806 protein-coding genes, 9 tRNA genes, 3 rRNA genes, 12 pseudogenes and 2 riboswitches (2 of these 832 cut by a window edge) are annotated in these 915,704 nt (G+C 63.8%); of the genes and pseudogenes, 446 read left to right on the top strand and 384 right to left on the bottom strand.

The window, feature by feature from the left end; genetic code table 11:
• The 5 genes from POS17_RS20965 to POS17_RS20945 form a co-directional block, all read right to left on the bottom strand.
• Positions 1-450: the 5' portion of a DUF6162 family protein gene (locus POS17_RS20965; RefSeq protein WP_060840348.1), read on the bottom strand. It extends 123 nt beyond the left edge of the window; only the first 450 of its 573 coding nucleotides appear in the window; it begins with the start codon at positions 448-450; its stop codon lies beyond the left edge, outside the window.
• Entirely contained in the window at positions 447-785 is a 339-nt protein-coding gene (locus POS17_RS20960) for a hypothetical protein (protein ID WP_060840347.1), read from the bottom strand. The genes POS17_RS20965 and POS17_RS20960 overlap by 4 nt, the downstream gene beginning before the upstream one ends.
• Entirely contained in the window at positions 785-1,324 is a 540-nt protein-coding gene (locus POS17_RS20955; protein WP_060840346.1) for a hypothetical protein, read from the bottom strand. Before POS17_RS20955 ends, POS17_RS20960 begins: the two co-directional genes overlap by 1 nt.
• On the bottom strand, positions 1,321-2,544 hold the full coding sequence (locus tag POS17_RS20950) for a PepSY-associated TM helix domain-containing protein (RefSeq protein ID WP_060840345.1): 1,224 nt from the start codon (positions 2,542-2,544) through the stop codon (positions 1,321-1,323). The genes POS17_RS20955 and POS17_RS20950 overlap by 4 nt, the downstream gene beginning before the upstream one ends.
• A gap of 309 nt (positions 2,545-2,853) precedes the next feature.
• On the bottom strand, positions 2,854-3,321 hold the full coding sequence (locus POS17_RS20945; RefSeq protein WP_060840344.1) for a VOC family protein: 468 nt from the start codon (positions 3,319-3,321) through the stop codon (positions 2,854-2,856).
• 283 nt (positions 3,322-3,604) lie between these two features.
• On the opposite strand from POS17_RS20945, the gene POS17_RS20940 reads away from it, so the two are divergent.
• The 3 genes from POS17_RS20940 to POS17_RS20930 all read left to right on the top strand — a co-directional run bounded on the left by POS17_RS20940 (position 3,605) and on the right by POS17_RS20930 (position 6,349).
• Positions 3,605-4,828, top strand: a complete 1,224-nt coding sequence (locus POS17_RS20940) for an SfnB family sulfur acquisition oxidoreductase (protein ID WP_060840343.1) — start codon at positions 3,605-3,607, stop codon at positions 4,826-4,828.
• Positions 4,829-4,832: 4 nt separating this feature from the next.
• The gene (locus POS17_RS20935; RefSeq protein ID WP_060840342.1) at positions 4,833-5,498 is read left to right on the top strand and encodes a methionine ABC transporter permease; all 666 of its coding nucleotides are present in this window, start codon (positions 4,833-4,835) and stop codon (positions 5,496-5,498) included.
• Positions 5,499-5,578: 80 nt separating this feature from the next.
• Complete coding sequence (locus tag POS17_RS20930) at positions 5,579-6,349, top strand: MetQ/NlpA family ABC transporter substrate-binding protein (RefSeq protein ID WP_060840341.1); 771 nt, start codon at positions 5,579-5,581, stop codon at positions 6,347-6,349.
• 114 nt (positions 6,350-6,463) lie between these two features.
• Here the strand turns inward: POS17_RS20930 and POS17_RS20925 are convergent, their stop codons facing one another.
• From POS17_RS20925 to soxR, 5 genes are all read right to left on the bottom strand, one after another.
• Positions 6,464-7,798 (bottom strand): hypothetical protein, encoded by a 1,335-nt coding sequence (locus tag POS17_RS20925; RefSeq protein WP_060840340.1) that lies wholly within the window; start codon positions 7,796-7,798, stop codon positions 6,464-6,466.
• Entirely contained in the window at positions 7,795-14,115 is a 6,321-nt protein-coding gene (locus POS17_RS20920; RefSeq protein ID WP_060840339.1) for an AAA domain-containing protein, read from the bottom strand. The genes POS17_RS20925 and POS17_RS20920 overlap by 4 nt, the downstream gene beginning before the upstream one ends.
• Before the next feature lie 15 nt (positions 14,116-14,130).
• Positions 14,131-14,775 (bottom strand): 4Fe-4S cluster-binding domain-containing protein, encoded by a 645-nt coding sequence (locus tag POS17_RS20915; protein WP_060840338.1) that lies wholly within the window; start codon positions 14,773-14,775, stop codon positions 14,131-14,133.
• Entirely contained in the window at positions 14,772-16,610 is a 1,839-nt protein-coding gene (locus tag POS17_RS20910) for an AAA family ATPase (protein ID WP_060840337.1), read from the bottom strand. Before POS17_RS20910 ends, POS17_RS20915 begins: the two co-directional genes overlap by 4 nt.
• Before the next feature lie 428 nt (positions 16,611-17,038).
• Positions 17,039-17,512, bottom strand: a complete 474-nt coding sequence (soxR, locus tag POS17_RS20905; RefSeq protein ID WP_060840336.1) for a redox-sensitive transcriptional activator SoxR — start codon at positions 17,510-17,512, stop codon at positions 17,039-17,041.
• Positions 17,513-17,620: 108 nt separating this feature from the next.
• Between soxR and POS17_RS20900 the strand changes: the two genes are divergently transcribed.
• Positions 17,621-17,986, top strand: a complete 366-nt coding sequence (locus POS17_RS20900) for an antibiotic biosynthesis monooxygenase (protein ID WP_060840335.1) — start codon at positions 17,621-17,623, stop codon at positions 17,984-17,986.
• Here POS17_RS20900 and POS17_RS20895 read toward each other — a convergent pair.
• The 4 genes from POS17_RS20895 to msuE form a co-directional block, all read right to left on the bottom strand.
• Positions 17,983-19,083 carry a sigma-54 interaction domain-containing protein gene (locus POS17_RS20895; protein WP_060840334.1) on the bottom strand — a complete coding sequence of 367 codons (1,101 nt, stop codon included), beginning with the start codon at positions 19,081-19,083 and terminating at the stop codon, positions 17,983-17,985. The two genes, POS17_RS20900 and POS17_RS20895, sit on opposite strands and share 4 nt — an antisense overlap.
• 23 nt (positions 19,084-19,106) lie before the next feature.
• The gene (locus POS17_RS20890) at positions 19,107-20,294 is read right to left on the bottom strand and encodes an acyl-CoA dehydrogenase family protein (protein WP_060840333.1); all 1,188 of its coding nucleotides are present in this window, start codon (positions 20,292-20,294) and stop codon (positions 19,107-19,109) included.
• A 133-nt stretch (positions 20,295-20,427) separates the two neighbouring features.
• Positions 20,428-21,567 carry an FMNH2-dependent alkanesulfonate monooxygenase gene (gene ssuD / locus POS17_RS20885; RefSeq protein ID WP_060840332.1) on the bottom strand — a complete coding sequence of 380 codons (1,140 nt, stop codon included), beginning with the start codon at positions 21,565-21,567 and terminating at the stop codon, positions 20,428-20,430.
• Positions 21,568-21,576: 9 nt separating this feature from the next.
• A complete protein-coding gene (gene msuE, locus POS17_RS20880; RefSeq protein WP_060840331.1) occupies positions 21,577-22,140 on the bottom strand; it encodes an FMN reductase in 564 nt (187 codons plus the stop codon).
• 397 nt (positions 22,141-22,537) lie between these two features.
• Between msuE and POS17_RS20875 the strand changes: the two genes are divergently transcribed.
• From POS17_RS20875 to POS17_RS20860, 4 genes are all read left to right on the top strand, one after another.
• On the top strand, positions 22,538-22,798 hold the full coding sequence (locus tag POS17_RS20875) for a hypothetical protein (RefSeq protein WP_060840330.1): 261 nt from the start codon (positions 22,538-22,540) through the stop codon (positions 22,796-22,798).
• Between the two features lie 103 nt (positions 22,799-22,901).
• Complete coding sequence (locus POS17_RS20870) at positions 22,902-23,516, top strand: LysE family translocator (RefSeq protein ID WP_060840329.1); 615 nt, start codon at positions 22,902-22,904, stop codon at positions 23,514-23,516.
• Between the two features lie 211 nt (positions 23,517-23,727).
• Positions 23,728-24,897: a cysteine desulfurase family protein gene (locus POS17_RS20865; protein ID WP_060840328.1), complete on the top strand. Its 1,170-nt coding sequence runs from the start codon at positions 23,728-23,730 to the stop codon at positions 24,895-24,897.
• Between the two features lie 55 nt (positions 24,898-24,952).
• Positions 24,953-26,761 carry an aminopeptidase P family protein gene (locus tag POS17_RS20860; RefSeq protein ID WP_060840327.1) on the top strand — a complete coding sequence of 603 codons (1,809 nt, stop codon included), beginning with the start codon at positions 24,953-24,955 and terminating at the stop codon, positions 26,759-26,761.
• Between the two features lie 88 nt (positions 26,762-26,849).
• Here the strand turns inward: POS17_RS20860 and POS17_RS20855 are convergent, their stop codons facing one another.
• Positions 26,850-27,446 (bottom strand): 2-hydroxychromene-2-carboxylate isomerase, encoded by a 597-nt coding sequence (locus POS17_RS20855; protein WP_060840326.1) that lies wholly within the window; start codon positions 27,444-27,446, stop codon positions 26,850-26,852.
• 36 nt (positions 27,447-27,482) lie between these two features.
• The gene (locus POS17_RS20850) at positions 27,483-28,223 is read right to left on the bottom strand and encodes an SDR family oxidoreductase (protein ID WP_060840325.1); all 741 of its coding nucleotides are present in this window, start codon (positions 28,221-28,223) and stop codon (positions 27,483-27,485) included.
• A gap of 92 nt (positions 28,224-28,315) precedes the next feature.
• On the opposite strand from POS17_RS20850, the gene POS17_RS20845 reads away from it, so the two are divergent.
• Positions 28,316-28,885 carry a TetR/AcrR family transcriptional regulator gene (locus tag POS17_RS20845; protein WP_060840324.1) on the top strand — a complete coding sequence of 190 codons (570 nt, stop codon included), beginning with the start codon at positions 28,316-28,318 and terminating at the stop codon, positions 28,883-28,885.
• A 9-nt stretch (positions 28,886-28,894) separates the two neighbouring features.
• Here the strand turns inward: POS17_RS20845 and POS17_RS20840 are convergent, their stop codons facing one another.
• Together POS17_RS20840 and rhtA are read right to left on the bottom strand one after the other, a co-directional pair.
• Positions 28,895-29,176, bottom strand: a complete 282-nt coding sequence (locus POS17_RS20840) for a hypothetical protein (protein WP_060840323.1) — start codon at positions 29,174-29,176, stop codon at positions 28,895-28,897.
• A gap of 157 nt (positions 29,177-29,333) precedes the next feature.
• Positions 29,334-30,221 carry a threonine/homoserine exporter RhtA gene (gene rhtA, locus POS17_RS20835; RefSeq protein ID WP_060840322.1) on the bottom strand — a complete coding sequence of 296 codons (888 nt, stop codon included), beginning with the start codon at positions 30,219-30,221 and terminating at the stop codon, positions 29,334-29,336.
• Between the two features lie 698 nt (positions 30,222-30,919).
• On the opposite strand from rhtA, the gene POS17_RS20830 reads away from it, so the two are divergent.
• The 10 genes from POS17_RS20830 to qhpG all read left to right on the top strand — a co-directional run bounded on the left by POS17_RS20830 (position 30,920) and on the right by qhpG (position 44,264).
• A 16S ribosomal RNA gene (locus POS17_RS20830) occupies positions 30,920-32,458 on the top strand.
• A 123-nt stretch (positions 32,459-32,581) separates the two neighbouring features.
• A tRNA-Ile gene (locus POS17_RS20825) sits at positions 32,582-32,658 on the top strand.
• A 10-nt stretch (positions 32,659-32,668) separates the two neighbouring features.
• Positions 32,669-32,744: transfer RNA gene (locus POS17_RS20820), tRNA-Ala, on the top strand.
• A 221-nt stretch (positions 32,745-32,965) separates the two neighbouring features.
• Positions 32,966-35,857, top strand: a 23S ribosomal RNA gene (locus tag POS17_RS20815).
• A gap of 138 nt (positions 35,858-35,995) precedes the next feature.
• Positions 35,996-36,111, top strand: a 5S ribosomal RNA gene (gene rrf, locus POS17_RS20810).
• The 16S, 23S and 5S rRNA genes sit together here with 2 tRNA genes alongside, the layout of an rRNA operon.
• 328 nt (positions 36,112-36,439) lie before the next feature.
• The gene (mrdA, locus tag POS17_RS20805) at positions 36,440-38,332 is read left to right on the top strand and encodes a penicillin-binding protein 2 (RefSeq protein WP_060840321.1); all 1,893 of its coding nucleotides are present in this window, start codon (positions 36,440-36,442) and stop codon (positions 38,330-38,332) included.
• 332 nt (positions 38,333-38,664) lie between these two features.
• On the top strand, positions 38,665-40,569 hold the full coding sequence (locus POS17_RS20800; RefSeq protein WP_060840320.1) for a sigma-54-dependent Fis family transcriptional regulator: 1,905 nt from the start codon (positions 38,665-38,667) through the stop codon (positions 40,567-40,569).
• Entirely contained in the window at positions 40,569-42,287 is a 1,719-nt protein-coding gene (locus POS17_RS20795; protein WP_060840319.1) for an ABC transporter ATP-binding protein, read from the top strand. The genes POS17_RS20800 and POS17_RS20795 overlap by 1 nt, the downstream gene beginning before the upstream one ends.
• Positions 42,277-42,960, top strand: a complete 684-nt coding sequence (gene qhpE, locus POS17_RS20790; RefSeq protein WP_060840318.1) for a subtilisin-like serine protease QhpE — start codon at positions 42,277-42,279, stop codon at positions 42,958-42,960. Before POS17_RS20795 ends, qhpE begins: the two co-directional genes overlap by 11 nt.
• A complete protein-coding gene (qhpG, locus tag POS17_RS20785) occupies positions 42,945-44,264 on the top strand; it encodes a flavin-dependent monooxygenase QhpG (protein ID WP_060841988.1) in 1,320 nt (439 codons plus the stop codon). The genes qhpE and qhpG overlap by 16 nt, the downstream gene beginning before the upstream one ends.
• A 144-nt stretch (positions 44,265-44,408) precedes the next feature.
• Here the strand turns inward: qhpG and POS17_RS20780 are convergent, their stop codons facing one another.
• The 5 genes from POS17_RS20780 to POS17_RS20760 all read right to left on the bottom strand — a co-directional run bounded on the left by POS17_RS20780 (position 44,409) and on the right by POS17_RS20760 (position 51,732).
• Complete coding sequence (locus tag POS17_RS20780; RefSeq protein ID WP_060840317.1) at positions 44,409-46,328, bottom strand: amidohydrolase; 1,920 nt, start codon at positions 46,326-46,328, stop codon at positions 44,409-44,411.
• A 186-nt stretch (positions 46,329-46,514) separates the two neighbouring features.
• On the bottom strand, positions 46,515-48,005 hold the full coding sequence (locus tag POS17_RS20775; protein ID WP_060840316.1) for an aldehyde dehydrogenase family protein: 1,491 nt from the start codon (positions 48,003-48,005) through the stop codon (positions 46,515-46,517).
• Positions 48,006-48,207: 202 nt separating this feature from the next.
• The gene (locus POS17_RS20770) at positions 48,208-48,786 is read right to left on the bottom strand and encodes a DUF4337 domain-containing protein (protein ID WP_060840315.1); all 579 of its coding nucleotides are present in this window, start codon (positions 48,784-48,786) and stop codon (positions 48,208-48,210) included.
• Between the two features lie 523 nt (positions 48,787-49,309).
• Complete coding sequence (locus POS17_RS20765) at positions 49,310-49,975, bottom strand: HAD family hydrolase (RefSeq protein WP_060840314.1); 666 nt, start codon at positions 49,973-49,975, stop codon at positions 49,310-49,312.
• 101 nt (positions 49,976-50,076) lie between these two features.
• The gene (locus POS17_RS20760) at positions 50,077-51,732 is read right to left on the bottom strand and encodes a WG repeat-containing protein (RefSeq protein WP_060840313.1); all 1,656 of its coding nucleotides are present in this window, start codon (positions 51,730-51,732) and stop codon (positions 50,077-50,079) included.
• Positions 51,733-52,145: 413 nt separating this feature from the next.
• Between POS17_RS20760 and peaA the strand changes: the two genes are divergently transcribed.
• The 4 genes from peaA (at position 52,146) to peaD (ending at position 56,706) form a co-directional block, all read left to right on the top strand.
• A complete protein-coding gene (peaA, locus tag POS17_RS20755; RefSeq protein ID WP_060840312.1) occupies positions 52,146-53,726 on the top strand; it encodes a quinohemoprotein amine dehydrogenase subunit alpha in 1,581 nt (526 codons plus the stop codon).
• Between the two features lie 79 nt (positions 53,727-53,805).
• Positions 53,806-55,239, top strand: coding sequence for a quinohemoprotein amine dehydrogenase maturation protein (gene peaB / locus POS17_RS20750; protein ID WP_060840311.1), 1,434 nt, complete (start codon positions 53,806-53,808; stop codon positions 55,237-55,239).
• 1 nt (position 55,240) lies between these two features.
• Positions 55,241-55,564: a quinohemoprotein amine dehydrogenase subunit gamma gene (gene qhpC / locus POS17_RS20745; protein WP_060840310.1), complete on the top strand. Its 324-nt coding sequence runs from the start codon at positions 55,241-55,243 to the stop codon at positions 55,562-55,564.
• Positions 55,565-55,587: 23 nt separating this feature from the next.
• On the top strand, positions 55,588-56,706 hold the full coding sequence (gene peaD, locus POS17_RS20740) for a quinohemoprotein amine dehydrogenase subunit beta (protein WP_060841987.1): 1,119 nt from the start codon (positions 55,588-55,590) through the stop codon (positions 56,704-56,706).
• Positions 56,707-57,239: 533 nt separating this feature from the next.
• Here peaD and POS17_RS20735 read toward each other — a convergent pair.
• From POS17_RS20735 to POS17_RS20730, 3 genes and pseudogenes are all read right to left on the bottom strand, one after another.
• Positions 57,240-57,641, bottom strand: a complete 402-nt coding sequence (locus POS17_RS20735; protein WP_060840309.1) for a lysozyme inhibitor LprI family protein — start codon at positions 57,639-57,641, stop codon at positions 57,240-57,242.
• Positions 57,642-57,680: 39 nt separating this feature from the next.
• Positions 57,681-58,115, bottom strand: a complete 435-nt coding sequence (locus POS17_RS32395; RefSeq protein WP_442963172.1) for a GFA family protein — start codon at positions 58,113-58,115, stop codon at positions 57,681-57,683.
• A pseudogene (locus POS17_RS20730) lies at positions 58,089-59,003 on the bottom strand (ADP-ribosylglycohydrolase family protein); the annotation flags it as partial. The gene POS17_RS32395 and the pseudogene POS17_RS20730, both read right to left, overlap by 27 nt.
• Before the next feature lie 133 nt (positions 59,004-59,136).
• Here POS17_RS20730 and POS17_RS20725 point away from each other — a divergent pair.
• A complete protein-coding gene (locus POS17_RS20725; RefSeq protein WP_060840307.1) occupies positions 59,137-59,595 on the top strand; it encodes an SRPBCC family protein in 459 nt (152 codons plus the stop codon).
• A 129-nt stretch (positions 59,596-59,724) separates the two neighbouring features.
• Complete coding sequence (locus POS17_RS20720; RefSeq protein ID WP_060840306.1) at positions 59,725-60,528, top strand: aminoglycoside phosphotransferase family protein; 804 nt, start codon at positions 59,725-59,727, stop codon at positions 60,526-60,528.
• Positions 60,529-60,761: 233 nt separating this feature from the next.
• On the opposite strand, the gene POS17_RS20715 is transcribed toward POS17_RS20720, so the two are convergent.
• Positions 60,762-62,087: an aminotransferase-like domain-containing protein gene (locus POS17_RS20715; protein ID WP_060840305.1), complete on the bottom strand. Its 1,326-nt coding sequence runs from the start codon at positions 62,085-62,087 to the stop codon at positions 60,762-60,764.
• A gap of 89 nt (positions 62,088-62,176) precedes the next feature.
• Here POS17_RS20715 and POS17_RS20710 point away from each other — a divergent pair, with 89 nt between their 5' ends.
• The gene (locus tag POS17_RS20710) at positions 62,177-62,809 is read left to right on the top strand and encodes a LysE family translocator (protein WP_060840304.1); all 633 of its coding nucleotides are present in this window, start codon (positions 62,177-62,179) and stop codon (positions 62,807-62,809) included.
• 26 nt (positions 62,810-62,835) lie between these two features.
• On the top strand, positions 62,836-63,180 hold the full coding sequence (locus POS17_RS20705; protein WP_060840303.1) for an antibiotic biosynthesis monooxygenase family protein: 345 nt from the start codon (positions 62,836-62,838) through the stop codon (positions 63,178-63,180).
• Between the two features lie 28 nt (positions 63,181-63,208).
• On the opposite strand, the gene inhA is transcribed toward POS17_RS20705, so the two are convergent.
• Positions 63,209-63,895 carry an isonitrile hydratase gene (inhA, locus tag POS17_RS20700; protein WP_060840302.1) on the bottom strand — a complete coding sequence of 229 codons (687 nt, stop codon included), beginning with the start codon at positions 63,893-63,895 and terminating at the stop codon, positions 63,209-63,211.
• 92 nt (positions 63,896-63,987) lie between these two features.
• On the opposite strand from inhA, the gene POS17_RS20695 reads away from it, so the two are divergent.
• A complete protein-coding gene (locus tag POS17_RS20695) occupies positions 63,988-64,971 on the top strand; it encodes a GlxA family transcriptional regulator (protein ID WP_060840301.1) in 984 nt (327 codons plus the stop codon).
• 16 nt (positions 64,972-64,987) lie between these two features.
• On the opposite strand, the gene POS17_RS20690 is transcribed toward POS17_RS20695, so the two are convergent.
• The 9 genes from POS17_RS20690 to POS17_RS20650 form a co-directional block, all read right to left on the bottom strand.
• The gene (locus POS17_RS20690) at positions 64,988-67,426 is read right to left on the bottom strand and encodes an alpha/beta hydrolase (RefSeq protein ID WP_060840300.1); all 2,439 of its coding nucleotides are present in this window, start codon (positions 67,424-67,426) and stop codon (positions 64,988-64,990) included.
• Positions 67,427-67,440: 14 nt separating this feature from the next.
• The gene (locus tag POS17_RS20685) at positions 67,441-68,883 is read right to left on the bottom strand and encodes a TIGR01777 family oxidoreductase (protein ID WP_060840299.1); all 1,443 of its coding nucleotides are present in this window, start codon (positions 68,881-68,883) and stop codon (positions 67,441-67,443) included.
• A gap of 15 nt (positions 68,884-68,898) precedes the next feature.
• The gene (locus tag POS17_RS20680) at positions 68,899-69,372 is read right to left on the bottom strand and encodes a hypothetical protein (protein ID WP_060840298.1); all 474 of its coding nucleotides are present in this window, start codon (positions 69,370-69,372) and stop codon (positions 68,899-68,901) included.
• A gap of 77 nt (positions 69,373-69,449) precedes the next feature.
• Positions 69,450-70,355 (bottom strand): alpha/beta fold hydrolase, encoded by a 906-nt coding sequence (locus POS17_RS20675; RefSeq protein ID WP_060840297.1) that lies wholly within the window; start codon positions 70,353-70,355, stop codon positions 69,450-69,452.
• 57 nt (positions 70,356-70,412) lie between these two features.
• The gene (locus POS17_RS20670; protein WP_060840296.1) at positions 70,413-70,865 is read right to left on the bottom strand and encodes a hypothetical protein; all 453 of its coding nucleotides are present in this window, start codon (positions 70,863-70,865) and stop codon (positions 70,413-70,415) included.
• 33 nt (positions 70,866-70,898) lie between these two features.
• A complete protein-coding gene (locus POS17_RS20665; RefSeq protein ID WP_060840295.1) occupies positions 70,899-71,285 on the bottom strand; it encodes a hypothetical protein in 387 nt (128 codons plus the stop codon).
• Between the two features lie 83 nt (positions 71,286-71,368).
• The gene (locus POS17_RS20660; RefSeq protein ID WP_060840294.1) at positions 71,369-71,830 is read right to left on the bottom strand and encodes a cysteine hydrolase family protein; all 462 of its coding nucleotides are present in this window, start codon (positions 71,828-71,830) and stop codon (positions 71,369-71,371) included.
• Between the two features lie 57 nt (positions 71,831-71,887).
• On the bottom strand, positions 71,888-72,256 hold the full coding sequence (locus POS17_RS20655; RefSeq protein ID WP_060840293.1) for a VOC family protein: 369 nt from the start codon (positions 72,254-72,256) through the stop codon (positions 71,888-71,890).
• A gap of 142 nt (positions 72,257-72,398) precedes the next feature.
• Complete coding sequence (locus POS17_RS20650; protein WP_060840292.1) at positions 72,399-72,986, bottom strand: TetR/AcrR family transcriptional regulator; 588 nt, start codon at positions 72,984-72,986, stop codon at positions 72,399-72,401.
• Positions 72,987-73,120: 134 nt separating this feature from the next.
• Between POS17_RS20650 and POS17_RS20645 the strand changes: the two genes are divergently transcribed.
• On the top strand, positions 73,121-74,293 hold the full coding sequence (locus POS17_RS20645) for an MFS transporter (protein WP_060840291.1): 1,173 nt from the start codon (positions 73,121-73,123) through the stop codon (positions 74,291-74,293).
• Between the two features lie 72 nt (positions 74,294-74,365).
• A complete protein-coding gene (locus tag POS17_RS20640) occupies positions 74,366-75,106 on the top strand; it encodes a thioesterase II family protein (RefSeq protein WP_060840290.1) in 741 nt (246 codons plus the stop codon).
• A 176-nt stretch (positions 75,107-75,282) separates the two neighbouring features.
• Here POS17_RS20640 and POS17_RS20635 read toward each other — a convergent pair whose 3' ends face one another.
• Positions 75,283-76,251 carry a siderophore-interacting protein gene (locus tag POS17_RS20635; protein WP_060840289.1) on the bottom strand — a complete coding sequence of 323 codons (969 nt, stop codon included), beginning with the start codon at positions 76,249-76,251 and terminating at the stop codon, positions 75,283-75,285.
• A gap of 175 nt (positions 76,252-76,426) precedes the next feature.
• Here POS17_RS20635 and POS17_RS20630 point away from each other — a divergent pair, with 175 nt between their 5' ends.
• From POS17_RS20630 to POS17_RS20615, 4 genes are all read left to right on the top strand, one after another.
• Entirely contained in the window at positions 76,427-85,723 is a 9,297-nt protein-coding gene (locus POS17_RS20630; RefSeq protein ID WP_060840288.1) for a non-ribosomal peptide synthetase, read from the top strand.
• Positions 85,724-85,791: 68 nt separating this feature from the next.
• Positions 85,792-86,850: a TauD/TfdA family dioxygenase gene (locus POS17_RS20625; RefSeq protein WP_060840287.1), complete on the top strand. Its 1,059-nt coding sequence runs from the start codon at positions 85,792-85,794 to the stop codon at positions 86,848-86,850.
• Between the two features lie 10 nt (positions 86,851-86,860).
• Positions 86,861-89,932, top strand: coding sequence for a non-ribosomal peptide synthetase (locus POS17_RS20620; protein WP_060840286.1), 3,072 nt, complete (start codon positions 86,861-86,863; stop codon positions 89,930-89,932).
• The gene (locus tag POS17_RS20615) at positions 89,932-100,500 is read left to right on the top strand and encodes a non-ribosomal peptide synthetase (RefSeq protein WP_082729919.1); all 10,569 of its coding nucleotides are present in this window, start codon (positions 89,932-89,934) and stop codon (positions 100,498-100,500) included. Before POS17_RS20620 ends, POS17_RS20615 begins: the two co-directional genes overlap by 1 nt.
• A gap of 664 nt (positions 100,501-101,164) precedes the next feature.
• On the opposite strand, the gene POS17_RS20610 is transcribed toward POS17_RS20615, so the two are convergent.
• The 6 genes from POS17_RS20610 to pvdM form a co-directional block, all read right to left on the bottom strand.
• Positions 101,165-103,642, bottom strand: coding sequence for a TonB-dependent siderophore receptor (locus POS17_RS20610; protein ID WP_159426431.1), 2,478 nt, complete (start codon positions 103,640-103,642; stop codon positions 101,165-101,167).
• Between the two features lie 112 nt (positions 103,643-103,754).
• Complete coding sequence (locus POS17_RS20605; protein ID WP_060840283.1) at positions 103,755-105,410, bottom strand: cyclic peptide export ABC transporter; 1,656 nt, start codon at positions 105,408-105,410, stop codon at positions 103,755-103,757.
• A gap of 324 nt (positions 105,411-105,734) precedes the next feature.
• Positions 105,735-106,754: a GNAT family N-acetyltransferase gene (locus POS17_RS20600; protein WP_060840282.1), complete on the bottom strand. Its 1,020-nt coding sequence runs from the start codon at positions 106,752-106,754 to the stop codon at positions 105,735-105,737.
• 32 nt (positions 106,755-106,786) lie between these two features.
• Positions 106,787-107,677, bottom strand: a complete 891-nt coding sequence (gene pvdO / locus POS17_RS20595; RefSeq protein ID WP_060840281.1) for a dihydropyoverdine dehydrogenase — start codon at positions 107,675-107,677, stop codon at positions 106,787-106,789.
• A 47-nt stretch (positions 107,678-107,724) separates the two neighbouring features.
• Positions 107,725-109,011: a pyoverdine-tailoring periplasmic protein PvdN gene (pvdN, locus tag POS17_RS20590; protein WP_060840280.1), complete on the bottom strand. Its 1,287-nt coding sequence runs from the start codon at positions 109,009-109,011 to the stop codon at positions 107,725-107,727.
• 32 nt (positions 109,012-109,043) lie between these two features.
• Complete coding sequence (gene pvdM / locus POS17_RS20585) at positions 109,044-110,393, bottom strand: pyoverdine-tailoring dipeptidase-like protein PvdM (protein WP_060840279.1); 1,350 nt, start codon at positions 110,391-110,393, stop codon at positions 109,044-109,046.
• Between the two features lie 173 nt (positions 110,394-110,566).
• Between pvdM and pvdP the strand changes: the two genes are divergently transcribed.
• Positions 110,567-112,195 (top strand): pyoverdine maturation tyrosinase PvdP, encoded by a 1,629-nt coding sequence (gene pvdP / locus POS17_RS20580; RefSeq protein ID WP_060840278.1) that lies wholly within the window; start codon positions 110,567-110,569, stop codon positions 112,193-112,195.
• A gap of 50 nt (positions 112,196-112,245) precedes the next feature.
• Here the strand turns inward: pvdP and POS17_RS32390 are convergent, their stop codons facing one another.
• From POS17_RS32390 to POS17_RS20555, 6 genes are all read right to left on the bottom strand, one after another.
• The gene (locus POS17_RS32390; RefSeq protein WP_231978977.1) at positions 112,246-112,407 is read right to left on the bottom strand and encodes a hypothetical protein; all 162 of its coding nucleotides are present in this window, start codon (positions 112,405-112,407) and stop codon (positions 112,246-112,248) included.
• A 17-nt stretch (positions 112,408-112,424) separates the two neighbouring features.
• A complete protein-coding gene (locus tag POS17_RS32385) occupies positions 112,425-112,682 on the bottom strand; it encodes an SMI1/KNR4 family protein (protein WP_231978976.1) in 258 nt (85 codons plus the stop codon).
• Positions 112,683-112,710: 28 nt separating this feature from the next.
• Complete coding sequence (locus POS17_RS20570) at positions 112,711-113,010, bottom strand: DUF3349 domain-containing protein (protein ID WP_060840277.1); 300 nt, start codon at positions 113,008-113,010, stop codon at positions 112,711-112,713.
• 116 nt (positions 113,011-113,126) lie between these two features.
• Positions 113,127-114,518, bottom strand: a complete 1,392-nt coding sequence (locus POS17_RS20565) for an efflux transporter outer membrane subunit (protein WP_060840276.1) — start codon at positions 114,516-114,518, stop codon at positions 113,127-113,129.
• A gap of 7 nt (positions 114,519-114,525) precedes the next feature.
• Complete coding sequence (locus POS17_RS20560; RefSeq protein ID WP_060840275.1) at positions 114,526-116,499, bottom strand: MacB family efflux pump subunit; 1,974 nt, start codon at positions 116,497-116,499, stop codon at positions 114,526-114,528.
• Positions 116,500-117,672: an efflux RND transporter periplasmic adaptor subunit gene (locus POS17_RS20555; RefSeq protein ID WP_060840274.1), complete on the bottom strand. Its 1,173-nt coding sequence runs from the start codon at positions 117,670-117,672 to the stop codon at positions 116,500-116,502.
• A 330-nt stretch (positions 117,673-118,002) separates the two neighbouring features.
• Between POS17_RS20555 and POS17_RS20550 the strand changes: the two genes are divergently transcribed.
• The 5 genes from POS17_RS20550 to POS17_RS20525 all read left to right on the top strand — a co-directional run bounded on the left by POS17_RS20550 (position 118,003) and on the right by POS17_RS20525 (position 125,152).
• Positions 118,003-118,482: a sigma-70 family RNA polymerase sigma factor gene (locus POS17_RS20550; protein WP_060840273.1), complete on the top strand. Its 480-nt coding sequence runs from the start codon at positions 118,003-118,005 to the stop codon at positions 118,480-118,482.
• Between the two features lie 149 nt (positions 118,483-118,631).
• A complete protein-coding gene (locus POS17_RS20545) occupies positions 118,632-119,969 on the top strand; it encodes a lysine N(6)-hydroxylase/L-ornithine N(5)-oxygenase family protein (protein WP_060840272.1) in 1,338 nt (445 codons plus the stop codon).
• Between the two features lie 679 nt (positions 119,970-120,648).
• Complete coding sequence (gene mgtA / locus POS17_RS20540; protein WP_060840271.1) at positions 120,649-123,414, top strand: magnesium-translocating P-type ATPase; 2,766 nt, start codon at positions 120,649-120,651, stop codon at positions 123,412-123,414.
• A 241-nt stretch (positions 123,415-123,655) separates the two neighbouring features.
• A complete protein-coding gene (locus POS17_RS20530) occupies positions 123,656-124,372 on the top strand; it encodes an MgtC/SapB family protein (protein ID WP_060840269.1) in 717 nt (238 codons plus the stop codon).
• A gap of 324 nt (positions 124,373-124,696) precedes the next feature.
• Positions 124,697-125,152: a response regulator gene (locus tag POS17_RS20525; RefSeq protein ID WP_060840268.1), complete on the top strand. Its 456-nt coding sequence runs from the start codon at positions 124,697-124,699 to the stop codon at positions 125,150-125,152.
• A gap of 92 nt (positions 125,153-125,244) precedes the next feature.
• On the opposite strand, the gene POS17_RS20520 is transcribed toward POS17_RS20525, so the two are convergent.
• Positions 125,245-126,153: a LysR family transcriptional regulator gene (locus POS17_RS20520; protein ID WP_060840267.1), complete on the bottom strand. Its 909-nt coding sequence runs from the start codon at positions 126,151-126,153 to the stop codon at positions 125,245-125,247.
• A 97-nt stretch (positions 126,154-126,250) separates the two neighbouring features.
• Here POS17_RS20520 and POS17_RS20515 point away from each other — a divergent pair, with 97 nt between their 5' ends.
• From POS17_RS20515 to POS17_RS20505, 3 genes are all read left to right on the top strand, one after another.
• Positions 126,251-127,126 carry a pirin family protein gene (locus tag POS17_RS20515; protein WP_060840266.1) on the top strand — a complete coding sequence of 292 codons (876 nt, stop codon included), beginning with the start codon at positions 126,251-126,253 and terminating at the stop codon, positions 127,124-127,126.
• 146 nt (positions 127,127-127,272) lie between these two features.
• A complete protein-coding gene (gene ycaC / locus POS17_RS20510) occupies positions 127,273-127,899 on the top strand; it encodes an isochorismate family cysteine hydrolase YcaC (RefSeq protein WP_060840265.1) in 627 nt (208 codons plus the stop codon).
• Between the two features lie 248 nt (positions 127,900-128,147).
• The gene (locus tag POS17_RS20505; RefSeq protein WP_060840264.1) at positions 128,148-129,590 is read left to right on the top strand and encodes a mechanosensitive ion channel family protein; all 1,443 of its coding nucleotides are present in this window, start codon (positions 128,148-128,150) and stop codon (positions 129,588-129,590) included.
• A gap of 150 nt (positions 129,591-129,740) precedes the next feature.
• On the opposite strand, the gene POS17_RS20500 is transcribed toward POS17_RS20505, so the two are convergent.
• A complete protein-coding gene (locus POS17_RS20500; RefSeq protein WP_060840263.1) occupies positions 129,741-130,505 on the bottom strand; it encodes an AraC family transcriptional regulator in 765 nt (254 codons plus the stop codon).
• A gap of 97 nt (positions 130,506-130,602) precedes the next feature.
• On the opposite strand from POS17_RS20500, the gene POS17_RS20495 reads away from it, so the two are divergent.
• From POS17_RS20495 to POS17_RS20485, 3 genes are all read left to right on the top strand, one after another.
• Positions 130,603-131,736: an MFS transporter gene (locus tag POS17_RS20495; RefSeq protein ID WP_060840262.1), complete on the top strand. Its 1,134-nt coding sequence runs from the start codon at positions 130,603-130,605 to the stop codon at positions 131,734-131,736.
• A 132-nt stretch (positions 131,737-131,868) separates the two neighbouring features.
• Positions 131,869-132,942, top strand: coding sequence for an NAD(P)-dependent alcohol dehydrogenase (locus tag POS17_RS20490; RefSeq protein WP_060840261.1), 1,074 nt, complete (start codon positions 131,869-131,871; stop codon positions 132,940-132,942).
• An 89-nt stretch (positions 132,943-133,031) separates the two neighbouring features.
• Complete coding sequence (locus POS17_RS20485) at positions 133,032-133,943, top strand: universal stress protein (RefSeq protein ID WP_060840260.1); 912 nt, start codon at positions 133,032-133,034, stop codon at positions 133,941-133,943.
• Positions 133,944-133,975: 32 nt separating this feature from the next.
• Here POS17_RS20485 and POS17_RS20480 read toward each other — a convergent pair whose 3' ends face one another.
• Positions 133,976-134,713, bottom strand: a complete 738-nt coding sequence (locus tag POS17_RS20480; protein ID WP_060840259.1) for a Crp/Fnr family transcriptional regulator — start codon at positions 134,711-134,713, stop codon at positions 133,976-133,978.
• A gap of 68 nt (positions 134,714-134,781) precedes the next feature.
• On the bottom strand, positions 134,782-143,472 hold the full coding sequence (locus tag POS17_RS20475) for a glycoside hydrolase family 94 protein (RefSeq protein WP_060840258.1): 8,691 nt from the start codon (positions 143,470-143,472) through the stop codon (positions 134,782-134,784).
• A 727-nt stretch (positions 143,473-144,199) separates the two neighbouring features.
• On the opposite strand from POS17_RS20475, the pseudogene POS17_RS20470 reads away from it, so the two are divergent.
• The 9 genes and pseudogenes from POS17_RS20470 (at position 144,200) to POS17_RS20435 (ending at position 156,889) form a co-directional block, all read left to right on the top strand.
• Positions 144,200-144,595, top strand: a pseudogene (locus POS17_RS20470) (hypothetical protein).
• 532 nt (positions 144,596-145,127) lie between these two features.
• Positions 145,128-145,514: a DUF2946 domain-containing protein gene (locus tag POS17_RS20465; protein ID WP_060840257.1), complete on the top strand. Its 387-nt coding sequence runs from the start codon at positions 145,128-145,130 to the stop codon at positions 145,512-145,514.
• A 115-nt stretch (positions 145,515-145,629) separates the two neighbouring features.
• Positions 145,630-147,798 carry a TonB-dependent receptor gene (locus POS17_RS20460; RefSeq protein WP_060840256.1) on the top strand — a complete coding sequence of 723 codons (2,169 nt, stop codon included), beginning with the start codon at positions 145,630-145,632 and terminating at the stop codon, positions 147,796-147,798.
• Between the two features lie 69 nt (positions 147,799-147,867).
• Positions 147,868-149,352, top strand: a complete 1,485-nt coding sequence (locus POS17_RS20455; protein ID WP_060840255.1) for a PepSY-associated TM helix domain-containing protein — start codon at positions 147,868-147,870, stop codon at positions 149,350-149,352.
• A 225-nt stretch (positions 149,353-149,577) separates the two neighbouring features.
• Positions 149,578-151,617, top strand: coding sequence for a type VI secretion system Vgr family protein (gene tssI, locus POS17_RS20450; protein WP_060840254.1), 2,040 nt, complete (start codon positions 149,578-149,580; stop codon positions 151,615-151,617).
• Between the two features lie 36 nt (positions 151,618-151,653).
• Positions 151,654-154,290, top strand: a complete 2,637-nt coding sequence (locus POS17_RS32255; RefSeq protein WP_060840253.1) for an N-acetylmuramidase family protein — start codon at positions 151,654-151,656, stop codon at positions 154,288-154,290.
• 1 nt (position 154,291) lies between these two features.
• Positions 154,292-154,795, top strand: a complete 504-nt coding sequence (locus POS17_RS31900; protein ID WP_148654988.1) for a hypothetical protein — start codon at positions 154,292-154,294, stop codon at positions 154,793-154,795.
• A gap of 448 nt (positions 154,796-155,243) precedes the next feature.
• The gene (locus POS17_RS31895; RefSeq protein WP_148654987.1) at positions 155,244-155,804 is read left to right on the top strand and encodes a hypothetical protein; all 561 of its coding nucleotides are present in this window, start codon (positions 155,244-155,246) and stop codon (positions 155,802-155,804) included.
• Positions 155,805-156,358: 554 nt separating this feature from the next.
• Entirely contained in the window at positions 156,359-156,889 is a 531-nt protein-coding gene (locus tag POS17_RS20435) for a DUF3087 domain-containing protein (protein ID WP_060840251.1), read from the top strand.
• Positions 156,890-156,976: 87 nt separating this feature from the next.
• Here the strand turns inward: POS17_RS20435 and POS17_RS20430 are convergent, their stop codons facing one another.
• A complete protein-coding gene (locus tag POS17_RS20430; RefSeq protein ID WP_060840250.1) occupies positions 156,977-159,619 on the bottom strand; it encodes a hypothetical protein in 2,643 nt (880 codons plus the stop codon).
• Between the two features lie 323 nt (positions 159,620-159,942).
• On the opposite strand from POS17_RS20430, the gene POS17_RS20425 reads away from it, so the two are divergent.
• Positions 159,943-160,725, top strand: a complete 783-nt coding sequence (locus POS17_RS20425; protein WP_060840249.1) for a sulfite exporter TauE/SafE family protein — start codon at positions 159,943-159,945, stop codon at positions 160,723-160,725.
• A gap of 47 nt (positions 160,726-160,772) precedes the next feature.
• Here POS17_RS20425 and POS17_RS20420 read toward each other — a convergent pair whose 3' ends face one another.
• Positions 160,773-161,435: a LysE family translocator gene (locus POS17_RS20420; RefSeq protein WP_231978975.1), complete on the bottom strand. Its 663-nt coding sequence runs from the start codon at positions 161,433-161,435 to the stop codon at positions 160,773-160,775.
• Positions 161,436-161,596: 161 nt separating this feature from the next.
• On the opposite strand from POS17_RS20420, the gene POS17_RS20415 reads away from it, so the two are divergent.
• Complete coding sequence (locus POS17_RS20415; RefSeq protein ID WP_060840248.1) at positions 161,597-164,029, top strand: PAS domain-containing protein; 2,433 nt, start codon at positions 161,597-161,599, stop codon at positions 164,027-164,029.
• A gap of 40 nt (positions 164,030-164,069) precedes the next feature.
• Here the strand turns inward: POS17_RS20415 and pcsA are convergent, their stop codons facing one another.
• A complete protein-coding gene (gene pcsA, locus POS17_RS20410) occupies positions 164,070-164,792 on the bottom strand; it encodes a phosphatidylcholine synthase (RefSeq protein WP_060840247.1) in 723 nt (240 codons plus the stop codon).
• Between the two features lie 295 nt (positions 164,793-165,087).
• On the bottom strand, positions 165,088-166,260 hold the full coding sequence (ampC, locus tag POS17_RS20405) for a class C beta-lactamase (protein ID WP_060840246.1): 1,173 nt from the start codon (positions 166,258-166,260) through the stop codon (positions 165,088-165,090).
• Positions 166,261-166,486: 226 nt separating this feature from the next.
• On the opposite strand from ampC, the gene POS17_RS20400 reads away from it, so the two are divergent.
• Complete coding sequence (locus POS17_RS20400; RefSeq protein ID WP_060840245.1) at positions 166,487-167,362, top strand: LysR substrate-binding domain-containing protein; 876 nt, start codon at positions 166,487-166,489, stop codon at positions 167,360-167,362.
• Between the two features lie 7 nt (positions 167,363-167,369).
• Here the strand turns inward: POS17_RS20400 and POS17_RS31180 are convergent, their stop codons facing one another.
• The 5 genes and pseudogenes from POS17_RS31180 to POS17_RS20380 form a co-directional block, all read right to left on the bottom strand.
• Complete coding sequence (locus POS17_RS31180; RefSeq protein WP_082729279.1) at positions 167,370-167,585, bottom strand: YXWGXW repeat-containing protein; 216 nt, start codon at positions 167,583-167,585, stop codon at positions 167,370-167,372.
• Positions 167,586-167,678: 93 nt separating this feature from the next.
• Entirely contained in the window at positions 167,679-168,158 is a 480-nt protein-coding gene (locus POS17_RS20395; protein WP_060840244.1) for a periplasmic heavy metal sensor, read from the bottom strand.
• Positions 168,155-168,592 (bottom strand): hypothetical protein, encoded by a 438-nt coding sequence (locus tag POS17_RS20390; protein WP_060840243.1) that lies wholly within the window; start codon positions 168,590-168,592, stop codon positions 168,155-168,157. The genes POS17_RS20395 and POS17_RS20390 overlap by 4 nt, the downstream gene beginning before the upstream one ends.
• Positions 168,589-169,179: pseudogene (locus tag POS17_RS20385) on the bottom strand (RNA polymerase sigma factor); the annotation flags it as partial. The gene POS17_RS20390 and the pseudogene POS17_RS20385, both read right to left, overlap by 4 nt.
• A gap of 39 nt (positions 169,180-169,218) precedes the next feature.
• Positions 169,219-169,536, bottom strand: coding sequence for a YXWGXW repeat-containing protein (locus POS17_RS20380; protein WP_060840241.1), 318 nt, complete (start codon positions 169,534-169,536; stop codon positions 169,219-169,221).
• Positions 169,537-170,083: 547 nt separating this feature from the next.
• Between POS17_RS20380 and POS17_RS20375 the strand changes: the two genes are divergently transcribed.
• Positions 170,084-170,890: an AraC family transcriptional regulator gene (locus tag POS17_RS20375; protein WP_060840240.1), complete on the top strand. Its 807-nt coding sequence runs from the start codon at positions 170,084-170,086 to the stop codon at positions 170,888-170,890.
• A gap of 233 nt (positions 170,891-171,123) precedes the next feature.
• Positions 171,124-171,540 carry a hypothetical protein gene (locus POS17_RS20370; protein WP_060840239.1) on the top strand — a complete coding sequence of 139 codons (417 nt, stop codon included), beginning with the start codon at positions 171,124-171,126 and terminating at the stop codon, positions 171,538-171,540.
• A 17-nt stretch (positions 171,541-171,557) separates the two neighbouring features.
• Here the strand turns inward: POS17_RS20370 and POS17_RS20365 are convergent, their stop codons facing one another.
• Both POS17_RS20365 and POS17_RS20360 read right to left on the bottom strand, forming a co-directional pair.
• On the bottom strand, positions 171,558-172,004 hold the full coding sequence (locus POS17_RS20365) for a GNAT family acetyltransferase (protein WP_060840238.1): 447 nt from the start codon (positions 172,002-172,004) through the stop codon (positions 171,558-171,560).
• Between the two features lie 57 nt (positions 172,005-172,061).
• On the bottom strand, positions 172,062-172,505 hold the full coding sequence (locus POS17_RS20360; protein ID WP_060840237.1) for a hypothetical protein: 444 nt from the start codon (positions 172,503-172,505) through the stop codon (positions 172,062-172,064).
• Positions 172,506-173,023: 518 nt separating this feature from the next.
• Here POS17_RS20360 and POS17_RS20355 point away from each other — a divergent pair.
• Positions 173,024-173,413 carry a hypothetical protein gene (locus POS17_RS20355; RefSeq protein WP_060840236.1) on the top strand — a complete coding sequence of 130 codons (390 nt, stop codon included), beginning with the start codon at positions 173,024-173,026 and terminating at the stop codon, positions 173,411-173,413.
• 346 nt (positions 173,414-173,759) lie between these two features.
• Here POS17_RS20355 and POS17_RS20350 read toward each other — a convergent pair whose 3' ends face one another.
• Positions 173,760-174,911, bottom strand: coding sequence for an MFS transporter (locus POS17_RS20350; protein WP_060840235.1), 1,152 nt, complete (start codon positions 174,909-174,911; stop codon positions 173,760-173,762).
• Between the two features lie 232 nt (positions 174,912-175,143).
• Here POS17_RS20350 and POS17_RS20345 point away from each other — a divergent pair, with 232 nt between their 5' ends.
• Positions 175,144-175,614 carry an Lrp/AsnC family transcriptional regulator gene (locus POS17_RS20345; protein ID WP_060840234.1) on the top strand — a complete coding sequence of 157 codons (471 nt, stop codon included), beginning with the start codon at positions 175,144-175,146 and terminating at the stop codon, positions 175,612-175,614.
• A 3-nt stretch (positions 175,615-175,617) separates the two neighbouring features.
• Here POS17_RS20345 and POS17_RS20340 read toward each other — a convergent pair whose 3' ends face one another.
• On the bottom strand, positions 175,618-176,508 hold the full coding sequence (locus POS17_RS20340; RefSeq protein ID WP_060840233.1) for a LysR family transcriptional regulator: 891 nt from the start codon (positions 176,506-176,508) through the stop codon (positions 175,618-175,620).
• A gap of 98 nt (positions 176,509-176,606) precedes the next feature.
• Here POS17_RS20340 and POS17_RS20335 point away from each other — a divergent pair, with 98 nt between their 5' ends.
• The 4 genes from POS17_RS20335 to POS17_RS20320 all read left to right on the top strand — a co-directional run bounded on the left by POS17_RS20335 (position 176,607) and on the right by POS17_RS20320 (position 179,906).
• Positions 176,607-177,605 carry a cyclase family protein gene (locus POS17_RS20335; protein WP_060840232.1) on the top strand — a complete coding sequence of 333 codons (999 nt, stop codon included), beginning with the start codon at positions 176,607-176,609 and terminating at the stop codon, positions 177,603-177,605.
• Positions 177,606-177,637: 32 nt separating this feature from the next.
• Positions 177,638-178,066, top strand: a complete 429-nt coding sequence (locus tag POS17_RS20330) for a RidA family protein (RefSeq protein WP_060840231.1) — start codon at positions 177,638-177,640, stop codon at positions 178,064-178,066.
• A 75-nt stretch (positions 178,067-178,141) separates the two neighbouring features.
• Positions 178,142-179,137 (top strand): diaminopimelate epimerase, encoded by a 996-nt coding sequence (locus POS17_RS20325; protein WP_060840230.1) that lies wholly within the window; start codon positions 178,142-178,144, stop codon positions 179,135-179,137.
• Between the two features lie 109 nt (positions 179,138-179,246).
• Positions 179,247-179,906: a hypothetical protein gene (locus POS17_RS20320; RefSeq protein WP_060840229.1), complete on the top strand. Its 660-nt coding sequence runs from the start codon at positions 179,247-179,249 to the stop codon at positions 179,904-179,906.
• A 12-nt stretch (positions 179,907-179,918) separates the two neighbouring features.
• Here POS17_RS20320 and codA read toward each other — a convergent pair whose 3' ends face one another.
• From codA to POS17_RS20245, 15 genes are all read right to left on the bottom strand, one after another.
• Positions 179,919-181,175: a cytosine deaminase gene (codA, locus tag POS17_RS20315; protein ID WP_060840228.1), complete on the bottom strand. Its 1,257-nt coding sequence runs from the start codon at positions 181,173-181,175 to the stop codon at positions 179,919-179,921.
• 181 nt (positions 181,176-181,356) lie between these two features.
• Positions 181,357-182,628: a cytosine permease gene (codB, locus tag POS17_RS20310; RefSeq protein WP_060840227.1), complete on the bottom strand. Its 1,272-nt coding sequence runs from the start codon at positions 182,626-182,628 to the stop codon at positions 181,357-181,359.
• Between the two features lie 166 nt (positions 182,629-182,794).
• Positions 182,795-182,992 (bottom strand): helix-turn-helix transcriptional regulator, encoded by a 198-nt coding sequence (locus POS17_RS20305; RefSeq protein ID WP_060840226.1) that lies wholly within the window; start codon positions 182,990-182,992, stop codon positions 182,795-182,797.
• A complete protein-coding gene (locus POS17_RS20300) occupies positions 182,989-183,363 on the bottom strand; it encodes a hypothetical protein (protein ID WP_060840225.1) in 375 nt (124 codons plus the stop codon). Before POS17_RS20300 ends, POS17_RS20305 begins: the two co-directional genes overlap by 4 nt.
• Before the next feature lie 85 nt (positions 183,364-183,448).
• Positions 183,449-184,072: an NUDIX hydrolase gene (locus POS17_RS20295; protein WP_060840224.1), complete on the bottom strand. Its 624-nt coding sequence runs from the start codon at positions 184,070-184,072 to the stop codon at positions 183,449-183,451.
• Positions 184,073-184,173: 101 nt separating this feature from the next.
• Positions 184,174-185,145, bottom strand: a complete 972-nt coding sequence (locus POS17_RS20290; protein ID WP_060840223.1) for an oligopeptide/dipeptide ABC transporter ATP-binding protein — start codon at positions 185,143-185,145, stop codon at positions 184,174-184,176.
• On the bottom strand, positions 185,142-186,137 hold the full coding sequence (locus POS17_RS20285) for an ABC transporter ATP-binding protein (RefSeq protein ID WP_060840222.1): 996 nt from the start codon (positions 186,135-186,137) through the stop codon (positions 185,142-185,144). The genes POS17_RS20290 and POS17_RS20285 overlap by 4 nt, the downstream gene beginning before the upstream one ends.
• Complete coding sequence (ddpC, locus tag POS17_RS20280; protein ID WP_060840221.1) at positions 186,134-187,033, bottom strand: D,D-dipeptide ABC transporter permease; 900 nt, start codon at positions 187,031-187,033, stop codon at positions 186,134-186,136. The genes POS17_RS20285 and ddpC overlap by 4 nt, the downstream gene beginning before the upstream one ends.
• A 1-nt stretch (position 187,034) precedes the next feature.
• The gene (locus POS17_RS20275) at positions 187,035-188,051 is read right to left on the bottom strand and encodes an ABC transporter permease (RefSeq protein ID WP_060840220.1); all 1,017 of its coding nucleotides are present in this window, start codon (positions 188,049-188,051) and stop codon (positions 187,035-187,037) included.
• Positions 188,052-188,169: 118 nt separating this feature from the next.
• Positions 188,170-189,747: an ABC transporter substrate-binding protein gene (locus POS17_RS20270; protein ID WP_060840219.1), complete on the bottom strand. Its 1,578-nt coding sequence runs from the start codon at positions 189,745-189,747 to the stop codon at positions 188,170-188,172.
• A 149-nt stretch (positions 189,748-189,896) separates the two neighbouring features.
• Entirely contained in the window at positions 189,897-190,454 is a 558-nt protein-coding gene (gene ddpX / locus POS17_RS20265; RefSeq protein WP_060840218.1) for a D-alanyl-D-alanine dipeptidase, read from the bottom strand.
• Between the two features lie 32 nt (positions 190,455-190,486).
• Positions 190,487-191,347, bottom strand: a complete 861-nt coding sequence (locus POS17_RS20260) for a MurR/RpiR family transcriptional regulator (RefSeq protein ID WP_060840217.1) — start codon at positions 191,345-191,347, stop codon at positions 190,487-190,489.
• Between the two features lie 141 nt (positions 191,348-191,488).
• Complete coding sequence (locus tag POS17_RS20255) at positions 191,489-191,995, bottom strand: nucleoside 2-deoxyribosyltransferase (RefSeq protein WP_060840216.1); 507 nt, start codon at positions 191,993-191,995, stop codon at positions 191,489-191,491.
• Between the two features lie 138 nt (positions 191,996-192,133).
• On the bottom strand, positions 192,134-192,490 hold the full coding sequence (gene queD, locus POS17_RS20250) for a 6-carboxytetrahydropterin synthase QueD (RefSeq protein WP_011062303.1): 357 nt from the start codon (positions 192,488-192,490) through the stop codon (positions 192,134-192,136).
• 129 nt (positions 192,491-192,619) lie between these two features.
• Entirely contained in the window at positions 192,620-193,699 is a 1,080-nt protein-coding gene (locus tag POS17_RS20245; protein WP_060840215.1) for a patatin-like phospholipase family protein, read from the bottom strand.
• A gap of 162 nt (positions 193,700-193,861) precedes the next feature.
• Between POS17_RS20245 and POS17_RS20240 the strand changes: the two genes are divergently transcribed.
• The 4 genes from POS17_RS20240 to POS17_RS20225 are packed head-to-tail and all read left to right on the top strand — an operon-like array spanning position 193,862 to position 196,462.
• Positions 193,862-194,170 (top strand): PepSY domain-containing protein, encoded by a 309-nt coding sequence (locus POS17_RS20240; protein ID WP_060840214.1) that lies wholly within the window; start codon positions 193,862-193,864, stop codon positions 194,168-194,170.
• The gene (locus POS17_RS20235; RefSeq protein ID WP_060840213.1) at positions 194,170-194,484 is read left to right on the top strand and encodes a PepSY domain-containing protein; all 315 of its coding nucleotides are present in this window, start codon (positions 194,170-194,172) and stop codon (positions 194,482-194,484) included. Before POS17_RS20240 ends, POS17_RS20235 begins: the two co-directional genes overlap by 1 nt.
• The gene (locus POS17_RS20230) at positions 194,484-195,152 is read left to right on the top strand and encodes a response regulator transcription factor (protein ID WP_060840212.1); all 669 of its coding nucleotides are present in this window, start codon (positions 194,484-194,486) and stop codon (positions 195,150-195,152) included. The genes POS17_RS20235 and POS17_RS20230 overlap by 1 nt, the downstream gene beginning before the upstream one ends.
• A complete protein-coding gene (locus tag POS17_RS20225; protein WP_060840211.1) occupies positions 195,149-196,462 on the top strand; it encodes a sensor histidine kinase in 1,314 nt (437 codons plus the stop codon). Before POS17_RS20230 ends, POS17_RS20225 begins: the two co-directional genes overlap by 4 nt.
• A 150-nt stretch (positions 196,463-196,612) precedes the next feature.
• Here POS17_RS20225 and POS17_RS32780 read toward each other — a convergent pair whose 3' ends face one another.
• Both POS17_RS32780 and POS17_RS32775 read right to left on the bottom strand, forming a co-directional pair.
• Positions 196,613-197,368, bottom strand: a complete 756-nt coding sequence (locus POS17_RS32780) for a methyl-accepting chemotaxis protein (RefSeq protein ID WP_371826206.1) — start codon at positions 197,366-197,368, stop codon at positions 196,613-196,615.
• 102 nt (positions 197,369-197,470) lie between these two features.
• Positions 197,471-197,617 (bottom strand): annotated as a pseudogene (locus POS17_RS32775) (HAMP domain-containing protein); the annotation flags it as partial.
• A gap of 1,743 nt (positions 197,618-199,360) precedes the next feature.
• Between POS17_RS32775 and POS17_RS20215 the strand changes: the two are divergent.
• From POS17_RS20215 to POS17_RS32765, 3 genes and pseudogenes are all read left to right on the top strand, one after another.
• A complete protein-coding gene (locus POS17_RS20215) occupies positions 199,361-200,677 on the top strand; it encodes a Na+/H+ antiporter family protein (protein ID WP_162492857.1) in 1,317 nt (438 codons plus the stop codon).
• Positions 200,678-200,846: 169 nt separating this feature from the next.
• Positions 200,847-201,668 (top strand): annotated as a pseudogene (locus POS17_RS32770) (cache domain-containing protein); the annotation flags it as partial.
• A gap of 36 nt (positions 201,669-201,704) precedes the next feature.
• Positions 201,705-202,526 (top strand): methyl-accepting chemotaxis protein, encoded by an 822-nt coding sequence (locus POS17_RS32765; protein ID WP_371920316.1) that lies wholly within the window; start codon positions 201,705-201,707, stop codon positions 202,524-202,526.
• A gap of 135 nt (positions 202,527-202,661) precedes the next feature.
• Here the strand turns inward: POS17_RS32765 and trhP are convergent, their stop codons facing one another.
• A complete protein-coding gene (trhP, locus tag POS17_RS20205; RefSeq protein WP_060840207.1) occupies positions 202,662-203,987 on the bottom strand; it encodes a prephenate-dependent tRNA uridine(34) hydroxylase TrhP in 1,326 nt (441 codons plus the stop codon).
• A gap of 160 nt (positions 203,988-204,147) precedes the next feature.
• On the opposite strand from trhP, the gene POS17_RS20200 reads away from it, so the two are divergent.
• Positions 204,148-205,209, top strand: a complete 1,062-nt coding sequence (locus tag POS17_RS20200; RefSeq protein WP_060840206.1) for an AI-2E family transporter — start codon at positions 204,148-204,150, stop codon at positions 205,207-205,209.
• A 78-nt stretch (positions 205,210-205,287) separates the two neighbouring features.
• Here POS17_RS20200 and POS17_RS20195 read toward each other — a convergent pair whose 3' ends face one another.
• Positions 205,288-205,482, bottom strand: a complete 195-nt coding sequence (locus POS17_RS20195; protein WP_016965586.1) for a hypothetical protein — start codon at positions 205,480-205,482, stop codon at positions 205,288-205,290.
• A 276-nt stretch (positions 205,483-205,758) separates the two neighbouring features.
• Positions 205,759-206,118: a hypothetical protein gene (locus POS17_RS20190; RefSeq protein ID WP_060840205.1), complete on the bottom strand. Its 360-nt coding sequence runs from the start codon at positions 206,116-206,118 to the stop codon at positions 205,759-205,761.
• Between the two features lie 254 nt (positions 206,119-206,372).
• On the opposite strand from POS17_RS20190, the gene POS17_RS20185 reads away from it, so the two are divergent.
• On the top strand, positions 206,373-207,191 hold the full coding sequence (locus POS17_RS20185) for a shikimate 5-dehydrogenase (RefSeq protein WP_060840204.1): 819 nt from the start codon (positions 206,373-206,375) through the stop codon (positions 207,189-207,191).
• A gap of 118 nt (positions 207,192-207,309) precedes the next feature.
• Here POS17_RS20185 and POS17_RS20180 read toward each other — a convergent pair whose 3' ends face one another.
• Together POS17_RS20180 and POS17_RS20175 are read right to left on the bottom strand one after the other, a co-directional pair.
• The gene (locus tag POS17_RS20180; RefSeq protein ID WP_060840203.1) at positions 207,310-207,960 is read right to left on the bottom strand and encodes a YceH family protein; all 651 of its coding nucleotides are present in this window, start codon (positions 207,958-207,960) and stop codon (positions 207,310-207,312) included.
• 219 nt (positions 207,961-208,179) lie between these two features.
• On the bottom strand, positions 208,180-210,693 hold the full coding sequence (locus tag POS17_RS20175; protein WP_060840202.1) for a flavin-containing monooxygenase: 2,514 nt from the start codon (positions 210,691-210,693) through the stop codon (positions 208,180-208,182).
• 175 nt (positions 210,694-210,868) lie between these two features.
• On the opposite strand from POS17_RS20175, the gene POS17_RS20170 reads away from it, so the two are divergent.
• Together POS17_RS20170 and POS17_RS20165 are read left to right on the top strand one after the other, a co-directional pair.
• Positions 210,869-211,897: an AraC family transcriptional regulator gene (locus tag POS17_RS20170; RefSeq protein ID WP_060840201.1), complete on the top strand. Its 1,029-nt coding sequence runs from the start codon at positions 210,869-210,871 to the stop codon at positions 211,895-211,897.
• Between the two features lie 71 nt (positions 211,898-211,968).
• Entirely contained in the window at positions 211,969-212,478 is a 510-nt protein-coding gene (locus tag POS17_RS20165) for a DUF1993 domain-containing protein (protein ID WP_060840200.1), read from the top strand.
• 64 nt (positions 212,479-212,542) lie between these two features.
• Here the strand turns inward: POS17_RS20165 and sstT are convergent, their stop codons facing one another.
• On the bottom strand, positions 212,543-213,775 hold the full coding sequence (sstT, locus tag POS17_RS20160; RefSeq protein ID WP_060840199.1) for a serine/threonine transporter SstT: 1,233 nt from the start codon (positions 213,773-213,775) through the stop codon (positions 212,543-212,545).
• A 326-nt stretch (positions 213,776-214,101) separates the two neighbouring features.
• Here sstT and POS17_RS20155 point away from each other — a divergent pair, with 326 nt between their 5' ends.
• Positions 214,102-215,277 (top strand): MFS transporter, encoded by a 1,176-nt coding sequence (locus POS17_RS20155; protein ID WP_060840198.1) that lies wholly within the window; start codon positions 214,102-214,104, stop codon positions 215,275-215,277.
• Here POS17_RS20155 and nhaR read toward each other — a convergent pair.
• Positions 215,258-216,163, bottom strand: a complete 906-nt coding sequence (nhaR, locus tag POS17_RS20150; RefSeq protein ID WP_060840197.1) for a transcriptional activator NhaR — start codon at positions 216,161-216,163, stop codon at positions 215,258-215,260. The two genes, POS17_RS20155 and nhaR, sit on opposite strands and share 20 nt — an antisense overlap.
• Positions 216,164-216,297: 134 nt before the next feature.
• Between nhaR and POS17_RS20145 the strand changes: the two genes are divergently transcribed.
• The gene (locus POS17_RS20145) at positions 216,298-216,546 is read left to right on the top strand and encodes a hypothetical protein (RefSeq protein ID WP_060840196.1); all 249 of its coding nucleotides are present in this window, start codon (positions 216,298-216,300) and stop codon (positions 216,544-216,546) included.
• Between the two features lie 30 nt (positions 216,547-216,576).
• Positions 216,577-217,332: a TerC family protein gene (locus POS17_RS20140; RefSeq protein ID WP_060840195.1), complete on the top strand. Its 756-nt coding sequence runs from the start codon at positions 216,577-216,579 to the stop codon at positions 217,330-217,332.
• Positions 217,333-217,411: 79 nt separating this feature from the next.
• On the opposite strand, the gene POS17_RS32200 is transcribed toward POS17_RS20140, so the two are convergent.
• Positions 217,412-217,576 carry a hypothetical protein gene (locus POS17_RS32200; RefSeq protein WP_164990722.1) on the bottom strand — a complete coding sequence of 55 codons (165 nt, stop codon included), beginning with the start codon at positions 217,574-217,576 and terminating at the stop codon, positions 217,412-217,414.
• A gap of 226 nt (positions 217,577-217,802) precedes the next feature.
• On the opposite strand from POS17_RS32200, the gene POS17_RS20135 reads away from it, so the two are divergent.
• Positions 217,803-218,477, top strand: a complete 675-nt coding sequence (locus tag POS17_RS20135; protein WP_060841985.1) for a peptidase C39 family protein — start codon at positions 217,803-217,805, stop codon at positions 218,475-218,477.
• 52 nt (positions 218,478-218,529) lie between these two features.
• On the opposite strand, the gene pbpG is transcribed toward POS17_RS20135, so the two are convergent.
• Both pbpG and folD read right to left on the bottom strand, forming a co-directional pair.
• Complete coding sequence (gene pbpG, locus POS17_RS20130; RefSeq protein ID WP_016965269.1) at positions 218,530-219,468, bottom strand: D-alanyl-D-alanine endopeptidase; 939 nt, start codon at positions 219,466-219,468, stop codon at positions 218,530-218,532.
• Between the two features lie 294 nt (positions 219,469-219,762).
• Complete coding sequence (gene folD / locus POS17_RS20125; protein WP_016965270.1) at positions 219,763-220,617, bottom strand: bifunctional methylenetetrahydrofolate dehydrogenase/methenyltetrahydrofolate cyclohydrolase FolD; 855 nt, start codon at positions 220,615-220,617, stop codon at positions 219,763-219,765.
• Positions 220,618-220,897: 280 nt separating this feature from the next.
• On the opposite strand from folD, the gene POS17_RS20120 reads away from it, so the two are divergent.
• The 9 genes from POS17_RS20120 (at position 220,898) to POS17_RS20085 (ending at position 230,144) form a co-directional block, all read left to right on the top strand.
• A tRNA-Arg gene (locus POS17_RS20120) sits at positions 220,898-220,974 on the top strand.
• Between the two features lie 32 nt (positions 220,975-221,006).
• A tRNA-His gene (locus tag POS17_RS20115) sits at positions 221,007-221,082 on the top strand.
• A gap of 57 nt (positions 221,083-221,139) precedes the next feature.
• Positions 221,140-221,224: transfer RNA gene (locus POS17_RS20110), tRNA-Leu, on the top strand.
• A 409-nt stretch (positions 221,225-221,633) separates the two neighbouring features.
• On the top strand, positions 221,634-222,944 hold the full coding sequence (gene tig, locus POS17_RS20105) for a trigger factor (RefSeq protein WP_060840194.1): 1,311 nt from the start codon (positions 221,634-221,636) through the stop codon (positions 222,942-222,944).
• A gap of 92 nt (positions 222,945-223,036) precedes the next feature.
• Positions 223,037-223,678 (top strand): ATP-dependent Clp endopeptidase proteolytic subunit ClpP, encoded by a 642-nt coding sequence (gene clpP, locus POS17_RS20100; RefSeq protein WP_016965272.1) that lies wholly within the window; start codon positions 223,037-223,039, stop codon positions 223,676-223,678.
• Positions 223,679-223,784: 106 nt separating this feature from the next.
• Positions 223,785-225,068, top strand: coding sequence for an ATP-dependent Clp protease ATP-binding subunit ClpX (gene clpX, locus POS17_RS20095; protein WP_060840193.1), 1,284 nt, complete (start codon positions 223,785-223,787; stop codon positions 225,066-225,068).
• A gap of 161 nt (positions 225,069-225,229) precedes the next feature.
• Positions 225,230-227,626, top strand: a complete 2,397-nt coding sequence (lon, locus tag POS17_RS20090) for an endopeptidase La (protein WP_060840192.1) — start codon at positions 225,230-225,232, stop codon at positions 227,624-227,626.
• Positions 227,627-227,773: 147 nt separating this feature from the next.
• Positions 227,774-228,046 carry an HU family DNA-binding protein gene (locus POS17_RS31170; protein WP_011062271.1) on the top strand — a complete coding sequence of 91 codons (273 nt, stop codon included), beginning with the start codon at positions 227,774-227,776 and terminating at the stop codon, positions 228,044-228,046.
• Between the two features lie 226 nt (positions 228,047-228,272).
• Positions 228,273-230,144 (top strand): SurA N-terminal domain-containing protein, encoded by a 1,872-nt coding sequence (locus POS17_RS20085; protein ID WP_060840191.1) that lies wholly within the window; start codon positions 228,273-228,275, stop codon positions 230,142-230,144.
• Between the two features lie 164 nt (positions 230,145-230,308).
• On the opposite strand, the gene POS17_RS20080 is transcribed toward POS17_RS20085, so the two are convergent.
• Positions 230,309-231,514, bottom strand: a complete 1,206-nt coding sequence (locus POS17_RS20080) for an MFS transporter (protein WP_060840190.1) — start codon at positions 231,512-231,514, stop codon at positions 230,309-230,311.
• 123 nt (positions 231,515-231,637) lie between these two features.
• On the opposite strand from POS17_RS20080, the gene POS17_RS20075 reads away from it, so the two are divergent.
• Both POS17_RS20075 and POS17_RS20070 read left to right on the top strand, forming a co-directional pair.
• Positions 231,638-232,537: a LysR family transcriptional regulator gene (locus POS17_RS20075; protein ID WP_060840189.1), complete on the top strand. Its 900-nt coding sequence runs from the start codon at positions 231,638-231,640 to the stop codon at positions 232,535-232,537.
• A 92-nt stretch (positions 232,538-232,629) separates the two neighbouring features.
• The gene (locus tag POS17_RS20070) at positions 232,630-233,502 is read left to right on the top strand and encodes a DUF2242 domain-containing protein (RefSeq protein ID WP_060840188.1); all 873 of its coding nucleotides are present in this window, start codon (positions 232,630-232,632) and stop codon (positions 233,500-233,502) included.
• A 458-nt stretch (positions 233,503-233,960) separates the two neighbouring features.
• Here POS17_RS20070 and POS17_RS20065 read toward each other — a convergent pair whose 3' ends face one another.
• Together POS17_RS20065 and POS17_RS20060 are read right to left on the bottom strand one after the other, a co-directional pair.
• A complete protein-coding gene (locus POS17_RS20065) occupies positions 233,961-235,001 on the bottom strand; it encodes an AraC family transcriptional regulator (RefSeq protein WP_060840187.1) in 1,041 nt (346 codons plus the stop codon).
• A 3-nt stretch (positions 235,002-235,004) separates the two neighbouring features.
• On the bottom strand, positions 235,005-236,135 hold the full coding sequence (locus POS17_RS20060; protein ID WP_060840186.1) for a carbon-nitrogen hydrolase family protein: 1,131 nt from the start codon (positions 236,133-236,135) through the stop codon (positions 235,005-235,007).
• A 210-nt stretch (positions 236,136-236,345) separates the two neighbouring features.
• Here POS17_RS20060 and POS17_RS20055 point away from each other — a divergent pair, with 210 nt between their 5' ends.
• Entirely contained in the window at positions 236,346-238,385 is a 2,040-nt protein-coding gene (locus POS17_RS20055) for an NADPH-dependent 2,4-dienoyl-CoA reductase (RefSeq protein ID WP_060840185.1), read from the top strand.
• Between the two features lie 72 nt (positions 238,386-238,457).
• Positions 238,458-239,387 (top strand): 1-aminocyclopropane-1-carboxylate deaminase/D-cysteine desulfhydrase, encoded by a 930-nt coding sequence (locus tag POS17_RS20050; RefSeq protein ID WP_060840184.1) that lies wholly within the window; start codon positions 238,458-238,460, stop codon positions 239,385-239,387.
• Here the strand turns inward: POS17_RS20050 and POS17_RS20045 are convergent.
• From POS17_RS20045 to POS17_RS20035, 3 genes are all read right to left on the bottom strand, one after another.
• Positions 239,378-239,932, bottom strand: coding sequence for a cytochrome b (locus POS17_RS20045; protein WP_060840183.1), 555 nt, complete (start codon positions 239,930-239,932; stop codon positions 239,378-239,380). The two genes, POS17_RS20050 and POS17_RS20045, sit on opposite strands and share 10 nt — an antisense overlap.
• Before the next feature lie 195 nt (positions 239,933-240,127).
• On the bottom strand, positions 240,128-240,955 hold the full coding sequence (gene phnX, locus POS17_RS20040; protein ID WP_060840182.1) for a phosphonoacetaldehyde hydrolase: 828 nt from the start codon (positions 240,953-240,955) through the stop codon (positions 240,128-240,130).
• A gap of 104 nt (positions 240,956-241,059) precedes the next feature.
• Complete coding sequence (locus tag POS17_RS20035) at positions 241,060-242,169, bottom strand: 2-aminoethylphosphonate--pyruvate transaminase (RefSeq protein ID WP_060840181.1); 1,110 nt, start codon at positions 242,167-242,169, stop codon at positions 241,060-241,062.
• 110 nt (positions 242,170-242,279) lie between these two features.
• On the opposite strand from POS17_RS20035, the gene POS17_RS20030 reads away from it, so the two are divergent.
• Positions 242,280-243,140, top strand: coding sequence for a LysR substrate-binding domain-containing protein (locus tag POS17_RS20030; protein ID WP_060840180.1), 861 nt, complete (start codon positions 242,280-242,282; stop codon positions 243,138-243,140).
• Between the two features lie 201 nt (positions 243,141-243,341).
• Positions 243,342-244,046 (top strand): YebC/PmpR family DNA-binding transcriptional regulator, encoded by a 705-nt coding sequence (locus tag POS17_RS20025; RefSeq protein ID WP_060840179.1) that lies wholly within the window; start codon positions 243,342-243,344, stop codon positions 244,044-244,046.
• A 68-nt stretch (positions 244,047-244,114) separates the two neighbouring features.
• On the opposite strand, the gene POS17_RS20020 is transcribed toward POS17_RS20025, so the two are convergent.
• The 4 genes from POS17_RS20020 to zapE form a co-directional block, all read right to left on the bottom strand.
• The gene (locus tag POS17_RS20020; RefSeq protein ID WP_060840178.1) at positions 244,115-245,428 is read right to left on the bottom strand and encodes a leucine-rich repeat-containing protein kinase family protein; all 1,314 of its coding nucleotides are present in this window, start codon (positions 245,426-245,428) and stop codon (positions 244,115-244,117) included.
• Positions 245,429-245,525: 97 nt separating this feature from the next.
• Positions 245,526-245,897, bottom strand: coding sequence for a hypothetical protein (locus tag POS17_RS20015; protein WP_060840177.1), 372 nt, complete (start codon positions 245,895-245,897; stop codon positions 245,526-245,528).
• A complete protein-coding gene (locus POS17_RS20010) occupies positions 245,887-246,534 on the bottom strand; it encodes a hypothetical protein (RefSeq protein ID WP_173655912.1) in 648 nt (215 codons plus the stop codon). Before POS17_RS20010 ends, POS17_RS20015 begins: the two co-directional genes overlap by 11 nt.
• Positions 246,521-247,639, bottom strand: a complete 1,119-nt coding sequence (gene zapE / locus POS17_RS20005) for a cell division protein ZapE (RefSeq protein WP_060840175.1) — start codon at positions 247,637-247,639, stop codon at positions 246,521-246,523. The genes POS17_RS20010 and zapE overlap by 14 nt, the downstream gene beginning before the upstream one ends.
• Positions 247,640-247,870: 231 nt before the next feature.
• Between zapE and POS17_RS20000 the strand changes: the two genes are divergently transcribed.
• The 7 genes from POS17_RS20000 (at position 247,871) to POS17_RS19970 (ending at position 254,423) form a co-directional block, all read left to right on the top strand.
• A complete protein-coding gene (locus POS17_RS20000; protein ID WP_430523213.1) occupies positions 247,871-248,380 on the top strand; it encodes a Csu type fimbrial protein in 510 nt (169 codons plus the stop codon).
• Positions 248,381-248,485: 105 nt separating this feature from the next.
• Positions 248,486-249,025 carry a Csu type fimbrial protein gene (locus POS17_RS19995; RefSeq protein WP_060840173.1) on the top strand — a complete coding sequence of 180 codons (540 nt, stop codon included), beginning with the start codon at positions 248,486-248,488 and terminating at the stop codon, positions 249,023-249,025.
• 19 nt (positions 249,026-249,044) lie between these two features.
• A complete protein-coding gene (locus POS17_RS19990) occupies positions 249,045-249,581 on the top strand; it encodes a Csu type fimbrial protein (RefSeq protein WP_060840172.1) in 537 nt (178 codons plus the stop codon).
• A gap of 4 nt (positions 249,582-249,585) precedes the next feature.
• Complete coding sequence (locus tag POS17_RS19985; protein ID WP_060840171.1) at positions 249,586-250,086, top strand: Csu type fimbrial protein; 501 nt, start codon at positions 249,586-249,588, stop codon at positions 250,084-250,086.
• Between the two features lie 46 nt (positions 250,087-250,132).
• Entirely contained in the window at positions 250,133-250,924 is a 792-nt protein-coding gene (locus POS17_RS19980) for a fimbrial biogenesis chaperone (RefSeq protein ID WP_060840170.1), read from the top strand.
• Between the two features lie 119 nt (positions 250,925-251,043).
• Complete coding sequence (locus tag POS17_RS19975) at positions 251,044-253,401, top strand: fimbria/pilus outer membrane usher protein (protein WP_060840169.1); 2,358 nt, start codon at positions 251,044-251,046, stop codon at positions 253,399-253,401.
• Positions 253,402-253,463: 62 nt separating this feature from the next.
• Entirely contained in the window at positions 253,464-254,423 is a 960-nt protein-coding gene (locus POS17_RS19970; RefSeq protein WP_060840168.1) for a Csu type fimbrial protein, read from the top strand.
• A gap of 136 nt (positions 254,424-254,559) precedes the next feature.
• Here POS17_RS19970 and POS17_RS19965 read toward each other — a convergent pair whose 3' ends face one another.
• Positions 254,560-255,786: an MFS transporter gene (locus tag POS17_RS19965; protein WP_060840167.1), complete on the bottom strand. Its 1,227-nt coding sequence runs from the start codon at positions 255,784-255,786 to the stop codon at positions 254,560-254,562.
• 103 nt (positions 255,787-255,889) lie between these two features.
• Here POS17_RS19965 and POS17_RS19960 point away from each other — a divergent pair, with 103 nt between their 5' ends.
• Positions 255,890-256,336, top strand: coding sequence for a winged helix-turn-helix transcriptional regulator (locus tag POS17_RS19960; RefSeq protein WP_060840166.1), 447 nt, complete (start codon positions 255,890-255,892; stop codon positions 256,334-256,336).
• A gap of 45 nt (positions 256,337-256,381) precedes the next feature.
• Here POS17_RS19960 and POS17_RS19955 read toward each other — a convergent pair whose 3' ends face one another.
• The 3 genes from POS17_RS19955 to POS17_RS19950 form a co-directional block, all read right to left on the bottom strand.
• Positions 256,382-257,536 (bottom strand): M14 family metallopeptidase, encoded by a 1,155-nt coding sequence (locus tag POS17_RS19955; protein WP_060840165.1) that lies wholly within the window; start codon positions 257,534-257,536, stop codon positions 256,382-256,384.
• A gap of 94 nt (positions 257,537-257,630) precedes the next feature.
• Positions 257,631-257,858 carry a hypothetical protein gene (locus tag POS17_RS32080; protein ID WP_158552878.1) on the bottom strand — a complete coding sequence of 76 codons (228 nt, stop codon included), beginning with the start codon at positions 257,856-257,858 and terminating at the stop codon, positions 257,631-257,633.
• 170 nt (positions 257,859-258,028) lie between these two features.
• Positions 258,029-258,376, bottom strand: a complete 348-nt coding sequence (locus tag POS17_RS19950) for a DUF6124 family protein (protein ID WP_060840164.1) — start codon at positions 258,374-258,376, stop codon at positions 258,029-258,031.
• Between the two features lie 133 nt (positions 258,377-258,509).
• Here POS17_RS19950 and POS17_RS19945 point away from each other — a divergent pair, with 133 nt between their 5' ends.
• Positions 258,510-259,175: a LexA family protein gene (locus POS17_RS19945; RefSeq protein ID WP_060840163.1), complete on the top strand. Its 666-nt coding sequence runs from the start codon at positions 258,510-258,512 to the stop codon at positions 259,173-259,175.
• A 55-nt stretch (positions 259,176-259,230) separates the two neighbouring features.
• Here the strand turns inward: POS17_RS19945 and POS17_RS19940 are convergent, their stop codons facing one another.
• The 4 genes from POS17_RS19940 to POS17_RS19925 all read right to left on the bottom strand — a co-directional run bounded on the left by POS17_RS19940 (position 259,231) and on the right by POS17_RS19925 (position 264,884).
• On the bottom strand, positions 259,231-261,177 hold the full coding sequence (locus POS17_RS19940) for an acetyl/propionyl/methylcrotonyl-CoA carboxylase subunit alpha (RefSeq protein ID WP_060840162.1): 1,947 nt from the start codon (positions 261,175-261,177) through the stop codon (positions 259,231-259,233).
• Positions 261,174-261,992: a gamma-carboxygeranoyl-CoA hydratase gene (locus tag POS17_RS19935; RefSeq protein ID WP_060840161.1), complete on the bottom strand. Its 819-nt coding sequence runs from the start codon at positions 261,990-261,992 to the stop codon at positions 261,174-261,176. The genes POS17_RS19940 and POS17_RS19935 overlap by 4 nt, the downstream gene beginning before the upstream one ends.
• A 17-nt stretch (positions 261,993-262,009) precedes the next feature.
• Positions 262,010-263,614 (bottom strand): carboxyl transferase domain-containing protein, encoded by a 1,605-nt coding sequence (locus POS17_RS19930; protein ID WP_060840160.1) that lies wholly within the window; start codon positions 263,612-263,614, stop codon positions 262,010-262,012.
• A gap of 106 nt (positions 263,615-263,720) precedes the next feature.
• The gene (locus POS17_RS19925; protein WP_060840159.1) at positions 263,721-264,884 is read right to left on the bottom strand and encodes an isovaleryl-CoA dehydrogenase; all 1,164 of its coding nucleotides are present in this window, start codon (positions 264,882-264,884) and stop codon (positions 263,721-263,723) included.
• Between the two features lie 227 nt (positions 264,885-265,111).
• Between POS17_RS19925 and POS17_RS19920 the strand changes: the two genes are divergently transcribed.
• Positions 265,112-266,815: an AMP-binding protein gene (locus tag POS17_RS19920; RefSeq protein ID WP_060840158.1), complete on the top strand. Its 1,704-nt coding sequence runs from the start codon at positions 265,112-265,114 to the stop codon at positions 266,813-266,815.
• A 621-nt stretch (positions 266,816-267,436) separates the two neighbouring features.
• Here POS17_RS19920 and POS17_RS19915 read toward each other — a convergent pair.
• The 3 genes from POS17_RS19915 to POS17_RS19905 all read right to left on the bottom strand — a co-directional run bounded on the left by POS17_RS19915 (position 267,437) and on the right by POS17_RS19905 (position 269,863).
• Positions 267,437-268,336, bottom strand: a complete 900-nt coding sequence (locus POS17_RS19915; RefSeq protein ID WP_060840157.1) for a hydroxymethylglutaryl-CoA lyase — start codon at positions 268,334-268,336, stop codon at positions 267,437-267,439.
• Between the two features lie 62 nt (positions 268,337-268,398).
• Positions 268,399-268,803, bottom strand: coding sequence for a MerR family transcriptional regulator (locus POS17_RS19910; protein ID WP_060840156.1), 405 nt, complete (start codon positions 268,801-268,803; stop codon positions 268,399-268,401).
• Positions 268,804-268,927: 124 nt separating this feature from the next.
• Positions 268,928-269,863 (bottom strand): LysR family transcriptional regulator, encoded by a 936-nt coding sequence (locus POS17_RS19905; protein WP_060840155.1) that lies wholly within the window; start codon positions 269,861-269,863, stop codon positions 268,928-268,930.
• Between the two features lie 180 nt (positions 269,864-270,043).
• On the opposite strand from POS17_RS19905, the gene POS17_RS19900 reads away from it, so the two are divergent.
• Positions 270,044-271,273, top strand: coding sequence for an acyl-CoA dehydrogenase (locus POS17_RS19900; protein ID WP_060840154.1), 1,230 nt, complete (start codon positions 270,044-270,046; stop codon positions 271,271-271,273).
• Between the two features lie 54 nt (positions 271,274-271,327).
• Here POS17_RS19900 and POS17_RS19895 read toward each other — a convergent pair whose 3' ends face one another.
• Entirely contained in the window at positions 271,328-272,710 is a 1,383-nt protein-coding gene (locus tag POS17_RS19895) for a substrate-binding domain-containing protein (RefSeq protein WP_060840153.1), read from the bottom strand.
• A gap of 291 nt (positions 272,711-273,001) precedes the next feature.
• Between POS17_RS19895 and POS17_RS19890 the strand changes: the two genes are divergently transcribed.
• Entirely contained in the window at positions 273,002-273,334 is a 333-nt protein-coding gene (locus POS17_RS19890) for a DUF1508 domain-containing protein (protein WP_016965736.1), read from the top strand.
• A gap of 50 nt (positions 273,335-273,384) precedes the next feature.
• Here the strand turns inward: POS17_RS19890 and xthA are convergent, their stop codons facing one another.
• Positions 273,385-274,197 carry an exodeoxyribonuclease III gene (gene xthA / locus POS17_RS19885; protein WP_060840152.1) on the bottom strand — a complete coding sequence of 271 codons (813 nt, stop codon included), beginning with the start codon at positions 274,195-274,197 and terminating at the stop codon, positions 273,385-273,387.
• A gap of 176 nt (positions 274,198-274,373) precedes the next feature.
• Here xthA and POS17_RS19880 point away from each other — a divergent pair, with 176 nt between their 5' ends.
• The 7 genes from POS17_RS19880 to POS17_RS19850 all read left to right on the top strand — a co-directional run bounded on the left by POS17_RS19880 (position 274,374) and on the right by POS17_RS19850 (position 285,441).
• Entirely contained in the window at positions 274,374-275,024 is a 651-nt protein-coding gene (locus POS17_RS19880; protein ID WP_060840151.1) for a GNAT family N-acetyltransferase, read from the top strand.
• A gap of 65 nt (positions 275,025-275,089) precedes the next feature.
• Entirely contained in the window at positions 275,090-276,817 is a 1,728-nt protein-coding gene (locus POS17_RS19875; protein ID WP_060840150.1) for an autotransporter assembly complex protein TamA, read from the top strand.
• The gene (locus tag POS17_RS19870; RefSeq protein ID WP_060840149.1) at positions 276,814-280,491 is read left to right on the top strand and encodes a translocation/assembly module TamB domain-containing protein; all 3,678 of its coding nucleotides are present in this window, start codon (positions 276,814-276,816) and stop codon (positions 280,489-280,491) included. The genes POS17_RS19875 and POS17_RS19870 overlap by 4 nt, the downstream gene beginning before the upstream one ends.
• Positions 280,492-280,689: 198 nt before the next feature.
• Positions 280,690-281,163 carry a MarR family winged helix-turn-helix transcriptional regulator gene (locus tag POS17_RS19865; RefSeq protein ID WP_016965731.1) on the top strand — a complete coding sequence of 158 codons (474 nt, stop codon included), beginning with the start codon at positions 280,690-280,692 and terminating at the stop codon, positions 281,161-281,163.
• Positions 281,160-282,629 (top strand): efflux transporter outer membrane subunit, encoded by a 1,470-nt coding sequence (locus POS17_RS19860; RefSeq protein ID WP_060840148.1) that lies wholly within the window; start codon positions 281,160-281,162, stop codon positions 282,627-282,629. The genes POS17_RS19865 and POS17_RS19860 overlap by 4 nt, the downstream gene beginning before the upstream one ends.
• Before the next feature lie 15 nt (positions 282,630-282,644).
• Positions 282,645-283,844: an HlyD family efflux transporter periplasmic adaptor subunit gene (locus POS17_RS19855; RefSeq protein WP_060840147.1), complete on the top strand. Its 1,200-nt coding sequence runs from the start codon at positions 282,645-282,647 to the stop codon at positions 283,842-283,844.
• A gap of 67 nt (positions 283,845-283,911) precedes the next feature.
• Positions 283,912-285,441 carry a DHA2 family efflux MFS transporter permease subunit gene (locus POS17_RS19850; protein ID WP_060840146.1) on the top strand — a complete coding sequence of 510 codons (1,530 nt, stop codon included), beginning with the start codon at positions 283,912-283,914 and terminating at the stop codon, positions 285,439-285,441.
• A gap of 142 nt (positions 285,442-285,583) precedes the next feature.
• Here the strand turns inward: POS17_RS19850 and POS17_RS19845 are convergent, their stop codons facing one another.
• Together POS17_RS19845 and POS17_RS19840 are read right to left on the bottom strand one after the other, a co-directional pair.
• Positions 285,584-286,336 carry a UDP-2,3-diacylglucosamine diphosphatase gene (locus POS17_RS19845; RefSeq protein ID WP_060840145.1) on the bottom strand — a complete coding sequence of 251 codons (753 nt, stop codon included), beginning with the start codon at positions 286,334-286,336 and terminating at the stop codon, positions 285,584-285,586.
• On the bottom strand, positions 286,333-286,836 hold the full coding sequence (locus POS17_RS19840; protein WP_060840144.1) for a peptidylprolyl isomerase: 504 nt from the start codon (positions 286,834-286,836) through the stop codon (positions 286,333-286,335). Before POS17_RS19840 ends, POS17_RS19845 begins: the two co-directional genes overlap by 4 nt.
• Positions 286,837-287,106: 270 nt before the next feature.
• On the opposite strand from POS17_RS19840, the gene POS17_RS19835 reads away from it, so the two are divergent.
• Both POS17_RS19835 and cysS read left to right on the top strand, forming a co-directional pair.
• Positions 287,107-288,807 carry a glutamine--tRNA ligase/YqeY domain fusion protein gene (locus tag POS17_RS19835; protein ID WP_060840143.1) on the top strand — a complete coding sequence of 567 codons (1,701 nt, stop codon included), beginning with the start codon at positions 287,107-287,109 and terminating at the stop codon, positions 288,805-288,807.
• 18 nt (positions 288,808-288,825) lie between these two features.
• Positions 288,826-290,208 (top strand): cysteine--tRNA ligase, encoded by a 1,383-nt coding sequence (gene cysS / locus POS17_RS19830; RefSeq protein ID WP_060840142.1) that lies wholly within the window; start codon positions 288,826-288,828, stop codon positions 290,206-290,208.
• Positions 290,209-290,280: 72 nt separating this feature from the next.
• Here cysS and POS17_RS19825 read toward each other — a convergent pair whose 3' ends face one another.
• The 24 genes from POS17_RS19825 to POS17_RS19710 all read right to left on the bottom strand — a co-directional run bounded on the left by POS17_RS19825 (position 290,281) and on the right by POS17_RS19710 (position 317,324).
• Positions 290,281-290,598, bottom strand: coding sequence for a helix-turn-helix domain-containing protein (locus tag POS17_RS19825; RefSeq protein ID WP_060840141.1), 318 nt, complete (start codon positions 290,596-290,598; stop codon positions 290,281-290,283).
• Positions 290,585-290,935 carry a hypothetical protein gene (locus POS17_RS19820; protein ID WP_060840140.1) on the bottom strand — a complete coding sequence of 117 codons (351 nt, stop codon included), beginning with the start codon at positions 290,933-290,935 and terminating at the stop codon, positions 290,585-290,587. The genes POS17_RS19825 and POS17_RS19820 overlap by 14 nt, the downstream gene beginning before the upstream one ends.
• 237 nt (positions 290,936-291,172) lie before the next feature.
• The gene (gene nuoN, locus POS17_RS19815) at positions 291,173-292,636 is read right to left on the bottom strand and encodes an NADH-quinone oxidoreductase subunit NuoN (RefSeq protein ID WP_015636299.1); all 1,464 of its coding nucleotides are present in this window, start codon (positions 292,634-292,636) and stop codon (positions 291,173-291,175) included.
• 7 nt (positions 292,637-292,643) lie between these two features.
• Positions 292,644-294,176 carry an NADH-quinone oxidoreductase subunit M gene (gene nuoM, locus POS17_RS19810; RefSeq protein WP_016965722.1) on the bottom strand — a complete coding sequence of 511 codons (1,533 nt, stop codon included), beginning with the start codon at positions 294,174-294,176 and terminating at the stop codon, positions 292,644-292,646.
• A 39-nt stretch (positions 294,177-294,215) separates the two neighbouring features.
• The gene (gene nuoL / locus POS17_RS19805) at positions 294,216-296,069 is read right to left on the bottom strand and encodes an NADH-quinone oxidoreductase subunit L (protein WP_060840139.1); all 1,854 of its coding nucleotides are present in this window, start codon (positions 296,067-296,069) and stop codon (positions 294,216-294,218) included.
• Positions 296,066-296,389 carry an NADH-quinone oxidoreductase subunit NuoK gene (gene nuoK, locus POS17_RS19800; protein WP_016964784.1) on the bottom strand — a complete coding sequence of 108 codons (324 nt, stop codon included), beginning with the start codon at positions 296,387-296,389 and terminating at the stop codon, positions 296,066-296,068. The genes nuoL and nuoK overlap by 4 nt, the downstream gene beginning before the upstream one ends.
• 4 nt (positions 296,390-296,393) lie before the next feature.
• Positions 296,394-296,894, bottom strand: a complete 501-nt coding sequence (gene nuoJ / locus POS17_RS19795; protein WP_011062192.1) for an NADH-quinone oxidoreductase subunit J — start codon at positions 296,892-296,894, stop codon at positions 296,394-296,396.
• Positions 296,895-296,903: 9 nt separating this feature from the next.
• The gene (gene nuoI / locus POS17_RS19790; protein WP_060840138.1) at positions 296,904-297,452 is read right to left on the bottom strand and encodes an NADH-quinone oxidoreductase subunit NuoI; all 549 of its coding nucleotides are present in this window, start codon (positions 297,450-297,452) and stop codon (positions 296,904-296,906) included.
• 11 nt (positions 297,453-297,463) lie between these two features.
• On the bottom strand, positions 297,464-298,471 hold the full coding sequence (gene nuoH / locus POS17_RS19785; RefSeq protein WP_060840137.1) for an NADH-quinone oxidoreductase subunit NuoH: 1,008 nt from the start codon (positions 298,469-298,471) through the stop codon (positions 297,464-297,466).
• Positions 298,468-301,182: an NADH-quinone oxidoreductase subunit NuoG gene (gene nuoG, locus POS17_RS19780; protein ID WP_060840136.1), complete on the bottom strand. Its 2,715-nt coding sequence runs from the start codon at positions 301,180-301,182 to the stop codon at positions 298,468-298,470. The genes nuoH and nuoG overlap by 4 nt, the downstream gene beginning before the upstream one ends.
• A 137-nt stretch (positions 301,183-301,319) precedes the next feature.
• Entirely contained in the window at positions 301,320-302,675 is a 1,356-nt protein-coding gene (gene nuoF / locus POS17_RS19775; protein ID WP_016964779.1) for an NADH-quinone oxidoreductase subunit NuoF, read from the bottom strand.
• Positions 302,672-303,169, bottom strand: coding sequence for an NADH-quinone oxidoreductase subunit NuoE (gene nuoE / locus POS17_RS19770; protein ID WP_060840135.1), 498 nt, complete (start codon positions 303,167-303,169; stop codon positions 302,672-302,674). Before nuoE ends, nuoF begins: the two co-directional genes overlap by 4 nt.
• A 2-nt stretch (positions 303,170-303,171) precedes the next feature.
• Positions 303,172-304,953 (bottom strand): NADH-quinone oxidoreductase subunit C/D, encoded by a 1,782-nt coding sequence (gene nuoC / locus POS17_RS19765; RefSeq protein ID WP_060840134.1) that lies wholly within the window; start codon positions 304,951-304,953, stop codon positions 303,172-303,174.
• Between the two features lie 70 nt (positions 304,954-305,023).
• On the bottom strand, positions 305,024-305,698 hold the full coding sequence (locus POS17_RS19760; protein ID WP_011062186.1) for a NuoB/complex I 20 kDa subunit family protein: 675 nt from the start codon (positions 305,696-305,698) through the stop codon (positions 305,024-305,026).
• Between the two features lie 10 nt (positions 305,699-305,708).
• Positions 305,709-306,122 carry an NADH-quinone oxidoreductase subunit A gene (locus POS17_RS19755; protein WP_011062185.1) on the bottom strand — a complete coding sequence of 138 codons (414 nt, stop codon included), beginning with the start codon at positions 306,120-306,122 and terminating at the stop codon, positions 305,709-305,711.
• A gap of 618 nt (positions 306,123-306,740) precedes the next feature.
• Complete coding sequence (aceA, locus tag POS17_RS19750; protein WP_016964777.1) at positions 306,741-308,066, bottom strand: isocitrate lyase; 1,326 nt, start codon at positions 308,064-308,066, stop codon at positions 306,741-306,743.
• Between the two features lie 514 nt (positions 308,067-308,580).
• Positions 308,581-309,336, bottom strand: a complete 756-nt coding sequence (locus POS17_RS19745; protein ID WP_060840133.1) for a secretin N-terminal domain-containing protein — start codon at positions 309,334-309,336, stop codon at positions 308,581-308,583.
• A gap of 175 nt (positions 309,337-309,511) precedes the next feature.
• Positions 309,512-309,934, bottom strand: a complete 423-nt coding sequence (locus POS17_RS19740) for a GNAT family N-acetyltransferase (RefSeq protein ID WP_060840132.1) — start codon at positions 309,932-309,934, stop codon at positions 309,512-309,514.
• On the bottom strand, positions 309,927-311,093 hold the full coding sequence (locus POS17_RS19735) for a ribosomal protein uL16 3-hydroxylase (protein WP_060840131.1): 1,167 nt from the start codon (positions 311,091-311,093) through the stop codon (positions 309,927-309,929). The genes POS17_RS19740 and POS17_RS19735 overlap by 8 nt, the downstream gene beginning before the upstream one ends.
• 83 nt (positions 311,094-311,176) lie before the next feature.
• Positions 311,177-312,547, bottom strand: coding sequence for an adenylosuccinate lyase (gene purB / locus POS17_RS19730; RefSeq protein WP_060840130.1), 1,371 nt, complete (start codon positions 312,545-312,547; stop codon positions 311,177-311,179).
• A 119-nt stretch (positions 312,548-312,666) separates the two neighbouring features.
• The gene (gene hflD, locus POS17_RS19725) at positions 312,667-313,290 is read right to left on the bottom strand and encodes a high frequency lysogenization protein HflD (RefSeq protein ID WP_060840129.1); all 624 of its coding nucleotides are present in this window, start codon (positions 313,288-313,290) and stop codon (positions 312,667-312,669) included.
• Positions 313,287-314,420 carry a tRNA 2-thiouridine(34) synthase MnmA gene (mnmA, locus tag POS17_RS19720; protein ID WP_060840128.1) on the bottom strand — a complete coding sequence of 378 codons (1,134 nt, stop codon included), beginning with the start codon at positions 314,418-314,420 and terminating at the stop codon, positions 313,287-313,289. The genes hflD and mnmA overlap by 4 nt, the downstream gene beginning before the upstream one ends.
• Positions 314,421-314,491: 71 nt before the next feature.
• The gene (locus POS17_RS19715; RefSeq protein ID WP_060840127.1) at positions 314,492-314,938 is read right to left on the bottom strand and encodes an NUDIX hydrolase; all 447 of its coding nucleotides are present in this window, start codon (positions 314,936-314,938) and stop codon (positions 314,492-314,494) included.
• A 160-nt stretch (positions 314,939-315,098) separates the two neighbouring features.
• On the bottom strand, positions 315,099-317,324 hold the full coding sequence (locus tag POS17_RS19710; protein WP_060840126.1) for an NADP-dependent isocitrate dehydrogenase: 2,226 nt from the start codon (positions 317,322-317,324) through the stop codon (positions 315,099-315,101).
• 505 nt (positions 317,325-317,829) lie between these two features.
• On the opposite strand from POS17_RS19710, the gene icd reads away from it, so the two are divergent.
• Complete coding sequence (gene icd, locus POS17_RS19705; RefSeq protein ID WP_016964815.1) at positions 317,830-319,086, top strand: NADP-dependent isocitrate dehydrogenase; 1,257 nt, start codon at positions 317,830-317,832, stop codon at positions 319,084-319,086.
• Positions 319,087-319,165: 79 nt separating this feature from the next.
• On the opposite strand, the gene cspD is transcribed toward icd, so the two are convergent.
• A complete protein-coding gene (gene cspD, locus POS17_RS19700) occupies positions 319,166-319,423 on the bottom strand; it encodes a cold shock domain-containing protein CspD (RefSeq protein WP_016964814.1) in 258 nt (85 codons plus the stop codon).
• A 224-nt stretch (positions 319,424-319,647) separates the two neighbouring features.
• Between cspD and clpS the strand changes: the two genes are divergently transcribed.
• Both clpS and clpA read left to right on the top strand, forming a co-directional pair.
• Positions 319,648-320,010, top strand: coding sequence for an ATP-dependent Clp protease adapter ClpS (clpS, locus tag POS17_RS19695; protein WP_011062173.1), 363 nt, complete (start codon positions 319,648-319,650; stop codon positions 320,008-320,010).
• A 29-nt stretch (positions 320,011-320,039) separates the two neighbouring features.
• The gene (gene clpA, locus POS17_RS19690) at positions 320,040-322,310 is read left to right on the top strand and encodes an ATP-dependent Clp protease ATP-binding subunit ClpA (protein WP_060840125.1); all 2,271 of its coding nucleotides are present in this window, start codon (positions 320,040-320,042) and stop codon (positions 322,308-322,310) included.
• A 125-nt stretch (positions 322,311-322,435) separates the two neighbouring features.
• On the opposite strand, the gene infA is transcribed toward clpA, so the two are convergent.
• The 4 genes from infA to trxB all read right to left on the bottom strand — a co-directional run bounded on the left by infA (position 322,436) and on the right by trxB (position 325,224).
• Positions 322,436-322,654 (bottom strand): translation initiation factor IF-1, encoded by a 219-nt coding sequence (infA, locus tag POS17_RS19685; RefSeq protein ID WP_002553999.1) that lies wholly within the window; start codon positions 322,652-322,654, stop codon positions 322,436-322,438.
• A 100-nt stretch (positions 322,655-322,754) separates the two neighbouring features.
• A complete protein-coding gene (locus tag POS17_RS19680; protein ID WP_060840124.1) occupies positions 322,755-323,462 on the bottom strand; it encodes an arginyltransferase in 708 nt (235 codons plus the stop codon).
• Positions 323,463-323,520: 58 nt separating this feature from the next.
• Positions 323,521-324,201 (bottom strand): leucyl/phenylalanyl-tRNA--protein transferase, encoded by a 681-nt coding sequence (gene aat / locus POS17_RS19675; RefSeq protein ID WP_060840123.1) that lies wholly within the window; start codon positions 324,199-324,201, stop codon positions 323,521-323,523.
• 72 nt (positions 324,202-324,273) lie between these two features.
• Complete coding sequence (trxB, locus tag POS17_RS19670; protein WP_060840122.1) at positions 324,274-325,224, bottom strand: thioredoxin-disulfide reductase; 951 nt, start codon at positions 325,222-325,224, stop codon at positions 324,274-324,276.
• Positions 325,225-325,520: 296 nt separating this feature from the next.
• Here trxB and POS17_RS19665 point away from each other — a divergent pair, with 296 nt between their 5' ends.
• The 6 genes from POS17_RS19665 to cysG all read left to right on the top strand — a co-directional run bounded on the left by POS17_RS19665 (position 325,521) and on the right by cysG (position 333,042).
• Positions 325,521-327,929 carry a DNA translocase FtsK gene (locus POS17_RS19665; RefSeq protein WP_060840121.1) on the top strand — a complete coding sequence of 803 codons (2,409 nt, stop codon included), beginning with the start codon at positions 325,521-325,523 and terminating at the stop codon, positions 327,927-327,929.
• A gap of 67 nt (positions 327,930-327,996) precedes the next feature.
• Positions 327,997-328,620 carry an outer membrane lipoprotein chaperone LolA gene (lolA, locus tag POS17_RS19660; protein ID WP_011062167.1) on the top strand — a complete coding sequence of 208 codons (624 nt, stop codon included), beginning with the start codon at positions 327,997-327,999 and terminating at the stop codon, positions 328,618-328,620.
• A gap of 33 nt (positions 328,621-328,653) precedes the next feature.
• Positions 328,654-329,979 carry a replication-associated recombination protein A gene (locus POS17_RS19655; RefSeq protein WP_060840120.1) on the top strand — a complete coding sequence of 442 codons (1,326 nt, stop codon included), beginning with the start codon at positions 328,654-328,656 and terminating at the stop codon, positions 329,977-329,979.
• Complete coding sequence (gene crcB / locus POS17_RS19650) at positions 329,976-330,350, top strand: fluoride efflux transporter CrcB (RefSeq protein ID WP_041119048.1); 375 nt, start codon at positions 329,976-329,978, stop codon at positions 330,348-330,350. Before POS17_RS19655 ends, crcB begins: the two co-directional genes overlap by 4 nt.
• A 16-nt stretch (positions 330,351-330,366) precedes the next feature.
• Entirely contained in the window at positions 330,367-331,647 is a 1,281-nt protein-coding gene (serS, locus tag POS17_RS19645; protein WP_060840119.1) for a serine--tRNA ligase, read from the top strand.
• Positions 331,648-333,042, top strand: a complete 1,395-nt coding sequence (cysG, locus tag POS17_RS19640; RefSeq protein WP_060840118.1) for a siroheme synthase CysG — start codon at positions 331,648-331,650, stop codon at positions 333,040-333,042.
• A gap of 71 nt (positions 333,043-333,113) precedes the next feature.
• Here cysG and POS17_RS19635 read toward each other — a convergent pair whose 3' ends face one another.
• From POS17_RS19635 to tusD, 6 genes are all read right to left on the bottom strand, one after another.
• Positions 333,114-334,115: a glutathione S-transferase family protein gene (locus POS17_RS19635; RefSeq protein WP_060840117.1), complete on the bottom strand. Its 1,002-nt coding sequence runs from the start codon at positions 334,113-334,115 to the stop codon at positions 333,114-333,116.
• Between the two features lie 88 nt (positions 334,116-334,203).
• Positions 334,204-335,205 (bottom strand): glycosyl transferase family protein, encoded by a 1,002-nt coding sequence (locus POS17_RS19630; protein WP_060840116.1) that lies wholly within the window; start codon positions 335,203-335,205, stop codon positions 334,204-334,206.
• Positions 335,202-335,537, bottom strand: coding sequence for a TusE/DsrC/DsvC family sulfur relay protein (locus POS17_RS19625; RefSeq protein WP_016966956.1), 336 nt, complete (start codon positions 335,535-335,537; stop codon positions 335,202-335,204). Before POS17_RS19625 ends, POS17_RS19630 begins: the two co-directional genes overlap by 4 nt.
• Positions 335,534-335,830, bottom strand: a complete 297-nt coding sequence (gene tusB / locus POS17_RS19620; protein ID WP_060840115.1) for a sulfurtransferase complex subunit TusB — start codon at positions 335,828-335,830, stop codon at positions 335,534-335,536. The genes POS17_RS19625 and tusB overlap by 4 nt, the downstream gene beginning before the upstream one ends.
• On the bottom strand, positions 335,830-336,192 hold the full coding sequence (gene tusC, locus POS17_RS19615) for a sulfurtransferase complex subunit TusC (RefSeq protein ID WP_060840114.1): 363 nt from the start codon (positions 336,190-336,192) through the stop codon (positions 335,830-335,832). Before tusC ends, tusB begins: the two co-directional genes overlap by 1 nt.
• Before the next feature lies 1 nt (position 336,193).
• Positions 336,194-336,586, bottom strand: coding sequence for a sulfurtransferase complex subunit TusD (gene tusD / locus POS17_RS19610; protein WP_060840113.1), 393 nt, complete (start codon positions 336,584-336,586; stop codon positions 336,194-336,196).
• A gap of 186 nt (positions 336,587-336,772) precedes the next feature.
• Here tusD and POS17_RS19605 point away from each other — a divergent pair, with 186 nt between their 5' ends.
• On the top strand, positions 336,773-337,522 hold the full coding sequence (locus POS17_RS19605; protein WP_060840112.1) for an SDR family oxidoreductase: 750 nt from the start codon (positions 336,773-336,775) through the stop codon (positions 337,520-337,522).
• A gap of 12 nt (positions 337,523-337,534) precedes the next feature.
• Here POS17_RS19605 and POS17_RS19600 read toward each other — a convergent pair whose 3' ends face one another.
• The 4 genes from POS17_RS19600 to POS17_RS19585 all read right to left on the bottom strand — a co-directional run bounded on the left by POS17_RS19600 (position 337,535) and on the right by POS17_RS19585 (position 340,165).
• A complete protein-coding gene (locus POS17_RS19600; protein ID WP_060840111.1) occupies positions 337,535-338,239 on the bottom strand; it encodes a YoaK family protein in 705 nt (234 codons plus the stop codon).
• Positions 338,240-338,287: 48 nt separating this feature from the next.
• Positions 338,288-338,617: a DUF6388 family protein gene (locus POS17_RS19595; protein WP_060840110.1), complete on the bottom strand. Its 330-nt coding sequence runs from the start codon at positions 338,615-338,617 to the stop codon at positions 338,288-338,290.
• A gap of 36 nt (positions 338,618-338,653) precedes the next feature.
• Positions 338,654-339,154, bottom strand: a complete 501-nt coding sequence (locus POS17_RS19590; protein WP_060840109.1) for an RDD family protein — start codon at positions 339,152-339,154, stop codon at positions 338,654-338,656.
• 102 nt (positions 339,155-339,256) lie between these two features.
• Positions 339,257-340,165 (bottom strand): LysR family transcriptional regulator, encoded by a 909-nt coding sequence (locus POS17_RS19585; protein ID WP_060840108.1) that lies wholly within the window; start codon positions 340,163-340,165, stop codon positions 339,257-339,259.
• Between the two features lie 125 nt (positions 340,166-340,290).
• On the opposite strand from POS17_RS19585, the gene POS17_RS19580 reads away from it, so the two are divergent.
• From POS17_RS19580 to POS17_RS19545, 8 genes are all read left to right on the top strand, one after another.
• Positions 340,291-341,439, top strand: coding sequence for a muconate cycloisomerase family protein (locus POS17_RS19580; RefSeq protein WP_162492851.1), 1,149 nt, complete (start codon positions 340,291-340,293; stop codon positions 341,437-341,439).
• A gap of 10 nt (positions 341,440-341,449) precedes the next feature.
• A complete protein-coding gene (gene catC / locus POS17_RS19575; RefSeq protein WP_016966965.1) occupies positions 341,450-341,740 on the top strand; it encodes a muconolactone Delta-isomerase in 291 nt (96 codons plus the stop codon).
• A gap of 51 nt (positions 341,741-341,791) precedes the next feature.
• Entirely contained in the window at positions 341,792-342,721 is a 930-nt protein-coding gene (gene catA, locus POS17_RS19570; protein ID WP_060840106.1) for a catechol 1,2-dioxygenase, read from the top strand.
• A 136-nt stretch (positions 342,722-342,857) separates the two neighbouring features.
• Complete coding sequence (locus POS17_RS19565; protein ID WP_060840105.1) at positions 342,858-343,814, top strand: AraC family transcriptional regulator; 957 nt, start codon at positions 342,858-342,860, stop codon at positions 343,812-343,814.
• A gap of 486 nt (positions 343,815-344,300) precedes the next feature.
• The gene (benA, locus tag POS17_RS19560) at positions 344,301-345,665 is read left to right on the top strand and encodes a benzoate 1,2-dioxygenase large subunit (RefSeq protein ID WP_060840104.1); all 1,365 of its coding nucleotides are present in this window, start codon (positions 344,301-344,303) and stop codon (positions 345,663-345,665) included.
• On the top strand, positions 345,662-346,150 hold the full coding sequence (benB, locus tag POS17_RS19555; RefSeq protein WP_060840103.1) for a benzoate 1,2-dioxygenase small subunit: 489 nt from the start codon (positions 345,662-345,664) through the stop codon (positions 346,148-346,150). Before benA ends, benB begins: the two co-directional genes overlap by 4 nt.
• A 10-nt stretch (positions 346,151-346,160) precedes the next feature.
• The gene (gene benC, locus POS17_RS19550) at positions 346,161-347,174 is read left to right on the top strand and encodes a benzoate 1,2-dioxygenase electron transfer component BenC (protein WP_060840102.1); all 1,014 of its coding nucleotides are present in this window, start codon (positions 346,161-346,163) and stop codon (positions 347,172-347,174) included.
• 580 nt (positions 347,175-347,754) lie between these two features.
• Positions 347,755-348,528: a 1,6-dihydroxycyclohexa-2,4-diene-1-carboxylate dehydrogenase gene (locus POS17_RS19545; RefSeq protein ID WP_060840101.1), complete on the top strand. Its 774-nt coding sequence runs from the start codon at positions 347,755-347,757 to the stop codon at positions 348,526-348,528.
• A gap of 34 nt (positions 348,529-348,562) precedes the next feature.
• On the opposite strand, the gene POS17_RS19540 is transcribed toward POS17_RS19545, so the two are convergent.
• Complete coding sequence (locus POS17_RS19540) at positions 348,563-349,945, bottom strand: aminotransferase-like domain-containing protein (protein WP_060840100.1); 1,383 nt, start codon at positions 349,943-349,945, stop codon at positions 348,563-348,565.
• A gap of 513 nt (positions 349,946-350,458) precedes the next feature.
• On the opposite strand from POS17_RS19540, the gene POS17_RS19535 reads away from it, so the two are divergent.
• From POS17_RS19535 to POS17_RS19525, 3 genes are read left to right on the top strand one after another with little or no spacing between them, the layout of a single operon-like run.
• Complete coding sequence (locus POS17_RS19535) at positions 350,459-351,391, top strand: TauD/TfdA family dioxygenase (protein ID WP_231978974.1); 933 nt, start codon at positions 350,459-350,461, stop codon at positions 351,389-351,391.
• A 27-nt stretch (positions 351,392-351,418) separates the two neighbouring features.
• A complete protein-coding gene (locus POS17_RS19530) occupies positions 351,419-352,204 on the top strand; it encodes a sulfite exporter TauE/SafE family protein (RefSeq protein ID WP_047305291.1) in 786 nt (261 codons plus the stop codon).
• A 22-nt stretch (positions 352,205-352,226) separates the two neighbouring features.
• The gene (locus POS17_RS19525) at positions 352,227-352,979 is read left to right on the top strand and encodes an SDR family NAD(P)-dependent oxidoreductase (protein WP_060840098.1); all 753 of its coding nucleotides are present in this window, start codon (positions 352,227-352,229) and stop codon (positions 352,977-352,979) included.
• Positions 352,980-353,159: 180 nt separating this feature from the next.
• Here POS17_RS19525 and POS17_RS19520 read toward each other — a convergent pair whose 3' ends face one another.
• From POS17_RS19520 to POS17_RS19510, 3 genes are all read right to left on the bottom strand, one after another.
• The gene (locus POS17_RS19520) at positions 353,160-353,702 is read right to left on the bottom strand and encodes a hypothetical protein (protein WP_060840097.1); all 543 of its coding nucleotides are present in this window, start codon (positions 353,700-353,702) and stop codon (positions 353,160-353,162) included.
• Positions 353,703-353,885: 183 nt separating this feature from the next.
• A complete protein-coding gene (locus tag POS17_RS19515; RefSeq protein ID WP_060840096.1) occupies positions 353,886-355,268 on the bottom strand; it encodes an ATP-binding protein in 1,383 nt (460 codons plus the stop codon).
• Entirely contained in the window at positions 355,265-355,927 is a 663-nt protein-coding gene (locus tag POS17_RS19510; protein WP_060840095.1) for a response regulator, read from the bottom strand. Before POS17_RS19510 ends, POS17_RS19515 begins: the two co-directional genes overlap by 4 nt.
• A 170-nt stretch (positions 355,928-356,097) precedes the next feature.
• On the opposite strand from POS17_RS19510, the gene POS17_RS19505 reads away from it, so the two are divergent.
• The 9 genes from POS17_RS19505 to POS17_RS31155 all read left to right on the top strand — a co-directional run bounded on the left by POS17_RS19505 (position 356,098) and on the right by POS17_RS31155 (position 366,318).
• The gene (locus POS17_RS19505) at positions 356,098-356,364 is read left to right on the top strand and encodes a PepSY domain-containing protein (protein ID WP_060840094.1); all 267 of its coding nucleotides are present in this window, start codon (positions 356,098-356,100) and stop codon (positions 356,362-356,364) included.
• Complete coding sequence (locus POS17_RS19500; protein WP_060840093.1) at positions 356,364-356,909, top strand: cytochrome b/b6 domain-containing protein; 546 nt, start codon at positions 356,364-356,366, stop codon at positions 356,907-356,909. Before POS17_RS19505 ends, POS17_RS19500 begins: the two co-directional genes overlap by 1 nt.
• Before the next feature lie 43 nt (positions 356,910-356,952).
• Positions 356,953-358,248 carry a sialidase family protein gene (locus POS17_RS19495; RefSeq protein ID WP_060840092.1) on the top strand — a complete coding sequence of 432 codons (1,296 nt, stop codon included), beginning with the start codon at positions 356,953-356,955 and terminating at the stop codon, positions 358,246-358,248.
• Positions 358,248-358,859: a hypothetical protein gene (locus POS17_RS19490; RefSeq protein WP_060840091.1), complete on the top strand. Its 612-nt coding sequence runs from the start codon at positions 358,248-358,250 to the stop codon at positions 358,857-358,859. The genes POS17_RS19495 and POS17_RS19490 overlap by 1 nt, the downstream gene beginning before the upstream one ends.
• A gap of 49 nt (positions 358,860-358,908) precedes the next feature.
• On the top strand, positions 358,909-360,942 hold the full coding sequence (locus tag POS17_RS19485) for an LTA synthase family protein (protein WP_060840090.1): 2,034 nt from the start codon (positions 358,909-358,911) through the stop codon (positions 360,940-360,942).
• A gap of 218 nt (positions 360,943-361,160) precedes the next feature.
• Positions 361,161-361,520, top strand: a complete 360-nt coding sequence (locus POS17_RS19480) for a nucleotide pyrophosphohydrolase (RefSeq protein WP_060841984.1) — start codon at positions 361,161-361,163, stop codon at positions 361,518-361,520.
• On the top strand, positions 361,517-362,500 hold the full coding sequence (locus POS17_RS19475) for a hypothetical protein (RefSeq protein ID WP_060840089.1): 984 nt from the start codon (positions 361,517-361,519) through the stop codon (positions 362,498-362,500). The genes POS17_RS19480 and POS17_RS19475 overlap by 4 nt, the downstream gene beginning before the upstream one ends.
• 811 nt (positions 362,501-363,311) lie before the next feature.
• Positions 363,312-364,046, top strand: coding sequence for a hypothetical protein (locus POS17_RS31160; RefSeq protein WP_082729917.1), 735 nt, complete (start codon positions 363,312-363,314; stop codon positions 364,044-364,046).
• Complete coding sequence (locus POS17_RS31155; RefSeq protein ID WP_082729916.1) at positions 364,036-366,318, top strand: DEAD/DEAH box helicase; 2,283 nt, start codon at positions 364,036-364,038, stop codon at positions 366,316-366,318. The genes POS17_RS31160 and POS17_RS31155 overlap by 11 nt, the downstream gene beginning before the upstream one ends.
• Before the next feature lie 57 nt (positions 366,319-366,375).
• Here the strand turns inward: POS17_RS31155 and POS17_RS19465 are convergent, their stop codons facing one another.
• A complete protein-coding gene (locus POS17_RS19465; RefSeq protein ID WP_060840087.1) occupies positions 366,376-366,657 on the bottom strand; it encodes a hypothetical protein in 282 nt (93 codons plus the stop codon).
• 528 nt (positions 366,658-367,185) lie between these two features.
• On the opposite strand from POS17_RS19465, the gene POS17_RS19460 reads away from it, so the two are divergent.
• The 3 genes from POS17_RS19460 to POS17_RS19450 all read left to right on the top strand — a co-directional run bounded on the left by POS17_RS19460 (position 367,186) and on the right by POS17_RS19450 (position 369,409).
• Positions 367,186-368,154 (top strand): hypothetical protein, encoded by a 969-nt coding sequence (locus tag POS17_RS19460; protein ID WP_060840086.1) that lies wholly within the window; start codon positions 367,186-367,188, stop codon positions 368,152-368,154.
• Positions 368,154-368,840, top strand: coding sequence for a hypothetical protein (locus tag POS17_RS19455; protein WP_060840085.1), 687 nt, complete (start codon positions 368,154-368,156; stop codon positions 368,838-368,840). Before POS17_RS19460 ends, POS17_RS19455 begins: the two co-directional genes overlap by 1 nt.
• Before the next feature lie 86 nt (positions 368,841-368,926).
• Positions 368,927-369,409 carry a DUF4265 domain-containing protein gene (locus POS17_RS19450; protein ID WP_060841983.1) on the top strand — a complete coding sequence of 161 codons (483 nt, stop codon included), beginning with the start codon at positions 368,927-368,929 and terminating at the stop codon, positions 369,407-369,409.
• 690 nt (positions 369,410-370,099) lie between these two features.
• Here POS17_RS19450 and POS17_RS19445 read toward each other — a convergent pair.
• From POS17_RS19445 to POS17_RS19435, 3 genes are all read right to left on the bottom strand, one after another.
• Positions 370,100-372,262: a TonB-dependent siderophore receptor gene (locus POS17_RS19445; RefSeq protein ID WP_231979059.1), complete on the bottom strand. Its 2,163-nt coding sequence runs from the start codon at positions 372,260-372,262 to the stop codon at positions 370,100-370,102.
• Between the two features lie 262 nt (positions 372,263-372,524).
• Complete coding sequence (locus POS17_RS32465) at positions 372,525-372,773, bottom strand: Arc family DNA-binding protein (protein ID WP_060840083.1); 249 nt, start codon at positions 372,771-372,773, stop codon at positions 372,525-372,527.
• A gap of 265 nt (positions 372,774-373,038) precedes the next feature.
• Positions 373,039-374,430, bottom strand: a complete 1,392-nt coding sequence (locus tag POS17_RS19435; RefSeq protein WP_060840082.1) for an aldehyde dehydrogenase family protein — start codon at positions 374,428-374,430, stop codon at positions 373,039-373,041.
• Between the two features lie 100 nt (positions 374,431-374,530).
• Here POS17_RS19435 and ptrR point away from each other — a divergent pair, with 100 nt between their 5' ends.
• Positions 374,531-375,409, top strand: a complete 879-nt coding sequence (ptrR, locus tag POS17_RS19430) for a putrescine utilization regulator PtrR (RefSeq protein ID WP_060841982.1) — start codon at positions 374,531-374,533, stop codon at positions 375,407-375,409.
• Between the two features lie 12 nt (positions 375,410-375,421).
• On the opposite strand, the gene POS17_RS19425 is transcribed toward ptrR, so the two are convergent.
• The 5 genes from POS17_RS19425 to POS17_RS19405 all read right to left on the bottom strand — a co-directional run bounded on the left by POS17_RS19425 (position 375,422) and on the right by POS17_RS19405 (position 380,368).
• The gene (locus tag POS17_RS19425; RefSeq protein WP_060840081.1) at positions 375,422-376,042 is read right to left on the bottom strand and encodes a LysE family translocator; all 621 of its coding nucleotides are present in this window, start codon (positions 376,040-376,042) and stop codon (positions 375,422-375,424) included.
• A 189-nt stretch (positions 376,043-376,231) separates the two neighbouring features.
• Complete coding sequence (locus tag POS17_RS19420; RefSeq protein WP_060841981.1) at positions 376,232-377,260, bottom strand: hypothetical protein; 1,029 nt, start codon at positions 377,258-377,260, stop codon at positions 376,232-376,234.
• Between the two features lie 132 nt (positions 377,261-377,392).
• Positions 377,393-378,076, bottom strand: coding sequence for a hypothetical protein (locus POS17_RS19415; protein WP_060840080.1), 684 nt, complete (start codon positions 378,074-378,076; stop codon positions 377,393-377,395).
• A 160-nt stretch (positions 378,077-378,236) separates the two neighbouring features.
• A complete protein-coding gene (locus POS17_RS19410; protein WP_060840079.1) occupies positions 378,237-379,265 on the bottom strand; it encodes a hypothetical protein in 1,029 nt (342 codons plus the stop codon).
• A gap of 104 nt (positions 379,266-379,369) precedes the next feature.
• Positions 379,370-380,368 (bottom strand): bile acid:sodium symporter family protein, encoded by a 999-nt coding sequence (locus tag POS17_RS19405; RefSeq protein ID WP_060840078.1) that lies wholly within the window; start codon positions 380,366-380,368, stop codon positions 379,370-379,372.
• Between the two features lie 85 nt (positions 380,369-380,453).
• On the opposite strand from POS17_RS19405, the gene POS17_RS19400 reads away from it, so the two are divergent.
• Positions 380,454-381,251, top strand: coding sequence for an AraC family transcriptional regulator (locus POS17_RS19400; RefSeq protein WP_060840077.1), 798 nt, complete (start codon positions 380,454-380,456; stop codon positions 381,249-381,251).
• A gap of 279 nt (positions 381,252-381,530) precedes the next feature.
• Here POS17_RS19400 and POS17_RS19395 read toward each other — a convergent pair whose 3' ends face one another.
• The 4 genes from POS17_RS19395 to POS17_RS19380 are packed head-to-tail and all read right to left on the bottom strand — an operon-like array spanning position 381,531 to position 386,132.
• Positions 381,531-381,983 (bottom strand): response regulator, encoded by a 453-nt coding sequence (locus POS17_RS19395; RefSeq protein WP_060840076.1) that lies wholly within the window; start codon positions 381,981-381,983, stop codon positions 381,531-381,533.
• Positions 381,980-384,307 (bottom strand): ATP-binding protein, encoded by a 2,328-nt coding sequence (locus tag POS17_RS19390; protein WP_060840075.1) that lies wholly within the window; start codon positions 384,305-384,307, stop codon positions 381,980-381,982. Before POS17_RS19390 ends, POS17_RS19395 begins: the two co-directional genes overlap by 4 nt.
• Positions 384,304-384,972, bottom strand: a complete 669-nt coding sequence (locus tag POS17_RS19385) for a response regulator (protein WP_060840074.1) — start codon at positions 384,970-384,972, stop codon at positions 384,304-384,306. Before POS17_RS19385 ends, POS17_RS19390 begins: the two co-directional genes overlap by 4 nt.
• Positions 384,969-386,132 (bottom strand): sensor histidine kinase, encoded by a 1,164-nt coding sequence (locus POS17_RS19380; RefSeq protein WP_060840073.1) that lies wholly within the window; start codon positions 386,130-386,132, stop codon positions 384,969-384,971. The genes POS17_RS19385 and POS17_RS19380 overlap by 4 nt, the downstream gene beginning before the upstream one ends.
• A 172-nt stretch (positions 386,133-386,304) precedes the next feature.
• On the opposite strand from POS17_RS19380, the gene POS17_RS19375 reads away from it, so the two are divergent.
• Positions 386,305-386,823 carry an SgcJ/EcaC family oxidoreductase gene (locus tag POS17_RS19375; RefSeq protein WP_060840072.1) on the top strand — a complete coding sequence of 173 codons (519 nt, stop codon included), beginning with the start codon at positions 386,305-386,307 and terminating at the stop codon, positions 386,821-386,823.
• A 56-nt stretch (positions 386,824-386,879) separates the two neighbouring features.
• Here POS17_RS19375 and POS17_RS19370 read toward each other — a convergent pair whose 3' ends face one another.
• Positions 386,880-387,881, bottom strand: a complete 1,002-nt coding sequence (locus tag POS17_RS19370; RefSeq protein WP_060840071.1) for an AraC family transcriptional regulator — start codon at positions 387,879-387,881, stop codon at positions 386,880-386,882.
• Between the two features lie 248 nt (positions 387,882-388,129).
• Here POS17_RS19370 and POS17_RS19365 point away from each other — a divergent pair, with 248 nt between their 5' ends.
• Positions 388,130-388,903 carry an EAL domain-containing protein gene (locus tag POS17_RS19365; RefSeq protein ID WP_060840070.1) on the top strand — a complete coding sequence of 258 codons (774 nt, stop codon included), beginning with the start codon at positions 388,130-388,132 and terminating at the stop codon, positions 388,901-388,903.
• A gap of 42 nt (positions 388,904-388,945) precedes the next feature.
• Here the strand turns inward: POS17_RS19365 and POS17_RS19360 are convergent, their stop codons facing one another.
• Together POS17_RS19360 and POS17_RS19355 are read right to left on the bottom strand one after the other, a co-directional pair.
• Positions 388,946-389,335 carry a YceK/YidQ family lipoprotein gene (locus POS17_RS19360; RefSeq protein ID WP_060840069.1) on the bottom strand — a complete coding sequence of 130 codons (390 nt, stop codon included), beginning with the start codon at positions 389,333-389,335 and terminating at the stop codon, positions 388,946-388,948.
• Between the two features lie 63 nt (positions 389,336-389,398).
• Positions 389,399-389,698 (bottom strand): YceK/YidQ family lipoprotein, encoded by a 300-nt coding sequence (locus POS17_RS19355; protein WP_060840068.1) that lies wholly within the window; start codon positions 389,696-389,698, stop codon positions 389,399-389,401.
• A gap of 92 nt (positions 389,699-389,790) precedes the next feature.
• Here POS17_RS19355 and POS17_RS19350 point away from each other — a divergent pair, with 92 nt between their 5' ends.
• Entirely contained in the window at positions 389,791-390,102 is a 312-nt protein-coding gene (locus tag POS17_RS19350) for a hypothetical protein (protein WP_047305198.1), read from the top strand.
• On the opposite strand, the gene POS17_RS19345 is transcribed toward POS17_RS19350, so the two are convergent.
• Positions 390,103-390,639, bottom strand: coding sequence for a DinB family protein (locus POS17_RS19345; protein WP_060840067.1), 537 nt, complete (start codon positions 390,637-390,639; stop codon positions 390,103-390,105).
• Between the two features lie 239 nt (positions 390,640-390,878).
• Here POS17_RS19345 and POS17_RS19340 point away from each other — a divergent pair, with 239 nt between their 5' ends.
• From POS17_RS19340 to POS17_RS31870, 8 genes are all read left to right on the top strand, one after another.
• Positions 390,879-392,153 carry a cystathionine gamma-synthase family protein gene (locus tag POS17_RS19340; RefSeq protein WP_060840066.1) on the top strand — a complete coding sequence of 425 codons (1,275 nt, stop codon included), beginning with the start codon at positions 390,879-390,881 and terminating at the stop codon, positions 392,151-392,153.
• Positions 392,154-392,305: 152 nt separating this feature from the next.
• Entirely contained in the window at positions 392,306-393,742 is a 1,437-nt protein-coding gene (locus POS17_RS19335; RefSeq protein ID WP_060840065.1) for an amino acid permease, read from the top strand.
• Positions 393,743-393,783: 41 nt separating this feature from the next.
• Entirely contained in the window at positions 393,784-394,674 is an 891-nt protein-coding gene (locus tag POS17_RS19330; protein WP_060840064.1) for a LysR substrate-binding domain-containing protein, read from the top strand.
• A 16-nt stretch (positions 394,675-394,690) separates the two neighbouring features.
• Positions 394,691-396,067 (top strand): threonine synthase, encoded by a 1,377-nt coding sequence (thrC, locus tag POS17_RS19325; RefSeq protein WP_060840063.1) that lies wholly within the window; start codon positions 394,691-394,693, stop codon positions 396,065-396,067.
• 22 nt (positions 396,068-396,089) lie between these two features.
• A complete protein-coding gene (locus POS17_RS19320) occupies positions 396,090-396,527 on the top strand; it encodes an Lrp/AsnC family transcriptional regulator (protein ID WP_060840062.1) in 438 nt (145 codons plus the stop codon).
• A gap of 385 nt (positions 396,528-396,912) precedes the next feature.
• Positions 396,913-397,128, top strand: coding sequence for a hypothetical protein (locus POS17_RS19315; RefSeq protein ID WP_060840061.1), 216 nt, complete (start codon positions 396,913-396,915; stop codon positions 397,126-397,128).
• A gap of 110 nt (positions 397,129-397,238) precedes the next feature.
• Positions 397,239-405,311: a two-partner secretion domain-containing protein gene (locus POS17_RS19310; RefSeq protein ID WP_231978972.1), complete on the top strand. Its 8,073-nt coding sequence runs from the start codon at positions 397,239-397,241 to the stop codon at positions 405,309-405,311.
• Positions 405,312-405,314: 3 nt separating this feature from the next.
• Positions 405,315-405,767 (top strand): DUF7919 family protein, encoded by a 453-nt coding sequence (locus tag POS17_RS31870; RefSeq protein WP_129405751.1) that lies wholly within the window; start codon positions 405,315-405,317, stop codon positions 405,765-405,767.
• Positions 405,768-406,257: 490 nt separating this feature from the next.
• Here the strand turns inward: POS17_RS31870 and POS17_RS19305 are convergent, their stop codons facing one another.
• Positions 406,258-406,539 carry a hypothetical protein gene (locus POS17_RS19305; RefSeq protein ID WP_060840060.1) on the bottom strand — a complete coding sequence of 94 codons (282 nt, stop codon included), beginning with the start codon at positions 406,537-406,539 and terminating at the stop codon, positions 406,258-406,260.
• A 273-nt stretch (positions 406,540-406,812) separates the two neighbouring features.
• Here POS17_RS19305 and POS17_RS19300 point away from each other — a divergent pair, with 273 nt between their 5' ends.
• The 3 genes from POS17_RS19300 to POS17_RS19290 all read left to right on the top strand — a co-directional run bounded on the left by POS17_RS19300 (position 406,813) and on the right by POS17_RS19290 (position 410,675).
• A complete protein-coding gene (locus tag POS17_RS19300; protein WP_060840059.1) occupies positions 406,813-407,856 on the top strand; it encodes a homoserine dehydrogenase in 1,044 nt (347 codons plus the stop codon).
• Between the two features lie 10 nt (positions 407,857-407,866).
• A complete protein-coding gene (locus POS17_RS19295) occupies positions 407,867-409,273 on the top strand; it encodes an aldehyde dehydrogenase family protein (protein WP_060840058.1) in 1,407 nt (468 codons plus the stop codon).
• 154 nt (positions 409,274-409,427) lie between these two features.
• A complete protein-coding gene (locus POS17_RS19290) occupies positions 409,428-410,675 on the top strand; it encodes a TPM domain-containing protein (protein ID WP_060840057.1) in 1,248 nt (415 codons plus the stop codon).
• Positions 410,676-410,745: 70 nt separating this feature from the next.
• Here the strand turns inward: POS17_RS19290 and POS17_RS19285 are convergent, their stop codons facing one another.
• The gene (locus POS17_RS19285; RefSeq protein WP_060840056.1) at positions 410,746-410,961 is read right to left on the bottom strand and encodes a hypothetical protein; all 216 of its coding nucleotides are present in this window, start codon (positions 410,959-410,961) and stop codon (positions 410,746-410,748) included.
• Between the two features lie 76 nt (positions 410,962-411,037).
• Here POS17_RS19285 and POS17_RS32375 point away from each other — a divergent pair.
• Positions 411,038-411,130: pseudogene (locus tag POS17_RS32375) on the top strand (type B 50S ribosomal protein L36); the annotation flags it as partial.
• A gap of 69 nt (positions 411,131-411,199) precedes the next feature.
• Here POS17_RS32375 and pseH read toward each other — a convergent pair.
• On the bottom strand, positions 411,200-411,748 hold the full coding sequence (gene pseH / locus POS17_RS19280; protein WP_060840055.1) for a UDP-4-amino-4,6-dideoxy-N-acetyl-beta-L-altrosamine N-acetyltransferase: 549 nt from the start codon (positions 411,746-411,748) through the stop codon (positions 411,200-411,202).
• A 129-nt stretch (positions 411,749-411,877) separates the two neighbouring features.
• Here pseH and POS17_RS19275 point away from each other — a divergent pair, with 129 nt between their 5' ends.
• The 4 genes from POS17_RS19275 to POS17_RS19260 all read left to right on the top strand — a co-directional run bounded on the left by POS17_RS19275 (position 411,878) and on the right by POS17_RS19260 (position 415,475).
• Positions 411,878-412,762: a LysR family transcriptional regulator gene (locus POS17_RS19275; RefSeq protein ID WP_060840054.1), complete on the top strand. Its 885-nt coding sequence runs from the start codon at positions 411,878-411,880 to the stop codon at positions 412,760-412,762.
• A gap of 187 nt (positions 412,763-412,949) precedes the next feature.
• Positions 412,950-413,786, top strand: coding sequence for a bifunctional allantoicase/(S)-ureidoglycine aminohydrolase (locus tag POS17_RS19270; protein ID WP_047305085.1), 837 nt, complete (start codon positions 412,950-412,952; stop codon positions 413,784-413,786).
• A 295-nt stretch (positions 413,787-414,081) separates the two neighbouring features.
• Positions 414,082-414,546: a GNAT family N-acetyltransferase gene (locus POS17_RS19265; protein ID WP_060840053.1), complete on the top strand. Its 465-nt coding sequence runs from the start codon at positions 414,082-414,084 to the stop codon at positions 414,544-414,546.
• A 296-nt stretch (positions 414,547-414,842) separates the two neighbouring features.
• The gene (locus POS17_RS19260) at positions 414,843-415,475 is read left to right on the top strand and encodes a hypothetical protein (protein ID WP_060840052.1); all 633 of its coding nucleotides are present in this window, start codon (positions 414,843-414,845) and stop codon (positions 415,473-415,475) included.
• Positions 415,476-415,986: 511 nt separating this feature from the next.
• On the opposite strand, the pseudogene POS17_RS31145 reads toward POS17_RS19260, so the two are convergent.
• Positions 415,987-416,343 (bottom strand): annotated as a pseudogene (locus POS17_RS31145) (SDR family NAD(P)-dependent oxidoreductase); the annotation flags it as partial.
• Positions 416,344-416,626: 283 nt separating this feature from the next.
• On the opposite strand from POS17_RS31145, the gene POS17_RS19250 reads away from it, so the two are divergent.
• Positions 416,627-416,866 (top strand): hypothetical protein, encoded by a 240-nt coding sequence (locus POS17_RS19250; RefSeq protein ID WP_060840050.1) that lies wholly within the window; start codon positions 416,627-416,629, stop codon positions 416,864-416,866.
• A gap of 120 nt (positions 416,867-416,986) precedes the next feature.
• Here POS17_RS19250 and POS17_RS19245 read toward each other — a convergent pair whose 3' ends face one another.
• The 3 genes from POS17_RS19245 to POS17_RS19235 form a co-directional block, all read right to left on the bottom strand.
• Positions 416,987-417,310, bottom strand: a complete 324-nt coding sequence (locus tag POS17_RS19245; RefSeq protein ID WP_047305084.1) for a DUF2388 domain-containing protein — start codon at positions 417,308-417,310, stop codon at positions 416,987-416,989.
• A 117-nt stretch (positions 417,311-417,427) separates the two neighbouring features.
• Positions 417,428-418,141 carry an SOS response-associated peptidase family protein gene (locus POS17_RS19240; protein ID WP_060840049.1) on the bottom strand — a complete coding sequence of 238 codons (714 nt, stop codon included), beginning with the start codon at positions 418,139-418,141 and terminating at the stop codon, positions 417,428-417,430.
• 328 nt (positions 418,142-418,469) lie between these two features.
• Positions 418,470-418,557: transfer RNA gene (locus POS17_RS19235), tRNA-Ser, on the bottom strand.
• Between the two features lie 123 nt (positions 418,558-418,680).
• On the opposite strand from POS17_RS19235, the gene POS17_RS19230 reads away from it, so the two are divergent.
• On the top strand, positions 418,681-419,352 hold the full coding sequence (locus POS17_RS19230; RefSeq protein ID WP_011062013.1) for a Bax inhibitor-1/YccA family protein: 672 nt from the start codon (positions 418,681-418,683) through the stop codon (positions 419,350-419,352).
• Between the two features lie 75 nt (positions 419,353-419,427).
• On the opposite strand, the gene gspM is transcribed toward POS17_RS19230, so the two are convergent.
• From gspM to POS17_RS19150, 16 genes are all read right to left on the bottom strand, one after another.
• A complete protein-coding gene (gene gspM, locus POS17_RS19225) occupies positions 419,428-419,928 on the bottom strand; it encodes a type II secretion system protein GspM (RefSeq protein WP_060840048.1) in 501 nt (166 codons plus the stop codon).
• 3 nt (positions 419,929-419,931) lie between these two features.
• Positions 419,932-421,071 carry a type II secretion system protein GspL gene (gspL, locus tag POS17_RS19220; protein ID WP_060840047.1) on the bottom strand — a complete coding sequence of 380 codons (1,140 nt, stop codon included), beginning with the start codon at positions 421,069-421,071 and terminating at the stop codon, positions 419,932-419,934.
• Between the two features lie 6 nt (positions 421,072-421,077).
• Positions 421,078-421,965: a type II secretion system minor pseudopilin GspK gene (gene gspK / locus POS17_RS19215; RefSeq protein WP_060840046.1), complete on the bottom strand. Its 888-nt coding sequence runs from the start codon at positions 421,963-421,965 to the stop codon at positions 421,078-421,080.
• On the bottom strand, positions 421,958-422,557 hold the full coding sequence (gspJ, locus tag POS17_RS19210) for a type II secretion system minor pseudopilin GspJ (RefSeq protein ID WP_060840045.1): 600 nt from the start codon (positions 422,555-422,557) through the stop codon (positions 421,958-421,960). The genes gspK and gspJ overlap by 8 nt, the downstream gene beginning before the upstream one ends.
• The gene (gspI, locus tag POS17_RS19205) at positions 422,554-422,940 is read right to left on the bottom strand and encodes a type II secretion system minor pseudopilin GspI (protein WP_231978971.1); all 387 of its coding nucleotides are present in this window, start codon (positions 422,938-422,940) and stop codon (positions 422,554-422,556) included. The genes gspJ and gspI overlap by 4 nt, the downstream gene beginning before the upstream one ends.
• Positions 422,924-423,418 (bottom strand): type II secretion system minor pseudopilin GspH, encoded by a 495-nt coding sequence (gspH, locus tag POS17_RS19200; protein ID WP_060840044.1) that lies wholly within the window; start codon positions 423,416-423,418, stop codon positions 422,924-422,926. The genes gspI and gspH overlap by 17 nt, the downstream gene beginning before the upstream one ends.
• A 3-nt stretch (positions 423,419-423,421) precedes the next feature.
• A complete protein-coding gene (gspG, locus tag POS17_RS19195) occupies positions 423,422-423,856 on the bottom strand; it encodes a type II secretion system major pseudopilin GspG (protein ID WP_060840043.1) in 435 nt (144 codons plus the stop codon).
• Positions 423,857-423,872: 16 nt separating this feature from the next.
• Positions 423,873-425,087 carry a type II secretion system inner membrane protein GspF gene (gene gspF, locus POS17_RS19190; RefSeq protein WP_060840042.1) on the bottom strand — a complete coding sequence of 405 codons (1,215 nt, stop codon included), beginning with the start codon at positions 425,085-425,087 and terminating at the stop codon, positions 423,873-423,875.
• A 2-nt stretch (positions 425,088-425,089) separates the two neighbouring features.
• A complete protein-coding gene (gspE, locus tag POS17_RS19185) occupies positions 425,090-426,583 on the bottom strand; it encodes a type II secretion system ATPase GspE (RefSeq protein WP_060840041.1) in 1,494 nt (497 codons plus the stop codon).
• Positions 426,580-428,499, bottom strand: coding sequence for a type II secretion system secretin GspD (gspD, locus tag POS17_RS19180; protein ID WP_060840040.1), 1,920 nt, complete (start codon positions 428,497-428,499; stop codon positions 426,580-426,582). Before gspD ends, gspE begins: the two co-directional genes overlap by 4 nt.
• The gene (locus POS17_RS19175; protein ID WP_060840039.1) at positions 428,496-429,044 is read right to left on the bottom strand and encodes a type II secretion system protein N; all 549 of its coding nucleotides are present in this window, start codon (positions 429,042-429,044) and stop codon (positions 428,496-428,498) included. The genes gspD and POS17_RS19175 overlap by 4 nt, the downstream gene beginning before the upstream one ends.
• A 135-nt stretch (positions 429,045-429,179) precedes the next feature.
• Positions 429,180-430,733 (bottom strand): N-acetylglucosamine-binding protein GbpA, encoded by a 1,554-nt coding sequence (gbpA, locus tag POS17_RS19170; protein WP_060840038.1) that lies wholly within the window; start codon positions 430,731-430,733, stop codon positions 429,180-429,182.
• 318 nt (positions 430,734-431,051) lie between these two features.
• Positions 431,052-432,608: an N-acetylglucosamine-binding protein GbpA gene (gene gbpA, locus POS17_RS19165; RefSeq protein ID WP_060840037.1), complete on the bottom strand. Its 1,557-nt coding sequence runs from the start codon at positions 432,606-432,608 to the stop codon at positions 431,052-431,054.
• 208 nt (positions 432,609-432,816) lie between these two features.
• The gene (locus tag POS17_RS19160; protein WP_060840036.1) at positions 432,817-436,461 is read right to left on the bottom strand and encodes an ATP-binding protein; all 3,645 of its coding nucleotides are present in this window, start codon (positions 436,459-436,461) and stop codon (positions 432,817-432,819) included.
• Positions 436,462-436,492: 31 nt separating this feature from the next.
• Positions 436,493-437,134, bottom strand: coding sequence for a response regulator transcription factor (locus POS17_RS19155; RefSeq protein ID WP_060840035.1), 642 nt, complete (start codon positions 437,132-437,134; stop codon positions 436,493-436,495).
• A 302-nt stretch (positions 437,135-437,436) separates the two neighbouring features.
• Complete coding sequence (locus POS17_RS19150; RefSeq protein ID WP_060840034.1) at positions 437,437-437,874, bottom strand: Lrp/AsnC family transcriptional regulator; 438 nt, start codon at positions 437,872-437,874, stop codon at positions 437,437-437,439.
• Between the two features lie 132 nt (positions 437,875-438,006).
• Here POS17_RS19150 and POS17_RS19145 point away from each other — a divergent pair, with 132 nt between their 5' ends.
• From POS17_RS19145 to POS17_RS19135, 3 genes are all read left to right on the top strand, one after another.
• Positions 438,007-438,900, top strand: coding sequence for a DMT family transporter (locus POS17_RS19145; protein WP_060840033.1), 894 nt, complete (start codon positions 438,007-438,009; stop codon positions 438,898-438,900).
• Positions 438,901-439,148: 248 nt separating this feature from the next.
• Positions 439,149-441,434, top strand: coding sequence for an FdhF/YdeP family oxidoreductase (locus POS17_RS19140; RefSeq protein WP_060840032.1), 2,286 nt, complete (start codon positions 439,149-439,151; stop codon positions 441,432-441,434).
• A gap of 466 nt (positions 441,435-441,900) precedes the next feature.
• Positions 441,901-442,875, top strand: coding sequence for a Dyp-type peroxidase (locus tag POS17_RS19135; RefSeq protein WP_060840031.1), 975 nt, complete (start codon positions 441,901-441,903; stop codon positions 442,873-442,875).
• Between the two features lie 56 nt (positions 442,876-442,931).
• Here POS17_RS19135 and POS17_RS31140 read toward each other — a convergent pair whose 3' ends face one another.
• The 5 genes from POS17_RS31140 to POS17_RS19120 form a co-directional block, all read right to left on the bottom strand.
• Positions 442,932-443,087, bottom strand: coding sequence for a DUF2474 domain-containing protein (locus tag POS17_RS31140; protein ID WP_082729275.1), 156 nt, complete (start codon positions 443,085-443,087; stop codon positions 442,932-442,934).
• Complete coding sequence (locus tag POS17_RS32460; RefSeq protein WP_258230369.1) at positions 443,080-443,211, bottom strand: hypothetical protein; 132 nt, start codon at positions 443,209-443,211, stop codon at positions 443,080-443,082. Before POS17_RS32460 ends, POS17_RS31140 begins: the two co-directional genes overlap by 8 nt.
• The gene (gene cydB / locus POS17_RS19130; RefSeq protein ID WP_060840030.1) at positions 443,198-444,214 is read right to left on the bottom strand and encodes a cytochrome d ubiquinol oxidase subunit II; all 1,017 of its coding nucleotides are present in this window, start codon (positions 444,212-444,214) and stop codon (positions 443,198-443,200) included. The genes POS17_RS32460 and cydB overlap by 14 nt, the downstream gene beginning before the upstream one ends.
• Positions 444,215-444,230: 16 nt before the next feature.
• The gene (locus tag POS17_RS19125) at positions 444,231-445,652 is read right to left on the bottom strand and encodes a cytochrome ubiquinol oxidase subunit I (protein WP_060840029.1); all 1,422 of its coding nucleotides are present in this window, start codon (positions 445,650-445,652) and stop codon (positions 444,231-444,233) included.
• Between the two features lie 127 nt (positions 445,653-445,779).
• Positions 445,780-448,104 carry an FdhF/YdeP family oxidoreductase gene (locus tag POS17_RS19120; RefSeq protein ID WP_060840028.1) on the bottom strand — a complete coding sequence of 775 codons (2,325 nt, stop codon included), beginning with the start codon at positions 448,102-448,104 and terminating at the stop codon, positions 445,780-445,782.
• 457 nt (positions 448,105-448,561) lie between these two features.
• Here POS17_RS19120 and moaA point away from each other — a divergent pair, with 457 nt between their 5' ends.
• The 5 genes from moaA to moaE are packed head-to-tail and all read left to right on the top strand — an operon-like array spanning position 448,562 to position 451,712.
• Complete coding sequence (moaA, locus tag POS17_RS19115; protein WP_060840027.1) at positions 448,562-449,560, top strand: GTP 3',8-cyclase MoaA; 999 nt, start codon at positions 448,562-448,564, stop codon at positions 449,558-449,560.
• 45 nt (positions 449,561-449,605) lie between these two features.
• On the top strand, positions 449,606-450,505 hold the full coding sequence (locus tag POS17_RS19110) for a bestrophin family protein (RefSeq protein ID WP_060840026.1): 900 nt from the start codon (positions 449,606-449,608) through the stop codon (positions 450,503-450,505).
• 26 nt (positions 450,506-450,531) lie between these two features.
• The gene (moaC, locus tag POS17_RS19105; protein WP_060840025.1) at positions 450,532-451,014 is read left to right on the top strand and encodes a cyclic pyranopterin monophosphate synthase MoaC; all 483 of its coding nucleotides are present in this window, start codon (positions 450,532-450,534) and stop codon (positions 451,012-451,014) included.
• Entirely contained in the window at positions 451,011-451,262 is a 252-nt protein-coding gene (locus POS17_RS19100; RefSeq protein ID WP_060840024.1) for a MoaD/ThiS family protein, read from the top strand. Before moaC ends, POS17_RS19100 begins: the two co-directional genes overlap by 4 nt.
• 3 nt (positions 451,263-451,265) lie before the next feature.
• Positions 451,266-451,712 (top strand): molybdopterin synthase catalytic subunit MoaE, encoded by a 447-nt coding sequence (gene moaE, locus POS17_RS19095; protein WP_060840023.1) that lies wholly within the window; start codon positions 451,266-451,268, stop codon positions 451,710-451,712.
• A 341-nt stretch (positions 451,713-452,053) separates the two neighbouring features.
• Here moaE and fdhD read toward each other — a convergent pair whose 3' ends face one another.
• From fdhD to mobA, 3 genes are all read right to left on the bottom strand, one after another.
• A complete protein-coding gene (fdhD, locus tag POS17_RS19090) occupies positions 452,054-452,881 on the bottom strand; it encodes a formate dehydrogenase accessory sulfurtransferase FdhD (protein ID WP_060840022.1) in 828 nt (275 codons plus the stop codon).
• A gap of 57 nt (positions 452,882-452,938) precedes the next feature.
• Entirely contained in the window at positions 452,939-453,829 is an 891-nt protein-coding gene (locus POS17_RS19085) for a LysR family transcriptional regulator (RefSeq protein ID WP_060840021.1), read from the bottom strand.
• A gap of 109 nt (positions 453,830-453,938) precedes the next feature.
• Positions 453,939-454,556, bottom strand: a complete 618-nt coding sequence (gene mobA / locus POS17_RS19080) for a molybdenum cofactor guanylyltransferase MobA (RefSeq protein WP_060841979.1) — start codon at positions 454,554-454,556, stop codon at positions 453,939-453,941.
• A gap of 224 nt (positions 454,557-454,780) precedes the next feature.
• On the opposite strand from mobA, the gene moaB reads away from it, so the two are divergent.
• Together moaB and POS17_RS19070 are read left to right on the top strand one after the other, a co-directional pair.
• Positions 454,781-455,320 (top strand): molybdenum cofactor biosynthesis protein B, encoded by a 540-nt coding sequence (moaB, locus tag POS17_RS19075; protein WP_060840020.1) that lies wholly within the window; start codon positions 454,781-454,783, stop codon positions 455,318-455,320.
• Complete coding sequence (locus tag POS17_RS19070; RefSeq protein WP_060840019.1) at positions 455,317-456,522, top strand: molybdopterin molybdotransferase MoeA; 1,206 nt, start codon at positions 455,317-455,319, stop codon at positions 456,520-456,522. Before moaB ends, POS17_RS19070 begins: the two co-directional genes overlap by 4 nt.
• A 176-nt stretch (positions 456,523-456,698) precedes the next feature.
• Here the strand turns inward: POS17_RS19070 and POS17_RS19065 are convergent, their stop codons facing one another.
• The 4 genes from POS17_RS19065 to POS17_RS19050 all read right to left on the bottom strand — a co-directional run bounded on the left by POS17_RS19065 (position 456,699) and on the right by POS17_RS19050 (position 461,589).
• On the bottom strand, positions 456,699-457,739 hold the full coding sequence (locus POS17_RS19065) for an FUSC family protein (RefSeq protein WP_060841978.1): 1,041 nt from the start codon (positions 457,737-457,739) through the stop codon (positions 456,699-456,701).
• A gap of 122 nt (positions 457,740-457,861) precedes the next feature.
• Positions 457,862-459,487, bottom strand: coding sequence for an NADP-dependent glyceraldehyde-3-phosphate dehydrogenase (locus POS17_RS19060; RefSeq protein ID WP_060840018.1), 1,626 nt, complete (start codon positions 459,485-459,487; stop codon positions 457,862-457,864).
• Between the two features lie 140 nt (positions 459,488-459,627).
• Positions 459,628-460,665: an AraC family transcriptional regulator gene (locus POS17_RS19055; protein WP_060840017.1), complete on the bottom strand. Its 1,038-nt coding sequence runs from the start codon at positions 460,663-460,665 to the stop codon at positions 459,628-459,630.
• 9 nt (positions 460,666-460,674) lie between these two features.
• Positions 460,675-461,589: a GGDEF domain-containing protein gene (locus POS17_RS19050; protein ID WP_060840016.1), complete on the bottom strand. Its 915-nt coding sequence runs from the start codon at positions 461,587-461,589 to the stop codon at positions 460,675-460,677.
• 444 nt (positions 461,590-462,033) lie between these two features.
• Between POS17_RS19050 and POS17_RS19045 the strand changes: the two genes are divergently transcribed.
• The 7 genes from POS17_RS19045 to POS17_RS19015 all read left to right on the top strand — a co-directional run bounded on the left by POS17_RS19045 (position 462,034) and on the right by POS17_RS19015 (position 470,631).
• Positions 462,034-464,556: a TonB-dependent receptor gene (locus POS17_RS19045; protein WP_060840015.1), complete on the top strand. Its 2,523-nt coding sequence runs from the start codon at positions 462,034-462,036 to the stop codon at positions 464,554-464,556.
• Positions 464,557-464,595: 39 nt separating this feature from the next.
• The gene (locus POS17_RS19040; protein WP_060840014.1) at positions 464,596-466,518 is read left to right on the top strand and encodes a phytase; all 1,923 of its coding nucleotides are present in this window, start codon (positions 464,596-464,598) and stop codon (positions 466,516-466,518) included.
• A 91-nt stretch (positions 466,519-466,609) separates the two neighbouring features.
• Positions 466,610-467,320 (top strand): protein TolQ, encoded by a 711-nt coding sequence (gene tolQ, locus POS17_RS19035; RefSeq protein ID WP_060840013.1) that lies wholly within the window; start codon positions 466,610-466,612, stop codon positions 467,318-467,320.
• A gap of 16 nt (positions 467,321-467,336) precedes the next feature.
• Entirely contained in the window at positions 467,337-467,783 is a 447-nt protein-coding gene (gene tolR, locus POS17_RS19030; protein WP_060840012.1) for a protein TolR, read from the top strand.
• A complete protein-coding gene (locus POS17_RS19025; protein ID WP_060840011.1) occupies positions 467,780-468,595 on the top strand; it encodes an energy transducer TonB in 816 nt (271 codons plus the stop codon). Before tolR ends, POS17_RS19025 begins: the two co-directional genes overlap by 4 nt.
• A 162-nt stretch (positions 468,596-468,757) precedes the next feature.
• Positions 468,758-469,645, top strand: coding sequence for a Dyp-type peroxidase (locus POS17_RS19020; RefSeq protein ID WP_060840010.1), 888 nt, complete (start codon positions 468,758-468,760; stop codon positions 469,643-469,645).
• Positions 469,646-469,662: 17 nt separating this feature from the next.
• Positions 469,663-470,631 carry a Gfo/Idh/MocA family protein gene (locus POS17_RS19015; protein WP_173655950.1) on the top strand — a complete coding sequence of 323 codons (969 nt, stop codon included), beginning with the start codon at positions 469,663-469,665 and terminating at the stop codon, positions 470,629-470,631.
• 330 nt (positions 470,632-470,961) lie between these two features.
• On the opposite strand, the gene POS17_RS19010 is transcribed toward POS17_RS19015, so the two are convergent.
• Entirely contained in the window at positions 470,962-471,699 is a 738-nt protein-coding gene (locus POS17_RS19010; protein ID WP_060840008.1) for a TorF family putative porin, read from the bottom strand.
• A gap of 102 nt (positions 471,700-471,801) precedes the next feature.
• The gene (locus POS17_RS19005; protein WP_060840007.1) at positions 471,802-473,544 is read right to left on the bottom strand and encodes an amidohydrolase; all 1,743 of its coding nucleotides are present in this window, start codon (positions 473,542-473,544) and stop codon (positions 471,802-471,804) included.
• 103 nt (positions 473,545-473,647) lie between these two features.
• Here POS17_RS19005 and POS17_RS19000 point away from each other — a divergent pair, with 103 nt between their 5' ends.
• The 11 genes and pseudogenes from POS17_RS19000 (at position 473,648) to POS17_RS18950 (ending at position 487,481) form a co-directional block, all read left to right on the top strand.
• Positions 473,648-474,565 carry a LysR family transcriptional regulator gene (locus tag POS17_RS19000; RefSeq protein WP_060840006.1) on the top strand — a complete coding sequence of 306 codons (918 nt, stop codon included), beginning with the start codon at positions 473,648-473,650 and terminating at the stop codon, positions 474,563-474,565.
• Positions 474,566-474,603: 38 nt separating this feature from the next.
• Positions 474,604-475,221: a transcriptional repressor LexA gene (gene lexA, locus POS17_RS18995; RefSeq protein WP_060840005.1), complete on the top strand. Its 618-nt coding sequence runs from the start codon at positions 474,604-474,606 to the stop codon at positions 475,219-475,221.
• Positions 475,221-475,838, top strand: coding sequence for a translesion DNA synthesis-associated protein ImuA (gene imuA / locus POS17_RS18990; protein ID WP_060840004.1), 618 nt, complete (start codon positions 475,221-475,223; stop codon positions 475,836-475,838). Before lexA ends, imuA begins: the two co-directional genes overlap by 1 nt.
• Positions 475,839-475,845: 7 nt before the next feature.
• A complete protein-coding gene (locus tag POS17_RS18985; RefSeq protein ID WP_060840003.1) occupies positions 475,846-477,261 on the top strand; it encodes a Y-family DNA polymerase in 1,416 nt (471 codons plus the stop codon).
• Positions 477,258-480,338 carry an error-prone DNA polymerase gene (locus POS17_RS18980; RefSeq protein ID WP_060840002.1) on the top strand — a complete coding sequence of 1,027 codons (3,081 nt, stop codon included), beginning with the start codon at positions 477,258-477,260 and terminating at the stop codon, positions 480,336-480,338. Before POS17_RS18985 ends, POS17_RS18980 begins: the two co-directional genes overlap by 4 nt.
• A 347-nt stretch (positions 480,339-480,685) precedes the next feature.
• The gene (locus tag POS17_RS18975; RefSeq protein ID WP_162492856.1) at positions 480,686-481,345 is read left to right on the top strand and encodes a CsgG/HfaB family protein; all 660 of its coding nucleotides are present in this window, start codon (positions 480,686-480,688) and stop codon (positions 481,343-481,345) included.
• 28 nt (positions 481,346-481,373) lie between these two features.
• Positions 481,374-481,745, top strand: a complete 372-nt coding sequence (locus POS17_RS18970) for a DUF4810 domain-containing protein (protein ID WP_060840000.1) — start codon at positions 481,374-481,376, stop codon at positions 481,743-481,745.
• Positions 481,742-482,401, top strand: a complete 660-nt coding sequence (locus POS17_RS18965) for a DUF799 domain-containing protein (RefSeq protein WP_060839999.1) — start codon at positions 481,742-481,744, stop codon at positions 482,399-482,401. Before POS17_RS18970 ends, POS17_RS18965 begins: the two co-directional genes overlap by 4 nt.
• Before the next feature lie 230 nt (positions 482,402-482,631).
• A complete protein-coding gene (locus tag POS17_RS18960; RefSeq protein WP_060839998.1) occupies positions 482,632-484,350 on the top strand; it encodes an ATP-binding protein in 1,719 nt (572 codons plus the stop codon).
• Positions 484,351-484,446: 96 nt separating this feature from the next.
• A pseudogene (locus POS17_RS18955) lies at positions 484,447-487,113 on the top strand (excinuclease ABC subunit A).
• A 134-nt stretch (positions 487,114-487,247) separates the two neighbouring features.
• Entirely contained in the window at positions 487,248-487,481 is a 234-nt protein-coding gene (locus POS17_RS18950) for a DUF465 domain-containing protein (protein ID WP_060839997.1), read from the top strand.
• Positions 487,482-487,582: 101 nt separating this feature from the next.
• On the opposite strand, the gene POS17_RS18945 is transcribed toward POS17_RS18950, so the two are convergent.
• Together POS17_RS18945 and POS17_RS18940 are read right to left on the bottom strand one after the other, a co-directional pair.
• Entirely contained in the window at positions 487,583-488,686 is a 1,104-nt protein-coding gene (locus POS17_RS18945) for an SMP-30/gluconolactonase/LRE family protein (protein WP_060839996.1), read from the bottom strand.
• 25 nt (positions 488,687-488,711) lie between these two features.
• A complete protein-coding gene (locus POS17_RS18940) occupies positions 488,712-489,887 on the bottom strand; it encodes a sterol desaturase family protein (protein ID WP_060839995.1) in 1,176 nt (391 codons plus the stop codon).
• 154 nt (positions 489,888-490,041) lie between these two features.
• On the opposite strand from POS17_RS18940, the gene POS17_RS18935 reads away from it, so the two are divergent.
• The 5 genes from POS17_RS18935 (at position 490,042) to POS17_RS18915 (ending at position 494,734) form a co-directional block, all read left to right on the top strand.
• Positions 490,042-490,515 carry a hypothetical protein gene (locus tag POS17_RS18935; protein ID WP_082729912.1) on the top strand — a complete coding sequence of 158 codons (474 nt, stop codon included), beginning with the start codon at positions 490,042-490,044 and terminating at the stop codon, positions 490,513-490,515.
• A 332-nt stretch (positions 490,516-490,847) separates the two neighbouring features.
• The gene (locus tag POS17_RS18930) at positions 490,848-491,396 is read left to right on the top strand and encodes a fimbrial protein (RefSeq protein ID WP_060839994.1); all 549 of its coding nucleotides are present in this window, start codon (positions 490,848-490,850) and stop codon (positions 491,394-491,396) included.
• A 78-nt stretch (positions 491,397-491,474) separates the two neighbouring features.
• Positions 491,475-492,206: a fimbrial biogenesis chaperone gene (locus POS17_RS18925; RefSeq protein ID WP_060841976.1), complete on the top strand. Its 732-nt coding sequence runs from the start codon at positions 491,475-491,477 to the stop codon at positions 492,204-492,206.
• Between the two features lie 109 nt (positions 492,207-492,315).
• The gene (locus tag POS17_RS18920) at positions 492,316-494,553 is read left to right on the top strand and encodes a fimbria/pilus outer membrane usher protein (RefSeq protein WP_159426430.1); all 2,238 of its coding nucleotides are present in this window, start codon (positions 492,316-492,318) and stop codon (positions 494,551-494,553) included.
• Positions 494,513-494,734 carry a FimD/PapC C-terminal domain-containing protein gene (locus POS17_RS18915; protein ID WP_159426429.1) on the top strand — a complete coding sequence of 74 codons (222 nt, stop codon included), beginning with the start codon at positions 494,513-494,515 and terminating at the stop codon, positions 494,732-494,734. Before POS17_RS18920 ends, POS17_RS18915 begins: the two co-directional genes overlap by 41 nt.
• Before the next feature lie 86 nt (positions 494,735-494,820).
• On the opposite strand, the gene POS17_RS18910 is transcribed toward POS17_RS18915, so the two are convergent.
• On the bottom strand, positions 494,821-498,411 hold the full coding sequence (locus POS17_RS18910; protein WP_060839991.1) for an ATP-binding protein: 3,591 nt from the start codon (positions 498,409-498,411) through the stop codon (positions 494,821-494,823).
• Positions 498,412-498,421: 10 nt separating this feature from the next.
• Positions 498,422-499,045 (bottom strand): response regulator transcription factor, encoded by a 624-nt coding sequence (locus POS17_RS18905; RefSeq protein ID WP_060839990.1) that lies wholly within the window; start codon positions 499,043-499,045, stop codon positions 498,422-498,424.
• 335 nt (positions 499,046-499,380) lie between these two features.
• Here POS17_RS18905 and POS17_RS18900 point away from each other — a divergent pair, with 335 nt between their 5' ends.
• Together POS17_RS18900 and POS17_RS18895 are read left to right on the top strand one after the other, a co-directional pair.
• On the top strand, positions 499,381-500,337 hold the full coding sequence (locus POS17_RS18900) for a fimbrial protein (protein WP_060839989.1): 957 nt from the start codon (positions 499,381-499,383) through the stop codon (positions 500,335-500,337).
• Positions 500,338-500,482: 145 nt separating this feature from the next.
• The gene (locus POS17_RS18895) at positions 500,483-501,724 is read left to right on the top strand and encodes an EAL domain-containing protein (protein ID WP_082729909.1); all 1,242 of its coding nucleotides are present in this window, start codon (positions 500,483-500,485) and stop codon (positions 501,722-501,724) included.
• Between the two features lie 22 nt (positions 501,725-501,746).
• Here the strand turns inward: POS17_RS18895 and POS17_RS18890 are convergent, their stop codons facing one another.
• Both POS17_RS18890 and POS17_RS18885 read right to left on the bottom strand, forming a co-directional pair.
• Positions 501,747-502,373 (bottom strand): response regulator transcription factor, encoded by a 627-nt coding sequence (locus POS17_RS18890; RefSeq protein WP_060839987.1) that lies wholly within the window; start codon positions 502,371-502,373, stop codon positions 501,747-501,749.
• Positions 502,374-502,765: 392 nt separating this feature from the next.
• Positions 502,766-503,239, bottom strand: a complete 474-nt coding sequence (locus tag POS17_RS18885) for a hypothetical protein (protein WP_060839986.1) — start codon at positions 503,237-503,239, stop codon at positions 502,766-502,768.
• A 200-nt stretch (positions 503,240-503,439) separates the two neighbouring features.
• Between POS17_RS18885 and POS17_RS18880 the strand changes: the two genes are divergently transcribed.
• A complete protein-coding gene (locus POS17_RS18880) occupies positions 503,440-504,345 on the top strand; it encodes a LysR family transcriptional regulator (protein WP_060839985.1) in 906 nt (301 codons plus the stop codon).
• A gap of 267 nt (positions 504,346-504,612) precedes the next feature.
• On the opposite strand, the gene POS17_RS18875 is transcribed toward POS17_RS18880, so the two are convergent.
• The 5 genes from POS17_RS18875 to POS17_RS18855 form a co-directional block, all read right to left on the bottom strand.
• Positions 504,613-505,971, bottom strand: a complete 1,359-nt coding sequence (locus POS17_RS18875) for an OprD family outer membrane porin (RefSeq protein WP_060839984.1) — start codon at positions 505,969-505,971, stop codon at positions 504,613-504,615.
• A gap of 116 nt (positions 505,972-506,087) precedes the next feature.
• Positions 506,088-507,437 carry a citrate-proton symporter gene (locus POS17_RS18870; protein WP_060839983.1) on the bottom strand — a complete coding sequence of 450 codons (1,350 nt, stop codon included), beginning with the start codon at positions 507,435-507,437 and terminating at the stop codon, positions 506,088-506,090.
• 87 nt (positions 507,438-507,524) lie between these two features.
• Positions 507,525-508,919 carry an amidase gene (locus POS17_RS18865; protein ID WP_060839982.1) on the bottom strand — a complete coding sequence of 465 codons (1,395 nt, stop codon included), beginning with the start codon at positions 508,917-508,919 and terminating at the stop codon, positions 507,525-507,527.
• A 221-nt stretch (positions 508,920-509,140) separates the two neighbouring features.
• Positions 509,141-509,689: a hypothetical protein gene (locus POS17_RS18860; protein ID WP_148654984.1), complete on the bottom strand. Its 549-nt coding sequence runs from the start codon at positions 509,687-509,689 to the stop codon at positions 509,141-509,143.
• Between the two features lie 77 nt (positions 509,690-509,766).
• A complete protein-coding gene (locus tag POS17_RS18855; RefSeq protein WP_129405727.1) occupies positions 509,767-510,720 on the bottom strand; it encodes a hypothetical protein in 954 nt (317 codons plus the stop codon).
• 346 nt (positions 510,721-511,066) lie between these two features.
• Here POS17_RS18855 and POS17_RS18850 point away from each other — a divergent pair, with 346 nt between their 5' ends.
• A complete protein-coding gene (locus tag POS17_RS18850) occupies positions 511,067-511,435 on the top strand; it encodes a hypothetical protein (protein ID WP_060839979.1) in 369 nt (122 codons plus the stop codon).
• 674 nt (positions 511,436-512,109) lie between these two features.
• Here the strand turns inward: POS17_RS18850 and POS17_RS31850 are convergent.
• The 4 genes from POS17_RS31850 to POS17_RS18835 form a co-directional block, all read right to left on the bottom strand.
• The gene (locus tag POS17_RS31850; RefSeq protein ID WP_129405726.1) at positions 512,110-512,736 is read right to left on the bottom strand and encodes a hypothetical protein; all 627 of its coding nucleotides are present in this window, start codon (positions 512,734-512,736) and stop codon (positions 512,110-512,112) included.
• Complete coding sequence (locus POS17_RS31845; protein WP_129405725.1) at positions 512,736-513,497, bottom strand: hypothetical protein; 762 nt, start codon at positions 513,495-513,497, stop codon at positions 512,736-512,738. The genes POS17_RS31850 and POS17_RS31845 overlap by 1 nt, the downstream gene beginning before the upstream one ends.
• Positions 513,498-513,879: 382 nt before the next feature.
• The gene (locus tag POS17_RS18840) at positions 513,880-514,152 is read right to left on the bottom strand and encodes a hypothetical protein (RefSeq protein ID WP_060839977.1); all 273 of its coding nucleotides are present in this window, start codon (positions 514,150-514,152) and stop codon (positions 513,880-513,882) included.
• A gap of 355 nt (positions 514,153-514,507) precedes the next feature.
• Positions 514,508-514,780 (bottom strand): hypothetical protein, encoded by a 273-nt coding sequence (locus tag POS17_RS18835; protein WP_231978970.1) that lies wholly within the window; start codon positions 514,778-514,780, stop codon positions 514,508-514,510.
• A gap of 199 nt (positions 514,781-514,979) precedes the next feature.
• On the opposite strand from POS17_RS18835, the gene POS17_RS18830 reads away from it, so the two are divergent.
• Complete coding sequence (locus POS17_RS18830; protein ID WP_060839975.1) at positions 514,980-517,613, top strand: MGH1-like glycoside hydrolase domain-containing protein; 2,634 nt, start codon at positions 514,980-514,982, stop codon at positions 517,611-517,613.
• 50 nt (positions 517,614-517,663) lie between these two features.
• On the opposite strand, the gene POS17_RS18825 is transcribed toward POS17_RS18830, so the two are convergent.
• The 3 genes from POS17_RS18825 to POS17_RS18815 form a co-directional block, all read right to left on the bottom strand.
• Positions 517,664-519,382: a hydrogenase maturation protein gene (locus POS17_RS18825; RefSeq protein ID WP_060839974.1), complete on the bottom strand. Its 1,719-nt coding sequence runs from the start codon at positions 519,380-519,382 to the stop codon at positions 517,664-517,666.
• 260 nt (positions 519,383-519,642) lie between these two features.
• Positions 519,643-519,957 (bottom strand): SCP2 sterol-binding domain-containing protein, encoded by a 315-nt coding sequence (locus POS17_RS18820; RefSeq protein WP_011061945.1) that lies wholly within the window; start codon positions 519,955-519,957, stop codon positions 519,643-519,645.
• A 50-nt stretch (positions 519,958-520,007) separates the two neighbouring features.
• Positions 520,008-520,718, bottom strand: coding sequence for a histidine phosphatase family protein (locus POS17_RS18815; protein ID WP_060839973.1), 711 nt, complete (start codon positions 520,716-520,718; stop codon positions 520,008-520,010).
• 203 nt (positions 520,719-520,921) lie between these two features.
• On the opposite strand from POS17_RS18815, the gene sohB reads away from it, so the two are divergent.
• A complete protein-coding gene (gene sohB / locus POS17_RS18810; RefSeq protein ID WP_060839972.1) occupies positions 520,922-521,956 on the top strand; it encodes a protease SohB in 1,035 nt (344 codons plus the stop codon).
• 117 nt (positions 521,957-522,073) lie between these two features.
• On the opposite strand, the gene POS17_RS18805 is transcribed toward sohB, so the two are convergent.
• Both POS17_RS18805 and POS17_RS18800 read right to left on the bottom strand, forming a co-directional pair.
• On the bottom strand, positions 522,074-522,568 hold the full coding sequence (locus tag POS17_RS18805) for a DUF934 domain-containing protein (RefSeq protein WP_016966421.1): 495 nt from the start codon (positions 522,566-522,568) through the stop codon (positions 522,074-522,076).
• Positions 522,552-524,210, bottom strand: a complete 1,659-nt coding sequence (locus POS17_RS18800; protein ID WP_047305033.1) for a nitrite/sulfite reductase — start codon at positions 524,208-524,210, stop codon at positions 522,552-522,554. Before POS17_RS18800 ends, POS17_RS18805 begins: the two co-directional genes overlap by 17 nt.
• 503 nt (positions 524,211-524,713) lie before the next feature.
• Here POS17_RS18800 and POS17_RS18795 point away from each other — a divergent pair.
• Positions 524,714-525,799: an ABC transporter substrate-binding protein gene (locus POS17_RS18795; RefSeq protein ID WP_060839971.1), complete on the top strand. Its 1,086-nt coding sequence runs from the start codon at positions 524,714-524,716 to the stop codon at positions 525,797-525,799.
• A 7-nt stretch (positions 525,800-525,806) separates the two neighbouring features.
• On the opposite strand, the gene POS17_RS18790 is transcribed toward POS17_RS18795, so the two are convergent.
• Together POS17_RS18790 and metH are read right to left on the bottom strand one after the other, a co-directional pair.
• Entirely contained in the window at positions 525,807-526,028 is a 222-nt protein-coding gene (locus POS17_RS18790) for a DUF2970 domain-containing protein (protein ID WP_060839970.1), read from the bottom strand.
• Positions 526,029-526,128: 100 nt separating this feature from the next.
• Positions 526,129-529,839, bottom strand: coding sequence for a methionine synthase (metH, locus tag POS17_RS18785; RefSeq protein WP_060839969.1), 3,711 nt, complete (start codon positions 529,837-529,839; stop codon positions 526,129-526,131).
• A gap of 156 nt (positions 529,840-529,995) precedes the next feature.
• Between metH and POS17_RS18780 the strand changes: the two genes are divergently transcribed.
• Positions 529,996-532,287, top strand: coding sequence for a fatty acid cis/trans isomerase (locus POS17_RS18780; protein WP_060839968.1), 2,292 nt, complete (start codon positions 529,996-529,998; stop codon positions 532,285-532,287).
• Positions 532,288-532,430: 143 nt separating this feature from the next.
• Positions 532,431-533,015, top strand: coding sequence for a Fe-S biogenesis protein NfuA (nfuA, locus tag POS17_RS18775; RefSeq protein ID WP_047305029.1), 585 nt, complete (start codon positions 532,431-532,433; stop codon positions 533,013-533,015).
• Between the two features lie 174 nt (positions 533,016-533,189).
• On the opposite strand, the gene cobM is transcribed toward nfuA, so the two are convergent.
• The 4 genes from cobM to POS17_RS18755 form a co-directional block, all read right to left on the bottom strand.
• The gene (gene cobM / locus POS17_RS18770) at positions 533,190-533,936 is read right to left on the bottom strand and encodes a precorrin-4 C(11)-methyltransferase (protein ID WP_060839967.1); all 747 of its coding nucleotides are present in this window, start codon (positions 533,934-533,936) and stop codon (positions 533,190-533,192) included.
• Between the two features lie 82 nt (positions 533,937-534,018).
• Positions 534,019-534,432: a cobalamin biosynthesis protein gene (locus POS17_RS18765; protein ID WP_060839966.1), complete on the bottom strand. Its 414-nt coding sequence runs from the start codon at positions 534,430-534,432 to the stop codon at positions 534,019-534,021.
• Positions 534,429-535,130, bottom strand: coding sequence for a CbtA family protein (locus POS17_RS18760; protein WP_060839965.1), 702 nt, complete (start codon positions 535,128-535,130; stop codon positions 534,429-534,431). Before POS17_RS18760 ends, POS17_RS18765 begins: the two co-directional genes overlap by 4 nt.
• 11 nt (positions 535,131-535,141) lie before the next feature.
• Positions 535,142-535,330, bottom strand: a complete 189-nt coding sequence (locus POS17_RS18755; RefSeq protein WP_060839964.1) for a CbtB domain-containing protein — start codon at positions 535,328-535,330, stop codon at positions 535,142-535,144.
• 97 nt (positions 535,331-535,427) lie between these two features.
• Positions 535,428-535,659, bottom strand: a riboswitch (cobalamin riboswitch).
• 73 nt (positions 535,660-535,732) lie between these two features.
• Positions 535,733-535,944, top strand: a riboswitch (cobalamin riboswitch).
• Positions 535,945-536,042: 98 nt separating this feature from the next.
• Here POS17_RS18755 and cobW point away from each other — a divergent pair.
• From cobW to POS17_RS18695, 12 genes are all read left to right on the top strand, one after another.
• Positions 536,043-537,113 carry a cobalamin biosynthesis protein CobW gene (gene cobW, locus POS17_RS18750; protein ID WP_060839963.1) on the top strand — a complete coding sequence of 357 codons (1,071 nt, stop codon included), beginning with the start codon at positions 536,043-536,045 and terminating at the stop codon, positions 537,111-537,113.
• A gap of 3 nt (positions 537,114-537,116) precedes the next feature.
• The gene (gene cobN / locus POS17_RS18745) at positions 537,117-540,890 is read left to right on the top strand and encodes a cobaltochelatase subunit CobN (RefSeq protein WP_060839962.1); all 3,774 of its coding nucleotides are present in this window, start codon (positions 537,117-537,119) and stop codon (positions 540,888-540,890) included.
• Positions 540,891-541,022: 132 nt separating this feature from the next.
• A complete protein-coding gene (locus tag POS17_RS18740; protein ID WP_060839961.1) occupies positions 541,023-542,030 on the top strand; it encodes an ATP-binding protein in 1,008 nt (335 codons plus the stop codon).
• Entirely contained in the window at positions 541,955-542,683 is a 729-nt protein-coding gene (locus POS17_RS18735) for a vWA domain-containing protein (protein ID WP_173655910.1), read from the top strand. The genes POS17_RS18740 and POS17_RS18735 overlap by 76 nt, the downstream gene beginning before the upstream one ends.
• 455 nt (positions 542,684-543,138) lie before the next feature.
• Complete coding sequence (locus POS17_RS18730) at positions 543,139-544,785, top strand: phospholipase D-like domain-containing protein (protein ID WP_060839959.1); 1,647 nt, start codon at positions 543,139-543,141, stop codon at positions 544,783-544,785.
• A gap of 69 nt (positions 544,786-544,854) precedes the next feature.
• Positions 544,855-545,757: a LysR family transcriptional regulator gene (locus POS17_RS18725; protein WP_060839958.1), complete on the top strand. Its 903-nt coding sequence runs from the start codon at positions 544,855-544,857 to the stop codon at positions 545,755-545,757.
• Between the two features lie 161 nt (positions 545,758-545,918).
• The gene (locus POS17_RS18720; protein WP_060839957.1) at positions 545,919-547,031 is read left to right on the top strand and encodes a tartrate dehydrogenase; all 1,113 of its coding nucleotides are present in this window, start codon (positions 545,919-545,921) and stop codon (positions 547,029-547,031) included.
• Between the two features lie 5 nt (positions 547,032-547,036).
• Positions 547,037-548,485, top strand: a complete 1,449-nt coding sequence (locus POS17_RS18715) for an aldehyde dehydrogenase family protein (RefSeq protein WP_060839956.1) — start codon at positions 547,037-547,039, stop codon at positions 548,483-548,485.
• A gap of 45 nt (positions 548,486-548,530) precedes the next feature.
• Positions 548,531-549,289 carry an SDR family oxidoreductase gene (locus POS17_RS18710; RefSeq protein WP_060839955.1) on the top strand — a complete coding sequence of 253 codons (759 nt, stop codon included), beginning with the start codon at positions 548,531-548,533 and terminating at the stop codon, positions 549,287-549,289.
• Between the two features lie 483 nt (positions 549,290-549,772).
• Entirely contained in the window at positions 549,773-550,747 is a 975-nt protein-coding gene (locus POS17_RS18705; protein WP_060839954.1) for a cyclase family protein, read from the top strand.
• A gap of 81 nt (positions 550,748-550,828) precedes the next feature.
• Positions 550,829-551,341 carry a hypothetical protein gene (locus tag POS17_RS18700; protein ID WP_060839953.1) on the top strand — a complete coding sequence of 171 codons (513 nt, stop codon included), beginning with the start codon at positions 550,829-550,831 and terminating at the stop codon, positions 551,339-551,341.
• Between the two features lie 82 nt (positions 551,342-551,423).
• A complete protein-coding gene (locus tag POS17_RS18695; protein WP_060839952.1) occupies positions 551,424-551,954 on the top strand; it encodes a hypothetical protein in 531 nt (176 codons plus the stop codon).
• Here the strand turns inward: POS17_RS18695 and POS17_RS18690 are convergent.
• Positions 551,947-552,519, bottom strand: coding sequence for a LuxR C-terminal-related transcriptional regulator (locus POS17_RS18690; protein ID WP_016967597.1), 573 nt, complete (start codon positions 552,517-552,519; stop codon positions 551,947-551,949). The two genes, POS17_RS18695 and POS17_RS18690, sit on opposite strands and share 8 nt — an antisense overlap.
• Positions 552,520-552,664: 145 nt before the next feature.
• On the opposite strand from POS17_RS18690, the gene POS17_RS18685 reads away from it, so the two are divergent.
• From POS17_RS18685 to POS17_RS18675, 3 genes are read left to right on the top strand one after another with little or no spacing between them, the layout of a single operon-like run.
• Positions 552,665-553,843, top strand: a complete 1,179-nt coding sequence (locus POS17_RS18685; protein WP_060839951.1) for an acetyl-CoA acetyltransferase — start codon at positions 552,665-552,667, stop codon at positions 553,841-553,843.
• A 2-nt stretch (positions 553,844-553,845) separates the two neighbouring features.
• Positions 553,846-555,387 carry a class I adenylate-forming enzyme family protein gene (locus tag POS17_RS18680; RefSeq protein ID WP_060839950.1) on the top strand — a complete coding sequence of 514 codons (1,542 nt, stop codon included), beginning with the start codon at positions 553,846-553,848 and terminating at the stop codon, positions 555,385-555,387.
• Positions 555,388-555,430: 43 nt separating this feature from the next.
• Complete coding sequence (locus tag POS17_RS18675; RefSeq protein ID WP_060839949.1) at positions 555,431-556,771, top strand: MFS transporter; 1,341 nt, start codon at positions 555,431-555,433, stop codon at positions 556,769-556,771.
• Positions 556,772-556,818: 47 nt separating this feature from the next.
• Here POS17_RS18675 and POS17_RS18670 read toward each other — a convergent pair whose 3' ends face one another.
• The 12 genes from POS17_RS18670 to POS17_RS18615 all read right to left on the bottom strand — a co-directional run bounded on the left by POS17_RS18670 (position 556,819) and on the right by POS17_RS18615 (position 570,837).
• Positions 556,819-558,168 (bottom strand): cation:proton antiporter, encoded by a 1,350-nt coding sequence (locus tag POS17_RS18670; protein ID WP_060839948.1) that lies wholly within the window; start codon positions 558,166-558,168, stop codon positions 556,819-556,821.
• 9 nt (positions 558,169-558,177) lie between these two features.
• Complete coding sequence (locus POS17_RS18665) at positions 558,178-559,689, bottom strand: amidase (RefSeq protein WP_060839947.1); 1,512 nt, start codon at positions 559,687-559,689, stop codon at positions 558,178-558,180.
• Positions 559,689-561,356 carry an NAD(P)/FAD-dependent oxidoreductase gene (locus tag POS17_RS18660; protein WP_060839946.1) on the bottom strand — a complete coding sequence of 556 codons (1,668 nt, stop codon included), beginning with the start codon at positions 561,354-561,356 and terminating at the stop codon, positions 559,689-559,691. Before POS17_RS18660 ends, POS17_RS18665 begins: the two co-directional genes overlap by 1 nt.
• 66 nt (positions 561,357-561,422) lie before the next feature.
• Positions 561,423-562,064, bottom strand: coding sequence for a peroxiredoxin-like family protein (locus POS17_RS18655; RefSeq protein WP_060839945.1), 642 nt, complete (start codon positions 562,062-562,064; stop codon positions 561,423-561,425).
• Positions 562,065-562,080: 16 nt separating this feature from the next.
• Positions 562,081-562,845 carry a DNA alkylation repair protein gene (locus POS17_RS18650; protein ID WP_060839944.1) on the bottom strand — a complete coding sequence of 255 codons (765 nt, stop codon included), beginning with the start codon at positions 562,843-562,845 and terminating at the stop codon, positions 562,081-562,083.
• Positions 562,838-564,481 carry an FAD-binding oxidoreductase gene (locus POS17_RS18645; RefSeq protein WP_060839943.1) on the bottom strand — a complete coding sequence of 548 codons (1,644 nt, stop codon included), beginning with the start codon at positions 564,479-564,481 and terminating at the stop codon, positions 562,838-562,840. The genes POS17_RS18650 and POS17_RS18645 overlap by 8 nt, the downstream gene beginning before the upstream one ends.
• Complete coding sequence (locus POS17_RS18640) at positions 564,471-565,337, bottom strand: class I SAM-dependent methyltransferase (protein ID WP_060839942.1); 867 nt, start codon at positions 565,335-565,337, stop codon at positions 564,471-564,473. The genes POS17_RS18645 and POS17_RS18640 overlap by 11 nt, the downstream gene beginning before the upstream one ends.
• Before the next feature lie 51 nt (positions 565,338-565,388).
• Entirely contained in the window at positions 565,389-566,318 is a 930-nt protein-coding gene (locus POS17_RS18635; protein WP_060839941.1) for a GNAT family N-acetyltransferase, read from the bottom strand.
• A gap of 41 nt (positions 566,319-566,359) precedes the next feature.
• On the bottom strand, positions 566,360-566,872 hold the full coding sequence (locus POS17_RS18630; protein ID WP_060839940.1) for a MarR family winged helix-turn-helix transcriptional regulator: 513 nt from the start codon (positions 566,870-566,872) through the stop codon (positions 566,360-566,362).
• 258 nt (positions 566,873-567,130) lie between these two features.
• Complete coding sequence (locus tag POS17_RS18625) at positions 567,131-568,534, bottom strand: amino acid permease (protein ID WP_060839939.1); 1,404 nt, start codon at positions 568,532-568,534, stop codon at positions 567,131-567,133.
• Between the two features lie 157 nt (positions 568,535-568,691).
• Positions 568,692-569,753, bottom strand: a complete 1,062-nt coding sequence (locus POS17_RS18620) for an ornithine cyclodeaminase (RefSeq protein WP_060839938.1) — start codon at positions 569,751-569,753, stop codon at positions 568,692-568,694.
• Positions 569,754-569,808: 55 nt separating this feature from the next.
• Positions 569,809-570,837 (bottom strand): histone deacetylase family protein, encoded by a 1,029-nt coding sequence (locus POS17_RS18615; RefSeq protein WP_173655909.1) that lies wholly within the window; start codon positions 570,835-570,837, stop codon positions 569,809-569,811.
• A 124-nt stretch (positions 570,838-570,961) separates the two neighbouring features.
• Here POS17_RS18615 and POS17_RS18610 point away from each other — a divergent pair, with 124 nt between their 5' ends.
• On the top strand, positions 570,962-571,459 hold the full coding sequence (locus tag POS17_RS18610; RefSeq protein WP_060839936.1) for an Lrp/AsnC family transcriptional regulator: 498 nt from the start codon (positions 570,962-570,964) through the stop codon (positions 571,457-571,459).
• 129 nt (positions 571,460-571,588) lie between these two features.
• Here the strand turns inward: POS17_RS18610 and POS17_RS18605 are convergent, their stop codons facing one another.
• The 4 genes from POS17_RS18605 to POS17_RS18590 are packed head-to-tail and all read right to left on the bottom strand — an operon-like array spanning position 571,589 to position 579,556.
• On the bottom strand, positions 571,589-572,242 hold the full coding sequence (locus POS17_RS18605; protein WP_060839935.1) for a response regulator: 654 nt from the start codon (positions 572,240-572,242) through the stop codon (positions 571,589-571,591).
• Positions 572,243-572,301: 59 nt separating this feature from the next.
• Complete coding sequence (locus POS17_RS18600; RefSeq protein ID WP_231978968.1) at positions 572,302-575,490, bottom strand: hybrid sensor histidine kinase/response regulator; 3,189 nt, start codon at positions 575,488-575,490, stop codon at positions 572,302-572,304.
• A complete protein-coding gene (locus POS17_RS18595; protein WP_082729908.1) occupies positions 575,442-576,722 on the bottom strand; it encodes an EAL domain-containing response regulator in 1,281 nt (426 codons plus the stop codon). Before POS17_RS18595 ends, POS17_RS18600 begins: the two co-directional genes overlap by 49 nt.
• Positions 576,719-579,556 (bottom strand): ATP-binding protein, encoded by a 2,838-nt coding sequence (locus POS17_RS18590; RefSeq protein ID WP_060839934.1) that lies wholly within the window; start codon positions 579,554-579,556, stop codon positions 576,719-576,721. The genes POS17_RS18595 and POS17_RS18590 overlap by 4 nt, the downstream gene beginning before the upstream one ends.
• Before the next feature lie 197 nt (positions 579,557-579,753).
• Between POS17_RS18590 and POS17_RS18585 the strand changes: the two genes are divergently transcribed.
• Complete coding sequence (locus tag POS17_RS18585) at positions 579,754-582,822, top strand: autotransporter outer membrane beta-barrel domain-containing protein (protein WP_060841973.1); 3,069 nt, start codon at positions 579,754-579,756, stop codon at positions 582,820-582,822.
• Here the strand turns inward: POS17_RS18585 and POS17_RS18580 are convergent.
• Positions 582,804-583,766, bottom strand: a complete 963-nt coding sequence (locus tag POS17_RS18580; protein ID WP_060839933.1) for an SDR family oxidoreductase — start codon at positions 583,764-583,766, stop codon at positions 582,804-582,806. The two genes, POS17_RS18585 and POS17_RS18580, sit on opposite strands and share 19 nt — an antisense overlap.
• A 92-nt stretch (positions 583,767-583,858) precedes the next feature.
• Here POS17_RS18580 and POS17_RS18575 point away from each other — a divergent pair, with 92 nt between their 5' ends.
• The 4 genes from POS17_RS18575 (at position 583,859) to POS17_RS18560 (ending at position 587,734) form a co-directional block, all read left to right on the top strand.
• Positions 583,859-584,764, top strand: coding sequence for a LysR family transcriptional regulator (locus POS17_RS18575; protein WP_060839932.1), 906 nt, complete (start codon positions 583,859-583,861; stop codon positions 584,762-584,764).
• A gap of 87 nt (positions 584,765-584,851) precedes the next feature.
• Positions 584,852-585,400, top strand: coding sequence for a dihydrofolate reductase family protein (locus tag POS17_RS18570; RefSeq protein ID WP_060839931.1), 549 nt, complete (start codon positions 584,852-584,854; stop codon positions 585,398-585,400).
• On the top strand, positions 585,393-585,935 hold the full coding sequence (locus POS17_RS18565; RefSeq protein WP_060839930.1) for a TetR/AcrR family transcriptional regulator: 543 nt from the start codon (positions 585,393-585,395) through the stop codon (positions 585,933-585,935). The genes POS17_RS18570 and POS17_RS18565 overlap by 8 nt, the downstream gene beginning before the upstream one ends.
• Before the next feature lie 179 nt (positions 585,936-586,114).
• A complete protein-coding gene (locus POS17_RS18560) occupies positions 586,115-587,734 on the top strand; it encodes a serine hydrolase domain-containing protein (protein ID WP_060839929.1) in 1,620 nt (539 codons plus the stop codon).
• Between the two features lie 169 nt (positions 587,735-587,903).
• On the opposite strand, the gene POS17_RS18555 is transcribed toward POS17_RS18560, so the two are convergent.
• The 6 genes from POS17_RS18555 to POS17_RS18530 form a co-directional block, all read right to left on the bottom strand.
• Positions 587,904-590,981: an efflux RND transporter permease subunit gene (locus tag POS17_RS18555; RefSeq protein ID WP_060839928.1), complete on the bottom strand. Its 3,078-nt coding sequence runs from the start codon at positions 590,979-590,981 to the stop codon at positions 587,904-587,906.
• A gap of 9 nt (positions 590,982-590,990) precedes the next feature.
• Positions 590,991-592,187 (bottom strand): efflux RND transporter periplasmic adaptor subunit, encoded by a 1,197-nt coding sequence (locus tag POS17_RS18550; RefSeq protein WP_060839927.1) that lies wholly within the window; start codon positions 592,185-592,187, stop codon positions 590,991-590,993.
• A gap of 12 nt (positions 592,188-592,199) precedes the next feature.
• On the bottom strand, positions 592,200-593,927 hold the full coding sequence (locus tag POS17_RS18545) for an efflux transporter outer membrane subunit (protein ID WP_060839926.1): 1,728 nt from the start codon (positions 593,925-593,927) through the stop codon (positions 592,200-592,202).
• A 230-nt stretch (positions 593,928-594,157) separates the two neighbouring features.
• Complete coding sequence (locus tag POS17_RS18540) at positions 594,158-594,607, bottom strand: PTS sugar transporter subunit IIA (protein ID WP_060839925.1); 450 nt, start codon at positions 594,605-594,607, stop codon at positions 594,158-594,160.
• 181 nt (positions 594,608-594,788) lie between these two features.
• The gene (locus POS17_RS18535; RefSeq protein WP_060839924.1) at positions 594,789-595,850 is read right to left on the bottom strand and encodes an NAD(P)/FAD-dependent oxidoreductase; all 1,062 of its coding nucleotides are present in this window, start codon (positions 595,848-595,850) and stop codon (positions 594,789-594,791) included.
• 146 nt (positions 595,851-595,996) lie between these two features.
• The gene (locus POS17_RS18530; protein WP_060839923.1) at positions 595,997-597,538 is read right to left on the bottom strand and encodes an MFS transporter; all 1,542 of its coding nucleotides are present in this window, start codon (positions 597,536-597,538) and stop codon (positions 595,997-595,999) included.
• 262 nt (positions 597,539-597,800) lie between these two features.
• Here POS17_RS18530 and POS17_RS18525 point away from each other — a divergent pair, with 262 nt between their 5' ends.
• The 3 genes from POS17_RS18525 to POS17_RS18515 all read left to right on the top strand — a co-directional run bounded on the left by POS17_RS18525 (position 597,801) and on the right by POS17_RS18515 (position 601,040).
• On the top strand, positions 597,801-598,682 hold the full coding sequence (locus POS17_RS18525) for a LysR family transcriptional regulator (RefSeq protein ID WP_129405704.1): 882 nt from the start codon (positions 597,801-597,803) through the stop codon (positions 598,680-598,682).
• Between the two features lie 75 nt (positions 598,683-598,757).
• Entirely contained in the window at positions 598,758-599,135 is a 378-nt protein-coding gene (locus tag POS17_RS18520) for a VOC family protein (RefSeq protein WP_060839921.1), read from the top strand.
• A gap of 342 nt (positions 599,136-599,477) precedes the next feature.
• On the top strand, positions 599,478-601,040 hold the full coding sequence (locus POS17_RS18515) for a TerC family protein (protein ID WP_060839920.1): 1,563 nt from the start codon (positions 599,478-599,480) through the stop codon (positions 601,038-601,040).
• An 89-nt stretch (positions 601,041-601,129) separates the two neighbouring features.
• Here POS17_RS18515 and wecB read toward each other — a convergent pair whose 3' ends face one another.
• On the bottom strand, positions 601,130-602,335 hold the full coding sequence (gene wecB / locus POS17_RS18510) for a non-hydrolyzing UDP-N-acetylglucosamine 2-epimerase (RefSeq protein WP_060839919.1): 1,206 nt from the start codon (positions 602,333-602,335) through the stop codon (positions 601,130-601,132).
• 406 nt (positions 602,336-602,741) lie between these two features.
• Between wecB and POS17_RS18505 the strand changes: the two genes are divergently transcribed.
• The 3 genes from POS17_RS18505 to POS17_RS18495 all read left to right on the top strand — a co-directional run bounded on the left by POS17_RS18505 (position 602,742) and on the right by POS17_RS18495 (position 604,519).
• On the top strand, positions 602,742-603,539 hold the full coding sequence (locus tag POS17_RS18505) for a hypothetical protein (RefSeq protein ID WP_060839918.1): 798 nt from the start codon (positions 602,742-602,744) through the stop codon (positions 603,537-603,539).
• Positions 603,540-603,590: 51 nt separating this feature from the next.
• A complete protein-coding gene (locus tag POS17_RS18500; protein ID WP_060839917.1) occupies positions 603,591-604,058 on the top strand; it encodes a DUF6368 family protein in 468 nt (155 codons plus the stop codon).
• 71 nt (positions 604,059-604,129) lie between these two features.
• The gene (locus tag POS17_RS18495) at positions 604,130-604,519 is read left to right on the top strand and encodes a hypothetical protein (RefSeq protein WP_060839916.1); all 390 of its coding nucleotides are present in this window, start codon (positions 604,130-604,132) and stop codon (positions 604,517-604,519) included.
• A gap of 18 nt (positions 604,520-604,537) precedes the next feature.
• Here the strand turns inward: POS17_RS18495 and POS17_RS18490 are convergent, their stop codons facing one another.
• The gene (locus tag POS17_RS18490; protein ID WP_060839915.1) at positions 604,538-605,110 is read right to left on the bottom strand and encodes a type 1 glutamine amidotransferase family protein; all 573 of its coding nucleotides are present in this window, start codon (positions 605,108-605,110) and stop codon (positions 604,538-604,540) included.
• A gap of 227 nt (positions 605,111-605,337) precedes the next feature.
• On the opposite strand from POS17_RS18490, the gene POS17_RS18485 reads away from it, so the two are divergent.
• The 4 genes from POS17_RS18485 to POS17_RS18470 all read left to right on the top strand — a co-directional run bounded on the left by POS17_RS18485 (position 605,338) and on the right by POS17_RS18470 (position 609,428).
• Positions 605,338-606,162: a hypothetical protein gene (locus tag POS17_RS18485; protein WP_060839914.1), complete on the top strand. Its 825-nt coding sequence runs from the start codon at positions 605,338-605,340 to the stop codon at positions 606,160-606,162.
• A 136-nt stretch (positions 606,163-606,298) separates the two neighbouring features.
• A complete protein-coding gene (locus tag POS17_RS18480; protein ID WP_148654982.1) occupies positions 606,299-607,081 on the top strand; it encodes a hypothetical protein in 783 nt (260 codons plus the stop codon).
• 177 nt (positions 607,082-607,258) lie between these two features.
• On the top strand, positions 607,259-608,692 hold the full coding sequence (locus POS17_RS18475; RefSeq protein ID WP_060839912.1) for an RtcB family protein: 1,434 nt from the start codon (positions 607,259-607,261) through the stop codon (positions 608,690-608,692).
• 190 nt (positions 608,693-608,882) lie between these two features.
• A complete protein-coding gene (locus POS17_RS18470; RefSeq protein ID WP_060839911.1) occupies positions 608,883-609,428 on the top strand; it encodes a hypothetical protein in 546 nt (181 codons plus the stop codon).
• Between the two features lie 71 nt (positions 609,429-609,499).
• On the opposite strand, the gene POS17_RS18465 is transcribed toward POS17_RS18470, so the two are convergent.
• The 3 genes from POS17_RS18465 to POS17_RS18455 form a co-directional block, all read right to left on the bottom strand.
• On the bottom strand, positions 609,500-609,925 hold the full coding sequence (locus tag POS17_RS18465; RefSeq protein WP_060839910.1) for a type II toxin-antitoxin system HicB family antitoxin: 426 nt from the start codon (positions 609,923-609,925) through the stop codon (positions 609,500-609,502).
• Between the two features lie 50 nt (positions 609,926-609,975).
• Positions 609,976-610,155, bottom strand: a complete 180-nt coding sequence (locus POS17_RS18460; RefSeq protein ID WP_060839909.1) for a type II toxin-antitoxin system HicA family toxin — start codon at positions 610,153-610,155, stop codon at positions 609,976-609,978.
• Between the two features lie 89 nt (positions 610,156-610,244).
• A complete protein-coding gene (locus tag POS17_RS18455; protein WP_060839908.1) occupies positions 610,245-610,511 on the bottom strand; it encodes a hypothetical protein in 267 nt (88 codons plus the stop codon).
• 432 nt (positions 610,512-610,943) lie between these two features.
• Between POS17_RS18455 and POS17_RS18450 the strand changes: the two genes are divergently transcribed.
• The 4 genes from POS17_RS18450 to POS17_RS18435 all read left to right on the top strand — a co-directional run bounded on the left by POS17_RS18450 (position 610,944) and on the right by POS17_RS18435 (position 614,546).
• Positions 610,944-611,333: a RidA family protein gene (locus POS17_RS18450; protein WP_060839907.1), complete on the top strand. Its 390-nt coding sequence runs from the start codon at positions 610,944-610,946 to the stop codon at positions 611,331-611,333.
• A 119-nt stretch (positions 611,334-611,452) separates the two neighbouring features.
• Positions 611,453-612,217, top strand: coding sequence for an IclR family transcriptional regulator (locus POS17_RS18445; protein WP_060839906.1), 765 nt, complete (start codon positions 611,453-611,455; stop codon positions 612,215-612,217).
• Between the two features lie 47 nt (positions 612,218-612,264).
• The gene (locus POS17_RS18440; protein WP_060839905.1) at positions 612,265-613,482 is read left to right on the top strand and encodes an amino acid deaminase; all 1,218 of its coding nucleotides are present in this window, start codon (positions 612,265-612,267) and stop codon (positions 613,480-613,482) included.
• Positions 613,483-613,628: 146 nt separating this feature from the next.
• On the top strand, positions 613,629-614,546 hold the full coding sequence (locus POS17_RS18435; RefSeq protein WP_060839904.1) for a sugar kinase: 918 nt from the start codon (positions 613,629-613,631) through the stop codon (positions 614,544-614,546).
• A 108-nt stretch (positions 614,547-614,654) separates the two neighbouring features.
• Here POS17_RS18435 and POS17_RS18430 read toward each other — a convergent pair whose 3' ends face one another.
• From POS17_RS18430 to POS17_RS18375, 12 genes are all read right to left on the bottom strand, one after another.
• Complete coding sequence (locus tag POS17_RS18430) at positions 614,655-614,930, bottom strand: peptidylprolyl isomerase (protein WP_011061856.1); 276 nt, start codon at positions 614,928-614,930, stop codon at positions 614,655-614,657.
• 51 nt (positions 614,931-614,981) lie between these two features.
• The gene (locus POS17_RS18425) at positions 614,982-617,522 is read right to left on the bottom strand and encodes a PAS domain-containing hybrid sensor histidine kinase/response regulator (protein ID WP_060839903.1); all 2,541 of its coding nucleotides are present in this window, start codon (positions 617,520-617,522) and stop codon (positions 614,982-614,984) included.
• A gap of 326 nt (positions 617,523-617,848) precedes the next feature.
• Positions 617,849-619,804, bottom strand: a complete 1,956-nt coding sequence (locus POS17_RS18420; protein WP_060839902.1) for an acetoacetate--CoA ligase — start codon at positions 619,802-619,804, stop codon at positions 617,849-617,851.
• Between the two features lie 204 nt (positions 619,805-620,008).
• A complete protein-coding gene (gene hbdH, locus POS17_RS18415; protein ID WP_060839901.1) occupies positions 620,009-620,782 on the bottom strand; it encodes a 3-hydroxybutyrate dehydrogenase in 774 nt (257 codons plus the stop codon).
• A 7-nt stretch (positions 620,783-620,789) separates the two neighbouring features.
• The gene (locus tag POS17_RS18410; protein ID WP_016967002.1) at positions 620,790-622,181 is read right to left on the bottom strand and encodes a GntP family permease; all 1,392 of its coding nucleotides are present in this window, start codon (positions 622,179-622,181) and stop codon (positions 620,790-620,792) included.
• 285 nt (positions 622,182-622,466) lie between these two features.
• Positions 622,467-623,885, bottom strand: coding sequence for a sigma-54 interaction domain-containing protein (locus tag POS17_RS18405; protein ID WP_060839900.1), 1,419 nt, complete (start codon positions 623,883-623,885; stop codon positions 622,467-622,469).
• A 614-nt stretch (positions 623,886-624,499) separates the two neighbouring features.
• Complete coding sequence (locus POS17_RS18400; RefSeq protein ID WP_060839899.1) at positions 624,500-626,074, bottom strand: ABC transporter ATP-binding protein; 1,575 nt, start codon at positions 626,072-626,074, stop codon at positions 624,500-624,502.
• A 14-nt stretch (positions 626,075-626,088) separates the two neighbouring features.
• Positions 626,089-627,111 carry an ABC transporter permease gene (locus POS17_RS18395; RefSeq protein ID WP_060839898.1) on the bottom strand — a complete coding sequence of 341 codons (1,023 nt, stop codon included), beginning with the start codon at positions 627,109-627,111 and terminating at the stop codon, positions 626,089-626,091.
• Positions 627,111-628,172 carry a microcin C ABC transporter permease YejB gene (locus POS17_RS18390; RefSeq protein WP_060839897.1) on the bottom strand — a complete coding sequence of 354 codons (1,062 nt, stop codon included), beginning with the start codon at positions 628,170-628,172 and terminating at the stop codon, positions 627,111-627,113. The genes POS17_RS18395 and POS17_RS18390 overlap by 1 nt, the downstream gene beginning before the upstream one ends.
• Positions 628,172-630,034, bottom strand: coding sequence for an extracellular solute-binding protein (locus tag POS17_RS18385; RefSeq protein WP_060839896.1), 1,863 nt, complete (start codon positions 630,032-630,034; stop codon positions 628,172-628,174). The genes POS17_RS18390 and POS17_RS18385 overlap by 1 nt, the downstream gene beginning before the upstream one ends.
• A 131-nt stretch (positions 630,035-630,165) precedes the next feature.
• A complete protein-coding gene (locus tag POS17_RS18380; RefSeq protein ID WP_007924449.1) occupies positions 630,166-630,447 on the bottom strand; it encodes a peptidylprolyl isomerase in 282 nt (93 codons plus the stop codon).
• A 127-nt stretch (positions 630,448-630,574) separates the two neighbouring features.
• Positions 630,575-631,666 (bottom strand): 3-deoxy-7-phosphoheptulonate synthase, encoded by a 1,092-nt coding sequence (locus POS17_RS18375; RefSeq protein ID WP_060839895.1) that lies wholly within the window; start codon positions 631,664-631,666, stop codon positions 630,575-630,577.
• Positions 631,667-632,306: 640 nt separating this feature from the next.
• Between POS17_RS18375 and POS17_RS18370 the strand changes: the two genes are divergently transcribed.
• The 12 genes from POS17_RS18370 to POS17_RS18315 all read left to right on the top strand — a co-directional run bounded on the left by POS17_RS18370 (position 632,307) and on the right by POS17_RS18315 (position 645,171).
• Positions 632,307-633,062: a carbon-nitrogen hydrolase family protein gene (locus POS17_RS18370; RefSeq protein WP_060839894.1), complete on the top strand. Its 756-nt coding sequence runs from the start codon at positions 632,307-632,309 to the stop codon at positions 633,060-633,062.
• Positions 633,062-633,514 (top strand): GNAT family N-acetyltransferase, encoded by a 453-nt coding sequence (locus POS17_RS18365; RefSeq protein ID WP_060839893.1) that lies wholly within the window; start codon positions 633,062-633,064, stop codon positions 633,512-633,514. Before POS17_RS18370 ends, POS17_RS18365 begins: the two co-directional genes overlap by 1 nt.
• Positions 633,515-633,685: 171 nt before the next feature.
• On the top strand, positions 633,686-634,327 hold the full coding sequence (gacA, locus tag POS17_RS18360; RefSeq protein WP_011061841.1) for a response regulator transcription factor GacA: 642 nt from the start codon (positions 633,686-633,688) through the stop codon (positions 634,325-634,327).
• A gap of 1 nt (position 634,328) precedes the next feature.
• Complete coding sequence (uvrC, locus tag POS17_RS18355; RefSeq protein WP_060839892.1) at positions 634,329-636,152, top strand: excinuclease ABC subunit UvrC; 1,824 nt, start codon at positions 634,329-634,331, stop codon at positions 636,150-636,152.
• A 32-nt stretch (positions 636,153-636,184) separates the two neighbouring features.
• Entirely contained in the window at positions 636,185-636,745 is a 561-nt protein-coding gene (pgsA, locus tag POS17_RS18350) for a CDP-diacylglycerol--glycerol-3-phosphate 3-phosphatidyltransferase (RefSeq protein WP_060839891.1), read from the top strand.
• A 65-nt stretch (positions 636,746-636,810) separates the two neighbouring features.
• A tRNA-Gly gene (locus POS17_RS18345) sits at positions 636,811-636,886 on the top strand.
• Between the two features lie 779 nt (positions 636,887-637,665).
• A complete protein-coding gene (locus tag POS17_RS18340) occupies positions 637,666-639,312 on the top strand; it encodes a hypothetical protein (RefSeq protein ID WP_060839890.1) in 1,647 nt (548 codons plus the stop codon).
• A 12-nt stretch (positions 639,313-639,324) separates the two neighbouring features.
• Positions 639,325-640,086: a S1C family serine protease gene (locus tag POS17_RS18335; protein ID WP_060839889.1), complete on the top strand. Its 762-nt coding sequence runs from the start codon at positions 639,325-639,327 to the stop codon at positions 640,084-640,086.
• Positions 640,087-640,691: 605 nt separating this feature from the next.
• Positions 640,692-641,204 (top strand): formaldehyde-activating enzyme, encoded by a 513-nt coding sequence (gene fae / locus POS17_RS18330; protein ID WP_060839888.1) that lies wholly within the window; start codon positions 640,692-640,694, stop codon positions 641,202-641,204.
• 10 nt (positions 641,205-641,214) lie between these two features.
• Positions 641,215-642,249, top strand: a complete 1,035-nt coding sequence (locus tag POS17_RS18325) for an aldo/keto reductase (RefSeq protein ID WP_060839887.1) — start codon at positions 641,215-641,217, stop codon at positions 642,247-642,249.
• Complete coding sequence (locus tag POS17_RS18320; RefSeq protein ID WP_060839886.1) at positions 642,246-643,679, top strand: NAD-dependent succinate-semialdehyde dehydrogenase; 1,434 nt, start codon at positions 642,246-642,248, stop codon at positions 643,677-643,679. Before POS17_RS18325 ends, POS17_RS18320 begins: the two co-directional genes overlap by 4 nt.
• A 130-nt stretch (positions 643,680-643,809) precedes the next feature.
• Positions 643,810-645,171 (top strand): MFS transporter, encoded by a 1,362-nt coding sequence (locus POS17_RS18315; RefSeq protein ID WP_060839885.1) that lies wholly within the window; start codon positions 643,810-643,812, stop codon positions 645,169-645,171.
• Between the two features lie 111 nt (positions 645,172-645,282).
• Here the strand turns inward: POS17_RS18315 and POS17_RS18310 are convergent, their stop codons facing one another.
• Together POS17_RS18310 and POS17_RS18305 are read right to left on the bottom strand one after the other, a co-directional pair.
• The gene (locus tag POS17_RS18310) at positions 645,283-646,158 is read right to left on the bottom strand and encodes a LysR substrate-binding domain-containing protein (RefSeq protein WP_060839884.1); all 876 of its coding nucleotides are present in this window, start codon (positions 646,156-646,158) and stop codon (positions 645,283-645,285) included.
• 268 nt (positions 646,159-646,426) lie between these two features.
• Positions 646,427-647,599 carry a hypothetical protein gene (locus tag POS17_RS18305; protein WP_060839883.1) on the bottom strand — a complete coding sequence of 391 codons (1,173 nt, stop codon included), beginning with the start codon at positions 647,597-647,599 and terminating at the stop codon, positions 646,427-646,429.
• A 321-nt stretch (positions 647,600-647,920) separates the two neighbouring features.
• Here POS17_RS18305 and POS17_RS18300 point away from each other — a divergent pair, with 321 nt between their 5' ends.
• The 5 genes from POS17_RS18300 (at position 647,921) to POS17_RS18280 (ending at position 655,157) form a co-directional block, all read left to right on the top strand.
• A complete protein-coding gene (locus POS17_RS18300) occupies positions 647,921-648,862 on the top strand; it encodes a LysR substrate-binding domain-containing protein (RefSeq protein ID WP_060839882.1) in 942 nt (313 codons plus the stop codon).
• 419 nt (positions 648,863-649,281) lie between these two features.
• Complete coding sequence (gene aldA, locus POS17_RS18295) at positions 649,282-650,706, top strand: aldehyde dehydrogenase (protein ID WP_060839881.1); 1,425 nt, start codon at positions 649,282-649,284, stop codon at positions 650,704-650,706.
• A 199-nt stretch (positions 650,707-650,905) separates the two neighbouring features.
• Complete coding sequence (locus tag POS17_RS18290; protein WP_060839880.1) at positions 650,906-652,228, top strand: MFS transporter; 1,323 nt, start codon at positions 650,906-650,908, stop codon at positions 652,226-652,228.
• A gap of 1 nt (position 652,229) precedes the next feature.
• A complete protein-coding gene (locus POS17_RS18285) occupies positions 652,230-653,447 on the top strand; it encodes a mandelate racemase/muconate lactonizing enzyme family protein (RefSeq protein ID WP_060839879.1) in 1,218 nt (405 codons plus the stop codon).
• A 78-nt stretch (positions 653,448-653,525) separates the two neighbouring features.
• Entirely contained in the window at positions 653,526-655,157 is a 1,632-nt protein-coding gene (locus tag POS17_RS18280) for a GMC family oxidoreductase (RefSeq protein WP_060839878.1), read from the top strand.
• 34 nt (positions 655,158-655,191) lie between these two features.
• Here the strand turns inward: POS17_RS18280 and POS17_RS18275 are convergent, their stop codons facing one another.
• The 3 genes from POS17_RS18275 to ftsH all read right to left on the bottom strand — a co-directional run bounded on the left by POS17_RS18275 (position 655,192) and on the right by ftsH (position 659,321).
• Entirely contained in the window at positions 655,192-656,118 is a 927-nt protein-coding gene (locus POS17_RS18275; RefSeq protein WP_060839877.1) for a universal stress protein, read from the bottom strand.
• A 277-nt stretch (positions 656,119-656,395) separates the two neighbouring features.
• Positions 656,396-657,379: a zinc-dependent alcohol dehydrogenase family protein gene (locus POS17_RS18270; protein ID WP_060839876.1), complete on the bottom strand. Its 984-nt coding sequence runs from the start codon at positions 657,377-657,379 to the stop codon at positions 656,396-656,398.
• A gap of 76 nt (positions 657,380-657,455) precedes the next feature.
• Positions 657,456-659,321 carry an ATP-dependent zinc metalloprotease FtsH gene (gene ftsH, locus POS17_RS18265; protein ID WP_060839875.1) on the bottom strand — a complete coding sequence of 622 codons (1,866 nt, stop codon included), beginning with the start codon at positions 659,319-659,321 and terminating at the stop codon, positions 657,456-657,458.
• On the opposite strand from ftsH, the gene POS17_RS18260 reads away from it, so the two are divergent.
• Positions 659,320-659,502, top strand: a complete 183-nt coding sequence (locus POS17_RS18260) for a hypothetical protein (RefSeq protein ID WP_060839874.1) — start codon at positions 659,320-659,322, stop codon at positions 659,500-659,502. The genes ftsH and POS17_RS18260 overlap by 2 nt on opposite strands.
• A gap of 95 nt (positions 659,503-659,597) precedes the next feature.
• Here the strand turns inward: POS17_RS18260 and POS17_RS18255 are convergent, their stop codons facing one another.
• On the bottom strand, positions 659,598-660,140 hold the full coding sequence (locus POS17_RS18255) for an Hsp20/alpha crystallin family protein (protein WP_060839873.1): 543 nt from the start codon (positions 660,138-660,140) through the stop codon (positions 659,598-659,600).
• 426 nt (positions 660,141-660,566) lie between these two features.
• Here POS17_RS18255 and speD point away from each other — a divergent pair, with 426 nt between their 5' ends.
• From speD to POS17_RS18130, 25 genes are all read left to right on the top strand, one after another.
• Complete coding sequence (gene speD, locus POS17_RS18250) at positions 660,567-660,986, top strand: adenosylmethionine decarboxylase (protein ID WP_082729906.1); 420 nt, start codon at positions 660,567-660,569, stop codon at positions 660,984-660,986.
• Positions 660,987-661,293: 307 nt separating this feature from the next.
• Complete coding sequence (locus POS17_RS18245; protein ID WP_060839872.1) at positions 661,294-662,793, top strand: alkaline phosphatase family protein; 1,500 nt, start codon at positions 661,294-661,296, stop codon at positions 662,791-662,793.
• Positions 662,793-664,607 (top strand): B12-binding domain-containing radical SAM protein, encoded by a 1,815-nt coding sequence (locus POS17_RS18240; RefSeq protein WP_060839871.1) that lies wholly within the window; start codon positions 662,793-662,795, stop codon positions 664,605-664,607. Before POS17_RS18245 ends, POS17_RS18240 begins: the two co-directional genes overlap by 1 nt.
• A gap of 3 nt (positions 664,608-664,610) precedes the next feature.
• Positions 664,611-665,738, top strand: coding sequence for a radical SAM protein (locus tag POS17_RS18235; RefSeq protein ID WP_060839870.1), 1,128 nt, complete (start codon positions 664,611-664,613; stop codon positions 665,736-665,738).
• Complete coding sequence (locus POS17_RS18230) at positions 665,728-667,959, top strand: ANL family adenylate-forming protein (RefSeq protein ID WP_060839869.1); 2,232 nt, start codon at positions 665,728-665,730, stop codon at positions 667,957-667,959. Before POS17_RS18235 ends, POS17_RS18230 begins: the two co-directional genes overlap by 11 nt.
• Entirely contained in the window at positions 667,956-668,210 is a 255-nt protein-coding gene (locus tag POS17_RS18225; protein WP_060839868.1) for an acyl carrier protein, read from the top strand. Before POS17_RS18230 ends, POS17_RS18225 begins: the two co-directional genes overlap by 4 nt.
• A 119-nt stretch (positions 668,211-668,329) precedes the next feature.
• Positions 668,330-669,655 carry a trans-sulfuration enzyme family protein gene (locus POS17_RS18220; RefSeq protein ID WP_197662853.1) on the top strand — a complete coding sequence of 442 codons (1,326 nt, stop codon included), beginning with the start codon at positions 668,330-668,332 and terminating at the stop codon, positions 669,653-669,655.
• Complete coding sequence (locus tag POS17_RS18215; protein ID WP_082729902.1) at positions 669,652-670,716, top strand: OsmC family protein; 1,065 nt, start codon at positions 669,652-669,654, stop codon at positions 670,714-670,716. The genes POS17_RS18220 and POS17_RS18215 overlap by 4 nt, the downstream gene beginning before the upstream one ends.
• Positions 670,701-671,105 (top strand): VOC family protein, encoded by a 405-nt coding sequence (locus tag POS17_RS18210; RefSeq protein ID WP_060839866.1) that lies wholly within the window; start codon positions 670,701-670,703, stop codon positions 671,103-671,105. Before POS17_RS18215 ends, POS17_RS18210 begins: the two co-directional genes overlap by 16 nt.
• 9 nt (positions 671,106-671,114) lie before the next feature.
• Entirely contained in the window at positions 671,115-671,759 is a 645-nt protein-coding gene (locus POS17_RS18205; protein ID WP_148654981.1) for a sulfotransferase, read from the top strand.
• A complete protein-coding gene (locus tag POS17_RS18200; protein WP_060839864.1) occupies positions 671,752-672,423 on the top strand; it encodes an HAD-IA family hydrolase in 672 nt (223 codons plus the stop codon). Before POS17_RS18205 ends, POS17_RS18200 begins: the two co-directional genes overlap by 8 nt.
• A complete protein-coding gene (locus POS17_RS18195) occupies positions 672,401-672,835 on the top strand; it encodes a type II 3-dehydroquinate dehydratase (protein WP_060839863.1) in 435 nt (144 codons plus the stop codon). The genes POS17_RS18200 and POS17_RS18195 overlap by 23 nt, the downstream gene beginning before the upstream one ends.
• A complete protein-coding gene (locus POS17_RS18190; protein WP_159426428.1) occupies positions 672,828-673,142 on the top strand; it encodes a phosphopantetheine-binding protein in 315 nt (104 codons plus the stop codon). Before POS17_RS18195 ends, POS17_RS18190 begins: the two co-directional genes overlap by 8 nt.
• Positions 673,139-677,140, top strand: a complete 4,002-nt coding sequence (locus POS17_RS18185) for a non-ribosomal peptide synthetase (RefSeq protein ID WP_060839861.1) — start codon at positions 673,139-673,141, stop codon at positions 677,138-677,140. The genes POS17_RS18190 and POS17_RS18185 overlap by 4 nt, the downstream gene beginning before the upstream one ends.
• Positions 677,141-677,264: 124 nt before the next feature.
• Positions 677,265-677,657, top strand: a complete 393-nt coding sequence (locus POS17_RS18180) for a VOC family protein (protein ID WP_060839860.1) — start codon at positions 677,265-677,267, stop codon at positions 677,655-677,657.
• Positions 677,658-677,699: 42 nt separating this feature from the next.
• The gene (locus tag POS17_RS18175; RefSeq protein WP_060839859.1) at positions 677,700-678,053 is read left to right on the top strand and encodes a DUF1801 domain-containing protein; all 354 of its coding nucleotides are present in this window, start codon (positions 677,700-677,702) and stop codon (positions 678,051-678,053) included.
• A gap of 101 nt (positions 678,054-678,154) precedes the next feature.
• The gene (locus POS17_RS18170; RefSeq protein ID WP_060839858.1) at positions 678,155-678,895 is read left to right on the top strand and encodes a class I SAM-dependent DNA methyltransferase; all 741 of its coding nucleotides are present in this window, start codon (positions 678,155-678,157) and stop codon (positions 678,893-678,895) included.
• 24 nt (positions 678,896-678,919) lie between these two features.
• Positions 678,920-679,540 carry a sugar O-acetyltransferase gene (locus POS17_RS18165; protein WP_082729900.1) on the top strand — a complete coding sequence of 207 codons (621 nt, stop codon included), beginning with the start codon at positions 678,920-678,922 and terminating at the stop codon, positions 679,538-679,540.
• 17 nt (positions 679,541-679,557) lie between these two features.
• Positions 679,558-680,175, top strand: a complete 618-nt coding sequence (cysC, locus tag POS17_RS18160) for an adenylyl-sulfate kinase (RefSeq protein WP_060839857.1) — start codon at positions 679,558-679,560, stop codon at positions 680,173-680,175.
• Entirely contained in the window at positions 680,175-682,499 is a 2,325-nt protein-coding gene (locus POS17_RS18155) for an efflux RND transporter permease subunit (protein ID WP_060839856.1), read from the top strand. The genes cysC and POS17_RS18155 overlap by 1 nt, the downstream gene beginning before the upstream one ends.
• Before the next feature lie 30 nt (positions 682,500-682,529).
• The gene (locus POS17_RS18150) at positions 682,530-683,333 is read left to right on the top strand and encodes an outer membrane lipoprotein-sorting protein (RefSeq protein WP_060839855.1); all 804 of its coding nucleotides are present in this window, start codon (positions 682,530-682,532) and stop codon (positions 683,331-683,333) included.
• Complete coding sequence (locus tag POS17_RS18145) at positions 683,330-684,562, top strand: hypothetical protein (RefSeq protein ID WP_060839854.1); 1,233 nt, start codon at positions 683,330-683,332, stop codon at positions 684,560-684,562. The genes POS17_RS18150 and POS17_RS18145 overlap by 4 nt, the downstream gene beginning before the upstream one ends.
• 54 nt (positions 684,563-684,616) lie before the next feature.
• A complete protein-coding gene (locus POS17_RS18140) occupies positions 684,617-685,786 on the top strand; it encodes a hypothetical protein (protein ID WP_060839853.1) in 1,170 nt (389 codons plus the stop codon).
• Between the two features lie 36 nt (positions 685,787-685,822).
• Positions 685,823-686,977: a bis-aminopropyl spermidine synthase family protein gene (locus tag POS17_RS18135; RefSeq protein WP_060839852.1), complete on the top strand. Its 1,155-nt coding sequence runs from the start codon at positions 685,823-685,825 to the stop codon at positions 686,975-686,977.
• On the top strand, positions 686,967-687,728 hold the full coding sequence (locus POS17_RS18130; RefSeq protein WP_060839851.1) for a PIG-L deacetylase family protein: 762 nt from the start codon (positions 686,967-686,969) through the stop codon (positions 687,726-687,728). The genes POS17_RS18135 and POS17_RS18130 overlap by 11 nt, the downstream gene beginning before the upstream one ends.
• Here POS17_RS18130 and POS17_RS18125 read toward each other — a convergent pair.
• Genes POS17_RS18125 through POS17_RS18110 form a run of 4 tightly spaced genes read right to left on the bottom strand, consistent with a single transcriptional unit; the run spans position 687,668 to position 692,241 of the window.
• Positions 687,668-688,540, bottom strand: a complete 873-nt coding sequence (locus tag POS17_RS18125) for a glycosyltransferase family 2 protein (protein ID WP_060839850.1) — start codon at positions 688,538-688,540, stop codon at positions 687,668-687,670. The genes POS17_RS18130 and POS17_RS18125 overlap by 61 nt on opposite strands.
• A complete protein-coding gene (locus POS17_RS18120; RefSeq protein WP_060839849.1) occupies positions 688,540-689,919 on the bottom strand; it encodes an MATE family efflux transporter in 1,380 nt (459 codons plus the stop codon). The genes POS17_RS18125 and POS17_RS18120 overlap by 1 nt, the downstream gene beginning before the upstream one ends.
• A 28-nt stretch (positions 689,920-689,947) precedes the next feature.
• Positions 689,948-691,036 (bottom strand): Gfo/Idh/MocA family protein, encoded by a 1,089-nt coding sequence (locus POS17_RS31835; RefSeq protein WP_060839848.1) that lies wholly within the window; start codon positions 691,034-691,036, stop codon positions 689,948-689,950.
• Complete coding sequence (locus POS17_RS18110; protein ID WP_060839847.1) at positions 691,033-692,241, bottom strand: DegT/DnrJ/EryC1/StrS family aminotransferase; 1,209 nt, start codon at positions 692,239-692,241, stop codon at positions 691,033-691,035. The genes POS17_RS31835 and POS17_RS18110 overlap by 4 nt, the downstream gene beginning before the upstream one ends.
• 615 nt (positions 692,242-692,856) lie before the next feature.
• Between POS17_RS18110 and POS17_RS18105 the strand changes: the two genes are divergently transcribed.
• From POS17_RS18105 to POS17_RS18055, 11 genes are all read left to right on the top strand, one after another.
• Positions 692,857-694,143, top strand: coding sequence for an alkaline phosphatase family protein (locus POS17_RS18105; RefSeq protein WP_060839846.1), 1,287 nt, complete (start codon positions 692,857-692,859; stop codon positions 694,141-694,143).
• Positions 694,137-695,096 carry a transglutaminase domain-containing protein gene (locus POS17_RS18100; RefSeq protein WP_060839845.1) on the top strand — a complete coding sequence of 320 codons (960 nt, stop codon included), beginning with the start codon at positions 694,137-694,139 and terminating at the stop codon, positions 695,094-695,096. Before POS17_RS18105 ends, POS17_RS18100 begins: the two co-directional genes overlap by 7 nt.
• Positions 695,097-695,119: 23 nt before the next feature.
• Positions 695,120-695,863: an SDR family NAD(P)-dependent oxidoreductase gene (locus POS17_RS18095; RefSeq protein ID WP_060839844.1), complete on the top strand. Its 744-nt coding sequence runs from the start codon at positions 695,120-695,122 to the stop codon at positions 695,861-695,863.
• Complete coding sequence (locus tag POS17_RS18090; RefSeq protein WP_060839843.1) at positions 695,863-696,795, top strand: ROK family protein; 933 nt, start codon at positions 695,863-695,865, stop codon at positions 696,793-696,795. Before POS17_RS18095 ends, POS17_RS18090 begins: the two co-directional genes overlap by 1 nt.
• 54 nt (positions 696,796-696,849) lie before the next feature.
• Positions 696,850-697,575, top strand: coding sequence for a YczE/YyaS/YitT family protein (locus tag POS17_RS18085; protein WP_060839842.1), 726 nt, complete (start codon positions 696,850-696,852; stop codon positions 697,573-697,575).
• Between the two features lie 233 nt (positions 697,576-697,808).
• Complete coding sequence (locus POS17_RS18080) at positions 697,809-698,870, top strand: glycosyltransferase family 2 protein (protein ID WP_060839841.1); 1,062 nt, start codon at positions 697,809-697,811, stop codon at positions 698,868-698,870.
• A 53-nt stretch (positions 698,871-698,923) separates the two neighbouring features.
• Positions 698,924-699,946 carry a hypothetical protein gene (locus POS17_RS18075; RefSeq protein ID WP_060839840.1) on the top strand — a complete coding sequence of 341 codons (1,023 nt, stop codon included), beginning with the start codon at positions 698,924-698,926 and terminating at the stop codon, positions 699,944-699,946.
• Positions 699,943-700,674 (top strand): hypothetical protein, encoded by a 732-nt coding sequence (locus tag POS17_RS18070; RefSeq protein WP_060839839.1) that lies wholly within the window; start codon positions 699,943-699,945, stop codon positions 700,672-700,674. The genes POS17_RS18075 and POS17_RS18070 overlap by 4 nt, the downstream gene beginning before the upstream one ends.
• On the top strand, positions 700,671-701,762 hold the full coding sequence (locus tag POS17_RS18065; RefSeq protein ID WP_060839838.1) for a hypothetical protein: 1,092 nt from the start codon (positions 700,671-700,673) through the stop codon (positions 701,760-701,762). The genes POS17_RS18070 and POS17_RS18065 overlap by 4 nt, the downstream gene beginning before the upstream one ends.
• Positions 701,763-701,825: 63 nt before the next feature.
• A complete protein-coding gene (locus POS17_RS18060; protein WP_060839837.1) occupies positions 701,826-702,449 on the top strand; it encodes a phosphatase PAP2 family protein in 624 nt (207 codons plus the stop codon).
• Positions 702,436-703,401, top strand: a complete 966-nt coding sequence (locus tag POS17_RS18055; RefSeq protein WP_060839836.1) for a fatty acid desaturase family protein — start codon at positions 702,436-702,438, stop codon at positions 703,399-703,401. Before POS17_RS18060 ends, POS17_RS18055 begins: the two co-directional genes overlap by 14 nt.
• Before the next feature lie 83 nt (positions 703,402-703,484).
• Here the strand turns inward: POS17_RS18055 and POS17_RS18050 are convergent, their stop codons facing one another.
• From POS17_RS18050 to POS17_RS18040, 3 genes are all read right to left on the bottom strand, one after another.
• Entirely contained in the window at positions 703,485-705,224 is a 1,740-nt protein-coding gene (locus POS17_RS18050) for a dipeptidase (protein WP_060839835.1), read from the bottom strand.
• 210 nt (positions 705,225-705,434) lie between these two features.
• A complete protein-coding gene (locus POS17_RS18045; RefSeq protein ID WP_060839834.1) occupies positions 705,435-706,679 on the bottom strand; it encodes a saccharopine dehydrogenase family protein in 1,245 nt (414 codons plus the stop codon).
• Between the two features lie 29 nt (positions 706,680-706,708).
• Positions 706,709-707,806 carry a carboxynorspermidine decarboxylase gene (locus tag POS17_RS18040; protein WP_060839833.1) on the bottom strand — a complete coding sequence of 366 codons (1,098 nt, stop codon included), beginning with the start codon at positions 707,804-707,806 and terminating at the stop codon, positions 706,709-706,711.
• Between the two features lie 352 nt (positions 707,807-708,158).
• On the opposite strand from POS17_RS18040, the gene POS17_RS18035 reads away from it, so the two are divergent.
• The 7 genes from POS17_RS18035 to POS17_RS18005 all read left to right on the top strand — a co-directional run bounded on the left by POS17_RS18035 (position 708,159) and on the right by POS17_RS18005 (position 716,617).
• A complete protein-coding gene (locus tag POS17_RS18035; RefSeq protein WP_060839832.1) occupies positions 708,159-709,463 on the top strand; it encodes a flavin-containing monooxygenase in 1,305 nt (434 codons plus the stop codon).
• The gene (locus POS17_RS18030; protein ID WP_011061806.1) at positions 709,463-709,873 is read left to right on the top strand and encodes a RidA family protein; all 411 of its coding nucleotides are present in this window, start codon (positions 709,463-709,465) and stop codon (positions 709,871-709,873) included. Before POS17_RS18035 ends, POS17_RS18030 begins: the two co-directional genes overlap by 1 nt.
• Before the next feature lie 67 nt (positions 709,874-709,940).
• On the top strand, positions 709,941-710,618 hold the full coding sequence (locus POS17_RS18025; RefSeq protein WP_060839831.1) for a DUF1028 domain-containing protein: 678 nt from the start codon (positions 709,941-709,943) through the stop codon (positions 710,616-710,618).
• On the top strand, positions 710,611-711,780 hold the full coding sequence (argE, locus tag POS17_RS18020; RefSeq protein WP_060839830.1) for an acetylornithine deacetylase: 1,170 nt from the start codon (positions 710,611-710,613) through the stop codon (positions 711,778-711,780). Before POS17_RS18025 ends, argE begins: the two co-directional genes overlap by 8 nt.
• Positions 711,781-712,185: 405 nt before the next feature.
• Positions 712,186-713,676: an aldehyde dehydrogenase gene (locus tag POS17_RS18015; RefSeq protein ID WP_060839829.1), complete on the top strand. Its 1,491-nt coding sequence runs from the start codon at positions 712,186-712,188 to the stop codon at positions 713,674-713,676.
• 89 nt (positions 713,677-713,765) lie between these two features.
• Positions 713,766-715,214 carry an APC family permease gene (locus tag POS17_RS18010; RefSeq protein ID WP_060839828.1) on the top strand — a complete coding sequence of 483 codons (1,449 nt, stop codon included), beginning with the start codon at positions 713,766-713,768 and terminating at the stop codon, positions 715,212-715,214.
• A 2-nt stretch (positions 715,215-715,216) separates the two neighbouring features.
• Complete coding sequence (locus POS17_RS18005; RefSeq protein ID WP_060839827.1) at positions 715,217-716,617, top strand: aspartate aminotransferase family protein; 1,401 nt, start codon at positions 715,217-715,219, stop codon at positions 716,615-716,617.
• 182 nt (positions 716,618-716,799) lie between these two features.
• Here POS17_RS18005 and POS17_RS18000 read toward each other — a convergent pair whose 3' ends face one another.
• The 7 genes from POS17_RS18000 to POS17_RS17970 all read right to left on the bottom strand — a co-directional run bounded on the left by POS17_RS18000 (position 716,800) and on the right by POS17_RS17970 (position 726,504).
• Positions 716,800-720,978: a putative Ig domain-containing protein gene (locus POS17_RS18000; RefSeq protein ID WP_060839826.1), complete on the bottom strand. Its 4,179-nt coding sequence runs from the start codon at positions 720,976-720,978 to the stop codon at positions 716,800-716,802.
• Between the two features lie 116 nt (positions 720,979-721,094).
• Positions 721,095-721,631, bottom strand: coding sequence for a GNAT family N-acetyltransferase (locus POS17_RS17995; RefSeq protein ID WP_060839825.1), 537 nt, complete (start codon positions 721,629-721,631; stop codon positions 721,095-721,097).
• Positions 721,628-722,179 carry a phage tail protein gene (locus POS17_RS17990; protein ID WP_060839824.1) on the bottom strand — a complete coding sequence of 184 codons (552 nt, stop codon included), beginning with the start codon at positions 722,177-722,179 and terminating at the stop codon, positions 721,628-721,630. The genes POS17_RS17995 and POS17_RS17990 overlap by 4 nt, the downstream gene beginning before the upstream one ends.
• Before the next feature lie 30 nt (positions 722,180-722,209).
• Positions 722,210-722,785, bottom strand: coding sequence for a phage tail protein (locus tag POS17_RS17985; protein WP_060839823.1), 576 nt, complete (start codon positions 722,783-722,785; stop codon positions 722,210-722,212).
• A gap of 35 nt (positions 722,786-722,820) precedes the next feature.
• Complete coding sequence (locus POS17_RS17980; protein WP_060839822.1) at positions 722,821-723,366, bottom strand: phage tail protein; 546 nt, start codon at positions 723,364-723,366, stop codon at positions 722,821-722,823.
• A 607-nt stretch (positions 723,367-723,973) separates the two neighbouring features.
• Positions 723,974-725,107: a branched-chain amino acid ABC transporter substrate-binding protein gene (locus POS17_RS17975; RefSeq protein WP_060839821.1), complete on the bottom strand. Its 1,134-nt coding sequence runs from the start codon at positions 725,105-725,107 to the stop codon at positions 723,974-723,976.
• Between the two features lie 137 nt (positions 725,108-725,244).
• Positions 725,245-726,504, bottom strand: coding sequence for a methionine gamma-lyase (locus tag POS17_RS17970; protein ID WP_060839820.1), 1,260 nt, complete (start codon positions 726,502-726,504; stop codon positions 725,245-725,247).
• 124 nt (positions 726,505-726,628) lie between these two features.
• Here POS17_RS17970 and POS17_RS17965 point away from each other — a divergent pair, with 124 nt between their 5' ends.
• The 5 genes from POS17_RS17965 to POS17_RS17945 all read left to right on the top strand — a co-directional run bounded on the left by POS17_RS17965 (position 726,629) and on the right by POS17_RS17945 (position 731,369).
• Positions 726,629-727,108 carry an Lrp/AsnC family transcriptional regulator gene (locus POS17_RS17965; protein WP_060839819.1) on the top strand — a complete coding sequence of 160 codons (480 nt, stop codon included), beginning with the start codon at positions 726,629-726,631 and terminating at the stop codon, positions 727,106-727,108.
• Positions 727,109-727,350: 242 nt separating this feature from the next.
• Complete coding sequence (locus POS17_RS17960) at positions 727,351-728,406, top strand: sugar phosphate isomerase/epimerase family protein (RefSeq protein ID WP_060839818.1); 1,056 nt, start codon at positions 727,351-727,353, stop codon at positions 728,404-728,406.
• Between the two features lie 21 nt (positions 728,407-728,427).
• Positions 728,428-729,315: an alpha/beta fold hydrolase gene (locus POS17_RS17955; RefSeq protein WP_060839817.1), complete on the top strand. Its 888-nt coding sequence runs from the start codon at positions 728,428-728,430 to the stop codon at positions 729,313-729,315.
• Between the two features lie 144 nt (positions 729,316-729,459).
• Positions 729,460-730,059, top strand: coding sequence for a TetR/AcrR family transcriptional regulator (locus POS17_RS17950; protein WP_060839816.1), 600 nt, complete (start codon positions 729,460-729,462; stop codon positions 730,057-730,059).
• A 131-nt stretch (positions 730,060-730,190) separates the two neighbouring features.
• Complete coding sequence (locus tag POS17_RS17945; protein WP_060839815.1) at positions 730,191-731,369, top strand: sugar transporter; 1,179 nt, start codon at positions 730,191-730,193, stop codon at positions 731,367-731,369.
• 306 nt (positions 731,370-731,675) lie between these two features.
• Here the strand turns inward: POS17_RS17945 and POS17_RS17940 are convergent, their stop codons facing one another.
• The 7 genes from POS17_RS17940 to POS17_RS17910 form a co-directional block, all read right to left on the bottom strand.
• On the bottom strand, positions 731,676-732,890 hold the full coding sequence (locus POS17_RS17940) for an MFS transporter (RefSeq protein WP_060839814.1): 1,215 nt from the start codon (positions 732,888-732,890) through the stop codon (positions 731,676-731,678).
• 3 nt (positions 732,891-732,893) lie between these two features.
• On the bottom strand, positions 732,894-733,673 hold the full coding sequence (locus POS17_RS17935; protein WP_060841970.1) for an ABC transporter ATP-binding protein: 780 nt from the start codon (positions 733,671-733,673) through the stop codon (positions 732,894-732,896).
• Positions 733,674-733,720: 47 nt separating this feature from the next.
• Positions 733,721-734,788: a FecCD family ABC transporter permease gene (locus tag POS17_RS17930; protein WP_060839813.1), complete on the bottom strand. Its 1,068-nt coding sequence runs from the start codon at positions 734,786-734,788 to the stop codon at positions 733,721-733,723.
• Positions 734,785-735,918: an ABC transporter substrate-binding protein gene (locus POS17_RS17925; protein ID WP_060839812.1), complete on the bottom strand. Its 1,134-nt coding sequence runs from the start codon at positions 735,916-735,918 to the stop codon at positions 734,785-734,787. The genes POS17_RS17930 and POS17_RS17925 overlap by 4 nt, the downstream gene beginning before the upstream one ends.
• 1 nt (position 735,919) lies before the next feature.
• A complete protein-coding gene (locus POS17_RS17920) occupies positions 735,920-736,786 on the bottom strand; it encodes a PepSY-associated TM helix domain-containing protein (RefSeq protein WP_060839811.1) in 867 nt (288 codons plus the stop codon).
• A gap of 6 nt (positions 736,787-736,792) precedes the next feature.
• Positions 736,793-739,024, bottom strand: coding sequence for a TonB-dependent siderophore receptor (locus POS17_RS17915; protein ID WP_060839810.1), 2,232 nt, complete (start codon positions 739,022-739,024; stop codon positions 736,793-736,795).
• 205 nt (positions 739,025-739,229) lie between these two features.
• A complete protein-coding gene (locus tag POS17_RS17910) occupies positions 739,230-740,132 on the bottom strand; it encodes a helix-turn-helix domain-containing protein (protein ID WP_060841969.1) in 903 nt (300 codons plus the stop codon).
• 363 nt (positions 740,133-740,495) lie between these two features.
• On the opposite strand from POS17_RS17910, the gene POS17_RS17905 reads away from it, so the two are divergent.
• Genes POS17_RS17905 through POS17_RS17865 form a run of 9 tightly spaced genes read left to right on the top strand, consistent with a single transcriptional unit; the run spans position 740,496 to position 758,205 of the window.
• Positions 740,496-742,163: a (2,3-dihydroxybenzoyl)adenylate synthase gene (locus tag POS17_RS17905; RefSeq protein WP_060839809.1), complete on the top strand. Its 1,668-nt coding sequence runs from the start codon at positions 740,496-740,498 to the stop codon at positions 742,161-742,163.
• A complete protein-coding gene (locus POS17_RS17900) occupies positions 742,150-743,901 on the top strand; it encodes an ABC transporter ATP-binding protein (protein ID WP_060839808.1) in 1,752 nt (583 codons plus the stop codon). The genes POS17_RS17905 and POS17_RS17900 overlap by 14 nt, the downstream gene beginning before the upstream one ends.
• Complete coding sequence (locus POS17_RS17895) at positions 743,898-745,661, top strand: ABC transporter ATP-binding protein (RefSeq protein ID WP_060839807.1); 1,764 nt, start codon at positions 743,898-743,900, stop codon at positions 745,659-745,661. The genes POS17_RS17900 and POS17_RS17895 overlap by 4 nt, the downstream gene beginning before the upstream one ends.
• Complete coding sequence (locus POS17_RS17890; protein ID WP_060839806.1) at positions 745,654-749,124, top strand: non-ribosomal peptide synthetase; 3,471 nt, start codon at positions 745,654-745,656, stop codon at positions 749,122-749,124. Before POS17_RS17895 ends, POS17_RS17890 begins: the two co-directional genes overlap by 8 nt.
• Positions 749,121-754,544, top strand: a complete 5,424-nt coding sequence (locus tag POS17_RS17885; protein ID WP_060839805.1) for a non-ribosomal peptide synthetase — start codon at positions 749,121-749,123, stop codon at positions 754,542-754,544. Before POS17_RS17890 ends, POS17_RS17885 begins: the two co-directional genes overlap by 4 nt.
• Positions 754,541-755,656: a saccharopine dehydrogenase NADP-binding domain-containing protein gene (locus tag POS17_RS17880; RefSeq protein WP_231978965.1), complete on the top strand. Its 1,116-nt coding sequence runs from the start codon at positions 754,541-754,543 to the stop codon at positions 755,654-755,656. Before POS17_RS17885 ends, POS17_RS17880 begins: the two co-directional genes overlap by 4 nt.
• Complete coding sequence (locus tag POS17_RS17875; RefSeq protein ID WP_060839804.1) at positions 755,653-756,432, top strand: thioesterase II family protein; 780 nt, start codon at positions 755,653-755,655, stop codon at positions 756,430-756,432. Before POS17_RS17880 ends, POS17_RS17875 begins: the two co-directional genes overlap by 4 nt.
• A gap of 23 nt (positions 756,433-756,455) precedes the next feature.
• Positions 756,456-756,779 (top strand): isochorismate lyase, encoded by a 324-nt coding sequence (locus tag POS17_RS17870; RefSeq protein ID WP_060839803.1) that lies wholly within the window; start codon positions 756,456-756,458, stop codon positions 756,777-756,779.
• Positions 756,772-758,205 carry an isochorismate synthase gene (locus POS17_RS17865; protein WP_060839802.1) on the top strand — a complete coding sequence of 478 codons (1,434 nt, stop codon included), beginning with the start codon at positions 756,772-756,774 and terminating at the stop codon, positions 758,203-758,205. The genes POS17_RS17870 and POS17_RS17865 overlap by 8 nt, the downstream gene beginning before the upstream one ends.
• Positions 758,206-758,397: 192 nt before the next feature.
• On the opposite strand, the gene POS17_RS17860 is transcribed toward POS17_RS17865, so the two are convergent.
• The 4 genes from POS17_RS17860 to POS17_RS17845 form a co-directional block, all read right to left on the bottom strand.
• Positions 758,398-759,339, bottom strand: a complete 942-nt coding sequence (locus tag POS17_RS17860) for an alpha/beta hydrolase (protein WP_060839801.1) — start codon at positions 759,337-759,339, stop codon at positions 758,398-758,400.
• A gap of 168 nt (positions 759,340-759,507) precedes the next feature.
• Positions 759,508-761,913, bottom strand: coding sequence for a TonB-dependent siderophore receptor (locus tag POS17_RS17855; RefSeq protein WP_060839800.1), 2,406 nt, complete (start codon positions 761,911-761,913; stop codon positions 759,508-759,510).
• Positions 761,914-762,029: 116 nt separating this feature from the next.
• Positions 762,030-763,013, bottom strand: coding sequence for a DUF4880 domain-containing protein (locus POS17_RS17850; protein ID WP_060839799.1), 984 nt, complete (start codon positions 763,011-763,013; stop codon positions 762,030-762,032).
• Positions 763,010-763,525 (bottom strand): sigma-70 family RNA polymerase sigma factor, encoded by a 516-nt coding sequence (locus tag POS17_RS17845; RefSeq protein ID WP_060839798.1) that lies wholly within the window; start codon positions 763,523-763,525, stop codon positions 763,010-763,012. Before POS17_RS17845 ends, POS17_RS17850 begins: the two co-directional genes overlap by 4 nt.
• Positions 763,526-763,693: 168 nt before the next feature.
• Between POS17_RS17845 and POS17_RS17840 the strand changes: the two genes are divergently transcribed.
• The 10 genes from POS17_RS17840 (at position 763,694) to POS17_RS17795 (ending at position 775,018) form a co-directional block, all read left to right on the top strand.
• Positions 763,694-764,665, top strand: a complete 972-nt coding sequence (locus POS17_RS17840; protein WP_060839797.1) for a GNAT family N-acetyltransferase — start codon at positions 763,694-763,696, stop codon at positions 764,663-764,665.
• Positions 764,666-764,868: 203 nt separating this feature from the next.
• Complete coding sequence (locus POS17_RS17835) at positions 764,869-765,876, top strand: zinc-dependent alcohol dehydrogenase family protein (RefSeq protein ID WP_060839796.1); 1,008 nt, start codon at positions 764,869-764,871, stop codon at positions 765,874-765,876.
• A 270-nt stretch (positions 765,877-766,146) separates the two neighbouring features.
• The gene (locus POS17_RS17830) at positions 766,147-766,815 is read left to right on the top strand and encodes a GntR family transcriptional regulator (RefSeq protein ID WP_060839795.1); all 669 of its coding nucleotides are present in this window, start codon (positions 766,147-766,149) and stop codon (positions 766,813-766,815) included.
• A 75-nt stretch (positions 766,816-766,890) separates the two neighbouring features.
• Complete coding sequence (locus tag POS17_RS17825; protein WP_060841967.1) at positions 766,891-767,697, top strand: ABC transporter substrate-binding protein; 807 nt, start codon at positions 766,891-766,893, stop codon at positions 767,695-767,697.
• A gap of 12 nt (positions 767,698-767,709) precedes the next feature.
• Positions 767,710-768,483, top strand: coding sequence for an amino acid ABC transporter permease (locus POS17_RS17820; RefSeq protein ID WP_060839794.1), 774 nt, complete (start codon positions 767,710-767,712; stop codon positions 768,481-768,483).
• Between the two features lie 2 nt (positions 768,484-768,485).
• A complete protein-coding gene (locus tag POS17_RS17815; RefSeq protein WP_060839793.1) occupies positions 768,486-769,265 on the top strand; it encodes an amino acid ABC transporter ATP-binding protein in 780 nt (259 codons plus the stop codon).
• Between the two features lie 36 nt (positions 769,266-769,301).
• Positions 769,302-770,912, top strand: a complete 1,611-nt coding sequence (locus POS17_RS17810; RefSeq protein ID WP_060839792.1) for a gamma-glutamyltransferase family protein — start codon at positions 769,302-769,304, stop codon at positions 770,910-770,912.
• A gap of 186 nt (positions 770,913-771,098) precedes the next feature.
• Entirely contained in the window at positions 771,099-771,608 is a 510-nt protein-coding gene (locus tag POS17_RS17805) for a sigma-70 family RNA polymerase sigma factor (protein WP_060839791.1), read from the top strand.
• A complete protein-coding gene (locus POS17_RS17800) occupies positions 771,605-772,552 on the top strand; it encodes a FecR domain-containing protein (RefSeq protein WP_060839790.1) in 948 nt (315 codons plus the stop codon). Before POS17_RS17805 ends, POS17_RS17800 begins: the two co-directional genes overlap by 4 nt.
• A gap of 66 nt (positions 772,553-772,618) precedes the next feature.
• Positions 772,619-775,018 (top strand): TonB-dependent receptor, encoded by a 2,400-nt coding sequence (locus tag POS17_RS17795; protein WP_060839789.1) that lies wholly within the window; start codon positions 772,619-772,621, stop codon positions 775,016-775,018.
• An 82-nt stretch (positions 775,019-775,100) separates the two neighbouring features.
• On the opposite strand, the gene mhpT is transcribed toward POS17_RS17795, so the two are convergent.
• Positions 775,101-776,312, bottom strand: a complete 1,212-nt coding sequence (mhpT, locus tag POS17_RS17790) for a 3-(3-hydroxy-phenyl)propionate transporter MhpT (RefSeq protein WP_060839788.1) — start codon at positions 776,310-776,312, stop codon at positions 775,101-775,103.
• Between the two features lie 332 nt (positions 776,313-776,644).
• Between mhpT and POS17_RS17785 the strand changes: the two genes are divergently transcribed.
• Positions 776,645-777,964: an OprD family porin gene (locus tag POS17_RS17785; protein ID WP_060839787.1), complete on the top strand. Its 1,320-nt coding sequence runs from the start codon at positions 776,645-776,647 to the stop codon at positions 777,962-777,964.
• Positions 777,965-777,985: 21 nt separating this feature from the next.
• On the opposite strand, the gene POS17_RS17780 is transcribed toward POS17_RS17785, so the two are convergent.
• Positions 777,986-778,507, bottom strand: a complete 522-nt coding sequence (locus tag POS17_RS17780) for a MarR family winged helix-turn-helix transcriptional regulator (protein WP_060839786.1) — start codon at positions 778,505-778,507, stop codon at positions 777,986-777,988.
• Between the two features lie 207 nt (positions 778,508-778,714).
• On the opposite strand from POS17_RS17780, the gene POS17_RS17775 reads away from it, so the two are divergent.
• The 6 genes and pseudogenes from POS17_RS17775 to POS17_RS17750 all read left to right on the top strand — a co-directional run.
• Complete coding sequence (locus tag POS17_RS17775; protein WP_060839785.1) at positions 778,715-779,545, top strand: p-hydroxycinnamoyl CoA hydratase/lyase; 831 nt, start codon at positions 778,715-778,717, stop codon at positions 779,543-779,545.
• A gap of 105 nt (positions 779,546-779,650) precedes the next feature.
• Positions 779,651-781,099 carry an aldehyde dehydrogenase gene (locus tag POS17_RS17770; protein ID WP_060839784.1) on the top strand — a complete coding sequence of 483 codons (1,449 nt, stop codon included), beginning with the start codon at positions 779,651-779,653 and terminating at the stop codon, positions 781,097-781,099.
• Between the two features lie 226 nt (positions 781,100-781,325).
• A complete protein-coding gene (locus tag POS17_RS17765) occupies positions 781,326-783,209 on the top strand; it encodes a feruloyl-CoA synthase (protein WP_060841966.1) in 1,884 nt (627 codons plus the stop codon).
• Positions 783,206-784,447: a thiolase family protein gene (locus POS17_RS17760; RefSeq protein WP_060839783.1), complete on the top strand. Its 1,242-nt coding sequence runs from the start codon at positions 783,206-783,208 to the stop codon at positions 784,445-784,447. Before POS17_RS17765 ends, POS17_RS17760 begins: the two co-directional genes overlap by 4 nt.
• A gap of 59 nt (positions 784,448-784,506) precedes the next feature.
• Entirely contained in the window at positions 784,507-786,261 is a 1,755-nt protein-coding gene (locus POS17_RS17755; RefSeq protein ID WP_060839782.1) for an acyl-CoA dehydrogenase, read from the top strand.
• A gap of 515 nt (positions 786,262-786,776) precedes the next feature.
• Positions 786,777-788,082, top strand: a pseudogene (locus POS17_RS17750) (MFS transporter); the annotation flags it as partial.
• Positions 788,083-788,135: 53 nt separating this feature from the next.
• On the opposite strand, the gene POS17_RS17745 reads toward POS17_RS17750, so the two are convergent.
• Positions 788,136-789,032: a LysR family transcriptional regulator gene (locus POS17_RS17745; RefSeq protein ID WP_060839780.1), complete on the bottom strand. Its 897-nt coding sequence runs from the start codon at positions 789,030-789,032 to the stop codon at positions 788,136-788,138.
• A 116-nt stretch (positions 789,033-789,148) separates the two neighbouring features.
• On the opposite strand from POS17_RS17745, the gene mdlC reads away from it, so the two are divergent.
• The 6 genes from mdlC to POS17_RS17715 all read left to right on the top strand — a co-directional run bounded on the left by mdlC (position 789,149) and on the right by POS17_RS17715 (position 797,121).
• Positions 789,149-790,735: a benzoylformate decarboxylase gene (mdlC, locus tag POS17_RS17740; RefSeq protein ID WP_060839779.1), complete on the top strand. Its 1,587-nt coding sequence runs from the start codon at positions 789,149-789,151 to the stop codon at positions 790,733-790,735.
• A gap of 82 nt (positions 790,736-790,817) precedes the next feature.
• On the top strand, positions 790,818-792,209 hold the full coding sequence (locus POS17_RS17735; protein ID WP_060839778.1) for an MFS transporter: 1,392 nt from the start codon (positions 790,818-790,820) through the stop codon (positions 792,207-792,209).
• 38 nt (positions 792,210-792,247) lie between these two features.
• A complete protein-coding gene (locus tag POS17_RS17730) occupies positions 792,248-793,171 on the top strand; it encodes a ketopantoate reductase family protein (RefSeq protein WP_060839777.1) in 924 nt (307 codons plus the stop codon).
• 153 nt (positions 793,172-793,324) lie between these two features.
• A complete protein-coding gene (locus POS17_RS17725) occupies positions 793,325-794,800 on the top strand; it encodes an aldehyde dehydrogenase family protein (protein WP_060839776.1) in 1,476 nt (491 codons plus the stop codon).
• Positions 794,801-794,919: 119 nt separating this feature from the next.
• Positions 794,920-796,176, top strand: a complete 1,257-nt coding sequence (locus POS17_RS17720; protein ID WP_060839775.1) for an OprD family porin — start codon at positions 794,920-794,922, stop codon at positions 796,174-796,176.
• Between the two features lie 231 nt (positions 796,177-796,407).
• Positions 796,408-797,121, top strand: coding sequence for a GntR family transcriptional regulator (locus POS17_RS17715; protein ID WP_060839774.1), 714 nt, complete (start codon positions 796,408-796,410; stop codon positions 797,119-797,121).
• 177 nt (positions 797,122-797,298) lie between these two features.
• Here the strand turns inward: POS17_RS17715 and POS17_RS17710 are convergent, their stop codons facing one another.
• From POS17_RS17710 to POS17_RS17700, 3 genes are all read right to left on the bottom strand, one after another.
• Positions 797,299-798,249, bottom strand: a complete 951-nt coding sequence (locus POS17_RS17710) for a PDR/VanB family oxidoreductase (protein WP_060839773.1) — start codon at positions 798,247-798,249, stop codon at positions 797,299-797,301.
• A gap of 59 nt (positions 798,250-798,308) precedes the next feature.
• On the bottom strand, positions 798,309-799,367 hold the full coding sequence (locus POS17_RS17705; RefSeq protein WP_060839772.1) for an aromatic ring-hydroxylating oxygenase subunit alpha: 1,059 nt from the start codon (positions 799,365-799,367) through the stop codon (positions 798,309-798,311).
• A gap of 282 nt (positions 799,368-799,649) precedes the next feature.
• Entirely contained in the window at positions 799,650-800,798 is a 1,149-nt protein-coding gene (locus POS17_RS17700) for a MalY/PatB family protein (protein ID WP_060839771.1), read from the bottom strand.
• Positions 800,799-801,159: 361 nt separating this feature from the next.
• Here POS17_RS17700 and POS17_RS17695 point away from each other — a divergent pair, with 361 nt between their 5' ends.
• The 3 genes from POS17_RS17695 to POS17_RS17685 all read left to right on the top strand — a co-directional run bounded on the left by POS17_RS17695 (position 801,160) and on the right by POS17_RS17685 (position 804,954).
• Positions 801,160-802,407, top strand: coding sequence for a pyruvate carboxyltransferase (locus POS17_RS17695; RefSeq protein ID WP_060839770.1), 1,248 nt, complete (start codon positions 801,160-801,162; stop codon positions 802,405-802,407).
• Positions 802,400-803,347 carry an AEC family transporter gene (locus POS17_RS17690; RefSeq protein ID WP_082729897.1) on the top strand — a complete coding sequence of 316 codons (948 nt, stop codon included), beginning with the start codon at positions 802,400-802,402 and terminating at the stop codon, positions 803,345-803,347. Before POS17_RS17695 ends, POS17_RS17690 begins: the two co-directional genes overlap by 8 nt.
• Positions 803,348-803,913: 566 nt before the next feature.
• Complete coding sequence (locus POS17_RS17685) at positions 803,914-804,954, top strand: ABC transporter substrate-binding protein (protein WP_060839769.1); 1,041 nt, start codon at positions 803,914-803,916, stop codon at positions 804,952-804,954.
• Positions 804,955-805,051: 97 nt separating this feature from the next.
• Here POS17_RS17685 and POS17_RS17680 read toward each other — a convergent pair whose 3' ends face one another.
• The 3 genes from POS17_RS17680 to POS17_RS17670 all read right to left on the bottom strand — a co-directional run bounded on the left by POS17_RS17680 (position 805,052) and on the right by POS17_RS17670 (position 808,576).
• Positions 805,052-805,924: a helix-turn-helix transcriptional regulator gene (locus tag POS17_RS17680; protein WP_060839768.1), complete on the bottom strand. Its 873-nt coding sequence runs from the start codon at positions 805,922-805,924 to the stop codon at positions 805,052-805,054.
• A gap of 77 nt (positions 805,925-806,001) precedes the next feature.
• A complete protein-coding gene (locus tag POS17_RS17675; protein ID WP_060839767.1) occupies positions 806,002-807,417 on the bottom strand; it encodes an aminotransferase in 1,416 nt (471 codons plus the stop codon).
• 58 nt (positions 807,418-807,475) lie between these two features.
• On the bottom strand, positions 807,476-808,576 hold the full coding sequence (locus POS17_RS17670; RefSeq protein ID WP_060839766.1) for an extracellular solute-binding protein: 1,101 nt from the start codon (positions 808,574-808,576) through the stop codon (positions 807,476-807,478).
• A 396-nt stretch (positions 808,577-808,972) separates the two neighbouring features.
• Between POS17_RS17670 and POS17_RS17665 the strand changes: the two genes are divergently transcribed.
• The 7 genes from POS17_RS17665 (at position 808,973) to POS17_RS31815 (ending at position 814,599) form a co-directional block, all read left to right on the top strand.
• Positions 808,973-809,046: transfer RNA gene (locus POS17_RS17665), tRNA-Cys, on the top strand.
• Positions 809,047-809,269: 223 nt separating this feature from the next.
• Entirely contained in the window at positions 809,270-809,659 is a 390-nt protein-coding gene (locus tag POS17_RS17660) for a (deoxy)nucleoside triphosphate pyrophosphohydrolase (RefSeq protein ID WP_060839765.1), read from the top strand.
• Positions 809,619-810,476 (top strand): HNH endonuclease, encoded by an 858-nt coding sequence (locus tag POS17_RS17655; RefSeq protein ID WP_231978964.1) that lies wholly within the window; start codon positions 809,619-809,621, stop codon positions 810,474-810,476. The genes POS17_RS17660 and POS17_RS17655 overlap by 41 nt, the downstream gene beginning before the upstream one ends.
• A 14-nt stretch (positions 810,477-810,490) precedes the next feature.
• Positions 810,491-810,679, top strand: a complete 189-nt coding sequence (locus POS17_RS31825) for a hypothetical protein (RefSeq protein WP_144404871.1) — start codon at positions 810,491-810,493, stop codon at positions 810,677-810,679.
• A 221-nt stretch (positions 810,680-810,900) separates the two neighbouring features.
• The gene (locus POS17_RS17650; RefSeq protein WP_060839763.1) at positions 810,901-812,085 is read left to right on the top strand and encodes a restriction endonuclease; all 1,185 of its coding nucleotides are present in this window, start codon (positions 810,901-810,903) and stop codon (positions 812,083-812,085) included.
• A gap of 393 nt (positions 812,086-812,478) precedes the next feature.
• Positions 812,479-812,703, top strand: coding sequence for a hypothetical protein (locus tag POS17_RS31820; RefSeq protein WP_148654980.1), 225 nt, complete (start codon positions 812,479-812,481; stop codon positions 812,701-812,703).
• A 150-nt stretch (positions 812,704-812,853) separates the two neighbouring features.
• On the top strand, positions 812,854-814,599 hold the full coding sequence (locus POS17_RS31815) for a hypothetical protein (RefSeq protein ID WP_148654979.1): 1,746 nt from the start codon (positions 812,854-812,856) through the stop codon (positions 814,597-814,599).
• 96 nt (positions 814,600-814,695) lie between these two features.
• On the opposite strand, the gene POS17_RS17645 is transcribed toward POS17_RS31815, so the two are convergent.
• From POS17_RS17645 to POS17_RS31125, 12 genes are all read right to left on the bottom strand, one after another.
• The gene (locus tag POS17_RS17645) at positions 814,696-815,760 is read right to left on the bottom strand and encodes a phage integrase (RefSeq protein ID WP_060839762.1); all 1,065 of its coding nucleotides are present in this window, start codon (positions 815,758-815,760) and stop codon (positions 814,696-814,698) included.
• 3 nt (positions 815,761-815,763) lie between these two features.
• A complete protein-coding gene (locus tag POS17_RS17640) occupies positions 815,764-816,000 on the bottom strand; it encodes a DUF4224 domain-containing protein (protein ID WP_041118671.1) in 237 nt (78 codons plus the stop codon).
• A gap of 2 nt (positions 816,001-816,002) precedes the next feature.
• Positions 816,003-816,344 carry a hypothetical protein gene (locus POS17_RS32365; RefSeq protein ID WP_231978963.1) on the bottom strand — a complete coding sequence of 114 codons (342 nt, stop codon included), beginning with the start codon at positions 816,342-816,344 and terminating at the stop codon, positions 816,003-816,005.
• On the bottom strand, positions 816,341-816,760 hold the full coding sequence (locus tag POS17_RS17630) for a hypothetical protein (RefSeq protein ID WP_060839761.1): 420 nt from the start codon (positions 816,758-816,760) through the stop codon (positions 816,341-816,343). The genes POS17_RS32365 and POS17_RS17630 overlap by 4 nt, the downstream gene beginning before the upstream one ends.
• Positions 816,761-816,804: 44 nt before the next feature.
• The gene (locus tag POS17_RS17625; RefSeq protein WP_060839760.1) at positions 816,805-817,131 is read right to left on the bottom strand and encodes a pyocin activator PrtN family protein; all 327 of its coding nucleotides are present in this window, start codon (positions 817,129-817,131) and stop codon (positions 816,805-816,807) included.
• Positions 817,124-817,303: a hypothetical protein gene (locus POS17_RS17620; protein WP_173655907.1), complete on the bottom strand. Its 180-nt coding sequence runs from the start codon at positions 817,301-817,303 to the stop codon at positions 817,124-817,126. Before POS17_RS17620 ends, POS17_RS17625 begins: the two co-directional genes overlap by 8 nt.
• Complete coding sequence (locus POS17_RS17615; RefSeq protein WP_047287326.1) at positions 817,290-817,574, bottom strand: hypothetical protein; 285 nt, start codon at positions 817,572-817,574, stop codon at positions 817,290-817,292. Before POS17_RS17615 ends, POS17_RS17620 begins: the two co-directional genes overlap by 14 nt.
• Before the next feature lie 9 nt (positions 817,575-817,583).
• Positions 817,584-818,168 (bottom strand): hypothetical protein, encoded by a 585-nt coding sequence (locus POS17_RS17610; protein ID WP_060839759.1) that lies wholly within the window; start codon positions 818,166-818,168, stop codon positions 817,584-817,586.
• Positions 818,165-818,344: a hypothetical protein gene (locus POS17_RS31130; protein WP_082729895.1), complete on the bottom strand. Its 180-nt coding sequence runs from the start codon at positions 818,342-818,344 to the stop codon at positions 818,165-818,167. The genes POS17_RS17610 and POS17_RS31130 overlap by 4 nt, the downstream gene beginning before the upstream one ends.
• Positions 818,345-818,476: 132 nt before the next feature.
• On the bottom strand, positions 818,477-819,109 hold the full coding sequence (locus POS17_RS17605; protein ID WP_060839758.1) for a BRCT domain-containing protein: 633 nt from the start codon (positions 819,107-819,109) through the stop codon (positions 818,477-818,479).
• A gap of 13 nt (positions 819,110-819,122) precedes the next feature.
• Complete coding sequence (locus tag POS17_RS32360; protein ID WP_060839757.1) at positions 819,123-819,515, bottom strand: hypothetical protein; 393 nt, start codon at positions 819,513-819,515, stop codon at positions 819,123-819,125.
• 23 nt (positions 819,516-819,538) lie between these two features.
• A complete protein-coding gene (locus POS17_RS31125; RefSeq protein ID WP_082729894.1) occupies positions 819,539-820,192 on the bottom strand; it encodes an XRE family transcriptional regulator in 654 nt (217 codons plus the stop codon).
• A 100-nt stretch (positions 820,193-820,292) separates the two neighbouring features.
• Here POS17_RS31125 and POS17_RS17590 point away from each other — a divergent pair, with 100 nt between their 5' ends.
• From POS17_RS17590 to POS17_RS17565, 6 genes are all read left to right on the top strand, one after another.
• Positions 820,293-820,484: a Cro/CI family transcriptional regulator gene (locus tag POS17_RS17590; RefSeq protein ID WP_060839755.1), complete on the top strand. Its 192-nt coding sequence runs from the start codon at positions 820,293-820,295 to the stop codon at positions 820,482-820,484.
• A gap of 326 nt (positions 820,485-820,810) precedes the next feature.
• The gene (locus POS17_RS17585) at positions 820,811-821,329 is read left to right on the top strand and encodes a phage regulatory CII family protein (protein ID WP_041118664.1); all 519 of its coding nucleotides are present in this window, start codon (positions 820,811-820,813) and stop codon (positions 821,327-821,329) included.
• Positions 821,322-821,546 (top strand): TraR/DksA family transcriptional regulator, encoded by a 225-nt coding sequence (locus tag POS17_RS17580; protein ID WP_060839754.1) that lies wholly within the window; start codon positions 821,322-821,324, stop codon positions 821,544-821,546. Before POS17_RS17585 ends, POS17_RS17580 begins: the two co-directional genes overlap by 8 nt.
• On the top strand, positions 821,539-823,758 hold the full coding sequence (locus POS17_RS17575; protein ID WP_060839753.1) for a VapE domain-containing protein: 2,220 nt from the start codon (positions 821,539-821,541) through the stop codon (positions 823,756-823,758). Before POS17_RS17580 ends, POS17_RS17575 begins: the two co-directional genes overlap by 8 nt.
• Positions 823,751-824,116, top strand: coding sequence for a PA0613 family protein (locus POS17_RS17570; RefSeq protein WP_060839752.1), 366 nt, complete (start codon positions 823,751-823,753; stop codon positions 824,114-824,116). Before POS17_RS17575 ends, POS17_RS17570 begins: the two co-directional genes overlap by 8 nt.
• Before the next feature lie 520 nt (positions 824,117-824,636).
• Positions 824,637-824,978 (top strand): phage holin family protein, encoded by a 342-nt coding sequence (locus POS17_RS17565; RefSeq protein WP_060839751.1) that lies wholly within the window; start codon positions 824,637-824,639, stop codon positions 824,976-824,978.
• 171 nt (positions 824,979-825,149) lie between these two features.
• Here the strand turns inward: POS17_RS17565 and POS17_RS17560 are convergent, their stop codons facing one another.
• On the bottom strand, positions 825,150-825,884 hold the full coding sequence (locus POS17_RS17560; RefSeq protein ID WP_060839750.1) for a hypothetical protein: 735 nt from the start codon (positions 825,882-825,884) through the stop codon (positions 825,150-825,152).
• Positions 825,885-826,091: 207 nt separating this feature from the next.
• Between POS17_RS17560 and POS17_RS17555 the strand changes: the two genes are divergently transcribed.
• The 11 genes from POS17_RS17555 to POS17_RS17505 all read left to right on the top strand — a co-directional run bounded on the left by POS17_RS17555 (position 826,092) and on the right by POS17_RS17505 (position 835,001).
• Positions 826,092-826,724, top strand: a complete 633-nt coding sequence (locus POS17_RS17555; protein WP_060839749.1) for a hypothetical protein — start codon at positions 826,092-826,094, stop codon at positions 826,722-826,724.
• Positions 826,705-828,726, top strand: a complete 2,022-nt coding sequence (locus POS17_RS17550; protein WP_060839748.1) for a phage terminase large subunit family protein — start codon at positions 826,705-826,707, stop codon at positions 828,724-828,726. The genes POS17_RS17555 and POS17_RS17550 overlap by 20 nt, the downstream gene beginning before the upstream one ends.
• Position 828,727: 1 nt before the next feature.
• Positions 828,728-828,934, top strand: a complete 207-nt coding sequence (locus POS17_RS17545; protein ID WP_047287306.1) for a phage head-tail joining protein — start codon at positions 828,728-828,730, stop codon at positions 828,932-828,934.
• Positions 828,934-830,415, top strand: coding sequence for a phage portal protein (locus tag POS17_RS17540; RefSeq protein WP_060839747.1), 1,482 nt, complete (start codon positions 828,934-828,936; stop codon positions 830,413-830,415). Before POS17_RS17545 ends, POS17_RS17540 begins: the two co-directional genes overlap by 1 nt.
• Positions 830,412-831,554, top strand: coding sequence for a head maturation protease, ClpP-related (locus POS17_RS17535; RefSeq protein ID WP_060839746.1), 1,143 nt, complete (start codon positions 830,412-830,414; stop codon positions 831,552-831,554). The genes POS17_RS17540 and POS17_RS17535 overlap by 4 nt, the downstream gene beginning before the upstream one ends.
• Positions 831,551-831,895 (top strand): head decoration protein, encoded by a 345-nt coding sequence (locus POS17_RS17530; protein WP_060839745.1) that lies wholly within the window; start codon positions 831,551-831,553, stop codon positions 831,893-831,895. Before POS17_RS17535 ends, POS17_RS17530 begins: the two co-directional genes overlap by 4 nt.
• Before the next feature lie 63 nt (positions 831,896-831,958).
• Positions 831,959-832,954, top strand: a complete 996-nt coding sequence (locus tag POS17_RS17525; RefSeq protein WP_060839744.1) for a major capsid protein — start codon at positions 831,959-831,961, stop codon at positions 832,952-832,954.
• A 2-nt stretch (positions 832,955-832,956) separates the two neighbouring features.
• The gene (locus POS17_RS17520) at positions 832,957-833,271 is read left to right on the top strand and encodes a head-tail joining protein (protein ID WP_060839743.1); all 315 of its coding nucleotides are present in this window, start codon (positions 832,957-832,959) and stop codon (positions 833,269-833,271) included.
• Positions 833,268-833,921 (top strand): hypothetical protein, encoded by a 654-nt coding sequence (locus POS17_RS17515; protein WP_060839742.1) that lies wholly within the window; start codon positions 833,268-833,270, stop codon positions 833,919-833,921. The genes POS17_RS17520 and POS17_RS17515 overlap by 4 nt, the downstream gene beginning before the upstream one ends.
• Positions 833,914-834,426: a hypothetical protein gene (locus POS17_RS17510; protein WP_060841962.1), complete on the top strand. Its 513-nt coding sequence runs from the start codon at positions 833,914-833,916 to the stop codon at positions 834,424-834,426. The genes POS17_RS17515 and POS17_RS17510 overlap by 8 nt, the downstream gene beginning before the upstream one ends.
• Positions 834,423-835,001: a phage baseplate assembly protein V gene (locus POS17_RS17505; RefSeq protein ID WP_060839741.1), complete on the top strand. Its 579-nt coding sequence runs from the start codon at positions 834,423-834,425 to the stop codon at positions 834,999-835,001. Before POS17_RS17510 ends, POS17_RS17505 begins: the two co-directional genes overlap by 4 nt.
• A gap of 125 nt (positions 835,002-835,126) precedes the next feature.
• Here POS17_RS17505 and POS17_RS17500 read toward each other — a convergent pair whose 3' ends face one another.
• Positions 835,127-835,675, bottom strand: coding sequence for a hypothetical protein (locus POS17_RS17500; RefSeq protein WP_060839740.1), 549 nt, complete (start codon positions 835,673-835,675; stop codon positions 835,127-835,129).
• Positions 835,676-835,953: 278 nt separating this feature from the next.
• Here POS17_RS17500 and POS17_RS17495 point away from each other — a divergent pair, with 278 nt between their 5' ends.
• From POS17_RS17495 to POS17_RS17420, 17 genes and pseudogenes are all read left to right on the top strand, one after another.
• Entirely contained in the window at positions 835,954-836,154 is a 201-nt protein-coding gene (locus POS17_RS17495) for a hypothetical protein (RefSeq protein WP_060841961.1), read from the top strand.
• 4 nt (positions 836,155-836,158) lie between these two features.
• Positions 836,159-836,485: a GPW/gp25 family protein gene (locus tag POS17_RS17490; protein WP_060839739.1), complete on the top strand. Its 327-nt coding sequence runs from the start codon at positions 836,159-836,161 to the stop codon at positions 836,483-836,485.
• Entirely contained in the window at positions 836,482-837,363 is an 882-nt protein-coding gene (locus POS17_RS17485) for a baseplate assembly protein (RefSeq protein ID WP_060839738.1), read from the top strand. Before POS17_RS17490 ends, POS17_RS17485 begins: the two co-directional genes overlap by 4 nt.
• A 1-nt stretch (position 837,364) precedes the next feature.
• On the top strand, positions 837,365-837,970 hold the full coding sequence (locus POS17_RS17480) for a phage tail protein I (RefSeq protein ID WP_060839737.1): 606 nt from the start codon (positions 837,365-837,367) through the stop codon (positions 837,968-837,970).
• Positions 837,967-839,847 carry a phage tail-collar fiber domain-containing protein gene (locus POS17_RS17475; protein ID WP_082729893.1) on the top strand — a complete coding sequence of 627 codons (1,881 nt, stop codon included), beginning with the start codon at positions 837,967-837,969 and terminating at the stop codon, positions 839,845-839,847. The genes POS17_RS17480 and POS17_RS17475 overlap by 4 nt, the downstream gene beginning before the upstream one ends.
• Before the next feature lie 10 nt (positions 839,848-839,857).
• Entirely contained in the window at positions 839,858-840,283 is a 426-nt protein-coding gene (locus POS17_RS31810) for a phage tail assembly chaperone (protein WP_060839736.1), read from the top strand.
• A 99-nt stretch (positions 840,284-840,382) separates the two neighbouring features.
• A complete protein-coding gene (locus tag POS17_RS17465; RefSeq protein WP_060839735.1) occupies positions 840,383-841,549 on the top strand; it encodes a phage tail sheath subtilisin-like domain-containing protein in 1,167 nt (388 codons plus the stop codon).
• A gap of 12 nt (positions 841,550-841,561) precedes the next feature.
• Entirely contained in the window at positions 841,562-842,071 is a 510-nt protein-coding gene (locus POS17_RS17460; protein WP_041118645.1) for a phage major tail tube protein, read from the top strand.
• 11 nt (positions 842,072-842,082) lie between these two features.
• Entirely contained in the window at positions 842,083-842,388 is a 306-nt protein-coding gene (locus POS17_RS17455) for a phage tail assembly protein (protein ID WP_060839734.1), read from the top strand.
• 141 nt (positions 842,389-842,529) lie between these two features.
• Positions 842,530-845,088: a phage tail tape measure protein gene (locus POS17_RS17450; protein ID WP_060839733.1), complete on the top strand. Its 2,559-nt coding sequence runs from the start codon at positions 842,530-842,532 to the stop codon at positions 845,086-845,088.
• Positions 845,089-845,097: 9 nt separating this feature from the next.
• On the top strand, positions 845,098-845,943 hold the full coding sequence (locus POS17_RS17445) for a phage tail protein (RefSeq protein ID WP_060839732.1): 846 nt from the start codon (positions 845,098-845,100) through the stop codon (positions 845,941-845,943).
• Positions 845,918-846,124, top strand: coding sequence for a tail protein X (locus POS17_RS17440; protein WP_060839731.1), 207 nt, complete (start codon positions 845,918-845,920; stop codon positions 846,122-846,124). The genes POS17_RS17445 and POS17_RS17440 overlap by 26 nt, the downstream gene beginning before the upstream one ends.
• A gap of 49 nt (positions 846,125-846,173) precedes the next feature.
• A complete protein-coding gene (locus POS17_RS31805) occupies positions 846,174-846,614 on the top strand; it encodes a hypothetical protein (RefSeq protein WP_148654978.1) in 441 nt (146 codons plus the stop codon).
• Between the two features lie 63 nt (positions 846,615-846,677).
• Positions 846,678-847,721, top strand: coding sequence for a phage late control D family protein (locus POS17_RS17435; RefSeq protein ID WP_060839730.1), 1,044 nt, complete (start codon positions 846,678-846,680; stop codon positions 847,719-847,721).
• A 27-nt stretch (positions 847,722-847,748) separates the two neighbouring features.
• Positions 847,749-848,300, top strand: coding sequence for a glycoside hydrolase family 19 protein (locus tag POS17_RS17430; RefSeq protein WP_060839729.1), 552 nt, complete (start codon positions 847,749-847,751; stop codon positions 848,298-848,300).
• 14 nt (positions 848,301-848,314) lie between these two features.
• A complete protein-coding gene (locus POS17_RS17425) occupies positions 848,315-848,818 on the top strand; it encodes a lysis system i-spanin subunit Rz (protein WP_231978962.1) in 504 nt (167 codons plus the stop codon).
• A gap of 34 nt (positions 848,819-848,852) precedes the next feature.
• A pseudogene (locus POS17_RS17420) lies at positions 848,853-849,449 on the top strand (DinB/UmuC family translesion DNA polymerase); the annotation flags it as partial.
• 30 nt (positions 849,450-849,479) lie between these two features.
• Here the strand turns inward: POS17_RS17420 and POS17_RS31115 are convergent.
• Together POS17_RS31115 and POS17_RS32455 are read right to left on the bottom strand one after the other, a co-directional pair.
• Positions 849,480-850,181, bottom strand: coding sequence for a helix-turn-helix domain-containing protein (locus tag POS17_RS31115; RefSeq protein ID WP_173655906.1), 702 nt, complete (start codon positions 850,179-850,181; stop codon positions 849,480-849,482).
• A gap of 1 nt (position 850,182) precedes the next feature.
• Positions 850,183-850,314, bottom strand: a complete 132-nt coding sequence (locus POS17_RS32455) for a hypothetical protein (RefSeq protein ID WP_269451690.1) — start codon at positions 850,312-850,314, stop codon at positions 850,183-850,185.
• A gap of 812 nt (positions 850,315-851,126) precedes the next feature.
• Between POS17_RS32455 and POS17_RS17410 the strand changes: the two genes are divergently transcribed.
• Complete coding sequence (locus tag POS17_RS17410; protein ID WP_060839726.1) at positions 851,127-852,269, top strand: HNH endonuclease; 1,143 nt, start codon at positions 851,127-851,129, stop codon at positions 852,267-852,269.
• A gap of 1,263 nt (positions 852,270-853,532) precedes the next feature.
• On the top strand, positions 853,533-853,847 hold the full coding sequence (locus POS17_RS17405) for a hypothetical protein (RefSeq protein WP_146189206.1): 315 nt from the start codon (positions 853,533-853,535) through the stop codon (positions 853,845-853,847).
• Positions 853,848-853,892: 45 nt separating this feature from the next.
• On the opposite strand, the gene POS17_RS17400 is transcribed toward POS17_RS17405, so the two are convergent.
• A complete protein-coding gene (locus tag POS17_RS17400; protein WP_060839724.1) occupies positions 853,893-854,381 on the bottom strand; it encodes a hypothetical protein in 489 nt (162 codons plus the stop codon).
• Between the two features lie 290 nt (positions 854,382-854,671).
• Between POS17_RS17400 and POS17_RS32350 the strand changes: the two genes are divergently transcribed.
• The 6 genes from POS17_RS32350 (at position 854,672) to POS17_RS17380 (ending at position 857,935) form a co-directional block, all read left to right on the top strand.
• A complete protein-coding gene (locus tag POS17_RS32350; RefSeq protein WP_231978961.1) occupies positions 854,672-854,863 on the top strand; it encodes a hypothetical protein in 192 nt (63 codons plus the stop codon).
• Between the two features lie 81 nt (positions 854,864-854,944).
• On the top strand, positions 854,945-855,316 hold the full coding sequence (locus POS17_RS32345) for a hypothetical protein (protein WP_231978960.1): 372 nt from the start codon (positions 854,945-854,947) through the stop codon (positions 855,314-855,316).
• Positions 855,317-855,429: 113 nt separating this feature from the next.
• Positions 855,430-855,789 carry a hypothetical protein gene (locus POS17_RS31105; RefSeq protein ID WP_082729891.1) on the top strand — a complete coding sequence of 120 codons (360 nt, stop codon included), beginning with the start codon at positions 855,430-855,432 and terminating at the stop codon, positions 855,787-855,789.
• Between the two features lie 306 nt (positions 855,790-856,095).
• Positions 856,096-856,455 (top strand): hypothetical protein, encoded by a 360-nt coding sequence (locus POS17_RS17390; protein WP_060839723.1) that lies wholly within the window; start codon positions 856,096-856,098, stop codon positions 856,453-856,455.
• A 514-nt stretch (positions 856,456-856,969) separates the two neighbouring features.
• Positions 856,970-857,533, top strand: coding sequence for a hypothetical protein (locus tag POS17_RS17385; protein WP_060839722.1), 564 nt, complete (start codon positions 856,970-856,972; stop codon positions 857,531-857,533).
• Positions 857,534-857,557: 24 nt separating this feature from the next.
• Positions 857,558-857,935 (top strand): hypothetical protein, encoded by a 378-nt coding sequence (locus POS17_RS17380; RefSeq protein ID WP_060839721.1) that lies wholly within the window; start codon positions 857,558-857,560, stop codon positions 857,933-857,935.
• A 516-nt stretch (positions 857,936-858,451) separates the two neighbouring features.
• Here POS17_RS17380 and POS17_RS31095 read toward each other — a convergent pair.
• The 5 genes and pseudogenes from POS17_RS31095 to POS17_RS31790 form a co-directional block, all read right to left on the bottom strand.
• Complete coding sequence (locus POS17_RS31095; protein ID WP_082729890.1) at positions 858,452-858,835, bottom strand: TipAS antibiotic-recognition domain-containing protein; 384 nt, start codon at positions 858,833-858,835, stop codon at positions 858,452-858,454.
• A 984-nt stretch (positions 858,836-859,819) separates the two neighbouring features.
• Entirely contained in the window at positions 859,820-860,782 is a 963-nt protein-coding gene (locus POS17_RS17375) for a bifunctional GNAT family N-acetyltransferase/nucleoside diphosphate kinase regulator (protein WP_173655905.1), read from the bottom strand.
• Positions 860,783-861,186: 404 nt separating this feature from the next.
• Positions 861,187-861,942, bottom strand: coding sequence for a methyl-accepting chemotaxis protein (locus POS17_RS32760; RefSeq protein WP_375136269.1), 756 nt, complete (start codon positions 861,940-861,942; stop codon positions 861,187-861,189).
• Positions 861,943-862,041: 99 nt separating this feature from the next.
• A pseudogene (locus POS17_RS32755) lies at positions 862,042-862,827 on the bottom strand (MCP four helix bundle domain-containing protein); the annotation flags it as partial.
• 238 nt (positions 862,828-863,065) lie between these two features.
• Complete coding sequence (locus tag POS17_RS31790) at positions 863,066-863,413, bottom strand: hypothetical protein (RefSeq protein ID WP_148654977.1); 348 nt, start codon at positions 863,411-863,413, stop codon at positions 863,066-863,068.
• Positions 863,414-863,636: 223 nt separating this feature from the next.
• On the opposite strand from POS17_RS31790, the gene POS17_RS17360 reads away from it, so the two are divergent.
• Complete coding sequence (locus POS17_RS17360; protein WP_060839718.1) at positions 863,637-865,145, top strand: diguanylate cyclase; 1,509 nt, start codon at positions 863,637-863,639, stop codon at positions 865,143-865,145.
• Positions 865,146-865,161: 16 nt separating this feature from the next.
• Here the strand turns inward: POS17_RS17360 and POS17_RS31090 are convergent, their stop codons facing one another.
• A complete protein-coding gene (locus POS17_RS31090) occupies positions 865,162-865,323 on the bottom strand; it encodes a DUF2986 domain-containing protein (protein ID WP_082729266.1) in 162 nt (53 codons plus the stop codon).
• Between the two features lie 396 nt (positions 865,324-865,719).
• Between POS17_RS31090 and POS17_RS31785 the strand changes: the two genes are divergently transcribed.
• Entirely contained in the window at positions 865,720-865,860 is a 141-nt protein-coding gene (locus POS17_RS31785; protein ID WP_003083582.1) for a PA0050 family protein, read from the top strand.
• Positions 865,861-865,921: 61 nt separating this feature from the next.
• Positions 865,922-866,059, top strand: coding sequence for a PA0050 family protein (locus tag POS17_RS32195; RefSeq protein ID WP_016966878.1), 138 nt, complete (start codon positions 865,922-865,924; stop codon positions 866,057-866,059).
• Between the two features lie 88 nt (positions 866,060-866,147).
• Here POS17_RS32195 and POS17_RS17355 read toward each other — a convergent pair whose 3' ends face one another.
• Positions 866,148-866,621: a hypothetical protein gene (locus POS17_RS17355; RefSeq protein ID WP_060839717.1), complete on the bottom strand. Its 474-nt coding sequence runs from the start codon at positions 866,619-866,621 to the stop codon at positions 866,148-866,150.
• 239 nt (positions 866,622-866,860) lie between these two features.
• Here POS17_RS17355 and POS17_RS17350 point away from each other — a divergent pair, with 239 nt between their 5' ends.
• Both POS17_RS17350 and POS17_RS32075 read left to right on the top strand, forming a co-directional pair.
• Complete coding sequence (locus tag POS17_RS17350; RefSeq protein WP_060839716.1) at positions 866,861-867,829, top strand: threonine ammonia-lyase; 969 nt, start codon at positions 866,861-866,863, stop codon at positions 867,827-867,829.
• Positions 867,830-868,083: 254 nt separating this feature from the next.
• A complete protein-coding gene (locus POS17_RS32075) occupies positions 868,084-868,239 on the top strand; it encodes a hypothetical protein (RefSeq protein ID WP_159426427.1) in 156 nt (51 codons plus the stop codon).
• A gap of 97 nt (positions 868,240-868,336) precedes the next feature.
• Here the strand turns inward: POS17_RS32075 and POS17_RS17340 are convergent, their stop codons facing one another.
• A complete protein-coding gene (locus POS17_RS17340; protein WP_060839714.1) occupies positions 868,337-868,582 on the bottom strand; it encodes a hypothetical protein in 246 nt (81 codons plus the stop codon).
• A gap of 183 nt (positions 868,583-868,765) precedes the next feature.
• Between POS17_RS17340 and POS17_RS17335 the strand changes: the two genes are divergently transcribed.
• The 3 genes from POS17_RS17335 to POS17_RS17325 all read left to right on the top strand — a co-directional run bounded on the left by POS17_RS17335 (position 868,766) and on the right by POS17_RS17325 (position 870,181).
• The gene (locus POS17_RS17335) at positions 868,766-869,269 is read left to right on the top strand and encodes a hypothetical protein (protein WP_060839713.1); all 504 of its coding nucleotides are present in this window, start codon (positions 868,766-868,768) and stop codon (positions 869,267-869,269) included.
• Between the two features lie 69 nt (positions 869,270-869,338).
• On the top strand, positions 869,339-869,572 hold the full coding sequence (locus tag POS17_RS17330; protein ID WP_060839712.1) for a YceK/YidQ family lipoprotein: 234 nt from the start codon (positions 869,339-869,341) through the stop codon (positions 869,570-869,572).
• Positions 869,573-869,713: 141 nt separating this feature from the next.
• Complete coding sequence (locus tag POS17_RS17325; protein WP_060839711.1) at positions 869,714-870,181, top strand: anti-virulence regulator CigR family protein; 468 nt, start codon at positions 869,714-869,716, stop codon at positions 870,179-870,181.
• A 66-nt stretch (positions 870,182-870,247) separates the two neighbouring features.
• Here POS17_RS17325 and fabF read toward each other — a convergent pair whose 3' ends face one another.
• Positions 870,248-871,516, bottom strand: a complete 1,269-nt coding sequence (fabF, locus tag POS17_RS17320) for a beta-ketoacyl-ACP synthase II (protein ID WP_060839710.1) — start codon at positions 871,514-871,516, stop codon at positions 870,248-870,250.
• Between the two features lie 112 nt (positions 871,517-871,628).
• Here fabF and POS17_RS17315 point away from each other — a divergent pair, with 112 nt between their 5' ends.
• Positions 871,629-872,114 carry a winged helix-turn-helix transcriptional regulator gene (locus tag POS17_RS17315; protein WP_060839709.1) on the top strand — a complete coding sequence of 162 codons (486 nt, stop codon included), beginning with the start codon at positions 871,629-871,631 and terminating at the stop codon, positions 872,112-872,114.
• On the opposite strand, the gene POS17_RS17310 is transcribed toward POS17_RS17315, so the two are convergent.
• The 4 genes from POS17_RS17310 to POS17_RS17295 form a co-directional block, all read right to left on the bottom strand.
• Positions 872,101-873,018, bottom strand: coding sequence for a hypothetical protein (locus POS17_RS17310; RefSeq protein WP_060839708.1), 918 nt, complete (start codon positions 873,016-873,018; stop codon positions 872,101-872,103). The two genes, POS17_RS17315 and POS17_RS17310, sit on opposite strands and share 14 nt — an antisense overlap.
• Positions 873,019-873,176: 158 nt before the next feature.
• Positions 873,177-873,911 carry an HAD family hydrolase gene (locus POS17_RS17305; protein WP_060839707.1) on the bottom strand — a complete coding sequence of 245 codons (735 nt, stop codon included), beginning with the start codon at positions 873,909-873,911 and terminating at the stop codon, positions 873,177-873,179.
• Between the two features lie 104 nt (positions 873,912-874,015).
• Positions 874,016-874,552, bottom strand: a complete 537-nt coding sequence (locus POS17_RS17300; RefSeq protein WP_060839706.1) for a hypothetical protein — start codon at positions 874,550-874,552, stop codon at positions 874,016-874,018.
• A gap of 58 nt (positions 874,553-874,610) precedes the next feature.
• Entirely contained in the window at positions 874,611-875,243 is a 633-nt protein-coding gene (locus tag POS17_RS17295) for a TetR/AcrR family transcriptional regulator (protein WP_060839705.1), read from the bottom strand.
• A gap of 94 nt (positions 875,244-875,337) precedes the next feature.
• On the opposite strand from POS17_RS17295, the gene POS17_RS17290 reads away from it, so the two are divergent.
• Positions 875,338-875,946 carry an NAD(P)H-dependent oxidoreductase gene (locus POS17_RS17290; protein ID WP_060839704.1) on the top strand — a complete coding sequence of 203 codons (609 nt, stop codon included), beginning with the start codon at positions 875,338-875,340 and terminating at the stop codon, positions 875,944-875,946.
• Positions 875,947-876,509: 563 nt separating this feature from the next.
• Here the strand turns inward: POS17_RS17290 and POS17_RS17285 are convergent.
• A complete protein-coding gene (locus POS17_RS17285) occupies positions 876,510-877,007 on the bottom strand; it encodes an AAA family ATPase (protein WP_060839703.1) in 498 nt (165 codons plus the stop codon).
• A 357-nt stretch (positions 877,008-877,364) separates the two neighbouring features.
• Between POS17_RS17285 and POS17_RS17280 the strand changes: the two genes are divergently transcribed.
• Together POS17_RS17280 and POS17_RS17275 are read left to right on the top strand one after the other, a co-directional pair.
• Complete coding sequence (locus tag POS17_RS17280; protein WP_060839702.1) at positions 877,365-877,628, top strand: DUF1652 domain-containing protein; 264 nt, start codon at positions 877,365-877,367, stop codon at positions 877,626-877,628.
• 276 nt (positions 877,629-877,904) lie between these two features.
• Positions 877,905-878,123 (top strand): hypothetical protein, encoded by a 219-nt coding sequence (locus POS17_RS17275; RefSeq protein WP_060839701.1) that lies wholly within the window; start codon positions 877,905-877,907, stop codon positions 878,121-878,123.
• A 30-nt stretch (positions 878,124-878,153) separates the two neighbouring features.
• Here the strand turns inward: POS17_RS17275 and POS17_RS31780 are convergent, their stop codons facing one another.
• Positions 878,154-878,342 carry a hypothetical protein gene (locus POS17_RS31780; RefSeq protein ID WP_148654976.1) on the bottom strand — a complete coding sequence of 63 codons (189 nt, stop codon included), beginning with the start codon at positions 878,340-878,342 and terminating at the stop codon, positions 878,154-878,156.
• Positions 878,343-878,487: 145 nt separating this feature from the next.
• On the opposite strand from POS17_RS31780, the gene POS17_RS17270 reads away from it, so the two are divergent.
• Positions 878,488-878,574 (top strand) — tRNA-Leu (locus tag POS17_RS17270).
• A gap of 82 nt (positions 878,575-878,656) precedes the next feature.
• Here the strand turns inward: POS17_RS17270 and POS17_RS17265 are convergent.
• The 8 genes from POS17_RS17265 to POS17_RS32335 form a co-directional block, all read right to left on the bottom strand.
• Positions 878,657-879,688: a site-specific integrase gene (locus POS17_RS17265; RefSeq protein ID WP_053159094.1), complete on the bottom strand. Its 1,032-nt coding sequence runs from the start codon at positions 879,686-879,688 to the stop codon at positions 878,657-878,659.
• A 1-nt stretch (position 879,689) separates the two neighbouring features.
• Complete coding sequence (locus POS17_RS17260; RefSeq protein ID WP_053159092.1) at positions 879,690-879,896, bottom strand: DUF4224 domain-containing protein; 207 nt, start codon at positions 879,894-879,896, stop codon at positions 879,690-879,692.
• 36 nt (positions 879,897-879,932) lie between these two features.
• Positions 879,933-880,088 carry a hypothetical protein gene (locus tag POS17_RS32190; RefSeq protein ID WP_173476958.1) on the bottom strand — a complete coding sequence of 52 codons (156 nt, stop codon included), beginning with the start codon at positions 880,086-880,088 and terminating at the stop codon, positions 879,933-879,935.
• A gap of 113 nt (positions 880,089-880,201) precedes the next feature.
• Positions 880,202-880,606 (bottom strand): hypothetical protein, encoded by a 405-nt coding sequence (locus POS17_RS17255; RefSeq protein WP_060839700.1) that lies wholly within the window; start codon positions 880,604-880,606, stop codon positions 880,202-880,204.
• Complete coding sequence (locus POS17_RS32340) at positions 880,603-880,794, bottom strand: hypothetical protein (RefSeq protein ID WP_060839699.1); 192 nt, start codon at positions 880,792-880,794, stop codon at positions 880,603-880,605. Before POS17_RS32340 ends, POS17_RS17255 begins: the two co-directional genes overlap by 4 nt.
• 61 nt (positions 880,795-880,855) lie before the next feature.
• Entirely contained in the window at positions 880,856-881,491 is a 636-nt protein-coding gene (locus tag POS17_RS17245; protein WP_060839698.1) for a hypothetical protein, read from the bottom strand.
• A gap of 379 nt (positions 881,492-881,870) precedes the next feature.
• Positions 881,871-882,620, bottom strand: coding sequence for a hypothetical protein (locus tag POS17_RS17235; RefSeq protein WP_060839696.1), 750 nt, complete (start codon positions 882,618-882,620; stop codon positions 881,871-881,873).
• Between the two features lie 262 nt (positions 882,621-882,882).
• The gene (locus POS17_RS32335; protein WP_060839695.1) at positions 882,883-883,131 is read right to left on the bottom strand and encodes a hypothetical protein; all 249 of its coding nucleotides are present in this window, start codon (positions 883,129-883,131) and stop codon (positions 882,883-882,885) included.
• Positions 883,132-883,369: 238 nt separating this feature from the next.
• Here POS17_RS32335 and POS17_RS17225 point away from each other — a divergent pair, with 238 nt between their 5' ends.
• On the top strand, positions 883,370-883,882 hold the full coding sequence (locus tag POS17_RS17225; RefSeq protein WP_060839694.1) for a hypothetical protein: 513 nt from the start codon (positions 883,370-883,372) through the stop codon (positions 883,880-883,882).
• A gap of 55 nt (positions 883,883-883,937) precedes the next feature.
• Here the strand turns inward: POS17_RS17225 and POS17_RS17220 are convergent, their stop codons facing one another.
• Entirely contained in the window at positions 883,938-884,696 is a 759-nt protein-coding gene (locus POS17_RS17220) for a hypothetical protein (RefSeq protein WP_060839693.1), read from the bottom strand.
• 109 nt (positions 884,697-884,805) lie between these two features.
• Between POS17_RS17220 and POS17_RS17215 the strand changes: the two genes are divergently transcribed.
• Positions 884,806-885,090 carry a hypothetical protein gene (locus tag POS17_RS17215; RefSeq protein WP_148654975.1) on the top strand — a complete coding sequence of 95 codons (285 nt, stop codon included), beginning with the start codon at positions 884,806-884,808 and terminating at the stop codon, positions 885,088-885,090.
• A 429-nt stretch (positions 885,091-885,519) separates the two neighbouring features.
• On the opposite strand, the gene POS17_RS31075 is transcribed toward POS17_RS17215, so the two are convergent.
• Together POS17_RS31075 and POS17_RS17210 are read right to left on the bottom strand one after the other, a co-directional pair.
• Positions 885,520-886,398 (bottom strand): hypothetical protein, encoded by an 879-nt coding sequence (locus tag POS17_RS31075; RefSeq protein ID WP_082729889.1) that lies wholly within the window; start codon positions 886,396-886,398, stop codon positions 885,520-885,522.
• 31 nt (positions 886,399-886,429) lie between these two features.
• The gene (locus tag POS17_RS17210) at positions 886,430-886,636 is read right to left on the bottom strand and encodes a hypothetical protein (RefSeq protein WP_148654974.1); all 207 of its coding nucleotides are present in this window, start codon (positions 886,634-886,636) and stop codon (positions 886,430-886,432) included.
• 253 nt (positions 886,637-886,889) lie between these two features.
• Between POS17_RS17210 and POS17_RS17205 the strand changes: the two genes are divergently transcribed.
• Positions 886,890-887,465: a hypothetical protein gene (locus POS17_RS17205; RefSeq protein ID WP_060839690.1), complete on the top strand. Its 576-nt coding sequence runs from the start codon at positions 886,890-886,892 to the stop codon at positions 887,463-887,465.
• Positions 887,466-887,495: 30 nt separating this feature from the next.
• On the opposite strand, the pseudogene POS17_RS17200 reads toward POS17_RS17205, so the two are convergent.
• Positions 887,496-887,900, bottom strand: a pseudogene (locus POS17_RS17200) (hypothetical protein).
• A gap of 115 nt (positions 887,901-888,015) precedes the next feature.
• Here POS17_RS17200 and POS17_RS17195 point away from each other — a divergent pair.
• Positions 888,016-888,465, top strand: a complete 450-nt coding sequence (locus POS17_RS17195) for a hypothetical protein (protein WP_060839689.1) — start codon at positions 888,016-888,018, stop codon at positions 888,463-888,465.
• Here the strand turns inward: POS17_RS17195 and POS17_RS31070 are convergent.
• Positions 888,446-888,799, bottom strand: coding sequence for a hypothetical protein (locus tag POS17_RS31070; RefSeq protein ID WP_082729888.1), 354 nt, complete (start codon positions 888,797-888,799; stop codon positions 888,446-888,448). The two genes, POS17_RS17195 and POS17_RS31070, sit on opposite strands and share 20 nt — an antisense overlap.
• A 445-nt stretch (positions 888,800-889,244) precedes the next feature.
• Here POS17_RS31070 and POS17_RS17190 point away from each other — a divergent pair, with 445 nt between their 5' ends.
• Positions 889,245-889,856: a DUF6338 family protein gene (locus tag POS17_RS17190; RefSeq protein ID WP_060839688.1), complete on the top strand. Its 612-nt coding sequence runs from the start codon at positions 889,245-889,247 to the stop codon at positions 889,854-889,856.
• A gap of 382 nt (positions 889,857-890,238) precedes the next feature.
• Here POS17_RS17190 and POS17_RS32070 read toward each other — a convergent pair whose 3' ends face one another.
• The 8 genes from POS17_RS32070 to POS17_RS31775 form a co-directional block, all read right to left on the bottom strand.
• Positions 890,239-890,385: a hypothetical protein gene (locus tag POS17_RS32070; RefSeq protein WP_159426426.1), complete on the bottom strand. Its 147-nt coding sequence runs from the start codon at positions 890,383-890,385 to the stop codon at positions 890,239-890,241.
• Between the two features lie 7 nt (positions 890,386-890,392).
• Positions 890,393-890,956 carry a siphovirus Gp157 family protein gene (locus POS17_RS17185; RefSeq protein WP_060839687.1) on the bottom strand — a complete coding sequence of 188 codons (564 nt, stop codon included), beginning with the start codon at positions 890,954-890,956 and terminating at the stop codon, positions 890,393-890,395.
• Entirely contained in the window at positions 890,953-891,684 is a 732-nt protein-coding gene (locus POS17_RS17180) for a hypothetical protein (protein ID WP_060839686.1), read from the bottom strand. Before POS17_RS17180 ends, POS17_RS17185 begins: the two co-directional genes overlap by 4 nt.
• A 108-nt stretch (positions 891,685-891,792) precedes the next feature.
• Positions 891,793-891,969, bottom strand: a complete 177-nt coding sequence (locus tag POS17_RS32180) for a hypothetical protein (protein ID WP_173655904.1) — start codon at positions 891,967-891,969, stop codon at positions 891,793-891,795.
• The gene (locus tag POS17_RS17175; protein WP_060839685.1) at positions 891,969-892,166 is read right to left on the bottom strand and encodes a hypothetical protein; all 198 of its coding nucleotides are present in this window, start codon (positions 892,164-892,166) and stop codon (positions 891,969-891,971) included. The genes POS17_RS32180 and POS17_RS17175 overlap by 1 nt, the downstream gene beginning before the upstream one ends.
• Positions 892,163-892,354 (bottom strand): hypothetical protein, encoded by a 192-nt coding sequence (locus POS17_RS17170; RefSeq protein ID WP_060839684.1) that lies wholly within the window; start codon positions 892,352-892,354, stop codon positions 892,163-892,165. The genes POS17_RS17175 and POS17_RS17170 overlap by 4 nt, the downstream gene beginning before the upstream one ends.
• Positions 892,351-892,773 (bottom strand): hypothetical protein, encoded by a 423-nt coding sequence (locus POS17_RS17165; RefSeq protein WP_060839683.1) that lies wholly within the window; start codon positions 892,771-892,773, stop codon positions 892,351-892,353. The genes POS17_RS17170 and POS17_RS17165 overlap by 4 nt, the downstream gene beginning before the upstream one ends.
• Positions 892,770-893,048, bottom strand: a complete 279-nt coding sequence (locus tag POS17_RS31775; RefSeq protein WP_134532617.1) for a hypothetical protein — start codon at positions 893,046-893,048, stop codon at positions 892,770-892,772. The genes POS17_RS17165 and POS17_RS31775 overlap by 4 nt, the downstream gene beginning before the upstream one ends.
• A gap of 284 nt (positions 893,049-893,332) precedes the next feature.
• On the opposite strand from POS17_RS31775, the gene POS17_RS32500 reads away from it, so the two are divergent.
• The gene (locus POS17_RS32500; RefSeq protein WP_159426425.1) at positions 893,333-893,524 is read left to right on the top strand and encodes a hypothetical protein; all 192 of its coding nucleotides are present in this window, start codon (positions 893,333-893,335) and stop codon (positions 893,522-893,524) included.
• Positions 893,525-893,606: 82 nt separating this feature from the next.
• Here POS17_RS32500 and POS17_RS17155 read toward each other — a convergent pair whose 3' ends face one another.
• The 5 genes from POS17_RS17155 to POS17_RS17135 form a co-directional block, all read right to left on the bottom strand.
• The gene (locus POS17_RS17155) at positions 893,607-894,458 is read right to left on the bottom strand and encodes a ParB/RepB/Spo0J family partition protein (RefSeq protein WP_060839681.1); all 852 of its coding nucleotides are present in this window, start codon (positions 894,456-894,458) and stop codon (positions 893,607-893,609) included.
• 738 nt (positions 894,459-895,196) lie between these two features.
• Complete coding sequence (locus POS17_RS17150; protein ID WP_060839680.1) at positions 895,197-895,415, bottom strand: hypothetical protein; 219 nt, start codon at positions 895,413-895,415, stop codon at positions 895,197-895,199.
• On the bottom strand, positions 895,412-895,657 hold the full coding sequence (locus tag POS17_RS17145) for a hypothetical protein (protein ID WP_060839679.1): 246 nt from the start codon (positions 895,655-895,657) through the stop codon (positions 895,412-895,414). The genes POS17_RS17150 and POS17_RS17145 overlap by 4 nt, the downstream gene beginning before the upstream one ends.
• Before the next feature lie 28 nt (positions 895,658-895,685).
• A complete protein-coding gene (locus POS17_RS17140) occupies positions 895,686-896,066 on the bottom strand; it encodes a zinc ribbon domain-containing protein (RefSeq protein WP_060839678.1) in 381 nt (126 codons plus the stop codon).
• Positions 896,067-896,092: 26 nt separating this feature from the next.
• The gene (locus POS17_RS17135) at positions 896,093-896,854 is read right to left on the bottom strand and encodes a LexA family transcriptional regulator (RefSeq protein WP_060839677.1); all 762 of its coding nucleotides are present in this window, start codon (positions 896,852-896,854) and stop codon (positions 896,093-896,095) included.
• Between the two features lie 75 nt (positions 896,855-896,929).
• On the opposite strand from POS17_RS17135, the gene POS17_RS31065 reads away from it, so the two are divergent.
• From POS17_RS31065 to POS17_RS17070, 14 genes are all read left to right on the top strand, one after another.
• Positions 896,930-897,172: a transcriptional regulator gene (locus tag POS17_RS31065; protein WP_331711838.1), complete on the top strand. Its 243-nt coding sequence runs from the start codon at positions 896,930-896,932 to the stop codon at positions 897,170-897,172.
• Between the two features lie 54 nt (positions 897,173-897,226).
• On the top strand, positions 897,227-897,841 hold the full coding sequence (locus POS17_RS17130) for a hypothetical protein (protein ID WP_060839676.1): 615 nt from the start codon (positions 897,227-897,229) through the stop codon (positions 897,839-897,841).
• Positions 897,842-898,034: 193 nt separating this feature from the next.
• Positions 898,035-898,829: a Rha family transcriptional regulator gene (locus POS17_RS17125; protein WP_060839675.1), complete on the top strand. Its 795-nt coding sequence runs from the start codon at positions 898,035-898,037 to the stop codon at positions 898,827-898,829.
• Entirely contained in the window at positions 898,826-899,728 is a 903-nt protein-coding gene (locus POS17_RS17120; protein WP_060839674.1) for a helix-turn-helix domain-containing protein, read from the top strand. Before POS17_RS17125 ends, POS17_RS17120 begins: the two co-directional genes overlap by 4 nt.
• Positions 899,718-900,503 (top strand): hypothetical protein, encoded by a 786-nt coding sequence (locus POS17_RS17115; RefSeq protein ID WP_060839673.1) that lies wholly within the window; start codon positions 899,718-899,720, stop codon positions 900,501-900,503. Before POS17_RS17120 ends, POS17_RS17115 begins: the two co-directional genes overlap by 11 nt.
• Positions 900,496-901,083, top strand: a complete 588-nt coding sequence (locus tag POS17_RS17110) for a DUF1367 family protein (RefSeq protein ID WP_011062057.1) — start codon at positions 900,496-900,498, stop codon at positions 901,081-901,083. The genes POS17_RS17115 and POS17_RS17110 overlap by 8 nt, the downstream gene beginning before the upstream one ends.
• Positions 901,080-901,694 (top strand): recombination protein NinG, encoded by a 615-nt coding sequence (locus POS17_RS17105; RefSeq protein ID WP_060839672.1) that lies wholly within the window; start codon positions 901,080-901,082, stop codon positions 901,692-901,694. The genes POS17_RS17110 and POS17_RS17105 overlap by 4 nt, the downstream gene beginning before the upstream one ends.
• The gene (locus POS17_RS17100) at positions 901,691-902,377 is read left to right on the top strand and encodes a hypothetical protein (RefSeq protein WP_060839671.1); all 687 of its coding nucleotides are present in this window, start codon (positions 901,691-901,693) and stop codon (positions 902,375-902,377) included. Before POS17_RS17105 ends, POS17_RS17100 begins: the two co-directional genes overlap by 4 nt.
• 275 nt (positions 902,378-902,652) lie before the next feature.
• Positions 902,653-903,561 carry a lipid II-degrading bacteriocin gene (locus POS17_RS17095; protein WP_148654973.1) on the top strand — a complete coding sequence of 303 codons (909 nt, stop codon included), beginning with the start codon at positions 902,653-902,655 and terminating at the stop codon, positions 903,559-903,561.
• Positions 903,562-903,864, top strand: a complete 303-nt coding sequence (locus POS17_RS17090) for a hypothetical protein (RefSeq protein WP_053152077.1) — start codon at positions 903,562-903,564, stop codon at positions 903,862-903,864. It begins immediately after the preceding gene.
• 86 nt (positions 903,865-903,950) lie between these two features.
• Positions 903,951-904,274 carry a phage holin, lambda family gene (locus tag POS17_RS17085; protein WP_060839669.1) on the top strand — a complete coding sequence of 108 codons (324 nt, stop codon included), beginning with the start codon at positions 903,951-903,953 and terminating at the stop codon, positions 904,272-904,274.
• Between the two features lie 56 nt (positions 904,275-904,330).
• Positions 904,331-904,693: a Gp49 family protein gene (locus POS17_RS17080; RefSeq protein WP_060839668.1), complete on the top strand. Its 363-nt coding sequence runs from the start codon at positions 904,331-904,333 to the stop codon at positions 904,691-904,693.
• A complete protein-coding gene (locus tag POS17_RS17075; RefSeq protein ID WP_060839667.1) occupies positions 904,686-904,877 on the top strand; it encodes a hypothetical protein in 192 nt (63 codons plus the stop codon). Before POS17_RS17080 ends, POS17_RS17075 begins: the two co-directional genes overlap by 8 nt.
• Positions 904,874-905,128: a hypothetical protein gene (locus tag POS17_RS17070; protein ID WP_060839666.1), complete on the top strand. Its 255-nt coding sequence runs from the start codon at positions 904,874-904,876 to the stop codon at positions 905,126-905,128. The genes POS17_RS17075 and POS17_RS17070 overlap by 4 nt, the downstream gene beginning before the upstream one ends.
• Before the next feature lie 31 nt (positions 905,129-905,159).
• Here the strand turns inward: POS17_RS17070 and POS17_RS17065 are convergent, their stop codons facing one another.
• Positions 905,160-905,363: a hypothetical protein gene (locus tag POS17_RS17065; RefSeq protein ID WP_060839665.1), complete on the bottom strand. Its 204-nt coding sequence runs from the start codon at positions 905,361-905,363 to the stop codon at positions 905,160-905,162.
• Positions 905,364-905,435: 72 nt separating this feature from the next.
• Here POS17_RS17065 and POS17_RS17060 point away from each other — a divergent pair, with 72 nt between their 5' ends.
• From POS17_RS17060 to POS17_RS17040, 5 genes are read left to right on the top strand one after another with little or no spacing between them, the layout of a single operon-like run.
• Positions 905,436-906,059 (top strand): putative metallopeptidase, encoded by a 624-nt coding sequence (locus POS17_RS17060; protein WP_060839664.1) that lies wholly within the window; start codon positions 905,436-905,438, stop codon positions 906,057-906,059.
• 30 nt (positions 906,060-906,089) lie between these two features.
• The gene (locus POS17_RS17055; RefSeq protein WP_060839663.1) at positions 906,090-906,551 is read left to right on the top strand and encodes a DUF2280 domain-containing protein; all 462 of its coding nucleotides are present in this window, start codon (positions 906,090-906,092) and stop codon (positions 906,549-906,551) included.
• Entirely contained in the window at positions 906,538-907,839 is a 1,302-nt protein-coding gene (locus tag POS17_RS17050; RefSeq protein ID WP_060839662.1) for a terminase large subunit domain-containing protein, read from the top strand. The genes POS17_RS17055 and POS17_RS17050 overlap by 14 nt, the downstream gene beginning before the upstream one ends.
• Positions 907,836-909,299: a DUF4055 domain-containing protein gene (locus tag POS17_RS17045; RefSeq protein ID WP_060839661.1), complete on the top strand. Its 1,464-nt coding sequence runs from the start codon at positions 907,836-907,838 to the stop codon at positions 909,297-909,299. Before POS17_RS17050 ends, POS17_RS17045 begins: the two co-directional genes overlap by 4 nt.
• Positions 909,274-910,365: a minor capsid protein gene (locus tag POS17_RS17040; protein ID WP_060839660.1), complete on the top strand. Its 1,092-nt coding sequence runs from the start codon at positions 909,274-909,276 to the stop codon at positions 910,363-910,365. Before POS17_RS17045 ends, POS17_RS17040 begins: the two co-directional genes overlap by 26 nt.
• Before the next feature lie 12 nt (positions 910,366-910,377).
• Here the strand turns inward: POS17_RS17040 and POS17_RS31770 are convergent, their stop codons facing one another.
• Complete coding sequence (locus POS17_RS31770) at positions 910,378-910,959, bottom strand: hypothetical protein (RefSeq protein ID WP_148654972.1); 582 nt, start codon at positions 910,957-910,959, stop codon at positions 910,378-910,380.
• 162 nt (positions 910,960-911,121) lie between these two features.
• On the opposite strand from POS17_RS31770, the gene POS17_RS17035 reads away from it, so the two are divergent.
• Genes POS17_RS17035 through POS17_RS17020 form a run of 4 tightly spaced genes read left to right on the top strand, consistent with a single transcriptional unit; the run spans position 911,122 to position 913,664 of the window.
• The gene (locus POS17_RS17035; protein ID WP_060839659.1) at positions 911,122-911,838 is read left to right on the top strand and encodes a hypothetical protein; all 717 of its coding nucleotides are present in this window, start codon (positions 911,122-911,124) and stop codon (positions 911,836-911,838) included.
• A gap of 11 nt (positions 911,839-911,849) precedes the next feature.
• Positions 911,850-912,797 carry a major capsid protein gene (locus tag POS17_RS17030; RefSeq protein ID WP_060839658.1) on the top strand — a complete coding sequence of 316 codons (948 nt, stop codon included), beginning with the start codon at positions 911,850-911,852 and terminating at the stop codon, positions 912,795-912,797.
• Between the two features lie 51 nt (positions 912,798-912,848).
• Positions 912,849-913,157 carry a HeH/LEM domain-containing protein gene (locus POS17_RS17025; protein WP_060839657.1) on the top strand — a complete coding sequence of 103 codons (309 nt, stop codon included), beginning with the start codon at positions 912,849-912,851 and terminating at the stop codon, positions 913,155-913,157.
• Between the two features lie 3 nt (positions 913,158-913,160).
• Entirely contained in the window at positions 913,161-913,664 is a 504-nt protein-coding gene (locus POS17_RS17020) for a DnaT-like ssDNA-binding protein (RefSeq protein WP_060839656.1), read from the top strand.
• Position 913,665: 1 nt separating this feature from the next.
• Here the strand turns inward: POS17_RS17020 and POS17_RS17015 are convergent, their stop codons facing one another.
• Positions 913,666-913,974: a hypothetical protein gene (locus tag POS17_RS17015; protein ID WP_060839655.1), complete on the bottom strand. Its 309-nt coding sequence runs from the start codon at positions 913,972-913,974 to the stop codon at positions 913,666-913,668.
• 24 nt (positions 913,975-913,998) lie between these two features.
• Between POS17_RS17015 and POS17_RS17010 the strand changes: the two genes are divergently transcribed.
• The 4 genes from POS17_RS17010 to POS17_RS16995 form a co-directional block, all read left to right on the top strand.
• Positions 913,999-914,367, top strand: coding sequence for a hypothetical protein (locus tag POS17_RS17010; RefSeq protein WP_060839654.1), 369 nt, complete (start codon positions 913,999-914,001; stop codon positions 914,365-914,367).
• Positions 914,364-915,017: a hypothetical protein gene (locus POS17_RS17005; protein ID WP_060839653.1), complete on the top strand. Its 654-nt coding sequence runs from the start codon at positions 914,364-914,366 to the stop codon at positions 915,015-915,017. The genes POS17_RS17010 and POS17_RS17005 overlap by 4 nt, the downstream gene beginning before the upstream one ends.
• Complete coding sequence (locus tag POS17_RS17000) at positions 915,014-915,430, top strand: phage tail terminator-like protein (RefSeq protein ID WP_060839652.1); 417 nt, start codon at positions 915,014-915,016, stop codon at positions 915,428-915,430. Before POS17_RS17005 ends, POS17_RS17000 begins: the two co-directional genes overlap by 4 nt.
• A 72-nt stretch (positions 915,431-915,502) precedes the next feature.
• On the top strand, positions 915,503-915,704 hold the 5' portion of the coding sequence (locus tag POS17_RS16995; protein ID WP_053158993.1) for a phage tail protein. Its footprint extends 452 nt past the window's final position; 202 of the gene's 654 nt are visible here — the first part of the coding sequence; it begins with the start codon at positions 915,503-915,505; the stop codon falls past the right edge of the window.

The raw sequence follows: 915,704 nt of genomic DNA, 5'->3' as shown, positions 1-915,704 counted from the left end.
CCAGATGTCCACCTTGGCCTGATTCTCGGTATCCAGGCGCATCAGGAAGGAGCCGGCCACTTGCGGGTTCTGGCTCAGGCCCAGATAGGCCTGGTCCTGCAATTGCCAGGCATGGCCGCCACGGCTGACCGAGCTGGCGTCCTGGGCGAAGGGGGCGAAGCCTTCCTCGGCCAGTTGCTCCGGGCTCGGCAGGCTCTGGTGTTCGGCGTGCAGCAGGTGGATCTCGTCGAGGGTCACCCGCAGGTCGGCATAGATCCCTTGCTCGCCGGCGCTGAGGTCGCGACGGGCGTCCAGTTGGTGGCTGGCGACGCTGGCGGTTTCGACTGTTTCGCCGCGCCACAGCACCACGCTGCCGGCGACACACAGAATCAGCAGGCACAGCAACAGGACGTAGAGGGTTTCGTGACCGGCGCCGGCGGGGCGCACGACCTGGGTGGTGGCAGGAGTCATGGGGCCTCGATATCCGCTTGGTCGATCTCGACCACGTGGCCGGGGCCTGCATCGAACAGCACGTAGAACTCGCTGGAAGGCTTCTTGAAGGTCAGGGTCGAATCGCTGCCGAGCTTGCCCGGCACGAGGATGGTTTCGTCGTAGCCGATCACGTCCAGGGTCACTCCCGGCGCGCCGCTGCCATCGGAAAAACCACCGGTGCAGCGGATCTGCTCGGCGTCGATGGCCTTGCACTCGCACATCGGGTTGTGGGCCAGGGCGCTGTGGCTGAAGGCGCCGGCCAGCAGCAACAGGGCAGCGGCGCCGAGGCGCCGTGTGGATACTGCGCGAATCATCATTTGCCTCCTTGTTTTTCGAGCCAGGCCACGGTGGCGGGCGAGGCCTGGCTCAGGGGAATGGATGCCTGGTGCATGCTGCCGTCCCAGCCTTCCAGGGTGATCCACAGCTCGGCGTCGGCTTTGGTCTTTTCCGGAATCGGCAGGCTGGCGCCCATGCGGTACGGGCTGCCGAAGAAGATCACCCCGGCGGCCCGCAGGCTGCGGGGTTTGCCGATGCGCAGGTAGGTCGCCTTGACCGGTTCGATGCAGGCCTGGCACAGGGCGGCGTTGAAGCTTTTCAGGTAGCCGGCGGGGCCATCGCTGCGGGGCGCTTCGTTGCGCATCTCGGCCAGACGCAGGCTCCAGGGGCCGACCTGGATTTCACCGATCTCCCGTTCCCCCAGGCCGCTGTCGCCGCGAAACAACGAGGCATCGGCGAGGTACTTGGGCATGAAGCCCAGGGGGATCAGCAACAGCAGGATGTTCAAGTGAAAGCGCCATTTATGCCAAAGCCGGCTCAGCTGCGAAGGCGCGGTTGCGCTGTGGGTCTGGCTCACGGGTGGCTCTCCGAAGTTTCGATGCTCATGGCCGGGGTGGGCGTCGGCACGGGTTTGCTAGCGGGACGCGCCCGGGCGGCCTTCTCCTCACGCTTGAGGGCGTTGGCGGTGGCCAGGGCGGTGCGCTTGGTCCAGATCAACAGCCCGCTGAGGACCATCATGCTCAGCACCAGGCCGAAGAAGAACCAGATCAGCTTGACCCAGATCCCGCCAAAATCTCCGGTGTGCAGCGGGCGCATGGACTCGGTGACGAACTCCAGGGTGTTGCGGTCCCCCAGCAGGTGAGAGGTGTCCAGGGAGCCGGTGTAGGGGTTGATGTTGGCGGTCTGGTACATCAGCGGGTACCAGCCACGACCGCCTACGTACAGGTGGCTGTAGGCATTGCTTGGCAGGCTGACGAAGCTGATGTCGAAACCGGGGATCTTCTGGGTGGCGATGCCGATGGCCTGGTCCAGGCCGATCATCGGCGCGGGGCTGCCATCGGTGGTGGTCGGCACCTGCTCCCGGGCGATGACCGGAACAATGGGTTGGCTGGAAATGCTGATGTGGTTGTCGGCGAGCACGGCCTCGATCAGGAACCAGATGCCGGTGATCGAGATCACCGTGATAAACCAGATGGACCAGATGCCGCTCAGGCGGTGGAAGTCGCCCCAGAAGATCCGTGCCCCATGGCGCAGGCGCAGGGTCGGCTTGAGAAAGCCCTTCCAGAACTTCTTGTAGACCACCAGCCCGGTGATCAACGAAATCAGCAGCGGCAGGCCGAGGAACGACACCAGGTACCAACCCCAGCTGTAGCCGTTGGTGAAGGGCACCAGCCACCAGCCATGCAGGGCCCGGGTGAAGCCCTGGAAGTCGAACACTGGGCTGGTGCCCTGGATCGCCCCGGTGTAGGGGTTGACGTACAGCGTTGGGGACCGGCCGTCCGGGTAGCTGACGCTGACACTCAGGGCGAAATGGCTTTCGTCCGGGGTCACGATGGTATCGATGCGGGTGCTGGGGTCGGCCTGCTTGATGGCCGCCACGATCTGGTCGTAATTGAGCGGCTGGGCATCATCGCTGGGTTTACTGGCTCGGATATCCGGATTGGCCAGCCACACGATCTCCTGGCTGACCACCGCCAGGGTGCCGGTGACACAGACGATCAGCACGAAGAACCAGATGGGCAGGGCCAGCCAGCTGTGCACCAGAAACCAGATTTTTGAACGGGACTTCTTCGACATGGAGTGGGCGTCTTGATTCGAGGAGTGGAGCGGCACTGGAACCTTCGGCCGGCCCCGGGGCAAAACACCCGGGGCATAGCCGTGGCCAACGCGGCCTGCTGCATCTAATTAAGACGAATGAGAATCGTGAATCCTGAAAGGCGATATGAAAGTAAATGTTACGAAGCTGGGAAAACCTGGTGAAAGCCGCTGTTTTACCGATTTGGCCAATGCCCGTTGCCCTGTAGGAGCGGGCTTGTCCGCGAAGTGGCCCGCAAGGGCGCCTTCGCCGGCAAGCCGGCTCCTACAGGCCTTGGCTGGCTAGAGGGCTCAGCCGGCCTGTTGCTGGAACATCTCCCGCGCCCGCCGGGCGATTTCCTCGGCACTCAGCGTTTCCTTGCGGCTGGCCAGGAACCACACATGGCCGAACGGATCGCGCAGGCTGCCGCTGCGGTCGCCGTAGAACTGGTCCTTGACCGCCGACACCTCGGTGCCGCCGGCGGCAATCGCCCGGGCGAAGCTGCTGTCGACATCTTCCACATACAGGTGCAGTCCGACCGAGGTCTTGTGGGTGTCCGGGCTGTCCATCGGGGTTTGTTCGCAGGGGCTGCCGAGCATGATGGCCGAGCCGCCGATGCGCAGTTCGGCATGGCCAACGCTACCGTCGGGCATGTCCAGGCGCATGCTTTCCTCGGCGCCGAAGGCCTGCTTGTAGAACTCGATGGCCTCGGCGGCGCGCTTGATGCCCAGGTACGGTGTGACGCCGCTGAAGCCTTCGGGAATGGGGTTGACGCTCATCTGGGGTTCTCCTTGATGTTGTCTGGGGCAAACCGGTCCGTCGCCGGATCGAGCCGCTTTCACTCTATACCCGGGCATCCCCGGCACTGGCATGGACCGACGAGGTGTCGTCCGGGCAACAGCATTTCACTGTTGGCCCGGCAACAGTGCTCCAGCAATTTGTCCGGTGGCCCGCTGGGCAATCCCCTGCTACGGCCGGTAAACCCTTGAATTCAAAGGCCCGATCTTTCGGCACAGAAGCTGCAATGACAGCCCGCAACCTTCATCCGCCCGAGAGCGCTGTATGTCTTCTTTGCCTGAATCCGCCTTTTATCCCCTGCACACTCCCGCCGCCCAGGTGATCCGCGATGGCGCCGAGGCCCTGGCCGTGGCCCGGCAAGTGGCGGCGGTCCTGCTGGAGCAGGACGCCGAACGCGACCGCAGTCGCCAGGTGCCGGTGGAACTGCTTGACCTGTATTCCAACAGTGGCCTGTGGGGCATCAGCGTGCCGCGGGAGTTCGGCGGCGCCCAGGTGTCCTACGCGGTACTGGCCGAGGTGATCGCGATCATTTCCGCCGCCGATCCGTCCCTGGGGCAGATCCCGCAGAACCATTACTGCCTGCTGGAAGACATTCGCCTGCAGGGCACTCCGGAGCAGCAGGCGCACTTTTTCGCCCTGGCCCTGCAAGGCCATCGCTTTGCCAATGCGCTGTCGGAAACCGGCGGCAAGAACGTGCAGGACATCCAGGCCAGCATCCGTCGTTCAGGTGACGGTTATGTGATCAACGGCCGCAAGGGCTACTGCACCGGCTCGCTGTATGCCCACTGGCTGGCGGTGCTGGCCCTGGACGAGCAGGGCCGCGGGCAACTGGCCTTTGTGCCCCGGGGCAGCGAAGGGCTGGTGGTGATCGATGACTGGGACAGCATCGGCCAGCGCACCACGTCCAGCGGCACGGTGCTGGCGCAAAACCTGCTGGTGCCCGCCTTCAACCTGTTCCCCACCTATCGCTCCTATGAAATCCCGACCCTGGCCGGGCCCTTCGCCCAGCTGACCACGGCGGCCATCGACGCCGGGATTGCCCGGGCGGCGCTGCGCGACACCGTCGACTTCGTCACCGAGCACGCCCGGCCATGGATCGATGCCGGGGTGGACAAGGCCGGCGACGATCCGCTGACCATCATTCAGGTGGGGGCCCTGGACATTCGCCTGGAGGCCGCCGAAGCCTTGCTCGAGCGCGCTGGTCTGGCCCTGGACGCGGCGCGTCCGGCCCCCGATGAAGACAATGTCGCCCTGGCTTCCGTAGCGGTGGCCCGGGCCAAGGTGCTGACCACCGAGATCGCCATCGAGGCCAGCAACAAGCTGTTCGAACTGGGCGGCACCCGCTCGACCCTCAAGCGCCACAACTTCGACCGCCACTGGCGCAATGCCCGGGTCCACACCCTGCATGACCCGGTGCGCTGGAAGTACCACGTGGTGGGCAACTGGCTGCTCAACGGCATCAAGCCACCGCGTCACGACTGGTCCTGACGCCATGGCTGAATGGTTCAAGCACCTCTACTGGGCCGACATCGCCCAGGCCTGTCTCGACACCCTGAGCATGCTCGGGGCGGCCCTGGGCTTCACCGTGTTGCTGGGGCTGCCCCTGGGGGTGTTGCTGTTTCTTACCGGCAAGCGCCAGCTGCACGACACCCCGGGCCTGTATCGGCTGCTGTCGTTGATCGTCAACGTGCTGCGCTCCTTGCCCTTCATCATCCTGCTGATCGTGCTGATTCCCCTGACCACCCTGCTGGTGGGCACCTCCCTCGGCGTGCCGGGGACCATCCCGCCGCTGGTGGTGGGCTGCACGCCGTTCTTTGCCCGGCTGGTGGAAACCGCCCTGCGGGAAGTGGACCACGGGGTGGTGGAAGCGACCCAGGCCATGGGCGGCAGCACCTGGCAGATCATCCGCCACACCCTGTTGCCCGAAGCCCGGGGCGGCCTGCTGGCGGCGGTCACGGTGACCGCCATCGTGCTGGTGGACTACACCGCCATGGCCGGGGTGATCGGTGGCGGCGGCCTTGGCGACCTGGCGATCCGTTTTGGCTACCAGCGCTTCCAGACCGACGTGATGCTGGTCACCGTGATCCTGCTCCTGGTGCTGGTGCAGGGCCTGCAGATGACCGGCGACCGCCTGGTGGCGCACTACAGCCGACGTTGACCCGACGTATTCACAACCTGAAAAAACCGGCCTCACGTGCACCCCACGACGGCTGTCCGTATCTGCCTTAGGAGCAACCCATGAACAAGATCCTGGCCATCCTGGCCGCCGTACTGTCCTTGAGTGTCCACGCCAACGAGAAGCTGGTGGTGGGGGCCACCCCGGTGCCCCACGCCGAGATCCTCGAATTCGTCAAACCCGAGTTGGCCAAGGAAGGCGTGGACCTGGACATCAAGGTCTTCACCGACTTCATCCAGCCCAACCAGCAACTGGCCCTGAAGAACCTCGACGCCAACTACTACCAGTACCGGCCGTTCCTCGATGATTTCAACAAGACCCGGCACACCGACCTGGTGCCGGTGGTGGGGGTGCACATCGAACCCTTCGGCGCCTATTCCACCAAGATCAAGACCATTGCCGAGCTCAAGGACGGCGCCACGGTGTCGATTCCCAACGACCCGGTGAACACCGGCCGCGCTTTGGTGCTGCTGCACGAAGGCGGGCTGATCAAGCTCAAGGACCCGAGCAACACCCTGGCCACCCAGCGCGACATCCTCGACAACCCCAAGCACCTGAAGATCCGTGAGCTGGAAGGCGCCTTGCTGGCCCGTTCGGTGAGCCAGGTGGACCTGGCGTTCGTCTTCGCCAACTACGCCCTGGAGGCCGGGATCGACACCAACAGCGCGCTGATCGTGGAGAAGGGCAAGGACCTGTACATCGAGTTTTTGGTGGCCCGTGCGGACAACCGCGACGACCCGCGGATCCAGAAACTGGCCAAGGCGCTGAACTCCGACGCCGTGCGCCAATTCATCCTGACTCGCTACAAGGGCCAGATCGCCCCCGGCTTCTGACCACCGCCCGATCCCCGGTTGCTACGAAGAGGCGGATTGTAGGAGCTGGCTTGCCAGCGAAGAGGCGCGCAAATCGCCTTCGTCGGCAAGCCGGTCCCCACAGGGCGCGGCGGGTCAGGTGCGCTGTTGCGCCTGCTCCCGGTATTCCTGCTGGGCGTCGTCCAGCAGCACTTCCTTGAGCGGCACGGCGCCGACGGCCAGGGCCTTTTCGATGCGCAGGTCGTCGCCCTGGGTGGCCAGCAGGGCTTGCAGCCGCTGGAACTCACCGCACCAGATGGTCTCGATGTCCTTGTCGCGCCGGGTATCGCGCTGGGCGCTGAGGGCGACCGCTCGCACCTGCAGGCGGCCGTTGTCGGCGTTGCCCCCGACTTCCACGCCGTACCCCGGCGTGGCGCTCTTGCGCAGCACCACCCGGCCATCCTTGGCCCAGGCGGTGGCCATGCCCTCGCGGACTTCGTAGCCCAGGCCAGCCAGGCCTTCGAGCACCGCCTGACGACGGGCCAGGGCGGCGCGCTGTTGCAGTTCGGCTTCGATCAGCGTGCTGAAGCGGGCAATCAGCTCATCCACTGGCGCCATGTTGGCCAGGCTGCACTGTTCGGCCCGGGACAGTTCTTCCTCGGCGGCAGCGGGGCACACGCTCGCCACTTCGCTGGCCAGTGCCTGGAGGTGCGCCAGGCGCGCGCGGCGCTCCTGGCTGTCGCGGGTGGCCTGGGCCAGTTCCAGCACCAGGCTGTCCAGCAGCAGGTTGCGCCGTGGCTCGCGGGTTTCGGCGTCGATCAGGCGCAAGGTGGCCAGGTAGGGTTCGGCGCTGGCCTGATCATCGAGGGTTAGCAACTGGGCAATGTGCTGCTCGATGCGTTCCAGCCTGGGTTCCTTTTGTTCATGGGCGGCGCGCCATTGGGCCAGGGTCTGGGAGGGATTGTCGCCTTGCAGGCGTTGGGCCAGTTGCCGCTGTGTCTCGCTCAGGCCCTGTTCTTCGGCTGCGGCACCGAGGCTGGCGAAACCCTGGGCCAGGATCGACTCGACCGCCGCCACGGGCTGGCCTTCGGCAATCGCCTGCAACTGTTGCAGCCACTCGGCTGGAAGGGCTTTGTCTTGCAGCGCGCTCAGCAGGGTGGCGGCGTTTTCCCGCTGACGGCGGGCCAGTTGGCGCTGTTGCGCGACCTGCTGCACGGCGCGGTGTTCCCGTTGTTGCAGATCGTCCTTGAGGAAGTCGATTTCGATTGGCACCTGTTTCTGCAGATCCAGCAGGCGATCGGCTTCGATCAACTGGCGCAACTGTTGAAGACGGCCGTGGGTCGCGGCTCGTTCCTCTTCGCTCAGTTGCCCCAGGCGTTGCGCCTGTGCTTCCCAGCGGGCGATCGCCTGCTCCAGGCGCCGCAGGTGGCCGGCGCAGATGTCGAGGATTTCTTCGCGGGTGACGATTCGCACCACTTTCGGGCCGCTCATGGGGTTTGCTCCGTGTCAGCCAGGGTTTGAGGTGGCGTTGGCGCTGTGCTGCCGGCCAACGGTTGCAGGGCCTGCTCGATGGCGGCCTGCAGGCGTGCGCGTTCGCTGTGGGGGTCCTGGTACCAGGCCTGGGACGAGACCCGGTGCAGGTGGGGAATGGCCCGGCGCAGCACCGACGGGCGCCAGATCTCCCGGGAGCGGGCGCGGGCCAGCAGCCCGTGGCGCGGGGTGTCGCATTCGATGCCCAGGGCATAGAGCCCGGTATCGGGGTGCTCGATGGCAAAGTCCAGGCCGAAGGCATCCCCTTCGTTGGCGCTGACCGGGCTCCAGCCCAGGGAGCGGATGAACGCCGCCACCGCCTGGGTGAAACCGTCGCTGTGGGCGGTGGGCCGGGCCCGGGCGTCCTGGCGCTCGGTAACCAGGCGCTGCAGCAGGTTGTGGCCGCTGGCGAACTCCCCGGACGACAGGGCGCGGGCGTACTCCAGGTAGCCTTGCAGGTAGTCCCGCGGGCTGGCGGGCGGGCGCTGGGTGGTGAGCATGTCGGAGATATCGGCAATCGGCATCGAGGTGATCATCACCACTTTGCGCCGGGCCCGGGTCACCGCCACGTTGAGCCGGCGTTCGCCGCCGGTCTGCCCCAGCACCCCGAAGTTGCGCCGGAAGCTGCCCTGGCTGTTGCGCCCGAAGGTCGAGGAAAACACGATGATGTCGCGCTCGTCGCCCTGGACGTTCTCGACGTTCTTGACGAACACCGACATGTCTTCGCCGTCCTCGCTGCGTTCGCGTTCCTCGCTGTAGGCGGCGCGAAACAGCGGGTCCTGCTCGGCTCGCAGTTCCAGGCGTTCCTCGATCAGGTCGGCCTGCTTGCGGTTGAAGGTCACCACCCCCACCGAAGGCCGTTCGGCGTAGGGCGTCCGCCACAGCTCGGCCAGGTAGTCGACCACCCGTTGCGCTTCGTCAGGGTTGACCTGCTGCTGGTAGACGCCGTCCACGCGGATCAGCTCCAGCGGCTTGATGGCGAGGATATTGGCCTCTGGGTGACGCACCGGAATGCTCAGCCGGTTGCCATAGAACGAAGCGTTGGAAAAACCGATCAGCTCGCGGTAGGCCGAGCGGTAGTGGATCTGCAGGGTGGTGGCGGGCAAGGCGCTGCGGGCCAGTTGCAGCAGGTCCGGGCAGTCCTTGATTTCGCGGCGGTTCCAGGTGTCCTCGAAGGCCTCGCGTTGCTCTTCGTCGGCGTCGGCATCGGGCTGCTCGCCCTCGAACAGTTCGGCCTCGTCGCTTTCCACGCGGCTGGAGAAGAAGGCGGTGGGCGGCATCTGCTTCTCGTCGCCGCTGACCACCGTGACCCGGCCCCGGTACAGAGTCGGCAGGGCGAACTCCACCGGCATCTGCGAGGCTTCGTCGTAGATCACGATATCGAACAGCCCGGGCTTGAGCGGCAGCACCCGGCTGGCCACGTCCGGGTTCATCAGCCACACCGGGCGCAGGCTCATCAGCCCCAGGCCGGCGCCCATTTCCATGAATTCGCGCAAGCGGCGCGAACGCCGTCCGGTGAGGCGGGTCACGTCTTCCCATTGTTTGCGGGTGCCCAGGCGCGAGAGGTCGATGCCTTCGCTGAGCAGTTGGCGGTTGAGGTTGCGCATCTGGGTGTCGGCCTGCCCGAGGCTGGCGATCTTCGCTGCGGTTTCACTGTGCTCCAGCATCAGCTCGGGCTGGCGCTGTTCCATCTGGCGCTTCCAGCCCAGCCGCGCTTCGCGGTTGAGCATGCGCCGGACCACGGCTTCCAGCTGCTCGGCGGGAATGGCGTCGAGGGCGTCCTGGTAATCGCGCAGGATGGCCAGCCATTGCAGGTCGGCCGGTGACAGCTGGCCGGCCCGGGCGCGGAACGCCTGGTAGGCGCTCAGGGTCGGCAAGGCTTCGCGCAGGCGGTTGAGGGGCAACTGATTGCTCTGGTTGAGCTCCACGCGCTGGCGCAGCTGGTCCAGCAGCTCGGGTTGCAGCCACTGATTCAGGCGTTGCAGGGCAGTCAGGCTGTCCTGGCGCACGCTGTGACGGACAAAGGCGGCGTCGTAACCGGCCAGCAGGCTGTCCAACGATTGCCGCTGGCCGGTCAGGACCACCGCGTCCAGCTGTTCCACCCGGGGAGCCTGGGCCAGGGCCAGCGCCAGGGCGCGCATCTCTTGCAGTTGCCCGAGGTCCTGGCGCACCTGCGGCAGCAGGCCCGGGCCGCAATCGTCGGCGACTTGCGCGAGGCCCAGTTGTTGATGCAGTTGCTGCAACTGGTTGCGCAAGGGCCGCCACTGGCTTTCCAGCAGGGCCGCCGCCAGCAGTTCCGGCAGGCGCTGCGGCTCGGCCGCGGCGCCCTGTTCGGCAAGGAAGGCCAGCAACTGGCGCTGGCGGATCAGGCGCAGCGGGTTGAGGCGCGCCAGCCAGGAGCGGCCCTGGATCACGGCGCGGGCGCGGTGCTGAAGGGTGCGCAGCTGGGCCGCGGGCAGGGCGCTGAGGCCTGGCACCAGATCGGCCTGATGGGCCGCCGCGTCGCATTGCTCCAGTTGCTGAGCCAGGGCCTGCAGGGTCTGGATCAGCCCGTCGCCTTGCGCCGCCTGCCCGGGGTGGCCACGGAACAGCGGCAGCCAGCGGGCCAGCCGTTGGCGGCGTTCATCGTCCAGGCCCAGCAGGCTGTGCACGTGCTGTTCGAGCCAGGCGCGGTAGGGCGCCGGGTCGTCCACTTCAAAGTCGGCCGGGTGCGCCTGCAGGGTTTCCAGGCGCTGCTCCTCGCAGCGCCACAGGCGTTCGAAGCCGTCGTTGAAGGCTTGCAGGGTGGCGGCATCGGTGGGAAACGGCTGGAGCTGGGCCAGGGCGCTCTGTTCATAGCGGGCCGGCAGCCACAGGCGGATCAGTGGCGCGCAGGCTTCTTCCAGGCGCGTCAGGTCGGCGATGTCCAGGGCCGCCAGGTGCTGGCGCAATACCGGGACGTCCAGTGGCGCAGGCCCCTGTTCCAGGCCGATCAGCTCACCGATCAACTGGCGGTAGCTCAGGCCACAGTGTTCATCGACGCGGTGCAGGCTCTGGTGGAAACGATCCAGCTCGCCCTCCAGGGCCTCGATGCGCGCCGCCAGGCGTTCGCGCTGGTGCAGCCAGGGCTGCGGGGCGGCATCGTCCTTGAACAGGGCTTCGAGCTGTTCGCGGACACTGCGGATCACCGGTTCGCGGTCACGGTTGATGTCGTTGAGCATCACCACCCGGTTGCCCAGGCCCTCGGCCACCAGGCGCTTGTGCACCACTTCCAGGGCCGCGTGCTTCTGGCAGACGATCAGCAGGCTGCGCTGGCGACCGATGGCGTCGGCCACCATGTTGACGATGGTCTGGCTCTTGCCGGTGCCGGGAGGCCCCTCCACCAGCAGCCCGGGGGCCTGGCGCGCCTGGAGCACCGCGGCTTCCTGGGACGGGTCGCTGGCCACGGTAAAGAAGCGTTGCAGCTCCGGCGCGGGCGCAACCGCCGCGCTGTCGCCGCTGTCCTGCTCCGTCGGGTTCAGGCGCAGGGCGGTTTCCAGCCCGGTGCCGCCGGGCGGCAGGGCCTTGAGCTGGCGCAGGTCTTCGCCAATGGCCTGGCCCATGAAGGCGACATGGAACAGCACGGCGGCGCACGCCAGTTGATCCTGGTAGGGCGGCACTTCGGTGCTGGCCGGCGGCAGGTTGCCCAGTACTCGGGAGCCCGGCGTGGCCAGCATGCCGAAGGCGTCCATGACATCGGCGGCCTTGAGCGCCGAGCGTCCCAGCAACTCGTCGGCGGCCTTGCGCCAGCGCTTGGCGGCCTCGATGCCCAGCAGGGTGTCGAGGCCCGGGTTGAGGCGCACCTCTTCACGCTCGCTGTCGAAGACCAGGGCCACCTTGCCGCGGCTGCCGACTTCCAGCAGCAGCTTGACCGGCCACAGCAGCAACGGCGCGATGCGGGTGCGGGTGGTGCCTCGCGGGTCCCGGGTCAGGAGGAAGGGGAAGCCCAGGTACAGGCCGTCGATCCCGGTGTCGCGCTGGTACAGCGAACTCTGGCGGTACAGGCTGTTGAGCCGCGCATCCAGCAGTGGATGCTCGGCAAAACACGCCGGGTCGAGGTGGATGGGCTGGGCGTTGCGTGCCACCAAGTGATCCAGCAGCGCCGGGGCCGGGCTGCGTTCGGAGTGCAATTCGTTGAGGTCGACCCGGGCGGTGGTCTTGCCGATGCTCATGCGCACCAGCGGGCCGCGCAGCACGCCGCTGGCGACCTTCTTCTCGAAGAAGTCGAGGATCTGCGCAACGTAATGCTGCTTTTGCGGCTCCAGCCACTGTTCGGCAGCGATGGCCAGCAGCACCAGGGCCCTGGCCAGGGGCATGCGCCGTTCCAGGCGGAACTGCTCGGCCCACTCATCGACGCTCGGCACGCCGCAGCGGGCGAAGCCGCTGATGCGTTCGTCGATCTCCCGGTACAGGGTCGGGCGCGGCAACCCCAGGAGAGTCCGCGCGCTGTCGGTGTCGAAACTCAGGACCACGGCTTCGCGGGCCAGGATGGCGGCCTCTTCGAGGATCGCGTCCACCGAGCGGAACTGACCGATGGCGGCACTGAGAAGCACGATCAGGTCTTCTTCGCTGATGGTGCGCCGGTCGGCCAGGGACAGGATGCCGTTGTGCTCGCTGTCCGGCAGCAGGCGTTGGCGTTCCTCCCATTGCGCGGCCAGACGGGCGCGGGAACTGGAGAGCAGGTAGATGCGCAACTGCTCCTCGTCCAGTTCGATGGCCTGGTGCTGGGCGCGCTGGCGCACCTGCTCGGCCCGCAGCTTGAGCCGCAGCAGCCAGTGGTCGCTCTCCAGGCGTTCCAGCAGGTCCGGGGCCGGGCCGCTGATCAACCGGTAGCCGTCCAGGGGATGTTCCAGCAGCCAGCCCGGGGTGACGATCTCGCCGCCCAGGATCAGCGGCATTTCCGGGTTCAGCAGCTTCAGTGCCAGCATCAGCCGGGTGTCGTCTTCCAGCTCCGGGTGCTGGGCCACCTGGCGCAGGCCGGCCAGGTGCCGGGCGGACACCCCGGCCTGTTCGGCCCAGGTGACGATCACCCCGCGCAACAGGTGATCCAGGGCCTGGGGCCAGTGCTCGACCTCGGCGGCGGCCAGGGCGAACGGCCCCGGGCGGCGGAAGCGCCGGTTGCCCAGGGCAATGCTGGCGCCTTCGTCGGCATCCTCTTCACGGGTGACCGAGTCCGGGACACTGGGGCTTTCGCCCTGCAGCCAGGCCTGCACCTGGGGCCATTGCCAGCGTTGGTGGCGATCCCGCGCCAGCAGGCCGCGCAGCAGCAGCTCCAGGCGCGGGTCGAGGTCGTCCGGCAGCAGCACGCCATTGGCCAGTACGTGGATCAGGTAGGCGTTGGCGTTGATCCCGGCAAAGCACTCGCCCTGGGTCAGTTGTTCCAGCAGGATCATCCCCAGGCTCCACCAGTCGGACGCCGCGGCCACGCCGCCGGCGATGGCTTCGGGGGCCATGTAGCGGCTGGTTTCCAGGGGCGAGACGATGTCCAGGTCGAACTCGGACAGCCGCGCCGAGCCAAAGCCGCTGATCACCAGGTCCAGGGGCTCGCGGCTGCGCACCAGCAAGGTGGCCGGGCGCAGGTCGCGGTGGCGCAGGCCGGCTTCACTGAACGCGTGCAGGGCCTGGCCCAGTTCTCTGACGATGTGTTGGACCGCCGCCCGATCGCTGACCACGATCCCCAGCTCGGCCAGGGTGCCGCCGGTGAGCTCCTCGGCCACTTCGAAGGCGCGTTCGTCCCAGCGGCCGGTGAGGATGATCTCCGGCACGTGTTCCCGGGGCAGGCGCCTGAGGGCTTCGTACACCGAAGGGTCGGGTTCGGCGCCGGCCTGGTAGAGGGTCAGCACCGCCTGATGGGCGGTATCACGGTGCTCGGCGATAAAGCGTTCGCGCACGCCACCGCTGCCGATCTGCCGCAGCAGGCGCCAGCCTTCGATCACGGTTTCGCTGTCGGCGGCGGCTGGGGGCGCGGTGGCTGGCTGTTGCTCCGCGGCGAGCGGGTCGGCGCCGCAGACCAGGCACATCAGGTCGCCATCCGCCATGGCGTGGCCGTTGCTGCAGACCAGGGTTGAGCTGCTGTGCGCTGTGACCTCGGGCTGGGGTTCCAGTGCTTCGGCGGTGATCACCGGCTGCGGGCGCCAGCCCTCGGGGTGAATCGCTTCGGCGGACAGTTCCCAGCCGCAGGCCCGGTGGTCCACCTGGCCTTCGCAGAAGATTTCGGCCAGGGAGCGTTCAGTCTGGCAATTGGGGCAAAAACGTATCATCGGTGGCGGTTCCGGTTAACGGCGGCGTGAGGTGTGGGCGCTGATCTGCAGTTGGTGGCCCTGGGCGTGCAGGAGGTCGCGCAGACGCAGCACGTCGTCACGCCGGGGGATGCCAGCCATCCAGACACTGCCGTCGTCGTCGAACATCACATCCAGCGCGCGGTCGCCTTGGTGCAACGGGCGCTGGTAGCTGGACAGACGCTGGCGGCCCAGCTCGGTCAAGAGGATCAGGCGCTGGTTGTCGCTGCCCCGTAGGACCAGTGTTTGCGCCTGTTGTTGCTCGAAGGGGTCGCAGATCAGTGCATCCAGCAGGCCTTCGGCTTGTTCGAGCAGCGGTTGCAGGTGCTCCAGGGAATGGCCGCTGTAGACCAGGATGTCCACCGCGGTGCGTTCGCGCAGGGCGCGCAGCAGGGCCAGCAGCGCCTCGGGCTGGTCGAAGGGCTCGCCGCCGGACAGGGTGATGCCTTCGGCCCGGGCCAGCCAGGGTTGCAGGTCGTCCAGCACCTGGTGCAATGGCAGTGGCTGCCTGCCCGGGCCCCAGGTATCCGCGGAAATGCAGCCCTGGCAACGAATGCTGCACCCCTGGAACCACAGGCCCAGGCGCTGCCCCGGCCCCAGGGTGGTGACCGGGAAGTGCACCCGCGACAGGCTGATGTTCACGAGGCGCGGGCAAGCAGTTGCAGGCTGCCGGCCTGCAACTGGCGGACTTCGAAGGATTGGCCGGGCTGCGCGTCCTGGTCGAACAGGGCTCGGGCCAGGGGATTGAGCAGGTGCGCTTCCAGCTGGTTGCGAATGCCCCGGCCACCGTTGGACAAATCCTGCAGGCACAGCTGGCGCAGGGTGCCCAGAGAGGCGTCATCGAGCTGCACATGCAGGGCCTGGGCCGCCAGGTCGGCGAGGATGTTGCCGACCATCTGCTGGAAGATCTGCTCGGCGATGTCCGGGCGGATGAAGTCGAAGACGATGATGTTCTCGCCGATCCGGTTGAGGATTTCCGGACGGTTGAGCACCAGCTTGAAGTGGCGCTCGATCTCGCCCTGGACCTTGCTCTGCACGGCCTCGAAGGCTTCGCCGGGCTGCACGTTGGCGACGCGTTCGCCGTGGTCGCCCTGGCGGAAGATGCCCAGGTTGGAGGTGAAGACGATCAGCGCCTCGGAAAAGTACACCCGATCGCCGCGGCCGGAGGTGAGTACACCGTCGTCGAGGATCTGCAGGAACTTGTCGAGGATCCGTGGGTGGGCCTTCTCGATCTCGTCGAACAGCACCACGCTGAAGGGCTTTTCGCGGATCGCGTTGGTCAGTTCGCCGCCAACGTCGTAGCCGACATAGCCGGGCGGGGCACCGACCAGGCGCTGGTCGGCGTGTTCGGCACAAAATTCCGACATATCGAAGCGGATGTAGGCGCTTTCATCGCCAAACAGCAGGCTGGTGATGGTCTTGGCCAGTTCGGTCTTGCCGACCCCGGTGGGCCCGGCGAGAAAGGCCACGCCCCGGGGGCGATTGCCCTTGCGGCTGGCGCCGACCCCGGTCATGGCGCGTTTGACGATATCCAGCATGTGGGTCACCGCGTGGCCCTGGCCCTTGACCCGCTGGCGGATGAAATCGTCGGCCTGGCGGATGCGCTGGCGGTCGATCTTCAACCAGGGGTCTTCGGTGACCCCGACCTTATAGCGGCGCACCGCGTCGCCGATGCGCTCCATGGCCAGGCCTTCGACCCGGGCCAGTTGCACGATCGCATTGAGGTCGAGCAGCAGCAGGCCTTCGGTATTTTCGACGAAGGCCCGCACCGCCTGGTCGCGGCTTTCGTCGCTGGCTTCCTGGGCCCCGGGCAGGCCGCGCAACAGTGCCGGTGCCAGTGCCTGGCGGGCTTGCTGGTCGGGTTTGGACACCGGAATTGGGCGCAGGCGCGGGTTGTCGATCAGCAGCCAGTCGGGCAGGTCGCCTTCCTTCTCCACCACCCAGAGGATGCTGTTGAAGAACGGCGTGCGCTGTTCCCCGGCCGGTCGGCTGCGGGCCTGATGGGACAGCACCAGGGCCTGGGTGAACAGCTGGTGCTCGGCGGCGCTCAGGGCGTCGTTGCGGACCACCAGGCGGGAGGCGAAATCGACAATCAGGGCCAGGGGCGCGCCTTGGCGTTCCACCAGGCGCGGCAAGGTCGCCGACAGCAGGTCGAGGCCCGCTGGCGCCGCGCCTTCCACCGGGGTCAGGCCCAGTTCGCGCAGCAGGTTGTCGGCCTGGGTCGGCTCGCTGCCCGGGGGCAGCAGCACCCGCAGCCCGCCGAGGGGATCCCAGCTCAGGACCTGGGCATAACCTGCCGCCAGCAGTTCGTCGCGCAGATTGAGATTGAAGGGTTGGGGGGTGATCACCCCGGGGGCGACTTCGCTGGCTTGCAGGTCGCGGACGTTGCCGGACAGTACGAACTGGCTTTTCAGCGGAAGAAAGCGCAGCAGATCACGCAGCCAGCGTGGCTTTTCGAAAGAGGCAGTCCTTGGCATGGAAGTGAAGCTCGTCGTAGGAAGCAGGACGCGACATTAGCATAGGGAAGTTTTTCCTTACGATGCTCCACAGGTTTTCTTACCTGACAGCGCTGAGTGGGCATCTGCCTTGCGAGGGAAGAGGCCCGTGAGATCGACTTCGCCGGCAAGCCGGCTCCTACGGGAATGAAGGCGATGTCGCTGTAGGAGCTGGCTTGCGAGGGAAGAGGCCTGTGAGATCGCCTTCGCCGGCAAGCCGGCTCCTACGGGTATGAAGGCGATGTCGCTGTCGGAGCTGGCTTGCGAGGGGAGAGGCCCGTGAGATCGCCTTCGCCGGCAAGCCGGCTCCTACGGGTACGAAGGCGATGTCGCTGTAGGAGCTGGCTTGCCAGCGAAGAGGCCCGAGAGTCAGCCTTGGCCGGCAAGCCGGTTCCTACGAGGGAAGCCAGCTATGGGGTGTCGGTGGCGGCGTCGGGCGCCAGCAGGCGGGCGCCCGGGCCGGCTTCACCCAGCACGTCCCCTTGGTTGCGCAACGGGCAACCCTCCATGGACAGGCAGCCGCAACCGATGCACTGGTTCAGCCGTTCGCGCAGCAGGCTCAGTTGGCGGATGCGTTCGTCCAGTTCGCGGCTCCACTGCTCCGACAGGCGCTGCCAGTCCGCGGCGCTGGGGGCGCGGTCGGCGGGCAGGGTCGCCAGGGCCTGGCCGATCTCCGCCAGGGGAATGCCCAGGCGCTGGGCCACCTTGATCAAGGACACGCGCCGCAGCACCGAACGCGGATAGCGCCGCTGGTTGCCGGCGTTGCGGTTGCTCTTGATCAGGCCTTTGCTTTCGTAGAAGTGCAGCGCGGTAACGGCCACGCCGCTGCGGGCCGCGAGCTGGCCCACCGTCAGTTCTTTGTGCAGGGCTTCAGGTTCGATCATGGAGGGGTACCGGAATGAAAAACGTGCTTGACCTTGACTTAACTAGAGGTTTTACCCTGCGGCGCATTCCATCGCAAGATTCTGTCCGACCGCCTTAGGGAGCCGTTCATGGCCGCATTTGAGAGAAACCGCAGCTTCACCCAGTTGATCGAGTTCGAGATCGAGCCGCACCAGCAGCAGGCCCTGGTATCGGCCCTGTCCGCGCAGACCGAGCGCCTGGCCCAGGGGTATGGCGGCTTTCTCAGCGCCAGTGTGCAGGTCAGCGATGACGGGCGGCGAGTGCTCAACTACCTGCAGTGGCAGTCGCGGGAGGCGGGCGAGGCGGCCTTCCGGAGTTTCGAGAGCGGCGAGCAGGATTTCTGGCAGTTGATCCTGGCCCATCAGGCCAGGACCGTGACCTTCGGCTCGTTCCAGGTGCTGAGCAGCATTGCCCGCAGTCAGGACAATGCCTTGCATTGCAAGCTGTCGGGCTAGATCGACAGTTGCAGGGTGCGCTCGTTGGGCGCGGCGGCCGGGCGGCGTTTGTTGACCGCCAGTTCGCCGATCTTGATCAGCCGAGTGCGGGTGACGTTGCGGCTCAGGCCCAGCAGATTGGCGGTGTGGACCTGGTTGTAGTGGCTGAAGCGATAGGCCGCGCGCAGCAGGGCGTCCTCGACTTTTTCGTGCAGGGCGCCGGCCTGTTCCTCGAAGAGTTTGTGGAAGGCCCGCTCCAGCAGGGCTTCGGTGGAGTCGTCGTGACTTGGCTGGTTGTCGTCGGCGCGTTCGATGCGCATGTGGGACAGGCGCAGGTCGCCCTGTTCGATCACACCGTTGCGGCAGATCAGCAGGGTGTGGTGGATGACGTTTTCCAGTTCGCGGATGTTGCCCGGCCAGCTGTAGCTCTTGAGTTTGTGTTCGGCCTCCTTGCTGATGCTGATGTTGCCGTAGCCCAGGCGCTGGCTGTAGGCCTCGATGAAGTGTCGGGTCAGGGGCAGGATGTCGCCGGGACGTTCGCGCAGCGGGCTCAGTTCCAGGCTGACCACGTCCAGGCGGTAATACAGGTCCTCGCGGAAATGCCCGGCATTGATGGCCTTTTCCAGCTGGACGTTGGTGGCCGCCAGGACCCGCACGTCGATGGGGATGCTTTTGCGCGAGCCCAGGCGTACCACTTCCCGTTCCTGCAGCACCCGCAGCAGCTTGACCTGGATGGCCATGGGCAAATCGCCGATCTCGTCGAGGAACAGGGTGCCGCCGTCGGCCTCCTCGAACCAGCCGGCCTTGGCGCTGAGGGCGCCGGTGAAGGCGCCTTTTTCATGGCCGAACAGTTCCGCTTCCACCAGGGATTCGGAGAAGGCGCCGCAGTTCACCGCGACGAACGGCCGGTTGCGCCGGGCGCTGAGGTTGTGGATATGGCGTGCCACCAGCTCTTTGCCGGTCCCGGTTTCACCGATGATCAGTACGCTGGCTTCGCTCGGTGCCACCTGTTGCAGGTGTGCCAGCAGGGCCTGGGATTTCGGGTCCTCGAACACCTGGGCGGTGGCGCGGATCGAGGTCGCCAGGGCGGGCGAGGGGGGTAGGGTCAGCAGCTGCATCGGTACTCTCCGGAAATCGGCAACTAGGAGTAGAAGGTCGGGGTCGGCAGGGACTGGTTCAGTGCCCAGTCGCCCAGTTCGTGGAGCTTGTAGTCCAGCGGGTCATGCAGGGTCTGGGTGCGCAGGTTGCGCCAGTGGCGGTCCAGGCGCAGGGAGGCGTGGGTCGAGCGCGCACCGGTGACTTCGAACAGCCGGCTGCACAGGTCCAGGCCCTGGCGGCTGGCGGCGACCTTGGCGGTGGCGATCGCCGTGGCCAGGTGCCCGCGCTCTTCGGCGCTGAGGTTCGGGCCTTTGGCCCAGGCCTGGTCCAGCAGGGCGGCGGCCCGTTCCACCAGCAGGCGGATGCCTTCCAGGGCGACCCAGAACTCGCCGTAGTGGCTGAGGATGTAGGGGTCCTGGCGCACGTCCTGGGCGCTGGACTTATGCCAGACCCGGGTTTCGCTCAGGGTGTATTGCCGGGCTTCCTCGAAGGCGCCTTCGGCGATGCCGAGGAACATGTGGGTGAAGGTCAGTTGGGCGATCAGCGGGCGCAGGCAGGCGAAGGGAGTGCTCAAGGGACCTGGGTCCAGCAGCAGCTCCGATTCCTCGACCCGCACCCGTTCGAAGGTGGCGCTGCCACTGTCGGTCTGGCGCTGGCCCATGTTGTTCCAGTCGTTGTGCAGGGTGATGCCGCTGCGACCGCTGGGGATGGCGGCGATCAGCAACTTGCCGCCGTTGCTTTCATCCACTGCCGAGGCGATGAGCATTTCCGAATCGCTGGCCCCGGAGCAGAAGCTTTTCTTCCCGGAGAACTCGCGCCAGCCGCCCAGGTTCTTGACCAGGGTGCGGGTGTCCAGAGGGTTGAGGGCGTTGCCCCAGAACCAGTTCTTGCGGGCGGTCTGCTCGAACCAGGGCTGCCACTGCTCGGGTTTGGCGAACAGGCGCACGGTGGCCAGCATCAGGTGATGGAAGCCGAAGACGTGGGCGATGGAACTGTCGACCTTGGCGAATTCGCGAACGATGCTCAGGGTTTCGCTCCAGGGCGCGCCCAGGCCGCCGAACTGGCGGGGAATGCTCAGGGCCAACAGGCCGCTCAGGCGCAGGGCGTCGCGTTCGGCCTTGGGGGTGCCGCCGCGCTCGTCGCGTTCGACGGCGGTCAGGGCAAACTCGGCGGCCAGTTGGCGGGCGGTCTGCAAGGGGGACAACAGGGCGCTTTGCGGTTTGGCAGTCACGCGGTGTTCCTCGTGGGTGGCCGTTTGCGGCGGCCCGGGAAAAGGGGGGGCACCTGTTGTAGGTGCTGGCTTGCCAGCGAAGAGCCGCGCAAATCGCCTTCGCCGGCAAGCCGGCTCCTACAGTCACTGGGGGTCAGGAGCGGTTGGGCAGCACGTCGTTGGCGATCATTTCGCCAAACGGTCCGGTGAGGTTGGTCACGCCCCGTCCGGCCAGGCTGGCATAGGGTTCGGGCAACAGCGGGAACACCAGTTCGGCGAAACGATAGGCCTCTTCCAGGTGCGGGTAGCCGGAGAAGATGAAGCTCTCGATCCCCAGGTCGGCGTATTCCTTGATCCGTTCGGCCACTTGTTGCGGATTGCCCACCAGGGCGGTGCCGGCACCGCCACGCACCAGGCCAACCCCGGCCCAGAGGTTGGGGGCGATCTGCAGTTGATCGCGGCGACCGCCGTGCAGCGCGGCCATGCGCCGCTGGCCTTCGGAGTCGAAGCGCGCGAAGGATTGCTGGGCGGCGGCGATGGTTTCGTCGCTGATGTGTTCGATCAGCTTGTCCGCGGCTTGCCAGGCTTCGGCCTCGGTCTCGCGCACGATCACGTGCAGGCGGATGCCGAACTTCACCGTGCGGCCCTTGCGTGCCGCGCGTTCACGCACGTCGGCAAGCTTTTGCGCCACGGCTGCCGGCGGCTCGCCCCAGGTCAGGTAGACGTCCACCTGATCGGCGGCCAGTTCGTGGGCGGCGTCGGAGGAGCCGCCGAAGTACAGCGGCGGGTAGGGCTTCTGCACCGGGGGGTAGAGCGCCTTGGCGTTCTGCACGTGCAGGTGCTTGCCTTCGAAGTCCACGGCTTCGCCCTGCAGCACCCGGCGCCAGATCTGCAGGAATTCGTCGGTGACTTCGTAGCGTTCGCTGTGGCTGAGGAAGCTGCCGTCGCCACGGTTCTCGTCCGGGTCGCCGCCGGTCACCACATTGATCAGCAGGCGGCCGTTGGACAGCCGGTCCAGGGTGGCGGCCATGCGCGCCGAGACGGTGGGGGAAATGATCCCCGGACGGATTGCCACCAGGTAGCGCAGGCGTTCGGTCAGGGGCACCAGGGCCGAGGCGATGACCCAGGAGTCCTCGCAGGAGCGCCCGGTGGGAATCAGCACGCCGTGGTAACCCAGGCTGTCGGCGGCCTGGGCCACTTGCTTGAGGTAGTTGAGGGTGACCGGGCGCGCGCCCTGGGCGGTGCCGAGGAAGTGGCCATCGCCGTGGGTCGGAAGAAACCAGAACACATCCATGACAGTTCCTTAAGCGATTTTCAGCAGGTTGTTCGGTTGCGCGCCAAACAGTGGCGCAGCGCGTTCGGCAGCCAGCTGGATGCGGGCTTTGAGCAGGTCGCTGGTGATCTGGTAGTGGCTGAAGTCGGCTTCGGTGGCGTAGACGCCGATGGGCAGGGTCAGGGCCTGGAAGAAGCTGAACAGCGGACGCAGTTGGTGATCCAGGACCAGGGCGTGGCGTTCGCTGCCGCCGGTGGCGGCCAGCAGCACCGGGGTGTTGATCAGGGCGTTGAGGTCGATCAGGTCGAACAGGTGCTTGAGCAGCCCCGGATAGGAGCCGCGGTACACCGGGGCGGCAACGATCAGCAGGTCGGCGTTCTCGATGGCTTGCAGCTCGGCTTCGACCTCGGCCGGCAGTTCCTGGCGCGACAGGGCGCCGCCCAGGGGACGGGCGATGTCGCCCAGTTCGATCAGGTGGCTGTTGATGGGCAGGTGGTTGGACAGCTCGCTCAACAGGGCCTGGGTCAGTACCAGGGTCCGGGACGGGCGCCAGGTTCCACCGGAGAGGGCAACGACGTTCAGGGGACGGGACATGATCGGTTCCTTTTTAAACAGTGGCTCAACGAGCAATGACAGGTGTACCTGCACGGGAGCAAGAGCTGTACCAACCGGCCGAAGCCCGGTAATCCGGGGGCTTGGCCGGGTGTGCCGGCGCTGGCTGTTGTTGTTCGGACACTGTTTTGTTGATCGGCTGTTGCCTGGCCAACAGTTGCTCCGGCAACAGTTGGGCAACGGGATGTCGCTGTTATAAAGGCTTGTTGTTATTCCTCAAAAGAGCTTGTTTCCATATTTATAGGTCTTTATGGAATATAAGAGGGCTGTCCGAGCCCTCGGAAAAGTCGATAGCGACTATCGAGCGGGATGATTTTTGCCACTGACGGTGCGCGAGTAGCCTGTGTTCATTGTTCGCAACCCGCTTCAGGTGCTCGTCATGAAGGCTTACTCCGTTGTTCTGCTGCTGTTGATTTCCAGCGTGCTGGCCGGCTGTGCCAGCACGGGCGCACCGGAATTGCGTCCCTACACGGCCGAGGAAAGCCGCGAGCTGGCGCTGGAAGCCCTGAACCGGCGTGGTCTGTCGTTCGATGAGTACCAGCAGGAAAAAGCCCGGCTGCTAGCGCGTCCTGCGGCGTTCGACCGTCAGGGCGAGATGAGCGCCCAGCGCAATATCAGTCGTCACCAACCGGCCAGTTGATGAAAACTGTACGGGTCAAAGTTTTCAGCAACTGTCCGTGAGTTCCGGGCCGGTGCTGGGTTAGGGTCGAGGCCTGATCGACCTTGCCCAGGACCTTGCCCCCATGAGCCTTTCCCCTGACCTGCTGTTGGCGTTCGCGCTGTTTGCCCTGGTCACGTCCATCACCCCCGGCCCCAACAACACCATGTTGCTGGCCTCGGGCCTGAACTTCGGTTTCAACCGCTCCATCCCGCATATCCTCGGTATCAGCTGTGGTTTTTTCGTGCTGGTGCTGGCGGTCGGCCTGGGCCTGGGGGCGGTGTTCGAAGCCTATCCGGTGCTGTACCGCGTGCTGCGTTATGTCGGCGCGGCCTACCTGCTGTACCTGGCGTGGAACATCGCTCGTTCCGGGCCCATGAACGACGACCAGCGGGGCCAGGGGCAGCCTTTGGGCTACTGGGGCGCGGCGGCCTTTCAGTGGGTCAATCCCAAGGCCTGGGTCATGGCGGTGGGCGCCATCAGCACTTACACGCCGTTGCAGGGCTATTTCACCAATGTGCTGGTGATTGCGGCGGTCTTCGCCCTGATCAATGCGCCGACGGTGAGTCTCTGGGCGGCGTGCGGCAGCCTGTTGCGCAATGTGTTGCGCAATCCGCGCTGGCTGCGCCTGTTCAATCTGGCCATGGCCGGCCTGCTGGTGATTTCCCTGGCGCCGCTGGTGCTGGAAAACATCAGTTGAGCGGTGCTTCAACGCTTTGCCCCGAGCCTGTTAAGCTGCGCGCCAGGAGCGTTCCTACGCACTTTTAGACGAAGTTGTGCTTCTTTAACTGCATCCGATCGGCCATTGCTCAGTGCCTGCCGTCGACGCGTCGTCCCGGTACGGCGCGTTCCTGCGTTTTGCTCTTTGGGCCAATGCCGATCCTGGAACCAGCTCTGCGGGTCTTTCTGTCATGAACAAACGTCCTCTTTATTTCGACTATGCCGCTACCACGCCGGTGGATGAGCGGGTCATTCAAGTGATGCTGGAGTGCCTGGGGTTCAACGCCAACTTTGGCAACCCGGCCTCCAGTTCCCATGCTTTTGGCCAGGCGGCGCGACGCTGTGTCGAGCAGGCCCGGCAGCAAGTGGCGCAGTTGGTGGGCGCGCAGCCAGAGCAGATCGTCTGGACGTCCGGCGCCACCGAATCCAACAACCTGGCGCTCAAGGGCGTGATGCAGGCCCGGGGGCTGGAGGGCGGGCACATCATCACCAGCCAGATCGAGCACAAGGCCGTGCTGGACACCGCTCGACAGTTGCAGGAAAGCGGTGTGGCGGTGACCTACCTGCTGCCCGATGCTCAGGGGTTGATCAGCGCCCAGGCGGTGAGCGAGGCCTTGAGGGATGACACCGTTCTGGTGTCGCTGATGCTGGTCAACAACGAATTGGGCACCCTCAACGACATTCCGGCGATTGGCCAGGTGGTGCGTGAGCATGGCGCCCTGTTGCATGTGGATGCGGCTCAGGGCGTGGGCAAGGTGGCCATCGATCTTGAGCGCTGGCCGGTGGATCTGATGTCGTTTTCGGCGCACAAGGTGTACGGCCCCAAGGGCATCGGCGCGCTGTATGTCGGACCGCGGGCGCAGCGCCGCTTGCAGGCGCAGATCCATGGTGGCGGGCATGAGGGCGGCTTGCGTTCCGGCACCCTGGCCACTCACCAGATCGCTGCCATGGGCGCAGCCTTTGCGCTGGCCGGTGAGTTGTTCGACGAGGAAACCGCCACCATCGTCCGCTTGCGCCAACGCTTGCTGGAGCAACTGGCGGGGGTGGCCGGCCTGCGCTTGAATGGCAGTGCCACCCAGCGCATTCCCCATACCCTGAGCCTGACGTTCAGCGAGGGTGGCTTTGACGCCGCCGCGTTGAGTGCGTCCCTGGCGTTTTCCGCGACCTCGGCCTGCAACTCGGCCAGCAATGCCCCGTCCCATGTGCTGCTGGCCCTGGGGCATGACCCGTTGCAGGCCGGCCGCACCATTCGCCTGAGTCTGGGACGCTTCACCCGCGAAGAGGACGTGGATCGCGCTGCACAATTGATCAAGGCGTCATGCGCCACTGCTCCGGCATTCTGGGCCGGAGCCCAGTCTTGAGGGGCGAGCGATCTCGACCTTCCATAACAATGATTAAGCCGGTTAAGGAGTCACAATGAGTACCCAGCCAACGCCCCATGGAGTGGTCCCCCAGCGCCTGGCGCATGTGCGTCAGTTGATGAGCCGCGAGGGCATTCATGCCTTGCTGGTGCCTTCGGCCGATCCGCATCTGTCGGAGTACCTGCCGGGTTACTGGCAGGGGCGCCAGTGGCTGTCGGGCTTCCACGGCTCGGTGGGCACCCTGATCGTGACGGCGGAGTTCGCCGGGCTCTGGGCCGACAGCCGCTACTGGGAACAGGCGAGCAAGGAACTCAAGGGCAGCGGCATCGATCTGGTGAAGTTGCAGCCGGGTCAGCCCGGGCCCCTGGACTGGCTGGCGGAACAGACCCCGTCCGGCGCGGTGGTGGCGGTGGACGGCGCGGTCATGGCGCTGGCTTCGGCCCGTACCCTGGGCAGCAGGTTGCAGGAACGCGGGGCCAGCCTGCGCACCGATATCGATCTGCTGCAGCAGGTGTGGAGCGATCGCCCCGGCCTGCCGGATCAACCGGTCTACCCGCACTTGCCGCCCCAGGCCACGCAGAGCCGGGTGGAGAAGCTGGCCAAGCTGCGCGAAACCCTGAGCGAACGTGGCGCGCAGTGGCATTTCATTGCCACCCTCGATGACATCGCCTGGCTGTTCAACCTGCGGGGGGCGGATGTTTCGTTCAACCCGGTGTTTGTCTCTTTCGCCCTGATCAGCCAGCAGCAGGCCACTTTGTTCGTGGCCCTGAACAAGATCGATGAGCCGTTGCGCAGGGTGCTGGAGGCCGACGGCGTCAGCCTGCGGGATTACACGGAGGTGGCGGCGGCCTTGGCCGATGTGCCGGAAGGCGCGACGTTGCAGATCGACCCGGCGCGGGTGACCACCGGTTTGCTGAACAACTTGCGTTCGGGGGTGAAGCTGGTGGAGGGGCTCAATCCCACCACCCTGGCCAAGTCGCGCAAGAGCCCGGCGGATGCCGAGCATATTCGTCGGGCCATGGAGCAGGACGGCGCGGCGCTGTGCGAGTTCTTTGCCTGGCTGGAGAGTGCCCTGGGGCGCGAGCGCGTCACCGAACTGACCATTGATGAACACCTGACTGCCGCTCGTGAACGGCGTCCGGGCTATGTGTCCTTGAGCTTCAATACCATCGCGGCCTTCAATGCCAACGGGGCGATGCCTCACTACCACGCCACCCCCGAAGAGCATGCGGTAATCGAGGGCGATGGCCTGCTGCTGATCGACTCGGGCGGTCAGTACCTGGGAGGCACCACCGACATTACCCGGATGGTGCCGATCGGCACCCCGAGCGCCGAGCAGAAGCGCGATTGCACCCGGGTGCTCAAGGGCGTGATCGCCTTGTCTCGGGCGCAGTTCCCGCGGGGCATTCTTTCGCCGTTGCTCGATGCCATCGCCCGGGCGCCGATCTGGGCCGAAGGCGTGGATTACGGACACGGCACCGGGCATGGCGTGGGCTACTTCCTCAATGTGCATGAAGGGCCGCAGGTGATCGCCTATCAGGCCGCGCCGGCACCGCAAACGGCGATGCAGCCGGGGATGATCACGTCCATCGAGCCGGGGACCTATCGTCCCGGGCGTTGGGGGGTACGAATCGAGAACCTGGTGTTGAACCGCGAGGTCGGTAGCAGCGAGTTTGGTGAGTTCCTCGGTTTTGAAACCCTGACCCTGTGCCCGATCGACAGCCGTTGCCTGGAACCCGGATTGCTCACCCAGGAGGAGCGGGACTGGTTCAACGGCTATCACGCGCAGGTGCGCCAGCGTCTCGCTCCGCTGCTGGAGGGCGCCGCGCTGGAGTGGCTGAACCTTCGCACCGCGGCGATCTGAAGCGCTGCACAAAGGCCTGGGTCATGCAATGTGGCCAAGGCCGCAGGCCCTGTCCGCGGCGACTGGCTGGCGCCGCGGAGCAGGGGGGTTAGTCTGCGCTCAAGGCTTCGCGGACAAAATCCAGGCGGTCCTGGCCGAAGAACAACTGGTCCCCCACGAACATGCTGGGGGCCCCGAACACACCCCGTTGCAATGCCTGGTCGGTGTTGTCCTTGAGCCGGGCCTTGACCTGCTCGTCATGGCTCAGGTCGAGGATCTGCTGTGGGTCGAAACCGCCTTGCTCCAGGACCTGGGTGACGGTGGCGGCGTCGTTCAGGTTGCGTTTGTCGACCCAGAGGGCGCGGAACAGGCAGTCGATGAATTCGACGAAGCGCTCCGGCATGTGCCACTGCACCCCGGTCGCGGCGCGCATCAGTAGCAGGGTGTTGATGGGAAAGTGCGGGTTGAAGTTGAGTTCAACCTGATAGCGTCGGGCAAAACGCGCCAGGTCCTGGAGCATGTAGCGGCCCTTGGCGGGAACGCTGATGGGGGAGGCGTTGCCGGTGCTCTTGAAGACCCCGCCCAGCAGCATGGGGTGGTACTCCAGTTGACTGCCGGTCTGGGCGCAGATGTTCGGCAATTGGGTATAGGCCAGGTAGCTGGTCGGGCTGCCCAGGTCGAAGAAGAACTCCACTTTTTGGCTCATGTCGTGAACGCTCTGATTGTTGTGGGGGGCAGTGGCTTACCAGCGCTCGTTCCAGGGGCGCAGGTCCAGTTCGAAAGTCCAGGCATCCCTGGGCTGGCTGTGCAGGTACCAGTAGTTCTCGGCGATGTGTTCGGGGTTGAGGATGCCGTCCTGGTCCTTGAGGGCGTACTTCTCGGGAAAGCTGGTGCGTATGAAATCGGTGTCGATGGCGCCGTCGACGATGATATGGCCGACATGGATGTTCAGCGGCCCCAGTTCCCGGGCCATGCTCTGGGCCAGGGCGCGGATACCGTGCTTGGCACCGGCGAAGGCGGCGAAACCGGCGGCGCCGCGCACCCCAGCGGTGGCGCCGGTGAACAGGATGGTGCCGCGTTGGCGGGGCACCATGCGCTTGGCCACTTCGCGGGCATTGAGGAAGCCGGAGAAACAGGCCATCTCCCAGATCTTGAAGTACTTGCGGGCGGTTTCCTCAAGGATGCTGCAGGGCACGTTGGCGCCGATGTTGAAGACGAATGCCTCGATGGGGCCGATCTGGGTTTCGATCTGTTCGATCAGTGCTACCACGTCCTCTTCTTTGCGCGCGTCGCAGGCAAAGCCATGGGCCTGGCCACCGGTTTGTCGGATGGCATCCACCAGGGGTTGCAGTTTGTCTGCGCTGCGTCGGGTGACGCAGGCGGTGAAACCTTGCGCGGCAAAACGCTTGGCTATGGCACCGCCGGTAGCATCGCCGGCGCCGACCACCAGTACCACTTTGTTGTTGTTCAAGGCTGTAGTCATGGGAGGTTCGCTCTTTGGTAAACGATCGTTAACTAAACGGACGTTATGCTATGATCCTGCGGTCGTCAAGCCGGCAGGGGAGAGCTTCAGCCATGCGTTATTCAGCCAGTCACAAGCAGGAAACCCGCGAACGCCTGTTGCAGAGCAGTGCGATCCAGGCCAAGAACGAGGGGTTTTCTACCGTCGGCGTGGATGCCCTGATGAAGGCCATTGGTCTTAGTGGTGGGGCTTTTTACACTCACTTCGGGTCCAAGGATGAGCTGTTCGGTTCCATCGTCGAGCGCGAGTTGAGCCAGAGCCTGGAGCGTCTGGGAGGGGAAGGCCGGCAGAATCGGGATAAATTGCGCCGTTGCCTGAAGCAATACCTGAGCGTGGCGCATCTGCAGCAGCCAGGAGCCGGGTGTGCATTGCCGGCGTTGGGCGCGGAGATTGCCCGGGGCAGTGTGCCAGTGCGGCAGGAGGCGCAAGACTGGATCTGTCGTCTGCATCGGGCGTGGGCGCAGACCTTGGGCAGTGAGAGCCTGGCCTGGTCGATTCTGTCGCAGTGTGTTGGCGCGCTGGTGGTTGCACGAATGCTGGTGAGCCCGGATATCCAGCAGCAGGTGCTGGCGTCGAGCCATGAGCAGATCATTGGGCAGCTGGAGCGGCTGCCCGAGGAGTGAACGCTACTGCTACTTGCAGATGACGATCATGCTGCGACTGGTATAACCGGCTGGGTTCAGGCCGAAAGGGTAGTCTCCCGGGTCTTCCACGGTGTCACCGGACTTGGCGATCACCTTGTAGCCTTTGGGGCCGCAGGACTGGGTCGCCTTGGCGTAGCACTTGTCCCAGGAAGAAGACAGACCGGAGCAGTTGATGTGGAGCCCTTTCTTGCCTCGTTTGACTTCGGTTTTCGCGGTCGCAGCGCAGCCTGCAATGGCAAGTACGGCCAACAGTATCAAAAATCGTTTCATCCCCGTCCTTATCGCTAGCCTCGGATCTGACGTCCGAGTGTGACTGCATTACCTATGGTTTTTGCGTTTGCGATATCCCTGTCTGACAACTCCATGGCCGACGTTGAGTAGCCGGCTAAACATGGCCTAATTGAGCGCCAATTACCAGAGTTGAATGTTAATCGGCTGCAACTATGGGCTTGGATTCGCGGCGCATGGTCATGGTTGCTCCGACAGATGCCAGGATGATGCAGGCGATCGCCATCCACTGCGCCAGGGAGAGGTATTCGTGCAGAAACAGCAGGCCGGACAGCGCGCCGACAGCCGGCTCGACACTCATCAGGGTGCCAAAGGTACGGGCGGGCATTCGGGTCAGGGCGACCATTTCCAGGCTGTAAGGCAGGGCGGTGGACAAGACCGCGACGCCCAGGGCGATAGGGATCAGGGATGGGGTGAGTAATGCGGCGCCGGCATGGACGATGCCAATGGGCGCGACGAAGAGCGCGGCGATCATGACGCCCAGGGCGGCGGTCTGGATTCCGTTCTCGGCACCGGCCTTTTGTCCGAACAGAATGTACAGCGCCCAGCAGACACCGGCACCCAGGGCGTAGCCTGCACCGACCAGGTCGATGGCGGTTGCGGTGGCGCCTGTGGGAATCAGCAATAGCAGGCCGATGATGGCCAGGGCGATCCACAGAAAATCGATCGCCTTGCGTGAGGCATAGAGGGCCACTGCCAGTGGGCCGGTGAATTCCAGGGCGACGGCGATCCCCAGGGGCACGCTTCTCAGGGACATATAGAAGAGGAAGTTCATCCCGCCCAGGGCCATTCCATAGACAACCACGGTGCGCAGGGTCTTGGCAGTGAACTTGGCGCGCCAGGGTCTTAGTAGAAGCAGCATGATGATGCTGGCGAAGATCAATCGAAGAGTAGTGGTGCCTTGGGCCCCGACAACGGGGAACATGCTCTTGGCCAATGAGGCGCCCGATTGAATCGAGGCCATGGCGATCAGTAGCAGCCCCACGGGAAACAGGGTCGAGGCAAGGCTGCGCGGTTGGTCGTTCATGCAGGGGATCATCCAGAGTGTGGGGAGGGGCGGACGCTGGAAGCATGATGCTTAAGTAATGAGGAATGAGCAATATAGTGCGCAAAGTCTTTTTGCTTCTTTATATATGAGGCTGCGGGTATGGGGTGCGGGTTGGGATCATAGAAAATTCAAATTAAAGGTTGACGGCAGATTCTACAGGTCTATAATTCGCCCCACTTCCGGCGCAGTCGAAACGGAAAACTCCTTGAGATTCAACGAGTTACGCGGTTTTTGGCAGCGGTTACGCTTCAGTTCATCGAAGCCAGAAGCAGTTAGTAAGGCAGTGTGTTTTCGCCTTGTTAACGATTCGGTCGTCTCGGTCGAAAGCGGTTAAAAAGAGGTGTTGACAGCAGCGTGTAACGCTGTAGAATTCGCCTCCCGCTAACGAGAGATCGAAAGCGCAAGTGGTTGAAGTTGTTGAGGAAATCTTCAAAAACTTCTTAAAAAATCGCTTGACAGCAAATGAGGCTGCTGTAGAATGCGCGCCTCGGTTGAGACGAAAGATCTTAACCAACCGCTCTTTAACAACTGAATCAAGCAATTCGTGTGGGTGCTTGTGGAGTCAGACTGATAGTCAAAAAGATTATCAGCATCACAAGTTACTCCGCGAGAAATCAAAGATGTAACCAACGATTGCTGAGCCAAGTTTAGGGTTTTCTCAAAACCCAAAGATGTTTGAACTGAAGAGTTTGATCATGGCTCAGATTGAACGCTGGCGGCAGGCCTAACACATGCAAGTCGAGCGGCAGCACGGGTACTTGTACCTGGTGGCGAGCGGCGGACGGGTGAGTAATGCCTAGGAATCTGCCTGGTAGTGGGGGATAACGTCCGGAAACGGGCGCTAATACCGCATACGTCCTACGGGAGAAAGTGGGGGATCTTCGGACCTCACGCTATCAGATGAGCCTAGGTCGGATTAGCTAGTTGGTGAGGTAATGGCTCACCAAGGCTACGATCCGTAACTGGTCTGAGAGGATGATCAGTCACACTGGAACTGAGACACGGTCCAGACTCCTACGGGAGGCAGCAGTGGGGAATATTGGACAATGGGCGAAAGCCTGATCCAGCCATGCCGCGTGTGTGAAGAAGGTCTTCGGATTGTAAAGCACTTTAAGTTGGGAGGAAGGGTACTTACCTAATACGTGAGTATTTTGACGTTACCGACAGAATAAGCACCGGCTAACTCTGTGCCAGCAGCCGCGGTAATACAGAGGGTGCAAGCGTTAATCGGAATTACTGGGCGTAAAGCGCGCGTAGGTGGTTTGTTAAGTTGGATGTGAAAGCCCCGGGCTCAACCTGGGAACTGCATCCAAAACTGGCAAGCTAGAGTATGGTAGAGGGTGGTGGAATTTCCTGTGTAGCGGTGAAATGCGTAGATATAGGAAGGAACACCAGTGGCGAAGGCGACCACCTGGACTGATACTGACACTGAGGTGCGAAAGCGTGGGGAGCAAACAGGATTAGATACCCTGGTAGTCCACGCCGTAAACGATGTCAACTAGCCGTTGGGAGCCTTGAGCTCTTAGTGGCGCAGCTAACGCATTAAGTTGACCGCCTGGGGAGTACGGCCGCAAGGTTAAAACTCAAATGAATTGACGGGGGCCCGCACAAGCGGTGGAGCATGTGGTTTAATTCGAAGCAACGCGAAGAACCTTACCAGGCCTTGACATCCAATGAACTTTCCAGAGATGGATTGGTGCCTTCGGGAACATTGAGACAGGTGCTGCATGGCTGTCGTCAGCTCGTGTCGTGAGATGTTGGGTTAAGTCCCGTAACGAGCGCAACCCTTGTCCTTAGTTACCAGCACATTATGGTGGGCACTCTAAGGAGACTGCCGGTGACAAACCGGAGGAAGGTGGGGATGACGTCAAGTCATCATGGCCCTTACGGCCTGGGCTACACACGTGCTACAATGGTCGGTACAAAGGGTTGCCAAGCCGCGAGGTGGAGCTAATCCCATAAAACCGATCGTAGTCCGGATCGCAGTCTGCAACTCGACTGCGTGAAGTCGGAATCGCTAGTAATCGCGAATCAGAATGTCGCGGTGAATACGTTCCCGGGCCTTGTACACACCGCCCGTCACACCATGGGAGTGGGTTGCACCAGAAGTAGCTAGTCTAACCTTCGGGGGGACGGTTACCACGGTGTGATTCATGACTGGGGTGAAGTCGTAACAAGGTAGCCGTAGGGGAACCTGCGGCTGGATCACCTCCTTAATCGACGACATCAGCTGCTTCATAAGCTCCCACACGAATTGCTTGATTCATTGAAGAAGACGATAGAAGCAGCTTTAAGCTCCAAGCTGATAGCTCCAAGCTAACAGTTACAAGCTCGAAATTGGGTCTGTAGCTCAGTTGGTTAGAGCGCACCCCTGATAAGGGTGAGGTCGGCAGTTCGAATCTGCCCAGACCCACCAATTTTGTTATGGGGCCATAGCTCAGCTGGGAGAGCGCCTGCCTTGCACGCAGGAGGTCAGCGGTTCGATCCCGCTTGGCTCCACCATAAACTGCTTCTGAAAGCTTAGAAATGAGCATTCACATTGAATGTTGATTTCTAGTCTTTTGATTAGATCGTTCTTTAAAAATTTGGGTATGTGATAGAAAGATAGACTGAACGTTACTTTCACTGGTAACGGATCAGGCTAAGGTAAAATTTGTGAGTTAAATTGCAAATTTTCGGCGAATGTCGTCTTCATAGTATAACCAGATTGCTTGGGGTTATATGGTCAAGTGAAGAAGCGCATACGGTGGATGCCTTGGCAGTCAGAGGCGATGAAAGACGTGGTAGCCTGCGATAAGCTTCGGGGAGTCGGCAAACAGACTTTGATCCGGAGATCTCTGAATGGGGGAACCCAGCCATCATAAGATGGTTATCTTGTACTGAATACATAGGTGCAAGAGGCGAACCAGGGGAACTGAAACATCTAAGTACCCTGAGGAAAAGAAATCAACCGAGATTCCCTTAGTAGTGGCGAGCGAACGGGGACTAGCCCTTAAGTGGCTTTGAGATTAGCGGAACGCTCTGGAAAGTGCGGCCATAGTGGGTGATAGCCCTGTACGCGAAAATCTCTTAGTCATGAAATCGAGTAGGACGGGGCACGAGAAACCTTGTCTGAATATGGGGGGACCATCCTCCAAGGCTAAATACTACTGACTGACCGATAGTGAACTAGTACCGTGAGGGAAAGGCGAAAAGAACCCCGGAGAGGGGAGTGAAATAGATCCTGAAACCGTATGCGTACAAGCAGTGGGAGCAGACTTTGTTCTGTGACTGCGTACCTTTTGTATAATGGGTCAGCGACTTATTTTCAGTGGCGAGCTTAACCGAATAGGGGAGGCGTAGCGAAAGCGAGTCTTAATAGGGCGTCTAGTCGCTGGGAATAGACCCGAAACCGGGCGATCTATCCATGGGCAGGTTGAAGGTTAGGTAACACTGACTGGAGGACCGAACCGACTACCGTTGAAAAGTTAGCGGATGACCTGTGGATCGGAGTGAAAGGCTAATCAAGCTCGGAGATAGCTGGTTCTCCTCGAAAGCTATTTAGGTAGCGCCTCATGTATCACTGTAGGGGGTAGAGCACTGTTTCGGCTAGGGGGTCATCCCGACTTACCAAACCGATGCAAACTCCGAATACCTACAAGTGCCGAGCATGGGAGACACACGGCGGGTGCTAACGTCCGTCGTGAAAAGGGAAACAACCCAGACCGTCAGCTAAGGTCCCAAAGTTATGGTTAAGTGGGAAACGATGTGGGAAGGCTTAGACAGCTAGGAGGTTGGCTTAGAAGCAGCCACCCTTTAAAGAAAGCGTAATAGCTCACTAGTCGAGTCGGCCTGCGCGGAAGATGTAACGGGGCTCAAACCATACACCGAAGCTACGGGTATCACGTAAGTGATGCGGTAGAGGAGCGTTCTGTAAGCCTGTGAAGGTGAGTTGAGAAGCTTGCTGGAGGTATCAGAAGTGCGAATGCTGACATGAGTAACGACAATGGGTGTGAAAAACACCCACGCCGAAAGACCAAGGTTTCCTGCGCAACGTTAATCGACGCAGGGTTAGTCGGTCCCTAAGGCGAGGCTGAAAAGCGTAGTCGATGGAAAACAGGTTAATATTCCTGTACTTCTAGTTATTGCGATGGAGGGACGGAGAAGGCTAGGCCAGCTTGGCGTTGGTTGTCCAAGTTTAAGGTGGTAGGCTGGAATCTTAGGTAAATCCGGGGTTCTAAGGCCGAGAGCTGATGACGAGTTACCTTTTAGGTGACGAAGTGGTTGATGCCATGCTTCCAAGAAAAGCTTCTAAGCTTCAGATAACTAGGAACCGTACCCCAAACCGACACAGGTGGTTGGGTAGAGAATACCAAGGCGCTTGAGAGAACTCGGGTGAAGGAACTAGGCAAAATGGCACCGTAACTTCGGGAGAAGGTGCGCCGGTGAGGGTGAAGGACTTGCTCCGTAAGCTCATGCCGGTCGAAGATACCAGGCCGCTGCGACTGTTTATTAAAAACACAGCACTCTGCAAACACGAAAGTGGACGTATAGGGTGTGACGCCTGCCCGGTGCCGGAAGGTTAATTGATGGGGTTAGCTAACGCGAAGCTCTTGATCGAAGCCCCGGTAAACGGCGGCCGTAACTATAACGGTCCTAAGGTAGCGAAATTCCTTGTCGGGTAAGTTCCGACCTGCACGAATGGCGTAACGATGGCGGCGCTGTCTCCACCCGAGACTCAGTGAAATTGAAATCGCTGTGAAGATGCAGTGTATCCGCGGCTAGACGGAAAGACCCCGTGAACCTTTACTATAGCTTTGCACTGGACTTTGAATTTGCTTGTGTAGGATAGGTGGGAGGCTTTGAAGCGTGAACGCCAGTTTGCGTGGAGCCATCCTTGAAATACCACCCTGGCAACTTTGAGGTTCTAACTCAGGTCCGTTATCCGGATCGAGGACAGTGTATGGTGGGTAGTTTGACTGGGGCGGTCTCCTCCTAAAGAGTAACGGAGGAGTACGAAGGTGCGCTCAGACCGGTCGGAAATCGGTCGTAGAGTATAAAGGCAAAAGCGCGCTTGACTGCGAGACAGACACGTCGAGCAGGTACGAAAGTAGGTCTTAGTGATCCGGTGGTTCTGTATGGAAGGGCCATCGCTCAACGGATAAAAGGTACTCCGGGGATAACAGGCTGATACCGCCCAAGAGTTCATATCGACGGCGGTGTTTGGCACCTCGATGTCGGCTCATCACATCCTGGGGCTGAAGCCGGTCCCAAGGGTATGGCTGTTCGCCATTTAAAGTGGTACGCGAGCTGGGTTTAGAACGTCGTGAGACAGTTCGGTCCCTATCTGCCGTGGACGTTTGAGATTTGAGAGGGGCTGCTCCTAGTACGAGAGGACCGGAGTGGACGAACCTCTGGTGTTCCGGTTGTCACGCCAGTGGCATTGCCGGGTAGCTATGTTCGGAAAAGATAACCGCTGAAAGCATCTAAGCGGGAAACTTGCCTCAAGATGAGATCTCACTGGGATCTTGAATCCCCTAAAGGGCCGTCGAAGACTACGACGTTGATAGGTTGGGTGTGTAAGCGCTGTGAGGCGTTGAGCTAACCAATACTAATTGCCCGTGAGGCTTGACCATATAACACCCAAGCAATTTGCTTAAGAAGCGAGTTGCGGTGTGTGAAGACGAAACAAACCGAAAGTTTGCAAACACACAAACCTATTACATACCCATTCGCTGGCACGTTGCACAAGCAACGGACTGGCTACCGAATTTCTTGACGACCATAGAGCGTTGGAACCACCTGATCCCATCCCGAACTCAGAAGTGAAACGATGCATCGCCGATGGTAGTGTGGGGTTTCCCCATGTGAGAGTAGGTCATCGTCAAGATTAAATTCCGAAACCCCAATTGCGAAAGCAGTTGGGGTTTTGTTTTTGCGCTGCAGAAAAGTTGCGCTGCTGCGGCCGGCCATGACCGCTCGGCTACGGTTGCCAGCACCCCGCGACAGTGCCTGGGTTGCGGCCTACCCCCGCTGTAGCGGGCTCTACCGCCATCGGCTTATACCCTGGGGCTGGAGGACCGGCACCACTGATCAGTGACGAGGGAAATCCCCTCAAAATCGATGGGCAGTTTTTGGTATGGTGCAGCTCTTTTTTAGGGACTTGAGTTCATCCGCACGGATCAGCGTCGACCTCTATTCAACGAGAAGCTGTAGCAATGCCCGAAGCGATTCCGATCAAGGACCACGAAAAAGAAAACCGCCTGGTCAATAAGCGCCTGCTGGCCTGCGCTGTGCTGGTGGTGGCCATCACCTGTGCCCTGGTAGGGCGCATGTATTTCCTCCAGGTGGTTGAGTTTGACTATCACTCCACCATCTCGGAAAACAACCGTGTCCACGTGCTGCCGATCACCCCAACCCGCGGGTTGATCTATGACCGCAATGGCGTGGTCCTGGCCGACAACCGCCCCAGCTTCAACCTGACCATCACCCGCGAGCGCACCACCGATCTCAAGGGCGAGCTGGACACCGTGGTCGACCTGCTGCACCTGCCGCCAGAAGACCGCACCCTGTTCGACAAGGAAATGAAGCAGGCCCGCCACCCCTTCGTTCCCGTGACCCTGTTCTACGAGCTCACTGAAGAGCAGATCGCCGTATTGGCAGTCAACGAATACCGCCTGCCGGGCCTGGATGTCGAAGCCCAGTTCGTTCGCCACTACCCCATGGGCGCGCACTTTGCCCACTCCATCGGCTACGTCGGACGGATCAACGAAAAGGAAGCCAAGACCCTGGATTCGGTGGAGTACCGTGGCACTCAATCCATCGGCAAGACCGGTATCGAGAAGTTCTACGAGTCCGAACTGCACGGCCACGTGGGCTACGAAGAAGTCGAAACCAACGCCCAGGGCCGGGTGATGCGCGTGCTCAGGCACACCGATCCGATCCCCGGCAAGAACATCGTCCTGAGCCTGGACATCAAGCTCCAGGAAGCCGCCGAAGAAGCCCTCGGGGATCGCCGCGGCTCCGTGGTCGCCCTCGATCCGGCCACCGGTGAAGTGCTGGCCATGGTCAGCAAGCCCAGCTTCGACCCCAACCTGTTCGTCACCGGCATCAGCTTCAAGGAATACGCGGCGCTGCACGATTCCATCGACCGCCCCTTGTTCAACCGGGTGCTGCGCGGCCTCTATGCCCCAGGCTCCACCATCAAGCCGGAAGTGGCGATTGCCGGCCTTGATACCGGCGTAGTCACCGCATCGACCCGCGTCTTCGACCCGGGCTACTACCAACTGCCGGACTTCGACCACAAATACCGCAACTGGAACCACAGCGGCGATGGCTGGGTGGACATGGACGCCGCGATCATGCGCTCCAACGACACCTACTTCTACGACCTGGCGCACAAGCTCGGCATCGACCGCCTGCACGACTACATGGCGATGTTCGGCCTCGGCGAAAAAGTCTCCCTGGACATGTTCGAAGAATCCCCCGGCCTGATGCCGTCCCAGGCCTGGAAGCGCGCCACTCGCCGCCAGCCCTGGTTCCCGGGGGAAACCGTGATCCTCGGCATCGGCCAGGGCTACATGCAGGTCACCCCGCTGCAACTGGCCCAGGCCACCGCGCTGATTGCCAACAAGGGCGTGTGGAACCGCCCGCACCTGGCCAAGACCATCGACGGCGTGGCCCCGGTGGATGAGCACCCGATGCCCAACATCCTGCTGAAGAACCCCCGCGACTGGGATCAGGTCAACCACGGCATGCAAATGGTCATGCACGACCCGCGCGGCATTGCCCGCGCCGCAGCCGCCGGAGCGCAATACCGCATTGCCGGCAAGAGTGGCACCGCCCAGGTGGTGGCGATCAAGCAGGGCGAACGCTACGACCGCCTCAAGACCCGCGAGCGCAACCGCGACAACGCCCTGTTCGTCGGCTTCGCCCCCGCCGAACACCCGCAGATCGTGATCTCGGTGATGATCGAGAACGGCGAAGCCGGCGGCCGGGTCGCCGGCCCCGTGGTGCGACAGATCATGGACGCCTGGCTGCTGGACCAGAACGGCCACCTCAAGCCGCAATACGCCGCCCCGGCCAAGGCTCCCGGTGATCCCCACGTCTGAGTCATTTCACCTCCGGCGATCCGCGATCTGTCGCAAGCTTCCTGTGCCGCTCCAGCATCCATGGCATGGCCGTGGCCGGAGGATGGTCGGACCATACGGTACTTGCCATTTGCTTGACGTAAACGTCAAGATGCCCGAGCGCCAACACCGACTGGCGCAGGTTTTGCTTGATCTTGAAGGAACGGCAGAGCAATGCAGGGCGACCCGCTGATCCGGGTCAGACCCCTTTACTGCCCCCTGAACCCGGTGTAGACATTGACCACGGCTTGCGTGCCTCGCGCAATCCAAGGGAGTGGAGCGGGTACGGCGGGCGGACCGATTCGGAGCGCTTGATGACTCTTATAAAAACAATAAAGGGTGAGCAGCAACACGAAGCCCGGCTGGCCCGGGAGCGGCTGCACCTGGAAGGCGAGATCCCCGACGGGGTCCTGCGTGCGGAAATCGATGCTTCATGGCGGCGCAGCCTGAGCCATGGCGTGCACTTTGGCAGCCAGCATCAACTGACCCTGGAATCTGGCGCCAGCCTCGACGTGCTGCTGGCCAGCAACCGCCTGTTGCTGGACGCGGCGCTCCCGGCCATCGATTACCTGAACCAGCATCAAGGCAAGGACGGCCTGATCATCCTGGCCAATGCCGACGCCACCATCCTGGCCATCGAAGGCCGCGCCGACCGGCTCAAGGACAGCGGCGTGCAGGACATCACCCTCGGCGCCTGCTGGAGCGAGGCCACCCGTGGCACCAACGCCCTGGGCACGGCCCTGGTGGAAGCGCGGCCGACCCTGATCGATTGCGGTGAGCATTACCTGGACCGCCTCAGCCATTTTTCCTGCACCTCGGTGCCGATCCAGTGCCCCCAGGGCGAGATGATCGGGGTGCTCGACCTGACCCGCGAAGGCCCCCTGGGGCGGGCCCAGGACAGCACCGCGTTGTTGTCCATGGCGGTCAGCCAGATCGAGGCGCGGGTGTTCCATGCCTCCTACCCGGAGCAGATCGTCCTGGCCTTCCACAATCGTCGGCAATACCTCGAATCGCCGTGGCAGGGGCTGTTGGCCCTGAGCCTGGGCGGGCAGATCCTCGCGGTCAGCGGCCAGGCCTGCCAGTTGCTCAACACCCCGCGCGCGGCCCTGGTGGGGCGGCGCTGCGAAGAGTTCCTCGGGGTCGATGGCCTGCAATTGCTGGCACGCCTGCAACAAGGGGCGGTAGGTAGCCTGCAGACCGCCAAGGGCGAGCTGTTCTACAAGGCCCTGCGGGCGCCGCAACCGTCGCTGAACCTGCATCGGGCGCGGCGCAGCGCCGCGAAAACCGCGCCGCTGCCCCAGGACCTGGAAGCCCTGGCCGGCGGCAACAGCCGCTACGCCCGCACCTTGCGCATGGCCCGCCAGGGCCTGGCCAATGGCTTGCCGGTGTTGCTGCTGGGCGAGACCGGCACCGGCAAGGAGGTGCTGGCCCGGGCCCTGCACCGCGCCGGCAGCCGGGCTGAAAAACCCTTTGTCGCGGTCAACTGCGCGGCCATCCCCGAAGGCCTGATCGAGTCGGAACTGTTCGGCTACCGCGAAGGCGCCTTTACCGGCTCACGTCGCGGCGGCATGATCGGGCGCCTGCAACAGGCCCATGGCGGCACCCTGTTCCTCGATGAGATCGGCGACATGCCCCTGGCCCTGCAAGCCCGGCTGCTACGGGTCCTGCAAGACCGCAAGGTGGCGCCTCTGGGGGCCGGCGAAGAACAGGACATCGACATCGCGCTGATCTGCGCCACCCACCGCGACCTCAAGCAGCAAGTGCAGGACAAGGCCTTTCGCGAAGACCTGTTCTACCGGGTCAACGGCATCAGCGTGCTGCTGCCGGCCCTGCGTGAACGCGAAGACCTGCAGCCGCTGGTGGACAGCCTGCTGGCCAGGCTCGGCGGCGCCGACGTGAGCCTTAGCGGCGAGCTGCGCCGGTTGCTGGCGGACTACCACTGGCCGGGCAATATCCGTCAGTTGGAGATGGTCCTGCGCACCGCCCTGGCCCTGCGCGAAGAGGGCGAACGGCAGATCGGCCTGGAGCACCTGCCCGACAGCATGCTCGACGACCTCAACGCCCATGCACGACCGCCCACCGGAAGCATCCGCGAGAACGAGCTGGAGCTGATCCGCAGCGCCCTGGACAACCACCAGGGCAATGTCTCGGCGGCGGCGGACGCCCTGGGCATCAGCCGCGCGACCCTGTACCGCAAGCTCAAACAGTTGCGCGCCTGATGCGGCGCCTGATCACCCGGCTGGTGGACAGCCGCGATCCCCAGGCACTGAGTGCGGCCCTGGGCTGGCTCTACGGTTTCGTCCGGCCGCATCGGCTGGCCATTGGCGGGCTGCTGGGGCTGTCGGTGTGCGCCTCCCTGCTGGTGCTGGTGCAACCCTGGCTGACCAAGCTGCTGATCGACGACGGCCTGCTGGCCCGGGACTTTCCCCGGCTGGTGCTGATCGCCGGCCTGATGATCGGCGCCGGGCTGCTGGGCACGCTGCTCTCCGGGGTCAACCGCTACCTGCACACGCGGTTGTCCGGGCGCATCCTGTTCGCCCTGCGCGACGATCTCTACCGGCACTTGCAGCGCCTGTCGCCGGGCTTCTACGGGCAAAGGCGGATCGGTGACCTGATGTCGCGCCTGGACGGTGACGTCGCGGAGATCCAGCGCTTTGCCGTGGACTCGCTGTTCTCCGCGGTGTCCAGCGTGATCGGCCTGGTGGTGGCGCTGGCCATGCTGCTGACCCTGTCCTGGCAACTCTCGCTCCTGGCCCTGCTGCTGATCCCCCTGGACGTGCTCTGGCTGCGCTGGATGCGGCGCAAGGTCGAGCGCGATGTGCGCCAGTTGCGCGAGCGTTCGGCGGACATGTCCTCGTTCCTGGTGGAAACCCTGCCGGTGATGAAATTCATCCAGAGTGCCGGCCAGCAGCAGCGCGAAGCACAGCGCCTGGACCGCCTCGGCCAGGGCTACCTGAACCAGTTGCTGAAGCTGCAAGTCACCGAGTTCTTCACCCAGGCGGTGCCCGGCACCCTGACCTCATTGTCCCGGGCCTGCGCCTTCCTGATCGGCGGCTACTGGGTGGTGCAGGGCACCTGGCAACTGGGGGCGCTGATTGCTTTTTCCACTTACCTGGGCATGGCGGTGGGCCCGGTGCAGAGCCTGCTCGGGCTGTACGTGGCGATCCAGCGCATGACCGTGAGCCTGGGCCGGGTCATGGAGCTGCGCGGTGAAGAGCCGGGCATCACCAGCCCCGAGGCGCCGCTGCCGGTGCCGGAGCAGGGCGAGCTGCATTTGCACGCCGTGCACTTTTGCCATCCGGGGCGCGGGATGACCTTGCAGGGCATCGAAGCGCGGATTCCCTACGGCCGCAAAGTGGCGCTCAGCGGCAGCTCGGGGGCGGGCAAGAGCACCCTGATCGACCTGTTGCAGCGCCACCACGACCCGCAATCCGGGCAGGTGCTGCTGGGCGGCATCGACCTGCGCCAACTGGACCTGACGCAACTGCGACGGCGGGTGGCGGTGGTCAGCCAGGACATCGTGCTGTTTCGCGGCAGCCTGGCGGACAACCTGGCCTACAGCGTGCCCGACGCCAGCCGCGAGGCCGTGGCCGAAGTGGCGCGGCTGGCGCAACTGCAGAGCCTGATCGAGGCCCTGCCCGAAGGCCTGGACAGCCCCCTGGGCGAGCGCGGCCAGCAGTTGTCCGGCGGGCAGAAACAACGCATCGCCATCGCCCGGGCCCTGCTTCAGGACCCGATGATCCTGGTGCTGGACGAAGCCACCTCGGCGGTGGACGAGGCCACCGAGCGCGAGGTGATCGAGGCCATCGACCGACTGTTCGCCGGGCGCACGCGCATCCTCATCAGCCACCGGCCTTCGACCCTGGCCGACGCCGAGCTGCGATTCGAGTTGCGCGAGGGTGTACTGCACGTGCTGGAGGCAACCCATGAAACCTGAACTGCGCATTGGCGTGATCGACAGTGGCCATGCCGCCTACCAGCGGATAGCGGCCGGGCGCCGATTCTTCCTGCAAGCCGAAGGGGTGGGCGAGGGGCCGTTGCAGGAGGACGCCCTCGGCCACGGCAGCGCGATCATCCAGGCCATCGGCCAGCGCGCGCCGGCGGCCCGGCTCTATGTGGCCCAGGTGTTCGATGCCCGTGGGGTCACCAGCGCCGCGCAGGTCAGCGCCGCCTTGTACTGGCTGCTGGAACAGCAGGTGCGGCTGATCAACCTGAGCCTGGGCCTGCGCCAGGATCGTGACCTGCTGCGCCAGGCCTGTGCCGCGGCCGCAGCCCGTGGAGTGCTGTTGTGCGCGTCCAGCCCGGCCCAGGGCGAACCGGTGTTTCCGGCCAGCTACCCCGGGGTGTGGCGGGTCACGGGCGATGCGCGATGCAGCGCGCAGCAGTGGTCATGGCTGAACACCGCGCAGGCGGATTTTGCCGCCTGCGTGCGTGGCAGCAGCCCGGGGCAATCCGGCGCCAGCCTGGGCTGCGCGGCCCTGAGCGGGCACATCGCCGCCTACCTGGGCGCCCACCCGGACGCCAGCAACACCCAGGTCCAGCAGTGGCTGCAAGACAACGCCCGGTACCAGGGCCCGGAACGGCGGCAGTGGCCATGCACGGCATCCTGATCCTGGGGGCGGGCCCGGCGGGGGCCGCGGTGGCGCTGGGGCTGCGACGCCTCGGCTACCCGGTGACCCTGGTCAGCGACTGGCGGCGCTTTGCGGCCCTGGAAGGGGTTTCGCTGCGGGTGCTGGAAGCACTGCGCGGGGCCGGCCTGGAACAGGCGCTGGCCCAGGCCCTGCAAGCGTCCCAGCGACGGGTGGCGTGGAACGGCGAGGAGCATGCACAGAACATCGAATACCTGCTGGACCGCCCGGCCTTCGACCGTGGTCTGCGCGAGGCCCTGCGCGAGGCCGGGGTGCAGCTGGTCGAGGGCCGGGTGCTGGGGGTGCAGTCCGGCGAGGCCGGGCACCGGGTCCAGGTCCAGGGACAGGCGGAGCTGGTCGGCGAGTTCCTGGTCGAGGCCCGCGGGCGCCAGGCGCCGGCGCTGGGGAAAACGCTGCGCCATGGCGACGGCCAGGCACTGCGCGGGGCGCCAACCCTGAGCCTGCTCAACCGCTGGCAGGGCCCCGGCGGCAGCGCCGCCAGCGCGGTGTACAGCCTGGAAGACGGCTGGGCCTGGATGGCCCGGCGCGAAGATGGCCAGTGCTACTGGCAACTGACCCTGGATGTGGCCAGCGCCGGGCTGCCGGGCAAGGCGCAGTTGCTGGCCTACTGTCGCCAGCGCCGCCAGGCGTCGGCCCTGGCCCGGGAGTTCTTTGCCGGTGGCGAGGAACGGCAACTGCACCTGCATGCCCGCAGCAGCACGGCGATTCTCAGCCCCCAGGTGTGTGGCGCCAACTGGCTGCGGATCGGCGATGCGGCGATGGCGGTGGACCCCTTGTCCGGCAACGGCATTTTCCAGTCCCTGTCCTCGGCCCTGCAGGCCCCGGCGGTGATCAACACCCTGTTGCAGCGGCCACAGCGTGCAGCGCTGGCGCAGCGCTTCCATGGGCAGCGGGTGGAGCAGCTGTTCCTGCGTTTTGCGCGCATTGGCCGGGATTTCTACGCCGCTGAGCAGCGCTGGCCCGAACAGCCGTTCTGGCAGGCCCGGCGATGCTGGCCGGACCCGCAGCCGGCGCACGCCGCCGCGGACTTTGCAGCCTTGCGCATCGAGCGCGCCCCGGTGTTGCGCGATGGCCTGGTGGATGAAGCCGACGTGGTGATCACCCCGGACCAGCCCCTGGGCATCTGGCATGTGCAGGGCGTGGAACTGGCACCGCTGCTGCGGCGCTTGCAACAGCAACCGGCGGCCCAGGCCCTGGCGGACCTCGGCCCGGAGCAGGGGCGGGGCGTGCGGGGCTGGTTACTGGCCCAGGGATACCGACCCTAACTGTCCCCAACAGAAACTGTAGGAGCGAGCTTGCTCGCGAACCGCGCAGCGGCCATCCACGACATCAGGCCCTTTTCGCTGGCAAGCCGGCTCCTACAAGGTGCTCCGGGGGCTTGAGCAACCCCCGGCTTGCATTGGCCGCGGTCAGTTTCGGGGGTTGAGGTACACCCGTTGGCCGCCTTTCCAGGTTTCGCGGATCTGGATGTCGCGAATCTGGGTAGCCGGGACCTTCTCGTCCAACGGGTCCTGATCGAGGATCACCAAGTCGGCGAAGTTCCCGTCCTGCAGCGACCCGGTCCAGGCCTCGGCATGACACTGCCAGGCGGCGTCGTAGGTGATGGCCTTCAGCGCCTGTTGGCGGGTCAGGCATTCGGCTTCATTGAGGATGGGTTGCAGGCGTGGGTCGTTGACGAACTGCTGGTCGTGATTGCGGATGCCCTCCATCTTGCGGGTCACCGCCTGTTCCATCGAGCGCAGGGGCCCCAGCGGGGTCACCGAATAGTCGCTGTGCAGGGAAATCCGCAGCTTGTTGTCCAGGGCCGACTTGCACAGGTCGAGCATCTTCTGGGCCTTGCTCTCGAAAATGGCTTTATCGAAGGCATAGCCCCAGTAGCCGACATGACCAATCAGGAAGCTCGGTGACAGACCCAGGCGCTGCATGGTTTCCAGGGTGTTCGGGGTGAGCAGGGAGCAGTGTTCGATGCGATGGCGCTTGTCCAGGCCGCTCTGGCCCTGCAGGGCCAGGTCATAGGCTTGCAGAGTGAATTCGATGGCCCGATCGCCGTTGGCATGGATCATCAGTGGCCAACCTTTTTTCACCGCCGCGTGGATGAAGTCCTTGTAGCGATCCGGAAGCTGTTGCGGGCTGTCGTTGCCCTCGTCGCAGAGGTTGAAGTTGCCCACGGGGCGGTCTGTCTTGCAGCAGTAGTCCTCGACCTGATAGCCGGTCAGGCCCTGGTTGGACCCGTCCGAGATCACCTTGATCGAGCCCTGATACAGGTGCTTGGCCTCTTCCCGCGTGGCCGGCCGATAGTCCGGCAACCGTTTGAGGGCTTCGAGCGAGTTGTTGCAGGCGGCGGCGTAGCCGATCCGCAGCTTTCTGGGGTGGGTCAGGAAGTAGGCGTTCAAAACCAGTTTTGACAGGGGATCCATCATCGCGTCGTACAGCAGGGTGATCCCGCGGCTGACAGCGGTCTCGAAGAAGGTGTCGAGGCGCTTGAAGATCTTCAGCATCTCCAGCTTCTGCTTGGCGGGAATCGACAGGATCCCGGCCACTATCTGGGTTTCCTGCAGAACACCGTTCTCGACCATGATCCCGGTTTTTTCATGCACCAGATCCCTGGCCGCCGTGTTCATGTAGGCGGTGTGCATGGACGCGCTGATCAGCAGCATCGGCCGCTTGGCCTCGATGCTGTCCAGGTAGCCTTCTTCGGGCCCGTCGCCACATTGCAGGGTAATGAGCTGGTTCAGGCCACCCGGCACCACTTTGAAGGGCATCAGCGCCGGATCCACCAGATGCCCGAGAATCCAGCTGGAACTGTCCTTGGGCAGGTTGCTCTGGATGGTTTCCTTCAGCCAGGTCCAGTTGTAGACAGGTCGCAGCCGCTGGCTGCGGTGGTCTTGCTGCGGATCGCTGTCGAGCGGGTCGGGCTCGATGGCGCCCAGGTTCAGCCAGCCGTCCATGGCGCAGCTTTGCACGATGTGGGCGTGTGGCTCGACCAGGCCGGGCAGCAGGGTCTTGCCATGCAGCGACTGCTTTTTGTACTCGATGCCCAGGGCCTGCATGCGGGCTTCGACGGCGGCCAGGGTGCCCGACGCGACCACGTCGCCGGCATGGATGCCCAGGGCTTCGACCCGGTCCTCCATGTTGCCGTCGCGCAACGGGTAGATGATGCCGTCATGAAAAACCAGGGACTCGCCGCTCGGATCCTTGGCGGGGCCATGCGCGGCGTTGGCATGGCCGGCGATATAGCTGGCGGGGTCGAGGGTGTCTTTCAGGGCTTCCCAGACGGGATTGTGGCAGCCGCACTGGATGTAATCGTGATCATTTCCATTTGATCCCATGATGCATTCCTCAGGTTTTCGGGGGTGATGAGGCGTTGTGGGGAAGGCGAGCCCAGGCCCTTGACGCTGGGCCGCGAGCCGGCTTGGGCTCAGCGTAGCAGCGCTTGGCCCGCTGAACAGGGCGGTCGTCGGGGGCGCCGGACCCCCTCCGGCGCCCCGGAGCGGGGCGGTTGGCCGGGGTGCGGATCAGAGCTTGATCAGCACCGATTTCAGCTCGGTGTAGTGCTCGATGGCGGCATGGCCCATTTCCCGGCCGACCCCGGACATCTTGTAGCCGCCAAACGGCAGCGCCGGGTCCAGGGCGCTGTGGCAGTTGACCCACACCGAACCGGACTTGATCTTCGGAATCATCCGGTGCACCGCCGCCAGGTCGTTGGACCAGATGCTCGCGCCCAGGCCGTAGGGGCTGTCGTTGGCCAGGCGCAGGGCGTCGGCTTCATCGTCGAAGGGAATCGCCACCAGCACCGGGCCGAAGATTTCTTCCTGAACCAGGGCATGCTGCTGGTCGACATCGGCGATCACCGTCGGCTGGACGAAATACCCCGGGCCGAACTGTTCGCCGCCGCAGGCAATGGTGGCGCCGCTGTCGCGGCCCATCTCGATGTAGCGATAGACCCGCTCCTGCTGGCGCGCGGAAATCAGCGGGCCCATGTCGACGCTGCTGTCCAGGCCGTTGCCCAGCTTCATGGCGTTGGCGATGCCGGCAATGTCGGCCACCACGTTGTCAAAATGCTTGCGCTGCACATACAGCCGCGAACCGGCGCAGCACACCTGGCCCTGGTTGAAGAAGATCGCGCTGGCGGCCCCGGCGGCGGCGCTGGCCAGGTCGGCGTCGGCCATGACGATGGTCGGCGACTTGCCCCCCAGTTCCAGGGTCACCCGGGTCATGGAGTCCATGGCGATCTTGCCGATTTCCTTGCCCACCGCGGTGGAGCCGGTGAAGGTCAGCTTGTCCACCAGGGGGTTGCGGGTCAGGGCGCTGCCGGCGGTGATGCCGGTGCCGGTGACCACGTTGAACACGCCGTCGGGGTAGCCGGCTTCCTGCACCAGTTCCGCCAGCTTCAGGGCGCTGAGCGGGGTTTCGTCGGCCGGCTTGAGCACCAGGGTGCAGCCGGTGGCCAGGGCCGGGCCGAGCTTCCAGCAGGCCAGCAGCAGGGGGAAGTTCCAGGCGACGATGGCACCGACCACGCCCACCGCCTCGCGGCGGATGAAACTGTGGAACTGATCGTTGGGCATCAGCGGCAGCGACACCTCGACGCTGGCGCCTTCGATCTTGGTGGCCCAGCCGGCCATGTAGCGCAGATAGTCGATGGACAGCTGCACGTCCATGGCCTGGGCCACGGCGGCGCTCTTGCCGTTGTTCAGGCATTCCAGCTGGGCCAGCAGTTCGGCGTCGCGCTGCATCAGGTCGGCGAGCTTCCACAGCAGGTTCTGCCGCTCCCGGGGGCGGGTGCGGCTCCAGGGCGAATCATCGAACGCCTGGCGCGCCGCCAATACGGCGCGGTCGACGTCATCCACCGTGGCCCGTGGCACCAGGCACAGCTGTTCGCCGGTGGCGGGGTTGCGCAGGGGCATGGTCTGGCCGTCGGCGGCCTCGACCCAGTGGGCGCCGATCAACATGCGCGGGGCGCGCTGGATAAACGCCGTGGTAGCGGCGAGCAGGGGGGCAATAGCCATGGCGAAGCCTCTTGTTGTAGGTGAGGCAGGGGCTTTCGCAATGGCTGTGCCAGGTCTGCAGAAGTCGCGCAGCCCCGGGATCCGGGGCTCTGGCCGTCGCTGGCGGGATCATCCGAGCCGGACGGTTTCGCAAACTGCGACAGCCGGTGAGAATCCGCGGACGCTGCGACGCAGGGCGCTGCGGGTTGCTGCGCAGGGGGTTCTAGATGTGCAGCCAGGCCAGGGTGCCCAGCAGCACACTGCCGCCGGCCGCGCCGTAGGCGAGTTTCTTCAGCCATTCCTTGCGGGTCAGCAGGGTGATGGCGGCCATCGAGATGGCAATCTGGATCGCCATCATCGCCTGGGCCCAGCGATGGTGCTGGTGCAGCTCGACTTCGGACTGTTCGTCCCAGTCCCGGGCCTCGGCTTCCAGGGCTTCGGCTTTCAGGCGCACGGCTTCCTTCTCTTTCTGGTAGCGCTGGGCCTCGATGCTGTAGTGCCCGGCATCGACCCCGGGAATGTGGGTCGCCAGCTCCGCCAGGTTCTGTCGGCTGGACTTGGCCTGGTAGTAGCTCCACTGGTTGGCGGCTTCGGTCTTCTTCATCGCCGCGTTGTTCTTGTCCATCGCCGCCTGGCTCTCCGTGGAGCCGGCCTGATAGCTCAGGAGCGCCCCCAGGGTGGCCATGATCGCGGTCATCACCGCGATCTTGCTGGCGAAGTTGTCATTGCGGCGGTGGGCGTGTTCGGTCACGTGTTCCAGGTGCTTTTCGTGGGGGCTGGGCACTTCGAAGTCTTCAGTCATGGCGTCGATCTGGAGAGGGGGGTAAAGGTTTCAAATTGTATCTATGGCCATGGGCGGCGGCAGGGCTGGTGCGACTTCGTTCAGCTGGCCGACAGCCTGGGGCTCGTGCCCCTGCAAGGCACTTGCTCTGGCAAAAAAAAGCCCGCAACAAGGCGGGCCAAATGGGATTCGTTCAGGAGTGACTATCAATCTAAGGGGGGCGAGGTGAAAGACCTGTGAAAAAAAGGTGGTCCTGAGGAAAAAGCGCAAAGGTATTTGTCCGAATCGCACTGGCTTTTAGGATCTGTCCGATAGGACCGCCCTCGGCAGCCACGTATATTCCTCCCTGCTCGCCCAGCCAAAGGGGGTACTTCGGCTTAGGTGCCACTGCCGAAGTGATGGGCGAGCACTTTTTCCCTTCTGCTGTTTTCTCCCGGTGAGGTTCGCGCCCACCGTCTCGCTGCAATCGCCAGCGACATTCCTTTCAACTCAAGCTGCAACGGTGCTCAGGGCCCCGGCGGATCCGCGGCCGGCTTCCGGTGGTTCAGGCTCGCCCGAGCCGGCGCTGGATCTCGGCCCACAGCTGCGGGTCGTCGAAGTCGCGGATCACCCGGTGGGCGCCAGCATCGAGCAGGGTGTGCGGTTGCTGGCTGGTGGCCAGGCCGAAGGTGCTGATGCCGGCGTTGACCGCGGCGGTCAGCCCGGGCACCGAGTCCTCGAAGGCCAGGGCCTGTTCGGCCGTGGCGTGCAGGCATTCCAGGCCGCTGAGGTAGGGCAGGGGATCGGGCTTGGCTCGGGGCAACTCCTCGGCCACCAGCACCGTCTGGAAGCGCTCCTGCAGGCCCAGCGCCTTGAGCATGTGCTCGGCGTTGGCCCGTGGCGCGTTGGTCACCACGCACACGCCGATGCCGTGCTCGGCAGCGAAGTCCAGCAGGCGCGGCAGGCCGGGCAGGGGCTTGAGTTGCGGGGAGAGTTGGCGAAAACGCACTTCCTTGCGTTCGGCAAAGGCCAGATGTTCGGCCACGCTGCGTTCGGGAAACAGGTAGCGGCACATGTGGGCGTTGGCCTGGCCACTGACGTGGGCGGCAAACTCTGCCTCGGTGAAGGTCCGGCGGTCTTCTTCCCACAACAGTTGTTGCAGGGCCAGCAGGTGCAGGGCGTCGGTGTCGGTCAGGGTGCCGTCGAGGTCGAAAAGCAGAGCGTTGAGCATGGGACAGTTCCTGTCGGGCCCCATCCGGGCCGGTTGGCTGAATCGATCAAGCCCGCATCCTAGCAGGCTTGATCGCTACCGTGACCGGCTCGCCCAGGGCCTTAGCCCTGTGCGTTGTCGCCTTCGCCCTGGTCTTCTTCTTCGTCCGGTTGCGGGCAGTGGTCCTGCGGGTTGACCGGCCACAGCACCTTGTCCTGGCCGTCACGCACCTGCTCGGCGCCACATTCCACCTGGCTGACCTGGAAGCTCGGGGTGCCGTCCAGGCGGTACAGGGCCTTGAGGCTGCGGGACTGATCGTCGCCGACGCCTTCCACGGCGTAGCCGAAGATCGCGCCACGGGCTTCGTCCACCACCAGTTCCTGCCACTTGCTGGCAATCAGGCGCTTGCCCTTGAGGTCATACAGCGCCGAGGTGGCCAGGGGCGAAGTGTCGTCGGTGGCCAGCAGGTAGTGGCCGCTGGCATCCAGGCGAATGTCGACGTACTGGCCCGGCTCCAGCAACACCTTGCCGCTGGCGTCCATCAGGCCCACGGTATGCATCTGCGTGGCCTGGCCGAACAGGGTGGCCTGCTTGGTCGGGCTGTTGGCGGTGCTGAACACGAACAGGTCGGCGTTGAGCGCGCCGATCTGCGCGTAGGTCGGCTTGAACAGCTCCACGCCCTTGTCCACATCGAAGATGCCGAAGGTGGCGCTGAACACGTTCTGCAGCACCGCGACCTGGTTCAGCCCCGATACCTGCTTGAACATCCCCAGGGGGCTGAAGCCTGCCGGGTCCGCCGAGTCATAGACCGGCTGCACCTTCCACTGGCCCTGACGGTCAATGAACCCGGCCTTGCCGGAGCTGCCGTCGGCATTCTTGGCGGTGACCAGCGCGCCCTGCTTGCCGAAGACCTGGCAGGTGCCGAACTGGGCCTGGATCACGGTCTTGCCCTGGAAGTCCATGTAGCCGCAGGGACTGTCATATTTTTCGCGGAAGGCCACCAGGCCGTCTCCCGGCTCGCCCATCCAGTTGTAGGTGGCGGCGCTGATCAACTGCGCATTGGCATCGGCCAGGGCCTTGCCCTGTTCGGTGTTGACCACCAGATGCTGGTTGGCAAAGTAGTCGATGCTGTCGAACTCGACCTTCTTCTGCTCGCCGGTCTTGAGGTTGAGCGCCCACTTCTGATCGCCGCGCTCGGCGCCCATCCAGCCGCCGCGCTTGGCGAAGTCGTCGCGCACCACGCTGCTGTCATACAGCGCTTCGGTGATCACCTCGCCCTTGGCGCTGAGGATGCCGCGCTTGCCGCCGATCTCGTAGACGATGAACTCATCGGCGCCGCCGACATACAGGTCGTCGAAGCGCGGGGGCTGAATCTGCTTGCCGCTCTGGTCGATGATGCCCAGCTTTCCGTCCTGGCCGAAGCCGAAATAGCCCGGGGTCAAGAGGCGCAGGTCGTCGGTGAAGGCGGCCTTGAGGATCTGCTTGCCGTCGGCACTGGCGAGGTTCCAGGTGCCGTCCTTGGCGAACAGGAAGGTCTTGTCCAGGGGCAGGGCGACCACGGCGTCGTAGTCGTTGTCGGCGCTGACCAGCACCTTGCCGTCCTGGTCCAGCACGGCGCATTCGCCGTTGGCGCAGATCGGCATGATCATGGCCGCAGGCGCCGGGGCCGGTGCGATGGCGGCCGTCTTGGGGCTGGTTTCTTCCTTGCAACCGACCAGGGTCAGGGCAGACAACGAGAGGATCAGCGAGCCGAGACGGGCACAGGCGCTTCTATCCATGAACTTCAGGTTCCTTGTAATGAGGGGGAGTGCAGAGCGCCCCGCACAGCGGGGTGGGCAAAGCGCGGGTGATTTTGCGGCGGCGCCGGATAAATGCAAGATCCAATTGCAAAGAAAACCACCGATACAGGTGAGGGCGGGCGCCAGCGCGGCGATCTGCGCCCCGCGGTGGGATGTCTCAGACTGAGACGTCTGTCGCGAAATTGAACGTCGGGTAACACCCTGGCGCCGGCCAATGCCCGGGGTTTTCACCTAAGTCATTGATTCGGAGTCTTTTAATAAGCTGGCACGCTCCGTGTATTGCTTACCCTCAGACGTTTCTCCTGCCTCCATGCCCGGTATCCCCGGGCATGGCAGAAACCATAAAAACAACTCGCTAACAATAAGAAAGCACCGAGGGAGGTTCGACCCTGATGAAGAGAAAACTCCGCCTGAGGCTCAGCGCCAGCCTGCTGGCCATCGCCACCTGTACCGCCTTGCACGCGCCATCGAGTTTTGCCGCCCGGGATGCCGGCAGCATCCTCAAGGAAACCTGCCAGGGCTGTCACACCCCCGAGGCCGGGGATGCCCTGAGCCGCATCAGCCACCAGCGCAAGACCCCGGAAGGCTGGCTGATGAGCATTGCCCGCATGCAGACCATGCACGGCCTGAAGATCAGCGATGAGGACCGCCGCACCCTGGTCAAGTACCTGGCCGACACCCAGGGCCTGGCCCCCAGCGAGACCGACGGCGTGCGCTATGCCCTGGAGCGGCGCTTGAACACCGTCGAGCACTTCGACGAGCAGACCACCCAGATGTGCGCCCGGTGCCACTCCGGCGCGCGGATCGCCCTGCAACGCCGCCCGGCCCAGGAATGGGAGCGGCTGGTGAACTTCCACCTCGGGCAATGGCCGTCCCTGGAGTACCAGGCGCTGTCCCGGGACCGCGAATGGCTGCCCACCGCGCTCAAGGACATGGTGCCGCTGCTGGCCCAGCGTTATCCCCTCGACAACCCGGCCTGGAAGGCCTGGCAGCAAGCGCGTCCTTCAGCGGCGTCGCTGGTCGGGGACTGGAGTTTCAGCGGCCACCTGCCGGGCAAGGGCGAGCTGGCCGGGGTGATGAGCGTCAGCGCCGGCGAGGGCGATCAGTTCAAGGTCAGCGTCAAGGGCCAGTACGCCGATGGCAGCCCGTTCAATGGCCAGGGCAGCGCGATTCTCTACAACGGCTATGAATGGCGCGGCAATGTCACGGTCGACGGCGTGGTCATGCGCCAGGTGCTGGCGGCCCAGGGCAACGCCCTGCAAGGGCGGATGTTCGAGGCCGAGCACGATGAGCGCGGCCTGGATTTCATCGCCGCCAAACAGGGCAGCCAGCGTCTGCTGGCGGTGCAGCCGGGTTACCTGAAGGCCGGCGCAGAGGCTGAAGTGACCCTGGTGGGCGCCGGCCTCTCCGGCACCCCGAGCTTCGGCAAGGACGTCGAGGTGCTGCAGGTGCTGGAGCAGAGCCCGGAGCGCATCCGCCTCAAGCTCAAGGCCGCGGCCAGCGCCCAGCCGGGGCTGCGCGAAGTCAGTGTCGGCAGCCTCAAGGGCGCCACGCTGGCGGTGTACCAGCGCATCGCCGAGGTCAAGGTGGTGCCGGCGTTCTCGGTGGCGCGGATTGGCGACGGTGGCGGTTCGACGCCCAAGGTCCAGGGCCGCTTCGATGCCGAAGCCTGGGGCCAGGGCGCCGACGGCAAGGCCTATCGCATCGGCGTGATGCCGGCGCAGTGGAAGGTCGAGGCCTTCGACGAGCAGGCGGCCAAGGATGAAGACGTCAAGTACGCCGGCAGCATGCAGGCCGACAGCGGCGTATTTACCCCGGGCGACGCTGGGCCCAATCCGCAGCGCAAGATGTCCACCAACAACGCCGGCAACCTCAAGGTGATCGCCGCCGTGGATGACGCCGGCAAGGCCCTGACCGGCGAGGGCCAACTGATCGTCACCGTGCAACGCTGGAACAATCCACCCATTCCCTGAGGGGCGTCGAGCGATAGCGACAGACACTTTCAGGCAATGACCGCAGGCCCCGACAGCGGGGCGTGCACAGGAGGTTGTAATGGGCGCAATTCTCAATCTGGTGGAGCGCAACCTGCATGAAGTGCAGGTCGACGCCGACCGCATGCTGTTCCATATCCCCAGCAGTTCGCTGTTCGCCAGCGATGCCCTGACCGGCAGCATCATCGATGCCCTGCGCGGCCCGGGCTGTACCCCGCAAGAGCTGATCCAGCGCCTGGGCGGCCGCTATGACGGTGCCGAAATCAGCGACACCCTGCGCGAGCTGATCGCCCTGGAGCTGGTCAGCGACGGCTCGCCCCTGACCCCGGAAATCGGCGTCAAGCGGGTCGAGCGCACGGCGATCAATACCGTGGTGCTCAACGTCAATACCGGCTGCAACCTGAGCTGCACCTACTGCTACAAGGAAGACCTGGACAAGCCCTCGGCGGGCAAGAAGATGGGCCTGGACACGGCCATCGCCTCGGTGGAAATGCTGCTGCAGGAATCCCCCGACGAGGAGCGCTACACCGTGGTGTTCTTCGGCGGCGAGCCGCTGAGCAACCGGCCGCTGATCGAGGCCATGGTGGACTACTGCGAACAGCGCTTTGCCGCTGCCGGCAAGTTCGTCGAGTTCGTCATGACCACCAACGCCACGCTGTTGACCGAGGAGGTGGTGGACTACCTCAACGCCCACCGCTTCGGGCTCTCGGTGAGCATCGACGGGCCCAAGACCGTGCACGACCGCAACCGCATCACCGTGGGCGGGCAGGGCACCTATGACGTGGTGCGGCGCAAGGCGCAGATGCTCCTGGCGCGCTACAACAGCCGCCCGGTGGGTGCCCGGGTGACCCTGACCACCGGCGTCACCGACCTTGAGACGATCTGGGATCACCTGTTCAACGAGCTGGGGTTTGCCGAGGTGGGGTTCGCCCCGGTGACCTCCGGGGACATCAGCAGCTTCAACCTCAGCAGCGATGAGCTGATCGAAGTCTTCGCCAGCATGAAACGCCTGGGGCGGCGTTACCTGGACGCGGCGCTGGAGCACCGCAACATCGGTTTCTCCAACCTGCACCAGTTGATCACCGACATCCACGAAGGCCACAAGAAAGCGCTGCCCTGCGGCGCCGGGCTGAAGATGCTGGCGGTGGACCACAAGGGCGAGCTGAACCTGTGCCACCGCTTTACCGGCTCGTCCTTGCCGACCTTCGGCAACGTGCATGACGGCGGGGTCAAGCAGGTGGAACTCAACGACTTCCTGTCCCAACGCCTGGACCGGACCAACACAGGTTGCGACAGCTGCCGCATCCGCAACCTGTGTTCCGGGGGCTGCTACCACGAGAGCTACGCCCGCTACGGCGACCCGGCGCACCCGACCTACCACTACTGCGAACTGATGCGTGACTGGGTGGATTTCGGCATCGAAGTCTACAGCCGGATCATGGCGCACAACCCTGCGTTCATCAGCACTTACATCACTCCGCGCAAGGCTCACTGACATGAAACATCTCAAGCCAATCAACAACAAAGCTCAGAAACTGACCGCGGCGGCCGCCGAGGACCGGATCGAAGAAGTGCTGGCGATGAACTCCGTGGCCGGCTGCGCCTCGACCACCGACCCGGGCTGGGAAATCGACGCCTTTGGCGGCGTCTCGTCGCTGTGCCAGCCGATGGAGGCCGACCTCTACGGCTGCTCCGACCCGTGCTGGTGGCCGGCCCAGGTGCCCGACATGATGAGCACCTACCCCGACTGGAACAAGGACGCCCAGGCCTCCAACGACAACTGGCGCAACCTCGGCACTGTCTTCCCGAAAGACAAGTGATGAACAACAAGAAGGATTCCAGCATGCACAGCATCAAAGCCTGCGGCCTGGTCGCACTCGCGGTTCTCGGCGCCTGCTCGTTCAGCGTTCTGGCCGATGAGGGGCTGGCCCTCAACAGTGGCCACGAGTACCTGGTGACCACCAACTACCCGAACAACCTGCACGTCATCGATCTGGCCAGCGACAGCCTGTACAAGACCTGCAAGATGCCCGACGCCTTCGGCCCCGGCACCGTGCAACTGTCGCCGGACCGCAAGATCGCCTACGTGTTGAACAACCACTACGCGGATGTCTACGGCGTCGAGCTCGACAGCTGCAAGCAGGTGTTCCACGCCAGCATCACCCAGCACCCGGGGGAGAAGGCGCGCTCGATGTTCGCCTTCACCGTCAGCCACGACGGCAAGGAGCTGTACACCGTGGCCAACCCGACCTTGCTGCTCAATGATCGCTACGAGGTCAAGGAGCCGCGGCTGGATGTCTACGCCACCGATGCCGGGCTCGACGCCAGGCCGGTGCGCAGCTTCCCCGCGCCACGCCAGCTGACCATCATGCAGAGCGGCGACGACGGCACCCTGTATGTGGCCGGGCCGGACCTGTACAAGGTCAACGTGCAGACTGGCAAGTTCGACGTGCTGATCCCCAGCCGGCACTGGAAACGCCCCAACTACAGCGCCCCGGACGTGCTCTACATCTGGAACCAGCAGACCTACCGCCACGACTTCTCGCTGCTCTACACCGCGGCGAAATTCAAGGACAAGCAACAGGACCCGGCGACCGCCGAGCCGCTGTACGGGCTGTTCAGCATTGACTTGAAGACCGGCAAGACGGAAACCACCGACTTCGGCCCCCTGACCGAGATCTACTTCAGCGGCATGCGCTCGCCCAAGGACCCGAACCTGATGTTCGGCGTGCTCAACCGCCTGGCCAAGTACGACATCAAGCAGAAGAAACTGCTCCAGGCCGCGACCCTGGACCATTCCTACTACTGCCTGTCGTTCAACAAGGCCGGGAGCAAGATCTACCTGACGGGGACCTTCAACGACGTGGCGATCTTCGACGCCGAGAGCCTCAAGCAGGTGGGCAAGATCACCCTGCCCGGTGGCGACATGGCGGCCACCACGACGCAGATCTTCATCCGCTGACCCGCCTCCATCGGCCTGCCCGGCTCCTTATGCAGGAGCCGGCTTGCCGGCGAACAGGCCGGCAAGCCGTGCAGCGCCCCCGCTTACGCCTTCGCGGCCCCGCCCGCTCCTACAAGTGGGGCAAGCAATACGTATCCGTAGGAGCCGGCTTGCCGGCGAATGGGCCGGCAAGTCAGGCAGCGCCCCCACCAACGCCGTCGCGGGCCATCCGGCTCCTACAAGGGAGGCGAGCAATAGGTATCCGTAGGAGCCGGCTTGCCGACGAATGGGCCGGCAAGCCATGCAGCGCCCCCACTGACGCCTTCGCGGGCCAGCCCGCTCCTACAAGGGAGGCGAGCAATACGTACCCGTAGGAGCCGGCTTGCCGGCGAACAGGCCGGCAAGCCATGCAGCGCCCCAGCTGACGCCTTCGCGGGCCAGCCCGCTCCTACAAGGGGGGCGAGCAATAGGTATTCGTAGGAGCCGGCTTGCCGGCGAATGGGCCGGTAAGTCAGGCAGCGCCCCCACCAACGCCTTCGCGGGCCCGCCCGTTCCTAGAGGCCCGGTACCGGGCAGCTCAAATCGCCTTCCTGGCACTTGAGGTAGGTCTTGAAGTTTTCCACCCGGGCCTTGGTCAAGGCCGTGACGCAGTTGCTATGGACCAGCGGATACACGCTGCCACCTTCGACCCCCGAGGACGAGAATTCGCACTCGGCATCCCGGAACGCCACCCAGGCCCGTTGTGCACTGACCAGCAGTTTCTTGGCCTGTGGCTGGTCTTTCAGGCGCAGGTTGATCTGCTGGTAGAGGTTGTTCAGTTGCTTGTCGGCCGCCTGGAATTGCCGGCCGGCGCACTGGTTCATGTCGGTCTGGGTGGTGGCACTGTCGCACTCGTCGGCCTGGGCCAACGGGGCGAGCAGCAGCGGCGCAAGGGCCAGGAACAGGATCGCACGCATGGAACATCTCGCTATCGGGTCAAGGGGTGGACATGCAGTCTAGTCGCGGCTGGGTTGCCATTCGGGCCAGCGCTCCAGCGCCTCGTGGGCCAGCCAGGGCACATCGTGGGCGGTCCAGATATGCACCTGCGGGGTTTGCCCCGGATCATCGTCCAGGGTCGCCACCCGCAGGATCACATGGGGCTGGCCCGGTCGCTCGGCCAGCAGATGAGAACCGCACACCGAGCAGAAGTGCCGCAGCTTGCCCGGCGACGATTCGAACGCACGCAGCAGCTCCTGGCCCCGGGTCCAGCGAAAATGTTCGCGCATGACCCCGGCGGTGGAGGCGAAGGCCGCGGCATGGGCCTTGCGGCAGGTCTGGCAGTGACAATGGCCGATGGGCATGTCCAGGCGCTCGACCTGGTATTGCACGCCCCGGCACAGGCAACTGCCGTTGAGGGGCCGGGCCGGTTGTTGGCGCTGGGCGGCCTGCAGCAATTGATCGGCCATGGCCTGGATCTCCTCGGCCATGTGCAGGCAGGCCAGCCAGTGCGGCGGTATGCCCTGGACCCCGTAGAAGGCGCCTGCCAACTGGCCGACGATGGCCGCGGTGGTGTCGGCGTCCTCCCCCAGGTTGGCGGCGGCGAGCACTGCGTCGGCGAAGCTGTCGCTGTGCTGGAAGCACCACAGCGCCGCCTCCAGGGAGTCGACGCAATAACCGTTGCCACGGATCTGCTCACGGGTTTTGTGCAGATAACCGCCCTGGGCCAGGGCCACGACCTTGCTCTGGCTCAACCCCGTGGTATCGAGCCGTTGCAGTTCAAGCTTGCTGGCGCCGCCCAGGGCCTTGGCGATCAACCCGGCCAGCAACTGGCAGCATTCGACGGCTTCGGCGGCGCCATGGGTGGTGCGCGAACTGGCGCCGGCCAATTCGCGCACCCGCTGCAGATCGGGGTAGTGGAACAGCACCACCGGCGTCAGGCGCATCAACGACCCATTGCCCGCGGTCTGCGGGTCGGTGGAACCGGCAAAGGGCCGGCCGTGCTCCTGAAAGTCGATCAGGGCCTGGCGCACGGTCATGCCGATGTCGAAGCATTCGCCGGTGGCGCTCAGGTAGCCCCATTGCCACCAGTTGAGGTAGCGGCCCATCTGGTCGGCCGGGTCGAAGCCGTTCTTGTGCAGCAGGCTCTCACCCAGGCACAGGGCCATGGAGGTGTCGTCGGTCCACTGTCCGGGCTTGAGGTTGAACGGCCCGCCACCCAGCAGATCGGTGAGCGGCGCGAAGCTGCCGCGGGGCTTGAATTCGACGCTGGTGCCGACGGCGTCACCACAGGCCAGGCCCAGGAGGCTGCCGCGGTAGCGGTCGATAAGAGAGAGGGGCATGGCAAATCCTTTGCAGAGACAGGTGCGCCGGCGACAGTAGCATTTTTCATGGCGCGCGATCAGGCGTGCCTTCGGCCGGATAAAGGTTGCGCTCGAAGCAGAGCGGTCTAGTGTTCATCACTGGAGGTGACTTATGAACGCTTCAGATCGCATTGAACGCAAGATCCTGCTGCATGCCCGTCCGGCGCAGGTGTGGGCGGCGCTGAGCGAGGCCGAGCAATTTGGCCGCTGGTTCGGCGTGGCCCTGCAGGGCCAGCATTTCATCCCCGGCCAGCGTGTCCGCGGTGCCGTCACTTACCAAGGCTACGAACACCTGACCTGGGATGCGCAGGTGGAACAGATGCTGCCCGAGGAGTTGTTCTCCTTCCGCTGGCACCCTTACGCCATCGACCCGACGCATGACTACTCGGCCGAGCCCACCACCCTGGTGCAGTTCGAACTGGAGGAGCATGGCGGCGGCACCTTGCTGCGGGTCATCGAGTCGGGCTTTGACGGCATTCCCGGTGAGCGCCGGCTCAAGGCCTTTCGCATGAACAGCCGGGGCTGGGACGAACAGATGGGCAATATCGAGAACTACCTGCAGCAGGGCTGAAGTACAGCCGCATTCAGCCGCAACTGGCGGGTTGCAGATCAGGCCGCACAGCTTGAAACTTGCCGCTTGCCGCTTGCCGCTTGCCGCTTGCCGCTTGCCGCTTGCCGCTTATCGCCTGGAGCTGTCCCCTTGTTTGAAACCTATGTAAACCGTTGGCGCCTGACGCCGGATGGCGAGCCCATCGTCACCCCGGGGAGCCGGCTGTTGCCGGTGCGTCTGCAAGACGGTGCGCCGGCCATGTTGAAGATTGCCCTGGACGAAGATGAGCGGGCCGGCAATCGCTTGATGGTCTGGTGGGCCGGGGAGGGCGCGGCGCGGGTCCATGCCCAGGAGGACGATGCACTGTTGATGGAGCGCGCCATGGGCACGGCGTCATTGATGCGCATGGCCCAGGCTGGCCAGCACGATGAGGTCAGCCATATCGTCTGCGCCACCCTGCAGAAGCTGCACCGGCCACGGGCGCAACCCCAGCCATCGCTGGTGCCGCTGGATCGCTGGTTTAGCGACCTGCGCGAGGCGGCGGCGCAGCAGGGCGGGTTGTTCCGGCGCTGCCTGGCGCAAGCCGATCAGCTGCTGGCCACGCCCCGGGAACCGGTGGTGCTGCACGGAGATGTACACCACGACAATGTGCTGGATTTCGCCGAGGGCGGCTGGCGGGTGATCGACCCCAAGCGGGTCCATGGCGAACGCACCTTCGATTTCGCCAACCTGATCTGCAACCCGGATTTGCCCAGCGCCACCGACCCGGCGCGCTTTGCCCGCCAGGTGCAGGTGATTGCCCGGGCCGCGCAACTGGAGCCGCGACGCCTGGTGCAATGGGTGCTGGCCTTCAGTGGTCTGTCCGCTGCCTGGTTTCTCCAGGACGATCATCAGCCCGGGGCGCAGCACCAGCTCAAGCTCGCGGCGTTGGCCGCACAGGCACTGGAGGGCTGAGCTAGGGGTTTGCGTAGGTGCGGTATAGCGAATTTCCTACACGCGCTGTAATTCAATGCGCCTTCTGCGCCCCCGGCATTGTGTTTAATCTTCTTTCCCACAACTGCAGCGCAGGAAGCGCTCAGGATCAGGGAAGGTCGACCATTAGCACGGATGCTGCAGACAGGAAGTCATGATGGTCTTGGAAAAAACCCGCTTCGGCGGGTTTTTTTTCGTCCGGCCATTGACGCCCTTCAGCGGGTGATTTCGTTACGGACCTTCTCCAGGGCCTGCTGCAGCAGCGGCAGGCCGATGGAGCCCAGGGCCAGGCGCAAGGCCTGGGGCACGTGGGCGGTGGTGGCGAAGGGTTCGGCCGAGGTCACGGTGATTCCCTGCTGCTCCAGGGCCGTCACGACCCCATCGGCCCGCAGCCCTTCCGGCAGTTTCAGCCAGAGAAAATACGACGAAGGGTAGGCCTGGTAGTCGCAGCCCTTGAGCACCCGCGCGGCCAGTTGCTGGCGGCGCCGGGCGTCGTTGCGTTTCTGCTCTTCCAGGCTGTCCACCAGCCCCGACTCGATCCAGCGGCAGCCCAGGGTCACGGTCAGCGATGGCGTGCTCCAGGTCGACACGCGAATCGCCCGCTCCAGGGCCGGGATCATCTCCAGCGGCGCGACGATGAACCCCAGGCGCAATCCCGACGCCACGCTTTTCGACAGCCCGGAAATGTACAGCGTGCGTTCCGGGGCCAGGGTCTGCAGCGGCACCGGCGCCGGTTCGGCGAGAAAGGCATAGGCGCCGTCCTCGATCAGCAGCAGGTCATGCTCGCGAGCCAGTTGCACCAGGCGCCGGCGTTCGGCCAGGGGCATCACCGTGCCCAGCGGGTTGTGCAGGGTCGGCATGCAGTACAGCGCCCGCACCGGGCGCCGGCGGCACAGGGCCTGCAGGGCGTCGAGGTCCATCTGCCCGTTGTGCTGGGGCAGCGGCTCCAGATCCAGGCGCTGGACCTGGGCCAGGGCCTTGAGCCCCGGGTAGGTCAGGGCGTCCACCGCCAGGATGTCCCCGGGCTGCAGCTGCGCCAGCAAGCTCACCGCCAGCCCTTGCTGGGCGCCATTGACGATCAGCACCTGTTCGCCCGCGACACGGATCTCACGGTTGCGCAGGTGGCGCGCGGCGGTCTGCCGTTCGTGGGGGCGACCGCCCTGGGGCGCCGAGTGCAGCAGCGCATCCAGGTCGCCGGAGGCGGCCATCGCCCGCAGCCCCTCGCGCAGGCTTTCTGCCTGGCCGGGCAGGGACGGGTAGTTGAACGCCAGGTCCACCGAGGCGGCGCTGGCCGGGTGCTGCTCCAGGCCCATGCCCCGCGGCAGGCTGGTGTCGCGGACAAAGGTGCCGCGCCCGGGCTCGCCGACCACCAGGCCGATGGCCTCCAGCTCGTGATAGACCCGCAGCGCCGTGGCCAGGGCCACCTGCTCGCTGGCCATCAGCGCACGCACCGTGGGCAGTTGGGTGCCGGGGCACAGCTGACCGCTGCGGATGCGCTGGGCGAAGTGGTCGACGATGGTTTTGTAGCGGGTACGGCGCATGTTCGACCACCTTATGTATCTAGAACACTTTTTTGTTTGTATCAGATAGGGACTCTAATCTAGCGACTTTTGCGCAGGAGCACACGGGCATGCCGGACCTGACCACCCTGTCGATCTTCCTGGGCGCGGTGCTGCTGTTGCTGCTGTCGCCGGGACCGAACATGGCGTTTGTCATCAGCCACGGCGTGGCCTACGGCTGGCGCGGTGGCGTGGCTTCGGGGCTGGGCATCGGCGCGGCGGATATCGGCCTGACCCTGCTCACGGCCACCGGGGTGACCGCCGTGGTGGCCAGCTGGCCCCCAGCGTTCGAGCTGATGCGCTATGCCGGGGTCGCCTACCTGCTGTGGCTGGCCTGGAAGACCCTGGGCAAGCGCGGCGCCCTGCACCTGGCCGAGCCGGCGCGGGTGCCGCTGAGCACGGTGTTTGTCCGGGCCCTGTGCAACAGCCTGCTGAACCCCAAGGCGCTGTTGTTCTTCATGGTCTTCCTGCCGCAGTTCGTACGCCCCGAGCGCGGCAGCATCGCCGTGCAACTGGTGGTCCTGGGCTTGCTGCTGACCCTGGTCAGCGGGGTCTTTCACACCAGCCTGGGGATCTTCGGCGCGGCCCTGGGTCGGGGCCTGCCCAGCGGCGATTCGCGGCTGGCCCGCTGGCAATCCTGGCTGCTGGCGGCGGTGCTGCTGGCCCTGGCCCTGCGCCTGGCGCTGCTGGCGCGCCCGGTCTGATCCATCACCCCCCAAGGAGTTTGCCCATGTACATCGCCGCCTTTATCTACCAGCCGGGCCAGCGCGACGAGGAGTTCCACCGCCTCAGCGCGCTGATCGATGAAATTGCCATCAGCCTGCCGGGCTTCGTCGGCGCCCAATCCTGGACCAGCGCCGACCAGGGGCTGATCAACGCCAGCTACTACTGGGAGGACGAAGCCTCGATCCAGGCCTTCGCCAGCCACCCCAGGCACCTCGAGGCCAAGCGCCAGTACCGGCGCTGGTACGCCGGTTATCAGGTGGTGATTTCCAGGGTCGAGCGCACCTATGGCGATGGCGCCATTACCCAGTTGCTCGGCAATGCCCGCCAGGGCCCAGTGCTGCGTGCCTGAGCCGTGCCCGGAGCCTCAGTCGGCGTGGTCAGCCGGCGTGCAACCTGGCCGCCGCGCGCAGGGTGATTTCCCGGCGCTTGTGCAGCGACTCCGTGGTGCGCTGGCGGGCGAGCTGCACCACGCTGGCCGGCGCGGTGTCCGGGCTGCCGGCCTCGAACGGCGGCGCCGGGGCGTATTCCAGTTGCAACTGCACCAGTTGCGCGGTGGCGGCGTCGAACAGTTCGGCGGCCAGGGTCAGGGCGAAGTCGATGCCGGCGGTGATGCCGCCGCCGGTCAGCAGGTTGCCGTCGCGCACCACCCGTTCGCGCACCGGGATCGCCCCCAGCGGCGCCAGCAGGTCGTGGTAGGCCCAGTGGGTGGTGGCGCGCTTGCCCTGCAGCAGGCCGGCGGCGCCGAGCACCAGGGCGCCGGTGCACACCGAGGTCAGGTAGCGCACCCGGGCCGCCTGCTGGCGGATGAAGGCCAGGGTCTGCGGGTCTTCCATCAGCGCCCCGACCCCGGCGCCACCGGGGATGCAGAGCACATCCAGCGGCGGGCAGTCGGCAAAACCGGTGCTGGCCTGCAGCACCAGCCCGGAGCTGGTCACCACCGGCCCCGGCTCCTTCCAGATCAGATGCACCTGCACATCCGGCAGCGAGGCCAGCACGTCGTGGGGACCGGTCAGGTCCAGCTGCTGGACCTCTGGAAACAACAGAAAACCTATCTGTAACGCCATGGCCTGTTCCTTGTGTCGATGAAGTGGACGGCCTGACTCTAGCGCTCTAGGCTTTGGCGTATTCGCCAACCTGCCCTCGATTTACGCCAATCATGTCCACTGCGCCGAAAAACGTATTTGTCCTGGCTTTTGCCAATCACCAGTTGCTGGACGTCACCGGCCCCTTGCAGGTGTTCGCGTCGGCCAATGACCGGGCCCGCGGCCTGGGCCTGCCCTTGCCCTACCATCCGCGGGTGATCGCCAGCCCGGGTGGGGCGACCCTGAGTTCATCGGGGCTGGCGCTGCTGGCCGATGCCTTGCCAGCGCCGGAAGTGGCCTGCGACACCTTGATCGTTGCCGGCGGTTGGGGCGTCTACGAGGCGGCTCGGGACCCGCAGTTGGTGGCCTGGGTCGCTCAGCGCGCGGCGACCTCGCGGCGCGTGGCCTCGGTCTGCACCGGGGCCTTTCTGCTGGCGGCCAGCGGCTGGCTGGACGGGCGCCGGGTGGTGACCCACTGGACCCGCTGCGAGCAGTTGGCCGAGCAATACCCGCAGCTGCAGGTGGAGCCCAACCCGATCTTCATCAACGACGGCCCGGTGTGGACCTCGGCCGGGGTCACCGCCGGCATCGACCTGGCCCTGGCCCTGGTGGAGGCCGACCTGGGCCGCGAGGCGGCGCTGGAGGTGGCCCGGCAACTGGTGGTGTTTCTCAAGCGTCCGGGCGGCCAGTCGCAGTTCAGCGTGACCCTGTCGCTGCAAAACCAGGGCGGGCGTTTCGATGGGCTGCACGCCTGGATCGCCGAGAATCTCGGTCGCGAGCTGACGCTGCCGGTGCTGGCCCAGCAGGCGGGCATGAGCGAGCGCAGTTTCGTTCGCCACTACCGCGCCGACACCGGCCGGACCCCGGCCCGGGCGATCGAGCAGATCCGGGTCGAAACCGCGCGACGCCTGCTGGCCGACACTGGCCTGCCGATCAAGCGCATCGCCGCGCAATGCGGTTTTGGCAGTGAGGAAACCCTGCGCCGCAGCCTGCTGCGAGCCCTGGGGGTGACGCCCCAGGCCTACCGCGAACGTTTCGCCGCCACCGAGCAGGCCTGAGCCCGGGGCGCGGGGGTCAGCCTTCGACCAGGCTCAGCTGGCCGTCGCTATACAGCACTTCGCGGCCGACCCAGGCCGGGTCGACCTGGGGCAGCACCGCCGAGGGTTTGCGCAGCTCGCGCAGCAGGGTCGAGCCGTGGGACAGGCGCCCGCCCATGCGCGCGATCACCGCCCGGGCCTGTTGGTAGTGGGCATGGCGCCCGGGGTCGAGGGTGTCTTCCAGGAGAATGTCGACCCCCAATACGCCCTGGACCTGCCCCGGATAGATCATGAAGCCCGCGGCCTGTTCGCTGCCTTCGCGGCCGTCCTGCCAGAAGCTGCCGCCGCGGCTGCGCACCTGCTCGTGGGGGGCGAACCAGTAGTCGCGATCGGCCTCGGGCACGGCGTGGTGCAGGCGGAAAAAGATCCGCATCAGGTTGTCCCGGTACCACTCGCGCACTTGCAGGTAGTAGCCGCGCATGCCCGGCAGGCCCAGGCGGTGGGCCAGGATGATGGCCGGGCGCCACTGCGGGAAAGCCTGCAGCGGCAACTCGGCGCAGGCCGGGCGCGGGGTGCCGGGGTCGGTTTCCCAGGGCAGGCGATGGGGGCTGTGGTCCAGGTTGTCGTAGGCGGTGGGCGGGCGCCCCAGCAGTGCGCCGCCGCTGCTGGCCAGGGCGGTGGCGATGCACAGGTTGCCCTGCACCACGAACACGTAGAAACGGCTGAACCAGTCCGCCAGTTGCTGGCCGTCGGCAGCACCCTGGTGCAACTGCGCCAACTCGTCATCGAAGCGCCGCAGGCCGCGTTCCAGGGTCAGCAGATGGCCGCGGGCGATGTGCTGCATGCGCAGGAAACGCGGCAGCGAACGCAGCAGCCGCAGCGGGCGCAAAGGCAGCTCCGGGGTGGCGCCACCGACTTCCCCGGCGTAGCTGGAGGAGGGCAGGCCCCAGTCGGCCAGGCGCGCCAGGAACAGGTCGTTGTTGATGTAGGAAGCACCGCCGAACACCGCGGTGAAGGGTTCGTTGTCCTGCAGCACCCGGCTGTCCCAGCGGGCCATGATCGCCGGAATGCTCGCCGCCGCGCGGCGCTGGCCGTACTCGACGAAACGGCTGGGCTGGGGCGGCAGGATCTCGGCGATATTGGCCGCGGTCAGGTGCCGGCGCCAGCCGTAGTCGCTGATCGGGCGGTACTGCAGCAGCCACAGTCGCTGGCCGTCCCAGGCCCATTCGACATCGCCGGGCACGTAGTGAAAGGTCTTCAGCACCCCTTGCAGGAAGTCCCACAAGGCCCTGGCGCTCAGGCCCTGGGTGCTGGCGAAGGCGCCGCTTTCCCAGGCCGGGCCCAGGCGCGAAAGAATCGCCCGCTGCGGGCTGACCTGGCCGTCGGCGAGGCGTTCCAGATGGCCTTCGACCCATTCCAGTTCCACCGAGAGATGGCGCACGAAGGCGATCCCCGAAAGGGTCGGCTGGATGAAACGCTGCACCACCACTTCCTCGACCCCGGCGTCGCGCAGCTCGCTGATGCGCGCCGGCACGTCCGCGCTGGCGACCCGCAGGTAAGTGGTGCTCAGGCCGGCGTTGGCCGAGTCGGCCTGATCCTCGCCGTAGCTGGAGGAACGCACCGCCCACAGCGCCGCGGGCTGGCTGGCGAGCAGGGCCGGCAGGCGCGGGTCGCCGGCGCTGTCCAGGGACAGGGCGCTGGGCACCGGCTGGCCGGCCAGTTGCGCCAGGTGCAGGCGGCCGCCCTTGGTGTGGGCGACAAAGCCCGGATCGGCGGACTCCAGCCAGGCGACGAACTGGGCCGGTGCATCGATCCAGGGGTAATGGCCCCAACCCGGCTGCAGGCTGACCCGCAGGTCGGCCCGGGCCAGGATCGCCGACCAGGCCGCGGCCTGGGCCACTCCCAGCAGCCGGTCCTGATCGCCCCAGACCAGGTGCACCGGGTCCTTGATCCACTCCAGCAGCGGCAGCGCGGTGTCGGCCCGCAGCTGTTGCCACAGCGGCACGAACGCCCGGCAGCGGGCATAGCCCGAACCCATGCGCCGGTATTGCTCCTGGGTCCACGGCTGGCGCGAGAACTTGCCGGCGAACAGGGTCGGTTTATGGCTCAGCAGGCCATGAATCAGCAGGCGCGCCGGCAGCGGCGACATCAGCGCCGGCAAGCGCCGTTGCCAGAGAAAGGCCCCCACCGGCGACAGCAGCACGCTGCGGCAGAAATGCCCGGGGCGGCGTTGCAAGGCGTGCAGCACGATCAGCGCGCTGACCCCCACCGCGACAATCGCGTTGCCCGGCGCCGTCATGCCCAGCAGGGCCTCGGCGTATTCACCCAGGTCCTGGCAGGGCGGCAGCGGGTTGTCGCCAAACCCTGGCAGCTCCAGGGGTTGCACCTGATAGCGCTGGAAGTGCGGCAGGGCATCGTCCCACCAGTCGGCGGCGCTGCCATTGCCCGCCAGCAGGTACAACAGGGGCTTGCTCATGGGCATTCCTCAGCTCAGGTCAGGTCGCGCAGGGCCGCGTCCAGGGTCGGGTAACGGAAGCGGTAGCCGGCCTGCAGCAGGCGCGCGGGCACCACCTTCTGGCCGTCGAAGAACAGCTCGGCCATTTCCCCGGCCAGGGCCCGCACCGGCGCGGCTGGCACATGCAGCCACACCGGGCGCTTGAGCACCTTGCCGGCGGTGGCGGCGAAGGTGCCCTGGCTCACCGCTTCCGGCGCCACCATGTTGTAGGTGCCGGACAGCGACGTGTCGTTGATCGCCCGGGCCATCACCTGCAACACGTCGTCGCGGTGCACCCAGCTCATGATCTGCCGACCATCGCCCATGCGTCCGCCAAAGCCGAAATGGAAGGGCAGCAGCAGCGGCTTCAGGGCGCCGCCGGGACCGAACACGATGCCCAGGCGCAGCACCACCTGCCGCACGCCGAAGCGGGTCGCCGGCTCCGCCGAGGATTCCCAGCGCGCGCACAGGTCGGCCATGAAGCCTTCGCCGCGCTCGGCGTTTTCATCCAGGCTCTGGCTGGCGTCGCGCACCCCATAGAAACCGATGGCCGACGCCTGGATCCACAGCTCCGGCTTGTGCTGGGCGTGCTGCAGCCAGTTGAGCAGGGCTTCGGTGGTGCCGACCCGGCTGGCCAGCAGTTGCGCCTGGCGCTTGGCGGTCCAGCGTGGTCCGGCCACCGGGGCGCCGGCCAGGTTGATGATCACGTCGAAGGCTTCGCCATGGCCCAGCTTGCTCAACGAGCGCAGGCAGCGGGCGCGGCCGTCGAACAGGTAGGCGGCGCGCAGCGGGTCGCGGGCCAGCACGCTGACCGTGTGCCCGGCATCCAGCAGTTGGTTGACCAGGGTTTCACCGATAAAGCCGGTGCCGCCGGTGACCAGCACGCGCTTGCCGCGGCCGCCGGCAAAGGGATTGGCGCCCTGGCCCTGGCGTTGCAGGCGCAACGCCGCCAGGCCGTCACGAATCCCCGAGGCCGTCACACCGACGGCGAACAGGCTCAGGGCCCAGCCTTGCCAACCCAGGTCGATAGGGCTCAAGGCGCTGGGCAGGCGCGACCACTCCAGCAGTTGCAGGCCGTACAGGGCGAAGAAGGCCCCGGCATTGATCGCCAGCACCGTGTGCATGATGCGTTCGATGGCCGGCAGCTTGCGGCTGCGGTCCTCGACCACGAAGTCCCACAGGGTCAGGCCGATTTCCAGGGCGAACAGCACCGCGATCACCAGCGCCCAGATGCCCTGGAACGCCAGGTGGGCGATGCCCATGAACAGCACGCCGTAGAAGCACGAGCGCAGGGCATGGATCGCCAGCTCCTTGCGCGCGCCATGGCGTTGCGGCAGGGCCACGGTGAGTTCGTGATGGTAGATCGTATCCAGGGCGCCGAGCACGCCCTGGGCGAGCAACAGGGCGATGGCCCACTGCAGGATTGGCAAATCAGCCACGATGGTGAAGTCCTTTTACGAGGGAAGACGAGAGGTACGGCGGTCGTGGCGCTGCAGCCACAGTAACGGTGGCAGCAGCACCAGCAGGGCGAAGCTGTCGATCCACAGGTGCGCGGTCATGTTCATCTGCCAGGACAGCCACATGTCCTGGGGCGCCCACAGCACGATCCCGGCCATCAGCCAGGTCCAGGCCGCCGGCGCGCGCAGGCGGTTGCCCAGGTGCACCAGGCCCAGCAGGTACAGCGAGTAGCTTTGCAGGGTGGCGCCGAACAGGCCCAGCCACCAGACCTGCTGGGCCCGGGCCGGTGCCGGCGCGGCGGCGCCCCAGAAGGCCTGTTCGATGCCGCCGAGGTAGTCGTTGAACAGGCCGCTGTGGCCGGCCCAGGTCAGCAGCAGCCCGGCCAGCAAGTGGCCGGCGCCGACGGCGTAGAGCCAGAGCACCAGGGCCCGGCGCAGGCCGGGGCGGGGAGAGGTCGCGGCGGGTAACATTCCATGTCCTGTGGAGGATCAAAGCCGCGGAGTGTACCGATTTTTCCCCCCGCGTGGCGTGCGCCGGTTGCCACTTCTCACCTGTTCTGAAGCAACTCCAGCAGTGCGTCGAGGGTGGCTAGCGGGGCCTCCTGGGGCAGGTTGTGGCCGACCCCGGGCAGGATCCGGCGTTGATAGGGCCCGCTGAACAGGCCGATATCGGGGTCCGGCTCGATGGCCGGGCCGACCCCGTCGTCGGCGCCACAGAGGGCGATGGTCGGCACGCGGATCGGCGGTTGCGCCTGCAACGCCTGCTCGATGCTTTCCAGGCTGGGGTCGCCGGGTACGTAGCCGAAGCGATGGCGGTAGGAATGGATCACCACGTCGACGAAATCCGGGTTGTCGAAGGACGGCGCGGTAAGTCCATAGCACTGCGGCCCCTGCTTCCAGGTCGGCGACCACTGGCGCCACAACAGCTCGCAGAAGGCCCGGCGATTGGCCGTCAGCCCATCCACCCCGCGCTGGGTGTTGAAGTAGTACTGGTACCACAACCGGTGCTCGGTCTCCGGCGCCCTGGGTTCGCAGGCCTTGGGGATGTCCTGGATGTTGTAGCCGTCGGCGCTCATCAGGCCCTTGACCCGCTGCGGCCACAGGGCGGCGACGATGCACGCGGCGCGACCGCCCCAGTCGTAGCCGGCGAGAGTGGCCCGGGGCAGGTGCAGCGCGTCCATCAGCTCCAGCAGGTCCCGGGCCAGGGCGGCCTGCTGCCCGGAGCGCATGATCTGCTCACTGACAAAGCGTGTCGGGCCGTAGCCCCGCAGGTAGGGAACGATGACCCGGTAGCCGCGTTCGGCCAGGGGCGGGGCGATCTCGTCGTAGGCCCGCACGTCGTAGGGAAAACCGTGGAGCAGGATCACCGGCTCGCCAGTGGCCGGGCCGTGAGCTTCGTAGGCAAGGTGCAGGCTGGGGGTCGTGACCTGATGCAGGGCGGCTGAGCTGGGCATGGTGGCTCCGGGGTTCGGTGACTTGAAACACCCTAGCTCAAAACGATTACGGCTGATCTAGAGCGACTCGTACTGGCCGTCCTGGTCGACGTAGAACACTTCGCTGAGGTACCAGCGCTGGCCGCTGAAGATCAGGTGGTAGTGGTAATCGGCGGCAAAGCCCTCGCCGGGGCTGATTGCTCGGGTTTTCACTAGCGCGCGATCTGCGGTTCGGCTGCTGGAGAGGATCTGCTCGTACGCCGTGCCGTGGCTGGCCGGGGAGCTGAAGGCAATGGGCTGGCCCTGAAAGCCCGGCAGGCAGAACTTGGCCAGCAACCGGGCGTACTCCTGCTGTGCCAGATCCATCGATTGCAGCGGCGCGTTGTCCGCTTGGCGGGCGCTGGCCCTGTCGCTCCACTGCTGATAGTCGGCAATGAATTGCCGTACCAGCGCTTCGGGTGAGTCGCTGAACGAGGCGCTCAAGGCCGGGGTGCTGAACAGCAGGGCCAGCAGGGCGAAGAGTTTTTTCATCGGGCTGCAATCACTCCAGTGTGTTTGCGCGGCTCAGGCTTCACACAGTCCGCCAGCATCGCGCCAGTAAAGGGTGGATTCGTATTGGAACGAGAGGATGAATCGCGCCTCGCAGTGCTGGGCGATGGTTTCCAGTAAGCGGCGGATGTCATCCAGAGAGCGATGGTCTTCGGGCTCGGGGCCCTTGATCCGCAGGTGGCAGCGCAGGCCGACTGCGAAGTCGCAGCCCTTGCGGTCTTCGGCGCGGATCTCGGGTTCCAGGTTGGAGTCTTCGCTTTGCAGGCTCAGGCCTGAGGGGAACCAGGCCTGGACCGCGCCGGGCAGGTAGTGCACCTCGGTGCCCGGGAAGCCTTGCAGTAAACGGCCGAGCAGCGCCGAAGTCAGGCATTGGTCGGCTTCAAGGTGCAGGTCCAGGCTCATGGGGTTTCCTTGTCGAGACGATGGGGCGAGGTGCGGATGCTAGCGCGGTGTCGCTCGCAAGATCGCTTCCGGTAAGCCGGCTTCTACAGTTCGTCGCTGCGGATCAGGTGCTTGAAGTGATGCCGCCACAGGTCAATGCCCAGGCCGCCGCTGCGGTCCAGGGATGAGCCCACCGTCAGGTCGGTGAGCAGGGTCGGCTGCAGGCCGGCATCGAACAGGGCAAAACCCGCGGCCAGGACGCAGGTGTCGGTCTGGATGCCGCACACCAGCACCCGCTGGGGACTGAGGCTTTTCAGGTAATCGAGGAGTTCCGTCGTCGGCCCGTAGCCGTGCTTGATAAAGACCTTGTCCGCCGCCACCAGGCTCTGGTCGTCCACCGGCGGTTGCCAACCCAGTTGCCGGGCGAAGGGCGTGCGGCTTTCATCATGGCGTTCCACCGTGGCCACCGAGGGCATGCGCCCGAGCAAGCGGTTGATGCCCTCCACCAGCCATGGCGGCGGGTTGAAGCAGGGTTGTACGTCGATGATCAGCAGCACCTGATGCATGCCGTTTCTCCTTGGGGCTCGGGTGAAAACCTCGTCAGTGTGCCGCCAGATACCGCGTCAGGCGAGCGTCGCCGGCTGGCGCAGGCCGATGCAGTTGCCCCAGGGGTCTTGCACCTGGCAGATCCATTCGCCGCCTTCGATGGCCAGGGGGCCGCGATACAGGTGCCCGCCCAGGGCGCTCAGGCGCTGCACTTCGCCGGGCAGGTCGCTGACGTGCCAATACACCACCGTGCCCGCCGGGCCCTGGCCGACCTTGGCGTCACAGGGAACGATTTCCAGGGACAGGCCGTCGAGCTGCAAATGGCCGAAATCATCCGGCTCATGCACGACCCGGCGGGCCCGGGGGAAGGCCTGGGCGTACCACAAGGTGGCGGCGCGCCAGTCGGCGGCGTGGATCATCACGGCAATGATCGGCGAATCGGGCATGGGGCGACTTCCATGGCGGTCAGGCACAAAGGCCCGCAGTCGGCACCGGGGGCGGGCCCAAGGTTGCCAGAGGCTCTTGTCGCCATTCAAGGGTCGTTCAAGCACACGGGCGGTGCGGAGCAGCAGCGGCGGCAAGCGCCGTTCAGTGCCCCGGCCGCAGCCCGCGCAGCAGCAGTTCAAGCCCCTGCAGGGACGCTTGCAGGCGCTGCTCGCCGGGCTCGGCGGCGGCAATCCACAGCGCCGCGTCCACCAGGCTGCCGTTGATCAGGCGCGCCAGGGCGTGGCTCGGCGCGGGCTCGATCAGCCCGGCGGCGCTCAGGGCCTGCAAGCGTTGGCTCAGGGAGTCGATGCAATGCTCCTGCGCCGGCCGCCGTTCCCCCAGCACTGCCCGGGCATCCTGCAGGACGATGCGCTGGATCTCCGTTTCCTGGGCCATTTCCAGGTAGGCCCGACAGCGCTGGGCAAAGCCGTGCCACGGGTCGTCGGACGCGGCGGAGATGGCCTCCAGGCGCTCATCCATTTCACTGTCGATCTGCTCCACCACCGCCGCCAGCAATCCCTGCTTGTCACCGAAATGGTGATACAGCGCGCCCCGGGTCAGCCCGGCTTCGGCGGTCAGCTCGTCCATCGAGGTCCGGGCGTAGCCCAGCCGGGCAAAGGCCTGGCGTGCACTGGCAATCAACTTGGCGCGGGTTTCTTCGATCATCTCGGCGCGGGGACGGCTGCTCATGAAGACGCTTCTCCAACAAATGACGGGTTGACATACGCGGCGTATGTTCCCATGCTTTTTAACATACGAGGCGTATGTATTTCTACTGCCTGGCCACTTTATGGCAAGTTGCAGCCCCCCAAGGAGTCGTTTCAATGGCAAACCCCTTCCGCGAATTGTTCAAGGCCCCCGGCAGCCGGGCCTTCGTCCTGGCCGGGATGCTGGCGCGCATGCCGATCTCCATGACCGGCATCGGCCTGATCACCATGCTTGCCCAGTTGCACGGCGGCTACGCCCTGGCCGGCTCGGTGGCGGCGACCTTCGCCCTGGCCACGGCCTTCTGCGCGCCCCAGGTTTCGCGGCTGGTGGACCGTTTCGGCCAGGGACGGGTGCTGCCCCTGGCCGCGACCCTGGGGGGCGGTGCATTGCTGGCCCTGTTGCTGTGCACGCGCTTGCAGGCCCCGCACTGGACCCTGTTCATCTGTGCCGCCCTGGCCGGCTGCATGCCCAGCATGTCGGCCATGGTCCGTGCCCGCTGGACCGAGCTGTACCGCGGCCAGCCGCAACTGCAGACCGCCTACGCCCTGGAATCGGTGCTCGACGAAGTCTGTTTCATCATCGGTCCGCCGTTGTCGGTGGGCCTGTGCGTCGGCCTGTTTCCCGAGGCCGGGCCGCTGGGGGCGCTGCTGACGCTGGCCCTGGGGGTGGGGGTGTTCGTCATGCAAAAGAGCACCGAGCCCCCGGTGCATCCCCATGAGCAGGGGGGCGGCGGCTCGATCATCCGCTCCGGGGAGATCCGCCTGCTGATGCTGCTGATGACCGCCATGGGCACCATTGTCGGGGTGGTGGACGTGGTCAGCGTGGCCTTCGCCCAGCAGCAGGGACAGCCGGCGGCGGCGAGCATCGTGCTTTCGGTGTACGCCATCGGTTCGTGCCTGGCAGGCATTGCCTTCGGAGCCCTGAAACTGGCCACGCCCTTGCCCCGGTTGTTCATGTATGGCGGTATCGCCACGGCCCTGGCCACCTTGCCGCTGCTGTGGGCGAGCAACATCTTCGGCCTGTCCCTGGCGGTGTTCGTCGCCGGGCTGTTTTTCTCCCCGACCCTGATCGTCGCCATGGCCCTGGTGGAGCGCATCGTGCCGCCGGCCAAGCTCACCGAGGGCCTGACCTGGCTGGTCACCGGCCTGAGCATCGGCGTGGCCCTGGGGGCCGCCGGCTCCGGTGCGTTGGTGGACCATTTCGGTGCCCGCAGCGGCTTCTGGCTGGCCCTGGCCGGCGGCGCGGTGGTGCTGGGGGCGGCGTTGCAGAGCTATCGACGCCTGCGCTGAGGCCCGTGCCGGACTAATTTCTCCGCCTGCTGCCGCGTTGTTCCTAACAGATGATCTGTCGAGGGATAAACCGTGACTCAGTTGAACCTGCTGTGCCTGCCGTATTCCGGCGCCAGCGCCATGGTCTACAGCCGCTGGCGGCGCAAGCTGCCGAGCTGGCTGCACCTGCAACCGGTGGAGTTGCCCGGACGAGGCAGCCGCTACGCCGAACCCCTGCACACCGACATGCGGGTGCTGGCGATGCAGCTTGCCCGGGAACTCCAGAGCACGTTGCGCGCGCCCTATGCCCTGTTCGGCCACAGCCTGGGGGCCTTGCTGGCCTGCGAACTGGCCCATGCCCTGCGCGCCCTGGGCTGTCCGGAACCGGTGGCGCTGTTCGCTTCCGGGACGGCGGCACCGACCTTGCGCAGCGAATACGACCGAGGGTTTGCCGAGGCCAAGACTGACCCACAGCTGATCGAGCAGCTGCGCACCCTCAATGGCACCAGCGAAGAGGTGCTGGCCAACCAGGAACTGATGAGCCTGACCTTGCCGATCCTGCGGGCCGACTTCCTGCTGTGCGGCCGTTTTCGCCCGCTGCAGCGCCCGTTGCTCAATTGCCCGGTGCATGTGCTGGGGGGCACGACCGACCGCGCCACCCGCGAACAACTGATTGGCTGGAGCCAGGAAACCGGCGGCAGCTTCTCCGTGGACATGCTCGCGGGCGGGCACTTCTTCATCCACGAACAGGAAACCAAGGTGCTGAGCCTGATCAAGGGCCACCTGGAAGTGCATCGCCGCCGCCACCTGCAACCGGTAGCCGCGCTTTCCTAGCGGCTACAGACATGCTCCCTGTAGCCGCTGCCGCAGGCTGCGCACGGCCCGCAGGGACGCAAAAAAACCGAGGGCTCCAAAGGTTCGACTGGCGATCGCCAAGCAAGGCCCTTCGGGCCTTTGCGCAGCTTCGCGGGCTCGGCAGCGGCTATAGGGAATAGGGGCGGTTGGTGGGCTCAACCCAGGGACATACCCAGGCGCCAGTAACCCATCAGGGTCAGGTTGCGACGTTCCTGGCCGCGCTCGTTGATCAGGTGGCGGCGGATGCTCATCACCGTGGCCGATTCTCCGGCGACCCAGGCGTAGAAGCGGTTGTCCGCCGGCTTGGCGGTTTCCCAGGGACGTTGCTCAAGGTCGCGATCGGCGACCTTGAGCGGCCGACGCCCGGTGCTGGGCGGCGGCAGCTCGGCCAGCTCCCGGGCGGCATGGATCAGCGGTTCGCCATGTTGCGCCCCCAGCACGTCCCGGGGCAGCCAACTGAGCCGGGTCTGCGGATGGCAGCGCAGGTCGATGCAGTCGCTCTCATGGGGCACTTCGATGAACACCTGCACGTCCGGGTAATCCGGGTAATCCTGCAACTCCTCGAGAATCCCGGCGATGGCGGGTAGGGCGGTTTCATCGCCCATCAGCAGCACCTTGCCAATCCCCGCCGGCGGCAGCCACTCATAACCGCCGGGGTCGCCGCTGTAGGCCTTGTTCGGCACCACCATCTGCAGACAGTCGCCGGGCCGGGCATGGGTGGCCCAGGCCGAGGCCGGGCCATTGACCCCGTGCAGGACGAAATCCACATCCAGCTCCGCCGGATGCAAGCGCAAGGCGCGGATGGTGTAGGTACGCATCGGCGGCTGGCGCTCGGCCGGCAACTGGCGCCGGGCCGCTTGCCAGTCGCCTTCCACCGGCAATTGCGCAGGCGTGCCGTCGGCCCCGGGAAACAGCAGCTTGATGCGCTGGTCCGGGGCCAGGGTGCGGGCCTGGGCGATGTCGGCGCCGCCGAACACCAGGCGGGTCATGGAGGGGCTGAGGTCGATGCGTTGCTTGAGCTCGACGTTGATCAGCCGGTAACCCCGGGGTGACTGGGCGCCGGCGCCTACCAGTTTGCGCAGGCCTTGGGCCAGGGAGCTGGCCAGAGAAGTGGCTGAGGACATGATCGCGACCTTGTTCAGGAGAAGGTCCTGATTTGACGAGCCGCGGCCTGCGCAATTTACCGTGGCGATGCCCCTGCGTCCGCGCTGGGCGGGGTTAATTTTTCTCCTGGGCCATCCGTTTCGTAGGGATAGCCGAGCCATTGCTCGATACCCAACATGTACGGATGAACCCCCGATGAACGCTGAAAAGTCCCTGAAACTCGCACGCCGGTTTATCGAGCTGCCGCTGGAGAAGCGCCGGTTATTCCTCGATAGCCTGCGAGCGGAAAACATCGACTTTTCGTTGTTTCCAATTCCGGCCGAGGTGGCCGTCGAGGACCGTCAGGAACTGTCCTACGCCCAGCGGCGCATGTGGTTTCTCTGGCAGTTGGACCCGCAGAGCGGCGCCTACAACCTGCCGGGGGCGGTGCGCCTGAACGGAGCGCTGGATCGCCAGGCGCTGGAGCAGGCGTTCGCCGCCCTGGTGGCGCGCCACGAAACCCTGCGCACGGTGTTCAAGCGCCATGCCGACGACCGCCTGGAGCAGGCGCCGGCGACGGGCTCGCTGTCGGTGGAGTTTCTCGATCTGAGCGCCATCGACGCCCCCGGCCGCGAGCGGGCGGTGGCGGCCGAGGCCCAGCGCCAGTCGCTGCTGCCGTTCGACCTGGACCGCGGTCCGCTGCTGCGGGTCAAGCTGCTGCAACTCGATGAGCAGGAGCATGTGTTGCTGCTGACCCTGCACCACATCGTCTCCGACGGCTGGTCGATGAACGTGCTGATCGACGAGTTCATCCGCTGCTACGACGCCTTCGAGCGGGGCGAGGCGCCGCAACTGCCGCCTCTGCCAATCCAGTACAGCGACTACGCCCTGTGGCAGCGCCGCTGGCTGGAAGCGGGGGAGCAGGCGCGGCAGTTGGAGTACTGGCAGGCGCAGTTGGGCGACGAGCACCCGGTGCTGGAACTGCCCACCGATCATCCGCGGCCGGCCGTGCCCAGTTACCGCGGCACCCGCTATGACTTTGCCGTGGCGCCGGAGCTGGCCGAACAGTTGCGGACCCTGGCCAGGCAGCACAACGTCACCCTGTTCATGCTGTTGCTCGGCGCCTTCAATGTGCTGCTGCACCGCTACACCGGCCAGGGCGATATCCGCGTCGGCGTGCCCATCGCCAACCGCAATCGCGCCGAAGTCGAAGGGCTGATCGGTTTCTTCGTCAACACTCAAGTACTGCGCACCCGGCTTACCGGCCAGACCCGGGTCGGCGAGCTGCTGCAGGCGGTCAAGGATGCAGCGCTGGGGGCCCAGGCCCACCAGGACCTGCCGTTCGAGCAACTGGTCGAGGCGCTCAAGCTGGAGCGCAACCTGAGCCACACGCCGCTGTTCCAGGTGATGTACAACCACCAGCCGCAAGTGGCGGATATCAGCACGGTGCAGACCGCGTCCGGCCTGGAGCTGGGCCTGGTGCAGTGGCAGAGCCGCACCACCCAGTTCGACCTGACCCTGGACACCTACGAGAAGTCCGGCACGCTGCACGCCGCCCTGACCTACGCCGACGATCTGTTCGAGGCCGCCACCATTGCCCGCATGGCGCGCCACTGGCTCGGCCTGCTGCAGGCCATGCTGGGGGATGCCGAGCAGCGCATAGGCGAGTTGCCGCTGCTCGATGCCCGTGAGCAGCAGACCCTGGTGCACGACTGGAACGCCACGGCGCAGGCTTACCCCACCGGGTTGAGCATGCCGCAACTGATCGAAGCTCAGGTCCGGCGTACCCCCGACGCCTGCGCCTTGGTGTTCGGCGAGCAGCAACTGAGCTACGCCGAACTGGATGCCCGAGCCAACCGCCTGGCCCGCTTGCTGCGTGAGCAGGGTGTGGCGGCGGATGTGCTGGTGGGCATCTGCATCGAACGCTCCATCGAAATGGTCGTGGGCCTGCTGGCGATCCACAAGGCCGGTGGCGCCTACGTGCCCCTGGACCCGGAATACCCCCGGGACCGCTTGGCCTACATGATCGAGGACAGCGGCATCCGCCTCTTGCTGAGCCAGCGTTCGCTGCTGCCGCTGCTGGATTTCCAAGCCGATGCGCAGGCGCTCAAGGTCATCGTCCTGGACCAGGATCAGGACGCGCTGCTGGCTTATGACAGCGGCCCGCTGGAGACGCTGGTCGACCCGCTGAACCTGGCCTATGTGATCTACACCTCGGGTTCCACCGGCAAGCCCAAGGGCGCAGGCAACAGCCACGCGGCGCTGGTCAACCGCCTGTACTGGATGCAGCAGGCCTACGGCCTGGACGCCAGTGATGCGGTGCTGCAGAAAACCCCGTTCAGCTTCGACGTCTCGGTCTGGGAGTTTTTCTGGCCGCTGATGACCGGCGCGCGGCTGGTGGTGGCGGCCCCGGGCGCCCACCGGGAACCGGCGCAACTGATCCGCATCATTACCGAACAGCGGATCAGCACCCTGCACTTTGTGCCGTCGATGCTCCAGGCCTTTATCCATGACAGTGGGGTATCGGCCTGCAGCAGCCTCACGCGCATTGTCTGCAGTGGCGAGGCCCTGCCCCTGGAAGCCCAGCAGCAGGTCTTTGCCCGACTGCCCGGTGCGGCCCTGTACAACCTGTACGGCCCGACCGAAGCCGCAATCGATGTCACCCACTGGACCTGTGTCGACGAAGGCGCGAGCAGCGTGCCGATCGGCCGGCCGATCGCCAACCTGCGCACCCATGTGCTGGATGCTCAGTTGCAACCGGTGCCGGCCGGAGTCGCCGGCGAACTCTACCTGGGCGGCAGCGGCCTGGCGCGCAGCTACCACCGGCGCCCGGCCCTGACCGCCGAGCGCTTTGTACCTTGCCCGTTCCACCAGGGGGCGCGGCTGTATCGCACTGGCGACCGGGTGCGCCAGCGCGCCGATGGCGTGATCGAGTACCTGGGGCGCCTGGATCATCAGGTCAAGCTGCGGGGCCTGCGTATCGAGCTGGGTGAAATCGAAGCCCGGCTGATGCAGCACCCGAGCGTGCGCGAGGCCGTGGTGCTGGTGCAGAACGCCAAGCACCTGGTGGCGTATCTGGTGTTGCAAGAGGGCGCCCAGGCCCAGGGGTGGACCGACGAACTCAAGGCCTGGCTGGCCAGCAGCCTGCCGGAGTACATGGTGCCCCATCACCTGCTGGCCCTGGATCGCTTGCCGGTGACCGCCAACGGCAAGCTCGACCGCAAGGCCTTGCCGCTGCCCGAGACGGCGCCGCAACTGGCCTATGTGGCCCCGGAGAACGCCATGCAGAAGGCCCTGGCGGGCATCTGGTGCGATGTGCTGGGGCTCGCTCAGGTAGGCCTGGACGATAACTTTTTCGAGCTTGGCGGTGATTCGATCATCTCGATCCAGGTGGTCAGTCGCGCCCGTCAGGCCGGGGTCCGTCTGGCGCCCCGGGACCTGTTCCAGTACCAGAGCGTGCGCAGCCTGGCCCAGGTCGCGGTCCTCGACGATCAGCCGCAGATCGACCAGGGACCAGTGACCGGTGAGGTGCCGTTGACCCCGGTACAGCACTGGTTCCTGTCTCAGGAGGTGCCTCGACCGGGGCACTGGAACCAGTCGTTGCTGCTGGACCCGCGCCAGCCCTTGCAGCCAGCGCTGTTGCAGGTGGCGTTGTTGCAGGTGGTCAATCATCACGATGCCTTGCGCCTGCGCTTTGTCGGCACGCAGCAGGGTTGGCAGCAGGCCTATGCCGAGCCTGCCAGCCACTTCGACCTGTGGCAGTGCCGGGTCGAGCATGACCAAGCCCTGGCGGCAGTGTGCGACGAGGCCCAGCGCAGCCTGGACCTGCAAGCCGGCCCCCTGGTACGCGCGGTCCTGGTGGAGCACGAGTCGGGTCGCCAGCAACTGTTGCTGGTGATCCACCACCTGGTGGTGGATGGGGTGTCCTGGCGGGTGCTGCTGGAGGACCTGCAACAGGCCTACCGGCAGTTGGCGGAGGCTCAGGCGGTGCAACTGCCACCCAAGACCAGTGCCTATCAGGCCTGGGCCCGGCGCTTGCGGGAGCATGCGCCGCAGCGCGAGACCGAACTGCCGTACTGGCTGGCGCAGCAGAGCGGAGCCGACGACTTGCCCTGTGACAACCCAGCGGGCGGCCTGCAGAACCGTCATGGCCGCAAGATCGAGTCGCGACTGGATGTGGGGCTGACCCGCAAACTGCTGCAACAGGCTGTGAGCGCCTATCGCACCCAGGTCAACGACCTGCTGTTGACCGCCCTGGCTCGCGTACTGTGCCGCTGGACCGGGCAGGCTTCGGCCCTGATCCAGTTGGAAGGGCATGGTCGCGAGGACCTGTTCGACGATCTGGACCTGACCCGCACCCTGGGCTGGTTCACCAGCCTGTACCCGGTGCGCCTGCAGCCGGCCGAGCAAGCTGGGGCTGCAATCAAGGGGATCAAGGAGCAACTGCGCGCGATCCCCGGCAAGGGGCTGGGCTACGGCTTGCTGCGCTACCTGGGCAGCCCGGCCCAGCGTCAGGCGCTGGCGGCATTGCCGCAGCCACGGATCACCTTCAACTACCTGGGCCAGTTCGATCGCCAATTCGATGAGCAGGCGTTGTGGACGCCGGCCAGCCAGAGCAGCGGGCAGGCTCAGGACCCACAGGCCCCCCTGGCCAACTGGCTGACCCTGGAAGGCCAGGTCTATGGCGGCGAACTGGCGTTGCAGTGGGGCTACAGCGAGGAAATGTTCAGCGACTCCAGCATCCAGCGGCTGGCCGATGACTACCTCGCCGAGCTGCGCCTGCTGATCGAGCACTGCTGTGGGCTGGATCAGGCCCAAGCTACGCCTTCGGACTTCCCGCTGGCACGGATCTCCCAGCAACAGCTCGACGCGCTGCCGGTGCTGGCGGCTGCCATCGAGGACCTGTATCCGCTGACGCCGATGCAGCAGGGCATGCTGTTCCATACCCTCTACGAGCCCCAGGAACAGGCCTACATCAACCAGTTGCGCCTGGACATCCACGGCCTTGATCCCCAGCGCTTTGCCGATGCCTGGCAGAGTGCCTTGGATCGCCACCCGATCCTGCGCAGCAGCGTGCACTGGGAAGGGTTGGACAGCGCCCATCAGTTGGTCAGGAACCGGGTCAAGGTGCCGTTGCAGGTACTGGCATCGGCCCCGGCGGATCTCGATCTACTGGCCGCGCAAGAGCGTTCCCGGGGGTTCGAGCTGGATCGGGCGCCCTTGCTGCGCCTGCTGCTGGTGCCCATCGCCGACAACCACTGGCACCTGATCTACACCTGCCACCACCTGCTGCTCGATGGCTGGAGCAATGCCAGCCTGCTGGCCGAAGTGATCCAGTTGTACGGCGGCGCTCGCTTGCCGGCGCCCCAAGGCCGCTATCGCGACTACCTGGGCTGGTTGCAGCAGCAGTCGGGCCCGGCTGCACAACAGTTCTGGAGCGAGCGCCTGCACGCCATGGACTCGCCGACCTTGCTCGCCGACGGGGTGCGCAAGCCGGTGTCGGGCAGCGGCCATGGGCAGCACCTGGAAGGGGTCGACCAGGCGCTGACACAACGCCTGGGCAGCTTTGCCCGGCAGCAGAAGGTCACCCTCAACACCGTGCTGCAAGCCGCCTGGGCGCTGTTGCTGCAGCGTTATTGCGCGCAGCAGTGCGTGATCTTCGGTGCCACCGTGGCGGGGCGTTCGGCGCCGCTGCCGGGTATCGAGCAGCAGTTGGGGCTGTTCATCAATACCTTGCCGATCATTTGCCAGCCACGTTCGCAGTGCAGCGTGGGGCAATGGCTGGAGCAGATGCAGGCGCTCAATCTGGGCCTGCGCGAACACGAGCACGTGCCGCTCTACGAGATCCAGGGTTGGGCCGGGCACCAGGGCGCCCCCTTGTTCGACAGCCTGCTGGTGTTCGAGAACTTCCCCGTGGCCCAGGCCCTCAAGGAGGGGGCTCCGGCCGGGCTGCAGTTCTCCGGCCTGGCCAACCACGAGCAGACCAGCTATCCGCTGACCCTGGGCATCGAGTTGGGCGAGCACCTGAGCCTGGACTTCAGCTATGACCGCAGTCGTTTCAGTGCCGATCAGGTCCAGGGCTTCTGTGCCCAGTTGCGGCATTTGCTGCTGCAGTTCATGGCCGATCCCGACGCGGCCCTGGGGGGCTTGCAGTTGTTGAGCGAACAGGCGCGCCAGGACTTGCTGCAGCACAGCCAGCTGGCCGAGGTGGTGCCCGCCCAGGCGCCGCTGGTGCACCAGCGGATCGCCGCGCAGGCGGCGGCCACGCCCGAGGCGCTGGCGCTGGTGGTCGATGGCGAGCAACTGGACTATGGCCAGTTGAACGCCCAGGCCAACCGCCTGGCCCATTGTCTGCAAGCCCAGGGGATTGGCCCGGGGGATCGGGTCGGCCTGGCACTCAAGCGCGGCCCGCAACTGATCGTCAGCCTGCTGGCGGTGCTCAAGAGTGGCGCGGCCTATGTGCCCCTGGACCCGCAATACCCGCAAGAGCGTCTGGCGTTCATGATTGCCGACAGCCGCCTGAGCCTGCTGCTCAGCGACACCGGCATCTGGGCCGCGCCGCTGCTGCCCGACAGCGTGCTGCATTGGGATCTGCCGAGCCTGGCGCAACGCTTGAGCCATTGCTCCAGCGCTGATCCGCAGAACCGCGCCTGCCCGCAAGACCTGGCCTATGTGATCTACACCTCGGGCTCCACCGGGGTCCCCAAGGGCGTGGCCATCGATCACCGGGCCTTGTCGGCGTTCTGCGAAGCGGCGGCGGATTATTCGGCGCTCACCGCCACCGACAAGGTGCTGCAATTCGCCACCTTCAGCTTCGACGGTTTCGTCGAGCAGTGTTACCCAGCCCTTTGCCTCGGCGCGGCCCTGGTGATGCGCGGCGACGAGCCCTGGGCCGTCGAGCAACTGGCGGCGGTGATCGTCAGCCAGGGCGTGACCCTGGCCGACCTGCCGGCGGCTTACTGGCACTTGCTGGCCAAGCAGTGCATGGCCGACGGTATCCGCAGCCTGGGGCGCCTGCGCCAGGTGCATGTCGGCGGCGAGGCGATGTCGGTGGAGGGCTTGCGCCTGTGGCACGCCGCCGGGCTTGGGGGGGTACGCCTGCTCAATACCTACGGCCCGACCGAGGCCACCGTGGTCTCCAGTGTCCACGACTGCCGGGAGCAGGATGCCAGCGAGGTCTACGGCATCCCGATCGGCCAGCCGATCATCGGCCGCGCCCTGCGGATCATCGACGGCGACCTCAATCTGCTGCCCGAAGGCGGCACCGGAGAGCTGTGCATCGGTTCTGCGTCGAGCCTGGCCCAGGGGTATTTTGACCGGCCGGGACTGACCGCCGAGCGCTTCATTCCCGACCCCTTTGCCGGTCAGCCCGGCGCCCGGCTGTATCGCAGTGGCGACCTGGCGCGTTACAACCCGCAAGGGGCGATCGAGTACATCGGCCGCATCGATCATCAGGTGAAGATCCGCGGCTTCCGCATCGAACTGGGGGAAATCGAGGCGCGCCTGTCGGCTCGGCCAGATGTGCGTGAGGCGGTGGTGCTGGCCGTGCCGGCCAACAACGGCATGCAACTGGTGGCCTATGTGGTGCCCTCTGCGTTGCCTGGGGATACCGACGACGGCCTGGGCGATGCTCAGGCACAGGCTGAGCGTTGCGCGCTGATCAAGGCCGGGCTCAAGGAAACGCTGCCGGATTACATGTTGCCCAGCCACGTGCTGCTGTTGCCGCGCCTGCCCCTCAACCCGAACGGCAAGCTGGACCGCAAGGCCTTGCCCAAGCCCGACTTGAGTGCCTTGCAACAAGCCTATGTGGCCCCGCACAGCAAACTGCAGCAGCAGGTGGCGGCGATCTGGCAGAGCGTGCTCGAAGTCGAGCGGGTCGGCCTGCAGGACAACTTCTTCGCCCTGGGCGGGCACTCGTTGCTGGCCACCCAGGTCATCAGCCGGGTGCGGCATGAGCTGGGCTTGCAGGCCGCGCTGCGGACCCTGTTCGATGCGCCCGACCTGCAGGCCTTTGTCGCCGCCCTGGGCGCCACTGAGGCTCCGGAGGCGGCCCCGGCCTTGTGCCGGGTGGATGACTCGCGGCCACAGCCGTTGTCCTTTGCCCAGCAGCGCTTGTGGTTCCTCTGGCAGTTGGAGCCGCAGAGCTCGATGTACAACATCGCCCGGGCCCTGGAGTTGCGTGGCGAGCTGGACATCGAGGCGGTGCGGCAAGCCTTCGAATCGCTGATGCAGCGGCATTCGGTATTGCGTACCACCTACAGCGAGGTCGAAGGCGAGAGCTGGCAGCACGTCCATCGCCACCTGCCGCTGTCGTTCGTGTTCGATGACCTGTGCGCCTTGCCACTGGCCGAGCGCGAGACCATGGCCCAGCAGCAGTTGCAGCAACAGGCCGCGGAGCCCTTCGACCTGATCGCCGGTCCGCCGATGCGTGTACGCCTGCTGCGGCTGGAGCCGCAACGGCACCTGCTGCTCATGACCCTGCACCACATCGTCGCCGACCATTGGTCGTTCGGCATTTTGCCGACCGAGTTCGTAAGCCTGTATCACGCCCATCGGACCGCCACAGCCAGCCCGTTGCCGGAGCCGGCCCTGCATTACGTGGACTTCGCTGTCTGGCAGCGGCAATGGCTCGAAGGTGGTGAACTGCAGCGTCAGCTCGATTACTGGCGTGATGTCCTGGGCGATGACCATCACCTCACGCGCTTGCCCGCCAGTGCCACGGTGCAGCCAGGGCAGGCGCCGTCACCCTTGTGCGATCTCCACGAGTTCCATTTTTCGGCGGCTCAGAGCCAGGCGCTGCGCGCCTTTGCCAGTGCCCAGGGGGTGACCTTGTACATGCTGCTGCTGGCAGGTTTTGCCCTGGTGGTGGGGCAGCGCAGCGACAGTTCGCGGGTGCGTCTGGGGACCGATATCGCTAACCGCAATCACGCCGGCGTTGAAGATCTGGTGGGCTTCTTCGTTAACCAACTGGTGTTGCAGATAAGTGTCGAGGAACAACAGTGCGTCAGCGACTTGCTGCAGGTGACACGGAGCACGGTCATCGGTGCTTCGGATCACCAGGACCTGCCTTTCGAGCGCCTGGTGGAGGCGCTGCGGGTGGTCCGGCGCGCCGGTCGTTCACCGTTGTTCAGCATCAAGTTCATCTATCAGGAAAGCCTTGATCAGCCCTTGTCGATCGACGGCCTGGACGTGCAGCCGGTGGCTGCCGGCAGGGCTGCCGCGGAGCTGGACCTAGTGGCCGAGTTCGTCAATGCGCCCCAGGGCATCTACCTCGGCCTGAAGTGCGATGCCGGGCTCTACACCGCCGCGGACATGGCGTGCCTGTTCGAGCAGTTGCAGGTGGTGTTCGAGCTGATGGTGGTCGATACCCAGGCGCCGTTGGCGGCGTTGCTGAACCAGGCACGGGATATCCAATACCTGCGCGAGCGAGACCAGTTGCAACAGCGCCAGGCCCTGCTCAAGCAACAGCACCCGATTCAGCGGCGCCGTCCAGGACGGGTGCCGGTCGAGTGAAGCCATATTGAACAATCATGCAGGCGCGTGCGATCGCCGCGCCTGATACCGCGAATCGGAGGTGGGTCATGTCGAAATTCGAGTCTCAAGCCATACCGGCATTGGGCAAGGGACGGCGCAAGAGCTTGAGCCTGGACCAATCCAGCCTGGTGACGTTCACGCCGCTGTTCGAGAACAGCTCGATTCCCCTGCTGTGTACGCCGAACGTTCCTGGCGTGGGGCTGGCGCAGTGGGCCGGGGAAAACCGCGAGCTGCTCCAGGAAAAGCTCGACCGGCACGCAACGTTGTTGTTCCGCGGCTTCGCGGTGCAGGACATCAACGAATTCAACCAGTGCGTCGATTCGATTTCCGGTGGTGCCCTGGAGTACCTGTTCCGGGCCTCGCCGCGGACCCAGATCACCAAGAAACTCAACGTCTACAGCTCCACCGACTACCCGGCCGTGGAAAAGATCTTTCCCCACAACGAGCACTCCTATTCCCCGGTGTTTCCGCTGCACCTGTATTTCTACTGCGACGTGCCGTCGACCACCGGCGGCGAGACGCCATTTGGCGACACCCGGCATTTGCTGGCGCGGATCGATCCACAGGTGCGCGAAGAGTTCCAGCGCAAGCGCGTGCTCTATGTGCGCAACTATGGCGACGGCATGGGGCTGCCCTGGCAGACCGTGTTCCAGACCGACAACCGCGCCGAGGTCGAGGCCTATTGCGCGAAGATCGGCGTGACCCCGGAGTGGAAATCCGGCAACCGCCTGCGCACCCGGCAACAGGGCCCGGCCATGGTCCGGCATCCGCGTACCGGCGAGAGCGTGTGGTTCAACCATGCGACGTTCTTCAATGCCCTGACCCTGCCAGAGAGCATCCGCGACAGCCTGCTGGCGGAGTTCGCGCCCGAGGACCTGCCGCAAAACACCTTCTTTGGCGATGGCAGCCCGATCCCCGATGACTACATCACCCATCTGCAACAGCTCTATCGCGAGGTGATGGTGGAGTTTCCCTGGGAGAAGGGCGACGTCGTGATGCTCGACAACATCCTCACCCTGCACGCCCGCAACGAATATTCAGGCCCGCGCAAAATACTCACAGCCATGGCCGTCCCGCTGAAAAGCACCGACGTGGCCATTGGTTAAGGACATCAGCATGACCGACTTTTCCCAAGCAGAGACGTTTCAGATTTCGGCCCAGCAGGCCGCGATTCTTTCCCAGCAGCAGTACCTGGGCCAGCCGCTGGCGGCGCAGGCGCTCCTGTCCTTCGACACGCCGCCCGAGCGTGCTGTGCTGGAGGCCGCACTGAACGAGGTGTGCCAGCGCCACGAAATCCTGCGCACCCGCTACCGGCAGGTGCCCGGCTTCAAGCAACCGGTGCAGGAAATCACCCCCCAGGTGCGCCTGCGCCTGTCGCTGGAAGCGGGACGCAGCCTGCAACAGGCCCGTGCCGAGGATCGCCTGGCCCTGGCCGAAGTGCCCCTGGTGGCCTCGCTGCTGGATCGTCAGTTGCTGATCAGCGTGACCCTGGCCAGCTGTGACCGCCAGTCTCTGGCATTGCTGATGACCGAACTGCAGCAACTGTGTGCGGGACGGCAGTTGCCAGCGTTCGACAGCCTGCAGTACGCCGATTACGCCGCCTGGCAGAGCGAGCTGGGGGAGGAGGCGATCGGTCGCGAAGGCCTGCAGTTCTGGCGCACTCTGTATGCCGGACAGCAGCCGGGCGTGCGCCTGCCGTTCGAGCGCCGCCTGGACTTTGCGCCGCAGTTGCAGGAATGCCGCCTGGACACCGATCTGGCACCGGCATTGCGCCAATTGGCCAGTGCGGCCGAGCTGAGTGTCGAGGACAGCCTGCTGTTCCTCTGGGCCGGTTTCCTCGCCGGGCTGAGCCAGCAGGACTCGCTGTTGGTGGCGCTGACCGTGGACGGTCGCAGCGACCAATTGCAGCAGACCCTGGGTCATTTCAGCCGGCGCCTGCCCGTGGCCGTCACGTTGCAGCCCCAAGCCACCTTGCAGGACAACCTGCAGGCGTTCCGTCATCAGCTGGACCTGAGCCGCTCTTGGCAGGATTGCCTGAACGAGCTGGAAGCGTTCGGCGCCGAGCAGCCCCGTCCCCTGGACCTGGGTTGCTCCTACAGCGAAGGCGCCGAGGTGCAGGAGCTGCTCCTCGATCGGGCGTACTTCGAGAAGCTGCACCTGCAGGCCCGGGCCGAGGCCGACCAGCTGTCGCTGCAACTGAGCTGGCAGCCCCGTCTGCTGCCCGACGGCCTGCCTGCCGCCTGGCTCGAACAGTTCGCCCAGTGGCTCAAAGCGGCCGCCGCGGACAGCAGCCTGACCCTTGAGCAATTGCCGTTGGTCAGCGCTGATCAGGCGCAGCGCCTGTTGCAGGATTTCGATCGCAGCGCGGACCTGAGCGCCGCCGATGCACCGCTGCTGCACCAGCTGTTCGAAGAGGCCGCCCGGGCCTTTCCCGAGCGTGCCGCGATCCATGTCGATGGCCGGGAAATCACTTACGCCGAGCTCGACCGTCAGGCCAATCAGCTGGCCCACAGCTTGCGCCAGCAAGGGGTCGACAGCGACGCCATCGTCGGGGTCTATGGGGCGCGTTCCATCGAGATCGTGGTGGCCCTGCTGGGGATTCTCAAGGCCGGTGGCGCCTACCTGCCGCTGGACCCGGCCTATCCCAGCGAGCGCCTGTCCTTCATGCTCGAGGACGCAGCGGTGCGCTGCCTGATCAGCCTGCAACCCCTGCATCCGGACATTGTCCTGCCGGCCGACCTGCCCCAGATCAGCCTGGACCCTCAACGGTTGAGCGGCAACGCCCAAGCGCTGCCCAGCCGCAGCACGGGCGACAACCTGGCGTATGTCATCTACACCTCGGGCTCCACCGGCAAACCCAAGGGCGTGATGGTGTCCCACGCCAATGCCAGCACCTCGACCCTGGCCCGCGGCGCGTTCTACCAGGCGCCCCTGGAACGTTTCCTGATGCTGTCCTCGTTCTCCTTCGACAGCTCCGTGGCGGGGATCTTCTGGACCCTGAGCCAGGGCGCGACCTTGTACCTGCCCAGCGAAGAACAGCACAAGGACCCGCAGCAGGTCGCCGAGCTCATCGACGCGCAGCGGATTTCCCACTTTCTGGCCCTGCCATCGTTCTATGCGCAAATCCTCGAAGCCCTGCAGCAGCCGTCACTGCGCTGTGTGATCGTGGCCGGCGAAGCCTGTCCGGTGGAGCTGGCCCTGCGGCACCGGGAACGGCTGCCCGAGACCTTGCTGGTGAATGAATACGGCCCTTCGGAAAGTGCGGTCTGGTGTTCGGCTTTCGCCGTGGAGCAGTCGCCTGTGGATGAGCGGGTGGCCATCGGTGGCGCTATCGCCGGTACGCGACTGCGGGTGCTGGATGAAGAAGCCGGACTGGCCGGTATCGGTCGCGAGGGCGAGCTGTTCATCGGAGGTCCGGGCCTGGCCCGTGGCTACCTCAAGCGTCCGGCCCTGACCGCCAGTCGCTTCCTCCCGGACCCGTTCGCCAGCACCCCCGGCGCGCGCCTGTATCGCACCGGGGACCGGGTCAGCAGCTTGCCCCAGGGCACGCTCGACTACCTCGGTCGGATTGACTTCCAACTGAAGATCCGAGGCTTTCGCATTGAGCTGGGCGAGATCGAAAGCCTGCTCGGGCAAGCTGCCAATGTGCGCGAAGCCGCTGTCGTGGCCCGTGACACGGCGGCCGGCAAACAGTTGGTGGCGTATGTGGTGCTGGCCCAGGTCGACGACCGCGAGGCCCAGGAGCAGGCCCTGCTGGCCCAGATGCGCGAGCAGTTGCCCGAGTACATGGTGCCGTCGTTCCTCAGTGTCCTGGAGCGTTTCCCCCTGACCCCCAACGGCAAGCTGGACCGTAACGCCCTGAGCGCTCTGGAGCTGCAAGGCAGCGCCTATGTGGCGCCGCGCAACGAGCTGGAGGCCACCCTGGCCGCCATCTGGCAAGAGGCGCTGCAACTGGAGCGGGTCGGTGTGCATGACAACTTCTTTGCCCTGGGCGGCCACTCGCTGCTGGCCACGCGCATTCGCTCCAAGGTGCAAAGCGAGCTCAACCTGTCCTTGCCGCTGCGGGTGTTCTTCGAGGGCGAAACGGTGGAGCTGCTGGCCCGACAGGTCGAGCTGCATCGTGATTCCGGGGTGACAGGGGACAAGGTCGATGCCTTGGAAGCCCTGTTTGCGGAGGCCCAGGAGTGATGAATCCGTTACCCGAGCGCATGCTGGCGCTGTCCAAGCGGTTCGCCGCGTTCAGCCCCCAGGAGCGTAGCGCCTTGCAGCGCAAGATGATCGAGCAGGGGCTGTCCCTGGACCTGTTGCCGATCCCTGGGCGCAGCCAGGACCAGACGCTGATGTGCGCGTCCTATGCCCAGCAGCGCCTGTGGTTTCTCTGGCAACTGGAGCCCACCTCCAGCGCCTACAACCAATTGGCGGTGCTGCGCTTGCAGGGCGACCTGCAGGACGCCGATCTGCAACGCAGTATCCAGTACCTGATCGACCGCCATGAAGTGCTGCGCAGCACCTTCAGCCTGCACGGCCAGCAAGTGATGCAGGTGATTCATCCCCAGCGTGAATTCCTTCTGCAGCGCCTGGATTACAGCCACCTTGAGGAGTCCGGCCCGCAGGTGGCCGAACAGGTGGCGGAGCAGGGCGAACGCCCCTTCGACCTGGAGCACGATCTGCTGTTGCGGGCGACCCTGATCAAGCTCGGGCCCCAGGAACATGTGCTGCTGTTCTGTACCCATCACATCATCAGTGATGCCTGGTCGCTGCCGATCCTGGTGGGCGAGGTGACCAGCGCCTATGTGCACTGGCGCCAATACCAGCGCGCGCCGGACCTGGCGCCGCTGGCAGTGCAGTACGCCGACTTCGCCGTTTGGCAGCGCCTGTGGCTGGAAGCCGGTGAAGCCGAGCGGCAGTTGCAGTACTGGCGCGAGCGCCTGGGCAGCGAACCCTTGACCCTGGAACTGCCTCTGGACCGGCCGCGCCCGCCGCTGCGCAGTGCCCGGGGCGGGCGCCACGCCATGGTCTTCGATCAGGACCTGGACCGCGGTGTGCGCGAACTGGCCGCGAGTACCGGCTGCACCCTGTTCATGGTGCTGCTGGCGTCCCTGCAGGTGCTGCTGCAGCGCTACAGCGGTGCCCGCAGCATTCGCGTGGGCACGCCGGTGGCCAACCGCACGCGGGCCGAAGTCGAGGGGCTGATCGGCTTCTTCGTCAACACCCAGGTGCTGCAGGCCGAGATCGACCCGCAGCAGTCATTCAGTGCCTTGCTGGCCCAGGTCAAGACCCGGGTGCTGGAGGCCCAGGCGCATCAGGACTTGCCGTTCGAGCAACTGGTCGATGCCCTGCAGCCTGAACGCAGCTTGAACCAGAGCCCCTTGTTCCAGGTGCTCTACAACCACCTGGCGGGGGACAACGAAGGCGCGCGGGTGGAGATTCCCGGGCTGAAGATCGAGGCCCTGGCCAGCGACAGCGAATCCGTGCGCTTCGACCTGACCTTCAACACCCATGAAGAAGGCGGGCGCCTGCAGGGAGCGCTGGTCTACGCCAGCGACCTGTTCGACCCGCAGACCATCGAGCAGATGGCCCGGCATTGGCACAACCTGTTGCAGGCGGTGGTGCGCGAACCGCAGCGTCGCCTGGGCGAACTGCCGATGCTCGATGCGGCAGAGCGCACGCAGATACTGGAGCAGTGGAACCTCGGCAGCGCCTTTGAGCGTCCACCCCTGTCGGTACCGGCCTGTGTCGAGGCGCATGCAGTGCGCAGCCCCGATGCGCTGGCCGTGGTCTGCGCCGGGCAGCAACTGACGTATCAACAGCTCAATGCGCAGGCCAACCGTCTGGCGCGTCAGCTGCGCGAGTGCGGCGTGGGGCCGGATGTGCTGGTGGGCATTGCCGCGCAACGCTCGATCGAGATGATCGTGGGCCTGCTGGCGGTGCTCAAGGCCGGCGGCGCCTACGTGCCTCTGGACCCCGAATACCCGCAGGAACGCCTCAACGGCATGATCGAGGACAGCGGGATTACCCAGTTGCTGGCCCAACAGCAGCTGATCGGGCGTTTTGCCGATCTGCCCGGGCTCTGTATCGAGCCCCTCGAGGATTCGCCGGCACGCCAGGCCCTGAGTGCCGACAACCTCGAACCCCTGACGGCTCCCGGACACTTGGCGTACGTGATCTTCACGTCCGGCTCAACGGGTCGGGCCAAGGGCGTGACCATCAGCCACGGCGCCCTGGCCAACTACGTGGCGGCCATTCATCAGCGTCTGCCGCTGGCGTCGGCCCGCAGCATGGCGCTGGTGTCCACGCCGGCGGCGGACCTTGGGCACACGGTGCTGTTCGGTGCCCTGTGCGGCGGCCAGGCGCTGCATGTGATCAGCGCCGATCTGGCGGTGGACGGTGCGGGCCTGGGCCAGTACCTGCAACAGCAACAGATCGATGTGCTGAAAATTGTCCCCTCGCACCTGGCGGCGCTGTTGGGTGAGGACAATGGCGCGGTGCTGCCACGTCAGTGCCTGGTGCTGGGTGGCGAAGCCTGCCCGGTGAGCCTGGTTGAGCGCATCCAGCGCCTGGCGCCGCAGTGCCGGATCGTCAACCACTACGGGCCGACCGAAAGCACCGTGGGCGCCCTGACCCAGGCCGTGGAGGGCGACTGGTCCCAGGCTGCGTCGATTCCCTTGGGCCGGCCACTGGCCAATGTCCGCGCCTATGTGCTGGACAGCGAAGGCCAGCCGGCCGCCGTCGGCAGCCTGGGCGAACTGTATCTGGCCGGTGCCGGACTGGCCCGTGATTACCATCGGCGCCCTGAGCTGACCGCTGCCAGCTTCATCCCCGATCCTTTCGACCCGCAGGGCGGCGCCCGCCTGTACCGCACTGGCGATCAGGTGCGCTACCGCCGCGACGGCAGCATCGAGTTCTGCGGGCGCATCGACCAGCAGATCAAGATTCGTGGCTTCCGGGTCGAGCCGGGAGAAATCCAGGCCTGCCTGCACAGTCATCCCTGGGTGCGCGAGTGTGCGGTACTGGCCCTGGATGGACCCCAGGGCAAGCAGTTGGTGGCCTATCTGGTGTGCCAGTCCGGGCTCGACCCGGATCAGTGCAAGGAAGGGCTCAAGCAGCACATGAACGCGCACCTGTCGGCCCATCAGGTGCCCAGCCATCTGCTGTTGCTGCCGGCGCTGCCCCTGAGCCCCAACGGCAAGCTGGATCGCCAGGCTTTGCCGCGCCCTGAGCAGGGCCGTCCGCAGGACCTCTACCGTGCGGCACAGAACCCCGTGCAACAGACACTGGTGGATATCTGGCAGGAGGTCTTGAACCAGCCGCGAATCGGTATCAACGACAACTTCTTCGAACTCGGTGGCGACTCGATCATTGCCATCCAGATGGTCAGCCGCGCACGCCAGGCGGGCTTGCAGATTTCCTCCCGGGACGTGTTCCGCAGCCAGAGCATTCTTGAGCTGGCAGCGGTGGCCAAGCAAGGCACTGCCTTGTTCATCGATCAGGGGCCGGTGCGTGGCCCGATGCCGCTGACGCCGATCCAGCAGGTATTTTTTGCCAGCGACATTCCCCAGCGCCAACACTGGAACCAGTCGCTGTTGCTGACCCCACGCGAGCCGCTGCAGGTGCCGCTGCTGGAGCGCGCCCTGAACCAACTGCTGGTGCAGCACGATGCGTTGCGCCTGAGGTACCGGCAGCACGCCGGCCTCTGGCAGGCCGAACACCAGGAGCATCCCGAGCCGGTCAGCCTCTGGCGGCAGCGGGTGGCGGATGCCGAGGCGATTCAGGCACTGGGACAACAAGCCCAGAGCAGTCTCGACCTGGAACGGGGGCCGTTGTTGCGCGCGGTGCTGATGGACCTGGGCGATGGCAGCCAGCGTTTGCTGCTGGTCATCCATCACCTGGTGGTGGACGGCGTGTCCTGGCGGATTCTACTGGAGGATCTGCAAAGCCTTTATCGGCAGTTGGCCGAGGGTGCGGCGCCGGTCCTGCCGTCCAAGACCAGTGCTTTCCAGGATTGGGCCGTGCACCTGCAAGACTGGGCGCAGCGCCTTGGGCACACCGACGAACTGGATTACTGGTGCCGGCAACTGGAGCAGGCGCCTCAGGGCCTGCCCCTGGACTATCCCGCCGGGGCGAACCTGGCGTGCCATGGCACGGCGATCAATGCCCGGCTGCCTCGGGAGCTGACCAGCCAGCTGTTGCAGGAAGCCCCCAAGGCCTATCGCACACAGATCAACGACCTGTTGCTGGCCGCCCTGGCGCGCGTGATCTGCCGTTGGACCGGGCATTCGCAGATGCTGGTGCAGTTGGAAGGTCACGGGCGCGAGGAACTGTTTGCCGATGTCGACCTGTCGCGTTCGGTGGGCTGGTTCACCAGTCTCTATCCGCTGTGCCTGACTCCGGCGCAGCCACTCTCGGATTCGATCAAGGCGGTCAAGGAGGACTTGCGTCGGGTCCCGGCCAATGGCCTGGGTTATGGCGCGTTGCGTTACCTGGGGCCGGACGCGGTCCGCGAACGCCTGCAGGGGCTTGCGCAGCCGAGGATCACCTTCAACTACCTGGGGCAGTTCGACCAGAGCTTCGACTCGCAGTCACTCTTGGCTCCGGCGCCGGAAGCGGCCGGTGACGAACGTCACCACGAGGCGCCACTGAGTAATTGGTTGACGGTCAACAGCCAGGTCTATGGGGGCGAACTGTCCCTGAGCTGGAGCTTCAGCCATCAGTTGTTCAAGCCGCAGACGGTTCAGCGCCTGGCCGATGATTACCTGCTGGAACTGCAGGCGCTGATCGAGCATTGCACCCTGGATACCTCGGCGGGCGTCTCGCCATCGGACTTCCCCCTGGCCGGGTTGAACCAGGCTCAGCTGGATGCGCTGCCGGTGGCCCCACGTACCATCGCCGACTTGTACCCCTTGTCGCCGATGCAGCAGGGCATGCTGTTCCACACCCTCTACGAGCAGGCCAGCGACGATTACGTCAATCAGCTCCGGGTGTCGGTGCAGGGCCTGGACCCGCAGCGTTTCCGCCGGGCCTGGGAAGATGCCCTGCAGGCCCACGACATCCTGCGTACCTCTTTCCACTGGCAAGCGGAGCTGGAGCAACCGGTGCAGATTGTCCAGCGTCAGCTGGTGCTGCCGTTCCGGGTGCTCGACTGGTCGGACGGGCAGGCCAGCGAGCTTGCCCTTGACGCGCTGGCCGGCGAAGAACGCAGCCTGTGTGCGCATTTCGACCGTGCACCGTTGTTGCGCCTGTGCCTGGTGCAGACCACGGCCCAGGACTACCAGCTGATCTACACCAACCACCACATCCTGATGGATGGCTGGAGCAGTTCGCAGTTGATGAACGAGGTCCTGCAACGCTACGCCGGGGTGGTGCCGCCACAGGCTCCGGGGCGTTATCGCGACTACATCCAGTGGCTGCAACGCCAGGATCTGAGCGCCTGTGAAAGTTTCTGGCGCGAGCAACTGGGGCGTTTGTCGACCCCGACCCGGCTGGCAGGCAGCATCGCCCTGGAAAACCCGGGCGCGGATGCCGGCCATGGCGAGCTCCACCATGATTGGACCCAGCCGTGGACCGAGCGCCTGGTGGCCTTCGCCCGGCAGCAGAAAATCACCGCCAACACCCTGTTGCAGGCGGCCTGGCTCCTGCTGTTGCAGCGCTATACCGGACAGAGCACCGTGGCCTTTGGCGCGACGGTGGCGGGGCGTCCTTCGGAGCTGCCGGGGATCGAGCAGCAGATCGGTCTGTTCATCAATACCTTGCCGGTGATCGCCACCCCCGATGCGCAGATGAGCGTGGCGCAGTGGCTGCAACAGGTGCAGGCGCACAATCTGCAACTGCGCGAATACGAACATACGCCGCTCAATGATATCCAGCGCTGGGCCGGCAGCAGCGGTGAAGCGCTGTTCGATACCCTGCTGGTCTTCGACAACTACCCGGTGGCCCAGGCCCTGGAGCAGGAGGAGGCTTCCAGCGTGCGCTTCGGTGCCGTGCACAGTCGTGAACGCACCAACTATCCGTTGTCGGTGGCGGTGGCGCTGGAGCAGCGCCTGAGCATCAGCTACGGCTATGCCCGGGAGGCCTTCAGCGCGGCGGTGATCGAGCGCCTCAACGGCCATCTGCTACACCTGCTGGCGCAACTGATTGATAACCCCCAGTTGCAACTGGGCGCCATCGAGCTGCTGACCCCGGCCGAGACGGCGAGCCAATGCATAGCGCCCGTCGCGCCGGGGATCGAGCCGGCGGTACACGAGAGCATCGGTGCCCTCGCACAACGCTGGCCGGAGCGTCAGGCGGTGCTGTTTGCCGGGCAGCGCTTCACTTACGCAGAACTGGACCAGCGAGCCAACCGCCTGGCCCATGAACTGGTGGCCCGCGGGGTCGGCCAGGAGGTCCGGGTCGGCGTGGCGTTGCCCCGGGGCGAGGGGCTGCTGGTGGCCTTGCTGGCGGTGCTCAAGGCCGGCGGCGCCTTCGTGCCGCTGGATCTGAGCTACCCAGCCGACCGCCTGGCCTACCTCATGGCGGATTCCGGCATGGCCCTGTTGCTCAGTGACACCGAGTCGTTGCAGCGCCTGCCTTCGGCCGCCGGTCTGGCGGTGCTCGATCTATCGCGCCTGGAGGTCGGGCAGCATCCGCTGACCGCGCCTGCGGTAACAGTGGCGCCAGAGAGCCTGGCCTATGTGATCTACACCTCGGGTTCCACCGGTCAGCCCAAGGGCGTGACCGTGGCCCATGGTCCGCTGGCGATGCACTGTCGCACCACCGGCGAACGCTATGGCATGACGCCCGAGGACTGTGAACTGCACTTCCTGTCGTTTTCCTTCGACGGCGCTCATGAACGCTGGCTGACCGCCTTTGTCTGCGGCGCCAGCCTGCTGCTGCGTGACGACAGCCTGTGGACCCCGCAGCAGACCTGTGAAGCGATTCGCCGCCATGGCGTGACCATGGCCGGTTTTCCTCCGGCGTACCTGCATCAGTTGGCGGAACATGTGCAGCGGGTCGGCAATCCGCCGCCCATGCGCCTCTACAGCTTTGGCGGCGATGCCATGCCGCAGGCCAGCTTCGAGCTGGTCCAGCAGGTGTTGCGTCCCCAGTACATGATCAACGGTTACGGGCCCACCGAAACCGTGGTCACGCCGCTGGTGTGGAAAACCGCTGCCGGTGAGCCTTGCAAGGCTGCTTATGCGCCCATCGGCCATTGCGTCGGCGAGCGCAGCGCCTATGTCCTGGATGCCGATCTCAATCCCTTGCCAGTGGGGGTCGCCGGAGAGCTGTACATCGGCGGCAATGGCTTGGCGCGAGGTTATCTGCAGCGTTTCGCGCAGACCGCCGAACGCTTTGTTCCCGATCCCTACAGCCCCTTGGGGGGACGTCTGTATCGCACCGGGGATGTGGTGCGCCAGGGCAGTGACGGGGTGTTCGAGTACCTGGGGCGTATCGACAACCAGGTGAAGATCCGTGGCTTCCGCATCGAGCTGGGCGAAATCGAAGCGCGGTTGATGGCCCACGAACAGGTCAGCGAGGCGGTGGTTCTGGCCCAGGACACCGCCCATGGCCGGCGGCTGGTGGCTTATCTGGTGCCGGCCGCGACCGTGCGTGAGGACGAGCAAGACCAGGAAAGGTTGCGTGAAACCCTGCGCCAGACGTTGAAGGCCTGCCTGCCCGACTACATGGTGCCGTCCTATTGGCTGTTTCTCGAACGCTTGCCGCTGTCGCCCAATGGCAAGCTGGATCGCAAGGCGCTGCCCATGCCGGAAATGGTCCAGGCCAGCCACGCCTATGTGGCGCCGCGCAGCGATCTGGAGAAGCGCCTCGCACAGATCTGGCAGGACGTGCTGAAGCTGGCGCAGGTCGGTCTGACCGACAACTTCTTCGAGCTGGGCGGGGACTCGATCATCTCCCTGCAGTTGGTCAGTCGAGCGCGTCAGGCCTCGATCCGCTTTACCCCCAAGGACCTGTTCGAGCAACAGACCATCGGAGGGCTGGCGGCGGTGGCGCAGTGCGGGGTGCAGGACGACATCGACCAGGGACCGGTGAGCGGCGACATGCCGCTGCTGCCGATCCAGCGTCTGTTCTTTGCCGAGCCGATTCCCCAGCGGCACCATTTCAATCAGTCGGTGCTGCTGATTCCGGCCACGCCCTTGAACCCGCTGGCCCTGAAGCAGGGCTTGCGAGCCTTGCTTGAACATCACGACGGATTGCGTCTGCAGTTCCAGCAGGGGAGCGCAGGCTGGAGTGCCAGCCATGGTCCGCTGGATCAGTCCGGGCCCGGTCCGGACCTGTTGTGGCAGGCCGAAGCCGCCAACGCCGCCGAGCTGGAGCAGCTCTGCGAGAAGGTCCAGTGCAGTCTCGACCTGCAGCGCGGGCCTTTGTTGCGGGCGCTGTTGGTGACCCTGGCGGACTCCACTCAGCGCTTGTTGCTGGTGGCCCATCACCTGGTGGTGGATGGCGTGTCCTGGCGCCTGTTGTTCGAGGACCTGCAAAGCGCCTACACCCAGGCGCTGGCCGGGCAAGCGCTGCAGTTGCCTGCCAAGAGCAGTTCTTATCAGGCCTTTGGCCGACGCCTGCAAGCCTATGCCCATGGGCCCGAGGCCCGGGCCGAACTGGCCTACTGGCGCGCGCAACTTGCGGGCGCACAGGCATCGTTGCCTGGGGTCGAACCTGGCACCCAGGCCTTGAGCCGTGACGCTGGCAGCGTGCAGGTCCAGCTCGATGCCGCGACCACCCAACGCTTGCTGCAACGCGCTCCAGCCGCCTACCGGACCCAGGTCAACGACCTGTTGCTGGCGGCCCTGGCCCAGGTCATGGGGCAGTGGACCGGACAGCCTTCGACCCTGATCCAGCTGGAAGGCCACGGGCGTGAGCAACTCTTCGAGGACCTGGACCTGAGCCGCACCGTGGGCTGGTTCACCTCGGTGTTCCCGGTGCGCCTGAGCGCCGGGGATAGCGCCGAGTCTTCGATCAAGCGGATCAAGGAACAGCTGCGGGCCATTCCCAACAAGGGGATCGGCTACGGTGCCCTGCGTTACCTGGGGGATACCGCCAGTCGCGAGGCGTTGCAGGGGCTTGCCCAGCCTCGGGTCACCTTCAACTACCTGGGGCAGTTCGACGGCAGTTTCGATGATCCTCAGGCGCTATTCATTCCGGCGCCCGAGGCCCATGGCGCGGATGCCAGCATCGATGCGCCCCTGGGCAACTGGCTGTCCATCAGCGGCAAGGTGTACGACGGCCAGTTGCGCCTGGACTGGAGCTTCAGTCAGCGCATGTTCGACAGTGCGCAGATCGAGTCTTTGGCCCAGGACTATGTCCAGGCGCTGCAGGCACTGGTGGAGCATTGCTGCCAGGCCCGCGGCGGCGTTACGCCATCGGACTTCCCGCTGGCGCGGCTGACCCAGGAACAGCTCGACGCCCTGACGCTGGTGCCGGCGCAGATCGAGGACATCTACCCATTGGCGCCGATGCAGCAGGCCTTGTTGCAGCATGAGTTGCAGGACCATGAGGCGGGGGATTTCGTCAACCAGATGTGCATGGATGTGCAAGGCGTCGACCCGCAGCGACTGCGTCAGGCCTGGCAGCAGGCCATGGATACCCATGAGATCCTGCGCAGCCGTTTTGTCTGGGGCGGGTCCCTGGTGCAGCCGCTGCAGGTGGTCCAAAAGCAGGTCGAGGTGCCGTTCCAGGAGCTCGACGGCACTGTGTTGAGCAGCGCTGCGCTGGAGCGTCTGGCCCTGGCTGACCGGCTCAAGGGCTTCGACCTGTCCCAGGCGCCGTTGCTGCGTCTGCAGGCGATCAAGCTGGGGGAGGGACGCTACCGGCTGATCTGTACCAACCATCACATCCTGTTGGACGGCTGGAGCGGGTTCCAGTTGTTCAACGATGTGTTGGCGGCCTACACCGGGCAGGCCATCAGTCACCGACCGGCTGGCTACCATGACTACATTGCCTGGCTGCAGGCCCGTGACCAGCAGGCCGACGAACGCTTCTGGCGTGAACAGCTCAAGCCACTGAAGGTGCCGACCTTGCTCAGTGCCTGCGCGATGGCCCAGGGCGATCGGCAGCGGGGTGGGCATCGTCAGCATTACTTCGAGTTCGACGAGGCCCAGACCGAGCAACTGACCCGTTTCGCCCGGCAGCAGAAGATCACCGCCAACACCCTGGTGCAGGCGGCCTGGCTGTTGCTCCTGCATGTGCATTGCGGTCAGTCGACGGTGGCCTGCGGCGCCACCATCGCCGGACGCCCGCCACAGCTCAAGGGCATCGAGCAGCAGTTGGGGCTGTACATCAACGATGTGCCGCTGGTGGCCAGTATCGAGCCAGAGCAGAGCGTGGGTGACTGGCTGCAGGCGCTGCAAGGACGCAACCTGCTGATGCGTGAGCATGGCTACAGTGCCTTGAGCGATATCGAACGCTGGGCCGGGTTGCCGGGCGGGGAGTTGAGCGACACGGTGATCGTGTTCGAGAACTATCCGGTCAGTGCGGCGTCGGCGGGTGGGGATGTCGGTGATTTGCGTCTGGAGAGCATGCACAGCTTCGAGCAGACCAGTTCGGCGTTGACTTTGTATGTCGAGCTCAAGGGGCAGTTGCAGTTCCACTATGACCATCGTCTCAATGCCTTCAGCGAGGCGGCGGTAGAGGCGCTGAATTTGCAGTTGGTGCAGATGCTCTGGCTGTTGGCCGATGGTTCGGCGGTGCGGTCGCTGGCGCAGGTGTTGGCGTTGGCGCAGCAGGGCGGGACGCCGGTTAGGCGGGAGGTGCTGTTAGGGGTTTAGGTATCGTTGATTGGTGTGATGGGCGGGAGGACAGGTGACTGTTCTCCCGTTTTTTTGGGATGGGGGAAATCTGGTGGTGGTTGGGCTTTTGCGGCGTGGGTTGGAGTACAGGTCCATTGCTGCGGGGCTGGCCGCTGGCGGTTGGGAGGGGGCATATCCATTGCTGCGGGTGCGGCGGATGGCGGTTTCGCCCTTACGGCGAGTCACTTTGGGGCCCCAAAGTAACCAAAGGGCTTTGCCCCTCCACTCGGTGCCTCGCATAGCGAGGCATGCCCGAACTCCGGCATTGATCCGTGGGCTGCCGCCACCGGCCATCCCTGGCCGGGTGGCGGCTAACCCGGCATCCCTGCCGGGTTACCCACGGCTCAATGCCTGCGTTCGGCCATCGTGGTTAACGGGGCGTTCAGATCAAGATCAAGATCAAGAGCCAGACGGCGGCCTTGCGGCCGGCCTGAAGCTGAACGCGCGCACTCATTCCCCTGAAGCTGGCTTGCCAACAAGGCTTTGGCTCGGGCGCTGTATGGCTTGCGGGCCTCTTCGCCGGAGCGCAAATCCAATGACAATGCCGAAGACTGGGGGCGAAACGTCGGGTCGAGGCTGGCGCCTCGGGCAAAAAAATCCCCGCCCCGGTGACCGGGGCAGGGAGGGGTTCAACTAGGGGGAATCAGAAGCTGTATTTGACGTTGAACATGACGTTGCGCGGGTCGCCGTAGTAGATCGAGTTGTAGGTGCCGATACCGCTGTAGTAGTTGCGGTCGAAGACGTTGTTCAGGTTGACCGTGGCCTTGAGGTTCTGGTTGAAGTCGTAGCTGCTCATCAGGCCCACCACGGCGTAGCTGGCACGGGTGAATTTGTGGCTGGGCAGTTGGTTGTAGGCGGCATCGACGAAGCTGTTGTCGACGAAGGAGGTCGAGCTCTGCCATTGCATGTTGCCGCCTACGGTGACTTTGTTCAGTTCGCCAGGCAGGCGATAGGTGGTGGCTACCTTGAACAAGTGCTGTGGCTGGGTGGTGGCCACGCGCTTGTTCTTGGCGTCGTAGGACTCCTGGTAGACGTAGCCGGCGTTGACGTTCCAGTCCGGCAGCACTTCACCGGCCATTTCCAGTTCGACGCCGTTGGTGGTGGCGCCCTTGATCGCACGCATGGCCTCGAAGCCGTCAACGCCCATGACGCCTGTATTCTCGCCCAGGTTGTCCTGCTTGAGCTGGAACAGCGCCAGGCTGGCGTTCAGGCGACGGTCGAAGTATTCACCCTTGACCCCCACTTCGTAGCTCTGACCGGTGAGCGGCTCCAGGGACTTGCCGCTGACGTCCAGGCTGTAGGGCTGCGGTTTGAAGATGTCGGTGTAGCTGGCGTAGACCGTGTGGTAGTCGTCCAGGTCATAGGTGATGCCGGCATAGGGAATGACTTCCCCGGAGTTGGTGGTGGAGATGCTCGGCAGTTGGCGCAGGGCGTTGACCCGATCGATCTGCCAGTCGTAGTCGGTGACCCGGGCACCGAGTATGAAGTTCAGGGCATCGGTGGGCTTGAGGATCACCGCTGCGTAGGAGACTTTCTGGGTGCTCTTGATGTCGAAGGTCGACCACCAGGCCCAGTCGGTCGGGTAGGGCATGCTGTTGTTCCAGTTCAGCACGTCGTCGATGACTCCAGTGGTGGTGCCGTCGATACGCTTGGAGCGGGTGGTGGCGTGGGAATAGTTGTAGCCCAGCACCAGTTCGTGGGTGCGCCCAAACAGCGCGAACGGACCCTTGGCGTAGGCATCGAAGGACTTCTCGTCGCTGTTGGAGCCGAAGTTGGCCACGCCGCCCGGCGGCAGGTAGCCATAGTCCTGGCTGTTGTCGAGATTGACGTGCTCGCTGGACATGCCGGCGATGATTTCCCGCGAGGTGTACTTGCGCGTATTGACTGTCGCCTTGAAGGTCCAGTCGTTGTCGAACTGGTGATCTAGGCCGACAAAGGCGTGCTGGGTTTCCTGGTTGCGGTAGGCGAACTTGTCCGCCGGGTTGGTGGAACGGGAGAACTTGATCCGATTACCGTTCTTGTAGAACACCGGCAAACTGGTGTTGGTCGTGGCGTCGTTGTTGTTCTTCTGGTAGTCGTAGCCGACGCTGAGGGTGGTGGAATCGCTCAGGTCGCCTTCGAGAATGCCGTAGAAGACGTTCTGTTCACCTTTCTGGTAGTCGATGAAGCTGTTGCGCTTGCCGGTGCCGGCCACCATCCGTCCGCGTATCGCACCGCCTTCCACCAGCGGGCCGGAAACGTCCACTTCGCTGGTGTAGCGGTCCCAGGAACCGGCGCCGGCGGCGACGTGGCCCTGGAATTCCCGGGTGGGGCGCTTGCGCACCATGTTGATCACCCCGGACGGATAGCCGATGCCGTTGACCAGGCCGGTAGCGCCCTTGAGCACTTCGATACGGTCGTAGATCAGGGTGTTGCCGATGCTGTAGTTGTCGCGGATGTTGCCGCCGTCGGTGCCCAGGCTGGGAATGCCGTCGTACTGGAAGTTCTGGATTTCAAAGCCCCGCGAGTAATACACGTAGCCTTCGGAGCTCTCGCGGTTGACCGTGATCCCGGGGGTCTGCTGCATGACGTGCGCCAGTTCGGTCAACCCTTGGTCATCCATCTGCTGGCGGGTGATGACGCTCACCGACTGCGGCGTTTCACGCAGCGACAGGTCCATGCGCGTGGCCGAGTTGCTTTGCCCGGTGGTGTAGGAACCGGTCCCCTCAGTGGTGCTCCCCAGCCCCTGAGTGGAAATGTTCATGGTCCCCAGCTCCACAGCCCCACTGCTTTGCACCAGGGTCACGGTGTTGCCTTGGCGCTGATAACTCACCCCGGTCCCGCGCAGCAGTTGCGACAGGGCCTGGTCGGGCTGCAAGGCGCCCTTGATCGCCGTGCTGCGCTTGCCCTGGACGCTGTCCTGGTTGTAGAGCACTTGCAGGTCGGCTTGCTGGCCGAATGTCTGCAAGGCGCTGCCCAGGGACTGTGCAGGAATATCGAAATTGGCTTGCTGGGCTTGTACCTGGGCGGCACAGGGCAGCGCCAATACGGCCCCAAGCAGATAGGGACGCAAGCTCGGCCGCAGCGCATGGCGCATGAGCAGGGCTTTCTTCAGGGGGGTGAGTCCAAGAGGTGCTGGCATGTTCATTTGCTCTTATTAAGCGGCAATGGGAATTCGTTTTAAATGTGAATGTTTCTCAAACTTGTTATGAGACGTTCGACTTCCCGAAAACCGGAAAGCCGATACGAAAAAATCAGGCCGGTTCGAGTTCGCAACTGACCTTGCCCGCTTCCATGCGCACCAACTGGTCGGCAATGTCGAAATAGCGATCGTCGTGGGAGATGACGATGATGGTCTTGCCCAGGCGTTTGAGGTCCGGCAGCAGCTCGGTGTAGAAAATCCGCCGGAAGGTCGGGTCCTGGTCGGCGGCCCATTCGTCGAACACCAGCACCGGGCGTTCCTCGATCCAGGCGTTGACCAGCGCCAGTCGCTTGCGTTGTCCGGTGGACAGATCGGTGGTGGTGAAGGCCCCGTCGCGGATGCTCACCTTGTGCCCGATCTCCAGGCGGCGCAGATACTGTTCGGCCTCTTCGGGCAGTTGTTCGCCACCCTGGACCAGGTCATCGAACAGGTAGTAGTCGGCAAAGATGGTGGTGAACAGTTGTCGATAGTCGTCGCGGGTCTCGGCGGTGACAGGGCGGCCGTTGAGGCGGATCTCGCCTTCCTGGGGTCGGTACAGGCCCAGTAGCAGCTTGATCAGGGTGGTCTTGCCGCAGCCGTTCTCGCCAACGATGAAGACGATGTCGCCCTGCTTGATCCGCAGGTTCACCGGACCCAGGGCAAAGGGCGCGCTGCCTTCGACGGCCGGGAAGGCGTAGCGCACATCGTGCAGTTCCAGGCTGTGCACGGTCTGGGGTTGGCTTGCGGTTTCACTGAGCAGCAGGTGCGGTTCGGGGGAGGAGAAGCGCTCGGACAGTTCGGCGATGCGGCGGAAGGCCACCTGGGCGCGGCTGACAATCGGCAGGTTGCCGATCAGCAATTCCAGGGGGCCCTTCATGTACAGCAGCACCAGGACGAAGCCGCTCATCACTGCGCGGTCGTTGTTGGGCCAGAAGGACTGCAGGGCCAGGGCCAGGCCGATGACCACGAAAAACAGCATGGAGCCGAAGGTCTTGGCGACGATGAAAATGTTCACCGACTCGATCTGTTTGTTGCAGATGTGCTCGGCGCTGTGCTTGATCCGCTGGTTGAACATGCGGTTGCGGCGCGGCCGGTGGATGCGCAGTTCCTTGGCGCCGTCGGCAATGGCGTTGTAGTGCTTTTGCAGGTTGTCCTCTTCATCCCGGGCGTCCATGAAGCCCTTGATGCCCTTGGTTTGCGCAACAAACTGCACGCTGCAACCAATCACGATGGCCACCAGCATCAGCAGGAACATCGGCCATGAGAGCAGGGCCAGGTAACCCAGGCAGCCCAGGGTCACGGTCAGGGAAATGGCCAGTGGCGCAAAGGCGAAGGCGAAGTCGCTGATGGTGTCGATGTCGTGGGTCAGTACCGGGATCAGGCGATGGCTGCGATAGCGTTCGATCTGCTCGATGGGCGCGCTGAGGACTTTTTCCCCCAGGTCTTTGCGCAGCTTGCTGATGATGTGCTGGCCGACGTAGTTGCTGCCGATGTCCGACAGAATCGAACACAGCAGCGCCAGCAGGCACAGCCCGGCGAAGGTCAGGACCACGCCGCGACTGAGGCCGTCGGCGCCGTTCAGGGCCTGGTTGATGGTCGCCAGCAGGACGGTGATGCTCAGGCCGCCGATGATGCCCAGCACGATCGAGACGGCCACGGTGGGCCAGAAAGGTTTGAGCAGGCCCAGCAGGTCACGGATGGCGCTGCGGCTACGCGGAGGGCTGTTCATGATGACTCCTGGTTCAAGCACGGATAAGGGCGGGTGAGAGGCGGTTTGCGTTGGGGCATGGGGGCCGGGGTGCAGCCGTCGGGTTCATCTGGTGCGCTTCCTCTGAAATGGATCGACATACGGGCAAGGGTCCGGGGTGCACAGCGCGATGCGGCGTGCAGTGCGCTGCAATGCCGGGCTTGAGGAGGCTGTCGCGTTCGGGACGGGGCTTGACTCAAGACCGTTGCAGAGAAGACGAAGTGGCACTGGGGGGATTTAGCGCAGGCCTGGCGTCGCGCCGTGCGCCGGTCGCTGCCGGGAGGCTGCAGCGACCGCTGGATCAGCTCAAAGTGGCCGATCGAAGAAGAACTCGCGTTCCAGGCGCAGCAGAGCGGCTTTCTTGTGGGCCAGTTGGATGTCCTTCAGGTGACCGAAGCCCTGGGACTTGAGGAAGTCGATCTGCCGGTCATGGTCGATGCGCGGTTCGCCAAGGATGCGCTGGGTACGTGGATCATCCAGGAACATGTAGTGCATCAGCGAATTGAACCAGCCCTTGAGCTTGCCGATGCCCTGGTGCTTGTTCTCGCCCACCACCACGTGCCAGCCGCGGTCGTGGTCCTGCACGTCGTAGTAGGGGGCGATGCGGTCTTCCTTGCACCAGTAGACTTCGAAGTAGGCGAAGGGCTCGTCGTCGTAGCAGCCGATCAGCGGATGGACCCGCGGGTCGGCGAGCATGTCTTGCAGATAGGCGGCGTGCTCGTCGAGGCTACCGGCCTGCTCCCAGAAGAACGCCACCTGTTCCAGGTTCATCCAGCGATTGAAGGCTTGCAGGTCGCGGTCCGGATCGATGGTGCGCAGGCTGAACTCGGTGTTGAGCCCCGGCAGACGACGGCGGTACACCTCGCCCTGGGGCAGTGGCGGGCGTTGCGGGTGACGTTTCTCGCCGCTGAACTGGTAGAAGGGCGCGGTGTGGGCGCTGGCCGGAGCGCTGAGCCAGGGCAGCGGGTGCTGCCAGAAGGTACTGCGTCGGCACTGTAGCTCCACCTGGTGGGCATCGACGGCGAGCAAGGTGTCAAAGACCCCCTGGCGGATGGCTGACACGGCAAAGTCGCGGCTGGCACGCAGGCGAACCCGCACCTGGGCGGACTTCTTCTTGTAGCAGAAATGCCCGCCCAACAAGGCCAGCAGCGCACTGGCCGGGTAGTTGGGGGCAATCTCGCCGGCGATCTCGATCAGTTCGCCATCGCTGCGAAAGGTCAGTGCCGCGAAGCCCTCGGTGTGCAGGCTGCCCTGGTTCTCTTCGGCGTCATGCACGCTGGCGGTGGAACCGTCGCTCAGCGACAGGGTGAACAAAGCTGCTTTCATGGTGTGTCTCCGTCAGTCGATGAGGGGAAGGGTCAAAGGTCGCGGGCAACCCGGAACCCCAGCCAGTCACCACGATCGGTGGGGTAGATGTTGTTGCGGTTGCCTGAGCGGGAAAAAATCGGCGCTTCGGTCCAGTCGTTGCCGCGCATCTGCAGGACGCTGCAGTTGGGCTCGGTCCAGGCGCTACCGTCGGTGGGGGCGCCGACATAGCTGTCATGCCAGCAGTCGGGGGTGAACTCGTAGACATTGCCGTGCATGTCGTAGACGCCAAAGGCGTTAGGGGGGAAGGAGCCGGCGGGCGAAGTGAAGCTGAAGCCGTCTTCCGGGCCGTAGGTGTTGGCGTGCTTGGCAATGCTGTATTCCTTGCCCTCGTCGAAAGGGAAGGGGAAGGGGCCGGTGCTGCCGGCGCGGGCCGCGTATTCGCGCATGGCTTCGCTGACGATGTAGTAGTGCTGGCCGGTGCGCTTGGACAGCCAGGCGGTGTAGGCCTGGGCTTCGTTGAAGTCCATGCACACCGCCGGTTGGCGCGGGCCGACTGGGTAGCGGGGTTTACCGGCCTTGCATTCGCGACCGGGGCGCGTGTCGCCGTCGGGCATCTGGTAGCCGGTTTCCTTCAGGTAGGTGGCCCATTCGCCGGCCAGGACCTGGAAGCGTCCGATGGCGAATGGCTTGGCGAAGGTCACTTCATGCATCGGACCTTCGTCCTCCTGGCGGCCGACCTCGTCAGCGGGGGTACCCATGGTGAAGGTGCCGGCGGGCAGCACCACCATTTCCGGACAGTCCTTGCAGTCCTTGAACACCTTGCCCGGCTGGGGCGAGGCGGCGGCCTGGGCGGCGGTCGGCAGCAACAGGCTCAGCAGCAAGGCCAGGGAGAGGCTGGCCAGGGGCGGGCGGAGGGCGGTGCTCAGTGAATGCTGTTTCATCATGACTCTCTTTTTAAAAGTGACGCAGTGCGCAAGGAGGAGCGGTTTCAGACCTTTTTGCGCAGCAGGTCCATAAAGCGATCGATCTGTTGTTCGTCGTTGAGCAGGCCTGGCGCGGTACGGATCACCGGACCGACGTCCCGGTCCACGGCATCGACCACCACCCGATTGGCCATCAGGTAGGCGGCGAACTGGTCGCAGTCCTGATTCTTGATCCGGAAGAAGGTGAAGCCCGCTGACAGCTCGGGGCTCAGGGGGGTGACCAGCTCCACTTGGGGCAGCTCCTGCAGACGTTGCTTGAGGTAGCTGTTGAGGGCGTGGATGCGCGCCTGGACTTGGGCCTTGCCCAGTTGCAAGTGCAGCTTGAAGGCTTCATCCAGGGCCCAGCGGTGTTCAAAGGCGTGGTAGCCGCCGGGGGTCATGCTGGTAGCGAAATTGTTGTCCTCGGAAAAGGTCGGTACGCTGGGGGTAACGTCCTTGAGCTCCTCGGAGCGGGCGCAGATGATCCCGGTGCCGCGAGGGCCGAACATCCACTTGTGAGTGCCGGAAATGAAGTAGTCGCAGTGCATGTCGGGGAAGTCCAGGTTGTCCACGCCAAACCCGTGGACCCCATCCACCACATAGATGATTCGGTCTTTGTCGTCGCGGTTGCGGTTGAACTCATCCACCAACTGGCCGATCTCGCCGATCGGCAGCTTCACGCCACTGCCCGACTGCACCCAGGTCATGCCCAGGACCCGGGTATTGGGGCGGATGCTGCGCTTGATCGAGCCCAGGATTTCATCCTTGGACACCCGGTGCGGGTCCTTGAACAGGCTGATCTTGCGCACCTGGGTGCCTTGCTTGGCCACGCGGAAATTCAGGCTGTATTCGGTGGCGTAGTGTTCGTGGACCGTGGTCAGGATCTCTTGATCGGGCCGCACGTGAAGGCCGCCGTAAATCATCGCCAAGCCTTCGCTGGTGCTGCCGGTGAGGGCGATCTGGCCGGGCTTGGCTTGCAGGTAGCGGCCCGCCCATCGACGCACCTCGGCCTCGCGTTTCCAGGGTTCCTGCAGGTCCCAGTCCATGGCCAGCCCCGGGTTGCGGTCGATTTTGGCGCGATGCCGTTCGATGGCTTCACGCACGGGCCTTGGGTGCGAGGTCACCAGGAAGTTGGAAAAGTGAATGGAGTCCGGGTCCTGGTCGAACAGCAGGCGCAGTTGCGCCCATGGGTCCTTGGGCGCAGGGGACGGGGCGCTAGTGCTGGTGCCGGACGCGGCCAGGGCGCCGGCGCCCAGAGGCAGGCCGGCGGCGAGGATGCCGGCCTGTTTGAGAAATGTACGGCGATCGGTCATGAGCTCATTTCACTGGTTGGCAAAAGGGGGGATCAGCGATGGGCCAGGGGCTTGGCGGATTTCTGCACCTGCTCCCAGACCCGCAGGAAGTTGCCGCCCCAGAGCTTGGCGATATCCGCTTCGCTGTAGCCGCGCTGCAGCAGTTCGGCGGTGACGTTGCGGCCCTCGCTGACATCCTTCCAGCCGTCCAGGCCGCCCCCGTCGTTGAAGTCCGAACTGATGCCGACGTGGTCGATGCCGATCTTCTTCACGGCGTAGTCGATGGCGTCGCCGAAGTCCTTGAGGGTGGCCTTGGGTTCTGCTTCGACAATGCTGTACAGCTCGCCGGCGTATTCGCCGAAACGCTGTTCGGGCCACACGGTGATGATGGCGTCGCCGGGCATCAGGGCCATTTCCAGCCCGGTCAAGGGTTGCAGGTCGAAACGCGCGCGCAGGGCGTTGAGCTTGTCCCGGGTCGCTTGGCTCAGGGGACGGATGTAGGTGGGGAAACCGACGATCTGCACCACGCCGCCGCTGTCCTTGATCAGCTGCATTTCCTTGTCGCTGAGGTTGCGCGGGATATCCACCAGGGCCCGGGGCGCCGAGTGCGAGGCGACGAAGGGCGCGCGGCTGAGCTGGCTGACCTGCTCCAGGGCCTGGGTCGACATCTGCGAGACGTCGATGATCACCCCCAGGTCGTTGAGTCGGTGCACGGCCTGCCGGCCCAGCTCGGACAGGCCGCCGAGGGCGTCCGGGGTGTCGTTGAAGAACGGCAGCGGGCGCGAGGAGTCGGACCAGGCGTTGTTGCCCACGTAGCTGAAGCCGAACATGCGCATGCCCCGGGCCGCCCAGTGATCGAGCTGGTCGAGATCGGTGCCCAGCGGGTAGGCGTTGAGCATGCTGAGGAACACCGCGAACTTGCCTTCACCGTTGAGGCGGCGGAAGTCGTCCGGGGTATAGGCAATGCCCACCTGGTTGGGGAAGTCGCGGACCATGCCGGTGAGGATCTTGTAGCGCGCTTCCTGCTCGTTGCGCGCGGCGTCGACAAAGCCCGCCGTGGGGCGATGGGGGGCATTGGGCCCGTTCCAGATTTCCGGCCAGCCGAAAATCGTCAGGGCTGCGCCGGACAGGCGTCCGCGTCCGGCCTTGGCCAGGTCGAACTGGCCGCTGCCGTCCTTGTCGGCCTCGTTGCCGGCGCTGCCGAAATCCAGGGGCACGGTGATGTGGCTGTCGAAGGAGAGGATGCGCTCCTGCAGTTCTTCGGCCTGTTTCATCACCTTGACCGGGTAGCCCGGGTTGTCCCTGAACCAGTAGTCCCAGGCCAGGAAGCCGGCGCCGGCGCCAATCGCCAGGGCCAGCGGCAGGCCGATGTAAAGAGCCTTCTTCGAACGTGGTTTTGTCATTGCCATCTCAGTCGGATTCGCCGTCAAGGTGCAGGCACGGGGGCCTTTGCTATCTGGGAAGGACGAGCCAGTGGCGAGAAAATTTAACCGCCCCGCGCGGGCGCTAAATTTCCTGGGGCAACAAACGTCCTAGCTTGGATAAAGCCTGCATCAGGGCTGACACAGGTAGGGCAATGACGATTTCTCGACGAGGGTTCATGGCGGGCCTGGCGCTGACTGGCGCTGCGGTGCCGGCGGCGTTTTACGTGCATCGCGAGTTGACGCGCGAGGAATTCCCGGTCACTCCGGGCGAGGCCACGGTGGACCTGGCGGATACCGCCGGACAACGCTTGGCGGACCAGTTGCGGGGCATCTGGAGCATTCGCTTCGAGGGCGCCGATGCCGGGCTTGATGGCTTGCCGTCACAGGGCCTGGAGCTGTTCCTCGATGTCGCCCAGCGCGGTCGCGGCCTGTGCGGCTACCTGGATAGTGCCGAGGCGCTGCGTGCTGAGGCCGAGCCGCGCTATCGGATCGTCGGCGACCTGGTGACCCCGCAGCCGGCTGAACTGTACTGGCGGCTGATCCCGGCCAGCGCGCTGGACGGTGCTGCCGCTTATGAATTCAAGATGAGCCTGGATGAGGTCTGGGCCGACTTCGCCAATGCCGGCAGCGGCACCCTCAGCGGCCGCGTGGAACGCTTGGACCGGCCCCTGGCGCTGCAGGCCCTGGACAATCGCTTTGTCGCCACCAAGCAGATGTTTCCCGAGGCCCGCCAGCGTATCGGCCTCAATCCCACCTTGCTGGCCTGGCTGGTGTCCCCCGAGCATCGGTTGTTCCACCAGCTGTGGCACGCGACCCGGGACAAGTGGCACCGGCTGTCCGAAGAGAAGCGCAACGCCCTGCGCGGCATCGGCTGGCAGCCCGGCCCCCGGGGCCAGGAGCGCGATGCGCGCGGTCCGAAGAAGGACCGCAACGGCTCTGGCATTGATTTTTTCTTCATGCACCGGCACATGCTCGGTACCGCGCGCTCCATGCAGGACTTGCCGTCCTGGCAGCATTTTCCCCTGCCGCAGCCGGAACTGCTGCGCGATCGCCCGGGGTTCGCCCGCTACTTCGACAACCATGACGGTGGCTCCCTGCCGCCGACCTGGCTGGCCCACGACGATGACGAGTACAGCCAGTGGGTCAGCGACATCAAGGCCGGTGAGACTTACCACAGCAACTTCCAGGTCTGGGAATCGCAATACCGTGACCCGCGCTACCTGGCGAACCTGACCCTGGGGCAGTTCGGCTCGGAGATTGAACTGGGCCTGCACGACTGGTTGCACATGCGCTGGGCCTCGGTGCCGCGTGATCCTTCCAGTGGTGCGCCGGTGCCCATGGCCCGCGATCCGGCGGATTTTTCCCCGCGCTGGTACCAGCCGGAAAACGACTTTCTCGGCGATCCGTTTTCGTCCCATGTCAGCCCGGTGTTCTGGCGTTTCCATGGCTGGATCGACGACCGCCTGGAGGACTGGTTTCGCGCCCATGAGCGTTTCCATCCCGGCGAGCTCAAGCGTCTGGAAGTCAACGGCGTGCCCTGGTTCGCCCCGGGGCGCTGGGTCGAGGCCGGCGATCCCTGGCTGGGGCCGGTGACCCATGGTTGCAGCACCATCCCCGGATTGCAGCCTGGCAAGACCGTGGAGATGGACCCGGAAACCATGAAGCTGGCCCTGCGCATCACCTTTATCGATGACGAGAAAAAACTCGCCGATCTGCTGCGCAAGGTGCCGCGCCGGCCCTGGTATGCGCGGCATTTGAAGGTCAGGCAGCGGCTGCTGTAGCCGCTCCGGACTGATCGTGAACTTCGAATCTGGAGGTCGTTGCTAGGGGGTCAGATCGAAAGGGCGACTTCGGCCAGGAAGCTAAACAGTTCTGGATATCCGGTCTGCTGCCATGCTTGGGTTTCATGATCAAAAAAGTACACCTCTGCCAGGCATTGGTTATTTTCAATCCGGAAGCCGTAGAAGTCGCCGCAGCCGTTTTCTGAAAACAACAGATGACACTTGCCAATCAGTGGGTGTTGTCGATTGATTCTGGCCAGGTTGAAATCGCTGTCTCTGTCCGTGAGTAGACGATTCCCAAGGCAAAGTAGCCGCCCCCATGCTTCTGCAGGAACTGGCTGTACTCGGCAGGAAGTCGCAGATCCAGGTCATTTTGAGCCTCAATGATGTCCTCCTCGGTGGCGGTCCTGTCCGAAGGGAGCTCAAACCAGATCGGATGGAGGCTCTTCTTGGCATCCAGCAGTTGTTCAAATTCACTGAAGTTCATTGTCCTGGTCTTCTTGAGGGGCGAGGCATCAGTTGTCGGCCAGTGTTTCAGACGCTCCGTGATGGTTCAGGAGCCGAGCTAGCGATTCTATGTCCTGAGCTTTCGGTTTCTTGCAGGTCACGGCCTCGTAGATCTCGTTGAGGACCAGATCCGGGTCCTTGTGGGTGAGCTGCGAGATGACATTCGCCAGGTTCCGATCTGACAGATGTTCATACAGCACTGCCAGGAGAGGAGGGTAATCGGTTGGGCTGACTCCGTTCGGGAATGCTCTTTTCAGCATCGACAGCACGTCTGCCAGGGCGGCGTCCAGCTCGGTTCCGATGGGCATGGTAGGGGTGTTGCTCGCGTCGTTGGTGGGCGCACGATTCTAGGTCATCAGGACCCTGGCCGTCGCTGCGACGATGGCCAGTGGTGATGTCGCTGGCCATGCGAGCCTTTGGTGATTCATTGATTCCAGCCGCCACCCAGGGCCTTGTACAGGGCAATGCTGGACTGCAGCCGTGACAGCCGCAGTTGCACGTGCTGATCCTGGGCGGCGTACAGGGTGCGTTGGGTATCGAGCACCGTCAGCAGGTCTTCGGCGCCGGCCTGGTAGCGGCTCTGGGCGATCTCGAAGGCCCGTTGCGCCTGGTTCAATTCCTCGCTCTGCCACTGGCGTTGCTGGTCCAGGCCGCGAATGCTGTTGAGGGCTTTTTCCACGTCGGCAAAACCGTTGATGATCGCCCCGCGATAGCTTTCCAGCAGTTCTGCTTGGCGGGCCGTGGCCTTGTCCCGTTCGGCGCTCAGGCGCCCGGCGTTGAAGATCGGCGCCACCAGCCCGGCGCCGAGGTTGTAGAAGGGACTGCGCAGCAGGTCCGGGGCGTGGCTGGCGCCGGAGCCGAGGCTGGCGGTCAGGGTTACGCTGGGCAGCATCGCTGCGCGCGCCACTTTGACGTCGGCCTGGGCTGCGGCCAGTCTGGCTTCGGCGCTGGCAATGTCCGGGCGCCGGGTCAGCAGGTCGCTGGGGACGCCGGCGTTGATGCTCGGCCATTGCAGTTGGGCGAAGTCCTGTTGGCCCAGGTTGAGCCCCTGCACCGGTTGCCCGAGCAGGGCGGCGAGGGTGATCCGGGCTTCCTCGGCCTGTTGTTGCAGCAGGGGCAACTGGCGTTGCTGGGCGGCGACCAGGCTGCGTTGCTGGGCCAGCTCCAGGGCGGTGGCCGAGCCCGAGTCGTAGCGGGTCTGCACCAGCTTGAGCACGTTCAGGGCGTTGTCCAGATTCAGTCGGGCGATGCGGCTTTGTTCGCTCAGCGCCAGGGCCTGGGTGTAGCTGTTGGCGACGCCGCTGAGCAGGGTCAGCTCCACGGTGGCGCGGTCGAACTCGCTGGCCTTGACGCCCAGCAGGGCGCTGTCGCGGGCGGCTCGCCGGCCGCCCCAGAAGTCGACCTCGTAGCTGGCGCTGAGGCTGGCGTCGAAATAGTCCACGGCCTGGTTGTCGCGGGTGGCGTCCAACTGGCTGTAGCCCTTGCCGCGCAGCAGTTTCTGCCGGTTGGCGTTGAGCCCGCCCTTGAGCTCGGGCAGCAGTGGCGCGCCGGCGATCACCGCGCTGGCCTGGGCCTGGCGCACCCGGGCCACCGCTGCGGCCAGATCGAAGCTGCCCTCGCGGGCCTGGGCGATCAAACGGTCCAGCTCCGGGCTGGCGAACTGGCTCCACCAGTGCCGGTTATCGGCCTGGGCGGCGGGGGTGTCGGGTATTTGCCAGGTGGCGGGGGCTTGCAGCCCGCTGTCCGGGCGTGGCGCGGGGCTGTTGCAGGCGGTCAGCAGGAGGCAGGCGGCCAGGAGGCTCAAGGGTGTTTTCATCGATCGATCATTCACTGGTAAGGGCCGTGACCGGGTCGAGCCGGGCAGCTTTGCGGGCCGGCATGAAGCCGAAGATGACGCCGGTGACCAGGGCGCAGCCGAAGGCGCCGAGGACGGCGACCAGGGAGAAGGCGACCGCTACTTCACTGAGGATCAGCACGCCGCCGATCAGCAGGGCCAGGGCGATGCCGGTCAGGCCACCGACCACCGAGAGCATCACCGCTTCGGTGAGGAACTGGCGCAGGATGTCGCGCTGGCGAGCACCGGTGGCCATGCGGATGCCGATCTCTCGGGTGCGTTCGCGCACGGTCATGAGCATGATGTTCATCACCCCGATACCGCCCACCAGCAGCGAGATCGCGGCGATGGCGCCAAGCATCAAGGACAGGGTGTTCTGGGTGCGGGCCTCGGCCTGGATCATCGCCGCGTTGTTGGTCAGCTCATAGTCGCGCTTGCCGTTGTGCAGGCGCAGCATCAGTTGGTCGATGGCTTGTTCGGTTTCCTTGACCTTGCTCGCGTCCGCCGCGGCGATGGCCACGTACTCCGGATTGCGGCTGCCGAACAGGCGGGTGCTGGCGGCGGAGTAGGGCACGGCGATGCGGTCGTCGCTGTCCTGGTCGCCGGAGCTGGCGCCTTTGCCCATCAGCACGCCGACCACCTGGAACGGCGCGTTTTCGATGAGGATGTATTGGCCGATGGGGTTGGCGACGTCCTTGAGGAGTTTTTCCCGGACCTTCTTGCCGATCACCGCCACCGCGGCGCCGGCCTGTTCGTCGGCCTCGGTGAAGTAGCTGCCTTCGACCACCGGCCAGTTGAAGATGTGCGGGAAGTTGGTGTCGTTGCCGCCCACGTAGCTCATGTGATCGGCGTTGCCGAAGCGCACCACGGCTTCGGCGCCGTTGACCGGCATGATGCGCTTGACCTGGGGCAGGGTGGCCACGGCGGCGACGTCGCTCAGGGTGATGATGCCCAGGGGCGCCCGGGGATTGGGTGCGTGTCCGCTCAGATAAAGAATGTTCGAACCGAACGCCCCCATCTGCGCCATTACCTGGCGCTTGCTGCCTTCGCCCACGGCCAGCATCACCACCACCGAGGCCACGCCGATGACGATGCCCAGCAGGGTCAGGGCGGTGCGGAAGCGGTTGATCCACATCACTCGCCAGGCGGCCTGCACCGCATCCAGCAGTTCGCCTTTCCAGGCGCCGCTGGCGTCGCTGCCGTCGGCCAGGCGCTGGCGCAGGTCCACCGCCTGCAGGGCGCCGGGGTTGGTGCTGGTCTGTACCGACGGGTCGCGCTGGGCGGTGTCGCTGATGATCTCGCCGTCGCGGATCTCGATGATGCGCTTGGCCCGGGCCGCCACTTCGCGGTCGTGGGTGATGAGGATCACCACGTGGCCCTGGCCGGCCAGTTCGTCCAGCAGGGCCATGACTTCGGCGCCGCTCTGGCTGTCCAGGGCGCCGGTGGGTTCGTCGGCGAGGATGATGTGGCCGCCGTTCATCAGGGCGCGGGCGATGGACACCCGTTGCTGCTGGCCGCCGGACAGTTGATGCGGGCGGTTGCCGCTGCGGCTGGCCAGGCCCAGGCGCTCCAGCAGGGCGGCGGCGCGGGCGTGGCGTTCGGCGGTCGGGGTGCCGGCGTAGATGGCCGGCATCTCGACGTTTTCCTGGGCCGAGGCCGAGGGGATCAGGTGGTAGCCCTGGAACACGAAGCCGAAGGCTTCGCGGCGCAGCCAGGCCAGTTCGTCGCTGTCCAGTTGGGCGACGTTCTCCCCGGCGAACAGGTATTCCCCGGACGTCGGGCGGTCCAGGCAGCCGAGGATGTTCATCAGGGTCGACTTGCCGGAGCCGGAGGCGCCGACGATGGCGACGAATTCCCCGGCGTGGATCGACAGGTCGATGCCGCGCAGGACGTCGACTTGCGGGCTGTCGCCGCCACCGTAGGATTTGCGGATGTCTCTGAGGTCGATCAGCGGGGTCTGCATTCAACCCCCGCTGCTGTTGGCCGGGCCGATCAGCAGGTGCTCGCCCTCGTCTAGGCCGTCCAGGACCTGGATGCGCAGGCGGTCGCTGATGCCGACCCGGACCTTGCGCTCGTCGATCGAGCCGTTCTTGGCCACCACCCGGGCAATCTGCCGGTCCGGCTCGCTGCTGCCCTGCAGGGCGGCGATGGGCGCGGTGAGGACATTTTTCGCCTGGCTGGCGACAAAGAACACCTGGGTGGTCATTTCCGCCATCAACGCGTTGTCGGCGTTGTCCACGTCCAGCAGCACGGTGTACAGCACCACCCGGCCGCTGCCGCTCTTGCTGGTGCTGGTGGGGCTGCCTCCGCCCTGGCTGGTTTCGTTCAACGGCTTGGGCGGGATCGGCAGGATCTGGCGCACGGTGCTGGTCCAGCGCCGGTTGCCGCCGCTCAAGGTGGTGAAGTAGGCCTGCATGCCGGGTTTGACGTGGCCGATGTCGGCTTCCGAGACTTCGGCCCAGACGGTCATCGGCGAAAGTCTGGCGATGCGCAGGATCAGCGGGGTCTGCTGCTGGGCGTTGAGGGTCTGGCCTTCGCGGGCGTCTACCGCCACCACGGTGCCGGACATCGGCGCATAGATGCGGGTGTAGCCCAGCTCGGCCTGGTCGCTGCGCAGGCTGGCCTGGGCCTGGCGGATCTGCGCTTTGTACATGTCGATGCGCGCCTGGGTGGCCTTGAGTTCGGCCAGGGCGGTCTGCACGTCTTCTTCGCGGGTGGCGCCGCCGGCGTTGAGATGCTGCTGGCGTTGGTATTTCTGCCGGGCCAGCTGGTTCTGCGCGTATTGCTCTTGCAGCTGGGCCTGGAGGTTTTCGATGGAGAAGCGGCTGGCGTCGAGCTTGGCCTGCTGGGTGGCGGGGTCGATCTCCACCAGCAGTTGGCCTTCCTTGACCGTGTCGCCGGCCTCGACGTGGATCTTGCGGATCTGCCCGGAAGCCTGGGCGCCGACATCCACATAGCGTCTGGGTTGCAGGGTGCCCAGGGCGGTGACGCTGCTTTCGATATCGCCCCGGCTGACTTGTACCGTGGCGAGCTGGTCGCGTCCGGGGGGAATGAAGGTCCAGGCGCTGATGGCGACAACGGGAATCAGGCACAGCGCTGCCAGCAGGGCGCGCCGGGTATGTCGGGGACGTTTCATGCAGGGTTCCGGCCAGGGGGAAATCGGCCCGTCACAGCAGCCGGCCGCGGGGCGGGCGGCAAGGCTTGCGGCCACCGCGGGAACGGCGAAGACGGGGAGCTGTCAGGTAAACGAGCTGCCACAGGGGGAATTTAACTGCCGACACATGGAGTTACAGCTGTCGCCAGGCTGATAAATCAACCGCTGTGGCGCGGCGCCACTTTAAATCTATATGAGAATTACTATAAATTACGCTGCTGCTAAACAGCCATCACGAATTACCGGGTGCAAGTGGCCATTGACGGCCTTGTTCAAGGACAGAATCGCCCCCCCGGGCGGTCGGGAGCCCAGTTGGAAAACTACTATCGCGAGCTGATGTGCTTCCTCAACGCCAAGCTGGGCAATCGCCAGGTGGCCGAGGATGTGGTGCACGACGCTTATGTGCGGGTCCTGGAGCGCTCCAGCGATACGCCCATCGAGCAGCCGCGGGCGTTTCTCTATCGCACGGCGCTGAACCTGGTGATCGACGGCCATCGGCGCAATGCCCTGCGCCAGTCCGAGCCCCTGGAGGTGCTGGACAACGAGGAGCGCTACTTCAACCCTTCACCGCAGACCAGCCTCGACCACGGCCAGCGCCTGGAGATGCTGCAACGGGCCCTGGCGGAACTGCCGCGGCTGTGTCGCGAGAGTTTTCTCCTGCGCAAGCTCGAAGGCCTGTCCCATCCGCAGATCGCCGAGCAGTTGGGCATTTCCCGCAGTCTGGTGGAGAAGCACATCGTCAATGCCATGAAGCATTGCCGGGTGCGGTTGCGGCAGTGGGACGCTCAATAAGGCGTTGCCATTGCGACGCATTTAGTTAAATTTTTTTTCATTGTCCTCGTCCCTACTCAACAGACGATCCGCTGTCCTGCATGGGCCAGTCGGGTCACCGTGACACTTTATCTCCCGCGTTGAGGCGGTTTATCCAGAGGACACTGGAAATGACACAGGCAATTGCATCGGCCCACGTTCACGATTTGATCGGTATCGGTTTCGGCCCTTCGAACCTGGCGCTGGCCATTGCGCTGGAAGAGCGCGGGCAGGAGCACGGTCCGCTGGATGCGCTGTTTCTCGACAAGCAGGCGGACTATCGCTGGCATGGCAATACCCTGGTGACCCAGAGCGAACTGCAGATTTCCTTCCTCAAGGACCTGGTGACCCTGCGCAATCCCACCAGCCCCTATTCCTTCGTCAACTACCTCAAGCATCACGGGCGCCTGGTGGACTTCATCAACCTGGGCACCTTCTATCCGTGCCGCATGGAGTTCAACGACTACCTGCGCTGGGTGGCCGGCCACTTCCAGGAGCACAGCCGCTACGGTGAAGAGGTGCTGGCCATCGAACCGCTGCTGCACAACCAGCAAGTCGAGGCATTGCGGGTGATTTCCCGGGATGCCCAGGGCGCCGAGTTGGTGCGCACCAGTCGTGCGGTGGTGGTCAGCGCCGGCGGCACGGCGCGGGTTCCGGAGACCTTCAAGGGGCTCAAGGACGATGCGCGGGTGTTCCACCATTCCCAGTATCTGGAGCGCATGGCCAGCCAGCCCTGTGTCAATGGCCAGCCGATGCGCATCGCGATCATCGGCGGCGGGCAGAGCGCGGCGGAAGCCTTCATCGACCTCAACGACAGTTTTCCTTCGGCGCAGGCCGACATCATCATGCGTGGCTCGGCCCTCAAGCCGGCGGATGACAGCCCGTTCGTCAACGAAGTGTTCGCCCCGGCCTTCACCGACCTGGTATTCCAGCAGACCCGCAACGAGCGCGAGCGTCTGGTCAACGAGTACCACAACACCAATTACTCGGTGGTGGATGTCGACCTGATCGAGCGCATCTACGGCATCTTCTACCGGCAGAAAGTCTCCGGCGTGGCGCGCCACAGCTTGCGCACCATGACCACGGTGGAGAAGGCCACGGCCACTGACCTGGGCATCGAGCTGATCCTGCGCAACAACGCCACGGGCGAGCGCGAAGTGCGGCATTACGATGCCGTGGTCCTGGCCACCGGCTACGAGCGGCAGATGCATCGCCAACTGCTGGCACCGCTGCAGGAGTACCTGGGCGATTTCGAAGTGGACCGCAACTATCGGGTGATCAGCGACGAACGCTGCAAAGCCGGCGTCTACATGCAGGGCTTCAGCCAGGCCAGCCACGGCCTGAGCGATACCCTGCTGTCGGTGTTGCCGATCCGCGCCCAGGAGATCGCCGATTCGCTGTACGAACACGGCAAGACCCGCGGCCACAGCCGTTCGGTACGGGACCTGCTGCTGGCTACCGCCAGCTGATGGCGCGCCGCTGCCGCTGCTGTCGGCAGCGGCGGCCGCTGCCACAAAAACGTCATTTTCTGCCTGTTCCTGAACCTTGGCTGAAGAACTTTTCATTTCCCCGAGCCAGGGTTTTTCCCCGGTTTACTCTGCATAGGGCGCGGCGTAAGCTGCGCGCGTTTTCAACCATTGGAGGCCCAGTGTGGGTACTTGTTCGAGTGACAGGAGTCGGCCGGTCTTGACCACCGGCGCAGTCCCGGCAAGATAGCGCGCAGCCTTTTTCCTGCCGCTGTCTCGCCGTACAGCGAGAGGCGGCATCCCGATCGCGGCCCCTTTGTGGCCCGCTTCCCGACGTCCCTTCTTGACGACTCTGTTTCGCCCCCGGTCCGGCCTCGCGCCGCTCGTGGTGGCATCGACGCGTGGGTCCTGCGACCTGCGGGCCGGCCGTGCGCGGACGCTTGAAGCGTTGCGTCAGGCCCGGCCGTACCTGCCTGTGGTTGTCCTGTGTCGTCCTTGCGGGGGAGCCGTCATGGGTTACATCAGTCAGCGTCATCATCGCCAGCAACATCGTCCGTCCCTGTCGGTGCGATGGCCCCGGGCGTGAGCCCTGTCCCGTGCCTTTGCCTACTACCCTGACTGTTTAGTTGCATCACTGACGTCCCCGTGCCGCTGGCCGGACGTCTGTGCAGGAGTCATCACCATGAAGCTCAGCCTGTTGAAAGAATTTTTCGCCGGATTTCTCCGCACCCGGCACTTTTCCCGGCATTTCCGCCGCCTGGCGCTGCTGGACAGTATTCGCGACGCCAGCGTCAGCCGTGATGTGCCGCCGACCCTGGGGCAGACCCTGGTGGCCGCGGCCAACAGCGACGCCGCGCAACTGCTGGACCAGCTCGGCAGCCACACCGATGGCCTGAGCACCGAGGAGGCCGAAGCCCTGCGTGAGCGCTATGGCCTCAACGAGGTGGAGCACGAGCAGGCGCTGCCCTGGTGGACCCACCTGTGGCACTGCTACAAGAACCCCTTCAACCTGCTGCTGACCCTGCTGGCGGTGATCTCCTGGCTGACCGAGGACATGAAGGCGGCCACGGTGATTTTCTCCATGGTGGTGCTCTCGACCCTGCTGCGGTTCTGGCAGGAGGCCAAGTCGAACAAGGCCGCCGATGCCCTCAAGGCCATGGTCAGCAACACCGCCACGGTGATGCGCCCCGGTTCGGCGCCCCAGGCGGCGCCCATGCTCGGGCGTCTGCTGGGAGCCGCTGCCGAGGCCACGGGCGCACAGCGGATCGAACTGCCGATCAAGCAACTGGTGCCCGGCGACCTGATCGTGCTCTCGGCCGGCGACATGATTCCCGCCGACTGCCGGGTGCTCAGCGCCAAGGACCTGTTTGTCAGCCAGGCGGCGATGACCGGTGAATCCATGCCGGTGGAGAAGTTCCCGCGCCAGCAGGACGCCGATACCAGCAATCCCCTGGACCTGGACAACATCCTGTTCATGGGCACCAACGTGGTCTCGGGCTCGGCCACGGCGGTGATCCTGACCACCGGCAACAGCACCTATTTCGGTGCCCTGGCCCAGCGGGTGAGCGCCACCGACCGCGCCCCGACTTCGTTCCAGAGCGGGGTCAACAAGGTCAGCTGGCTGCTGATCCGCTTCATGTTCGTCATGGCGCCGCTGGTGCTGTTCATCAACGGCTTCACCAAGGGCGACTGGATGGAGGCGCTGCTGTTCGCGCTGTCGATCGCCGTCGGCCTGACCCCGGAAATGCTGCCGATGATCGTCACCTCGACCCTGGCCAAGGGCGCGGTGTTCCTCTCGCGCAAGAAGGTCATCGTCAAGCGCCTGGACGCGATCCAGAACTTCGGCGCCATGGACGTGCTGTGCACCGACAAGACCGGCACCCTGACCCAGGACAAGATCTTCCTGTCGCGGCACGTGGACGTTTGGGGCGAGGACTCCGACGACGTGCTGGAAATGGCCTACCTCAACAGCTACTACCAGACCGGGCTGAAGAACCTGCTGGACGTGGCGGTGCTGGAGCACGTCGAGGTGCACCGCGAGCTCAAGGTCGCGACGGCGTTCCAGAAGGTCGATGAAATTCCCTTCGACTTCACCCGGCGGCGCATGTCGGTGGTGGTGGCGGAAAAGGATCGGCCGCACCTTCTGATCTGCAAGGGCGCGGTGGAAGAAGTGCTGGCGGTATGCCGCAACGTGCGCCATGGCGAGGCCGAGGAAGCCTTGACCGAGAGCCTGCTGGCGCGGATTCGCCAAGTCACCGCCGACCTCAACGAAGAGGGCCTGCGGGTGGTGGCGGTGGCGGCCCGGCCGATGCTCGAAGGGCGCGACACCTACAGCCTGGCGGACGAGCGCGAGCTGACCCTGATCGGTTACGTGGCGTTCCTCGATCCGCCCAAGGAAAGCACCGCCCCGGCCCTCAAGGCCCTGGCCGAGCATGGCGTGGCGGTCAAGGTGCTGACCGGCGACAACGAACTGGTGACGGCGAAGATCTGCCGTGAAGTCGGCCTGGAGCAGCAGGGCCTGTTGATGGGCAACGACATCGAACGCATGAGCGACGAGCAGCTGGCCAAGGCAGTGGAAACCACCAACGTCTTCGCCAAGCTGACCCCGACCCACAAGGAGCGGATCGTCCGCCTGCTCAAGGCCAACGGCCATGTGGTGGGCTTCATGGGCGACGGGATCAACGATGCGCCGGCGCTGCGCACCGCCGACATCGGTATTTCGGTGGACAGCGCGGTGGACATCGCCAAGGAAGCGGCGGACATCATCCTGCTGGAAAAAAGCCTGATGGTGCTGGAGGAGGGCGTGCTGGAAGGGCGCCGGACCTTCGCCAACATGCTCAAGTACATCAAGATGACCGCCAGCTCGAACTTCGGCAACGTGTTCTCGGTACTGGTGGCCAGCGCCTTCATCCCGTTCCTGCCGATGCTGCCCATGCACCTGCTGGTGCAGAACCTGCTCTATGACATTTCCCAGATCGCCATTCCCTTCGACAACGTCGACGAGGACATGCTCAAGCAACCCCAGCGCTGGCAGCCGGCGGATGTCGGGCGCTTCATGGTGTTCTTCGGGCCGATCAGCTCGATCTTCGACATCACCACCTTTGCCTTGATGTGGTACGTGTTCGACGCCAACACCCCGGATCACCAGACCCTGTTCCAGTCCGGCTGGTTCGTGGTGGGGCTGCTGACCCAGACCCTGATCGTGCACATGATCCGCACACCGAAGATTCCGTTCCTGCAGAGCCGGGCGGCCACGCCGTTGCTGGTGATGACCGGGATCATCATGGCGGTGGGGATCTTCCTGCCGATGGGGCCTTTGGCGCACTACTTCAAGCTGCAGGCGCTGCCGTCGCTGTACTTCGTGTTCCTGCCACTGATCCTGCTGGCCTACATGACCCTGACCCAGGCGGTGAAGGGCTTCTACGTGCGCCGCTTCGGCTGGCAGTAATGCTGCCCTGTAGGAGCCAGCTTGCTGGCGAAGGCTTTCTTGCCAGCGAGAGTTACCCCGCAGGCGAACGCGTCTCTGCCCGTGAAAGTTACCCTGCTGGCGAAGGCGCCCTCACGGGCCGCTTCGCTGGCAAGCCAGCTCCTACGGTCGCCCGTGCGTCCGCGGCAGGCCATGAGACGTTCATGGACCGCTGCTAGAGTCCTCTGGTGCCATTCATGCCCTTCGCTCAAGGACAGTCGCCATGCAAGCTCTGCACAACATCAACCTGGACTCGCTGATCGATACCCTGGTCAGCCTCAGCGCCGCCTTCATCCTGGGTGGCCTGATCGGTTTCGAACGCCAGTACCGGCAGCGCACCGCGGGCTTGCGCACCAACGTACTGGTGGCGGTGGGCGCGGCGATCTTCGTCGACATGGCCAACCGTCTGGGCGGTGCCGACGGCGCGGTGCGGGTGGTGGCCTACGTGGTGTCGGGCATCGGCTTTCTCGGGGCCGGGGTGATCATGCGCGAGGAGGGCAACGTCCGCGGCCTGAACACCGCCGCCACCCTCTGGGCTTCGGCGGCGGTGGGGGCCTGCGCCGGTGCCGACCTGATCCTCGAGGCGTTGCTGGGCACCCTGTTCGTGCTGGCCGCCAATACCCTGTTGCGGCCCATCGTCAACAACATCAACCGCCAGCCGCTGGACGTGATCTCCGCCGAGGTCACCAACATCGTCTATGTGATTGCCCACCGTTCGAAACAGAAGGCCGTGTTCGCCTTGCTGGAAGCCGAGCTGGAACGCAGCAACTACCCGGCCAGCGATGTCGACGTGCATGCCTTTGGCAGCGATGAAGTGGAGATCGAGGCGACCCTGGCCACCACCTCGGTGGACGGTGAAGAACTGGATGCGCTGGTGGCGCGGCTGTCCACCTCGGCCCTGGTGCAGCAGGCGTTCTGGAGCCCGAGCACCACCGAGTGAGCGTTGCCCGCTGACGGCCTTGCGCGGTCTTTCTCGGTTTTCAGAGGCGTGTGCCGGTTTACAGGAAAAGCCTTACATCAAAACAAGACCCTGCCCGTCTGCAAAAAGCGGGTGGCGATTTAAGGTAGTCGGCAACCTTTTACCGAGATGGCGATCGGAACTGAGTGACAGCTGACTTGTCCGAAAAAAACGTCGGCAAGCCCGTTCTGGGCGTGGTTTTCAGATTAATCCTAGAGAAAACCCTCCGACACTTCCCTAGCCTTCTACCGATCTAGGAGGAAGGCCGGCAGTCGCCGGTCGTAGTCTCAAAAGCAGGATCCAGAAATGTCCAATAGAGCGCTGCGCATACTGATTGCCGATGATCAACATTTTCATCGGATGCAGATCGAACGAACCTTGAATCAACTCAATTACTACCGCATTGCCCCCGTGCACACATTGGAGGAACTGCTTTCGCTGGTGGAGTACGCCTGTGATCCGTTCGATCTGCTGATCATCAACGGCACCCTGGCCACCCACAGCGGTTTCGATCTGCTGGACTTCTGCCTGGACAACCCCCAGCTCGGCCACGCCCTGATCTATGACAGCCAGCGCTTTCCACCCATCCCCAGCAGCCTGCGGCACCGGATCCAGGCCAGCCGCGCCGAGTTGCCGGACAGCGAGGCGATCCGGCGTCTGATGCAGCAGATCGATCCGCCCGTGTTCCGGACCTCCAGGTCGGGCGGCATTCAGTGGCTGCCGGAACTGCAGCACGGCGGCTGGCGTGCCAGTGCCAATTGATTCAATCGCGCTCTATGCAAAACGGCATCCCCAGGGATGCCGTTTTACGTTGCGCTGCGGACAAGGCGCCGCCGATGCAGGCGGCGTCGGGTTCAGGCCATGTCGCTGTGGCTGAACTCCTCGCCAAGAAAGTCGATCAGGCTGCGCACCGACGGCAGCAGGCCGCGGCGTGACGGGAAGATCGCGTGCACGATCCCGCAGCGCGGCGCCCAGCCGGGCACCAGTTCCTGCAGGCGTCCGGCGTCCAGGTCTTCGCGGACCACCACCTTGGGCAGGTGGACGATACCGATGCCCGCCAGCACCGCATGTCGCAACGCCAGCAGATCGTCGGTGACCATCCGCGGCCGGTGGCGAATCAGCGCCTCGGCGCCGTCGGGTCCCAGCAGCTGCCATTGGTAATCCCGTTGCGCCGCTCCCCAGTGCAGGCTGGGCAGGCCGCTGAGATCGGCCGGTGTCGTCGGGCTCGACAGGCGCTGGAGAAAGTCCGGATGCCCCACCAGGCATTGGGTGCTGTTGCCCAGGACCTTCATCACCAGGTCGGTGTTTTCCAGGGGCGGGAAGCGCACCCGCAGGGCAATGTCGAAACCTTCGTGGATCAGGTCGACCCGGCGGTTGGTGCTTTCGATGAACAGCTCCACCAGCGGGTACTTGAGCATGAAGCGGGTGAGCATCGGCCCGACCCAGGAATTGAGCAAAGCCGTGGGACAGGCCACCCGCACCAGCCCCTGGGGTTCGGAGCGATTGCGTTCGATGACTTCCGCCGCGCCCTCGGCTTCCACCCGCATGGCCAGGCAGCGCTGGTAATACTCCTGGCCGATCTCGGTCAGGGAGCAATGGCGGCTGGTGCGCTGGATCAGGCGCACGCCGAGGCGCTCCTCCAACTGGGCGATCCGCCGGCTGAGCTTGGACTTGGGCATGTCCAGGGCCCGTCCGGCCGCGGCGAATCCCCGGTGCTCCACCACCTGGGTGAAGTAGTAGAGGGTGTTCAGGTCTTCCAAGATCGTTCTCCAGATAGAACGCTAAGGGCGATTTTCGCAGTCTAGCGCGGCAAAGGTGCGAGTTTTAAGGTGTGCCCATCAGAAAGTTCTGGAGGGCGACATGAAAAACATCATTGGCATCTACACCGCTCCCCGGCCCCATTGGGTCGGCGACGGCTTCCCGGTACGCACCCTGTTTTCCTACGACAACCTGGGCCAGCACATCAGCCCGTTCCTGCTGCTGGATCATGCCGGACCCGCACAATTCAGCCCCACCACCGCCCGCCGTGGCGTCGGCGAGCACCCTCATCGCGGTTTCGAGACGGTGACCATCGTCTACGACGGTGAAGTGGAGCATCGCGACTCCACCGGCAGCGGCGGCAAGATCGGCCCGGGCGACGTGCAGTGGATGACCGCGGCCTCGGGGATCATCCATGAGGAATTCCACTCCAGCGAGTTCGCCCGGCGTGGCGGCAACCTGGAAATGGTCCAGCTGTGGGTCAACCTGCCGGCGAAGGACAAGCTCGCGGCCCCCGGTTACCAGAGCATCCTCGCGGCGGACATTGCGCAGATCCCGCTGCCGGGCAACGCCGGCAGCCTGCGCCTGATCGCCGGTGAGTATGACGGTCAGCGAGGGCCGGCCCGCACGTTCACCCCGATCGACGTCTGGGACCTGCGCCTGCAGTCCGGCAAGTACCTGGAGCTGCCCCTGCAGGCAGGGCGCAATACCGCCCTGGTGGTGCTGCGCGGCACCGTGCAGGTCAATGGCCGGGAGCGGGTGGAGCAAGGACAACTGGCGCTGTTGGAACGCGACGGCGAGCTGATCAGCCTGCAAGCCGGCAGCGACGCCATTGTGCTGCTGCTCAGCGGCGAGCCCATCGACGAACCCATCGTCGGCCACGGTCCGTTCGTGATGAACAGCGAAGCGCAAATTCATCAGGCCTTCATCGACTATCAGTCGGGACGCTTCGGCCGGATGGACGCAGGCGGTCACTGACCGGCTGCACTGGCGCGGCTTGCATCGGCAACTAGGCTTTGCCAGTCGCGCGCTACACCCCGATGCCCGCCATGACCCGGAGGGCGCGCAGCACGGGTTTCATTCCAGCCGGTTGATCCGGCATCGATCATTAGCGAGGACTCACCATGACTAACGCCTACAAACGTCTCGACAAGGAAAACGCCGCCGTGCTGCTGGTGGATCACCAGGCCGGCCTGCTGTCGCTGGTCCGCGATATTGAGCCCGATCGTTTCAAGAACAACGTGCTGGCCCTGGCCGACCTGGCCAAGTACTTCAAGCTGCCGACCATCCTCACCACCAGTTTCGAAACCGGCCCCAACGGCCCGCTGGTGCCGGAGCTCAAGGCGCTGTTTCCCGATGCGCCCTACATCGCCCGGCCCGGCCAGATCAATGCCTGGGACAACGAGGACTTCGTCAAGGCGATCAAGGCCACCGGCAAGAAGCAACTGATCATCGCCGGGGTGGTCACCGAGGTCTGCGTGGCGTTCCCGGCGCTCTCGGCCCTGGAGGAAGGCTTTGAAGTGTTCGTGGTCACCGACGCTTCCGGCACCTTCAACGCTCTGACCCGCGACTCGGCCTGGAACCGCATGTCCAACGCCGGCGCGCAACTGATGACCTGGTTCGGCCTGGCCTGCGAACTGCACCGTGACTGGCGCAATGATGTCGAGGGCCTGGCGACCCTGTTCTCCAACCACATCCCCGACTACCGCAACCTGATGACCAGCTACAACACCCTGACCCAAGGCAAGTAAGCGCCCCCTGTAGCCACTGCCGCAGGCTGCGACACGCGCTTGAAGAGCGTGCAGCGCTCGCTCGGCGCCCCGGCAGTGGCTGCACCTATTCATGGCAACGGCCGCTGCCACCGGCCGCGCCCGGGGCCCCAGGGCCCTGTGCGTGCTCCGCAGCGCCCTGGCCCTCTTCGATCGGCGACTTTTCCAGCTATACCTGCTCCTGCTGCTTTCGTGCGATCTTGCCGTCCCCGTCTTGCCGGAGTGCTTCGATGTCTTCCCTGTTCAGCGATCATCCGTTGTTGGCCGCGCTGTTCCTGCTGTTCCTGGATGTGCTGCTCTGGCGCCTGATCGGCAGCCGCGGCGACTACTGGAAGCTGGCGGTGCGGGTGCTGATCTTCTCCCTCTACAGCCTGATGCTGTTCAACCAGGGCATGAACCCGATGCAGGCCGCGCCCTGGCCCGACGACGTGCCCCTGCACCTGGCCGCCACCGGCCTGGAAATCGGCTGGTGGCTGTTCGGCGCACGGACCCTGACGGTGCTGCTGGGCACCCTGATGATGCAGCGGGTCGGGCATACCGGGCGCCTGTTGCAGGACCTGATGGGCGCGGTGATCTTCCTGATCGCCATCATCGCCGCCCTGGCCTATGTGCTGGAGCTGCCGGTCAAGGGGGTGCTGGCCACCTCCGGCGCCTTGGCGATCATCGTCGGCCTGGCGCTGCAGAGCACCCTCAGCGATCTGTTTTCCGGGATCGTTCTCAACACCACCAAGCCCTATCAGATCGATGACTGGATCGCCATCGATGGCACCGAAGGGCGGGTGCTGGATATCGATTGGCGCGCCACCCGGTTGCAGACCTCCCAGGGCAGCATGGTGGTGATTCCCAACTCCCTGGCGTCCAAGGCCAAGATCACCAACTTCAGCCGGCCGGTGGACGTCCACGGTCTGTCGGTGAGCGTGCAGGTCAGCCCCCACGCGCGGCCGCAGAAGGTCATCGAGGCCCTGGAGCGGGCCACCCTCGGCTGTCGCCTGCTGTTGAACACGCCGGCTGCCAGCGTGGCGATGAAAAGCACCAGCAGCACGGGCGCGGAATACGAGATCAGCGCTTTTGTCGCCAGCATGGGGCACAAGCGCGAGGTGCGGAACCAACTGTTCGACCTGGCTTTCCGCCATCTGCAGGCCAGCGGCATCAGCCTGCTGTCCAGTGGCGAGAGCAGCCAGCCGCTGACCTTGTCGCGACCCCGGGCACTGCTGGACGCGTCGAGCATCTTTTCCACGCTGCGCCAGGAGGAAAAGGACACCTTCAGCCAGAACATGCACCTGCAGACCTTCCGCGCGGGCGAAACCATCCTGGCCGCCGGGGACGTCAGCGACCACCTGTTCATCATCGAGTCCGGCGTGGTGACGGTGACCATGCAGCGTGACGGCAAGCCCTTCGAGGCCGGGCGCATGGGGCCGGGGGAAGTGATTGGCGAAGCCGGGGTGGTGGCCGAGCAGGCCACGATCGCCGAGTTTTCGGCCAAGACCTTCTGCAGCCTGTACCGCATCGACAATGAGTTCCTCAAGCCGTGCCTGGACGCGCGCCATGACATCAACGAGGCGATGAAGAACCTTCTGGATTTTCGCCGGCACATGGCGCAGACCCTGGCCCAGGCGACCCCCAAGCCGGTGGCCAAGAAAGGCTTTCTGCAATGGCTGCGCAGCCGCACCTGAGGCACCGGCGATAGCAAACCTCGGCCCGGCCAGCGAGGCCGGGCAAAGCCCCCTTGGCAAAGCATTGCCGCAACAGGCCTTGTCACCTCAACAAGCCCCCCTGCCTGCGAAATGCTTCGTGCTGCCGCTTAGGTGAACAGCCTTACCCCCTTAGCGGAAATACGCCCGCGGCGTGGTGCCGGTCATGGCCTTGAAGAAGGCGATGAAGATGCTGTCGCTGGCAAAGCCCAGCTCGAACGCGGTGTAGCCGATGCTGCGGCCGGTGGCCAGCAGCTCGATGGCGCGCATCAGGCGCCACTGTTGGCGCCATTGCTGATAGCTCAGGCCGGTTTCGCGCTGGAAGATCCGGCCGATGGTGCGGCTGCTGGCGCCGACTCGGGTGGCCAGCACCTGCAAGGGCGGCGGCAGTGACTGCAGGTCCGCCAGCAGCGGTTGCAGGCGCTTGTCCCGGGGCAGGGGCAAGGACAGCGGCTGGCGCAGGGCCAGGCGGATTTCCTCGATGCACAGGCCCAGCAGGTGCGGGTAGCGGCCCTGGCTCCAGTCGCAGTCGAAGGCGGCCTGGGCCATGGGTTCCAGCACTGCCCGAAGCAGCGGGCTGACCTCGATCACCGCCACCTCCCCGGGCAGTTGCGGGCTCAGCTCCGGGCAGAAGTACAGCGAGCGGTAGTCCACGCTCTGCTGCATTTGTGCACGGTGCGTTACCCCGGCGGGAATCCACGCCGCCCGCGACGGCGGCAGCAGGCACACGCGGTCGGCCAGGGTGATCCGGGTGCAGCCCTGGCGGGTGTACAGCAGTTGCCCGCGGCGGTGCCGGTGCAGGCCGGAGTCGTGATCGCCGAGGGTCGCGGCGATGCCGATCAGCGGCGCGCTGAAGCGATCCGGGTCGAACTGTGCCTGTGGTTCGAGCCAAGCCATGGTTGACGTATTTCCGATAGTTGTTGGCAGGGTTGCGATAATACGCCAGGCGCCGCTGCCTAGAATCGTCGGCAGTTTTTTTGCCGAGCCCTGCCTGATGAATAACCGTTGCCTGTTGCCCCTGGCCCTGGCCCTGCTGATGTTCCCGCAGATCGCCCAGACCCTCTACAGCCCGGCCCTGGGCGATATCGGCCAGGCCTTTGGCGTGGCCCCCGGGCAAGCGGCCCAGAGCCTTTCACTGTTTGTCCTGGGCTTTGCCCCGGGGGTGCTGCTGTGGGGGCGCCTGAGCGATCGCTGGGGCCGGCGCCCGGCCTTGCTGGGGGGCCTGGGGCTGTATGTCCTGGCCCTGGTCATGGAGCTGCAGGTGCAGAGCTTCAGCGCGCTGTTGCTGTGCCAGGCCCTGGCGGCCCTGGGCGCGGCGGCGGGCTCGGTGGTGACCCAGACCCTGCTGCGCGACCGGTATCGCGGCAGCGAGCTGGTGCGGGTGTTTTCCCTGGTGGGCATGCTGCTGGCGGCGAGCCCGGCGATTGGCCTGTTCAGCGGTTCCGCCCTGGTGCAGGCCTGGGGTTACCGGGGCGCCCTGGTCGGCTTGCTGCTGCTGGCCCTGGCCCTGCTTGGCTGGTGCGCCCGGGCCTTGCCGGAAACCCGCCCGCCGGCCCAGCCCCTGGCGCCCCTGGTCGCGACCCTGTGGCAGATGCTCGGCGATCCGGGCATTTGGCGTTCGGCGCTGCTGGTGGCGGTGTTCAACATTGCCTTGCTCAGCTACTACAGCCTCGGGCCGTTCCTGTTCCGCGAACTGGGGCAGGGCGAGCAGTGGTTCGGCTACAGCGGCGCGCTGCTGGCCCTGGGGTCGGGCCTTGGGGCCTGGCTCAACCGGCGCTTGCTGGCCCGGGGCTGGTCCGCGCGGCGCTTGCTGGTGGCGGCGGCGCTCGGTGTTTTGCTGGGCGCGGGCGGGGTCCAGGCCTTGCAGCACAGCCTGTGGCTGGTGCTGCCAATGTTCGGCGTGGTGCTCGGCTTCGGCCTGGCGATACCGAACATCCTCGGCTCGGCGCTGGCCGCCTACAGCGACCGGCTGGGCAGCGCCGGGGCCTGGTTCGGACTACTTTACTACCTGCTGATTGGGGCCGGCCTGCTGCTGGTGGCCTGGGCCCAGGCCCTGGCTGCGAGCCTGGCCCTGTGTGCCGCCGCGGCCTTGATGCTGGCCTGGTGGCGCGCCGCCGGGCGTGGCTGACACGGCCGGCCGCGAGCGGGCCAATGGCCGATTGCTTGATCATGATCAAGCCCCCGTCGGCACGATCCGCGCAGCCTGTCAGTAGATTTGCGCAGCCACGCAGAACCTTTCCCGGTACTGGAGGACTTGAACATGGCCAAGATGAAAGCAGCGATTTTCGTCGAAAAGAACCGCATCGTGCTGGACGACAAGGACATCCCCGAAATCGGTCCGCTGGACGCCCTGGTGCGGATCACCACCACCACGATCTGCGGCACCGACGTGCACATCCTGCGCGGCGAATACCCGGTGGCCAAGGGCCTGACCATCGGTCACGAACCGGTGGGCGTGATCGAGCGCCTGGGTTCCCAGGTCCGCGGTTTCCATGAGGGCCAGCGGGTGATCGCCGGGGCCATCACCCCCAGTGGCCAGAGCTATGCCTGCCTGTGTGGCTGCGGCTCCCAGGACGGCCCGGACACCCGCCATGGCTTTCGTGCCACCGGCGGCTGGAAGTTCGGCAACACCATCGACGGCTGCCAGGCCGAATACGTGCGGGTGCCGGACGCCCTGGCCAACCTGTGCCCGATCCCCGACGGCCTGAGCGACGAAGAAGTGCTGATGTGCCCGGACATCATGTCCACCGGTTTCTCCGGCGCCGAGCGTGCCGAGGTCAATATCGGCGACAGCGTGGCGGTGTTCGCCCTGGGGCCCATCGGCCTGTGCGCGGTGGCCGGGGCCCGGCTCAAGGGCGCCACCACCATCATCGGCGTCGACACCGTGGCCGCGCGCATGAGCGTGGCACGCGGGCTGGGCGCCACCCACGTGGTGGACTTCAAGCAGGGCGACGTGGTCAAGCAGATCATGGAGCTGACCGACGGCCGCGGGGTCGATGTGTCGATCGAGGCCCTGGGCACCCAGGGCACCTTCGAATCGGCGCTGCGGGTGCTGCGTCCGGGGGGCAAGCTGTCGAGCCTGGGGGTCTACTCCAGCGACCTGCGCATCCCCCTGGATGCCTACGCCGCCGGCCTCGGCGACCTGAGCATCCTCAGCACCCTGTGCCCCGGCGGCAAGGAGCGCATGCGCCGGCTGATGGAGGTGGTTGCCAGTGGCCAGGTGGACCTCAAGCCGCTGGTCACCCACCGCTTCAAGCTCGATGACATCGAAGCCGCCTACGAGCTGTTTGCCAGCCAGCGCGACGGTGTGATGAAGATCGCCATCACGCCATGACCCGCGCACCGGGTGGCCTTGATGCATATCAAGGCGCCCGGGCCCGTCTGCCTCGACACTTCGGCCATCACCGTCCAAGGAGGTTCACCATGAGCCAGTACCAGCGCCTGTTGCTGATTGCCGACCCCCAGCAGCACCAATCCCCCGCGGCTCGTCGCGCCGCCGCCCTGGCCCAGGCCAGTGGCGCAGCGCTGCATGCCCTGGTGTTCGTCGAACCGCCGGCGCGCACCTACCTGTGGGAAGAACACCTGGAAGACAGCGAACGCCAGGCCTACCTGCAACGCCATGAGCGCTGGTTGCAAGTGGAGGCCGAATGGATGCGTGAGCAGGGCGTCGAGGTCACCACCCAGGTGATCTGGAGCACCCAGGTGCTCAAGGACATGCTGGCCTACATCGACGAGTTCCGGCCCGACCTGTTGATCAAGGACGTGACCCTGGAATCGGCCCTCAAGCGAGTCTTCGTCACCCCGCTGGACTGCCACCTGCTGCGCGAGGCGCCGGTGCCGGTGCACCTGGTCAACGAGGCGCCGCACAAACTGCCCCGGCGCATCGTCGCCGCCGTCGACCCGGCCCAGTCCGACACCCAGATCAGCGGCCTCAACGCTCTGATCATCCAGACCGCCAACGCCCTGGCCCTGCAATGCGATGCCCAGCTGCACCTGCTGTATGCCTACGACCTGATGCCGATGCTCGACGGCGTGGCGCCGGTGGCGTCCACCGCCTGGAGCGTCAACTGCCTGGACGAGTTGCGCGACTCCCTGCACAAGGAGTTCGAACGCCTGGGCGATCAGTACAACGTGCCCCAGGAATTTCGCCACTTCATCATGGGCCCGCCGGTGCCGGGCATCGCCCAGTTCGTCGACGAGTACCTGGTGGACGTGGTGGTCATGGGCACCGTGCACCGCACCGGCTTTGGCCGCTTGATCGGCAGCACCACCGAGCGCGCCCTGTACTCGATGCCGGGCAGCATCCTGGCGGTGAAGGCGCTGAGCCCGAGCTGAAGTCCCCGCCTTGACCCCGCCTGCGGCGGGCCTCAGCCCGGCTCGTCGCCCTGGCTGCCCGGCAGGTACGGCAGCAGGCGCGCGGTTTCCTTGCGCACCACCGCGTAGCACTCGCAGCTGTGCTGTTCCAGGCGTGGCCGGTCGAGGACATTGATGCGTCCGCGGCTGTACTCGATGATGCCCTGGCGCTGCAGTTTGCCGGCGGCCTCGGTGACCCCTTCGCGGCGCACCCCGAGCATGTTGGCGATCAGCTCCTGGGTCATCACCAACTGGTTGCCCGGCAGGCGGTCCAGGGACAGCAGCAGCCAGCGGCACAGCTGCTGATCGATGGAGTGGTGGCGGTTGCACACCGCGGTCTGGGCCATCTGGGTGATCAGCGACTGGGTGTAGCGCAGCATCAGCAGGAGCATCTCGCCGTGGCGGTTGAACTCGTCCTTGAGGCGCTGCCCGGGCAGGCGCAAGGCGTGCCCGGCACTCTGCACGATGGCCCGGCTGGTGGTGCTCTCGCCGCCCATGACCAGGGACACCCCCACCAGCCCTTCGTTGCCCACCACGGCGATTTCCGCCGAGGCGCCGTTTTCCATCAGGTACAGCAGCGACACCACCGCGTCGGTGGGGAAGTACACATGACGCGGGATATCCCCGGATTCGTAGAGCACCTGGCCCAGGCTCAGGGCCACCGGCTTGAGATGGGGCAGCAGGCGCTCCTGCACCACGGCCGGCAGTGCATGGAGCAAGTGGTTGGGCCCGAGCCCAAGGTTGTCGAACATCTCAGAACCACCGGATGGCAAGGCGTCAGCGCTCACTCAGGGTAGTCCAGGGCCTGGCCCGCTGTCTGTCATGGCGCCGGCTCGCTGACGGCCGCTGTCAGGGAATGCCCGGCCTGTGGCGGCGCGGCGCTGGCGGGCCAGGTCAGCAACACCCGGTGCGCCCGGCCGTCGTCCAGCAGCGCGATGGCCAGCCCCGGCAGCGGCCGGCCGTCCAGGCTCAGGCTGAGGATGGCCCCGGGGTTCTGCCGCACCTCGATCTGGTACAGGGTTTCGCCAAACCGGTAGTCCAGGCTGTAGCCCGGCCAGTGGGCCGGGATCACCGGTTCGATGTACAGCTGCTGGCCTTCGCGGCGCAGCCCCAGCAGCGACTCGACGATCAGCCGGTACATCCAGCCCGCCGAGCCGGTGTACCAGCTCCAGCCGCCACGCCCGGTGTGGGGCGCCACGCCATAGACGTCGGCGGCCATCACATAAGGCTCGACCCGGTAGGTGGCCACCTGCTCGGCACTGCGTCGGCTTGCCGGGTTGATCATGCGCAGCAGCTCCCAGGCCCGGGCGCTGTCCCCCAGGCGGGCGAAGGCCATGCAGGCCCAGATGGCCGCGTGGGTGTATTGCCCGCCGTTCTCCCGCACACCGGGCACGTAGCCCTTGATATAGCCCGGGTCCAGCGGGCTGTGGGCGAACGGTGGGTCCAGCAGCAACACCACGCCGCTGTCGCGGCGCACCAGGTGCCGGTCCAGGGATTCCATGGCCTGGCGCTGGCGGGCGTCACTGGCGGCGGCCGACAGCACCGACCAGCTCTGGGCGATGGAGTCGATGCGGCATTCCTGATTGTCGGCGCTGCCCAGGGCCTGACCGTCGTCGAACCAGGCCCGGCGATACCACTGTCCGTCCCAGGCCTGGCTGTCGAGGGCCGTGCGCAAGGCCAGGGCCTGCTCGCGGCAGGTCCGGGCGAAGTCCGGATCGTCGTGCTGTTCGGCGGTGACGGCGAAACGCTGCAGCACCTCGTGGCTGAAGAACCCCAGCCACACGCTTTCCCCCAGGCCGCGCTCGCCGACCCGGTTCATGCCGTCGTTCCAGTCGCCGGTGCCCATCAGCGGCAGCCCGTGGACGCCGCGCCGGCTGCCGTGCTCGATGGCTCGCCGGCAGTGCTGGTAAAGGCTTTCCCGCAGTCCGCAGGTTTGCGGCAGGTCGTAGTAGGACTCTTCTCCGGGATTGAGCAGGCGACCTTCCAGGTAACCCACCTCGACCTCCAGCACGCTGCGATCGCCGGTGATCTGCACGTAGCGGCTGGTGGCCAGGGGCAGCCAGAGGAAGTCGTCGGAGCAGCCGGTGCGCACCCCGCGATTCTGCGGCGGGTGCCACCAGTGCTGAACGTCGCCCTCGGGGTATTGATGGGCGGCGCACAGCAGCAGGTGTTCCCGGGCCAGGGCCGGCTCGGCGTGGATCATCGCCATGCTGTCCTGCAACTGGTCGCGAAAGCCGATGGCGCCACCGGACTGGTAGAAACCGCTGCGTGCCCAGAAGCGGCAGGCGATGGTCTGGTACATCAGCCAGCCGTTGGCCATGACGTCGATCGCCGGTTCCGGGGTGCGCACCTGGATGCAGTCCAGGCTGCGTCGCCAGTGCCGGTGCACCGCCGCCAGCTCGCTCTGGGCCATCTGGCTGCCGCGGTATTGCAGGACCCGGCGGGTCGCTGCCTTGGCGTCGGTTTCGGCCCCCAGGCGGAACAACACTTCCTGGCTCTGGCCGTCGGCCAGCTCCAGCGCCACCTGCATCGCCGCGCACGGATCGAAACCGGCGCCGGAACGCCCGGACAGGCGCTCCCGGGTCAAGGCCGCCGGTGCCGCGAGGCTGCCGTTGCGGCCAATGAACTCGCTGCGGTCGCCGGTAAAACTGCGCACCGCCGAGTCGGTGTCGAGAAACGCCACATGCCCGGAGAACTCCATGTTGTAAGGGTTGCGGGCGAACAGCGCGCCACTGACCGGATCACTTTCAGTGACCACGTGCATGGCCGAGCGGCCGCGCAATTCCCCCAGCACCCATTCCACGTAGCTGGTGACCGTCAGGCGCCGTGGCCGGCCGCTGCGGTTGCCGATCTTCAGCCGCGAGAACTTGATCGGCGCGTCCACCGCGACATACACCGTCAGCTCGCTGTGGATGCCGTTCTCCTCGTGCTCGAACACGCTGTAGCCGAAGCCGTGGCGGGTGCGATAGCTGCCGCTGCCGGGACACGGCTGCGGGGTCGGTGACCAGACCTGGCCGCTGTCTTCGTCGCGCAGGTACAGGGCTTCGCCGCTGGGGTCGCTGACTGGGTCGTCGTGCCAGGGGCTGAGGCGGTATTCGTGGGCGTTTTCGCGCCAGCTGTAGGCGCCGCCGCTTTCCGAGATCACCGTGCCGAACAGCGGGTTGGCCAGGACGTTGGCCCAGGGCGCCGGGGTCGGCTGCCCGGGGTTGAGGGTGATCAGGTACTCGCGGCCGTCGCTGCTGAAACCGCCGTAGGGCGTTTGCAGAATCAGTTCCGGTTGCGCGGCTGTCGGGGCACTGCCGGCCGGTTGCGGCAGGCGCACCAGGGGCGCCTCCAGGCGTGGCAGCGAGGGATCGGCGCGGCGCCGGTGGACCTGCTCGGCGAGGCTGCCGCGGCTGTCGCTGATCACCAGGCGCGCCACCGCCAGCATCAGCACGCGGTCTTCGCCGGACAACTGCTGGGCCGGGCGCACGAAAATGCCCCCCGGGCGGTCGATCAGGCTGGCTTCGCTGCCGGAGGTCACCAGGCCCATGATCAGGTCCTGGAGTTGCTGGCGGTAACCGACCTGATCCTCGTTCCAGATCACCAGGTCCACAGCCAGGCCTTTCTGGCGCCAGTAGGCGTGGGCCTTGATCAGTTGCTGCACCAGGGCGATGTTGGCCAGATCGCCCACCTGCAGCAGGACGATCGGCAGGTCGCCGGAAATGCCCTGGCCCCAGAGCCCGGACTGGCTGCGGCGGTTGCCCAGCAGCAGGCTGCTGTCGGCGCGCAGGCTGGCGTTGGCGTACAGCAGCGAGGCGGCCATCTGCTGGTACAGCCGGGCTTCGGCCAGGGACGCGTTGAGCTGGCGCAGCAACACCTGGCTGTGGGTCCAGGCCAGGTCGAAGACCCGGTCCGCCAGGTGCCGGTCGCGGTATTTGTGGATCAGTTGCAGGCACTGTTCGCGGCTGTCGGCGACCCCGGTCACCAGATCGATGGTGGCGCTCTGGCCGGGTTCGAGGGTGATCCGGCAGCGGATCGCCACGATCGGGTCGAGCACCGGTCCGGCGCTGCCCGACAGCCGTTCGACCTGTGGGTCCAGGGCCAGGGGCGCGGCCAGATCGCGGCCACGGCCGATGAAGCGCGCGCGGTCGGTTTCATAGGAAATAGCGTCGATGTCCACACCGTGGGCCGCCAGCAGGTGGCACAGCCACGGCACCGGCTGTTCCTGGGAACGCGGTCGGCGGCTGCAGACAATGGCCTGCAACTCCGGCAGCAGTTCGGTCTCGATGAACAGGTTGCTGAAGGCCGGGTGGGACGCGTCGCTCTGGGCCGTGGCCAGGACCACTTCGGCGTAGCTGGTGAGCTCGATGCTGCGCCGTACCCGGGCCCGGTTGCACAGGTGCAGGCGGCGCAGCTCGATGGGGTCCTCGGGGGACACGACGATTTCCGTGTGGCTGTCGAAGTCTCGCTCGCGCACCCGGAATTCGGCCCGGGCATCGGTGAAGATCGCCTCGAAACCCTGCGGCCGGCGGCGGGTCGGCTGGTAGGCGGCGGACCAGAAGTCGCCGCTGGCCACGTCCCGCAGGTAGCAGAACTGGCCCCAGTGATCCCGGGTCGGGTCTTCGTGCCAGCGGGTCACCGCCAGTTCGTTGCAGCGGCTGTAGCCACCACCGGCGCTGCTGAGCATGACGTGGTAATGACCGTTGGACAGCAGTTGCACCGCCGGGCGCTTGCGGTCCGGGTCGGCGAACACCCGCAGTTTGTTCTCGTGGGCCCGGGCCGCTTCGTCGGCCGCAGGTGCTCCGGCGGCGTGCAGGTACTGGGCGGCGGTTTTCGGCACCCGTTCCTGCAGCAGCAGGGCGATGGACTGGAACTGCGGATCGGATTCGAAGCGCCGTTGCATGGGCTGCTCCAGCAGCAACCAGGCCAGGGCCAGCAGGCTCATGCCCTGGTGGTGGGCCATGAACGACTGCACCACGGCGTGATCCTGGCCCCGGGGCAGGCGCGACTCGGTGTAGTCCACGGCTTCATACAGGCCAAAGCGTCCCGCCAGCCCCAGCTGGGCCAGGCGTTGCAGGTTCTGGCAGGCCGCCTGGGGCGCCACCATCAGCGCCAGGACGCTGGCGTAGGGCGCCACCACCCGTTCCGCGCCGAGGCCGCGCTTGAGCCCCAGGCCCGGCACGCCGAACGCCCGGTACTGGTAGTTGAACTGGCTGTCGAGGGTGTTGTAGCCCGACTCGGACACGCCCCAGGGCAGGCCCTGTTGCTGGCCGTACTCGATCTGCAGGGCCACCGCGGCGCGGCAGGTCTGGTCCAGCAGGGTGCCCTGGTAGCTGGGCATCACCAGCATCGGCATCAGGTACTCGAACATCGAGCCGGTCCAGGACAGCAGCACCGGGGTTCCGGCGCTGCTGGTGAGCAGGCGGCCGAGGGCGAACCAGCTTTCCTGGGGCAGCTGTCCCTGGGCGATGGCGACAAAGTGGGTCAGGCGCACCTCCGAGGCCAAGAGGTCGTAGTAGCCGGCATCCAGGCGGTGCTCTTCGGCGTTGTAGCCGATCACCAGCAAATGGCGTCGGGTGTCGTAGAGAAAGCCGAAATCCATCTGCGCCATGCTGGCCACGCTGTCCTGCAGGCGGTCGGCGCAGGTGACGCGTTCCAGCGCCAGTTCGCGCACCGCGTTGATGCGCTCGCGGTGCAGCGGCGGCCAGTCTTCCGCGGCCAGTTGCTCCAACTGGCGCCAGCCCAAGGTGCCGAAGCGGCGGCCGTCGGCCATGGGCGGCAGGCAGCGCCATTGCAGTTCGTCATGCAGGTCCTGGCATTGCGCGGCCAGTGCCGCGCGCCAGTAGTCGACATCGTCCGCGCTCTGACCCGGGGCCTGGGCCGCGCCTTGGGCAATCCGTTGCAGCAGCCCGAGCAAGGCATCCGGGGCGACGTCCGCGTGCAGGCTCAGGTGCTCCTGCACGGCTCGGGTTTCCAGGCGCCAGCGCAGCACCGGCGTGGTGTCCTGGCCGGCCGCGGTGAGGGCGTCCTGGAACACGTCGAGGCTGTCCAGCAGACCGTTGGCGATCTGCGGCAGGTGCGGCGGGTTGTCCACCAGCGCCTGCAGGCCGGGACGCAGGGTCAGCAGCAGGCCCGCCAGGTTGCCGCTGTCCACGGTGGACACATAGCGCGGCGGCAGAGGTTGCAGGCTCTGGGTGTCGTACCAGTTGTAGAAGTGCCCGCGGTAGCGTTCCAGGCGACCCATGCTGGCCAGCATCTGCTCCAGGCGTTGCAGCAGCCGGCGGCTGCTCAGGTAGCCGAAGTCGTGGGCCGTCAGGTGCGCCAGCAGGGCCAGCCCGAGGTTGGTCGGCGAGGTGCGATGGGCGATGCGGCGCTGGGGCTGTTCCTGCAGGTTGTCCGGGGCCAGCCAGTTGTCCTCGGGGCCGACGTACTGGTCGAAGAAGCCCCAGGTGCGGCGGGCCAGGCTCTGCAGAAAACGCCGCTGGCCGGCGCTAGGGACGAAGGCCACCGGGCTTGCGGGGCGGCTCAGCCACCAGGCCAGGGCCGGCCCGGCCAGCCAGGCCAGGAGCAGGGGCGCGGCCATCAGCAGTTGCAGCCGCGGCCACAGCAGCCCCGTCAGCAACAGCGCCAGCAGCGGACCGACCCACATTCGCCGGTACAGCTGCAGCAGGCTGTCGTCCGGGCCGCGCTCGGCTTCCCGCGAGGGCTGCCATTGCAGGCGGTGCCGTTTGCTGATGCCCATGCGCCACAGCGCGCGGGCCATGGCATCCAGGCTGTAGGCGGCCTCATAGGGCAGCCAGGCCAGGGGCAGCAGGGCCCGGGACAGGTGCTGGCCGGCGCTGCTCAGGGCCGCGTTCAGTTGTTGCAGCAACGGCACTTCCGGGGTGTTGTGCAGCAGCTCGCGCAAGGCCGCCGACAGCGGCAGCACCAGCAGCACAATCAGCACCGCCAGGGTCCAGGCCAGGGGCTGGGTGGAGCCCAGCCAGCCCCACAGCAGCATGCTCAGCAGGGCCAGCGGCTCCAGGCTGCGGCGCAGGTTGTCGAGGATCTTCCAGCGCGCCAGGGGGCTCAGGCGATTGCTTTCCAGGCCGCCGCCGGCCCTGGGCGACCAGGGCAGGAGCCAGGGCAGCAGTTGCCAGTCGCCACGGATCCAGCGCTGGCGGCGCTTGACGTCGGCGCTGTAGCGCGCCGGGTACTCTTCGAACAGCTGCACATCGCTGAGCAGGCCGGAGCGGGCATAGCAGCCCTCGATCAGGTCGTGGCTGAGAATCCGGTTGTCGGCGAAGCGCCCGCCCAGGGTCTGCTCGAAGGTGTCCAGGGCATAGATGCCCTTGCCGACGAAGGAGCCTTCCTGAAACAGGTCCTGGTAGACGTCCGACACCGCGCGGGTATAGGGGTCGATCCCGGCGTCACTGGCGAACAGCCGGGAATAGGCGCTGCGCGCGGTGCTCGACAGGCTGATGCCGACCCGTGGCTGGAGAATCCCGTAGCCACTGACGATGCGCCCGCTGAGCGGGTCGGTCTGTGGGCGGTTCAGCGGGTGGTCCATGGCGCCCACGCATTGCTGGGCCACGTCCCGGGGCAGTTGGGTGTCGCTGTCCAGGGTGATCACGTAGGTGATCTCGGGCAGCGCCTGGATATCGCCGACGATCAGCAGGAAACGCTCGTGGCCACGGCCCCGCAGCAGGGCGTTGAGGTCTTCGAGCTTGCCGCGCTTGCGTTCGTGGCCCATCCAGCAGTGTTCGCCGGGGTTCCACAGGCGTGGCCGGTGCAGCAGGTAGAAGCGATCCACCGCCTCTTCGGGGTACTTCAGGTTCAGCGCCTCGATGCCTTGTCGGGCCAGCGCCAGCAAGGCAGCGTCGCCGTCCTGGGTTTCGCTGGGGGCGTCGAGAAAGTCGCTGAGCAGGGCGAAGTACAGCTGGGCATCGCGGTTGGCCAGAAAGCGCACTTCCAGGCCTTCCACCAGCTCTTCGACATCCGCCGTGCTGCCGAACAGGCAGGGCACGGCCACCAGGGTCCGGGCGCGAGGGTCGATGCCTTCGCTGTAGTCCAGACGCGGCAGAATGCCCGGGGCCACGGTCAGGGTCACCAGGCCGTTGATCAGGCCGATGGCCAGGCGGCTGGAGAGCAGCAACGCCGGCACGGCCCACAGAGCCAGCCAGTAGTGGCCGGGGGCGGCCTCCTGGTACAGGGCGTCGAGAAACGGCCAGGCGAACAGCGCCGAGAGCAGCATCACCGGCCCCAGGAAAAAGCCCAGGGGCGCCTGGGTCAGCAGGCGCCGGCCCCGTTCGGCCAGGGGCACCCGAGCCTGGATCTGTTGTTCAAGCGTGCGGCGTCCGGCGCCGATCAGGTAATGCCCGACATGGCCGGCCACGGCTTCCGGAGCTTCGGCGCGGTAGTGGGCCCGGGCCAGTTCGATGCACTGCCGGGCCACCTGCTGTTCGCTCAGGGGACAGTGGCGGGCCAGGCGTTCGAGCACATGCCGGTAATGGTCGCGGGTGGCGAAATCCATGCGCCGGTAGACCTTGGCCGGGTCCTCCTGCAGTTCCTGTTCGACCCGGCTCATCAGCTCGACGAACTCGCGCCAGTTGCTGGCCGAGAGCAGGCGCAGGCTGGAAATGCTGTTGCTGATGGACACCTGGTCGGCGGCCTGCTGCTGGGCGTCGAGCTGCACCAGGCGCTCGATGTTCAGCCCGGTTTCTCCCAGCAGTTGCTCGATCCAGGCCAGGGGCAGCACCAGGGCGGCGTTCTGCCCTTGCAGGCGGCGCGCCAGTTCGGCGACGAAGGCGGCACTCATGGGCGGCGCCGAGCGGGCCATGTCGGCCACCGCCAGCACCACGCTCTTGGCGTCCTGCTCGGCGGTTTCCATCAGGCGGTCGGCCCAGTCGTTGGCCAGATTGCGCTCGCTCCAGTTGGCCATGACCCGGAAGGCCACTCGGCGCAGGTTTTCGATCAGGGCCAGGCGCAGCATGATCGGGATCGCCCACAGCTCGCCGAGCATCAGCGGGGTGACGCTCTGGTAGCTGTCGACGAAACGCCCCAGGCTTTCGCTGTCGACCCGGCCGTCGCCGTGGGAAATGGTTTCCAGGGCAATGTCGTAGACCCGGGGCAGGCCCGCCGACTGACCGTTGGCCAGGCGCGGCAACTGCCGGCTGTAGCCCCGGGGCAGGTGGGTGCGGGTGATGCGGATCTGCTCTTCCAGCAGGTAGTAGTTGTCCAGCAGCCACTCGGCGGCGGGGGTGGCCCGGGGCGAGTTGCCGGTGGCGGCGGTCAGGCTCTTGCAGCAACTGGCCAGGGCGCCGGCGTTGTCCGCCAGGCGTGCCAGCAGCCAGTCCGGGTTGCGGCTGCGACTCAGGCGGTGCTGTTGCGCCAGCAGGGTGCCGTGGCTGGCCATCTGCTCACTGCTGAACAGTTCCGAGCGCAGCGGCGCCTGGTATTCGACGCTGTTGCGCGAGGCCTTCCATTGGCCGTATCTGGCGGCGGGCAGCTGCCAGAACCTCAGGAATGCGTGGGTCCAATGACTGTCCATGTTTTCCTTGGCATAACAGAGCCGTCCCTCGGCACGGGGTGCGAGGGAGGGCCGGGAGCGGGGCGTGCGGTCAAATCGATGCACCGTCGCGACGAACGTTTCAGGCAAAAAGCTGCAACCTTGACGATGGCGGGCAGGGGGGAGGGTGTCTGTGCGCTGGGGCACATAGGCGCACGATCTGCCTTTTGGCTGGATGGGGTGTGCCTGCCTATAGGTATTGCCGAAGGCTGCGAACGGGCGAGCATCGCCCGGCCCGTCGGCGCGGTACATCAGGTACAGCGCTGATACGAAGACAGGGCGGCGCGATGGTGAGCGGGTAGGTTGCTGACAGGCTAACCCCGGGGGAACAAACAGCCTCGCCACAGAGCCGTGGCTGTTTCAGAGAGTGCTGAAAGGTGCTTGGAACTACGCCGATTCGCTGTCTTTTGTAAGGCAAATCCGAGAAACTGCCGGCCGCTTGAATGCGCCGGGTGAGCGGGCTAGGGTGCTGGAGCCATCGCCCAATCGATGGCTCGGATGTGCAAGTCCGAACTCTGCAAAGGCGCACAAACGATCAGCACTGATGGGTCGTTTTCATGTCCGCTGCGTTATGGCGGCCGTGCGTGGGAGATCTTCGGATCTGCCGGGTGTCCTTGCAGACTCGGTCTTGCACACCTGCGTACGGCTGCCACCTTATTCGTGTGCAAGTGAACGGTGTTGGCTCCTTTTATCTGCAAGGAGTTAGACCATGAAAAAGCTCGTCCCCGATCCACCCACTTCCTATCGCGATCCCGAACTCAAGGTCGCCAACGCCACCTTGCGCGTGGCTCTGGCCCGGCAACCGCAGGACCCCGCGCTGTTCCAGCGCAACACCTAAGCCAAACCTGTTTCTGCCGATTCGCTGCTCAGCGTGTGCCCAGGCGTCAGTGCTGAAGAGGCGTTGGTGCATGTGGCGTTGTTGCTCAAATGCGCCGAAGAGGTCTGCGATGAAATCACCCAGCAGGGCAGCGGCATCGAGCGCGGGCTGATCTGGTCCATGGTGCATTCGGTAGAGATGGCCCGGGCGGTGGTGGAGGCGTTGCTGGACGCCCGCCCGCGAGGCGCTCTGGAGCACGCGCTCTCGGAAGAAACCGGCCGCTTGTAGGAGCCGGCTTGCCGGCGAAGAGGCCCGTAAGGCCTGCATCGTCTGGGCTGACGCCTTCGCTGGCAAGCCAGCTCCTACGGAGGACCAACTGCCGCACACCCGCTGTAGGAGCCGGCTTGCCGGCGAAGAGGCCCGCAAGGCGTGCGTCGTCTGGGCTGATGCCTTCGCTGGCAAGCCAGCTCCTACGGAGGACCAACTGCCGCACACCCGCTGTAGGAGCCGGCTTGCCGGCGAAGAGGCCCGTAAGGCATGCGTCGTCTGGGCTGATGCCTTCGCTGGCAAGCCAGCTCCTACGGAGGGAGACACCGCTTCAGCGGCGGGCCGGCCGCAAGGCCGTCGTCGCGCTTGATCTGCCTGCATCTTCAACCCGCTGCGAAAACCAAGCGCCCGCACTTTAGTTCTGGTCCGATCCTCGGCCCTTAGGGCTTCGGCTATAAAGCTCGCCACAACCTCACCGCTGGCGGCGCCCTGAGTTTTGCTCGCCATGCTTTGGTGATTTTCCAGTGCTTTTTTCACTGTTAATCTTGCCGCCATGACCCAAGCCCCCTCACATCGCCCTCACATTGCCTGGACGCTGTATTTCTGCGTGCTGTTCAACGTGTTCGTCTGCGGTCTGGGTCATGGACAGATGGCGGCGCTGGAAATCATCGGCGTGGGCGGGCAGTTCTGTCACGCCCTGGGCGAATCGGCCTCGACCCTGGATGAAGGCCCCAGCGACAAGACCGCCCCCGGCGCCATGGGCGCCTTTGTCTGTCCCCTGTGCTCGGCGGTGAGTCTGGGCCTGGGGCTGCTGTTCTGCCTGGCCTGGCTGCTGCTGGGGCGGCGTCAGGCGCGAGTCCGGGTCGAGCAGCGCAGCAAGGCGCCACCGCGTTATTCCTGGCCGTCACTCAATCCTCGGGCTCCCCCTCTGAGCGCCTAGCGCTGCCGCGCGACGGCCCTGGCCGTCGCGTCATTTTCATCCCCTGGTACTTTCCTGCGGTCGCGATGGCGACGGCGGCCGGGGGCTGTTCGATGATTTTTTCGAGTCCGAGTCCATGACGTTCCCTTATCGCTCCTCCAGCTGCGCGGCGCTGTGCTGTGCGCTGTCGTTCAATGCCCTGGCCGATGCTCCGCTGCAATTGCCGCAGATGCGCATCAGCGCCGACGAGTTGCCTCAACCCGGCCTGCAACTGGATGCCCAGACCAGCACAGGCTCGCGCCTGGGCCTGACCCCGCGGGAAACCCCGGCGTCGGTCAATGTGGTCAACCGCCAGCAGATCGAGCAGCGCGGCGCTGCCAACACCCAGGACATACTGGCCAGCGTGCCGGGGATGAACGCCGCGGCATCGCCGGGCATCCCGGGGTTCGTCTCCTACCGCGGCTTCTCCGGGCCGCAGATCACCCAGTTGTTCAACGGCATCAGCGTGCAATACGACTCCATTGCCGCGCGCCCGGTGGACAGCTGGATCTACGACCGGGTCGAGGCGGTGGGCGGGCCGTCGAGCTTCCTTTATGGCACCGGCGCGGTGGGCGGTTCGATCAACTACATCACCAAGCTGCCTTCGCGCACCGAGTCGTTCAATGAAGGGCGGGTCAGCTATGGCTCCTTCGACAGCCGCGAAACTTCCTTCGGTTTCAACCATGCGCTGAACGACGGCGCCGGGCCGCGGCACTACGCGCGATTCGATGTCAGCCACACCACCAGCAACGGTTATGTCGACCGCGAGCAGCGCGATGCCTGGACCACGGCGTTTTCCCTGTTGACGGATTTCAACGACCAGCTGTCCCACACCCTGGCCTACGAGTACCAGAACGAAAGCGTCGACAGCCCTTACTGGGGCACCCCGGCGCTGAACCCGCTGGGGGGCAAGATGGAGGTGGACAAGAGTCGGCGCTTCGAGAACTACAACGTCAGCGACGGCCGCTATGAGCAGCGGGTGCAGTGGCTGCGTTCGATCATCGATTATCAGGTCGACGAGCGCACGTCGCTGCGCAACACCCTGTACCACTACAACGCCGATCGCGAATACCGCAACCTGGAAAACTACGCCTACAACAGTGACAACAGCCAGGTGGTGCGCTCCGGCATCCTGCTCCAGCGTCACGCCCAGGAGCTCAATGGCAATCGCTTCGAACTGCTGCACCACAACACGCTGTTCGGTCTGGACAGCCAGTGGTCGGCGGGCCTCGACTACAGCCACAACGTGATGAGCAACTACCCGCGCTCGGTGTCGGGCTCGCTGCCCGGCGTTGCTCCGGGCGACTTCGACCCGGGCAGTTTCTGGGACCTGCCGGGCATGCGGCGCGGTTTCGAAAAGAACCGCCGCAACCAGGTGGACACCTGGGCGCTGTTCCTGGAAAACCGCCTGCAACTGACCGATCGCCTGTCCCTGCTCAGCGGCCTGCGCCATGACCAGATCGATCTGCAAGTGACCAACTACCGCGCCGTCACCGAAGCCAACCCGGCGTTCTTCCAGCGCAAATACCGGCCCACCACCGGGCGCCTGGGGCTGGTGTACGAGTTGACCCCGGCGGCCAACGTCTACGTGCAATACAGCACCGCTGCCGACCCGCCCGCCGGGATCCTCACCACCGCCAGCTATGGGCAGGTGCGCGACTTTGATCTCAGCACCGGCAACCAGTGGGAGATCGGCAGCAAGCTGGACTTCCTCGACGGCCGTGGCTTGGCGACCCTGGCTGCCTACCGCATCGAACGCAAGAACCTGTCCACCGCCGACCCGGGCAACCCCGGCAGCAGCCAGCCGGTGGGCCAGCAATCGTCCCGCGGGGTGGAGCTGGCGACCTCGTTGCGGGTCACGCCCAAGCTGTTGGCCGAAGGCAACCTGGCCTATGTCGATGCTCGGTACGACGAGTTCTATGAAAATGTCGGCGGGCGTTCGGTGTCGCGCAAGGGCAACAGCCCCACCAATACCCCGGACAAGGTGGCCAACCTGTGGCTGACCTACGACCTGGCCCCGTCCTGGCAGGTGGGCACGGATGCGCGCTACGTGTCGTCGGTGTACGCCAACGCGGCCAACACCCGCTATGCGCCGGCCTACACGATCTTCGGCGCCTTTGTCGGCTACCAGCTCAATGCCGATACGCGGATCACCGGCCGGGTGCGCAACCTCACCAATCAGGTCTACGCCCGCACCACGGGGCCGACCCAGTTGTACCTGGGGGCACCACGAACCTTCGAGCTGGCGCTGCAAACGCGCTTTTAACCTGAGCCAGCGGGGCGCCCGACAACGCCCCGCGCCTCTGTGAGATGGCTGTTCTGTGAGATGCCTGCGATGAAGCGTTATCTGTACCTCTGGCACCGTTGGCTGGGCATTGTCGCCTGCCTGTTCATGGCCCTGTGGTTCGTCTCCGGGGTGGTGATGCTGTATGTCGGCTACCCCAAACTGACCCCCGCCGAGCGTCTGGCGCATTTGCCGGTGCTGGTCCTGGAGGAAGGGGGCGTCGACCTGGAGCAGGTGCTGCACGCCGCCGATCCCGAACAGGCGCCGTCGAGCATCCGCCTGACCACGGTGGCCGGCGCACCCCGTTACATCCTCGAATACCCGGGGCCGCGCAAGGTGGCGATCGAGGTCGACAGCGGCCTGCAGGCGCTGCCCACCGACCGGGTCGAGGCCCTGGCGGCAGTCCGGCAGTTCGCACCGGGCGTAGCGGTGCGCGATCGCGGCGCGGTACAGGGCGACATGTGGAGCCAGTCCCGGGCCCTGGACGCCGACCGGCCCTTGTACCGGGTGGCCACCGCTGATGCCGAGCGCCGCCTGTTGTATGTCTCGGGCAGCACCGGCGAGGTGGTGCGCGACGCCACCGCCACCGAGCGCGGCTGGAACTGGATCGGGGCCTGGCTGCACTGGCTGTACCCGCTGCGGGGCATCGGCATCGATGGCGCCTGGGGGCCGATCGTGACCTACCTGTCCCTGGCCGCGACCCTGATGACCGTGCTCGGCCTGGCCGTGGGCCTGCTGCGCTGGCGCTTCACCCGCACCTATCGCAACGGCTCGCGCTCGCCGTACCAGGGCTTTGCCCGCTGGCATCACCTGGGCGGGCTGCTGTTCGGGGTGCTGGCCATCACCTGGATTTTCAGCGGCCTGATGTCGATGAACCCGTGGCAGATCTTCAGCAGCGCCCAGCCCTTGTCGCTGGCCGCCTATCAGGGCGCACCGCTGCACCCGGCGGCCTTTCCCCTGAGCGCGAGCCAGGCCCTGCAACGCTTTGCCGACGACGGCCTGCGGGCCCGGGAGCTGGAGTGGCGGATGATCGGCGGCAAGGGGTACGTCATCGGCTACGACGGCGCCGGGCGCACACGGATTCTGGCCATGGCCGATGGGCAGGTCCTGCGCCAGTTCAGCCCGGGCACCTTGCAGCAGGCGGCCTGGGCCATCCGCCCCGAACGGCCGATGATCGTCCAGCAACTGGCGGCCTACGACTTCTATTACTACGCCCGCGAGCCCCACAGCATGATGGGGCATCTGCAGCAGCGCCTGCCGGTGCTGCGGGTGCGCTTCGACGACCCGGCCCAGACCTGGCTGCACCTGGACCTGCACACTGGCGCGGTGGTCAGCCAACTGGACCAGCCGCGTCGCGCCTCGCGCTGGCTGTTCGCCCTGTTGCACAGCTGGGACTGGCTGCCCCTGCTGGCCAACCGGCCGTTGTGGGATGTATGGATGCTCCTGTTCAGCGCCGGAGGTTTGCTGATCAGTGTCAGCGGCGTGGTGCTGGGCTGGCGACGCCTGGGACGTTCGTTGAAGCGGGGCAGGGGGTAGGTGCAGGGGCTGGGTCCTGGCGGGCTCCCGTGTCTGGGCTGCATTCCAGATGGCTGCCAATTTCAGATAGCTGCCAATTTCAGATAGCTCCCATGCCCCTCCAGCGTCGCGGCTTGTTAAGTTGCAGGGCCGTTTTTGCGCAATGGCTCCACAGTCGACGATGTTCCCTTCGCCTGGGAGCGCTTTGGCTAATGGAATCAGCCGCAACACGTCAAGGAGCGACCCATGTTCAGCCCGGCCGACCAGACCCACTTCAGCCTGGACATCCAAGGCATCCAGCACGACTTCCAGGTGCTCTCGTTCCAGGGCACCGAGGCCATCAGCCAGCCGTTTCGCTTCGATCTGCAACTGGTCAGCGAACGCCCCTGGATCGACATTGAAGCCCTGCTGCACCAACCGGCCTTTCTCGCCTTCGATCCCCAGGGCCATGGCATCCATGGCCTGATCCAACGCATCGCCCAGGGCGACGCCGGCCAGCGCCTGAGCCGCTACAGCCTGTCGCTGCTGCCGCACCTGGATTACCTGCGCCACCGCAGCAACCAGCGGATTTTCCAGCAGCTTTCGGCGCCGCAGATCATCGCCCTGATCCTCGAAGAGCACGGCATCCTCGGCAATGCCTACCAATTCCAGATTCAACACCCGTGCCCCAAGCGCGACTACTGCGTGCAGTACAACGAAAGCGACCTGCACTTCATCCAGCGCCTGTGCGAAGAAGAAGGCCTGCACTACCACTTCCAGCACAGCCGCGAGGCGCATTTGCTGGTGTTCAGCGACAACCAGAGCGTGTTCCGCACGCTCGGGCGACCCACCGCCTACGTGCAGGGCAGCGGGCTGGTGGCCGATGAGCCGGTGATCAAGGGCTTCAACGTGCGCCTGGAAACCCGCACCAGCCGCATCACCCGGCGCGACTACGACTTCGAAAAGCCACGCCTGCAAATGGAGGCTGCCTACAAGCCCGACGCCAAGACCCAGGAACCGGACCTGGAGGACTACGACTATCCCGGGCGCTTCACCGATCGCCAGCGCGGCAAGTCCCTCAGCCAGCGCGCCCTGGAACGCCACCGCGCCGACTACCGCCAGGCCGAGGGCTGGGGCGATGAACCGCGGCTGATCAGCGGGCATTTTCTGCAATTGTCCGAGCACCCGCGTGGGGAGTGGAACGACCTGTGGCTGCTGACCCGGGTGACTCACGAAGGCAAGCAGCCCCAGGTGCTGGAGGAATCGATCACCAGCGACACCGAGACCGCAGACGGCTTCCAACAGGGTTACCGCAACCGCTTCCTCGCCACCCCCTGGGAGGTATTCTTCCGCCCCGCGCTGGACCATCCGAAACCCCGGGTCCTGGGCAGTCAGACCGCAGTGGTTACCGGCCCGCCCGGAGAGGAAATCCACACCGATCCATACGGCCGGGTCAAGGTGCAGTTCCACTGGGACCGCGAAGGCCAGGGCGACGACCAGACCAGTTGCTGGCTGCGAGTGGCGTCCAGCTGGGCCGGCGACCGCTATGGCGCCCTCGCCATCCCGCGCATCGGCATGGAAGTGCTGGTGGACTTTCTTGAAGGCGACCCCGACCAGCCGCTGATCAGCGGTTGCCTGTACCACCAGGAACACCCGACGCCCTACGAACTGCCGGCCAACAAGACCCGCAGCACCTTCAAGACCCTGAGTTCGCCGGGCGGCGGCGGTTTCAATGAAGTGCGCGTCGAAGACAGAAAAGGCGCCGAACAGATCTTCGTCTACGCCCAGCGCGACTGGGATGAAAACATCCAGCACGACCAGAAAATTCGCGTCGGCCACGAGCGTCACGACACGGTTGAAGGCAACAGCTACAGCGAACTCAAGGCCGAGGAACACCGCACCACTCACGGCGAACGCAAAACCGAAATCCGCGCCGACGACCACCTGAACGTGGCGCACGACCAGCACATCAAGCTGGGCACCGCACAACTGCTCCAGGCCGGCCGCGAGATTCACCTGCAAGCGGGGCAGAAGCTGGTGATCGAAGCGGCCAATGAACTGACGGTGCAAGCCGGGGGCAGCTTTATCAAGCTCGACGCCAGCGGCGTCAGCGTGAGTGGGGCGTTGCTCAAGGTGAATGCGGGGGGCGCTGCGGGGCAAGGCAGCGGCGTCGGTATTGAGCCGCCGATGCTACCCGGTGTGGCGGACAAGGATAAGGCCGGGAGCTTGATGGAGAAGGCCTTGGTGAATCCATTACAAGAGCCGATCAAGGCTCAGCTACAACGGCTGATCAATTTCTCCGGCTGATGAAGATTCCCAGGTACAGGGGGCAAGGACGAAGTCATGACAGAGGCATCGGGCAACCAAAAGACAATCGATAAAGTAGAGAACTGGGTATTTCCACTGAAAGTGGGAACGACCCGGTCGATAGATCCACAGCAGTATTACAAGGCCTTGGCCAAGGCCGAAGATGGTTTCTATCCCATAGGTGCCAATGGCCTTTGGCATGGTGGTGTGCATTTCGACGACGCCAGCGGACTGGTTTCAGACAAGACTGAAGTTCGTTGCATCGCTGACGGCGAGGTGGTGGCGTATCGAATTGACAAGACTTATCCGGTATCCGAGTACGGTTCGAAGAGAGCGCCATTTTCCACGGGCTTTGTGTTGGTCAGGCACCGCCTTGAACTCCCAGCACCTCCCGCGTCACCTGCCACGGCAGGAGGGACTCCTGCTTCTGCCTTGGTAGCGGGTCCTAGCTTGATTTTCTTCAGTCTGTACATGCATTTGCTGGATTGGCAGGGCTATCAAACCAGTCCGGCACTCAAGCGCCCCGGCTTCTGGAACGCCACCTACAAGGTCAAAGCGGCAGCATCCGACAAACTACTCGGGCTTAGGGTTCGTAGCAGCGACTCTGGTGGTAACACGCCGATATTGACGGTATTGCCTCGTGGAACGACGGTGTTCACCAAACCTGCACCCGATACTCGGAAATGGCTGGAAGTGGTCGACGTCATACCGGCGGTAGCCGAACTGGCAGAGCAGACTGGCTGGGTATTCAAGGAAGAAATGCAGCGCATTTCGGCTGATCAATATTTTGTGGGGGACAAGGCCCGGGATCTTCCACAGGAGCAGAAAAATGGCGCAATCGTGCGTGATGCTTTTGCCCAGGGAAGGCCAATAGGCTTTCTGCCGGTAGGCACGCAAATCAGAATCAGCGACGAAAAAAACTCTGGCAAATACCGCAAGTTGCTCGAAATTGTCAGTGGTGAGTCCATGCCAGTTCTTGTTCCAGACGTTGAAGGAGCGTTGCCAGGGTATGTCTCTCTTGATCTTCTGGACGCAATGAGCAGACCGGAGGATATGGACAAGGTTGTCCCTTTGAAAACGGCTTATAAAGTCAAGGCGGGCGAACTTCTTGGGCATGTGGGCAAGTATCAGAATCAATCGGACTCCGCGCCGAAGAATCTGCTGCATCTGGAAGTGTTTAGCTGTGAAGACGTCAAGACGTTTATCCAACAGAGTCGATCCAGAGCGGCCAACTTGCCTGCAAAGGACAGAACCCTGGTCAAGGTCTCAAAGGGCGCAAAGCTGATCAGCCATGTGGCGGGTATGAATGCAACAACTCCACCCAAGTCATCCGACCCCGGTCACCAGATTGGTTATGACCTGATTATCCCGTTGCAGGTGTTGGAGGCTTTACCCTCTGAGAGGAAGATCAAGGCGCAGGTGGTCATGGGCGGCCTGACCACTTACACATACTGGTGGCATCTGGAAGGCATGCTTGCTGATGTCTCGGGCAACGCCATCAGTGGGTGGTTTGCTGAGCCGGATATTGCTCTATCGCGACATTCGCCTTTTGAGTGGGAAGGTTTCACTTTCATTGAAGAAACAGTCAGCCATGTTGAGCACTACGCTGCCTTTCTGGAGGCACAAAAAGAACTTACGGAAGAAGAGCTTGCGACTTATCAGCCTGAAGTTGTAAAGGCTGGAGCAGGCCCAGTCACACAGTCCCTGTACAAAATTCTTGATAAGGATGGTGATAAAAAACTACTGCCTGATGAAATAAGGGAGGCGCTGGGTAAGCCTTGGTTCTCCCAACCGATTTCGCAGATGCTTGCGACGTATCAGAGCGAGTGGCACTACAAAAAGGAAAGCTGGGACTCCTTGGATAAACTAATAGGGCATAGTAAGTCAGAGCCCAATAAAGGTTGGGCTGAAGAGAAGAAACGGATTCAGAGTTTGAGTTGGTGGTCGGCGTTAATGGGGGGAGAGGTAGGCTGTGAGAGTGGTAGATGTTGGTATATCCATCCAGTAGGTCTTTTTTCTAATGCACGTAGCTTGAAGCAGCACCCTGAAGTATTTATTGGAGGCGCGAAAGTAGAACTTGAGTTTTTAGAGCTGTATGACGGCTCGATAATTGAAGAGGATGATTATATTGCAGCAGCGGATGCGCTTGGGTGTGAAGTTGAAGCAGTAAAGGCTGTCGCTATTACAGAAACAGCGTCATCAGGTAGTTACTTCACAAAGGCCGGGGACGATGAGGTTACAGCCATACTTTTTGAAAGGCATTATTTTCATCAGTTGACTAACGGTCAGTTCGGCTCATCGAATCCTGATATATCGTCTAGTAGTAGGGGTGGTTATGGTACGTACTCGGCGCAATATGGGAAATTAATCAGGGCATATCGATTGAGTGCAAACGCAGCTCTGAAATCAGCATCATGGGGGCGTTTCCAGATTATGGGTAAGAATTTTTCTAGTGCTGGGTATTTATCGGTTGAGGAGTTTGTGCGGGACCTTAGTCGTTCAGAGAAAAACCATCTGAAAGCATTTGTGAATTTCGTTAAGGCTGATTCGGTCCTGTCTTCTGCAATTGTGCAAAAAGACTGGTTGAGTTTTGCACTTAGATACAATGGCCCTGCTCAAGATGGATATGATGTCAGAATGACGAGCAACTATAATTTGCTTAAGGGTATTTGAGATGTTGATCCGAACCAGTGCTTATGTGTTTTTAGTGCTTTGGAGTTTCTGTTCATGGGGCGCTCAAGAGGAAATGTGCGAAAGCGAAGTGGCCATTTTTCAATGCGAGATGCGAGGAGGAAAAAATCTAGCGCTATGCCCTGAATATGCTGATGGTGACCTGTCGGGAATTCAATACCGCTTCGGCAAAAAAAACAATAAGGAAATGATTTTTCCTAGCAATGGGTTTGGTTTTGAGGGATTCACATTTAATCACTATTTTCGTTATCAGGTTTCTTATGCGAAGTTGAGCTTCGCTGTGGAAAGTTACAAGTACGAAATTTATAGCAACTACGATGGCGAGATGTTTGGGGGAGGCAAAAAAAGTGCTGGGGTTGTTGTGTCCAAAACTCTCGAGATGAAAGAAGTGCAGATGTCATGTGGAAAAATATATATAGACAATCTAAAAGAGGTTGCTCCATATGTGACCTGTGATAAAGATGATGCATTAGGGTGTGAGAGGTGATTTTTATAGTTTTTTTAAAAATCCAGAATAAAGATGTATAGAAAACTCTATTGTGGCGAGTTGCCCAAATCAAATAGCAGCAATGACGGCTGGCACGGACAACGGTGCTGGCAACTCATTGGCCGGGGGGATGGCAGGAGATGGGGATAGATTTCACGGTCGAGGCTTTCTACAAATTACTGGGCGACGAAACTATAAAAATTATGAAAGGTATAGGTCTAGAAAATTCACACTAGATCCTAGTCCGAACCTGCTTGCTATAGATAATTACAATGCTTGTGATGCATCTGGATTCTATTGAGCCAGGGAGAGAATCAATAGGCGTGCGGATGAAGGTTCGACCCAAGCAGTCTCTAGAGTTGTGGGTGCGATAATTAACAGGGGGAATCCAAATGGTATGCCTAGTCATGAGAATGAAAGGCGTTTGAAGCCATCTGGAGTGTATTGAATGATGAGGTATAATTTTTTACTTAGATTGTTAGCGCTGATTTATGCTGCTTTTTGTTCGTTGCTGGCTTGCTCTAGCGAACAGCAATGCTTACCCAATATGCCAAAGACCAAGCTTGAGGTTTTCGGCTGTTTTCAGGAAGGTAATATAACCATACTCAAACTGGCTCCTAAGGATCAACCGGCTTATGACACAAGCCTGGAAAACTTGCCGACATTTATTGTGGTGGGAAAAGAGCTTGATGAGGTCTTGCGCGTGCTCGGCAACGGAGTACATCTACCTTATAACGATCTGATAAAGCTTCCTTATCCAAGTTCAATCATTCGCGTTGCTGAGGCATCCAAAGCCGCAAGGCTTAAGTTGCTTAGAGATGGATGGCGGTTGGTGGATATGAAAGATTTCATATACGGGAAAGCAGATGGGACGGAAGGGGCGGGTTTGGTTTGTAGTACTTCTATAAGTAATTCAGGTGGTGTGTTTGTAGCCGTCTCACAGTGCGGCTCTTTCTATGAAGGAGATATATCAGGGCTGCAGGGTATTCTGGGTTCAGTCGGCAAGTAAAAATACTCTAGCCCGCTCCTTGTCGGCGTTGTATGTGATCAAGCCACAGACTACTGGTGGTGGACAAAGTGTTCAGCTTGCTGAGCTTGGCTAATATCAATACGCACAGCATGCACACCGACTCGGAGCTGGGACTGGTCGCACCAAATGCCGAGCTGGCGAGAGGAGTTTGCGCGATTTTTAGAGTATTCATTTATGACGCTAAAAGTTGAGTGTTTATAGAGGGTTTTACAAGCTGTGGTGATGAATTTACCAATCTCATAATTGATAAATAAAAGCCCGAACAGTACTCACTATGAAGGCAACATTCCAAAGCAGTGCGCTACCACGCTTTCACCGAAAGCGGCCAACAGCTAGTCAGCATTTGCCTGTATTGCAAGAAACACCAAGTGTCTTGCTAACTTTCAGTATGCTTTCTGACTTCATTCACCCCCTGAGCCATGACCCGGATCATGCTTTTGCTTCTCCCGGAGCAATTTAAGCCACCGGCACCGCCCCCAGCGGTGATAATGCGCGCCAGCCCATCCTCTTCAGCAACGGAGCCCGTCGCGCCCATGTTCGTCATCACCCCGCAGGACCCTGAGACTTACCGGCGGCAAACCCGTCGCAGCACCTTGATCATCGCGCTGGTGTTCATCGCCCTGGCCATGCTGTTTTCCAGCGCGGCGGTGGCGCTGTTCGGTCAGCCCGGTGGCGACAACCTGGTGTGGAACGCGGCGGGGGTGTTCACCGGTCTGCTGATCAGTGCGGCGCTGCTGCGCAGTGTGTTCTGGAGCAAGCCGTGGATGGCCGCGGCGGTCTATGGCTGGCGTCTCAAGCGCAGCCTGATGCGGGTGACCAATGTCATGCATCAGGTCACCGCCGGGGTCGCGGCGGGCGATCCGGCGGCGCTCAAGCTGCTGCGTTTCTATCACCTGGGGCTGCTGCAGATGCATCAGCTGGACGCCAACTCCAGCGCCCACGGGCAGATGCTGGGCGAGGTGGAGCGGCATCTGGCGCTGCTGGCCGAGCAGGGCATCGACCCGCAGCAGGAGCGCCTTGAGGCGTCATGGCTGGAAGCGGTGAAGCGGCACAAGACCCCTTGAGCGCCATTTGGCAACCTCCTGCCGCTGACAGGTCACCTGTGCGAACGAGCGTGCTCGCGCTGGGCTGCGTAGCAGCCCCTTTCGGCGCTATTGCAGATACCGCCACAACGCCTGGGCAATCGCGCTGGGCCGGCACTGGGTGCCGAACAGTTGCTGGCCGATGCCCAGGCCCAGTTGCCGGTAACTCTCGAACTGCGCCTCGTCAAAAAACTGGTCCACGGTGCTCTGGTTGGGAAAGCTCGGGTTGGCCCGGGCGTAGTTGACGACGTCCGGCGTCAGTCCGGCGATCAGTCGCGGCTTGAGCACCAGGATCCGGCAATGGGGCGTCTGGCACAGGTCATCGTCACGGCCCGGGGAGTGGGCATGGACATTCAGCAGCAGGGCGCATTTCTGGTTATCGGCGCTCGGCGTCTGGCGAAACTCTTCCAGGCTGGCAAATACCGTCTTCAGTTGCGGATGGCTCAGCACGCCCGGGTCTTCGCGGATCTCCAGGGCCTGATCGATGCGCGCCAGGCGCACCAGGTTGGCCAGGTCGTCGAACTGGTAGTCGGGATCGCAGCCGCTGTCGCAGGTGATGATCAACTCCACCTTGCGCCCCTGGCGCAGCAGTTCGTAGGTGCCGGTGTTTTCGAAGTGCCCGCCGTCCGACAGGTACTGGTAGTCGCGGCGGTAGCCGTGAAAGCGCGCGGTCAGTTCATAGAACAGGTAGGCCTGGGTGCTGTAGCGGATCCAGGGCTTGAGGTCCCGGGGCACCCAGTGCGATTGCCCGGGGTCGAGAAAGTGGCTGGGCCACCAGATGCCCAGGCGCACGTTGGCCAGCCCCAGGACCAGCGACATGCCAAGGCTGGTGGCGCGACCCAGGCCGGTGCTGAAGGCGGCGCCGGAAACGCCGATCCACTGGCCCAGGGTCAGCGGGCGCATGATTTCAGAGGCCGGGCCATGGTCGAGGTCGCGGCGATAGGCCTGGCCGTCGAGGAGGTAGCGTTCTGCCGGGCAAGCGCTGGTTGGCGCCGGGTTGTCGGGGGCCCAGTTCGGGGCGATGCACAGCGGTTTGCCCTTGCGGTCGCGTTGCACCAGCTGTTCGGCCGGGTCGACGGTGAGGTTCATGGTGACGTTGATCAGGTGCACCGGGCCGGCGCTGGGACTGGCGTAGTACTGCTGCAGCGACAGGTCGTCGCTGGCCATCGGCTCGGCCACGCTCATGTAGGTGCGGCGCTGTTGCGCCGGGCCGTTGAAGCGCCGGCCATTGGAGGCGCCGAGGTAGGCGCGGGTCAGGCGCGCCGAGTAGAAGGCCTGCAGCGACGAGGTATTGAGAAAGCCGATGAAGCGCCCGCTGAGGTGGGTCAGCAAGGCCGCCAGCAGGCTCAGTGCCGCGAGGCGCCAGGCCACGGCGTGATCGCCGGCAATCACCCCGCCGTCGTAGGCGATCCATTGCACCAGCAAGCCCCAGCACAGGCACAGCAGGCTCAGCAGCAGGCCACCGGCAAGCAGCGCGAGGACCTCCAGCGGTAGCTTGTGCATCCAGCCCGGCAGGTTCTTTTCATCCTTGAGCAAGGCCAGGCGCCGCACCAGCCACACCCCTGCGATCAGCAACAGCAGGCTGCCCAGGGCCCGCAGGTCATGCAGGTAGCGGTACAAGGCCTGGGCCGCGGTCACCAGCAGGGCGAGGAAGCCCAGCACGGCCACCGCGGCCATGGCCCGACCCAGGGCCCGGGTGATCTGTATCCGATAGTTGCGCACGCTGTTGGCGCAGGCGTTGTCCTTGGTCGGGTCGCGGTTGTCGGCCAGGTGCCTCACCAGTTGTCGGGTGATCAGCAAGGCGCCGCTGCCCACCAGGGCGCCGGCCAGGGTCAGGGCACCCACCGCATGCCACTGGGCCAGCCAGTAGGCCAGGGCGCCACAGAGCCACAGGCCGCCGACCACGCCGAGCATGCTCCGGTACGCCGCGTTGCCCATGCTCGGTGGCCGGTCCAGGTCGCCCTGGGGAATGATCAGCCAGTAGGCCACGGCGCAGGGCAGGGCGAAGAGTACGCCGGCCATGAGTGGCCAGAGCAGCAGGCTGGCGTGACTGAGCACCTGGAACAGGGTCAGCAGACTGAGCACCAGCAGGATCGGCAGGCCGATCATGGCCTGCAGCGACAGCCAGTTGCGCCAGGTCATGGCCAGGGCATAGAGCATGTCGCCGGAGCCGGTGGGGGTCAGGTAGCGGCCGTTCTCCCGCAGCCAGGCCGTGGGCCCCTGGCCCGGCGGCTGCCGGGCGTAGTCGACGCCGGTGCTGATCCGCCCCGGCGGTTCGAAGCGCAGGGCCTGGTAGGCATCGCGGGCGGCCTGGCCCACCGGGTCCTGGGGCGCCGCGGGGCGCAAGCGCCCTGGGAGAAACAGGCTGGAAAAGAAACTGCCGATGTAGCCGCCGCCACTGACCGTGGACAGGTAGTCGATGCGCGACAGCAGGCTGGGCTCGGCGTCGGCGTCGGCGTCGGCGTCGGCGTCGGCGTCGGCGTCGGTTGCCGGTGGCGCTGGCCGGGTGCTCGCGCTGGGCGCCGGGGCCCGGGCCAGGGCTTGCAGGACGCCCAGGCAGAAGGTTGCGCTGCGGATGCCGCCGCCGGACAGGGCCAGGCCCCAGTTGCCACGGGCGGCCGGGGTGTGTCCGGGGGCTTCCTGGCCCAGGCTCAGGCGTCGAAAGCGGATGCGTTGGTGCTCGATCTGGTACGGGTTCTCGTCAGGTGTCATGGACCTTCCTTGGGGGGACGGAGGGGCTGCGGTCCGGGCCGCGCCCCGGCAAGCGCACGGCAGGATAGCGGATGCCGGGGGCCGTCGTGCAAGCTCCGGGTGCCTTGGCGGTGGGCGCGACAGTGGAGGGCGCGGCTTCGGGGCACCAGGGGCCTGGGGCTTGTGCAGGTCGCAAGCGGGCAGGGCGCTTGATGCGCCGGCTGCATGGAAAAACGCTCTTGGTTATAACGTTAGATTTTATTTATATAAATGGACATAAGCTTTAGCCGCTATGCTGCCGCCAGTTTTTGACCTGGCCGCGTGATCTGTAGGGTTTTTTATCGATGGATGTGGGTAATTTCGGTTTTGTAATCGCAGGCCTGGTAGTGGGTTTCATCGTGGGCATGACCGGTGTCGGAGGCGGTTCGCTGATGACCCCGATCCTGCTCTGGTTCGGCATCAACCCGGCCACCGCAGTGGGCACCGACCTGCTGTACGCGGCCATCACCAAATCCGGTGGGGTGCTGGTTCACCAGAAAAACCGCAACATCGACTGGCGCATCACCGGCTGGCTGACCCTCGGCAGCGTGCCGGCGGTGGCGGTGACCTTGTGGTTCCTGAAGAACCTCGACACCGATCCCCAGGCCCTGAACTCGGTGATCAAGCAAGGGTTGGGCTTCGTGTTGCTGCTCACGGCCCTGGCCATCGTCTTCAAGAAAAAGCTTATGGCCTTTGCCCAGCGCCACGGCAGCGAATACCAACCCAGCCCCGGCGGCCTCAACGGCCTGACCGTGGTCACCGGGCTGATCCTCGGCACCATGGTCGCCCTGACCTCCATCGGCGCCGGCGCCCTGGGTACCGTGGCGCTGTTCATTCTCTATCCGTTCCTGGCCACCAAGCGCCTGGTGGGCACCGAGATCGCCCACGCCGTGCCGCTGACCCTGGTGGCCGGCCTGGGCCACGCCAGCATGGGCAACATGGACTGGAACCTGCTGGGCTTCCTGCTCATGGGGTCGCTGCCGGGGATCTGGATCGGCAGTCACATGACCGGGCGGGTGTCCGACGAGATCCTCCGGCCGTGCCTGGCGCTCATGCTGTTCTCCATCGGCTACAAGCTGGCCTTTTAAAAGCAGCGGCAAGCCGCCAGCTTCAAGCGGCAAGCCAAAAGCACCTGTCAGTTGCGGCGGTAGAGTGCCAAAAATGCCGCCAGCGACAGCATGGTCGCGCCGCAGCATCGATTGAGCCGGCGCATGCCGCTGGCGGTGAGGAATTTCGCCGCCTGCACGCCGCCCGCGGCATACAGGCCCATCACCAGCACCTCGACCAGCGCCGTCACCAGCGCCAGGGTGGCGTACTGGATGAAGACCGGTTGGCCGGGGTCGATGAACTGCGGCAGGAAGGCGGTGAAAAACAGCAGCACCTTGGGGTTGGTCATGGCCACCGAGAAGCTGCGTCGGAACACCTCGCCACGCCGCGAACCGGCCCGCACCTGCTGGGCACCGAGGGCCTGGGGCGCACTGCGCCAGAGCTGGATGCCCAGCCAGGCCAGGTAGCACACGCCGACCCATTTCAAGACCATGAACAGCTGCTGCGAAGCCATCAGCATCGCCCCCAGGCCGAGGCCCACGGCGGCGATGATCAGCACATCCGAGAGCGCCGCGCCGGCCATGCCCACCGCCACCAGCTGGCGATTGCGCGAGGTGCCGTTGGCCATGGCCAGGAGCGAGGTCGGGCCGGGGATCAGCGCGCCGATAAAGCAGCTTGAGGTATAGAGCAGCAGGGTGGTGGTGTTCATCGCGGTGTTCTCGTCGGGCAGGTGGCGCAGTCGACGCAGCATGCACCAGCTTGATGCGGGTTTAAAAGGTGTTGGTCGAGGCCTGGGCGGCCGTTGTTGAATCGGCCTCCCGGTTTGCCAACTTCTGTGGATTCCCAGGGTCAGTTATCCTGAGCCGGCCGTTGGCGTGCAATCTTGCCCCTTTCCTCTTTTGTGATCTGTCCATGACCCGTTCTCCTCCTTGTGGTGCCGCTCCCCAGACCTTGCGCGGTGGCCAGACCGGTGCCGCGATCCGCCAGTACGACTGGTCGCACACGGCGGTGGGGCCCCGGGAACAGTGGCCGAGCCTGTTGCACAGCACCTTGAGCCTGGTGCTGGAATCCCCCGAGAGCCTGTACCTGCTGTGGGGTCCGCAGAAGCAGTTCTTTTTCAACGACGCCTATCGTCCGGTGCTCGGGCCGCGCCTGGCCAATGCCCTGGGACAGACCATCGAGACGCTCTGGGCCGACGCCTGGCCGGACGTGCAGCCCATGGTGGAACAGGCCTTCCTCGGGCAGTCGTGCCGGCACGAAGACCTGCCGGTGAACATGCAGCGCTACCCCGGCGAGGAGTTGACCTGGTGGTCGTTCTCCATGAGCCCGGTGTTCGACGAACGCCAGGAGCAGGTGCTGGGGGTGCTCTGCCATACCGTGGAAACCACCGAACGGGTCCTTCTGGGCCAGCATGCCCGGCTCACCGAGGCCCGCCTGCGAGAAACCCGCGAGCTCAACACCCGGGTGCTGGCCAGCAGCAATGACTGCATCAAGGTGCTGGACCTCGATGGTCGGTTGTCGTTCATGAGCGAGGGCGGGCGGCGGGTCATGGAAGTCAGCGACTTCAATGCGATTGTCGGCTGCCCCTGGCCGGATTTCTGGCATGGCCAGGGCAACCTGGAGGCCCGGGCGGCGATTGCCGCGGCCCAGGCCGGCGAATCGGCGCGGTTCCAGGGCGCGGCCAATACCCTGGCCGGCACCGCCAGATGGTGGGATGTGCAGGTCACGCCCATGTTCGATGCAAGCGGCCGGCCGGAGAAGATCCTCTGCATCTCGCGGGACATCAGTGCCACCCGCGCGGCGGAGGAAGAGCTGCGCCGCTTGAATGAGTCCCTGGAGCAGCGGGTCCAGGAGCGCACCCAGGAGCGTGACCGGATCTGGCAGCTGTCCACCGACCTGATGCTGGTGGCGGACTTCGACGGCCGCATCGTGGCGGTCAATCCGGCCTGGACCTCGCTGCTGGGCTGGCAGCGCGACCAGCTGGAGGGCCGCAGCTTCTACGATTTCATCCATCCTCAGGACCGCATGGCGGCCGCCAGTGCCAGTGCCGAACTGGCCCGGGGGCAGAGCTATTCCCGGGTGGAAAACCGTTTCCGGCACCAGGACGGCAGTTATCGCTGGGTGTCCTGGAGCGCCGTGCCCGACCCCCAGCATATCCATGCCGTGGGCCGCGACATGCAGGCCGAGCGTGAGGCGGCGCAAGCCCTGCGCAAGACCGAGGACATCCTGCGGCAGGCGCAGAAGATGGAGGCGGTGGGGCAGCTCACCGGTGGCGTGGCCCATGACTTCAACAACCTGCTGACGGTGATCCGCTCGTCCACCGACCTGTTGCGTCGCAACCTCAGCGAGGAGCGCCGACAGCTGTATATCGAGGCCATTTCCGACACCGTCGACCGCGCCAGCAAGCTCACCGGCCAGTTGCTGGCCTATGCCCGCCAGCAGAACCTGCGCCCGGAAACCTTCGACGTCGGCGCCAGCGTGCAGCTGGTGGCGCAGATGATCAATCCGTTGATCGGCGCCTGCATCGAACTGCGTCTGGAGTTGCCGCAACAGCCCTGCCACACCCATGCCGATGTCGGTCAGTTCGACACCGCCCTGATCAACATGGCGGTCAATGCCCGGGACGCGATGCAGGGCGAAGGCTTGCTGGTGATTGCCGTGGAGCGGGTGACGCAGATTCCCGCCACCGCCGGGCAGGGCGCCCAGGTCGGGGATTTTGTCGCGGTGTCGCTGACCGATACCGGGGCCGGCATCGAGCCGCAGCAGATCGAGCGGATCTTCGAGCCGTTCTTCACCACCAAGGAGGTGGGCAAGGGCACCGGCCTGGGGCTGTCCCAGGTGTTCGGTTTCGCCAAGCAGTCCGGCGGCGGCCTCGAGGTCCACAGCCGGCCGGGGCAGGGCACGCGCTTTACCCTTTACCTGCCGCGCACCGAGGCCTTGGCCAGCGTGCCGCTGCCGGCCAGCCCGGTGGCGTTGCCGGCGGATGGGCAGGGCGCGACCCTGCTGGTGGTGGAGGACAATCCGCAAGTGGGACGGCTATTGGCCCAGTCCCTCAATGAACTGGGTTATCAGGTCGAGTGGGCCACCAGCGCCGCCGAGGCGCTGCGTCGCCTGAGTCAGGAGCAGGACAGGTTCCAGGCGGTATTTTCCGATGTGGTGATGCCCGGCATGAGCGGCATCGAGCTGGCCGGGCGGATCCGCAGCGACTACCCCGGGTTGCCGGTGATCCTCACCAGCGGCTACAGCCCGGCCCTGGCCGAAGGCCGCACCCGGGAGTTCGTGTTTCTGCAGAAACCCTACTCGATCGCCGAACTGGCCCAAGCCATCGATAGCTGCAGGTGCTAGGCGGCAAGCTCCAGGCGACAGCAAGCTTGGCGCTGGCCGCTTACAGCTTGCCGCTGTTCCTCAGCCATTCCTGCGCCGAACGCCACAGGCAGATCCCCAGAAAATAGGCGGAAGCCGCCAGCCACAGGCCCATGATCGACGGGCTGTGCAATGGGTGGCTGAGGATCAGCAGCGCGCCACTGAGCAGCCAGACGAAGGTCACGATGATGTTCAGCCCCATCCACTTGCGCACCCGGAACGGATGCAGGAACTGCAGCCGAGTGGCGGTCAGCAAGGCCAGGGCGAAGATGCTCAGCAGGGTTGGCCAGGGACCGGGCTCGATCAGGTAGAAGCACAGGGCGACCACGTTCCAGGCGGCGGGAAAACCCTGGAAGTAGTTGTCGTGGCTCTTCATGTTGACGTTGCAGAAGCACAGCAGCGACGACAGCAGGATCAGCGACGTGGCCAGCAGCGCGCTGTACTCCGGCAGGGGGATATAGCGGTAGATGAACAGCGCTGGGATGAATACGTAGGTCAGGTAGTCGATCACCAGGTCCAGCACCGAGCCGTCGATGTTGGGCAGCACCGAACGGGTATTGACCTTGCGCGCCAGGGAGCCGTCGACCCCATCCACCAGCAGCGCCACCCCCAGCCACAGCAGGCAGGCCTTGGGCTGGTTGTCGAACAGCGCCAGGGTGGCGAGCAAGGCACTGACCACACCGGTGGCGGTAAAGCCATGGGCGCCCCAGGCTTTGATTCTGGCGATTTGCAGGGTCGATATCACAGGGCGTGTCTCCGGCGGCTGGGGGGCCTGGAGTCCCCGCGTCGCTCAAGCGGCGACGCGGGTCCAGGTTGCAGTTATCGACCGAAAAGCCTGGCAGAAGGTTCAGCGTGATCCTGGAAACAGGCCCTTGTCGCAACCCTTGGCAGCCGATTGCCCGGCCTGGCCGGGGTGAGCGGTCGAGGGGATTTCCAGAGTCTAGGCGCGATGGCCGAAGCGACAAGAAAAACGCCACGTGAGCGCAGCCGGCACGTGGCGTTTGGTTGTTCCGGCGCGGGCCGGGGCGGTGCTGGAGCGCTTAGCGGGCCGCCTCAAGCGCGCTGAGAATCCCATGGGCGGCCTTGACCCGCTCTTCGTTGGGGTAGTTCTTGTTGGCCAGCAGGACAATGCCGATCTGCTTGCCGGGGACAAACAGCACATAGGCGCCGAAGCCGTTGGTGGAGCCGGTCTTGTTGTACAGGGCGTCGGCTTGTGGCGCCTGGGCCGGCGTCAGCCACTGCACCGGGTGCGGCTCAAGGGCCATGGCCGATGAGTTGCCGGCCAGCAGCCGCGCCAGGGGCACCGGGTAGGCATAGCGTTCCCAGCCCAGGCCCTGGGTCATGTCGCCCACCCGGTAGTAACCGCTCTGGGTACTGGCAATGGCGCGCTGCACGGTGGCGTCGAGCTGCCCCGGTTGCAGGTTGCCGGCAACGAACTGCAGCAGGTCGGCGGCGCTGGTCTTGACCCCGTAGGCCTCGCTGTCCATGGCACCGGGGCCGACCCGACTCGGCTTGTTCTGCTTGTCGTAGCCCTGGGCGTAGTGGCTGCGCTGATCCTGCGGGACGCGGACGTAGCTGTGCTTGAGGCCCAGCTTGGGAAACAGCGTCTGTTCCATCAACTGATCGAACGGCTGGCCCAGGCTGCGCGCCGCCAGGTAGCCGAACAGCCCGAGGCTGGGGTTGGAATACAGGCGCTGGGTGCCGGGGCTGAAGGTCGGTTTCCAGGTGTTGTAGTAGTCCAGCGTCTTGTCTTCGCCCTTGACATCGTCGGGGAACTGCAGGGGCAGGCCGCCGGCGGTGTAGGTGCCCAGCTGCAACAGGCTGATACCGTCGAAGGCGCTGCCGCGCAGGGCCGGCAGGTACTGGCTGGCGTTGTCGTTGAGGGCCAGCTTGCCGCTGGCCTGGGCGTAGGCAGCCAGGGTCGCGGTGAAGGTCTTGCTCACCGAGCCGACCTCGAACAGGGTGTCGTGGTCCACCGGACGCTGATTGTCCTTGGAGGCGACACCGTAGTTAAAGTAATGTCGTTTGCCGTCGACGATGATCGCTACCGCCATCCCGGGGATGCCCTGCTGCTGCATCAACGGACGGATGGTGGCGTCCACCGTGGCTTTCAGGGCGCTGTCCGGGGTGGTTTCGGCCAGTGCCTGGGAGGCACCAAGAAGCAAGGCACAGGCGCCGAACAGGCCCCGTCCGGTTAAGGTTATTTGCCGCATGATGGGTGGTTTTCCATATTTTTTGCTTATTTTGACCGCAGGGTTCCAAGCGGCCTTCCGGCCTTGATCTTCGTCGCGCGAATTCAAGGGGTACACGGCTCGCCAGGTCTTCCGGGCAGGGGGCGCCGGGTCGGCGGCTGGCGAGCGAGGCCACTGTAGGCAGTCTGCGGCGGACCGGCAAACGACGATATTTCGCGGCAGCCATTAGAAAAATTAGGGAATAGTCATGCTCCGTCCTCATCTGCCCTTGAACGCGCTGCGCGCCTTCGAAGCCTCGGCACGTCATTTGAGCTTCACCCGCGCGGCCATCGAGCTGTGCGTGACCCAGGCGGCGGTCAGCCATCAGGTCAAGAGCCTGGAGGCCCAACTCAAGGTCACCCTGTTCAAGCGCCTGCCCCGTGGGCTGATGCTCACCAGCGAAGGCGAGACGCTGCTGCCGGTGCTGCGCGAGTGCTTCGACCGCATCGCCCAGACCCTCGGGCGGTTCGACGGCGGGCACTACCGCGAGGTGCTGACGGTGGGCGCCGTGGGCACCTTCGCGGTCGGCTGGTTGCTGCCGCGCCAGGGGGACTTCCAGGCCCGCCATCCGTTCATCGACTTGCGCCTGAGCACCAACAACAACCGGGTGGACGTGGCCGCCGAGGGCCTGGACTACGCCATCCGCTTCGGCACCGGGGCCTGGCACGGCATCGATGCCCTGCCACTGCTGCAGGCGCCGCTGTCGGTGCTGTGCGTGCCGGAGATTGCCCGCCAGTTGCACAGCCCGGCGGACCTTCTGGGCCAGACCCTGTTGCGTTCCTACCGCACCGACGAGTGGCCGCAGTGGTTCCAGGCGGCGGGGCTGGGCAGCAACAGCCTGTTGCCCCAGAGCGTGGTCTTCGACTCGTCCCTGGGCATGCTCGAAGCCGCCCTGCAGGGCCTGGGCGTGGCCCTGGCGCCGCCCTTGATGTTCGCGCGGCAACTGGCCAGTGGCGCGGTGGTGCAGCCGTTCGACATCGGCATCGTCACCGGCAGCTATTGGCTGACGCGCTTGCAGTCACGGGCGGAAACCTCCGCCATGAGCGCCTTCAAGGCCTGGCTGCTGGAGGCGGTGGCCGCCTAGGCCCCGCTCAATAGCGCCAGTGCCCCGGCGTCCAGACCCACTGGCCGGCGTGCCAGCGGTAATGTCCGGCCACCCAGTGGTAGCTCGGTGCCGGCGCCATCGGTATCACTTCAACGAGGGGCGGTGGCGGCGGCCGGCGTGGATGGACCGGCTCGACCACGCAACCGGCCAGGGTGGTGCCAAGCAAGCTGGCAAGGAGGAGGCTTTGGAGAACACGAGGCATGGGCGCTGTCCTTGGGAAGAGGCCGTGGGCCCGCGGTCATCGCGGGCGCTCAAGGGTTGAACGCGGCCCGGGGCGAAATCCGTCGCCGACGTTTCAATCGCGATTGGCCGCGCGGTTTTTTCCCGGGCCCCGCAGGTACATGGACTCCACCAGTTGCTGGCGTTCCTTGAGCGACAGGCCGCCGGCAAAATTGGCCAGGGCTTCATCCACCCGGGCCCGCAGGGCGATGTCGGCCTCGCGGGACTTGCCCAGTTCGGCGTCCAGGGCGCGGCGGTCCAGCGAGTCGGCGCCGAGCTCGCGAACCACCCCCTGGCGGGCTTCGCGCGCGGCGATGATCAGCGGCTGGCTGTCGATGCGGGTCTGGCGCAACAGCTGGCGCAACTGGCGGCGGCGCTCGTCCGGCATCTGCGTCATGGCCTGGCGCAGGCCCTGTTGCGACATCGCCAGGGCCTGGGTCGGTTTGGGCTGGCCGAACCATTGGTAGAGGCCGCCGGCAACGCCGCCGATCAGGAACACATTGAGCAGCAGCGACAGCAGCAGCAAGGTTTTCAGTGGGCGGGGGGACAGGTTCACTGTTCGGCCTCCTCGGCGTTGATGCTCAGGACGAATTCCGCGTCGCTCTGGTCCAGGACACTGGGCAAGGCCTCGGCGGAGGGCGGCAGCGGCAGGCTCAGGGTCACCGCCAGCATGCCGGCGGCGGCACCGCTGAGGCCGACCCCGATCCAGCCCAGGGAGGTCAGCCAGCCGGCATAGCGCTGCCAGAGCGTCGGTGCCGGCTGGCGCATGCTTGCCGTGGCGATGATCCGCTGCACCAGTGCCGGGCTTGGTTCCGGCACCTGGTAGCTGTCCAGCCGGGTGTCGAGCCAGCGCGCCTCTTGCAGCGCTTGCCGGGCCGCGCCATGGCCGGCGTCGAGCAGGGCCTGGGCTGCGGCGCGCTCGGCACTGGGCCAGCGTTGCAGGTCCGCGCCATAGGCGTCGGCCAGGTAGGCAAAGCGTTCGGGGGTCATGGTGTTCTCCTTCCTGAGAGGTCCGCGCCGGGGGCCTCGGCGAGGTGGCTGCGCAGAGTGCGTCGGGCCCGCGACAGCAGGCTTTCCAGAGCCTCGACGCTGATGTTCATCAGCGCTGCGGCCTCGGTGTTGGACAGCTCCTGGTAGTACTGCAGGACGATCGCTTCGCGCTGGCGCTCCGGCAGCCGGTCCAGGGCCTGGGCCATGCGGCGCCGCTGGCTTTCGGCTTCCAGCTGCTGCTCCGGCGTGGGGCCGCTGTCCGCTGCCTCGATGGCCTCGTCGCTGTCGCTCTGCAGGTGATCCTTGCGCCGGCGCAGGCGGTCGTAGCACAGGTTCAGGGCGACCCGGTGCAACCAGGTATCGAAGCGTGCCTGTTCGCTGCGCCAGTGCGCCGCCTGTTTCCATATCCGCAGGAAACTCTCCTGGGCAATGTCCCGGGCTTCGTCGGCGTCACCCAGCAAGCGGCTGGCCAGGGCCAGCAGGCGCGGCAACTTGCGGGTGACCATTTCTTTCACGGCCTGGGCTTCGTTGTTGCCGATGCGGGCCAGCAACTCCAGATCCGGGTCGGTGTCGTTCAAATCGGCGGTTCTCGGTGCGGTGGTGGGGCGATCCGGAAGAGCGCGTGCTCAGCGCAGCCAATGGCCTTCGATCCAGTACCAGTTCGGCCCGCGGGCCTGCCAGTGCCCGGGCACCCACTGGCCGTGGCGCATCACTGGCTGCCAGTGTCCCGGCACCCAGACATAGCCGCCTGCGTGCCAGCGCCAGTGGCCGCGATCCCAGGCATAACCGGGACGGGCCATGGGCGGCGCTTCGTAGCGCATGGGCGGCGGGGCCTGCTGAACGATCACGGTCTGGGCGAAGACCGGGCTGCCGGCCAGGGCGGTGAAGGCCAGGGGGATCAGCAGCAGAGTGCGAAGACGTGGCAGACAACGGGCAAGCTTCATGATGGCTCCTTCAGGCCTGCGTTCGCTGTTGAACGCAGCTGATGGATTCAACGATAGATGGCCGAGGAATCCGTCGCAGGGAAGTGAATGTTTATCCGGGCCCGGTTCAACCGCGGTTCAGCGAGCGGGCCTGGGGGCTGGCACGGGGCGGGCTGCGGCGCATGCAAATTTTTCGGCGGTGGCGGCGACGGAAGTTGCCAGGGCGCGCCGTTCAATCGGTAACCCTGTGCGGCGCCGGCAAGGTTCGCCGGCGCCGCAGAGCGGTTGCACCACTGAACCCTTGAGGAATGCACCATGTCCCGTCGTATTGCGCTGCTGATTGTCATGGCCACGATGCTGTCTTTGGGGGGCTGCGTGGTTTACCCCGGGCACTACCACGGCTGCTGCTACCGCTATGGCTACTACCGCTAGGGCCCCGGGCCGCACGCCGGCGTCATCCGGGGTGCTTGGCTAAGCCCCATGGGCCCGGCACAATCCTCGACCTTGCAGGGCAGGCACCGGCGTCGCGCCGATGGCGGAAATGCCCCGGGAGCGCGGAGGAAGGTGGATGCCCGTCTTGAAACACCAGGACCAGGACCCGGATGCGATTGCGCGTCCGGTGTGCGCCCTGCGCATCTCGATGCAAGAAGAGCGCTGGGAGCGGCCGTGGCACAGCCATCGCAAGGCCCAGTTGCTGTTTCCCGCGGGCGGCGTGCTCAGCTGCGAGAGCGCCGAGGGCCTGTGGCTGGCGCCGCCGCAGTGCGCGGTATGGATTCCCAGCGCGATCGAGCATCGGGTCCAGGGGCTGCAGAACGCCCAGGGCTACTGCCTGCTGGTCGAGCCCGAGCACGCCCGTGCGCTGCCTCAGGCCTGCTGCACCCTGGTGATGTCGCCGTTGTTGCAGGAGCTGCTCAGGCGCTGTGCGCAGCTGCCGTTCCTGTATGACCAGGACGGCGCCGCCGGGCGCTTGGTCGCCGTGACCCTGGATGAACTGGCGGTCGCGCCCCGGGAGCAGATCCACCTGCCCATGCCCCGGCACGCACAACTGCGGCGCCTGGCTCAGCAGATCCTTGAACAGCCGCAGCGGCGCCTGAGCCTTGGGCAATGGGGCGAGCAGATCGGCCTCAGCGAACGCAGCCTGAGCCGCTTGATCGTGGCCGAGACCGGCCTGAGTTTCGGTCGCTGGCAGCGTCAGTTGCATATCCTCCTGGGGCTCAGGCAATTGGGCCGGGGCGACTCGGTGGAGCGTGTGGCGCTGACCCTGGGCTATGACAGCGCCAGCGCCTTTATCCGCATGTTCAAGAAAGCCGTGGGCCAGCCACCGGGGCGTTTCTTTGCCGAGCGCCGCCAGGCGCTGGAAAACGACGCCCTGTAGCCGCTGCCGAGCCCGCGAGGCTGCGAAAAGACCCGCAGGGCCTTGCCTGGCGCTGTCCGGTCAAACTCACGATCGCTGTGGCCGGTCGGCGTGCCGCCCAACCCGTGCGCCGCCTGTGGCAGTGGCGATATCTGGCCGGATTGATCAATAACTTGTCGATCTCGGCTGATGCGGACAGTGGTTCCGGGGAAGATGATAAGCATTCTTGTTTGTCAACTTCTTGAGGTGTTCCCATGTACTTCGATCATCAGCATTTTCCCCTGGTCTGGATGCGTCGGGCCGAGGACGCAGGGCAGCCCGGAGTCGACCCTTTCCAGCAGTTGGAGGCATTGATGCAGCGTGCTCAGGCCTTTGTCCTGATGAGCGATGTGCTGCCTGAGCCCGAGCAGCGCAACAGCCAGCAGAACAAGGCATTGCTCAAGCAGGGTTCGCTGTGGATGAAGCGCAACAAGGCGGCGATCCGCCGCTGGATCAAGGCGATGATCGTCATCGCCCCGCAGCCGGAAGCCCAGGCCGGCGTCGAGGCTTTTGCCAGGAACTATGAAAAGTTCTGGGGCTACCCACTGCTGCACAGCGCCTCGCCGCTGGCGGCCATCAGCCTGGCCCAGCAACTGCTGGCGCCACCGCGCAGCAACCTGAACAACTGGTGAGGGCGGCGCGGCTGCCGTCAGCCGCGCAGGTGCTCGGGGACGTTGGCGGTGATCACCTTGCCCATGCTGACCCGGGGTTCAACCTGATACCCCAGGGCCTGGTAGAAGCCCTGCACCGCGGCGTTGCTGCTGAGGATCTGCAGGTTGATCTTCAGGCAGCCGCGGGCGCCCAGGGCCTGCTCGCCATGGCGCACCAGGGCCCGGCCGGTGCCGAGCCGGCGCTGTTGCGGGTCCACCGCCAGGGAGTACAGCCAGCCACGGTGGCCGTCGTAGCCGGCCATTAAAGTGCCGATGACCTGAGCTTCGGCCAGGGCGACGAAGAACAGCCCGTCATCCACGGCGAGCTTGCGGTCGATGGCCAGCTCCGGGGCGTTGTGGGCGGTGTCGTAACCGAAGACACGCTCCCACAGTTCGATCACCGGCTGGCGGTGCTGGGTGTTGCTGTACTCGACGAGTTGGATCATGGCGTGGGCTCGATAAAGGGTTGAGCACCGGAGCGCGGGTATGGCCGGTGGCAGGTTTCAGTCCTGGTGGCCGGGCCAGGTTTCGGTGGGGAAATAGGCCTCCAGCCCAGGTTCCTTGTGGTCCACGCCATCCCGGGTCCAGTAGCAGCTCAAGCGCGAGTAGTTGTCCAGGTCGCCACGGACCAGGCAGGTGGCGCTGTGCCCGGGCTCGCTGAAGCGCAACACATCGGCCTCGGCCATGGTGGCCCGCTCCACCTTGCCGATGGCGGTGGTGGTCTTGCCGTTGATGGTCTTGACCAGGGTCAGGGCCTGGTTTTCATAGCGGATCACCGCGGTGCCGGAGTAGGTCGGGCCGCCGTCCGGCTCCTTGCCGATCAGCATGAACTGGCCGGGCACCATGCTGTAGTAGACGTGCGGCTCCTGGTCCTGCTTCGGCGCGGCCTGGGCCGCAAGGCTGGCCAGCAGCAGGCCGAGAAGGGGGGCGCGGGAGAAATGCGGCATCGGTGCTCACTCCTGTTGAGGCGGGGGGCCATGATTCCAGACTTGGCGTTGCAGATAAATGCCCGGGCGGCTAGCGATGTTCGATCACCCGGTGTTCCACGGTGTCTGGCAACTCAGCTTTGGAGGGCTTAGCCGCAAGCTGCAAGCTTGGAGCTTGGAGCTTGGAGTGGAGGCGGGCTTGAAGGTCGTTGGAACGGGGTTTGGTCGCTTTCTTTTGTAAGGCAAATCCGAGAAACTGCGGGCCGCTTGAATGCGCCTGGTGGGCGGGCTAGGGTGCCTGGGCCATCGCCAAATCGATGGCTCGGATGTGCAAGTCCGAATTTTGCTAAGGCGTAGAAACGCTCAGTCATGCTTGGGCGTTTTTCATGTCCGCTGTGTCATGGCGGCCGTGCGCGGGAGATCTTCGGATCTGCCGGGTGTCCTAGCAAACTCGGTCTTGCACACCCGCGTACGGCTGCCACCCTTATTCGTGTGCAAGCGAACGGTGTCGGCTCCTATTCTTAGCTAGGAGTTTGACCATGAAAAAGATCGTTCCCGATCCACCTACTTCTTCCTATCGCGATCCCCAGCTCAAGGCCGCCAATGCTTCCGTGCGTGAAGCGCTGGCCCGGCATCCATTGGACCTGGCGATGTTCCAGTTCAAGACCACGGCCCAGGCCGTTGCTCCCGACTCGCTGTTCAGCGTGCGCCCGGGCGTGGGCGTCGAGGAGGCGCTGGTGCATGTGGCGTTGCTGCTCAAATGCGCCGAGGAGGTCAGTGATGAAATCACCCGGCAGGGCAGTGGCCTGGAGACTGGGTTGATCTGGTCCATGGTGCATTCGGTGGAGATGGCGCGGGCGGTGGTGGAGGCGTTGCTTGATGGCGCTCCGAGGGATGCTGTTGGCCTTGGAGTAGAGGGCGGTTGTTGATGGGGTACATATCCGTTGCTGCGGCTGCGGCCACTGGCGGTTTCGCTTTTACAGCGACTCACTTTTGACGGACGCAAAAGTAAGCAAAACGTCTCTGCCCCTGCATCCGGCGCCTCGCTAAGGCTCGGCGTTCCCTCGTTCCGGCATTGCTCCGGGGGCACGCCGCCACAGGCCATCCATGGCCTGGGGCGGCTAGCTCGGCATCCCTGCCGAGCTGCCCCCTGCGCAATGCCTGCACTCGGCCTCCTGAAGGGGCAGCAAGATCAAAAGCCAAAGACTTAGCTGCAAGCCGCAAGCCGCAAGCCGCAAGCCGCAAGCTTGGAGCTTGGAGCTTGGAGCTTGGCGCTTACAGCTTGAGTATTCTGCCGCTGGCGGCCACTGCCAGCAGCAGCACGGCGATCAGGCCGAAGGCCGCGCTCAGGCTGCTGCCGTGGGCGATGAAGCCGATCACCGCGGGGCCGGCAAGGATGCCGGCATAGCCCAGGGTGGTGATGGCCGGTACGGCGATGCTTTCCGGCATGACCTGCTGTTTGCCCACGGCGCTGTAGAGCACCGGCACGATGTTCGAGCAACCCGCGCCCACCAGGGCATAGCCCACCAGCGCCGCCTCCCAGGCCGGGGCCAGGGTCGCCAGCAGCAGGCCGGCGGCGGCGGTGCTGCCGCCGATGATGATCACCCGGCGCGCGCCCAGGCGATGGACGATGGCATCGCCGGTCAGGCGGCCCAGGGTCATGGTCAGGGCAAAGGCGGCGTAACCCAGGCCGGCGTAGGCTGCATCCAGGTCGCGCTCGGCGGTGAGAAACACGGCGCTCCAGTCCAGCACCGCGCCCTCGGCGAGGAACACCACGAAGCACAGGCAGCCGATGAACAGCACCACGCCATGGGGCACGGCAAAGGCCGGGCCAGAGCTCTGGCTGCCGTAGGGCAGCATGTGCGGCGCGGCCTTGAGCAGCGCCAGCAGCGTCAGGACGATCACCACCAGGGTCGCGCCCAGCGGTGACAGGCCGAGGCCGAGCAAGGCGCTGACCCCCGCAGCACCGACGATCCCGCCCAGGCTGAACAGCCCGTGAAAGCCCGACATCATGGTCTTGCCGCTGGCCCGTTCGACGATCACCGCTTGCAGGTTGACCGTGGAATCCACGCCACCCAGGCCCGCGCCGAACATGAACAGCGCCGCCATCAGCAGCGGGATCGAGCTCAGGGTCGCCAGCAGCGGCAAGGCCAGGCAGATCAGCAAGGTGCCACCGGCCATCACCCGGCGGCAGCCGAAGCGCCCGGCCAGGGCCCCGGCAATCGGCATCGCCAGGATCGAACCCACCCCCAGGCACAACAGCAGCAGGCCCAGGGTGGCTTCGTCGAGCCCGGCCCGGGCCTTGGCGTAGGGCACCAGCGGAGCCCAGGCGGCGATGCCGAAACCGGCGATGAAAAAGGCGATGCGGGTGGACATCTGTTCGAGGCGGCCGGGGGTGGCCTGCATGTGGGTGTTGCTGGCAGTCATAAAAATCCTTGGCGATGAAACTCGCTGCCGGCCACCTGATGCCCCCATGGCGTGATGGCGGCCGGGTCGGGGATTGTGACAAATCCAGCCAGTGAAGGTTGCAGTAATCGCCACGGCGCTGCGCCAGGGCCGGAAATAATAGTGCGCAAGCCGGCGCGTTGTTTCGCATAATCGGCCGCTTTGCACAAAAACATTGCAGCGCGTGCCGTCCGCCCCCGGAGTTTTCCTGCCCATGAATGCCAGTCTCGACGCCTATGACCTGAAGTTGCTCGCCGAGCTGCAGCGTGACGCCAGCACCGCGCAAAGCGAGCTCGGGCTGCGGGTCAACCTGTCCACCGCCGCGGTCAACCGGCGGCTCAAGCGCCTCAGCGACGAGGGTGTGATCGAGCGCTACAGCGCCATCGTGGCCCCCGATGCCCTGGGGCACGAGCTGAGCATCATCGTCGAGGTGGAAGTGGAGAGTGAGCGCATCGACCAGATCGACGCGCTCAAGCGTAGTTTCCAGGCCTGCCCCCAGGTCCAGCAGTGCTACTACGTGGCCGGCGAGTGCGACTTCGTGCTGATTTTCTGCGTCCGCAACATGGCCCAGTACACCCAGCTGACCCGCGAACTGTTCTTCGACAACGCCAACGTCAAGCGCTTCAAGACCCTGGTGGCGATGAACCGGGTCAAGGTCGGCCTGGACGTGCCCACGTCCGGCTGAGGTTCAGGGCGCCTGCAGCGCTTGCACGAGAAAATCCACGAACACCCGGACCTTCTGCGACAGGTGGCGCTGGCTGGGGTACAGCGCATAGATATGACGCTCGGACAGGTGCTGCTCCGGCAGCACCCGCAGCAGCTGGCCGCTGTCCAGCAACGGTTGGGCGACGAACCCGGGCAGCGCGCCGATGCCCAGGCCGGCCACCAGCATGTCGGCCAGCAGCAGGCTGTTGTCTGCGGAGAAATGCACCGGCAGCTCCAGCCGGGTCTGGCCTTCGGGGCCTTGCAGTTGCCAGCGCCCCGGGTGTTCCGCCAGCCGGTAGGCCAGGCAGCGATGCTGATGCAGGTCGGCAATGCTCGTCGGCGTGCCGGCTTCTTGCAGATAGCCCGGCGCGGCGCAGATGAGCTGTTCCACTTGCCCCAGGTGGCGGGCGATCAGTGACGAATCCTCCAGTTGCCGGCGAATCCGCAACGAGACGTCGAAGCCTTCGCCCACCACGTCCAGCACCTGGTCGTTGAGGGTCAGGTCCACCTGCAACTGCGGGTAGCGCTGCATGAAGGCCACCAGGATCGGCGACAGCACCTTGAGCCCGAAGGACAGCGGCGCGTTGACCCGCAGGCGCCCGCCGGGTTCGTGCAGGCCGGCCTGGGTGGCCCGCTCCAGGGCGTCCAGCTCGTCCAGCAGGTGGCAGCATTCGCTGAAGTAGCGCTGCCCGGCCTCCGACAGGCTCATGCGCCGGGTGGTGCGCAGGATCAACAGGCTGCCCAGGCGTTCTTCCAGCTGGCGCACCTGTTTGCTCACCGCCGCCGTGGACTGCCCGAGATCGGCGGCGGCCTGGCTGAAGCTGGAACGTTCCGCCACCCGGCGAAAGGTGCGCATGGCCATCAGCACGTCCATATTGTTTCTCCTGGGTTGAATATGTATCCACGAAACCGCTGATTATCTCTGATCGAGCACTCAATACCATGGCCACTTCATTTCACAGGAGTGTTGTCATGGCTTATCGCGCAATGTCGAAGATGGTTTCCGGGGTGTTGGCCCTGTCCCTGCTCAGTGGCCTGTGCAACGCCGCCACGGCGCCCCGGCCCGAGGTGGGCATCAGCCCCTGGGGGCCCAGGGACGAGATCGGTCGCCTGAACCTGATCACCCCCGAGTCCCGGGCGGCGATCATGGCCCGGGTCAGTGGCGAGCAGGCCTATGACCTGGCGGTGGACTACTTCGTCGGCATGCCCAGCTGGCAGGCCGCCGGCGACCCGCCGTACCAGATGTGGATGACCCACACCCCCCACGGCAACGTGATCGCCGACCCGATGCAGGTCGGTGAACCGATGAACCAGCACGTCAGCTACAGCGGTTCGGCGGTGTCGATGTACGCCCACATGGGCACCCATATCGATGCCCTCAACCACTTCGGCCTCAACGGCAAGATCTGGAACGGCTACCGCGCCGACCAGCACCTGGGGGACCGCGGCTGGAACGTCACCGGCGCGGAAAAACTGCCGCCGATCATTGCCCGCGGGGTGCTGATCGACGTCGCCGCGGCCAAGGGCCTGGAGCAATTGGCGGACAGCTACCGGGTCACCCGCGCCGATCTGCAGCAGGCCCTGGCCCGGCAGAACGTGGCCCTGGAAAAAGGCGATGTGGTGCTGATCCGCACCGGGCGCATGCGCGACTTCGACAATGCCCAGCGCTACATGGCCAACCCGCCGGGGCTGAGCCTGGATGCGGCGAAGTTCCTGGTGGAAGAGGGCGGGGCCATGGTGGTGGGGGCCGACAACCTGAGTTTTGAAACCTTCCCCTCCGAGGTCGAGGGCAATTACCTGCCGCTGCACACCTACCTGCTGGCCATGCAGGGCGCGCCGATCATGGAGCTGGTCAACCTGGAAGGCCTGTCCCGGGACAAGGTGTACCAGTTCGCCTTTATCGGTGCTTCACTCAAGCTGCGCGGCGCCGATGCCGCGCCGATCCGGCCCATGGCCTTGCCCATTCGTTGAAGGGGCGAATGGCTTTTGCTCAGGAGATGAACATGTCTACCGCGCTTTTTTCAAACCCGGTGCTGCGCCTGTCCAACCCGCCCGGGCTCTATGACCCCAGCGCCAACGGCTATTCCCATGTGGCACAAGTGGCCGCCGGTGCGCGCCTGGTGTTCATCGCCGGGCAGGGCGGCGAAACGCCTGACGGTCAGTTGGCCGCGGACTTCGCCGCCCAGGTGCGCCAGGCCCTGGCCAACCTGCAGACTGCCTTGGCCAGCGCCGGTGCCGAGGTCAGCCAGGTGGCCAAGCTCACGGTGCTGATCGTCGATCACAGCCACGAGCGGTTGGCGATCTTTGGCCGCCAGTTGCGGGCGTTGTGGGGACCGGCGGCGACCCCGGCCTGCACCCTGATCCCGGTGCCGCGCCTGGCCCTGGACGGCATGCTGTTCGAGATCGAGGCGATTGCCGTGTTGCCGTCCTGAGCCTGAGTTCCCCTCTGGTGGAGCCGCTGCATTCTCCGTAATGTCAGCGGCTCGGTTTTTTCTGGAGGCGGTGTCATGGCGGCGTTCTACGATGCACGGGGCAATATCTATGGGGTGGTGACGCCCGCAGCGCTGCGCGGCCTGGGCATTGCCTTGCCCGGCAGCGCGGCCCAGGCGGCCCGGGACCGGCGCCTGTGGGCCGAACAGGCGATCGCCGCGCTCTGCGACTGGGCCCCGGGCACCCGGCCAGCCGGGGCCAAGGCCCACCGCAGCGATGGTTTGCTGGTGGGGCCGTTCCAGGCTCAGGCGCCCTTCGACCTGTTGATCGTCAACACCGACGGCACCCTGGCCGAGCGCAGCGGCAATGGCCTGACGATCTTTTCCCAGGCCCTTGTCGAACAGGGGCTGCTGGCAACCCAGGGGCCGACGCTGTTGCAGGTGCATCACGATCAAGCCACGGGCGCCTCGCCGGTGGCCACGCAGGTGGAGCCGGCGCAAGTGGCGGGGCAGCAGGGCTTCTGGCTGGATCTGGGCCAGCCGTCCTTCGGGCCCGAGGCCGTCGCGGCGATCGGTGTCGAGGCCGTGACTTTCAACGGTCGCGAGCTGAGCCGGGTGGCGCCGTTGCAGGCGCTGAACCCGCTGTGGGAGCACAGCCAGTTCGTGCGCATCGGCAACCCCCATTGCGTGACCCTGGTGGAAGAAGCCGACGCCTTGCCGAGCAACCCGCAGATGCTCGCGGCGCCGCTGGCCGAAGGGCTGACCGCGACGGCTTTTGCCTTGCCCCTGGGCAGCGGCGAGCCGTGCCCGGCGGGGGTCAACCTGCAATGGGCGATGCGCGAGTCGGCGCAGCGCATCGTCGCCCGGGTGTTCGAGCGTGGCGAAGGGCCGACCGCCTCGTCGGGCACCAGCGCCAGTGCCGTGGCTTGCGCGGCGTGGCGGGTGGGCTGGGTCAAGGCTGGCGAGGTGCAGGTGGTGATGCCCGGCGGCACCGCGCCCTTGATGTTGCAAGAGACCGAGGGGGTGTTGACCCGGGTGAGCCTGTTCGGCACGGCGCTGGCACTGGCTGAGTGAGGACGCCGGAGTCGCGGTGGCGGAGTGCAAAACGGTTGGAGTTTCTATAGCGTGGCGGCAGTCGCGGCTCATCTCCCGCTACAGCCCACCTCTCTGGAAAGGATTCGACATGCAAAAAGGAATGCCCCGCCGAGCCTTGCTCAAAGGCTCGGTTATGGCTCTGGGGGCTTTAGTCGCTGGCAGCCTTGGCGGTTGCCTGACCAGCCAGCTTTACGAAAGCCAAGCCAGCAATGAGGTCTATACGGAAACCGTCAGCCAGTTCTATGTCACGGCGGACGCGAAGAGCTTTGTCATCCTTGGCAAGAAGTACCACTACTTCGTGATGGTCGATCCGAAGTTGCTGCAGGCTATCCAGTCGGACCTGCATGGGAAAATGCAGGCCGAGTTTTCGCAGATCCACGTCAGTGCGTGGCAGAACCTGGAGGGTGAGCTGGTCCTGAGGATTCCCGGGCTGGACCAGCTCGACGCCCAGCAGATCGAGGCAGCCAAGGCCTTGGATTTCGTGGTGGAGAGGTCGCAGAACGCCCTGTTGCACCGCTATGCCATTCGCGGCAGTCGCTTTAAATCCAAGCGGGATATCAGCGCCTATCAGGCCAACCCGTTGAACAGCACCTACACCTTGCAGTTCTCGGCGTACCGCGAGAAGAGCAAGGTCGGCCAGGTGCTGTTGACGCCGGTGACCCTCACCGCGGACGGCGTGTTGGTGATCCTCGCCCTGCCGCTGTTGCCGGTGGCGTTCATGGCGGCCCAGCCGTTTCGGGTCAAGTAAGCATCGCTACCGTCAGTCGCCGGCCAGTTGCACCTGGGCCATCTGCCGTTGCATCAGCACCTTGCCGTGGCGGATCGAATACAGCGGCAGGCCTTGGCTGCGGATCATTTCGTAATCGCTGTCGGCCGAGAGGATCAGCAGGTTCGCCGGCCGACCTTCCTCAAGGCCGTAGCCCTCGCCCAGGGCCAGGGCCTTGGCGCTGTTGTCGGTGACCAGGTCCAGGGCGCTCTGCAGGTTGCGGTAGCCGAGCATGTGGCAGATGTGCAGGCCGGCTTCCAGCACTCGCAGGATGTTGCCGTTACCCAGGGGGTACCAGGGGTCGACGATTGAGTCCTGGCCGAAGCACACGTTCATTCCGGCTTCCAGCAGTTCGTTGACCCGGGTCACGCCGCGGCGTTTCGGGAAGCTGTCGAAGCGCCCCTGCAGGTGGATGCTTTCGGTGGGGCAGGAGACGAAGCTGATGCCCGAGTGCCCCAGCAGGCGGAACAGCTTGGCGCAGTAGGCGTTGTCGTAGGAGCCCATGGCGGTGGTGTGGCTGGCGCTGACCCGCGAGCCCATGCCGCGGCTGCGGGCCTCTTCGGCCAGCACTTCGAGAAAGCGCGAGTGCGGGTCGTCGGTTTCGTCGCAGTGCACGTCCACCAGGCAACCCGTGCGTTCGGCCAGGTCCATGAGGAACTTCACCGAGCTCACGCCCTGGTCGCGGGTGTATTCGAAGTGGGGAATGCCGCCCACCACGTCGGCGCCCAGGCGGATGGCTTCTTCCATCAGTTCGCGGCCGTTGCGGAACGATTCGATGCCCTCCTGGGGGAAGGCAACGATCTGCAGGTCGATCAGGTGCGCGCTTTGCTCGCGCACTTCGAGCATGGCCTTGAGGGCGGTGAGGTCCGGGTCGGTGACGTCGACGTGGGTGCGCACGTGCTGGATGCCGTGGGCGGCCAGGGCGCGGATGGTCTTGTGGGCGCGGGTGCGGGTGTCTTCGGCGGTGATGCTGGCCTTGCGTTCGCCCCAGCATTCGATGCCTTCGAACAGGGTGCCGCTCATGTTCCAGCGCGGCTCGCCGGCGGTGAGGGTGGCGTCCAGGTGAATGTGCGGTTCGACGAAGGGCGGCACCACCAGGTTGCCGCCGGCATCCAGGTGCTCGGGGCCGAAGGGCGCGGTGGCGGTGGGGGCGTCGGGGCCTTGCAGGACAATGCGGGCGATGCGGCCGTTTTCCAGGTGCAGTTGGTGCAGACCTTCACGGTGGCGCAGGCGGGCGTTGGTGATCAGCATCGGGGCAATTCCTCGAGTCGGGCAATCAGTGGTTGCGCCGTGAGATCCGGGCACTGGCCCTTGTCCCACGGTCATTGGACTGTCCTTGCACCGGCCGCGACAGGGCCGGTGGGTGGGGACAGGGTGTTGCATGACCGGGCCATGATAGACCCGGATCGCCTGGAGTGAGCAAGGTGCGGGTTCAGCTGCGAGCCTCGGCGCCGGCACTGGAGCGGGCGCCGAGCCAGGCGCTGAACAGCACATGGCTCAGGCTGGCGACGGCGATGCCCACCAGCGGGGCGACCCAGGGCGAGCAGAATGCCGCCAGGGTGCCCAGGCCGTAGGCGGCCAGCCCCGGCCAGTTCCAGTCCGGCAACTGGCTGTCGGCCAGACGCGGGTAGCAGCCGCGCCAGCGATAGAAGAAGTCGGCCATGATCACCCCGCCAATCGGCGGAATCACCGTGCCCAGCAGCACCAGATAAGGCACCAGCAAATCGTACATGCCGAGCATCGCCAGCAGGGTGCCGATCAGCGCGCCCACCAGGGTTACGGTCTTGCGCCGCTGGGTGCGCAGCAGGTTGCAGCCGGCCACGGCGAAGTTGTAGATGGTGTTGTCCTGGGTGCTCCAGATGTTCAACAGCAGCATGGCCATGGCGGCCGTGGCAAAGCCCTGCAGCAGCAAGACTTCGACCACGTCCGGCTGCTGGTAGACGATGGCGCCGTAGGCACCGATCAGCACCATCAGGCCATTGCCGAGGCAGAAACCGATCAGGCTGGCGCTCACCGCCACCCGCGCCGAGCGGGAGAAACGGGTCCAGTTGGTGGCCTGGGTGGCGCCGCTGACAAAGGTGCCGAACACCAGGGTCAGGGCGGTGGACAGGTCCAGGCTGGCGCTGGGGGTGAGGGCCAGCAGGCCGTCGAGGCCGCCGACCTGGGTGGTCGCCACCGTCATCGACAGCACCAGCAGCAGACCCATGGCCGGCACCGCGATCCACGACAGGATCTCCAGGCCGCGGTAGCCGATGTAGGCGGTGGCGCAGAAGGCCATGCCGAACAGCAGCATCAACCCCAGCACCGCGCCCGAATCCAGCTGGAAGTACTTGCCCAGCACCACCGCGGCGGTGGCGGTGCCCCAGGCGTACCAGCCGACCTGGGTCAGGCCGAGGATCAGGTCGCTGAGCTTGCTGCCCCGTTCACCGAAGCAGAAGCGCCCCATCAGCACCGTGTTCAGCCCGCTCTTGAAGGCGATGTAGCCCAGGCTCGCGGCGTAGATCCCCAGCAGCAGGTTGCCGAGGACAATCACCATCAGCAGGGTGGTGAAGTCGAACGCCACCCCCAGCTTGCCGCCGGCGAACATGGTCGCGGTGAAGAAGGTGAAACCCAGCAGCACCATGGCCATGGAGGCCAGGCCCTTGCGGGCGTGCTGCGGAACTTCGCTCAAGGGGTAGTCGTTGCCGGGTTCGTGCTGGGTCATGGGCCTGTCCCTGGTCGCAGTGGTGCCTCGCTGTTGCAGGCGCCGTGCCAAACGGGTCGCCGGAGCGGGTGCCCCAGCAGTTATAGCCGATGCCTGCGGGCCTGCCCCGGCTGCAGGCCGCGCCGGGGCGAAAATGGTGCACGGGCGCACTGCCTCGTGGCCGGGGTCAGTCCTGGTCGGGGTTGAAGATGCTTTCGATAGGCATCTGGAAGGCCCGGGCGATCTTGAACGCCAGGGGCAGGCTGGGGTCGTAGCGCCCGGTCTCGATGGCATTCACCGTCTGCCGGGACACCTCAAGCCGGGTGGCCAGCTCGGCCTGGGACCAGCCTTTGAGGGTGCGCAATTCGCGCAGTTGGTTGTTCATCGGTAGCGCCGCCAGCCGACCACCGTGGCCAGGGCCCAGACCAGGCCCATCACTGGCCACACGTAGAACATCGAGAGCCGGGGCAGGCCGGCGGTTTCCAGGAAGCCGTAGCTGAAGGTGATCAGCGCGGTGCAGACAAAGGACAGCCCCAGTGCTTCGAGCTGGATGCGCCGGGCCAGTTCGTCCATGCGCCGCAACTGGCGCACCACCGCCAGGGCCATGGCCACCATGGGGATCACCGGCACCAGGGCCAGGGCGATCTTGCCCGGGCCCGGGCTCATGTCAGCCAGCCAGTGGCTGCTCAAAATCACGCAGGCGAAATAGGCCAGCAAGGCCAGGCTGAATTCCCCGAAATAGCGTTTGGTGCCCATGGGCGATCTCCTTGAGTAAAGTGTCCTTTACATTAGGTGGGGCGATTTTTCATGTCAAGGGTGCTTTACATTGACCGCGTCATGCTCAGTCGAACAGGGCCACGCTGCGCCGGCCTTCGTGGAAGTCGAAAGCCTCCTGGATATCCCGTTCTACGGTGCGACCCTGGGACAGTGGCGGCAACTGGTCCGGGGCGAAGAACGCCGCGTCGCTGGTTTCGCTACCGGCCACCGGGGCCTCGGCGTCTTGCCGTTCACAGAGAAAGTACAGCTTGTAGAAGTCCCGGTGATCCGGCTTGTAGGGGCCCTTGGCCTTGTGCCGCAGGCCGTACAGCTGGCGCACCGAGACCTGGAGCCCGGCTTCCTCGTGGATTTCCTTGATGATGTTCTGCGCCGCCGACAGGCCGACGTCGGCATAGCCCCCGGGCAGGGCCCAGAGGCCGTCGTGCTGCTCGCGCACCAGGAGGATCTTGCCGTCCTCGATCAGCGCGCCGCGCACTTCGACCATCGGCGTCGAGTAGCGCTGGGCAAAGTCCGAGACCAGATCGGTGATGCGCTCCACGGGCACGTTGCCCAGTTGCGCGAGCATCTCGTGGGCAATGTCGGCGACTTCCTGGTAGCGCTCGCGGTCGTGCACGTCCTTGCAGAAGTGCAGGCCGGTGGAGGCGATGGCTTGCAAGCGTTTGGCGTGGGTCAGCCAGTGGCTTTCCATGGGTGGGGTTCCTGCGGCGTCAGAGAGAAGGCGCCTGTTTTAAGCCCTTGGCGCGCAGGGAGCAAGCACCACGCCGTAGCCGGCGGCGTGGTGCCGGTGGATCACCCCGGGAGGTCTTGCCGATGGCAACGCACTTGCTGGGTCGCGCTGCCCTGCAACGGTTGCGGCTTTTCGCAACCCGGGCCGCGGCGGCTGCAGCGGTCGAGGAAGAAGCAGCCGCTGGGCAGCTTGCGGTTGCCCGGCAGTTCGGTGGGCGCCGAGACCTGGCTGTCCGCCAGGGGCGCGCCGAGGCGTGGCACCGCATCCAGCAGCAGTTGGGTGTAGGGATGGCGCGGGCGCTCCAGCACTTGTTCGGCGCTGCCCAGTTCGACGATCTGTCCCAGGTACATCACCGCCACCCGGTCGGCCATGTGCCGCACCACCGAGACGTTGTGCGAGATCAGCACGAAGGTCAGGCCGCGACTGCGCTGCAGGTCCGCCAGCAGGTTGAGGATCTGCGCCTGCACCGAGATGTCCAGGGCCGAGGTCGGTTCGTCGAGGACGATGATGTCCGGGTTCGACGCCAGGGCCCGGGCAATGGCGATGCGCTGGCGCTGGCCGCCGGAGAACTGGTGCGGGTAGCGCTCCAGGTATTCGCTGCGGATGCCCACCTGCTGCGCCACCGTGGCGGCGATCTCGCGCATCTGTGCGGCCGGGGTGTTGCCCAGGGCGAACAGCGGCTCGGTGATGATCTTCCAGATCGGCAGGCGCGGGTCGAGGGACGATTGCGGGTCCTGGAACACGATCTGCACATGGCTGTGGCGTTCGCGGTCGCTGGCGTAGGCCCAGCGCAGGTCGCCGCTGCTGGGCTTGACCAGGCCCATCAGCAGTTGCGCCAGGGTACTCTTGCCGCAGCCGGATTCGCCAACGATGCCCAGGGTTTCCCCGGGGCGCAGTTCCAGGTCGATGCCGTTCAGCGCGTGGGCGAAGGCCCGGGGCCGGCCCAGCCAGTCATTGCTCAGGGGGAAGCGTACCTGCACGTCGTTGAGCCGCAGCAGCGGCGGGTTGCCGGTTTGCGAGGCGGTGGTTGTCATTGGGCGGACTCCGGGGCGGCCAACCAGCAGGCGCTCTTGCGCTGCTCGCCGGCGTTGATCGAATGCAGCGGTGGCCGTTGGGCACATATCGCCATGGCCTGCGGGCAGCGCTCGCGGAAGGTGCAGCCAGCGGGGAGGTGGGCGAGGTTCGGCACCTGCCCGGGAATGGTCAGCAGTGGCGCGCCGGGGGCCACCTGCTCCGGCAGGCCGCTGAGCAGGCCGCGGGTGTAGGGGTGCTGCGGGTCGAGCATGACCTGGGCGGTGCTGCCTTGCTCCACCACGGCGCCGGTGTACATCACATAGACCCGATCGCAGAACTGCGAGACCACCGCCATGTCGTGGGTGATCAACAGGATCGCGGTGCCCCGTTGCCGGGCCTTCTCGCGCAGCAACAGCAGCACCTGGCGCTGCACGGTGACGTCCAGGGCGGTGGTGGGTTCGTCGGCGATCAGCAGTTGCGGGTCGCAGGAGAACGCCAGGGCGATCATCACCCGCTGGCGCATGCCGCCGGACAGCTCGAACGGATAGGCCTGCAGCACCTGCTCGGGGTCGGCGATGTGCATGTCGCGCAGCAGGGCGATGGCCTTGGCCCGGGCCTGGTCCTGGCTCAGGCGCTGGTGATGGATGATCACGTCGAGCATCTGCCGGCCGATGCGCCGGGTCGGGTTGAGGGCGGTCATCGGCTCCTGGAAGATCATCGCCGCGTCGCGGCCACGGATCTGCAGCAGCTGTTTTTCCGGGGTGGCGAGCATGTCGCGGCCCAGCAGCGACAGGCTGCCGGAGGTGATGCGGTAGCTGCGCTCGGGCAGCAGGCGCAGGCTGAGCATGGCGGTCACCGATTTGCCCGAGCCGGACTCGCCGACCACGCCGACGATCTCCCCCGGGTTGACGTGCAGCGACACGCCGTTGAGGGCCTGCACATTGCTGCGGTAGGCGGGGAATTCCAGGCTCAGGTTATCGATGTTGAGAACGGCGGATGAGCTCATGGTCATTTCCCCTGTTGACGTGGGTCGAGCAGGTCACGGATGCCGTCACCCAGCAGGTTGAAACCGGTGGCGGTGAACAGGATCGCCAGCCCGGGAAAGGTCGAGTACCACCAGTTGTCGAGGATGAAGTTGCGCCCGGTGGCCACCATCGCCCCCCATTCGGCGGTGGGCTGCTGCGCCCCCAGGCCAATGAAGCCCAGGGCCGAGGCCATGAGGATGGCGCTGCCGATGTCCAGGCTCAGTTGCACCAGCAGCGGCGGCATGGCGTTGCGCCCCACGTGCCAGCTGACGATGTGCCAGCGCCCGGCGCCGTAGGTCTGGGCCGCCTTGACGTAGCCCATCTGGCGGATGCTCAGGGCCTGGCCCCGGGCCAGGCGCACGTAGAACGGAATGCGCACCAGGGTGATCGCCAGCATGGCGTTGAACAGGCTCGGGCCCAGGGCGGCGGCCAGGGCCATGATCAGCACCAGCGACGGCACCGACAGCATGATGTCCATCAGGCGCATGATCAGGCTGTCGAAGCGCCCGCCGATGATCCCCGACAGGCAGCCCAACAGGCCCCCGGCCAGGCACGAGGCGAAGGCCACGAACAGGCCCACGCCCACCGACTGGCGGCTGCCGTGGAGCACCCGGCTGAACAGGTCGCGGCCGACTTCGTCGGTGCCGAACCAGTGGCTGGCGCTGGGGGCGGCCAGGCGCTGGGCCAGGTTCAGGGCGTTGGGGTCGTGGCTCGACAGCCAGGGAGCGAAGGCCATGCACAGCAGCACCAGCAGGGTCATGCACAGCCCGGCGATGGTCAGCGGGCTTTGCCGCACGCGGTAGCCCAGGTAGGCCAGGCGCGCGCGCCAGCCGTTGGCCTGGGCCACGGGCAGCGGCAGGGGAATGTTCAAGGGAGCGGACATCTCAATTTACCTCGCCAATGCGCGGGTCGATCACCCGGTACAACAGGTCGATCGCCATGTTCAGCAGCACATAAATGAACGACACCAGGATGGCGAAGCCCATCACCGCCGGGAAATCCAGGGCCTGGATCGACTTCACCACATAGGCGCCCATGCCCGGCCAGGCAAACACCGTCTCGGTCAGCACCGCGCCGTACAGCAGGTCGCCCAGGGTCAGGCCGAGCACCGTCACCGAAGGGATCAGCGCATTGGGCAGGGCGTGGCGCAAAATCACCGCCCAGCGCGACAGGCCGTAGGCCCGGGCGGTGCGGATGTAGTCCTCGCCGAGCTGGTCGAGCATCGCCGAGCGGATCTGCCGCGCCACCACCCCGAGGTTGACGAAGCCCAGGGTCACCGCCGGCAGGATCAGGTGCTGCAGGGCATTGAAAAACAGCGGGAGGTCCCCGGCCAGCAACGAGTCGATCAGGTAGAAGCCGCTGATCGTCGGTGGCGGCTCCAGGCCTTCGTCCAGGCGCCCGCTGCCGGGCAGCCAGCCGAGGTTGCCGTAGAACAGCAGGATCAGCCCCAGCCCCAGCCAGAACGCCGGGGTGGAAATCCCGGTGACCGCCAGGGTGCGGGCGATCTGGTCGATAAAGCGGTTGTGATAGACCGCCGACAACACCCCCAGCGGCACGCCCACCAGCACCGACAGCAGCAGGGCGGCCAGGGCCAGCTCCAGGGTCGCCGGGAAGAAGGTCTGCAGGTCTTCCAGCACCGGGCGGCTGGTACGGATCGAGGTGCCCAGGTCGCCGTGCAGCAGGTCGAGCATGTAGCGCCCGTACTGCTGGTACAGCGGCAGGTCCAGGCCCAACTGGTGGCGGATGTTCTGCACGATGGCATCGCTGGCCCGGTCGCCGGCGATCAGCCGCGCCGGGTCACCGGGAATCAGGTGCGAGATGGTGAAGGTAATCAGCGAAACCCCGACCACGACCAGCAACAGGCCGAGCAGGCGTTTGCGCAACATATTCAGGAAGGCCATGAGGCAACCTCGTTAACGCTTGACGAACGGCGGGGGCAGCAGCGGCGCCCCGCCGGGGACACGGCAACCCGGCGCCGACCCGGTTCAGGGGCCGGCGACGGGGACTGCAGGCGCGGTCCTACTTGCTGATTTCAGCGATGTTGAACACCTGTTCCAGCATCGGATGGAACACGTAGCCCTTCACCGAATCACGCATCGGCAGGCTGTAGTTCTTCTGATACAGGTAGGCGTAGACGTTGTCCTTGAGGACGATCTTCTGCGCCTTCTGGTACAGCTCGATGCGTTTGGCGGTGTCGTTGGTGGCCGCCGCTTCGCGGATCAGGCCGTCGACTTCCGGGTTGCTGTAGAACGAGCGGTTGCCCGGCAGGCCCTGAAGGCTGGAGTCGAACCAGAAGTTCATGAACATGTAGGGGTCGGCGAAGTCCGGGCTCCAGGAGCCGATGGCCACGTCGTAGTCACCCTTGCCGACCCGTTCACGCATGGTGGCGTTGGCCAGCTTCTCCATCTTCAGGTTGATGCCCAGGGGCGCCAGGCCCGCTTGCAGGGTCAGGCCGATGGACTCCCAGTTGGCGTCCTTGTCCGAGTACAGGTAGGTCAGGTTGCTGATCTTCTGCGGAACCTTGGCCAGGCTGGCCTTGGCGCCGTCGAGGTTCTGCTGCATCAGCGGCAGGCTCGGGTCGTGGGCCCACATGCCGTCGGGGATCGGCCCGTTCATCAGCTTGGCCTGGCCCTTGAGGATGCCGTCGACGATGCCTTTGTAGTCGATGGCCTGGACCAATGCCTGGCGCGCCTCGACGTTGTTCAGGGGCGCGCGCTGGTTGTTCAGGTACAGGTAGTTGACCCGCAGCGAGGGGAAGGTCTGGATCACCACCCCGGACTTGCCGGCCAGGGTGCCGAGCTGGTCTTCGGGCATGTCCTCGATGATGTCCAGGTCGCCGCGTTCCAGTTGCAGGCGGCGCACCGAGGCCTCGCTGATGATCTTGATCACCACCTTGTTCAGGCTCGGCTTGGGCCCGGCGTAATAGCTGTTGGGCTCCAGCGTCAGCGACTGGCCCTTCTGCCAGTTGCTCAGGCGGAAGGCCCCGGAGCCGGCGGTGTGGGTCGACAGGTAGGCGTTGACGTCCTCGCCCTTGTTGGCCACGTCCGGGTTGATGATGCCGCCGCCGTTGTGGGCCAGGGTGTAGAGGAAGGGCGCGTAGGGCTTCTTCAGGGTGAAGCGCACGGTCAGCGGGTCGACCACGGCCACGCTCATGTCATCCGGGAAGGCCCCGGACGGGCCTTGCTTGAGCTGCATCAGGCGGTCGAAGGAGAACTTCACCGCGGCCGCGTCCACCGGCTTGCCGTCGTCGAACTTGTTGCCGGGCTTGAGCTTGAAGTCCCAGGTCAGGTTGTCGGCGGAGGTGCTCCAGCTCTCGGCCAGGTCGCCCTGGACTTCGGTGCTGCCCTTGCCGTTCTCGACCTTGTAGGTCACCAGCTTCTGGTAGGCCGGGTAGGTCACGGCCCAGTCGTTGTTGTCGATGGTCACGGCCGGGTCGAGGGTCTGCGGGTCGGCGGCCTTGCCGATCATCAGGGTGTCCTTGGGCGCGGCGGCGCTGGCCGCCTGCCAGGCGCCCAGGCTCAGGGCGGCGCACAGCAGCGACAGGGCGACACGGGTGGACAGACGCACATCAGGGTTATTGCGCAGATTGGGGGTCATGCCGGTTTCCTTGATCATTCGATGTTGGGAAGTTCGTCAGGTTTTTTATAAAAGCTATAACCGGGCAGTTGTTGCTGAAGCGGTGTTGCAGGGCGACCGGCTTGGGGCAGTTAGCTGCCTGTTGTTGTGGCCGGTTGGGGAACGGGACATCAGTGTTCGAAGGGCTGGTCGTGCTCCTGGATCAGGGGGAAGTCCTCGGCGTTGGGCAGCTCGTAGTGCCACCACTCGGTGGGGATTGCCTCGAAGCCGGCGCTGAGCATGATCCCCAGCAGCAGCAGGCGATTGCGCTGCACCTGGGGCGGCAGGTCGCTGTAGAACTGGTGCGACTTGGGCTCCATGGCGTCGAAGGCGGTGCCCATGTCCAGCGCCTGGCCGCTTTCATCCACCAGGGTCAGGTCCACGGCCACGCCGCGGGTGTGGTGTGAGCCCAGGCGCGGGTCGCGCACGTAGTCCGGGTCGGGCAGGGCCTGCCACAGCAACTGCTGGGCGTAGGCCGGGCGGTAGGCGTCGTAGATGCGCAGGCCCAGGCCGGCCATGCGTGCCAGCTGGCTGGCCTTGTACAGGCAGGCCGCGGCGTCCTTGTGCAGCAGGCAGCGGGCGTTGCGGTAGATCACCTGGCCGGCCAGGTTGTCGGCGCTGGCGTAGACCAGGTCGATTTCCAGTTGGTGGCGCTGGGCGTCGATTTCGACAAGGGGGCTGTTGTTCACTCACTCACTCCATCTTGGGACAGGCTTGAAGGTCAGGACTCGAACTGGCCGAAGGCTTCCTGCAACGCTCGGTTCTTCGCCAGGCGCTCATCCAGGCGCTCGCCATAGCCCTCGGCCACCGCGGACACCATCAGGTTGAACAGGCAGGTCAGCGGCGCCAGGGAATCCCAGAACTGGCCGACATCGGTTTTCAGTTGCAGCAGGTCCAGCGGGTAGTCCCGGGCCCAGGGGCATTGCAGGTCGGTGACCAGGGCCAGGGGCAGGGCGTTGGCGTTGGCCACTTCGCAGAAGGTCTGGGTGATGGCGGAGTAGGCGCGAAAGTCGGAAATGATCGCGTAGGGCTTGGCGAAGCCCGAGTTCAGGGTTTCCGCGTAGATGCCCGACAGGCCGTCGACGTAATAGACCTTGGGCCGGATGTATTCCAGGTGGCTGTGGAAGGCGTTGAGGATGCCCCGGGTCGACTGGATGCCGATGATGAACACCGCGTCGGCCTCGACGATCTGCCGCACGATCGCGTCGAACGCTGGGCTGCGGGCCAGGCCGTAGACATGCTGGATGGCCTCGATCTCGCGATGCATCGAGCGCTCCAGGGCGTCGTCCTGATGGGCTTCGCTGCGAAACGCGCCAAGCCGGTCGGTGATCAGCCAGGAGGCCGGGGTATCGCCGCGCAGGCCTTGCTTGACGTCATCCAGGTTGCGGTAGCCCAGCGAGCGCAGGAAGCGCCCCACGGATATGCCCGTGGTGCCGGCTTGCTGGGCGATGCTGTCGGCGGTCTCGAAGGGCAGTTGCTGGAGGTTGGCCAGCAGGTAGGTGGCGATGCGCTTGCCGGTGGGCGTCAGGCTTGCAAACTGCTGCTCCAGGGTGACTTGGAAACTGTTCTTGTCCATGACCATCTCGCCAGGCGTTCGCGGAAAATGTTATTGAAGTTTCATTTTTGTAATTCGTGTTAGAAACATAACATCGGCCTTCGCGGCAAAACAAGGCTTTTGTCCGACGAGGTCGTTTTCGGCAGAAAGTGACGCTGCTGGTTATCTTCAGTGGGCCGCAGGGGCTGCGTTCAACCAGTGCCCGAGGTCACGGATGGCTGTTTCCACACAGGTGCTACGACCGCTCCAGGTGCAGGCCAGCATCAGGTTGCGCGGCAGATTGAAGTCTTCCACCGCAAAACCCTGGGCATCGCGGCCCTGGGCGTCGTGGGGCACCTGCTGGCGCAGGGTCGCGGGGCCGCTGAAGTAGGCCCACACCGGCTTGCCCAGGGCGATGGCCGCGCCCACTTCGAAGGCGGTGCCGGAATCCGGCTCCAGGCCGCGAAAGTCGTTGAGGTTGGCCAGCAGGGCGTCGCAGGCGTGGAGCATGGCCAGGTTCTGCTGGCAGATCCACTGCGCCGTGGCTTCTGGCGAGAGGTTCTGCGGGGCCTGGTTATCCAGGGGGAACAGACCGTGCAGGCCCTGGGCGCTGCACAGTTGCTTGAGGTATTGGCCATGGGCCTGGGCATCGCGGCGAAACACATCGAAACCGGCGAGGTAGATACGTGGGCTCACGGGCAGCTCGATCTCTTCTGTGGCGAGGGAGCTTGCTCCCGCTGGGTGGCAGCGCCACCCCAAATGCGCTAAACGCGGCGCTCCCGGCCGATCACTGATTCGGCGTCACCAGCGCTGGCCAGCCCAGCAGGGCGCGGATTATTCGCCGCGGTAGATGCAGCCGCTGGTGCAGGTTTCGTGGATGCGGATCGCCGAGAGCTCCGGCAGCAGCGGCTTGAGCTCGTTCCAGATCCACTTGGCCAGGACTTCGCTGGTGGGGTTTTCCAGGCCGGGGATGTCGTTCAGGTAGTTATGGTCCAGGCGCTCGTACAGCGGCTTGAAGATCGCCTTGATTTCCGAGAAGTCGCGGATCCAGCCGGTGTGCGCGTCGACCTCGCCACTGAGGTGGATCGCCACCTTGAACGAGTGGCCATGCAGGCGGCCGCACTTGTGGCCTTCGGGCACGAAGGGCAGGCGATGGGCGGATTCGAAGGTAAATTCTTTGAAGATTTCCACAGTGTCGGTCAGCTCTGTCAGGTGGCGTCGCCCGCGGGCGAGTTGAGGCAGGCGGCGAGTTTATCAGCTTGGCTCCCGGGCTGCGGAAAAACCCTGACTAAAGGGTCAGTCCGCCACGCCGGCGGGTTTCTAGAGGCTTTGCAGGCGTTCGCCCAGGCGGTTCTGCGCCGCCAGTTCGAGGAATTCGTCGCCCAGGCGCCGGCTTTCGTCCATGGCGCTGCGCCAGTATTTTTGCCGGCCGGCGTCGTCGCCCATGAAGCGCTTGAAGTCGTTGCGGTCCGGCAGCTTGCCGTAGGGCAGGCGCGCCAGGTACTCCTTCGACGGCGCCAGCAGCAGGACGTCGCGCAGGCGTTCGGGGCTGGCCCGGCGCCAGGGCAGGGTCTTGTCGAACCAGCCGGGGATCACCCGATCGGTGAAGTGCGGGTAGAGCACGATGTCGCTGCCGCTGTAGGGCAGGTCCAGGTGGTAGTCCAGCAGGCCGCCGTCGCGGAAGGTGCCGGTGCCGGCCCCGGGCAGTTCGCGCACGCCCTGCATGACCATGGGGATCGAGCCGGAGGCCAGCAGTGCCTGGCGCAGGTTGCCGCGATCCAGGGGCACGAAGCGCGAAGGGAAGTCTTCCAGGGCGTGCAGCGGCGGGGCCAGGCGCGGGTCGTGCAGCACCAGGCGTTCGAAGTGCCGCGACAACCGCGCGCGGCCCCGCAGGTTGTCGGCGATCACCGAGGACAGGCCCAGGCCCAGGCGCCCGCGATGGTCGTCGGCGAGCAGGCCGTGGCTTTTGACCACCATGATGTTGAGCCGGTAGTGGGGGTTGTCGAGGATCGAGGCGTCGCGGCCATCGAGCAGGTCGTCGAGCATGCGCTGCGAGCTCTGGCTGATCTGCGCCATGGTCACGCCCTTGGCGAAGCTCTGGGCGTTGTACAGCTGGCCCAGGCGGCGGATGCCTTCGGCGGCATCCGGCAGGCAGGCGCTGGCGAAGCGCCAGGAACCCACCGAGGCACCGATCAGCGAGCGTTCGCGGGGCGCGGCGGGCAGCCATTCGCCGAACAGCGCCAGGTCCAGGCCCTGAATGCCCAGGGCCTTGGGGCCGCCGGCGGCGCCCGGCAAGGTGCCGACTTCACCGGCGTGCAGGCCCTGGCGGCGGATGCGGGCCAGGGCGCGGGGGCCGGCCTTGAGGGTCAGGGCGGGAAACTTGATATGGATGGCGGTCATACCGGGCTCACTCTTGAATCAGCCGCCGAGTATAGAGAACCCGGGCGCCGGGGGCCGAGTGAAAGTTCTGTCAGGCCCATGATGGCGATTCAGTTTCAATTAAGTTGCCTTGGGTATCGTTTGCGGCATCGGCCTTGTGGCCTGCGACCTTGGAGAACTGCCATGAAAACCCTGACCGCGCTGTTCAGCGCCAGCCTGATCGCTCTGACCGCCAGCCTGGCTCACGCCCGCGACCTGGGCCCCGACGAAGCCCTGCGGCTGCGCGACGCTGGTACCATTGTGTCCTTTGAAAAACTCAATGCCACGGCCCTGTCCCGGCATCCTGGGGCGAGCATCAGCGAAACCGAGCTGGAGGAAGAGTACGGCAAGTACATCTACCAGGTTGAGCTGCGCGACCCGCAGGGACTGGAGTGGGACCTGGAACTGGACGCGGTGAGCGGCCAGGTACTCAAGGATCATCAGGACACTTAATGAACCGGACTCTGCGCATCGCCGGCAGCTGTGCCGCCCTGGCGCTGCTGTTCTGCTCCCTGGCCATGGCCCGCGACCTGGACCAGGACGAAGCCCTGCGCCTGCGCCAGCAGGGGGTGATCCTGCCCCTGGAGCAGTTGCTCAAGCAGGCCCTGGACCGCTACCCCGGGGCCAAGCTGCTGGAAACTGAACTTGAAGAAAAACACGATGTGTACATTTATGAAGTCGAGCTCTTGACCGTGGACGGCGTGGTCCGCGAGCTGGACCTGGACGCCGCCACCGGGCGCCTGTTGAAAGATGAGGAAGACGACTGATGCGCCTGCTTGTGGTGGAAGATCATGTATCCCTGGCCGATGAACTGCTCGAAGGCCTGAAGCTGCAGGGCTACGCCGTGGACTGGCTGGCCGATGGCCGCGACGCGCTGTACCAGGGCGCCAGCGAACCCTACGACCTGATCATTCTCGACCTCGGCCTGCCCGGGGTGCCGGGCCTGGAGGTATTGCGCCAGTGGCGCGCGGACGGGCTGGCGACCCCGGTGCTGGTGCTCACCGCCCGTGGCTCCTGGGCCGAGCGCATCGAGGGGCTCAAGGCCGGTGCCGACGATTACCTGAGCAAACCCTTTCATCCCGAGGAGCTGCACCTGCGGGTCCAGGCCCTGCTGCGCCGTTCCCACGGCCAGGCCAATCAGCAGACCCTGCAGGCCGCCGGGCTGCAACTGGATGAAGGCCGCCAGTGCGTGGTCCGCGATGGCCAGGACGTGCTGCTGACCGCCGCCGAGTTCCGCCTGCTGCGCTATTTCATGCTGCACCCGCAGCAGATCCTGTCCAAAAGCCACCTGGCCGAACACCTGTATGACGGTGAAACCGAGCGCGACTCCAATGTGCTTGAAGTCCACGTCAACCACCTGCGGCGCAAGCTCGGCCGCGAGGTGATCGAAACCCGTCGCGGCCAGGGCTACCTGTTCGGCGGGACGGCTTCGTGAGGTCGATCCAGCGGCGCCTGAGCCTGGGGCTGATCACGGTGATGCTGGTGGTCGGCCTGGTACTGGCCCAGACCAGCCTCTGGCTGTTTGAAGTGGGCCTGCAGCGTTACCTGGAGGCCGGGCTGCGGGAAGACAGCGAGAGCCTGTTGCTGGCCCTGGTGCGCGGTCCGCAAGGCTTGCAGCTGGACGAGCGGCGCCTGTCGCCGGCTTATCAGCGGCCCTTTTCCGGGCATTACTTTCGTATCGATTTTGCCGACGTGCACTGGCGTTCCCGCTCCCTGTGGGACCAGGAACTGCCGCAGCTTGCGCGCGCCGGCCTGCAAAGCGACCTGCAACTGGGGCCCGAGGGCCAGCAACTGCTGGTGTTGCGCAGCGACTACAAGCGTCTGGGCCAGTCCATTTCCATCAGCGTGGCCCAGGACTACACCCCGGTGCGCGAGAGCTTCCAGCGCATGCGTCAGGTCGGTCTTGGCCTGGGGCTGGCGGGGTTGCTGCTGATCCTGTTGCTGCAGCGCATGACCGTGCGCCGGGCCCTGCGTCCCCTGGAAACCGCCCGCGAGCAGATCGCCCAGTTGCAGCAGGGCCAGCGTTCGCAGCTCGATGCCCGGGTGCCGCTGGAGCTGGAGCCTTTGGTGGCGCAGATCAACCATTTGCTGGCCCACACCGAAGACAGCCTGAACCGCTCGCGCAATGCCCTGGGCAACCTTGGCCACGCCCTGAAAACCCCTCTAGCGGTGCTCCTGAGCCTGGCGTCGGGGCCCAAGCTCGATGGCCACCCCGAGCTGCGCAAGGTGCTGCTGGAGCAATTGCAGCAAGTGCAGCAGCGCCTCAATCGTGAACTCAACCGCGCGCGGCTGGCGGGGGATGCCTTGCCCGGGGTGCTGTTCGAATGCGATGCCGAACTGCCGGGCTTGCTGGCGACCTTGAACATGATCCATGGCGAGCACCTGGACTTGAGTTACCAGGCGCCACCGGGGCTGCGCCTGCCCTGGGACCGGGAAGACCTGCTGGAGCTGTTGGGCAATCTGCTGGACAACGCCTGCAAATGGGCCGATGCCCAGGTGCGCCTGAGCGTCGAGGAGCGGTCGCAGGACTTTTGCCTGCGGGTGGAGGACGACGGCCCGGGCATTCCCGAAGCACGGCGGGCGGAGGTGTTCAGTCGTGGTGCCCGCCTGGATGAACAGACCGATGGCCATGGGCTGGGCCTGGGCATTGTGCGCGACATCGTCGACGCCTGCGGCGGCCGCCTGAACCTGGGGGACAGCGAGTGGGGCGGCTTGCGGGTGGAGGTCGAGCTGCCCAAGCGCTGAACTCGGCGGGCGCTCGACCTACGAACCTTGGCGGCCCTGCGTGCCGTTCGCAGCCTGCGGCAGCGGCTACAGCATTCGGTTTGGTGCCGGTGTAGCCGCTGCCGAGCCCTGGCGAGGCTGCGACAAGGCCCGAAGGGCCTTTGCACAGGGTCAGACGCGGAACTGGTCCATCAGGCTCTGTTGCTGGTTGGCCAGGCTGTTGAGGGACTGGCTGACCCGCGCCGACTCATTGGCCTGTTCCGACAGCGACTCGGTGACATCGCGAATGGTCGCCACGTTGCTGTTGATCTCTTCGGCCACTGCGCTCTGCTGTTCGGCGGCGCTGGCGATCTGCAGGTTCATGTCGCTGATCACCGTCACCGCATCGCCGATCTGGCGCAGGGCGGTGACCGCCTGACCGACTTGCTCGACGCTGCCCTGGGCCTGGCGATGGCTGTTGTTCATCGACCCCACCACGTCCCGGGTGCCGGTTTGCAGTTGCTCGATCACTTGGCGGGTTTCCTCCACCGACTCCTGGGTGCGCTGGGCCAGGTTGCGCACTTCGTCGGCCACCACCGCAAAACCGCGTCCGGCCTCTCCGGCGCGGGCCGCTTCGATGGCAGCGTTGAGGGCCAGCAGGTTGGTCTGCTCGGCAATCGAGCGGATCACTTCCAGTACCGTGCCGATCTGTTCGCTGTTGGCGGCCAGGCCTTCGACCTGGGTCATGGCGGCGCTCATGTCGGCGGCCAGTTGGTCGATGCTGCGGGTGGTGCGGTCGATCACGGTCAGGCCCTGTTGCGTGGCCTGGTCGGCATCCCGCGCCGCCTGGGCCGCCTGGGCCGCGCTGCGGGCGACGTCCTGGGCGGTGGCGCTCATTTCGTGGGACGCGGTGGCCACCTGGTCCACCTGGCGATACTGCTGCTCCATGCCGGCGCTGGTCTGGGTGGCAATGGCCGATGACTGGTCAGCGGTGCCGCGGGCGTCCTGCACCGAGCGTTTCACTTCGGCAATGATCGGCTGCAGCTTGTCGAGGAAACGGTTGAACCAGCCGGCCAGCTGGCCCAGCTCGTCCTGCTTGTCGTAAGCCAGGCGCCGGGTCAGGTCGCCTTCACCGCTGGCGATGTCTTCGAGCATGTGGGCCACGCCGAGGATCGGCCGGGTCACGCTGCGGGCCATCAGCCACACCAGCAGCAGGCCGACCACGGCGGCCAGCAGGCCCAGGCCCAGCTCCATCAGGGTGCCGCTGCGGTTGTCGGCATCGAGCTGGCTTTTCAGGGTTTCGGCCGGGCCCACCAGGACCTTTTCCGGTACGTCCAGCAGCACGCCCCAGGGCTTGCCGCCGGGGATCGGGGTGAAGGGGGCGAGCACCTTGAGTTCATGGTTGCTGTGCAGGCTGTGGGTCTGGGTGCTGCCGGCCAGCTGGCGGATCAGCTCGGCGCCGTTGAGGCTGTCGACGCTGTCCAGGCGCTGGCTGAGTTTGCTGGCGTCCGGGCTGTAGCCGGCCAGCAGGCCCACCGGGCTGAGGATGCTGACGCTGGTCTGGCCGGCGTAGAGCTTCTGGCTGGCGTTGCGGCTGATGGCCTGCAGGCTGTTGAGGTTGATGTCCACCGACAGCGAGGCGATGACTTTGCCGTTGACCAGCAGCGGGAAGACGATGCTGGTCATCAGCACCTTCTGGCCGTCGATGTCATAGAAGTAGGGTTCGATCACGCAGGGCTTGAGGGTGCTGCGCGGGCAGGTGAACCAGGCATTGGCCGGCTGGCCGCTGGGGCCGGTGCGGGTGTCGCTCATGTCGCTTTCCGGCAGCGACATGGCGGTCAGCTTGCCCGGGGTGGGCTGGGACCAGTACAGGGCGAAGCGGCCCTTTTCGTTGCTGCCCAGTTCGCTCTGGCCGCTGAACAATTCGTCCTTGCCATCCAGGGCGTTGGCTTCGAACACCAGGGACAGGCCCAGCAGGTCGGGGTTGGCCTGCAGCGCCGACTTGACCTGGCGGGTCAGGTCCTCGCGCAGGTCGAAGGCGTCGAGAAAGCGCTTCTCGGCCTGTTCGCGCAGGAACAGCACCTGGCGCGAGAAGCCGTGGCCGTACTGGTAGGCGTCCATGAACTGCTGGCGAATGCCCAGCGCCTGGACTTCACCCTGGGCCTCGATCCGCGCCTGGGCGGCTTCGTTGAGCATCTCCATGCTCGAGGTCTTTACCAGCTCGGAGCTGTGCTCCATGCGATACAGCGAAAGCCCCACCAACAGCGAGACGATGCCCAACAGGCAGAGTCCGGCCAGCAGGGTGATCTTCCATTGGATGGAAAGTTGTCTGAGCGACATGGAGACGTCCTTTATTCGATAAATATCTGAGACATCGCACTGTAACGGCCGACGAACGGCGTTCTTTAAACGCTTGTTCGAAATTAACCGCGAAGCTTCGGGGCTGCTGCGCCGCCCAGCGCGAGCAAGCTCCCTCGCCACGGGGAGGGGGTCGGGCTTGGGGCTTCGCTGGCATGGGGCTCGACAGGAGCCGGGTTTTGACAAGCCGGGCCTGCTGCTGCAAAGTGCGCGCCCCTTAGGGTCTGTTGCCATTGGGTGACAGGCCGCGACGGCAGCCCACTTGGCACAGGGCAAGGCGCGAGAAGCGCGGTTTGGTTGTTCCAAATAAGCTCCGAGCAACACAGCTCTGTGCCAAGTGGGCCCCCGTCCCTTCGGGTTGCGTGCCAAACGGCGCGAGGCTGCGTTGCGGGATTTGCCAAGGGAGCACCATTAGCGGCATCCCGCGCCTTGCCTCGCTCCGTTTGGCCCAGCAACGCGGCTCGTCACCAAATGGCAACAGACCCTTGAACCTCTTTCATTTCGATGTCGGCAGCCCGCTGCCTTCCGGTCGGTCACAGGCTTTTGCGCCATTTTTGCTGGTGCAGTAATGAGGTAACGATGATTAACGCAGTAATTGCCGCGGTTGGCGTGATGTTGGTGCTCAGCCTGTCCCGCGTGCACGTAGTGATCGCCCTGATCGTTGGCGCGCTGGTGGGCGGCCTGACCGGCGGCCTGGGTATCGAGGCCACGCTCAAGGCGTTCAACAGCGGCCTGGGCGGCGGTGCCACCGTGGCCTTGTCCTACGCCTTGCTCGGCGCGTTCGCCGTGGCCATTGCCAAGTCCGGCCTGGCCCACGCCCTGGCGGACAAGATCCTGGTGCTGGTGGATCGCCAGGATGCCCAGGGCGGCGGCCAGGTCAAATGGCTGCTGATCGGCCTGCTGTGGGTGGTGGCGATTGCCTCGCAGAACATCCTGCCGATCCACATTGCCTTCATTCCACTGCTGGTGCCGCCGCTGCTGTATGTGCTGACCAAGCTGCAACTGGACCGGCGGCTGATCGCCTGCGTCATCACCTTCGGCCTGATCACCCCCTACATGTTCCTGCCGGTGGGCTTTGGCAACATCTTCCTCAACGAGATCCTCCTGGCCAACGTGGCCCGCAGCGGGGTGGACATCAGTCAGGTGAATGTCACTCACGCCATGGGCATTCCGGCCCTGGGCATGCTCTGTGGCTTGCTGCTGGCCTTTGTCAGCTACCGCAAGAAGCGCGTGTATGACCTGGACCGGATCGAGAAGGTCGAGCAGGTGGCGGTGCAGTACAACCCGCGGACCCTGCTGGTGGCGGGCCTGGCGATTGTCGCTGCCTTCGTGATCCAGTTGCTGCTGGACTCGATGATTATCGGTGCTTTGTGCGGGTTTCTGATTTTCTCGGCGTCGGGCATTGTGCGCTGGCGCGAGACTGACGAGCTGTTCACCGAAGGCATGAAGATGATGGCCATGATCGGCTTCATCATGATCGCCGCCTCGGGCTTTGCCGAAGTGATGAAGGCCACCGGCGAGGTCAATTCCCTGGTCCAGGCCTCGGCGGCGTGGATCGGCCACAGCAAGGGCGTGGGTGCCTTGTTGATGCTGCTGGTGGGGCTGCTGGTGACCATGGGCATCGGCTCGTCGTTTTCCACGGTGCCGATCCTCGCGGCGATCTTCGTGCCGCTGTGCGTGCAGCTGGGCTTCAGCCCGCTGGCGATCGTCTGCATCGTGGGCACCGCCGGGGCGCTGGGGGATGCGGGCTCGCCGGCCTCGGACTCGACCCTGGGGCCGACCTCGGGCCTGAACATCGATGGCCAGCACCACCATATCTGGGACACCGTGGTCCCGACCTTCCTGCACTACAACCTGCCGTTGCTGGCCTTCGGCTGGGTGGCCGCCATGGTTCTCTGACCACCTGCCTCTCCCGGGAACGGGGCGGTGTGGGCGTCGGCAAGGTCGGTGCAGGGCTCAAGGGCCTCTTCGCCGACAGGCCGGCGCCTGCGGGTTCAGGCTCAACTTTTGGACGGGCGTGCCGCTAACGCGGTTATCACGCCAATAAAAAACCAGAGTGAGCCCCCCTATGCGCTTGAGCCTGAAGGCCAAAGTCCTGTCCCTGGCAGTCCTCCCGGTACTGTTGTTTGCGCTGGTGATCAGCCTGAGCACGGTATTCATGCTGCGTCAGCAGGCCCAGAAAGAAGTCGAGGAAACCCGTCAGCGCCTGCTGGGCGAGGCCAAGGCCACGCTGCAGAGCTATGTCGAAGTGGCCCTGAACACGGTCAAGCCGCTGTACGACGCGGCAGCCCCCGGGGATCAGGCGGCTCGGGCCGAGGTGGTCAAGCTGCTGTCGAACATCAGTTACGGTAAGGACGGCTACTTCTTCGGCTACGACTCCGAGACCGTGCGCCTGTTCAAGGGCAATAGCGCGGACGGTGTGGGCAAGAGCTTCAAGGACAACCGCGACCCCAATGGGGTCTACGTCAACCGCGAATTGGTACGCGTGGGCAAGGACGGCAGTCACTACGTGCAATACAGCTCGACCCAGCCGGGCAGCGATGTGCTGGTGCCCAAGCTGGGCTACACCGAGTACCTGCCCAAGTGGGACATGGTGCTGGGCACCTCGGTCAACCTCGACGGCATCGACGCCCAGGTGGCAGCGGTGGAGAGCAGCGTCAACCAACGCATGGAAGGCATGGTCCTGAGCATTCTCGGGATTGCCGCGGTGGTGCTGCTGGTGATCGCGGCCCTGGGGCTGCTGGTGGCCAACACCATGCTGCGGCCGCTGAACCTGATGAAGGCCAACCTGGATGACATCGCCGCCGGCGAAGGCGACCTGACTCGGCGCCTGGCGATTACCAGCCAGGACGAGTTGGGCGAGCTGGCCGGTTCGTTCAACCGCTTTGTCGACAAGATCCACGGCCTGGTGCGGCAGATCACCGAGATGACCGGACAGCTCACCGAGCTGGTGACCCAGGTGTCGGACCAGGCGCACCGCTCCGAGCAGGCCATGGAGCGCCAGCGCCACGAGACCGATCAGGTGGCCACGGCGATCAATGAAATGTCTTCTGCGGCCCAGGAAGTGGCGCGCAGTGCCCAGGGCGCGGCGGTGGCGGCGCAGCAGACCGATGAAGAAGGCCAGGCGGCCAAGCGCGTGGTGGACGGCAGCATCCAGCAGATCCATTCCCTGGTCAGCGATATCCGCAACAGCGGCACCTCCCTGGACAGCCTGCAGCAGGACGTGTCGTCGATTGTCAGCGTGCTGGATGTGATCCGCTCGATTGCCGAACAGACCAACCTGCTGGCGCTCAACGCCGCCATCGAAGCGGCCCGGGCCGGGGAGGCCGGGCGCGGTTTTGCCGTGGTCGCCGACGAAGTCCGGGCCCTGGCAAGCCGTACTCAGCAGAGCACCCAGGAAATCCAGGGCATGATCGACCGTCTGCAGCAGGGCACCCGGGTGGCGGTGGACGCCATGCGCCGCTCCAGCGACGCCGGCGACGGCACCTCGGTCAAGGCCAACGAGGCCGGGGCTTCGCTGGACACCATGGCCCAGCTGATCGGCACCATCAATTCGATGAACGCGCAGATTGCCAGCGCCGCCGAGGAGCAGACCGCGGTGGCCGAGGAGATCAACCGCAGCGTGCACCAGATCGCCGTGGCGGTGGACAGCGTGGCCGATGAAACCCAGCGCGGGGCCCAGACCTCTCGCAGCCTGGCGGATCTGGGCCAGCGCCTGGGTCGGTTGGTGGGGCAGTTCCGGATCTGAGGGAGCCTGCCGTAGCCGCTAGCGAGCCCGCAAGGCCCGGAAAAGGCCCCAAGGGCCTGGCTTGGCGGGCCAAGCGGCGCGACCGCTGCGAACTCAGGCGCAGCCGTGGCTACGACAGGTGGTCATTGCGCCGTGTCAGGCGCTGATGTCGCGCATCAGCAGGGCGAACTGCAGGTCCACTTGATCCGGGATCGGCAGGTACACCGTGTGGCCATCGCCCGGGGCGACTTCGATGGCTTCGCCCTTGGCGTTCTGCAGTTGGTGCAGGTCGAAGTGGAAGTTGCCCTTGGGGGTCATCAGTTCCATGTGATCGCCCACCGTGAATCGGTTCTTGACCTTGACTTCGGCCAGGCGGTCGCGGCGCTCGCCGGTGAGTTCGCCGACGAACTGCTGGCGCTCCGACACCGAACTGCCGTTCTGGTAGTTCTGGTACTCGTCGTGCACATGGCGGCGCAGGAAGCCTTCGGTGTAGCCGCGCTGGGCCAGGGACTCCAGGTCGTTCATCAGGCTGCGGTCGAACTCGCGCCCGGCCACGGCGTCGTCGATGGCCCGGCGGTACACCTGGGTGGTGCGCGCGCAGTAGAAGTGCGACTTGGTCCGGCCTTCGATCTTCAGGGAGTGCACGCCCATGCGGGTCAGGCGCTCGACGTGCTGCACCGCCCGCAGGTCCTTGGCGTTCATGATGTAGGTGCCGTGCTCGTCCTCGAAGGCCGGCATCAGCTCGTCCGGGCGGTTGGCTTCCTGCAGCAGGAACACCTGCTCGGTGGGTGCGCCCAGGCCCAGGGTCGGCTCCGGCTGGAAGGTCTGGACGATTTCCCCCAGGTCGTTTTCGGTGGCTTGCTCGGCCTTGTATTTCCAGCGGCAGGCGTTGGTGCAGGTGCCCTGGTTGGCGTCGCGCTTGTTCATGTAGCCCGACAGCAGGCAGCGCCCGGAGTAGGCCATGCACAGGGCGCCGTGGACGAAGACTTCCAGCTCCATGGCCGGTACTTGCTGGCGGATCTCCTCGATCTCTTCCAGGGACAGCTCCCGGGACAGGATGATCCGGGTCAGCCCCTGTTGTTGCCAGAACTCGACGCTGGCCCAGTTCACCGTGTTGGCCTGCACCGAGAGGTGGATCGGCATGTGCGGGAAGTGCCGGCGCACCAGCATGATCAGGCCCGGGTCGGACATGATCAGCGCATCCGGCGCCATGTCGATGACCGGTTGCAGGTCCTTGAGGAAGGTCTTGAGCTTGGCATTGTGCGGGGCGATGTTGACCACCACGTAGAAACGCTTGCCCTGGGCCTGGGCCTCGCGAATGCCGAGGGCCAGGTTGGCGTGGTCGAATTCGTTGTTGCGCACCCGCAGGCTGTAGCGCGGCTGGCCGGCGTACACCGCATCGGCGCCGTAGGCGAAGGCGTAGCGCATGTTCTTCAGGGTGCCGGCGGGGGCCAGGAGTTCGGGTTTGGCGAGGAGCGTCATGGGGCTTGTCGGTCGCAAAAGGTCGCGAGGGTAAGCCAGCGCGCCGGGGCATTTATTGATCTGGGTCTATGTCTGGCGCAGAAAAAAACGCACTCGGCAACACGCTTGCGGACTAACCCTCAGGACGCCGCAATCGAGCGTTGACCGACCGGGACCGGACATGAACCAAAACAACCTGCAAAACAAAAGCCTGCTGCTGTTGCTGGCCCTGGTGACGGTGGCGTTCATCTGGATTCTGCTGCCGTTCTACGGGGCGCTGTTCTGGGCGGTGATTCTCGGCATCGTCTTCGCTCCCCTGCAGCGCCGCCTGCAACTGAAGTTCGGTTGGCCGCGCAATCTCACGGCCCTGTGCACGCTGTTGATTTGCCTGCTGATCGCCATCCTGCCGGTGATCGTCACTGGCGTGCTGCTGGTTCAGGAAGGCGCCGAGCTGTACCAGAAGATCGAAAGCGGCCAGCTGGATATCGCCGGCTACCTGGCCCAGTTCAAGCACGGCCTGCCGCCGTACCTGCAGCACGTGCTGGACCGCCTGGGCCTGGGCGAGCTCAAGGGCTTGCAGGACAAGGCGGTCAAGGGCGCGATGCAGGGCAGTCAGTACCTGGCGACCCAGGCCTTCAGCTTCGGCCAGGGCACCTTCGAGTTCGTGGTGAGTTTTTTCATCATGCTCTACCTGCTGTTTTTCTTTCTGCGCGATGGCGCCGAGCTGGTGCGCAAGATCCGCAGCGCCGTGCCCCTGGCCGAGTACCAGAAGCGCCGACTGCAATTGAAGTTCAATCGGGTGGTGCGGGCCACGGTCAAGGGCAATGTGCTGGTGGCGGTGACTCAGGGCGCCCTGGGCGGGCTGATCTTCTGGTTTCTCGATATTCCCAGCGCCTTGCTCTGGGCGGTGCTGATGGCCTTTCTGTCGCTGTTGCCGGCGGTGGGGGCGGGGATTGTCTGGGGGCCGGTGGCGGCGTATTTCCTGATCAGCGGCGCGATCTGGCAAGGGGTGGTGCTGGTGCTGTTCGGGGTGCTGGTGATCGGTCTGGTGGACAACCTGCTGCGCCCGATCCTGGTGGGCAAGGATACGCGGATGCCGGATTACCTGATCCTGATCTCGACCCTGGGCGGGCTGGCGATCTTCGGCCTCAACGGTTTTGTCATCGGGCCGTTGATCGCCGCATTGTTCATGTCCAGCTGGGCGCTGTTCGTCGAAACCCGGCCGCGGGTGCAGTTGCCCTAGCGCTGGACGGCCCGGTGCTACGAAACATCACCTATTGCGCTGCTGGGCATTGCTACCGGTGCTACCGGCGTGGGCGGTTCAGTCCACCACTTGATCGAGCATGTGCAGCACTTCCTGCTCGTTGAGCAGGCCCTTGCGCACCAGGTTCTGGGTCAGCAGCGAAAGGAACTTGGCGCTGCGATGGCCTTCCAGATGCTTGAGTTCGGTCAGGGCGTCGTACACCCGGCTGGAGGTGCAGAGGCCTTCGACGCGGTGCGGGTTTTGCGTGGGCATGGGTTTCGTCCTTGTTGTTATGGGCCTGTTGTGACAGGGCTGCTATGACAGGCGTGGGGCGAGCGGACCCGGTCGATCTTGCAGTCCCTGAATGACACACGCGTGACAGTCCCATGTCGCTCGAGGCGTCGTCGGGATTGGCACACTATTGCCGGATTTTCAGGCAAATACTGTTCCAGTCGCGACATGATGCTGAACTATTCAGACATTTGGGTGATGGCAAAATGCAACAAGCCCCGCTGGATGGGCGGGGCCTGTGGCTGTTTCAGTGGCGCGTTACCAGCGGCCGGGACCCGGGCCGTAGTAGTAATGAGGGTGGCCGTAGTAGCCGCGGGGCGGGCCGTAGTACACCGGCGCCGGGCGGTAGTAGACCGGCTGCTGCACATAGACCGGTGCCGGCTGGTAGTAGACCGGCGGTGGTGGCGCGGCGTACACCGGCTGCGGTTGGACATACACCGGCGCCTGCTGCACATAGACCGGACGATCCTGGTTGGCGATCACCGAACCCACTACGGCTGCGCCGACAACAGCACCCAATGCGGCGGGCCCGGCCCAGCCACCGCCGTGGGCGGACGCCTGGCCTGCGACAGCGAGTGCGCCAATGAGCAAGGCTATCTTGGGGATTTTGGAAATCATGGTTGTTCCTCGGTTCAACCTCCGCGTTCATGGTCTGCACCAGACTCAAGAACTGACGCGGGGATACTTCTAAGACAGCGGTTTTTGCAAAATCTGCACAGCCGCTGAGTAAATATTGTGTAAGGTCTGTACCGGTCTCTTTACCGTCATCCCTGGGCGCTGAAGAGGCCTGTGAACCCGCGGCGATATGATCGGGCACAAGGGCTTGGCTGACCAATCCCGTCTATCCGAAAGTGCCCAGCAAGGAGATGAACATGCAAATGAACCCCAACAAAGACACCCAGTTGTGCATGTCGCTGTCCGGGCGTCCTGGGAATTTCGGCCTGCGCTTTCACAATCACCTGTATGAGCAGTTGGGGCTCAACTTCTATTACAAGGCCTTCAGCAGCCAGGACCTGCCCGGCGCGGTCCGGGGGATTCGCGCGCTGGGGATTCGCGGCTGCGGCGTGTCCATGCCGTTCAAGGAAGACTGCATCGCCCTGGTGGATGAACTGGATGCCTCGGCCCGGGCCATCGCCTCGATCAACACCATCGTCAATACCAATGGCCATCTGAAGGCTTACAACACCGATTACATCGCCGTGGCCCGCCTGCTGGCCGAACACGCCGTGCCCCGGGAGTCGACCTTCGCCCTGCGCGGCAGCGGCGGCATGGCCAAGGCCGTGGCCAGTGCTTTGCGCGATGGCGGTTACGCCCGTGGGGTGATCGTCGCTCGCAACGAAGTGGCCGGGCGCGCGCTGGCCCATTCCCTGGGCTATGAGTGGCAGGCCGAGTTGGGCAGCCTGCGGCCGCAGATGCTGATCAACGTGACCCCGATCGGCATGAGCGGTGGCGAGGAAGCCCAGCAACTGGCGTTCGACGCCGAGGCGATAGCGGCGGCGGACACGGTGTTCGACGTGGTGGCGGTGCCGCCGGAAACGCCGCTGATCCTGCGGGCCCGGGCCGAGGGCAAGCAGGTGATCACCGGGCTGGAGGTGATTGCCATCCAGGCCCTGGAGCAGTTCGTGCTGTATACCGGGGTGCGCCCGAGCGAGGAGCAGTTCCAGAAGGCCGTGGCCTTCGCCCGGCCCTGAAACCGCAACGCTGTAGCCGCTGCCGCAGGCTGCGACAAGGCCCGCAGGGCCTTGGGCGTGCCTTAGGTGCGACGCCTCCTTCGGGGGCGATCAGCGCCTGCGGCAGCGGCTACCAGGATCAGCCCTCGAGCTGGGCCAGGCGCTCTTCCAGGGCGGCAATCCGCGCTTCCAGTTCTTCGATGCGTTCCACTGAAACGCCGCCGCTCGTGCTGCGTTCCACTGGGTTGCCCCGGGCGGCGAGAATCGCCTCGATGTCCGCCGGGTCGCCCAGGGCGTGGGTGTAGCGGTCTTCGCGCTGACCGGCCTGACGCGGAATGTGCAGGGCCAGGCCCCGGGCGATCAGGCGTTCGAGCTGGTGCAGGACTTGCTCGCTGTCTTCGAAATCATGCATGCGTCCGCTGCGGGTCAGGAGCTCGTTGACGGTTTGCGGACCGCGCAGAAACATCAGGCCGCAGAGGATCAACTGCGCCGGCACCAGTTCCAGGGCCTTGTCCAGGCGCTGTTCCCAGCGATCGGCGCGGCTGCCCATGACCAGCCGGGTGAAGCCCCGGGCTTCGAGGGCGCGCAGGCTTTGGCCAACCTGGCCTGGCGTCAGGTTCATCACCGGTTCGCGGCTGGTTTTCTGATTGCAGGCCAGTACCAGGGCGTTGAGGGTCAGGGGGTAGGTTTCCGGGCTGGTGGCCTGCTTTTCGATCAACGAACCCAGGATGCGGATGTCGCTGCTGCTCAAGCGCAGTTCTTCGCCGGGGGTGTCGTGCTCGCTGCTCATAAGTGCTGGTCCCTTGGTCACTGATGGGTGGGTCGTGAAAAACCGCAACAGGGCGCCGGATCGGCGCCGCGGTTTTTCCGTGGCCGGGTGGGCCACCTTGGAGGGGCTCTGTTTTACCTTCAGAACCCGGATCTTGCCATCAGAACTTGGTCGGACCCGGACAAACACCCTGCTTGCCGCAGCGTCCCCGCCCTGGTGATCCGGGCGAGGGCGGCCCGCTCAGCTCGCTTGCGGATCTGTGGCCGGCTGTGTCGCCGGCGTCGAGTCCGCGGCGGCTGCGGGCTCGCCCGATGCTTCCAGGCACTGGCGGCTGAAGCGGGCGACGGCGAGCAGGGCGTTTCTCGCGGAACGCAGGTAGAACGCCTGCAACTGGAAGACGTGCCAGCGATCCTCATGGATTTCCAGGCGGCAGCTCACCTCGGCCTGCCGGGCGCGCTCGGCCAGGCGAACCGAGTCCGACAGCAGCAGCTCCTGGTCGCCCACCTGGATCAGCATCGGTGGCAGGCCACGCAGGTCCGCCTCCAGGGGGCGATGGCTGGGCGCCGGCGCCGCGTAGGCCTTGAGGGCTTGCTCCAGCCAGTCGCGGCGAATCATCGGGTCGGCCTCCTGGCGCGATTGCAGGCTGGCGCCACGCAGATCCGGATCGGTGACCGGCGACAGCAGTATCAGCCCGGCGGCAATCGTCTCGCCGCGCTGCTTCAAGGCCAGTGCCAGGGCCAGGACCAGGGCGCCCCCGGCGGAGTCGCCGGCAATCAGCAGTCGTTCGGCCGGGCAGCCCTGGGCGCGGATGGCGTCGTAACAGGCCAGGCAGTCCTCCAGCGCGGCGGGGTAGGGGTGCTCCGGTGCCAGCCGGTAGTCGGGCACCCAGACGCTGCAGCCGCTGTCCCGGGCCAGGCGGCTGGTGACACTGAAGTGGCTGCGCGGGCTGCCCAGGCAGAAGGCGCCGCCGTGCAGGTAGAGGATCACGCCCTGGTCGGGCGTGGCACCGGCGTCGACTTTCTGCACCGGCAGGCTGCCCAGCCAATGCTGCCGGCGCCGGACCCCGGCGCAACCGGGCATCAGCCAGGCCAGGGCGTTGACGATCTGGCGTTGGCGCACCAGCTCCCGGGGCGGGCCGATCAGGGCGCGGAAGCTGGCCCGCAGCAACAGCCGCAGCAAGGCCGCGTGACCCCGTTCCAGCCAATCCCGCGGTGACGCCACGCGCTGGCCGTCGGCCGCTGCCGAGTGCGGCTCCAGGGGGCTGGCGAAACGATAGGCGGCAAGCCCGGCATAGCGGGTCAACCACCTGTAGGTCCAGGTGAATCCGGGCCAGTTGGTGCTGTTGTGGCCGCGGGCGTCGACGTACCAGCTGGTGCATCCGCTCCAGACCGAATCGGCCAGGCGCCGCTGGATCCGCTGTTGCAGGCGCCGGTGCGGGGCCTCCTGCACTTCCAGGGTCTGCGCGCCGCTGGCCTGTAGGGCCTGGCGGGCCTTGAGCACGTGGCTGATCTGGCTTTCCAGCATGTGGATGATGGAGTTGTGACCCAGGTTGGTGTTTGGCCCGTAGAGCATGAAGAAGTTGGGGAACCCGGGGACGCTGAGCCCCAGGTAGGCGCTGGCGCCTGCTTGCCAGGCCTGGTTCAGTTCCAGGCCGTTGCGGCCGCTGATGCGCATGGGCGCAAGGAACTCGGTGGCGGCGAAGCCGGTGCCGTAGATGATCGCGTCCACCGGGTGCTGCTGGCCGTCGAGGGTCTCGATGCCGTGTTCGGTGATGCGTGCGATGCCCTGGGTCAGCAGCTCCACATGGGGGCGGGCAAAGGTCTTGAGGTAGTCATTGGACAGCAGGATGCGCTTGCAGCCGATGGGGTAGTCCGGGGTCATCTGGCGGCGCAGCTCGGGGTCGGGCACCGAAGCCTCCAGCAGTTGGCGAAAGGGGAGGCCGACCACCCATTTGGTCAGGCCCTTGAGGCGAGTGAAGCCCAGGGCCCGGGATTCGAAATGCAGGTAATGGGCCGCGCGCAGCAGTTTCATCCGCCAGGGCTGGCGGGCCAGGCGCTGTTTTTCTTGCTCGCTGTAGGCCCGGTCGGCCTTGGGCAGGATGTAGGCCGGCGAGCGCTGGAAGACCTTGAGTGCTGCCACCTGATCGGCAATCTGCGGCACGAACTGGATGGCCGAGGCGCCGGTGCCGATCACCGCCACCCGTTTGTTGGCCAGGGGGTAGTCGTGGTCCCAGTGGGCGGAGTGGAAGACCTTGCCGCGAAAGTTGTCCATGCCCGGCAGTTTGGGCAGGGCGGGGCGGCTGAGCTGGCCGACGGCGCTGATCAGCAGGCGGGTGAAATGCTCCTGGCCATCGTTGCAGACGACCTGCCAGTACTGGCAGGTCTCATCGAATCGGGCGTGGCGCACTTCGCTGCCCAAGTGAATGTGTCGCAGCAGGTCGTAGGTGCGGGCGCAATGCTGCAGGTAGTCGTGGATCTCGGCCTGGGGCGCGAACACCCGGGACCAGCGCGGGTTGGGCTCGAAGGAAAATGAATACAGGTGCGAAGGCACGTCGCAGGCAGCGCCAGGGTAGGTATTGTCGCGCCAGACGCCACCGACGTCCTGGCCTTTCTCAAGCAGGATGAACTGGCTGACCCCGGCCTTGCGCAGGGCGATGGCCATGCCCAGGCCGCCGAAGCCGCTGCCGATGATCAGGGCTTCCAGGGGCGCGCAGGGGCTGGAGCGAAGGTTTTCAGGGGCGGTGGATTCGGGCATGACGACCTCGTTGTTATTGTTGTGGACGCAGGATGGATCGACCCGGGGCCGGGCTCTGCCGACGGTGGCGCGGCCCCGTTGAGTGAAGCATGGGGGCAAACATCCGGGGACCCCATGCTGCAACGGGACAAGTGCTTTAGTATTTGGGCCAAATCCGCCGCCCATGAGTCAGGCCATGAACGTTCAAGCATTCACCCGGGGACCGTCCAGCGCCTTGCTGCTGGTGAATTTTGCGCTTGAAAGGGGCCTGTCGCCGACGCGCCTGCTGGCCGGTTGCGCGGTGTCCCTGGAGGTGTTGCAGGACCCCAATACGGTGCTGCTGGCGGCCCAGGAGCTGCGATTGGCGAGCAATCTGCTGCAGCTCCTGGGCCATCCTCCCGGGCTGGGCTATGAGGTGGGGGCGCGTTATCACTTCTCCACCTACGGCCTGTTCGGCTACGGCCTGATCAGCAGCGCGACGCCGGCGGATGCGCTGGACCTGGCCCTGCGCTTTCTGCCGCTGACCTATGCCTTTGCTTCCATCGGCTACCGACTGGAGCGGGATCTGGGCGTGCTGACGTTCGGTGCGCCGCCGGTGGCCGATCCGCAGGTGGCGGCGTTTCTGCTGGAACGGGACATGGCCGCTGCCGCGGTCTTGATGCAGGAGATTGTCGGTGAGGATTTTTGTCTGGCCCGCCTGACCCGTCGCGCAGCGCCTCCCGCGGATCGCGCTGCCAGCGATGCGCCGCGGGTGCTGGGCCGGGTGCCCGAGTACCGGGCGGCGCTCGACAGCCTGGCGTTCGACCGGCGCTTCCTGGATCGCGCCTTGCCCCAGGCCAACCCGCTGACGGTGGCGATGTGCGAGCAGATGTGCCGGCAGTTGCTTGAGCGCCGACAGGCTCATCAGGGCATGGCGGCCCTGGTCCGCCAGCACCTCGAGGCCCTGCCTGCCGGCAAGGTCGCGGATCTGCCGGGGATGGCTCGTCTGAGTCGGACCAGTGTGCGCACCCTGAAACGACGCCTGCAGGAAGAGGGCACCAGCTATCGCCAGTTGCTGGCCGAGCAGCGCGGCGCCCGGGCCCTGGAACTGTTGGGCAATCGCGCCTTGAGCCTGACCCGGATCGCGGAAGAGCTGGGTTTCAGCGATCTGTCGAGTTTTTCCCAGAGCTTCAAGCGCTGGTTCGGCGTCGCCCCCAGCGCCTATCGCCGGGGGCCTCCGGGATAAAGGCCCCGCACCGGGCCGCAGTGGCTATAATCGCTGCTCGTTGTATTCCCGCCATCTGTGTCGAGACTGTCATGACTATTTCCCTGTATGCCGCTTCCGTTCCCGTCTTCAAGCAAATGCTCAATGCCCTGAGCGATGTCCTGCACAAGGCCGAAGCTCACGCCACGGCGAAGAACATCGAGCCCAATGCCCTGCTTCAGGCCCGCCTGTACCCGGACATGTTCCCTCTGGTGCGTCAGGTGCAGATCGCCGTGGACTTCGCCAAGGGCGTGTCGGCCCGCCTGGCCGAGGTCGAGCTGCCCAAGTACGACGACAGCGAAACCACCTTCGCCGACCTGCAGGCGCTGATCGCCAAGGTGCTGGCCTTCATCGACGGCATCCAGCCGGCGCAGATCGATGGCAAGGAAGGCATCGAGATCGTCACCCGTCCGGGCACCCCGAAAGAGAAGCGCTTCACTGGCCAGTCCTACCTGCTGACCTACGGCCTGCCGCAGTTCTTCTTCCACGTCACCACCACCTACGCGATCCTGCGTCACAACGGTGTGGAAGTGGGCAAGCGCGACTACATGGGCGCGTTCTAAAACCCCAGGTGATAAAAAAGCCCGGCCAGGTTGACCCTGGCCGGGCTTTTTAGTGGGCGCTGGATCAGGCGGCGGCTTGCGCCTTGTCTTCCTGGGCCATGCACGCGGCGGCCGTGAAGAGCACGTCGGTGGAGGAGTTCAGCGCGGTTTCCGCCGAGTCCTGCAGCACGCCGATGATGAAGCCCACGGCGACCACCTGCATGGCGATTTCGCTGGGGATGCCGAACAGGCTGCAGGCCAGGGGAATCAGCAGCAGCGAGCCGCCGGCAACGCCGGAAGCGCCGCAGGCGCAGATCGCCGCCACCACGCTGAGCAGCACGGCGGTCGGCAGGTCCACGGCAATGCCCAGGGTGTGCACGGCGGCCAGGGTCAGCACGGTGATGGTGATCGCCGCGCCGGCCATGTTGATGGTGGCGCCCAGGGGGATGGACACCGAGTAGGTGTCTTCATGCAGGCCCAGGCGCTTGCTCAGCTCCAGGTTGACCGGAATGTTGGCCGCCGAGCTGCGGGTGAAGAAGGCGGTGATGCCGCTCTCGCGCAGGCAGGTCAGCACCAGCGGGAAGGGGTTGCGGCGGATTTTCCAGAACACGATCAGCGGGTTCATCACCAGCGCCACGAACAGCATGCAGCCGATCAGTACCGCCAGCAGGTGCAGGTAGCCGAGCAGGGCATCGAAGCCGGAGGTGGCCAGGGTCGAGGCCACCAGGCCGAAGATCCCCAGGGGCGCGAAGCGGATCACCACGCGCACGATGACGGTGACCCCGTTGGACAGGTCATCGAGCACGGCGCGGGTGGTCTCGCCGGCATGACGGATGGCCACGCCCATGCCGATGGCCCAGGCCAGGATGCCGATGAAGTTGGCGTTCATCAGGGCGCTGACCGGGTTGTCCACCACGCTCAGCAGCAGGCTTTGCAGCACTTCGCTGATACCGCCGGGGGCAGTCACGGCGACGTCGTGGGTGGCCAGGACCAGGGACGAGGGGAACAGGCTGCTGGCGATCACCGCGACCACCGCCGCGGCGAAGGTGCCCAGCAGGTAGAGCACCAGGATCGGCCGGATATGGGTTTCCTGGCCGTGCTTGTGGTTGGCGATCGAGGCCATGACCAGCACGAACACCAGGATCGGCGCCACGGCCTTGAGCGCCGAGACGAAGACCTTGCCGATGAAGGTGGTGGACTTCGCCACTTCGGGGGCCAGCAGGGCCAGGGCGATCCCGGCAATCAGGCCGATGACGATCTGGGTCACCAGGCTCAGGCGTTTGAGGGTGTGCAGGAAGGAAGGAGGTGCAGCGCTCATAGCGGTATCTCTGTTTTTTTTAATGTGCAGTGCATGCCGGGGCTGAGCCGGCATCCAGGGATGCGGTGGCAAAGGGCAACGGGCGATCGGGTGGCCTGACGGGCAAGCCAGTACGACAACCACTGTTTTTGGCAGGGGGCGGACTTTATCACAGGCGCTCGGGCTTCCTGCGTCGATGTGACGATCTGCCACCGCTGATGTCCGGTGCCGGGGACGGGGCGGTTGCCCAGACCCGTGCCCTCTCTGTTAAGATCCGTCACCCCCTTTTCTATCCAGTCAGCGGGCCCTTCGGGCTGTCGCTGCTGTCGTTGTTTCTGGAGTTTGCGATGTTGTTGCCCATCCTGCTGTTGTCCGCCGCGGGTTTTACCGTGTTGACCACGGAGTTCGTCATCGTCGGCCTGTTGCCGTCGATAGCCCGGGACTTGCAGGTCAGCGTGTCGCAGGCCGGCTTGCTGGTGACCCTGTTCGCCTTTACCGTCGCCGCGTTCGGGCCCTTCCTCACGGCCTATTTCGCGCGTTTTCCGCGCAAGCAGCTGTTTATCGGCGTGTTGTTGATGTTTGGCCTGGCCAACACCCTGGCGGCCCTGGCGCCGAACATCTGGGTGATGGCCCTGGCACGCCTGGTGCCGGCCCTGGGGTTGCCGGTGTTCTGGGCCCTGGCCAGTGAAACGGCGGTGGATATCGTCGGCCCGGATCATGCCGGGCGGGCCATTGCCAAGATCGGCTTCGGCATCGTCTGTGCCACGGTGTTCGGGATTCCCGTGGGCACCCTGATCGCCGATGCGTTCGGCTGGCGCAGCGCCTTCGGCATCCTGGCCCTGGTGGCCTTCGCCAAGGCCCTGCTGCTGTGGGTCTATCTGCCGAAAACCAGGCCGCACAACCCGCAGGCGAGCCTGCGGGCGCAGTTTCGCATCCTGCGCAGCCCGCTGATGCAGGGGCATGTGCTGCTGTCGATCCTGGTGTTCAGCGGCATGTTCACCGCCTACACCTACCTGGCGGACATCCTCGAACGCCTGGCCGGTTTCGACGGCACCCTGGTGGGCTGGTGCCTGATGGGCTTCGGCGCCGTGGGGCTGATCGGCAACTCCCTGGGTGGCCGGGCCGTGGACCGCCATCCGCTGATCGCCTCCATGGTGTTCTGCGCCTTGATGATGGGCGGCATGCTGGCCCTGGTGCCGAGTATCGATTCGACCCTGGGGCTGGCGGCGGCGATGGGCCTCTGGGGCGTGACCCAGGCCGCGCTGTTCCTGGTCAGCCATGTGCGCCTGATCAAGGCTGCGCCGCAAGCGCCGGCATTCGCCGCGTCGCTGAACATCGCCGGGGCCAACCTGGGGATCGGCCTGGGGGCGATGGTGGGCGGGCGGGTAATCGACACCCTGGGCCTGGGCAGCCTGGGGATGGCGGCGTCGGCGTTCATCCTGCTGTCGATTGCCCTGGCCCTGCTGCTGATGAACCTCAAGACGCCGCAGGCCTGCGCCTCTGTCAATGCGCCAGGGGCGTGAACAGTTCGCGGCGCGCGCCCTCGGTGATGGCCAGGATGCCCGGGTGCTTGACCTTGCGCTCCACCGAGATGGCATAGAACGATTCGGTCACGGCGTCGGTCTGGCCAATCAGCTGGACGCCGTACTGGTGCCGGACCTCCTCGGCAATCACGCTGGGGGCGATGAAGATCCCGCTGCCGGATTGGCCAAAGGCCTGCATCAGGGCGCTGTCGTCGAATTCGCCGATGATCCGCGGTTGCAGTTGCTGTTCGGCGAACCAGCGCAGCAGGCGGCTGCGCACCACGGTTTCCTGCCCGGGAATCAGTAGTGGCGCGCCGTGCAGGCCGCGAGGGAAGTCGGCGCCGTGCTGCTGGGCCAGTTCGGCGGTGGCGAAGAAGCTGATGCCGCACTCCCCGAGCTTCTGGCTGTAGCCCTTGATGTCCAGGTGCGAGGGCATCGGGCTGTCGGAGATCACCAGATCCAGGCGCTGGATGGCCAGATCCGCCAGCAGCCGTTCGAGTTTGTCTTCGCGGCAGGTCAGGCGAATCGGTTCGCTGAGCTCCATGGTCGGGGCGATCAGGCGATAGACGATGGACTTGGGCACCACATCCGCCACGCCGACCCGGAACTGGATCTGCTGCTCGTCGGGGCGGGCGCGGAGCATGGCTTCCAGTTCGCCGCCGAGCTGGAACATCTGTTCGGCGTAGGGCAGCGCCTGGCGTCCGGCTTCGCTCAGTTCCAGCTGGCGCCCGACCCGGCGAAACAGTTCGATGCCGTAGGTCTGTTCCAGCAGGCTGATCTGCCCGCTGATGGTTTGTGGGGTCAGGTTGAGCTGCTCGCAGGCGCGCACGATGCTGCCGGTCTTGGCCACAACCCAGAAGTAATGCAGTTGGCGGTAGTTGAGCATGGCGCTTACCAGTTCGTAAAAACCGAAGTATAACTGCCAAAAATACGAATTTTCCTGAAGTATTCGTCTCCTTAAAATGCCCCGCTATCGACGGGGCCCGCATTGGCCCTGTCCGTTCTATCGAGGAATACGGCATGTCATTCAAAACCCTGGGCGCGGCCTCGTTGCTGGCCCTGTCTATGCTGACCCTGGCGGGGTGTGATCAGGCGGAAAAAAGCGCTCAACAGGTGCTGGACAAGGCCGCCGAGACGGCCAAGCAGGCCATCGATGACACCCACAAGGCTGCCGAGCAGGCCCTGAGCGAGGCCACGCAAAGCGTGACCGGCAAGGAAAAACCAGAGGACGACGCGGCCAAGAAGCCCGATTCTTCCCAGGAAATCTGACTTTTCATATCACCGATTCAGGATTGACCCATGGATTACCTTTTACAGCTCGCCGCCAGCCCCACCGCTTGGGTGGCTCTGGCCACTCTGGTGGTGATGGAGATCGTGCTTGGCATCGATAACCTGATCTTTATTTCCATCCTCACCAACAAGCTGCCGGAAAAGCACCGGGCCAAGGCGCGACGCATCGGGATCAGCATGGCGTTGTTCCTGCGTCTGGCGCTGCTCAGCACCATCGCTTTCATCGTCCAGCTCACTGAGCCGGTGATCGACGTGCTGGGGCAGAGTTTCTCCTGGAAGGACATGATCCTGATTGCCGGTGGCCTGTTCCTGGTCTGGAAAGCCACCACCGAGATCCACCAGAGCATGGACCCTGAGCCCGAGAAGCCGGCTACCGCGACTTCCAAGGTGAGCATCGGGTTTGCGGCGGCGATCGGGCAGATCCTGATGCTGGACCTGGTGTTTTCCATCGACAGCATCATTACGGCGGTGGGCATGACCGAGCACCTGCCGATCATGATCATTGCCGTAGTGATCTCGGTGCTGGTGATGTTGCTGGCCGCCGAACCGCTGGCCAAGTTCATCCATGACAACCCGACTGTGGTCATGCTGGCCCTGGGCTTCCTGATCATGATCGGCATGACCCTGATCGCCGAAGGTTTCGGCGCCCATGTGCCCAAGGGCTATGTGTATGCGGCCATGGCGTTCTCGGCGGCCATTGAAAGCTTGAACATGTTGGCCCGTCGGGCTCGGCAGAAGCGCCAGGCGCAGCACACCGAGGTCTGATTCGCCACCAAGGCAAACGGCCGTCTGTACTCGCTGGAGTCAGGCGGCCGTGTCGTTTTACGGGAAGGGAAAGCGGGGATCAGTGCACAGTGGCGGGGCGCCGGGCGGTCTTTTCGCTTTCGATGCCTGGCTTGCGGGGCTGAGCGTGGTGGCGGCGAGTGATACGCAGCACGCCCCAGAGCATGGCGCCGGCGACGGCCAGCCAGCCCAGGATCAGCATCAGGATTGTCGTTGTCAGGCTCATCAGTGCCTCCTTATATGCCCTGTACAGGGCACACACACTTACCAATGGACAGTCTAGTAGCCCCTGTGTTTCAGGCTATTGACCAATAGTCGCGAGTCTTCGAACACTTCGCTCTATGGTTTGCAATTAACTGTTGCCTAACGCTATACCCTCGCCCGTGAGGGCCCTATGATCAAGGCCCCAGCCGGAGCAGGGTCGTCCGGCGTCTGTCTATTAGAGAGCAATGATGGTGCGGGTATTTCCTCGATTTCGAGCGGCGCTGCTGGCCAGCGCCTGTGTTCTGGGCCTGGCCGGATGTGCCGGCAGCGTGGCACCGGAGATTCAGCGTCTGCCGGAGCGGGTGGAGCTCAACAGCGTGCCGTTCTTCCGTGGCGAGATGTACCAGAGCGCTCCCGGAGCCTTGGCCAGCATGTTGTCGCAACAGGGCATCGTGATTACCCCCGGGTTGCTGGACAAGCCTTTGCACCTGCCGGGAGCCGAGGCGCAGTTGCAGCAGAACCTGCAGGGCCTGGCCCGGCAATACGGCATGGTGGTCTATCCCCTGGATGATCATCTGTCGGCCTTGCTGACGCAGGTGGCTGCAGGTTATCCGGTGCTGGTGCGCTTTACCGAGGGTTCAAGCTTGTGGGCGCAGCCGCGTTATGCGGTCCTGGCCGGATATAACCGGGACAAGCAGACGGTGCTGTTGCGGGGGGCGAAAAGCCGTCGGCAACTGATGAGCTTCAGTGCGTTCGAGTCGTCCTGGAAAGACGCCGGCAGTTTCGCGGTATTGATTCAGGCGCCCAACCAGCTACCGGCCAAGGTCGATCGCCAGCGTTGGCTGAAAGCGGCCAATGAGCTGGCCCAGGCTGGCCAGGAGCAGGCGGCGGCTCGGGCCGGCAAGGCACTCGACGGTCATTGAACGCTCTATAGACAACAACGGCGCCTCAGGGCGCCGTTGTTGTTGCTGGGGATCAATGTGAGGCTTGCGGGGCTGCGCTCTGGTGGTTTTTGAGGTTCTTGTCGGCCTTGTAGCGCAGGGCCACGTCCGGTACCGAACCGCTTTTGCCGGTCTCGACCCAGTTGCGGATACGGCTGGCGTCGGCAAAGTGGGTGTACTTGCCGAAAGCGTCGAGAATCACTAGGGCTACCGGGCGGTTGCCCATGCTGGTGACCAGTACCAGGCAGTGGCCGGCCTGGTTGGTGAAGCCGGTCTTGGTGATCTTGATGTCCCATTTTTCCTTGTTGACCAGGTGGTCGGTGTTGCGAAAGCCCAGGGTGTAGTTGGGTTTACGGAACGCCACGGTCTTTTCCTTGGTGGTGCTCAGTTCGCTCAGCAGCGGGTATTTGCGAGCGGCCACCAACAGCTTGCTCAGGTCTCGGGCAGTGGAGACGTTGTGGATCGACAGGCCGGTGGGCTCGACATAGTGGGTATGGGTCATGCCCAGGGACTTGGCCTTGGCGTTCATGGCGGCAATGAACGCCGAGTAGCCGCCTGGATAGTGATGGGCGAGGCTGGCAGCGGCGCGGTTTTCCGAGGACATCAGGGCGATCAGCAAGGTATCGCGACGGCTCAGCTCGCTGTTGAGCTTGACCCTTGAAAACACACCCTTCATCTCCGGGGTGTCGCTGATGTTCATGGAGATGTGCTCATCCAGTGGCAGCTTGGCGTCCAGCACGACCATGGCGGTCATCAGCTTGGTGACTGAGGCGATGGGCACCACGACGTCCGGGTTGCTGGAGTAGATGACTTTGTTGGTCTGCAGATCCAGCAGCAGGGCGCTGCCGGAGGCGATATGCAACTGTGAAGTGTCTCTTGGCGCCGCGGTGGTTTCGCTGGCGTCGACGCTGTGTGCGATCAAGGTGCCGGACACAGCAAACAACAAGCTGAGGATGGAGAGACGAATTTTCACGCGGGCGGACTCGATAAAGATGGATATGCCGTCTGGCAACGGGTTTTTTCGGGAAAACGTTACATTTTATGAATATAGCTGAGGAACTGTCGATTGTTCTTCAGCGGTCAGTCGAAAACCCTTAAAAACCAAGAAAAAACACCGGTTTTCCCTGAGTGGCAGGTGTTCGTCAGGATAGGCCCGGCTTGACCTGGAGCGCTAAGATTCAGGAGCTATATGTCGGGCGCAGGGAGTGTGTTGCGGCGGCATAAAAAAGCCCGCCAATGGCGGGCTGATTGAAGCAGGCTGGCAAACTCAGCTGTGCAGCGTTTCCGCGGCGTACAGGGTGTTTTCCAGCAGGCAGGCACGGGTCATGGGACCGACGCCGCCAGGTACCGGCGTGATCCAGCCGGCGCGGGGCAGGGCGGTCTCATACACGACGTCGCCCACCAGTTTGCCGTCTTCCTGACGATTGATGCCCACGTCGATGACGATGGCGCCTTCCTTGATCCATTCGCCCTTGACCAGGCCCGGCTTGCCAGCGGCAACCACGACCAGATCGGCGCGGCCGACGTGGCCGGCCAGGTCCTTGGTAAAGCGGTGAGTCACGGTCACGGTGCAGCCCGCCAGCAGCAACTCCATGGCCATCGGACGACCGACGATATTGGAGGCGCCCACTACGACTGCGTCCATGCCATACAGATCGGCGCCGGTGCTTTGCAGCAGGGTCATGATGCCCTTGGGGGTGCAGGGGCGCAGCAGGGGAATGCGCTGGGCCAGGCGACCGACGTTATAGGGATGGAAGCCATCCACGTCTTTGTCCGGGCGAATGCGCTCAAGCAACAAGGAGGCGTCCAGGTGCTCGGGCAGCGGCAATTGCAAGAGGACGCCGTCGATATTCGGGTCATCGTTGAGCTTGTCGATCAGGCCGGCCAGATCTTCTTGAGTCGTGTTGGCGGGCAAGTCATAGGCTTGTGAAAGGAAGCCGACCTCTTCGCAGTCTTTACGCTTGTGCGAGACATAAACCTGAGAGGCCGGGTCGCTGCCGACCAGAATCACCGCGAGGCCCGGAGTACGCAGGCCTTGCTGGCGACGCTCGGCGACACGTTTGGCGATCTGCTGGCGCAGGCTAGCGGCGATCGCTTTGCCGTCGATTAGTTGTGCAGTCATGACGCGTGATTAACCATCGAGAGGGAGAGAAAAAGAGAACGCATTCTCGCATGTCGGGACGTGAGGGCAAAGGCGCTTGGTCTGCAAATTCCCCTAACTCCTTTAATTAAATGAATTTTTTTTAAAAAAGAGTTGACGACCTAACGGCTCGTCTATAACATTCGTCGCACTTGTCGGGCACAGCCTAGCACTGGTTAAGAAGGTCGGGCAGAGTTGATGTTTAACTCGTAACGACTGAAAGCAATTAGTTTGTAGTCATTAAAGAATACAGATTAATAAGGCGCCCGTAGCTCAGCTGGATAGAGCATCCGCCTTCTAAGCGGATGGTCGCAGGTTCGAGTCCTGCCGGGTGCGCCATTAGGCAGCTTTGGCACAAGTAACGCAATATGGTGGGCGTAGCTCAGTTGGTAGAGCACAGGATTGTGACTCCTGTTGTCGTGGGTTCGATCCCCATCGTCCACCCCATATTCGAAGAAGGCGCCAGATTAATAGTCTGGCGCCTTTGCTTTAAAAGCTTGTTAAGCGGACGTGGTGGAATTGGTAGACACACTGGATTTAGGTTCCAGCGCCGCAAGGTGTAAGAGTTCGAGTCTCTTCGTCCGCACCATTAAAGTAGCTAGTTAATAGCAGATCACGGCGCAGCACCTGAAAGGGGCTGCGCCGTTTTCGTTTCTGGACTCGATGCTGTGGTCTGGCTGCATGTAGTGGGTTGGCCGGTGGCGCCAGATTCGCTCTTGGTCGTCGGGTGTTTGAGTTTCAGCTGTTGGCTGGTGTTTGTCAGGGGTGGGTTGGTCGATCCCTTCTATATATAGAAGGATTGGTTTAGAGCTCCTGGCTGGATTTGTAGTAATTGCTCTCATGGCGAGGCTCAACCCTTTGTCCCCGCCTTCACATTGTCGGTCGTATTTCACCCTTTTTCAGTAGGGTGACTTCTTGAGTTTGACCCACTAGAATGCATGCCCTTGATTCTGGGGTCGGAAAACGGCCGGCTAACGTCTGTGCAACGAGGAATATCCATGCAAGTTTCTGTTGAAAATACTTCTGCTCTTGAGCGCCGCATGAGCATCACCGTGCCGGCTGAGCGCATCGAGAGCCAGGTCAACAAGCGTCTGCAGCAGACTGCCCAAAAGGCCAAAATCCCAGGCTTCCGTCCTGGCAAGGTTCCAATGAGCGTGATTCGTCAGCGTTATGAGGCTGACGCGCGTCAAGAAGCAGTGGGTGACGTGATCCAGGCATCTTTCTATGAAGCTGTTGTTGAGCAGAAGCTGAACCCGGCTGGCGCTCCTTCGGTCGAGCCTAAAGTGCTGGAGAAGGGCAAGGATCTGGAATACGTTGCCACTTTCGAAGTTTTCCCAGAGTTCACTGTCGCCGGTTTCGAAAGCATCGCTGTTGAGCGTCTGAGCGCTGAAGTGGCTGATGCTGACCTGGACAACATGCTGGAAATCCTGCGCAAGCAGAATGTTCGCTTCGAAGTGGTTGATCGCGCTGCGCAGAACGATGATCAACTGAACATCGATTTCGTTGGCAAGGTCGACGGCGAAGCTTTCGCAGGTGGCTCGGCCAAGGGCACTCAGCTGGTGTTGGGTTCCGGTCGCATGATTCCTGGTTTCGAAGACGGTCTGGTTGGCGCTAAAGCTGGCGAAGAGCGTGTTCTGAACCTGACCTTCCCTGAGACCTATCAGAACCTGGACCTGGCCAACAAAGCCGCCGAGTTCACTGTTACTGTCAACAGCGTTTCCGAGCCTAAGCTGCCAGAGCTGACCGAAGAGTTCTTCGCTCAATTCGGGATCAAGGAAGCGGGTCTGGATGGCTTCCGTGCCGAAGTTCGCAAGAACATGGAGCGCGAACTGCGTCAGGCTATCAAGTCCAAAGTGAAGAATCAGGTTATGGACGGTCTGCTGGCCTCCAACCCGATCGAAGTGCCAAAAGCGCTGCTGGACAACGAAGTCAATCGTCTGCGCGTTCAGGCTGTTCAGCAGTTCGGTGGCAACATCAAGCCGGATCAACTGCCGGCTGAGCTGTTCGAAGAGCAGGCTAAGCGCCGCGTAGTGCTGGGTCTGATCGTCGCTGAAGTGGTTAAGCAATTCGACCTCAAGCCTGATGAAGCCCGCGTTCGCGAGCTGATCCAGGAAATGGCTTCGGCTTACCAGGAGCCAGAGCAAGTCGTGTCCTGGTACTACAAGAACGAGCAGCAGTTGAACGAAGTCCGTTCGGTTGTGCTGGAAGAGCAAGTTGTGGATACTGTTCTGCAGAAAGCTAGCGTGACCGACAAATCGGTCTCTTACGAAGAAGCGGTCAAGCCGGTAGAAGCACCTCAAGCCGACTGATCCTCTTTTCGTTCGAAGCACACACCATAAGCCAGCCTTCGTGCTGGCTTATGCGTATTCAAGACATGACTATTTGGGAGTGACTGCAGGACATGTCCCGCAATTCTTATTATCAGCAGAGCTCTGACATCCAGGCCGCAGGCGGCCTGGTCCCGATGGTTATCGAGCAGTCCGCCCGCGGCGAACGCGCCTATGACATCTATTCGCGCCTCTTGAAGGAGCGAGTGATCTTCCTGATTGGCCCGGTAGAGGACTACATGGCCAACTTGGTTGCGGCGCAACTGCTATTCCTTGAAGCGGAAAACCCGGACAAGGACATCCATCTCTACATCAACTCGCCAGGTGGCTCGGTGACTGCTGGCATGTCGATCTACGACACCATGCAATTCATCAAGCCTGACGTTTCGACTATCTGCATTGGTCAGGCATGCAGCATGGGGGCCTTCCTGCTCGCTGGCGGTGCCGCGGGCAAGCGTCATTGCCTGCCTAACTCGCGGATGATGATTCACCAACCGCTCGGCGGTTTCCAAGGCCAGGCGTCGGATATCGACATCCATGCCAAGGAAATCCTGCACATTCGTTCTCGCCTGAACTCGCTGCTGGCTCACCACACTGGTCAGAGCCTTGAAACCATTGAGCGTGACACCGAGCGTGACAACTTCATGAGCGCCGAGCGCGCCGCGGAGTACGGTCTGATCGACTCCGTGATCAACAAGCGTCAAATGCCTGCCTAAGCAACTCAAATGTAGGCGGCTTATTTAACTGGCCGCCTGCGGACTTGAAAAAGCCCGCAATTGCCTTCATCTTGTGTTGCAAGCCTATCGGATTTGGATCGATCGAATGACTGACACCCGCAACGGCGAGGACAACGGCAAACTGCTTTATTGCTCCTTCTGTGGCAAAAGCCAGCATGAAGTACGCAAATTGATTGCCGGCCCCTCGGTCTTTATCTGCGACGAGTGCGTCGACTTGTGCAATGACATCATCCGTGAGGAGGTGCAGGAGGCACAGGCCGAAAGCAGCGCGCATAAATTGCCTTCGCCTAAAGAAATCAGCGGCATCCTTGATCAGTATGTGATTGGTCAGGAGCGTGCGAAAAAGGTTCTGGCGGTAGCGGTATACAACCACTACAAGCGTCTGAATCAGCGTGACAAAAAGAATGACGATGTCGAGCTCGGCAAGAGCAATATCTTGCTGATCGGACCTACAGGTTCGGGTAAGACGCTTTTGGCGGAAACCTTGGCTCGTCTGTTGAATGTGCCGTTCACCATTGCCGACGCAACCACCCTGACCGAAGCCGGTTATGTGGGTGAGGACGTTGAGAACATCATTCAGAAATTGCTGCAGAAGTGCGACTACGACGTAGAAAAAGCTCAGATGGGCATTGTCTACATCGATGAAATCGACAAGATTTCCCGCAAGTCTGATAACCCTTCGATTACTCGGGATGTTTCCGGCGAAGGCGTTCAGCAGGCCCTGTTGAAGTTGATCGAGGGCACCGTCGCTTCCGTTCCTCCTCAAGGTGGTCGCAAGCACCCGCAGCAGGAGTTTCTGCAAGTCGACACTCGCAACATCCTGTTTATCTGCGGCGGCGCTTTCTCGGGTCTGGAGAAGGTTATTCAAAACCGCTCCACCCGCGGCGGTATCGGTTTCAACGCCGAAGTTCGCAGCAAGGAAGAGGGCAAGAAGGTCGGTGAGTCCCTGCGTGAAGTTGAACCTGACGATCTGGTCAAGTTCGGTCTGATCCCGGAGTTCGTCGGTCGTCTGCCGGTTCTTGCGACGCTGGATGAGCTGGACGAGGCTGCCTTGATTCAGATTCTCACTGAGCCGAAGAATGCCCTGACCAAGCAGTATGCCAAGCTGTTCGAGATGGAAGGTGTGGACTTGGAGTTCCGTACTGACGCATTGAAGTCGGTCGCCAAGCGAGCACTTGAACGCAAGACTGGTGCTCGTGGTCTGCGCTCGATTCTCGAAGGTGTTCTGCTCGACACTATGTATGAGATCCCCTCGCAATCCGAGGTGAGTAAAGTAGTGATCGATGAAAGCGTTATTGAAGGCAAGTCCCAGCCACTGTACATCTATGAGAACAGTGAGCCGGCGGCCAAGGCTGCGCCAGACGCGTAAGTGTTGTGGTGTTGCTTAAAAGAAGGGGCCTTCGGGCCCCTTTCCTTTTAGCGTCTTAAAGTGCTGTCTTTAAGCTTGTTTTTTTTGCAGGCAGCCCCCATCTTGGTTTCAAGCTTACTTCCATCTGTTTACGGCCGTACGGCCGCCGTAGAGGCGAAATCATGAAGACAACCATCGAATTGCCTCTCCTGCCATTGCGTGATGTCGTGGTTTATCCGCACATGGTTATCCCGCTGTTCGTGGGGCGCGAGAAGTCGATCGAAGCCCTCGAGGCAGCGATGACGGGCGACAAGCAGATACTTCTGCTGGCACAGAGAAATCCTGCTGATGATGACCCCGGTGAAGATGCACTCTATCGCGTAGGCACCATTGCGACTGTCTTGCAGTTGCTCAAATTGCCTGATGGCACCGTCAAGGTGCTGGTTGAAGGCGAACAGCGCGGCGCTGTAGAACGCTTCAGTGAAGTTGATGGTCACTGCCGTGCTGAAGTCTCTCTGATTGACGAGGTCGATGCTCCTGATCGTGAGTCAGAAGTGTTCGTCCGCAGTTTGCTGTCCCAGTTCGAGCAGTATGTGCAACTGGGCAAGAAAGTCCCTGCCGAGGTGTTGTCTTCTCTCAACAGCATCGACGAGCCAAGCCGCCTGGTAGATACCATGGCTGCGCACATGGCGCTGAAGATCGAGCAGAAGCAGGAAATCCTCGAGATCATTGATCTGTCAGCCCGAGTCGAGCACGTCCTGGCATTGCTGGACGCCGAGATTGATCTGCTGCAAGTGGAAAAGCGCATTCGTGGCCGCGTCAAGAAACAAATGGAGCGTAGCCAGCGTGAGTACTACCTGAATGAGCAGATGAAGGCCATTCAGAAAGAGTTGGGTGACGGTGACGAAGGCCACAACGAAATCGAAGAGCTGAAGAAGCGCATCGATGCCGCCGGCCTGCCCAAAGACGCCATGACCAAGGCTCAGGCCGAACTGAACAAGCTCAAGCAGATGTCGCCGATGTCTGCCGAGGCCACCGTGGTTCGCTCCTACATCGACTGGCTGGTGCAGGTGCCGTGGAAGGCTCAGAGCAAGGTGCGTCTGGACCTGGCACGTGCCGAAGACATCCTTGATGCCGACCACTATGGTCTGGAAGAAGTCAAAGAGCGGATTCTCGAATACCTCGCCGTACAAAAGCGGGTTAAGAAAATCCGTGGTCCAGTGTTGTGCCTCGTCGGGCCTCCAGGGGTAGGGAAAACCTCTCTGGCCGAATCGATCGCCAACGCAACCAATCGCAAGTTTGTGCGTATGGCGCTGGGTGGTGTTCGGGACGAAGCGGAAATCCGTGGCCATCGTCGTACTTACATCGGTTCGATGCCAGGAAGATTGATTCAAAAGATGACAAAGGTGGGTGTGCGCAACCCGCTGTTCCTGCTCGATGAAATCGACAAGATGGGCAGCGATATGCGCGGCGATCCGGCGTCTGCCTTGCTAGAGGTTCTGGATCCCGAGCAGAACCATAATTTCAACGATCACTATCTGGAAGTCGATTACGACCTGTCCGATGTGATGTTCCTGTGCACCTCCAACTCGATGAATATCCCACCAGCATTGCTGGACCGGATGGAGGTAATTCGTCTGCCCGGCTATACCGAGGACGAGAAGATCAACATCGCGATCAAGTACCTGTCGCCCAAGCAGATCCAGGCCAACGGCCTGAAGAAGGGCGAGCTGGAATTCGATCCGGATGCGATCCGCGACATCATTCGTTACTACACCCGCGAAGCCGGTGTGCGGGGCCTGGAGCGCCAGATTGCCAAGGTCTGCCGCAAGGCAGTGAAAGAGCACGCGATGGAAAAACGCTTCTCGGTGAAAGTGACTTCCGAGTTGCTGGAACACTTCCTTGGTGTGCGCAAGTTCCGCTACGGCCTGGCAGAGCAGCAAGATCAGATCGGCCAGGTAACGGGTCTGGCCTGGACTCAGGTCGGCGGTGAATTGCTGACCATCGAAGCTGCGGTGGTGCCAGGCAAGGGCCAGTTGATCAAGACCGGCTCCCTGGGCGATGTCATGGTCGAGTCGATCACTGCAGCACTGACCGTGGTACGCAGTCGGGCGAAGAGTTTGGGCATTCCCCTGGACTTCCACGAGAAGCGCGATACCCATATCCATATGCCTGAAGGGGCAACCCCCAAAGACGGCCCTAGCGCAGGCATAGGCATGTGCACGGCGTTGGTTTCCGCGCTGACCGGGATCCCGGTACGGGCTGACGTGGCGATGACTGGCGAGATCACTCTGCGTGGTCAGGTGTTGGCCATCGGTGGACTGAAAGAGAAATTACTCGCAGCTCATCGGGGTGGAATCAAGACGGTGATCATTCCTGAAGAGAATGTTCGCGATTTGAAAGAAATTCCTGACAATATCAAGCAGGATCTGCAGATTAAACCGGTTAAATGGATTGACGAAGTCCTGCAAATTGCGCTGCAATACGCGCCGGAGCCCTTGCCGGATGTGGCTCCCGAGATAGTTGCAAAGGACGAAAAACGCGAGTCTGACTCTAAGGAAAGAATTAGCACGCATTAGTACGCATTAGCCTGGGGGGCTTCCTTGACAGCTTTTTAGAGCCCTTGTTATAAAGCGGCTCTTAAGTGTCTGTAGGCCATTCAGCACTCGTTTTGCTTTCACCAAAAAACTTAGAATCATACTCATAGATATATAAGGGGACTTAGAGTGAACAAGTCGGAACTGATTGATGCTATCGCTGCATCTGCTGATCTCCCGAAAGCTGCTGCTGGCCGTGCGCTGGACGCAGTTATCGAATCCGTTACTGGCGCTCTGAAGGCCGGTGACTCTGTTGTTCTGGTTGGTTTCGGTACCTTCTCCGTAACTGATCGCCCAGCTCGTATCGGCCGCAACCCACAGACCGGTAAGACTCTGGAAATCGCCGCTGCTAAAAAGCCAGGTTTCAAAGCCGGTAAAGCACTGAAAGAAGCCGTTAACTAAGTTTCTTCAGGGTCTTTGCCCATCCGGGTCGGGGTCATGCCTGATCTGGCAGCGGGGCGCCAGTCGACCGATAGACCATCGGTTTACGCAGAGGGTTGCAGATTCAACTCTCGTCCGCTCCGCCAGTTACGAGAAGGCGCATCCTCGGATGCGCCTTTCTTCTATCCGGATTCTACCCACGCTCCACGGCTGCTCAAATTGAATTACAGCCGTTTTTGGGGGACGTATGCTGCAGAATATCAGGGACAATTCACAAGGCTGGATTGCCAAAACCATCATCGGGGTCATCGTCGCGCTGCTGGCGTTGACCGGTTTCGATGCCATTTTCAAGGCCACCACCCACAACCAGGACGCGGCCAAGGTCAACGGCGAGGAAATCACTCAGAACGAGCTGAGCCAGGCCGTCGACATGCAACGCCGTCAGTTGATGCAACAGTTGGGCAAAGACTTCGATGCCTCCCTGCTGGATGAGAAGATGCTGCGTGAAGCCGCTCTGAAAGGGCTGATCGATCGCAAGCTGTTGCTGCAAGGGGCGAAGGATTCCAAGTTCGCGTTTTCCGAAGGCGCACTGGATCAAGTGATCTTGCAGACACCTGAATTCCAGGTGGATGGCAAATTCAGCCCCGAGCGTTTCGACCAGGTCATCCGTCAACTGGGTTACACCCGTCTGCAATTCCGCCAGATGCTGGCTCAGGAAATGCTGATCGGCCAGGTACGCGCCGGTCTTGCCGGCAGCGGTTTTGTAACCGACGCCCAGGTGCTGGCCTTCGCTCGTCTGGAAAAGCAGACCCGGGATTTTGCCTCCCTGACCATCAAGGCCGATCCGGCGGCAGTCAAGCTGACCGACGAAGAGGTCAAGGCCTACTACGATCAGCACGCCAAGGAGTTCATGACTCCTGACCAGGTGGTCATCGATTACATCGAGTTGAAGAAGGCCGCATTCTTCGACCAGGTCAGCGTCAAGGACGAAGACCTGCAAGCGCTGTATCAGAAAGAAGTCGCCAACCTGTCCGAGCAGCGTCGTGCCGCGCACATCCTGATCGAAGTCAACGACAAGGTGAACGAGGCTCAGGCCAAGGCCAAGATCGAAGAGATCCAGGCTCGCCTGGCCAAGGGTGAAAGCTTCGAGGCACTGGCCAAGGAGTTCTCCCAGGATCCAGGTTCGGCCAATAACGGCGGTGACCTGGGCTACGCCGGCCCAGGTGTCTATGACCCGATCTTCGAAAAAGCGTTGTATGCGCTGGACAAGGATCAGGTCTCGGCGCCCGTACGTACCGGTTTCGGTTTCCACTTGATCAAGCTGCTGGGCATTGAGGCACCGCAAGTGCCGAGCTTCGCCAGCCTCAAGGACAAGCTGACCCGCGATCTGAAAACCCAGCAGGTTGAGCAGCGTTTCGTCGAGGCTACCAAGCAGCTTGAGGATTCGTCGTTCGAGGCATCCGATCTGGCACAGCCGGCTCAGGATCTGAAACTGACTGTTCACACCTCCGCGCCGTTTGGCCGTGAGGGCGGTGACGGCATCGCCGCCAACCGTAACGTGGTGCAGGCTGCTTTCAGCACCGAGGTGCTCGATGAGGGTGCCAACAGCACCGCAATCGAACTGGACCCGGAAACCGTGGTGGTGCTGCGTGTCAAAGAGCACCACAAGCCTGAGCAACTGCCGCTGGAAGGGGTTGCTACCGCCATTCGCGCGCAATTGGCCAAGGAGCACGCCAGTGCTGCGGCCAAGACCAAGGCCGAAGAACTGATCGCCAGCTTGCGTGATGGCAAGACCGCGCTGAACAAGCCGGTGGACGGTCAGAACTGGAAAGTCATGCAAGCCGTGACCCGTGCCCAGGAAGGTGTCGATCCGACCGTACTGCAGGCGTTGTTCCGCATGAGCAAGCCTGAGTCCAAGGACAAGCCGACCTTCGCCAGCGTGACTCTACCCAACGGCAACTTGATGGTGCTGCAACTCAACAACGTCAACGAAGCCGCGGCACCGACCGAGGAAGAGAAGGTTCAATACCGTCGTTTCCTGGCCTCGCGTATCGGCCAGCAGGACTTCTCTGCCTATCGCAAGCAGTTGGAAAACCAGGCGGACATCAAGCGCTACTGATGCCTGATCTGCTGTGTTGAAAAGACCCCGTCCGCAAGGCCGGGGTCTTTTTTTTGAGGCGGATCTGGCTCAGGTGACGACGGTTCCGGCGCTTGCCGGTATGCCAGTCACCGCCAGGGTCCATGCCGGGGAGAGTTGGCGGTCGCGCACGCCTTGGACCCGTTTCAAGCGCTGGCTGGAAAGCCCTGGCGCCGGGCGTTCACCACCACCAGCAGGGTCAGCAGCAACAGGGTGGCGATTACCCAGGGGAAGGTTGCCACCCCAGGTCCCTGCAGCAACAAGGCGCCACCCAGGCCGCCGCCGGCCATCGCCAGGTTCCACAGGGTCACCAGCATCGACTGCGCGGTGTCGGCGTGCTCGCCTGCGGTCTTGGCCAGTGCGGTTTGCAACAGGGTGGCCATGCCACCGAAGGACAACCCCCAGATTGCGGTGGCCCCGTAGATCGCCAGCGGCTGATCGCCCTGCAGCCCCAGCACCAGGGTGGCGCCGATAAACAGCAGGCAACCGAGCAGCACCAGCTCACGCAGCCAGCGGTCGATCAAAAGACCGACCAGCCAGATGCTCAGCAACGCCGCCAGACCGAACACCAGCAGCACCCGTTCAATCGCGTTGCCAAGCCCGGCCGACTCGAGAAAGGGCGCGATGTAGGTGTAGAGAATGTTGTGCCCCAGCACATAGGCGAAAGTCACGAACAGCACCGATCGGATCCCTGGCAAGGTCAGGACCCGAGTCAGCGGCAGGCGCTTGTGCATCCGCAGTCCGGGGAAATCCGGCACCTGAACCAGCACCCAGCCGATCAGCCCGAGGGTCAGCAGAGTCATGCAGGCGAAGCTCATGCGCCAGCCCAGCAGGCCGCCCAGCCAGGTTCCGGCAGGCATGCCCACGGACAACGCCAGCGGCGCGCCGAGCATGGCCAGTGTAATCGCCCGTCCCTGCAGGTGGGGCGCCGCCATTCGGCTGGCGTAACCGGCCAGCAGGGCCCAAAGCAGGCCGGCGAAGACGCCGGCACACCCGCGCGCCACGAGGATCAGGCTGTAGTTGGTGGAAAGGGCGGTCACGCTGTTGACCACGGCGAAGCCGCCGATGGCGATCAACAGCAGCGGTCGTCGTCGCCAGCCCTGGGTCAGGATGATCAGGGGGATGGCGGCCAGCAGCGATCCCAGGGCGTAGAAGGTCACCAACTGGCCGATCAGGGCGGGAGAAACGCCCAGGTCGACGCTCATCAGCGGCAGCAGGCCGGCGGGCAGCGTCTCGGTCATCAGGGTGATGAACCCGGCAGTCGCCAGGGCCAGCAGGCCGCCGACAGGCAGTCGCTCGCGGGTTTGGCCAGGCGCTTGCAACAGCTCGCAGGCATTGACGGAATTGTTCATGGGCAGGTCCCGTTGGATTGGCTCAAAAATGAGAGGCCTAGGGTAGGGCGCTGTGCATGGCGGAAAAATAGGCTAAGGTTCCGAACTTATCGGACACAGATGTCCTTAGTTCGGGAGTGCGCAATGGACTGGCTGGGCAGTATCCCGGTGTTTGTGCAGGTGGCGGAAACCCGCAGCTTCACCGAGGCAGGGCGGTTATTGGGGGTGTCGTCCTCGGCGGTGGGCAAAAGCATCGCCCGCCTGGAGGAGCGCTTGAAGACTCGGCTGTTCCATCGAACGACCCGCAGTATCAGCCTCACCGCCGAAGGCGCGGGCTTTCTTGAGCGCTGTCGGCGGATCGCGGCCGAGGTCGAGGCCGCCGAGTTCCAGCTGTGCGATTCCTCCAGTGCGCCGGTGGGCAAATTGCGCATCAGTGCGCCGCAGGTCCATGGCCTGTTGATGCCCGTGCTGGCCGAGTTCATGCAGCGCTATCCGCAGATCGAACTGGATGTGGACCTTTCCGATCGCCTGGTGGATGTGGTGGAGGAGGGCTTCGATCTGGTGGTGCGCACCGGTAATCCCAAGGATTCCCGGCTCCTGGCCCGGCAACTGGGGCACTTTCGCATGCTCTTGGTGGGCAGCCCCGGGTACTTCGAGCAGCGCGGCTTGCCCCGCAGCCCCCAGGACCTGCGGGAGCATGCCTGTCTGCGACACACCTTTCACCACACCGGCAAACTCGAGCCCTGGCCATTCAAGCCCCAGGCCCAGCAGCCGGAGCCGTTGTTGCCCACGCGCCTCACCAGCAGCTCCATCGAAGCGGTGGAGCACGCGGCCCGCAGCGGACTGGGCATTGCCTGCCTGCCGGATTTCATGGTTCAGGCCGCGGTACGCCGGGGAGAGTTGCAGGTCGTGCTCGACGAGTATCTGCAGCACAACGGGGCATTCTGGGTGCTGTGGCCATCGAGCCGGCACACCGCAGCCAAGCTGCGGGTGCTGATCGAGCATTTGAGCGAGCGACTTTTTCCGGCAAACAGCGGTCATTAAACTTGTGTGAAATTTAAGACACCAATTACCTGCGCTGCGGGGCATTGATCTGTTGCACAATACGCCCCGGAGCGTTTTCCTCAGGATTTTCGATGTTTAGATCATTTCATCTGCGCGCGGCGGCCGGCTGGTTGCTGTTGTCCGCAATCGCCGGTTGTTCCTCGCACAAGACCGCTATCTACGAGCATGAAAGCTTCGATGATTCCGGCACCTTCTCGCGCAATTATCCGGTGAGCGACGCCGCTTCCTGCGAGGCCGCGCGACGGGCCCTGCTCAGCCAGGGCTACATCATCACCAGCAATGATCCGAAGCTGGTCAGCGGTCACAAGAGCTTCCAGCAGACCGGCGAAACCCACCTGGAAATCAGCTTCAACGTGGTCTGCGCCCGGGATGGCAGCGGCGACCAGCGCTCGACGGTGTTCGCCAACGCCCTGCAGGACCGCTATGCGCTGAAGAAGGTCAACAATTCGGCCAGCCTCGGCGTTGGGGTGCTCGGCTCGGTCTCGATGCCGATCGGTTCCACCGATGATTCGATGGTCAAGGTGGCCAGCGAGACGGTGTCCTCGGCCAAGTTCTATGAGCGCTACTTTGCCCTGGTGGAGCTGTTCCTGCCGCCGGAGGCGAAGAAGGCGGCCCATATCGAAGAGAAGCCCAAGGCCGACCTCGGGGTGCCCGAGAGCAAGCCTGAGCCTCAGGCCAAGCCGGAACCCAAACCGGAACCCAAGCCCGAGCCCAAGGCTTCGCAGCCAGTGGTCGAGCCTGCTGCGGTGGCTGCGCCGGCTGCCGTCGCTGAACCTGAGCCTACGGTCTCGCAACCGCTGGCGCCGCCAGCCGAGGCCGCGCCGATCGTGCCGGCCACCAGCACTGAACCAGCCCCCGCCAGCGAAACCATCACCCCACCACCGGCCAGCCACCTGCCGCCGCCGAGCGAGCCGATTCCGGCCCTGCCGAGCAGCGGGCACTAAGGCACCTACACCGAGCTCGGGTCGACGCGTTCAATGTCGATCCGACAACGGCTCAAGGCATCGCTGATCGGGCTGTAAGAAATCTTCCTGTCATTGACCAGGGCTCTCAACGCTGCCAAGCCAATGAGGTGTCGGTGGCCATTTCGAAAAATGCTCGCAGGTTTTCTCCGGTTAGTGGATGGGCCGCAACTGTGGGTAACAACCGGAGGCTAAATTCCTCATGGGCTGTTACGTTTTCATTGTAGAAATCCTGACCGAGGGGGTAGTATTTTTTCTGTCATCCCGGCACTTTATGCTGGTGCCGACGGTCAATGGACACAGCACTATTCAATCAACCGAGAAAGGAGTCCGCGATGGACGAATACCAAGAGGAACTGCTGGAGTATCAAGCTTTCGAGCTCGATCCTCTGGAACCAGCAGAAGACGCCACCGAGCTGTAACGCCGGTGGCGTTTTTTTTTAGCCGAACTGTCGGTGGCAGCGGCGGAACTCTCCTGGCGTCTGGCCGCTCCAGCGCTTGAAGGCCCGCTGAAACGCCTCGGCTGAAGCAAAGCCCAGCAGATAGGCAATCTCGCCGAACGCCAGTTCGGTATCGCGAATATAGGTCATGGCCAGGTCGCGCCGGGTGTCATTGAGAATGGCCCGGAACTGCGTCCCTTCTTCCGCCAGCTTGCGCCGCAACGTCCAGGTCGGCAGCTTCAGGCGCATCGCCACTTCTTCCAGGTCGGGCTCACGGCCACCATTGAGCAAAGGTCCCAGCAATTGAATGATGCGCTCGCGCAGGCTGCGAGTGCGGGTCAGTTGCTCCAGCTCCCTTTCGCATAACTGCAGCAGATGCCGCCAGGTGCTCGGACAATGTTCCGGATTGCGCAGGGCCAGGCTGGCCTGGCTCAGGCGCAACTGGTTCTGTTCGGCGGCGAACTGGATGGGCGTGGGGCCGAGGATGGCGTAGGCGTCATGATAGTCCGGGCGCTCGAACTCGATGTCGATCTGCTCGGCCAGCAGGGTCTGACCGCAGAGGCTGGACAGCTGTTGCAACCAGCCGGAGATGATCGAGTCCACCACGAAGCGGTTGTAGGCGTTGTACGGGCTGATGGAATAGAAGCGCAGCCAGGCGCCGCCGGCATCTTCATGAAAGCTCGACTGACCGCGATAGTTGGAGCCGTACAGCGCTTCGAAGCGCGTCAGGCAACGGGCCGCTTCACGAACACTGGGGGCTTGGGCGGCTGTGACGCCGGCCAGACCGAGCTGGCTCAGCCGACTCAGACGGCCCATGCGCAGACCCAGGGTCGGGTCGCCGGTGAGCTGGATCGCGCCGTGGCCCAGGCGCATGTAGCGGGGGATCGACAGGCGTGCTCCGGCTTCGCCCAGTCGGGCGGGATCCAGGGCGTATTGCTCGAGCAAGGGGGTTGGGTCCTGGCCGTGGCTGCGGACCGCGTCCGCCAGGCTGTGGACAAAGCCCACCGACAGATCCCCCAGGCGCATTGGCGTGGTCTTCATGCTTTACAGCCACAGGTTCAGCAGGCGGGCGCCCGTTGTGCCCTGATCGGCAAACGTCTGGCCGTGGCTATTGATGAAGCTCTGGCCGCTGCTGCGCTGGTCCCAGAACTGGCCACGCAGGAATACGCTGACGCCGGCGCTGGCCAGGCTGCTGGGCGGGCGGGCGGTGAGGGTCAGGCGATGCCAGGCATCGCCCTCGCTGGTTTCTTCCGGCTTGAGGCTGACCTCGCTGGGGGTGGTGATGCTCTTGAAGCCGCGCCAGGGTCGCTCCCAGCCATCGCGGCCCATGACAAAGGCCGGGACCGCGACCAGTTGGGCGCCCTGGTTATTGAGCTGGCGATAGTTGTCCGGGTACCAGCTGTCGCTGCCGATCAGCACTCCGAGGCGCCCGGCGGGAGTGTCGACGACCTGCACCCCCTGTCCGGCATCGCCGCGTACATAGCCGCTCTCGGCATGGGTGGGATAGAGCTGGCGCTGGGGCTGGCCGATAGGCAGGCCGTCGCTGCCGAACACCAGGCTGCTGTTGTACAGGGCGCCGCTACCAATCTGCAGGCTGCCCTGGCTGACGCTGGGCTCGGGCAGAATGATCGAGCCGGCCACCAGGGTCACCTGGAACTCCCGGGCCAGGCCGCCGAACAGCACCTGGTACTCCTTGGCCATCTTCTTCGCCTTCATGCGCAGGTGCGCATCGGCCAGGCGGCTTGATCCTTTGGCGCTGATCAGGGCCTTGAGGAATGGCAGTGGATTGCTCACCGCCAGCCAGTTCATTGCTTCTTTCAAGGACACGGCCTGGTACAGCTCGTTCTTTTCGCCGCTGACCATCAGCCAGGTGCCGATGTGTTCCGGCAGCACCACGATGGTCTTGGCATTCACCAGGCCCTTGTCCCGGGCCTGTTGCAGGTAGGCGGCAAGCTTGCGGTGCAGGCGCTCGGGGCTCTGGTAGTCGGTGGGGAACAACTCCGGCTGGATCGCCAGCAGGTTGCCGTGATCGGCAGGTACGCCTTGGTCCACTGCCAGCTCGATGCGCAGGTCCGACAGGTAATGCGCCCCCGGACGGTCGTGGGTCCAGAGCGCATAACGGGTGATGACGGCAAGCAGGGCCAGGGACAAGGTGAGGTAAAGAAGTTTGCGCATGGGAAAACAGTCGGCGGCCGTGTGCAGGATTCGCCGACTAGGGTAGGGCCCGTGCCGGCACTTGCCAAGGGGCGCTGCGCGTTTGGATCAATAAGTTGTCAGTTACGGTCATTGAGTGCCGGGTACGGTGCTCTTAGTCTGTGCAGCACTACTGATGGAGGCCGCAGAGCTTCCGCATTTTCCCGTGATTGCCCGATCTGGAGTGACACCATGGCTGGAGCACCTTACCCGCATTTGCTGGCCCCCCTCGACCTGGGTTTCACCACCCTGCGCAACCGCACCCTGATGGGGTCCATGCACACCGGTCTGGAAGAGAAAACCGGCGGCTTCGAGCGCATGGCGGCGTATTTTGCCGAGCGCGCCCGGGGCGGCGTGGGCCTGATGGTCACCGGCGGCATCGGCCCCAACGATGAGGGCGGGGTGTATTCCGGCGCCGCCAAGCTGACCACCGAAGAAGAGGCGCTCAAGCACCAGATCGTGACCCGCGCAGTGCACGAGGCCGGCGGCAAGATCTGCATGCAGATCCTCCACGCCGGGCGCTATGCCTACAGCCCCAAGCAGGTGGCACCCAGCGCGATCCAGGCGCCGATCAACCCGTTCAAGCCCAAGGAGCTGGACGAGGAAGGCATCGAGAAGCAGATCCGCGACTTCGTCACCTGTTCGACCCTGGCCCAGAAGGCCGAGTACGACGGTGTCGAGATCATGGGTTCGGAAGGGTATTTCATTAACCAGTTCCTGGCCGCCCACACCAACCATCGCACCGACCGCTGGGGCGGCAGCTATGAAAACCGCATGCGCCTGCCGGTGGAAATCGTCCGCCGGGTGCGTGAGGCGGTAGGCCCGAACTTCATCATCATTTTCCGCCTGTCGATGCTCGACCTGGTGGAAGGCGGCAGCACCTGGGAAGAGATCGTGCAACTGGCCCAGGCCATCGAGCGGGCCGGCGCGACCCTCATCAACACCGGGATCGGCTGGCACGAAGCGCGGATCCCGACCATCGCCACCAAGGTGCCGCGGGCCGCGTTCAGCAAGGTCACGGCCAAGCTGCGGGGTTCGGTGAGCATTCCGCTGATCACCACCAACCGCATCAATACCCCGGACATCGCCGAGCAGATCCTCGCCGAGGGCGATGCCGACATGGTGTCCATGGCTCGGCCGTTCCTGGCCGACCCGGATTTCGTCAACAAGGCCGCTGAAGGCCGCGCCGACGAGATCAACACCTGCATCGGCTGCAACCAGGCCTGCCTGGACCACACCTTCGGCGGCAAGCTCACCAGTTGCCTGGTCAACCCTCGGGCCTGCCACGAGACCGAGCTCAACTACCTGCCGGTCAAGCAGATCAAGAAGATTGCCGTGGTCGGTGCCGGCCCGGCGGGCCTGTCTGCCGCCACCGTGGCCGCCGAACGCGGGCATCAGGTGACCCTGTTCGACTCCGCCAGCGAGATCGGCGGCCAGTTCAACATCGCCAAGCGGGTGCCGGGCAAGGAGGAGTTCTATGAAACCCTGCGTTACTTCAAGCGCAAGCTGCAGACCACCCATGTCGAGCTGTGCCTCGACACCCGGGTGGATGTGGCGCAACTGGTGGCCGGCGGTTTCGATGACATCATCCTGGCCACCGGCATTGCTCCGCGCACGCCGGCGATCCCGGGCGTGGAGCACCCCAAGGTCCTCAGCTACCTGGACGTGCTGCTGGAGCGCAAGCCGGTGGGCAAGAGCGTGGCGGTGATCGGGGCAGGGGGTATCGGCTTCGACGTTTCCGAGTTCCTGGTGCATCAGGGCGTGGCCACCAGCCAGGACCGCGAGGCGTTCTGGAAGGAGTGGGGCATCGATACCCAGCTCCAGGCCCGTGGCGGCGTGGCCGGAATCAAGGCCGAGCCCCACGCGCCGGCGCGTCAGGTGTTCCTGTTGCAGCGCAAGAAATCCAAGGTCGGCGACGGCCTGGGCAAGACCACCGGCTGGATTCACCGCACCGGGCTGAAGAACAAGCAGGTGCAGATGCTCAACAGCGTCGAGTACCTGAAGATCGACGATGCCGGCCTGCACATTCGGATCGGCGAAGCGGGTGAGCCCCAGGTGCTGGCGGTGGACAACATCGTCATCTGTGCCGGTCAGGACCCGCTGCGCGAGCTGCAGGACGGTCTGCTGGCGGCAGGGCAGAACGTGCACCTGATTGGCGGTGCCGATGTGGCCGCCGAGCTGGACGCCAAGCGCGCCATCAACCAGGGTTCGCGTCTGGCGGCCGAGCTGTAACGCCCTGGGGGGCAGTCTGCCAGCGTTTCGGGCTGGTAGACTGCGCTCCCTTCTTTGCCGAACCCGCTACCGATGTCCTTCCCCGAATCCTTCGACTGGTTACCCCAGGCTCCGCTGCAACGGCTGGAGCTGGACTGGCTGTCCCGGGCCGGGGTCGAGGTGGCGGTATTGCGCCTGGACCTGATCGATCCGCTGATCAGCGGCAACAAATGGTTCAAGCTCACCGAGCACCTGGCGACGGCCCGCAGCCTGGGCGCTCAGGGCGTCATCAGCCTCGGCGGCGCCCATTCCAATCACTTGCATGCGCTGGCCGCCGCCGGCCGGCGTTTTGCCTTTCCCACCGTGGGCCTGTTGCGTGGTCATCCACAGGACACGCCAACGGTGCTTGACCTGCAGGCGTTCGGCATGCGCCTGCACTGGCTGGGCTACGCCGGTTACCGCGAACGCCACGCGCCCGGCTTCTGGGCGCCCTGGCAGGCCCGCTACCCGGCGTTGTACCCGGTGCCTGAAGGCGGCGGTGGGCTGGCCGGTGCCACGGGCTGCATGACCTTGCGCGATCAGGTGCAGCGGCAGTTGCCGAGCCTGGGCTGGAACGACTATCACGCTTGGTGGCTGGCCGCCGGGACCGGCACCACCCTGGCCGGGCTGGTGCTGGCGGAGGCCGGGGCACACCCGGTGTATGGCGCGCTGGCGGTGCCCGAGGATCACGGTGTGGCGCAGCAGGTCGAGGGCATTTTGCAGGAGGCCGGACAGGGGCGCGGCGGTTATCAGTTGCTGGACAGCAGCCGTGGCGGTTTTGCCAGGGTCGACGACGCGTTGCGCGGGTTTATCCGGCTCACCGAGCAGCAGTGCGCGCTGCCATTGGAGCCGTTGTACACCGGCAAGGCCCTGCTGGCCTTGCAGGAGCAGGTAATGGCCGGGCGCTTTGCGCCGGGTTGCCGATTGGTCTTCGTGCACAGCGGCGGCTTGCAGGGCCGCCGCGCGCTGCAGGCTCAGGCCTGACCGCGCTGGCGCCACATGCGTTGCAGGGTGTTGTCGCGCATCACGTAGTGGTGATAGAGCCCGGCCAGGGCATGCAGGCCGATCAGCCAGTAACCGAGGCTGCCCAGCAGTTCGTGCCAGCCCTGGAACTGCTTGGCCAGGGTCTTGTTCTCTTGCACCAGCAGCGGCAGGTCGAAACCGTAGAACATCACTTGATGGCCCTTGGCGCTGGTGGTCAGCCAGCCGAGGATCGGCATGGCGATCATGAACAGGTACAGCGCCCAGTGCATCAGGGTCGACAATAGCCGTTGCCACTGCGGCGGGGTGGGCAGGATCTTCGGCGCCACGCCCTGGGCACGGGCGAACAGACGCAGCCAGACCAGTGCAAACACGGTCAGGCCGAGCATGAAGTGGGCTTCGACAATCAGCGTGCGACCACCACTGCCCTTGGGAAAGATGCCGCGAAATTCGATACAGGCGTAAACCACCGCCAGCAACACCAGCATCAGCCAGTGCAAGGTGATCGTCATGGTGCTGTAGCGCGACTCAGTGTTTTTCCAGGGCATACGGGACATCCTCGGTCATCAGGTCTGAAGCCTCCGTTCTTAATGACGGAGTGCTGTAACTGTAATCCGCTTTCCCCGGGTTTGCCTGAGCCGCTTGTGGCTTTTGTGGCCCGTGCCAGAGCGTTGGCGCCCATAGGACCGAAAAAGAACGGCGATGCTCCTGGCACCGCCGTCCAGGCCCGCCCCAGCGCCTGATCAATGGTTCTGGGGCATTTCCCCACGGGCCAGGCGCCGGTTGATATCGGCGATGACCTCGGGCAGGTCGGCGATGGTGTCGATCATGTAGTGCGGGCGCGAGGCCTCGAACAGCGCGTGGATGCGCTGGCGCTCGCAGGCCAGGGCGTCGCTGGCCAGGGCCCGGTAGGCTTCATAGGTCAGGCCCAGGGCGTTGCCCGAGCAGATCAGGGCCACGGTCCACATGCCGGCGCGGCGGCCTTCGAGAATGCCCGGCACGGTGTCGTCGATCTTCACGCAGGCGCCGACATCGTCGATGCCCAGGGCGATCACGTTGGCCAGGGCCTGGGCCGGCCAGGGGCGGCCGTTAGGCACCTCGTCGGTGGCCACCACGTGGTCGGCGACGTAGCCCTTGGTCGCGGCCAGGGCCACCACCTTGTCCATCACCTGCTTGGGGTAACCGGAGCAGGAACCGATCTTGAGGCCCTGCTCGCGCAGCGTGGCGATCACCTCCAGGGCCCCGGGGATCAGCGCCGAGTGTTCGGCGATTTTGTCGATCTGCAGCGGCATGAAACGCTCATAGATGGCGGTGACGTCGGCGTCGCTCGGGGTGCGGCCGAAGACTTGGCGATAGCGTTCGGCCACCTGCGGAAGGTCGCACAAGGTGCGGATGTGGTCCCACTTGCCCATGCCCATGGGGCCGCGGGCTTCTTCAATGGACACCTGCACATCGAACTCGGCGAAGGCTTCGACAAAGATCTGGGTCGGGGCGAAGGAGCCGAAGTCGACCACGGTGCCGGCCCAGTCGAGGATGGCGGCTTGCAGCTGGGTGGGGTTGCTGTAGTTCATGGTTGCAGTGCCTGTTGTAGGAGCGAGCGTGCTCGCGAAAAAAGGTTCGGGGATCGCGGCGCCTGATTCGCGAGCACGCTCGCTCCTCCAGGGACGCGGGGGCGTCAGAGGTCGAGGACTTGCATCTCCCGCAGGACTTCGCCGATGGCGCTCACCGCGGCCTGCATGCCGTGGCGGTCGACATGGCCGATGCAGCCCACGCGGAAGGTTTCGACCTGGGTCAGCTTGCCCGGGTAGAGGATGAATCCCTTGCGCTTGACCCGTTCGTAGAAGTCCTTGAACTGATAGCGCGGGTCTTTCGGGGCGTGGAAGGTGACGATGATCGGCGCCTGGATCGCCTCCGGCAGAAAGCTCTGCAAGCCCAGTGCGCCCATGCCCTGCAGCAGCGCCCGGCAGTTGTCGGCGTAGCGTGCATGACGCGCCGGCAGGCCGCCTTGCTCGTTGTATTGCTGCAGGGCTTCGTGCAGCGCGGCCACCACGTGGGTCGGCGGGGTGAAGCGCCACTGGCCGGTCCTGGCCATGTAGTCGTGCTGGTCGTGCAAGTCCATGGCCAGGGAGTGGGCGTTGCCGGCGGCCTGGGCCAGGGAGTGTTTGTCGGCCAGGACAAAGCCCAGGCCGGGCACCCCTTCCAGGCATTTGCCGGAGGCGGCGATCAGCGCGTCGAAGGGGAGGTGCCGGGCATCGATGGGCAGCGCGCCAAAGGAGCTCATGGCGTCGATGATCAGGCGCTTGCCGTGGTCGGCCACCACCCGGGCGATCTCCGGCAGCGGGTTGAGGATGCCGGTGCTGGTTTCGCAGTGGATCAGTGCCACGTGGCTGATGGCGCGGTCGGCCTGGAGCAGGCGCTCGACGTCGGCGGCGGTGGTGGGCTGGTCTTCGGCGGTTTCGAAGGTGCTGAATTCCCGGCCGAGCACTTCGCAGATCTTCGCCAGGCGCTTGCCGTAGGCGCCGTTGATCAGCACCAGAACCTTGCCGTCGCGGGGCACCAGGGTGCCGATGGCCGCTTCCACGGCGAACGTGCCGCTGCCCTGCAGGGGCACGCAGTGGTGGCTCTCGGCGCCGTTGACGATGGCCAGCAGTTGCCGGCACAGGCTGGCGGTCAGTTGGTTGAAGCGCTCATCCCATGAGCCCCAGTCCACCAGCATTGCCTGGCGGGTGCGGGCGGAGGTGGTCAGGGGACCGGGGGTCAGCAGGATGGGCTCGGCGACGCTCATGGGGTGTCCTCGAAAAGATGGGGGTGACGCTACGGGGACTAAATTGCAGTTTGCCTTGTCATCAATCAAATTGTTTGTTGTTATGCCAGCCATCAGTGAGGCCGATAGCTATGAACCTGTTTCAACTGCGTGCATTCGACGCCGTGGCCCGTGAAGGCAGCTTCACCCGGGCCGCCGGGCGGCTGTTCATCAGCCAGCCGGCGGTGACCGGGCATATCAAGGCCCTGGAAGAGCATTACCAGATCACCCTGCTGCGGCGCACTGCGCGCAGGGTGGAACTGACTGAGGAAGGCATCAAGCTGGCGGCCATCACCCGTGCCATGTTCGGCCTGGCGGAGGAGGCCCAGGCGCTGCTTGAGGCCAACCGGCAATTGCTGACCGGGCGCCTGGAGGTGGCGGCCGACGGCCCGCACCTGGTGATGCCGATGCTGGCCAGCCTGCGGGCGCGATATCCGGGGGTGACGGTCAACCTGCGCCTGGGCAATGCCCAGGAAACCCTGGCCGCCTTGCTGTCCGAGCACGCCGACGTGGCGGTGCTGACCGAGGTCGAACCGCGCAAGGGCCTGTACCTGCAAAGCCTGGGGGAGTCGCGAGTCTGTGCCCTGGTGCCCGCAGGCCACCCCTGGCTGGCGCTGGCCGACGGCATCGCCCTCGAACAACTGGACCAGGTGATCATGGTGCTGCGCGAACCCGGTTCGATCACCCGCCGGACCTTCGATGAAGCCTGCGCGCTGGCCAAGGTCCAGCCGCGGGTGCTGCTGGAGCTGGACAGCCGCGAAGCGGTGACCGAGGCGGTGGCAGCGCAATTGGGGGTGGGCGTCGTCAGCTCGGCGGAGGTCGGCCACGACCCGCGGGTGCGAACCGTGCCGATTCGCGGCGCGGGCCTGGTCAACCGGCACATGCTCGGCTGCATCGAGCGACGACGTGACCTGCGCCTGATCCAGGCCTTTTTCGCCCTGGCTCCCGCCTGATCTGTCCCCCGCGGGTTGGCACCCGCTTGCCAGGGCACAGACCCGAGTGATCGCCTGCACCGCTCAGGCCGACCGGGGCTGAGGCAGGCAGAGCGGCGGCCGGATACTGACTTTTTGGTCGATCAGGGCCTTGAGGACGTATAAACTTGCCCATCGCGTCGGCCAAATCCAACTCGACGCCATAGATCAAGAGAGTGAGTAATGGGCGCACAGTGGAAGGTTAAACACAAAGAAGCGGCAGCCAACGCCAAGGGCAAGATTTTCGGCAAGCTGGTGAAAGAGATCACCATCGCCGCACGTAACGGCGCTGACGTCGCCACCAACGCCCACCTGCGGCTGGTGGTGGAACAGGCGAAAAAGGCTTCGATGCCGCGTGAGACCCTTGAGCGTGCCATCAAGAAAGGCTCGGGCCAGCTCGGCGAGACCGTGCAGTACCACCGCGTGACCTACGAAGGTTTTGCCCCGCACCAGGTGCCGCTGATCGTTGAATGCGTGACCGACAACATCAACCGCACCGTGGCGGAAATCCGCGTGGCCTTCCGCAAGGGCCAGCTGGGCGCTTCGGGTTCGGTGTCCTGGGACTTCAACCACGTGGGCATGATCGAAGCCTCGCCGGACAGCCCGGACGCCGATCCGGAACTGGCCGCCATCGAGGCCGGTGCCCAGGATTTCGAGCCGGGGGAGGAGGGCGCGACCCTGTTCCTCACCGAGCCTGCGGATCTGGACGCGGTGCAGAAGGCCTTGCCCGAGCAGGGTTTCACCGTGTTGTCGGCCAAGCTCGGCTACCAGCCGAAGAACCCGGTCAGCGGCCTGAGCGATGAGCAGATGGCTGAAGTCGAAGCCTTCCTCGAAGGCCTGGACAACCATGACGATGTGCAGGACATGTTCGTCGGCCTGGCGGGTTAAGACCGCGATTTGTCGGTCAGCCGGCTCCTGCACACCTCTGTAGGAGCCGGCTGGCCGGCGAAGCTGTTTTAAAGCCCCGCCAATTCCTCGCAGACCCGGGCAAAATCCGGTCGCGCCAGTACCTCTGGCTGACAGCAGCGCTGCACCAGCGCCGTCAGTTTCTGCTGTTGCCCCAGGCTCAGCGAACCATCCCCACGTTCCAGCAGTTCTTCCAGCAAGATGCCGAAGGCCCGCACTTCCAGGCGTTGCAGCGCGCGGCTTTGCACGGTGTCGTCCTGGGCATGGAAGGATGCCGCGCCAAAATCCCCCAGCAGGCAGTCGCCCTGGGCATTCCACAGGGTGTTGTGGCCATACAGATCGCCATGGGTAATGCCCTGGGCGTGCAGGTGCGCACCCACCGAGGCGATGCCCCGGGCGATGCCCAGGGTCACCTCGGCGTTGAAGCAGGCGTTGTCCGGGTAGATGTCCCGGGAGCAGGAGTCCAGGCTCGGCAGCGCCGCCAGGTTGGCAAAGCGTGTGTCGATCAACTGCATCACCAGGCCGTTCTGGCCTTGGGGATGATCCTGGACCCGGCCTTCGACGCGGATCAGGTTCGGGTGCAGTCCGGCGCTGATGCAGGCGTTCATTTCGTGCAGCGGCGAGCCGTCGCTGGTCATCTCGCCCTTGTACAGCTTGACCGCCACCGCGCGTGGCGGTTGCCCGGCGGGTTGCCATTGGGCTTGGTGGATCACCCCCGAGGCGCCTTCGCCCAGGCGCTGTTGCAGGCTCAGTTCGCTCCAGGGAATGCTCGGCGTGGAGGCCAGCGCCGTGGCGTCGGCTTCCGATTCCAGCGGGTTGCCGGCGTAGGCCAGCCAGGTCAGGCGCGGCAGGGCCAGGAGGAACGGCGGCAGTTCGCTCAGTTGGTTGGCGGCGATCCGCAGCAGCTCCAGGCGATGGCACTGGCTCAGGCTTTCGGGCAGCCCGGTCAGGCGGTTGCCGGAGAGCATGAGCTTTTGCAGCAGCGGGCGGTTACCCAGCTCGTGCGGCAACTCGCTGATGCAGTTGTCGGTGAGGATCAGCCAGCGCAACTGCGGCGGCAGCGCGGCGGCCGGCACCCGCTCGATGCGGTTGGCCTTGAAGCCGATCATGCTCAGTTGCGCGCATTGGCCGACACAGACCGGCACTTCGCGAAACTGGTTGTCCGAGCAGAACAGAATGCGCAGGCGCCTCAGGCGATGCAGGTCATCGGGCAGGCTGTCCAGGGCGTTGCCGCTGAGGTTGAGGATTTCCAGGGAGTCGGCGAGATCGAAGATCTCCCGGGGGAACTCGGTCAGTCCACAGGACAGGTCCAGGCGCTTGATTCCGGCCAGCTGGCCGGCCCGCAGTTGAGCAAGGGTATCCATGAACAGCGTCAACACTCGAATGAAGGACAAGGGCGGGGAGGATAAAGCAGATCGGCCGGTTTTGCTGCCTGGGCGGTGGGTTGTCCTGGGGCGAGGGTTACTGGGTTTCCAGCAGCCTGAAGGTCAGGGCGACCTGCCGCTGTTGTTCCCGGTAGTCGGCAATCAGCGTGAGCTCGGTCTTCTGGCCTTTGGACCACAGCTGGCAGGCCATTCTCAGGGTGTGCGGATCGGTATGCAGCGGGTAAATGTCCAGTGCAACCCTGCCGGTGCGGTCCGCTTGGCCGGCGATCTCACAAGGAGGCACCGACAGGTGCGCAAGCTGTTCCCCCGAGTGTTCCAGCTCTTCGGTGATCTCCTCATACATGGCCCGGCTGACACCAAACGCCGACAACCCTGCCGGGTCTCCATCCTGCAGGGCCCGCAAAAGACCAGCAGCCAGTCGATAGAGCTCATCGCGATCAAATGCCATTGTGAATCGCTCCGAGCAGCCTGCGAAATGCACCCGGTTGCCTGGCGTTGCGGGCCTCTTTGCGCATCGACTCCAGGCTGTGGTGCTCAAAGGTGTGCTTGACCGAACGCGTGGCGGCCCGGCCCAGCGGGTTGCCGGAGTCGAAGTCGCTCTCCAGGGTTGCCACCTGATAGGCGCCCTTGTGGCTCCATTGGTTGAAACGCATGACATGCCGGTCATTGAGGATCACGGCGCCTTCTTGCTTGTCGTCCGAGAAATACCAGGCCAGGTTCGGGCGGATGCCCTTGCCTTGTTGCTCCAGACGTTTGCAGTGCCTGAGCAAGGAGCCAAGGCGCACGCCGCGAACAATGCTGAAGCCGCTGCCCAGCCGTTGCTGGTTGAAGAAGTAGCACTTGAGGATCACTTCCTGCGCCCGTCGGTGGTAAACCGTCGTATGGCTTTTTTCGTAGAAGTGAAAGTCCGCCGGATCGCCGATCAGTTCATAGCCCTTTGCCGCGAGCTCGTCGGCAGAGAACGCCTCCAGGCCGAACAACGGCGGATGTTCGAGCGTTGAGTCGTTCAGGTGCCGCTCTAAGAGCGCGAAAAAGGTGATGGGCAACATTTTCCTACCTATCGGTGGCGGTTCAGCCCAGTGCATGTTCGGGACCGATTTCCCGCAGTTGCCCGAGACGGCTGCGGGTGCGGGCCAGGTCGATGGCGTGGCCGCCCAGACTGTCGCGCAGGGGGCGCTGGCCGATCAGCAGCAGGCGTTTGTCCTGGTCGTAGAGCACGTCGATCAGGTTGATGAAGCGCTGCTGGGCGGCGATCGAGCATTCTCCCAGCTCGGGCAGTTCGTCGATGATCCAGGTATCGAAGCGGCGGCTCAGTTCCAGGTAGTCCATGACGGCCGTGGGCTGTTCGCACAGATCGTTGAATTCAAAACGGATGCTGCGCTGCTGGATCTGGCGCACGGTCAATTGTCGCGCGCCCACGCTCAGTGGCTGCGCCGGGGCGTGGCGTTCCGGCAGATCCAGGGCCTGGCGCTGGGCCGGGGTGCCGGGCCACACATAGCATCCCTGGGTGAAGACCTGCTGCTCGTGGGTCCTGGCCTGGCTGCGGTAGTCGTGGGGGCCGCCGACTTCCATGACGTGCATGCGCTGCTGGATCAGCTCGATCACCGGCTTGAAACGGGCGTGGTACAGCGGATTGGGCAGCAGGCCTTCGGGCGCGTAGTTGGACGTGACCAGCAGGGTGATGCCGCGTTTGAACAAGGCCTTGAACAGCCGGGTGATGAGCATGGCGTCGCCGATGTCGTGGACATGGAACTCATCGAAACACAGCACCCGGCACTCGTTGAGCAGCTCGTCCAGGGTGGTCTCCAGGGCATCGGCCTGTTGCTGGTGGCGGAACATGCCCTGGTGCAGTTGAGCGAAGAAGTCATGGAAGTGCAGGCGCTGTTTTTCCGCGATGGGCAGGGCGCGGAAGAAGCCGTCCAGCAGCCAGCTCTTGCCTCGGCCGACGGCGCCGTACAGGTACAGGCTCTGGGCCTTGCCGGGGGAGTGCGCCAGGCCTTCGGCCTGCTGGGCCATGCAGTCGATCACCCGCAGCTGGCTGTGGCTCAGGGTGTAGCCCAGGTCCTGGGCCCTGTGGCGAAAGTAGTCGCGGATGACCGCACCGGCAGCGCTCTGACGGTGCGCGGGCCTGGCGAACAGGCGACGCCAGGGAGAGCGGGTCGATGCAGGTTTTGGCGGTAGAGCGGCCAAGAGCGGTTACCTCGATGATTCCGGGCCGCTCACCTTAAAAGCGGCGCGACAATTTAACCAATAGGAAACCTGTCGACCAGCGATCTCTAAAGAGCATCGCTTGGATGCGAGGGGCGGATGGACCGGAGTCCGGCCAATTAATACGCAAACTGGCGGTTTCCCTGCTGCTTGCTAACCTGATTGCAGCAAATGCTTCTCACAAGGATTGAGGCCTTGAATGGATACCAGGGGATGGCAGTCATGAGCGCGTTGCTCTGCGCGACGGCAGGGGCCGCGGAACTGCAGGTGCAGGTCCGGGTTGATGTGCTGCGTGGCTGCCAGTTGCTGGGGCAACAGCGCGAGGCCGGTATCGAACAGCTCGGCACCCTGGATTTCGGCAGCAGCGCGCGTTTGGATGACGCCGCGGGGCCCTTGACCGCTGCGCTGCCCAGTGGCCGCCGACCGCGGCTGGAGTGCAATCCCGATACGCCCTATCAACTGCGCGTCGATGGCGGCCTGCATGGCGGCATCGGCGACGTGCGTTATCTGGCCAGCAACCGCTGGCCGGGCAAACCCATTCCTTATCGTCTGTACCAGGACCCGGCCCGGCGCATACCCTTGCCGGTGAATGTCCCGGTCAGCGGCCGCGTGCCGGATTCCGGCAGCGTGGATCTGCCCCTCTACGGGCGCATCGAGCCCCTGGCCGAGATACCCCGGGCCGGAGGCTATTCCGATCTATTGAAGGTGACCCTGAGCTGGTGAAGGCAGGGCCATGACGACTGCTGCGGGGGATCCCGGGCAGAACAGGGAAAGCCGTCGACGATGGACGGCTCAGGTGGGAGTCCTGATGGAACCGGGATGGCAGCAATGAAGGGCAGGAACTGGACGATCATCGCCTTGGGTTCGCTGTGCCTGCTGGCCGATGACGCCCAGGCGGCGATCAGCGGACAGATTCAGGCGCGCCTGGTGATCCTGGCCAGTTGCCAGGTGAGCAGTGCCGGCAGCGATCCCGTTGCCGCGCCTGTCAGCGACCTGGGTCTGCTCGATTTCGGCCGGCAAGGTCCGACCTGGGTCAACCCGATCAAGGCCAGCCTGACCGACAGCGCCGAAGGCCGCTTGCAGGTGGCCTGCAATCCCTCGGTCACCGGGTTCACCGTGACCATCAATGGCGGCCTCAATGGCGACGGCACGACCCGGCGCTTGAGCAACGGGCGCCAGACCATTCCCTATCGATTGTTCGTCGATGCATCCGGTAGCGACAGCTACAGCATCGGTCAGCAGCGCAATTTCGCAGTGAGCAGCGGCAGGCGGATTCCCATTCCGGTGTTCGGCTCGGTGGTCGCGAATACCCGCGCGGTTCCGGCAGGGGTCTACACCGACACCCTGACCATCACGCTGGATTGGTAACCATGAGAGGACGTACATCATGCACGCGCTTGTATCGAGAATCGGCTGGCCCTTGCTGGGGCTGGTCATGGCCTCAACGGTCAACGCCGCCACCACGGTCACCGGGCAGATCAGCTCGACCCTGATCCTCACCAGCAGCTGCCAGGTCAACGGCGTCGGCGGCAGCACCGGCCTGAACTTCGGCGCCTTGAACTTCGGCACCACCAACAGCCTGTTCACCACGGCCACCGGCCAGGTGCTGGGCGGGGGTGGCGGGGCGCTGTCGATTCTCTGCTCCAGCGGCACCACCCCGAGCCTGACCATCCAGGGCGGCAGCAATGACGGCAAGTCCAGCGGCGGCACCCGGGCGCTGTTCGACGGCGTGGCCAACTACGTGCCTTACGACCTGTACACCGACTCCGGGCACTCGCAGATCGTGGCGATCAATGGGGTGATCAACCTGGCACCGAGCACCGGGGTGGCGCAGACCGTCAACCTCTACGGCCAGGCAGTGGGCAAGGCCGGGCTGCCGGCCGGCACCTACACCGATACGGTGTCCGTGCAACTGACCTTCTGATGCCATGGCCCGCCCCGGATGTGCGCTGCTGGCCCTGATCTGTGCCGGTGCCTGGCCGGTGTGGACCAGTGCCGCCACCAGCCAGAGCTTCCAGGTCAGCGCCACCATCACCGCCGGCTGCCTGGTGGTGGGTGGTGTCAGCAACTACGGCAGTCTGGCGTTCGGCAGCCAGTCGGCGTTGTCCACTAGCACGGTCAGGGTGGCGCTGAGCGCTGGCGTGCAGTTGCAGTGCACCCCGGGGGTGACCCTGAACATGACGGTGGACGGCGGCCAGTACAACAGCAGCGGGCGGCACATGCGGATCAGCAGCGGCAGTTCCCTGGTCGCCTATGAGCTGTTCCGCGATGCGGGGTACAGCCAGAGCCTGGGGATCGGCCAGAGCGTGGCCGTGGCGTATAGCGATGCCAATAACATCAGCCTGCCTATCTACGGGCAGGTGCAGTTGCCGGGCAATCAGCCTGGGGGGACGTACAGCGACGTGCTGCAGGTGCAGCTGTCGTGGTGAAGGGGCGAATCGACCATCAGCCGGCAGGCGGACAAGGAGTAGCAGTATGCATTTACTTTTGCGGGGCCTGCAGGCCACCCGTTACTTGACACTGGCCGGGCTGCTGTCCGGTGTGCCCGCGGTACAGGCCGCCAGCTCGGTGCTGATCTGGCCGATCGATCCGGTGCTGGAGGCGGATCAGCAGGCCAGCGCCCTATGGCTGGAAAACCGCGGCACCGAGACTGCCAACCTGCAGATCCGGGTCTTTGCCTGGAGTCAGAGCGGCTTTGCCGATCAGTACCAGAATCAGCGCGAGGTCATCGGCAGCCCGCCGCTGGCGAAGATCGAGCCCGGGCAGAAGCAACTGGTGCGCCTGACCCGCACCCGCGACGTACCGCCGGGGCAGGAGCTGGCGTACCGGATCATCATCGACGAGATTCCCTCGGCCCAACCCATCACCCCCCAGGACGGTGCCAAGAGCGCTGCGGCGATTCGTTTCCAGATGCGCTACTCGGTGCCGCTGTTCGCCTATGGCGCAGGACTCTGGAGCAAGGAAGACACCACCCGCCAGCGCGATCCCAAGGGCGCCGGCGTACCCGACCTGAGCTGGCGCAAGGTGGCGGTGGACGGCAAGACGTTCCTCGAATTGCGCAATCAGGGCGCGGTGCATGCGCGCCTGACCGATGTCGGGTTCAGACAGGGGACACAGACCCGGCCGCTGGCGCCGGGCCTGCTGGGCTATGTCTTGCCCGGCGCGGTGATGCGCTGGCCGCTGACGGAGCCCCTGGCGGCCGACGCGACCCTGCAGCTGCGGATCAACGGTGCGTCGCAGGTACAGGCTCTGGCGCCTGCTCGCTGATCCACAGCCGCGGCGTGGCGCTCGGCAAGAGGGCGATCGGGCAGAGCTACGCACGGCTGTGAGCGCGATGGCGCATTCGCCTTGGGATGGAGATGTCCATAGATGGACTTGAATCCGCCATGAGCCGGGATCCGGCTCGTCGTTTCTGGCGCTTGCAAGGGCTGCTGGCCGGTCTGTGGGGCGTGATGCTGAGTGGTCCGCTCCAGGCCGGCGAGTTACCGCCGCCGCCCAGCAGCCTGGAGTCGATGGCCGATGCGCAGTTGTTTCTGGAGTTGGTGATCAATCGGATGAACACGGGCAAGGTGGTGGCGGTGGAGCAGCGCGCCGGACGACTGTTCATGCCGCTGCAGACGCTGCAGGAGGCCGGGATCAAGCTGCCGCAGGGGCTGGGCAGCGAGGTGGATCTGGAGAGCCTGCCGCAGCTGCACAGCGATTACGACAGCCAGGGCCAGCGCTTGCTGCTGGATGTGCCGCCGGACTGGCTGCCGGAGCAGTTCATCGGCAGTCGCCAGGCCTATCCGCGCACCCCGGCGCTGAGCAGTTTCGGCGCACTGCTCAACTATGACCTGTACCTCAATGACACCGACGACGGCGGCACGTACCTGGCGGCCTGGAACGAAGTGCGGCTGTTCGACACCTGGGGCACCTTGTCCAATACCGGGCAGTACCGGCGGACCCTGTCCGGGGTTGAGAGCGCTTCGCTGAACAATGGCTATCGGCGCTACGACACCACTTGGCGTTTTTCCGATGAGGAGCGCCTGCTGACCTACGAGGCGGGTGATGTGGTGAGCAGCGCCTTGCCCTGGAGCAGTTCGGTGCGCCTGGGCGGGGTCCAGCTGTCGCGGGACTTTGCCGTGCGTCCGGACCTGGTGACCTATCCCTTGCCGCAGTTTGCCGGGGAAGCGGCGGTGCCGTCCTCGCTGGACCTGTTCATCAACGGCTACAAGGCCAGCAGCAGCGAGTTGCAACCCGGTCCCTATACCCTGACCAACATTCCCTTCATCAACGGCGCGGGAGAGGCGGTGGTGGTGACCACCGATGCCCTGGGACGGCAGGTGTCGACCACGGTGCCGTTCTACGTCACTAGCACCTTGCTGCACCAGGGCCTGACGGATTTCTCGCTGGCCGCAGGCAACCTGCGTCGCGACTACAGCTTGCGTGATTTCGGCTATGGCCCGGGCGTCGCTTCCGGCAGCCTGCGCCATGGCCTGAGCGACAGCCTGACCCTTGAGGCCCATGCCGAAGCCGCGGACTCCCTGACGCTGGGTGGATTGGGCGGCAACCTGCGCCTGGGGCAGTTCGGCGTGCTCAATACCGCGCTCAGCCAGAGCCGCTTCGACGGCAGTGGCGGCCAGCAGTTCAGCTTCGGCTACCAGTACAACAACCAGCGTTTCAGCCTGGCCTACCAGCGCATGCAGCGTCGCGACCAGTACGCCGACCTGAGTCTGCTCGACAGCCCCTACACCCGCCTCAGCCAGCGCAGCGAGCAACTGACCCTGAGCCTCAATCTGGAGCGTTACGGCAGCCTGGGGGCCGGTTATTTTGATGTGCTGGCCGCCGATTCGAGCCGCACCCGCTTGCTCAATCTGACCTGGAGCAAACCGCTGTGGCACAACAGCAGTTTCTACCTGTCGGCCAACCGGGAAATCGGCGACAGCCAGTGGGCCATGCAGGCACAACTGGTGATTCCCTTCGATCTGCACGGCAGCCTGAGCCTGAGCAACGAGCGCAGCAAGACCGGGGAAAACCGCCAGCGGGTCAATTTCAGTCGCTCGGTGCCGCTTGACGGCGGTGTTGGTTACAACCTGGGGTATGCCACCGGCGACGGCGCCGATTATCGGCAGGCGGATGCCACCTGGCGCCTGCAGTCGGTGCGCCTGCAAGCCGGGGTCTACGGCACCCGCGAAGCCGAGACTCGCTGGGCCGATGCCAGTGGTTCGCTGGTGTGGATGGACCGTCAGGTGTTCGCCGCCAACCAGATCGACGACGCCTTCGTGGTGGTCAGTACCGGCGGCTACCCGGACATACCGGTGCGCTATGAAAACCAGTTGGTGGGCCGGACCGACGCCAGCGGCCACCTGCTGGTGCCCTGGAGCAGCGCCTATTACCGGGGCAAGTACGAGATCGATCCGCTGAACCTGCCGGCCAACGTGCAGAGTCCGAATGTCGAGCAGCGGGTGGCGGTACGCCGGGGCAGCGGCTATCTGCTGGAATTTCCCCTGGCCCGGGTGATCGCCGCCAGCGTGGTGCTGGTGGATGCCCAGCAACGGGAGTTGCCTCTGGGGAGCAGCGTGACGCACCAGCCGAGCGGGGCCCGGGCGGTGGTCGGCTGGGATGGGCTGGTGTATCTGGAGAACCTTGCGCAACACAACAGCCTGGAAGTCGGCCTGGCCGATGGCCAGCGCTGTCATGCGCAGTTCGACATGGATCTGCAACAGCAGCAGGTGCCGCTGATCGGCCCGCTGGTCTGTCAGTAACGGCAGGATCAAGGCGCAAGGGAGGGCGAGGCGTGGGCAGATTCAAGGGCTGGCGACAGGCAATGGCGGGACTCTTGGCCAGCATGCTGGCGCTGTCGGCCCAGGCGCTGTGCACCACGGTCAGTACCGCGCCGGCGGGGTTCGGCACGCTCAGCTCGATCCTGGTGCGCACCACTTCGCAGCCGGCCTCCACCACCAATGCCGGCCTGAGCTGCACCGGCTCGCTGCTGAGCCTGCTGGCCAGCAGCGACCATTTCTACGCCACCATCACGTCCACCACCAGCGGCCTGGTCGGCCCCACCGGCGATGTCATCGGCTACACCCTGTACGCCAACAACAGCACCAGCTACCCGATCACTCGGGGGGTGCAGTTCGACTTTGCCCGCAACTCGATCATCGATCTGCTGGGTCTGCTGGGCAGCCCGACCGTGGCCAAGACCGTGCCGATCTACATGGGGACCATCACCGGCAGCAACGTGGCGGCCGGGATCTACACCGAGAACCTGAGCATCTTCTGGAGCTGGAACTACTGCGCCGGGATCGGCGCCCTGGGGGCCTGCCTGGGCCGCGACATCGGCAGCGGCACCCAGGCCCTGACGGTCAACATGACGGTGTCCAACGATTGCGTGATCACCGCGCCCAACATCAGCTTCGGCAGTGCGCCGGTGGTCAGCGCCTTTGCCACGGTGACCGGGCAGACCATCAACCTGGCCTGCACCAAGGGCAGTGCCTATACCGTGGGGTTGAGCGATGGCCAGCAGCCGGTGAGCGCGGGTGGTCGGCGGCGGATGATTTCCAGTGGCAACTACCTGGCCTATGACATCTTCAAGAGTGCCGGCAACACTCGCTGGGGCAGTGTCGGCGGTGCCCGGCGCTCCAGTACCGATGCCGAGGTCAACCCGGGCAACGGCCTGGGCACCGGCAGCCAGATCTTCAACTACAACGCCCGGATCTATACCGACCAGAGCACCCCGCCGGCCGGCACCTATGTCGACAACGTGGTGCTGGATGTGGGGTTCTAGAAACCGTCGCGCCACTGATTTCGTCGTCCGTCCGAGGCGCTGTTGCTCGGTCTTGCCCGGGCCGGCCGCGCCATGCTGACGAGTTGGTGCAAAGCAGCCGCGGGGCTGAAGGGGAAAGTACGTTCGGGCGAACCCGCTATGGGCGCGCCGAGCGGGCATCGGGCGCAGTGGCCGGGTGTTGTCCGGGGTTCAGGCTCCACAGCCAGTAGAGCAGTGCCACGCCGTTGATGGCCGCGCCCAGCAGGCACACTCCGGTCCAGCCGGCCCAGGCATAGGTGGCAGTGGCGGCGATGGAGCCGCCGGCGCTGCCGGCCGAGTAGAACAGCATGTAACCGGCCGCCAGACGGCTCTGGGCGTGGGGCCGCACGCTGTAGATCAGGCTCTGGCTGGTGACGTGTACCGCCTGCAGGCCCAGGTCGAAGGTGATCACCCCCAGGAGCAGGGCCCACAGGGAGGATTGGGTCAAGGCCAGGGGCAACCAGGACAGCAGCATCAGCGTCAGGGCCAGGCCGCTGGTCCATTGCGCCAGCCCGCGATCCGCCAGGTGCCCGGCCCGTGCTGCGCCCAGGGCGCCTGCGGCGCCGGCCAGGCCAAACAGGCCGATCTGGGTGTGTGACAGCGACAGCGGTGGGGCGCTCAGGGGCAGCACCAGTGGGGTCCATAGCACCGTGCCGGCAGCGAAGATCAGCATGGCCAGGACCGCCCGGTCGCGCAGGACCTTTTCCTCCTTGAACAACAGCAACAGGGAGCCGAGCAGTTGCCCGTAGCGTTGCACCGTGGGTGGCTGTTCCGCGGTCGGCAGCACTTTCCACAAGGCCAGGGCCACCAGCAGGGTCAGCCCGGCCGAGAGCAGGTACACCGAGCGCCAGCCTGCCAGATCGGCCATGGTCCCGGCCACGGTGCGGGCCAGGAGAATGCCCACCACGATGCCGCTGGTGACCATGCCCACCACCCGTCCGCGCTGAGCGACCGGCGTCAGGTGGGCGGCATAGGCCACGAGCACCTGGGTCACGACCGCCAGCAGGCCGGTGCAGGTCATGCCCAGCAACAGCCAGGCACTGTTGGGGGCCAAGGCCACCGTCGACAGGGCCAGGACCGACAGCAGGGTCTGGCTGACGATCAAGCGCCGGCGATTGAGCAGGTCGCCCAGGGGCACCAGCAACAGCAGGCCCAGGCCGTAACCCACCTGAGTCAGGGTGATGACGATGCCCACCGTGGCCGGCGCCAGGTCGAAGGCCTGGGCCATGGCGTCCAGCAGCGGTTGGGCGTAGTACACGTTGCCCACCGCCAGCCCGCAGGCCACGGCGAACAACAGCACCACCTTGGCTGAAAGTGGCGAAGGGGTTGAGGATTCAGATGACATGGCGGACTCCGTATGTGGTTTTGTTATAAAACCAGTTGTACGGTAGTGATCGTGGTTTTATATTGCAACCACTTTTCCGCTGCCCGTTTGGAGAACTCCCAGCATGGTCAAACGCACTAGCCTGCAAGATGCCGAGTGCCCGGTGGCTCGTTCATTGGACGCCATTGGTGACTGGTGGTCGTTACTGATCGTGCGTGATGCCTTTGACGGCATCCGCCGTTTTGGCGAGTTCCAGCGCAATCTGGGCATGGCCAAGAACATTCTCGCCACGCGCCTGCGGACCTTGGTGGAACATGGGGTGCTGGCGGTTGTGCCGGCCTCCGATGGCAGTGCCTATCAGGAGTACGTGCTGACGGAGAAAGGCAGGGGGCTGTTTCCTCTGATCATCGGTTTGCGCCAATGGGGCGAGGCGTTTTTCTACAAGGAAGGCGAGGCGCATTCGCGAATGGTCGACCGGGAAACCGGGCAACCGCTGCCGGCACTGGAACTGCGTACGGCGGATGGGCGCTTGCTGGGGCCCGACGATTGCCTGCGGGTGCCGGCGTCGTGAGCGCATGACGACTGCGGGAGCGCTTCCCGCAGTCGTCAGGATGGCCTAGCGCAGGCTGTCTACCAGATCGGCGAGGGTACTCAGTACATCCTTGCCCAGTTGCATGGAGCGCTTGCCCGACCAGCCGGTTACCGGGTTGGGGGCATCGTCGTGATCCTTGAAGGGCATCTCCAGGGTCAATGACAGGCAGTCGTATTTTTCCCCGACGGCGTTGCAGGCCAGGGTCATGTTGGCCGCTCCGGGATTGTCCCGGGCGTAACCGTGGGTGGTCTGGAAATCCCGGGTCTGGTGCTTCAGGTGGCTGCGGAACTGCTCTTCGAGTGCCGCCAGTCGTGGTGTGTAGCCCGGGTTGCCTTCACAGCCGGCGGTGAACACGTAGGGAATCTCTTCATCGCCGTGCACATCGAGGAACAGGTCGACGCCGTACTTTTCCATCTGCTGCTGGACGAACAGCACTTCGGGGCTGAGCTCCTGACTGGCGTCCTGCCAGGCGCGATTCAGGTCCTGGCCCTTGGCGTTGGTCCGCAGGTGGCCATGGAACGCGCCATCCGGGTTCATGTTCGGCACCAGGTACAGGTCGGCCTTGGCCAGCAGTGCATTGAGTTGCGGGTCGTCCCGATGCTGCAGGCGCTCGATCACGCCTTCCATGAACCACTCGGCCATATGCTCGCCGGGGTGCTGCTGGGCGATGATCCACAGCTTGCGCCGGCCTTGCTCGCCGCTGCCCTTGCGCAGCAGCTGGATATCCCGGCCCTCGACGCTTTTGCCCACCGCCAGCAATTGGGCCCCGGCCTTGCTCAAGGCCTGGTCGATCAGCCAGTCGTGGCGCCCGCGGCTGTAGGGTTCGAAATAGGCGAACCAGGCGTGTGTCTGGGTGGCTTCCAGATTGAAGCGCAGCGCGTCGCCTTCGAAGATCGTCGGTACGCGAAACCAGTTCACATGGTCATAGGAGGCGACAGCCTGGTAGCCGGTCCAGGCCTTGTTGTAGGAGGACTGGCTGGCATTGGTCAGGCGGAACCAGTGCTCCTGGCCGACATGCAGGCCGCTGACCTTGAAGTGAAACCACTGGAAATGCGGGCTCTGGGTATCCGGGCGGATGGCCAGCAGGGCCTGCAATGGATTGCTGATGTCCAGCACCTTGATGTTGCCACTGTCGAAATCGGCAGTGATTTGAAACGAAGCGTGATTGCCCACGGTCATGTTCGGCTCCTGTACAGGATTGTTATGACCGTCACTCTACACACTGGAGAGGGTAATAGAAGGGGGGGGGCGTCGTCCTTGACGCCGAAGCAGCTTAGTGGCTATGCGATTGATTCTCAAGCGCTACTTTTTTCTTTACCCGGAGCATGGCGCCAGGTGCTGACTTGCAAAAGGACATTCTTTTGCTATCATCGCCGCCATTATTTTTAGCAGCACCCACGTCTTCATTAGCCTGAAGCCAAGCCAGAAAAACTGGCAAAAAAAAGACCCGGCAAAAAGCCGGGTCAAAAACCGTGATTAGCCTGATGAGGAGATAATCCAAAGGTCCGACCTAAGGTCCTTTGGGTTATCGACCGATCTCGCGATCAGTTGCCTGCAATAATAATCATTATCATTTGCAAGTCAAATGATTTTCCTCGTGTCTCGTTAAATAATCCTCCCCTTTTGCCTTGCCCTCTTGTCCACCCTCCTGTGGGGAAGGGCGCATGCCTCCTAGCTTGACCCACAACGCTGGCACTCCAGGCACTTGTCCACCAGGGCCTTGGCCAGGTCGATCATGTGCACCACCGAAAACGCCAGGTCACGGTTGGCGCCTTGCAGATGGTTGGCGGCGTCATACGCGGTGGCCGCTGCGCAGCGCAATAGATCGGATGCGTGGATCATGGCTTCCTCACTGCTCAGGCTGCGCCTGATCTCGAAAAACTTTTCCTCCTTGCTTGGTCCGCTAATGGCGGGTTTCAAGTAGTAGTCCATCGCTCGTCGTGCCGCATCGCTATCCTTGAGCGCGTTCAATGTGGCCTCTGTATCGAATTCCTGCACATCCTTGCTGCTTGTGTTCATGAAGTGTTCTGCCCTGATTGAGATTAGGAGAGAGGGGTAGGAACGATGTTAATACGTATTGTAATTGTGACGAGATTTCAAATACTACAACTTGTGTGTTGAGGCGGGAAATACACAACGTATTGTTCGGCCCATGGACAAATGGATCGAGTTGGTTAAAGCCAACATGAAAGGCCGCAAGGTCACACAGGAAAAACTCGCCGAGCGTCTGGGCATGTCTCAAGGTGGTATCGGTCATTGGCTGAGCAAGCGTCGCCAGCCGAAAATCGAAGACATGAATCGGGTGCTCGAAGAGATCGGCATGGGCTTTCTTGAAGTTGCCCTGGTGGTCCGCGAGAAACCCATGCTCGGCGATGATGGCGAACCCTTGGTGGACGAGCCTTCCTTGCAGCACAAGTACAACCCGTATTTCCGTTATCCGGTCAGTGACTGGCGGGTGGTCGGAGAAGTCCGGGAAAGTGGCCAGTCGGCCTATGTCCCCGAGCGTTATGAGCTTTCCGATTATCAGGCGCAGGGGGCAGCCTTCTGGCTGGTGGTGGTCGGTGACGCGATGATCGCGCCAAGCGGCCTGAGCATCAGCCAGGGCATGCTGATCCTGGTGGATCCGGCCGTTGCTGCCGAGCCTGGGAAGTTGCTGGTCGTGCAGTGTCCGGGGAATGACGAGGCGATCTTCCGCAAGTTGGTACAAGAGGGCGGTCAGCGTTATCTGGTACCACTCAATCCCACTTATCCGAAGATGCTCTACAGCGATGAGTGCCGGGTTATTGGTGTAGTCGTACAAGCAACTGCGAAGTTTTAACTTCGTTAAAGAGCCCCTTCCTACAAGTAGGAAGGGGCTTTCTTATTGATTTGAGTTACTCCAACTCCACCAAGGCACTGCCTTCGCTGACCATTTCACCTTCCTGACAGTACAGGGCCTTGATGATCCCGGCCTGGGGCGCGCGGATGCTGTGCTCCATCTTCATGGCTTCCAGTACCACCAGTTGTGCACCGGCCTCGACGCTTTGTCCGACAGCGACCAGCACCCGCACGATGCTGCCGTTCATCGGTGCTGTGAGCCCGCCATGCTGACTGTGACTGGCATCGGCCGCGGCGATCGGATCGTAGGCGCTGATGGCGTGCATGTCGCCGTGCCAGTGCAGGTACAGGGTGTCGCCACGGCGAATGGCGCGATGTTCACGACGCAGTCCCTGTTGCTCGACCCACAGGCGCTCGTTTTGCAACTGATAGGCGGGGGAATGAGCCCCAAGGCTGATGGACCGGTCCTGGCCGGCGCAGCTCAGGTGCAGGCTGGTCTGGGCTGGCAGGCCACTGCGCCAGCCGTCGAGCGTCGACCAGGGCGATTGGGGATCGTCAGCGCGCGTGCGCTGCGGCTGACTTTGCGCAAAGGCCTGGGCCGCCGCCTGCCAGAAGTCCGTGGTCAATTCGCCTGGCGCTGGCAGGAGTTGCTCCTGATAGCGTGGGATAAATCCGGTATCCAGTTGTGCTTGGGCAAATGCCGGATGGGCAATGATGCGCCGCAGGAACGCCAGGTTGGTTTTCAGGCCGCCGATGGCGAACTCGTCGAGCATGCTCAACAGACGCAGGCGGGCCTGCTCGCGGTTCTCGCCCCAGGCGATCAGTTTGCCCAGCATCGGATCGTAGAAGGGCGACACGCTGTCGCCTTCCTCGACTCCACTGTCCACCCGGCGCCCCGGTCCCGCGGCGGACTCCCGATACAGGTCGAGGCGGCCGGTGGCCGGCAGAAAATCGTTGCCCGGATCTTCGGCGTAAAGGCGTACTTCAATGGCGTGCCCCAGCAGCGGCACCTGTTCCTGGCTGAGGGGCAGGGCTTCGCCCCGGGCCACGCGGATTTGCCAGGCCACCAGGTCCAGCCCGGTAATGGCCTCGGTGACCGGATGCTCCACCTGCAGGCGGGTATTCATCTCCATGAAGAAGAATTCGCCGCGGGCGTCCAGGAGAAACTCCACGGTGCCGGCGCCGACATAGCCGATGGCCTGAGCGGCACGCACGGCCGCTTCGCCCATGGCCTTGCGCAGCTCAGGGCCAAGGCCCGGAGCGGGGGCTTCCTCGACCACTTTCTGGTGGCGACGCTGGATCGAACAGTCGCGCTCGTTGAGGTACAGGCAGTTGCCGTGTTGGTCGGCAAATACCTGGATCTCCACGTGTCGTGGCTTGAGCAGGTACTTTTCCACCAGCATCCGCGAGTCGCCGAAGGACGACTGGGCTTCGCGCTGCGCCGAGGCCAGGGCTTCAGCCAGCTGGCTGACGTCCTCGACCACCTTCATGCCCTTGCCGCCGCCGCCTGCGGTGGCCTTGAGCAGCACCGGGTAGCCGATGCGCTCGGCGGCGCTGCGGAAGGTTTCCAGGTCCTGGGCTTCGCCGTGATAACCCGGCACCAACGGCACCCCGGCGGTTTCCATCAGTGCCTTGGCCGCCGATTTGCTACCCATGGCGTCGATGGCCGAGGCGGGCGGCCCCAGAAAGATCAGGCCCGCCGCTTCAATGGCTCGGGCAAAACCGGCGTTCTCCGAGAGAAAGCCGTAGCCGGGGTGAATGGCCTGGGCGCCGCTGGCTTTGGCGGCAGCGATGAGCTTATCGATCTGCAGGTAGCTGTCGGCGGCCTTGCTGCCGCCCAGATCAACACGGATATCCGCCTCGCGGCTGTGCCGGGCGTCACGGTCGGTGGCGCTGTGCACGGCCACGGTGGTCAGGCCCAGGGCCTTGGCGGTGCGCATCACGCGGCAGGCGATCTCGCCGCGGTTGGCCACCAGCAGGGTGTCTAGAACAGGGGCGCTCATGAGCGGGGCTCCTTGGTGGTGGTCGTGGGCTGCCAGCTGGGCGGGCGTTTCTCCAGGAACGCCCGCAGGCCTTCCTGGCCTTCGGCGCTGACCCGGATGCGCGCAATGGCGTTCTCACAGTAGCGACGCAGGGCCGTGGTCAGGGCGCCGTTGCCGACTTCCCGCAACAGGTCCTTGCTGGCGCGCATGGCCTGGGGACTGTTGAGCAGCAGATTGTCGATCCAATACTCGACCTGCTGCTCCAGCTCGGCAGCCGGGTAGCTTTCCGCCAGCAAGCCGATGTCCCGCGCGCGTTGGCCGCCAAAGCGCTCGGCGGTGAGGGCATAGCGCCGGGCGGCGCGTTCACCGATGGCCTGGACCACGAATGGGCTGATGACCGCCGGTGCCAGGCCGATGCGCACTTCCGACAGGCAGAACTGGGCGTCGTCGGTGCCGATCGCCATGTCGCAGCAACTGATCAGGCCCAGGGCTCCGCCGAAGGCTGCGCCTTGCACCACCGCCAGGGTGGGGATTTTCAGCTTGGCCAGGTTGTACATCAGCTCCGCCAGTTCCCGGGCGTCGTCGAGGTTGGTCTGGTAGTCGAGTTCGGCCGACTGCTGCATCCAGGCCAGGTCGGCGCCGGCGCTGAAGTGCCGGCCGCGTCCGCGCAGCAACAGGAAACGCAGGCTCGGGTCGGCCTGGACCTGATCCAGGGCGAGGATCAGCTCGCGGATCATCTCGGCGTTGAAGGCGTTGTTCTTGGTTTCGCGGCTGAGCCACAGGGTGGCGAAGCCACGGGGGTCGCGCAGCAGTTCCAGGGTATTGAAGTCGCTCATGTTCTTCTCGCGCAGGATTACATGCGGAACACGCCGAAGCGGCTCTGTTCGATGGGGGCGTTGAGGGCCGCGGACAGGGCCAGGGCCAGTACGTCACGGGTTTGCGCCGGGTCTATGACGCCGTCGTCCCACAGTCGTGCACTGGAGTAGTAGGGGTGCCCCTGGTGCTCGTACTGATCGAGGATCGGCTGCTTGATCTCGGCTTCCTGGGCGGCGTCGAACGGCTGTCCACTGCGTTCGGCCTGCTCGCGCTTGACCTGAACCAGCACCCCGGCCGCCTGTTCGGCGCCCATCACGCCAATTCGCGCATTGGGCCACATCCACAAAAAGCGCGGGTCATAGGCGCGGCCGCACATGCCGTAGTTACCGGCGCCGAAGCTGCCGCCGATGATCACGGTGAGTTTCGGCACCTTGGCGCAGGCCACCGCGGTCACCAGCTTGGCGCCGTGCTTGGCGATACCGCCGGCTTCGTATTTCTGCCCCACCATGAAGCCGGTGATGTTCTGCAGGAACAGCAGGGGAATGCCGCGCTGGCAGGCCAGTTCGATGAAGTGCGCGCCTTTTTGCGCGGCTTCGGCGAACAGGATGCCGTTGTTGGCGAGAATGGCCACCGGATAACCATGCAGATGGGCAAAACCGCAGACCAGGGTGGTGCCGAACAGGGCCTTGAATTCATCGAACAGCGAGCCGTCCACCAGCCGGGCAATGACTTCGCGGACATCGAATGGCTGCTTGGCATCGGCCGGCACCACACCATAGAGCTCATCGCCCGCATACAGCGGAGCGATCGGGGTGCGTTGCTGCAATTGCCCCTGCTTGTGCCAGTTGAGGTTGGCCACGCTGCGCCGTGCCAGGGCCAGGGCGTGTTCGTCGCTGTCGGCGTAGTGGTCGGCGACTCCGGAAACCTTGCAGTGCACGTCGGCACCGCCCAGGTCTTCGGCACTCACCACTTCACCGGTGGCGGCTTTCACCAGGGGCGGGCCGGCAAGGAAGATGGTCGCCTGTTCACGAACCATGATGGCTTCGTCTGCCATGGCCGGTACGTAGGCGCCACCGGCGGTGCAGGACCCCATGACCACGGCGATCTGCGGGATGCCCTGGGCGCTCATGTTGGCCTGGTTGAAAAAGATGCGGCCGAAGTGCTCGCGATCCGGGAATACTTCGTCCTGGCGTGGCAGGTTGGCGCCGCCGGAGTCCACCAGATAGATGCAGGGCAGGCGGTTTTGCTGGGCGATGGTCTGGGCCCGCAGGTGCTTTTTCACCGTCAGTGGGTAGTAGGAACCGCCTTTCACCGTGGCGTCGTTGGCCACGATCATGCACTCGATGCCTTCCACCCGGCCGATGCCGGCAATCAGCCCGGCGGCCGGCACGTCTTCGCCATAGACCTCGTAGGCGGCCAGGGGGCTGAGTTCAAGGAAGGGCGAGCCAGGATCGAGCAGGCGGTTGATACGTTCGCGCGGCAGCAGTTTGCCCCGGGAAGTGTGGCGCTCCTGGGCCTTGGCGCCACCGCCTTGCTGGACCTGGGCGAGCAGGGTGTGCAGGGCGTCGACCTGGGCCAGCATGCTGGCCGCGTTCTGCGCGAACTCGGGGGATTTCGGGTTGAGCTGAGACTTCAGAATCATCGGAGGGCCTACGGCAGCTTCAAGCGACACGCTTCAAGCTGCAAAAGTAAGTCGGTATTACGGCAGCTTTGGCTTGCCGCTTGTCGCTCGCAACGTGCGGCTGCTCTTACTTGGTTTCGTTGAACAGTTCGCGACCGATCAGCATGCGCCGGATCTCGCTGGTTCCGGCACCGATCTCGTAGAGCTTGGCGTCGCGCAGCAGGCGGCCGGCGGGGAATTCATTGATGTAGCCGTTGCCGCCGAGGATCTGGATCGCATCCAGGGCCATCTGCGTTGCGCGTTCGGCGCTGTAGAGAATCACCCCGGCGGCGTCCTTGCGGGTGGTTTCGCCGCGTTCGCAGGCCTGGGCCACCGCGTACAGGTAGGCGCGGCTGGCGTTGAGCTGGGTGTACATGTCGGCGATCTTGCCCTGGATCAGCTGGAATTCGCCGATGCTCTGGCCGAACTGCTTGCGGTCGTGAATGTAGGGCACCACCAGGTCCATGCAGGCCTGCATGATCCCGGTCGGGCCGCCGGAGAGCACCACGCGCTCGTAGTCCAGGCCGCTCATCAGCACTTTGACGCCACCGTTGAGCACGCCGAGGATATTTTCCTCCGGTACTTCCACGTCATCGAAGAACAGCTCGCAGGTGTTGGAGCCGCGCATGCCCAGCTTGTCGAACTTGTTGCTGCGGCTGAAGCCTTTCCAGTCGCGCTCGACGATGAAGGCGGTGATGCCGTGGGGACCTTTCTCCAGGTCGGTCTTGGCGTAGATCACATAGGTGTTGGCGTCAGGGCCGTTGGTGATCCAGGTCTTGCTGCCGTTGAGGACGAAGCGGTCGCCGCGCTTGTCGGCCCGCAGCTTCATCGACACCACGTCGGAGCCGGCGTTGGGTTCGCTCATGGCCAGGGCGCCGATGTGTTCGCCGCTGATCAGCTTGGGCAGGTACTTGCTCTTCTGCTCGTGGTTGCCGTTGCGGTTGATCTGGTTCACGCAGAGGTTGGAGTGCGCGCCGTAGGACAGCGCCACCGAGGCCGAGCCGCGGCTGATTTCTTCCATGGCCACCACATGCGCCAGGTAGCCCAGGCCGGCGCCGCCGTACTCTTCCGCCACGGTGATGCCCAAGAGGCCCATGTCACCGAACTTGCGCCACATGTCGGCGGGAAACAGGTTGTCGACATCGATCTGGGCGGCCCGCGGTGCCAGTTCGGCCTTGACGAAGGCCTGGACCTGCTGGCGCAGCATGTCGATGGTTTCACCGAGGGCGAAGTTCAGGGTCGGATAACTCATGGCGTGGGCACCTTCACACTTGTTTTTATTGAGAGGAGGACGTGGAGAGCGGCGCTGTCGGGCTCTCACCTTTACGTTAACGTAAACCTGCGACCGAAGGCTGTCAATCGCCCTTTACGTAAACGTCAACTTGCGCCAGAGTAGCAGGGCTTTCGATTGGAGCCAGGCTTTTTTGCACCTTTCGCCTGGGTCCTGAACACCCACTAATAAAGACAATAGGGGTCGTCATGGAACACTCGGGTTTCCAGCCGGATCGCAGCTACACCCGTGGTACGCAAGACAAGCCGTTGCTCGCGCTGACCATCGGCCAGGCTTTCGACAACACTGTCGCCGCCTATCCTCAGAGCGAGGCTCTGGTGGTGCGTCATCAGCAGTTGCGTTACACCTGGCAGCAGTTGCGCGAGGCCGTGGATCTGCATGCCCGGGCGCTGCTGGCCTTGGGGCTGGACACGGGGGATCGTCTGGGAATCTGGGCACCCAACTGCGCTCAATGGTGCATCGCGCAACTGGCCAGCGCCAAGATCGGCGCGATCCTGGTGAACATCAACCCGGCCTATCGCAGTTCTGAGCTGGAGTATGTGCTCAAGCAGTCCGGCTGCCAGTGGCTGATCTGTGCCGGGGCGTTCAAGACTTCCGATTACCACGGCATGCTCCAGGGCCTGATCCCCGAACTGGCGGAGCAGTCCATCGGCCAATTGCACTGTGAGCGCCTGCCCGAGTTGCGTGGGGTGATCAGCCTGCACGCGCAGCCGCCCTCCGGCTTTCTGCCCTGGTCGCAGTTGACCGACCTGGCCGCCGGGACCACTGCCGAGCAACTTCAGGCGCGCCAGGACAGCCTGGATTTCGACCAGCCGGTGAATATCCAGTACACCTCGGGCACCACGGGCTTTCCCAAGGGCGCGACCCTGAGTCACTACAACATCCTCAACAACGGTTACATGGTGGGGGAGAGCCTGGGCCTGACAGCGGCGGATCGCCTGGTCATCCCGGTGCCGCTGTACCACTGCTTCGGCATGGTCATGGGCAACCTGGGCTGTATCACCCACGGCACCACCATGATCTACCCCAACGACGCCTTCGACCCATTGCTGACCCTGAACGCGGTGGCCGAGGAGCGGGCGACCGGTTTGTACGGGGTGCCTACCATGTTCATCGCCCTGCTCGATCAGCCCCGGCGTGGCGAGTTCGACCTGTCGAGCCTGCGCACCGGGATCATGGCCGGCGCTACTTGCCCGATCGAGGTAATGCGACGGGTCATCAGCGAGATGCACATGAGCGAAGTGCAGATCGCCTATGGCATGACCGAAACCAGTCCCGTGTCGTTGCAGACCGGTCCTGCCGACGATCTGGAGTTGCGGGTCACCACGGTGGGGCGTACCCAGCCCCATCTGGAGAGCAAGATCATCGACGAGGCCGGCAATGTGGTGCCGCGGGGCACTATCGGCGAGCTCTGTACCCGCGGTTACAGCGTGATGCTCGGCTACTGGAACAATCCCCAGGGCACCAGTGAGTCCATCGATCAGGCCGGCTGGATGCACACCGGCGACCTGGCGACCATGAACGAGCAGGGCTATGTGTGCATCGCCGGGCGCAACAAGGACATGATCATTCGCGGTGGCGAGAACATTTACCCGCGGGAGCTGGAAGAGTTCTTCTTCACTCATCCTGCCGTGGCCGATGTGCAGGTGATCGGTATTCCCTGCGCCAGGTACGGTGAGGAGATCGTCGCCTGGATCAAATTCCACCCCGGGCATTGCGCCAATGAAGTGGAGCTGCAGGCCTGGTGCAAGGAGCGCATCGCCCATTTCAAGACGCCGCGCTACTTCAAGTTCGTCGAGGAGTTTCCGATGACGGTGACCGGCAAGATCCAGAAATTCCGCATGCGGGAAATCAGCATCGAGGAGCTGCGCGAGCAGGTGGCCAAGGTCTGAGCGTTGCTGGGGCGTGCATCTGTACGGGTGCACGCTTCAGGGGCGAGGAAGGACAGGTCAAGTCGAATCGCGCAAAGCACAAAGGGGAGCCGAAGCTCCCCTTTAATTTGTCGTTGCGTGCTCTTTTTTTATTATTGAGGGGCGGTCTGTTGTTGTTTTTGGCAACCGTGGCCCTTTGCTGCTGTTTTGGGCGATCCCCATCCGGGATCAAGAGCAAACGTATTTTTTTGAGCGCTGATCTAATGTGTCGCCAGGGCGATCCAACCAGTTCGGGAGCTACCTCAGGGTAGTTTTATTGTTCTCTGACCGGTTGCGGGTGGCTCTTGCAAGCCCTCCTGCACACTACATCCTCTCCAAAAAAATCTGTTAGCTGCGTCTCTGTCGTGTTGTTTTTGTTATGTCAGAGTCGTTACGTCTTATTTTTATTAGGTTTGCTGCTTTTTATTCTTGTTATGCCATAGAGATAGCAGAAGCCGTGCCAACTTTTTAAAGTCCTTTTAAATCAATGGCTTGATGATTTTGTAGGACAACCTGTACCACAAGAAAATCGACAAACTGTTTCCGTGTTACTCGTTCCAGCCACGGTTCAGAGCGACCGGTAACACCCGGCCGCACACTGACTCAGCCGGCGTTACGCGCCTTGGCCACCCGGGAGCCGCTCGGACGCTCCAGTACCGCGCAGATCTGCCGACCGGCGTCGATCAGGCGGTCCATGTCGATACCGGTGTGAATGCCCAGGCCATTGAGCAGGTAGAGGACGTCTTCGGTGGCGACGTTACCGCTGGCGCCCTTGGCATAGGGGCAGCCGCCGAGACCGGCGATCGAGCTGTCGAACACCGCGATGCCTTCCAGCAGGCTGGCGTAGACGTTGGCCAGGGCCTGGCCATAGGTGTCATGAAAGTGACCGGCGAGCTTGTCCCTTGGCACCTGGGCGCCTACCACGTCGAACATGCGGCGGGTGGCGCCAGCGGTGCCGGTGCCGATGGTGTCGCCCAGGGACACCTCGTAGCAGCCCATGGCGTACAGTTCGCGGGCAACCAGCGCGACTTGTTCCGCAGCCACTTCGCCTTCATAGGGACAGCCCAGTACGCAGGACACGTAGCCGCGCACGCTGATCCCGTGCTGTTTGGCGGCGTCCATGATCGGCACGAAGCGCTCCAGGCTTTCGCTGATGGAGCAATTGATGTTGCGCTGGGAGAACGACTCCGACGCGGCGGCGAACACCGCGACTTCCTTGACCCCGGCCGCCAGAGCGTCCTCGAAGCCCCGCAGGTTCGGCGCCAGCGCGCCGTAGACCACCCCCGGCTTGCGCTGGATGCGGGCAAAAACCTCGGCCGAGCCGGCCATCTGCGGCACCCACTTGGGCGAGACGAAACTGCCGACTTCTATATAACCCAGGCCCGCTGCGGTCAGGGCATCGACCAATTGCACCTTGTCGTCGACGCTGATGGGCCGGGCTTCGTTCTGCAGGCCGTCGCGGGGACCGACTTCGATCAGGCGTACATGGCTGGGGAGTGACATACAGGTTCACCTTATATGGAGGAGGGCGGCTGCCGGCACGAGCCGCGCAGGTGTCCCGGGGATTATTGGACGGGGTTGTTCTGGTTCTGGAGGGTCTGTTGCAGTGCCTGGGTGCAGCGCTCTTCGGCGGTGTCCAGTTCCAGCTTCATCTGTTCGATGTCGAGCAACTGCTGTTCAAGCTGCTCACGGCGCTCGCTGATCTTGGCCAGCATGCTGTGCAACTGTTTGAGGTTGCCGCTGCTGGGGTCATAGAGTTCGATCAGTTCACGGCACTCGGCCAGGGAAAATCCGATGCGCTTGCCCCGCAGGATCAGCTTCAGGCTGACCTTGTCCCGGGGCGAGTAGATGCGTTCCTGGCCGCGGCGCTCGGGGGCCAACAGGCCCTGCTCTTCATAGAAGCGGATGGCCCGGGTGGTGATGTCGAGCTCGCGGGCGAGGTCGGAGATGCTGTAGGTCTGGCTGCTCATGGAGGCGCTCAAGGTGGGACTTGGCGCTAAGCTAAAGGCAGGTTTACGTATACGTCAAGCAATCCGCGTCTATCCCGTTCGCCGGCAAGCCGGCTGCTGCCGTGAGGGCTTGCCGGCGAAGGGGTCAGGCGGTCTGCTGGTCGAGCTTCTTCTCGTAGGCGGTCACCTGCTGGCACAACTCGATCATCTGCTCGCGCATCCAGCGATTGGCCGGGTCCTGGTCGGTGCTTTCGTGCCAATACAAGTGGGTTTCCACGGGCGGTACGTCATGGACCGGCAGATTGAATGCCTGCAGGTCATGGCGCCGGGCAAAGCGCTCCGGCACGGTCATCACCATATCGGTCTGTTGCAGCACTTGGGAGGCCATCAGGTAGTGCTGGGAGCGCAGGGCGATCTTGCGCTGGATGCCCATCTTGCCCAGTGCCAGGTCGACATGGCCCAGGCCGCTGCGACGGCTGGAGATATGGATGTGGGTCAGGGACAGGTAATCGTCCAGGGTGAATTTTTCCTTGCCGGCCAGGGGGTGGCCCTTGCGCATGGCGCACACATAACGGTCTTCCATGAGCTTGACATGGCGCACTTGCGGGTCGGTGTTGAGGGGGGCGTCCACGGCAAAGTCCAGGCGCCCGGCCGCCAGTTCCTTGGTGGTTTCCCGGCGCTTGGACAGAAAGCTTTCGATGATCACCGCCGGTGCCAGGCGGCGCAGGCGCTGGAACAGCGGCGGCAGGATCACCGCCTCGGTCAGGTCGGTCATGCTGATGCGATAGGTCTTGACCGCTTGCAGAGGGTTGAAGATCCGACTTTCCTGGACTGAAACCCGCAGCAGCGACAAGGCATTGCGCACCGGACCGATGATGTTCTGTGCCATGGGGGTGGGCACCATGCCCTGGGCGGTCCTGACGAACAGCGGATCGTTGAAGGTCTCGCGCAGACGCGCCAGGGCGTTGGACACCGCCGGCTGGGTGATGCCGACGATCTGCCCGGCGCGGGTCAGGTTGGCTTCGGTGTAGATCGCGTCGAAAACGATGAAGAGGTTGAGGTCGACCTTGCTCAGATTCATGGCGCTGCACTCTTATTGTTAGGGCCTGTGAGGGAGGCTCGGAAGCCTTTCGGATCAGCCGATCATATATCGGTGATGAATGTTAATACACGCCGAGAATAGGCTAGGTAAATTTTCGTAGCTGATCTAGCATCGATTTCAGTCCCCCAACACCCGTTCTTCAAAAAGGTAGAACTGCCCATGGAATTCGCCTATTCCCCCAAGGTTCAGGAGCTGCGTGAGCGCGTCACCGCGTTCATGGATGCCTATGTTTATCCGGCTGAAGCGGTCTTCGAGCGTCAGGTTGCCGAAGGCGATCGCTGGCAGCCGACCGCCATCATGGAAGAGCTCAAACTCAAGGCCAAGGCTGAAGGTCTGTGGAATTTGTTTCTGCCTGAGTCGGAACTGGGTGCCGGTCTGACCAACCTTGAGTACGCGCCACTGGCGGAGATCATGGGCCGTTCGCTGCTGGGCCCCGAGCCGTTCAACTGCTCGGCGCCGGATACCGGCAACATGGAAGTGCTGGTGCGCTATGCCAATGAAGAGCAGAAGCAGCGCTGGCTGGAGCCGCTGCTGCGCGGCGAGATCCGCTCCGCGTTCGCCATGACCGAGCCGGACGTGGCTTCGTCCGACGCCACCAACATGGCCGCCCGCGCGGTGCGCGACGGCGACCAGTGGCTGATCAACGGCAAGAAGTGGTGGACCTCCGGCGCCTGTGATCCGCGGTGCAAGATCCTGATCTTCATGGGCCTGAGCAACCCCGATGCGCCACGCCACCAGCAGCACTCGATGATCCTGGTGCCGGTGGATACCCCCGGGGTGAAGATCGTCCGTCCGCTGCCGGTGTTCGGCTACGACGATGCGCCTCACGGCCACGCCGAGGTGCTGTTCGACAACGTTCGGGTGCCCTACGAGAATGTGCTGCTGGGCGAGGGTCGCGGTTTCGAGATTGCCCAGGGGCGTCTTGGCCCGGGGCGCATTCATCACTGCATGCGCTCGATCGGCATGGCCGAGCGTGCGCTGGAGCTGATGTGCAAGCGTGCGGTGAATCGCACCGCGTTCGGCAAGCCCCTGGCTCGCCTGGGGGGCAACATCGACAAGATCGCCGACTCGCGAATGGAGATCGACATGGCTCGGCTGTTGACCCTGAAGGCCGCGTACATGATGGACACCGTGGGTAACAAGGTGGCCAAGAGCGAGATTGCCCAGATCAAGGTCGTGGCGCCAAACGTAGCGCTGCGGGTGATCGACAGGGCGATCCAGATTCACGGCGGGGCGGGCGTGTCCAATGACTTCCCCCTGGCCTACATGTACGCCATGCAACGCACCTTGCGCCTGGCGGACGGCCCGGATGAAGTGCACCGTGCGGCCATCGGCAAGTACGAAATCGGCAAGTACGTGCCCAGGGAGCTGCAGCGCAGCGGGCATTGATGAGATCGCTGCCGGCCGGTCGGGCAAGCGTCCGGCCGGTCGGCGGTTGTGGGCTCAATAGACCCAGACTTCCACTCGCCGGTTCTTGATCCGGCCCTCGTCGGCGTTGTTGGCCGCCACCGGCAGCTCGGCGCCAAAACCGCGGATCTCGCGGAACACCACGCCGCTTTTCACCAGTTCCCGACGTACCGCCATGGCTCGCAACCTGGACAGCAGGGCGGCACGTGCCGGGTCGCTCTTGGCATCGCCGAATCCGGCCAGGGTCACTTGGCGGTCCAGCTTGCCGTGCTGGCGCAGGTAGTCCAGGACCCGATTCAGGTCCTGGCGCGCCTTGTTGTCCAGATTGGCGCTGCCCTCCTCGAAGCGAAAGTTCACGCTCAGGCGTTGCGCGTCCCGGCTCAGTTGCTGGTAGGCCTCGGGCATCTGTGGGCTGGGCGTTACCCGCATGGCTTGTACGGTCTGGGCAACAAAACCGTTGGCGGCGACGATGGCCTGGCCCTTGGCGCTCTGGGCAAAATTCACCAAGGCTGTGGCCCAGGGATTCTGGCCGTTGGGGGGCAGGTACAGATACAGACGCCGCGACAGCGGGTAGTCCTCGGTGGCAATCAGGCTGTTGAGGGGCTGCATGGGCTGGGATTCGCCATCGACAATCGCCACCGCCTTGGCCTGGCGCACATAGGGCAGGCCGATGAAACCGATGCCTTGCGGGTCGTGACTGACGGCGTCGGACAACTGCTCACTGGACTCGAAACGCTTGGCTGCCGGGTTCAACGTCTTGCCACGACGGCTGAGGACCAGCTCTTTGAAGGTGTCGTAGGTGCCGGACTGATCATCCCGGGCATACAGATGGACCGCGCCGCCGGTGCTCCCCAGCTCTTCCCAGGTCTTGATCTGGCCGCTGAACAGGCGGGCCAGTTGCTCGGTGCTCAGCTGGTTCAGCGGGTTGTGCGGATGCAGGATGATGGCCAAGCCATCAATGGCGATGACCTGTTCGGCGCCGGGGCTCTTCAGGTCGCCCAGGCTTTCCAGGTCCACCAGTTCGCTGTCCTTGATGGGGCGGGAAGCCGCAGCCACATCGGCCTGGGCGTTTTTCAGAGCACTGAAGCCGGTGCTCGAACCGTGGGCGGCCACCTCCACTCTGACTGTCCGGCCCTGGGGGCTTTGTCCCAGAACCCGTTGCTCATTGTCCTTGCCGCTGGGCTCGATACGGATGTCGCGCAGGCCCTGTTGCTCCAGCAAGCCCTTGACCAGCGCCGGACCGAGTCTGGCACCGATGGTGTTGGAGCCCTGGATGCGCAGCACGGTGGCATTGTCGGTCGCCAGGGGCAGGGCGGCGAACACCGACCAGGGCAGGGCGTAGCAGACGAAGCCGATCAGAAACAGGCTGATGGTCCGGCACCAGATATCTCGTTCACTGGCGGTGGAAGCGCGGGGCATGGCGGCACTGGCCTTCTATATAGGAAGAGGGGAAGTGCGGGCGAGATTAAGTCAGGGAGGTGACAAAGATGTGACCGATGGCGCTTTTCGGCAATAAATGGCGGAAGTCCTACATCGTAAATAGCTGTTTTCTCTAGATTTTTTGAGACTTGTCCTAAAGACCGGCCTCTGATCGATGCGTAGAGTGGGCAACTTTGTCTGGCGGGGATTGGGGCGACTGCCAACGCTTCATCCCCGCGGATGCCTCGGCAGTGTTGTGCTGCTATTTCGTGGTAAGCAAAGGAGTTACAAATGAGTGCCTGGTTCGAGCTGAAGCAGTATGGCAGTGGTGCATGCAGATTCTTGCTGAAGACAAAGGAGGCGCAGACCATGCTTCAAAGCGAACGATTCCCCTGCCGGGACAGTGCCGAGGCGGCTCTCGGCCTGTTCCGCGCACACTGCGCTTCTCCCGAGCGTTACGTCAAGAAAATTTCATCGGGCGGCAAACCTTATTTCAAGCTCAAGGCCGGCAAGGAAGTGATCCTGGTCAGCCATTTGTACGACTCGGAGCCCACTCTCGAGAGCGCCATCAACGCCATCGCAGCAGCCGGCACCACTGAACGGGTTGAAGTGGTCCACATGTAAGCGGTAGCAAGAAAAGCCCATCTGACGATGGGCTTTTTCATGCCTGTCGATCAGCTCAGTTCGAGCCAGATCGGTGCATGATCCGACGGTTTTTCCATGCCGCGCAGTTCATAGTCGACGCCGGCATCCTTGATGCGCGGCAACAGGCCCTGGGAGGCCATGATCAAGTCGATGCGCAGGCCACGCTTGGGTTCGTCCTCGAAGCCGCGGCTGCGGTAGTCGAACCAGCTGAAGCGGTCGTTCACCTCGGGGTTGAGGTGACGGAAGCTGTCCACCAGGCCCCAGTTCTTCAGGCGGGCCATCCACTCGCGCTCTTCCGGCAGGAAGCTGCATTTGCCGGTCTTGAGCCAGCGCTTGGCGTTGTCGGCGCCGATGCCGATGTCGCAGTCTTCCGGGGAAATGTTCACGTCGCCCATGACCACCAGGGGCTGCTCATTGCTGAAGCGGCTTTCCAGCAGGTGTTGCAGATCGCTGTAGAAGCGCTCCTTGGCCGGGAACTTGGTCGGATGGTCACGGCTTTCGCCCTGGGGAAAGTAGCCGTTCATGATGGTCACCGGCGTGCCGTGGGCGTCGGCGAAGGTGCCCCAGATAAAGCGTCGCTGGGCGTCTTGGTCATCGCCTTCGAAACCTTTGTGCAGGGCCAGCGGCGCCTGGCGCGAGAGCAGGGCGACGCCGTAATGGCCTTTCTGGCCGTGGTAGTGCACGTGGTAGCCCAGGGCCTGGACGTCGGCGAGGGGGAACTGCTCGTCGGCGACCTTGGTTTCCTGCAGGCCGATCACGTCCGGCTGGTGTTTGTCGATCAGCGCCGCCAGCTGATGAGGGCGGGCGCGCAGCCCGTTGATATTGAACGAGACGATCTTCATGGTCGGCGGTCCTGGCAAAACAGCGATGCTAGCTGACAACGCCCGGGTCGACCAGCGTGGCAGCGCCGTGGATGCGCTGCTAATGTCCTTGGGCGCGGGGAACGATCAGCGCCGTGCAGGGCTCGTAATAACAAGAGCGCGGCCACTTGAGCCGGGGCCAGGGGAGAGTGACCGTCATGCCTGATACCTCCAACACCATTGCCGATATCCACATGCTCGACAGCGGTTATTCCCGCGAAGCGCGGTCGTTGCTGTACCAGGCCTACCGGCATGAACCGACTTTCGCGTTCATTTTCGAGTCCGAGCGCGCCGGTTACGAACAACGGGTACGGGCCACGGTGCGCGAGCTGGTCAAGCAGCATTTTCTTCAGGATCTGCCGGCCATTGGCCTGCTGGTCAACGACCGGCTGATCGGCATTGCCTTGATCGCTCCACCGCAACGGCGCCTGGGGATCACCGAAAGCTGGGCCTGGCGCCTGCGCATGGTGCTCAGCACCGGTTTTCGCTGCACCCGGCGTTACCTGGAGTACCACCAGGCGGTGCAGGCCTGTCTGCCCAGTGACGCGGTCCATGTATTGCCGTTGCTCGGGGTGCATCCGCAGTTTCAGGGGCAGCATTTTGGCGAGCAGCTGCTCGCGGCGGTGCACAACTGGTGCGCGGTGGACGAGCATTCCCAAGGGGTGGTGCTGGACACCGGCAATCCCCGTTATCTGGAGTTCTACAAGCGTCAGGGGTACGCCGAAGTCGGCGAGGTGGCCGTGGGACCGGTGCGCGAGCATGTGTTCTTCCACCCCAATCCCCAGCTCTTACAAAGTGCAACAGGCTGATATAGAACTTTCCGTGCGTTTGAGCGCTCTATCGCCCTCCCAAGCTCGTGATAGCATCCGCGCCTATGAAGTTTCCAGGAAGATTTACCAGCGGCTTTTTGCTGTTGTTCACAAGCTGTGCGGCGCTGGCGCAGAGCGAATTGGATGTCAGGGTAAAGCCCGCCAATGATGAGCTGAAGGCCAATGTGGAGGGTTACATTGGCGACGTCGGTGATCGCGATGAGCAAGCCCTGCTGCGCTTCAGCCGGGGAGCCGAGGAGCAGGCGAAGAAAGCCGCCCAGGCCCTGGGCTACTACCAGCCCCATATCCAGAGCGAAGTGCGCGGTGGCGACAAGCCCCGTCTGCTGCTGCGCATCGATCCCGGCGAGCCGGTGCATCTGCGCAATGTCACGATCCGCGTCGAAGGCCCGGCGGCTTCCCTCAAGTCTTTTCGCACCCCCGACAGCGAGCAGCTCAAACCGGGCGCGGTGCTCAATCATGGCCATTATGAAGACGCCAAGCGCCTGATCCAGAACCAGGCCTCGCGCTACGGTTTCTTTAGCGGGCGCTTTACTCGCCAGCAACTCTCGGTGGACCCGCTGGCCGGCGTCGCCGACATCGAGCTGGTGTACGACAGCGGCCCGCGCTACGCCCTGGGCAAGGTCAGCTTCACCGGGGATTCGCTGTTCGATGAAGACCTGCTGCGGCGCATGGTGCCCTTCAAGAGCGGAGCCCCCTATGACTCGGAGCTGATCGCCGAACTCAACCAGGCGCTACAGTCCAGCGGCTATTTCGAAGGCGTGCGGGTGGACGCCGCCCCCTCGGCCGCCGAACACCAAGTGATTCCGGTGGCGGTTCAGCTGGAGACGCGCAAGCCGCGGACCATGGGGCTGGGTTTGGGGTACTCCACCGACGTCGGTCCCCGGGTCAAGGCCAACTGGACTCGACACTGGGTCAATCCCCAGGGCCACAGTTACGGCTGGGAGGCGGAAGTCTCGGCGCCCCGGCAGAACATCGGCCTGTGGTACGACATTCCCCTGGATCCGCCGCTGACCGACAAGTTGCGCTTCGCCGGTGGTTACCAGAACGAAGAGCTCGCCGGCACCGACACCCTGAGCAAGTTGCTCACGGTGGGCCCCGAGTGGCACAGCAAGTTGCCCAGCGGCTGGCAGCGGGTGGTGTCGCTGAAGTATCAACGCGAGGAATACCGCCTCGGAGACGACTCGGGTCTGAGTAATCTGCTGATGCCCGGTCTGACCTATTCCTACCTGCGCAGCGACAACCGCATCGATCCGCACAACGGCTATCGCATCCAGTTCGACACCAAGCTGGCCAAGGAAGGCGTGGGTTCCGACACCAATCTGTTGTACGGCACGGTGCTGCTCAAGGGCCTGACCACGGCCTGGGACAATCACCGGTTTCTCGGCCGGGTGCAGTTCGGAGGCAGCGCCACCAACGGCTACAAGTCGATTCCGCCGTCCCTGCGCTTCTTTGCCGGTGGCGACCAGAGTGTGCGCGGTTACGACTACCAGACCCTGTCGCCGGAAAACGCCGAAGGCGATCGCATCGGTGGCCGCTACATGGTGGCCGGCAGTGTCGAGTACCAATACTCCATTGCCGAGAAATGGCGGATCGCGACCTTCGTCGATCAGGGCAACTCCTTCAATAAACTGGAACTGCCGAACCTCAAGACCGGGGTGGGCGTGGGCCTGCGCTGGGTGTCGCCGGTCGGGCCGATCCGGGTCGACCTGGCCCACGCGATGAATGATGACGGCGGTATTCGTTTGCACTTTTCCATGGGGCCAGAGCTTTGAAGCGTGGTTTGAAGATAACGCTGCTGGCGGTCCTTGCGCTGGTGATCCTGATCATCCTGGCGGTAACCACCGTGCTGGGGACCCAGGCCGGCAGTCGCTGGGCCCTGGCGCGGGTGCCGGGTCTGACCCTGGTGCATTTCGATGGCCGCCTCGGCGGCCAATGGAGCGCCGATCACCTGCTCTGGCAACAGGGCGACAATCGAGTCGAGCTCAGCCTGGTGAAGTTCGCCTGGTCTCCGGCCTGCCTGCTGCGCCGCACCCTGTGCATCGAACAATTGCAGGCCGAGCAGGTCAGCCTGCAATTGCCGCCCGGTGCCGAAGAAGAAACAGATTCCGCTCCCATCAGCCTGCCGCAGCTGAAACTGCCACTGGCCATCGAACTGGGCCAGGTGCAGATCGGCAGCCTGCTGCTCAACGGCAGCGAACAGCTCAAGGGCTTGCAACTGGCGGCGCACTGGACCGCGCAAGGCCTGCAGATCGACTCGCTGCAGTTGCAGCGCGATGACTTGAGCCTGGCCCTTTCCGGGCTGTTGCAACCGGCTGGCGACTGGCCGTTGACCGCCCAGGGCACCCTCGCTTTGCCGGCTCCCGGTGGCGGCCCCTGGTCCCTGGCGCTGAAGGTGGAAGGCGACCTGCTCAAGACCCTGAAGCTGCATGCCGACAGCAGCGGCTACCTGCAAGGGCAATTGAGCGGTCAATTGCAGCCATTGGCGGAGAATCTGCCGGCAGAGGTGCGGATCACTGCCGATGGCTTCAAGGCCAGCGCCGATCTGCCGGACACCCTGCAGCTGGATCAGCTGGAACTGACCGGCAACGGCGACCTGAAAAGCGGCTACCAGCTTGCTGGCAAGGCCAGCCTGCCAGCGGAGCAGGGGCCGGTGGCCCTGGTGCTTTCGGGCAAGGTCGACGCCAAGGGGGCGCAGATTGCCGCTCTGGACCTGAATGCCAGCGACAAGCAGCACCTCAAGCTCAGCGGGCAACTGGACTGGAGCGAAGGTTTTTCCGCCGAGGCCAAGCTCGCCTGGCTGGATTTCCCCTGGCACCGCCTGTATCCGCTGATCGATGAGCCGGCCGTGCGGGTCCGCAGCTTCGACGCCGAGGTGGCTTATCGCGACGGTCATTACCTGGGCAACTTCAAGGGCGACCTGGACGGTCCGGCCGGCGCCTTCAGCCTGAGCAGCCCGTTCAGTGGCGACCTGAGCAAAATCTACCTGCCGCAGTTCAAGCTGGTGGCGGGGCAAGGCAAGGCCGAAGGTCACCTGAACCTGCAATTTGCCGATGGCGTGGCCTGGGACACGGCCCTGGACCTGTCGGCGATCAATCCGGCCTACTGGCTGGCGGAGTTGCCCGGGACCCTGGCCGGCCCGTTGCGCAGTCAGGGTGAAATGAAGAATGAACAGCTCAAGCTCACTGCCGACCTTGACCTCAAGGGCCGCCTGCGAGGGCAGCCGGCGCTGTTGCAGGCCAAGGCCGACGGCGCGGGAGAGCAGTGGCAGCTGAGTGCGCTGGACATCCGCCTCGGTGACAACAGCATCAAGGGGACGGGCAGCCTGCAGCAGAAGCTGGCCGGACAACTGGACATCAAGCTGCCACGGCTGGGCCAGCTCTGGCCGCAGTTGCGCGGGCAGCTCACTGGTCGGGTGGACCTGGCAGGGACGCTCAAGGCGCCCCAGGGCAAGGTGGATCTTGCGGGGCAGCAATTGGCCTTTGCCGAGAACCGCCTGCAAAACCTCAAGCTGAATGCCACGCTCGATGGTGCACAAAAGGCTCGGGTGGAGCTCAAGGGCAGTGGGATTCAGGCGGGGGACACTCAGCTTGGCACCCTGACCCTGGCCGGCCAGGGCGATATCAAGCAACAGGCCCTGCAGCTGGACCTGCAAGGTCCCTTGCTGAAGCTGGCCCTGGGACTGGACGGCACCCTGGACCAGGGCAACTGGCGTGGGCGCCTGGCCAATGGCGAGGTGCAGTCCGGCGGCCAGGACTGGAAGCTGCAAGGCCCGGCCAAACTCGAGCGGCTGGCCAGTGGCACTCTCAACTTCGGTGCCCACTGCTGGGTCAGTGGCGATGCCAGCCTGTGCGGTGAAGACCAGCGCTTGATGCCTGATCCGAAGCTGCGTTATCACCTCAAGCGCTTCCCCATCGACAGCCTGGCCCAATGGCTGCCCAAGGATTTCGCCTGGAAAGGCCTGCTCAATGCCGAGGTGCAGCTGGATCTGCCGGCCAGCGGGCCCAAGGGGCAGGTCGTCCTGGACGCCAGTGGTGGCACCTTGCGGGTCAAGGACAAGGATCAGTGGCTGGACTTCCCCTATCAGGCGCTGAAGCTCGATACCCGCCTCAACCCGCGGCGCATCGATACCCAGTTGCAGTTCGAGGGCGGCAAGCTGGGGCAGTTGATGGTGCAGGCGCAGATCAATCCGCTGGCGAGGAACAAACCCCTGTCCGGGGAGTTTCGCCTCACGGGCCTGGACCTGTCGGTGGCGCGGCCCTTCGTGCCCATGGTGGAGAAGCTTGGCGGCAACCTGAATGGCAGTGGTCGCCTGTCGGGCGGGCTGTTGGCGCCTCAGGTCAATGGCAACCTGCAGCTCAGTGACGGACTGGTGTCCGGCTCGGAGCTGCCCACCAGCCTCGAAGACCTGCAATTGACCGCACAGATCATGGGCGAGAGCGTGCGCCTGGATGGCGGCTGGAAAAGCGGCAAGTCCGGGCAGGGCAGCCTCACTGGCAACCTGGCCTGGGGCCGGGCGCTGATGGTGGACCTGAATCTCAAGGGCACGCAGCTGCCGGTGACGGTCGAGCCCTATGCGGCGCTGGAAGTGGCGCCGGATCTGAAGATCTCGCTGCGCGACGACAAGCTGGCGATCGATGGCAAGGTGTTGATTCCCAGGGGCCAGATCACCGTGCGTGAACTGCCGCCGTCCACGGTCAAGGTGTCCGACGACACGGTCATCGTCGGTCAGCAGACCGAAGAGGGGCAAAAGCCCATGGCCATGGCGATGAACATCGATGTTGAGGTGGGGCAGGACAAACTCAGTTTTGCCGGCTTCGGTCTGACCGCCAACCTGCAGGGCCACGTGCATATCGGCGACAACATGGACACCCGCGGCGAGCTGTGGCTCAACGATGGCCGCTACCGCGCCTACGGCCAGCGCCTGACGGTACGGCGGGCGCGGTTGCTGTTCGCCGGTCCCATCGACCAGCCGTACCTGGACATCGAAGCGGTGCGCCAGACCGACAACGTGATCGCCGGCATCCGCCTCAGTGGCAGTGCCGAGCAACCGGCGACGCAGATCTTCTCCGAACCGGCCATGAGCCAGGAGCAGGCGTTGTCCTATCTGGTGCTGGGACGGCCGCTGAGCTCCACCGGAGAGGACAACAACATGCTGGCCCAGGCCGCCTTGGGGCTGGGGCTGATGGGCAGCTCCGAACTCACCGGCAGTATTGCCAAGAACCTGGGGATTCAGGACTTCCAGCTCGATACCCAGGGCAGCGGCAACAGCACCAGCGTGGTGGCCAGCGGCAATATTTCCGAGAAGCTCAGCCTGCGCTATGGCGTCGGGGTGTTCGAGCCGGCCAGCACCATCGCCCTGCGCTACAAACTGAGTAAGAAGGTCTACCTGGAAGCGGCCAGCGGCTTTGCCAGCTCCCTGGACATCTTCTACAAGCGCGACTTCTAAGTCCTGCCGCCGGGAGGCGCAACGCCTCCCGTTCACTTCGCGTCCTTCCTCGCTCCGGACCTGCGCTGCGTTCAAGGCGGCGTGCTGCGCCGTTTATCAAACAAATAAAGAGCAAGCTAACTACTGCGTTGACATTCTCTGCCTAGGCAGTAATATCTCGACACACACTCTCTGCCTAGGCAGCTAACTGGTGGTCAGATGAAGCATTTCGAACCCGACGACTTTCACAATTGCCATCTCGGCCTGTTGCTGGGGCGTGCCGCCTTGCTCAAGGACCGGATCATCGACACGCACATGGAGCCCCACGGCATCACGGCGGCGCAGTTCAAGGTGCTGATCATCATGGCCCAGTTCGGGGTCGATACCCCGGCCGAGTTGTGTCGTCACCTGTCCCTGGACAGCGGTTCGATGACCCGCATGCTCGATCGTCTGCAACAGAAGGATTTCCTTGCCCGCAAACGCTCGGAAGGCGACCGGCGCCAAGTGCGCCTGGTGCTGACCGAGGAGGGGCAGAAGCTCGCCGATCGGCTGCCCTACATCGGCGCCAATGCAATGAACCAGCTGGCCGGTGCCATCACGCCCGACGAGTTGCGCACCCTGGAACAGATCCTCAAGAAAATTTTGCTGGCAGCCGGTGACCCGATCACTGTCCTGCGCTTAGGTGAAAAATGAGCAGTAAAACCTTGCGTACACGTGTCAGCCTGGTGCTGTTGGCCATGAGCCTGGCCGGTTGTGCCAATTACAGTGGCCTGGCGACTTCCGGCGTCAACCTTGAGGCACACAGCCTGGCAACCGGTCAGTCGCTCAATGGCGTGAAGCTCTCGCCGGCGGCCTGGCCGCAACGCGACTGGTGGAAAAGCCTGGGCGATAGCCAGCTCGATGGCCTGATCCTGGAAGCCCTGCGGGACAGCCCGGACATGCAGATCGCCAGCGCCCGGGCCCATCAGGCCAGCGCCGCGGCCTATGCCGCCGATGCCGAGCGGATGCCGACCCTGGATGCCAGCGCCGGCGTCAGCCGTTCGCGTCTGGCCCGTGACCAGGACCCGCTGGGGCAGGGCGGTGCTTATTCCACGGTGCGCAACATCAGCGCCACCTTCAATTACAACTTCGATCTCTGGGGCGGCCAGCGTGCGGCCTGGGAGGCCGCGCTGGGTCAGGCCCGCGCCGCCGAGATCGACCGCCAGGCCGCCAGCCTGACCCTGGCCGCCGATGTGGCCAGGGCCTACAGCGACCTGGGGCGGGCACATATCGTCCATGACCTGGCCGACGAAGACCTCAAGCGGACCCGGCAGATGCTCGATCTGAGTCGGCGCCGCCTGGATTCCGGGATCGACAGCCAGTACCAGTACCAGCAGACCGAAAGCCTGGAGGCCAGTGCCCAGGCCAGTCTGATCGACGCCGAGAAGCAGCTGCAGAGCGCCAGGATCACCCTCGCGGTGCTCCTGGGCAAAGGCCCGGGTCGGGCCGACGACATCGTCCGGCCCAAGGTTCTGCAGGCCAGTGCCGTGGCCCTGCCTTCGACCTTGCCCGCCGAACTGTTGGGGCGCCGGCCCGATCTGGTAGCGGCGCGCTGGCGGGTGGAAGCGGCGAGCAAGAACATCGACGCCAGCAAGACCCGCTTCTATCCCAACCTCAACCTGAGCGCCAGCGCCGGCGCCGAGTCGTTGCTGGGGGATGCGATGTTCGGCTCCGCCAGCCGCTTCTTCAGCATTGCGCCGACCGTTTCGCTGCCGATTTTTGACGGTGGGCGCCTGCGCGCGGACCTGGATGCCCGGGACGCCGACTACGACCTGGCGGTGGCGCAGTACAACAAGACCCTGGTGACCGCCCTGGGGGATGTCAGCGACAGCATCTCGCAGCTGCGGGATATCGGGCGGCAGATCGTCGCCCAGCAACATGCCACGGACATTGCCCGGGACTCCTACAACACCGTGGTCCAGCGCTTCGGTTCCGGTATCGGCAACTACCTGGATGTGCTGAGCATCGAGCAGCAGTTGCTCCAGGCCCAGCGTCAGCTGGCCACGCTGAACGCCCAGCAGATTGATCTGTCGATCCAACTGATGCAGGCGTTGGGGGGCGGCTTCGGCGCCCAGAACCTGGCTTCGGCCAACCCGACCCCAGCCCCGCAGACTAAATAATTCGAGGTATTCGTCATGGCCACTGCCGACACTCATACAACCGAAAACACCCCGGACGGCGCTCAATCGCGCAAGCGCAAAGTCATGTTGCTGGGGCTTACGGCCCTGGTGATCCTGGGTGGCCTGGGCGTGTTCGCCTGGCATGAACTCTACGGGCGCTGGAATGAAAGCACCGACGATGCCTACGTGAACGGCAACGTGGTGGAGATCACCCCGCTGGTCACCGGCACCGTGGTCAGCATCGGTGCCGACGACGGCGACCTGGTGCATGAAGGCCAGGTGCTGATCAACTTCGACCCCAACGACGCCCAGGTCGGCCTGCAGAGTGCCGAGGCCAATCTGGCGCGCACGGTGCGCCAGGTGCGCGGCCTGTACAGCAATGTCGATGGCATGCGGGCCCAGGTGGCGGCGCAGAAAGCCGAAGTGCAGAAGGCTCAGGAGAACTTCAGTCGGCGCAAGAACCTGGCGGCCAGCGGAGCGATTTCCCAGGAAGAACTGTCCCACGCTCGCGATGACCTGACCTCGGCGCAAAACGCCCTGGCCAATGCCCAGCAGCAACTCAACACCACCAACGCGCTGGTGGATGACACCGTGGTTTCCAACCATCCGGATGTGCAGGCCGCGGCTGCGCAACTGCGTCAGGCCTACCTGAACAATGCCCGCAGTACCCTGATTGCGCCGGTGACCGGCTATGTGGCCAAGCGCACCGTGCAACTGGGGCAGCGGGTCCAGCCGGGCACCGCGCTGATGGCGGTGATTCCCCTCGACCAGCTGTGGATCGACGCCAACTTCAAGGAAACCCAGCTGCGGGACATGCGCATCGGTCAGGCGGTCGAGATCGAAGCGGACATCTACGGCAGCGATGTGAAGTACAGCGGCACCATCGATAGCCTCGGTGCCGGTACGGGCAGCGCCTTCGCCTTGCTGCCGGCACAGAATGCCACCGGCAACTGGATCAAGATCGTGCAGCGGGTGCCGGTGCGTATCCACGTGAATGCCGAAGAGCTGGCCAAGCATCCGCTGCGGGTTGGCCTGTCGACTCTGGTGAACGTCAACCTGCGGGACCAGAGCGGCCCGGTATTGGCCCAGCAGCCTCCGCAAAAGGCGTCTTTCAGCACCAATGTCTACGATCGTCAGTTGGGTGAGGCCGATACGCTGATTGCCCGCCTGATTCACGACAACAGCGCGGCCATCGGCAAGACCGCCCAGCGCTGATTCGCCAATCCGTCGACCCCGGCCTGCCTGACGGCCGGGGTGCCTGCCCTGTTCCAAAGGATTCGCGATGAGCAATAACGCATCTTTCAAGCCGCCCAGCCTGCTGCTGAGCACCATCGGCCTGTCCCTGGCGACCTTCATGCAGGTGCTCGATACCACCATCGCCAACGTGGCGTTGCCAACCATCTCCGGCAACCTCGGGGTGAGTTCGGAACAGGGCACCTGGGTGATTACCTCGTTCGCCGTGAGCAACGCCATCGCCTTGCCGCTGACCGGCTGGCTGAGCCGGCGTTTCGGCGAGGTGAAGCTGTTTATCTGGGCCACGCTGCTGTTCGTGCTGGCCTCGTTCCTGTGCGGCATTTCCACCTCGATGCCCGAGCTCGTCGGTTTTCGCGTGCTGCAAGGGGTGGTGGCGGGCCCGCTGTACCCGATGACCCAGACCTTGCTGATTGCCGTCTACCCACCGGCGAAGAGGGGCATGGCCCTGGCGCTGCTGGCGATGGTCACGGTGGTGGCGCCGATTGCCGGGCCGATACTCGGTGGCTGGATCACCGACAGCTACAGCTGGCCGTGGATCTTCTTCATCAACGTGCCGATTGGTCTGTTCGCCGCCTGGGTGGTGCAGCAGCAATTGAAGGCGCGGCCGGTGGTCACCAGCCGACAGCCGATGGACTACATCGGTTTGCTGAGCCTGATCGTCGGGGTGGGGGCCTTGCAGATCGTCCTCGACAAGGGCAATGACCTGGACTGGTTCGAGTCCAACTTCATCATCGTCGGCACGCTGATCTCGGTGATTGCCCTGGCGGTGTTCGTGATCTGGGAAATGACCGATCGTCATCCGGTGGTCAACCTGCGGCTGTTCGCCCATCGCAACTTCCGCATCGGCACCATTGTGCTGGTGGGCGGTTACGCCGGGTTCTTCGGGATCAACCTGATCCTGCCGCAATGGTTGCAGACCCAGATGGGCTACACCGCCACCTGGGCCGGGCTGGCAGTGGCGCCGATCGGCATCCTGCCGGTGCTGATGTCGCCCTTTGTCGGCAAGTACGCCCACAGGTTCGACCTGCGCCTGCTGGCCGGGCTGGCGTTCCTGGCCATTGGCCTGAGCTGCTTCATGCGTGCCGGTTTCACCAATGAGGTGGACTTCCAGCACATCGCCCTGGTGCAGCTGTTCATGGGGATTGGCGTGGCGCTGTTCTTCATGCCGACCCTGAGCATCCTGATGTCCGATCTGCCGCCGCACCAGATCGCCGACGGCGCTGGCCTGGCGACCTTCCTGCGGACGCTGGGGGGTAGCTTTGCGGCGTCGCTGACGACCTGGATCTGGATTCGCCGGGCCGATCAGCACCATGCCTACATGAGTGAGAGCATGAGCATCTTCGATCCGGTGACCCGGGATGCGCTGAACAATCTGGGTGGAGCGAGCAGCAAGGCTTACGCGCAACTGGATCAAGTCCTGACCAGCCAGGCGTACATGCTCTCGACCGTGGACTATTTCACCTTGCTGGGCTGGGGCTTCATGGGCCTGATTCTGCTGGTGTGGCTGGCCAAGCCACCCTTCGCCGCCAAGGCCGGCCCGGCTTCGGCGGGGCATTGACGCCCATTGCCGTAGGCGCGGGCTTGCCAGCGAAGGCGTCCGCAAGGGGCATGCAAGGCCGGCTGGCCGCTTCGCCGGCAAGCCGGCTCCTACACTAATGACCTTGTTGCAGGAGCCGGCGTGCCAGCGAAAGAAGCGCCGCTCAAGGCGAGTCCGGCAACGCCAACTGGGTGGGCACGAAATCGAACGCAGCCAGTTGGAAGCCTTGCTCGTCCACCTGCAACGCCCATCCCTGACGGTCCCAATCCCCCAGCACAATGCGCTTGGCGGCCTGCTCGCCAATCTGCAGCTTGTGAATCGCCGGGCGGTGGGTATGGCCGTGAACCAGGGTGCCGACTCCATGTTCGCGCATGATCCGCGGTACTTCGTCCGGGGTCACGTCGACAATGTCGTTGGCCTTCATGCGGGTCTGGGCCTGGCTTTCGTTGCGCAGCTTGCGCGCAAGCTTGCGCCGGGTGCGCAACGGCAGGTGCCGCAAAATCCACAGGCTCAGCGGGTTGCGCAGGTAGCGGCGCATGCGCATGTAGGCTTCGTCGCGGGTACACAGGCTATCGCCATGCATCAGCAATACCGGTTCACCGTAAAAGTCGACGACGCTGGGGTCCTTGAGCAGGGTGGCGCCGGCCGCCTTGCAAAAGGCTTGGCCAAGCATGAAGTCGCGATTGCCGTGCATGAGGAAAACCTGCGTACCGCTGTCGCTCAGCTCCCGCAGTGCCTGGCAAATGGAAAGTTGGAAGGGGGTCATGGCATCGTCGCCGATCCATACCTCGAAAAAGTCCCCGAGGATGTACAGCGCCTCGGCGGCGCGAGCGCGCCCACCGAGTAAATCCAGAAACGCCCGGGTAATGTCCGGGCGTGTGTCAATCAGATGCAAATCTGAAATCAGCAGTATCACTCAATGATCTCGGCTTTCTCGATGATCACGTCTTCTGCGGGTACGTCCTGGTGGCCGGCTTTCATGGTGGTGGCCACGCCTTTGATCTTGTCGACCACTTCGGTGCCGGCGATCACTTTACCGAATACTGCGTAGCCCCAGCCTTGAACGGTCTTGCCGCTGTGGTTGAGGAAGCTGTTGTCGGCAACGTTGATGAAGAATTGCGCGGAAGCCGAATGCGGCTCCATGGTGCGGGCCATGGCGACGGTGTACTTGTCGTTGGAAAGGCCGTTGTCCGCTTCGTTCTGGATGCTTGGACGCTTGTCTTTCTTTTCTTTCATGCCAGGTTCGAAGCCGCCGCCCTGGATCATGAAGTTACCGATGACGCGGTGAAATACGGTGTTTTCATAGTGACCGGCTTTCACGTATTCGACGAAGTTGGCCACGGTCAACGGGGCTTTCTCGGCGTTCAGTTCCAGCACGATCTCGCCGTGGTTGGTGGTCAGTTTGACTTGGGTCATGGTCGGTACTCTTTATAAGGAAAAGCGATTTCAAGAAAATCCTGGGGGGCGGGGCACGCATGCGGTCCGCACCGATTTGGCCATCCTGCAGCCAAGGAGCGCAGTTTAGCGTGACAACCGCGAAATTCGAGGCTGTTTTTTCACTGCCGGGCCATTAATCGCCGCAGTTTTAAAGCTGCGCTCTGTCAGGCGCTTGACAGCATCGGCTATGATACCCGTTTTGATTTATCAGGCCGCGTCCGGCCGCGCACTTGTACGTTCAAGGATCCTATGAGCAAGCCCACTGTCGACCCTACCTCGAATTCCAAGACTGGACCGGCCGTGCCGGTCAACTTCCTGCGCCCGATCATCCAGGCGGATCTGGACTCGGGTAAGCACACACAGATCGTGACCCGCTTCCCTCCGGAGCCCAATGGATACCTGCACATCGGTCACGCCAAGTCGATCTGCGTGAACTTCGGTCTGGCCCAGGAGTTCGGCGGCGTCACGCACCTGCGTTTCGACGACACCAACCCGGCCAAGGAAGACCAGGAGTACATCGACGCCATTGAAAGCGACGTCAAGTGGCTGGGTTTTGAGTGGTCCGGCGAAGTGCGTTATGCCTCGCAGTACTTCGACCAGCTGCACGACTGGGCCGTGGAACTGATCAAGGCGGGCAAGGCCTATGTCTGCGACCTGACCCCTGAACAGGCCAAGGAATACCGCGGCAGCCTCACCGAGCCTGGCAAGAACAGCCCGTTCCGCGAGCGTTCGGTGCAAGAGAACCTGGACTGGTTCGCCCGCATGCGCGCCGGTGAGTTCCCGGACGGCGCCCGCGTGCTGCGGGCCAAGATCGACATGGCCTCGCCGAACATGAACCTGCGCGACCCGATCATGTACCGGATCCGTCACGCTCATCACCACCAGACCGGTGACAAGTGGTGCATCTACCCCAACTACGACTTCACCCACGGTCAGTCGGACGCCATCGAGGGCATCACCCACTCGATCTGCACCCTGGAGTTCGAAAGCCATCGTCCGCTGTATGAGTGGTTCCTCGAGCACCTGCCGGTACCGGCGCACCCGCGTCAATACGAATTCAGCCGCCTGAACCTCAACTACACCATCACCAGCAAGCGCAAGCTCAAGCAACTGGTGGACGAGCAGCACGTCAATGGCTGGGACGACCCGCGCATGTCGACCCTGTCGGGCTTCCGTCGTCGTGGTTACACGCCGGCGTCGATCCGCAACTTCTGCGAGATGGTTGGCACCAACCGCTCCGACGGCGTGGTCGACTACGGCATGCTGGAATTCAGCATCCGCCAGGACCTCGATGCGAATGCCCCGCGCGCCATGTGCGTGCTGCGTCCGTTGAAAGTCGTGATCACCAACTACCCGGAAGGCCAGGTCGAGAACCTCGAACTGCCGCGTCATCCGCAGAAAGAAGAACTGGGCGTGCGCCAGCTGCCGTTCGCTCGTGAAATCTACATCGACCGTGACGACTTCATGGAAGAGCCGCCCAAAGGCTACAAGCGCCTGGAGCCGAACGGTGAAGTGCGTCTGCGCGGCAGCTACGTGATCCGCGCCGACGAAGCGATCAAGGACGCCGAGGGCAATGTCGTCGAGCTGCGTTGCTCCTACGACCCAGACACCCTGGGCAAGAACCCTGAAGGCCGCAAGGTCAAGGGCGTGATCCACTGGGTGCCGGCCGCTGCCAGCATCGAGTGCGAAGTGCGCCTGTACGATCGTCTGTTCCGTTCTCCGAACCCGGAGAAGGCCGAAGACAGCGCGAGTTTCCTGGACAACATCAACCCTGACTCCCTGCAAGTGCTCACTGGTTGTCGTGCCGAACCCTCGTTGGGCAACGCACAGCCGGAAGACCGTTTCCAGTTCGAGCGCGAAGGCTACTTCTGCGCGGATATCAAGGACTCGAAGCCCGGTGCTCCGGTATTCAACCGTACCGTGACCCTGCGCGACTCCTGGGGTCAGTGATTCAGTCAAGGAACTAACGTGCTAACGATCTACAACACGCTCACCAAGAGCAAAGAAGTCTTCAAACCTTTGGATGGCAACAAGGTGCGCATGTACGTGTGCGGCATGACCGTGTACGACTATTGCCACCTGGGGCACGGCCGCAGCATGGTGGCCTTCGACCTGATTACCCGCTGGCTGCGTTTCAGCGGGTATGACCTGACGTACGTGCGCAACATCACCGACATCGAAGACAAGATCATCAACCGGGCCAAGGAGAACGGCGAGCCGTTCAATGTCCTGACCGAACGCATGATCACGGCGATGCACGAGGATGAAGCGCGCCTCAACATCCTCAAGCCGGACATGGAGCCGCGTGCCACGGATCATATTCCGGGCATGCTGAAGATGATCCAGACCCTGATCGACAAGGGCTACGCCTATGCGCCGGGCAATGGCGACGTGTACTACCGCGTCGGCAAGTTCATGGGCTACGGCAAGCTGTCGCGCAAGAAGATCGAAGACCTGCGCATCGGCGCGCGGATCGAAGTGGGCGAGTCAAAGCAGGATCCATTGGACTTCGTCCTGTGGAAAGCTGCCAAGCCGGGTGAGCCAAGCTGGCCGTCGCCTTGGGGGGACGGTCGTCCGGGTTGGCATATCGAGTGCTCGGTGATGTCCACCTGCTGCCTGGGCGAGACTTTCGACATTCATGGTGGCGGCAGCGACCTGGAGTTCCCGCATCACGAGAACGAGATTGCCCAGAGCGAGGCGGCGACCGGCAAGACCTACGCCAATGCCTGGATGCACTGCGGCATGATCCGCATCAATGGCGAGAAGATGTCCAAGTCCTTGAACAACTTCTTCACCATTCGCGACGTGCTCGACAAGTACCATCCGGAAGTGGTGCGTTACCTGCTGGTGGCCAGCCACTACCGCAGCGCCATCAACTACTCGGAAGACAACCTCAAGGACGCCAAGGGCGCGCTGGAGCGCTTCTACCATGCGCTCAAGGGGCTGCCGAAAGTGGCGCCGGCCGGTGGCGAAGCCTTTGTCGAACGTTTCACCCAGGTGATGAATGACGACTTCGGTACTCCGGAAGCCTGTGCCGTACTGTTCGAGATGGTGCGTGAGATCAACCGCCTGCGCGAAAGCGATATCGACGCGGCGGCGGGTCTGGCGGCACGTCTGAAAGAACTGGCCAGCGTGCTGGGTGTGCTGCAATTGGAAGCCGATGACTTCCTGCAGGCCGGCGCCGAAGGCCGGGTTGATGCGGCAGAAGTCGAGGCGCTGATCCAGGCCCGTCTGGCGGCCCGTGCCAACAAGGATTGGGCTGAGTCCGACCGTATTCGCGATCAGATCACCGCCATGGGCGTGATTCTGGAAGACGGCAAGGGCGGTACAACCTGGCGCCTGGCTGACTAAGTTGGCGTTTGCTGCAACAAGAAACCCGCCTGGTGCGGGTTTTTTGTTGCCCGTAGATCAGTACCAGCGTGCTCAGGCCAGCGAGGCTAGGCGCTCCACGGTATCGGGGTAGCGTTGCACCAGGCGGATCAGGGTGGTGGCCTGGGCATTGGGTGTGGCGCGGCCCTGTTCCCAGTTCTCCAGGGTGCGGGTGTTGGTGCGCAGGTACATGGCGAATACCGAGCGCGAGAGATTGAGTTGCTGGCGGATGTTCATCACCTCGGTGGCAGTGATGGGGGGCAGCTTGTCCAGCTTCACTTTATGGCTGCGCAGGGTGATTTTGCCCTGGCGCTCCTGGGTGAGGGCGTCGATGCCTTCTACCAGTTCGGAAAAGATGTCACGTTTGGTCATGTCTTCTGGCCTCGATTTCACGTTCCAGCAGTTGTTTGAGCTGTTGTCGCTGCTGCGGTAGCAGGTCGTCCATCTGCTCCTTGTCGAACAGGGTGAAGAGCCAGAACTGCGCCCCTCCGGACCACCAGTAATAGATCACCCTCAGCCCGCCACGCCTGCCCTTGTTGCGTCGCTCATCGATGAAACGCATCTTGCGCAAGCCGCCAGTGCCCTGAATCAGCACTCCCGCGTGCGGGTGGCGCAGCAATTCGATCTGCAGTTCGCAGAACAACTCGTCGTCAAGGAAGTCCCTTCGGTATCGTGCAAATGCCGGCAGTTCAATAAACAGAGCATTCATTTCATACGCTTCCTGCGTATAAATTGGATGACGCTACAGCTTTGGTCAAGGCCCGCTGAGCGCCGCGTTTGATCTGGCAACAGTTTATGCCCGTGGCGTCGGGCTGAATGTCGGACCGGGTCGACGTGACAGGAAGGGCGATTCCGAGTTTCGCTGGGAAGAGGGGAGGGCAGGGCCCTGAAATGCAAAACGGCACCCGAAGGTGCCGTTTTGTTTGTTGCGTTGAAACCTAAGCGATCAACCCGCCAGGCCGGAGTGCTGGACCAGGGTCAGCAGCGGCTGTGGGTAGACGCCGAGGAAGAACGCCAGGACCGCGATGGCCAGCAGCATGACGCCACCGGCTTTCTGTTCCCAGTGCAGTTGGGCGTCGACGCGGCGCAGGTTCGGCTCGATCAGGTACAGGGTGACCATCACGCGCAGGTAGTAGAAGACGCCGATGGCGCTACCCATGACCAGGGAACCGACCAGCCACCATTGGTGCGCTTCGACACCGGTAGCGATGATGTAGAACTTGCCGATGAAGCCCGCGGTCAGCGGGATGCCGGCCAGGGACAGCATCATCACGGTGAGCACGGCGGTCAGGTACGGACGGCGCCAGAACAGGCCACGGTACTCGTACAGGGCGTCGGCATCACGGCCTTTGTACGGCGAGGACATCAGGGTGATCACGCCGAAGGCGCCAAGGCTGGTGATCACGTAGGTGACCAGGTACACGCCGATGGCTTCCATGGCCAGGCCCTTGCTCGCCACCAGGGCGATCAGCAGGTAACCGAAGTGAGCGATGGACGAGTAACCCAGCAGACGCTTGAGGTTGCTCTGGGTCAGCGCCAACAGGTTGCCCACCAGGATCGAGGCAATGGCGATCACCGTCAGCACGTTGCTCAGGACGCCGCTGCTGGCCACTGGCGAGAGCTGGAACAGACGCACCAGCACCGCGAACACCGCCACCTTGCTGGCGGTTGCCAGGAACGCTGCAACCGGAGCCGGAGCGCCTTCATAGACGTCCGGGGTCCACAGGTGGAACGGCACCAGCGACAGCTTGAAGGCCAGGCCGATCAGCATCATGCCCAGGCCCAGTTGTGCCAGCGGGCTTGGCAGCCCGGTGGCGGCCAGGGCCTGGCCGATGCCGCTGAAGCTCAGGCTGCCGGCTTCGGCGTAGAGCAGGGCCATGCCGAACAACAGGAAGCCCGAACCGGCGGCCGACAGCACCATGTACTTGATGCCGGCTTCCAGGGAGCGCTTGTTGAAGAAGGCGTAGGCCACCAAGCCGTAGACCGGTACCGAGAGCAGCTCCAGGCCGATGAACAGGCCGGCCAGGTTCTGCGCGCTGACCAGTACCAGGCCACCAGCGGCGGCCAGCAGGATCAGCAGGTACAGCTCTTCACGGTTGCCCGGGTAGCCGCTGCTGCCGTCGCCCAGGTAGGCGTGTGCCAGGGTGACGCAGGCCAGGGTGGCCACCAGGATCAGGGCCATGTACAGGCAGGCGAACTGGTCGATCTGCAACAGCGGGGTCACTGCCAGCGGTGCCACTTTCAGCACCGGGAAAATCGACAGCAATGCCAGGTTCAGACCGGCCACCGACAGCAGGAAGGTCTGGGCGTGGTTGCGCCGCCAGGCGATCGCCAGCATCACCACCACAAGGGTGGCGCTGGTGATCAGCAGCGGCGCCAGGGCTATAAAGTGTTGAATCGTAAAGTCCATAGCGCTCTTACCGGGCCGAAGCGAGTTGAGTGAAGGCGGTGCTGAGCCATTGCTGCACGCCATGCATGGTGGCGGCAGAGGTATCGAGGAACGGTTGCGGGTACACGCCGATGTAGATCAGCAGGACCGCCAGTCCCAGCACCATGATCAGTTCGCGAGCATCCATGCCATGGAGCACCGCATCCGACTTGGACGGGCCGAAGTAGGCACGGTGGATCATGATCAGCGAGTACACCGAACCGAACACCAGGCCGGACGTTGCGATCGCGGTGATCCAAGGAGCGCTGACGAAGGTACCGATCAGGATCAGGAACTCGCCGACGAAGTTGCCGGTGCCCGGCAGGCCCAGGGAGGCGGCCGCGAAGAACAGGCTGATGGCCGGCAGGTAGGCGATACGCGACCACAGACCGCCCATTTCACGCATGTCGCGGGTATGGGTGCGCTCGTACAGCTGGCCGCTGAGGATAAACAGCGCGGCTGCCGAAACACCGTGGGCCAGCATCTGGATCACCGCGCCCTGCAGGGCTTGCTGGCTGCCGGAGTAGATACCGATCAGCACGAAGCCCATGTGGGAAACGCTGGAGAAGGCGATCAGGCGTTTGATGTCGGTCTGGGCGAAGGCCAGGAAGGCACCGTAGAAGATCCCGATCAGACCCAGGGTCATGGCGATCGGTGCAAACTCTGCCGAGGCGTTGGGGAACAGCGGCAGGGCGAAACGCAGCAAGCCATAGGCCGCGGTCTTCAGCAGGATGCCCGCCAGGTCCACGGAACCGGCAGTCGGTGCCTGGGCGTGAGCGTCAGGCAGCCAGGAGTGGAACGGCACCACCGGCAGCTTCACCGCGAAGGCGATGAAGAAGCCGAGCATCAGGATGTACTCGGTGGCGGTGGACATCTTGGTCTTCAGCAACTGGGCGTAATCGAAGGTGATGACCCCGGTGTTGTTGAAGTTGACCAGCACCAGGCCCAGGATCGCCACCAGCATGATCAGGCCGGAAGCCTGAGTGAAGATGAAGAACTTGGTCGCTGCGTAGATCCGGGTTTTCTTGCCGTCTGCCGAGCTGTGACCCCAGAGCGCGATGAGGAAGTACATCGGCACCAGCATCATTTCCCAGAAGAAGAAGAACATGAACAGGTCCAGCGCGAGGAACACGCCGACCACACCGCCCAGGATCCACATCAGGTTCAGGTGGAAGAAGCCCACATGGCGCTGGATCTCTTTCCAGGAGCAGAGTACCGAGAGGATACCCAGCAGACCGGTCAGCAGCACCATCAACAGCGACAGGCCGTCGAGGGCCAGGTGCACGTTGATGCCAAAGCGCTCGATCCACTGGTGCTTGAACTCGATGGCCCAAGTCGGATCGACGCCAGGCGCCGGAGCATATGAATAGTTACCGTGGGCCCACAGCCAGAGGCCGAGGGCGAGTTCCAGGGTCATGGTCAACAGCGCAATCCAGCGGGGGAGGGTGGCGCCGAAGCGCTCACCCAGCCAGCACAGCAGGCCGCCGATGAAGGGGATCAGGATTAGCCAAGGCAGAATCATGACGGGCTCAATTCCTTTCGCAAGTTCGCAAGGTTCATATCAGACCGCTACCAGCACAATGGCGCCGATGACCAGCACGGCACCGGCTGCCATCGAGGCGGCGTACCAACGCAGTTGACCGGTCTCGGTACGGCTCAGGGAGTTGTGACCCCCTTTGGCCATACGCGGGATCAAACCGATGGTCTGATCGAGCGGGTCCTTGCGCAGTACATGGCTGATGGCCAGGTATGGCTTGACGAACAGTTTGTCGTAGATCCAGTCGAAGCCCCAGGCGGCGAACCACCAGGCCGAGAGCAGACGCCCGATGCCACTGTTGGCGATGGCGGTCACAACGCGACGCTTGCCAAGGAACAACAGGGCGGCCAGCAGGATACCGGCCAGGGCGATGGCACCCGAGGCGATTTCCAGGCTGTGCTTGGCTTCGCCACCGGCATGACCGGCGCTCAGCGGCAGCACACCATGCAGGGGCGGAGTGATCATCGCGCCGATCCCGGTGGACAGCACGATCAGCACCACCAGCGGCAGCCAGTGGGAAATCCCGTGGCCGGCGTGGGCTTCGGTCTTGGCTTCACCGTGGAAGGTGATGAAGATCAGGCGGAAGGTGTACAGCGAGGTCATGAACGCACCCACCAGGCCGGCGTACAGCAGGCCGTGGTTGCCGCTGGCGAAGGCTTCCCAGAGGATCTCGTCCTTGGAGTAGAAGCCTGCGGTCACCAGAGGCAGGGCCGCCAGTGCGGCGCCGCCGACGATGAAACTGGCGTAGGCCAGAGGCAGTTTCTTCCACAGGCCGCCCATCTTGAAGATGTTCTGCTCGTGGTGGCAGGCAACGATCACCGCACCGGAGGCCAGGAACAGCAGGGCCTTGAAGAAGGCGTGGGTCATCAGGTGGAAGATCGCGCCGTCCCAGGCGCCAACGCCCAGGGCCAGGAACATGTAGCCGATCTGGCTCATGGTGGAGTAGGCGAGGATCCGCTTGATGTCGGTCTGCACCAGCGCGGCGAAGCCGGCCAGTACCAGGGTCACGCCACCTACCAGGCCCACCAGGTGCAGGATTTCCGGCGCCAGGGTGAACAGGCCGTGGGTACGGGCGATCAGGTAGACACCGGCGGTCACCATGGTTGCGGCGTGGATCAGTGCCGAAACCGGGGTCGGACCAGCCATCGCGTCCGCCAGCCAGGTCTGCAGTGGCAGTTGCGCGGATTTGCCCACGGCGCCGCCCAGCAGCATCAGGGTCGCCAGGGTGATCCAGAAATCGCCGGCCTGGAATTTCTGCGGAGCCAGCACCAGCAGTTCCTGGACGTTCAGCGTGCCCACCTGTTGGAACAGGATGAACAGGCCGATGGCCATGAACACGTCGCCGATCCGGGTGACGATAAAGGCCTTGAGTGCGGCGTTACCGTTGTTGCGGTTGCTGTAGTAGAAACCGATCAACAGGTAGGAGCACAGGCCCACGCCTTCCCAGCCGAAGTACAGGAACAGCAGGTTATCGCCCAGGACTAGGAACAGCATGCTGGCGATAAACAGGTTGGTGTAGGCGAAGAAGCGCGAGTAGCCGGCCTCACCACGCATGTACCAGGACGCGAACAGGTGGATCAGGAAGCCCACGCCCACTACCACGCCCAGCATGGTCACGGACAGGCCGTCCAGATACAGGGCGAAGTTCGGCGCAAAACCGTCCACCGACATCCACTGCCACAACACCTGGGTGTAGTGGCCATCCGCTGGTGGCGCGACGTTGAATTGCCAGATCACGTAGGCGGCCACGATGGCCGACAGGCCAATGGAGCCGACGCCGATCAGGGCCGAGAGGTTTTCCGAGAGGCGTCCCCGAGAGAACGACAGCAGCAGGAAACCGATCAGGGGGAATACGAAAGTCAGAAAGAGAAGGTTCATCCGCGCATCTCGCTGGCTGCATCGATATCGAGAGTGTGGAAGCGGCGGTACAGCTGCAGCAGGATCGCCAGGCCGATACTGGCCTCGGCGGCTGCCAGGCTGATCACCAGGATGAACATCACTTGTCCATCCGGCTGCGCCCAGCGGGCGCCCGCAACGATGAAGGCCAATGCCGAGGCGTTCATCATCACTTCCAGGCTCATCAACACGAAGAGGATGTTACGGCGGACCATCAGGCCGACCAGACCGAGGCAGAACAGGATGCCGGCAACTGCCAGGCCATGTTCCATCGGGATAGTACCGAGAGGGATAGTAGGCATCGTATTACTCCTTCGCCTCGTTGCGGCCCAAGTGGAACGCCGTGACGGCTGCGGCGAGCAGCAGCATCGAGGCGAGTTCGACCACCAGCAGGTAAGGGCCGAACAGGCTGATGCCCACGGCCTTGGCGCTGACGGTGGTTTGACCGATACCGGCACCGCTCTGGTGGCTGAACAGTACGTACAGCAGTTCAGCCAGCAGCAGCGCGGCGAGGATCACCGGGCCGATCCAGATGCCCGGCGTGAGCCAGATGCGCTCTTGCTGAGCCGCGGCCGGGCCGAGGTTCAGCATCATTACCACGAACACGAACAGCACCATGATGGCGCCGGCGTAGGCGATCACTTCCAGGGCGCCGGCGAACGGCGCGCCGAGGCTGAAGAAGGTCATGGCCACGGCGATCAGCGAAATGATCAGGTAGAGCAGGGCGTGCACAGGGTTGGTGTTGGTAACCACGCGCAGCGTGGAAACAACGGCAACACCTGATGCGAAATAGAAAGCGAATTCCATCGTTCTTCCTTAAGGCAGCAAGCTCTTCACGTTGATCGGTTCGGCTTCGTTCTGCGCGGCGCCTTTTGGCTTGCCGGCAATGGCCATACCTGCAACACGATAGAAGTTGTAGTCAGGGTTCTTTCCGGGACCGGAGATCAAGAGATCCTCTTTCTCGTAAACCAGGTCCTGACGTTTGAACTCGGCCATCTCGAAATCCGGTGTCAGCTGGATTGCGGTGGTCGGACAGGCTTCCTCGCAGAGACCGCAGAAAATGCAGCGCGAGAAGTTGATGCGGAAGAACTCCGGGTACCAGCGACCGTCTTCCGTTTCAGCTTTCTGCAGCGAGATGCAACCCACAGGGCAGGCCACGGCGCACAGGTTGCAGGCAACGCAACGCTCTTCGCCATCGGGGTCGCGAGTCAGGACGATACGGCCACGGTAGCGTGGCGGCAGGTACACCGGCTCTTCGGGGTATTGCAGGGTGTCGCGTTTGCGAAAGCCGTGACCGAACACCATCACCAGGCTGCGCAACTGGGTACCGGTACCCTTAACGATGTCGCCAATATATTTGAACATGGGTCAAATCCTCACTGAACCGCGCCCGCAGGCGTGTTCAACAACACAACCGCAGCGGTCACCAGCAAATTGATCAGGGTCAGCGGCAGGCAGAATTTCCAGCTGAAGTCCATCACCTGGTCATAGCGCGGGCGCGGGATAGAGGCGCGCAGCAGGATGAACAGCATGATGAAGAACGCGGTCTTCAGGGCGAACCAGACGAAGGACAGTTGCGGCAGGATGCCGAACGGACCGTGCCAGCCACCGAAGAACAGGGTGACCAGCAGCGCCGAGATCAGGATGATGCCGATGTATTCACCGACGAAGAACATGCCCCATTTCATGCCGGCGTATTCAATGTGGTAACCGTCGGCCAGTTCCTGTTCCGCTTCCGGCTGGTCGAAGGGGTGACGGTGAGTCACGGCCACGCCAGCGATGAAGAAGGTACAGAAGCCGAAGAACTGCGGAATGATGAACCACAGGTTCTGCGCCTGGTACTCGACGATGTCGCGCATGTTGAAGGAGCCGACCTGAGCCACGATGCCCATCAGCGCCAGGCCCATGAACACTTCGTAGGACACGGTCTGGGCCGAGGCCCGCAAGCTGCCCAGCAGGGCAAACTTGTTGTTACTCGACCAGCCGGCGAACAGCACCGCGTAGACCGACAGACCGGCCATGGCGAAGAAGAACAGCAGGCCGATGTTCAGGTCCGCGACGCCCCAGGTCGGGGTGATCGGGATGATCGCGAAGGCGATCAGCAGGGCGGACATGGCGACCACTGGTGCCAGGGTGAAGATCACCTTGTCGGCAAACGGCGGGGTCCAGTCTTCCTTGAAGAACATCTTCAGCATGTCGGCGGCGATCTGGAACATGCCGAACGGGCCAACGCGGTTCGGACCGTAACGGTCCTGCCACCAGCCCAGCAGGCGACGTTCGACGAAGCTCAGCAGCGCACCGGCGATCACCACCGCCAGCAGGATCACGATGGCCTTGACGACCGTCAGGATCACGTCGATCACTTCAGGGGTAAACCAACTCATTGCGCCGCCTCCTGCAGACCGTCAACGGATTTGCCAAAGAATGCCGGAGGAATGCCCGCCAGACCGGCAGGCAGGCCCACCAGGCCGGCACCCAGCTCTTCGTTGATGCGCAGCGGCAGACGCAGGGTCTGGCCAGCCAGACTCACTGCGAGCAGGGCACCGTCGTTGACGCCCAGGCGATCGGCTTCGGACTTGGCCAGGGCCACGTAGGCCGCCGGAATGCGCTCCTGCACCGGAGCGGCCTTCGAAGAGTTCTCCTCGCTGCCGAACAGGTGATAGAACGGCACCGCTTGCCAAGTGCCCTGGGCCGGAGAGAAGGCCCGCGGGACGCTGGCGAACCAGTTCAGACGGTCGCCCTGGCTTTCGATCAGGCGAGTACCCGGGTCACCGGCACGCAGGTGGCCGCCGACTTCGTCCTGGAACTTGTTCCAGGCTTGCGGCGAGTTCCAGCCCGGCGACCAGGCGAATGGCACTTGCGAGCGCGGCTCGGCGGAGCCCGAGTAACCTTCCATGGAGTAGGCGAAGGCGGTATCCGGGTCTTGCGAGGTACGCGGTTCGTGCACGCTCTGGTTGGCGCGCATGGCGGTACGGCCGCTGTATCGCAGCGGTTCGCGGGCCAGTTTCAGGCCTTTGATACGGAATGCTGCGGAAGGTGCGGCATCGACGATGCTGGCCAGTTGCGGGGTGCTCGCGGCGCAGGCAGCGGTCACGTGGTCCAGCTGGGTCCAGTCCACCGGCTTGTTCAGCAGGGTGCTGCGCAGGGCATGCAGCCAGCGCCAGCCTTCGTGGACCATGATGCTGGCGTCCAGGTAGGTCGGATCGAAGACCTGGAAGAAGCGCTGGGCGCGACCTTCCTGGCTGACCAGGGTGCCGTCGCCTTCGGCGAAGCTGGCTGCCGACAGCACCAGGTGCGCGCGCTCGACGGTCGCGGTCTGTTGGTGATCGGCAACGATCACCACCTTGGCCGCGCTGAGGGCCGCATCCACCTTGGCCGCGTCGGTGCGGGTGTACAGGTCGTTTTCCAGCACCACGATGGCGTCGGCTTTACCGTCGACTACCGCCTGCAGGGCGGCGTCCACGGATTCGCCGCCGAGCATGGCCAGGCCGAGGCTGTTGGCCTCTGGCACGATCAGGCTGATGGAGCCGGCTTTGTCGCGCAGCTTCAGGGCTTTGGCGATGTTCGCTGCGGCTTCGATCAGCGCCTTGGAACCCAGGGAAGTACCGGAAATGATCAGTGGGCGCTTGGCCGCCAACAGGGCGTCGGCAATGCGCTTGGCCAGTTCCAGGGCTTCGCTGTCCAGGCCTTCCACGGCAGGGGCGCTGGCGTCGATGGCGTGGGCCACGGCGAAACCGATGCGCGCCAGGTCGTCGGGAGCGGCGTGTACACACTCCTCGGCGACGTCGTCGAGCTTGGTTTCAGCGAGGCTGGCGATGAACAGCGGGTTCAGCGCGTGCTGACCGATGTTCTTCACCGCAGCGTCGAGCCAAGGCTGGACGCGCATGGCGTCGGCCATTTCCTCGGCCTTGCCCTTGACCGACTGGCGCAGGGCCAGGGCCATGCGGGCAGCGGTCTGGGTCAGGTCTTCGCCAAGGACGAAGATCGCGTCGTGGTCTTCGATCTCGCGCAGGTTCGGAACCGGCAGCGGGCTGTCGTTCAGCACCTGCAGAACCAGGCGGATGCGCTCCAGTTCAGACGCTTCGATGCCGCTGTAGAAGTGCTCGGCGCCGACCAGTTCACGCAGCGCGTAGTTGCTTTCCAGGCTGGCGCGAGGCGAGCCGATACCGACGATGTTGCGACCGCGCAGCAGGTCGGCGGCCTGGTCCAGGGCCTGGTCCAGGGTCAGCTGGGTGCCGTCGGCCAGGCGTGGCTGGCGTGGACGATCCTTGCGGTTGACGTAGCCATAACCGAAGCGGCCACGGTCGCAGAGGAAATACTGGTTCACCGAACCGTTGTAGCGGTTTTCGATGCGGCGCAGTTCGCCATAGCGCTCGCCCGGGGAGATGTTGCAACCGCTGGAGCAGCCATGGCAGATGCTTGGCGAGAACTGCATGTCCCATTTGCGGTTGTAGCGCTCGGAGTGAGTCTTGTCGGTGAACACACCGGTCGGGCAGACCTCGGTGAGGTTGCCGGAGAACTCGCTTTCCAGGGTGCCGTCTTCAACGCGACCGAAGTACACGTTGTCGTGGGCGCCGTAGACGCCCAGGTCGGTGCCGCCGGCGTAGTCCTTGTAGAAGCGTACGCAGCGGTAGCAGGCGATGCAGCGGTTCATCTCGTGAGCGATGAACGGGCCGAGGTCCTGATTCTGGTGGGTGCGCTTGGTGAAGCGATAACGGCGCTCGTTGTGGCCGGTCATCACCGTCATGTCTTGCAGGTGGCAGTGACCGCCTTCCTCACAGACCGGGCAGTCGTGAGGGTGGTTGGTCATCAGCCATTCGACAACACTGGCACGGAAGGCCTTGGATTCTTCATCGTCGATGGAGATCCAGGTGTTGTCGGTGGCCGGGGTCATGCAGGACATGACGATACGACCACGGGTGTCGTTCTCGTCGGTGTACTGCTTGACCGCGCACTGGCGACAGGCACCGACGCTACCGAGAGCGGGGTGCCAGCAGAAATAAGGGATGTCGAGGCCTAGTGACAGACACGCCTGTAACAGGTTGTCCGCCCCATCGACTTCGAGCGCTTTGCCGTCTACGTGGATAGTGGCCATGGTTCAAAGTTCTTCGTTGGCCCGGTGTCAGCGGGCGTGGCTAATGGAATCTTGTTATGCGTGCGAATCAACACAGCCGTTCACGGCGTCATCGCACGTCGAGCGCAGGGCACGGACCCTGCGCCCTCATCTAAGCGTTACGCGCCGACTACGATCGGTCGGGCCAGAGGCGGGACGGCGGCGCTGGTAGGCGCGATGCCGGCTTCGAACTCTGGACGGAAATACTTGATGGCACTGCCCAAAGGCTCCACGGCACCCGGTGCGTGAGCACAGAAGGTCTTGCCCGGGCCGAGGAAGCCCACCAGACCCAGCAGGGTCTCGATGTCGCCCTGCTGGCCCTGGCCTTTTTCCAGGGCCATCAGCAGCTTGACGCTCCATGGCAGGCCATCACGGCAAGGGGTGCAGAAGCCGCAGGATTCACGGGCGAAGAATTGCTCCATGTTGCGCAGCAGCGACACCATGTTGATGCTGTCGTCCACCGCCATGGCCAGGCCGGTACCCATGCGGGTGCCCACTTTGGCGATGCCGCCGGCGTACATTTGCGCATCCAGGTGTTCCGGCAGCAGGAAGCCGGTACCGGCGCCGCCGGGCTGCCAGCACTTGAGCTTGTAGCCATCGCGCATGCCGCCGGCGTAGTCCTCGAACAGCTCGCGCGCGGTCACGCCGAAGGGCAGCTCCCACAGGCCAGGGTTCTTCACTTTGCCGGAGAAGCCCATCAGCTTGGTGCCGTGGTCTTCACTGCCTTCGCGGGCCAGGGATTTGTACCACTCCACGCCGTCGCCGATGATCGCCGGCACGTTGCACAGGGTCTCGACGTTGTTCACGCAAGTCGGCTTGCCCCACACGCCTACGGCGGCGGGGAAGGGCGGCTTGGAGCGTGGGTTGGCGCGACGGCCTTCCAGGGAGTTGATCAGTGCGGTTTCTTCACCGCAGATGTAGCGCCCGGCGCCGGTGTGCACGAACAGTTCGAAATCGAAACCGCTGCCCAGGATGTTCTTGCCCAACAGGCCAGCAGCCTTGGCTTCTTCCACGGCACGGCGCAGGTGCTTGGCGGCGGTGGTGTACTCGCCGCGCAGGAAGATGTAGCCGCGGTAGGTTTTCAGTGCACGGGCACTGATCAGCATGCCTTCGATCAGCAGATGGGGCAGTTGCTCCATCAGCATGCGGTCTTTCCAGGTGTTGGGTTCCATTTCGTCCGCGTTGCACAGCAGGTAGCGGATGTTCATGGATTCGTCTTTGGGCATCAGGCCCCACTTCACGCCGGTGGGGAAGCCCGCACCGCCGCGGCCCTTGAGGCCGGCGTCCTTCACGGTCTGGACGATATCGTCCTGGGACAGGTCGGCGAAGGCCTTGCGCGCTGCAGCGTAGCCGTTCTTGGCCTGGTACTCGTCGAACCATACCGGCTCGCCGTCGTCACGCAGACGCCAGGTCAGGGGGTGGGTTTCTGCGGTGCGCGCAATGCGGTTCGCAGGGCCGAAAGAGGTCAGGGTCATACGTAGCCCTCCAACAGTTTGGCCACGCCAGCGGGCTGTACGTTGCCGAAAGTGTCGTCGTCGATCATCAGCGCCGGGGCCTTGTCGCAGTTGCCCAGGCAGCACACCGGCAGCAGGGTGAAGCGGCCGTCGGCGGTGGTCTGGCCGAGGCCGATGCCCAGCTCGCTCTGGATCTGGCTGACCACGGACTCATGGCCGCCGATGTAGCAGACCATGCTGTCGCAGACGCGAATGATGTGGCGGCCCACCGGCTGGCGGAAGATCTGGCTGTAGAACGTCGCCACGCCTTCCACGTCGCTGGCGGGGATGCCGAGGATCTCGCCGATGGCGTAGACCGCGCCGTCAGGCACCCAGCCACGTTCCTTCTGGACGATCTTCAGGGCTTCGATCGACGCCGCGCGCGGGTCTTCGTAGTGATGCATCTCGTGCTCGATGGCCGAGCGCTCGGTTTCGCTCAGGGCGAAACGGTCTGTCTGGATAAGCGTGCTGTTCATGCTTAGCGGTCCACGTCGGCCATAACGAAGTCGATACTACCCAGGTACGCGATCAAGTCCGCGACCATGCTGCCGCGGATCACCGAAGGGATCTGCTGCAGGTGGGCGAAGCTCGGGGTACGGATCCGGGTGCGGTAGCTCATGGTGCCGCCATCGCTCGTCAGGTAATAACTGTTGATGCCCTTGGTCGCTTCGATCATCTGGAAGGATTCGTTGGCCGGCATGACCGGGCCCCACGAAACCTGCAGGAAGTGCGTGATCAAGGTCTCGATGTGCTGCAGGGTGCGCTCTTTCGGCGGCGGCGTGGTCAGCGGGTGGTCCGCCTTGTACGGGCCTTCTGGCATGTTGCGCAGGCACTGATCGATGATCTTGATGCTCTGGCGCATTTCTTCCACGCGAACCATGCAACGGTCGTAGGCGTCACCGTTGGCACCCAGCGGGACTTCGAACTCGAAGTTCTGGTAGCCGGAGTACGGACGGGCCTTGCGCAGGTCAAAATCGCAACCGGTGGAGCGCAGGCCGGCACCAGTGACGCCCCATTCCAGGGCTTCCTTGGTGTTGTAGGCGGCGACACCGATGGTCCGGCCCTTGAGGATGCTGTTCTGCAGGGCAGCCTTGGTGTATTCGTCGAGGCGCTTGGGCAGCCATTCGACGAAGTCCTTGACCAGTTTTTCCCAGCCGCGGGGCAGATCGTGGGCAACGCCGCCGATGCGGTACCAGGCCGGGTGCAGACGGAAACCGGTGATGGCTTCGATCACGGTGTAGGCGCGCTGACGGTCGGTGAAGGTGAAGAACACCGGGGTCATGGCGCCGACGTCCTGGATGTAGGTGCCCAGGAACAGCAGGTGGCTGGTGATGCGGAAGAACTCGGCCATCATGATGCGGATGACGTCGACCTTCTCCGGCACCTTGATGCCGGCCAGCTTCTCCACCGACAGCACGTACGGCAGGTTGTTCATCACCCCGCCCAGGTAGTCGATGCGGTCGGTGTAGGGGATGAAGCTGTGCCAGGACTGACGCTCGGCCATCTTCTCGGCACCACGGTGGTGGTAGCCGATGTCCGGTACGCAGTCGACGATCTCTTCGCCATCCAGTTGCAGGATGATACGGAAGGCACCGTGAGCCGAAGGGTGGTTCGGACCCAGGTTGAGGAACATGTAGTCCTCGTTGGCGCCGGAACGCTTCATGCCCCAGTCTTCCGGACGGAAGCGCGCGGCTTCCTCTTCCAGCTGCTGCTTGGCCAGGTTCAGGCTGAACGGATCGAACTCGGTGGCGCGAGCCGGGAAGTCCTTGCGCAGCGGGTGACCTTCCCAGGTCGGCGGCATCATGATTCGCGACAGGTGCGGGTGGCCGGCAAAGTCGATGCCGAACATGTCCCAGACTTCACGCTCGTACCAGTTGGCGTTGGGCCAGATACCGGTGACGGTGGGCAGGCTGAGGTCGCCTTCGGAGAGGGCCACCTTGATCATCACGTCGCTGTTACGTTCGATCGACAGCAAGTGGTAGAACACGCTGAAGTCGGCACCCGGCAGGCCCTGGCGCTTGGTGCGCAGGCGCTCGTCCACGCCGTGCAGGTCATAGAGCATGACGTACGGCTTGGGCAGGTTGCGCAGGAAGGTCAGGACTTCGACGAGTTTGGAGCGGGTAACCCACAGCACCGGCATGCCGGTGCGGGTGGCCTGGGCGGTGAACGCCTCAGGGCCAAAACGGTTATTGAGTTCGACGACCACATCCTGGTCGTCAGCCTTATAAGGCGGGATGTACAGAGCACTGCCTGTAGTCATGGTTTTTTATCGCTTTCGGTCAACGTAAAGAGTGAAGCCAGTGTCGTTTCTTTGTCAGAACAGATCTGGATCAGACTTCGTCAGGGCTGCGCAGGTTGGTGACCTGAATACGCTGTTCGCGGCGCTGCTCCTTTTGCGACGGCATCTCGGCGCGATACACGCCTTGATCACCGACGACCCAGGACAGTGGGCGACGCTCCTGGCCAATGGATTCTTGCAAGAGCATCAAGCCTTGCAGGAACGCTTCGGGGCGGGGCGGGCAGCCAGGTACGTAGACGTCCACGGGCAGGAACTTGTCCACCCCCTGAACTACGGAGTAGATGTCGTACATGCCGCCGGAGTTGGCGCACGAACCCATGGAGATGACCCACTTGGGCTCAAGCATTTGCTCGTAGAGACGCTGGATGATCGGCGCCATCTTGATGAAGCAGGTACCGGCGATAACCATGAAGTCCGCCTGACGCGGCGATGCCCGGATAACCTCGGCGCCAAAGCGCGCGATGTCATGGGGCGCCGTGAAGGCGGTGGTCATTTCCACGTAGCAGCAGGACAGACCGAAGTTGTACGGCCACAGGGAGTTCTTACGCCCCCAGTTGACCGCGCCGCTCAGCACGTCTTCCAGCTTGCCCATGAAGATGTTTTTGTGGACCTGATCCTCTAACGGATCGGAAACGGTTTCACGTTCGCCGATCGGGTACTGATCGTTAGGAGCATCGGGGTCGATCCTGGTGAGATTGTATTGCATCGCCAAAGCCTCATTGTTTTAGCTTCGCCTGCCGCTTACGACGACCTTCCGGAGCCCAGTCAAGAGCCCCCACTCGCCAAAGGTAGACAAGACCTGCCAACAGAATTGCTATGAAAACGAGAGCTTCGACGAATCCGGTCCAGCCGCTTTCGCGGACGGACACAGACCAGGCAAAGAGAAAGAGGGCTTCGATATCGAAGATCACGAAGAGCATCGCGACCAGATAGAATTTGGCTGAGAGCCGCAAGCGGGCGCCACCGGTAGGTAGCATGCCGGACTCGAACGGTTCGTTTTTGCTGCGGCCCCAGGCTTTTGACCCGAGGAGGCTGGAGACGCCGAGCATGAAGGCACAGAGGCCGACAACACCCAGAAGGAAAATGGCAAAGCCCCAGTTGTGGGCCATGAGTCCTGTCGCTTCGGGCATGCTGGTAATCCTTAACAGAGAGCAAGAGTCTCTGAGCTTGATAAAGAAATAAAGCAGTGACGATATGTCGCAGCGCAATCAATCGCGCTGATTTTATGGCTAAACACCGGGCAAGTAAAATTTCTAAAGCGAAATTGTTTATCGTAATAAGGACATAGCTCACCCCTGTAGCCCCGTAAGCCGCAGCCTGCGGGCATTAGGGGAGGTTTTGTTAATTATGTTTTGTCCCTGCTGTAATGAAAGTTTTAGCCTCTAAATGATAATCAATATTATTTAGCGGCTGTTTTATTCTGCTCCCCTTGGAGGCGTGGGAAAGTTGTCGGATATATCCCTGTTACTGCAAGTAGCAGGGGCGCACCTTTTAACCTGTTTCGCTCTGGGTAACACCGCTCTGGATCAATATTTCGTCGGCTTTTTGGGCGGCGCCGGCTTGTCGGCGAATTTTGCTGGAGGCAGGCGGATTGGGAAATGCGCAGGCCTGTTTCGCCGGCAAATTGGCTCCTGCTGGGAGTGCGGGCAAAAAAACGCCCCGAACCAGTCGGGGCGTCAGCTTTACAGCAATGCAGTTGTTTTTACCGGATCTGCATTGGCCGCTCGATCAAGGCGCGAGGCCTGGAATCAATGGAACTGCTCTTCTTCGGTGGAGCCGGTCAGGGCGGTTACCGAGGACGAGCCGCCCTGGATCACGGTGGTCATGTCGTCGAAGTAGCCGGTGCCCACTTCCTGCTGGTGAGCCACGAAGGTGTAGCCTTTGGCCGCGTCGGCGAACTCTTGCTCTTGCAGTTTTACGTATGCAGTCATGTCGTTGCGGGCGTAGTCATGCGCCAGGTTGAACATGCTGTGCCACATGTTGTGGATACCGGCCAGGGTGATGAACTGGTGCTTGTAGCCCATGGCGGACAGTTCGCGCTGGAACTTGGCGATGGTGGCGTCGTCCAGGTTCTTCTTCCAGTTGAAGGAAGGCGAGCAGTTGTACGACAGGATCTGGTCCGGGTATTCCTTCTTGATCGCTTCGGCGAAACGACGGGCTTCGTCCAGGTCCGGTTTGGCGGTTTCGCACCAGATCAGATCGGCGTAAGGCGCGTAGGCCAGACCGCGGGCAATTGCCTGGTCCAGGCCGGCTTTCACTTTGTAGAAGCCTTCCTGGGTGCGAGTGCCTGTCACGAACGGCTGGTCGTACGGGTCGCAGTCCGAAGTCAGCAGGTCAGCAGCGTTGGCGTCGGTACGGGCCAGGATGATGGTCGGTACACCGGCAACGTCGGCCGCCAGACGGGCAGCAGTCAGCTTCTGTACAGCTTCCTGGGTCGGCACCAGTACCTTGCCGCCCATGTGGCCGCACTTCTTCACGGAAGCCAGCTGGTCTTCGAAGTGAACGCCGGCGGCGCCTGCTTCGATCATGCTCTTCATCAGCTCGTAGGCGTTCAGCACGCCGCCGAAACCGGCTTCAGCGTCGGCCACGATTGGCGCGAAGTAGTCGATGTAGCCTTCGTCGCCCGGGTTCTTGCCGGCTTTCCACTGGATCTGGTCCGCACGACGGAACGAGTTGTTGATGCGCTTGACCACGGTTGGAACCGAGTCCACCGGGTACAGCGACTGGTCGGGGTACATGGATTCTGCGGAGTTGTTGTCCGCAGCCACTTGCCAGCCCGACAGGTAGATGGCCTGGATACCGGCTTTGACCTGTTGAACAGCCTGGCCGCCGGTCAGGGCGCCCATGCAGTTGACGAAATCTTTATCAGGACGGAAGGACGGCTTGGCACCTTGGGTGACCAGGTTCCAGAGCTTCTCGGCGCCCATGCGTGCCAGGGTGTGCTCGGGTTGAACCGAACCACGCAGACGGACCACGTCGGCAGCGGAGTAGGTGCGAGTCACGCCTTTCCAGCGCGGGTTTTCAGCCCAGTCTTTTTCAAGGGCTGCAATTTGCTGTTCGCGTGTCAGTGCCATGGAGATAAACCTCGTCGCGTCTTGTGTAAAAAGTCGTTCTTGGTTGGAAAATTCCGGCTCCGCCGATCACGCGTCATAACGTTGCGTGGAAGGCTGCTCGCTGACCAGGAAGCTTAGGCGGTCGAGGGTGTATGGCGGGGATGGCGACGGGTGAACGATGAGCTCGAGGGGAAAAGTGAGCAGGTGAAGGCGAGCTGCGGTGCGCATTCGGGCGTCGTGGGCCTGGGTGCGTTCCAACAGTGTGTTGCCGATCGACCTAATTACGCTTCCGTCCCTCGGGACAACTTCGTTCCAGTCGCAATCTCGTCAAACACACCTTGTGGGCAGTACAGACACGAATCGGCTCGGTTGGGTAGGTTGGAGCGGCGATCCGAAGGCCCTTGCCAGGGCCCCTGATTAGCGGGAGCGAGGCCATCATGCCCGCGGTTTTTTGGCCCGTCAAATGTTTTGTAGTGCTTTTTTTGCGCCACTACATCTTTGGTCTAATACGACTAATCAGTCAGTTTTTGGTGCTTTAGTCCAATGCGTCGACCTTGACCCGCAAGGTCATGTCATCCCGGCCTTGGGTCGAATAGCTGCGGCCCAGAGCCTGCTTGTCGGCCTGGGTCTGGCGATTGACGCCCGCCAGGGTGATCCACTCGCCAAGGCGACCGTTGACGGTTGTGTCGGTACTTTGCACGTTCACTACATCGGGACGTTCCTGGCTCATGCGGTCACGATTGGTGCTGATGCTCAGGTGCACGGTCTCGCCGGTCACGCTGGCCGTGACATAGAAGCCCTGGGTGACGTTGCGGTACTGGGTCTGGTTTTGCGGGCGACCGTAGGGATCGGTCTGGGTCGTGGTCAGGGGCACGCTCTGACCGACCTGAATCAGGGCCGGCACGCCTTCGCTGGCCTGGATCTGCTGGATGCCGCCATCGCGACTCTCGGTGCTGCGATTGATGATCCGGGTTTGCGGCGCGCCGTTGACCGAATAACCCTGGTTGTCCTGGAAGTTGTTTTCATTGGTGTCGACGGTGATCAGCAGGCGCTTGGCCGCCGTATCCAATTGCGCAATGAAAGCCCGCAGTTCGGCGATCTTGCCCGGCTCGGCATTGACGATCAGTTGGTTGCCATAGGCGCTGACCTTGCCGTCCTTGCCGAGAAAATTCTGCGCCACCGGCAGCAGGTCGGCGCTGGTGCGGTTGTTGAGGGGCACGATCTCGGTGGCGGCCATGACCGAGCAGCTGAAGGTCAGCAGCAGCGTCGTGAGCAAGGTGCGTAGGGACATATCCGTTATCTCCGCGAGTAGCTGGCGTAAAGCCTTGAGTTTGACACTTTGTCGGCTTTGGGTGGGGCAAGTTGAATCCTAGACGGCAAAACGCCCCGGCATCCTGGTCTTGCGCCGGTCGGGGCAAGGGGATGGCGGGGCGTTGGCTTGGGTTATTGCCGCCAGGGCATGTCGGTCAGGCGCCGCGGACCATGTCGACGTGAGGAATCCCTGCTTCGAGAAACTCCTGGCTGACAATCGAGAAGCCCAGGCGCTCGTAGAACGGCGTGGCCTGGACCTGGGCGCTGAGCATCTGCTGCTTGAGGCCGCGTTTCTCGGCTTCGTCGATCACCGCATGCATCAGCGCATCGCCGACCTTCAGGCCGCGCCAGTCCTTGAGTACCGAAACCCGGCCGACATGGCCGTCGGGCAGCAGGCGCGCGGTACCAATCGGAAAATCGCCCTCGAAGGCCAGGAAGTGCACGGCACTGTCATCGTCGGCGTCCCATTCCAGTTCCGGTGGAACCGCTTGCTCGGCAATGAACACCGCTTCACGAATACGCCGGATCTCGGCGTTATCCTTTTGCCAGTCTGCGACACGTACGCGAATCTTATTCATCGGCGAACCCCAGGCTCCCTTGCTTGACCAGTTCACACAACAGGCCGCGCCCATCGTCATCCGCCAGCCAGGGGCCGAGGTTGTCGATATGCAGGGCATCGGCGGCGCAAATCATTTTCAGCAGCTCGCGCAGTTTACCGGGAAGCAGGCGGCTCTGGCCGCTGGCGAACAGCAACAGGTCTTCATCCACTTCCGACCAGGCCAGGCGCGCGCTCGGGTTGCGGATCAGGATCGCGCCCTGTTCCAGGCTGCCCAGCAGGTCGTCTTCTTCCAGTTCCGGGCCGACCACCAGTTCCGGATAACGCGGCTCGGTCATGAACTGGCCGAACCAGGTCAGCAACAGGCGCTCGTCGCTCATGTGCTCGGCTAGCAGGCTCTTGAGGCGGTCGAGGGCGTCCTGCTGGATCTGGTGTGGGTCGCTGGCCGGCTGTACGTCGGCGTCGGTGTAGCGATCTTCGTCCGGCAGGAACTGACCGAGGAAGTCGGTGAAGTGAGTCAGGACTTCAGCGGCGCTCGGGGCGCGGAAGCCCACCGAATAGGTCATGCAGTCATTCAGCGCAACGCCGTAGTGGGCCAGGCGCGGTGGCAGGTAGAGCATGTCACCGGGTTCCAGGACCCAGCTTTCAGTCTCTTCGAACTCGGCGAGGATGCGCAGGTCCGCGTGCTGCAGCAGCGGGCTTTCGGAGTCGCACATCTGGCCGATCTTCCAGTTGCGCTTGCCGTGGCCTTGCAGCAGGAACACGTCGTAGTTGTCAAAGTGCGGGCCGACATTACCGCCCGGTGCGGCGAAGCTGATCATCACGTCATCAATGCGCCAGCTCGGCAGGAAGCGGAAATGCTCCAGCAGTTCGGCGACTTCCGGGACGAACTGGTCCACGGCCTGCACCAGCAGCGTCCAGTCACGCTCCGGCAGCTTGCTGAACTCGTCTTCGGCGAACGGGCCGCGACGCAGTTCCCAGGGGCGCTCGCCGTTCTCGATCACCAGGCGCGATTCGACTTCTTCTTCCAGGGCCAGGCCGGCCAGTTCGTCGGGTTCGATCGGGCTTTCGAAGTCAGGCAGGGCCTGACGGATCAGCAGGGGCTTTTTCTGCCAGTAGTCACGCAGAAATTCCCGTGCAGTGATGCCGCCCAGAAGTTGAAGTGGAATGTCAGGATTCATGTGTAACCTATTGAAAAAGTTTACTTTTCTAGCAGGAATAAAAACGCCCGGCGCGGCCGGGCGTCAAAAGGTCGGGCGGTGGCTCAGATGCGCTTGGCCTGGGCCGCGGCATTGCCGATGTAGCTGGCTGGGGTGAGCTGCTTGAGCTCGGCCTTGGCCGCGGCAGGCATGTCCAGCCCGTCGATGAAAGTCTGCAGCGCTTCAGGGCTGATGCCCTTGCCGCGGGTCAGTTCCTTGAGCTTTTCGTACGGATTTTCGATGTTGTAGCGACGCATCACGGTCTGGATCGGCTCGGCCAGCACTTCCCAGCAGGCATCCAGGTCTTCGGCGATCTTCTGGGCGTTGAGCTCCAGTTTGCTGATGCCTTTGAGGCTGGCTTCGTAGGCGATCACGCTGTGAGCGAAGCCCACGCCCAGGTTGCGCAGGACGGTGGAGTCGGTCAGGTCGCGCTGCCAGCGGGAGATCGGCAGCTTGCTCGCCAGGTGCTGGAACAGGGCGTTGGCGATCCCCAGGTTGCCTTCGGAGTTTTCGAAGTCGATCGGGTTGACCTTGTGCGGCATGGTCGAGGAACCGATTTCGCCGGCAATGGTGCGTTGCTTGAAGTAGCCCAGGGAGATGTAGCCCCAGATATCGCGATCGAAGTCGATCAGGATGGTGTTGAAGCGGGCGATGGCATCGAACAGCTCGGCAATGTAGTCGTGCGGCTCGATCTGCGTGGTGTAGGGGTTGAAGGCCAGGCCCAACTCGTCTTCGATGAAGGCGCGGGCATTGGCTTCCCAGTCGATGTCCGGATAGGCCGACAGGTGGGCGTTGTAGTTGCCCACGGCGCCGTTGATCTTGCCCAGCAGCGGTACGGCGGCGACCTGAGCGATCTGGCGCTCCAGACGGTACACGACGTTGGCCAGTTCCTTGCCCAGGGTGGTCGGCGAGGCCGGCTGACCGTGGGTGCGCGACAGCATCGGCACTTCGGCGAAGCGGATCGCCAGTTCGCGGATGGCGTTGGCGGTCTGGCGCATCAGCGGCAGCATCACGTCATCACGGCCTTCGCGCAGCATCAGGGCGTGGGACAGGTTGTTGATGTCCTCGCTGGTGCAGGCGAAGTGGATGAACTCACTGACGTTGGCCAGCTCAGGCAGCTTGGCGGCTTGTTCCTTGAGCAGGTACTCGATGGCCTTGACGTCGTGGTTGGTGGTGCGCTCGATCTCTTTGACGCGCTCGGCGTGCTCCAGGGAGAAGTTCTCTGCCAGGGCATTGAGGACGGCGTTGGCTTCGGCGGAGAACGCCGGCACTTCGCTGATGGCGCTGTGGGCGGCCAGGCGCTGGAGCCAGCGCACTTCAACGAGGACGCGAGCACGGATCAGGCCGTATTCGCTGAAAATGGGGCGCAGGGCCTGGGTTTTGCCGGCGTAGCGGCCGTCAACAGGGGAAACCGCAGTGAGCGAAGAGAGCTGCATGGGGTGTTCTCGGACAGTCGGGCAACGAAATGGGGCGCGTATCATACATGAAAATATCCGCGGGTCCGTTGCCAACTGACCAGCGTCTTACGCGCAGCTCTTGAAAAATCAGGCGCAGCTCAGCTGCTGCGCATCAATGGATACAGCTCTTTGAGCAATTTGCGCCGGCTGATCACCAGTTGCCAGCGATGGCCGCCCAGCTGGCGCCACAGGCGCGCCGAGCGAATGCCGGCCAGCAGCAGGGCGCGGATCTTCGAGGCGTTGCTCGGCTGCTGCAGGTTGCGCATGTCGCCGTGCACCTGGATGCGTTGGCGCAGGGTGCTCAGGGTGTCCTGGTACAGCCCGCCGCATGCAGCAATGACGTTTTCGTGGGCCGGGCCGAAGTGTTCGACCTGGGACTGGATCTGCGGCAGGCGCTTGCCGATGGTTTCCAGCAGGTCATCGCGCTTGGCCAACTGGCGTTCCAGGCCGAGCATCGACAAGGCGTAGCGCAGGGGCTCGCGTTGCAGGGTGCTGGGGTCGCGCTCCAGGGCGCCGATCAGGGCGCGGTAGCCCTCGCGCAGGTTGAGGTCGTCGCCACCGTAGACCTCCAGGGTGTCCTTGGGGTCACGGATCAGCAGGCTGCCGAGCATGCAGCTCAAGGCCGCTTCGCTGACCTGGCCGGTCTTGGCGATGCGGTCCACCAGCACCGCTGCGAGGAATACACCGCCCAGCGCCGTCAGTTGCTCCTGAATCGGGCTCATGGGCGGGCGTCCTTGCTGCTCCAGGGTTCGGCCACTTCGATCACGCCGCCGCCGAGGCAGATTTCACCGTCGTAGAACACCACGGACTGGCCGGGAGTCACCGCGCGCTGCGGATCGTCGAAGGTGGCGCGGTAGCCGTTGGCGGTCCGCTCCAGGGTGCAGGGCTGGTCGCTCTGGCGGTAGCGCACCTTGGCGGTCAGGCGCCGTGGCTGGCTCAGGTCGATGGGGTTGACCCAATAGATGTCGGAAGCCAGCAGGGCGCGGGAGAACAGCCACGGATGGTCGTTGCCCTGGCCGACGATCAGCTCGTTGTGCTCCAGGTCCTTGATCAGCACGTACCACGGCTCTTCGCCAGCGTCTTTCAGGCCGCCGATGCCCAGGCCCTGGCGCTGGCCGATGGTGTGGTACATCAGGCCGTGGTGGCGGCCGATGACTTCACCTTCGGTAGTCTTGATCTCGCCGGGCTGGGCCGGCAGGTATTGCTTGAGGAAGTCGCTGAAGCGCCGCTCACCGATAAAGCAGATGCCGGTGGAGTCTTTCTTCTTGGCGGTGGCCAGGTCATGTTTCTCGGCGATGGCGCGCACTTCGGGTTTTTCCAGCTCGCCTACCGGGAACAGGGTCTTGGCGATCTGCTCGCCGCCCACGGCATGCAGGAAGTAGCTCTGGTCCTTGTTCGGGTCCAGGCCCTTGAGCAGTTCGGTGCGGCCGTCGATGTCGCGGCGGCGTACATAGTGGCCGGTAGCGATCAGGTCGGCGCCGAGCATCATGGCGTAGTCGAGGAACGCCTTGAACTTGATTTCGCGGTTGCACAGGATGTCCGGGTTCGGCGTGCGGCCGGCCTTGTATTCGGCCAGGAAGTGCTCGAACACGTTGTCCCAGTACTCGGCGGCGAAGTTGGCGGTGTGCAGCTTGATGCCAAGTTTGTCGCACACGGCCTGGGCGTCGGCCAGGTCATCCATGGCGGTGCAGTATTCGGTGCCGTCGTCTTCCTCCCAGTTCTTCATGAACAGGCCTTCTACCTGGTATCCCTGTTCCATCAGCAGGAGGGCGGAAACGGAAGAATCCACGCCGCCGGACATGCCGACAATGACGCGTTTCTTTTGGGTGTCAGAAGAGGCTGGATCACGCATAGGAATTCAACGGGTGTCTTGAAAAAGGACGCGATTCTAACAGGCTGAGGCCTGCAAGGCTAAAACTGCGGTTAAAGCATTGGTCGGATCAGCGCCAGGCTGTGCAACTGGCCGTCCAGGTAATCGTCCAGGCATTGCAGGATCAGCTCGCTGCGCCAGTGGGCGCGCTGTTCCAGCAGTTGCTCGCGGCTCAGCCAGCGTGGGCCGATGATGCCGTCATCCAGCTGATAGTCCGGACGGTGGCGCAGCGCTTTGGCGGCAAAGCACACGCGCTGGTAGGTCACGCCATTGCTGGGGGCGGTGTACAGGTAGATGCCGACCACGCCGGTCAATTCCACGTCCCAGCCGGTTTCCTCCAGGGTTTCGCGAATGGCCGCCTGGAGCAGGCTTTCATTGGCGTCCAGGTGCCCGGCGGGCTGGTTGAGCACGGCGTGTTCGCCCGAGTACTCCTCGACGAACAGGAAGCGGCCCTGGTCTTCGACGATGGTGGCGACAGTGATATGGGGTTGCCATTCCATAAAGGCACTCCTTTATAAGGGGGAAGCATTGTAGGAGCCGGCTTGCCGGCGAAGCGAGCGCCTCATGTTCGCGTGAGGGCAGTCGCCGGCAAGCCGGCTCCTGCGGGCTCCACAAGCACAAACCCCGGCGCGGGGCCGGGGTTTGTGTGTTCGCTCGTGCTTACACCAGCGCAGCAATGGCCGCGTTGAGGGTGGCGCTCGGGCGCATGGCCTTGCTCACCAGCTCTGGGTTGGCGCTGTAGTAGCCGCCGATGTCCACGGGCTTGCCCTGTACGGCGTTGAGCTCGGCGACGATGGTCGCTTCGTTCTCGGTCAGGGTCTTGGCCAGAGGGCTGAACTGCGCTTGCAGGGCAGCGTCCTCGGTCTGGGCGGCCAGGGCTTGTGCCCAGTACAGCGCCAGGTAGAAGTGGCTGCCGCGGTTGTCGATGTTGCCGACTTTGCGCGATGGCGACTTGTTGTTGTCGAGGAACTGGCCGGTGGCCTGGTCCAGGGTCTTGGCCAGTACCAGGGCTTTCGGGTTGTTGTAGGTGTTGCCCAGGTGCTCCAGGGAGGCGGCCAGGGCCAGGAACTCACCCAGGGAATCCCAGCGCAGGAAGTTCTCTTCCAGCAGCTGTTGCACATGCTTAGGAGCCGAACCGCCGGCGCCGGTTTCGAACAGGCCGCCACCGTTCATCAGCGGCACGATCGACAGCATCTTGGCGCTGGTGCCCAGCTCCATGATCGGGAACAGGTCGGTCAGGTAGTCGCGCAGCACGTTGCCGGTCACCGAGATGGTGTCCTTGCCGTCGCGGGTGCGGGCCAGGGTGAACTTCATGGCTTCGACCGGGGACATGATGCGGATGTCCAGATCGCTGGTGTCGTGATCCTTCAGGTAGGCCTGAACTTTCTCGATCATCACGCCGTCGTGGGCGCGCATCGGGTCCAGCCAGAAAATCGCCGGGGTGCTGCTGGCACGGGCACGGTTGACGGCGAGCTTGACCCAGTCCTGGATCGGCGCGTCCTTGGTCTGGCACATGCGGAAGATGTCGCCGGCTTCGACTTTCTGCTCCAGCAGCAGCTTGCCTTGGCTGTCGGTCACGCGAACCACGCCGTCAGCCTTGATTTCGAAGGTCTTGTCGTGGGAGCCGTATTCTTCGGCTTTTTTCGCCATCAGGCCGACGTTTGGCACGCTGCCCATGGTGGTCGGATCGAACGCGCCATTGGCTTTGCAGTCTTCGATCACGGCCTGGTAGATGGTGGCGTAGCAACGGTCCGGGATCACGGCCTTGGTGTCGTGCAGTTGGCCGTCGGTGCCCCACATCTTGCCGGAGTCACGGATCATGGCCGGCATCGAGGCGTCGACGATCACGTCGCTCGGTACGTGCAGGTTGGTGATGCCTTTGTCGGAGTTGACCATGGCCAGGGCAGGGCGTGCAGCGTAGACCGCCTGGATGTCGGCTTCGATCGCGGCTTGCTGCTCGGCTGGCAGGGCCTTGATGCGGGCGTACAGGTCGCCAATGCCGTTGTTCAGGTTGAAGCCGATTTCCTGCAGCACGGCGGCGTGCTTGCTCAGGGCGTCCTGATAGAACTCGGCAACGATCTGGCCGAACATGATCGGGTCGGAGACCTTCATCATGGTGGCCTTGAGGTGCACCGACAGCAGTACGCCTTGTTTCTTGGCGTCTTCGATTTCAGCGGCGATGAAGGCGCGCAGGGCCTTTTTGCTCATCACGGCGCAGTCGAGGATCTCACCAGCTTGCACGGTGGTCTTTTGTTTCAGGACGGTGGCGGTGCCGTCTTGGGCGATCAGCTCGATCTTGACGCTGTCTGCGGCTTCGATCAGCGCGGCTTTTTCGCTGCCGTAGAAGTCGCCGTTGCTCATGTGGGCAACGTGAGACTTGGAGTCCTTGGCCCAGGCGCCCATCTTGTGCGGGTGTTTGCGCGCGTAGTTCTTCACCGACAGCGGAGCGCGGCGGTCGGAGTTGCCTTCACGCAGGACCGGGTTCACGGCGCTGCCCTTGACCTTGTCGTAGCGCGCCTTGGCGTCTTTGTCGGTGTCGCTGGTCACGGTTTCCGGGTAGTCCGGCAGGGCGTAGCCCTGGGCCTGCAGTTCCTTGATCGCGGCTTGCAGCTGCGGTACCGAGGCGCTGATGTTCGGCAGCTTGATGATGTTGGCTTCTGGGGTGACGGCCAGTTCGCCCAGTTCGGCGAGGTGGTCCGGCACCGCTTTGGCACCCAACTGCTCAGGGAAGCTGGCGAGGATGCGGCCGGCCAGGGAGATGTCGCGGGTTTCCACGGCGATATCAGCCGAAGCGGTGAAGGCTTCTACGATAGGCAGCAGGGAATAGGTGGCGAGGGCCGGAGCTTCGTCGGTGAAGGTATAGATGATCTTCGAGCGGGTGGGCATATTCGGATTAACTCTCTTCTTTGCTAAAGCGTGCGCAGAAACTCGAGGTGCGCCGGGTAAGCGCTTTCGTTCAAAGGTCATCCATGAGCCGAATGTCGAGGTTTCTTCGCGGTGATGTTGGGTGCATCAGTCGAGCGTCAAGCGGGTGGGCTGCGGTAACAACCCGGCTTTGGGCGGCCGGTCTCGGCTTGTTTTCTTCGGTAGCAGAGCGTTCGGCCGTCGTGACTCTATGGTCAGCGGCGGCATTATACATAGGTAGCTAGCAAAGCGCCGTTGCTTCATAGGTACCGGTGCTCGTCCATTGGTCTAAAGGTCGCAGGCGGGGTGCAGGCGTAGAGTCGTTGGCTGTGCTCGAATTTGGCACTTTTCCCTTTGCATTCAGGCTTGTAGGCCGCGAACCGTAAAGCTTTCACGGCATATGGGTGGAACATGAGGTTCCCGTCCAGATTCAACTGGGTTACGCTCGAACGCAGCCAGATGTTCAATCCACACAACGGAGTTCAGCATGGGATACAAGAAGATTCAGGTTCCAGCAGTCGGCGACAAAATCACCGTCAACGCAGACCATTCTCTCAATGTTCCTAACAACCCGATTATTCCTTTCATCGAAGGCGACGGTATTGGTGTTGATATCAGCCCGGTCATGATCAAGGTTGTCGATGCTGCGGTTAAGAAGGCTTACGGCGGCGAACGCAAGATTTCCTGGATGGAAGTGTATGCCGGGGAAAAAGCGACTCAAGTGTACGACCAGGACACCTGGCTTCCTCAGGAAACCCTGGACGCAGTGAAGGATTACGTGGTTTCCATCAAGGGCCCGCTGACCACTCCGGTCGGTGGCGGTATCCGTTCCCTGAACGTGGCCCTGCGTCAGCAACTTGATCTTTACGTGTGCCTGCGCCCGGTGCGCTGGTTCGAAGGCGTGCCCAGCCCGGTGAAAAAGCCGGGTGATGTGGACATGACCATCTTCCGTGAAAACTCCGAAGACATTTACGCCGGTATCGAGTGGAAGGCCGGTTCGGCAGAAGCCACCAAGGTCATCAAGTTCCTTAAGGAAGAAATGGGTGTCACCAAGATCCGTTTCGACGAAAACTGCGGCATCGGTGTCAAGCCGGTTTCCCTGCAGGGCACCAAGCGTCTGGCGCGCAAGGCGCTGCAATATGTAGTGGATAACGATCGTGATTCGCTGACCATCGTCCACAAGGGCAACATCATGAAGTTCACCGAAGGTGCCTTCAAGGAATGGGCTTATGAAGTGGCGGCCGAAGAGTTCGGCGCAACCCTGCTGGACGGCGGTCCGTGGATGCAGTTCAAGAACCCGAAAACCGGCAAGAACGTCATCGTCAAGGATGCCATCGCCGATGCCATGCTCCAGCAGATCCTGCTGCGTCCGGCGGAATACGATGTGATCGCCACTCTGAACCTCAACGGTGACTATCTGTCCGACGCCCTGGCGGCGGAAGTGGGCGGCATTGGTATCGCTCCAGGTGCCAACCTGTCCGATACCGTGGCCATGTTCGAGGCAACCCACGGTACTGCGCCCAAGTATGCCGGCAAGGATCAGGTCAACCCGGGCTCGCTGATTCTCTCTGCGGAAATGATGTTGCGTCACATGGGCTGGACCGAGGCGGCGGACCTCATTATCAAGGGCACCAACGGCGCGATTTCGGCCAAGACTGTGACCTATGACTTCGAGCGTCTGATGGAGGGTGCGACCCTGCTGTCTTCCTCGGCCTTCGGCGATGCGCTGATCTCGCATATGTAAGCGCAACCGCGTGCAAAGCAAACCGGCCGACTCAATCCCTTGAGTCGGCCGGTTTTTTTATCACTGGATGTTGGGTGTATCAGCTCAAGGCGCTTTCAGGTTGCGCCTCGGCGGGGATGATTTCACCGGGCACCTTCAAGGCGCTGATTTTGACCGCATGCAGGCCCTTGGGGCCCTGGATGATCTCGAAGCTCACAGCCTGTCCGGCTTTCAAGGTCTTGTAGCCATCCATCTCGATGGCCGAGTAATGGGCAAACAGATCATCCGTCTTGCCCTCCTCATTAATAAAGCCATAACCCTTGGCATTGTTGAACCACTTGACCTTACCGCTAGCCATACTCATATCCCTCTGCAACAGACTCCATCACTGGAGTATCATCCAGTTCATCCGCCGCCAAGCTTGGTAAAAAGGTTGACGCCGCGGACGTTTATTACCCAATGTGGGCCCTATTGGTTGTAACACCGTTTTGCCGATAGTCAAGGTGACCCGGCGGTCGGAGTTGAATTCCATCCAGAGCGCCCCCACCACTGTATTTGCACAACTGACGAACCTTTCTTTCCATGCATGCAATCAGCCAGATTCGACTAACATTCAATCAGGATCGCCCGGACTTGCACGACGACGATTCCGCTGGCTTGGCTGTACAGGAAGCTAAGCCTGCATTACAGGCGCCGCCGATGTACAAGGTGGTTTTGTTCAACGATGACTACACCCCGATGGATTTCGTCGTCGAAGTGCTCGAGATGTTTTTTAACCTGAATCGCGAGCTGGCGACCAAGGTCATGCTGGCCGTCCATACAGAAGGGCGGGCAGTGTGTGGATTGTTTACCCGCGACATCGCCGAGACAAAGGCCATGCAGGTCAACCAGTACGCCCGGGAAAGCCAGCATCCGCTACTCTGTGAAATCGAGAAGGACGGTTAACGCCGACCACTTGGGTATGAGGTGAAGCTATGTTAAACCGCGAGCTCGAAGTCACCCTCAATCTCGCCTTCAAGGAGGCCCGTTCGAAGCGTCATGAGTTCATGACCGTCGAGCACCTTCTGTTGGCTCTTTTGGATAATGAGGCCGCCGCCACCGTTTTACGTGCCTGCGGAGCAAACCTCGACAAACTCAAGCACGACCTGCAGGAGTTCATCGACTCCACCACGCCGCTGATCCCGGTCCATGACGAGGATCGCGAGACTCAGCCGACCCTGGGTTTCCAGCGTGTGCTGCAGCGTGCTGTCTTTCACGTCCAGAGCTCGGGCAAGCGTGAAGTCACTGGCGCCAATGTGCTGGTGGCCATCTTCAGTGAGCAAGAGAGTCAGGCGGTGTTCCTGCTCAAGCAGCAGAGCGTCGCCCGTATCGATGTGGTCAATTACATCGCCCACGGCATCTCCAAGGTGCCTGGGCATGGCGATCATTCTGAAGGTGAACAGGATATGCAGGATGAAGAGGGTGGTGAGTCGTCTTCTTCGAGTAATCCCCTGGATGCCTATGCCAGCAATCTCAACGAGCTGGCCCGTCAGGGGCGCATTGATCCGCTGGTAGGGCGTGAGCAGGAAGTGGAGCGTGTAGCCCAGATCCTGGCTCGTCGGCGCAAGAACAACCCGTTGCTGGTGGGTGAAGCGGGCGTGGGCAAGACCGCGATTGCCGAAGGCCTGGCCAAGCGTATCGTCGACAATCAGGTTCCGGACCTGCTGACCAACAGCGTGGTCTACTCCCTGGACCTCGGGGCATTGCTGGCGGGTACCAAATACCGTGGCGACTTCGAGAAGCGCTTCAAGGCGTTGCTGAGCGAGTTGAAAAAACGCCCTCAGGCGATCCTGTTCATCGATGAAATCCATACCATCATCGGTGCCGGTGCGGCGTCCGGTGGGGTGATGGATGCCTCGAACCTGCTCAAGCCATTGCTGTCTTCGGGTGACATCCGCTGCATCGGTTCGACCACGTTTCAGGAGTTCCGTGGCATTTTCGAGAAGGATCGCGCCCTGGCGCGGCGCTTCCAGAAAGTCGACGTGTCCGAGCCCTCGGTTGAAGACACCATCGGCATCCTGCGCGGTCTCAAGGGGCGTTTCGAACAGCATCACAGTATCGAATACAGTGATGAGGCGCTGCGTGCCGCTGCGGAGCTGGCCTCGCGCTACATCAATGACCGGCACATGCCTGACAAGGCCATTGATGTGATTGACGAGGCGGGTGCCTATCAGCGCCTGCAGCCGGTTGATAAGCGCGTGAAGCGCATTGAAGTGGCCCAGGTTGAAGACATCGTGGCGAAAATTGCCCGGATTCCACCAAAACACGTCACCAGCTCCGATAAAGAGTTGCTGCGCAACCTTGAGCGCGATCTCAAGTTGACGGTGTTCGGTCAGGATGCGGCGATTGATTCGCTGTCCACGGCGATCAAGCTGTCCCGTGCCGGCCTGAAATCCCCGGACAAGCCAGTCGGTTCCTTCCTGTTCGCCGGTCCTACCGGTGTCGGCAAGACCGAGGCGGCCCGGCAATTGGCCAAGGCCATGGGGATCGAGTTGGTGCGCTTCGACATGTCCGAGTACATGGAGCGGCACACAGTCTCGCGTCTGATTGGTGCGCCTCCCGGCTATGTTGGTTTTGATCAGGGCGGTTTGCTGACCGAAGCGATCACCAAGCAGCCACATTGCGTGTTGCTGCTCGATGAAATCGAGAAGGCTCATCCGGAAGTTTTCAACCTGCTGCTGCAGGTGATGGATCACGGCACCCTGACCGACAACAACGGGCGCAAGGCGGATTTCCGCAATGTCATCCTCATCATGACCACCAACGCCGGTGCTGAAACCGCGGCGCGAGCCTCCATAGGTTTCACTCATCAGGATCATTCTTCCGATGCCATGGAAGTGATCAAGAAGAGCTTCACGCCGGAGTTCCGCAACCGTCTGGACACCATTATCCAGTTCGGTCGCCTGAGCCATGAAGTGATCAAGAGCGTGGTGGACAAGTTCCTTACCGAGCTTCAAGCGCAACTGGAAGACAAGCGCGTGCAGCTGGAAGTGACCGATGCCGCTCGCAGCTGGCTGGCTGCCGGTGGTTACGACGTGACGATGGGTGCGCGTCCGATGGCGCGTTTGATCCAGGACAAGATCAAGCGTCCCCTGGCCGAGGAGATCCTGTTTGGCGAATTGTCCGACCATGGCGGTGTGGTGCACATCGACATCAAGGATGGCGAGTTGACCTTCGATTTCGAAACCACGGCGGAAATGGCTTGATGGCCGCATAACGCAGCAGTACCGCCAAAGGCACCGGAGGGTGCCTTTGTGCTATCTGGGGTTTGCCGGTTTATTCGAGACGAACAAAAACGCCCGGCATAACCGGGCGTCTTGTATTGACTTGCTTAGCGAGCGCGGTAAGTGATCCGACCTTTGCTCAAGTCATAGGGCGTCAGCTCGACGCGCACTTTGTCACCGGTAAGAATACGAATGTAGTTCTTGCGCATCTTGCCGGAAATATGCGCGGTTACGACGTGCCCATTTTCCAACTCCACGCGAAACATGGTGTTGGGCAGGGTGTCGACGACAGTGCCTTCCATTTCGAAGCTGTCTTCTTTCGACATGCAGTAAAGCCCTCGGTATCCAATGAATGGCCCGGTGCAACTGCGCCAGGCAAAAGCGGCGTGCATTGTGCCCGAAAAGTGGGGTTTAAGCCAAGACCTTCTAGTTGAGGATCACCCATCTCTGGTTAACCAGTAGCTCTATGGGGCGATATTGGGTCTTGTAGCTCATCTTTTTGCAGTTTTTGATCCAGTAGCCGAGGTACACCGCGTCCAGGCCCTGGCGCAGGGTTTCGCCAATTTGCCAGAGAATCGCATAACGCCCCAGGCTGCGGCGTTCTTCGTCGGGCTCATAGAAGGTGTAGACCGCGGAAAGGCCATTGGGCAGCAGGTCGGTGACCGCTACTGCCAGCAGGCGACCGTCCAGGCGGAACTCATAGAAGCGCGAGAAGGGCAGGTCGCGTACCAGAAAGGTCGAGAACTGGTCGCGGCTGGGAGGGAACATGTCGCCATCGGCGTGACGTTGCTCGATATAGCGTTGATACAGCTCGAAATATTCTTCGTTGAATGCCGGTTTGGCCGCTTGTACCCGCAGATCGCTGTTGCGTTTGAGGATGCGCTTTTGTTGACGGTTGGGCAGGAATTGCGCCACGGGGATGCGCGCCGGCACACAAGCGTTGCAATTCTGGCAGTGGGGCCGGTACAGGTGATCTCCACTGCGGCGAAAGCCCATTTCCGACAGGTCCGCATAAACGTGCACGTCCATGGGCTGACTGGGATCGAGGAACAGGGTAGTGGCCTGTTCGTCGGGCAGGTAGCTGCAAGAGTGGGGTTGAGTGGCATAAAACTTCAGGCGCGCCAACTCGGTCATGAGTCAACCCTCGGAATAAGCTTTGAAATTAAGTGTAAGCCACTGCCGTCAAACCCGCCTAGGAAACCCATGTGGCGCGGCTCGGCTGATCCAGATGCCGCTTGAGGTAGTCGGCGAATTCCGCTCGGGTAATGGATCTCGCCCCCAGACTGTGCAAGTGCTCGGTGGGCATCTGGCAGTCGATCAGCACAAAACCCCACGCCTTCAGGTGTTGTACCAGGGTCGCGAAACCGAATTTCGAAGCATTATCGGCGCGGCTGAACATCGACTCGCCAAAGAACAACTGCCCCATGGCCAGGCCATAAAGGCCGCCTACCAGCTCGCCCTGATACCAGACTTCCACCGAGTGAGCGTGGCCGCGTTGGTGCAGTTGCTGATAGGCCTGCTGCATGGCTTCGCTGATCCAGGTGCCGTCGGCATAGGCGCGGGGGGCTGCACAGGCGCTGATCACGGCAGCGAAATCCTGGTCGAAGGTCACTTCATAGCGCTGTTTGCGCAGCAGCTTGCCCAGGCTGCGGGACACGTGCAGCTCATCAGGGAAGAGTACGGTGCGCGGATCAGGAGACCACCAGAGGATGGGTTGGCCTTCAGAAAACCAGGGAAAACAGCCGTGACGATAGGCCTGGACCAGGCGGTCGGCCGATAGATCACCGCCCGCAGCCAGCAGTCCGTTGGGCTCGCGCATGGCTTTTTCCAGAGGGGGGAAGGCAAGGTTGTTGCGTTGTAACCAGGTCAGCATGGCATCCAGACTTGTGGCAGGGGAGGGCGGTGGCGGGTCAATGTTGGCCCGCCACAAGCGTAGGGCGAGGGGTTAGTGGTCGTCGAGGAATTTTTCCGCATCCAGGGCTGCCATGCAGCCTGCGCCCGCAGAAGTAATGGCTTGGCGATAGACGTGATCGGCCACGTCGCCGGCAGCGAATACTCCCGGGATGCCGGTAGCGGTGGCGTCGCCTTCGCTGCCGCCCTTGACCAGCAGATAGCCGTCGCGCATCTCCAGTTGCCCCTGGAACAGGTCGGTATTGGGTTTGTGACCGATGGCGATAAATACCCCAGCCAACGCCAGGTCCTTGGTGGCTCCGCTGTGGCTGTCCTTGAGGCGGGCACCGGTCACGCCGCTGGCATCCCCCAGCACTTCCTGCAGGTGCTGGTTCCAGTGCAGGCGAATATTGCCGTTGGCGGCCTTGTCGAACAGCTTGTCCTGAAGGATTTTCTCCGCGCGAAGCTTGTCGCGGCGGTGCACCAGGTGCACTTCCTTGGCGATATTGGACAGGTACAGGGCTTCTTCCACGGCGGTATTGCCGCCACCGACCACTGCCACCACCTGATTGCGATAGAAGAAGCCGTCGCAAGTGGCGCAGGCGGAAACCCCTTTGCCGGCAAACGCTTCCTCCGAGGGCAGGCCCAGGTACTGCGCCGATGCGCCGGTGGCGATGATCAGCGCGTCGCAACTGTAGGTGCCACTGTCGCCGATGAGGATAAAGGGGCGCTGCTGCAACTGAGCGGTGTGAATGTGGTCATAGACGATCTGGGTGTCGAAGCGCTCGGCGTGCCTCTGCATGCGCTCCATCAGTACGGGTCCGGTCAGGCCTTCGACATCGCCGGGCCAGTTGTCCACTTCGGTGGTGGTGGTCAGTTGTCCGCCGGCTTGCAGGCCGGTAATAACCGTGGGTTTGAGGTTGGCGCGGGCGGCGTAGACAGCGGCGCTGTAACCGGCTGGACCGGAGCCCAGAATGATCAGGCGGGAATGCTGTGCTTGGTTCATAAAAACACCTCATAAGCCTTTGTCACAAAAGAGAATGCATGCTCCAATTGAACAGTGCGTATCACGCAATTGACTATGCTTAACAGACTGTTCTGACGTGGCATGGTGTGAACAAACCCGTACAATACGACGATGCACCAGGCTTATTCAGAATTGCACCGTTTCAGAAGCAAGGGGCAGAGTGTTAAAAGTAGCCCCAGTTAGGCCGGTCAACTTTATTTACCTGCTCGGATTGAGCAGTATCTTGTTAGTCAATCACCCGTTGGACGCGCTTATGGCGCAGGAAAAGACGCGTTTTGAAGAAATCCACCGCAGCACCTAAACCTGTTGTTCCGCTCTGGCGTCAGCAATTGCACTACCGGCTCAAGGAAGGTGCATTGATCGCCATTGGAGCCCTGTGCCTGTTCTTGATGATGGCACTTCTGACCTACGGTAAAGATGATCCGGGTTGGAGTCATAACAGCAAGATCGAAGATGTGCAGAACTTCGGTGGTCCCGCCGGTTCTTACAGCGCCGATATCCTGTTTATGGTGTTGGGTTATTTCGCTTATATCTTCCCGCTGCTGTTGGCGATCAAGACCTATCAGATCTTCCGTCAGCGTCATGAGCCCTGGCAGTGGAGCGGCTGGCTGTTTTCCTGGCGACTGATCGGCCTGGTGTTCCTGGTGCTGTCCGGCGCTGCGCTGGCCCATATCCATTTTCATGCCCCCACCGGCCTGCCTGCCGGTGCTGGTGGTGCCCTGGGCGAAAGCCTGGGTGACCTGGCCAAGAATGCCCTGAACGTGCAGGGCAGTACCCTGATGTTCATTGCCCTGTTCCTGTTCGGCCTGACGGTATTTACCGACCTGTCCTGGTTCAAGGTGATGGACGTCACCGGCAAGATCACTCTCGACCTGTTCGAACTGTTCCAGGGCGCGGCCAATCGCTGGTGGGATGCCCGCGTGGAGCGCAAGCAACTGGTGGCGCAGCTGCGCGAGGTGGATGCTCGGGTCGATGAAGTCGTGACCCCGAACATCGCCGACAAGCGCGAGCAGGCCAAGGTCAAGGAGCGTCTGATCGAGCGCGAGCAGGCCTTGAGCAAGCACATGTCCGAGCGCGAGAAGCAGGTGCCGCCGGTGATCACGCCGGTAGCGGTCAAGCCGCCCGAGCCCAGCAAGCGCGTGCAGAAAGAGAAGCAGGCGCCGCTGTTCGTCGACAGCGCAGTGGAAGGTACCTTGCCGCCGATCTCGATTCTTGATCCGGCGGAAAAAAAGCAGCTCAATTATTCGCCCGAATCCCTGGCCGCCGTCGGTCACCTGCTGGAAATCAAGCTCAAGGAATTCGGCGTCGAGGTCGCGGTGGACTCGATCCATCCGGGCCCGGTGATTACCCGTTACGAAATCCAGCCGGCAGCCGGGGTGAAAGTCAGCCGTATCGCCAACCTAGCCAAGGACCTGGCCCGTTCCCTGGCCGTGACCAGCGTGCGGGTGGTGGAAGTGATTCCCGGCAAGACCACCGTCGGCATCGAGATCCCCAACGAAGACCGGCAGATCGTGCGTTTCTCCGAAGTGCTCTCGACCCCGGAATACGACAACTTCAAATCCCCGGTCACCCTGGCCCTGGGCCATGACATCGGCGGCAAGCCGATCATCACTGACCTGGCGAAAATGCCTCACCTGCTGGTGGCCGGTACCACCGGTTCCGGTAAGTCGGTGGGGGTCAACGCGATGATCCTGTCGATCCTGTTCAAGTCCGGCCCGGAAGACGCCAAGCTGATCATGATCGACCCGAAGATGCTCGAACTGTCGATCTACGAAGGCATTCCGCACCTGCTGTGCCCGGTGGTCACCGACATGAAGGACGCAGCCAACGCTCTGCGCTGGAGCGTGGCGGAGATGGAGCGGCGCTACAAGCTGATGGCCAAGATGGGGGTGCGCAACCTTTCGGGCTTCAACGCCAAGGTCAAGGAAGCCATCGACGCCGGCACACCACTGGCCGATCCGCTGTACAACCGCGAAAGCATCCACGACGAAGCGCCGCTGCTGACCAAGTTGCCGACCATCGTCGTGGTAGTGGACGAATTCGCCGACATGATGATGATCGTCGGCAAGAAGGTCGAAGAGCTGATCGCCCGTATCGCCCAGAAGGCCCGGGCCGCCGGTATCCACCTGATCCTCGCGACCCAGCGGCCGTCGGTGGACGTGATCACCGGCCTGATCAAGGCCAACATCCCGACCCGCATGGCGTTCCAGGTGTCGAGCAAGATCGACTCGCGGACCATCATCGACCAGGGCGGCGCCGAACAGCTGCTGGGTCACGGTGACATGCTCTACATGCCGCCTGGCACCAGCCTGCCGATCCGCGTCCACGGCGCCTTCGTCTCCGACGATGAAGTGCACCGCGTGGTGGAAGCCTGGAAACTGCGCGGCGCGCCGGAATACAACGACGACATCCTCAACGGTGTCGAAGAGGCGGGCAGTGGCTTCGAAGGCAGCAGCGGCGGTGGCGACGGTGATGATCCGGAAGCCGACGCGCTGTACGACGAAGCCGTGCAGTTCGTCCTGGAAAGCCGCCGGGCCTCGATCTCGGCGGTACAGCGCAAGCTGAAGATTGGCTACAACCGTGCCGCCCGGATGATCGAGGCCATGGAAATGGCCGGGGTGGTGACGGCGATGAACACCAACGGCTCCCGCGAAGTGCTGGCGCCGGGCCCGATGCGCGACTGATCCCGTTTCGTTTTCAGCGGCGTGAGGTCACGCCGCTTGCCTACCCATTCAATTTATGAGGAATTCCATGCGCCTGATTCGCATGTTGCTGCTGCCGGTACTGGCTGTGACCACCTTGTCGGCCCACGCCGACCCCAAAGACGTGGCGCGCCTGACCCAGTTGCTGGAAAAGTCCCAGACCCTGACTGCGCGTTTCTCACAGCTGACCCTGGACGGCAGCGGCACCCAATTGCAGGAAACCGCTGGCGAGATGTCGCTGCAGCGTCCTGGCCTGTTCTACTGGCACACCGATGCGCCGCAAGAGCAGCTGATGGTTTCCGATGGTCAGAAAGTCTCGCTGTGGGACCCGGACCTGGAGCAGGTGACCATCAAGAAGCTCGACCAGCGCCTGACCCAGACTCCGGCCCTGCTGTTGTCCGGTGACGTGTCGAAGATCAGCGAAAGCTTCGACATCACCTCCAAGGAAGCCGGTGGCGTGATGGACTTCACCCTCAAGCCGAAGACCCGCGACACCCTGTTCGACAGCCTGCGCCTGTCGTTCCGCAACGGCATGATCAACGACATGCAGTTGATCGACAGCGTCGGCCAGCGCACCAATATCCTGTTCACCGGGGTCAAGGCCAACGAAGCGATCCCGGCGTCCAAGTTCAAGTTCGACATCCCCAAGGGTGCCGATGTGATCCAAGAGTAAGCAGCCGCAGCCGCAAGGTTTCGAAGGTAGTCCATGGACCTGTTTCGTAGTGCCCCGATCGCCCAGCCACTGGCCGCACGCTTGCGTGCCACCAACCTGGACGAGTACGTCGGTCAGCAGCACCTGCTGGCCCGGGGCAAGCCGCTGCGCGAGGCCCTGGAGCAGGGCGCCCTGCATTCGATGATCTTCTGGGGCCCGCCCGGGGTCGGCAAGACCACCCTGGCGCGGCTGCTGGCGGAAGTCTCTGACGCCCACTTCGAAACCGTCTCGGCGGTGCTGGCCGGGGTCAAGGAGATCCGCCAGGCGGTGGAAATCGCCAAGCAGCAAGCCGGGCAATACGGACGGCGGACCATTCTGTTTGTCGATGAAGTGCATCGTTTCAACAAGTCGCAACAGGATGCCTTCCTGCCCTACGTGGAAGACGGCACGCTGATCTTTATCGGTGCCACCACGGAAAACCCATCCTTCGAACTCAACAATGCCTTGCTCTCCCGAGCGCGGGTGTATGTGCTCAAGAGCCTGGATGAAACCGCCCTGGGCAGCCTGGTACAGCGTGCCCTGACTGAAGAGCGGGGGCTGGGCAAGCGCCAGTTGAGGCTCAGCGATGAAGGCTTCCAGATGCTGCTGTCGGCGGCCGATGGCGATGGCCGGCGCATGCTCAACCTGCTGGAAAACGCCTCGGACCTGGCCGAAGACGGCGGCGAGATCGGCGTTGATCTGTTGCAAAGCCTGCTGGGGGATACCCGCCGGCGTTTCGACAAGGGTGGCGAAGCCTTCTACGACCAGATTTCCGCGTTGCACAAATCGGTGCGCGGCTCCAACCCTGACGGCGCCCTGTACTGGTTTGCGCGCATGCTCGACGGCGGCTGCGACCCGCTGTACCTGGCCCGGCGCGTGGTACGCATGGCCAGCGAGGACATCGGCAACGCCGACCCGCGGGCGCTGAGCCTGTGCCTGGCGGCCTGGGATGTGCAGGAGCGCCTGGGCAGCCCCGAAGGCGAGCTGGCGGTGGCCCAGGCCATTACCTACCTGGCCTGCGCGCCGAAGAGCAACGCCGTGTACATGGGCTTCAAGGCCGCCATGCGCGCCGCTGCCGAGCACGGCTCCCTGGAAGTGCCGATCCACCTGCGCAACGCCCCGACCAAGCTGATGAAGCAGTTGGGTTACGGCGACGAATACCGCTACGCCCATGACGAGCCGGATGCCTACGCCGCTGGCGAAGACTATTTCCCCGAAGAGCTGGAGCCATTGCCGCTCTACCAGCCGGTGCCCCGTGGCCTGGAACTGAAGATCGGCGAGAAGCTCAAGCACCTGGCCGCCCTGGACCGGGCCAGCCCCTTGCAGCGGAGAAAACCGTGATCCCCCTGATCCTCGCAGTCTCCGCCGGTGGCGTGGCCGGTACCCTGTTGCGTTTCACCACGGGCAACTGGATCAACGCCAATTGGCCGCGGCACTTCTATACCGCGACGCTGGCCGTTAATATCGTGGGCTGCCTGCTGATCGGCGTGTTGTACGGACTGTTCCTGGTCCGTCCGGAAGTGCCGATCGAAGTGCGTGCCGGATTGATAGTGGGCTTCCTCGGTGGCCTGACGACTTTTTCATCCTTTTCACTGGATACCGTGCGTCTGCTGGAAAGCGGACAAGTGGCGCTGGCCCTGGGCTACGCGGCACTGAGCGTATTCGGCGGGCTGCTTGCTACCTGGGCCGGCCTGTCCTTGACCAAACTTTGATAAACGAGAGAACGACATGCTCGATTCCAAACTGTTACGTAGCAACCTCCAGGACGTAGCGGATCGTCTGGCATCCCGCGGCTTTGCCCTGGATGTGGCACGCATCGAAGCGCTGGAAGAACAGCGCAAGACCGTGCAGACCCGCACCGAGCAACTGCAGGCTGAACGTAACGCGCGCTCCAAGTCCATCGGTCAGGCCAAGCAACGCGGCGAAGACATCGCCCCGCTGATGGCCGACGTCGAGCGCATGGGGAACGAGCTGAGCACCGGCAAGGCCGAGCTGGAAAACATCCAGAGCGAACTGGACTCGATCCTGTTCGGCATTCCCAACCTGCCTCACGAATCGGTGCCGGTCGGTGAAGACGAGGACGGCAACGTTGAAGTGCGCCGCTGGGGCACTCCGACCACCTTCGACTTCCCGATCAAGGATCACGTGGCCCTGGGCGAAACCCACGGCTGGCTGGACTTTGAAACCGCCGCCAAGCTGTCCGGCGCGCGCTTCGCCCTGCTGCGCGGCCCGATCGCCCGTCTGCACCGCGCCCTGGCGCAGTTCATGATCAACCTGCACACCGGCGAGCACGGCTACGAAGAGGCCTACACCCCGTATCTGGTACAGGCCCCGGCCCTGGTGGGCACCAGCCAGCTGCCGAAGTTCGAGGAAGACCTGTTCAAGATCACTCGCGAAGGCGAAGCCGATCTGTACCTGATCCCGACCGCCGAAGTGTCCCTGACCAACATCGTCGCCGGCGAGATCCTCGACGCCAAGCAACTGCCGCTGAAGTTCGTCGCCCACACGCCGTGCTTCCGCAGTGAAGCCGGTGCCTCGGGTCGCGACACCCGCGGCATGATCCGCCAGCACCAGTTCGACAAGGTCGAGATGGTCCAGGTGGTTGAGCCGTCGACTTCCATGGAAGCCCTGGAAGGCCTGACCGCCAACGCCGAAAAGGTCCTGCAACTGCTGCAACTGCCGTACCGCGTACTGGCCCTGTGCACCGGCGACATGGGCTTCAGCGCGCTCAAGACCTACGACCTGGAAGTCTGGGTGCCGAGCCAGGACAAATACCGCGAGATCTCCTCGTGCTCCAACTGCGGCGACTTCCAGGCCCGGCGCATGCAGGCGCGCTTCCGTAACCCGGAAACCGGCAAGCCTGAGCTGGTGCACACCCTCAACGGCTCCGGCCTGGCCGTGGGCCGTACCCTGGTGGCGGTGCTGGAGAACTACCAGCAGGCCGACGGTTCGATCCGCGTGCCGGACGTACTGAAGCCATACATGGGTGGTCTTGAGGTCATCGGCTAAATGGAATATCTGCCGCTGTTTCACAACCTTCGCGGCAGTCGTGTGTTGGTGGTCGGTGGAGGGGAGATCGCCTTGCGCAAATCCCGTCTGCTGGCCGATGCCGGTGCGCAGCTGCGAGTGGTCGCGCCTGAAATAGAAGCGCAATTGCAGGAACTGATCGTCGCCAGCGGCGGTGAGTCCCTGCTGCGCGGTTATGTCGAGGCCGACCTCGACGGCTGCACCCTGATTATCGCCGCCACCGACGACGAATCCCTCAATGCTCAGGTCTCCGCCGATGCCCGTCGGCGTTGCGTCCCGGTCAACGTGGTGGACGCGCCGGCCCTGTGCAGCGTGATCTTTCCCGCCATCGTCGACCGTTCGCCGCTGGTCATCGCGGTGTCCAGCGGCGGCGATGCGCCGGTGCTGGCGCGGTTGATCCGGGCCAAGCTGGAAACCTGGATTCCTTCCACCTACGGCCAGTTGGCCGGGTTGGCGGCGCGTTTTCGGGCCCAGGTCAAAGGCCTGTTTCCGGATGTGCAGCAGCGCCGGGCGTTCTGGGAGGATGTATTCCAGGGCCCCATCGCTGATCGCCAGCTGGCGGGGCAGGGCGCTGAAGCCGAGCGTCTGTTGCAGGCCAAGATTGCCGGCAAGGCGCCCCATGCGCCGGGCGAGGTGTATCTGGTCGGCGCGGGCCCGGGTGATCCGGACCTGCTGACCTTCCGCGCCCTGCGCCTGATGCAGCAGGCCGACGTGGTGCTCTACGACCGTCTGGTGGCGCCGGCGATTCTCGACCTGTGCCGCCGCGACGCCGAACGCATCTACGTCGGCAAGCGTCGCGCCAATCACGCCGTGCCTCAGGAGCAGATCAACCAGCAACTGGTGAACCTGGCCCGGCAAGGCAAGCGTGTGGTGCGGCTCAAGGGTGGCGATCCGTTCATCTTTGGCCGGGGCGGCGAAGAGATCGAAGAGCTGGCGGCCCACGGCATTCCGTTCCAGGTGGTGCCGGGGATTACCGCAGCCAGCGGTTGCTCGGCCTACGCCGGGATTCCCCTGACTCACCGCGACTACGCGCAGTCGGTGCGCTTCGTCACCGGTCACCTCAAGGACGGCACCAGCAACCTGCCCTGGAGCGACCTGGTGGCACCGGCTCAGACCCTGGTGTTCTACATGGGCCTGGTAGGTCTGCCGACCATCTGCGAGCAACTGATCAAGCACGGTCGCGGCGCCGACACCCCGGCTGCCCTGGTTCAGCAGGGCACCACCAGCAACCAGCGAGTGTTCACCGGTACCCTGGCCAACCTGCCGGCGCTGGTAGCGGAGCACGAAGTGCACGCGCCGACCCTGGTGATCGTTGGCGAAGTGGTCCAGCTGCGCGAGAAGCTGGCATGGTTCGAAGGCGCCCAGTCCGAGGTCTGAAAAGCTTCGCCGGCAAGCCGGCTCCTACAGATCCCACTGTTGTAGGAGCCGGCTTGCCGGCGAAAGCGTCCTCAACCCCTGCACCAAACCCCTTGTCCGCTCAACCGTTGCCGATCATGTGCGTGGCCGAAGTCCTGTTGCGGCCCCTTTGGCACGATCCCGGTCGGATTGATGGTGCGATGGCTGGCGTAGTAGTGCCCCTTGATATGGGCGAAATCCACCGTCTCGGCAATCCCCGGCCACTGATACAGCTCCCGCAGCCAGTTCGACAGGTTCGGGTAATCGGCTATCCGCCGCAGGTTGCACTTGAAGTGGCCGTGGTACACCGCATCGAAACGGATCAGCGTGGTGAACAGCCGCACATCGGCTTCGGTCAGGTACTCGCCAGCCAAGTAGCGTTGTTTTCCCAGTAACGCTTCCAAAGCGTCCAGCTCGGCAAAGACATCATCGAACGCCGTCTCATAGGCCTGTTGTGAAGTGGCAAACCCGGCGCGGTACACACCATTGTTCAGCGCGGGGTAGATGCGTGCGTTGAGATCATCGATGAGTGCGCGCAATGGCTGCGGATAAAAATCCAGGGCGTTGCCGGTCAGGCCGTCGAAGGCGCTGTTGAACATGCGGATGATCTCCGCCGACTCGTTGCTGACGATGCGCTGTTGCTGCTTGTCCCACAGCACCGGCACGGTGACGCGGCCGGTGTAGTCGGCGCTGTCGGCGGTGTAGCGCTGGTGCATGTAGTCGAAGTGATCCAGTGCGTCGCCGCTGGAGCCGTAGGCGCTGTCGAAGGTCCAGCCGTGCTCGCGCATCAGCCAGCTGACTACCGAGACATCGATCAACTGTTCCAACCCTTTGAGCTTGCGCAGGATCAGGGTGCGGTGGGCCCAGGGGCAGGCCAGGGAGACATACAGGTGGTAGCGCCCGGCCTCGGCGGCAAAGCCGCCTTCGCCGCTGGGGCCCGGGCGGCCATCGGCGGTGACCCAGTGCCGGCGTTGCGCCTGTTCCCGTTGGAAGGTGCCGTCCTTGCCGCTTTCGTACCACTGGTCATGCCAGCGCCCATCGATCAGCAGTCCCATGGAATGCTCCTCAGCTATTGTGCGTTGGAGTGCAGTCTATGCCCCTGGGTTCGAACAAAAAGCGCAAAGCGTGGGCGGTTTTGATCGATTAAATCGATCTGTCCCGGGCATCCCAATACTGCTGGGCCAGCGCGAAGGCCTGCTCCCGCGGCGTGCCCAGGCCGCGCAGGGCCAGAGCCATAGTGGCCAGCAGCGCCAGTTGTGGGTAGCTGTCCTCAACATCACCGCGCCACAGCGCCTTGAGGTGCTCGGGATCCAGGCTGGCCGGCTTCACATGGCGTTGTGCCGACAATGCCGGCCACTCTTCGTCCCAGCTAACCCCACCGGTGCTGCCGTACAGATGGCTGGTGGTGTCCGGGTTGATCTCGATCTCGCCGCCATCGCCCTTGATCACGATGACGTTGTCCCCTAGCAGGCCGCTGGCATCGCGGTGCACTGCCTGGTAACCGGGGTGGAAGATGCTCTGCAGGCCGCAACGGGCGCCCAGGGGGTTTAGCAGGCGCGCCAGGGAGTGGATTGGCGAACGCAGGCCTAAGATGTTGCGCAAATCGATCATGCGCTGCAGCTGCGGCGCCCAGTCGCCTAGCGGCATGAAGGCCAGGTTGCCCTGGTCCAGTGCCTGGCTGACCGATGGCCAGTCACGGCACAGGGGAATCCCCAGGGGCTCGAGCAACTGCTCGGTGTACAGGCGCCCGGCGGTATGGGCGCCGCCGCCGTGGAGCAGGATGCGCACGCCGTTCTGCGCCAGGCACTTGGCCGCCAGCAGGTACCAGGGCAGGTGGCGCTTCTTGCCGGCGTAGGTCGGCCAGTCGAGGTCCAGGGCGATCGCCGGGGCGTTGAGGCGCTGGCGCAAGGCTTCGGTAAAGCCCGCCAGCTCTTCCGGGCTTTCTTCCTTGTGCCGCAGCAGCATGAGAAAGGCGCCCAGCTGGGTGTCCTCGACCTTGTCGTCCAGCAGCATGCCCATGGCTTCCCGGGCTTCTTCCCGGGTCAGGTTGCGCGCACCACGCTTGCCCTTGCCAAGGATGCGCACGAACTGGGCAAAGGGATGCTCTGGCGGGGTCTGGGTGAGCAGGGGGGCGAAATCGTTCATAAGCAATTGGTCGGCTTCGGCAGGCCCGCCAGCTTGGCGGCAAGTTTGGCGGGAGTGCCCTTGAACAGTCGGTTCAGGTGCAGGCTGTTGCCCTTGTCCGGGCCCAGCTTGAGGGCGGTGTACTTGATCAGCGGGCGGGTGGCCGGGGACAGCTGGAACTCTTTATAGAAGCCCTGCAGCAGTTCGAGGATTTCCCAATGCTCCGCGCTCAGCTCCAGCTCTTCGTTCGCGGCCAGGGCTTGGGCCACGTCGGCGGACCAGTCGTCGAGATTGACCAGGTAACCGTCCTTGTCCAGTTCGATGGCGCGAGCGCCCACAGTCAGGGTACTCATAGCCAGGTATTGACCTTGTCATGCTCAATCGACAGGTCGACGAAGCCTGGGTAATCCACCGCCTTGGCCCAGGTCGGCAGCGCCAGGCCCCGGGCTTGCAAGTCCTCTTCCAGCACATACAGATTCAGGCCGCTACGGGCGCCCAGTTCGCCGTAAAGAGTGGTGCCTGGCTGCAAGGCATAGGCGGCGTCGCCGCACAGCAGCAGGCCGTCGGTGCTGCCCAGCAGGCGCAGGCAGCTGCTCAGGCGGGTGTCGGTGAAGGGTGAGTGGGACAACACATGCAAGGTCGACATCAGAGGGTAATCACCTGGTCAAAACGGTCGATGATCCCGGCCAGTTCCGGGGCGTCCAGCAACTGCACCGCGTCAAGGCTCAAGGTTGCCGGGTCCAGACCACGAGCAGCGAGGCTGGCGCTGCAGGCAAACAGTTCGTCGACGCCGAACAGCGACAGCGCCTGCAGATTGGCGCTCAGGTCTTTCTGGCGCAGCAGCGACGCCTGTTGCCCCGGCGCCAGTTGCAGCACGCCATCGTCGAGAAACAGCAGGCCGATCGGCAGGTCGAAGGCGCCGCCGGCCAGGACGATGTCCAGGGCCTCCCGGGCACCAGGGCCGGACCAGGGCGCCTGACGGCTGATCAACAACAGGGATTTGGCCATCTCACGCCCCTCCAAAACAGATCAGGCGGTCGGCGGCCTGTACCGCGTCATGCAACTGGCCGAGCCCCGACAGTTCCCAGGGCGCCTCGACGTTCACCGCCGTGCGCTGATAGCGCTGGGCTTCGTCGGCGTTCAACACACCCCGGCGCAGGGCGGCGGCGATGCACACCACGCCATCGAGCTGATGCTGCTCGACAAATTCGCGCCATTCCCGGGGCAGGTCCTGTTCGTCCTGGGGTGTGACGACACTGTTGGCAGCGTTGTGCACGCCGTCCTGATAGAAAAACAGCCGGACAATCTCATGCCCGCCCGCCAGCGCCGCCTGGGCGAACAGCAGGGCGCGGCGCGAGGAAGGCGCATGAGCGGCAGAGAACAGGGCGATGGCGAACTTCATGACGGACTCGATGGATAAAACTGCGGCCATGATAAAGCTTTCTCCGTGGATCGGCTAAACCCCTTTCGCCCCGAAGGCTCAGGCGTGGCAAGCCCGGGACATATCGGGTAAAGCTTTGCCTGGCCCCAAACCCAGGGGCGAGGGATAGACTCCCGCCTTCAATCAACCTGGGACAAGGAGCAAGGGATGATGGAGTTGAATTCGGCGGTGGTGGTGGTCACCGGTGCCGGTCGTGGTCTGGGCGCGGCGCTGGCCATCAGCCTGGCGGACCTGGGCTGCAAATTGATTCTCTGTGGGCGCAACGCCGAGGCCCTGGCGCAAGTGAGCGCGGCGATCGAGACGCGCACCGGCCAGGCCGCCGATTGCGTGGTGGTGGATCTGGCCAGCAGCGAGAGCGTCAAGGCGGCGCTGGCGGAGATTCATGTGCGTCAGCCTCGGGTGGACATCCTGATCAACAACGGCGCCATGTGGCTGGAGGCCAGCGAGCAGCCCCACAGCGCGGCCGAGGTCACCGGAGTGATCGATGCGGCCTTGACGGGCACCTTCCTCCTGACCCAGGGCCTGATGCCGGCGCTCAAGGCCTCGCAGCGCCCGGACATCGTCACCATCGGCTCCATCAGCGGCCTGCCCAATGCACCGCTGCACAGCGTGTCGCTGCCGTTCTACGCGGCCAAGCACGGGCAACTGGCCCTGGCCGACGGTCTGCGCCAGGTGCTCAAGGGCACGCCGGTGCGCTCGCTTTGCGTGCATCCGCCGTATCTGGAAGACATCTCGCCGCTGGACCCGGCCTGGCAGCAGGTTCCGGCACGACAGAAGGGCGAGCAGGGCACCAACCGCGACGTGGTGGAATCGGTGGTCTTCGCCCTGACTCGACCACGGCACATCAGCCTGTCGTCGATCGTCATCGATACCGACAGCGGCGGTCTGTTCGACTGACGGCGGCGCAGTTCAGCGGGTCTTGTAGCCCAGTTGCCAGCGGCGCGGAATCTTCAGTGACGCGATGCCCAGCAGGGCGGCAAGCAACCCGCTGACATACAGCGCCTGGAGCCCCAGGTGCTGTTCCAGCAAGGCCCCCAGCACCGCTCCGGCGAACATCCCGCTCCACGGCACCAGCTGTACCCGCCAGCCGTTGCGCCGTTCGCCGAGCACCCAGCGCCCCAGCCCGCGGCCAAAGCGCGACAGGGCCCCGGTGACGTAGGTCAGGCCGATGGGCAGGCCGTTCACTTCCTCCACCGCCGCATTGAGCATGCCCATGGCGATGATGGCCGCCAGCAGGGCCGGCAATTGCTGCTCGAAAGGCCAGGCGGCGGAGGCGCAGAGCAACGCGCCAATGCTCAGCAGCAAGGGCAGGGCGCGGTGTCCGGCCAGGCGGCTGACCACCACGCCCAGGGCGTTGCCGACGACAAAGGTCGCCACCAGCAGCATCAGGCGCAGCACCAGGGCCGGTTCGCCATCGCTGATGGCCACCGCCATGCGCGTGGTGTTGCCGCTCATGAAGGAGACGAAATCGCCAGTGGCCATGAAGCCGATGGCGTCCGTCATCCCGGCCAGCACGGACAGGCAGGCCACCAGCCCGAGGCCAACCCGCCCGCGCCATTTCTGCGTGTGCTGCAGGGCGGCGCTGGCCGCTTGTGTGGAAGTCGAAGGCAACATCGTCGGTTCTCCTGAACAGGGACTGCGGGGGACGCGTGCGGGTCAAGGCTATGGGGCGAGAGGATGCAGGGCGCAATACTCATCCCACGGCATGCCGGCCATTTCCGCCACCTCCTTGTGCACTTCAAGGCGCTGGGCGTGGAATTCCTCCGGGCTGGCGGCGGTCAGTTGCAGGCTCAACTCCCAGGCGAACAGCCCCAGGCGCTCGGCTTCGGCTTCAAAGGCTTCATGCAGGCGTTCGTTGCGGTACTGCTCGGGCGTCTCGCCCTTGACCTGGGCCTCCAGCGGATTGAGCTTGTCCAGGGCTTCGCGCAGTTCGGGGCGGGCGGCGAGAAATCTTTCCAAGGCTATTTCGTGGTGCAGGGCATCGGCGGGCATCGGGGCTCCTTGAGGGGAACGGGCAGTCTTCAGGCATCAAGCCCGGGACAGAGGGTGTGCTGGCATTTCACTGCGTATCTGCTGCAGATCCTTGTGCGGGATCACGTAGGTGCGGGCGAGCATATCGCCTATTCGCTGGCAGCGGCTTGATTCCACGCAGGCCATCAGCGGGACAAAGGCGAACGCGGCCTCCAGATAGCGGGTGGCGCTTCTGATCAGTACCTGGATCAGCGTCGGCGGCGTCCCGGCGGCGTTGATCACCACCAGGCCCAGGGCGCACTTGCCGGGCGTGCGGCCCTTGAAGAAATACTCCCAGGCCACGAAGTACAAGGGCCAGACCAGCATGAACAGCATTGAGTGCAGGTAGGGCTCCAGCCCCGTCTGTTGCGCGAGGTCGAGCAAGCGTCTGACCGGCTGCCACGCCAGCACCCCGTGCAGGCTCAGCGACAGGAGCACATACACCGCCAGCGCCAGCACCTGGTCGAGCATGAAGGCGGCGGCGCGGCGCAGGATCAGTCGGGTTCTTGAGACTTCCATGGTCGATTCCAGAGTTTTTTCCATCATGTCGGGCGCAGTGTAATCCCCGCAGGGCGGGGAGTAGCAGTGGTTTTGGCGGGGGCCTACTGCACCCGCACCGAGTCAGCTGACCACGGGCTGTTCGCGACCGATCTCGCTGCGCAACTGGGCAATCAGGTGCAGGCAATGGGTGAGCCCCGGCGACGGCTCGCCGACCCGGCGGCTGAGGATGATCGGCGAGGTGGCAGCGGTTTCCAGTAGGGGGCAAAAACCGATGTCGTCGCGGTGCAGCACCTGCACCGAGGCCGGCACCAGGGTGACGCCGATGCCGGCGCCCACCAGGCCGATGGCGGTCTGCAATTCGTTGGTCCACTGGGCGATCTTCAGGTTCAGGCCACGGGCATTGAACAGTGCGATCACATGGTCGGCGTAGCTCGGCCGCGGGTTGGCCGGGTACAGCACGAAGGGTTCTTTGGCCAGTTGCTCAAGCGTCAGTGCCTGCCCCAGCAGCGGATGACCGGCGGGCAGGGCGACCACCAGCCGGTCCTCGGTCAGCACCCTCTGCACGATGGCCGGGTCGTCGATGTGAATCCGCCCGAAGCCGATATCGATGCGTCCCGCCTTCAAGGCTTCCACCTGTTGCAGGGTGGTCATTTCCGACAGGCCCAGCTCCAGCTCCAGGGTTTCGTTGCTGCGCAGGCGGCGGATCAGTTGCGGCAGCACGCCGTACAAGGTTGAAGGGGCAAAGCCGATGCCCAGCCAGGTCTTGTGCCCCAGGCCGATGCGCCGGGTGTTGTCGCAGACCTTGCCCAACTGCTCCAGCACCCGGTTGGAATGCTCATAGAAAAACCGCCCGGCGGCGGTCAGGCGCAGCGGCCGGCCACGCTCCAGCAACAGCACCCCCAACTCGTCTTCCAGTTGCTGGATCTGCCGGCTCAAGGGCGGTTGGGCAATGTGCAGGCGCTCGGCGGCGCGGGTGAAGTTGAGGGTTTCCCCCAGCACCTGGAAGTAGCGCAGATGACGCAGTTCCATGACAGCTCTCCAGTGGTGATATGCATACCTTAAAGGTATCAAGCCAGACCAATTCTATATTGGAACCCCGGAAAAAGCCGGGACAGAATCGAGCGCAGAACTTCAAGAACCTCACGGGTATGGACATGCACGCTTCTGCCATTGAATCGATCGAAACGATCATCGTCGATCTGCCGACCATTCGCCCCCACAAGCTGGCCATGCACACCATGCAGAACCAGACCCTGGTGCTGATCCGCCTGCGTTGCGCCGACGGCATCGAAGGTCTGGGGGAATCCACCACCATCGGCGGCCTGGCCTATGGCAACGAAAGCCCGGACAGCATCAAGACCAACATCGACCGCTTCTTCACCCCGTTGCTGCTCGGCCAGGACGCCAGCAACATCAACGCTGCCATGCTGCGCCTGGAGCAGAGCATCCGCGGCAACACCTTCGCCAAGTCCGGGATCGAAAGCGCCTTGCTCGATGCCCAGGGCAAGCGCCTCGGGCTGCCGGTCAGCGAACTGTTGGGCGGCCGGGTGCGCGATGCGCTGCCCGTGGCCTGGACCCTGGCCAGCGGCGACACCGCCAAGGACATCGCCGAAGCCGAGAAGATGCTCGACCTGCGCCGCCACCGCATCTTCAAGCTGAAGATCGGTGCCGGTGAAGTGGACCGCGACCTGGCCCATGTGATCGCCATCAAGAAGGCCCTGGGCGACCGCGCCAGCGTGCGGGTCGACGTCAACCAGGCCTGGGACGAAGCCGTGGCCCTGCGTGCCTGCCGCATCCTCGGCAGCAACGGCATCGACCTGATCGAGCAACCGATTTCGCGTAACAACCGCGCCGGCATGGTGCGCCTGAATGCCAGCAGCCCGGCGCCGATCATGGCCGACGAATCCATCGAATGCGTGGAAGACGCCTTCAACCTGGCCCGCGAAGGGGCGGCCTCGGTGTTCGCCCTGAAGATCGCCAAGAACGGCGGACCCCGCGCCACCCTGCGCACCGCGGCGATTGCCGAGGCAGCGGGCATCGGCCTGTACGGCGGCACCATGCTCGAAGGCGGCATCGGCACCCTGGCCTCGGCCCACGCCTTCCTGACCCTGAACAAACTGAGCTGGGACACCGAGCTGTTCGGCCCGCTGCTGCTGACCGAGGACATCCTCGCCGAGGCGCCGGTGTACCGGGATTTCCACCTGCATGTCTCACGGGCGCCGGGCCTCGGCCTGAGCCTGGACGAAGAGCGCCTGGCGTTCTTCCGTCGCGACAAAACCACCCCCGTGCTGCATCACACCTGAGGAGGGCTGCATGCTATTCCACGTGAAAATGACCGTGAACCTGCCGGTCGACATGAACCCCGAGCGCGCCGCGCAACTGAAGGCCGAGGAAAAGGCCCTGGCCCAGCGCCTGCAGGCCGAAGGCAAGTGGCGCCACCTGTGGCGCATTGCCGGGCTGTACGCCAACTACAGCGTGTTCGACGTCGACAGTGTGCAGGAACTGCACGACACCCTGATGCAATTGCCGTTGTACCCGTACATGGCCATCGAAGTTAACGCCCTGTGCAGGCATCCTTCGTCCATTCATGAGGATGACCGCTGAGTTCGCATCAGCCCGTTCACCACTCTAATAAATACAAGATGAGGATTAATCATGAACGTCAGAATTTCCCAGACTGCCAGCGCCCAACGTTTTCTTGAAGAAGCCAGCGGCCAGTTCACCGAAGGCGGCAACCCCCGGGCCAAGGCCATCGTCTACCGCATCCTGCGGGACACCGTGAACATCATCGAAGACCTGAACGTCACCCCGGAAGAATTCTGGAAAGCCGTCAACTACCTCAATGTGCTCGGTGCCCGCCAGGAAGCCGGCCTGCTGGCCGCGGGCCTGGGCCTGGAGCACTACCTGGACCTGCTGATGGACGCTGCCGACGAACAGGCCGGCAAGACCGGCGGCACCCCTCGCACCATCGAAGGCCCGCTGTACGTGGCCGGCGCGCCCCTGAGCCAGGGCGAGGCGCGCCTGGACGACGGCCTCGACCCGGGCGTGGTGCTGTTCATGCAAGGGCAGGTGACCAACACCGCCGGCCAGCCCCTGGCCGGGGCTGTCGTCGATGTCTGGCACGCCAACACCGGCGGCACCTATTCCTACTTCGACGGCAGCCAATCGGAGTTCAACCTGCGCCGGCGCATCGTCACCGACGCCGAGGGCCGCTACCGTTTTCGCAGCATCGTGCCGTCCGGCTACGGCTGCCCGCCGGAAGGCCCGACCCAGCAATTGCTGGATCAACTGGGGCGTCACGGCCAGCGCCCGGCGCACATCCACTTCTTCATCTCCGCCGATGACCATCGCCACCTGACCACCCAGATCAACCTGGACGGCGACCCCTACCTGCACGACGACTTCGCCTACGCCACCCGCGACGAGCTGATCGCCAAGATCACCTTCAGCGAGGACCAGGCCCGGGCCAAGGAGTTGGGCGTGAGCGGCCGCTTCGCGGAAATTCACTTCGACTTCACCCTGCAGTCCTCGGCCCAGCCGCAAGAACAGCAGCGCCACGAACGGGTGCGTGCCCTGGAGGACTGAAGCGCCGACCCTGCTTGACCCGGCCACGGCGCACCGACCCAGGTGCCCGTGGCTTTTGCCGTTATGCCTGGCCTGACGAGACTGCGTTGCGTGCCTGAAACGCAGACCTGATAAGCACCATCAGAGTGACCCGATCATGCAAATGCATCTGTTGAGTGAACGCAGCCGCGTGTTTGTTCAAGCCGATCCCCATGCCGTGTCCGGTTACGTCAATCAGCACGTGGGCAGCCACTGCATCCGCCTGCCCCGGGCGGGCCATCCCCAGGCCAGCCTCAATCATCGGGCCCTGGCCAGCCTGGACCTGTGCAGCCTCAGCTATGGCGGCAGCGTGCGCGTCACCTCGCCGGCGCTGGAAAGCATCTACCACCTGCAGGTGCTGCTGCGTGGCCACTGCCTGTGGCGCAGCCGCGACCAGGAACACTGCTTCGCCCCGGGGGAACTGCTGCTGATCAACCCCGACGACCCTGTGGACCTGACCTATTCCGACGACTGCGAAAAATTCATCATCAAGATTCCCACGCCCCTGCTGGAAGCCGCCTGCCAGGAACAGCGCTGGCAGTACCCGGGGCAGGGCGTGCGCTTTCTGCGCCAGCGTTACCAACTGCAGGAACTGGAAGGCTTCGTGCCCCTGCTGAGCCTGTTGTGCCAGGAGTCCGAAGCCCTGGAGGCCATGCCCAAGGTGCAGGAGCACTACGCGCACATCCTGGTGAGCAAACTGCTGGGCCTGATGCAGACCAATGTCCAGCGCGGCACCCTGAGTGCCTCGGCGGCGACCTTCGAACGCATTGCCGACTACATCGAGCGCAACCTCAAGCGCGACATCGGTTGCGAAGAGCTGGCGCAACAGGCGTGCATGAGCCTGCGTTCGCTGTACGCGCTGTTTGAACGCAACGTCCGCACCACGCCGAAGCACTACATCCGCCAGCAGAAACTGCAACGGGTGCACGCCTGCCTCAGCGACCCGCACAGCCCGGTGCGCAACGTCACCGAACTGGCCCTGGACTTCGGCTTTTCCCACCTGGGCCGCTTCGCCCAGAGCTACCGCCAGCAATACGGTGAACGGCCGTCCGACACCCTCAAGCGTCGCCACTGACTGGCCCTTCCGACCTGTGCCTGGCGATCGCCAGTCGAGCCTTTAGCGGCCTTGAGATCCTTGCGTCCCTTCGGGCCGTTCGCAGCCTGCGGCAGCGGCTACACCCCTGTAGCCGCTGCCGAGCGTGCGAGGCTGCGAAAAGGTCCGCAGGACCTTGCCTGGCGATCGCCAGTCGAACCTTTAGCGGCCTTGGAATCCTTGCGTCCCTTCGGGCCGTTCGCAGCCTGCGACAGCGGCTACACCCCTGTAGCCGCTGCCGAGCGTGCGAGGCTGCGAAAAGGTCCGCAGGACCTTGCCTGGCGATCGCCAGCCGAACCTTTAGCGGCCTTGAGATCCTTGCGTCCCTTCGGGCCGTTCGCAGCCTACGGCAGCGGCTACAAGGCAATCTGCAGAAAACGGATACAGGTCTGCACGCATCGGCTATTGCCCCGCCAACCCCCGTCCTAGCATGGCCCTGCCTGAATAAAAACAATGGAGGCGGCGGCCATGTCCCTGCGACCCGAATACCTGCATTCCCTGCTTGAAGAAGACCCCGACCAGGGCGTCTACCGCTGCAAGCGGGAGATGTTCACCGACCCCCGGTTGTTCGACCTGGAGATGCAGCACATCTTCGAAGGCAACTGGCTGTACCTGGCCCACGACAGCCAGATCCCCAACCCCAACGACTACTACAGCACCACCATGGGCCGGCAGCCGGTGTTCATTGCGCGCAACAAGAACGGCGAACTCAATGCCTTCATCAACGCCTGCAGCCATCGCGGCGCCATGCTCTGCCGGCACAAGACCGGCAACAAGGCGTCCTTCACCTGCCCGTTCCACGGCTGGACCTTCAACAACACCGGCAAGCTGCTCAAGGTCAAGGACCCGGCCGCCGCCGGCTACCCGGCCAGCTTCAACTGCGACGGCTCCCACGACCTGACCCGCGTCGCGCGCTTCGAGTCCTATCGCGGCTTCCTGTTCGGCAGCCTCAACCCCGACGTGCTGCCCCTGGTGGAGCACCTGGGGGAGTCGGCGAAGATCATCGACATGATCGTCGACCAGTCCGCCGACGGCCTGGAAGTGCTGCGCGGCTCCTCCAGCTACATCTACGAAGGCAACTGGAAGCTCACCGCCGAGAACGGCGCCGACGGCTACCACGTCAGCTCGGTGCACTGGAACTACGCCGCCACCCAGAACCAGCGCAAGCAGCGCGAAGCCGGGGAAGACATCCGCACCATGAGCGCCGGCACCTGGGCCAAGCAGGGCGGCGGTTTCTACTCCTTCGACAAGGGCCACATGCTGCTCTGGACCCGCTGGTCCAACCCCGAGGACCGCCCGTTGTACGAACGCCGCGACGAGCTGGCCCGGGACTTCGGCCAGGCCCGGGCCGACTGGATGATCGAGAACTCGCGCAACCTGTGCCTGTACCCCAACGTCTACCTGATGGACCAGTTCAGCTCGCAGATCCGCATCGCCCGGCCGATCTCGGTGGACCGCACCGAAATCACCATCTACTGCATCGCGCCCAAGGGCGAGAGCGACGAAGCCCGGGCCCGGCGCATCCGCCAGTACGAAGATTTCTTCAACGTCAGCGGCATGGCCACCCCGGACGACCTGGAGGAGTTCCGTTCCTGCCAGCTCGGCTACCAGGGCAGCAGCACGGCCTGGAACGACATGTCCCGCGGTGCCGAGCACTGGGTCCAGGGAGCGGACGACGCAGCGAAAGAAATTGACCTGCAGCCGATCCTCAGCGGCGTGCGCACCGAGGACGAAGGCCTGTTCGTGATGCAGCACAAGTACTGGCAGCAAACCCTGCTGGCGGCCCTGGAGCGTGAAGCCTCACGGCAGATCGCGGTGGAGGCCGTGCAATGACTGTTTCCTACGACACCGTGCGCGATTTCCTGTACCGCGAAGCCCGCTACCTGGACGACAAGGACTGGGACAACTGGCTGGAACTCTACGCCCCGGACGCGACCTTCTGGATGCCGTCCTGGGACGACAGCGACCAGCTGACCGAAGACCCGCAGCGGGAAATCTCGCTGATCTGGTATGGCAACCGCAGCGGCCTGGAAGACCGGGTGTTCCGCATCAAGACCGAGCGCTCCAGCGCCAGCATTCCCGACACCCGCACCTCCCATAACCTGAGCAATATCGAGCTGCTGGAGCAGGGCGACGGCCTGTGCAAGCTGCGCTTCAACTGGCACACCCTGAGCTTTCGCTACAAGACCGTGGACAGTTACTTCGGCTGCAGCTTCTACACCCTCGACCTGCGTGGCGAAAACCCGTTGATCCTGGCCAAGAAAGTCATCCTGAAGAACGACTACGTTCGCCAGGTCGTCGATATCTACCACCTCTGAGGCGACTGCCATGAGCCATCAAATCGCACTCAATTTCGAAGACGGCGTGACCCGCTTCGTCAACGCCAATCCGGGCGAAACCGTGGCCGACGCCGCCTACCGCCAAGGCATCAACATTCCCCTGGACTGCCGCGACGGTGCGTGCGGCACCTGCAAGTGCCTGGCCGAGGCCGGGCGCTACGAGTTGGGCGAGGACTACATCGAAGACGCCCTGAGCGCCGATGAGGCCGAGCAGGGTTTTGTCCTCACCTGCCAGATGCGCGCCTTGAGCGATTGCGTGGTGCGGGTGCCGGCTTCGTCCCAGGTCTGCCGCGCCGGGCAGGGCAGTTTCCAGGCCAGCATCAGTGCCGTGCGCCAGCTGTCCGCCAGCACCATTGCCCTGTCGATCAAGGGCGAGGCCCTGAGCCAGCTGGCGTTCCTGCCGGGGCAATACGTCAACCTCGGAGTGCCCGGCAGCGAACAGACCCGGGCCTATTCCTTCAGCTCCTTGCAGCGCGACGGCGAGGTCAGCTTCCTGATCCGCAATGTGCCCGGCGGCCTGATGAGCAGCTTCCTCACCGGTCTCGCCAAAGCCGGCGACAGCATGACCCTGGCCGGGCCCCTGGGCAGCTTCTACCTGCGGGATATTCGCCGGCCCTTGCTGTTGCTGGCCGGCGGCACCGGGCTGGCGCCGTTCACCGCCATGCTGGAGAAAATCGCCGAGCAGGGCAGTGAGCATCCGCTGCATTTGATCTACGGCGTGACCAACGATTTCGACCTGGTGGAGCTGGAGCGCCTGGAAGACTTTGCCGCGCGCATCCCGCAGTTCAGCTTCAGCGCCTGCGTGGCCAACCCCGAGAGCCATTACCCGCGCAAGGGCTACGTGACCCAGCACATCGAGCCGGTGCATCTCAACCAGGGCGATGTGGACGTGTACCTGTGCGGGCCGCCGCCGATGGTCGAGGCGGTGAGCCAGTTCATCCGCGAGCAGGGCATTGCCCCGGCAAATTTCTACTACGAGAAGTTCGCCGCCAGCGCCGCCTGAAGGGCATTGCACTCTTGTGTAGGAGCTGGTTTGCCAGCGAAGGCGTCCAGCAGGGCGCTGCAAGGCTCAAAGGCCCTTTCGCCGGCAAGCCGGCTCCTACGAAGTCCCACACGGCAAGCCTGGCCTTGTAGGAGCTGGCTTGCCAGCGAAGGCGTCCAGCAGAGCGCTGCAAGGCTCAAGGGCCCTTTCGCCGGCAAGCCGGCTCCTACGAAGTTCCACACGGCAAGCCTGGTCTTGTAGGAGCTGGCTTGCCAGCGAAGACGTCCTTCAGGGCGCTGCTAGGCTCAAGGGCCCTTTCGTCGGCAAGCCGGCTCCTACGAAGTCCTACGCGGCAAGCCCGGCCTTGTAGGAGCTGGCTTGCCAGCGAAGGCGTCCAGCAGGGCGCTGCTAGGCTCAAGGGCCCTTTCGCCGGCAAGCCGGCTCCTACGAAGTCCCACGCGGCAAGCCTGGTCTTGTAGGAGCTGGCTTGCCAGCGAAGGCGTCCAGCAGGGCGCTGCTAGGCTCAAGGGCCTTTTCGCCGGCAAGCCGGCGCCTACGTCGGGTGGTGTTCTCCCTATCTTTTTGCATTCACGAGGTTTCCATGAACCGTTTCCACAAGCAAGTCGCCCTGGTCACCGGCGCCGCCCAAGGCATCGGCCGTCGCGTTGCCGAACGCCTGGCCGAAGAGGGCGCCCGCGTGGTGCTGGTGGACCGCTCCGAGCTGGTCTTCGAACTGGCCGCTGAGCTGAGCTCCCGCTACCCGGTCCTGGCCCTGACCGCCGACCTGGAGCAGTACAGCGAATGCAGTCGGATCATGGCGGCGGGCATCGCCCACTTCGGCCGCCTGGACATCCTCATCAACAACGTCGGCGGCACCATCTGGGCCAAGCCCTTTGAACACTACGAACCCGCGCAGATCGAAGCCGAAGTGCGTCGCTCGCTGTTCCCGACCTTGTGGTGCTGCCACGCCGCCTTGCCGCAGATGCTGGAGCAGGGCAGTGGCGCCATCGTCAACGTCTCGTCCATCGCCACTCGCAGCCTCAACCGCGTGCCCTACGGCGCGGCCAAGGGCGGGATCAACGCGCTGACCGCCTGCCTGGCTTTCGAAACCGCCGGCCGCGGCGTGCGGGTCAACGCCACCGCCCCGGGTGGCACCGAAGCCCCGCCGCGGCGCATCCCGCGCAACAGCGCCGAGCCGAGCGCCGAGGAGCAGGCCTGGTATCAGCAGATCGTCGACCAGACCCTGGACAGCAGCCTGATGAAACGCTACGGCAACATGGACGAGCAGGCCGCGGCGATCCTGTTCCTCGCCTCCGACGAAGCTTCCTACATCACCGGCACGGTGCTGCCGGTGGGCGGCGGCGACCAGGGCTGAAGCCCGGCGGCCGCAGGCTGAGCTCCTGAACCCGTCAGTAGAACAGCCGCGGCTCGGGTGAGGCGAGCAGGCTGGCCAGCTTGGTCAGGGCAAAGCTCAGTTCGGCGCGGCTCGGCGACATCAAGGCAATGCGCACGCCGCGGCTGGCCGTGGTGCGCTGAGCCAGGAACTGGCTGCCGCTGACCACGGTGACCCCCTGGGCGCGGGCCAGGTTGGCAAACTCATCGCAGTTCCAGGGCTCGGGCAATACCAGCCAGATGTGAAAGCTGTTGGGCTGGCTGCTGATCTGATAGTTGCCAAGAATCTCCCGCGCCATTTGCTGGCGCACCGCCGCCTCTTGCTGCTGGACCTTGATCAACTGCTCGCCGGTGCCGCTGTTGATCAGGTTGCTGGCCAGTTGCGCCATCATCGGCGAGGGCATCCATACACTGCTGCGGACCATGGACGACAGGCGCGAGAGGGTTTCGGGCGGGGCGTACAGGTAACCGATGCGCAGGGCCGGCAGGATGCTTTTCGACAGGCTGGTCAGGTAGATCGAACGCTCGGGGGCGTAGGCCGAGATCGGCTTGTGCATCGTGTGGGTTTCCAGAAAACCATAGATGTCATCGTCGATGATGAACACATCATATTCGCGGGCGATCTGGGCGATGGCTTCGCGGCGCTCCGGCGGCATGATCGAGTTGGTCGGGTTCTGGTGAGTGGTCACGCACACCAGCAGGGCCGGACGGTGTTCCTGGCACGCGGCGCGGAAGGCCTCGGGCACCAGCCCGTATTCATCGATCTGCACGCCCATCAGGCGCCTGTCCAGGCTGTGGGCCAGGGAGATGATCCCGGGGTAGCAATGCTCTTCGCAGAGAATCAGGTCGTTGGTGTTGGACAGGCTGTTGATGGCCACCAGCAGGCCGTGCTGTGCGCCGCTGGTGAGCACGATCTGCTGCCAGCGCGCCTCGGGCAGGCTGCGCTGCACCCAGCGGGCGCCGGCCTGCTTGTGCACGGCGTGCCCGCCATCGGTGGCGTAGTCCAGAACCCGGTTCAGGTCGGTCGACTGTGCCAGCTCGCCAATGGAATCGCGCAGCCACATCCCGACGTTGGCGTCATTGGGCTTGATGATCGACAGATCGATCTGCGCGCTGTGGCTATCGGCGACGGTTTGTGCTGCGGCAGGTGCCGTCCTGGTCTTGGCCGGCAGGACAAAGGTCCCGCGTCCGACTTCCCCCACCACCAGCCCGCGCTTGGCCGCTTCGTCATAGGCACGACCCACGGTGCCGGGCGTGACTTTCAAGGCCTCGGCCAGCTCCTTGAGGGTGGGCAGCCGATCTTCAGGGCTCAGGCGCCCGGAGCGAATGTCTTGCTCCAGGGCGTCGGCAATCATTAGGTAAACCGGCTGCGCGTGGCCGCTGTATTGAGGAACCCACATAGGTAAAGCACCAGAGTCTGCACAAGCACGCAAGCCTAACATGAACCTGTGAAGGGGCGTAATCCTGTGGTAATCGAGGATATTGCACCTAATTGATGCGATTTAATTCTTTAGAGTAACCCAGTTTTTTCGTCGGTTTTGTCGCGCTGAAATTTTCTTTCACGAGAAATTTCAATAAATTCAATGACTTTAAAGCCGTGTACGCGGGCTGTAGCGCCGATCGGCAGAAATAAATTGAATCGAGTCTATTTGTGTAATTACAATGATTACGTCGATGTTGTTTCGAGATGTTATCGAGGCATTGGCGGGTTTGTCCCGGCATTACACGGGTGTCGTGTGAGCTGAATCACAAAAATACAACAGGTTGTGCCGCCTCCCGGGTCAGGCGCAACGCGCATCGAACTATGGAATTCAACTGAAATGGAAAGCGCACAGCACAAGCAGGCAGTCGAGGCCGTGGCAACGTTGGAAATCCGCTTGCCGTGGGTTATTTCCAGCGCATGGCAAACCGTCTTGAGTCAGACGCCTCTGGAATTCGAGGCCACCAAAGACATTTACTTTCAGCTCAAGGAACAGGCCCAGGATGTACTGGGGGCCGCCCTGACCCGACAGATCCGGGCATTTGTCGAAGACCCCGACATCACCTCGATGGTGATTCGCAACTGCCCGCGAGACCGGGACATTCCGCCGACGCCTTACTCCGGCGTGTTGAGCCCCAAGAGCACCCCCATCGCCTGCCTGGTCAGCCTTTCGCTGCAAAGCCTGCTGGGTATCCATCCGGTGGTCTATGAAGGGGAGAATGACGGGCGCCTGTTTCGCCATGTGATTCCTTCACGCACTTCTTCCAGTCAGAAAAGCTCGCACGGTTCGCGCCTGCGCTTCTCCTACCACGTCGACAACCCGGACTTGCCGCTGTCCTCCGAAGCGCTCGGCGAGCTTTCCTGCTGCCCGGAATACCTGTCGTTCTTCGGCATGCGTTGCGATCCACGGATCAACACCACGCTGGTCAATCTGGACGACGTGATCGAGCAACTGCCGGCGGCCACCGTGCGCGAACTGAGCCTGCCGCAGTTCGAAGTGCGCCGCCCGGACTCGTTCGCCAGCCAACGCCGTTCAACGCCCAACCTGGCGGTGTTGGTGCGCGGCGCGGCCAACGAGTGGCTGTGCCGTTTCGACAGTGAAAACACCTACGGCATGAACGCCACCGCCGAGCTGGCGCTCAATGCCCTGCGCACGCTGCTGGAAACCCGTCGCTTCGATGAACCGCACCTGCTGCTGCCCGGGGATTTCATGATCTTCAAGAACCAGCGAGTGCTTCACGCTCGGGACGGTTTCGAGCCGCAAAACGACGGCGCCGACCGCTGGCTGTTGCGCGTGTTTGCGGTCAATGACCTGAACCGCGTGCGCTTTGCGCGAGCCGACCATCTGTATGAAGTCCTTTGCTGATTCTTTTTTTCTTCGTGGGGTAACGCTATGGAACTGTTAGGAGCCTATTGGGCTGAACACTGGGTATTGGCGATTCTGCTGCTGGGCGCCATTGCTTTCGTCGCCGGCTTTGTCGACAGCATTGCCGGCGGGGGCGGGCTGTTCCTGGTACCGGGATTCTTGCTGGTGGGCCTGCCGCCGCAGGTGGCGCTGGGCCAGGAAAAGCTGGTCAGCACCCTGGGCACCCTGGCGGCGATCAGAAACTTTCTGGTCAACAGCAAGATGGTCTGGAAAGTGGCGCTGGTCGGCGTGCCGTTTTCCCTGCTCGGTGCCTACCTGGGGGCGCACCTGATTGTGTCGATCTCGCAGGAAACCGTGGGCAAGATCATCCTGGCGTTGATCCCCTTCGGCATCCTGATTTTCCTCACCCCCAAGGACCGGCCCGTGCAGGAGCACGTGCTGTCCGATGCCATGCTGTTTACCGTGGTGCCCCTGACCTGCCTGGTCATCGGCTTCTATGACGGCTTCTTCGGCCCGGGCACCGGCAGCATGTTCATCATCGCCTTTCACTACCTGCTGAAAATGGACCTGGTCTCCAGCTCGGCCAACTCCAAGACCTTCAACTTCGCGTCCAACATCGGCGCCCTGGTGGCGTTCATCATGGCCGGCAAGGTGATCTACCTGCTGGCCCTGCCATTGGTGGCCTGCAACATTTTGGGCAACCACCTGGGCAGTGCCCTGGCCATTCGCAAGGGCAACGACGTGGTGCGCAAGGTGCTGGTGCTCTCGATGATGTGTCTGTTCGCCAGCCTCGGCGTGAAATACCTGGCCTGATCGCCAGACAAAGGAGAAACCCATGAAAACCGCATTTGTGACCGGCGCCTCGGCCGGCTTTGGCCAAGCGATCTGTCGCCGACTGATCGCCGAAGGCTATCGCGTGATCGGTGGCGCGCGGCGCATGGACAAGCTTCAGCGCCTGGAGCAGGAGCTGGGTGAGAACTTCATCGCCCTGGAGCTGGATGTCACCGACAAGACCTCCCTGGAACGGGCGGTGGAACAGATCCATGAGGCGTCCCTGGCCATTGATCTGCTGGTCAACAACGCCGGGCTGGCGCTGGGCATCGAACGTGCCCAGCAAAGCAGCGCGCAAAACTGGGAGCGCATGATCGCCACCAACATCACCGGCCTGGCGCTGATTACCCAGCGCGTCCTGCCCCGCATGGTCGAGGCCAACAGCGGGCTGATCATCAACATCGGCTCGATTGCCGGCACCTATCCCTATCCGGGCGGCAACGTCTATGGCGCCAGCAAGGCCTTCGTCAAACAGTTCAGCCTGAACCTGCGCGCGGACCTGGCCGGCACCCGGGTGCGGGTAACCAACATCGAACCGGGCCTGTGTTCCGGCACCGACTTCTCGGTGGTGCGGCTTAACGGCGACATGGAAGCGGTGCACGCCTTGTACAAGGATGTTGAAGCCATCCGCCCCGAGGACATCGCCAACACCGTGTGCTGGATCGCCCAGCAGCCGGAGCATCTGAACATCAACTCCATCGAAATCATGCCCGTGGCGCAGAGCAGCGCGGCGTTGAATGTCGTGCGCAACCTTTGAGGGCAGGGGGACGCTGCTGAGTGCGGCGCTCACGCAACCCTGTAGCCGCTGCCGCAGGCTGCGCACGGGCGCAAAGCGCTCGCTAAACCAGACGCTGCGATACCCCGGTGAGACTTCACCGGGCCGGTTTCTGATGGCTGGGCAATCCTCCGCCCTTAGCGGCGACCGTCTCCGTCGCCGCTAAGGGTTTACAGGCATGGGGTAGGGCAAGTCGATTGGCGGGGCGTCCGGCAACTGCCGCGAGGATTTGCCCATCAGATAGCCGATGATCTGCGGCGCAGTCATGTCCACCTGCAACATGTCCGGCTCGCCAAACCACTCGTTGGGCCAGAAGATCAGGTCCGAGGCATTGGCCTCGGGGAAGTTGGTTTCCAGCAGGCTCAAGGCGTAGTCCATATCAGACTCCGTGCCCTCGCATTGACAGATGAAACCCGCCAGGGCACACGCTTCGTCGAAGCTCAGGTCGTCAACGTAGCGCTCTTGATGAAAGGCAGTGCGCAGAAAGTTCTCCGCGCTGGTATGGCTGTGCATCACGAGAAACTCGTGGAACTCGAAAGGCCGGCCGGCGTGGCTGTTCCACTGCTGGATCAGCGCACTGATCTCGGGGCTTTCCCGGCCCTGGTTGTCCCAGATCCGGTCGAGGATCTGCTCCAGCAGGTCCTTCATCAACGCATTTGTTTTCGGCGTCGGTGGTGTTGGTTTCAGCCGTTCCGGCATGGCCATGGGTATCTCCCTGATTGTCATTGCATGTGGCTGGAGAGGGGGGCGCGAGATCGCCTTCGCTGGCAAGCCCGCTCTTACGAGGGATGGTGCCTGCCTGTGTAGGAGCTGGCTTGCCAGCGAAGACGCCCGCCAGACCACCCCCATTCCCGAGCGGCGCACAGAATAGTCCCTCTGCGCCGCCGACTAAAGCACCGGCCCCAGCCGCAACAACGCACACAACCCGCCCTCAGGCCGATTGCGCAATTCCAGACGGCCACCGATCTTGCTGACGATCATCTGCACAATCGCCAGCCCCAGCCCAGCGCCATGGGCGTTGCCCTGGCTGTAGAAACGCTCCAGCAAACGTCCGCGATCCTTTTCGTCGATACCCGGTCCTGCGTCTTCCACGCACAGGTGCATCGCGCCATCGGCCTGGGGCCGCAGGCCGACCCGCACTTCGCTGCCCGCCGGGGCGAAGTTCAGGGCGTTGGTCACCAGGTTCTGCAGGGCAATGGCCAGGGCCACCGGGTCGGTGTCGATCTGCCAGCCTTCTTCGCCTTCCAGCACCAGTTCGACCTCTTTCTCCAGGGCCAAAGGCGTCAGTTCCGCCAGCTCTTCGCGCACCAGGGCGCTGAGATCGACCCGGCTCAGGCGCGGGCTGTTCAGCTGTGGCTCGATGCGCGCCATGGTCAGCAACTGGCTGGCGATACGGGTGGCGCGGTCGACGCCGTTGACCAGAAAGTCCAGGGCCTCCCGGCGCTGTTCCGGGGTGCCGGCGCTCTGGGCGTTCTGCGCATGAATCCGCAGGATCGCCAGGGGCGTGCGCAGTTCATGGGCGGCGTCGGCGATAAAGCGCCGCTCGCGTTCCAGCAGGCTGTCGATCTGGGCCAACAACTGGTTGAGGGCGGTCTGCATCGGTTCCAGGTCCTGGGGCAGGGGCTTGAGCCCGAGCGGCTGCAAGGTGTCGCTGCTGCGCCCGCGAATGGCCCGGGCCATGGCCCGCAGCGGCGCCAGGCCCCAGCCGATGGTCAGCCAGATCAGCAGCGCCAGCAGCGGCACGCCGATCAGGGTCGGCCACAGGGTATGGCGCACGATGCGCTGGATCAGGTCCTGGCGAATGTCATCCCGTTCGCCGACCCAGATCAGCAGGCCTTGCTGCGGGTCGGCCAAGAGAAAGGCGCACCAGTCCTTGCCGTTTTCCAGGATGTCGTGGGCCCCCAGGGTGGTGGGCGGCGCGTCCAGCAGCGGGGCCTCGGCGGAGCGCATCAGCAACTGGCCGTCGTCGCGCCACACCTGGAAGGTCAGGCGGGTTTCATAGGGGTGGGCGGCGCCGTCCACGCCGACCCGGCTCATGGCCTGGTCGAAGGCCTGGTGCAGGCGTTCCCAGTCCGCCGCGTCCGTCTGTTGAGCCGGGTCGCGCTGGCGCAGCACCCCTTGCAGCAGCCGCGCGCTCTGGGCCAGCTGGGCGTCGTAGACCTCTTCGATTTCATGGTGGCTGTCGCGCAGCACCAGCCAGCTGATCAGCAAATCCCCCAGCAGCACCAGGACCAGGACCGGCAGCAGAATCCGCGTGCGCACCGAGTTCATGGCTTGAGCTCCAGCACATAACCGACGCCGCGCACGGTGCGGATCAGCTCGCTGCAGAGCTTCTTGCGCAGGTTGTGGATCAGCACTTCCAGGGTGTTGCTCTCGACCCGGTCCTGCCAGCCGTACAGCGCCCGGGACAGGCGTTCGCGGGTCACCACTTTGCCCGGGCGCACCATCAGCTGATGCAGCAACTGGTATTCCATGGGGGTGAGCACCACCTCGGCGTCCTGGTAGTGCACCTGCTGGTTGGCCGGATCGAGGCAGATACCGGCGTGCTCCAGCAGCGGCTGGGCACGACCCTGGCTGCGGCGCAGCAGGGCGCGGACCCGGGCCTTGAATTCCTCGACATCGAAGGGCTTGACCAGGTAGTCGTCGGCCCCGGCATCCAGCCCGGCGATGCGCTCGGCGGTGCCGTCGCGGGCGGTGAGAATCAGCACCGGCAGGTCCTGGCGGGCGGCGCGCAATTGCTGGAGCAATTCCAGGCCGTCGAGCCGCGGCAGGCCCAGGTCCAGCAGCAACAGGTCGAAGCTTTCCGTGCGCAGGGCATGCAGGGCGCTGGCGCCATCCTGCAGCCAGTCCAGGGTGTAGCCTTCGGCGCTCAGGGCCACGCGGATGCCCTGGCCGAGGGCACGATCATCTTCGACAAGCAGCAGGCGCATGGGGTGTTCTCGGTTGGGCGGGGGGCAGGGAAGGGGCGCATGATGACGCCGGCCAGGGGCTGCCGGCAGGGGTTTTAGGCGGGGAAAATGTTACCGCGCGTTGCCAACTAAGCTTTCACTAAGCTTGGTTTTGCACAGTGCAATCTCCCCCCTTACCGGAGCGTTTCTCTATGCGCAAAGTCCTGCTGCTGTCCCTGGTTCTCGCCAGCCCCCTGGCCATCGCCGGCCCGCAATGCACCACCGCCGAACGCTCGCAATGGCAAGACCCGCAAGCCTTCCAGGACCAGCTCAAGGCCCAGGGCTACCAGATCAGCAAGTTCAAGGTCACCGACGGCAACTGCTACGAGATCTACGGCTTCGACAAGGACCAGCGCAAGGTCGAGATCTACCACGACCCGGTGACCGGCAAGGCAGTGAAGACCGAGATCAAAGGCTGATGCCGCACGCGTCCCTGCGGCTGTGGGACCCGCTGGTGCGACTGTTTCACCTGTCCATCGCCGGGGTCTTTATCGGCAACTACTTCTTCAATGAAGCCGGTGACGACTGGCACGTCTGGCTGGGTTACTACGCCATGGCCTGGCTGCTGTTGCGCACGCTGTGGGGATTTGTCGGGCCGCGCAGTGCGCGCTGGTCCGACTTCTGGCCGACCCGGGCCCGGCTGGCGCGGCACCTGCGCTCGCTGTGGGCCGGGCGCCCCGAGCACCGCCTGGGGCATTCACCCCTCGGGGCTTTGGTGATGCTGCTGATGCTGCTGGCCCTGGTGCTGATCGGCGTCAGCGGTTTCTTGATGGAGGAGGTCGATGCCCTGTGGGGCGCCGACTGGCCGCTGCAAGTGCACGAAACCAGCGCCGATGTGCTGCTGGGCCTGGTGCTGCTGCATGTGTGCGCGGCGATTTTTGAAAGCTTCCAAGTGCGCGACAACCTGCCGTTGTCGATGCTCACCGGCCGCCGCCGACCCTTGCCGGGTCCTGAGCGGCGCTGACGTTTTCCCTTGTTCCCAACCGGCACTTGCCACGGGCTCCTTTATGCGTGCGCTGTCCTTTCGCCTGAGCTTCATCTGCAGCAGTCTGCTCTTGGCCGCCGTCTTTATCGCCGCCTGGCGCAGCCATCCGCCTCATCAACTGGCGCCGTTTGCCCAGGCTGCGGTCAGCAGTGATACGGCTACGACCGACAGTACGCCGCAATACAACAGCCGCTTCGTCTCCTCGGACCTGGATGACTTCGTGCATTCGTCCTCGGTGACCGCCTTGCCCGGCGGCGACCTGATGGCGGTGTGGTTCGCCGGCTCCCGAGAGGGCGCCGCCGATGTGCAAGTGCGCAGCGCACGCTTTGACGCCAAGACTGGCGAGTGGGGCGCCGAGCAGGTGCTGGCCACCCGCGAATCGACCCGTGACGGCACCGGGCGCTACATCCGCAAGCTCGGCAACCCGGTGATCGCCCTGGGCCCGGACCAGCGCCTGTGGATGTTCTACGTTTCGGTGTCGGTGGGCGGTTGGGCCACCAGCGCCATCAACCTGATGGTCTCCGACGACCTGGGGCGCAGCTGGTCGGCGCCGCGGCAGTTGGTGACCTCGCCGTTCTTCAACATCAGCACCCTGGTGCGCGCCGCGCCGGTGTTCCATGCCGACGGCGCCATCGGCCTGCCGGTGTACCACGAGTTCATGGGCAAGTTCGCCGAGTACCTGTACCTGAGCGCCGACGGCGCGGTGATCGACAAATTCCGCATCAGCCGCGGCAAGCACTCCCTGCAACCGACCATCGTGCCCCTGGACGAACGCCGCGCCGTGGCCATGCTGCGCTACGCCGGCGACACCCACCACAAGGTCCTGGCCAGCCGCACCGAAGACGCCGGGCAGACCTGGAGCGAGCCGTATCCGCTGCAACCGTCCAACCCCAATTCGTCGCTGGCGGCGGTGGGCACCGACGACCAGGGCCTGCTGGTGGCCCTCAACGACCTGCAGGACGGGCGCTTCAGACTCAGCCTGTACGGCACCGACGCCGGCCTCAGCCAATGGCGCCCCCTGGTGGAACTGGACCAGTCCCCCGACCCTTTGGGCCAGCCGTTTTCCCACGAGGCCTACAAGGACATCATCGGTGAAGGCTTCCGCGCTTCCAGCGGTGCCCGGCGCCAGCCCCTGGAACAGCGCTTCTTGAGCAACCTCGACTACCGGGTGTGCAAGCCCCAGGGCTGCGACTTCGAGTACGAGTACCCCTACTTCAGTCGCGGGTCGGACGGCCTGTACCACCTGGTCTATTCCTGGAACAACACCTTTATCAAGCACGTCAGCTTCAACGCGGCGTGGCTGGCGGAGCGCCTGTGATGCTGTCCCTATGGCAAGCCCACCTGAGTTTTATCCTCCTGGGCTTTGTGCTGCTTGGCAGCCTGCGCCTGACCGCGCCCTGGCGCCCCTGGCTGCTGCCCGTGCTGGCCCTGGTCAGCTTCATCCCGCTGAACCAGCTGCCGCTGGCGGCCTATGTGCGCAGCTTCACCGATGATCTGGCCATCAGCACCCTGGTGCTGCTGGGCTGGGTCAGCCTGCGGCACTTGGGGGTGATTGCGCCCTTGCCAGCCAAACACCGGGTGCAGGTCCTGCTGCTGTTTATCGGCCTGACCCTGAGCCTGTACCCCGCGACCCTGGGCCTGACCTATTTCGACCCCTACCGCTGGGGCTACAACCCACGGCCGATGATCGTGCTGATGGGCCTGGCGGCGCTGGTGCTGCTGTGGCAGCGCAACCTGCTGGGGGTGCTGATGCTGGCGGCCGGGACCCTGGCCTTCGCCCTGCGTCTCAAGCCTTCGGAAAACTACTGGGACTACCTGCTGGACCCGCTGCTGGCGGGCTACTGCCTGATCGCCGGCAGCGGCGGGCTGCTGCTGTGGCTGTGGCGCCGCGTCAACCAGCGCAGCCGCGGGCAGCCCCTTGCCGGGTAAACCAACCGGTCGCGCCGCGGCCTTCGACAACACCACACAGAGGTCAATGATGGGCGGGTTGCAATCACGCCGCCTGCGCTACGGCGTGGGCGCAATCGGGCTGGTATTCGGCTTGCTGGCACTGCTGCGGCTGCTGTTCGCCGTGGGGTTTTCCGGGGTGGACCTGAGCGCCGCCGACCAGCGCGAGGCCATCCTCCAGACCCTCGGTATCGGCCTGCGCTTCGACCTGCGCCTGACCCTGCTGCTACTGCTACCCCTGGCCCTGCTGGCCTGGCTGCCGCGCTGGAACCTGCTGCGCCTGCCGGCCCTGCGCTGGCTGGCCCGGGCCTATCTGCTGCTGGTGCTGGGTGGGGTAGGGCTGCTGTACATCATCGACTTCGGCCACTACGCCTACCTCGGCGTGCGCATCAACGCCACCGTGCTGCGCTACCTGGACGACGCACAGATCTCCCGGCAAATGCTCTGGGAAAGCTACCCGGTGCTGTGGATCGTCCTCGCCTGGGGCAGCGCCCTGAGCCTGTGCTGCTACGCCTTGCTGCGCCTGGAACGCCTGACCCTCGACCGCCCGGCGCAACCCCTGGGCCGCTGGTCCCTGGCCAGCGTCAGTGCCCTGGGCATTGCCGCCGTGTTCCTCGGCCTGCTGGGCCGGGTGGAAAACCTCAACCTGGAAAACCCCGTGCCCCTGCGCTGGAGCGACGCCTATTTCTCCGGCAACAGCCAGATCGCCGCTCTGGGCCTGAACCCCGTGCTGTTCTTCTACGACACCCTCAAGGCCGGCCAAGCCCAGTACGACGAAGCCCAGGTGCGCCAACACTACCCGGCCTTGGCCCGCTACCTCGGCGTCGACCACCCGGACCCACAGCGCCTGAACTTCACCCGCCAACAAGGCGTACAGCCGTACCGCATCGACCGCCCCCGGCCGCCCAACGTCATCTTCGTCATGCTCGAATCCCTCGGCACCAGCGCCGTGGGCGCCTACGGCAACCCGCTCAACCCCACCCCCAACCTCGACCGCCTGGCCAGCCAGAGCTGGTTCTTCAAACACTTCTACGTCCCGGTCACCGGCACCGCCAAGACCGTGTGGGCCAGCATCACCGGCGTGCCCGACGTCACCCGCCAAGAGACCGCCACCCGCCAGCCGCTGATCACCCGCCAACACAGCCTGATCAACGCCTTCAGCGACTACCACAAGCTCTACCTGATCGGCGGCAACGCCGGCTGGGCCAACATCAACGGCCTGATCCGCCAGAGCATCGACAACGTGCGCCTGTACGACGAACGCCACTGGCAATCGCCCCTGGTGGACGTCTGGGGCATCTCCGACCTCGACCTGTTCAAGGAAAGCGACCGCCTGCTGCGCGCCATCCCCCAGGACCAACCCTTCTTCGCCTACCTGCAAACCTCCGGCAACCACCGCCCGTTTACCATTCCCAAGGACAACGATGGCTTCCAAGCCCAGGACCTGCCCCTGGAACAAGTCCAGGCCGCCGGTTCCCGGAGCCTTGCGCAATACAATGCCGTGCGCCTCCTGGACTTCAACATCGGCCGCTTGATGGAGATCGCCAAAGCGGGGGGCTACTACGACAACACGATTTTCGTGTTCTTCGGCGACCACAACACCCGCATCAGCCAGATCCCCCACATGGCCCCCGCGTTTGAACAGCTGGGGCTGGAAAGCAACAACGTACCGCTGCTGATCCATGCACCGGGGATGTTGCAGCCCAGAGTGATCGAAGAAGCCGTCGGCCTCGCCGACCTGCTGCCCACCGTGGCTGGCATGGCAGGGATGCCGTTCACCAATGGCGCCATGGGGCGGGACATTCAACAGCCCGCACCGGAAGGGGAGCGGGTGGTGCCGCTGGTATTGAGGGAAGGGACCTTTCCGGTGATTGGCGGCGTGACCAAGGACTTTTTGTTGCAGATGCAGCACGACGGCAGTGGCGCGACCTTGCATGACCTAGCGTCGAACACACCGCGAGAGGATGTGGCACAGGAGCATCCGCAGGAGTTTGAACGGTTGCTGGAGTTGACCCGGGGGATGCATGAGGGGGCGCGGTTGATGTTGTACCGCAACGTTCGCTGACACCGCACGGCCATCGGTTGACGCCAGCCCGTGTAGGAGCTGGCTTGCCAGCGAAGGCGGCTGCCTAAGCTCTATCGATCTCAAAAAAAGAACGTCCAAAGCAGCCATGACATTAGTAGCGGTCCCTACAAGGGGGCCGTCACTGACCGAATATGGACAGGAAAATCCTTACAAGCTACCGTCACACTTCCTACAGCTATACACGCGATTTTCCTCTCATGGACGTCTTGAAATCTCTGCAGACGGAACTAGCCACCTTCGCTGCTGAACGTGACTGGGACCAATTCCACACTCCCAAGAACCTGGCCATGGCCTTGTCCGGTGAAGCCGGAGAACTCCTTGAGCGTTTCCAGTGGCTGACTCCCGAGCAAAGCGAGTTCAACGCCCTATCGAGCGAAGCTTTGCAGGCTATCGAAGAAGAAATGGCCGATGTGCTGTTGTATCTGGTACGGCTCGCTGATCGACTCAATGTCGATCTTGGAGCCATTGCGCAGGCGAAGTTGCAGCTCAACGCAGAGAAGTACCCAGTAGCAGAGGCCAAGGGGAACGCCGTCAAATATTCGAGGAGGGGCGAATGACGGCTCGAGTGATTTACCAGCCCTGCTCGGATGATGTCGCACGCAAGAACCTGCAGACCACGATCCTTAACCCTGTGCTGTTCAGCGAAATTGCAGATTTACTTGAGCCTGAACTGCAAGCTGAACTCCTCGCAGCCTTCCCGGATGGCAAATTGTTTATCTGGGGACTTGCTTCGCCTCGAACCAGAAATACCTGGCTCGCCGCAGAGCCAGGAGACACGGTGATCTTCAATACCAAGACGGTCATTACTGTTAGTGCCTGCTTTACCCATCGAACTCACAACCGCGATCTGGCGTTGAAGCTCTGGGGCTGGGCGGATAAAGAAAATGAAAGCACCTGGGAGAATATCTACTTCGTCACCGACGTACGCCACCAGGCTATCCGTTTCAAAGCTATTCAGGCGCATATCAACAGTCGACATGACAGGTCTTTCTATCGTTACGATGCCGCTCAAAGCGCCGCGATCCTGGAGCGCTTTCCCAGTCTCGATCACGACTATGCCGATAACGAAGTGAGCCTTGAAGAGGCGCAAAAGGATATCGAGGATCAATCAACAGACGGAATGGCCAACAGACCTACGCGTCTTGAGCACAAATACATCGTTCGCCACTTATTCCAGGGCAAACTCACTGGCCGTTGCTGTATTTGCCTTAATGAGTATCCCCGCCATCTACTAGTTGCCGCACATATTAAAAAACGCTCCGTCTGCAGTCAGAAGGAAAAGCTTGATATCAAGAATATTGCTGTTCCTATGTGCCGACTCGGTTGCGATCCATTGTTCGAGCATGGTTATCTCTCCGTCAAGGACGGCAAGGTGATCAAGCACCCTTCTCGGGAGATGACTGCTGCAACGGCGAGTTATGTGGAAAGTGTGGTTGGAAGAGAGGTGAAAGAGTGGGCGACGAAGAGCCAGAAGTATTTTGATTGGCATCTTAATACTCATGGGTTTGAGCCAGGGAAGTTAGTAGGGTTAGACTGAATAGGTGTAAAGGTTTACATTTTATATTTCGGGGGGGCTTTAGTTTGGTCTTTCATATCTTTTGCCAAGTAGATGTTTTTAGGATGCTTCAAAAAAGTCGGATGTTAGTAGTTTTGCACCAACTATGCGCTCTCACTCAGTCCAATTTTTGGTTGAACTTGCTGTGACAATAAGTGTGGTAACGAAAATCGTACCTTGGCGTAGCGACAGATCTTTGTCTCAGAGTTTGTCGTTGAAGGTTGCCAGGTACCTGCCGCGAGCTGATTTTTCTCCAGCAGGTGATTGAGGTTCATGATGGTGGTGTTTCGGAGATCGGTGCGCTCAGTGTCTACCGTGCAAACTAACGCATCGAGGTGATCTCATACCGCATTTCTCCATTGCCGGGTTGCTCGGCGAAGATCGGTTTGTAGCAGATAAATCCTAAGCACTATTCATCGTCTGCGGTCGTGCCCCGTAAACCTGAGAAGCCCATAAAATGTAGCGTTCAGCTATTTATCCCTCTTACGCTCCAGAAAAACTAGCGATCTAATCACTTTCCCTATTTACGTGACGCACGACACGCGTTAGCTTTTACCCACTACTGGCAATGTGCCAATGCAAGGATTAGCAATCGTGGTCGGGATGATCGGTGTTCCGGAAGCTTCACATAAACAATGCGCAAGCTCTTCTTTCTTCTCTAGCATCTCTGCTGCTTGGTGCGAATTTCTCTTTAGTTTTCGTTCCTTTCTCCTTGCCTTATATCTAGAAAACCATCTGATCAGAAATAGTTGGGTATATTCATCCGGCTCGAGTTTTGTTTGAAGGTGTTTATATGACCATAAGTTACGGGCAAGCGATTCTTGATGCGTCTTGGGGATGTGAATTTACCGAAGTGCTCGATTCGACGGGGGTGCAATCTGTCAAGCTCTGTCATGTTCATGTTTCACAGATATCTCAGATATCAAAAATGCTTGCCTCTTCTGTTGTGGATACGTCTTGGATGGTGGAGTTGGATGAGGGGGCTAGAGAGGCTTATGAATACACAGTGCAAGAAACTGCGGATCTGCTGATCAACATTTTTAAAGCAGCGGAAGAGGCTGGTAGTGTTATAGATGAGTTTGGTGAGCTCATGGTGTCTATGGGGGCAGCTAAGTCTTTAGAAGTTTTGTTTAGACATACACTAATTCCTATTGCTGAATTGTGGAAGCCTCAAGCGAAACAAAATGAGGGTTTTGATTTTCATAGTGTGTGTAGTGCCGATTATCTAAATTTTGGTGAGGCGAAGTATTCGTCAGGGAGCACCTCTTATGGTCGTGCTCTAGATCAGGCAGGGGAGTTTTTGACAGCTAAGAAACATAAAAGAGATTGGGTGCACTTGGTTAACTTGGCGTCGCCGGCCAGTATTCAGAATTTGAATAGCAATCTTCATGGTGTCGTTGCAGCATTTTCAATTCATGCGGAAGACCCGCTAACTGTTTATAAGAATGCGTTGAAGAGGGCTGTTAAATTCGCTAGCGAAAGAAAAATCGGTTTTGTATATATGGTTGGGGTGACTCATGAAAATTAGAAAAATCAGGGACAGTAGTGACCCATATGGAGATCTGGTTTCTGTGCTTGATGAGCTTCATCGCCATGGTCCGATAAGTTCAGATATTCTTGAAACGCTAAGCTGTTATTGTGTTTATCACCCCGAAGATTTTAGCTTGCTCGAAGAACGAATAATTTCAGCTCTAGGGTTATTTTATAAAGTTGTAAGTCCGGAGAATCTTTACTCATTCCTCTTAGGTTCGATTGGTGAGGCTCACAAAAGCTTATATGGAAAGTATTTGACTCCGGTCCAGGCAAGTGTTAGGCGCGCCGTTGATGATAAGCAATTTGTTTCTATTTCTGCTCCAACTAGCGCCGGCAAGTCGTATTCGATTCGAGACTTTATTGCGGAGCAAGAGGGGGATGCTGTTGTAGTGGTTCCTTCTAGGGCATTGATTGCTGAATATATTAATACTATGAAAGAGCGTTTTCATGGTGATAAAAAAGTCATGATAACTCCTTTTGTTGATGCTGTTTTTACTAGTCGTGAATTACGAAGAATATTTGTACTTACACCGGAGCGAGCAAGAGACTTGTTCGTCTCGAGCGGTAAGCTAAATGTTGGTGTTTTTTTCTTCGATGAGGCTCATGTCTCTGAGGATCGCGCCCGGGGCATTGTTTTTGATGTGTTGGTTCGGCGTATTCAAAAGACATTTCCAGTTGCTAGGCTAATTTTTGCGCATCCCTTTGTTGATAACCCAGATGCACAATTTAAAAAGCATGGAATACCTTTGGAGAATGGTTACGCTAGATCTTATACACACGGAACAGTGGGAAAGGTCTGTGTTTTTCAACATCAGAATGGCCGGGATTATGTTTTCTCACCTTTCGATGAAAATGGTCATAGGATTAGAGGGTGTGTAGAGTTTAGTGGAGGATTCAATCGCTTTGCATTTAATGGTGATCATTCAATATTAATATATGTTTCGAAAGCATCGATCTACAACGGAACATTTCTGGATGGATATGAGGGATATGTAGCAAGCTTCCCCACGATAAAGAATTCGGAAGCTAAAAAAATAATTGGCGCAGTAGAGAATCTACTCGGGGCTAATAAAGAAGATCATCGCTCTAGAATGGTTGAGTTGCTTTGGAAGGGCGTTGTAATCCACCATGGGTCGGTCCCGCTTGAAGTTCGATTTATGGTTGAGGATTTTATTCGTGCGGGGTTTGCAAAAATTTGCTTTGCAACTAGTACATTAGCTCAAGGGGTAAATATGCCCTTTGATATTGTTTGGCTGGATAATATGCGTTTTCAAGGTGAGGGGGATGAGGAAAAATCATTGTCCTTCAAGAATTTAATTGGAAGAGCAGGGCGACTGTCAAACAAGTCCAAGTTTGACTACGGTTATGTGTTTACTCGAAATCCCCAGCTTTTTATCGAGAGAATTAATCATGGCTTTAAATTGAATGAAAAGTCCGTAGTTGACTTGCCGTACGATGAGGATGATGACGCAGCTGAATTGCTGGACTCTATTAAGGATGGAACTTTTGATGATGAACTTCATTTGCCTAGTTCTAAAATAGATCGCCTGTCTTCTACGGTTGTTCTTGATGCGGTTGTTAGTATACTGAATATTCTCTACAGACCTGGAATGTCTTTCAAGGATGTGCTTTATGGTGCGGAGAATTCTGATAACAAAAAGAAATTAAATAATTATTTTCTGGTTATTTTCGAGGGGGCACTAGGACGGCCTCTGTTTAATGGAGAAATGGCAGTATTTCAGAACGCCATAGGAATTCTACTGCAGACCTTTCAGGGGCGATCATTTAAAGAAATTGTAGGTATCCGTTACAGCTATATTTCTCGCCGCAGTGAAGGTCGCAGAGGGGAGGCTGAATTCTCTCAGCCGGCAAATAAGTTGCCCGATAGTAGCCTGAAAAATACCTTCTCATTATATAAGTTGGGTACTTCTGCTCGAGAAGTTAGCTATGATGCAATTGTTTTTGATACTTATGACTATATGGATCAAGTTATTTCGTTTTCTCTATCTGATGTTTTTATCGCGGCTTTCAAAATATATAAGGGGGAGAGCTCTGATGGTCGCGCAGATAAAATGATTGAACTTCTGAGGTTTGGCACTAATGATGCTATGCATATGTTGTTAATGCGCTATGGGTTCCCTCCTGAGGAAGTGGCTGAAATCACTCCTTATATTCGAACTATTTCGGAGTCGGATATAGTTTTTAAAAGTACAATTTACGATGCTCCTATGTATATTAGAAGTATGGTCGAATGGTATCTTCCTTAAAAGATTAGTTGTCAATAAAAAAGCCCGACTTCATGGCTTTAAGGCTTTTTTATTGTTTTAAAGGCTAAAAGCCCGCGTTTGAATCACCGCCAACACATCGCGTACATCTTGCATCAGTGATCTTGCAGTGTTGGTCACGGTGCCAAGGTCCTTGTCGCTCGCATCTCGCAACGTAGCGCAGGCCATCAGATTCAGATAATCAAGCGCAGTCACCAACCGTTCATTTGCACACGCATGCAAATCCACCAACGGCGCTTGGCTGTCGATAAACAGCACTGGCCCATCGCTGGCGATTGGGGTCATAGGAATAAATCGTTCGGACAGATCTTGAGTATTCATGGCGTCATCCTTTTCAAGAGTAGAAAAGTTGCCACCTGTTGCTGCGAATCAACGGGGTGGCAGCTGTACGCGGGTTCGCAGACCGAGGAAAAGAACAAACCCGGCAGACCCGGAGGTCTCCCACGTACAGCCGCCATAAAACGAAACGCAGGCGAAGTGTGCCTGAGTTGGCTTGGACGGTGTAGTTCGACTTTTCTGTTGGGCTGCGAAACCCTGCCGCTGACAAAATTCAGCGAACGAGAAAACTATAGGGACAGGGCAGGTCCGGGACAATGGCGCTTCTGTAGGAACGGTCTCTATTGCGAGTAAGGACCGACTGAACTCTTCAGGGAATTCATATCCGCTGTGCCTGACACTAGCTGTATGGGCCTTTCAGCTTGGTGATCAGCAGCAGATTGTGGCCCCAAGGCAGTTGTCCAACAGCCTGTTGGACAATTTCAGAATCGGGTCAGGCCTCGGCAAATCCATCTGACCTTCAATCGATTTTGCTATCCTGCGCCCCTTTTCCCCACCGCAAGGAACGCAGGCATGACCCAGCCCATTGGCAGCAGTCCACAAACAAGGGCTGGCCAACAGCGTCACCTGCCACACCTCCTGTTCCGCCTGACCTCAGCACTCCTGCTCGGCCTCGGGCTTATGATCCCAACCGCCCAAGCCAACCCCACCACCACCTACCGCGGCACCCTCGGCGACACCCCGGTTGAACTGGCGCTCACCTACGACTCCCAATACGGCGGCGGTATGTCCGGCTATTGGTTTTCCGAGTCCGAGCGCTTGCCCATGGCGTTGGAGTCCACCCCTTTCCACCCTGGCTCCGCGCTGTTGATCAACATCATGGACAACCCGACCCTGCCGGCGACGGCGGTGTCGTTGCAGCCGTTCGCCGAGGGGGCAGAGGCGTTGCAGGGCAGTCTGGTGGATTTGCGCACGGGCACGCAGCAGCCGTTGCAGTTGCAGCGGGTGACGCGTTTTGGTGGCAGTCAGCGGGAGGCCTTTGAGGGGGAGTTGCTGCAGCCGGTGTTCGATCGGGATTTCTATTTCAGTGTGCATGCCGCGCGCAAGGCCGGGGAGGAAGTGGCGCAGGTGGACAGTATCCGGGTGATCAGCCGGGCCACCGGTAAGCGGGTGCAGGAGATTGGCGGGCAGTGGTGTCTGTCGTCCGTGGGCACCAGGACGCTGACCTTCGGGCATTTTCATGACGAGGCGCGGATTGACTTTCAGGTCCAGGGCTATCGCGTGGGGGAGGCGGATGGCCGGGTGTGGTGCTCGCCCACGCAGTATTACCTGTACAACCGGGATCTGCGGACCTATCGGCGCCATCCGCAGTTGGAGCAGTTCGCGGCGGACGGTGATTTGCGCTTTTCCCCCAGTGGGCAGATGGAGTTCAGCAAGCAGGACTTCATCAATTACGACCAGCGCACTCGGCGTTGGGATTATTACCGGGTGATCACCCCTGAGCGTCTGGAATATCTGTCGTCGGGCGAGGAGCGTTTCTGATGCGTGGGTTTGATTTTGCTCGGGGGCTGGCGGTGCTGGTGTTGGCGCTGTGGCTGTTGCCGGCGCAGGCGTCCCATGGGGTGTATGAGGGGACCTTGGGCAAGCAGGCGATTGTCTTGACCCTGGGTAGCCAGAATGCGGTCTACCAGGGCACCTATGCCTATCAGCGCTATCGCACGCCGATCCGCCTCAAGCCGACCTTCAGCTACAGCAACAAGACGCTGGCCATGGATGAGCTGGACGAGCAGGGCTTGCCGGTGGCGCGTTTGCAGTTCAATGACTTGCTGAACTCCCGCCAGCAGGAGCAGGTGCGCGGCACCTGGACCAGCTATCGCACGGGCAAGACCTTGCCCATTGCGCTGAAGCTGGTGGGCCTGGTGGATTCGGATCGCTCGTGGCCGCAGCCGGTCACCACGCTGTTGCAGAGTGCTTCCACTAAACGCTGGTATTTCCAGGTGCCGATGCCGGGCAATGATCAGCGGATCACGACGGTGGAGGTGATGGACAGGGCCACCGGCAAGTTGCTGGTGAGCCTGGCGATCGCGGCACCGGGCTGTCCGAATCAGGGGGTGGATACCTTGCAGTTGCAGGGTGAGGGGGAGCAACTGCGGATTGCTTTCAAGGACTGCACGTTTCCGGGGTTTCGGTGGAATGAGGGCGGTGGGAGCTTTGCGCCGTTGCCTTGAGGCCCGTTCGTTTGCGCCCTTTGGGGACGTGGCGGCTGGTGGATTAGATGAGTCTGGTGTTGAACCTGGACGTTGTGGAGCCCCGTATGGATGACAAGCAAGCCCCTGTGCTGATCCAGGTGTACATGGCCGATGACGATGGCGCCGTTCGCGAGGAGTTGCTGGCGCGGCGCATCGATGAGGATACCTACGAGTTGCTGTCCTCACCGGGCCTGGCGCAAAACCTGGCGCGGGGCGATATCGTTTCCATCCGCAATCCCGATGCTCCGGCGCAAGTGCTGAAGCGCGGCGGGAATTTCTGCATTCAGATCTATGCCGACTACATTGATCCGACGGTGATCAGTGCGCTTGAAAACGAGGTCGCTGGTGAACTGAGTGGAACCCTGGACGGGTTGTTCGAGGGGAACCTGTCATTCGCTGTTCCCGCAAGGAATGGCATGGACCGTATCAATGCGGTGTTCGATCGCTTCCGCGAGCAAACCGGGATCGAGTGGTACTACGCCAATGTCTATAAAAACCTCGATGACGATGAGGACGAGACGCTGTTGAACTGGTGGTTGGACTGCTGATCTTCCCCGGGGCCTGGGCATGTCACCCAACAAACCGACCAAGTAGCGACCAAGTAAGCGACCAAGTCAGCATCCGGTATTGCTACAGCGGCCGTTCTGTGGGGCGGGCCTGCATGGGGGCTAGGGGAGCGCTAATCGTCCAACAGCGTGTTGGACGATTGAGACTCTTACACCGTCATTGGAGAGAGGCGCGCCGACCTTTTGTTTGCGCAATTGTTGGGTGTGCTTTTTACCGGCGAGGGCGGGCTTGAGGACGTCTTCGCCGGCAAGCCGGCTCCTACGGTGGATGTAGGAAGGGTCTGTCTTTTCTGTAAGGCGGGCTGGAGGCGCTGATTGCGCTGCTGTTCTGTGGGATAACCATCAGCGCAACCCTGGACGTACTGATCGATACCAGGGCGTATCCCACGCAGAGAGGTCGTAGCCATGGGCCAGGAAATGCGGCTGTTTCAGGAGGACTTGCTTAAGGCGGTTGCCGATATGAACGCCGGTAAGGCTGTGCGCTCAGTGACGCTGTCCGTGGCGACTCGTCGCCAAGGATGGGCGGGAGACGCGCAAGGTGTGTTTGTCGAGATTTTGATGGCTGGCCTGTGCCGGCGCTGCAGTTTTTCCGGCAAGCCACAACGCCCGGGATTTCGTGGGCGTTGTAGCCGCTGCCGCAGGCTGCGATCGGCCCCGTAGGGGCCGTCTGCATCAGAAACTCACTGAAGCACTCAACCGCGCCGTCAACGGCGCGCCCTGGAACAGGTAGTCGTCGCCCATGTATTCCCCTGCATCGCGCCAGTAGCGTTTGTCGAACAGGTTGTCCACGGTCAGGCGGAACACCGTCTCGTAACCGTCAATGCGCGTGCTGTAGCGGCTGCCGATGTTGAAGATGGCGTAGGCGCCGGTGGCGACGTTGCCCTGGCGGTCGGCGTATTTGCTGCCGCTGTATTGCATGCCGCCCAGCAGGGCCAGACCGTCGAGCCAGGGCAGGGCGTAGTCGCCTTGGAGGCTGGCTCGCAGGCGGGGGACGTTGAGGGTTTGGTGGCCTTCGTAGGCCGAGGTGCCGGTGCCCTCGAGCCGGGAGCGAATCGCCGCGACGCTGGCGGCAATCTGCAGGCGCTGGGTGGCCCAGCCGTTGGCGGAGAGCTCCAGGCCGGTGTTCTTTTGCTGGCCCTGCTGGACGTAGGTGAAACCGCCAGCAGCATCCGGGCGCGAGTACTGGTAGGCCTGGCGCATCTGGAACAGCGCGGCGCTAAAACTCATGCGCTGCCAGTCGTACTTGACCCCGGCTTCGATCTGCCGCGAGACAGTGGGGGCCAGGGTGTCGCCACTGTTACTGGCGAACCAGGGCGCCTGACCGCCCAGGCTCAAGCCCTTGCTGTATTGGGTGTACAGCGACAGTTCGCTGATCGGTTTGTAGATCAGCGCGGCCTGGGGCAGGAATACATAGCGTTGGGTGTGGCGATCGCGCACGCCGTCCTTGTCGAAGCTCTCTTCGTCGAGGCGTACTTCGCGCCCGCCGAGAACGGTCTGCCACTGTTCGTTGAAGCTGATGCGATCGCTGAGGAACAGGCCGTATTGACGGCTGTCGAGGCGTTTGTGGGAGTCATTGAGGACGCCGTTGTAGCGGGCGTAGTTTTCCGGCTCGCTCTGGATATTGCCCGTGCCAATCCATTGGTTGATGGACTCGCGCCGATCCACCACGCGGCGAAATGCACTGGTCCCCACGCTCAACTCATGGCCCAGGCCCGCTGCGTCGAAGCGGCCATTGAGCAGCGCCTGCACTTCATCGTTGCGCCGGGTGTCGTCGGGGCTGCGGAAGTCGTAGATGTCGTAGTTGCCTTCGGGGCTGAAATAGTTGCCGTTGGCATTGATGCAGCCGGTGGTGCAGCCGCCCCAGGCAAACGAACTGTAGTCATCGATCACCACCTTGCTGCGGGACGCGCTGAGGCTGCCGGTCCAGTCATCGTTGAAGCGGTACTCGAAGTTGCCACCGATGTTTAGTGATTCATTGGTCACCGGCTTCGATCCGCTCTGATGCCCCAGGAGTCTTTTCGGCGAGGCGTGGTGGGGCAGGCTGGAGCCGCCCAGCAGTTGGTAACCCGGGGCCGAGCGCTGTTGCTTGTTCTGGTATTCGATGTCCAGTTGCAGCAGGGCATCGGGGCTGATGTTCCAGTCGAAGGCCAGGGAAGCGAAGTCGCGCTGGCCATTGGTGTGTTCGACGTAGGAGTGCAGGTCTTCATGGGCCAGGTTGGCGCGCAGGCCGAACTGCTGTTCGCTGCCGAACCAGCCGCCCACATCGGTGGCCAGGTAACCGCTGCCGCGGTCGTCGGTGGAAACGGTCACCGAACGAATGTCCGCAGGCCGCTTGGTCACGTAGTTGACCAGCCCGCCCGGCTCGCTGACCCCGCTTTGCAAGCCGGAAAGGCCCTTGAGCAATTCCACCCGCTGTTTGTTTTCCAGGGCGACGTTCTGCTCGCCGGTGATGGTGCGGTTGTTGATCTTGTAGCTGCTGGCCGCGTTCAGGGAGAAGCCGCGCACCTCGAAGTTTTCGTAGTAGCCCACTGGCGCGTAGCTCTGGCCTACCGAGGCGTCGTTCTTCAGTACATCGCTGAGCAGTCGGGCCTGCTGGTCGAGGATCATGTCTTCGTTGATCACGCTGATGGCGGCCGGGGTGTCCAGCAGCGGCGTTTCGCTGAAGCCGCCCACCGAGGCGCTGTCGGCTTGGTAGCCGGAAGGCGCTTGCGCGCTGACGGTCTGGCTTGGCAGTTCGGTGGCGGCGTTGGCCACGGCGTGGCTGCCGGCCAGCAGCAGGCCCAGGGTCAGGCGATGGCGCGGCAAGCCGGCGCTGGGGGCGGGTGAGCGGGACATCGAGTGAGCGGGGTTCATGAACATTCCTTGAGGACAACGCGCTCTGTAGCGCAGGCCCGGGCAGGCCCTTGAAGCAGCGGATGACGGACGTGGGGAGTATCGGGGCCGTGCGGCGAGCATCCGGCTGTCCGGGGCGGTTGCAGGTATGCGCGGTCGGGCGGGCGCCATCATACAAGCTGCGGCGCGGGGGTAAAGGCACACAGGGGATAGGGCCGGGGGGCGTGTGGCGGATGCCGGCCCTGCTGGAGGGAAAAGGCAGGGGTTACGGGTTGGACTCGGGAGGGTTCATTTGCAGGGACTCGATCTGCTGTTCCAGGGTTGCAATCTTGCCCAGCAGGATAGTGATGAGTCTTTCGTCGTGGCTGCGGGCTTCGGAAGCGACCAGGGATTTTTCCAGGCGGTCGACGATTTCATTGTTCATGCTGCGGTTTTCCTGCTTGGCGATGCGCTTGACTTGCGTGTGGAGCTCACCAGGCAAGCGAACGATGAACTTTTGAGCGGGGGCGCACATGCCGGACCTCGGGTGATATCAAAAAGAAACATCATAGAAAGGTCGGGGCAGGCAGGGCTTCAAGAAAATTCTGAAAAAACAGCAAGATCGGGCTTAGTTTCGCTGAGCAGGCTTGGCGATCCGCCGGGCCGCATCCAGGCATTGCGCCCCATCAAGCCAGGCCCCTCAATCAAGAGTCGGGGGCCAGGCCGCCAGGCCCTCGCCAGCGCTGAACGGCCGTTGGCAACCGGGCCTCTGGCCGCTGGCTGAAGCCCGGTGATCGACCTTAACGCCGATCCAGCCACACCGTCTGTGCATTGCAGAACTCGCGCACGCCGAAGTGCGACAGCTCGCGGCCGAAGCCGCTTTTCTTCACCCCGCCGAAGGTCACCCGAGGGTCGCTGGCGCTGTAGCCGTTGATGAACACGCCGCCGGTTTCCAGTTCGTCGGTCATCTGCCGGGCCCGTTCCAGGTCCTGGGTGAAGATCGTCGCGGTGAGGCCGAACTCGCTGTCGTTGGCCAGCGCCAGGGCGTGTTGCGCGTCCCGGGCGCTGATGATGGCGGCCACCGGGCCGAACAGTTCCTGCCTGAAGGCGGTCATCTGCTCGGTGACGTCGGCCAGCACCGTGGGTTGATAGTAGTTGCCGGCGCCTTCGACCTTGTCGCCTCCCAACAGCAGGGTGGCGCCTTCGGCCAGGGTGGCCTGGACTTGCTGGTGCAGCTCGTCACGCAGGTCGAAGCGGGCCATGGGGCCGAGGTAGGTGTCGCTGGCCAGCGGGTCGCCCATCACCAGGGCGCGGGTGGCTTCGACGAATTTGCGGGTGAACTCCGCGACCACCCCTTGCTCGATGATCAGGCGCTTGGCGGCGGCGCAGACCTGGCCGGTGTTCTGGTAGCGGCCGATCACCGCGGCCTTGACCGCTTCGTCGAGGTCGGCGTCGTTGAGCACGATAAAGGGGTCGGAACCGCCCAGTTCCAGTACGCATTTTTTCAGCGCGGCGCCGGCCTGGGCGCCGATGGCGATGCCGGCGCGCACGCTGCCGGTCAGGGTCACGGCGGCGATGCGGCGGTCGGCGATGGCGCGGGACACGCCGTCCGGGGTGACGTTGAGCAGCTCGAACACGCCTTCAGGGAAACCGGCGCGCTGCATGACGTCCAGCAGCAGGTAGGCGCTGCCCATGACGTTCGGCGCGTGCTTGAGCACGTAGGTGTTGCCGGCCAGCAGCGCCGGCACCGCGCCGCGCAGCACCTGCCAGATCGGGAAGTTCCACGGCATCACCGCCAGCAGCGGGCCCAGGGGGCGGTACTCGATGCGCGCCTTGTCGTTTTCCACCAGGGTCGCTTCCGGGGCCAGCATGGCCGGGCCGTGCTCGGCGTACCACAGGCACAGCTGGGCGCATTTTTCGATTTCGCCCCGAGCCTGGGGCAGGGGCTTGCCCATTTCCTGGCTGATCATCCGCGCCATGGCGTCGCTGTTGTCCCGTAGGGCCTGGGCCAGGGCGGTCAGGTGCGCGGCGCGGGTGGCGACGCTCTGGCGCTTCCACAGGGCAAAACCGCGGGCGGCGCGCTCCAGGGTGGCGTCGCTTTCAGCCTCGGACTGGTAGGGGTAGGCGCCGATCTGCTCACCGCTGGCGGGGTTGATCGACAAGGCGTGGGTATTGCTGGAAACAAGGTTCATGGCACCGTCCTGCAAGGTGGGAATGACGGCAGGTTACGGTGCTGGATCTTTGCTGAAAACTGAATAATATTGAGCGAGTCATTCACGTTTGGAGAATGCCGTGGATCTGGTCCAGCTGGAAATTTTCAAGGCCGTTGCCGAGCAGGGCAGCATCAGCGCCGCCGCGCAGTTGATCCACCGGGTGCCGTCGAACCTCACCACCCGGATCAAGCAACTGGAGCAGGACCTGGGGGTGGAGCTGTTCATCCGCGAAAAAAGCCGCCTGCGCCTGTCGCCCGCCGGGTGGAACTTCCTCGACTACGCCCGGCGCATTCTCGACCTGGTGGCCGAAGCGCGCCTGACCGTGGCTGGCGAGGAACCCCAGGGCCCGTTTGCCCTGGGTTCCCTGGAAAGCACGGCAGCGGTGCGCATCCCGGCGCTGCTGGCGGCCTACAACCAGCAATACGCCAAGGTCGAACTGGACCTATCCACCGGCCCTTCGGGGACCATGATCGACGGCGTGTTGTCCGGGCGTCTGGTGGCGGCCTTCGTCGACGGCCCGGTGCGCCACCCGGCCCTGGAAGGGCTGCCGGTGTTCGAGGAGGAAATGGTCCTGATCGCGCCCCTGGGGCACGCGCCGATTACCCGCGCGCGGGAGGTCAACGGCGAAAGCATCTACGCCTTTCGCGCCAACTGTTCCTACCGCCATCACTTCGAAAGCTGGTTCACCCAGGACGCCGCGGTGCCGGGCAAGATCCACGAAATGGAGTCCTACCACGGCATGCTGGCTTGCGTCAGCGCCGGTGCCGGGCTGGCGCTGATGCCCCGCAGCATGCTGGAAAGCATGCCCGGCTGCGCCACGGTGAGCGTCTGGCCGCTGTCCCCGCGCTTTCGCTTCCTGCGCACCTGGCTGGTCTGGCGGCGCGGCACCGTGTCCCAGAGTTTGAGCAGTTTTGTGAAGCTGCTGGAAGAGCGTGGGGCGGTGCTGGCCGAGGTTTGAGGGGCGCGATGTTCAACGCCTGCTCAAGGCCAGGCGAGCCGCGAACAGCACGAAGATCATCCCTGTGGTGCGGTCCATCCACTGGATCACCTTTTCCCGCTGCAGCACCCCGCTCAGGGAGCGGGTGGCGCCAATCAGCAGCAGGGACCAGACCAGCCCCAGCACCACGTGGATGCTCACCAGACCGAAGGTCCAGAGCACCAGCGGCTGTCCCTGGGGAATGAACTGCGGCAGGAAGGACACGTAGAAGATCCCCACCTTGGGGTTGAGCACGTTGCCCAGCAGGCCCTTGAGAAACCAGTGGGTGCCGGGGCTGCCGTCCGGGTTGGCCGGAGTAAACGAGCGGCGCGGGCGCAGCAGCATGTTCAGCCCCAGCCAGGCCAGGTAGGCCGCGCCGCAGTACTTCAACAGGTTGAAGGCCAGTTCCGACACTGCAATCACGGCCCCCAGGCCGAAAGCCACGGCCGCGCCCCAGAGCAGGCAACCGGCGTTGATGCCCAAGGCCGCGCGCAGGGCCTGTTGCTTGCCTTCCACGGTGGCGGTGCGCAGTACCAGGGCAGTGTCCAGGCCCGGGGTCAGGGTCAGCAGGGTGGCGGCCAGGGTGAAGGCCAAGAGATTTTCAGTGATCGACATGGGCAGGGTTTCAGGCCGGGGCGTTGGCGAACGTTAGCACAGCCGCGGAGTGCTGATGCGCGCCACGAGCGTGGTCATGTTTGTGGGAGCGAGCTTGCTCGCGATGCTTGCCAAAGCGCCGCCTATTCCCAACGAGTGCGCATTATCGTTGGCGTCCTTCGCGAGCAAGCGCGCTCCCACAAGGGTGGGTCAATACGGGCAGCGTGGTTCTGGGATGCCCAGTTGCTGTTGCCGGGCTGCGATCTGTTTGTCCAGGCTGTGTTTGCCACTGAGTAGCTTGAGGTGCTGCACACTGGGCGGCAGTTGGCTATCGATCAGTGTTAGTACATCCACCTGAGGAACCTTGATGAGGCGCAGGTCAGCGATGTTCGAGGTTTTCAGGCCGCTGATTTCCCCCAGGGTCTTGAGGTTGCTCAGGCTCAGCTTGCGCAACTGCGGCGCCCCGCCAAGGTCCAGCCGGCTCAATTGCGCCTGATCCTCGATCTTCAGCGCTTCAAGCTGTGGAAAGCCGTCCAGGTCCAGGCGGTTGAGGCCGCGAACCCGCATGATCTCCAGCTCCCTGACGTAGGGATTATGTAGCTCAGGCATCTGCTCACGGCTGCCGAACGCCACCGACAGACTGCGCAGGCCGCTCATGCCGGCGACCATCCCCAGGGTTGTCTCGGCCGGCAGGCGATGCAGGCTCAGGGTGCTGATGCTCGGACACTGGCTCAGAATCTCCAGGTCATGGCTCTGCGGGCTGATGTGCAGGCTCTGCAACTCGGGCATGCGGGCAATCGGCTCCAGATCGATGGCCGGGCCCTGGTCCAGGGAGAGCCGCAGGCTGTGCAGGCGTTCGAGGTTGGGCAGGGCCAGAAGCCCGGGCAGCTCGGCGCGGAAGACTTCCAGAGCAAGCTCCCTGAGCAGGTGCATGCTGCCAATGGCCTGGAAATGTTCCAGGGTTTCGAGGCCGTCCAGGCTCAGCGAGTGGACGTTGGGCAGGGCGAGCAAGGTCCGGCCATCAAAACCTCTGCTCGAATAGTGGTTGTAGAAACGCACGGTAAGGCGCTCGCCATAACGTGCGCAGAGGGCATCGAGCTGTTCCAGCAGTTGGCAATCGTATTGCTCGACGCTGTGCCACTGGACGATGACCCGGGCCCGCGGATCGGCCTCCAGCCGGGCACCGACCTGCAGGCGCAGGTCGGCCTGGGTCGGTGCTTTGATTCGATGGGAAAACATCAGCGGTCCTTGAAGCTTGTCGCGCGGCATCATGTCATACAGCATGCCCGGCTACGCCACGCTGAGCGTCTGGCCACTGTCGCCGCGCTGTCGATTTCTGCGCAGGGGCGATGGGTGCACTGCAGGCCAGCCTCAGGCCTTGCACCGGACCAGCGCCAGATACACCCCCGAGCCTTTCCCGGGTTCGATGTAATGCGCGTCGTCCAGGTCGGCTATCCGGGTTGGTTTCATCAGCAGTTCCAGCTCCGGTGCGCCGGCGTACCATTCGTTGTTGTCGTTCAGGCCATTCTCGAAAGCGGCGAGAAACGCCGGGCAACTGTCGAACTTGCCGTAGCTGTAGTTGCCTTGCTGGTCGCTGTAGAAGCGTGAGTAGCTCAGCAACACGATGCCCCAGCGCTCGATGCGCTCATCGGGACTGGTGCGGGGGATCTGCTTGACCAGGTCCTTGCGGATTTCCCAGATCTTGTAATAGGCATTCTTGTTGTTGTGCACCACCTTGAACTCGATGGCGGTTGCCGCCTCTTTGCCGTAGCTGTCCTCGACCCAGATATCCACCTTGCGCCGCTCGGCGGCGATCAGCCAGCGCGGGACGTTGCTGCGCGCAACGCTGATGTTGCTGGGGCGGTAGTCATCGCGTTGATCCAGCTGGCCGCCGAGGCCGAAGTGCTCGCGATTGATGTCCAGCAACGCCGCCGACTCCAGGCTCAGCCAGAGTTCGGGAGCGGCGCTGACCATGATGGATTTGAGGATGCGCTGGCGCTCGTCTTTTTTCAGGTGATTGAGCAGCAGTTCGGTAAAGCCGGGAACAAAGGACATGAGATCTCCTTATCAGGTCCGAAAGGGTGGAGCGGTGAGTTTGATGCTGTTCTGTAGGAGCGAGCTTGCTCGCGATGATCTCCAAAGCGCCGCAGGTTTCCTGTGAGTGCGGGTTATCGTTGACATCCTTCGCGAGCAAGCTCGCTCCCACAAGGGTGGGTCAATATGGACCACGGGGTTCCGGGATGCCCAGTTGCTGTTGCCGGGCCTCGATCTGTTGGTCCACGGCGCGTTTGCCACTGTGCAACTTCAGGTGCTGCAGGCTGGGCGGCAGCTGTTGCTCGATCAGGGCCAGCAGGTCCACCTGTGGGATCTTGATCAGGCGCAGGTCGGCGATTGTCGAGGTGTGCAGGTGGTTGATCAGCCCCAGGTTCTTGAGGTTGATCAGGCTCAGCTTGCGCAACTGCGGCGCACCGCTCAGGTCCAGTTGGCCGAGTTGCGCCTGGTCCTCGATCTTCAGCGCTTCAAGCTGTGGAAAGCCGTCCAGGTCCAGGCGGTTGAGGCCGCGAACCCGCATGATCTCCAGCTCCTTGACCTGCGGGTTGCGCAGCTCCGGCATCTGCTCGCGGCTGCCGAAGGTCACCGAGAGGCTGCGCAGGCCGCTCATGCCGGCGACCATTCCCAGGGGCGCCTTGGCCGGCATGCGGTGCAGGTCCAGGTGGCTGATGCCCGGGCACTGGCTGAGCACGTCCAGGTGATGGGTTTGTACGCTGAGGGACAGGGTGTGCAGCTCGGGCATGGCGGCCAGTGGCGCCAGGTCGATGGCCGGGCCTTTGTCCAGGGACAGGCGCAGTGTTTGCAACCGCCTCAAGTTGGGCAGGGCCAACAGGCCCGGCAGTTCGGCGCTGATGACCTGCAGGGCAAAGTCCTTGACCTGGTGCAGGCTGCCAATGGCCTCGAAGTGCTCCAGGCTGTCGAGGCAATCCAGGCTCAGGGACTGCACATGGGGCAGGGCCAGCAATACCCGGGCATCGAACGCGCTGCCCGGGTAATGGCTGTAGAAACGCACCTTGAGGCGTTCACCGAAACGGGCGCAGAGCGTGTCGAGCTGACTCAGCAGTTCGCCGTCGTACTGTTCGGCCTTGGCGAACTGGACGATGACCTGGGCCTGGTCATCGGCCTCCAGGCGGGCGCTCACCTGCAGTTCCAGGTCGGCCTGGCTGGGGGCTTGAATTCGATGGGGAAACATCGGCGGTCCTTGATGATTTTCGCCGCGGCATCATGCCATTGCGCACGCTTCATCACCATCTGCGCGCAGGCCCGGCCAGCTGCCGGGCCGCCTTGCAGGAAAGGTTACGGGTCGACCTGGCCCATCAGCTCGGCCACCGATTCCGGGCGCTTGGCGTAGCGCTGGGCCAGCACCGCGCAGACCATCAGCTGGATCTGGTGGAACAGCATCAGGGGCAGAATCAGCACGCCCATGGTGCTGCCGGCGAACAGCACCTGGGCCATGGGCACGCCGGTGGCCAGGCTCTTTTTCGAGCCGCAGAAGAGGATGGTGATGCGGTCTTCCTGGTCGAAGCCGAACAGCTTGCCGAGAAAGCTCGAGGCCAGCAGCACCAGGGCCAGGAGGATGCAGCAGGCCACCACCAGCCCGCCCAGTTCCCACAGCGGGATCTGGTGCCAGATGCCTTCGTTCACCGCCTCGCTGAAGGCGCCGTAGACCACCAGCAGGATCGAGCCCTGGTCGACGAAGCGCAGCCAGTGCTTGTTGCGCCCGACCCAGGCGCCGATCCAGCGCCGGGCGATCTGCCCGGCGATGAATGGCAGCAGCAACTGCACGCTGATCTTGATGATCGCATCCAGGGTCGAGCCGCCATCGCCGTGCACGTTCAGCAGCAGGGTCACCAGGAGCGGGGTGAGGAAGATGCCGAACAGGCTCGACGCCGCGGCGCTGCAGATGGCCGCCGGGATATTGCCCCGGGCCAGGGAGGTGAAGGCGATCGCCGATTGCACCGTGGCCGGCAGCGCGCACAGATACAGCATGCCCAGGTACAGGTCGTTGCCCACCAGCGGCGACAGCAGCGGCTTGAGCGCCAGCCCCAGGACCGGAAACAGGATGAAGGTCAGGCTGAACACCAGCAGATGCAGGCGCCAGTGGCCGGCCCCGGCGATGATCGCCTCCCGCGACAGCTTGGCACCGTGGAGGAAGAACAGCAGGCCGATGGCGAGGTTGGTCAGCCAGCCGAAACCGACCGCCACCTGGCCGCTGGCCGGCAGGAAGCTGGCCAGCAGGACCACGCCGATCAGGGTCAGGGTGAAGTTGTCGGGCAAAAGACGTGAGCGAGTCATAGCGGTTTCATCCGGGGGTTGCCAAGTGCAGTGGGGCGACTCTAACGTGGCTGCGGTTTACCGACTAACGCCAAGGAGCCCATTAATGCCGCCTAAAGGACATGAAAAGATCGTCCGCCGCAGTATTCCCGGGCTGCCGAGTCTGCCGCGACCGGTGTACGGGCGCACCGAATCCTTGCCCAACCGGGCCCTGACCCGGCGCCACAGTCACCCCTGGGTGCAATTGTCCTATGCGATCCAGGGCGTGCTGGAGATCCAGACCCTTGGCGGACGCTTTGTTGCCCCGCCACAGCGCGCGGTGTGGATTCCCGCCGGGGTGCCGCACCGGGTGTTCAGCTCGCCGCGCACCGAAATGCGCAGCCTGTACCTGGATTGCAGCGTCACCGCCTGGGCGGCCACCGACAGCTGCCAGGTGCTGGCGGTCAGCAGCCTGTTGCGGGAACTGATCCGCGCCTTCAGCGAATTGCCGGTGGAGTATGTCGAGGACAGCGCCGACGGCCGCCTGGCCCAGGTGCTGCTGGACCAGCTGGCTGCCGCGCCGCAACTGGACCTGATGCTGCCGCTGCCCCTGGACCCGCGCTTGCGCACGATCTACCGCAGCCTGCAGGCGCACCCGGAGCAGCCGACCACCCTGGGTCAATGGAGCCAGAAGCTCGGGGTTACGGAGAAGACCCTCAGCCGCCTGTTTCTCAAGGACACCGGGCTGACCTTTCGCGCCTGGCGCCAACGCTTGCGCCTGCTCGGCGCCCTGACCCCGCTGGAGCAGGGCGAGCGGGTCACCGATGTGGCCCTGGCCTGCGGCTATGACTCGACCTCGGCGTTTATCGCCGCGTTTCGCCAACAGTTCGACGCCACCCCCGGCGAGTTCTTCCGCGACCTCTGAACCCCCACGATTCCTGTAGCCGCTGCTGAGCCCGCGAAGCTGCGCAAAGGTCCGCAGGACCTTGCTTGGCGACCTCCCGTCGAACCTCTATCGATCTTAAGAACCCTACGTCCCTTCGGGCCGTTCGCAGCCTGCGGCAGCGGCTACAGGGTGCGACGATGCGGCAGGTGCGACGGTGCGACGGTGCGACGGTGCGACGATGCGACGATGCGACGATGCGACAGGCGCGACAGGCGCGACAGGCGCGACAGGTGCGACAGGTGCGACAGACGCGACAGGTCAGGCCTTTGATGGGCGTAGCAGTGCGATCTGCTCCGGCGGCACCAGGGTGCGCAGGGTCTTGTACAGGGCCCGGGTTTCCAGCAGGTTCCAGATCCGCAGCAGGGTTTCCAGGGCGTCCAGCGGCTTGCTGATGAAGTCCCGCGCGCCCAGGGCCAGGGCCCGCAGGCGGGTGTCGCGGGTGGCGTCGGCGGTGAGCACCAGGATCGGCAGGTAGTCGTGGGCCGGAATCCGCCGGTTGAGCTGTTCGAGCACGGCAAAACCGTCGAACTCGGGCATGTGCAGGTCGAGGATCACCAGGTCCGGCTCGAAGCTGTTGAACAGCTCCAGGGTGCGCAGCGGCTGGGTGCTGCTCAGGACGTTGTGCAGGCCTTCGCGGGCCAGCAGCTGTTCCATCAGGTCGAGGTTGGGGCGCTGATCATCGACGATGAGGATGCGCATATCGGCAGTCATAGGGGCTCCGCTAAACAGGCGTCCAGGTGGGCGAAGAACGCTGGGATGTGAATGGGCTTGGTGAGAATCGCCGTGGCGCCGGCTTCCAGCAGGCTGCGCTGGGTCAGCTCGCTGGCGTCGGCGGTGATCATCAGGATCGGCGTGCTGGCGGTGCTGCCGGAGGCCCGCAGCCGTTGCAGCACTTCCAGGCCTTGCAGGTCCGGCAGGTTGACGTCCAGCAGGATCATCTGCGGTGAGTGCTGGCGGGCCAGGTCCAGGCCCAGCTGGCCCTGCATGCTCGACAGCAACTGAATACCCGGACGGCGCTGCAGCAGGGTTTCGATCAGCGCCAGGCTTTGCAGGTTGTCTTCGATGCAGAGGATCTTGCCCCGATAGGGGCTGGGCGTGGGCAGCGTCGGCGGCTTCAGCGCCGGGGTGGCCAGGGGCGTTGCGAGCGGGGCATCGGGCAGGCGCACACAGGGCAGCTCGAGGATGAAGCGGCTGCCGCTGCCCATTGTGCTGTGCACCTCCAGGCTGCCGTCCATCATCTCCAGCAGGCTCTTGCTCAGGGCCAGGCCCAGGCCGGTGCCTTCGACCTTGGGATCGGCGTCCAGGCGTTCGAAAGGCTTGAACAGGCGTTGCAGTTGGTCGGCGGCAATCCCGGCCCCGGTGTCGATCACGGCAATGCGCAGGCGCGCTTCTTCCAGGGTCACCTCGATGCTGACCCGGCCCTGGGCGCGGTTGTACTTGATGGCGTTGGACAGCAGGTTGAGCAGGACCTGGATCAGGCGTTGGCGATCGGCAATCACCCCGCTGTCGGCGGGCAGTTCCGGCAAGGCGCTGAGCTGGATGCCGGCGTCGGTGGCCATCGGCGACACCAGGGTCAGGGCCTCATGCAGCACCGCCGCCAGGGGCATGGGTTCGACGTTCAGCGGCAGGCGCCCGGCTTCGATGCGGGCGATGTCCAGCACCTCGTTGATCAGCCCCAGCAGGTGCTGGCCGGCCCGCAGGATATGCCCGACCTGGGGCCGCTGGCCGGCGCTGGAGTCCATGTCGAGCAATTGCGCGAAACCGAGGATGGCATTGAGCGGGGTGCGCAGTTCGTGGCTCATGCGCGAGAGGAACTCGCTCTTGGCGCGGCTGGCGCTTTCGGCTTCTTCGCGGGCGGTGCCCAGGGCGATTTCCGCGGCGCGGCGGTCGGTGATGTCCCGGGTGATCTTGGAGAACCCCCGCAGGGCGCCGCTGGCGTCGTATTGCGCGGTGATCACCACGCTGGCCCAGAAGCGGCTGCCGTCCTTGCGGCAGCGCCAGCCTTCTTCCATGTAGTGGCCGTGGGCGGTGGCTTCGCGCAGGGCCATGTCCGGGTGCTGCGGGCATTCCTCCGGCAGGTAGAACAGGGAGAAATGGCGGCCGATGATTTCCTGGTCGCGGTAGCCCTTGATCCGCTCGGCGCCGAAGTTCCAGGTGGTGACCATGCCGGCGGTGTCCAGGGCGAAAATCCCGTAGTCCTTGACCCCGTCGATGATCAGCCGCAGGCGTTCTTCGTTGTCGCGCAGGGCGCGCTCGCGCTCGGCCAGCAGTTGCCCGGCTTCCACCAGGCGCGTGCCCAACTGGCCGATCTCATCCAGCTCCGGGGCTTGCGGCAGCAGGGGCTGACCCAGGGCCAGGCGCTGGGCGTTGCCCTGGACCTGCTGCACCCGGGTGACGATGCCCCGGGACAGCAGCAGCACCGCGACGATGGCGCCAAACAGCCCGCAACCGGCGGCCAGCAGGGTGGCGAACAGCAGGCGCATGCGGGTTGCCGCTGCGGCCGCGGTGCGTTCGGCCAGCAGCGCGTCCTCGTGGATGCGCATGGCGCTGATCTGCTCACGCAGCACGTCCAGCACCTGCTTGTTGTCGATGAGGATCGCGGTCACCGTGGCGCTGTCGTCGCGGCTGCCGTTGCGCAGGGCCACCAGGCCTTCGAGCTTGGTCTGGATCAGCGGGGTGATGGTGTGCAGGTACTCGCGCATGCGCGTGTCGCGCACGTTGCGGTCCAGGCGTTGCAGGGCCGCTTCGATCTGCGGGCGGGCCTGGAGGTAGGCGGGCAGGAAGTCCTCGCTGCGGGTCAGCAGGTAGCCGCGCACGCTGGCCGCGGCCTCGGCCAGCAGGGTGTGCACGGTCTGGATATCGCCCTGCACCAGCAGCACCCGGCGCACGTCTTCTTCGGCGCGGGCGGTCTGGCGTTCGGCGCTGTAGATCAGCACCAGGGACAGCAGCAGGATCACCAGGGGCAGGGAGATCACCACCAGCGCCTTGCCCCGCAGCGGCAGGTCGGCCCAGCGCCGGGCGCTGCGCAGGTTCATGGCCACTGCCCGCTGGGCTGGGCCACCAGTCCCAGGGCGATGCCACGCACCGCCGCCTGGGTACGGTCGGAGGCGCCGAGCTTGCCGATCACCCGCTCGACGTGGGCCTTGGCGGTGCCGGTGGTGATGCCGAGCTTTTCGCCGATCTCGCGGTTGCTGAAGCCGCCGGCCACCAGCCCCAGCACCTGGCGCTCGCGGGCGGTCAGGGCCTGGGCCTGGGGTATCTGGCCGTTGCCGCGTTCGGTCATGCGTCGCAGCAGGCGCGCACTGACCGCACTGTTGAGGGCTTCCTCGCCCTGGGCCACCCGTTGCAGGGCGCCGATCACTTCGTCGCGGCTGGCGTCCTTGAGCAGGTAGCCCACGGCGCCGGCGGTCATGGCCGCTTCCAGGTGATCGGGGCTGTCGTCCATGGTGAAGATCACCACCTTGACCTCGGGCTGGCGTTGCTGCAGAAGGCGCGCGGCCCCCAGGCCATTGAGCCGCGGCATGCGGATGTCGAGGATGGCGATGTCCGGGCGCAGTTGCTCGCACAGGGCCAGGGCTTCTTCACCGTCCCTGGCCTGGCCCACCACCTCGAACTCCGGGTTGCCCGCCAGCAGGGCGACGAAGCCGGTGCGGGTCACTTCATGGTCGTCCGCCAGGACCAGACGTATCAGGCTACTCATGGCGCTTGCTCCAAGGGTTGCACGGGCACGCTGGCCAGCAGCCGGGTGCCGCTGCCGGGCCGGCTGTCGCAGCTGAAATGGCCGCCCAGCAGATGGGCGCGCTCATGCATGGCGACCTGACCCAGCTGCTCGGCCACCGGGGCCGGCGAGCTGACGAATCCGCAACCGTCATCGTTGACCCCGAGCAGCGCCAGGCCGTCTTCCAGGGCCAGACTCAGGTGCACCTGCGAGGCCCGGGCGTGCTTGAGGATGTTGTTGATGGCTTCCTGGGCGATGCGGAACAGGGCGATCTCCACCGCATCGGGCAGGCGCTGCGGCGCGCGTTGCCCCCAGTACACCAGCAGACCGGCGTCGCGCAGGCGGTCGGCCTCGCGGTCGATGGCCCGCAGCAGGCCGAAGTCGTCGAGCACGTGGGGGCGCAAGCCGCCGATCAGTTGCCGGCCTTCGCCGACGCAGCCCTGGGCCAGTTGCAGGATGGTCTGCAGGTCCTGGTGCAGCTCGGCGGGCAACGGCGGACAGCGCCCGGCGAAGCCCTGCAGGCGCTGGTGCAGCCCGGCCAGGGTTTGCGCCAGGCCGTCGTGCAGGTCATAGGCGACCCGTTTACGTTCGTCTTCCTGGGCGCTGAACAGGCGTTGCACCAGCTCCGACATGCTGCGTTCCCGGGCTTGCAGGTCGCGCAGCAGGCGATGGTTTTCCAGGTGCGCCGCCAGCAGGGTGGCCAGCAGTTGCAGGGATTCCAGGTCTTCGCTGTCCGGCGGGCTGATGGGTACGCTGTTGGCCAGCAGCAGCGCGCCGAAGGCGCGGCCGTCGGCGCGGTGCAACAGTACGCGCAGCACGGCGCTGTCCGGGGTCGGCGGCGGCTCCGGCCATTGCGGGTGATCGGCCAGGGCGCGCAGGCCTTGCAGGCGTTCTTCATGACCCAGGGCGGCGCGGGTGTGGATCACGCCATCCTCGGCCCATTCCAGCAGCAGCCCGTGGTCCATGGCGGCGAAGGCGCAGGCCCGTTGCACCACCCGCTGGCGCATCTGCTCGGGGGGCAGTTGCAACAGTTCCTGGCCGGTGTCCACCAGCAGTCGCAGGCGCGCGGCGCGGCTCTGGGACTGTCGATACTGGCTGCGCAGGGCCAGGGCGCTGGCGGGGTCGAAGGATGGGGTGGACATGGCTTGGCTCCAGTGCGGCGGCGCTGCGGTTGAACAAAAGCGGGCATTAGACCCGCTGCTGCACGTCACGCCTATCTGCCGAATGGCATAGGCCGAAAGCTCCAGTTGGCCGATGGCGCGGACGACGGCGATGGGCAAAGTGTGGCTCATTGAAACCCACTGGAGAAATCGTATGAAACTGAAAACCACTGCCCTGGCCCTGTTTTTCGCCTTCACCGCTCCACTGGCTGTGGCCGCCGAGGTCAAGCCCTATGTCTACAGCGCCGTTGCCGAGCAGCCGCAAGCGGCCCAGGACCGCGAGATCGCCGGCCTGTTCGATCGCTGGAACAGCGCCTTGCAGACCGGCAACCCGCAGTCGGTGGTGAGCCTGTATGCGCCGAACGCAGTGTTGCAGCCGACCGTGTCCAACCAGGTGCGCAGCACTCATGCCCAGATCCAGGACTACTTCGAGCACTTCCTGGCGTCCAAGCCGGTGGGGCAGATCAACTACCGTGAAATCCGTCACCTGGGCCCGGATGCCGCCCTGGACAGCGGCGTCTACACCTTCACCCTGACCGACGCGTCCGGCAAGAGCGAGAAGGTCCAGGCGCGCTACACCTTCCTGTACGAGCGCATCGACGGTCAGTGGAAGATCCTCAACCATCACTCCTCGGCCATGCCGGAAGTCCAGTCGCAGCTGGCCGCTCACTGATCCACCTTGCGTTCCCTTCACGCCGAGCCTGTGCTCGGCGTTGTCGTTCCCGCGGCTCACTGCTCGCGGTAGCGCCCCGGGGTCATGCCGAACCAGCGCAGGCAGGCCTTGTGAAAGCTGCTCTGGTCGCGAAAGCCCAGCAGGGCGCCGATGTATTTGACGCTGCGCATGGAGTTGCGCAGGAAGCTGTGGGCCAGCATCAAGCGGGCTTCGTCCAGCAAGGCCGAGAAATGCACGTCTTCGTGTCCCAGGCGGCGTTGCAGGCTGCGGGTGCTGACCCCGACGATCTGGGCGATGTTCGGCAGGTCGCTCGGTGCACCCTGGGCCAGGCGTTCGGACAACGCTCGCCGGACCCGGGCGGTCATCGAACCGTTGTGCAGCAGGTTGAGGCGGTTACGCGCGTACTCCAGGTGCAGCACATCCAGGGCCGGGTCGGCGGTGGGCAGGGCAATGGCGCAATCCTGGCTGCTGAAGGACAAGCTGTTGTAGGGCGCGCAAAACTGCAGGTTGTCTCCCAGCAACTGGCGCAGGGACCCGGTGTCCAGCGGCTCCGGGTAGGTGAAGGTGGCTGTCAGGGGCCGCACTTTGTGCTGCGGCAACAGCCAGTGCAGCAGGCCCAGGGTCTGGGCCGCGCCGGCGTCGATAAAGGCCCGGGGCATCATCGAGGGTTCGCTGGCCACGTCGAAGCCGATCAGGGTCAGCATCTGCGGCTTGCGCTCCAGGCACATGCAGAAGCCGTTGCTGATCAGCGCGTGGTAATCCACCAGGCGTTGCAGCGCGATGCCCAGGGTGGCGCAGGACATCACCGCATACCCCAATGCCTCCAGGTTGGCCGGATGGGCCTTGCTGTAGGCCAGCAGGCCCAGGTCCGGCTTGCCGGTGCGGCGCACCGCTTCCTGTATCACCTGATAGACCAGTTCCAGCCTCACGCCCTTGGGGTTTTCATACACATCCCGCAGGCTGCTGCCCAATTGCTTGAGCAAGGTTTCGACGTGGGCGCCGCCCTCATTCATGACATCGGCAAGCACCCTAAAGCTGGCGCTGGTCATTCTATGCATAGGTCTTCCTGGACTGATGGCTTAGTGATATCGGAGAGGCCGTTGGCATGATTGCAATAAACACGGGGCCACAGATGATTCGGCAGTGCCGCGCGTTTCCGAGGACAAGCGAAAGGTATCCAGGAACACTTCCTCAAGGCCTGTGCCGGGGTCGATCATGTTCGGCCAGGGCCCTTGGAAAGGGTGACGGCCAGCGCGTCGCATCCGGTTCGCCGCGAGGGTGCCGTTGTCTTGCCCGGGGAGTTGTCATGCAAAGCGTCAGAGACTTTTATCGTGAACTGGCCCAGGGCCGCCTGATGCTGGCGTTCCAGCCGGTGGTGTGGCTGCCCGACAGCAGCCGCGTGCTGTACCACGAAAGCTTGCTGCGCCACATCGATGCTCAGGGCGGCGAAGTCTATCCTCTGGCGCTGCTGGAAAAACACCAACTGATGCGCGAGCTCGATCAAAGCGTGGTGCGCTGCGTGATCGATGCGCTGCACCGTGATGAACGCCTGCGCCTGGGGTGCAATATTTCCGCCCAGAGCGCGATCATCGACGGCTTCTGGTTGCCGATTCTGCAGGTGCTGCGCGACTCACCCTCAGTGGCCGCGCGCCTGGTGATCGAGATCACCGAAAGCGCCACGCCTCCGAGCATCGAGGCGGCCAGCGAGTTCGTCCTGTGCCTGCGGGAGCTGGGCTGCCGGGTGGCCATCGACGATTTCGGCGCGGGCCTGGGCACCCTGGAATTCATCCGCCAGACCCGGCCGGACATCGTCAAGATCGACAAGGGCTACATCCAGCGCGCCCGCGGTGAACTCAACAGCGCCCAGACCCTCAGCCACCTGGTGCAGCTGTGCAAGACCCTGGCGCCCTGCGTGATCATCGAAGGCATCGAGACCAGCACCGACCAGAACCTGGCCACGGCCTGTGGCGGCGAGTGGGGGCAGGGCTATCTGTTCGGGCGCCCGCAAGTCGATCGCCTCGGCCGGCGCTGCTGCCTGGAGCAGCAGACGGCGCCGCGGTGTGCGCTGGATCAGGCCTAGCCCGGTGGCGCCAAGGCACGGCGCGAGCCCGCCTGACGGGGTTCAATCAACCTGCGGGGTGATGGGTGGGGTGTGGGCCGTCGGGTCTTGCACCTCGGCACTGATGGGCAATGCCGGCAGCTCTTCCTCGGGAATCTCCTTCATGTCCACGTGCCTGTTGCGCTTGGGCCGTTCCGGCTGGAACGCGTCGTAGGGCAGCAGCACGGTGTCGAGCGCCGCATCCAGGGGCAGGCTGGCGATCATCAGGATCGGGCACACCACCGTCACCCAGCAGCCGCCGGTGATCATGCGCGCGTAGCCCATGTCGTAGCCGGTGAGCACTTGGGCGTTGGTCTTGACGCTGCGGTAGTAGCGATCGTCGCGAAAGTCCAGGGCATTGCCGCGAGTCATGTAGGTGCCGCAGCCGGACAGCAGCAGGGTGTTGAGCAGCAACAGGTAATGGAGGATTCGGATGATCAGGCTTCCACGCAGGGTCGAGGCAGGGGCCGGCGAGAATCAGTGATTCATCGCGTCATAGGGCAGCAGCGCGGTGTCGGCCACGGCGTCCACCGGCAGGCTGACGATGGCCACCACCGGGCAGACGATGCTCATCCAGCAGAAGAGCGTGGCATAGCCGTCGTAGCCGCTGGCGCCGCGCATGGTCAGCAGTTCGATATTGGCCTGGGTGCCTTTGTAGTAGTCGTAGCCGCTGTGGGCATTGGGCGTGCGGGCGATCAGGGTGCCGCAGCCGGCCAGGGACAGCATGGACACAACGAACAGGGCATTGAGGGCTTTGATGGCGCCATTCCTTAGCAAGCGGATTTTTCCGCGCGCATGGTCGCAGAAGCGCGGTGCAGACGCTAGATTGGGCGCTGAATAAATACTGGGCGCAGTGCCGGGAGGGTTCGATGAGGGGAGAGCGCAGCGTCGCACGGCTGTTTGCCGAGGAACCGCTGTCTTGGGGGTTGCGGGGTGACCCCTATCTGTGGCGAGCCATGGCCGCGCATCTGGCCCACACGCCCTGGCCGGCCACGGCGCAGCAGTTGGAAGCCCTGATCGTCCAGGCCTTCGAGCAACTGACCGGCAGTGCCTGGAGCTCGGCAGGGCATTTCTTCGTCGAGGCCTTTGCCCATGGCGGCATGTCCAGCGGCGGGATTTCCATGGTCTTCTGGCACGAGCACGGCCTGCCCCTGTTGCGCGCCCGTTGGGCGCAAGCCTGATCAGATTTCGCTGGGGATCAGCATAAGCAGGTCGGTATCGCCGACATCCACCCCGGCCTGGGTTAGCAGGGTGCTGGCCTGGCCCCGGTGATGGGTCTGGTGATTGAAGAAATGCACCAGCAGGCTATAGAAATCGCGCTCGGCGACCACGCCTTTGGTGTTGGCGTAATGCAGGCTGCTGTCCAGGTCGGTGTCGTTCAGGGATTGGCTGAAATCGAGGATCAACTGGTCCAGCCACTGGCGTTGCTGCCAGAGCCCGCCCAGGTTTGGGAACAGCAGGGTCTTGAGGTCCTGGGGCAGGGCCACTTGCTGCAGCGGCGCCAGGGCCGCAAACCGCGCCGGGTGCTGGGCAAAACGCTTGAGCCAGATGGTGTCGCCGGCCAGCAAATGATTGAGGGTGCCGAGGATCGAGCCGAAAAAAGCCTGGCGATCGAGGACGATCTGCGCCTCGGGCAGGGTCATGGCGGCGTGGTACAGCTTGGCGTTCATCCATTGGTTGTAGCGGGCCATCAGGCACAGGTGCTCGGTGCGCTGCATTGTGGTTCCTCTGGGTTTTTGCGGGCAGGGGAGCAGCAGCTTCGCAAGTCTCGCTGCACGCCGGCAAGGGGCGCGACGAAAGCCGTGCGCGCCGGCTGTTTGCAGGGCCTTGCAGCCATTAAAAAAACCGCCCCTTTGGCCCCGATAACATCGTTTCTCGGGGCTTGGGCTTTTCTCTATATTGGCCACCAGATCCAGCGCGGCAACACGCCGCGCACCCTTTATGGTGAGCCGTTGCAATGAATAAAAAACCTGAACGCACAGGGCTGGAAAATCCCGGGACCGCTACCCGAGTGGTCTGGGGCGGAGAGCAAGTCCGTCACCCCTACAACGCCACGCAAACCCCGATTGTCGCCAGCGCCGCCTACGGCTACGACGACATCGACCAGTGGTACGACGTGGCCCTGGGCAAGGCCCCGGGCTTCATCTACAGCCGCATGAGCAACCCCACGGTGGAAACCCTGGAAGCCAAATTGTGCGACCTGGAAAACGCCGAATCGGCGGTGGCCTTCAGCAGCGGCATGGCGGCCATCAGCGGGGTGCTCTACAGCTTCCTGCGCCACGGCCAGCGGGTGGTGTCGACCAAGGACAGCTACGGCGGCACCAACAAGATTTTCGAAGAGTTCCTGCCGCGCATGGGCGTGGCCGTGACCCTCTGCGAAACCTTCGACCAGCAGCAGATCGAAGCCGAGATTGCCAAGGGTTGCGACCTGCTGTACCTGGAAACCCCGACCAACCCGACCCTGAAGATCGTCGACATCCAGCGTCTGGTCACCGCGGCGAAACAGGTCGGCGCCCTGGTGGTGGCGGACAACACCTTCGCCACGCCGCTGAACCAGAATCCCCTGGCCCTGGGCGTGGACGTGGTGATCCACAGCGCCACCAAGTTCCTCAGTGGCCACGGCGATGTGCTGGGTGGCGTGGCCTGCGGCAGCGAGGCGCTGATGAGCCAGGTGCGTCACTACCGGGAAATCAACGGTGCCAGCCTCGATCCGTTCTCGGCCTACCTGATCATCCGCGGGATCAAGACCCTGGCCCTGCGCATGCGCCAGCAACAGCACAGCGCGGCGCAGCTGGCGCAGTTCCTGCTCAACGAACCGCTGGTGGAGTCGGTGAACTACCCGGGCCTGCCGAGCCACCCGAACCACGCCGTGGCCTGTGCGCAGATGCGCGGTTTCGGCGCCATCGTCAGCTTTGTCCTGGTGGGCGGCATGGACAGCGTCAAGCTGCTCCTGCCGCGCCTGCGCTATGCCCACTGCGCCGGCAACCTGGGCGCGGTGGAAACCATCTACGGTCCGGCGCGCACCACCAGCCATGTCGAAAACACCCTGGAAGAGCGTCAGGCCCTGGGCATTTCCGAAGGCCTGGTGCGGATCTCGGTGGGCATCGAAGACACCGATGACCTGCTGGCGGACCTGCAGCAGGCCTTCGCCTGGCTGCGCCAATCCCTCAAGCACAACCCGGCGCCCGGCGCCGTCCCTTCCCTGAATGCCCGGGTCGAGGTGGCCCACTGAAAGAGTGCGCAATACCCCCACAGCAAGGCAGCCAGTGGGGGCTTCATGAAGAGGAATAACAATAAAAACCTGGTGGCATCCGATTTGTTTTCTGCCCATTTCCACAGTCGCAGAAATTGAGACTTGCCCTGACAACTTTCATGAGAACCATCATGTCCCTACAAGAACAACAGGCCGACTTGCGCGGCGGCTTCAAGCAAGAAATGCAGACCCGGCACATTGTCATGCTCGCCCTTGGCGGGGTGATCGGCACCGGGCTGTTCCTCACTTCCGGCTACACGGTGAACCAGGCCGGCCCGCTGGGCGCGGTGATCGCCTACATCATCGGCGCGCTGATGGTGTACCTGGTGATGATGTGCCTGGGCGAACTGGCGGTGCAGATGCCCGAGACCGGCTCCTTCAGCACCTACGCCACACGCTTTCTCGGCCCCGGCACCGGCTACACCGTGGCCTGGCTGTACTGGCTGACCTGGACCGTGGCCATCGGCTCGGAATTCACCGCCGCCGGGATCCTCATGGCCCGCTGGTTCCCCGACACCCCGGTGTGGATCTGGAGCGCGCTGTTCGCCATGGTGGTGTTCCTGTCCAACGTGGTGTCGGTGCGGCTGTTCGCCGAAACCGAGTTCTGGCTGTCGCTGGTCAAGGTGGTCACCGTGCTGGCCTTCCTGGCGGTGGGGGGCGGGGCGATCCTCGGTCTTTTACACATCGACCAGGCCCACAGCATTGGCCTGAGCAACTTCACCCGCGAGGGGCTGTTCCCCACCGGCTTCATGCCGATCGCCATGACTTTGCTGGCGGTGGCCTTTGCCTTCTCCGGCACCGAGCTGATCGGTATCGCCGCCGGCGAAACCCGTGACCCGCAACGCAACGTGCCACGGGCGATCCGCACCACGGTGCTGCGCCTGGCGATCTTCTTCGTCGGCACCATCTTCGTCCTCGCCACCCTGTTGCCCCGAGAGCAGGCCGGCCTGGTGGAAAGTCCGTTCGTCACGGTGTTTACCTACATCGGCATTCCGTACTCGGCCGACATCATGAACTTCGTGATCATCAGTGCGCTGCTGTCCGCCGCCAACTCCGGGCTGTACGCCGCCTCGCGGATGCTCTGGACCCTGAGCGACCAGGGCCATCTGCCCAAGCAGTTCTCGGCCCTGACCCGCATGGGCACGCCGCTCAACGCGATCATCGTGAGCATGGCCGGCGGCGCCGCCTCGCTGCTCAGCAGCGTGTTCGCCCCGGACACCATCTACCTGGCCCTGGTGTCGATTTCCGGGCTGGCGGTGGTGGTGGTGTGGATGAGCATCGCCGCCAGCCAGATCGCCTTCCGCCGGCACTTCGTGGCCAACGGCGGCGATGTGCGCGACCTGAAATTCCGTGTCCGTGGCTACCCCTGGGTGCCGCTGGGGGCGCTGTTGTGCTGCGCCCTGGCCTGTGTCGGCATCGGCTTCGATCCCGAGCAGCGGGTGGCCCTGTACTTCGGTGTGCCGTTCATCGCCTGGTGCTACTTCGTGTATTACATTACCCGCAGTAGCCGCCAGCGGCGCCTGGCCCTGGCACCTCTGGCACGCTCGTCCGATGCCCTGCCGGGCTGACGGACGGCAACGGCATCCAGGGTGTCCATGAGAGCCAGGCCATGAAGCAGAAAAGCTTGCCCCCGCTGAACTGGCTGCGCGCCTTCGAAGTGTCTGCCCGCTGCCTGAACTTCACCCACGCCGCCGAGGAGCTGTTCCTCACCCAGGGGGCGGTGAGCCAGCAGATCCGCCAGCTGGAAAGCCACCTCGGGGTGGCGCTGTTCAAGCGCCTGCCCCGGGGCCTGGACCTGACCGAGGAGGGCCGCTCCTACCTGCCGGTGGTGCAGGACGCCATCACCCGGCTGGCGGTGGGCACCAACGAGATTTTCGGCCAGCACCAGCACCGGCCGATCAAGGTGCGCGGCAGCCTGGCGTTCTTCGTCCACTGGCTGGCGCCCAAGCTGCTGACCTTTCAGCAGGCCCAGCCCCAGGTGGACATTCGGTACATCAGCAATATCTGGGTCAAGGAACTGGATGGCGAAGACGACCTGGAAATCCGCTGGGGTCGCGGTCACTGGCCGGGGCTGGTGGCCCAGCGCCTGACCTGGGACAGCCTGGTCCCGGTCTGCGCACCGGCGCTGCTGGCGCGCCTGCCGCTGCAGGTGCCGGACGATCTGGCCCGCCATCAACTGCTGCACGTGCTGGGCTACGAAGAGGGCTGGGGCTACTGGCTTGAACGGGCCGGCGCCAGAGGCGTGGACTCGTCCCGGGGCATGCAGTTCGACACCCTGATCTCGACCCTGCGCATGGCCGAGCTGGGGCAGGGCGTGGCCCTGGCCCGTTCCTCGATGGTCGCCGACATGCTGGCCGACGGGCGTCTGGTGGAGCCCTTCGAGCAGCGTATCGAGGCCAGCGAATCCTTTTACCTGGTGCGCGGCGCGGATGCCGAGCAACACCCCGATGCGCTGAAGTTCTCCACCTGGCTGGTGGAGCAGGCCCATCGCTACAAATGACTGGCCGGAGCCAAGCATGCGCTATGTGAGTACCCGCAGTGCCGCCGAACAGGTGGATTTTGCAACCGTGGTTTTGTCCGGCGTGGCCGCCGATGGCGGGCTGTATGTGCCGCAGCGGCTGCCGTGTTTCAGCCCCCAGGAAATCGCCAACTGGTCGACCCTGGATTACCCCGAACTGGCCTTTCGCGTGCTCAGCCCCTTTGTCGGCGACAGCCTGCCCGAGGCCGACTTCAAGGCGTTGCTGCACCGGGCCTACAGCGGTTTTGGCCACCGTGCGGTGGCGCCTTTGCGGCAGATCGATCGCAACGAATGGCTGCTGGAGCTGTTTCACGGTCCCAGCGGTTCGGCCAAGGATTTTGCCGCGCGCCTGCAGGCCCAGCTGGTGAGCTACTTTCTCCAGCGCCGGCAGCGTCGCGGGGTGCTGGTGGGCGCCAGCAACGGCGACACCGGGCTGGCGGCGATCGACGCCTTCAAGGACTGCCCGCAGACCCAGGTGCTGGTGTTCTACCCGCAGCACGGCGTGCCCGAGCAGCAGGGGCGGCAGTTGCAGGCGGCGCATCACCCGGGGTTGTGGCGCTTTGCGGTGCAGGGCAGTTTCGACGACTGCCAGACCCTGGTCAGCCGCCTGCTGCGCCAGTGGCCTTTGCCCGAGCACGAGGCGATCGGCTTCAACTCCAGCAACTGGGTGGGGGTCATGGCCCAGCTGGTGCTGTATTTCCATGCCGTGCTGCAACTGGGCGGCGGTCAGCGGCCCATCGGCTTCAGCGTGCCGGCGGCGAGTTTCGCCGAAGTCTATGCCGGCTACATCGTGCAGAAGATGGGCCTGCCGATCACCCAGATGATTGTCGCCACCAATAGCAATGACGCGCTGCATCAGCTGTTCCTGAAGAACCGCTACTCCCGCGGGCAGGCTCGCCAGAGCCTGTCGCCGGCCATGGACCTGTCGCTGTTCGCCAACCTCGAACGCCTGGTCTGGGAGCTGTATGGCCAGGACCCGCAGGCGGTGGCGGCGCTGATGCAGGGCTTCGAGGACAGCGGCGAGATGAGCCTGAACAACGAGGCCTGGCTGCAGGCGCGGATGATCATCGACTCCTATTCGGTCAGCGATGAAGAGACCGGCAAGGAGATCGTCAGCCTGTACCGGGACACCGGCTACGTCATCGATCCCCACGCCGCCACCGGGGTGCTGGCGGCGCGCCTGTACCGCCGCAGTCTGGTGGCACCGATGGTTACCCTGGGGGAAATCGCACCGGCCAAGTCGGCGCGGCTGCTGGGCTCGCTGGGCATTCCCGGGGTGGTCCCGCCACCGGTGGCAGCGCCCTCGACGCAGCAGTGGCAGACCCTGGCGGCGGATGATTTTGCCGCATTGCTGCATTGCCTGAAGGCACTGTGATGGACCGGTTCAAGGGGGCTGTATGAAGCGGATTCTGGATCCTCTGGACGAGCGCATCCTGGCCGAGCTGAGCGTCAATGCCCGGGCGGCCCATGCCGAGCTGGCGGCCAAGGTCAACCTGTCGCGCAATGCCGTGCGCCAGCGCATCGAACGCCTGGAGCGCGATGGCGCGATCCAGGGCTACACCATTCGCGTGGGCGAAGGGCGCGGCGCGGATACCCGGATCAATGCGCTGATCTTCGTCTACCGCTACGACCGCATGCGTGGCGCCGAGGTGTTGCAGGCCCTGCGGGCGATGCCGGAGATCGTCCAGTGCGAAGTGCTCAGTGGCGAGTTCGACGTGCTGGTGCGGGTCAGCGCCGCCACCGCGGAGCGGGTGCACCGGGTGTGGAATGACATCGCCGCCTTGCCCGGAGTGGAAAACACCGTGACGTCCTTTGTCTTGTCGTCGGTGAGTTAGGGGCCGTCTGCCTGCTTGAAAAACCAGCCATGGCTGGTTTTTTTGCCTTTTCGGAGCCGCAGGTTGTGCCTGTTCATGCCTTATGAACAGGGGGTGGTACACGTTGAAATGGCTCAAGGGGAAACAGGCGATGAAAGCCGATGGCCCGAAGAGGCGGCGCTGGCGTATCAACAGTCCGCAACCAGGAAATCCTTCCTGAAGATTCAGAAGCGTCTGATGTGTCGGTTACCGGTGCAATTTTAGTATCGGCACCCGCTGCAGGGCCTGGCTTTTGGTGGAGATGTGCAGTTTGTCGGGGTGTTGAGTGCTTGTTTGACGCCAAGATAGTGGCACATTAACATCGCCCGCTTTGTCATGACCTTACTGCCCTTTCGAAGGATCGAGTATGTCCATCTCCACCCTCAGGATGAGGTTGTGCTGTGTACTGTCCTGCCTGCTGCTGGTCGGTCCATTGCACATGGCGATTGCCGCCCCCTTGCTGACCTTCAATCCCGACGACCAGGACCTGATCCACGACCTGCAGAATCGCCTGGAGGAACAGCAGCGGCGTCTCGAAGAGCTCAAGGACCTGCCCGCGGCAAGCACCTCGCCGCCAGCCTGACCTTCGCCCACTCCCTCGAGCGGCCAGATGCCCTGAGTGAGCGCGAAGCACCGATCTACTTGCGTTTGGACCTGTTCCTCTAATTCCGCTTTTTGCCCGAGATTCTCGACATGGACGTTCGCCAACTCGCCTTCCTGGCCCGCCAGCCTTCGGCTGCCCTGCAACCACGCGACACCTTCTGGGGACTGTCGAAACGCGGGTTGGCGTTCATCCTCGCCAACATGATGTTCTGGCAGCCGGTAGTGGCGATGGCCGACGGCATCGTGGTCAACGGCAGCGGCACCAGTCTCGGCCAGGCCGGCAATGGCGTGCCCATCGTCAACATAGCCGCGCCCAATGGCAGTGGGCTGTCCCACAACCAGTTCAGCGATTACAACGTCGGCCAGCAGGGCGTGATCCTCAATAACGCCACCAACCGCACTCAGGAAACCCAGCTTGGCGGCATCATCCTCGGCAACCCCAACTTGGGTGGCCGTGCGGCCAATGTGATCCTCAACGAGGTCAATGGCGGCAGCCCCAGCCAGCTCAAGGGTTACACCGAAGTGGCCGGGCAATCGGCCCATGTCATCGTCGCCAACCCCTACGGCGTCAGCTGCAACGGCTGCGGCTTCATCAACACCCCCAAAGCCACCCTGACCACCGGCAAACCGGTGATCGAGAACGGCCAGATCCAGCGTTACCAGGTGGACCAGGGCAGCGTCGCCATCGAAGGCGCGGGGCTCAACGCCAGCAATATCGACCGGTTCGAAATCATCACCCGCAGCGCCAAGATCAACGCCGAGATCCAGGCCAAGCACCTGGCGGTGATCGCCGGGGCCAACGATGTCGACGCCAAGACCTTGAACGCCAAGGCACGCACCGCCAACCCGGCGGATGCGCCGCAACTGGCGATCGACTCCTCGGCCCTGGGCGGTATGTACGCCGGGGCGATCAAGCTGGTGGGCACTGAAGCCGGGGTGGGGGTGAAACTCGACGGCAAGCTGATCGCCAGTGGCGGTGATATCCAGATGGATGCCAACGGTCAGTTGCGCATGGTGGAGGCGAGCGCCGAGAAGGGTGCCGTGGCGATCAAGGCGCAAAGCCTGGAGGCCCAGGGCGCGGTCTACGCCGGCACCGATCTCAAGGTGCAAACCCAAGACGACCTGAACAACCACAGCACCCTGGCGGCGGCCAACAGCATCAACCTGGGCAGCGGCGGGCAACTGAACAATCAGGGCATCATCGAAGCCGGGGTCAATGCCGACAACAGCCGCAACCAGCGCGGCGATGTCACCCTGACGGCGCAAAACCTGAACAACCGTGGCCAGAGCGTGGTGGCCAGTCGTGATCTGAACGTCACCACCACCCAGACCCTGGACAACCAGGGCGGTACCTTGAGTGGCAAGCGCCAGGTGACGGTCAGCGCCGCCACTCTGGATAACAGCCACCAAGGCAAGGTTCTGAGCGCCGAACGCCTGCAACTCAATGCCGGGCAAGTGCGCAACGGCCAGGGCGGCCTGATAAAGAGTCAGCAGTCCCTCAACGCCACCCTGGGCCACCTGGGCAACAGCGGCGGCGAGCTGTCGAGCCAGGGCAGCAGCACCCTGGTGCTGGCCGGCATGGACAACCTCACCGGCGTGGTACTGGCGCAACAGACCCTGGAGATCACCGCTACTGAGCAACTGGACAACCAGGGCGGGCTGCTGTCGGGCTGGCAGGGCCTGACCCTCAAGGGCACCGGCCTGAACAACAGCAACAAAGGCACCGTCTCCAGCCTCAAGGGCGGTGTCGACATCACCCTCAGCGACGACTTGAACAACAGCCAGGGCGGCGCCCTGGTCAGCCAGCAGGCCCTGGACGTCAAGGCCGCGAGCCTCGACAACAGCCTCAAGGGCGTGATCTCCAGCGCCGGCGAGCAAAGCCTCAAGCTGCGCGACCTGCTGGACAACAGCCAGGGCGGCTCCATCGACAGCGCCGCGACCCTGACCCTGCGCGCCATGACCCTGGGCAACCAGGGCGGCACCGTCAACGCCGCCGGCGACCTGGAGTTCATCGGCAGCGACCTGGACAACAGCCACGGCACCTTCACCGGCAAGCAGGGCGTCACCCTCGAACTGCTGGGACGCTTGATCAACAACCAGGGCACCCTGTCCGCCGCGGGCCCTTTGCTGCTCAAGCGCAGCACGGCGGTTGAAAACCAGGGCGGTGAGCTCTCCAGCCAGCAGTGGCTGCGGCTGTTCACCGAACGCTTGGACAACCGGCAGAAGGGCCGGGTCGCGGCCAATGATTCAGTGTTGATCAGCGCCACTGATCAAGTGCAGAACAGCGATGGCGGCGAGATCCTCAGCCGCGAAGCCGACCTGCAACTCAATGCCGAGCGTCTGGACAGCGCCAAGGGCCTGCTGCAGGCCAAGACCCGCCTGGCCCTTGAAGTTGCCTCCGTGGCCGGCAACCAGGGCGGGCAGATCATTGCCCAGCAGGGCGACCTGACGCTCAAGGCGGGCCACCTCGACAACCGCGCGGGCAAGGTCTCGGCCCTCAGCGGCGGCGCCACCCTGAAAACCGCCGCCGATGGCCGCCTCGACAACCGCGACGGCGCGCTCTTCGCCCAGCAGGCGCTGCATATCAGCGCCAAGGACCTGGACAACAGTGCTGGCCAGATCAGCGCCCGGCAGATCGAGCTGGAACTGGCTGGCGCCCTGGACAACCGCCAGGGCCTGATCGAAAGCCGCAGCACCCTGGCCACCGCCGCCGCCAGCCTGGACAACCAGCGCGGGCAACTGCGGGCCCTGGGCCTGGCGAGCAAGACCCGCTTCGATATTGGCGGCACTTTCGACAACCGCGACGGCTTCCTGGAAACCGCCAACCACGACCTGGCCTTCGACGCCGGGGGCTTCAACAACCGCGGCGGCAGCCTGCTGCACAGCGGCAGCGGGGTGTTCGGCATCTCCATGGCCAACCTCGAAGACGTTGGTGGCCGCCTGAAGACCGCCGGCCAACTGACCCTGGAAGCCGAGCGCTGGACCAACAGCAGTGCAATCCAGGCCGATCAGTTGCTGATTAAGGTCGACCACCTGACCCAGACCGCCGACGGCCAGCTCCTGGCGGGCAAGGGCCTGACCGGCAGCGGCAGCCACTGGAGCAACGACGGCCTGATCGGCAGCGACGCCGCGCTCAACCTCGACCTGAGCGGCAACTACAGCGGCAAGGGCCGCCTGAGCAGCCTCGGCCAGCTGGACCTGCACGCCGCCCAGCTGGATCTGGCGGACAGCGCCAGCATTGCCGGTGGCGCCAACAGCATTCTGAAAATCGATGGCGCGCTGAACAGCGCCGGGCGCATCACCGCCAGCCAGAAACTGCGGTTGAACGCCGCCAACATCCACAACCTTGGCACCCTGGGCAGCGGTGAAGACCTGAGCCTCACTGCTGCCACTCTGCTCAACGACCATGGCCTGATCTCCAGCGGCGGCAATATGCAGCTGCTGACCACCAGCTTCACCAACCGCTACGCCCAGGTGTACAGCCTGGGCACTGCGCTGATCGCCAAGGACGACCAGCAAACCCGCGCCGACCTGCTGGACAATCGCTCCGGGGATATCGAAAGCCAGGGCAAGCTGAGCATCGCCGCCAGCACCGTCAACAACGTCATGGACGTGCTGCAGTACACCGAGCACGAAAAGAGCGCCGCCAGCATTACCCGTTTGTCCTGCACCCTGATTCCCGGCGCCGGCTGCGACGACCGTGGCGGCGGTCGTATCAACGGCCTGTGGGAAGTGGCCGAGACCGACCGCCTGCGGGTGACCAACAGCAGCGCCGCCGCCAGCCTCAACAGCGGCGCCGACCTGCAGATCGACACCCAGACCCTGACCAACACCAGCAGCCTGATCACCGCGGCCGGCGACATCAACGTCAAGGCCGAGACCGTCCACAACCAGGGCCTGCAACCCCAGGAAATCACCACCCTGCGGCGCTACTGGAGCTTCGTCAACGAAACCGGCAACGCCGCAGCCCATGCCGCCGCGTTCAACGCCCGCAACAACCCGACTCCGTCTGCCAGTTTTGCCTCCGATCTCAGCGCCTTTATCGCCTGGACCGGGGTAATGCTGTCCTCCAGCAGCAAAGTGGTGGACGGCGACCAATCCTTCGCCGCCACCATCCAGGCTGGCGGCAAGGTCAACCTCAAGGCTGACAAAACCCTCGACAACAGCGTGATCCGCTCCTTCTACGAGTACGTCGGCGCCGGCAAGACTCTGACCGACACCGGCGTTGGCAACGGCTACTCGACGCCGATCCGGATCAACCCGCAACTGCCCCCGGAACTGGCCCAGCAACAGGTCAACCCCCTGGTACTGCCGGGCTTCACCCTGCCCACCAGCGGCAACGGCCTGTTCCGCCTCAGCGGCCAGGGCAGCACCTTGGCCCAGGCCCCGACGCCCGCGCAGATCGCCGGCCTGCCGGACGCCGCGAGCCTGTCCCGGCCGCACAAGTACCTGATCGAAACCAACCCGGCGCTGACCAACCTCAAGCAGTTCATGAGCTCGGACTACCTGCTGTCCAATCTCGGCTACAACCCCGATGAAAGCGCCAAACGCCTGGGGGACGGTTTCTACGAACAGAAACTCATCCAGCAAGCCATGGTGGCCCGCACCGGCCAGCGCTTTATCGACGGCCAGGACAGCAACGAAAAGCTCTTCAAGCACCTGATGGACAACGCCCTCCAGAGCAAGCAACAGCTTGACCTGTCGGTGGGCGTGACCCTGACCTCCGAACAAATCGCCGCCCTGACCCACGACATCGTCTGGCTGGAAAGCCATGAAGTGAACGGCGAACAAGTGCTGGTGCCAGTGCTGTACCTGGCCCAGGCCAACAACCGCCTGGCGCCCAACGGCTCCCTTATCGCCGGCAAGGACGTGAGCCTGATTGCCGGCAAGGACTTGAACAACGTCGGCACCCTGCGCGCGGCTAATGACCTGTCGGCGGTGGCGGGGGCGAACCTGGTCAATAGTGGGTTGGTGGAGGCGGGCAACCGCCAGGACCTGCTGGCGGGCAACCATCTGGTCAACCGCGCCGGCGGCATCATCGCCGGGCGCGACGTGACCCTGACCACCACCCAGGGCGACGTGATCAACGACCGCACCCTGACCACCCACCAGAGCAAAAGCGACGACTACGTCCGCGAACAGCGTCGCGACTTCCTCGACAGCGCCGCCCGCATCGAAGCCAACAGCCTGAGCATCGACGCCGAACGAGACTTCGACAGCAACGGTAGCGTCCTGCACAGCGGTGGCGACACCCGCATCAAGGCCGGTCGCAACGTCAGCCTCACCGCCGTCGAACAAGTGGTCAGTAACGACCGCGGCATCGGCAACCTCGACCAGAGCAGAACCCAGCACGGCGCCACCCTGGAGAGCGGCGGCGACCTGAGCATTGAGGCCGGAGGCAACGTCACCGCCGTCGCCAGCCAGATCGACGCCAAGGGCGACGTCTCGATGACGGCCAAGGACCACCTGACCTTGGCCTCGGCCGCCAATGAACAACACTGGGCCAGCAAGACCGGTACCACCAAGAGCGAAGAGGATCGCGTCCACCAGCAAGCCACCACGGTGACGGCGGGCGGGGATGTGATGCTCAAGTCCGGCCAGGACATGACCCTGATTTCCAGCAAGGTCAAGGCTGGGGATGAAGCCTATCTGGTGGCCGGTGGCGAACTGAACCTGCTGGCGGAGCAGGACAGTGAACATTCGCTGTATGACATGAAGAAGAAGGGGGGCTTTGGCAACCTCAAGACCCAGCGTGACGAAGTCACCCGCACCACCCATATCGGCAGTGAAATCAGTGCCGGAGGCAACCTGACGCTCAAGAGCGAGGGCGACCAGAAGTATCAGGTCGCCAAGTTGCAAAGCGGCAAGGACATCACCCTGGACAGCGGCGGCGCCATCACCTTCGAAGGGGTGAAGGATCTGCATCAGGAGAGTCACGAGAAGACCAATAACAACTCCTTCTGGGTGTCCTCCAAAGGCAAGGGCAATACCGACGAAACCTTGCGCCAGACCCAGATGGTGGCGGCCGGCAACATCGTGATCAAAGCCGTTGATGGCCTGAAGATCGATGTGAGGCAGGTCAACCAGCAAACCGTTAGCCAGAGCATCGACGCGATGGTCAAGGCCGACCCGCAATTGGCTTGGCTCAAGGAGGCCGAGAAGCGTGGCGATGTTGATTGGCGGCTGGTAAAGGAGATCCACGACTCCTACAAGTACAGCAGCTCCGGGCTGGGGCCGGCTTCGCAGATCATTATTGCGATTGTAATGGCGGCGGTGGTTGGGCCTATGGCCATGGGCGCTATGGGGACCGCCACCGGTGGAGCGGTTGCTGCGGGGACCATGAGTTCGGGGACTGCTGGAGTGCTGGTGTCGAGTGCGGGAGCTATCGCTACAGGCGCCGCGACTAATGCAACCGTTAGTTTTATCAACAATGGCGGAAATCTGGGGGCGGTATTTAAGGATGTGACCTCTTCCAGCGCCATGAAAGGGTATGTGATCTCCGGTGTTACTGCGGGGCTTACATCTGGTTATTTCAATGAGTGGACAGGTACTTACACCAACCCAGTAACGAATCAGGTTATTGGGCCGAACCTCAGCACTTGGACAGGTGTTGGGCAATTTGCTGCGAGCCAAACACTGCAGAATGGTACCTCCATGCTGTTGAGCAAAGCGTTGGGGCAGGGCGGCAGTGCAAGTGATGCTCTGAAAAGTGCCTTGTTCAACACTTTGGCGGCTGCGAGTTTTAACGCTGTTGGGGATTACACCAAAAAATGGGGGATCAAGGATGGCACCCTGCCGAAAATCGCTATTCACGCGATGGTGGGAGGACTGCTCTCGCAAGCGACTGGTGGTGACTTCAAGACCGGGGCATTGGCAGCTGGGGCCAATGAAGCCCTGATCGAACATCTCAATCTTCTTGTCCAAGATGACAAAGTACTATTGGGTATGAGCTCGCAAATTGTAGGAGTTTTGGCTGCTGCTAGCCAGAAGGACGCAGATGCAAAATCTATAGAAAAAGGAGGGTGGATAGCTAAAAATGCCACCGCATATAACCGCCAACTACATCCAGATGAAAAAGAGTTAGCGAAGCGTTTGGCGGCTCGGAGTGGCGGTAAGTACTCAGCTGAACAGATTGAAGATCAACTGCGCCTGTCTAGTGTAAATGGTACTGATATCGGCCCTGGAACCGATACTGTTGCGACTAAGGAGGGACGGTATGATGAGTCGGGTAAGTGGTTACCATTGGGGAATGGTCAGTATTTTCAAGATTTTGCCAAACTTGATCTGAATATCGTTGCTTATATAAATGAGCAAACAAACGCATACAGTTGGGCGAATTTTCCTTCGAGTCCAAATACAGACTGGAGCAAATCTCCTAGTATTAGTGATGAGAGGCGAGATCGGCTTTCTGGGCATGTATTAGATGGTGATGGTGGCTATCGTTTACCTATTATGGTGGGAGACGAAGCTTTTAGTCCCCGTTTTTTTTCATGTGGAGATGTTTCATGCGTATCCCTAGGCGGCAATGCTGATACGTCTGATCTAGAAACTATTCGCTGGAATGATGCATTAAATCGAAAGGCTATTAGCGATGTAACTACTATGGGAAGTTTAGCTCCCGTACCAGCTACTTGGTTAGGGAAGCTATTGGGTGCACTATTTGGTCGAAGTGTAATTGTTGGAGGGGAAGCGGCAGGCCTGAAAGTCACGGGCAACCTACTTGGGAAGGAGAGGTCTCTCGGGAGCGCTGCGGGACACGACTATGCTGGTGGGGTTCTTGAGGGAGGAACTGGTACCGCATATGCTGGTCATGGTCAGTATAGATATGGAGTCGGGGAAACTATTGTTCCTGAAGGAACAGCTATAACTTTGCCCCGAGAGGGCATTCGTATCACAGACGCAACTGGGCAATTTATCGAGCGTGGTGATTGGGAGGGATTATTCGCAGCAGGGTTAAAAAATCCTCGTATTGCTAACGATATTGAAGGCATGGCAACTTGGTTGCCAGGTGCTAAAGTTCTTAATTACTCTCTTAGTGCGCCTACAAATCTGATGATTTTGAAAAACTCATCAACGGTGGAACAGCGCACATCGCTTTCTGAATTGCTAAAGTCCTACGCAGGGTGTGTACAATGGGCTGCATGTACAGAATTCGTGAGGTGATTTATGTATTTTAAGGATTTGAGTGATTATTCTTACTATTTAAATAGTGGGCTACCTAGTGTAAAGAATGTCGGTTGGATAGATTCAAGGCATTATTTTGAACGAGGTGATGTTCCAAAGGCGGTTGTTGATAAGCTGCATCAGCTGATAGCTGGCTCTGCTGTATTTGATGCTCATGTAAATAAGATACGAGGTATTCATCCGTGTAATTTATGCGGCGAGCGAAATATTGAGGTCTCTGTAGGTAGTAAAAATATATATATTGGTAGCTCTGAGATTTGGGTGCCGTATGCTTGTGCTGATGGGTATTTTGCCTCCCCTACGATGATAGTTCACTATATAGAAGTACATGGATATAAGCCGCCGGATGAATTTATTGAAGCGTTAATGGCTGTGGATTTAGATGTGGAGTACTCGGCTCAAGATGCTTATATGCTGGCTGTTTCTAAGGTTTGAGTATGGTTTTTAAGGGCGATCTATAGAACGTTGTTGGTGGTGAGGGGGTGGTCAGAAAAGATGGTCGAGTTATTATTTGCTGCCGCTATCGATCTTTGGGTTTCGATTCTCAGGTGGTGTAATGACTTTGGATGAGATTTGGCGGCTATATTTGCACCACGAACATTAAGTGGCTCACGAGATAAGAGGGTGGGGCCTTGTTATGAATTGTTTCGAGCTGGAAGACGTTCTTGACTTAATTTTCCTGAAGTTGAATGAGCTAGTGAGGGATAGGGTAGTTTAGCTTTTAGAATGTTTTGAAAAAAACATAGGCTCAAGATCCATGTTTAGATTATCCAAGGCCGTGGTAGAAATGGATGTTGTTGGCCGTTATTTGCGTCAAGGATGCATTATTGAGCGCTATTACTAAGAGAGCAGGTCAGTTTTTGAACTATAGGTGTATGGTCAATCACGAGAGAAAAAGGGCGACCTTCAAGCCGCCCCTTTTTGCTCACTGAAGCACTTGCTCTTGCATTCGCCTTGTCGTCACATCCATCAAATCACACCCATCGCGTAGCAGAATGCAGCACACCAGCGACAGTTCCTGCAGAACAACTGCACCTTTGGGCGCGTCATCAGAAACCGCGAAGTTTTCCAGTAGTTGAGTCACAGCGCGAATGCGGTAAGCCGCTGCATCGTGCAGGACGTCAATGGGGGCTTGGGTATCGATCAGCAGGGAGGGAATGTTGCAGTCGTGACCGGTAATCGGCATGTATCGATTCAGAGTCGTCATGGATCTTACTCCTATATCAATCTGAGCCATCACCTTCTGCCGCCAAACAGAGTAAGGGTGACGGATTACACAAGGTTGGCGGACCAGGGATATAGGACCTGGCACTCCCGAAGGCGTCCCTGCGCTACCCACCATGTTCCGTGCCCGCTCACCCGGCTCCAGGGTTGAGCAAATTGCTCAGCAAATACAGCAAAACGGCATATTTCACTGCCCGGCCCCGGCCCCTAACCTTGTCTCCATCAGCTTCTTCAACCCGGATGGAACACAACAAAAATGACTGAATACAACATTGCCCTGGTGGGCTTCGGCGGGGTCAATCGGGCCCTGGCGCAACTGATTGCCGAGCGCAATCAGGCATGGAAAAAACAGCTGGGTTTCAGTTTGAAAATCGTCGGCATCAGCGATCTGTTCCTCGGTTCCATCGTGGCTCCCCAGGGGCTGGATGCCGGTCTGCTGAGCAAGCTGCCGGCAACCAAAGGCGCGTTGGCGCAACTGCCGGGCGGTCAGGTGGAGGCGCTCAATGAACAGGTGATCAAGGATTCCGGCGCCGACATCATCGCCGAGGCCACCTTCACCAATCCGGTGGACGGCGAGCCGGCCAGCACCTTCTGTCGCTGGGCCCTGGAGCAGGGCAAGCACGTGGTCACCACCAACAAGGGACCGATCGCCCTGCACGGCGCCGAGCTCAAGGCCCTGGCCCAGCGCAATCAGGCGGCGTTCGAGTACGAAGGCGCGGTGATGAGCGGCACCCCGGTGATCCGCATGGCCAAGCAGTCCCTGGCGGGCAGTGAGCTGCAGGGGTTCGAGGGCATTCTCAATGGCACCTCCAACTTTGTGTTGACCCGTATGGACGCCGGCCTGGGCTTTGCCGAGGCGGTGGCCGAGGCCCAGGCCCTGGGGTACGCCGAGGCTGATCCGACCGCGGATGTCGAAGGTTTTGATGTGCGCTTGAAGGTGGTGATCCTGGCCAACGAACTGCTCGGTGCTCAGCTGACCGTCAGCGACGTCAGCTGCCGCGGCATCTCCGGCCTGACGGCGGCGGACCTGGAGCAGGCGCGGGCCGAGGGCGCGCGCTGGAAGCTGATCGGTTCGGCCCGGCGCCTGGCCGATGGCTCGCTGCAGGCCAGTGTCGAGCCGCGGCTGTTGCCCCTGGCTCATCCGCTGGCGGGTATTGGCGGGGCGATCAACGCGGTGTCGTTCAACACCGAACTGCTGGGCGCGGTGACGGTGTCCGGGCCGGGCGCCGGGCGCATCGAGACGGCCTTTGCCTTGCTCTCGGACATCATCCACATCCACCAGTCGCGCACCAGCCGCTAGGAGCCTGTCCATGAATCTGTCACGTCTGGCGCCGGTCGCCGATTCGATTGACGTCTACAGCCCCTTCGATGGTCGCCTGGTCGGGACCGTGCCACGCCTTGACGCCTGTGCCGTGCCCTACCTGTTGCAGCAGGCGCGCCAGGGTGTGAACGACTGCGCCGCGATGCCGCGCCATCAGCGGGCACGGATTCTGGAGAGGGCGGCCTTGAATATCGAGCACGACGCCGAGCATTTTGCCCGGCTGATCGTCGATGAAGCGGGCAAGACCCTGAAACAGGCGCAGAAGGAGGTCAAGCGCTGCGTCAACACCCTCAAGCTCTCGGCCGAAGAGGCCAAGCGCAATGCCGGCGAGGTGCTGCCCTTCGATGCTTACGAAGGTTCGGAGAACCGCCAGGGCTGGTTCTCTCGCGAGCCTCTGGGGTTGATCCTGGCGATCACCCCCTACAACGATCCGCTGAACCTGGTGGCGCACAAGCTGGGCCCGGCCATTGCCGGGGGCAACGGGGTGATCCTCAAGCCGTCGGAGCTGGCGCCGCTGTCGGCCATCAAGCTGGTGGACTACTTGCGCGATGCCGGGCTGCCGACTTCGGTGGTGACCCTGGCCACCGGCGGCGCGGAATTGGGCAAGGCCCTGGTGGCGGCCCGCGAGGTGCGGATGATTTCCTTCACCGGCGGCTTTGTCACCGGCGAGCAGATCGCCCGCAGCGCCGGCCTGAAGAAGCTGGCCATGGACCTGGGGGGCAACGCGCCGGTGATCGTCATGGCCGACTGCGACCTGGCGGCGACGGTGGAAAGCTGTGTGTCCGGGGCGTTCTGGGCGGCGGGGCAGAACTGCATCGGCACCCAGCGCCTGCTGGTCCAGGCCTCGATCTACGAGGCGTTTCGCGAGGCCTTTGTGCGCCTGGCCCGGGAGCAGGTCAGTGGCGATCCATCGGCCGACAGCACGGATATCGGGCCGATGATCAGCCTGCAGGCCGCGCAGAACGCGCAGAAGGTCGTGGATGAAGCACTGCAGCAGGGCGCGCGGTTGCTCTGCGGGCATCAGCGCCGGGGTTCGTGCTACGCCGCCACGGTGCTGGAGAATGTCGACCATGGCAGTCGGCTGTGGCAGGACGAGGTCTTTGCGCCTGTGGTGGTCTTGCAGCCGTTCGACGACCTGGATCAGGCCATCGCCCTGGCCAACCAGCCCGAATACAGCCTGCATGCGGGGATCTTCACCAACGATCTGCGCACCGCTATGGATGCCGCGCGGCGGATCGAGGCGGGCGGGGTGATGATCAACGATTCGTCCGATTACCGTTTCGATGCCATGCCGTTTGGTGGCTTCAAGTACGGCAGCCTGGGCCGCGAAGGGGTGCGTTTCGCCTATGAGGAAATGACCCAGCCCAAGGTGGTGTGCCTCAACAGCCTGAGCTGAGGCCGATTGCAGCAACACGACAGGTCGTCGGGCACCGGGCAGGTTTGGTCACCTGCCCGGTGTTTTTTTGTCTGCGCGGCAGCGGATCGAATCGACCCGGGGAGCGGGGGTGGTAGAGTCCGCCCACCCAGGATGAAGGATGCGGGAAGCGCGAATGATCAAGCTGTTGTGGCAACAAGGGCGCGGGCTGTGGCTGGCGCTGTTTCTCGGGCTGCTGCTGCCGGCGCAGGGCTACGCCGAGCCGGTGCCACCGGGGTTGGCGAGGATTGAGCTGGACCGGCGGATCATCGATCTGAGCGGCACGCTGGACGCGGCGCAGCAGCAGCGCATGTGCGAGAAACTTGCGGCCCTGGAGCAGCGCCGCGGTGCGCAGATCGCGGTGATGCTGGTGCCCAGCCTCGGCCAGCAAAGCATCGAAGCCCTGAGCAACCAGCTGTTTCGCGCCTGGAAGCTGGGGCGCAAGGGGATCGATGACGGTCTCCTGCTGCTGGTGGCGAAGAACGATCGCCAGGTGCGCATCGAGGTGGGTTATGGCCTGGAGCCGGTGGTCACCGACCTGCTGGCCGGACAGATCATCGCCCGGGACCTGACCCCGGCCTTTCGCCGGGGGGATTTCGCCGCAGGCATCGAACAGGCCCTGGACCACCTGATTGTGCTGGTGGACGGTGGCGAACTGGCGGAACCGGCGCCCTTGCAGGTGCCCTTGCAGATCCCCCTCGAAGTCTATGCCTTGCTGCTGGCCTTCATCATCGGGGCGGTGGCGGGAGTGATGCTGGCCGCGGGCTGGAAGTGGCGCCGGGTCCTGGCCGCTCTGGTGCTGCTGGTGGCGTTGCTGGTGGGCGCGGTGGGCGGTGGCGAGTGGCTGGTGCAATTGTTCCTGGTGCCGCTGTGCATGCTGGTGGGTGGGGCGACGTTCGCCGGGCTGTGGCAGGCGCGCCGGGTGTTCTACGGGGTGCTGGGGCTGCTGCTGTACATCGCTGTGCTGACCCTGGTCAGTCAGTTCCTGGGCCGCTCGACCTTCCTCTACGGGCTGGCCTGGCCGGCCGGCGTGCTGCTGGTGCTGGGAGGGCATTGGCTGCTCTATCGCATGATGCGCAACCGCTGGCGCAAGAGCCCCAAGGGCTTTGCGTGGCGACTGGGGGCGCTGCTGGTGCTGATCCTGCTGATGGCCTGGGGTGTCGACGCCTGGAGTACGGCCCGGCAGTGGCTGACGCTGTTGCCGTTCGCCTACTTCCTCGGTTTCATGCTGTTTGCCAGTACCGGCGGTTTTCACTGGACCAGCGGCGGCGCCAGTGTTGGTGCCAGTAGTGGCGGCGGTAGTGCTGGCAGTTCGAGCTCGGGAGGCGGGTTCTCCGGAGGCGGCGGTTCCAGTGGCGGCGGTGGAGCGTCGGGCAGTTGGTGATGCGCCTGTTGGCCTTTCCCATGGCGGACGGACCGGCCCAGGCGCTGCCGTGTCCGTCCGAGTTTGTGGATCAGACGACTTCGTCGATCAACGAGGTTTTTGGCGCCGTGACCGTGGCCGGTGGCTGAGGCTGTTCCTTGGCCTTGTCTCTGAGTTTTTCCAGCGCCTCTTTCTGTTCCGCCGTCAGGGGCGGTGGGGTCAGCACCTTGCCCGAGTCAGGCAGCTTGATGCCGGGCTGAGAGCCGCCGGCGGTCAGGGGGGGAAGGGGACGGTTGTTTATTTCCATGTCACTGCATCCTTCAGTGGGGGGTGAATAAGAGATAACGGCCGTCTTGCGCCGATCTTTAGAGCCAATGCTCTAGATCGCCAGTCGCGGGCGGGTCTATGTGATCGGCAAATCCAATCCACCCTTCAAGGCATGCCGGGGCGGGGCAAGCAATCGCCACAAGGGTTGATCCAGTACCTGCTCCCGTTGGGATCAGGGCGCCCGATACCCCGCAAGTACTGCCGGGCCCCTTGCTGGCTTAGCGGCCCAGGCGGGCGATCAGGGGCTCGAGCGTCGGACGTTTGCTCTGCCACTCCGCCTTGGTGATGCCCAGCAGGACCACGTCGATGCGCTGGCCATCCTTGAGGATGTTCTGGCGCCGCAGCCCCTCCTGTTGGAAGCCGAATTTCAGGTGCATGTTGATGACGGCCGGGTTACTGGCCAGCACCTCGCAGTTGAGCTTTTCCAGGCCGGCTTCGTTGAAGGCGTAGTCCAGCATCCAGAATTCGATCTGGCTGCCCAGGCCTTTGCCTTGCTGTTCGGCGTCCAGGTAGAACGCCCAGTCGGCGGTTTTCTGGCGGGCATTGATGGCATTGAGTGACACGATGCCCAGGGCCCGGCCGTGCCCCATGACCACAAACACCGCCTGGGCCGGATTGCCCCGCAGCGACTCCAGCCAGCGCTGGTGTTCCTGCTCGCTGATTTCGTGGGCGGTGTACATGTACTGGCGCACCTCTTTCTGGTTGCGCAGCGTGCGTACGTGGGCCTGGGTGGCGGGGTCGGCATCGACCAGGGGGATGAACTGCATCCTGATGTCCTTCTCGGATGGGTAAGCGGTGGTGGCGCATGATGGCATATCCACGGCCGCTGCATGGATTTGTCTCGCGGGACAAGAACCGGTAGAAAGAGCCCTCGCATTCAGAAAACAGATACCTGCATGAGCAACATCGAGAAACCCAATAGCCGCCTGTTCGACCTCGACTTGCTGCGGGCCATTGTCACGGTGGCCGATTGCGGCAGTTTCACCACGGCGGCCAGTCGTCTGCATTCGACTCAGTCCACCGTCAGCCAGAAGATCCGCCGCCTGGAGGAGATGGCCGGGCACCGCCTGCTGGAGCGTGGCAATCGCGATGTCCTGCCCACCGATGCCGGCGCCACGCTGCTGGGGTATGCCCGGCGCCTGCTGGCGCTGAACGACGAGATGCTTGAGGCGCTGTCCGGCGCCACGGTGGCGCTGACGGTGCGGATCGGCGTGCCGGATGACTTTGCCGCGGGGCGCACCACCGAGCAGTTGGCCGCCTTCAATCGCCGCTATCCCCAGGTCAAGCTGGAAGTCACCAGCGGCATGAGTCGCGACCTGAGCGCCAGCTATGACCGCGGCGAACTGGACCTGGTGGTGCTCAAGCAACTGCGCAACAGCCGCGAGGCCCTGGGCTGCTGGCCGGAGAAGACCCGCTGGGTGGACAGCGCGAAAAACCCCTGCATCGACCTCGACCCGCTGCCCATCGTCACCTTCCCGCCGCGTGGGGTGTACCGCGATGAAATGATCAATGCCCTGGAGTCCATCGGCCGGCGCTGGCACATCAGTTTCACCAGCTCCAGCCTCAGTGGCCTGCAGTCGGCGATTGCCGATGGCATGGGCATCGGCCTGCTGCCGATGCGCGCGGTGACGGCGGGGCATCAGGTCCTGGCCCGCAGCAGCGGGTTGCCGTCGGTGGATGTGTTCGAGGTGGCGTTGCTGCACCGTCCGGCGGCGGATCCCATGGTCAAGGAGTTGGCCCGGGTATTGTCTCGGGTGCTGGCCCAGGACACCCGGGGCTGAGTCTGTTTGGTATTTGATAAATGAATATGCCGGATTCCGGTATTTAATTTGTGCATGAAAGCGGCGCTGGATATCGTGGTGCACAGCAGAGGTCCGCGCCGCCCTTCGTGGCGTGTCGACCCGCAGCTTTGTTGACCCCGGCGGCGCTGCTGCACGGGGCAGCAAAACAACAATGAGGAGAGTCTCGATGTCCAAAACCACTTATTACGCACCCCACGGCGGGCACCCGGCGCAGACCGAAATGCTCACCGACCGTGCCATGTTCACCGAAGCCTATGCCGTGATCCCCAAGGGCGTGATGCGTGACATCGTCACCAGCCACCTGCCGCACTGGGACAACATGCGCATGTGGGTGATTGCCCGTCCGCTGTCGGGTTTTGCCGAAACCTTTTCCCAGTACATCGTCGAAGTGGGCGCCAATGGCGGCAGCGACAAGCCCGAGCAGGACCCCAACGCCGAAGCGGTGCTGTTCGTCGTCGAAGGCGAAGTCAACCTGACCCTGCAGGGCCAGGAGCACGTCCTCAAGCCCGGTGGTTATGCCTTCATCCCGCCGGCGGCCGACTGGAAGCTGCGCAACACCAGCGGCACCGAGGCGCGTTTCCACTGGATCCGCAAGCACTACCAGAAAGTCGACGGCGTGCCGTACCCGGACGCGTTCGTCACCAACGAGCAGGACATCGAGCCGCGGGTGATGCCGGACACCGAAGGTCGCTGGAGCACCACGCGGTTTGTCGACATGAGCGACATGCGCCATGACATGCACGTCAACATCGTCAACTTCGAGCCGGGCGGCGTGATTCCGTTCGCCGAGACTCATGTCATGGAGCACGGCCTGTATGTCCTGGAAGGCAAGGCGGTGTATCGCCTGAACCAAGACTGGGTGGAAGTCGAGGCCGGTGACTTCATGTGGCTGCGCGCCTTCTGCCCGCAGGCCTGCTACTCCGGCGGCCCGGGTCGCTTCCGCTACCTGCTGTACAAGGATGTGAACCGCCAGATGCGCCTGACCCTCAACGCACCGCATTGAGCCGATCGCCGGGCAGGGCCGCTCAAGGGCTCTGCAGCGGCGTGCGGCGAGGGATGAAAACCGGCGAATATTCGCCGGTTTTTTTATTGCTTGTCAGAACAATCACAGCGTTGCCGCTTGATTCGATAAGGCCAGCTTTCTAGAATTTTGCCGCCGCTTGAGCCGGACCAGTAAGCGCTTGTTTTTCCGCGAGACACAAGGAGGTGCCCTATGAGCCAGTTTCCAACGATGTTTCCACTACTGAACCATCAACAAAATTCTGGAGGGGCAATCACTGCTCCGCGGAGACACCCACATGCAAATGCTTTATCCCTCGGTAACCCTCACCCCCGTATCTACTTGCGATGAAGAAGCGCAATGTTGCGCGCTGCAAGTGCGCGACGAGCAAAGTGACTTCATTGCCAGCAACGCAGAATCATTGGAACAGGCCGACCAAAGCCCTTGGTGTGAACCCCTGGCGGTGCGCGCTAGCCATTCCGGTGAACTGGTTGGCTTCCTCATGCATGCCCTGGACCCTGATGATAATGGCCGATGGATCTATCGGCTGATGGTCGATCGACGCTATCAGGGGATGGGCTATGGGCGTGCCGCGTTGCGTGCACTTTTGGCCTATCTGAGGCCATTGCCGGGCGGTCCCTGGGTCACTCTCGGCGTTGCGCCGGACAACAGGGAGGCGCGCAATCTATATGCTTCGGAAGGCTTTCTGGAGACAGGCGAGGTGATTGATGGGGAGCTGGTGATGCGCTTGCGCCTGTTGTGAGCACCGACGTGAAATGAGGTCCCGGATCGGCTTCACTGTCTCCCGGGTTTCAGCCCGACGCATTTGACCATGAACGTTACCAAGCCCCGCCATCGTGCGGGGCTTTTTCATGAGCCGTTCCTGGACGGGAAGGTCGCAGAGCCACCTTGCGGCCCGGGCTGTACCTGCGCCTGGCGTTGGCCAGTGGGCCCTGGGAAGGGCGTTGAACAATCAATGCGTTGAAAAAAACCGACGATCCCAGGGCGACTGTCTGGCAGTAGTGGTACCGTCTACGCTGCACTCCTGGAGCTTCCTCAATGAATCGCCAATGCCCATCTCGCCTTGTCACAGCGCCTCCAGCTGCGCCGGGCAACGACGATTTTGCTCCTCACCCACCTATTTGGCAGCAAGATCCGGACTTGCCGATCATGGGCAGCGCTGGAGCGGCCATCATGGGGTTCTGTTTCTTGGTGCTTTGGTCTTTGCCGGTCTTGGTGCTGACGATATTGCTCCTTCTGGGGGCCGAAGCGATGCTAGGTGAACCGCGCAGCGATGGGTCGAGTTTCACAACGGCGCTTCTCATCCAGTTCCTGCTGGGCTTTACCGTGCTCATGGGACTGGTCTTCGCGTGGATTTTCTCTGTGCCCAGAGTGCTGGCCTTCATGTTCGACGAAAACCAGCAATTGCTGACCCTTACCGTCAGCCGGCGCGGCCGTAAGCCCACCGAAGTACGGGTGCCATATAGCGACATCATTGGCATCTACCCTTACGTGTTCGCCAGTTATGACCGCGATGGCCATTTCAGCGTTTTGTGTCAGGGGCCAAGGGGCAAGCAGTCGCTATACCGATTGGCCGAGGGTACTTCTCTGGAAGAAATGGAGTTTCATTCGGCGTGGTTGCGAGGAGCGTTAGGCGAACGGATGCATAACCTGGCGGATCTGGACAAATGAACCAAGCGCGCCCATCCCGCCACTTTTTCGGGCGTTTATCCGTTCGAGGCATTGGGGGAGGAGGTACATGATCCTTGAATTCATGGCCGCGTGGTTGATTGGGGTGAGGGTGTTATGGGGGACCTGATAGGGGAGGCGTTGTTTCATGCGACCTGACTGGAATGGCCGGCCAATGAGGGTGAAACGCATTGGCGTCCAGACAGTTTCTTGCTGTCGGCAAGGCAGTGAACGGCAACCTGGCTGAGGTGTCGTCAGTTCAATTAAGTGCAACTTGAGCCTTGAAGGAAAAGAGGACACCACTTGTCGAACAGCCTGTGCGCGGCGTCTCTTGGTTGTTCAATGCACGCTGCGGGCGGCCTTCCAGAGGTCTTGCGCACCCAGGCCGGCCTGCCAGGCTTCGAAGCGGGATCGCCATTGTTCAAAAGCCGGGCCCAGGGGATGACGGGGGTCGCCGCTGAGTGAATAGGCCATACCCTCGATCAGCCCTGATGCCTGGCGTTGCCCGCCGGTGGTTGACCTTGCCAAGACCATCCGTGAAGTGTCGATGCGGTCGAGCAAGGTCGCCGTGGGGAATGACTCTGCTAATACCAGCGTTATTGACCAATACATCGAGCTGCCCCCACGCGGCGATCGCCTCGTTAACAAGCCTGACCCTGTCAGCTTCAACAGCAAGATCGGCTTGTACATAAACAGCCTGTTTCAGTTCAGCGGCCATAGCGCGTCCCGTATCCGCAGAACTTCGCGAATGGAGCACCACCGCATAGCCTGCCTGGCTGAGTGCACGTGCAATGGCTGCACCGATGCCGGAAGTGGATCCTGTCACCAACGCGACGCGTAATCCGTTATCGATTATCGGATTGGGGGTCATATGGACTTCTCTGATGGGTTGCTGGAAAGCCGTTATCGGAACACCAAGCGGGCAAGGTTGGAACGGGTCGGCGTAACCAGGCACGGGCCTTGTTCATCAGCGTCTATTTCCCTGAGGGCCGAGTAGAGCGCCGCATGATAAGGGCTGCCGATTCCAAGTCCAGCATCCTGTCCGTTGGGCAGGTCGACAGGAGCCCTGTATGCGCAAAGATGGGAGCAGGGTTGCCGTTGAATCCGACGCCTGTTAGACAGCCGGCCCAAAGTGTCGCCAAGGACTGCAATCAATGTTTCTGCTAATGATGGTTCTCTCGCTCTGGGCGGAGGATCCTGCCTATGTCGTCAACGAAGAAAACTGCAAATTCGGGCATTTTGTTGAGCTACCGAAGGACAACAGAAAGGGGCGGCTGATCAAGGCGTGCATCTATCGAATGGAAGGTAAAACCCCGCCTCTTTTTGAACGCGTGCAGGCCAATCCTGTTCGGCCACTGACAGAACTCATGGAGGCGCCTGCTGAATTACGCTAACGCGGCTTGGCTAACCGTCCGCTGGAACTTGAGGAAAGTGCTGTGGGGAGGCTGGTTTTATTTCAGGCATGACTTTGATGAAGTCCTGTGCCGCTGCACGTGATGCCAGGAGAACAGACTTCAGAGCGTAGTAGCGATTGCCAGGGCCAGTTGTTCGTCGGTCATGTACGGCTGGCCATAGGCCGAGTGGTAGTAGCGAACGGCTTGCTCGAATTGAGCGCCGCGAATCTCGCCATTTGAGCCTACGAATGCCAGTGCATCAGCCTTGGCAGGCTGGAATTGCTTCACCGCCAGCTCAGATAGTCCGGTTGTTCCTGAAAGAAGCAAGGTTGGAGCCAGTGTTATCATCATCATCGAGTTTTGATAGGAGCCCTTGTTTTCCGCCGCGGCTTGAGCACCGGTCAATGCCAGGATGACGAACACTAGAGTTTTCCATTTATGCATTCCTCACCGCTTCCTTGCTGCCTGCCGAATAGCGGCGCAACGATACCAAGGTGGGTCGCTGTATAGATAGAAGAATCCCGGTGCCGGGCCGGGCTCGATAGGGAGGCCTGTCAATCATCAGCCGTTGTTCACCACATCGCCCCCGGCGGGTTTGGTCGTAGGCTCTATCAGTTCCGCCCCGTGGTTCCTGACGTTGCCGATGGCGGTGCTGACTCTGAACCATTCGAAGGCGTCGGCGGGCTCACCCTGGTGCAAGGCCATCTGTTCGGCGCGCTCCTTCGGCGTGGCTGGATCGAGCCATTCCCGGGCCAGGTCCGGCGCCAGGACCACCGGCCGGCGGTCGTGAATATCGACCATGCCACCTTGGGTGTCGGCAGTGATGATCACAAAGCCGTCGTGCTCTGCGCGGCCTCGCTCTGGATCCGGAAGTTGTCCGATCGAGGCACAGAGGATGGGGGAGCCGTCGCGGTGCCGGATCAGGTAGGGCTGCTTCCTCGCGCCGCCTTCATCCACCCACTCGAACCAGTTGTCGATCGGGCATAGGGCCCGGTGCGGCCAGATCTGGCGGAAGAACGGACCGTGGGCCACTTTTTCGACCCGGGCATTGACCGGGGCTGCGCGATCATCCGCCCAGTGCGGCCGCCAGCCCCAGCGCACGGCGTCGGCATGCAACGCTTCGCCGGCAATATGGAAGAGGGCAAGCTGCATTGTCGGCGCTACGTTGTAGCGCCCCAGGGGCTGGTCGCCAACGCTGTTGACCAGTGCCCCTGGCATGCTCAGGGCAGCGACGAAGTCGTGGATACCGCGATACTGAGAAAGTCTTCCGCACATTGCTGTGCCCTCACGCTAGGAGCGTAAGCATAGCGCCGCCTGTGGGCTTCTATTCATCAGCACGCTCAGTGGTGAAGAGATTTGGCATGGCGCAGCTTGGCTTGAACTTCAATGGCGTTGAGGAGGTTGACGGGACCCTCTATGCGCCAGCGTAGTGATACCGCGTCGAGTAGCGATGTGGTGTGTTTTTTGTTCGGCAGGACGCCGGAGGAGGGCTGGTTAGGGAACACGTCCACAATAGTGATGGAACGCTTTGAGTGGAATGGCACCAAACCTGGACGCCAGACACAAAAAAGCCCTGAAAAATCAGGGCTTTCTCGTTGAGATTTGGCGGAGGCGTAGAGATTCGAACTCTAGGACCTGTTACAGTCGGCGGTTTTCAAGACCGCTGCCTTAAACCACTCGGCCACACCTCCAGATCGCATTGCGGGCGCCATAATACCCGAATGAAACACACTGTCAAACTCTCTGCGTCGCGAGTTACAGAGCCTCTGTTATCATCCTTGCCACTAAATGTTTCCCCCAACAGGAGTGTCGCCATGCGCGAACAGGATTACGCAGTTAACAACGGCGTGCAGGCCGAGCAGCTAGAGGTTAGCCGCGTCCTGCGCAACACTTACGGCTTGCTGGCCCTGACCCTCGCGTTCAGCGGTGTCATGGCTTATGTGGCGCAGCAGATGCGGGTCGGTTACCCGAACATCTTCGTGGTGCTGATCGGCTTCTACGGTCTGTTCTTCCTCACCAACAAACTCCGTGACTCGGCCTGGGGCCTGGTGTCGGCTTTCGCCCTGACCGGTTTCATGGGCTTTTTGCTCGGCCCGATCCTCAACCGTTACCTGGGCATGCAGGGCGGTGCTGAAGTGGTCAGCTCGGCCTTCGCCATGACGGCGCTGGTGTTTGGCGGTCTGTCGGCCTATGTGCTGATCACCCGCAAGGACATGAGCTTCCTCGGTGGTTTCATCACCGCCGGTTTCTTTGTCCTGATGGGTGCCGTGCTGGCCAGCCTGTTCTTCCAGATCAGTGGCCTGCAGTTGGCGATCAGCGCCGGTTTCGTGCTGTTCTCCTCGGTGTGCATCCTGTTCCAGACCAGCGCCATCATCCACGGCGGCGAACGCAACTACATCATGGCCACCATCAGCCTGTATGTATCGATCTACAACCTGTTCGTCAGCCTGCTGCAGCTGTTCGGCATCATGGGTCGCGATGACTGATCCTGCTGGTTGAGCCGCTAAAAAAGCCCGCTTCGGCGGGCTTTTTGTTGTCCGGGTTTCAGGAATGACGAGGTTTCAAGGGCTGTGCAGCTGCAAGCGCGCGCTGGCCATGGCGTCCTTGTCGACTTCGATGGAGAACGACAGGACCGAGACGTGCTGCTGTTCCAGCTGGTCGATCCAGCTGATCAGGCCGTTGAGCGGGCCTTCCAGGCTGAGGTTGACCCGGCCCTGATCCTCCTGGTCCATGCGTTCGAGGTTGAGTCCGGCCTGGCTGCTGGAGCGGGCCAGCATGCCGGGCAGGGCATCGCCGGAAATGGCTGGGCCTTGAAGGGAGGAGGGGCTGGCGGGTAGCTGTTGTAGATCGTGAAGCAATTGCGTTTCCTCGGTATAGCGTTGCTCGGCCTGGGCCAGAGCCTGTTGTTGCGGTTGCCAGAGCAGGTAGAGGCTGGTCAGGCCGGCGAAGACGGTCAGGGCCTGCAACGCCCGTTGTTCGCGTTTTGCCAGACGCTGCCAGCGTTGCCGGAGTGGGTTCGTCAGGGCGTTTCGAGCCGGGATCGAGGCGATGGGGCGCTTCATCGCTTACTCCTTGATTTGAAAACGCGCGGAGACGCCTTGCGCGTCACGCACGGATGAATCGGTGCTGACGTTCAGGCCCTGGTTGATCAGGCCCTCGCGCAGCAGTTGCAGATCGGCAAAGGCCGGGGCGCTGACTTGCAGGCTCCAGCCTTCCTCGGCCTGGTAATCCAGGCGCTGGATCTGAGACAGGGCGCCGCCGCTGGCGCTCCAGTGTTGTGCCAGTTGCGACAGGCGCAGGGCCACGCCGGGGGCTTCCTGCACGTGCTGACGTTGCTTGAGCCGCACCTGATGCGCCAGATCGGCGCTGGCCGGTTCATCGGCGAAACGTTCTTGCCAGAGGCTGCGGCTGGCCGCGTGCAACTGGTCGCTGCGCTGCTCCAGGTACAGTCGGTGTCCGACGTTCTGCAGCAGTTGCGCGCCGCCGGCCATCGCCAGCACCAGCAGGACCACGCGCCAGGGGGCGCTCTGCCGGGTACGGCGCTGGAACTGGCCCTGGCACAGGTCGATCGCCTGCAGGCAGCCCTGGCCGAGCACTTGCCAGGGCTGCGTTTCGGCTTGCCAGTGCGGCGGTTCGACACCGTCGAGGGTGGGGGCCTCGGCGCCCTGCCACAGCAGCCCGTCCGGCAGCAGCCGGCCCAGTTCGCCGAGCTCCTGCGGGTTGAGCGTCAGGCGCAGGGCAGCGCTGCCGCCCAGCAGCCAGCGGCCGTCCCAGGCCAGGGCGCGTGGCCGGTCCTGGGGCAGGCAGTCGGCGTCGATGTGCATGCGTGACGGTTGCAGCCCATGCTCGGCCAGGCGCTTGAGGCAACGCTGCAGGCGCTCGCGGTCGATGACCAGCACCGAGCAGTGACGTCCCTCGCGCAACGGGCCATGGGCCAGGTGCAGATGCTCGACGTCGTCGATCAGGTGTTCTTCCAGGGCGCTGTGCAGGGCCTGGCGCAACCAGCGACCGCTGCGGGCCGGGACGCTGACCTGATGAAAGCTGGCCATCTCCATCGGCAGCAGCAGGGCGAAGGCCTGCCCGCGCAGGTGTTTGGCGGCCTGCTGCAGATCGCCTTCCCGGGGGGCGCTGTCGGCAGACCACCAGTGGCAATGCCAGGGGCGGTCGCCCGGGGTATGGGGTGAAAGGTAAAGCCAGTGGCTCATCAATGGTTACTCGGTAAGCGAATGGTCGTTGAGCGGCAAGGGCAGCAAGGTGCGCTGCTGCACGCGGACCTGGTCGGCACTCATGACCCGCAGGTCGCTGACCAGACGCAGGCGTCGGCCATGCAGCTCAACGTCGATGGTGGCGCGGAACTGGCGGCTGTTGACGCTCAGCCCGCGCGCGGTGATGTCCCGGCCCTGCAGCATGGGATTGGCGAGAAACGCGGCGACCGTCGGGTAGCCCTTGGCCGGGCGTGTCTGGGCCAGGGTCCGGGCGGTCGGCAGATCGATGCCTTCGATGCTGGCCAGCACCAGGGCGTCGGCGGTGTTGAGGTTGATGTGCCCCTGATCGTAGGCCGCCACCAGCGGCGCCAGGCGTTGCAGGGTGTCGGCGCCCACCTCTGACAGTGGCCGCAGTTCGCTGATATCGCTCAGGGGCAAAGGGCGGCCCAGGCGATCCCGGGGGCGCAGCAGCGCCGCCGGGTCGTGGGGCTTGATCTCGGCCAGGGCCAGCAGCCGCTGGTAGCGGGCCCGGGGGATCACATCATCCGGCACCAGCGTGCTGTTGAGGTTGAGCCGGGCGCCCAGATCGCTGATCCGGATCTGCAGCCGGCCACCTTCGATCGGGAACGCCGGGGCCGGCCGGGCCCAGTGCTGGCCCAGATGGGTCACCAGCAGGCCGCCTTCGCTGCGGGCATCTTCCAGCAACTGGCTGCGGGCCCAGCTCTCGCCGCTCAGGGCCAGTTGCCAGAGCTGCTGGTGCTGCACCAGGTGGCTGCTGCTGGCCAGGCTGAGCCGCTGGCGGGCAAGCATGTTGCTGACCACCAGGGTCACCAGTGCGGTGATCAGCAATACGCTGAGCAGGGCGACGCCGCGTTGGGCGCGAGGCCTATTCACGGGGCGGTTCCTCGTCCACTTCAGCGCCGCCGGGCAGCAGCATGACCCGGCGGATCTGGGGAAAGCCCGGCGCGCTGAGCTCAATGTCCACGGCGGCCGGCAGGCTCAGGGCCTCGCTGCCGATGGGCCAGCTGTCATGGGGCTGGCCCAGGGCGTCGATGAAGCGCAAATGGATCAGCTCGACCCCACTGAGCAAGGGTTGCACCTGACTGAGGCTGCCTTGTTCCAGGCCCTGGGCTTCGCGCAGCCACTGGCCGTCGCTGAAACGGTGGCTGACCTGCAACAGGTGGCTGCGGGGATAGTCCAGGGGGTTGCGCCAGCCGCCGCGCAGCAGGCGCAGCCCCTGGGGCTGGCTGATCAGCGCCTGGCTATGGCTGTGGTCGTCCTTGAGGGCGTGACGTTGCACCTGCACCAGGTCGCGTTCCAGCAGGCTCAGGGCCCGTTGCAGTTGGCGCAATTGCAGTTCCTGGGTCTGGATGCGCTGGTCGCTGCGCATCACCCGGTCCAGCAACTGATAGGTCGCCAGGCCCAGCAGGCTGAAGATGGCGATGGCCACCACCACTTCCAGCAAGGTGAAACCGCGCTGGTTCATGGGCTGGCCTCGATGTAACCCAGCAGCTGCGCGCGGCTGTACTGCCGGGCCCGTTGCGGGTCCTGCTCGGCCGAGACCCGCAGGCTGACCTTGAGCAGCCGCGAGTCCGGCGCCGCTTCGATCTCGCTGAACAGCCACCAGCGGCGCCCGCCAAACTCGACCTGTCGTTGCTGGCGGCCGCTGCTGCGCGGCTGCATGCCGCTGCGCAGTTCATTGAGGTAGTTGTCGGCAATCCAGGTGGCCTGGGTGCGTTCGGCCAGATTGCCGCTGTTGATGGCCACATGCTGGATCGCACTGAACAGCGCAATCGACACCGTGGCGAAAATCGCCAGCGCCACCATCACTTCCAGCAGGGTAAAACCCCGCTCAGTTCGCGGTTTCAAGTCGGGGCTCCTGTATGCCGTCGCTGGACAGGGTCAGCAGCGCGCTGTTGCGGTGCTCGATCCACAGGGTGAAGGCGCTGGTTTCATCGCTGGACAGCACCAGCAGCTGGGGCAGGGCGCTGCGACTAACCGCCTGGCCCAGGGCCGGGCCGGCTTCGGCAATCTCAAGGCGCAGGCGCAGGCTGCCGGGCAGGCTCTGGGCACGCCAGTCGCGGTCGGCCAGCCATTGCCCCTGGTCATCCAGGCGCATCACGCTGTAGGCGTCGGGTTCGATGCGCAGGCCGTAGTCGCTGTTGCTCAATACCGCCTGCTGGCGCAGCAGTTGCAGCAGCGCCAGCAGGCGATCGCCTTCACGGCGTGCCTGACGGCTGGCGGAGTCGGGGTTGATCAGGCCGATCATGCCTGCGGACAGGGCGATGATCAGCACCACCACCAACACTTCGATCAGGGTGAAGCCCTTGCTGTGGGAGCGTTGCACCGCTCAGCGGTCCCAGTTGCCGATCTCGGCGTTCAGGCCGTCGCCGCCGAGCTTGCCGTCGGCGCCGAAGGAGAACAGGTCATAGCCCGTGCCGCGGGCGCCCGGCACGCGGTACTGATAGGCGTTGCCCCAGGGATCGATGGGCAGGCGCTTGAGATAGCCGTCGGGGTTCCAGTTGCGTGCCGGCGGGTTGCCGCTGGGCTTGCTGACCAGGGCGTCGAGCCCTTGCTGGCTGCTGGGGTACTGGTGGTTGTCGAGCTTGTAGATGTCCAGGGCCATGGCGATGGCCTTGATGTCGCTCTGGGCGGCGGCGGCCTTGGCCTGATCGGGACGGCTCATGATCTGCGGTACCACCAGGGCCGCGAGGACCCCGAGAATGACCACCACCACCATGATTTCAATCAGGGTAAAGCCGCGTTGCTGGTTCTGAGTCTGCACGTAGGGGGTTCCGCATTCAGGTAATCAATTGGTTCAGGCTGAGGATCGGCATCAGGATCGCCAGCACGATGATCAGCACCGAGGCGCCCATGAACACCAGCATGGCCGGTTCGAACAGGCCCACCAGCAAGGCAATGCGGTTGGCCAGTTGTTCTTCCTGCTGCTTGGCGGCGCGTTCGAGCATGCTGTCCAGCTCGCCGGAGCGTTCACCGCTGGCGATCATGTAGAGCATCATCGGCGGGAAACTGCCGTTGAGTTCCAGGGCTCGGGTGAGGCTGATACCTTCGCGCACCCCTCGGACGATGTCTTTCAGACCGGTACGAATTTTCTGATTGGCCACCACTTCGCTGGCGATGGCCAGGGCGTCCAGCAGTGGCACGCCGCTGCGCCCGAGAATCGCCAGGGTGCTGACAAACCGCGTGCAGTTACTGGCCCGAATCAGCCGGCCCAGCAGCGGCAGGCGCAGCACCAGGGCATGCCAGCGCTCGCGGGTGGCCGGGTTGCGGACGGCGGCGCGGGCGGCCAGTACCAGGGCCGCCACCAACAGCAGCAGGAGCAGGCCATAGTCCTGGAGGAAGGCGCTGCTGGCGATCAGGCCCCGGGTCAGCAGTGGCAGTTCCTGGCCACTGTCGATGAACACCTTGACCACGTCGGGCACCACGAAGCCCAGGAGGAAGCCGACGATGCTCACCGCCGCCAGCATCAGGATGCTCGGGTAGAGCATGGCCAGCTGGATCTGCTGACGGGCCGCCTGCTGGGCCTCGGTGTAGTCGGCCAGGTTCAGCAGGACCTGGTCCAGGTGTCCGGAGCGTTCGCCGGCAGCCACCGTGGCCCGGTACAGATCGGGAAAGGCCCGCGGATAGGCGGCCAGGGCCACCGCCAGGCTGTAGCCTTCCAGCACCCGCGAGCGGATGGCGAGCAGCATGCTCTTGATCCATTGCTTCTCGCACTGCGCGGCGACCGCGGCCAGCACTTCCTCCAGGGGCAGGGCGGCCTGGACCAGGGTCGACAGCTGGCGGGTGAGCAAGGCCAGTTCGGCGCTGCTCAAGCCGCCGCCCCGCGGCAGCAAGCCTTTGCCACGCACGCGCTTGCTCTGCGCGGCGCTGAGCTTGAGGATCACCAACTGGCGCTCGCGCAGCAGTTGCCGGGCATGGCGCGGGCTGTCGGCCTCCACCACCCCGGTGGATTTCTTGCCGGCGGCGCACATGGCCAGGTATTCGTAGGCGGCCATGGTCAGTCCCTCTGGGTCACGCGCAGCAGTTCTTCCAGGCTGGTCTGCCCTTGCAGCACCATGGCCTGGCCGTCGTCGAACAGGCTGGCGCTGTGCTTGCGCGCATGCTCCAGCAGTTGGTGCTCGCCGGCGCCGGTGTGGATCAGCTGGCGCAAGGTGTCGTCGAACAGCACCAGCTCATAGATGCCGCGACGTCCGCGATACCCCGAGTGCTGGCAGGCGCTGCAGCCTTTGGGCCGGTACAGCTGCGGCGCGGCGTCGGCGCTCAGGCCCAGGCGTTCGCAGGCGGCGGCATCGGCGCTGTGGGGCTCCTTGCACTCCGGGCACAGCAGGCGCACCAGGCGCTGGGACAACACCCCCAGCAGCGAGGTGCAGAGCAGGAAGGGCTCGATGCCCATGTCCACCAGGCGGGTCACCGCGCCGATGGCGCTGTTGGTGTGCAGGGTCGAGAGCACCAGGTGCCCGGTGAGGGAGGCCTGCACGGCAATTTCCGCGGTTTCGCGGTCGCGGATCTCGCCCACCATCACCACGTCCGGGTCCTGGCGCAGGATGGCCCGCAAGCCCCGGGCGAAGGTCATGTCGACCTTGGCGTTGACCTGGGTCTGACCGATCCCGGTCAGGTGGTATTCCACCGGGTCCTCGATGGTCAGGATGTTGCGTTCCAGGCTGTTGAGGCTGGCCAGCCCGGCGTACAGCGTGGTGGTCTTGCCGGAACCGGTGGGGCCGGTGACCAGGAGAATGCCGTGGGGCTTGTGCAGGGCGAGCTCCAGACGCTGGCGCACGCTGTCGTTCATTCCCAGGTGGCTGAGATTCAGACGCCCGGCCTGCTTGTCCAGGAGGCGCATCACCACCCGTTCACCGTGACTGGAGGGCAGGGTCGAAACCCGTACATCCACCTCATGACCGGCGATGCGCAAGGCAATCCGCCCGTCCTGGGGAATGCGCTTCTCGGCAATGTCCAGCTTGGCCATGACCTTGATCCGCGACACCAGCAGGGTCGCCAGTTCCCGCCGCGGGCGCAGCACTTCGCGCAGCAGACCGTCGACCCGCAGGCGCACCGACAAATGCTCTTCGAAGGCTTCCAGGTGCACGTCGGAGGCCTTGCTCTTGACCGCCTCGCTGAGGATCGCGTTGATCAGGCGGATGATCGGCGCGTCATCCTCCTGCTCCAGCAGGTCAGTGGTCTTGGGCAGTTGCTCGGCCAGGCTGTTGAGATCGAACTCTTCGTCGAACTGTTCGCCCAGGCCGTCGGCCACCTGCTTGGCGCCGTTCTGCCCGTCGCGGTAGTGGGCGGCCAGGCGCTGGGCGAAGGCCTCGTCGTCCAGCACCTGGCTGCGCAGCAACGCGCCGTTGAAACGGCGCACTTCGGCCACCACCGACAGCGGCGTACTGGCGCGGCAATACAGCACCGCGCCGTCTGCCTGATGGTCCAGCACCACGCCGTGGCGGCGCGCGTAGGCAAAGGCCAGACGCGCGTCTTCGTGGGTGGCGATCATGGCTGGCGCTGGGCGCCGGGGGCGCGCATGTCGATCAGGCCTGCATCGCCATCGCGCTGGGCGTCGAACAGGCGGTGGGCGTCGGCAGGCAACTGGCCGCCGGTCTTGCCGTCCGGGCTGCGCAGCGAGCGCATGTTGTTGTACTTGTGCTGGCTCATCTGCTCGGTGCTGGCGGCGTTGCGCAGCAGGGTCGGACGCAGGAACACCATCAGGTTGGTCTTCTCGTTGACTTCCTTGCTGCTGCTGAACAGACGGCCGACCCAGGGAATGTCCCCCAGCAGCGGCACCTTGCTGACCTGGACCTTGACGTTGTCCTTGATCAGCCCGCCGAGGACGATGATCTGCCCGTCGTTGGCCAGGATGGTGCTCTTGACCGAGCGCTTGTTGGTGATCACGTCGCTGGTGTTGATGCCCGGCGGCGCGGCGGCCAGCTCGGAGCTTTCCTGTTCGACATTCAGGCGCAGGAAGTTGCCCTCATTGATATGCGGCGTGACCTTGAGGGTGATCCCCACATCCTTGCGCTCCACCGTGGTGAAGGGGTTGCTGGCGCCAGCGGTGTCGGTGGTGTAGGAGCCGGTCTGGAACGGCACGTTCTGGCCGACGAGGATTTCCGCCGCTTCGTTGTCCAGGGTCAGCAGGCTCGGGGTGGACAGCAGGTTGTTGTTGGAGTCGCTGGACAGGGCGGTGATCAGCGCGCCGAAGTTGCTGCCGCCGATGCCGATGATCGCGCCATCGGGCAGGTTCGGGCGCTTTTCGTCCTGCAGGCTGTTGAGCAGGGTGCCGATGGACAGTCCAGCGCTATTGAAGTTGGCGGCGGCGGACAGCTTGCCGCGGTTGCCGGCCCATTGCACGCCGAGGGCCTGGTTGATGTCGCCGCTGACTTCGACGATCGCCGCTTCCACCAGCACCTGGGCCCGGGGCCGGTCCAGCTCGTTGATGATGCTTTCGAAGGTCGCCAGCTGGGCCGGCGAGGCCATCAGCACCAGGGCGTTCTGGCTGGTGTCGGCGCTGACCAGCACCGGGCTGTCGGGCTTCTGGCTGTCGCCGCCACGGTTGCCGGACTCCATGCGCTTGCCAATGCCGCTGAGCAGTTCTTCGAGCTTCTTCGCATCGCTGTGGTTGAGCCGGCGCACCCGCGCGGTGTCGCCGACATTGGTCGGCACATCCAGGCTCTGCGCCAGACGCTGCATCTGCTGGCGGACCGGCGCCGGCCCCACCAGGATCAGGCGGTTGCTGCGCGAGTCGCCAATGGCCTTGGCGCTGGTCATGGCACTGTTGCTGTCGGCCAGGCTGTCGGTCAGGGTCTTGGCCACTTCGGTGGCCCAGGCGTGCTTGAGCTGCACGATGCTGAACTGCCGGCCACCGGCGTTATCCAGCTCGTTGATCACCAGGCGCACCCGCTCGACGTTGTTGGCGCTGTCGGAAATCACCAGGGCGTTGGAGGTGGTGGAGGGCGCCATGTAGGCGTCCGCGGCCACCAGCGGGCGCACCGCGCTGGCCACTTCGCTGGCGTTGGCGTTGTTCAGTTCGATGACCTGGGTCACGAACTCTTCACTGGCGCCGCTGGGCTCGGCGTTGGCCTTGGTCTTGGCTTCGGCCACCGGCAGGATCAGCACCCGATCGCCCTGGTCCATGGCGACAAAACCCTGGCTGCGCAGGGCGGTGAGAAACAGCGAGTAGATGCCCTGCTGATCCATGGCGGTGCTCGATTGCACCGTGACCTTGCCGTTCAGGCGCGGGTCCAGAATCATCGTCTTGCCGGTGATCTGGCCCACTTCGTTGACCAGGTCGCGCAGCTCGGCGTCCTTCATGTTCAGGGTCCATTGCTGGGCCGCGGCGGTTTTTTCCGTGGCGTACACGGGATTGATCAGGGTGCCCAGGGTCAGCAGGGACCCGGCGATAAAGGCTCGATTCATGATGCTCCAGGGGATTGCACAGACGGTTGCAGCAGGCTCCCGCTGCCTGGCTGTGGATGGGGTTGGGCCGCGGCGGCGTCCTCTGCCTGCGGGGTCAGCAACGGCGTTGCGTGCTGGGGCAGGCTCAGGATCAGTTCCTCGCCGAAGCGTTGCACCCGCACTTGGCCGGTGCCGATCTGGCGCAGGCTGCCCCCGCCCGGCAGGGGCTCGCCGATGCCATAGAAGCGGCTGCCTTCCGGCGATTCGATCAGGGCCCGGGACTGCTCCGGGTGAGCGGCCACCAGGCTGGCCAGCAGGCTCAGCGGCACCCGGGGCAGGTCGCTTGGGTGCTCTTGCAACTGGACGCCGAACAGCCGGGCGATGGCTTGCGGGTCGGGCTGGGACCGGGGGGCCGCCGGCACCACGGCGGGCGCCTGCAGGCTCGCCGGGTTCAGGCTTTGCCGGAACTGCCAGCTGCCGTATGCCAGCCACGCCAGCCAGGCCGCCAGAAACGACAAGGCGCCGACCAGCAGGCCAGCGCGAAGCGAGGGGCGAAGGGCGCTCATAAGCACAGGCGCCTCGGCAGGTTTTCACCCTGCCAGAGCAGGGTTCTTGAATAGGGGGTTGAGCTCATGGGGGGCTTGACCGCTAACAAGGAGCGTGGCGCCGTGGCGCCACGCTCGGGTGGTTGACGCTATGACTTACTTGGCGTTCCAGGCCGACTGCCAGGCGAAACCTACGCCCGGCTCGTAGGCGTTGGAGCCGCTGGTCCACTGGGTGCACCAGCCGGCGACGGCGCCAGGCTTGCACTCATAGGTCTTGCCGTCCTTGGGTTGCAGGACCACGGTGCCGGCCTTGTAGGATTTCAGGCCATTGGGGAACACGTAGTCGTACTTGGCGCCGCCTTCACCGCCGTTGCCGCCTTCGTTGCCACCTTCACCACCGCCGGCTTCGGCCTTGAGGGTGAAGCGGGCGGACTTTTGCAGCACTTCGCCTTTCTTCGAGGTGGCCACGACCACCAGGTCATAGACCCCGGGGCTGACATTGTTCAGCGGCATGGAGAAGTGCGGGGTGTTGCCGGCCGGCGCTTGCTGGAAGGTCACGCTTTCGCCTTTGGCGTTGAACACGGTGGCCTTCACGGTGTAGTCGCCGTTCTTGGCGATGGCGTTGAAGTGCAGTTCGGTCTTGCCGTCTTTCAGGGTGTATTCGGACTGCATGCCGGTGATGGACAGCTCGCCCGGTTTGGCGGCCTGTTCCTTGTCGATCATCACGTTGACGATGTCGCTGCCTTTCTTGACCAGGATTTCGTTCCTGCCGAAGTTCGGCACCACTTCGTCCTTGTCGTTGAGCAGGCCCATCTGGTAGCCCTGCTTGGCGGCATTGACCTTCTTCGCCAGCTCGCGCGGCCAGACGTCGGCCTTGGCCAGTTCGGCGCTATCGATGTTCAGCACCACTTGCTTGGCGTGGAGCTCGCCCTGTGCGTTGAAGACGCGAGTCTTGACCTTGTCGCCGATGCTCAGGGCTTCAGGTTGTACCGCGCCCACGGTGTTCCAGTTCGACGGGATGACCGCGCCATTGTCGATGTTCAGGTCGACCACGCTGTAGAAGGTGGCGTCGGTGTCGTTGACTTTCCAGGTGGCCAGCAGCACGTGGTAACCGGAGCGATCAGACGGGATGTCCACGGTGTGATGGGTTTTGCCTTTGGACGGGGCCGGGACGGTGCCGGACGGCCATGGCTGATCCAGCAGCGGGGTCATTTCGAACGAGTCGCGGGTCAGTGGCTGGTTCGGATTCCAGTCTTTTTTGGTGATGTAGAACTGCCAGTAGCGGGTGGCGTGACCGGCTTCGTAGTGCCAGGTGAAGTTCTGCGGGCCCGGCTTGATGGTGGTCTTGGCCCAGCGGGTAGCACTCTGCTCGTTGATCGGGGAGAAACGCACCAGGCCGCCGGCGGCGATGGTGCCGTTAGCCGGGCCGCATACCTTGAAGTCGCCGGTGCAGGCCTGGGCGTTGCTTGGAAAGTGCTCGAGATCGTTACGGCCAGGCACGCCGATGTACTCGGTGCTTTGTGGTTCGTACATCACTGGACCGCAGTTGACGTTCAGTCTGCCGCCATCGGAACTGCACATGAAGGCGCGGGACTTGGGGCTTTCGATGTAACCGTGGGCCGAGGCTTGCTGGGCGGCCAGTCCCGCCGTCGCCATGGCGATGACGATCGGCAGTTTGAGGAAGGAGCGAGTCCGGTTGGAGTTGATCATGCCTGTGTGCCTTGAGCAATTGAAAAATGAGTGTTGAAGCGCTGCGAGGAGCCGGTGATGGGGGAATGGGACACCTTGGAGGTCCGCTGTTCCGGCAGCCTTGCCAGCGAGCACAGGCTACGTGCTGCTCCCGGGTGTTCCCATGGGACGAGTACGAGAGTCAAAGGGCTCTAGAACAAGCTTTTGCTGGATTCTTGGCGGATCGGCGCGACCCGTCTGACGGGCCTTTGCAGGCGTGCAAAAGCGCGCCGGCCGGATAAAAAAATGAGCGTGACGCTTGCGCGTCACGCCCCAAGGAGCAACTGGGGAGTTGCCGGGTTACTTGAGGATCCAGGCCATCTGCCAGTGAGAGCCGGTGCCGGGTTCGTACTGGGTCACGCCGGCCTTCCACTGCACGCAGTAGCCGCTGTACGGGAACGGCTTGCACTGGTAGGTCTTGCCGTCCTTGGGCTGCAGCACCAGGGTGCCGGCCTTGTAGGACTTCAGGCCTTCAGGGAACACGTGGTCGTACTTGGCCGGCGTCTCGGGAGTGGTGCCGCCTTCGTTGCCACCGCCGCCCGGGGTTTCCTCAACTTCTGGCTCGGCCTTGAGCTTGAAGCTGATGGTCTCTTGCAGCAGCTCGCCTTTCTTCGACTTGGCCACCACCACCAGATCGTACTGGCCCGCTGTCACGCCTTTGAGCGCGAGGCTGAAGTGCGGCGTATTGTTGCCACTGTCGGCTTGCTGGTGAGCAACGGTTTCGCCCTTGGCATTGACCACGCTGGCGGTGATGGTGAAGTCGCCGTTCAGAGCGATGGCATTGAAGTGCAGGTCGACCTTGCCGTCTTTCAGGCTGTACTCGGACTGCATGCCGGAGACCTTGAGTTCAGCCGGCTTGGCGGCTTGTTCCTTGGCGATCAGCACGCTGTTGATGTCGCTGTTCTTGTCGACAAAGATGCTGTTCTTGCCGAACTGCGGCACCACCTGGTCCTTGTCGTTGAGCTCACCGATCTGATAGCCGAGCTTGGCCCGGTTGACCTTTTCCGCCAGCGCCTTGGGCCAGTTGCTTTCCTTGGCCAGTTCCGCGCTGTCGATGTTCAGGGTGACCTGCTTGGCCGACAGTTCGCCGTGCTCGTTGAACACCCGGGTCATGACCTTGTCGCCGATGCTCAAGGCCTCGGGCTGAACGGCACCGATGTTCTTCCAGCTCGACGGCGCGACTTCGCTGTTCTCGATGTTCACGTCCACCACCTGATAGAAGGTGTTGGTGTTGTCGCCCACCATCCAGGTGGCCAGGACGATGTGGTAGCCGCTGCGGTCGGCCGGAATGTTGACCTTGTGGCTGGTGAGGCCGCCGGTCTTGGTCGGCAGGGTGTTGTTCCAGTTGTCGGTCAGCAACGGCGCCGCTTCGAACGAATCACGGGTCAGCGGCTGGTTGGGGTTCCAGTCTTTCTTGGTGATGTAGAACTGCCAGTTGCGGGTGGCGTGTACCGCGGTGTAGCGCCAGTCGAAGGTGTTCAGCCCGGGCTTGATGCTCATCTTGGTCCAGCGGCTGGCGGTCTGCTCGTTGAGGGCGGCGAAGTGCCGCAGGCCACCGGCGGCAATGGTGCCGTTGGCTGGGCCGCAGCGGGTGAACTCACCGTGGCAGGCCTGGGCGGTGCTGGGGAAACCGTCGCGGCTGGCGTTGGCCAGGTATTCGACGCTCTGTGGCTCGTAGGCTACCGGGCCGCAGTTGGTGTTCAGGTTGCCGCCCTTGGCGCTACACATGTACGAGCGGGACTTGGGGTTTTCGATGTAGCCGTGCGCGGCCGCCTGTTGCGCACTGAGCGCCGCCATGCCGATAGCCATCGCCAGCGGAAGTTTGAGGAATGATTGGAAGGTTTGCCGCGTGATCATCGATTGTTCCCTGATTGGACGTTATTGGATTCAACAAGCAATCGAGAGCTGGCGTAGCGACTCGTCGGGAGTCTGGCGCCATTGACTGTCTGTGCTCGAAAGCCAGCGCAAGGTTAGGCAGCAGGGGGCGGCGGTTGAATGAGACAAGTACGAGAGTGGCGCCAGGGCCTGTTGGCCGGCCCGGGCACTCGGCGCACCGAGGTGCGGTTCAGGGTGGCGAGCCTTGGGTCTGTGCGCTCTGGGCCAGGGTCGGGCTGTCGCTGCCAAGGGGGTCGCGCAAGCTGGTCAGCTGGTTCCGGGCCTCTGCGTAGACCTGCTCCATGGCGCTGAGCAGCGCTTGCTGGCAGTTGCGCACGGACGGCGGATGGCTCACGTCGACCTTTCTCAGGGCGTCGCAGGTCCTGGCCATGTCCTGGGCGTTGATCAGGCAGGCCACGCCGCTCAGGCGATGGGTCAGGTCGTTGATCAGGTGCGGGGTATTGGCCAGGACGCAGGTGCGCAGTTCGGCGATTTCCTGCTGCAGGTTCTTGGTCAGTTCGTTGAGGATGCGTCGGTGCAGGGTCGGACTGTTTTCCCCCAGGTCCTTGAGGTGGTCGATGTCGAAGGCGCGCACCCGCTCTTCGCCAGCGCCAGTGTGGCTGCCCAGGACTTCCTGCAGCCGGGCCAGGGTCACCGGCTTGATCATCAGATCGTTCATCCCGGCGTTGGAGCATTGGGTCGCTTCGTTGCTCAGGGCGCTGGCGGTGTAGCCGACGATCAGCCGCGGCTTGGCCCCGCTCTGTTGTTCGGCCTCACGCACCGCCCGGGCCAGGCTGTAGCCGTCCATGCCCGGCATGTTGCAGTCGCTGATCAACACGTCGTAGTGGCGGTGGCGCAGCAGCTGCAGGGCTTCTTCGCCACTGCTGACGTGTTCGGCCACGTGACCGATGCGCTCCAGCTGCAGGGTCAGCACCAGGCCGTTGGTGGAGACGTCGTCCACCACCAGCACCCGCAAGGCTTTGCCGGTGATCGGCGGCACTTCCGGTTTTTCCGTCACTTCCGCGTTTGCCGTCTGCCAGCTCACCGGCAGTTCGACGTGGATGCAGCAGCCTTGTCCGGGTTCGCTTTCCAGCCAGATGCGGCCGCCCATCAGTTGCACCAGCTGGTGGCAGATGCTCAGGCCCAGGCCCGAGCCACCGTACAGGTGGGCGGTGCGCGCGGTGGCCTGGCGATAGGGCTCGAAAATCCCCGCCTGGTTGGCCAGGGGAATGCCGATGCCGGTATCGCGCACGCTCAGGGTCAGCAGGCTGTTGCTGTCCTGCACATGGGTTTCGCGCAGGGTGACCTGGATGTGGCCGCGGTCGGTGAACTTCAAGGCATTGCTCAAGAGGTTGTGCAGGATCTGCTGCAGGCGTAGCGAGTCGACCCAGTACAGCCGGTTGGGGCTGGCCTGATAGTCGAAGTTCAGTTGCAGGCGTTTCTCCCGGGCTTGCACGGCAAACAGTCCCAGGCCGTTGGCGAGCAGGGGTTCCAGGGCGGTGGGGTGGGGTGCCAGTTGCATCAGGCCACTCTCTATTTTGTCCAGATCCAGGATGTTGCCGATCAGGTCGATCATCGAGGTCGCCGATTGCTGGGCCACCCGCAGGTTGTGCGAGGGCGCCTGGCTGGCGCTGGTTTCCAGCTCCAGCAGACCGACCAGGGCATTGAGCGGGGTGCGCAACTCGTGGCTCATGGAGGCGAGGAACTCGCTCTTGGCGGCGCTGGCCTTCTGCGCGATCTGCTTGGCTTCGCGCAATTTGAGTTCCAGGTTCTTGCGCTCGGAGATGTCCAGCCAGCCCCCCAGCAAGCCTTGCAGGACTCCGCGGGCGTTGTAGAACGGCACCAGCCACTGATAGAGGCAGTACTGCTGCTCCTTGATCCACAGGCTGGTGTCGAGAAAGCGCGGCCGGTGATTGGCCAGCAGCAGTTGATGCTCCTCTTGCAGCACCTCGGCGAAGTCGCGCGGCATGTTCGGCTGCTCGGTGGGCAGGCAGCCCTCGACCTGCTCCTGGGAGGTGGCGAAGAACTCCTCATAGGCGCGGTTGCAGGTGCTCAACCGGCCGTCCAGGTCGCAGACATACAGCGGCGTCGGCAGGCCGTTGAGCAGGGAGAACTGGAAGGCCAGCTTGTCCTGTAGGCGGGTCTGCACGCAGATGGTTTCCCGCACCTGGATCTTCAGGCGCCAGTTCCAGATCAGCGACAGCACGAAGATGATCAGGATCACCACGCCCACATGCCAGGCCTGCTCGGCGACCCAGCTCCAGAGCGCGGCGCTGGACTGTTGTTTGGCGATCAGCTGGATGTCGCTTTGCGGGTTCCTGGCCATGGAGTCCAGCAGCTTGTCGAGCACGCTCAGCAACTCCCTGGCACCAGGGGCTGCGGCAAAGCGGTGGGGCGTGGGCAGGGCGTCGAAGGCCAGGCCGAACTGCAGCCCGGAACCGGACAGCGCCTCGGTGCCCACCGGGGTGTCCAGGGTGGCGTCGACCTGACGTTGCAGCACCAGGTTCAGGGCCTGGCGATGATCCTCGGTGAGCACCAGATGGATGTCCGGGTAGCGCTGTTTCAGGTGTTCGAGCAGCGGGTGGTTGCGCGGCAGCGCCAGGTGCCGTCCCAGCATGGCGTCCAGGGAACTGGGAGAACTGTCGCCATGACGCACCACAAAGGCCCAGTTGCGGGTGCCGTAGCTCTGGCTCAGGCCGATGCCCCGGGCGTTGTCGGGCAGGCCCAGGTCGCGGGTGGTCAGGTCGGCGTTGCCGGCGGCCAGTTGTTCCAGGTCGCCGGCCCTGGACAGACTGGGCTGAATGTTGAGTTGCAGGCGGAACGAGCTGGCCAGGGTGCGCAGGATATCGATGCTCAGTCCGGCCCACTGGCCCTCGGCATTGCGGTAGATGTAGGGCGGCGCTTCCTCCGCCAGCAGATTGATCTGCCGGTGCGCGGTGAGCCAGTTCAGTTCGCCGGGGGTCAGGGAAAACGACTCGGTCGGGGCGAAGGGAAAGGGCTCCTGGCTCGACTGGTTCTGGATCCGCCGCTTGTGCTCCTCGGGAATGGCGTTGAGCACGTAGTCGATCAGCGCCCGCAGGGTGGCATCCTCGCGCCGCACGGCGAAGGCGAAGCCAGCGTCGGGCAACTGTGGATAGAACTTGCTGTGCAGCCGCAGGTCGGGGCGGGCCTGCATGTACAGGGTGGTGCGGAAGCGGTCGCTGATAAAGGCATCGGCCTGTTTGCCGGCCAGTTGCTCAAGGGCCAGGGCGGTGGTGTGCACGCCGCTGATGTCGGCCCGAGGATAGGTCTTGCGGACGGTCTTGAGGTCCAGGTAGTTGTCCAGCACCAGCACCCGCTTGTCTTCCAGGTCCGGTGGCAGGCTCTGGTCGTTGATGCGCCCGACGATGATCGGCTGGTTGTTCAGGTACGGACGGCTGAGGGACAGGCCGGGGGTCTGCGCTTCCAGCGCGGTGGCCCGGGGCAGCAGGTCGATACGGTGTTCGAGCAGGGCGCGGATCGCGTCCTGGGGCGAGGCCAGCTCGACGTACTCGAAGCGCAGGCCCAGCTGCTTGCCGATCAGCTTGAGGTATTCGTCGGAGATCACCTTGAGCACCTGGTTGCCGGCGCTTTCCAGGGGCCGCTCGGGGGGCACGATGGTCGCTACCCGCAGCACCTTGTGGGGCAGGGTGCTGCGCATGTCCAGCAGCCGGGCCAAAGACGGATTGCCCGGCTCTTGCGACTCGGCGCAGTGGGCGGGCAGGCTGAAAAACAGGCTGACCAGGACCATGAAGCTGAACAGCAGGCAGACACGGATCAGCCTCCAGAACTGGGGGGGACGGGAAATCAGGGGCATAGGGGGGAAGCTCCGGAGTTTTGAGGACCGCTCAGCTCAGGCCGTGTTCCTGGATGTACAGGAACAGGCTGGCCGAGGTGTCCAGGCCAAGCTTGCGCATGGCGCTGCTCTTTTGCGTGCTGATGGTCTGTTTGCTGCGGCACAGGTGCTGGGCGATGGCGCCGATGCTCATGCCGGTGCCATACAGGCGCAGCACCTCGATCTCTCTGGCCGACAACTGTTCGGGCTGCAGCAGCGGTTTGCCATGCAGGGCGGTGCTGGTGTCCAGCAGATGCTGGATCGACGGCGACACGAAGGGCGCGCGGGGGTTGGCGGCAATGGCCTTGGGCAGGTCGTTGAGCAGGCCGCGCTTGCTCACCAGGCCCTGGATTCCGAGCTTGAGCAGGCTGCTGATCAGCGCCGGGTTGTCGAGCATGGTGATCACCACGATGGCCAGCTCCGGGTAGCGTGAACGCAGGCGTCTGATCAGACGAATCCCATCCACCTGATCGCCACCGGGCATCATCAGGTCGGTCAGCAGCAGGTCGCAGGGCTGGCGCTGCAGGTTCTCCAACAGGGTTTCCACGCTGTGGGCCTGGGCAACGATTTCCAGTTCGGCGCGGTTTTCCAGCAGGGTGTGTATCCCAATCAGGGTCAAGGGATGGTCATCGGCTATCTGCACGCGGATCGGCATGGGTTCTTGTACTCGGCTTTTCGACAGGCATGAGCCCACGACAATGCGCAGCTTCCGCAAAGGAGCAGGCATTTTGCTAGTGGGGTCGTCAGAGGATTCGCAGGGTATCACTGAAATTGACGCCAAAAAGACGTCTGGGAGATTTTAAGAATCGTCTTATGCCTAAGGGGAAACTTTCTGAAAAGTGCTCGAGAAGTCAGCTGGTTTTTCGTAAGAAACGCCTCTGGAACGGCCTTTTCACCCCGCAGTTGCAGGCCGTTTTCAGGGGCTTTTTCCGCGGTGAAAAAGCCCATTTCACGGGGTCAGTTCATGGGCGGCAACCGCCGCTTGATCGGCGATTTCTTGATGATCGCGGTGTTGGTTTCGGCGTCATGGTTGAGTCGGTCCAGCAAGCGGTCCAGCTGTTCCATGGAGCGCACCTGCAACCGAGCGATAAAGCAGTCTTCACCGGTGACCTTGTCGCATTCGGTGAACTCGGCAATCGCCAGGATCTGCCGCTCCACCTCCTGCAAGCGGCCCGGCAACGGACGAATCCGGACAATGGCCTGCAATTGGTAGCCCAGGGACTTGGGGTCGATTTCCAGGGTATAGGCGGTGATCACCCCGCGTTCTTCGAGTTTTTTCAGGCGTTCGGCCACGCTGGGGGCGGACAGCCCGCTGATCTGCGCCAGGGCCTTGAGGGAGCGGCGGGAGTCCTGCATCAGGGCACTGATCAGGGCCTGGTCGATGGCATCGAGCATGGCAACCTCGTTAGGTGATTGGGCGTTTATGCCTTGATAAAAAAGGCCTGAGTGCATACTAGCCCAGGTTTTGAACTGGCGATGGCCGTGTGCCGCTGGGCATAATCTGGCCCTTGTCAGAGGAGATTGATGATGGATGCACTGACCCGTCGCGGATCACTGGAAATGACCGCCGCGATGCTGATTTCCGGAACCATTGGCTGGTTCGTTCTGGTGTCCGGACAACCGGTGCTGGACGTGGTGTTCTGGCGTTGCCTGTTCGGTGCCGGCGCGTTGCTGCTGATTTGCGGTACTTTCGGTTTTTTGCGAAGGAATATTCTGACTCGGCGCAGCCTGTTTCTGGCGGTGCTCAGCGGCGTGGCGATTGTCGGCAACTGGGTGTTGCTGTTCGGTTCCTACTCCCGGGCCTCGATCGCCATCGGCACCGCGGTGTACAACGTCCAGCCGTTCATTCTGGTGGCCCTGGGGGCGTTGTTCCTGGGAGAGAAGATCACCCCGCAGAAGCTGTTCTGGCTGTGCCTGTCCTTTGCCGGGATGTTGGCCATCGTCAGCGCCCATGGCACCGAGGGCGACGCCGGCAGCGACTATCTGCTGGGCATCGCCCTGGCCCTGGGCGCGGCATTGCTCTATGCCTTCGCCGCGTTGCTGATCAAGCGCCTGAGCGGCACGCCGCCGCACCTGATCGCGCTGATCCAGGTCTGCACCGGGGTCCTGCTGCTGGCGCCCTGGGCCAACCTCGCCGAGCCACCCCAGCAGGCCACGGCCTGGGCCAGCCTGCTGACCCTGGGCATCGTGCATACCGGGGTGATGTATGTGCTGTTGTACGGGGCGATCCAGAAGCTGCCGACCGCGCTGACCGGCGCCTTGTCCTTCATCTATCCGATCGCGGCGATCTTCGTCGACTGGCTGGCCTTCGGGCATCGCCTGGGGCTGTTGCAGTGGCTGGGGGTCGCCGCGATTCTGCTGGCCGCCGCCGGGATGCAGCAGGGTTGGACGTTCAAGCGCCGGCGCAGCGTTCTGCAATGAGCGCGGGCTGAGGCCGGACGGGGACCGGCAATAGGTTCCACGCTGGCGGGCCCGGGCGCCAGCGTCGCGTCTGTGCCGGTCGGCGCCTGAGCTTGACAGGCCGGGGCGCAGCGCTAGCTTTTATCCAGTGTCGGCACTGTTGCCACGCACTACCCCCTGTGATCCAGGCCCCTGGCAACCCGCCCGGGTACGCCTCGACCATCCGCAACCACCGACTCGCGTCGTGCCGGGTCGGCCCTGGAGCGATCATGAGCACTCGACGCAAGGTTCCCGGAATCCGCAACTACGATGGTCCCGCCGGTGGCTGGGGCGCGCTCAAGGCTACCGCCACGGCGGTGCGCGAACAGATGGACGCGCTCAAGGCGCCCCTGACCCTGATGCGCACCAACCAGCCCGATGGCTTTGACTGCCCGGGCTGCGCCTGGCCCGACAAGGAGCACAAGTCGACCTTCCAGTTCTGTGAAAACGGCGCCAAGGCGGTGACCTGGGAAGCCACCAACAAGCGGGTGACCCCGGCCTTCTTCGCCGAGCATCCGCTGACCTCGCTGCTGCAGCGTTCCGACTATCAGCTCGAAGACCTGGGCCGCCTCACCGAGCCCCTGGTCTATGACCGCGCCAGCGATACCTTCAAGCCGCTGGCGTGGCAGGCGGCGTTCGAGCGTATTGGCCAGATCCTGCGGGGCCTGCAGCCCGAGCAGGTGGAGTTCTACACCTCCGGCCGCGCCTCCAACGAAGCGGCCTACCTGTACCAGCTGTTCGCTCGGGAATACGGCAGCAACAACTTCCCCGACTGCTCGAACATGTGCCACGAACCCACCAGCGTCGGTTTGCCGCGCTCGATCGGCATCGGCAAGGGCACGGTGTCCCTGGAGGATTTCGATCTCTGCGAGCTGATCATTTCCATCGGCCACAACCCGGGCACCAACCACCCGCGGATGATGGGCACCCTGCATGAAGCCTCGCGGCGCAAGGTGCCGATCATGGTCTTCAATCCGCTGCGCGAGCGCGCCCTGGAGCGCTTTGCCGACCCGCAGAACATGGTGGAGATGGCCACCTACGGCTCGACCCGCATCGCTTCGTCCTACTTCCAGGTCAAGGCCGGCGGCGATGCGGCGGCGATCAAGGGCATCATGAAGGCCCTGCTGGCCCTGGAGGACAGCCTCGGGCAGGTGCTGGACCATGAGTTCATCGCCGAGCACACCCAGGGCTTCGAGGCCCTGGCGGCGGACCTGCACGCCACCGCCTGGGCGGACATCGAGCAGGCCAGCGGCCTGCACCAGGCGGACCTGGAAATGGTCGCCGCAGCCTACGCCAAGTCCAATGCCACCATCGTCACCTACGGCATGGGCATCACCCAGCACAACGAAGGCACGGCCAATGTGCGCCTGATTTGCGACCTGCTGATGCTGCGCGGCAACCTGGGCAAGCCGGGGGCCGGCATCTGTCCGTTGCGCGGCCATTCCAACGTCCAGGGCAACCGCACCGTGGGCATCACCGAGAAGCCGACGCAGGCCTTTCTCGACAAGCTCCAGCAGACCTTCGGCTTCACGCCGCCTTCGGCCCATGGCCACGATGCGGTGCAGGCCATGCAGGCGATGATCGACGGCAGGGCCAAGGCGCTGCTGTGCCTGGGGGGCAACTTCGCCGTGGCCCTGCCGGACCCGGGCCAGTGCTTCCCGGCCATGAGCCGGCTCGACCTGAGCGTGCACGTGGCCACCAAGCTCAACCGCAGCCATTTGCTGGTGGCCAAGGAGACCTTCATCCTGCCCTGCCTGGGCCGCACCGAGCTGGACCTGCAGGACGGCCTGCGCCAGGCCATCACCGTGGAGGATTCGATGTCCATGGTCCACGCCTCGGCGGGCAAGCTGACCCCGGCGTCGCCGCTTCTGCTCTCGGAACCGGCGATTGTCGCCGGCATGGCCAAGGCCACGCTGCCCGACAGCCGCGTGCCCTGGCTGGAACTGGTGGCCGACTACGACAAGATCCGCGACCTGATCGAACAGACGGTGCCCGGCTTCGACGACTACAACGCCCGGATCCGCGTGCCCGGCGGCTTCCGCATGCCCCTGGCGGCGGCCCAGCGGCAATGGCTGACCCCCTCGGGCAAGGCCGAGTTCTTCGTCTTCCCCGGGCTGCACGAGGACAAGGAAGTGGACGGCGCCGATGTCCTGCGGCTGATCACCCTGCGCAGCCACGACCAGTACAACACCACCATCTACGCCTTGGACGACCGCTATCGCGGGGTCTTCGGCCGTCGCGACGTGCTGTTCATCAGCCCCGGGGATCTGGCCGCCCGTGGCCTGGCCCACGGTGACCTGGTGGACATCGAGACGGTCATCGGCGGGCGGCGGCTGCGCTACGAAAACATCACCGCCATCGAGTACAAGATCGCCCCGGGCACTGTGGGCGCCTATTACCCCGAGGCCAACCGCCTGGTGCCCCTGGACTACCTGGATGTGGACAGCGGCACGCCGTCCTACAAATCGGTGCCGGTGCGGGTCTTGCGCTCGACCTTGGGCAGCGCCGCCTCCTGACCCGGCAATGGGCGAGGGAGCTCGCTCCCGCTCGGACGCGCAGCGGCCGTAAAACCTGAATCTGCGGTCTGCCTGATAGGAAGGGGACTCAGGCATTGGGAAGGCTGCGCCTTCCAGCGGGAGCAAGCTCCCTCGCCACAGTAAGCGCTCTTGTCACAAGGTTTGTTCAACCTCACAGCTGGTGGCTGACAGCTTGCCGCTTACAGCTGCTTGTTTGTTCAGCCTCACAACTGGCGGCAACCCAGCGGCCGCAAGAACTGCTGCAAACAGCTTGTGGCTGGAAGCTTGCCGCTTGCAGCTGCTTGTTTGTTCAGCCTCGCAGCTGGCGGCAACCCGGAGGCCGCAAGAACTGATGCAAACAGCTTGCGGCTGGCAGCTCACCGCTTGCAGCTGCTTCCCTAACCACCGCCACAATCTGCTAATTTCCTGTCGGTGACTTTTCCGACCGCAGCCCGTGGACCCCACAATGACCCAGTCTTCCTCCCTGGCCGAGCGCAAGCCCGAGCCACAAGCCATCTGCAACCCCATCACCCGCAGTGCAATTTTCATCGTCGCCACCCTGGCCCCCGGCGCCGCTGCCGCGCACACCCTGCGCGAGTGGTGCGCCGACGTCGCCGCGCTGACCCGCTCGGTGGGCAAGCGCGTGCCGGGGGGCAATCTGTCCTGTGTCTGCGGCTTTGGCTCCGCCGCCTGGGACCGGCTGTTCGCTGGCCCGCGTCCGGCGTCGCTGCACCCCTTCATTGAGGTGGGCGTGGAGGGCCGGCGCGCGCCGTCGACCCCCGGCGACCTGTTGCTGCACATCCGCGCCGAGCAGATGGACCTGTGCTTCGAGCTGGCCACGCAACTGCTCAAGCCCCTGGGCGACGCAGTCACGGTGGTGGACGAGGTCCAGGGCTTCCGCTATTTCGACATGCGCAGCATGGTCGGCTTCGTCGACGGCACCGAGAACCCGGAAGGCCGCGAGGCGGTGGATTTCACCCTGATCGGCGACGAAGACCCGTCGTTCTGCAACGGCAGCTACGTGCTGGTGCAGAAATACCTGCACAACATGACGGCCTGGAACGCGCTGACGGTGGAAGCCCAGGAACGCATCATCGGCCGCACCAAGCTGTCGGACATCGAACTCGACGAATCGGTGAAACCCAGCTGCTCCCACAGTTCCCTGACCACCCTGGAAGAGAACGGCGAGGAGGTGAAGATCCTGCGCGACAACATGCCCTTTGGCCGTCCGGGCGCCGGGGAATTTGGCACCTACTTCATCGGCTACGCGCGTTCGCCACGGCCGGTGGAGCAGATGCTGGAAAACATGTTCGTCGGGCGCCCGGCGGGCAACTACGATCGCCTGCTGGACTTCAGCACGGCCGTCACCGGCGGGCTGTTCTTCGTGCCTTCCGCCGATCTGCTGGAACAGCTGGCCGAGCGCGCGCCGACCGGCCAATAACCGCAAAACCCCGGCCCGCTGCTGCGGGCCGGGGTTTCAGGGGGGACCGGCAATTATCAGTGGCTGTGCATGCCGGCGGCCTGCATCAGCAGGCGCAGCAGGCCGGCCACCAGCCCCAGGCCGATGACGCTGGCCAGCCAGATGCCGAGCATCCACAGCAGGCGCTGCCAGCCGGGTGCCGGTTGCGCGGGGGGGGTGGTGAGTTTATCCATGGGCCAGCTCCAGCATCAGTGCGCCGCTGCAGGCGAGCATCAGCAGGGCGCCGATGAACAGCAGGCTCAGTTGCGCCACCGTCCTGTGCCAGGGCAGGGGCTTTGCCCGATCAATGGTAGCCATCGCCAATCCTCACTTTGCCGCGGAACACGTAGTAGCTCCAGCAGGTGTACATCAGGATGATCGGCAGGATGAACAGGGTGCCGATCAGGATGAACAGCTGGCTGGTCAGGGGCGATGCCGCGTCCCACAGGCTGATGGACGGCGGCACGATGTTCGGCCAGATACTGAATGCCAGGCCGATGTAGCCGAGGAACACCAGCACCAGGGTGAACACGAACGGCCAGTGGGAATGATGCTGGCGCAAAGTGCCCAGCAGCCCGCATAACGCCAGCAGACCCAGCACCAGCAGCACACCGAAGATCACGATATGGGCATGGCTGAACCAGCGGGTGGCAATCTCCGGGTGCAGCACCGGGGTCCAGACGCAGAGCACCGCCACCACCGCCATCAGCGCGAACGCCAGGGGCCGGGTGTAGTGGCGCATGCGCGCTTCGAGCATGCCCTCGGTCTTGACCAGCAGCCAGGTGCTGCCCAGCAGCGCGTAGGCCACGATCAGCCCCAGGCCGCAAAACAGCGGGAAGGGCGCCAGCCAGTCCAGGGCGCCGCCGGCGAACTGCCGGTTGAGCACCGGGATGCCGGAAATGTAAGTGCCGATCACGATGCCCTGGCACAGGGTCGCCAGCAGCGAGCCGCCGATAAAGGCCCAGTCCCAGACGTGCCGCCGCTCGGGGCTGGCCTTGAAGCGGAACTCGAAGGCCACGCCTCGGAAGATCAGCCCCGCCAGCATGAAGATCAGCGGCAAGTACAGGGCTTCGAGGATCACCGAATAGGCCAGGGGGAAGGCCCCATACAGCGCCGCGCCACCGAGGATCAGCCAGGTTTCGTTACCGTCCCAGACCGGGGCCACGGTGTTCATCATCACGTCCCGTTCCCGGGCGTCGGGGATCAGCGGAAAGAGAATCCCCAGCCCCAGGTCGAAGCCGTCCATGATCACGTACATCATCACCCCGAAGGCAATGATCACGCCCCAGATCAACGACAGGTCTATGCCTTGAATCGTCATGTCGATATCCCTTGTTTCAGTGGTGGTGGTCGCTGGACGCAAAGGTCTCGGCGATCGCGGACAGCGGACGGCGCGGGGTCGGCTCCTGGCCGGCAGGGCCGCTCGGCGGATGCTCGTGATGGGGCTGCGGGCCCTTGCGCACCAGCTTCATCATGTAGCCGATGCCCACCGCGAACACCGAGAAGTAGATCGCCACGAACAGCGCCAGGGAGATGCTCAACTGCGCCACGCTGTGGTTGGACGCGGCGTCGCTGGTGCGCAGCAGGCCGTACACCACCCAGGGCTGGCGCCCGACTTCGGTGGTGATCCAGCCCGCCAGCAGGGCGATCAGGCCACTGGGGCCCATCCACAGCACCAGGCGCAGGAACAGGCGGTTGCGGTACAGCGCGCCGTTGCGCCGCAGCAGCAGGCCCAGCGCCCCGGTGAGGATCATCAACATGCCCAGCCCGGCCATGATGCGGAAGCTGAAGAACACAATGGCCGAGTTGGGCCGGTCTTCCCTGGGGAAGCTCTTGAGCGCGGGGATCTGCTTGTCCAGGCTGTGGGTCAGGATCAGGCTGCCCAGGTAGGGCACTTCCACGGCGTAGTCGGTTTTCTCCGTGTCCATGTTGGGAATGCCGAACAGCACCAGGGGCGACGCCTCGTTGCCGTGGTTTTCCCAGTGGCCTTCGATGGCGGCGATCTTCGCCGGTTGATGTTCCAGGGTATTGAGGCCATGGGCGTCACCGACCACCGCCTGGATCGGCGCCACGATCAGCGCCATCCACAGCGCCATCGACAGCATTTTGCGCACCGGCGGCGTGTTATTGCCCCGCAGCAGGTGCCAGGCGGCGCTGGAGCCGACGAAGAACGCCGTGGCGACAAAGGCGGCGATCGCCATGTGCATCAGGCGGAAGGGGAACGACGGGTTGAACACGATCGCCAGCCAGTCCATGGGCATGATCCGCCCGTCGACGATGGAGAAGCCCTGGGGCGTCTGCATCCAGCTGTTGGAGGCGAGGATCCAGAAGGTCGAGATCAGGGTGCCGATGGCCACCATCACCGTGGCGAAGAAGTGCAGCCCGCGGCCGACCCGGTTCCAGCCGAACAGCATGACCCCGAGAAAGCCCGCCTCCAGGAAGAACGCGGTCAGCACCTCGTAGGTCAGCAAGGGCCCGGTGATGCTTCCGGCGAAGTCCGAGAAGCGGCTCCAGTTGGTGCCGAATTCATAGGCCATGACCAGGCCGGAGACCACGCCCATGCCGAAGTTGACGGCGAAGATCTTCGACCAGAAGTGATACAGGTCCTTGTAGGTGTTGTTGTGGGTCTTGAGCCACAACCCTTCGAGCACTGCCAGGAAACTGGCCAGGCCGATGGTGATGGCGGGAAAGATGATGTGGAACGAGACCGTGAACGCAAACTGGATGCGTGCCAGGTCGAGCGCCTGTAGATGAAACATGACGAAACCCTCGTGATGGCTGGGGGCCCGGGCAGGCGCCGGCCGCCGCCGTGAACCAGGGTTCGCGGCGTACGGCAGAAGGCTGCGCGGGGCAGGCTGGAGCGGCGCATTGGCCGCCCCGGCCGGGTCAAGCGCTGACGGACTGGATCAGGTTGCTGGCCGCCGCCGGCTCCAGGCGGATGGCGATGAACTTGGACGTCGGCGTATAGGTGCGGTCGCCATAGCTCTCCAGGGGCACCAGGGGGTTGGTCTCCGGGTAGTAGGCGGCGGATTGGCCGGCGGGAATGTCGTAGGCGATCAGGGTGAAACCGCTGACCCGACGCTCGCGACCGTCATCCCACAGCGAGACGATGTCGACCTTCTGCCCCGGTTCGAAGCCCAGCTGGCGAATGTCCTGCTCGTTGGCGAACAGCACCTCGCGCATGCCGTAGACCCCGCGATAGCGGTCGTCCAGGCCATACAGGGTGGTGTTGTACTGGTCGTGGGAACGCATGGTCTGCAGGATCAGGTCCGGCTTGACCTTGAGCTTGCGCACCCCGGCGCTGACCAGGTGCTCCGGCAGCACGCTGGGAATGAAGCGCGCCTTGCCGGTGGCGGTGTTCCAGCGCCGCTGGCTGGCGTCGTTGCCCAGGTGGAAGCCGCCGGGGTTCAGCAGTTTGAGATTGAAGTCCTCGAACCCGGGGATGGTGTCGGCGATCAGGTCGCGGATGCGCCCGTAGTCTTCGATCACCCACAGCCAGTCGATGGGGTGACGGCCCAGGGTGGCGTTGGCAATGCCGGCGATGATCGCCGGTTCCGAGCGCAGGTGCGGTGACTTGGGTTTCAGCTGGCCGTGGGAGATGTGCACCATGCTGAAGGTGTCTTCCACGGTGATGCCTTGCGGGCCGTTGGCCTGGATATCGATATCGGTACGACCCAGGCACGGCAGGATCAGCGCCTCGCGCCCGGTCACCAGGTGGCTGCGGTTGAGCTTGGTGGCGATGTGCACGGTGAGCTCGCAGTTGCGCAGGGCGGCGTGGGTCCGCGGGGTGTCCGGGGTGGCCTGGGCGAAGTTGCCGCCCAGGCCGATGAACACCTTGGCTCGGCCCTGTTCCATGGCCGAAATCGCCATCACCGTGTTGTGCCCGTGCTCCCGTGGTGGCTTGAAGCCAAAGCGCGCCTCCAGGGCATCGAGCAGCTCGCTGGGCGCCAGTTCGTTGATGCCCATGGTGCGGTCGCCCTGCACGTTGCTGTGGCCGCGCACCGGCGACAGGCCGGCGCCGGGGCGGCCGATGTTGCCCCGCAGCAACAGCACGTTGATCACTTCCTGGATGGTCGGCACCGAGTGGGTGTGCTGGGTCAAGCCCATGGCCCAGCACATGATGGTGCGCTTGGCCTTGCGGTACATGCGCGCCGCCAGTTCGATGTCGGCCATGCTCAGGCCGGACTGTTCGAGGATATGGTTCCAGGACGTGGCATCGACCTCGGCCAGGTAACTGTCCAGCCCCGAGGTGTGTTCGGCGATGAAGGCCCGATCGAACACTGGCTCGCCGTTGTTGGCCAGGGCTTCGCGCTCCCAGCGCAGGAGGAACTTGGCGATGCCGCGAAAGGCCGCCATGTCGCCGCCCAGGGCCGGACGGAAGTAGGCCGAGGAGGTGGGTTCGGAGCCGTTGGTGAGCATCTCGAGCGGGTGTTGCGGATGCTGGAAGCGTTCCAGCCCGCGCTCTTTGAGCGGGTTGAAGCAGATCACCTGGGCCCCGCGCTTCACCGCTTCGCGCAGGGGTTCGAGCATTCGTGGGTGGTTGGTACCGGGGTTCTGGCCGATGACGAAGATCGCGTCGGCTTCTTCCAGGTCATGGAACACCACGGTGCCCTTGCCCACGCCGACGCTTTCGAACATGCCCACGGCGCTGGCCTCGTGGCACATGTTCGAGCAGTCGGGAAAGTTGTTGGTGCCATAGGCGCGCACGAACAGCTGGTACAGGTAGGCCGCTTCGTTGCTGGCCCGGCCCGAGGTGTAGAACTCCGCCTGGTTCGGCGAGTCCAGGCCCTTGAGGTGGCTGGCGATCAGCTCGAAGGCTTGGTCCCAGGTGGTTTCCACGTAGCGGTCCTGGGTGGCGTCGTAGCGCATCGGGTGGGTCAGGCGGCCCTGGTATTCAAGCCAGTAGTCGCTCTGCGCGGCCAGGGCCGAGACCGTGTACTTGTTGAAGAACGCCGGGTTCACCAGGCGCCCGGTGGCTTCCCAGTTGACCGCCTTGGCGCCGTTCTCGCAGAACTTGACCATGCCGTTTTCCGGCGACTCGCCCCAGGCGCAGCCCGGGCAGTCGAAGCCGCCGTTCTGGTTGGTCTTGAGCATGGCGCGGATGTTCTTGAAGGCGTTCTCGCTGCCCAGCCAGTTCCTGGTCACCGCGATCAGTGCCCCCCAACCGGCGGCCGCCCCCTTGTAGGGTTTATATCGATCAACTTCGCTCATGATATTTCTCCAATACAGCGCACGCAGGCAACCGCCCGACAAATAATCGATGTCAGTGATTGTTTAACTGCACAGGCTAAATGCGGTTTTGTGGTGAAGCCGTTTAAGTTCGGACTGCTTGGGGCAACGGAATCACTTATAGGGCCCGTTTCATGGGCCGCGAATAAAGCCTATTCGGCGCCTGTATCGGCTGTCTAATCGCAATTAATGACCGGTTGATCGAAAGCCTCTATCAAGTCTTTAATTCATTAAAAATCAACGATTTATCTTGTTGTTTAAATGCCGGTAAAGGGTGCTTTTGCCGCTGATAGATTGCATTGATCAATCGGTTGTTAATAGCGATTGGACGCCACTTTTAATCACTCTTAGTCTTGCCGCCAACAACTTGTCCAATGGCCGTTAATGGACAAAAACTGCAACTAAGACCCCAGGGTCGTAACCGTCGACAGAGGCTGTGATGTCAGATCAAGTATTGGTGGATGGCTTTGCCCGACGGATCGACTACTTGCGCATGTCGGTGACCGACCGCTGCGACTTCCGCTGCGTGTATTGCATGGCCGAGGACATGCAGTTCCTGCCGCGCCAACGCATCCTGACCCTGGAGGAGCTGTACCAGCTGGCCGCGGGGTTTGTCGCCCTGGGTACACGCAAGATCCGCCTCACCGGTGGCGAGCCATTGATCCGTCCCGGGGTGGTGCAATTGTGTCAGCGCATCGGGCAATTGCCCGGGTTGCGGGAGCTGTGCCTGACCACCAACGGCTCGCAGCTGGGCAAGCTCGCCGCGCCGCTGTTCGAGGCCGGGGTCAAGCGCCTCAACATCAGCCTCGACAGCCTCGACCCGGGGCTGTTTCGCCAGCTGACCCGCACCGGCGAACTGAGCCAGGTGATCGCCGGCATCGACGCGGCGATCGCCGCCGGTTTTGCGCGCACCAAGCTCAATTGCGTGGTGATGAAAGGCCGCAACGACCGCGAGATCAACGAGCTGGTGGCCTTTGCCATCGACCGCGGCCTGGACATCTCGTTTATCGAGGAGATGCCCCTGGGCAGCATCAGCGAGCACAGTCGTCGCGACGCGTTCTTTTCCAGTGCCCAGGTCCGCGAGCGGATCGCCGAGCGCTACACCCTGATGGAGTCCGCCGAGTCGACCCAGGGCCCGTCGCGCTACTGGCGCCTGGCCGAGGCGCCGCAGATCCGCCTGGGCTTCATCTCGCCCCACAGCCACAACTTCTGCGGCACCTGCAACCGTGTCCGGTTGACGGTGGAAGGGCGCTTGCTGTTGTGCCTGGGCAACGAGCACTCGGTGGACCTCAAGGCCGTGCTGCGGGCCCATCCCGGCGATACCGAGCGTTTGCAGCGGGCCATGGTCGAGGCGATGAAACTCAAACCCTACCGCCACCACTTCGAACTCAACGACGAGCTGCAAGTGGTGCGCTTCATGAACATGACCGGCGGTTGAAGCCCCGGTCTTTACCGCTTTCCTTCGTGCACAGGTTTCGCCGCGATGATCGTCCGATCCAAACCCAACCTGATCAGCGTGCTGATCTCCCTCAAGGGCTCGATTGCCAAGCGCATCGCCTTGCGCAGCCTGCTGGTGACCTTGCTGGCCTCGGCCATCGTGCTGATCGAGACCTTGCACCCGGCGTACTTTTCCAAGGTCAACGCCACGCCTTTCACCTTGCTCGGCCTGTCGCTGTCGATCTTCATGAGCTTTCGCAACAACGCCTGCTACGACCGTTGGTATGAGGCGCGCAAGGCCCTGGGCACGCTGGTCACCGAGGTGCGCTCGCTGATCCGCGAAACCCAGGTGCTGGAGGAGGCCGGGGCGCGCCGCGCGATCCTCGGCGACCTGTGCGGCTTTGCCCAGGCCCTCAAGGCCCGGCTGCGCCAGGAAGATGAACTGGGCGCCGCCGAAACCTGGCTCAGCCAGCTGCCGCCGGCCACCACCAGCAACCTGCCGGACAGCCTCCTGCGCCAGGTGGCGCGCCAGTGTTCGGAGCAGGCCCTGGCGGGCCGGATCAGCGAGTGGCGCTACCAGCTGCTGGCCAACCACCTGGCGGCGCTGACCGGCGCGCAAACCACCTGCGAGCGGATCAAGAGCACGCCGCTGCCGTTTCCCTACACCTTGCTGTTGCACCGCACCAGCTACATGTTCTGCATCCTCCTGCCCTTTGCCATGGCCGAGCCCCTGGGCTGGCTGACGCCGATTTTCACCGCCATCGTCAGCTACACCTTCTTCGGCCTGGACGCCATTGGCGACGAGCTGGAAGACCCCTTTGGCCACGACGAGAACGACCTGCCGCTGAACGCCATCGTGCGCAACATCGAGCGCGAGATCCTCGAGGCCCAGGGGGCCACCGAACTGCCGCCGGTGCTGTTGCCGGTGGACTATGTCCTGAGCTGAACCACTGTCCTTATCCGAGGTTGCACATGAACCCACTCACTCACCTGGATGCCCAAGGCCGGGCCAGCATGGTGGATGTCACCGCCAAACCGGCCACCGAACGCGAGGCCCAGGCCCGGGCCTGGGTGCGCATGCTCCCGGCCACCCTGCAACTGATCCAGGACCAGGGGCACCCCAAGGGCGACGTGTTCGCCGTGGCGCGCATCGCCGCAATCATGGCGGCGAAGAAGACCCACGAACTGATCCCCCTGTGCCACCCGTTGCTGCTCAGCGGTATCCACGTCGAGCTGCAGGCGCTGCCGCCGGACCGGGTGCAGATCACCACCTGCTGCCGGCTCAACGGCGCCACCGGGGTCGAACTGGAAGCCATGACCGCCGCCAGCGTCGCGGCGCTGACGATCTACGACATGTGCAAGGCGGTGGACCGCGGCATGGTCATCGAGGGCCTGCACCTGCTGAGCAAGCAGGGCGGCAAATCAGGGGTTTTCATCGCAGGAGCAGCACAATGATTCTGGTCAACTACTTTGCCCGCTACCGCGAACAACTGGGCAGCGGCGGCGAGAAGCTGCCCCTGGACGCCGGCTTGCGCACCGTCGATGACCTGCGCCGGCGACTGATGGCCCGGGGTGAAACCTGGGCCGCGGTGCTGGGGGAGAACAGCCTGATGTGCGCGCTGAACCAGGATTTGTGCAAGCTCGACGCGGTGATCGAGGACTTCGATGAAATCGCCTTCTTTCCCCAAGTGACCGGGGGCTGAGGCATGGGCATTCAGGTGCAGACCCAGGCCTTCAACCTGGATCAACTCACTGCCGGCCTGCAGGCCGGCGACTCCAGTGTCGGCGGCGTGGTGACCTTCGTTGGCTATGTGCGCGATCTCAACCTCGGTGACTCGGTGCAGAGCCTGTTCCTGGAGCACTACCCGGGCATGACCGAGCGCTCGCTGCAGGGCATCGTGCAACAGGCCCAGGCGCGCTGGCCGCTGAACCGCGTGAGCCTGGTGCATCGGGTAGGGTTGCTGCAGGTGGGCGAGCCCATCGTCTTTGTCGGCGTGGCCAGCGCCCACCGCCAAGCGGCGTTCGAGGCCTGCGCCTTCATCATGGATTACCTCAAGACCCGCGCACCGTTCTGGAAGCGCGAAGTCACCCCCAGCGGCGAACGCTGGATCGACGGGCGCGAGAGCGACCGGCAGGCGGCCGAACGTTGGTAATCGTTTGCATCGCTTCTTGTGGCGATGGACTCACACCGAGTGCGATGTCGAAAGGCTTTTTTGTGGTGAGGGCGCCCGCTCCCGTTGGAAGGCGCAGCCTTCCCAAGGCCTGAGTCCGCGGCCTGTCAGCTGGATCGCGGATTCAGGTTCTGCGGCCGCTGCGCGCCCGATCGGGAGCAAGCTCCCTCGCCACGCTGGGGGGCTTACACCGAGTGCAATGTCGAAAGGCTTTTTTGTGGTGAGGGCGCTCGCTCCCGTTGGAAGGCGCAGCCTTCCCAAGGCCTGAATCCGCGGCCTGTCAGCTAGATCACAGATTCAGGTTTTGAGCCACCGAGGGGGATTCAGATCGGGCTGTAGATCCGCGGGGCATTGCGGTGGGGCACGTGGATCAGGTTCAGGTGGTGCTTGTTGGCCCATTGCACGGTCAGTGCGGTGGGCGCAGAGAGGCTGACCAGGGTGCCGAGGCGGGCGCGCACGGCTTTGTGGATCAGCTCCAGGCTGCAGCGGCTGGTGACCACGGTGAAGCCCTGGCGGCCATCGATCCCGGCGTTCAGCAGGGCGCCGATCAGCTTGTCCAGGGCGTTGTGGCGGCCGATGTCTTCCTGGCACAGGCGCACCTCGCCCTGTTCGTCGAAGTACAGCGCCGCATGCAAGGCGCCGCTGCTGCGGGCCATGTGCTGGACCTGTTCGATGCGCTCGCGCAGGCCCTGCAGGTGTTCGGCGGGGGGCAGGGGCGAAGGTTCGAGTATCTGCAGTTGCGGCAGCGCCTGTTCCAGGGCCTCCACGCCGCATAACCCGCAGCCGCTGGTCCCGGCCATCTGCCGGCGATGGTCCTTGAGGGCCCAGAAGGCCCGGCTGGAAATCTGCACATCGGCCTGGCAGGCCTGGGGAAAGTGGCTGAGGCGGATGTCGTAGATTTCGCTGAGGTCGCCGACGATGTCGTTGGTGATGCTGAAGCCGCGAATGAAGTCTTCCAGGTTGCCGGGGGACACCATCATCACCGCCTGGCTCAGGCCGTTGTAGGTGATCGCCAGGGCGATCTCGGCGGCCAGCGGCGCCTCGGCCAGCACCCCGTCGGGGCTGTACTCGCGATAGGCCACGCGCTGCGGCGCCGGCGCCGGCGCATTGGCTTCGGGTTGTTGCTGCGTTTGTTCGATCCGGCAAACCATGACCACACCTCGATACAGTCGATTCGCCCCGGGCCATGGGCGGCCCGGGGCATGCATTCAGTCTTTGAGCGCAAACAGCTTCCTGGCTTCGGCGAAGCACTTTTCGGCAATCGCCGAGCGCGGTTCGGTCTTGCGCATCACCAGTCCCAGGGGCGCCAGCACGCTGGCATCCGGCAGCTGGATAAAGGCCAGGTTGTCGATGGGCGAATCCAGGCCGCTGTCCAGGGGCATGATCGAGCAGCAGAAGCCCTCGTGGATCGCCTGGAACAGCTGGTAGGTGGAATCGCTTTCCAGGATCGGCGTCGGGTTCAGGCCGCGGCTGCGAAAGCTCAGGTCGATGGACTTGCGATAGTGCATGCCGGTGCTGAGCATGCCCAGGGGCAGCTCGGCGGCGTCTTCCCAGCTCATTTCGCTGCCTTCGAAATGAAAGTGCCGGGTGTCGTAGAGCAGGCCGACCCGGGTCTCGCCGATCTCGAAGAAGTCCAGGTAGTTGGGGTTGACGTGGTCCAGGTAGCAGACCCCGAGGTCCAGCTGGTTGTTGCCGATGTCCTCGATGATCCGGTCGGAGCTGGCGGACGACAGGCTGAACTTGAGCTCGGGAAAGCTCGCCGAGAGCTTCTGCACATAGCTGATGGGGTTGAAGCCGCTCAGCGGCACCAGGCCCAGGCGCAGGTTACCCACCAGTTGCCCGCGGCAGGCGGCGGCCTCGGCGAACAGCCCGTCATGGGCCGCCAGCAGGGTCTTGGCCCAGGCCAGGACCCGCTCGCCGGCCTCGGTGAAGCCTTCGAAGCGCTGGCCGCGGGTCACCAGGATCAGGTCCAGCTCGTCCTCCAGGTTGCGCAGGCGCATGGACAGGGTCGGCTGGGTAATGTGGCAGCGCGCGGCAGCCTGGCCGAAGTGCCGGGTCTGCTCCAGGGCGATCAGAAACTTGAGTTGCTTGATGTCCACAATGGCACCTGTGGTGAAGGGAATCGGAGTCAGTATTAACGCAGGTGTCCGGTTCGTGGAAAGACGTTCAGTCTTCCCGGGCCGAACCCTCGGGGCACACCGTCGGCGTTCAGGCCACGGGCCCTTGGTCTTTTTCAGACAGTAGTTCAGGGGTGTTGAAGTTGCTCAGCCGCGGATCGTCGGCAGCGCAGGGCAAAGGTTTCAGGCCATGGGCGGCGAGGGCCCGCAGCAGGCTGCGCTCGCCGCGCTCCCAGGCGGCGCGCAAGCGGGCTGCCAGGGCCGTGGGTATCAGGCTGAACATGGGTTGCCACTGTCCGTCCTGCTGCACCATCAACGGGCTGAGGGTGTCCGCCGGGCGGGCATCCAGCAGCGTCTGGATCAGCGCGCCGTCGATCTGCGGCGCGTCGCAGGCCAGCACCAGCAGCCAGGGGTGCCGGGCCACTGCCAGGCCCGCCAGCACGCCGGCCATGGGGCCGGGAAAGTCTGCCTGCTCATCCGCCACCAGGCGATCGGCATAGGGCCGGTACTGCTCGGCGTTGCGGTTGCAGGAAATGATCAGGTCGTCGCTGAAGGGCCGCACCGTGGCCTGCACATGGGCAATCAAGGGCCGGCCCTGCCAGGTCACCAGGCCCTTGTCGCGACCGCCCATGCGCGAGCCGCGCCCTCCCGCCAGCAGCAGGATCGAGCAGGGCGGGGAGAGGGTCGGGGCAGGGCGGGTCGGGGTCATGGTCGGGTGCATATCCGGTGGGTGGCGCAACCATCGCATTGTCTTTCGAACGCGTCCAATCGCAAATGTTGAATGGCCGATCGATCCGGCTTATCGGCCGGGCCGCCGGGGGCCGGTGACGATAGAGCGGATCGATAATCCGGTCAGCCAGAACGATTAGACAGCCGCGCTTTGGCGCCCTTAGCCTGAGCCCATGGTTTTTATCTTGCCGGTCGGAGAATGACATGAGCGTGAAGTCGGATGCGTTGTTTGTACCCTTGAACATAGCCGTGCTGACAGTCAGCGATACCCGGGAGTACGCCACGGACACCTCCGGGCAACTGTTGGTCAGTCGCCTGCTGGAAGCCGGTCACACCCTGAGCGAGCGCAACCTGCTCAAGGACGACCTGTACAAGATCCGCGCCCAGGTGGCGGCCTGGATCGCCGACGAGCGCATCCAGGTGGTGCTGATCACCGGCGGCACCGGCTTCACCGGCCGCGACAGCACCCCGGAAGCCGTGAGCTGCCTGCTGGACAAGCACATCGACGGTTTCGGCGAGCTGTTCCGCGCCATCTCGATTCTCGATATCGGCACCTCCACGGTGCAGAGCCGGGCCCTGGCCGGGCTGGCCAACGGCACCCTGGTGTGCTGCCTGCCGGGCTCCACCGGGGCCTGCCGCACCGCCTGGGAAGGCATCCTCGCCGAGCAACTGGATGCCCGCCACCGGCCGTGCAATTTCGTGCCGCACCTCAAGCCGGTGCAGGCGTGCGAGTCTCGCGGATGAGCCAGGGTTCCCTGATGCCGCTGGAAGATGCATTGGCCAGCCTGCTGGCCATGGCCGATGCCCAGCGCCTGGCGGAGAGTGAAACCCAGGCCGTGGACAAAGCCCGGCAGCGGGTGCTGGCCACTGACCTGGTGGCGACCCTGGACCTACCGCCCTGGCCTAACAGCGCCATGGACGGCTACGCCCTCAACCTGCAGCACTGGGACGGCCAGCCACTGCCGGTGTCGCAGACGATCTTTGCCGGCCAGCCCGGCGATCCCTTGCAGCCGGGCAGCTGTGCGCGGATCTTCACCGGCGCGCCGCTGCCGGCTGGCGCCGATTGCGTGGAGATGCAGGAGAACGTCGAGCGGCAGGAGGATGGCCGGGTGCGCTTCACCCAGGCCCTGAAGCCGGGGCAGAACATTCGCCCCCAGGGCCAGGAAAACCGTGTCGGCCAGGTGCTGTTGCCGGCCGGCAAGCGCCTGGGGCCTTTCGAGCTGGCGCTGGCCGCGGCCCAGGGCTGCACCGAGCTGCAAGTGGTGCGCCGTCCGCGGGTGGCGTTGCTGTCCACCGGCGATGAGTTGCTGGAACCGGGCACGCCGATGCGCCCCGGTTGCATCTACAACAGCAACCGCACCTTGCTCCGTCACTGGCTCGACAGCCTGGGATGCGAGGTCATCGACGCCGGGATTCTGCCCGACCAGCCGCAGCAGACCCGGCTCAGGCTGGAACAGTTGCAGCATGGCGCGGACCTGATCCTGACCACTGGCGGGGTCTCGGCGGGGGATGCCGATTGCCTGGGCCAGGTGCTGAGGAACAACGGCCGACCGCTGTTCTGGAAGCTCGCCATCAAACCCGGAAAACCGCTGACGGTGGGCCACTTCGGCCAGGTGCCGGTGATCGGCCTGCCGGGCAACCCGGCCTCGGCCCTGGTGACCTTCGGCCTGCTGGCCCGGGCCTACCTGTTGCGGATTCAAGGGGTGCAGGAGGTGGCGCCGCTGAGTGTCGCAGTGCCGGTGGCCTTTGCCTGGTCCAAGGCCGGCAGTCGCCGCGAATACCTGCGGGCGCGCCTGGAGCACGGCCGCGCCGTGCTCTATCCGAACCAGAGTTCCGGGGTGCTGCTGGGGGCCAGCTGGGCCGATGGCCTGTTGGAGGTGCTTGAGGGCCACACCCTGCAGGTGGGCGACTCGGCGCGTTTCATTCCCTTCAGCGAGCTGTTCTAGGCTCTGTGCGAAAAGTTTTGAGACGAAGGTCAGGCAAGGCGAAAACGCTCGAGGAACGGCCGGGGTCGCGTTCGACTTTACGGGTTGTCAATGAGCATTCCGATCGGACCCGCGCACGAGACCGTTTTCAACGCAGCATCACCGAGTATCAAGGCTTTTCGTACAAAGCCTAGGGCCTAGATCTTCCAATGCCGGGCGCTCTTGCCCAGGCGCTGGCGCATCTCGCCCAGGGTCGCCGCCAGCTGCCGGGTGAGCAGTCGGTAGCCGTCCAGGGCCGAATACACCGGCGCTTCCAGGGCGTTCTCGGGGCTGCCTTCCACGGCTTTTTCCAGGCGCTGGGTAACCCCCGATTGCAGGGCCCGGGCCATGCCGATCAGCTGCACGCGAATCTGCCGGTGTTCGGCCTTGAGCAGCTGTTGCATCTGCGCCATGGCCTGCCGGTCGCCGGCATCGGGGCGGGTGTTGCCGAGGATCTCCAGGGTGCTGATGCACATCCGCAGATTGCGCTGGATGGCGTCCAGCTCGGTCATGGAAATCCGCACTTCCTTGGACACCGACGGCATCAGCGAACGCAGTTGCAGCATGGCGGCGTTGACCCGGCCCAGGAGCTTGAGGTGTTCGTCGTCGGTCACCGACTGGCCCTGGACGATCCGCCCGTACAGCTGGGCGCAGTCGCGCAGGGCGCTGGCCAGGTTGTAGCGCCAGGAGTACACCGCGTACAGCGGAATGGCGAAGGAAAACGCCAGGGCCAGGGCAATGCCGATGAGGATGTCCACCGCACGCCACAGGCCGTCGCTGACCTGGTTGTCGCCGTGGCCGGCGACGATGAACACGGTGATCGCCGCCAGCAGCGCGGTGTAGCCGCCCTTGCCGATGGCGTGATAGGAAAAGTAGCCGCACACCGCCGACATCCCCAGGTAGGTCAGCCAGGGCTGGCCGAAGTACGCCTGCTGCACCACCAGCACCAGGCCGACCCCGGCGCCCACCAGGGTGCCGATGGCTCGCTCGGCGGCTTTCTTGCCGATGTTGCCGTGGTGCTGCAGGCCGCCGATCACCACCAGCATGGTCACCGAGGCCCATTCGCCGTGGGGCAGGTTGAGGCCGGTGGTCAAGAGGATGGTGGCGATCAGGCCGAGGGCGACCCGCACCGCGTGGATCAGCCGGGCGTGACGGTAGCGCCGGTACGGGTCCAGCACGGGACGCAGCAGGCGGCGCAACAAGGGGGGCAGGGTGATGCTTGGCAGGAACTTGAACGGGCCCAGGCTGGTTTCTCCCAGTGGCATGAGTGGCAGGATCTGTGGCCGGGACTCGCCGCGTGGCGAGCCCCGGCCAGGCGCTTTTAGAAAATGTAGTCGGTGGTCAGGAAGCTGGAGTCGCGGTTGCGGATGATGTCACTGATCAGCTGTTTGTTGCGCTCCTGGAACTTGGTCGCCACCAGGGTGCGGATCGAGAAGGTGCGCAACGCATCATGCACCGACAGCGTGCCCTCGGCGGAGTTCTTGCGGCCGTTGAAGGGGAAGGTGTCCGGGCCGCGCTGGCACTGGGCGTTGATGTTGATCCGCCCGACCTGGTTGGCGAAGGTGTCCACCAGCCGGCCGATCACCGCCGGATCGCTGCCGAACAGGCTCAGTTGCTGGCCGAAGTCCGACTCCAGGACGTAGTCGATCACCGTGTCCAGGTCGCGGTAGGGCACGATGGGCACCACCGGGCCGAACTGTTCCTCGTGGTAGACGCGCATCTGCGGGGTCACCGGGTACAGCACCGCCGGGTAGAAGAACGACGCCCGCGACTCGCCGCCATGGGGGTTCACCACCTGGGCGCCGTGGGCCTGGGCATCGGCCACCAGGGTGTGCAGGTAGTCGACCTTGGTGTTTTCTGGCAGCGGCGTCAGGGCCACCCCCGGCTCCCAGGGCATGCCCGGCTTGAGGCCTTTGAGCTTGGCGTTGAACTGTTCGATGAAGCGCTCGACCACGGCTTCGTGGACAAACAGGATCTTCAGCGCGGTGCAGCGCTGGCCGTTGAACGACAGCGCGCCGGTAACGGCCTCGCTGACCGCGTTGTCCAGGTCGGCATCGGGCAGCACGATCCCCGGGTTCTTCGCATCCAGGCCCAAGGCCGCGCGCAGGCGGTGCGGCTTGGGGTGGAGTTTCTTCAGGTCACTGGCGGCCTTGTTGGTGCCGATGAAGGCGAAGATGTCGATCTTGCCGCTGGCCATCAGCGCGCTGACGGTCTCGCGGCCGCTGCCGTAGATGACGTTGATCACCCCGGCCGGGAAGCTGTCGCGGAAGGCTTCGAGCAGCGGGCGGATCAGCAGCACGCCGAGCTTGGCCGGCTTGAACACCACGGTGTTGCCCATGATCAGCGCCGGGATCAGGGTGGTGAAGGTTTCGTTCAGCGGGTAGTTGTAGGGGCCCATGCACAGGGCCACGCCCAGGGGCACGCGGCGGATCTGGCCGAGGGTGTCCTGCTCCAGTTCGAAGCGGCTGGAGCGCCGGTCCAGTTCCTTGAGCGCGCCGATGGTGTCGACGATGTAGTCGCAGGTGCGGTCGAACTCTTTCTCCGAGTCCTTGAGGTTCTTGCCGATTTCCCACATCAGCAGCCTGACCACCGCCGTGCGCTGCTCGCGCATGCGCGCCAGGAAGGCTTCCACGTGCTGGATGCGCTCGGCCACGCGCATCGTCGGCCAGGTGCCCTGGCCGCGGTCGTAGGCGCGCACGGCGGCGTCCAGGGCGGTGAGGGCGGTGTCGGCGTCCAGCAGCGGGGTGCTGCCGAGGATCACTTGCCGGTCGCCGTCGGCGCCGCTCAGGTAGATCGGGCTGCGGACCTGGGCCAGGGGGCCGCTCCAGGTGCGCAGTTCACCGTCCACCAGGTAGTCGCGCTGCTCCACCGGGTCGGGCAGGCGATAGGCTTCGGGGATGTCGGCGGCAGCGGGAAACAGGTTGGTGAGGACATTGGCTGTGGTCATGACTCTACCCCGTGTTGGAAATGGCGGCGGCGCGGATGACAGTGACGCCATCGCTCCCAGGTTTATACGCCTGAATGGGCTGCGCCTTCAGCAGTTTCTGCGGGCGGCGCGCAGGCGGTCACGGTTCGAGATTAAACGTTTCAGCTGCTGCCCAGCAACTGCCGGATCAGGCTCGGGGTGCTGCCGGTCCAGCGCTTGAAGGAGCGGCGGAAATTGGCCGGGTCATTGAAGTTCAGGTACTCGGCCACCGCCTCGTTGCTCCAGCCCCTGATCTGGTACAGGTACAGCGCCACCTGCTTGCGCACCCGGTCCACCTGCTGCTGGTAGCCGCTGTGGTGCTTGCTCAACTTGCGCTTGAGGGTCGCCGGGCTCATGGCGAAGGCCTGGGCGGTCTGTTCCAGGCTCGGCGCATGCCGCACGTTGGCTTGCAGGTAGCGGTCCAGGGCATCGAGAAAACTCCCGGAAAAACCCAGTTGGCGCAGGTGTTCGTCGGCTTCCAGGCGCGCCACCTGGCCGGCGGTGGCCGAGGCCCCGGGCCAGGGCCGGGTCAGGTATTGCCGGGGGATGCGCATCAGGTCCAGGGGCCGCCGGAACTGGGTCTGTTCCCCCAGGTGCACCCAGTACTGCTCGACATAGCGCGGCTCGCCGTGGCTGAAGCTGCATTCCCAGGGCAGGCGCTGGCCGCTGAGCCACTGACTCATGGCCACCAGGGCGGTCATGCTGGCCTCCAGCAGGAAGCGCCCGTGCTCGCCGGCGCCGCAGCTGTCCAGCCAGTAGCAGTAGGCATGCTGTTCATCCAGCACCAGGCGCGGGCTGAGCAGGGGGCTGAGCAGGGCCTGCTGCTGCACCAGGGCGTCCAGGGCCTGCTGCAGGTTCTGTGCATGGCGCAGGGCGTGGCTGGCGGCGCCGTAATGCCCGGGCAGCAGGCGCTGGCCGAACAGGAAACTGCTGTCGTCGGCGTCCAGCAGGCGCCGGCTGTTGCCGATCAGCGCCAGGAACTGCTGCGGGCTGAGGCGGGTCTGTCCGGCCAGGATGTCCTCGTGGAATAGCCCGGTGCCGCGCAGCAGGCGGTGGCTGTCGATGTCCCGGGACAGCGCCAGGTCGATCAGTGTCGCCGGTTGATAGTGCCCGGGGATGAACCGGGTATCGCTTTCGTACCAGCAGGTCTTCACGGTCATGACGGCGCCTCAGGCGGTTTTTGCCAGGGGCTGCTTGGCCCGGGCCAGGGCCAGGTTGAGGCGTTTGAGCAGGACCTCCGGGGTTTCCTCCAGGGCCATCACCACCGCGGTGCTGGCCGCCAGGTACAGGCGCTCGCCGTGTTGCCGGGTCTTGTGCGCCAGGCCCTGCACCGCCTGTTGCAGCTCCAGGGCCAGCAGCCGGGCCTGGCTCTCGCCGGTGTTGGGCAAGAGCACCACGAAGCGGTCGCCGGCCAGCCGGCACAGCAGGTCCTGGCGCCGCAGGTTGAGCAGCAGCACATGGCTCAGGGCCTGCAGCACCGCGTCACCTTCGGCGTGGCCGTAGTGCTGGTTGATCGCGGCGAAATGGTCCAGGTCCAGGGCCAGCAACGACAACGGCTGCTGCTGGCGGCGACTGTCCTCCAGGCTGGCGGCCAGCTCGCGCTTGAGGTAGTCGGCGCCGGCCAGGGGCGTGAGCTTGTCGAACTGCCGGTGCTCGCGAAACAGCCGTTCCTTCTTTTCCATCTGCGCGCTGATGGCCAGCTGTTCGCGGTGCCAGTGGTAGATGCCGATGGTCAGCAGGATCATGCCGATGGGCATCGGCCCGGACTCCAGCCAGTGGTCCCAGGTGATGCTGGCGGGCAGGCGGATGAACTCGTCGAGGCTGTCGATCCACCAGGAAAAGAAAATGCAGCTCAGGCCCAGGGCCAGGTAGTTGGTGACCCGGCCGGCGGGGCGGCTCTTGAGCACCAGTGCGAGCCAGACCAGGGCCAGCAGCGCCGAGCCGCCTTCGCCGATGATGTCCAGCCATTGCCACTCGCTGACCGATTTCAGGCTGCCGCAAGCCAGGTGCAGCAACAGCCCGGCATTGGCCGCCAGCAACAGCACGGCGAGTTTCCAGCGGTGGGGTTTGAGCACGCAGAACATGGCCGCGATCCTTTTTGCCAGGAGTGAGAGGGCGCCAGCACAGCAGATGTTTGTGACGGTGGGGTGACAGCGGAAAAAACCGTCGAGGGGTCGAATCAGCTCAGGGTTCAGGCGTTTTTTTTTGCTGGACGGGGCCGCCTCGAGGGCCTCTTCGCGGGCAAGCCCACTCCTACGGGGCGGCGGGGGCGCCACGGATGTGTAGGAGCCGGCTTGCCGGCGAAGGGGCCCGCAAGACTTGCGCCCGACGGGTGATGGCTTTTGCGGGCAAGCCCGCTCCCGCAGGGGTCAATTCAGCTCATTTGCCGGGGCGAAACCCGGGAAAACGACTGTTTTGGCGACCTGCCGACCAGGCCTGTCACAGAACCGTCATTCGCCAACCCTAGCGTGCCCTCCCAGTTGCCGGGCCCCTTGCCCGGCGTTGGCGGACTCTTGGGGAGGAACCTCATGTACAAGCGCAGCAGTCCCGGGCTGGTCAGCTTTACCTTGACCGCGCTGGCCATGGCCATCGCCAGTGAACGCTTGAGCGCCGCCGAAACGGCCGCCACCGAGCACGTCCAAGTGGTGGGCCAGGCGGCCAGCATCGATCAGGCGCTCAAGGAACAACGGCGTTCGGACAGCATCCAGAGCGTGGTACACGCCGACGGCGTGGCCCAGTTGCCGGACCAGAACGCCGCCGAAGCGGCGCAGCGCCTGCCGGGCATCAGCATCGAGCGCGACCAGGGCGAAGGGCGCTTTGTCAGCGTCCGCGGCCTGGGCCCGGACCTCAACAGCGTGACCATCAACGGCACCCTGGTGCCGTCCCCGGAAAGCGCGCGCCGCGCCGTGGCCCTGGATGTGCTGCCCTCGGAGCTGGTGCAGTCGCTGTCGGTGATCAAGACCCTGACCCCGGACATGGACGCCAACTCCCTGGGCGGCACCGTGGACGTGAAAAGCCTCTCGGCCTTCGACCACAAGGGCCTGTTCTACAGCGGCAGCAGCGAGGCCAGCTACGACCAGAACACCCGCCAGACCAGCCCGAAATTCTCCGGCGCGGCGAGCAACCGCTTCAGCCTCGGCGACGGCATCGACAACTTCGGCGTGGCCGCGGCCCTGAGCTGGCAGAAGCGCGATTTCGGCTCCGACAACGTCGAGACCGGCGGCGCCTGGGACTTCGAGCGCGGCGCCAGGCTGCAGGAGTTCGAGCAGCGCGACTACGCCATCAGCCGCGAGCGGGCCGGCGGCGGCCTGAACTTCGACTACAAGCCCGACGACAGCAGCAGCTACTACCTGCGTACCCTCTACAGCCGCTACAAGGACAGCGAGACGCGCAACTCCACCAGCATCGAGTTCGCCGACCCGCTGGCGGCCGGGGAGCGCGGCGACGCCGAGGCCAAGCGCAAGCTCAAGCAGCGCGAAGAAACCCAGGAGATCCAGTCCTACGTGTTCGGCGGCGAGCGCCAGCTGGGCCTGTGGACCCTCAGCGGCCAGACCGGCTACAGCCGCTCCAGCGAAGACAGCCCGGCGCATATCGCCGGGGCCACCTTCAAGGGCAACAGCGACTTTTCCGACAGCGGCTTCTACGACAATGGCAAGCCGCGCCCGGTGATCGGCTCAGGCTTCTTTGACGCGGCCAACTTCACCCTGGACAAGGTCGACTGGGAAAAGCAGAACACCACCGACACCGAGAAGAACCTGCGCCTGGACCTGGCCCGGGACTATGACCTCAGTGGCTACGCCGCGCAGTTCAAGTTCGGTGGCAAAGTCAGTCGGCGCAACAAGGACAACGACCTGGAAGCCTGGGTCTACAAGGACTTCGACACCCTGGGCTTCACCGACCAGCAGCTCAACCTCGGGCAGTTCCAGAAGGGCCGCGTGGACTATTCCCTGGGCCGCTTCGGCCCGGGCATCAGCGGCAGCGCCATCAAGCAACTGATCGGCGGCCTGAATCCGGCGGCCTTCTACGACGAGGAAGAATCCCGGGTCAACGACTTCAAGATCCGCGAAGACATCAACGCCGGCTACTTCATGAACACCCTGGACATCGACGACTGGCGCTTCATTGCCGGCCTGCGCTACGAGGGCACCGAGTTCGAGGCCAAGGGCACCGGGGTCACCGACGGCGCCTTCACCGCCACCGACACCAAGCGCCGCTACCAGCACTGGCTGCCGGGGCTGCACGCGCGCTACCAGCTGGACAAGAACACCCAACTGCGCGCGGCCTGGACCAAGAGCGTGGTGCGCCCGACCTTCGGCCAGCTGGCCCCGGGCTTTGTCATCGACGGCGACGAGGCGACCTTCGGCAACCCCGACCTCAAGCCCCTGGAGTCGAGCAACCTGGACCTGGGCATCGAGCACTACATGGGCCGCGCCGGCAGCGTCTCGGCCTTCGTGTTCTACAAGTACATCCAGAACTTCGTCTACAACACCGACCTGGCCGGCACCGGCGCCTGGAGCGGGTTCTCCGAGGCGCACACCTTCGCCAACGGCGACAGCGCCAAGCTGTATGGCCTGGAGCTGGCCTACTCGCAGAAGTTCGACTGGCTGCCGGCGCCGTGGAACGGCCTGCTGCTGGGCGCCAACAGCACCTTCAGCCGCTCCAGCGCGAGCATCGAAGGCTTCGACCAGAAGGCCGGGGTCAACCGCAAGCGCGACATCGACCTGCCCAATCAGTCGGACACCGTGGGCAACCTGATGCTCGGCTGGGAAGACGACAAGCTCAGTCTGCGCCTGTCGGCCAACTACAAGTCGGCCTACCTCTATGAGCTGGCCTCGATCGGCGACAAGGCCCACGACCTGCACGTGGACGCCCAGACCTTCGTCGATTTCAGCGCCAAGTATTCCCTGAGCAAGAACCTGCAACTGAGCTTCGAGGCGCAGAACCTCACCGACCAGCCGTACTTCGTCTACACCGGCAACCGCTCCTACAACGCCCAGTACGAGGAATACGGCCCGACCTACAAGCTCGGCCTGACCTTCACCCATTTCTAAGTACCGGGCCGCTGCCCGACTGCACCTCCAAGGATTGTGATGAGCACTGTATCGATCGCGAAAACCACCCTGCTGGCGCTGTGCATTGGCCTGGCCAGCAGTGCTGCCCAGGCCGCCCCCAGCGTGCCGGGCCTGACCCTCAAACCCTGGGCCGAGCAGACCCCGGGCGTCACCGGGCTGGGCTTCGTGCCCGCCGGCACAGGCGCCGACCGGCTGCTGGCCAGCGAGCGCGAAGGCCTGTTGCTGCTGGATGAACAGGGCCGCCAGCTGGCCCGCTTCAAGGGCTCGTTCAACGGCCTGGACAGCCGCGCCGCCGGCCAGCAACTGCTGGTGGCCAGCCTGGACAATGAACGCCAGCAGGCACTGCTGCTGAGCCTCGACCCGAAGGCCCGGCATTGGGGCCAGCCGCTGTACCTGCCGCCCCGCGACTTCCCGGTCAACGGCCTGTGCCTGTACCGCGACGAGGCCAGCAACCTGTTCCTGTTCCTGGTGGGCGAGGAGGGCAAGGGCGAGCAGTGGCTGGTGGGCCACGGCGCGCAACTGAGCGCCGAGCCGCGACGGGTGCGTGGCCTGCCGCTGCCGCCGGAGGCCAAGTTCTGCCAGGTGGACGACGCCGCCCAGCAACTGCTGGTCAATGAACAGAACGTCGGCTGGTGGGCCTACCCGGCCCACGCCGAAGCGGACACCGCGCGCCAGCCGGTGGCCCTGCGCGCGCCCTTTGGCGAGATCAGGAAAAGCGCCGGAGCCATGGCCCTGGTGCCGGGCGGGGTGTTGGGCCTGGACCCGAAAGCCGCGCAACTGCATCTCTATCAGCAGCAGGAGCAGGGCTGGTCGGCCCAGGCCACCTTGCCCCTGAGTGGCCTCAAGGAACCGGAAAACATCGCCCTGCGCGCCAGCGCCAAGGGCCTGCAAGTGTTGCTGCGCGATGACGAGGATGGCCGCCTGTACCAGGGCCAGCTGGACTGGCAGGCCCATGCGCCGGCCCTGCCGCCGGTATTGCCCAACGTGCAGGCGGCGGTGCAGAGCGAACCGGTGGGGCGCCAGGGCGATGCCGCCGATGACCCGGCGATCTGGGTCCACCCGCAGCAGCCGTCCCTGAGCCGGGTGCTGGGCACCAACAAGAAGCAGGGCCTGCTGGCCTACGACCTGCAGGGCAAGCTGTTGCAGGAACTGGCGGTGGGGCGCCTGAACAACGTCGACGTGCGCCCCAACTTCAAGCTGGGCCAGCAGACCGTGGACCTGGCCGTGGCCAGCAACCGCGACCGCAACAGCCTCAGCCTGTTCGCCATCGACCGTGCCAGCGGCGAGCTGCGCGAGGCCGGGGAGATCCCCACGCCGCTCAAGGCGATCTACGGCCTGTGCCTGTTCCAGCCCGCCAGCGGCGAGATCTATGCGATTGCCAACGACAAGGACGGCACCTTCGTCCAGTACCGCCTGAGTGCGCCATCCGGCAGTGCCCAGGGTGAGCTGGTGCGCCAGTTCAAGGTGGCCAGCCAGCCCGAGGGCTGCGTCGCCGACGACCAGCGCCAGCGGCTGTTCCTGGGGGAAGAGGACGTCGGGGTCTGGGCCCTGGACGCCCGCCCCGAACAACCGGCGACCCTGCACAGCGTGATCAAGGTCGGCGGCCTGTTGCAGGCCGATGTCGAGGGCCTGGCCCTGTACCAGAGCAACGCCCGCGACTACCTGGTGATTTCCAGCCAGGGCAACGACAGCTACCTGGTGCTGGACGCCGAGCCGCCGTTCGCTTCCCACGGTGCCTTCCGGGTCGGCCTCAACGCTGCGGCGGGGATCGACGGCGCTTCGGAAACCGACGGCCTGGAAGTCACCTCGGCCAACCTCGGCGGGCCCTGGAGCCAGGGCCTGCTGGTGGTCCAGGACGGGCGCAAGCGCATGCCCGAGCAGACCCAGAACTTCAAGTTCGTGCCCTGGGCCGACGTCACCCGGGCCCTGAAGCTGCCCTGAGCGGCTGTCATCACCCGGTCATCGGCATGTCATCGAATAGCCCCGCCGGCACGGCTCAGGCCCCGGCGGGCACCCGCGAAGGAGTTTCACCATGCAAGCCACACTCGAACACATGAGCATCTGGGGGCTGATCAGCGATGCCAGCCTGTTGGTCAAGGCGGTGATGCTGACCCTGCTCCTGGCATCCCTGCTCAGCTGGTACCTGATCATCCAGCGCGGCGCCGTGCTGCGCGGCCGTGAGCGCCGTTGCAACGCGTTCATCCAGCGCTTTCGCGACGCCCCCGAACTCTTGCCGCTGTACCGCGAAGTGGCCCGCAAGGCCGACGGCGAAGGCGGCGTGGAGCCGATCTTTGTCGCCGGCTATGAGGAATTCGGCCACCTGCACGGCGCGGCCGGCGGCGCCGCTGAAGGCGTGCTGGAGGGCGTGGAGCGGGCCTTGTACGTGGCCATCAGCGAGCAGGAAACCCGCCTGGAAAAGGGCCTGCAGTTTCTTGCCACCGTGGGCTCGGTCAGCCCCTATATCGGCCTGTTTGGCACCGTGTGGGGGATCATGAACTCCTTCCTCGGCCTGTCCCAGGTGCAGCAGGCGACCCTGTCCACCGTGGCCCCGGGCATCGCCGAGGCGCTGATCGCCACCGCCATCGGCCTGTTCGCGGCGATTCCCGCGGTGATCGCCTACAACCGCTTCTCGGCCCGCAGCCAGACCCTGCTGACCCGCTACTACGCCTTTGGCAACGAACTGCAGGTGCGCCTGCACCGCACCTTGCAGGGCACCCCGAGCCACCTGGCCGTGGCCGCCTGAGAGAAGGAGCAAGCCGATGTTAGTCAGGCCGCAACGCAAGCACGGACCCAAGGCGGAAATGAACGTGGTGCCCTACATCGACGTGATGCTGGTGCTGCTGGTGATCTTCATGGTCACCGCGCCGATGCTCACCCAGGGGGTGAAGATCCAATTGCCCAAGGTCGCCAGCCAGGCCCTGGCCACCGACAGCCGCCAGCAGATCCTCACCCTGTCGGTGAAGGCCGAGGGCGGCTACTACTGGAACCTGGGCAGCGAACTCGACACCCGGCACCAGACCGACAGCGCCGTGGACCTGGAGCAGATGCGCGCCAAGGTGGCCCAGGTGATTGCCCAGCGCGGCGACACCCAGGTGTACATCCGTGCCGACCAGGACGCCGCCTACGCCAGCGTGGTGGCGGCCATGGCCGCGTTGCAGCAGGGCGGGGTGCACAACCTGGGGCTGGTGACCGAGGCCCCGCAATGACGGCGATGATCATCCACAGCCCCACAGTGCTGCCCATGGGGCCCGAAGCCTCCGGCTTCTGGCGCAACAGCCTGGCGGCGACCCTGGCCCTGGCCCTGCACGCCGGGGTGCTGGCGGCGCTGGTGCTGGGCTGGTCGGTGGACAAACCCCAGGTCGAGGCCCCGGCGGTGCTGACCACCCAACTGGTGATGCTGGCGCCTCCCGCCGCCCCCGCCGAACCCCTGCCGGCGGTGGCCGAGGTGGCACCGCCACCACCGCCCGCGCCAGCGGCTCCGCCGCCGCCGAGTCGACCCCAGGTGGACCCCCAGATGCAGGCGCAGAAGCTGGAACAGGCGGCCCTGGCGCGCAAGCGTGTGGACGACAAGAAACGTGAGCAGGCGCAGGAGCAGCAACGCCAGCAGCGCGAGCGCCTGGACGCCGAACAGCGCCAGCGCGACGCCGAGCAACGCCTGGCCCAGGAACAAGCCCAGGCCCAGCGCGCCGAACAGTCGCGGCTGGCCGCCGAGCGCGCGCGCCAGCAGGCGGCCCAGGCCGCCGCCGACAGCCGCCAGTACCAGCCCCTGAGCAAGGAGGCCCCGGACTACCCGCAGCGAGCCCTGGACAAGAACCTGGAAGGCGACTGCACCGTGGAATACAGCGTCAACCCCCAGGGCCGGGTGGAGAACCCCAAGGTCATCGACGGCTGCCACCCGCTGTTCATGCGCCCATCCCTGGCGGCGGTGGCGACCTTCCGCTACCAGCCTCGGCTGATTGACGGTCGGGCGGTGACGGTGCCGGCGGTGCGCAACACCTTTCACTATCGGATCCACTAGGGGCGCCCCGGCTTCGCCCGCCAGCGGCTGCCGGGCGGGCCGGGCGGCCCCTTGGCGCAGGCCGGAGCTGTGCTGTTGCCGCCGGTTGCCAATCCGTTGCGCAACGGCACTGACGCCTGCGCCGCACAGCGGTAAACTCCCCGCCTTTATTCAGGAGTTCCCATGAGTTACTACCAGCCCGGCATCCTCGCTGCACCCGTTCCGTCCCAGGCCCGTCATTTGTTCTTTGCCCTTGAGTCCCTTGAGGCGCTGCCCCAGGCCCTCGACCAGTTGCTGGCGCGGGTGGACGGCGCAACGGCGGTGGCCGGCTTTGGCGCATCGCTGGTCAAGGCCCTGGGCGCTCGGGTGCAAGGGCTCAAGGCGTTCCCGGCGCTGACCGGCGTCGGTGTCGACAACCCTTCGACCCAGCACGCGCTGTGGGTCTGGCTGCACGGTGAGGAGCGCGGCGAACTGATGCACCGCAGCAACGAGCTGGAGGCCGCGCTGGCCCCGGCCTTTCGTCTGGTCGGCATGCAGGAAGCCTTCCGCCACAAGAGCGGTCACGACCTGACCGGTTATGAAGATGGCACCGAGAACCCTCATGAAGAGGCCGCCGTGGCTGCGGCGCTGGCCGAGGGTGAAGACGGCCTGCGCGGTGGCAGCTTTGCCGCGATCCAGCAGTGGCAGCACGACTTCAAGGGCTTTGCCGCGATGCACCAGCAAGAGCGCGACCACATCATCGGCCGGCGCCTGAGCGATAACGAAGAGCTGGACGACGCGCCGGAGTCGGCCCACGTCAAGCGCACCGCCCAGGAAAGCTTCACCCCTGAGGCCTTCATGGTGCGTCGTTCGATGCCCTGGATCGAAGGTGACAAGGGCGGCCTGATGTTCCTCGCCTTCGGTCATAGCCTGAACGCCTTCGAAGTCCAGCTGCGGCGCATGAGCGGCCTGGAAGACGGCATCGTCGACGGCCTGTACCGCATGAGCCGGCCGATCACCGGTGGCTACTACTGGTGCCCGCCGCTGCACAACGGCCAGCTCGACCTGCGCGCGTTGCAAGCGGCGAAATGAGCACCGAGGCCGGGCCGCTGCGCACCGTGCGCTGGGGCATGATCGGATGCGGCAGCGTCACCGAGCGCAAGAGCGGCCCGGCCTTCTACAAGGTCCCAGGTTCAGCGCTGGTGGCGGTGATGGGCCGCCGCGCCGAGGCGGTGCGCGACTATGCCCGGCGCCACGGCATTGCCCGCTGGTACACCGATGCCCAGGCCCTGATCGACGACCCCGAGGTGGACGCGGTGTACATCGCCACGCCCCCCGACAGCCACTACGCCTACAGCCTGCAAGTGGCCGCCGCCGGCAAGCATTGCTGCGTGGAAAAACCCATGGCCCTGCATGCCGGGCAGAGCCGGGCCATGCAGCAGGCGTTCCAGCAGGCCGGGTTGCACCTGTTCGTGGCCTATTACCGGCGTTCCCTGCCGCGCTTTGCCCAGGTGCGGCAATGGCTGGCGGATGGCCGCATCGGTGAGGTCCGGCACCTGCACTGGAGCCTGAGCAAGGCCGCCTCCGAGGCAGACCGCAGCGGCGCGGCCAACTGGCGGACCGACCCACGGATTGCCGGTGGCGGATATTTCGCCGACCTGGGCAGTCATGGCCTGGACCTGTTCCAGTACCTTGTGGGCGACATCGTCGAGGTGGCCGGCATCAGCCGCCGCCAGGCCGGGCTGTATGCCGCCGAGGACGCGGTCAGCGCCAGCTGGCGCTTCGCCTGCGGGGCACTGGGCAGCGGCGCCTGGAACTTCGTCGCCGACCGCCGGGTGGACCGGGTGGAGATCATCGGCAGCCAGGGGCGCATCACCTTTTCCGTGTTCGACGAGCATCCGCTGCAACTTGAAGCCGAAGAGACCCTGAGCCTGGTCATCGAGCACCCCGAGCACATCCAGTGGCATCACGTGCAGGGCATGAACGCCCACATCCGCGGCGACGCAGTGCACCCGGCCCAGGCCTGCGAGGCGCTGAAGACCGACTGGGTCATGGATCGGATCCTGCAGCGCGGCTGAGCCAATGGCGGCGGTCTTTCGGGCCGCTTCGCCGGCAAGCCGGCTCCTGCGGGACTTGCGGGGCGCCTTGCCTGATGCCCGTCAGTTCAGGGCAAGCACTGTACCTGTGGCGAGGGAGCTTGCTCCCGCTGGGCCGCGCAGCGGCCCCAAAAATGCGACGGCTACGCCCCCGAGCGTCGGCCGCTCCCACGGGAGCAAGCTTGCGCGCCACAGGTTATGTTTCGTTCGTTCTAGCGCTTAACCGACCGGTCTCAGGTGCCTTGCCGGGGTGTTTGCTCAGGCTTTTGCAGGCCCTGGCTTGCCAGCGACGGCGGCCTTCGGGATGGGCATTCAGAAGGTCTTCTTGACGCTGGCCACCCAGGTCGCCCCGCACAGGTCGCTGAAGCCGTAGTTGCTGGTGCACTGGCTGCGAGACAGATCGGTGTCGATGTAGCTCAGGCCCAGTTCCAGCCCGGCAAGGTCCCGGGTCAGTTTGGCCTCCCATTCGTGGTAGCTGTCCTCGCCCTGGCCCGAGGCGCGGATCAGCCGCGGGTCCTTGAAGTCCATCTGGCCGTAGCGCAGGTGCAGCCCCAGGTCCAGCGGCAGTCGAGTCTCGTAGCCGAGGTAGCGGTACAGGGTGCTCTGCTGGCTGTCGATGCCGGGGGCATCGTCGGAGTAATAGGCCGCCAGCTTGACTCCGTAGACGCTGAGAATGCCGTACACCTCGCTCTGGTTTAACCCGGCTTCCCGGGGGTAGCTGTACTTCAGGTAGCCCAGGTCCAGGCTCAGGTCCTCGCTGGCCTGCCACAGCCAGCCGCCGTAGTAGTCGAGTTCCTGGCGGGTCTTCAGGCCGCCGCCGAAATCGACATTGGAGCTCCAGGTGCCCAGGTATAGGCCGCTGCTGTGCAGCAGGGTCGCGGCCGCCTGGGCCGCGGGGTCGTTCTGGGTCTGGGAGATGCCGCGGGTGCGGTAGTCGCTGGCCAGGGTCAGCTCCAGTTCCACGGCCAGGTCGTCGGTCAGGGGCAGGGCGTGGCCGGCCTGCGGCAGCAGGCACACGGCGCCCAGGGTGAGCAGGCTGAGGGTCTTCATGGTTTTCCCGTTGTTGTGATTGTTATGGGGGGAGCGGGCAAGGCGGCGCCGTGCCCCGGCGTCACCAGGGCGCGGGGCGGGCGGTGTAACGGTGGGGCGGGGTCAGAGTGGGCGGCTGTAGACCTCGCGGCCGGCGAACCAGGTCTGCAGCACCTGGGTTTCATGCAGGGCCTTTTCGTCCACGGCAAACACGTCGCGGTCGAGGACGATGAAGTCGGCCTGCTTGCCGGCGGTCAGCGAGCCGATCTGCTGCTCCAGGCCCAGGGTGCGCGCGGCATTCAGGGTGTAGGCATAGAACAGGGTTTCGCGGTCCAGGCGTTCGTCGGCGTTGAGCACCCCCAGTGGCCCCTGGCGGGTGATGGCCTGGGCCATGGCGTTCCACGGGTTGGGAGACGACACCGGCCAGTCGCTGGCGCCGGCGATGGTCGCGCCCTGCTTGAGCAGCGAGTGCGCCGGGTACTGGTAGCGGAACGCCAGGGCACTGACGTAGGGCTTGATCATGTCCAGGGTGTAGTCGTCGGCCGAGGCCCAGAGCAGTTGCATCGAGGCAATCACGTTGAGCGGCTTGAAGCGGGCGAACTCCTTGGGGTTGACCATCTGCAGGTGGGTGATGGAGTGGCTGATGCCGCTCTGGCGATCCTTGCGCGCCTGCTCGATGCCGTTCAGCGACTCACGCACCGCGCGGTCGCCGATGGCGTGGATGTGCACCAGCCAGCCGCGCTGGTCGATGGCGCTGACCAGTTCGCCAAAATGCGCCGGGTCGATCAGCAGTTCGCCGTGTTTGTGGGAGTTGTTGTAGGGCTCGAGCATCGCCGCGCTCTGGGCCGGGTATTCGATCACTCCGTCGGCGAAGATCTTGATGCCCGGCAGGGTCAGGTTGGGAATGCCCTGGAACTGCTGGCGCACCTTGTCCAGGGTGTTGAGGTCGGTGGGGCGGCTGCGGGGGTTGGCCACCAGCAATGCGGCGACGTGGGCGGTCAGCCCGTCGCTCTCGGCCAGGGCCTTGTAGGCCGGCAGCACGCCGACGGTGTGCTCGGTGGGCTTGAGGGCGAACACCGCTTCGCCGGGAGCGGCGTTGGCGGCGGGGTCCATCCAGGCGGTAATCCCCAGGCTGTTGTTGTAGTGCAGGGCCGATTGCGCGGCGCGCAGCATCTGTTCGGGGGCCGGCACCGGCATTTTCGCGGCCACCCGGTCCCAGCCGGCGTCCACCAGGAAACCGTTGGGGCGGCCGTCGGGCAGTTGGCCAATGGTGCTGCACTCGGCCTCGGGCAGGCTGTTGAGCAGGGCCGCGTCGATTCCGGCGCGCTGGAGCATGAAGTCATTGGCCCAGGCGGTATGGTGATCGCTGCCGGTGAATACCACCGGTACGCTGGCCCATTCACCCTGGTTGAAACGCTGGCCCAGGGCCTGGGCCTGGGCCCAGTAGGCCGAGCTCATGCCGGCGATACTGAGCACGTCGGCATGCCGGGCGCTGCCGTCGTCACGCCAGGCGCGCAGGCGTTTTTCCAGTTCGTCGAGGCTGACCACCTCGTCCTGCAGGTTGGCGCTGGTCATTTCCAGGCCACCGAAGATCGCGTGGGAGTGGGTGTCGATCAGGCCCGGCATCAGGGTCTTGCCCCCCAGATCGACGACCCGGGTGTGGCTGTCGATCAGTGCCTTGATCTGCGCATCGCTGCCGGTTTGCAGAACCTTGCCGTTTTCCACCGCCAGGGCCTGGACCTTGGGCTGGGCGCGGTCGGCGGTGAAGATCTGGCCGTTGAACAGCACCAGATCGGCGGCAGCCATGGCTTCCAATGAGGCAAAACTCATGGCGACCAGCAGCAGCGTAGGGGTCAATTTTTTCATTGAACATTTCCTTGTTATTACGTCTGATCGCCAGATTAGGGGCTGCCCGTAGCGGGCAGAACGGCCGATTCACGAAAAACATTTTTGCCTGAATGGAAAAACCATGGACAAGTGGAATGCCTTGAAGATGTTCGTAGTCACCGCTCAGCTGGGCAGTTTCAGTCGGGCGGCGGAGCAGTTGGGCAAGACCCCGTCGGCCCTGACCAAGGCGGTCAACCACCTGGAGGCGGAGCTGGGTTCGCGCTTGTTCGAGCGCAGTACCCGGCGCATCGTGCTCACCGAAATCGGCCGGCTCTACCTGGAGACCGCGCGCCAGGTGCTGCAGCGAATGGAGGAGGTGGGCGAGGAGGTGGAACAGTTGCAGCACGGTCTGCGCGGCAACCTCAAGGTCACCGCGCCGCTGGCCTACGGTCAGGCGTTTCTCGATCAGGTGTGTGGCGGGTTTCTTGAACAGTACCCGCAGATCAATCTGCAAGTGGACCTGTGCGACGAGTTCGTCAACCTGCTGGAAAGCGGCTACGACCTGGCCCTGCGCGAAGGCCATGACGACCTGCCGGGGCTGATTGCCCGGGTGGTCGGGAGCAACCGCCTGGCCCTGTGCGCCAGCCCGGCCTACCTGGCGCGCAAGGGCCGGCCGGTGAATCCTCAGACCCTGGAGGAGCATGAATGGCTGCTGTATCGCCACCCCTTGCTCAGCCGGGAATTCTGGTGGGTCGAGCGCGACGGCCACCGCCTGAGCCTGCCCCAGTCCCAGGCGCCACGCCTGCGCAGTGACAATTACGACCTGCTGCTGGCCAATGCCCTGGCCGGGCGCGGCCTGCTACACACGCCGCTGTGGAGTGCCGCGCCGTACCTGGCTGATGGGCGCCTGGTGCGGGTGATGGCCGATTACGCGATCGACCCCGACAGCTTCGGGCCGCACATCCTCGCGGTCTACCCCAGTCACCGGCGGGCGACTGCCAAGGTGCAGGCGTTCATCGACTATGTCGGCGGCTTTCTGGCCCACCATGGCCTGGACTGATTGGCGGTTCTTGTCAGATAAATCCGAGAGGAGTACAAATGTACTCCATGACGACTTTATCCCCCCGCCGCAGTGCCATCCTGACCTTTATCCGCGAACGCATCGCCGATCATGGCCAGTCCCCAAGCCTCGCTGAAATCAGCGAGGCGTTCGGTTTCGCCTCGCGCAGCGTGGCGCGCAAGCATGTGCTGGCGCTGACCGAGGCCGGGTTCATCGAGGTCAACCCGCATCAGGCCCGGGGCATTCGCCTGCTCAATCAGCCGCGGCGCCCGGAGCTGCTGGAGATCCCGGTGCTGGGGCGGGTGGCCGCCGGTGCGCCGATTGGCGTCGATGCCGACATACACGGCCAGTTGTGGCTGGACCCGGGGATGTTCTCACGCACTCCGGATTACCTGCTGCGGGTCCAGGGCGATTCGATGATCGATGACGGCATCCTCGACGGCGATCTGGTGGCGGTGCGCCGCAGCAGCGAGGTGCGCAACGGCCAGACGGTGATCGCCCGCCTGGACGGCGAAGTGACCATCAAGCGTTTCGAGCGCAAGGGCCAGAGCATCCGCCTGCTGCCGCGCAACCCGGCCTATCAGCCGATCGAGGTCAGCGCCGACCACGAACTGTTTATCGAAGGTGTGTTCTGCGGCCTGGTGAGGCCAGGCTGATGGGCGCCGTGGTCGCACTGGATACCCTGTTCAATGGCGGACGGGTATGGAAAGGCCGCCCGGCGGCCGCGCCGGCCAGCCTGCAGCCGACGGGGCATGCCGCCTTGGATGCGGTGCTGCCCACCGGCGGCTGGCCGGAGGCGGCGCTGACGGAAATCCTCATCGCCGCCCAGGGCCTGGGGGAGCTGCAGTTGCTGTGGCCGAGCCTGGCGCGGCTGACCGCGGCGGGGGAGCGGGTGGTGCTGGTGGCGCCACCCTTCGTGCCCTATCCCCAGGCCTGGCAGAACGCCGGGGTGGATGTGCGCCAGCTGTCGATCATCCAGGCCGGGGAGCGCGATGCCTTGTGGGCCGCTGAGCAATGCCTGCGTTCCGGCAGTTGCGGCGCGGTGCTGTGCTGGCCGCAACAAGTCGACGACCGCGCCCTGCGGCGCTTGCAGGTGGCGGCGGAAAGCGGCCAGACCCTGGCTTTCGCCTACCGGCCCCTGGACGCCGCGCACAACCCGTCGCCGGCGGCCCTGAGGATCAGCGTGCAGGGTCGCCCCGTGCAGTTGCGGGTACTCAAGTGTCGGGGCGGGCTGGCCCATCCGGCCCCGATTGCCTGGCCCGCCGGGCACTGAGGTTGGCATGCGCTGGGTGTGCATTCTGTTCCCGCAATTGGCGCTGGACGCCGTGCTGCGTCAGCGCGCCGAACCCGAGGCGCCCCTGGCGCTGCTCAGTGGCACCCCGCAGCGCCGGGTGATCCAGGCGGTGAATGGCGCCGCCCGCGAGCTGGGCCTGCGCCCGGGGCAATCGCTGACCGCCGCCCAGGCCCTGACCAAGGCTTTTGCCAGCGCCGAATACGACCCCCGGCAGATCGAGCACTGGCAGCAGTTTCTCGCCGCCTGGGCCTATGGCTTCAGCTCCCAGGTCAGCGTGGCCTACCCCCGTACCCTGGTGCTGGAAATCGAGTCCAGCCTGGGCCTGTTCGGCCCCTGGCCGCAGCTGGAAGCGCGTCTGCGCCGGGAGTTGCAGGCCCTGGGCTTTCGCCATCGCATCGTCGCCGCGCCCAACCCGGCGGCGGCCCGGGTCCTGGCCAATGCCTATGACGGCTTGGCGGTGGCCGACGGCGAGGCCTTGGCCAGGGCCCTGGGGGCCATGCCCATCGAGCGCCTGGGGCTGGCCCCGGAGCAGGCCACGGCCCTGTCGCGCATGGGGGTGCGCAGCTTCCAGCAGTTGCGGGAGCTGCCCCGGCCCAGCCTGGCCCGGCGTTTTGACGGCAGCCTGCTCAAGCACCTGGATACCCTGCTCGGCGAGCGTCCGCTGGGGCTGGCGTTCTATCAGCCGCCGGACCGTTTCGACCTGCGCATCGAGCTGAATTTCGATGTGCTGTCCCATCAGGCGCTGCTGTTTCCCCTGCGCCGGCTGACTGCCGATCTGGCGGCCTTTCTCTGTGGCCGCGACAGCGGGGTGCAGCGTTTTGCCCTGCACCTGGAACATGTCGAAGGCGCCGACACCCTGATCCCGGTGGGCCTGCTCAGCGCCGAGCGCGATCCGGCGATGCTGTTTGAACTGGCCCGCGGGCGCCTGGAGCAGATCCAGGTGTCGGCGCCGGTGCGCAACCTGCGGCTGGTGGCCGAGGACCTGCCGCTGTTCGTGCCCCGGCACACGGAACTGTTCGACGAGCGCCCGCAGCAGAACCTGCCCTGGGAGCAGTTGCGCGAACGCCTGCGGGCGCGCCTGGGGGATGACGCGGTGCAGGGCCTGGGGCACCGCGCCGATCATCGACCGGAGCGCAGTTGGCAGACTCAGACTGATCCGCGCCCCTGTCCGGCCAGCCCCGGATTGCGCCGTCCTGGCTGGCTGTTCACTGAACCCCAGGCCCTGAACGAAGGCAGCGTGCGGATTCTCATGGGCCCGGAGCGCATCGAGTCCGGCTGGTGGGACGGCGCCGACGTGCGCCGCGACTACTACCTGATCGAAACCGCGGCCGGCCAGCAGGGCTGGGCCTATCGCCAGGTGGGCGAACCCGGGCCCTTGCTCCTGCAAGGCTGGTTCGCATGAGCGCCTATGCCGAGCTGCACTGCCTGTCCAACTTCAGTTTTCAGCGCGGCGCCTCCAGTGCCGCCGAGTTGTTCCAGCGCGCCACGGCCCTGGGCTACCAGGCCCTGGCGATCACCGACGAATGCACCCTGGCGGGAATCGTCCGTGCCTGGCAGGCCTCACGCGATACTGGCCTGAAGCTGATCATCGGCAGCGAAATGCAGGTCGAGGACGGCCCGCGCCTGGTGCTGCTGGTGGAGGACCTGGCGGGTTACCAGGGCCTGTGTCGGTTGATCACCCGGGCCCGGCGCCGGGCGGAGAAGGGCAGCTATCGCCTGCTGCGCGAGGACTTCGCCGAACCCTTGCCGGGGCTGCTGGCCCTGTGGCTGACGGACGATGGCCCGGCGACGGACCACAGCCACTGGCTGCGCCAGATATTCCCCGAGCGCCTATGGCTGGCGCTGGAACTGCATTGCGGCCAGGACGATGCCCGGCACCTGCAACAGCGGCTGGCCCTGGCCCGGCAACTGGGGCTGCCGGCCGTGGCCTGTGGCGATGTGCACATGCACGTGCGCGGGCGCCGGGCCTTGCAGGACACCATGACCGCGATCCGCCATCACCTGCCGGTGGCCGAGGCCGGGCAGCGCCTGTTCGCCAACGGTGAGCGTCACCTGCGCCCCATCGAGGTGCTGCAAGGCCTGTACCCGCAGGCCTTGCTCGACGAATCGCTGGCCATCGCCGGACGCTGCACTTTCGACCTCGGCCAGTTGCGCTACCAATACCCCCGGGAGCTGGTGCCCGACGGCCATGACGCCGGCTCCTGGCTGCGGGTGCTGACCCAGCGCGGCATTCTGCGGCGCTGGCCCGGTGGAGCCCGGGCCGAGGTGCTGCAGCAGATCGAGCATGAGCTGACGTTGATCAGCGACCTGGGCTACGAGAGCTACTTTCTTACCGTGCACGACATCGTCGATTTTGCCCGGCGCCAGCACATTCTCTGCCAGGGCCGGGGTTCGGCGGCCAACTCGGTGGTGTGTTTCGTCCTCGGCATCACCGAGATCGACCCGGATCGCTCGACCCTGCTGTTCGAGCGCTTCTTGTCGCGGGAACGCAACGAGCCGCCGGACATCGACGTCGATTTCGAGCACGAGCGCCGCGAAGAGGTGCTGCAGTACGTGTTCCAGCGTTACGGCCGGCACCGCGCGGCGCTGACCGCGGTGGTCAGCACCTACCACGGCGCCGGGGCGGTGCGCGATGTGGCCAAGGCCCTGGGCTTGCCGCCGGATCAGGTCAACGCCCTGGCCGACTGCTGCGGCCACTGGAGCGATACGCCGCCCAGTGTCGAGCGTCTGCAGGAGGCCGGCTTCGACCCCGAGAGCCCGGTGCTGCGCCGGGTCCTGAGCCTGACCGGGCAATTGATCGGCTTTCCCCGGCACCTGTCCCAGCACCCCGGCGGCTTCGTGATTTCCGAGCAGCCCCTGGACCATCTGGTGCCGGTGGAAAACGCGAGCATGGCCGAGCGCACGGTGATCCAGTGGGACAAGGACGACCTGGACATGGTCGGCCTGCTCAAGGTGGACATCCTTGCCCTGGGCATGCTCAGCGCCATCCGCCGCTGTTTCGACCTGATCCACGGCTATCGCGGACAGCGCTACAGCCTCACCAGCATTCCGGCCGAAGACCCGGCCACTTACCAGATGATCGGTCGCGCCGACACCATTGGTGTGTTCCAGATCGAGTCCCGGGCGCAGATGTCGATGCTGCCCCGGCTCAAGCCGCAGAACTTCTATGACCTGGTGATCGAGGTGGCCATCGTCCGCCCTGGGCCGATCCAGGGCGGCATGGTCCATCCCTACCTGCGTCGGCGTAACCGTGAAGAGCCGGAGACGTATCCGTCGCCGAAGTTGGAAGCGGTGCTCAAGCGCACTCTGGGCGTGCCGCTGTTTCAGGAACAGGTGATGCAGATCGCCATTGTCGCCGCCGACTACACCCCGGGCGAGGCCGACCAGTTGCGCCGCTCCATGGCCGCCTGGAAGCGCCACGGCGGCCTGGAGCCGCACCGCGAACGGCTGCGCCAGGGCATGCGCAAGAACGGCTACAGCGACGAGTTCGCGGCGCAGATCTTCGAGCAGATCAAGGGCTTTGGCAGCTACGGCTTTCCCGAGTCCCATGCCGCCAGCTTTGCCTTGCTGACCTACGCCAGCTGCTGGCTCAAGTGCCATGAGCCGGCGGCCTTCGCCTGCGCCCTGATCAACAGCTGGCCCATGGGCTTCTACAGCCCGGACCAGATCCTCCAGGATGCCCGGCGCCACGGTTTGCAGATTTTGCCGGTGGAGGTGAGCGCCAGTGACTGGGACTGCAGTCTGGACGCTGGACAGGGCCTGTCCGGGCAGCCGGCCTTGCGCCTGGGGCTGCGCATGATCAAGGGCTTTCGCCAGGAGGACGGCCTGCGCATCGAAAGCGCTCGCCGGCAGCGGACCTTTGCCGACATTGCCGACCTGGCCGAGCGGGCCCGGCTGGATGTCCGGGCCCAGGAGCTGCTGGCGGACGCCGGCGCCCTGCGGGCGCTGGCTGGGGATCGCTACCGGGCGCGCTGGGAAGTGGCCGGGGTGGAGAAGCAACTGGGGCTGTTCGCCGATCTGCCACGCCAGGAGGAGGCTCCGGTGAACCTGCCCCGGCCGAGTGTCGGTGAAGACCTGCAGGCCGATTACCACAGCCTTGGCACCACCCTGGGGCCCCATCCTCTGGCGTTGCTGCGTGCGCAGCTCAAGGCCCGGCGCTGCCGCAGTTCCCGCGAGTTGCTGGCGGTGGAGCACGGGCGTTCGGTGAGCGTGGCCGGGCTGGTCACCGGGCGCCAGCGCCCGGGCACCGCCAGCGGGGTGACCTTCGTCACCCTGGAAGACGAGTTCGGCAACGTCAACGTGGTGGTCTGGCGCGATCTGGCCGAGCGCCAGCGTCGGGTGCTGGTGGGGGCGCAGTTGCTCAAGGTCGACGGCACCCTGGAGACCGAGGGCGAAGTGCGCCACCTGATTGCCGGACGCCTGACGGATCTGAGCCCGTTGCTGGCTGGCATCAGCGTGCGCAGTCGGGACTTTCGCTGACTGCCGCCGAGCCACTGGCGGTCTCAAGATTTTGCGTCTCCTGCGTCGGAATGCCGCCCAAGCCGTTCGCAGCCTGCGGCAGCGGCTACACAGCTACCGGCCCCGAGGCTTTGCGAGCGGAGACAGGTGGACGCTGATGATTTTTTATTCCTTTTCGGCATGGTGGCGCTTTGGCATAATCGCCGCCGATGATGCCCCCTGCATCAAGTTTCAGAACGTCCCGCCGATGCTTTTTCAGCCCCCACAGACTGGGGCCAGAGGCTTACGGCAGGGCGAAAGTGCATCGAGACGGTGCACCCAAATGGATACTCAAAAAGGAACCTAGAGTGAGAGTGATCTCGAAGTTGATGTTGTCCGGCGCAGCACTGGCGGTGCTGACGGGCATGAGCGGTTGTGCCACTGAAAGCTCCCGTGCCTTGCCGGTGGAGAAGGTCCAGAGCGCCAGCCAGGTGTGGACCGGGGCCCGGGTGCCGATGGCGGTGGGCAAGTTCGATAACCGCTCCAGCTACATGCGCGGGATTTTCTCCGACGGCGTCGACCGCCTCGGCGGCCAGGCCAAGACCATCCTCATCACCCACCTGCAGCAGACCAACCGGTTCAACGTGCTGGACCGCGACAACATGGGCGAGATCCAGCAGGAAGCGGCGATCAAGGGCCAGGCGCAGAAGCTCAAGGGCGCGGATTTCGTGGTCACCGGCGACGTCACCGAGTTCGGCCGCAAGGAAACCGGCGACCATCAGCTGTTCGGCATTCTCGGCCGCGGCAAGACCCAGGTGGCCTACGCCAAGGTGGCGTTGAACATCGTCAATATCAGCACCTCCGAAGTGGTCTATTCGACCCAGGGTGCCGGCGAGTACGCCCTGTCCAACCGTGAAGTGATCGGCTTCGGCGGCACCGCTTCCTACGACTCGACCCTCAACGGCAAGGTGCTGGACCTGGCCATGCGCGAGGCGGTCAACCGCATGGTCGAAGCCATCGATGCCGGGGCCTGGAAACCCGGCCGCTGATCAATACTGCTAACAGGGAGATGTAAGCATGTTCAAGACCTTCACCGTGCGGCCACTGCTGGCCGGCGCCTTGCTGGGCAGCGTTTTGCTGGCCGGCTGCAGCGGGCCGAAGACGCTGTACCAGTGGGAAACCTACCAGGCCCAGACCTACGAATACTTCAAGGGCGAGGAAGCCCGCGAAGCCCAGGTCGAGGCGCTGGAGCGCGACCTGCAGAAGATCAAGTCCACCGGCAAGGCCGTGCCGCCGGGTTACCACGCGCACCTGGGCATGCTCTACGCGGGCCTGGGCAAGGATGACCAGATGGTGCAGCAGTTCAATACCGAGAAGGCGCTGTTCCCCGAGTCCGCCTCGTACATGGACTTTCTGTTGAAGAACGCCAAGCAGGGAGCCGCTCAATGAACTTCACCACCTTGCGCAACCTCCTGGGCCTGTTGAGCGTCAGCCTGCTGGTGGGCTGCGCCGCGCCCAAGACCGTGGACTACTCGGCCTACAAGCAGGCCCGGCCGAAGTCGATCCTGGTGCTGCCGCCGCTCAATGAATCGCCGGACGTCAAGGCCACCTACAGCATGCTGTCCCAGGTGACCTTTCCCCTGGCCGAAGCCGGTTACTACGTGATGCCGATTGCCGTGGTGGATGAAACCTTCCGCCACAACGGCCTGACCAACCCGGCGGACATCCATGGCCTGTCGCCGGCCAAGCTCAACGAGATCTTCGGCGCCGACGCCGGGCTGTACATCACGGTCAAGGAATACGGCACCAGCTACATGCTGATCAGCAGCGAGACGGTGGTCACCGCCAGCGCCACCCTGGTCGATCTCAAGACCGGCACCACCCTGTGGACCGGCAGCGCCCGGGCTTCCAGCGAGGAAGGCAACAACGGCAACAACGGTGGCCTGGTGGGCATGCTGATCACCGCCGCGGTGAAGCAGATCATCAACACCACCACCGACGCCGGGCACCCGATCGCCGGCATCACCAGCCAGCGCCTGCTGTCGGCCGGGCAACGCACTGGCCTGCTGTACGGTCCGCGCTCGCCGAAATACGGCACCGACTGAGGTCCTGGCGGGCGGGCAATCCGCCTGTGGCCGGGAGGGCGCCTGCGGGCGTCCTCCCGGATCGGACGGCATCGCCTATCCTGTTGTTTCAGGCCCGCCCCGGGTCGGTTCAACGGGGCCGCGGCAATTTCCGTGAAACCATCGGCAGAGGCTGTGCTCAAAGGCTCTGGAGGCTGTGCTGCAACCTCTTGAAAATCCATGCTGTATCACGTTTTTCGCAGAGTCCGTTCATGCCGTTCTTATCAGATCATCACGGGTGCCAGGGGTGGAAAGGCGAGATGGCCGAACGCATCCGGGCCTTCGACTGGTCCGTCACCAGCCTGGGTTCATTGCGCAACTGGAGCCACAGCCTGCGCAGCACGGTGCAACTGATGCTCGGTTCGCCGGTGCCGATGGTGATGCTCTGTGGCCCTCTGGGCTACATGATCTACAACGATGCCTACGCGGTTTTTGCCGGCGGTCGCCATCCCTATCTGCTGGGCTGCGCGGTGGAGCTGGGGTGGCCGGAAGTCGCCGAGTTCAATCGCGGGGTGATGAACACCTGCCTCAATGGCGGCACCTTGTCCTACCGCAACAAGGAGCTGGTGCTGCTGCGCAACGGCGAGCCGGAAAGCGTCTGGCTGGACCTCTATTACAGCCCGGTGGCCGGCGACGACCAGGCGCCGGCCGGGGTGATCGCCATCGTCGTGGAAACCACCGGCCACGTGATTTCCGAACAGCGTCGGCAGGCCGCCGAGGACAACCTGCGGCAGATGGCGCGCAGTCTCGAACAGCGGGTACTGGAAGAGGTCAACGCGCGTCTGGCCGCCGAAGAGCAACTGCGCCAGTCACAGAAGCTCGAAGCCATTGGCGGCCTCACCGGCGGCGTGGCCCATGACTTCAACAACCTGTTGCAGGTGATCGCCGGCAACCTGCACCTGCTGGCCCGGCACGAGCCGGACAACAGCAATGTGCAGCGCCGCACCCGTGCCGCGCTGACCGCGGTGGAGCGGGGGGCCAAGCTGTCGGCCCAGTTGCTGGCCTTCGCCCGGCGCCAGCCGCTGTCACCGGCGCTCTACGATCCCCGGGAGCTGGATCAGGGGCTGGCTGAACTGCTGCGACGGGCCCTGGGGGAAACCATTCGCCTGCAGGTGCAACTGCCCGCCGAGCCCTGGTGCATCCATGTGGATCGCAACCAGCTGGAGAATGCCGTGCTCAACCTGGCGATCAACGCCCGGGATGCCATGGCCGGCGAGGGCACCATCGGCATCAGCGTGGAGAATCTGCTGCTGGATCGACAGTTCTGCGCCGGCACGGACCTGAGCCCCGGCCAGTACCTGCGGCTGACGGTGGCCGACAGCGGTGGTGGCATGTCCGCCGAGGTGCTCAAGCAGGCCTTCGAGCCGTTCTTCACCACCAAGGCCGACGGCCACGGCACTGGCCTGGGGCTGAGCATGGTGTTCGGCTTCGTCAAGCAGAGCGGCGGCCATATCGAGATTCTCAGCCGCCCGGGGCAGGGCACAAGGGTGCAGATGTACTTTGCCCGCAGTGTCGCCCAGCCCGCCTTGCCGGCCGTTGGCCCGGTGCCGCGGGCGAACGCGGGCCAGGAGCGGATCCTGGTGGTGGAGGACGACACCGATGTGCGCAGCGCCGCGGTGGAGATGCTCAAGCACGAGGGCTATCAGGTGTGCTCTGCGGCCAGCGGCGATGCCGCCATGCAACTGCTGCTGCAGGGGCTGGCGGTCGACCTGATCTTCACCGACGTGGTGATGCCGGGGCTGATCAAGAGCACCGACCTGGCCACCTGGGCCAGGACCCAGGCGCCGCCGGTCGCGGTGCTGTTCACCTCGGGGCATACCCGGGACATGATCTCGCGCAATCACCAGCTCAGCCCGGACACCCACCTGCTGAGCAAGCCCTACGCCCCCGAGGACCTGAGCGCCATGGTGCGCTCGTTGCTGGGGGGCTGAGCCGATTCCCACCGCCGCACCAGGGCGTGCCCCGGCACCGGCGGTTCGCCCAGGGTGGGTTTGCGTCCCTTCCGATCTCCAACTGCAGGCAGGTTCATGACTTCTTCGTCCCATGTCCCCCATGACGCCCTGGCGAGCACGCCACCTTCTGATCGCGACGGTTTCGTCCGGGTGCGCGGCGCCCGCGAGCACAACCTGAAGAATGTCGACGTGGACATTCCCCGGGATGCCCTGGTGGTGTTCTGCGGGGTGTCCGGCTCGGGCAAGTCGTCCCTGGCGTTTTCCACCCTGTATGCCGAGGCCCAGCGGCGCTATTTCGAGTCGGTGGCGCCCTATGCCCGGCGCCTGATCGATCAGGTCGGGGTGCCGGATGTCGATCGCATCGACGGCCTGCCGCCGGCGGTGGCCCTGCAACAGCAGCGCGGCACGCCGAGCACGCGCTCCTCGGTGGGCAGCGTGACCACCTTGTCCAGCTTGGTGCGCATGCTCTATTCCCGGGCCGGCAGCTACCCGCCGGGGCAGCCGATGCTCTATGCCGAGGATTTTTCACCGAACACCCCCCAGGGCGCGTGTCCGCAGTGCCACGGCCTGGGCCGGGTCTATGCCGTCGATGAAGCGAGCATGGTCCCCGATCCTTCGCTGAGCATCCGCCAGCGCGCCGTGGCCGCCTGGCCGCTGGCCTGGCAGGGGCAGAACCTGCGGGACATCCTGGTAACCCTGGGCTACGACGTGGACATTCCCTGGCGCGAACTGCCGAAAAAACAGCGCGAGTGGATTCTCTTCACCGAAGAGACTCCCACGGTGCCGGTGTACGCCGGGCTGACCCCGGAGCAGACCCGCGAGGCCCTCAAGCGCAAACAGGAGCCGAGCTACATGGGCACCTTCAGCGGTGCCCGGCGCTATGTGCTGCACACCTTCACCCACACCCAGAGCGCGCTGATGAAAAAGCGCGTGGCGCAGTTCATGCGCGGCAGCCCGTGCCCGCTGTGCGAGGGCAAGCGGCTCAAGCGCGAGGCCCTGGCGGTGACCTTTGCCGGGCTGGATATCGGCGAGCTGGCGCGCTTGCCGTTGCTGCAACTGGCCGAGGTGCTGCGGCCGGTGGCCGCCGCGGCTTACCTGGAGCAGGCCTCCGCCGATGAGCCGGTGCTGAGCCACGCCCAGACCCGCGCCGCGCGCCAGCAGCGCCATGCCCGGGGCGCCCCGGAGCATCGCGGCGCGCCGGATGTGCGGCACACCCCCAACCTGTCCCCGGAGAAACGCCTGGCCGCGCAACGCATCGCCCAGGACCTGCTGGAGCGGGTCGCCACCCTGACCGACCTGGGGCTGGGCTACCTGGCCCTGGAGCGCAGCACGCCGAGCCTGTCCAGCGGCGAGTTGCAGCGCCTGCGCCTGGCGACCCAGCTGGGCTCGCAGCTGTTCGGGGTGATCTACGTGCTGGACGAACCGTCGGCGGGCCTGCACCCGGCGGATGCCGAGGCGCTGTTCCAGGCCTTGCAACGGCTCAAGGCCGCCGGCAACTCGCTGTTCGTGGTGGAGCATGATCTGCAGACCCTGCGCCGTGCCGACTGGCTGGTGGACGTGGGGCCGGCGGCCGGGGAGCGGGGCGGCCAGGTGCTGTACAGCGGTCCGCCGGCGGGGCTGGCGGCGGTCACGGCTTCCCCGACCCGGGCCTATCTGTTCGCCGAGCGGGCCCCGGCCCGGCGCACCCCGCGCCAGCCCCGGGGCTGGCTGCGCCTGGAGGGGGTCAGCCGCAACAACCTCAAGGACCTGGATGCCGCGTTTCCCCTGGGTTGCTTCACGGCCGTGACCGGGGTGTCCGGGTCCGGCAAGTCCAGCCTGGTGAGTCAGGCCCTGCTGGAACTGGTGGGGGCCCATCTGGGCAAGGTGGGCGGCGGCGAGGAGGCGCCGGAGCTGGACCTGGAAGACGACGCGCCGCCAAGCAGCAGCGGTCGGGTCAGTGCCGGCCTGGAGCAGATCAAGCGCCTGGTGCAGGTGGACCAGAAGCCCATCGGCCGTACCCCGCGCTCCAATCTGGCGACCTACACCGGGTTGTTCGATCAGGTACGCAAGCTGTTTGCCGCCACCCCCGAGGCCCGGGAGCGCGGCTTTGACGCCGGGCAGTTTTCCTTCAACGTGGCCAAGGGCCGTTGCCCGGCCTGCGAGGGCGAAGGCTTTGTCAGCGTCGAGCTGCTGTTCATGCCCAGCGTCTTCGCCCCATGCCCCACTTGCCAGGGGGCCCGTTACCACCCCGAGACGCTGGCCGTGACCTAGCAGGGCCTGAACATCGCCCAGGTGCTGCAACTGAGTGTCGAGCAGGCCTTGCCGGTGTTCGCCGAGCACGCGGGCATCCGCCGCGCCCTGCAAGTGCTCTGCGACATCGGCCTGGATTACCTGCGCCTGGGGCAGCCGGCCACCGAGCTGTCCGGCGGTGAGGCCCAGCGCATCAAGCTGGCCACCGAGCTGCAGCGCAATGCCCGGGGCGCGACCTTGTACGTGCTCGACGAACCCACCACCGGCCTGCATCCGCAGGACGTGGACCGGTTGCTTGCCCAGTTGGACAAGCTGGTGGAGGCGGGCCACAGCGTGGTGGTGGTCGAGCATGACATGCGCCTGGTGGCCCAGGCCGACTGGGTCATGGACATCGGCCCGGGCGCGGGGGACCAGGGCGGCACCCTGGTGGCCTGCGGCACGCCGGAGCAGGTGGCCCGGCAGCGCGACAGCCGTACCGCCGCGTTTCTGGCCCAGGCCCTGGCCGGGCATTGATCCAGGGCAGGGCGGGCGACGAACGGTTACCGCTGGTCTGATTGGCGGTCGACAGACCCGGGGCGCGAAGGCCATTCTGATCACCGGCAGGGGCGTTATCCGGCCCTTGCTGCCATCAACCACGGAGGTGTTCCATGCCGGTGACCCACGACCTTTACCAGGACCTGAGCTGCAGTAAGGAAGACATTCAAAAGCGTCGGGCCAGTGACCCCCACCTGAATGCTCTGTTCGACAAATACACCATCATCGATGATCAGGTGCTCAAGGCCGAAGCGGCGGCTGCTGCCGACGACGAACTGAAGAAACTCAAGGAAAAGCGCCTGCTGATCAAGGACGAGATCTCCGAGAAACTCACCGCCGGTTCCTGACCTTCCCCTGTGGCCAGGGCGCTTGCTCCTACCGGGCGCAGCCGCCCTGACGCCCGCCGGGCTGTCACGCCCCGGCGCGGCGCATCCCATCCCTCATCCGCTCAAGGCGCCAGTGCCTCCTGCAACGGCAGGCGCGCCATGTGCCGGGCCGTCAGCGACCCCAGGTACAGCGCATCGCCGTATTCGCGCACCGTGGTGATTGGCGAGTAGTTGCCACTGCTGGCGTCCTGCAGGTTGGCGATCACCCGGCCCTGGGTGTCCAGGCCCAGCACAAAGCCGCGCTTTTCCACCGGTTTGGGCAATACCGTCATCGCCCGCACCAGCATCTTGCGCACCAGCGGATAGGGCGCCGTGCCGTCGAGCAACGGGTTGCGCGGCGCATACAGGGCCACCCAGAAACGCCCGGCGCCGTTGAAGCTTAAGTTGTCCGGCAGCCCCGGCAGGTTGTCGATGAACAGGTCGTGCCGGCCGGCCTGATCGCCCTTGAGCCAGTAGCGGCTGATGCGGTAGGCGCCGGTTTCATTGACCAGCACATAGGCCTCGTCCGGTCCCAGGGCGACGCCGTTGGCGAACTCCAGGCCCTCCAGCAGCACCTCGGTCTTGCCGCTCTGGAAGTCGTAGCGCAGCAGGCGCCCATCGGCGCCGTGCTCGATCACCGCTTCACCGTCATGGCCGTAGCCCCAGCGGCTGCTGGCGTCGCTGAAATAGGCGTAGCGCCCGGCGGCGTCCACCGCCACATCGTCGGTAAAACCGAATGCCAGGCCATTGGCGGCGGTGCTCAGGGTCTGCAACTGGCCTTGGCTGTCCAGGGCCAGCAGGCCCTTGATGGCATCGGCGATGATCAGGCGTCCATCCGGGTGCCGGGCCAGCCCCAGGGGGCGGCCGCCGGTGTTGACCAGCACCTTGAGGGTGCTGCCGTCGAGGCGGGTCTGGATCACCCGGCCGTCATGCAGGCCGCTGATCAGTTGGTCCTGTTCCAGCAGCAGGGCTTCGGGGCCGTCGATATCCCGGGCGCCCACCGCTTGCAGCGCCTTGAGTTTCTGGTTCTCGGCGAACGCGCCCTGGCTCAGGGACGGTGCCGGCGCCGGGTGCCAGGCCACCGGCTGGACCCGGGTCGGCCACAGCAGCAGGAAGGCCAGGATCGCCAGCAGCACCAGCAGGACAATCCGCGCAGCGCTGAAACGTCGAGGGGCTATGTGATTCATGCAATGACTCCTGTCGGGGGCGGCCTCAGGCCGGGTGGCCTGGCGCCGGGGCGGGCGGCAGTGGAATGGCGTGCTGGGCCGTTTCGCACAATGCCAGCAATGAGGCGGCGGATTCTCGCTCAATCCGCCGCTTGAATAACAGCTGATTGCCCAGGCGCATCAGCAGAGGTTCGAAGCGATATTCCAGGGTGCGGATAAAGCGTGTGCGTTGGGCCGCCAGCGCCTGGCACTCATAGGTCAGGCGCAATGCCAGGCCATGCTCGCCCCGGGCGCTGGCGCGCCAGCGCTGCCCCGGCAGGTACTCCTCGACCCGCCAGCTAAGGTGGCCGCTGCGCCCGCCGGCATGGATGTCTTCCTCGAAACCCTGCCCGGCGAACAACGGGCCAGCGTCGCCCAGCACCTGCAACGAGGACGGGTGCCATTGCGGCCAGCAGCGCGGACTGGCGGCATAGGCCAGGGTGGCCTCGGCGCTGCGCGGAATATCGCCCTGATGCTGCATGCGGGTCATGGGCCTGGCCGGGTCGAAGGCGGTCGCCGCGGACGAAGATTCCTCGGGCTGCCAGTACAAGGTGCCGAACAGCCAGTCCATCAGCGGCAGGACGATATTGAAATTGCGCTCCTGCATCAGTTCCCGGCGGTGATGCAGCTCGTGCAGGCGACGCATCTGCCGCACCCAGGGCAGGCGCGCCAGGGGGTGGCTGGCGGGCAAGTGCTCGCAGGCATGGAAGACTTCATAGGCCATGTAGCCGATCAGGGTGCAGCTGGCGAACAGCGCCGCCACGTTGCCGTTCCACAGGCGCAGCAAGGCCCACAGCGGCAGGGCGAAGAGCAGGCTGTGGACCACGATCAGCCAGGCCGGAAACAGGATCACCCGCCAGTCCTTGCGGCCTTGATAGCTCATCAGCCCGGGGGCGAAGAAACTGTGGTGGTCGCCGGTATGGCGGGCATAGAACAGCCGTGTGAAGCGGCGCTTGTGATGCCCCAGCCAGCGGTGCACCAGGTAGATGCACAGGTTGAAGAACAGCAGCGCCAAGGGCACCGCCAGCCATTCCAGGGGCTGCACCTGGCGCAGGGTGCTGCACAGCAGGGCGACGCACAGCAAGCCATAGCCCAGGACAAAACCGCCATGCAGCCATGGGTTGTAGCGCGGACTGACCGCGGCTCGATACTGCTCGCGAAAGTGTTCGATGGTGTCTCGCACGACGCTGTTCCTGTTGTTGTTTTTGTCGGCTGCAGCGTAGCCGCCGGCGCTTTATCCGGCCAATGGGCAGGGGGCAACGGGCAAAAACTCATGAGGCAAGAAGATCGATGGCCGTGCACAATCCCGCCCTTTTACGCTTGCAAGGGCCTGCGCCATGACCGAGGTTCGTTACCCGCGCTTCAAGGTATTCATGAGCTTTATCCTGTGTCCCCTGGTGCCGGGTTTTGTCGCCGGGCTGATCAATAGCGTGCTGCTGGTGGCGCACATAGCCACTCATCCACGGCTGATTGGCGAGGTGCGTGGCGGCGAGATCCTGCTGATGCCGTTGCTGACGCCGCTGGTGGCGGTCCTGGTGTTTTTCCTGCCGTTGCTCGGGCTGGCCCTGGGCGCGTCCCTGCTCAAGGTCAGGCGCTCGGCGCGCAGCTGCAATGCCCTGGCGCTGCTCGGCGCCGTGCTCGCCACCGGCTGGGTAGCGCTGTTTATCCGCGAGGTGGTCACGCACAGCGCAAGGGCCCGCTATGACGACTACTGGCTAGGGTTGTTCCTGGTGTTCCTGGCCGCCCTCGTCACCTGCTGGTCGACGGCGCGGCTGTTTCTGCCGCCGCGCCTCCAGGAGCCGCGTTCATGATGCCTGCTCGGGTCTAGTCGGGTCCGGCCAGGATCCAGCGCCGGGCTGGCGCTAGCTGGGCAGGGCGATCGGCGTTGGGCAGGCATCACGCGCACAGGCTCTGCGCCGAAAAAAAGCGCCCGGCGCGGGCTTCTTAGTTGTTGCAGGCCCTTCGGGCCAAGGCTTTCGGGGGGGCTCGAGGCCGAACGTCTTGATGGGCCTCCGGTTTGCAATCAAGAATCTTCTCGGTCACGCCCGAGAGCCGTCCTATCTCATTCACAAGTTAACGTTTGTAGGCTTTCCAGGCCTTGAGGAGCAAGGCAAACGTCAAACACGAGATAGGTATAAAACCCATGAAATTCATCAAGTCCGCACTGTCTGTCGCTGTGTGCTGTGTCGCTGCCCAGGCCATGGCGGCCGACGGCGAAATCAACTTCACCGGCTCGATCACTGCCAATACCTGTTCGGTGAGTGTCGGCGACCTCAACGGCGGTGCCGGCGTTAATGTTTCCCTGGGCAACGCGCCCGCCCTGTCGCTGAAAAAGGCCGGCGATACCGCTGGCGCCGGTTCCTTTGCCCTGACCATGACGGCACCGAAGGACGACAAGGATTGTGTGCTGACCGGCAAGACCGCCACCGTGCGCTTTCTCAGCATGAACGGTGCCGCCGGCCCCAACGGTGAGTGGCTGGCCCTGGAGGGCGCAGGCGGCGCCGGGGTGGCCAAGAATGTCGCGGTGCAGATTCGCGACGCCAAGGGCGTGGACGTGCAACTGGGCCGGGCTTCCAGCGAGTACGCGGACCTGACCCAACCGATGCGTTTCACCGCCAACTACATCGCCACCGGTGAAGCCACGCCGGGCACCGCCAACGCCAAGGCGTCCTTCAGCGTCGACTACAAGTAAACGCGTTCCGGCCGGGGCTCCTGCCTGTGACTTGGGGGCCTCGGCATGCCCTGTTCCCTGCCTCAGGTTCTGATCGATATGACTACTTTCCCTCGCTTTCGCGGCGCGCTGCTGTGCGCGTCCCTGGCGCTGCTCTGGCCCGTCCCCCAGGCCAGCGCCGGCATCATGCTCAATGGCACGCGGATCATCCTCAACGCCGATGAACGCAGTGCCTCGACCATCGTCTCCAACCTCACCAGCAGCGATTACGCGGTGCAGACCTGGGTCAATGACGCCGCGGACAGCAAGGGCTCGCTCAGCCCGTTCATCGCCATGCCGGCGCTGTTCAAAGTGCGCGCGGGCGAGGAGCAGGTGGTACGGATCATCAAGACGCCCGGGCAACTGCCGGAGGATCGGGAGTCGGTGTTTTATTTCAATGCCCAGGAAATTCCCCTGCTGGAGCAAAAGCAGGAGAACACCCTGAAAGTGGCGGTGCGCACCCGGGTCAAGCTGTTCTATCGGCCCGGCCACTTGCCGGGCAGCGCTCAGGACGCGCCCGGCCAGTTGACCTGGAAACTCCTGGCGCAACCGTCGGGAACGGTGTTGCAGGTGACCAACCCGAGTGCCTATCACATCACTTTCATCGCTATCCGGGTGATGGATGGAGACACCCCGATCGAGCTGCAGGACGTCGACATGGTGGCCCCCAAGTCCACCCAGGACTTCCCTCTCAAACGCCGGCTCAAGTCCGGCAGCGCCACGGTGGAATTCTCGATCATCAATGACTACGGGGGTTACAGCGATCCGTTGAAGTCCAGTGCGACGTTCTGAGCCAATGACGTGCCTACGGAATGAAACCAGCGCAGTCATGCAGAGGGTCAAGTTCGGGATGTGTGTGTGTTTGAAAAACTGGGTCGGTTGTTTGGCCGGATCGCTATTGTTGGCCGCCCTCAAGAACAGCGCAGGTGTCGCCGCAGAGTTCGATAGCGGATTCGTGGCGGATTTTGGCGGCAGCGGTGCGCTGAAAAGCGATCTCGAAGCCATGCTCCATGAGCAGGACGTGGGTCCGGGCCGCTACCTGGTGGAGATCAGTCTCAACCGTGATTATTTTGCCCAGCGCGACCTCAGCTTTGTCCCCGGCGACAAGGGCCTCAAGGCCTGCCTGCCGCAGGCACTGCTGACGGAAATGGGAGTCAAGCTGCCTCCCTTGCAGGCCCCCGGCATCGATGAGCAATGCCTGGACTTGCCCGGGCTGGTGCAAGGCGCGAGCGTGAATTTCGACAGCCGCCAGCTCCGGCTGGACATCAGCGTGCCGCAGATAGCCATGAACCGCGATGCTCGGGGCTATGTGGCGTCCGAAGAGTGGGACAGCGGGGTCAATGCCGGCTTTCTCAACTATCAGTTCTCCGGATCCCAGAGCAGGAACCCGCAGCGCAACGCGGCCAACTATTACCTCTACCTCAATGGCGGTCTCAACCTCGGCGACTGGCGCCTGCGCTCCAGTTCGTCCTATCGCAAGGACGGCACCTGGGAGCGTGCCGCCAGCTATGTGCAACGCGACCTGCCGGGGACCCTGGGCAGCCTGACCCTGGGTGAAAGCGTGACCCCGGGAGACACCTTCCAGAGTGTGCCGTTTCGTGGCGTGCAACTGGCCAGCGACACGCAGATGCTGCCTGACTCGCTGCAGGGCTATGCGCCGGTGATCCATGGCGTGGCGCAGAGCCAGGCCCGGGTCGAGGTGCGTCAGCACGGCTATTCGCTGTACAGCACCTTCGTCTCCCCGGGGCCTTTCGAGATCCGCGACCTCAACGCCGCGTCCGGCAGTGGTGACCTGGAGGTGATCATCACCGAGGCCGATGGCAGCGAGCGGCGTTTCATCCAGCCTTACGCGACCCTGGGCAACCTGCTGCGCGACGGCACCTGGCGCTACAGCCTCAGCGCCGGCCAGTACCATGAGCCGAGCTCGCAGGTAGAGCAGCCGACCTTCACCCAGGCATCCCTGGCCTATGGCATGCCGCGGGACTACACCCTGTCCCTGGGCGGGTTGCTGGGGGAGGGCTATCGCGCCTATCAAGTCGGTGTGGGCAAGGGCCTGGGCACCTTCGGCGCTTTGTCCCTGGACGTGACCCAGGCCATGACCGACACCCCGCTGGGGTCGCTCAGTGGACAGAGTTATGGCCTGCGCTACGGCAAGGCGTTCGCCACCGGCACCAACCTGCGCTTTGCCGGCTATCGCTATTCGACCCCCGGCTACCGGTACTTCAGCGAGGCCGTGAGCCAGAGCACCTGGGACAGCGATCACGATGCGGACGGCCGCTATCGGCGGGTCAGCCGGCGCAGTCGACTGGAGGCTAACCTTTCCCAGGCCTTTGCCGACAGCACCTCGCTGTACCTGAACCTGTCGCAACAGGACTACTGGAACTCGTCCCGGCAGCAACGTCAGGTGCAGTTCGGGGTCAGCGGCCAGGTGCAGCGGGTCAACCTGTCGCTGTACGCCAGCAAGAGCCTGAGCGACAGCGATGACCAGGGCGTGCAGGTGGGCCTGACTCTGAGCTTCCCGCTGGGTCGGCAGAACGCCAGCGTCAGCCTGGAGCGCAATGCCGACGGCAGCCACGACCAGCGCCTGGGCCTGAGCGGCCTGGCGGGGGACTACCACAACCTCAACTACAACCTGGACATGTTGCGCAGCGAGCATTCGGCCAACACCGGCTCGGCTTCCGTCGGCTATCGCGCGCCCTGGGCCAACCTCAATGCCGGCCTGAGCAGCAGCAGCGCCTACAAGACCGCCAACGTCGGCATCTCCGGCTCGGTACTGGCCCACCCCGGTGGTGTGCAACTGGGCCAGAGCCTGGGCGAAACCATGGCCCTGGTGGAGGTCAAGGACACCCCCAATGTGGGGGTCAACAATGCGCCGGGCACCTTTACCGATGCCAAGGGCTACAGCCTGGTGCCCTATGTGCAGCCGTACCGGCGCAACCGCATCAGCCTGGACACCAGCAAGCTGGACGCCAACACCGACATCGACAGCGGCGTGAGCACCGTGACCCCGCGGCGCGGTGCGGTGGTGCTGGCGCGCTTCAAGGCCCGGCACACCGAGAAGGTGCTGGCCAGCGTGACCCTGCCCGGGGGGCGCGGTGGTGCCGTTCGGCGCGGCGGTGCTGGATGCCGCCGGGCATAAGGTCAATGCCGTGGGACCCATGGGTCAGGTGTTGCTGGCGGTGGGCGAGAGTCGCGACTTCCGCCTGGTCTGGGGGACCGCCGCCAGTCAGCAATGTGCCTTCACCCTGGACCTGCAACAGACCCGGGAACAGGAAGGCTTCAAGCTGGCGAACCTGCGTTGCGCGCCCTTGGGCCACTAGCGCCCGGTCCCGGCGTCAGACCCGGCCCGCAAGCTTCGGCTTGCGGGCTTTTTTTGACTCTGCATCCGGGCTTGGTGCGCCCGGGGTCAATGCGGCTGGGCGGAAGTGGCCAGGGTGCTGTTGAGCTGTTCCATCAGGGTCCTGACCTCCTGGCACAGATGGGCCAGGGTGTCGACGGCGGCGTTGTCCGCCAGGGCTTGCTCCAGGGTTTCGCACAAGCGCAGCAGGGCGTCGGACTGCATCATCTGCGCCGAGCTTTTCAGCTTGTGGGCCTGGCTGGCCAGGGTCTTGAAGTCGAGGCGGGCCATGGCCTCCTCCAGGGCCTGAAGGTCCTGCTGATTGCAGACGATCAGGTGGCCCAGCAGGCTGCGGCGCTTGTCCTCCGGCAGGTTGAATAGCAACAGCGCCGAGCTGCCGTCTTCCACTTCCTGCGGCGTCCTGCTCTCGCTGAACAGCGGCACGTAGCGGGCCAGCATCGACACGCTCAAGGGCTTGAGCAGGCAGGCATCCATGCCGGCGGCGAGGCCGGCCTGCATATCCTCGCCCCGGGCGCTGGCGGTGGTGCCGATGATGGTGCAGGGGGGCATGCGCATCTGCTGTTCCAGGCGGCGGATCTCTTCGGTCAGGCCGATGCCGTCCAGCTCCGGCATGTTGCAGTCGGTGATGATCAGGTCGACCTCGTTGTCCTCCCAGATGAACAGCGCCTCAAGCCCATCGTGGGCCAGGATTGGCAGGTGGCCGAGCAGTTCGATCTGCTCCTTGAGCAGGGTCAGGCTCGGCAGGTGGTCCTCGACGATGAGGATCTTCAGGCGCCGCTGGATGGGCGCCGCCGGTTCGCTCTTGGGCAGCGCCAGTGGGGTGTCGCTGGGGGGGGCTTCTTCGGCGCAGGCGGTCAGGGTCATGGTGGTGCCCTTGCCCGGGGTGCTGTCCACCAGCAGGTCGCCATCGATGATCCGGCTCAGCGACTGGCAGATACACAGGCCGATGCCGGCGCCACTGTTGCGGTTGACGGTGACCCGGGAGAAGGGCGTGAACAGGCTGGCCATGTCGGCCGGATCGATGCCCGGGCCGGTGTCCTGCACGCTGATGGAGAAGGCGAAGCGCTGTTCGCCCAGCGCCACGCCCTGGACCCGCAGGGTGATGTCGCCACTGTCGGTGAACTTGATCGCGTTGCTCATCAGGTTGGAGAGGATCTGCTTGATCTTCAGCCGGTCCAGGCGCAATGGCAGGTCGGCGCAGGCATCGAAGTGGGTGATGATCGACAAGCCCTTGCGGGTCGCCAGGCTGTCGAAGATCCCGCGGATCGAGGTCACTATCTGCCGCAGGGTGCAGGTTTCCAGGTGCAGGCGGGTCTGCCCGGATTCGATGCTGGAGATATCCAGGATGCCCCCCAGCAGCTCCAGCAGGCTGACGGCCGCCTCGTGGGCCAATTGCAGCGATTCGAGGTTCTTGCCCTGGGGCGCCTTGCGGGTCAGTACCAGCTCCAGCATGCCGATGATGGCATTCATCGGGGTCCTGATTTCGTGGCTCATGGTGGCCAGGAAGGTCGACTTGGCGCTGTTGGCCCGGTCGGCGGCCTCCTTGGCCTGGCGCAGTTCTTCGAGGATGCGCAGGCGATCGCCGATATCCAGCCAGCCGCAGACCACGCCGAACACCTGCTGCTGATCGTCGCGCAGCGGCTGGATCCAGTGGTAGATATCCAGGCTCTGGCCGCCCAGGTGCAGGGTCTGGTCCCGGGCAATCGCGCTGCCCGATCGCACCACCTGCTCATAGTCGTGCTGCCATTGATTGACCACGGTGCGGCTGAGCAGCGCGTCGAGGACCTTGCTGTTGGTGCTGGAGGTGGCGCCAGGGGCGAAGGTCTGGGCGTAGGGGGTGTTGAACAGCAACAGCTCGCCGTCACGGTCACGCACGTAGATCGGGTGGGGAATGCTGTCGACGATGTTCTGGATCAGGCTCAGGCGCTCCTGCAATTGCTTGCGCACGATGGATTTCTTGAAGATCAGCTTGCGCAGGTAAAGGATCCAGATGCAGGTGGCCAGAAGCAGGACGAAGGAGACGCTGAGCACCTGATAGACCCGCAGGGTCACCTGTTCCCAGTACTTGTTGTCGGTGGCGGCGTTGGCCCGCCAGCGTCCGGAAATGGCCGCGGTCTCGCTCGGGGAAATGCGCAGCAGGGCCTTTTCGATGATGGAGATCAGCACCTTGTTCTGCGGCTGGCTGGCGAGGCCGATCCGTGCGTTGACGCCCTTGAGCAGGCCCGAGACTTTCAGCGCGTCCTCGTATTTGTAGGACAGGTAGTAGCGGGCCTGGTTGGTGGAGGTCAGGGTGAAGTCGCTGCCGCCGTCGCGTACCCGGTTCAGGGAGTCGGCGACGTTGTCGGTGGTGTGGATCTTCAGGTGCGGGTAGTTCTGGCGGATGTGTTCCAGCAGGGCGTCGGAGGTGGGCAGGGCGATGCTCTGCTCGGGACTGTCCTTGAGGTTGAATTCCTCGGGGCCGTTGTTTCGGGTGATCAGGGTATAGGGCGTGGTGATGACCGGGCGGGTAAACAGGTACTTGCGATCCCGCGAGTCGGTTTCCGACATGATTCCCAGGTCCACTTCGCCCTTGTCGAGCAGTTCCATGGCCTTGTGCACCGAGCGGGTGCGGACGATCTCGAAGCGCAGTCCGGAGTTCAGGCGCACCAGTTCCAGAATGTCGGACATGGTGCCGCCGAACTGGCCGCTGTTGTCGAACAGCGCGTAGGGCGCGAGGTCTTCGCTGACGGCGATCCGGAAGGGCCTCTTGCTCTGCAGCAGCTGCTTTTCCTCGTTGTTGAGCACGCTGACGAATTCGTCATCGCTGCACTTGAGGGTCACCACCCACCAGTTGACCATCCGGATGATCTGGCAGCGGCTGCGCGACTGCAGCTGCTGGTTGAGGATCGAGACCAGGCGCCGGTTTTGCCCGGTGTAGGCAAAGCCGATGTAGGCCTCCAGGCCGTTGACGCTGATGTTGGTCACCAGCTGATTGTTGAAGCTCTGGTTCAGCAGGTAGTTGGTGCTGACGGTGTCGCCCAGGTAGGCCTGGGCCTGCCCCTTGAGCACGGCGGCGATGGCTTCATAGGGCGACTGGTAGTTCTTGATGGTGGCGCTGCGGAAGATCTTGAAGGTGTTCTCGTCGATGAAGCCGTCGGGGGTGGAGGAAATCTGTGCCGCAGGGTCGCGCAGGTCCACGTCAAGCAGGCTGCCGGTGGTGGAATACAGGGCGATCTGGGTATAGGCGTAGGGCGAGGAGATTTGTACGCCGTACTTTTCCGCCTCCGGTTGGGTGGCGGCATCCACCAGATCGATTTCTCCCGCTTGCAGTGCCTTGAAGGCGCTCATGCGGTCCGGATAGCTGCTGATCTCGAAGCGGATGTTGAGGACTTTCTGCAGCGCCAGCAGGTTTTCCGCAAGGATGCCTTCCAGCTGTTTTTTCTCGGTGAAGATGGTCAGCGGCGGGTAGTCGGGGTAGGTCACGCCGATTCTGACCGGCTTGCGCTGGCTGAGCCAGGCCCGGTCTTGCTCGGTGACCTGGGCGGAGAACTGCAGGGCTTGTCCCCGTGACGATAACTGGAAGGGATCGGCACCTTGGACAACGGCGGGCAGCAGGGCCGTGAACAGAGTCAGGAGTAGCGTCAGGTAGATGGGATTCATAGGGCGCAGGTCAAAGCAGATTCATTTCTTTGGCTATGCTGGCCAGCTCTATGGTAGTGCGTACCCCCAACTTGCGAAGAATGTTGATCTTGTGTCCGCTGACCGTCTTGTTGCTCAAGTGCAGGCGTTCACCGATGGCCACATTACTCAGTCCCTGGACCAGTAGTTGCAAAACGATGATTTCCTTATTGGTGAGTCTCTGCGAAGCCGACTCGTTGTTCTGCCCGTGTTCCATGTAATGGGCCAGTACTTCCTTGGGGAAGTAAAGATAACCGTCATTGATGGTGTTGAGCCCCTTCACCAGTTCATCCATGTTGGCGCTCTTGTTGATGAAGCCCAGGGCTCCGGCTTGCATGCAGCGGGCCGCATAAGTGCTGGCCAATTGCGAGGTGAAGACCAGGGTCTTGATCTTGAGGTTTTCCGAGTGGATGCGTTGCAGCACCGACAGCCCGTCCAGGCTATCGAGACCGATATCCAGCAGCAGGTACTCCGGGGCCAGGCTGCGGATCTTGGCGAGGGCGTCCAGGCCATCGGTGGATTCGGCAACGACCTGATAGCCATGTTGCTCCAGCGTGACTCTGATCGCCCCGCAGATAATCGGGTGATCATCCACGATCAGTACGGTTCTCGTCATGGTTTCCTCATTCTGATTCTTACTTGGAGAGTGTTTATAGCGGTATACGATAAAGCTCCGGTTTAACATCCGAATTATACCTGCGCACCCTCTTGGACGGTTCTAAAGAGCAGTGCGCTGACGGACTTTTAAGGATGTTCTTGGTTTTCTACAAGAAGCTTCTTGGGTTTTTTGGCGGGTGCTTTTGTTAGCCTGTTGACTCTTTTAGTTGTGCTGGAAAAGAGCATCAGAGGCAGTTAATGCACGGTCGATTATTGTTTTTGCTTTGTTGCATAAGTGGCGGCGCCTGGGCCGATTGCACCGGTGGTGATACTGAAAGTTATCTGGACTTCGACATGGGCACTCAGTATGTGCCCCGTGATGCGCCCATCGGTTCGGTGATCGGCACGGCCAATGTCCGTTATTCCTATCAGCACTCCAGCGATATCGTCTGCAATGTCGGCGATTTGTGGGAAGTCAGGATCAATGGATGGCCAAAGGTGAAGGGCATCACTCTGCCGCCGATTACTGGGCTGGAGATGAGCAATGCAATGATCTCCAAGACTAATGTGCCTGGCGTGGGCTTGGTGATGACGGCGCCGGGACGTTCAATGAGCAAGTGGAGTGCCGTCAGCGGAGTGAGTCCTTATGTGCCCTTCAAGCTGAGCAACACCCAGCCGTTGACTATTGTCGATCCGGTGATTACCACGTTTACGCTGGTCAAGATCAGCAACGAGATTCCCATGGGCACTTCGGCCATCAAAAGCAGTAGCTCGGCACTGGGTTTCTGGTCTGGCAAACGACGTTTTCACAGCGTGTTTCTGATGGGGACCGTGGTGCGTTCCGAGTGTTCTCTGGAATCGGCCAACACCGTCATCGAAGTGCCCATGGGCGAGGTCATGCGTCGCCAGTTCAACGGCAAGGACAGCCACATGGACAGCAAGGATGTGGTCATTCCCCTGACCAACTGTACGGCGGGCACCTACCCGACGGATCAGGGCTGGAACTACTATCAGAACGCCAACGCCCACCTGCGCCTGGAGGGCGTCCAGGGCTCGGCGATCCTCGACGCCCATCGGGGCATTCTCGGCCTGACGTCGGACTCCACCGCCAAGGGCGTGGCGGTGCAGGTCCTGCGCAAGGATGGCGTCACCCCCTTGCCCCTGGGGCAGGAGGTATCGATGGCCCGTCTCAGCGGCAGCCAAATGAACATCGAACTCAAGGCCCGCTACATCCAGACCTCCGATTCGGCGGCAGGCCCCGAGCCGGGTAAGGCCAATGCCCGGGCGGCCTTTACCCTGACCTACAAGTAACCGCAGCGACTGGTCACACCCGCCCCTGGGGGCGGTGGGGCCGGCAAGGGCATGAACTCGGAAAGCTCTTGCTCCGATTCAGGAAGCGTCCTGAGTTCAAGCGAAGCTGTTTTGGATAGGATGATTTTTTTCCGGAGCTGTCTTGATGTCGACGTTGAGCGTACTGCTGTTGTGTTCGAACGCTTTTCGGGTTCGACGCCTTTCAAGAATACTCACAGCCTCCGGGGTTGCCCGGGTTCAGGTGATCGGTCAGGAAAGCCAATGGGCGCAGTTCCCGCCCGAGTTGGATGAACTGGACCTGGTGATCTGCGATTCCCTGCAGTCGCTGACGGCCATCTACTACCTGCGCCGGCTCTGCGAGCACTATGGCTTTTTCTCGATGATCGAATGCGAGGCCCTGGATGCGCCCATCCGCTGGGGGCTGGCGAATTTCCGCGCACATTCGGGCAAGTACTGCGCCGGCAGCTACAGCGACCTGGACACCACGCAGATCAGCGGCTTGCTGCTCAAGGCCTTGACCGTGAAGCGCGCGGTGCATAAGCACACCCGCAGCAGCACCCTGGCCGCGCCGAAACGCCCCCCCGCCAGCAACGACTGGGTGGCGCAACGGGATGTGTTTCAAGCCCTGGCCGCGCAGCAGTTCATTCCCTACTTCCAGCCTCAGGTGTGCCTGCGCACCCGACGCATCACCGGTGTCGAGGTCCTGGCCCGCTGGCAGCATCCCGACAAGGGCGTGCTGGGGCCGCAATTCTTCCTCGACCTGTTCGACAGTCCGTCGCGGCATCGCCAGTTGTTCGAGTGCCTGGTGCACCAGGGGCTGCAGGTGCAACGGCAATTGCAAGGCACGCCAGGCGGCGAGGCGCTGGTGTTTTCCTACAACATCGAGGCCAGTCAATTGACCGACCCCGAGTTTGCCGCCCGGGTGTTGCAGCAGATCGACGCCGCCGGGGTGCCCAAGACTCAGGTCACCCTGGAGATCACCGAGCGCCAGGCCCTGATCCTGGACATGCAGAGCATTGAGAACATCAGCGTTCTGCTCAACAGCGGGGTACGCCTGTCCCTCGACGACTTTGGCACCGGGCATTCGTCGATCATGCGTCTGGCGGACATTCCCTTCGGCCAGATCAAGCTCGACTCGGGCTTTGTCGCCAGTGCCCTGGGGCACAAGGAAACCCGGATCATTGAGGCCCTGGTGGGGCTGGCCCGTTCGCTCGACCTGGAGTTGGTGGCCGAGGGCATCGAAACCGAGAAGCAGCGCCGGCATCTGCAGCGCCTGGGAATCGATGCGGCTCAGGGTTATCTGTTCCACAGGCCGATGAAGGGGGCGGCGCTGGCCCGGCTGCTGGCCATGGACAGCCCGCCGCTGCGGCTGATCCGTCAGGGCTAGTGCCACTGCGGGCCGGCACCGCTCACAGCAGGTCCATCTCCTTGGCGATGGTGGCCAGTTCGATGGTGGTGCGCACCCCGAGTTTCTTCAGCACATTGATCTTGTGCCCGCTGATGGTCTTGTTGCTCAGGTTGAGCTTGCTGGCGATTTCCAGGTTGCTGTAGCCGCTGGCCAGCAATTGCAGGATCACCAGTTCCTTGTTGGTCAGGTTGTTCAGTGCGTCATTGGCGGCGTGGCCGATTCCCCGGTACATCTCCAGGACTTCCTTGGGGAAATACAGATAGCCGTCGGCCAGGGCATTCAGGCCCTTGACCAGTTCCTGCAGGCCGGCGCTCTTGCTGATGAACCCCATGGCCCCGGCCTGCATGCAGCGCACGCCGTAGGTGCTGGCGCGATTGGCGGTGAACACCAGGGTCTTGACCTCCAGGTGATCCATGGCAATGCGTTGCAGCACCGAGAGCCCGTCCAGGTTGTCCAGGCTGATGTCCAGCAGCATGTAGTCCGGGCGCAGCTGGTGAATCTTCTCCAGCGCGTCGAAGCCGTCGGAGGATTCGCCGATCGGCTTGTAGCCATGTTCTTCAAGCAGCTCGGTGACGGCGGCGCAGATGATCGGGTGGTCGTCGACGATCAGTACACGTTTGTTCTTCATGAGGCCCTCGGAAGACACGCAAGGGAGAGCAGGTGGTTTTCTTGGCGAAAAATGGGTCACTCGACGGTCACTGTCTTTGTTGTGGGGGGCCTGGGCCTGATGACCCGTTGCAGGGGATCAAGGATTGTTTGCCTGGCCGAGGAGCGCCGGCATGGGCCCGGGGGCGCGAAGGCGTTGCCAGCGGCGCCAGCATGTTAGTTCAGAAAAACGGGCAATGGATTCGTGCAAGAAACGCCTTGTCGCTTTCCAAGAAGCTTCTTGCCGGGGCCTTCGCGCTGTCCTTGAGGGTCGTTCTCAAGTGGGAAGTTTGCGCTGTTGCACCTGCCGCTCAAGGACCGAGGGCAGGTGGCCGGCGTCAGATCGGAGGTCTGTCTGCGAGGGCTGGCAACGGGTTACGGCGCCTTCAGCAGCACATAGGCCTCACCGCCACGGCGATCGTGCATGAGGATGAAGGTCTGCCCGTCGAGGGTGATCTTGGTCGGCACGCTCTGGGCCAGCGGGGTGCTGGAAAACTTGCCGGCCATGCTCAGAAACTGCTGGGTCAGCGAGCTGTCGTTCTGGCTCGGGGTGGTGATAGCGCATTCCTTGCCGGCCTGGACCTGGACCCCCAGGGTCTGGTCCTCGTTCATGCCCATCTTGGCGAAGCCGGCATCGGTGAGTTCAAGAATGCCATGGGCCCGGGCGGCGGTTTCGGCACCGGCGAAGGACGGCGCGGATTTCAGGCAGATATCGCGAAAGGCCAGGATCCCGGCGGAGGTGATGGTGGGTTCCTGCCTGATTTCCCGGGTCACGCTGGAGCAGGCGCCGAGCAGCGCCAGAGCGGCGAGAAGTGAGGCTAGGGATGCGGTGCGGGGCAGAGTGTTCATGGAAATTCCTTGCAAACGGGCCGGCCAGGGCGCGGGGAATGGTGCTTGCCGAAGGAGGCGTCGGCGCTCTAGCAGGTTAGGCAGGGGCACCGTGCAGATCAATCTTTTGTGTGACATCCGCGGAGTCAGGAGCGATTGGCCAAGGGCTGGCGCAGTAATTGCGTGCCTGCTGGATCCGTTCAGCGAGGGGGCCTGTGGCCATGCAGTTACGAGCGTTGCGTTACTTCCACGAGGTGGCCCGGTGTGCCTCCCTGCGTCAGGCGGCCGAGCGTCTGTACGTGACGCCTACCGCCGTGAGCCGGCAGATCGAGCAGCTGGAGCACTTCTTCGGCACTGCGCTGATCGAGCGCGGCCCGCGGGGCATCCGCCTGACGGTGGAAGGCGAGTGCCTGGCCGAGCAGGTCAGCTCGACCTTGCGCGGCTTCGATCAGGTGCGCGACGTGATCGCCAGTCGCCAGAGCCAGGTGGCGGGTAACGTCAGCATCCATGTGTCGGAAAGTATCGTTTCCAGCGTGCTGGCGCCGGTGCTTGCGGCGTTCAACCGGGCCCATCCGAAAGTCACCTTCAATATCGTCATCGCCAGTGCCGGCGCCACCCTGGATGCCCTGTGCAGTGGCGAGGCCGACCTGGGGCTGGCCTTCTACCTGCCGGAGCGGGCCGAGGTGGACGTGACCGCCCATTGCCAGTTGTGGCACCGGGTGCTGGTCAGCGCCGAGCACCCGTTTGCCCAGTGCCCGAGCATTCGCCTGGCGGACCTGCAGGGCCAGCCCCTGGCGATTCCCGATTCCGCCTACGGCGTGCGCCAGGCCCTGGAAGGGGCGGCGAAGAAGCGCGGGGTGAGCATTCTGCCGGTGTTCACCACCAGTTCCCTGGAGGTGCAGAAAAGCCTGGCCCGCCAGCGCGCGGCGGTGCTGATCCTGCCCCAGGTGGATGCCGAGGCCCGGGACCTGGGGGATGGCCTGGTGGCGGTGCCGATCGACGACGAGTCCCTGGAGCGGATCCGCGTCGACCTGTGCGTGGTGCGCAACCGCCCCTTGTCGGTGGCCACCCTGAAATGCCAGGACATGCTCGCCCGGGCGATGCAGCGCTACGCCCTGGTCGATTGAGTCCCTGCATACATGACCCTGTAGCCGCTGCCGAGCCTGTGGCGAGGCTGCGACAAGGTCCGCAGGACCTTGCCTGGCGATCACCCGCCGACCACCACCGGGTGGATTTGAAATCGTTGCGTCTGCTGCGCAGCCGTACGCAGCCTGCGGCAGCGGCTACACGATCGTTCAGGGGTGGCTGTAGCCGCTGCCGAGCCGGTGGCGAGGCTGCGACAAGGTCCGCAGGACCTTGCCTGGCGATCTCTTGCCATCGCACCGCCCCATTCCTTAGAACAACTTGAACGGAAAGTTGCCCACCAGGCGGAACTCGTCATAGCTGCCGTCGATCTGCCCGCCGCTGGCGCGGTGGTTGTAGACGATGGTGCGCAGCACTGCATCCTTGAGCCGCCCGGATTGCACCACATACGCCAGCATCAGGCCGTTTTCGTCGTGCTTGGCGCCGTCCAGGCCGCGCACGTTGTAGCCGCGGTTGCGGCCGTTGCGATCGCCGTCGTAGTGCGTGCCATCGATGTCCCAGCCCTTGGCGTGCCACAGGCTGGCGCTCAGCCCGGGCACGCCGTAGGCGGTAAAATCCAGGTCGTAGCGCAGCTGCCAGGACTTTTCATTGGGGCCGTTGTAGTCCGAGTACAAGGAGTTGGCCATGTAGTTGCCGGTGGACTCCCAGACATAGTCGAAGTACTCGTTGCCGAACACCTGCTGCCAGGCCAGGGTCAGGCTATGGGCCTGATGGCTGCCGGTGATGGCCAGGCTCAGGGCGTCGTTGTCGATGTAGCCCAGGCGCTGCTGGCCCTGGTCTTGGGTGTGGTAGTAGTTGAACGCGGTCTTCAGCGCCAGCTGGCTTTTGTCCCCGGCTCGGTGGGTCAGGCCCAGGTAGTACTGGTCCCACATGTTCTCGAAGCGCGAGGCGTAGAGGCTGCCTTCCAGGCCCGGGCCGGGTTTCACGGTGGCCCCCAGGTAGCTGATGCGCTCACCGCTGTAGGCGCGGTTGCCGAAGGTGGTGGTCAGGCGCTCGCTGCCGGTGCCGGTGCGCGGGATGGCCCGGTCGAAGCTGCCCGCCTGCAGCGCCAGCCAATCGGTTTCGTTGCTGTACAGGCCCACGCCCTGAAAGCTTGAGGGCAGGGCGCGGTTGTCCTTGAAACGCAGCACCGGGTTGTCGGTCATCAGGCGCCCGGCCTTGAGCTCGGTGTTGGACAGGCGCAAGCGCACATCGCCGATGCCCAGGCGGCTCCAGGTGGGCAGGGCGTCGCCGTCGCTGTCCACCAGCACCCGGTCGCCGCCATTGGCCACCCGGCCATGACCGCGCTCCAGGTTCACCGCGCTGAACAGCGCGGCATCCACGCCCAGGCCGATCAGGCCCTGGGTGTAGCCCGAGCTGTACTTGAGCATGCCGGTCTGTACCCAGGTTTCCCGCACCCGGGTGCGTTCGATGCCGTCGGGCTTCTTGATGCTCAGGTAGGTGTCGCGCTGGGTGTGCTGGTTGGAATAGTAGTGGCGCAGGTTGAGGTCCAGGTGGCTGCCCTGGATGAACCCCGGCGCCTGGTCCTGCTGGCTCGGGCGCGGGTTGTCCTGGGCGATGACGGCGCTACTGGCCGCCAGTGCCAGGGTGAACAGTACAGGCTGTTGCATGGTGCTTCCCCACAAATCAAAGGCGTCGGTCCTCCGCCCAACCGCGGTCATGCGCGGCCGGCAGGGTAGAGAAAAACGCGGTGCCGTAAAAGGGTGTCGGGCCGTGAGGCGAATGCTCAGCGGGCGCGGGCTTCTGCGAGCCGTTGGCCGGGGTGGCTGCGCCCGGGTGTCTGCGGGCGGGTTTCCTTGGCGAACCAGGCCGCGGTCAGGCACACCAGGTTGGCCACCAACAGGTAGCCCACCGGCGACATCGGGTTGCCGGTGGTGCCGATCAGCCAGGTGATGATGATCTGCGCGGTGCCGCCAAAAGCCGCCACGCCAAAGGCGTAGACGATGGAGAAACCGGTGGAGCGCACCGCCTTGGGAAAGCTCTCCACCAGCAGCACGATCAGCGCCGCGCCGCTCATGCCGTGCAGGCCGGAGAGCACCGCCAGGGTCAAGAGGAAGGTGGCCGGGCTGGGGTGTTCGGTCATCAGTTGCAATGCCGGGAACAGCACCAGCAACAGCACCACTCTTGGTGCCATGAGGATGGTGCGGCGGCCGAAACGGTCGCAGAGCATGCCGCCGGCAATCGCGCACACCGCCATCGCCGCGCCGGCCACCAGGGTCGAGAGCATGGAGATGCTGGTGGGCAGCTTGAGCTCGGTGAGGGCGAAGGTGGTCATGTAGTTGATGAAGTACTGGGTGATGGTGCTGCCGGAGAGAATCAGCAACCCCAGCACCAGGGCCCGGCGATGTTCGCCGAACACTTGGCGCACCAGGCTGCCGGTGCTGGCCTGCTCACCCTGGCCGTGGAAGGTTTCCGCCAGGTTGCGGCGGATGTAGATGCCGATTGGCAGCACCAGGAGGCCGAACACGAACGGCACGCGCCAGCCCCAGGTGTTGAGGTCCTCGGGGGACAGCACCTGGGTCAGGGTGTAGCCCACGGTGCCGGCGGCCATGGCGGCCACGCCCTGGGCCACCACCTGCCAGCAGGCGTAGGTGCCACGCTTGTGCGCTGGCGCGGCTTCGAGGATGTAGGTGGTGGCGGGGCCGGCCTCGCCGCCCCAGGCCAGGCCCTGGATCAGCCGGGTGAGCACCAGCAGGATCGGCGCGGCGATGCCGATGCTCTCGTAGCTGGGCAGGATGGCGATGCTGCCGGTGCCCACGGCCATCATCACCAGGGTCAGGAGCATCGCCGGCTTGCGTCCGACCCGGTCGGCGTAGGCACCGATCAGCACCGCCCCCAGGGGCCGCACGATAAAGCCGACGCCGAAGGCGGTGACCGACAGCATCAGGCTGACGAAGGCACTGTCGGAGGGAAAGAAGGTGTGGCCGATCATCACCGCGAAGGTGGCGTAGACCCCGAAATCGAAGAACTCCACGGCATTGCCGAGGATCACCGCGAACACGCTGCGCTTGCCCCCCGCCGCGGTGGGCGTTTCGGGCTCGGGTGTGGTGGATGGATTGGACGCTTGGCTGTGCATACTGGCCCCTCGAATTTTTATTCATAGGTTGCCCAGGCCCCGGGCGGCGAGGCCCGGGGCAGGGGTGAAGGTGGCAGTTTCGGTGTGTCAGTGAGACGGCGAATTCGGCCAGCTGTGGATTGCTCCGCGCCAGCTCTCATAGGTCTTGGCCACTTGCAGCAGCCATTGATCGGCAAAGCGCGGGGCGATCATCTGCAGGCCGATGGGCAGGCCATCGGCGGCAAAACCGCAGTTGATCGACAGCGCCGGTTGTTCGCCCATGTTCCAGGGCAGGGTGAAGACGATGTGCTCGAACGGCTGTTGCGGGTCGTTGCTTGGCGACGGCCACTGCGCGGGAAAGCTGTTGATCTGGTTGGTCGGCGACAGCACCAGGTCGAACTCGCTGAACACCTGGGCGGCGCGTCGGCGCATCTCGAAGGTCTGGTTGAAGCCCTGCACCGCCTCGACCCCGGACAGCTCGGCCCCCGGCGCCGCCCAGTCGCGGATATAGGGCAGCACCTTGGCAAACTGCTCGGCGCCCAGGGCCGAGAGTTCCGCCCATTGCCGGGCGCGCCAGAAGCGGTCCAGGCCGTCCAGTTGCGTGCGGTCCATGATCGGCGCCAGGGTGCGGACCTGGGCGCCGTGGCTTTCGAACCATTTCGCGGCGCGCTCCACCGCCTCACAGACAAAACCTTCCGGCTGCAGCCCGGCGCCGGGCTCCAGCATCAGGCCGATCTTCAAGCCGTTGACCGACACCGGTTCATCGCTCCAGTCGCCGGTCAAGGGCGGCAGGCTGGTGGCGTCGCGGGCGTCGGGCTTGGCCAGGTAGCGCATCAGCAGCACCGTATCCTCGACACTGCGGGTCATGGGCCCGGCGCAACGCCCGGTGTAATACGGATCGATGGGAATCCGCCCCAGGGTTGGCTTGAACCCCACCAATCCGCACCAGGCGGCCGGCAGACGCACCGAGCCGCCGATGTCGGTGCCGATGTGCAGCGGCCCGTAACCGGCAGCCGCTGCGGCCGCGGCCCCGGAACTGGAGCCACCGGTATTGCAGGCAGTGTTCCAGGGATTGCGGGTAATGCCGTGGAAGCTCGACAGCCCCGAAGACAACATGCCGAAATCCGGCACCGTGGTCTTGGCCAGGATGATCGCCCCGGCCTCGCGCATCCGCGCGGCCGGTGGCGCATCCTGCAGGGCCGGCTTCAGGGCGGTGGCCGCGCTGCCCAGGGGAATCGGCGTGCCCTGGGTGGCGATCAGTTCCTTGATCGTCACCGGAATCCCGTCCAGCGGGCCATTGGGGGTGCCCTTGTTCCAGCGCTCGGTGGAGGCCCGGGCCAGCAGGCGTACCTGCTCCGGATCGAAGGCGTAGAGCGCACGGATATGCGGCTCCCAGCGCCCGATGTGGGCCAGCAGATGGTCGTAGTAGTCCAGGGGCGAGAGCTGGCGGCTGGCGAACTGCGCCAGCAACTGGGCGGTGGATAGATCGTGCAAATCAGTCATCGAACGCATCCTTGTGTCGGGCGTCAGTCGGGTTGCTGATGACCCGACTGTAGCGCTTGCACCTTAGCCCAACCATCACAAAGGACGCAGCGTGGTGTTGCGTTTTTGTGAGCACTGCGGTGGTGTCTCCCTGCATCATCCATTGCGCCCCCACGCATCCCACCTAATGCCGGAAACTTGTGTAGGAGCGGGCTTGCCCGCGAAGGCAGCCTCGGATTCTTCTAGTGATACAAGAACAGCAGGGGGCTACCGAGGCAGCTTTTGACCTCTTCGACCGGCACGCACTGAGGGCCAACGCCTTCGGAGTACTTGCTGGTCAGTCGGGCAAAGCAGGCTGCATTGGTCAGGGCTTGTTGGTAGATTTTCGAGTTTTTAGTGGCAGATAAATCCAACTCGGCGGTCAGACTAAAGCCTGTTTCAAAGAGGTTTCCGACACTTTTCTCGACATCCAGCGCGAACAGGTATTTGTCCCAACAGGCCTTGTATTGCGGGGTGGAATAAGGTGAGTCGGTATGGAGGGATAACTTGCTGCGCATATTGAGATCGCCCACGATGAAGTAATACTCTGGCCGAGGAATCCAGGCTATTGCGTCTCCGTAGCCGCGGTAGTCTGCTTTTGCATAGTCGCCGTTGAGAAAGGCGGCTTTGCCCCGTGCCTCGGCTTCTTTTGCGTATTTGATGTTTTTCTGGTTGTTGATTCCTTTTTTATAATTCTTCACAACTCGCTTGAGCGCCTCCCAGTTTGTTATGTACCTGTCGTCAGCATCCATTGCGAATGCTGTTGCATCGTGGAGGGGAACCAGGGACATGCTAAAAAAACAAAGGATGTTAAGAGTGAGAGTTCTCATCATTGTGTTCTCGCTGGTTTGCCTTTGACAATAAGAGTTCCCACGCTGTTGCCATCGGGACTGCGATGACTGACAAGCGCTTCATGAATCGCAGACCATCGATTCAAACTGACAACGGTGACACATCCTTCCGAGACATTGCCGACGTGAACGTACCGGCTCCTATCTCCATGATCAATTGGAAACCACACTTGGTGGTGGGACAGGTTGGGGTACTCTGCCTTGTATGGCTCGGTATAGTCTTTTGCGTGTGGTACATCGGGTAAGAGGATGCTGTAAGTACCCGGCGGTATGGGAGAGTATCTAAGGTCCCAGACTGTATTCATGGCAGCTTCGAAGTGAATGCCATCGAGCGTCCCATTGGCCAGCTGTTGCGGTAATGCTCTATCTCTGGTGATTGACATCCACTTGTCGTTGAAGCGCCCGTAGACCATGACAAGTTCGATAGGCTTCTTTTTAGGCGCAATTTTGCCAAGGTATTCCTTGGCATTGGCTTCAGATAGAAATGCGGTTTTACCTTTGTGCGCGCCCTCCAGAATCCTGAAGTATGTTTTCTGATTTTTTGTGAACGTTAATGTGACCTTGCAATACTTGAAAAGAAATGGCCAGTTCTCGCGAGGGACGTTGTCCATGCCAACAAGCAGCCAGCCACTTTCGTTGGGGACTTTGTTGATGTAGCGCGTGATATCCGCAAATACTTGCTGGATATGTCCTGGAGTAGTCGCTGTTGTGCCGCTGCCTGACCATAAAGGGTTAGTCATTGCCCAGTCTCCCTGAGTGTTTTTTTGATGAGCTGGTCGGTGATTGTATTGATCGTGAACTGTTGAGGCTCCATGCTGCTGGCAATTGAAAGTCATGGTGCGCGCGGGTTGAGTTAATAGCAGGCCGGCACCTGTTATTGGCTCAAAAAAATCATCGAATTGCTTTGTCTCGAACAGTGAACGTGCGATCAAGTAGAGCTTTCAGAAGGCAGGATGTATGTGGGAGTTTTCTTATTGTCAGTGGTGATTGGTCTGTTAGAAGGCTATTTTTTCGGCCGCTCCATGTCTCCCGGTAGTTTGTGCTCCGAACGAAAAGAACGGCTTCAGACAAAACCTGTGTGCTGTTGCCAAGGGCGAGGCAATCAACCTCCTCGCTCAGCGCTTGCTTATGTAAGTACTGACTTGCCAGCGAAGACGGCTTTTCTGTACAAGGTTCGCGGACCTTTTTCGCCAGCAAGCCGGCGCGGCGGTTCATCTCAAGTTGTGCGCTTCATCGTGACAGATATTCAAGCGGATTCAGGGATGGGGCAGAACAGCAATGACTAGCATCAGTGATACCTTCGACCAGCTCTGTGTACTGGTCGCTTTGTCCTATGACGAGACGGGTGACGGGGGCTTCGAGTCGCGTTTGCTGGATATCCTGAAACTGGTGAAGTCTCATCCACAGGCCCGGGATCTGTTTGTCGAGAAATTCAAGATCATGCTTTCTTCCCGCGTCACGCCCTTGGAAGTTGTGGAGTTCTGCATGCGGGAGCTGCAATGGGAGGAGGTCAAGTGCTTCGCCTTGGCGCTTTACCAGCCGTCCATCAATCCTCGCAGTCATGCCTTGGCGGGGCTTATCAGTGTTTACGAGGAGGTTTGGCCGGACGAAGACCTGTATCGGTACTACTGCGACCGATCGCTGTAGGAGCGGGCTTGCCCTCGAAGAGGGCCTCAGGGTTTGCACAAGGCTCACGGGCCTCTTCGCCGGCAAACCGGCTCCTACCGGTTCAGTGGGGCTGTGCTTGGAGTGAAGGAAAAATTTGCCCTAGTAACATTGGAATTGAGTTAGTGCGAAAACTACGAGTCAAAACCCAACTATTGCCGCCGCTGTCCAAATGAAAAATCTATTTTTTGTATTGTCTGTTCTGCTGGTCGCTTATCTATACATTGGTTTCTACGAAAAGATGGAGGACGCCTATCCGGAAAAAGTTTTTTTCATCAAGAGGTATCCAACTTTTCAAATGGCGTTTGAAAATATCTTTGCCTATGAGGCAGACGATAAGTCGCTCTCCGAATTAAGCGACCTGGAGAGGCGGAAAGTTATTGCCTACTGTAAATATCGGTTGGGTTTGGCGACAACGTTAACCACTCAAGATGAGTTGGATAAATGTAAGGCCAGATAAGGTATGCCCTGATACCGGCTAGTGTTTTGCAAACCTCTCATCCGACCCAGGTCAGCGCCCGCAAACGGAGCCTCGACAGTTCTAGTGCACGCAAGGCTTTCATGGGCGCTGGCTTGCCCGCGAAGGCGGCCTCAGAATTACCCATGACCAGCCGATCCCTGCGCACGATGACTGTTGGATACCGGCCTCAGATTTTCTAGTGATACAAGAACAGCAGGGGGCTACCGAGGCAGCTTTTGACTTCTTCGACCGGCACGCACTGAGGGCCGACGCCTTCGGAGTACTTGCTGGTCAGTCGGGCAAAGCAGGCTGCATTGGTCAGGGCTTGTTGGTAGATTTTCGAGTTTTTAGTGGCAGATAAATCCAACTCTGCAGTTAAGCTAAAGCCTCTTTCAAAGTGGTCTATTACGCTCCTGCGTGCATCCAGGGCGAACAGGTATTTGTCCCAGCAGGCTTTGTATTCTGGGGTGGAATAAGGTGATTCAGTATGAAGGTGCAACTTGCTGCGTAGTTGTATGTCGCCAATTATAAAGTAGTACTCTGGCCTGGGAATCCAGGCCAGTGCGTCGCCATAACCATGGAATTCAGCTTTTACATAATCATTGTTTAGAAATGCCTCTTTTCCCCTTGCTTCAGCTTTGCTTGAGTTTTCAATATCTTTTTTGTTTTTTATTCCGGATTTATATCTTTTTATGATCTGGTTGAAAAATTCCCAGTCGGTTATGTAGCGTTCGTCAGTATCTGATGCGCACGCATTTATATGAGGTAGGGTGGTGAGCGATGCAGTGAGGATGGACCATGCGTATAAATTTTTTTTGCGCATTAATTTGCTCTCTCTGGCTTGCCTTTTACAATAAGGTTGCCCACGCTTTTCCCATCGGAGGAGCGATGGCTAATCAGCATTTCTTGAATTTCAGACCATTTATCCAGGCTTATGACAGTGATGCACCCTTCCGATACATTACCTACGTGAACGTATCTGCTCCTGTCACCATGATCAATGGGGAACCATACTTGATGGTGAGACAGGTTGGGAAACTCTTTTTTATATTGTTGGGTGTAGTTTTTCGAGTGAGGGAAGTCAGGTAGCAATATCTTGTAAGTGCCAGGTGGAATAGGGAAGTATATACCGTTCCATACTGTATTCATCGTTGCTTTGAAGTTGAGATTGTTGATGTTTCCATTTGCTATTTGTTGTGGGAGATGTTCGTTTCTAGTTATTGATTTCCAGTTTTGGTCTAAGCGTTCGTAGTTCATGACAAGCTCGATAGGCTTCTGTTTTGGTGCGATTTTTCCAAGGTATTCCTTTGCGTTTGTTTCTGATAGGAATGCAACTTTTCCTTTGTGAGCTCCTTCAAGGACTTTGAAATATGTCTTATTATCTTTAGTGGTTATTAATGTAACCTTGCAATACTTGAAAAGCTGTGGCCAATTCTCGCGAGGGACATTGTCCATGCCGACAAGCAGCCAGCCACTTTCGTTGTGAATTTTATTGACGTACCGAGTTATATCAACGGTAACTCTCTGGGGGGCGCCGCGAGAGGGGGTCGTTATAGCGGTATGAGACCATAAAGGATTGGCCATTGCACAATCTTCCTGATTGTTATTGAACGATCTATTAATGTTCGTATCAATTGTGAGGTGTTGAGCTTCAATGCTCGTCGCAATTAGGTTTTTTGTCTGTGTGGTCAGACTGCTTGGCAAATTAGCAGGAGAGGTTTTAAGTCGGGGTGCAGTGTTTGTCCTCCAGGAAAATCGAAAAAGCTCGGATGATTAGATCTTTCAAAAAGCGTTATGTCTGTGAGGATTCTCTTATTGTATGTGGCGATTGATCTGGTAGTTCGGTGCTCTTCAGTTTCTCTATATGCCTGGATAGAGAAAGCTCAGGTAAAAACCTCTATTGGGCATATGACGTCCATGCAGTTGCCAATGGCGAGGGCGGCATTGCCCTCGCCGTTGACGGGGTTCAACTTATGGCCTGGGTGCGCAACTGACGGCCCAGCACATCCAGCACATCGCAGCCATCGCGCAGCGGAATGGCGCAGATCAGCGCCAGCTCTTGCAGCACCACGGCATCGCCGGGGATGTCGGGGCGGGTGGCGAAGTTTTCCAGCAGTTGAGTGACGGCGCGGATGCGATAGGCGGCTGCTTCGTACAGCACATCGGCAGGGGCCTGGGTATCGATCAGCAGGGAAGGAATGGTGCAGTCGTGGCCGGTGATCGGCATGTAGCGATTCATGAGTCCAACTCCATTCAGGGGTGAGCGCTGTCACTCAATCGTCGCCAAACAAAAGGGTGGCAGCTGTACGCGGGTTGGCGAGCCGGGAATGGAAGAACCGACAGACCCGAAGGTCTCCCGCGCACAGCCGCCATCAAGCGGTCATGCGATAACAAAAGCCCTGACCAATCTGCCAGCGCTTCGCTTCGTTCCATTCACAGGGTCGCCAAACCCGTTCGTCATCAGGACGAACCGGGACTATAGGCATGCACTCCAGAACGGGACAAGGCACTGGCAGGACAGGACTTTCTCAGTTTGCTGTAGGACTCAGGAGCGCGAGTGTGGATCAAGCGTGCCGCAGGTTCAATGGCGGGGATCAGTCGAAGCCGACGCTTGCGCTGTGGCGGGTTTCGCGTTCGTGCAGCTGGTCGATATTGGTTTCGTAGGTGCACTGGCCGCTGCAGTGGTGCTCGTAGCTGATGGCCGGCTTGAACTGCAACTTGAGCTTCGGCGTGTCGCTCTCTGGTGCCGGGGCCTGGGCGGTGGCCGGCAACGGAGGCTGCGGGTAGCTCAGGTCAAGGCCGGCGGCCTGGGCCGAACAGGCTGCCATCAGTAACAGGCTGGGGAAAAACGCTTTGCAACTGAACATCATCGAATCCGCATGGCCATAAAAGGGTTGCCGATTATAACGAGCCAGGGGCGGAAAATTTAACCGCACAGGCTCTGGAACGGGCTTTGCGCGGGGGTTTCGTCGCCGTGGACGTTTGCACCGTGAAACATTTGTCACGGGGCAGAGGGACCGCTCGCTCCTACACTGCAACTCATCTTCGTGGCCAAGGACACCTCTCATGCCGGCAAAGTCTGCCCCCCGCCTTCTCGACACCCTTGAAGGCCAGCGCCTGCAAGGCAGCGAGGCCGAGCACTGGCGCCAGTGGGGCCCGTACCTGAGTGAGCGGCAGTGGGGCACGGTGCGCGAGGACTACAGCGCCGATGGCGATGCCTGGAGCTACTTCCCCCATGAGCATGCACGCAGCCGCGCCTACCGCTGGGGCGAGGACGGGCTGGCGGGGTTTTCCGACAAGGCCCAGCACTGGTGCCTGGGGCTGGCGTTGTGGAACGAGCACGACAGCATTCTCAAGGAGCGTCTGTTCGGCTTGGACAATGCCGAGGGCAACCACGGCGAGGACGTCAAGGAGCTGTACTTCTACCTCGACGGCGTGCCCAGCCATGCCTACATGCGCATGCTCTACAAGTACCCCCAGGCGGCCTTTCCCTATGCCGACCTGGTGGCGGAAAACGCCCGGCGCGGCCTGAAGGATGCCGAGTACGAGATCCTCGATACCGGGGTGTTCGAGGACAACCGTTACTTTGATGTGACGGTGGAGTACGCCAAGCACAGGGCCGATGACATTTTCATGCTCGTCACCGTGCACAACCGTTTCCACCAGCCGGCGCGGCTGCGGGTGCTGCCTCAGGTCTGGGCGCGCAACACCTGGAGTTGGGGTGGCGACGAGCCTCGACCGAGCCTGCGCCTGGAGGGCGACAGGGTGCTGGCGCGGCACGGGCAACTGCCCGAGCGGCAGGTCACCGCCTGGGGCGCCGAGCCTTGCCAGTGGCTGTTCTGCAACAACGACAGCAACTTCCCCAAGCTGGACGGGCTGGCGACGCCGGGGCCGTTCAAGGACGGCATCAACGACTATCTGGTGGACGGGCAAGCCAGCGCGGTGGCCTTCGATGGCGGCACCCGGGCGGCGGCGCATTTCGTCCTGGAGCTGGCGGGCGGCGAGAGCAAGCGGCTGTTCCTGCGCTTTGCCCCGGCCGGCAGCGAACCGGTCAGCGCCCGCCACCTGTTCGAGCAGCGGCGGCGCGAGGCCGATGAGTTCTACGCGGCGCTGCAGCAGGGCATTGAAAGCGCGGACGCGCGCAATGTGCAGCGTCAGGCCCTGGCCGGGTTGCTGTGGTCCAAGCAACTGTATGACTTCGACGTCAACCGGTGGCTGGACGGCGATCCCGGGCAGCCGGCGCCCCCCAGCGAGCGCAAGCACTTGCGCAATACTCATTGGCGCCATCTGTCCAACTGCGACATCGTTTCCATGCCCGATACCTGGGAATACCCCTGGTATGCCTCCTGGGACCTGGGCTTCCAGGCGGTGGCCTTCGCCCTGATCGACCCCGGCTTTGCCAAGCAGCAACTGCTGTTGCTGGTCAAGGATAGGTTCATGCACCCCAACGGCCAGCTGCCGGCCTACGAGTGGCGCTTCGATGATGCCAACCCGCCGGTGCACGCCTGGGCCTGCTGGCGGGTCTATCAGCAGGAAAAGACCCTGACCGGCGTGGGCGACCTGGACTTTCTCGAACGCATCTTCCACAAGCTGCTGCTGAATTTCTCCTGGTGGGTCAACCGCAAGGACGCCGAGGGCCGCAACCTGTTCCAGGGCGGCTTTCTCGGCCTGGACAATATCGCCCTGTTCGATCGTTCCGCGCCGTTGCCTGATGGCTTCACCCTGGATCAGGCCGACGGTACGGCCTGGGTCGCGGCCTACGCCCTGGACCTGATGCGCATCGCCCTGGAGCTGGCCAAGCGCAATGGCGTGTACGTGGACATTGCGGTGAAGTTCTTCGAGCACTTCCTTTATATCGCCGGGGCCATCAACCGCGTGGATCAAAGCGCCGAGGGGCTGTGGGACGAACAGGACCAGTTTTTCTACGACGTGCTGCACCGTCCCGATGGGCAGAACGAACCCCTGCGCCTGCGCTCCATCGTTGGCTTGATGCCGCTGTTCGCGGTGCAGGTGCTGGAGCAGCACGAGCACCAGAACCTGCCGGGGCTGGCCCAGCGTCTGCTGGGCTTCTTGCATCACCGACCGGACCTGGCGAGCCTGGTGTCGCGTTGGTACGAACCGGGCAAGGGCAACCGCATGCTCCTGGCGCTGTTGCGCGGCGAGCGCACCAAGGACCTGCTCAAGCGCATGCTCGATGAACGCGAGTTCCTCTCGGACTTCGGCATCCGCTCCCTGTCCAAGGCCTTCGAGCAGCCGTTCGCCATGCAGGTGGATGGCAAGCAACTGTGCGCCCGCTATGTGCCGGCGGAGTCCGATTCACGGCTGTACGGCGGCAACTCCAACTGGCGCGGGCCGCTGTGGATGCCGATCAACTACTTGCTGATCGAATCCCTGCGCGAGTTTCATCGCTACTACGACGTCAACTTTTCGGTGGAGTACCCGCGGGGTTCGGGGTACCTGGCGTCCCTGGAGGAAGTGGCCGACGGCTTGAGCCAGCGCCTGACGCGATTGTTTCTGCTGGACGAGGAAGGGCGCAGGCCGTCCATGAGCGGCTATCCGCAGTTGCAGGTAGAGGCCGAGGACCGCGAGCTGGTGCTGTTCCATGAATATTTTCATGGTGAAACTGGGCGTGGGCTGGGGGCGTCCCATCAGACGGGGTGGACGGCACTGGTGGCGTTGCTGTTGCAGCCACGAGGCTGAAGGCGTCGCCCGGCGAGCCGGGCGACGGTTGCGGAAGGGGAGGCTTTGGATCAACCCACCAGGGCGATGTCCTGGGGCTTGGCCCAGGCTTCGATCAGCCGTTCTGGCGTGCAGCAGGTCTTGCGCTTGTAGACGAAGTTGCTGCACTTCTCGGCGAAGCCCTTGCGGTTTTGCACCATGTCCATGTGCATCTCTTCCAGCTCGGCGTTGCGGCAGTGCTGCATCAGTTGCGGGTCGGCGTCCAGCTTGCGCTGGCGCAGGTGCTGGTAGCGCGGGTCGGTGAGTACGCCATTGGCCCGTTGCAGCAGCCACAGGCCGAACTCGTCCGGGCAGCGTGGGCCGATCTCCTGCACCATGCCCATCTGCAGGGCCTGGAGGGCGCTGATGGGCAGGCAGGCTTCGGTCAGTTGCTTGGCCATGGCCTGGCCGACGGCGCGGGGCAGGCTGTAGGTCCAGTACTCGGAGCCGTACAGGCCCATGCTCTTGTAGTGCGGGTTGTACACGGTGTCGGCGCGGGCCAGGACCACGTCCGCGGCCAGGGCCAGCATCAGGCCGCCGGCGCCGGCATTGCCGGTCAGGCCGCTGACCACCAGTTGGCGGGCGCTGAGCAGTTCCAGGCAGACGTCGTCGATGGCCTGGATGTTGGCCCAGGCCTCAAGGCCCGGCTCCGGGGCGGCCTGGATCACGTTCAGGTGCACGCCGTTGCTGAAGGCGCCGCGGCCACCGCGCACCAGCAGCACCTGGGTGTCTCGGGCCTTGGCCCAGCGCAGGGCGCTGACCAGGCGCTGGCATTGCTCAGTGCTCATGGCGCCGTTGTAGAACTCGAAGGTCAGCTCGCCCACTCGGCCGGCCTCGCGGTAGCGGATCGGCTGGTAGGGCTCGGTGCTGAACGGGCTGCTGGAGACCGACCAGTCCAGCACCGGTACCTCGGCCAGGCGCTCGCCGAGCACGTGGCGGGCCGGGCGCTTGAAGGTTTCCTCGCCGGGCTGGGGCTTGAGGCGCAGAGAGCCGATCCACAGGCTGTGGTCGCCGCAGGCCACCAGTACCGCATCGTCATGCACCGCCAGCAGTTGCCCGGGCATGCCGGTGCGCGAGTCCAGGTGGGCGTCGTACACGTAGTACTGGCCGCCGGCGAGGCTGGCCAGGACGCCGGGCTGGCCGTCGGCGGCGTCGATGCTGCGCTTGATGAATTGCGCGCTGTCGTGCCAGCTGAAAGTGCGGTCGCACTGCTTCATGTTCGGTTGCAGGCGGCCAAGCACCGCGGGGTTGTCGTAGTCCAGAGGGACCGGGGTAAAGCCGTTGCGGAATTTTTCCACCACGTCACGGATGCAGTGGATGGCGGCGTCGCTGACCAGGCCGTTGTACAGCTCGGACTTGCGCAGGCCGGCGGGCAGGTTGAATTCGTGGGTCGACCAGATTGGCCCGGCGTCCATTTCTTCCACCGCCTGCAACGCGGTGACGCCCCAGCGCTTGAGTTCCTTGCTGATGGCCCAGTCCAGGGCGCTGGCGCCGCGGTCGCCGACAATCCCCGGATGAATGATCACCACCGGGCGCTTGGTGTTGCTCCACAGCCGTTGCGGCACCCGGTCCTTGAGGAACGGGCAGATCACCAGGTCGGCCTCGGCTTCTTCGATCTGCCGGCAGACGTCTTCTTCTCCGGTGAACAGCACCACGCTGGGGCGGTGCCCGGCCTGGCGCAGGTCGAGCCAGGCGCGTTGGGTCAGGCCGTTGAAGGCGGTGGACAGCAGGATGATCTTCAGTGATCGCATAAGCAGACTCTTCCGTGAGTGATAGCACAGTGGCAAAGGGTTCCGGCTGTGCCGTCCCTGGCCGCGATGGAGGCGCAAGAGTAGAGGGGTGCTGCGCTGGGATAACTGACCGAGATCAATCAAGCGTGCCGCCTGAAATGGCGTTCCGCCCAGTGGTATTGACCTGGGGCAAAAGCTTGCGCCAGAGCCTTTGCCGGGAGCAGAAACGACAAATCCCGCCACAGGGGCGGGATTTGCATGCAGCCGGACCTTGTAGGGTCTTAGGCTGGGAACAGCTCGCTCAGTTTCATGGCCAGCATCATGTCGCCTTCGGCGCGCAGTTTGCCGCCCATGAAGGCTTGCATGCCGTCGGTTTCGCCGCTGACGATGCCGTCCAGGGTTTCGCCGTCCATTACCAGAGTGACTTGGGCGTCCGGGTTTTCGCCTTCCTTGAGTTCACAGGTGCTGTCCTTGACGACCAGCGAGAAGTGCTTGGAATCATCGATGCGGAAACCGAAAACCAGGTCCAGGCCGGCAGCGGCAGCTGGGTTGAACTTGGCTTGCATGGCTTGTACGGCGTCAGCTACGGAGGTCATGGTTCGATCCTTTTATGGGTGGTTACAGCAAGGGTCACAGTAAGCCGGGCTCAACGGAAAGTGATGAGCTCCGGAGCCTTCAACAGTTGCAGATGGGCATGACCGTTGAAGGAAGCCAAAGACACCTCGCGCCCGCGGAACTTCAGCTGGTTGAGCGAGGTGTTGACGATTTGCCAATTCAGTTCGAACGCCTGCTGGGCAGGTATCCGGGTGATCAGGTGGAGCAGGGCGGTGATGGTGCCACCGGAGGTGAACACGGCAATCTTGTGCTGGTTGTCCGCGGCTTCGAGAATCCGCTGCAGGCCGCCCTGGACCCGTTCGACGAAGCCCAGCCAGCTTTCCAGCCCGGGAGGATCGTAGGTGCCGGCCAGCCAGCGCTGGATGATCAGGGCGAAGATGCGTTGGAACTCGGCGCGGTTCTGCGCGGCGTTGCGCAGGATGTTCAGCGCTTCGGGTTCCTGGGGCAGCAGGTCGGGCAGCAGCGCGCGGATAATGGCGTCGGCGTCGAATTCGTTGAAGGCGGCATCGATTTCCAGAGGCGGCTGGTCAACACCGGCGGCGCTCATCTGTTCCATGGCGGTGTGTGCGGTGTGCTGCTGGCGCCGCAGGTCGCCGGACAGGCAGCGATCGAAGCTGACGCCCAGCGCAGCCAGATGCTCGCCGAGCACCGCAGCCTGGCGCACGCCGGTGGCGGACAACACGTCGTAGTCGTCTGCACCGAAAGAGGCTTGGCCATGTCGAATCAAATAGATGCTGCCCACGTCCGTGTCGTCCCGGTACGTTGAAAGTTTTGCGAGGTTATGAGGATGCCGGTGAGCTGTCAATGAAAAAACATACGCTTGTTTGAAATGCTTGTTGGAGCCTCGTAACACGAGGTTTCGCGACTGGTGGCCGGCAGGTCGCGCCGGTATGCTTGAGCCCATTGCGCTGCTGGTTGGCAGCGGTTCATGTTTGAGGAGTCCCTGTGGAGTTTTTCACCGAATACGCCAGTTTCCTGGCCAAGACCGTGACCCTGGTGGTTGCCATTCTGGTGGTGCTGGTCACTGCCGCTGCCCTGCGCGGCAAGGGGCGCCGCAAGGGCGCCGGGCAGTTGCAGGTCAGCAAGCTGAATGATTTCTACAAGGACCTGCGCGAGCGCCTGGAGCAGAGCCTGCTGGACAAGGATCAGCTCAAGGCCCTGCGCAAGGCCCAGAGCAAGACCGAAAAGAGCCAGAAAAAGCAGAAGAAACAACCGGCCGAAGCCAAGTCCCGGGTGTTCGTGCTGGACTTCAATGGCGATATCAAGGCCTCCGCCACTGAAGGCCTGCGCCACGAGATCACCGCCTTGCTGAGCCTGGCCACGCCCAAGGATGAAGTGGTGCTGCGCCTGGAAAGTGGCGGCGGCATGGTGCACAGCTATGGCCTGGCGTCCTCTCAACTGGCGCGTATTCGCCAGGCCGGGGTGCCTTTGACCGTATGCATCGACAAGGTGGCGGCCAGTGGCGGCTACATGATGGCGTGCATCGGCGAGAAGATCATCAGCGCACCGTTCGCCATCCTCGGCTCCATTGGCGTGGTGGCCCAGTTGCCCAACGTCAATCGCCTGCTGAAGAAGCACGACATCGATTTTGAAGTGCTCACCGCCGGCGAGTACAAGCGCACCCTGACGGTGTTTGGCGAGAACACCGAGAAGGGTCGGGAGAAGTTCCAGGAAGACCTGGACGTGACCCATCAACTGTTCAAGAACTTCGTGTCCCGCTATCGCCCGCAACTGGCCATTGATGAAGTGGCCACCGGTGAAGTCTGGCTGGGGGTGGCCGCGCAGGAAAAACTGCTGGTGGACGAGTTGCAGACCAGCGATGAGTACCTGGCGGAAAAAGCCAAGAATGCCGAGGTGTTCCACCTGCACTATGCCGAGCGCAAGAGCTTGCAGGAGCGTGTGGGGCTGGCGGCCAGCGGTTCCATCGACCGCGTGCTGCTGACCTGGTGGAGTCGCCTGACCCAGCAGCGGTTCTGGTAAGCCCCGGCTTCAGGAGCCGGTGTCCCAGGCGCCGGCTCCAGCGGTCGATGGGAGAGGCGGATACAAAAAAGCCCTGAACCGGTTTCCCGGTTCAGGGCTTTTTGTTGACGCCAGGGCTTAGCGGCGACGGAACAGCGGCAGCGGTTCGTCAGTGGCGGCCTGGTAGGTCACCGAGAAGTCCTTGAGGCTTTCCAGGGCTTCGTAGGGGTCCTTGTCGGCCCGCAGGGCATAGGCGTCGAAGCCGCAGCGGTGCAGGTAGAACAGCTGGTCGCGCAATACGTCGCCAATCGCTCGCAGTTCGCCTTTGTAGCCATAACGGTCACGCAGCAGGCGGGCGTTGGAGTAGTTGCGGCCATCGGTGAAGGCCGGGAAGTTCAGGGCAATGACCTGGAAATGCTCGACGTCGTCGCCGATTTCCTCGGCTTCTTCGTCCGCATCCAGCCATACGCCCAGACCGCCATCGCGGGCCTTGAGGGCGTGGGCGTGGTCGCGCCACAGGGCCAGCGGCACGATCAGGTCGTCGCAGTTGGAGATGCCGTCGAGGGTCGCGTCCTTGGGCAGCAGGTGCCAGGTCTCGTCGATGACCTCGTTGTTCTTAATGATTCGCTGCATAGACGCGCTCCTTGAAGAGGTCGATGCCAATACGTTGATAGGTGTCGATGAAGCGTTCGTCTTCGGTGCGTTGTTCCACGTACACGTCGATCAGCTTCGAGATCACGTCGGGCATGTCGTCCTGGGCGAAGGACGGGCCGAGGATCTTGCCCAGGCTGGCGTCGCGGCTGGCGCTGCCACCCAGGGACACCTGGTAGAACTCCTCGCCTTTCTTGTCCACCCCGAGGATGCCGATGTGGCCGACGTGGTGGTGACCACAGGCGTTCATGCAGCCGGAGATGTTCAGGTCCAGCTCGCCGATGTCGAACAGGTAGTCCAGGTCGTCGAAACGGCGCTGGATGGATTCGGCAATCGGGATCGACTTGGCGTTGGCCAGGGAGCAGAAGTCGCCGCCCGGGCAGCAGATGATGTCGGTCAAAAGGCCGATGTTCGGCGTGGCGAAGCCGTTTTCGCGCAGCTCGCCCCACAGGGTGAACAGCTGGCTCTGCTCGACGTCGGCGAGAATCACGTTCTGTTCATGGGAGGTGCGCAACTGGCCGAAGCTGTAACGGTCGGCCAGATCGGCGATGGCGTCGAACTGCTTGTCGGTCACGTCCCCCGGCGCTACGCCGGTAGGTTTGAGCGACAGGGTCACGGCAACGTAGCCCGGCTTCTTGTGGGCCAGGGTGTTGCGCGCACGCCAGCGGGCAAAGCCCGGGTGCTCCTTGTCCAGGGCCGCCAGTTCGGCGTCCTGGTTGCTCAGGGCCTTGTAGTCCGGGTCGACGAAGTGTTTGGCCACCCGATGCACTTCGGCTTCGGTGAGGGTGGTCTGGCCGCCGCGCAGGTGGACCATTTCCGCCTCGACTTTCTCGGCGAACACTTCAGGCGTCAGGGCCTTGACCAGGATCTTGATCCGCGCCTTGTACTTGTTGTCGCGACGGCCATAGCGGTTGTAGACCCGCAGGATGGCGTCGAGGTAGCTCAGCAGGTCCTGCCACGGCAGGAACTCGTTGATGAAGGCGCCGACCACCGGGGTGCGGCCCAGGCCACCACCCACCAGGACCCTAAAACCCAGCTCGCCGGCGGCGTTGTACACCGGCTCCAGGCCAATGTCGTGGACTTCGATGGCCGCGCGGTCGGAGGTCGAGCCATTGATGGCGATCTTGAACTTGCGCGGCAGGTAGGCGAATTCCGGGTGGAAGGTGGTCCATTGACGGACGATCTCGCACCAGGGGCGCGGGTCGATCAACTCGTCGGCGGCGACACCGGCGAACTGGTCGGTGGTGACGTTGCGCAGGCAGTTGCCGCTGGTCTGGATGGCGTGCATCTGCACGGTGGCCAGCTCGGCGAGGATGTCCGGCACGTCTTCCAGGGCCGGCCAGTTGAACTGCACGTTCTGCCGGGTACTGATGTGCGCATAACCCTTGTCGTAGTCGCGGGCGATCTTGGCCATCATCCGCGCTTGGCGCGAAGTCAGTTGGCCGTAGGGCACGGCGACCCGCAGCATCGGGGCAAAACGTTGGATATAGAGGCCATTCTGCAGACGCAGGGGGCGGAATTCTTCTTCGCTCAGCTCGCCTGCCAGATAGCGTCGGGTCTGATCACGGAACTGCTTGACGCGGTCCTCGATGATCCGCTGATCGTACTCGTCGTATACGTACATATAGGTCCAGTTCTCAGGCTACAGGTGGCACACCAGCGCACACGCTCAACGCCACCCATGTAAGCAAATCTGCGCGCACGGCCGCGCACTCCCTTCGGAGCCGGCGAACGATACCAGTTTGTGGTTATGCGCAAAAGTGATGTTTGAGTATATGAAAAGAACCAAAACGACTAACGGTAGGGGAGATGCAGTAACCCCATTTGTGGTAGGGGCAATCCTGAGCTTAACTGTGATCGTGTCTTTGAGCAGTCACCGACAAAATCTACTAGAGGCGATGCTATGAGCCATCCAACCAAAACAAGGAAAAGTGACAGTAGCGTTGATGCTTGGGCCATTCTTTTTCTGATCATACTGGTCGTGGGTACGGCCGTGTTTTGGGTCAGTCACCAGTAGTCGAGTCCAACCCAGGAGCCCGAATTGTCGGACAATCATGACAATTTGCCGCCGTTGGCCAGTACGTTGCCAGTTATACTGCCTGGGATAATTCTGGGGCTCCTTTCGTAATGTTCAAGGTTCTGTTCAAGTGCTTGCTGCTTCTGAGTCTGCCGTTCTGGGCAGTGGCTCAGGCGACGACCGTGGTGTTTCTCAATCCCGGCAATTCGACGGAAACCTTCTGGGTCAGCTATTCGCAATTCATGCAGGCCGCCGCTCGGGACCTGGGCATGGATCTGCAGATTCTCTATGGCGAACGCAATCCCCAGAATTCTCTCGATCAGGCCCGGGAGCTGTTTCAGCGAGAGCAGAAGCCCGATTACCTGATGTTGGTCAACGAGCAATATGTCGCGCCACAGATCCTGCGCATGTCTCAGGGCACCGGGGTCAAGCTGTTCATCGTCAACAGCCCGCTGACCGAAGATCAGCGGGCCTTGATCAGCCAAAGTCGCAGCAGCTACTCCGATTGGATCGGCAGCATGATGGGCAACGACGAAGAGGCCGGCTATCGAATGCTCAACGAGCTGCTGCGCAAGCACGGCCCTGTGCCTGAAGGGCAGACCATCGACTTGCTGGCGTTCTCCGGGGTCAAAGTCACGCCAGCGGCGCAGTTGCGCGAGCAAGGGCTGCGTCGGGCCCTGGCGGAGCATCCTCAGGTGCGTCTGCGGCAAATGGTGTATGGCGAATGGAACCGGCAGCGGGCGCACGAACAGGCGCGGCAGCTGCTGCAGCGTTATCCGCAGACGCAACTGGTCTGGTCGGCCAACGATGAAATGGCCCTGGGGGCCATGCAGGCTGCCCGGGAATTGGGCCGCAAGCCGGGGATCGACCTGCTGTTCAGCGGGCTCAACAGTTCGCCCGAAGCCTTGCGGGCATTGATCGACGGGCAACTGTCGGTGCTGATGGCCGGGCATTTCACGATCGGTGGCTGGGCCCTGGTGGCCCTGCATGACGATGCGCTGGGGCTGGATCCCCGGCGCCTGGGAGGGCCCGACTGGCAATTGTCGCTGTTCCAGTCATTGACCCGCGCTCAAGCCCAGCAGCTCTTGCGCTTTGGCGATCAGGTCGGGGCCCGCGTCGACTTTCACGGGCTGTCCGCCCAGGGCAAGCCGGACAGCTATCGCTATCCCTTCGGTTTGCAGCTGTTGCTGCACTGACCCGCTTTCAGACCCCCGCCAGATGCATTGCCAGGTTGGCGATGCCCAACAGCACCAGGACGAACAGGGCAGTGAAGACAATGCCCAGCACGATGAAGTGACTGGGCTTGCCGTGGCTGAAGTCGCGGGCGCGGTTTTTCCCGCTTTGCACGCCAAAGGCCGCAGCCAGCACGCTTTGCAGCATCTGCAGGAAGGTTGGAGGCTGATGGTCGTTGCTTGGATCTTCCATAAATCCCTCGACACGGTGGGGTGTCAACAGAGCATAGACAATACGGCCGGTGATGGCGGACGGGTGCAGGAGCCGGCAAGCCGGCTCCTGCCGCGCCTGATCAGTTGTCGTAGCCCAGGTTCGGCGCCAGCCAACGTTCGCTCACGGCCAGGTCCTGGCCCTTGCGCTCGGTGTAGCTCTGCACCTGGTCCTTGTCGACCTTGCCCACGGCGAAGTACTGCGCCTGCGGGTGGGCGAAGTACCAGCCGCTGACCGCCGCCGCCGGGAACATGGCGAAGTGCTCGGTGAGGAACACGCCACTGCGCCCGGCGCGGCCTTCGCTGGCCTCGGGGTCGAGCAGGGCGAACAGGGTGCTCTTCTCGGTGTGGTCCGGGCAGGCCGGGTAGCCCGGGGCAGGGCGGATGCCGCTGTACTGCTCCTTGATCAGCGCATCGTTGTCCAGCTGCTCGTCCTGGGCATAGCCCCAGTAGTCCTTGCGCACCTGCTGGTGCAGCCACTCGGCGCAGGCTTCGGCCAGGCGGTCGGCCAGGGCCTTGACCATGATCGAGTTGTAGTCGTCGCCGGCGTCCTGATAGGCCTTGGCCACTTCCTCGGCGCCGATGCCTGCGGTGGTGATGAAACCGCCCACATAGTCGGTGATGCCGCTGTCCTTGGGCGCGACGAAGTCCGCCAGGGAGAAGTTCGGCTTGCCGTCGGTCTTGATGATCTGCTGGCGCAGGTGGTGCAGGCGGGCCAGTGGCTGGCCGTCGTCGCCGTAGACTTCCAGGTCGTCGTCCTGCACCTGGTTGGCCGGCCAGAAGCCGAACACCGCGCGGGCGCTGATCAGCTTCTCGTTGATCAGCTTGTCGAGCATCTCTCGGGCGTCCTTGTACAGCGCGGTGGCGGCTTCACCCACCACTTCGTCCTCGAGGATGCGCGGGAACTTGCCGGCCAGGTCCCAGGAGATGAAGAACGGCGTCCAGTCGATGTATTCGGCCAGTACCTTGAGGTCGATGTTGTCCAGCACCCGGGCGCCGGTGAAGGTCGGCTTGACCGGCTGGTAGCCGGCCCAGTCGAACTGCGGCTTCTTGGCGATGGCCGCGGCGTAGCTCAGGCGTTCGGTACGGGCGCTGCGGTTGGCGGTGCGCTCGCGCACTTCCACGTACTCCTCCCGGGTCTTCTCGACGAAGCCGGCCTTGAGCTCCTTGGACAGCAACTGCGTGGCCACGCCCACGGCGCGGGAGGCGTCGGTGACGTAGACCACCGCGTCGTTGCTGTATTTGGGCTCGATCTTCACCGCGGTGTGGGCCTTGGAGGTGGTGGCGCCACCGATCATCAGCGGCAGGTGGAAATCCTGGCGCTGCATCTCGCGGGCGACATGGACCATCTCGTCCAGGGACGGGGTGATCAGCCCGGACAGGCCGATGATGTCGCACTTCTGTTCCTTGGCCACCTGGAGGATCTTCTCCGCCGGCACCATCACCCCGAGGTCGACGATGTCGTAGCCGTTGCAGCCCAGGACCACGCCGACGATGTTCTTGCCGATGTCGTGCACGTCGCCCTTGACCGTGGCCATGAGGATCTTGCCCTTGGCTTCCGGCTTGTCGCCCTTTTCCAGCTCGATGAACGGAATCAGGTGGGCCACCGCCTGTTTCATCACCCGAGCGGATTTCACCACCTGGGGCAGGAACATCTTGCCGGCGCCGAACAGGTCGCCGACCACGTTCATGCCGGACATCAGCGGGCCTTCGATGACCTCGATCGGGCGGCTGAAGCTCAGGCGCGACTCCTCGGTGTCTTCGACGATGTGGGTGGTGATGCCCTTGACCAGGGCGTGTTCCAGGCGCTTGTTGACGTCCCAGCTGCGCCATTCCTCGGTTTCCGCTTCCTTGACGCTGCCGTCGCCCTTGAACTGGTCGGCGATGGCCAGCAGCGCATCGGTGCCATTGGCGGTGCGATTGAGCACCACGTCTTCCACGGCGTCACGCAGCTGCTGCGGGATCTGGTCGTAGATCTCCAGCTGGCCGGCGTTGACGATGCCCATGGTCAGGCCATTGCGGATCGCATACAGCAGGAACACCGAGTGGATCGCCTCGCGCACCGGGTTGTTGCCGCGGAACGAGAACGACACGTTGGACACGCCGCCGGAGCTCAGGGCGTAGGGCAGCTCATCGCGGATGTAGGCGCAGGCGTTGATGAAGTCCACCGCGTAGTTGTTGTGTTCCTCGATGCCGGTGGCCACGGCGAAGATGTTCGGGTCGAAGATGATGTCTTCCGGCGGGAAGCCCACTTCGTTGACCAGGATGTCGTAGGAGCGCTTGCAGATTTCCTTCTTGCGCGCCTCGGTGTCGGCCTGGCCGACCTCGTCGAAGGCCATCACTACCACGGCGGCGCCGTAGCGCTTGCACAGTTTGGCGTGGTGAATGAACTGCTCCACGCCTTCCTTCATGCTGATGGAGTTGACGATGCCCTTGCCCTGGATGCACTTGAGGCCGGCTTCGATCACTTCCCACTTCGAGGAGTCGATCATGATCGGCACGCGGGAGATGTCCGGTTCGCCGGCGATCAGATTGAGGAAGGTGACCATGGCCTTCTTCGAATCCAGCATCCCCTCGTCCATGTTGATATCGATCACCTGGGCGCCGGCTTCCACCTGCTGCAGGGCGACTTCCAGGGCTTCGGTGTAGTTGTCCTCGCGGATCAGTCGAGCGAACTTCGCCGAGCCGGTGATGTTGGTGCGTTCACCGACGTTTACGAACAGCGAGTTGCGATCGATGGTGAAGGGCTCCAGGCCCGACAGGCGGCAGGCCTTGGGAATGTCCGGGATCTGCCGCGGGGCGTAGCCGGCGACGGCCTTGGCGATGGCGCCGATGTGCCCCGGGGTGGTGCCGCAGCAACCACCGACGATATTGAGGAAACCGCTCTGGGCGAACTCCTCGATGACCTTGGCGGTTTGTTCCGGCAGTTCGTCGTATTCGCCGAATTCGTTGGGCAGGCCGGCGTTGGGGTGTGCCGAAACGTGGGTGCTGGCCTTGTTCGACAGCTCTTCCAGGTATGGGCGCAGCTCGCTGGCGCCCAGGGCGCAGTTCAGGCCCACCGAGATCGGCTTGGCGTGGGCCACGGAGTTCCAGAAGGCTTCGGTGGTCTGGCCCGACAGGGTACGGCCGGAGGCATCGGTGATGGTCCCGGAAATCATGATCGGCAGTTCGAAACCCAACTCCTCGAACACGCCCTGCACGGCGAAGATCGCCGCCTTGGCGTTGAGGGTGTCGAAGATGGTTTCGATCAGGATCAGGTCGGCGCCGCCTTCGATCAGGCCTTTGGTGGCCTCGGTGTAGTTCTCCACCAGTTCATCGAAGGTGACGTTGCGGTAACCGGGGTTGTTGACGTCCGGCGACAGCGAGCAGGTGCGGCTGGTCGGGCCCAGGACACCGGCGACGAAGCGCGGCTTGTCCGGGGTCTCGAGGGTTTTCGCATCCGCCACCTTGCGTGCCAGACGGGCGCCTTCTACGTTCAATTCGTAGACCAGTTCTTCCATGCCGTAGTCGGCCTGGGACACCTGGGTGGCGTTGAAGGTGTTGGTTTCGAGGATGTCGGCACCGGCATCCAGGTAGGCTTTTTCGATGGCGCCGATCACGTCGGGACGGGTCAGCACCAGCAAGTCGTTGTTGCCCTTGACGTCGCTGGGCCAGTCGGCGAAGCGCTTGCCACGGTAGTCCTGCTCCTCGAGCTTGTAGCTCTGGATCATGGTGCCCATGCCGCCATCGAGAATCAGAATGCGCTCTTTGAGGGCTTGCTGGAGAGCGTGGAGGCGAGCACTGCGATCAGACATGAGAACTACCTGGTAGGGCCATTACGAAGGGCGTGGATCATAACAAACCTGCATGGTTTTGCGGCATGTGCGGGTTTTGCATGAATATCGCTCATGTTGGTGGCCGAGCGACATCGGTAGAATCGCGGCGTTTTTTTTACTTTCGGGACCAGGGACATGCCGTACCGTTTTGTCGTTGCCAGCACTTTGCTGCTGCTCAGTTCATTGTGCATGGCCCAAGGTCCCGCACCGGCCATTTCCTACACCCGCGACATCCAGCCGATCTTTACCGAGAAGTGCGTGGCCTGTCATGCCTGCTACGACTCCGCCTGTCAGCTCAACCTGGGCAGCGGCGAAGGGGCCGGTCGTGGCGCGTCGAAGATTCCGGTGTACGACGGTGAGCGCAGCAAGGCCCAGGCGCCCACGCGGCTGTTCTATGACGCCAGCGGCAAGGCGGCCTGGCAGCGCCAGGGCTTCTATTCGGTGCTCGACGCCCAGGGCAGCCAGGCAGCGCTGATGGCGCGCATGCTCGAACTCGGCCACCGCACCCCCTTGCAACCCAATGCCAAGCTGCCCAGCGAGATCGTGCTGGGCTTGAGCCGCGAGAACATGTGCCCGCAGCCGGCGGAGTTCGACGCCTATGCCGGTGCTCATCCCAAGGAAGGCATGCCCCTGGCCGTCACCGGCCTCACCGACCAGCAGTACCAGACCCTGCAACGCTGGCTGGCCTCCGGCGCGCCGATCGACGAACAGGGCCTGGCCCCCAGTGCCCGGGAAAGCCTGCAAGTGGCCCAGTGGGAGAACCTGCTCAACGCCCCCGGCGCGCGGGAAAGCCTGGTGGCGCGCTGGCTCTACGAGCACTGGTTCCTGGCCCATATCTATTTCGAAGGCGGCGAGCCGGGGCACTTTTTCCAGTGGGTGCGCTCGCGTACCCCCAGCGGCCAGCCGATCGACCTGATCAACACCCGACGCCCCAACGACGATCCGGGCACCCAGGTGTATTACCGCCTGTGGCCGGTGCAGGGGGTGATCGTGCACAAGACCCACATCACCTACCCGCTGAGCGCGGCGAAGATGGCCCGGGTCAAGACCCTGTTCTACAGCGGCGACTGGCAGGTCACCGCCTTGCCGGGCTACGGACCGGCGCGCCGGGCCAACCCGTTCGAGACCTTCGAGGCGATTCCGGCCAAGGCCCGCTACCAGTTCATGCTGGATAACGCCGAATACTTCGTGCGGACCTTCATTCGCGGTCCGGTGTGCCGCGGGCAGATTGCTACGGATGTGATTCGCGACAACTTCTGGGCGCTGTTCCAGGCTCCGGAACACGACCTGTACGTCACCGACCCGGTCTATCGCGGCCAGGCCACGCCGCTGCTGGCCATGCCCGGGCAGAACGACGACGTCGGCAGCGTGCTCAGCCTGTGGCTGGCCTACCGCGACAAGCGCAACGAATACGAAGCCTTGCGCCGCGACTTCTATGCCCATGCCCCGGCGCCCAGCTGGTCCAGCCTGTGGGCCGGCAACGACAACGCGCTGCTGAGCATCTTCCGCCACTTCGACAGCGCCTCGGTGACCAAGGGCCTGATCGGCGAAGTGCCGCAGACGATGTGGCTGTTCGACTACCCGTTGCTGGAGCGCACCTACTATCAGTTGGCAGTGAACTTCGACGTGTTCGGCAACGTCTCCCACCAGGCCCAGACCCGGCTGTATTTCGACCTGATCCGCAACGGCGCCGAGCAGAACTTCCTGCGTCTGATGCCGGCCGGCAGCCGTGAGGACTTCCTCGACGATTGGTACCAGAACAGCGGCAAGTTCAAGATGTGGCTGGATTACGAGTCCATCGACGACGACAAGCGCAGCGCGCTGAAGCTCGACCCCCAAGGCCCGAAAAAGGACTTCGTCAACCAGTTGCTGACTCGCTATGGCGAGCTCAATGCCAAGCCGGACCCGATCAACCGCTGCAACGGCGCCTACTGTTCGCGCCCGAACATCGACCCGGCGCTGCAGGACGCCGAGCAGGCCCTGAGTCGCCTGGCATCGCGTCCGGCGGCGGGGCTCAAGGTCATCGAGCAACTGCCCGAGGCGACGTTGCTGCGTGTCCAGACCGCCAGTGGCAAGCGCGAGTTCTACAGCATGCTGCGCAACCGCGCCCACAGTAACGTGGCCTTTATGCTCGGCGAATCCCTGCGTTATCAGCCGGGGCTGGACACCTTGACGATTTTCCCGGGCATTCTCAGCAGTTACCCGAACTTCATCTTCAACGTTCCGGCCGACCAGGTGCCGGCCTTTGTCGAGGCGATGCAGGCGGTCCGGGATGGCGCAAGTTTCGACAGGGTGGTCGAGCGCTGGGGTATCCGGCGCAGTCACCCGCAGTTCTGGCAGTACTTTCACGATCAGACCCGCTACCTGCAGGAAGTCGATCCGCTGGAAGCCGGGGTCATGGACATGAACCGTTACGAAAACCTCTGACATAGCGCCGTGATCGGCCCTCGGGACGCCCGCTGGCGGGCCCCGGGGGTGACCTATACCAAGGTCTATCCCGACAAAAATACTAGGACTTTGTCAGCGGCGTCGATTGGCGTAAACTGCGCCCACGTCTGCGAGGAACCACCATGAGCGCCATAACCATTACCGACGCCGCCCACGATTATCTGGCTGATCTGCTGTCCAAGCAGAACACCCCGGGGATTGGCATCCGCATCTTCATCACCCAGCCAGGGACTCAGTACGCCGAGACCTGCATCGCCTATTGCAAGCCGGGCGAAGAGAAACCCGAAGACAAGGCCCTGGGCCTGAAAAGCTTCACCGCCTACATCGACGCCTTCAGCGAAGGCTTTCTCGATGACGCGGTGGTCGACTACGCCACCGACCGCATGGGTGGCCAGCTGACCATCAAGGCGCCCAACGCCAAGGTGCCGATGGTCAACGCCGACAGCCCGATCAACGAGCGCATCAACTACTACCTGCAAACCGAGATCAACCCGGGGCTGGCCAGTCACGGCGGCCAGGTCAGCCTGATCGACGTGGTGGACGACGGCATCGCCGTGCTGCAATTCGGTGGCGGTTGCCAGGGCTGCGGCCAGGCCGACGTGACCTTGAAGGAAGGCATCGAGCGCACCCTGCTCGAGCGCATCCCCGAGCTCAAGGGCGTACGTGATGTCACCGACCACACGCAGAAAGAAAACGCCTACTACTAAGGCGTTCGCTGCGAACAAAAAAACGGCGCCCCGTGAGCGCCGTTTTTTTATGCCCGCAAACCAGCTCCTCCCGAAATAAGCCTTCGTAGGAGCCGGCTTGCCGGCGAAAGGGCCCTCAAGCCTTGTGCCAATGCCGAGATCGCCTTTGCTGGCAAGCCAGTTCCCGCAAAGGGGTCAGGGGCGATAGAGATGCGCGTGTCCGGCGCGGTACAGCGATGACTCGCTGAACACGTCCGTGGCCAGCACCCGGCCCACCAGAATCAGCGCCGTGCGCCGGAAGCCCTTGGCCGCAACCTTCTCGGCAATGTCCGTCAGGGTGCCCAGGACCCAGTCCTGGTCCGGCCAGGTGGCCCGGTGTACCACGGCAATCGGGCAGTCGGCGCCGTAATGGGGCAGCAGCTCGGTGACTATCTTCTCCAGGTGGTTGACCCCCAGGTGAATCGCCATGGTGGCGCCATGGGCCGCGAGGCTGGCGAAGTCTTCACCGGCGGGCATGGCGGTCTTGTCCGCATAGCGGGTCAGGATCACGCTCTGGGACACATCCGGCAGGGTCAATTCGGCCCCCAGCAAGGCGGCGCAGGCGGCAGTGGCGGTGACGCCGGGGACGATCTCGTAGGGAATGCCCAGCTCCCGCAGGCAGCGAATCTGTTCGCCGATGGCGCCGTACAGGCTCGGGTCGCCGGAATGCACCCGGGCCACATCCTGGCCCTGGTCGTGCGCGTGCCTGATGGCCTCGATGATCTGTTCCAGGTGCAGTTCGGCACTGTTGATCACCCGGTCCGCGCTGTGACCTTCGAGGACGGCCGCGGGCACCAGCGAGCCGGCGTAGATGATCACCGGGCAGCGATGGATCAGGCGCTGGCCCTTGACGGTAATCAGCTCCGGGTCGCCGGGGCCGGCACCGATGAAATAGACAGTCATGGCTGTCTCCTGTGAAAAAAGGGCGGGAACAGGGTCGCAGATGAACGATGTTCATGTTCGCGACGGGGAATTGTCGGCCAGTCTACCGGCTGGCGGCCAATGCCAGGGTGGCCTGGGCGTATTTCTGGCGGGGGATCAACAGCCGGGCCGGGCCGGGGTGCAACTGTTCGGCCAGGGCCAGGGCGGCGCTTTCGGCAACGCCGTAGCAGCCGCTGTGTTCAAAGGCGATCTGCGAGCGGTGGCTCAGGCGCGAGGCGAAAGGCGCCAGTTGACTGCTGCTGAAGCAGGTCAGCGGCAGGGCCAGTTGATCCGCCAGTTGCAGCAGGCCGGGCTCGCTGCGCTTCAAGTCGATGCTGGCCAGGGCCAGGAGTTGCCCGCTCTCCAGGCCGTGGGCTTGCAGCACCTGCTCAAGCAGGGCGCGCAGCGTGGTCACCGGGCAGCCCTTCTGGCACCCCAGGCCGACCACCAGGGCCGGCGCCGCGCGCCTTTCGATCATGCCGGGTACAGGTCCGCGTTCTTGCGCCGGAACAGCCAGGCGCTGATCAGGCCCAGGGCCAGCCAGAAGGCGGCATTGGTCAGCTGCGAGGCAATCTTGAACTGTGCTTCCAGGGCTTCTGGCGCCAGCATCGAGTGCACTTCAGGTTGGGGCGCGCCGATCACGTGGGGCACGGCGATAATCGCCACGCCCAGCAGTTTCAGCAGCCAGTGGCCGGCGAACGCGATCAGGGCAAGGCCCACGGCAGTAGAAGCGGCAGCGCCGATCCACCACACCTGGCGCTGCACCAGGTCGGCGGCTGCGGTTCCCGGCAATTCCGGAGGCAGGCCCAGAGTGGGGGCCAGGCAGAAGGTCGTATACCCGGCCAGACCCCAGAGCAGGCCTTGCGAGGCACGGTTGGGCGCGCGCAGGGTGTAGAGCCCGGCCAGCATCAGGGCGAAGCCGACCGCCACTACCAGGTTGCCGCCGGTGGTGGACAGGGTGCGCTGCCAGCCGTCTTCCGGCTCCCAGGCCTCGGCATCGTGGCTGTGCGCGGCCATGGCGCCGGCGGCGTGTTCATGAGTTTGGGCGGCCGGGGCCTGTTCATAGGTTTCCGCCTGCAGGATCAGCGGAGCGACCCACAAGCTTTGCAGCAGGGTCAGCAGCAGGGCCGCCAGCAGCCCGGTGAACCCTGCGGTTTGCGCAATACGCTTGATCATGTCGGCAGGTCTCAGTGGCAAGGGAAGGCGGCGCTGTGACGGGTGTCGTGGGCGGCGTTGTGCACCGCTTCGATATGGGAGAAACCGGCGAAATACACCAGGCAGGCGCCCAGCAGCGACGCGCCGATGGCGGCCACCAGGCGCTGGCTCAGGGTGGAGGTGCTGCTGGCGGAATGGCTGGTGCTGCTGATGATCGACATGGCGCTTCCCTTTGGAGTGTCGGCGGGGGAGGAGCGCAGGAAAACCCCGCGTGAGGAGCACGCAGGGTTTGCAACAGCGCCCGCCCACCGCGGGTTTGTTATGTGTGTGTTGCGGGCCGGTCTCCGGGCTCGCGAGGGGCAGGGGGCGACTGATGTCGTACCGTGCCGGCAAGTGTCACCTTCCCATGCCATGGCACAGTGGATCTGACACTTCGCTCGCTTACCGTTGCGGGGGCAGCACCGGACTGGTCACGGCTTTTTAGTTAAGCACGTGATTCACCGGTTTCCCGTTTCACCCTGTGAAGGGCACCCGTAACAAGGCGCGTAGCAAATCATGGGCGGGGTGATGCCGTCAATTGCGCGAGGCGCTGCATTGCCGATTGACCGTCCCCCGCGCTCTGCGTAGCCTTGCGCGTTCGAGGTTCTTCGGCCAGCGGTCGAAGCTAAGAAGGGAACGCGGTCGATGCCGCGGCTGCCCCCGCAACTGTGAAGGGTTTCGTTTCTGCAAGGCCACTGCCTGCGCGTCCAGAACGCCGGCGGGAAGGCGCAGCAACCGCCGGTCCGACGACTGGCAAGCCCTCAGCCAGGAGACCTGCCTCGATCCCAGATTCTCACTACAACCGGGCGGGGTGATCCGGTGGCGAAATCTCCGCGCGCCTCTGCGCTGTGGCTCTCGTCCCGTATGCCCGCCACCTTTGCCAAGGGGCATCCGATGAAAACACTGGCCAAACTTCCCGTCACCATCGTCACCGGCTTCCTTGGCTCGGGTAAGACCACCTTGCTGCGGCACATGCTGGACAACGCCCAGGGCCGGCGCATCGCGGTGATCGTCAACGAGTTCGGCGAGCTGGGCATCGACGGTGAAATCCTCAAGCAATGCGCCATCGGGTGCACTGAAGAAGAGGCCAGCGGCCGGGTCTACGAGCTGGCCAACGGCTGCCTGTGCTGCACCGTGCAGGAAGAGTTCTTCCCGGTGATGCGCGAACTGGTGGCGCGCCGTGGCGACCTGGACCACATCCTCATCGAAACCTCCGGCCTGGCCCTGCCCAAGCCCCTGGTCCAGGCCTTCCAGTGGCCGGAAATCCGCAGCGCCTGCACCGTCGACGCGGTGATCACCGTGGTCGACAGCCCGGCCGTGGCCGCCGGCACCTTCGCCGCGTTCCCCGACCAAGTGGACGCCCAGCGCAAGCTCGACCCCAACCTGGACCACGAATCGCCGCTGCACGAGCTGTTCGCCGACCAGCTGTCCAGCGCCGACCTGGTGATCCTCAACAAGACCGACCTGATCGACCCCGCAGACCTGGCCAAGGTGCGCCTGGAAGTGGCCGAAGAACTGCCGCCGGCGGTGAAAGTCATCGAAGCCAGCAGCGGCCGCCTGCCGCTGGATGTGCTGCTGGGCCTGGGCGCCGGTTCCGAGGAACACATCGACAGCCGTCACAGCCACCACGACCATCACCACGACGGCGATGACGATCACGACGACCACGATCACGACGCTTTCGACTCCATCTCCATCGAACTGCCCCAGGCCGACGAAAGCCTGCTGCTGGACGCCCTGACCCAGCTGGTGGTCAAGCACGGCATCCTGCGGGTCAAGGGCTTCGCCGCGATCCCCAACAAGCCGATGCGCCTGCTGATCCAGGGCGTGGGCACCCGCTTCGACAAGCACTTCGACCGCAAGTGGGGCGCTGACGAAGCCCGCACCACGCGCCTGGTACTGATCGGCCAGGAGCTGGACGCCGCCCAACTCGAAGCGCAACTGCGCGCCGCCCTCAGCGTGTAAGCCATGCACCTGCTCAGGACCCAGCCCGGCGGTTTCGTGTCGGATGACAACATTGCCGACCTTGGACAAACCCCCGCCGAGCTGGTGATCCTGTGCAGCGGCGACTCCAGCCTGGCGCTGCTGGCGGATGCCGCCGAGCAGTTGCCCGTGGATTACCCCAGCTTTCGCCTGGCCAACCCGATGCAGGTGCAGAACCACGCTTCGGTGGACCTGTATGTCGACCAGGTGCTGCGCCACGCCAAGGTGATCCTGATCTCCCTGCACGGCGGCATCGGCTACTGGCGCTACGGCGTCGAGCGGCTGGTGGAGCTGTCCCAGCGCGGGGTGCAACTGATCCTGGTGCCGGGGGACGACCGCCCGGACCCGGAACTCAGCGACCTGAGCACCTTGGGCCCCGTCGAGCGCGACCGCCTGTGGCAGTTCCTGCGCCAGGGCGGGCGGGACAACGCGCTGAATTTCTACCGTTGCCTGGCCAGCGGCCTGCTGGGGCGCGACTATCCCTGGAGCGAACCGCAGACCCTGCCACGCACGGCGATCTATCACCCGCACAAGAGCCAGGCCGCCCTCAGCGACTGGCAGGCCGATTGGCAGCCTGGTCAAGCGGTGGCGGCGCTGCTGTTCTACCGCTCCCACCTGCAGGCGGCCAACACCGGATTTATCGACCTGTTCTGCCAGCGTTTGCTGGCGGCGGGCCTCAACCCCTTGCCAATAGCGGTGGCCAGCCTCAAGGAGCCCGGCTGCCTGAGCCAGGTGGAAGACTGGCTGGATGAAACCGCGGCCGGGGTGATCCTCAACACCACCGGCTTTGCCCAGTCCAGCCCCGAGGCGCCGCACTTGCGGCCGTTCCGCCGCAATATCCCGGTGATCCAGGCCATCTGCGCCCAGGACAACGAGCCGGGCTGGCGCGACAGCGAGCAGGGCCTGGGCCCGCGGGACCTGGCCATGCACATCGCCTTGCCGGAACTGGACGGACGCATCATCAGCCGGCCCATCAGCTTCAAGGACCTGGCCTGGCGCAGCGAGCGCAGCCAGTCGGACGTGGTGTGCTACCGCGGCCAGCCCGAACGCATGGATTTTGTCGCCGAGCTGGCCCGGCGCTGGGTCGAACTGGGGCGCCTGGACAACGGCCACAAGCGCATTGCCCTGGTGCTGGCCAACTACCCGACCCGGGACGGGCGCATCGGCAACGGCGTCGGCCTGGACACCCCGGCGGCGGCGCTGAACATCCTCAAGGCCCTGCACGCCGAAGGCTATCCGCTGCCGGCCGAGTTGCCCGCCAGCGGCACCGAGTTGATCCAGCAGTTGCTGGGCGGGGTCAGCAACGACCTGGACAGCCTCGACCAGCGTCCGTGCCTGCAAAGCCTGGCCCTGGAGGACTACGCGGCAATGTTCCAGGCCTTGCCGCCTGCCAATCGCGAGGCGGTGCTGCAACGCTGGGGCGCACCCCAGCAGGACCCGATGTTCCGCAACGGGCGGATGATGATCGCCGGCCTGCGCTTTGGCCTGACCTTTGTCGGCATCCAGCCGGCCCGGGGTTACCAGGTGGACCCCAGCGCGGTCTACCACGACCCGGACCTGGTGCCGCCCCACGGCTACCTGGCGTTCTACTTCTGGCTGCGCCAGGCCTACGGCGCCCATGCGCTGATCCACGTCGGCAAGCACGGCAACCTGGAGTGGCTGCCGGGCAAGGGCGTCGGCCTGTCGGAGAACTGCTGGCCGGACGCGCTGCTGGGGCCACTGCCGAACATCTACCCGTTCATCGTCAACGACCCGGGGGAGGGCGCCCAGGCCAAGCGCCGGACCCAGGCGGTGATCATCGACCACCTGATGCCGCCGCTGACCCGCGCCGAAACCTACGGCCCGCTGCGCAACCTGGAACTGCTGGCGGACGAATACTACGAAGCCCAGCTGCTGGACCCACGTCGTGCCCGCGAGCTGCAGCGAGACATCCTGCAGCTGGTGCGCGAAACCCATATCGACCGCGAGCTGCAACTGGAGGGCGCGCTCGACAGCGACGCCGACGCCGCCATCTGGCTGCCGCGGCTGGACACCTACCTGTGCGACCTCAAGGAGTCGCAGATCCGCGATGGCCTGCACGTGTTCGGCGAATCCCCCGAGGGCCGCTTGCGCCTCGACACCCTGCTGGCCTTGCTGCGCATTCCCCGGGGCGATGGCAAGGGCGCCCACGCCAGTCTGTTGCGGGCCCTGGCCAAGGCCTTCGGCCTGGGCTTCGATCCGCTGGACTGTGCCCTGGCCGAACCCTGGACCGGACGCCGGCCGCAGCCGTTGCGGCAGATCAGCGATGGGCTCTGGCGCACCGCCGGCGATACGCGCGAGCGCCTGGAGCTGTATGCCGCCGAGTTGATCGAGGCGGCGCTCCAGGGCCCGCTGGCGCAGCTGGATGAACCCGGCTGGGAGCCGGTGCAGAGCATTATCGATGGCCTGCGCGAGGTGGTCGCGCCGCGCCTGGACGCCTGCGGCCCGGCGGAAATGCGCGGCCTGCTGGAGGCCCTGAGCGGGCGTTTCGTTCCCGCCGGGCCCAGCGGCGCGCCCAGCCGCGGGCGTCTGGACGTGCTGCCCACCGGGCGCAACTTCTATTCGGTGGACGTGCGCAACCTGCCCACCACCACCGCCTGGCGCATCGGTTTTCAGTCGGCGAACCTGATTCTCGAACGCCACCTGCAGGACCACGGCGACCACCTGCTGCACCTGGGCCTGTCGGTCTGGGGCACCGCCACCATGCGCACCGGCGGTGACGACATCGCCCAGGCCATGGCCCTGATGGGGGTGCGCCCGGTGTGGGCCACCGGCAGCCAGCGAGTCGACGATTTCGAGATCCTGCCCCTGAGCCTGCTGGACCGGCCGCGGGTCGACGTGACCCTGCGGGTGTCCGGGTTCTTCCGCGACGCCTTCGCCAACCTGATCCGCCTGTTCGACGCAGCGGTACAGGCGGTGGCGGCCCTCGACGAGCCTGAGGACATGAACCCGCTGGCGGCCAGGGTTCGCGCCGAGCGCGCAGCCTTGATCGCCTCCGGCCTGGACCAGGACAGCGCGGCGCGTCAGGCCGGCTGGCGGATCTTCGGCGCCAAGCCCGGGGCCTACGGCGCCGGGGTCCAGGGCGCCATCGACGGTCGCCTGTGGCAGAGCCGCGAAGACCTGGCCGAGGTCTACCTGAACTGGGGCGGCTACGCCTATGGCGGCCAGGATGAAGGCACCGCCGCCCGCGAGCAGTTCGCCACCCGCCTGGGGCAAGTGCAGGCGGTGCTGCAGAACCAGGACAACCGCGAGCACGACCTGCTGGATTCCAACGACTACTACCAGTTCCAGGGCGGCATGCTGGCGGCGGTGGAAAGCCTCAGCGGGGCCAAGGCCGCCAGCTATCACGGCGACCACAGCCAGCCGGACCTGCCGAAGATCCGCACCCTCAAGGAAGAGCTGAACCGGGTGATCCGCTCCCGGGCGGCCAATCCGAAGTGGATCGAAGGGGTCAAGCGCCATGGCTACAAGGGCGCCTTCGAAATGGCCGCGACCCTGGACAACCTGTTCGCCTTCGACGCCACCACCGAGCTGATCGACGATCACCAGTACGCCTTGCTGGCGGACGCCTACCTGCTGGACGACTCGACCCGTGAGTTCGTCCGCCAGCATAATCCCCACGCCTTGCGCGACATGACCGAGCGCCTTCTGGAAGCCCAGCAGCGCGGCCTGTGGCAAGAGCCCGGCGAGTACCGCGAGGCCCTGGAGCACCTGTTGCTGGATATTGAAGAAGATTCCTGAGGCGGCGAGTGCTGCGCACTCGATCGCGAGCAAGCTCGCTCCTACAACGGCAATGCGATGCCTGTAGGAGCGAGCTTGCTCGCGAAAGCGTCCTCCTGGACACCACCGACCCGACCCAAGCGAGCCCCCGACATGAGCGACACCCCCCATTTTCCGCTGTCCGCCGTGGTCGGCGCCGAAGCGCTGAAACTGGCCCTGTGCCTGACCGCCATCGACCCGAAGATCGGCGGCGTGCTGATCGAGGGCCCCCGTGGCATGGCCAAGTCGACCCTGGCCCGGGGCCTGGCCGATCTCTTGGCCAGCGGCCAGTTCGTCACCTTGCCCCTGGGCGCCAGCGAAGAGCGCCTGGTGGGCACCCTGGACCTGGACGCCGCCCTGGGCGAAGGCCGCGCGCAGTTTTCCCCCGGCGTGCTGGCCAAGGCCGACGGTGGCGTGCTCTACGTCGATGAAGTCAACCTGCTGCCCGATCACCTGGTGGACCTGCTGCTGGACGTGGCCGCCAGCGGCACCAACCTGATCGAGCGCGACGGCATTTCTCACCGCCATTCGGCGAAGTTCGTGCTGATTGGCACCATGAACCCGGAAGAGGGCGAACTGCGCCCGCAACTGCTGGACCGCTTCGGCCTCAACGTCGCCTTGAGCGGCCAGCCGGCCCCCGAAGAACGCGGGCAGATCATCCGCCGCCGCCTGGATTTCGACAGCGATCCTTTGGGCTTCTGCGCCCAGTGGGCCCCGGCCCAGGCCGCATTGCGCGAGCGTTGCCAGCAGGCGCGGGCGGCCCTGGCCGGCATCCCGCTGGACGACCAGGCCCTGGCGCTGATCACCGAGCGCTGCTTTGCCGCTGCCGTGGACGGCCTGCGCGCCGACCTGGTCTGGCTGCGCGCGGCCCGCGCCCACGCGGCCTGGCGCGGTGCTCCGGCGATTGCCGAGGAAGATATCGACGCCGTGGCCGAGTTCGCCTTGCGCCACCGGCGGCGGGAGACTGCGCCCAGCGCGCCGGCATCGGGGCCAAGCCCCCAGGCACTGGCATCCACCAACGCCAACCCCAGCGAAGGCCAGGGCCAATGGGGCGAAATGCCGGCCCAGGCCTTGCCCACCGGCGCCCGTCGAGAAGTGCCCAGCTGGCCAAAAAAGCCCTAGGCATCCGCCCCCAGAGTGACCGGGGGGCGGATGCCAAGCCCCGGGCGGGGCATCTGGATCAAGGTCGGCACGGCGCCAGTCGCACCGCCGGCAGCGGCGCGATCAACTGGCTCGGCACCTTGCTCAAGGGCCGGCCACGGCTGCGTGAAGACCTGCTGTTTCGCCTGCGCAGCCGCTCGCCCCATGAGCTGTGGCTGGTGATCGTCGACGCCTCGGCCTCGACCCGTCGTCACAGCGCCCTGAGCGACGCCAAGGGCCTGCTGGCGCAACTGTTCGACGACGCCTACCGCCGGCGCGCGCGCCTGGCCCTGCTCACCGCCAGCGGCCGCGCGCCGAACTGGCAGGTCCAGGGCCTGAAAGCCTCCAAGGACCTGCGGCACTGGCTCGACGGCCTCGGTGCTGCTGGCGGCACCCCCTTGCCACAAGCCCTGAGCGAAGCGGCCCGGTGGCTGGAGCAGCGTCAGCGCCGGCTGCCAGCGGAACAGCAGCGCGTACTGCTAATCACCGACGGCCGCCTGAAAACCCTGCCGCCGCTGCAGCCCCTGAACTGCCCGACCTTGCTGCTCGACATCGAACGCGGCCCGATCCGCCTGGGCCGCGCCCGCGAACTGGCCGCCGGCCTCAACGCCGCCTACCAACACATCGACCTGTAGCCGCTGCCGCAGGCTGCGAACGGCCCGCAGGGCCGCAAAAACCCTGAGAGCGCTAGAGACTCGTCGGTCGATCGCCAGGCAAGGTCCTGCGGACCTTTATGCAGCCTCGCCAAGGCTTGGCAGCGGCTACACCAACCCGAGGTTGTAGCCGCTGCCGCAGGCTGCGAACGGCCCGCAGGGCCGCAAAAAACCTGAGAACGCCAGAGGTTCGTCGGTCGATCGCCAGGCAAGGTCCTGCGGACCTTTACGCAGCCTCGCCGAGGCTTGGCAGCGGCTACACCAACCCGAGGTTGTAGCCGCTGCCGCAGGCTGCGAACGGCCCGCAGGGCCGCAAAAACCCTGAGAACGCCAGAGGTTTGTCAGTCGATCGCCAGGCAAGGTCCTGCGGACCTTTACGCAGCCTCGCCGAGGCTTGGCAGCGGCTACACTGCCTGCGCCAACACAGGAGTGAAGCGATGCGGGTACTGGTGCGTAACGATAAGGACGATTTTCGGGTCAAGGCCTATGCCGGGACCAATGGGGTGTTGCTGGCCATGGATCTGGATGCGTCACGGCGCAAGGGGCTGCTGGGCTTCGCCATCGAGAAGCAGACCGGCAGCAAGCCCTGGCTGTTCCTGTTCAACAGCCTGACCTTTCCCGGCAAGGCCCACAGCTTCCCGCAATACAACGCCACCCCCAGCGATCAGGCGCCGCTGCAGAAGTTTCGTTGGGCCGACTACGCGGTCCACCCCGGCACCACCCTCAACTATCGGGTGCACCTGGTGTATGGCAGCCCCGAGGCGCCGCAACTGGGCGAGGCCCTGGAACTGAGCATCGACGCCGACAACGGCCAGCCGCCGGGGCAGCGGGTGATCTTCAATCGCGCGGTGGCCGCCAGTCAGGCCTTCTCGCGCAAGTTTCCCGAGCTCGATGCGCTGCTCAGCGCCAACAGGAACCTGCCCATCGAGGACTGGCCGGACGCGCCCAGGCAATGGCTGGAAAACGGCCTGCTGGAGGAGCTGCTGGGCTTTATCCAGCGTGCCACGGACGCCAGCTGGAGCCTGGACATCGCCATCTACGAGTACCAGTTGCAGGCCGTCGTTGACGCGGTCAACGCTGCCTTCGACCGTGGCGTGCAAGTACGGGTGCTGTACCACGCTGGCCCCGGGGACGACGACACCACGATGAACCAGGCCAGCCTGCAGCACCTGCCCGAGGCCAACAAACGCGGGCGGGTGACCCACGCGATCTTCCACGACAAGTTCATCGTCCTCAGCCGCCTCGACGCCACCGGCCAGCGCCAGCCGCAATCGGTGCTCTGCGGCAGCACCAACTTCACCGCCAACGGCGTCTACCGCCAGGCCAACGTGCTGCACAGCCTCGACCGCGCCGAGCTTGCCGCGCGCTACCTGGAGGTGTTCGAACAGGTCTGGGCGACCCCCGCGGACGTCGGCGCCACCCGTCAATGGCTGACCCGGCACAACCCCATGCAAGCCGATGCATCGCTGTTCGCCGGGTTTTCCCCGCGCAGCGGCCAGGGCGACCTGAGCGAATTCGTCGAGATCATCAACGGCGCCCGCCGCGACCTGCTGTTCGTCACCGCCTTCGCCTTGCCCGACAGCATTCTCGATGCCTTGCTCGGCCAGCCCCATGACGATGTGCTGCGCTACGGCCTGCAGAACACCGCCAGCCGCATCACCGGTTTCCACGCTGACCGCACCGCCGAGTTCGCCGCCACCGCGCTGCTCAACAACGGCCTGGAGGGCTGGCTCAAGGAGGGGCTCAAGGGCCAGAAGGGCAACCTGCTGGTGCACACCAAGGCCATCGTCACCGACTTCACCAGCGACTCACCGGTGATCATCAGCGGCAGCCACAACCTCAGCGTCGGCGCCAGCCAGAGCAACGACGAGAACTTCCTGATCATCCGTGGCGACACCGACCTGGCGGACCGCTACGGCCTGGAGCTGCTGCGCTTCTACGAGCACTACCGGTTCCGCTACTTCGCCAAACAGCTGGCCCTCAAGCAGGTGCAGCCGCTGGCGGTGGACGACAGCTGGAGCAACGCCTACTACCTGGAAGGGGATCTGCGCCAGCTATCGCGGCTGCGTTTTTCCGGGCGTTGAAGCCGGCGCAGGTTGGACAGGGGCGGCCCGACTGGGTAGTTTCCACCGACCGCGCACAAGGAACCTGCCATGGCCCCGGACCTGACTTCCATCGAGCTGTTTCTCAAGGCCCTGACCCTGGGCAACCTGTCCCGGGCCGCCGAGCAGTCGCACCTGTCGCTGTCGGCTGCCAGCCGGCGTCTGTCGCTGCTGGAGCAGCATTTCAAGGTGGCGCTGCTGATCCGTACTTCCACTGGGGTCCAGCCCACGGCGGCGGGGCAGGCCCTGGCCGAGCACGCGCGGAGCATCCTGCGGGCGGTGGATGTGATGCACGCCGACCTGGCCGACTTCGCCAAGGGCGCCACCGGCCGGGTCAGCCTGTATGCCAACAGCTCGGCGATGAGCCAGGAGCTGCCCCGGCAGCTGACCCAGTGGAGCGACCTGCATCCGGGCATTCGCGTGGACATCCGCGAGGAGCGCAGCCGCGAGATCATCCTCGCCGTGCGTGACGGTGTGGCCGATGTGGGCATCGTCACCACGCGCCCGCAGGGCCAGGACCTGCACTACATCCCTTATTGCCGCGACCGGCTGTGCCTGATCGTGCCCCGGGAGCACCCGTTCAGGATGAGCCATGCGCGCTTCCAGGACCTCTTGGGCTATGACTTCGTCGGCCTGGAGGACAATGCCGCCATCACCTCGCTGATCACCGAAGCCGCGGCTGCGGTGAGCATGCCCCTGCGCCTGCGGGTGCAGGTGCGCAGCTTCGAGGCGGTGTGCCGGCTGATCGCCGCCGGGCAGGGCGTTGGAGTGCTGCCCCAGGGCGCGGTGCAGATCTTCCGCAAGGAGATGGCCTTGCGTTTTATCGAAATCGACGATGCCTGGGCCGACCGCCAGATGTTCCTCTGCCGACGCCGGGAGCAACCGTCCCTGGCCAGTCGCGAGCTGTTCGACTACCTGGCCGGCTGCGGGCAGGCCGAGGCGCAGGCTGGCTAGTCGTTGCTCAAGGCAGGACCTTTCTGACGCGCCTTCGAATTTTGCGAAGGCGGTTTCCACAATGAGCAATTCCCCTGGCCGCTTCCCCGTGCCCAGAATGGGCTCGCCCGTGCGCTTGACCTGCCTCCATAACAACAACACGTCAGACCAGGAGAGACGGCTTGTCCAGGATCAATCCCGCTGTAAAACCTCCCCATCGCATCGCGGTGATCGCCGGTGACGGCATCGGCCGCGAGGTGGTTCCCGAAGGCTTGCGCGTGCTGGAAGCCGTCAGCCGGCGCTTCGGCATCGCCTTGCAGTTCGATCATTTCAACTGGTGCAGCGAGCACTACCAGGCCCACGGCAGCATGATGCCCGAGGACTGGGCCGAGCAGATCGGCGACCACGAGGCGATCTTCTTCGGCGCCGTGGGCGCGCCGGACATCGTCCCCGACCACATTGCGGTGTGGGATTCATTGCTGAAGATCCGCCGCCAGTTCGACCAGTACGTGAATATCCGCCCGGTGCGGCTGATGCCCGGGGTGCCGTGCCCGCTGGCCGGGCGCGTGCCGGGGGACATCGATTTCATCGTGGTCCGGGAAAACACCGAGGGCGAGTATTCCAGCGTCGGCGGCCGCATGTGGGAGGGCACCCCGCGGGAGATAGCCCTGCAGGAGTCGGTGTTCTCCCGCCACGGCGTCGACCGGGTGGTGAAGTACGCCTTCGAGCTGGCCAGCCGCCGGCCCCGGCGCAACCTGGTGGCGGCCACCAAGTCCAATGGCATCGCCATCACAATGCCGTTCTGGGACGAGCGAGTGGAGGCGCTGGCCAAGGCCTACCCCGAGGTCGACACGCGCAAGTTCCACATCGACATCCTCTGCGCGCACTTCGTCCAGCACCCGGACTGGTTCGATGTGGTGGTGGCCTCCAACCTGTTCGGCGACATCCTTTCCGACCTCGGCCCGGCCTGCACCGGCACCATCGGCATCGCGCCCTCGGCCAATCTCAACCCGGAGCGCCTGTACCCCTCGCTGTTCGAGCCGGTGCATGGCTCGGCGCCGGACATCGCCGGCCTTGGGGTGGCCAACCCGATCGGCCAGATCTGGTCGGCGGCGCTGATGATCGAGCACCTGGGGCAGGGCGATGAGCTTTACCAGCGAGCCGCGGCGGCGATTGTCCAGAGCATCGAGACGGTGCTCGCCGAAGGCCCGCGCACCCGGGAAATGGGTGGCAACGCCAGCACCGTGGAAGTCGGGCGGGCGATTGCCGAGTGTCTGGCTGGCAACAGGAGCTGATGAAAATGAGCCTCGAACACTACATCGACAACCAATGGCAAGCCTCGTCCTGGGCCGAGGACATTCCGGTACTCGACCCCAGCACCGGCATCGCTTACGCGTGCATCGCCCGCGGCACCGCCGAGGACATCGACCTGGCGGTGCAGGCCGCGCAACGGGCCCTGGGCGACAACTTCGACGGGCCTTGGGGCGGCCTGTCGGCCCTGGAGCGCGGGCGCTTGCTGGCGCGCCTGGGCCAGGCGGTGCTGGAGCACCACGAAGAGCTGGCGCAGATCGAGGCCCGGGACACCGGCAAGGCGCTGAAGGTGGCCCGGGCCGACGCCACGGCCCTGGCGCGCTACTTCGAGTATTACGCCGGAGCCGCCGACAAGCTGCACGGCGACACCTTGCCCTATCAGGCCGGCTACACCGTGCTCACGGTGCGCGAGCCCCATGGCGTCACCGGGCACATCATTCCCTGGAACTACCCGATGCAGATCTTCGGCCGCAGCGTCGGCGCCGCCCTGTCGGCGGGCAACGCCTGCGTGGTCAAGCCTGCTGAGGACGCCAGCCTGTCGCTGTTGCGCCTGGCGGAACTGGCGGCCCAGGTCGGCTTCCCCGCGGGCACGATCAACGTGGTCAGCGGCTATGGCCACGAAGCCGGCGCGGCGTTGTGCGCTCATCCCGGCATTGCGCATATCTCCTTTACCGGTTCCACCGGCACCGGCGCCCGGGTGGCCAAGGCGGCGGCCGAACGGCATTGCCCGGTGACCCTGGAACTGGGGGGCAAGTCGCCGCAGATCGTCTTCGCCGACGCCGATGTGGAGCGCGCGCTGCCGGTGCTGATCAACGCCATCGTGCAGAACTGCGGGCAGACCTGTTCCGCCGGCAGCCGCCTGCTGGTGCAACGCAGCCTCTATGAACCGCTGCTGGAACGCCTGGCCCAGTGCTTTGGCCAACTGCGCGCCGGGCCCTCGGAGCTGGATCTGGACATGGGCCCGCTGATCAATCAGAAGCAGCTGCGCCAGGTCCAGGCGTTTGTCCGCGAAGCCGAGGCCGCCGGCATCCCGGTGGCGGCGCGCGGGCAGGTGGTGGCCGAGGCCGGCAGCGGCGGCTACTTCCACGAGGCGGTGCTGTTTCGCGATGTGCCGCCAGATAGCCGGCTGGCCCGGGAGGAGGTGTTCGGCCCGGTGCTGGCGGTGATGCCCTTCGAAGACGAGGCCGAAGCCATTCGCCTGGCCAACGACAGCGCCTTCGGCCTGGTGGCCGGGGTCTGGACCCGGGACGGCGCGCGGCAGTTGCGCATGGCCCACAAGCTGCGCTGCGGCCAGGTGTTCATCAACAACTACGGCGCCGGCGGCGGCGTCGAACTGCCCTTTGGCGGGGTCAAGGCCAGTGGGTATGGCCGGGAGAAGGGCTTCGAGGCACTGCTGGGTTTCACCACCTTGAAGACCATCGCCATTCGTCACGACTGACGGCCGCCAGGGCGGTCCATAACAACAAAAACAGGAGTCACTTCCATGCGTCTAGCCAACAAGACTGCCATCGTCACCGGCGCCGGTTCCGGCTTTGGTGAAGGCATCGCCAAAACCTTCGCCCAGCAGGGCGCCAACGTCATCGTCGCCGACATGAACCCCGACGGCGGCCAGCGGGTGGTGGACGAGATCCGCGCCGCCGGCGGCCAGGCTCACTTCATCGAGGTCAACGTGGCCCAGGACGCCAGCGTTGGCGCCTTGCTGCGCAACACCCTGGAGCAATACGGCGGCCTGGACATCGTGGTCAACAACGCCGGCACCACCCACCGCAACCGGCCGATGCTGGAAGTCGACGAGGCCGAGTTCGACCGGGTGTTCGCGGTCAACGTGAAAAGCATCTTCCTCAGCGCCAAGCACTTCGTGCCGCATTTTCGCGGCCAGGGCGGCGGGGTGTTCATCAACATTGCCTCCACCGCGGCGATCCGGCCGCGCCCGGGGTTGGTCTGGTACAACGGCAGCAAGGGCGCGGTGGTGGTGATGAGCAAGACCATGGCCGCCGAGCTCGGGCCGGACAACATCCGCGTCAACTGCGTCAACCCGGTGGTCGGCGCCACGGCGCTGCTCAGTGAGTTCATGGGGGTGCCGGACACCCCGGAAAACCGCCAGAAATTCATGGCCACCATTCCCCTGGGGCGCTTCTCCACCCCCCAGGACGTGGCCAACGCCTGCTTGTACCTGGCCTCCGACGAAGCGGCATTCATCACCGGCACCTGCCTGGAAGTGGATGGTGGACGTTGCGTCTGATGATCTGTAAAACCCTCCAGGCCCGCGGGTAATCCGTGCTTTGTGTAGCCGCTGCCGCAGGCTGCGAACGGCCCGCAGGGCGAGGGCGCCTGGGGATGACGGTTGATCGCCAGGCAAGGCCCTGCGGGCCTTTTCGCAGCCTCGCCGTGGCTCGGCAGCGGCTACAGCCAGTGTCAATCCGGGCTGGTGTAGCCGCTGCCGCAGGCTGCGAACGGCCCGCAGGGCCGCACAGTTCCAGAGGGCGCCTGGGGATGACGGTTGATCGCCAGGCAAGGCCCTGCGGGCCTTTTCGCAGCCTCGTCGAGGCTCGGCAGCGGCTACAGCCAGTGTCAATCCGTGCTTTGTGTAGCCGCTGCCGCAGGCTGCGAACGGCCCGCAGGGCCGCACAGTTCCAGAGGGCGCCTGGGGTGATGGTTGATCTCCCAAGCAAGGCCCCGCGGGTATTTTCGCCCGCTTCAACCCAATCAATGGAGTGCATTCGACATGTGTGGGATCGATAACGACAAGCACCACCCCAATACCCGGCAGCTGCTTGAAGGCCTGCCAAAGAACTGGGGCAAATGGGGGCCGGACGACGAGGTTGGCGCCCTCAACTACCTGCAACAGGCCGAGGTGCTGCGCGGTGTCGCCGCGGTGCGCCAGGGCAAGACCTTCACCCTGCAGGTGCAGATCGGCCACCCCGGCGGTGACCCGATGTGGCCGGCGCGCAACCCTTCGATGCGCTTCAATACCCTGGACCGCAGCCACTATCAGGCCGGCAAGCAGCCGTCGATGACCGGCGGTGCCGAGTACTGCGACGACGTGATCTTCATGCAGTTGCAGGGCTCGACCCAGTACGACGCCCTGGGCCACGCCTGGTACGACAACCAGCTGTGGAACGGCTACGACGCCAGCAGCACCGTCGGCGGCATGGCCAAGGCCAGCGTGCTGCCGATTGCCGAGCGCGGCGTGGTGGGCCGCGCGGTGCTGATCGACATGGCCCGGCATCGCGGCAAGAAGTACCTGGGCCGCGGCGAGACCTTCAATCACCTGGACCTGCTGGCCGCCGCCAAGGCCCAGGGCGTGGCCATCGAGAAACGCGACATCCTGATCATCCGCACCGGCTCCATGGGCGCCTTCTACGAGTACGGCAAGACCGAGTTCTTCAAGGATCTGGTGGAGCCCGGGCTGACCTACAGCCGCGAACTGGTGGACTGGTTCAACCAGATGGAGATCCCCAACCTGGTCACCGACACCATCGCTAACGAAGTGATCACCGACCCGGTGTCCGGGGTGCAGATCCCGCTGCACTGCGCGCTGATGCGCAACCTGGGGATCGCCTTCACCGAGATCGTGCTGCTCGAAGACCTGGCCGAGGATTGCGCCGCCGACGGCCAGTGGACCTTCCTCTACACCGCTGCGCCGTTGAAGATCGTCGGCGGCAGCGGGGCACCGGTTAACCCCATCGTCATCAAGTAGCCGGCGCTTGCTGGTGGAGAGGCGGGCGCAGGGTTTATCCTGCGCCCCCTCACCAAGACCGATAGGGATCATCGACCGATCATGCATGACGATTCGCACCCGCCGGACTGCAGCTGCTGCCTGGATCACGCCAATGCCCATCAGGGCGTACTCGATACCCTGGAGTTGATGGCCGACCACCCCGAGGCCAGCGAGGACGACATCGTCCAACTGCTGCAGGCGCGTGGCTACTCGGCCATCGCCGCGGAAAAACTCAACGCCTTCGTGCCATCGGCCCTGGCCTGGATCGTGCTCAAGCGCCTGGGGGTGAAACACCTGCCCAACCACTTCATCGCCCTGGATGAGGCGGGCGAGGAGGTCCGGGTTCCGGTGGCCGATCAGCACTACTTCACCGCCGCGCTGACCCTGGCCTACAACACCTTCGAAAACGGCTGGAGCGAGGTGCTGCCGCGCAAGACCTACGAAATGGTGGCTGGCCGCAGCGCCGAAATGGCCATGGCCAACGAGGCGCTGTATGCCGGGGAGTCCCTGCAGGGGTCCACCCTGGAGCCCGTGCAACTGCTGCGTCTGGATGCCAGGGCGGCGCTTGAGTAAGCGCCCGGACACTGGCGGGCCGCAGGTCATGGGGTTACCCTGCGGCTGTTTTTTTTGAGACCGATATGGACCTTCGCCTCCCGTGACCGATACCTGCCCGCCCAACTGCGCGCATTGCGCCGATTACCCCGACCACCAGACCGCCCACCAGGCCGTGGTCGAAGCCCTGCAAGTGATGGGCGCCCACCCCAAGGCCAGCGAAGACGAGATCGTGCAGATGCTCCAGGCCCGTGGCTACTCGGCCATCGTCGCCGAGAAGCTCAACGCCTTCGTGCCCTCGGCCCTGAGCTGGCCGCTGCTCAAGCGCCTGGGGGTGGAGACCTTCGTCGGTCACTTCATCGCCTACGACGACAATGACCAGGAGGTGCAGATCCCGGTTTCCAGCCAGCACTATTTCACCGCCGCGCTGATGCTGGCCTACAACACGCTCGAAGCGGGTTGGAGCGAGGAGTTGCCCCACGGCACCTTTGTCAGCGTGACGCAACACAGCGCCGAGATGAACGCGGCGAACAAGGTGTTGAACCAGGGCGGCAGCCTGGAGGGCGGGACGATCGGGCCCTTGAAGTTGCTGCGGCTGAGCGCCAGCGAGGTGCTGGGGCAAGCCCCTAGCTGATGTAGATGATCTTCGACACCAGCTCGGCGCTGTTCTTGGCCTGCAGCTTCTTCATCAGGCGGGCGCGGTGCACCTCCACCGTGCGGTGGGAAATCGCCAGTTTGCGCGCCACTTCCTTGCAGGTCAGGCCGTTGACGATGTGCAGCGAGATCTCGCGCTCGCGTGGGGTCAGGCGCACGGTGGGCGCCAGCTGCCGGTCCAGGCGTTCGAAGTGCCAGATCATCAGCCCGAACGGGTCGTCCGGGGTCAGGGAAAAACCATGGGCCCGGGCCCAGAACACTTCGCCGTTGCGGTGCTGCATAAAGCGTTCGTCCGTGTAGGACGCGCCCTGGCCGTTGCGCAGCCAGTGTTCGCTGCGCTCGCCAATGCTCTGGTAGTCGGCCTGGGACGGGTACAGCAACAGGGTCAGGTGATCGAGCAACTGTTCGCGCTCATAGCCGAACAGGCGCAGGAATGCCTGGTTGCAGTCGAGCATGCGCCGATGCCCGGTGATCAACTGCGGTGCGGGGGAAACCTGGAAGGCCAGGCGCTCTAGGTCCTGGAGCTGCTGGGCATATACGGTCATGGGGCATCCTGCCTCGTGGAAGTCGTTGCGCCGCTCTGGCGCGGGGGGCACTACTTACTGTTGTACGTAGTTGCCCCAACTAGCGTCTGATTGTGGCGCTCGCCATTGTAGGGAACGTCCGCTTCAAGCACAGAAGAAAATCACCATGAATCATGCTTCCGTATCCATCGTCGCTGCCGCCCACACATCGTTCGGTCGTCTCCAGGGGCTGACCCTGGAGGACCTGATCGTCCAGGTCACCCGCGAGGCCCTGGCGGATGCCGCGATCGATGCCGCCGAGATCGATGCACTGTTTCTCGGGCATTTCAACGCAGGCCTGGTGCCGGACGGTTTTCCCGCCTCGCTGATGCTCCAGGCCGACCCGCAATTGCGCTTCAAACCGGCCACCCGTTGCGAAAATGCCTGCGCCTCGGGCTCGGCGGCGATCCTCGCGGGGGTCAATGCGATCCGCAGTGGCGCCGCTGAACTGGTGCTGGTGGTGGGCGCGGAAAAGATGACCAGCAACTCCACCGCCGAGGTCACCCAAGCCCTGGCTGGTGCCGGTTACCAGAACGATCCCGCGGAAGCCGGCCTGAGCTTTGCGCAGCTGTTTGCCCGGGTCGCCCAGCAGTACACCGAGCGCTACCACAGCCCGCTGGCCTCGATGGCGGCGATCGCGGTGAAGAACCACAGCAATGCCATGGCCAACCCGCTGGCGCAGATGCACCGAGCGATGGACTTCGAGCATTGCAACCAGGTGTCCCAGAGCAATCCGCTGATCGCGCCGTCCTTGCGCCTCACCGACTGCTCGCTGATCAGTGACGGCGCGGCGGCGATTGTCCTGGCTTCGCCGCAGCGCGCGCGTTTGTTCCGGCGCGAAGTGGCGATCCGCGCCCTGAGCCAGGTCAATGACCTGCTGCCGATGGCCAGTCGCGACATCCTGGCCTTTGACGGTCCGCAGCGGGCCATCCACGGCGCCTTGCGCGAGGCCGGGGTCAGCCTGGGAGACATGAGCTTTGCCGAGGTCCACGACTGCTTCACCATCGCCGAGCTGCTGATCTATGAAGCCATGGGCCTGGCGCCCAAGGGCGAAGGCCATCGGGCCCTGGACGAGGGCATCGTGCGCCACGGCGGCCGTTTGCCGGTCAACCTGTCCGGCGGGCTCAAGGCCAAGGGCCACCCGGTGGGGGCCACCGGCGTGTCGATGCATGCCCTGGGCTTTCGCCAATTGATCGGCGAGCCGATTGGCCTGGGCGTGCCCCGGGCCGAGTTCGGCCTGTTGTTCAACATGGGCGGGATGGCCGTGGCCAACTACGCCACGGTCCTGCAAGCGCTCAGGGCCTGAGCATGAACATCGCCCATTGGCTGCTGGACGCGGCCCAACGCTGGCCGCAGCGCCCGGCGCTGTTCGAGGGCCGCCGCCAGGTGGCCGACTACCAGGGGTTTGCCGCGCGGGTCCGGGCCCGCGCCCTGCACCTGCGGCACGACCACAGCATCGCCGCCGGGGACCGGGTGGCCTTGCTGATGAAGAACAGCTGCGACTACCTGGAACTGCTCTACGCCATCTGGTGGAGCGGGGCGGTGGCGGTGCCGGTCAACAGCAAGCTGCATCCGCGGGAGGCGGCCTGGATCGTCGGCAATGCCGGGGCCAGGTTGATCTTCACCGACGGCGGCCGGACCTTCGAGCTGCAGGATCTGCCCGCCGATTGCCGCGAGCTGCCCGGCGAAGTCATGCCGGCGCCGGCGGGCGCCCCGGACGGCGAACTGCGCGAGCCCTGGCCGTGCGCCGATGACGAGCTGGCCTGGCTGTTCTACACCTCGGGCACCACCGGCCGTTCCAAGGGGGTGATGCTGTCCCACGGCAACCTGATCGCCATGTCGCTGTGCTACCCGCTGGATGTCGATCCGGTGCAGGCCGGCGATGCGCTGGTCTATGCCGCGCCGATGTCCCACGGTGCCGGGCTGTACAACTTCATTCACGTGCGCTGTGGTGCCCGGCACGTGGTGCCGGAGTCCCGGGGGTTCGATGCGCCAGAGCTGTTCGGGCTGGCGCAGGAACTGGGGCAGGTCAGCCTGTTTGCCGCGCCGACCATGGTCAAGCGCATGGTCGAGCAGGCCCGGCAGCAAGGCTATGACGGCACGGGCATCAAGACCATCGTCTACGGCGGGGCACCGATGTACCGGGCGGACCTGGCCCAGGCCCTGGACACCTTCGGCCCGCGGCTGGTGCAGATCTACGGCCAGGGCGAGTGCCCGATGAGCATCAGCGCGCTGTCCCGGGAGCTGATCGCCGAGCGCCAGCACCCGGACTGGCCGGCGCTGGCGGCGTCGGTGGGGCGCCCGCATGCCTGTGTCGAAGTGCGCATCCTCGATCCCCGGGGACAGCCCCTGCCGGCCGGCGAGCCCGGGGAAATCGCCGTGCGCGGCGCCCCGGTGATGCACGGCTACTGGGACAACCCGGCCGCTACCCGGGCGACCCTGGTGGAGGGCTGGTTGCTCACCGGCGATATCGGTTTCCTCGACAGCCGCGGCTTCCTGACCCTGACCGACCGCTCCAAGGACGTGATCATTTCCGGCGGCAGCAACATCTACCCGAGGGAGGTGGAGGAGGTGCTGATGCAGCATCCCCAGGTGTTCGAGGTGTGCGTGGTGGGCCAGGCGGATGCCGAATGGGGCGAGTCGGTGGTGGCCTTCGTGGTCGCGCGCGACCCCGACGGCCTGGACCCGCAGGTGCTCAACCAGTGGTTCGTGACGCGCATGGCGTCGTTCAAGAAACCGCGCAAATACCTGTTTTGCGCCGAGCTGCCGAAGAACAGCTACGGCAAGATTCTCAAGACCCGCTTGCGTCAGTGGCTGCAGGACCCGACCGGGGCCGTTACCGACCGCTGAACGCACTTTCCCATGGACCGCAGTACGACAGGAGTCTCCCAACATGGACGTGTCCTCTTGCAATCCCCAGCGCCAGCGGCGCCGGGCCTTTATCGGCGCCACCTCCGGCCACTTGATCGAGTGGTACGACTACGGCGTCTACGGCTTTCTGGCGCTGTACATCGGCAAGGCGTTCTTCGTCTCCGATGACCCCACCAGCAGCCTGCTGGCGAGTTTCGCGGCCTTTGCCCTGAGCTTTTTCATCCGGCCCCTGGGCGGCCTGTTCTTCGGCCCGTTGGCGGACCGCATCGGCCGGCGCCGGACCCTGATCACGGTGCTGGTGCTGATGGCCGGCTCGACCTTCCTCCTGGGCCTGTTGCCGACCTACGCCAGCATCGGCATCGCCGCGCCGGTCATCCTGGTGCTGATCCGCTGTGTGCAGGGGTTTTCCGCCGGTGGCGAGATCGGCACCATCACCAGCTTCATTGCCGAATACGCCGGCCCCGGGCGCCGCGGCTTCGCCACTTGCTGGCTGATGGTCACCGCGGTGCTCGGCCTGTTGCTGGGCGGCGCGGTGGCCAACGGCATGACCTGGGGCCTGGGGGCGCAAGTGATGCAGGACTGGGGCTGGCGCATTCCGTTCCTGCTCGCCGGCCCTTTGGGCTTCATTTCCCTGTACATCCGCCTGAAGCTTGAAGACAGCCCGGAGTTCCTCGCCCTGGTGCAGGCCGGAGAGACCTCCAAGGCGCCGCTGCGCGAAGTCTGGCAGTGGAAACGCTCGATTGCCCTGGTGTTTTTCATCATCACCCTGCACAGCTCGATCTTTTACCTGGTGCTGACCTTCGCCTCGACCTACATGTCCAACACCCTCAAGTTCGACAGCGGCACCACCTTGCTCTATGTGTTCGTCGCCAGCCTCTCGGCGGCCCTGGTCATGCCCCTGGGCGGAGCCTTCACCGACCGCTACGGCCGCAAGCCGTTCCTGATGGTGATCGGCACCCTGGCCACCCTGGCCATGTACTGGTTCTTCAAGACCGCGCCCAACGCCACCCCGGCCACGCTGTTCTGGCCGTTGATGGCGGTGGCGATCCTGTTCGGGCTCTATGCGTCGTCGACCTACGCGCTGATGAGCGAACTGCTGCCCACCCGCATCCGCTCCACCGGCATCGCCGTGGCCTACAACATTCCGGTGGCGGTGTTCGGCGGCAGCGCGCCGCTGATTTCCACCTGGCTGATCAAGATCACCGGCGACATCACCGCGCCCTGGTACTTCTACGTGGCCACCGGCGTGGCGTCGCTGATTGCCCTGGTGGTGCTGCGCAAGGAAGACTTCGTTGCCTGTGCCGCGGAGCACCCGGCAAGGCAGCCAGACGCCGCCTTGAGCCTGCCTACCGTCGGCGCATGAGCCAAGCGCGGATCTGGTCGGTGGCGCGACCGACCAGATCCGAGCTGTCACAACTGGGCGGGTTGATTGCCCGCTATCGGCATCGGCTGCCCCAGGCGCTCGCGGGCAGTCAGCAGGCGGATCAGCGGTGAGGCGATGAAGGTGCTGATGATCGCCATGATCACCAGGATGGTGAAGTACTCTTTGGGCAGCACGCCAAGGTCATAACCGACGTTGAGCACCACCAGTTCCATCAAGGCGCGGGTGTTCATGCAGACCCCGATCAGCGCCGAGTTTCGCGGGCTTTCTCCCAGCAGCCGGCTGGAACCGTAGGCCCCGAAGAACTTGCTGGCAAATGCCACCAGGCACACCAGCAGACAGTTGAGCAGGGCGTTACTGCCCTCCAACGAACCTACGTCGGTTCGCAGGCCCGTATAGGCGAAAAATACCGGCAGGAAGAACGCGTTGACCAAGCCGCCGACCTTGGCGTTCCACTGGGCGACAAAGGGCCGGTGAGTATGCAGCGCCACGCCCATGATGAAGCCGCCAATGATCGAGAACACCCCTATCAGGTTGGTGATGACGGCGCTGGCAAAGAGCACGATCAGCATCAGTGAAATGCCGTGTGCCGACAGGGGCCGACGCTCCAGGTCGCCGATGATCCAGCGCAGGATCAAGGGGCGGACCTGCCACAGCACCACGACGATGAACAGCGCCAGGGCCAGCATCCTCAGGAGCGAGGTCCAGACGTTGAAGTTCGAGGCAATGATCGAGGTCACGCCGCCCAGGATCAGCCAACCGCATACATCGTCGATTGCCGCGGCACCGATGGTCAGGGTCGCCACCCGTGATCGCGACAGGCCCAGTTCCATGAAAATGCGCCCCAGAATCGGCAGGGCGGTGATTGACAGGGCTGTGGCGAAGAACAGTTGAAAGGCCAGCAGCGGAGGCCGCTCACCGGTTATCTGCAGCCAGAAAAATTCGGCGCTGAAAAAGCCGCTGGCGAAGGGCACCAGCAAGCCCCCAAGACTGATGAAGATGATCGAACGCTTGCGGCCTTTGAGGTGCGCGCCAAATTCGAACTCCAGGCCCACCTGGAACATCAGCAGAATCAGCCCGACCTGAGCCGTCGCGATGAATGCGGTAGAGGTCTGCGGCACGAAGATGCTGTGCAACAGCTCTGGAAAAAAATACCCCAGCAAGCTTGGGCCCAGCACCAGGCCTGCAAGGATTTCACCGGCCACCGGGGTTTGTCCCAGGCAGCGGGTGCTGAGCCAGGAGATCACCCGGCTGACGGAAAAGATCACGATCAGCTGGATCAGGAACAGCAACGTCAGGTGTTCGGCCTGGGAGCCCACAGCCGATTGCCCCATGGGTGGGCTGGCGGGCTGTTGGGTTGTCGCACTGGTGGTTTGCATAGAGACTTCCTATCCCTTGAAGTGTGAAAGCGCTGGCTTGAGCCAGCCACCAAACTGAGTTTGCAGAAATACTGCGGCGTCCAGCAGCAAAGCGTCCTGGCCGGGTCCGGCGACCAATTGCACGGCCACCGGGCAACCTTGATCCAGGCGCCCCATTGGCACGCTGAGGGCCGGCAGGCCCAGGGCGTTGAACAGGGCGCAGTAAGCAACGTCTAAGGGGCGCTTGAGGGCATGCCCGTGTTCCGGCGCGACGCCTGGCGTGACGGGCATCAGCAGCACGCTATGGCCGTCGAAGAGCTCGGCGAAGGCTCGTTGCAAGTGATCGCGCTGGGCAAGAAAACGTCCCAGCCCCGGATTGCCCAGGGCGTCGCCGACACTGTCCAGCCAGGTCGCCAGCAACGGCCCCGTAGCATGTCGCGCACGCCCTGCAAGGCTGGCGCGGGCTGCCTGCCAATAGCTCAGCGGCTGCCCATCGCCCAGGTAGTCCGCCAGGCGGACCTGCGCCTCAAGCTTGAGCACCGCCAGCCAGATGAAAAAGGCGTTGTGCATGCCCGGTTCCTGCCAGGCATGCAGCGTGGCGCCCTGGCTGGCCAGGCATTGCCCGGCGTCGTTCAAGGCCTGGGAGACAGCCTCGGACACCGGGCTGCTCCATTTCATCCTCTCAGGCAGGTACAGGTGTACCCGCCTCAGGCGCGCGGGTTCGGCAACGGGCGCAAACCGCGAATGGATATTGCGGTCGATGCCATCGGGCCCGGCGATGATCTGCAGGACTTCGCTCAAGTCCTCGGCATGTCGGCACAGTGGGCCAGCCGCAAAATGAGCGGATACCGCCTGCGCGTTCGCTTGCTCGCGACCACGCTCGTCCAGTGGCAAATGACCGCTCAAGGGCACCAGGCCGCGCGATGGCTTGAGACCGAAGACCCCATTGAACGCGGCGGGAATGCGCACTGAGCCAGCGCCATCGGTGCCGAGGGCAAAGGGCACGCAGGCGCTGGCCACCATGACCGCATCGCCGCCGCTGCTGCCTCCGGCGGTGCGCGAGGCGCGATACGGGTTGAGCGTGCGGCCATAGAGCAGATTGTCGGTTTCCGGCCACAGGGCCATCTCCGCCTGGTTGCCCAGCGCCACGGGAATGCCCCCCGCGCTGATCAGGCGCTGGGCAACCGTGGCCGTCGAGGAGGCCGTAACCTGCCGACGCAAGGTCGAGCCGCAGGTCTGTGGCCACCCCGCGAGCCCCAGGCCTTCCTTGATCGAGAAGGGCACTCCATGCAAGCGTCCCAGGGGGTGGCCCCGCAAGACATCAGCTTCTGCCCGACGCGCAGCGCTACGGGCGCAGCGGTAGAGTTCGACCGCTATCGGGTTGCACAGGGCCTGGATCTCTTGGCAGCGCTCGATGGACTGTTCCACCAGTTCGACCGGCGAGATGTCCTTGCGCTTGATCAGGTGCGCCAGTTGTACCGCGCTCAGCTCCAGCAACGCGGGCGGGCGGCCGCAGGAGGCCGACGGCGTCAGCGCGGACATCAATGGCGGGCCAGATCGAGAAAACCGCCGTCATTGCCAAAGGGCGACTTCAGCAGTTCCGGCGACTCGCCATATTTGTAGAACAGCGAGGGCTTGAGCCTCAGGCTCAGAGACCGCGCCAGATCCTGCACCACGCCGCAGCTGTGGCGCAGCAACAGTTTCAAGTGCCGCGGCGTCGCTGACCACTTGACCATCTTCATCAGGCGGACCCGCAGTGCGGCCGAACGCAGGTAGTAATGCGCGGCATACAGCGGCCGGGCGCGATGTTCGGCTTTGTACAGGTCGAAGTTGATGGTGCGCGAGTACAGGTTCGGCATCATCTCCGGGCTCAGGCCCGGGTTGGAACGGCGGACTTCCTGCAGCAGGCAGGCAAAGGGCAGGGGAGAAGGCTGCAACTCCCGGGGGTAGCGCGGCAGCAGGTCGGCAAACTGCTGGGCCTGGTGCCCGTCGAGGAAGTCGCCGGTCATATACATCGGCAGCACGACGTGGAAGTAGGCCATGTTGGCGAACAACAGGGTCCAGCCCATCATGAACGGGTCGTCCATGACCTCGTACCATTTGCTCCAGGTGTCCTGCAGCGCCAGTTGCGCCTGAATGTGAGACTCCAGGCAGTTGACGTAGGCCGGGGTCAAGCTGGCATGGAGGTCCTTTTCGATCATGGCCGCGATCTGCGGAATCTGCTGTGCCACATAGGCCAGCCCGGCGCTGTTGGCCGGATCGAAGGTGAACGCGGCGTCGCCGAGCAGGAACCAGCCGTCGGTGGAGTAGTACTGCTGGGCTTCATACATGTAGTTGTACATGGCGTGGGCATCGACCACCTGGCCGCTGGCGATCAGTTCGGTGATCACCGGATGATCGGCCATGACCTTGTCGGTGAACTGTTCAAGGGTGCTGATCTTCTGCTCGATCATGTCCGGGCGGTAGGTGATGCCGATGCTGATCATGTCTTTGCCATCGTCGCTGCGCATCGGGATCATCCAGATCCAGTAGCCCTTCCCGTAGAAGTGATGGGTGACGTAGTAGGGGTCGTAGCAGTGGTGCTTGACCTTGTGGATGTTGATGTTGGACAGCAGGGTGCGGTCGAAGTCCTTGAGGCGGAACCAGAAGGTGCTGCGCTGGTAGGTGGGTTCCTTGTGCAGCTTGAGCTTCTTGGCCATGAAGCGGTTGCGTCCGGTGGCGTCGACGATCCAGTCCGCGGTCAGTTGCTGGTGCGCGTCGCTGTCGCTGCGCAAGGTCAGCAGGTGAGTGGCATGCTCGCCCTGGTGCAGGTCCACCGCGCTGACGTCGGCCTCGATCATCTGCACTTGATGCTCGTCGACGATCCGCCGCAGGTCCCGGTCGAAACTGAACCGGTTGAGGTTGTAGGCCGGCATGCGAATCACCCCCGGCGCCTCATGCACCACATAGTTGCGGCATTCCGGGTTGTTGCGCAGCTTCAGGTAATAGGTCAGGCCGTACTTGTGGTAGTGCTTCTCCTCCAGCAGGCTGCCCAGTCCCAGGCCCTTGAAGAAGTGGGTGGTCAACTCAACCGTCGACTCGCCCACTATCGGGCGCTTTCGATCCGGGCGGCCGATCAGGATGACCTCGACTCCGGGGAGGCGTTTCTTGAAGTACAGGGCAGCCAGGTGACCGGCAACGCCGGCCCCCATGATAGCGATACGTTTCATTGGCTCAGTCCGTGAACAAATAGGGAGGGCCGAAGGTGCGACGGCCTTCGGCCGGGGGGGAACGGTTTAGCGGCCAGCAGCCTCGATCAGGGTCGCGGGTTCGACGCGTTCCGAGTAGTCGACATTGACAAAGGCGTGGCGAATCACCCCGTCCTGGCCGATCACGAAGGCGCTGGCCATTGGCAGCGTCAGGGCATCCGAGCCGTTGAAGACTTTCAAGTCGGCGCCCAGCGAGCGGTAGACCGCGTCCAGTTCATCCTCAAGCTTGAAGACGATGCCGTATTGCTTGGCCAGGCGGTTTTCCGGGTCGCTGAGCAGCAAGTAGCGAATGCCCAGCGCCTCACGGGTCTTGGCCGAGGATTGCGGTGTCTGCGCCGATACCGCGACCAGGGTGGCGCCGGAGGCTGCCAGGTCGCCGACCATCTGTTGGTAGGCGCTCAAGGCCAGGTTGCAGAACGGGCACCACAGGCCGCGGTAGAACACCAGTACCAGGGGGCCCTTGTCGAGCAGCTGGCGCAGGTCGACATCCTGGCCATCCGGGTCCTTGAGCACCGCCAGCGGCGCCTTGTCCCGGGCTTTCAGGGCCTTGGCTGCCAGGCCGCTGTCGACCAGTGCCTGCAGTGAGGCCGCGAACTTCTGCAGGATCTCGCCCGGCAGTTGTTCGGCCATCTGCTGTTTTGCGCCTTGCAGCTTTTCCTTGAGAGACATGCGTAACTCCTTTTTTCTAGTGAGACAGGCTTCGGGTAGCCCGGGTGTGAATCCTGTGGGAGGCCTTGCAATCGGGTGGGTAACGTTGAAACAGCTGGCGAACCCAGTCCGGGCGCGTCTTGCTGGCATCGTTGAGCCAGTTGGCGACAGAGTCCTGGGGGTATTTCTGGCTTTCGGCGAGCAGCGGGATCAGTAGCGGCTCGGCTAATTCCGGGGTGTTCTTGAGGGCGGCGATGTGCTCGCACCAGACGCCTCGGGGGCGCAGGATCTCAATGCTGAAGCGGCGGATCAGCGGGTCTTCGCTGAGCGCGTATTGGCGCAGCAGGGGCAGGGCCGTCGCAAGGTCCTGGCTGAGCAAGGGCCGCAACGCGATCCAGGCCCATTCGCGCACGCCGAAGTGGCTGTCGCAGGCAAAGTGCAGCTGGCTCTGGATCGCCGTGGCCAGGGATTGATTGCGTTCGCGGTAGGCATTGGCGAAGGCCGCCCAACTGCGCACGGTGTCCGATGGATGGGCCTGCAACAGGGTCCAGGCCTGTTGGCGCGCGGGCGGTGCGGCGAGCTCCAGCCATTGCCCGAGAGCCAGCCCCAGGGCGGCGACTCTTTTCGAAATGCCCTGTTTCTCGGTTGCCTGGGCGGCGGCGACCAGCGCCTGTCCCAGGCTCTCGTCGAGCTGGTCGGCAATGGCCGTGGCCAGCGCGGTCTGGTCAACGGCCAGGCACTGCGCCAGGTTGCGGGTCTCGATCAGTCCCTGATTGATCAGGTGGGTGGTGTCTTCACTCATGGCAGGCTACCGGCTCGGGGTTGGCAAGGGGCGCTCGGGTGTCGGCAGGCAGGCAGTAGCGGCCTGGCGAGAGCAGATGATGGGGATCAAGGGCGTGCTTGAGGCGAGCCCCCAGCTGCCAGGCGGGTTGTTGCCGGTCCGCCAGCAACGGCATGAATGCCACCGGGACGCGATAGGGCACGATCCCCCGAGCCTTGCCCAGTTGGAACAGTTGCCGATAGCAGTCATGGGCCCGTGCGGATGCCTGAGGGTCGCTGCGTGCAAACAGCAATGGCACGGTGCAGTCAATGGCCCGGGTCGAGAGCGTGGTCAGGGTGATCGGGCAGAGCATGTCCTGCGCCTGGCACTGCTCGCTCATGGCGTGCAGGAAGTCTTCGATCAGTTGCTTCTTGAACGGCAGTACCGGGGCGTACCAGATCAGCCCGCAGTGGTCGCGCGCGGGGTTCAATCCTGGCCCGGGAGGCGGTTTGGCTCCGGCGCTGTAGGCCAGCGGCAGGGCGACTTCGTTGGGACGCCCTTCCATCAGTTCAACGCCGAGCAACATCTTTTCCAGGGTCCGCTGCCAGCGCCGCGCCCAACTCCCCGGCAGCCGCTGCAACAGGCCGTGTGCCAGGCTCAACTGGCGCCGGGTCTTGAACATCGAGCGATCGGCAAAGCCCTTGAGTTCGCGCCGGATCATGCGCTTGAGCGATGCGTGCTGGTCCGGGTGGCAATAGATCGAGCCAACCCCCATCCAGGCCGGCAGCCCCAGGCTATCGGCGGCCTGGCGCAGTTGTTCGCCGGAGCGTCCGGCGAGGCCCTGGCCTTCACTGGCCATGGTCAGCAGGCGAGTGCGGTTCATGAGGTTGATGCCGCCCACCTGGCCCTGGGCCTGTTCGAGGATGCGCCGCACACCCTCCAGCGCCGGGCCAAGCCTGGCCGGGTCTTCGATCCAGAAATAGAACGGCTGAATGACCTGGGGTTTTCTCACCAGGGCGAGGCTCATCTGGGTCACGATGCCCAACCCGCTCTGGCTGAACAGGCCGTCCAGATAGGGGCCCACGCCCCATTTGAAACACGGACTGGCGGCTCCCATCGACAGCGGCGAGCGGTAGATCTGGCCGTCGGGCAGCACCGCCTCCAGGGCCAGGACGGCTTGGAAGTGGTCGGTCTGCGGAGTAATCCCGTAACCCCGTTCCAGAGCGTTGCCCAGCAGGCTGCAAGAGGGACCGGCGCCGGTTACCGGGGTCAGGTAGGGCAGGCCACGTTCTTGCAGGTATTGCGCCAGCGCGCCTTGGGTAACGCCGGGCTCGAGTGTGACGACTGAGAGCTCCTGGTCGAACGACAGAATCCGCGTCATGCCCGACAAATCCATGACGACGCAGTGCTCGCGACCGGTCGCGGCACAACCGTAGCCCCAGTTGTTACCGGTACTGATGGGGTGCAAGGCGATGCGGTGCCGGTGGGCAATGGCCACACAGGCCGCCACTTGCTCGCTGGAAAGGGGCGCGATCACCGCCTGGGCATAGGCCGGAGAATGCATGGTGTCGTGCTGGACGTGGGCGATGCCGGCGTGATCGAGGCGAACCTGCGACTCTCCCAGAACGTCGCGCCACTGCTCCAGGGCGGCCTGCAGGCGGGTGCTTTCAGAAAGCACTGGCCAACCCTCCCAACCGCAGGAACAGGCGCAGTTGTTGGACATCGGCCCTGCGGCTGGCTGGCAGCGCGGCATAACGGCGCTTGAACTCCGGCTTCATGGTCTTGACGCAGCGTCGCTTGGGCGTGCGGATCACCATCATCAATGGGCTCAGTGCCGTGCTGTAGACCTTGGCGCAAGGTCCCAGGTAGCTGGCCGCCAGCGTCTGGAACTCTTCCAGGGAGAAGGCCGCCAACAGCGAGTGGCGGTAGTCCAACAGGGTTTCCCGATCGGCGCCGTCGCTGGCGCGCTGAACGAAATAATCCACCGATTCGGTTGATTTCAGGCGCCCGAAGTCATTCAGGTAAATGGCGCGATCGTTACGCAGCACCCGGGCAATGTTCCTGAAGGTGGACTCCAGCTGTTCCAGGCTCGCCAGGTGGTGCAGGGCCATGGAGGAAATCACCACGTCGACACTGCGGTCGCCGATCCGGCCCAGGCGAGACATGTCGTCCTCAATCAATTCAACGTTGTCGATGCCTTGTTGCCGAATCGAATCCCGGGCGATGTCGAGCATGTTTCTTGATAGGTCGACCCCCACGAATTCGGCCCGCGGGTTGAGTCGCGCCACCTGCAGCAGCAGGCTGGCGGGCCCGCAGCCGATATCCAGGACAACGTCCCCGGGCTTGATCAGCGCGCACATCTGCGCCGCGTGATACAGGTAGGTTCCAGAGAGGGCCTGGCCCTGTCCGGCACTGTTGGCATAGGACGCAACGCTGGGCTGGGCCTCCATGACCAGCTCCGGTTCCGGTGTGCGAATGAACGGCTGTTTAGTGGTGATTTCTCTGTAAATCGCCCGCAGCAATCCCGTATCCATGACTCATCCTCCATGAAATGATGTGTGAAATTCGGCAGGGGAAGGGCGTGTTTACGCCAGGGCCAGCGCCCGTTTGATGCGGTTGCTCAGGTGCCTGCCATGGACCCCGCAGCGGGCCATGTGGATCAGCACGTCCTGTTGCTGCCAGCGATGCACGCCAGCATCGGCCGGCAGGCGAATCGCATCGAAGTCGCGCTGGCAGAAAAATTCGAAGAAGTTGGTGCTCTTTCCCGCGACCGCCAATTTGACCCCGGAGGACTGATAAACGCTCTTGAAGCTGTCCTGGGCGTCTGCCAGCCCCAGTGACAAGGGCTGGGAAAGGGCGTCGTTGAGCTTGGTGTAGCGCTCCACACGGCCAATCGGCGAAAAGAACAGCACCTTGCGATAGAAGGAGCTGACCCTGGGATGCACGGCAATCAGCAGCTTTTCAATCCCGCGGTAGTGCATTGCCCATCGGAACATCGCGTTGTAGAGCATCAGCGGCACACCCTTGCCACGGTAATGCGCGGATACCGCGAGGGTCCCGACTTCGGCCAGGCGCTGGCCCGACAGACGCTGCAGCAGGACTTCGTTGCCGTGAACTTCTTCCATCGGCAATCCCAGCATCGAGTCTTCGATCAATGACACCGTGCCGATGACCTGCTGTTCCTTGATCGCGACGAAGGTCGTGGTGCCAGGTAGCAGGTGAAAGGCAGAAAAACGCATGCCGGCACGGCAGACGGTGGAGATTCCCCGGCGTGCATAACTCTCATTGACCAGTCGCAGGGCTTCTTCCAGCTCGAAGAGGCTTTGTATCGGGCGGAACTCGAAGCCCTCGATGGCCAGGGGCGCGCGGGCGATGCGCGTGAGAAACAGGTGGCGGTAGAGCGGGGGAGGAATGTAACGCTCCAATGAGGCCAGGCTATGCCTGAGCGTATCGACGCTACTGTGAAGACGCGGCTTCCTGCCGAAATTGGTCATTACCTTTTGACTCTGCAACATCAGTCACCTCCATGTGTTGCTACTACCATTGACGCCCGGCGCTAATCCCCGTCAGGAGGTTGCAGTGCCAGGGCGGGGCTTGCAGAAATGCAATAGATCGCTTCAGTCAGCGCCTGGCGTTGTTCCGCGCTCAGGCCTTCGATAATGCTGCAGATCCAATCGGTGTGATCGGCGAACACTTCGTCCACCACCTGCTTGCCTTCCGCGGTCAGGTTGATGATCAGCTTGCGTCGATCCGTCGGGTCTGGCTTGCGCTTGATGAAACCATCGCCTTGCAGGCCATCGAGCAGTCCGGTCACGGTGCCAGTGGTGATGGACAAGCGCGTCGCGAGTTCCAGTGGCGAGAGTTTCCCGCCCGCACTCTTGAGGGTCAGCATGATCACGAAGCGCCCCTCTGAAAGGCTGTAGCGGGCAAGCCGTACAGCACAGACGCGGTTGATGGTCGCTGCGGCCGAAAGCAGTTCGAAGCACAGTCTGACGCTCTCGCGAGCGTCGGGAGAAATGTTCTCCAGTGCCTGCAGCATGATGTGATGTTTGTTCTCTAAAATATTCATAAGGCGCAGTTTATCTTGGCGCCTTACTAAGTCAACGGTTAATTCTTTTGGTTTCTTTTGTTGGTTTTAACGTGTTGTTTTATATGGATTTAATTTGATATTTGCGGCGTGGGAGGGGGAGGTTTGGAGGGGCAATTGGTGACTTGTTTGTGTCATTCATTTGGCGCCATCAATGCGCCTTTGCAGCAGGGCGCGGCGCTTGATCTTGATGGCGAACAGGTAGCACCGTTCCTTGGTGCTAGCGGGGGCCGGTTGAGGTCATGAGCGCGCGGGGATCAACCTGCGCTTGCCGCGCCAACCCAGTTGATAGGCGATGCCCAGCCAGATAAACCACGCCGGCATCACGCACAGTGCCAGGCGGGTGTCCGGGCGCAGGGCCAGCAGGCCGAGGACGAACAGCAGGAAGGCCAGGGCGAACCAGGCCATGGGCACGCCGCCGGGCATCTTGTAGCGCGAGCGGGCGTGCAGTTCGGGGTGCTTGCGACGGTAGGCGATGTAGGACGCCAGGATGGTCGACCAGGTGAAGATCACCAGGATCGCCGACACCGTGGAAACGATGGTGAAGGCGGTCATCACCTCGGGGACGATGTACAGCAGCAGGACCCCCAGCAGCATCAGCAGGCAGGTGAAGGCCAGGCTGGTCACCGGCACGCTGTGCCGCGACAGGTGCTTGAACAGTCGCGGCGCGTTGCCCTGGTCGGACAGGCCGAAGAGCATGCGGCTGGCGGAGAACACGCCGCTGTTGGCCGAGGAGGCTGCCGAGGTCAGGACCACGAAGTTGACGATGCCCGCCGCCGCGGGAAAGCCGGCGATCAGGAACAGTTCGACGAAGGGGCTCTTGTTCGGCGACACCTGCTGCCAGGAGGTCACGGCGATGATGCAGGCCAGGGCCAGCACGTAGAACAGGATGATGCGCAGGGGGATGGCGTTGATCGCCCTGGGCAGGGTGCGCTCCGGGTCGCGGGTTTCCGCGGCGGCGGTGCCGATCAGTTCGGTGCCGGCGAAGGAGAAGATCGCCATCTGGAAACCGGCGAAGAAGCCCATCAGGCCGTTGGGCAGGGCCGCTTGCCGGTCCAGCAGGTGGCTCAGCGAAGCGCTCACGCCGGACGGCGAGACAAAGGCCGTGGCGATCAGTACCAGGCTCACGCTGATCAGGGTGACCACGGCGATGATCTTGATGATGGCGAACCAGAACTCCACCTCGCCGAACAGCTTCACCGTGAGCACGTTGAGGGCGAACAGGGTCAGCAGCATGACGATGGCGGGGATCCAGGCCGCGACGCCGGGGAACCAGTACTGGAAGAAGCCGCCCACCACCACCGCGTCGCCCACCACCGCCACACTCCAGCTCAGCCAATAGGACCAGCCGAGAAAAAAGGCCGCCCGCGGCCCCAGGTAGGCGCCGGCAAAATCGGCGAAGCTCTTGAACTTCAGGTTCGACAGCAGCAGCTCGCCCATGGCGCGCATCACCAGGAACACGAACAGGCCGATGATCATGTAGATCAGGATGATCGAGGTGCCGGACATGGCGATGATCTTGCCCGAGCCCATGAACAGCCCGGTGCCGATGGCACCACCCATGGCCATGAGCTGGATATGACGGTTGTGCAGGGTGCGCTGCAGCGCCGGACGCTCGGCGGCGCCCAAGGTATCTGGAGTCATCTCAAAACCTCTTGATTTTATAGTTGTCGAGTTTTGGCAGTGAAAGGTGTTGGGGGACTGCGCGCTGTGGTTGTAGGTCGGGGTGGCGCAGCCGGTTCGGAGCGGGCCGCTGAACCGGGGCACACGGCGCTGGCCCGGTTCAGCGATCCCGGTGCTTTCAGCCGCTGGCCAACCGGCGCGGGGCGCCGGCAGCGGCTGTGGGGCACTGCTCGATCAGTTGGAACAGGTCCTTGATGTTGGTCGGGGTGGGCACCAGCTGGATCTGCTCGCCGATGCCATGCTCGCGTGCCAGGTCATGCAGGTAGCGCAGGGAGGCGAAGTCTTCCAGGGCAAAGCCCACCGAATCGAACACCGTGACCTGTTCGGCCTGCTCGCGGCCCGGCTCCAGGCCCTGGGCGATGCGGAAGTATTCGGTCACCGCAAAGTCCGCCGGCAGTTGCTGGATGTCGCCCTCGATACGGGTCTGCGGCTCGAACTCGACGATCACCCGGGCATGCCGCAGGATCTCGGCGTGCAGTTCGGTCTTGCCCGGGCAATCGCCGCCCACGGCGTTGAGGTGCATGCCGGGTTCGATCAGCTCCGGAGTGAGGATGGTGGCGTAGGCCTTGTCCGCGGTCACCGTGGTGACGATATCGGCACCCTTGACCGCCTCGGCCACGGAACCGGCGATGTGCACCTTGAGGCCCGGCCAGGCTTGCAGGTTGTGCTGCAGCTTGCGCGAGGCGGCCGGGTCGATGTCGAAGATCCGCAGCTCGTCGATGCCGAGCATGTCGTGGAAGGCGATGGCCTGGAACTCGCTCTGGGCACCGTTGCCGATCAGCGCCATGACTCGGCTGTCCGCGCGGGCCAGGGACTGCGCCACCAGGGCCGAGGTGGCGGCGGTGCGCACTGCGGTGGTCAGGGTCAGTTCACTGAGCAGCACCGGGTAGCCGCTGTCGACGTCGGCCAGCACGCCGAAGGCCATCACGGTCAGCAACTGCCTCGCCGGGTTGCCGGGGTGGCCGTTGACGTACTTGAAGGCGTACTGCCGGCCATCGTCGGCGGGCATCAGTTCGATCACCCCGGTGGCTGAATGGTTGGCGGTGCGCGGGGACTTTTCAAAGGCCTGCCAGCGTCGATAGTCGGCCTGGATGTAGCCGGCCATCTCCCGGATCGCCCGGGCGATGCCCAGGCGCGCATACAGGGCCGCGGCGTGATCCACATCGATGAACAAGGTCATGGTGTTTTCCCTTTCGGTCAGTAGGTTGAGGGCTGTCTGGAGAAGCCCGGATGCACTAGCGGTTGGCGTGGCCGTGCAGCACGTTGACGGCGTTGATGCCGATCTCGTCGACCATGTAGCCGCCCTCCATGACGAACAGCGTCGGCGTGCCCACGCTGGCGATGACCTGGCCCATGTCCAGGAAGTCCTCGCTCTCCAGGAGGAAGTGGCTGATGGGGTCGTCCTTGAAGGTGTCCACCCCCAGCGACACCACCAGCAGCTCCGGGCTGAAGGTGCGCAGCCGGGCACAGGCTTGCACCAGGGCTTCGCGGTAGCGCTGCCAGGTGGTGCCCCGGGGCAGGGGAATGTTCAGGTTGCAGCCTTCGCCGGCACCGCTGCCGCGCTCCGAGGCGAACCCGGAAAAGTAGGGATAGGACACCGCCGGATCACCGTGCAGCGAGACGAACAGCACGTCGCCGCGGTCGTAGAAAATGTTCTGCGTGCCATTGCCGTGGTGAAAGTCCACGTCCAGCACCGCCACCCGCCCGGCGCCCCGGGTGATGGCCTGCTGCGCGGCAATCGCGGCGTTGTTCAGGTAGCAGTAGCCGCCCATGTATTCCCGCGCGGCGTGGTGGCCTGGCGGGCGGCACAGGGCGAAGGCGCTGTCCTGGCCTTCGTCGATCAGCGCCAGGCCGGTGAGGGCGATATCGGCACTGGTGCGTGCCGCGTCCCAGGTGCTGGCGGTGATCGGCGAGCCGGCGTCCATGGCGAAGAAACCCAGCTTGCCGTCGATGAACTCTGGCACCTGCTGGTTGGCCAGGTCGCGCACCGGCCAGACCAGGGGCAGGGCATCGTGACGGCGGCCGGTGGCGGTCCACTGGTGCCAGGCGTTTTCCAGAAAGGCCACGTAGCGTTCGCTGTGGGCGGCGACGTAGCAGGCGCGGTCGAAGGCGCGAGGCCCGATGATCTCGCCAAGCCCCACGTGCCTGACCCGGTCACGCACCGTATCGGCCCGGCTGGGCTGCTCGAACGAGGGCTTGAGCACCCCGTCCTTCAATTCGGTGCCGTGGTGCAGGCGGTGGGATTCGCTGAAGACGGTAAGCATGCTGAAGGCATCCATTGTTGTTGTCCGGTGCAAATAGTTTGTTCCGGCATGGCGGCGATTTCTTTGCTTTGTCTTCGGATGAAGCTAGAATTTTGGGTAATATTTTCCCCGTGAGTGGCCGATAGTGAAAAAAACGCCCAAACGCGTCGCCCTCGACGACACCGACCTGGCGATCCTCGCCCTCTTGCAGCAGGACGCGAGCATCTCCAATGCCGAGCTCAGCGAGCGCCTGTCCCTGAGCCTTACCCCCTGCTGGCGCCGGCGCAAGCGCATGGAAGAGGAGGGGGTGATCAAGGACTATCAGGCCAACCTCGACCGGCGCCTGCTGGGGCTGGACATCCTGGCGTTCGTCCATGTGCGTTTCGCCACCCACTCAGACCAGACCCCGGACGATTTCGAGAAGGTGATCATGCGTCTGCCCGAGGTCCAGGCCTGCCACAAGATCACTGGCGATGCCGACTACCTGCTGCAAGTGCTGGCCCAGGACCTGGACAGCTACAGCGACTTTGTCGAGCACGTGCTCAGGCGCCAGCCGGGCATCGCCTCGATCCAGTCGAGCCTGGCGCTGCGCGAGGTCAAGGCCACCAGCCGCCTGGCGATTTCCCAGCCGCTGCCCAGGTAGGGCAGTGATTTCCCAGGTGATTACCCCTGTGGGGCCATGAAGCTCCATCTGTACAGCCATGTGCGCGCCGAGTGCGACGTTGCTCCGGTGCAGCGACGCCACTGGCTGTCGTTGTCCAAGCCCTAGCGCCTACTGGAACTCGCCGGACTCCAGGCAGAAGGCGACCAGCGCCTGGTCGCTGTCGAGGTTGAGCTTGCGGATCGCCGAGATCTTCTGCGCGCTGACGGTCTTCACGCTGCGCTTGAGGTTGGCGGCAATCTGCATCATCGACTCACCGCGTACGAAGTGCCGCAGCACCTCGTATTCCTTGGGCGTGAGGCTGCTCAGGCCGTCGGCCATGGAGCGCACCGGGCTGCTGTGGAATTCGTTCGGCACCAGGCTCGGCGGGTGGTGGATGCGTCCCAGCCGGACGTTTTCCAGGGCACTGAGCAGTTCGCTCATGTCGTGGCGCTTGAGCAGCACCGAGCGCACGCCGATGTCATACAGCGCGGCCACGATCATCGGGTTGGACATCATGGTCAGCACTAGCACCTGGACCCTGGGAAAGTGGCGGATCAGGTAGGTCACCAGGCGAATGCCGTCGCCGAACTTCTCGTCGCCCTCCATGAAGTAATCGGTGATCACCACATCGATCCGCGGGTCGTCCGCCAGTTGCTGGACCAGCGCGCTCGGGGTGGTGACGGCGGCCACGACTTCATATGTACCGGTCTTGTGCAACAGGTCGCTGACGGCAGCGAGCACCAGGGGATGATCGTCAGCCAGGGCAACTCGGATTTTTTTCATGGTGGACACGATCCATTTTCGTCAAAGGAGATGCGCAGGGATACGGGGGCTGCGAGAGGTCAGTCGGGCTGGCTGATGTCCTGCAAGGCGTGCAACAGTGTCAGGCTATTCGTGCGCGTGGTGGCCGTCAAACCGGCTTCGCGCAGGCTCTGGCCCAAGGCTTCCAACTGTTGGATCAGGGGCTCGTAGCCGGCGACCGCCAGCGACCCGCGAATCCGGTGCAGCAGGTGGAAGATGCGTTCGTAGTCGTGTTGATCAAGGGCCCGGCGCAGGTGTTCGAGGTCGAGCTTCATGGTGTGGGTGAAAATCTGTCGCAGGTTGGGCGGCAGGCTGCCGCTATCCGGGGGCGTCGGTGCGTCGGGTAGCGGGTCCTGATCGTCCTCGGGGGCCACCTGGGTGAGCCGCGCCAGGCTGGCCCGCAGGGTCTGCAGGGGCACCGGCTTGACCAGCCAAGTGTCCATGCCGGCGGCCTGGCAACGGGCTTCTTCATCGCACATGGCGTTGGCGGTGATGCCGATGATCGGCCGGTCATCCCCCGAGGCCCGCAGGATGCAGGTCAGCTCATAGCCGTTCATGCGTGGCATGTTGACGTCGGTCAGCAGCAGGTCGTAGTCGCCCACCCGCCACAGGTCGAGGGCTTCGGCGCCGTCGGCGGCCAGGGTGTTGCGACAGCCCAGTTGCTGCAGCTGATGGCTCAGGGTCGCCTGGTTGATCGGGTTGTCCTCGGCCACCAGCACGTTCAAGCCCAGGGCCGGCAAGCCGCTCAGGTCACTCGGCGACGGCTCGCTGGGCTCCGGTGCGCGCCTCAGGCGGCGTTCGATCAAACGGCCGATGGCCATGAAATCACAGGCCTCGGCCAGGCTCGTGCCCGGGGCCTGGTGCTGCCCGCCGAGGTCAATCCGCAGCAGGCCTGTGGCCGGCGACGGCGCTTGCGGGCCGTTGTCCAGCAGGCGCAGGAGGATGCCCTCGCCGTGGGGCGTGGCGGCCGCGGCGTCCAGGGGGCTGGCCTGGGCGCCCCATTTTTGCAGCCACAGGCACAGGTTGTCGGTCAGCTCGTGGTGCGGACTGTGGACATGGATCTGCGTGCCGCCGAGGTCCGGCACAGGCGCGTCGGGCACCTCGTCCGCCACCGGCAGTTCCAGGCTCATGGTGAAGCTGCTGCCCAGGCCCAGCTCGCTGGTGAGGTGGATCTGGCTGCCCATCAGTGCCGCCAGTCGGGCGCAGATCGACAGGCCCAGCCCGGCGCCGTGCACCGTGTGGGAGTGGGCGTCGATCTGATAGAAGGGGATGAACAGCTGCTGCTGTTCCTCCTGGCCGATGCCGATCCCGGTGTCCACTACCTGCAGTGACAAGCGCACCCGGCCCTGGCTGCCGGGCTCGCTGCGGGCCCGTACGATCACATGCCCGGAATGGGTGAACTTGACCGCATTGCTGATCAGGTTGGTGAGGATCTGGCTGATCCGCCCGGGGTCGCCCAGCAACGGCGGCAGCGCCGGGTCGACCGAGGCAAACAGCAGCAGGCCCTTGTTGCGGGCCGCGTCGACAAACGCCGCGGTACAGCGCTGCACCAGCGCCCTGGGGTCGAACGGCTGATCGCCGAGGGACAGTTGGCCGGATTCGATGCGGGTGATGTCGAGGATGTCACTGATGATCTGCAGCAACAGGCCCGAGGACACCTGGATGCGTTCGAGCAACTGGCGTTGCTCGCGGTCCAGGTCGGTGAGCCCCATCAGTTCCAGCGAACCGAGCACGCCGTACAGCGGCGTGCGGATTTCATGGCTCATGGTCGCCAGAAACACCGACTTGGCGCCGTTGGCCTTGTCGGCCGCCTGTTTTGCCTGGGTCAGTTGCTGTTCCATCTGGGCCCGCACGCTGAGGTCGGCGAAGGCGCAGACCAGCACGTCCTGGTTGCGGTAACGGGTCGGTGCGTAGGCGATGTAGAACGAGCGGCCATCGTGGCTCTGATAGTTCTCGATCTCCCCCGGTTCCCTGGCCTGGCTGATCTGCTCCAGCAGCCCCGGTTCCAAGCCGCTGTCCTGCAGGCTCTGGCCGACCTGGGTGTCGAACCACTTCAGCGCCAGGGTGTTGGCGAAGACAATCAGGCTGCGCTCGCGGCGCAACACGCACAGCGCCACCGGGGTGGTTTCCAGCAAGGTCCGGTTGAACTGGTCGCTTTCCACCAGCTCGCTGTGGGCCCGCTGCGCCGGCACGATGACCCGGCGCTGATACCAGCGTGCGTAGGCGCGGCCGGCCACGGGGCTGAGCACCAGCAGCAGGAGGATCCCCGCCAGGGGCCAGGAATGGCCGAGGAACAGGGTCCGGTAGCTCAGCAGGTAGTAGCCGGTCCAGGTGGCACTGTCGTCACTGACGCGAAAGACCAGGCCGTCGCTGCGCAGGTTGACCGCCCGGTCCATGTCCGCCGGTTGCGGGCGTTCCCCCAGCAGCAGGCCATCGTGCGGGCTTTCCAGCCAGAAGGCGTCATAGAAGGTCGGTTGCCTTGGCCGGGAAAAGACATCGATGCGCTGGCGGTAGCTCAGGGTGGCGGCGTAGGTGCCGGTGTCGGTGGCGCCGTTGCTGAAGCGCGGGTTGCGCAGTGCTTTGAAGGCCAGCAGGTGGCCGGCAAACCCCGGCAGGCGGATCCAGCGAACCTCATCGTTGCCGCCGCCGCGGGCGCTGTTGCGGATGGCCTGGATGCTGGCCATGACCTGGGCGGCGGACAGAGACGGCTGGTGCGCGCCGACGGTCGGCACGGTAAAACTGCTGCCGGTACCGGCATCCACCACCAGCAAGGCCGAGGCCGGGTAGCTGGAGCGGACCCAGAAGCTGGAGTAGAGGTCCGCCAGGTAGCGGCCGAAGCTTGCGGCCCGGGCGCTATCCAGGGGGCAATGGAGCATGTCCTCGCAGACCAGGGTGAAGGGGGTTTCCACAGGCGACGGGCTGCCCTGGAACAGGGTCGCGCCGAGCGCCTGCTGCTCGTCCATCAGGCGAAAGATGCGCGCCGTGCTCTGCGGGTCGTCGTCGCCGAACGGCTCGTTCTTCAGGCGTTCGAGCAGGGCTTTCTGCTCGCCCATGTAGCGGGTCAGCAGTTTGAAGTCCACGGCGATCCGTTCCTGCTCCTGGCGAATGATCCGTTGGCCACCCCAGAACAGGGCGCCCCCCATGATCAGCAGCAAGGGCAGGATGACGAACAGAACCAGATTCAGTCGTCGGAAGTTTTGTGCAATGCGTCGTAGCGGGATGTCTGGCATGGATGTGGAGAGACGGGCCGGGTGGGTGAAGAAAGAAGGGGTGTGACACTGCATCCCAGCAATTGTGTAAAAGCGTCCAGCTCCAATGCCGCCGAAATAAGATAGCCCTGGGCGCTATCGCAGCCAATCAAGCGCAAGAACTCCAGGTCGCGGGCCGATTCTACGCCTTCGGCCACCACTTCCAGGCCTAACTGCCGGCCCAGTTGCACCGCCGCTACCAGGGCCGCGGCACGGGCGTCATCGGCGGCGGCGCCATGGACGAAGTGGCGATCGATTTTCATCTCGGTGAATGGTGTGGAAATCAGCGCGTACATCGAACTGTAGCCCATGCCGAAGTCATCCTGAGCCAGGCCGAAACCTTTCAGGCGCAGGCGGCTGGCGCCCATGTGGTACTGGCCTGGGGACAGCGGCCGTTCGGTCTCCAGCAGCTCGAAGCACAGGTCGCTGGTGGACAGCCCGGCGGCAACGGTCAGGCGCTGCAACTGGTCCGGCAGGCCGGGGTCGTCCAGCAGCCCGGTGGGCAGGTTGACCGAGACCTTGAGGCGATAGCCCAGGCGCTGCCAGTGCTGCTGCGCCTGGATCGCGTCGTCGAGCATCAGCAGCAACAGTTGATGGTCCAGTTGGCAGCGGCTGATCGAGGCCAGGAACGAGTTTGGCATCAGCAGGCCGAAAGACGGGCTGTCCCAGCGCACCAGGGCCTCGGCGCCGACGATCCGGCCACTGCTCAGCGAGCGCCGGGGCTGGAACCTGGCCTTGAGTTCGCGACGCTCGATGGCCCGCTCCAGCACCTGGCGGTCGAACACCGCCGCATGCTCGGGCCGGGGCACGACCCCGTGGCCTTGGTGGTTGCCGATGATGGCGCTGATCTGCTCGACGTGGGTCGCTTCCAGTGGCTTGGGGAAGGTCCCGAGCACCGCCAGGCCTTTCTCCTTGGCCATCAGGCTGACGCTGTTCATCAGCCGTCGCGAGCAGGAGGAAACGATCGCCAGGATCGGCACTTGCTCGACGCCGGTCAGGGCGTGGATGAACTGCACCCCATCCATTTCCGGCATGTGCAGGTCCACCAGCACCAGGTCATAGACCTGGCGGTGCAGCATGGCCAGGGCCTGGCGCGCGTCCAGGGCGCTGTCCACCGGGCCGAACCCTGCCTGCTGCAGCAGTTGCCGGGCCTGCATGCAGTGTATCGGGTGGTCGTCCAGCACCAGGACGCGCAGGGTTTTGGGCAAGCTCACATGACTTTCCTCTTGATGGATTGCAGTACCTCGCTCAAGGCGTCCAGGGGGACCGGCTTGAGGAGCAGTTGGCGGATCCCGGCCGCTTCGCAGCGGCTGCGCAGCACCGGTGACAGTTCACCGGTGATGCCGATGATGGGGCCGCAGAACCCGCGCTCGCGCAGGGTGCGGGCAAACGCCAGGCCGTCCATGTGCTCCATCTGCAGGTCGGTCAGCACCCCGTCGAAGGACAGCAGGTCATCGCGTTTCAGGGCGTCGATGGCACTGGCACAGGCCACCATGTGGTTGCCCAGGTAGCGGCCCTGCTGAAAGATCACCTGCAGCGACAACGGGCTGTCGTCCACCGCCAGCAGCTTGAGGTCCAGGCTCGGAGCCAGGGCCTCGGGGGAGGCGAAGCGGCGCTCGGCGACGATGCCGGACTGGGCCTGGGCCACGGCATTGCGCAGGCTGTCGAGGCTGAAGGTGCGGGCGATCCAGCTGTCGCTGGCCTGGCGCTGCGGCGGGCCCATGCCGGGCGCGTGCATGATCACTCGCGGGCCACTCCAGGCCACCGGCCGCGATGGGCCGAGAAAGGCCTCGACCAGCACCGCCTTGCGGGACGGCGGGTCGCGCTCGGCGACATAGGGGGTCGCCAGCGCGCCCCAGCGGCGTAACCAGTGGCAGAGGTTGAGGTTCACTTCCTGGACATCACCGCGCACATACACCGGGGTTACCCCCAGGCGCAGCAGGTCCGGCGCCGGTGCCGCGTTGCAGGGCTCCAGGGCCAGGCTGAAACTGAAACTGGAGCCCAGCCCCGGCTCGCTGATGGCGGTCAACTGACCCTGCATCATGCACGCCAGCCGTTGGCAGATGGCCAGGCCGAGCCCGGTGCCTGAGGTCTTCTGGCCCAGCCAGTTGGGGACGCGGTAATAGGGCTCGAACAGGTTGGCCTGGAACTCCGGAGCGATTCCCGGGCCGCTGTCCACCACCTGGAAACGCAGGCGCGGAGCCTGGCCCGCCGGTGCTTCGGCATGCAGGCGCAGCACCACATGGCCGGATTCGGTGAACTTGATGGCGTTGCTCACCAGGTTGTTGAGGATCTGGCGAATGCGCTCGCCGTCGCCGAGCACCTGCTCGGCAACATTCGGGTCCAGGGTCACGTACAGGCGCAGGCCTTTGCTGCGGGCCCGGGCCGAGTAACTGAAGGCCACTTCCTCCACCAGCCGGATCGCAGAGAACGGTGCGTGGTTCAGGCTCAGCCGGCCGGACTCGATCAGCGACAGGTCGAGGGTATCGTTAATGGTCCGCATCAACGCCGAGGAGGCTTGTTGGGTGGCTTCCAGGTAGTCGCCCTGCTGGGTGCTGAGGGCGGTGGTACGGAGCATTTCCAGGGAGCCGAGGATGCCGTACATAGGGGTGCGGATCTCGTGGCTCAAGGTACTGAGGAACAGGGTTTTCTCGCGGTTGGCCTGGTCCGACAGCAGCTTGGCCTGCAGCAGCGACTGCTCGGCCACCTTGAAGTCGGTGACGTCGCTGATGCAGCACAGCACCGCCGCCACGCCGTTGTAGCCGGTGGGTGCGCAGGTCAGTTGGATGAACGTGCCATCCTCCAAGGCATGGTCGATGGCGTGCACGCGGCTATGCGGCTCGCCGAGAATCCGCTCGCACAAGCCGGGGACCGAGGTCAGCCAGCGCCGTCCGGACTCGTTGCAGAGGATCAGCCGGCCATTGTCGCGGCGCATCAGGCACAGGCCCACCGGCGCGACCTCGATGAAGCGCCGGTTGAGCGAGACGCTGTCCGCCAGGGCGCTGTAGTGGCGCATCGCCGGTTCCACCAGGCGCAGGCGGATATAGCGAGCGCCGAGAAAGATCGCCGCGAACAGCAGTAAGGTCACCAGCAGGGTGCTGTACAGCGGGCCGGAACTGTCTTGCAGCAGTTGGCTGACCGGCGCGTAGTACACCAGGCGCCAGCCGGCGTTGCCCACGGATTTGTTGAGCACGATGTAGTCGGGCAGCCCGCCCAGGCGGTGCAGGCCGAAGGAGTCTTCGTCGGCTTGCAGGCGCGCCAGGCTGCCGGGCACTTGCCAGTTGGCGCTGTGCAGCACCAGCGCGCCTTCGGCGTCATAGAGCAGGTATTTGCCCTGGTGCAGGCCCAGCGGGTCGAGCGCCAGGTCGATCTCGGTGAGTTCCAGGCCGAGCCAGCCCTCGCTGGCGTGATGCTCGTCCACCGGGCGCAGCAGGTACACCTGCTTGTTGCCGTCGGCACCGGCCCAGTACCACAAGGTGCGCGCCCCCGGGTGCAGGGTCAGCAGGTTCTGCGCGGCGCGCTGGTCAAGCTGCTTGAGCCAGGGGGCGGCGCTGGCGTTGTCGGATGGCGGGGTGGGTTGGCTGCCCGGCGGCTCGTAGAGGGTGCTGACCAGACCCTGTTCCGGGGCCAGGTAGAGCAGTTGGCTGTGGGTGTTGTCGACCTCGACCAGATCGCGGGCGGTGAGCACCAGCGCCCAGCGCGGTGACTCGGCACGGCCGAATGGCAATACCCGCAGTTGCTCGTTAGTTGCCAGAAAGTTGCGGGTGGAAGAACTAAGGCGATCATCGCTAGTGCGTACCGCCGAGGAAGAAATGGCCTTCAACAGGCTTTCCCGTTGATTGAAGAATTGTTGGGCGTTAAATGCCGCGGCGTTCATCTGCCGGCGATAGTTGGAAAGTGTTTCATTAAGTGACCATTGAATCACGAAGCCGGCGATGATCAGGATGCAGAACAGCAGGCTGTACATGAACAGCCGCAGCAGGACCACCGGAATATAGGACCCGGAAAAGTGGCTGGTAAGGGCTGGAAAATGGGCTGGTGTATGCATTGCTCTATGGTAAGGAGAACTTTCCATACCCATCTTCAGAATATTCTTAATGCCGGGGGGTTTAAGAAGATTCTCATTTGTTAGTTTGCCTATTGGCTCGACCATTTCTGCCTCTTGTGCTCTAACACAAAGGCTTGGAAGTTATGGTTGTGCTTAAGAAAACCATCAGTCTCGCGGTCAGCTCCGCGTTGTCGTTGATGACATTTGTTGCTCCATTCGCCACCGCTGCCGACTATGAAAACATCGATGTTTCTTCCGCCGAAGGTGAATCGCGGGTGCTGGATGACGCGCGCGTCGACCACGCCGGCAGCGGCCCGGCGGTGCGCGTCACCGGTTCGCAAAATCAGTTGCAGGGCAGCGGCTACGATATCCGCGCCACCGCGGGTGGCCCGAGCAACTCGGTGGTGGGCGTGCAGGTGGAGGCGGGTGGCAAGGCCCAGTTGTCCGATGTGACCATCACCACCGGCGGCTCCGATTTCGCCACTGGCGCCACGTCTGCTGGCGCCGGCAGCCGCTTGGTCCTGAACAACGTGAACATCACCACCCAGGGAAACCAGAGCCGCGGCGTGGTGGCCTCTGCCGGTGGTCAGGCGGAGCTGTCCGGGGGCTCCATCAGCACCTCGGGCAACCAGGCCTCGGCGTTGTCGGCCACTGGCAAGGGCTCGGCGATCAAGGCATCAAACCTGACCTTGAGCAGCACCGCGAGCGGATTTTCCTCGATCGTGCAGGCCCAGGACGGCGCGAGCATCGAACTGGAGCAGGTTGACATCAACTACCAGGGCTCTTCGTCGGCGCTGTCCGCCGATGGCGTGGGGTCGTCCATCAACGCCAATGGCGTCAACATCAGTGCCAGCAACGGGCGCGGCGTGGGCGTCAACAGTGCTTCGCTGACCTTCAGCAACGGCACCATCAACGCCAAGGGCGACGGCATCACCTTGAGCGGCCTGTACCAGAAGCCGGGCGGCACAGCGGTGGTCAGCAACAGCCGGATCACCTCGCAGAACGGCTACGGCATCAACGTCAACGCCGACCAGTCCGCCGCCGACCTGGACAACGTGCACATCACCACTCTGGGTGCCTATGGCTCGGCGATCTGGATGCCGGGCAGCAATACCCGGGTCGACGTCAAGAACAGCATTCTGCAAACCAGCGGCACCCAGGCCGTGGCCATCGACAACCGTGGCGGCGTGTTCAGCATGGACGGCGGCTCCATCATCACCCAGGGCAACAGCTCCCATGCGCTGTACGCCTCGCCGGACACCCCTGCCAGCCCCGGCGCGGTGTTCAACGTCAGCCGCGTGCTGATCGAAACCAGCGGGCGTGGCGCCGTAGGGGCATTGGCCCGGATGTCGGGGGCGAACATCAGCCTGAGCAACAGCCGCATCGTCACCCACGGTGATCTGGGCTATGGCCTGTTCGCCTCGGGCCGCGGCGCCAGCGTGCAACTGCTCGACAGCGACGTGCAGACCTCGGGCGCGCAGGCCCACGGCCTGGCCATCAGCAACAACGCGACCACCCGGCTGCAGGGCTCGACCCTGGTGACCGGCGGAACCGACGCCCACGGCATCGTCAGCTACGCCACGGGCGCCGGGGTGGTGAACAACGTCGAGGTCACCTCCAGCCATATCCAGACCCAGAACGGCGCCGGCATCCTGGTCAACGGCGGCGGCCTGACCACGCGCTTCACCGACAGCAGCCTGAGCGCCCGCAGCGGCGGCGAGCCGGGCATCGCCTTGTGGATCACCGACCGTGCCGATGGGGTGCTGGCCGGCGCCGTGCAACTGCAGGCTGTCCGGTCGCAGCTGGTGGGTGACGTGCAGGTGGACGGCGGCAGCCTGCAACTGTCCCTGGCCGACCATTCCAGCCTGGACGGGGCGATCAGGGGCGGCAGCCGGGACACTCAGTTGAGCCTGGATGACAGCAGCGCCTGGACCCTGCGTGGCGACTCGCAGCTCACGCGCCTGAGCAACAACGGCGTGGTGGAGTTTGCCGACCCCGGGCTGGCGGGCGCCTTCAAACAGTTGCACATCAGTGGCGATCTGAGTGGCGATGGCCGCTACATCATGAACACCGACCTGGGGCGCCAGCAGGGCGACCAGTTGCAGGTCGGCGGCCAGGTCACCGGCCACAACGACATCCTGGTGCGCAACTCCGGCGGTGAGCCGGGGGCTGAAGGGCAGAGCCTGACCCTGGTGCAAAGCGCGGGCGGCCCGGGTTCGTTCAGCCTGGCCAACCGTGGCGGCGTGGTAGATGCCGGGACCTATCGCTACGGCTTGCAGGCCGATAGCCAGGGCAACTGGAACCTGGTCAACGTCGGCCGGACCCAGCCGGCGCCAGGGCCGGACAACCTGTCCACCGGCGCCAGCGCGGCGCTCAACAGCAGCGCCATCGCCACCTTGCGGGCGACCTGGGACGCCGAGCGCGCGACCCTGGTACAGCGTCTGGGCGACCTGCGCGAAGGCGCGGATCGCCAAGGCCTGTGGATCCGTGGCTTCGGCCAGCAGCAGTCGCTGGACAACAGCGTCGGTCGCGATTTTTCCCAGCAGGTGCAAGGCACCCAGTTGGGCCTGGATACCCGGCTCGACACCGCCGGCGGCACCCTTGTGCTGGGCGCGCTGGCCGGCTACAGCCAGACCGACCGCGACTTCAAGCGCGAAGGCAGCGGTAAGCTCGACAGTTACCACCTGGGCGGCTACGCCACTTACCTGGATGATTCGGGCTGGTACACCGACACCCTGCTGACCCTGAACCGCTGGTCCACCCGCCTGGATGTGTGGGGCACCGACGGCGCCAAGGTTTCCGGGCATTCACGCAGCAAGGGCGCGGGCCTGTCGGTGGAAGCCGGCAAGCAGATCGACCTGGGCAATCGCTGGTTCGTCGAACCCCAGGCGCAGGTGTCCATGCTCTATGCGCGCTCCGACAACTACCGCCTGGACAACGGCCTGCAGGTGCAGCCCGGCGAGGGCCTGTCGACCCAGATCCGCAGCGGTGCCCGGGCCGGGCGCCACCTGCAACTGGACAATGGCACGCGTTTGCAGCCTTACCTCAAGGCCGGCTGGGTCGAGGACCTGTCGGCGCAGAACAAGGTCCGCACCAACGGCATCGCCAGCCGCCCCGATGGCAGCGGTGGCGGCTGGTACGCTGGCGCCGGCATCAGCGCCGAGCTGAGCCGCCGCCACCAGCTGTATGCCGAGCTGGAGACCAGTGAAGGCACGAACATCGACCGGCCGTGGGCGGCCAACCTGGGTTATCGCTTGTCCTTCTGAGGTGCATTCATCGCCGCGGCCAGGGTCTGGCGCACGCCGTCGGCATAGCGGGTCTTGGCGATCGGCCCGAGCAAGCGTTGCAGGGCCGAGTCGTCGAGGATCAGCGGCGAGCTGAGCAGGTAGTGCATCTCCACCATCTCCCGCAGCAAGGGGTCGAACAGTCCCAGCAGGCGCAGCAGGGTCTTGCCGATCACCCGTTGCTTGAAGGGCACGGCGCCGTGTTGGCGGATCAGCTCCAGCAGTTGGCGCTGGCTGGTGACCCCGGCGCCGCCCAGGTGCCAGGTCTTGCCGAAGGCGTCGGGCTGCTCGATCAAGCGGCAGACCACCGGGCCGACGTCGGGCACGAAGACGAATTCGTGAGGGCGATCAAGGGGGCCCACCAGGTTCGCCGTACCGCCCCGGACGGCAGCCTGGAACGCGCCGTGCAACAGGCTTTTATCGACCCCCGGGCCGTAGAAGTCCGGCAGGCGCAGCACCGTGGCCTGGATTTTTCCCTCGGCATGGGCCTGCCACAGCACCTGTTCCTGGGCCAGGCGCATGCGCCCCTTGTAGCTGTTGGGCCGGCGCGGGTGATCTTCGGTCACGGGATTGCTCTGGGCCGGACCGTAGGGATAGACGGTGCCGATCAGCAGGATCTTGCGCACCCCGGCGGCGATTGCCCCGTCCAGGGTCTTGCGCATCAGTTGCGGGTGCAGTTCGAACTGCCAGTAGTTGACCCCCACCAGATAGATCAGGGTGTCGATACCGGCGGCTGCGGCTTCGATGCTGGCGCTCTGCTCGGGGTTCCAGGTTACGCATTCGGCCAGCGGGTCGGCGCCGAACGCCTGTTGCAGGCTGGCCGCATCGCGGCCCACCACCCGATAGGCCTGTCCCTGGCTGCGCAGGCTGCTGGCGATACTTTGACCGATGGCGCCGACGGCACCCAACAGGGCAATTTTTGGCATGGCGAGGTTCCTTTTGGTTGACGAGTGCTTGCAGGGTGCAAAATCCTCGACTAAATGAAAATTGCCTGTTCCTTGATGGTCTCTATAAAAAAATGCATACCCAGACAGACAACACCCCCCACTGGGATTGGTACCGCAGCTTTCTCGCGGTGCTGGAAACCGGTTCGCTTTCCGCTGCCGGCCGCGCCATGGGCCTGACCCAGCCCACGGTTGGCCGGCATATCGACCAGCTTGAGGCCACCCTGGGCCTGAAGCTGTTCATCCGCTCCTTCGACGGTTACGCCGCCACCGAAGCGGCGCTGGAACTCAAGCCCTACCTGCTGCAGCTGGCGGCGGGGGAGGCGGCCTTGCGCCGGGTGGCCAGCAGCCACGGGCAGGGCGTGCAGGGCTGTGTGCGGATCTCAGCCAGCGAAGTCATAGGCGTCGAGGTGTTGCCGCCGATGCTCGCCCGCTTGCGCCAGCAGCATCCCCAACTGGTGGTCGAGCTGGTGCTGTCCAACCGTGCCGACGACTTGCTGCAGCGCGAGGCGGACATCGCAGTGCGGATGTTTCGCCCGACCCAGGAAGCGTTGCTGGTGCGCCGTGTCGGGGATATCGAACTGGGCCTGCATGCCCATCGCGATTATCTGGCGCGTGAGGGCACGCCGCAGACGCAGGAGCAGCTGGACGGCCATGCGCTGATCGGCTTCGACCGGGAAAGCGCCTTTATCCGACGCATGCAACAGCAGTACCCGCTGCTGTCCCGCGGTCGTTTTGCCCTGCGCAGCGACAGCGATCTGGCGCAACTGGCGGCCCTGCGCGCCGGGTTCGGCATTGGTGTCTGCCAGGTCCGGCTGGCCAGCGCCGACCCGCAGCTGGTGCGTGTCCTGGCCGCGGAGTTTGCACCGCGCCTGGAAACCTGGGTGGCCATGCACGAAGACCTGCGGGACAGCCCGCGTTGCGCGGTGACCTTTGCCGCGCTGGTGCAGGGGCTGGCGGCCTACGCCGAAGGCGGCTGACGGCCGCGAGCTTGAGAAGGGTTGTCAGGCGGCCCCGCCGGCGGTTTATCATACGCTGTATGTTTAAGCCCTCAGGAGGCAACGCCCATGGCATTCGGCAAGGTATTCATCGCCACTTCGGTGGACGGTTTCATCGCTCGCGACAATGGCGCCATCGATTGGCTGCCCAGCGGCGAATCCGGCGAGGACTATGGCTACGCGGCGTTCATGGACGGGGTGGACGGGATCGTCATGGGCCGCGGCACCTACGACAGCGTGCTGGGTTTTACCCCCTGGCCGTTCGCCAAGCCGGTGGTGGTGCTCAGCCGCACCCTTGGCCAGCAGGACGTGCCCCAGCGCCTGGAGGGCCGGGTGCGCATCAGTGCCGTGCAGCCTGTGGAGCTGGTCGCGCAGTTGCGGGCCGAGGGCTGGAAGAGCGCCTATATCGATGGCGGCACACTGATCCAAGCCTTTCTCCAGGCCGGCCTGATCGATGAAATGACCCTGACCCGGGTTCCGCTGCTGATCGGCAGTGGCCGGCCGCTGTTCGGCGCCCTGGCGCAGGACCTGCGCCTGAGTTGCATCGACTCCCGGCGCTATCCCGACGGGCTGGTCAGCACTCGCTACCGGGTCGAAGGCGAGGTCGCCCATGACTGAGCGCCCCAAGCGCAGCGGCCGCCCCGCGGCGGGTCGCGAGCTGAGCCTGGAACAGGTCCTCGACGTCGGTCTGGAATTGCTGGAGGAACTGGGCCCCCAGGGCTTCGGTGGCCGGGCCCTGGCGCGGCAACTGGGGATTACCCCGATGTCGGTGGCCTACCACGTTGGCGACCAGCACAACCTGATGCGCCTGCTGGTGGAGCGGGTGCACGCAGAGCCCTTGCCCGAGCCGGCAGCGTCGTTGCCGCCGGGACAACGGATCCAGGCGCTGCTGGGCGCCTATATGGCCCGGGTCCGGCGTCACCCGGCGCTGACCTTGTGCATTCTCGGTGATCCGCGGTTGTTCGGCGGCTCCCTGGCGGCCTTCAGCCAGCGCCTGCGCGAGGAAGTGCGCGCCTTCGACACCGACCCGGTGCTGTTCGACCTGCTGGTGGACTACAGCCACGGCCATGCCCTGGCGCTGGCCCTGGCCGGGGAGGCCGGGGCGGAACTGGACGGAGCCTTCGAGGCGGGGCTGCGGCGCTTGCTGCGCTGAACGGCGTTTAGCGGGGCGCGCCGAGCAGTGCGGCAGACCGCTCCGGGCGCGTTTTACATCCCTGCACGTTTGTTCACAGAAAATCACCGCTGCGCCACAGATTGCAACGCAGGCGCTGGGGATACTGGCGCCTGCTCCGCCGGAGCACCCGGGCCCGACGCGACTGAAGGACGAACGACATGCGCGCACTGCTGACCTGCTTGCTGATCTCGACCCTGGGGGCCTTGCCCCTGGCCCATGCCGGCGCGCCCCCGGCGTTCCACAAGGTGTTCGAGGATATTGCGGCCGACCAGCCCGGTTGCGCCGCCGGGGTGATGCGTGGCGGCAAGCTGATCTGGAGCGCGGGCTACGGCCGCGCCAACCTGGCAACCGGCGCGCCGATCCAGGCCGACACCCTGTTCAACCTGGCCTCGGTGTCCAAGCAGTTCACCGGCTTCGCGATCCTCCAGCTCGAGGCCCAGGGGCGCCTCAGCCTGGATGACCCGATCCGGCGTTTTCTGCCCGAACTGCCGGCCTATGCCCAGGGCATCAGGATCCGCCATCTGCTGCACCACACTTCAGGGTTGCAGGACTACATGCTGCTGGCCGAGCTGGCGGGGATCCCCCTGACCCAGCGCTTCACCCAGCAACAGGCGCTGGACCTGCTGGTGCGCCAGGACAGTTTGATGTTCCCGCCCGGTAGCGAATTCAGCTACAGCAACAGCGGCTACCTGCTGCTGTCGAGCATCGTCGAGCGGGTCAGCGGCCAGCCGCTGAAGCACTACGCGCGGGCGAACATCTTCCTGCCCCTGGGCATGGAGCGCTCCAGCATCGTCGACCAGTACCCGGTGCAGTTGCCGAACCTGGCGCAGGGCCATGAGCTGGACGAGCAGGGCAAGGCCCTGGTGGCGGTGGAGGCGCGCTGGGAACAGACCGGCGACGGCCAGGTGCACAGCACTGTGGCGGACCTCATGCTGTGGCTGCGCAACCTGTCCACCGGGCGGGTCGCCGGTCCGGCATTGGTGCAGCAGATGCGCCAGACCGCGCCCTTCAACGACGGTGACCCGGGCCACTACGGCGCGGGCCTGGTCAACCGCAGCTACCGCGGCCTGCAGGAGCTGTCCCACAGCGGCAGCTGGGCCGGTTTCAGCACCGACGTGGCCTGGTATCCCACGCTGGATGTCGCCACGGCGGTCTTGTGCAACCTGGAGGACGGCCAGGCGTCGGAGCGCGCTCATCGGTTGCTGGACACCTTGCTGGGCTCGCCCGGCGCTCCCGCGCCGGGTGATATTCCAGTGCCGCCGCCCAGCATCAGGGCGGTGCCCAAGGCTGCCCTGGACACCCTGGTGGCCGGCCTCTACCTGGATGCGTCGGGTCATCAACTCCAGTTGCAACGCAGCGGCCAGGAGTGGGCCCTGGAAAGCTTCCCCGATGTCCTGCCGCTGCTCCGCCGCAGCGACCGGGTGCTGGCGGCAGACAACGACGGCGCGCCGATCTACCTGGCGGCGGCTGGGCCAGGGCGGATCGTGGCCAACAACCCGGCTTCGAGCTATGCCCTGGCCCCGGCCTGGAAGCCGGCGGACATCCGCCCCTACGTCGGCCTCTATGCCCTGACAACCAGCCCCGGGCAGCTCAAGGTCTATGCCCGGCAAGGCAAGCTCTACGTGCGTATCGGCCCGCACACCTACCCGATGCAGCCGCTGACCGCGGAGCGCTTCAGCGCCGGGGAACTGGGGGTGCTCAGCTTTGCCGAGCAAGGGGCGGTGCTGACCAGCAGCCTGGCGCGCAATCTGCGCTTCGGCAGGGTCCGCCAGGAGTAGCACCATGCCTGGCGCGGCGGCGCCCGGAAGCGCTTACCGCTTTGCTCAACGTGGCGCAGGTCCTGGAGCTGACAACAGGCCTCTTGTTCTTTTGTCGAACCCGCCAGGCTTGGCACCTTGCTACGTGGCCCGGAGCGCGGAAAAGGCTGCAGCAACTTCGGCTGCCGGCTCAGGCCCGGTGTGCAACGTCCTCGCCGGTCACTGGGCCAGGTGCCGTATGGGCGACCGCAGAGTGGGTGGTGCCGATGAACAGGTACATGGCCGGCACCATGAACAGGGTCAGCAGGGTGCCGATGGACAGCCCGGCGAAGATCACCAGGCCCATGTCGTGGCGGCCCGCGGCGCCGGCGCCGGAAGCCCAGACCAGCGGCACCACCCCCAGGACCATGGCCGCGGTGGTCATCAGGATCGGTCGCAGGCGCACCGCCGCCGCCTCTTCGATGGCCTCGCGCTTGCTGTAGCCGGCCAGTTGCAACTGGTTGGCGAACTGCACGATGAGGATGCCGTGCTTGGTGATCAGCCCCAGCAGGGTCACCAGGCCGACCTGGGTGTACACGTTGATCGAGGCAAAGCCCATGGTGATGAAGGCCAGGGCGCCGAACAGCGCCGGCGGCACCGAGAACAGGATCACCACCGGGTCGCGGTAGCTCTCGAACTGGAACGCCAGGGCCAGGTAGACGATCAGGATCGAGAACAGCAGCAGGCCGACGAAGCCTCCGGATTCCTGGATGAACTGCCGCGATTCGCCGGCGTAGTCGCTGGAGTAGCCCGCAGGCGCCACCTGTTCCAGGATGCCCTTGAGCTTGGCCAGCAGCTCGCCCTGGGACAGGCCGCTGACGCCGGACAGGGTGGCCGAGTTGAGTTGCTGGAAGTGGTTGATCGACTCCGGTTCCGTGGACGTCTCGATATGGGCCACGGTGCTGGCCGGGATCATGCTCCCCGATGGGGTGCGGATGTAGTAGTCGAGGATCTGCTGCGGGTTCAGGCGGTCCACCTGCAGCACCTGGGGGATCACCCGGTAGGAGCGCCCGGCGGTGGAGAAGTAGTTCACGTAGTTGCCCCCCAGGGCCGCCGACAGCGCCGCGCCGACGTCGGCCTGGGTCATGCCCAGGGCGGCGATCTTTTCCCGGTCCACCACCAGTTTGGCCTGGGGCTTGTCGAGCTTGAGGTCCAGGTCGGAGAACCAGAACAGCTGCTGCTTGGTGGCTTCGGCCAGCACCGCCTGGGCCACTTCGTTGAGGTTTTCCACCGACTCGGTGGTGGTGATCACGAACTGCACCGGCAGGCCCTGGGCCCCCGGCAGTGACGGCAGGGGGAAGGCGGCGATGGCGGCGCCGGGCACCTGGTTCCATTTCTGCTGCAGGTCGAGGATCAGCTGCGCCTGGGTGCGGCTGCGGTCTTCCCAGGACTTGAGCAACACCCCGCCCAGTCCCTGGTTCAGCGACGGCAGCCCGGTCAGCTGGAACATCTGCAGGTACTCGGGCTCCTTGTTGGCGATCTGGAACGCCTGGTCGGCAATCCGCTCCATCTGCTGCGGCGAAGCGGTGGGCGCGCCCTTGATCTGCATGAACACCAGGCCCTGGTCCTCGGTGGGCGACAGCTCGCTCTTGGCGGTCATGCCGCTGGCGGCCACCAGCAGGAACAGCAGGAAGCCGAAGGTCACCAGCACCGGCCAGATGTTCAGCCCGGCGGCCAGCACCCGGTGATAGTGCCCCCGCAACCAGTCGAAGCCGCGATCCAGGCGCTGGGCGAAGCGGCCTTCTTCCTGGCCGTTCTTGAACAATCGCGAGGTCATCATCGGCGACAGGGTCAGGGCGATCACCGCCGACACCGTCACCGCGCCGGCCAGGGAAAAACAGAACTCCTTGAACAGCGCCCCGGTCAGGCCGCTGCGCAGGCCGATGGGCACGTAGGCGGCGATCAGCACCACGGTCATGGCGACGATCGGGCCGCCCAGCTCCCGGGCCGCCAGCAGCGCGGCCTCCAGCGCTCCCTTGCCTTCCTCCTTGATGTGCCGGTCGACGTTCTCCACCACGATGATCGCGTCGTCGACCACCAGGCCGATGGCCAGCACCAGGGCCAGCAGGGTCAGCAGGTTGATGGAGTAGCCCAGCAGGTACATGACGAAGAAGGTGCCCACCAGCGACAGCGGGATCGCCACCAGGGGCACGATCACCGCGCGGAACGAACCGAGGAACAGGTAGATCACCACCGAGACGATGACCATGGCTTCCACCAGGGTCTTGACCACCTCGTAGATCGAGGTGTTGATGAACGCCGTGGAGTCGTAGACGATCTCGCCGCGCACCCCGGCGGGCAATTGCGATTGCAGGTCGGGAAAGGCTTTGCGCACGTTCTCGGCGACATTGAGGATGTTGGCCGTTGGCGCTGCCTTGATGCCGATGAACACCGAACGCTTGCCGGAGAAGGCCACGCTGCTGTCGTAGCTTTCGGCCCCCAGGGTGACGGTGCCCAGGTCTTCCAGGTAGACCAGGGCGTCGCCGTTGTGCTTGACCACCAGGCGCTTGAATTCGTCCACCGTGTGCAGGTCGGTGCCGGCGGTGAGGTCCACGGTGATCATCTGGCCCTTGGTCGAGCCCACGGCGGACAGGTAGTTGTTGTTGGCCAGGGCGCTGGCCACGTCCTGGGCGGTGACGTTGTGGGCCGCCAGCTTGTCGGGATCGAGCCAGGCGCGCAGGGCGAACTGGCGGCCGCCGAGAATTTCCGCAGTCTGTACGCCTTCCAGGGAGTCGAGCTTGGGCTTGACCACCCGCACCAGGTAATCGGTGATGTTGTTGGTGGCCAGGGTGTCGCTGTAGAACCCCAGGTACATGGCATCGGTGGTCTGGCCCACCGCCACCGTCAGCACCGGCTCCTGGGCCTGGGCCGGCAGCTGGTTCTTCACCGAGTTGACCTGGGTGTTGATCTCGGTCAGCGCCTTGCTCGAGTCATAGTTCAGGCGCAGGGTCGCGGTGATGGTGGACAGCCCGGTGATGCTGGTGGAGGACAGGTAGTCGATGCCCTGGGCCTGGGCGATCGCCGCTTCCAGGGGCTGGGTGATGAAACCGGCCACCGTCGCCGCATCCGCGCCGTAGTAGTAGGTGCTGATGGTCACCACGGTGTTTTCCGTGCGCGGCCACTGGTTGACCGGCAACTCGAAGATCGAGCGCAGACCCAGGATCAGGATGAACAGCGAGACCACCACGGCCCAGACCGGGCGCTTGATGAAGGTGTCGGTGAAATTCATGGCCGGGCCCTAGTGTTCTTGTGGCGTCGGGGAGGGATCGTTCAAGGGCGCGTCGCGGTCGACGATCTTCACCGGCGAACCGTTCTTGAGCTTCATCTGGCCGCTGGTGATCACCAGGTCGCCTTCCTTGACGCCGGACAGCACCGCCACCTGGTCGCCCCGGGTCGGGCCGGTTTCGATAAAGGTCTGCTGCGCGGTGAACAGCGCCTCGCCTTGCTCGTTGTTCTTCTGGGTGGCGACGAACACCGTGGTGCCGTAAGGGTTGTAGGTGACCGAGGTCTGGGGCAGGGTCAGGTAGCGCTGGGTGCCGCCGGAGGCGACCACGGCCCGGGCGAACATGCCCGGCACCAGGCTGTGCCGGGGGTTGTCGACGGTGGCCTCCACCGTGACGTTGCGGGTATTGGCATCGAACTGGGTGTCGATGGAACTGACCCGACCGTTGAAGCGCTGCTTGGGCAGGCCGTCGGCGCTGACCGTGACGCTCTGGCCCAGGGCGATCTGCTGCACCTGGGTCTGGGGCACGTTGAAGTCGATGTAGATGGGGTCGAAGGTCTGCAGGTTGGCGATCTTGTCTCCGGGGTTGAGGTACTGCCCGAGGTTGATCCCGGTGATCCCGATACGGCCGGCGAAGGGCGCGCGGATGCTCTTTTTCGCCACCAGCGCGCGTTGCTGCTCGGCGGCCGCGAGCTTGGCCTTGAGGTCCGCCTCGTCGGCTTCGACCTGGGCCTGGGACACCGCATTCACCGCCAACTGTGCCCGGTCGCGCTTGAGCACCGTGGCGGCCAGATTGGCCGTGGCCTCCAGCGCGCGCAACTGGGCGATGTCGGCGTCGGCATTCAATTGCACCAGCAGGTCACCTGCCGCCACTTCCTGGCCGGGTTTGAAGCCGATGCTGCGAATGATGCCGCCGACCTCGGTGGTGACATCCACCCCGCGCACGGTCTTCATCGAACCGACGGCCGAGAGGCTCGGTTGCCAGTCTTCGTACTGCGCCTTGAGCGCGGTCACCACGGCGGGAGGCAGGGGCACCTTGGCCTGGGCGATCAGCTTGGAAATCTGCACGAACTTGACCCCGCCGATCACCGCGACAATCAGCAGCACCCCACCCAGCATGATCAGCATGGGCCACAGCAGGCGGCGCTTGCGCGGCGTCTGCGGGGCCGCGGCGGGGTGCGCGGTGGAGGGGCTGGAATTGACGTCGGCCATGGCGGATCTCACTTAGGGCAAGGGTGCAGGTCGGGTGGGGGCCGCCGGCGCGGGTGCCGCGGGCGCGACTTGAGCGTGGTCGCGGTCGTGCCCAGGGGCCGGCGGATACATCTCCTTGAGCGACGGCCAGCCGAAACGGTCGGGGCTGCCGAGGCTGGCGGGATCGACATCGCGGCGTTGCCACCAGCCGCCACCCAGGGCCTGGAACAGCGCGGCGGTGTCGCTGTAGCGGGCGGCCTGGGCCCGGACCCGGCTGACAATGGCGTTCTGGTAGGTCTGCTGGGCGGTGAGCAGGTTCAGGTAGCCCACGGCGCCCAGGCGGTACTGGGCCTGGGCCAGGTCCAGGCTCTGGCGCGCGGCGCTCTCGGCAGTCACTTGCTGCTTGAGGGCCTCGGCGTCGGCTTCCAGGGCGCGCAGGGCATTGGCCACATCTTCGAAGGCGGCGATCACCGTGCTGCGATAGCGCGCGGCGGCCTCATCGTAGGCGGCCACCGCGGCGCGCTTGCGATGCTCCAGGGCGCCGGCGTCGAAGATCGGCTGGGCGATCGAACCGGCCAGGCTCCAGACCCCGGTGCCCGAGGAAAACAGCCGGGTGCCGGCCAGCGCCGTGGAGCCCAGGGAACCGGTGATGCTGAACTGCGGCAACTGATTGGCGATGGCCACGCCGATACTGGCGCTGGCCTGATGCAACTGGGCCTCGGCGGCACGCACGTCGGGGCGCTGCTCGACCAGGGCCGAGGGCAGACTCAGGGGCAGTTCCTGGGGCAGGTGCAGGGACGCCAGCTGGAACTGCTCGCCGCGGTCCTGGCTGGGCAGGCGGCCGAGGTAGGCCTGCAACTGGTTGCGGGTTTGCGCCAATTGCTTCTGCAGCGCTGGCAGGGTGGCGCGGGTCTGGGCCAGGGTCGCTTCCTGGGTCAGCAGGTCGCTGTCGCCGATGGCCCCGAGCCGGCGTTGCGCCCGCAGCAGGTCGAGCTGATCGCTCTGCAGGCCGATCACGGTTTCGGTGGCGGCGATCTGGTCGCGCACCGAGGCCAGGCTGATGGCGCTGTTCACCAGGTTGGCGGTCAGGGTCAGGTAGGCGGCTTCAAGCTGGTAGCGCTGGTAGTCCACCTGAGCGCCGCTGGCCTCGATCTGCCGACGGTTGCCGCCAAACACGTCCGGCGCGTAGGACACCGTCAACGACGCCGAGTTGAGGGTGAAGATCTGCCCTGGCGAGCCACCGGCCGCCGCCGCGCCGCCGGTGCCCAGGGCGCTGGCGGCGGAGGCTTTTTCCCGGGTTTTCGACGCCGAGGCGCTGAGGGACGGGAACAGCGAAGCCTGCTCGGCATACAACTGCTCATTGGCCTGGCGCAGGGCGGCCTGGGCGGCGCTCAGATCCGGGTTGGCCCGCAGCGCTTCCTCCACCAGGGCATTGAGCTCCCGGGAGCGAAACAGCGTCCACCATTGCCCGGGGATGTCCATGCCGGTCACCCAGCGCTGCGCCGCGCCACCGCTGGCGATCTGCGCCGAGGCGGTGGTGGCGGGCAGGGGCGTGGCGCTGTAGCCGGCGTCTGCCGCGAGTTCGGGGCGAGTGAAGTCCGGCCCCACCGCGCAGCCGGCCAGCCAGGCGTAGCAGATCAGGCTCAAGGGCCGCAGGGCGAAGGCGAACAGAGCAGGGTGTCGGGCGGGTTCTCGACCGGCGCGGCCGCTGCACGGTCGCCGGCCGCCGGGGGATGGGGGCGGCAGCTGTCGCTCTTTCATAATCACTCGAATGGATCGAACGGTGAGTGGTTTCAACGACCATCTGGCTGCCGGGCCAACCGCAGGACAGGCATCCCCCTCACGCAGCAGGCTGCGCGAGGTGCCATGAACGTTAATGGATGACTGGACTAACCGCCAATAGAGGAAATCTTGTGCGGCGCGGCAATCGGTGGCCTGGAGCTATCTCCACCGGTGTCCATCGACCCCGCGCCTGCTCGGCGGCGCTGGCCCTACCAGTGATCGAACAGCTGCTTGACCTGTACCGCTTCCTTGCAGCGCAGCAGCGCCTGGCGAAAGCGCGGGTTGGAAAACAGCCGGGCCGTGTCCGCCAGCAAGTCCAGGTGCTGCTGATCGGCGGGGGCGGGCACCAGCAGCACGAGAATATCGCTCACCGGCTGATGGTCGGGGGCGGCAAAGGCCATGGGGCTCTGCGGCCGCAGGTACAGGGCGTGGATGCCGTCCAGTTCTGCAAGCCGGGCATGGGGCAGCGCCACGCCATCGCCGATCGCGGTACTGGCGGCCAGCTCCCGGCGCCACAGACTGGTCGTGACCCCATCGCCCGGTAACTGTCGCGTCTCCTGAAGATGACGGCCCACCTGTTCGAACAACCGCTGTTTGTTCGAGACGTTGACGGCCAGGAGAATGTCTTCGACCTGCAGGTAGCGGGCAAGCTTGCTCATGGTGTGCTCCGGGAGTTTCAGGCTTGGCGTGAGCGTTATTGAAGCGCATTTGCCGGGCACAACGGGGGCCGCCGCGGCATTCTTTACGAACTCTTTAGGGCGGCGCCGGGCCCTGAAGTTGCTGCCTTTCAGCCCATGGCCGGGGCCCCGCGCCGCCATCGGGCGCCCGTTGGTTGATCCCTCAGGCAAAACGCGCCGGGCGGCAGCCGGCGAGTTCGGCGCAGTCTTGCCCCAGTGCCAGTTCCTGGGCGATCAGGCGCCCCACGGTGGGGGCCAGGGTCACGCCGGCGTGCATCACGGCCAGGTAAAGGCCCGGGTAGGACGCACAGCGGCCAATGATGGGCAACTGGTCCTGGGGCATGGGGCGCTGGCCGACTTCAACGCTGCGCAAGGCGATGCTCTCGGCGCCGCGGAACGCGCGCCGCAGGCTGGCCATGGCCTGCTGCGCGATGGCTTGCGGCCCGCGGGGACCGTCGGCGTCGAGGTAGTCTTGCGCCAGTAACAGCCTGCCGTCGGCCGCTTCGCGGATCTCCAGCTGGTTGTTGGAAATCAGGGTCTTGACCAGGCCTGGCGGGGCATCGACACGGATCAGGATCGACGGCGAAGCCTGTACCGGCAGGTGGATGCCCAGGGGTTGGAGCAAGGCCGGGGTCCAGCAGCCGGTGGCCAGGACCAGGTGTTCGGCGCGCACCACGCCGGTGGCGGTTGCGACCCCGATCACCCGCCGGTTCTCGACGCACAGGCCCAGGCCCGGGCTCTGCTCGAACACCTGCGCCCCCAGGTCACGGGCGCCTTGCAGCAGGGCGCGGGTGGCGGCGACCGGGTCCAGGCTGCCTTCGCCGGGGGCGTAGCGGGCCCGCTCCGGCAATGGTTGCAGGTGGGGTTCCAGCTCGGCGATCCGGGCCCGGTCGATCCACTGGGCCGACCCGCCGGGCAACGGCTCAAGGGGGCTGGCGGCACCTTCGGCGGCGTCGTAGCACAGGGCGCCGGACCAGCGGATCTGCAGGTCCGGCAGTTCCTGCTGCAGCCGTCGATAGTCCGCCAGGGCCTGGGAGCGCAATGCTCGGGCGGCGGCGGGAAACGCGCCATGGGGGTTGATCCAGGCAAACGAATGGGCGGTGACGCCGGAGCCGGGGCCGGCCTGTTCCAATACCGTCACCGCCATGCCCTGGCGGGCCAGGTGGTAGGCAATGGACGCGCCGACAATCCCGGCGCCCAACACAATCACGGTCGCAGGCGGCATGTGCACCTCGTTACGGCATGAAGGGGGGGCCGGGCGCACCTTAGTCGGGGACTGAACCCTGGAGCAATGGGCGCACTGTTATGAAATTGCAAGCGAGCCTCGGGCCTTGTACCCGCTGGCGCACTGCGCCAGCGGGTACAGGGCGGCTACTCCAGCTTCAGGGCCAGCCCTTGCGCCTGGGGCAGGGGATTGCGCATCAGGCGCCCGACCACCAGCGCGCCGAGCAGGGCCAGCAGGCCCGCTACCGCCAGCACCAGCCCGAAGCCGCCGACGAACGCCTGCTGCGCCAGGGGCTCAACCAGGTCCCGGGCTTCCGGCGGCAGGCCAGCCAGGGCGCCTTGCATGTCCCCGGCCACCACCCGGGAGGCGATGTCCGGCGCGTGTAGCGCCCAGTTCCCGGGCAGTTGCCGCAGGCTGCCTTGCAACAGTTGCTGGGTATGGCTGGCCAGCAGCGCACCGAACACGCCGATGGCCAGCATGATGGCGCTGAAACGCATGGTGGTGCTCATGCCCGACGCCATGCCGGTGCGTTCCCGGGGGACGCAGGCCATGATGTTTTTCTGCGTGTCGCCGTTGAGCAGGCCGGCCCCGGCGCCGGTCACGGCGATCGCCAGGGCGAAGCTCAGGTAGCCGCCGCTGTGCACCGCCCAGGCGCTGAGCAGGTTGCCGCTGCCCACCAGGGTCAGCCCGGCGGCCATCAGGGTTGCCGGAGCATAACGCCCCGCCAGGCGTGCGCCGATCCGGGGGCAGATCAGCATGGTCAGGGCGAAGGGCAGCATGCCCAGGCCCGAGGCAATGGCCGAGAAGCCCAGGCCGTTCTGCAGGTAGAAGGGCAGCAGGGTCATCATCACCTGGGCGCAGCCGGCGTAGGCGAACATGCCCAGCAGGGCGCCGATGAAACGCGGGTGACGGAACAGCTGCAGATCCACCATGGGCCGGCGTTGCAGGCGTTCGATCAGCACGAACAGGCCCAGCAGGGCCAGACCTGCCAGCAGTCGGGTGGTGGTGGCCGGGTGACTCCAGCCGATGCGGTTGGCTTCGATCAGGCCCCAGATCAGGCACAGCAGGCTGGCGCTGAAGGCCAGGCTGCCCCAGGGATCGAGGCGGGCGGCCTGGGTATCCCGGGATTCGGGCACGTTGCGCAGCACGCTCCACAACAGCAGGGCGCCCACCGGCAGGTTGAAGTAGAAGATCCAGCGCCAGCCGCAGTATTCGGTGATCAGCCCACCGACGGTGGGCGCGGCGGTCATCGCCATGCCCATGCAGGCGCCCCAGAAGGCCCAGGCCCTGGCCCGTTCCGCCTCGTCATGAAAGGTGTGGCCGATGGAGGCCAGGGCCGAGGTCAGCAGCAGCGCCGCGCCCACGCCCTTGCAGGCCCGGGCGATATCCAGCAGCAGGGCGTTGGGCGCGGCGCCGCAGCCCAGGGAGGCGAGGATGAACAGACCGAGGCCGCAGAGCAGGGTCTTTCGGCGGCCGAAGCGGTCTGCCAGGCTGCCCGCCGGCAGCAGCAGGGCGGCGAAGGCCAGCATGTAGGCACTGACCACCCATTCGATATCGGCGAAGTTGGCCCCCAGGTCCCGGGCGATGCTCGGCAGGGCCACGGCGACGATGTTGGTATCCAGGACGATCAGCGAGCAGACCCCGGAGGCGGTCAGCAGGGTCGCGCGCGGGTTGATGGGGCGGTTCATGGCGCGGTCCGTCGGTTGAGGAGGGTATCGAGCAGGTCCTGGTGAGTGGCCAGGGTAGCGATTGCTTTGTAGGCAATGCCGACTTGAGTGCGCCCGGCCACAGCGTTATGTGGGCCGCAGCAGACGGTCATTGCCGTAAATAGAGGTTTGACGGGCATGGCAGAGGCTCTCTACTGTGAAGGTCCGCCCAGCTTATCCCGGGCTTTGCGGGCTTTTGTTAGCCGCCAAGCGCCAGTTCATTACCTTTGAGCTAATGCCGTTAATGGAAATTCGTCACTTTCGCTACTTCCTCGCCGTGGCCCGGCAACGCAATTTCACCCGGGCCGCCGAGCAGTTGGGGATCGCCCCGCCGACCTTGAGCCGGCAGATCCAGGACATGGAAAAAGCCCTCGGCACCCGCCTGTTCGTGCGTCAGCAGCGCGAGGTCAGCCTGACCGAAGCCGGTGCCACCTTGCTCCTGGAGGCCGAAGCCACGGTACGCCAGTTCGAGTTCGCCCAGCGCAATGCCCAGCGCGCCGGACGGGGCGAGATCGGTCATATCGAGCTAGGTTATGTAGCGTCGGCGGTGTATGGCGGGTTGCTGCAGAAGCAGGTCCAGGGTTTCAGCCGCGATTGTCCGGACGTCAGCCTGAATGTGCGGGAGTGCCCGATGGCGACCCTGCCGGCGCGGATCGCCGACGGGCGCCTGGATGTCGGCTACATCCGCTCGCCCATGACCCTGCCCGAAGGCGTCGAGGCCATTGCCCTGGACGCTGAAGGCTTCGTCCTGGCGCTGTCCGCCGAGTCCTGGCTGTGCCGCCTGCCACAGATCGCCTCCGAGCACCTGCTCAATGAAACCTTCATCCTGCCGGAGCAGATCAGCGGCACCTTGCAGGTGGCGGCCCAAGGAGCCTACGCCCCCAAGCTGGGCGCTCAGCCCGGTGGCCTGGTGGCGGTGCTGGCCCTGGTTTCCCTGGGGCAGGGGGTGGCGGTGGTGCCCGAATCGGTGGTGGGCCATGTGAACCTGCCCAACGTTCTGTACCGGCCCATCGGCGGCAGCTCGGCAACCTCCTGGCTGTCGTTGATTCACCGGCGTTTCGAACAGGCGCCGGCGGTGGTGCGCTACATCGAGCAGGTGCGTCGCGAGTACCGGCGCAAGGCTTGATAGCGCATGTTCAAGGGCTCGCCCGGCGCGCATAATCCCCGGGCCGTTTCTTACCCTTCAGGAGTGATGTCGTTGATGCTTGATCACCTGGACCATCTGGTACTGACCACCGTCGATCCTGTGGCTGCCGAGGACTTCTATGTACGGGTGCTGGGGATGCGCCTGGAAACCTTTGCCGGAGGGCGCAAGGCCTTCAAGTACGGCAATCAGAAGATCAACCTGCACGTGCGCGGTCAGGAATTCGAGCCCAAGGCCCACCTGCCGGTGCCGGGGGCGCTGGACCTGTGCTTTATCGCCAGCGTGCCCCTGGAGCAGGTGATTGCCCACCTGCAACAGGTCAACTGGCCGATCATCGAAGGGCCAGTGCCGCGCACCGGTGCCACGGGGCCGATCCGTTCGGTGTACCTGCGGGATCCGGACCTGAACCTGATCGAGATTTCCGAGCGGCTCTAGTGTCGACGTCAGGAACGCCGGATAAAGTTTTGTAATGATTTCCCGCTGGGGAAATACGCCGACGTCCCTGTAACCTCCAAGTCCGTTTTTTCACTCAGGACTTTCATGAACACGCTCTCGGAGCCCCCCAGTCGGCGCTCTTTTCTGGTTTTTCCCCATGATTTCTCAGGCCTGCCGGCCGTTCTGAGGTCCCATTCCTCAGGCTGCTATTCTCCTGGCCGCACTTCCCTGGCATTTGCCGCTCCCTATTGCGCTCAGTCCGTCCCCCCGCGTTTGCAGTCCCTGCATACTGGCGCCGGCCTGCGTCTGGCCGTTTGAATTTTCCGGAGAACTTGAGTCGTTATGGAATGGATTGCAGACCCCACGGCCTGGCTTGGCCTGTTGACCCTGATCGTCCTGGAGCTGGTGCTGGGCATCGACAACCTGGTGTTCATCGCCATCCTCGCGGACAAGCTGCCGCCGGAGCAGCGTGACCGCGCGCGCTTGATCGGCCTGTCCCTGGCATTGCTGATGCGCCTGGGCCTGCTGGCCAGCATCTCGTGGATGGTGACCCTGACCCAGCCGCTGTTCGAGGTGTTCGAGCACAGCTTCTCCGGTCGTGACCTGATCATGCTGTTCGGCGGTGTGTTCCTGTTGTTCAAGGCCACCATGGAATTGCACGAGCGCCTGGAAGGCCATGTCAGCCAGCGCGCGGGCAGCACCACCTACGCCCTGTTCTGGCCGATCGTGGCGCAGATCGTGGTGCTCGATGCGGTGTTTTCCCTGGACGCGGTCATCACCGCGGTGGGCATGGTCGAGCATCTGGCGGTGATGATGATCGCGGTGGTGGTGTCCATCGGTGTGATGATCGTCGCCAGCAAGCCGCTGACCCGCTTCGTCAACGCCCACCCGACGGTGATCATGCTGTGCCTGGGCTTCCTGATGATGATCGGCTTCAGCCTGACCGCCGAAGGCCTGGGCTTCCATATTCCCAAGGGCTACCTGTACGCGGCCATCGGTTTCTCGATCCTGATCGAGCTGTTCAACCAGATCGCCCGGGCCCGGCGCAAGAAATCCATGCAGGGCCTGCGCCCGATGCGTGAGCGCACGGCCTACGCGGTGATGCGCCTGCTGGGCGGGCGCAAGCTGGCGGCGGAAGAGGTGGGCGAGGACATCGCCGACCTGCTGGAAGATGGCGAGGCCCCCAGCAGCGAGTTGTTCGACCGCCGCGAGCGGGTGATGATCAGCGGCGTGCTGCAACTGGCGGAGCGACCGATCCGCAGCCTGATGACGGTGCGCGCCGAAGTCGACTGCATCGACCTGACCGACAGCCCGGAAAGCATTCGGACCAAGCTGATGCATTCGTCCTACTCGCGCCTGCCGCTGATTCGCGACGGCGCGGTGGATGAGCCCCTGGGCTTCGTGCACAAGAAGGAGCTGCTCAAGGAGTACCTGGCGGGCAACGAGCCGAACCTTGAGCACCTGGCGCGCAAGACCATCAACCTGCTGGAGAGTTTTTCGATCCTCAACGCGCTGGAGCAGATGCGCAAGGCGTCGACCCACATTGCCTTCGTGATCAACGAATTCGGTGACTTCATGGGCATTCTGACCATGACCGACATTCTCGAATCCATCGCTGGCGAGCTGCCGGATGCCAGTGAGATCGAAGGGCCGGACGTGGTGGAACAAGAGGGCGGCTTTCTGGTCAACGGCGCGCTGAATCTGCCGCAGGTGCGCCAGCGCACCGGCTTTGGCGCCGAGCCCACCGAGGACTACCAGACCCTGGCCGGGCTGGTGATGAGCCTGCTGGACCGCTTGCCGGTCAAGGGCGACCGGGTGGAGTGGGATGGTTGGGCGCTCCAGGTCAAGGCCGTGGAAGAGCGCCGGGTGACCCAGGTGCTGCTGTCGCGGCAGGCCGCGGACTGAGCAAGTGGCGAGGGCGCGAGCCTTGGCCATGCCCGTGATGGGATGTCGGCGGCGATGTGCTGGCGCCTATCGTCGCCGCTGTCGCGTGGCTAGGCTTCGTTGACCTGCTTGAGCGGGCCGTTCTCTGCCTGTGCAGGCAAGGCGCATGCCCTGTCAGGCCGGGCCCTTGCCTTGAGCCAGTCGTACAGGCGGCGGGCAATGCGTTCGCTGGCGTGGCCGTCGCCATAGGGGCTGAGTACCCGGCTCATGCGGGCATGGAGCTGGGCGTCGTCCAGCAGTTCACAGACATGGTGCACGATGCGCTCACGATCGGTGCCCACCAGCCGCACGGTGCCGCCCTCCAGCACTGACGGCCGTTCGGTGACGTCCCGCAGTACCAGCAACGGCTTGCCGATGGCCGGGGCTTCTTCCTGGACCCCGCCGGAGTCGCTGAGGATCAAGTACGAGCGCGCCATCAGCCAGACAAAATGCTGATAGTCCTGAGGCGCTATCAGGTAGATGTTGGGGGTATCCGAGAGCAGGTCACCGACCACGCTCTGCACCTGAGGGTTGAGGTGTACCGGGTAGACGAACTGCACATCCGGATAGCGCTGGGCCAGGATTGCCAGGGCCTGGCAGATATGGCGGACACCCTGGCCGAAGTTTTCCCGGCGATGGCAGGTGATCAGCACCATGCGCCGGTTGTGTTCCAGCACCGCCAGAGGCGAATCGATGGCGGGGCTCCATTGGCTCTGTTGCTGGTGCTGCCGCATCCACCGCAGCGCATCGATCACCGTGTTGCCGGTGACCTCGATGCTGTCCGCGGGCACGTTTTCCCGCAGCAGGTTGGCTTTGGCTTCGGCGGTCGGAGCGAAGTGCAGGTCGGCAATGACCCCGGTCAGGCGCCGGTTGGCCTCCTCGGGCCAGGGTGTCCTGAGGTCGCCCGTGCGCAGCCCGGCCTCGACATGACCGATGGGCAACTGGCGGTTGAAGGCGGCGAGGGCGGTGATGAAGCTGGTGGTGGTGTCGCCATGGACCAGGACGATATCCGGTTGCAGGCGTTCGAGGGTGGTGTCCAGGTGCTTCAGCAATTGTTGCGACAGGCCATTGAGGGATTGGCCGTGGGTCATCACTTCCAGGTCTTGGTCGACTTGCAGTTCGAAGGCGTCCAGGACCTGCTTGAGCATTTCCCGGTGCTGCCCGGTGGAGCATATATGCAGTTGCAGACCGGGCCAGTGCCGCAGCACCCGGGCCAGCGGCGCCATTTTGATTGCCTCCGGGCGCGTACCAAAAACCATCATGATCTTAAAAGGCATTGACTCACTCCCTGAGCGCACTGCAGCCGGACCAGGCTGTGAATGAAAGCAGTGGGAACCGCTCTTGTCCAACCAGCAAACCGAGAGCGTCGCGGTCAAGCACGAGAGCCAAGCACAAGAGGGCTGCTGGTGCGCGGCTGGCAAAGAAGATGGGGGCAGGTCGGAAAACGACGCGAAAAATGCCCAGTCATCTGGCCTCTGGCACAGCCCCGGGGGTGGTTCCCTGGCGCATACCCCAGGCGTTGGACCAGTTGGGCCCATCAGGTCGATGCCTTGGGGGCATGCTGGCGTTTTCCTGCGCAGAAAATTTTGTGAGCTCCCGCGCCGGCCTTTATGCTCAACGCCCCTGTGACGCTAGAGCCTGTTTCAGGTCCAGGGGCCGAGGCCCTTTTTCATGGAGTGAACCGTGCACGCCCCCTTCACGACTGACCTGACCCGCGCCGTTCTGGCGACGCTGATGCTTGCCGGCCTGCTGGCGCTGGGCGCCTGCAAGACCGCCGCCCCAGAGACGCCGGAGCAACAGCAGCAGCGCCGCTACGAGCGCTTTGTCGACGACTTCCGCTTGGTGCTGGACCAGGGCGTGCGCAACGCCGATCTCGATGGCTGGTCCGGCGGGGTGGCGCTGCGAGCGGTGATCGATCCGCTGAATCGGATGGTGGCCTGCAGCACCGAGGCACTCCCCGAATACCCGTTGCCGCGTTACCCGGATAACCGCCTACTGGCCTCGGCGGTGGAGCGGGTCTGTTGGGACTCGATATTCCCCAGGGCCGAACCGGCGCTGTTCTCAGGCCTGCCCGCAGCCAATCTTGAGGTGGTGTTGCCGGTGGTTGTCACCCGTCCCGGTCGCTTACCCATGGAGCAACAGAAGGTTCGCGAGACGGTGCGCGAGTACAAGGCCCAAGAGCAGTATTTCTGGCAGCACCTGTTCGCCGAAGAAACCCTCGACAGCCTGGGCAGCGCCCGGATCGAGGGCCACGCCAACGCTCAGGGACAGGTGCAGGGTTGTCAGGTGCGACTGTCCGCCATTGCCGCCAGAGCCTCCGACTTCAAGCCGGATCCTGAACGGGTGCAGCGCCTGCAAGAGCGTTGCGCGGCCCTGGATGTGCGGCAGATGCCCGGCTTTTTCGCCTCGGAGACGGTGGGCGATCGATTCCTGGTCGAACTGCAATACAGCCCCTGGAGAGGTGGGCCGAAGCGGCCTTGAGCAAGGTGCGAAATATCGGCTGGTAACAGAGCGGTGGAGGCAAGTGAAGCAATGGCTGGACCAACCATCAGTGTGCTGCTGCGTTTTGAGCCTGATCAGTCAACCGAAGAGCTTGTGCAGGCATATCTAGCCCAGCGCGCGGATCACCTACGTCCAGGTAGCCGCACCTTTTCGGTTGGCGGCTGTGCCTTGTTGTATGCGTTTGGCCCGGACTATCCCGAAGAGCTTGCGCATTACGCCGGGCTGTTGAAACTGCTGGACTGGAACCCCAGAGGCATCCTCAATCTGGCCGCCATGGGCAACGACCTCCCGGATCACCAAAGGCTCGGAGAAGTGGCGTTGGACATGACGCGGCGCTTGGATGGCGTAGTCGCCTTTGGCGGCAGAATCGGCGCGTATACGGCGGATGCGGTTTTTTTGTCACGGCTTGCCGTTCTGGAGCATGAGGGTGAGTCGCTTTTCAGTGCTGGGGATTTCGAGCGCTGGTTGCAGCATGCTGATTTTCGCTTGGTCAAATGACTTGGGGCTGATGGCTGTTGGCTGATGGCTGTGGCTCGATGGGGTTTTCTAATCAATGATGAGGTCGGTCCGTGAGCAAACTAGTCTGCAGAGGCGGTCATATCATTGTCGATCAGACCGATGATTTGCCTTGCAAAGCCGCTTTGCTGCGTGAGCAGCACGAAGAGGTTTTTTTTTCCGATGCCTCGCTACTGGCCAATGAACTGCTGGCCGCCGCAAGTGCCGGTAGTGTCGATGAACTGCTTGAGCGGCACTATGGCAGGGGGGGCTGGCGGCCCAGGCCCACGGAGTTCTTCGGGGACAAGTTCACCAGTCTCTACCTGGCCTCTATTTCGACGGTGTATGAGTGTGAGTGCTGTGGACGCTTGTGGGTCCAGAAGAAAGGCGTCAACAGCTTCGTCTGCTTTACCCCTGAGAGCGGTCGGTATGAGTCGATCTTAAGCTCCCAGACTCCAGAGTAGGCGTGCGGGCACGCCGATTCATTGCGACTCGCGGTGTTCCGCAGCGTGCATCGCGAGGTAGGCGGTCAGGTTGGCGTCGCTGATGCCCAGGGTGCCGAGAATCTGCGCCATGAAACTCACCGGGGCGCTGCCCGGGGCGGTGATCACCCGCTGGTCCGCCACAGCGTGTGGCACATCCTGGTAGTGCGCGGCGCCGGCATAACCCACCGCCAGCAGGTTGTCCGCCGAATTGGAGGTGTGCTTGAGGTTATCCAGCACCCCGGCCCGGGCCAGTTCGCGGGTGCCGTCACAGATGGCGGCGATCACGATCTGGCGTGCCTGGGCGGCGCGCAGCAGGTCGCCGATGTCCGGTGCGTTGGCGCTTTGCCAAATGCTGCCGCCGCACACCATCAGCAGGTCGATCTCATCCAGATGAATGTCTTCCAACGCCAGGTCCGGGGTCACCCGCAGGCCGCCCATGGAGGTCACGACGGCGCCCTTGGGGGACGCGTAGCGGCAGTCGAAACCGTAGAAACCACGAGCGGTGGCGTTGATCAGGGCGGTTTCCCAGTCGGCGAAGTTGTCACTGAGCAGGGTGATGACGCGAGTCATGGAGCTTCCTTCCTTGGGGTGATGAGCGGGTGGGGAGCGCCAGGGTAACCTGATTTTCGGCGGGCGACCGGAGAAGCTTCTACGGCACCGTTGCCAATCGCGAGCCTGGAGCAGCGACGGTCGTGGCGTTGGCTTTCAACGTGGCTGTTGCTTTAGGATCCGGCCTCTTGAGGTCATTGAATGCAGAACAGGACGGTTCGTCAGTGAACCCATCAAAGGAACTGAACATGTACAACTGTCTGAACGGAACTCCGGCGCAGTGCGGGTTCCTGGTCGGCCTGCTGCTGACACTGTCCGGTTGCCAATCGGACTTGCCGGGCACCCCGCTGTCCCAGGACGAGCAGCAACGACAGCTGGAGACGCAGTTCTATGCCAACGCGTTGCAGCAGGTGCTGTACCGCGAGAGCCTCAGGGCCAATGCCGAGCAACTGATGGGCAGCGTGGAGCTGGTCATGCGGTTCAATCGGCAGAATCAGGTCATCGGTTGTGCGGCGCAGAGCAGCCCCTTGCCTGAAGCGCGGGCTTATTCCTACAACCCGAAACTGGGCGAGATGCTCGAGGGTGTCTGCTGGAACACCGTGTTCCCTCTGGCGCCCGCCGCCGCCTTTGAGCCTGATGGCGTGCTGGAGGTCAAAGGGACGTTGATGTTCCCTCGCTTGACCCTGGAAGGCGAGCAATTGAAGGAGTTTGCCTTCGATACCGCTCAATACGCCAAAGGCCATTTCTTCTGGACGCACACCCTGGCCCAGTTGCCGCTGGACAGCGTCGGAGTGGCCAGTTTTGAGGTCAAGGCCGATCCCCGGGGCCGGGTGCAGGAATGCTGGGTGAACCTGCGGGCGGTGCGCTACCGACCCGAGTCATTCAAGCCCGACAATCAATTGCGCAATCGCGTCACCCAACTGTGTGAGCAGTTGGACCTGCGGCAGATGCCGGGTTTTGCAGCCGAGCAGGGCCAGGCGCAGCCGATCCATGCCAGCGTGTTTTACACGCCGTGGAAAGGCGGGCCGAACAAGGCCACGCAGCGTGTGCAGGCAAGCGGCGCCGAACCTTGAGCCTGGCTGGTGCGCATCGGTGATGCAGATTTCACTAAAGCTTCGGCTATTGGTTCGTTCAGTGATTGAGCCGGCCCTTTCCGGGGCGCGGGGCATGGCCCTTGCGCCCGGTCATTGATCAATGAGTCCCCCATTCATGTCATTAGCATTCTTGCGCACCTCGACCCTGGCCTTGCTGACTCCGGCCGTGCTGACCCTGGGCGCCTGCCAGAGCAAGACTCCGGAGCAGAGCGCCGCCCAGGCCCTGGAAACCCAGAAAAGCCTGGAATTCTCTGTCGCCATCAGCGAAGTGCTGAGGCGCAACATGATGGCCGCCAACCATCAGGGCCTGAGTGGCGCGGTGAAGTTGCGGATCAAGCTCAATCGGCAGAACGACGTGCTCGACTGCACGGTACGCCCCGGCAGCGTTGATGTTTCCCAGGTCCTGGCCACCCCAACCCTGCTGCACCTGGCCCGCCAGGTGTGCTGGAACACCCTGTTTCCTGCCGCCGCGCCCGAGGCCTTTGGCGATGGGGACATCATCAATGCGATTGCCAACCTGGAGTTTCCGCGCTTCAGCCAACTGCCCAGCCGTGAGCAGCAGGTGTATCGGCTCAGTTCCAGCCTCTACCAGCAAAGCCGGTTTTTCTGGGAGCAGGCAGTCGCCGGGCCGGGCATCGACAGCATCGGCGTGGCCAGTTTTTACTACACCGCCAATGCCCAGGGGCAGGTCCAGGAATGCCTGGTAAACCTGGAGCGCAGCGCGTTCCGGCCGGAAGCGTTCAAGACCGACGCCGCCCTGCGCCAACGTTTGACCCAGCGTTGCCAGCAGCTGGATCTGCGGCAGATGCCGGGCTTTGTCAGTCAGCCCGATGGCCTGAGCCGCGGTGAGGTGCTGGTGGAATACATGCCGTGGCGCGGCGGCCCGGCGCCGCACTGACGCCACGCCGTCCGGCAGGCACCTCCCCAGGTGCCTGGGCAAATAATTTCCCCCGGGCTATTTACATCCACGCCGTCATTCCCCATTATCCGCGCCGTCTAAGTTTCGCTGCTGACCAGACAATTCCAGCCACCAAAAGGGTGGTTGTTTTGTTGCGTCCAAGAAAAGCAGTTGAAAATGACCAAGACTCCTCTGAAAAGAATTCAGCACAAGCTCGCCCGTTCCGGGGTGGCCATCGAACGCCTGAATTCCAATTCCCTCTCCATCTCTTCGATCAATGACGCCGGGCTCAAGGTGGATCTGTTGCTGCCCGAAAGCTTTGCCATCGAAGAAAAAGCCGTCCTGCAGCTGATGGATTTCGCCAAGGTGGCTCACCCCCATGGCGGCGAAGTGAAGTGCGCCTGCGCCACGCCGGACTTCCACACCGGCAGCCCGATTCCGGTGGGCAGCGTGATTGTCACCAGTCACGACATGGTGGTACCGCAGGCCATCGGCACCGACATCAATTGCGGCATGCGCCTGCACAAGCTGGGGCTGAACTACGAGCAGTTCATGGCGCAGAAAGCCAAGTGGACCGCCCTGGTGCGCGGCGATCTGCTGGAGGGCACGCGCAACATTCCCACCAGCCCAATGGCCATGACCGCGCTGTTTCAGGCCGGGCTCGGGGATTTCTGGGCCCAGGTTCAGCAGCAGGGCCCGATCGGGCTGTTTGCCGGGGCGGACTTCGCCCAGCTGCAACGTGAGCTGTCGGGTTTGCATGAGTCGTCGTTCGCCCGCGGTAGCGCCGACTACGCGCCGGAAGCCTTGCAGGACCGTTCGCGCAAAATCCTCCGCGACCCGGGCCTGGGTTCCCTGGGCGGCGGCAACCACTTTGTCGAGATCCAGGTGGTCACCGAACTGGTGGATCGTCAGGCCTGTTTTGCACAGGGCCTGTCGGTGGGGCAGGTGGTGATGATGATCCACACCGGCTCGCGCGATGTGGGCTTCTATGTCGGGCGGCGCTGGATGGACAAGGCCAAGGCCCTGTGGCCGGCGGGGATCAAGCACCCTGATTCGAAGATCTTCGCCCTGTTTGGCGAGATGGCCGACGAGTACCTGCTGGCCATGCACAGCGCTGCCCACTACGCCGACGCCAACCGCGCGCTGATCGCCGAGATGGTGCGCCAGCGCACCCGGCAAGTGTTTGGTGCGGGCATCGAAGCGCCGCTGATTGTCGATGTGCCGCACAATATCGTGCTGCGCGAAGAAGAGGGCAACGTGCATCGCAAAGGCGCGACACCGGCCTATGCCGGCCAGCCGCTGCTGATTCCGGGGAGCATGGGGCATGACTCCTACCTGCTCACCGGGCTGGGCAACGAGCGCTGGCTGCGTTCGGCCAGCCACGGCGCCGGGCGCTCGATGTCGCGCAGCGAGATTGTGTTCAAGGCCAAGAAGGACAAGGCATTCCTCGGCTTGCAGGGCGTGGAGTGCATCACCACCAAGGAGGAGCGGATGATCGAAGAGGCGCCAGGGGCCTACAAGGAAATCGGCCAGGTGATCCAGTCCCAGGTGGAAGAGGGCACGGTGTCGGTGATGGCGCGGTTTTCACCGATTCTGACCTTCAAGGCGTAAGCGCGCTGGGCGGGTGCGGGCGGGGATGGTTTTCGGGTTTGCCGTGCAACGGTGCGGCCGATACATTGTCGCCCCTCCCGGCCTGTTCGCTCCGAGCGGTGCCGTTGCAGTTGTCTGCGGTCGCAAAAGCCCAGGGTGCGGTAGCCGCTGGGGTGTTTGTCTGTTTGTGATCAACCTTCGGTGCTTAAGCATGAATCAAGATGAAAACCTGAAGCACGATGCGCTAGCGCCATTGACCGCTGCCAGCGAGTTTGTCGTCGACAAGCAGCCCCTTGCCGAACTGCTTGCGGTGCTTGCCCAGTGTGGCGAGGTGGTGTCCTGCTTCTTCAAGCCTGATCCCGCCATCAAGGTGTTGGGTGAGAGGCCGCGACTGGCCGAGTTTCTCGAGCGTTTCAGCGGCCTCGCCAGGTCGACGGCCATCGGACAGGTCGAGCCTGAGTTCGGGCCCTTTTCCATGCTCAATCGATACGAGTTCGAGGGCTCGTTGCTGGCGGCGCTGCTGCGGGGCGGGTGTCATCCGTCCAGCCGTGGAGGGTCCGTGGCCAATGCCCGCCAGGTGGTGTCCGAAGCGCTGGATGCTGTGTTTCCGGCGCCGTTTTCCGAGCTGGTGGTGTATCGGTTCGATAGTCCTGATTGGTGTGAGTTGACCAGGGGGGCGGCTATTTCTTCTGCCTATGTCGCCTGCCAGGGGGCGCGGAATCTGTGGTGGGTGTTGTGCGTGGCTGATGTTGATTGAGGCCCGGTGCGGCTAACCCGGCCTCCTGCCGGGTTGCCCACGGATCAATGCCTGCGTTCGGCCATTTTGGGCTATGCCGCCTCCACTGATACCGCAAGACGTTTACCTAGGGCTGCCAGGGCATTTTCCAGCTGTTCCATTTTGGAGCTGTGTAGAAAGTCCACCAGGCGATCTCCCTGGGCCTGGTGGATTCCGAGCAGTCGGCATAGATCGGCCTTGCGCATGTCCCGCTCCATCATCGTGTTCCACAGCGCTATCTTGGCCACGGTCACCATTGGCAAATGAATGACCTGTTCCCCTGGTAGCGGCGCGGAGGCCGGGGGAATGGCGCGGCGCTGGTCGACGTAAAGGGACAGAGTGGTTTCGAGCGCGTCGATGGCCTGGTTGGTGGCGTGCTCAGGATCATCGCCAAAGCTATTGAGTTCGGGCAGATCGCGGCAGAAGACCGCCAGTCCCGGTGCATGGTCTTGCTCGAAGCGAAGGGCGTAGTCGTACATGGTCACTCCTCGGAGGCGATGTTTCAGCATGCAGAGAATGGATGTGAGTCCTAGAGCCCCAATTGCCTGATGATTGCCTTGCGGGTGGGTTCGGGCATTTCCTTGCTGCCGTGATCCGCGAAGGTGGTCTGGTTGCCGTTTGGGGCCGTAACTTTGAAGTGGCTGCCTTTACCGGCCTCGAAGACCACGCCTTGAGCTTTCAACCATCGTCTGAATTCGCTGAATTTCATCACCTCGCCTCATGGCTTGGATTTCTGCACGGTACAACATTCATATTTTTGCACAACACTTGTGTGTTGTTCTTTGCGAAGCCTGACCATTACTCCCGGGGCAGATCCATTGCCCGTTGCTCAACTGCATCCAACACATCGCAGCCGTCCTGCAACAACAGGGTCGCCACGCTGGAGAAGCGCTTGAGGTCGAGGTGATCGGCGTTGCGGCTGGTCATGTCGGCAAGGCTGTCCAGCATGTCCCGGGCGGCGCGGATGCGCAGGCCGGCGTAGGTCAGCAGGTCGAGCAGCGGCGCTTGTGGGTTGATGAAGGCGACGGGGTGGTCGGTGGTGCAAGTGAAAGGTTGGAGATCCATAGCAGTGACGCTCCATGAAGGAATATTGAGGTGTGCTCATGGAGATTCGGACGGCCAAATCCGGTCGCGGACGGCTGCGACGCAACGGAATGTAGAAGGTGGAGAGCAGCATCACCAGGCATTCGGGCGTGCCTTCAGCAAATACAGAAATGCCTGACATTGGCTGATGGCCGTTTCTGATCTCTCCATTCCTCGTTCCGGAAAGTTTTTCCATTCCCCCTGTTATCTCCTTTGTGCTCCATGGCACACTCTGGCGCCTGTTCCGCTATTTGATATTTTATTCCGTTATAGTGGAATTTATTTGTTCCACGTCTTTGCGTTTCCAGGCCATCGCGGCTTGCTGCGGCAGAGTTTGCGCAGAAGTCCGCGGCGAGTCGGGTGACGCTCGGGCAGGGCGGCCAGATGGTCAACCTTCAACCAGGAGAATCGCTCATGAGCATCACCCGTTACGGCACCGGCAGCACCGCAGGCGGTGGCCAGCCGCGTCCTTTCGCTCGCGCCGTCGAAGCCGATGGCTGGCTGCATGTGTCCGGCCAGGTGCCGGCGCTGGAGGGCGAGATCATTCACGGTGGGATCGTCGAGCAGACGCATCAAACGATGCGCAATCTAGTGGCCATTCTCGAAGAGGCCGGGTACGGCCTGGAGGATGTGGTGCGGGTTGGCGTGTGGCTGGAAGACCCGCGGGATTTCTGGAGTTTCAACAAGGTGTTCGGTGAGTACTTCAAGCCCGAACACGCGCCGGCCCGGGCCTGTGTGCAGGCCAGCATGATGGTGGACTGCAAGGTCGAGATCGATTGTGTGGCGTACAAGAAGAAGGCCTGATGGCCACGGCCTGTAGGAGCTGGCTTGCCAGCGAAGGTGCCCGTGAGGGCGACACAAGGCTTGAGGGCCTCTTCGCTGGCAAGCCGGCTCCTACGGGTCGATAGAGGGAGCGCAGGTAGATGAGCGAAGACAGCATCAAGCGCCGGGCCAAGGGCCTGGATCGGGCGTTCGATATTCTCGATTTCCTCAAGGAGATCGGCCAGCCGCTGCGGCCCAACGATATCGCCAAGGGCATCGGCAGTCCCAAGTCCACGGTCTACGAGCTGGTGGCGTCCTTGCTGGAGCGACGGGTACTGGAGCCGGTGGGCAAGGATGGCCATGTGTACCTGGGCCGCCAGTTGTACTTTCTCGGCCAGGCGCATTTGCGCCATTTCGATCTGAGCCGCGAAGCCGACCAGGCCTTGCAGGAGATCGTCAGCCAGACCGGGGAGACCGCGCAGATGTGCCTGCTCAACGGGCGCAAATACACCGTGGCGCTGATGAAGGAAGGCGAGCGGCATTTTCGCATCTCCTCGGACATCGGCGAGAACGCACCGATCCCCTGGACCGCTTCCGGGCGTTTGCTGCTGGGGCACATGAGCGATGCGCAGATTGCCGAGCTGATCGATGAGCGCGACTTCATCCTCCCCGATGGCCAGCGCCTGCCGCTGGCGACCTTCCTTGAGGAAATCCGTCAGGCCACCGAGGAGGGGTTCTTTTCCTTCGACAGTGTCGCCGACACCTTCACCCATTGTTTTGCCGCGCCGGTGCGCGATGAGCGCGGGGTGTGCATCTGCACCCTGTGCATCGTCGCGCCGAGGGCCGATGCGCAGAGCCATTACCAGGAATACCGCCGGGTGCTGATCGACAGCGCCAACCGCCTGGCCCGGCGTATCAACGATTGATGACAGTGTCGCGGCTGTGCGCAGCCGCCTTGATAAGGAGTGCCAACATGTCTTCCGCTTTGAATCTGCCCCTGGTGGAAAAGGGCGCCGCTGCCCACGCTGCAAGCCTGCTCAGCGACGTCAGCCTGCCCGCCCTGGTGCTGCACCGCGAGGCGCTGGAACACAACATCCGCTGGATGCAGAAGTTCGTCAGCGACAGCGGTGCCGAGCTGGCGCCCCACGGCAAGACCAGCATGATGCCCGCGCTGTTCCAGCGGCAGCTGGACGCCGGTGCCTGGGGCATCACCCTGGCCACCGCGGTGCAGACCCGCGCCGCCTACGCCCATGGCGCGCGTCGGGTATTGATGGCCAACCAACTGGTGGGCGCGCCGAACATGGCGCTGATCGCCGAGCTGCTGGCGGACGCGGATTTCGATTTCTATTGCATGGTCGACCACCCGGACAACGTCGCCGACCTGGGGGCGTTTTTCGCCCAGCGCGGGGTCACCCTCAAGGTGATGATCGAGTACGGCGTGGTCGGCGGGCGTTGCGGCTGCCGCAGTGAGCAGGAGGTGCTGGCCCTGGCCAAGGCGATCCAGGCGCAGCCGGCCCTGGCCCTGTGCGGCATCGAAGGCTACGAAGGGGTGATCCATGGCGATCAGGCCATCAGCGGCATTCGTCAATTTGCCGATTCCCTGGTGCGCCTGGCGGTGGATCTGCAGAGCGACGGGCTGTTCGCCATCGAGCGGCCGATCATCACCGCTTCGGGGTCGGCCTGGTACGACCTGATCGCCGAGTCGTTCGAGACCCACAACGCCAAGGGGCGCTTCCTCAGCGTGTTGCGTCCGGGCAGTTACATCGCCCACGACCACGGTATCTACAAGGAGGCCCAGTGCTGCGTGCTGGATCGACGCAGCGATCTGCACGAGGGCCTGCGCCCGGCCATGGAAGTCTGGGCCCATGTGCAGTCGCTGCCGGAGCCGGGTTTTGCCGTGGTGGCCCTGGGCAAGCGCGATGTGGCCTACGACGCCGGTTTGCCGGTGCCCCTGCGGCGTTATCGTGCCGGGGCCGAAGTGGGCGCCGGGGATGATGTGACGGCGTGCAAGGTCACCGCGGTGATGGACCAGCATGCGTTTCTCACCGTGGCGCCGGGCGTGGAACTGCGCATTGGCGACATTATTGCCTTCGGCACCTCGCACCCGTGCCTGACCTTCGACAAGTGGCGCGTCGGGCTGCTGGTGGATGAGCACCTGCGCGTGATCGAGAACCTGGAAACCTGCTTCTGACGTCTTCGCTGGCGAGCCAGCGCCTGCAGGGTGGGTGCAATACACGATGTTGTAGGAGCCGGCTTGCCGGCGACGCGGCCCTTGGATGGGGCGCAGGTTTTGCGCATGGCTTTCGCTGGCAAGCCAGCTCCTACAGGGAGATGAACATGAATAACAAGAAACGCATCGCGGCCATCGGCGAATGCATGATCGAGCTGCAGCAGCATCACGATGGCAGCCTGCAACAGGGCTTTGGTGGCGATACCTTGAATGCGGCGGTGTATCTGTGCCGCGAGCTCGGGCCGCTGGCCGAGGTGGATTACGTCACCGCCCTGGGCCTGGACAGTTTCAGCGATGCCATGTGCCAGGGCTGGGCCGAGGAAGGGATCGGCCTGGGCAAGGTCCAGCGCCTGCCGGGGCGGTTGCCGGGCCTGTATTGCATCCAGACCGATGCCCGGGGGGAGCGGCGCTTTTTGTATTGGCGCAATGAGGCGGCGGTACGGGACTGTTTCAACACCGCGGCGGCGGGGCCGATCCTGGCGGACCTGTGCGATTACGATGTGCTGTATTTCAGCGGCATCACCCTGGCGGTGCTCGGCGAGGCGGGGCGCAAGAAGCTGATTGACCTGCTGGTGGAAGCACGCATCCGCCGGGCGCAGATCGTGTTTGACAACAACTACCGGCCAAGGCTCTGGGCCTCGGTGGAGCAGGCGCGGACGGCCTATGTGCAAGTGCTGGAGCATGTGGACCTGGCGCTGTTGACCCTGGAGGACGAGCAGGCGCTGTTTGGCCATGACTATGCCCATGGCGTGTTTGCGGCCTACCCGAACATTGCCGAGGTGGTGATCAAGCGCGGGGCGGATTCGTGCCTGGTGCGTTGCGGTGCCGAGCGCTACGAGGTGCCGGCGCTGCCGGTGCAGCGGGTGGTGGACACCACGGCGGCGGGGGATTCGTTCAGCGCGGCTTATCTGGCCTGTCGCTTGCGAGGCGGCAGCCCGGTACAGGCCGCCGAGGCCGGGCACCGGTTGGCGAGCCGGGTGATTCAGCATCACGGGGCATTGATTCCCCGGGAGGCCGGTTTGTAGGAGCCGGCTTGCCGGCGAAGAGGCCTTTGAAGTCGGCGCTGTGCTTGCGGGCGCGTTCGCTGGCCAGCCAGCTCCTACGGCGGGGAGGTACGGGCCGGGGCTGGGGCGTCAGTCGCGGAAGAACACCTGCACCAGGTGATAGCCGAACTTGCTCTTGATCGGGCCATGCACGGTGCGCAGGGGCTTCTTGAAGATCACCTGGTCGATGGCGCCGACCATTTGCCCCGGACGCACTTCCCCCAGGTCGCCGCCGCGCTTGCCGGACGGGCAGGTGGAGTATTTCTTGGCCAGGACGTCGAAGGCTTCGCCCTTGGCGATGCGCTGCTTGAGCTGTTCGGCTTCTTCGGCGGTTTTCACCAGGATGTGGCGGGCTTGGGCTTTCATGGGCGGGTGACCTTGTAGCGGGAAATCGGCGGCCGCGGATTATGCCTGAATTCAGGGCTCGCAACCGATCATCTGACGAATCTTCTGCGCCAGTTCTTCAATGGAAAACGGCTTGGCCAGCAGGTCCATCCCCGGCTCCAGGAAGCCCTGGCGCTCGGCGGCCTTTTCCGCGTAGCCGGTCATGAACAGCACCTTGAGCCCCGGGCGCTGCTGGCGGGCAATCTCCGCCAACTGCCGGCCGTTCATACCCGGCAGGCCGACATCGGTCACCAGCAAATCAATGCGCGTCGGCGACTCCAGCAAGGGCAGGGCGCTACGCGCGTCCTCGGCCTCGAAGGCGCGGTAGCCCAGTTCGTTGAGCACATTGAGCACCAGCATGCGCACCGCCGGGTCATCTTCCACCACCATTACGCTTTCCCCGGCCATGGCCTGGGGCGCTGGCGGGCTGCCTGCCGGTTCCGCTGTTGCCGGGGGCGCGCTGTGCAGGCGCGGCAGGTACAGGCGCACGCAGGTGCCCTGGTCCGGTTCGCTGCTGATGGTCACGTGGCCGCCGGACTGCTGGGCAAAGCCATAGATCATCGACAGGCCCAGCCCGGTGCCCTGGCCGATGGGTTTGGTGGTGAAGAACGGGTCGAAGGCCTTGGCCAGAATGCGCGGGCTCATGCCGGCGCCGTTGTCGCTGACCCCCAGCATCACGTAGTCACCGGCCTTGACCGGTTCCAGGGTGCGGATGTCGCTGCCGTCGAGGTAGCTGTTGGCCGTCTCGATCAGCAGTCGGCCGCCGTGGGGCATGGCGTCGCGGGCGTTGATCACCAGGTTGAGCAGGGCATTCTCCAACTGGCTGGCGTCGGTGTTCACCGGCCAGACATCGTCGGCCAGGTGCATCTGCAGTTGGATGTGCTCGCCCTTGGTGTGGTTGAACAGCTCGTGCAGCGAGCGCACCAGCTGGTTCGGGTCCAGGGGCCGGCGGTCCAGGGACTGGCGACGGGAAAAGGCCAGCAGGCGGTGGGTCAGGGAGGCGGCACGCTTGGCCGAGGACATGGCGGCTTCGGTAAAGCGGCCGATTTCGTCGCCGCGCCCGTTATCGATGTAGCGCTGCATCAGGTCCAGGCTGCCGATGATGCCGGTGAGCATGTTGTTGAAGTCGTGGGCGATGCCGCCGGTGAGCTGGCCCACGGCTTCCATCTTCTGCGCATGGCGCAGGGCGTCTTCGGCGCGCTCGCGCTCGAACATCTCGTTCTGCAGGCGCTGGTTGGCGGTGGCCAGGGCTTCGGTGCGCCGATTGACCCGCTCTTCCAGGGTTTCGTTGAGGTTGCGCAGGGCTTCTTCGGTCTGTTTGCGCTCGGTTTCATCGATCACGAAGATGTAGAAGCCGTTGATCGCGCCGTCGGCGCCGTGGCGCGGCAGGTACTTCATCAGGGCATGGCGCGGACGGCCGTCACGGTGCGGCGAGTTGGCCTCGAAGCTGCACGGCGTACCGGCCAGGGCCGCCTTGATGTTCTCGGCGCGGGTGGCGTAGATCTCGTCTCCCACCACTTCGCGAATGGTCCTGCCGTACAGCTCCTGCGGGGTCAGGCCGTACCAGTCCAGGTAGGCGCTGTTGTTCAGGCGAAAGCGTTCTTCGTGGTCGACATAGCCGATCAGCACCGGCATGGCGTTGATGATCAGTTGCAGCTCGGTCTGGCTCTGGCGCAGGGCCTGCTCCATCTGCTTGCGTTCGGTCAGGTCCAGGGCGGCGCCGAGAAAGCGCGTGGGCCGGCCATGGTGATCCTTGTAGCAGCGGCCTCGGGCGAACACCCAGCGCACCTGGCCGTCGGCCAGTTGCAGGCGGTACTCCTCGGCGTATTCGCTGCCCTGGGTGATGCAGTGCTTGATGCTCCGGGCCACCATGGCCCGGTCTTCCGGGTGCACGCCCTTGAGGTATTCACTGATGGGCAGTTGCCGGGATTGCTGCGGGTCGACGCTGTGCAGCTGGGCAAAGTGGGCGTCGGCAATGAAGCGGTCTTCGCCAATGTCCCAGTCCCAGGTGCCCACCGCGTCGGTGGCCGCCAGGGCCAGTTGCAGGCGCTCTTCGGTTTCGTGCTGGGCCCGCAGGCTGGCCTCGGAGCGCTGCTGCAGCTCCAGGGCGATGCGCCGGCGTTCGTTGGTTTCGATGGCGGTCACCAGGATCCCGGCGACGTCCCCGCGCTCGTTGCGGATCGGGCTGTAGGTCAGGTCCAGCCACAGGTCGTATTCGCTGCCGTTGCTGCGTTGCAGGCTGAAGCGCTGCTCGCTGAAGCTGCGCACCTGGCCGTTGAGCACCGCGCGGTAGACCGGGTCGGTGAAGTCCATCAGCTCCGGCCAGATCAGGTGCGCCGGCTGGCCGAAGGCGTGGGGGTGCTTGTTGCCAGCCAGCAGGGCGAAGCCGTCGTTGTAGATCTGGGTCAGCTCGCCGCCCCACAGCAGCAACATCGGCATCGGTGAATGGATCACGATGTCCACCGCGGTGCGCAGGCTCTGGGGCCATTGGCCGGAGTGACCGAGGGCCGTGGCCGACCAGTCCAGGCGGGCAATCAGGGTGGCGGCTTCGCTGCCGGAATGGGGGGCATTCATGTCGGGTGGGTCCTGGGCGCAGCGGTGTTACGCGGCAACGTCATGGGTCGCGTACTGAAAAAGTCGCATGGACATGCCGTGCATATTCAAACGGATGGAGTCTAGGCGTTTATGACGCCGGCATTTTCACCCGCTTTTGCGGCGGATGACCAGTCTAGAGGGGCTGAACGGTTCCTGTAGCCGCTGCCGCAGGCTGCGAACGCTCTGGGCGGAAGCGCTGCCCTTGAGATCGTCGAAGGTCCTGCGGCCCTTTGCGCAGCCTCGCGGGCTCGGCAGCGGCTACAGTGCTGCGCCGCGAAGGGTGTGTTGGCGGTGGTTGGCCGTCGTCAGTGGCGCAGTTCCTCGCGGTCGCGAAACTGCTCCAGGGCCTCGGGGTTGGCCAGGGCGTCGGTGTTTTTCACCGGCAGGCCATGCACCAGGTTGCGCACCGCCAGTTCGACGATCTTGCCGCTGATGGTGCGGGGGATGTCGGTGACCGCGAGGATCTTCGCCGGGACGTGGCGCGCGGTGGTGTTGTCGCGGATCACCTGGCGGATCCGTTCCCGCAAGGGCTCATCCAGCACCACGCCGTCCTGCAGGCGCACGAACAGCACCACCCGCACGTCGTGCTCCCAGCTCTGGCCGATGGCCAGGCTTTCCAGGACCTGTTCCAGCTTCTCCACCTGGCGGTAGATCTCCGCGGTGCCAATGCGCACGCCACCGGGGTTGAGCACCGCATCGGAGCGGCCGTGAATCAACCAGCCGCCATCGGCCAGCTGTTCGGCGTAGTCGCCCTGGGCCCAGACCCCGGGAAACAGGCTGAAGTACGAGGCCTTGAGCTTGCTCTGGTCCGGGTCGTGCCACAGGCCCACCGGAATGCTCGGAAAGTGCCGGGTGCACACCAGTTCGCCTTTCTCGCCGATCACCGGCCGGCCCTGGTCGTTCCACACTTCGATGGCCATGCCCAGGCCCTTGCCCTGCATCTCGCCGCGGCGTACCGGCTGGATCGGGTTACCGGCGACGAAGCAGGCGACGATGTCGGTGCCGCCGGACATCGAGGCCAGGCACAGGTCGCGCTTGATCTCGCAGTACACGTAGTCGTAGCTCTGCGGCGACAGCGGCGAGCCGGTGCACAGCAGGGTCTTCAGGCTGTCCAGGCGGTGGCTGTGGCGCGGCCGGCTGCCGGCCTTTTCCAGGGCGGCCAGGTACTTGGGGCTGGTGCCGAAGACATTGATGGCTTCGCTATCGATCAGGTCGATCAGGTGTTCATTGGTCGGGTGGAAGGGCGAGCCGTCGTAGAGCACCAGGCTGGCGCCGGTGGCCAGCGCCGAGACCAGCCAGTTCCACATCATCCAGCCGCAAGTGGTGTAGTAGAACAGCCGCTCGCCGGGGCCGAGGTCGGTGTGCAGGCCGTGTTCCTTGAGGTGTTGCAGCAGCACCCCGCCGGTGCCGTGGACGATGCATTTGGGCACCCCGGTGGTGCCGCTGGAATAGAGGATGTACAGCGGATGGGCGAAGGGCACCGGGACGAACTCGGGCTCGCCGCCGGGGCGGTAGAAGTCGTCCCACACGCTGACGCGGGCCTGGGTGCAAAAGTCCTCGGCCCGGGCTTGCGGGCGGGCATGGGGCACGATGAGCAACTGCTCCAGGGACGGCAGGCGCTCGAGGATTTCATTGACCTTGGCGGTCTGGTCGATGTCCTTGCCGGCGTAGCGATAGCCGGCGCAGGTGATCAGTACCTTGGGTTCGATCTGGCCGAAGCGGTCGATCACCCCCTGGGTGCCGAAGTCCGGCGAACAGCTGGACCACACCGCGCCGAGGCTGGTGCTGGCGAGCATTGCCACCAGGGTTTGCCAGGTGTTGGGCATACAGGCGGCGACCCGGTCGCCGAGGCCGACCCCGGCCGCCCGCAGGCTGCGTTGCAGGCCGGCGACCTGGGCCGCCAGTTCGGCGTAGGTCAGTTGTTCGCGCTGGCGGCTTTCGTTGATCGCCACCACCGCTATTGCGTCGTCCCGGCGCTTGAGCAGGTGCTCGGCGAAGTTCAGGGTGGCGCCGGGAAACCACTGCGCGCTGGGCATCTGCGGGCCTTCGCGGAGCACGCATTCGGCGCTCTGGTGGAAGCTGACCTCGAAGAAGTCGACGATGGCCTGCCAGAAGCGTTCGCGCTGGTCGATGCTCCACTGGTGCAGGCTGGGGTAGTCGTGAAGGTTCAGGCCGTGGTGCTGATTAACGAAGCGGCGGAAGGCATCCATCCGCGTCTTGCCGATGCGTTCGGCGCTGGGTTGCCAGAGTAGGTCGGACATGCAAGGCCTCTATTTCTTCTTATGTTCGGTGTGCACTGTCGTTCATTGTGGCGAGGGAGCTTGCTCCCGTTCGGCCGCGTAGCGGTCGCCCACCAGACGACCGCGTTTTGTCGTTGAATCTCGGTTGCCTGGTTTTAGGGCCGCTACGCGACCCGGCGGGAGCAAGCTCCCTCGCCACAGAAAGAGTGGGGGGCAGGGGCGGGGTTATTGCGCCAGCCAGCCGCCGTCGATGTTCCAGGCCGCGCCGCGCACCTGGGCGCCGGCGTCACTGCACAAAAATAGCACCAGCTCGCCCAGTTGCGACGGGGTGACGAACTCCAGGGACGGCTGCTTTTCCGCCAGCAGATCATGCTGGGCCTGTTGCGGATCGGTGCCCGCGGCGACGCGGTCGTCGATCTGCTTCTGCACCAGCGGGGTCAGCACCCAGCCGGGGCAGATGGCGTTGCAGGTGATGTTGCTGGTGGCGGTTTCCAGGCCCACCACCTTGGTCAGGCCGATGACCCCGTGCTTGGCCGCCACATAGGCGGCCTTGCCCACGGAACCGACCTGGCCGTGCACCGAGGCGATGTTGACGATCCGCCCCCAGCCCTTGGCGCGCATTCCCGGCAGCCCCAGGCGGGTGCTGTGGAACACCGAGGACAGGTTGATGGCGATGATCGAATCCCAGCGCTCCACGGGGAATTCCTCCACCGCCGCCACGTGCTGGATGCCGGCGTTGTTCACCAGGATATCGACGCCGCCGAACTCCCGTTCGGCGTAGGCGAACAGCTCGGCGATCTGCGCCGGGTCGCTGACGTCCGCCGGGTGATGGCCGACCTGGCCGCCGAATTGTGCGACCTCGGCGATGGCCTTCGAGGCATCGCCGAAGCCGTTGAGAATCAGCTTGGCCCCGGCCTTGGCCAGGACCCGGGCGATGCCCAGGCCAATGCCGCTGGTGGAACCGGTGACCAGGGCGGTCTTGCCAGAAAGAGTGCTCATGAATACCTCACACGATGCCGGTGGCGTAGAAAGTGGCGATGACGACGAACACCGCCAGGGTCTTGATCAGGGTGATGCAGAAAATGTCCTTGTAGGCTTCGCGGTGGGTCAGGCCGGTGACCGCCAGCAGGGTGATCACCGCGCCGTTGTGCGGCAGGGTGTCCATGCCGCCGCTGGCCATGGACGCCACCCGGTGCAGTACTTCCAGGGGAATGTTGGCGGCATGGGCGGCGCTGATGAAGCTTTCGGACATGGCCGCCAGGGCGATGCTCATGCCCCCCGAGGCCGAGCCGGTGATGCCCGCCAGCAGGGTTACGGTGATGGCTTCGTTGACCAGCGGGTTGGGGATGCTTTTGAGCCAGTCGGCCAGCACCAGAAAGCCTGGCAGGGAGGCGATCACGGCGCCGAAACCGTATTCCGAAGCGGTGTTCATCGCCGCCAGCAGGGCACCGCTGACCGCGCTCTTGCTGCCCTCGGCGAGCTTGCTGCGAATCGCCGAGAAGCCGCACACCAGCACCATCAGGATGCCCACCAGCAAGGCCGCCTGCACCGCCCAGATGGCGGTGAGCTTGGCGATTTCGCTGGTTACCGGGGCGGCCATGCCCGGCAGGCTGAGGCTGTGGGTCTTGCCGTACCACTGGGGAATCCAGTGGGTGAACAGCAGGTTCATGATGCCCACCAGCAGCAGCGGCGACAGCGCCAGCCAGGGGTTGGGCAGCTTCAGGTCCTCGGCGGTTTCCGGTTCGTTGCGCAGTTCGGTGCCGTAGCCTTCACCGGCCTTTTGCGCCTTGTTGCGCTGGCGCTGCAGGAACAGCATGCCGGCGCAGAACACGAAAATGGTGCCGATCACGCCCAGCCAGGGCGCGGCCCAGGCGGTGGTGTTGAAGAAAGTGCTGGGGATGATGTTCTGGATCTGCGGGGTGCCGGGCAGGGCGTCCATGGTGAAGGAGAATGCACCCAGGGCGATGGTCGCCGGGATCAGCCGCTTGGGGATGTTGCTCTGGCGGAACATCTCGGCAGCGAAGGGGTAGACGGCGAACACCACCACGAACAGCGAGACGCCGCCGTAGGTCAGCAAGGCGCAGACCAGCACGATCACCAGCATCGCCTGGCGAGTGCCGAGCAGGCGGATCGCCGCGGCGACGATGGAGCGCGAGAAGCCCGACAGCTCGATCAGCTTGCCGAACACCGCGCCCAGCAGGAACACCGGGAAATACAGTTTGATGAAACCGACCATCTTCTCCATGAACACCCCGGTAAAGGCGGGCGCCACGGCGGACGGATCGGTGAGCAGCACTGCGCCGAGGGCGGCAATGGGGGCAAAGAGGATGACGCTGTAGCCACGGTAGGCCGCCAGCATCAGCAGCGCCAGGGCTGCCAAGGCAATGATCACACTCATGGTGTGTCTCTCCAGGATTGTTATTGTTGTCGGGTGTTGCGTGTGGAGAGCGTTATAGCGAGAACTGTGCCATCTGTTTAAGTTGTTGAAATATATGAGTATTTTTATTTTTCTAGGGGCGGTTCGGAGTTGGTTGTCTCTTTTTTGAGACTTTTTTGGATTGGTCGGCCGCTTCGCTGGCAAGCCTGCTGCTACAGAGATCGTTCGGAGCGCCGTAGGAGCTGGCTTGCCAGCGAAAAGCGCGGAGCATGCCGGTAACTTCTCTAAATAGAGATTGATGTCTCTTTATGGAGACTCGGCAATCCCCAAGGCCGCCATCTTCTTGTACAGCGTCGAGCGACCCAGCCCCAGGCGTCGCGCCGCTTCGTCCACCTTGCCGGCGCATTGCGCCAGGGTGGCGCTGATCAGTTGCCGGTCGAACCGTTCCCGGGCCGCGGCGAAGGTTTCCTGGCTCGGCGACTCGGCGGGCAGCGAGGCCGCATCGCGTTGCGCCGGGCTGAAGCTGCCGATTGCCGCGCGAATGTCCGCGGCAGTGAGTATCAGGTCGTCGCTGAGCAGCGCCGCCCGTTCCAGCACGTTGCGCAGCTCGCGGATGTTCCCCGGCCAGGCATGTTGCGCTAGCAGGGCCAGGGCTTCGCGATCCAGTTCATGCTGGCTGCGCAGTTCTTCGAGAATCCCTTCGCTCAGGGCCGGCAGGTCGTCCAGGCGTTCGCGCAGGGCCGGCACCTGGATCGGCAGCACGTTGAGCCGGTAGTACAGGTCGGCGCGGAACTCGCCGCGCTTGATCGCCGCTTCCAGGTCGGTGGAGGTGGCGGCGATCACCCGCACATCGCTGTGGATCACTTCGTTGGAGCCCACCGGCTCGAACTCCTTCTCTTGCAGCACCCGCAGCAACTTGCTTTGCAGGGGCAGGGGCATGTCGCCGATTTCATCGAGGAACAGGGTGCCGCCCTGGGCGATCTGCAACTTGCCGGCGCGGCCCTTGCGGTCGGCGCCGGTGAAGGCGCCGGGGGCGGTGCCGAAGAACTCCGCCTCCAGCAGCGCCTCGGGAATCGCCGCGCTGTTGATGCTGACAAAGGGCTTGTGGGCCCGGGGCGACGCGGCATGGATGGCCTGGGCCAGCAGCTCCTTGCCGGTGCCGGTTTCGCCTTGCAGCAGCACCGGGGATTCGGCACTGGCGCTGCGTCGGGCCCGGCGTTTGACTTCCAGGCTGGCGGCGCTGGTGCCGATGAAATGGGCGAAGTTGTACTTGGTCTGTCGGGCCCGCAACAGAGAGCGGGTGGAGGCCAGTTCTTCCTGCATGCTCAGGTAGCGTTTGAGCATCGGCGACAGGCTGCGCAGTTCGTCGAACAGGGCAAAGCCGATGGCGCCGATCACCGTGCCGGCGGCGTCGTGGATCGGCAGGCGCATCACCACCAGCGGTTCTTTGGGGGTGTCCTGCATGTCCAGCAGGATCGGGCGTCCGGTGCGTACCACTTCCCGCAGCAGGCTGCCGGGGATCACGCTTTCGCAGGGCTTGCCGATGGCGAAGGCCGCCGATTCCAGGCCGAAGCGCCGGGCGTAGCGCTCGTTCATCCAGACGATATTGGCGTCGCGATCGACGATCACCGTGCCTTCGCTGGACTGCTCGATGATCTCGAACAGCGAGCGGATCGCCAGTTGGCGCACACGCTGGTAATCCTTGAGGCTTTCGCTGTCGTTCATGGCGGCATCCTGAAAATGGGCGCGGCGATTATGCCGCAGTCTGCCCCGGTTGTTGTGCTGTAGCCGCTGCCGAGCCTGCGAGGCTGCGTAAAGGGCCGCAGGACCTTCGGCGGCCTTGAGGGCAGCGTCTGCTGCGCAGCCGTTCGCAGCCTGCGGCAGCGGCTACAAAGAACCGCGCGCCTTCTGTCGCCGCTGCCGAGCCTGCGAGGCTGCGCAAAGGGCCGCAGGACCTTCGGCGGCCTTGAGGGCAGCGTCTGCTGCGCGGCCGTTCGCAGCCTGCGGCAGCGGCTACAAAGAACCGCGCGCCTTCTGTAGCCGCTGCCGAGCCTGCGAGGCTGCGCAAAGGGCCGCAGGACCTTCGGCGGCCTTGAGGGCAGCGTCTGCTGCGCAGCCGTTCGCAGCCTGCGGCAGCGGCTACAAAGAACCGCGCGCCTTCTGTCGCCGCTGTCGAGCCTGCGAGGCTGCGTAAAGGGCCGCAGGACCTTCGGCGGTCTCTAGGGCAGCGTCTGCTGCGCAGCCGTTCGCAGCCTGCGGCAGCGGCTACAAAGAACGGTGTGCCTTCTGTAGCCGCTGCCGAGCCTGCGAGGCTGCGAAAAAGGGTCGTCGGCGGCGGGTCAGCCGGGGTGGGCGGCGGCCAGCAGCTCCTGGGTGTAGGGGTGCTGCGGGTTGTCGAACACGTCGTGGCTGGCGCCGCGCTCCACCACCTGGCCGTCCTTGATCACGATCATGTCGTGGGCCAGGGCCCGTATCACCGCCAGGTCATGGCTGATGAACAGGTAGGTCAAGCCGTACTTTTCCTGCAGTTGGCGCAGCAGGGCCACCACTTGTTTCTGCACGGTGCGGTCCAGGGCCGAAGTCGGTTCGTCCAGCAGGATCAGCGCCGGCTTGAGCACCAGGGCCCGGGCAATGGCGATGCGCTGGCGCTGGCCGCCGGAGAACTCGTGGGGGTAGCGGTGGCGGCTGTCGGGATCGAGGCCGACTTCCTCCAGGGCGCGGATCACCTGTTCATCGCACTGGCGGGCGTCGTACTGGCTGTGCACTTCCAGGCCTTCGCTGATGATCTGCGCCACCGACATGCGCGGGCTGAGGCTGCCGAAGGGGTCCTGGAACACCACCTGCATCTGTTTGCGCCAGGGCCGCAGTTGTTTCTGGTCGAGGCCGTCCAGGGCCTGGCCCTGGAAGCGGATGCTGCCCCGGGAATCCAGCAGGCGCAGGATCGCCTGGCCCAGGGTCGACTTGCCCGAGCCGGACTCGCCGACGATGCCCAGGGTCTTGCCTTGCTCGACGCTGAGGCTGATGTCGTCCACTGCCCGCAGGTATTGCTTGCGCCGGAACAGACCGCCGGCTATCTGGAAATCGACGCTGAGATTGTTCACCTCCAGCACGGTTTCCCGGCTGTCGCGACACAGTGGCCGGCCTTCGGGCTCGGCGTGCAGCAGCTCGCAACTGTAGGGGTGTTGCGGGGCGCGGAACAGGGTGTCGCAGTCGGCCTGTTCGACGATTTCCCCGGCCTTCATCACGCACACCCGTTGGGCGATGCGCCGCACCAGGTTGAGGTCGTGGCTGATCAGCAGCAGGGACATGCCCAGGCGCTGCTGCAGGGATTTGAGCAGCAGCAGGATCTTGCGCTGCACGGTCACGTCCAGGGCCGTGGTGGGTTCGTCGGCGATCAGCAGCTCCGGCTCGCAGGCCAGGGCCATGGCGATCATCACCCGTTGGCGCTGGCCGCCGGAAAGCTGGTGCGGGTAGGCCTTGAGCCGTTCACGGGGTTTCTGGATGCCCACCAGTTCCAGCAGTTCGAGAATCCGCGCCTGGGCCTGTTTGCCGCCCAGGCCGCGATGCAGCAGCAGGGTTTCGCCGATCTGCTTCTCCACGCTGTGCAGCGGATTGAGGGAGGTCATGGGCTCCTGGAAGATCATGGCGATGCGGTTGCCCCGCAGCTTTTGCAGGGTCGCCGGGTCGCTGCCCATCAGCTCCTGGCCGCGGTAGCGCACGCTACCGGAGCTGCTGCAGCCGGTCTGCGGCAGCAGTTGCAGGATCGAGTGGGCGGTCACCGACTTGCCCGAACCGGACTCGCCCACCAGGGCCAGGCACTCGCCGGGGCGGATGTCCAGGCTCAGGTCGCGGACCACGGTCTGTGCGCCGAAGCTGACCTTGAGCTGGCGGATTTCGATGAGGTTGTCAGTCATTGCTACCGTCCGCTTCAAGATCGTGGATCAAAGGCATCGCGCAACGCTTCGCCGATAAACACCAGCAGCGAAAGGATCAGCGCCAGGGTGAAAAACGCCGTCAGCCCCAGCCATGGCGCCTGCAGGTTCTGCTTGCCCTGGCCGATCAACTCGCCCAGGGAAGCGCTGCCGGCGGGCATGCCGAAGCCGAGGAAGTCCAGGGCGGTGAGGGTTGAGATGGCGCCGGTGAGGATGAACGGCAGGTAGCTCAGGGTGGCGTTCATCGCGTTGGGCAGGATGTGCCGCAGGATCACCTTGCGGTCGCTCAGGCCCAGGGCTCGGGCGGCCTTGACGTACTCCAGGTTGCGCCCGCGCAGGAACTCGGCGCGCACCACGTCCACCAGGGCCAGCCAGGAGAACAGCGCCATGATCCCCAGCAACCACCAGAAGTTCGGCTCGACGAACCCCGAGAGGATGATCAGCAGGTAGAGCACCGGCAGCCCGGACCAGACTTCCAGCAGGCGCTGGCCCAAGAGGTCGACCCAGCCACCGTAATAGCCTTGCAGGGCGCCGGCGGCGATGCCGATCAGGGCGCTGATGGCGGTCAGGGCCAGGGCGAACAGGATCGACACCCGGGCGCCGTAGATCACCCGCGCGGCCACGTCCCGGGCCTGGTCGTCGGTGCCCAGCCAGTTGACCTTGCTCGGCGGGCTGGGGGCGGGCTGGGTCAAGTCGTAGTTGGGTGTGTCTTCGCTGAAGGGGATCGGCGGGAACAGCAGCCAGCCACCGTCCTTGCGGATCAGCTGCTGCACGTAGTCGCTGCGGTAGTCGGCCTGGAACGGCAGCTGGCCGCCGAATTCCTGCTCGGTGTAGCGCTTGAACACCGGGAAGTACAACGAGCCCTGGTAGCTGACCACCAGCGGCTTGTCGTTGGCGATCAGCTCGCCGCCCAGGGTCAGGATGAACAGGCCGATGAACAGCCACAGCGACCACCAGCCACGGCGGTTTTGCTTGAACCGGTCCAGGCGCCGGCGGGCCACGGGAGAAAGCTTGAGCATCAGGCGTTCCTCGCGGCGAAGTCGATGCGCGGGTCGACCAGGGTGTAGCACAGGTCGCCGATCAGTTTTATCAGGAGGCCGAACAGGGTGAAGATGAACAGCGAGCCGAACACCACCGGGTAGTCCCGGGACACCGCGGCCTCGTAGCTCATGCGGCCCAGGCCGTCGAGGGAAAAGATCACTTCGATCAGCAGGGAGCCGGCGAAGAACACGCTGATGAAGGCCTGGGGGATCCCCGACACCACCAGCAGCATGGCGTTGCGGAACACATGCCCATACAGCACCCGGCGTTCGCTCAGGCCCTTGGCCCGGGCGGTGACCACGTACTGACGGGTGATCTCGTTGAGAAAGGAGTTCTTGGTGAGGATGGTCAGGGTGGCGAAGCCGCCGATCACCAGGGAGCTGACTGGCAGCACCAGGTGCCAGAAGTAGTCGGCGACCTTGCCCAGGGTGCTCAGTTGCTCGAAGTTGTCCGAGACCAGGCCGCGCACCGGGAACCAGTTCAGCGAGGTGCCGCCGGCGAACAGCACGATCAGGAACATGGCGAACAGGAAGGCCGGCATGGCGTAGCCGATGATGATCGCGGTGCTGCTCCAGATGTCGAAGTGGCTGCCGTGGTGCACCGCCTTGCGAATGCCCAGGGGGATCGACACCAGGTAGGTGATCAGGGTGGCCCAGAGGCCGAGGGAGATGGTCACCGGCATTTTTTCCAGGATCAGGTCGGTGACCGTGGCGCCACGGAAGAAGCTCTTGCCGAAGTCCAGCCGGGCGTAGCTTTTCAGCATCAGCCACAGGCGCTCGTGGGCCGGCTTGTCGAAGCCGTACTGCTTCTCGATGTCCTGGATCAGTTTGGGGTCCAGGCCGCGGCTGGCTCGGGAGCCGCTGCTGCTCATGGCATCGGCGGAGCCGCCGACCGCGCCGCCGCCGATCCCTTGCAGGCGGGCGATGGCCTGTTCCACCGGGCCGCCGGGGGCGGCCTGGACGATGACGAAGTTCACCAGAAGGATGATCAGCAGGGTCGGAATGATCAGCAGCAGGCGCCGCAGGATGTAGGCCGGCATCAGTGGCGCCCTCCGGGTTGGCCACGGCGGATCAGCTCGGCGGCCATCTGTTCATTGGTCAGCGCGGTGCTGCTGACTTCCCACCAGCTTTCGATGGCTTCGTCGTTGCTCGCCGGCACCTTGGGCATGCCGAAGCGGTTCCACCACACCGTGGAGGTGCCGGGCGGGTAGTAGTTGGCGATCCAGTAGTAGTTCCACTGCAGCACCCGGTCCAGGGCGTGGGCGTAGCGCAGCATCTCCGGCTGGCTGGTGGCTTTCACCAGGCCGTTGAGCAGGCTGTCCACCGCCGGGTTCTTGAGCACCATGTAGTTGTTGGAGCCCGGATCGTTGGCCGCGGCCGAGCCGAAGTAGTTGTGCAGCTCCATGCCCGGTGAGGTGGTCACCGGGTAGCCGGTGACGATCATGTCGTAGTCCCTGGCCATCAGGCGGTTGACGTATTGCGAGGGGTCGATGCGGCGGATGTTCAGGCTGATGCCGATCTGTGCCAGGTTGCGCTTGTAGGGCAGCAGCAGGCGTTCGATGGAGCCCTGGGTGATGAGGAAGGTGAAGCTCAGGGGTTCGCCGTCGGCATTCACCAGTTTGTCGCCCTCGGCTTTCCAGCCGGCCTGTTCCAGCAGGGCCAGGGCCTGCAGTTGCTTGTCGCGGATCACGCCGCTGCCGTCGGTTTTCGGTGCTTCGAAGACCTGGGTGAAGACTTCGTCGGGGATCTGCCCGCGCAGCGGTTCGAGGATCTTCAGCTCTTCGGCGTCCGGCAGGCTGCGGGCCGCCAGCGGGGTGTTGGAGAAGAAGCTCTGCTGGCGGATGTAGAGGTTGCGCATCATCTGCCGGTTGCTCCATTCGAAATCCCAGAGCATGGCCAGGGCCTGGCGCACCCGGCGGTCCTGGAACACCGGCCGGTCGAGGTTGAACACGTAGCCCTGGGCCGGTTGCGGCGCCGATCGGGCCAGGTGGGCCTTTTGCAGGCGGCCGTCGTTCAGGGCCGGGCTGTCGTAGCCGATGGAATAGCCGGTGGCGGAGAATTCGCGGTTGTAGTCGTAGGCGCCGCCGCGCAGCACTTGGCGGGCGACGTCGATATCGCCGAAGTACTCGACGCTGAAATGATCGAAGTTGTACAGGCCGCGGCTGACCGGCAGGTCCTTGCCCCACCAGTCGGGGTTGCGGGCAAAGGTGATGCTGTTGCCCGAATCCACCTTGGCCACCCGATAGGGGCCGCTGCCCAGGGGCGCTTCATAGCCACCGCCAGCGGCGAAGTCGCGACTCTTCCACCAGTGTTCGGGGAACACCGGCAGGGTCGCGATATCCAGGGGCAGGGTGCGGTTTTCGTTGCTCTTGAAGTCGAAACGCACCACCCGCGGCGATTCCACGGTGACGCCTTTGACGTCCTCGAACTGGGTGCGGTAGCGCATGCTGCCCTGGGTCATCAGCAGGTCGTAGCTGTAGCGCACGTCTTCGGCGGTGATCGGCGTGTTATCGGCGAAGCGGGCCTTGGGGTTGAGGTAGAAGCGCAGCCACAGGCCGTCTTCGGCGCGCTCCATCTTCTGTGCCACCAGGCCGTAGACGGTGTAGGGCTCGTCCAGGGAGCGCAGGGCCAGGGGCGAATAAACCAGGCCGTCGAGCTGGGAGACGCCGATGCCCTTGTCTATATAAGGCAGCACATGGTCGAAACGGCCGATCTCGATGGCCGAGCGGCGCAGGGTTCCGCCCTTGGGGGCCTGGGGGTTGACGTAGTCGAAGTGGCTGAAGCCCTGGGGATACTTGGCCGGTTCGCCGTAGACGGTCATGGCGTGTTGCGGTGCCGCCTGGGCACCCGCGGCGCCCAGTAGCAGGACGGTGAAAAGCACAGTGGAGGAAAGCAGTCGCATTGTCAGCCTTAGGAGCCGGGTGATCGATGACCACGATTTGTACGCTAGCGGCCTGTGACTGGCCAGCCGCTTTTACAAGCGCAACGGCCCACCAGGAGGCGGGCCGTTGAGCAGGCACAAGCGCGAGGGGATCAGTCCTGGCGGCTGGTGACTTCCAGCAGGTGGTAGCCGAACTGGGTCTTCACCGGGCCTTGCACGACGTTGACCGGGGCGCTGAACACCACGGTGTCGAATTCCTTGACCATCTGGCCCGGGCCGAAGGAGCCCAGGTTGCCGCCGTCGCGGCTGGACGGGCAGGTGGAGTTCTTTTTCGCGACTTCGGCGAAGTCGGCGCCGGCTTCGATCTCGGCTTTGAGTTCGTTGCACTTGGCTTCGCTGGCAACCAGGATGTGACGGGCAGTGGCTTTGGCCATGGATGTTGCTCCTTTCAAGAAAGTTGAGAGCCTACCGGATTCAGGTGGCTATTTCTTGTCAAAGTTCCTGCAAAGCGTTGCCGCCCGGCGCTTGCGCGGGCGGCGGGCGGGGTTGGGGCGCTGGCGGTCAGGCGGGGACGGCGGCGACCTTGCCTGCTTGTTGCAGTTGTTCTGCGCCGCGGCGCAGCAATTGCTCGGTGGCGGCCCAGCCCAGGCAGCCGTCGGTCACCGACACGCCGTAGCGCAGTTGGCCGCTTAAGGGTTGGCAGCCTTCGAACAGGTGGCTTTCCAGCATCACTGCGACCAGCGAGCGATCGCCCTGCAGGCGTTGCTCCAGGACCTCGTTGAACACCGCCGGCTGGCGCAACGGGTCCTTGCCGCTGTTGGCGTGGCTGCAATCGACCATGATCCGCGCCGGGATCTTCAGCTTGTGCAGGTCGCGCTGGACCTGGGCCACGCTCTGGCGGTCGTAGTTCGGCCCGCGATGGCCGCCGCGCAGCACCAGGTGGGTGTCGGGGTTGCCCGGGGTCTGGATGATCGCCGGGTGGCCCTGGCTGTCGATGCCGAAGTGACGGTGCGGGTGCGCCGCCGAACGCATGGCGTCACAGGCGATGGCGACGCCGCCGTCGGTGCCGTTCTTGAAGCCCACGGGCATTTCCAGGCCGCTGGCCATTTCCCGGTGGATCTGCGATTCGGTGGTGCGCGCGCCAATGGCCACCCAGCTCAGCAGATCGTCGAAGTAGCCGGCGGCCATGGGTTGCAGCAGTTCGGTGGCGATCGGCAGGCCCAGGCGCAGCATCTCGCGCATCAGGTCCCGGGACAGGCTCAGGCCGCCGGCCATGTCGTCGCTGCCATCCAGGTGCGGGTCGTAGGCCAGGCCTTTCCAGCCGACGGTGGTGCGGGGCTTTTCCACGTAGGCGCGCATCACCAGGAGCATCTGGTCGCTCAACTCTTCGGCCAGGCGGGCCAGGTTGGCGGCGTATTCCAGGGCCGATTGCGGGTCGTGGATGGAGCAGGGGCCGACGACGACCAGCAGGCGTGGGTCGCGACCTTCGAGAATGGCGCGCACCGCCAGGCGGTGGTTGGCAACTTGCTGGCTCAGGGCCAGGGACAGCGGCAGTTGCTGCTTGAGCTCCAGGGAGCTGGGCAGGCGCCGGGTCAGGGGTTCATTGGCGCTGACGTGGGCGGACAGGGGCAGAGCGGATACGGACGAGTTCATGTGCGGTCTTCCTGGGCGGGCGGCGGGTGATGTCCCGCGCGCGGCCCTACTGGGGTGTTCGACAATTGGCCGTACTGGCCATCAGTGTGCAATTGCCACCGGTAGGTGACCGATCGGAGGCGGCAGGCTGTCCCGAGCGGAGGCTGCTAAATCGCCAGGCGGAAAACATGTCGTAGCGGTAATAGGTGGCGTAGTTCATGGGGCAATCCTCAGTAAGTTCGGTGTGTTGCAGAAAAGTCGTGGTTGAAAACGTGGTGCCGGAAAAAACAAAACCCCCGGTCGGGAGGCCGACCGGGGGTTGAGATTTCTCTGGTAGGCGACCCGTCAAAGTGGGCGCCGGTTGGGTATCAGGCGCGCCAGTGGCTAAACCAATACCCAAAATAAAAGTTGACCGGAGCCAGGTTGCCATTGACCCGGGCAGCCGCAACCGAACGCAGTGCGCTGGCGGTGTGGCGGTGCAGGGAAGGGGTCTGGGACAGCATGGGGTTTCTCCGTGAAGTGGGGCGAGCTTACTAGAGGCCAGGGCCGCGATTCAATCAGTAATTTCTATGGACGCTGTTGTCTCGGGCGATGGATTAAGCGCCGCCAGGATTTATGCCACACTCGCCGCTCCCCCTCATTGCCCCGCCAAGGAATCTCCATGACCGTGCTGACCCTCGCTGCCGCCCAATCGGTATCCATTGCTGGCGACTGGCAGGGGAATCTGGCCCGGCATCAGCATCTGATGCGGCTGGCGGCGCAACAGGGGGTGCAGGTCCTGGTGTTTCCCGAACTGTCCCTGACCGGTTATGAGCCGCCACTGGCCGCGCAACTGGCGCTGGCACCGGATTCCCCACGTTTGCAGCCGCTGCGGGACCTGGCCCGGGAACTGCAACTGACGGCGGTGGTGGGCTTGCCGATTCGCATGGCGGAGGACGGGCCGGTGCTGATCGGGGCGCTGGTGCTGGCAGCCGACGGCTCGCTGGCGGTGTACAGCAAGCAGCATCTGCATGCCGGAGAGGAGCGCTTCTTTGCTCCGGGCACGGGCGGGGCGCCGCTGCAACTGGCAGAGGCGAGGTTGGCCCTGGCGGTGTGCGCGGATTTTTGTCATGCCAGTCACGTACAGGCTGCAGTGGCTGCTGGTGCCGACATCTATGCTGCTGGAGTGCTGATCAGCGAGGGCGGTTATGCCGCCGACAGCGCCTTGTTGCAAGGTTATGCCCGGGACTACGGCATTGTGCTGTTGATGGCCAATCATGGCGGTCCCAGCGGTGGCTGGGCCTGTGCCGGGCGTAGCGCGATCTGGGGCCGTGACGGCCAGTTGCTGGGCGCCGTGGAGGGGGGTGGCGAAGCGCTGTTGATTGCTCGCTGCGTGGCCGGGCAATGGCAGGCCCGGGTTGTGCCGGTGGCCGGCTGATGAATGCACTGCAATTGCGCCCGGCGTCAGCGGCCGACCTGGCTTTCGCCCGGGACCTGACCCGCTCGACCATGCTCGGCTATTACATTCGCAATGACCTGCTATGGCTCGATGAGGCGTTCGATGTGGCCTGGGCCGGTCGCGAGAATCTGCTGATCTGCCAGGCAGACGAGGTGCTGGGCTATGTCAGCCTGAGTCGGGACCTGCGGGCCCTGTATATTCGTGAATTGCATGTGCTGCAGGCGTGGCGCGGGCGCGGTGCCGGCGCCTGGGTCCTGGCGCGGCTCTTGGAGCGAGCGCGCCAGGAGCACCTTGGCCTGTTGCGCCTGACCGTGTTCAAGGACAACCCGGCGCAGCGTCTGTATGAACGGATGGGGTTGCAGGTGGTGGGGGAGGAGGAGTGTTTCTGGCGCATGGAGCGTCCTACTGTCGCAGGCCCCGGACCCGGGTAGCGGGCCCCGGGCTGCCGGGGCCTGAAGGTGCGACGCGGCCTGCGGTCTGGCAGGCGGCGTGGCTTTATCGCTCGCCGATGAATTTTATATAGCGCTTGTGATTAGGTTTGTACGTCGCTTTTTTGCTAAGGTGTCCGGCAACCTTTAAAGACCAAATCGCGAGGTGTCTGCTTGATTAGGGTGCTAGTAGTCGATGACCATGATCTCGTTCGTACGGGCATTACACGAATGTTGGCTGACATCGATGGCCTGCAAGTAGTCGGGCAGGCGGAGTCAGGGGAAGAATCCCTGCTCAAGGCGCGGGAGCTGAAGCCCGACGTCGTCCTGATGGACGTCAAGATGCCCGGGATCGGAGGTCTTGAAGCCACGCGCAAGCTGCTGCGCAGCCATCCGGACATCAAGGTCGTGGCGGTGACTGTCTGCGAGGAGGATCCGTTTCCGACTCGCCTGCTGCAAGCCGGCGCGGCGGGCTACCTCACCAAGGGCGCAGGCCTCAACGAAATGGTCCAGGCGATTCGCCTGGTATTTGCCGGCCAGCGTTACATCAGCCCGCAGATTGCCCAGCAATTGGTCTTCAAATCGTTTCAGCCTTCCAGCGACTCGCCGTTCGACGCGTTGTCCGAGCGTGAGATTCAGATCGCGCTGATGATTGTCGGCTGCCAGAAAGTGCAGATCATCTCCGACAAGCTGTGTCTGTCGCCGAAAACCGTGAACACCTATCGCTATCGTATTTTCGAGAAGCTCTCGATCAGCAGCGATGTCGAGCTGACGCTGCTGGCGGTTCGTCATGGCATGGTCGATGCCAGCCTCTGAAATGACCGACCTGTTTGATCCCAGCGCTTTTCTTTCTACCTGCAGTGGCCGTCCTGGCGTGTATCGCATGTTCGACAGCGATGCACGCTTGCTGTACGTCGGTAAAGCCAAGAACCTGAAAAACCGCCTGTCCAGCTACTTCCGCAAGACCGGCCAGGCACCGAAGACCGCCGCCCTGGTGGCGCGTATCGCCCAGATCGAAACCACCATCACCGCCAACGAGACCGAAGCGCTGCTGCTGGAGCAGACGCTGATCAAGGAATGGCGGCCGCCGTACAACATTCTGCTGCGCGACGATAAATCCTATCCCTATGTGTTCCTTTCGGACGGCGATTTTCCGCGATTCAGCATCCATCGTGGGGCGAAGAAGCAGAAGGGCAAGTACTTCGGCCCTTACCCCAGCGCCGGAGCCATCCGCGAAAGCCTGAGCCTGTTGCAGAAGACCTTCATGGTTCGCCAGTGCGAGGACAGCTACTACAAGAACCGTACCCGACCCTGCCTGCAGTATCAGATCAAGCGCTGCAAGGGGCCTTGTGTCGGCCTTGTGGCGCCTGAAGTGTATGCCGAGGACGTGCGCCACTCGGTGATGTTCCTGGAAGGACGCAGCAACGCCCTGACCGATGAACTCTCCAGCGCCATGGAAGCGGCCGCCGGCACCCTGGATTTTGAAAAGGCCGCCGAGCTGCGGGACCAGATCTCCCTGCTGCGCCGGGTCCAGGACCAGCAGAGCATGGAAGGCGGCACCGGCGATGTGGATGTGGTGGCCGCGTTCGTCAACCCGGGCGGCGCCTGCGTGCACCTGATCAGCGTGCGTGGCGGGCGGGTGCTGGGCAGCAAGAACTTCTTTCCCCAGGTGGGCATCGAGGAAGACGTGGCGGAAGTCATGTCGGCCTTCCTCGGCCAGTATTTTGTCAGCAGCCCGGAGCGCGACCTGCCTTCCGAGCTGATCGTCAACGTGGTGCACGACGACTTCCCGACCCTGATCGCCGCGATCGATGAATTGCGCGGGCGCGAGCTGACCATCAGTCACCGGGTCCGCGGCACCCGGGCGCGCTGGCAGCAACTGGCGGTGACCAACGCCGAACAGGCCCTGAGCGCGCGCCTGGCCAACCGTCAGCATGTCGCGGCGCGATTCGAAGCCCTGGCCGAAGTGCTGAACCTGGACGAGCCACCGCAGCGCCTGGAGTGCTACGACATCAGCCACTCCAGCGGCGAGGCCACTGTCGCGTCCTGCGTGGTGTTCGGCCCGGAAGGGCCGCTGAAATCCGATTACCGGCGCTACAACATCGAAGGCGTCACCGCCGGCGACGACTATGCAGCCATGCACCAAGCCCTGACCCGACGCTTCAGCAAGCTCAAGGAAGGCGAGGGCAAGCTGCCGGACATCCTCCTGGTGGATGGCGGCAAGGGGCAGTTGTCCATGGCCCGTGACGTGCTCAACGAGCTGGCGGTGCCGGACCTGATTCTCCTTGGCGTCGCCAAGGGCGCCACGCGCAAGGCCGGTTTTGAAACCTTGTACCTCAACGATGCGGCCCACGAGTTCACCCTCAAGGGCGATTCCCCGGCCCTGCATCTGATCCAGCAAATCCGCGATGAGGCCCACCGCTTCGCGATCACCGGTCACCGTGCCCGACGCGGCAAGACCCGGCGCACCTCGACCCTGGAAGGGGTGGCGGGCGTCGGACCCAAGCGTCGACGGGATCTCCTTAAACATTTTGGTGGATTGCAGGAACTGTCCCGTGCCAGCATCGACGAGATTGCCAAAGCACCGGGAATCAGTAAAAAGCTCGCAGAGTTGATTTATGCAAACCTGCACAGCGAGTAGAATGCCCAATCACCTCGTAGCCAGTTGTGCCGATGAATATCCCGAATCTGATCACCGTTCTACGCGTCCTGCTCATCCCGATTTTCATATTGCTGTTCTATTTGCCCTATAGCTGGAGCTACATGGCAGCCAGTTCAGTGTTTGCCTTCGCGGCCGCCACGGACTGGCTGGACGGGTACCTGGCGCGACGCCTGCAGCAGAGCACGCCATTTGGCGCGTTCCTCGACCCTGTGGCCGACAAGCTGATGGTGGCGGTGGCTCTGGTCCTGCTGGTGCAAGAGCACGGCAACCTGTGGCTGACCCTGCCGGCCGCCGTGATCATCGGTCGTGAAATCGTGGTTTCGGCCTTGCGCGAATGGATGGCCGAACTGGGCGCTCGGGCTCAGGTGGCGGTATCCAACATGGGCAAATGGAAAACCGCAGCGCAGATGCTGGCGTTGGTGATTCTCCTGGCCAACCCATCGGATTTCAGTTTCTGGGTGCTGGTGGGTTACGCCTTGCTGCTGGTGGCGGCGGGGCTGACCTTGTGGTCGATGTTGCAGTATCTGCGGGCCGCCTGGCCCCACCTGAAAATCGACAACGAAAAAAAATAAGTTTTTTTGAATCAAAGGCTTGACGCGCATTCGGATTTCTATAGAATGCGCAACACCAAGACGTTGCGGGAATAGCTCAGTTGGTAGAGCACGACCTTGCCAAGGTCGGGGTCGCGAGTTCGAGTCTCGTTTCCCGCTCCAAACATAGCGCTGCAGAGTTCCACGAATTCTGTAGCGATCGCAAAAAGGACCTTCGGGTCCTTTTTGCGTTTCTGCGGGTTCCACTCGAATCCAGCACCCTCCAGCGCTTTCAAGTCCTGAATTGAGTCCGAATGAGCCTCTTGAATTCGAACGCGTATTGAATCGGTTTGTTGCTGGAGCCGCTTGTATAGCTAGACGAGCATTTGGCCCTGAGTCTGATCAGGCACTCGCCATGGCACTCTCGAATACCACCGCTGGGCAAGCCCTAATTACCGGCAATGATGACTCCCTCGGCGTCATCGATATCCTGTCCGAAGGCGTGGACCTTCAAGGCGCATCAGCCTCGCCACACCATGCCGAGCGCAATCTTCACCGACCTCACGCTAGCCAGTGACCCGCTTGAGTTCCGCTCGCAGACGACGCCGCTCAGCGTGTTGATCATCGTCCTGCTGCAATTCTTCTTGAGGAGTGCTGTAGCGCTTTATCCAGGCTGCGCCGCCCCCCCAAAAAAAGGTGTCTACCTAACCTGGGGCGATACAACTCATGTGGCTCCCGTGAAAGGGCTACCGGATGAGCGGGCGCTGTGGGCAGAAGACGTTTATAGGGGCTGCAGTACCCTGAGTGATCGCGGCTGCGGGCAGACGGTCAAACACCGTTCGGCATCTCGTGGGCATTTTTAGCGAACGCACCTTGAGAAAAAACGGACCACTGCTAGCGTACTGACAGTACTCGATGCCAGCAGTAAATGGCACCTACGCTATCTCCAGTGGAAGGTTCATATGCGCGCCAGGTTTTACTGCGGGTTTTTATTGCTATCGACCCTGATTCCCTCCATTGCCGCCCAGGCTCAAATCACCGGTTCGCTTGACTTGCCGATAGGCAGTGGCGTCGGCCAGGTCGGTGTCGAGCGCATTCCCAATGAAGAGTGCAGGGGGCCGACCACGATCGCTTCTGGTCCCGATGGCCAGTTGGCCATTCTGGATAGTGTCAACCATAAGATCCTGGTTGTCGGTGAAAAAGCCGCCACAGAAATCCGATTGCCCTCCGACCTGCTTGAGCCAGTCGATCTGGTCTCGACAACATCAGGCTATCTGGTGGCCGGGGCGCTGGGCGACGTAGTGCTGGTTTCAAAGGCGGCCAAGGTCATTGCGCGTACGTCCACCGGCTACGACCCCGAGTCGGGCGCACCCCGTTTCGTGGTGCTCTCGGATAGCAGGTTCACGCTTGAGAACCTCACCGGCAAACAAGTGCCCGTCGATATCGACAGCAAACGGTTGGGCAAGCTTACGGACCCTGGCCTGCTGGCTGCGGCGTCCTTTAATTTCAAACTGGAGAAGCCCACGCTCGCCGTGGGGAGCAACACCCAATCCAGTACCGGGTTGAAGCAGACGAGCATTGCTTCGCAGAGACGCCTGGTCGATGTGCGCATGCTCTGGGCGAACGCGATGGATGGCGCCCTGATTGCAACGCAAGAGACCGTGAAAGCGCCAGAAGAACAGAGTTTTGTGCGCCTGATCAACACCGATGCCCAAGGCACGCCCACCACCGAGGCGTACGTGGCGCCCAACGCCTATGCGTGCAATATCCGTCGCCCGTTCGCGCGATTGACCAACGGTGTGGTCGTCAGCCTGTTATTCGCCAAGGATGGACTGGTCACAGTTGAACCCATGGTGTTTTCCAAAGTCGGCACTGCCGAGCCGGTGGCCATCGCCCGGTCCTCCGATGTTCAACTTATTGCCTCGCAGACAGACACGCTCAAGCAACTGGAGCAGTTGAACGGAACCAGCGCTGTCGGACTGGTGGCTCTGCAGCAAGTCAGTCGCCAGAGCATTTTGAAAAAAGCGCTTGAGGCACTGGAGCTCAAGTGGATGATGCATGCCAGGAACTACAGCCGCGATGGGGTTCCCAACCTGTGTAACCCCACGGCCAATATCTGGCACCGGCCAAGCCGGCTGGATGCGTTCCTGGAGAAAGAAGTCACCGCAATTCCCTACCGGTGGGGCGGTTATGCCAGTTCACTCGAGACTTTTCGCAAACACCTCGATGACGGCAAGCTGGCGGGTTCGGATTGCACATGTCGCAATGCCGATTGCGTTTATTCCGGTGCAACGGGCCTTGATTGTTCGGGCTTCGTTTCCTACGCCTGGCAAACAGGGACCTACTACACCACAAGCAGCCTGCCGAATGCCAAAGTCAGTGCCGCGGTGCGTTGGGACGCGGTGCAACCCGGCGACATCGTGAACAAGGCCGGATCTCATGTTCGACTGCTCGAAAGCACCGCGAACGGTCCCAACGGACGCTTCCATACCGTCATCGAGTCAACCACCAAAACGTCCTGCGGCGGTGTTTGTCGCCGCTCGTACACCGAAGCTGAACTGATGCGGGATGGCTACAAGCCCCTGTCTCGGCTGAACCTCAATCCCTGAAGGACGTGACGCATGACCGGCATGAATCAACTCGCGATCACGTTGCTGTTGACGGCCATGCCTCTGGGCATGGCGCACGCCATGGACGTCAGCTGTCTGTTTCATCGCAACAAGGAAGCCATGACGCGCATCGATTACACCTGCATTCTGACCAATGGCGATGGCAAGTGTGAAAGCAGTGGTTCGGGTTTCATCGTGTCCGAATCGGGACTGGTCATCACCAACAATCACGTAATCAGCCCGGTGGGAAATGTAACGGTCGAATCCGAAAAGATCCAAGTCAAGGTCGGCAGCCGCGGGGCTGGCAACGTCCCGGCCACCGTGGTTGCGCGTGACAAGATCAGGGATATTGCCTTGCTGCAACTGGCGCCGCGTGACAACGGCGAGGGCTGGCAGACTGTTGCGATCGGTACGGCGGTGCCGACGCCGGTCGCGGCGCCATTGATGGCCCTGGGGTACGGCGGGTGGGAGCTGTCGCTAATACCTCCCGGTATGAAAACGGCGGAATTGGCCGAGGTCGATGGCGGATACAAGCCGTGGTGGCAAACCAACCTGGCCTTGAATGAAGGGAACAGTGGCGGCCCTGTATTTGGCAGCAATGGCACGGTCATCGGGATCTCTGTCGCCTATAAAAGATCCAGCCAGTTGGTCTCCTACGTCATCCCGATCTACTACGCCAAGCCGTTTCTTGATCAGGCAGGTGCCCGATCCGTCACGTACGGTAGTTGCGTTTCCGGCCAACCGGAAAAAGACCCGCAGTATCAAGCCTTATAAGGCCAATGACGCAGTCGGAAAAACACGGCGAGTAGCCATCGAAGAAATCCAGCAGCCCGTAATTTTGCAGCTCGTATCTTTCGAAGCTTGAAATACGCTATCCACAATCCGAATTCACTGACTTGGAATCCGACCAACGCATGAACAGCGTTTGGTTCTGGAGTAGTTGGCTGAGAGTAAAGCTGAAGGCCGAGACACAGAAGCAAAGGTGAACAGCAGCATTCAATCGCAAATCCCAGGTTGGGTACTTGTCTGCATTCATAACCGTCCGCTGTTTGTTCACACAGTTGACGGTAGCTCGATGGATTCGGCTCCCGCCAACGCCTGCGTCACAGAGCACAGGCTATGACAAAAGCTCATGGCCGCATGACTTTTAATGGTTACGGGCTCTAGCAAGCCCGGTGCTAAAACAACGCAAACACAGCTCATCCATAACAACAAAGAGCGTTTGCGCCATGACTCAGTCCGTTACCGTCCATTTGCAGAACCCACTCTGGGTTCATGTTCACTCGCGCTCTTTGAAACCAACCAATGAAAGGTAGTGGGACCAGGCACCGCCGATCCCGCGTCATTTCTTCCCTTGTGTCCTCAAAGAGTAAATCCCCATGCAACCACTCGACCTCTATATCGGCGAAGGCTTCGCAGGCCCGGGCGTGAATGCCGCTCACATCAACATTCTTCTCGGGCCGCGTAACGGTCCCGCCGGACAGGCCTTCGCCAACAGCCTGGCTTCGCCGAGCCAGGGCCATTGCCCGTTCATGGTGATTGCCCAGCCCAACATCCCGGTCAAGCCCATGACCCTGTACGTGAACAAGGCGGCGATCGCCAGCGAACTGCACGGCAACGCGACCTGGGGGGCATCCCAGGCAGGTATTGCCAAGGCGGTACTCGAAGCGCTGCTGGACGGCACCTTGCCGGCCGAAGCCGAAGATCAATGGGCGATCGTCACCGCCAACTGGGTCAATCCGGACTGCGATGATCTGGATGCGGTCTACCTCAACAACTACAACGCCTGCCGCACGGCGATTCGCGCGGCCCTGAACGGCAAGCCCGAGCGCGCCCAGTTGGCGGATGTGGTGAACCAGATCAGCAACCCGTTCTACACCCCCAAGGCCTGAGGAGCGCAGCATGCAATACATTCGTCTGGGCCACTCCGGCCTGCAAGTCTCGCGCCTGTGTTTGGGCACCATGAACATGGGCACCCCGGACTGGAAGCCGTGGATCTTCGATGAGAAGCAGAGTGAGCCCATCGTCGCCCACGCCCTGGACCACGGCGTGAATTTCATCGACCTGGCGGATTTCTATTCCGCAGGCGTCGGCGAAGAGGTGGTGGGGCGCATCGTCAAGCGCTTGGCACGCCGCGAAGACCTGGTGATCACCACCAAGGTCGGCTACGGCACCCGCAGCGGGATCAATGCCAGCGGCCATTCGCGCAAGCACATCCTCGACAGCATCGATGCCTCGCTCAAGCGCTTGGGCATGGATTACGTCGATGTGTTCATGCTGCATTACTTCGATGTGAACACCCCGGTGGAAGAAACCATGCAGGCGCTGAACGACATCGTCCGCGCCGGCAAGGCTCGCTATATCGGCGTCTCCACCATGCTCACCGGGCAGCTGGCGAAGCTGCTCATGGCCTGTGAGCGCCACGGCTGGGTCAAGCCGATCAACATGCAGCTGCAGCTCAACTGCGCCTACCGCGAGGAAGAGCGCGAGATGATTCCGTTCTGCCGTGACCAGGGCCTGGGCGTCTCGGTGTTCAGCCCGCTGGCCCGGGGCCTGCTCACTGGCGACGTGCAGTCGACCCGCAACCAGACCGACTTCTTCACCCAGCAGATGTACAGCGACGAGGCCTCGTTGCAGATCGCCCGCTCGGTGCAACGCGTGGCCCGTGCCCGCGGCCTGTCCAATGCCCAGGTGGCCCAGGCCTGGGTGCTCAACCATGCCGGGGTCGATTGCATGCTGGTGGGGGCCGATACCACGGCGCAGTTCGACAGCGCCCTGGCAGCGCTGGATACCGCGCTGGATGCCGAGGAGCTGCACGAGCTGGAGCGCAACTACACCCCCTGCGATGTGATCAACGACTACACCGCCGGCAAACGTATTCTGCGCACGGCCCGTCCGGGGCTGGAGCGCTTTTCCCTGACCGAGGCCATGGCATGAGCGCGTTGATTCGTACCGGTCATTTCATCGATGGCCAATGGTCCAGCGGCGGCGTCAGCTACCCGGTGTACAACCCGGCCAATGGCGAACGGATTGCCCAGGTGCAAAAGGCTGGCGCCGAAGAAACTCGCCTGGCCATTGCCGCCGCCCAGCGCGCCTTGCCCGCCTGGCGCGCACTCACCGCCAAGGAGCGCAGCCAGCGACTCAAGCGCTGGAGCGAGCTGATGCTGGCCCAGCAGCGCGAACTGGCCACCTTGCTCAGCCGCGAACAGGGCAAGCCCCTAGCCGAAGCCATGGGCGAAGTGGTCTATGCCGCAAGCTTCCTCGAATGGTTCGGCGAGGAGGCCAAGCGCGCCTACGGCGACGTGATCCCCAGCCACAAGGCCGACGCGCGGATCATCGTGACCAAGGAGCCGATTGGCGTAGTCGCGGCGATCACTCCGTGGAACTTCCCCCTGGCCATGGTCACGCGCAAGGTCGGCCCGGCCCTGGCTGCCGGCTGCACGATGATCCTCAAGCCTTCGGAAGAAACCCCGCTATCGGCCTTCGCCCTCGGGGTGCTGGCAGAGCAGGCAGGGATCCCGGCCGGGGTACTGAACATCGTGTCCGGCGATGCCCCGGCCATTGGCCAGGCGCTGCAGGCTTCGAGTGCGGTGCGCAAGCTGTCGTTCACCGGCTCGACCCGCACCGGCAAGCTGCTGATGCGTCAGTCCGCCGACACCCTGAAGAAAGTCTCGCTGGAACTGGGGGGTAACGCGCCGTTCATCGTCTTTGACGACGCCGACCTGGATGCCGCGGTCAAGGGCGCCATGGCCTCGAAGTTCCGCAACACCGGGCAGACCTGCGTCTGCGTCAACCGTTTCTTCATCCAGGACGGCGTGTATGAGGCCTTCACCGCCAAGCTGGCCGAGGCGGTTGCCGCGCTGCGGGTCGGCAGCGCCCTGGAGGGCGATACCGAGCAGGGGCCGCTGATCAATGCGGCGGCCCTGGCCAAGGTCGAGGCGCATGTCGGCGATGCGCTGGAGAAGGGCGCCCGGCTGCTCTGCGGCGGTCGTCGCCATGCCCTGGGCGGCACCTTCTTCGAGCCGACCATCCTCACCGAGGTCAGCGGCGAGATGCTGATCGCCCAGGAAGAAACCTTCGGCCCGGTGGCGGCGTGCTTCCGTTTCCAGGACGAGGCCGAAGTGCTGCAGCGGGCCAACGACACGCCATTCGGTCTGTCGGCCTATTTCTACAGTCGCGACATCGGTCGGGTCTGGCGCATGGCCGAGGGCCTGGAAGCGGGCATGGTGGGCATCAACGAAGGCATCATTTCCACTGAAGTGGCGCCCTTTGGCGGGATCAAGGAATCGGGCCTTGGTCGCGAAGGCTCCCGCTACGGTCTGGACGACTACCTGGAGATCAAATACCTGCTGATGGGCGGCCTCTAGCCCTCGGCCCTCGCGTTGTAGGAGCCGGCCGGGCGGCGTTGTGCTTGTCAGCGCAATGGCGCACCGGCTCCTACGGGCGGATGCCCGCACCGATTCATCTCTGATTCAACAACAATAAATGGAGACGAACATGAGCACTGCAACCCTCAAGATCGATGACCTGCCCATTGGCCGGTTCCATCTGAAAATCGCCGGCCTGACCTTCGGCGCGCACTTCACCGACGGCTACATCCTCGGCCTGATCGGTATCGCTTTCACCCTGCTCAGCCCGCAGATGCAACTGGACGCGTTCTGGCAGGGCCTGATCGGTGCTTCGGCACTGATGGGGCTGTTCATCGGCAGCCTGTTCTTCGGCTGGATCTCCGATCACCTGGGGCGGCAGAAGATCTTCCTGGTCAGTTTCGTGCTGATCACCCTGGCCTCGGTGCTGCAGTTCTATGCCGAGACTGCCATGGGCCTGTTTCTCTGCCGGGTGCTGATCGGCATCGGCCTGGGGGGCGATTTCAGCGTCGGCCACGCGATGCTCGCCGAATTCGCCCCGAAGAAGCACCGTGGCGTGCTGCTGGGCTCGTTCAGCGTGATCTGGACCTTCGGCTACGTCGCCGCAACCTTTGTCGGCACCGCGATGCTCAGCCTCGGCGACGATGCCTGGCGCTGGATGCTGGCCTCCTCGGCGATTCCCGCCGGGCTGATCCTGCTGGCGCGCATCGGCACCCCGGAGTCGCCGCGCTGGCTGGTCAACCGCGGGCGTCTTGCCGAAGCCCGGGCCATCGTGCACAAGCACCTGGGGGCCAACGTGGTCCTGGACGAACAGCCCTCCGGCGAGACCCGCTCCGGCTATGGCGTGCTGTTCAGCCGCGAGTACCGCAAGCGCACCGCGTTCAACTGCCTGTTCTTCGTCTGCATTGTCATGCCGTACTTCGCCATCTACACCTTCCTGCCGTCGATCTTGCAGAAGATGGGCCTGGCCGAGGGCTTCGGCACCGAACTGATGCTCAACCTGCTGCTGATCCTCGGCGCGCTGATCGGCATCTGGTGCACGGTGAAGTTTTCCCGCCGCGGGTTCCTGATCAACTCCTTCATCATCCTCGCGGTGGCGCTGTTGCTGCTGGCGGTGCTGCCGGGTAGCGCAGCCTGGTTGATGGTGCTGCAGTTCGGGTTGTTTACCCTGGTGCTGTCGGCGGTGAGCAACCTGGTGGGGGTGTTTCCGGCAGAGAGTTTTCCAACGGAGGTGCGCGCCAGCGGCATTGGCCTGGCCACCGCGGTGAGCCGCCTGGGGTCGGCGATCAGCACCTTCCTGCTACCGGTGAGCGTGGCTGGGATCGGCCTCAGCCCGACCATGGGCATCCTTGCCGGGATTCTGGCCCTGGGGGCGCTGATTTCCTGGGCCTGGGCACCAGAGACCAAGTCCTTGACGCTGAGCCAGGCGTGCAGCGTCAGCGCCGCTGACTCGACCGGCAGCGAACTGCCCAAGGTTGCCTCGCCGATCTGATATCGCGTTCGCAACGCTGATGCAGGAGCCCGCTGGCCGGCGAAGCGGCCCTGCGTCTTGCATGGCTTGCTGCCGCCTTCGCTGGCGAGCCAGCTCCTACGAGAAGCCGACTCAGGGATTGCTCACCAGGCTCAGCCACTGGGTGAACAGTTGCACTTTGGAAAGCCCCTGTTTGTCGTTCGCCACGTCCAGCCAATAGCCATAAGGGCCGATCACCTCTACCGGGGTGATCGGCAGCAGGCGTCCGTCCGCCAGCTCCCGTTCGATCATCTGCCGGTCGATCACCGCCAGCCCACCGCCGGCCAGCGCGGTGTGGATCACCTGGTCCAGGGTGCTGAACTCCAATCCCGTCCGGGCGTCGATGTCGTCGCGGCCCATGCTTGCCAACCAGTTTTCCCAGACCGGCAAACGCTTGTCCCCATGGAGTATGTGCAGTAGGGGAAAGCGCCGAAGGTCCGGTGCCTGGCCATTGCTGAACAGCTCCGGGCTGGCCACGGCAATGTGTCGTTCCATCACCAGCAATTGGCTCTGGCAATGGGGAGCGGCCTGCAGGCCGAAGCGGATCTCGCAGTCGACTTCGGCCGGGCTGTCGTGGCTGTTGTGCTGGGTCACGCTGAGGCTGATGTCCGGGTAGCGCTGGCAGAAGTCCCGCAGTTGCGCGGACAGCCAGCGGGTGGCCCAGGTCGGTGGGGCGACGATGCGCAGGCGCTGGCGCAGGTTGGGCACGCGCAAGGCTTGCAGGGCACGCTCCATATGATCGAAGGCCTGCCCCAGGTTAGGCGCCAGCGCTGCGCCGGCCTCGGTCAGCGCGAGCCCTTGCGGGGAGCGGCTGAACAGCGCCACGCCGAGGTAGTCTTCCAATTGCTTGATCTGTCGGCTGACCGCGCCCTGGGTGACGTTGAGGGCGTGGGCGGCCTGGCTGAAACTGCGATGGCGGGCGACTTCCTCGAAGACCCGGAGCATGTTCAGGGAGGGCAGTTGGCGCATGGCGGGCAGACTCCGCACCTGGCGCCAGGCTGTAGCGATCCGCGCCTGGCGGGCTGAGCGCTGGAAGTGGCGGGGCAGGTTTATTGTTGTTGTAGGGCACTTCATCTAGGGCGCCCATCTTAGCCTGTAGGTGCCCTTTGCGGAGGTTGGCTTGCCCGCCAAGAGGTCCGTGAGATCGCTTTCGCCGGCAAGCCGGCTCCTACAGAGAGATACATATTCTCCTGCCAACTGTAGGAGCTGGCTTGCCAGCGAAAGGGCCGGCAAGAATTCAGAAGTAGTAGCCGATATTCACATACACCTGGTTTTCCCACTGGTTGCTGCCTCCGGCCCCCAGGCTCTGGGCATAACTGCTACCGCCTATGTACGGATCGTTCTTGCCGAACAGCCATTCGGTGGCTATCCACAGTTTGCTCAGCGAGAACGAGCTGCCGAGGATCATCCGCTGGGATGTCTTGTAGTCGCTGGCCGATTTGTCGAAGGCGCTGTAGTTGGCGTACAGCTTGACCCCGCTGATCTGATCGAACAGGTACTTGCCGTCGACGTCGTAACTCAGGTCGGCGACATACAGGTTGCCGCGGCTGGCGACGTTGAAGGTGCCGTCGTAGCCGCCCAGAGTGACCAACTCATCGGTGCCCGGATTGCGTGGCGACATCTGCTGGCGCGCTGCCTGCAATTGCACGCCCCACGGGCCGTTCTTACCCAGGTAGTGGACGGCCAAGGCATTGCGTCTGCCGTCGTTGTGGGTGTCGTTGTTCTTCAGGGTCGAGGTCAGGCCCGAGACTCCGACTTCCGATGCCCAGTCACCCAATTGCACGGCCCGCGCCACCCGCAGCACCAGGGTGTTGCGTTCGCGGTTGTCGCTGCCGTCGGCCACGTAGCTGTCGGCCGAAGACACCACGCTGGAATAGGTGCGGCCGTTGCTGGTGCCCTTGCCCTGCCAGGCGGGACGCAGGTAGTAGCCGGCCTGGAGGTTCCAGTCCCCGCTCTGCTGGATGTACTTGGCACCGATCTGCTCGATGTCCTCCAGCCCCACCACGTTGCCCAGGGTTTCAAAAAAGGTGCTGCCAAAATACGGCTGCAGGCCGAAGGGAATCTGGTTCAGGCCGACCTGTACCTGCTGCTCGGGGTTGAACCGGTAGCCGATCCAGGCGCTCTCGGCAAAGGCGATGTCGCCCACCTTGTCGGTGTAGCGGTAGGGGTAGGCGCGCCCGTAAAAGCGGTACTTGGCGGCGCCGATCCAGGTGTCGGAGCTGTACTTGGCACTGAGAATCGCGGTGTCGAAGTTGAAGGTCTGGATATCCCGGTCCGGGTCGTAGTCCCAGCGCGCACGAACCGCGCCGCCCAGGTCCAGGTGGTCGGTGACTTGCACGGCCAGAGCGGGGGTGGCGAGGCTGCCCAGTAGGGCAATGTTGCACAGAAAGCCGGAGCGTTTGGAAAGCATGGGGTTTTCTCCCGGATTGTTATTGTCGGGTGCGATGAACCCGGCCGCGGCAAGGGCGGCAGCCAAGGGTGAAAGGATTGAGAGGGGGGTGAACGCTGTGGCTTCAGCCAGTGGCGATCATCGAGACAAGCGGGAAATGAGGCATGGGCGGTACTCGTTGTTGTTTTTGTAATGTGCCTGCAGTGTTGCTATCTGCTCTTGGCCCGACAAACGATTTATTCATCGCCTGCGCATGACAAAAACGAATGTTAGTCCCATGGATTCCGTCTACGGGTGCATGCGATGCTTTGCGCCTCCTGCAGCTGTCACAGAGAGACTGTCGTGAAACGCAAAATGCCTGCGCTCAATGCGCTAAAGGCCTTCGAGGTCGCCGGCAGCACCGGCAGCTTTACCCGGGCCGCCGAATTGCTCAACGTCACCCAGAGCGCGGTCAGTCGCCAGGTCCGGCAACTGGAGGAGCAGTTGGGGGAAAGCCTGCTGAAACGACGCCATCATCACCTGGAACTGACCAGTGCCGGGCGAGTATTGCTGCGTGCCCTGCACCAGTCCTTCGACAAGATCGAGTTGACGTTGCGCGGCATTGCGCAAAAGTCCCACACCAATCGCTTGCACCTCAATGCACCGCCAACCTTCGCCAGTCGCTGGCTGTTGCCGCGCCTGGGACGTCTGCGTGAGCAGCACCCTGAATTGGAGCTGAGCCTGACCACGCGTTTGCAGGACAGCCTGGCGGAAACCGCGACCCTGGATTGTGCGATCCGCTTTGGTGACGGTGAGTGGGATGGCCTGGATAGCTCCCTGCTGTTTCAGGAGCGGCACATCGCGGTCTGCGCGCCTTCGCTGCTGGCCCGGGAATCGGCGGAACAGGGCATCGATCTCAAACGCATGACCCTGTTGCATGTATTGGCCCGGGAAGACCAGCGCTACCTGACCTGGAAGCACTGGCTGGATGCCGCGCGGATCACCGGGGTCGATACTCAGGGCGGCTATGAGTTCGACCTACTGGATCTGGCCATCCACGCGGCCACCGAGGGCTTGGGGATTACCATTGCCGACTGGCACATGGTCGCGGCGGAACTGGCAGCGGGGCAGTTGACCCAGGTGCACAACGTGCATGTCGAGGGGCACCAGTCCTACTGGCTGGTGACACGTCCAGCCCAGGTTCCGTTGCCGCAACTGCAGGTATTTAGCCAGTGGCTCGAAGAAGAAATCTGGCTGGCGCAACGCCAGCTTGAGCCCTCCACAGCCTCAACACCCCTGGGCTAGAGGCCGCGCGACCGCCTTCGTCGGCAAGCCGACTCCTACAATAGCCCACATGCGCAACCTGTGTAGGAGCTGGCGTGCCAGCGAAGAGGTCCTTCAGGCCTCCATCATCAGTGCGTCATAACATGCGTTTTTTGCATGTTAGTCCGCGCAATTAATCGTTTGTCCTTGTCGTGCCGGACGACAAGACTGCCTGCACTCACATAACAACAACCCGAGTGCCCAGCCATGCCCTATCCGGTCCTTGTCGATTGCCTGTCGCTGCACCTTGCCCGCGGTTTCCCGCCTTGCCTGCAGGCCATAGCCCTGTCCGTCGATCGCTGCGCTGTGCCCGCTCGGCCACTCCAGACCCTTTGATCGCCGGGCCTGGATTGCGTCCAGGCTGCCTGCGCCACTTCTCTGCCAACGACGGGGCAACTTCCATGCAACTTGAACAGAATTTTGTTAACGGCGACTTCATCAAACCCGCCAGCGGCGTATCCATCGCGGTCTATGATCCGGCCGACGAAAGCCTTGTGGGGCATGTCTCGGCCGCCACTCAGGAAGAGGCCCATGCTGCGGTGACTGCCGCCTGTGCGGCGCAGAAAAAATGGGCTGCCTTGACCAGCATCCAGCGCGGTGACTATCTGCGCGCATTGGCCGATGCCCTGGAGTCGCGTGCCGACGCCATTGGCCAGGCGCTGGCGGCCGAATCGGGCAAAAGCCTGGCGGACGCCAGCAATGAAGCCCGTTACGCCGCGCAGATCACTCGTTATCACGCTGAATGGGCGCGCCGCATCGAGGGCGAGATCATTCCCAGCGACAGCCCCGACGAAAAGCTGTTTCTGCACCGCGAGGCGATTGGCGTCGTGGCTTGCCTGATCCCGTTCAACTACCCGGTCTACACCCTGCTGCGCAAGGTGGCGCCGGCGCTGATCGCCGGCAACACGGTGGTGGTGCGTCCGAGCAACAACACGCCGATCTCGGCTTTTGAAATCGCTCGGGCGGTCCAGCAGGCCGGCCTGCCGCCTGGGGTGGTGAACATCCTGACCATGGACCACGCCACCGCTGCCACCGTCTGTACCCACCCGGCAGTGGGCATGATCACCCTGACCGGCAGCGTCAATGCCGGGCGTATCGTGCTCGACTACTGCAAGGCCAATATCGCCAAGCCGTCCCTGGAACTGGGCGGCAAGACCCCGGCCATCATCGAGCCCGACGCCGACCTGGAGCAGGCCGCCAGCGCCATCATCGCTTCCAAGACGACCCACTGCGGCCAGTTGTGCACGGCAGTGGAACGGGTCTATGTCCATGAAAGCGTGCACGAGCGATTCCTGGCCCTGCTCAAGGACAAGATCGCCGCCGTGCAATTCGGTGATCGGCGCCAGGATCCGGGCCGCATGGGGCCTCTGGTGAGTGCGGCATCGCGGGAGGCGATCCATGGCCTGGTGCAGCGGGCGGTCGCCCAGGGCGCGGTGCTCGAAGCCGGTGGCGTGATGCCCGAGGGGCCGGGGCATTTCTATCCGCCGACGCTGCTCAGCGCGTGCCGCCAGGACATGGAGATCGTTCAGGAGGAAATCTTCGGGCCGGTCCTGCCGGTGCTCAAGTACCGGGATATCGATGAAGCCCTGGCCTTGGCCAATGACCACCAGTTCGGCCTGGCCTCGGTGCTCTACACCGAGAACTACCGCACCGCGATGAAAGTCGCCGGGGCCATCCAGGCCGGCGAGTTGTACGTCAACCGAACCCCGGCTGACCCCTACCAGGGCTACCACGCCGGCTGGAAGCGCTCAGGGCTGGGCGGTGACGACGGCAAGCACGGCATGCTCGAGTTCACCCAGACCCGCCTGGTGGTCATGCCTTTCTAAAGGCAGCTGCACGTTTCAAGCGGCAAGCACCCAGCCAAAGCGTGCAATCGATTTTGCCGCTTGCCGTCGTTGTATCAAGACAGCCGCAAGCTGCAAGCAAGAACACCGCAGTCGTTCTTGCCGCTTGAAGCTCCAAGCTTGCCGCTGCCCCACTAATAATAATGAGCGGCGCCGGTTACCGGCGCCCGAGGGCATCGTTATGTCTAAGCATGCAGCCGATCTGATCTCGGCCCAGGACCCCGCCGGGTTGCCGGTGAGCCACAGCGACAAGGGCAGTCGTTACTTTCAACTGATGCTGCTGGTGCTGGCCGCCGGAGCGATCTACCCGATCCTCTACCTGCGTCAGGTCTACCAGACCACCATGCTTGAGGTGTTGCACATCAACCACAGCGAGCTGGGTTATCTGTACTCCATGCTCGGCACCATTTTCCTGATCAGCTACCTGCCCAGCGGCTGGCTGGCGGACCGTATCGCTCCGCGCTTGCTGATATTTTTCTCCCTGGTGGCTACCGGTGCCCTGGGCCTGTGGTACTCCACTGCGCCATCACTGACGTCGCTGATGATCATCTTCGGCTGCTGGGGGCTGACCACCGGGCTGACGTTCTGGGCCTCGGTGCTCAAACGGGTAAAGATGATTGCCCGCCACAATGAGCAGGGGCGTTTCTTCGGCATCCTCGACGGCGGCCGTGGCCTGGTGGAAGCCTTGCTGGCGACCCTGGCCCTGGGTTTGTTCGCCCTGGCCACCGAGACCCGCGGCGAGTCGACGGCCGAGGGTTTCCGTCACGTGGTCTACCTGTATTCCTTTACCTGCATCGTCATCGGCTGCGTGCTGGTGCTGCTCAAGGACCCCAAGTCCCTGCAAGACACAGCACCGGTGGAAAAGGGGCGGTTCAACCTGCTCGGCGATCTGGCGACCCTGGTGAAAATCCCCGAGCTGTGGCTGGTGACCGCCATCGTGTTCTGCGGTTACCACATCTTTTGGGCTACCTACAGCTTTTCCGACTACCTGCAGGGCAACGGCATGACCGCGGTGATGGCCGGCACCATCACCACCATCAAGCTGTGGATGCGGCCGCTGGGTGGCATCGGTGGCGGCTGGCTGGGTGACCGTTTCTCGAATATCTCGGTGTTGATCGTCGCCCTGTTGCTGGCCACCCTGGGCATCGTCGGGCTGATCCTGTTCCCGGCCATGGGCAGCTTGGGCTTGTTGATCGCCACCGTGATCTTCATCGGTCTGATGACCTACGCCATTCGCGGGCTGTACTGGGCGATCCTCGACACCTGCCGTATTCCCCTGCGCATCACCGGTCTGGCCATCGGCATCGTCTCGGTGGTGGGCTACCTGCCGGACGCCTTTATCCCGCTGATCAACGGCTACCTCACCGAACACTTCCCCGGGGCCTTGGGCTACCGCTTGTACTTCGGCTACATCGCCGCGGCCGGCGCCCTCGGCACCCTGGCCGCGATCGCCTTGCGCGCTCGCATCAAGCGTACCCAGCCACATTCGCAAACAGGAGCCTGAGATGAAAATCGTCGCCCTTGAAACCCATATTGTCGCTGTCCCGCCACCGCATATCGGCGGCATGTACTGGCTGTTCGTCAAGCTGCGCACCGCCTGCGGCATCGAAGGCGTGGGCGAGATCTATGCCGCCACCTTCGGTCCCCAGGCGATGCGGCCGATCATCGAGGACGTGTTCCAGCGCTATCTGCTGGACCAGGACCCGCACCACATCGAACGCTTCTTCCGCCAGGCCTATTCCAGCGGGTTCACCCAGCGCCCGGACCTGACCATGATGGGCGTGGTCAGCGGCCTGGAGATGGCCTGTTGGGACATCATTGGCAAGGCGGCAAACAAGCCGGTGTACGAGCTGCTGGGGGGCAAGGTCCATGAACGCCTGCGCTCCTATACCTATCTGTATCCGCAGAACAGCCGCGGCGAATACGACTACGACGACCCGGACCTGGCCGCCGAATGCGCGGTACAGAACATGAACCAGGGCTTCACCGCCCTCAAGTTCGACCCGGCCGGCCCCTACACCGCGTACTCCGGGCACCAGTTGTCCCTGCAAGTGCTGGAGCGCTGTGAAACCTTCTGCCGCAAGATCCGTGAAGCGGTGGGCAATCGCTGCGACCTGCTGTTCGGCACCCATGGGCAGATGGTGCCGTCCTCGGCCATTCGCTTGGCCAAGCGCCTGGAGCAATACGACCCGCTGTGGTTCGAAGAACCGGTGCCGCCTGGCCAGGAGCAGGCCATGGCCCAGGTGGCAGCCAAGACCAGCATCCCGATCGCCACCGGTGAGCGCCTGACCACCAAGTACGAGTTCTTCAAGCTGCTGCAGGCCGGTGGTGCCTCGATCCTGCAAATGAACGTGGCGCGTTGCGGTGGCCTGCTGGAGGCGAAGAAGATTGCCAGCATGGCCGAGGTCTACTACGCGCAGATCGCCCCGCACCTGTACAACGGCCCGATTGGCGCGGCGGCGAGCTTCCAGCTGGCGGCCTGCACGCCGAATTTCCTGATCCAGGAAAGCATCATGACCTGGGGCGGCTTCCACGCCGAAGTGCTGACCAAGCCTTTGCAATGGGAGGACGGCTACATCATCCCGTCCAGCGAGCCGGGCCTGGGGGTGGAGCTGAACATGGACGTGGTACGCAGGCACTCGCCTTACAGCGGCGAACGTCTGCACCTGCAAATGGCCGCGACGCCGGCCGACGTCAACGACCACTCCCCGGCCAAGGGCTGAGCACTTCCCGCCCGGAGACGGGCAGGGCATGGGCAGCCGGCATGGCTGCCTTCAATACGACCTGAGCGGTAACCCTGCATGACATACGACTACATCATCGCCGGCGCCGGTGCCGCCGGCTGCGTTCTGGCCAACCGGCTCTCGGCCTCGGGCCAATACTCGGTATTGCTGCTGGAAGCGGGCGGCAAGGACTCATCGTTCTGGTTCAAGATTCCGGTGGGTTTCGCCAAGATGTATTACAACCCGCGTTTCAACTGGATGTACTACAGCCAGCCGCAGAAGCAGCTCAACGGCCGGGCGATCTACGCGCCGCGGGGCAAGGTCCAGGGGGGCTCCGGCTCGATCAACGCGATGATCTATGTGCGCGGCCAGGCCCATGATTTCGATGATTGGGCGGCCAATGGCAACGACGGCTGGAGCTTCGACGAGGTGCTGCCGTATTTCCGCAAGCTGGAGAATCACCCCCTGGGAGACAGCCAGTACCACGGCGGCAGCGGCCCCATCAGCATCACCCCGATGAAGGGGCAGACCCATTCCATCTGCGATGTGTTCCTCAAGGGCTGTGAGGAACTGGGCTATTCGCGCAGCGAAGATTTCAATGGCGCCCGATTCGAGGGCGCGGGGATCTACGACGTCAACACCCGCGATGGCCAGCGCTGCTCCAGCAGTTTTGCCCACCTGCATCCGGCGTTGCGCCGGCCAAATCTCAAGGTCGAGCATTACGCGCTGGTGGACCGGGTGCTGTTCGATGAGCAGCAACAGCGCGCCACGGGTGTCCGCGTGACCCAGCAAGGGGTGGTCCGGACCTTCAGCGCCAACAAGGAAGTGATCCTCTGTGCTGGCGCGGTGGACACGCCGAAGATCCTGCAACTCTCTGGTGTCGGTGATCGCGGGTTGCTGGCCCGGCACCAGATTCCTCTGGTTCGCCACCTGCCGGCGGTCGGGCAAAACCTGCAGGACCACTTGTGCGTCAGCTACTACTACAAGGCCAATGTGCCGACCCTCAACGACCAGCTCAGCTCGCTGCTCGGCCAGCTCAAGCTGGGCCTGCAATACCTGCTGACGCGCAAGGGCGCGCTGGCCATGAGTGTCAACCAGGCTGGCGGCTTCTTCCGTGGCGACCCGGGGCAGGAACACCCCAACCTGCAGCTGTACTTCAACCCGCTGTCGTACCAGATTCCCAAGAGCAACAAGGCCAGCCTCAAGCCCGAGCCGTATTCCGGCTTCCTGCTGTGCTTCAACCCCTGCCGGCCCACCAGTCGCGGCAGCATCCAGATCGCCTCGAACAACCCTCGGGATGCAGCGCTGATCGACCCCAACTACCTGAGCACCGACAAGGACATAGCCGAGGTGATCCAGGGCAGCCGGCTGCTGCGCAAGATCATGCAGGCCCCGGCGCTCAAGAGCATTACCCTGGATGAGGTGCTACCGGGGCCGGCGGTGGACAGTGATGAGCAGATGCTGCAGTACTTTCGCGAGAACTGCGGCTCGATCTACCACCTGTGCGGTTCCTGCGCCATGGGCCGCGACGAGCAGCGCTCGGTGGTGGACAAACGCCTCAAGGTGCATGGCCTGGCGGGGCTGCGCATCGTCGATGCCTCGATCTTCCCCAACGTCACTTCCGGCAACACCCACGCGGCGGTGTTGATGGTGGCGGAGAAGGGCGCCGACCTGATTCTTGAGGATGCCCGCTCGATGGTCGGTGGATGAGCATGCAGGAGCAGTGGCCTGAATGCGGCCCGCCTCATTCAGCCAGGTTCTCCGGCGCTACCACCCATACGCTGCACGGCATCCGGTACAGCAGGTGTTCCACCGTGCTGCCGATCAGGCGTCCCATGCCCCGGCGGAGGACCCGCCCCATGACGATCATGTCGACATCGTAGGCATCCGCATAACTGGCCAGCACCTTGGCCGGGTCGCCCATGATCATGTGCTGGTTCTCGGCGGGGATGCCATTGCGTTCGGCCAGTTCGCGAAAGGCGTCGCCCTGCGCTTCGAAGAACAGTTTGGCCGCGCTTGAGGAGAAGAACGCCGAGGCGTTGTCGAAACCGAATTCGGCGGCGCTGATGGACGACAGGTCATGGGCATAGATGACATCGAGCACCGCATTGCAGGTGCTCGCCAGTTTTGCGGCTTCGCGCAAAATCCTGTCATTCAGGCCCTGGTAGCGTCCATCGCGATGGAACGGGTCGACAGCGGCGACGATGCGGCGGGGCAGGGCGTGCTGCACATGGCTGACAAAGTGCAGAGGCACCGGGCACTCGCGCAGCAGGTGAACATCCAGAGGCGTGAACATCAGGCGCGACAGCGGCGACTCGTGGTCCAGCGCCTTGATCAGCGCGGCCATCGGTTGCTCCTTGAGGTGAATGAGGATCTCCTGCAGCGGGCTCTGCACCCAGACCACCTCGGTGGTGACCGTGACGCCGATCTTGCGTAGGGGATGGGCCTGCTCTTCGAGCCACTGGCGGTGATGTTCGACATAGCCCAGACGCATCTGCTCCAGGGCCTGGCCGTTGACCATGCCGGCAGTGGCCAGGCCTTCCAGGTAGTCGAACGCGACGATGTGCAGCGCTGAGTCCGAAGCCTTGGCCAGGGCCGCGGCCCGTTCGAAGGCTGGGCTTTTGTGCATCAGGGGCGAGACGACGAGCATGAAGCGTGATGGCTCGGACATGATCAATCTCCGTCAGGTTAATGCAGCAACGCCGAGGCAACCGGGCAAGCCGGTGTACGGACATGGCGGCCACGACCCTATGCTGGCTTGAGTCGCGGCGACCGGCTTGATTTTTGTCAAGCCGGCGGGAGAGCGGAGCATGGGGCAGATCAACGGCGTCGTGTGCCCGGAAGATCTGCAACTGAACGTCTGCAGCCAGGAACAGGCCAATGCCTTGGTTCGCCCGCGCAAGGCGCGGTTCGAGGCGCCCCATGCCTGGTCGTGCGGCCACGGCACTTCAGGGCGTGAGCACGATGGCGCCGTTGAAGCGGCCGCTGCGCAAGCACGCCAAGGCCTGATTGGCGTCGTCCAGGGCAAAGCGGGTGATATCGCAGTGCACCGGCGTGTGTTGCAGCTCGGCAAAAAAGGCATGGCCGTCTTCGCGGGTCAGGTTGGCCACCGAGCGCACGCTGCGTTCGCCCCAGAGCAGGCGATAGGGAAAGGCGGGGATGTCGCTCATGTGAATCCCGGCGCAGATGACGCAGCCGCCCTTGACGGTGGCTGCCAGCGCCAGGGGCACCAGCGCCCCGACGGCCGCGAAGATCAGGCTGGCGTCCAGTTCATGAGGCGGTGGCTGATCCGAAGGTCCGGCCCACGCCGCGCCGAGGGTTCGGGCATAGTCCTGGCTTTCCTGGTCATGCGGGCGGGTGAAGGCATACACCTGTTGCTGGCGCCCACGGGCGATCTGGATCGCCAGGTGTGCCGCCGCGCCGAAGCCATACAGCCCGAGGTGCTGCGCGCCTTGGGCCATGCGCAAGGCGCGAAAGCCAATGAGTCCGGCGCACAGCAATGGCGCCGCCTGGATGTCGCTGAGTGCGTCAGGGATGGGGAAGCAGAAGCGCGAATCGGCCAGGGTGTATTCGGCGTAACCGCCGTCCAGATGACAGCCGGTGAACTGCGCCTGATCGCAGAGGTTCTCGCGGCCCGCAAGGCAGAACGCGCATTCGCCACAGGTCCAGCCCAGCCACGGAACCCCAACCCGCCGGCCGATCCAGCCAGGGTCGACCTGGGGCCCCACCTCCGTGACTTCACCGACGATTTCATGCCCGGGCACCCGCGGCAGCAGCGCCTGCGGCAACTCGCCGTCCAGCAGATGCAAATCGGTGCGGCAGACCCCGCAAGCCAGCACCCGGATCAGCAACTGGCGGGCGCCGGGTTCGGGCAGGGCGCGTTCCTGTCGTTGCAGTGGCTGGCCCGGGGCATTCAGAACCATGGCGCGCATGAGGCGGCTCCTGGCAGTGGGCGGCCAGCGCCCGTGGGCGCTGATGCCGCCGAGGATGGATGAAGCAGACGAGTCGTCATCCGCTCACCTGCGAAGGGCAGGCGGGCGTCACGCCGGTCCTTGCCATGCTCGTGGCAGCCGATTGCGCCGGCAGCAGCGCGGCGAACTCCTCGGGAGTCAGGGTTTCCTTCTGCAGCAAGAGACGGGCCCCGGCGTCCAGATCGGCCCGCAGGCGTTCGAGCAAGGCCTTGGCGCGCTGGTAGGCTTCATCGAGCAGCGCGCGAATGCCAAGGTCCACTTCCCGGGCGGTCTGCTCCGAGTAATCCTTCTCGCCCGTGCCTTGGATGCGTTCACCCAGGTAGGTGGCGTTGCGCTGTTCCAGCACGGCCTGGCCGAGTTCGGCGCTCATGCCAAACCGGGTGATCAGCTGGCGGGCGATATCGGTGGCATGGGCCAGATCATCGGCGGCTCCGGTCGAGGTCTGTCCATAGACCAGAAACTCGGCGGCGCGCCCGGCCATGAGCACGACCATCCGGTCCTTGAGCATCTGGCAACTGATCAGGAAGTGGTCCTCGGTGGGGCGCTGCAAGGTGTAGCCCAGTGAGCCCATGGAGCGCGGCACGATCGAAACCTTGTGCACCGGATCCATGGCCGGCAGGTGGCTGGCGGCCAGGGCATGGCCCATCTCGTGATACGCCACGACCTGGCGTTCTTCCGGGCGCAGCACGCTGCTTTTGCGTTCGACCCCGGCCACCAGGCGTTCGACCGCCGCGGTAAAGTCGTCAAGCTCGACCGCCGCGGCGCCACGACGGGTGGCGACGATGGCAGCCTCGTTCACCAGGTTGGCCAGGTCGGCCCCGGTGAAACCGGTGGTCATCTCGGCAATCCGCTCCGCATCCAGGGCTGGCGACGCGGTTATCTTCTGCAGGTGGACCTTGAGAATCGCCTGTCGACCGGTGCGATCCGGTCGATCGATCAGCACCTGACGGTCGATGCGCCCGGCGCGCAGCAGGGCCGGATCGAGAATCTCCGGCCTGTTGGTCGCAGCCAGCAGCACCACACCCTCACGGGGGTCGAATCCGTCCAGCTCGGCGAGCAACTGATTGAGTGTCTGCTCCTTTTCATCGTTGCCGCCGAACGCGCCGACGCCGCGGGCTTTGCCCAGCGCATCGAGTTCATCGATAAAAATGATGCAGGGCGCCGCCTGTCGAGCCTGTTCAAACAGGTCGTGAACCCGGGCCGCGCCGACGCCGACGAACATTTCGACGAACTCCGACCCCGAAATCGAGAAGAACGGCACACCGGCTTCACCGGCAACGGCCTTGGCCACCAGGGTCTTGCCGGTGCCGGGCGGGCCGACCAGCAGCGTCCCCTTGGGAATGTGCGCGCCCAGACGGGCGTATTTGGCCCGGTCCTTGAGAAAGGAGACCACTTCCACCAGTTCGGCCTTGGCTTCATCGATCCCGGCGACATCGGCGAACCTGACCCCGGTATCGCGTTCGACGAACACCTTGGCCCGGGACTTGCCGATGTTCATCAAGCCGCCAAGCCCCTGCCTTTCGGCCAGGCCGCGAAACAGGAAATGCCAGATCACCATGATCAGGACCAACGGCAACAGCCAGCCGATCAGCCCGCTCAAGAATGGAGTGTCGTTGACCCCGGTAAACCCGACGCCTGTCTGGGCAAGGTCGCCAGCCAGTGACGGATCGACCCGCACCGTGGTGAAGCTGTCGTGGCCGTCGATGGGAGCCAGCAGTCTGCCGCTGATCCGTTCCTTCTCGATCTGCAGGTCGCTGAGTTTTTTTTCGTTCAGCAGTTGCAGGAACTGGCTGTAAGGAATGTTCTGCGCGGCATGACGTTCGATGAACAGAGTCTGCACGAGCGTGAACAGCATAAAGGCGATCACGAAGTACGACAGGTTCCACTGGTGGTTCTTCTTCATGCTCATGACTCGACAAGGGCAGGGCCACGCAGCCCGTCACCAGTACCACGGCCTGGACAACGTGCTGGGCAGCACCACCGAACACATCCTCTGCCAGGTGCCCTGCAGCGTCCTGGCGGTCAAGGCGCAGTCAGCGGTGGCCTCAAGCCGTTCGCCATTTGCAGCGCCGGGCGGGCACTAAAGCCCGATGGTGGAGCGACACATCGATCGTCTTCGGGCGGCGCCAGGAAAAAGCCCCTTGCCGCTGTTGCGGCAAGGGGCACCCTAGTGCGGAACCTACTCGCCCTTGATCGGCACGACTGTGTCCGCCTTCATGGCTTCAGGCTTTTTCGGCAGCGAGATGCTCAGCACGCCCTTGCTGAAACTGGCATCGATCTTCTCGGCGTCGACGCCTTTGGGCAGATTGAACACCCGCTCGAAAGAGCCGTAGTGACGCTCGCTGAGGTGATAGCCCTTGCGGTTCTCTTCCTTGTCCTCTTTCTTTTCGCCCTTGATGATCAGGCTGCCGTTGGACAGTTTGATCTCGATGTTCTTCTGGTCCATGCCGGGCAGTTCAGCGGTGATCTCGTAGCTCTTGTCCTTCTCGCAGATGTCCACGGCAGGCATGCCGTGGCCCATCAGTTCGCGGCGCCAGAAGGGTTCGACATCGAACAGTCCACGACCGAAGGGTGAAAGCCCCGAGCCGCGATTGAAGTCATCGAACAGGTGATCGACTTGTTGGCGCAGTTTTTCCAGGGGCCGCCAAAGGTCTGTGGCCAGCGGATGCCGGGTGGATTTGTCTTCAGTGGTGACCGGCATCTTCTTCACGGAGTTGCTCATTTTCGGTTCTCCTCTTCGGATGGCAGGCGGACGATGAACATCCTCTCTTCGAGCCGCCTGGGCAGATCGGATGTGCTTGCCGAATCAACGTCCAGCATCACGGCGTCCGTCCGGCGCAAGCCGCCGTAGCCAACGCCTGTGATGAAGCCGTTGCCGGGTCTTAATCTCGGCGCTCACCTCTGGGGAGTCGTTGATCTGGATCAGAAGAGCGGTGAACTGTCTTGGGCAGGCGACGAGATGCGCAAAGCCCCTCGGAAACAATTGGAATAATTTGCTCACAAACTCAAATAACCCCGTGCACGCAAGGGTGGATCCGCGGGCGGCGGCTGCCCCATCATCGGAGCCCTGCAAGCAGTGCAGTGGGGCTCCAGCAGCCGTTTATTCACCGACTATCGCTACCCGCCTGCGTCGATACAGGGACGTCATATGAACCCGGATGCCAATGCGTTTTTTGGAAGGCACACCCTGGGCGAGCTCTATCAGATCTCTCCCGAACAGCTCAACGACATAGAGGCCCTGACCCGGTTGCTGTGCGCAGCATCCGTCGAAGCCGGGGCCACAGTGTGCGGCACCATGACCAAGCGCTTCGAGCCGCAGGGGGCGACGGTGCTGGTGATGCTGGCGGAGTCCCATGCTTCCTTTCACACCTATCCCGAGCACGGTGCGCTGTTTCTCGACATCTTTACCTGCGGAACCCGCTGCGACCCGGTCAAGGCCTTCGACTACATCTGCGCCAGCCTGAAGTGCGATGTACGGGCGATGAAGATCGTCGAGCGCGGAGCGCCGGGCGGCGACAGTCAAGCGGCCAGGCCGGCGCTGGCGACTCCGGGGCTGCGCAGCTACTGAGCGAACACCCCAGGGGAACGCAGGGCGCTCGCAGGTGCATCGGTGGATGAACAGCCGATCAATGCGTTAAGCCAGTTTGTTGCAAGTTGATGTTTGTTTCAGGGTTCTTGTTCATCCAGGACGTGATGGTCTGATTTGGCATTGCCATTAAATGACCTGTCCGCTTGCAAGTTGCACTGCTTCTTTCAAGTTTGAAAGAGCAGGATCTTAGTTGATTGTTTTTTATAAGTGGTTATAGGCCAGTGGCCGGCTGGTGCCTGTTCGTAACCTGCTGTTCATTATGTTTATCTCTTGGGAGTGAATGATCATGGAAGATCAAAAGTTGAAGTTGCTGGTCTTCGGTGTCGATGGCGCCTCCCATGCCGTGCTCCAGCAATTGATGGCGCGGGGCCTGTTGCCCAACTTCAGCGCATTGCGTCGGCACGCCGCCCATGGGGTGTTGCAATCGACCTTTCCACCCCATACCGCACCGGGCTGGGCCTCCATGTTTACCGGGGTTTCCCCGGGTGAGCACGGGATCTACCAGTTCTGGTCGACCCACAGTGACGACTATCGTTTCAGGGCCATGAATGCCGCCGATTACGGGCGCGAGCCCTGCTGGCTGACCCTGCAGCGCCATGGCCTGAAAGTGGGTGCCTACAACATCCCCATGACTCATCCGCCGGCCGACTTGCAGGGCGGCTACATGATCAGCTGGCCCCTGGCAAAGACATTGAGATATACCGCACCCGGTAACTTGATGCATGAATTGATGCAGGCGGGCCTGCACTATCATTCCGATCTGGTCACCATGTATCGCGGTCAGGAAGATTATTGCGAGCAGGCGCGAAAGTTTATCGACGGTCGTGCCGAAACTTGCTGTTTTCTGCAAAAGAACCGGCCGGTCGATGCACTCTTCGTGGTCTTTACCGAAGTTGACCGGGTCAGTCATTACTACTGGGGCGATGCCCAGGCCCCCAGTGCGGCCGTGGAACAGTGCTATGTCGACATCGACCGGGCGCTGGGCACCTTGCTGACCCTGACCGACGACCAGACCCTGGTGGTGGTGGCTTCCGACCACGGCTTCGGCCTGTGCGAGGCCGACTTCAGCGTGCACGAATTCCTCCAGCAGCATGGCCTGCTGGCAACCCGCTTCGAACGGCAGCAGGACGGGGCCGAGACGGCGCACGACGATCCGGGCGCGCGCTCCTGGTTCGATGACCCCGCCAGCTACCGGCGGCTGATCGACTGGTCGCGCTCCGACTTCTACATGCCCACTCCCGGCTGCTTCGGCCTGAACGCCAACCGGGTCGGGCGCGAGGCCCAGGGCCGCTTGACCGACGAGCAGTTGCCGGCCGCCGAAGAGCGCCTCAAGCGCGCCCTGGCCCAGGTGCTCGACGATCAGGGCCGGCCCTGGTTCAGGCTGGTCCGTGCCGACCAGGTCTATGTCGGGGCGCGCCTGTCGGATGCCCCCGACTACCTGCTGATCCCCAGGGACTTCAGCGTCATGCCGACCCCGAGCCTCACCGGGCAGGTCTGGAGCTCGCCGGCCCAGCGCGGGGTGCATCGTCCCGACGGCATCGTCTTCATCCGCGGTTCGAGCTTTGCGCAAGACGTCGCGCTGCAAGCGCGCATCGAAGACATCTACCCGACGATCCTCGCCCATCTGGGGCTGCCGGTGCCGGAAGGGCTCGAAGGCCACTGGCTGCTGGAACCGCCCCACGAGCCCCGGCGCGAGCCCGGGCGCAAAGGCAGTGGCGGGCCCCGCATGAGTGAAGAAGAGCAGCGCTTCATGGACAGCCAATTACAGCAAATTGGGTACTTTTAATGGAAACCGTACCGTTCACCAACGCCGCCGAAGGGCTGATTCCCCTGACCAATCTGGCCGAGTCGCTCGATGCGCCGGCGGCCAATCCACTGCATTCCAGTGTCGACTTCCGCAAGCCGCACCCCATGCGGGTGTGCTTCCCGGTGCTGCTCGACGGCGACCTGGTCATGAGCTCCGAGCACCTGGGCGTCAGTTACCTGGTGTCGATCCTGCGGGACCTGGGGGCCGAGTGCCTGGTGGTCGAGGTCAAGTCGATCCAGCACGGCGACGAGATCGCCATCGCCGAGGTGGTGGCCTTCAAGCCTGACCTGATCGGGTTCTCCCTGACCACGGTCACCGTCAGCCACGCCACCGCATTCGGTTCGGCATTGCGCGCGGCGCTGGAGCCGCGGGTGGCCTTTCTGGCCGGCGGTCCGCTGGCCACCTTCCTCGGCTCCAAGCTGTTGAGCAACCCCAACTGGAGCTTCCTCGACGCCCTGGTGCGGGGTGAGGGCGATGTGCCGTTAGTGCGCTACGTGGAGGCCTTCTGGGATCACGGCGACTACGCCTCGGTGCCCAGCCTGAGCTGGCGCGAGGAGGGCGGGTTCGTCATCGACAACCCCATCGGCAAGCCGCTGCCGGAGCTGGACATGCTGCCCGAACCGGCCCGGGATCAGTTCGAACTCAACCATGGCAAGCTGCCTTATCTGCGCCTGGCTACCACCCGCGGCTGCACCGCCCGCTGCACCTTCTGCAACGCCCCCCACGCCGGCAACAAGATCAACCCCGGCAAGCTGTGGCGGGCCAGGACCCCGGACAACATCGTCGACGAAATCGAGCGCCTGTATCACAAGTACAACTTCAACACCTTCGACTTCGTCGACTCCACGTTCGAAGACCCGGGTGGCGCGCCATTCGCCAAACAGCGCATCGCCGACATCGCCCAGGGCGTGCTCGATCGCGGCCTGAAGATTTATTACAACTGCTGCATGCAGGCTAAGAACTGGCACGCCGAGGACCAGCCGCTGCTGGACCTGCTGTACCGCTCGGGCCTGGAAAAAGTGCTGATCGGCATCGAGTCGGGTTCGCAGATCGGCCTGGACCGCTGGAAGAAGAAATCCACGGTCGAGGACAACAAGCGTGCCATCGAACTGGTGCGTGGTGCTGGCATCTACGTGGCCTTCGGCTTCATCGCGTACCACCCCTGGTCGACCTTCCAGGAGATCCGCGACAACAACCTCTTCCTGCGTCAGTACATGGGCTACAACCTGCGCCGCTACACCGTGCGCCTGGAGCTCTATCCCGGAGCCGAAGCCGTGGAGACCCTGCGCGCCGAAGGCAAGCTGCATGACGATTTCGACGTCTCGCTCAATGCCCTGAGCTACGACTTCGAAGACCCGCGGGTGCGCCAGCTGTCGTCCATCAGCGCCTTGCTCTACGGCGAGAAGTACGCCTCGGAAATGGTCATCGAGAAGGAACCGGCGGTGTTCGAGTTCGAGACCTACGACATCGTCATGCACACCTTCATGTCGCGCCTGCGCCGAGCGGTGCTGGATGACCCCCGGGGCCTGGCGATCCTGCAGGCGGGGGAAGCCAAGGCCACCGAGCTGCGCCGGCAGATGAGCGACTTCAACTATGAGCTGATTTCCCAGATGACCGACCTGGCCGAGGAGGGCACCCTCACCGAGGCCTATGCCCACGAGCGGCGGCCCCAGGTCGAGCAGTTCTACCGGGGCAAGCTCGGCGAGCTGCGCCAGGTCCAGTTGGGCATCAGCATGCAGTTGCACCGCGCGGGCCTGAGCTTGCGCGATATCCAGTTCAGCAAGGAGGCCTGAGCCATGACCAATGCCGAACCGGTGAACTTCCTCGGCCACAGCCGCTTGCTGGGCAACGACCTGGTGATCAACGAGGATTCCTGCAACCTGGGATGCACCTACTGCCTGACCGGGCAGAGCAACATGAAGTCGTCCCACGAGGGCAAGTTAATCTTTCAACCGCCGGTGCATGACGTCTACAGCGAAGACAGCGAGCTGGGCCAGCGCCTGCAGACCATCGTCGAGCGGGTCAACCGCACCTTCAGGCCGCCGCTGCTGAAGCTCACTGGCGGCGAGATCTTCATCATCAAGGGCATCATGACCTTCATCGAGCGCATGGCGCCGCTGCACGAGGTGCTGATCGTCCAGACCAACGGCCTGCCGCTGACCCGGGACAAGGTGCGGCGCCTGGCCGCACTGGGCAATGTCGTGGTGCAGATATCCCTGGACAGCAGCCACTATGAGGGCAACAGCTACCGGGTCCTGTCGCCGCGCATCCACGAGATGATCATGGAGCGCATCGCCATGGTGCTGGAGGCCGGCCTGCCGCTGGAAATCTACGGCGTGCTGAATGATCGCAGTGCGCCTTACCTGCGGGAATTCGTCGAATGGTGCGCCCGCTTCGAAGACAACCCGCCGCAACTGTTTCCCTTCCCCGTGCGCGGCCCGGACAGCGACAGCTTCAAGGTCCGGCCCGAGCAGTATCCGCTGATCGATGAGCTGTTCGAGCTACGCGAGCGCTACCCGCAGATCCTGCCGCCCAAGGCCTACCTGGACCGGCTCAGCTCGTTCTACCACCAGGGCCGGCGCACTTGGCGCTGCCACCTGCCGCGGCTGGTGCTGTCGACCTTCAGCGACGGCGTGGCCACACCGTGCCCGAACATCTGGTTCCACAACATGGGCAACCTGCTGGAGGACGACTGGAACAAGGCCCTGGCCCCGGTCAACCGTTCACCGTTCTATCAACTGTTGCTGGCCGAGCGGCCGCGCCTGGATGCCTGCAAGGGCTGCTTCACCCCCTGGGACACCCTGAGCCTGTACTTCGAGGACGCCATCAGCCTCGACGAACTGTGCCGCGCGCCGTCTTACGCCCCGGCAGCGGTCAGGAGCCTGCTCGAACACGCCAAGGAGGCCTATCGCAATGGTGCATGAGTTGCCTGACGACGAGCGCTGGTTCAGCGAAGTGACCGCAGGCCCGGTGCTGGCCGCCTTGCCTGCCGCCATGCGCGAGCGCTGGGTGCCGCCGCTGGCAGCGCTGGCCGACAGTGGTCAGCAGCGCCTGCTGCTGGTGTTCGACAGCTCCCTGGAGCATGTCGCTCTGCTGCTGATGCTGTTGCAGCACGGCCTGTCGCTGCTACTGGTGGCCAGTGACGCCCGGCCCGGGGAATTGCAGCGCTACGCGGCTCAGGCCGCCATCAGCCATTGTCTGGCGCTGGACCAGGGGCAATTGCAGGTGACTCGCCTGGAGCCGGGCACTGGCGTGCCGGCGCAGTTGCCGCAGCGGCGTGGCCTCTATCTGTTGACCTCGGGTACCACCGGCGAGCCATCGCTGATCTTTCGCGACCTGCAAAGCTGGCGCGACGAAGGCCTGCGCTACTGCCGCCTGCTGCAACTGGGCCCCGAGGACCGGGTGCTGTTCATCGCTCCGGTGTATCACGCCTATGCGCTGGGCTGGTTATGGGGTGCGCTGCTGGCCGGGTGCCAGGTGCAGATCTGCAAGCCCACGGAGCTGGGAACCGGGTTGCAGGCGTTGCGCCACTGGGCCAGCCATGCCGTGGTGACGCCACTGCTGGCCGGTCTGCTGGCCCAGCGCGGCGGACCCGGAACGCGTCCCGAGCGGCTCAAGGGGGTGATGTCCGGCGCCGGTCCCGTGGACGGACACCTCGACCAGCAGTTCCAGCAGGCCTTCGGCATCGGCCTGTCGCGCAACTATGGCAGTACCGAAAGCGGTGCCGTGTTTGCCGGCGTCGCGCCGTTGCCGCCGCTGTCCATCGGCTTTCCCATGCCGGGGATCGAGGTGCTGCAGCCCGGGGCGCCGGGCCAGCCCTTCGCCCTCAAGGTACGACTCGAGGACGGGCGTCTCTACGACACCGGCGACATCGCCGAACAGAGCGCCGCCGGCTACAGCATCGTCGGTCGCGAAAGTACGGCGATCCGCCGTGGCGAGCGCTGGATCTCGCCGTTCGAGATCGAGTCGGTGCTGGGCAGCCACCCGGATGTGCAGGACTGCGCGGTGCGCGCGGTCAAGTCCGCCCAGTCGGGCAACGACCATGTCTTCGCCTTCGTGGTCTGGAACCCGCAACGCCCGTGGGACCCGCGACTGCTGCGCGAACATTGCCTGGCCCACCTGGCGCCGGCCAAGGTTCCCGATCGCTTCGAGCGCACGCCGCTGATCGCCCGCAGCGGCAACGGCAAGCCGCTGCTCAGCCGGCGTTATCGTCCGGCGAGCAATCAGGTGTTGCTGGAGGCTGCCCATGCCTACAAGCGTTCGCAGTTGCTGTTGGCACTGTGGGAGAGCGGGGCCTTGCAGCTCAGTGCCCAGGGCCTGAGCGTCGATCAGATCGCCCAGCGCACCGGCCTGCATGCCCACACCCTGGCAGTGGCCTTCGACACGGCCCAGGCCAACGGCCTGCTGCACGAGGCCCCGGAGGCCGAGACGCCGCGGGACCTGGAGGACCTGGCCGCGGTGCTGGACCTGGAGTCCTTCAACTGTCGCCACTGGAATCGCCTGGACGCGATGCTGGCGGTGCTGCACGACGGCCTTGATCGGCGCGCCTTCGAACAGACGCCCAAGCACCCGCAGCTGCAGCGGCGCTACCAGCGCGCGGTGGCCGGGGCGGACAAGCAGCTGGCGGCCCAGCTGACCTGGCGCAAGGCCCTGCACAACGCGCCCAGGGCCATCGCCCTGCTGGATATCTGTGCCACCGGGGCGGTGTACACCCAGGCCCTGCTGAGCCGTCGGCGCCTGGATTGCCGGGCCAGTCGGATCGTCCAGCTGGGCGGGCTCAATCCACCGGCGGCGGATATCCCGGTGCACAGCCACGAGAACCTGGTGCAACTGGACGCGCGCGGGTTCGACGTGATCGTGCTCGACAACACCCTGCATCAGCCCGAGGTGGCCCAGGCCCTGCCGGCCTTGCTCGAACGCCTGGGGCCCGATGGCCAGCTGATCATCGACGAGATCTTTTTCAACGACACGGCTTCGGCGGCCGTCGGCGTGGACTGGCTGACCCATGGCGGCTGCCAGTACCCGAGGCAGGCCGAGGTGGTGACGGCGCTGGCGCGCCAAGGATTCGTAGCCGAGCAAGTCTGGCGCCGCGAATCGACGATTTACCAATGCACGATGTTATTCACCAGGAGTTTAGAAAAATGACCGACACCGACCGCTTGATCAAAGTGTTCTCCAGCACCGTGGGCCGTGAACTGAACCGGGAAGACCTCTCGGGAGGGGATCTGATCGGCAGCCTCGGGCTGAACTCGATCGACGCCCTGCAACTGCTGATCCAGGTGGAAACCGAATTCGGCTTCTCCATCGAGGACAACGAGCTGTCCATCGAACTGGTCAATTCCCTGGAGCGTCTGGAGGCCTTCGTCGCCGACAAGACCCAGGCCCGGATTGGCTGACACGGCGGGCGGCCGATCCCGTTTGCCAAGGTCGGGCGTGCTGTTCTCGGCCCGTACCGACGAGGGAGATCCGGCATCCGCCGGATCACCCGGAAGATTCGAAAGACGAGGGAATGCGTGTGAACGACGTAAACAAGACCGCGGCGGAGTTTGCCAATCGTCCCGGCACCGACGCCCAGTTGCCCTGGCTCAACCAGTTGAACCGCCAGCGCCTGGCCGGCCCGGCGATGGCCAACAATCGTTGCCTGAACCAGGGCGAGACGGCAGCGACACTCTGTGTGCACGCCGGCACCTATGAGGACCCGGTGACCGGGGCGGTGGGCACGCCGATATTTCCCAGCACCACCTTCCGTTTCAGCCAGACCACCTACGAGTCGTTCCTGGAAGGCTATATCCGCGACATCCCGACCTACAGCCGCTACGGCAACCCGGGGCAATGGTCGGTGCAGTTGAAGGTGGCCGCGCTGGAAGGCGCGCAGAGCGCCCTGGTGCTGTCCTCGGGCATGGCGGCGATCTCCTCGACCCTGTTCGCCCTGACCAATCGCAACGGCCACATCATTTCCTCCTATGACCTGTACGGCGGCAGCTACAGTCTGCTGCACGCCGATATCGGTCAGGCCGGGCGCTCGGTGAGCTATGTCGATCCGCTGGACCTGGAAGAGATCCGCCGGGCCATCCGCCCGGAGACCCAGATCATGTTCTTCGAGCTGCTGTCCAACCCGTTGATGAAGGCCATCGATCTGGTCGCCATCGCCGCGCTGTGCAAACAGCAGAACATTCTGCTGGTGGTGGACAACACCTTCCTGTCCCCCATCAGTTGCCGCCCCCTGGAGTGGGGCGCGGACATCGTCCTCCACTCGGCCACCAAGTACCTCAACGGCCACAGCGACGCCACCAGCGGCGCCGTGGCGGGCAGTCGCAAGTTGGTGGACCGCATCTGGGCCCAGCTGCTGCGCTTTGGCGGCAGCCTCGACCCCTTCGTGTGCTTTCTCCTGGAGCGGGGCATGAAGACCCTGGCGGTGCGCATGCAGGCCCACGCCGCTGGCGCCCGGCAGGTCACGGCTTTTCTCGAACGGCATCCGCAGGTCAAGCGGGTGCATTCGCTGTACGCCCAGGACTATGCCCATCCCCATCTGTACCAGTACGCCGGCCAGGCCACCTGCGGCATGCTCAGCTTTGAGCTGGAGGGCGGCGATGCCGCGGCGCTGGCGCTGCTGGAGCACCTGCGGCTGATCACCTGCGCCACCAGCCTGGGCGGCGTGGAGTCCCTGGTGAGCCTGCCGTTCAACACCTCCCACAGCGGCTTGACCCGCGAGCAGCAGACCCGGATCGGCCTCAACCCCGGGCTGGTGCGGCTGTCGGTGGGGATCGAGGACCCCGACGACCTGTGTGCCGACCTCGAACAGGCCCTGCAGCAGGTCTATCAAGGAGGCGAGCAGCCATGAGAAACGGTATGAACATCTCGGGTTTCAGCGAGATCGTCCACGAGATCCAGCAAGAGCCGGCCCAGGCGATCTTCCGCTATGGGGCCTACGCCCAGTATTCGCCTGCCGCCGGCATGCTCGCCGGGGTCGCCCCGGCGACCATCGGCCTGCTGCGCGCGCCGCGGCATTTCGAGGTGCCGATCCGCCCGAGCCCGGCGTTGCAGTGCCAGGGCCTGCTGGACCCGGCGTGGCCCCAGGAACTGGCCCTGGCGGCGTTGTCCGGGTGCTTCCTGGTGTCGGCGGTTTCAGGGTTTTCCGCGCGCCGGACCACCGTGGATCACTTGTCCATGACCACCCGCGCGCACCTGCAGGAGGCCGGCGCCGCTGCGCCCCAGGTGCGCTACGAGATCCGCTCGGGAACCGACAAGAAGCTCAGCGAGGCCCTGGAGGTGATCGAGGCGGTGAAGACCCATAGCCCCAACCATCAGACCTTCGTCCAGCCCCTGGGGCTGGCGGCGCGGCTGGTGGACGCCGGGCGCCCGGGGGCCTGGCAGCACTTTGCGCCACTGGACAGCGCCCCCGCGTGCGCCGCTGAGGCACCGGGGCAGGCCCTGAGCCTGGATTGCCAGTGGCTCTACGGCACCCAGTTGCGCGCCGACTTTGCCGGGCAGGCGCCCGAGGATCGGCGCAGTTTTCCCATCGACCAGCCCAAGCAACTGGCAGGTATCGACTGGGGCCCCAACCCCCAGGAGTACCTGCTGATGGCCATCGCCGCCGATGTGCTTGCCCAACTCAGCCGCCGCCAGCAATTGCCCGGCGCGGTGCGCCTGGACATCCGCGCCATGGTGGACATCCGCGGCATGTGCGAGGTGGCACCGACCCCGGTGCACCTGCAGGACATCGAGCTTGACCTGCAGGTCGAGGGTTGGCCGGCGGCGCAACGGTCCCGGCTGCAGGCACAGCTGGCGGCGAGCATCGAGGCCTCGGTGGTCTGCGCGCTGATCCGGCACCGGGTTGCCTTCGAGTTCCAGGTCGGCGCCCGGCCGCAGCCCGAGGAGGCGCGCCAATGCCTGCCCTGTTGAGTGGCTCGACCCTGTGCTTCGTCACCCTGGCGGTACCCGACCTGGCCGCCGCCGAGGACTTCTACGTGGAGGTCCTGGGGTTGCGCGTCAGTCGGCGCTTTGCCCCGACCCGCTGGATCAGCCTGGACGTGGACGAGCAGGGCGGCGCCGGCTTCGGCCTGATCGAGGACCCGCAGCGCCCCTGGCCATCGGCGGCGGTGATGCATGACCTGCTGGTGCCCGGGCTGGATGCGCTGATCGCCCGGCTGCCGGCGGCGGTGCGGATCATCCAGCCGCCGGTGGCGACCCTCTGGGGCAGTTACAAAGCGGTGATCGAGGACCCCTTCGGCCACCGGCTGGGGCTGGTGCAGCGCGAGCCTCGGGACTTGGGTGCGCAACAGAACGACTAAGGAGCAGGGATGCTTAAGCAATATGAGTGCATGAACGTGCCGGACTGTGTCGCTGCCGATGGCGGCTGGGTGACCGTGGTGTCGGGGCTGCCGCGTTCCGGCACCTCGATGATGATGCGCGCTCTGGCCTGCGGTGGCCTGGCGCCGCTGACCGACCACCTGCGCCAGGGCGACGCGCGCAATCCCCATGGCTACTTCGAGTGGGAGGCGGTCAAGTCCCGGGACGGCTATCTGGGCTGGATGGATCAGGCCCGCGGGCGGGCGGTCAAGCTGGTGTCGCGCTTTCTCCAGCACCTGCCGGCGACCCATGGCTATCGGGTGCTGTTCATGCACCGTGAGATCGACGCGGTGATCCGCTCGCAGCGGGACATGGCCGAGCACCACAGCGGTCAGGCCTGGGGTGCGCGCGAGGCGCAGGACCTGGCCCGGTTGTATCGCGAGCACGTGGCGCAGGCCCTGGCCTGGGTCCGTCAGCGGCCCAACATGCAACTGCTGGAGCTGGACTATCAACGGATGCTGCAGGACCCGCACGGCGAGTTCGCCCGGGTCGCGGCCTTCCTGGCGCCGCAGTCCCTGGCGCTGGCCCCCATGGTGGCCACGGTGGACCGTGGCCTGGATCATCAAGCGGCGATGGAGGCTGCGGCTCATGTCTGAATCTGCGATCAAGGCGGTCATTTTTGACCTCGACGGCACACTCATCGACAGCAAGCAGGTGATCCGCGAGGCCTATCACGCGGCCCATGCCCAGGTGCTGGGGGCGGATGTCGAGCCGCCACCCTTCAGCGAATACTGCAAGCACCTGGGTCGCAGCTTCGTGCAGATCATGAAGATCATGGGGCTGCCGCCCCAGATGCATCCGGTGTTCATGCGTGAAAGCAATGCGCGCATGCAGCAGATCCGCGTGTTCGATGGCGTTCGTCCGCTGCTGGCGGGGCTGCGGGCCCGGGGCATTCCCATGGCCATTGCCACCGGCAAGGATCACTCGCGCACGGTGGCGATTCTCGATCACCTGGGCCTGCTGGAGTACTTCGCGCGGATAGTCGGCAGCGACGATGTGGCCAACCCCAAGCCGGCGCCGGACATGGCCCGGATCATCGTCGAGCACTTGCAGGTGCCGGCTGCCGGCTGCCTGTTCATCGGCGACGCCCTGGCCGACCTGCAATGCGGCGAGGCGGCGGGCATGCAGACCGCGCTGGCGCTCTGGGACCATCCCGCCGAGGACATCCGGCGCTACCCCTGCACCTATCAATTGACTGATCCACGCCAGATTCTGGCCTTGCTGGAGGTGGCCTGCCATGCCGACGTTACTCCTGCTTAATGGCCCCAACCTGGGCCGCCTGGGACAGCGTGAGCCGCAGGTCTACGGCGCCAAGAGCCTGGCCGATATCACCCGCGAGGTCAGCGCGGTGGCCGCCGCCCGCGGCTGGACGGTGCTGGCCCGGCAGAGCAATCACGAAGGCGAGCTGATCGACTTCATCGAAAGCCAGCACCAGGCCGAAGCCCTGATCATCAACCCGGGGGCCCTGATGATGTCCGGCTGGGCCCTGCGCGATGCGCTGCAGGATTACCCGGGCCGCTGGATGGAAGTGCACATATCCAACCTGTTCGCCCGCGAAGCCTTTCGCCACAGCTCCGTGCTGGCGCCCCTGTGCCACGGCTTCATCGCCGGCCTGGGCAGCGACGCCTATGTACTGGCGGCCCGGGCGCTGCTGGGAGCCGTCCATGACTAGTGCATCCTCGACGGGGCCGTTGCAGGCCCGACTGCTGGACGACGTGCTGGGGCTTTGTGCCCAGTTGCTGAAACTGGCGCCGCATCAGTTGAGCGGTGCGGCCAATTTCTTTGCCTGCGGTGGTAGCTCGCTGCAGGCCCTGCAACTGTGTGCGCTGCTGGAACAACGCCACCCGCAGCTGTGGGGCCAAGACGGTATTGACCTGACCCTGATTGTCGGCACCGCCAGCCTCGGCGAGTTCGTCACCGCGCTGCTGCGCTCGGCGGACAGCGAGCCGCAAGCGCCGATGCTGGAGGGCGAACTATGAGTCAGGCGGTGGCGACACTGATCGAGCATTGGGAGCAGCGTGGCGTCCATCTCTACGAAGAGGCCGGGCGCCTGCGCTATCGCTGCGACGAGGCTGGGCTGCCCGAGGACATCCGCCACAGCGTGGGCCACGAAAAGCACCGTCTGCTGGATTACCTGGCGCCGCCCGACCCGCTGGCGGCACCCTTGGCCGGCCTGCGCCAGGCCTACTGGCTGGGGGAGCACTCGGCCTTCAGTCAGGGCAGCGCCGCCTACCTGCACCTGGTGTATGCCGGTGCCGTACCGACGGCGGCACAGCTGCAGAGCGCCCTGGCGCGGATGCTGGTCCGGCACCCGGTCCTGGGCTACACCCTGGACGCCCATTCACCGCGCTTCAAGCCCCTGGCCACCGGGTTGCCCGGCGTCGAGCAGCAGCTCGCCGTGGCCGGCGAGCGGGCGCGGCGTTGCGCCTCCCTGGCGGACAGCTCCATGCCCATTGCGCCTCTGGCCGCGGAACAGCCGCTGCTGCGCCTGGTGCTGGTGGAGGACCACCAGGAGCGCTGCCTGCACGTGGTCTACCGACTGGCGCTGTTCGATGCGTCGGCGGTGCAGATCTTCATCAACGATCTGCTGGCGCTGGTGACGCAGGAGGCCGACGGCGCGCTCCCCGGCTATGCCCCGGGGACGCTCGCGGCCCTGAGCCGCAGCCGCCGCCTGGCGCGGTTCAAGGCCCGCCACTACTGGCAGCGCAAGATTCCCCAGCTGGCCGCCGGCCCCGATCTGCCCCTGGCCCGGCGCAGCCCCGGAGCTTCGGCGGCGCCGCGTTTCATCGAGCACCGGCGGGTCCTGGCCCCGGCGCTGCAGCAGGCCCTGGAGGCCGCGGCAAGACGCCATCAGGTGTCGCTCAACGCGACCTTGCTGACCCTGTTCCTGCAGACCCTGGCACGCTGGTCGGGCAAGGCCTCGGTGACCTGCAGCGTCATGTACAACACCCGGGCGCAGCTCGAACCGGCGCTGGCCTCGACCATCGGCAACCAGGCCGACACCCTGTTGCTGGATCTGCCGCCCCAGCCGCTGGCGTTCGCCGCCTGTGCCCGGCAGGTCCAGCAGGATCTGTACGCGGCGCTGCAGCATGGCGCCTACGACGGCGTGTCGGTGGTTCGCCAGTGGATCCGCGAGCACGACCAGCGGGCCAGCAGCGCCGAGCCGCCGATGCCCTATGTGTTTTCCTCGTTGCTGGAGATGGACCTGCCGGCCGCGCCCCTGCAGCAGACCGACCACGCGATGATGACGCCGCAGATCTGGATCGACGCCCAGGCCTTCGCCAGCGCCGACGGCCTGTGCCTGTCCTGGGACGAGCGCGAGGGGCTGTTCGAAACAGGGCTGATTGCCCAGGCCTTCGAGCATTTTCATGGCGCCCTGGAGCGCCTGGCCCTGCAGCCGCAGAGCTGGGACTTGAGCGAGCTGCCGTTGCCGCAGGCCTTGCTGGAACAGGTCGATCGTTTCAACCACCTGCAGCGGCCCCTGTCCGGGCAGGCGCTGTATCAGGGGCTGCTGCATCAGGCGGCGCAGCGCCCGGACGCCCCGGCGGTGTTGAGCGACGATGCCAGCCTGAGCTTTGCCCAGTTGCTGTGTCTGGCCAGTCGCCTGGCCAGCCACCTGAACGAGAACGGGGTAGGGCCCAGCGACCATGTGGTGGTGCGCGGCAGTCGTGACGTGGGCAACGTGGTGGCGATCTATGCAGTGCTGATGGCCGGTGCCACCTATGTTCCGGTGAGCAAGGCTTCGCCGCCGCGCCGGGTGCATTCGATCATCAATCAGGCCGCGGCCACCACGGTCCTGGGCGACGACGACGGCGACATCGCGGCGATCATCGCTTCGCCGGTGAACTGGTCGCTCAACTACCGGCACTGGCTGCAGTCGTCCGAGGCCCGGGGCCCGGCGATCAGGCCGGCCTACCCGGCGGTGGACACGGCCCTGGCCTATATCATGTTCACCTCGGGCACCACCGGTACGCCCAAGGGCGTGGCGATCAGCCATCGCGCGGCGCTCAACACCTTGCAGGACTGCCGCGAACGCTTTGCCATCGAGCCCGGGGACCGCTTGCTCGGGGTCAGTGAGTTCAGCTTCGATCTGTCTGTGTTCGACCTGTTCATGCCGGCCCTGTGCGGCTGCGCGCTGATCCTCGCGGCCAATGCCCAGCGCAGCGCTGATCCGCAAGCCTGGCTCGATGCGGCGCAGCGCCACCGGGCAAGTGTCTGGAACTCGGTCCCGGCGATCATGGAAATGGCCCTGGGCTACGCCCGGGCCGTGGACCGGCCGGACGCCCTCGCCAGCGTACGGCTGTGGATGGCCAGCGGCGACTGGATCGCCCTGGGCCTGCCCGAGCGTTTGCGGGAACTGGCCCCGGGCTCGCGCTTCGCGGCCCTGGGCGGGGCCACCGAAGCGGCCATCTGGTCCAATTGCTTCGAGGTGCAGGAGGTGGACCGGCAATGGCCGAGCATTCCCTACGGACGGCCCTTGAGCAATCAGCGTTTCTACATACTCGACGACCTGGGCCGCCGTTGTCCGCCCTCGGTCAAGGGCATGCTGTACATCGCCGGCGAAGGCCTGGCCGCCGGCTACATTCACGATCGCCAGCGTACCGATCAGGCGTTCTTCATCGAGCCCGGGTTGCAGCAGCGGGTCTACCGCACCGGCGACATGGGCCGCCTGCGCATGGACGGGGAGATCGAGTTCCTCGGCCGCCAGGACCTGCAAGTCAAGCTCAATGGCATGCGCGTGGAGCTGGCGGAAATCGAGGCGGTGCTGGCCCGGGCCCCCGGGGTGCAACAGGCGGCCACCTGCGTCGACGGCAGCGGCACCCTGTACGGCTTCTTCGTGGCCCGGGAGCCGCTGCCCAGTGGCGAGTCGGTGCTGGACTTCGCCGCCCAGTACCTCAACCCCTACATGGTGCCGGTGCGCCTGTTCGCCCTGGCGCAACTGCCGCTGACGGCCAATGGCAAAGTCGACCGCGGGGCGCTGCTGGCCTTGCTGCCGGGGCTCTGCGGGCCACAGGCACCGGCCGCGAATGCGCAGTTCTCGGCACGCCGGGACCTGCTGCTGGGCTGCGTGCAGCGGGTCCTGCCGGCGTTGCGCGAGCCCGACGCGTCTTGGTTCGACCAGGGGGCTTCGTCACTGCACGCGGTGCACATCCTGCTGGCGCTGAACAGCGAGCTGGGGCTGGACCTGAGTCTGGCGGACATCTACGCCTATCCCTCGGTCAATGCCTTGCTCGGCTACCTGCAGGGATGCGGGTCGCGGCCGCGCAATCGGGTGGACTTCTGCGCCAGCGCCGATGACCACCGGCCGCTGCTGGTGCTGGTGCACCCGGTGGGCGGCGCGCTGTCGTGCTACTGGCCACTGATTCGCCTCATGCGCGAGAGCTTCGAGGTGATCGGCCTGTGCGCCGACGCCGGCCAGCGCTTCGACAACCTCCAGGCCCAGGCCCGGGAATACCTCGGGCAGTTGCAGGAGCGCCTGCTGGCCGGGCGCCCGGTGGTGGTGGCCGGCTGGTCGTTCGGCGGCGTGCTGGCGGTGGAAATGGCCCGTCTGCTGAGTGCCGACGGGCAGGTGCGGCCGGCCCTGGTGACCCTCGACGCGGGCGCGCCGCTGGAACCGGCTCCGGAGTTGCCGCCCAGCCTGTTGCAGCAACTGTTCCAGCGCGACCTGGAGCAGTCCGCACAGATCCAGGCCCAGGGCCAGGCGCTGCCGGCCATTGCCGAAAGCGCCTCCCAGGAACGCTTTGCCCTGTTCTGTCGGCACTACGCGGCCCTGCTGGACTATCGCTACCGGCCGGTGAACTGCCCGAGCTGGCACCTGCGGGCCAGTGTCGAACACCGCTCCAGCGGCCTGCGGCCCCTGGCCGAGCAAGCCGTGGGCGAGCGTTGCCTGACCCTGACCGCGGATCACTACAGCCTGCTGTCCGGGGCCGCCCTGGAACAGGTGGTGCAGTGCCTGATGCAGGCGGCGGCCCGATGAAACCCGGGCGGCAGGGGCATTCAGTGCTGGCGCAAGTGCAGCCTTACCGGGAAAATCCACACCGGCTCGCGGGTGCCCTTCGGCACCACGAGTCGCATAAACAGAGCAATTAAGGAGTGACACTGTGAAGTTTGGATACACGATTGTTTATGTCCCCGATGTCGAAGCCTCGATCCGTTTCTTCGAAGACGCTTTCGGCTTCTCCCGGCGCTTTCTCGACGAATCCGGTGATTACGGTGAGCTCGACAGTGGCGCCACCACCCTGGCATTCGCCAGTCGCGAACTGGCCCATTCCAACTGCGAAGGCGGCTACCAGTTCTGCAGCCCCCAGCAGCAACCCCTGGGTATCGAGATCGCCCTGGTCACCGACGACGTGCCCAAGGCCCATGCCAAGGCCCTGGCCGCCGGCGCCACGGAACACGCGGCGGTGCAGAAAAAGCCCTGGGGGCAGGTGGTTTCCTATGTCCGCTGCCCGGCCGGGACCCTGGTGGAACTGTGCACCCCGGTGGGCCAGTGATTGGTCGGCCCGACCCAAGACACCGGCAGGGAGTGCCCAAGCATGCGTAAAACCGAGGATGCCGTCCTGGCCTTGCTCGAGGACATCGGCAGTACCCACGGCCACCTGCTGCAGGTGGTGCAACGGGTACGCCAGGTGGTGGAGGAGTGCTGCGGCACGGTCGCCGAATCGGTGAAGTACGGGGGGATCCTGTTTTCCCGTGTCGCGCCTTTCTGCGGGGTCTATGCCTATACCGGACACGTGTCGGTGGAGTTTGGCCAGGGCTATCTGTTCGACGACCCGCATGGGGTTCTGGAAGGCTCGGGAAAGTTTCGTCGACATATAAAGCTGCTGACACTAGCGGATGTTCAAGACAAGCAACTTGCCGATTATGTAAGGCAAGCACTCAAACACTAGTTCCTTGAACTGAACACATAACTAACGGTTGTTTCCTGCGGGGGATTCTATCCCCCGCACGGGACCTCATTGCCCTTAAAAAACACAGAGTGGAACAGCACATGAGCGATGCCAGCACCTACGGCGAAACCCTGGCCGATATCTATGACGATCTGTATGGCGAGGCTCCGGCCAATGCCATCGAAGTGCTGGTGGCCATGGCCGGCACCCGTGAACCGGTCCTGGAACTGGGCATCGGCACCGGACGCTTCGCCTTGCCGATGCGCGAGCGCGGGGTCCAGGTGCATGGCGTCGATGCTTCGCCGTCGATGCTGGAGAAACTGCGGGCCAAGCCCGGCGGCGCCGAGCTGCCGCTGACCCAGGCCGACTTCGCCACCCTCGAAGGAGTCCGCGGCGGGCCCTTCAGCCTGGCCTTCTGCACCTTCAGCTCGTTGTTCCTGCTGCCGTCCCAGGCCGCCCAGGTCAGTTGTTTCAAGGCCACCAGCGGCTTGCTCAAGACGCGCGGACGGCTGGTGATCGAAACCTTCTACCCGGACCTGTCGCGCTACGCCAAGGACCAGCCGGTGTACGTCGGCGGCCTGGAGCGCAACGAGGTGCTGCTGGAAGCCTCGCGCCTGGACCCGGTGGCCCAGCGGGTCAGCTGCCGCTTTATCCGCCTCCAGGCGCAGGGCATGCGGGTGATTCCGGTGGAGCTGCGCTACGCCTGGCCGGCCGAGCTGGACCTGATGGCCGAACTGGCCGGCATGCGTCTGCTGGAGCGCTGGTCGAGCTGGGACAAGACGCCCTTCGTCGAGGGCTCGTTCAAACATATATCCGTTTATGAAAAGTTGCCGCAGGCCTGAACTTATTGAACTTCGGAGTTGCTCATGGAAGTTCCGAAAATTGCAATTGATGCAAACCGGAAACAGCCTTCGGCCCGCGAACTCATGTTGGCCGGCGAATGGTTCTGCACCCCTGACATGGAGTTGGCACGGATGCGCATGCGTGCCCAGGAGTTACAACGGCTTTACAACAATTGTTCGCCGCTGGATATCAAGCAACAACAAGCCTTGCTGGCCCGACTGCTCAAGCGAGTGGGGCGCGACAGTTGGGTGGAAGCCAACTTCCATTGCGATTACGGCGTGCATATCGAAATCGGCGACGAGGTGTTCATCAACATGAACTGCACCTTTGTCGACGGTAACCGGATCGTCCTTGGCGATCGGGTCTACCTCTCGCCCAACGTGCAGCTGATGACCACCCGCCACCCGCTGCAGCCCGAGGCGCGCACGGTGCTGGTCGATGGCCGGCGCAAATGCGTGCAGCGCGCGGCGCCCATCGTCCTGGGCAACGACGTCTGGGTCGGTGCCGGGGCCGTGCTGCTGGGGGGCGTGGAGGTGGGTGACAACAGCGTGATCGGCGCCGGCAGCGTGGTCACCCGTTCGATTCCCCCCGGTGTGCTGGCGGCGGGTAATCCCTGCCGAATCATTCGCTCGGTCTATGAGTGAACCCATTGGATGTGCCTATGAGAGACGTGACAGTGAATATCGATGACATGAGCAAGGGCAACACCGGCGGCTTGGCCCGCGGTGGCGCAGCGGCGCTGGCCCACGGGCCGCTGTGCGTCTGGTTCACCGGCCTGTCCGGTGCCGGCAAGTCGACCCTGGCCAGGGCCCTGGAGGCTCGCCTGGGGGCGCTGGGGGCGCGGGTCAGGGTGCTCGATGGTGACGATCTGCGCAGTGGCTTGAACAGCGACCTGAAGTTCGCCGCCGCCGACCGCAAGGAGAACATTCGTCGTTTGGGGGAGGTCGCCCGGCTGTTCTACGACAGTGGCTACATCGTGCTGGTCAGCGCCATTTCGCCCTTTATCGAAGATCGCCAGCGGGCGCGGGCGCTGTTTCCTGGCGGGCATTTCCTTGAAGTGCACGTGGCCACCGCCCTGGCGCTGTGCGAGTCCCGCGACCCCAAGGGCCTGTATGCCCGGGCTCGCAGCGGCCAGTTGGCGCAATTCACCGGGATCGACAGCGCCTATGAGCCGCCACCGGCTTGCGAGTGCCAGATCGATACGGCCGGACGCAGCGTCGAGGAGGGCGTCGCCCAGTTGCTTGAGCTGATCGGTCCCGGTCCGGGAGGGCGCCGTTGATGGCCACTTCAACCTTCGAACGCTGGCTCAAGCGTTACCGCTTCTGGTTGTTCGCCCTGACGCTGATTCTGGTGGCGGTGCTGTCCTGGGGGATGACCTCGATTCGGTTCGCCGCCGACTACCGGGCGTTCTTTCCCGAGGGCGAAAAGACCGTCGAGCAACTGGATGCGCTGCATCGTCAGTTCGGCAAGTCCGACACCTTGCTGTTCGTGATCAAGAACCCCAAGGGCACGATGTTCAACCGTGCCTACCTGGAACAGCTGCATGAGCTGACCCAGCGAGCCTGGCACATTCCCCACGCCTATCGGGTCGACTCGGTGACCAACTTCCAGCATGTGTTCGCCGAGGACGACACGGTGCACGTCGAGGCCCTGGTGCGCGAACCGGCGGACCTGACGCCGGCGCATATCCAGCTGATGGAGCGCCTGGGACGCAACGACATCGAGCTGGTCAAGCGCCTGGTGTCCAGCGATGGCCAGACCGTGGGCGTGCTGGTGACCCTGCAGTTTCCGCCCCAGACCCTGGACGCGGCGCTCGCCGCCACCGCCGAAGGCCAGCGCCTGCTGGATGACTTCGCGCGCAACAACCCCGGCCTGGAAGTGCACCTGACCGGGCTGGCCGCCGTGGAGGCGGCCTACCCGCAAGCCGCGCAACAGGACATGGCGGTGCTGACTCCGCTGATGTACCTGATCATTCTCCTGGCCAGCGTGCTGATGCTGCGCAGCCTTGGCGCGCTGCTGGTGGTGTTGATCGCCATCAGCCTGGCCACTGCCGCGACCCTGGGCGCCAGCGGCTGGTTGGGGTTCGAGGCGACGGCTCTGACCGGGCTGCTGCCGACCATCGTGCTGGCCACCTCGGTGGCGGAGATCATGCATGTGCTGTCGGCGGCGCGGCAGATGAGCGGCCAGTACGGCGAGCGCCGGGTGGACCTGGCCTGTGCGGCAATCAAGGACACCATCAAGCCCATCGCCATCGGCACCGCGACCAATGCCGTGGGCTTCTACAGCCTGGTGTTCGCCGCGTCGCCGCCCTACAAGGAGTTCGGCGTGCTGGCCGCCATCGGCGCGGTGATGGCGCTGCTGGTGACCCTCTCGGTGGCCGCGGTGCTGATTCCGCTGCTGCGCCTCAAGCCGCTGGAAGGCGCGGCCAGCCGCCGCTACTCGGCGTACATGGAGCCGTTGCTGCGCTACCCGAAACTCTGCCTGCTGGGGTTCTTGGTGCTGTTCGTGCTGGCGATCGAACCGGCCCGCCACAACCTGATCAACGACCGGATCGTCGAGAACTTCGACACCAGCATCCCGGTGCGCAATGCCACCGAGTTCGCCATGGACAACCTGTCCGGCATCTATCGCCTGGAGTACGTCGCCACCTCCAGCAAGGGCGATATCTCCGACCCGGCCTTTCTGCAGGAACTCGATCGCTTCGCCCAATGGCTCAGGGTCCAGCCGGAGGTCGATTCGGTGACCACCCTCGGCGATGCCCTTAAGAAGCTCAACCAGACCATGAATGGCGGCCGGCCCGAGGACTACCGCTTGCCGGTGGACCCGGCGCTGGCGGCGCAGATGCTGCTGGTCTACGAGATGTCGTTGCCCTTTGGCCTGGACCTGGGCAGCCAGATCAACATCGACAAGTCGGCGACGCGCCTGGTGGTGACCCTGACCCGGCTCGACACCCAGCAGATCCGCGACATCAAGCAGCGGGCCGACGACTGGTGGCAGGCCAATGCCCGGCGCAGCGCGCTGATCCCGGGCCTGGGCACGGGGGAGGCGGTGGTGTTCGCCAACCTGACCCACATCAGCATCGAGTACATGGTCAACGGCCTGCTGTTCGAGTTGCTGACCATCACCCTGATGGTGGCGTTCTTCCTGCGCAATGCCGGCCTGGGGCTGATCAGCGTGCTGCCCAACGTCTTTCCGTTCTTCATCATGTTCGGCCTCTGGGGCCTGTGGCGCGGCGAGATCAACACCGCGGCGATCAACGTCTGCGTGGTGGTCTACGGCCTGATCGTCGAGGCCACGATCCACATCATGAGCCACTACAAGGGGCTGCGCCTGGAGCAGGGCCACTCGCCCCGGGAAGCCCTGCGCCTGACCTACCAGCATGTGCTGCCGTCGGTGTTCGCCAACTCGGTGATCCTCGCCTCGGGCTTCATGGTGATGACCCTCTCGCCGTTTTCCATGAACGCCGATTTCGGCCTGCTGGCGGTGATCGCGATCTTCCTCGGACTGATCTTCGACGCCCTGTGCCTGCCCCTGGTGCTGCTGACCTTCGACCGCTTTCTGTGGGGCCGTGCCGCCACCCGGCTGGCGGCCCGCGAAGCCTGACCCGACCCTCATTCAGACAAGGACTCGACCATGAATCACAAAGCCGCATTCGGCGCCTGCCTGTCACTATGCGCCCTATTGCACCAGGCACCGACCCTGGCCAGCCCGGAACAGGAACTGGGGCAGCAATACGCCCATCGCTGGCGTGACAGCGACCTGGGCTACCAGGACACCAGCGCGCGGATCCGCCTGACCCTGGTGGAGAAGGAGGGCGCCCGCACCGATCGCTTCATGCGCATGAACAGTTTCGAAACCGCCAGCACGGCGGTGGGGGACAAGGTGCTGCTGACCTTCGAGGCCCCGGAGAACATCAAGAATTCCCGGGTGCTGATCCACTCCAAGATCAAGGAAGGTGATCAGGTCTGGCTGTACCTGCCGGCCCTGAAACGGGTCAAGCGGGTGGCGGCGGCCGACCGTTCCGGCTCGTTCTCCGGCAGCGAATTCTCCTACGAGGACATCGGTTCGATGGAGGTCGGCAACTACGACTACCAGTGGCTGCGCGACGAGCCCTGCGGCGATGCCGAGTGCGCGGTGGTCAAGCAGGTGCCGCTGTACCCGTACTCGGGCTATTCGTCGATCTGGGTCTGGTACAACAAGGCCGACTACCGGCAGATGAAGACCGAGTACTACGACCGCAAGGGCAGCAAGTTCAAGACCTTGACCCTGGATGGCTACCAGCTGTTCCTGGGGCGCTACTGGCGCGCCCTGAACATGACCATGGTCAACCACATCACTGGACGCCAGACCATTCTGGTCAGCTCCGACGTGCAGTTTCGCACCGGCATCGGCGAGGACGCCTTCGAACCGGCCCGGCTCGGAAACCTGACCCAATGATCACCCGCCGTCCCGGGCTGGCGGCCCTGGTGCTGGGGCTGTGCGGCGCTGTCGCGCAGGCCCGGGCACAGGTCCAGACCCTGCCCCAAACCCAGGCGGCGGAGCAGGAACTGTCGGCGAAGATCGCCCTCAAGCGCTATTTCTTCACCTCGTCGCCCGCCGACGGGGTCGACGACGACAGCCTGCCCGGCACCGCGCAACTGGGCCTGGACTATCAGTACCTGCAGAGCTGGGACAACCTGCGCCTGCGGCTGGTGGTCAACCCGCGCTACCTCGCCAGCGCCAAGAGGGATCCGCGCCCGGACTTCTACTGGGATGAGCTCTTCGTGCTGCTGGAGCAGGACAGCCGGGAGCTCAAGGTTGGCCGGATCAAGGAACACTGGGGCGTCATGGAAACCCGTCAGTTGGTGGACGTGATCAACACCTACGACAACCTCGACGGCCTGCAACCGGAGGAAAAGCTCTCGCAGAAGGCCCTCAAGCTGGGCAGCAGCCTGGGCCCCGGGCACCTGAGCCTGTACCTGCTGGACGGCTTCGAACCGGTGCAGTTCTACCGCGAACCGGCACGCTTTGCCGCTTACCGGGTGCAGTCGGAGGCCGAGTATATCCATGGCGCCGACCGGGATGGACTGGATGTGGCGGCGCGCTATTTCGTTTCGGTGTCCGATCTGGACATCGGCCTGAGCTACTTCAAGGGCACCAACCGCGCGCCGGCGTTTCGCACCGCGGGCGACAGCCTGGTGGCCCAGTACACCGAGGTCACGCAGTGGGGGCTGGACGCCATCTGGGTCCGCGAGCAGTGGCTGTACAAGCTCGAAGCCCTGGACCAGCGGGTTTCGGACAGTGCCTACAACTCGCGCAAGCTGTCCGTCGGCCTGGAGTACGCCATCACCCGGGCCTGGCGTGACGCCGACCTGAGCCTGATCGGCGAGTACCACCGCGACCAGGATCAGCGCCTGGCCCCGGTGAGCATCTTCGACCGCAAGTTCCTGCTCGGCGCGCGCCTGGAACTCAACGATGCGCACCTGTCTTCGCTGTTCCTGGGCTACACCGCGCAGGCCTCGGACCTGGGCAACAACATGCTCAGCGCCTCCCTCGACCTGGGGCTCAGCGATGCCCTGCGGGCCGGGGTTTCCGCCGTGCTGGTCAACAGCTCCAGCAGCGATGCGGTGTGGGATGCGCTGGCCAGCGACTCCCACCTGGCCCTGGAACTTTCCTATTCATTCTGATCGCGCCGGTCACCACCGGGGCGATCCCATGCAGTCGCTATAAGGGGTAACGCCATGGAAACGCTGCTACAGATCGTCGGCTTCGGGCCCGCCGCCCTGGGCCTGTTCATTGCCGCGGACCGCAATGGACGCTTGCAGGCATTGCTCGACGGCGGGGTGCAGGTGCATGAGCGCAGTGCGTCCTTCAGTCAGTGGGCGTGCCTGGCCTACGCCATTGAGGCCAACTCGCCGATCGCGGACTTTCTCCGGGGCATCCGCAGCGATGGGGTGTTCGCCCAGTGTCTGCGCCAGCCCCGGGTGCAGCGCTGGCTGCAGAACCCGGAGCAGGTGGTGTCGCTGGTCGAAGTCTCGGCGTTCCTGCGCCAGCTGGCCCAGGTGATCCTCGATCTGTGCCGGGACCAGCCCAACGCGGCGATCCATTTTGCCCACCCGGTGGCCAGTGTTCGCAGCGCTGCCAGCGGTTTCAGCGTCCAGGGCGACTGGGGCAGCAGCCACAGCCGTTACCTGGTGCTGGCCTGTGGCGCCCGGGTGCGCGACCTGCAGCCGCAGGAGGGCGCGGCGCCAACGGCAAGCCTCAGCTGCGACCGGGTGTTGCGGGGCCAGGCCGACCCGCTGCTGCTGCAGGCCCTGGAGCAGGGCCGGCAACTGCTGGTGCTGGGGGGCAGCCACAGCGCCTTCTCCGTGGTCGGCTACCTGCTGGAACGTTTTGCCGGACGCCTGCCGACGGGGGCGATCCAGGTGCTGTGCCGCCAGCGTCCGGCACTGTGGGCGGCCTCGGCCGGGGTCGCGCCACCCTTGCAGGCCCAGGACCTGATCGACGAGGAAAGCGGCGAGGTCAACCGTTTCTGTGGCTTGCGCGGCGCCGCCCGCGACACCCTGCTGCAGATCGAGGCAGGGACCCGGGCCTGCGTCGAACTGCATATCGGCAGCGCCGATCCACGCCCCTGGCTCAGCCGCGGCGCGCTGCTGATCAATGCCACCGGCTACCGCCCGAGGGTGCCCGGGCTGCTGAATGCGGCGGGCGTCAGCCTGACCCTCGACCAGCGTGACGGCAATCTGTGCAAACACCCGCGAACCCACGAACTGATGGTCGGCGGTCAGGCGCTGCCCGGGCTGTTCGGTACCGGGCTGGGTTATGCCGACCGCCGTGGCGACACCCTGGAAGTCGGGGTCAATTTCTTTCATGGCCGTTGTGCCGGAAACATTCTGCATGCCGTGCTCTGACGGCATTTCACTTCAAGCAAAGCCACAGGAGGCTGCATGCATACAGTGACTGCAACACGTTCGGAACTTCAGGCGGCGCTGGCGACACTGCCCGGCGCGGGCGGCGCGCAACCGGCGGCGCTGGACGATCTGTTGGCCAAGCTCGGGCGCCCGCAGCGGATCTACCAACTGCTCTCGTCGCGCCTGACGGTGCGCCAGGTGCTCTGGTGCCTGGCGCAACTGCTGGCCGATGAGCGCGTGGGCCAGGTGCCGGGCACAGATGCACCGCGTTTCGTCTGGCAAGGCGCGCCGCACACGCCGGCGCCCGGGCAGGGGCTGCATCTGGTCAGCGATGACTGCCTGCAACTGAACCCGCATTTTCGCGAGATCCTTGCCGACCTCGTCAGCGACAAGCAGAACCGCTACAGCCAATCCATCGAGACTTACGAGACCCTGGTGCGGCGCTACAAGATCATGCAGAGCCTGGGCGACCTGAACCATGAGGCGCTGTTGCTGCTGGGGGACGACGCGTTGTTCTCGCTGTTTCTCGCGGTCCACGGCTACCGCCGGCAGATCGTGGTGGCGGACATCGATCCGCAGTTGCTGGCGACCATCGCCCGGGTCGCGGCGCAACAGGGGTTCGACAATATCGAGGTGGTCCACTACGACGTCTTTGAGCCGTTGCCCCCCAGCTTGCATGGCCGCTTCGACTGCTTCGCGGTCAATGGCTTCAAGGACCTGGGGGGGCTGCTGATGTTCGTCGGCCGCGCCCTGCAAGCACTCAAGGCACCGGCGGCGATGGCCAGCGGTTACCTGAATTTCGGCAGCCACGAGGTGCCCTCGACGGCCCGGGTCCAGGAGGAGGCGGAGCTCTATCAGACGCTGTTGCGCTTCGGCATGTACCTGGATTACTGCGTGCCCTGTCCGGAAACCCATGTCGGCCCGGACTTCGAAGAGGCCTTCAGCGCCAGCGCCCGGCGCCTGGCCCAGGTGCCGCCGGCCTTGCGCCTGGCGGCCTGTGCTGTCGAGCTGCAGGGGCTGTACCGGGATTTCGAGCAACTGTCCTGGGTGCAGATGGCCAATTTCCCCGACATCCAGCTCTCGCCGCTGAAAATGGGCCGTTGCCGGGTGGTGGAGCGCAACGACCGGGAGATCTCTCGTTTCCTGCGCCTGGGCCAGCTCTATGCCGGCGGCGCCATCAATGCCCGCTGAGGCGCCGCGTGGCCGTGTGGTGGTGCTGTCGCCGCACCCGGACGACGCCGTCTGGTCGCTGGGCAGCGGCCTGGAACCCTGGGCCGGGGGGCGGGAGATCGTGCTGCTGAGCCTGTTTGCCGGCGACGCCGCTTCGGCAATCGCCCGGGCCCATGCCGGCGAACAGCGCTGGCGGTGTTTTTCCAGCCCCGGGCAGCGGCGCCAGGAGGATCAGCGCGCCGCGGCGGTCCTCGGTTACACCTGTTCGAGCCTGGGGGCGCAGGATGCCGCCTTGCGCCTGGATGGCCACGGCGAGTTCGTGCATGCCAGCCCGCAGTCGCTGTTTCTCCAGCCCGACCCGGCCTCCTGGCCGGAGCCCGACCCTGGGCTGCTGCAGCGCCTGCGCGGCTGCCTGCGGCCGCAGGATGTGCTGTGCGCGCCCCTGGCCATCGGTGCCCATGTCGATCATTGCCTGACCCACCGTCTGGCGCGCACCCTGGACAACCGGCTGTTCTTCTACAGCGATTTTCCCTACGTCGAACAGTGCTCCGCACAGCTTGAGCAGGCGCATGTGCAGGCCCTGGGCCTGCGCCTGCGGGCGCGGGACATTGCCTGCTCCTGGTCACGCTGGCGCGAGGCCGCGCTGTGCTACCGCTCCCAGGTGCTGATGCTGTTTGGCAGCCAGGGGCGCTTTCTCGATGCGCTACAGCGTCACTCCCGGGCGCAGGGGGAAAGCGCGTTCTGCCGGATCTGGTCGACCCGGGCGATGTAGCGCTGCAGCGACCCGGTGGGCGACAGCAACTGGTCCAGGGCCAGGGCCTCGGCGATGGGCGCCTGGGCCTGGAACAGCGCCAGGTTGTGCCGGTGATCCTGCCAGCGCTGGGGGTTGTGATGGGACATGTGATAACCGCAGGCGGCGGGGGCCAGACTGAGCCGGACCCCGGCCCGCCACAGGCGGTAGCCCAGGTCCAGGTCTTCCATGCCCCAGCGCCGGCCATAGGAGGCATCGAAACCGCCAACTTGCTGCCAGGCGCTGCGGGACACCGAGATATTGGCTCCGGCACTGGCCAGCCACGGCCACTGGCTGGCCCGTGGATGTTCCGCGGCCTGCTCCAGGGGATTGGCGACGACGCGCGCGCCTTCGGCGGTCCAGCGCCCGGCCAGCAGATCCTCCGGCAGGATCGGCGGACAGCCGGGGCAGCCCAAGGCCGGATCGCTCAGGGTGCTCAGGGCGATCAGTTCCCGCAGGCGGCCGTGGACCAGGCCGCCCTGGGCGCGCTGGGCCTGCAGGTGAGCCTCGAAGAAACCGTCCCGGACCAGGATATCGTCGTCGAGAAACAGCAGTACCTCGCCCTGGGCCAGGCTCGCCCCGAGGTTGCGCGCCGCCGCGCGCCCTAGGCCTGGCGAGTGGAGTATCCGCACATCGCTCAAGGCGGCGAGCTGGGCCGTGACCGCCGGTTCCGCGGCGTCGGCGACGATCAGGGTTTCGAATTCGCAACGTTGCTGCTGGCGGCGCAGGCTGGCCAGGGTCAAGCGCAGGCGCTCGGCCTTGGCGTGTACCGGGATGATCACCGAAAGCCGCATCAGACCCCCTCGTCGCGCAGGGCGGCGGCCGGAGCGGCCTGGGCAGCGCGTCGGTTGAGCTGGTAGTGGCGCTGGGTCATCAGCGCCGCCGCCACCAGGTTGCCGATCAGCATGGCTTCCACCAGACCGTTGAGGCCGCGCTGCCAGTGCAAGGTCAGCAGCCAGCCCAGGGGCACCATCAGCAGCAGATAGGCAATGCCGTGGATCAGGGTGGGCGCCAGGGCGTCCTCGCGTCCGCGCAGGGCATTGGACATGACGCCCTGCCAGGCGTCGAAGGGCAGGGCCAGGGCCAGCAGCAGCGTGCTCGACAGCGCCGCCGCCAGCAGTTGCGCGTCATGGCTGTACTGCGCCAGCAGCGGTCCGGGCAGGGCACCCAGGAGCAGGGCGCACAGCGTGCTCAGCGACACCCCCAGCCACAGGCCGGCCTGGGTCGAGCGCTGGATGTCCGGCAGGTCGCGGTTGCCGTGGGCCATGCCGACCAGGATCGAGGTGGCAAAGCCTACGCCCATGGGAATCATGAACAGGATCGAACGGATGTTGACCAGCACCGCGCAGGCGGCAGCGATCAGCGGCGAGGCCACCCCGGCCATGACGGCGATCAGCATGAAGGCGCCGGCCTCGATGCCGAAGCTCAAGCCGCCGCCATAGCCGATGCGCCGCTGCATCTGCCACTGCGACCAGCCCCAGGCGAAGCGCCGGTTGATGCCGAAGTCGGCCCGGTCCGCCATGAAGCGGTGCACGTAGAGCACGATCGCCAACGCCATCAGCAGCCTGACCAGGGTGGTGCACCAGGCCGAGCCCAGGGCGCCCATTTCCGGCAGGCCGAAGGCACCGTAGACCATGGCGTAGCACAGCACCCCGTTGATCAGGTTGCCGCCCAGGATCACCAGTGTGGCGGGCATGGGCCGGGAGATGCCTTCGAGGAAGAACGAATAGGCGATGTAGATCAGGATCGCCGGCAACCCCAGGGCCACCACCCCCATCAGTTGCGCGATGGCCGCGGCCAGGTCTGCCTGGACCCCGAAGCGGCTCAGCAGGGGCAGGCTGGCGACGCTGGCCAGGGCACACAGCAGGCCCAGGCCCAGGGCCTGGACCACGCCGCGCTGGGCGGCCAGGCCGGCGGCGCGCGGGTCTTGCTGGCCGATGGCGATCGAGCCCATGACCAGGATGCCCAGCAGCAGCCCGGCGGCGATCAGCATGTAGGTGTCGGCGATGGCGTGGGTGATGGAGATCGCCGCCAGCGACTCGGTGGCGTAGCGCCCGACCATCATGGTGTCCACCAGCGACAGCAGCAGGAAGCCGATGCGCGATACCACGATCGGGCCGGAGAGTCTGGAGAGTTGCAGCAACTTGTCTTTGAGCAGGCTTGAATCGGCCATGGGATGGGCTCCTGGCTGCGGCGCGCGGTCATTGAACCGAAGGTTCGGCGCCGGATGACGATAGGTGGGGGTACAGGGCGGACATGGCCGAGGCCAGCGAGCGCAGCTTGCGGTATTCACCCTCGCGGGCCTGGGGGTTGCCGCCCAGGGTGGCCAGGTGCTGGCGGAGAAAGGTCCGGTAGGGGGCGACATTGTCCTCGGCGGCAAAGGCCAGCGGGGTTTGCCGGCCGTCCACCGTCAGCGTCAGGCTGGGTTGCGCCACCCGGTTCAGGCTGAAGCCGAAGGTGGTGTGCAGGTGCAGTTCCCCGGCACTGCCGTACAGGGTGATCCGGGTGGCGTCCCGTTCCTGGTGCGAGGCCCAGGCCGTGCTCATGCGGATCAGCGGGCCGCCCTCGACCTTCAGGCAACTGAAGGACTGGGACTCGACCTCGATGCGTGCCTCGCTGGCCAGGGCCTGGTCGGCGCGCCAGCTGGCCTGGTGCTGCCCGGCGTCGTCTGGCGCGGCCACGTGGTGGTAAAGCGCGGCCTCGACCAAGGGGTAGTCCAGCACCTGCAGCGCCACCTCCAGCAGGTGCCAGCCCAGGTCGGCGCCGGACCCGGCCAGGGCTTGATCGGCCCGGGTGAACCAGGAGCCGGGGCGCGGTATGCCGCGTTGGCGCCGCCAGCTGATATCGAGGCAGTGCAGGGTGCCGACGGCGCCGCCGGCCACCGCCGCGACCAGGGCCCGGACATCGCTGCGGTGCGAGGCCGCGGCGCTGACCAGCAGCTCGGTTGCGCCGGCCCGGCTGCGCTGGATCAGGCATTCGGCGTCTGCCAGGGACAGGCAGGCGGGTTTTTCCAGGATCACGTGCAGGCCCTGGTCCATGGCCCGCAAGGCCTGGTGCACGTGATGCACATTGGGTGAACAGATCAGCGCCAGGTTGCAGCCGTGCAAGGCCTGGGTGCTCATGCAACGGTGCCAGCGCGGCGCCGGTGACAGGGCCGGGAAGGCCTCGGCGGCGTCGACCTGGGGGTCGATCACCGAGACGATCTGCGCGTGCTGTTGCACCAGCAGCGGCGCCCAGACCTGGCGCACCACCCACCCGGCTCCGACCAGGGCGACACGGGGCTCGATCATTGCGCGCCGACCAGATGCTGGTGGACCTTGGCGATTGCCGCGGCAATGTCCAGGGTGTCCTGCTCGCTGCCGAGCAGGGCCCGGTGATGGATCCAGATACCGCGCTGGGCCATGCGCTCGCTCACCGGGCAGGCGGCAATGCACTGCTCCAGGTCCTGCCGCGTCGGCGCCGGTGCCTGCCAGTAGCTCGGTATGCGGTACAGCGCCTGGTAGGCGCGAAATGCCGGAATGCCTTCGGCCACCAGGCAGTCCACCACCTGGTTGCGGTCCAGCGGCGGCTGTCCCGGGAGGTCGTCGAGGGTGAACAGGAACATGTAGTAGGGGTGGGTGTGGGCATCCGCGGTACGCACCTGCGGCGTCACCAGCCCCTGGCGCACCAGGGTTTCGCCCAGCAGGTGGGCGTTGTGCTGGCGCACCCGGGTCTGCTGTTCCAGGCGCCCTAATTGGGCACTGAGCACGGCGGCGCTGAATTCGCTCAAGCGGGCATTGGTGCCGACCACGGTGTGCTGGTAGCTGCGATCCCCCAGGGGCCGCCCGACGTTGCCGTAGAGGAAGACCTTTTCCCGCAGTTCTTCATTGGGGCACAGCACCAGGCCGCCTTCACCGGCAGTCATCAGCTTGAAGTTCTGGAAGCTGAAGCAGGCCAGGGAGCCGTATTCGCCGATCCCGGTATCGCCCAGGCCACGTGCGCCGTGGGCGTGGGCGGCGTCCTGGATGATCACCAGTCGATGCTGGTCGGCGATGCGCGCCAGGCTGCGCATGTCGCACAGGTGCCCAGCCATGTGTACGGCAATGATTGCCCGGGTGCGCGGACCGATGGTGGCCTGCACCGCCGCCGGGTCAATGCACAGGGTATCGGCCAGCACATCCACGGCGATCGCCGTGGCGCCGATGCGCTGGCAGGCCATGGAAGTAGAGATGAAGGTGAAGGCCGGCACTATCACCTCGTCGCCGGGGCCGATACCGGCCGCCTGCAGGGCGATTTCCAGGGCTACCGTGCCGTTGCTCACGGCAAAGGCCGAATGGCCCCCATGAAGTCGGGCAAAGGCCTGCTCGAAATCGAGGTTCTCGCGGCCCTGCATGCGCCACCACTGGCCCTGATGCAGGCTGCGCAGCAGGGCGTTTTCTTCCTCGACGCCAAACTGCGGCCAGTCGGGGTAGGGCGTGTGTCGAACCGGGGTGCCGCCATGAATAGCCAGGGTCATATGTCCATTCCCTTGGAAAGGTTGAGCAAGCGACAGGCAAACAGGATCCGACCGAGATATCCGCGGGAAATCTCGGGGGCTGGAAGTGTTGTGCCTTAAGTTTTATCCGTTTGTCGGATTGGCTTGCGTTATTGCTTTTTAAGTTTCGATTAAAAGGCTGTTGGTGGGTGACTTTCAGCCAGGTGCCGAAGATAGCATGGGATTTAAAAGTCAATGCAAGGTTATTTTTAGCAATGCTTTGTAATATTATGAAATAAACTCGAAGTTGCAGTTATCGTGCGGGAATTAATTCCTGTGTTAAAAAATCGCAAACAACCTGAAGGGCCGGAAAGGCCCGTAATCTATGGGGCTTTCCTGGTTATTCAGCGGGCCTTGGTCTGCTGCTGCAAGTGCTGCTGACGTCAAGGAAGTGGCGTCTTATATGTAAAACACTCTCTGTGGCAACTCTTTTAATCAAGGGAGTTGTTTGTGAGTGGCTGCCGTTTATCTGTTTTGTATATGTGTTGAAGTTCGCCTTGTTGCAAGGCGAATTTCATTTCGTGGTCATGTTTAAGTGTTGGTTCGATACTCGTTAAGTGTGTCGCAATCAAGGACGATAAAGGGCGAACCGCTATTATGAAAACGCTGATTGTCATTGCCGAAGGAATGGACCCGCAGGTCTTGGAGTCCGAAGTTGCCAAAGGACGGCTGCCCTGGTTTTCGCAACGCCTGGGAGCCAAGACGTACCGGCATCTGGACTGTGGTCCGGTGCCTTATGAGCCGAGCAACCTGGCAACCGCATTCTCGGGCGTCAACCCCGGTCGGCACGGCTGTTTTTCCTACTGGAGTGCCCACAGTTCGGGAGAGATCCCGCGGATTCTGGAAGCCACCGATGTCATGGCGTCCCGGCTCTGGGAGTGGCCGGAAATGGCCGACCTGCGTTTCGCCGTGGTCAACGTGCAGCTGACCCATCCGCCGCGGCCGCTCAATGGCACGCTGATCACCTACCCGATGCAGAACTCGATGAACACCAGCCACCCGCGCAGCCTGTTGCGCGACCTGAACGCTCAGGGGGTGCGCTATGCCCACGACGTTTCGCTGTTCTATACCGGCCAACCCTTCGAGGAATTCGCCGCCCAGGCCATGCGGATCGCCGAGCACCAGCTCGACAGCGCCATGGCCCTGGGGGCTGAGGCGGACGTGATGATCGTCAACCTGACCCTGGCCGATCGCCTGTCGCATTTCATGTGGTACGAGATGCTCGACCCCGAACCGGCCCGGCGCCCGCAGATACTGCAGGCCTATGACTTCATCGATCGCGCCTGTGCCCGCCTGCAGACCCTGGCGCCGGAGTCGATGCTGGTGTTTTCCGAGATGGGCTTCGGCGAACTGAAGGGTTTCTTTTCCATCAACCAGCACTTGCAGGCCGCCGGTTTGCAGGTGCTCGACCCGCAGGGCCAGGTCGACCTGCAGCGCAGCGTGGCCTTGGAGACGGTGCAGGGCTCCCACGGGGTGATGCTGTGCCGCGACCTGTGCAATGAAGGGCGAGCCAGCGATGCCGAGCGTCAGGCGGTGATGCAGTGCCTGGAGGCGATGCGCTTTGCCGACGGCCAGCCGGCGCTGGCCGTCGTGCGGCCGCGGGAGGCGGTCTACCAGGGCCCCTACAGCCACCTGGCGCCGAGCCTGATCGTGACCCCGGCAGATGCCCGGCGCCCGCCGTTGGGCGACCCGCGCTGGGCCAGTCATGTGCGCCGCACCGCCCAGTCGGGATGGCACCGCGAGTGCGGCTTTGTGCTGCTGGACGGGGCCTGGATCGACGCCGCGCCGGGGCCTTTGCAGTTGCAGCAGATCGCCCCGACCATCGCCGGATTGAGCGGTTGCCAGGCCTCGGACCAGTGCGAAATGCCGGGTTTCGCATGCTGAATCCGGTCCGGCAGCGGCTGGACCTGGCCCAGGGCATTCTGCACAACCTGGCCAAGGTCGATGACCGGCATCGGCGCTTCAGCGTGGCCGCGGCGCAGGCCGGACTGTATGGCTTGGCCGCCGACGAACTCTCGGCCCTGGAGGCCATCGGCCTGGCCTCGCGGCACCAGGGCGAGGAGCGGTTCTTCGACCCCGACGATCTGTACAACCTGTCGCTGCACCTGCGTCTGCCGTCGTTGCACAAGCTGGCCATGCGCAGCTGGGCCGCGGCGTTTCGCCATTCCGAGCGCGATCGGCGGGTGGAGCTGGTCTACGCCCTCGACGAGAAAACCCCGCCCCGGGGGCCGATACAGGTACTGGTCGGCGATGAGCGTCTGTGCTCCCTGGAGGCCGCCGCGGGCGGTGACTTCCATCGCCAATGCCTAGTCATACCGGGCCGAAGACTGCTCCTGCCGAGCCCCTTTCGGGAGCTGGTCGAAGAGGTCTGCGCCGACATGCAGTTCTACATGCTGCATGACGGCATTCGCTGGGACCTCGACTTCATGCGCCGACACCAGTTGGCCGAATGCGGTGGATTTTCGAAATTGCTGGTCGAACAGGCACAGGCTCGTGGCCTGCCGGCCAGGCAGGTGTTCGGCCTGTTGCTCAGTTCACCCTATGCCACCGGCCATTACTGGGCCGAGCTGCAGATCTGTGGCGAGTGGGTCGCCGTGGACCCCCTGATGATCCGCCTGTTGTCTGAACAGGCGGGGCTTGGCTGTGGTCCGTGGCCGCTGCACCGGTCGCCGCTGGGCGCCCTGTTGCGGCTCTGTGTGGTCGATGCCTACGACCAGGACGGAGCGCCATGCCTGAGCTGTTTCGATGACAAGTACTTTCGCCAGCTTCCCGTGGCGACGGCAGGAACCACGCAGTACCGGGTGTCTTACAGGGTAGCGGTTCAGCTGCCCGCCTAAATCGATCGCAGATAGGGAAAATCATGCTGAAACTGAATGGACGAGTGTGCCTGGTCACAGGGGCATCCGGTGTGCTGGGCGCCGCGATATGTGAAGCGTTGGTCGCCGAAGGCGCATGGGTATTCGGGGTCTACCAGCACAACATCGAGCGTATGCAAGCTCTGGTCGCCAGGACCGGGGAACTGCCCGGCACACTGATTCCGGTGGCCTGCGACCTGACATCCGCGCAAGACACCACGCGCCTGCTGGCCACCCTGGCCGAGGGTTCGCGACCGGTCTACGCCCTGATCTGTTGCGCCGCCAGGATGCTGCGCAAGTCCGCCTTGCTCAGCCATCAGCAAGACAGCGAGCAGCTGTTCGATCTCAATGTGCAGGCCACGATACGCCTGGTGCGCCAGGTGGTGCGGCCGATGATCGGCCAGCGCGAGGGGCGGGTGGTGCTCCTGGGCTCGCTGGCCGGCGAAAGCGGCATGCCGGGACAGAGCCTGTACGCCGCGTCCAAGGCGGCCCTGCATGGCTATGCCCGCTCCCTGGCGTTCGAGGTCGGCGAGTTGGGCATCACCGTCAATGTGGTGGCCCCTGGCGCCATCGCCGCGCCGTCGAGCCACTACAGCGCCGAGGACGAGCGGCAGGTCTGCCAGCGCATTGGTCTGCGGCGCCTGGGGCGTCCTGAAGAAGTGGCGGCGGTGGTCGGCTTTCTGGTTTCGCCCCAGGCGTCCTATGTCAACGGCGCGGTGCTCGCGGTCGATGGCGGGGGGCGTTTCTGATGCATTGCGCAAGTGTCGATCTGGGTGGCAGCAAGATGGCCATCCATTGCAGTGTCGGCGGCCGGGTGGTGCAGCGTGAGCGCATCGAGATCGCGGCCGGTTGCAAGCCGCAGAGCATCATCGAGCAGGCGGTGGTCCTGCTGTATCAGCAGATCGCCCTGTACGGCCCGATCAATTGCCTGGTGATTGCCAGCGCCCCGACCATCAACGCCGACGGCACCATCATCCGCTGGCCCAACCGGCCGGACTGGGAAGGCCTGGCCATCGGCCCGGCGCTGCGCATCGAAGGGGTCGAGCGGGTGATCTGGTGCGATGACGGCACGGCCGCGACCTTTGGCGACGCCACGGTCATGCGCGCCTCCAATCTGGTGCATTTTTCCCTGGGCACCGGGGTCGGTGGCGGGGTGGTCTATCAGGGGCGCATGTTGCCCAATCGGGAGCTGGGACACCTGCTGGTCTGGCCCGGCGGCGCTCCCTGCTCCTGTGGCCGGGCGGGCTGTCTGCAGGCCTATGCCTCGTTTCGCTCGCTGGACAAGTTCGTCGCGTCGATGGGCTTTTCCGATGAGGCCACGCTCAATCACTGGCGCTTGCGGGCGGTACAGGCCCTGGCCCTGGCCACGGCCAATCTGGTGGAGCTGTTCCGGGTCGAGGTGATCTGCCTGGGCGGCGGCATGCTCGGGCGCTTTCCGGAAATTCCCCAGCAGGTGGGCATGCTGCTGCGCGAGCCGGGCTACCTGAAGCCGTCACTGACGCCGCCGCTGGTCATGCACTCGCCCCAGGGCACCGAAGCCACGGTGATGGGCGGCCTGTATCTGGCCCAGGCCAGCCCCGAGGTGCAGAACGAGATCTGCGACGGCGGCATCGACAATTCCAGGGTCACCATCCGCCATGTCAGCAACGGCATGAGTTTCATCTCCATGAGTGCCAAGTGAGTGCGCCATGGCAGACCTGCACGGACGTATCAATCATCAGAAGAGGGAAGTGCTATGACCCAGGAACAACACGTCGGGCCCAAGGGCATCAAGCAGGCACTGGCGGCCTCCGTTCGAGCCTGGCGCTCGCCGGACCGGCTGGCGATGTACTTGATAGGGGTAATGATCTTCTCCCTGGGGGCGCTGTTCTTCATCGTCAGCCAGTTGGGGACCGATCCGTTGGATGTGTTTGTGATTGCCTTGAACAACCAGCTGCAGGTCGGGCTGGGAGCCTGTTCGGCACTGTTCTCGGTGGGTTTGCTGCTGTGGTGGGCGCTGTGGAACCGCCAGTGGCCGCCGCTGAGTCCGTTCATCACCACCACCCTGACCGGCCTGTTCATCGACCTTTGGCTACTGCTCGAGCTTGATCAGGCGCTGGCGGCGATCCTGGGGCCCTATGTACTGCTGAGCATTGGCCTGGCCCTGTGCGCCTATGCCTCGGCGCTGATCATCATGAGCGGCATCGGCATCCGGGTCATCGATCTGCTGGTGATCAGCATGATGAACAAGCTCGGCTGGTCCTTCACCCTGGCGAAGATGGTGCTGGAGATCAGCATCTTTCTTGTTGGCTGGGCCCTGGGGGGACCCTTCGGCATCGGCACCATTGCCTTTCTGCTGATCATTGCGCCGATGATCAAGCCGTTCATGAACATGAACGAGCGCTACCTGCGCATGGGCAACTATGGGCTCAAGCGGCGCAATGCCGAGTTTGCCCCGCCGGTGTCGCTCTCGGGCAAGTAGGCCCGGCAGGCTCAGGGGGCGATTGGCCATGGCGGCGCAGGTGGCTGTTGCGCCCTCGGGTGTCTGCGGTGTCTGTGCAAGGGGCCGGGTCAAGCGGCAGCGTCGGCCGGTGCCGCACGCTGCCGGTGTTTGAATATTCCCGGGAATAATGCTGTGATTGCGCCCCCGCCCCTGGGGCGACCGCGCTTTTACAGAGACACAACGAAATGGATAGCCAAGAGACGACAACCGGGATGTCGCAGTTGCCTCCCGGCAGCCAGGGGCGCGAGCGCCTGGAGGCGATTGCCGCCAGCTGCGCCCTGGTGCTGGAAACCAACAACCTGCGCGGCGGCAAGGATGCCCTGGAGGCCCTGCACAGTCTTGAGCGGCTGATCGCCCGGCTGGCCCGGCAGAGTCTGGCGCCCCAGTCCCTTGCCCAGTGGATCATCACCCACGATGGCCTCGACCTGGCGGCGCGCCAGGCCTTGTGCGCCCTGGCGGGGCGGCCCGTGGATTTTGTCGAGATCGATGGCGGCACCGGCTACTACGACGCCAAGAATGTCGGCTTTGACGCGGTCGACCGGCAGCGCTGCCAGTACGTGGTGTTTGCCGACGCCGATTGCATTCCCTGTGCCGGCTGGCTGGAGCAGTTGCTTGCCCCCCTGGCCGGGCCCGATGCGCCGCTGGCGGTGGCCGGGCGCACCAGCTATGCGCCCAGCGTCGCCGGCAGCGCCCTGACCGCCATCGACTTCATGTACTTCCCCAGCCCCTTGCGCCAGGGGGCCAAGCGTAACTTCTATGCCAACAACGTGGCTTTTCGTTGCGACACCTTCGAGCACTACCGCTACGAGCCGCTGGACGGGGTGTACCGGGCCCATTGCCAGGTCATGGGCCTGCGCCTGCAAGCGGCCGGGGTGGCGGTGCTCTATGCCCCCGCCGCCCACACCGAGCATCGTCTGCCCGACAGCCAGGGCGAAGTGCTCAAGCTGCGCTGGCTCAGGGGCGGCGACAGCGTCGACCTGACCCCTTATCTGGTCCGCGCCTACCTGCCGGGCTGGCTGCAATGGCTCGCGCGCAGCGGGCCGCTCGGCCCCCTGTGCGTGATGCTGGGACGCCTGGGCTACAGCCTGCGCGCCCTCAATCACCAGGACCTGCCGCCCTTGCGCGGGCTGCGGCGCCTGGGGGCGATGGCCATGGTCACGGCCATTTCCCTGCTCGATACCGCCGGCGCCGTGGTCCGTGGTTGCGGACTGCAGATCGGCCGCGCCAGTGCTCGCCACAGTGAAGCGCTGTCCTACCACCGCCACCTGGATTGATCCGCGTCGCGCCGCATCGTCGCACGCCACCGGCGTGCCTAGAGGAAACTTCCATGCACAAACCTTCACTTGCCTCATTCGGCCGTTCCCTGCTGTGCCTGGCGGTGCTGGCCCTGGCAGCCCAGGCCCAGGCCCAGGCCCAGGCCGCGCCCAGCGAGTTCGCCGGTCGCGGGGTGTATCACTTCGCCTCGGACAGTGGCTGTGCCACGCCTGTCTCCAGCGACATCGAGTGCAACCGGGTGGCCCTGGACGTGGCCGACGCCCGTGCCAGCGTCGACCGGCAAGCCCGATCCATCGTGATCGAGGCCGCCAGCGATCATGACGACAAGACCGTGATCGGCGACATCCTGCTGCACGGCAGCGGCATCGCCGGTGATGGCCAGCGCGTGCCCCTGAGCCTGCAGGTGCTGTTGCGCCGCTCCGGTCCCAAGTGGAAGACCGACACCTATGTGCATGCCCCGGTGCGCGGCGCGTTTCGCGACATCGCTCTTGATCCCTACCGCATCAGTGTCCGCGAGGGGGCCGGCGAGCGCCTGCTGCTGAGCGCCGAGCAGGCGCGCAAGGTACTGGCCCAGCCGTCGATCGCCGCGCGGGTGGCCAGCTATTTGGTGGTGGTGCGCCCCAGTGACGCGCAGAACCCGGCGGCCGACGACATCACCATCGGCCTGGGCATTGGCCGGGTGTCCAAGTCGCTGATGCGCGCCAGCTTCGACGCCAGGCAGGCGGACACCCAGGCCCTGCAGCAGGTGCTGGAGCAGGGCACCTGGAACCTCGACCTGCGGGCCCTCAGTGGGCAGATTCCGCGGTGGGTGGTGCAGCGCCAGCTGTTCGTGTTCGGCCTTGAGGACAGCCCGTTGCTCCAGGAGGTGCGCCGGCGCGGCCTGAACAAGCACGACAATCTGCAACTGGGCGCGGTCAACGGCCAGGGCTACCTGCGCTACAACGGCCAGGAGCAAGCCTTTCCCGGTGCCGCTGCCAGCGGTACGGCCTTTATGCGCGACAGCTTCATCGGCCTGATCCTGGCCTGGCACCACAGCCAGCAGGCGAGCGCCACCGCGGCGCAGCCCGGGCAATGAGCGCGGAGCAAGGGCGGGTGGGCGCGGCCGATTTCAGCTGCCTGAACCAGCCCCGGGCCCGGGGCCTGGGGGCGCTGCAGGCGCGCCTGGTGGACCGCATCAAGCGCGCCGCGCTGCGGCGCCTGCACCTGAGCCAAAGGGGCGAGCGCCTGTTGTTGCGCATGTACCTGGCCGGTGAAGACGCCACCGAGCGGGCGCTGCTGGACGAGCTGCTGCCGCAGTCGCCGCCCTGGCTCGAACGTCAGGTGCAGCAGCATCTGGCCGATGAGCAGCGTCATGTGACCCTGTTCGCCGAGGCCCTGCGGGCGCTGGGCGACCAAGGCGCCCAGCGCCTGGAGCCGGACTGGCTGAGCCGGCGCAAGATCCTGCGCTGGCAGCGGCTGGCCCATCGCTATGCCGGGTCTTTCGAGCATGGCCTGCTGGTGCCGGCCTATGCCACCGGGCTCTGCGCCGAGCAGATGGCCGAGCGGGTGTTGCGCCGCCACTGCGCCGTGCTGGACCCCGGGCATCGCCTGTATCCGCTGTTGGCGCGGGTGCTGGCCGATGAGCAAGCCCACGTGCGCCTGTGCCAGAACACCCTGCGGCGTATCGTGGCGCCCGGGGAAGCGCACCGACTGGCGGCCTTGCTCAGGGAGATACGCGCCGTGGATGCCAGCTTCGGCGTCAGCGGGGCCCTGGCCATGCTGGGCGCCGGCTGGGTACTGGGTGGCGTGGGCCGCCGCCGATGAGTGGGCGAATTCTCTACCTGGCCACCGCCGACGCCCGCGGCCACCTGATGCGCGCGCAGTTGCTGGTGCATGCCCTGCGTGCGGCCGGGGCCCAGGTCGAGGTGCTGACCACCTCGGCGCCGGGGCAGGCATTTCTGCAGCGCTTCGGCATCCAGGCGCAGATCCTTTCGCTGCACTACGCGGTGCAGTTCGACCGCGAACAGAACATGCAACGCCAGGCCACCAACCGCAATGTCGCCCATTACCTGTTCCGTCCCGGACGCATGCTGCGGGACATCTTGCACTTGAGGCGCCGCTGGCGCGGTGTCGACCTGGTGATCAACGATTCCTTCCACCCGGCGTTGCTGTACATGGGCATGCTGCCGGGGTGGCGGCGCAAGGTGGTGCATGTCTACGGCGCCAGCCTCAAGCGGGCGCTGCTGAACAACTTCGAGGGCTTGTGGCCGCGGCAGTTCGGGCGCCTGTTCGGCTGGATCGTCGGCCGCCAGATCGATGCGGCGCGGGCGCGTATCGAGCATGATTTTGCCTATGACGTCGATGATGCCCAGGCCCCGGCGCTGTATCGCCTGCCGACGCCGGTGGCCCTGGCCGAGGCCTTGCCGGACGCGCTCGGGGCGGACGCGGCGGTGTACCTCAATCCGCATTTTTGCGAGCTCGGGCTGGCCGACGCCTTGAGCGCCGGGCTGGGGGATGCCGGTCTGCACGGGCATCGGGTGGGCGAGGGGTATGCCGGGCACGATGGCTGGCTCGGGGTCGATCCGCACTGGGCCAGTCGCGCGGCCCGGGCCCAGCTGATGGTGTCGGCCCCCGGCATGGCCGCGCTGGCCATTGCCCGGGTCTATCAGCGGCCGATCATCCTGGTCCTCAGCGACCAGCCCGAACAGACCAGCAATGCCGCTCGCGCCGCCCAGCTGCAGGTGCTGCACCGGGTGGTGACCTGGCGCGGCGACGCCGCCGATTTTCGCCGGCAGGTGGCGCAAGCGGCGCAGCAGTTGAGCGCGGCGGCGCCGGCGCCCGACGTGGTGGCGGGCAACCAGCGTGCCCGGGCGCGGACCGATGCCTGGGTCAGCCGTTTGCTCGGCTTGTGAGGACGCCGCCTTGAAGCGCCTTGCCTCCCCGCAACCGTCCCGCCAGTCGGCCTGCCAGTTGCAATGGCCAGCCCCTTGCGCCGCCTGATCCTGGCCGCCCGCCCCGGGCAGGCCCTGGCGGCAGCGTTCGCCCTGCTGCTGGGGCTGGCGCTGTTCATCGGCCTGCAGCGCCTGGTCAGGCCCCGCTACAGCTGGGTCACGCCGTGGGATCAGTGGATCCCGTTCGTGGCCGAGTCCTGGTTCCTGTATGTGCTGTTCTTTCCCTTTGTCCTGCTGGCGGCGGCCTACGCCAGCCCGGAGCGCTTTCGCGCGCTGCGCAACGCCACCGGTCTGGCCTTCGGCGTCGCGCTGCTGTGCTTCTGGCTGTTTCCGGAAGATCTGCCCCGGCCGGAGATCGGCGCCCTGGACAATGCCTTCCTGCAACAGCGGCTGAGCCGCATGTGGCAACTGGACCGGGCCTGCAACGGCTTTCCCAGTCTGCATGTGGCGGTGACCTGCCTGGCCTGCCGGGCGCTCTGGGACCGCCCCTACCCATGGCTGAGCGCCACCAGCGGACTGCTGATCTGCCTCTCGACCCTGACCCTCAAGCAGCACACGCTGATCGATGTGGCGGGGGGCATGCTCCTGGCCCTGGTCTGTGCCCTGGCCACCCAACGACAAGGAAAACACCGCCGTGTCCCAGCCTGAACCCCGTGCCGGCGACAACCGCCTGCTGCGTGCCTTTGTCCCCGAGGCCGAGCTGTTGGTGCTCAAGCCGCGGATCGCCGTGCTGGCCCTGCTGGCGGACTGGGGCCTGATCGCTGCCGCATTCAGCGCCGCCGCGCTCTGGCCGCACCCGCTGACCTACCTCCTGGCGGCGCTGCTCATCGCCCGCAGCCAACTGGCCCTGGCGGTGCTCATGCACGAGAGTGCCCACGGCCTGCTGCTGCGCGGGCAGGCGCGCAATGATGCCGTGGGGCAGTGGTTGGCGGCAGGTCCGCTGTTTCTGTCCTTGGCGACCTACCGTGCCGGTCACCTGAAGCATCACCGCCAGCCGATGCAGCATGACGATCCGGTGATGGCGGTATTCGGCATGGGGGATTACCCGCTGCCGCGGGGCAAGCTGGCCAGGCGCTTGCTGGCGGATCTGCTGGGGGTGGGGTACGTCATCAGTGCCTGCCGATTTGCCCGGGGCGACTACCGCGCGGTCATGCCCAGGGTCGACAAGTCGGCGAGGCTGCGGTTTTCGGAGTTCCTTTCCATGCTGCTGGGCAACGGCCTGCTGTTCGGCCTGCTGGCCTGGAGCGGGCACCCCTGGCTCTATCTCGGCTTGTGGCTGCTGCCGGCGATGACCCTGTTGCCGCTGATGGGCCGGGTGCGGGCGATCATGGAGCACGCCGGCCTGCCGGCCCATGCCGACCAGAGCCAGAACGCCCGCAGCATCGTGCGGCCAAACTGGCAGACCTTCCTCTTCGGCCCCCACGCCATCCACTACCACATCGAGCATCACCTCTATGTGCGCGTGCCGTTCTACCACCTGCAGCGTCTGCATCGGCAATTGGCCGCACGGCAGCTGCTGCCGGCAGGCAATCTCTACCGGGGCTACATCGGGGTGCTGCGCGATGTCAGCGATCCGTCCTGGAAGTCGTCGGCAGACTGAAGCCTGGGCCGAGCCTGGCGGCGTGCGGGGACGGGGGGAGGGAGGTGGCGCGCCCGTCCTCGCGGACGGACGCGCCGGGGCACTCAGAGCTTGGGCAACTGGCCGATGCGGCCCATCATTTCGGTGACGATCTGCAGGTCCAGCAGGAACTGCTCCCGGGTCTTGAACTCGTTGTCGGTGTGGCCGGTGTACTTGACTTCGGGCCGCGCCAGGCCGAACTGCACGCCATTGGGCAGTTCATGCACCGAGGTGGCGCCGGCGGAGGTGCCGAACGTGTGCGCCATGCCCAGGTTCTCGCTGGCCACCGCCAGCAGCGCCTTGACCCATTCACCCTCGGGGTTGCGGTACATCGGTTCGGCGATCTTGGTGTCGATGGTCACGGCCACGCCGCTCTTCTTGCTCCAGGCCGCCAGCTTGTCGCTGATTTCGCCCTTCAGCACCTCCGGGGTCTTGCCCTTGGGCACCCGCAGGTTGACCGCCAGCTTGAGGTTCTGCTCATCCACGCTGACCAGGGTCGGCGAGGTGGTCAGCGGGCCCATGAAGTCGTCGGAAAAACCGATGCCCAGCTGCTTGCCCAGGTAGTCCAGGCCCCAGTTGTCGGCGAGGTAGCGGGCGGCGTCGGTGAAGGCGTTGTGCTTGAAGGCCACCTTGCCGTCCAGGCTGTTGATGAAATCCAGCATCCGCGCCACCGGGTTGACCCCGGACTCGGGCTCGGAGGAGTGGGCCGAGACGCCGGTGACGGTCAGTTGTACGTCCGCGCCCGCCACCTTGGCCGCGACCTGGAAGTTGCCGCCATGGGCCTTGGCGTACTCGGCCCCGGCCTGCTGCAGGCTGGCAGCCAGTTGCGCCGGGTTGTCGCTCTTCAGGGTGGCCACCGAGGTGGACGGGATCTGGTTGGTCGCCAGGCCACCGGTGAGGTGGGTGATCTCGGCGCCCTGGCCTGTGGCGGCGCGCCGGGCAAAGGTCGCCATCACCGTGCCGTAGCCTTTCTCGGCGATCACCACCGGGTAGCCGCCGTCCAGGGCGAGGTTGTAGTTGGGCGTCGGGTTGTGCTCGAAGTAGTAGGGAATGGCGTCGCCGCTGGTTTCCTCGGTGGTGTCCACCAGCAGCTTGAAGTGGCGCGCCAGGGGCAGTTGCTCTTCCTTGATGATCTTCATCGCGTAGAGCGCGACGACGATGCCGTTCTTGTCATCCTCGGTGCCGCGGCCGTACATGCGGTCGCCGATCAGGGTGACCTTGAACGGGTCGAGGCGGGTGCCGTCTTCGAGTACCCAGTTTTCCGGGGTCACCGGCACCACGTCGGCGTGGGCGTGGATGCCGACCACTTCCTGGCCGGCGCCCTCCAGGGAGATCTCGTAGACCCGGTTGTCGATGTTGCGAAAGTTCAGGTTGAAGGCCTTGGCCAGCCCCTGGATCTTCTCGGCGATCTTGAGGAACTCGGGGTTCTTGTACTGCGGCACGCCGTCGACGTTGAAGGTGGGGATGGCCACCAGTTCGCGCAGGGTTTCGGTGGCGGCCTTGCCGTACTTGATCCGGGCGTAGAGACCCAGCAGGCGATGGATTTCGTTCTGCTGTTCGGCGCTCAGGGCTTTTTTGTCGAGGAAGGCGGCAATGGCCGGACCCAGGTTGGCGCTCTTGCCCGTTTCGCTCTTGGCCAGGGCGCCGAGGAACTGGCGGAAGTCGCCGGCCGGGGCGTCACTGAAGGTCTTGAGGATGGCCGCGCTTTGCTGCGGGGTGATGTTGGCTTGGGCGCTGCTGGTGAACGCGGACAGGCTGGCGAGCATCAGGGTGGCCGCAGCCAGGTGCTTGAGAGAGAAATCCATTACGGAGGGCATTCCTTTGCAGGGAGTGATTAGGAAATGTCTGAGCGATCAGACAGAAACCTGCTCAAGCTAACACTACGAAGGAGGAGGGCGGGAGCCCCGCCAGTGCGATCTGTCGCACAGAACGGCAAAAGCGACGCACCATCGACAATGGCGAAAGGGCTGCAACAGAGGGCGCCGTTGCCGGCGCCCGCTGTGGCTGGAGCTAGATCAGAGGGCGGCGTCCCAAGGACGATCGCCATGCTCGTCCTTGATCCGGGTCGGCAGGCCCATCACGTCCAGCGCCTTGAGGAACGGCTCGGCGGCCAGCTCCTCGACGTTGACCATGCGCTGCACGTCCCACTCGCCACGGGCCACCAGCAGGGCGGCCGCCACGGGCGGCACGCCGGCGGTGTAGGAAATGCCCTGGCTGTCGGTCTCGGCGTAGGCTTCTTCGTGGTCAGCCACGTTGTAGATGAAGACTTCGCGCGGCTGGCCGTCCTTGGTGCCCTTGACCAGGTCGCCGATGCAGGTCTTGCCGGTGTAGCCCGGGGCCAGGGAGGCCGGATCAGGCAGCACCGCCTTGACCACCTTGAGCGGCACCACTTCCAGGCCTTCGGCGGTCTTGACCGGCTGCTCGGAGAGCAGGCCGAGGTTGCGCAGCACGGTGAACACGTTGATGTAGTGCTCGCCGAAGCTCATCCAGAAGCGCACGTTGGGCACGTCGAGGTTCTTCGACAGCGAGTGCACTTCGTCGTGGCCGGTCAGGTACAGGTTCTGCGAGCCGACCACCGGCAGGTCGTCGGTGCGCTTGACTTCGAACATGGTGTTGCTGGTCCACTGGCTGTTCTGCCAGCTCCACACCTGTCCGGTGAATTCGCGGAAATTGATTTCCGGGTCGAAATTGGTGGCGAAATATTTGCCATGGGATCCGGCATTGACGTCGAGAATGTCGATGGAATCAATGCGGTCGAAATGCTGTTGCTTGGCCAGCGCGGCATAGGCGTTGACCACGCCCGGATCGAAGCCCACGCCGAGAATGGCGGTGATGTTCTTCTCCCGGCACTCCTCGAGGTGCTTCCACTCGTAGTTGCCGTACCAGGGCGGCGTTTCGCAGATCTTGCCCGGCTCTTCGTGGATCGCGGTGTCCAGGTAGGCCACGCCGGTATCGATGCAGGCGCGCAGCACCGACATGTTGAGGAAGGCGGAACCGACGTTGATGACGATCTGCGACTCGGTCTCGCGGATCAGCGCCTTGGTCGCTTCGATGTCCAGCGCGTTGAGCGCATAGGCTTTTATTTCAGCGGGCTGTTTGAGGCTGCCCTTGGCCTTGACGCTGTCGATGATGGCCTGGCATTTGGAGATGTTGCGCGACGCGATGGCAATACGACCGAGTTCGTCGTTGTGCTGCGCGCACTTGTGGGCCACCACCTTGGCGACACCTCCTGCACCAATGATAAGAACATTCTTCTTCAATTTATTTACTTCTCCTCGTGTCTGTCCGCTCAGGAAAGGCTGGACAGGTAGTCTTCGAAACCAAACTCGCGAACCACGTCGATGCTGCCATCGAGTTGTTTCACAACGATGGATGGCATTTTCAGGCCGTTGAACCAGTTTTTCTTGACCATGGTGTAGCCCGCCGCGTCGACGAACGACAGGCGATCGCCGATGGTCAGCGGACGTTCGAATTGATACTCGCCAAAGATGTCTCCGGCCAGGCAAGACTTGCCACAAATCATGTAGCTGTGTTCGCCGCTGCTGGGGGCCAGCTTGGCGTTCAGGCGATAGATCAGCAGGTCGAGCATGTGGGCTTCGATGGAGCTGTCCACCACGGCCAGGTGCTTGCCGTTGTACAGGGTGTCGAGCACGGTCACTTCCAGGGATGCGCTCTGGGTGATCGCCGCTTCGCCCGGCTCCAGGTAGACCTGCACGCCGTACTGCTCGGAGAAGGCCTTGAGCCGTGCGCAGAAGGCGTCCAGGGCGTAGTCCTCGCCGGTGAAGTGGATGCCGCCGCCGAGGCTGACCCACTCGACCTTGTGCAGCAGGTGGCCGAAGCGCTCCTCGATGGTGCTCAGCATCTGGTCGAACAGCCCGAAGTCGCCGTTCTCGCAGTTGTTATGGAACATGAAGCCGGAGATCTGCTCGATCACGCCTTCGATCTTCGCCGGGTCCCATTCGCCCAGGCGGCTGAAAGGCCGGGCCGGGTCGGCCAGCAGGTAGTCCGAGCTGCTTACCTGGGGGTTGACCCGCAGACCGCGGACCTTGCCCGCGCTGGCGTCGGCAAAGCGCTGCAGCTGGCTGATGGAGTTGAAGATGATCTTGTCGCAGTTGGCGAGCATCTCTTCGATCTCGTCGTCGGCCCAGGCCACGCTGTAGGCGTGGGTTTCGCCGGCGAACTTCTGCCGGCCGAGCTTGAGCTCGTACAGCGACGAGGAGGTGGTGCCGTCCATGTACTGCTGCATCAGGTCGAACACCGACCAGGTGGCGAAGCACTTGAGGGCCAGCAGGGCCTTGGCGCCGGACTGCTCGCGCACATAGGCGATCTTCTGCATGTTGCTCAAAAGCTTCTGCTTGTCGATGAGGTAGTACGGCGTCTTGATCATTTCAGGGTCTCCGGCAGGGCCAGCCAAAAAGGTACGCATTGTGCCTTCAGTGCCTGCAGATCGAAAGCACGGAAATGCATTTTCGCCGGGTAATCATCTGAAAGGCCCTGGTGATCAGTCTGATCGCTCGGGCCGCTGCCGAGTGTGCCTGTGGGCCTTGCCCCGAGCCGGCTCAGGGACGGGTGCAGGCCCCGTGCTGCCTCGCTTTTTCTTATCCAGGGAGCACATTTTTAATAATTTTCCTTCGCGGGCGTCTGTCGCACCATCTGTCGCATCCGACTTATCCCGGGTTCCGAACCGCGTGTGCCAGGCCTTCCGGCCGGTGCCAATCGTCTCGCAGAAGGACACAGACATGACCGTAGAACAACAAATGCAAGTGGACACCCTGGTGGTCGGCGCGGGTCAGGCCGGCGTGGCCATGAGCGAGCACCTGAGCAAGCTCGGCGTGCCCCACCTGGTGCTGGAACGCAGCCGCATCGCCGAAGCCTGGCGCAGCGCACGCTGGGATTCCCTGGTGGCCAACGGGCCGGCCTGGCATGACCGCTTTCCCGGGATGCCCTTCGCCCTGCCGGACGATGCCTTTGCCGCCAAGGAGCAGGTGGCGGACTACTTCGAAGCCTATGCCCGTACCTTCAACGCGCCGATCCGTACCGGGGTCGAGGTGCGCAAGGTGCAGCGCAATGTCGGTCGTCCGGGTTTCACCGTCGAGACGTCCGATGGGGTGATCCAGGCCCGGCGCGTGGTGGCCGCCACCGGTCCGTTCCAGCGTCCGGTGATCCCGCCGATTGCCCCCGCCAATGGCCGCCTGACGCAGATCCACTCCGCCGAGTACCGCAATCCGCAGCAGTTGCCCGAGGGCGCGGTGCTGGTGGTGGGCGCAGGCTCGTCCGGGGTGCAGATCGCCGATGAACTGCAGCGGGCGGGGCGCCGGGTCTATCTGTCGGTGGGCGCCCATGACCGTCCGCCGCGTTCCTATCGCAACCGGGATTTCTGCTGGTGGCTCGGGGTGCTGGGGGAGTGGGATGCGGAGATCGCCAAGCCCGGGCGCGAACACGTGACCATCGCCGTCAGCGGCGCTCGCGGCGGCCAGACCATCGACTTTCGCGCCCTGGCCCACCAGGGCATCACCCTGGTCGGACTGACCCGGGCCTTTGCCGGCGAGCACGTGACCTTCCAGGCGGACCTGCTGGACAACCTGGCCCGGGGCGACGAGAACTACCTGGCGCTGCTGGACGCCGCCGATGCCTATGTCGAGCGCAACAGCCTCGACCTGCCGCTGGAGCCCGAGGCGCGCCGGCGCCTGCCGGACCCGGACTGCGTCAGGCAGCCGATCCTCGAACTGGACCTGCAACAGGCCGGCATCAACTCGATCATCTGGGCCACCGGCTACGCCGTGGATTTTTCCTGGCTGCAGGTCGACACCTTCAGCGAACAGGGCAAGCCCCTGCACCAGCGCGGCGTGTCCCGCGAGCCCGGGGTGTATTTCCTCGGCCTGCCCTGGCTGTCGCGCCGTGGCTCGTCGTTCATCTGGGGGGTGTGGCACGACGCCAAGCACATCGCCGATCACATCGCCACCCAGCGCAAATACCAGGCCTATGGCAGCCCGGCCCCAGCCGCGGCGCCGCATCACAACCTCAGCAGCGTGGGAGCCCTCTGATGCCGACTCATACCCGTATCCGCATGTTCAACACCAAGGACACCTACCCCAACCAGTCCCTGGACAACGACCTGTGCCAGGCGGTGCGCGCCGGCAACACGGTGTACGTTCGCGGTCAGGTCGGCACCGATTTCGACGGCCGCCTGGTGGGCCTGGGCGATCCCCGGGCCCAGGCCGAGCAGGCGATGAAAAACGTCAAGCAGCTGCTGGAAGAGGCGGGCAGCGACCTGTCCCATATCGTCAAGACCACCACCTACCTCACCGACCCGCGCTACCGCGAGCCGGTGTACCAGGAAGTGGGCAAGTGGCTCAAAGGGGTGTTCCCGATCTCCACCGGGCTGGTGGTCTCGGCCCTCGGCCAGCCGCAGTGGCTGATGGAGATCGACGTGATCGCGGTCATTCCCGAGTGAGCCCCGCGCTGTTTTCACGGACGCCGCACCCGGCGTCGACGCAGGCCCGGCGGGCCAAGGAGTTTGCATGACTTTTTCCATCGTGGGCCGTTGCGCCGAAACCGGCCAGCTGGGCATCGCCATCAGTTCGTCGAGCATCGCGGTCGGCGCCCGTTGCCCCTGGGTGCGGGCCGGAGTGGGCGCGGTGGCCACCCAGAACGTCACCCTGCCGGCCCTGGGGCCGCAGATTCTCGACCTGCTGGAACAGCGCAAGCTCGACCCCGGCACCGCCCTGGAGCAGGCCCTGGGTCGCAACGGCTGGAGCCAGTACCGCCAGGTGACGGTGATCGACAACCAGGGCCGCACGGCGCTGTTCAGTGGCCAGCAGGCGTTGGGCATCCACCACGCGCTGGCCGGCGAGCAGTGCGTGGCCGCCGGCAACCTGCTGGCGGACGCCGGGGTCATCCAGGCCATGGTCCAGGCGTTCGAACAGACGCCGGGGATTCTGGCCGAGCGCCTGCTGGCGGCGATGCACGCGGCCATGGCCGCCGGTGGCGAGGCGGGCCCGGTGCATTCAGCGGCGCTGAGCGTGGTGGACGACCTGACCTGGCCCATCGTCGACCTGCGGGTGGACTGGGCCGATGCCGACCCCATCGGCCAGCTCGACGGCCTGTGGCAGGCCTACCGGCCGCAGATGCAGGACTACCTGACCCGGGCCCTGGACCCCACGGCGGCCCCCAGCTACGGAGTGCCGGGCAATGAATGAGCAGTCGAGCTGCGAGCTGTTGGCGCGGCTGGTGGGCTTTGCCACGGTCAGCCGCGATTCCAACCTGGAATTGATCGGCTTTATTCGCGACTACCTGGCGCGCCACGGGGTGGACAGCGAGCTGATCTACAACCCGCACCGGACCAAGGCCAACCTGTTTGCCAGCATCGGCCCCAGCGATCGCGGCGGGGTGGTGCTGTCCGGGCACACCGACGTGGTGCCGGTGGACGGTCAGGCCTGGAGCGTCGAGCCGTTTGTCTTGAGTGAGCGCCAAGGGCGGCTGTACGGCCGTGGCACCGCCGACATGAAAGGCTTTATCGCCTCGGTGCTGGCGGCGGTGCCGGGCTTTACCCGGCGCCGTCTGCGGCTGCCGTTGCACCTGGCGTTTTCTTACGACGAGGAGGTGGGCTGCCTGGGCGTGCGACCGATGCTCGAACGTTTGCGACAGCGGCCACATCCGCCGCTGCTGTGCCTGATCGGCGAGCCTACCGAGCTGCGCCCGGTGCTCGGGCACAAGGGCAAGCTGGCGATGCGCTGTCAGGTGCGGGGCGCGGCCTGCCATTCGGCCTATGCGCCTAACGGGGTCAATGCCATCGAGTACGCGGCGCGGCTGATCGGCAAGCTGGGAGACATCGGCAGCCGGCTGGCGCAACCCGAGCACCACGACCCGCGTTTCGATCCGCCGTATTCCACGGTGCAGACCGGCACCATCCAGGGCGGCCGCGCGCTGAACATCGTGCCGGCCGAGTGTCAGTTCGATTTCGAGGTGCGCACCCTGCCGGGCCATGACGCCCAGGCCGTGGTGGCCCAGTTGCAAGACTATGCCGACACCGAGCTGGTGCCGCAGATGCAGGCGGTACGGGCCGACACCGGGATCGACCTGCACCCCTTGAGCGCCTACCCGGGGCTGGCCACCGCCGCCGACAGCCAGGCCGCCGAACTGCTGGCGCTGCTCAGCGGCTCGCGGGAGTTCACCACCGTGGCCTTCGGCACCGAGGGCGGGCTGTTCCATGAGGCGGGCGTCCCCACGGTGGTCTGCGGTCCTGGCAGCATGGACCAGGGCCACAAGCCGGATGAGTTCATCAGCCTTGCACAGTTGCACGCCTGCGACGCCCTGTTGCAGCGCCTGGGCGACTGGCTGGAGCACCCCGCCCGAACCTGATGCGGTTCCTGCACGTCGGCCAACGACGCGCTGCGGTGCGGGGGCGGTGTAGGAATAGGGGAGACAAGGCTTCTTGTGGCGAGGGAGCTTGCTCCCGCTCGGGCGCGCAGCGGCCGCAAAGCCTGAATCCGCAACTCCACCTGACAGGCCGCGGATTCAGGCCTTGGGAAGGCTGCGCCTTCCAGCGGGAGCAAGCTCCCTCGCCACAGGGTTGTGGGCTTTCGCCGTTACCTGGGGCTTTGGGTGGCGGCGTTTTGCGTGGGGGCGCCAAGCCGTCTGGCTACAGAGCTTTTTCATGGTGCTGGAGCATATTTTTAGTATTTTTCCTCTGGCTCGCGCTGACGCACCATCCCTCAGGACCCAATAACCAACAGGCCGTCGCAACGGCCGACGAGGGAGTGCAGCGTGTTCGAACTCGGTGACTGGCAGCAGCGGGCTGCCCAACAGACATTCATTGATCAGGCGCTGATTGGCGGCCAACGGATGGCCGCCCAGTCCGGCGCCACCTTCGATGCGGTCAACCCGGCCACCCTTGGGGTACTGGCCCGGGTCAGTGCCTGCGGCGCGGCCGATGTGGACCTGGCGGTGGCCGCCGCGCGTCGGGCCTTCGACCAGGGGCCCTGGGCGCGCATGGCCCCGCTGGAGCGCAAGAAGGTCCTGCTGCGCCTGGCCGAGCTGATGCTCGCCCACCGCGAGGAGCTGGCGCTGCTGGACTCCCTGAACATGGGCAAGCCGGTGATGGACGCCTGGAACATCGACGTGCCCGGTGCGGCCCACGTCTTCGCCTGGTACGCCGAGAGCGTCGACAAGCTCTACGATCAACTGGCCCCCGGTGGCCACAACAGCCATGCCAGCATCCGTCGCGAAGCCCTGGGGGTGATCGGCGCGGTGGTGCCCTGGAACTTCCCCCTGGACATGGCCGCCTGGAAGCTGGCCCCGGCCCTGGCGGTGGGCAACTCGGTGGTGCTCAAGCCTGCCGAACAGTCGCCGTTCTCGGCCCTGCGCCTGGCCGAGCTGGCCCTGGAGGCCGGCGTGCCGGAAGGGGTGTTCAACGTGGTGCCGGGCCTGGGCAGCGATGCCGGTCGCGCCCTGGGCCTGCACCCGGATGTGGATTGCCTGGTGTTCACCGGCTCCACCGAGGTGGGCAAGTGCTTCATGCAGTATTCGGCGCAATCGAACCTCAAGCAGGTCTGGCTCGAATGCGGCGGCAAGAGCCCGAACCTGGTGTTCGCCGACTGCCAGGACCTGGAGCTGGCCGCCGAGAAGAGCGCCTTCGGCATCTTCTTCAACCAGGGCGAGGTGTGCTCGGCCAACTCGCGGCTGCTGGTGCAGCGCAGCATTCATGACGAGTTCGTCGAGCGCCTCAAGGCCAAGGCCCGGGACTGGCGCCCGGGCAACCCGCTGGACCCGGCCAGCCGCGCCGGGGCCATGGTCGACGCGCGCCAGACCGCCCGGGTCATGGCCTATATCGAGGGCGCCCGGGAGCAGGGCGCGCAGTTGGCCTGTGGCGGCCGCCAGCTGCACATCGACGGCAGCGACAACTACATCGAGCCGACCCTCCTCACCGGGGTGAAGCCGCAGATGAGCATCGCTCGGGAGGAGGTGTTCGGCCCGGTGCTGGCGGTAATCCCCTTCGATGACGAGGAGCAGGCCATTGCCCTGGCCAATGACAGCGTCTACGGCCTGGCCGCCTCGCTGTGGACGGACGACCTCAACCGCGCCCACCGGGTGGCCCGGCAGTTGCGGGCCGGCACGGTGTCGGTGAACACCGTGGATGCCCTGGACGTCACCGTGCCCTTTGGCGGCGGCCGGCAATCGGGATTCGGTCGCGACCTGTCGCTGCATGCCTTCGACAAGTACAGCCAACTGAAGACCACCTGGTTCCAACTGCGCTAGCGCTACGGAGCCCTGGCGGCGCCACCCGGGCGCCGCTGCACCTGCCGCTGCCGCGGCAGGCCCACAACAATAAGAAAGGAGTGCGTGCGATGACTGCAAATCTCTCCCCGGCGGCCTTGAGCCCCACCAGCAACGGCGGCTTGCGCCGGGTCCTGGGCCTGGGTTCGCTGGTGTCGGTGGCCGTTGGCCTGGTGGTGTCCCAGGGGGTCATGGTGTTGATGCTGCAAGGCGCGGGGATGGCCGGGCTGGGCTTCTTCATCCCGCTGCTGCTGGCCTACCTGCTGGCGCTGACCTATGCCTTGTCGTTCTCCGAACTGGCGCTGATGGTGCCCCGGGCCGGTAGCCTGAGCAGCTACACCGAAGTGGCCATCGGGCACTTTCCGGCGATCCTCGCGACCTTCTCCGGCTACATGGTGGTGGCGATGTTCGCCCTGTCCGCCGAGCTGCTGCTCCTGGACCTGATCATCGGCAAGGTCTACCCCGGGGTGCTGCCGCCGATGCTGGTGGCCTATGGCGTGCTCGGCACCTTCACCGCGCTCAACCTGCTGGGCATCGATGTCTTCGCCCGGCTGCAGACGGTGCTCGCGGTGGTGATGGTGGTGATTCTCCTGACCCTGGGCCTGGGCGCCATCGGCAGCCCCCAGGCCGACTTGCAACGGCCGCTGGACCAGGGCTGGAACCCCATGGAGGTCGGCGCGCTGGCCTTGGCGGCGATGGCCATCTGGGGGTTTGTCGGGGCCGAGTTCGTCTGCCCGCTGGTGGAGGAAACCCGCCGCCCGGAACGCAATGTCCCGCGCTCGATGATCATCGGCCTGAGCATCATCTTCCTGGTGATCACCCTGTATTGCCTCGGCGCCTTGCTGTGCATTCCCCGGGAGCAACTGGCGAGCCATCCGCTGCCGCATTTCCTGTTCGCCACCACGGTGTTCGGCGAGGCCGGCAAGCTGTTCCTGGTGGGCGCGGTGATCACCGCCACCTGCAGCACGGTCAACTCGTCCCTGGCGGCGCTGCCGCGGATGCTCTACGGCATGGCCCAGAACGGCCAGGCCTTCCCCCAGTTCAAACGCCTCAGCCCGCGCAGCCGCACACCCTGGGTGGCGGTGCTGTTCGTCGCCGCGCTCACGGGGCTGCCGATCCTGATCCTGGGCCAGGACCCGGACTCCATCAGCCTGCTGCTGTTGGCCGCGGCCCTGGCCTGGCTCTTGGCCTACATCATCGTGCACATCGACGTGATCGCCCTGCGTCGGCGCTACCCCGACGCGCCCCGGCCGTTCCGTTCGCCGTTCTACCCCTGGCCCCAGGTGCTGGGCATCGTCGGCATGCTGTTTGCGATCTATCACGTGTCCCCGTCCCCGGAGATGACCGCGCGGATCTTTGGCAGCGCCGGCGTCGTGCTGGGGGTGATCTCGCTGATCGCCGTGGTCTGGATCAAGTGGGTGATGCGCAAGCCACTGTTTGTTCCCGAACCGCTGCTGCCCACGGGGCCGAGTCCCGTCGCCACGCCTTCCCTTGAATCCACTTGTCGTGCAGGAGAATGACCATGAGTGCTGAAAACCCGACCGCCCAACGCAGTACCCAGGACTACCAGGCCCTGGATGCCGCCCACCATATCCATGCCTTCCTCGACCAGAAGGCGCTGAACGCCGAAGGCCCGCGGGTGATCGTCCGCGGCCAGGGCCTGCACCTGTGGGACAACGACGGCCAGCGCTACCTGGACGGCATGTCCGGGCTGTGGTGCACCAACCTGGGCTACGGTCGCCAGGACCTGGCGGCCGCCGCCAGCGCCCAGCTCGAGCAGTTGCCGTACTACAACATGTTCTTCCACACCACCCACCCGGCGGTGGTGGAGCTCTCCGAGCTGCTGTTCAGCCTGTTGCCCGGGCACTACAGCCACGCCATCTACACCAACTCCGGCTCCGAGGCCAACGAGGTGCTGATTCGCAGCGTGCGCCGCTACTGGCAGATCCTCGGCCAGCCGCAGAAGAAGGTGATGATCGGCCGCTGGAACGGCTACCACGGCTCGACCCTGGCCGCCACCGCCCTGGGCGGGATGAAGTTCATGCACGACATGGGCGGGCTGATTCCGGATGTGGCGCACATCGACGAGCCTTACTGGTTCGCCCACGAAGGCAACCTGACGCCCGCCGAGTTCGGCCTGCGCTGCGCCCGCCAGCTGGAAGAGAAGATCCTCGAACTTGGGGCCGAGAACGTCGCCGGTTTCATCGCCGAACCGTTCCAGGGCGCCGGCGGCATGATCTTCCCGCCAGACAGCTACTGGCCGGAAATCCAGCGCATCTGCCGCCAGTACGACGTGCTGCTGTGCGCCGACGAAGTGATCGGCGGTTTCGGCCGCACCGGCGAGTGGTTCGCCCATCAGCACTTCGGCTTCGAGCCCGACACCCTGTCCATCGCCAAGGGCCTGACCTCCGGCTACATCCCCATGGGCGGTTTGGTGCTGAGCAAGCGCATCGCCCAGGTGCTGGTGGAGCAGGGCGGGGTGTTCGCCCACGGCCTGACCTATTCCGGGCACCCGGTGGCCGCCGCCGTGGCCATCGCCAACCTCAAGGCCCTGCGCGATGAAGGCGTGGTGACCCGGGTCAAGCAGGACACCGGCCCCTACCTGCAGCAGTGCCTGCGGGAAGTGTTCGGCAACCACCCGCTGATCGGCGAGATCCAGGGCTGCGGGCTGGTGGCGGCCTTGCAGTTCGCCGAGGACAAGGCCAGCCGCAAGCGCTTTGCCAACGAGAACGACATCGCCTGGCGCTGCCGCACCCTGGGCTTCGAAGAGGGGGTGATCATCCGCTCGACCCTGGGGCGGATGATCATGGCCCCGGCGCTGGTGGCGACCCGCGGCGATATCGACGAACTGATCGACAAGACCCGGCGCGCGGTGGAACGCACGGCCCGGGAGATCGAGAGCGGGCAGTTGCCGACGGCCTGAGGGCCGGCGCTGGATCGACTGCTTGTCGGCGCCGCTGAAACACCACACCCCGCCAGAGTCCGACTCTGGCGGGGTGTGTTTTTTCGGCTCGGTTCGGGGGGAGCCATTTCCTGCTGTAGGGCCCGGTCCCGGGCCACTAATCTGTGGCCAGGGTGCACAACCGGCGGTTCAGAACTTACCGTTCAAAACTTGCCATTCAAACCCAGGCGGAAGGTGTCGTTGCGTTCGTCCGAGCCCAGGGCGGTCTTGTACGAGACGCCCAGTTGCCAGGCACGCCCGAGGTTGAAGTCGACGCCCATGTCCAGGCTGGCGAAATCGCTGTCCAGGGCGTCGGGCTTGAGCCGGTACAGCGTGCCTTCGTCACCCTGGTCGGTGTAGCGCATCTTGTAGTCGCTGCTGCTGCTGAAGTTGTGGCCCCAGGCCAGGCCGACCTTGGGCGTGACCACACCGATCCGGGTCATCAGGTCGTAGCCCGAACGTACACCGAGGTAGGAGGTGAAGTTCTGCTGGCGCTGTTCGTCGTAGGACAGGCCGTAAATGCCGCCGCCACTTTCACGGTAGGCATCCAGGCGCGTGGTGCTGGCGTTCAGGCGACTGTAGGGCGTCAGCGACAGCGGCCCCTGGCGATACTCATAGCTGGCGGTCAGGGAGGCGAACAACTGATCGGCATCCCGCGAGCCGCGGGCGTAGTCGTCGTTGCTGCCGGTGATGTAGCGGCGCGAGTCGAAGCTGATGCGGTTGTAGCCCAAAAGGCCGTCGACAAATACCTGCGGGGCCAGGTTCAGGCTCAGGTAGGTGGCGATGCCGATGGCGTCCCCATCGCTGCGGGTGTGGTTCTTGCCGATGTCGCTGCGGTCGTTGCCGTAGCCGATACCGACCCCGGCAATGGCGCTGGGCGACAGGCGATAGTCGACACCGACGCTCAGGCCCAGGGTGGTGAAGCTGTTGTCCCGCGCGCCCCGGGTGTGGGTCGAGCCGACGTTGACGAAGCCGTCGCTCCAGAACGCCAGGGCGTCCTGTTTGCAGTTGTCCTGCAGAGCGGCCGCGGCTTCGCGTTTTTCCTGCTCGGTCTGGTTGGCGGTGCCTCCCAGCTGGTCCTGGACGGCTTTGGCGATTTCGCCCAGCGGCACGTCGCGGCCTTCCTTGCGCAAGCTGGCGTTGAGCGAATTGCGCTCGCAACTGATCTGGTGCAGTTGCTCCAGGCGCCGGTTGAAGTTGTCCATCTGGGTGCTGGCAAAACGCTCGGCGGCGCGGGTCTGGGCGTTGAGCAGGCCGATGACCTCGGCGTCCTTGGTCGGGTCCGGACGCTCCTGGATCATGAAGCTGACGGTGCTCGCGGCGCTGGCGCCGCTGCCGTTCTGCAGGCTGAAGCTGACCACAGCGGTGCCGGCGAAGGCCGCCGAAGGCACGAAGCGCATCGAGAAGCGGCCGATCATCATCGCCCGCCCGGCCGATGCCGGGGTGACCGAGCCGAGGACGGCCTGGGTGAACGGGCCACCGGTGGCGCCCTGGGTCAGGTCGACGGTGGCCGACTGGCCCGCCGCGAGGATCTGACTGGAAGCCGGTACGGTAATCGCCACGGCAGCGATGGTCAGGGTGTAGGTCTGTGAGCCGGTAGCGCCGTTGGCATCGGTGACGGTGATGCTCAGGTTGCTGCTGCCGCTGGTGGTCGGCGTACCGCTGATCAGGCCGCTGGCGGTGTTCAGGCTCAGGCCGGCCGGCAGGCTGCCGGAGGTGATGGCGTAGGTGTAGGGCGCGGTGCCGCCGGTGGCGCTGAGGGTGGCGCTGTAGGCGCTGCCTGCGGTGCCGGCCCCCAAGGACGCCGGAGTCAGTACCAGGCTGGGCGCGCTGACCGTGAGGGTCACCGTGGCCGGGCTGGAGGTGCCGCCGGCGTTGGTGGCGGTGTAGGTGAAGCTGTCGCTGCCGGAATAACCGGCGATTGGGGTGTAGGTGATGCTGGTGCCGCTGGCGGTGGCGGTGCCATGGCTGGCGGCAGTGGCGATGGCCACGCTGCTGGCGGCGCCACCGGTGATGTTCAGGGTGATCGGGTTGGCGCTGCTGTTGGCGGCCACGGTGGCGCTGACGGCATTGGCCACCGGCGCCTGGACGCCAATGGTGATCGAGAAGGCCTGGGAGCCGGTAGCGCTGTTGGCGTCGGTGGCGGTGATGGTCAGGTTGAGGGTGCCGCTGGCCATGGGGGTGCCACTGATGGCGCCGGTGGCGGTGTTCAGGATCAGGCCGGCCGGCAGGCTGCCGGAGGTGATGGCGTAGGTGTAGGGCGCGGTGCCGCCAGTGGCAGTGACGGTCTGGCTGTAGGCCGTGCCGACGCTGCCGTTGCTCAGGGAGCCGGGGCTCAGGGTAATGCTCGGCGCACTGACAGTGATGGTCACGGTGGCCGGGCTGGAGGTGCCGCTGGCGTTGGTGGCGGTGTAGGTGAAGCTGTCGCTGCCGGAATAACCGGCGGTTGGGGTGTAGGTGATGCTGGTGCCGCTGGCGGTAGCGGTGCCATGGCTGGCGGCTGTGGCGATGGCCACGCTGCTGGCGGCGCCGCCGGTGATGTTCAGGGTGATCGGGTTGGCGCTGCTGTTGGCGGCCACGGTGGCGCTGACGGCATTGGCCACCGGCGCCTGCACGCCGATGGTGATCGAGAAGGCCTGGGAGCCGGTGGCGCTGTTGGCGTCGGTGGCGGTGATGGTCAGGTTGAGGGTGCCGTCGGCCATGGGGGTGCCGCTGATGGCGCCGGTGGTGGTGTTGAGGATCAGGCCGGCCGGCAGGCTGCCGGAGGTGATGGCGTAGGTGTAGGGCGCGGTGCCGCCAGTGGCAGTGACGGTCTGGCTGTAGGCCGTGCCGACGCTGCCGTTGCTCAGGGAGCCGGGACTCAGGGTAATGCTCGGCGCACTGACGGTAATGGTCACGGTGGCCGGGCTGGAGGTGCCGCTGGCGTTGGTGGCGGTGTAGGTGAAGCTGTCACTGCCGGAATAACCGGCAGTTGGGGTGTAGGTGATGCTGGTGCCGCTGGCGGTGGCGGTGCCATGGCTGGCGGCTGTGGCGATGGCCACGCTGCTGGCGGCGCCGCCCGTGATGTTCAGGGTGATCGGGTTGGCGCTGCTGTTGGCGGCCACGGTGGCGCTGACGGCATTGGCCACCGGTGGCAGGCCGTTGATCTGCAAGGTGTAGGCGCGGGAGCCGGTGGCGCTGTTGGCGTCGGTGGCGGTGACGGTCAGGTTGAAGGTGCCACTGACAGTCGGCGTACCGCTGATCACGCCACTGCTGGTGTTCAGGCTCAGGCCGGCCGGCAGGCTACCGGCGCTGATTGCATAGGTGTAGGGCGTGGTGCCGCCGGTGGCGGTCACGGTCTGGTTGTAGGCCGTGCCCTGAATGCCGTCGGGCAGTGTCGTCGGCGTTATCGCCAGGGTGGGTGCACTGACGGTGATGGTCACCGTGGCCGGGCTGGAGGTGCCGCTGGCGTTGGTGGCGGTGTAGGTGAAGCTGTCGCTGCCGGAGTAACCGGCGGTTGGGGTGTAGGTAATGCTGGTGCCGCTGGCGGTGGCGGTGCCATGACTGGCGGCAGTGGCCACGGCCACGCTGCTGGCCGCGCCGCCGCTCAGGCTCAGGGTGATCGGGTTGGCGCTGCTGTTGGCGGCCACTGTGGCGCTGACTGGGCCGACGGTGGGGGGCGGAACGTTGTAGGTATAGCCGTTGGTCAGGGTTGCGGTGCCCCCTGGGGTGGTGACTACCACGTTAACCGCACCTGCGGCGTGGGCCGGGGTGGTGGCGGTGATGGTGGTGGCATTGTTGACGATGTAACCGGTGGCGGATGTCCCGCCAAAGCTCACCGCCGTGGCACCGGTCAGGTTGGTGCCGGTGAGGGTGACGGAGGTGGCGCCTGCGGTGCTGCCGTTGTTCGGGGTGACGGCGGTCAGGGTCGGGGTCGCGGAGCTGGTGACCACCAGGGTATAGGTGGCGACGCCGCCCTGATTCAGGCCGTCATTGAGGGTGATGCTGAATGTGTAGGTGCCGGCGGTGGTGGGCGTGCCGTGGAGTATGGTGTTCGAGCTGCCCGGTGACGGATCGAGGATCAGGCCCGGCGGCAGGCAGGGAGTCACGCCGTCGTAGTCCGGGTCATTGGCGTCGCACTCTACCCATTTGTCCAGTGGTTGCGCGCCACCGACGGAGTTGATGACGATGCTCATGGACTGGCCCACTGCCACGCTAGGCAAGGTACTGCCTGTAGCCGGGTTGGTGATCACGGGAGCGGCGGCCATTGCCTGGCTGCTCAGGGTCAACATGACCAGGAGCAGGAACAGTGAAGTCAGCGGGCGTGTCAGCCAGGTACCTAGCGTGGTCAGTGGTGTTCTCATGAGGGCTTCCTGCCTTGCGACCGGTTTGAGGGTCGTATCCAGCGTAAGTGTTGATAAAGGTCCAGCGGTTACAGCACGGCTACAGCCGGCCCCTGGGGGCTGGTCATAAACGATGGTCAGGGACTGTCGACGGCCTCCCGGGCGTCTAGCCGCGCGGGACGCTGCATCTGGGTGTACAGGCCGGTGTCGGCGCCGGCGCGAAAGCCCAGCCGCTCATACAGCCGGCGGGCACGGCTACCCTGTTCGACGCTCAGGCTGCAGGTCTGGCCCTGGGCGTCGGCCTTGGCCAGTACCCTGCGCAGCAACTCGGTGCCGATGCCCCGGCCATGCCAGTCCGGCAGCAGAGCAATATCGACTATGCGCACATCGTCGGCCGTGTAATGCACGCACAGGCGCCCGATCGGGCTACCGGCCTGCTCGACGATCAGAAAATCCGCGGCGGGAAAGTGCTTTTCATAATGCTGGCGCTGCAGTTCGGCCTGGGCGTGCAGGAAAGCCCGGCGCTGGACGTCGTTCCAGCCCGGCACTGCGCTGACTTCGGCCCAGCGGCGTGAGGCGTACAGCGCCTGGAGAAATCCCAGGTCGTGGCCGTTCTGCTTGCGCAGTACGGCCACGTTGCCCGCCGGCAGATGGGGAGGGCTGATGTGGGTCATGAGGCTCTGATCGGGTACTCGCCATCCAGGCAGATGCAGTAGGCCAGCGTCTGGAAGGGTTGCATGGTGTTACGCAAGGCCGTCGACGTTGCGCCAGTACCGGCGATGCCCACCGTGGTGGCCGCCAGCGTCTGGGTTGTCGTCGTTGGTGCGGTGTTGTTGTACAGGCGTATGTTGCGCGGCTGCGCCAGGAAGGCGGTGTTGTTGGGGATATCCAGAGCGGCACCCGATTCGCTGCCGTCCTTGACCATCACCGAATGGGTATGGGGGGCAAAATTGCTGGGCCCCATGGTTATCCGGTCGGCTCCGAGGGCCGTGCCAACGGGCCTGTCGGTCAGCCCGGGCGCCAGCCCGGCACCCATGGCCACGCGCCCGTTGAGATTGGGCAGCTTGAAGTTCTGGCCGGGGGTACCGCCATACAGGGTGCCAATCACCGAATAGAGCGCAGGATTCTGCTGGACCGTGATGGTCGATCCATCGCAATACGCCCAGTTTTGCGGGACGAAGTTGTAGGGGAACAGTCTGATTTCACCGGTAAACGCATCCATGATCGGTCATTCCAGATTGAGTAGAGAGGGTCACTGGTTTCGGGTCGGATAGAGGCCGAGCAGGCAAATGATGTAGTTGATCGCCAATGAGCCCATCAGGTTGCTATGGGGGGCCACGGCGCCAGTGGGCGTGCCCAGTGCCGGGTCGAGAAACTGCGGGTTCATCGGGACGGCGGCGGATGTTCCGGTGCCTGCGCTGTACAGCCCGGTGATGATCCCCGCGCCCGCGAATTTGCCAAAGGTCATGCTGTTGGGCGTCGCGGCAGGGGAGGGGGCCGGCGACGTGGCATCCTGGCCGCTCACCATGAAGCCATGGGTGTGGGGCGCGGTGTTTTCCGGCCTCATGGTCACCGTTTCCACGCCGAATTTCTGGCTCAGCGCCCTGGGGGTCAGGCCCATCCCGGTGCCCTGGCCAACCGGCAGGCGACCCCGGTAGTCCGGCAGGCCGAAGTTGGTGCTGCCGTTGCCGCCGTACAGAGTGCCGAGCAATGAATACAGGGCCTCAAAGCTGCTGATCGGCAGCAACGAACCGTCACAAAACGCCCAATTTTCCGGCGCGTAGTTACCGGCAAACATGCGGATCTCTCCGACAAAGGCTTCAGACATGTCAGTTTCCTTACTTGAGGGTCTGTGGACGGCCGTTACTGGCGCGGCGGGTAGACACCCGTCGTTGCGATGCAGAAGTAGCCGACGATGGAGGGCTGGATGTTGGGCATGGCCGCGCCCTGGGTTGTGGTGATGGTGGCATTGTTGAGGCTGGTCAGGGTGCCGGTTGCCGCGGTGTAGGTCGGTTTTGCCGCGACCCCCTTGGAGTTCGAGCTGACAGCGGGAATGTTGCCGTACGGACCATCATTGCCCGGGTCGTTGGAGACATGCGTGGCATGGTTATGCTGGGCCACCGAGCTTTGCGGCATCGTCACGGTTTCGCTACCGCCTTTGGTGCCCAGCGCGTGCACATCCATGATCGGATCGACGGTGGAGACTTTGTAGTTTTGTCCCAGGGCGACCCGGCCACGCAGATCCGGTATGCCGAATGTCGTGGTGCCGTCACCGCCATAGGTTTTGCCCAGCAGGGAAGCCAGCGCGACATTGCTATTGATGGGTAGAACCTGGCCCTCGCAAGGCAGCCAACCCTGGGGTGCCCAACCCCAGGGGAACAAGCGAATTTCTCCGATAAAGGGATCCATGTTCTTTTCTCCTTGAACAAGTTTCTGACGCCAGGAATCCGTCTCTCACTAATAGACTAGCAAGTGCGTAGGCGCACAATAAACAAAAGTGAATTTAGTGTGCAAATGTTATTTCAAGTTGTTTGCTGGCAATTAACAGAGGGGGTGTCTATTAGCAGGTAGTTGACGCTCTGGCTAAGAGATCTCAAGAGGGAAGTCTTTCTGAGTGTTACTGGTTGGTGTCCGCTCTAGGGCGTTTTGTCCAGCAGGGGCAGGGGTGGGGCTGATTGTTCAGCTTGGGGGGATAGGCTTGGGAGTTCGGTTTGTCGGACTTGTAAGTTCATTGTCAAGGAACTAAGCGTGCTAACGATCTACGTCTAAAGTATGGGTTTTCCAGTCTGGGTTCTGGCGGGTTTACAGCGGGCTTTAAGTATGGCGGTAACATGTCTTAGTTACTGTATTGGGGTGGTTATTCCCAAGTTGCTAAGTAGGTTATTCTTTTGGCGGGTGGGAGTTGCGGTAAAGTCTTTTTGCTCTAAGGCCATGTTTTATTTGAAGTTGTTGTGTTTTTTTTTTTGACGCCGGCGGGACGCCGCTCCCCGGGGAGGAGCGGCGCGCCGTTACCGGATTACAGCCCGGCGCTTTCTGCCGCCACGCTCTTGGGCTTGCCGTAGTGCCATTCATAGACCACGAACTTGAAGTCCTTGAGGTCGCCTTTTTCGTCGAAGCTCAGATCGCCGGTCGGGGTCTTGAAGGTGCCCTTGTGGATCGCCTCGGCGACTTTTTCCGGGTCTTCGCTCTTGGCCGCGGCGATGCCCCCGGCAATCACTTCCACGGCCGAGTAGGACGGCAGCACGAACGGACCGCTGGGGTTTTCCTTCTTGGCTTCGAAGGCTTCCACCAGGGCCTTGTTGGCCGGGTCCTGGTCGAAGGACTTGGGCAGGGTCACCAGCATGCCTTCGGAGGCGTCCTTGGCGATCTGCGAGATCGAGTCGTTGCCCACGCCTTCAGGCCCCATGAAGCGTGCGGTCAGGCCCTTTTCCTTGGCCTGGCGCAGCAGCAGGCCCATTTCCGGGTGGTAGCCGCCGAAGTAGACGAAATCGACATTGGCCTGCTTGAGCTTGGCCAGGATCGATGAGTAGTCGCGCTCGCCGACGTTGATGCCTTCGAACATCGCCACCTTGATGCCTTCCTTGCCCAGGATGTCCTTGACCGAGCTGGCGATGCCTTCGCCGTATTGCTGCTTGTCGTGCAGCACCGCGACATTGCTCGGCTTGAGCTGGGCGATGTAGCGCGCCGCAGCCGGGCCCTGGGCGTTGTCCAGGCCGATGGTGCGGAACACCATCTTGTAGCCCCGGGCGGTCAGCTCAGGGCTGGTGGCGGCCGGGGTAACCATCACGATGCCTTCGTCTTCGTAGATGTCCGACGCTGGCTGGGTGGAGCTGGAGCACAGGTGCCCGACCACGAACTTGACGCCGTCATTGACCACCTTGTTGGCCACGGCCACGGCTTGCTTGGGATCGCAGGCATCGTCGTATTCCACGGCCACCAGTTGCTTGCCGTCGACGCCGCCCTTGGCGTTGATCTGCTCGATGGCCATGCGCGCGCCGCTGAACTGCATGTCACCGTATTGCGCCACCGGGCCGGTCTTGGCCCCGGCGATGCCGATCCGGATGCTGTCGGCGGCCAGGGAATGACAGGCCAGGCCGGCCAGGATCATGGCGCTGAGCAGTTGGGTGGCTTTGTTATTGATACGACTCATGGGTTGTTCCACTCCTGTGGGTAACGGTTCAAAGGGTGTTGCAGGTGATGCATGGGCTGTCGCCGCCGCGCCTCGGGCACGGCCGCGACACCCCGGGGTGTTGTAGAGCGCCCGGACCCGGGCGGTACTGATCCCGCTCAAGGAAGGGCCTTGCCGATTCTGGGAATGGCCTCCAGCGCCGGCCGCGTCGCCGCGGGCTCGGCACAGGCATCCAGGGCCTGGGCAATATCGGCCAGCAGGTCGGCGACGTCTTCCAGGCCTACCGACAGGCGGACCAGGCCCTCGGAGATGCCGTGTTCGACACGCTCCTCGGGGCTGTAGGTGGAATGGGTCATGCTCGCCGGGTGCTGGGCCAGGGATTCGGCGTCTCCCAGGCTGACGGCGCGGCTGAACAATTGCAGGGCATTCATGAAGCGGGTGCCGGTAGCCAGTCCGCCCTTGAGCTCGAAGGCGATCATGCCCCCGGGCAACTTCATCTGCTGTTGCGCCAGGGCGTGTTGCGGGAAGGATGGCAGGCCGGGGTAGGCCACCCATTGCACCTGCGGCTGTTGCTGCAGGTATTCGGCGATGGCCTGGGCGCTGCTGCAGTGGCGTTCCATGCGCAGGGCCAGGGTCTTGAGGCCGCGCATCAGGAGAAAGGCGTCCTGGGGCGACAGCACCGCGCCGGTCATGTCCTTGAGGCCCTCCAGGCGAATGCGCTCGGCCAGGCTCTGGCGGGTGACCACGACACCGGCGGTGATATCGCCGTGGCCATTGAGGTACTTGGTGGCCGAGTGCACCACCAGGTCGGCCCCCAGCTCCAGCGGACGCTGCAGGTAGGGAGTGCAATAGGTGTTGTCCACGACGAAGGTGATGCGCGGATGCTGGCGGGCGATTTCGGCCACCGCGGCAATGTCCACCAGCTGCATGTTGGGGTTGGCCGGGGACTCGCAATAGATCATCCGCGTGGCGGGGCTGATGGCGGCCCGCAGGTTGCCCAGGTCGCTCATGTCGACATGGCGCACCTTGACGCCGAACTCGGCCAGCCCGTGGTGCAGCAGGGCGAAGGTGCAGCCGTACAGGGTCCGGCAGACGATGATCTCGTCGCCGGGACGCAGCAGGGTCCACAGGGTGGCGGCAATCGCCCCCATGCCGGAGCCGAAGGCCACCGCCGCCTCGCCGTTTTCCAGGGCCGCCATGCGCGCCTCCAGCAGCGCCAGGGTCGGGTTGCCGATGCGGGTGTAGAAGTAGCCGGGCTCCTGGCCGGCAAAGCAGCCGGCGCCGTATTCGGCGGTGGCGAAAGTGAAGGTGGAGGTCAGATAGATCGGCGGGATCAGCGCGCCTTGATGCTCCTGAGGGTTGTAGCCGTGATGGATGGCGCGCGTGGAAAAACCAAGGTCACTGTTTTTATTGTTCATGGTGAACGCTCCCGGATTTGCTCTAATGCTATGCTCAAATCCGGCGCAATAATTGCTAATTTGGCTGATTAAATGCCGTGTAATTGAAATAAAAATTCATAAAAACAAGATTAAGAGGCAAAACATGCCCAGTGGACTGGATCGAACCGACAAAGCCCTGCTGCTGGCTCTGCAGGACAACGCCCGCCTGACCACCGCCGAGCTGGCCGACAGCGTCGCCCTGACCACGTCGCCTTGTTGGCGGCGAGTGAAGATCCTCGAGGAAAGCGGGGTGATCACCGGCTATCAGGCGATTCTCTCGCCCAAGGCCCTGGGCTTTGGCGTCACCGCCTTTGTCAGCGTGATGATGGAATCCCACTCCCGGGAAACGGCCCGGGCCTTCGAGCAGCGACTGCTGGAAATTCCGGAAATCATCGCCTGCCACAACGTCTCCGGACGCTACGATTTTCTCCTCGAAGTGCTGGCCAGGGACCTGGAATCCTTCGGCGAGTTCGCCCGCGAAGTGCTGCAGACCCTGCCGGCGGTGAAAGAGATCTACTCGAGCTTTTCCTTCAAGTCGGTGAAGCCGTTGCGGCAGATTCCGGTGCCGCAGCCCGGCGCCTGAGGCCGGGGCCAGGTGCAGGGCCGACAGTGATTGCCAGGTGAAACAGAGCGGGCCCGCGATCTTGATCGCGGGCTTTTTTTTGCCTGCCCGGACCCGCGCCTGTCCGATCGCGGCCTTCGCTGGCAAGCCCGCTCCTGGGGGCAACCCGTGCGCCGGAAAGGGTTTTTCTGCAACGCGATGATTGACGCGGCAGCGGCGCCTCCCTATTCTTTGTCGACCAACAAAGAATAGGGAGCAATGCGATGAAAACCCTCAAGGGCCCCAGCCTGCACCTGGCGCAATTCAGTGCCGACAGCGCGCCATTCAACAGCCTGCCGGCGATGGCCCAATGGGCCGCCGACCTGGGTTTCAAGGCGCTGCAGATTCCCGCCTGGGATGCACGCTTGTTCGATGTCGCCACGGCGGCCGAGAGCCAGGACTATTGCGATGAACTCAAGGGCCAACTGGCGCAGCAGGGCCTGCAGATCAGCGAGTTGACCAGCCATATCTTCGGCCAGCTGGTGGCGGTGCACCCGGCCTACGACGCGATGTGCGACAACTTCGCCCCCGAGGCGCTGCGGGGCAAGCCTCAAGCCAGAACCGAGTGGGCGATAGCGCAGATGAAGCTGGCGGCCAAGGCATCGCGGCGCCTGGGGCTGAGTGAGCTGGGCACCTTCTCCGGGTCCCTGGCCTGGCCTTACCTGTTTCCCTTTCCGCAGCGCCCCGAAGGCCTGATCGAGACGGCGTTCGAGGAGCTGGCGCGCCGCTGGCGGCCGATCCTCGATGAGTGCGACGAGCAGGGGGTCAACCTGTGCTACGAAATCCACCCCAGCGAGGACCTGCACGACGGCACCAGTTTCGAGCGCTTCTATGAACGGGTGGACCGTCACCCACGCTGCAACATCCTCTTCGACCCCAGCCATTTCGTGCTGCAACAGCTGGACTACCTGAGCTACCTGGACATCTACCACGAGCGCATCCGCATGTTTCACGTCAAGGATGCCGAGTTCAATCCCACGGGGCGCCAGGGCATCTATGGCGGCTACAGCTCCTGGGTCGAGCGCGCCGGGCGCTTCCGTTCCCTGGGCGACGGCCAGGTGGATTTCAAGGGGATCTTTTCCAAGCTGGCGCAATACGACTACCCGGGCTGGGCGACCCTGGAATGGGAGTGCTGCCTCAAGGACCAGGAAGACGGCGCCCGGGAAGGCGTGGCGTTCATCAACCGCCACATGATCCAGGTCACCGAGCGGATCTTCGACGACTTCGCCGGTGCACGGATCGACCGCCAACAGATCAACGCCATGCTCGGCATGGCCTGAACCCCCTCAGCGAGAAAACCCATGAATGCTTTGACAGACAACACCCAGGCCGACACCGACGGCCTGACCCATCGCTATGTGCGCATCGATGGCCAGCGCATCCATTGCGTCAGCGCCGGCAGCGGCCGCCCGGTGCTGCTGATCCCCGGCTGGCCACAGACCTGGTACGCCTGGCGCGGGGTGATCCGGGCCCTGGCGGCCCAGGGTTTCCAGGCGATCGCCGTGGACCCGCCGGGCAGCGGCCAGTCCGACCGCCCGGAGCAGGGCTACGACACCGGCCATGTGGCCGAGGTGCTGCATCAGGTGATGCTGCAACTGGGCTTTGCCTCTTACAGCGTGGTCGGCCATGACGTTGGCATGTGGATCGCCTACGCCCTGGCCAGCGACCGGCCGCAGGCGGTGGAGCGCCTGGCGCTGACCGAGGCGGTGATCCCCGGGTTGGCGGAGGCGCCGCCGATTTTCGTGGCGCCGGAGCAGAACATCTTTCTCTGGCACTTCATGTTCAACCAGCTGCGGGATCTGCCCGAGGCACTGATCGCCGGGCGCGAGCGGGCCTACCTGAGCTACATCTTCGACCACTGGTCCCATCGCCGCGAAGCGGTGGCCGCCGAGGTCTACATCGACGCCTATGCGGCGCCGGGCGGGCTGCGGGCCGGCTTTGCCTACTACCGGGCGATTCCCGAGACGGTGCGCCAGAACCGCCTGCGGGCCCAGCGGCCACTGGCGATGCCGGTGCTGGCGATCGGCGCCGAACACGCCACCAATGATGCGCCGCTGCTGACCCTGCAAGGCCACGCCAGCGACCTGCGCGGCGCCATAGTGCCGGACTGCGGACACTTCATCATGGAAGAGGCGCCCGAGGCATTTCTCGCGCTGCTGCTGCCGTTTCTGCAGGAGGGCCGTGACTGAGGCACGGCGCAGGCACGGCCGCGGGCACGGAAAATGGCCGCGGCCGGCGCAAATCTAATATCATTTCGTCCCGGCGCGCTGCGCCACCCGGCTGTTCGGCCTGCGCCGAACGCCTTCCCTGTCCTGACGAGATACCCGACCCCCATGGCTGGAAGACCCCGCGAATTCGATCGTGACCTGGCGCTGCGCCAGGCACAGGAACTGTTCTGGGCCCGAGGTTTCGAAACCACCTCCATGGCCGACCTGGTGGCGGCCCTGGGCATTGCTTCGGCACGCATCTATGCCGCCTTCGGTTCCAAGGAGGCGCTGTTTCGCGAGGCCATCGAGCTGTATGAAAGCCAGGAAGGCGGCTTCGCCGACCTGGCCCTGCAGGAGCCCAACGCCTACCACGCCATCGAGCGCATGCTGCAGGACGCGGTGGCGCTCTACACCCGCCCCGACGGTCCCCGGGGCTGCATGGTGGTGGCCTCGGCGGTGAACTGCTCGAGCGACAACGACAGCGTGCGCGAATGGCTGGCCGAGCATCGCCGGGCGCGGACCGCGAGCATCATCCAGCGCCTGGAAGCGGCGGTGCAGGCGGGTGAATTGCCTCGCCACAGCGATGCAACGTCTTTGGGCGACTATTACTCCATGGTGCTCCACGGCCTCTCGGTGCAGGCCCGCGACGGGGTCAGCGCGGCGCGCCTGCTGCAGGGCGTGGCGCTGGCCATGCAAGTCTTCCCGGGCGGCGTCCAGGGGCATTGAGGCGGCGCCCGGCAAGGCTCCGGGCAGCGGGCTTGGCTCGGCAACCCGGGGGCCGGCAAGGCTGGCCCGGGTTGTGCATTTTTTATCGGGTCCTGGACCTGTTCCATCATTCAAAGAGTACGACGCCCCCCATGAGCGACTCCCCGGCGACACCTCAAGGCAACTGGCAGCCGGTCATCGCACTGGCGCTGGCGGCCTTTGTTTTCAACACCACCGAGTTCGTGCCGGTGGGCCTGCTCAGCGCCATCGGCGCCAGCTTCGACCTGCCCACCGAGCGGGTCGGGCTGATGCTGACCATCTACGCCTGGATCGTGTCCCTGACCTCGCTGCCGGTGATGCTGCTGACCCGCAACGTCGAGCGGCGCAGGTTGCTCACGGTGCTGTTCGGCCTGTTCATCGTCAGCCATGTGCTGTCCAGCCTGGCCACCAGCTTCGGCCTGCTGATGCTCAGTCGCATCGGTGTGGCCCTGGCCCATGCGCTGTTCTGGTCCATCACCGCGTCCCTGGCGGTGCGCCTGGCGCCGGCGGGCAAGCAGGTGCAGGCCCTGGGCCTGCTGGCCACCGGCACCTCGCTGGCCATGGTCCTGGGGATTCCCCTGGGGCGTTTGCTGGGCGAGGCCCTGGGCTGGCGCACCACCTTCGGCGTGATCGCCGCCATGGCCGGCTTGCTGGTGCTGTGGCTGATGCGCACCTTGCCGCTGCTGCCGAGCCAGAACTCCGGTTCCCTGCGCAGCCTGCCGCTGCTGTTCAAGCGCCCGGCGCTGGTGGCGATCTACGTGCTGACGGCGCTGGTGGTGACGGCGCAGTTCACCGCCTACAGCTACATCGAGCCCTTTATCAAGGTGGCGGCGGGCCTGGGCGGCGAGGTGGTGACCCTGGTGCTGCTGGTGTTCGGCGGCGCCGGCATCATCGGCTCGCTGCTGTTCAGCGTCCTGCACCGCCACAGCCCGCAGGGCTTCCTGCTGACCGCGGTGCTGTTGCTGGCGCTGTGCCTGAGCCTGCTGTTGCCGCTCAATGGCCACGTCTGGTCGCTGGTGGCGCTGAGCGTGGTCTGGGGCATGGCGATCATGGGCTTCGGCCTGGCCCTGCAATCCAAGGTGCTGGTGCTGGCGCCGGATGCCACCGACGTGGCGATGGCGATGTTCTCCGGGATCTACAACATTGGTATCGGCGGCGGCGCGCTGCTGGGCAGCTGGGTTGGCGGGCAACTGGGTTTTGCCTATGTCGGCCTGGCGGGCGGGGCCCTGGCGAGCCTGGCCTTGCTGCTGTACAGCCTGGCCCTGCGGCGCATGGCCCGCACCAACGTGTAGCCGCTGCCGCAGGCTGCGAACGGCTCCGCAGGAGACGCAAAGTCTTGAGACCGCCAGAGGCTCGGCGGGAGATCGCCAGGCAAGGCCCTGCGGACCTTTGCGCAGCCCCGGGTTACAGCGGGGTTGTGTAGCCGCTGCCGCAGGCTGCGAACGGCTCCGCAGGAGACGCGGCGGCCTTGCAGGCGCCGGAGGTTCGGCGGTCGATCGTCAAGCAAGGTCCTGCGGACCTTCGCGCAGCCTCGCCAGAGGCTCGACAGCGGCTACGGTGGGGCGATGTCGACCATGCGCGCCGGGCGCCCGCCAGGGTTAGCGGCGCCGGGCGTCGGGCCAGCAGGCCACCAGCACCAGCAGCAGCGCCGCCAGCAGGTAGGGCAGGCGCGGTTCCAGCCCGTAGATCAGGGTCCCGGCTAGGGGCCCGACCACCACCCCCAGGCCCTGGGCCGCGCCGACGGAACCGGCGGTGGCGCCTTGCTCGGCGGCGTCCACCGCGTTGCTGGCCAGGGCGGCGAACGAGGGGAAGATCCAGCCCATGCCCGCGGCCGAAACGAAGAATCCCAGCCACAGCACCCAGGCCTGGGCCGCGACGATGCTCGTGGCAAAGCCCAGCGCCGCCACCAGGGCACCGATGCGGATCATCCGCAGCGGCGGCCACTCCAGCTTGCGCACCAGCAGTTGCGAGGCGATCAGCGCCACCCCGACCAGGGTCAGGGCGATGCCGGCGGTCTGCGCCGCGTGCGCCGGGTCCATGCCCAGGCGGTCGAGGGCGAAGAAGCCGACGGTGATCTGCGCCATGGCCACGCACAGCATGGCGACGAACGCCACCAGCAGCGGCCGGCGCAGGCGCGGGTCGCTCAGGCGCACCGATTTGGGCGGCTGCTTGAGGTGCAGCTCCTGGCGCGGCAGCCGCGCCTTGAGCAAGGCGAAGCCCAGCAGCGGCAGCACGGCCAGCACGTAGAACGGCAGGCTCAGGCTGTGGCGCGCCAGCAGCGCGGCAATCGCCGGGCCCAGCACCAGGCCGCAGGCGTTGGCCGCTCCCAGGGACGCCATGGCCCGGGTCCGGTGCTCGGGTGCGATGTTGTCGGCGATCAGCGCGTAGCCGCCCACCGGGATCGCGGCATAGAACACCCCGATCAGGCCCCGTCCCAGCAGCAGCCCGGCAAAGGCCAGGATGGCCGAGGGCAGGGCGTGCAGCGCCAGGTCGATGAACAGGCTGAGGGCGACAAAGGCCAGGGTGAAGCCGCCGGTGCCCAGCAGCAGGATGCGCCGCCGGCCGAGGTGGTCGCTGGCCCGGCCCCAGGGCCGGGCCAGGAGCATCCAGATCACCCCGGAAACGGTCACCGCCATGCCCGCCTGCCAGGTGGCCAGGCCAAGAATCCGCGCGATGGGGCCGATCAGCGAGACAAAGGCCATCATCGCCATGGTGCAGGTCAGGTTGGCCAGCAGTAGCGGACGCAGGTCGAAGGCCGCCGCGGTCTGGGGCGTTTCCAGGGTGTCGATGGGCAGGTGTTGAGCGTTGGTCATGGTTTATCCCAGGGCAGAGTGAGAGGGCAGGCGGCCGTCGACCATCACCAGCGGTCGACCGCGCACCTGCTCCAGGCGGCCGTCGACGCCATAGACGTCGCGCAGCAACTGTTGGTTGATCACCTCCAGAGCCGGGCCGGCGGCGGCCACGGCGCCGTTGTGCAGCACCACCACCTGCTGGCTGAAACCCAGGGCCAGGTTGATGTCGTGGACCACCACCAGGGTGATCAACTGGCGTTCGCGGGTGGCCCGGGTGATGGCCTCCACCACTTGGCACTGGTGGTACAGGTCCAGGGCGCTGGTGGGTTCGTCCAGCAGCAGCACCCGGGGCTGGCGCACCAGGGCCTGGGCCAGCCCCACCAGCTGGCGCTGGCCGCCGGACAGGGCGTCGATCGGGCGGTCGGCCAGGGCGGTCAGGTCCAGGTCCTGCAGCACCTGTTCGACCCCGTGCAGCACCGCGGCACTGGGCCGCCCGGGGGCGAAGCCGCCACCGCGATGCCCGGCCATGGCGGCGCTGAGCACCGCTTCGAAGGCGCACAGGCGGGTGCGTTCCGGCAGGCTCTGGGGCAGGTAGACGATGTGCTGCGCCCGTTCCACCTGGGGCAGGCGGTTCAGGTCGACGCCATCGAGCAGCACCTGACCGCTGGTTTTCTGCAACCCGGCGATGCCCCGCAGCAGGGTCGACTTGCCCGCCGCATTGGGGCCGATCAGCGCGGTCACGCTGCCGCCGGCCAGGCTCGGCAGGGCGACGTCACGCAGCACCTGGCGGTTGCCGTAATGCATGTTCAGGCCGGTGGTGCAAAGCCCGGACGTGGAGGGGGCGGTCAGGCTCACAGGACACCTCGACGGTTGCGCATGACAATGGCCATGAAAAAGGGAATGCCCACCAGGGCGGTGACGATGCCCACTGGCACCAGCACCCCGGGAATCAGGGTCTTGCTGGCAATGGAGGCCATGGACAGGATCAGCCCGCCGCTGAGCACGCTGGCCGGCAGGAACAGCCGATGGTCCTCACCCACCAACAGGCGGGCGATGTGCGGGGCGATCAGGCCGATAAAGCCGATGGTGCCGACAAAGGACACCGCCAGCGCCGACAGCAGGCTGATGCGCAGCAACGCCAGCAGGCGCAGGCGGCCGACATCGATGCCGAAGCTGCGGGCCCGTTCCTCGCCCAGGGTCAGGGCGGTCAGGGCCCAGCTCTGGCGCAGGGAAAACGGCAGGCACAGGGCCAGGGCCAGGGCCAGCAGGGCGAGCTTTTCCCAGGAGGCCCGGGCCAGGCTGCCCAGGGTCCAGAACACCAGTTGCTGCAGGCTGTCCTGGGTGGCGACGAACTGCAGCAGGGCCACCAGGGCATTGAAGGCGAACACCAGGGCGATGCCGAACAGCACCAGGCTCTCGACGCCGAAGCCGCGCCAGCGCGCCAGCAGGTACAGCAAGGCCACCGAGGCCAGGGCGAAGAGAAAGGCGTTGGCCGAGATCAGGTACTGCGCCGGCACCCCGGGAATGCCCAGGCCCAGGACAATCGCCAGGGCCGCACCGAAGGCCGCGGCGGCGGACACGCCGAGGGTGAAGGGGCTGGCCAGCGGGTTGTCGAGCACGGTCTGCATCTCCGCTCCGGCCAGGGCCAGGGCCGCGCCCACCAGCACCGCCATCAGCGCGTAGGGCAGGCGCACGTTCCACACGATCACCGCCTCGACCCGGGGCATCGAGCCCGGGTCCCAGAGCACCTGCAGCAGGCGCGAAAGGCTCATGCCCGAAGGCCCGGTGGTGATGTCCAGGGCCAGGGACAGCAACAAGGCCAGGGCTAGGGCGGACAACAGCAGCACCCGGCGGCCATGGCGCTTGCGGTAATGCCCGCTGGCGATGCTGTCCTGCACCTCGGTGGCGGCCCGGGTCATGGTTGCAGGCTCGTGGCGAACACGCCGCTGGCGGGAATCGGCATGAAGCGCTGGTACAGCTCGCGGCGGGTCTGGTCCGGGTCCAGGTCCTTGAACAGCTCCGGGTGCAGCCACTTGGCCAGGGCCTGGACCGCGATCAGGTGCTCCGGCGAGTCATAGAAGATGTGCCACAGGCCATGCACATTGCTTTGGCGCACCGCCCGCAGCTCGTTCAGCGGTGGGCGCTGGGCGGCCTGGCGCAGACTGTCCCGGGCCTGCTGCAAGGTCGCCGAATAGCCCAGGGTCACGCCGCCCTGGCCGGCGGCGAAGACCCCGGTGGCGACGTACACGTCCGGGTCGCTGGAGAGGATGTATTCCACGTTGAGCACGCCAATGGGCCCGGGGATGCGCCCATCGGCGATGTTGCGTCCGCCGGCCAGCTTGATCATCTCGCCGAAGTTGCCGGTGCCCGGCGAGCCGCAGCAGTCCTGCAGCCCGGCGAGCATGTCGATGAATATCGTCGGCTGCTTGAGCGGCGCCGCCTTGGCCAGGGTTTCGGTGACTCGGGCCAGGGCCTGTTGATAGAAGGCGATGAAGGCCTCGGCCTGCTGCTCGCGGCCCAGGGCCTGGCCCAGCAGGCGCATGCTGGGCACGGTGTTGCTCAGGGGATGGTCGCTGAAGTCGACGAAGATCACCGCCACCCCGGCGGCTTGCAGCTGCTTCACCGCCTCGCTGTCGGGGCTCGGCCCGTGGCCGCCGCTCAGGGCCATGATCGCCAGGTCCGGGTGCACCGCCAGGGCCTTTTCGACGCTGAAGGTCTCGGCGGACGTGCCGCCCACCAGCGGCACCTTGTCCGCCTCGGGGAAGACCTTGCGATAGGCCTCGTAGCCCTGCACGTCGAGGCCGCGAAAATCCCCCTGCCAACCGGCGAGACGGGCGAAGGGGTTCTGGCCTTCGAGCAGCGACAGCGAATAGATCATCCGCCCTTCACCCAGGAGGATGTGCTCGACCTTGTCCGGCACCTGGACCTGGCGCCCGGCCAGATCGGTGAGGGTCGCGGCGCCGGCCGTGGCGGCCCATAGCAGGCTGAGGGGCAGCAGGCCCCGCAGTAGCCCGTGCCGGGCGCGGCGCAAGAAATCACGGTGTGTCATGTCAGGTTTCCTTGAACGATTGGACGGCCCGGCGGGCGACGCGCTTGCGCCACCACAGCAGCAGGCCGGTGATGTACAGCAGGGGTAACGAAAGGCCGCAGGCAGACGCCAGCCAGGCGCCGGGAGCCCCCAGCAGCAAATGCCCGTGGGCGGCGGAGAACAGCGGCTTGAGCGCCATGGGCGGGGCGCCGGGCCAGGTGAACAGATCGGGGCGCGCCAGCCAGGCGCCGCTGCCGGCAATCAGCAGCAGCGGCAGGCACAGCCACGCGGCGGCCAGGTTGTGCCATTCGCGCAGGCGTCGGCTGCCCCGGCTGCCGGGGCGCAGGCTGGCGGCTTTCCACCAGCTGCGCCGGCCCGGCCACCACAGGTACAGGCCGCTGCCCAGCGAGCCCAGCAGCACCAGGCCGCACAGCAGCACCAGGTTCGACCCCAACGCCTGGGGCAACAGCAGGCTGCGGTGCAGCGCCACCAGCTTGGCCAGCCACAGGTCCTCGAAGACGAAGAAGCCCCGGGGCTCGCCGTTGTAGGGATCGATCATGGCGATGCCGGTGCCGGGGCGCTCCTTGAGGGCACCGAAGACGATCACGTTGTCCGATTCGAGAAAGCCCTGGCGCGGCGGCGCCGCGCCGAAGACTTTCTGCAACTGCGGGTAGGCGCTGCTGGCGGCGCTGATCCAGGCGCTCTGCTCAAGAGGGACGCCGTGTTCGCCGGGGGCCAGTTGCAGCATCGGCGCCCCGACTTCCCAGCGCAGGATCGATCCCTTGAGCTCCAGCAGCGAACCACTGAGGCCCAGCAGCGCCAGGAACAGGCCCAGGCTCAGGGCCAGCCAGCGATGCAGGCCGAGCCAGATGTGACGCAGGCGCAGCACGGCGGCTTACCAGCGGTAGCGCAGGCTGGCGATGACACTGCGGTCATAGCCGGCGCTGCAGCTGGTCAGCGAGCAGCCTTCGTAATAGCGCTTGTCGGTGAGGTTGGTGGCGTTCACCGCCAGGCGCAGGCCCTTGGCCGCCGGAATCAGCTTGTCGAAGTCGTAGTGCACCGCCGCGTCCAGCAGGGTGTAGGAGGGCACGCTGACGGTGTTGGCGGCATCGGCTTCGGTGGAGCCGATGTAGCGCACCCCGGCGCCGAAACCGAGGCCGCTCAGGGGGCCTTCGGGCAGGGTGTAGTCGGCCCACAGCGAGGCCATCTTTTCCGGGGTGTCGGTGGGGCGCCGGCCTTTCTCCAGCGGGTTGTTGCTCTTGCTCACCTCGGCGTCGTTGTAGGTCAGCGCCGCCAGCAGGTCCAGGCCCCGGGCCAGGCTGGCCTTGCCTTCCAGTTCAATGCCGCGCACGTTCACTTCGCCGGTCTGCAAGGTGTTGAGGCGGTTGCTGGGATCGGCGGTCTTGACGTTTTCCTGGGTCAGGTCGAACAGCGACAGGGTGATGTAACTGTCGATCCCCGGTGGCTGGTACTTGACCCCCACTTCCGACTGCTTGGCGCTGGTGGGCTTGTACGGCGTGCCGTAGAAGTTGGTGCCCAGCACCGGGTCGAACGAGGTGGAGTAGCTGATGTAGGGCGCCAGGCCGTTGTCCGCCAGGTACACCAGGCCGGTGCGGTAGGTGAACTTCTCGTCGTTCTGTTTGCTCCCGGTGTGTTCCAGGCGATTGTCGGTACGGGCGCTGGAGCGGTCCTGGCGTCCGCCGACGGTGAGCACCCAGTGCTCGTCGAAGGTGAACTGCTGCTGGGCATAGACCCCGACCTGATCGGCGCGCTGCACGGTGTTGGTGAACGGCGTGCTGGGGTCGAACACCCCGCCATGCACCGGGTGGTAGATGTCGATGGGCGAGGCGCTGCCGCCGCGCAGGTAGTAGTCCTCGCGGGTGCGCCGGTAGTCGACCCCCAGCAGCGACAGCATCTGCGTGCTGCCCAGGTTCCAGCGGGCCTGGGCGTTGTTGTCCAGGGAATAGGTGTCGCCGACGATGCGAAAGCGATAGGCAGCGCGGTTCAACGTGCGCAGGTCCGGGGCCAGTGACATGCCGCTGGCGGTGTTGGTCAGCAGGTTGACGTGGCCGTAGCGGGCGCTGGAGTTGAGGCTCCAGACGTCATTCAGGCGGTGCTCCAGCAGGTAGCCCAGGGAGTACTGGGTGCGGTCGTTGTCCAGCCCCGGTTCATCGAGGAAGACGTTGTGCTTGACCTTGCCATTGGGGTTGCCGAGCAGGGTGCCCCGGGCCGGCAGGAACACCCTGGGGGCGCCGAACGCATCCTGGGTGTAGTCGGCCAGCAGGGTCAGGCGGGTGTCGTCGTTGGGCTTCCAGGTGAAGGAGGGCGCGAAGTACTGCTTGTCGTCCTTGATGTGATCGAACTGGGTGCCGCTGTCGCGTTCCAGCCCCACCAGGCGATAGAGGAACTGCCCCTCATCGTCCAGGGGGCCGCTGAAGTCGAACTGGCCCTGGGCCCGGTCGAAACTGCCGCCCTGGATCTGCACTTCATGGAAGGGCTGTTCCAGCGGGCGCTTGCTGATCTGGTTGACCACGCCCCCCGGCGAGTTCTGGCCGAACAGCACCGAGGCCGGGCCCTTGAGCACGTCGATGCGCTCCAGGCCATAGGCTTCGACCTTGGGCCAGGCCTGGGCGGTGTTGCCCTTGAGGCCATCGCGCAGCATGCCGGTGGTGACGTCGAAGCCACGGATCGAGATTGTGTCGAAACGCTGGCTGGCGGCGGTGGTGTTGGCCTGGACCCCGGCGGTGTAGCGCAATGCCTCGTTCACCGACTGCACCTGCTGGGCGTCCATCTGATCGCGGGTGACCACGGAAATCGCCTGGGGAATTTCACTCAGCGAGGCGTCGGTCTTGGTCCCGCTGAGGCTGCGCTTGGCCACGTAGCCGCTTTGCTGGCCGGTCGGCGAGTCGATCTGGGTAGCGCTGATCACGCTGGTGTCCAGGGTCAGGGTGTGGTCCTTGTCGGCCTCGCCATCGGCGGCCAGGGCGGCGCCGGCCTGGGTCAGCGACAGGCCCAGGGCCAGGCCATGGATCAGGCACGCCAGCGGGCTGCGGCGCAGCGCCGGACGCAGGACCGGACAATCGGCCGGCCAACCTTGGGTGTTTTGGTGCGCAACGCGGCTACCCATGCTTCACTCCGTGATGGGGATTAAATGAGAATGCAAACGTATCTCATTTGTGCGCCTGGGTTGCCGGCTAAAACTTTGGCTTGAGCGACCATTTCTTTCGTTTGCGGCACCGCGCGGGCAGGGCGCCCGGGGCAACAGGCGCGCGGTTCGACAGCGCCGGGCTGCGGCGTTGTTCAAGGTTCCAGGCATGCAAGACCAGGGCGATTCAGCGCAAGGACTTGGGCGACACCCCGAAGCGCTTGCGAAAGGCGGTGGAGAAATGCGCCGGGCTGTAGCCGACCCGATAGGCCGCGCTGGAGACATTGGTTTCGCCGCTGGCCAGCAGGCGGTATGCCTCGCTCAGGCGCTGCTCCTGCAGGTAGGCATAGACGCTGGTGCCGAACACCTGGCGAAAACCGGCGGTGAGCTTGCGCGGGTTGAGGCCGACCTGGCGCGACAGCTCGGACAGCGACGGCGAGGCCTGCAAGGAACCGAGCAGCAGGTCCCGGGCGGCATGGATGCGCTCGATGTCCGCGGCGCTGCCGGGGCTGTCCTGCAGCGGCCGCGACTCGGCATGGGCGAGGATGCCCTCGACCCCCAGGGCGGTGAGCTCCAGGGCCTTGCCTCCCAGGTAAAAGGAGCGGGTCGGGCCTTGCAGCGGGCAGGTGAGGATCTGCTGGGCCAGGGCCAGCAGCGGCTTGCTGGCCGGCTGGCAGAACAGCATCGGCCCGCCGCCGAGCGGGTCCAGCAGGCGCTCGGGCTCAAGGCCTGCCTGGCGGATCGCCGGGAAGTCCAGTTGCACCGTGGTGTAGCGCACCGGCACGCCGCGGGCGAACAGATGGTCGCCGCAATGCTCGCCCTGGTTGGCCACGGCGCACAGGGTCGGGCCGCGAATCTCCACCTCCGGTTGGCCCTCGACCCGGCAGTTGAGCTGGCCGCTGAGCACCAGGATGATTTTCAGGCCTTGCCAGAGCGGCTCCTGCATCCACATCTGGCTGTCCATCAGCACCGTCCCGGTGGACAAGGTGATTTCCGGCACCACGGCCGCCGTGCCGGCGTGCTGCGGATTGGGAAAGTGCAGGGTGAAATCCCCTTGGACAGGCTGCGGCGCAGCGTGGGGGCTGAGCATGGCGAACTCCCTGTAGACCGGAAAAGAGGCCATACGCTATCAGGAAAATCCTTCCATGTAATTAAGAATGATTATCCTTTAGCTTCTGCGCCCCGTACTGCCGGGACTTGCCGCGCAATCAAAAGAAAAAGCCGCGCAAACGAATGTCCTGCCGATTGCCGGGCCCCGGAAATTACCGGTTAATAATCACTCTCATTTGCAAGCGCAGCCGCTCAACATGGACGACCCCGCCATCCGCCGCCCCGCAGGAGCGCCGACAGGCCCGCATTTTTCGCCGCGCTGACGGCTCATCTTTCCTTCATTTCGGGGGCCTGACCTGTCAGGTCCGGGGCGGCCTTTTGCCGAAAAAACTCAGGAGACAGCATGTCCACTTTCGACGATTCCCAGGATTGCCCCGCTTGGCCCGAGGCCTTCGCCCAGGCTTACCGCGAGGCCGGTTACTGGCGCGATGAAACCTTTGGCGATCTGCTGCGAGGCGCGGCCCGGACCTTCGGCGAGCGCGAGGCGCTGAGCGATGGCCAGCGGCGCCTGAGCTATCGGCAACTGGACCTGCGGGTCGACCAACTGGCCGCCGGCCTGCACCGGCTGGGGCTGCGGGCTGGCGACAACGTGGTGCTGCAACTGCCCAACGGCGTGGCCTTCGTCGAAGTCTGCTTCGCCCTGTATCGCCTCGGTGTGCGGCCGATCTTCGCGCTGCCGGCCCACCGGCACCTGGAAATCGGCCGCTTCTGCGAGTTTGCCCGGGCCCGGGCCTACTTCTGCGCCGACTGCGACGGCGGCTTCGACTTTCGCGCCATGGCCCGCGAACTCAAGGCCGGCCACCCGTCACTGGAATGGGTGCTGGTGGCCGGCGAAGCCGAGGAGTTCAGCGCCCTGCACAGCCTGTATGACGACAGCAGCTCCTGCACTTTCCCGGCCCCCAGCGTCGACGCGGTGGCCTGTTTCCAGCTCTCCGGCGGTTCCACCGGGATTCCCAAGCTGATTCCGCGTCGCCATCACGAATACCTCTACAACCTGCGGGCCAGCGCCGAGCGTTGCGCTTTGTCCGACGCCAGCGTGTACCTGGTGGCGCTGCCCATGGCGCACAACTTTCCCATGTGCTGCCCGGGGTTCATCGGCACCTTTGCGGTGGGCGGGCGGGTGGTGCTGAGCCCCTCGCCGAGCCCGGAAGTCTGCTTCGAGCTGATCGAGCGCGAAGCCGTGACCCACACCGCCCTGGTGCCGCCCCTGGCCCTGGTCTGGCTGGAGGCGGCCCAGGCGCGCGGACGCGGGCTGGCATCGTTGCAACTGCTGCAAGTGGGCGGCGCCAAGCTCAGCTTTGAGGCGGCGCGGCGTGTCGAGCCGGTGCTCGGCTGTCGCCTGCAGCAGGTGTTCGGCATGGCCGAAGGGCTGATCTGCTACACCGACCCCGAGGACCCGCCGCAGCGGGTGCTGCACACCCAGGGCCGGCCGCTGTCGCCGGCGGACGAAATCCGCGTGGTGGACGAGCACGAGCAACCGGTGCCGGTGGGGCAGGTCGGGCAGTTGCTGACCCGGGGTCCCTACACCATCCGCGGTTATTACCGTTACCCCGAGCACAACGCCCAGGCCTTCACCGCCGACGGCTTCTATCGCACCGGCGACCGGGTGCAGCTCACCGCCGACGGCTACCTGATGGTGGAAGGGCGGGACAAGGACCTGATCAACCGCGGCGGCGAAAAGATCGCCGCCGAAGAGGTGGAGAACCTGCTGCTCAGCCACCCGGCGGTGGCCGACGTGGCCCTGGTGGCGATGCCCGATGCCTTCCTCGGCGAGCGCACCTGCGCCTTTGTCATCCCCCGTGGCGCCGCGCCCCGCGCCCCGCAACTGCTGCGTCATCTGCGGGCCCAGGGGCTGGCGGCGTTCAAGCTGCCGGACCGCTTCGAGTTCATCCCGGCGTTTCCCCAGACCGGGGTCGGCAAGGTCAGCCGCAAGCACCTGCGCGAGGCGATCCAGGCCCTGTACTTCGGCAACCGGGCCCAAGCCCTGGAGGCCGCTGATGGCCGTGGCTGAACCGGCAGGACTGGCCGCACTGTTGCGCCCGGTGCGCGGGCGCCTGCTGGCGGCGATGCTGCTGCAAGTGCTGGCGGCGCTGGTGGGCCTGCTGCCGCTGATCGCCGTGGCCGAACTGGCACCGCTGCTGCTGGCCGGCGAATTGGACCTGGAGCGCGCGGGTTTCTGGCTGCTGGCCGGGGCCGGGGCGCTGCTCCTGCGCCTGCTGGGGCTGGCGGCGGGTTTGCAGATCACCCACCTGGCCGACAGCGACCTGCAGCGCCATCTGCGCCAGCGCATCGCCGCCCATCTGGCGCGGGTGCCCCTGGCCTGGCTGGACGGCCAGCGGCAGACCGCCGAGCGGGTGCTGCTGGAGGACGTCGGCGCCCTGCATCAGCTGGTGGCGCACCTGCCCAACAACCTGGTGGCGGCCCTGGTGGTGCCCCTGGCCAGCCTGATCTACCTGCTGACCGTGAGCCTGCCCATGACCCTGGTGGTGCTGGCGCCGCCGTTGATCGCCCTGTGGCGCCTGCGGGTGATGCGCACCCCGGCCTATCGCGACGAGCGCCAGCGCCTGGGCGGCGCCATGGGCGCGCTGTCGACGGCGACCCTGAACTTCGTGCAAAGCATTGCCATGGTCAAATCCTTTGGCCGGGTGCAGCGGGTACAGGACGAGTTCTTCAAGGCGGTGGAGGATTTTGCCGGGTTCTTCTCCCGTTGGGTCGAGCGCTGGGCGGGCCTGGGCGCCAGTGTCGAGGTGCTGCTCTCGCCCCTGCTGGTGCTGGCCCTGGTGCTGGTGGCCGGGGTGCCGTTGATCGCCGTCGGGATCTTGCAGCCGCTGCAGTTGCTGCCGTTTGCCTTGCTGGGGCCGGCCCTGGCGGCGCCGGTGGCGGCCCTGGGGCATGGCGCCGATTCCCTGGTCCAGGGACGGGCGGCGGCGCAGCGCATCAGTGCGCTGCTCAAGACCCCGGTGCTGGCGCAACCGGCCTGCTCCCGGGAACCCGAGGGGGCTGTGGTGAGCTTCGACGCCGTGGACTTCAGCTACCCCGACGGCAGCCAGGTGTTGCACGGCATCGATCTGTGCCTGCAACCGGGCACCCTGACCGCCCTGGTGGGGGATTCCGGGGCCGGCAAATCCACCCTGGCCACCTTGCTCGCGCGCTTTGCCGATGTCAGCGCCGGGGCGATCCGCATCGGCGGTGTCGACCTGCGGGACATGGACAGCGCGACCCTGTATCGCCAGGTGGCCTTTGTCTTTCAGGAGGTGCGCCTGCTGCGCGCCAGCGTCCTCGACAACCTGCGCCTGAGCCGGCCCGGAGCCAGTCTGGCCGAGGTCGAAACCGCGGCCCGGGCGGCGCAGATCCACGAACGCATCTGCGCCTTGCCCCAGGGCTATCACAGCCAGCTGGGGGAGGGGCTGCAGCTGTCCGGCGGCGAAATCCAGCGCCTGGGCATCGCCCGGGCCATGCTCAGCCGCGCGCCGATTTTGGTGCTCGACGAGGCCACCGCCGCCAGCGATCCGCAATCGGAGGCGGCGATCCAGCAGGCCCTGTCGCGCCTGGCCCAGGGGCGCACGGTGCTGGTGGTCGCCCATCGCCTGAGCAGCATCCAGGACGCCGAGCAGATTGCCGTGCTGCAGGGCGGACGCCTGGTGGAATGCGGCCGGCATCAGGCCCTGCTGGAGCAGCAGGGGGTGTATGCCGGGCTCTGGGCCGCGGAGCAGCTGGACGCCGCCGCGCTGAACGGGAGCCGCCCATGATTGCCGCACTGTTACGCAGCCTGCAGCCGCGGGACGCCGCGCTGTTGCGCCGGGCCTTGCTGGCCATGGCCGCCAGTGCCCTGGCCCAGGGCCTGGCCCTGGGGTTGCTGCCGATGGCCCTGGCCAGCGCCCTGGAGGCCGCCACGGCGCGCACGCCCTGGCTCTGGGCCGCAGCCTTTGGCGGATTCGCCGGGCTCTGCCTGTGGCTGCGCCGCCGGGCGCAACTGGCGGGCTACCGGGCCGGGGCCGCGGCGGCGCGTTCGTTGAACCTGCGCATTGGCCGGCATCTGGCGCGCCTGCCCCTGGAGTGGTTTGTCGAGCGCCGCGGCGCCGAGCTCAACCGCCTGGTGACCCATACCGTGGCGCAGATCATGAGCGCTCCGGCGCACTTGCTGCAGCCCATGGCCAATGCCTTGCTGACGCCCCTGGCCCTGCTCGTGGCGCTGTTGTGCTACGACCTGTCCATGGCCCTGGCGGCCCTGGCCTGCCTGCCGTTGCTGGTGCTGTTCTATCACTGGGGCGTGCGCTGGGGCGGGCAGGCCGAGCAGCACAGCGAAGCGGCGGCCGGTGAAGCCGCGGCGCGGGTCCTGGAATACCTGCGCCAGCAGCCGCTGCTGCGGGCCAGTGGGCGCAACGGTGAAGGTTTCAGCCTGCTTGGCGCGGCGCTGCAGCAACAGCGCCAGGCCCAGCGCCGGGCGCACTGGCGGACCTTTCCGGCGGCCCTGGGGCTGGTGCTGGCGCTTCAGGCCGGCTACACCGCGGTGCTGTTGTGCGGGCTCTACGCGGTGCTCGGCGGCAGCCTCGGCGCCGTGCAATACCTGGCCCTGGCGGTGCTTGCCACCTGCCTGGTGGAACCCATGGGCGCCCTGGTCAACCTGGGCACCAGCCTGCGCCAGACCCGCCATGGCCTGGACAGCCTGCGCCAGTTGCTGGACCTGGCGCCGCTGCCGGAACCGGCCCGGCCCCAGGTGCCGGCCGACCGGCGCCTGGAGGTTCGCCAGCTGGGCCTGGAACGCCAGGGCCGGGCGATCCTGCAGGACATCAGCTTCACGCTGGAGCCGGGTTCGCTGAACCTGCTGGTGGGGCCATCCGGTTCCGGCAAGTCGAGCCTGCTGCGGCTGCTGGCGCGCTTTTGCGATGTCAGCCAGGGCGCCATCCTGCTGGGCGGTGTCGACTTGCGTGAGCTGTCGGCCAGCCAGCGTGATCGGGATATCGCCCTGATGTTCCAGGACTGCCCGCCGCTGGCCGCCAGCCTGCTGGACAACCTGCGCCTGGGCCGCCCCGAGGCCGACGAGGCGCAATTGCTGGAAGCGGCCCGCGCCACCGGCCTCGACCGGCTGGCCCAGCCCCTGCCCCAAGGCTGGCAGACCCGGGTCGGCGAGGGCGGCGTGAGCCTTTCCGGCGGCGAACGCCAGTGCCTGGCCCTGGCCCGGGTCATGCTCAAGGACGCCACGCTGATCCTTCTGGATGAGCCCACCTCCGCTCTGGACGCCATCAGCGAGGCCCGGGTCAACCAGAGCCTGCGGCAACTGGCGCGCAAGCACACGGTGCTGCTGGCGACCCACAAGCCGACCCTGGCTCCGTGCGCCGGGCAGATCCTCCTGCTGGACCAGGGCCGCCTGGCCCAGCACGGCACCCATAGCCAACTGATGACGGCCCCGGGCCGTTATCGCCAGTTGTTCCACGAGCGCGAAGCGATCAATCGCTGGCGCTTGCGCACACCTTCTTCCGTACCCCAAAGGACCGTCCACCATGACTGATAACCCAGCACTGGCATGCGCTCATCCCGCGCCCGCCGGCCTGAGTCATTCACCCCAAGGACTCTGCGAAGGCATCGCCCGGTTGCTCGGCTACGCGCCCGGGGACCTTGAGGCGGAGGCGTCGCTGATCGAGCAGGGCCTCGACTCGGTGAGCATCATGCGCCTGCCGGCGCTGTTGGCCGGCGAAGGCGTGAGCCTGAGCTTCGCCGAGCTGATCCAGCAGCCGACCCTGGTCGCCTGGTGGGCGCTGATCGAGGCTCGCCGTGGCCTCGCGGCGCCGCGCCTGCAGGCCGTGGCCAGCGCCCCTGCCAACAGCGATTTCGCCCTCACTCCGCTGCAACAGGCCTACTGGTTCGGCCGCGATCCGGGTATGCCCCTGGGCGGGGTCGGCTGCCACCTGTACCAGGAGCTGGACGGCCACGGCCTGGAGCCCGAGCGCCTGGAGCAGGCCCTGCGCCGCTTGTGCCAGCGCCATCCGATGCTGCGCGCCTGTTTCATCAGCGACAGCTGCCAGCGCATCCTGCCCCAGAGCCCCTGGCCCGGGCTGACCGTCCATGATCTGCGTCAGGCCTCCTGCGTCGGCGCCGCCGAGGCCCTGGAGCTGATCCGCGAAAACCTCTCGCACCGGCGCCTGGAGGTCAGCCGCGGGCAGGTGTTCGACGTGCAACTGAGTCTGCTGCCCGACGGCCGCAGCCGCCTGCACCTGAACATCGATCTGCTGGTGGCCGACGTGCTCAGCATCGGCATCCTGCTGCGCGACCTGGCGCTGATTCACGCCGGTGAGGAGCACCGCCTGCCGGTCCTGGAATGGACCTTCGCCGACTACCTGCGGACCGAGCAGGAGCTGCGCGCGCCGCAGCTGGCAGCGGCCCGGGACTATTGGCTGGAGCGCCTGGAGGATCTGCCGGACGGCCCGCAACTGCCCCTGGCCCAGGAGCCGCAGCAGCTCGGCACGCCGCGTTTTCGCCGGCTGGCGATGCGCCTGAACCACGAGCAGTTGCAGGCCCTGGAACAGCGCGCCCGGCAACACGGCCTGACCCTGGCCAGCGTGCTCGCCTGCGCCTATGCCCAGGTGCTGGGGCGCTGGAGCGCCAGCCAGCATTTCCTGCTCAACGTGCCGCTGTTCGACCGCCAGGAACTGCACCCCTGCGTGCCCCATCTGCTGGCGGATTTCTCCAACCTGGTGCTGCTGGAAGTGGACCTGCGCCAGCCCACGTCCTTCTGCCAGCAGGCGTTGGCGCTGCAGGCCCAGTTGCACCGCGACATCGCCCACAGCGCCTGGCCCGGGGTCGAGGTGCTGCGCGAGCGTGCGCGGCTGCGCCAGGGCGGCGGCCAGGGCGCGCCGGTGGTGTTCGCCTGCAACCTGGGCCCGGCCTTTGTCGACGCCACCTGCCGCGAGCAATTGGGTGAGCCCGGCTGGGCGCTGTCGCAGACGCCCCAGGTCTGGCTCGACCACCAGAGCTACCCGCTGGCCGACGGCCTGCTGCTGAACTGGGACGCGGTGCAGGGGCTGTTTCCCGAAGACCTGTTGGAGCAGATGTTCGACGCCTACCGCGGCTTGCTGCTGTGGCTGTGCGCCAACGACTGGCAACAGCCGGCGCCCTTGCCGTTGCCGGCGGCGCAGCAGCAACAGCGCCAGCGGGTCAACGCCACCGAACACCCCACGCCCGTGCAGTGCCTGCACCAGGGCTTCTTCCAGCAGGCGCGCCAGCGCCCCGAGGCGCTGGCACTGATCGACGAGCAGGGCCACCTGAGCTACGCCGAGCTGGCCCGGCAGGCCCTGCAACTGGCCGGGGCGCTGGTGGAGTGGGGCGTGCAGCCGGGGGATGCGGTGGCGATCACCCTGCCCAAGGGCCGCGAACAGGTGATCGCGGTGCTGGGGATTCTCGCCGCCGGGGCGGTCTATGTGCCGGTGGGCATCGAACAACCGCCGGCGCGCCGCGACATGATCTATCAGCGCGCCGGGGCGCATGTGGTGCTCACCGATCAGGCCCACCGCGACGGTGGCATCTGGCTGGCCGAGTTGCGGGTGGTGACTCTGGCCCAGGCGGCGCCGGCCCGCGCCCTGGAGCAGCCCCTGGCGCTGGCCGCCGACGCCCTGGCCTACGTGATCTTCACCTCGGGCACCACCGGCGAGCCCAAGGGCGTCGAGCTCTGCCATCAGGCGGCGATGAACACCGTCGAGGCGATCAACCGCCGCTACCAGGTCGGCGCCGAGGACCGGGTACTGGGGCTCTCGGCCCTGGATTTCGACCTGTCGGTGTACGACCTCTTCGGTCCGCTGAGTGTCGGCGGCGCCCTGGTACTGCCGGCGGACAGCCTGCGCAAGGAGCCCCGGGAATGGCTGCGGCTGATCCGCGAGCAGCAGGTGAGCCTGTGGAACTCGGTGCCGGCGCTGCTGGAGATGCTGACCCTGCAAGTGCGCGACGGCGCCGGGCTCGGGGCCTTGCGCCTGGCCATGGTGTCCGGCGACTGGGTCGGCCTCGACCTGCCACGGCGCCTGGAGCAAGCGGCGGGCCGCCCCGTGTCGTTCGTGGCCCTGGGTGGCGCCACCGAGGCGGCGATCTGGTCCAACTACCAGGAGGTGGCGGCGGTGCCCGCGCACTGGCGCTCGATTCCTTATGGCCGGCCCCTGGACAACCAGCGCTTCCGGGTGGTGGACAGCCAGGGCCGGGACTGCCCGGACTGGGTGCCCGGCGAGCTGTGGATCGGCGGCGCCGGGGTGGCCGCCGGCTATCGCGGCCTGCCGACCCTCAGCGCCCAGCGCTTTGTCGAGCATGACGGCGGGCGCTGGTACCGCACCGGCGACCAGGGCCGCTACTGGGCCGACGGCAGCCTGGAGTTTCTCGGGCGCCTGGACCATCAGGTCAAGGTCCGCGGCTTTCGCATCGAACTGGCGGAAATCGACCTGGCCCTGGAGCGCCATCCGGCCATCGACCGCGCGCTGAGCCTGGTGCTGCCCGGCAGCGAACCGCAGCTGGCGGCGGTGCTGCTGGCCCGGGAGCCGCTGCCCGAACCCCAGGCCCTGCGCCAGTGGCTGGGGCAATGGCTGCCCGAGCACATGCTTCCGGACAGTTGGCTGACCCTGTCCGCGCTGCCCCTGAGCGCCAACGGCAAGGTCGATCGCGCGGCCCTGTCGTGGTTGCTGCAGGAGCAGCGCCGGGGCGTCCAGCCACACAGCGCCGAACCGCCGCAAGGGGCGTGGGAGGAAGCCGTGGCCGCGCTGTGGCAGGAGCTGCTGCAAGTGCCCCAGGTGGGCCGGCATCAGGGCTTTTTCGCCCTCGGTGGCAACAGCCTGCTGGCGGCCCGGCTGATCGAACGCATCGCCCGGCAGTTCCAGCTGGAACTGTCGCTCAAGGATTTTTTCAACGCGGCCACCGTGGCCCTGCAGGGGCAGTTGCTCGCCTCGCGCCGGGAACAGCGGCCCGTCACTCAGAACGCAATGGTGGAGGGCGTGTTATGACGCTGCAACAACTGCAACAGGACCTGCAACAGCTGGGCGTGGAGCTCTGGGAAGAACAGGGCCGCCTGCGCTATCGGGCCCCAGCCGGGGTCATGGACGAGGCGCGCCTGAACCAGCTGCGCGAGCACAAGGAGGCGTTGCTGCAACAGCTGCAGGCGGCGCAGTTGCCGACCCTGGAGGCCGACCATTCGGCCCGCGAAGAACCCTTCCCGCTGACCGACGTGCAGGCCGCCTACCTGCTGGGCCGCACCAGTGCCTTCAGCTATGGCGGGGTGGCCTGCCACGGCTACCTGGAATTCGCCCAGCAGGACCTTGACCCGCTGCGCCTGGAACAGGCCTGGAACCAGTTGATCGCGCGCCACGAGATGCTCCGGGCGGTGGTGCTGGAGGAGGGCTACCAGCGCATCCTGCCCCAGGTGCCGCACTACAGCATCGCCTGCCACGACCTGCGCGAGGACGACGGCAGCGCCTTGCAGGCCCTGCGTGAGGGCATGGAACTGCGCCGCGCCACGCCGCAGCAATGGCCGCTGATCGAGCTGTGCGTGAGCCAGGGCCGCGACACCTCGCGCCTGCACCTGTCGGTGGACCTGCTGGTGTGCGACTACCAGAGCGTGCGCATGCTGCTGGCCGAACTGCAGCAGCTGTACCGCGGCGAACCCCTGCCGGCACCGGCGCAGATCAGCTTTCGCGACTATGTGCTGGGGGAGCGGCGCCTGCGCGAGCAACCGCGCTACCAGCGTGACCGCGACTACTGGTGGGCGCGGGTCGACAGCCTGCCGGGGGCGCCGGAGTTGCCCACGCTGGGGGCACCCAGCGGGCCGCGCTTCCAGCGCCGGGCCATGAGCCTGCAAGCCCGCGACTGCAACGCCCTGCGCCTGAACGCGGCGGCGGCCGGAGTCGGGGTGTCGGCGGCGATCCTCTCGGCCTATGCCGAAACCCTCGGGCGCTGGAGTCGGCGCGGGCATTTCTGCCTGAGCCTGACCCTGCTCAATCGCCTGTCGCTGCACCCCCAGGTCGACCGCCTGGTGGGCGACTTCAGCTCGGTGGAACTGCTGGAAGTGCAGACCCTGCAAGGCGGCAGCTTCGGCCAGCGCAGCCAGCAACTGCAGGAGCGCCTGTGGCAGGACATGGACCATCGCCTGTGTTCGGGCATCGAAGTGCTGCGCGAGCTGGCGCGGCGCAAGGGCCAGGAGGCGGCGCTGATGCCCTATGCCTTCACCAGCACCCTGGGCGCTGGCGGCGAGAGCGGCGGCGGGGCCTTCATGCCCGGTGCCGAGCTGGTGTTCGGCATCAGCCAGACGCCCCAGGTGCTGATCGATTGCCAGGTCAGCGAACGTGACGACGGCCTGGCGATCAACTGGGACATCCGCGAAGGGGTGTTCAGCGAAACCCTGCTGGACGCGCTGTTCGACACCTTCGAACGGCTGCTCAAGCGCCTGGCCCGGGAGCCCTCGGCCTGGACCCTGGACGACTGCCTGGAGCTGCCAGCGGCGCAACGCCTGCAACGCGAGCTGGTGAACCAGAGCGCTGCGCCCTTGCCCGAGGGGCTGCTGCATGAGCCGTTCTGGCGTCAGGCGGCCGCGGCGCCGCAGCGTGTGGCGCTGATTCAGGGCGCCGCGCAGATGAGCTACGGCGAACTGGCCGGGCGCGCCGAAGCCGTGGCCGAGGCCCTGCTCGACGCCGGCTGCCAGCCTGGGGAGCGGGTCGCGGTGTGCATGCACAAGGGCCTGGAACAGGTGATCGCGGTGCTCGGCATTCTGCGTGCCGGGGCCGCCTACCTGCCGCTGGACACCAACCAGCCCGAGGCCCGGCGCCAGCTGATCCTGGACAACGCCGAGGTCGGCCGGGTGCTCAGCCAGTCCTGGCTGGGCGATGAGCTGTGCTGGCCGCCGCGGGTGACCCAGGTGATCCAGGTCGACCAGGGCCCGCGGCTGCCGCAGCGGCCCGTGCCCAGCGTGGCCATCGACCCGCAGCAACTGGCCTACGTGATCTACACCTCCGGCTCCACCGGGGTGCCCAAGGGCGTGATGATCAGCCATCAGGCGGCGCTCAATACCGTGGTCGACATCAACCAGCGCTTTGCCATCGACGCCGATGACCGGGTGCTGGCCCTGGCCAGCCTGGGCTTCGACCTGTCGGTGTACGACATCTTCGGCCTGCTGGCGGTGGGGGGCGCCCTGGTGCTGCCGGACCCGCAGCGCCGCGCCGACCCTTCGCACTGGGCCGAGTGCGCCCGGGAACACGGGGTGACCCTGTGGAACTCGGTGCCGGCGCAATTGCAGATGCTCACCCACTACCTCCAGGCGCTGCCGTCCATGGCCCCGGCGACCCTGCGGCTGGCGTTGCTGTCGGGGGACTGGATCCCCCTGAACCTGCCGGCGGAGGCCGCCCAGCTGCTGCCCCGGCTGCGCCTGATCAGCCTGGGGGGCGCCACCGAAGCGGCGATCTGGTCGATCTACTACCCGATCACCCAGGTCGACCCGCAGTGGCGCAGCATTCCCTACGGCCGGCCGCTGGCCAACCAGCGCTTCATGATCCTCGACGAGCAGGGCCGCGACCGTCCGCAAGGGGTGGCCGGCGAGCTGTACATCGCCGGCAGCGGCCTGGCCCTGGGCTACCTGGGGGATGCCGAGAAAACCGCCGAGCGCTTTGTCGATCATCCGCGCAGCGGCGAGCGCCTGTACCGCACCGGTGACCTGGGGCGCTACCTGGAGGACGGCCTGATCGAGTTCCTGGGCCGCGAGGATTTCCAGGTCAAGGTGCGCGGCCACCGCATCGAACTGGCGGAAGTGGAAAGCGCCTTGCTCAGCCATCCGCATGTGGAATCGGCGGTGGTGGTGGCCGCGGGCGAGGGCGCCTTCGACCGGCGCCTGCAAGCCTGCCTGACGGCCAGCCTGCGCGACACGCCGCTGGCCTGGCCGGAGGCGCTGCTGGCGCGGACCCGGGCGGCGGCCCAGGCGGTGCGTGGCGACTTGAGCGATGCCCTGGTCAGCGAGATGTCGGCTTGCGTCGAGCGCGCCGCGCTTTTGTCCATGGGCCTGGCCCTGCAGCGTCCGGGGCTGTTCGACGCCGCGGGGCAGAGCCATGCGCTGGAGGAGATCGTGGCGCGCTGCGAAGTGGCGCCGCGCAATCAGCGCCTGATCCGCCGCTGGTTGCAGGCCCTGGCCCGGGAAGGCCTGGTGCACTGGGACCGGCACACCGGGCGTTATTCGGGCTTGCAGGTGTCGGCTGCGGAATACCGCCGGCAGTGGCAGCGCATCGACGCCCTGGAACCGTCCGTGGGCTGGGGCGCCGAGGTCCTGCGCTACCTGCGCGAAAGCCAGGAGCAACTGCCGGCGCTGATGAGCGACCGGCTCGACCCGCTGCACCTGCTGTTCCCCCAGGGCCGCACCGACACCGCCGAGGGCGCCTACCGCAAGAACCTGATCAGCCAGTACCTGAACCAGGCGGTGTGCGCCGCAGTGCAGGAGATCATCCGCCAGCGTCCGGCCGGCCAGCGCCTGCGCCTGCTGGAAATCGGCGCCGGGGTCGGCGGCACCAGCGCCGATTTGATCCCGGCCCTGGACGGCCTGCCGGTGGACTACCAGTTCACCGACCTGTCGCAGTTCTTCCTCAACGAGGCGCGGGAGCATTTCGCCGCCTACCCCTGGGTCAGCTACGGGCTGTTCGACCTCAACCAGGACCACTGGGCCCAGGGCGTGGCCGCCAACTCCCTGGACGTGATCCTCTGCGCCAACGTGCTGCACAACTCACGGCATGCCAGCCGGGTGCTGGCGCGGCTGCGGGAGATGCTGGCCCCGGGTGGCTGGCTGATCTTCATCGAGGCCACTCGCGACACCTACCAGATCATGGCCTCCATGGAGTTCAAGGAAGGCCTGACCGCCTTCGAGGATTTTCGCGCCGAGCAGGACACCACCTTCATCCGTCGCGAGCAGTGGCAGCAGCTGCTGCTGGAGGCCGGGGGCGAAAGCCCGCTGTGCCTGCCCGAGGCCGGCGACGCCATGTCGCAGATCGGCCAGCACCTGTTCATCACCCGCTTCAAGAGCCAGCGCCAGACCCTGGAGCCCGAGGCGCTGCGGGCCCACCTGGCCCAGCGCCTGCCGGACTACATGATCCCGGCGGACTGGCAGGTGCTGGATGACATGCCCCTGACCGCCAATGGCAAGGTCGATCGCCAGGCCCTGGCGCGGATCGGCGTGGCCGGTCCCGAGCAGCAGGTCAGCAGCGGGGCGGCGCCACTGGACGCGCTGGAGCGCAGCATCGCCGAGGTCTGGCAGACCCTGTTGCGGGTGCCGGCGGTGGGCCGCGACCAGGGCTTCTTCGAACTGGGCGGCGACTCGCTGCTGGTGGCACAGGTGGTGGGGCGTCTGCGGGAAGTCTTGCCCCAGGCCCGGCCGTTGCCCTGGAGCGATTTGCTGCGCCAGTTGATCAACCAGCCGACGGTGGCGGCCCTGGCCGACTACCTGCGCGGCCAGGGCGTGGAAGGCGATTCGCCGCTGGTGCGCATCAGCGACAAGGCCCAAGGCCCGACGCGGATCTTCGTCCATGACGGCAGTGGCACCCTGGCGCCGTACCGCGCCCTGTTCGCCGCCCTGGGGGAGGACATGCCCCTGGAGGGGCTGGTGCTCAACGATGTACCGGGCTATCTGGCCCTGGAGCCGGCCACGGCGATTCGCCAGCTGGCCGAGCGTTATGCCGACACCCTGCAGGCCGAGGGACGGCGTCAGGTGAGCATCGTCGGCTATTGCCTGGGCGGGCTGCTGGCCACGGAACTGGCGGCGTGCCTGGCGGCGCGTTCGATCCAGGTGCTGCAACTGAGCGTGATCAGCAGCTACCGGGTGCCGTTCATGATCGAGGACGACCTGTTGGCCGAGTACGTGTTCGCCCGGGTGATGCAGGCCGATCCGCTGGCCCTGGGTTACCCCGAGGATGAACAGGCCATGGAGCGCAGCATCGCCCGGGTCCTGGAGCAGACCCCGGGGCGGGTGCCCCAGGGGTCGCTGCTGGCCTTGAGCGAGGACGCCCAGTGCGCCCCGGCCCTGGCCTGCCTGCGGCGCCTGGCAGACAAGACCCCGGAACAGCGCCTGCAGGCGATTGCCGAGGCCATGCGCCACGCCGGTTCGCCCCTGAGCGACCTGCGCTGGCTGGGCGAGCAGTTGCAGGTGCTGCGCCACAGCCTGGCAGCGGTGGCCCTGCACGAGGCCACGCCGTACCAGGGCGACCTGCTGTTCATTCGCCAGAGCGGCGAGGTGCAGGTGCTGCCCGGCATGCACCGCGACATGAGCGCCTATTGGCAGGCCCTGTGCCTGGGTGAACTGCGGGTGGTGGATGTACCCGGGGATCACTTCAGCTGCATGCAGCAGCCCCAGGTGCAAGCCGTGGCCCGGGCCTTCGAGGCGGTCGCCGAGGTGGCGGCATGAAGGGGGCGCTGATTGGCCTGGTCGGGGCCTATGGCAGCGTCGGCCGTCAAGTGGCGCAACTGCTGGCACCCAGGGTCGCCTTGCGCCTGGGCGGACGCGACCGGCAGCAGGCCGAGCAGTTGAACCGGCAACTGGGGGCGCGCGCCGAGGTGCGCGCCCTCGACCTGTGGGACTCGCAGAGCCTGGCGGATTTCTGCGCCGGTTGTGCGCTGGTGATCAACTGCGCCGGGCCCAGCTATCGGGTTCTCGATCGGGTGGCCCGGGCCGCGCTGGCCGCGGGGGCCGACTACCTGGACGTGGGCGGCGACGATCCCGTGCATGAGCGGTTGTCGGGGCAGGTGCCGGCGGGGCGCCGGGTGCTGTTGTCGGCGGGCATGCTGCCGGGGCTGTCGGGGCTGTTTCCGCGGTTGCTGGCGCAGTCCTTCCAGCGGGTCGATGCCATGCGCTGCTATGCCGGTGGGCTGGGGCGCTTGTCGGCCACCGCCGCCGAGGACTTTTTGCTGAGCCTGGGCAATGGCTTCGGTCAGGCCCAGTGCGCCTTCAGCCAAGGGCGGCAGGTGCGCAGCAGCGCCAGTACCCCGCAGCCGCTGGAGCGACCCTGGCTGCCGGTGAGCGGCGTACCGGCCTATGCCTACCTGAGCTGCGAACAGCTGCGACTGTTTCGCGACCTGCAGGTTGGCCACGGGCAGGGCTTCAACCTGTTCGAGGGCGGGCAGCTGGCGGCGACCTTGCAACGGATCCAGGGCCTGGCGCCGCAGGCGCGCGACGCGGCGCAGAACGTCGCCGCGCTGGTCCAGGCCAGCGCCCTGGATGTGGCCGGGCGCCAGCCCTATCAGTTGCTGGCGGTGGAGATCGAGGGGCTGCGGGACGGGCGGGAACAGCACGCCTGCGCCTGGCTGCGGGCGTCGGACGGTTCACGCCTGACCGGCAGCGTTGCGGCCTTCTGCGCCCTGCACTGGGCGCAGTGGCCTGCAGGCTTGCATTACGCCGCCCAGGTGCTGGACCCGGCCGCCTGCCTGGAACAGCTGCAGCGCTGGCTGCCGGATACTCGGGTGCAGTTGCCCGACTTCAGCGGCGTGGCCCTGGCCGAGGCAGAGGAGGGCGTGCTGTGAGAAAGGCTCCCAGTGCCTGGCTGCGGCGTTACCCGCAGCCACAACCGCCGCGTTGCCGGCTGGTGTGCCTGCCCCATGCCGGGGGCAGCGCGAGCTTCTTCAATGACTGGCGCCACCTGTTGCCGACGGATATCGAGCTGATCAGCGTGCAGTACCCGGGGCGCGAGGAGCGCCTGAGCGAAACCTGGCCCGGCAGCCTGGAGTGGATGGCGGGCAACATCACCCGGGCCCTGTCGGACCTGGTGGAGCGGCCGCTGGTGCTGTTCGGCCACAGCCTGGGCGCGGCCCTGGCCTATGAAGTGGCCGCGCGCCTGCAGCAGCAGGGCTCGGCGCCGCAGCGCCTGATCGTGTCCGCGCATCCGGCGCCCCATCGCCAGCGCCACAGCGAGCTGCACCTGGGCTCGGACGAGGCGTTGCTGGCGGACGTGCGGCGTCTGTCCGACGGTGCGCCGTCACTGCTGGACGACCCGACGCTGCGCGACCTGTACCTGCCGGCCTTGCGCAACGACTACCGGCTGATCGAGTGCTATCGCGGCGCTGTCGGTCGTGCCCTGGACCTGCCCCTGAGCGTGTGCCTGGGGGGCCAGGACAGCGAAGTCGATGCGGACGAAGCCTATGCCTGGGCCGAGGTCAGTGCCCAGGTCACGGATTTCCAGACGTTTCCCGGCGGGCACTTCTACCTGCGCGAGCAGCAGGCCGAAGTGCTGCGGCACCTGACCCGACTGCTGGCGGGCCTCGGCGAGCAGCCGTGGCAGTGCTGGCCTTCGACCCCATGAATCTTTCTTTGGTAGACCTCCACATGAAGACCCCCGAGCAGTGCAGCGGCCTGGACGATGTCCGCTGCGGTATCGACGCCATGGACCGGCAGATCATCCAGGCCCTCGGCCAGCGCCTGGCCTACGTCAAGGCGGCGGCGCAGTTCAAGCCGACCGAGGACAGCATCGCCGCCCCGGAGCGGGTCGCGGCGATGCTCCCGCAACGCCGGCAATGGGCCGAACAGGCGGGCCTGGACCCGATGTTCGTGGTGCCGCTGTTCGCCCAGATCATTCACTGGAACATCGCCCAGCAGGTGTGCCACTGGCGCCTGCAGCACGGGCTGCAGCAGGGAGCCGACAATGAGTGAGTCGTGCCTGTGCGGATTGACCCGGGCCCTGCAACAAGGTGAAGCCCGGGCCCGGCGTGAGGGCCGGGCGGTGCTGGTGGTGTTCAGTCAGGCCGCCGAGCGCCTGCAGCCGCTGCGGTTGTTCGCCGCCAACCGCCAGGTGTTCGGCCAGAGCCTGTTCTGGTCCAGCGACCAGGGGGCGCTGGCCCTGGCGGGCTTCGGCTGCACCGAGGAAATCAGCCCGTCGGCGGGGGAACGCTTCGGCGCCAGCACCCGGGCCTGGCGTCAGCTGCTGGAGCGGGCCCATCAAGTGGGGCCGCGCCAGGCATACCTGTGTGGCGGATTCGCCTTTGACCCCCAGGTGCCGCGCAGCGCCCAGTGGCAGTCGTTTGCCAGCACCTCCCTGGTGCTGCCGCGCCTGCTGTTGCTGGGCGAGGGCGAGCAGCAGCACTGGCTGTTCAGCCTGTGGGTCGAGCCCGGCGCCGATGTGGCCCAGTGCGCCGCGGCCCTGGAGGCGGAATGGAGCCTGCTGCTGGCGCGCTATCAGCACGCCCCGGCGGCGCAGTTGCCGGACGGGATCCGGGCCACGGCAGAGCCCCTGGCCGCCGAACGCTGGCAGGACTGCGTGGCCCGGGCGATCGGGCGAATCCAGGGCGGTGAGTTGGGCAAAGTGGTGCTGGCCCGGGAAGTCTGTCTGCAGGCGAGCCGCAACATCCCCTGCGGCCCCTTGCTGGAAAACCTCGGGGCGGCCTATCCCCAGGCCTTCCTGTTCGCCTTCAGCCGTGGCGACAGCTGCTTTTTGGGCGCCACCCCCGAGCGCCTGGTGCGGGTGGCCCGGGGCACCTTGAGCACCGTGGCCCTGGCCGGCACCTGCGCCCGCGGCCTGCATGAACAGCAGGACGCGGAACTGGGCCAGGCCCTGCTGGACAGCGCCAAGGACCGCCACGAACACGCCCTGGTGGTGCAGACCCTGCGCGAGTCGCTGCAACCCTACTGCGCGATGCTGGAAATCCCGCCGCAGCCGCAGCTGCACCGCCTGGCCCACGTCCAGCACCTGCTGACCCCGGTGCTGGGACGCTTGCGGCCCCAGGTCGACCTGCTGCAAGTGGTGCAGGCCCTGCACCCGACTCCGGCGGTGGGCGGTTTGCCTCGGGACAAGGCGCTGGGCTACATCCGCGAGCACGAGCAACTGGACCGTGGCTGGTACGCAGCGCCGGTGGGCTGGCTCAACGCCGAGGGCGATGGCGAGTTTGCCGTGGCCCTGCGCTCGGCCCTGATTCGCGGCAACCGCGCGCACCTGTTTGCTGGCTGCGGGATTGTCGGCGAGTCGGACCCAGCGAGTGAGTACCAGGAAACCTGCCTGAAACTGCGCACCATTAGCGAGGCGTTGCGCCCGCCAGCGGCTTCGCCGAGCGTGGCCGTGAGCGGCGGACAAAGCGCCTTGTAGCCGCTGCCGAAGGCTGCGAACGAGCCGCAGGCTCGCAGCGATCCGGAGGGCGCCGAGGCCCCTTCGGTGCCTTGCGCAGCCTGCGGCAGCGGCTACACAGAGGGTTTCCTGTAGCCGCTGCTGAGCCTGCGAAGCTGCGAAAAGGCCCACAGGGCCTTGCCTGCCGAGTGCTTGGAGCCCTGGGCTGCAGGTTCAGCCAGTGGGCACCGTGAGCGCTGCCGGGCCGGCGATGCTGGACGCCGGCTTGGCCCGCAGCAGGGCGTTGATGGCCTGGGCGTAGTCCTTGCCCGCCAGGCTCATGCTGTTGTTGTGGGTGCCGCCGGGCACCAGCAGCAGTGTTTTCGGTTGCAGCGCAACCTTGAACAGTTCCTGGCTCAAGCGTGGCGGTACGTAGTCGTCTTTCAGGCCGTGCACCACCAGCAGTGGCATGCCGATGTCGCGGATCTTGTCGACGGAGTCGAACTTCTGCGACAGCACCCAGCGCACCGGCAGCGAGGTCTTGGTCACCGCGGCGGCGGCATCGGCCAGGGTGGTGAAGGTGGACTCGACGATCAGCCCGCGGGCGGCAATCGGCGTTTTCTCGGCGGCGGCCGTGCGCCCCAGTTCGGCGGCCAGGTCGATGGCCACCGCGCCGCCCAGGGAATGGCCGTAGATCAGGCGCTTGCGGGCGTCGGGCTGCAGCAGCTTGAGCCGCTCCCAGGCGATGCGCGCGTCTTCATACACGCTGCTTTCCGAGGGCAGGTCGCCGTGGCTCTGGCCGAAGCCGCGGTAGTCGATGGCCAGCACCGAGTAGCCCAGGGCGTGCAGTTGCTCGATGCGAAACAGCTGGCCGGTGAGGTTCCAGCGCACCCCGTGCAAGTAGAGGATCGCCGGGGCGTCGGCGCGCGTGGCCGGCCACCACCAGGCGTGGAGGTTCTGCCCGGCCTTGAAGCTTTTCGGCTTGAGTTCCAGCTCCTGCACCGTGCTCGGCAGGCCGCGATACCAGCCGGCGGTGCCCGGCTCGATGCGAAACACCAACTTGCGCTCCTGGTGTTCGAGCACCGCGCAGCTCACCGGCAGGCCCCCGACCAGCGCGGCCAGGCACAGCAGGGAAAGCCAGCGACGGCGCAGGCGCTGGGACAGGGTTGGGGACATGGAAGGCTTCACCACGGAACGATCAGCCAGGAGTTTTAACAGAAGTGTGCGGATGGCTGTAGTGATTTTGCTGCCGTGGTCGCCGCATCGGGCTACCCGGTACCAGGTGATTGTCAGCGGCCCGACCCTGCCCGATTGGGCAGGGTGCACCGATTGGGGAACCAGGTCTTAGAAGTCCCAGCGAGTGGTCACCATCACATTGCGTGGGTCACCGTAGTAGGCCGAGTCATAGAAACCGATGTTGGTGTAGTACGACTTGTCGAACAGGTTGTTGACGTTCAGGGTCGCCGAAAGGTTGTCGGTGACTTGGTAGCGCGCCATCAGATCCACTAGCCAGAACGGGTCCTGGGAGAACTTTTCGTAACGGTCCTTGCCACGGTTGTACAGCGTTTGCCAGCCCTCACCCTGCCAGCGGGCGCCACCGCCCAGGGTCAGTTTGTCGAGGCTGCCGCCGAGCTTGTAGCTGCTATAGAAACTGAGCTGATCTTGCGGTTCCCAGGTGGCCACCTTCACCCCGTCGGCATCACGGCTGACCTTGTGGGTATAGCCGGCCTGCAATTGCCAGCCAGGACGCAGCTCACCGGAGATCTCCGCTTCGTAGCCCTTGGTCTTGGTCTTGGTGGCGATATAGGAGAAGTCGACCCCAGGATTGGAGTTGTAGAGGGTGTCGGCGATTGGACGGTTTTCCTCGTGTACCTCGAAGTAGGCGAGGCTGGAGTTCAGGCGACCGTCGAAGAACTCGCCCTTGAGCCCGACCTCGTAGTTTTTCCCTTCGTTGGGTTCGAGCATCTTGCGCGTGCGGTCACGGTACTGGGTTTGCGGTTGGAAAATCTCGGTGTAGCTGGCGTAGGCGGAGACATTGTCGTGGAGGTCGTAGACCAGGCCGGCATAGGGCACTACCTTGCCGCTCTCCTTGGTGTCGCTGGTACCGGTGACCTGGAAATTGGCGACGCGGGTGCCGAGCAGCAGCGACAGGTCGTCCATCAGGCTGAAGCGGCCGGTGATGTAGGTGCCGGTCTGGCGCGTGGTTTCATCGTTGATCTTGGTCGGCTGGTTCCACAGGGGCTCGATGGCTTCGCCGTGCCAGTTGTAGAAGTCATAGGCGTTGTCGAAATAGGTGGCGTCGGAATAGTCCTTGCCCTTCCATTCCGAGATCGACAGGGACTGGCCCACTACCAGCTGGTGTTCTCGACCGAAGAGTTCGAAAGGTCCGGATGCATAGACGTCGAGGCTGTCACTGGTGGTTTCGCCAGTGTATTTGCGAGCGTAGATCGAACTGGTGGTAGCGGTGTCCTGGGAGACGTAGCCCAGGGGCGCGTTATAGCCGTTGATCTGGTGGTTGTACTGGGTCTTGGCGACCCAGCCATTGTCGAAGTTGTGCTCCAGGGTGGCGAACACGGTACGGGTGTATTGTTCCCAACTGCTCCACTTCGGACCATTGTTGAACGAGCGAGGCAGGTTCAGATAATTGCCGTCCGGGTCATAGACGGTACGTGTGCCGGTCCAGCTCGAGCCCTTCGGGTCGCTGTCCTGATAGTCGGCACCCAGGGTCAGCAGGGTGTCCGGTGACAGGTCGAATTCAAGGATGCCGTAGTAGACATTGGTCTTGCGCTGGTAGTGATCAAGAAACGATTTCTTGTCTTGGTAGGCGGCCACCGCCCGGCCGCGGACGTTGCCGGAGTCGGTCAGCGGCCCGCTGACATCAATCTGGGTGCGATAGTTGTCCCAGGAGCCGGCGCCGAGCTCGATGCTGCTCTTGAACTCGGACGTGGGCTTCTTGCGGATCAGGTTGATGGTGCCGCCAGGGCCGCCGGCGCCGGTCAGCAGGCCGGTCGCGCCCTTGAGCACTTCGACGCGGTCGTACAGCGCCATGTCGGTCATGGTCTGGCCGGCCGAGTACTGGGCGTCACGCAGGGTCGGGATGCCGTCGTACTGGAAATTGACGATGGAGAAACCGCGGGAATAGTAGTTGGTGCGTTCGCTGTCGTAGGTGGATACGGTGATACCCGGCGTGTGGCGCATCACGTCGTCTATTGCCGTGAGGCCAAAGTCATCCATCACCTGGCGGGTCACCACCGAGATCGACTGCGGGGTTTGCCGCGGGGTCAGCACCAGCCGGGTGGCGGTGGCGATGGTGCCTGGGGTATAGGAACCGGTGCCTTCGGTAACGCTGCCCAACTGGTTGGCGCTGACCGTGGTCGCCCCCAGCTCGACCCGTTCACCGCCGCTGGCCTGGACCACCCGATAGCCCGCGCCCTCGGCCACGGCTTGCAGGCCCAGGGGTTTGAGCAGGCGCTGCAGGCCTTCGTCCACGCTGAAGCGGCCATTGAGGCCGGTGCTGCGCTTGCCGGCGCTGAGGCTGGCATCGATGGCGATCATGCTTGCCGATTGCTGGCCGAAGGCGCCCAGCACCTGGTCCAGGTTGCCCGGGGCGATGGCGTAGTCGCGCTGCTGGCGGTCGGTCACGGCGGCGCCGGCTTCGGCGGCCATCAGCGGCAGGCTGGTGCTGGCGATGGACAGGCCGATGAACACCGGGCGCAAGGCCGCGGCAAGGGGCGTAAGGCGAATGTGCATAAGGGAAATCCGTGGGTTGAGAAGGGTTGGCGCTGAGCTGTTTTCCAGCTTCTTCCCTGGTCTTGATGCACGAGATTGAAAAAACTGCCGCCGCTTCGGAAAAAAAACGGAAAAAATCAGCTGGCCTCCACGGTGGCCCAGTAACCCATTACCCGCCGGATGCGAATCGGCAGGGTCTTGGCCAACAGGTCGAGGCTGGCGTCCGGCTGGTCCAGGGAGAACGAGCCGGAGACGCGCAACCCGGCGACCTCGGCGGCGCAGCGCAAGAGGCCCGGGCGATAGCGGTCGAGCTCGGCGATCACCTCGCCCAGGGGCTGGCGCTCGGCGATCAGCAGGCCCTGGGTCCAGGCACTGGCGGTGGCGGGCACTGTGGTCAGGGCGCCGATCCGCTGCTGGTTGATTTCCACTTGCTGGCCCGCGCCCAGGCTCAGCGCGGGGTGCTGGGTGTTACTGAGCGAGCCGCTGCCGGCGAGCACCTGTGCCCGGGTGCCGTGGCTGCCCGGCCAGCCGACGCTGAGGATCAGTTGCGACTGGGGCGCCAGCAGTATCCACGCATCGGCGGTGACGATCCGCAGCGGCGCGGCGTTGCCCAGGGTCAACAGCAGGCGGCCAGTGTTGAGCCGCAGTTGCAGGCCCAGGGGGCTGTGCTGCCGATCGAGGCTGGTGCGGGTGTCCAGTTGCAGGCTGGCGCCCGTGGCCAGTTGCAGTTGGCGGCGCTCGCCGGTGCTGGTGTGGTAGTCGCTGAACAGCTGCGGCAACAGCAGCCGTTCACGCACGCTCCAGCTGCTGGCGGCCACCACGCCGAGGCCGACGATGCCCTTGAGCAGGGTGCGCCGCCCGGGGTGGCTGCGGGCCTGCAGCAGCTGCCGGGCACGGGGCGCGGGCAGGCTGCGGGTGCTGTCACGCAGGTCCTGGCCGATGCCGACCAGACGTTGCCAGGCCAGTTCGTGTTGCCGCTCGGCCCGGCGCCAGGCCAGGCAGGCGGCCTGCTGCTCGGGGTTGCTGATGCCCGATTGCAGCAACACCAGCCACTCCAGAGCCTGGTCCAGGACCTGCTGTTCCACGGCGCCCTGATCGTCCACCGGCTGGAAGGCGTTCATCCCGGGTACACCGCCGCGTAGCAATGGCGGTAGGCCTTGAGCATGGCTTTTTGCACCACGTTGACCGAGAGCTGCAGGCGCTCGGCAATCTGCGGGTAGGTCAGGCCTTCGAGCTGGGACAGCAAGAACACTTCGCGCACCCGGGCGCCCAGGCCATCCAGTACCTGGCCCACGGCGTCCAGGGCTTCGAGCACCAGCAGGCGGGTTTCCGGCGAAGGCTGGTGCTGTGGCTCCAGCTGCGCCAGGGATTCCAGGTAGGCGCGCTCCAGGGCCTGACGGCGGAAATACTGGCCGCACAGGCGGCTGGCCACGGTATTGAGGTAGGCCCGGGGTTCACGCAACAGCGGCAGTTGCTCGCTGCGCAGAATGCGCAGGAAGGTGTCCTGCGCCAGGTCCAGGGCCTGGTCCTGGTCCTGGTTGCCGAGCTTGCGCCGCAGCAACTGCACCACCCAGTTGTGATGCTGGACGTAGAGCTCGCCCACGGCGTGCTGTAGCGAAGAATTGGGCACCATCGATAGAGGTTCCGGGACCGAGGCGGGCGAAAAGGGTGTTTATGGTAATGCTTCTCATTAGTGCGCGCTCGAGTTTTTATCGCTGCCGACCAGGGCCCGAGCACATCGGGCTTGTCGGCTATATAGTTGTAAGCTACAACTAAAAAGTCCACGAACGAGGTCACGCTTATGTCGAGCCCATCCGCAGGTTTCATCCCTCAATTGCGCCAGGCTTCCCGGCAGATGGTTCGCGAGCTGGGCTTCATGCACAGCACCCTGGCCGCCACCGACTACCCGCCCTCGGCGGTGCACGCGCTGCTGGAAATCGGCCAGGGCAATGCCTTGACCGCCAGTGACCTAGTGACGCTGCTGGGCCTGGAGAAATCCAGCGTCAGCCGGCTGGTGCGCAAGCTGGTGGAGGCGGGCGAGATCGGCGAACAGGCCGATGCGCAGGATGCCCGCTCCAAGCGGCTGCACCTCACCGCCCAGGGACGCCAGACCCTGGACGGCATCGACCGTTTTGCCCAGGCCCAGGTGGCCGCGGCCCTGGCGCACCTGAGCGCGGACCAGCAGCTTTGTGCCTCGACAGGCATCGCCGACTACGCCCGGGCATTGCGTGCGGTGCGCCTGGGCGAGGCGCCCGAGCCGCCCGAGTGCTGGTCCATCGCCGCTGGCTACCGGCCGGGGGTGATTGGCCGCATTGCCGAAATGCATGCCTGCTACTACGCCGCCCGGGCCGGTTTCGGTCAGCCCTTCGAAAGCCTGGTGGCGGCGGACATGGCCGAGCTGATGGGGCGTTTGCACAACCCGCGCAACCAGGTCTGGGTGGCGCTGCGGGGCGAGCGGATCGTCGGGTCCATCGCCATCGATGGGGAAGGCGAGGGCGGTGAGGCGATCCTGCGTTGCTTCATCCTCGACGAGGCTGCCCGCGGTCGAGGGCTGGGCCGGCGACTGCTGGGCGAGGCCCTGGCGTTCTGTGACCAGTGGGGTTTTGCCGCCACCCGCTTGTGGACCTTCAAGGGCCTGGACGCGGCGCGCACGCTGTATGAGCAACACGGCTTCGTATTGGCGCAGGAGCAGGTGGGCGACCAGTGGGGCGCGACGGTGACCGAGCAGTGTTTTGTGCGGGCCAGGCGGGTGGAACGCGACGGAACTCGCTGAGGGTTGTCGCCGCTGCCGAGCCCGCGAAGCTGCGCAAAGGCCCGCAGGGCCTTGCTTGGCAGTTCCGAGCCGAGCCTCCAGCGGCACTGAAAACCTGCGTCTCCTGCGCAGCCGTTCGCAGCCTGCGGCAGCGGCTACAGATCGCCGGTATTGGTGGTAGGGTTAGCCCCCTGGACAATTATCGATCTGTGGAGACCCATTCCATGCAAGCCATCAAGCTCAGCCTGCCGGCATCCCTGGACAACCTGAAAACCGTGGAGTTGGCCGATCCCGGGCAACCCGGCGCCGGGCAGATCCGCGTGCGCCTGCATGCCTGTTCCCTGAATTTCCACGATTACGCCGTGGTCACCGGCGCGCTACCGACTGCCGATGGGCGGATTCCCATGGCCGACGGTGCCGGGGTGGTGGAAGCGGTGGGCGAGGGCGTCAGCGAGTTCAAGGTCGGCGATGCGGTGGTGTCCTGCTTCTTCCCCCATTGGCACGATGGCGGCCCGGCGATTGCCGATTTCAGCACCACCCCGGGCGATGGCGTCGACGGTTACGCCCGTGAAGTGGTGATCCAGCCCAGCCACTGGTTCACCCATGCGCCCCAAGGCTACAGCCACGCCGAAGCCGCGACCCTGACCACCGCCGGCCTGACCGCCTGGCGCGCGCTGGTGGTGGATGGCGCGCTCAAGGCCGGGGACACCGTGCTGGTGCTGGGCACCGGCGGGGTGTCGATCTTCGCCTTGCAACTGGCCAAGGCCATGGGCGCCACGGTGATTGCCACCTCGTCCTCGGACGCCAAGCTGGCCAGGGTCCGCGAACTGGGGGCCGACCACACCATCAACTACCGCACCCAGCCTGAGTGGGGCAACGAAGTGCTCAGGCTCACCGGCGGGCGCGGCGTCGATCACGTGGTGGAAGTCGGCGGCCCGGGCACCTTGCCGCAGTCGATCACGGCCTGCCGCATCGGCGGGCATATCGCCCTGATCGGCGTGCTCACCGGCTGGTCCGGCCCGGTGCCGACGGCGGCGTTGATGGCCAAGCAACAACGCCTGCAGGGCCTGATCGTCGGCAGCCGCCAGCAGCAGATCGAGATGGTCCGTGGCCTGGAAGCCACCGGCATCAAGCCGGTGATCGACAGCACCTTCCCCCTGGCAGAGATCGCCAAGGCCTTCGCCCATGAAGCCTCGGGCGCGCACCTGGGGAAAATCTGCCTGACGTTCTGAGGCGTTGATCGCGGCAACGCCCGGGTGGCTCCGGGGGTTGCCGCAGCCCCGATGGCGCTTGTTACCGGGCGCAACCTGTATGCCCCACTTTGACTCACTGCCTGCGCGTTTTCGTAGCAGCCTGGCCTTGGCCGCGCTCCTGGCACCTTCCTGCTCATCGAGCACTGGTTCGGCAAATCAATGACTTGAGTCCGCTTGCGCAAAGCTGGCACGCATTCTGCTTTTTTGTATCTATGGATAATTGGATACAAAAATACAAAAGGTGCCTCTATGCAATTCGCTCCCGCCTACGTTGACCGCCAGCCGCTGACCGCCGAGGAGGAGGCCTACAACTTTCTCCTGGAGGCGATCTGCGGCGGCCGCTACCGCAAGGGCGACCGGCTGATCGCCGAGGACATCGCCAGCGAGATCGGCATGAGCCGCATGCCGGTGCGCGAAGCCTTTCGCCGCCTCGATGCCCAGGGCCTGGTGACCCTGCGGCCCAATCGCGGGGCGGTGGTCAGCGGCCTGGACATCGAAGAGCTGCACGAAGTGTTCGAGATGCGCAGCGCCCTCGAAGGCCTGGCGGTGCGGGTGGCGGTGGGGCGTATCGGCGAGCGCCAGCTGGCGGCCCTGGAACGGCTGCTGGACGAGATGGACGACTACCGTGACGAGAGCGCCGAGTGGGTCAGCCGCCATCGGGCCTTCCATGAATACCTGTGCAGCCTCAGCGGCCGGCCCCGGCTGATGAAGCAGATCTCGGCCCTCTATTCGCTGGTGGAGGCGCCCATGCGCCTGTGGCTGCAACACGGCGAAAAACCCCTCAGCGCCCGCCAGGAGCACGCGGTGATCCTCGATGCGATTCGCGCCGGCGATGCCGAGCGTGCCGAAGCGGTGGTGCGCGAGCACATCGAGGGCACGGTGCCGGCGCTGATCCAGTTTCTGCAAACGGAACAATAGAAGCGGGCCCGAGCCCGCCCCTTGTGTTGACTTTGAATCCTGCCCCCGTTGTTCAACGAAGTGGAGTGTCTGGTCATGCATAAACGCCGCGCCTTGCTGGTGGCCGTATCCCTGGGACTCTGTGCACAGTGGGCCGCCGCCGCGCCCCAGGTGCCGGAGCGCCTGCAACAGGTCGACAAGCTCACCTATTGCTCGGGGATGGATTCACCGCCCCTGGTGTCTTTCGACCAAGCCCAGAAGCCCCGCGGGCTGAGCGTCGACCTGGGCCTGGAAATCGCCCGCCGCCTGGGCAACAAGGAGGTGCAATGGCGGGTGATTCCGTTCTCCGGGTTGCTCCCGGCGCTGCTGGCCCGGCAGTGCGACATGATCGTCGACCAGCTGTTCGACAAGCCCGAACGGCGCGAAGTGATCGACATCGTCAACTACATGTATTCCAGCCAGTCGGTGGTGGTGCCCAAGGGCAACCCCAAGGCGATCAAGAGCCTGGATGATTTGTCCGGGCGCAAGGTTGCGGTGCTCAACGGCTCGACCATCAAGACCCTGCTGGACGCCCACAACGCCAGCCTCGCCCAGGCTGGCAAGGCACCGATGACACTGGTGGTCTACAACAGCGACACCGATGCCTTCCAGGCCTTGCGTATCCGTCAGGTGGACGCCTACGGCACCACCGTGGAAACCGCCGGCTACTACGCCGCCATGGCCCCGGACCTGTTTCAGGAAGGGGTGCCGGCCTTCAGCCGGATCCTCACCGGCCTGGGCATCCGCAAGGACGATGCGCAGTTGAGCGCCGCGGTGCAGCAGATCATCAACGACATGCGCAGCGACGGCAGCTATGCCCGGTTGCTGAGCCAGTGGCAGGTCAGCAGCGACACCCTGAACTGAGGCAGCGCCGCGATGAATTTCAATTGGGATGTGTTCTGGCAGTACCTGCTGCAACCCAGCGGGGTGTACCTCACCGGGCTCTGGCTGACGTGCGTGATCAGTGTCCTGGGCATGGCGCTGGGCTGTGTCCTGGGGCTGGCGGCGGCGCTGCTGCGCCTGTCGCGCAACCCCTTGCTGCACCTGCCGGTACGTTTTTACGTGTGGCTGATGCGCGGCACGCCGTTGCTGGTGCAGATCGTCTTTCTCTACACCGCCCTGGCGGCTGGCGGGATCTTCCGTTTCGAGGACCTGCAACTGTTCGGCCTGGTGGTGCCGGGCAACATCCAGGCGGCGATCATCGCCCTGGGCCTCAACGAAGGCGCCTACATGGCGGAGATCATCCGCGCCGGGATCGGCGCCGTGGACAAGGGCCAGTACGAGGCCGGGCGCTGCCTGGGCATGACCTTCGCCAAGCTGATGCGGCGCATCGTCCTGCCCCAGGCGTTCCGGGTGATCGTTCCGCCCCTGGGCAACGAGTTCAACGTGATGCTCAAGAACACCACCCTGGTCAGCGTGATCGGCGTGCAGGAGCTGCTGCTGAGCACGCAGATGGTCACTTCGGCGACCTTCCGGGTGTTCGAGCTGTACTTGGTGGTGGCCCTCTACTTCCTGCTGCTGACCACCCTGTGGGGCTTCTTCCAGCGCTGGCTGGAAAAGCGTTTCGGCCAGAGTGACCGACCCGCGCCGCCGGCCGCCGGCCACCGGATGTTCGGGCGCCACACCTTCAAATTGCTGCGGGGACGTTGAACATGGCACACCAGAGTGAAGACCTGATCATCGAGGCCCGGGACCTGCACAAGTCGTTCGGCGCCCTGCAGATCCTCAAGGGCATTTCCCTGTCGGTACGCCGCGGTGAAGTGGTGGTGCTGATCGGCGCCTCGGGCTCGGGCAAGACCACCTTCATCCGCTGCATCAATCTGCTGGAGCAGATCCAGTCCGGGCTGATCCGGGTCAACGGCCGGGCCATGGGCTATCGCGAGCGCGCCGACGGCAGCCTGGTGCGCGATAGCGAGCGCAACATCGCCCGCCAGCGCCGGGACATCGGCATGGTGTTCCAGCGCTTCAACCTGTTTCCCCACATGACGGCCCTGGAAAACATCATCGAAGCGCCGATCCAGGTCCTCGGCGTGCCCCGGGCCGAAGCGGTGGAGCAGGCCCGGGCCTTGCTCGCCCGGGTCGGCCTGGCGGACAAGGCCGGGCACTACCCGTCGATGCTGTCCGGCGGCCAGCAGCAACGGGTGGCCATCGCCCGGGCCCTGGCGATGAAGCCCCAGGCCATGCTCTTCGACGAGCCCACCAGCGCCCTGGACCCGGAAACCGTGGGCGAGGTGCTGCAGGTGATGAAGCAGCTGGCGCAAGAGGGCATGACCATGGTGGTGGTCACCCACGAGATGGGCTTTGCCCGGGAGGTGGCCGACCGGGTGGTGGTGCTCGACCAGGGCGAACTGATCGAGCAGGGGCCGCCGGAACAGATCTTCAGCCGCCCCAGCCACCCGCGGACCCAAGCCTTTCTCAGCCGCGTGCTGTGATTTTTTGCGGCCTCAACCCTTGCACGAGCCTTTGCCATGCTGAATTTTTCTGCCCATGAGTACCCCTACGCCTCACAACGCCAGAGCGTGTATGCCCGTCGCGGCATGGTCGCCGCGTCCCAGCCCCTGGCCGCCGAGGCCGGGATCGAGATCATGCGTGGCGGTGGTAATGCCATCGACGCCGCGATTGCCAGCGCCGCAGTGCTGACGGTGGTCGAACCCACGGGCTGCGGCCTGGGGGGCGACGCCTTTGCCCTGGTCTGGACCCAGGGCCAGTTGCATGGCCTGAGTGCCAACGGCCAGGCCCCGGCCGCCCTGAGCATCGAGGCGGTGCGGGCCGCCGGGCACGCGCAGATGCCGCTGTATGGCTGGACCCCGGTCACCGTGCCGGGCTGCCCCTCGGCCTGGGCCGAACTGTCCCGGCGCTTCGGCAAGCTGCCCTTTGCCCAGTTGCTGCAACCGGCCATTGAACTGGCCCGGGACGGTTTCCCCCTGTCGCCGGTGGTCGCCCGGCAATGGCAGATCGCCCTGGAGGAGTTCGCTCCCCACCGCGACCCGCTGTTGCAACCCTGGTTCGACACCTTCCTGATCGACGGCCGCGCGCCCCGGGCCGGGGAGGTGTTTCGCAACCCGGCCCAGGCGCGGACCCTGCAGGAACTGGCGGCCAGCCTGTGCGAGAGCTTCTATCGCGGCGAACTGGCCCAGCGCCTGGACGCCCATTCCCGGGCCACCGGCGGCTACCTGCGGGCCAGTGACCTTGAGGGCTACAGGGCGCAGTGGGTGCAACCGATCAAGGTCGATTACCGCGGCTATCAGGTCTGGGAGATCCCTCCCAGCGGCCAGGGGCTGGTGGCGCTGATGGCGCTGAAGATCCTCGAAGGCTTCGACTTCGACCAGCGTGACAGCCAGCAGACCTGGCACCGCCAGCTGGAGGCGATGAAGCTGGCCTACAGCGACGGCCTGCACCACATCACCGACCCGGCGCACATGCGCGTGGCGGTGGCCGATCTGCTCAGCGACGCCTACAGCGCCCGGCGGCGGGGGCAGATCGCCGAACAGGCGCAACCGCCCAAACCCGGCGACCCCCATGCCAGCGGTACGGTGTACCTGGCCACGGCGGATGCCGAGGGCAACATGGTGTCGTTCATCCAGAGCAACTATCACGGCTTCGGCTCCGGGGTGGTGCTGCCGGACAGCGGCATCGCCCTGCAGAACCGTGGCCAGGAATTCAGCCTCGACCCGGCGCACGCCAACGCTCTGGCGCCGGGCAAGAAGACCTTCCACACCATCATCCCGGGCTTTCTCAGCCAGGCCGGTGTGCCCCTCGGGCCGTTCGGCGTGATGGGCGGCTACATGCAGCCCCAGGGCCATGTGCAGATGGTCATGAACCTGGTGGATTTCGGCCTCAACCCGCAGGCCGCACTGGATGCGCCGCGCTGGCAATGGCTGGGGGACATGCGCGTGGGCATCGAGCAGGGCGCCTCGGGCGATCTGGCCAACGCCCTGGCCCGGCGCGGCCATCAGGTGCAGATCGCCCACGACTCGCTCAACTACGGACGCGGCCAGATCATTCTGCGCGACCCGGTCAGCGGCGTGTTCTGTGGCGGCACCGAGCCCCGGGCGGACTCCCATATTGCGCTGTGGTAGCCGGCTGTGGCGTGGGGGCTGCCAGGAGCCCGCGCGGCGCCGGTCTGAACCTGGCCAGTGCGCCGATGGGGCATGAGCGGGGCGGGGCACGCCAGGACCAGGGCAACAAAAGAAGGTGTGCCGGTGAGCGATATTAAATAGAATGAGTCTCATTTGATTTAACGTGCCACGCCGGGTGCCCTTGCCATGAATGACGCCGTACTGCCAACGGAGCACACCTTCGACAACCTGTACCGTGAGCACCGCAGTTGGCTTGAAAGCTGGCTGCGGCGACGCCTGGGCAACGCCTGGGATGCCGCCGACCTGAGCCAGGACACCTTCCTGCGGGTGCTCGGCAGCACCCAACCCCTGGCCCAGTTGCAGGAGCCGCGGGCCTACCTGCTGACCGTGGGCAAGCGCTTGCTGATCAACTTCCATCAGCGGCGCAGCCTCGAACAGGCCTACCTCAACGCCCTGGCGACCTTGCCCGAGGCCTGCGTGCCTTCGCCCGAACAGCGCTGGATTGTCCTGCAAGCGCTGCAGGCGCTGGACGAGCTGCTCGATGGCCTGCCCCATCCGGTGCGCCGGGCGTTTCTCTGGAGCCAGCTGGAAGGCCTGGGTTACCGCGAGATTGCCGAGCGCCTGCGGGTGAGCGAGCGCACGGTCAAGCGCTACATGGCCCAAGCCTACGAACACTGCCTGCTGGTGGAGCTGTGACCTCGTCCACCGGCAGCGATCCGCGCCAGGTCGCCCGCGCCGCGGCGCGCTGGCTGGCCTTACTGGAGTCCGGCAGCGCCAGCGAGAGCGACCAGCAGGGCCTGCAACAATGGCGCGAGCGCTGCGCCAGCCACGAACAGGCCTGGCAGAAAGCCCAACTGTTGCGCCAACGTTTCGCCGAACTGCCCCCGGCCCTGGCCCTGGCCAGCCTCGACCGCCCGCAAGTGGGACGTCGGGCCCTGCTCAAGCGCGGCCTGGGAGTGGCGCTGCTGGTGCCGAGCGCCTGGTGGCTGAGCCGGCAATTGCCCCTGGAGGCGTGGCGCGCCGACCTGCACACCGCCACCGGCGAGCGCAGGCAGCTGTCCCTGGCCGACGGCAGTTTCCTGCAACTCAATACCGCCACGGCGCTGGACCTGGACCTGGCGGCGCGCCGCCTGACTCTGGTGCAGGGCGAGATCGCGCTCAGGGTGCCGGGCCATTCGGCCCTGACCCTGTACACCGACTTCGGTCGGGTGCGGGTCAGCCAGAGCGAAGTCTGCGTGCGCCAGGAGCGCCTCGGCTGTCGGGTCTCGGTGGTCAGCGGCGTGGTCCAGGTGCAGCCCTTGCAGGGGCCGGCCCTGACCCTGCACGGCGGGCAGCAGGTCAGTCTGCAGGCTTCCGGCGCCGGGTTGCCGCAGGTCTTCGACAGCGCGATACCCGGTTGGCGCGAAGGGGTGTTGCTGGCCCAGGACCAGCCGCTGGGGGATTTTTTGCGCGAGTTGAGTCGTTACCGCCGCGGCGTGTTGCGCTGGGACCCGGAGTTGGAGGCGCTGCGGGTCACCGGCAGTTTCCGTGTCGAGGACACCGACCGGGTGCTGGCCTTGCTGGCCGCCAGCCTGCCACTGGAGGTGCAGGCGCGGACGCGTTTCTGGGTCACGCTGCGTTCGCGTAAAAAACTCGCTTGAGGGCTGTCCCCTTTTTTCCAGGTGCCTGTCATTGCAGGTAAGTGAACGAAAAAGAGAGCCTCTTCAATGCCCTGCGTCATGCCTGCTGCTGTGCGTCCCTTGTTGCGTCTGAGTCTGCTGCTGAGCCTGAGCGCCAGCCCGTTGCTGGTTCCCTTGAGCTGGGCCGAGGAGGGTGGCCGCCGCAGCTACCAGGTGCCGGCCGGCAGCCTGGGCGCTGTCCTGACCCGCTTTGCCGGGCTGTCCGGAGTCGATCTGGCGGTGGACCCGCGGCTGGTCGAAGGGCGCAGCAGCCCCGGGCTTTCCGGTGAGTTCGCGGTGCAGGAGGGCTTTGCCCGGCTGCTGCAGGGTTCGGGCCTGCAGTTGCACGCGGTGGGCGAACAGGCCTACACCCTGGCGCCGGTCCCCGAGGCCGGCGGCCTGGCGCTGCCCGCCACCTCGATTCTCGGCAGCGATCTCCCTGTCAGCGGCGAGCCCTATGCCGGGGGCCAGGTGGATCGCAAGGGCAGCCAGGGCCTGCTCGGCGACCGCGATTTCATGGACACCCCGTTCAACCTCACGTCCTACACCGCCGAGGCGCTGAAGAACCAGCAGGCGCGAACCCTGGGCGACGCCGTGGCCAGCGACCCTTCGGTTCGCACCACCAACCCGGCCAGCGGGCGTTTCGAGCAGTTCTCGGTGCGCGGCTTCAGCCTGTTCAACAGTGACGTGTCCTACGGCGGCCTGTACGGGATCCTGCCGACCTACGCCATCGACATGGAAATGGTCGGGCGCCTGGATGTGCTCAAGGGTCCGGGCATGCTGCTGGGCGGGATTGCGCCCCGGGGCAGCGTCGGCGGCGGCATCAACATCGAGCCCAAGCGCGCCGCGGACACTCCCCTGACCGAGTTCACCGCACTCTATGCGTCCGCCGGGCAGACCGGTGGCGCGGTGGACATCGGCCGGCGCTTTGGCGAGGGCAACCGCTTCGGCCTGCGTTTCAATGGTGTGCGCCAGTCCGGCGACACCGAGTGGGACCACCAGCAGCTCCAGCGCGAAACCGGAGTCATCGGCCTCGACCTGCGTGATGAGCGGCTGCGCCTGTCCCTGGACCTGGGGCACCAGGAACGTCACGCCGACGCGCCGATCGAGCGGGTCGAAGTGGCGGCCACGGCGAAAATGCCCAAGGCCGAAGACATCCGCCACAACATCGCCCAGTCCTGGACCTATGCCCATTCCAAGGACAGCTTCGGCGCGCTGCGCGGCGAGTATGATCTCAGCGATTCAGTGATGGTGTACGCCGCCCTGGGGGCGCGCAAAGGCAACTACGACTTTCTGCGCCATGCGGTGCAGGTGACCAACAGCGCCGGCGACTTCACCGTGACCCCGCGCACCTTCCGTCGCGACGAGGACGTCAAGACCGCCGTCATCGGCCTGCGCAGCGGGTTTCAGACCGGGCCGGTCGGGCACAGCGTGAACCTGAGCCTGAACCGCTTCAACATGGATTTCGACAACGCCGGCGAGCGCTACCCGCGCGGTGTCAGCAACCTCTACCGCCCGGTGGAGCTGCCGTTGCCCGGGCGTCCCAATCGCCTCGACACCAGCACCCACACGGAAAACCGCTTCACCAGCCTGGCCCTGGCCGACACCTTAAGCCTTGCCGAGGATCGGGTGCTGCTGACCCTGGGCGCACGCTTGCAGCGGGTCCAGGTCAGCACCTGGAGCGATGGCGTGCGCGAAGAACCGGTGAATGACGAGAAGGCCCTGTCCCCGGCCCTGGGCCTGGTGGTCAAGGTCACCGATCAGCTGTCGCTGTACAGCAACTACATGGAAGGCCTGAGCCAGGGCGCAACCGCCCCGACCACCGCCACCAATGCCAACCAAGTGTTCGCCCCGTATCGCAGCAAACAGGTGGAGGTCGGCGCCAAGTACGACCTGGGCCGTTTCGGCATGAGCGCCAGCCTGTTTCGCATCCAGCAGCCGTCCTATGTCTACGACGAGAACAACAACTACAAGCCCGATGGTCAGTTGCGCAACCAGGGCCTGGAGTTGAATGTCTTCGGCGAGCCCCATGACGGCGTGCGCCTGCTGGGCGGGCTGATGCTGCTCGACAGCGTGCAGACCGAAACCGGCCAGGGCCTGTATGACGGCAATCGCGGCACCGGCTCGCCGGTGGTCAACGCCAACCTTGGCGCCGAATGGGACATCGACAGCCTGCGCGGCCTGACCCTGACCGCGCGGGCGATTCACTCCAGCTCGCAATACCTGGACCCGGCCAACCAGCAGAAAATCCCCGGCTGGGAGCGCTATGACCTGGGGGCGCGCTATGCCTTCGAGCTGGGCAAGAAACCGATCACCCTGCGCGCCAGTGTCGAGAACGTGCTCAACACCGCCTACTGGGCCTCGGCCGCAAGCTCGTCCGACAGCGCGGCGGGGTTGACCTTGTCGACGCCGCGCACCTGGCTGGTGTCGGCGACGGTGGGGTTCTAGGGCCGTCCTCGAACAGTGCGCAGTCGCGGGCCAAGCTTCTTGGCGCGGTTACCGGGAGCCCGGTAACCGCCCTGTGCAAGGTTCAATGCGCAGGCTTGAGCTCGGGCGTGGCGTTGGCCCGGGCGATGACCGTGAGGATCGACAGCGCAGCGATGACCAGCCCTGGCGAGGTGGCCAGCAAAACCCCGGCGGTGCCGGCGCCGGCGGCGAGGATCTGCCCGGCGGCCAGGGGGCCGGCCACCGAGCCCAGGCGGCCGATGGCCACGGCAGCGCCCACGCCGGTGGCACGCACCGCGGTCGGGTAGGAGGGCGGTGCCAGCGCGTAGAGCACCAATTGTGCGGCCATCACGAACAGCCCCGCGGCAAATCCGGCCAGGGCCATGGGCGCAATGCCCTGCGACAGCCCGACCCCGGCCAGCGCCGCCAGCAACCCGGCGTACACGAACAGCACCACCTTGAGCCCGTTGCAGCGGTCCAGCAGCAGGCCGCCGAGCAGCGAACCGAGGGCGCCGCCGATGTTGAACAGCATCTGCACCAGGCCCGCCTGGGGTTTGCTGAAGCCCTGTTCGAGCAGCAGCGAGGGCAGCCAGTTGAGCAGCATGTACATCACGGTCAGGGTGAAGAAGTAGCTCAGCCACAGGGCCAGCGTGGTGCGCGCGCGACCTGCGCCGAACAGCGCCTGGGCGGTGGAGGCGCGCTGGGTGCCGGCACTGGCGGTGTGTTGGCGAAAGGCACTGGATTCGGGCAGCAACCCGGCCATCAGCGGCACCACCAGCAGCGGCGCCAGGCCGCCGATGATGAAGGTGGTCTGCCAATGTTCGCTGGAGAACATCGCCACCACCGCCGCCAGCGCGCCACCCAGGGGCACGCCGCAGTACATGACGCTGATGGCCGTGCCCCGGCGGCGTTCGCTGACCGCTTCGGCGCACAGGGCGATCAGGTTGGGCAGCGCCGCGCCGAGGCCGAGGCCGGTCATGAAGCGCACCAGCAGCAGGCTCGAATAGCTCTCCACGTAGGCCGTGCACAGCGAGAACAGGCCGAACAGCAGCACCGCGCCGACCAGGATCTTCTTGCGCCCGATACGGTCGGCGACCCAGCCGCCGAAGAATGCCCCGGGCAGCAGGCCGATGATCCCGGCGCTGAACACCCAGCCCATCATCTTCGGATCCAGGGCGAAGCTCTGGCGCAATCCGGCGGCGGCGGTGCCGGCCGCCTGCAGATCGAACCCCTCGATCAGCGCAACGATAAAGCACAAAGCGATGGTCAGCGTCGAACGACGCGATGGACTGTCCATGGGCAAACCTCATTGTTGTTTTTGTTGTGGTGGCCAGTCGGACGCCGGGCCTGAATGCGCCGGCGCTGGTGGCTGGCGATTAAGATAACAAAGATAACTAAAAAATGAATAGCGCCTTGATTTAGGCCAATAAATGCAAATAAAGCCATTTAAATCAGATAGATAAACTATCAATAAGGATTCACTGTAAAAATAGATAATATTATTAATGTTCGATTATCGGTCATTTGTGGTTGACGTCAGGCTTGGGCTGTTTCCATTCTCTGTCCGCGACGTCGGCTGCCAGGCCCTCGTTCGCCCCCTAAAACAACAACAAAAAATGGACATCGGACATGCCAAATCTCCCCACCAACGCCGTTGCGGCGTCAGCTTCCTGTGTGCCCAGTCTCCCCACGCGGCTGGCTCTGGCCTTGCTGGGCTTGAGCCTGTTGTCCGGCCCAGTCCGGGCGGCGGGTTTTATCGACGACAGCCACGGCACCCTGACCCTGCGCAATTACTACCTGGATCGCGACTACAAGGACGATGGGGCGAAGACCGCCGCCCGGGAATGGGCCCAGGGTTTCATCATGAACATGGAGTCGGGGTTCACCGAGGGCCCCGTCGGTTTCGGCCTGGATGTGCGCGGGCTGCTGGGGGTCAAGCTCGACTCCTCGCCGGACCGCAGCGGCACCGAACTGCTGCCGGTGTCGGCCAGCGACAAGCGCGCCGCGGATGAATACTCGCGGCTGGCGCCCACCGCCAAACTGCGCTTTGCCCAGACCACGGTGAAGACCGGCGATGTCTCGATCTTCCTGCCGTTCGCCTTTGCCAGCCCGTCGCGCTTGCTGCCGCAGACCTTTCGCGGCACCACCCTGAGCTCCAGGGACATCGACGGCCTGACCCTCAACACCGGCTACATCGACCGCATCAACAAGCGCGACTCCACCGACTACCAGGCCATGACCATTGCCTCGCCCAACCGGCGTTTCAATGCCACGGCCAGCACCTCGCACCTGGCGTACCTGGGGGGCGACTACCAGGTCAACAAGGACCTCGGCCTGCGCGCCTATCACGCCCAGGTGGCCGACCTCTACCAGCAGGACACCCTGGCCCTGCTGCACAACCTGCCCCTGGGCGATGGCGTGCTGAGCAGCGACCTGCGCAGTTTTTTCAGCCGGGAAGACGGCAGCGCCAAGGCCGGTCGGGTCGACAACCGCAACCTCTCGGCGCTGTTCGGCTACAAGTTCGGCGGGCACCGGGTGAGCCTGGGCTACATGCATTCCAGTGGCGACACGGCCACGCCCTACATCTCCGGCACCGAGTTGATGGGCATGAGCGAGCTGACCATGAGTTCGGACTTTCTCAACGCCAAGGAGCGCACCTGGCAAGCCATCTACGACTATGACTTTGCCGCCTCCGGCCTGCCCGGGCTCAAGAGTCGGCTGCGTTACGTGCGCGGCGACCATATCGAGCTGGCGGCCTTCAACGCCAGCGACCGCAAGGAGCGCGAGTTTCAGATGGAGTTGGGGTACGTGCTGCAGAGCGGTCCGTTGAAGAACCTCGGGCTGGTGGCGCGCAAGTCGATCTATCGCAATGATTTCCCGGCGGGCGCGGCGTTCCGCGATGAAAACCAGACCCGCTTCCTGGTGCTCTACACCTTGCCGATCTGGTAGGCCCGCAAGCACCTTGCCGCCTCAGCGTGCCGGCCCTGTGCCGGCACCTTGGCTTTGGTCCTGGTAAACCTTCTTCAGCAGGCGCAGCAGTTCTTCGCGCTCCTCGCCACTCAAGGCCGACGTGGCGTCGACGTCGCTTTGCGCGGCGATCTGCTTGAGCTCCTTGAGCAGGGTTTCGCCGGTCTTGCTGAGGAAGATCCCGTAGGAGCGCTTGTCCGGCTTGCAGCGCACCCGTACCGCCAGCGCGCGGCTTTCCAGTTTGTTGAGCAGGGGCACCACTTGCGGCGGCTCGATGGCCAGGGCGCGAGCCAGGTCGGCCTGCATCAGCCCCGGGTTGCTGTCGATGATCGCCAGGGCCGAGAACTGCGCGGGCCGCAGGTCGTGGACCGAGAGCCGGCCGATCAGGTTCTGGAACAGCTTGAGCTGGGCGCGACGCATGGCGTAGCCAATCAGTTCGTCCAGGGCCGAATCCAGCGGCGCCTGGACCTCGGCGTTGGCGGGTGGGGCCTCGCGCGGGTCGGCGAGGGGAGCGGGCTTGGCCATGACAAAAACATCCTGGGTCGGTTAACAAGGCTATCCAGTTTGCCGGGGTCGGCCGCTGATAGCTACGTTTGCCTGTGTTGGCAGGCGTTGCAGAAGGATTTTTCCGCGATGAAGAAAAATGGTTAATCAAATTAATAGTTAATTGACATAACTAATTTTGCGGTTTAATTTCGACCCATCTTCAAGCCAGAACAAGAGAGCATCGCCATGAGCAACTACGAAGGTCGCTGGACAACGGTCAAGGTCGAAATCGAAGAGGGCATTGCCTGGGTCATCCTCAATCGCCCGGAAAAACGCAACGCCATGAGCCCGACCCTGAACCGGGAAATGATCGACGTGCTGGAAACCCTGGAGCAGGACCCGGCCGCCGGCGTGCTGGTGCTGACTGGCGCCGGTGAAGCCTGGACCGCCGGCATGGACCTCAAGGAGTACTTTCGCGAGGTGGATGCCGGGCCGGAGATCCTTCAGGAAAAAATCCGTCGCGAAGCCTCCCAGTGGCAGTGGAAACTGCTGCGTATGTACGCCAAGCCGACCATCGCCATGGTCAATGGCTGGTGCTTCGGTGGCGGCTTCAGCCCGCTGGTGGCCTGCGACCTGGCGATCTGCGCCGATGAGGCGACCTTCGGCCTCTCGGAAATCAACTGGGGCATCCCGCCGGGCAACCTGGTGAGCAAGGCCATGGCCGACACCGTGGGTCATCGCCAGTCGCTGTACTACATCATGACCGGCAAGACCTTTGGCGGGCAGAAAGCCGCCGAGATGGGCCTGGTCAATGAAAGCGTGCCCCTGGCGCAACTGCGTGAAGTCACCATCGAGCTGGCGCGCAATCTGCTGGAGAAAAACCCGGTGGTGCTGCGTGCCGCCAAGCACGGCTTCAAGCGTTGCCGCGAGCTGACCTGGGAGCAGAACGAAGACTACCTGTACGCCAAGCTCGATCAGTCGCGCCTTTTGGACACCGAAGGCGGTCGTGAGCAGGGCATGAAGCAGTTTCTTGACGAGAAGAGCATCAAGCCCGGCCTGCAGGCGTATAAACGCTGAGCCCGGCCGGCGAACGGCGGGTCCATCCCGCCGTTCGCCATGCCCCTGGCCTTACTGTTACACCGCTGCGCTGCATTCCCGACAAAGACAACAAGAGGAATCACCATGCTGGACGTGCCCCTGCTGATAGGTGGCCAGTCGCGCCCCGCCGGCGACGGTCGAACCTTCGAACGCCGCAACCCGGTGACCGGCGCGGTGGTATCGCGCGTGGCCGCCGCGACCCTGGACGATGCCGACGCCGCCGTGGCCGCGGCCCAGGCCGCATTCCCCGCCTGGGCGGCCCTGGCCCCCAACGAACGCCGCAGCCGCCTGCTCGGGGCCGCCGAGCAATTGCAGGCCCGCAGCGAGGAATTCATCGCCGCCGCCGGCGAGACCGGGGCCATGGCCAACTGGTACGGCTTCAACGTGCGCCTGGCGGCCAACATGCTGCGTGAAGCGGCATCGATGACCACCCAGATCAATGGCGAAGTCATTCCCTCGGATGTTCCCGGCAGTTTCGCCATGGCCCTGCGCCAACCCTGTGGCGTTGTGCTGGGCATCGCCCCGTGGAACGCCCCGGTGATTCTCGCCACCCGGGCCATCGCCATGCCCCTGGCCTGTGGCAACAGCGTGGTGCTCAAGGCTTCCGAACTGAGCCCGGCGGTGCATCGCCTGATCGGCCAGGTGCTGCAGGACGCCGGCCTGGGCGATGGCGTGGTCAACGTCATCAGCAATGCCCCGGCCGATGCCGCGGCGATTGTCGAGCGGCTGATCGCCAACCCGGCGGTGCGCCGGGTCAACTTCACCGGTTCGACCCATGTCGGGCGGATTGTCGGCGAGCTTGCGGCGCGCCACCTCAAGCCGGCCTTGCTGGAGCTGGGCGGCAAGGCGCCGCTGCTGGTGCTGGACGATGCCGACCTGGACGCGGCCGTCGCGGCCGCGGCGTTTGGCGCCTACTTCAACCAGGGACAGATCTGCATGTCCACCGAGCGCCTGATCGTCGATGCCAAGGTGGCCGATGCCTTCGTCGCCAAGCTGGCGGCCAAGGTCGAGAGCCTGCGCGCCGGCGACCCGGCGGCCGCAGATTCGGTGCTCGGTTCGCTGGTGGATGCCAGCGCCGGCACGCGTATCCGGGCACTGATCGACGATGCCCTGGAACAGGGCGCGCGGCTGGTGGTCGGCGGGCAACTGGACGGCAGCATTCTGCAGCCGACCCTGCTCGACGGCGTCACCGCATCGATGCGCCTGTACCGCGAGGAGTCCTTCGGACCGGTGGCGGTGCTGCTGCGCGGCAGCGGCGATGAAGAGTTGCTGCGTCTGGCCAACGACTCCGAGTTCGGCCTGTCGGCGGCGATTTTCAGCCGCGACACCGGGCGGGCCCTGGCCCTGGCGCAACGGGTCGAGTCGGGCATCTGCCACATCAACGGGCCCACCGTGCACGACGAGGCGCAGATGCCGTTTGGCGGCGTCAAGTCCAGCGGCTACGGCAGTTTTGGCGGCAAGGCCTCGATCGAGCACTTCACCCAATTGCGCTGGGTCACCTTGCAGAACGGCCCGCGGCACTACCCGATCTGATCCGTCGCCACGGGCGCGGTGCCCTCTGAACCGGCTTTCGATCTGGCGAACAACGCTTTTTAACGCCGCGTCAGCCAAGCGCAGCAGATCGCAAGCAGGTTCTTGAGCACGCGGCCCGTGTGCAGGCAGGGCATAACAATAACAAGGCCGCAGCCATCGGCTGCCACGCTTGCCAGCCGTCGCCCTGCGTGCGCGGCGCAGGCGTGCCTTGATGGAGGACATGTACGTGAGTTGCCAATTCAGAGCGCCATCCCCACCCGCGGCCGAGCCGCCGCGTTACCGCCAGGTGTCCATCGGCCGGCCGGCGGTTGCCGTCAGTGAAGAGCAGGGCGTGTTGCACATGCGCTCCCTGGAACCCCTGGCGCCCTTGCCGCAGCGCTTGCTCGATCGCCTGCTGCACTGGGCCCGGGTGCGCCCCGAGCAGACCTTCATTGCCGCCCGCGAGGCCGGCGGCGACTGGCGCCGGGTCAGCTATGGGCAGATGCTCGACAGCGTGCGCGCCATCGCCCAGGGCCTGCTCGGCTACGGGTTGTCCGCCGACAAGCCGCTGGCGCTGCTTTCGGGCAATGACATCGAACACCTGCAACTGGCCCTGGGCGCGATGTACGCCGGGATTCCCTATTGCCCGGTGTCGCCGGCCTATTCGCTGCTGTCCCAGGACTTTGCCAAGCTGCGCCATGTCTGCGACCTGTTGCAGCCGGGGCTGGTGTTTGTCAGCGATGCTGGCGCCTACCAGCGGGCCATCGACGCGGTGCTGCCCCCCGAGACGCCGCTGATCTGCGTGCGTGGCCAGGTGCCGGGGCGACGCCAGGCGAGCTTCGCCAGCCTGCTGGCCGAGCCCGGTGGGGCCGAGGCCGATGCGGCCTTTGCCGCCACCGGGCCGGACAGCATCGCCAAGTTTCTCTTCACCTCGGGCTCGACCAAGCTGCCCAAGGCAGTGATCACCACCCAGCGCATGCTCTGCGCCAACCAGCAGATGCTGTTGCAGACCTTCCCGGTGTTCGGCGAAGAGCCGCCGGTGCTGGTGGACTGGCTGCCCTGGAACCACACCTTCGGTGGCAGCCATAACGTCGGCATCGTGCTCTACAACGGCGGCAGTTTTTATCTGGACGACGGCAAGCCCACGGCCCAGGGCTTTGCCGAAACCTTGCGCAACCTCAAGGAGATCTCGCCCACCGCCTACCTGACCGTGCCCAAGGGCTGGGAGGAGCTGGTCAACGCCCTGGAGCAGGACGCCGAGCTACGCGAGTGTTTTTTCAAGCGCATGAGCCTGTTCTTCTTCGCTGCCGCCGGGCTGTCGCAAAGTGTCTGGGACCGTCTCGACCGGGTCGCCGAGCAGCATTGCGGCGAACGCATCCGCATGATGGCCGGGCTCGGCATGACCGAGGCCGCGCCGTCCTGCACCTTCACCACCGGGCCGCTGTCGATGGCCGGCTACATCGGCCTGCCGGCGCCGGGGTGCGAAGTGCGCCTGGTGCCGGTGGACGGCAAGCTCGAAGGGCGCTTTCGCGGGCCGCACATCATGCCCGGCTACTGGCGCGCGGCGCAGCAGACCGCAGAAGTGTTCGACGCCCAGGGCTTCTATTGCTCGGGGGATGCGCTCAAGCTCGCCGATCCCCAGGACCCGCAGTTGGGGCTGATGTTCGACGGGCGCATTGCCGAGGATTTCAAGTTGTCGTCCGGGGTCTTTGTCAGCGTCGGCCCGCTGCGCAATCGCGCGGTGCTCGAAGGCTCGCCCTATGTCCAGGACCTGGTGGTGGCCGCCCCGGACCGCGAGTGCCTGGGGGCCCTGGTGTTCCCGCGGCTGTATGAATGCCGGCGGCTGGCGGCGCTGGGCGCCGAGGCCAGCGATGCCCAGGTGCTGGCCAGCGCGCCGGTGCGCCAGTGGTTCGGCGACTGGTTGCAGCGCCTGAACCGCGAGGCCAGCGGCAACGCCAGCCGCCTGGAGTGGATCGCCCTGCAGGTGGAGCCGGCGTCCATCGACCGCGGGGAAATCACCGACAAGGGCTCGATCAACCAGCGCGCGGTGTTGCAGTGGCGCGCCGAGCAGGTCGAGGACCTGTATCGCGGCCGCGAACCGTCGATCCTGCGCGCCGAGCCCAAGCCATGAACGGCGCCGGGCAGTACAGCGAGTTTGCCGATGTGGCGATCCTTGAGGCATTGCGCACGCCCTGGGTCGACCTTGGCGGGGACCTGGCGGAGATCTCGCCGATCGATCTGGGGATCAAGGTCGGCCGCGAGGTACTGCAGCGCGCCGGCATCGATGCCCGGGCGGTGGACAGCGTGCTGGCCGGCTCCATGGCCCAGGCCAGTTTCGACGCCTACCTGCTGCCCCGGCACATCGGCCTGTACAGCGGCGTCGGGCAAGCGGTGCCGGCCCTGGGGGTGCAGCGCATCTGCGCCACCGGTTTCGAGCTGTTGCGCCAGGCGGCCGAGCAGCTGCGGGGCGAGGTGCAACTGGCGTTGTGCGTGGCCAGTGAATCGATGTCGCGCAACCCGATTGCCGCCTACACCCATCGCGGCGGCTTTCGCCTGGGGGCGGCGGTGCAGTTCAAGGACTTCTTATGGGAGGCGCTGTACGACCCGGCGCCGGGGCTGGACATGATCGCCACCGCTGACAACCTGGCGCGGCGTTATGGCCTGACCCGCGAAGCCGTGGACGGCTATGCCTGCGCCAGCCATCAGCGGGCCCTGGCGGCGCAGCAGGCGGGCTGGTTCGCGCCGGAAATCGTCGCCGTAAGCCAGCAGGCCTTCGAGCTCGACTGCTATCGACCGCGCGGCATTCGCCTGCCACGGGGTGTCGAGACGGTCAGCCAGGACAGTCATCCGCGCCCTGGTGAGCTGTCTGCCCTGGCGTGCTTGCGGACGATCCACGAGGGCGGGGTGCAGACCGCCGGCAACAGTTGCGCGGTGGTCGATGGCGCGGCGGCGGCCCTGGTCGGGCGGGCGTCGGCCTGCATCACGACGCCCCTGGCGCTGTTGCTGGGCAGTGCGGTGGTCGGGGTGGCGCCGGAGTGCATGGGCATCGGCCCGGCTCCGGCAATCCGCCTGCTCCTGCAGCGCAGCGGCCTGGGCCTGGAACAGGTGGGTCGCCTTGAAATCAACGAGGCTCAGGCGGCCCAGCTGCTGGCCGTGGCCCGGGAGCTGGAGCTGGACAGTGAGCGCCTGAATGCCCGGGGCGGTTCCCTGGCCCTGGGGCACCCCCTGGCCGCCAGCGGCCTGCGCCTGGTGCTGACCCTGGCCCGGCAACTGCGCGAGCACAACCTGCGCTACGGGATCGCCGCCGCCTGCGTGGGAGGCGGCCAGGGCATGGCGCTGCTGATCGAAAACCCGGCCTGGCGCGGCTGAGCCCGACCGGCCCGCCGCCCCTGGCGGGTCATTCTATTTCTACTCGATGAGGTGTCCCCATGTGGAGCTACCAGGCGCCGCTGCGCGATATGCAATTTGTCCTTGAGCACTGGCTGGAGGCCCCCGAGGCGTGGCGTCGGAGCCCGGCGTTCGAGGCGCTGGACCTGCCCCTGGCGCTGCAGGTGCTGGAGCAGGCCGGGCGTTTCAGCCAGGACGTGCTGGCGCCGCTGAACGCCAGCGGCGATCGCCAGGGCTGTCGGTGGGCGGACGGGCAGGTCAGCACCCCGCAGGGGTTTGCCGAGGCCTACCGGGCCTATGTCGAGGGCGGCTGGCCGGCCCTGGCTTGCGCCGAAGCCCTGGGTGGCCAGGGCCTGCCGCAACTGCTGGACGCGGCGCTGCAAGAGATGCTCTATGCCAGCAACCACGCCTGGGCCATGTACACCGGCATCGCCCACGGCGCCTACCTGTGCCTCAAGACCCACGGCGCGCCCTGGCTCCAGGAGCGCTACCTGCCGGGGATCATCAGCGGCGCAAGCCTGCCCACCATGTGCCTGACCGAGCCCCAGGCCGGCAGTGATGTCGGCCTGTTGCGCTGTCGCGCCGAGCCCCAGGCCGACGGCAGCTATCGCCTCAGCGGCAGCAAGCTGTTCATTTCCGGCGGCGAGCATGACCTCACCGACAACATCCTGCACCTGGTGCTGGCCCGGCTGCCGGGCGCGCCGGAGGGCAGCCGCGGGATCTCGCTGTTCCTGGTGCCCAAGCGCCTGGAGCGGGGCCAGGGCAACGGCGTGCGCTGCGACGGCATCGAACACAAGATGGGGATCAAGGGCAGCGCCACCTGTTCCCTGGTGTTCGAGGCGGCCCAGGGCTGGCTGGTGGGCGAGGCCCATCGCGGCCTGGCGGCGATGTTCGTGATGATGAATTCGGCGCGCCTGCACGTGGGCCTGCAAGGCCTGGGGCATGTCGAAGCGGCGTGGCAGAACGCCCGTGACTACGCCGGCGAACGCCAGCAGATGCGTGCGCCCTTGCGCCCCGCCGGGGTCGCCGCCCAGGCCGCCGACCCGATTCGCTACCACCCGGCCATGCGCCGCGTGCTGCTGGAATTGCGCGCCACCAGCGAAGGCCTGCGGGCCATCGGCTACTGGGCCGCGCACTTGCTGGATCAGGCCGAGCATCACCCTGAACCCCAGGTCCGGCGCCAGGCCGATCAGCTGGCGCAACTGCTGACGCCGATCATCAAGGCGTTCTTTACCGAGCAGGGCTTTCGTCAGGCCAGCAACGCCTTGCAGGTCTTCGGCGGCTACGGCTACGTCGCCGAGTTCGCCATCGAGCAGACCCTGCGCGACAGCCGTATCGCCATGATCTACGAAGGCAGCAACGAGATTCAGGCCAACGACCTGCTGTTGCGCAAGGTACTGGGGGATGGCGGGCAGGGCTTCGCGCTGTTGCTTGAGCAATTGCGCGATGAGGCCGGGCGCGGCGCCCAGGTGCTCGAGTGCGCGGGGTTCGCCCGGTCGTTGGCGGATCTGGCCGAGGCGTTGCAGGCACTGGTGGCCCAGGTGCAGCAGTGGGCGCTGGAGGATGCCGAGTACCCGTATCGCGCGGCCGGGGATTTTCTGGCGTTGTGTGGCCTGAGCCTGCTGGCACTGGCCTGGACCCGGGCGGCACGGGTGTCGCGCAGGCTGCCCGAGGGCGACCCGCTGCGTGGGGCCAAGCTGGAGACGGCGGGGTTCTTTTTCAGCTACCTGTTGCCCCAGGTCGAACAGCGGATGACGGCGGTACGCAGCGCCCGGGCAGGGTTGGCCTTTATCTGAGGTGATGCAGGTTATTGGATCCAATCAAGGGGGCAAACCTTGTGGCGAGGGAGCTTGCTCCCCCTGGGGTGCGCAGCGCCCCCATCGCTGGCCGGCGAGCGTTTCCAGGCCTATCGCACCCGCAGGCTGTGCGATGGCTGTGCCATCGAACGGGAGCAAGCTCCCTCGCCACATGCTTGGTTGGCCGATAATCGCCCGCTAATCCCGGCGCCGTGTCGGGCACCTAAGCGTTTGATCCTTATGGAAATTGACCCCGTCCATGGCTGGCCAAGGGGTTTTTGAGCAGCCTTTTCAGTCGGCTTATCCCTTGCTAATGGATCCATTAAGCGCTTTATTGGCGACCTGGCGATGGCAGGAGCCCTCCTGACCGTCCGCAATAAAAACAACAAAAAGGGTTTCGTCATGAATGTCTTTTCGACGGCGTGCAGCCACCTGGCTGGCGCGCGCTGGCTGTCTGTGTGCACAGGTTCGCTGGGTGTTGCGCTTCGGCTCGTGGCCGAACGGCAGGTGCGGCCATGAACGGTGATCTCAAGCAACGGCTCGATCAGGGGCCGATGGGGGCGTTCCAGTGCCTGGCGATCGGTATCTGCATCGTCCTCAACATGATCGACGGCTTCGATGTGCTGGTGATGGCCTTCACCGCCGCCTCGGTGTCCGCCGAGTGGCAACTCAACGGCGCGCAGATCGGCCTGCTGCTCAGTGCCGGATTGTTCGGCATGGCCGGCGGTTCGCTGTTTATCGCGCCCTGGGCCGATCGCTTCGGGCGCCGGCCGCTGATTCTGGGGTGCCTGTTGCTGTCCGGTGTCGGCATGCTGCTTTCGGCCACCAGCCAGAGTCCGTTGCAACTGGCGTTGTTGCGCGGCCTGACCGGCTTGGGCATCGGCGGCATCCTGGCCAGCAGCAACGTGATCGCCGCCGAATACGCCAGCCGCCGCTGGCGGGGGCTGGCGGTGAGCCTGCAATCCACCGGCTATGCCCTGGGGGCGACCCTGGGCGGCTTGCTGGCGGTGTGGCTGCTGAGCCACTGGGGCTGGCGCTCGGTGTTTGTGTTTGGCGGCGTCGTCACCTTGCTGGTGATCCCCCTGGTGCTGCTCTGGCTCCCCGAATCCCTGGACTTTCTCCTGGCCCGGCGCCCGGCCGATGCGTTGCCGCGGGTCAATCGCCTGGCCCAGCGCCTGGGGCACCCGACGCTGGCGCGGCTGCCCGCGGCGGCGCTGCGCGAGGAGGGCGCCGGCAGCGGCTTCGGCCAGCTGTTCGCCGGGCCGATGCGGCGCACCACGCTGCTGATCTGGCTGCTGTTTTTCCTGGTGATGTTCGGCTTCTACTTCGTCATGAGCTGGACCCCGAAACTGCTGGTGGCCGCCGGGCTTTCGGCGCAGCAGGGGATCACCGGCGGGGTGCTGCTGAGTGTCGGCGGGATCTTCGGCGCGGCGCTGATCGGCGGCTTGTCTTCGCGCTGGCCGCTGACCCGGGTGCTGTCGCTGTTCATGCTGGTGACCGCCGGGCTCCTGGTGCTGTTTGTCGGCAGCGCCTCGTCGATTGCCGCGGCCCTGGGCCTGGGGTTGCTGATCGGGCTGTTCGCCAACGGCTGCGTGGCCGGGCTGTATGCCTTGTCGCCGGTGGTCTACGACGCTTCGGTGCGGGCTACCGGAGTGGGCTGGGGGATCGGCATCGGGCGCATCGGCGCGATTGTCTCGCCGACGGTGGCCGGGGTGCTGCTGGATGCCGGCTGGCAGCCGCTGCACCTGTACGGGGTGTTTGCCGTGGTCTTCGTGCTGGCGGCGGCTTGCCTGTTGCTGCTGCGCCCGGCGCCGCCGCAGGCGCAAGCGGCCCTGGCCTAGCCTGCGCAACCGGATGCGCCCGCGGGCGCTGCTTCAAGCCTGGCCGTCGATGATCGCCGCGGCCACGGTCTGGCGGAACCAGGTCAGGGCGGCGGAGCTGTCGCTGTTGGGGTGCCAGTGCAGGGACACGTCGAACTCCCCCACCGGGAACGGCAGCTCCAGTTGCCGCAGGCCGCCTTCGAGGGTGAACAGGCGGGCGATCTGCGCCGGCAGCACCGCCAGCAGGTCGGTGCCGGGCAGGACCTTGGGCAGCACCGAGAAGTGCGGCACCTGCAGGCTGATGCGGCGCGTGGCGTTCATTTGCTTGAGCACGTCCTCGACACTGCCGTGGCCGGTGGTGCGGGTCACGGCGATGTGCCGTTCGGCGAGGAACTGTTCCAGGCTCAGGTGTTCGCCGATGCGCGGGTGGCGGTCGCTGAGCAGGCACACGTAGCGCTCGCGGATCAGTACCTGGCTGCGGGTGCCGGTCAGGGGCTTGCGGCAGATCAGCGCGTCGACCTTGGCGCTGCCGAGCCATTCCCCGGCCTGGTCCACCTGCAGCGGCAGGACCTCGACTTCGGCCTCCGGGGCCTGCTGGTTCAGGCGCGCCAGGATCAGCGGCAGAAAGCCCATTTCGCCGAGATCGGAGAGGGCGATGCGAAAGCGTCGCTCGGTGGTCGCCGGGTCGAAGTGCCGGGTGCTGTGCACGGTGTTTTCGATCCGCGTCAGGGATTCGCGCAGGGGCGGGTACAGCTCATCGGCCAGTTGGCTGGGCTGGATGCCGTCGCGGCTGCGGCTGAACAGGCCGTCGTCGAACAGGTCCCGCAGCCGCGCCAGGGCGTAGCTGACCGAGGGCTGGGTGACGAACAGGCGCTCGGCGGCCAGGGTCACGCTGCGGGCTTCGTAGAGGGTGACGAAGGTGCGGATCAGGTTCAGATCGATGTGGCTCATGCTGCCTCATGGATATAGATGGATCTTATTTTTAATAGAAATAGTATCGATTTGATCAATTTCATCGCGGCTGCAAGAGTAACTCAAATTCTAAAAAAGCAGCGGCAAAGGTCCCTATGAAAACCGTCCATAGCGCTTCCTACGACATCCTCCGGCAACACGGCCTGACCACGGTGTTCGGTAACCCGGGTTCCAACGAGTTGCCCTTTCTCAAGGGCTTTCCCGAAGACTTCCGCTACATCCTCGGCCTGCACGAAGGCGCGGTGGTCGGCATGGCCGACGGCTTCGCCCTGGCCAGCGGCCAGCCGGCGTTCGTCAACCTGCATGCGGCGGCCGGCACCGGCAACGGCATGGGCGCGCTGACCAATGCCTGGTACTCCCACAGCCCGCTGGTGATCACCGCCGGCCAGCAGGTGCGCTCGATGATCGGCGTCGAAGCCATGCTGGCCAATGTCGATGCCGCGCAGTTGCCCAAGCCCCTGGTCAAGTGGAGCCATGAACCGGCTTGCGCCGAGGATGTGCCCCGGGCCCTGAGCCAGGCCATCCACATGGCCAACCAGGCGCCCAAGGGCCCGGTGTACCTGTCGATTCCCTACGACGACTGGGGCCGCGCCGCCCCGGCCGGGGTCGAGCACCTGGCCCGGCGCCAGGTGGCCACGGCCGGGCTGCCTTCGGCGGCGCAATTGCGCCAGCTGGTGCAGCGTCTGGTGGCGGCGCGCAACCCGGTGCTGGTGCTGGGGCCGGATGTGGACGGTAGCCAGAGCAACCACCTGGCGGTGCAACTGGCGGAAAGACTCGGCATGCCGGCCTGGGTCGCGCCGTCCGCGTCCCGCTGCCCGTTCCCGACCCGCCACCCGAGCTTTCGCGGGGTGCTGCCGGCGGCCATCGCCGGCATCAGCCGCTGCCTGGCGGAGCATGACCTGATCCTGGTGGTGGGCGCCCCGGTGTTCCGTTACCACCAGTTCGCCCCGGGGGACTACCTGCCCGAGGGTTGCGAGCTGCTGCACATCACATGCGACCCCGGCGAAGCGGCACGCTCGCCCATGGGCGATGCGCTGGTAGGGGACATTGCCGAGACCCTGCAGGCCCTGGTCTGGGCGCTGCCGGAGTGCGACCGGCCGCAGCCGCCAGCCTTGCCGGCACCGGCGCCGGTCGAGGAAACCGGCGGCCTGCTGCGCCCGGAAACCGTGTTCGACGTGATCAACGAGCTGGCGCCCAGGGATGCGATCTACGTCAAGGAATCCACCTCCACCGTCGGTGCCTTCTGGCAGCGGGTGGAGATGCGCGAGCCCGGCAGTTACTACTTCCCGGCGGCTGGCGGCCTGGGCTTCGGCCTGCCGGCGGCGGTGGGGGTGCAACTGGCCCTGCCCGAGCGGCGGGTGATCGGGATCATCGGCGACGGTTCGGCCAATTACGGCATCACCGCGCTGTGGACCGCCGCCCAGTACCAGATCCCGGTGGTGTTCATCATTCTCAAGAACGGCACCTACGGCGCCCTGCGCTGGTTCGCCGATGTGCTGCAGGTCAGCGATGCGCCGGGGCTGGACGTGCCGGGCCTGGACTTCTGCGCCATCGGCCGCGGCTACGGCGTGCACGCGGTGCAGGCCAACACCCGCGAAGCGTTTGCCGAGGCGTTTGCCGCGGCCCTGGCGGGCCAGCGCCCGGTACTGATCGAGGTGCCGACCCTGACCATCGAACCCTGAAGACAGCCTTGTCGCCGGGCCCGGTGCCCGGCCTTGCCCACCGCAGCTTGCGGACTCACCAGAAGAATAAAAAGAGGTGGATATGAACACGACTTCGGTCACAGCAGCGATAGACGATGCGCCCCAGTCGGCGCGTTGCGCTGCCTCCCATGCCGACATCGGCACCTTGCTCGACCAGGGCCCTTTCACCGGCATGCAGAAGCTGGTGGTGCTGTTGGCGGCGCTGTCCATCGTCATGGACGGCTTCGACGGTCAACTGATCGGTTTCGCCATTCCGCTGATGATCAAGGAATGGGGCATCACCCGCGAGGCGTTCGCCCCGGCGGTGGCCGCCGGGCTGATCGGCATGGGCATCGGCAGTGCCTGTGCCGGACTGTTCGCCGATCGTTTCGGCCGGCGCATGGCGGTCATCGCCAGCGTGTTCGTGTTTGGCGCGGCCACCTGCGCCATTGGCCTGGCGCCCAATGCGCTGGCGGTGGCGGTCCTGCGCTTCATCGCCGGCCTGGGCATCGGAGGCGCGCTGCCCAGCGCGACCACGGTGACGGCGGAGTTCACTCCGGCGCGGCGGCGCACCCTGGCGGTGACCGCGACCATCGTCTGCGTGCCCCTGGGCGGGATGCTGGCGGGGCTGTTCGCGTCCCATGTGTTGCCGCTGTATGGCTGGCGCACGCTGTTCTTCATTGGTGGCAGCCTGCCCATGGTGCTCGCCCTGCTGTTGCTGGTGACCCTGCCGGAGTCGCCGCGCTTTCTGGCGCGCCGACCGCAGCGCTGGGGGGAGTTGAGCGCGTTGCTGGGGCGCATGGGCCGGCCCATGGCCGCAGGGGTGAGCTACAGCGATGCCCTGGAGCAGAAGAGCGAGAAGCAGGGCGGTTTCCGCAGCCTGTTCGACCGGGGCTACGGGCGCGACACCCTGGCCCTCTGGGTGGCCTTCTTCATGTGCCTGACCGCGGTCTACAGCGCCTTCAGCTGGCTGCCGACCATGCTCCTGGCCGAAGGCCTGGAGCTGTCGGTGGCCGGTTCCGGGTTGACCGCCTACAACCTCGGCGGGGTCATCGGCGCGCTGGTCTGTGCGGTGGCCATCACCCGCTGGGGCTCGTTCTGGCCGTTGCTGATCTGCTGTGCCGGCGGCGCGGCCAGCGCCTTTGCCTTGCAGGGGGTGGATATCCATCAGCACACCGGCTTGCTGATCTTCGGCTTCGGCGTGCACGGCCTGTTCGTCAACGCGGTGCAGTCCACCATGTATGCGCTGTGTGCCTTTATCTACCCCACCGGCGTGCGCGCCACCGGCACCGCCTCGGCCCTGGCCTTCGGGCGCCTGGGGGCGATCCTCAGTGCCTTCGCCGGGGCCCTGGTGATCACCCGGGGCGGCGCCCAGGGCTACCTGACACTGCTGGGCGCGGTGATGCTCATGGCGCTGATCGCGCTGCTGATCGTGCGCCGGCACATTCCCCGGCGCCTGCCGGGCCAGTCATGAACGTGGCCCTTGAAAGGCTCATTCCATCAGGAGGTTCGATGAACATCACCATTCTCGGCGCGGGCGCCATGGGTTCGCTGTTTGGCGGCCTGCTGGCCGAAAGCGGGCAGCAGGTGACGCTGCTGGACATCAACGACGCGCATCTGGCGGCCATCCAGCGCGACGGCCTGTTGCTGGCCACCGACCACGGCGAGCGGCGCATCCGGGGCTTGAACGCCTGCCGCCCGGAACAGGCCAGCGGGCACCCGGACCTGCTGCTGGTCTTCACCAAGACCCTGCACACCGACAGTGCCTTGCGCAGCGTTGCCGGGCATATCACCCGGCACACCCGGGTGTTGACCCTGCAGAACGGCCTGGGCAATGCCGAAGCGGTGTCGCGCCACGTGGCCGCGCAGCAGGTGCTGATCGGCATGACCAACTGGCCCGCCGACCTGCTCGGGCCGGGGCAGGTGCATTCCCACGGCCAGGGCATGGTCCGGGTGCTGGCCCTCGACGAGGGTGAGCGCCAGGCCAGCGCTGAAGTGGCGGCGGTACTGGATGCGGCCGGGCTGAGTTGCGCGGTGGACCCCGAGGTGTGGACGTCGATCTGGGAGAAGGTCGCCTTCAACGCGGCGCTGAACAGCCTGTGCGCGGCCACCGGCTGCACCGTCGGCCAGTTGGACGCGGCGCCGGAAGGCGTGGCGCTGGCCCGGGCCATCGTCATGGAGGTGGTGGCCGTGGCCGGCGCCCAGGGCATAGTGCTGGATGCCCAGCGCTGCCTGGACAGCGTGGCCTTTGCCATGGCCAACCACCGCAGCCACAAGCCCTCGATGCTGCAGGACGTGCTGGCCGGACGGCCCACGGAGATCGGCGCGATCAACGGCCAGGTAGTGGCCCGGGCGCGGCAGGCGGGGGTGGCGGTGCCCCACACCGAAACCCTGCTCGGCCTGCTGCGGCTGATCGAACAACGCGCCGCTTTGTAGGCGCCGGCTTGCCGGCGAACAGGGCCTTGGGTCTTGTGTGTTTCTTGCGGGCGTCTTCGCTGGCAAGCCAGCTCCTACACAAGCCCGCCCCATACAAGCCGGGTTTTGGGCGACACATCGGTTTATGAATGCTGTTTCTTGAGGAGATTGTTCATGAGTGAATCCAACGCGGTCTATCGCGATCTGCATCTGCAACCCATCGCCGGGCAGTGGCGCGCCGGTGCCGCCGGCAAGACCCTGGCGGTGACCAACCCCTACGATGGCGCGCTGTTGCTGGAAGTGGCCCAGGCCAACCGCAGCGACCTGGATGCGGCCTACGCCAGGGCTGCCCAGGTGCAGCCGCAATGGGCGGCCCTGGGCCCGTCGCAGCGCGCGGTGGTGCTGCACCGGGCGGTGGCGATCTTCGACCGGCGCCAGGAGGAAATCGTCGACTGGATCATCCGCGAATCCGGCAGTACGCGGATCAAGGCCCTGGCCGAGTGGGGCGCGGCGCGGGCCATTACCCTGGAGTCGGCGTCGTTCCCGGCGCGGGTCCATGGGCGGATTGTCGAGTCCGATGTACCGGGCAAGGAAAGCCGGGTGTACCGCAGCGCCCTGGGGGTGGTGGGGGTGATCAGCCCGTGGAACTTTCCGCTGCACCTGACCCAGCGTTCCATCGCTCCGGCCCTGGCCCTGGGCAACGCGGTGGTGGTCAAGCCGGCCAGCGATACCCCGGTGTGCGGCGGCCTGCTGCTGGCGAGGATCTTCGAGGAAGCGGGGCTGCCCGCCGGGGTGTTCAGCGTGGTGGTGGGGGCCGGCAGCGAGATTGGCGATGCCTTTGTCGAGCACCCGGTGCCGGCGCTGATCACCTTTACCGGCTCGACCCCGGTGGGGCGCGGTATCGGCCGCATCGCCAGTGGGGGCGAGCATCTCAAGCACGTGGCCCTGGAGCTGGGGGGCAACAGCCCGTTCGTGGTGCTCGACGATGCCGACCTGGAGCAGGCGGTGAACGCCGCGGTGTTCGGCAAGTTCTTGCACCAGGGGCAGATCTGCATGGCGATCAACCGGATCATCGTCGATGAGCGGCTCTACGAAGCCTTTGCCCAGCGTTTCGTGGCCCGGGTCAAGCAACTCAAGGTGGGGGATCCGCTATCGCTGGAGACGGTGATCGGCCCGGTGATCAATGCCCGCCAGTTGCAGGGCCTGCAGGACAAGATCGCCCTGGCCCGGGAGCAGGGCGCCGAGCCGCTGTACGAGGGCGGGGTGAACGGCAATCTGCTGGCGCCCCATGTCTACGGCGAGGTGGGGGCCGACATGGACCTGGCGCGCAATGAGATCTTCGGCCCGCTGGTGGGGCTGCTGCGCGCTCGGGACGAAGCCCATGCCCTGGAGCTGGCCAATGCCAGCGAGTTCGGCCTGTCCAGCGCGGTGTTCACCCGCAGCCTGGAGCGCGGGGTGAACTTCGCCCGCCAGGTGCGCGCGGGCATGACCCATATCAACGATGTGCCGGTGAACGATGAGGCCAACGCGCCGTTCGGTGGCGAGAAGAACTCCGGGCTGGGGCGCTTCAATGGCGACTGGGCGATCGACGAGTTCACCCGCGACCACTGGATCAGCGTGCAACACCGGCCGCGTCAGTATCCCTTCTGACGGGCTGACCTGAACAACCCCGGCCGCCCTGGCCGGGTTTTTGAGCATCCGTGAATGGACGGGCCGTCACGGGCCTGTCGGGGCACGGCTGCGTCCATGAAAAACGGAGAACAATAATAATGAACACCCGTCATCCGATGCTTTGCCGTTCCCTGGTCGGGGCTTGTCTGTCAGCGGGCCTGTGTGCCCCTTCCTGGGCTGGCGAGGACAGCGGTTTCTTCGAGGGGAGCAAGACCGACCTGCTGCTGCGCAACTACTACTTCAACCGGGATTTTCGCGACCACGACGCGCCCAAGGGGCAGATCGAGGAGTGGGCCCAGGGCTTCATCCTCAAGTTCAGCTCCGGCTACACCCCGGGCACCGTGGGTGTTGGCCTGGATGCCATCGGCCTGTTCGGCCTCAAGCTCGACAGCAGCCGCCGGGTCAGCGGTTCGGAGTTGCTGCCGGTGCACGACGACGGCCGCGCGGCGGACAATTTCGGCCGCGCCGGGGCAGCGTTGAAGGCGCGGATTTCCGCCACCGAGTTCAAGCTCGGCGAACTGCTGCCGGACGTGCCGCTGCTGCGCTATGACGATGGCCGCCTGCTGCCGCAGACCTTTCGCGGGGCCATGCTGGTGTCCCGCGAGATCGACGGCCTGGGCCTGCAGGCCGGGCAGTACCGGGCGGTGAGCCTGCGCAACTCGTCGGACATGCAGGACCTGTCGGCCTGGGCCGCGCCGGGGGTGAAGTCCGATGGCTTCAACTACGTGGGCGCCGACTACCGCTTCAACCAGCAGCGCACCCTGTTCGGCGCCTGGCATTCGCAACTGCAGGACATCTACCGCCAGAGCTATTTCAACCTGCAGCACAAACAGCCGCTGGGCGACTGGGTGCTGGGGGGCAACCTGGGCTACTTCATCGACCGCGACGATGGCAGCGCGCGCATCGGCCGGGTCGACAGCCACACCGCCTATGGCCTGTTTTCCGCCGCGCGGGCCGGGCACACGCTGTACCTGGGGGTGCAGAAGGTCAGCGGCGACAGCCCCTGGATGTCGGTCTATGGCAGCAGCGGCCGGACCCTGGGCAACGACATGTTCAACGGCAATTTCAGCAACGCCGGCGAGCGTTCCTGGCAGCTGCGCTACGACTATGACTTTGCCGCTTCCGGGGTTCCCGGGCTGCTGGCCATGGTGCGTTACGGGCGTGGCGACAACGCCACCACCAAGGCCGGCAAGGACGGCCATGAGTGGGAGCGTGATACCGAGATCGGCTACACCCTGCAGAGCGGCACCTTGAAGAACCTCAGCCTGCGGTTGAACAACGCCACCAACCGGCGCAGCTTCAACAGCGACTTCGACCAGACCCGGCTGATCGTCAGCTACCCCTTGTCACTCTGAAAACCCTGTAGCCGCTGCCGCAGGCTGCGAACGCTCTGGGCGGCACTTCGTCGCAGGAGGCGCGGCGGTTTCGAAGGCGCTGCAGGTTCGGCGGGAGATCGCCAGGCAAGGTCCTGCGGACCTTTGCGCAGCTTCGCGGGCTCAGCAGCGGCTACAGGTATTGTCGGGGGGCGTGTTGTGGCGGGCCTTGCGTTACTATGGCCGCCCACCTTTTTTAAGGAAGCTGCCCGGATGAGCAAACCCGGTCAAACGGTACTGGTCGCGCTGCGCAAGATGATCGCCTCGGGCGAGCTGGCGGCAGGCGAGCGCTTGATGGAAGTGCCTACCGCCGAGCGCTTCGGGGTGTCGCGCATGCCGGTGCGCATGGCCTTTCGCACCCTGGAGCAGGAAGGCCTCTTGGTGCGTTTCGGCGGTCGCGGTTTTCAGGTGCGGTCGGTCAGCGCCGAGGACATTGCCGGGGCGGTGGAGGTGCGCGGGGTGCTGGAAGGCCTGGCGGCGCGCCAGACCGCCGAGCGCGGGCTGTCGGCCGAGGGCCGGGCGATTCTCGAACGTTGCCTGGTCGAGGGCGATGCGCTGTTCGACAAGGGTTACGTCAACGAGGAAGACCTGGAGGTCTACCACGACCTCAACATGCGGTTTCACCAGGTGATCGTGGCGGGCAGCGGCAACCCGGCGATCGCCGATGCCCTGGCGCGCAACGACCATCTGCCGTTCGCCTCGGTCACCGCCCTGGCGGTGGATCGCCAGGACATGGCCCGAGAATACCGGCGCTTCAACTACGCCCACATGCAGCATCATTCGGTGTTCGACGCCCTGGTCAATGGCCAGGGCGCGCGGGCCGAAGCGCTGATGCGCGAGCATGCGAACGCCACCTTGCGCTACGCCGAGATCTTCGGCTCGGCCGTGGCCGACGAGCGCATGAAGCTGATCCTGCCCTCGCCGTGAGGCGCAAGGCTCTGTACGAGCAGTTTTGAGATGTAGGTCAGGCAAGGCGAAAACGGTCGAGGAGCGGCCGGGGTCGCGTCCGACGTTACGGGGTGTCAATGAGCATTCCGATCGGACTCGCGCACAAGACCGTTTTCAACGCAGCATCACCGAGTATCGAGGCTTTTCGTGCAATGCCTAGAGATCCAGCACCAGTAACGGGGTCTTGGCGCGGGAACAGCAGGGCGTGAACTGATCGTTGCACGCCTGTTCTTCCTCGGTGAGGAACAGGTCGCGGTGCTCCGGTACACCCTCCAGCACCCGGGTCAGGCAGGTGCCGCAGATCCCTTGTTCGCAGGAAATCGCCACTTCGATGCCCTGGTCCTGCAGCACCTGGACCACGCTGCGATCGGCCGGCACCTGGAACACCTGGCCGCTGCTGGCCAGCTTGACCGCGAAGCTGCCGTCGCTGCCGTGGTCCACGGGCGCGGAGCTGAAGTACTCGCGGTGCAGGCATTGTTCCTTCCAGCCCAGGGCCCTGGCGCTGTCCAGCACGTGTTGCATGAACCCGCCGGGGCCGCAGACGTACAGGTGCAGATCATCCTGCGGCGCGGCCAGGGCGTGCGCGATATCCAGGGCCGTCTCGGGCTGTTCGTCGAAATGCAGGCTGACCCGCTCGGCGAAAGGCGATTGCCGCAGGCGCGGGACAAAGGCCGCGCGCTCGGCGGAACGGGCGCAGTAGTGCAGCTGGAAATCCGCGCCGCCGTGGGCCAGGTGTTCGGCCATGCTGAGGATCGGGGTAATGCCGATGCCGCCGGCGAACAGCAGGCTGCGCCGCGCGCCGGGGGCCAGGGCAAACAGGTTGCGCGGCTGGCTGATGCGCAGGCGCGTGCCCACTTCCAGCTCTTGGTGCAGGCTGCTTGAGCCGCCTCGCGAGGCCGGATCCTTGAGCACCCCGATCACGTAGCGGTGGCGTTCTTCGGGGTGGTTGCACAGTGAATATTGGCGCACCAGCCCGTTGGCCAGATGCACGTCGATATGGGCGCCGGCGCTGAAGGCGGGCAGGGGGCTTGCGTCGGCCGCGGCCAGTTCGAAGCTGCAGATGTCCAGGGCTTCGTTGTGGCGCGCGACCACCAGTACGTCGATCATTGTCGGTCCTCGCCAGTGGCCGCATCCGGGCCGGCTGGCTGTCGGGGGCGGAGAAGGGCTTAACGGCTTGCCGCGATCAGTGCTTCCCGGGGCTCGCGCTCCTGGGCGATCAGGCGTTCCAGTACCCGTCGCGACTGCACGCCGCCGGCGTCGATGTTCAGCTTGAGCAGGCTGCGCTGGGGCTGGGCGAGCAGGTTCTGCTGCTGGCGTTCGAGCATCTCCAGGTCTTCGCTGAAGATCTTGCCCTGGCCTTCGCGGATGCTGGCGGTGAGGGCCTGGTCCTGGGGGTTGAAGTTGCGCGCCATGCCCCAGAAGTACCAGATCGAGGTGTCGCTTTCGGGGGTGATGAAATCCACCACGATGCTCGATGCCTTGAATGCCGCCGGGGCGTCGTAGCCGCCGTGGCCGGCGTGGGCCACGCCGACTTCGATCAGCACATGGCTGGGCGGGCTGAAGCGGCAGATCTGCCAGCGGTCCACCGGCACGTCGTCGGCCAGCTGGTTGCCGCGCAGGGCCATGCGCCAGAACGGCGGCGGCATGACGTTGTGCATATGGCGGGCGGTGACCACCTGATCGCCGTCCACCGTGGTCTGTGGCGGCGCCTCGTCGATCTCCTTCTGGCCGATGCTGGAGGCGTGGACGTAGGTTTCGTGGGTCAGGTCCATCAGGTTGTCGATCATCAGCCGGTAGTCGCACTGGATGTGGAACAACCCGCCGCCATAGGCCCACTGTTCGTTGTCGGCCCATTCCAGGTGATGGATCAGTGCCGGATCGGCCAGGCTCTGGTCGCCGGGCCAGACCCAGATGAAGCCGTAGCGCTCGACCGCGGCGAAGGTCTTGTTGCAGGGGAAGCCGCGTACCCGCTGGCCGGGCATGTCCACGGTCTTGCCGTCGCAGCCCATCACCAGGCCGTGGTAGCCGCACACCAGGTTGCCGCTCTCGACATAGCCCAGCGACAGCGGGGCGCCGCGATGGGGGCAGAAATCCTCGAGGGCGGCTACCCGGCCTTCGTGGGCGCGGTAGAACACCATTCGTTCGCCGCAGATCTGCCGGCCCAGGGGCTTGCCCTGCAATTCATCGGGGGTGCAGGCAACGTACCAAGCATTCTTGGGGTACATGACGTCTCTCCAGGCGTTTGTTGTTTTTACTTAATGGATCCATTAAAGGGTTCGTACTCTGGGGGTGTCAAATGAATGCGCGGATTTTCTGTTCGATAATCGGCTGTTTTTGAGGTTTTAGAGGTTTGTGGATCCATTGGGGTGATTTTTATGGATCCATTGGGCGCGTGTCAGCGCACCGCCCGGGGCAGGGCGGGGGCGTGGCTGCGGGGCCGGCCAGGAGGGCGCAGCGCCAGGGGCGGGAACCTGGCGGCTGCGCTGCGGGGTGGGTTTGTGCGGCGATCAGCGCCGTTGCAGGCTGTCCTGCAGGCGCTGGATGCCTTCTTCGAGCATGGCCCGCGGGCAGCCGAAGTTCAGGCGCACGAATTGCCCGCAGTCGTCGCCGAACTCCAGCCCGGCGCTGAGGCCGACCTTGGCCTCCTTGAGGAAGAAGGCGTAGGGATCGGCAAGGCCCAGGGCGCTGCAATCGAGCCAGGCCAGATACGTGCCCTGGGGCGCGTGCATGCGGATGCCCGGCAGGCGGGTCTGCACCGCGTGCAGCAGGTAGTCGCGGTTGGCTTGCAGGTAGCCGAGCAGCGCCTGCAGCCAGGGGCCGCCGTGGGTCAGGGCGGCCAGGGTCGCCTCCAGGCCCAGGGGGCTGACGCTGTCCACCATGCCGGCGCGGGCGTTGTTGAAGGCCAGGCGGGTGGCCGGGTCCTGGACGATAGCGAAGCAGGTCTTCATCCCGGCGATGTTGTAGGCCTTGCTGGCCGACATCAGGGTGATGGTGCGGCGGGCGATCTCCGGGCTCAGGGACGCGGTGGGAATGTGCCGGCGGCCGTCGAAGCACAGTTCGGCATGGATCTCGTCGGAGATGATCAGTGCGCCCTGATCCAGGCAGGCGTTGGCCACCGCTTGCAGTTCGTCCCGGGGGAAAACCTTGCCCAGCGGGTTGTGCGGGTTGCTCAGGAGCATCGCCCCGGCGCCTTGCAGGGCCTGGCGCAGTGCATCCATGGGGGTGGCATAGGTGCCTTGCTCGGTGAGCAGGAACGGCACTTCGACCTTGTCCAGGCCCCAGTTGTCCGGGGCCAGGCGCAGCGGGCGATAGTTGGGAGTCTGCAGTACCACCGATTGCCCGGGCTTGACGAAGGCATGCAGGGCCATGTTGAAGCCGGGCTCGACCCCGGGGAGGAAGATCAGTTCGTCGGGCTGCACGCGCCAGGCGTACTTGTCCCAGAGGTCGGCGACCACCGCGTCGCGCAATTCGTCGCGGGCCACGCTGTAGCCCAGCAGCGGGTGCTCCAGGCGCTGGCGCAGGGCCTGGAGGATGCCGTCGGCCACGGCGAAGTCCATGTCGGCCACCCACATCGGCAGGACATCTTCGGGGTAGCGGCTCCATTTGGTGCTGCCGGTGCCATGGCGGGGGTGCAGGGTATCGAAATCGAAGCTCATGAACGGCTCTCGTCGCCTGGGGAAGGTAGCGCAGATTCTAGCGCTTGCGCAGGCATCCGGCAGGGAATACCGAGGCGGACCGTTGGCCGGCATGCCGGTTGCCCACGGCGGTCGCAAGCGTTTGTGGCGAGCGCGGTGCGGCTTCAACAAGCCCTGACGCCTGTTTATTTAAATAGGGAGATTTGGAGTGCGAATGTTTCGGTTCTGGGCGTTTTTTTTGAGCCGTATTTGCGCTGTTTTTTAAGGTATTTCTTAGGTCGGGTTTTGACTCGCTGTTATATGGTGTGGCGGTTGTTGCAAGTCTTGTGTGCCAAGCAAAACAGTGTGGGCTGCGAAAAAACCAATAAAAAGGAGCAGGGCGATGAAACTTGAAAATGGAATTCGCTACCGTGATTTTTCCGTCCCCTATCTGGTGGATGAAACACTTCGGGAGGGGATTGAACGCACAGCCTTTCCCATCACGCTGGACGCCAAGTTATCCATCCTCAAGTCCATGGTCGAGGCCGGACTGCGGGATTTCGTGGTGGGTTGCGGACCGGAGGAACCGCTGGTCTGGGACCGTCTGCATCGGGCACGGCAAGCCGGCGAATTGCCGGCCGATACCCAGGCCACGTTCATCGTCCTGTTGAACTGCTGGGAAACCGCCTTGGCTTATTTCAAGGCCCGGGCCCATCGACGTGAATGGATTGCCGACACCGTCTTCAGCTTCGGCATGATCACCTACCGGCAGAGCGACCGGGAGTTCGAGCGCGCAATCCGGGCGTTTCGCGACCTCGGCGCCGTCAAGTTCAAGGCCAGCGTGCTCAACAACTTCCGTAATGGAGTGTGCGAGCAGCGTTATGCCGAGATCTGCCGGCAGATCGACTGGGCCGTCAACCTGGGCGTGGACATCATCCGCATCAACGACTCCGTGGGTTCGCTGCAACCCCATGTGACCCGCTGGCTGTGCTCCAAGCTGGTGGCGGATTACCCCCGCCTGGTGTTCTGCCTGCATGCCCATAACGACAACGGGCTGGCCCTGGCCAATACCATGCAGGCGATTCAATGCGGTTTTCAGATGGTTGAAGGGGCCCTGGCCGGATTTGGCAACCGCTCCGGAATTGCACCGCTGGAGCAAGTTGTGAAGTTGTGTCGGGACAACAATATACAGTTGGGCGCGCAGCCGCTGGATCTAGACAAGTTGATCGGTGCCGCCCGTTACTGTGAGGAAAAGTTGTTGCAGTTGCCCGGTGTCTATCGTCCGGTCAGTGGCAAGTTTGAAACACTTTCCAATTATGGCGTCTTGAATATTCCGGACTTTCTGGAAACTCAGGATGAGAAGGCTTACTTCGTCAATTATGTGGGCTTGCATCCGCAGACCATCCGTCAGGCCCTGGCCGATTATTCATCGCTGAGCACCCAGGTGGCCGAGATTGCCGATGAGGAGCTGTGGCCAATCGTCGAGAGTCTGAAGGAGGAAATGCGGGCCTCGATGCCGGACATCGAGGTCCGTTATCAGCACGCGATGGCCGGGGTGATGGAGTTCTATCGCTCCTGCACCTACAGCCCGATGCACCTGGCCCGTTATGCCGAGCGCCAGCTTCTTCAGGAGCAACCGGCCCATGGATAAGGTCTTTACGGTGGTGGTGCCGCTGTTTGCGATGATTTTTGCCGGCTACTGGATAGTGCGGCTGGAGGTGATCGGCAAGGAAACGGTCAAGGGCCTGGTGGGGGTGGTGTTCTGGTTGTTCCTGCCGTGCTTCATCTTTATCAAGACCCTCGGCACCCGGGACCATGGCGAGCTGGATTGGGCCTTGCTCGGCGCCTATTACCTGGCCTGCCTGGTGACCTTCATGATCGCCGCCGTGGGCGGGCGGCTGATCTGGGGCGGCAACGCGCGGGTGGCCGGCCTGCGCGGGCTGTCGTCCATATCCGGGGTGGTGGGGTATATGGGGTTGCCCTTGATGGTCATGGCGTTTGGCGATGAAGCGGCGCTGCCCACGCTGATGATCACCATGGCCGACAACCTGGTGATCCTGGCGGGGGGCGCCCTGATCATGGAACTCACCGAGCCGCGCGAGGCCCGGGACAAGCCGGATCTGGGCCGTGTGTTGCTGACCACCGGCAAGTCGATCATCAGCAACCCGCTGATTCTGGCGGTGGCCCTGGCGGCGCTGTGCATTGCCTTGCAGTGGCGCTTGCCCGGTCCGCTGCAGATCTTCGCCACGCAGATGACCAACGCCACCGGCCCCCTGGCGCTGGTGGCCCTGGGTGCTGCCTTTGCCGTGCACCGCCAGCAGAACCTGATCAAGGGCGACTCCCTGGCCCTGGCGCTGTTGAAGGTGGTGGTACTGCCGGTGCTGGTGTTCGTGTCCGCCCGCTATGTGTTCGGCCTCGGCGATTTCCTGGTCAAGATCGCGGTGATCATGGCGGCGCTGCCAGTGGCGGTGAACGTCTTTATCCTGGCCTCGCGCTACAAGACCTACGAGATCGAGGTGTCCAGCAGCATGCTGCTCTCGGCGGTGATGGGCATCGGGGTGATCTCGGGGTTGCTGGTCGTGCTGGATTGAGCTGCGGCGCCCTTGACCCATGAGTTGTCAAAACGCCCCGCCCGGGTGATGCCCTGGCGGGGTTTCTGTTGTTGCTCTGGCGGACTTGCTTGTCCGTCCAGGCGCGCCGCTCGGTGTGCGCATTCCCTTCGTCGATCTCGGGCCGAGTCTGCCGTCTAGGCAGCTTTTCCCTTGCCTGTGCCTCAGAAAAACCTCGTTTCGCAATGCCTCGGGTTGGGCAAACAATAAACCCCTGCATGCGCCTGCCCGACTGCCCGGGACGTTGTTGCGATGCACTGCCGATCGATTTGTTCTTCCTACAAAAACAACAGGGAGCAAGCGATGAACCGCCATTCAAGCAAGACCGCGTCCGGCGACCCCGGACAGGTCGCCAATACATCAAGCGAACGGGGCCACAGAGCCCGCAACGGTAACCATCCGGCTGCGCAACCAAGGCTGCGCCGGTTCGTGTACCGCTGACCAAGACTCGTCGTGCCTGGTGCTGTACCGCCCGTGAATACGGTCGCTTCCAGGCTCCTGCTGTGCAGGTTCGTGCGGGCGAGCCGGCTTTCTTGAGGAAGGGTTTCATGTCCAACACCTTGCGTTGCGGCGTTGCATTGTCGTGGCTTGTGCTATGTGCCGGGGCTTCGGCCCAGGCGCAGAACCTCACGGTCATTTCCTTTGGCGGGGCCACCAAGCAGGCCCAGGAAAAGGCCTATTTCCAGCCATTCAACCAGAGCGGGGCGGGCCGAGTGGTGGCCGGCGAGTACAACGGTGAACTGTCGAAGATCAAGGCCATGGTCGATGTCGGCAAGACCAGCTGGGACGTGGTCGAAGTGGAAAGCCCGGAACTGTTGCGCGGCTGCGACGAGGGCCTGTTCGAGTCTTTGGACCTGTCGCGTTTTGGTGATCCGGCGCAGTTCGTTCCAGGCACCCTGAGCGAGTGCGGTGTGGCGACCTATGTCTGGTCGATGGTCATGGCCTTTGCCCCGCAGAAATTGGCCAAGGCCCCGGGCTCCTGGGCGGACTTCTGGAACCTCAAGGACTTCCCTGGCAAGCGCGGCTTGCGCAAGAGCGCCAAGTACACCCTGGAGATCGCTCTGCTGGCGGACGGCGTCGCCCCCGAGCAGCTGTACCAGGTGCTCGGTACTGCGCAAGGGGTGACCCGGGCCTTCGCCAAACTGGATCAGATCAAGCCCTTTATCCAGTGGTGGGAAGCCGGGGCCCAGCCGCCCCAATGGCTGGTGGCCGGCGATGTGGTGATGAGCGCGGCCTATAACGGACGCATTGCCATGGCTCAGAAGGAGGGCATGCAGTTGAGCATTCTCTGGCCTCAGAGCCTGTACGACCCGGAGTACTGGGCCGTGGTCAAAGGTTCGCCGAACAAGGCCCTGGCCGAGGATTTCATCCTGTTCGCCAGTCAGCCCCAGGCGCAGAAGGTGTTCTCGCAGAACATTCCCTACGGCCCGGTCCACCGTCAGGCCTTGCCGCTGTTGCCTGAAACGGTGCAGCAGCAATTGCCGACCTATGAAGCCAACCTGAAAGGCGCGCGAGCGGTGGATGCGGCCTTCTGGGTCGACCATGGCGAGGAGTTGGAGCAGCGCTTCAACGCCTGGGCCGCGCGCTGACGGCATCCCCCCGCCGCCTTGAAAAACGCCGTGTTCACCCCGTGGACACGGCGTTCTTGTTGTGGGGCATCAGCAGCACACTCACTCCCGTGGCGCTTCAGCCGGCGGCGGGGGGCTGGGTCAGCCAGTCGATAAACAGCGAAAACAGCTCGGCCTGGGAGCTGATGGCCAGTTTGGTGTAGAGATTCTTGCGGTGCATGCGCACGGTTTCTGGAGAGATCTGCAGCACCTTGGCGGTGGATTTCACCGAGTGGCCGCGCAGGATCAGGTGGGCAATCTCCCGCTCGCGGACCGTCAGCAGCGGATGGCCGAAACTCATGAAGGCGGCTTCGAGCTGCTGGTTGAGGTTGGCCGGTGCCCGGGTTGGCAACCGATCGACCGGGGCCTGGCGCAGCAGTTGCTGCAGGCCGCCGGCAGTGCCGAAACGGCGCAACAGCTCGCGCACCAGCGGCTCCACGGCCCTTAGCAGGGCCAGGGGCGCGCTGGCGAATCGTGCGCCGCTCAGGCCCTGGAACATGCACAGGGAAATCTTGCTCTGGGGGTCGAGGTCGACGATGTAGTAGCTGTCCTCGGCACCCCCGGTCTTGAGGTAGTAGGTCTTGTAGTACTGGCTGCTGAAGAAGTCGTCCGGGGCGATTTCCGAGAGGTGGTAGAAGCCTTCCGCCAGGCCGTTTTCCACGGCTAGGCAAAAGGGGTCCAACAGGTAGCCCCGGGAGAAGTAGCGGTTGATGATCTCGTCGCGGTATTCGCCGACTATGCCTTGTTCGTGCAGCAACTGCGGTGGCAGGCCTTTGCGCTCCAGGCTGATCATCATGGATTCGATCGGGGTCAGGGCGTTCAGCGCTGCTGCCAGGCGGGGCAGGAATGCATCGTCGTCCACAGCCTGGAAAGCTTCGGCCAGGCCGGCATGCCAGGTCTGCAGGGCCTGGAGGGACGGAAGGGCGGAGGAGGTATCGGCAGGTGCGCTCATGCCCGGCAGTTTAACTGCCGGGCGCAGGCCGGGTAAGAGCCCGCGACAGGGCGCCGGGGGCATCGGTTGCAGGCGCGTCACCCCAGGTACTGACCGTCGCGACGCAGCTCGGCGGCGGCCTCCAGAATGCACTCGCGCAGGGTGTCGACGATCTGGTCGATCTGCTGGCGGTTGATGATCAGCGGCGGCGACATGACGTTGAGGTGGCCGATCGGGCGCACCAGCAAGCCCTTGGCCTGGGCCCGCAGGTGGATGCGCTCGGCGATGTTCAGGGCTTCCGGCAGCAGCGCCTTGCTCTGCTTGTCCGCAACGAATTCGACACAGGCCATCAGCCGCATGCAACGCACATTGCCCACCAGGGGCAATTCGGCCAGGGTCTGCAGGCGCTGCTCCATATAGCGCCCGACATCCTCGACATGGGCCAGCAGGTTCTCCCGCTCGATGATCTCGATGTTCTTCAGCGCTGCGACGCAGCTCACCGGGTGCCCGCTGTAGGTGAAGCCGTGGGTGAAGCAGCGCCCCTTGCCCGGCTCGCCGATCACCTGCCAGATGCGCTCGGAAAACAGGCAGGCCCCCAGGGGCAGGTAGCCCGACGTCAGGCCCTTGGCGGTGGTGATGATGTCCGGCTGCATGCCGAACACCTCCTGCGAGGCGAAGAAGGTGCCCAGACGTCCGAATGAGGTCACCACTTCGTCAGCCACATACAGCAGGTCGTAGCGCTGGCAGATTTCCCACATGCGCCGGTGATAACCCTCGGGCGGAATGATCACTCCGCCGGAGCCCATGATGGGTTCGGCGAAGAACGCTGCCACCTTGTCCGGGCCGATGGTGAGGATCTTGTCCTCGAACTCGGCCACCAGGAAATCGAGGAAATCCGCCTCGCTCATCCCGGCCGGGGCGCGGTAGTAGTTGGGGCAGGAGATGTGGTGGAACAGATCACTCATGAAGTCGAATTCGGGAGCGCGGTCGGCGGCCTTGTTACCGATGGACATGGTGAGGAAGGTGGAGCCGTGGTAGGCATTGATCCGTGAGATCACATGCTTTTTCTCGTGCTTGCCGCGACTGTTCTGATAGAACTGCACCAGGCGGTAGGCCGTATCCACCGCGGTGGAGCCTCCGGTGGTGAGGAACACGTGATTCAGGTCGCCCGGCGCCAGGCTGGCGAGTTTTTCACAGAGCTGGATGGCGCTGACGTTGGCCATGTCGCAGAACGGATTGGAGTAGGCCAGTTGCCGCACCTGATCGGCGATGGCCTCGGCCATTTCCTCGCGTCCCAGGCCGATGTTGGTGCACCACATGCCACCGACCGCATCCAGGTAGCGCCGGCCGGCGGTGTCATAGATGTAGGTGCCTTCACCGGCGGCGATGTTCAGCGAACCCTGCTCGCGGTGTTCGTCGAACATGTGGAAACCGTGCATGTAATGCGCCTTGTCGGCGGCCACCAGCTTTGGCTCGTCGAACTGCTGGAAGAAGGTTGCGGATTGGATAGCCATGGGCTTCACCTCGGGTCAAAGCGTTGCGTGGACAGCGTGTGGGATCCGCACCGCCGGATCACTTGCCGATCTTCACCATGTTCCAGGTGCGAGTGATCAGGCGGGTACTGGCGGGTGACTGGATGGTCTGGGTAAACAGGCGCTCGCGGGTCTGGGCATCGGGGTAGATCGCCGGGTTGTCGCGCACTTCGGCGCTGAGCAGCGGTGTGGCCTTGAGGTTGGCATTGGCATAGCGGATGTAGTCGCTGACCTCGGCCATGACCTGGGGCTGCAACAGGTACTCGATAAAGGCGTGGGCATTGGCCGCATTCGGGGCGTCGGCGGGGATGTAGAAGTCGTCGAACCAGATCAGCGAACCTTCCCTGGGAATGAAGTAGTTAAGCTTGACCGGTGCTCCGGCTTCATTGGCGCGGGCCTGGGCCGTGGCGTAGTCGCCGGACCAGGTGGCACTCAGGCACAGCTCGCCATTGGCCAGGCCGTTGAGGTAGCTGGTGGAGTCGAACTTGCGGATGTAGGGGCGCACGGCCATCAAGGCGTCCTGCGCGGCCTTGAGATCGGCGGGCTCGGCGCTGTTGGGATTGCGCCCCAGCCAGGCCAGGACCAGCGGCAGGATATCGGTGGGCGAGTCCTGCAGAGTCACTCCGCAGTCGGCGAAGCGCGACACCACCTTGGGGTCGAACAGCATCGCCAGGGAACCGATGGGTGCATCCGGCATCCGCTCGCGGATCTTGTCGACGTTGTAGGTCACGCCATTGCTGCCCCAGGTGTAGGGCGCCGAATACTGCACGCCCGCGTCGTAGTTCTCCAGGCTCTTGAGTACCAGAGGGTCGAGATTGTGCCAGCTGGGTAGCAACTGCTTGTTCAACGGCTGGAACACCCGCGCCTTGATCAAGGGCGGCACCAGCGCGGCGTTGAGCACCACCAGGTCATAGCCGGAGCGCCCCGGAAGCAGCTTGCCCTGCACGGTCTCGTAGGAGTCGAAGGTGTCGTAGATCACCCTGATCCCGCTGGCCTTCTCGAAGCCGGCGAGGGTGTGCTCACCGATGTAGTCCGACCAGTTGTACAGGCGCAAGGTCTTGTCCGCGGACTCCTGGGCCTGCCCCCCGACTGCCGCCACCGCCAGAACCACGCCAAATACCGCAGGGAATGCTATGCGCATGCTGGAATTCCGCCTTGAACCTGATGGAAGGAGCCCGGGTCGAGCCGTTGGCGCTACTGTCCGCGAGCGGCCGGACACGCGCCATAACCCGATCGGGTAGGTGGCAGGGTGCGGAAAGAGCAGCGAGCAATCCGCCGTCATCTGTGCAATCATCCAGCGCCGTTGCCCACTCCGACACGGATTTGCAGTTGCCCGGAAACCTGTAGAAACAGCCCGGCAGAAAAAATATCGAATAGGAGTTGCCAGGAATGGAAAACATGTCCATAATTGCGACCATTCCTCAGCGAGGAAACGGAAAAACTCTTTAAAAATCAAAGAGTTGCGAGATGAGGTTGATCTCGAAAGCCGTTCCAGTTTGTACGTGTTCAGTGTTGTTTTACGGTACTGGACGCTTGGGGCCGAGTAGCAAAATGGTTATGCAGCGGATTGCAAATCCGCCTACGCCGGTTCGATTCCGACCTCGGCCTCCACCCTTGAAAACCCCGTAGATTAACGTCTACGGGGTTTTTTATTGCCTGGGATTTGGGCAATCACTTCCGCAAATTTTTAGATCACTTCCGCAACTCGTCTGTTTTTGGCGTCGCGCTGAAGAGAATTTCCCTCCCCGGAGTGCGGGCTGGTGATGGTTCTCGGCTAAGATGTTTTCCCTTCGTTCCTATGGATCTTTCGGACTTGGCGATAAGGAATCGCGCTATGAAAGCACCAGTAGCTGCCGCGGTCGTACATCGCGACGGGAAAATTCTTATCACGCGCAGAGCTCCAGGCCAGAAGCTGGCGGGCATGTGGGAGTTTCCGGGCGGTAAGCTTGAACATGGCGAAACAGCGCAGGACTGCATCACCCGTGAACTACGTGAAGAGTTGGGTGTTGAGTCCGTCGCCGGAGAGATTCTCACTTCTTCGATTTACACCTATCCCGGCGGCACGATCGAACTGATCGCCGTCAGCGTCGTTTTGCAATCCACCCAATTCGTCCTGCAGGTACATGACCTGATCGAGTGGGTGCGACCTCACGAGTTACTGCAATACGACCTTGCTCCTGCTGATGTTTCAATTGCTGAAGAGATCATCCGAACATATGGTTAATTTTGTTCCTCCAGTCCCAGGCTCTAATCTCAATAACGACGATCTGACGCAGTTGTTTCAATGCAGTCCGCAAGGTGGGATGCGCCGCTCAAATCGCACTAACACCCTCGTCATCGTTTCGAACCATGTGGCGTCCATTTATGACGATCGCTGGGTTAATGATGTGCTGCACTACACCGGTATGGGGCAGCAGGGTGATCAGTCGCTGGCATTTAACCAAAACAGAACGCTGAACGAGTCTTGTGCCAACGGCGTATCCGTGCATCTGTTCGAAGTATTCACTGCTAAAACCTATACCTACATCGGTGAGGTAGTGCTGGCTGATGAGCCGTATCGGGAGAGGCAGCCTGACGCTGAGGGGCAGGAGCGCTTTGTGTGGGTATTCCCGCTACGCCCTAAGTCAGGTGCTTTGCCGGCCATACCAGATTCCACGCTGCAACAGCTAAGCCAGGTGAAAGAGAAGCAAGCACGTAAATTGAGTGATGCGGAGGTAGAGGCGCTCGCTCGGCGCCAGGGGCGGGCAAGTGTTGGAAAGCGCAGTGCCAAAGTTACCCAGCATCAGCGTTCGGCCTGGGTAGCGGAGCATGCCAAGCGCAGATCCAAGGGGCGGTGTGACTTGTGCCAAGAAGCTGCACCGTTCAACAAGAAGGACGGAAGCCCCTTTCTCGAGACGCATCACATTGTGTGGCTTGTAAAAGGTGGTGCCGATACGGTGGAAAACACGGCTGCGCTTTGTCCCAACTGCCACCGCAGAATGCATGTGCTGGATGATGATGCAGACAGGCAAATATTGACCGCACGGTTGAACGGTCTTTAATTCGGGAGTTGGATATGGAAGAAGAAATTAGTTTTGAGCACGAAGGTACGACGTATACCAGCCACTACATTGTTCATGGAGACGACTTGGTCGTTTATCTTCCTGATGGCAGCCAGCGGACAACTACTCTTCGTGGTCTTGATCCTCAAATGGCTGCACTGACCCACTTGCGTGGTTTTGTGCTGCGTTTGAATAAGGCTTGATTGGGTGCTGCTATGTAGTTTTTTGGTTCTCTGGCTAGAGCAACATTCAGGTCGCGTTGGATCACGAATGCTTTCGGCCAGAAGCAGATGTTTACCTAGGCTCGATTTTGAGGTTTTTGAGGCGTCTACGAAACTATGAATGATTCACATAATAGCGTTTCGAGATAGATCGTTTCTTCCCCTGCGGGCCAGGTTGCTACTGGCAAGCGAGATACGTGTCAATGGAATACACAGATAAGCAGCTGGAAAAATTAATTCAGGATGCGCAGAAAGCTCTCGAAGCCTGGGCTGTTTCCCACGACCTTTGGCATGACAGTGACTTTGTCTCTTACGCCGAGCATGTAGACGGGGAGCCAGGAGATGGCGCCGTGATTTTCATTCTCCGCAGCGGAGGAGATCTGGGGCGGCTTCTGGATGAAGACTACGATCCAAAATTGCGGGCGCAGTTTCAGGAGGTTGCTGGAGCATACGGCTTTTGGTTTGAAAACTGTGATGGGCACTCCTTCTATTTTCTGGCCGAAACAGAAGAGTTACAGACTGCCTATGACGCGTACTTTCAATGGAGGTGGGTGTGCAGCCTAATAATAGAGGACTTCGGCGATCTTTATGCTGAGCTCTATCAGTATTTCTACTCTCGCCCTGAGCGGCTACTTAGTCTTCACCACCGTGAGTTTGAAGTACTGCTCTATCGAATATTCCAGAACCTAGGTTATGAGGCAGAGCTGGGACCCGGTGTAGGAGATGGCGGCGTCGATGTCCGATTGCTCCAACGCGGGCCATTAGGGGACACCCTCGTTTACGTTCAGGCCAAGCGATACTCACCATCCCGCCCTATTGGACTAGAAGCGGTAGCAGCTCTTCGAGGTGTTGTTGCGAATGACGGTGCTGATCGTGGGATTTTCGTCACCACTTCACGTTACCTGCCCGGCGCACAAAGATTTGCTAACCGATCTTCTGGTCTGCTGGAACTGAACACGTCGAAGGATGTTGCCGAATGGTGCCGCCAAGCTGAGGGAGGTGTTATTCGCGATAAGTCGGCGCTGGTATCAGATGATCATTTGATTTCGGTGTTGCGACGGTTGGAGGGGGGCAGCAATGCCTTAGTTGTACACGCGCGCGATGGGTACGGCACAATCGGGAATGTCTTCGCGCTTGTGTTAAAGGAAACCACCCACGCCGCATTGCTAATGGCCCTGCCTAAGCATATCGTTGGGCAGGATACCCATGGATTACAGGGTCACGAAGTCCCAATCCTAGATCAAAGGATTCTTGCGCTGAAGAATACCGATACTGTTTTCCGTGCCAAACGATCCGTAACTGATCGAGGAAAGATAGCCTACTGGGACGGCGACCACTACTTCACAGTTTGGGACTTTGAGTCGAAATTCTTTAGCTGGCTTGACTAGCTGCTGGTACAAAGCAGCCTTTCCTTAAGTTTGAATCGCCCCTGATTTCCTGGATGCCTTCGACTGGCCCCTTCTGGCCGATTTCTAGCATTCGTGACAGCCAGTAATCGGCCAAAAGCGGACGTTCAAGAACGACCGCTGTCGACCAAAAGGGGCTTCCAAACAAAAGTTGATTATGGTCTAAAGTCAGTAAGGGCGCCTGTCCAACGAAGGCAATTAGTCGATGGATGTGAGTTGAATCAGCCCCGTACTGGTAGCGGCAGACCTTGGTAGACCTACACCCCGAGAAGCTCTGTAGCTTCGAATTAATGCCCTATCAATCGTGTGTAGAGCTGTGGCATGCTGGCACGAAGATAACCAAGAAGGCATAACGCCACGTTCAGGGAGACGAACATGTCAAATATTAGAAACATCATCAGCGACTTCAGGTTTGAAATTAGTGCGGGCACCCGCAAGTGTGATGCAAAAAGCAGCCATACAATTTCCAAAGGCGAAAAACATTTTGCTTATGAAAAGGTCCCGGGGCAGCGCCTAAATATTTGCATGGAGTGCGCACCTGCGATAATAAAAAAAGCACAAGAAGAATTGAATAAAATTGTCGAAGAGCTACAAAAATAATTTACTATAAATACCTAAAAAGTTTGGCTGCCATAAAGGTGGCCAAACAGTCGCGCCTAGCCTATCTTCTTGTTATTAATATTTATTGATTCTAAATATTGAGCAGCCCTCCAAAATAAAAAAGCGATAAGAAAAATATAGGAGTGACATATGACGATCAGGTCTATCCACATTGAAAATGTAAAAGGCATTGAGAATCAGCTCTTTGAGCTTAATATAATTCCAAACAAACCTTCTTTGCTTGTTGCGCCTAATGGCTTCGGGAAAAGCTCCTTCGCTGCAGCCTTTGCTGGCCTCAATTCTGTACGCTTGACCCTAGCTAAAGAACAAATGCATCAAGGCAATGAAGATCTACAACCCAAATTATCCATAACTATCTCCCAAGATGATTCAGTTGCTACATTAAGCGCTGACGGAACATCGAACTCTATAAGCGACAGATACGACGTTCACGTGATAAGCAATAGGCTAATAGCCAAAAGTACAAAAAGAAACATGGGGAATTTCACAACTGCTTCGGCATCAATCGCAATTGATCCATTTGTACTCGTCGCCCGAATCCCGACCAAAACAAATTTCTTGTACAACTTTACGCAGACAAAGTCGATTTTCGGTGCAAATGCCAAGATACTGAGAAATATTGATCAGTTACTAATAGCCCCCGAGTTTATAGAAGAAATTCAAAATTTATATCTCCTTTTGGACAAGTACTCAGGAACTCGCATTCAGCAAAAAATAAGCACCATAATTGGAAGAATCAATCAAGAGACTGGCACTGCCGACAGCCTGCGTTTATGGGCCACTAATCATATAGCAGAAGACCTAGGAAGCATCGAATGCATAAGCTCAGTTTCCTCATTGCTAGCCAGAATCGACTCAACTCAGCAAGATAGAATCGATACGCTTCTGAATGCTTATCAAATATGTCTGAACTACAATCAGGACAAAGAAATCTTTAAAAAAGCTTGTAAGTATAGATCGTATCTCAATGATAAAATTAGATATGAAAAAGTTATCAGTTCTTTTGACACAACATGGAAAAATATTCGTCCAACAGAGTCGGGAGGAAAGCTCATTGTTGAATTTCCAGCGGCATCCAACATATCAAATGGGCAACGAGACTCACTATGCTTTGCGGTGTGGCTTCAAAAAGTAAACAACGCACAAAATCGAAAGGACTGCATACTTGTCATAGATGAGGTATTTGATTATTTAGATGACGCAAACCTTGTGGCGGTACAATATTACATATCAAACCTTATAAAAGAAAAAAAATCGCTAGGGCAAAAAATATATCCACTTATCCTTACCCATTTGAACCCTGTTTACTTCAGAAACTTTACATTCAAAGATCAAAAAATTTATTTTCTCAAAAAATCTAAACCTGCTTTGAATGAGCATTTCAAAAAATTAATTGTTAAGAGAGCTGACCCTACAATTTCCTCTGGTGTAGATAGACATCATCTGCATTATTGCCCTACAGCTATAAATTTAAGGGCCGAGTTTCAATCCCTCGGATTAAAAGAGACATGGGGGGATTCAACAATATTCCATGCACACACCCACGGTGAATGGCAGAAATACTCAAACGGCAGCGATGACTATGATCCATTTGCGGTTTGTTGTTATGTTCGAGTAAAAATAGAAAACATCCTTTTCGAAAAAATTACCTCAGAGGTTGACAGAAATACTTTTTTAACAAGCAATGGAACAAAAGCAAAATTAGATGTTGCGGAATCCGCTGGCGTTGAGGTAAGCGAGACGCTCTACTTGCTCGGTGTAATTTACAATGAAGGGATGCATGTAAAAGAACATATTGATAACAGCAGCCCTATCGTTGCAAAGCTAGAAAACCTGACTATTCGCAAAATGCTTATTGAAAGCACTAGCGTTTGAGTCTAAAAAAAGCACGTGCATCACTCCTAATTTTGTAGGCGCGGACTGACCGCTTTTGGCCGTGAACTGCCGATTACGATTTTTGGAAGCAGGGGTTCACTTCGTAGGTTTAACGATCTCCCCAACTCGCCGATAGACCTTCTTGGTCATCTCCTCGGTTGAATGCCCAAGCAGCCTACTTGCATGCGTCAGCTCAATCTCACTAGCCGCCTTGGGCCGAATGTCCTTGAACTGAAACTGCCGAATGCTGACCGCCAGTGCCGGATCGCCATCGGCCGCAGCCTTGATGGCGGCCTTCTCCCGCGCATCGTCCCAGCGGTTGCGTAGCATCTGCTGGCTCATTCGTAGCCCTGAGGCGTTGGTGATCAGCGTCGACGTCCTGATGCCGTTGATGGCTCTGCGTTCCTTTAGATCCTCGATAAAAGTGCTCAAGCCTGACTGCACGCCTTCTTCCTCCAGGCGCAGGCGTAGGCGCTTTTCGGTCTTGCCCTGACCTATCAGTAAGAACCCATTGTTCAGGTCGGTGGCGGCGATCTTGAGCACGTCTGCGGGGCGTTGTCCGGTTAGGTAGGCCAGGTCCATCGCGTCCTTCAGTTCCTGCACCGCCTCGGCGTAGACCGCATTCCATACGGTCTCGCCGGCGTAGTAGTCCCTGGGCTTTTCCTTGTTGCGGCGAACGCCGAAGCACGGGTTGGCTTTGTCGGTCAGGCCCCACTCTCGGGCAATGGTGAATGCGTGAGAGAGTAGGGCGATTTCTCGATTGGCTCGGACCTTGGCGGTTCTGGCATCGCGGTACTGGGCGATCACCTGGGGGGTGATCGATTCGATAGGTGCGTTTTCAAAGGCTCTCCTGAGCTGCTTGAGTTCCTTGCGGTTGTCCGACTGGGTACGGATCGACTTGCCGGGGATGATCTCCTTTTCGTACCGGTCGAATACGTAGCTCATCAGGTGGTTAGGCTTGGGTGGCGTTCTGCGTTCCAGCCTGGCCCATTCCTCCTTGGCCTGATCGAGGTCGGTGCCCAGTGGGATTTCCTTGCGTTTGCCGGTGGCGTCCCTGCCGTCGTAGTAGTACGCCGTCCAGATCTGGCCGTTCTTGCCCTTTCTGATACGGCGCACCATGCGCGGCGGTAGGTCGCGGTTGGCTGTGGTTCTCTTGCGCACGGGTCAGCTCACATTCGCAAGGTTGAGCGACCAGACTTCAGTCACGGCACTAGCTGCAGAGGGTTTAACGCCGGCTAACTTCATCCTGGCGTAAACCCGGCCAACGATGGGACGTCGGGCACCGGTCAGAACAAACTCCCAATGGTTGTTGGTCAGCCATTGGATCTGTTTGGACGGGAGCTGATAGCCAGTGATGGTTGCGAGCTCTTCGTCGGCCAGGGTTTCGCTTTGTAGTTCCATTGTTATGCCTCCTGAGCCTGTTGCACTGGCTGGTAACCCTTGATCGTCGACGGGTGCTTATACCCCTGAGCAAGCTGCGCGAGCGGCCCGCTCTGAGCGTTCAGCGTTGCTCCAGGTACGGCGGCCCTGCGCAGCTTTTCGTGGGGTGTATGCGCCTCGGTGGTGCTGCTGGCAAGGGCAGTAATGCCTGCTGCTGCGCAGCAGAGGCTCTTTGTTTTCTGCGCGTCGACGCTGGCGGCGTTGCAGAGCAAAGCGGTCATGGTTTGGGCGGTGGGCTGAGCGTGCGGCATGCCGCTTTCCTCCGGTTTCTGATAGCGGGCTGGTCCATCTATCTGCTGGCTCATGCCGCTTCCTCCTTTGCTGCTGGCTCCACCAGGGCGGCCATGGCCAAGGCTTGATCGCGCAGCGAGCGCGAGTCTCTTTCGAGTTTTTTTCCGGTCTTGAAGGCGCTGAATGTCTCGGCGGCGATGCGCAGAAGATCTGCGATGGCCAGCAAGGTATGCCGATGTACTGGTTTAAGGGTTTGGCTGTCCTGCAGGCGTTCGTGGAGTTCCGCCAGCCTTTGGTTATCGGCTCGCACGAACTTGAGGGCGGTTTTCAGCTCGCGCAGGGCTCTTGCGTTGTCTGCTTCAGCAACGGCTTTGCCTTCCTCGACACCTGCTGCTCGGCCATTGCTTTGGCCAATCAGGTAGCCGGCCCAGTAGAGCAGGGCGACTGTGAGTATTAGGCCGATCAGGGCAATGATCTGTATGTGGGTCATGTGGTGTGCTCCGGTGGGTTTGGCTGGTGGTGGCAGCCTTTGGATTATTGGTCGTGCTCGTTGGCGTCGTGCTGTTGCTTGGCGTGTTCTTCATCGGCTCGGTAGGCGCGGATGTCGATCAGTGCGGCAACGTGGCGGATGTGTGCGTACTTCGGTGCCTTGCGGCTGCTGTCCAGGGTGGTGACGGGCAGTTGAATGCGGCCGCTGCTGATCTCGGCCGCGAACGACTGTTCGTTGAGGTTGCGGAAGTACTGCACGCGGATCTTTTCCAGCGGGATCAGTACGTCGCCGAAGGTGCGATACAGCAGCTCGACGGTGGCGGTTTCCGGTGCTGGCATCAGGCGCAGTGGGGTCTGGTTGGCGTTAGTCATTGGCTTGCTGGCTCTCCATGCGCTGGCGGCGTTTCGGGTGGTTCCAGGTGATCAGGCAGTGGGCTTTGGTCAGCTCGCGCAGATGCTCGGGTACCTCAAGGAGCGCGGCGTTACGCTCCTCTTTGGTCCGTAAGGCGATGATCTGGCGGGCGTACTCCCTAGGCCACGTCACGGCGATCTGCCGGTATAGCGGGCAGGGCGAGGCCCAGTTGCTCGGCAAGCCAGGGAATGCCGGCCTGTCGAACCCGCGTTGACTGGCTGTACTGCAGGCCCAGCTCCGGGTGGAACCATTTGCCTTCCTTGGTTCCCAGGTACTCACGGTCGCGCGTTGGATAGGCTGGCAGTCGCTCGGCGTTGAGCAAGCCTTTCTCTTGCATCAGGCCGATCAGCTGCGGTCGTGTGATGCCGAAGTACCGGGCCGTTTCCTTGAGGTTGCGATCCATGGTGGCCTCCTAAGCAGCGTGCGCGGCGGGAGTCGCCAGCGCTGCCAGGTGAAGGATGGATTCGCAGACGTCCTGGTACATCTGCACGTCGCTGCCTGAGACGGTGAAGCACTTGGTCCTTGGGCTTTTGACGCCGATGCTCAGGATCACAGTGACGCCCTTGCGCGTTCGGGTGCGGTGCACGGCCAGACGAATCGGCAGTTCAAACCCGAGATCCAGATCGAGGAAACCGCCCAGGCACACCACGCCAAACACCTGCTCGCGCTGTTGGGCGCTGAAGGCTCCGAACACGCGCTCGGCGTGCCGTGGTGGAGCCAGCTCGGCGTTAGGATCGATTGGGCCGTTGGCGATTTCTTCGATGAAGTCAGCCAGCTTCAGGTGGGCTTTCTTGTCGTTGGCCAGGGTCAGTGTGTGGCGTTCGCTGCCAACCTCGACAACAAAAGTGGTGTCTGCCGGGTTTCGATCAACCTTCAGCCGAAGCTTCAGCGCCGTGCGCTGTGGTGAATCGCGCAGGGTGTGGTGGAAGGTTTCGCTCAGGTTGACCTGGGCCTTGAGCAGTTGCAGCGTGCGGTTGTCGACTCTGAATTTGCTCATGCCGCGTTACCTCCACCGTTCGGATCGAAGGGGGAGGGCCCGCGTTTTTTTGCCACGAGCTTCAGTTTTCTGTCGTGAAGAACAACCAGGCAGCCGGTATTGGATTGCAGTTGCTCAATCAGTTTTGGGTTTCTGGCACATGCCGGATGGACGTGCAGTGTGGCGGTGGTGTGCATGGTATTGCCTCGCTCTGTGGTGAAGAGTGAGGCAAATTAAAGAACTCTTAAATCCTTATGTCAATATCTCTTAATTTTTCTTTAAGAGGTCTTACCAGTTAGGCGGGTTGCGGTAGTGGTCTGGAGCGACACTCATCCGAATATGGCTCTTTGCCAGTGCTCCTCACTGATGATCGAAATCGGCGTACCTGCTTCGCGGAGCTCAACGGCTTTTTTGATCTTTAGCCCGTAGCTTGTGTGCATCCATTGTTCATTGCCAATGCTGCCGATAATCAGAAAATTAACCTTCTTGCTAACGGAGCCTCCAATACGGCCACCTCGCTCTGTGATCAAGGCTTCGCAATGTTTTCGAGGACCATATGCCATTGTCCCGGTAAGCATAAATACTTGGTCTTCCCAGGAGAGGGTGGGGGGAGGGTTGTTCAGGGGTAGGGATGTTGGGGCTGAGAAGAGTTTTGCGGGCCCCTCCTGAATCCCTGTGAACTGCTTAAGGAGGCTCAGTAGCTCTGCTGCTTCATCAGAATCAAGAATCCCGTCGCGTAGCATATCGTCCAGGCGCCGGTAAAGGATGTTTACAACAGGATCATCAAGATGAATTAGGTTACTTTTGATCCAGTTTTTCAGAAAAATTGCTTCTTTTTCGTTGATGTTTCCATCGGCCGTTATGCCTGCTGCAATACCGATCAGTGCGTCTACAGATCGCCTGTCTATGCGAGCCTCATGAAAAAAACGGCTATTTTGAAATTCCTGATGCAAATCAACCATTTCGCGTCTCTCCTTAATCGCTATCGTTTTCCGTGCTTTGATTGACGTATTTCGCCTTATCTGATGTGAACGTAACGGCCATCCCAGTGTTTGTGCAGGTAAGCGTGTGCTCCTTCGAGCAATCAATGTTGAGATCTTCGCCCCTTAGTCCCTGCCATTGCGCTAGGTACTTAAGTGAACCGAATTTTTCGCGTTTTTTTAGTGCCCGGGATACTCCCCCTTTCCAGCCCAAGATGGGAAGCTGGCCGGACAGGCACTGCTGGGCAAGCTCTGGATATGTCATGGCACGAGCGCGCCCTACCTCCCACGACATAATTAGTCCTTGGTCTGGCCCGTCCCAGATCTCTTCGTGGGTTAGCCCTGCTCTCTGTGGGGCGTTTTTGCTGCGGATGACATTCGTTGTCATAAGGGCTCCCTGATCTTGATTTTTTAAAGCGCTCCGCCATGCCAGACGATTCTGCCTGCTATATGAAGGTGGCGTATTTCTTGTTCTGAGGCGATCTCGTCGGGATACTGACGCTTGTCTTCATTGTCACTACGAATGATCCATCCGTTGGTCATTGTGAGCACAAGTCGTTTGATAGTGAGTTCACCGTCTGGACGGCTAATGGCAAAGATCCGCCGATTCGAGGGCTCAGTCTGGCTTTCATCAAGGAGTAGCATATCGCCATCTGCCAAGGTCGGCACCATGCTGCCACCTTGGTTATATATAACCTTGAGATTGCGTTCTTCAAGATTCATCTGGTTGAGCCACTCACGCTTGAATACCAGTCCGCAAGGGGCTTCTGCGTTGTCGTTCAATTGTCCGTTGCCAGACGTTCTAGTGCTGTATGGAGGAATGATGGTGAAGTCTTGGGCTGGCGAACTATCCCCATCTTCTGGCTTTCCAGCACCTTCTGCTAGCCATCGTGCCGAGCAGTTTGTCGCGCGAGCAAAGGCGAATAGATTTTCTGCCTTTATGCCTCCGGACCCAGCCTTCAATTGACTTATGCGAGCAACACTGATCCCGATCTCTCTAGCGAGGTCTCTTGGTTGCTTGCCAGATGTGCTCAGGGCGTAGGCAATTCGTTCGGACATATTCATTAAGCTAGCTTAAATCCTTTGGAATTAAGTTTTGTTTAGCTGTTGCAAAAATAATTTAAATGTTCTTAAATTTTGGCTGTGTAACTGAAGGAGTGCCCTGATGCTCACCGAAGATGCAGTCACATTTTTCAAGAGCAAATCGAAGCTGGCTGCTGCATTGGGTATTTCCCCTGCGGCGGTATCCCAATGGGGTGTGCGTGTACCTCAATTGAGGCAGTACCAATTGCAGGCCCTATCTGGGGGGGAGCTCAAGGTTAGCTCTACGAAACAAGATGCTGCGTTAGCAGCCTAAGAAAAAAGGCGACCCAAGGGCCGCCCAGTTCCTCCCGGCACACACCACCACAGTGTCGCCGGGTCGCGGTGTAGGTAGGCGCGCACACCACATGCAAAAACGTCTACTTCAACCGCGCTTTCAAGGCTCGGAAGCCTTGGGTTGCTGCCTTCTCCACCACAGATTGGGCAGCTGTTGCGCCAGGGGTGAACAACGGATTGTTCGCCTCGGCACGGTGCCGGTGTCGGTCTTGCGGACCTAGCCGGCGTTTGGGCCCTTTCAAGCCACGCGGCAAATGTATCACCACTGCATGCCGCGCGGCACTGGCAACTTTTAGGATTAATGCCATGAGCCGTATTGCTCTGAACTGCATTGAGCGGGCCAAGCGGGAAGTTTTGCCGCTCGATCTCGCGCTTTACCATGCTGCCCGGGACTATCCCGGCGGCGCCGCTGCCATCGCTGCCACCACCGGCCGCAACCCGACCACGCTGCAGCACAAGCTGTCTCCCACCCACCCTAGCCACAGCATCAACATTCAAGAATTCGGCGAGATTCTGGAGCTGACCAAGGACCGGCGCATTCTCGATGCGGTGCATGCCTTGGTAGGGGACACGATCTGGCAGGAGTTGGCCGAGGCTTACACCAACGACATGCCGGAGACGCTGACCACGGGCATCGCGGTGTATTTCCGTCAGGTTGCCGACCTGGCCGACACCTGGGCCAAGAGCATCGGCGATGGTGTGGTAAGTGACGCCGAGCTGGCCGAAATCCGCCTGCAGGTGTTTCGCGGCATACAGGGGCTGCTGGGCATGTTTAACCGTGCCTGTTACGTCAACCAGACCACTCGGGGGGCGGACCATGGCTGACATTGCGGATTTTGCCAACGATCTGGTGCAAGAGCGCCTCGATCAAGCGCTTGCGGCGCGTCAGTTGCTAAGACCTGAGTTGGCGGCGCATTCCTTCCTTATCTGCGAAGACTGTGACGGTCCTATTCCCGAAGCGCGCCGCTTGGCGCAGCCGGGTTGCACCATGTGTGTGACCTGTCAGGAGATCGATGATGTGCGGAGGGCCCGCCATGCTTGATGAGGTCTTGGGGCAGTTCGCCGATTATGGCCTGGAGCCCGCGCAGCCGTTGGTGTTCGGCAAACTCACTCGCTGCAAGACGGCGCAGGATAAGGGCAAGGAGAAAAACGGCTGGTACGTGGTGCATGAGCACTACACCGAGAAGGGCGAGACCCTGATCTTCGGCAGCTTTGGCGACTGGCGTTCGGGTGTGACACAGAAGATTAAGGTCAAACCCGGGCGGATGAGTGCCGAGGAGCGTGAGGTGATGCGCGCCCGGCAGGAAGAGGCGAAACGCCGGGCGGCGGAAGTCGCCGCCAATGCAGCGCGTCGTGCGGCAAAGCGTGCCGCTGGGTTGTTCAAGCGCATGCCGGAGAAGGGCAAGAGCACCTACCTGGACCGCAAGCAAGTGGTGGGCTTCGGGGTGCGCTATGCGCCGCGCTCGGGTGCGTTCCTGGTGCCTATGAGCAACGTACGCGACCAGATCGTCGGCTTGCAGGTGATCTATCCCGAAAAGCAGGAAGACACCGGGCGCGACAAGTCCTATTGGCCCTATGGTTTGTCCAAAGAGGGCGCTTTCCACCTGATCGGTCCGCACCCTGAGCCCGGCGAGCCGGTGCTGGTGTGTGAGGGCTACGCCACCGGCGCCAGCCTGCATATGGCGACCTCGCTGACCGTGGCCATCGCCTTTGATGCGGGTAATCTCATGCCGGTGTGCAAGGCGATGCGTGAGCGCTTTGCTGGGTGCCCGATCATTGTCTGTCGGGATGATGACTGGAAGACCAGGCGGGCCAACGGCGAGCCCTGGAACCCAGGCAGAGAGCGTGCTGAAAACGCGGCGACGGTGGTCGGTGGCCAGGTGGTGGCCCCGATCTTTTCCGGCGAGCGGGAGATCAAGTGGACCGACTTCAACGACCTGCATTGCGCCGAAGGTTTGGAGGCAGTGCGTCGTCAGGTGCTGGCGGTGGTCAGGCCACCCGCCGCGGGCGGCTGGCGGGATCAGTTGGCCCGCAGTGATAGCGGCATGCTGATCGCACACATGCAGAACGTTGAACTGATCCTGAGCAATGATGAGCGCTGGGCCGGGGTGATTGGCTTCTGTTCGTTCAGCGCCAAGATCGTCAAGCTGCGGGTACCGCCCTATGGCGGCGACACCGGCGACTGGGCCGACATCGACGACATGCTGGTGATGAAGTGGCTCGCGCAGCAGTACAACCTGCGGGTCAAGGTCGGCAACGTGATCGAGGCGGTGAGCGTGGTGGCGCACTATCGAGCGTTTCACCCGGTGCGCAATTATCTGCGTGGCCTTGAGTGGGATCGCGTGCCCCGCCTCGATTCCTGGCTCACCGAGATCATGGGCGTGGAACCGACCGACTACAGCTCAAAGGTCGGTAAGCGCTGGATGGTTTCGGCGGTGGGCCGGGTGATGGCGCCGGGTTGCAAGGCGGACTCGGTGATGATTCTGGAAGGCGCCCAGGGCGCCGGTAAGTCAACGGCCATGAGTATTCTCGGCGGTTCGTGGTTTATGGACACGCCGTTTACCCTGGGCGACAAGGATGCGTTCCAGGCGATCCGGGGCAAGTGGATTATCGAGCTGGGCGAGTTGGACAGCTTCAACAAAGCCGAATCGACCAAGGCCAAGCAGTTCTTCTCGGCCTCGGTGGACACCTACCGCGAGAGCTACGGCCGCAGAACGATGGACGTGCCACGCCAGTGTGTTTTCGTGGGCACCACCAACCAGGATGAATACCTCAAGGACGCCACCGGCAACCGGCGTTATTGGCCGGTGGCCTGCACCAAGGTCGACCTGGAGCAATTGCGGAAGATCCGCGACCAGCTCTGGGCCGAGGCGATGTTCTGCTATCAGGCCGGCGATATCTGGTGGGTGATCCGTGATGAAGCGCCGTTGTTCGCCGAGGCGCAGGAAGAGCGCTTTGTGGTGGATGAATGGGAGGTGCCAATTCTGAAGTGGTTGGAAGAGTCGCACCTTGGGGAGACCACCACCGGCAGTCAGATCCTGTCCGAGGTTCTGAAGATCGATCCCAGTCACTGGGGGAAGCCGGAGCAGATGCGCGTGGGTGCGATCATGCATCGGCTGGGGTGGCGTAAGAGGCGTATGCCGGCACTGGCCAAGAGTGGTATACGCCCATGGGCCTATCAGAAGCCGACCAACTGGGGGCGCGGATCTGCATTGCAGGTGGCGCCGATGGAGGAGGAGCCTTGCTTTGATTAAGCGAATCGACGAGATGCTCAAACTCTGGGCCCAGGATCTGCACATGCCCACGAACCTGGCCATCGGCACGGCCGGCGGCGGTAACATGATCGCCATGCTGATGGAATGCAAAGGCGAGCTGATACGGGGAACCCGTGGCAGTCGGGTGCTGCTGGATGAATCGGCCGATATCGAGCTGATCGTCAACAAGCACCTGCCGCCCGAGCTGGCCCTGGTGGTGATGGAGCATTACTGCAATCACGACAGCTTCTTGGCTCAGAAGTACGCGCACTGTGGTTGCAGTCGTGAGACGTACTACCAGCGCCTGCATCAGGCGCATGTGTTCATCGAGGGCATGCTGATGGGGAAGGTGGCTTGACGCTTACCCTTGGTGCGTTTGTCTCTGTCCTACTGGCTCGCCTTGTCCGACCGCGTTTTAACGCAGCAGGACAAGCGCGGGCCTTGTCATTCCTGGGCTGTCCTACTGTCCAACCTCTCAGCGCGTCATGCGCACACATGAGCGCAGCGGGCACACATTACGCGCCGTGGGCGCGCACGCGTGCCTTTCAATTTCTTCTTACATGCGAGAAAGGAAAGATAGAGGTAGGACAGTAGGTCAGAGTCTTGTATTTCGGGGCCTGTAGCTGTCCTGCCTGACTCACTATCAGTGGGACAGGTCGGACAGCGCCAAAGGCGCTGAAAGCCGAAATAAAGATATTCGCCGACATTGCCTAGGCGTTCACCCGACATTCACCGGGTGGCGTTAAAACAGGGTTGCTGCCACCGGAATCCACCTGTAAAAAGTAGCCATCTTCGATAGGTGCGACCGCAGAGAGCGGCAGGCACCCACACACCAAACCCGGCCCTTGCGCCGGGTTTTTGCGTTTAAGGGGCGGGCGATGACGAACGAGCAACAAGCACTGGCAGAGATGCCGATCTGGTTAGTGATCGTCCTGGCCCTGGTGGGCGGTGTCTCCGGGGAGATGTGGCGAGCAGACAAGGAAGGGGCGAGAGGTTGGGCATTGGTTCGGCGTCTTGCGCTACGGTCCGGTGCCTGCATCGTCTGCGGGATGGCGGCAATGATGTTGCTGATCGGCGCCGGTGTGTCGGTCTGGACGGCGGGCGCCTTCGGTTGCCTGACGGCGATGGCTGGGGCGGATGTTGCCATTGGCTTGTACGAGCGCTGGGCGGCGAAGCGGATCGGCGTCTCGGAGCAGCCACCCAGCGGTGGGACGGCCTGAATGGGTGGGGCGAGGCCCCGGCGGGCCGGGCCAAAATTTCAGATTTTTGGGTCCTCCCCCGGGGCCGGCCCCTACACGGGTTAGCGAACTCGCGGTTTCCCTGCAACTGAGATCGGTGCAGGGATGTCCGTCTTTTCAAACTTAGTGTGCTAGGTCCACGGCATTTGATTCTTAGAGTGCTTTTTGGGGTTTCGCCTTCAGCAATATTTTTCTCATTACCTGGTTTGTTCTGTTATCGATTTTGTAGACGGTTTGGTTCGAGAGAAGGAACGTGCTTTTAGTGTCTGCTGCCACGAGGTGGCCAGTAACTTTTTCTCCATCTTTGGTTACGACGCTGTGTTCCTTGCTAATTCCGTTTGCTACGTCGATACCGGTGGTTTTACTGATGTCTTGCCTGCCTCTGTCAATGCCATGCTGCACTCCGACGATGGGCAGTATGAAAACTACAAAGAGGGCAAGACTACCCATTAGGCCTTTTTCGATGAGGGACTGCGCCTTCGTTTCATGGTTTGCAAGTGCGCATACATAAGCCGTAGCAACGACAGCAAATGGGAGCCATTGCAAAAATGGGCCGATGATAGGCATCCCATCAACCCAGCTCATAACGGTGGTGAACCAGTGTAAATAACCTGTAGCTAAAATCGCTGGGTTAGCCAAATCGAGCTCACCTGTCGAGATGCCGAACTGCTCAAAGTAAGCGGTGAGTTCCAGGTAACCATCGACAAAGAGAGCTGCCTGTAGGAAGAGTGCAATACCGATCAACAGCTTTAAGGCAAAGTCTTTGTCTACGGTCTTCGGAACCGGCGTCTGTGAAGTCGACGCTTGCAGGCCTGAGCAACTTGGCTGGGTGATGGTTATTGGAGCTGTCAGCTCAACTCGAACTTTCTTCTCTCTATTCCAGAACACGTTTCATCCTTGATGCGTTGGAGGGGCAGTGGTGGAGATTAGCGTATCGAGAATGGCTCAGAAAGCGCCGGGGACCCTGGGACGCTCCCGAGGACACGGGGTCGGGAACCCGCGGGACTTCGTTAGCGGCAGGGCTGCCAGCTTACTGAAATTCAATCCATTGAAATTGAAAGGTTCGATTGAAAAGCCGTTGAAAAAGGAGGGCTCATGACAGAACCAACCTACCTGTCAAAGAGCGCCTTCGCGGCTCGCATCGGCAGGTCGCCCAGCTACATCACCTGGCTCAAAGACAACAACCGGTTGGTGCTTTCGCCGGATGGCAAGAAGGTCGATGTCCTGGCCACTCAAGCCCTCATTGCTGAAACCGCAGACCCGAGCAAGGCCGCTGTCTCGGCTCGCCATCAACAGGATCGTGTCCAGCGCGATGTTCACAGCCAACTCACCCCACTTGCCGAGCCGACTTCCACGGCTGCGCCGCAGCCATTGGCTATCGCGCCGGGCAAGCAGCCAGACTTTCAAAAGGCTCGCGCTCACCGCGAGTACTATCTGGCACAGCTGGCCGAGGCGGAATTTAACAAGGTCCAGGGCTCGACCGTGGAGGTCACAGCGGTGCAGTCCGGTGCCTACAACGCCGGCCGCATGCTGCGCGACACGCTGTTGGGTATGCCGCCGCAGCTCGCGCCTGAGCTTGCCGCGATGACCGACGCCTGGGAGATCGAAAGGCACCTCACGGCAGCCTTGCGCACACGGCTGGAAGAGGCCAGCCGCATGTCTGCGGAGGACTTTGGCCACACCCTTGAAACCAACTGGGAGGTAGTCAATGAACCTGGCCAGACCTGACGGCGCGGAGGTTTACCGCGAGGCCTACTTTCGTGGCCTGCAGCCTGACCCTGATGTGTGGATTGATGAATGGGCGGATGAGTACATGCGCATCCCCCGCGATACCGGCGCCGCTGAGCCGGGCCAGTACCGGACCTCGCGGACGCCTTATGCCCGGGAGCCCATGCGCTGCCTGTCACCGGCTCACCCCTGCAAGCGCGTGGTCACCATGGTGGCCTCGCAGTTGATGAAAACTCAGATTGCCTTGAACTGGATCGGCGGCCTGATCCACATGGCACCGTCCAACATTCTGACGTTGCTGCCCAGCCTGGGCCTGGCCAAGCGGGTGTCTTCACGGATCGGCAAGACCATCAAGGCCACGCCTGTACTGCGCGAACGGGTGGCGTCCAGCCGCTCGCGGGATTCGCGCAACACCATGGACACTAAGGAGTTTGAAGGCGGGTCGTTGTACGTGACGACGGCGGGGTCTGCGGCCAACTTGGCCGAGCTGTCGGCTCGCTATGTGTACGGCGATGAGGTCGACCGCTGGGAAGTGGACGTCGGCGAGGAGGGTGACCCCATCGAGCTGGCGGAAACCCGGGGCAGTACCTTCGGCCGCAACGCCAAGTTCTATTTCTCCAGCTCGCCCACGATCAAGGGGGCATCGCGGATCAGCGATCTGTTCGAGTCCAGTGACCAACGTTACTACTACGTACCGTGTCCGTATTGTGGGCACATGCAGGTACTTGAGTGGGAAAACCTACTCTACTCGGCCGATTTCAGCGTCGTACATTACAAGTGCGCAGCGTCCGGGTTGGATTGTGACGTTCTGATCGAGGAACACCACAAAGGCTGGATGTTGGCCAACGGCGAATGGCGATCACATGCCCAGGGCGATGGCGAAACGGTAGGTTTCCACCTCAACGCCTTGTACTCGCCACCTGGCTGGATGGACTGGCGCACGCTGGCGCGGCAGTTCGAGAAGGCCAAGAAAGCCCAGGCCAAGGGCGATCTGGAGCCGATGCAGGTGTTCTACAACACCCGGCTTGCCAAGGTGTGGGACAGCGCTCAAGAGCAGACCAAGGCCCATGTGCTGCGGGACCGGGCACGCCTTGAGAACTACTGCCTCGGGTCGATGCCAGCCGGTGTGCTGATGCTGACCGCCGCTGTCGACGTCCAGGCCAACCGCCTGGAGCTGATGGTTATGGGCTTTGGTGTCGGCATGGAGCGCTGGGTGATCGACCACCAGGTGATCTGGGGCGACCCGGCGAACGAACAGACCTGGGCGTTGCTGGATGAGAAGCTCAAGGCGCGTTACCGGCACCCCTGCGGCGTCGGTCTGGCGATCCTTGCCGCTGGTGTCGACTCGGGCGGCCATCACACGGATGAGGTTTATCAGTTCTGCCGGCTCCGCCGTTGGCGCAACGTCTTCGCCATCAAGGGTGCGAGCAAGCCAGGTCGGCCAGTGATCGCCCAGCGGCCGTCGATGGTAGACGTGACCTGGAAGGGCCAGACCGAACGCAACGGCGCCGAGCTGTGGTTTGTTGGTACCGATACCGCCAAGGACTGGATCTACAACCGCTATCCCTTCGAGAGCGGGCCGGGTGCCTTGCACTTTGCCAATGACTTGCCCGATGAGTTCTTCGACCAGTGTGTGGCTGAGAGCAAGGTGGCGCGTTACGTCAAAGGCCACAAGCGCATTGAGTGGGTCAAGGGCAAGGCCGACCGGAACGAGGGGCTCGACCTGATGGTGTATTGCCTGGCGATGGCGCATTACCTGGGCATCAATCGGTACCTCGAATCCGACTGGGACCGCGTGCGGCAGGCCATGGCCCAGTCCGGGCTGTTCGATGAAGTGGCAACCGCTGCACCTGCGCAGGTGGAGTCTGTTTCTGATGAGCCAAAACCAGCTCCAGTCGTTGAACCGGTGGTTCAGCCGACCGCCACGGCGGTTATGCCCCGGCCAGCAGCTCCACCCCCTCAACGCCGTATGTCTACTAGCGGCTATCTGAAGAGACGCTGATATGTCCTTTACCCAGAAACACCTCGACGCTATCGAGGGCGCTATCGCTCGCGGTGAAAAAACCGTGCGCTATGGCGACCGCACCGTGGAGTACCGCACGGTGGATGAACTGCTCAGGGCCCGCGAGGAGATCCGGGGCAGCCTGAGTGCAGCCGCCGGACCACGCGCTCGCGTGATCAGGCTTTTCCATGGAGGCAAGGGACTGTAATGGCTCGCCACTTTCCGACGCTGACCCGTAACGGTTTCTTGCTGCCGTCCAATATCAAGGCCAGTTACGAGGGCGCCGGAGAGGGGCGCCGCTCCTCGGGCTGGGATGCCCCCGACAACGGCATCAACACCATCAACACCCCGGCCTTGCGCAACCTGCGCTCGCGTTCCCGGGCGGCGGTACGCAACGACCCGTATGCGTTCAACGTGATCGACAAGCGGGTCAGCAACCTGGTCGGCACCGGGATCAATCCCAGGCCACGGACGGCTGACCACGACCTGCGCGAGCTGCTGCAGGAGTTGTGGGAGGACTGGGTGGATGAATCGGACGCCGATGAGTTGACCGACTTCTATGGTCTGCAGGCCCTGGTGGCTAGAACAGTCGAGACATCGGGCGAATGCTTCGTGCGCCTGCGTCCTCGTAGTCTGAACGAAGGCTTGGCGGTGCCGCTGCAATTGCAACTGCTGGCGCCGGAGTTCGTACCTCATGACAAGTTTGAAAGTACCCGCGATGGCAATGTCATTCGAGCCGGGATCGAGTTCAACACCATGGGCAAGCGGGTGGCGTACTGGATGTATCGCTCGCACCCGGGGGACTCCTCGTCGTTGAACGGCGGTTATAACCAGTTGTTACGGGTGCCAGCGTCCCAAGTGCTGCACATCTTCGAACCGATAGAGCCGGGCCAGTTGCGCGGTGTTCCGCGTTTGTCGCCAGTGCTGAAGCGCCTGCGCAGTCTCGACAACTACGATGACGCGGTGTTGTTCCGGCAGGAGGTGGCGAACCTGTTCGCCGGTTTCATTTCGCGGCCGACGCCCGAGACGGGGCCGGCGCCGCGAGATCCAGTCACCGGCCAACCGCTGATGGCGGACCGCGATGGTTTCACGCCGATGGTGGCGCTGGAGCCGGGCACGATGCAGGAGCTGGGGCCGGGTGAGGAGGTCGAGTTTTCCAAGCCGCCGGACGCGGGCAACAACTACCCCGACTTCATGCGGCAGCAACTGATGGCTGCTGCAGCGGGTACCGGCACGCCCTACGAGATCCTCACGGGTGACATGCGCGAGATCAACGACCGGGCTCTGCGGGTGGTGCTCAACGAGTTCCGGCGCCGCCTAGAGCAACTGCAGTTCAGCGTTTACGTGCACCAGCTGTGCCGCCCTGTTCGGGCGGCCTGGATGGACATGGCCGTGCTCTCGGGGACGCTGCAGCTGGAGGACTACGCGCAACGGCGCCGTGAGTACCTGCGCACTCGTTGGGTGCCTCAAGGCTGGGCCTACATCCAGCCAGTGCAGGACGTTCAAGCACGACGCATGGAAGTACAGGCTGGCTTCGCCTCGCGCAGCGAGATGGTGCTGCGCACCGGCTATGACGCCGAAACGGTCGATGCTGAAAACGCCGCGGATCTGCAACGCGCGCAGGGCCTTGGCCTCAATTACACCACTCTTGAAAGCGTCGAGTTGCTCGACGACAAGGAGCAACCATGAGCAAGAAAACTCAGGTCCGCGTCTATGACGCCGCCGGCGCTGTGGTGCCGGTGAAGGATCAAACCTGGTACACCCTACGGGCCAGTGGCGAAGCCGAACAGCGCAACATCGAGGTGTTCGTGTATGGCGAGATCGGCGCGTGGGGCGTGACGGCCAATCAGTTTGTGCAGGATCTGCGAGCCCTGGACGACGGCGTGTCTCCGGTGATTGCCGCGTTTAATAGCGTCGGCGGTGACCTGTTCGACGGCCTGGCCATTCACAACGCGCTGTCGCGGTTGGGGGAGCGCTGCACCGGCCGTATCGACGCCCTGGCCGCCAGTGCTGCCAGCGTTGCTGTGTGCGGCGCTCACCGGGTGGTGATCGCGGCCAATGCCATGCTGATGATTCACAACCCCTGGACCTACGCCTCGGGCGATGCCGAGGACTTTCGCAAGGTGGCCCAGGTGCTCGACCAGACCATGGAAGCCATCATCGCCGCCTATAAGGCCAAGGCACCGGACATCGATGAAGAGGAGCTGCGGCGCCTCGTTGATGCTGAGACGTGGCTGACGGCGAATGAGGCGGTGGCCCTTGGCCTGGCGGACGAGGTGGGCGACGGCGTCACGGTCAAAGCTTGCTTGGGCCAGGGCGCCGCGCTGCAACGCTTTCACAACGCGCCGGCTGAGCTGCTGGCCCAATTGGATGAAGCGCCGCAGCCAGATCCGCAGGTGCCAGCCGATCCGCCAGAGCCGGCTCCGGTGGTGGATGCCGCGCAGCTTGCGCTGCTGGTCACCCAGAGCTGCACGGCTGCCGGTATCAGTAACCTGATCGAGCCGCTATTGAAATCCACCCAGCTGGAAAGCGAGGCCGTTGTCCAGGCGGGTTTGACCCGGGCCAAAGCCATCAACGATCTGTGCGTGGCCGCCCGTTTGCCTGAGTTCAGTGCCGAGTATGTGACGGCCGGTCTGGATGCCGCCGCTGTGCGGGCCCGGCTGTTCGACAAGCTGGTGGGCAGCGGCAAGGGTTTCGAGATCGACAACAGCCTGCCGCTCGAAGCAGATCCACCACCCAAAGTGCAGGCCAAACAGATTGATCAGCCCTCTATCTGGGCCGCTCGCCAGGCCGCACGAAACCCATCCGCAAAAGGAGTTAGACCATGACCATTCAACGTGAGCCGATGCATGCGGGTGAATTCCTGCTGTCCGAAGGGGCTGGCACCATTTCCCGCGAAGCCATCAACGTGGCGGCGGGCCCAGCCCTGGAGCCGGGGCAGATCCTCGGCCTGGTGGTAGCTACCGGTGAGTTTGCCCCCTACAAACCGACCGCCGAGGACGGTAGCGAAAACGCACAGGCCATTCTCTATGGCCCCTTGGGTGAGTCGGATGTGGTTCGTCGCGGTCGCGCTGTGGTGCGTTTGGCTGAGGTCAGCGAAGCGCACCTGACCGGCCTGGACCCAGCCGCCGAGAGGGCCCTGGCCACTCATTTTGTGTTCGTCCGCTAGGGCGATTCATCCTCGTTTACCGAACCCGCCTTTGCGGGTTTTTTGCTTTCTGGAGATTGCTTCATGGCTGACATTGAGATTTTCAACGACGACGCGTTTTCTGTTTCTTCGCTGACGGCGGCGATCAACGATCAGGAGTATCTCCCGGGTCGTATCAGCGGCCTGGGCCTGTTTCAGGAGCAGGGTATTACCACCCTGACAGTGCAGATCGAGAAGGACGGCGACACCATCGGCCTGGTCCCTGCGGGCGAGCGTGGCACCTCGGGCCTGGTGGTCGGTGGTAGCAAGCGCAACCTGATCCCGTTTAACACCGTGCACCTGCCGGAACGCTTCGCCATCAAGGCCGACGAGATCCAGGGCATCCGCGCCTTCGGTACCCGCAGCGAGCTGCAATCGGTGCAGGACGTGGTTAACAAACGCCTGGCCAAGTGCCGTCGACAGTTGGACGCCACCCACGAATTCCAGCGCATGGGTGCCTTGAACGGCCAGATCCTCGATGCGGACGGCAAGACGGTGCTGTTGGACATCTACAAGACCTTTGGGGTGACTCGTAAAAAGATGCCGATGGGGCTCAACGACCCTACCACTGAAATCCGCGTCAAATGCGGCGAGGCTCTGGATCTGCAAGAGGATGCCCTGGGCAGTATCACCAGCACTGGATCGCGGGCGTTCTGTGGCAAGCACTTCTGGAACAAGATGATTGCCCACGAGAAGGTCAAGGAAACCTTCCTCAACACCCAGCAGGCGGCAGCACTGCGGGGTGATGCCCGCGAGAGCTTCGAGTTCGGCGGCATCGTCTGGGAACGCTATCGCGGCAAGGTTGCTGGGGTTTCCTTTGTTCATGACGACAAGGCGCTGCTGATTCCCGAGGGCGTACCGGATCTGTACATCTCGGTGTTTGCCCCGGCCGACTACATGGAGACGGTTAACACCGAGGGCCTGCCGTACTACAGCAAGATCGAGCCGATGCCGTTCGGCAAGGGCATGGCCGGCGAGGCGCAGTCGAACCCGCTGCACCTGTGCACGCGGCCATTGGCGCAGATCCTGCTGGAGATGTAGCCGTGGGCATTCGCGAGTTGGTCGCCGATGCTGACGATGCGGTGTTCGAGGCGCTGGGGGATACGGCCTATATCGAAGGGCGCGAGGTGCTGGGGATGTTCTCGGCGCCTTGGCTGCAACCCAAGCTCGGCAAGATGAATACGGGCCTGCGCGAGCCACATCTGGTGATCCGTGTATCGGATGCCGAAGGGGTAGAGGTACGTCAGCAGGTGCGCATCGATCTGCCCGCGCACGATGGAGGTGGCCTGTACACCTTGATTCTGATTGAGCCAGGAGGCGATGGCCTGGTCAGTCTCATTCTGAGGATCAATCCATGAGCATCGGCAGCTACGCTCGGCAATCGGCCAGCGAAGGCATGATCACGCTGCAGCCCTCGGCCGTCGATATGCAGGCGTTCAAGGACTTTGCCGCCGTGGTGCCCAAGGCAGCGGCAGCGGCCCAGCGCCGGGCGATCAACAAGACCTTGCGTTGGTTGCGGACCTACATTGCCAGGGCTGTCAGCAGCAAGGAGCGCATTGCGGTTGGGGCTGTTCGCCAGCGTTTGCGGGCTTACCCCATCAACAGCAAAGGACAGGGCAAGCTCTGGTTCGGTATCAACCCGATTGAGTCGAGCCGGATCGGTCGAGCCCGCCAGAATCGGTCGGGTGTGTCGGTGGCGGGGCGGCGCTATCAGGGGGCCTTCTTCAAGAAGGTCTATGGCAGTCAGGCCGATATCTGGATTCGGACTGGCAGCAAGCACTTCGACCCGAGCAACTACCCCGAAACACGGGAGGGAAAGCGGCGCTCTGGCTTCATCAACGAGAACGACAACCGCTTTCCTCTGGCCAAGGCCAAGGTGTCGCTGGATGACGTGCGGCCGATCTTTGATGAATGGGTCAAGCGCGCTGATGAAAGGCTGCTGGAAATCCTCGAACAGGAACTGAACTTTGAGCTGCAGAAGTATCTGCGAGGTGGCAAACGTGCCTGATGAACCTATCAGCCTGGACCAGTTGTACAGCGCGATAGAGCAACATATTCGCGATGCCATCCCTGGGTTGGCTTATGTAGCGGTCATGCCTGACATGCTTGAGCGTATGGCTATTCCGGCGGTGGTGATTGAACTGGTGGAGCTGGAGCCGGGTACCGATCAGATGACCGGCGAGACGGCGCTGGAGGCTCGCTTTGAGGCGCGAGTAATCGTGGGATCTGAACTGCCCCAGTGCCAGCAACAAGCGGCCTTTGTCGCTTCGCAGATTGCGGTGCTGTTGCGCATGCAGACCTGGGGCGTCGAAGTAACTGCCGCCGAGTTTGTGCGGTCTGCCCAGGACTGGACGCGGCCTGAGCTGGATGGGTACGCGGTCTGGGTTGTGGAGTGGACCCAGGGGATATACCTCGGCAAAGAGGAATGGCCGTGGCCTGATCAGCCGCCGGGCACGTTGGTGTTTAACCTGGGTGAGGGTGTCGGTGATGTCCGTCCGGAGGAGTTGTCGTGAGCTACGTCAGCGCACAGCATGATCGTATGTTGGCCGGCCTGATCATCCCTTGTAGCGTGGTGGGCGTGGATCTCGCTGGCGGGACGGTGCGGGTTTCTGATGGTGCCGGCTGGACCAGCGCCTGGGTTCGCTGGCACAGCCAAGCTGCCGGTAAGGCTCGGCACTGGCGGGCGCCGAGTCTGGGTGAGCAGGGAGCCCTGATCAGCCCCAGCGGTGAACCAGCACAAGGTACGTTTGTGCCTGGCCTGTACGGCAACGCTGGTGCGCAGCCGGACAACCGCGACCACGTCGAGGTCTGGCGCTTCGATGATGGCGGTTCGCTGGTCTACGACTGGCAGACCAAGAGCTACAGCATCAACCTGCCCAGCGGAACGGTGACCATTCAGGTCGGCAGCAGCTCGGCGGTGGTTACTGACGACTCGATTGCTGGCAAGGCCTCAACCATCCTGCTAGCAGGAGAAATCACCCTTGAGGGAAATGTCCAAATCGTTGGAGCATTGAGTGTTGCTGGTGACATCAATGGCGGCGGCAGAATTGTTGATACCACCGGCAATACAGCGAACCATAAGCATTAAAAAGATACGCCGGAGTGCGGAGCACTTCCGGCGGTTGTTCCTTTCATTTTGTTTGACTTGCCACTTTGCACTAGTGGGGTAAGGAGTCATTGGCTGATTGTTAAATCTACGTTTAGACGAATGCCCTATTTGCGCTCGAGAAGTTCCTGTATTTCTACGGGGCTTATTCCTTGGTTAACAAGGGTTTGTACTGTCTCGGATTTAACTAGGCTTTCCTGTGCTTTTATCAAATCTGTCTTGGCTATGTCAGCTGCCGCTTGCACAGTGTCTTCATAAGCTTTAAGTATTTCGGCGGACGTAAAGTTCTGTCCCAAGGACTGTTCGCAAAGTCGATAAAGAGACTCTCGTAGGAGCATTGTCATTTGAGTTCGCTCCACCAGTTTTACGACTGTTGTATTGAACTCGGTTTTTCCTGATACCTCCCCAACACCGTCTTTTTTTACATCGGCTTCGAGCTTCGAAACCAAGCTTAGTGCAACATCTGGTGGAGGCTCCGCGCAGATTTTGATCTTCGTGCCATCTGGTACAAGAAACGCCCCGCGTCGAGATGCGTCGTAATCAAACCAGTAACTTGACGATGCCTCGAGCTTTGAGCTTCGGGCGGGAGAGGTGAAGTTAATACAGCCTGTCATCAGTAAGGACAAGCTGATGCATATGGCGTTTTTTATAATCATAGCCTTTCCTTTTGCGAGTTTAAGACGCCTTTTTAAGCTGAGCCTAAACCGTAAGGAAGTAGGCTCTTTAATTCTATATAGATCACCTACGGCTCACTTGCTGAGTAGTAACAAAATTTAGTCCAAAAAAAATTGAGTGGCGCTGGCATCTCCTGGTGCCGTTTCTATGTGCCTCTCAATTGCAGCTAATGGAGGGCGCGTTAGTTTGATCTACTCAAAGCTATGCAGCTTTAGCTGGAAGCCTGTTGTACGCGGGATTTTTTATACACGGAGAAATCATGACTACCTCAAAAAAGCTCACCGACGCATCAGCCAGCGCCGGCCCTACAGTGTTCCGCGACACCCTCTACACCTCCCGTGTGCTGATCCTGCCGGACGGCCGCCAGTTGGCCGTGGCCCAGGGGCGGGTATCCGCTCCCACCGGTGACAGCGTCGCGCTGGAGTACCTGAGCAAGCACTCGGATTTGCAGCAGGAGTAACGCAATGATCGGAATGGATCGCCGCACCGGCCAGCCGCTGTCCGGCATCGAGCATGTGCGGCAGTCCATCGAGGACATCCTGACCACGCCGCTGGGCAGTCGCCGGATGCGTCCGGAGTACGGCAGCAACCTGCGCCGCTACGTCGACTTGCCTGTGACCGGCGGCTGGAAAAGCGCGGTACAGGCTGAGGTGGCGCGGGCGCTGTTGCGCTGGGAGCCCCGCTTGAAGCTGGAGCGGGTGCGGGTGGTAGCGGTGGTGGGTGGCCAGATCAGCTTCGAGCTGGTCGGTCAGTACCTGGGTAATAGTGCGGTTTTGGAGGTAACGGCATGAGCATGCTGGACTTGTCGGTACTACCGGCGCCGCAGGTGCTGGAAGCCCTGGACTTTGAAGCGTTGTATCAGGGCAAGCTGGCGACCTTTCGCCGGCACATGGGCGAGAATTGGACCGCCGACCTGGAGAGTGACCCGGTCACCAAGCAGCTGGAGCTGTCGGCCTACGGCGATATGCAGTTGCGGGCCCGGGTCAATGATGCGGCCAAGGCGCTGCTGCTGGCCCACGCCAAAGGCACGGACTTGGATCACCTGGCGGCCAACGTCAACTTGCAGCGCCTGGTGATCCAGTCCGGCGACCCCCAGGCGGTGCCGCCGGTGGAGGAGGTCAAGGAAACTGACGACGGTCTGCGCGAGCGTGTCCAGTTGGCCTATGAGGGGCTGACCACCGCCGGGCCCCGTAACAGCTACATCTTACATGCGCGCAATGCCTCGGCCCTGGTGGCAGATGCCGAGGCCGAAAGCCCGTCACCGGCCTGCGTGACGGTCACGGTGTTGAGCCTGGAAGGCGACGGCACGGCCGCTCCAGGGCTGCTGGCGACAGTCGCGGCAGCCCTCAACGATGAGGACGTGCGGCCGTTGGGGGATCGAGTCACGGTGCAGAGTGCCCAGGTGCTGCCGTATCGCATCGACGCGGTGCTGCACATGAAGGGCCCGGGGCCGGAGAGTGACGCCGCGCTGGCCGAGGCTGAGCGCAAGCTGGCTGCTTGGGTCAATCCGCGACGGCGGTTGGGTATCGAGGTGGCTCGCTCGGCCATTGATGCGCAATTGCATGTGGCCGGCGTGGCCCGGGTCGAGCTGCCGGGGTGGCAGGACATAGCCCCGACCAGGGCACAGGCGGCGTACTGCAACGGCTACAGCGTCACGCTGGGAGGCTGACATGACCAGCCTATTGCCGATCAACAGTACGCCGCTGGAAAGGGCCCTTGAGGCTGCGAGCGCCGGCGAAACCTCGATTGTGCTGCGCACCCTGTACAACCCCGCGACCTGTCCGGTGCATCTGCTGCCCCAGTTGGCCTGGGCCTGGTCAGTGGATCGTTGGGACCCGCGTTGGTCCGAGACGGTGAAGCGTAACGCGATCCGGGCGGCACACTTCATCCATGCTCGCAAGGGCACCATCGGCGCGCTGCGCCGGGTGGTGGAGCCTCTGGGCTACCTGATCGAGGTGGTCGAGTGGTGGCAGACGGTGCCCGCCGGTGAACCGGCCACCTTTGCCCTGAAAGTCGGCGTGCTGGATACCGGCATCACCGAGGAGATGTATCAAGAACTGACCCGGCTGATCGACGACGCCAAGCCCGTCAGCCGGCACATGACCGGCCTGGCCATCAGCCTGGAAACCTCAGGGGTGATCGGCTACGGCGCCTATGTGGACCAGGGCGAAGTGATCGATGTTTACCCCCCGACACCCCGCGATATCGAAGTGACCGGCCGTTATGGCCAGGTCGTGTGCATTGATGAAATAGACACCCTGGACGTGTACCCATGATCGATTCCAACAGTCAGTTCTTCGCCATCCTCACGGCGGTAGGCGAGGCGAAACAAGCCAACGCTACGGCGCTCGGTGTGCCCTGGACCTTCAAGGAGATGGCGGTAGGGGATGCCAACGGCACCGACCCCATCCCGAACCGTACCCAGACCAAGCTGATCAACGAATGGCGCCGGGCTCCGGTCAACCAGGTACGCACTGACCCGGCGAACCCGAACATCATCATCACCGAGCAGGTGATCCCGTCTGATGTGGGCGGTCGCTGGATTCGGGAGATCGGCCTGTTCGATGCCGACGGTGATCTGGTGGCGGTGGCCAACTGCGCGCCAAGCTTCAAGCCCCTGCTGGCCCAAGGCACCGGCAAGACCCAGGTTATCCGCATGAACTTCATCGTGGCCAACACCGCGCAGATCGTGCTGAAGATCGACCCAGCGGTGGTCCTGGCTACCCGCGAGTACGTCGACAATGCGGTGATCGATGCGCTGGCCAAGCTGGATTTCAAGCACTCGGCGCTGGTGGCCACCACGGCCAACATCGCGTTGAGCGGGATTCAGACCATCGACGGAGTGCTGCTGCCGGCCGATGCCCGGGTGCTGGTGAAAAACCAAGCCCAGGCCAAGGACAACGGGCTGTATGTCGTGTCGTCGACGGGCGTGTGGAAGCGTGCCCAGGATGCTGACACCAGTCTGGAGGTCACTCCGGGGCTGTTCGTCAGTATCGAGACAGGCACGGTCAATGGTGACAGCGTTTGGCAGTTAGTCACCGACGGGCCGATTGTCCTCGGCACCACGCCGCTGGCCTTCGAGATGGCGACGGGGCGAACTGGTGTCAGCGCTGGCTCCTATGCCAATGTCACGGTCGACAAGTACGGCCGGGTGATTGCCGGGACCAACCCGAGCACCCTGGCCGGGCACGGCATCACCGACACTTACACCAAGGCGGAGATCGAGTCGATTGTGGCGCAGGCCTCGGCGTTGCCGGTGGGCTCGATTGTGGCGTTTCCCAAGGCTAGCGTGCCGCCTGGGTTCCTTGAGATTGATGGCAGTGTGAAGAGCATCGCCACATATCCGGACCTTGCGGCGTACCTCGGTACCACCTTCAACAAGGGCGACGAGGGTGCCGGAAACTTCCGGCTGCCTGAGTCGCGCGGTGAATTCCTCCGCGGGTGGGATCATGGTCGCGGGGCGGATGCAGGTCGTGTGATCGGGTCGTGGCAGGACAGCGATAACAAAACACACACCCACGGATCAACTGCGGGTGCCGGATGGAAGTTTCTTTCATCTGACGCCATAGGAGGTGCAGGGCTGTCGGGTGGGGCTGGTTCAAGAGTCAGCTATACGGCGGATGTTGCAAGTTCTGGTGGTTCCGAAGCGCGCCCGCGCAACCTGGCGGTTATGTGGTGCATCAAGGCCTGGAACGCACCGATCAATCAGGGGGCTATCGACATCTCGGCTCTGGCCCCGCTGGCCACCCAAGCGACTGAGATCAATCAAGGCACTACAAAAGTCGCAACTACCGCGCAGATGCTTGATAGCGCGAACGATTTTGTAATGCCGACGCCGAAGAAACTTCGGTGGGGCTTCTCGATCAGTCTCGCATCCAATGGATATATCGCGCTTCCTTCCTGGCTCGGCGGGCTGGTTCTTCAGTGGGGGGCATCGGTAGGTTTCAGCTCCACTCCTGCCGCAGTGACATTCGCAATGGCGTTTCCTACCGCTGCTTATGCTGTAGTGGCGACTAACTATGTAGGGGCAACAAATGTCGGGGTTACCCAGGATGCGGTCGCCTCGTTCGGGCTTTCGACCACGGGGGTCAACTTTAAGACCTACGCGGGCGCTGTACCTTATGGCGTCAAATACATCGCAATAGGAAGCTGAGGGAGGCCACATGCGCTTTTATAGCCAGACAACCCAAACCACGTACTTGCGCGGCATGCACGTGTCCATGCCCGCCGATGCAGTCGAAATCACTGATGAGCTTTACATGACGGTGATCGGTAACCCTCCCGCTGGCAAAGTTCGCGCTCACGATGAACGCGGTCTGCCATACCTTGTCGATTCCCCTGAGGTGGTCCCAGATCCGGCAACACTGGAGCGCGAGTGGCGCGACGATGAGCTGTCCTCGGTGATGTGGTTGCGCGAGCGTCACCGTGACCAGCTCGAAATAGGCGCGGCTACCACGCTGACAGGTGATCAGTTCAACGAGCTGCTGTTGTACATGCAGGCCCTGCGCGACTGGCCGCAATCACCTGACTTTCCCCAGATCGAGCACCGCCCGGTGGCACCACCCTGGATCGCCGAGCAAACCGAGTAAACGCCCCGCACTGACGGGGCGTTTTATTTCCCGCGCTTCGGCGCCTGTTCCTCCCACAACCTCGCTCATGCGGGGCTTTTTCATGTCTGGAGCTTATCCATGAGTGGTTTCTTTCACGGCGTTACCGTCACTAATGTGGACACCGGCACGCGAACCATTTCGCTACCGTCGTCTTCGATCATCGGCCTGGTGGACACTTTCACCGAAGGCCCTGACTTCAGCGCCAAGGCCAACGACTTGCTGCTGATCACCAACGAGCGCGAGGCCATCGCGGCCTGGGGCCCGGATGCGGCCATCACCAAGGCCTGCAAGGCCATCTACCAGCGCGCCAAGGCGGTGATCGTTGCATGCGGTGTGGCCAAGGTTCAGGACGCCGCGCAGCAGACCTCGGCGATCATCGGTGGGGTGCTGGCCAGCGGCAAGCGTACCGGCCTGCAAGCGCTGCTCGACGGCAAGAGCCGTTTCAATGCCCAGCCGCGTTTGCTGGTGGCTCCCAAGCACAGCGCCGGCCTGCCGGTCGGCACAGCCCTGGTTGCCCTGGCCGACAAGCTACGCGGCTTGGCGATCCTCGACGGTCCTAACACCACCGACGAAGCGGCTATGGAGTACGCCAAGAACTTCGGTGCCAAGCGGGCCTATCTGGTCGACCCGGGGATTCAGTACTGGGACACGGGGGAGAGTGCCACCGTCGATGCGCCGGCCTCGGCCTGGGCAGCGGGCTTGTTCGCCTGGACCGACAACGAGTACGGCTTCTGGGCCTCACCATCGAACAAGGAGTTTGTCGGCCTCACCGGTACCACGCGCCCCATTGAGTTTCTGGATGGTGACGAGACTTGCCGGGCCAACCTGCTGAACAACGCCAACATCACCACGATCATTCGTGATGCGGGCTTCCGGCTGTGGGGCAACCGCACGCTGTCGAGCGATCCGAAGTGGGCGTTTGTCACCCGGGTGCGAACCATGGACATCGTCATGGACGCGATCCTTTACGGGCACAAGTGGGCGGTCGACCGCTCGATCACCGCGACCTATGTCAAGGACGTGACCGAGGGCCTGCGGGCATTTATGCGCGACCTGAAGAACCAGGGCGCGATCATCAATTTCGAGGTCTACGCGGACACCGAACTCAACACCGCCAGCCAGCTGGAGCAGGGCAAGGTGTACTGGAACATCCGCTTTACCGACGTGCCGCCCGCCGAAAACCCGAACTTCCGTGTCGAGGTCACCAACCAGTGGTTGACCGAAGTCCTCGATTCCGCCGCTTAAGGAGCCGCAGCAATGGCAATGATTCCCGAAACCCTGGCGAACATGAACCTGTTCGCCGATGGCATCAGCTTCCAGGGCGACGTCCCGAGCCTGACCCTGCCCAAGCTCACGCTCAAGACCGAGGAGCACCGTGCCGGCGGTATGGACCTGCCGGTGGAACTGGACATGGGCATGGAAAAACAAGAGGCCGGCTTTACCACCACCGGCGTACGCCGCGAGTCGTTGAAGCTCTTCGGCCTGGCCGACGGTACTGCCTTCAATGGTGTGTTTCGGGGCGCCTTCAAGGGCCTCAAGGGCAAGGTCACCCCGGTGATTGTCACCCTGCGCGGCATGCTCAAAGAGGTCGACATGGGCGACTGGAAGGCCGGCGACAAGGCTGAGATCAAGCACAACGTGGCATTGACCTACTACAAGCTGGAAGTGGACGGCCGCCTCATCTACGAGATCGATGCGCTGGGTATGAAGCGCGTGATCAACGGCGTCGACCAGCTCGCCGCTCAACGTTCGGCCCTGGGCCTGTAAGGAAAAAACTCATGACTCAAGCATCGAAAAAGACACCGGCCTGGATGACCCTGTGCGCCGAGAGCGTGGCCGTGACCCTCACCAAGGCGGTGGAGATGAATGGCGTGGTCTGCGACAAGGTCACTCTGCGCGCACCCACTGTGCGGGATGTGCGTGCCGCTAACACTGCCGCTGGCAGTGACGACGAACAGCGCGAACTCATGCTGTTCTCCAGTCTGGCCGAGGTCGGCGCCAAGGATCTGGAGGGCATGACCCTCAAGGATTACCAGCGCCTGCAGGCCGGTTATTTTCGCCTGGTGCAAGACGACGAACTTTGACCCGGCGGTGATGAAGATGGCGGCGAAGCGGCTCGCGAGCGAGCTGCATTTCTCCGCCGAGGAAATCATGATCATGAGGTTTTCCGACATGGTCTGGTGGCTCACGGACTGAGCCCATCAACTCGGGCATAGGTGAATCAGATGGCAAGCAAACTGGCGTTGGGGCTGGTGATCGGCGGCGCCGTCAGTTCGACGGTGGGGGCAGCCTTCAAAACGGTTGAGGGCCGGATCAAGAAGCTGGAGGAACAAGGCAACAAGGCCAAGGTGCTGAAGAACACCATCGGCGAAACCATGCGCCTGCGGGATGAATGGAAGAAGGCCCACGAAACCGGTGCGGCCTCGGCCGCCGGTTTGTTGCGCAAGCTGGAGGGAAACCTGAGCAGCCTGCAGAAGCAGGGTATTCAGGTAAACAAACTGCGCCAGGAGTATCAGGCACTCGGCCGCGTGGCCAGGGGTGCGGATCTGCAGCTCAAGGGGCACCAGCAGATCCAGCAGGGCAAGGAGGGCCTCAAGTCCGGGATCGGCCAGGCCGTGGCCGGGGTCGGGGCGGTGGCCATTCCGACCAAGATAAGCGCGGACTATCAGGCGATCATCCGCGACATTGCGATCAAGGCGGACGTGGCCAACAAGCCGCAAGAAGCCCAGATGACGCGGATGGTCATTCAGACCTCGCAAGAGACCGGGATGGGCCGCAACGATGTGGCCGACCTGGTGAACCAGTTGGTCGGTGCCGGCATGGAGCTGGACAAGGCGCTGTCTTATGCGCCGGTGGCGGCCAAGTTCGCTGTGGGGCAGGGTGCAACTGGGGTCGACACGGCGAACATGATCCAGGCGCTGCAGCAGAACGCCAATATCACTGACCCCAAAGTCATGGAGAAAGCCCTGGAGGCCATTGCCCTGCAGGGGCAGGCGGGCAGCTTTGAGGCATCCGACATGGCGCGCTGGTTTCCCCAGTTGTTGGCTAGCATGGGCAATATGAAGATTTACGGCATGGATGCGGTGAGTCAGCTCGGCTCGATGTTGCAGGTGCAGATGAAGACCGCCGGCGGAACAGATGAAGCGGCCAACAACCTGAAAAACTGGATGGAAAAGATTGGCTCCGGGGAAGTGGTCAAGGCGTATAAGGATGCCGGTATTGATTATCACGCTTCTCTCAACACCGGTATTCAGGGTGGCATGTCGACCCTAGAGTCGAGTTTCGCCCTGGCCATGAAGTACATCAAGGCGACCGACCCGGCCAAGGCCGCGAAGATGGAGAAGGCCCAGGCCAAGATCAGCAAGGAGGTTGATCCGGCCAAGGCTAAGGCCATGCTCGATGCGCTGGAGCAGTCGTTGCGAACCGGCGATCTGTTCGCCGACATGCAGGTCAAAGCGGCGCTGACGGCGTACTCGCAGAACCGGGAGCTGTACGAGCAGCTCAAGAAAGACTCGTTGAGCGCCAGTGGCATCCTCGACAAGAACCTGGCCGAGCGCCGGGAAACTTCCTCGCAGCTGTGGGCCGAAACAGCTCATGCGATGAATGATGGCATGCGGGCCGTGGGGGATGCTCTGCGGCCGGCAACGGATGCGGTAGCCAAGCACATCACCAGGGTGGCGAAGTCGCTGACCGGATTGGCGGAAAAGGCGCCGCCCTTGGTTGTGGGCATCACTGCCTTGGGTGCTGGACTTGTAGCACTGAAAAATGTGGTGTCGCTCTTCAATATCGGCAAGGGCCTGCTCAACGTGGCCCGGGGTTCGATGATGGGGAATCCGAACGTGATTCAGCGGGTGTTTGTCACCAACGCCGGCGGGTTGGGCGGCGGCGATTACGACCTCGACGGTGGCAAGGACAAGAAAGGCGGCAAGGGCGGTAAAGGGGGGCGTGCAGGACGGGCGGGGCGGCTAGGTCGCGTCGGCCAGGCGCTCAGGAATGTCTTTAGCGGTGGTGGCGTGGGACGTGTTGCCAAGGGCGCGGCGAGCCTCGGGTCGACAGCGCTGAAAGGGGTAGGTTCGCTGTTCAAGGGACTGGCGCCAGCGATTAAGGGGGTGGGCTTGCTGTCGGTGTTGAGCGCCGGCCTCAAGGTTGCGGACACCTACCAGAATGCCAAGACCCGTGATGAAAAGGCCGAAGGTTATGGCGGTGCGGCGGGTGGCTTAGCAGGCTCGTTGGTGGGCGCAAAAATGGGATTGGCCGCTGGTGCTGCACTCGGCTCCGTCGTTCCAGGTCTCGGCACGGCCATTGGCGGGGCTATCGGTGCCGCCATCGGGGGAACCGTAGGTTACTTTGGGGGTGATGCCCTGGGCTCCTATGCCGGCAAAGCGATGTTTGGTTCCGACGATTCGCTCAAGCGGATGCCGGCAGCGGGGCCACTGATGATGGTCAACGCCGGGAAGGATATCCCGCCGGTCTTGGGCGACATCGCGAAATCGTTCAAGACCGGGCAGACGCCGCCGGTGATGGGGCAGGTGGTGCGCTCCATGGGGACCGCCTCACCGTCGGCAGCTGTGCCGGCAATGCTCAAGGCGCCCGAACCTGCGAAGCAGGTGCCCAAGGTCGACCAGCAATTCACCTTCGCACCGACCGTGCCAATCACGGTGCAAGGGGATGTGAAGGACCCGGCCCAGGTGGCCCGGGAAGTCGAACCCCATCTGCGGCGGATGTTCGACGAATTCAGCCGACAGGCTGCGGCCCGCCAGCTGTCTGACGAACCACACGTTTAAGGAGGTGCCATGGCTTACATGGAGCAACTGCAATCGGGGTTCCAGTCCCTGGTCGAGGCAGGGGAGGCGGGGCGCAGTAGCGCGGATGGCATGCTGACCCCGTTGAACGGAGCCATCAGCGAGATTACCGGTGCTGCCTCGGAGCTGGAGAACATCCCGTTTGTGGGGCCTGAGATGGGCGCCAAGCTGCAACGGACCTTGCGCGGCATCACCGCCGCGCAGTCTGTTGTTGGCGAGGTGGCAGCCAAGTACAGCCAGGCTGTGTCGGCAGCGGGGCAGATCCAGCAGCGGCTCGGTACGTTGCAGGAGCAGACCGCCAAGGCCAGTGCTGCGATCAACCGGATCGGCGGACAGGTCAGCCCGTCCCTGGGCAACATCCTTCCGACCGGTTCATTCGGCGGCCTGGGTACTCCGGCCGCCGAGGCGGTGAAGCCGTTCCCGCACCTGCTGATCATTCAGCCGTTCCGGGCTGCCGGTGCAGCGTTTTACTTCAACCTCGACACCGCAGCCTTTGAAGAGCTGCGCCGTCAGACCGGGTTCCGCTGGGCAGGCCAGGAACGCCTGACCCGCAGCATTGCGCAGCAGGCGGTAGGGCAGGGTGACGACAAGATCACTCTCAAGGGCGCGGTGTTTCCGGGGTTCAAGGGGGGACTGGGTCAGTTGCAAAAACTGCGCAGCATCGGGCGACGCCTGCAGCCGCTGAGCCTGACCACGGGCTATGGCGAAGTGCTGGGTACTTGGTGCCTGACCAGTCTTGAGGAGGAGCAGAGCCACCTGCTGGCCGGGGGTATCCCGCGTAAACAGGGCTTTTCGATGGAGTTTGTGAGCTATGGCGACGACATGCAGAACGTCTGAAGGGGATCTGCTCGACAGCCTGTGCCACCAGTATTACGGGCACCTGAATGGTAGTGTCGAAGCGGTGCTCGATGCCAACCAGGGGCTGGCCGATGAGCCCCAGCCGTTCCGGGCTGGGGTGCTGATCGTGCTGCCGGAGCTGCAGGTCGAGACTGGGGCTGCGGTTTTGTTGTGGAACTGAGAGGGCTGGCATTATGATGGCTAAATAATCATGGCCAGAGGGAATAGGAATGACAAGAGCGTTTGAGTTACTGTGTAAGTATGAACAAGCCGAAGAAGAGCGTAATTCGAACTGGAGGCGAATAACCTCTAAGGTTAATGAGATTTTATTGGGGTTTGATAAGTATCTTAATGATGGTGGTAGTGCGGTTGCAACTGTTAAACTTGGTGTTAATATTGCATCTGGGTTTAACGAGCTAAGTGTTGACAAGTTTAGATATGAAGATGATGAGTCTCTCAGTTTTGCGCTGCTGGTATCTTTGAATAAGGCTTCTAGAGTTGTAGTGGAAGATGTTTTGAGTTTGTCTTGTGTTCGTTATCATGCGGGTTTTATTGTAAAGATTGAAGGTGGTGTGGATGACATTATTGTTGGTGGATACATGTCAGATGATACAGAGCTTTTTGAAGCGATGTATAAAGTGCTAGAGAGTAAATTTGTTAATTATATGTGAGTTGTATTTTCACATCAGGAGACCCCGCCACGTGCGGGGTTTTCTATTTCTGGAGCCTGAGCAATGAAACCAGAGTTCCGAATCATTGCGGACGGCAAGAACATCACCGCGCTGATCAATGACCGGCTGTTGACCCTGCGCACCTCGGACAAGCCCGGCATGGAGTCGGACGAGTTTGAGCTGCGCATCGACGACCGCGACGGCGCTGTGGCGCTGCCCAGCCGGGGCGCGAGCATCGAGGTGTTCATGGGATACGCCGGCCAGTCACTGACCCGCCTTGGGCGCTACATGGTGGACGAGGTCGTGGTGACGGGCCCGCCTGACTCTATCGAGATCCGGGGCAAGGCCAGCGACATGCGCGGCAGTGGCAAGACCACCCGCAGCGGGAGTTGGGAAAGCGTCCCGCTGCAGCAGATCGTGCGCGATGTGGCGACCCGCAATGGCTGGCAGCCGGTGTGCCCGGTGACCACCAAGGTGCCCCGGGTCGATCAGCTCAATGAATCCGACTTCAACTTCATCACCCGCCTGGCCAAGCAATACGACTGCACGGCCAAGGTGGCCGACGGCAAGCTGCTGGTGCTGCCCCGGCAGGCCGGGCAGAGCGCCAGCGGCAAGGCCCTTGGCACTGTCACCATTACTCGCAGCGACGTGAGCCGCTATCAGTTCCGCCTGGGTGACAAGAGCACCCACAAGGCGGTGCAAACCAAGCACCAGGACAAGAAGAGCGGAAAGCTGCGGGTCGTCGACCTGGGCAACGAGGGCTCCCCGGACGGCCTGCCGCCGGTGCACACCGACCGCCACATCTACCCGAACAAGTCCGCCGCCGAACAGGCCGCCAAGGCGCGTTTGGCGGCATTCAACCGCAGCACCGCCGGTGTGCGCCTGGAGATGCCCGGCCGAACCGATCTATTCGCTGAACGCATGATCAATGCCCAGGGCTTCAAGGTCGGCCTCGATGGCGAGTACCTGGTTGACTCGGTCGAGCAGGTGTTCACCCAGTCCGGGTGGAGCACCACCGTCGAGTGCAACGGCGGCAAGAAGGGCAAGGCGAAAGCCAAAGGCAAGAAAAAGAAAGAAACCAAGCCGCTCAAGGTTGTGCAGCTTTAACCCCAATCATCACTGGAGATATCAGGCATGACGATTACAGTGCAGCAGCTGCTGCAGATCCTCCCCAACGCCGGCGCTAAAGCCGGCGTTTTTGTTCCTGCTCTTAATGCAGCCATGAGCAAGTACGCGATCATCACCCGCCTGCGCATTGCGGCCTTCATCGCGCAGATCGGCCACGAGTCCGGCCAGTTGCAGTGGGTTCGCGAGCTGGGCAGCAATCAGTACTTGAGCAAGTACGATACCGGTACCCTGGCCAAGCGCCTGGGCAATACACCCGAAGCGGATGGCGACGGCCAGAAGTACCGGGGCAGGGGGCTGATTCAGATCACCGGCCGGGCGAACTATGAAGCCTGTAGCGAAGCGCTGTTCAGCGATGCTCGACTACTCAACACCCCCGAACTGCTGGAAACCCCGGTCTATGCCGCGCTGTCGGCGGGTTGGTTCTGGCAGCGGGCAGGGCTGAACACCCTGGCCGATAAAGGCGACTTTCTCACCATCACCAAGCGCATCAACGGCGGGACCAACGGCCTGGCGGATCGTGAGGTGCTGTATGAGCGCGCCCTTGAGGTGCTGGCGTGAAGGCCCCGGGTTGGTTGTTGCCAGCCCTGGCCCTGGTGCTGGGGTTCGCCCTGGGTGCTTGGCTGGCCTGGACGTGGCAGGCCAATGCCTACGGCAAGGATCTGGCTAACCAGGCGGAGGCGTACAGCAGGGACCGCGATCAGGCCGCCACGGCGGTGATCAACTGGCAGGAAACCCAGCAGGACGCCCGCCGGGCCCTGGAGGATCGCCTGCAGGCAAATGACGAAACCCGTTACAAGGAGCTGCGCGATGCTCAAACGAACCAGGCTCGCCTGCGTGATCGGCTTGCTACTGCTGACCTGCGGCTGTCAGTCCTACTCAACACCGCCGCCTCGGGTGGTGGCGGTCGGGTGCCAGCCACCGCCGGCACCTGCGGCGTGGTTCATGGAGGAACGCGAGCCGAACTTGACCCAGCGGTTGCTCAACGAATTGTCGCCATCACCGGAGACGGTGACCAGGGATTGATCGCCCTGGCGGCCTGCCAGAGCTACATCAAAGAAATCGTTTCAACGAAGTGAAAAGGAGCGGCCGGGCCAAATGCGTCAACATCAAGCCCGGCCGCTGGCTGGCACAGCTTGCCTGGATCTGGACGAACCTGATCCGCCGAAACAGGAGATCTGCTGTAGCAGGATGTTTTGGGAGGCGGTTAACTGGGTTGGCCCCTATCAAGGATGTGGTTGCCACATACATGATGCGAGCCTCGGAAAAACTGCGGGCTCAGAATTCATTGTGTAAGAAAATCCGCGTCAGCATTCGCACGGGCATGTTTAACCCTCAATAAGCCAAGTATGCCAATGGCGTCCTGATAGAGCTGCCGTATCCAACCAACGACGTCCGGCTCATGACGGAAATGGCTGTGGAAGCGCTGGATCGCGCTTTCAGAACGGGCTTCAAATACAGTAAGGCCGAGGTCTCATTGTTGAATCTATGCCAGCGAAGCGAGTACACCGACGATCTCTTCGCGGTGGCGCAACCATCGGAAACCGACAAGGTGATGAAGGTCTTGGACCAAATCAACAATCGCTGGGGGAGGAGCACACTCCGCACTGCCGGTGTCCCTACCAACCCAGATTGGGGTATGCGGCGGGAGATGATGAGCCAGAGTTTTACCACTAACTTGATCAACTTTGGCATGTTTCTTGTGGGTAATGCCTGAAGTTTTGATCATATGTCAGTTCTTCAAATTTGAACTCGAACTATTGGTGAGCCCATAAAGAGGTCGCGATATCCGGTTAGATAGTATTTGTTTGGCTCCTTTTTTTTCGTGTTTTCTGAGTTTTCACGAGTCAAGTTCGCCAGTAAGGAGGAATTAATTAGAAAGGCATTCGCACGAGGAATGTTTTTTTCTATTACACCTGTTTGTTTGTGGATGGTCTCAAAGGAGGCCATTGTATATGGTGTTTTGTTGTCTCTTGCTGCAGCATAATACAACATGAGTTTCAGTGCGTTTAGTTCGCAAATACTCCTTTTCTGAAAAAGCTTAAATGCAGGAATGCTTGTTCCTCCTCCATATCCGTATAGAGCGCGTGCGGGAAGCTTGCACCAGTTTCCAAACTCGTAATCTGAAATGGAGTAGCGACTTTTTCTCCCTATTGTTTCCTTTGAAATCCGTTCGGTATTTAAAAGTGCCTCGATCCCGGAGGAAACAAGAGCTCGGCTGAGCCCAGTAATCTCCATAAGTGCGTTATAAGTCAGTTCTGCCTCTAACCTAAACGACGGGGGAGCTTTTTCCTCAGCTTGTGTTACCAATGCGATATAAATTTGCAATGCAGCAATAGCTGCTGATTTGCTAGCGACTCCATTTGAAGCCCAATTGAAGTTCTTAAGACCACCTTCTCGAATCCATCTCGAAGGCATCCGCACCCAGGGAAGAATCCTCATGTTAAGCCCCTCCTTTTTTGGAAAGTACGATGATCGCTATTAGTGCGGCAATGGAAAGAACCAACGGAACCAAACGGTCGGCATTTGGAGCCAGAGAGTTAAGTGCTTCGATAATGTTATGGAGATTTTCCATCGCGAAATTCCTTAGGTCGTTGCGATGGGCTGACTTTGAACGATGCGGGAACCTCTATCTAGAATAGGGTGATCGTATAAAAAGTAAATTTTTTTAAAAAAAACTATTTAAATCATATAGATACGATTTTTTTGCACGGGTCATAGTTAATGTAAATCGGTTCATGAACGAGAGTTTTTTGACTTTTTAAATCAAGGGGTGTAAGTACTGTGTACGTACATATGGAGGCGTTATGGATCCGGCAAAGGAAAAAAAGACATACCAAATTAGGGTGGATACAGCGCTCCTGAAGGCTTTTTTGGAGCTTGCCAAATCAAACGAGCGATCGCCGGCAGGCGTAATAAGAGAGTTTATGCGGGAGTACATAGAAAAAAACACGTTGCGGCGAGCTCCCTGGGAGGGGAGCGAAAAAGACATTCCGTTCTAGGCCAAGTCGAACGCTAGGGAGGTGGTTCAAATTCCTATCCTCGCTGGCCTGGTTGGCATTTGCCGAACTGGTTGTTGGTTAGCGACCTGACGTCGTGGTGCAACAATGGGGCAGTCTGGACGCCAGTCAACGGCATTTAATGCCCAGCGGCTCCAAATCCTGCTGTGTCGACAGAGCCCTACAGACCTTGCTCTTTGGGGTTGTAGGGCGGACCACAGTCTCGCCCTTATGGTGTTCATGCCGCGTCAAGAACGTGCTAACTGTGGTTGCTGTCCTTGGGCAGCTTGGGATTGCCATCGCCACGCCTGATCAACATGACCAGCTATCAGATACATGCTGCCACCGTGCTACCCTCACAATGCTTGTATGACATATGGAGGGATCTATGGGACATTGCATTTACTGCCGTAAAGATAAGGATGATCAAGAGTTCACGCTAGAGCATGTTATTCCGCAGTTTTTGGGAGGGGCACATGCTCCCGACTTTCTAAAGACACGAGAGGTCTGCAAAAGCTGCAATAGTAACCTTGGGTTATTTGTCGATGCGTCTTTCGAAAAGAATTGGATAGTCTCTAACTGGCTGCGTGAGTCCTCCTCAGCTTTTTATGACAAGGATAAGCCAGTTGGAGTATCACTCCTGTGTATGGGCAACACCGATCTTTGCCCTCCTGAACTTCCGGAGAACCACGTTTGTGAAATGTGGTTGGGTCCACTAGGTGAACAGGTATTTTGGCTTCGTCCGCACGATGAGAGGTTATCTGCGTACGTTGGCGGAAACCCGCGGACCATGAAGAGCACAGAGACAAGAGCATATTTTTTATTTTCCGAAAACACGCAGCAGGATCCGCTCAAGACGTGGCTGTCGTTTGAGCAAGCGTTTCATGGTCGTAGGGTCAAGAAGGTTCTGTGCACCGAGGTCCGGGGTGCTGATCCGGCTAGCATCGGGTTCGCGCAACCTGACGACTTGGATCGAGCACGCACAGAGTTTTTCCTAGCCAATACTGAAGGTGAGCTAGAGCATAAAATGCGAGTTACGGTTGACCCAAAGTTTGATAAGCGCTTTGTGTGTAAGCTTGCAATAGGTATTGCCTTTTGTCTCTTCGGGTCTAAAGTCCTCGACTCAGACTATGGCAAAGAGTTGCACAAGGGGCTCTGGCATCGTGGGGATAATGACGAGCCTGAAGTGCGTGGTAGCGTATTATTCTCTAAGCAGGGAGATCAGGACTTCAATCGTCTTGTGGGCTTCCCAAATGCGGTAGCCGTGGTGTTGCTTTCAACCCAAGAAGGAATTGCGATCAACCTCAACATAAACTCACAATTAAATTGGACTGTTCTGTGTGCGCCCAATGAAATATTAACGACAGAAGACGTTGCAAAGATTGGCGATGGGCAGATCTTACTGCTTGTGCGGGCCCTTCAAACCTGCATCTATCTTGATCTTCCCTCTTATTTAGCCTTCAAGTCTGGGCTCACTCAGCACCCTGAACTGAACGCTGTCCTAGAGCGCTCGGAGAGAAACAAAGCATGACTGCGGTGTATCTCATAAATTAGCTGGGCCGTCCAAGTTACCAAGCCTTCCGGGTAATAGGCTCTGCCCAAGAACATTCTCAGCCGCTGCCCACTCCCTTGATGGATCAGACCATAGAAAGCGGGCGTCCGTGTCTTGGCGAATGGCTCGGCAGGCTCGACGCTAAGTCTCGAGGTTACTCATGCGGAGTTAATGGTCGTTCAAGTGCCGGCACTAGCGAAGTGGGATCAGGGCTGATCCAGCTACTGATGATGGACGATGACGTAGGGCGGATCCAGAGCCGAGTGAAGGATGTTAAAGGCGCTTTGGATTTTCCAGAACCGTACCACTTGCCGTAAGGATGATTGGTATTCGCTTGACGGGATATTGTAACTGATGAGCCCCTAGTGCCAGTTTGGAGTTTCTTTGATTGGACGGACTTTGATCGGATTTCCGATATTTACCACGTCCCTGCTTAGTTTTTGCTACAGCAAAAAAATTGATGTTATTAAGTGCCTGAAATATAAGTGTTTTTATATTTGGTGTGCCCGATCCATCATCGGATCGACTGAGCTTGCAGGGTCCAGGAGGAAAGGGTAGAGGAGCCTTGAGGACTGCGACTGTCACTGGGCCCTGAACCGCTAAGGGCGCCAGTTAAATCAGTTCCGCAATCAAAATAATGACCCGCATAGGCCGTGGGTTGCAGGCTTTCTAAGAGATGCCACTTGCGGAACGGATCTATCATTAACTGTTTGAAAGTATTGATATTTTATCTGGATTGCAAATCCGCCTACGCCGGTTCGATTCCGACCTCGGCCTCCACCCTTGAAAACCCCGTAGATTAACGTCTACGGGGTTTTTTATTGCCTGCGTGAAAGTGCTGGCGTACCAAAACTTTTTTATTTCGTCGGGTTCGCGATGGCTCCGATGCGAACGTAAGACGATTTCTCTGTTGGCTCTTGTTTTCGCAGACCGCTTATCGCGATAGGCCGCAATCATCGATGGTGCTATCGCATCAATCGGTATTTCTTCAAAAATCGGTCTTAGTTGTCGTAACTCGGCTTTGTTGTCCTGCCGTTCCAGCTGACAGCTGAGTAGGATTCGCCGCGTGGAACGCCGCACTGTCGGCAAACCCGCGGGAGCGTGACGGTGATTGAGGCTTGGCCGCGTGCTGCTCCCGGGCTGGGATGGTTACCGTTCTTTCTACAGGCATGACTTCGTCCTTGGCCTCTACAGCGGCTTGCTGGGGAGGGCCGCTGCTAAGGGGAATTAAGGGGGGGAAGAGTGCATGCTTCGACAAAAATCCACCCTGGAACTACTGTGATTGAAAGCGGCAAGGGTGGCCTGATCATGTTCAATCAATATCCAAATCAAAAATTTGCTCGGCGGCTGTTCTTTTCAGGGGGGCTATTGATGCTGGGCGTAGCGATCGCCGTCCTTGTTAGTACCGATTGGATTGGATTTTTATTGACTGCTGTGGTCTCGAGTATCTTTTTCATACCCGCGTTCATCCTTAGCGAAAAAGCCTTTGACCGCTTTGTAAAATCTGCGGACAAGATCAGCTTTCTAGCTCCCGTCATTCGATTTTTCAGCGGCTGAGTTAGATGAGCGTTCGGTTTTTATGGGTGGAGTGCAAATGTACTCCTATCGGGATTTTTTGCCCTGGCGCTGCATCAGCGCATCAGTGACGTTGCCCAAGCCCATGTCCCGTGCCAACTGCCAGCCCTCGTCGTACAGCTCAGCCTCGTACTTGTCGCTTGTGGAACTGATGGACGCGGGCTGCTCGACTGGGCGGGTGTAGATCTCGGCGCCGCCGTCTTCATCGCACAGATCGGTGGCCTCGGGTATGGCGAACAGCACTTGGCCAGAGAACTCCCTCTCTGAAATTCCTCCTTCAAGCAGCCATTCCAGGTACATCCCGTCATCGTTCTGGCAAGTTACGGCTACCGCCTGGATCAGGGTTGGTTTGCCCTGGTTATGGGCGGCTGGCTTGCACTCCAGGGCGGCGCGCAGAGTCTCAATTGCTGAGCAAGAGCCGCGACTATCGCCGTTGCGTCGAGACACGAAATCGTCCAGCCAAAGCAGAGCCTTCTCGATCTTCACCCACTCGTTGCGCTCAACCGGTGAGCTCACACCTATTCAGGTCCTGGTATCCGCCGGGGCTTTTTCGTTTATGGCTTCCCGCACCCTTTGTTCCGAGCTGCTACTACTGGTGGGCAAAAATTCTTCAAGATACTGGTTGCATGTACAGTTTTTTGTTGGGATAGTCATTCCACTCCTCGAGTGAGTAAGAAGCTAAAGCCGGCATGTCGTTGGTGCTGACCTTCCTCGTGTGAAGGCCTTGAGCCTCGAACTATCGCCTATGAGCGAAATGAAAGCGGAATTCTCCGCAACCAACCATTCGACTCAATAGGTCAATCCAAATGAAAAAAGCTATCAGTGTTTCCCTGCTCGGTTTGTTGGCGCTTTTTGGTGCCAGCATGAGTGCCTTTGCTGACACAGCAATGTCCTGGAACCTGGCAAGGGATGTAATTCTGGCAAAGGAGAGTGCCCCACAAGGTTCTCCTTGGTCGTTTATGCAGAACTCGTCTGGTGTGAACAAGGCCGAAAACTAAGTCCCATTGCCGTACTTCAAAGCCGATTCATGCAGCAATCTCCCGGCTACATGTTGGATGGATCAAGCATCTGGAGCACATGTGTCGGTTCACCTGAAACCTTACACCTACACGGCAAATGGCAGCTTTACCATTGCCGCTGGTGATGTGGCATTTCACCCAGGCCAGAACAGCCAGACGGTCATTCGCTGGGCCAGTCCTGTGGTGGGCAAGATCAACATTCTCGGGCGAGTAAGTAGCATTCATAACAGTTGCGGTGATGGCGTTGCCTGGTCTTTGAATCAGGGTGACACCGTTCTTCAGTCGGGTAGCTTGGTCAGAGGCAATGGAGCGGTCTTTTCGGTCAGTAAAGTGCCTGTCACCAAATCGTCCGCCATTTACTTGGTTCTCGACAAGAAGGCCAACTACACCTGCGATACCAGCACTATCGACATGCTCATCACCAAGCAATAACGGTGATGTAGCAGCACGTATGTCGACAACGCCAAGAGCGTCCAACTCATCGCCTTTGAGCGACATGAAAACGGAATCCTCCGTAACAAATCATTCGACTCAATAGGTGAAAAATGAACGCAGTAAAAATTGGCAAGCACTCCGGCAACCTGTTTCCGAAAGGTGTTGTACAGATCGTCTCGCCAGCCGAGAACGTGAACGGCCTTATCGTTCAGACAGCTTCCATCGATCCAACCAGCGGGTACGTCAATCTGTATGCTTCGGAGACAGCGCCTACCATTACCGGCGACGCCAGTACTCGCTGCATTTTCAATGGTAATGGCCCGGCTGTCGCGAATAGCCATTCCCAAGTTCTTCTTCCTGCTCCGCTGTTCGTACCTGCTGGTATGGGGCTATGGGTGACCGCTGGTTCCTGGCTCCCAGGTACTACCGCTACTGGATCTCTGGCCATCACCTGGGACCTGGTTGCATAAGGGCTATCTGTAGCCACTGGCCCGGCCATGTGCCGGGTCTTCTATTTAGTGATTTTTATCCTTGGTCTTCGCCCAGACTGGCAAAAGCCTTTTTGATTATGCCCATGGCTGTGGTTCTCTTGCGCACGGGTCAGCTCACATTCGCGAGGTTGAGTGACCAAGTTTCAGTCTCGGCATTAGAGGCCGAGGGTTTAACGCCAGCTACGTGACGAGATCTTCTAAGCAACTTCGAAGAGTGTGCAACTCGGACACCGTCGATGTTGGTTAGAATGGCGTGTTGAAGTCTATTGCTCGCAAGGGAACCCCATGAGCACTGAAAAGCCTGAGCTTTTGTTCGTCCTTCAAAGGTTTCTAGATAATATTTATGAGAAGGCTTCGAGAAGCCAGAGTGTTCTACTCAAAAGAAATCATGGTCATTACACATACGCGAATGAAAGACTCTTCGTCTACGTGACGATCTTCCCTAAAGAGGTTGAGCTTGTTTTTGAGAGTCAGCAGGTAGGTGACGGAGTTTTTAGTATTGCTTTGGATATGTGCATGTCCAGTGGAGAAGTATTGGCTGGCGACCTGTTGTCTCTGAATGGGAGATGCGAGGAGATCAGCGCCGTATTGGCTTCGCAAGAAGACAGGGTGTTGGCCCAGTTGTTAAAGTGCTTGGACAACTGAGTTTCTTTTCAAAAGAGTGGACGCCGCAGGCGTTCCGGTTTGCCGGTTCGCGAGCGTCAAGTTTATGCAGTGGCTGCTCCTGGCCTGAAGCGCCGCTCATGACTGACCTCTTTTGAGCATTCGACGCCCCTAGGAAATCAGTTCCCCAATCAATTTCATGACCCGCATAGGCCGTGGGTTGCAGCCTTTCTAGGTGATGGCACTTGCGGAACGGATTTGTAACTAACTAGTTGAAATTATGAAGTGTTGTCTGGATTGCAAGTCCGCCTACGCTGGTTCGATTCCGACCTCGGCCTCCCCTTGAAAACCCCGTAGATTAACGTCTACGGGTTTTTTATTGCCTGGGATTTTTTTGGGGGGGGCTCCGCAGTTTTTCGAATCGCTTCCGCAACTCTGGGGGCTTGCGACCGCCGTTTTCGTCAAAGGCATAGGACGGATGTGCTAGATAGCCCTTTGCTACATGTTCAGGGTGCGAAGCTATCGCCTTCAAAAATAACGGCAAAGGACCGTCCCCATGATCGCTTTTGCAAGGCAGCTTTTGCCTGCCGCATTACTGTGTAGTGCCCTCGCTGCCCAGGCGAGTGAAGTGCTGAAGGGCGACTACTGGGTCGTTCATTACCAGGGTGTCTTGGGCAAGAATCAGGTGTTCATCGCCGACGGCGACCCCACTCACATCGTCAATCGTCCAGGTGGCGCGAAATCATTGGGTGTCTATCAACTTTACGAAGAGCCCGGCAAACCCAACTTCACCGCTTACGATGTCGAAATCGATTGTGCGAAGAACCGCGTGCGCATCATGGGTGCGGCGGATTTTCGCAGCGTGTTCAATGATTTTCGCAATGTGAAGTATTCCAGCCAATGGCAGAGCAAACCTGACGCCTGGCTGGCACAAAGCCGTGACTTTGTCTGTAAGCCGACTGAACGCCAGGCCAAGAAGATGGAGCACTTGGGTGTGATGCCCGCGTCGCAAATGAGCAAGGCAGGGCCGCAGTTCTTCCAGATACTGAACCGCGAGGCGGCCAAGGCGGCCATCATGCAGAAGATAGATGAAGGGTTCGCGCAGATGTCTGCCAAGTAACCTGGCCTTCAGGGAGAAGACCTTATGAACCGATTGTTTATGTTGGCCCTGCTCGCCACCTTGCTCAGTGGCTGCGCATCATTGTCGGCCAGCAGTGCCTGGAAAGATCGCCCGGTGGGCGAACTGATCGACTTCTTCGGCGTGCCAAGGCAGATCATGGTGGCGCCGGAGGAAGATATGGTCGTGCTCAGATATGTACGTGACAGTAGCTATGTTTCACGTGAAGCCGCGGGTACTTACACGGGGCCGCAGAACGGGCAACTTGTGCACGCAGAATACTTGGAAGACGTGCAGCACTCAGGCAGTTGCGAAATCAATGTGTTCGTCAACAGAGCACGATTGGTGGAGAAGGTGAGAACTAAAGGGCGTTGTGTAGCGGTCCAGATGACGCCGGCAGGGTAGGAATGGCCACTGGCGAGGATGGATTCCGATTAGTATTTCAACTATTAGTGACGCCAATCAGGCTCAGCGGCTCGTACGAATAAGTACGCTGGCACCGTCCAAACCTCCGGACTCGCTGCACCAGCTCCGCCCTTAGACTTTCGGATGCAACTTGGGGCACCAAACCATGCTGCGATGTGCTCCTCGGGGACATTTGGATCCCCTTCAATACCGACCACGACCGCAAGAAGGCCGTCTAGCTCGACTAAGTCACCACGTTGCCAATTTGTCATGCGCAGCCCCTTTGAAGGTTTTCGATTTTCAAGTCAGCTCGTTCGTCGGAATCGCGACACTCACCACAACTCAAGTCGGGAATGGCTGCCACCACCCTGCGATTCCGTCTTTTTCTTCTTCTGATTAATTTTTGCTAAAGCATTGATATTTTTGCCTATAAAGCTACGAATTATAAGAGTTATTTTTGTGCGATCCATCAACTGCCGGGTTGGGCGGCTGAGTCGGCAAGTCTGCTACCCGTTGCTATAGATTGCGACTTGCATAGAAAAAAATAGCTTCACCCAGAAAGTCGACCATCTTTGGATGGTAGGCGTTATGAAATACCTTCATGTCGGGGTTGTCTCTATAGAACAAAGCCATCCCAATGTATGCCTTTTGAGAAGGAAGATAGAAGCGTGAGGCGATCGAATAGTGACGCGCTATGATTGCTTGAACTTCGGGCGATGCTGGAAGCGAGCCATCTATCAGAGGGGTTAATTCCTTGTACAAGACATCCCAATCAATATGAGTTTGCGTTTTATCAACGTGTGACCAATTTTTCGTCTCGGCAAGGGACTCTGTTTGCTCTACCGTCAGTGCTTGTCGACATTGTTCGAGATATTCAGAGGCTGAATCTTGAAGAGTCATGGGGCTGCTCGTTTGGATAGAAAAATTGTTGTGTGCAACGGTGTAGGTTGATTATGACGCCCAACTACAAGTAGGTGACACATGTGGTGTAATTTTTTGCGCTGGTTGTGTCGCACAACGATCCTTGCCGCTCTGTAAGCGATTATCTAGCCTGCGCTTAATATCTAGATTGCGACATGACTCAGGATGCAAAGCGATGCTGATGACAAAACTGCTTGGTTAAGTGCACGAGCAAATTTACTTCTCGTTTTATTGGGCTGGCATGGTGCTATCTGTCAGATAAAACCGATTTATCTTGGCGACCTTTCCTGCGTCACCCGGCTCCAGGACGCCTCCCTCCCCAGCGTTCCTGAGTGTGTTGTCGGCTTTGCAACCAGTCTTCTGTCCGCATCAGCATCGGACAGATCAACGGTGGGTGGTCTTGCAGGCGCAGATTGATCTGGTGGTAGCGATACCGCACCTTGTGAGGGATCCCATCAGGCTTATGCAGCAGGGCTAAGCGCTTCGGCTGCATTTTCATCGTTCGGTACGCGCTGCTGCTCTTCGAGCCATTGCCAGAGCAGCGGCCGGCGCTGCCTCAGCCACTCGGTGATACCTCGTTCGGGAAAGAGTGCTGCGGATGTAAACAGACCGTTTAGCCTATCGCGAGATCTGGCAAACAGCTGGTACGACCGAAGTAATGGAGATACAGCCTGACTCCCGCCTCTTGTTGATCTTGTGGATGATGCGGTGAAGTGCTCGCATCGCGACGATTTCAGGCAAGTGCCGCCTTCCGTGGCCGGTGGGTTTGGGGTGGGGGTTTAGATGCAGAGAATTAAAACAGTCGCAGGAGCCGGCCAGGTCTGTTCGGTCGCCTCCTGCTTTTCGCAACTCGCTCCGCTCCTAGCCTTGACCATGCAATGGGTCGCTCAGGCACGGAAAGCGAAGCGCCGTCCTTTGGGAAGTCCCCTTGCCCGATGGACGAACATCGAGCAAAGGGTGCAATTACAGGTGGAAGTCGCCCGCAGCCTCCGGCTGGTAAAGCACTTTCCTGATCTCAATCCGGCGGGTCCGATCAGAAATTCGCCAGTCGATGGCGTCCCCCTCCTGATAACCAAGGATGGCGGCGCCTAGATCGGAATACACGGAATACTTCCCTGCGCTGCTGTCCGCGTCTTCTGGGTAGACCAAGGCCGCTTCGAACTCTTCGTCGTCCAGTTGCAGCAACGCCCTAGAGTTCATTGTGATGACATTGCGCGCCACCTGCTGCGGCTTGACGACAATGGCTCGCTCAAGCTCATGTTCGAGTTCAACAATCGCCGGGCCTTGCTCGAGCGCGATTAGGCTTTCGAGCCTGGCCTTGTCGATTTCAGTGATGTAGATCCTGGTGGAGTCGTCACCGGCTCCTTCGCGCAAGAACTGGAGATAGCGTCCCGCCGTCATGGACAATGACTTCAATGTCGGCGTTTCGCTCTCAAGCATAAAACCGCTACGCAGAAAGGCTTTCAGCGAGCGCGAGTTATCTGGGTGAATCTTGGCGATGAGTTTCTCGGCCAGCATGTCGAGGAAGGCCATTTTCATGCCTTCGCGAATCGTGCGGGTGCCAAGGTTTCGGCCCCATTTTTCGCAGTCTCCAATGGCCAGGACGATCTCGCAATTTGAGCCGGTCTTGATCAGGCGGACAAAGCCCACCGGGACGTCATGCCGGTCATAGGCCATGAAGAATCGGCCGCCCTGGTTGAATAGATGGGTCAGGATCGGCAACTGAGTCCGATCAATGGCTTGCTCAATGGAACGGGAGACATGAGGCGAGTCGCTCAGATAGCAGGTCACGCGCTCATCTTCCAACCAACCCATCAACTTCAGCGCGTGCGCCCGAGTTATTTCAGGGCACAGCGTAATGAAAGGCTTGTTCATCTTAACCACACTTCTCTGCAAAGGATGGAAGCCCTTCATGGCTATAGACATGACGGTTCTTCGGCAACCGGCCATTCTAAGATATATCGCGAGTAATGGCGAAGATCCCCGAGAATTTGCGCAAGCCTGCGTTTTGCTGAACCCGAACCAGTCAAGCGCTCAAGCCTCGACGAACTCGACGATATTGAGAATGCTCAGCGCTGTATCGTTCTGGCCCTTGATCCGAGCCAGAGGTTCGTCGCAAGCAGCTCCAGCAAATGTACGTGGATGGCCTGGTCAACAGTTTTAGTGTTTTGGGGGATTTGCCCGACCCCGCTTTTGGGGTGGTTTCAAGAGTTTTGCGTGTCGTTCTCTGTGGGCCGTCGGCGCCTCCCCGAAAAGGGGAGGCGCTTCAGCTTGAGGAGCCTGTTGACCTATCAGGCGGATACCTGGTCCAGGCGGTCAACGCTTTACCATCAAACGGTGAATCGGCTGATCAGCACGCCAAATGAGGTCGCGAGTCGCGACAGTTCGGCGCTTGAAGCGCTGGTTTGATGGGCGCCTGTAGCGGTTTGTGCGGAAAGGTCCTGGATGTTGACCAGGTTACGGTCAACCTCACGTGCGACCTGAGCTTGTTCTTCAGCAGCACTTGCGATGACCAGGTTCTTTTCGTTGATGATGGAAACACCCTCGGTGATGCTGTCCAGGGCCTGGCCGGCCTCAATCGACTGGGCCCGTGTATCGGCGGCCAGTTCCTTGCTTTTGTTCATCGCGAGAACGGCTTCTTCAGCGCCCGAGCGGACCTGTTGCATCATCGATTCGATGTCCGCCGTCGAGGCCTGGGTCCGGTGGGCCAGCGCGCGCACTTCATCGGCCACCACGGCGAAGCCGCGACCCTGTTCACCCGCCCGGGCGGCTTCGATGGCCGCATTGAGGGCCAGGAGATTGGTCTGCTCGGCGATAGCCCTGATCACTTCAAGCACTTTTGTGATCTCGTTGACGCGGGTTGCAAGCACTTCAACCTTGCCGGTCGAGTTGGAAATCTCGTCCGCCATTGCTCCAACGGAGTCAACGGCTCTGCGCACTTGATCGCGGCCTTGCACGGCACTGCGACTGGTCTGCTCGGAGGCTTCTGAGGCGCCTGTGGCATTGCGGGCAACTTCTTCCACTGCCGCGGTCATTTCGTTGACTGCGGTTGCGGCTTGCTGAATCTCGTCATTCTGCCGCGTCATACCCCGTGAGCTTTCTTCCGTAACGGCGTTCAGCTCTTCGGATGCAGAGGCCAGCTGATCAGCAGCACTGCCGATCTCCTTGACCGTGGCCCGCAGGTTTTGCTGCATTTTATCCAGCGCGTTGAGCAGCGCACTGACCTCGTCCCGACCGCTGACCTGAATGCTCTTGGAAAGGTTTCCTTCCGCTACTTCCTCTGCGCTGTGTACAGCGATGGAAAGGGGTCGGGTGATCGAGCGGGTGATGATCATGCCCAGCGAGACGGCCGCGAGGAAAGCGATCAGCACCCCGATGCCCAATGTCCAGTAAGCGCTGGTAGTGGCGGTCTCGGCTGCGTCGGCGGCTTCACCGCTTTGACGATAGTTGGAGGCAACTATGACTTGCAGCTGATCGATAATTCTCTTGGACGCCGGAGAAAGCTGCTGCTGGAAAATCTGCGTGGCGCTGTCAAGGTCGCCGGCTCTTGCCAGGGCGATGACCTTGTTCGCCCCCTGGACATAGGCCGGCCAGTCCTTTTCGAACTGATCGCCCGCCACGCGCTCGTCATCGGCGAGAGGCGTCTGACGGTACTCCTTGAAAAGCCGCTCAACTTCCCGCTGGTTTTCGGACATGGACTGTACGGCCGATTCGAACATCCCTGAATCTGCCTTGGTGTACTTAAGAAGCAGCGCCGCATGCAGATCCTTGGAGTATGCAAAAACACCGGCCCGAGCATTGCCCGTATTGTTAACGGACACCAGGTTATTGCTAACGATTGCGTTTATTGTTGTTTTTAGCGATGCGATACCCGAGCGTCCCAAGAGCCCCACTCCCAGTGTGATGATGGCGCACACCACAAATGCAGAGATTAATCGCGTGGAAAGCTTGATGTTGCGTAATGCGTCCATAGGACCCTCGACGAACTCTTAGTTGGCTGGCCCAAGCTGGCTTGGGTTTACATGTATCCGCCGAGATCTCTACTAACTTTAACGACGAGCCGATTATTTTTTAGAGTATTCGTTAACTGGTTAAGTGTTTTTTCTGCAAGAGGACATAGGTTTAATTTGGAACTAGCGTGCAATATTAACGGTAAGTTTCCGTCAGGGCTCCTAGTTGGCGTCATGGACGATATCGATGTAGCGCCAATCAAGGGTTGACGCCCAGGGCTGCGATGCTGCGGCCAGTGGCACTGATGCGAGACTTCTTGCCCGAAAAGTCGGGGCTGTGTATCGGCAGGGTGCGTTCGCAGGCGGCCTCGGGGAGTCTGCGCAAGGCCTCGGCCGTCGTAGGGCCGCCGATACCCAGGGCTTCGCGTGCACGGGCGGCATTGCGGCTGGTGCTGAAAAACTGTCGGCTTGCATCGCGGAGGAAGTCTCTATCTCGATAAACTTGTTTTCCACGCAATTGAGTGCCGAGACCATTGCGAGTGATCCAGCGATTCGTCCACTGATTGTTTTTGCACTCGAAGCATTCAAGCACAAGATCGAGGGGCAAGAGGCGAACTAGCGTTGCCAGTACAGAGGTGTGTTGCGCAGTTGCGTTATTCTTGATGTCACGGTGGGTATGGTGATTTCTTCAGATGCTTATTAACGACCATCTATTTACCGCTAGTTGATCTGAAATGGACTTTTTACCCGCGGCAGCCAGTTTAAATTTTTACCTATCTATTACAATCGCTACACTAGAACTTGAACCGTACTATCCATAAGGTGGGAACGTGAAGCGTGACACACGCTTGGTTGTGCTTTTGCTGTTGGTCGTTGGTTGCTCCCTGGCGTCATTGACTGTCTGGAAAGTGTGGGCATCTCGAGAGCAGGTATTGAGGGATGTGAATGTCCATAGCTTGAATCTGACCCAGGCGCTGGCTACCTACTCCGAAGGCATTGTCCGCCAAAGCTCGGCGCTTTTGCTCGGGCTCGTCGAGCGCCTGGAAACCGAAGGGAGCGGCCCCACACAGATTCAGCGCCTGAGTAAGTTGATCCGCCGGCAAGAGTCGCTGATGCCACAGCTCAGTGGCGTCACCATCTACGATAATCAGGGCCGTTGGTTGATGTCTTCCAATCGGCCCATTCCTGCCGGGGCGAACAGCAGTGATCGGGCTTATTTCATTCATCATCGCGACGATCCATCCCGTGAGACCTTTATAGGGCCGCCCATCCAGAGCCGTACCAATCAGGAGTGGGTGATCACCCTCAGTCGGCGTTTCAATGATCCGCGCGGCGAGTTTGCCGGAGTGGTGGCGGTGACCTTGGGGATCGAAAACTTCCTGCGGTTGTTCGGCAAAATCGATGTCGGGCAGGAGGGGGCCATCGGCTTGTCCAATACCGATGGTACGTTGCTGGTTCGCTATCCCTTCCGTGAGCAGGATATGGGGCGCAACTTTTCCAAGTCGCCGATCTATGCCAAGTACCTTGTGGATCGATCCGTCGGTACCGCGTCGTTTACCTCCAGCCTGGACGGTGTCGAGCGCCTTTATGCCTTTCGCAAGAGTGACCGGCTGCCTTTGATCACGACCGTTGCACTCGGCAAGCGAGAGGCCCTTGCCGCGTGGCGAATGGAGGCGCTGTTGTCGACGGTCGTAGTGGCGGGGCTGCTGGGGCTTACCGCGCTGATCGGTTGCTTCTTGATCCTGGATATTCGCCGGCGAACCGAGGTTGAAGGCCAGTTGCGAGGCGCCCAGCAGCAGTTGCTCTCATCCAATCGCCAGTTGGAGTTGCTGGCCATGAAGGATCCCCTGACGGGGCTGGCCAATCGGCGCTGCTTCGACGAGAGCCTTGCCACCGAAGCGCGACGTGCACAACGTGCCAATGCCTCCTTGGCTTTGATGATGATTGATATCGACCACTTCAAACTGTTTAACGATTCGCTCGGGCACGTAGCCGGAGACGCCTGCCTGCAGGCGGTTGGCAGAGTCCTGGAGGAGTGTGTGCGACGGCCGTCGGATCTGGTGGCCCGTTATGGCGGCGAGGAGATGGGCGTCATCATGCCGGATACCGACAGCGACGGTGCCAGGATAGTGGCGCAACTTATTCTCAGTCGCTTGGAGCAGGAGAACATTGCGCACACCTCCAGCCCGTTGGGACGTGTGAGTGTCAGCATTGGCATTGCGGCCGCCACGGGCGCGGAACTGAATCACTTGCAAGGACTGATCGAGGCGGCAGATCAGGCGCTGTACATTGCCAAGGCATCGGGACGTAACCGCTTTGCCGAGGCGAAGGTGGAGTAGGCGCTGCCAGGCAGGTTCAGCTGTCGGAAGCGATAGCCGGGTCTTGAGTGGCTTCAGCCGCCAGTTTCAATCGGTCGGCCTTGCTGATGTAGGTCGACTTCTTTTTCGGTGCCAGTTTGGCGCTGGCCTTCTTGGCGTTGGCCTTCAGCAGTTGGTTTATTTTCTTGCGGCGATTCATCGTTGTTACTCGGCGGATAAGTTGCCGGATGATATCAGCTAAGGGGATTGGGCCGTTCACCCGTGCCGAGTACGGGGCGCACCGGGTTGGCTGGCGGCCCAGGTCTGTTCGGCAGTTCTGGTCCTTGCCGTCGATCACGCAGGCCCAGGTGATGATGTCGCGACCTTGGGTGTTGAAGGTGACAAAGAGGGCCCCATGCCCCGGTCGGGGCAGATGGCCAGTGGCGTGACACTGTGCCGCACTGGCGCAATCGCAGGCTGTGGTCTTTGCTGTTTCGGGCCCGCTGGCGGGAGTGCTGGCGGGATTTGCAGCGCGCCTTGCCAAGGGCGTGCATCCGCCCCCTGAAACAAGGGGAAAGCGCGGATCGTGATCATTGTCTCGACCAAGGAGGTCAGGTTGAAAAGAAAAATGCTGGCGGCGTCGTTGCTGCTGTGGATGTTCTCGCTGACAGCGCAGGCGGACTGCGCGGTGCTCGGTCCTGGGGAAGATCCCTGTGCCGGTCCGGTGCTCGGCCCGACGGTCTGCGAGTGCCCTTGATGACTGTCCGTGCCCTCGCCAGGGCACATGGACGATTGGATGACTGACCAGGAGGTCGCAAATGAAGAAAGTATTGTTGGCGGTATTGCTGCTGTGGGGTTTCTCCCTGACTGCCCAGGCCTCGTGCCCGGTGTTCGGCCCATCCAAGGATCCGTGCAGCGGTCCGGTATTCGGTCCATCGACCTGCGAATGCCCTTGAGATAGCGGCTACGGCAGGCCCGGCGCCGATCGGGTCTGCCTGCTCAGCTGGTAGACCGGCAGGTGCCGAAGCATCTCCGACAAGTGCTTTACAAGTGGGCAATCAATTGCTGGTGATAGCCACTTTCCTCGCTCGGGGCCGGGTAGCGGCTTTCATCGATCAGCGAGCGCAACTGCTGTGAGTGGCTGGACTGCCTGAAGGCGACCTGGCATTCGGCAGCGTCGAAAAACCCTCGCAGCAATGGCAGGGCCAGAGGCAGCAGCGCAGGCTCTATCTTCAACGAGACGCTGACGATATCCAGTTGGTCGGTGGGGTCTCGGTACAGATCGATGACCAACAGGCTCTGACTCCCAGTACTCGGATAGACATGCACATCACCCGTACCGACCGGGGTGTCATCGAAGTAGCGGGTGTATAGCTGGCCAATGTCGAGGGCGATGCCCAGGGTACTCAATGCTGCCGCCAGGTCGGCGTTGGGCAGGTGCCGGTCTTCGACCCAGGTGACGAAGTCAGGCATTGAGACGCAGATGTCGAACTCATTGGCGCAGATGATGGGCGTCACTTGAAAACCTTCCTGATGGTGGAGGGCGGCTAGCCTACCACCTGGGCATGCGGCCTATGCAAACACCGCTTACGTGCGACCTCCCGTTGCTGATCGATCGAGCGAAGCCGCTCAAGGTGTGGCGCGCAGCCCCGGTTGTCCTGTAGTTTTCACCGGGGTCGGCGACAGTCTGCAACCCAGCCGGCCAGGCGCGGACGTTGGGAGTTCCGTGCATCTCAATCCAAGGAAAGTGGCCCCAGATGACTCAGCTCATTGATTTCAAATCCATCGTTGCAGCGGCGCAACGGATTGATGGATCGGTAACTCGCACGCCGACGGTCAACAGTTTGGTGCTCAGCGACAAGGCGCGGCGGCCGGTGTTTCTCAAGCTGGAAAACATGCAGGTCGGGGGTTCGTTCAAGGCCCGTGGCGTACTCAACAAGTTTTCGGCGTTTGCCGAGAATCTCGGCGACAACCACTTCGTTGCCGTCAGCGGCGGCAATTTCGGGATTGCCATCGGCGAGGCGGCCAGGAGCTTTGGCGCCAAGGTCACGGTCATCATGCCCGAGAGCGCGCCTTCCTCATCGGTCGAGCGAATTCGCGCCAGTGGCAGTTCGGTGCTGATCGAAAAAGACGTTCATGGCGCATTTGCCCGGGCCAAGGCGCTTGAGGAAGAGGGCTATGTGGTTATCGACGATTGCGCCGACACCCTGATCGCCGAGGGGCATGGAACCCTGGCCCTTGAGTTCATTGCCGACTGCCCGTCCCTGACCGACGTATTCGTCGCGGTGGGTGGCGGTGCGATGCTGGCGGGAGTGGCCACGGCGTTGAAGGCGATCAAGCCCGAGATCCGTGTCTGGGGCGTCGAGACCGCCGGCGCAAGCTCCATGCATCAGGCGTTGCAGGCAGGCAAACCGGTGGACGTGGACATCAGTTCTGTCGTCTCGACCCTGGGTGTTCCCATCATCGATGAGCTGATGTTTGCCCACGCTCGCCACTATCTGGAAGACGTGGTCGTGGTTTCTGACCATGACGCGATCAAGGGCATGGTTTGCTTCGCCCAGGACGCCAGGCAATGGGTTGAACTGGCTTGCGGAGCGCTGGTTCCGGCCATGCTGGCCACCGCGCCGACGCTGCCTGAGGACGCGGTCATCGGTCTGGTGGTCTGTGGCGGCAACATATCCCTGCAAGACATGACGAAGTGGGCTGCCTACGCGGGAATATCCTGAGCCTCCCCCAAGTATTTTTCCTTGCATCAGGAGCAGCGTTTCGGGCCATTTATGGCCCGTCGGGCCGATCCTGTGGCGTCAAGCTCATCCCAGCCAAAGAACTGAAAGCACAGAAGCATGGACAACCGAACCGACATGCAGCGCGTGATCGTTGCCTTCCTGATCATCATCCTGGCGTTAGGCGGCATCGCCTTCGTGGGCTGCTTGGCTATGCCCGTAGGGTCCTCCCGGGCCTTGGTACAGTCCTGGCGATCATGGCGCTGGGGATCACCTGCCTGCTGTGCTACCCGCTGGTCTTCGCTTATTGGCTGGTCAGCGGCAGGACAACTGGAATGCGCGACCTGTTGATTCTTCATAGCGTGGTGTCAGCAGGCTTTGTCATCTGGTACCTGATGATGGTATTCGGCTGAAGGGCGAGGGTGTCCCGACAGTGTGCCGGGGCTCTCCCCGCGTCGCGCTGTGGCGCCGAGAGGATGGCCAGAGCGGCCATCCACCACGGGTGACGAATCAGCAAAGGCTGTCGGTGGCACTGAGCATGGGCAGCGCCGGCAGGCTCGTGTCGCGAATGGCCGCTTCGAGCTTGTCCTGATAGAGGCTCAGGATGGAGTAGTCGAGTTTCTGAGTGATGCTGGCGCCGCCTGCGCAATTTTGCAGCAGCTCCTCCAGCGCGCCGGCCACCAGGTCGGCGGTGACTTGCAGGACATTCAAGCCAAACGGGCTATCGACAATGACCAGACTCGTTAAATCGTACATACAACCTCTGCGGTCACTGTGATCAACAATAATGGCTATGAGCCATCACTACTTTAACTAAACCGCCGCCGGGCTGTCACTGTGCGAGCGCGGTGGCGGCGGTTTTTTGTGCGGTGAATTTCCTGCATCCGGAGGCCGCTCTGTGTACCATTCGGGCCCGCGTAACAATCAGGTTCGATCGGCATGCTGATACTGACAAAGGGCAACCACCAGGGCCTGAGGATAGGGCCGCGCTGGCCGTCCTCAAGGGTCATGGTGGACCACCGGGCCTTTGCACAACTACTTGAGGTTCAGTCCAGGCTGCCGTGCTCTGTGCAACTGCTGGTGACCCGTGGTTACGAGCACAAAAGCAGCTACCTGGGCGCTTTCAGGAGCCTGTCACGCTGGCTGGGCATCCGCCTGTTCTGCTGGTGTTATCCGCAACGCAAGCAGGAACTTGAGGACATCTTCGGCTCCAACGGCCACGATGTGGATGGCACTCATGTCGATGTGTCGATCGTCCTCGACGGCAAGCGCTTGCGTTTCCTGCCACTGGGCGTCTTCACTTCGCCGGCGCGCCAGAACCGGCGCCAGGCGCGTTACGCGGCGCTGGTTGATGAAGTCAAGGAAACCCTCAGGCAATGTGGCTTCGAGATCCACCGCAACCCTACGGAAAGCCTGCAGATCCATTGCGACTACAAGGCTTGAGCGTGTTCAGTGCCGCCTCGGCCATGCAGCGCCCAGGGCGCTTGCCGATGCAATTAATAAGGATGTTACGTGTTGCGAAGTCTGTTGTTGCTGGTCCTGGCCCTGGGGCTCAATGGGTGCACGGCCTTGATTGCCCGTACCACTCCCTACACCTGTCCCTATATCGGCGTGCGCATGGACTGGGCCCTGGCGAAGGAAAACAACGGAGTGCTCTGGCCATTGCTGGCGCTGGATGCACCGTTTTCCGGCGTGGTGGATACGCTGATGTTTCCTTTTGAGCATCAGTACAGCTGCTCGCTTTGATACGTGAGGGCAGACAGCGTGCCGCTGTGAATGGGGAGCCGCTACTGTGTGAAAGCGCTTTGCCAACTGATCTGCGGGCTCCTTCGAGGTGCAATGCCGTCTACATTGGAGTGTGACAGAGGCCTTCTGAAGAGCATTGATATGCACAAGTCCAATCGGCTGGTTACCACTTTTGCCTGTCTTTTCCTGATCACGGCTTCTCCTCTGGTCTTGGCCGACCCGGGCGGTGGCAAGGGCCAGGGCCATTCCAGGTCTGACTCCGCCGATGAACACGGGCACGGCAACCAGAACGGACACGGCAAAGGTAAAAAGTCCGCGTCCGAGGATTGGCAGCACGGCCCCAGCATCGATCGTGGCGGTGTCGTGGGTATTCTCGGCGGGCATCGTGATTATTGGAGTCCTGGGCCGGCATTGCCTCCCGGCATCCAGAAGAACCTGGCCCGTGGCAAGCCTCTTCCTCCGGGAATCGCCAAGAAACTCGACAGCCGGCTGCTTGGCCAACTGCCTCGCTATGACGGTTACGAATGGCGACAGGCCGGAACAGACCTGATCCTGGTGGCCATTGCCAGCGGGATCATCTACGAAGTGCTGAATGACGTGTTGAACTGAGGAAGGCTGTCGAGGTTTCAGCCCATCGCGGCTGCAACCTCGACATGGGGCCCGCCGGTTCGACGGTTATTCCCAGCGCTTGAACAGCACGCTGGCATTGACCCCGCCAAAACCGAAACCATTGGACAGGGCGTATTGCATGGCCACCTGACGTGCCTGGCCGCTGACCAGGTCAAGTCCCGCAGCGTCGTGGTCGGGGTTTTCCAGGTTGAGCGTGGCCGGGGCGATCTGGTCGCGCAAGGCGAGAATGGTAAAGATCGCCTCGATCCCGCCGGCCGCGCCCAGCAAATGGCCAGTGGCGGATTTGGTGGCGCTAATGGCCGGGCCACGGCCGCTGCCAAATACGCTCCTGATCGCTGCCAGCTCGCCTTTGTCGCCCACGGGGGTGGAAGTGGCATGGGCATTCAGGTGCTGTACCTGGGCAGGCTGGACGCCGGCCTGACTCAGTGCCTGCTGCATGGCGCGCCGGGCGCCGTCGCCATCTTCCGGGCCGGCAGTCATGTGGTAGGCGTCGGCGCTGGTGCCATAGCCCACCAGTTCGGCGATGGGTTGCGCGCCTCGGGCCAGGGCATGCTCCAGCTCCTCGATGACCAGCAGACCGGCGCCTTCGCCCATGACAAACCCGTCCCGGGCCTGATCGAAGGGGCGTGAGGCACGCTCCGGCGTGTCGTTGTAATCGCTGGACAAGGCACGTGCAGCGGCGAAGCCAGCCAGGCTGACCTGGTGAATCGCCGCTTCCGCTCCGCCACAGACGGCGATATCGATTTCTCCGGCGCGGATCATTCGTGCCGCGTCACCGATGGCCTGCACCCCGGCGGCGCAGGCAGTGACAGGCGCACCCAGCGGTCCCTTGAGGCCGTGGCGGATCGAAACGTGGCCGGCGGCCATATTGCTCAGGAATGATGGAATGGTGAATGGCGACAGACGCCGCGGGCCTTTGCTGTCGCTGGTGCGCACGGCATCGGCAATGGCCGGGAAGCCTCCGACTCCCGAGGCAATGATGGTGGCGGTCCGTTCCTGGGCGGCGGCGTTATCGGGTTTCCACTGCGCCTGGGCCAGGGCTTCTTCCGCTGCGGCCAGGGCAAAGAGAATGAAGCGGTCCATCTTGCGCTGTTCCTTGGGCGTCAGCAGACGGTCCGGATCGAAGCCGGCCTGCGGATCCTGCAGCGAGTCGGGCACCTGGCCGCCAATGGTGGTGGACAGGCCCTGGATGAACTCCTCCGGCAGTTGACGGATGCCGGACTGCCCCGCCAGCAGGCGTTGCCAGACTTGCTCGACGCCACAGCCCAGGGGAGTGATTGCGCCCATGCCGGTGACTACGATGCGTTTACTCATACGGGTCCTGCTCCTTCGCTTGTTTGGGGGAACAACGAAACGTGGACGATACTATCATCATGAAAGTAACATTCGGATCCACAAAAACCGAGGTGCACTGCAGGAGCCCGTCATGCAACGAAAAAGTCTGATCGAAGCCGAATGTCCGATCGCCAGGAGCCTGGAGCGAGTCGGCGAGTGGTGGAGCATCTTGATCATGCGCGACGCGCTGCATGGCTTGAGGCGTTTCGACGAGTTCTCCCGCAGCCTGGACATTGCCCCGAACATGCTGACCCGGCGCTTGAATGCCCTGGTGGAGGCCGGGTTGCTGGAGCGCCGCGCCTACAGCGAGCGGCCCTTGCGCCATGAATATGTGCCGACCGCCAAGGGCGAGGACTTTCGCGTGGTGTTGCTGGCGTTCGTGGCATGGGGCAATCGCCACTTCGCTCCCGAAGGCGAGAGCGTGCAACTGATCGAGCGTGAAAGCGGACGACCTGTGCACCCGGTCATGGCGGATAGGGTCGACGGGCATCTGGTGGCGTTGCAGGATTGCACCGTGCAGGCCGGGCCCGCCGCCAGTGCCAGCATGCGCCAGCGCTTTGCATCTATGACGGATTGAGCGCGCCGGGGGCGGGCTGATTCTGCGCCGCGCCCGCCTCAGCTTGGGGCGCCGGTTGCTGAGACTCGATGGCCGGCATGGGGCCGCTCGCGGCAGGGTTCGGGCTAGTGGGGATCAGTTTGCCGACCACGTAGCCGCTGTGGCTGATCAGGGCCAGCAACAGCAGGGTGGTGTGCAGTTTCGGCAAATCCTGCAGAACCCAGTAGCCGGACCCCAGGCTATGACCGACGGCTGCCCCATACACCAGGATCACCACCAGGGTGATCAGCAGCATCTGCAGGCGCGGCAGGTCGACGATGGTGCCGTTACTTACGTCTTCACCGCGAATCAGATCGGCCAGTCGCGCATCCTGCGGATTACCCTTCATCAACACCTGGCCATTGGCCGATGGCATGGAAGCGAGGTTCTGGCTGTCGAGCAACTGCTGGCCGGTGCTGGCCAGCGCTCCGCTGTCGGTAGGTTGCTCGGCTTTACGGCTCAGGGCCATGGGCGCGCTGACAAAACTGGCCAGGCTGAACCCCATCAACGTGATCAGGTTGTAGTCCAGATCCACCATCAGCGCCGTGGTGGCATCGCCGCGGACAATGTTCGCGATGTACACCGTGTACAAGGTGGCCAGCACCAGCAGGGTCCACAGGCTCATCTGCAAACGCGACAGCGAGTAGCGATTGCGCTCGTCTATCAGTACCCCGAGGACGCGTCCGCGAATGCGCAGGCCGGCCAGCACGAACAGCGCGGCCAGGCCCAGCAGGCAGCAGCCCCAGGCGCCCAGTCGAGGCCAGTCGAGGTGGGGGGCAAACGGCGGGTAGGTGGTGGGGCGGGTATGACCGAGGAGGATCACCGCGGGGACGATGGCCGCCAGCAGCACGGCCAGGGTACGCAGCAGATAAGCATGAGCTTTCACGGTGGCAGGCCCTCTCCCTGTGTGGGCGGCTCATGTCCTGGTCTGCGTGAGCCGCTTTTGTACGGGCGGCGGGGCTTTTGGCGAGCGTCCCGGCGCCTGCTCTTGGGTATAGCGAATCCTGGTGCGGGCGACCGGCCGTTGGTCGGGTGCCGGGGGCGTCAGCGAGGAGGTTGCCCGCGGCGCCAGCTCGGGTGGAAGTGGCGCCAGTGAGGGTCCTGGGCCGCTGCCAGTAGCTCGTGGTCACCCCGGGTATCGCCCCAGGCCCGGACACGGTATTGGCTCAATGGGCCGTAGACGCTTTCCAGGCGCAGTACCTTGTTCTGGCAACGGCAATTGCCACCTGTGATATGTCCGGTCAGCACGCCGTCGACCACCTCCAGTTCGGTGCCGATCAGTTGGACCCCCAGGCGCGTGGCAAAAGGTTGCAGGACCAGGGCCGGCGAGGCCGAGCACAGGGTCACCCGCGCACCGGAGCGCAGTTCGTCGGCCACTGCCTGCAGACCGTTTGGACGCATCAGCCGGCTCCAGGACCGCCGGCAGAACGCTTCGGCCTGTTGTTGCACCCATGTCGCCTCGACACCGGTCAGAAAGGTGCGGATCAGTTGCGCCTTGAGTTGGTCGCGGTCCATCCGCCGGGCCAGATACTCCAGACTGGGCAAGGCCAGCCTGAGTATTTGCCGGTTGAAGCGCTGCTTGCCGAAGGCAAACCGCAGGAAGGGCACGAAGCTGTCATGGCGGGTGAGGGTGCCGTCAAAGTCGAATACCGAGAGCACCTGGGCGGCATCGGCATCGGCGTCCACGGCCAGGGCCAGGGTGTCCAGGGTGGGCGCAGGCGTTTGACCGTCTGCCGTCGAGGGAATCATGGGCGTGGGCGCAGGGGAGTGGGGCGGCATGCTGTTCTCGGTGGTTGGGGCGGCCTGCTGGTGGGGCCGCCGGGAGTGCCAGGGTTGGCAGCAGTTTACGCCTTGCTGCCGGCCGGGTGCGGATCGCCGGTGATTCACCAGCGCAGCATGGGGAGGGGCTTCCAGGGGCGAGTCAGGCATTGCTTGGCGGACAATTGAACCAGCCGCAGATGAAAGCCCGCGTCAGGAAACGCCGAAAAGACCTGCCGCCGTGCGTCCCGCGGGATGCCGAAACTGATCAGCCCCAGGGAGACATCGATCCAGTCGGCCCGCCGGAAGCTCTCCACCAGGCTGCCTGGATGCGCCGTGGCGGCACCGATCTTGTGGTGCAGTTCGATCATCGCCAGCACTTCGCTTTTCCATTCGGGCCTGGCGATTTCATCCAGATGGGCGTCGGCCAGCTGTAGTGAGGGAGGCAGGTAGTCAAAGGTGCTGGCGGTCCAGATCCCCAGGTCGTGGAAGGCGCCGGCGATGGCCAGTTCTTCCAGCTGCTGGGCGTTGGCGTCGACCAGCAGATTGCAGAAGTTGATGACTCGGTACACATGGTTGCGATAGCCGATGAAGTCCTTGCCCAGCGCCGGGCGATGGCGCTGGAGCAGTTCATCCAGAGGTTGCAGGCGGGTCAGAAGCATTGCCTCTTCCTTGTAGGACCGTCGCCTGAGCGCGGTCGTCAATGTCCGGATAACCGTGTTAGTTCGCAGTGGCGGCGCGGCTGCGCGCTCTTTCAACCATGGCCACGATGGTGGCGCGCAGTTCTTCCTGGGCGTGTTCGGGGCTGATTTCTCCCAGCGCCGCCGCGTGAGAGAGCGCTTCGGCGGCACCGAGCATTGCCCGCAAGCCGGCCGTGGTCAGACTCGCACCGGCGGCGAAGGGCTCCAGGTTGGCGCGGCATTTTTCCAAAAATAGCCGTTGGTAGTCGCGCTTGATGGCCTCCAGTTCCGGTGAGCTGGCCAGGGCCGCGATGACCCCCGGTATTTCCCGGCCCTGCAGCAGCACGCACTCCACATAAGAGCTGGCAATGACCGCGGCGCGGGCGGCCAGGGTCGGTTCGCAGGCTTCCAGGGCCTGATCCATCAGCGCGGTCTGGCGCTGGTCGAAATCCTCATAGAGCGTCGCCAGGAGCACTGCGCGGGTGGCGAAATGGTCGTAGACCACCGGCTTGGTGACCTCGGCCTGTTCCGCCAGGTGGCCCAATGTCAGGGCTTCGGTGCCGTGCTCGCGGACAATCTGCCAGGCCACGGCCATCAACTGTTGCAGGCGCTGTTCCCGGGACAGGCGGCGTCGCGGTATCGAGGCAGGGGCGGATTTCTGGTGGCTTGACATGCTTATATACCAAAGGTAACTTAAAAGACGTAACTTACTAAAAGTATATAGATCCCGGTTCATCCTGCGCAATCCGTCCTTTGGAGTACTCGTCATGCACGCTCTCATCGTGGTCGCTCATCACGACCCCAAGTCCCTGACCCACAGTCTCGCGCGGCAGATTGCCGAGGGGCTGGGGCGCTCTTGCGAACATTCCTGCGAGATCGCCGATCTGTGGGCTGAAGGATTTGACCCGCGTTTCACCGCAGCCGATATCGCGGTGCATCGCACTCAGCTGCCGCCTCCTGCGGATGTGCTCGCCGAACAGGCGCGTATCGACCGTGCCGACGCACTGGTGCTGGTCTATCCGGTGTACTGGTGGTCCATGCCGGCGTTGCTCAAGGGGTGGATCGATCGGGTTTTCGCCAATGGCTGGGCCTTCGATTTTCGAGCTGACGCCAAGCTGGTGAAGAAACTCGGACAGTTACAGGTGCACCTGCTGGGTGTGGCTGGGGCCGATGCCGGTACTTATGAGCGGCATGGTTATCGGCAGGCGATGCAGACCCAGATCGATCACGGCATCTTCGACTACTGCGGAGCCCGAGTGCTGAGCTCGCAATTGCTCTTTGATTCTGAGGGCGGCGAGGTGATCCCGGCTCTGGAACAGGCGCACGCGCTCGGACAGGCACTGTTCAGCGTCAGCCAGGCAAGCGAGTCGGCGTGAAGGTGAAAGGCGGCGTGGGAGGGGCAATGCGGGGGACGTGGTCGATGGGGTTGAGGTCTTTCAGCCCCAGCAGCACCAGGCAAAGGTGGTCAGGCAGAGCACCAGGGGCAGGGCGTCGAGAAAGTCATTCATACCAGCGCACACCATTGAGAACGGTGCCGGCAATTTATGATGGGCAGGCACGTCTGTCTGTTGCGATTCTGTGAATTTTCAGCGCACTTTTGTTTAAGCCTGGTGACGCTTGCGCGGAGTCGCCTTTCACCAGGAAAAAGCATTGGAGAGCGGGCCTGAAAAAACCAAAGACTCAAAAAAAGTGTGGATATTGAATGACTTAGGTGATTATATTTGCGTTTTTTTTCTCAAAATATCTTGTTACAGAATGTACTGTTCCGTTACTATAGCCCTGCGTTCACCTACCACGGTTTATGCATTTTTAGTCCCAAGTGTCCATCAGCTACTTGGGCTTTTTTTTGCCTGAAATTTGACCTCGCCGCCCATTGTCACGGCACATTTCCTTTGCCGGACTGACAGTCGGGCCCCTTGCAGGGCCCGTTGGTCGAACATCAGGCCGCGGGGTGCAGGACGATATGCAGTCCTTCATCCGCCTGCGGAGGCACGAAGTAGCGGCAGATCAACGCGAACTGCTCCTCGCTGGTGCTGAAGGGGTGGTCGCCCCGCTCGTTGCGCTCACGCAGCCGGGTGCGGCAGGTGTCTTCGTCCACATCCAGAAAGTGCAATCGATGGGCGACTCCGGCCCGATCCGCCAGGGCTCGCAATCCGGCGCGCTGGGCAAGGGTGTTGGCCGGAAAATCCAGTACGACATCGGTTCCAGCCTGGAGCATGGCGATCACCAGCGGCTCCAGCACGTCTTTCAGGCGTTGGGCATGCTGCAGATAGTCCGCGAGCGAGTGAATCTGGCCTGGATACAGCCGTGCCAGCCACTGGTCTTCGCTGATCAATACACTGCCGCTAGCCTGTGCCAGATGACTGGCCAAGGTGGATTTGCCCGAGGCGATCTTGCCGCATAACAGGTGCAGCGTGGCGGGGGACGATGAGTTCATGTTGTGTCTCCTGGGGGGGCGTGCCTCAGAAGAGCGGTCATGAACCCGCCTTCGAGGCGGGTTGGTTGCGGTTTGGACAGCCGCTAGCCCACCTGGCTGATGCAGGTGGTAATAATCTCGGTGCGCCGTTGCCAAAGATTCCGGTTCATGGGCTGGAACTTACACAGTGGAGGGCCGAAAACCTAGAAAATATTCGTGCAAATCCATCGATGACTGCAGGCTCGGTGGCAGGTGGCAATAGCATCGAGGAACTGTGAGGCAGTTATCATTTCTTGTGTGTTTTTCGACACACACGCTCAGATGCTGACCTATCCTCAACGGGAAAAACTCACCCCATCTCACACAGGCGAGACAGCCATGCTCTCCACCAGCGAGCTTTGTCACATACTGGAGTCCGGCTTTCTCCCCCTTTCCTGCGCCTGCAGCCTGGCTGCCAATGGCGCCCTGACCATCAAGATCTACGATGCCGAAACGGGGCGAGTGGACCTGTTGCTACCCGGGGTTTCCACCGCGGGACTCACCAGCGTGCGAGACATTTCCAATCTGATCGGCGAGTTGCGCACCGAACTGCGGGCCGGACGCAGGGCCTTTGCCGGTGGTTTCACCCATCATGCCGGCTGAATCCGCACAGCCAGTGATTGCTGACAGTTGAACATGTTATTGAGAACGCATAGCGTTATGCCGTTCGCCCGGTATCTATGACTCTTTACCGGTTCATGGATGGCGAGGTCATGTGTACTGGGCGAACTCCATTGGTCAATCGGCGAGTTTTATCGGCGCCAAGGTCATGTTTCCTCCCCCTGCCTTGTTCGCCGCATCGGACGCAGTGCCCGGGATATCCCATTTGCCAGCCATCGCAGGCACCAGTGGATTGATTCGATATCAAGGACGGCCTTCATGAACGTCGGCAATACGCGCCCTGGTAATTACACCTACGCCCAGCTGTCCAAAGTGTTGGAACTCAATCGTGGCGTTGCGCAAGTCAAGGGCGCTGAAGTTCGCGATACGCCAGTGGTAAAGCAAGTATTTTCCACCCAACTGGAGCGCGAACAGACCGCAACCAAGGACGAAGCGCTCAAGCTCAAGTTATCGCTGAGTTTTTCGGCCGAGGCCTGACCCTTGATTGCCCAGCCACGCCCCGTGCGTTCATCCGCGCTGCCCGACGCCCGCTTCAAATGCGCTGCCGCTTGATGATAAGTCGTTAAAAATCAGTTGGTTAGCTATGGATGCCATGTTAGTCTTGCCGCCGCCGACGCGGGTGCCGAGCTGCATGGCGGTCTTGTTGTCGGTAGATGAACGGATGCTGTAGATCCCTGATTTAGCGTGCTTTTTCACTGGGTTTTAGTGAGCGCAGAAGCGTTTTTTTTGCAGACTCCGTTCTTGCTTCACCTGGGCTGGATGTATATATTCCTCTCCCTGCTTCAAGCACTGGACGGGCTGATGCCTATTTACAACTCCAGTGCCGCGTGATCGCGCTACCGCCCGAATGGCGAAACTGGTAGACGCATGGGACTTAAAATCCCCCGCTCGTAAGGGCGTGCCGGTTCGATTCCGGCTTCGGGCACCATCTAAAATCAAGGGTTTACGGGCTAAAGCCAGTGTAAATGCCTGTATCTTTCCGGTCCGCAATTCTGGGCCTGGTCCGCAATTCACTTGGTAGGCATGACCTTTTTGCCCTTTCGATTGCGGATGTACTGCTCGGTCATCACCACGGTCGTATGCCCAAGTTGATCTCTGGCTTGCAAGATGTCACCGCTGGATTCAGCCTTGTCTGTGCCTGCCTTGGCGCGCAAGTCGCGCATCTGAAACTCCGCTTTCGGCACGCCGGCTGCTTCCCTTGCCAAGTCAAACCTCCTGCGCAACATCGCCACCGTCATCGGTGTGCCATCATCTGTAACGATCAACCGCGTCGAGCGGACCTTGTGTTCTGATTTCCGGGACATGATTCGATCAATCAAAACCTTCAGCTCGCCTGTTATTTCAATCCGACGTTTTGCCTTTGTCTTGCCTTGCAGTACCCATATCTGACCGTCACGCACATCGCGCTCGTCCATCAGCCGGGTGTCGGTCACCCTTTGCCCGGTCAGATAGGCGAGGTCCATTGCGTCTTGCAGACCCACGTCCGCCTTGTCGTGCACGCGCTTGAACAGCGCATCTTCGACATATGTGTCCCGGCCGGTTTCTTTGTTGCCCTTGATGCCCGCGCATGGGTTGGCAAGCGACGTGTAGCCCTTATCCCGGGCGTAATTCCAGATTGCGCTGAGCAGTGCCTTCTCGCGATTTGCCCGTACCGGCGCGGACTTGCGCCAAGTGAGGTACTGGCGAACGTGCAATGGCTCGATTGTTTCCAGCGGTGCGGGTGGATCGTCAAAGAAAGCGATCAGGTTTTTCAGCTCGCGCTTGTTGTCAGCCTGGGTGGCTGTGCCTTTGGTTGGGACGATATCGACCATGTATTTTTCCGCGACGTAGCGGAACGTGATGACCTTGGCGACCAGATTGGTTGCGGTGCGATCGCGCTCAAGCTTCGCGTACTCCATGATCGCCAAGCCGTAGTCGCTGCCCAGCGGAATTTCCTTGCGGCCCTTGCCGCCCGTGTCGTAGTAGTAAAACACTCGGCCACTGGCTTTTTTTCGTTCTCTCAGCCTGGCGATTGATCCGGGTTTGCTTGGTCGTCTTCCCATGTCAGCTGGCCTTACGTGATTTCCATGCGGGCTTTTCGGATTCAAGCGCGCCGACGGCGGTGACCGCCATTGCGGTGACACTCGGCCAACCGTTCACTTTAATCGTATGGCGAACGCCATTCTTTTTCAGGTTGAGGATCTGGCCTGCCTTTGTCCGCGCGCCGGTGAGCTCGCAAACCTCCTCGTGTGATAGAAACTGGATGGTCATGTGATGCTCCATGCCGCGCCTGGCGGCAGAAGGTGGTTATTCGGCCTGTAGCCGGTAGTAGGTGGTGCACCGGCACCGCGGGCAGATCATGTCGCTGACGCCTGAGCCGTACTTCTTGCTCGGCACCTTTAGCCGCTCGCTTTCCATGTGCTTGTTCTTGCAGCGGCAGCACTGAACTTTTATGTCGGGCATGCGTGTCTCCTGCCCGCAGAGCTGCAGGCTTTCCGATTGTTGAGTGGGGTGTTTCAGATGGTGCTTATGGGCGCCGGCGTTGCGCCGTGGCATTGTTCAGGCGTTCGCCCGGTCTATGTCTTGCCTACTGCCCTTGGCTGACTGCTCCTGGGCCGGGCGGACTCCTGCTTGGCTTTCCGACTTAGGCGCTCGCATTCAGCGGCCAGCGCCAGAAGGTTCCGCGTAGTCGGTTTGAACCCTTCAGTGTTCGGGAAGAACTGGCGCTGGTGCCCCTCGGGATATGCTTCGAACGGACCGTGCCACGGCCAGTTCATTGCCCAGTCGGCCCAGCAGGTGTAAGCGTCCTGGCCTTCGCCCCAGTAGTCCAACCCGCCGCCGACGCTCAGGACGTGCCGTACACTCGAACGTTGTTCATATGCCAGTTCTGACGGCTCATCATCACGCCATGCCTTCCCGTAAAGCCCTGGGTAAAGACCTACCAGGCGCTTGCTTAGCTTCTTCTCGACGCGAGCTTTCATGGCCTTGGCTCCTTGTAGCCGCTGCTGATGCGGTCAGCGATCCCCTCCAGGCTCTCAGCCATTGCCCACATGTCGTTATTGTCGCGGCGGGATACGACCTTGCAGCGGGCGACGTTCCGGCCTGCCAAGATCCAGGCCGCCAACCTGATCAGCCACGACTCGGCCTTTCTGCGAAAGAACCTGTTCATGGCCTTGGCCCCGTGTAGATGTTCCAGGTGATGAAAAGCACCGCGGGGAGAGCGAGCAGGATCATGGCTGCACCCTCCGAAACTCGACGACCCAGACCCAGGGGTTGGCGTCCCAGTTGCCGCCGGTGGATTGCCAGAGGTCTTTGAACGCGGCCACAGCCTCATGGCCGCGCCAGAGCGCCTTGTCCTCTATTCGCCATGCGCCTTCGGCTATGCACTGGCTTGGCGTGATCTCCTGAAGCCGCTCGACGCGCACGGCGGTGATCTCCAGCAGGATGCGGCTGTAACGCCGGTGCAGATGGATGCTTGGCACGGATCGCTCGGGCAGCAGGCCGTCATAGCTTGGGCCTGTCTGGGCATCCTCATCATCGAACAGCGAGCACAGATAAACTGTTTCGCCATGCTTTCCGCCGGCGGCGAAGTAGTGACCGTATTCGCAGTCATAGCCGAGGCTCTCGCGCACCCACAGCCGGTCACCGGGCTTTCCGTAGGGGCAGTTTGAGGAAAGGCTATGTCCTGGCACTGCTGGGACGCTGGTTATGCCGTCGCCCCATCCCGCGCCATAGACTTCCCAAAGTTTACCTTTCAGCACTGGCTGGACCTTCATGGGCCGCCGCGTGACCGTCTTCCGGCCTTCCAGGATGGCGCGCACCATCGGCGCCGAGAACAGGATCGGCCGTTCTTTAATTTCAGGCATGACTTCGTCCTTGGCCGCTATAGCGGCTGACTTGAATGTGGGGGTGGGGGGGTGGTGGCAACTTGCCTTGATTGAGCGGGCTAAGCTGACAGGTGTAAAAAGCCGTTCAACTTTGTTCCAGTAAAGGACCTGATGTGCCGCACAGCATGGATTCTACGATTGCATACGAGCACCGTGGATATACGGTTTTCATCAAGTTTGAATGGGAGCGGCCGAACGACGAAGCTCCTGCAGCTGCGCGAGTCATCCAAGTGGGCGACGTTGCGGGCCTTGGGGATGTTGCAGCAGAGCTTCAGGGCCCATGGGAGAGCTACCAAGCTGCTCTGGAGGAAGCTATTGCTGCAGCTGAGCGTTGGATCAACAGCCAGTTGCCGTAGGGTTACTGCTGGGGAGGGTTGAGACGTGCTACTTCGTCGAGGCAGCGGTTCCACTTGATAGCCAGGGTAAGGGAGTGCCCTCGACATATCGACTCGTCAATGCGCTCAGGCAGCACCACCGCAACCGGCGCGGTCTGCTTGTTCAGCTTCATCAGCGCATCGGTGACGTTGCCAAAGCCCATGTCGCGGGCCAGCTGCCAAACCTCGTCGTACAGCTCGGCCTTGTACTTGTCACTCGTTGAGCTGATAGGTTCGGGCTGCTCGGCTGGGCGGGTGTAGAGAGCGCGCAACTCGTACTCCTCCGGCATGGACTGGAAATCCTCCAGTGACCCACTGCCGACTTCTTCCCAGCAGCACGAGCCATGCGTTCGGACCATGTACACAGGCTCGGCCTGGGGCTTGGCGCCCGGCACTGCGCTGGCGGATAGGGCGGTGAGCTTCTGCCTGTACTCGACCTGGTCGTCAAAGCTGACGATGCCGCGATTGATCATTGCCAGACCCTGCTGCAGCAGCGCATCCCGCTCGGCCAGCTTGGCTTGCAATCCATGTTCGAACTCTTCGAAGCGCTCCCATTTTCCGGATAATTCATGCAGCTCAGCTTGCAGCCTCTGCGCCTCCTCGAACCAGTCACGCCTCGACAGCTCGCGCTCGTTGTTCTCTGTTTCTGCGTCGCCCAGGGCTTGGTCCCTGGCGTTGAGATCTGACTGAAGGGCAGCTACTCGCTGCTCCAGGTGTTGGGTTTCTGTGGGCATGGGGAGGCCTCCGAGTCGTCTATCTGACGGGCGGTAATTGATTCGTGATTTGTCGTGACGCGCGGTGAAGTTGCGGGATGCTGCTTGGAAAAACCCCAAGAGGAATCATCAGGCCTCGATCAGCACAATTTCCTCATCTAAAGAGGAGCTGTCTGCATGAAACGACTGATTGAAGAGATCCTGATTCAAGTACTGGCAGAGGCTCTGTTTGAGCTTCTAGTCTGGCTGTGGTCGCTACTGGCAGGCTTGCCTTGGTGATGAGTTATGCGACTTTCGTGGTTGATGGATGCCAGTCGGCCCAGCCAATCATCGGCGCCTTGGTCTTGGGGTTGATCACTGGCTCACCCTCGGCATCTGTCAGCACGGCCTTTGCCCTGATCCGCAGATCTCGGCATGGGCCGGCTTTCCTGGCTAGCTCTATGAACTGCTGCGCGTACTGAGGCGCATCGAACAGCTGGCTGAGCTGCTTTACCTTCTCGCCGTCGAATATGGCCGCTGCCTGCTTTTCCACGGCCTCGTTCCACTCAGCGAGTGTCCGTTCCAGGGGGGGCGCCAGGCTTTCCGCTTGGCCTGGTGGTCTTGGTGATCTTCCTGGCCTCAGCCAGCGCTACACCGGCTGTCATGCCGAAGACTGCGAATGTGCTCATGAGGCTCCTCCGGGCAGCCGATGGCCTTGGCCTGGCTGGCGTGATTCGTTGAAGTGAGGTAAATGTGAGCGGCTCGAGACTGAGCCTATCCAGGGAGTTCTGATGCTTACAACGATGCTGACCCTTATTGCTGCGGCCGTTGCAGCTTATTCAGCTGTGCTCAAGACAAAGCATGAAAAGCTTTGGGCTGAGCGCTATGACAAAACGGGTCAAGCTCTCGTCCGGGCAAACCTACTTGTCCGATTTTTACAAAGCCAGGCCAACGAATATGAAATTCATGGTTTGACTGCGTATGAAAAGAAGGTGCTATCCGAAAACTGGCCGGTTGCACGCTATGAGCTAGAGCGCGACATGGTATTCCTGCAAATTCTGTTCAAAGAGGGCGACACTCTGGAGATCCAGGACTGTTGGTTTGAACTTCAGAAGGAGCTCTTCTGGTTGCTAGAGGAAGGCTCTTCGCACGATGCTCATCTGTACGTGGCAAAAGCATTACCTAAGGCTGAGGCGTTGGAGGCAGCACTCATTGACCTAGGTCGACGTCGCTGCGTAGAGTCATTCTATGAACACTGGAGGGCGAAATTTGCCGCGCGGCGTAAGGTCTCGGAGGCAGAATAGTGCCAAGTTATGATCTTCGGATTACGGAAATACGCTGGCGGGCAACGCGGAAGGGTCAGGTGGCTTTCGCTTGGGACTGCTGAGCGACAATCGCCTTGGCGGCATGGTTGATTAGATGCAACCGGTTGATCAGGCTGTCGCGCGGTTTATCGATGCTGATTTCCCAGTAGTCGCAGCCCAGGCCCAACTCTTCGTAGTGCTCGTTCATGAGCAGGCCCGCCTGTTCGATGGATTCGACGTGATCGGCCTCGTACAGACGATCATTCAGTTCATCCCAGAAGTCATACCCGTCCTCGCCAAACTCAAGCGGTTTCAGCTTCTCTTCGACCAGCTCCCGTAGCTCGCTCCAGCGGGCGGCTTCGTAACGGCCGCCATCGTTGCGTACCCACTCGGGCAGCTCGCCGCGCTCATCCTGGTCGACGTGTTCACATATCCTGTTGCACGCGCCAGTCACCAGGGCGGAGCGGAAGGCACCCTCGTCGAATTCGCGCTCCCGACAGTTCCGCTCCAGCTTCGAGTGGATGTAGTAGCCGATGTCGTCACCGGCCAAAAACTCGATGCCGTAGGACAGGCCAACACTGAAGGTCAAGCCGTCGATGTCGCCGACAGTAGCGATACCGAAGCGCGTGATGAGGATGTCGAAGGCGTAGCAGTTGGTTCCAGGGGCTTTGCAGCGCCAGGCCTTCAGTTGATCGGTATCGGCCAGGACTGTGTACTGGTGATCCTTCAGGCACTCCGCGGCACGCTCACGGCGCTTGGCTTCTTCAGCTTTGCGCTTAGCGATCCATTCCTGATGGCGTTGTTCGTCGTTCATGCCTTTCTCCATGCATGCGCCGCCCTCCGTGCTGGTGGCGGCATGGTGGCAATTTGGGTTGGGATGGGGTATTACGAATTACCGGCATGAGGCCGGCGGGGAGGTGCGTATGTCGTTTGAAGAAGACGATGGCCTGAGCGCTTACGTTGGCGAGTTGCTGGAGGCAGGCTATTTGCAGGGAGCCGAGGAGGGGGTCGCAAGACTCTTTCTCGACGATAAACCCCTAACGCCTGAGCAACAGAAAGTGTTTGATCGCTACGTGCTTGAAAAGCATGACCCAGGCCGATGTATTCGAGGGTGCGAAATACCGTGGTCTGAAAAATATGAGGCCAAACAAAACGGCGGCATGTGCAGCTACTGTGCTCACATGACACACAAGGTTATGAGGGAGTGATCACTTGTTGTCAGGATCGCGTTTCGGCTCGGCCATGCTGGTCGCTTTGAACTGACGCGCAAGCTCTGGCGATATCTGAAAAAGCTGGCGCGTCAGGTTTTCGAAGTCGACGCGCTCGCTCCTCTGCGTCCTGCGCAATCCATGATAGAGCCAGGTCCTGCCACAGCTCTTGCACCTGGCTGTAGCCGTGAGCTTTCACCTCAGCTGCAAGTTGCTTGCGAATCCCTGCTGGCATATCGAAGTGCATCTTCTCGATGCCCAGGCGATCGGCCTCGGCTTTCTTCCTGTCGCGGTAGTCAGCGGAATGCTTAGCCGCTCCGGTACACCCTCAATCTGGATGTTGTTCTCTGCAGCGATCATCAAGACGCGCTGCACACGTATCGACGAAGTGTGCCGGGCGCCCGATGGTTGCCCGGCTTGCGTTTTGTGTTAGCCGGCTGTTTGTAAGGTGGCGGCTCGGTAGCGTCGAATTACAATTTGATTTACTGCCCCACACCATATTATAGGTTTTGATTGTTGTTTTCCGGTGAAATAACATTTTCCAGATACGAGGATGTGTGCGCCAGCTAGGTCATCTAACTCATCAATATTAAAGTTTTTTATAAACTCATCAGCAATATCTGGGAATATTGCAACGCTGACTGATTGATATTCTGGGGCGGAATTTAACCAGATTTTTCCATCTGGCGTTTTTTTTACACTGGTGATTGGGCCCCAGTAGAACATGGGGGCTTCACTTTCCTCTTCCTTTGAGATTTCGCTGAAAGCACGGGTAATATCTCTCACGCAACCCGAGATATAAGGCTCATCACCTTTTTTGAAAAAAGTTAATTTTGCGGAGGAGTTCCGAAAGTCAGGGCTTTGTACCAGCCGATGCAAGATTCGACGTAAAGTAAACTCTTGACTTGAAAATCTATTTCCACCTTTTACTACGTAGGATCTTCCATCTTGTGAGGCCGGACCGTTTGGAAGCTCTGATGGCGGCGCTACATCGATATCACCACCCTTCTCTTTGTCGAGGCGCACTATTATATCGCCACTGCTTTTAAGCATATCTACAGCTTCAGAACCATCTCCCTTGTCCTGATCGACCACCACATATTCTGCTTTTAAATCGCATTCGCTGCTGTGATGGGCGCAAAAGTGGGCGGGGTGGCCGTGGGTGCTTTCCTTTCGGAACCATGCCAGCGCTCCGCACATTGTACAGATAAGATCGTTTCGTTTACTGCTTAACTCCGAATCCCCTAGCTTTGAAAATGCAAAAGCTTCCCAAGTTCTGCCGTCATTTCTGCACAGAGCATATTGCATGTCTTCTTCCCTGGTTCATGGCAACTAGCCATTATCCTGCCCCTTCATTTCGGTTTTGCCAAGTAGCCAAAGTGGTTTCCAGCCAGCTGATCGGCTTGCTCTTGGCGTCAACCAGCACAGCTTTCGTCTTGATCTGCATATCACGACATTTCCCAGGCTTGTGGGGTAGTTCAATGAACTGCTCGGCATACTGCGGCGCGTAGAAAATCCGCGAGAGCTGGCGAACCGTACCCTCCATGATCTTCTCGGTGTGCTTGGCGATCAATCAGCTTTGGGGAGCGGCTCGACGTCGCCAGGGACTTTGGCGTTCTTCAGGGCACCGGCAGTTTTCTTGCGTGCCCCAGTCTTGGCTATATCGAAGGTCATTCTAAACACTGCAAAGGTGCTCATGGGGTATCTCGGTGCAGCCTCTGGCCTTGCCAGAGTGGCGTGATTGATTGGATTGGGGTATTGGTGCTCGGCCCGGCATGGAGCCGGAGCCAGGAGGCTTAATGAGTTGTGAGCTGCTTTCGTGCTGGATGGAGAGTCATCCAGGATTAGCGTCATGGGTTCAATCGGTTGGATCGATTTTTGCGTTGTTTGTCGCCATAGGCGTTGCTTGGTGGCAAGGGCATCAATCTCAAAAGCTGTTTCGAGCTCAGGTTAACCAGCAGGCGGAAGAATCCAGACTTCAACGAATTGCGTCGCTCAGAGCCACAGTTGAAGTGGCTGAGATTGTCGCGAAGCGTGTGATTGAGACCGCCAGGAAAATGCCAGACATCCTTTTGGAAGAGAGTGCGTCCCGCCATAGGGACGCTCTTGAGGCTGCAGTGTTATGGATTTCTAGGCTGCCTATTTATGAACTTCCTGGAGCGTTGGTCGCCAGGGATGTCCAAAACATTGCCTTGTCCGCGAATCGAATGCTCAAAGTTTTAGAGAATATATCCAGTGATGGGGGGCTGTCAGATGGAAACTACAAATCTTTGTGCGGACTGAGCGATGCCGCCGAAAAAGCTCTGGCGGGAGCATCTTCATTTACAGATGAATATAGTGGCGGGACCGACGTAATCAGGGCTGCCGATCTTTAAGCCAGGCTCCGCGCAACAGCTGAGGGCGGGTCAGGCGCGCCGGACTTTGAAGTGGAGCATCGCCTTGATGCTGTGGCAGTAGTCTTGAAGTCGCTTATAGGCTTTGTACTTGGCCTGACCTCTAGTAGCCGCTCAGACCCTTACCAAATCTTCTCGGGCCTCTCGGCTCCAGTTGAGGTCGTCCCAATCATGATTGAAGGGTAGGACCAGCCACTCTTTGAGGGGGAGCGCCTCGGCCATCTCGCCGTACTGCATTTCCCAGGTCGGATGGTAGTTCCTTATGCGCTTCTTCAGGTCGCCGTCGAGGATGACGCCTATGTAGTGGCCGCGGTCGGCCATGATCACGCCGGGCTCGCCGTTGGCGATCACTCGGCGCCCGATCTCGGCCGGCACGTCGTAATGGCGGCGAACGTAGTCGCAGTTGTAGTTGCTCATGGCTTATCTCCATGCATGCGCCGCCCTCCGTGCTGGCGGCGGCATGGTGGCAATTTGGTGTTTTTTGAGGTAGACCAGTGCAGGGCAATCCGCCCGGTTTAGATGGAGTATTTCGGTGAAAAAATCGGATTTTGATGAGGACGTTAACGAGCTGCAGACTCTGGTTTCTCGTGCCGCTTATGGCTACAGGCGCGCCACGGATCGATATGTCGAGCTCATCGAGTTCTGGAATGACTTAGGCCATAGGCACTTTAACGGCCAAGTAACCTTCGAGCGCGAAGAAGATGGCGCGCTCGTGTCCGGAAATGTATCCGGGAAGCCATTCCGCATCTACTCGACGATGTTGTATCGGGGAGGCGAGGCGCTGCTCGAAGCTCGGGTAGCTGTTAAGGAATTTGCTCCGGAGAAAGAGGTTCTCGTAGGAACGTTCCACGTAGCACACAATGGCACCATCTACACTGCCGATGGTGAAGCTGCCCTGCCAAACACCGACGACATGCGCGAATACAAGGTTCTCTCCGCAATTGTTCGGCGAGTACTTGGCGTTAGCAATTCGGGAGTATGACCTCGCACTCTGGGTATCGCTTCAATTCAGCCTCGCTTGCTTCGTTGAACTGACGCGCAAGTCTTGGTGATATGCGAAAAGCTGGCGCGTCAGGTCTTTGAAGTCGACGCGCTCGCTCATCTGGTTCCTGGGCAATCCACGACAGAGCCAAGTCCTGCCAGGGTTCTTGTGCCTGGCTGTAACCGTGAGCCTTCAGCTCAGCAGCAAGCTGCTTGCGAATCCCCGCTGGCATATCGAAGTGCATCTTCTCGATGCCCAGGCGATCAGCCTCGGCCTTCTTGCGGTCGCGGTAGTCAGCTGAATGCTTCGCCGCACCAGTCTTCTCTGCCTTCACGGCCTTCCCCTGATAACGATGTTGTTCTCTGTAGCGATCATCAAGACGCGCTGCACGCGCATGGACATTGCGGCGCCTATCTGGGCTGGATCAAGCCCATTCTCAGCGTGCTTGCGCACCTCTGGCGCAAGCCTGGCTCGTTCAGCCTTCAGCCGCTCCTGGTGTCCAGTAGCGCCGTATCCGAACTTCTCGCCGGTAGCTCCCTAGGCGGCATCCTGCGCCGCCACTGCAAAAGAAGTCGACTACGATCTCATTGTCCTGAGGGTTGCAGCCAAGTGCGTATTAGGCTTTGAAATCGAAGGGGTGTTTCTTCTGATGTGCGGTCATAGGAGGGCCTCGCGGGCTAGCGTGATTATGTGAAATGACAGATATTGCGTTTCTTGGACTGCGCTTAACCAAGGGTGGAGCAGTAGTGAGGATTAAACGGTGGAAATGACTATTTAAAATGGAAGATTTTTTTGGCAAGGCCGTGCCGTTTCTTCAGGTAGTTCTACCTGGATTCTTGGCAACATTCATATTCTATTGGCTGTCTGACTCTCAGAAGCCGGGGCAATTTGAGCGAGTCATTCAAGCGTTGATCGGAACTGCGATCATTCAGTTCTTGGCTAGTTACATACAAGCATTTGCACTCATGGTGGGGGAGTTTTATTCCCTGGGAGTTTGGACAGAAAAATCCTCTGCGATATGCAGTGCGTGCCTCGCTGTGGCATTTGGATTGCTTTTAGCGTATTTGGGTAACAATGATATTTTGTACCGGGTTGCTCGAAAGATGGGGCTCACACACAGGTCCGCTGATGGCTCTGACTGGCGTTTTGCGCACAGAACGTTGAAGGATCGATCCATTGTGCTGCAGCTACTTGACGGTCGTCGGCTTGCGGGATACCCGCGATCATGGCCTACTGATCCTGAGAAAGGCCACTACTTGATGCAGTTTCCTACTTGGATCGAAAACGACCAATTTGTACCGGCGGAAGGCGTGTCCTTTATGCTTGTGTCTGGAGTTGATGTCCAGTGGACTGAGTTTCTTGAGCCAGTGAAGGATGAGGAAGATGACTAGCGACAAACAGAAAGTTGTTGAAGAGCAAATTCGCAAGAGTATCAACGAGGGGTTAAACGTTAATCCGGTGATGCCAAGGAATATCTTGCCGAAAACTCCCCCATCTACTCCGCCAAAGCCACCGGCTCGCGGATAAAGCAGCTGATCATTTTTTGGACGAGAACATGACTGAAGAAGAGCTAAAGAAAGCGTTTGCCTCAGGTAAGGTCGTTGTGGCGCAAGAAAGCGTTAACAACGAACCTGTTCGAAACATGCTGCCGGCAACCCCCCCAAAGTCGCCTCCGTCCAAACCGGAGCCGAAGAAATAGGAACATGGATTTTTTTGACTTTCCCTCACGCGCTCTCCAGGCCGGGGCAGTTACCTCATCGCCTGGGTTCCGCTTCAGCTCGGCCAAGCTTTCATTCCGAAATATCCGCGCCACGTTAAGGACTCCAGCACCTGGACCTTGTTGCCAGATATGAAGAAGGCAGCCTTAGCTGCCTCCAGTTCGGCCTGGCGCTCGGAGCGGACCAGGATGTAGTTGCTCATGCTTACCTCACTTGATGCGAATCGAGCTTTCGCCGCGCTCTAGGTGTGCCCAGGATGGTTCCTCGAGTAGCTCGGCTTCCGCGTCCTCGCCGGCATCCAGGCGCTTGCGTACCGCGGCGTTATGCTCGCGGATTTCCTTAAGCTTGGCGGCGATGGCGCGCTTGTCTGGCGAGAACACGGTCTTCGTGTCGAGGAAGTCGTACGGGATGTCGTTTTCCTTGTCGACGATCACCTTCTCTGGCGCCAGGGCCAGGGTGATGGTGAACAGCGGCCGCTTAATCGACTTGATGTCGGCGGCCTCCATGTTGCGGCGCAGGTATTCGTCGAGCTTGCCGACGGTGTTCTTCCTGATGCGTTTCAGCTCGTTAAGGCGGTCGACTTCCTTGTCGATGGCATCGATGTCGCCCTGGATGTTGCGGCACAGCATGACGACGCTCTCAGCCTTCACCTCGAACTCGCCCTGAATGCTGTCCATGGTGTCCTGGATGGCCTGACGCAATCCTTCATCGTCGGTATCCGCAAGAGCGGCGAGCTCGGTCATCTGACTGGTCAAAGCGTAGAGCTGAGTCATGCCGCTGTCTCCTGCTTCGGATCAGAAAGCTTTTTCCATTCAAGTGAGATTCGTGCCGCGCCTTTTTCGTCCTTGCGCAGAGTCAACTGGCGGACTGCGATGTCGTGGATTTTCTTGCGTTCGTGAGGGGTCTGCGCGGCTTTCAGGTTGTCAATCGCCGATTTGATGTAGTCGAGTCGCTCCTGCTTCTGACGCTCTTCCTCTTCAACCCTGTTTTCAGCTTTTTCGAGAGCGACCTCATCTCGAACCGCATCGACATACGCGGCGTCGTCAAACAAGCCCATGTGAATATCGGCAGAGAAACCGAGGGGTTGCAGGCACTTGCCTACAGCGTCAGTGAGCGACTTCTTAGCCGCCTCCCAGTCGGTCATGATCTTTCCGCTCTGGAAGTACACAAACGGCGTGTGGCCGTAGTGCTGGATCGTGCATTTCTGCCCATCCTTGCCCAGATACCACAGCTCAATTTTCAGCGTGTGCAACTTGGCATTGATGCGCGGCGCGTCCGGCCATTCCTTGGTGGGGGCTTGGAGTGGGCCGCCTTCGTCGAAACGATCTTCAAGCACTGACCAGCCCCACCCCTCGCCACAAGGGCCGAATACTTCGGTTGCCTTGTGCATCAGATATGTGGGCTTGATGGCGGTGCCTTTGAAGCCGCCCATGCCTGTGAAGTTTTTTGTTGCGCCGGGGTCGGTAACGTTGACCTGGTCCCAGATCCGGGTGTTGGACATGATTGTTCTCCGCGCCGTCAGAGGAGGCGCTGTAAAATTCGGCGAGAGGATGCTGCGGCATCTATCTCAGATAGACGCAGGCGAACCAGACGATTGCGATAACGGGGATCATGGCGATTCCTCCAGCGATAACAGGCGCTCGCCCAGGGTGATCTTGGCGTTGGCCTGCTCCTTCTTGATACCAGCGGCCTGGGCCACTTCTGAAAGTGACAGGCCTTCGCGTCGGAGTTTCGCGCAGCGGATCGCCAGCTGCTGACCACGCTTGTGTGCGCCGGCGCCGCTCATTACCGCCGCTCCAGTTGGGCCACGCGATAGCGAAGAACCTGCAGCACCCGACCGCGGTAACCTGGCTCCGCATACTGCTCAACCGGCGGTCCGAAAAAGCCCCGGCGCTCGGCCAGGCTGTAGGCATCACGCAGGTTGTGAGCGGTGATGTCTTCCAGTTGCTCCTCGATGAGCGACTTGACTGGGGAAGTGGTCATTCTGCCTCCTTGCGCCGGTGACAGGCTTCCATCAGGCGCTTGCAGTAGTGGGTGAATTCGTCGGTGGTGATTGCACCGTCAGTGAACAGGCGGGTGATCAGGCCTTGCACCAGGACATCGATGTCGGGCTGGCTGTTGGGATCGGCAACGCCTTCGAGGGCTTGGTCGATGAGAATGTGAGGGCTCACAGCTCATTGTCCTCGGCCTGGGCAATCAGGCCATCAGCAGCAAGAGGGCGAAGGAGGGTGCGTGCAATATCGCGCAGGGTTTCGTCAGGGTCTTGGCTATCCAGCGCCTCAAATGCGGCGCTGCGGGCTTCTGACACGTCTCTACGGTGCGCAGCCAAGATCAAACGACCGATCACTGTGGCGCCCATTCCGGGCTCGCAGAGATGATTCATCACGTATTCATCGACAGCCTGCGCGAATTGGTCATGCGTTACGCCCTGAGTACTGCGCATGCGGCGCTGGAACATTACGTCTTGCCCGTCCAGCAGGTCACAGGCCGCGTTGTCGACCCAGATCCGCTCAGCCTCCTCGGTATCAACCGACTCTGGAGGCAGCCTGGCGTCATACCGGGTCTGGCATATCTGCATTGCAGTGTTCATGCTGCCTCCGGCCAGTGGCGATCAATGCTCTCTTTTGCGTAGGTGGACAGCCGCTCATAGCCGTTCACGCCACCGCAGCCTGGCATCGTTCCTTCCAGCTCGACGCAGGCGCGGATATCACAGCGTCGCGAGCAGACCCAGCCGCCGTAGTGGCATTGGTGGATCTCGCCTTTAGGCTCAGGATGATAAGCGAGGCCGCCTTTCCATGATGGCGAGCCGCGAAGCTTCAGCCCGCAGCCACGGCAGACTGCTTGGGTATCGGTACAGTGATGCATGGCGACCTCCAGTGTTTGGTTGACCCAACAAAACTCGGCTGCACTCATCCGCTCCGCTGGTTGCCGATGGGCGCGGAGGGGAGTGCATGCGGGTGGTGTCGGAGGTGGCGAGATTTGCTTTTCGCCAATGAATTTCTGAACTTATTTGCAGTCAAATATCCTGCCCTTACTGGCTTTCAGGACATTCAAAATGAAGCGCGCAGCAATCGTTCTTTTGGCTCTATCAGGCTCCCTCTTGTTGGGAGGTTGCGTGCCTGTCTGGGACGATGGAGGAGGATACGGTCGTGATCGTTACAGGGGCTATGATCACGATCGGAGATATGACCAGGGCAATGACAACGATCAGGGTTATTACCACAGGCATGACCGCCGAGATGGTGATCGATGGCGTGACCACAATCGCGATCGTGATGACAGGGACGATTGATCACTTTATGGCTCACAAGGAGATTTCCCATGCGCCCTGGTGCCCGTGAGCACCAGGGATCGGGCAGTTGACGTCACGCTGACGTGGCGCTGGTTGTTCAGAAGAACCGGCGCGGGGATGCAATTGAATTGCTAGGTTGCTTCGCTAACCGCCCGCTGGAGCTTGAGGAGCAGTGCTGTGGGGAGGCTGACCTCTGGCCCTGAACTATTCAGGTAGCCATCAGGCATTGCTTTGAAGATTTCCTGTGCTGCTACACGTATCGCTTCGAGCCGTTGACGGGAAGTTGTAGGGCCGCGCATCGATCCTGCGGTCACCTTGGACTTGCCGGTCGCCTTGGCCTTTTGCAGCTCGCCACCAAGCACTTTGCCTGCTTCCTCGCCATGCTGCCGCACCACCTGCACCGCAGTTGTAGCGGACACTTGGCCCGATGCAACAAGCTGTTGAACGTCTGTGTTGGCATTGCCGAGTGTCATCACTTGCTCAACGTGCTGACGTGTTTTGCCGACCTTCTTGGCGATCTGATCAGGCGTCCAGCCAAATGCGGTGAGCCGCTTGTAGCCATCTGCCAGCTCAAGAGGAGAGAGCTTCTTTCCTTCCTGGCTGGTGATGACCCTTGCTACCCGTTCGGCGTCGTTGCCCTCGAAAGGAACAATCGAGATCCACGCCTCCAGGCGCTCTGGGTCGTCCTTGCTCGGCACTCTTGGAAGGCGACCTGCCTGATCCAGCTTCAAGTAGGCGCGGCGACGGCGGTGGCCATCGACAACCCACATCCCACCTTCGGCGCGAGGTCGCACTTCAAGCGCGGGGATCTGGCCGCCGGCGAAGATGAACTCAGCGAGTGCGTTGATGCTTTCTTCCAGCTCTTCACCTTCGGCCCGAAGGTTGAAGCCGGGTTCTTCGTGTAGATCTTCCAGGCGGGCCTTCATCGCGTCAGCCCGCTTCAGATCCCCGTCTTTGATCATTTGCTTGAAAGACTTGGCCATGCAATTTATTTCCAAGTGGTTGTCATCCCAAGCAGTCCTCGCGAGAAGACTGCTTAGTGATGCTTTCCAAAGTGCCCCGGTCCCGCTACTGGCGTCAGACCGGGGTTGTTGCGTCAGCGATGTTGGCCAGTTACCCGCTGCTGATTGCAGGGCTGTCCGATCTTCGTCGGTGGGGGCTTCGAGCTTCCTCCGCGCAGCGTCAAACAGCATCTGTTCGCCGCGGTTCACAGGTCCTTACAACATGCACGCTACAGCTCTGAATGCCCGGCTGAGTGGGGCAGGGTGCATGAGGTCCGGCGCCCCTCAATGCCGAAGCTCGGGGCGCTAATTCTGTTCAGTTGAATCTCCCTTCTGCCGCTGGGATTCGCGGGGCGCATTGCATGCCAGGTCGTTCGCACGGTTCGAGCGTTTCGCTCTCGATCAGCCGCACAGGTTGTTCCTGTCGTTGGCGGGCTATCTGACCCGTCTGATCGCCGGTCGCCGGTAGAGGCAATGCGGTCTGTTGGTGTTTCTGTGTTGCGCAGGTTGTTAAAGAGCGGTGCGGCTTTCGCTGCTGGGCCGGTGTTGCGTTGGCTTGGGATTAATATTAGGCATAGGCTAATTTTATGTAAATAGGTAATGCCTAATTATTTTCGATTAGGCATGAAAAAGCCCGCTCATGGCGGACCTGGTGGAACTGCTGGATCAGTCAATGATTGGTGGGTATACGGGCTTGCTTTTAACTATTCCGCTTTCACCTCACTCGCGCGCACCATAAAAATGGTTCAGCGCAATCAGCTCAGCCACGACCACGAAAACGCAAAGCGCAACGAATCCTGGGCTGAACACGCGCTTGCGACCGGATGAGCCTCCGCCCAGCCCGGCAGCGTCGGAGTAGCCGGGGATCATGATAAGAAAAGCCAGGCAAGCAATGACCCCAACCTTGCTCCAGAAGCTCTGATTGCGCCATTGAGTCATCCGTGATCGCTCGCGTCTCGTTTTATCTGCCTCACCCTCACTTCTTCCGCATAACCTGCCAGCTTGTCCTCAGCTTCCTGAAAGCTCACCGCGATCTTCATCAGGTTCTGCGCATCATCCTCAAGGCCAGCTTCAGAAAGACGGGTAGCCACCTGCATGATGTCGACGCCTGACCATTTGAGCAGGGCTGCAGCCTCTTTCAGGTCGCGCCGCAGCTGCTGGTTCGGTTTGGTGAGGGGCATAGGCAGCTCCTGGCGGCCATTGGAGATGTCACTCTGTTCGCATGCCAGCAGCACTGCCGTATTTCTGGCCGTGTGCCTTTGTCATTCGCATGCAAGCGTCTCTCATTGCTCTTCTGGCATCGAGATCGGCAAGCTTGTCGTCCACATTCTTCCAGCACAGATCAATCGCCTGGCGGGAGTACTCTTCTTCAGTGGGCTCGGCCGAGCTCGATCCGATATTCTTGGAGATAACCGTATAGGCGCCAATTACAATCACAAGCCAGAACAGCGCAATTTTTTGCGTCGATCTCGCTTTCTGGTCTTTTGACTTTGGCGGATTGGTAACATCCGACCCGCAATGTTTGCACTTCACGGCATCTTGCTTGATCTGCTCCGCGCAATGCGGGCATTTCCGTTCGCCGGACTCCATCATCTCCTCCCTGAAAAATCACGCTGTTACCGAGCGAACATCCCCCACCAGAACACATGGCCCAGGATTGAGATCTGCTGCTCTTTGATCTCCTGGAACGTGTAGTCCTCATCTGGGTGTTCGTCGCGGTTGAAGCTGCGCAGACGCAGGCCGGTGGGCAGGCGGTAAACCTGCTTCACGCGTAGCTGGCCATTGTGGTTGATCGCGTAGAGGTCGCCATCGACGATATCGCCAAGCGAGTTCTTTCCAGTGTTCACGCCGACCGTGGCGCCATCGCGCAGCACTGGGAACATGCTATTGCCGCGGGCGATCACGCACTTGGCATTACTGAACTGCACGTTGTTGCGGCGCAGATCGCTCTTGAAGAAGCGCAGCTTGGCGGTGTCGCTTTCCTCGATCACAAACCGGCCAGAGCCAGCTGCAAGCTCTACTTCGCGCAGGAATGGGACGTAGACCTCGTCTTCAGGGAGCGGAGTTGCGTCATCCCAGGTCTCGATGTTGGAAAGCTTGACGCTAGCCTTTGGTGAAGAGTCATAGGCGGCTGGAGCTTCAGCGACGCTCAGAATATCCCCCATACGCTCGCTCAGCCCCCAGTGCGCAGGGGAAACGACATCTGAGAAATACTCAATCAGCTCCATGAGCTTAGATTTGTCGATTCGCCCCGTCTTTACCCAGCCTTGGACAGAGGGGCCCGCCACGCCGAAATCTTCGGCGAGCTTTTTCTTTGTAACGCCTTTGGCGACCCGAGCTCGCTCGATGGCTGCGCCTAATTCTATTCCTGTAAGCATTGCCTAATTAAGCCTAGTCCGTTGCCGAGTAGGCAATGGCTTGTTAGTGATTAGCTATTGCCTTATATTTGGCGCATGACAAACCGGAGAAAACCCATGACACCAGCAGAAGCGGTTCGGAAGGCAGCCGGGATTTTGGGCAGCCAAACAGCGCTGGCCAGCCGTCTTGATGTTCGAACCCCGACTGTAAGCCAGTGGTGTTCGGGAGATCGGCCCGTTCCGGCAGCAAGGGCGCTTCAAATCGAGGCGCTTACAGGTGGCGAAGTTAAGAGGGGGCAGCTTTGCCCTTCGTTTCCCTGGGGCGAGATGGTCGCTTGAGCGACTACCCCGTCCGTCTCCTCAGTAATTCCAGATTAGAAGAGAGTAGTCCCCATGGAAACGTCCAGTCCAAGACATAGCGCCCAAACCCGTGACCAAGTGCTGGTCGCGCACGCCGCAAATCAGATTGCCCGAACCAGCATGAGCCAGGACCACTTCGCCCAAGCGCTGAGCCGCGAACTGCATCTGTCGTGTCCGGAGAAAGCGATCGCCAAAGAGGTTCCTGACTTCGCCGCGCTCACTGAGCACAACGATGTCAGTGAGTTCGTGAAGGCAACCGGGCGCTGGCTAAAGCGTGTTCAGCGCTGGTTGTCCGGCGATCAAGACATGCCTTCCTGGCTTGAAGAGTCGTGGGTGAACGCCTTGGAGCCTGAATTCCGCGACCACTGCATCAACGAGCTCGCCAGCCGTCACGGCTTGATAGGTGCTCGTCAGATGCAGAGCCAGCAATGTGCGAACAAGAGCTTTGGTGCATTGGTTCGCGCCCTCGGTGACGTTATCGACACTGGCAGCGAGGTTTTTGACGACCAGGTGATGAGCGAGGAAGACCTGCCGCTCCTGCCGGCGTTTGCGAAGCAGTGCCGTCAGGTTGAAGCGCGGGCAGGGGAGTTGAGGCGTAAGGCTGAGCAGTTAATCGCTTCGACCCGGCCGTTGAAGTCCATTGCCTGATTTTTCCGCGCATGCGCGGGGTTTTGGGGGATGGGGGCGAGGGGCCCCATTGCGATTTACAGCATTTACAAAACACGACATTCAAATCGGGGGCTTTGCCGGAGCACTAGTAAGTAGAGACCACCGAAAACCTAGGCACAAAAAAAGCCGACGGTCGAGGTCGGCTTATTCGTAAAACTAGAGAGACCTGATTATGCAGAGCCAACCCAATTCGAGCAATACCCCTACCAACATCGCGCCACGTTTTCAGAATTCGCAAAACGTGGCGCGGACTATGTCGTCTGTCGAGATCGCCGAACTGACCGGGAAGCTGCACAAGAACGTGCTGGCTGATATCCGCTCGATGCTCGCTGAGCTTGAAATCGACTCGGCTGATTTTTCAGCCCAGTACAAGGACAGCACCGGGCGCTTCCTGCCGTGCTTCAACCTCAACCGAGAGATGACCGACACGCTACTGACCGGCTACAGCGCCAAGATGCGTCTGGCCGTCGTTCGCCGCTGGCGTGAGCTTGAAGCAGTCATTGCCCAGCCGCGTGAGCTTTCTCGCATGGATCTGATCCAGCTGGCCTTTGAGGCTGAGCAGGCCCGGCTTCAGTTGACTATCCAGGTCGAAGCCCAGGCTACCAGGATCCACTCCCTGGAGAACCTGTTCAAGGAAGGTATGACCCACACCCAGTTCTGCAAGGGCCTCAATGGGGTCAACGTCATGCAGGTGGGTAAGTACCTGGAGAGCCGTAACTGGCTCTACAACGAGAGCAAGTCCGGCCTGCGCCTTCGTGTGGCTTCCTACGCCCGCGACAAGTACATGACCGAGCACCAGCACGAAGTCACTCCCCACGGCAAAGAAGCCTTCATTTCCTTCACGCCAGTCTTGCTCAAGAAGGGCGCGGTGCGCCTGTACGACCTGTATCTGGCTGGCGAGCTGCCTATGAAAAAGACCTGGGACGGCCTGTTTACTCACGACAAGGCCCTGCGAGGTGTCGCGTGAGCATGGGCCTTATGGTCGCCGCGATGAAGATTCGCGTCGGCAATCCATTGCGCAAGCTGGTGCTGATCAAGCTGGCTGACAACGCCAGCGATATGGGGGAGTGCTGGCCGTCCTATCAGCATATCGCCGACCAGTGCGAGATCAGCAGGCGCTCTGTCATGAACCATATTAACGCCTTGTGCGAGGCAGGAATGCTTCGTAAGGAAATTCGGAAGGGTGGGCCGAAGGGTAACTCGTCGAACGTCTACTTCCTGACCCTTGATGGTGGTGCACCTCCTGCACCAGGGGTAGTGCAGCAGATTCACCAGGGTAATGCAGCAGGTTCACCCCCTAGTGAATCTCCTGCACTAGGGGGTAGTGCAGGAGCTGCACCCAGAACCAGTCACTCCTCTGAACCAGTCAATGAACCGGTCATTGAACCAGTTGCGCCCCTGGCTTCCGCCAAGGTCGCGACGGGTCAGGTTGTTCCATTCGCTGCCCAGCAGCCACGCTGTGTAATCCCGGCCGATATGCCGGGCCCCAAGGACCAGTCCTGCAAGACCTTCAAGGCCTGGGCCAACTACGCCATGGCCTATCGCAAACGCCACGGTGCATGGCCAGTGTGGAACGCCAAGGTCGCCGGGCAGCTGGGCCAGGTCATCGACCGCCTTGGCATCGACGTCGCACACCACGTCGCCGCGTATTTCCTGACCATCAACGACGCCCGGGTTGTTTCGAACATGCACAGCATCGGCGACCTGCTGGCCAAGGCCGAGGCGTATCACACCCAATGGGCCACCAATCGCCAGATGAACGGGACCACGGCTCGGCAGATCGAGCAGACCCAGACCAACTTCAGCGCTGCCGAACAGGCCCTTGAAGCGCTCCGAGCCAAGAAGGCTGCAGCCCATGCTGAATGACGCACAGCAAGAACGATTGCTCCTGTCTCTGTTTGCCACTGCTGAGGTGATGGGGCAGCAGCTCACCCAGGCTGCAGCACTGCTGATGGTCGAGGATCTGCGCGAATACACCGAGCCTGTGCTTACCGCAGCGCTTCGCAGCTGCCGTATCGAGGGCGGCCGCCTCACGGTTGCATCGATCCTGAAGCATGCCCAGTCGGCTGATGGTCGCCCCGGCAAGGACGAGGCCTGGTCAATCGCGCTGACCGCCGCTGATGAGATTGAGACCGTGGTGATGACTTCGGAGATACAGCAGGCCATGACTGCAGCAGCACCAATCCTCAGGTTGGGCGACAAGGTGGGAGCTCGCATGGCCTTCTTGAGTGCCTACGAGCGTCTGGTGAAAACCGCTCGTTCTGAAGCAGCCCCGGTGTCCTGGTCTGTCTCCCTGGGCTTTGATCCTGGTCGCAGGGTTGCCGCTGTCGAGTCAGCGGTGCGGATGCAACTGATAACCCAGCAGGCCGGCACTCAGTACCTGGCCGACCTGCGCATTGCGCCGATCACCTCTGACGGCCAGGCCATAGCCGGCCTGCTCACTGGTTCCCCAGTTGAAGCATCACCCAGCCTGCGCAAGAAGCTCGCCGAGGTTCGAGAGATTGTCGATGCGGCCAAGGCACGGAATGAGCGCCTGCGCCTCAAGAAGGTCAAGGCGGCGCGAGTCGACACTTATCTGCGCAAGCGCAAGGCTCGAAAGGCCATCGCTGCCGCTCAACGCAAGGAGGCCAACCATGGCTGAGCTCGCCCTTATTCGCACCGCCCAGGGCCTGGTTCCGGCCACTGAGGCAGACCGTGAAACCATCCAGTGCTGGAAGGCTGGCCAGGTCATCCACGGCAAGTTCACCAAGATGAGGAATGCCCGGTTCCACGGCAAGTTCTTCGCGATGCTGGATCTGGCCTGGGAATACTGGGAGCCAGTCGGCGGCCTGATCCCGCGCCAGGAGATGCGTGGCATCCGCGGCTTGGCCAAGTTCTTCGAGGCGCAGAACGGCAGGCCGGGGCAGCTATCGAATGCGGTTGATGCCTACATCGCCGGGCTTGAGCAGGCCCGCGCCGAACGCTTTCCCTCAGTCGACAAGTCCCGCGAAGCTTTCCGCGAGTGGGTGACGATCGAGGCCGGCCACTTCCACCTGGTGCGCACTCCAGACGGTGTCCGCAAAGAGGCAAAGTCCATCAGCTGGGCCAACATGGACGATACCCAGTTTGAGCCGCTTTACCGCGACGTCTTCAACGCCTGCTGGCGCCTGGTGCTGTCCGCGCACTTTGAAACCGAAGAGGCCGCCCTGGCTGCTGCTGATCAGATTGGGAGCTTTGCATGAAGCGCACGCCACTGCAGCGCAAAACCCCGCTCACGTCCGGCGGCACACGTCGCAAACGCTGCCCGGCCTGTCGGGTGATGTTCACGCCCGTAAGCGCCTCCCAGGCCGTGTGCGGGGAGATAGAGTGCGCCATCGCCCATGGCCAGTCAGAGAAGGGGCAGGCAAGCGCCCGGAAAGCCCTGGCTGATGTTGAGCGCCGGGAGATCAAGGTCCGCAAGGACAGGCTGAAGAGTAGGGCGGACCACCTCCGAGAAGCCCAGGCCGTGTTCAATGAATGGGTACGCCTACGCGACGCCGATCTGCCCTGCATCAGCTGCGGGCGGCACCACGACGGCCAGTACCACGCAGGCCACTACCGCACCGTAGGCGCGAACCCGGAAATCCGCTTCGAGCCTTTGAACGTCTGGAAACAGTGCGCTCCCTGCAATACCCATCTGTCCGGCAACTTGGTGAACTACCGGCTTTCGCTCCTGCAGCGAATCGGCGCCGAGAAATTGGAGTGGTTGGAAGGGCCGCATCCTGCAAGCAAGCACACCATCGAAGAGATCAAGGCCATCAAGGTCGACTACCGCGAAAAGATCAAAGAACTGAAGAAGGGGATCGCAGCATGAAGCTGATCAACGCAAGGCAGGTATGGACAGAGGCACAGCACGAATCGAACGCGTCGATCAGCGCTGTGGCAATTGAGCGGGCCGAGTCGGCACCGGTGAAGACTGGCGGCCGTATTGGAAAGCGCGAGGCGCAGTTTCCGGCGCTGGGCAGTGAGAAAGGGGAGGAGGCTGCGTGCTTCTCGGTTCCGGGGCAGCGGATCAGCATCAGCGAGACGCGCCGCACGCCGATTGGCCGGTCCACAGCCCGTGCTGCGCACCTGGCCACGATCGGCAAGGTACTGCGCGCCATCGACACACTGCCGTTCCAGGTGCAGCAGTTCGGGCACTACCTGTACCACCCGGCAATGAACATGCGGCACCTGCTGAACGCAGTGCTACTCGTCACCGCCAAGGCGGCGCTGCCCGAGCTGACATCAGCCAAGCGTGTGAAGGCTCAATACTTGGTAACCCTGGCCCTGCAGTCCTACAAGGGTGAGGCTCATGGTGCGGCGGAGTGGGGGCCGGCCCGAGTTGCCTCTGAAATGAAGGAGTTCTTCGGTGTCACCATCGAGCCTAAGCATTGGAATCGTGACTGGCTCGCCTTATGGGAATCACTGAAAGAAGTGATCAAGGAAGTGGATATTCAGGCTCAGCAGCCGGTATGGCAGGTGATTCACTCGGAGAAAGACGAAAGGGCGGCATAAAGATATTGACATGGTGGGGGTTTTTGCGTACTTTTCCCATAGTGCACAAGTAACGCAAAACGCACACGAACCCTAAACCCGGCCACCGTGCCGGGTTTTTTATGCCTTGAATTTGCCGCCGTAGACCCGCTGAAATGGCCGGGCCGTTCGGTTTCTGAGAGTTTTGGAAGGGAATTACGGATAGTTTGAGTTTCTTTTGGCGCCATAAAATGAGCTTGACGTTGATTATTTTTTTATGAGAATAATAATCAATCACATCAAAGCAGGGATATGCTATGTCAACGTCAGTAGTACTCGCTCCAGAATATGTGCACCCAGTAACTCCATATGTCGGCCCTCCCGTTATTGAACGCTGGCCGACTAATGATGTCCCCTCCGATATGAACATGATCCAAGAGTCCTTTGTTAGATTTGCTCAGATGGTCCAAAACGGGGATCGTGTTTACGGGGCCATGTTCACAAATAATTCACTCTCCGTAATGAGTGAGTGTTTTCGCGGGTTGAGTATGCAGCCGTTGGAAACGGTTAAAAGCCAAATGGCTATGCACTGCACTGCGGCGTTACGCACAATGCAATTCTATAAGCGTCTTCCAGGTACTCTCGGTCCTTATTTTGCGGGGGCAGGGAATGGCAGTATTGCTATGATGGGCTACTCGACCTTCAACTCTGTCGATAATGGGGTTTTGGAGCGTAGCAATGGGATTGATTTTTACGGTGACCCCCTAATGCCGATGCAAGCTATTGGATACTGGCTATTCGGTAAAGGGGTGACGCGAAATGTCCGAATCGAATCGCTCAATCTTCAAATGGTAGCTACGGACTTCAAGCCTATTGTCAACATACTTAGTAATCCCGCCAAGGGAGCTGGCGCCTACAGGATTAAAGAACCTTTCTCCTATAACGTCTTCGACAAAGCACCAATTGATCTGCCAGCAGCTGGGATGCTAGGAAGAATCAGCGGTGAGGTTGAAGGGACTCTTGAGCTGGGGCCCAATGGGACTTATAGCTTTAATGGGGTTTATAGGTTGAACCCTGATTTGTATGACGCGGGGAGCAGCAATAGAACACCAGCTCAAGAGGGGCTAACAACATTCTTACGTGGCCTCGGAGAAACGTTTGGTCATACTGACTACTCAATCAATATAGTTGGCGAAAAGACAGTATCGTTCTCTGGAGGGCGCTGAATGATGTTGAGGCCCATTGCTGTCTTGCTGAGTGCAGCGGCACTCATGGTTTCCCTTCATGGATGCGATAATAAAAAGGGTGTAGGTGTCTGCCCTGCAGCGGAGCAAAGTTTTTTTTCTGCTTCATTGAAACAGCATTATCTTGATCAAAATCTACCTGTTGCTGCAGAAAGCTTCCGCTTGGTCGGAACGGCAACCTACGACGACCACAACAACTGGTGGATGGTGCCTTTTGATTTGGATGGTCAAAAGTTTCAGGCTCTTTTGAGCTGTGATGGGCGGCTAGAGATCACCGGCAGGTAGAGGTTCCTACGGCGTATGTCCTCCCCTTAAGCCCTGGCATTCGCCGGGGCTTTTTCATTTGCGCTCCCCGAAAGGGAGGAACAGAGATGGCCAAAATGCCAGAAAAGAACCCCGACCTATGGGCGGCAGCGCTGGCATGGTTTGCGGCCCATCAGCCACAGATCTATGCAGGTGGTACGGCCGCCATTGTTGCCATATTCCGCGTGATCTATGGCGGCGGCAGCAGACGCAAGATGGTGCTGGAAGCTGTCATCTGCGGCCTGATCGGTTCCAGCCTTATTCCGTTGCTTGAGTACTTCACGCTGCCGGCCAACCTGGCCACCTTCGCTGGCTGCATGGTCGGCTTTGTTGGAGTAGAGAAGCTGCGGGACTACTCCGATCGGTTCATGAGCCGTAAGGCCGAGGGCTGATCCGCGCCACGTTTTCTAATGCGCCAAATCGTGGCGCACAATCATGAGGAGTCACCATGAGCGACCAAGCAATCGAGCAGGAAATCCTGGCAAAGGGCCTGACCGCACCACGTATCACGCCCGCGGACCTGCAGGCCAACATTGTTGGCGAGTACTTCTTCACTGCTGCCAATGGTGTCCAGGCTGCCTTCAATGAGCAGGATGAGCTGACCCGGCTCACTGGTGCGCACGGCGAGTTGGCTCTATTGACCTTCTGTGTTCTGGTGCTGCGCAACGGTTTCACCGTCACCGGCGAGTCGGCCTGTGCCAGCCCCGAGAACTTCGACGCCGAGATCGGCCGCAAGATCGCCCGAGCCAACGCCGAGCAAAAGATCTGGCCGCTGATGGGCTACGAACTGAAGCAACGCCTTCATGGGTAAAGTCACTCGCCTGCGCCACGCGCTTCCCATGGGCCAGGACATCAATAAAGCGCTTACCGAACTGGATAGCACGATCGCCAAGGCCATTGACGCTGCCAAGGCTGCTGGCCTGCCTCAGGGCCTGATCGTCGCCGAGCTGCACGGGCACGCCCACGCACAGACCCATAACATGGTGAAGGCATGACTGCAAAGCTCGTCGAGTTCAAGCGGGAGGGCTGGCGCGATGCAGCCAAGACCCTGCGCAAGATCGCAGATGACCTCGATGCCGGTGTGCATCCCGAATGCACTGTAGGCGCGCTGACCCTCATGGGGCCGAAAGGCGAGGTGACGGTGTTTGGGCTTGGCCCCAAGTGCGACGACCTGCAGTGCTTGGGTGCGATGCGCCTGGGTGAGCAGAAGCTAATCGATGTGCTGCTGGATGGCGGGGAAGGGTAGGTGTGCCGCAGGTGAGTGCGGCACGAGAATATCATTTGACCTTGACTGCCTCCTGAATCAAATCGGCATATTCGGAGAGCTTGGCCATTTCGCTCGCAAGTCTGTTGGCGTCACCGGTGCCAGCGACGGCGATGGCGATTACTTCAAGAGCAGCCGCAACTGCGTGAGAGCGGTAATGAGCGTCTTGACCCTTTACCAAGCCTGAATTCAAGACGTTTTTCGAAATCTCGGACATTTTTACTTCCTTGCATTAGTTGAAACTCACCAATACCGTCAACCCGCCACTATTTCAAGTTTCAGGTGATCCGTGGACAGACCTAGCCCTCCAGCATCGCTGCTTGAGCTGTCCGATCTCTCCGGCTTCGGTATTCGCCTGACTCCAGCCCCTGAAGTGTGGGAATGGCTCCAGGCCGAGATCCTTGCCGACACCGGCAGCATCCACAACGAAGACCATGCCCACCTACTGGATGCAGACATCCAGGTCATGTGGGCATCGTCGAGCTTCGAGAAGCAGGGCCGCATAGTCCTGGGTCAGGCTGAGCAGGTGGCGTTCCGCGCCGGTGGCTGGCAGAAGGCTCGGATGGAGCAACAGATGCGTGATTGGTTCGGCGATGTGCCGGCCTTCATCATCACCCTTGCGGCCGACTACTGCGCTCAGTGTTCCGACGCTGACTTCTGTGCGCTGATAGAGCATGAGCTCTACCACATTGCCCAGGCGACCGATAAGTACGGCCAGCCTGCCTTCACCCAGGAAGGCGCGCCCAAACTGAAGCTACGCGGCCATGACGTCGAAGAGTTCGTCGGTGTGGTCCGCCGCTATGGTGCGAGCCCTGACGTTCAGGCGCTGGTAGACGCTGCAAACAATCCTGCTGAGGTGGGGAAATTGAACATATCGAGGGCCTGCGGAACCTGTCTGCTCAAGTCGGCCTGATTTTGGACAGGTTTGGACGGATGAACGCCTATGGCAGCCCTATCAAGTGAGGTGAAGGTCTTCGTAATTCAGGCCTTGGCCTGCTTCGATACGCCTTCCCAGGTAGTCGAGTCGGTCCAAAAGGAATTCGGCCTGTCTATCACCCGCCAGCAAATTGAATCTCATGACCCGACGAAGGTGTCCGGGAAAGGGCTCGCGGTTAAGTGGAAGCAGTTGTTTGAAGATACCCGCAAGCGCTTCCGAGAGGACACGGCAGATATCCCTATCGCCAACCGCGCGTTTCGCCTCCGCGGCTTGGCCAGGATGGCCGAAAAGGCCGAGAGCATGCGCAACCTTGCCCTGACTGCCCAGCTTTACGAGCAGGCCGCCAAGGAGTGCGGGGATATGTACGTCAACCGGGCCCGCAAGGAAGAGCCGGACGACGAGCCGCTGATCCCGACCCGCATCCAGGTCGACGTGGTGGATGCGAGGAAGCCGGATGCCCAGCCTTAACATACCCCAGGCTCAGTTCCTCACGCTGCCCCATAAATTCCGCGCCTTTGTTGCCGGCTTCGGGTCGGGGAAGACCTGGGTAGGCTGTTCCGCGCTGAGCAAGCACTTCATGGAGTGGCCCGGCGTCAACGCTGGATACTTCGCGCCAACCTATCCGCAGATCCGGGACATCTTCTATCCGACCATGGATGAAGTGGCCTATGACTGGGGGCTGAAGACCAAGATCAACCAGGCGAACCATGAGGTTCACATCTACAGCGGCCGGCAATGCCGCGGCACTGTGATCTGCCGGTCGATGGAGAAGCCCCAGACCATCGTCGGCTTCAAGATCGGCCACGCCCTGGTGGATGAGCTGGACGTGCTGACGTCGATCAAGGCACAGCAGGCCTGGCGCAAGATCATTGCCCGGATGCGCTACAACCTGCCGGGCCTGAAGAACGGGGTAGACGTCACCACGACGCCCGAGGGCTTCAAGTTCGTCTTCCAGCAGTTCGTGAAGCAACTTCGCGACAAGCCGGCGCTCAAGGAGATGTATGGCCTGGTCCAGGCCAGCACCTTCGACAACGAGCTGAATCTGCCAGACGACTACATCCCGTCGCTGATGGAGTCGTACCCCGAGCAACTGATCAGGGCCTACCTAAACGGCCAATTCGTCAACCTGACGTCGGGGTCGATCTACCACGCCTACGACCGGAAGCTGAACCAGTGCTTCGACACGGTCCAGGCTGGCGAGCCTCTGTTTATCGGGATGGACTTCAACGTCGGCAAGATGGCGGCGATCACGCACGTCAAACGCGGCCAGGGGCTGCCCAGAGCGGTCGATGAGCTGATCGATGGCTACGACACGCCGGACATGATCCGCCGCATCAAGGAGCGCTACTGGCAGCACGACGGCAACGACTTCAAGAAGACGTGCGAGATCAGGATCTACCCGGACGCTTCGGGCGACTCGCGCAAGTCGGTCAACGCCAGCATGACGGACATCGCCATGCTCAAGCAGGCCGGCTTCTCGGTCATCGCGCCGGCGGCCAACCCGCCAGTCAAGGATCGTATCAACGCCATGAACGCCATGTTCTGCAATGCGCAGGGCGAGCGGCGTTACCTGGTGAACCCGTTTACCTGCCCGACCTACGCCGACGGCCTGGAGCAGCAGGTATGGGCGCCCAATGGCGAGCCCGACAAGTCACAAGGAAACGACCACGCCAACGATGCCGGCGGGTACTTCATCCACAAAGAGTTCCCGATCGTTAAGCCGATCACCTCGCTGAACATGGGATTTGCCCGATGACAGACGTCACTTTCACTCGCCCCGAGTACGACGCGGCGCGAAATCGCTGGCGCTTGGTGCGTGACGTCTGCAAGGGCTCAGAAACCATCAAGGCCGCCGGCGAACGATACCTGCCGCGCCCCAATGCTCATGATACGAGCAGGGAGAATCGGGAGCGCTACGACAGCTACAAGCAGCGGGCCGTGTTCTACAACGCCACCGGCCGGACCAAGCACAGCCTGGTGGGCGCTGTGTTCCGTACCTGGCCGACGCTGACGGTGCCGGGCGCGCTCGATTACGTGGCCAAGGATGTCGATGGCCAGGGCGTGAGCATCTATCAGCAGTCCCAGTCAGTGATTGGGCATCTGCTTGAGGTAGGGCGTCACGGGCTGTTGGTGGATTACCCGCAAGTTGATGGTCAGGCCGTGAGTGTTGCCGATATGGCGTCTGGCCGTGTCCGTTCGACGATCAGCAGCTACCCAACGGAAGCGATCAAGAACTGGAAGACTCGCAAGGTAGGTGGCCAGCACCTGCTGAGCCTGGTGGTGCTGGAGGAGAAGGTCGATGTCGACACTGATGATGGCTTCGGCAGCAAGCAGGTAACCCAGTATCGCGTGCTACGTCTGGATGCGGATGGGAACTACACCCAGGAGGTGTGGGAGGAGGGCTCTGGTCAGACCTCGATGGTCATAGCACCTTTCACCCCGTTGAACGGCGCAGGCCAGCGGTGGAGGGTGATCCCTTTCCAGTTCCTGGGAAGCGAGAACAACGACGCAAGCATCGACGACTCCCCGCTGTACGACATGGCCGAGATCAACATCGGGCATTACCGCAACAGCGCTGACTACGAGGACGCGGCTTACCTGATGGGCCAGCCACAGGTGTACATGGCTGGCCTTGATGAGCAGTGGGTGAAGATGCTGGAAGAGAAGGGGATCTACTTCGGTTCCCGGGCCATTCTGCCGCTGCCCCAGAACGGCACAGCCGGCATTCTCCAGGCCCAGGCCAACACCATGATCAAGGAGGCCATGGATGCCAAGGAAGATCAGTTGATCGCCCTCGGCGCCAGGCTGATCGAGCGTAGCAGCGCGGTGAAGACAGCCACTCAGGCCGACAACGACAGCGCCGCCGAGCACAGTGTGTTGTCCTTGATCGTGAGCAACGTCAGCGAGGCCTATTCGCAGTGCCTGGAATGGATGGGCGAGTTCCTGAACGTCGCCGGCGAATCGCTCTACAAGCTGAACCAGGACTTCACGCAGATCAGCCTCGACCCTGCGATCCTTTCTGCATTGTTCAACGCTGTGCAGGGCGGCCGGCTGCCTGAGGCTGACTTCTGGCAGTACCTGCGCGACCGCGGCGTCATCGACCCGGAGAAGACCGACGATGAAATCCGGGATGAGCTGCAGACTGCTGAAGCGGGCCCGCAACTGGATGACCTGACCGGAGGGCCTGGCGATGGCGGCAAACCAAGCGATCCTTGATGCCACCATCCGACACGCTGTCTTCCTCGAACAGCTGAAGTCGGGAGAGGTCGAGAAGTTCGGCCCCTTTCTCAAGGAGATCGACAGATCGATCCGTGACCGCCTGGCACGCGCGGACCTCACTGAGTACACCGCTCGGCGCCTTGAGGTGCTGCTGCAGGAGGTCGACAGCCTGTTGCTGGGCATCTTTGACCGGTACAGCGAGAAGCTGAACCTGGACCTGGTCGACATCGCCAACTATGAGGCGCAGTTCGAGGCTACCAGCCTGACCCGGGCGGCACCGGTGGGTGTGTCCTTTGAGGCTGCTGTCCCAGGCGCTGCAGCGATCAGGACGGCGATCCTCTCCAATCCGCTCAGTGTGCGCGGCGTGGACGGCGGCAAGTTGCTGAAGTCGTTCATTGATGGCTTCACCGTCACCGAGCGGCAGCGCCTCACGGGCGCGATCCGGCAGGGCTTCTTCGAAGGCCAGACCAACTTCCAGATCATCAAGAACATTCGCGGGACCAAGGTGCTCAACTACAACGACGGCATCTTGGCCACGACCAACCGCAACGCTGGTGCCATTGTGCGGACGGCAGTGCAGCACGTCGCCACCCAGGCGCGCATGGAGACGCTGAAAGAGAACCCCGACGTCGTCCAGGCCGTGGAGTGGGTCAGCACCTTGGATTCAAAGACCACCAGCCAGTGCCGGACGCTCGATAAGCGCCGGTTCAAGTTGACAGAGGGCCCCCGGCCGCCGATCCACATCAACTGCCGATCGACAGTAGTGGCTGTGACTCGCTTCAGCGCAATGTTTGCCGAGGGTGCCACGCGAGCGTCTGTCGGTGAGGATGGCCCGCAGCAGGTAAGGGCCGACCTTAGCTATTACGAGTGGCTCAAGCAGCAGCCGGCTACGTTCCAGGACAAGGCGATAGGCTCGAAACGCGCCAAGTTACTCCGCGATGGTGGCCTGAGCATTGAGCGATTCTCTGAGCTGCAGCTTGATCGCAACTTTTCACCGCTAACGCTTGTGCAGATGAAAGTTCTTGAGCCTCTGGCGTTCGAGCGGGTTTTCGGTCCCGGGTAGAAAGGCTTGGTATTAATCTTGTTTGTAATTGTTTACATACCATTTGAGGCTCGCCCATTTAGGGTGAATTTGAAGCTTCTCGAGCGCTTCGTTGTAGGTTCTATAGCGTTTTATGGGATCAAGCTTGTTCTCCGGCCAGCTTGCGAAGGCGTGAACGACGATCGCAGAAGTCGGATCGATGGAATCTGAGCCCTCGGAATAATAAGCAACCCTTCCAATTGAGAGAGGTGCAAGTCGAAGGTAAAACTGGTGCCTCCAGTGGTCCTCGTGGCTTTCGCATTCTTGGAGGATTACTCGATCCTTGATGCGAGTTTTTGCTGACTTGTACTCCTCAATCAAACGTGCAGCCGTAAGCCAACCGATGCGATCGGATGGTGGCAATTCATCTACCGTGCTTTGACCAACTAATGCAGAGAACGCTCGTTCAAGGGTAGTTACTGCGTAACCCAGGTAGCGCTCATTTTCCCTGGCTTTCGAGGCGTGCCGTATGGTCCAGAAAGCAGCAAGGGCTGAGGCTGCCCCGGCCATAGCAGCGACTAAATTAGCATCAGGAAGGTTGCTACCCACAATTTCGGTAATTTCTTTCCAGCACATTTACAGGCACGTCCTTGTTTCAGAGGGGGTGAAATTTTCGGACGCATCATCTCTAGAATTATGGAAATTGCAACTCTGACATCAGGTCACTAATCACTCAGCCGCTCAACGCGGTGTCTTTCTGCAGGCAGGGCCTGCACCTACGTCTCTGGGAGACAACCCATGCTGAAATTCCAACTGGATACCCTGGAAGGGGTAGACGAATCCGTGCGCGCTTTTTACACCGAGAAAGAGGGCAAGTATGTCCTCGGCATCGAGGGGTTGCCTCAGCCTGAAGACGTTTCCGGCCTGAAATCGAAGGTTGAAGAACTGCTGGCCGAGAAGAAATCAGAAGCCGACAAGCGCAAGGCAGCTGAAGAACAGGCTCGCCTGGAGCGTGAAGAAGCACTGCGCAAATCGGGCAACGTTGAAGAACTCGAAAAATCCTGGTCCGAGAAATACAGCCGCCGCGAGGCAGAGCTGAATGGCCAGCTCGAGTCGGAGCGCAACACCCTGCAAGGTCAGATCCGGGATCTGACCGTAGGGCGTACTGCTACCGAGATCGCAACCACTCTAGCCATCCCAGGCAGCGCCAAGGCACTGCTTCCCCATATCGAACGTCGCTTGAGCGTCGAGCAGCGCGACGGCAAGCCAACTGTCGTAGTGCTGGACCAAGCCGGCAAGCTCTCCGCCACTACGCTGGAAGAGCTGAAGAGTGAATTCACGAAAGACCCTGCGTTCGGTCCTCTGATCGCAGGCAGCAAGGCATCTGGCGGCGGGGCCGGCGGTGCTGGAAATGGCGGTGGGGCCGCTCTGAAACGTTCCGAAATGTCCTCTGTCGCCAAGCGTGAGTTCATCACTGCAAACGGCCAGGACGCCTACCTGAAATTGCCCAAATAATGGAGTAACCCATGGCGACTACCGTCACCTCGGACATGATCGTCTACAACGATCTTGCCCAAACCGCTTACCTGGAGCGCATCCAGGATGTGATCGACATCTTCAACGCCTCTTCCAACGGCGCCCTGGTGCTGGACAACGAACTGATCGAAGGCGACCTGCGCAAGCGTGCTTTCTACAAGCTCGGCGGATCCATCGCTCACCGCGACGTGAACTCGACAGCCGCGGTTGCCGGCCAGAAGATCGGCTCCGGCGAAATGGTCGGTGTGAAGGTGCCGTTCAAGTACGGTCCTTACGAGACCACCGAGGAGGCCTTCAAACGTCGCGCTCGCTCGCCGGAAGAGTTCTCCGAGCTGGTGGGCCAGGACTACGCCGATGCAGTGCTGGAAGGCTACATCCAGTACGCCATGGCCGCGCTGAAGGCTTCCATCGGTGCCAACCCCAATATGGTTACCAAGGCCAGCTTTGCCACTGATGGCAAGAAGGCGCTGACCAAGGGCATGCGCAAGTTCGGCGACCGCTTCGGTCGCATTGCGCTATGGACCATGGACTCGGCGACCTACTTCGACATGGTCGACCAGGCCATCACTGAGAAGGTTTACGAAGAAGCCGGCGTGGTTATCTACGGTGGCCAGCCCGGCACCATGGGTAAGCCTGTTTTGGTGTCGGACACCATCCCGACCGAAACCATCTTCGGCCTGCAGGCTGGGGCAATCAAAATCACTGAGTCGCAGGCTCCGGGCTTCCGTTCGTACCCCATCAACACCCAGGAAAACTTGGCGATGGGCTTCCGCGCTGAGGGCACCTTCAACCTGGACCTGCTCGGCTACAGCTGGAAGGACGCCACCGGTGGGGTGAACCCGAACCTGGCTGCGATCGGCACCGGTGCCAACTGGACCAAGTACGCCACCAGCGACAAGGTCACTGCCGGCGTTCTGATCGACCTGTCCGCGCCTTAATCAGCGCCTTCCTCAGCAAGCGGTTCGCCATGAGCCGCTTTGGAGACATCCATGGAATTGACTTACTCTGCGCAAACCACGGACTTCGATCCCGATCAGCGCTATCGCAACCCGCAGTACTTCGATAAGCCAGAGTCCGGTGTGACCAAGGTAACTGTTGTGGGTGATTGGCCAGTCGTGGTTGAGGCTTACAAGGCTATCCAGGTCGAGGTCGATGTTGTCGAGCCCGCCGGCGCTACTGAAACTGACCCAGCTAAAATGGGCGTGGCAGATCTGCGTGATTGGCTCACTGCTCAGGGCATCGAGTTCGATCCGAAGGCCTCGAAGGCCGAAATTGTGAAACTCATTCCAGCGAGTTGATTTATGGCACTCATAGTTGAGGATGGCACCGGCAAGCCTGACGCCGAAAGCTATGCGTCCGCCGAGGATCTGGCCATGTACGCCGTGAAATTCGGCGTAGCCATCCCTGCGGAGGTGCCCGCGCAGGAAGCGTTGCTTCGCCGAGCGGCCCTGGCAATGGATGGCATGACCTGGAAGGGCCGCAAGACCAGCAGCGAGCAGGCTCTGGCCTGGCCGCGCCGGGAAGTGCTGCTTGATCAGGAGATCAAGCCAAACAACTACCTGCCGGCGCGGATTCAATACGGCCAGATGGCTCTGGCCGCCGAGATTCACCAGGACGACATCGACCCGATCGAGAAGCGCAAAGGCGCGGTAACCCTGGAGCGTGTCGAAGGGGCGGTAACCCGCGAGTATGCCGCCATACCGAACAGCAGCGGCCGACTGTTGCCGGCGGCGCCGGACCGGCCGAGCGCCACGCAGTTTGCTGACTACCTACAACGGCGCGGGTTATTTGCGGTGCGGGCCTAAATCAATACTTCTCCATTTGCCGTGTTTCATAATGGATATAAACATTGGCTAAATCTCCGTCGCTGCTAACGGATACGAGATCAACCAAAGTGGCAAGGTCCTTTGAGTCGAGCGGAACACTGTGTTGAGCAAGTTGGTCTATCAATTCATCGGCGAGTTTCTCTGCAGCCGTTCCAGCCAATACGGTGCGAATTGCCTGTACTAGGGCGACTCTCGCTGGGCATTCGTCGACTCTACTGAAGTCTGTCAATGCATTGTTTAGGCGCTCGGCAGCCTCAATCAATAACAATGCTTTTTCGCCATTAGTCATCAAAGGTCCTTTTAGGGTAGCCAAATGGCATTCTACGAAGAAATGGCCGTTACGGCTCTGGAGATGATCACAGAGTTCGGCCAGCCCGTAACCATCCGCGACATCAAGCCCGGCGATTACGATCCTGAAACTGGGTTCGCTGGCCCCGACACCATCACCGAGCAAACCACCCAGGGCATCCTGCTCGACTTCACAGGCTTGGAGTTCCAGAACAACAGCCTCATCAAGCAGGGCGACAAGAAGCTCAAGGTCGCCGCTCAGGGGCTGGCGTGGGCGCCGGATCTGCTGAATAAGGTGATCATTCAAGGCCGGACCTGGTCCATCGTTCCGCCGCTGAAAGAAATCAACCCAGCCGGCACTCCGATTCTGTACGAGCTGCAGGTGCGGTCGTGAACCGCTACGCCGGCAGGAACGGCAGCTTCGCGGAGAACATCCGCCAGTTTGCCGAGCAGGCCCAGGTCGGCATAGACGCCACCTTTCGCGAGATCGTGAACGAGATCGGCAGCAGCGTGATTCGCATGTCGCCGGTGGGTAATCCGGAGATCTGGGCGGCCAACGTGGCGCACCGCGCAACCAATACACGCGCAGCCGACGACTACGACTTCAAGGTCTCGGTGCGCAACACGCTGATCAACCTGGACGAAAGCAACTTCACCAAGGCCGGCAAGCTGCGCCGCGGCGTGAAGTATGCCAAGCCCCTGACCAAGACCGAGCGCGACCAGAACTTCAACGTGAACGGCCTGGTCGCCGGGAAGGACTATGTCGGCGGTCGCTTCCGGGGTAACTGGCAGTTCTCGATCGATACACCCGCCGACGGCACGCTGGATCAGGTCGATCCTTCTGGCGGTGTGACTCTGGCCAAGCTGCGGCTGCAGGTCGGGCAGCTGACAGCAGGCCAGACAGCCTACATCGTGAACAACCTGCCTTATGCGGTGCCGCTTGAATACGGGCATTCCAAGCAGGCCCCCGGCGGCATGGTTCGAATCACGCTCGCCAGGTTCCAGCAGATCGTCGACGAAGCCATCAGGAACAACCAGGTATGAGTCATAACGTCATTGCCACGATCTACCAGGCCAGGGTTATCGGCTGGGCGAAAGCCAGGGTTCCGCCGCTGAAAGTGGTCGTCGAGAACGAGACCTACACGCCAAAGGACGGAGAAACCTACCTCCGTGCCTACACGCTGCCGGCGGATACTGCGAGCAACACCCTGGGCGGCGATCACCGGCTGTATACCGGCGTCTTCCAGGTCAGCGTGGTGGTGCCGTCGGGCAAGTACCGCGGTCCGGCCGGCGGCCTGGCTGATGAGATCAGCGCTCTGTTTCCGCTGTATGAACGGAACGAAAAGGCCGGCCTGACGGTGATCACCATGACGCCGCCAGACCAGGGGCCAGGCATCCAGGGTGACACCACCTACACCGTGCCCGTGTCCTTCCAGTATCGCGCCGATACCAACTGATTCCGCCCATCGGGCAACCCCACAGACCCGCCATTGAGCGGGTTTTGTTATTTCTAAAGAGAGGAAAACCCAATGGCATACCGAATTCCCAACGGCGGCAACTTCCAGCATGCCGCGACCTACGCCCCGGCTCTGGCTTTCACCGCAATTTCTAACGCCTCCGAGGCGGTCGCCACCGTTGTGGGCGCTGACCTGGACGTCGGCGACATCGTGCTGCTGACCTCCGGCTGGAGCAAGCTGGACAACAAGGTGGTGCGCATTAAAGCCGCGACCG

This window comes from Pseudomonas sp. Os17 (genome assembly GCF_001547895.1).
Classification (GTDB): domain Bacteria; phylum Pseudomonadota; class Gammaproteobacteria; order Pseudomonadales; family Pseudomonadaceae; genus Aquipseudomonas.
The sequence above is the reverse complement of the archived record's forward strand: the minus strand, read 5'-3'. Positions and strand labels throughout refer to the sequence as shown.

Coding starts and splice junctions, on each gene's coding strand:
- POS17_RS20960 (WP_060840347.1), bottom strand. CDS start 785: ATGATTCGCGCAGTATCCACACGGCGCCTCGGCGCCGCTGCCCTGTTG.
- POS17_RS20950 (WP_060840345.1), bottom strand. CDS start 2,544: ATGTCGAAGAAGTCCCGTTCAAAAATCTGGTTTCTGGTGCACAGCTGG.
- POS17_RS20945 (WP_060840344.1), bottom strand. CDS start 3,321: ATGAGCGTCAACCCCATTCCCGAAGGCTTCAGCGGCGTCACACCGTAC.
- POS17_RS20940 (WP_060840343.1), top strand. CDS start 3,605: ATGTCTTCTTTGCCTGAATCCGCCTTTTATCCCCTGCACACTCCCGCC.
- POS17_RS20935 (WP_060840342.1), top strand. CDS start 4,833: ATGGCTGAATGGTTCAAGCACCTCTACTGGGCCGACATCGCCCAGGCC.
- POS17_RS20930 (WP_060840341.1), top strand. CDS start 5,579: ATGAACAAGATCCTGGCCATCCTGGCCGCCGTACTGTCCTTGAGTGTC.
- POS17_RS20925 (WP_060840340.1), bottom strand. CDS start 7,798: ATGAGCGGCCCGAAAGTGGTGCGAATCGTCACCCGCGAAGAAATCCTC.
- POS17_RS20920 (WP_060840339.1), bottom strand. CDS start 14,115: ATGATACGTTTTTGCCCCAATTGCCAGACTGAACGCTCCCTGGCCGAA.
- POS17_RS20910 (WP_060840337.1), bottom strand. CDS start 16,610: ATGCCAAGGACTGCCTCTTTCGAAAAGCCACGCTGGCTGCGTGATCTG.
- soxR (WP_060840336.1), bottom strand. CDS start 17,512: ATGATCGAACCTGAAGCCCTGCACAAAGAACTGACGGTGGGCCAGCTC.
- POS17_RS20900 (WP_060840335.1), top strand. CDS start 17,621: ATGGCCGCATTTGAGAGAAACCGCAGCTTCACCCAGTTGATCGAGTTC.
- POS17_RS20895 (WP_060840334.1), bottom strand. CDS start 19,083: ATGCAGCTGCTGACCCTACCCCCCTCGCCCGCCCTGGCGACCTCGATC.
- ssuD (WP_060840332.1), bottom strand. CDS start 21,567: ATGGATGTGTTCTGGTTTCTTCCGACCCACGGCGATGGCCACTTCCTC.
- msuE (WP_060840331.1), bottom strand. CDS start 22,140: ATGTCCCGTCCCCTGAACGTCGTTGCCCTCTCCGGTGGAACCTGGCGC.
- POS17_RS20875 (WP_060840330.1), top strand. CDS start 22,538: ATGAAGGCTTACTCCGTTGTTCTGCTGCTGTTGATTTCCAGCGTGCTG.
- POS17_RS20870 (WP_060840329.1), top strand. CDS start 22,902: ATGAGCCTTTCCCCTGACCTGCTGTTGGCGTTCGCGCTGTTTGCCCTG.
- POS17_RS20865 (WP_060840328.1), top strand. CDS start 23,728: ATGAACAAACGTCCTCTTTATTTCGACTATGCCGCTACCACGCCGGTG.
- POS17_RS20860 (WP_060840327.1), top strand. CDS start 24,953: ATGAGTACCCAGCCAACGCCCCATGGAGTGGTCCCCCAGCGCCTGGCG.
- POS17_RS20855 (WP_060840326.1), bottom strand. CDS start 27,446: ATGAGCCAAAAAGTGGAGTTCTTCTTCGACCTGGGCAGCCCGACCAGC.
- POS17_RS20850 (WP_060840325.1), bottom strand. CDS start 28,223: ATGACTACAGCCTTGAACAACAACAAAGTGGTACTGGTGGTCGGCGCC.
- POS17_RS20845 (WP_060840324.1), top strand. CDS start 28,316: ATGCGTTATTCAGCCAGTCACAAGCAGGAAACCCGCGAACGCCTGTTG.
- POS17_RS20840 (WP_060840323.1), bottom strand. CDS start 29,176: ATGAAACGATTTTTGATACTGTTGGCCGTACTTGCCATTGCAGGCTGC.
- rhtA (WP_060840322.1), bottom strand. CDS start 30,221: ATGAACGACCAACCGCGCAGCCTTGCCTCGACCCTGTTTCCCGTGGGG.
- mrdA (WP_060840321.1), top strand. CDS start 36,440: ATGCCCGAAGCGATTCCGATCAAGGACCACGAAAAAGAAAACCGCCTG.
- POS17_RS20800 (WP_060840320.1), top strand. CDS start 38,665: ATGACTCTTATAAAAACAATAAAGGGTGAGCAGCAACACGAAGCCCGG.
- POS17_RS20795 (WP_060840319.1), top strand. CDS start 40,569: ATGCGGCGCCTGATCACCCGGCTGGTGGACAGCCGCGATCCCCAGGCA.
- qhpE (WP_060840318.1), top strand. CDS start 42,277: ATGAAACCTGAACTGCGCATTGGCGTGATCGACAGTGGCCATGCCGCC.
- qhpG (WP_060841988.1), top strand. CDS start 42,945: ATGCACGGCATCCTGATCCTGGGGGCGGGCCCGGCGGGGGCCGCGGTG.
- POS17_RS20780 (WP_060840317.1), bottom strand. CDS start 46,328: ATGGGATCAAATGGAAATGATCACGATTACATCCAGTGCGGCTGCCAC.
- POS17_RS20775 (WP_060840316.1), bottom strand. CDS start 48,005: ATGGCTATTGCCCCCCTGCTCGCCGCTACCACGGCGTTTATCCAGCGC.
- POS17_RS20770 (WP_060840315.1), bottom strand. CDS start 48,786: ATGACTGAAGACTTCGAAGTGCCCAGCCCCCACGAAAAGCACCTGGAA.
- POS17_RS20765 (WP_060840314.1), bottom strand. CDS start 49,975: ATGCTCAACGCTCTGCTTTTCGACCTCGACGGCACCCTGACCGACACC.
- POS17_RS20760 (WP_060840313.1), bottom strand. CDS start 51,732: ATGGATAGAAGCGCCTGTGCCCGTCTCGGCTCGCTGATCCTCTCGTTG.
- peaA (WP_060840312.1), top strand. CDS start 52,146: ATGAAGAGAAAACTCCGCCTGAGGCTCAGCGCCAGCCTGCTGGCCATC.
- peaB (WP_060840311.1), top strand. CDS start 53,806: ATGGGCGCAATTCTCAATCTGGTGGAGCGCAACCTGCATGAAGTGCAG.
- qhpC (WP_060840310.1), top strand. CDS start 55,241: ATGAAACATCTCAAGCCAATCAACAACAAAGCTCAGAAACTGACCGCG.
- peaD (WP_060841987.1), top strand. CDS start 55,588: ATGCACAGCATCAAAGCCTGCGGCCTGGTCGCACTCGCGGTTCTCGGC.
- POS17_RS20735 (WP_060840309.1), bottom strand. CDS start 57,641: ATGCGTGCGATCCTGTTCCTGGCCCTTGCGCCGCTGCTGCTCGCCCCG.
- POS17_RS20725 (WP_060840307.1), top strand. CDS start 59,137: ATGAACGCTTCAGATCGCATTGAACGCAAGATCCTGCTGCATGCCCGT.
- POS17_RS20715 (WP_060840305.1), bottom strand. CDS start 62,087: ATGCGCCGTACCCGCTACAAAACCATCGTCGACCACTTCGCCCAGCGC.
- POS17_RS20710 (WP_060840304.1), top strand. CDS start 62,177: ATGCCGGACCTGACCACCCTGTCGATCTTCCTGGGCGCGGTGCTGCTG.
- POS17_RS20705 (WP_060840303.1), top strand. CDS start 62,836: ATGTACATCGCCGCCTTTATCTACCAGCCGGGCCAGCGCGACGAGGAG.
- inhA (WP_060840302.1), bottom strand. CDS start 63,895: ATGGCGTTACAGATAGGTTTTCTGTTGTTTCCAGAGGTCCAGCAGCTG.
- POS17_RS20695 (WP_060840301.1), top strand. CDS start 63,988: ATGTCCACTGCGCCGAAAAACGTATTTGTCCTGGCTTTTGCCAATCAC.
- POS17_RS20690 (WP_060840300.1), bottom strand. CDS start 67,426: ATGAGCAAGCCCCTGTTGTACCTGCTGGCGGGCAATGGCAGCGCCGCC.
- POS17_RS20680 (WP_060840298.1), bottom strand. CDS start 69,372: ATGTTACCCGCCGCGACCTCTCCCCGCCCCGGCCTGCGCCGGGCCCTG.
- POS17_RS20675 (WP_060840297.1), bottom strand. CDS start 70,355: ATGCCCAGCTCAGCCGCCCTGCATCAGGTCACGACCCCCAGCCTGCAC.
- POS17_RS20670 (WP_060840296.1), bottom strand. CDS start 70,865: ATGAAAAAACTCTTCGCCCTGCTGGCCCTGCTGTTCAGCACCCCGGCC.
- POS17_RS20665 (WP_060840295.1), bottom strand. CDS start 71,285: ATGAGCCTGGACCTGCACCTTGAAGCCGACCAATGCCTGACTTCGGCG.
- POS17_RS20660 (WP_060840294.1), bottom strand. CDS start 71,830: ATGCATCAGGTGCTGCTGATCATCGACGTACAACCCTGCTTCAACCCG.
- POS17_RS20655 (WP_060840293.1), bottom strand. CDS start 72,256: ATGCCCGATTCGCCGATCATTGCCGTGATGATCCACGCCGCCGACTGG.
- POS17_RS20650 (WP_060840292.1), bottom strand. CDS start 72,986: ATGAGCAGCCGTCCCCGCGCCGAGATGATCGAAGAAACCCGCGCCAAG.
- POS17_RS20645 (WP_060840291.1), top strand. CDS start 73,121: ATGGCAAACCCCTTCCGCGAATTGTTCAAGGCCCCCGGCAGCCGGGCC.
- POS17_RS20635 (WP_060840289.1), bottom strand. CDS start 76,251: ATGTCCTCAGCCACTTCTCTGGCCAGCTCCCTGGCCCAAGGCCTGCGC.
- POS17_RS20630 (WP_060840288.1), top strand. CDS start 76,427: ATGAACGCTGAAAAGTCCCTGAAACTCGCACGCCGGTTTATCGAGCTG.
- POS17_RS20625 (WP_060840287.1), top strand. CDS start 85,792: ATGTCGAAATTCGAGTCTCAAGCCATACCGGCATTGGGCAAGGGACGG.
- POS17_RS20620 (WP_060840286.1), top strand. CDS start 86,861: ATGACCGACTTTTCCCAAGCAGAGACGTTTCAGATTTCGGCCCAGCAG.
- POS17_RS20615 (WP_082729919.1), top strand. CDS start 89,932: ATGAATCCGTTACCCGAGCGCATGCTGGCGCTGTCCAAGCGGTTCGCC.
- POS17_RS20610 (WP_159426431.1), bottom strand. CDS start 103,642: ATGCCAGCACCTCTTGGACTCACCCCCCTGAAGAAAGCCCTGCTCATG.
- POS17_RS20605 (WP_060840283.1), bottom strand. CDS start 105,410: ATGAACAGCCCTCCGCGTAGCCGCAGCGCCATCCGTGACCTGCTGGGC.
- POS17_RS20600 (WP_060840282.1), bottom strand. CDS start 106,754: ATGAAAGCAGCTTTGTTCACCCTGTCGCTGAGCGACGGTTCCACCGCC.
- pvdO (WP_060840281.1), bottom strand. CDS start 107,677: ATGAAACAGCATTCACTGAGCACCGCCCTCCGCCCGCCCCTGGCCAGC.
- pvdN (WP_060840280.1), bottom strand. CDS start 109,011: ATGACCGATCGCCGTACATTTCTCAAACAGGCCGGCATCCTCGCCGCC.
- pvdM (WP_060840279.1), bottom strand. CDS start 110,393: ATGACAAAACCACGTTCGAAGAAGGCTCTTTACATCGGCCTGCCGCTG.
- pvdP (WP_060840278.1), top strand. CDS start 110,567: ATGACGATTTCTCGACGAGGGTTCATGGCGGGCCTGGCGCTGACTGGC.
- POS17_RS32385 (WP_231978976.1), bottom strand. CDS start 112,682: ATGAACTTCAGTGAATTTGAACAACTGCTGGATGCCAAGAAGAGCCTC.
- POS17_RS20570 (WP_060840277.1), bottom strand. CDS start 113,010: ATGCCCATCGGAACCGAGCTGGACGCCGCCCTGGCAGACGTGCTGTCG.
- POS17_RS20565 (WP_060840276.1), bottom strand. CDS start 114,518: ATGAAAACACCCTTGAGCCTCCTGGCCGCCTGCCTCCTGCTGACCGCC.
- POS17_RS20560 (WP_060840275.1), bottom strand. CDS start 116,499: ATGCAGACCCCGCTGATCGACCTCAGAGACATCCGCAAATCCTACGGT.
- POS17_RS20555 (WP_060840274.1), bottom strand. CDS start 117,672: ATGAAACGTCCCCGACATACCCGGCGCGCCCTGCTGGCAGCGCTGTGC.
- POS17_RS20545 (WP_060840272.1), top strand. CDS start 118,632: ATGACACAGGCAATTGCATCGGCCCACGTTCACGATTTGATCGGTATC.
- mgtA (WP_060840271.1), top strand. CDS start 120,649: ATGAAGCTCAGCCTGTTGAAAGAATTTTTCGCCGGATTTCTCCGCACC.
- POS17_RS20530 (WP_060840269.1), top strand. CDS start 123,656: ATGCAAGCTCTGCACAACATCAACCTGGACTCGCTGATCGATACCCTG.
- POS17_RS20525 (WP_060840268.1), top strand. CDS start 124,697: ATGTCCAATAGAGCGCTGCGCATACTGATTGCCGATGATCAACATTTT.
- POS17_RS20515 (WP_060840266.1), top strand. CDS start 126,251: ATGAAAAACATCATTGGCATCTACACCGCTCCCCGGCCCCATTGGGTC.
- ycaC (WP_060840265.1), top strand. CDS start 127,273: ATGACTAACGCCTACAAACGTCTCGACAAGGAAAACGCCGCCGTGCTG.
- POS17_RS20505 (WP_060840264.1), top strand. CDS start 128,148: ATGTCTTCCCTGTTCAGCGATCATCCGTTGTTGGCCGCGCTGTTCCTG.
- POS17_RS20500 (WP_060840263.1), bottom strand. CDS start 130,505: ATGGCTTGGCTCGAACCACAGGCACAGTTCGACCCGGATCGCTTCAGC.
- POS17_RS20495 (WP_060840262.1), top strand. CDS start 130,603: ATGAATAACCGTTGCCTGTTGCCCCTGGCCCTGGCCCTGCTGATGTTC.
- POS17_RS20490 (WP_060840261.1), top strand. CDS start 131,869: ATGGCCAAGATGAAAGCAGCGATTTTCGTCGAAAAGAACCGCATCGTG.
- POS17_RS20485 (WP_060840260.1), top strand. CDS start 133,032: ATGAGCCAGTACCAGCGCCTGTTGCTGATTGCCGACCCCCAGCAGCAC.
- POS17_RS20480 (WP_060840259.1), bottom strand. CDS start 134,713: ATGTTCGACAACCTTGGGCTCGGGCCCAACCACTTGCTCCATGCACTG.
- POS17_RS20475 (WP_060840258.1), bottom strand. CDS start 143,472: ATGGACAGTCATTGGACCCACGCATTCCTGAGGTTCTGGCAGCTGCCC.
- POS17_RS20465 (WP_060840257.1), top strand. CDS start 145,128: ATGACCCAAGCCCCCTCACATCGCCCTCACATTGCCTGGACGCTGTAT.
- POS17_RS20460 (WP_060840256.1), top strand. CDS start 145,630: ATGACGTTCCCTTATCGCTCCTCCAGCTGCGCGGCGCTGTGCTGTGCG.
- POS17_RS20455 (WP_060840255.1), top strand. CDS start 147,868: ATGAAGCGTTATCTGTACCTCTGGCACCGTTGGCTGGGCATTGTCGCC.
- tssI (WP_060840254.1), top strand. CDS start 149,578: ATGTTCAGCCCGGCCGACCAGACCCACTTCAGCCTGGACATCCAAGGC.
- POS17_RS32255 (WP_060840253.1), top strand. CDS start 151,654: ATGACAGAGGCATCGGGCAACCAAAAGACAATCGATAAAGTAGAGAAC.
- POS17_RS31900 (WP_148654988.1), top strand. CDS start 154,292: ATGTTGATCCGAACCAGTGCTTATGTGTTTTTAGTGCTTTGGAGTTTC.
- POS17_RS31895 (WP_148654987.1), top strand. CDS start 155,244: ATGATGAGGTATAATTTTTTACTTAGATTGTTAGCGCTGATTTATGCT.
- POS17_RS20435 (WP_060840251.1), top strand. CDS start 156,359: ATGTTCGTCATCACCCCGCAGGACCCTGAGACTTACCGGCGGCAAACC.
- POS17_RS20430 (WP_060840250.1), bottom strand. CDS start 159,619: ATGACACCTGACGAGAACCCGTACCAGATCGAGCACCAACGCATCCGC.
- POS17_RS20425 (WP_060840249.1), top strand. CDS start 159,943: ATGGATGTGGGTAATTTCGGTTTTGTAATCGCAGGCCTGGTAGTGGGT.
- POS17_RS20420 (WP_231978975.1), bottom strand. CDS start 161,435: ATGCTGCGTCGACTGCGCCACCTGCCCGACGAGAACACCGCGATGAAC.
- POS17_RS20415 (WP_060840248.1), top strand. CDS start 161,597: ATGACCCGTTCTCCTCCTTGTGGTGCCGCTCCCCAGACCTTGCGCGGT.
- ampC (WP_060840246.1), bottom strand. CDS start 166,260: ATGCGGCAAATAACCTTAACCGGACGGGGCCTGTTCGGCGCCTGTGCC.
- POS17_RS20400 (WP_060840245.1), top strand. CDS start 166,487: ATGCTCCGTCCTCATCTGCCCTTGAACGCGCTGCGCGCCTTCGAAGCC.
- POS17_RS31180 (WP_082729279.1), bottom strand. CDS start 167,585: ATGCCTCGTGTTCTCCAAAGCCTCCTCCTTGCCAGCTTGCTTGGCACC.
- POS17_RS20390 (WP_060840243.1), bottom strand. CDS start 168,592: ATGACCCCCGAACGCTTTGCCTACCTGGCCGACGCCTATGGCGCGGAC.
- POS17_RS20380 (WP_060840241.1), bottom strand. CDS start 169,536: ATGAAGCTTGCCCGTTGTCTGCCACGTCTTCGCACTCTGCTGCTGATC.
- POS17_RS20375 (WP_060840240.1), top strand. CDS start 170,084: ATGCCCGTCTTGAAACACCAGGACCAGGACCCGGATGCGATTGCGCGT.
- POS17_RS20370 (WP_060840239.1), top strand. CDS start 171,124: ATGTACTTCGATCATCAGCATTTTCCCCTGGTCTGGATGCGTCGGGCC.
- POS17_RS20365 (WP_060840238.1), bottom strand. CDS start 172,004: ATGATCCAACTCGTCGAGTACAGCAACACCCAGCACCGCCAGCCGGTG.
- POS17_RS20360 (WP_060840237.1), bottom strand. CDS start 172,505: ATGCCGCATTTCTCCCGCGCCCCCCTTCTCGGCCTGCTGCTGGCCAGC.
- POS17_RS20355 (WP_060840236.1), top strand. CDS start 173,024: ATGAAAAAGATCGTTCCCGATCCACCTACTTCTTCCTATCGCGATCCC.
- POS17_RS20350 (WP_060840235.1), bottom strand. CDS start 174,911: ATGACTGCCAGCAACACCCACATGCAGGCCACCCCCGGCCGCCTCGAA.
- POS17_RS20345 (WP_060840234.1), top strand. CDS start 175,144: ATGAATGCCAGTCTCGACGCCTATGACCTGAAGTTGCTCGCCGAGCTG.
- POS17_RS20340 (WP_060840233.1), bottom strand. CDS start 176,508: ATGGACGTGCTGATGGCCATGCGCACCTTTCGCCGGGTGGCGGAACGT.
- POS17_RS20335 (WP_060840232.1), top strand. CDS start 176,607: ATGGCTTATCGCGCAATGTCGAAGATGGTTTCCGGGGTGTTGGCCCTG.
- POS17_RS20330 (WP_060840231.1), top strand. CDS start 177,638: ATGTCTACCGCGCTTTTTTCAAACCCGGTGCTGCGCCTGTCCAACCCG.
- POS17_RS20325 (WP_060840230.1), top strand. CDS start 178,142: ATGGCGGCGTTCTACGATGCACGGGGCAATATCTATGGGGTGGTGACG.
- POS17_RS20320 (WP_060840229.1), top strand. CDS start 179,247: ATGCAAAAAGGAATGCCCCGCCGAGCCTTGCTCAAAGGCTCGGTTATG.
- codA (WP_060840228.1), bottom strand. CDS start 181,175: ATGCTGATCACCAACGCCCGCCTGCGCCACCGTGAAGGTCTGCACCAA.
- codB (WP_060840227.1), bottom strand. CDS start 182,628: ATGACCCAGCACGAACCCGGCAACGACTACCCCTTGAGCGAAGTTCCG.
- POS17_RS20305 (WP_060840226.1), bottom strand. CDS start 182,992: ATGAACAACCAACTGCGCGAATTGCGCACCCTCAAAGGCTGGTCCCAG.
- POS17_RS20300 (WP_060840225.1), bottom strand. CDS start 183,363: ATGGGCACCAAACGCTATTTCGGGGAATTCAGCCTGGCCTTGCTGGCC.
- POS17_RS20295 (WP_060840224.1), bottom strand. CDS start 184,072: ATGGAAAGCCACTGGCTGACCCACGCCAAACGCTTGCAAGCCATCGCC.
- POS17_RS20290 (WP_060840223.1), bottom strand. CDS start 185,145: ATGACAACCACCGCCTCGCAAACCGGCAACCCGCCGCTGCTGCGGCTC.
- POS17_RS20285 (WP_060840222.1), bottom strand. CDS start 186,137: ATGACCATGAGCTCATCCGCCGTTCTCAACATCGATAACCTGAGCCTG.
- ddpC (WP_060840221.1), bottom strand. CDS start 187,033: ATGTCCGCTCCCTTGAACATTCCCCTGCCGCTGCCCGTGGCCCAGGCC.
- POS17_RS20275 (WP_060840220.1), bottom strand. CDS start 188,051: ATGGCCTTCCTGAATATGTTGCGCAAACGCCTGCTCGGCCTGTTGCTG.
- POS17_RS20270 (WP_060840219.1), bottom strand. CDS start 189,747: ATGACCCCCAATCTGCGCAATAACCCTGATGTGCGTCTGTCCACCCGT.
- POS17_RS20260 (WP_060840217.1), bottom strand. CDS start 191,347: ATGGTCATGGACAAGAACAGTTTCCAAGTCACCCTGGAGCAGCAGTTT.
- POS17_RS20245 (WP_060840215.1), bottom strand. CDS start 193,699: ATGACCGCCATCCATATCAAGTTTCCCGCCCTGACCCTCAAGGCCGGC.
- POS17_RS20240 (WP_060840214.1), top strand. CDS start 193,862: ATGAAAACCCTGACCGCGCTGTTCAGCGCCAGCCTGATCGCTCTGACC.
- POS17_RS20235 (WP_060840213.1), top strand. CDS start 194,170: ATGAACCGGACTCTGCGCATCGCCGGCAGCTGTGCCGCCCTGGCGCTG.
- POS17_RS20230 (WP_060840212.1), top strand. CDS start 194,484: ATGCGCCTGCTTGTGGTGGAAGATCATGTATCCCTGGCCGATGAACTG.
- POS17_RS32780 (WP_371826206.1), bottom strand. CDS start 197,368: ATGGAGCAGCAGTATCGCCAGGTGGACCAGGTGGCCACCGCGTCCCAC.
- POS17_RS32765 (WP_371920316.1), top strand. CDS start 201,705: ATGACCGGACAGCTCACCGAGCTGGTGACCCAGGTGTCGGACCAGGCG.
- trhP (WP_060840207.1), bottom strand. CDS start 203,987: ATGACGCTCCTCGCCAAACCCGAACTCCTGGCCCCCGCCGGCACCCTG.
- POS17_RS20200 (WP_060840206.1), top strand. CDS start 204,148: ATGAACCAAAACAACCTGCAAAACAAAAGCCTGCTGCTGTTGCTGGCC.
- POS17_RS20195 (WP_016965586.1), bottom strand. CDS start 205,482: ATGCCCACGCAAAACCCGCACCGCGTCGAAGGCCTCTGCACCTCCAGC.
- POS17_RS20190 (WP_060840205.1), bottom strand. CDS start 206,118: ATGATTTCCAAAATCCCCAAGATAGCCTTGCTCATTGGCGCACTCGCT.
- POS17_RS20185 (WP_060840204.1), top strand. CDS start 206,373: ATGCAAATGAACCCCAACAAAGACACCCAGTTGTGCATGTCGCTGTCC.
- POS17_RS20180 (WP_060840203.1), bottom strand. CDS start 207,960: ATGAGCAGCGAGCACGACACCCCCGGCGAAGAACTGCGCTTGAGCAGC.
- POS17_RS20175 (WP_060840202.1), bottom strand. CDS start 210,693: ATGCCCGAATCCACCGCCCCTGAAAACCTTCGCTCCAGCCCCTGCGCG.
- POS17_RS20170 (WP_060840201.1), top strand. CDS start 210,869: ATGAACGTTCAAGCATTCACCCGGGGACCGTCCAGCGCCTTGCTGCTG.
- POS17_RS20165 (WP_060840200.1), top strand. CDS start 211,969: ATGACTATTTCCCTGTATGCCGCTTCCGTTCCCGTCTTCAAGCAAATG.
- sstT (WP_060840199.1), bottom strand. CDS start 213,775: ATGAGCGCTGCACCTCCTTCCTTCCTGCACACCCTCAAACGCCTGAGC.
- POS17_RS20155 (WP_060840198.1), top strand. CDS start 214,102: ATGTTGTTGCCCATCCTGCTGTTGTCCGCCGCGGGTTTTACCGTGTTG.
- nhaR (WP_060840197.1), bottom strand. CDS start 216,163: ATGCTCAACTACCGCCAACTGCATTACTTCTGGGTTGTGGCCAAGACC.
- POS17_RS20145 (WP_060840196.1), top strand. CDS start 216,298: ATGTCATTCAAAACCCTGGGCGCGGCCTCGTTGCTGGCCCTGTCTATG.
- POS17_RS20140 (WP_060840195.1), top strand. CDS start 216,577: ATGGATTACCTTTTACAGCTCGCCGCCAGCCCCACCGCTTGGGTGGCT.
- POS17_RS32200 (WP_164990722.1), bottom strand. CDS start 217,576: ATGAGCCTGACAACGACAATCCTGATGCTGATCCTGGGCTGGCTGGCC.
- POS17_RS20135 (WP_060841985.1), top strand. CDS start 217,803: ATGGTGCGGGTATTTCCTCGATTTCGAGCGGCGCTGCTGGCCAGCGCC.
- folD (WP_016965270.1), bottom strand. CDS start 220,617: ATGACTGCACAACTAATCGACGGCAAAGCGATCGCCGCTAGCCTGCGC.
- tig (WP_060840194.1), top strand. CDS start 221,634: ATGCAAGTTTCTGTTGAAAATACTTCTGCTCTTGAGCGCCGCATGAGC.
- clpP (WP_016965272.1), top strand. CDS start 223,037: ATGTCCCGCAATTCTTATTATCAGCAGAGCTCTGACATCCAGGCCGCA.
- clpX (WP_060840193.1), top strand. CDS start 223,785: ATGACTGACACCCGCAACGGCGAGGACAACGGCAAACTGCTTTATTGC.
- lon (WP_060840192.1), top strand. CDS start 225,230: ATGAAGACAACCATCGAATTGCCTCTCCTGCCATTGCGTGATGTCGTG.
- POS17_RS20085 (WP_060840191.1), top strand. CDS start 228,273: ATGCTGCAGAATATCAGGGACAATTCACAAGGCTGGATTGCCAAAACC.
- POS17_RS20080 (WP_060840190.1), bottom strand. CDS start 231,514: ATGAACAATTCCGTCAATGCCTGCGAGCTGTTGCAAGCGCCTGGCCAA.
- POS17_RS20075 (WP_060840189.1), top strand. CDS start 231,638: ATGGACTGGCTGGGCAGTATCCCGGTGTTTGTGCAGGTGGCGGAAACC.
- POS17_RS20070 (WP_060840188.1), top strand. CDS start 232,630: ATGTTTAGATCATTTCATCTGCGCGCGGCGGCCGGCTGGTTGCTGTTG.
- POS17_RS20065 (WP_060840187.1), bottom strand. CDS start 235,001: ATGAAGACCACGCCAATGCGCCTGGGGGATCTGTCGGTGGGCTTTGTC.
- POS17_RS20060 (WP_060840186.1), bottom strand. CDS start 236,135: ATGCGCAAACTTCTTTACCTCACCTTGTCCCTGGCCCTGCTTGCCGTC.
- POS17_RS20055 (WP_060840185.1), top strand. CDS start 236,346: ATGGCTGGAGCACCTTACCCGCATTTGCTGGCCCCCCTCGACCTGGGT.
- POS17_RS20050 (WP_060840184.1), top strand. CDS start 238,458: ATGTCCTTCCCCGAATCCTTCGACTGGTTACCCCAGGCTCCGCTGCAA.
- POS17_RS20045 (WP_060840183.1), bottom strand. CDS start 239,932: ATGCCCTGGAAAAACACTGAGTCGCGCTACAGCACCATGACGATCACC.
- phnX (WP_060840182.1), bottom strand. CDS start 240,955: ATGAACTACAGCAACCCCACCCAGCTGCAAGCCGCCATCCTCGACTGG.
- POS17_RS20035 (WP_060840181.1), bottom strand. CDS start 242,169: ATGAGCGTCGCCGAGCCCATCCTGCTGACCCCCGGTCCCCTGACCACC.
- POS17_RS20030 (WP_060840180.1), top strand. CDS start 242,280: ATGAACCTGTTTCAACTGCGTGCATTCGACGCCGTGGCCCGTGAAGGC.
- POS17_RS20025 (WP_060840179.1), top strand. CDS start 243,342: ATGGGCGCACAGTGGAAGGTTAAACACAAAGAAGCGGCAGCCAACGCC.
- POS17_RS20020 (WP_060840178.1), bottom strand. CDS start 245,428: ATGGATACCCTTGCTCAACTGCGGGCCGGCCAGCTGGCCGGAATCAAG.
- POS17_RS20015 (WP_060840177.1), bottom strand. CDS start 245,897: ATGGCATTTGATCGCGATGAGCTCTATCGACTGGCTGCTGGTCTTTTG.
- POS17_RS20010 (WP_173655912.1), bottom strand. CDS start 246,534: ATGCACTGGGCTGAACCGCCACCGATAGGTAGGAAAATGTTGCCCATC.
- POS17_RS20000 (WP_430523213.1), top strand. CDS start 247,871: ATGGCAGTCATGAGCGCGTTGCTCTGCGCGACGGCAGGGGCCGCGGAA.
- POS17_RS19995 (WP_060840173.1), top strand. CDS start 248,486: ATGAAGGGCAGGAACTGGACGATCATCGCCTTGGGTTCGCTGTGCCTG.
- POS17_RS19990 (WP_060840172.1), top strand. CDS start 249,045: ATGCACGCGCTTGTATCGAGAATCGGCTGGCCCTTGCTGGGGCTGGTC.
- POS17_RS19985 (WP_060840171.1), top strand. CDS start 249,586: ATGGCCCGCCCCGGATGTGCGCTGCTGGCCCTGATCTGTGCCGGTGCC.
- POS17_RS19980 (WP_060840170.1), top strand. CDS start 250,133: ATGCATTTACTTTTGCGGGGCCTGCAGGCCACCCGTTACTTGACACTG.
- POS17_RS19975 (WP_060840169.1), top strand. CDS start 251,044: ATGAGCCGGGATCCGGCTCGTCGTTTCTGGCGCTTGCAAGGGCTGCTG.
- POS17_RS19970 (WP_060840168.1), top strand. CDS start 253,464: ATGGCGGGACTCTTGGCCAGCATGCTGGCGCTGTCGGCCCAGGCGCTG.
- POS17_RS19965 (WP_060840167.1), bottom strand. CDS start 255,786: ATGTCATCTGAATCCTCAACCCCTTCGCCACTTTCAGCCAAGGTGGTG.
- POS17_RS19960 (WP_060840166.1), top strand. CDS start 255,890: ATGGTCAAACGCACTAGCCTGCAAGATGCCGAGTGCCCGGTGGCTCGT.
- POS17_RS19955 (WP_060840165.1), bottom strand. CDS start 257,536: ATGACCGTGGGCAATCACGCTTCGTTTCAAATCACTGCCGATTTCGAC.
- POS17_RS19950 (WP_060840164.1), bottom strand. CDS start 258,376: ATGAACACAAGCAGCAAGGATGTGCAGGAATTCGATACAGAGGCCACA.
- POS17_RS19945 (WP_060840163.1), top strand. CDS start 258,510: ATGGACAAATGGATCGAGTTGGTTAAAGCCAACATGAAAGGCCGCAAG.
- POS17_RS19940 (WP_060840162.1), bottom strand. CDS start 261,177: ATGAGCGCCCCTGTTCTAGACACCCTGCTGGTGGCCAACCGCGGCGAG.
- POS17_RS19935 (WP_060840161.1), bottom strand. CDS start 261,992: ATGAGCGACTTCAATACCCTGGAACTGCTGCGCGACCCCCGTGGCTTC.
- POS17_RS19930 (WP_060840160.1), bottom strand. CDS start 263,614: ATGATTCTGAAGTCTCAGCTCAACCCGAAATCCCCCGAGTTCGCGCAG.
- POS17_RS19925 (WP_060840159.1), bottom strand. CDS start 264,884: ATGAGTTATCCGACCCTGAACTTCGCCCTCGGTGAAACCATCGACATG.
- POS17_RS19920 (WP_060840158.1), top strand. CDS start 265,112: ATGGAACACTCGGGTTTCCAGCCGGATCGCAGCTACACCCGTGGTACG.
- POS17_RS19915 (WP_060840157.1), bottom strand. CDS start 268,336: ATGTCACTCCCCAGCCATGTACGCCTGATCGAAGTCGGTCCCCGCGAC.
- POS17_RS19910 (WP_060840156.1), bottom strand. CDS start 268,803: ATGAGCAGCCAGACCTACAGCATCTCCGACCTCGCCCGCGAGCTCGAC.
- POS17_RS19905 (WP_060840155.1), bottom strand. CDS start 269,863: ATGAATCTGAGCAAGGTCGACCTCAACCTCTTCATCGTTTTCGACGCG.
- POS17_RS19900 (WP_060840154.1), top strand. CDS start 270,044: ATGGAATTCGCCTATTCCCCCAAGGTTCAGGAGCTGCGTGAGCGCGTC.
- POS17_RS19895 (WP_060840153.1), bottom strand. CDS start 272,710: ATGCCCCGCGCTTCCACCGCCAGTGAACGAGATATCTGGTGCCGGACC.
- POS17_RS19890 (WP_016965736.1), top strand. CDS start 273,002: ATGAGTGCCTGGTTCGAGCTGAAGCAGTATGGCAGTGGTGCATGCAGA.
- xthA (WP_060840152.1), bottom strand. CDS start 274,197: ATGAAGATCGTCTCGTTCAATATCAACGGGCTGCGCGCCCGCCCTCAT.
- POS17_RS19880 (WP_060840151.1), top strand. CDS start 274,374: ATGCCTGATACCTCCAACACCATTGCCGATATCCACATGCTCGACAGC.
- POS17_RS19875 (WP_060840150.1), top strand. CDS start 275,090: ATGAAGTTTCCAGGAAGATTTACCAGCGGCTTTTTGCTGTTGTTCACA.
- POS17_RS19865 (WP_016965731.1), top strand. CDS start 280,690: ATGAAGCATTTCGAACCCGACGACTTTCACAATTGCCATCTCGGCCTG.
- POS17_RS19860 (WP_060840148.1), top strand. CDS start 281,160: ATGAGCAGTAAAACCTTGCGTACACGTGTCAGCCTGGTGCTGTTGGCC.
- POS17_RS19855 (WP_060840147.1), top strand. CDS start 282,645: ATGGCCACTGCCGACACTCATACAACCGAAAACACCCCGGACGGCGCT.
- POS17_RS19850 (WP_060840146.1), top strand. CDS start 283,912: ATGAGCAATAACGCATCTTTCAAGCCGCCCAGCCTGCTGCTGAGCACC.
- POS17_RS19840 (WP_060840144.1), bottom strand. CDS start 286,836: ATGACCCAAGTCAAACTGACCACCAACCACGGCGAGATCGTGCTGGAA.
- POS17_RS19835 (WP_060840143.1), top strand. CDS start 287,107: ATGAGCAAGCCCACTGTCGACCCTACCTCGAATTCCAAGACTGGACCG.
- POS17_RS19825 (WP_060840141.1), bottom strand. CDS start 290,598: ATGACCAAACGTGACATCTTTTCCGAACTGGTAGAAGGCATCGACGCC.
- POS17_RS19820 (WP_060840140.1), bottom strand. CDS start 290,935: ATGAATGCTCTGTTTATTGAACTGCCGGCATTTGCACGATACCGAAGG.
- nuoN (WP_015636299.1), bottom strand. CDS start 292,636: ATGGACTTTACGATTCAACACTTTATAGCCCTGGCGCCGCTGCTGATC.
- nuoM (WP_016965722.1), bottom strand. CDS start 294,176: ATGATTCTGCCTTGGCTAATCCTGATCCCCTTCATCGGCGGCCTGCTG.
- nuoL (WP_060840139.1), bottom strand. CDS start 296,069: ATGAACCTTCTCTTTCTGACTTTCGTATTCCCCCTGATCGGTTTCCTG.
- nuoK (WP_016964784.1), bottom strand. CDS start 296,389: ATGCCTACTATCCCTCTCGGTACTATCCCGATGGAACATGGCCTGGCA.
- nuoJ (WP_011062192.1), bottom strand. CDS start 296,894: ATGGAATTCGCTTTCTATTTCGCATCAGGTGTTGCCGTTGTTTCCACG.
- nuoI (WP_060840138.1), bottom strand. CDS start 297,452: ATGTTCAAATATATTGGCGACATCGTTAAGGGTACCGGTACCCAGTTG.
- nuoH (WP_060840137.1), bottom strand. CDS start 298,471: ATGAGTTGGTTTACCCCTGAAGTGATCGACGTGATCCTGACGGTCGTC.
- nuoG (WP_060840136.1), bottom strand. CDS start 301,182: ATGGCCACTATCCACGTAGACGGCAAAGCGCTCGAAGTCGATGGGGCG.
- nuoF (WP_016964779.1), bottom strand. CDS start 302,675: ATGACCCTGACCTCTTTCGGCCCTGCGAACCGCATTGCGCGCACCGCA.
- nuoE (WP_060840135.1), bottom strand. CDS start 303,169: ATGAACAGCACGCTTATCCAGACAGACCGTTTCGCCCTGAGCGAAACC.
- nuoC (WP_060840134.1), bottom strand. CDS start 304,953: ATGACTACAGGCAGTGCTCTGTACATCCCGCCTTATAAGGCTGACGAC.
- POS17_RS19760 (WP_011062186.1), bottom strand. CDS start 305,698: ATGCAATACAATCTCACCAGGATCGACCCCGATGCTCCTAACGATCAG.
- POS17_RS19755 (WP_011062185.1), bottom strand. CDS start 306,122: ATGCCCGAAGCGACAGGACTCATGGCCCACAACTGGGGCTTTGCCATT.
- aceA (WP_016964777.1), bottom strand. CDS start 308,066: ATGGCACTGACACGCGAACAGCAAATTGCAGCCCTTGAAAAAGACTGG.
- POS17_RS19745 (WP_060840133.1), bottom strand. CDS start 309,336: ATGTCCCTACGCACCTTGCTCACGACGCTGCTGCTGACCTTCAGCTGC.
- POS17_RS19740 (WP_060840132.1), bottom strand. CDS start 309,934: ATGAATAAGATTCGCGTACGTGTCGCAGACTGGCAAAAGGATAACGCC.
- POS17_RS19735 (WP_060840131.1), bottom strand. CDS start 311,093: ATGAATCCTGACATTCCACTTCAACTTCTGGGCGGCATCACTGCACGG.
- purB (WP_060840130.1), bottom strand. CDS start 312,547: ATGCAGCTCTCTTCGCTCACTGCGGTTTCCCCTGTTGACGGCCGCTAC.
- hflD (WP_060840129.1), bottom strand. CDS start 313,290: ATGAGCCCGATTCAGGAGCAACTGACGGCGCTGGGCGGTGTATTCCTC.
- mnmA (WP_060840128.1), bottom strand. CDS start 314,420: ATGCGTGATCCAGCCTCTTCTGACACCCAAAAGAAACGCGTCATTGTC.
- POS17_RS19715 (WP_060840127.1), bottom strand. CDS start 314,938: ATGGAATGGCAACCCCATATCACTGTCGCCACCATCGTCGAAGACCAG.
- POS17_RS19710 (WP_060840126.1), bottom strand. CDS start 317,324: ATGCCCACCCGCTCGAAGATCATCTATACCTTCACCGACGAAGCTCCG.
- icd (WP_016964815.1), top strand. CDS start 317,830: ATGGGATACAAGAAGATTCAGGTTCCAGCAGTCGGCGACAAAATCACC.
- cspD (WP_016964814.1), bottom strand. CDS start 319,423: ATGGCTAGCGGTAAGGTCAAGTGGTTCAACAATGCCAAGGGTTATGGC.
- clpS (WP_011062173.1), top strand. CDS start 319,648: ATGCATGCAATCAGCCAGATTCGACTAACATTCAATCAGGATCGCCCG.
- clpA (WP_060840125.1), top strand. CDS start 320,040: ATGTTAAACCGCGAGCTCGAAGTCACCCTCAATCTCGCCTTCAAGGAG.
- infA (WP_002553999.1), bottom strand. CDS start 322,654: ATGTCGAAAGAAGACAGCTTCGAAATGGAAGGCACTGTCGTCGACACC.
- POS17_RS19680 (WP_060840124.1), bottom strand. CDS start 323,462: ATGACCGAGTTGGCGCGCCTGAAGTTTTATGCCACTCAACCCCACTCT.
- aat (WP_060840123.1), bottom strand. CDS start 324,201: ATGCTGACCTGGTTACAACGCAACAACCTTGCCTTCCCCCCTCTGGAA.
- trxB (WP_060840122.1), bottom strand. CDS start 325,224: ATGAACCAAGCACAGCATTCCCGCCTGATCATTCTGGGCTCCGGTCCA.
- lolA (WP_011062167.1), top strand. CDS start 327,997: ATGCGCCTGATTCGCATGTTGCTGCTGCCGGTACTGGCTGTGACCACC.
- POS17_RS19655 (WP_060840120.1), top strand. CDS start 328,654: ATGGACCTGTTTCGTAGTGCCCCGATCGCCCAGCCACTGGCCGCACGC.
- serS (WP_060840119.1), top strand. CDS start 330,367: ATGCTCGATTCCAAACTGTTACGTAGCAACCTCCAGGACGTAGCGGAT.
- cysG (WP_060840118.1), top strand. CDS start 331,648: ATGGAATATCTGCCGCTGTTTCACAACCTTCGCGGCAGTCGTGTGTTG.
- POS17_RS19635 (WP_060840117.1), bottom strand. CDS start 334,115: ATGGGACTGCTGATCGATGGGCGCTGGCATGACCAGTGGTACGAAAGC.
- POS17_RS19630 (WP_060840116.1), bottom strand. CDS start 335,205: ATGAACGATTTCGCCCCCCTGCTCACCCAGACCCCGCCAGAGCATCCC.
- POS17_RS19625 (WP_016966956.1), bottom strand. CDS start 335,537: ATGAGTACCCTGACTGTGGGCGCTCGCGCCATCGAACTGGACAAGGAC.
- tusB (WP_060840115.1), bottom strand. CDS start 335,830: ATGTCGACCTTGCATGTGTTGTCCCACTCACCCTTCACCGACACCCGC.
- tusC (WP_060840114.1), bottom strand. CDS start 336,192: ATGGCCAAATCCCTGTTGTTGATCAGCCGTCAGGCGCCCTGGTCCGGC.
- tusD (WP_060840113.1), bottom strand. CDS start 336,586: ATGAAGTTCGCCATCGCCCTGTTCTCTGCCGCTCATGCGCCTTCCTCG.
- POS17_RS19605 (WP_060840112.1), top strand. CDS start 336,773: ATGATGGAGTTGAATTCGGCGGTGGTGGTGGTCACCGGTGCCGGTCGT.
- POS17_RS19600 (WP_060840111.1), bottom strand. CDS start 338,239: ATGTTGCCTTCGACTTCCACACAAGCGGCCAGCGCCGCCCTGCAGCAC.
- POS17_RS19595 (WP_060840110.1), bottom strand. CDS start 338,617: ATGCCCGCCGATGCCCTGCACCACGAAATAGCCTTGGAAAGATTTCTC.
- POS17_RS19590 (WP_060840109.1), bottom strand. CDS start 339,154: ATGGAAGTCTCAAGAACCCGACTGATCCTGCGCCGCGCCGCCGCCTTC.
- POS17_RS19585 (WP_060840108.1), bottom strand. CDS start 340,165: ATGGAACTGCGTCATCTGCGCTACTTCCAGGTGCTGGGGGAAACCCTC.
- POS17_RS19580 (WP_162492851.1), top strand. CDS start 340,291: ATGCACGCTTCTGCCATTGAATCGATCGAAACGATCATCGTCGATCTG.
- catC (WP_016966965.1), top strand. CDS start 341,450: ATGCTATTCCACGTGAAAATGACCGTGAACCTGCCGGTCGACATGAAC.
- catA (WP_060840106.1), top strand. CDS start 341,792: ATGAACGTCAGAATTTCCCAGACTGCCAGCGCCCAACGTTTTCTTGAA.
- POS17_RS19565 (WP_060840105.1), top strand. CDS start 342,858: ATGCAAATGCATCTGTTGAGTGAACGCAGCCGCGTGTTTGTTCAAGCC.
- benA (WP_060840104.1), top strand. CDS start 344,301: ATGTCCCTGCGACCCGAATACCTGCATTCCCTGCTTGAAGAAGACCCC.
- benB (WP_060840103.1), top strand. CDS start 345,662: ATGACTGTTTCCTACGACACCGTGCGCGATTTCCTGTACCGCGAAGCC.
- benC (WP_060840102.1), top strand. CDS start 346,161: ATGAGCCATCAAATCGCACTCAATTTCGAAGACGGCGTGACCCGCTTC.
- POS17_RS19545 (WP_060840101.1), top strand. CDS start 347,755: ATGAACCGTTTCCACAAGCAAGTCGCCCTGGTCACCGGCGCCGCCCAA.
- POS17_RS19540 (WP_060840100.1), bottom strand. CDS start 349,945: ATGTGGGTTCCTCAATACAGCGGCCACGCGCAGCCGGTTTACCTAATG.
- POS17_RS19530 (WP_047305291.1), top strand. CDS start 351,419: ATGGAACTGTTAGGAGCCTATTGGGCTGAACACTGGGTATTGGCGATT.
- POS17_RS19525 (WP_060840098.1), top strand. CDS start 352,227: ATGAAAACCGCATTTGTGACCGGCGCCTCGGCCGGCTTTGGCCAAGCG.
- POS17_RS19520 (WP_060840097.1), bottom strand. CDS start 353,702: ATGGCCATGCCGGAACGGCTGAAACCAACACCACCGACGCCGAAAACA.
- POS17_RS19515 (WP_060840096.1), bottom strand. CDS start 355,268: ATGAACTCGGTGCGCACGCGGATTCTGCTGCCGGTCCTGGTCCTGGTG.
- POS17_RS19510 (WP_060840095.1), bottom strand. CDS start 355,927: ATGCGCCTGCTGCTTGTCGAAGATGATCGTGCCCTCGGCCAGGGCATC.
- POS17_RS19505 (WP_060840094.1), top strand. CDS start 356,098: ATGCGCAAAGTCCTGCTGCTGTCCCTGGTTCTCGCCAGCCCCCTGGCC.
- POS17_RS19500 (WP_060840093.1), top strand. CDS start 356,364: ATGCCGCACGCGTCCCTGCGGCTGTGGGACCCGCTGGTGCGACTGTTT.
- POS17_RS19495 (WP_060840092.1), top strand. CDS start 356,953: ATGCGTGCGCTGTCCTTTCGCCTGAGCTTCATCTGCAGCAGTCTGCTC.
- POS17_RS19490 (WP_060840091.1), top strand. CDS start 358,248: ATGCTGTCCCTATGGCAAGCCCACCTGAGTTTTATCCTCCTGGGCTTT.
- POS17_RS19485 (WP_060840090.1), top strand. CDS start 358,909: ATGGGCGGGTTGCAATCACGCCGCCTGCGCTACGGCGTGGGCGCAATC.
- POS17_RS19480 (WP_060841984.1), top strand. CDS start 361,161: ATGGACGTCTTGAAATCTCTGCAGACGGAACTAGCCACCTTCGCTGCT.
- POS17_RS19475 (WP_060840089.1), top strand. CDS start 361,517: ATGACGGCTCGAGTGATTTACCAGCCCTGCTCGGATGATGTCGCACGC.
- POS17_RS31160 (WP_082729917.1), top strand. CDS start 363,312: ATGACCATAAGTTACGGGCAAGCGATTCTTGATGCGTCTTGGGGATGT.
- POS17_RS31155 (WP_082729916.1), top strand. CDS start 364,036: ATGAAAATTAGAAAAATCAGGGACAGTAGTGACCCATATGGAGATCTG.
- POS17_RS19465 (WP_060840087.1), bottom strand. CDS start 366,657: ATGAATACTCAAGATCTGTCCGAACGATTTATTCCTATGACCCCAATC.
- POS17_RS19460 (WP_060840086.1), top strand. CDS start 367,186: ATGACCCAGCCCATTGGCAGCAGTCCACAAACAAGGGCTGGCCAACAG.
- POS17_RS19455 (WP_060840085.1), top strand. CDS start 368,154: ATGCGTGGGTTTGATTTTGCTCGGGGGCTGGCGGTGCTGGTGTTGGCG.
- POS17_RS19450 (WP_060841983.1), top strand. CDS start 368,927: ATGGATGACAAGCAAGCCCCTGTGCTGATCCAGGTGTACATGGCCGAT.
- POS17_RS19445 (WP_231979059.1), bottom strand. CDS start 372,262: ATGTCCCGCTCACCCGCCCCCAGCGCCGGCTTGCCGCGCCATCGCCTG.
- POS17_RS32465 (WP_060840083.1), bottom strand. CDS start 372,773: ATGTGCGCCCCCGCTCAAAAGTTCATCGTTCGCTTGCCTGGTGAGCTC.
- POS17_RS19435 (WP_060840082.1), bottom strand. CDS start 374,430: ATGAACCTTGTTTCCAGCAATACCCACGCCTTGTCGATCAACCCCGCC.
- POS17_RS19425 (WP_060840081.1), bottom strand. CDS start 376,042: ATGTCGATCACTGAAAATCTCTTGGCCTTCACCCTGGCCGCCACCCTG.
- POS17_RS19420 (WP_060841981.1), bottom strand. CDS start 377,260: ATGTTTTCCCATCGAATCAAAGCACCGACCCAGGCCGACCTGCGCCTG.
- POS17_RS19415 (WP_060840080.1), bottom strand. CDS start 378,076: ATGTCCTTTGTTCCCGGCTTTACCGAACTGCTGCTCAATCACCTGAAA.
- POS17_RS19410 (WP_060840079.1), bottom strand. CDS start 379,265: ATGTTTCCCCATCGAATTCAAGCCCCCAGCCAGGCCGACCTGGAACTG.
- POS17_RS19405 (WP_060840078.1), bottom strand. CDS start 380,368: ATGACTCGCTCACGTCTTTTGCCCGACAACTTCACCCTGACCCTGATC.
- POS17_RS19400 (WP_060840077.1), top strand. CDS start 380,454: ATGCCGCCTAAAGGACATGAAAAGATCGTCCGCCGCAGTATTCCCGGG.
- POS17_RS19395 (WP_060840076.1), bottom strand. CDS start 381,983: ATGACTGCCGATATGCGCATCCTCATCGTCGATGATCAGCGCCCCAAC.
- POS17_RS19390 (WP_060840075.1), bottom strand. CDS start 384,307: ATGAACCTGCGCAGCGCCCGGCGCTGGGCCGACCTGCCGCTGCGGGGC.
- POS17_RS19385 (WP_060840074.1), bottom strand. CDS start 384,972: ATGAGTAGCCTGATACGTCTGGTCCTGGCGGACGACCATGAAGTGACC.
- POS17_RS19380 (WP_060840073.1), bottom strand. CDS start 386,132: ATGTCCACCCCATCCTTCGACCCCGCCAGCGCCCTGGCCCTGCGCAGC.
- POS17_RS19375 (WP_060840072.1), top strand. CDS start 386,305: ATGAAACTGAAAACCACTGCCCTGGCCCTGTTTTTCGCCTTCACCGCT.
- POS17_RS19370 (WP_060840071.1), bottom strand. CDS start 387,881: ATGCATAGAATGACCAGCGCCAGCTTTAGGGTGCTTGCCGATGTCATG.
- POS17_RS19365 (WP_060840070.1), top strand. CDS start 388,130: ATGCAAAGCGTCAGAGACTTTTATCGTGAACTGGCCCAGGGCCGCCTG.
- POS17_RS19350 (WP_047305198.1), top strand. CDS start 389,791: ATGAGGGGAGAGCGCAGCGTCGCACGGCTGTTTGCCGAGGAACCGCTG.
- POS17_RS19345 (WP_060840067.1), bottom strand. CDS start 390,639: ATGCAGCGCACCGAGCACCTGTGCCTGATGGCCCGCTACAACCAATGG.
- POS17_RS19340 (WP_060840066.1), top strand. CDS start 390,879: ATGAATAAAAAACCTGAACGCACAGGGCTGGAAAATCCCGGGACCGCT.
- POS17_RS19335 (WP_060840065.1), top strand. CDS start 392,306: ATGTCCCTACAAGAACAACAGGCCGACTTGCGCGGCGGCTTCAAGCAA.
- POS17_RS19330 (WP_060840064.1), top strand. CDS start 393,784: ATGAAGCAGAAAAGCTTGCCCCCGCTGAACTGGCTGCGCGCCTTCGAA.
- thrC (WP_060840063.1), top strand. CDS start 394,691: ATGCGCTATGTGAGTACCCGCAGTGCCGCCGAACAGGTGGATTTTGCA.
- POS17_RS19320 (WP_060840062.1), top strand. CDS start 396,090: ATGAAGCGGATTCTGGATCCTCTGGACGAGCGCATCCTGGCCGAGCTG.
- POS17_RS19315 (WP_060840061.1), top strand. CDS start 396,913: ATGTCCATCTCCACCCTCAGGATGAGGTTGTGCTGTGTACTGTCCTGC.
- POS17_RS19310 (WP_231978972.1), top strand. CDS start 397,239: ATGGACGTTCGCCAACTCGCCTTCCTGGCCCGCCAGCCTTCGGCTGCC.
- POS17_RS31870 (WP_129405751.1), top strand. CDS start 405,315: ATGTATTTTAAGGATTTGAGTGATTATTCTTACTATTTAAATAGTGGG.
- POS17_RS19305 (WP_060840060.1), bottom strand. CDS start 406,539: ATGACGACTCTGAATCGATACATGCCGATTACCGGTCACGACTGCAAC.
- POS17_RS19300 (WP_060840059.1), top strand. CDS start 406,813: ATGACTGAATACAACATTGCCCTGGTGGGCTTCGGCGGGGTCAATCGG.
- POS17_RS19295 (WP_060840058.1), top strand. CDS start 407,867: ATGAATCTGTCACGTCTGGCGCCGGTCGCCGATTCGATTGACGTCTAC.
- POS17_RS19290 (WP_060840057.1), top strand. CDS start 409,428: ATGATCAAGCTGTTGTGGCAACAAGGGCGCGGGCTGTGGCTGGCGCTG.
- POS17_RS19285 (WP_060840056.1), bottom strand. CDS start 410,961: ATGGAAATAAACAACCGTCCCCTTCCCCCCCTGACCGCCGGCGGCTCT.
- pseH (WP_060840055.1), bottom strand. CDS start 411,748: ATGCAGTTCATCCCCCTGGTCGATGCCGACCCCGCCACCCAGGCCCAC.
- POS17_RS19275 (WP_060840054.1), top strand. CDS start 411,878: ATGAGCAACATCGAGAAACCCAATAGCCGCCTGTTCGACCTCGACTTG.
- POS17_RS19270 (WP_047305085.1), top strand. CDS start 412,950: ATGTCCAAAACCACTTATTACGCACCCCACGGCGGGCACCCGGCGCAG.
- POS17_RS19265 (WP_060840053.1), top strand. CDS start 414,082: ATGCAAATGCTTTATCCCTCGGTAACCCTCACCCCCGTATCTACTTGC.
- POS17_RS19260 (WP_060840052.1), top strand. CDS start 414,843: ATGAATCGCCAATGCCCATCTCGCCTTGTCACAGCGCCTCCAGCTGCG.
- POS17_RS19250 (WP_060840050.1), top strand. CDS start 416,627: ATGTTTCTGCTAATGATGGTTCTCTCGCTCTGGGCGGAGGATCCTGCC.
- POS17_RS19245 (WP_047305084.1), bottom strand. CDS start 417,310: ATGCATAAATGGAAAACTCTAGTGTTCGTCATCCTGGCATTGACCGGT.
- POS17_RS19240 (WP_060840049.1), bottom strand. CDS start 418,141: ATGTGCGGAAGACTTTCTCAGTATCGCGGTATCCACGACTTCGTCGCT.
- POS17_RS19230 (WP_011062013.1), top strand. CDS start 418,681: ATGCGCGAACAGGATTACGCAGTTAACAACGGCGTGCAGGCCGAGCAG.
- gspM (WP_060840048.1), bottom strand. CDS start 419,928: ATGAAGCGCCCCATCGCCTCGATCCCGGCTCGAAACGCCCTGACGAAC.
- gspL (WP_060840047.1), bottom strand. CDS start 421,071: ATGAGCCACTGGCTTTACCTTTCACCCCATACCCCGGGCGACCGCCCC.
- gspJ (WP_060840045.1), bottom strand. CDS start 422,557: ATGAACCAGCGCGGTTTCACCTTGCTGGAAGTGGTGGTGGCCATCGCC.
- gspF (WP_060840042.1), bottom strand. CDS start 425,087: ATGGCCGCCTACGAATACCTGGCCATGTGCGCCGCCGGCAAGAAATCC.
- gspE (WP_060840041.1), bottom strand. CDS start 426,583: ATGATCGCCACCCACGAAGACGCGCGTCTGGCCTTTGCCTACGCGCGC.
- gspD (WP_060840040.1), bottom strand. CDS start 428,499: ATGAATCGAGCCTTTATCGCCGGGTCCCTGCTGACCCTGGGCACCCTG.
- POS17_RS19175 (WP_060840039.1), bottom strand. CDS start 429,044: ATGAGCGCCCTTCGCCCCTCGCTTCGCGCTGGCCTGCTGGTCGGCGCC.
- gbpA (WP_060840038.1), bottom strand. CDS start 430,733: ATGATCAACTCCAACCGGACTCGCTCCTTCCTCAAACTGCCGATCGTC.
- gbpA (WP_060840037.1), bottom strand. CDS start 432,608: ATGATCACGCGGCAAACCTTCCAATCATTCCTCAAACTTCCGCTGGCG.
- POS17_RS19160 (WP_060840036.1), bottom strand. CDS start 436,461: ATGCCCCTGATTTCCCGTCCCCCCCAGTTCTGGAGGCTGATCCGTGTC.
- POS17_RS19155 (WP_060840035.1), bottom strand. CDS start 437,134: ATGCCGATCCGCGTGCAGATAGCCGATGACCATCCCTTGACCCTGATT.
- POS17_RS19150 (WP_060840034.1), bottom strand. CDS start 437,874: ATGCTCGATGCCATCGACCAGGCCCTGATCAGTGCCCTGATGCAGGAC.
- POS17_RS19145 (WP_060840033.1), top strand. CDS start 438,007: ATGGATGCACTGACCCGTCGCGGATCACTGGAAATGACCGCCGCGATG.
- POS17_RS19140 (WP_060840032.1), top strand. CDS start 439,149: ATGAGCACTCGACGCAAGGTTCCCGGAATCCGCAACTACGATGGTCCC.
- POS17_RS19135 (WP_060840031.1), top strand. CDS start 441,901: ATGACCCAGTCTTCCTCCCTGGCCGAGCGCAAGCCCGAGCCACAAGCC.
- POS17_RS31140 (WP_082729275.1), bottom strand. CDS start 443,087: ATGGATAAACTCACCACCCCCCCCGCGCAACCGGCACCCGGCTGGCAG.
- POS17_RS32460 (WP_258230369.1), bottom strand. CDS start 443,211: ATGGCTACCATTGATCGGGCAAAGCCCCTGCCCTGGCACAGGACGGTG.
- cydB (WP_060840030.1), bottom strand. CDS start 444,214: ATGACGATTCAAGGCATAGACCTGTCGTTGATCTGGGGCGTGATCATT.
- POS17_RS19125 (WP_060840029.1), bottom strand. CDS start 445,652: ATGTTTCATCTACAGGCGCTCGACCTGGCACGCATCCAGTTTGCGTTC.
- POS17_RS19120 (WP_060840028.1), bottom strand. CDS start 448,104: ATGAGCGAAGTTGATCGATATAAACCCTACAAGGGGGCGGCCGCCGGT.
- moaA (WP_060840027.1), top strand. CDS start 448,562: ATGTCAGATCAAGTATTGGTGGATGGCTTTGCCCGACGGATCGACTAC.
- POS17_RS19110 (WP_060840026.1), top strand. CDS start 449,606: ATGATCGTCCGATCCAAACCCAACCTGATCAGCGTGCTGATCTCCCTC.
- moaC (WP_060840025.1), top strand. CDS start 450,532: ATGAACCCACTCACTCACCTGGATGCCCAAGGCCGGGCCAGCATGGTG.
- POS17_RS19100 (WP_060840024.1), top strand. CDS start 451,011: ATGATTCTGGTCAACTACTTTGCCCGCTACCGCGAACAACTGGGCAGC.
- moaE (WP_060840023.1), top strand. CDS start 451,266: ATGGGCATTCAGGTGCAGACCCAGGCCTTCAACCTGGATCAACTCACT.
- fdhD (WP_060840022.1), bottom strand. CDS start 452,881: ATGGTTTGCCGGATCGAACAAACGCAGCAACAACCCGAAGCCAATGCG.
- mobA (WP_060841979.1), bottom strand. CDS start 454,556: ATGACCCCGACCCGCCCTGCCCCGACCCTCTCCCCGCCCTGCTCGATC.
- moaB (WP_060840020.1), top strand. CDS start 454,781: ATGAGCGTGAAGTCGGATGCGTTGTTTGTACCCTTGAACATAGCCGTG.
- POS17_RS19070 (WP_060840019.1), top strand. CDS start 455,317: ATGAGCCAGGGTTCCCTGATGCCGCTGGAAGATGCATTGGCCAGCCTG.
- POS17_RS19060 (WP_060840018.1), bottom strand. CDS start 459,487: ATGACCACAGCCAATGTCCTCACCAACCTGTTTCCCGCTGCCGCCGAC.
- POS17_RS19055 (WP_060840017.1), bottom strand. CDS start 460,665: ATGACCGTGAAGACCTGCTGGTACGAAAGCGATACCCGGTTCATCCCC.
- POS17_RS19050 (WP_060840016.1), bottom strand. CDS start 461,589: ATGTTCTGCGTGCTCAAACCCCACCGCTGGAAACTCGCCGTGCTGTTG.
- POS17_RS19045 (WP_060840015.1), top strand. CDS start 462,034: ATGTACAAGCGCAGCAGTCCCGGGCTGGTCAGCTTTACCTTGACCGCG.
- POS17_RS19040 (WP_060840014.1), top strand. CDS start 464,596: ATGAGCACTGTATCGATCGCGAAAACCACCCTGCTGGCGCTGTGCATT.
- tolQ (WP_060840013.1), top strand. CDS start 466,610: ATGCAAGCCACACTCGAACACATGAGCATCTGGGGGCTGATCAGCGAT.
- tolR (WP_060840012.1), top strand. CDS start 467,337: ATGTTAGTCAGGCCGCAACGCAAGCACGGACCCAAGGCGGAAATGAAC.
- POS17_RS19025 (WP_060840011.1), top strand. CDS start 467,780: ATGACGGCGATGATCATCCACAGCCCCACAGTGCTGCCCATGGGGCCC.
- POS17_RS19020 (WP_060840010.1), top strand. CDS start 468,758: ATGAGTTACTACCAGCCCGGCATCCTCGCTGCACCCGTTCCGTCCCAG.
- POS17_RS19010 (WP_060840008.1), bottom strand. CDS start 471,699: ATGAAGACCCTCAGCCTGCTCACCCTGGGCGCCGTGTGCCTGCTGCCG.
- POS17_RS19005 (WP_060840007.1), bottom strand. CDS start 473,544: ATGAAAAAATTGACCCCTACGCTGCTGCTGGTCGCCATGAGTTTTGCC.
- POS17_RS19000 (WP_060840006.1), top strand. CDS start 473,648: ATGGACAAGTGGAATGCCTTGAAGATGTTCGTAGTCACCGCTCAGCTG.
- lexA (WP_060840005.1), top strand. CDS start 474,604: ATGTACTCCATGACGACTTTATCCCCCCGCCGCAGTGCCATCCTGACC.
- imuA (WP_060840004.1), top strand. CDS start 475,221: ATGGGCGCCGTGGTCGCACTGGATACCCTGTTCAATGGCGGACGGGTA.
- POS17_RS18985 (WP_060840003.1), top strand. CDS start 475,846: ATGCGCTGGGTGTGCATTCTGTTCCCGCAATTGGCGCTGGACGCCGTG.
- POS17_RS18980 (WP_060840002.1), top strand. CDS start 477,258: ATGAGCGCCTATGCCGAGCTGCACTGCCTGTCCAACTTCAGTTTTCAG.
- POS17_RS18975 (WP_162492856.1), top strand. CDS start 480,686: ATGTTGTCCGGCGCAGCACTGGCGGTGCTGACGGGCATGAGCGGTTGT.
- POS17_RS18970 (WP_060840000.1), top strand. CDS start 481,374: ATGTTCAAGACCTTCACCGTGCGGCCACTGCTGGCCGGCGCCTTGCTG.
- POS17_RS18965 (WP_060839999.1), top strand. CDS start 481,742: ATGAACTTCACCACCTTGCGCAACCTCCTGGGCCTGTTGAGCGTCAGC.
- POS17_RS18960 (WP_060839998.1), top strand. CDS start 482,632: ATGCCGTTCTTATCAGATCATCACGGGTGCCAGGGGTGGAAAGGCGAG.
- POS17_RS18950 (WP_060839997.1), top strand. CDS start 487,248: ATGCCGGTGACCCACGACCTTTACCAGGACCTGAGCTGCAGTAAGGAA.
- POS17_RS18945 (WP_060839996.1), bottom strand. CDS start 488,686: ATGAATCACATAGCCCCTCGACGTTTCAGCGCTGCGCGGATTGTCCTG.
- POS17_RS18935 (WP_082729912.1), top strand. CDS start 490,042: ATGACCGAGGTTCGTTACCCGCGCTTCAAGGTATTCATGAGCTTTATC.
- POS17_RS18930 (WP_060839994.1), top strand. CDS start 490,848: ATGAAATTCATCAAGTCCGCACTGTCTGTCGCTGTGTGCTGTGTCGCT.
- POS17_RS18925 (WP_060841976.1), top strand. CDS start 491,475: ATGACTACTTTCCCTCGCTTTCGCGGCGCGCTGCTGTGCGCGTCCCTG.
- POS17_RS18910 (WP_060839991.1), bottom strand. CDS start 498,411: ATGAATCCCATCTACCTGACGCTACTCCTGACTCTGTTCACGGCCCTG.
- POS17_RS18905 (WP_060839990.1), bottom strand. CDS start 499,045: ATGACGAGAACCGTACTGATCGTGGATGATCACCCGATTATCTGCGGG.
- POS17_RS18900 (WP_060839989.1), top strand. CDS start 499,381: ATGGGCACTCAGTATGTGCCCCGTGATGCGCCCATCGGTTCGGTGATC.
- POS17_RS18895 (WP_082729909.1), top strand. CDS start 500,483: ATGTCGACGTTGAGCGTACTGCTGTTGTGTTCGAACGCTTTTCGGGTT.
- POS17_RS18890 (WP_060839987.1), bottom strand. CDS start 502,373: ATGAAGAACAAACGTGTACTGATCGTCGACGACCACCCGATCATCTGC.
- POS17_RS18885 (WP_060839986.1), bottom strand. CDS start 503,239: ATGAACACTCTGCCCCGCACCGCATCCCTAGCCTCACTTCTCGCCGCT.
- POS17_RS18880 (WP_060839985.1), top strand. CDS start 503,440: ATGCAGTTACGAGCGTTGCGTTACTTCCACGAGGTGGCCCGGTGTGCC.
- POS17_RS18875 (WP_060839984.1), bottom strand. CDS start 505,971: ATGCAACAGCCTGTACTGTTCACCCTGGCACTGGCGGCCAGTAGCGCC.
- POS17_RS18870 (WP_060839983.1), bottom strand. CDS start 507,437: ATGCACAGCCAAGCGTCCAATCCATCCACCACACCCGAGCCCGAAACG.
- POS17_RS18865 (WP_060839982.1), bottom strand. CDS start 508,919: ATGACTGATTTGCACGATCTATCCACCGCCCAGTTGCTGGCGCAGTTC.
- POS17_RS18860 (WP_148654984.1), bottom strand. CDS start 509,689: ATGGATGCTGACGACAGGTACATAACAAACTGGGAGGCGCTCAAGCGA.
- POS17_RS18850 (WP_060839979.1), top strand. CDS start 511,067: ATGACTAGCATCAGTGATACCTTCGACCAGCTCTGTGTACTGGTCGCT.
- POS17_RS31850 (WP_129405726.1), bottom strand. CDS start 512,736: ATGCGCAAAAAAAATTTATACGCATGGTCCATCCTCACTGCATCGCTC.
- POS17_RS31845 (WP_129405725.1), bottom strand. CDS start 513,497: ATGGCCAATCCTTTATGGTCTCATACCGCTATAACGACCCCCTCTCGC.
- POS17_RS18840 (WP_060839977.1), bottom strand. CDS start 514,152: ATGAATCGCTACATGCCGATCACCGGCCACGACTGCACCATTCCTTCC.
- POS17_RS18835 (WP_231978970.1), bottom strand. CDS start 514,780: ATGTTCAGTTGCAAAGCGTTTTTCCCCAGCCTGTTACTGATGGCAGCC.
- POS17_RS18830 (WP_060839975.1), top strand. CDS start 514,980: ATGCCGGCAAAGTCTGCCCCCCGCCTTCTCGACACCCTTGAAGGCCAG.
- POS17_RS18825 (WP_060839974.1), bottom strand. CDS start 519,382: ATGCGATCACTGAAGATCATCCTGCTGTCCACCGCCTTCAACGGCCTG.
- POS17_RS18820 (WP_011061945.1), bottom strand. CDS start 519,957: ATGACCTCCGTAGCTGACGCCGTACAAGCCATGCAAGCCAAGTTCAAC.
- POS17_RS18805 (WP_016966421.1), bottom strand. CDS start 522,568: ATGCAGCGAATCATTAAGAACAACGAGGTCATCGACGAGACCTGGCAC.
- POS17_RS18800 (WP_047305033.1), bottom strand. CDS start 524,210: ATGTACGTATACGACGAGTACGATCAGCGGATCATCGAGGACCGCGTC.
- POS17_RS18795 (WP_060839971.1), top strand. CDS start 524,714: ATGTTCAAGGTTCTGTTCAAGTGCTTGCTGCTTCTGAGTCTGCCGTTC.
- POS17_RS18790 (WP_060839970.1), bottom strand. CDS start 526,028: ATGGAAGATCCAAGCAACGACCATCAGCCTCCAACCTTCCTGCAGATG.
- metH (WP_060839969.1), bottom strand. CDS start 529,839: ATGTCTGATCGCAGTGCTCGCCTCCACGCTCTCCAGCAAGCCCTCAAA.
- POS17_RS18780 (WP_060839968.1), top strand. CDS start 529,996: ATGCCGTACCGTTTTGTCGTTGCCAGCACTTTGCTGCTGCTCAGTTCA.
- nfuA (WP_047305029.1), top strand. CDS start 532,431: ATGAGCGCCATAACCATTACCGACGCCGCCCACGATTATCTGGCTGAT.
- cobM (WP_060839967.1), bottom strand. CDS start 533,936: ATGACTGTCTATTTCATCGGTGCCGGCCCCGGCGACCCGGAGCTGATT.
- POS17_RS18765 (WP_060839966.1), bottom strand. CDS start 534,432: ATGATCGAAAGGCGCGCGGCGCCGGCCCTGGTGGTCGGCCTGGGGTGC.
- POS17_RS18760 (WP_060839965.1), bottom strand. CDS start 535,130: ATGATCAAGCGTATTGCGCAAACCGCAGGGTTCACCGGGCTGCTGGCG.
- POS17_RS18755 (WP_060839964.1), bottom strand. CDS start 535,330: ATGTCGATCATCAGCAGCACCAGCCATTCCGCCAGCAGCACCTCCACC.
- cobW (WP_060839963.1), top strand. CDS start 536,043: ATGAAAACACTGGCCAAACTTCCCGTCACCATCGTCACCGGCTTCCTT.
- cobN (WP_060839962.1), top strand. CDS start 537,117: ATGCACCTGCTCAGGACCCAGCCCGGCGGTTTCGTGTCGGATGACAAC.
- POS17_RS18740 (WP_060839961.1), top strand. CDS start 541,023: ATGAGCGACACCCCCCATTTTCCGCTGTCCGCCGTGGTCGGCGCCGAA.
- POS17_RS18735 (WP_173655910.1), top strand. CDS start 541,955: ATGGGGCGAAATGCCGGCCCAGGCCTTGCCCACCGGCGCCCGTCGAGA.
- POS17_RS18730 (WP_060839959.1), top strand. CDS start 543,139: ATGCGGGTACTGGTGCGTAACGATAAGGACGATTTTCGGGTCAAGGCC.
- POS17_RS18725 (WP_060839958.1), top strand. CDS start 544,855: ATGGCCCCGGACCTGACTTCCATCGAGCTGTTTCTCAAGGCCCTGACC.
- POS17_RS18715 (WP_060839956.1), top strand. CDS start 547,037: ATGAGCCTCGAACACTACATCGACAACCAATGGCAAGCCTCGTCCTGG.
- POS17_RS18710 (WP_060839955.1), top strand. CDS start 548,531: ATGCGTCTAGCCAACAAGACTGCCATCGTCACCGGCGCCGGTTCCGGC.
- POS17_RS18705 (WP_060839954.1), top strand. CDS start 549,773: ATGTGTGGGATCGATAACGACAAGCACCACCCCAATACCCGGCAGCTG.
- POS17_RS18700 (WP_060839953.1), top strand. CDS start 550,829: ATGCATGACGATTCGCACCCGCCGGACTGCAGCTGCTGCCTGGATCAC.
- POS17_RS18690 (WP_016967597.1), bottom strand. CDS start 552,519: ATGACCGTATATGCCCAGCAGCTCCAGGACCTAGAGCGCCTGGCCTTC.
- POS17_RS18685 (WP_060839951.1), top strand. CDS start 552,665: ATGAATCATGCTTCCGTATCCATCGTCGCTGCCGCCCACACATCGTTC.
- POS17_RS18680 (WP_060839950.1), top strand. CDS start 553,846: ATGAACATCGCCCATTGGCTGCTGGACGCGGCCCAACGCTGGCCGCAG.
- POS17_RS18675 (WP_060839949.1), top strand. CDS start 555,431: ATGGACGTGTCCTCTTGCAATCCCCAGCGCCAGCGGCGCCGGGCCTTT.
- POS17_RS18670 (WP_060839948.1), bottom strand. CDS start 558,168: ATGCAAACCACCAGTGCGACAACCCAACAGCCCGCCAGCCCACCCATG.
- POS17_RS18665 (WP_060839947.1), bottom strand. CDS start 559,689: ATGTCCGCGCTGACGCCGTCGGCCTCCTGCGGCCGCCCGCCCGCGTTG.
- POS17_RS18660 (WP_060839946.1), bottom strand. CDS start 561,356: ATGAAACGTATCGCTATCATGGGGGCCGGCGTTGCCGGTCACCTGGCT.
- POS17_RS18655 (WP_060839945.1), bottom strand. CDS start 562,064: ATGTCTCTCAAGGAAAAGCTGCAAGGCGCAAAACAGCAGATGGCCGAA.
- POS17_RS18650 (WP_060839944.1), bottom strand. CDS start 562,845: ATGAGTGAAGACACCACCCACCTGATCAATCAGGGACTGATCGAGACC.
- POS17_RS18640 (WP_060839942.1), bottom strand. CDS start 565,337: ATGGATACGGGATTGCTGCGGGCGATTTACAGAGAAATCACCACTAAA.
- POS17_RS18635 (WP_060839941.1), bottom strand. CDS start 566,318: ATGTTGCAGAGTCAAAAGGTAATGACCAATTTCGGCAGGAAGCCGCGT.
- POS17_RS18630 (WP_060839940.1), bottom strand. CDS start 566,872: ATGAATATTTTAGAGAACAAACATCACATCATGCTGCAGGCACTGGAG.
- POS17_RS18625 (WP_060839939.1), bottom strand. CDS start 568,534: ATGACTCCAGATACCTTGGGCGCCGCCGAGCGTCCGGCGCTGCAGCGC.
- POS17_RS18620 (WP_060839938.1), bottom strand. CDS start 569,753: ATGACCTTGTTCATCGATGTGGATCACGCCGCGGCCCTGTATGCGCGC.
- POS17_RS18615 (WP_173655909.1), bottom strand. CDS start 570,837: ATGCTTACCGTCTTCAGCGAATCCCACCGCCTGCACCACGGCACCGAA.
- POS17_RS18605 (WP_060839935.1), bottom strand. CDS start 572,242: ATGAAAAAAATCCGAGTTGCCCTGGCTGACGATCATCCCCTGGTGCTC.
- POS17_RS18600 (WP_231978968.1), bottom strand. CDS start 575,490: ATGCCAGACATCCCGCTACGACGCATTGCACAAAACTTCCGACGACTG.
- POS17_RS18590 (WP_060839934.1), bottom strand. CDS start 579,556: ATGCATACACCAGCCCATTTTCCAGCCCTTACCAGCCACTTTTCCGGG.
- POS17_RS18585 (WP_060841973.1), top strand. CDS start 579,754: ATGACATTTGTTGCTCCATTCGCCACCGCTGCCGACTATGAAAACATC.
- POS17_RS18580 (WP_060839933.1), bottom strand. CDS start 583,766: ATGCCAAAAATTGCCCTGTTGGGTGCCGTCGGCGCCATCGGTCAAAGT.
- POS17_RS18575 (WP_060839932.1), top strand. CDS start 583,859: ATGCATACCCAGACAGACAACACCCCCCACTGGGATTGGTACCGCAGC.
- POS17_RS18570 (WP_060839931.1), top strand. CDS start 584,852: ATGGCATTCGGCAAGGTATTCATCGCCACTTCGGTGGACGGTTTCATC.
- POS17_RS18565 (WP_060839930.1), top strand. CDS start 585,393: ATGACTGAGCGCCCCAAGCGCAGCGGCCGCCCCGCGGCGGGTCGCGAG.
- POS17_RS18560 (WP_060839929.1), top strand. CDS start 586,115: ATGCGCGCACTGCTGACCTGCTTGCTGATCTCGACCCTGGGGGCCTTG.
- POS17_RS18555 (WP_060839928.1), bottom strand. CDS start 590,981: ATGAATTTCACCGACACCTTCATCAAGCGCCCGGTCTGGGCCGTGGTG.
- POS17_RS18550 (WP_060839927.1), bottom strand. CDS start 592,187: ATGGCCGACGTCAATTCCAGCCCCTCCACCGCGCACCCCGCCGCGGCC.
- POS17_RS18545 (WP_060839926.1), bottom strand. CDS start 593,927: ATGAAAGAGCGACAGCTGCCGCCCCCATCCCCCGGCGGCCGGCGACCG.
- POS17_RS18540 (WP_060839925.1), bottom strand. CDS start 594,607: ATGAGCAAGCTTGCCCGCTACCTGCAGGTCGAAGACATTCTCCTGGCC.
- POS17_RS18535 (WP_060839924.1), bottom strand. CDS start 595,850: ATGCCGCCTGCGACCGTGATTGTGTTGGGCGCCGGGATTGTCGGCGCG.
- POS17_RS18530 (WP_060839923.1), bottom strand. CDS start 597,538: ATGAACCGCCCCATCAACCCGCGCGCGACCCTGCTGACCGCCTCCGGG.
- POS17_RS18525 (WP_129405704.1), top strand. CDS start 597,801: ATGGAAATTCGTCACTTTCGCTACTTCCTCGCCGTGGCCCGGCAACGC.
- POS17_RS18520 (WP_060839921.1), top strand. CDS start 598,758: ATGCTTGATCACCTGGACCATCTGGTACTGACCACCGTCGATCCTGTG.
- POS17_RS18515 (WP_060839920.1), top strand. CDS start 599,478: ATGGAATGGATTGCAGACCCCACGGCCTGGCTTGGCCTGTTGACCCTG.
- wecB (WP_060839919.1), bottom strand. CDS start 602,335: ATGCCTTTTAAGATCATGATGGTTTTTGGTACGCGCCCGGAGGCAATC.
- POS17_RS18500 (WP_060839917.1), top strand. CDS start 603,591: ATGGCTGGACCAACCATCAGTGTGCTGCTGCGTTTTGAGCCTGATCAG.
- POS17_RS18490 (WP_060839915.1), bottom strand. CDS start 605,110: ATGACTCGCGTCATCACCCTGCTCAGTGACAACTTCGCCGACTGGGAA.
- POS17_RS18485 (WP_060839914.1), top strand. CDS start 605,338: ATGTACAACTGTCTGAACGGAACTCCGGCGCAGTGCGGGTTCCTGGTC.
- POS17_RS18480 (WP_148654982.1), top strand. CDS start 606,299: ATGTCATTAGCATTCTTGCGCACCTCGACCCTGGCCTTGCTGACTCCG.
- POS17_RS18475 (WP_060839912.1), top strand. CDS start 607,259: ATGACCAAGACTCCTCTGAAAAGAATTCAGCACAAGCTCGCCCGTTCC.
- POS17_RS18470 (WP_060839911.1), top strand. CDS start 608,883: ATGAATCAAGATGAAAACCTGAAGCACGATGCGCTAGCGCCATTGACC.
- POS17_RS18465 (WP_060839910.1), bottom strand. CDS start 609,925: ATGTACGACTACGCCCTTCGCTTCGAGCAAGACCATGCACCGGGACTG.
- POS17_RS18460 (WP_060839909.1), bottom strand. CDS start 610,155: ATGAAATTCAGCGAATTCAGACGATGGTTGAAAGCTCAAGGCGTGGTC.
- POS17_RS18455 (WP_060839908.1), bottom strand. CDS start 610,511: ATGGATCTCCAACCTTTCACTTGCACCACCGACCACCCCGTCGCCTTC.
- POS17_RS18450 (WP_060839907.1), top strand. CDS start 610,944: ATGAGCATCACCCGTTACGGCACCGGCAGCACCGCAGGCGGTGGCCAG.
- POS17_RS18445 (WP_060839906.1), top strand. CDS start 611,453: ATGAGCGAAGACAGCATCAAGCGCCGGGCCAAGGGCCTGGATCGGGCG.
- POS17_RS18440 (WP_060839905.1), top strand. CDS start 612,265: ATGTCTTCCGCTTTGAATCTGCCCCTGGTGGAAAAGGGCGCCGCTGCC.
- POS17_RS18435 (WP_060839904.1), top strand. CDS start 613,629: ATGAATAACAAGAAACGCATCGCGGCCATCGGCGAATGCATGATCGAG.
- POS17_RS18430 (WP_011061856.1), bottom strand. CDS start 614,930: ATGAAAGCCCAAGCCCGCCACATCCTGGTGAAAACCGCCGAAGAAGCC.
- POS17_RS18425 (WP_060839903.1), bottom strand. CDS start 617,522: ATGAATGCCCCCCATTCCGGCAGCGAAGCCGCCACCCTGATTGCCCGC.
- POS17_RS18420 (WP_060839902.1), bottom strand. CDS start 619,804: ATGTCCGACCTACTCTGGCAACCCAGCGCCGAACGCATCGGCAAGACG.
- hbdH (WP_060839901.1), bottom strand. CDS start 620,782: ATGAGCACTCTTTCTGGCAAGACCGCCCTGGTCACCGGTTCCACCAGC.
- POS17_RS18410 (WP_016967002.1), bottom strand. CDS start 622,181: ATGAGTGTGATCATTGCCTTGGCAGCCCTGGCGCTGCTGATGCTGGCG.
- POS17_RS18405 (WP_060839900.1), bottom strand. CDS start 623,885: ATGAACGACAGCGAAAGCCTCAAGGATTACCAGCGTGTGCGCCAACTG.
- POS17_RS18400 (WP_060839899.1), bottom strand. CDS start 626,074: ATGACTGACAACCTCATCGAAATCCGCCAGCTCAAGGTCAGCTTCGGC.
- POS17_RS18395 (WP_060839898.1), bottom strand. CDS start 627,111: ATGCTCAAGCTTTCTCCCGTGGCCCGCCGGCGCCTGGACCGGTTCAAG.
- POS17_RS18390 (WP_060839897.1), bottom strand. CDS start 628,172: ATGCCGGCCTACATCCTGCGGCGCCTGCTGCTGATCATTCCGACCCTG.
- POS17_RS18385 (WP_060839896.1), bottom strand. CDS start 630,034: ATGCGACTGCTTTCCTCCACTGTGCTTTTCACCGTCCTGCTACTGGGC.
- POS17_RS18380 (WP_007924449.1), bottom strand. CDS start 630,447: ATGGCCAAAGCCACTGCCCGTCACATCCTGGTTGCCAGCGAAGCCAAG.
- POS17_RS18375 (WP_060839895.1), bottom strand. CDS start 631,666: ATGAACTCGTCCGTATCCGCTCTGCCCCTGTCCGCCCACGTCAGCGCC.
- POS17_RS18370 (WP_060839894.1), top strand. CDS start 632,307: ATGACCGTGCTGACCCTCGCTGCCGCCCAATCGGTATCCATTGCTGGC.
- POS17_RS18365 (WP_060839893.1), top strand. CDS start 633,062: ATGAATGCACTGCAATTGCGCCCGGCGTCAGCGGCCGACCTGGCTTTC.
- uvrC (WP_060839892.1), top strand. CDS start 634,329: ATGACCGACCTGTTTGATCCCAGCGCTTTTCTTTCTACCTGCAGTGGC.
- pgsA (WP_060839891.1), top strand. CDS start 636,185: ATGAATATCCCGAATCTGATCACCGTTCTACGCGTCCTGCTCATCCCG.
- POS17_RS18340 (WP_060839890.1), top strand. CDS start 637,666: ATGCGCGCCAGGTTTTACTGCGGGTTTTTATTGCTATCGACCCTGATT.
- POS17_RS18335 (WP_060839889.1), top strand. CDS start 639,325: ATGACCGGCATGAATCAACTCGCGATCACGTTGCTGTTGACGGCCATG.
- fae (WP_060839888.1), top strand. CDS start 640,692: ATGCAACCACTCGACCTCTATATCGGCGAAGGCTTCGCAGGCCCGGGC.
- POS17_RS18325 (WP_060839887.1), top strand. CDS start 641,215: ATGCAATACATTCGTCTGGGCCACTCCGGCCTGCAAGTCTCGCGCCTG.
- POS17_RS18320 (WP_060839886.1), top strand. CDS start 642,246: ATGAGCGCGTTGATTCGTACCGGTCATTTCATCGATGGCCAATGGTCC.
- POS17_RS18315 (WP_060839885.1), top strand. CDS start 643,810: ATGAGCACTGCAACCCTCAAGATCGATGACCTGCCCATTGGCCGGTTC.
- POS17_RS18310 (WP_060839884.1), bottom strand. CDS start 646,158: ATGCGCCAACTGCCCTCCCTGAACATGCTCCGGGTCTTCGAGGAAGTC.
- POS17_RS18305 (WP_060839883.1), bottom strand. CDS start 647,599: ATGCTTTCCAAACGCTCCGGCTTTCTGTGCAACATTGCCCTACTGGGC.
- aldA (WP_060839881.1), top strand. CDS start 649,282: ATGCAACTTGAACAGAATTTTGTTAACGGCGACTTCATCAAACCCGCC.
- POS17_RS18290 (WP_060839880.1), top strand. CDS start 650,906: ATGTCTAAGCATGCAGCCGATCTGATCTCGGCCCAGGACCCCGCCGGG.
- POS17_RS18285 (WP_060839879.1), top strand. CDS start 652,230: ATGAAAATCGTCGCCCTTGAAACCCATATTGTCGCTGTCCCGCCACCG.
- POS17_RS18280 (WP_060839878.1), top strand. CDS start 653,526: ATGACATACGACTACATCATCGCCGGCGCCGGTGCCGCCGGCTGCGTT.
- POS17_RS18275 (WP_060839877.1), bottom strand. CDS start 656,118: ATGTCCGAGCCATCACGCTTCATGCTCGTCGTCTCGCCCCTGATGCAC.
- POS17_RS18270 (WP_060839876.1), bottom strand. CDS start 657,379: ATGCGCGCCATGGTTCTGAATGCCCCGGGCCAGCCACTGCAACGACAG.
- POS17_RS18260 (WP_060839874.1), top strand. CDS start 659,320: ATGCTCATGACTCGACAAGGGCAGGGCCACGCAGCCCGTCACCAGTAC.
- ftsH (WP_060839875.1), bottom strand. CDS start 659,321: ATGAAGAAGAACCACCAGTGGAACCTGTCGTACTTCGTGATCGCCTTT.
- POS17_RS18255 (WP_060839873.1), bottom strand. CDS start 660,140: ATGAGCAACTCCGTGAAGAAGATGCCGGTCACCACTGAAGACAAATCC.
- speD (WP_082729906.1), top strand. CDS start 660,567: ATGAACCCGGATGCCAATGCGTTTTTTGGAAGGCACACCCTGGGCGAG.
- POS17_RS18245 (WP_060839872.1), top strand. CDS start 661,294: ATGGAAGATCAAAAGTTGAAGTTGCTGGTCTTCGGTGTCGATGGCGCC.
- POS17_RS18240 (WP_060839871.1), top strand. CDS start 662,793: ATGGAAACCGTACCGTTCACCAACGCCGCCGAAGGGCTGATTCCCCTG.
- POS17_RS18235 (WP_060839870.1), top strand. CDS start 664,611: ATGACCAATGCCGAACCGGTGAACTTCCTCGGCCACAGCCGCTTGCTG.
- POS17_RS18230 (WP_060839869.1), top strand. CDS start 665,728: ATGGTGCATGAGTTGCCTGACGACGAGCGCTGGTTCAGCGAAGTGACC.
- POS17_RS18225 (WP_060839868.1), top strand. CDS start 667,956: ATGACCGACACCGACCGCTTGATCAAAGTGTTCTCCAGCACCGTGGGC.
- POS17_RS18215 (WP_082729902.1), top strand. CDS start 669,652: ATGAGAAACGGTATGAACATCTCGGGTTTCAGCGAGATCGTCCACGAG.
- POS17_RS18210 (WP_060839866.1), top strand. CDS start 670,701: ATGCCTGCCCTGTTGAGTGGCTCGACCCTGTGCTTCGTCACCCTGGCG.
- POS17_RS18205 (WP_148654981.1), top strand. CDS start 671,115: ATGCTTAAGCAATATGAGTGCATGAACGTGCCGGACTGTGTCGCTGCC.
- POS17_RS18200 (WP_060839864.1), top strand. CDS start 671,752: ATGTCTGAATCTGCGATCAAGGCGGTCATTTTTGACCTCGACGGCACA.
- POS17_RS18195 (WP_060839863.1), top strand. CDS start 672,401: ATGCCGACGTTACTCCTGCTTAATGGCCCCAACCTGGGCCGCCTGGGA.
- POS17_RS18190 (WP_159426428.1), top strand. CDS start 672,828: ATGACTAGTGCATCCTCGACGGGGCCGTTGCAGGCCCGACTGCTGGAC.
- POS17_RS18185 (WP_060839861.1), top strand. CDS start 673,139: ATGAGTCAGGCGGTGGCGACACTGATCGAGCATTGGGAGCAGCGTGGC.
- POS17_RS18175 (WP_060839859.1), top strand. CDS start 677,700: ATGCGTAAAACCGAGGATGCCGTCCTGGCCTTGCTCGAGGACATCGGC.
- POS17_RS18170 (WP_060839858.1), top strand. CDS start 678,155: ATGAGCGATGCCAGCACCTACGGCGAAACCCTGGCCGATATCTATGAC.
- POS17_RS18165 (WP_082729900.1), top strand. CDS start 678,920: ATGGAAGTTCCGAAAATTGCAATTGATGCAAACCGGAAACAGCCTTCG.
- cysC (WP_060839857.1), top strand. CDS start 679,558: ATGAGAGACGTGACAGTGAATATCGATGACATGAGCAAGGGCAACACC.
- POS17_RS18155 (WP_060839856.1), top strand. CDS start 680,175: ATGGCCACTTCAACCTTCGAACGCTGGCTCAAGCGTTACCGCTTCTGG.
- POS17_RS18150 (WP_060839855.1), top strand. CDS start 682,530: ATGAATCACAAAGCCGCATTCGGCGCCTGCCTGTCACTATGCGCCCTA.
- POS17_RS18145 (WP_060839854.1), top strand. CDS start 683,330: ATGATCACCCGCCGTCCCGGGCTGGCGGCCCTGGTGCTGGGGCTGTGC.
- POS17_RS18140 (WP_060839853.1), top strand. CDS start 684,617: ATGGAAACGCTGCTACAGATCGTCGGCTTCGGGCCCGCCGCCCTGGGC.
- POS17_RS18135 (WP_060839852.1), top strand. CDS start 685,823: ATGCATACAGTGACTGCAACACGTTCGGAACTTCAGGCGGCGCTGGCG.
- POS17_RS18130 (WP_060839851.1), top strand. CDS start 686,967: ATGCCCGCTGAGGCGCCGCGTGGCCGTGTGGTGGTGCTGTCGCCGCAC.
- POS17_RS18125 (WP_060839850.1), bottom strand. CDS start 688,540: ATGCGGCTTTCGGTGATCATCCCGGTACACGCCAAGGCCGAGCGCCTG.
- POS17_RS18120 (WP_060839849.1), bottom strand. CDS start 689,919: ATGGCCGATTCAAGCCTGCTCAAAGACAAGTTGCTGCAACTCTCCAGA.
- POS17_RS31835 (WP_060839848.1), bottom strand. CDS start 691,036: ATGATCGAGCCCCGTGTCGCCCTGGTCGGAGCCGGGTGGGTGGTGCGC.
- POS17_RS18110 (WP_060839847.1), bottom strand. CDS start 692,241: ATGACCCTGGCTATTCATGGCGGCACCCCGGTTCGACACACGCCCTAC.
- POS17_RS18105 (WP_060839846.1), top strand. CDS start 692,857: ATGAAAACGCTGATTGTCATTGCCGAAGGAATGGACCCGCAGGTCTTG.
- POS17_RS18100 (WP_060839845.1), top strand. CDS start 694,137: ATGCTGAATCCGGTCCGGCAGCGGCTGGACCTGGCCCAGGGCATTCTG.
- POS17_RS18095 (WP_060839844.1), top strand. CDS start 695,120: ATGCTGAAACTGAATGGACGAGTGTGCCTGGTCACAGGGGCATCCGGT.
- POS17_RS18090 (WP_060839843.1), top strand. CDS start 695,863: ATGCATTGCGCAAGTGTCGATCTGGGTGGCAGCAAGATGGCCATCCAT.
- POS17_RS18085 (WP_060839842.1), top strand. CDS start 696,850: ATGACCCAGGAACAACACGTCGGGCCCAAGGGCATCAAGCAGGCACTG.
- POS17_RS18080 (WP_060839841.1), top strand. CDS start 697,809: ATGTCGCAGTTGCCTCCCGGCAGCCAGGGGCGCGAGCGCCTGGAGGCG.
- POS17_RS18075 (WP_060839840.1), top strand. CDS start 698,924: ATGCACAAACCTTCACTTGCCTCATTCGGCCGTTCCCTGCTGTGCCTG.
- POS17_RS18070 (WP_060839839.1), top strand. CDS start 699,943: ATGAGCGCGGAGCAAGGGCGGGTGGGCGCGGCCGATTTCAGCTGCCTG.
- POS17_RS18065 (WP_060839838.1), top strand. CDS start 700,671: ATGAGTGGGCGAATTCTCTACCTGGCCACCGCCGACGCCCGCGGCCAC.
- POS17_RS18060 (WP_060839837.1), top strand. CDS start 701,826: ATGGCCAGCCCCTTGCGCCGCCTGATCCTGGCCGCCCGCCCCGGGCAG.
- POS17_RS18050 (WP_060839835.1), bottom strand. CDS start 705,224: ATGGATTTCTCTCTCAAGCACCTGGCTGCGGCCACCCTGATGCTCGCC.
- POS17_RS18040 (WP_060839833.1), bottom strand. CDS start 707,806: ATGATCAAGACGCCGTACTACCTCATCGACAAGCAGAAGCTTTTGAGC.
- POS17_RS18035 (WP_060839832.1), top strand. CDS start 708,159: ATGACCGTAGAACAACAAATGCAAGTGGACACCCTGGTGGTCGGCGCG.
- POS17_RS18030 (WP_011061806.1), top strand. CDS start 709,463: ATGCCGACTCATACCCGTATCCGCATGTTCAACACCAAGGACACCTAC.
- POS17_RS18025 (WP_060839831.1), top strand. CDS start 709,941: ATGACTTTTTCCATCGTGGGCCGTTGCGCCGAAACCGGCCAGCTGGGC.
- argE (WP_060839830.1), top strand. CDS start 710,611: ATGAATGAGCAGTCGAGCTGCGAGCTGTTGGCGCGGCTGGTGGGCTTT.
- POS17_RS18010 (WP_060839828.1), top strand. CDS start 713,766: ATGACTGCAAATCTCTCCCCGGCGGCCTTGAGCCCCACCAGCAACGGC.
- POS17_RS18005 (WP_060839827.1), top strand. CDS start 715,217: ATGAGTGCTGAAAACCCGACCGCCCAACGCAGTACCCAGGACTACCAG.
- POS17_RS18000 (WP_060839826.1), bottom strand. CDS start 720,978: ATGAGAACACCACTGACCACGCTAGGTACCTGGCTGACACGCCCGCTG.
- POS17_RS17995 (WP_060839825.1), bottom strand. CDS start 721,631: ATGACCCACATCAGCCCTCCCCATCTGCCGGCGGGCAACGTGGCCGTA.
- POS17_RS17990 (WP_060839824.1), bottom strand. CDS start 722,179: ATGGATGCGTTTACCGGTGAAATCAGACTGTTCCCCTACAACTTCGTC.
- POS17_RS17985 (WP_060839823.1), bottom strand. CDS start 722,785: ATGTCTGAAGCCTTTGTCGGAGAGATCCGCATGTTTGCCGGTAACTAC.
- POS17_RS17980 (WP_060839822.1), bottom strand. CDS start 723,366: ATGGATCCCTTTATCGGAGAAATTCGCTTGTTCCCCTGGGGTTGGGCA.
- POS17_RS17975 (WP_060839821.1), bottom strand. CDS start 725,107: ATGAGTCGTATCAATAACAAAGCCACCCAACTGCTCAGCGCCATGATC.
- POS17_RS17970 (WP_060839820.1), bottom strand. CDS start 726,504: ATGAACAATAAAAACAGTGACCTTGGTTTTTCCACGCGCGCCATCCAT.
- POS17_RS17965 (WP_060839819.1), top strand. CDS start 726,629: ATGCCCAGTGGACTGGATCGAACCGACAAAGCCCTGCTGCTGGCTCTG.
- POS17_RS17960 (WP_060839818.1), top strand. CDS start 727,351: ATGAAAACCCTCAAGGGCCCCAGCCTGCACCTGGCGCAATTCAGTGCC.
- POS17_RS17955 (WP_060839817.1), top strand. CDS start 728,428: ATGAATGCTTTGACAGACAACACCCAGGCCGACACCGACGGCCTGACC.
- POS17_RS17950 (WP_060839816.1), top strand. CDS start 729,460: ATGGCTGGAAGACCCCGCGAATTCGATCGTGACCTGGCGCTGCGCCAG.
- POS17_RS17945 (WP_060839815.1), top strand. CDS start 730,191: ATGAGCGACTCCCCGGCGACACCTCAAGGCAACTGGCAGCCGGTCATC.
- POS17_RS17940 (WP_060839814.1), bottom strand. CDS start 732,890: ATGACCAACGCTCAACACCTGCCCATCGACACCCTGGAAACGCCCCAG.
- POS17_RS17935 (WP_060841970.1), bottom strand. CDS start 733,673: ATGCATTACGGCAACCGCCAGGTGCTGCGTGACGTCGCCCTGCCGAGC.
- POS17_RS17930 (WP_060839813.1), bottom strand. CDS start 734,788: ATGACCCGGGCCGCCACCGAGGTGCAGGACAGCATCGCCAGCGGGCAT.
- POS17_RS17925 (WP_060839812.1), bottom strand. CDS start 735,918: ATGACACACCGTGATTTCTTGCGCCGCGCCCGGCACGGGCTACTGCGG.
- POS17_RS17915 (WP_060839810.1), bottom strand. CDS start 739,024: ATGGGTAGCCGCGTTGCGCACCAAAACACCCAAGGTTGGCCGGCCGAT.
- POS17_RS17910 (WP_060841969.1), bottom strand. CDS start 740,132: ATGCTCAGCCCCCACGCTGCGCCGCAGCCTGTCCAAGGGGATTTCACC.
- POS17_RS17905 (WP_060839809.1), top strand. CDS start 740,496: ATGTCCACTTTCGACGATTCCCAGGATTGCCCCGCTTGGCCCGAGGCC.
- POS17_RS17900 (WP_060839808.1), top strand. CDS start 742,150: ATGGCCGTGGCTGAACCGGCAGGACTGGCCGCACTGTTGCGCCCGGTG.
- POS17_RS17895 (WP_060839807.1), top strand. CDS start 743,898: ATGATTGCCGCACTGTTACGCAGCCTGCAGCCGCGGGACGCCGCGCTG.
- POS17_RS17890 (WP_060839806.1), top strand. CDS start 745,654: ATGACTGATAACCCAGCACTGGCATGCGCTCATCCCGCGCCCGCCGGC.
- POS17_RS17885 (WP_060839805.1), top strand. CDS start 749,121: ATGACGCTGCAACAACTGCAACAGGACCTGCAACAGCTGGGCGTGGAG.
- POS17_RS17880 (WP_231978965.1), top strand. CDS start 754,541: ATGAAGGGGGCGCTGATTGGCCTGGTCGGGGCCTATGGCAGCGTCGGC.
- POS17_RS17870 (WP_060839803.1), top strand. CDS start 756,456: ATGAAGACCCCCGAGCAGTGCAGCGGCCTGGACGATGTCCGCTGCGGT.
- POS17_RS17865 (WP_060839802.1), top strand. CDS start 756,772: ATGAGTGAGTCGTGCCTGTGCGGATTGACCCGGGCCCTGCAACAAGGT.
- POS17_RS17860 (WP_060839801.1), bottom strand. CDS start 759,339: ATGTCCCCAACCCTGTCCCAGCGCCTGCGCCGTCGCTGGCTTTCCCTG.
- POS17_RS17855 (WP_060839800.1), bottom strand. CDS start 761,913: ATGCACATTCGCCTTACGCCCCTTGCCGCGGCCTTGCGCCCGGTGTTC.
- POS17_RS17850 (WP_060839799.1), bottom strand. CDS start 763,013: ATGAACGCCTTCCAGCCGGTGGACGATCAGGGCGCCGTGGAACAGCAG.
- POS17_RS17845 (WP_060839798.1), bottom strand. CDS start 763,525: ATGGTGCCCAATTCTTCGCTACAGCACGCCGTGGGCGAGCTCTACGTC.
- POS17_RS17840 (WP_060839797.1), top strand. CDS start 763,694: ATGTCGAGCCCATCCGCAGGTTTCATCCCTCAATTGCGCCAGGCTTCC.
- POS17_RS17835 (WP_060839796.1), top strand. CDS start 764,869: ATGCAAGCCATCAAGCTCAGCCTGCCGGCATCCCTGGACAACCTGAAA.
- POS17_RS17830 (WP_060839795.1), top strand. CDS start 766,147: ATGCAATTCGCTCCCGCCTACGTTGACCGCCAGCCGCTGACCGCCGAG.
- POS17_RS17825 (WP_060841967.1), top strand. CDS start 766,891: ATGCATAAACGCCGCGCCTTGCTGGTGGCCGTATCCCTGGGACTCTGT.
- POS17_RS17820 (WP_060839794.1), top strand. CDS start 767,710: ATGAATTTCAATTGGGATGTGTTCTGGCAGTACCTGCTGCAACCCAGC.
- POS17_RS17815 (WP_060839793.1), top strand. CDS start 768,486: ATGGCACACCAGAGTGAAGACCTGATCATCGAGGCCCGGGACCTGCAC.
- POS17_RS17810 (WP_060839792.1), top strand. CDS start 769,302: ATGCTGAATTTTTCTGCCCATGAGTACCCCTACGCCTCACAACGCCAG.
- POS17_RS17805 (WP_060839791.1), top strand. CDS start 771,099: ATGAATGACGCCGTACTGCCAACGGAGCACACCTTCGACAACCTGTAC.
- POS17_RS17795 (WP_060839789.1), top strand. CDS start 772,619: ATGCCCTGCGTCATGCCTGCTGCTGTGCGTCCCTTGTTGCGTCTGAGT.
- mhpT (WP_060839788.1), bottom strand. CDS start 776,312: ATGGACAGTCCATCGCGTCGTTCGACGCTGACCATCGCTTTGTGCTTT.
- POS17_RS17785 (WP_060839787.1), top strand. CDS start 776,645: ATGCCAAATCTCCCCACCAACGCCGTTGCGGCGTCAGCTTCCTGTGTG.
- POS17_RS17780 (WP_060839786.1), bottom strand. CDS start 778,507: ATGGCCAAGCCCGCTCCCCTCGCCGACCCGCGCGAGGCCCCACCCGCC.
- POS17_RS17775 (WP_060839785.1), top strand. CDS start 778,715: ATGAGCAACTACGAAGGTCGCTGGACAACGGTCAAGGTCGAAATCGAA.
- POS17_RS17770 (WP_060839784.1), top strand. CDS start 779,651: ATGCTGGACGTGCCCCTGCTGATAGGTGGCCAGTCGCGCCCCGCCGGC.
- POS17_RS17760 (WP_060839783.1), top strand. CDS start 783,206: ATGAACGGCGCCGGGCAGTACAGCGAGTTTGCCGATGTGGCGATCCTT.
- POS17_RS17755 (WP_060839782.1), top strand. CDS start 784,507: ATGTGGAGCTACCAGGCGCCGCTGCGCGATATGCAATTTGTCCTTGAG.
- POS17_RS17745 (WP_060839780.1), bottom strand. CDS start 789,032: ATGAGCCACATCGATCTGAACCTGATCCGCACCTTCGTCACCCTCTAC.
- mdlC (WP_060839779.1), top strand. CDS start 789,149: ATGAAAACCGTCCATAGCGCTTCCTACGACATCCTCCGGCAACACGGC.
- POS17_RS17735 (WP_060839778.1), top strand. CDS start 790,818: ATGAACACGACTTCGGTCACAGCAGCGATAGACGATGCGCCCCAGTCG.
- POS17_RS17730 (WP_060839777.1), top strand. CDS start 792,248: ATGAACATCACCATTCTCGGCGCGGGCGCCATGGGTTCGCTGTTTGGC.
- POS17_RS17725 (WP_060839776.1), top strand. CDS start 793,325: ATGAGTGAATCCAACGCGGTCTATCGCGATCTGCATCTGCAACCCATC.
- POS17_RS17720 (WP_060839775.1), top strand. CDS start 794,920: ATGAACACCCGTCATCCGATGCTTTGCCGTTCCCTGGTCGGGGCTTGT.
- POS17_RS17715 (WP_060839774.1), top strand. CDS start 796,408: ATGAGCAAACCCGGTCAAACGGTACTGGTCGCGCTGCGCAAGATGATC.
- POS17_RS17710 (WP_060839773.1), bottom strand. CDS start 798,249: ATGATCGACGTACTGGTGGTCGCGCGCCACAACGAAGCCCTGGACATC.
- POS17_RS17705 (WP_060839772.1), bottom strand. CDS start 799,367: ATGTACCCCAAGAATGCTTGGTACGTTGCCTGCACCCCCGATGAATTG.
- POS17_RS17700 (WP_060839771.1), bottom strand. CDS start 800,798: ATGAGCTTCGATTTCGATACCCTGCACCCCCGCCATGGCACCGGCAGC.
- POS17_RS17695 (WP_060839770.1), top strand. CDS start 801,160: ATGAAACTTGAAAATGGAATTCGCTACCGTGATTTTTCCGTCCCCTAT.
- POS17_RS17690 (WP_082729897.1), top strand. CDS start 802,400: ATGGATAAGGTCTTTACGGTGGTGGTGCCGCTGTTTGCGATGATTTTT.
- POS17_RS17685 (WP_060839769.1), top strand. CDS start 803,914: ATGTCCAACACCTTGCGTTGCGGCGTTGCATTGTCGTGGCTTGTGCTA.
- POS17_RS17680 (WP_060839768.1), bottom strand. CDS start 805,924: ATGAGCGCACCTGCCGATACCTCCTCCGCCCTTCCGTCCCTCCAGGCC.
- POS17_RS17675 (WP_060839767.1), bottom strand. CDS start 807,417: ATGGCTATCCAATCCGCAACCTTCTTCCAGCAGTTCGACGAGCCAAAG.
- POS17_RS17670 (WP_060839766.1), bottom strand. CDS start 808,576: ATGCGCATAGCATTCCCTGCGGTATTTGGCGTGGTTCTGGCGGTGGCG.
- POS17_RS17660 (WP_060839765.1), top strand. CDS start 809,270: ATGAAAGCACCAGTAGCTGCCGCGGTCGTACATCGCGACGGGAAAATT.
- POS17_RS17655 (WP_231978964.1), top strand. CDS start 809,619: ATGTTTCAATTGCTGAAGAGATCATCCGAACATATGGTTAATTTTGTT.
- POS17_RS31825 (WP_144404871.1), top strand. CDS start 810,491: ATGGAAGAAGAAATTAGTTTTGAGCACGAAGGTACGACGTATACCAGC.
- POS17_RS17650 (WP_060839763.1), top strand. CDS start 810,901: ATGGAATACACAGATAAGCAGCTGGAAAAATTAATTCAGGATGCGCAG.
- POS17_RS31820 (WP_148654980.1), top strand. CDS start 812,479: ATGTCAAATATTAGAAACATCATCAGCGACTTCAGGTTTGAAATTAGT.
- POS17_RS31815 (WP_148654979.1), top strand. CDS start 812,854: ATGACGATCAGGTCTATCCACATTGAAAATGTAAAAGGCATTGAGAAT.
- POS17_RS17640 (WP_041118671.1), bottom strand. CDS start 816,000: ATGGAACTACAAAGCGAAACCCTGGCCGACGAAGAGCTCGCAACCATC.
- POS17_RS32365 (WP_231978963.1), bottom strand. CDS start 816,344: ATGAGCCAGCAGATAGATGGACCAGCCCGCTATCAGAAACCGGAGGAA.
- POS17_RS17630 (WP_060839761.1), bottom strand. CDS start 816,760: ATGACCCACATACAGATCATTGCCCTGATCGGCCTAATACTCACAGTC.
- POS17_RS17625 (WP_060839760.1), bottom strand. CDS start 817,131: ATGACTAACGCCAACCAGACCCCACTGCGCCTGATGCCAGCACCGGAA.
- POS17_RS17615 (WP_047287326.1), bottom strand. CDS start 817,574: ATGGATCGCAACCTCAAGGAAACGGCCCGGTACTTCGGCATCACACGA.
- POS17_RS17610 (WP_060839759.1), bottom strand. CDS start 818,168: ATGAGCAAATTCAGAGTCGACAACCGCACGCTGCAACTGCTCAAGGCC.
- POS17_RS31130 (WP_082729895.1), bottom strand. CDS start 818,344: ATGCACACCACCGCCACACTGCACGTCCATCCGGCATGTGCCAGAAAC.
- POS17_RS17605 (WP_060839758.1), bottom strand. CDS start 819,109: ATGGTTGATTTGCATCAGGAATTTCAAAATAGCCGTTTTTTTCATGAG.
- POS17_RS32360 (WP_060839757.1), bottom strand. CDS start 819,515: ATGACAACGAATGTCATCCGCAGCAAAAACGCCCCACAGAGAGCAGGG.
- POS17_RS31125 (WP_082729894.1), bottom strand. CDS start 820,192: ATGAATATGTCCGAACGAATTGCCTACGCCCTGAGCACATCTGGCAAG.
- POS17_RS17590 (WP_060839755.1), top strand. CDS start 820,293: ATGCTCACCGAAGATGCAGTCACATTTTTCAAGAGCAAATCGAAGCTG.
- POS17_RS17585 (WP_041118664.1), top strand. CDS start 820,811: ATGAGCCGTATTGCTCTGAACTGCATTGAGCGGGCCAAGCGGGAAGTT.
- POS17_RS17580 (WP_060839754.1), top strand. CDS start 821,322: ATGGCTGACATTGCGGATTTTGCCAACGATCTGGTGCAAGAGCGCCTC.
- POS17_RS17575 (WP_060839753.1), top strand. CDS start 821,539: ATGCTTGATGAGGTCTTGGGGCAGTTCGCCGATTATGGCCTGGAGCCC.
- POS17_RS17565 (WP_060839751.1), top strand. CDS start 824,637: ATGACGAACGAGCAACAAGCACTGGCAGAGATGCCGATCTGGTTAGTG.
- POS17_RS17555 (WP_060839749.1), top strand. CDS start 826,092: ATGACAGAACCAACCTACCTGTCAAAGAGCGCCTTCGCGGCTCGCATC.
- POS17_RS17550 (WP_060839748.1), top strand. CDS start 826,705: ATGAACCTGGCCAGACCTGACGGCGCGGAGGTTTACCGCGAGGCCTAC.
- POS17_RS17545 (WP_047287306.1), top strand. CDS start 828,728: ATGTCCTTTACCCAGAAACACCTCGACGCTATCGAGGGCGCTATCGCT.
- POS17_RS17540 (WP_060839747.1), top strand. CDS start 828,934: ATGGCTCGCCACTTTCCGACGCTGACCCGTAACGGTTTCTTGCTGCCG.
- POS17_RS17535 (WP_060839746.1), top strand. CDS start 830,412: ATGAGCAAGAAAACTCAGGTCCGCGTCTATGACGCCGCCGGCGCTGTG.
- POS17_RS17530 (WP_060839745.1), top strand. CDS start 831,551: ATGACCATTCAACGTGAGCCGATGCATGCGGGTGAATTCCTGCTGTCC.
- POS17_RS17525 (WP_060839744.1), top strand. CDS start 831,959: ATGGCTGACATTGAGATTTTCAACGACGACGCGTTTTCTGTTTCTTCG.
- POS17_RS17515 (WP_060839742.1), top strand. CDS start 833,268: ATGAGCATCGGCAGCTACGCTCGGCAATCGGCCAGCGAAGGCATGATC.
- POS17_RS17500 (WP_060839740.1), bottom strand. CDS start 835,675: ATGATTATAAAAAACGCCATATGCATCAGCTTGTCCTTACTGATGACA.
- POS17_RS17495 (WP_060841961.1), top strand. CDS start 835,954: ATGACTACCTCAAAAAAGCTCACCGACGCATCAGCCAGCGCCGGCCCT.
- POS17_RS17490 (WP_060839739.1), top strand. CDS start 836,159: ATGATCGGAATGGATCGCCGCACCGGCCAGCCGCTGTCCGGCATCGAG.
- POS17_RS17485 (WP_060839738.1), top strand. CDS start 836,482: ATGAGCATGCTGGACTTGTCGGTACTACCGGCGCCGCAGGTGCTGGAA.
- POS17_RS17480 (WP_060839737.1), top strand. CDS start 837,365: ATGACCAGCCTATTGCCGATCAACAGTACGCCGCTGGAAAGGGCCCTT.
- POS17_RS17475 (WP_082729893.1), top strand. CDS start 837,967: ATGATCGATTCCAACAGTCAGTTCTTCGCCATCCTCACGGCGGTAGGC.
- POS17_RS31810 (WP_060839736.1), top strand. CDS start 839,858: ATGCGCTTTTATAGCCAGACAACCCAAACCACGTACTTGCGCGGCATG.
- POS17_RS17465 (WP_060839735.1), top strand. CDS start 840,383: ATGAGTGGTTTCTTTCACGGCGTTACCGTCACTAATGTGGACACCGGC.
- POS17_RS17460 (WP_041118645.1), top strand. CDS start 841,562: ATGGCAATGATTCCCGAAACCCTGGCGAACATGAACCTGTTCGCCGAT.
- POS17_RS17455 (WP_060839734.1), top strand. CDS start 842,083: ATGACTCAAGCATCGAAAAAGACACCGGCCTGGATGACCCTGTGCGCC.
- POS17_RS17450 (WP_060839733.1), top strand. CDS start 842,530: ATGGCAAGCAAACTGGCGTTGGGGCTGGTGATCGGCGGCGCCGTCAGT.
- POS17_RS17445 (WP_060839732.1), top strand. CDS start 845,098: ATGGCTTACATGGAGCAACTGCAATCGGGGTTCCAGTCCCTGGTCGAG.
- POS17_RS17440 (WP_060839731.1), top strand. CDS start 845,918: ATGGCGACGACATGCAGAACGTCTGAAGGGGATCTGCTCGACAGCCTG.
- POS17_RS31805 (WP_148654978.1), top strand. CDS start 846,174: ATGACAAGAGCGTTTGAGTTACTGTGTAAGTATGAACAAGCCGAAGAA.
- POS17_RS17435 (WP_060839730.1), top strand. CDS start 846,678: ATGAAACCAGAGTTCCGAATCATTGCGGACGGCAAGAACATCACCGCG.
- POS17_RS17430 (WP_060839729.1), top strand. CDS start 847,749: ATGACGATTACAGTGCAGCAGCTGCTGCAGATCCTCCCCAACGCCGGC.
- POS17_RS31115 (WP_173655906.1), bottom strand. CDS start 850,181: ATGAGGATTCTTCCCTGGGTGCGGATGCCTTCGAGATGGATTCGAGAA.
- POS17_RS32455 (WP_269451690.1), bottom strand. CDS start 850,314: ATGGAAAATCTCCATAACATTATCGAAGCACTTAACTCTCTGGCTCCA.
- POS17_RS17410 (WP_060839726.1), top strand. CDS start 851,127: ATGGGACATTGCATTTACTGCCGTAAAGATAAGGATGATCAAGAGTTC.
- POS17_RS32350 (WP_231978961.1), top strand. CDS start 854,672: ATGAAAAAAGCTATCAGTGTTTCCCTGCTCGGTTTGTTGGCGCTTTTT.
- POS17_RS31105 (WP_082729891.1), top strand. CDS start 855,430: ATGAACGCAGTAAAAATTGGCAAGCACTCCGGCAACCTGTTTCCGAAA.
- POS17_RS17390 (WP_060839723.1), top strand. CDS start 856,096: ATGAGCACTGAAAAGCCTGAGCTTTTGTTCGTCCTTCAAAGGTTTCTA.
- POS17_RS17385 (WP_060839722.1), top strand. CDS start 856,970: ATGATCGCTTTTGCAAGGCAGCTTTTGCCTGCCGCATTACTGTGTAGT.
- POS17_RS17380 (WP_060839721.1), top strand. CDS start 857,558: ATGAACCGATTGTTTATGTTGGCCCTGCTCGCCACCTTGCTCAGTGGC.
- POS17_RS31095 (WP_082729890.1), bottom strand. CDS start 858,835: ATGACTCTTCAAGATTCAGCCTCTGAATATCTCGAACAATGTCGACAA.
- POS17_RS17375 (WP_173655905.1), bottom strand. CDS start 860,782: ATGTCTATAGCCATGAAGGGCTTCCATCCTTTGCAGAGAAGTGTGGTT.
- POS17_RS32760 (WP_375136269.1), bottom strand. CDS start 861,942: ATGACGCGGCAGAATGACGAGATTCAGCAAGCCGCAACCGCAGTCAAC.
- POS17_RS31090 (WP_082729266.1), bottom strand. CDS start 865,323: ATGAATCGCCGCAAGAAAATAAACCAACTGCTGAAGGCCAACGCCAAG.
- POS17_RS32195 (WP_016966878.1), top strand. CDS start 865,922: ATGAAGAAAGTATTGTTGGCGGTATTGCTGCTGTGGGGTTTCTCCCTG.
- POS17_RS17350 (WP_060839716.1), top strand. CDS start 866,861: ATGACTCAGCTCATTGATTTCAAATCCATCGTTGCAGCGGCGCAACGG.
- POS17_RS32075 (WP_159426427.1), top strand. CDS start 868,084: ATGGCGCTGGGGATCACCTGCCTGCTGTGCTACCCGCTGGTCTTCGCT.
- POS17_RS17340 (WP_060839714.1), bottom strand. CDS start 868,582: ATGTACGATTTAACGAGTCTGGTCATTGTCGATAGCCCGTTTGGCTTG.
- POS17_RS17335 (WP_060839713.1), top strand. CDS start 868,766: ATGCTGATACTGACAAAGGGCAACCACCAGGGCCTGAGGATAGGGCCG.
- POS17_RS17325 (WP_060839711.1), top strand. CDS start 869,714: ATGCACAAGTCCAATCGGCTGGTTACCACTTTTGCCTGTCTTTTCCTG.
- fabF (WP_060839710.1), bottom strand. CDS start 871,516: ATGAGTAAACGCATCGTAGTCACCGGCATGGGCGCAATCACTCCCCTG.
- POS17_RS17315 (WP_060839709.1), top strand. CDS start 871,629: ATGCAACGAAAAAGTCTGATCGAAGCCGAATGTCCGATCGCCAGGAGC.
- POS17_RS17305 (WP_060839707.1), bottom strand. CDS start 873,911: ATGCCGCCCCACTCCCCTGCGCCCACGCCCATGATTCCCTCGACGGCA.
- POS17_RS17300 (WP_060839706.1), bottom strand. CDS start 874,552: ATGCTTCTGACCCGCCTGCAACCTCTGGATGAACTGCTCCAGCGCCAT.
- POS17_RS17295 (WP_060839705.1), bottom strand. CDS start 875,243: ATGTCAAGCCACCAGAAATCCGCCCCTGCCTCGATACCGCGACGCCGC.
- POS17_RS17290 (WP_060839704.1), top strand. CDS start 875,338: ATGCACGCTCTCATCGTGGTCGCTCATCACGACCCCAAGTCCCTGACC.
- POS17_RS17285 (WP_060839703.1), bottom strand. CDS start 877,007: ATGAACTCATCGTCCCCCGCCACGCTGCACCTGTTATGCGGCAAGATC.
- POS17_RS17280 (WP_060839702.1), top strand. CDS start 877,365: ATGCTCTCCACCAGCGAGCTTTGTCACATACTGGAGTCCGGCTTTCTC.
- POS17_RS17275 (WP_060839701.1), top strand. CDS start 877,905: ATGAACGTCGGCAATACGCGCCCTGGTAATTACACCTACGCCCAGCTG.
- POS17_RS17265 (WP_053159094.1), bottom strand. CDS start 879,688: ATGGGAAGACGACCAAGCAAACCCGGATCAATCGCCAGGCTGAGAGAA.
- POS17_RS17260 (WP_053159092.1), bottom strand. CDS start 879,896: ATGACCATCCAGTTTCTATCACACGAGGAGGTTTGCGAGCTCACCGGC.
- POS17_RS32190 (WP_173476958.1), bottom strand. CDS start 880,088: ATGCCCGACATAAAAGTTCAGTGCTGCCGCTGCAAGAACAAGCACATG.
- POS17_RS17255 (WP_060839700.1), bottom strand. CDS start 880,606: ATGAAAGCTCGCGTCGAGAAGAAGCTAAGCAAGCGCCTGGTAGGTCTT.
- POS17_RS32340 (WP_060839699.1), bottom strand. CDS start 880,794: ATGAACAGGTTCTTTCGCAGAAAGGCCGAGTCGTGGCTGATCAGGTTG.
- POS17_RS17245 (WP_060839698.1), bottom strand. CDS start 881,491: ATGCCTGAAATTAAAGAACGGCCGATCCTGTTCTCGGCGCCGATGGTG.
- POS17_RS17235 (WP_060839696.1), bottom strand. CDS start 882,620: ATGCCCACAGAAACCCAACACCTGGAGCAGCGAGTAGCTGCCCTTCAG.
- POS17_RS17225 (WP_060839694.1), top strand. CDS start 883,370: ATGCTTACAACGATGCTGACCCTTATTGCTGCGGCCGTTGCAGCTTAT.
- POS17_RS17220 (WP_060839693.1), bottom strand. CDS start 884,696: ATGAACGACGAACAACGCCATCAGGAATGGATCGCTAAGCGCAAAGCT.
- POS17_RS17215 (WP_148654975.1), top strand. CDS start 884,806: ATGTCGTTTGAAGAAGACGATGGCCTGAGCGCTTACGTTGGCGAGTTG.
- POS17_RS31075 (WP_082729889.1), bottom strand. CDS start 886,398: ATGCAATATGCTCTGTGCAGAAATGACGGCAGAACTTGGGAAGCTTTT.
- POS17_RS17210 (WP_148654974.1), bottom strand. CDS start 886,636: ATGGAGGGTACGGTTCGCCAGCTCTCGCGGATTTTCTACGCGCCGCAG.
- POS17_RS17205 (WP_060839690.1), top strand. CDS start 886,890: ATGAGTTGTGAGCTGCTTTCGTGCTGGATGGAGAGTCATCCAGGATTA.
- POS17_RS17190 (WP_060839688.1), top strand. CDS start 889,245: ATGGAAGATTTTTTTGGCAAGGCCGTGCCGTTTCTTCAGGTAGTTCTA.
- POS17_RS32070 (WP_159426426.1), bottom strand. CDS start 890,385: ATGAGCAACTACATCCTGGTCCGCTCCGAGCGCCAGGCCGAACTGGAG.
- POS17_RS17185 (WP_060839687.1), bottom strand. CDS start 890,956: ATGACTCAGCTCTACGCTTTGACCAGTCAGATGACCGAGCTCGCCGCT.
- POS17_RS17180 (WP_060839686.1), bottom strand. CDS start 891,684: ATGTCCAACACCCGGATCTGGGACCAGGTCAACGTTACCGACCCCGGC.
- POS17_RS32180 (WP_173655904.1), bottom strand. CDS start 891,969: ATGAGCGGCGCCGGCGCACACAAGCGTGGTCAGCAGCTGGCGATCCGC.
- POS17_RS17175 (WP_060839685.1), bottom strand. CDS start 892,166: ATGACCACTTCCCCAGTCAAGTCGCTCATCGAGGAGCAACTGGAAGAC.
- POS17_RS17165 (WP_060839683.1), bottom strand. CDS start 892,773: ATGAACACTGCAATGCAGATATGCCAGACCCGGTATGACGCCAGGCTG.
- POS17_RS31775 (WP_134532617.1), bottom strand. CDS start 893,048: ATGCATCACTGTACCGATACCCAAGCAGTCTGCCGTGGCTGCGGGCTG.
- POS17_RS17155 (WP_060839681.1), bottom strand. CDS start 894,458: ATGGCCAAGTCTTTCAAGCAAATGATCAAAGACGGGGATCTGAAGCGG.
- POS17_RS17150 (WP_060839680.1), bottom strand. CDS start 895,415: ATGACTCAATGGCGCAATCAGAGCTTCTGGAGCAAGGTTGGGGTCATT.
- POS17_RS17145 (WP_060839679.1), bottom strand. CDS start 895,657: ATGCCCCTCACCAAACCGAACCAGCAGCTGCGGCGCGACCTGAAAGAG.
- POS17_RS17140 (WP_060839678.1), bottom strand. CDS start 896,066: ATGGAGTCCGGCGAACGGAAATGCCCGCATTGCGCGGAGCAGATCAAG.
- POS17_RS17135 (WP_060839677.1), bottom strand. CDS start 896,854: ATGCTTACAGGAATAGAATTAGGCGCAGCCATCGAGCGAGCTCGGGTC.
- POS17_RS31065 (WP_331711838.1), top strand. CDS start 896,930: ATGACAAACCGGAGAAAACCCATGACACCAGCAGAAGCGGTTCGGAAG.
- POS17_RS17130 (WP_060839676.1), top strand. CDS start 897,227: ATGGAAACGTCCAGTCCAAGACATAGCGCCCAAACCCGTGACCAAGTG.
- POS17_RS17125 (WP_060839675.1), top strand. CDS start 898,035: ATGCAGAGCCAACCCAATTCGAGCAATACCCCTACCAACATCGCGCCA.
- POS17_RS17115 (WP_060839673.1), top strand. CDS start 899,718: ATGCTGAATGACGCACAGCAAGAACGATTGCTCCTGTCTCTGTTTGCC.
- POS17_RS17110 (WP_011062057.1), top strand. CDS start 900,496: ATGGCTGAGCTCGCCCTTATTCGCACCGCCCAGGGCCTGGTTCCGGCC.
- POS17_RS17105 (WP_060839672.1), top strand. CDS start 901,080: ATGAAGCGCACGCCACTGCAGCGCAAAACCCCGCTCACGTCCGGCGGC.
- POS17_RS17100 (WP_060839671.1), top strand. CDS start 901,691: ATGAAGCTGATCAACGCAAGGCAGGTATGGACAGAGGCACAGCACGAA.
- POS17_RS17095 (WP_148654973.1), top strand. CDS start 902,653: ATGTCAACGTCAGTAGTACTCGCTCCAGAATATGTGCACCCAGTAACT.
- POS17_RS17090 (WP_053152077.1), top strand. CDS start 903,562: ATGATGTTGAGGCCCATTGCTGTCTTGCTGAGTGCAGCGGCACTCATG.
- POS17_RS17085 (WP_060839669.1), top strand. CDS start 903,951: ATGGCCAAAATGCCAGAAAAGAACCCCGACCTATGGGCGGCAGCGCTG.
- POS17_RS17080 (WP_060839668.1), top strand. CDS start 904,331: ATGAGCGACCAAGCAATCGAGCAGGAAATCCTGGCAAAGGGCCTGACC.
- POS17_RS17075 (WP_060839667.1), top strand. CDS start 904,686: ATGGGTAAAGTCACTCGCCTGCGCCACGCGCTTCCCATGGGCCAGGAC.
- POS17_RS17070 (WP_060839666.1), top strand. CDS start 904,874: ATGACTGCAAAGCTCGTCGAGTTCAAGCGGGAGGGCTGGCGCGATGCA.
- POS17_RS17065 (WP_060839665.1), bottom strand. CDS start 905,363: ATGTCCGAGATTTCGAAAAACGTCTTGAATTCAGGCTTGGTAAAGGGT.
- POS17_RS17055 (WP_060839663.1), top strand. CDS start 906,090: ATGGCAGCCCTATCAAGTGAGGTGAAGGTCTTCGTAATTCAGGCCTTG.
- POS17_RS17050 (WP_060839662.1), top strand. CDS start 906,538: ATGCCCAGCCTTAACATACCCCAGGCTCAGTTCCTCACGCTGCCCCAT.
- POS17_RS17045 (WP_060839661.1), top strand. CDS start 907,836: ATGACAGACGTCACTTTCACTCGCCCCGAGTACGACGCGGCGCGAAAT.
- POS17_RS17040 (WP_060839660.1), top strand. CDS start 909,274: ATGGCGGCAAACCAAGCGATCCTTGATGCCACCATCCGACACGCTGTC.
- POS17_RS31770 (WP_148654972.1), bottom strand. CDS start 910,959: ATGTGCTGGAAAGAAATTACCGAAATTGTGGGTAGCAACCTTCCTGAT.
- POS17_RS17035 (WP_060839659.1), top strand. CDS start 911,122: ATGCTGAAATTCCAACTGGATACCCTGGAAGGGGTAGACGAATCCGTG.
- POS17_RS17030 (WP_060839658.1), top strand. CDS start 911,850: ATGGCGACTACCGTCACCTCGGACATGATCGTCTACAACGATCTTGCC.
- POS17_RS17025 (WP_060839657.1), top strand. CDS start 912,849: ATGGAATTGACTTACTCTGCGCAAACCACGGACTTCGATCCCGATCAG.
- POS17_RS17020 (WP_060839656.1), top strand. CDS start 913,161: ATGGCACTCATAGTTGAGGATGGCACCGGCAAGCCTGACGCCGAAAGC.
- POS17_RS17015 (WP_060839655.1), bottom strand. CDS start 913,974: ATGACTAATGGCGAAAAAGCATTGTTATTGATTGAGGCTGCCGAGCGC.
- POS17_RS17010 (WP_060839654.1), top strand. CDS start 913,999: ATGGCATTCTACGAAGAAATGGCCGTTACGGCTCTGGAGATGATCACA.
- POS17_RS17000 (WP_060839652.1), top strand. CDS start 915,014: ATGAGTCATAACGTCATTGCCACGATCTACCAGGCCAGGGTTATCGGC.